705 protein-coding genes, 12 tRNA genes, 6 pseudogenes, 2 riboswitches and 1 other annotated feature (1 of these 726 cut by a window edge) are annotated in these 768,808 nt (G+C 67.7%); of the genes and pseudogenes, 336 read left to right on the top strand and 387 right to left on the bottom strand.

Annotated features, from left to right (window positions below):
• The 6 genes from ACFSGX_RS05810 to ACFSGX_RS05785 all read left to right on the top strand — a co-directional run.
• A partial coding sequence (locus ACFSGX_RS05810) for a hypothetical protein (RefSeq protein WP_380928168.1) occupies window positions 1-2,391 on the top strand: 2,391 nt, incomplete at its 5' end.
• A complete protein-coding gene (locus tag ACFSGX_RS05805) occupies window positions 2,388-5,948 on the top strand; it encodes a hypothetical protein (RefSeq protein WP_380928166.1) in 3,561 nt (1,186 codons plus the stop codon). The genes ACFSGX_RS05810 and ACFSGX_RS05805, both read left to right, overlap by 4 nt.
• Window positions 5,945-7,849 (top strand): tail fiber domain-containing protein, encoded by a 1,905-nt coding sequence (locus ACFSGX_RS05800; protein ID WP_380928165.1) that lies wholly within the window; start codon window positions 5,945-5,947, stop codon window positions 7,847-7,849. The genes ACFSGX_RS05805 and ACFSGX_RS05800 overlap by 4 nt, the downstream gene beginning before the upstream one ends.
• A 108-nt stretch (window positions 7,850-7,957) precedes the next feature.
• Window positions 7,958-8,461, top strand: coding sequence for a hypothetical protein (locus ACFSGX_RS05795; RefSeq protein ID WP_380928164.1), 504 nt, complete (start codon window positions 7,958-7,960; stop codon window positions 8,459-8,461).
• The gene (locus ACFSGX_RS05790) at window positions 8,458-8,766 is read left to right on the top strand and encodes a hypothetical protein (protein ID WP_380928162.1); all 309 of its coding nucleotides are present in this window, start codon (window positions 8,458-8,460) and stop codon (window positions 8,764-8,766) included. The genes ACFSGX_RS05795 and ACFSGX_RS05790 overlap by 4 nt, the downstream gene beginning before the upstream one ends.
• A 724-nt stretch (window positions 8,767-9,490) precedes the next feature.
• Entirely contained in the window at window positions 9,491-9,988 is a 498-nt protein-coding gene (locus ACFSGX_RS05785) for a M15 family metallopeptidase (protein WP_380928160.1), read from the top strand.
• Window positions 9,989-10,681: 693 nt separating this feature from the next.
• Here ACFSGX_RS05785 and ACFSGX_RS05780 read toward each other — a convergent pair.
• On the bottom strand, window positions 10,682-11,833 hold the full coding sequence (locus ACFSGX_RS05780) for an acyltransferase family protein (protein ID WP_380928159.1): 1,152 nt from the start codon (window positions 11,831-11,833) through the stop codon (window positions 10,682-10,684).
• 757 nt (window positions 11,834-12,590) lie between these two features.
• Here ACFSGX_RS05780 and ACFSGX_RS05775 point away from each other — a divergent pair.
• Both ACFSGX_RS05775 and ACFSGX_RS05770 read left to right on the top strand, forming a co-directional pair.
• Window positions 12,591-13,154, top strand: a complete 564-nt coding sequence (locus ACFSGX_RS05775) for a recombinase family protein (RefSeq protein ID WP_380928157.1) — start codon at window positions 12,591-12,593, stop codon at window positions 13,152-13,154.
• A gap of 225 nt (window positions 13,155-13,379) precedes the next feature.
• Entirely contained in the window at window positions 13,380-14,297 is a 918-nt protein-coding gene (locus tag ACFSGX_RS05770) for an LAPAL motif-containing putative phage structural protein (RefSeq protein ID WP_380928155.1), read from the top strand.
• Between the two features lie 4 nt (window positions 14,298-14,301).
• Here ACFSGX_RS05770 and ACFSGX_RS05765 read toward each other — a convergent pair whose 3' ends face one another.
• From ACFSGX_RS05765 to ACFSGX_RS05740, 6 genes are all read right to left on the bottom strand, one after another.
• Entirely contained in the window at window positions 14,302-14,538 is a 237-nt protein-coding gene (locus ACFSGX_RS05765; RefSeq protein ID WP_380928153.1) for a DUF6961 family protein, read from the bottom strand.
• Between the two features lie 542 nt (window positions 14,539-15,080).
• Window positions 15,081-15,716, bottom strand: a complete 636-nt coding sequence (locus ACFSGX_RS05760) for an SOS response-associated peptidase family protein (protein ID WP_380928151.1) — start codon at window positions 15,714-15,716, stop codon at window positions 15,081-15,083.
• Window positions 15,717-15,756: 40 nt separating this feature from the next.
• The gene (locus ACFSGX_RS05755) at window positions 15,757-15,978 is read right to left on the bottom strand and encodes a DUF6961 family protein (RefSeq protein ID WP_380928149.1); all 222 of its coding nucleotides are present in this window, start codon (window positions 15,976-15,978) and stop codon (window positions 15,757-15,759) included.
• A complete protein-coding gene (locus ACFSGX_RS05750) occupies window positions 15,971-16,153 on the bottom strand; it encodes a hypothetical protein (RefSeq protein ID WP_380928147.1) in 183 nt (60 codons plus the stop codon). Before ACFSGX_RS05750 ends, ACFSGX_RS05755 begins: the two co-directional genes overlap by 8 nt.
• Window positions 16,150-16,374, bottom strand: a complete 225-nt coding sequence (locus tag ACFSGX_RS05745) for a hypothetical protein (RefSeq protein ID WP_380928145.1) — start codon at window positions 16,372-16,374, stop codon at window positions 16,150-16,152. The genes ACFSGX_RS05750 and ACFSGX_RS05745 overlap by 4 nt, the downstream gene beginning before the upstream one ends.
• A complete protein-coding gene (locus ACFSGX_RS05740; RefSeq protein WP_380928143.1) occupies window positions 16,367-16,714 on the bottom strand; it encodes a hypothetical protein in 348 nt (115 codons plus the stop codon). Before ACFSGX_RS05740 ends, ACFSGX_RS05745 begins: the two co-directional genes overlap by 8 nt.
• Window positions 16,715-17,218: 504 nt before the next feature.
• On the opposite strand from ACFSGX_RS05740, the gene ACFSGX_RS05735 reads away from it, so the two are divergent.
• A complete protein-coding gene (locus tag ACFSGX_RS05735) occupies window positions 17,219-20,656 on the top strand; it encodes an SdiA-regulated domain-containing protein (protein WP_380928141.1) in 3,438 nt (1,145 codons plus the stop codon).
• Window positions 20,657-21,130: 474 nt separating this feature from the next.
• On the opposite strand, the gene ACFSGX_RS05730 is transcribed toward ACFSGX_RS05735, so the two are convergent.
• Both ACFSGX_RS05730 and ACFSGX_RS05725 read right to left on the bottom strand, forming a co-directional pair.
• Window positions 21,131-21,355, bottom strand: a complete 225-nt coding sequence (locus ACFSGX_RS05730; RefSeq protein WP_380928139.1) for a hypothetical protein — start codon at window positions 21,353-21,355, stop codon at window positions 21,131-21,133.
• A 60-nt stretch (window positions 21,356-21,415) separates the two neighbouring features.
• Window positions 21,416-23,062, bottom strand: a complete 1,647-nt coding sequence (locus tag ACFSGX_RS05725) for a sensor histidine kinase (RefSeq protein ID WP_380928138.1) — start codon at window positions 23,060-23,062, stop codon at window positions 21,416-21,418.
• Between the two features lie 174 nt (window positions 23,063-23,236).
• Here ACFSGX_RS05725 and ACFSGX_RS05720 point away from each other — a divergent pair, with 174 nt between their 5' ends.
• A complete protein-coding gene (locus tag ACFSGX_RS05720; RefSeq protein WP_380928136.1) occupies window positions 23,237-23,716 on the top strand; it encodes an Lrp/AsnC family transcriptional regulator in 480 nt (159 codons plus the stop codon).
• A gap of 56 nt (window positions 23,717-23,772) precedes the next feature.
• On the opposite strand, the gene xth is transcribed toward ACFSGX_RS05720, so the two are convergent.
• The 8 genes from xth to ACFSGX_RS05680 form a co-directional block, all read right to left on the bottom strand.
• Window positions 23,773-24,549 (bottom strand): exodeoxyribonuclease III, encoded by a 777-nt coding sequence (gene xth / locus ACFSGX_RS05715; RefSeq protein WP_380928135.1) that lies wholly within the window; start codon window positions 24,547-24,549, stop codon window positions 23,773-23,775.
• Window positions 24,550-24,590: 41 nt separating this feature from the next.
• Window positions 24,591-24,917, bottom strand: coding sequence for an iron-sulfur cluster insertion protein ErpA (gene erpA, locus ACFSGX_RS05710; RefSeq protein ID WP_380928133.1), 327 nt, complete (start codon window positions 24,915-24,917; stop codon window positions 24,591-24,593).
• Window positions 24,918-24,955: 38 nt separating this feature from the next.
• Window positions 24,956-25,681 carry a M23 family metallopeptidase gene (locus ACFSGX_RS05705; RefSeq protein ID WP_380928132.1) on the bottom strand — a complete coding sequence of 242 codons (726 nt, stop codon included), beginning with the start codon at window positions 25,679-25,681 and terminating at the stop codon, window positions 24,956-24,958.
• A 203-nt stretch (window positions 25,682-25,884) separates the two neighbouring features.
• A complete protein-coding gene (locus tag ACFSGX_RS05700; protein WP_380928130.1) occupies window positions 25,885-26,373 on the bottom strand; it encodes a peroxiredoxin in 489 nt (162 codons plus the stop codon).
• A 23-nt stretch (window positions 26,374-26,396) separates the two neighbouring features.
• Complete coding sequence (locus ACFSGX_RS05695) at window positions 26,397-29,036, bottom strand: bifunctional [glutamine synthetase] adenylyltransferase/[glutamine synthetase]-adenylyl-L-tyrosine phosphorylase (protein ID WP_380928257.1); 2,640 nt, start codon at window positions 29,034-29,036, stop codon at window positions 26,397-26,399.
• Between the two features lie 298 nt (window positions 29,037-29,334).
• Window positions 29,335-29,919 carry a sigma-70 family RNA polymerase sigma factor gene (locus tag ACFSGX_RS05690; RefSeq protein WP_184075046.1) on the bottom strand — a complete coding sequence of 195 codons (585 nt, stop codon included), beginning with the start codon at window positions 29,917-29,919 and terminating at the stop codon, window positions 29,335-29,337.
• Window positions 29,920-30,119: 200 nt separating this feature from the next.
• Window positions 30,120-30,257, bottom strand: a complete 138-nt coding sequence (locus ACFSGX_RS05685) for a hypothetical protein (protein ID WP_184075014.1) — start codon at window positions 30,255-30,257, stop codon at window positions 30,120-30,122.
• Between the two features lie 66 nt (window positions 30,258-30,323).
• Complete coding sequence (locus ACFSGX_RS05680) at window positions 30,324-31,118, bottom strand: response regulator (RefSeq protein ID WP_157175861.1); 795 nt, start codon at window positions 31,116-31,118, stop codon at window positions 30,324-30,326.
• 248 nt (window positions 31,119-31,366) lie between these two features.
• Here ACFSGX_RS05680 and ACFSGX_RS05675 point away from each other — a divergent pair, with 248 nt between their 5' ends.
• The 3 genes from ACFSGX_RS05675 (at window position 31,367) to ACFSGX_RS05665 (ending at window position 33,493) form a co-directional block, all read left to right on the top strand.
• Window positions 31,367-31,543 (top strand): NepR family anti-sigma factor, encoded by a 177-nt coding sequence (locus ACFSGX_RS05675; RefSeq protein WP_380928129.1) that lies wholly within the window; start codon window positions 31,367-31,369, stop codon window positions 31,541-31,543.
• Between the two features lie 70 nt (window positions 31,544-31,613).
• The gene (locus ACFSGX_RS05670) at window positions 31,614-33,197 is read left to right on the top strand and encodes a sensor histidine kinase (RefSeq protein WP_380928127.1); all 1,584 of its coding nucleotides are present in this window, start codon (window positions 31,614-31,616) and stop codon (window positions 33,195-33,197) included.
• A gap of 167 nt (window positions 33,198-33,364) precedes the next feature.
• Window positions 33,365-33,493 (top strand): entericidin A/B family lipoprotein, encoded by a 129-nt coding sequence (locus ACFSGX_RS05665; RefSeq protein ID WP_076071674.1) that lies wholly within the window; start codon window positions 33,365-33,367, stop codon window positions 33,491-33,493.
• A gap of 86 nt (window positions 33,494-33,579) precedes the next feature.
• On the opposite strand, the gene tatC is transcribed toward ACFSGX_RS05665, so the two are convergent.
• The 6 genes from tatC to argS form a co-directional block, all read right to left on the bottom strand.
• The gene (gene tatC / locus ACFSGX_RS05660) at window positions 33,580-34,353 is read right to left on the bottom strand and encodes a twin-arginine translocase subunit TatC (protein ID WP_380928256.1); all 774 of its coding nucleotides are present in this window, start codon (window positions 34,351-34,353) and stop codon (window positions 33,580-33,582) included.
• Window positions 34,353-34,805, bottom strand: coding sequence for a Sec-independent protein translocase protein TatB (tatB, locus tag ACFSGX_RS05655; protein WP_380928126.1), 453 nt, complete (start codon window positions 34,803-34,805; stop codon window positions 34,353-34,355). The genes tatC and tatB overlap by 1 nt, the downstream gene beginning before the upstream one ends.
• A 92-nt stretch (window positions 34,806-34,897) precedes the next feature.
• Window positions 34,898-35,140 (bottom strand): twin-arginine translocase TatA/TatE family subunit, encoded by a 243-nt coding sequence (locus tag ACFSGX_RS05650; protein ID WP_380928124.1) that lies wholly within the window; start codon window positions 35,138-35,140, stop codon window positions 34,898-34,900.
• Between the two features lie 95 nt (window positions 35,141-35,235).
• Window positions 35,236-36,243, bottom strand: coding sequence for a beta-N-acetylhexosaminidase (gene nagZ / locus ACFSGX_RS05645; RefSeq protein WP_380928123.1), 1,008 nt, complete (start codon window positions 36,241-36,243; stop codon window positions 35,236-35,238).
• A gap of 134 nt (window positions 36,244-36,377) precedes the next feature.
• On the bottom strand, window positions 36,378-37,118 hold the full coding sequence (locus ACFSGX_RS05640) for an SPOR domain-containing protein (protein WP_380928121.1): 741 nt from the start codon (window positions 37,116-37,118) through the stop codon (window positions 36,378-36,380).
• The gene (gene argS / locus ACFSGX_RS05635; RefSeq protein WP_380928119.1) at window positions 37,118-38,845 is read right to left on the bottom strand and encodes an arginine--tRNA ligase; all 1,728 of its coding nucleotides are present in this window, start codon (window positions 38,843-38,845) and stop codon (window positions 37,118-37,120) included. Before argS ends, ACFSGX_RS05640 begins: the two co-directional genes overlap by 1 nt.
• Window positions 38,846-39,057: 212 nt before the next feature.
• On the opposite strand from argS, the gene ACFSGX_RS05630 reads away from it, so the two are divergent.
• Together ACFSGX_RS05630 and ACFSGX_RS05625 are read left to right on the top strand one after the other, a co-directional pair.
• Window positions 39,058-39,249, top strand: coding sequence for a DUF4177 domain-containing protein (locus ACFSGX_RS05630; protein ID WP_380928117.1), 192 nt, complete (start codon window positions 39,058-39,060; stop codon window positions 39,247-39,249).
• Entirely contained in the window at window positions 39,249-39,530 is a 282-nt protein-coding gene (locus ACFSGX_RS05625) for a hypothetical protein (protein ID WP_380928115.1), read from the top strand. The genes ACFSGX_RS05630 and ACFSGX_RS05625 overlap by 1 nt, the downstream gene beginning before the upstream one ends.
• Before the next feature lie 137 nt (window positions 39,531-39,667).
• Here ACFSGX_RS05625 and ACFSGX_RS05620 read toward each other — a convergent pair whose 3' ends face one another.
• The 4 genes from ACFSGX_RS05620 to ACFSGX_RS05605 all read right to left on the bottom strand — a co-directional run bounded on the left by ACFSGX_RS05620 (window position 39,668) and on the right by ACFSGX_RS05605 (window position 43,147).
• Window positions 39,668-40,411, bottom strand: coding sequence for an alpha/beta fold hydrolase (locus tag ACFSGX_RS05620; protein ID WP_380928255.1), 744 nt, complete (start codon window positions 40,409-40,411; stop codon window positions 39,668-39,670).
• A gap of 81 nt (window positions 40,412-40,492) precedes the next feature.
• Window positions 40,493-40,948 (bottom strand): GFA family protein, encoded by a 456-nt coding sequence (locus ACFSGX_RS05615; RefSeq protein WP_380928114.1) that lies wholly within the window; start codon window positions 40,946-40,948, stop codon window positions 40,493-40,495.
• 11 nt (window positions 40,949-40,959) lie between these two features.
• Window positions 40,960-42,042 (bottom strand): aspartate-semialdehyde dehydrogenase, encoded by a 1,083-nt coding sequence (locus tag ACFSGX_RS05610; protein WP_380928112.1) that lies wholly within the window; start codon window positions 42,040-42,042, stop codon window positions 40,960-40,962.
• Between the two features lie 124 nt (window positions 42,043-42,166).
• Window positions 42,167-43,147, bottom strand: a complete 981-nt coding sequence (locus ACFSGX_RS05605; protein ID WP_380928254.1) for an NAD(P)H-quinone oxidoreductase — start codon at window positions 43,145-43,147, stop codon at window positions 42,167-42,169.
• 102 nt (window positions 43,148-43,249) lie between these two features.
• On the opposite strand from ACFSGX_RS05605, the gene ACFSGX_RS05600 reads away from it, so the two are divergent.
• The 12 genes and pseudogenes from ACFSGX_RS05600 to ACFSGX_RS05545 all read left to right on the top strand — a co-directional run bounded on the left by ACFSGX_RS05600 (window position 43,250) and on the right by ACFSGX_RS05545 (window position 62,207).
• The gene (locus ACFSGX_RS05600; RefSeq protein ID WP_380928110.1) at window positions 43,250-43,447 is read left to right on the top strand and encodes a DUF1192 family protein; all 198 of its coding nucleotides are present in this window, start codon (window positions 43,250-43,252) and stop codon (window positions 43,445-43,447) included.
• A gap of 132 nt (window positions 43,448-43,579) precedes the next feature.
• On the top strand, window positions 43,580-45,979 hold the full coding sequence (gene clpA / locus ACFSGX_RS05595) for an ATP-dependent Clp protease ATP-binding subunit ClpA (RefSeq protein ID WP_380928109.1): 2,400 nt from the start codon (window positions 43,580-43,582) through the stop codon (window positions 45,977-45,979).
• Window positions 45,980-46,275: 296 nt separating this feature from the next.
• Window positions 46,276-46,992 (top strand): hypothetical protein, encoded by a 717-nt coding sequence (locus tag ACFSGX_RS05590; protein ID WP_380928107.1) that lies wholly within the window; start codon window positions 46,276-46,278, stop codon window positions 46,990-46,992.
• On the top strand, window positions 46,989-48,170 hold the full coding sequence (locus ACFSGX_RS05585; protein ID WP_380928105.1) for a M48 family metalloprotease: 1,182 nt from the start codon (window positions 46,989-46,991) through the stop codon (window positions 48,168-48,170). Before ACFSGX_RS05590 ends, ACFSGX_RS05585 begins: the two co-directional genes overlap by 4 nt.
• 11 nt (window positions 48,171-48,181) lie before the next feature.
• Window positions 48,182-48,775, top strand: coding sequence for a hypothetical protein (locus tag ACFSGX_RS05580; protein WP_380928103.1), 594 nt, complete (start codon window positions 48,182-48,184; stop codon window positions 48,773-48,775).
• Window positions 48,776-49,087: 312 nt separating this feature from the next.
• The gene (gene rpoB, locus ACFSGX_RS05575; RefSeq protein ID WP_380928101.1) at window positions 49,088-53,251 is read left to right on the top strand and encodes a DNA-directed RNA polymerase subunit beta; all 4,164 of its coding nucleotides are present in this window, start codon (window positions 49,088-49,090) and stop codon (window positions 53,249-53,251) included.
• 129 nt (window positions 53,252-53,380) lie between these two features.
• A complete protein-coding gene (gene rpoC, locus ACFSGX_RS05570; RefSeq protein WP_157175359.1) occupies window positions 53,381-57,682 on the top strand; it encodes a DNA-directed RNA polymerase subunit beta' in 4,302 nt (1,433 codons plus the stop codon).
• Between the two features lie 90 nt (window positions 57,683-57,772).
• Window positions 57,773-58,210 carry an SWIB/MDM2 domain-containing protein gene (locus tag ACFSGX_RS05565; RefSeq protein ID WP_380928099.1) on the top strand — a complete coding sequence of 146 codons (438 nt, stop codon included), beginning with the start codon at window positions 57,773-57,775 and terminating at the stop codon, window positions 58,208-58,210.
• Window positions 58,211-58,394: 184 nt separating this feature from the next.
• Window positions 58,395-59,571 (top strand): annotated as a pseudogene (locus ACFSGX_RS05560) (glycosyltransferase family 4 protein).
• Between the two features lie 188 nt (window positions 59,572-59,759).
• Entirely contained in the window at window positions 59,760-61,082 is a 1,323-nt protein-coding gene (locus tag ACFSGX_RS05555) for a replication-associated recombination protein A (protein ID WP_380928097.1), read from the top strand.
• A gap of 30 nt (window positions 61,083-61,112) precedes the next feature.
• Entirely contained in the window at window positions 61,113-61,679 is a 567-nt protein-coding gene (locus tag ACFSGX_RS05550; RefSeq protein ID WP_380928095.1) for a YbhB/YbcL family Raf kinase inhibitor-like protein, read from the top strand.
• Between the two features lie 39 nt (window positions 61,680-61,718).
• Window positions 61,719-62,207, top strand: coding sequence for a GreA/GreB family elongation factor (locus ACFSGX_RS05545; protein WP_380928093.1), 489 nt, complete (start codon window positions 61,719-61,721; stop codon window positions 62,205-62,207).
• A gap of 146 nt (window positions 62,208-62,353) precedes the next feature.
• Here the strand turns inward: ACFSGX_RS05545 and ACFSGX_RS05540 are convergent, their stop codons facing one another.
• Both ACFSGX_RS05540 and lov read right to left on the bottom strand, forming a co-directional pair.
• Complete coding sequence (locus tag ACFSGX_RS05540; RefSeq protein WP_380928091.1) at window positions 62,354-63,094, bottom strand: metallophosphoesterase family protein; 741 nt, start codon at window positions 63,092-63,094, stop codon at window positions 62,354-62,356.
• Between the two features lie 45 nt (window positions 63,095-63,139).
• Window positions 63,140-64,189 (bottom strand): blue-light-activated histidine kinase, encoded by a 1,050-nt coding sequence (lov, locus tag ACFSGX_RS05535; protein ID WP_380928089.1) that lies wholly within the window; start codon window positions 64,187-64,189, stop codon window positions 63,140-63,142.
• A gap of 164 nt (window positions 64,190-64,353) precedes the next feature.
• On the opposite strand from lov, the gene ACFSGX_RS05530 reads away from it, so the two are divergent.
• Complete coding sequence (locus ACFSGX_RS05530) at window positions 64,354-65,214, top strand: type 1 glutamine amidotransferase (protein WP_380928088.1); 861 nt, start codon at window positions 64,354-64,356, stop codon at window positions 65,212-65,214.
• 86 nt (window positions 65,215-65,300) lie between these two features.
• Here ACFSGX_RS05530 and ACFSGX_RS05525 read toward each other — a convergent pair whose 3' ends face one another.
• From ACFSGX_RS05525 to ACFSGX_RS05480, 10 genes are all read right to left on the bottom strand, one after another.
• Window positions 65,301-66,179 carry an SMP-30/gluconolactonase/LRE family protein gene (locus ACFSGX_RS05525; RefSeq protein WP_380928253.1) on the bottom strand — a complete coding sequence of 293 codons (879 nt, stop codon included), beginning with the start codon at window positions 66,177-66,179 and terminating at the stop codon, window positions 65,301-65,303.
• A gap of 38 nt (window positions 66,180-66,217) precedes the next feature.
• Window positions 66,218-66,862, bottom strand: a complete 645-nt coding sequence (locus ACFSGX_RS05520; RefSeq protein WP_380928086.1) for a 2-dehydro-3-deoxy-6-phosphogalactonate aldolase — start codon at window positions 66,860-66,862, stop codon at window positions 66,218-66,220.
• Window positions 66,859-67,782, bottom strand: coding sequence for a 2-dehydro-3-deoxygalactonokinase (locus ACFSGX_RS05515; protein ID WP_380928084.1), 924 nt, complete (start codon window positions 67,780-67,782; stop codon window positions 66,859-66,861). The genes ACFSGX_RS05520 and ACFSGX_RS05515 overlap by 4 nt, the downstream gene beginning before the upstream one ends.
• A gap of 287 nt (window positions 67,783-68,069) precedes the next feature.
• Window positions 68,070-68,993 carry a Gfo/Idh/MocA family protein gene (locus ACFSGX_RS05510; protein ID WP_380928082.1) on the bottom strand — a complete coding sequence of 308 codons (924 nt, stop codon included), beginning with the start codon at window positions 68,991-68,993 and terminating at the stop codon, window positions 68,070-68,072.
• Between the two features lies 1 nt (window position 68,994).
• Complete coding sequence (araD1, locus tag ACFSGX_RS05505) at window positions 68,995-69,975, bottom strand: AraD1 family protein (protein ID WP_380928252.1); 981 nt, start codon at window positions 69,973-69,975, stop codon at window positions 68,995-68,997.
• A gap of 81 nt (window positions 69,976-70,056) precedes the next feature.
• On the bottom strand, window positions 70,057-71,631 hold the full coding sequence (locus ACFSGX_RS05500; protein ID WP_380928080.1) for an aldehyde dehydrogenase (NADP(+)): 1,575 nt from the start codon (window positions 71,629-71,631) through the stop codon (window positions 70,057-70,059).
• 85 nt (window positions 71,632-71,716) lie between these two features.
• Window positions 71,717-73,531, bottom strand: a complete 1,815-nt coding sequence (locus ACFSGX_RS05495) for a sensor domain-containing diguanylate cyclase (RefSeq protein WP_380928079.1) — start codon at window positions 73,529-73,531, stop codon at window positions 71,717-71,719.
• 89 nt (window positions 73,532-73,620) lie between these two features.
• Window positions 73,621-74,667 carry a phytase gene (locus ACFSGX_RS05490; RefSeq protein WP_380928251.1) on the bottom strand — a complete coding sequence of 349 codons (1,047 nt, stop codon included), beginning with the start codon at window positions 74,665-74,667 and terminating at the stop codon, window positions 73,621-73,623.
• Window positions 74,668-74,672: 5 nt separating this feature from the next.
• Window positions 74,673-77,399, bottom strand: a complete 2,727-nt coding sequence (locus ACFSGX_RS05485) for a TonB-dependent receptor (protein WP_380928077.1) — start codon at window positions 77,397-77,399, stop codon at window positions 74,673-74,675.
• Window positions 77,400-77,579: 180 nt separating this feature from the next.
• Window positions 77,580-78,470, bottom strand: coding sequence for a bestrophin family protein (locus ACFSGX_RS05480; protein WP_380928076.1), 891 nt, complete (start codon window positions 78,468-78,470; stop codon window positions 77,580-77,582).
• 137 nt (window positions 78,471-78,607) lie between these two features.
• Here ACFSGX_RS05480 and coaBC point away from each other — a divergent pair, with 137 nt between their 5' ends.
• The 4 genes from coaBC to ACFSGX_RS05460 are packed head-to-tail and all read left to right on the top strand — an operon-like array spanning window position 78,608 to window position 81,340.
• Window positions 78,608-79,792 carry a bifunctional phosphopantothenoylcysteine decarboxylase/phosphopantothenate--cysteine ligase CoaBC gene (coaBC, locus tag ACFSGX_RS05475; protein WP_380928074.1) on the top strand — a complete coding sequence of 395 codons (1,185 nt, stop codon included), beginning with the start codon at window positions 78,608-78,610 and terminating at the stop codon, window positions 79,790-79,792.
• On the top strand, window positions 79,789-80,229 hold the full coding sequence (dut, locus tag ACFSGX_RS05470; protein WP_380928073.1) for a dUTP diphosphatase: 441 nt from the start codon (window positions 79,789-79,791) through the stop codon (window positions 80,227-80,229). The genes coaBC and dut overlap by 4 nt, the downstream gene beginning before the upstream one ends.
• An 11-nt stretch (window positions 80,230-80,240) precedes the next feature.
• Window positions 80,241-80,990 (top strand): HesA/MoeB/ThiF family protein, encoded by a 750-nt coding sequence (locus ACFSGX_RS05465; RefSeq protein WP_380928250.1) that lies wholly within the window; start codon window positions 80,241-80,243, stop codon window positions 80,988-80,990.
• Window positions 80,978-81,340 carry a DsrE family protein gene (locus ACFSGX_RS05460; protein WP_380928072.1) on the top strand — a complete coding sequence of 121 codons (363 nt, stop codon included), beginning with the start codon at window positions 80,978-80,980 and terminating at the stop codon, window positions 81,338-81,340. The genes ACFSGX_RS05465 and ACFSGX_RS05460 overlap by 13 nt, the downstream gene beginning before the upstream one ends.
• A 282-nt stretch (window positions 81,341-81,622) precedes the next feature.
• Here ACFSGX_RS05460 and topA read toward each other — a convergent pair whose 3' ends face one another.
• From topA to plsY, 3 genes are all read right to left on the bottom strand, one after another.
• Complete coding sequence (topA, locus tag ACFSGX_RS05455) at window positions 81,623-84,265, bottom strand: type I DNA topoisomerase (RefSeq protein ID WP_380928070.1); 2,643 nt, start codon at window positions 84,263-84,265, stop codon at window positions 81,623-81,625.
• Between the two features lie 349 nt (window positions 84,266-84,614).
• Complete coding sequence (gene dprA / locus ACFSGX_RS05450; protein WP_380928068.1) at window positions 84,615-85,724, bottom strand: DNA-processing protein DprA; 1,110 nt, start codon at window positions 85,722-85,724, stop codon at window positions 84,615-84,617.
• A complete protein-coding gene (gene plsY, locus ACFSGX_RS05445) occupies window positions 85,721-86,344 on the bottom strand; it encodes a glycerol-3-phosphate 1-O-acyltransferase PlsY (protein WP_380928066.1) in 624 nt (207 codons plus the stop codon). The genes dprA and plsY overlap by 4 nt, the downstream gene beginning before the upstream one ends.
• 261 nt (window positions 86,345-86,605) lie before the next feature.
• On the opposite strand from plsY, the gene murI reads away from it, so the two are divergent.
• Window positions 86,606-87,403, top strand: coding sequence for a glutamate racemase (gene murI, locus ACFSGX_RS05440; RefSeq protein WP_380928064.1), 798 nt, complete (start codon window positions 86,606-86,608; stop codon window positions 87,401-87,403).
• A gap of 117 nt (window positions 87,404-87,520) precedes the next feature.
• Entirely contained in the window at window positions 87,521-88,735 is a 1,215-nt protein-coding gene (hemA, locus tag ACFSGX_RS05435; RefSeq protein WP_380928063.1) for a 5-aminolevulinate synthase, read from the top strand.
• A gap of 257 nt (window positions 88,736-88,992) precedes the next feature.
• Here the strand turns inward: hemA and ACFSGX_RS05430 are convergent, their stop codons facing one another.
• From ACFSGX_RS05430 to ACFSGX_RS05410, 5 genes are all read right to left on the bottom strand, one after another.
• Complete coding sequence (locus tag ACFSGX_RS05430; RefSeq protein ID WP_380928061.1) at window positions 88,993-89,364, bottom strand: tRNA-binding protein; 372 nt, start codon at window positions 89,362-89,364, stop codon at window positions 88,993-88,995.
• A 31-nt stretch (window positions 89,365-89,395) separates the two neighbouring features.
• Window positions 89,396-90,856, bottom strand: a complete 1,461-nt coding sequence (locus ACFSGX_RS05425) for a hypothetical protein (protein WP_380928059.1) — start codon at window positions 90,854-90,856, stop codon at window positions 89,396-89,398.
• 325 nt (window positions 90,857-91,181) lie between these two features.
• Window positions 91,182-91,895, bottom strand: coding sequence for an FkbM family methyltransferase (locus tag ACFSGX_RS05420; RefSeq protein ID WP_380928057.1), 714 nt, complete (start codon window positions 91,893-91,895; stop codon window positions 91,182-91,184).
• Between the two features lie 190 nt (window positions 91,896-92,085).
• Window positions 92,086-92,640, bottom strand: a complete 555-nt coding sequence (locus tag ACFSGX_RS05415) for a DUF3429 domain-containing protein (protein ID WP_380928055.1) — start codon at window positions 92,638-92,640, stop codon at window positions 92,086-92,088.
• A 22-nt stretch (window positions 92,641-92,662) separates the two neighbouring features.
• The gene (locus ACFSGX_RS05410) at window positions 92,663-93,106 is read right to left on the bottom strand and encodes a hypothetical protein (protein ID WP_380928054.1); all 444 of its coding nucleotides are present in this window, start codon (window positions 93,104-93,106) and stop codon (window positions 92,663-92,665) included.
• Between the two features lie 102 nt (window positions 93,107-93,208).
• Between ACFSGX_RS05410 and rpiB the strand changes: the two genes are divergently transcribed.
• The 4 genes from rpiB to ACFSGX_RS05390 all read left to right on the top strand — a co-directional run bounded on the left by rpiB (window position 93,209) and on the right by ACFSGX_RS05390 (window position 96,869).
• Window positions 93,209-93,679, top strand: coding sequence for a ribose 5-phosphate isomerase B (gene rpiB / locus ACFSGX_RS05405; RefSeq protein WP_380928052.1), 471 nt, complete (start codon window positions 93,209-93,211; stop codon window positions 93,677-93,679).
• The gene (glyA, locus tag ACFSGX_RS05400; protein ID WP_380928050.1) at window positions 93,676-94,989 is read left to right on the top strand and encodes a serine hydroxymethyltransferase; all 1,314 of its coding nucleotides are present in this window, start codon (window positions 93,676-93,678) and stop codon (window positions 94,987-94,989) included. Before rpiB ends, glyA begins: the two co-directional genes overlap by 4 nt.
• 128 nt (window positions 94,990-95,117) lie before the next feature.
• Complete coding sequence (nrdR, locus tag ACFSGX_RS05395) at window positions 95,118-95,579, top strand: transcriptional regulator NrdR (RefSeq protein WP_157175330.1); 462 nt, start codon at window positions 95,118-95,120, stop codon at window positions 95,577-95,579.
• Between the two features lie 90 nt (window positions 95,580-95,669).
• On the top strand, window positions 95,670-96,869 hold the full coding sequence (locus ACFSGX_RS05390) for a TrmJ/YjtD family RNA methyltransferase (protein ID WP_380928047.1): 1,200 nt from the start codon (window positions 95,670-95,672) through the stop codon (window positions 96,867-96,869).
• Between the two features lie 116 nt (window positions 96,870-96,985).
• Here the strand turns inward: ACFSGX_RS05390 and ACFSGX_RS05385 are convergent, their stop codons facing one another.
• Window positions 96,986-97,306, bottom strand: a complete 321-nt coding sequence (locus ACFSGX_RS05385) for a chorismate mutase (RefSeq protein ID WP_380928045.1) — start codon at window positions 97,304-97,306, stop codon at window positions 96,986-96,988.
• A gap of 205 nt (window positions 97,307-97,511) precedes the next feature.
• Here ACFSGX_RS05385 and rpsD point away from each other — a divergent pair, with 205 nt between their 5' ends.
• From rpsD to ACFSGX_RS05360, 5 genes are all read left to right on the top strand, one after another.
• Window positions 97,512-98,126 (top strand): 30S ribosomal protein S4, encoded by a 615-nt coding sequence (gene rpsD, locus ACFSGX_RS05380; protein WP_157175327.1) that lies wholly within the window; start codon window positions 97,512-97,514, stop codon window positions 98,124-98,126.
• Window positions 98,127-98,569: 443 nt separating this feature from the next.
• Complete coding sequence (locus ACFSGX_RS05375; RefSeq protein WP_380928043.1) at window positions 98,570-99,382, top strand: TonB family protein; 813 nt, start codon at window positions 98,570-98,572, stop codon at window positions 99,380-99,382.
• 95 nt (window positions 99,383-99,477) lie between these two features.
• Window positions 99,478-100,464, top strand: a complete 987-nt coding sequence (locus ACFSGX_RS05370) for an agmatine deiminase family protein (protein ID WP_380928041.1) — start codon at window positions 99,478-99,480, stop codon at window positions 100,462-100,464.
• A gap of 32 nt (window positions 100,465-100,496) precedes the next feature.
• Window positions 100,497-101,345: an N-carbamoylputrescine amidase gene (aguB, locus tag ACFSGX_RS05365; RefSeq protein WP_380928039.1), complete on the top strand. Its 849-nt coding sequence runs from the start codon at window positions 100,497-100,499 to the stop codon at window positions 101,343-101,345.
• A gap of 57 nt (window positions 101,346-101,402) precedes the next feature.
• On the top strand, window positions 101,403-101,564 hold the full coding sequence (locus ACFSGX_RS05360; protein ID WP_380928037.1) for a hypothetical protein: 162 nt from the start codon (window positions 101,403-101,405) through the stop codon (window positions 101,562-101,564).
• A 270-nt stretch (window positions 101,565-101,834) separates the two neighbouring features.
• On the opposite strand, the gene ACFSGX_RS05355 is transcribed toward ACFSGX_RS05360, so the two are convergent.
• Both ACFSGX_RS05355 and ACFSGX_RS05350 read right to left on the bottom strand, forming a co-directional pair.
• Window positions 101,835-101,984 carry a hypothetical protein gene (locus tag ACFSGX_RS05355; RefSeq protein WP_157175323.1) on the bottom strand — a complete coding sequence of 50 codons (150 nt, stop codon included), beginning with the start codon at window positions 101,982-101,984 and terminating at the stop codon, window positions 101,835-101,837.
• Entirely contained in the window at window positions 101,981-102,712 is a 732-nt protein-coding gene (locus ACFSGX_RS05350) for a uracil-DNA glycosylase family protein (RefSeq protein WP_380928035.1), read from the bottom strand. Before ACFSGX_RS05350 ends, ACFSGX_RS05355 begins: the two co-directional genes overlap by 4 nt.
• A 101-nt stretch (window positions 102,713-102,813) precedes the next feature.
• On the opposite strand from ACFSGX_RS05350, the gene folK reads away from it, so the two are divergent.
• The 4 genes from folK (at window position 102,814) to ACFSGX_RS05330 (ending at window position 104,993) form a co-directional block, all read left to right on the top strand.
• Complete coding sequence (folK, locus tag ACFSGX_RS05345) at window positions 102,814-103,314, top strand: 2-amino-4-hydroxy-6-hydroxymethyldihydropteridine diphosphokinase (RefSeq protein WP_380928033.1); 501 nt, start codon at window positions 102,814-102,816, stop codon at window positions 103,312-103,314.
• A gap of 37 nt (window positions 103,315-103,351) precedes the next feature.
• Window positions 103,352-103,427, top strand: a tRNA-Lys gene (locus ACFSGX_RS05340).
• Window positions 103,428-103,455: 28 nt separating this feature from the next.
• Window positions 103,456-104,217 carry an NUDIX hydrolase gene (locus ACFSGX_RS05335; protein ID WP_380928031.1) on the top strand — a complete coding sequence of 254 codons (762 nt, stop codon included), beginning with the start codon at window positions 103,456-103,458 and terminating at the stop codon, window positions 104,215-104,217.
• A 38-nt stretch (window positions 104,218-104,255) separates the two neighbouring features.
• Window positions 104,256-104,993 carry an extensin-like domain-containing protein gene (locus tag ACFSGX_RS05330; protein WP_380928029.1) on the top strand — a complete coding sequence of 246 codons (738 nt, stop codon included), beginning with the start codon at window positions 104,256-104,258 and terminating at the stop codon, window positions 104,991-104,993.
• Window positions 104,994-105,087: 94 nt separating this feature from the next.
• On the opposite strand, the gene ACFSGX_RS05325 is transcribed toward ACFSGX_RS05330, so the two are convergent.
• Both ACFSGX_RS05325 and ACFSGX_RS05320 read right to left on the bottom strand, forming a co-directional pair.
• On the bottom strand, window positions 105,088-105,636 hold the full coding sequence (locus tag ACFSGX_RS05325) for a hypothetical protein (RefSeq protein WP_380928027.1): 549 nt from the start codon (window positions 105,634-105,636) through the stop codon (window positions 105,088-105,090).
• 492 nt (window positions 105,637-106,128) lie between these two features.
• The gene (locus ACFSGX_RS05320) at window positions 106,129-106,437 is read right to left on the bottom strand and encodes a hypothetical protein (RefSeq protein ID WP_380928025.1); all 309 of its coding nucleotides are present in this window, start codon (window positions 106,435-106,437) and stop codon (window positions 106,129-106,131) included.
• Window positions 106,438-106,551: 114 nt separating this feature from the next.
• Here ACFSGX_RS05320 and ACFSGX_RS05315 point away from each other — a divergent pair, with 114 nt between their 5' ends.
• Window positions 106,552-107,685 carry a sensor histidine kinase gene (locus tag ACFSGX_RS05315; protein ID WP_380928023.1) on the top strand — a complete coding sequence of 378 codons (1,134 nt, stop codon included), beginning with the start codon at window positions 106,552-106,554 and terminating at the stop codon, window positions 107,683-107,685.
• A 141-nt stretch (window positions 107,686-107,826) separates the two neighbouring features.
• Here the strand turns inward: ACFSGX_RS05315 and ACFSGX_RS05310 are convergent, their stop codons facing one another.
• Genes ACFSGX_RS05310 through ACFSGX_RS05300 form a run of 3 tightly spaced genes read right to left on the bottom strand, consistent with a single transcriptional unit; the run spans window position 107,827 to window position 110,344 of the window.
• The gene (locus ACFSGX_RS05310) at window positions 107,827-108,693 is read right to left on the bottom strand and encodes a type II secretion system minor pseudopilin (RefSeq protein ID WP_380928021.1); all 867 of its coding nucleotides are present in this window, start codon (window positions 108,691-108,693) and stop codon (window positions 107,827-107,829) included.
• Window positions 108,690-109,301 (bottom strand): type II secretion system protein GspJ, encoded by a 612-nt coding sequence (locus ACFSGX_RS05305; RefSeq protein WP_380928249.1) that lies wholly within the window; start codon window positions 109,299-109,301, stop codon window positions 108,690-108,692. Before ACFSGX_RS05305 ends, ACFSGX_RS05310 begins: the two co-directional genes overlap by 4 nt.
• Window positions 109,302-109,306: 5 nt before the next feature.
• Window positions 109,307-110,344: a type 1 periplasmic-binding domain-containing protein gene (locus tag ACFSGX_RS05300; protein WP_380928020.1), complete on the bottom strand. Its 1,038-nt coding sequence runs from the start codon at window positions 110,342-110,344 to the stop codon at window positions 109,307-109,309.
• Here ACFSGX_RS05300 and gspN point away from each other — a divergent pair.
• Window positions 110,302-111,099: a type II secretion system protein N gene (gene gspN / locus ACFSGX_RS05295; RefSeq protein WP_380928018.1), complete on the top strand. Its 798-nt coding sequence runs from the start codon at window positions 110,302-110,304 to the stop codon at window positions 111,097-111,099. The two genes, ACFSGX_RS05300 and gspN, sit on opposite strands and share 43 nt — an antisense overlap.
• Before the next feature lie 296 nt (window positions 111,100-111,395).
• Here the strand turns inward: gspN and ACFSGX_RS05290 are convergent, their stop codons facing one another.
• The 4 genes from ACFSGX_RS05290 to gspL form a co-directional block, all read right to left on the bottom strand.
• On the bottom strand, window positions 111,396-112,625 hold the full coding sequence (locus ACFSGX_RS05290) for a type II secretion system F family protein (protein ID WP_380928017.1): 1,230 nt from the start codon (window positions 112,623-112,625) through the stop codon (window positions 111,396-111,398).
• A gap of 133 nt (window positions 112,626-112,758) precedes the next feature.
• A complete protein-coding gene (gene gspE / locus ACFSGX_RS05285) occupies window positions 112,759-114,300 on the bottom strand; it encodes a type II secretion system ATPase GspE (protein ID WP_380928016.1) in 1,542 nt (513 codons plus the stop codon).
• Window positions 114,297-114,782 (bottom strand): type II secretion system protein GspM, encoded by a 486-nt coding sequence (gspM, locus tag ACFSGX_RS05280; RefSeq protein ID WP_157175312.1) that lies wholly within the window; start codon window positions 114,780-114,782, stop codon window positions 114,297-114,299. Before gspM ends, gspE begins: the two co-directional genes overlap by 4 nt.
• Window positions 114,782-115,960 (bottom strand): type II secretion system protein GspL, encoded by a 1,179-nt coding sequence (gspL, locus tag ACFSGX_RS05275; RefSeq protein WP_380928014.1) that lies wholly within the window; start codon window positions 115,958-115,960, stop codon window positions 114,782-114,784. Before gspL ends, gspM begins: the two co-directional genes overlap by 1 nt.
• Before the next feature lie 88 nt (window positions 115,961-116,048).
• Here gspL and gspG point away from each other — a divergent pair, with 88 nt between their 5' ends.
• The 5 genes from gspG to gspD are packed head-to-tail and all read left to right on the top strand — an operon-like array spanning window position 116,049 to window position 120,336.
• Window positions 116,049-116,477, top strand: coding sequence for a type II secretion system major pseudopilin GspG (gspG, locus tag ACFSGX_RS05270; protein WP_380928012.1), 429 nt, complete (start codon window positions 116,049-116,051; stop codon window positions 116,475-116,477).
• Between the two features lie 14 nt (window positions 116,478-116,491).
• The gene (locus tag ACFSGX_RS05265) at window positions 116,492-116,947 is read left to right on the top strand and encodes a prepilin-type N-terminal cleavage/methylation domain-containing protein (RefSeq protein WP_380928010.1); all 456 of its coding nucleotides are present in this window, start codon (window positions 116,492-116,494) and stop codon (window positions 116,945-116,947) included.
• Entirely contained in the window at window positions 116,944-117,396 is a 453-nt protein-coding gene (gspI, locus tag ACFSGX_RS05260) for a type II secretion system minor pseudopilin GspI (RefSeq protein ID WP_380928008.1), read from the top strand. The genes ACFSGX_RS05265 and gspI overlap by 4 nt, the downstream gene beginning before the upstream one ends.
• Window positions 117,393-118,232 carry a type II secretion system protein N gene (locus ACFSGX_RS05255; protein WP_380928006.1) on the top strand — a complete coding sequence of 280 codons (840 nt, stop codon included), beginning with the start codon at window positions 117,393-117,395 and terminating at the stop codon, window positions 118,230-118,232. Before gspI ends, ACFSGX_RS05255 begins: the two co-directional genes overlap by 4 nt.
• A 10-nt stretch (window positions 118,233-118,242) precedes the next feature.
• On the top strand, window positions 118,243-120,336 hold the full coding sequence (gene gspD / locus ACFSGX_RS05250; RefSeq protein ID WP_380928004.1) for a type II secretion system secretin GspD: 2,094 nt from the start codon (window positions 118,243-118,245) through the stop codon (window positions 120,334-120,336).
• Window positions 120,337-120,420: 84 nt separating this feature from the next.
• Here gspD and ACFSGX_RS05245 read toward each other — a convergent pair whose 3' ends face one another.
• Window positions 120,421-121,683 carry a reverse transcriptase domain-containing protein gene (locus ACFSGX_RS05245; protein ID WP_380928002.1) on the bottom strand — a complete coding sequence of 421 codons (1,263 nt, stop codon included), beginning with the start codon at window positions 121,681-121,683 and terminating at the stop codon, window positions 120,421-120,423.
• A 495-nt stretch (window positions 121,684-122,178) separates the two neighbouring features.
• Window positions 122,179-122,234 (top strand) — a sequence feature (sul1 is cis-regulatory element that is thought to sense ions involved in sulfur or methionine metabolism; They are found in Alphaproteobacteria).
• A gap of 72 nt (window positions 122,235-122,306) precedes the next feature.
• Between ACFSGX_RS05245 and ACFSGX_RS05240 the strand changes: the two genes are divergently transcribed.
• Window positions 122,307-123,806 (top strand): SulP family inorganic anion transporter, encoded by a 1,500-nt coding sequence (locus tag ACFSGX_RS05240; protein WP_380928000.1) that lies wholly within the window; start codon window positions 122,307-122,309, stop codon window positions 123,804-123,806.
• Here the strand turns inward: ACFSGX_RS05240 and ACFSGX_RS05235 are convergent.
• From ACFSGX_RS05235 to ACFSGX_RS05220, 4 genes are read right to left on the bottom strand one after another with little or no spacing between them, the layout of a single operon-like run.
• The gene (locus ACFSGX_RS05235) at window positions 123,787-124,191 is read right to left on the bottom strand and encodes a hypothetical protein (protein ID WP_380927998.1); all 405 of its coding nucleotides are present in this window, start codon (window positions 124,189-124,191) and stop codon (window positions 123,787-123,789) included. The two genes, ACFSGX_RS05240 and ACFSGX_RS05235, sit on opposite strands and share 20 nt — an antisense overlap.
• On the bottom strand, window positions 124,191-124,619 hold the full coding sequence (locus tag ACFSGX_RS05230) for a hypothetical protein (protein ID WP_380927996.1): 429 nt from the start codon (window positions 124,617-124,619) through the stop codon (window positions 124,191-124,193). The genes ACFSGX_RS05235 and ACFSGX_RS05230 overlap by 1 nt, the downstream gene beginning before the upstream one ends.
• Window positions 124,616-125,380 (bottom strand): hypothetical protein, encoded by a 765-nt coding sequence (locus ACFSGX_RS05225; RefSeq protein ID WP_380927994.1) that lies wholly within the window; start codon window positions 125,378-125,380, stop codon window positions 124,616-124,618. Before ACFSGX_RS05225 ends, ACFSGX_RS05230 begins: the two co-directional genes overlap by 4 nt.
• Before the next feature lie 10 nt (window positions 125,381-125,390).
• Window positions 125,391-126,230 (bottom strand): GspE/PulE/PilB domain-containing protein, encoded by an 840-nt coding sequence (locus ACFSGX_RS05220; protein ID WP_380927993.1) that lies wholly within the window; start codon window positions 126,228-126,230, stop codon window positions 125,391-125,393.
• Window positions 126,231-126,332: 102 nt separating this feature from the next.
• Between ACFSGX_RS05220 and ACFSGX_RS05215 the strand changes: the two genes are divergently transcribed.
• From ACFSGX_RS05215 to ACFSGX_RS05190, 6 genes are all read left to right on the top strand, one after another.
• A complete protein-coding gene (locus ACFSGX_RS05215) occupies window positions 126,333-127,112 on the top strand; it encodes an SDR family oxidoreductase (RefSeq protein ID WP_380927991.1) in 780 nt (259 codons plus the stop codon).
• A gap of 156 nt (window positions 127,113-127,268) precedes the next feature.
• Window positions 127,269-128,381 carry a glycoside hydrolase family 130 protein gene (locus ACFSGX_RS05210; protein ID WP_380927989.1) on the top strand — a complete coding sequence of 371 codons (1,113 nt, stop codon included), beginning with the start codon at window positions 127,269-127,271 and terminating at the stop codon, window positions 128,379-128,381.
• Window positions 128,378-129,958 carry an alpha-amylase family glycosyl hydrolase gene (locus ACFSGX_RS05205; RefSeq protein ID WP_380927987.1) on the top strand — a complete coding sequence of 527 codons (1,581 nt, stop codon included), beginning with the start codon at window positions 128,378-128,380 and terminating at the stop codon, window positions 129,956-129,958. Before ACFSGX_RS05210 ends, ACFSGX_RS05205 begins: the two co-directional genes overlap by 4 nt.
• A 69-nt stretch (window positions 129,959-130,027) precedes the next feature.
• Complete coding sequence (locus ACFSGX_RS05200) at window positions 130,028-131,038, top strand: glycosyltransferase family 4 protein (RefSeq protein WP_380927985.1); 1,011 nt, start codon at window positions 130,028-130,030, stop codon at window positions 131,036-131,038.
• An 81-nt stretch (window positions 131,039-131,119) separates the two neighbouring features.
• A complete protein-coding gene (locus ACFSGX_RS05195; RefSeq protein WP_380927983.1) occupies window positions 131,120-133,159 on the top strand; it encodes a S9 family peptidase in 2,040 nt (679 codons plus the stop codon).
• Window positions 133,160-133,292: 133 nt separating this feature from the next.
• The gene (locus tag ACFSGX_RS05190; RefSeq protein ID WP_380927981.1) at window positions 133,293-134,567 is read left to right on the top strand and encodes a D-amino acid dehydrogenase; all 1,275 of its coding nucleotides are present in this window, start codon (window positions 133,293-133,295) and stop codon (window positions 134,565-134,567) included.
• 73 nt (window positions 134,568-134,640) lie between these two features.
• Here ACFSGX_RS05190 and ACFSGX_RS05185 read toward each other — a convergent pair whose 3' ends face one another.
• Entirely contained in the window at window positions 134,641-135,870 is a 1,230-nt protein-coding gene (locus ACFSGX_RS05185; protein ID WP_380927979.1) for a dicarboxylate/amino acid:cation symporter, read from the bottom strand.
• 418 nt (window positions 135,871-136,288) lie between these two features.
• On the opposite strand from ACFSGX_RS05185, the gene ACFSGX_RS05180 reads away from it, so the two are divergent.
• A complete protein-coding gene (locus ACFSGX_RS05180; protein ID WP_380927977.1) occupies window positions 136,289-136,768 on the top strand; it encodes a Ros/MucR family transcriptional regulator in 480 nt (159 codons plus the stop codon).
• Between the two features lie 85 nt (window positions 136,769-136,853).
• On the opposite strand, the gene ACFSGX_RS05175 is transcribed toward ACFSGX_RS05180, so the two are convergent.
• Window positions 136,854-137,495: a TetR/AcrR family transcriptional regulator gene (locus ACFSGX_RS05175; RefSeq protein WP_380927975.1), complete on the bottom strand. Its 642-nt coding sequence runs from the start codon at window positions 137,493-137,495 to the stop codon at window positions 136,854-136,856.
• A 145-nt stretch (window positions 137,496-137,640) separates the two neighbouring features.
• Here ACFSGX_RS05175 and ACFSGX_RS05170 point away from each other — a divergent pair, with 145 nt between their 5' ends.
• The 3 genes from ACFSGX_RS05170 to ACFSGX_RS05160 all read left to right on the top strand — a co-directional run bounded on the left by ACFSGX_RS05170 (window position 137,641) and on the right by ACFSGX_RS05160 (window position 143,641).
• Complete coding sequence (locus tag ACFSGX_RS05170) at window positions 137,641-138,828, top strand: efflux RND transporter periplasmic adaptor subunit (protein WP_380927973.1); 1,188 nt, start codon at window positions 137,641-137,643, stop codon at window positions 138,826-138,828.
• A gap of 105 nt (window positions 138,829-138,933) precedes the next feature.
• The gene (locus tag ACFSGX_RS05165) at window positions 138,934-142,113 is read left to right on the top strand and encodes an efflux RND transporter permease subunit (protein ID WP_380927971.1); all 3,180 of its coding nucleotides are present in this window, start codon (window positions 138,934-138,936) and stop codon (window positions 142,111-142,113) included.
• Window positions 142,106-143,641, top strand: coding sequence for an efflux transporter outer membrane subunit (locus ACFSGX_RS05160; RefSeq protein WP_380927969.1), 1,536 nt, complete (start codon window positions 142,106-142,108; stop codon window positions 143,639-143,641). Before ACFSGX_RS05165 ends, ACFSGX_RS05160 begins: the two co-directional genes overlap by 8 nt.
• A 286-nt stretch (window positions 143,642-143,927) precedes the next feature.
• On the opposite strand, the gene ACFSGX_RS05155 is transcribed toward ACFSGX_RS05160, so the two are convergent.
• The gene (locus ACFSGX_RS05155) at window positions 143,928-146,423 is read right to left on the bottom strand and encodes an ABC transporter permease (RefSeq protein WP_380927967.1); all 2,496 of its coding nucleotides are present in this window, start codon (window positions 146,421-146,423) and stop codon (window positions 143,928-143,930) included.
• Between the two features lie 139 nt (window positions 146,424-146,562).
• Entirely contained in the window at window positions 146,563-147,255 is a 693-nt protein-coding gene (locus tag ACFSGX_RS05150; protein ID WP_380927965.1) for an ABC transporter ATP-binding protein, read from the bottom strand.
• A 17-nt stretch (window positions 147,256-147,272) separates the two neighbouring features.
• Here ACFSGX_RS05150 and ACFSGX_RS05145 point away from each other — a divergent pair, with 17 nt between their 5' ends.
• Window positions 147,273-147,926, top strand: coding sequence for an arylesterase (locus tag ACFSGX_RS05145; protein WP_380927963.1), 654 nt, complete (start codon window positions 147,273-147,275; stop codon window positions 147,924-147,926).
• 68 nt (window positions 147,927-147,994) lie between these two features.
• Window positions 147,995-148,795 carry a DUF1206 domain-containing protein gene (locus ACFSGX_RS05140; protein WP_380927961.1) on the top strand — a complete coding sequence of 267 codons (801 nt, stop codon included), beginning with the start codon at window positions 147,995-147,997 and terminating at the stop codon, window positions 148,793-148,795.
• Window positions 148,796-148,991: 196 nt separating this feature from the next.
• On the opposite strand, the gene ACFSGX_RS05135 is transcribed toward ACFSGX_RS05140, so the two are convergent.
• Entirely contained in the window at window positions 148,992-149,774 is a 783-nt protein-coding gene (locus tag ACFSGX_RS05135) for a transglutaminase-like domain-containing protein (RefSeq protein ID WP_380927959.1), read from the bottom strand.
• A gap of 62 nt (window positions 149,775-149,836) precedes the next feature.
• On the opposite strand from ACFSGX_RS05135, the gene ACFSGX_RS05130 reads away from it, so the two are divergent.
• Complete coding sequence (locus ACFSGX_RS05130) at window positions 149,837-150,184, top strand: GCN5-related N-acetyltransferase (protein WP_380927957.1); 348 nt, start codon at window positions 149,837-149,839, stop codon at window positions 150,182-150,184.
• Here ACFSGX_RS05130 and ACFSGX_RS05125 read toward each other — a convergent pair.
• Together ACFSGX_RS05125 and ACFSGX_RS05120 are read right to left on the bottom strand one after the other, a co-directional pair.
• Window positions 150,168-150,842 carry a DUF1013 domain-containing protein gene (locus ACFSGX_RS05125; RefSeq protein WP_157175283.1) on the bottom strand — a complete coding sequence of 225 codons (675 nt, stop codon included), beginning with the start codon at window positions 150,840-150,842 and terminating at the stop codon, window positions 150,168-150,170. The two genes, ACFSGX_RS05130 and ACFSGX_RS05125, sit on opposite strands and share 17 nt — an antisense overlap.
• Window positions 150,843-150,973: 131 nt before the next feature.
• The gene (locus tag ACFSGX_RS05120; RefSeq protein WP_380927955.1) at window positions 150,974-153,217 is read right to left on the bottom strand and encodes a DPP IV N-terminal domain-containing protein; all 2,244 of its coding nucleotides are present in this window, start codon (window positions 153,215-153,217) and stop codon (window positions 150,974-150,976) included.
• Between the two features lie 149 nt (window positions 153,218-153,366).
• Between ACFSGX_RS05120 and ACFSGX_RS05115 the strand changes: the two genes are divergently transcribed.
• Both ACFSGX_RS05115 and ACFSGX_RS05110 read left to right on the top strand, forming a co-directional pair.
• Window positions 153,367-153,443 (top strand) — tRNA-Met (locus tag ACFSGX_RS05115).
• 109 nt (window positions 153,444-153,552) lie between these two features.
• Window positions 153,553-153,960, top strand: coding sequence for a DUF3775 domain-containing protein (locus ACFSGX_RS05110; RefSeq protein WP_157175281.1), 408 nt, complete (start codon window positions 153,553-153,555; stop codon window positions 153,958-153,960).
• A 165-nt stretch (window positions 153,961-154,125) separates the two neighbouring features.
• On the opposite strand, the gene ACFSGX_RS05105 is transcribed toward ACFSGX_RS05110, so the two are convergent.
• From ACFSGX_RS05105 to ACFSGX_RS05090, 4 genes are read right to left on the bottom strand one after another with little or no spacing between them, the layout of a single operon-like run.
• Entirely contained in the window at window positions 154,126-154,650 is a 525-nt protein-coding gene (locus ACFSGX_RS05105; protein ID WP_380927953.1) for a 2'-5' RNA ligase family protein, read from the bottom strand.
• Window positions 154,647-155,195 carry a PRC-barrel domain-containing protein gene (locus tag ACFSGX_RS05100; RefSeq protein ID WP_380927951.1) on the bottom strand — a complete coding sequence of 183 codons (549 nt, stop codon included), beginning with the start codon at window positions 155,193-155,195 and terminating at the stop codon, window positions 154,647-154,649. Before ACFSGX_RS05100 ends, ACFSGX_RS05105 begins: the two co-directional genes overlap by 4 nt.
• Window positions 155,196-155,218: 23 nt before the next feature.
• On the bottom strand, window positions 155,219-155,788 hold the full coding sequence (locus tag ACFSGX_RS05095; protein ID WP_380927949.1) for a nucleotidyltransferase family protein: 570 nt from the start codon (window positions 155,786-155,788) through the stop codon (window positions 155,219-155,221).
• A 25-nt stretch (window positions 155,789-155,813) separates the two neighbouring features.
• Window positions 155,814-157,751 (bottom strand): potassium transporter Kup, encoded by a 1,938-nt coding sequence (locus ACFSGX_RS05090; protein ID WP_380927947.1) that lies wholly within the window; start codon window positions 157,749-157,751, stop codon window positions 155,814-155,816.
• A gap of 396 nt (window positions 157,752-158,147) precedes the next feature.
• Between ACFSGX_RS05090 and ACFSGX_RS05085 the strand changes: the two genes are divergently transcribed.
• Complete coding sequence (locus tag ACFSGX_RS05085) at window positions 158,148-158,369, top strand: DUF3072 domain-containing protein (protein ID WP_157175276.1); 222 nt, start codon at window positions 158,148-158,150, stop codon at window positions 158,367-158,369.
• A gap of 242 nt (window positions 158,370-158,611) precedes the next feature.
• On the opposite strand, the gene ACFSGX_RS05080 is transcribed toward ACFSGX_RS05085, so the two are convergent.
• The 8 genes from ACFSGX_RS05080 to ccmC form a co-directional block, all read right to left on the bottom strand.
• Window positions 158,612-158,794: a hypothetical protein gene (locus tag ACFSGX_RS05080; protein ID WP_380927945.1), complete on the bottom strand. Its 183-nt coding sequence runs from the start codon at window positions 158,792-158,794 to the stop codon at window positions 158,612-158,614.
• A gap of 305 nt (window positions 158,795-159,099) precedes the next feature.
• Window positions 159,100-159,735, bottom strand: coding sequence for a tetratricopeptide repeat protein (locus ACFSGX_RS05075; RefSeq protein WP_380927943.1), 636 nt, complete (start codon window positions 159,733-159,735; stop codon window positions 159,100-159,102).
• On the bottom strand, window positions 159,732-160,118 hold the full coding sequence (locus ACFSGX_RS05070; RefSeq protein WP_380927941.1) for a cytochrome c-type biogenesis protein: 387 nt from the start codon (window positions 160,116-160,118) through the stop codon (window positions 159,732-159,734). Before ACFSGX_RS05070 ends, ACFSGX_RS05075 begins: the two co-directional genes overlap by 4 nt.
• 23 nt (window positions 160,119-160,141) lie before the next feature.
• Window positions 160,142-160,672, bottom strand: a complete 531-nt coding sequence (locus ACFSGX_RS05065) for a redoxin family protein (RefSeq protein WP_380927939.1) — start codon at window positions 160,670-160,672, stop codon at window positions 160,142-160,144.
• On the bottom strand, window positions 160,669-162,594 hold the full coding sequence (locus ACFSGX_RS05060; RefSeq protein ID WP_380927937.1) for a heme lyase CcmF/NrfE family subunit: 1,926 nt from the start codon (window positions 162,592-162,594) through the stop codon (window positions 160,669-160,671). The genes ACFSGX_RS05065 and ACFSGX_RS05060 overlap by 4 nt, the downstream gene beginning before the upstream one ends.
• A complete protein-coding gene (gene ccmE / locus ACFSGX_RS05055; RefSeq protein WP_380927935.1) occupies window positions 162,591-163,043 on the bottom strand; it encodes a cytochrome c maturation protein CcmE in 453 nt (150 codons plus the stop codon). The genes ACFSGX_RS05060 and ccmE overlap by 4 nt, the downstream gene beginning before the upstream one ends.
• The gene (locus tag ACFSGX_RS05050) at window positions 163,040-163,168 is read right to left on the bottom strand and encodes a hypothetical protein (RefSeq protein WP_380927933.1); all 129 of its coding nucleotides are present in this window, start codon (window positions 163,166-163,168) and stop codon (window positions 163,040-163,042) included. The genes ccmE and ACFSGX_RS05050 overlap by 4 nt, the downstream gene beginning before the upstream one ends.
• On the bottom strand, window positions 163,165-163,884 hold the full coding sequence (ccmC, locus tag ACFSGX_RS05045) for a heme ABC transporter permease CcmC (RefSeq protein WP_380927931.1): 720 nt from the start codon (window positions 163,882-163,884) through the stop codon (window positions 163,165-163,167). The genes ACFSGX_RS05050 and ccmC overlap by 4 nt, the downstream gene beginning before the upstream one ends.
• 92 nt (window positions 163,885-163,976) lie before the next feature.
• On the opposite strand from ccmC, the gene ACFSGX_RS05040 reads away from it, so the two are divergent.
• Window positions 163,977-164,912, top strand: a complete 936-nt coding sequence (locus ACFSGX_RS05040) for a DMT family transporter (protein ID WP_380927929.1) — start codon at window positions 163,977-163,979, stop codon at window positions 164,910-164,912.
• A gap of 239 nt (window positions 164,913-165,151) precedes the next feature.
• Here ACFSGX_RS05040 and ACFSGX_RS05035 read toward each other — a convergent pair whose 3' ends face one another.
• Window positions 165,152-166,195, bottom strand: coding sequence for a Leu/Phe/Val dehydrogenase (locus tag ACFSGX_RS05035; RefSeq protein ID WP_380927927.1), 1,044 nt, complete (start codon window positions 166,193-166,195; stop codon window positions 165,152-165,154).
• Between the two features lie 109 nt (window positions 166,196-166,304).
• Window positions 166,305-166,381: transfer RNA gene (locus tag ACFSGX_RS05030), tRNA-His, on the bottom strand.
• Window positions 166,382-166,500: 119 nt separating this feature from the next.
• On the opposite strand from ACFSGX_RS05030, the gene ACFSGX_RS05025 reads away from it, so the two are divergent.
• From ACFSGX_RS05025 to ACFSGX_RS05000, 6 genes are all read left to right on the top strand, one after another.
• A complete protein-coding gene (locus tag ACFSGX_RS05025) occupies window positions 166,501-166,929 on the top strand; it encodes an RrF2 family transcriptional regulator (RefSeq protein ID WP_380927925.1) in 429 nt (142 codons plus the stop codon).
• Between the two features lie 71 nt (window positions 166,930-167,000).
• Window positions 167,001-168,029, top strand: coding sequence for a sulfate ABC transporter substrate-binding protein (locus ACFSGX_RS05020; RefSeq protein WP_380927923.1), 1,029 nt, complete (start codon window positions 167,001-167,003; stop codon window positions 168,027-168,029).
• A 91-nt stretch (window positions 168,030-168,120) separates the two neighbouring features.
• Window positions 168,121-168,948 (top strand): sulfate ABC transporter permease subunit CysT, encoded by an 828-nt coding sequence (gene cysT, locus ACFSGX_RS05015; RefSeq protein ID WP_380927921.1) that lies wholly within the window; start codon window positions 168,121-168,123, stop codon window positions 168,946-168,948.
• Window positions 168,948-169,757 (top strand): sulfate ABC transporter permease subunit CysW, encoded by an 810-nt coding sequence (cysW, locus tag ACFSGX_RS05010; protein ID WP_380927919.1) that lies wholly within the window; start codon window positions 168,948-168,950, stop codon window positions 169,755-169,757. Before cysT ends, cysW begins: the two co-directional genes overlap by 1 nt.
• The gene (locus ACFSGX_RS05005) at window positions 169,757-170,773 is read left to right on the top strand and encodes a sulfate/molybdate ABC transporter ATP-binding protein (RefSeq protein WP_380927918.1); all 1,017 of its coding nucleotides are present in this window, start codon (window positions 169,757-169,759) and stop codon (window positions 170,771-170,773) included. The genes cysW and ACFSGX_RS05005 overlap by 1 nt, the downstream gene beginning before the upstream one ends.
• A complete protein-coding gene (locus tag ACFSGX_RS05000; RefSeq protein ID WP_380927917.1) occupies window positions 170,770-171,279 on the top strand; it encodes a YaiI/YqxD family protein in 510 nt (169 codons plus the stop codon). The genes ACFSGX_RS05005 and ACFSGX_RS05000 overlap by 4 nt, the downstream gene beginning before the upstream one ends.
• Before the next feature lie 182 nt (window positions 171,280-171,461).
• On the opposite strand, the gene ACFSGX_RS04995 is transcribed toward ACFSGX_RS05000, so the two are convergent.
• Both ACFSGX_RS04995 and ACFSGX_RS04990 read right to left on the bottom strand, forming a co-directional pair.
• Window positions 171,462-172,355 carry an aldose 1-epimerase family protein gene (locus ACFSGX_RS04995; RefSeq protein ID WP_380927915.1) on the bottom strand — a complete coding sequence of 298 codons (894 nt, stop codon included), beginning with the start codon at window positions 172,353-172,355 and terminating at the stop codon, window positions 171,462-171,464.
• Entirely contained in the window at window positions 172,352-172,555 is a 204-nt protein-coding gene (locus ACFSGX_RS04990; protein WP_157175260.1) for a hypothetical protein, read from the bottom strand. The genes ACFSGX_RS04995 and ACFSGX_RS04990 overlap by 4 nt, the downstream gene beginning before the upstream one ends.
• A 120-nt stretch (window positions 172,556-172,675) precedes the next feature.
• Here ACFSGX_RS04990 and ACFSGX_RS04985 point away from each other — a divergent pair.
• From ACFSGX_RS04985 to clpX, 5 genes are all read left to right on the top strand, one after another.
• Window positions 172,676-172,760, top strand: a tRNA-Leu gene (locus ACFSGX_RS04985).
• Window positions 172,761-172,823: 63 nt separating this feature from the next.
• Window positions 172,824-174,395 (top strand): trigger factor, encoded by a 1,572-nt coding sequence (gene tig / locus ACFSGX_RS04980; RefSeq protein ID WP_380927913.1) that lies wholly within the window; start codon window positions 172,824-172,826, stop codon window positions 174,393-174,395.
• 141 nt (window positions 174,396-174,536) lie between these two features.
• Window positions 174,537-175,481, top strand: a complete 945-nt coding sequence (locus tag ACFSGX_RS04975) for a glycosyltransferase family 2 protein (RefSeq protein WP_380928248.1) — start codon at window positions 174,537-174,539, stop codon at window positions 175,479-175,481.
• Between the two features lie 82 nt (window positions 175,482-175,563).
• Window positions 175,564-176,211 carry an ATP-dependent Clp protease proteolytic subunit gene (locus ACFSGX_RS04970; protein WP_157175258.1) on the top strand — a complete coding sequence of 216 codons (648 nt, stop codon included), beginning with the start codon at window positions 175,564-175,566 and terminating at the stop codon, window positions 176,209-176,211.
• Between the two features lie 129 nt (window positions 176,212-176,340).
• Window positions 176,341-177,609: an ATP-dependent Clp protease ATP-binding subunit ClpX gene (gene clpX / locus ACFSGX_RS04965; RefSeq protein WP_076073256.1), complete on the top strand. Its 1,269-nt coding sequence runs from the start codon at window positions 176,341-176,343 to the stop codon at window positions 177,607-177,609.
• Window positions 177,610-177,703: 94 nt separating this feature from the next.
• On the opposite strand, the gene ACFSGX_RS04960 is transcribed toward clpX, so the two are convergent.
• Window positions 177,704-177,964, bottom strand: coding sequence for a hypothetical protein (locus tag ACFSGX_RS04960; RefSeq protein WP_380927912.1), 261 nt, complete (start codon window positions 177,962-177,964; stop codon window positions 177,704-177,706).
• A gap of 133 nt (window positions 177,965-178,097) precedes the next feature.
• On the opposite strand from ACFSGX_RS04960, the gene lon reads away from it, so the two are divergent.
• From lon to ACFSGX_RS04945, 3 genes and pseudogenes are all read left to right on the top strand, one after another.
• A complete protein-coding gene (gene lon, locus ACFSGX_RS04955; protein WP_380927911.1) occupies window positions 178,098-180,500 on the top strand; it encodes an endopeptidase La in 2,403 nt (800 codons plus the stop codon).
• 100 nt (window positions 180,501-180,600) lie between these two features.
• Window positions 180,601-180,888 (top strand): annotated as a pseudogene (locus ACFSGX_RS04950) (HU family DNA-binding protein); the annotation flags it as partial.
• A gap of 104 nt (window positions 180,889-180,992) precedes the next feature.
• Window positions 180,993-181,067: transfer RNA gene (locus tag ACFSGX_RS04945), tRNA-Val, on the top strand.
• A 512-nt stretch (window positions 181,068-181,579) separates the two neighbouring features.
• Here the strand turns inward: ACFSGX_RS04945 and ACFSGX_RS04940 are convergent.
• Together ACFSGX_RS04940 and ACFSGX_RS04935 are read right to left on the bottom strand one after the other, a co-directional pair.
• Entirely contained in the window at window positions 181,580-182,473 is an 894-nt protein-coding gene (locus ACFSGX_RS04940; RefSeq protein ID WP_380927910.1) for a hypothetical protein, read from the bottom strand.
• A 90-nt stretch (window positions 182,474-182,563) separates the two neighbouring features.
• Complete coding sequence (locus ACFSGX_RS04935; RefSeq protein ID WP_380927908.1) at window positions 182,564-182,782, bottom strand: hypothetical protein; 219 nt, start codon at window positions 182,780-182,782, stop codon at window positions 182,564-182,566.
• A 104-nt stretch (window positions 182,783-182,886) separates the two neighbouring features.
• Here ACFSGX_RS04935 and ACFSGX_RS04930 point away from each other — a divergent pair, with 104 nt between their 5' ends.
• The gene (locus ACFSGX_RS04930) at window positions 182,887-184,410 is read left to right on the top strand and encodes an amidase (protein WP_380927906.1); all 1,524 of its coding nucleotides are present in this window, start codon (window positions 182,887-182,889) and stop codon (window positions 184,408-184,410) included.
• A 191-nt stretch (window positions 184,411-184,601) separates the two neighbouring features.
• On the opposite strand, the gene ACFSGX_RS04925 is transcribed toward ACFSGX_RS04930, so the two are convergent.
• Both ACFSGX_RS04925 and ACFSGX_RS04920 read right to left on the bottom strand, forming a co-directional pair.
• Window positions 184,602-184,793, bottom strand: coding sequence for a hypothetical protein (locus ACFSGX_RS04925; RefSeq protein ID WP_380927904.1), 192 nt, complete (start codon window positions 184,791-184,793; stop codon window positions 184,602-184,604).
• Between the two features lie 41 nt (window positions 184,794-184,834).
• A complete protein-coding gene (locus ACFSGX_RS04920) occupies window positions 184,835-186,334 on the bottom strand; it encodes a DHA2 family efflux MFS transporter permease subunit (RefSeq protein ID WP_380927902.1) in 1,500 nt (499 codons plus the stop codon).
• 168 nt (window positions 186,335-186,502) lie between these two features.
• On the opposite strand from ACFSGX_RS04920, the gene ACFSGX_RS04915 reads away from it, so the two are divergent.
• Window positions 186,503-187,648 (top strand): mechanosensitive ion channel family protein, encoded by a 1,146-nt coding sequence (locus ACFSGX_RS04915; protein ID WP_380927900.1) that lies wholly within the window; start codon window positions 186,503-186,505, stop codon window positions 187,646-187,648.
• Here the strand turns inward: ACFSGX_RS04915 and ACFSGX_RS04910 are convergent.
• The 5 genes from ACFSGX_RS04910 to ACFSGX_RS04890 form a co-directional block, all read right to left on the bottom strand.
• Complete coding sequence (locus ACFSGX_RS04910; RefSeq protein ID WP_380927898.1) at window positions 187,584-187,976, bottom strand: response regulator; 393 nt, start codon at window positions 187,974-187,976, stop codon at window positions 187,584-187,586. The two genes, ACFSGX_RS04915 and ACFSGX_RS04910, sit on opposite strands and share 65 nt — an antisense overlap.
• Window positions 187,976-190,594, bottom strand: a complete 2,619-nt coding sequence (locus ACFSGX_RS04905; protein ID WP_380927897.1) for a sensor histidine kinase — start codon at window positions 190,592-190,594, stop codon at window positions 187,976-187,978. The genes ACFSGX_RS04910 and ACFSGX_RS04905 overlap by 1 nt, the downstream gene beginning before the upstream one ends.
• A 125-nt stretch (window positions 190,595-190,719) precedes the next feature.
• Complete coding sequence (locus ACFSGX_RS04900) at window positions 190,720-191,313, bottom strand: DedA family protein (protein WP_380927895.1); 594 nt, start codon at window positions 191,311-191,313, stop codon at window positions 190,720-190,722.
• A gap of 54 nt (window positions 191,314-191,367) precedes the next feature.
• Window positions 191,368-191,760: a VOC family protein gene (locus ACFSGX_RS04895; RefSeq protein ID WP_380927893.1), complete on the bottom strand. Its 393-nt coding sequence runs from the start codon at window positions 191,758-191,760 to the stop codon at window positions 191,368-191,370.
• A gap of 9 nt (window positions 191,761-191,769) precedes the next feature.
• Window positions 191,770-192,027 (bottom strand): DUF4169 family protein, encoded by a 258-nt coding sequence (locus ACFSGX_RS04890; protein ID WP_380927891.1) that lies wholly within the window; start codon window positions 192,025-192,027, stop codon window positions 191,770-191,772.
• 62 nt (window positions 192,028-192,089) lie between these two features.
• Between ACFSGX_RS04890 and rnc the strand changes: the two genes are divergently transcribed.
• The 3 genes from rnc to ACFSGX_RS04875 all read left to right on the top strand — a co-directional run bounded on the left by rnc (window position 192,090) and on the right by ACFSGX_RS04875 (window position 194,198).
• Window positions 192,090-192,758, top strand: coding sequence for a ribonuclease III (gene rnc, locus ACFSGX_RS04885; RefSeq protein ID WP_380927889.1), 669 nt, complete (start codon window positions 192,090-192,092; stop codon window positions 192,756-192,758).
• Window positions 192,755-193,741, top strand: coding sequence for a GTPase Era (gene era / locus ACFSGX_RS04880; RefSeq protein WP_380927887.1), 987 nt, complete (start codon window positions 192,755-192,757; stop codon window positions 193,739-193,741). The genes rnc and era overlap by 4 nt, the downstream gene beginning before the upstream one ends.
• A gap of 175 nt (window positions 193,742-193,916) precedes the next feature.
• Window positions 193,917-194,198 (top strand): c-type cytochrome, encoded by a 282-nt coding sequence (locus ACFSGX_RS04875; RefSeq protein WP_380927885.1) that lies wholly within the window; start codon window positions 193,917-193,919, stop codon window positions 194,196-194,198.
• 33 nt (window positions 194,199-194,231) lie between these two features.
• On the opposite strand, the gene ACFSGX_RS04870 is transcribed toward ACFSGX_RS04875, so the two are convergent.
• The 6 genes and pseudogenes from ACFSGX_RS04870 to ACFSGX_RS04845 all read right to left on the bottom strand — a co-directional run bounded on the left by ACFSGX_RS04870 (window position 194,232) and on the right by ACFSGX_RS04845 (window position 199,896).
• Window positions 194,232-194,957 (bottom strand): hypothetical protein, encoded by a 726-nt coding sequence (locus tag ACFSGX_RS04870; protein WP_380928259.1) that lies wholly within the window; start codon window positions 194,955-194,957, stop codon window positions 194,232-194,234.
• Between the two features lie 9 nt (window positions 194,958-194,966).
• Window positions 194,967-195,029 (bottom strand): annotated as a pseudogene (locus tag ACFSGX_RS04865) (zinc-ribbon domain-containing protein); the annotation flags it as partial.
• A 180-nt stretch (window positions 195,030-195,209) separates the two neighbouring features.
• On the bottom strand, window positions 195,210-196,202 hold the full coding sequence (locus ACFSGX_RS04860) for an SDR family oxidoreductase (protein WP_380927884.1): 993 nt from the start codon (window positions 196,200-196,202) through the stop codon (window positions 195,210-195,212).
• A 65-nt stretch (window positions 196,203-196,267) separates the two neighbouring features.
• Window positions 196,268-196,849, bottom strand: a complete 582-nt coding sequence (gene leuD / locus ACFSGX_RS04855) for a 3-isopropylmalate dehydratase small subunit (RefSeq protein WP_380927882.1) — start codon at window positions 196,847-196,849, stop codon at window positions 196,268-196,270.
• Window positions 196,846-198,285: a 3-isopropylmalate dehydratase large subunit gene (gene leuC, locus ACFSGX_RS04850; RefSeq protein ID WP_380927881.1), complete on the bottom strand. Its 1,440-nt coding sequence runs from the start codon at window positions 198,283-198,285 to the stop codon at window positions 196,846-196,848. Before leuC ends, leuD begins: the two co-directional genes overlap by 4 nt.
• A 315-nt stretch (window positions 198,286-198,600) precedes the next feature.
• Window positions 198,601-199,896, bottom strand: a complete 1,296-nt coding sequence (locus ACFSGX_RS04845; RefSeq protein WP_380927879.1) for a serine hydrolase domain-containing protein — start codon at window positions 199,894-199,896, stop codon at window positions 198,601-198,603.
• A gap of 274 nt (window positions 199,897-200,170) precedes the next feature.
• Between ACFSGX_RS04845 and ACFSGX_RS04840 the strand changes: the two genes are divergently transcribed.
• Complete coding sequence (locus ACFSGX_RS04840) at window positions 200,171-201,445, top strand: TonB family protein (protein ID WP_380927877.1); 1,275 nt, start codon at window positions 200,171-200,173, stop codon at window positions 201,443-201,445.
• Here the strand turns inward: ACFSGX_RS04840 and arsH are convergent, their stop codons facing one another.
• The 6 genes from arsH to ACFSGX_RS04810 form a co-directional block, all read right to left on the bottom strand.
• Window positions 201,446-202,204 carry an arsenical resistance protein ArsH gene (gene arsH / locus ACFSGX_RS04835; protein ID WP_380927876.1) on the bottom strand — a complete coding sequence of 253 codons (759 nt, stop codon included), beginning with the start codon at window positions 202,202-202,204 and terminating at the stop codon, window positions 201,446-201,448.
• The gene (locus ACFSGX_RS04830; protein ID WP_380927874.1) at window positions 202,204-202,527 is read right to left on the bottom strand and encodes a YnfA family protein; all 324 of its coding nucleotides are present in this window, start codon (window positions 202,525-202,527) and stop codon (window positions 202,204-202,206) included. The genes arsH and ACFSGX_RS04830 overlap by 1 nt, the downstream gene beginning before the upstream one ends.
• Window positions 202,524-203,810: an arsenic transporter gene (locus ACFSGX_RS04825; protein ID WP_380927872.1), complete on the bottom strand. Its 1,287-nt coding sequence runs from the start codon at window positions 203,808-203,810 to the stop codon at window positions 202,524-202,526. Before ACFSGX_RS04825 ends, ACFSGX_RS04830 begins: the two co-directional genes overlap by 4 nt.
• On the bottom strand, window positions 203,807-204,250 hold the full coding sequence (gene arsC, locus ACFSGX_RS04820; RefSeq protein ID WP_380927871.1) for an arsenate reductase (glutaredoxin): 444 nt from the start codon (window positions 204,248-204,250) through the stop codon (window positions 203,807-203,809). Before arsC ends, ACFSGX_RS04825 begins: the two co-directional genes overlap by 4 nt.
• Before the next feature lie 13 nt (window positions 204,251-204,263).
• Window positions 204,264-204,596: an ArsR/SmtB family transcription factor gene (locus tag ACFSGX_RS04815; RefSeq protein ID WP_380927869.1), complete on the bottom strand. Its 333-nt coding sequence runs from the start codon at window positions 204,594-204,596 to the stop codon at window positions 204,264-204,266.
• A 195-nt stretch (window positions 204,597-204,791) separates the two neighbouring features.
• Window positions 204,792-204,865 (bottom strand) — tRNA-Gly (locus ACFSGX_RS04810).
• Window positions 204,866-205,008: 143 nt separating this feature from the next.
• On the opposite strand from ACFSGX_RS04810, the gene dapB reads away from it, so the two are divergent.
• The 3 genes from dapB (at window position 205,009) to ACFSGX_RS04795 (ending at window position 206,597) form a co-directional block, all read left to right on the top strand.
• The gene (gene dapB, locus ACFSGX_RS04805) at window positions 205,009-205,788 is read left to right on the top strand and encodes a 4-hydroxy-tetrahydrodipicolinate reductase (RefSeq protein ID WP_380927868.1); all 780 of its coding nucleotides are present in this window, start codon (window positions 205,009-205,011) and stop codon (window positions 205,786-205,788) included.
• Window positions 205,789-205,802: 14 nt separating this feature from the next.
• Entirely contained in the window at window positions 205,803-206,477 is a 675-nt protein-coding gene (gene nth, locus ACFSGX_RS04800) for an endonuclease III (RefSeq protein WP_380928246.1), read from the top strand.
• A 43-nt stretch (window positions 206,478-206,520) separates the two neighbouring features.
• Window positions 206,521-206,597 (top strand) — tRNA-Arg (locus tag ACFSGX_RS04795).
• A 300-nt stretch (window positions 206,598-206,897) separates the two neighbouring features.
• On the opposite strand, the gene ACFSGX_RS04790 is transcribed toward ACFSGX_RS04795, so the two are convergent.
• The 3 genes from ACFSGX_RS04790 to ACFSGX_RS04780 form a co-directional block, all read right to left on the bottom strand.
• Window positions 206,898-207,548, bottom strand: a complete 651-nt coding sequence (locus ACFSGX_RS04790; protein WP_380927867.1) for a 3-oxoacid CoA-transferase subunit B — start codon at window positions 207,546-207,548, stop codon at window positions 206,898-206,900.
• Entirely contained in the window at window positions 207,545-208,351 is an 807-nt protein-coding gene (locus tag ACFSGX_RS04785; RefSeq protein ID WP_380927866.1) for a 5'-nucleotidase, lipoprotein e(P4) family, read from the bottom strand. Before ACFSGX_RS04785 ends, ACFSGX_RS04790 begins: the two co-directional genes overlap by 4 nt.
• Window positions 208,352-208,485: 134 nt before the next feature.
• The gene (locus tag ACFSGX_RS04780) at window positions 208,486-209,187 is read right to left on the bottom strand and encodes a CoA transferase subunit A (RefSeq protein ID WP_380928245.1); all 702 of its coding nucleotides are present in this window, start codon (window positions 209,185-209,187) and stop codon (window positions 208,486-208,488) included.
• A 135-nt stretch (window positions 209,188-209,322) separates the two neighbouring features.
• On the opposite strand from ACFSGX_RS04780, the gene ACFSGX_RS04775 reads away from it, so the two are divergent.
• From ACFSGX_RS04775 to ACFSGX_RS04755, 5 genes are all read left to right on the top strand, one after another.
• Window positions 209,323-210,762, top strand: coding sequence for an NAD-dependent succinate-semialdehyde dehydrogenase (locus ACFSGX_RS04775; protein WP_380927864.1), 1,440 nt, complete (start codon window positions 209,323-209,325; stop codon window positions 210,760-210,762).
• 120 nt (window positions 210,763-210,882) lie between these two features.
• A complete protein-coding gene (locus ACFSGX_RS04770; RefSeq protein ID WP_157175231.1) occupies window positions 210,883-211,071 on the top strand; it encodes a hypothetical protein in 189 nt (62 codons plus the stop codon).
• Window positions 211,072-211,153: 82 nt separating this feature from the next.
• Window positions 211,154-212,812 (top strand): thiamine pyrophosphate-binding protein, encoded by a 1,659-nt coding sequence (locus ACFSGX_RS04765; protein ID WP_380927862.1) that lies wholly within the window; start codon window positions 211,154-211,156, stop codon window positions 212,810-212,812.
• Window positions 212,809-213,279, top strand: a complete 471-nt coding sequence (locus ACFSGX_RS04760) for a hypothetical protein (RefSeq protein WP_380927861.1) — start codon at window positions 212,809-212,811, stop codon at window positions 213,277-213,279. Before ACFSGX_RS04765 ends, ACFSGX_RS04760 begins: the two co-directional genes overlap by 4 nt.
• A gap of 149 nt (window positions 213,280-213,428) precedes the next feature.
• On the top strand, window positions 213,429-214,082 hold the full coding sequence (locus tag ACFSGX_RS04755; RefSeq protein WP_380927859.1) for a hypothetical protein: 654 nt from the start codon (window positions 213,429-213,431) through the stop codon (window positions 214,080-214,082).
• Between the two features lie 126 nt (window positions 214,083-214,208).
• Here ACFSGX_RS04755 and ACFSGX_RS04750 read toward each other — a convergent pair whose 3' ends face one another.
• Both ACFSGX_RS04750 and thiS read right to left on the bottom strand, forming a co-directional pair.
• A complete protein-coding gene (locus ACFSGX_RS04750) occupies window positions 214,209-214,400 on the bottom strand; it encodes a CsbD family protein (RefSeq protein WP_380927858.1) in 192 nt (63 codons plus the stop codon).
• A 105-nt stretch (window positions 214,401-214,505) separates the two neighbouring features.
• A complete protein-coding gene (gene thiS / locus ACFSGX_RS04745) occupies window positions 214,506-215,513 on the bottom strand; it encodes a sulfur carrier protein ThiS (protein ID WP_380927856.1) in 1,008 nt (335 codons plus the stop codon).
• A 386-nt stretch (window positions 215,514-215,899) separates the two neighbouring features.
• Between thiS and aroQ the strand changes: the two genes are divergently transcribed.
• From aroQ to ACFSGX_RS04720, 5 genes are all read left to right on the top strand, one after another.
• Window positions 215,900-216,340, top strand: coding sequence for a type II 3-dehydroquinate dehydratase (gene aroQ, locus ACFSGX_RS04740; RefSeq protein WP_380927855.1), 441 nt, complete (start codon window positions 215,900-215,902; stop codon window positions 216,338-216,340).
• A gap of 30 nt (window positions 216,341-216,370) precedes the next feature.
• Complete coding sequence (gene accB, locus ACFSGX_RS04735; RefSeq protein ID WP_380927853.1) at window positions 216,371-216,847, top strand: acetyl-CoA carboxylase biotin carboxyl carrier protein; 477 nt, start codon at window positions 216,371-216,373, stop codon at window positions 216,845-216,847.
• A gap of 2 nt (window positions 216,848-216,849) precedes the next feature.
• On the top strand, window positions 216,850-218,223 hold the full coding sequence (gene accC, locus ACFSGX_RS04730) for an acetyl-CoA carboxylase biotin carboxylase subunit (RefSeq protein ID WP_380927851.1): 1,374 nt from the start codon (window positions 216,850-216,852) through the stop codon (window positions 218,221-218,223).
• A gap of 92 nt (window positions 218,224-218,315) precedes the next feature.
• On the top strand, window positions 218,316-219,047 hold the full coding sequence (locus ACFSGX_RS04725; protein WP_380927849.1) for a ParA family protein: 732 nt from the start codon (window positions 218,316-218,318) through the stop codon (window positions 219,045-219,047).
• 156 nt (window positions 219,048-219,203) lie between these two features.
• Window positions 219,204-219,581: a Fe-S oxidoreductase gene (locus ACFSGX_RS04720; RefSeq protein WP_380927847.1), complete on the top strand. Its 378-nt coding sequence runs from the start codon at window positions 219,204-219,206 to the stop codon at window positions 219,579-219,581.
• A gap of 343 nt (window positions 219,582-219,924) precedes the next feature.
• Here ACFSGX_RS04720 and ACFSGX_RS04715 read toward each other — a convergent pair whose 3' ends face one another.
• Window positions 219,925-221,166: a YihY/virulence factor BrkB family protein gene (locus tag ACFSGX_RS04715; RefSeq protein WP_380927846.1), complete on the bottom strand. Its 1,242-nt coding sequence runs from the start codon at window positions 221,164-221,166 to the stop codon at window positions 219,925-219,927.
• A 134-nt stretch (window positions 221,167-221,300) separates the two neighbouring features.
• Here ACFSGX_RS04715 and galE point away from each other — a divergent pair, with 134 nt between their 5' ends.
• From galE to ACFSGX_RS04700, 3 genes are all read left to right on the top strand, one after another.
• A complete protein-coding gene (galE, locus tag ACFSGX_RS04710) occupies window positions 221,301-222,323 on the top strand; it encodes a UDP-glucose 4-epimerase GalE (protein ID WP_380927844.1) in 1,023 nt (340 codons plus the stop codon).
• Window positions 222,320-223,084 (top strand): peptidoglycan editing factor PgeF, encoded by a 765-nt coding sequence (gene pgeF, locus ACFSGX_RS04705; RefSeq protein WP_380927842.1) that lies wholly within the window; start codon window positions 222,320-222,322, stop codon window positions 223,082-223,084. Before galE ends, pgeF begins: the two co-directional genes overlap by 4 nt.
• A 267-nt stretch (window positions 223,085-223,351) precedes the next feature.
• Complete coding sequence (locus tag ACFSGX_RS04700; protein WP_380927840.1) at window positions 223,352-224,677, top strand: cystathionine gamma-synthase family protein; 1,326 nt, start codon at window positions 223,352-223,354, stop codon at window positions 224,675-224,677.
• Window positions 224,678-224,830: 153 nt separating this feature from the next.
• Here ACFSGX_RS04700 and ACFSGX_RS04695 read toward each other — a convergent pair whose 3' ends face one another.
• Window positions 224,831-225,505: an HAD family hydrolase gene (locus ACFSGX_RS04695; protein WP_380927838.1), complete on the bottom strand. Its 675-nt coding sequence runs from the start codon at window positions 225,503-225,505 to the stop codon at window positions 224,831-224,833.
• Window positions 225,506-225,680: 175 nt separating this feature from the next.
• Here ACFSGX_RS04695 and ACFSGX_RS04690 point away from each other — a divergent pair, with 175 nt between their 5' ends.
• The 4 genes from ACFSGX_RS04690 to ACFSGX_RS04675 are packed head-to-tail and all read left to right on the top strand — an operon-like array spanning window position 225,681 to window position 229,219.
• The gene (locus tag ACFSGX_RS04690) at window positions 225,681-226,775 is read left to right on the top strand and encodes an ABC transporter permease (RefSeq protein WP_380927836.1); all 1,095 of its coding nucleotides are present in this window, start codon (window positions 225,681-225,683) and stop codon (window positions 226,773-226,775) included.
• On the top strand, window positions 226,772-227,662 hold the full coding sequence (locus ACFSGX_RS04685; protein WP_380927834.1) for an ABC transporter ATP-binding protein: 891 nt from the start codon (window positions 226,772-226,774) through the stop codon (window positions 227,660-227,662). The genes ACFSGX_RS04690 and ACFSGX_RS04685 overlap by 4 nt, the downstream gene beginning before the upstream one ends.
• Complete coding sequence (locus ACFSGX_RS04680; RefSeq protein WP_380927832.1) at window positions 227,662-228,633, top strand: MlaD family protein; 972 nt, start codon at window positions 227,662-227,664, stop codon at window positions 228,631-228,633. The genes ACFSGX_RS04685 and ACFSGX_RS04680 overlap by 1 nt, the downstream gene beginning before the upstream one ends.
• Window position 228,634: 1 nt before the next feature.
• Window positions 228,635-229,219 (top strand): ABC-type transport auxiliary lipoprotein family protein, encoded by a 585-nt coding sequence (locus ACFSGX_RS04675; RefSeq protein WP_380927830.1) that lies wholly within the window; start codon window positions 228,635-228,637, stop codon window positions 229,217-229,219.
• A gap of 424 nt (window positions 229,220-229,643) precedes the next feature.
• On the opposite strand, the gene pepN is transcribed toward ACFSGX_RS04675, so the two are convergent.
• Entirely contained in the window at window positions 229,644-232,232 is a 2,589-nt protein-coding gene (gene pepN / locus ACFSGX_RS04670) for an aminopeptidase N (RefSeq protein ID WP_380927828.1), read from the bottom strand.
• A gap of 146 nt (window positions 232,233-232,378) precedes the next feature.
• On the opposite strand from pepN, the gene ACFSGX_RS04665 reads away from it, so the two are divergent.
• Entirely contained in the window at window positions 232,379-233,209 is an 831-nt protein-coding gene (locus ACFSGX_RS04665) for a Rossmann-fold NAD(P)-binding domain-containing protein (RefSeq protein ID WP_380927826.1), read from the top strand.
• Here ACFSGX_RS04665 and ACFSGX_RS04660 read toward each other — a convergent pair.
• Window positions 233,134-234,072 (bottom strand): DMT family transporter, encoded by a 939-nt coding sequence (locus tag ACFSGX_RS04660; RefSeq protein ID WP_380927824.1) that lies wholly within the window; start codon window positions 234,070-234,072, stop codon window positions 233,134-233,136. The genes ACFSGX_RS04665 and ACFSGX_RS04660 overlap by 76 nt on opposite strands.
• Window positions 234,073-234,090: 18 nt before the next feature.
• A complete protein-coding gene (locus ACFSGX_RS04655; RefSeq protein ID WP_380927822.1) occupies window positions 234,091-235,092 on the bottom strand; it encodes a threonine aldolase family protein in 1,002 nt (333 codons plus the stop codon).
• Between the two features lie 325 nt (window positions 235,093-235,417).
• Between ACFSGX_RS04655 and ACFSGX_RS04650 the strand changes: the two genes are divergently transcribed.
• Window positions 235,418-237,061 carry a M28 family metallopeptidase gene (locus tag ACFSGX_RS04650; protein ID WP_380927820.1) on the top strand — a complete coding sequence of 548 codons (1,644 nt, stop codon included), beginning with the start codon at window positions 235,418-235,420 and terminating at the stop codon, window positions 237,059-237,061.
• 500 nt (window positions 237,062-237,561) lie between these two features.
• Entirely contained in the window at window positions 237,562-238,311 is a 750-nt protein-coding gene (gene aat, locus ACFSGX_RS04645; RefSeq protein WP_380927818.1) for a leucyl/phenylalanyl-tRNA--protein transferase, read from the top strand.
• 35 nt (window positions 238,312-238,346) lie between these two features.
• Here aat and ACFSGX_RS04640 read toward each other — a convergent pair.
• From ACFSGX_RS04640 to ACFSGX_RS04620, 5 genes and pseudogenes are all read right to left on the bottom strand, one after another.
• Window positions 238,347-238,580: pseudogene (locus ACFSGX_RS04640) on the bottom strand (DUF2155 domain-containing protein); the annotation flags it as partial.
• Between the two features lie 223 nt (window positions 238,581-238,803).
• Window positions 238,804-239,319 carry an outer membrane lipid asymmetry maintenance protein MlaD gene (gene mlaD, locus ACFSGX_RS04635; RefSeq protein ID WP_380927816.1) on the bottom strand — a complete coding sequence of 172 codons (516 nt, stop codon included), beginning with the start codon at window positions 239,317-239,319 and terminating at the stop codon, window positions 238,804-238,806.
• Window positions 239,316-239,717 carry an NADH:ubiquinone oxidoreductase subunit NDUFA12 gene (locus ACFSGX_RS04630; protein WP_380927815.1) on the bottom strand — a complete coding sequence of 134 codons (402 nt, stop codon included), beginning with the start codon at window positions 239,715-239,717 and terminating at the stop codon, window positions 239,316-239,318. Before ACFSGX_RS04630 ends, mlaD begins: the two co-directional genes overlap by 4 nt.
• A 235-nt stretch (window positions 239,718-239,952) precedes the next feature.
• Complete coding sequence (locus tag ACFSGX_RS04625) at window positions 239,953-240,633, bottom strand: class I SAM-dependent methyltransferase (protein ID WP_380927814.1); 681 nt, start codon at window positions 240,631-240,633, stop codon at window positions 239,953-239,955.
• Window positions 240,634-240,687: 54 nt separating this feature from the next.
• Window positions 240,688-240,852, bottom strand: a complete 165-nt coding sequence (locus tag ACFSGX_RS04620) for a hypothetical protein (RefSeq protein WP_380927813.1) — start codon at window positions 240,850-240,852, stop codon at window positions 240,688-240,690.
• Between the two features lie 137 nt (window positions 240,853-240,989).
• Between ACFSGX_RS04620 and ACFSGX_RS04615 the strand changes: the two genes are divergently transcribed.
• A complete protein-coding gene (locus tag ACFSGX_RS04615; RefSeq protein ID WP_380927812.1) occupies window positions 240,990-242,192 on the top strand; it encodes a glycosyltransferase family 61 protein in 1,203 nt (400 codons plus the stop codon).
• Window positions 242,193-242,233: 41 nt separating this feature from the next.
• Here the strand turns inward: ACFSGX_RS04615 and ACFSGX_RS04610 are convergent, their stop codons facing one another.
• Both ACFSGX_RS04610 and ACFSGX_RS04605 read right to left on the bottom strand, forming a co-directional pair.
• Window positions 242,234-242,857 carry a cold-shock protein gene (locus ACFSGX_RS04610; RefSeq protein WP_380927811.1) on the bottom strand — a complete coding sequence of 208 codons (624 nt, stop codon included), beginning with the start codon at window positions 242,855-242,857 and terminating at the stop codon, window positions 242,234-242,236.
• A gap of 101 nt (window positions 242,858-242,958) precedes the next feature.
• On the bottom strand, window positions 242,959-243,555 hold the full coding sequence (locus tag ACFSGX_RS04605; protein WP_380927810.1) for a regulatory protein RecX: 597 nt from the start codon (window positions 243,553-243,555) through the stop codon (window positions 242,959-242,961).
• A gap of 124 nt (window positions 243,556-243,679) precedes the next feature.
• Here ACFSGX_RS04605 and ACFSGX_RS04600 point away from each other — a divergent pair, with 124 nt between their 5' ends.
• The 10 genes from ACFSGX_RS04600 (at window position 243,680) to ACFSGX_RS04555 (ending at window position 252,173) form a co-directional block, all read left to right on the top strand.
• On the top strand, window positions 243,680-245,437 hold the full coding sequence (locus ACFSGX_RS04600) for a fatty acyl-AMP ligase (protein ID WP_380927808.1): 1,758 nt from the start codon (window positions 243,680-243,682) through the stop codon (window positions 245,435-245,437).
• A gap of 138 nt (window positions 245,438-245,575) precedes the next feature.
• Complete coding sequence (locus ACFSGX_RS04595) at window positions 245,576-247,927, top strand: putative bifunctional diguanylate cyclase/phosphodiesterase (RefSeq protein WP_380927807.1); 2,352 nt, start codon at window positions 245,576-245,578, stop codon at window positions 247,925-247,927.
• A 63-nt stretch (window positions 247,928-247,990) separates the two neighbouring features.
• A tRNA-Trp gene (locus ACFSGX_RS04590) sits at window positions 247,991-248,066 on the top strand.
• Window positions 248,067-248,185: 119 nt separating this feature from the next.
• Window positions 248,186-248,389 carry a preprotein translocase subunit SecE gene (secE, locus tag ACFSGX_RS04585; RefSeq protein ID WP_076073199.1) on the top strand — a complete coding sequence of 68 codons (204 nt, stop codon included), beginning with the start codon at window positions 248,186-248,188 and terminating at the stop codon, window positions 248,387-248,389.
• Between the two features lie 8 nt (window positions 248,390-248,397).
• A complete protein-coding gene (nusG, locus tag ACFSGX_RS04580; protein WP_076073198.1) occupies window positions 248,398-248,937 on the top strand; it encodes a transcription termination/antitermination protein NusG in 540 nt (179 codons plus the stop codon).
• A gap of 151 nt (window positions 248,938-249,088) precedes the next feature.
• Window positions 249,089-249,520, top strand: a complete 432-nt coding sequence (rplK, locus tag ACFSGX_RS04575) for a 50S ribosomal protein L11 (RefSeq protein ID WP_076073197.1) — start codon at window positions 249,089-249,091, stop codon at window positions 249,518-249,520.
• A 4-nt stretch (window positions 249,521-249,524) separates the two neighbouring features.
• On the top strand, window positions 249,525-250,223 hold the full coding sequence (gene rplA / locus ACFSGX_RS04570; protein WP_076073196.1) for a 50S ribosomal protein L1: 699 nt from the start codon (window positions 249,525-249,527) through the stop codon (window positions 250,221-250,223).
• Window positions 250,224-250,677: 454 nt separating this feature from the next.
• The gene (rplJ, locus tag ACFSGX_RS04565) at window positions 250,678-251,193 is read left to right on the top strand and encodes a 50S ribosomal protein L10 (RefSeq protein ID WP_157175200.1); all 516 of its coding nucleotides are present in this window, start codon (window positions 250,678-250,680) and stop codon (window positions 251,191-251,193) included.
• A 55-nt stretch (window positions 251,194-251,248) separates the two neighbouring features.
• Entirely contained in the window at window positions 251,249-251,620 is a 372-nt protein-coding gene (gene rplL / locus ACFSGX_RS04560) for a 50S ribosomal protein L7/L12 (protein ID WP_076073194.1), read from the top strand.
• A 184-nt stretch (window positions 251,621-251,804) separates the two neighbouring features.
• Entirely contained in the window at window positions 251,805-252,173 is a 369-nt protein-coding gene (locus ACFSGX_RS04555; RefSeq protein WP_380927806.1) for a hypothetical protein, read from the top strand.
• A 188-nt stretch (window positions 252,174-252,361) separates the two neighbouring features.
• Here ACFSGX_RS04555 and ACFSGX_RS04550 read toward each other — a convergent pair whose 3' ends face one another.
• Complete coding sequence (locus tag ACFSGX_RS04550) at window positions 252,362-253,369, bottom strand: fumarylacetoacetate hydrolase family protein (protein WP_380927805.1); 1,008 nt, start codon at window positions 253,367-253,369, stop codon at window positions 252,362-252,364.
• A 174-nt stretch (window positions 253,370-253,543) separates the two neighbouring features.
• On the opposite strand from ACFSGX_RS04550, the gene ACFSGX_RS04545 reads away from it, so the two are divergent.
• The 4 genes from ACFSGX_RS04545 to ACFSGX_RS04530 all read left to right on the top strand — a co-directional run bounded on the left by ACFSGX_RS04545 (window position 253,544) and on the right by ACFSGX_RS04530 (window position 259,969).
• Complete coding sequence (locus ACFSGX_RS04545; RefSeq protein WP_380927804.1) at window positions 253,544-255,613, top strand: TonB-dependent receptor; 2,070 nt, start codon at window positions 253,544-253,546, stop codon at window positions 255,611-255,613.
• 242 nt (window positions 255,614-255,855) lie between these two features.
• The gene (locus ACFSGX_RS04540) at window positions 255,856-257,271 is read left to right on the top strand and encodes an efflux transporter outer membrane subunit (RefSeq protein ID WP_380927803.1); all 1,416 of its coding nucleotides are present in this window, start codon (window positions 255,856-255,858) and stop codon (window positions 257,269-257,271) included.
• Window positions 257,271-258,437 carry an HlyD family secretion protein gene (locus ACFSGX_RS04535; RefSeq protein ID WP_380927801.1) on the top strand — a complete coding sequence of 389 codons (1,167 nt, stop codon included), beginning with the start codon at window positions 257,271-257,273 and terminating at the stop codon, window positions 258,435-258,437. The genes ACFSGX_RS04540 and ACFSGX_RS04535 overlap by 1 nt, the downstream gene beginning before the upstream one ends.
• 2 nt (window positions 258,438-258,439) lie before the next feature.
• Entirely contained in the window at window positions 258,440-259,969 is a 1,530-nt protein-coding gene (locus ACFSGX_RS04530; protein ID WP_380927799.1) for a DHA2 family efflux MFS transporter permease subunit, read from the top strand.
• A gap of 46 nt (window positions 259,970-260,015) precedes the next feature.
• On the opposite strand, the gene gatB is transcribed toward ACFSGX_RS04530, so the two are convergent.
• From gatB to gatC, 6 genes are read right to left on the bottom strand one after another with little or no spacing between them, the layout of a single operon-like run.
• Window positions 260,016-261,494 (bottom strand): Asp-tRNA(Asn)/Glu-tRNA(Gln) amidotransferase subunit GatB, encoded by a 1,479-nt coding sequence (gatB, locus tag ACFSGX_RS04525; protein ID WP_380927797.1) that lies wholly within the window; start codon window positions 261,492-261,494, stop codon window positions 260,016-260,018.
• Window positions 261,487-261,900, bottom strand: coding sequence for a type II toxin-antitoxin system VapC family toxin (locus ACFSGX_RS04520; protein ID WP_380927796.1), 414 nt, complete (start codon window positions 261,898-261,900; stop codon window positions 261,487-261,489). Before ACFSGX_RS04520 ends, gatB begins: the two co-directional genes overlap by 8 nt.
• Window positions 261,897-262,199, bottom strand: coding sequence for an AbrB/MazE/SpoVT family DNA-binding domain-containing protein (locus tag ACFSGX_RS04515; RefSeq protein ID WP_380927795.1), 303 nt, complete (start codon window positions 262,197-262,199; stop codon window positions 261,897-261,899). Before ACFSGX_RS04515 ends, ACFSGX_RS04520 begins: the two co-directional genes overlap by 4 nt.
• A gap of 53 nt (window positions 262,200-262,252) precedes the next feature.
• A complete protein-coding gene (locus ACFSGX_RS04510; RefSeq protein ID WP_380927793.1) occupies window positions 262,253-262,666 on the bottom strand; it encodes a hypothetical protein in 414 nt (137 codons plus the stop codon).
• Window positions 262,660-264,138, bottom strand: coding sequence for an Asp-tRNA(Asn)/Glu-tRNA(Gln) amidotransferase subunit GatA (gene gatA / locus ACFSGX_RS04505; protein WP_380927791.1), 1,479 nt, complete (start codon window positions 264,136-264,138; stop codon window positions 262,660-262,662). The genes ACFSGX_RS04510 and gatA overlap by 7 nt, the downstream gene beginning before the upstream one ends.
• On the bottom strand, window positions 264,138-264,425 hold the full coding sequence (gene gatC, locus ACFSGX_RS04500; protein ID WP_076073184.1) for an Asp-tRNA(Asn)/Glu-tRNA(Gln) amidotransferase subunit GatC: 288 nt from the start codon (window positions 264,423-264,425) through the stop codon (window positions 264,138-264,140). Before gatC ends, gatA begins: the two co-directional genes overlap by 1 nt.
• Window positions 264,426-264,544: 119 nt before the next feature.
• Here gatC and ACFSGX_RS04495 point away from each other — a divergent pair, with 119 nt between their 5' ends.
• From ACFSGX_RS04495 to ACFSGX_RS04480, 4 genes are all read left to right on the top strand, one after another.
• Window positions 264,545-265,654 carry a DUF3089 domain-containing protein gene (locus tag ACFSGX_RS04495; RefSeq protein WP_380927789.1) on the top strand — a complete coding sequence of 370 codons (1,110 nt, stop codon included), beginning with the start codon at window positions 264,545-264,547 and terminating at the stop codon, window positions 265,652-265,654.
• Complete coding sequence (gene ruvX, locus ACFSGX_RS04490; protein WP_380927787.1) at window positions 265,651-266,154, top strand: Holliday junction resolvase RuvX; 504 nt, start codon at window positions 265,651-265,653, stop codon at window positions 266,152-266,154. Before ACFSGX_RS04495 ends, ruvX begins: the two co-directional genes overlap by 4 nt.
• Window positions 266,155-266,247: 93 nt before the next feature.
• A complete protein-coding gene (locus ACFSGX_RS04485) occupies window positions 266,248-267,192 on the top strand; it encodes an aspartate carbamoyltransferase catalytic subunit (protein ID WP_157175188.1) in 945 nt (314 codons plus the stop codon).
• A complete protein-coding gene (locus ACFSGX_RS04480; RefSeq protein WP_380927785.1) occupies window positions 267,189-268,412 on the top strand; it encodes a dihydroorotase in 1,224 nt (407 codons plus the stop codon). The genes ACFSGX_RS04485 and ACFSGX_RS04480 overlap by 4 nt, the downstream gene beginning before the upstream one ends.
• 129 nt (window positions 268,413-268,541) lie before the next feature.
• Here the strand turns inward: ACFSGX_RS04480 and ACFSGX_RS04475 are convergent, their stop codons facing one another.
• Window positions 268,542-269,885, bottom strand: coding sequence for an SPOR domain-containing protein (locus tag ACFSGX_RS04475; protein WP_380927784.1), 1,344 nt, complete (start codon window positions 269,883-269,885; stop codon window positions 268,542-268,544).
• Between the two features lie 189 nt (window positions 269,886-270,074).
• Between ACFSGX_RS04475 and ACFSGX_RS04470 the strand changes: the two genes are divergently transcribed.
• Window positions 270,075-271,082 (top strand): SPOR domain-containing protein, encoded by a 1,008-nt coding sequence (locus ACFSGX_RS04470; protein WP_380927782.1) that lies wholly within the window; start codon window positions 270,075-270,077, stop codon window positions 271,080-271,082.
• A gap of 9 nt (window positions 271,083-271,091) precedes the next feature.
• Here ACFSGX_RS04470 and ACFSGX_RS04465 read toward each other — a convergent pair whose 3' ends face one another.
• Entirely contained in the window at window positions 271,092-271,790 is a 699-nt protein-coding gene (locus ACFSGX_RS04465; protein WP_380927780.1) for a prepilin peptidase, read from the bottom strand.
• Between the two features lie 402 nt (window positions 271,791-272,192).
• Here ACFSGX_RS04465 and ACFSGX_RS04460 point away from each other — a divergent pair, with 402 nt between their 5' ends.
• Window positions 272,193-274,742 (top strand): TonB-dependent receptor, encoded by a 2,550-nt coding sequence (locus ACFSGX_RS04460; RefSeq protein ID WP_380927778.1) that lies wholly within the window; start codon window positions 272,193-272,195, stop codon window positions 274,740-274,742.
• 370 nt (window positions 274,743-275,112) lie between these two features.
• On the opposite strand, the gene ACFSGX_RS04455 is transcribed toward ACFSGX_RS04460, so the two are convergent.
• The 4 genes from ACFSGX_RS04455 to groES form a co-directional block, all read right to left on the bottom strand.
• Entirely contained in the window at window positions 275,113-275,337 is a 225-nt protein-coding gene (locus tag ACFSGX_RS04455) for a hypothetical protein (RefSeq protein WP_380927776.1), read from the bottom strand.
• A gap of 48 nt (window positions 275,338-275,385) precedes the next feature.
• Window positions 275,386-276,243 carry a hypothetical protein gene (locus ACFSGX_RS04450; protein WP_380927774.1) on the bottom strand — a complete coding sequence of 286 codons (858 nt, stop codon included), beginning with the start codon at window positions 276,241-276,243 and terminating at the stop codon, window positions 275,386-275,388.
• 154 nt (window positions 276,244-276,397) lie between these two features.
• Entirely contained in the window at window positions 276,398-278,053 is a 1,656-nt protein-coding gene (groL, locus tag ACFSGX_RS04445) for a chaperonin GroEL (protein WP_380927772.1), read from the bottom strand.
• Window positions 278,054-278,137: 84 nt separating this feature from the next.
• Complete coding sequence (groES, locus tag ACFSGX_RS04440) at window positions 278,138-278,425, bottom strand: co-chaperone GroES (RefSeq protein ID WP_157175844.1); 288 nt, start codon at window positions 278,423-278,425, stop codon at window positions 278,138-278,140.
• Between the two features lie 281 nt (window positions 278,426-278,706).
• On the opposite strand from groES, the gene sppA reads away from it, so the two are divergent.
• Window positions 278,707-280,593 (top strand): signal peptide peptidase SppA, encoded by a 1,887-nt coding sequence (gene sppA, locus ACFSGX_RS04435; RefSeq protein WP_380927770.1) that lies wholly within the window; start codon window positions 278,707-278,709, stop codon window positions 280,591-280,593.
• 333 nt (window positions 280,594-280,926) lie between these two features.
• Here the strand turns inward: sppA and ACFSGX_RS04430 are convergent, their stop codons facing one another.
• The 11 genes from ACFSGX_RS04430 to ACFSGX_RS04380 all read right to left on the bottom strand — a co-directional run bounded on the left by ACFSGX_RS04430 (window position 280,927) and on the right by ACFSGX_RS04380 (window position 294,164).
• Entirely contained in the window at window positions 280,927-281,544 is a 618-nt protein-coding gene (locus ACFSGX_RS04430; protein ID WP_380927769.1) for a trimeric intracellular cation channel family protein, read from the bottom strand.
• Window positions 281,545-281,879: 335 nt separating this feature from the next.
• A complete protein-coding gene (gene lpdA, locus ACFSGX_RS04425; protein ID WP_380927767.1) occupies window positions 281,880-283,277 on the bottom strand; it encodes a dihydrolipoyl dehydrogenase in 1,398 nt (465 codons plus the stop codon).
• 124 nt (window positions 283,278-283,401) lie between these two features.
• Window positions 283,402-284,637, bottom strand: coding sequence for a 2-oxoglutarate dehydrogenase complex dihydrolipoyllysine-residue succinyltransferase (gene odhB / locus ACFSGX_RS04420; RefSeq protein WP_380927766.1), 1,236 nt, complete (start codon window positions 284,635-284,637; stop codon window positions 283,402-283,404).
• Window positions 284,638-284,678: 41 nt separating this feature from the next.
• Window positions 284,679-287,651: a 2-oxoglutarate dehydrogenase E1 component gene (locus ACFSGX_RS04415; RefSeq protein ID WP_380927765.1), complete on the bottom strand. Its 2,973-nt coding sequence runs from the start codon at window positions 287,649-287,651 to the stop codon at window positions 284,679-284,681.
• A gap of 67 nt (window positions 287,652-287,718) precedes the next feature.
• Window positions 287,719-288,603: a succinate--CoA ligase subunit alpha gene (gene sucD, locus ACFSGX_RS04410; protein ID WP_076073168.1), complete on the bottom strand. Its 885-nt coding sequence runs from the start codon at window positions 288,601-288,603 to the stop codon at window positions 287,719-287,721.
• A 49-nt stretch (window positions 288,604-288,652) separates the two neighbouring features.
• A complete protein-coding gene (locus ACFSGX_RS04405) occupies window positions 288,653-288,943 on the bottom strand; it encodes a GIY-YIG nuclease family protein (RefSeq protein ID WP_380928243.1) in 291 nt (96 codons plus the stop codon).
• An 86-nt stretch (window positions 288,944-289,029) separates the two neighbouring features.
• Window positions 289,030-289,992: a malate dehydrogenase gene (gene mdh, locus ACFSGX_RS04400; protein ID WP_380927763.1), complete on the bottom strand. Its 963-nt coding sequence runs from the start codon at window positions 289,990-289,992 to the stop codon at window positions 289,030-289,032.
• A gap of 191 nt (window positions 289,993-290,183) precedes the next feature.
• Complete coding sequence (zapE, locus tag ACFSGX_RS04395) at window positions 290,184-291,302, bottom strand: cell division protein ZapE (RefSeq protein ID WP_380927762.1); 1,119 nt, start codon at window positions 291,300-291,302, stop codon at window positions 290,184-290,186.
• Complete coding sequence (locus tag ACFSGX_RS04390; RefSeq protein WP_380927760.1) at window positions 291,299-291,799, bottom strand: PaaI family thioesterase; 501 nt, start codon at window positions 291,797-291,799, stop codon at window positions 291,299-291,301. Before ACFSGX_RS04390 ends, zapE begins: the two co-directional genes overlap by 4 nt.
• 2 nt (window positions 291,800-291,801) lie before the next feature.
• Window positions 291,802-292,587 carry a succinate dehydrogenase iron-sulfur subunit gene (locus ACFSGX_RS04385; protein WP_380927758.1) on the bottom strand — a complete coding sequence of 262 codons (786 nt, stop codon included), beginning with the start codon at window positions 292,585-292,587 and terminating at the stop codon, window positions 291,802-291,804.
• A gap of 194 nt (window positions 292,588-292,781) precedes the next feature.
• Window positions 292,782-294,164: a pyruvate dehydrogenase complex dihydrolipoamide acetyltransferase gene (locus ACFSGX_RS04380; protein ID WP_380927757.1), complete on the bottom strand. Its 1,383-nt coding sequence runs from the start codon at window positions 294,162-294,164 to the stop codon at window positions 292,782-292,784.
• 142 nt (window positions 294,165-294,306) lie between these two features.
• Between ACFSGX_RS04380 and ACFSGX_RS04375 the strand changes: the two genes are divergently transcribed.
• Window positions 294,307-294,762: a universal stress protein gene (locus ACFSGX_RS04375; RefSeq protein WP_380927755.1), complete on the top strand. Its 456-nt coding sequence runs from the start codon at window positions 294,307-294,309 to the stop codon at window positions 294,760-294,762.
• A 75-nt stretch (window positions 294,763-294,837) separates the two neighbouring features.
• On the opposite strand, the gene ACFSGX_RS04370 is transcribed toward ACFSGX_RS04375, so the two are convergent.
• The 5 genes from ACFSGX_RS04370 to wrbA form a co-directional block, all read right to left on the bottom strand.
• Window positions 294,838-295,533 carry an RcnB family protein gene (locus tag ACFSGX_RS04370; RefSeq protein WP_380927753.1) on the bottom strand — a complete coding sequence of 232 codons (696 nt, stop codon included), beginning with the start codon at window positions 295,531-295,533 and terminating at the stop codon, window positions 294,838-294,840.
• 118 nt (window positions 295,534-295,651) lie between these two features.
• Window positions 295,652-296,149 carry a GAF domain-containing protein gene (locus tag ACFSGX_RS04365; RefSeq protein WP_380927751.1) on the bottom strand — a complete coding sequence of 166 codons (498 nt, stop codon included), beginning with the start codon at window positions 296,147-296,149 and terminating at the stop codon, window positions 295,652-295,654.
• Between the two features lie 21 nt (window positions 296,150-296,170).
• Window positions 296,171-296,596 (bottom strand): alternative ribosome rescue aminoacyl-tRNA hydrolase ArfB, encoded by a 426-nt coding sequence (gene arfB, locus ACFSGX_RS04360; protein ID WP_157175165.1) that lies wholly within the window; start codon window positions 296,594-296,596, stop codon window positions 296,171-296,173.
• A gap of 40 nt (window positions 296,597-296,636) precedes the next feature.
• The gene (locus tag ACFSGX_RS04355; protein ID WP_380927749.1) at window positions 296,637-297,332 is read right to left on the bottom strand and encodes an RluA family pseudouridine synthase; all 696 of its coding nucleotides are present in this window, start codon (window positions 297,330-297,332) and stop codon (window positions 296,637-296,639) included.
• A gap of 232 nt (window positions 297,333-297,564) precedes the next feature.
• Window positions 297,565-298,164, bottom strand: coding sequence for an NAD(P)H:quinone oxidoreductase (gene wrbA / locus ACFSGX_RS04350; protein WP_380927747.1), 600 nt, complete (start codon window positions 298,162-298,164; stop codon window positions 297,565-297,567).
• Window positions 298,165-298,441: 277 nt separating this feature from the next.
• On the opposite strand from wrbA, the gene ctrA reads away from it, so the two are divergent.
• The 3 genes from ctrA (at window position 298,442) to ACFSGX_RS04335 (ending at window position 301,619) form a co-directional block, all read left to right on the top strand.
• Window positions 298,442-299,143 (top strand): response regulator transcription factor CtrA, encoded by a 702-nt coding sequence (gene ctrA / locus ACFSGX_RS04345; protein ID WP_157175162.1) that lies wholly within the window; start codon window positions 298,442-298,444, stop codon window positions 299,141-299,143.
• A gap of 114 nt (window positions 299,144-299,257) precedes the next feature.
• Window positions 299,258-300,523, top strand: coding sequence for an FkbM family methyltransferase (locus tag ACFSGX_RS04340; RefSeq protein ID WP_380927745.1), 1,266 nt, complete (start codon window positions 299,258-299,260; stop codon window positions 300,521-300,523).
• 97 nt (window positions 300,524-300,620) lie between these two features.
• Window positions 300,621-301,619: an SAM-dependent methyltransferase gene (locus ACFSGX_RS04335; protein WP_380927743.1), complete on the top strand. Its 999-nt coding sequence runs from the start codon at window positions 300,621-300,623 to the stop codon at window positions 301,617-301,619.
• A 135-nt stretch (window positions 301,620-301,754) separates the two neighbouring features.
• Here the strand turns inward: ACFSGX_RS04335 and ACFSGX_RS04330 are convergent, their stop codons facing one another.
• Both ACFSGX_RS04330 and ACFSGX_RS04325 read right to left on the bottom strand, forming a co-directional pair.
• Window positions 301,755-304,145: a DUF3772 domain-containing protein gene (locus tag ACFSGX_RS04330; RefSeq protein ID WP_380927742.1), complete on the bottom strand. Its 2,391-nt coding sequence runs from the start codon at window positions 304,143-304,145 to the stop codon at window positions 301,755-301,757.
• A 53-nt stretch (window positions 304,146-304,198) separates the two neighbouring features.
• On the bottom strand, window positions 304,199-305,587 hold the full coding sequence (locus tag ACFSGX_RS04325; protein ID WP_380927741.1) for a TIGR03013 family XrtA/PEP-CTERM system glycosyltransferase: 1,389 nt from the start codon (window positions 305,585-305,587) through the stop codon (window positions 304,199-304,201).
• A 188-nt stretch (window positions 305,588-305,775) separates the two neighbouring features.
• On the opposite strand from ACFSGX_RS04325, the gene ACFSGX_RS04320 reads away from it, so the two are divergent.
• Together ACFSGX_RS04320 and ACFSGX_RS04315 are read left to right on the top strand one after the other, a co-directional pair.
• Window positions 305,776-306,738 (top strand): aldo/keto reductase, encoded by a 963-nt coding sequence (locus ACFSGX_RS04320; RefSeq protein WP_380927739.1) that lies wholly within the window; start codon window positions 305,776-305,778, stop codon window positions 306,736-306,738.
• 523 nt (window positions 306,739-307,261) lie between these two features.
• A complete protein-coding gene (locus tag ACFSGX_RS04315; RefSeq protein WP_380927737.1) occupies window positions 307,262-307,825 on the top strand; it encodes an outer membrane beta-barrel protein in 564 nt (187 codons plus the stop codon).
• Between the two features lie 621 nt (window positions 307,826-308,446).
• On the opposite strand, the gene ACFSGX_RS04310 is transcribed toward ACFSGX_RS04315, so the two are convergent.
• The 5 genes from ACFSGX_RS04310 to ACFSGX_RS04290 are packed head-to-tail and all read right to left on the bottom strand — an operon-like array spanning window position 308,447 to window position 315,159.
• Window positions 308,447-309,766 (bottom strand): amidohydrolase, encoded by a 1,320-nt coding sequence (locus tag ACFSGX_RS04310; protein ID WP_380927735.1) that lies wholly within the window; start codon window positions 309,764-309,766, stop codon window positions 308,447-308,449.
• 21 nt (window positions 309,767-309,787) lie between these two features.
• Window positions 309,788-310,465, bottom strand: coding sequence for a DUF4893 domain-containing protein (locus ACFSGX_RS04305; RefSeq protein ID WP_380927734.1), 678 nt, complete (start codon window positions 310,463-310,465; stop codon window positions 309,788-309,790).
• Between the two features lie 54 nt (window positions 310,466-310,519).
• A complete protein-coding gene (locus tag ACFSGX_RS04300) occupies window positions 310,520-311,305 on the bottom strand; it encodes a 3-hydroxybutyrate dehydrogenase (protein WP_380927733.1) in 786 nt (261 codons plus the stop codon).
• Window positions 311,306-311,362: 57 nt separating this feature from the next.
• Window positions 311,363-312,529, bottom strand: coding sequence for a patatin-like phospholipase family protein (locus ACFSGX_RS04295; protein WP_380928241.1), 1,167 nt, complete (start codon window positions 312,527-312,529; stop codon window positions 311,363-311,365).
• Window positions 312,530-312,531: 2 nt separating this feature from the next.
• Entirely contained in the window at window positions 312,532-315,159 is a 2,628-nt protein-coding gene (locus ACFSGX_RS04290; RefSeq protein WP_380927731.1) for a M1 family metallopeptidase, read from the bottom strand.
• Window positions 315,160-315,339: 180 nt separating this feature from the next.
• Here ACFSGX_RS04290 and ypfJ point away from each other — a divergent pair, with 180 nt between their 5' ends.
• Window positions 315,340-316,236, top strand: coding sequence for a KPN_02809 family neutral zinc metallopeptidase (ypfJ, locus tag ACFSGX_RS04285; RefSeq protein ID WP_380927730.1), 897 nt, complete (start codon window positions 315,340-315,342; stop codon window positions 316,234-316,236).
• 52 nt (window positions 316,237-316,288) lie between these two features.
• Here the strand turns inward: ypfJ and ACFSGX_RS04280 are convergent, their stop codons facing one another.
• Complete coding sequence (locus ACFSGX_RS04280) at window positions 316,289-317,278, bottom strand: NADP-dependent oxidoreductase (RefSeq protein WP_380927729.1); 990 nt, start codon at window positions 317,276-317,278, stop codon at window positions 316,289-316,291.
• A 223-nt stretch (window positions 317,279-317,501) separates the two neighbouring features.
• Between ACFSGX_RS04280 and ACFSGX_RS04275 the strand changes: the two genes are divergently transcribed.
• Window positions 317,502-317,577, top strand: a tRNA-Ala gene (locus ACFSGX_RS04275).
• A 10-nt stretch (window positions 317,578-317,587) separates the two neighbouring features.
• On the opposite strand, the gene ACFSGX_RS04270 is transcribed toward ACFSGX_RS04275, so the two are convergent.
• From ACFSGX_RS04270 to ACFSGX_RS04250, 5 genes are all read right to left on the bottom strand, one after another.
• Complete coding sequence (locus tag ACFSGX_RS04270) at window positions 317,588-318,880, bottom strand: PepSY-associated TM helix domain-containing protein (protein WP_380927727.1); 1,293 nt, start codon at window positions 318,878-318,880, stop codon at window positions 317,588-317,590.
• Window positions 318,877-319,449, bottom strand: a complete 573-nt coding sequence (locus tag ACFSGX_RS04265; RefSeq protein ID WP_380927725.1) for a hypothetical protein — start codon at window positions 319,447-319,449, stop codon at window positions 318,877-318,879. Before ACFSGX_RS04265 ends, ACFSGX_RS04270 begins: the two co-directional genes overlap by 4 nt.
• Entirely contained in the window at window positions 319,449-321,557 is a 2,109-nt protein-coding gene (locus tag ACFSGX_RS04260; RefSeq protein ID WP_380927724.1) for a TonB-dependent siderophore receptor, read from the bottom strand. Before ACFSGX_RS04260 ends, ACFSGX_RS04265 begins: the two co-directional genes overlap by 1 nt.
• 89 nt (window positions 321,558-321,646) lie before the next feature.
• Window positions 321,647-323,956 (bottom strand): putative bifunctional diguanylate cyclase/phosphodiesterase, encoded by a 2,310-nt coding sequence (locus tag ACFSGX_RS04255; RefSeq protein WP_380927723.1) that lies wholly within the window; start codon window positions 323,954-323,956, stop codon window positions 321,647-321,649.
• A 196-nt stretch (window positions 323,957-324,152) separates the two neighbouring features.
• Window positions 324,153-324,629, bottom strand: a complete 477-nt coding sequence (locus ACFSGX_RS04250; protein WP_380928239.1) for a MarR family winged helix-turn-helix transcriptional regulator — start codon at window positions 324,627-324,629, stop codon at window positions 324,153-324,155.
• An 84-nt stretch (window positions 324,630-324,713) separates the two neighbouring features.
• Between ACFSGX_RS04250 and hppD the strand changes: the two genes are divergently transcribed.
• The 4 genes from hppD to ACFSGX_RS04230 all read left to right on the top strand — a co-directional run bounded on the left by hppD (window position 324,714) and on the right by ACFSGX_RS04230 (window position 328,240).
• Complete coding sequence (gene hppD / locus ACFSGX_RS04245; RefSeq protein ID WP_380928237.1) at window positions 324,714-325,778, top strand: 4-hydroxyphenylpyruvate dioxygenase; 1,065 nt, start codon at window positions 324,714-324,716, stop codon at window positions 325,776-325,778.
• A 172-nt stretch (window positions 325,779-325,950) separates the two neighbouring features.
• A complete protein-coding gene (gene hmgA, locus ACFSGX_RS04240; protein ID WP_380927721.1) occupies window positions 325,951-327,246 on the top strand; it encodes a homogentisate 1,2-dioxygenase in 1,296 nt (431 codons plus the stop codon).
• Window positions 327,243-327,881: a maleylacetoacetate isomerase gene (gene maiA / locus ACFSGX_RS04235; RefSeq protein ID WP_380927720.1), complete on the top strand. Its 639-nt coding sequence runs from the start codon at window positions 327,243-327,245 to the stop codon at window positions 327,879-327,881. The genes hmgA and maiA overlap by 4 nt, the downstream gene beginning before the upstream one ends.
• Window positions 327,878-328,240, top strand: coding sequence for a Rieske (2Fe-2S) protein (locus tag ACFSGX_RS04230; RefSeq protein ID WP_380927718.1), 363 nt, complete (start codon window positions 327,878-327,880; stop codon window positions 328,238-328,240). Before maiA ends, ACFSGX_RS04230 begins: the two co-directional genes overlap by 4 nt.
• Here ACFSGX_RS04230 and ACFSGX_RS04225 read toward each other — a convergent pair.
• The 3 genes from ACFSGX_RS04225 to ACFSGX_RS04215 all read right to left on the bottom strand — a co-directional run bounded on the left by ACFSGX_RS04225 (window position 328,237) and on the right by ACFSGX_RS04215 (window position 330,552).
• Complete coding sequence (locus ACFSGX_RS04225) at window positions 328,237-329,319, bottom strand: AI-2E family transporter (protein WP_380927716.1); 1,083 nt, start codon at window positions 329,317-329,319, stop codon at window positions 328,237-328,239. The genes ACFSGX_RS04230 and ACFSGX_RS04225 overlap by 4 nt on opposite strands.
• 64 nt (window positions 329,320-329,383) lie before the next feature.
• Window positions 329,384-330,016 (bottom strand): L,D-transpeptidase family protein, encoded by a 633-nt coding sequence (locus ACFSGX_RS04220; protein WP_380927714.1) that lies wholly within the window; start codon window positions 330,014-330,016, stop codon window positions 329,384-329,386.
• A gap of 65 nt (window positions 330,017-330,081) precedes the next feature.
• Window positions 330,082-330,552, bottom strand: a complete 471-nt coding sequence (locus ACFSGX_RS04215) for an Lrp/AsnC family transcriptional regulator (protein ID WP_380927712.1) — start codon at window positions 330,550-330,552, stop codon at window positions 330,082-330,084.
• A 110-nt stretch (window positions 330,553-330,662) separates the two neighbouring features.
• Between ACFSGX_RS04215 and ACFSGX_RS04210 the strand changes: the two genes are divergently transcribed.
• Window positions 330,663-330,887, top strand: coding sequence for a DUF6356 family protein (locus ACFSGX_RS04210; RefSeq protein ID WP_380927710.1), 225 nt, complete (start codon window positions 330,663-330,665; stop codon window positions 330,885-330,887).
• Window positions 330,888-331,042: 155 nt separating this feature from the next.
• Here the strand turns inward: ACFSGX_RS04210 and ACFSGX_RS04205 are convergent, their stop codons facing one another.
• On the bottom strand, window positions 331,043-333,460 hold the full coding sequence (locus tag ACFSGX_RS04205; protein ID WP_380927709.1) for a glycoside hydrolase family 3 N-terminal domain-containing protein: 2,418 nt from the start codon (window positions 333,458-333,460) through the stop codon (window positions 331,043-331,045).
• A gap of 116 nt (window positions 333,461-333,576) precedes the next feature.
• Here ACFSGX_RS04205 and ACFSGX_RS04200 point away from each other — a divergent pair, with 116 nt between their 5' ends.
• Both ACFSGX_RS04200 and ACFSGX_RS04195 read left to right on the top strand, forming a co-directional pair.
• Window positions 333,577-335,667, top strand: coding sequence for an alpha-glucuronidase family glycosyl hydrolase (locus ACFSGX_RS04200; protein ID WP_380927707.1), 2,091 nt, complete (start codon window positions 333,577-333,579; stop codon window positions 335,665-335,667).
• An 83-nt stretch (window positions 335,668-335,750) separates the two neighbouring features.
• Window positions 335,751-336,983, top strand: a complete 1,233-nt coding sequence (locus tag ACFSGX_RS04195) for an endo-1,4-beta-xylanase (RefSeq protein ID WP_380928235.1) — start codon at window positions 335,751-335,753, stop codon at window positions 336,981-336,983.
• Window positions 336,984-337,234: 251 nt separating this feature from the next.
• On the opposite strand, the gene ACFSGX_RS04190 is transcribed toward ACFSGX_RS04195, so the two are convergent.
• Complete coding sequence (locus ACFSGX_RS04190) at window positions 337,235-338,914, bottom strand: glycoside hydrolase family 43 protein (protein ID WP_380927705.1); 1,680 nt, start codon at window positions 338,912-338,914, stop codon at window positions 337,235-337,237.
• 142 nt (window positions 338,915-339,056) lie between these two features.
• Entirely contained in the window at window positions 339,057-342,374 is a 3,318-nt protein-coding gene (locus ACFSGX_RS04185; protein WP_380927703.1) for a TonB-dependent receptor, read from the bottom strand.
• A gap of 178 nt (window positions 342,375-342,552) precedes the next feature.
• On the opposite strand from ACFSGX_RS04185, the gene ACFSGX_RS04180 reads away from it, so the two are divergent.
• The 5 genes from ACFSGX_RS04180 to ACFSGX_RS04160 are packed head-to-tail and all read left to right on the top strand — an operon-like array spanning window position 342,553 to window position 350,216.
• Entirely contained in the window at window positions 342,553-344,052 is a 1,500-nt protein-coding gene (locus tag ACFSGX_RS04180) for a tryptophan halogenase family protein (RefSeq protein ID WP_380927701.1), read from the top strand.
• Entirely contained in the window at window positions 344,049-345,434 is a 1,386-nt protein-coding gene (locus tag ACFSGX_RS04175; RefSeq protein ID WP_380927699.1) for a tryptophan 7-halogenase, read from the top strand. Before ACFSGX_RS04180 ends, ACFSGX_RS04175 begins: the two co-directional genes overlap by 4 nt.
• The gene (locus ACFSGX_RS04170) at window positions 345,431-346,951 is read left to right on the top strand and encodes a tryptophan halogenase family protein (RefSeq protein WP_157175135.1); all 1,521 of its coding nucleotides are present in this window, start codon (window positions 345,431-345,433) and stop codon (window positions 346,949-346,951) included. The genes ACFSGX_RS04175 and ACFSGX_RS04170 overlap by 4 nt, the downstream gene beginning before the upstream one ends.
• A complete protein-coding gene (locus tag ACFSGX_RS04165; RefSeq protein ID WP_380927697.1) occupies window positions 346,924-348,444 on the top strand; it encodes a tryptophan halogenase family protein in 1,521 nt (506 codons plus the stop codon). The genes ACFSGX_RS04170 and ACFSGX_RS04165 overlap by 28 nt, the downstream gene beginning before the upstream one ends.
• Window positions 348,445-348,455: 11 nt before the next feature.
• Entirely contained in the window at window positions 348,456-350,216 is a 1,761-nt protein-coding gene (locus ACFSGX_RS04160; protein ID WP_380927695.1) for a glycoside hydrolase family 9 protein, read from the top strand.
• Between the two features lie 155 nt (window positions 350,217-350,371).
• Here ACFSGX_RS04160 and ACFSGX_RS04155 read toward each other — a convergent pair whose 3' ends face one another.
• Complete coding sequence (locus ACFSGX_RS04155) at window positions 350,372-351,412, bottom strand: cupin-like domain-containing protein (RefSeq protein ID WP_380927694.1); 1,041 nt, start codon at window positions 351,410-351,412, stop codon at window positions 350,372-350,374.
• Between the two features lie 221 nt (window positions 351,413-351,633).
• Between ACFSGX_RS04155 and ACFSGX_RS04150 the strand changes: the two genes are divergently transcribed.
• Genes ACFSGX_RS04150 through ACFSGX_RS04140 form a run of 3 tightly spaced genes read left to right on the top strand, consistent with a single transcriptional unit; the run spans window position 351,634 to window position 355,678 of the window.
• Entirely contained in the window at window positions 351,634-353,718 is a 2,085-nt protein-coding gene (locus tag ACFSGX_RS04150; RefSeq protein WP_380927693.1) for a GDSL-type esterase/lipase family protein, read from the top strand.
• A 26-nt stretch (window positions 353,719-353,744) separates the two neighbouring features.
• The gene (locus ACFSGX_RS04145; RefSeq protein WP_380928233.1) at window positions 353,745-354,884 is read left to right on the top strand and encodes a fumarylacetoacetate hydrolase family protein; all 1,140 of its coding nucleotides are present in this window, start codon (window positions 353,745-353,747) and stop codon (window positions 354,882-354,884) included.
• Window positions 354,884-355,678 (top strand): SDR family NAD(P)-dependent oxidoreductase, encoded by a 795-nt coding sequence (locus ACFSGX_RS04140; protein WP_380927692.1) that lies wholly within the window; start codon window positions 354,884-354,886, stop codon window positions 355,676-355,678. Before ACFSGX_RS04145 ends, ACFSGX_RS04140 begins: the two co-directional genes overlap by 1 nt.
• Before the next feature lie 395 nt (window positions 355,679-356,073).
• Here ACFSGX_RS04140 and ACFSGX_RS04135 read toward each other — a convergent pair whose 3' ends face one another.
• The 3 genes from ACFSGX_RS04135 to ACFSGX_RS04125 all read right to left on the bottom strand — a co-directional run bounded on the left by ACFSGX_RS04135 (window position 356,074) and on the right by ACFSGX_RS04125 (window position 360,522).
• Entirely contained in the window at window positions 356,074-357,630 is a 1,557-nt protein-coding gene (locus ACFSGX_RS04135) for a sugar porter family MFS transporter (RefSeq protein ID WP_380927691.1), read from the bottom strand.
• Window positions 357,563-359,341, bottom strand: a complete 1,779-nt coding sequence (locus ACFSGX_RS04130; RefSeq protein ID WP_380927689.1) for an IlvD/Edd family dehydratase — start codon at window positions 359,339-359,341, stop codon at window positions 357,563-357,565. The genes ACFSGX_RS04135 and ACFSGX_RS04130 overlap by 68 nt, the downstream gene beginning before the upstream one ends.
• A 92-nt stretch (window positions 359,342-359,433) precedes the next feature.
• On the bottom strand, window positions 359,434-360,522 hold the full coding sequence (locus tag ACFSGX_RS04125; RefSeq protein WP_380927687.1) for a LacI family DNA-binding transcriptional regulator: 1,089 nt from the start codon (window positions 360,520-360,522) through the stop codon (window positions 359,434-359,436).
• A 219-nt stretch (window positions 360,523-360,741) separates the two neighbouring features.
• On the opposite strand from ACFSGX_RS04125, the gene ACFSGX_RS04120 reads away from it, so the two are divergent.
• Genes ACFSGX_RS04120 through xylA form a run of 3 tightly spaced genes read left to right on the top strand, consistent with a single transcriptional unit; the run spans window position 360,742 to window position 364,653 of the window.
• Window positions 360,742-361,875: a glycoside hydrolase family 43 protein gene (locus tag ACFSGX_RS04120; protein ID WP_380928232.1), complete on the top strand. Its 1,134-nt coding sequence runs from the start codon at window positions 360,742-360,744 to the stop codon at window positions 361,873-361,875.
• A gap of 7 nt (window positions 361,876-361,882) precedes the next feature.
• On the top strand, window positions 361,883-363,346 hold the full coding sequence (xylB, locus tag ACFSGX_RS04115; protein ID WP_380927685.1) for a xylulokinase: 1,464 nt from the start codon (window positions 361,883-361,885) through the stop codon (window positions 363,344-363,346).
• Window positions 363,343-364,653 (top strand): xylose isomerase, encoded by a 1,311-nt coding sequence (gene xylA, locus ACFSGX_RS04110; protein ID WP_380928230.1) that lies wholly within the window; start codon window positions 363,343-363,345, stop codon window positions 364,651-364,653. Before xylB ends, xylA begins: the two co-directional genes overlap by 4 nt.
• 712 nt (window positions 364,654-365,365) lie before the next feature.
• Here the strand turns inward: xylA and ACFSGX_RS04105 are convergent.
• From ACFSGX_RS04105 to ACFSGX_RS04090, 4 genes are all read right to left on the bottom strand, one after another.
• Entirely contained in the window at window positions 365,366-367,831 is a 2,466-nt protein-coding gene (locus ACFSGX_RS04105; protein WP_417774585.1) for a glycoside hydrolase family 3 protein, read from the bottom strand.
• Window positions 367,832-367,941: 110 nt separating this feature from the next.
• On the bottom strand, window positions 367,942-368,982 hold the full coding sequence (locus ACFSGX_RS04100) for an SMP-30/gluconolactonase/LRE family protein (RefSeq protein WP_380927684.1): 1,041 nt from the start codon (window positions 368,980-368,982) through the stop codon (window positions 367,942-367,944).
• Window positions 368,979-370,097: a Gfo/Idh/MocA family protein gene (locus ACFSGX_RS04095; RefSeq protein WP_380927682.1), complete on the bottom strand. Its 1,119-nt coding sequence runs from the start codon at window positions 370,095-370,097 to the stop codon at window positions 368,979-368,981. The genes ACFSGX_RS04100 and ACFSGX_RS04095 overlap by 4 nt, the downstream gene beginning before the upstream one ends.
• A gap of 106 nt (window positions 370,098-370,203) precedes the next feature.
• Entirely contained in the window at window positions 370,204-371,532 is a 1,329-nt protein-coding gene (locus ACFSGX_RS04090) for a cation:proton antiporter (protein ID WP_380927681.1), read from the bottom strand.
• 610 nt (window positions 371,533-372,142) lie between these two features.
• Here ACFSGX_RS04090 and ACFSGX_RS04085 point away from each other — a divergent pair.
• On the top strand, window positions 372,143-372,547 hold the full coding sequence (locus tag ACFSGX_RS04085) for a host attachment family protein (protein ID WP_380927679.1): 405 nt from the start codon (window positions 372,143-372,145) through the stop codon (window positions 372,545-372,547).
• Between the two features lie 354 nt (window positions 372,548-372,901).
• Here ACFSGX_RS04085 and ACFSGX_RS04080 read toward each other — a convergent pair whose 3' ends face one another.
• The 4 genes from ACFSGX_RS04080 to ACFSGX_RS04065 all read right to left on the bottom strand — a co-directional run bounded on the left by ACFSGX_RS04080 (window position 372,902) and on the right by ACFSGX_RS04065 (window position 375,463).
• On the bottom strand, window positions 372,902-373,327 hold the full coding sequence (locus ACFSGX_RS04080; protein WP_157175120.1) for an ExbD/TolR family protein: 426 nt from the start codon (window positions 373,325-373,327) through the stop codon (window positions 372,902-372,904).
• A gap of 37 nt (window positions 373,328-373,364) precedes the next feature.
• On the bottom strand, window positions 373,365-373,847 hold the full coding sequence (locus ACFSGX_RS04075) for an ExbD/TolR family protein (RefSeq protein WP_380927677.1): 483 nt from the start codon (window positions 373,845-373,847) through the stop codon (window positions 373,365-373,367).
• Window positions 373,848-373,960: 113 nt separating this feature from the next.
• A complete protein-coding gene (locus ACFSGX_RS04070; protein ID WP_380927675.1) occupies window positions 373,961-374,716 on the bottom strand; it encodes a MotA/TolQ/ExbB proton channel family protein in 756 nt (251 codons plus the stop codon).
• An 84-nt stretch (window positions 374,717-374,800) separates the two neighbouring features.
• Window positions 374,801-375,463 (bottom strand): energy transducer TonB, encoded by a 663-nt coding sequence (locus tag ACFSGX_RS04065; RefSeq protein ID WP_380927673.1) that lies wholly within the window; start codon window positions 375,461-375,463, stop codon window positions 374,801-374,803.
• 287 nt (window positions 375,464-375,750) lie between these two features.
• Between ACFSGX_RS04065 and ACFSGX_RS04060 the strand changes: the two genes are divergently transcribed.
• Window positions 375,751-376,572, top strand: coding sequence for a hypothetical protein (locus ACFSGX_RS04060; RefSeq protein ID WP_380927672.1), 822 nt, complete (start codon window positions 375,751-375,753; stop codon window positions 376,570-376,572).
• A 4-nt stretch (window positions 376,573-376,576) separates the two neighbouring features.
• Here the strand turns inward: ACFSGX_RS04060 and ACFSGX_RS04055 are convergent, their stop codons facing one another.
• Window positions 376,577-376,990 (bottom strand): dihydroneopterin aldolase, encoded by a 414-nt coding sequence (locus tag ACFSGX_RS04055; protein ID WP_380927670.1) that lies wholly within the window; start codon window positions 376,988-376,990, stop codon window positions 376,577-376,579.
• The gene (locus tag ACFSGX_RS04050) at window positions 376,987-377,754 is read right to left on the bottom strand and encodes an SDR family NAD(P)-dependent oxidoreductase (protein ID WP_380927668.1); all 768 of its coding nucleotides are present in this window, start codon (window positions 377,752-377,754) and stop codon (window positions 376,987-376,989) included. The genes ACFSGX_RS04055 and ACFSGX_RS04050 overlap by 4 nt, the downstream gene beginning before the upstream one ends.
• A gap of 76 nt (window positions 377,755-377,830) precedes the next feature.
• Here ACFSGX_RS04050 and ACFSGX_RS04045 point away from each other — a divergent pair, with 76 nt between their 5' ends.
• Genes ACFSGX_RS04045 through ACFSGX_RS04030 form a run of 4 tightly spaced genes read left to right on the top strand, consistent with a single transcriptional unit; the run spans window position 377,831 to window position 380,753 of the window.
• Window positions 377,831-378,394, top strand: a complete 564-nt coding sequence (locus tag ACFSGX_RS04045) for a GNAT family N-acetyltransferase (protein WP_380927667.1) — start codon at window positions 377,831-377,833, stop codon at window positions 378,392-378,394.
• Between the two features lie 9 nt (window positions 378,395-378,403).
• Window positions 378,404-378,973, top strand: coding sequence for a DUF1285 domain-containing protein (locus tag ACFSGX_RS04040; protein ID WP_380927666.1), 570 nt, complete (start codon window positions 378,404-378,406; stop codon window positions 378,971-378,973).
• Window positions 378,970-379,560, top strand: a complete 591-nt coding sequence (locus ACFSGX_RS04035) for a CoA pyrophosphatase (protein ID WP_380927664.1) — start codon at window positions 378,970-378,972, stop codon at window positions 379,558-379,560. Before ACFSGX_RS04040 ends, ACFSGX_RS04035 begins: the two co-directional genes overlap by 4 nt.
• Complete coding sequence (locus ACFSGX_RS04030; protein ID WP_380927662.1) at window positions 379,557-380,753, top strand: CCA tRNA nucleotidyltransferase; 1,197 nt, start codon at window positions 379,557-379,559, stop codon at window positions 380,751-380,753. Before ACFSGX_RS04035 ends, ACFSGX_RS04030 begins: the two co-directional genes overlap by 4 nt.
• Here ACFSGX_RS04030 and ACFSGX_RS04025 read toward each other — a convergent pair.
• Both ACFSGX_RS04025 and parC read right to left on the bottom strand, forming a co-directional pair.
• Window positions 380,750-382,522, bottom strand: coding sequence for a putative bifunctional diguanylate cyclase/phosphodiesterase (locus ACFSGX_RS04025; protein WP_380927660.1), 1,773 nt, complete (start codon window positions 382,520-382,522; stop codon window positions 380,750-380,752). The genes ACFSGX_RS04030 and ACFSGX_RS04025 overlap by 4 nt on opposite strands.
• Before the next feature lie 27 nt (window positions 382,523-382,549).
• Window positions 382,550-384,859, bottom strand: coding sequence for a DNA topoisomerase IV subunit A (parC, locus tag ACFSGX_RS04020; protein WP_380927658.1), 2,310 nt, complete (start codon window positions 384,857-384,859; stop codon window positions 382,550-382,552).
• 1,648 nt (window positions 384,860-386,507) lie between these two features.
• On the opposite strand from parC, the gene ACFSGX_RS04015 reads away from it, so the two are divergent.
• Together ACFSGX_RS04015 and purC are read left to right on the top strand one after the other, a co-directional pair.
• Complete coding sequence (locus tag ACFSGX_RS04015; protein ID WP_157175833.1) at window positions 386,508-386,741, top strand: DUF2171 domain-containing protein; 234 nt, start codon at window positions 386,508-386,510, stop codon at window positions 386,739-386,741.
• A 148-nt stretch (window positions 386,742-386,889) separates the two neighbouring features.
• Entirely contained in the window at window positions 386,890-387,669 is a 780-nt protein-coding gene (gene purC, locus ACFSGX_RS04010; RefSeq protein ID WP_380927656.1) for a phosphoribosylaminoimidazolesuccinocarboxamide synthase, read from the top strand.
• Window positions 387,670-387,783: 114 nt separating this feature from the next.
• Here purC and ACFSGX_RS04005 read toward each other — a convergent pair whose 3' ends face one another.
• The 3 genes from ACFSGX_RS04005 to ACFSGX_RS03995 all read right to left on the bottom strand — a co-directional run bounded on the left by ACFSGX_RS04005 (window position 387,784) and on the right by ACFSGX_RS03995 (window position 390,351).
• The gene (locus ACFSGX_RS04005; protein ID WP_380927655.1) at window positions 387,784-387,960 is read right to left on the bottom strand and encodes a hypothetical protein; all 177 of its coding nucleotides are present in this window, start codon (window positions 387,958-387,960) and stop codon (window positions 387,784-387,786) included.
• A gap of 223 nt (window positions 387,961-388,183) precedes the next feature.
• The gene (locus tag ACFSGX_RS04000) at window positions 388,184-388,981 is read right to left on the bottom strand and encodes an arginyltransferase (RefSeq protein ID WP_380927653.1); all 798 of its coding nucleotides are present in this window, start codon (window positions 388,979-388,981) and stop codon (window positions 388,184-388,186) included.
• 131 nt (window positions 388,982-389,112) lie between these two features.
• Window positions 389,113-390,351: a threonine ammonia-lyase gene (locus ACFSGX_RS03995; RefSeq protein ID WP_380927652.1), complete on the bottom strand. Its 1,239-nt coding sequence runs from the start codon at window positions 390,349-390,351 to the stop codon at window positions 389,113-389,115.
• Between the two features lie 99 nt (window positions 390,352-390,450).
• Between ACFSGX_RS03995 and ACFSGX_RS03990 the strand changes: the two genes are divergently transcribed.
• Window positions 390,451-390,909: a hypothetical protein gene (locus ACFSGX_RS03990; RefSeq protein ID WP_380927651.1), complete on the top strand. Its 459-nt coding sequence runs from the start codon at window positions 390,451-390,453 to the stop codon at window positions 390,907-390,909.
• Between the two features lie 86 nt (window positions 390,910-390,995).
• Window positions 390,996-392,693, top strand: a complete 1,698-nt coding sequence (locus tag ACFSGX_RS03985) for an amidohydrolase (RefSeq protein WP_380927649.1) — start codon at window positions 390,996-390,998, stop codon at window positions 392,691-392,693.
• A gap of 275 nt (window positions 392,694-392,968) precedes the next feature.
• On the opposite strand, the gene ACFSGX_RS03980 is transcribed toward ACFSGX_RS03985, so the two are convergent.
• The 8 genes from ACFSGX_RS03980 to ACFSGX_RS03945 form a co-directional block, all read right to left on the bottom strand.
• On the bottom strand, window positions 392,969-393,808 hold the full coding sequence (locus ACFSGX_RS03980) for an alpha/beta fold hydrolase (protein WP_380927647.1): 840 nt from the start codon (window positions 393,806-393,808) through the stop codon (window positions 392,969-392,971).
• Window positions 393,809-393,939: 131 nt separating this feature from the next.
• The gene (locus ACFSGX_RS03975) at window positions 393,940-394,437 is read right to left on the bottom strand and encodes a hypothetical protein (RefSeq protein WP_380927646.1); all 498 of its coding nucleotides are present in this window, start codon (window positions 394,435-394,437) and stop codon (window positions 393,940-393,942) included.
• Between the two features lie 43 nt (window positions 394,438-394,480).
• Window positions 394,481-395,485 carry a DUF2891 domain-containing protein gene (locus ACFSGX_RS03970; RefSeq protein ID WP_380927645.1) on the bottom strand — a complete coding sequence of 335 codons (1,005 nt, stop codon included), beginning with the start codon at window positions 395,483-395,485 and terminating at the stop codon, window positions 394,481-394,483.
• Window positions 395,482-396,402, bottom strand: coding sequence for a DUF979 domain-containing protein (locus tag ACFSGX_RS03965; protein WP_380927643.1), 921 nt, complete (start codon window positions 396,400-396,402; stop codon window positions 395,482-395,484). The genes ACFSGX_RS03970 and ACFSGX_RS03965 overlap by 4 nt, the downstream gene beginning before the upstream one ends.
• Window positions 396,403-396,460: 58 nt before the next feature.
• The gene (locus tag ACFSGX_RS03960) at window positions 396,461-397,105 is read right to left on the bottom strand and encodes a DUF969 domain-containing protein (protein ID WP_380927642.1); all 645 of its coding nucleotides are present in this window, start codon (window positions 397,103-397,105) and stop codon (window positions 396,461-396,463) included.
• A gap of 175 nt (window positions 397,106-397,280) precedes the next feature.
• Entirely contained in the window at window positions 397,281-400,844 is a 3,564-nt protein-coding gene (locus ACFSGX_RS03955) for a hydantoinase B/oxoprolinase family protein (protein ID WP_380927640.1), read from the bottom strand.
• A gap of 17 nt (window positions 400,845-400,861) precedes the next feature.
• Complete coding sequence (locus ACFSGX_RS03950) at window positions 400,862-402,799, bottom strand: M61 family metallopeptidase (RefSeq protein ID WP_380927638.1); 1,938 nt, start codon at window positions 402,797-402,799, stop codon at window positions 400,862-400,864.
• Window positions 402,800-403,029: 230 nt separating this feature from the next.
• A complete protein-coding gene (locus ACFSGX_RS03945) occupies window positions 403,030-404,079 on the bottom strand; it encodes a zinc-dependent alcohol dehydrogenase family protein (RefSeq protein ID WP_380927636.1) in 1,050 nt (349 codons plus the stop codon).
• Between the two features lie 235 nt (window positions 404,080-404,314).
• On the opposite strand from ACFSGX_RS03945, the gene ACFSGX_RS03940 reads away from it, so the two are divergent.
• The 5 genes from ACFSGX_RS03940 to ACFSGX_RS03920 all read left to right on the top strand — a co-directional run bounded on the left by ACFSGX_RS03940 (window position 404,315) and on the right by ACFSGX_RS03920 (window position 407,099).
• Entirely contained in the window at window positions 404,315-404,893 is a 579-nt protein-coding gene (locus ACFSGX_RS03940) for a GNAT family N-acetyltransferase (RefSeq protein WP_380927634.1), read from the top strand.
• Between the two features lie 25 nt (window positions 404,894-404,918).
• On the top strand, window positions 404,919-405,641 hold the full coding sequence (locus ACFSGX_RS03935) for an alternative oxidase (protein WP_380927632.1): 723 nt from the start codon (window positions 404,919-404,921) through the stop codon (window positions 405,639-405,641).
• Between the two features lie 37 nt (window positions 405,642-405,678).
• The gene (locus ACFSGX_RS03930) at window positions 405,679-406,488 is read left to right on the top strand and encodes a universal stress protein (RefSeq protein ID WP_380927631.1); all 810 of its coding nucleotides are present in this window, start codon (window positions 405,679-405,681) and stop codon (window positions 406,486-406,488) included.
• Between the two features lie 41 nt (window positions 406,489-406,529).
• Window positions 406,530-406,880: a hypothetical protein gene (locus ACFSGX_RS03925; RefSeq protein ID WP_380927630.1), complete on the top strand. Its 351-nt coding sequence runs from the start codon at window positions 406,530-406,532 to the stop codon at window positions 406,878-406,880.
• A gap of 78 nt (window positions 406,881-406,958) precedes the next feature.
• The gene (locus ACFSGX_RS03920; RefSeq protein WP_380927628.1) at window positions 406,959-407,099 is read left to right on the top strand and encodes a hypothetical protein; all 141 of its coding nucleotides are present in this window, start codon (window positions 406,959-406,961) and stop codon (window positions 407,097-407,099) included.
• Window positions 407,100-407,237: 138 nt separating this feature from the next.
• On the opposite strand, the gene ACFSGX_RS03915 is transcribed toward ACFSGX_RS03920, so the two are convergent.
• The 16 genes from ACFSGX_RS03915 to ACFSGX_RS03840 all read right to left on the bottom strand — a co-directional run bounded on the left by ACFSGX_RS03915 (window position 407,238) and on the right by ACFSGX_RS03840 (window position 414,478).
• A complete protein-coding gene (locus ACFSGX_RS03915; protein WP_380927627.1) occupies window positions 407,238-407,471 on the bottom strand; it encodes a helix-turn-helix transcriptional regulator in 234 nt (77 codons plus the stop codon).
• Window positions 407,468-407,668 (bottom strand): hypothetical protein, encoded by a 201-nt coding sequence (locus ACFSGX_RS03910; protein WP_380927626.1) that lies wholly within the window; start codon window positions 407,666-407,668, stop codon window positions 407,468-407,470. Before ACFSGX_RS03910 ends, ACFSGX_RS03915 begins: the two co-directional genes overlap by 4 nt.
• 38 nt (window positions 407,669-407,706) lie before the next feature.
• Complete coding sequence (locus ACFSGX_RS03905; RefSeq protein ID WP_380927625.1) at window positions 407,707-408,186, bottom strand: hypothetical protein; 480 nt, start codon at window positions 408,184-408,186, stop codon at window positions 407,707-407,709.
• Window positions 408,186-408,428 (bottom strand): DUF2312 domain-containing protein, encoded by a 243-nt coding sequence (locus tag ACFSGX_RS03900; protein ID WP_380927624.1) that lies wholly within the window; start codon window positions 408,426-408,428, stop codon window positions 408,186-408,188. The genes ACFSGX_RS03905 and ACFSGX_RS03900 overlap by 1 nt, the downstream gene beginning before the upstream one ends.
• A 55-nt stretch (window positions 408,429-408,483) precedes the next feature.
• The gene (locus ACFSGX_RS03895; protein ID WP_380927623.1) at window positions 408,484-408,720 is read right to left on the bottom strand and encodes a hypothetical protein; all 237 of its coding nucleotides are present in this window, start codon (window positions 408,718-408,720) and stop codon (window positions 408,484-408,486) included.
• Window positions 408,717-409,139, bottom strand: coding sequence for a hypothetical protein (locus ACFSGX_RS03890; RefSeq protein ID WP_380927621.1), 423 nt, complete (start codon window positions 409,137-409,139; stop codon window positions 408,717-408,719). Before ACFSGX_RS03890 ends, ACFSGX_RS03895 begins: the two co-directional genes overlap by 4 nt.
• Before the next feature lie 23 nt (window positions 409,140-409,162).
• Window positions 409,163-409,336 (bottom strand): hypothetical protein, encoded by a 174-nt coding sequence (locus tag ACFSGX_RS03885; RefSeq protein WP_380927620.1) that lies wholly within the window; start codon window positions 409,334-409,336, stop codon window positions 409,163-409,165.
• A 108-nt stretch (window positions 409,337-409,444) separates the two neighbouring features.
• Complete coding sequence (locus ACFSGX_RS03880; protein ID WP_380927618.1) at window positions 409,445-409,780, bottom strand: Ogr/Delta-like zinc finger protein; 336 nt, start codon at window positions 409,778-409,780, stop codon at window positions 409,445-409,447.
• 105 nt (window positions 409,781-409,885) lie between these two features.
• Window positions 409,886-410,209 carry a hypothetical protein gene (locus ACFSGX_RS03875; RefSeq protein WP_380927616.1) on the bottom strand — a complete coding sequence of 108 codons (324 nt, stop codon included), beginning with the start codon at window positions 410,207-410,209 and terminating at the stop codon, window positions 409,886-409,888.
• Window positions 410,210-410,220: 11 nt separating this feature from the next.
• A complete protein-coding gene (locus tag ACFSGX_RS03870) occupies window positions 410,221-410,559 on the bottom strand; it encodes a GPW/gp25 family protein (protein ID WP_380927615.1) in 339 nt (112 codons plus the stop codon).
• A gap of 5 nt (window positions 410,560-410,564) precedes the next feature.
• Window positions 410,565-411,104: a phage baseplate assembly protein V gene (locus ACFSGX_RS03865; protein ID WP_380927614.1), complete on the bottom strand. Its 540-nt coding sequence runs from the start codon at window positions 411,102-411,104 to the stop codon at window positions 410,565-410,567.
• A gap of 215 nt (window positions 411,105-411,319) precedes the next feature.
• Window positions 411,320-411,856 (bottom strand): RES family NAD+ phosphorylase, encoded by a 537-nt coding sequence (locus tag ACFSGX_RS03860; RefSeq protein WP_380927612.1) that lies wholly within the window; start codon window positions 411,854-411,856, stop codon window positions 411,320-411,322.
• A gap of 8 nt (window positions 411,857-411,864) precedes the next feature.
• On the bottom strand, window positions 411,865-412,461 hold the full coding sequence (locus ACFSGX_RS03855; protein WP_380927611.1) for a hypothetical protein: 597 nt from the start codon (window positions 412,459-412,461) through the stop codon (window positions 411,865-411,867).
• Window positions 412,462-412,629: 168 nt separating this feature from the next.
• Window positions 412,630-413,451, bottom strand: a complete 822-nt coding sequence (locus ACFSGX_RS03850; protein WP_380927610.1) for a DNA adenine methylase — start codon at window positions 413,449-413,451, stop codon at window positions 412,630-412,632.
• A gap of 130 nt (window positions 413,452-413,581) precedes the next feature.
• Window positions 413,582-413,848 carry a hypothetical protein gene (locus tag ACFSGX_RS03845; protein ID WP_380927608.1) on the bottom strand — a complete coding sequence of 89 codons (267 nt, stop codon included), beginning with the start codon at window positions 413,846-413,848 and terminating at the stop codon, window positions 413,582-413,584.
• Between the two features lie 24 nt (window positions 413,849-413,872).
• On the bottom strand, window positions 413,873-414,478 hold the full coding sequence (locus ACFSGX_RS03840; RefSeq protein WP_380927607.1) for a gp53-like domain-containing protein: 606 nt from the start codon (window positions 414,476-414,478) through the stop codon (window positions 413,873-413,875).
• On the opposite strand from ACFSGX_RS03840, the gene ACFSGX_RS03835 reads away from it, so the two are divergent.
• Window positions 414,417-414,950 (top strand): P2 family phage major capsid protein, encoded by a 534-nt coding sequence (locus tag ACFSGX_RS03835; RefSeq protein WP_380927605.1) that lies wholly within the window; start codon window positions 414,417-414,419, stop codon window positions 414,948-414,950. The genes ACFSGX_RS03840 and ACFSGX_RS03835 overlap by 62 nt on opposite strands.
• A 31-nt stretch (window positions 414,951-414,981) precedes the next feature.
• On the opposite strand, the gene ACFSGX_RS03830 is transcribed toward ACFSGX_RS03835, so the two are convergent.
• From ACFSGX_RS03830 to ACFSGX_RS03820, 3 genes are all read right to left on the bottom strand, one after another.
• Entirely contained in the window at window positions 414,982-415,536 is a 555-nt protein-coding gene (locus ACFSGX_RS03830; RefSeq protein ID WP_380928226.1) for a GPO family capsid scaffolding protein, read from the bottom strand.
• Window positions 415,533-416,069, bottom strand: a complete 537-nt coding sequence (locus tag ACFSGX_RS03825; protein WP_380927603.1) for a tyrosine-type recombinase/integrase — start codon at window positions 416,067-416,069, stop codon at window positions 415,533-415,535. The genes ACFSGX_RS03830 and ACFSGX_RS03825 overlap by 4 nt, the downstream gene beginning before the upstream one ends.
• Before the next feature lie 180 nt (window positions 416,070-416,249).
• Window positions 416,250-416,336, bottom strand: a tRNA-Tyr gene (locus ACFSGX_RS03820).
• 140 nt (window positions 416,337-416,476) lie between these two features.
• Between ACFSGX_RS03820 and rlmB the strand changes: the two genes are divergently transcribed.
• A complete protein-coding gene (rlmB, locus tag ACFSGX_RS03815; protein ID WP_380927601.1) occupies window positions 416,477-417,226 on the top strand; it encodes a 23S rRNA (guanosine(2251)-2'-O)-methyltransferase RlmB in 750 nt (249 codons plus the stop codon).
• A gap of 214 nt (window positions 417,227-417,440) precedes the next feature.
• Here rlmB and ACFSGX_RS03810 read toward each other — a convergent pair whose 3' ends face one another.
• Window positions 417,441-417,758: a 2Fe-2S iron-sulfur cluster-binding family protein gene (locus ACFSGX_RS03810; protein ID WP_157175058.1), complete on the bottom strand. Its 318-nt coding sequence runs from the start codon at window positions 417,756-417,758 to the stop codon at window positions 417,441-417,443.
• Between the two features lie 84 nt (window positions 417,759-417,842).
• Here ACFSGX_RS03810 and ACFSGX_RS03805 point away from each other — a divergent pair, with 84 nt between their 5' ends.
• On the top strand, window positions 417,843-418,460 hold the full coding sequence (locus ACFSGX_RS03805; RefSeq protein ID WP_380927599.1) for a DNA-3-methyladenine glycosylase family protein: 618 nt from the start codon (window positions 417,843-417,845) through the stop codon (window positions 418,458-418,460).
• 76 nt (window positions 418,461-418,536) lie between these two features.
• Window positions 418,537-419,619, top strand: a complete 1,083-nt coding sequence (locus ACFSGX_RS03800) for a polysaccharide deacetylase family protein (protein ID WP_380927597.1) — start codon at window positions 418,537-418,539, stop codon at window positions 419,617-419,619.
• Between the two features lie 126 nt (window positions 419,620-419,745).
• On the opposite strand, the gene ACFSGX_RS03795 is transcribed toward ACFSGX_RS03800, so the two are convergent.
• On the bottom strand, window positions 419,746-421,233 hold the full coding sequence (locus tag ACFSGX_RS03795; RefSeq protein ID WP_380927596.1) for a lipopolysaccharide biosynthesis protein: 1,488 nt from the start codon (window positions 421,231-421,233) through the stop codon (window positions 419,746-419,748).
• Window positions 421,234-421,378: 145 nt separating this feature from the next.
• On the opposite strand from ACFSGX_RS03795, the gene ACFSGX_RS03790 reads away from it, so the two are divergent.
• Both ACFSGX_RS03790 and ACFSGX_RS03785 read left to right on the top strand, forming a co-directional pair.
• Window positions 421,379-422,545 (top strand): GNAT family N-acetyltransferase, encoded by a 1,167-nt coding sequence (locus ACFSGX_RS03790; protein WP_380927595.1) that lies wholly within the window; start codon window positions 421,379-421,381, stop codon window positions 422,543-422,545.
• Window positions 422,535-423,395, top strand: a complete 861-nt coding sequence (locus tag ACFSGX_RS03785; protein WP_380927594.1) for a cupin domain-containing protein — start codon at window positions 422,535-422,537, stop codon at window positions 423,393-423,395. The genes ACFSGX_RS03790 and ACFSGX_RS03785 overlap by 11 nt, the downstream gene beginning before the upstream one ends.
• A 13-nt stretch (window positions 423,396-423,408) precedes the next feature.
• On the opposite strand, the gene ACFSGX_RS03780 is transcribed toward ACFSGX_RS03785, so the two are convergent.
• A complete protein-coding gene (locus ACFSGX_RS03780; RefSeq protein ID WP_380927592.1) occupies window positions 423,409-424,335 on the bottom strand; it encodes a DUF808 domain-containing protein in 927 nt (308 codons plus the stop codon).
• A 96-nt stretch (window positions 424,336-424,431) separates the two neighbouring features.
• Window positions 424,432-425,271, bottom strand: a complete 840-nt coding sequence (locus tag ACFSGX_RS03775; protein ID WP_380927591.1) for a class I mannose-6-phosphate isomerase — start codon at window positions 425,269-425,271, stop codon at window positions 424,432-424,434.
• Between the two features lie 162 nt (window positions 425,272-425,433).
• On the opposite strand from ACFSGX_RS03775, the gene ACFSGX_RS03770 reads away from it, so the two are divergent.
• Window positions 425,434-428,283 (top strand): PAS domain S-box protein, encoded by a 2,850-nt coding sequence (locus tag ACFSGX_RS03770; RefSeq protein WP_380927590.1) that lies wholly within the window; start codon window positions 425,434-425,436, stop codon window positions 428,281-428,283.
• 215 nt (window positions 428,284-428,498) lie between these two features.
• On the opposite strand, the gene ACFSGX_RS03765 is transcribed toward ACFSGX_RS03770, so the two are convergent.
• The 4 genes from ACFSGX_RS03765 to ACFSGX_RS03750 form a co-directional block, all read right to left on the bottom strand.
• Window positions 428,499-428,879: a cupin domain-containing protein gene (locus ACFSGX_RS03765; protein ID WP_380927589.1), complete on the bottom strand. Its 381-nt coding sequence runs from the start codon at window positions 428,877-428,879 to the stop codon at window positions 428,499-428,501.
• Between the two features lie 76 nt (window positions 428,880-428,955).
• The gene (locus ACFSGX_RS03760) at window positions 428,956-430,260 is read right to left on the bottom strand and encodes an MFS transporter (RefSeq protein ID WP_380927587.1); all 1,305 of its coding nucleotides are present in this window, start codon (window positions 430,258-430,260) and stop codon (window positions 428,956-428,958) included.
• 98 nt (window positions 430,261-430,358) lie between these two features.
• Window positions 430,359-431,882, bottom strand: a complete 1,524-nt coding sequence (locus ACFSGX_RS03755; protein WP_380927585.1) for an alginate export family protein — start codon at window positions 431,880-431,882, stop codon at window positions 430,359-430,361.
• Window positions 431,883-431,943: 61 nt separating this feature from the next.
• A complete protein-coding gene (locus ACFSGX_RS03750; RefSeq protein WP_380927584.1) occupies window positions 431,944-433,290 on the bottom strand; it encodes a dicarboxylate/amino acid:cation symporter in 1,347 nt (448 codons plus the stop codon).
• Between the two features lie 215 nt (window positions 433,291-433,505).
• On the opposite strand from ACFSGX_RS03750, the gene ACFSGX_RS03745 reads away from it, so the two are divergent.
• Together ACFSGX_RS03745 and ACFSGX_RS03740 are read left to right on the top strand one after the other, a co-directional pair.
• Window positions 433,506-435,296, top strand: a complete 1,791-nt coding sequence (locus ACFSGX_RS03745; protein WP_380927582.1) for a sensor histidine kinase — start codon at window positions 433,506-433,508, stop codon at window positions 435,294-435,296.
• Window positions 435,293-436,624 (top strand): sigma-54-dependent transcriptional regulator, encoded by a 1,332-nt coding sequence (locus ACFSGX_RS03740; RefSeq protein ID WP_380927581.1) that lies wholly within the window; start codon window positions 435,293-435,295, stop codon window positions 436,622-436,624. The genes ACFSGX_RS03745 and ACFSGX_RS03740 overlap by 4 nt, the downstream gene beginning before the upstream one ends.
• A gap of 2 nt (window positions 436,625-436,626) precedes the next feature.
• On the opposite strand, the gene ACFSGX_RS03735 is transcribed toward ACFSGX_RS03740, so the two are convergent.
• Window positions 436,627-437,412 (bottom strand): hypothetical protein, encoded by a 786-nt coding sequence (locus ACFSGX_RS03735; RefSeq protein ID WP_380927579.1) that lies wholly within the window; start codon window positions 437,410-437,412, stop codon window positions 436,627-436,629.
• A gap of 272 nt (window positions 437,413-437,684) precedes the next feature.
• Between ACFSGX_RS03735 and ACFSGX_RS03730 the strand changes: the two genes are divergently transcribed.
• Window positions 437,685-438,347: a hypothetical protein gene (locus ACFSGX_RS03730; RefSeq protein ID WP_380927577.1), complete on the top strand. Its 663-nt coding sequence runs from the start codon at window positions 437,685-437,687 to the stop codon at window positions 438,345-438,347.
• Between the two features lie 43 nt (window positions 438,348-438,390).
• Here ACFSGX_RS03730 and galU read toward each other — a convergent pair whose 3' ends face one another.
• The 4 genes from galU to argH are packed head-to-tail and all read right to left on the bottom strand — an operon-like array spanning window position 438,391 to window position 442,154.
• Entirely contained in the window at window positions 438,391-439,257 is an 867-nt protein-coding gene (gene galU / locus ACFSGX_RS03725) for a UTP--glucose-1-phosphate uridylyltransferase GalU (protein ID WP_380927576.1), read from the bottom strand.
• Window positions 439,254-440,537, bottom strand: coding sequence for a diaminopimelate decarboxylase (gene lysA / locus ACFSGX_RS03720; protein ID WP_380927574.1), 1,284 nt, complete (start codon window positions 440,535-440,537; stop codon window positions 439,254-439,256). The genes galU and lysA overlap by 4 nt, the downstream gene beginning before the upstream one ends.
• Before the next feature lie 7 nt (window positions 440,538-440,544).
• The gene (locus tag ACFSGX_RS03715) at window positions 440,545-440,787 is read right to left on the bottom strand and encodes a hypothetical protein (RefSeq protein WP_380927572.1); all 243 of its coding nucleotides are present in this window, start codon (window positions 440,785-440,787) and stop codon (window positions 440,545-440,547) included.
• Window positions 440,784-442,154, bottom strand: a complete 1,371-nt coding sequence (gene argH, locus ACFSGX_RS03710) for an argininosuccinate lyase (RefSeq protein WP_380927570.1) — start codon at window positions 442,152-442,154, stop codon at window positions 440,784-440,786. The genes ACFSGX_RS03715 and argH overlap by 4 nt, the downstream gene beginning before the upstream one ends.
• Window positions 442,155-442,170: 16 nt before the next feature.
• On the opposite strand from argH, the gene ACFSGX_RS03705 reads away from it, so the two are divergent.
• From ACFSGX_RS03705 to gyrB, 3 genes are all read left to right on the top strand, one after another.
• A complete protein-coding gene (locus tag ACFSGX_RS03705; RefSeq protein ID WP_380927569.1) occupies window positions 442,171-442,773 on the top strand; it encodes a TlpA family protein disulfide reductase in 603 nt (200 codons plus the stop codon).
• 150 nt (window positions 442,774-442,923) lie between these two features.
• The gene (recF, locus tag ACFSGX_RS03700) at window positions 442,924-444,006 is read left to right on the top strand and encodes a DNA replication/repair protein RecF (RefSeq protein WP_380927567.1); all 1,083 of its coding nucleotides are present in this window, start codon (window positions 442,924-442,926) and stop codon (window positions 444,004-444,006) included.
• Window positions 444,007-444,067: 61 nt separating this feature from the next.
• On the top strand, window positions 444,068-446,536 hold the full coding sequence (gene gyrB / locus ACFSGX_RS03695) for a DNA topoisomerase (ATP-hydrolyzing) subunit B (RefSeq protein WP_157175040.1): 2,469 nt from the start codon (window positions 444,068-444,070) through the stop codon (window positions 446,534-446,536).
• Window positions 446,537-446,628: 92 nt separating this feature from the next.
• Here the strand turns inward: gyrB and ACFSGX_RS03690 are convergent, their stop codons facing one another.
• Window positions 446,629-447,429, bottom strand: a complete 801-nt coding sequence (locus tag ACFSGX_RS03690) for an IclR family transcriptional regulator domain-containing protein (protein WP_380927565.1) — start codon at window positions 447,427-447,429, stop codon at window positions 446,629-446,631.
• A gap of 97 nt (window positions 447,430-447,526) precedes the next feature.
• Here ACFSGX_RS03690 and ACFSGX_RS03685 point away from each other — a divergent pair, with 97 nt between their 5' ends.
• The 4 genes from ACFSGX_RS03685 (at window position 447,527) to ACFSGX_RS03670 (ending at window position 450,729) form a co-directional block, all read left to right on the top strand.
• Window positions 447,527-447,799 (top strand): hypothetical protein, encoded by a 273-nt coding sequence (locus ACFSGX_RS03685; RefSeq protein ID WP_380927563.1) that lies wholly within the window; start codon window positions 447,527-447,529, stop codon window positions 447,797-447,799.
• Window positions 447,796-449,001, top strand: a complete 1,206-nt coding sequence (pcaF, locus tag ACFSGX_RS03680) for a 3-oxoadipyl-CoA thiolase (RefSeq protein WP_380927561.1) — start codon at window positions 447,796-447,798, stop codon at window positions 448,999-449,001. The genes ACFSGX_RS03685 and pcaF overlap by 4 nt, the downstream gene beginning before the upstream one ends.
• Window positions 449,002-449,130: 129 nt before the next feature.
• Window positions 449,131-449,496: a DUF4440 domain-containing protein gene (locus ACFSGX_RS03675; protein WP_380927560.1), complete on the top strand. Its 366-nt coding sequence runs from the start codon at window positions 449,131-449,133 to the stop codon at window positions 449,494-449,496.
• A gap of 108 nt (window positions 449,497-449,604) precedes the next feature.
• Window positions 449,605-450,729: a CDP-alcohol phosphatidyltransferase family protein gene (locus ACFSGX_RS03670; RefSeq protein WP_380927559.1), complete on the top strand. Its 1,125-nt coding sequence runs from the start codon at window positions 449,605-449,607 to the stop codon at window positions 450,727-450,729.
• A gap of 1 nt (window position 450,730) precedes the next feature.
• Here ACFSGX_RS03670 and ACFSGX_RS03665 read toward each other — a convergent pair whose 3' ends face one another.
• Together ACFSGX_RS03665 and ACFSGX_RS03660 are read right to left on the bottom strand one after the other, a co-directional pair.
• The gene (locus ACFSGX_RS03665; RefSeq protein WP_380927557.1) at window positions 450,731-451,894 is read right to left on the bottom strand and encodes a hypothetical protein; all 1,164 of its coding nucleotides are present in this window, start codon (window positions 451,892-451,894) and stop codon (window positions 450,731-450,733) included.
• 3 nt (window positions 451,895-451,897) lie between these two features.
• Entirely contained in the window at window positions 451,898-452,605 is a 708-nt protein-coding gene (locus ACFSGX_RS03660) for a phosphocholine cytidylyltransferase family protein (RefSeq protein ID WP_380927556.1), read from the bottom strand.
• A gap of 64 nt (window positions 452,606-452,669) precedes the next feature.
• Between ACFSGX_RS03660 and ACFSGX_RS03655 the strand changes: the two genes are divergently transcribed.
• The 5 genes from ACFSGX_RS03655 to ACFSGX_RS03635 all read left to right on the top strand — a co-directional run bounded on the left by ACFSGX_RS03655 (window position 452,670) and on the right by ACFSGX_RS03635 (window position 457,175).
• Window positions 452,670-453,476 carry a nucleotidyltransferase family protein gene (locus tag ACFSGX_RS03655; RefSeq protein WP_380927554.1) on the top strand — a complete coding sequence of 269 codons (807 nt, stop codon included), beginning with the start codon at window positions 452,670-452,672 and terminating at the stop codon, window positions 453,474-453,476.
• A gap of 91 nt (window positions 453,477-453,567) precedes the next feature.
• A complete protein-coding gene (locus tag ACFSGX_RS03650) occupies window positions 453,568-454,713 on the top strand; it encodes an acyl-CoA dehydrogenase family protein (RefSeq protein WP_380927552.1) in 1,146 nt (381 codons plus the stop codon).
• 79 nt (window positions 454,714-454,792) lie between these two features.
• The gene (locus tag ACFSGX_RS03645) at window positions 454,793-455,848 is read left to right on the top strand and encodes an enoyl-CoA hydratase/isomerase family protein (protein WP_380927550.1); all 1,056 of its coding nucleotides are present in this window, start codon (window positions 454,793-454,795) and stop codon (window positions 455,846-455,848) included.
• A 106-nt stretch (window positions 455,849-455,954) separates the two neighbouring features.
• Window positions 455,955-456,731: an enoyl-CoA hydratase-related protein gene (locus ACFSGX_RS03640; RefSeq protein ID WP_380927548.1), complete on the top strand. Its 777-nt coding sequence runs from the start codon at window positions 455,955-455,957 to the stop codon at window positions 456,729-456,731.
• A gap of 81 nt (window positions 456,732-456,812) precedes the next feature.
• On the top strand, window positions 456,813-457,175 hold the full coding sequence (locus ACFSGX_RS03635) for a hypothetical protein (protein ID WP_380927547.1): 363 nt from the start codon (window positions 456,813-456,815) through the stop codon (window positions 457,173-457,175).
• A 1-nt stretch (window position 457,176) separates the two neighbouring features.
• On the opposite strand, the gene ACFSGX_RS03630 is transcribed toward ACFSGX_RS03635, so the two are convergent.
• Window positions 457,177-457,887, bottom strand: a complete 711-nt coding sequence (locus tag ACFSGX_RS03630; protein ID WP_380927546.1) for an SDR family NAD(P)-dependent oxidoreductase — start codon at window positions 457,885-457,887, stop codon at window positions 457,177-457,179.
• A 183-nt stretch (window positions 457,888-458,070) separates the two neighbouring features.
• Window positions 458,071-459,546, bottom strand: coding sequence for an amidophosphoribosyltransferase (gene purF, locus ACFSGX_RS03625; RefSeq protein ID WP_380927544.1), 1,476 nt, complete (start codon window positions 459,544-459,546; stop codon window positions 458,071-458,073).
• Between the two features lie 106 nt (window positions 459,547-459,652).
• Between purF and hisI the strand changes: the two genes are divergently transcribed.
• The 7 genes from hisI to ACFSGX_RS03590 all read left to right on the top strand — a co-directional run bounded on the left by hisI (window position 459,653) and on the right by ACFSGX_RS03590 (window position 465,322).
• The gene (hisI, locus tag ACFSGX_RS03620; RefSeq protein ID WP_380927542.1) at window positions 459,653-460,012 is read left to right on the top strand and encodes a phosphoribosyl-AMP cyclohydrolase; all 360 of its coding nucleotides are present in this window, start codon (window positions 459,653-459,655) and stop codon (window positions 460,010-460,012) included.
• Window positions 460,013-460,285: 273 nt separating this feature from the next.
• Window positions 460,286-460,705, top strand: a complete 420-nt coding sequence (locus ACFSGX_RS03615) for a MerR family transcriptional regulator (protein ID WP_157175029.1) — start codon at window positions 460,286-460,288, stop codon at window positions 460,703-460,705.
• 54 nt (window positions 460,706-460,759) lie between these two features.
• Window positions 460,760-462,553, top strand: coding sequence for an acyl-CoA dehydrogenase C-terminal domain-containing protein (locus ACFSGX_RS03610; RefSeq protein WP_157175028.1), 1,794 nt, complete (start codon window positions 460,760-460,762; stop codon window positions 462,551-462,553).
• Window positions 462,553-463,074, top strand: coding sequence for a hypothetical protein (locus tag ACFSGX_RS03605; protein WP_380927540.1), 522 nt, complete (start codon window positions 462,553-462,555; stop codon window positions 463,072-463,074). The genes ACFSGX_RS03610 and ACFSGX_RS03605 overlap by 1 nt, the downstream gene beginning before the upstream one ends.
• A gap of 229 nt (window positions 463,075-463,303) precedes the next feature.
• The gene (locus ACFSGX_RS03600; RefSeq protein ID WP_380927539.1) at window positions 463,304-463,735 is read left to right on the top strand and encodes a hypothetical protein; all 432 of its coding nucleotides are present in this window, start codon (window positions 463,304-463,306) and stop codon (window positions 463,733-463,735) included.
• Window positions 463,736-463,955: 220 nt separating this feature from the next.
• Window positions 463,956-464,846, top strand: a complete 891-nt coding sequence (mmsB, locus tag ACFSGX_RS03595) for a 3-hydroxyisobutyrate dehydrogenase (protein WP_380927537.1) — start codon at window positions 463,956-463,958, stop codon at window positions 464,844-464,846.
• 56 nt (window positions 464,847-464,902) lie between these two features.
• Entirely contained in the window at window positions 464,903-465,322 is a 420-nt protein-coding gene (locus ACFSGX_RS03590; protein WP_380927536.1) for a hypothetical protein, read from the top strand.
• Between the two features lie 17 nt (window positions 465,323-465,339).
• Here ACFSGX_RS03590 and ACFSGX_RS03585 read toward each other — a convergent pair whose 3' ends face one another.
• Entirely contained in the window at window positions 465,340-465,555 is a 216-nt protein-coding gene (locus ACFSGX_RS03585) for a hypothetical protein (protein WP_380927534.1), read from the bottom strand.
• A 246-nt stretch (window positions 465,556-465,801) separates the two neighbouring features.
• Here ACFSGX_RS03585 and ACFSGX_RS03580 point away from each other — a divergent pair, with 246 nt between their 5' ends.
• From ACFSGX_RS03580 to ACFSGX_RS03570, 3 genes are all read left to right on the top strand, one after another.
• Window positions 465,802-466,467 (top strand): HPP family protein, encoded by a 666-nt coding sequence (locus tag ACFSGX_RS03580; RefSeq protein ID WP_380927532.1) that lies wholly within the window; start codon window positions 465,802-465,804, stop codon window positions 466,465-466,467.
• A 124-nt stretch (window positions 466,468-466,591) separates the two neighbouring features.
• Window positions 466,592-468,694 (top strand): prolyl oligopeptidase family serine peptidase, encoded by a 2,103-nt coding sequence (locus ACFSGX_RS03575; protein WP_380927530.1) that lies wholly within the window; start codon window positions 466,592-466,594, stop codon window positions 468,692-468,694.
• Window positions 468,691-470,193, top strand: a complete 1,503-nt coding sequence (locus ACFSGX_RS03570; RefSeq protein WP_380927528.1) for a S10 family peptidase — start codon at window positions 468,691-468,693, stop codon at window positions 470,191-470,193. Before ACFSGX_RS03575 ends, ACFSGX_RS03570 begins: the two co-directional genes overlap by 4 nt.
• 96 nt (window positions 470,194-470,289) lie before the next feature.
• On the opposite strand, the gene ACFSGX_RS03565 is transcribed toward ACFSGX_RS03570, so the two are convergent.
• Window positions 470,290-471,654: an amino acid permease gene (locus ACFSGX_RS03565; protein ID WP_380927527.1), complete on the bottom strand. Its 1,365-nt coding sequence runs from the start codon at window positions 471,652-471,654 to the stop codon at window positions 470,290-470,292.
• Window positions 471,655-471,807: 153 nt separating this feature from the next.
• On the opposite strand from ACFSGX_RS03565, the gene ACFSGX_RS03560 reads away from it, so the two are divergent.
• Window positions 471,808-472,431, top strand: coding sequence for an acetyltransferase (locus tag ACFSGX_RS03560; protein WP_380927525.1), 624 nt, complete (start codon window positions 471,808-471,810; stop codon window positions 472,429-472,431).
• Between the two features lie 58 nt (window positions 472,432-472,489).
• Entirely contained in the window at window positions 472,490-473,098 is a 609-nt protein-coding gene (locus ACFSGX_RS03555; RefSeq protein ID WP_380927524.1) for a DUF922 domain-containing protein, read from the top strand.
• 1 nt (window position 473,099) lies between these two features.
• On the opposite strand, the gene ACFSGX_RS03550 is transcribed toward ACFSGX_RS03555, so the two are convergent.
• The 4 genes from ACFSGX_RS03550 to ACFSGX_RS03535 form a co-directional block, all read right to left on the bottom strand.
• The gene (locus tag ACFSGX_RS03550) at window positions 473,100-474,317 is read right to left on the bottom strand and encodes an aminotransferase class V-fold PLP-dependent enzyme (protein WP_380928224.1); all 1,218 of its coding nucleotides are present in this window, start codon (window positions 474,315-474,317) and stop codon (window positions 473,100-473,102) included.
• Between the two features lie 32 nt (window positions 474,318-474,349).
• Complete coding sequence (locus ACFSGX_RS03545) at window positions 474,350-476,671, bottom strand: TonB-dependent receptor (RefSeq protein ID WP_380927522.1); 2,322 nt, start codon at window positions 476,669-476,671, stop codon at window positions 474,350-474,352.
• Between the two features lie 190 nt (window positions 476,672-476,861).
• Window positions 476,862-478,154 carry a sensor domain-containing diguanylate cyclase gene (locus ACFSGX_RS03540; protein ID WP_380927520.1) on the bottom strand — a complete coding sequence of 431 codons (1,293 nt, stop codon included), beginning with the start codon at window positions 478,152-478,154 and terminating at the stop codon, window positions 476,862-476,864.
• A gap of 8 nt (window positions 478,155-478,162) precedes the next feature.
• A complete protein-coding gene (locus tag ACFSGX_RS03535) occupies window positions 478,163-478,516 on the bottom strand; it encodes a PAS domain-containing protein (RefSeq protein WP_380927518.1) in 354 nt (117 codons plus the stop codon).
• 519 nt (window positions 478,517-479,035) lie between these two features.
• On the opposite strand from ACFSGX_RS03535, the gene ACFSGX_RS03530 reads away from it, so the two are divergent.
• Together ACFSGX_RS03530 and ACFSGX_RS03525 are read left to right on the top strand one after the other, a co-directional pair.
• On the top strand, window positions 479,036-479,644 hold the full coding sequence (locus ACFSGX_RS03530; protein WP_380927517.1) for an ATP-binding protein: 609 nt from the start codon (window positions 479,036-479,038) through the stop codon (window positions 479,642-479,644).
• 464 nt (window positions 479,645-480,108) lie between these two features.
• Window positions 480,109-480,738, top strand: coding sequence for a Crp/Fnr family transcriptional regulator (locus tag ACFSGX_RS03525; RefSeq protein ID WP_380927516.1), 630 nt, complete (start codon window positions 480,109-480,111; stop codon window positions 480,736-480,738).
• Window positions 480,739-480,757: 19 nt separating this feature from the next.
• Here ACFSGX_RS03525 and ACFSGX_RS03520 read toward each other — a convergent pair whose 3' ends face one another.
• Window positions 480,758-481,480 carry a Crp/Fnr family transcriptional regulator gene (locus tag ACFSGX_RS03520; RefSeq protein ID WP_380927514.1) on the bottom strand — a complete coding sequence of 241 codons (723 nt, stop codon included), beginning with the start codon at window positions 481,478-481,480 and terminating at the stop codon, window positions 480,758-480,760.
• 134 nt (window positions 481,481-481,614) lie between these two features.
• Here ACFSGX_RS03520 and ACFSGX_RS03515 point away from each other — a divergent pair, with 134 nt between their 5' ends.
• Together ACFSGX_RS03515 and ACFSGX_RS03510 are read left to right on the top strand one after the other, a co-directional pair.
• Window positions 481,615-481,926: a hypothetical protein gene (locus ACFSGX_RS03515; RefSeq protein ID WP_380927512.1), complete on the top strand. Its 312-nt coding sequence runs from the start codon at window positions 481,615-481,617 to the stop codon at window positions 481,924-481,926.
• Window positions 481,927-482,013: 87 nt separating this feature from the next.
• Window positions 482,014-482,217 (top strand): hypothetical protein, encoded by a 204-nt coding sequence (locus ACFSGX_RS03510; protein WP_380927510.1) that lies wholly within the window; start codon window positions 482,014-482,016, stop codon window positions 482,215-482,217.
• A gap of 12 nt (window positions 482,218-482,229) precedes the next feature.
• Here ACFSGX_RS03510 and ACFSGX_RS03505 read toward each other — a convergent pair whose 3' ends face one another.
• The gene (locus tag ACFSGX_RS03505; protein WP_380927508.1) at window positions 482,230-484,401 is read right to left on the bottom strand and encodes a family 1 glycosylhydrolase; all 2,172 of its coding nucleotides are present in this window, start codon (window positions 484,399-484,401) and stop codon (window positions 482,230-482,232) included.
• A 267-nt stretch (window positions 484,402-484,668) separates the two neighbouring features.
• Between ACFSGX_RS03505 and glf the strand changes: the two genes are divergently transcribed.
• Window positions 484,669-486,894: a UDP-galactopyranose mutase gene (gene glf, locus ACFSGX_RS03500; protein ID WP_380927507.1), complete on the top strand. Its 2,226-nt coding sequence runs from the start codon at window positions 484,669-484,671 to the stop codon at window positions 486,892-486,894.
• Window positions 486,895-486,963: 69 nt separating this feature from the next.
• Here glf and ACFSGX_RS03495 read toward each other — a convergent pair whose 3' ends face one another.
• On the bottom strand, window positions 486,964-487,881 hold the full coding sequence (locus tag ACFSGX_RS03495) for an EthD domain-containing protein (protein WP_380927505.1): 918 nt from the start codon (window positions 487,879-487,881) through the stop codon (window positions 486,964-486,966).
• Between the two features lie 465 nt (window positions 487,882-488,346).
• On the opposite strand from ACFSGX_RS03495, the gene ACFSGX_RS03490 reads away from it, so the two are divergent.
• Window positions 488,347-490,107, top strand: coding sequence for a calcium-binding protein (locus tag ACFSGX_RS03490; RefSeq protein ID WP_380927504.1), 1,761 nt, complete (start codon window positions 488,347-488,349; stop codon window positions 490,105-490,107).
• Between the two features lie 88 nt (window positions 490,108-490,195).
• Here ACFSGX_RS03490 and ACFSGX_RS03485 read toward each other — a convergent pair whose 3' ends face one another.
• Window positions 490,196-491,479 (bottom strand): DEAD/DEAH box helicase, encoded by a 1,284-nt coding sequence (locus ACFSGX_RS03485; protein WP_380927502.1) that lies wholly within the window; start codon window positions 491,477-491,479, stop codon window positions 490,196-490,198.
• A 327-nt stretch (window positions 491,480-491,806) separates the two neighbouring features.
• Here ACFSGX_RS03485 and ACFSGX_RS03480 point away from each other — a divergent pair, with 327 nt between their 5' ends.
• Window positions 491,807-494,716, top strand: a complete 2,910-nt coding sequence (locus tag ACFSGX_RS03480; protein WP_380927501.1) for a TonB-dependent receptor domain-containing protein — start codon at window positions 491,807-491,809, stop codon at window positions 494,714-494,716.
• 266 nt (window positions 494,717-494,982) lie between these two features.
• Here ACFSGX_RS03480 and ACFSGX_RS03475 read toward each other — a convergent pair whose 3' ends face one another.
• Window positions 494,983-495,780: an MFS transporter gene (locus ACFSGX_RS03475; protein WP_380927499.1), complete on the bottom strand. Its 798-nt coding sequence runs from the start codon at window positions 495,778-495,780 to the stop codon at window positions 494,983-494,985.
• Between the two features lies 1 nt (window position 495,781).
• A complete protein-coding gene (locus tag ACFSGX_RS03470; RefSeq protein ID WP_380927497.1) occupies window positions 495,782-496,192 on the bottom strand; it encodes a dihydroneopterin aldolase in 411 nt (136 codons plus the stop codon).
• Between the two features lie 264 nt (window positions 496,193-496,456).
• Here ACFSGX_RS03470 and ACFSGX_RS03465 point away from each other — a divergent pair, with 264 nt between their 5' ends.
• The 3 genes from ACFSGX_RS03465 to ACFSGX_RS03455 all read left to right on the top strand — a co-directional run bounded on the left by ACFSGX_RS03465 (window position 496,457) and on the right by ACFSGX_RS03455 (window position 500,970).
• Window positions 496,457-496,918 carry an RNA polymerase sigma factor gene (locus ACFSGX_RS03465; RefSeq protein ID WP_380927495.1) on the top strand — a complete coding sequence of 154 codons (462 nt, stop codon included), beginning with the start codon at window positions 496,457-496,459 and terminating at the stop codon, window positions 496,916-496,918.
• Between the two features lies 1 nt (window position 496,919).
• Window positions 496,920-497,840, top strand: a complete 921-nt coding sequence (locus ACFSGX_RS03460) for a FecR family protein (protein ID WP_380927494.1) — start codon at window positions 496,920-496,922, stop codon at window positions 497,838-497,840.
• Window positions 497,841-497,928: 88 nt separating this feature from the next.
• On the top strand, window positions 497,929-500,970 hold the full coding sequence (locus ACFSGX_RS03455) for a TonB-dependent receptor (RefSeq protein ID WP_380927493.1): 3,042 nt from the start codon (window positions 497,929-497,931) through the stop codon (window positions 500,968-500,970).
• Between the two features lie 142 nt (window positions 500,971-501,112).
• On the opposite strand, the gene ACFSGX_RS03450 is transcribed toward ACFSGX_RS03455, so the two are convergent.
• The 3 genes from ACFSGX_RS03450 to ACFSGX_RS03440 are packed head-to-tail and all read right to left on the bottom strand — an operon-like array spanning window position 501,113 to window position 503,734.
• Entirely contained in the window at window positions 501,113-501,979 is an 867-nt protein-coding gene (locus ACFSGX_RS03450) for a bifunctional 5,10-methylenetetrahydrofolate dehydrogenase/5,10-methenyltetrahydrofolate cyclohydrolase (RefSeq protein WP_380928223.1), read from the bottom strand.
• A complete protein-coding gene (gene purU / locus ACFSGX_RS03445) occupies window positions 501,976-502,836 on the bottom strand; it encodes a formyltetrahydrofolate deformylase (protein WP_380927491.1) in 861 nt (286 codons plus the stop codon). The genes ACFSGX_RS03450 and purU overlap by 4 nt, the downstream gene beginning before the upstream one ends.
• A 10-nt stretch (window positions 502,837-502,846) precedes the next feature.
• Entirely contained in the window at window positions 502,847-503,734 is an 888-nt protein-coding gene (locus tag ACFSGX_RS03440; RefSeq protein WP_380927489.1) for a methylenetetrahydrofolate reductase, read from the bottom strand.
• A gap of 155 nt (window positions 503,735-503,889) precedes the next feature.
• On the opposite strand from ACFSGX_RS03440, the gene ACFSGX_RS03435 reads away from it, so the two are divergent.
• Together ACFSGX_RS03435 and desA are read left to right on the top strand one after the other, a co-directional pair.
• A complete protein-coding gene (locus ACFSGX_RS03435) occupies window positions 503,890-504,606 on the top strand; it encodes an alpha/beta fold hydrolase (RefSeq protein WP_380927488.1) in 717 nt (238 codons plus the stop codon).
• Window positions 504,603-506,000, top strand: coding sequence for a syringate O-demethylase (desA, locus tag ACFSGX_RS03430; RefSeq protein WP_380927486.1), 1,398 nt, complete (start codon window positions 504,603-504,605; stop codon window positions 505,998-506,000). The genes ACFSGX_RS03435 and desA overlap by 4 nt, the downstream gene beginning before the upstream one ends.
• Window positions 506,001-506,066: 66 nt before the next feature.
• On the opposite strand, the gene ACFSGX_RS03425 is transcribed toward desA, so the two are convergent.
• The 8 genes from ACFSGX_RS03425 to ACFSGX_RS03390 form a co-directional block, all read right to left on the bottom strand.
• Window positions 506,067-506,816: an IclR family transcriptional regulator gene (locus ACFSGX_RS03425; RefSeq protein ID WP_380927484.1), complete on the bottom strand. Its 750-nt coding sequence runs from the start codon at window positions 506,814-506,816 to the stop codon at window positions 506,067-506,069.
• A 35-nt stretch (window positions 506,817-506,851) separates the two neighbouring features.
• Window positions 506,852-507,259 carry a nuclear transport factor 2 family protein gene (locus ACFSGX_RS03420; protein ID WP_380927483.1) on the bottom strand — a complete coding sequence of 136 codons (408 nt, stop codon included), beginning with the start codon at window positions 507,257-507,259 and terminating at the stop codon, window positions 506,852-506,854.
• On the bottom strand, window positions 507,256-508,095 hold the full coding sequence (locus ACFSGX_RS03415; protein WP_380927481.1) for a class III extradiol dioxygenase subunit beta: 840 nt from the start codon (window positions 508,093-508,095) through the stop codon (window positions 507,256-507,258). The genes ACFSGX_RS03420 and ACFSGX_RS03415 overlap by 4 nt, the downstream gene beginning before the upstream one ends.
• 1 nt (window position 508,096) lies before the next feature.
• Window positions 508,097-508,510, bottom strand: coding sequence for a protocatechuate 4,5-dioxygenase subunit alpha (gene ligA, locus ACFSGX_RS03410; protein ID WP_380927479.1), 414 nt, complete (start codon window positions 508,508-508,510; stop codon window positions 508,097-508,099).
• 144 nt (window positions 508,511-508,654) lie between these two features.
• On the bottom strand, window positions 508,655-509,788 hold the full coding sequence (locus tag ACFSGX_RS03405; protein WP_380927477.1) for a cobalamin-independent methionine synthase II family protein: 1,134 nt from the start codon (window positions 509,786-509,788) through the stop codon (window positions 508,655-508,657).
• 76 nt (window positions 509,789-509,864) lie between these two features.
• Window positions 509,865-510,806, bottom strand: a complete 942-nt coding sequence (locus ACFSGX_RS03400; protein WP_380928221.1) for a Gfo/Idh/MocA family oxidoreductase — start codon at window positions 510,804-510,806, stop codon at window positions 509,865-509,867.
• Window positions 510,807-510,820: 14 nt separating this feature from the next.
• Window positions 510,821-511,852: an amidohydrolase family protein gene (locus ACFSGX_RS03395; protein ID WP_380928219.1), complete on the bottom strand. Its 1,032-nt coding sequence runs from the start codon at window positions 511,850-511,852 to the stop codon at window positions 510,821-510,823.
• Between the two features lie 118 nt (window positions 511,853-511,970).
• Window positions 511,971-513,194 carry a LysR family transcriptional regulator gene (locus tag ACFSGX_RS03390; RefSeq protein ID WP_380927475.1) on the bottom strand — a complete coding sequence of 408 codons (1,224 nt, stop codon included), beginning with the start codon at window positions 513,192-513,194 and terminating at the stop codon, window positions 511,971-511,973.
• Window positions 513,195-513,296: 102 nt separating this feature from the next.
• On the opposite strand from ACFSGX_RS03390, the gene ACFSGX_RS03385 reads away from it, so the two are divergent.
• Window positions 513,297-513,971, top strand: a complete 675-nt coding sequence (locus ACFSGX_RS03385; protein ID WP_380927474.1) for a 4-carboxy-4-hydroxy-2-oxoadipate aldolase/oxaloacetate decarboxylase — start codon at window positions 513,297-513,299, stop codon at window positions 513,969-513,971.
• Window positions 513,964-515,019 (top strand): 4-oxalomesaconate tautomerase, encoded by a 1,056-nt coding sequence (locus ACFSGX_RS03380; protein ID WP_380927472.1) that lies wholly within the window; start codon window positions 513,964-513,966, stop codon window positions 515,017-515,019. Before ACFSGX_RS03385 ends, ACFSGX_RS03380 begins: the two co-directional genes overlap by 8 nt.
• Before the next feature lie 55 nt (window positions 515,020-515,074).
• Here ACFSGX_RS03380 and ACFSGX_RS03375 read toward each other — a convergent pair whose 3' ends face one another.
• The gene (locus ACFSGX_RS03375) at window positions 515,075-515,977 is read right to left on the bottom strand and encodes a LysR family transcriptional regulator (protein WP_380927470.1); all 903 of its coding nucleotides are present in this window, start codon (window positions 515,975-515,977) and stop codon (window positions 515,075-515,077) included.
• 110 nt (window positions 515,978-516,087) lie between these two features.
• On the opposite strand from ACFSGX_RS03375, the gene ACFSGX_RS03370 reads away from it, so the two are divergent.
• The 7 genes from ACFSGX_RS03370 to ACFSGX_RS03340 are packed head-to-tail and all read left to right on the top strand — an operon-like array spanning window position 516,088 to window position 523,973.
• Entirely contained in the window at window positions 516,088-518,493 is a 2,406-nt protein-coding gene (locus ACFSGX_RS03370) for a TonB-dependent receptor (protein ID WP_380927468.1), read from the top strand.
• A gap of 42 nt (window positions 518,494-518,535) precedes the next feature.
• The gene (locus ACFSGX_RS03365) at window positions 518,536-519,651 is read left to right on the top strand and encodes an FAD-dependent oxidoreductase (protein WP_380927466.1); all 1,116 of its coding nucleotides are present in this window, start codon (window positions 518,536-518,538) and stop codon (window positions 519,649-519,651) included.
• Between the two features lie 34 nt (window positions 519,652-519,685).
• Entirely contained in the window at window positions 519,686-520,588 is a 903-nt protein-coding gene (locus ACFSGX_RS03360; protein WP_380927464.1) for a VOC family protein, read from the top strand.
• Window positions 520,589-520,591: 3 nt separating this feature from the next.
• The gene (locus tag ACFSGX_RS03355) at window positions 520,592-521,749 is read left to right on the top strand and encodes an alpha/beta hydrolase family protein (RefSeq protein WP_380927462.1); all 1,158 of its coding nucleotides are present in this window, start codon (window positions 520,592-520,594) and stop codon (window positions 521,747-521,749) included.
• Window positions 521,746-522,177: a hypothetical protein gene (locus ACFSGX_RS03350; RefSeq protein WP_380927461.1), complete on the top strand. Its 432-nt coding sequence runs from the start codon at window positions 521,746-521,748 to the stop codon at window positions 522,175-522,177. The genes ACFSGX_RS03355 and ACFSGX_RS03350 overlap by 4 nt, the downstream gene beginning before the upstream one ends.
• Window positions 522,174-522,953 carry a cyclase family protein gene (locus tag ACFSGX_RS03345; protein WP_380927459.1) on the top strand — a complete coding sequence of 260 codons (780 nt, stop codon included), beginning with the start codon at window positions 522,174-522,176 and terminating at the stop codon, window positions 522,951-522,953. Before ACFSGX_RS03350 ends, ACFSGX_RS03345 begins: the two co-directional genes overlap by 4 nt.
• Before the next feature lie 45 nt (window positions 522,954-522,998).
• Entirely contained in the window at window positions 522,999-523,973 is a 975-nt protein-coding gene (locus tag ACFSGX_RS03340; protein WP_380927458.1) for a fumarylacetoacetate hydrolase family protein, read from the top strand.
• Window positions 523,974-524,233: 260 nt separating this feature from the next.
• Here ACFSGX_RS03340 and pobA read toward each other — a convergent pair whose 3' ends face one another.
• The 10 genes from pobA to ACFSGX_RS03290 form a co-directional block, all read right to left on the bottom strand.
• Window positions 524,234-525,415: a 4-hydroxybenzoate 3-monooxygenase gene (pobA, locus tag ACFSGX_RS03335; protein ID WP_380927456.1), complete on the bottom strand. Its 1,182-nt coding sequence runs from the start codon at window positions 525,413-525,415 to the stop codon at window positions 524,234-524,236.
• A gap of 6 nt (window positions 525,416-525,421) precedes the next feature.
• Entirely contained in the window at window positions 525,422-526,402 is a 981-nt protein-coding gene (locus ACFSGX_RS03330; protein ID WP_380927454.1) for a fumarylacetoacetate hydrolase family protein, read from the bottom strand.
• Window positions 526,399-527,184 (bottom strand): cyclase family protein, encoded by a 786-nt coding sequence (locus ACFSGX_RS03325; RefSeq protein ID WP_380927453.1) that lies wholly within the window; start codon window positions 527,182-527,184, stop codon window positions 526,399-526,401. The genes ACFSGX_RS03330 and ACFSGX_RS03325 overlap by 4 nt, the downstream gene beginning before the upstream one ends.
• Entirely contained in the window at window positions 527,181-528,368 is a 1,188-nt protein-coding gene (locus tag ACFSGX_RS03320) for an alpha/beta hydrolase family protein (protein ID WP_380928217.1), read from the bottom strand. The genes ACFSGX_RS03325 and ACFSGX_RS03320 overlap by 4 nt, the downstream gene beginning before the upstream one ends.
• A 4-nt stretch (window positions 528,369-528,372) precedes the next feature.
• Window positions 528,373-529,275 carry a VOC family protein gene (locus ACFSGX_RS03315; RefSeq protein WP_380927451.1) on the bottom strand — a complete coding sequence of 301 codons (903 nt, stop codon included), beginning with the start codon at window positions 529,273-529,275 and terminating at the stop codon, window positions 528,373-528,375.
• 67 nt (window positions 529,276-529,342) lie between these two features.
• A complete protein-coding gene (locus tag ACFSGX_RS03310; RefSeq protein ID WP_380927450.1) occupies window positions 529,343-531,679 on the bottom strand; it encodes a TonB-dependent receptor in 2,337 nt (778 codons plus the stop codon).
• Between the two features lie 122 nt (window positions 531,680-531,801).
• Window positions 531,802-532,251 carry a nuclear transport factor 2 family protein gene (locus tag ACFSGX_RS03305; RefSeq protein WP_380927449.1) on the bottom strand — a complete coding sequence of 150 codons (450 nt, stop codon included), beginning with the start codon at window positions 532,249-532,251 and terminating at the stop codon, window positions 531,802-531,804.
• Window positions 532,248-534,608 (bottom strand): beta-glucosidase, encoded by a 2,361-nt coding sequence (locus ACFSGX_RS03300; protein ID WP_380927447.1) that lies wholly within the window; start codon window positions 534,606-534,608, stop codon window positions 532,248-532,250. Before ACFSGX_RS03300 ends, ACFSGX_RS03305 begins: the two co-directional genes overlap by 4 nt.
• A complete protein-coding gene (locus ACFSGX_RS03295; RefSeq protein WP_380927446.1) occupies window positions 534,605-535,171 on the bottom strand; it encodes an NADPH-dependent FMN reductase in 567 nt (188 codons plus the stop codon). Before ACFSGX_RS03295 ends, ACFSGX_RS03300 begins: the two co-directional genes overlap by 4 nt.
• Window positions 535,172-535,175: 4 nt before the next feature.
• The gene (locus tag ACFSGX_RS03290) at window positions 535,176-536,279 is read right to left on the bottom strand and encodes an LLM class flavin-dependent oxidoreductase (RefSeq protein ID WP_380927445.1); all 1,104 of its coding nucleotides are present in this window, start codon (window positions 536,277-536,279) and stop codon (window positions 535,176-535,178) included.
• A gap of 127 nt (window positions 536,280-536,406) precedes the next feature.
• On the opposite strand from ACFSGX_RS03290, the gene ACFSGX_RS03285 reads away from it, so the two are divergent.
• The 7 genes from ACFSGX_RS03285 to ACFSGX_RS03255 all read left to right on the top strand — a co-directional run bounded on the left by ACFSGX_RS03285 (window position 536,407) and on the right by ACFSGX_RS03255 (window position 543,299).
• Window positions 536,407-537,075, top strand: coding sequence for a TetR/AcrR family transcriptional regulator (locus tag ACFSGX_RS03285; RefSeq protein ID WP_380927444.1), 669 nt, complete (start codon window positions 536,407-536,409; stop codon window positions 537,073-537,075).
• A gap of 81 nt (window positions 537,076-537,156) precedes the next feature.
• On the top strand, window positions 537,157-538,272 hold the full coding sequence (locus ACFSGX_RS03280) for a Gfo/Idh/MocA family protein (RefSeq protein WP_380927442.1): 1,116 nt from the start codon (window positions 537,157-537,159) through the stop codon (window positions 538,270-538,272).
• A gap of 10 nt (window positions 538,273-538,282) precedes the next feature.
• The gene (locus ACFSGX_RS03275; protein WP_380927441.1) at window positions 538,283-539,341 is read left to right on the top strand and encodes a sugar phosphate isomerase/epimerase family protein; all 1,059 of its coding nucleotides are present in this window, start codon (window positions 538,283-538,285) and stop codon (window positions 539,339-539,341) included.
• A gap of 106 nt (window positions 539,342-539,447) precedes the next feature.
• A complete protein-coding gene (locus tag ACFSGX_RS03270; protein ID WP_380927440.1) occupies window positions 539,448-540,077 on the top strand; it encodes a gluconate 2-dehydrogenase subunit 3 family protein in 630 nt (209 codons plus the stop codon).
• Complete coding sequence (locus ACFSGX_RS03265; RefSeq protein WP_380927438.1) at window positions 540,077-541,774, top strand: GMC oxidoreductase; 1,698 nt, start codon at window positions 540,077-540,079, stop codon at window positions 541,772-541,774. Before ACFSGX_RS03270 ends, ACFSGX_RS03265 begins: the two co-directional genes overlap by 1 nt.
• A gap of 68 nt (window positions 541,775-541,842) precedes the next feature.
• Complete coding sequence (locus ACFSGX_RS03260; RefSeq protein ID WP_380927436.1) at window positions 541,843-541,971, top strand: hypothetical protein; 129 nt, start codon at window positions 541,843-541,845, stop codon at window positions 541,969-541,971.
• Window positions 541,972-541,976: 5 nt separating this feature from the next.
• Window positions 541,977-543,299 carry an MFS transporter gene (locus ACFSGX_RS03255; RefSeq protein WP_380927434.1) on the top strand — a complete coding sequence of 441 codons (1,323 nt, stop codon included), beginning with the start codon at window positions 541,977-541,979 and terminating at the stop codon, window positions 543,297-543,299.
• Between the two features lie 113 nt (window positions 543,300-543,412).
• Here the strand turns inward: ACFSGX_RS03255 and ACFSGX_RS03250 are convergent, their stop codons facing one another.
• The 3 genes from ACFSGX_RS03250 to ACFSGX_RS03240 are packed head-to-tail and all read right to left on the bottom strand — an operon-like array spanning window position 543,413 to window position 546,069.
• A complete protein-coding gene (locus tag ACFSGX_RS03250; RefSeq protein WP_157174987.1) occupies window positions 543,413-543,790 on the bottom strand; it encodes a C-glycoside deglycosidase beta subunit domain-containing protein in 378 nt (125 codons plus the stop codon).
• A gap of 13 nt (window positions 543,791-543,803) precedes the next feature.
• Complete coding sequence (locus tag ACFSGX_RS03245) at window positions 543,804-544,814, bottom strand: sugar phosphate isomerase/epimerase family protein (protein WP_380928215.1); 1,011 nt, start codon at window positions 544,812-544,814, stop codon at window positions 543,804-543,806.
• Between the two features lie 22 nt (window positions 544,815-544,836).
• Complete coding sequence (locus ACFSGX_RS03240; protein WP_380927432.1) at window positions 544,837-546,069, bottom strand: MFS transporter; 1,233 nt, start codon at window positions 546,067-546,069, stop codon at window positions 544,837-544,839.
• A gap of 109 nt (window positions 546,070-546,178) precedes the next feature.
• Here ACFSGX_RS03240 and ACFSGX_RS03235 point away from each other — a divergent pair, with 109 nt between their 5' ends.
• Both ACFSGX_RS03235 and ACFSGX_RS03230 read left to right on the top strand, forming a co-directional pair.
• Window positions 546,179-547,597 carry an MFS transporter gene (locus ACFSGX_RS03235; RefSeq protein WP_380927430.1) on the top strand — a complete coding sequence of 473 codons (1,419 nt, stop codon included), beginning with the start codon at window positions 546,179-546,181 and terminating at the stop codon, window positions 547,595-547,597.
• On the top strand, window positions 547,594-548,400 hold the full coding sequence (locus ACFSGX_RS03230) for an MBL fold metallo-hydrolase (protein ID WP_380927428.1): 807 nt from the start codon (window positions 547,594-547,596) through the stop codon (window positions 548,398-548,400). Before ACFSGX_RS03235 ends, ACFSGX_RS03230 begins: the two co-directional genes overlap by 4 nt.
• A 29-nt stretch (window positions 548,401-548,429) precedes the next feature.
• On the opposite strand, the gene ACFSGX_RS03225 is transcribed toward ACFSGX_RS03230, so the two are convergent.
• From ACFSGX_RS03225 to ACFSGX_RS03205, 5 genes are all read right to left on the bottom strand, one after another.
• Entirely contained in the window at window positions 548,430-549,353 is a 924-nt protein-coding gene (locus ACFSGX_RS03225) for a sugar phosphate isomerase/epimerase family protein (RefSeq protein WP_157174984.1), read from the bottom strand.
• Between the two features lie 17 nt (window positions 549,354-549,370).
• A complete protein-coding gene (locus tag ACFSGX_RS03220) occupies window positions 549,371-550,327 on the bottom strand; it encodes a sugar phosphate isomerase/epimerase family protein (RefSeq protein ID WP_380927426.1) in 957 nt (318 codons plus the stop codon).
• 66 nt (window positions 550,328-550,393) lie between these two features.
• A complete protein-coding gene (locus tag ACFSGX_RS03215) occupies window positions 550,394-551,167 on the bottom strand; it encodes a TIM barrel protein (RefSeq protein WP_380927424.1) in 774 nt (257 codons plus the stop codon).
• A gap of 315 nt (window positions 551,168-551,482) precedes the next feature.
• A tRNA-Gln gene (locus ACFSGX_RS03210) sits at window positions 551,483-551,557 on the bottom strand.
• Between the two features lie 52 nt (window positions 551,558-551,609).
• Window positions 551,610-552,701 (bottom strand): branched-chain amino acid aminotransferase, encoded by a 1,092-nt coding sequence (locus tag ACFSGX_RS03205; RefSeq protein WP_380927423.1) that lies wholly within the window; start codon window positions 552,699-552,701, stop codon window positions 551,610-551,612.
• Between the two features lie 89 nt (window positions 552,702-552,790).
• Between ACFSGX_RS03205 and ACFSGX_RS03200 the strand changes: the two genes are divergently transcribed.
• Entirely contained in the window at window positions 552,791-553,279 is a 489-nt protein-coding gene (locus ACFSGX_RS03200) for a MarR family winged helix-turn-helix transcriptional regulator (protein ID WP_157174980.1), read from the top strand.
• Window positions 553,276-553,677, top strand: a complete 402-nt coding sequence (locus ACFSGX_RS03195) for an acyl-CoA thioesterase (RefSeq protein ID WP_380927421.1) — start codon at window positions 553,276-553,278, stop codon at window positions 553,675-553,677. Before ACFSGX_RS03200 ends, ACFSGX_RS03195 begins: the two co-directional genes overlap by 4 nt.
• 212 nt (window positions 553,678-553,889) lie before the next feature.
• Here ACFSGX_RS03195 and ACFSGX_RS03190 read toward each other — a convergent pair whose 3' ends face one another.
• From ACFSGX_RS03190 to ACFSGX_RS03165, 6 genes and pseudogenes are all read right to left on the bottom strand, one after another.
• A complete protein-coding gene (locus tag ACFSGX_RS03190) occupies window positions 553,890-554,540 on the bottom strand; it encodes an esterase/lipase family protein (RefSeq protein ID WP_380927419.1) in 651 nt (216 codons plus the stop codon).
• 560 nt (window positions 554,541-555,100) lie between these two features.
• Window positions 555,101-558,793, bottom strand: a pseudogene (locus tag ACFSGX_RS03185) (error-prone DNA polymerase).
• Between the two features lie 327 nt (window positions 558,794-559,120).
• Complete coding sequence (locus ACFSGX_RS03180) at window positions 559,121-560,686, bottom strand: Y-family DNA polymerase (RefSeq protein WP_380927418.1); 1,566 nt, start codon at window positions 560,684-560,686, stop codon at window positions 559,121-559,123.
• Between the two features lie 868 nt (window positions 560,687-561,554).
• Window positions 561,555-562,349: an ImuA family protein gene (locus tag ACFSGX_RS03175; RefSeq protein ID WP_380927416.1), complete on the bottom strand. Its 795-nt coding sequence runs from the start codon at window positions 562,347-562,349 to the stop codon at window positions 561,555-561,557.
• 186 nt (window positions 562,350-562,535) lie between these two features.
• On the bottom strand, window positions 562,536-563,399 hold the full coding sequence (locus ACFSGX_RS03170; RefSeq protein ID WP_380927415.1) for an LOG family protein: 864 nt from the start codon (window positions 563,397-563,399) through the stop codon (window positions 562,536-562,538).
• A gap of 51 nt (window positions 563,400-563,450) precedes the next feature.
• Window positions 563,451-564,122: an extensin family protein gene (locus ACFSGX_RS03165; protein ID WP_380927414.1), complete on the bottom strand. Its 672-nt coding sequence runs from the start codon at window positions 564,120-564,122 to the stop codon at window positions 563,451-563,453.
• Window positions 564,123-564,461: 339 nt separating this feature from the next.
• Here ACFSGX_RS03165 and ACFSGX_RS03160 point away from each other — a divergent pair, with 339 nt between their 5' ends.
• Window positions 564,462-565,871, top strand: coding sequence for a DUF6880 family protein (locus ACFSGX_RS03160; RefSeq protein WP_380927413.1), 1,410 nt, complete (start codon window positions 564,462-564,464; stop codon window positions 565,869-565,871).
• Between the two features lie 151 nt (window positions 565,872-566,022).
• Here ACFSGX_RS03160 and ACFSGX_RS03155 read toward each other — a convergent pair whose 3' ends face one another.
• Complete coding sequence (locus ACFSGX_RS03155; RefSeq protein WP_380927411.1) at window positions 566,023-566,211, bottom strand: hypothetical protein; 189 nt, start codon at window positions 566,209-566,211, stop codon at window positions 566,023-566,025.
• A gap of 105 nt (window positions 566,212-566,316) precedes the next feature.
• Between ACFSGX_RS03155 and ACFSGX_RS03150 the strand changes: the two genes are divergently transcribed.
• Window positions 566,317-567,939 carry an NAD(P)/FAD-dependent oxidoreductase gene (locus ACFSGX_RS03150; RefSeq protein ID WP_380927410.1) on the top strand — a complete coding sequence of 541 codons (1,623 nt, stop codon included), beginning with the start codon at window positions 566,317-566,319 and terminating at the stop codon, window positions 567,937-567,939.
• Between the two features lie 80 nt (window positions 567,940-568,019).
• On the opposite strand, the gene ACFSGX_RS03145 is transcribed toward ACFSGX_RS03150, so the two are convergent.
• Together ACFSGX_RS03145 and ACFSGX_RS03140 are read right to left on the bottom strand one after the other, a co-directional pair.
• On the bottom strand, window positions 568,020-568,640 hold the full coding sequence (locus tag ACFSGX_RS03145) for a 5'-methylthioadenosine/S-adenosylhomocysteine nucleosidase (protein WP_380927408.1): 621 nt from the start codon (window positions 568,638-568,640) through the stop codon (window positions 568,020-568,022).
• Window positions 568,641-568,672: 32 nt separating this feature from the next.
• Entirely contained in the window at window positions 568,673-569,338 is a 666-nt protein-coding gene (locus ACFSGX_RS03140) for an HAD family hydrolase (protein WP_380927407.1), read from the bottom strand.
• A 489-nt stretch (window positions 569,339-569,827) separates the two neighbouring features.
• On the opposite strand from ACFSGX_RS03140, the gene ACFSGX_RS03135 reads away from it, so the two are divergent.
• On the top strand, window positions 569,828-571,000 hold the full coding sequence (locus ACFSGX_RS03135) for a zinc-dependent alcohol dehydrogenase (RefSeq protein ID WP_157174970.1): 1,173 nt from the start codon (window positions 569,828-569,830) through the stop codon (window positions 570,998-571,000).
• 88 nt (window positions 571,001-571,088) lie between these two features.
• Entirely contained in the window at window positions 571,089-571,526 is a 438-nt protein-coding gene (locus tag ACFSGX_RS03130) for a hypothetical protein (protein ID WP_380927405.1), read from the top strand.
• A gap of 24 nt (window positions 571,527-571,550) precedes the next feature.
• Here ACFSGX_RS03130 and ACFSGX_RS03125 read toward each other — a convergent pair whose 3' ends face one another.
• Window positions 571,551-572,552, bottom strand: coding sequence for a sensor histidine kinase (locus tag ACFSGX_RS03125; protein WP_380927403.1), 1,002 nt, complete (start codon window positions 572,550-572,552; stop codon window positions 571,551-571,553).
• Between the two features lie 197 nt (window positions 572,553-572,749).
• On the opposite strand from ACFSGX_RS03125, the gene ACFSGX_RS03120 reads away from it, so the two are divergent.
• Window positions 572,750-575,338: a PAS domain-containing protein gene (locus tag ACFSGX_RS03120; RefSeq protein WP_380927401.1), complete on the top strand. Its 2,589-nt coding sequence runs from the start codon at window positions 572,750-572,752 to the stop codon at window positions 575,336-575,338.
• 181 nt (window positions 575,339-575,519) lie between these two features.
• Here ACFSGX_RS03120 and ACFSGX_RS03115 read toward each other — a convergent pair whose 3' ends face one another.
• From ACFSGX_RS03115 to ACFSGX_RS03065, 11 genes are read right to left on the bottom strand one after another with little or no spacing between them, the layout of a single operon-like run.
• Entirely contained in the window at window positions 575,520-576,068 is a 549-nt protein-coding gene (locus ACFSGX_RS03115) for a histidine phosphatase family protein (protein ID WP_380927400.1), read from the bottom strand.
• Complete coding sequence (locus ACFSGX_RS03110; RefSeq protein WP_380927399.1) at window positions 576,065-576,847, bottom strand: adenosylcobinamide-GDP ribazoletransferase; 783 nt, start codon at window positions 576,845-576,847, stop codon at window positions 576,065-576,067. Before ACFSGX_RS03110 ends, ACFSGX_RS03115 begins: the two co-directional genes overlap by 4 nt.
• Window positions 576,847-577,860, bottom strand: a complete 1,014-nt coding sequence (gene cobT, locus ACFSGX_RS03105) for a nicotinate-nucleotide--dimethylbenzimidazole phosphoribosyltransferase (protein ID WP_380927397.1) — start codon at window positions 577,858-577,860, stop codon at window positions 576,847-576,849. Before cobT (ACFSGX_RS03105) ends, ACFSGX_RS03110 begins: the two co-directional genes overlap by 1 nt.
• Window positions 577,857-579,317, bottom strand: coding sequence for a cobyric acid synthase (locus ACFSGX_RS03100; protein WP_380927395.1), 1,461 nt, complete (start codon window positions 579,315-579,317; stop codon window positions 577,857-577,859). The genes cobT (ACFSGX_RS03105) and ACFSGX_RS03100 overlap by 4 nt, the downstream gene beginning before the upstream one ends.
• Window positions 579,305-580,213: an adenosylcobinamide-phosphate synthase CbiB gene (gene cbiB / locus ACFSGX_RS03095; RefSeq protein WP_380927394.1), complete on the bottom strand. Its 909-nt coding sequence runs from the start codon at window positions 580,211-580,213 to the stop codon at window positions 579,305-579,307. The genes ACFSGX_RS03100 and cbiB overlap by 13 nt, the downstream gene beginning before the upstream one ends.
• Window positions 580,210-580,980 (bottom strand): ABC transporter ATP-binding protein, encoded by a 771-nt coding sequence (locus ACFSGX_RS03090; protein WP_380927392.1) that lies wholly within the window; start codon window positions 580,978-580,980, stop codon window positions 580,210-580,212. Before ACFSGX_RS03090 ends, cbiB begins: the two co-directional genes overlap by 4 nt.
• Window positions 580,977-581,939, bottom strand: a complete 963-nt coding sequence (locus ACFSGX_RS03085; protein ID WP_380927390.1) for a FecCD family ABC transporter permease — start codon at window positions 581,937-581,939, stop codon at window positions 580,977-580,979. Before ACFSGX_RS03085 ends, ACFSGX_RS03090 begins: the two co-directional genes overlap by 4 nt.
• A complete protein-coding gene (locus ACFSGX_RS03080; RefSeq protein ID WP_380927388.1) occupies window positions 581,936-582,772 on the bottom strand; it encodes an ABC transporter substrate-binding protein in 837 nt (278 codons plus the stop codon). Before ACFSGX_RS03080 ends, ACFSGX_RS03085 begins: the two co-directional genes overlap by 4 nt.
• Window positions 582,769-583,380: a cob(I)yrinic acid a,c-diamide adenosyltransferase gene (gene cobO, locus ACFSGX_RS03075; RefSeq protein ID WP_380927386.1), complete on the bottom strand. Its 612-nt coding sequence runs from the start codon at window positions 583,378-583,380 to the stop codon at window positions 582,769-582,771. Before cobO ends, ACFSGX_RS03080 begins: the two co-directional genes overlap by 4 nt.
• On the bottom strand, window positions 583,377-584,360 hold the full coding sequence (locus tag ACFSGX_RS03070) for an aminotransferase class I/II-fold pyridoxal phosphate-dependent enzyme (RefSeq protein WP_380927385.1): 984 nt from the start codon (window positions 584,358-584,360) through the stop codon (window positions 583,377-583,379). The genes cobO and ACFSGX_RS03070 overlap by 4 nt, the downstream gene beginning before the upstream one ends.
• Window positions 584,361-584,362: 2 nt before the next feature.
• The gene (locus ACFSGX_RS03065; protein ID WP_380927383.1) at window positions 584,363-586,300 is read right to left on the bottom strand and encodes a TonB-dependent receptor plug domain-containing protein; all 1,938 of its coding nucleotides are present in this window, start codon (window positions 586,298-586,300) and stop codon (window positions 584,363-584,365) included.
• A 133-nt stretch (window positions 586,301-586,433) separates the two neighbouring features.
• A riboswitch (cobalamin riboswitch) is annotated at window positions 586,434-586,638 on the bottom strand.
• A gap of 25 nt (window positions 586,639-586,663) precedes the next feature.
• On the opposite strand from ACFSGX_RS03065, the gene cobU reads away from it, so the two are divergent.
• From cobU to ACFSGX_RS03035, 6 genes are all read left to right on the top strand, one after another.
• Window positions 586,664-587,179 (top strand): bifunctional adenosylcobinamide kinase/adenosylcobinamide-phosphate guanylyltransferase, encoded by a 516-nt coding sequence (gene cobU / locus ACFSGX_RS03060; protein WP_380927381.1) that lies wholly within the window; start codon window positions 586,664-586,666, stop codon window positions 587,177-587,179.
• A 91-nt stretch (window positions 587,180-587,270) separates the two neighbouring features.
• A complete protein-coding gene (locus ACFSGX_RS03055; RefSeq protein ID WP_380927380.1) occupies window positions 587,271-589,343 on the top strand; it encodes an ATP-binding protein in 2,073 nt (690 codons plus the stop codon).
• 283 nt (window positions 589,344-589,626) lie between these two features.
• Window positions 589,627-590,688 (top strand): DUF1176 domain-containing protein, encoded by a 1,062-nt coding sequence (locus ACFSGX_RS03050; protein ID WP_380927379.1) that lies wholly within the window; start codon window positions 589,627-589,629, stop codon window positions 590,686-590,688.
• 68 nt (window positions 590,689-590,756) lie between these two features.
• Entirely contained in the window at window positions 590,757-591,188 is a 432-nt protein-coding gene (locus ACFSGX_RS03045) for a hypothetical protein (RefSeq protein ID WP_380927377.1), read from the top strand.
• Between the two features lie 8 nt (window positions 591,189-591,196).
• Complete coding sequence (locus ACFSGX_RS03040) at window positions 591,197-592,912, top strand: Hsp70 family protein (protein ID WP_380927375.1); 1,716 nt, start codon at window positions 591,197-591,199, stop codon at window positions 592,910-592,912.
• Complete coding sequence (locus ACFSGX_RS03035) at window positions 592,905-593,957, top strand: hypothetical protein (protein ID WP_380927373.1); 1,053 nt, start codon at window positions 592,905-592,907, stop codon at window positions 593,955-593,957. Before ACFSGX_RS03040 ends, ACFSGX_RS03035 begins: the two co-directional genes overlap by 8 nt.
• Before the next feature lie 13 nt (window positions 593,958-593,970).
• On the opposite strand, the gene ACFSGX_RS03030 is transcribed toward ACFSGX_RS03035, so the two are convergent.
• From ACFSGX_RS03030 to ACFSGX_RS03015, 4 genes are all read right to left on the bottom strand, one after another.
• Window positions 593,971-595,755 carry an EAL domain-containing protein gene (locus tag ACFSGX_RS03030; RefSeq protein ID WP_380927372.1) on the bottom strand — a complete coding sequence of 595 codons (1,785 nt, stop codon included), beginning with the start codon at window positions 595,753-595,755 and terminating at the stop codon, window positions 593,971-593,973.
• Between the two features lie 325 nt (window positions 595,756-596,080).
• Window positions 596,081-596,157: transfer RNA gene (locus ACFSGX_RS03025), tRNA-Pro, on the bottom strand.
• A gap of 91 nt (window positions 596,158-596,248) precedes the next feature.
• Entirely contained in the window at window positions 596,249-597,163 is a 915-nt protein-coding gene (rarD, locus tag ACFSGX_RS03020; RefSeq protein WP_380927371.1) for an EamA family transporter RarD, read from the bottom strand.
• A gap of 8 nt (window positions 597,164-597,171) precedes the next feature.
• Window positions 597,172-597,393: a hypothetical protein gene (locus ACFSGX_RS03015; RefSeq protein WP_380927369.1), complete on the bottom strand. Its 222-nt coding sequence runs from the start codon at window positions 597,391-597,393 to the stop codon at window positions 597,172-597,174.
• Window positions 597,394-597,500: 107 nt separating this feature from the next.
• Here ACFSGX_RS03015 and ACFSGX_RS03010 point away from each other — a divergent pair, with 107 nt between their 5' ends.
• From ACFSGX_RS03010 to ACFSGX_RS02980, 7 genes are all read left to right on the top strand, one after another.
• Complete coding sequence (locus tag ACFSGX_RS03010; RefSeq protein ID WP_380927367.1) at window positions 597,501-598,010, top strand: hypothetical protein; 510 nt, start codon at window positions 597,501-597,503, stop codon at window positions 598,008-598,010.
• A gap of 65 nt (window positions 598,011-598,075) precedes the next feature.
• Window positions 598,076-598,471, top strand: a complete 396-nt coding sequence (locus ACFSGX_RS03005) for an MAPEG family protein (protein WP_380927365.1) — start codon at window positions 598,076-598,078, stop codon at window positions 598,469-598,471.
• 55 nt (window positions 598,472-598,526) lie between these two features.
• Window positions 598,527-598,901, top strand: a complete 375-nt coding sequence (gene crcB, locus ACFSGX_RS03000; RefSeq protein ID WP_380927363.1) for a fluoride efflux transporter CrcB — start codon at window positions 598,527-598,529, stop codon at window positions 598,899-598,901.
• Window positions 598,898-600,034, top strand: a complete 1,137-nt coding sequence (locus tag ACFSGX_RS02995; protein WP_157174954.1) for an RluA family pseudouridine synthase — start codon at window positions 598,898-598,900, stop codon at window positions 600,032-600,034. The genes crcB and ACFSGX_RS02995 overlap by 4 nt, the downstream gene beginning before the upstream one ends.
• Before the next feature lie 43 nt (window positions 600,035-600,077).
• Window positions 600,078-600,761, top strand: a complete 684-nt coding sequence (locus tag ACFSGX_RS02990; protein WP_380927361.1) for an HAD-IA family hydrolase — start codon at window positions 600,078-600,080, stop codon at window positions 600,759-600,761.
• On the top strand, window positions 600,758-600,991 hold the full coding sequence (locus ACFSGX_RS02985; RefSeq protein WP_380927360.1) for a hypothetical protein: 234 nt from the start codon (window positions 600,758-600,760) through the stop codon (window positions 600,989-600,991). Before ACFSGX_RS02990 ends, ACFSGX_RS02985 begins: the two co-directional genes overlap by 4 nt.
• 10 nt (window positions 600,992-601,001) lie before the next feature.
• A complete protein-coding gene (locus tag ACFSGX_RS02980) occupies window positions 601,002-601,712 on the top strand; it encodes an ATP12 family chaperone protein (RefSeq protein WP_380927358.1) in 711 nt (236 codons plus the stop codon).
• Between the two features lie 104 nt (window positions 601,713-601,816).
• Here ACFSGX_RS02980 and ACFSGX_RS02975 read toward each other — a convergent pair whose 3' ends face one another.
• The 3 genes from ACFSGX_RS02975 to ACFSGX_RS02965 all read right to left on the bottom strand — a co-directional run bounded on the left by ACFSGX_RS02975 (window position 601,817) and on the right by ACFSGX_RS02965 (window position 603,699).
• Window positions 601,817-602,809, bottom strand: coding sequence for a hypothetical protein (locus ACFSGX_RS02975; RefSeq protein ID WP_380927357.1), 993 nt, complete (start codon window positions 602,807-602,809; stop codon window positions 601,817-601,819).
• A gap of 201 nt (window positions 602,810-603,010) precedes the next feature.
• Window positions 603,011-603,247 carry a helix-turn-helix domain-containing protein gene (locus ACFSGX_RS02970; protein ID WP_380927356.1) on the bottom strand — a complete coding sequence of 79 codons (237 nt, stop codon included), beginning with the start codon at window positions 603,245-603,247 and terminating at the stop codon, window positions 603,011-603,013.
• Window positions 603,247-603,699: a hypothetical protein gene (locus tag ACFSGX_RS02965; protein ID WP_380927355.1), complete on the bottom strand. Its 453-nt coding sequence runs from the start codon at window positions 603,697-603,699 to the stop codon at window positions 603,247-603,249. Before ACFSGX_RS02965 ends, ACFSGX_RS02970 begins: the two co-directional genes overlap by 1 nt.
• On the opposite strand from ACFSGX_RS02965, the gene ACFSGX_RS02960 reads away from it, so the two are divergent.
• Entirely contained in the window at window positions 603,698-604,801 is a 1,104-nt protein-coding gene (locus tag ACFSGX_RS02960) for an alpha/beta fold hydrolase (RefSeq protein WP_380927354.1), read from the top strand. The genes ACFSGX_RS02965 and ACFSGX_RS02960 overlap by 2 nt on opposite strands.
• Window positions 604,802-605,021: 220 nt before the next feature.
• Window positions 605,022-606,563 carry a M16 family metallopeptidase gene (locus ACFSGX_RS02955; protein WP_380927353.1) on the top strand — a complete coding sequence of 514 codons (1,542 nt, stop codon included), beginning with the start codon at window positions 605,022-605,024 and terminating at the stop codon, window positions 606,561-606,563.
• Between the two features lie 127 nt (window positions 606,564-606,690).
• Here ACFSGX_RS02955 and ACFSGX_RS02950 read toward each other — a convergent pair whose 3' ends face one another.
• The gene (locus ACFSGX_RS02950) at window positions 606,691-606,948 is read right to left on the bottom strand and encodes a LysE family transporter (RefSeq protein WP_380927351.1); all 258 of its coding nucleotides are present in this window, start codon (window positions 606,946-606,948) and stop codon (window positions 606,691-606,693) included.
• Window positions 606,949-607,175: 227 nt separating this feature from the next.
• Here ACFSGX_RS02950 and ACFSGX_RS02945 point away from each other — a divergent pair, with 227 nt between their 5' ends.
• Both ACFSGX_RS02945 and ACFSGX_RS02940 read left to right on the top strand, forming a co-directional pair.
• The gene (locus ACFSGX_RS02945) at window positions 607,176-608,345 is read left to right on the top strand and encodes a hypothetical protein (protein WP_380927349.1); all 1,170 of its coding nucleotides are present in this window, start codon (window positions 607,176-607,178) and stop codon (window positions 608,343-608,345) included.
• A gap of 206 nt (window positions 608,346-608,551) precedes the next feature.
• Window positions 608,552-610,354: a YbhB/YbcL family Raf kinase inhibitor-like protein gene (locus tag ACFSGX_RS02940; protein WP_380927347.1), complete on the top strand. Its 1,803-nt coding sequence runs from the start codon at window positions 608,552-608,554 to the stop codon at window positions 610,352-610,354.
• Here ACFSGX_RS02940 and ACFSGX_RS02935 read toward each other — a convergent pair.
• The 4 genes from ACFSGX_RS02935 to ACFSGX_RS02920 form a co-directional block, all read right to left on the bottom strand.
• On the bottom strand, window positions 610,321-610,677 hold the full coding sequence (locus ACFSGX_RS02935) for a hypothetical protein (RefSeq protein WP_380927346.1): 357 nt from the start codon (window positions 610,675-610,677) through the stop codon (window positions 610,321-610,323). The genes ACFSGX_RS02940 and ACFSGX_RS02935 overlap by 34 nt on opposite strands.
• Window positions 610,678-610,772: 95 nt before the next feature.
• Entirely contained in the window at window positions 610,773-611,315 is a 543-nt protein-coding gene (locus ACFSGX_RS02930; RefSeq protein WP_380927345.1) for a phosphatase PAP2 family protein, read from the bottom strand.
• Window positions 611,312-614,482: an efflux RND transporter permease subunit gene (locus ACFSGX_RS02925; RefSeq protein ID WP_380927344.1), complete on the bottom strand. Its 3,171-nt coding sequence runs from the start codon at window positions 614,480-614,482 to the stop codon at window positions 611,312-611,314. Before ACFSGX_RS02925 ends, ACFSGX_RS02930 begins: the two co-directional genes overlap by 4 nt.
• Window positions 614,479-615,732 carry a TolC family protein gene (locus tag ACFSGX_RS02920; RefSeq protein ID WP_380927342.1) on the bottom strand — a complete coding sequence of 418 codons (1,254 nt, stop codon included), beginning with the start codon at window positions 615,730-615,732 and terminating at the stop codon, window positions 614,479-614,481. Before ACFSGX_RS02920 ends, ACFSGX_RS02925 begins: the two co-directional genes overlap by 4 nt.
• A gap of 127 nt (window positions 615,733-615,859) precedes the next feature.
• Here ACFSGX_RS02920 and ACFSGX_RS02915 point away from each other — a divergent pair, with 127 nt between their 5' ends.
• Together ACFSGX_RS02915 and ACFSGX_RS02910 are read left to right on the top strand one after the other, a co-directional pair.
• The gene (locus ACFSGX_RS02915; protein ID WP_380927340.1) at window positions 615,860-616,537 is read left to right on the top strand and encodes a response regulator transcription factor; all 678 of its coding nucleotides are present in this window, start codon (window positions 615,860-615,862) and stop codon (window positions 616,535-616,537) included.
• Entirely contained in the window at window positions 616,527-617,885 is a 1,359-nt protein-coding gene (locus tag ACFSGX_RS02910; RefSeq protein ID WP_380927338.1) for a sensor histidine kinase, read from the top strand. Before ACFSGX_RS02915 ends, ACFSGX_RS02910 begins: the two co-directional genes overlap by 11 nt.
• 420 nt (window positions 617,886-618,305) lie before the next feature.
• Here the strand turns inward: ACFSGX_RS02910 and ACFSGX_RS02905 are convergent, their stop codons facing one another.
• The 5 genes from ACFSGX_RS02905 to ACFSGX_RS02885 form a co-directional block, all read right to left on the bottom strand.
• Entirely contained in the window at window positions 618,306-619,475 is a 1,170-nt protein-coding gene (locus ACFSGX_RS02905) for a patatin-like phospholipase family protein (protein ID WP_380927336.1), read from the bottom strand.
• Window positions 619,475-620,113 (bottom strand): sigma-70 family RNA polymerase sigma factor, encoded by a 639-nt coding sequence (locus tag ACFSGX_RS02900; protein WP_380927334.1) that lies wholly within the window; start codon window positions 620,111-620,113, stop codon window positions 619,475-619,477. Before ACFSGX_RS02900 ends, ACFSGX_RS02905 begins: the two co-directional genes overlap by 1 nt.
• Window positions 620,113-621,639 carry a DHA2 family efflux MFS transporter permease subunit gene (locus ACFSGX_RS02895; RefSeq protein ID WP_380927332.1) on the bottom strand — a complete coding sequence of 509 codons (1,527 nt, stop codon included), beginning with the start codon at window positions 621,637-621,639 and terminating at the stop codon, window positions 620,113-620,115. Before ACFSGX_RS02895 ends, ACFSGX_RS02900 begins: the two co-directional genes overlap by 1 nt.
• A gap of 188 nt (window positions 621,640-621,827) precedes the next feature.
• Window positions 621,828-622,988: an HlyD family efflux transporter periplasmic adaptor subunit gene (locus ACFSGX_RS02890; protein ID WP_380927331.1), complete on the bottom strand. Its 1,161-nt coding sequence runs from the start codon at window positions 622,986-622,988 to the stop codon at window positions 621,828-621,830.
• The gene (locus tag ACFSGX_RS02885) at window positions 622,981-624,447 is read right to left on the bottom strand and encodes an efflux transporter outer membrane subunit (protein WP_380927330.1); all 1,467 of its coding nucleotides are present in this window, start codon (window positions 624,445-624,447) and stop codon (window positions 622,981-622,983) included. Before ACFSGX_RS02885 ends, ACFSGX_RS02890 begins: the two co-directional genes overlap by 8 nt.
• Before the next feature lie 86 nt (window positions 624,448-624,533).
• Between ACFSGX_RS02885 and ACFSGX_RS02880 the strand changes: the two genes are divergently transcribed.
• Window positions 624,534-625,175, top strand: coding sequence for a TetR/AcrR family transcriptional regulator (locus ACFSGX_RS02880; protein ID WP_380927328.1), 642 nt, complete (start codon window positions 624,534-624,536; stop codon window positions 625,173-625,175).
• Window positions 625,176-625,473: 298 nt separating this feature from the next.
• Here the strand turns inward: ACFSGX_RS02880 and ACFSGX_RS02875 are convergent, their stop codons facing one another.
• The 3 genes from ACFSGX_RS02875 to ACFSGX_RS02865 form a co-directional block, all read right to left on the bottom strand.
• Window positions 625,474-625,881, bottom strand: a complete 408-nt coding sequence (locus ACFSGX_RS02875; protein ID WP_380927327.1) for a thiol-disulfide oxidoreductase DCC family protein — start codon at window positions 625,879-625,881, stop codon at window positions 625,474-625,476.
• 212 nt (window positions 625,882-626,093) lie between these two features.
• A complete protein-coding gene (locus ACFSGX_RS02870; protein WP_380927325.1) occupies window positions 626,094-627,302 on the bottom strand; it encodes a zinc-dependent alcohol dehydrogenase family protein in 1,209 nt (402 codons plus the stop codon).
• A gap of 328 nt (window positions 627,303-627,630) precedes the next feature.
• Complete coding sequence (locus ACFSGX_RS02865) at window positions 627,631-628,356, bottom strand: SDR family oxidoreductase (protein ID WP_380927323.1); 726 nt, start codon at window positions 628,354-628,356, stop codon at window positions 627,631-627,633.
• A gap of 149 nt (window positions 628,357-628,505) precedes the next feature.
• On the opposite strand from ACFSGX_RS02865, the gene ACFSGX_RS02860 reads away from it, so the two are divergent.
• Complete coding sequence (locus tag ACFSGX_RS02860; protein ID WP_380927321.1) at window positions 628,506-629,402, top strand: AraC family transcriptional regulator; 897 nt, start codon at window positions 628,506-628,508, stop codon at window positions 629,400-629,402.
• A 113-nt stretch (window positions 629,403-629,515) separates the two neighbouring features.
• On the opposite strand, the gene ACFSGX_RS02855 is transcribed toward ACFSGX_RS02860, so the two are convergent.
• The 5 genes from ACFSGX_RS02855 to gmk all read right to left on the bottom strand — a co-directional run bounded on the left by ACFSGX_RS02855 (window position 629,516) and on the right by gmk (window position 632,995).
• On the bottom strand, window positions 629,516-630,421 hold the full coding sequence (locus ACFSGX_RS02855) for a LysR family transcriptional regulator (RefSeq protein WP_380927319.1): 906 nt from the start codon (window positions 630,419-630,421) through the stop codon (window positions 629,516-629,518).
• A 333-nt stretch (window positions 630,422-630,754) separates the two neighbouring features.
• Window positions 630,755-630,886 (bottom strand): NADPH-dependent FMN reductase family protein, encoded by a 132-nt coding sequence (locus ACFSGX_RS02850; RefSeq protein ID WP_380928214.1) that lies wholly within the window; start codon window positions 630,884-630,886, stop codon window positions 630,755-630,757.
• The gene (locus ACFSGX_RS02845) at window positions 630,850-631,389 is read right to left on the bottom strand and encodes a hypothetical protein (RefSeq protein WP_380928258.1); all 540 of its coding nucleotides are present in this window, start codon (window positions 631,387-631,389) and stop codon (window positions 630,850-630,852) included. The genes ACFSGX_RS02850 and ACFSGX_RS02845 overlap by 37 nt, the downstream gene beginning before the upstream one ends.
• Window positions 631,355-631,732 carry a hypothetical protein gene (locus ACFSGX_RS02840; RefSeq protein WP_380927318.1) on the bottom strand — a complete coding sequence of 126 codons (378 nt, stop codon included), beginning with the start codon at window positions 631,730-631,732 and terminating at the stop codon, window positions 631,355-631,357. Before ACFSGX_RS02840 ends, ACFSGX_RS02845 begins: the two co-directional genes overlap by 35 nt.
• Window positions 631,733-632,311: 579 nt before the next feature.
• Complete coding sequence (gene gmk, locus ACFSGX_RS02835) at window positions 632,312-632,995, bottom strand: guanylate kinase (RefSeq protein ID WP_380927316.1); 684 nt, start codon at window positions 632,993-632,995, stop codon at window positions 632,312-632,314.
• Window positions 632,996-633,102: 107 nt separating this feature from the next.
• Here gmk and ACFSGX_RS02830 point away from each other — a divergent pair, with 107 nt between their 5' ends.
• Window positions 633,103-633,678, top strand: a complete 576-nt coding sequence (locus ACFSGX_RS02830; RefSeq protein ID WP_380927315.1) for a DUF2585 domain-containing protein — start codon at window positions 633,103-633,105, stop codon at window positions 633,676-633,678.
• A gap of 72 nt (window positions 633,679-633,750) precedes the next feature.
• Here ACFSGX_RS02830 and ACFSGX_RS02825 read toward each other — a convergent pair whose 3' ends face one another.
• The gene (locus ACFSGX_RS02825) at window positions 633,751-633,957 is read right to left on the bottom strand and encodes a hypothetical protein (RefSeq protein WP_380927313.1); all 207 of its coding nucleotides are present in this window, start codon (window positions 633,955-633,957) and stop codon (window positions 633,751-633,753) included.
• A gap of 106 nt (window positions 633,958-634,063) precedes the next feature.
• Between ACFSGX_RS02825 and ACFSGX_RS02820 the strand changes: the two genes are divergently transcribed.
• Complete coding sequence (locus ACFSGX_RS02820) at window positions 634,064-635,797, top strand: gamma-glutamyltransferase family protein (protein WP_380927311.1); 1,734 nt, start codon at window positions 634,064-634,066, stop codon at window positions 635,795-635,797.
• Between the two features lie 177 nt (window positions 635,798-635,974).
• On the top strand, window positions 635,975-637,159 hold the full coding sequence (locus tag ACFSGX_RS02815) for an acetyl-CoA C-acyltransferase (RefSeq protein WP_380927309.1): 1,185 nt from the start codon (window positions 635,975-635,977) through the stop codon (window positions 637,157-637,159).
• Between the two features lie 185 nt (window positions 637,160-637,344).
• On the opposite strand, the gene ACFSGX_RS02810 is transcribed toward ACFSGX_RS02815, so the two are convergent.
• The gene (locus ACFSGX_RS02810) at window positions 637,345-638,463 is read right to left on the bottom strand and encodes a glycosyltransferase (protein WP_380927307.1); all 1,119 of its coding nucleotides are present in this window, start codon (window positions 638,461-638,463) and stop codon (window positions 637,345-637,347) included.
• A 56-nt stretch (window positions 638,464-638,519) separates the two neighbouring features.
• Between ACFSGX_RS02810 and ACFSGX_RS02805 the strand changes: the two genes are divergently transcribed.
• The 3 genes from ACFSGX_RS02805 (at window position 638,520) to ACFSGX_RS02795 (ending at window position 641,695) form a co-directional block, all read left to right on the top strand.
• Window positions 638,520-639,710, top strand: a complete 1,191-nt coding sequence (locus ACFSGX_RS02805; RefSeq protein ID WP_380927305.1) for a sugar-transfer associated ATP-grasp domain-containing protein — start codon at window positions 638,520-638,522, stop codon at window positions 639,708-639,710.
• 66 nt (window positions 639,711-639,776) lie between these two features.
• Complete coding sequence (locus ACFSGX_RS02800) at window positions 639,777-640,868, top strand: D-alanine--D-alanine ligase family protein (RefSeq protein ID WP_380927304.1); 1,092 nt, start codon at window positions 639,777-639,779, stop codon at window positions 640,866-640,868.
• A complete protein-coding gene (locus tag ACFSGX_RS02795) occupies window positions 640,868-641,695 on the top strand; it encodes an NTP transferase domain-containing protein (protein ID WP_380927302.1) in 828 nt (275 codons plus the stop codon). The genes ACFSGX_RS02800 and ACFSGX_RS02795 overlap by 1 nt, the downstream gene beginning before the upstream one ends.
• Window positions 641,696-641,943: 248 nt before the next feature.
• Here ACFSGX_RS02795 and ACFSGX_RS02790 read toward each other — a convergent pair whose 3' ends face one another.
• Both ACFSGX_RS02790 and ACFSGX_RS02785 read right to left on the bottom strand, forming a co-directional pair.
• The gene (locus ACFSGX_RS02790; RefSeq protein ID WP_380927300.1) at window positions 641,944-642,702 is read right to left on the bottom strand and encodes a molybdopterin-dependent oxidoreductase; all 759 of its coding nucleotides are present in this window, start codon (window positions 642,700-642,702) and stop codon (window positions 641,944-641,946) included.
• Window positions 642,699-643,529: a cytochrome b/b6 domain-containing protein gene (locus tag ACFSGX_RS02785; protein ID WP_380927299.1), complete on the bottom strand. Its 831-nt coding sequence runs from the start codon at window positions 643,527-643,529 to the stop codon at window positions 642,699-642,701. The genes ACFSGX_RS02790 and ACFSGX_RS02785 overlap by 4 nt, the downstream gene beginning before the upstream one ends.
• 169 nt (window positions 643,530-643,698) lie before the next feature.
• Here ACFSGX_RS02785 and ACFSGX_RS02780 point away from each other — a divergent pair, with 169 nt between their 5' ends.
• From ACFSGX_RS02780 to ACFSGX_RS02755, 6 genes are all read left to right on the top strand, one after another.
• Window positions 643,699-644,943: an acyl-CoA dehydrogenase family protein gene (locus ACFSGX_RS02780; protein WP_380927298.1), complete on the top strand. Its 1,245-nt coding sequence runs from the start codon at window positions 643,699-643,701 to the stop codon at window positions 644,941-644,943.
• Window positions 644,944-645,060: 117 nt separating this feature from the next.
• Window positions 645,061-646,077, top strand: coding sequence for a phosphotransferase family protein (locus tag ACFSGX_RS02775; protein ID WP_380927297.1), 1,017 nt, complete (start codon window positions 645,061-645,063; stop codon window positions 646,075-646,077).
• Between the two features lie 32 nt (window positions 646,078-646,109).
• Entirely contained in the window at window positions 646,110-646,886 is a 777-nt protein-coding gene (locus tag ACFSGX_RS02770; protein WP_380927295.1) for an SDR family NAD(P)-dependent oxidoreductase, read from the top strand.
• Window positions 646,883-647,680 (top strand): SDR family NAD(P)-dependent oxidoreductase, encoded by a 798-nt coding sequence (locus tag ACFSGX_RS02765; protein ID WP_380927293.1) that lies wholly within the window; start codon window positions 646,883-646,885, stop codon window positions 647,678-647,680. The genes ACFSGX_RS02770 and ACFSGX_RS02765 overlap by 4 nt, the downstream gene beginning before the upstream one ends.
• A 289-nt stretch (window positions 647,681-647,969) precedes the next feature.
• Entirely contained in the window at window positions 647,970-648,107 is a 138-nt protein-coding gene (locus tag ACFSGX_RS02760) for a hypothetical protein (RefSeq protein WP_380927291.1), read from the top strand.
• A gap of 151 nt (window positions 648,108-648,258) precedes the next feature.
• Entirely contained in the window at window positions 648,259-648,450 is a 192-nt protein-coding gene (locus ACFSGX_RS02755) for a PspC domain-containing protein (RefSeq protein WP_380927289.1), read from the top strand.
• Here the strand turns inward: ACFSGX_RS02755 and ACFSGX_RS02750 are convergent.
• The 3 genes from ACFSGX_RS02750 to ACFSGX_RS02740 are packed head-to-tail and all read right to left on the bottom strand — an operon-like array spanning window position 648,408 to window position 651,019.
• Entirely contained in the window at window positions 648,408-649,949 is a 1,542-nt protein-coding gene (locus tag ACFSGX_RS02750) for an ABC transporter permease/substrate-binding protein (protein ID WP_380927287.1), read from the bottom strand. The two genes, ACFSGX_RS02755 and ACFSGX_RS02750, sit on opposite strands and share 43 nt — an antisense overlap.
• Window positions 649,946-650,710: an ATP-binding cassette domain-containing protein gene (locus tag ACFSGX_RS02745; protein WP_380927286.1), complete on the bottom strand. Its 765-nt coding sequence runs from the start codon at window positions 650,708-650,710 to the stop codon at window positions 649,946-649,948. Before ACFSGX_RS02745 ends, ACFSGX_RS02750 begins: the two co-directional genes overlap by 4 nt.
• Window positions 650,711-650,728: 18 nt before the next feature.
• A complete protein-coding gene (locus ACFSGX_RS02740; RefSeq protein ID WP_380927284.1) occupies window positions 650,729-651,019 on the bottom strand; it encodes a 4a-hydroxytetrahydrobiopterin dehydratase in 291 nt (96 codons plus the stop codon).
• Between the two features lie 54 nt (window positions 651,020-651,073).
• Here ACFSGX_RS02740 and ACFSGX_RS02735 point away from each other — a divergent pair, with 54 nt between their 5' ends.
• From ACFSGX_RS02735 to ACFSGX_RS02725, 3 genes and pseudogenes are all read left to right on the top strand, one after another.
• Window positions 651,074-651,478, top strand: a complete 405-nt coding sequence (locus ACFSGX_RS02735) for a metallopeptidase family protein (RefSeq protein WP_380927282.1) — start codon at window positions 651,074-651,076, stop codon at window positions 651,476-651,478.
• Window positions 651,475-652,032: pseudogene (gene ccmA, locus ACFSGX_RS02730) on the top strand (heme ABC exporter ATP-binding protein CcmA); the annotation flags it as partial. The gene ACFSGX_RS02735 and the pseudogene ccmA, both read left to right, overlap by 4 nt.
• Window positions 652,033-652,317: 285 nt before the next feature.
• Complete coding sequence (locus ACFSGX_RS02725) at window positions 652,318-652,932, top strand: heme exporter protein CcmB (protein ID WP_380928213.1); 615 nt, start codon at window positions 652,318-652,320, stop codon at window positions 652,930-652,932.
• Between the two features lie 156 nt (window positions 652,933-653,088).
• On the opposite strand, the gene ACFSGX_RS02720 is transcribed toward ACFSGX_RS02725, so the two are convergent.
• From ACFSGX_RS02720 to coxB, 11 genes are all read right to left on the bottom strand, one after another.
• Complete coding sequence (locus tag ACFSGX_RS02720; protein ID WP_380927280.1) at window positions 653,089-653,958, bottom strand: class I SAM-dependent methyltransferase; 870 nt, start codon at window positions 653,956-653,958, stop codon at window positions 653,089-653,091.
• Complete coding sequence (locus ACFSGX_RS02715) at window positions 653,955-655,199, bottom strand: M16 family metallopeptidase (protein WP_380927279.1); 1,245 nt, start codon at window positions 655,197-655,199, stop codon at window positions 653,955-653,957. Before ACFSGX_RS02715 ends, ACFSGX_RS02720 begins: the two co-directional genes overlap by 4 nt.
• On the bottom strand, window positions 655,196-656,596 hold the full coding sequence (thrC, locus tag ACFSGX_RS02710; protein ID WP_380927277.1) for a threonine synthase: 1,401 nt from the start codon (window positions 656,594-656,596) through the stop codon (window positions 655,196-655,198). Before thrC ends, ACFSGX_RS02715 begins: the two co-directional genes overlap by 4 nt.
• A 223-nt stretch (window positions 656,597-656,819) precedes the next feature.
• Window positions 656,820-657,422: an SURF1 family protein gene (locus ACFSGX_RS02705; protein WP_380927276.1), complete on the bottom strand. Its 603-nt coding sequence runs from the start codon at window positions 657,420-657,422 to the stop codon at window positions 656,820-656,822.
• A complete protein-coding gene (locus tag ACFSGX_RS02700) occupies window positions 657,419-657,814 on the bottom strand; it encodes a DUF983 domain-containing protein (protein ID WP_380927274.1) in 396 nt (131 codons plus the stop codon). The genes ACFSGX_RS02705 and ACFSGX_RS02700 overlap by 4 nt, the downstream gene beginning before the upstream one ends.
• 87 nt (window positions 657,815-657,901) lie before the next feature.
• Entirely contained in the window at window positions 657,902-658,723 is an 822-nt protein-coding gene (locus tag ACFSGX_RS02695; RefSeq protein ID WP_380927272.1) for a cytochrome c oxidase subunit 3, read from the bottom strand.
• A 32-nt stretch (window positions 658,724-658,755) separates the two neighbouring features.
• A complete protein-coding gene (locus ACFSGX_RS02690) occupies window positions 658,756-659,325 on the bottom strand; it encodes a cytochrome c oxidase assembly protein (RefSeq protein WP_380927270.1) in 570 nt (189 codons plus the stop codon).
• The gene (locus ACFSGX_RS02685; protein ID WP_260160389.1) at window positions 659,322-659,456 is read right to left on the bottom strand and encodes a hypothetical protein; all 135 of its coding nucleotides are present in this window, start codon (window positions 659,454-659,456) and stop codon (window positions 659,322-659,324) included. Before ACFSGX_RS02685 ends, ACFSGX_RS02690 begins: the two co-directional genes overlap by 4 nt.
• Window positions 659,453-660,400: a heme o synthase gene (locus ACFSGX_RS02680; protein ID WP_380927268.1), complete on the bottom strand. Its 948-nt coding sequence runs from the start codon at window positions 660,398-660,400 to the stop codon at window positions 659,453-659,455. The genes ACFSGX_RS02685 and ACFSGX_RS02680 overlap by 4 nt, the downstream gene beginning before the upstream one ends.
• 58 nt (window positions 660,401-660,458) lie before the next feature.
• On the bottom strand, window positions 660,459-662,105 hold the full coding sequence (gene ctaD, locus ACFSGX_RS02675; protein WP_380927266.1) for a cytochrome c oxidase subunit I: 1,647 nt from the start codon (window positions 662,103-662,105) through the stop codon (window positions 660,459-660,461).
• On the bottom strand, window positions 662,102-663,358 hold the full coding sequence (gene coxB / locus ACFSGX_RS02670; protein WP_380927265.1) for a cytochrome c oxidase subunit II: 1,257 nt from the start codon (window positions 663,356-663,358) through the stop codon (window positions 662,102-662,104). Before coxB ends, ctaD begins: the two co-directional genes overlap by 4 nt.
• A gap of 201 nt (window positions 663,359-663,559) precedes the next feature.
• On the opposite strand from coxB, the gene pyrE reads away from it, so the two are divergent.
• The 5 genes from pyrE to ACFSGX_RS02645 are packed head-to-tail and all read left to right on the top strand — an operon-like array spanning window position 663,560 to window position 667,243.
• The gene (gene pyrE / locus ACFSGX_RS02665) at window positions 663,560-664,141 is read left to right on the top strand and encodes an orotate phosphoribosyltransferase (protein WP_380927263.1); all 582 of its coding nucleotides are present in this window, start codon (window positions 663,560-663,562) and stop codon (window positions 664,139-664,141) included.
• Complete coding sequence (locus ACFSGX_RS02660) at window positions 664,138-664,872, top strand: pyridoxine 5'-phosphate synthase (RefSeq protein ID WP_380927261.1); 735 nt, start codon at window positions 664,138-664,140, stop codon at window positions 664,870-664,872. The genes pyrE and ACFSGX_RS02660 overlap by 4 nt, the downstream gene beginning before the upstream one ends.
• A gap of 24 nt (window positions 664,873-664,896) precedes the next feature.
• Window positions 664,897-665,316, top strand: a complete 420-nt coding sequence (gene acpS / locus ACFSGX_RS02655; RefSeq protein WP_380927259.1) for a holo-ACP synthase — start codon at window positions 664,897-664,899, stop codon at window positions 665,314-665,316.
• A 17-nt stretch (window positions 665,317-665,333) separates the two neighbouring features.
• The gene (gene lepB / locus ACFSGX_RS02650) at window positions 665,334-666,194 is read left to right on the top strand and encodes a signal peptidase I (protein ID WP_380927258.1); all 861 of its coding nucleotides are present in this window, start codon (window positions 665,334-665,336) and stop codon (window positions 666,192-666,194) included.
• Window positions 666,191-667,243: an AI-2E family transporter gene (locus tag ACFSGX_RS02645; RefSeq protein ID WP_380927257.1), complete on the top strand. Its 1,053-nt coding sequence runs from the start codon at window positions 666,191-666,193 to the stop codon at window positions 667,241-667,243. Before lepB ends, ACFSGX_RS02645 begins: the two co-directional genes overlap by 4 nt.
• Before the next feature lie 306 nt (window positions 667,244-667,549).
• Here ACFSGX_RS02645 and ACFSGX_RS02640 read toward each other — a convergent pair whose 3' ends face one another.
• The 12 genes from ACFSGX_RS02640 to ACFSGX_RS02585 form a co-directional block, all read right to left on the bottom strand.
• Window positions 667,550-669,298, bottom strand: a complete 1,749-nt coding sequence (locus ACFSGX_RS02640; protein WP_380927255.1) for a M14 family metallopeptidase — start codon at window positions 669,296-669,298, stop codon at window positions 667,550-667,552.
• Between the two features lie 428 nt (window positions 669,299-669,726).
• Window positions 669,727-670,527, bottom strand: a complete 801-nt coding sequence (locus ACFSGX_RS02635; RefSeq protein WP_380927253.1) for a pyrroline-5-carboxylate reductase family protein — start codon at window positions 670,525-670,527, stop codon at window positions 669,727-669,729.
• Window positions 670,524-671,033, bottom strand: a complete 510-nt coding sequence (locus ACFSGX_RS02630; RefSeq protein WP_157174918.1) for a type III secretion system chaperone family protein — start codon at window positions 671,031-671,033, stop codon at window positions 670,524-670,526. The genes ACFSGX_RS02635 and ACFSGX_RS02630 overlap by 4 nt, the downstream gene beginning before the upstream one ends.
• Before the next feature lie 100 nt (window positions 671,034-671,133).
• Window positions 671,134-671,502: an accessory factor UbiK family protein gene (locus ACFSGX_RS02625; protein WP_380927251.1), complete on the bottom strand. Its 369-nt coding sequence runs from the start codon at window positions 671,500-671,502 to the stop codon at window positions 671,134-671,136.
• A gap of 21 nt (window positions 671,503-671,523) precedes the next feature.
• Window positions 671,524-672,078: a TspO/MBR family protein gene (locus tag ACFSGX_RS02620; protein WP_380927249.1), complete on the bottom strand. Its 555-nt coding sequence runs from the start codon at window positions 672,076-672,078 to the stop codon at window positions 671,524-671,526.
• A 25-nt stretch (window positions 672,079-672,103) separates the two neighbouring features.
• On the bottom strand, window positions 672,104-675,223 hold the full coding sequence (locus ACFSGX_RS02615) for an efflux RND transporter permease subunit (RefSeq protein ID WP_380927247.1): 3,120 nt from the start codon (window positions 675,221-675,223) through the stop codon (window positions 672,104-672,106).
• 4 nt (window positions 675,224-675,227) lie between these two features.
• The gene (locus tag ACFSGX_RS02610) at window positions 675,228-676,430 is read right to left on the bottom strand and encodes an efflux RND transporter periplasmic adaptor subunit (protein ID WP_380927246.1); all 1,203 of its coding nucleotides are present in this window, start codon (window positions 676,428-676,430) and stop codon (window positions 675,228-675,230) included.
• Between the two features lie 49 nt (window positions 676,431-676,479).
• Window positions 676,480-677,244 (bottom strand): TlyA family RNA methyltransferase, encoded by a 765-nt coding sequence (locus tag ACFSGX_RS02605; RefSeq protein WP_380927244.1) that lies wholly within the window; start codon window positions 677,242-677,244, stop codon window positions 676,480-676,482.
• Window positions 677,245-677,531: 287 nt separating this feature from the next.
• Window positions 677,532-678,077, bottom strand: coding sequence for a TIGR02594 family protein (locus ACFSGX_RS02600; RefSeq protein WP_380927242.1), 546 nt, complete (start codon window positions 678,075-678,077; stop codon window positions 677,532-677,534).
• Window positions 678,074-679,006: a hypothetical protein gene (locus tag ACFSGX_RS02595; RefSeq protein ID WP_380927240.1), complete on the bottom strand. Its 933-nt coding sequence runs from the start codon at window positions 679,004-679,006 to the stop codon at window positions 678,074-678,076. Before ACFSGX_RS02595 ends, ACFSGX_RS02600 begins: the two co-directional genes overlap by 4 nt.
• 571 nt (window positions 679,007-679,577) lie before the next feature.
• Window positions 679,578-681,515: a 1-deoxy-D-xylulose-5-phosphate synthase gene (dxs, locus tag ACFSGX_RS02590; RefSeq protein WP_380927238.1), complete on the bottom strand. Its 1,938-nt coding sequence runs from the start codon at window positions 681,513-681,515 to the stop codon at window positions 679,578-679,580.
• A 60-nt stretch (window positions 681,516-681,575) separates the two neighbouring features.
• A complete protein-coding gene (locus ACFSGX_RS02585; RefSeq protein ID WP_380927237.1) occupies window positions 681,576-682,280 on the bottom strand; it encodes an endonuclease V in 705 nt (234 codons plus the stop codon).
• A gap of 182 nt (window positions 682,281-682,462) precedes the next feature.
• On the opposite strand from ACFSGX_RS02585, the gene ACFSGX_RS02580 reads away from it, so the two are divergent.
• Together ACFSGX_RS02580 and glnA are read left to right on the top strand one after the other, a co-directional pair.
• Entirely contained in the window at window positions 682,463-682,801 is a 339-nt protein-coding gene (locus tag ACFSGX_RS02580; protein ID WP_157174908.1) for a P-II family nitrogen regulator, read from the top strand.
• A 133-nt stretch (window positions 682,802-682,934) separates the two neighbouring features.
• Window positions 682,935-684,347 (top strand): type I glutamate--ammonia ligase, encoded by a 1,413-nt coding sequence (glnA, locus tag ACFSGX_RS02575; RefSeq protein WP_076072181.1) that lies wholly within the window; start codon window positions 682,935-682,937, stop codon window positions 684,345-684,347.
• A 348-nt stretch (window positions 684,348-684,695) separates the two neighbouring features.
• On the opposite strand, the gene ACFSGX_RS02570 is transcribed toward glnA, so the two are convergent.
• Window positions 684,696-685,694 (bottom strand): ligase-associated DNA damage response exonuclease, encoded by a 999-nt coding sequence (locus ACFSGX_RS02570; RefSeq protein ID WP_380927236.1) that lies wholly within the window; start codon window positions 685,692-685,694, stop codon window positions 684,696-684,698.
• A 111-nt stretch (window positions 685,695-685,805) separates the two neighbouring features.
• Here ACFSGX_RS02570 and ACFSGX_RS02565 point away from each other — a divergent pair, with 111 nt between their 5' ends.
• The 5 genes from ACFSGX_RS02565 (at window position 685,806) to ACFSGX_RS02545 (ending at window position 692,455) form a co-directional block, all read left to right on the top strand.
• The gene (locus ACFSGX_RS02565; RefSeq protein WP_380927234.1) at window positions 685,806-686,027 is read left to right on the top strand and encodes a hypothetical protein; all 222 of its coding nucleotides are present in this window, start codon (window positions 685,806-685,808) and stop codon (window positions 686,025-686,027) included.
• A 162-nt stretch (window positions 686,028-686,189) separates the two neighbouring features.
• Complete coding sequence (locus ACFSGX_RS02560) at window positions 686,190-688,598, top strand: ligase-associated DNA damage response DEXH box helicase (protein WP_380927233.1); 2,409 nt, start codon at window positions 686,190-686,192, stop codon at window positions 688,596-688,598.
• A gap of 187 nt (window positions 688,599-688,785) precedes the next feature.
• Window positions 688,786-689,781 (top strand): alpha/beta fold hydrolase, encoded by a 996-nt coding sequence (locus ACFSGX_RS02555; protein ID WP_380927232.1) that lies wholly within the window; start codon window positions 688,786-688,788, stop codon window positions 689,779-689,781.
• Window positions 689,778-691,577: a glycoside hydrolase family 15 protein gene (locus ACFSGX_RS02550; RefSeq protein ID WP_380927231.1), complete on the top strand. Its 1,800-nt coding sequence runs from the start codon at window positions 689,778-689,780 to the stop codon at window positions 691,575-691,577. The genes ACFSGX_RS02555 and ACFSGX_RS02550 overlap by 4 nt, the downstream gene beginning before the upstream one ends.
• Before the next feature lie 11 nt (window positions 691,578-691,588).
• Window positions 691,589-692,455 (top strand): SDR family oxidoreductase, encoded by an 867-nt coding sequence (locus tag ACFSGX_RS02545; RefSeq protein ID WP_380927230.1) that lies wholly within the window; start codon window positions 691,589-691,591, stop codon window positions 692,453-692,455.
• A 124-nt stretch (window positions 692,456-692,579) separates the two neighbouring features.
• On the opposite strand, the gene ACFSGX_RS02540 is transcribed toward ACFSGX_RS02545, so the two are convergent.
• Window positions 692,580-693,617 carry a cation diffusion facilitator family transporter gene (locus ACFSGX_RS02540; protein ID WP_380927228.1) on the bottom strand — a complete coding sequence of 346 codons (1,038 nt, stop codon included), beginning with the start codon at window positions 693,615-693,617 and terminating at the stop codon, window positions 692,580-692,582.
• 122 nt (window positions 693,618-693,739) lie between these two features.
• Between ACFSGX_RS02540 and ACFSGX_RS02535 the strand changes: the two genes are divergently transcribed.
• Complete coding sequence (locus ACFSGX_RS02535; protein ID WP_380927227.1) at window positions 693,740-697,102, top strand: trifunctional glycoside hydrolase family 18/polysaccharide deacetylase/glycosyltransferase family 2 protein; 3,363 nt, start codon at window positions 693,740-693,742, stop codon at window positions 697,100-697,102.
• 9 nt (window positions 697,103-697,111) lie between these two features.
• Here the strand turns inward: ACFSGX_RS02535 and ACFSGX_RS02530 are convergent, their stop codons facing one another.
• The 3 genes from ACFSGX_RS02530 to ACFSGX_RS02520 form a co-directional block, all read right to left on the bottom strand.
• Window positions 697,112-698,461, bottom strand: coding sequence for a sensor histidine kinase (locus tag ACFSGX_RS02530; protein ID WP_380927226.1), 1,350 nt, complete (start codon window positions 698,459-698,461; stop codon window positions 697,112-697,114).
• Between the two features lie 11 nt (window positions 698,462-698,472).
• Entirely contained in the window at window positions 698,473-699,159 is a 687-nt protein-coding gene (locus ACFSGX_RS02525) for a winged helix-turn-helix domain-containing protein (protein ID WP_380927224.1), read from the bottom strand.
• Between the two features lie 192 nt (window positions 699,160-699,351).
• Window positions 699,352-699,681: a polyhydroxyalkanoic acid system family protein gene (locus ACFSGX_RS02520; RefSeq protein WP_380927222.1), complete on the bottom strand. Its 330-nt coding sequence runs from the start codon at window positions 699,679-699,681 to the stop codon at window positions 699,352-699,354.
• Window positions 699,682-699,873: 192 nt separating this feature from the next.
• On the opposite strand from ACFSGX_RS02520, the gene ACFSGX_RS02515 reads away from it, so the two are divergent.
• Genes ACFSGX_RS02515 through ACFSGX_RS02505 form a run of 3 tightly spaced genes read left to right on the top strand, consistent with a single transcriptional unit; the run spans window position 699,874 to window position 700,640 of the window.
• Window positions 699,874-700,059, top strand: a complete 186-nt coding sequence (locus ACFSGX_RS02515) for a hypothetical protein (RefSeq protein WP_157174898.1) — start codon at window positions 699,874-699,876, stop codon at window positions 700,057-700,059.
• A 55-nt stretch (window positions 700,060-700,114) separates the two neighbouring features.
• Complete coding sequence (locus ACFSGX_RS02510; RefSeq protein ID WP_380927220.1) at window positions 700,115-700,330, top strand: hypothetical protein; 216 nt, start codon at window positions 700,115-700,117, stop codon at window positions 700,328-700,330.
• A 4-nt stretch (window positions 700,331-700,334) separates the two neighbouring features.
• Window positions 700,335-700,640 (top strand): hypothetical protein, encoded by a 306-nt coding sequence (locus ACFSGX_RS02505; RefSeq protein ID WP_380927218.1) that lies wholly within the window; start codon window positions 700,335-700,337, stop codon window positions 700,638-700,640.
• A 55-nt stretch (window positions 700,641-700,695) separates the two neighbouring features.
• On the opposite strand, the gene ACFSGX_RS02500 is transcribed toward ACFSGX_RS02505, so the two are convergent.
• Genes ACFSGX_RS02500 through ACFSGX_RS02490 form a run of 3 tightly spaced genes read right to left on the bottom strand, consistent with a single transcriptional unit; the run spans window position 700,696 to window position 703,119 of the window.
• A complete protein-coding gene (locus tag ACFSGX_RS02500; protein ID WP_380927217.1) occupies window positions 700,696-702,051 on the bottom strand; it encodes a lipopolysaccharide biosynthesis protein in 1,356 nt (451 codons plus the stop codon).
• Window positions 702,052-702,107: 56 nt separating this feature from the next.
• Window positions 702,108-702,830 carry a glutathione S-transferase gene (locus tag ACFSGX_RS02495; protein ID WP_380927215.1) on the bottom strand — a complete coding sequence of 241 codons (723 nt, stop codon included), beginning with the start codon at window positions 702,828-702,830 and terminating at the stop codon, window positions 702,108-702,110.
• A gap of 1 nt (window position 702,831) precedes the next feature.
• On the bottom strand, window positions 702,832-703,119 hold the full coding sequence (locus ACFSGX_RS02490) for a BolA family protein (RefSeq protein WP_380927213.1): 288 nt from the start codon (window positions 703,117-703,119) through the stop codon (window positions 702,832-702,834).
• Between the two features lie 39 nt (window positions 703,120-703,158).
• Here ACFSGX_RS02490 and ACFSGX_RS02485 point away from each other — a divergent pair, with 39 nt between their 5' ends.
• Window positions 703,159-703,761 (top strand): DnaJ domain-containing protein, encoded by a 603-nt coding sequence (locus ACFSGX_RS02485; RefSeq protein ID WP_380928211.1) that lies wholly within the window; start codon window positions 703,159-703,161, stop codon window positions 703,759-703,761.
• Between the two features lie 12 nt (window positions 703,762-703,773).
• Here ACFSGX_RS02485 and ACFSGX_RS02480 read toward each other — a convergent pair whose 3' ends face one another.
• Complete coding sequence (locus tag ACFSGX_RS02480; protein WP_380927211.1) at window positions 703,774-704,130, bottom strand: DUF1428 domain-containing protein; 357 nt, start codon at window positions 704,128-704,130, stop codon at window positions 703,774-703,776.
• Between the two features lie 191 nt (window positions 704,131-704,321).
• Between ACFSGX_RS02480 and cobS the strand changes: the two genes are divergently transcribed.
• The 3 genes from cobS to cobT (ACFSGX_RS02465) are packed head-to-tail and all read left to right on the top strand — an operon-like array spanning window position 704,322 to window position 707,479.
• The gene (cobS, locus tag ACFSGX_RS02475; RefSeq protein ID WP_380927209.1) at window positions 704,322-705,326 is read left to right on the top strand and encodes a cobaltochelatase subunit CobS; all 1,005 of its coding nucleotides are present in this window, start codon (window positions 704,322-704,324) and stop codon (window positions 705,324-705,326) included.
• Window positions 705,327-705,329: 3 nt separating this feature from the next.
• Window positions 705,330-705,659: a hypothetical protein gene (locus tag ACFSGX_RS02470; protein WP_380927208.1), complete on the top strand. Its 330-nt coding sequence runs from the start codon at window positions 705,330-705,332 to the stop codon at window positions 705,657-705,659.
• Complete coding sequence (gene cobT / locus ACFSGX_RS02465) at window positions 705,656-707,479, top strand: cobaltochelatase subunit CobT (RefSeq protein ID WP_380927206.1); 1,824 nt, start codon at window positions 705,656-705,658, stop codon at window positions 707,477-707,479. Before ACFSGX_RS02470 ends, cobT (ACFSGX_RS02465) begins: the two co-directional genes overlap by 4 nt.
• A 259-nt stretch (window positions 707,480-707,738) precedes the next feature.
• On the opposite strand, the gene ACFSGX_RS02460 is transcribed toward cobT (ACFSGX_RS02465), so the two are convergent.
• Window positions 707,739-708,227: a hypothetical protein gene (locus ACFSGX_RS02460; protein ID WP_380927205.1), complete on the bottom strand. Its 489-nt coding sequence runs from the start codon at window positions 708,225-708,227 to the stop codon at window positions 707,739-707,741.
• 119 nt (window positions 708,228-708,346) lie between these two features.
• Here ACFSGX_RS02460 and ACFSGX_RS02455 point away from each other — a divergent pair, with 119 nt between their 5' ends.
• Window positions 708,347-709,315 carry an esterase-like activity of phytase family protein gene (locus ACFSGX_RS02455; RefSeq protein WP_380927203.1) on the top strand — a complete coding sequence of 323 codons (969 nt, stop codon included), beginning with the start codon at window positions 708,347-708,349 and terminating at the stop codon, window positions 709,313-709,315.
• A gap of 105 nt (window positions 709,316-709,420) precedes the next feature.
• Here the strand turns inward: ACFSGX_RS02455 and rpmB are convergent, their stop codons facing one another.
• Window positions 709,421-709,702: a 50S ribosomal protein L28 gene (rpmB, locus tag ACFSGX_RS02450; RefSeq protein WP_157174887.1), complete on the bottom strand. Its 282-nt coding sequence runs from the start codon at window positions 709,700-709,702 to the stop codon at window positions 709,421-709,423.
• A 176-nt stretch (window positions 709,703-709,878) separates the two neighbouring features.
• Here rpmB and ACFSGX_RS02445 point away from each other — a divergent pair, with 176 nt between their 5' ends.
• The 8 genes from ACFSGX_RS02445 (at window position 709,879) to thiC (ending at window position 716,733) form a co-directional block, all read left to right on the top strand.
• Window positions 709,879-710,181: a hypothetical protein gene (locus ACFSGX_RS02445; RefSeq protein ID WP_157174886.1), complete on the top strand. Its 303-nt coding sequence runs from the start codon at window positions 709,879-709,881 to the stop codon at window positions 710,179-710,181.
• A 28-nt stretch (window positions 710,182-710,209) separates the two neighbouring features.
• Window positions 710,210-710,395 (top strand): YqaE/Pmp3 family membrane protein, encoded by a 186-nt coding sequence (locus ACFSGX_RS02440; protein WP_380927201.1) that lies wholly within the window; start codon window positions 710,210-710,212, stop codon window positions 710,393-710,395.
• 51 nt (window positions 710,396-710,446) lie between these two features.
• Entirely contained in the window at window positions 710,447-710,905 is a 459-nt protein-coding gene (locus ACFSGX_RS02435) for a nucleoside deaminase (protein WP_380927199.1), read from the top strand.
• Window positions 710,906-711,040: 135 nt separating this feature from the next.
• Complete coding sequence (locus ACFSGX_RS02430; RefSeq protein ID WP_380927198.1) at window positions 711,041-712,429, top strand: glycosyl transferase family protein; 1,389 nt, start codon at window positions 711,041-711,043, stop codon at window positions 712,427-712,429.
• Window positions 712,426-713,475, top strand: a complete 1,050-nt coding sequence (locus ACFSGX_RS02425) for a hypothetical protein (RefSeq protein WP_380927197.1) — start codon at window positions 712,426-712,428, stop codon at window positions 713,473-713,475. The genes ACFSGX_RS02430 and ACFSGX_RS02425 overlap by 4 nt, the downstream gene beginning before the upstream one ends.
• A 38-nt stretch (window positions 713,476-713,513) precedes the next feature.
• A complete protein-coding gene (locus ACFSGX_RS02420; RefSeq protein WP_380928209.1) occupies window positions 713,514-714,314 on the top strand; it encodes a sterol desaturase family protein in 801 nt (266 codons plus the stop codon).
• Window positions 714,196-714,672: a DUF2141 domain-containing protein gene (locus ACFSGX_RS02415; protein WP_380927196.1), complete on the top strand. Its 477-nt coding sequence runs from the start codon at window positions 714,196-714,198 to the stop codon at window positions 714,670-714,672. Before ACFSGX_RS02420 ends, ACFSGX_RS02415 begins: the two co-directional genes overlap by 119 nt.
• A 26-nt stretch (window positions 714,673-714,698) precedes the next feature.
• Window positions 714,699-714,807, top strand: a riboswitch (TPP riboswitch).
• Between the two features lie 42 nt (window positions 714,808-714,849).
• The gene (gene thiC, locus ACFSGX_RS02410; protein ID WP_380927195.1) at window positions 714,850-716,733 is read left to right on the top strand and encodes a phosphomethylpyrimidine synthase ThiC; all 1,884 of its coding nucleotides are present in this window, start codon (window positions 714,850-714,852) and stop codon (window positions 716,731-716,733) included.
• Between the two features lie 277 nt (window positions 716,734-717,010).
• Here thiC and ACFSGX_RS02405 read toward each other — a convergent pair whose 3' ends face one another.
• Window positions 717,011-717,628, bottom strand: a complete 618-nt coding sequence (locus tag ACFSGX_RS02405; RefSeq protein ID WP_380927193.1) for a hypothetical protein — start codon at window positions 717,626-717,628, stop codon at window positions 717,011-717,013.
• A gap of 123 nt (window positions 717,629-717,751) precedes the next feature.
• Window positions 717,752-718,696 (bottom strand): M48 family metalloprotease, encoded by a 945-nt coding sequence (locus tag ACFSGX_RS02400; RefSeq protein WP_380927192.1) that lies wholly within the window; start codon window positions 718,694-718,696, stop codon window positions 717,752-717,754.
• Between the two features lie 159 nt (window positions 718,697-718,855).
• Between ACFSGX_RS02400 and ACFSGX_RS02395 the strand changes: the two genes are divergently transcribed.
• Entirely contained in the window at window positions 718,856-719,839 is a 984-nt protein-coding gene (locus ACFSGX_RS02395; RefSeq protein WP_380927190.1) for a class I SAM-dependent methyltransferase, read from the top strand.
• A gap of 308 nt (window positions 719,840-720,147) precedes the next feature.
• On the opposite strand, the gene ACFSGX_RS02390 is transcribed toward ACFSGX_RS02395, so the two are convergent.
• Window positions 720,148-721,617, bottom strand: a complete 1,470-nt coding sequence (locus ACFSGX_RS02390; protein ID WP_380927189.1) for a hypothetical protein — start codon at window positions 721,615-721,617, stop codon at window positions 720,148-720,150.
• A 44-nt stretch (window positions 721,618-721,661) separates the two neighbouring features.
• Window positions 721,662-723,011, bottom strand: coding sequence for an O-antigen ligase family protein (locus ACFSGX_RS02385; RefSeq protein ID WP_380927187.1), 1,350 nt, complete (start codon window positions 723,009-723,011; stop codon window positions 721,662-721,664).
• Window positions 723,012-723,323: 312 nt separating this feature from the next.
• Between ACFSGX_RS02385 and ACFSGX_RS02380 the strand changes: the two genes are divergently transcribed.
• The gene (locus tag ACFSGX_RS02380; RefSeq protein ID WP_380927186.1) at window positions 723,324-724,640 is read left to right on the top strand and encodes a WcaI family glycosyltransferase; all 1,317 of its coding nucleotides are present in this window, start codon (window positions 723,324-723,326) and stop codon (window positions 724,638-724,640) included.
• 6 nt (window positions 724,641-724,646) lie between these two features.
• Here ACFSGX_RS02380 and ACFSGX_RS02375 read toward each other — a convergent pair whose 3' ends face one another.
• Window positions 724,647-725,624: a right-handed parallel beta-helix repeat-containing protein gene (locus tag ACFSGX_RS02375; protein WP_380928208.1), complete on the bottom strand. Its 978-nt coding sequence runs from the start codon at window positions 725,622-725,624 to the stop codon at window positions 724,647-724,649.
• Window positions 725,625-725,925: 301 nt separating this feature from the next.
• Window positions 725,926-727,200 (bottom strand): hypothetical protein, encoded by a 1,275-nt coding sequence (locus tag ACFSGX_RS02370; protein WP_380927184.1) that lies wholly within the window; start codon window positions 727,198-727,200, stop codon window positions 725,926-725,928.
• 21 nt (window positions 727,201-727,221) lie between these two features.
• Here ACFSGX_RS02370 and ACFSGX_RS02365 point away from each other — a divergent pair, with 21 nt between their 5' ends.
• From ACFSGX_RS02365 to ACFSGX_RS02335, 7 genes are all read left to right on the top strand, one after another.
• Entirely contained in the window at window positions 727,222-728,484 is a 1,263-nt protein-coding gene (locus ACFSGX_RS02365; RefSeq protein WP_380927182.1) for a hypothetical protein, read from the top strand.
• Between the two features lie 15 nt (window positions 728,485-728,499).
• On the top strand, window positions 728,500-729,324 hold the full coding sequence (locus tag ACFSGX_RS02360; RefSeq protein WP_380927180.1) for a glycosyltransferase family 2 protein: 825 nt from the start codon (window positions 728,500-728,502) through the stop codon (window positions 729,322-729,324).
• Between the two features lie 5 nt (window positions 729,325-729,329).
• Window positions 729,330-729,938, top strand: coding sequence for a putative colanic acid biosynthesis acetyltransferase (locus ACFSGX_RS02355; protein WP_380927179.1), 609 nt, complete (start codon window positions 729,330-729,332; stop codon window positions 729,936-729,938).
• Window positions 729,939-729,946: 8 nt separating this feature from the next.
• Complete coding sequence (locus ACFSGX_RS02350; RefSeq protein ID WP_380927177.1) at window positions 729,947-730,927, top strand: glycosyltransferase family 2 protein; 981 nt, start codon at window positions 729,947-729,949, stop codon at window positions 730,925-730,927.
• The gene (locus ACFSGX_RS02345) at window positions 730,924-732,108 is read left to right on the top strand and encodes a glycosyltransferase (protein ID WP_380927175.1); all 1,185 of its coding nucleotides are present in this window, start codon (window positions 730,924-730,926) and stop codon (window positions 732,106-732,108) included. The genes ACFSGX_RS02350 and ACFSGX_RS02345 overlap by 4 nt, the downstream gene beginning before the upstream one ends.
• Before the next feature lie 85 nt (window positions 732,109-732,193).
• Window positions 732,194-732,622: a hypothetical protein gene (locus ACFSGX_RS02340; protein WP_380927173.1), complete on the top strand. Its 429-nt coding sequence runs from the start codon at window positions 732,194-732,196 to the stop codon at window positions 732,620-732,622.
• Entirely contained in the window at window positions 732,619-733,830 is a 1,212-nt protein-coding gene (locus ACFSGX_RS02335; protein WP_380927171.1) for an SGNH/GDSL hydrolase family protein, read from the top strand. Before ACFSGX_RS02340 ends, ACFSGX_RS02335 begins: the two co-directional genes overlap by 4 nt.
• 18 nt (window positions 733,831-733,848) lie before the next feature.
• Here the strand turns inward: ACFSGX_RS02335 and ACFSGX_RS02330 are convergent, their stop codons facing one another.
• Genes ACFSGX_RS02330 through ACFSGX_RS02310 form a run of 5 tightly spaced genes read right to left on the bottom strand, consistent with a single transcriptional unit; the run spans window position 733,849 to window position 738,193 of the window.
• On the bottom strand, window positions 733,849-735,018 hold the full coding sequence (locus ACFSGX_RS02330) for a glycosyltransferase family 4 protein (RefSeq protein ID WP_380927169.1): 1,170 nt from the start codon (window positions 735,016-735,018) through the stop codon (window positions 733,849-733,851).
• Window positions 735,015-735,950 carry an NAD-dependent epimerase/dehydratase family protein gene (locus ACFSGX_RS02325; protein WP_380927168.1) on the bottom strand — a complete coding sequence of 312 codons (936 nt, stop codon included), beginning with the start codon at window positions 735,948-735,950 and terminating at the stop codon, window positions 735,015-735,017. Before ACFSGX_RS02325 ends, ACFSGX_RS02330 begins: the two co-directional genes overlap by 4 nt.
• Window positions 735,947-736,147 carry a hypothetical protein gene (locus ACFSGX_RS02320; RefSeq protein WP_380927166.1) on the bottom strand — a complete coding sequence of 67 codons (201 nt, stop codon included), beginning with the start codon at window positions 736,145-736,147 and terminating at the stop codon, window positions 735,947-735,949. Before ACFSGX_RS02320 ends, ACFSGX_RS02325 begins: the two co-directional genes overlap by 4 nt.
• Window positions 736,140-736,727 carry an acyltransferase gene (locus ACFSGX_RS02315; RefSeq protein WP_380927165.1) on the bottom strand — a complete coding sequence of 196 codons (588 nt, stop codon included), beginning with the start codon at window positions 736,725-736,727 and terminating at the stop codon, window positions 736,140-736,142. Before ACFSGX_RS02315 ends, ACFSGX_RS02320 begins: the two co-directional genes overlap by 8 nt.
• Before the next feature lie 47 nt (window positions 736,728-736,774).
• Complete coding sequence (locus ACFSGX_RS02310) at window positions 736,775-738,193, bottom strand: lipopolysaccharide biosynthesis protein (RefSeq protein ID WP_380927163.1); 1,419 nt, start codon at window positions 738,191-738,193, stop codon at window positions 736,775-736,777.
• A 213-nt stretch (window positions 738,194-738,406) separates the two neighbouring features.
• Between ACFSGX_RS02310 and ACFSGX_RS02305 the strand changes: the two genes are divergently transcribed.
• The 3 genes from ACFSGX_RS02305 to ACFSGX_RS02295 all read left to right on the top strand — a co-directional run bounded on the left by ACFSGX_RS02305 (window position 738,407) and on the right by ACFSGX_RS02295 (window position 742,194).
• Complete coding sequence (locus ACFSGX_RS02305) at window positions 738,407-739,375, top strand: SGNH/GDSL hydrolase family protein (RefSeq protein WP_380927161.1); 969 nt, start codon at window positions 738,407-738,409, stop codon at window positions 739,373-739,375.
• Window positions 739,372-741,357 (top strand): acyltransferase family protein, encoded by a 1,986-nt coding sequence (locus ACFSGX_RS02300; protein WP_380927159.1) that lies wholly within the window; start codon window positions 739,372-739,374, stop codon window positions 741,355-741,357. The genes ACFSGX_RS02305 and ACFSGX_RS02300 overlap by 4 nt, the downstream gene beginning before the upstream one ends.
• A gap of 69 nt (window positions 741,358-741,426) precedes the next feature.
• Window positions 741,427-742,194, top strand: a complete 768-nt coding sequence (locus tag ACFSGX_RS02295; RefSeq protein WP_380927157.1) for a metallophosphoesterase family protein — start codon at window positions 741,427-741,429, stop codon at window positions 742,192-742,194.
• 28 nt (window positions 742,195-742,222) lie between these two features.
• Here the strand turns inward: ACFSGX_RS02295 and ACFSGX_RS02290 are convergent, their stop codons facing one another.
• Both ACFSGX_RS02290 and ACFSGX_RS02285 read right to left on the bottom strand, forming a co-directional pair.
• Window positions 742,223-743,620, bottom strand: coding sequence for an exopolysaccharide biosynthesis polyprenyl glycosylphosphotransferase (locus ACFSGX_RS02290; RefSeq protein WP_380927155.1), 1,398 nt, complete (start codon window positions 743,618-743,620; stop codon window positions 742,223-742,225).
• Between the two features lie 92 nt (window positions 743,621-743,712).
• Entirely contained in the window at window positions 743,713-745,476 is a 1,764-nt protein-coding gene (locus ACFSGX_RS02285) for a DUF6065 family protein (protein WP_380927154.1), read from the bottom strand.
• 127 nt (window positions 745,477-745,603) lie between these two features.
• Between ACFSGX_RS02285 and ACFSGX_RS02280 the strand changes: the two genes are divergently transcribed.
• From ACFSGX_RS02280 to ACFSGX_RS02270, 3 genes are read left to right on the top strand one after another with little or no spacing between them, the layout of a single operon-like run.
• A complete protein-coding gene (locus tag ACFSGX_RS02280) occupies window positions 745,604-746,977 on the top strand; it encodes an O-antigen ligase family protein (RefSeq protein WP_380927152.1) in 1,374 nt (457 codons plus the stop codon).
• Window positions 746,974-748,185 carry a hypothetical protein gene (locus tag ACFSGX_RS02275; protein ID WP_380927150.1) on the top strand — a complete coding sequence of 404 codons (1,212 nt, stop codon included), beginning with the start codon at window positions 746,974-746,976 and terminating at the stop codon, window positions 748,183-748,185. The genes ACFSGX_RS02280 and ACFSGX_RS02275 overlap by 4 nt, the downstream gene beginning before the upstream one ends.
• 20 nt (window positions 748,186-748,205) lie before the next feature.
• The gene (locus tag ACFSGX_RS02270) at window positions 748,206-749,318 is read left to right on the top strand and encodes a glycosyltransferase (protein ID WP_380927149.1); all 1,113 of its coding nucleotides are present in this window, start codon (window positions 748,206-748,208) and stop codon (window positions 749,316-749,318) included.
• A 12-nt stretch (window positions 749,319-749,330) separates the two neighbouring features.
• Here the strand turns inward: ACFSGX_RS02270 and ACFSGX_RS02265 are convergent, their stop codons facing one another.
• Together ACFSGX_RS02265 and ACFSGX_RS02260 are read right to left on the bottom strand one after the other, a co-directional pair.
• The gene (locus tag ACFSGX_RS02265) at window positions 749,331-751,592 is read right to left on the bottom strand and encodes a GumC family protein (RefSeq protein ID WP_380927148.1); all 2,262 of its coding nucleotides are present in this window, start codon (window positions 751,590-751,592) and stop codon (window positions 749,331-749,333) included.
• Between the two features lie 54 nt (window positions 751,593-751,646).
• On the bottom strand, window positions 751,647-752,396 hold the full coding sequence (locus tag ACFSGX_RS02260) for a polysaccharide biosynthesis/export family protein (protein WP_380927146.1): 750 nt from the start codon (window positions 752,394-752,396) through the stop codon (window positions 751,647-751,649).
• Between the two features lie 239 nt (window positions 752,397-752,635).
• On the opposite strand from ACFSGX_RS02260, the gene ACFSGX_RS02255 reads away from it, so the two are divergent.
• A complete protein-coding gene (locus tag ACFSGX_RS02255) occupies window positions 752,636-753,808 on the top strand; it encodes a cytidylyltransferase domain-containing protein (protein WP_380927144.1) in 1,173 nt (390 codons plus the stop codon).
• Entirely contained in the window at window positions 753,801-754,781 is a 981-nt protein-coding gene (locus ACFSGX_RS02250) for a hypothetical protein (protein ID WP_380927142.1), read from the top strand. Before ACFSGX_RS02255 ends, ACFSGX_RS02250 begins: the two co-directional genes overlap by 8 nt.
• Before the next feature lie 411 nt (window positions 754,782-755,192).
• Here the strand turns inward: ACFSGX_RS02250 and ACFSGX_RS02245 are convergent, their stop codons facing one another.
• Window positions 755,193-756,419, bottom strand: coding sequence for a hypothetical protein (locus tag ACFSGX_RS02245; RefSeq protein ID WP_380927140.1), 1,227 nt, complete (start codon window positions 756,417-756,419; stop codon window positions 755,193-755,195).
• A 144-nt stretch (window positions 756,420-756,563) separates the two neighbouring features.
• On the opposite strand from ACFSGX_RS02245, the gene ACFSGX_RS02240 reads away from it, so the two are divergent.
• Together ACFSGX_RS02240 and ACFSGX_RS02235 are read left to right on the top strand one after the other, a co-directional pair.
• Window positions 756,564-757,448, top strand: coding sequence for an N-acetylneuraminate synthase family protein (locus tag ACFSGX_RS02240; protein WP_380927138.1), 885 nt, complete (start codon window positions 756,564-756,566; stop codon window positions 757,446-757,448).
• A gap of 110 nt (window positions 757,449-757,558) precedes the next feature.
• On the top strand, window positions 757,559-758,770 hold the full coding sequence (locus ACFSGX_RS02235; protein WP_380927136.1) for a polysaccharide pyruvyl transferase family protein: 1,212 nt from the start codon (window positions 757,559-757,561) through the stop codon (window positions 758,768-758,770).
• On the opposite strand, the gene ACFSGX_RS02230 is transcribed toward ACFSGX_RS02235, so the two are convergent.
• On the bottom strand, window positions 758,771-760,261 hold the full coding sequence (locus tag ACFSGX_RS02230) for a lipopolysaccharide biosynthesis protein (protein WP_380927134.1): 1,491 nt from the start codon (window positions 760,259-760,261) through the stop codon (window positions 758,771-758,773).
• A gap of 233 nt (window positions 760,262-760,494) precedes the next feature.
• Here ACFSGX_RS02230 and ACFSGX_RS02225 point away from each other — a divergent pair, with 233 nt between their 5' ends.
• The gene (locus ACFSGX_RS02225) at window positions 760,495-762,615 is read left to right on the top strand and encodes an acyltransferase family protein (protein WP_380927132.1); all 2,121 of its coding nucleotides are present in this window, start codon (window positions 760,495-760,497) and stop codon (window positions 762,613-762,615) included.
• Between the two features lie 1,317 nt (window positions 762,616-763,932).
• On the top strand, window positions 763,933-765,798 hold the full coding sequence (locus ACFSGX_RS02220; protein ID WP_380927130.1) for a right-handed parallel beta-helix repeat-containing protein: 1,866 nt from the start codon (window positions 763,933-763,935) through the stop codon (window positions 765,796-765,798).
• Here ACFSGX_RS02220 and ACFSGX_RS02215 read toward each other — a convergent pair.
• Complete coding sequence (locus ACFSGX_RS02215; protein WP_380927129.1) at window positions 765,714-766,103, bottom strand: hypothetical protein; 390 nt, start codon at window positions 766,101-766,103, stop codon at window positions 765,714-765,716. The genes ACFSGX_RS02220 and ACFSGX_RS02215 overlap by 85 nt on opposite strands.
• Before the next feature lie 192 nt (window positions 766,104-766,295).
• The gene (locus ACFSGX_RS02210; RefSeq protein WP_380927127.1) at window positions 766,296-766,583 is read right to left on the bottom strand and encodes a hypothetical protein; all 288 of its coding nucleotides are present in this window, start codon (window positions 766,581-766,583) and stop codon (window positions 766,296-766,298) included.
• Window positions 766,584-767,028: 445 nt separating this feature from the next.
• Here ACFSGX_RS02210 and ACFSGX_RS02205 point away from each other — a divergent pair, with 445 nt between their 5' ends.
• Window positions 767,029-768,114: a glycosyltransferase family 4 protein gene (locus ACFSGX_RS02205; RefSeq protein ID WP_380927126.1), complete on the top strand. Its 1,086-nt coding sequence runs from the start codon at window positions 767,029-767,031 to the stop codon at window positions 768,112-768,114.
• Here the strand turns inward: ACFSGX_RS02205 and ACFSGX_RS02200 are convergent.
• Window positions 768,092-768,808 carry the 3' portion of a glycosyltransferase family 2 protein gene (locus ACFSGX_RS02200; RefSeq protein ID WP_380927124.1) on the bottom strand. Its footprint extends 285 nt past the window's final position, so only the last 717 of its 1,002 coding nucleotides appear in the window; its start codon lies beyond the right edge, outside the window; the stop codon is at window positions 768,092-768,094. The two genes, ACFSGX_RS02205 and ACFSGX_RS02200, sit on opposite strands and share 23 nt — an antisense overlap.

The raw sequence follows: 768,808 nt of genomic DNA, 5'->3' as shown, positions 1-768,808 counted from the left end.
GCGGCCTCCGGCATGACGGAAGCATTCGGCAAGGTCGGCACGGCGATCGGCGACGTCCTGACCGGCCTGGTGTCCTACGGCGCCGAGCAGGCGCGGCTGGCACAGGAAGAGCAGGACCGTCTGAAGGTGCTGGACGGATCCACCATCGAGGGCGCGAAGGCGCGCGCGGCGGTCGAGCGGCAGTACGCGATCCGCAGTGCCGCTGACCGGGTGTCGGGCTACGCGACGATGACGAACGCGGCCAAGTCGATGTTCTCCGAGCACAGCCGGATCTATAAGGGCCTGCAGGCGGCCGAGATGACGTTCCGCGCCGTTCAGCTCGCCATGTCGATCGCGTCGATGATCCAGAATGGCGTCGAGATGGGCGTGACCGTCGCCAACGCCGGCGTGAAGGCAGCGGCCGAGGGCACGGTCGGTGTCGCCAAGCAGAGCCAGCTACCCTTCCCCGCCAACATCGCGGCGATGGCAGCGACGGCGGCTGCCCTGGTCGGGATCGGCGTTGCGATCCTCGGCGGGGGCAGCAGCAAGAACACATTGCCCAAGGCGAACGAAGGGACCGGCACCGTGCTGGGCGACACGGCCGCGAAGAGCGAGAGCATTCAGCGGTCGATCGACATGCTGGGCGAGATCAACGACGCCACGCTCGGCGTCAGCCGCGGGATGCTGTCGTCGCTCCGCTCGATCGAGAGCAGCCTGGGCGGGCTGTCGTCGCTGCTCGTCCGCGCCGGCAACATTGACGCCAGTGGCGGCGTGAACGAGGGCTTCAAGACGGACGCGGTCGGATCGCTGCTGAGCAAGATCCCGGTGATCGGCGGTCTGCTCGGCAACCTTTTCGGTAGCAAGACTACGGTGGTCGCCAGCGGCCTGTACGGCGACAGCCAGTCGGTCGGCGACATCCTGTCCGGCGGGTTCGACGCGTCCTACTACAGCGACGTCGAGAAGAAGAAGAAGCTGTTCGGGCTGACCACGTCGACGAAGTACAGCACCAGCCTGACCGGTGCGGACGCCGGGATCGAGGACCAGTTCACACTGCTGCTGCGGCAGTTCTACGACACGATCGGCGCTGCGGCGGCGCCACTTGGCCAGTCGCTCGACGCCGTGCAGGATCGCCTGCTCGGCTTCACCGTCGATATCGGCAAGATCGACCTGAAGGGCCTGACCGGCACCGAGATCCAGGAGAAGCTGGAGGCGGTGTTCGGCGCGGCGGCGGACGGCATGGCGGAGGCCGCGATCCCCGGCCTGTCGCGCTTCCAGCAGGTCGGCGAGGGCGCGTTCGAGACGCTGGTGCGGGTCGCGTCCACGGTCGAACAGGTCGATGCGGTGTTCCAGCGGCTGGGCGTGACGTCCGGCACGATGGGCGTCGATATCGACATGGCGGTCGCCGGGCTGTTCGATAGCGTGTCCGACTTCACCGGGGCGGCGGACGCCTACTTCCAGGCGTTCTATTCGGATGCCGAACAGGCCGCTGCGCAGACCGCGCAGATGGGTCGCGCGTTCGCGGGGCTTGGGCTCGCCATGCCCGAAACGCTGGCCGGATACCGGGCGCTGGTCGACGCGCAGGATCTGTCCACGGCTGCAGGGCAGCAGATGTACGCCACGCTGATCCAGCTGGCGCCGGCGTTCGCCGACTTGAAGGGGGCGCTCGACGGTGCGGCGTCGGCGGCCGCGATCGTGCGTGAGCGCGAGGACCTGCAGAAGCAACTGCTCGATCTGGCGGGCGACACCGCCGCGATCCGGGCGGCGGAGCTTGCCAAGATCGATCCGAGCAACCGCGCGCTGCAGGAACAGGTCTGGGCGGTCCAGGACGCACAGCAAGCCGCCAAGGCGGCCGAGCAACTGCGCGATGCGTGGAAGGGCGTCGGCGCCAGCATCATGGACGAGGTGAAGCGGATCCGCGGTCTGAACGATGCTAGTGGCGGCGGGACGTTCGCGTCGCTGATGGGGCAGTTCAACGCTGCGAACAGTGCCGCGCAGGGCGGCGACATGGATGCGGCGAAGAGCCTACCGCAGCTGTCGAAGTCACTGCTTGATGCCGCGGCGCTGGCGGCGACCAGCCGGCAGGAACTGGACCGCGTCCAGGCTGAGACGGCCGCGATGCTGGAGGCGACCTATGGCGCGATCAATGGGCTCCGCGGCACGGACGCCGCGGACGGTGCGATCCCAGCGGCGCTGACCGCGGCGTCGTCGGACGCGAGCGGCAGCACCAGTCCGACCGCGGACCTCGTGTCCGAGGTGAAGGCCCTGCGTGAGGAGGTCGCCATGCTGCGCGCCGATACCAACAGCGGAAACGCAACGATCGCCGGCAACACCGGCCGAATTGATCGCCGTCTGGAGGCCGTCACGGCTCCGAACGGAGGTGAGGCGATCAGCGTCACGGGTGTCGCCGCATGAGGGTGGTGACGCCTTCAGGCGAGAGTATCGCCCTCGGCACGACCGAGACCGGCGCCACGATCGGGATCATCGACTATAGCCGCCGGGTCACCGACGACTTTGGGGTCACGACGGTCGTGGAGCGCGGGTTTGCGCGCAAGATGTCGGTGCGCCTGGCGGTGCCCTCCCCTGACGTCGATAGTCTCCAGCGTCGGCTGGCCGACCTGCGCGCAACGTCTGCGCTGTGGGTGGCCGACGAACGGTTCGCGAGCCTGCAGGTCCAGGGGTTCTACAAAGACTTCCAGGTCGATCTGCCGGGCACGTCGGTAAGCTTCTGCTCGATGTCGATCGAAGGCATAGCGTCGTCGGCCGCGGCGGCCGATGCGGGCGGAGATCCGGCGCCGAACGATCGCGCGTCGACGTTGCAGCTACTCCAGCCTGCCACGGTGACGGACGCAGTGCTGACGGTCAGCAGCGTGCCGGAGACCGACGCCCCGGCGTGGGATGCCGAAACGACTTATCCGATCGGTGCGCGCGTCATCCGCGGATCCACTCACCGGATCTACGAGAGCCTCGCCGCCGGCAATCTCGGCAACGATCCGGCGACGCCGGCCGGACGCTGGCTGGACCTCGGCCCGACCAATCGCTGGGCGATGTTCGACCAGGCGCTCGGCACGATGACGACGGCAAACGGCGCGATCGTTGTAACGCTGGACGCCGGGGTCGCGGGCGCGATCGCGCTGCTCGACGTGAAGGCCGCGACGGTGCGGGTGCAGGCGCTTGGCTACGATCGGACGGTCCCTGCCGCCGCCGACACTATTACCTTCCTCGATCTGCCCGCTGGCCCGGTGAACGTGCGGATCAGCGGCGACGGCGCGGTTTCGGTCGGCACGATGCTGATCGGGCGGTGTGTGGGGCTGGGCATCACCGAGGCGTCGCCGACTGCCGGCATCACGGACTTCAGCCGCAAGGTCGTCGACGACTTCGGCGAGGTCACAATTGTCGAGCGCGCATGGGCCAAGAAGATGACCGCCAAGGCGCTGATCCGCACGGACGCGCTCGACGTCGTCGCTAACCGGATCGTGGCTGTCCGCGCGCGGCCGTGCCTGTGGATCGGCCAGTCCGGGCTCGACAGTCTGACGATCTACGGGTTCTTCAAGGATTTCTCGGTCGAGGTGGCGGACGGCGTCAGCAAGCTGAGTCTGTCGATTGAGGGGCTGAGCAAGGCAACGAAGCTGGCGCCGATCGAAAGCGCTGTCGATTGGGAGGCCGTTCGTGATCCGACCGGTACCAAGCCGGACGACAACGCGACGAACACCGCAGATCCGCTGTCGCCGTTCGGACCCGACGGCACGGTCGCGGATGCCATCAGGCAGGTTGCCGCCGGGGCCGAGGCGGTTGCCGCGGCCCACGACAGGATCGACGTCGTTCGCGAAGATGCTGATGCCCTGGAAGAGCAGGCTCACGCCACAATTGTCGCGGCGTTGCAAAGCACGTTGCTCGCGAATGCGGCAGCGATCCGCGCCGAAGAGATGGGCATGCTGGCCGGCCAGAAGGTCAAGCTGGTCCTGCGTCAGGAAACGATTGACCGGCGGGAAGGCGAGAACACCATCCGCAAGACAATCCGGTTGCTCGGGGTCGTCTCGCCGGACGGATCGGCGTTCATCCTTGACCTGGATCAGGTGATGATCAGCCCAACGCAGAGCTTCGCCGGCCGGCTTGTGCAACTGACCGCCGATTTCCAGGGCGAGCTCGATAGCAAGGCCTCGGTAACCCAGTTGTCCGAAGCGGTTGCCGGGGAGAGCGAGGCGCGCGCGTTGGCTTTGCAGCAGGTCGTGGCCGAACTGGACGGCAAGATCGACGCCAAGGCCAGCGTTACCGACGTACAGCAGGCGTTCGTTGATCAGGCCGCCGCGGTCGCGGAGGCCATTCGTCTTGTGCAGACCGACTTTGGGGACGCGCTCGCGACCCGCGCAACAGTGTTGCAGCTGCAACAGGCGGTCGCGACCGAGCAGGAAGCGCGCGCGTCCGACCTGTCGATCGTGAATGCCCGGTTCCGGAACGGCAGCCCCAACCTCCTCGATAATCCCGATTTCACCGAGGAACTGGATTTCTGGCTCTCGAGCGGCGCCGGAAACTGGGACGTGATCTACGGGTTCGGGGTCGGGACCTTCGTTCAGACGGACGACGTTGCATCGATTTATCAAGACGTCAGCGTGCAGCCCGGCAACGCCTACAGCTTAAGCCTGGAAGCCGACCCGGACGACATGGCGACGACGAACAGCACGGTCGAATGGATCAACAACGCCGGCCAGGGGATCAGCGAGGCGGTACGGATCCAGACTGACGGATGGTCGCGGTTCGCTTCGCCGCCCGTGGTCGCGCCAGCCGCGGCGTCAAAGGCTCGCGTCCGGCTCAACAACGTGGTTGCGGGCAAGACCCAGCGAGTGACGAGGGTCCAGTTCCAGCAAGGTGGGGCCACCAATTTCCAGCCGTCGCTCGGCACGAAGGCGGGTGTCCGCCGGCTCGATCGCGCGATTGCGACAGAGAGTGAGGCCCGCGCCGACGCCCTGTCCGAGGTTACTGCCGAGCTGCAGGGCGACATCGATAGCAAGGCATCGGTCACCGACCTGAGCACGGCGATCGCCGGTGAGCAGGAAGCGCGCGCGCTGGACATCGAGAGCGTTGAGGCATCGATCGACGGCCAGAAAGGTCGGATCGACGACCTTCGCGAGGTGATCGTCGATGCGGACGGAGCCGTTAGCACCAAGGCCGTTCTAAGCCTCGACGCCAACGGCAAGGTGGTTGGGTACACAGCGACCAATGATGGCACGAAGGGCGATCTCGTCTTTTCGTTCGACAGCGTTACATTCCTGAAGCCGGACGGCACGCCGTTGTTCGTCCTTGGCTCCGATGCGGACGGCGATGGTAATCCCAACGACGTCTACGCGCCGAGCTTAGTCGTCGACACGATCAAAATCCGCTCGGTCGGGAAGGATGCCCTCGACTTCGGCTCCACCGGTCAGATGTCGCTCTACGATCGCGCGGCATCCAACGACAACAGCCAGGCGACGTTCACCGGGTTCATGGGTGTCGGCATCGTGAGCCGCGACGGGTCGCCCATGACGGGCTTCGTGTCGTTCCATGCCCAGAACATCGGCAACCCGGCAGGCGCTGCTTATTACCGGATCGTCCGAGTGCAGGATGGGCATGTCGTTTGGGGCGGAGCCAATGGGCTGCCGATGGCTGTGTCTACTGTCGGGGGCATGATGGCCTGGGGCTTCTCGGACAGCGTGCCGATGGCGGCGGAGGCGCAGTACGACGTGCAGGTGCGCTGCACCGGCGGCGCCAACATCCGGTCGTCCGCGCGCCACGAAGAGGTCACCGAGCGCGTCCGCACGGCCTTTACCCAAATCTGGATCAGCGCGCCGCCTGGCGAAGGCCCCGGCGCGGGCGCTGGCGGCGGCGGTCAGATCAACGGCGATGACGCCGGCGATGGCGGCACGACCGGAACGACGACCAACAACCCAAGCGGCGTCGGTGGGCTGCGTCAGAAGCAATTCGAGGAAATCCCATGAGCATCGCGACTATCCCGTCTGAGCTTCTCACCGGCGTCACCGATCTGATCGCGCGGCAGGGTGGCGTTGTGGGCAGCAACGGCGACTTCTATGCCGGGACGTTCGACGATCCGGACAGTTTCGACGCCAATGGAGGCAAGGCCGGGCCGCTCGGCTACTACCCGATGGAGACGTTCGACGGCCGGACGATCTATTTCCCATGCCTCGACCGGTTTACGAAAATCGCGGCGTCGATCGTCGGCCTCGACGGCAACCCGCAACTGGCGATCCCAGGATCGACCGTCACGTCCAATGCCCGCGAGTGGGTCTATTCGGGCGCGGTGATCCGTGACGACGCTGTCTCGCAGACCGTCCCCAACAGCGGGTTCAGCTCCAAGGTCAACGGACAGAACATCGACCTGCACTTCGGCGGCCCGACTGCCCGTGGCGGGCGCCATGCGATCAAGGGCTCGCTGTTCCAGCGCGCGCCGACCGCAGCGGACAATCCGGATCGGAACTTCGTCGGGCTGCAGGGGCAATGCCAGACTTTCACGGGCGATGGCGGCACCCCGTCCGCTCCGCTCGGCGCGTTTTTCGGCATGTCGTCGATTACCCAGATCGAGGGTAGTGCGATCGGGGTATTCAACGCCACGGCGTTCGAAAGTAACTGCGTCACGATAGCCGGCAGCACTGTCCAGTATCGCAGCGGTATCCAGATCGCGGACTATGTGCAGACGCGCGGTGCAGTAATCGACGCCGCGCTCAGCATCTCGGGGATCGTCGGCCCGAACCTTGGCGCCCGGTACGGCATCCACGTCGGCGCGCAGAACGGTGGCAATCCGCTCGGTAGCGATAGTTCGCTGCTGCGGCTCGACGACACGCCGGTGCTGGCCAACGGTATCGACATGCGGAACACCGCCTTCACCGGGTCGGTGTTCCGGACGCAGAACAGCGATTGGACCGACGGCAACCTGTCCTTGTACAATCCGAACGCTGGCCTTGAGCTGGGCTCGCTGTCGCTCGCCGGCAAGCCGCACATCGACTTCCACAGCAGCGGGACGAACGTCGATTATGATAGCCGTATCGAAGCGGAGGGCGGCAACGGCGGGGTTGGCAACGGCGCGATCTCGGTTCGGTCGATCTGGTTCGGGACGCACACGCATCTGCCGCTCGTCGATGCAGGCTATGATCTTGGCTCGGCGATCCGGCGTTGGAACAACAGCTACTTCGCCAACAACCCGACGGTGGGCTCGGACGCCCGGCTGAAGCACACCCGCGGCCCGATCATCGAAGCCGAGAAGGCGGTCGCGCGGGGGCTTCCATTGGTCGTGTTCCAGTATCTCGACGCTGTCGCCGCTAAAGGCGAGGACCATGCCCGACTGCACTTCGGCATCATCGCCCAGGACCTGATCGCAGCGTTCGAGGCCGAGGGGCTCGACTGGCGCCGGTACGGCGTCATTGGCGAGGATCCGGTGATGGAGCCGTTCGAAGTTCGCGAGATGATTGACGAGCCGGTGACGGAAGAGGTCATCGAGGACGACGAGCGTGTTGAGGTCGTCGACGGTGTCGCCACCCTGATCCGCGAACCGGTCACCCGGCGCGTTCCCGTCGTCGACCACCTGCCGATCGTCGACACGGACGGCAACCCCGTCATGCTGCCGGCGATCGGGCCGCGCACGATGCCCGGCGAGCGCGGCTGGATCGGCCGGATACTTCGCGGTCCCGCCGAACCGGTCGTGACGATCCCGGGCACGCCCGCGCGGCAAGCCACCTATCAGCGTCCGCGCACGCAGAAGGTCGAGCGGGTCGTGCGAACGGAGACGCGACCCCAGCTGGACGCCGAAGGTCAGCCGGTGACGCGCTACTCCGTTCGGTACGAGCAGCTGGCCGTGATGTTACTTGCCGCCCTCCGCGACGCTTGATCACAGACCGCGGAACCCCCGCGCCGCCGGCGTAACTCAAGGAGCACCCACCATGAAGACGAACCCCGTCGCCGGCCTTGTGCCGGTGCGACCCCAGGCGTGCGTCCTGTGACCGATCCTTCCGTTGTCCATGTCGTCGGGGTCACCGCAGTCTGGATCATCTTCCTTTCTGCACTCCGGTTCATCGCTGTAAGCGGGCACGGCCTAAAGCCGGTATTGCTTTGCCTCAAGCGGGTCGCGCGTTCGAGGAACGCTACTTGGGCAGACCGACGCCGCTGGTTCAGCCAGAGCCTGGACGCGCAATATGCCGACCTCATCATCGCGTTGACGACGCGGTGGTCCGGTCTGCTTCTGTTTGGCGGCATGACGCTGATTGGCGTTGGGCTGTCGTTCGGCAGCGTCGGTGACGTCGCGCAGCTGGTGGCACGCTTGCCGGGCCGTTGGGATGCGTTCGACCGAAGCATGGATTTCGCGGGCGCCATCGCTCTATCGCTAGGCATGTCGGCGATGCACGCGGCCGTCACGCGCAAGCGATCGCTTAGCGTCTACGTCAGCATCGGTTTCGCGGTGATGGGCCTCGGCATCGGCATCGTCACCGCGGTGCGACCATGAAGATCCCTGATACGTGGTGGGTGTTCGCGCTGATGGTGTTCGCTGTCGCGTCCGGTCAGATCGGCCGGCTGGGTCGCCGCATGGAACAAGACCTGCCCGTCGGCCGCAAGCAGATCATGGTCGAACTAACGATGCTGCCGGCGTTCGGTGCGCTGGGTGGCGCGCTGGCCGCCGAATATGACTGGCCGGTCTACTTCATCCTCGGCGCTGGCATCGCCGCCGGGTGGACCGGGTTCGGCACTTTCCGGCTGATCGTCGGGGCGGTGCGTGCTGCACTCAAACAGCCGGACGACAAGCAGGCCTGATAGAATGCCCCGCCGGCGGTTCCTGGGGGGGGTGCCGGCGAGGACTACGCGGCTGTTCGAAGGACCGCGGTGCCGCTTCTATAGCGAAGAAAATTCCACTGGCACCTCCCCGATGCGCTTACTCGCGCGTCGCGGAGAATCAGCCCGCCGACAAGCAAAGCTGAGGGGATGCCCCGCCGGCGATTCCTAAGGGTGGTCTCGCCGGCGAGGACTACGCGGACACCCGAACAGCCCGCGATGTATTACTTATAGCAGAGGAAAACTCATCGGCACCACCCCGATCCGCTTCCGCGTGTAGCGCGATCATGCAGCCGGATGAGAAGCAGGGCTAAGTTGCCCTGCCAGCCAGGCTTGGGGACTCGCTGGCAGGGACTGCGCGGAAGACCGACTCAACCGCGGTAAGTGGATGGTACGTCCTGATTATTAGAAATCACAACATGAATTAACCCCGCCGGCCGGAAGAACCGTCGCCGGCGGGAGTGCGGCAAGTCGGTTACCGCACTCGCGATAGATGCACAGCATTAGATTAACTTAGAGCGAACGCATTCCAGTTTTTCATGTCGGGTTCGGTCCGCTGGCCGGAAGCCGTTGCCAGCGGACCTACGGCAAGTCGGTTACCGTGCGACAACACTCGCTGCCATGCAGCAAGCAGTTCTTGTCCTGAATTAAGACTTTCGTTGAAAGTTTTAGTTCTGCTGTCTAATTCTTACAATCGGAGACCAACATGAGCATCATTCTCGGTGCGCGATCTCTCGCGCGCCTCATCGGCGTGCATCCCGACCTGGTCCGTGTCGTGAAGCGCGCGGCGCTGATGGCCCGGTCGACCGAGGACTTCACTGTCTTGGAGGGCGTCCGTTCGGATCAGGACGCCTATGCGAACTGGGGCAAGGGCCGCACCGTGGCGCAGCTCGCGGCGAAGGGCGTCCCGGCCAGCTATGCCAAGCCCAAGCTGGCCAAGGTCACTTGGCTGTCGAACCCGCTCTCGACAAAGCATCGGAAGCAGAAAGACGGGTTCGGGCACGCGGTCGACCTCGCACCATTTCCCGTCGACTGGTCGCTGACGCCGAGCAACATGGCGCGGTTCGATCGAATGGCAAAATTGCTGTTCGCCGCTGCTGAGATCGAGAGCGTCGAAATCCGGTGGGGCGCGGATTGGGACGGCGACGGCAAGCCGCGCGAGAAAGGCGAAGGGGATTCACCGCACTTTGAACTAGTGATATAACCGCCATGAACTTCAAACACGGTCACGCCCGAAAAGGTCAGGTGACGCGCCTGTTCAATATTTGGCGCGGCATGATTAAACGATGCAACCCGAATTCCAATCCTCATGCAATCCGCCGTTACGCCGCCCGCGGAATAACAGTTTGCGCGGGATGGAGAGAATTTGAGCCTTTTCGTATCTGGTCGATTGCCAACGGGTACTCAGACGAACTTACGATAGAGCGCGTTGATAACGACCGCGGTTATTCGCCGAACAACTGTCGGTGGGCAACCTTCCAAGAGCAGTGCCGGAACCGCAGAACCACGAACTGGATCGAAGTGGGCGGCGACCGGAAGCCGTTAGTCGCATGGCTGGAAACCACCGGCGTCACTAGGGCTGCCTATCACGCCAGAATTGCTAGAGGGTGGGAGGAATCCCGCGCGCTTGGGCTGCGAGGGTAGCGGCCCGCACTTCGAGCTGGCACGTTGATGGCGCCGAATTCTCCGCAGGGCGTAGGTCCCACGCCGATGATTCCGGCGTCCGCACATGGATTCGCAGTCTGGTCGCATGCCGGCTCAACTTTCGCGTCGGGCCTGACCGCTCCGAAGAGAATACGGTCACCAGCAAACGACGGATCTTGTTTCGCTCTTAGTACCGTGAGGCTATGCCCTATCGTTGAACTAGTGGAGCGCGGCGCGCCAGACTCAGCATTTGCTACTGCTGCTCAGGGGTCGCAACGTGGCGCCTCGATATTGCCCGCCAACCCCTCGCCGTGTGCCCGAGCGCCCAAGATTCAAGGCGGGGCAACGGAGCTTGCGCCCCGGCGATTGCCTTTTTGTATTTAAGGACATGCTTCTCAACACAGTGCCAAGAAAAAAGGGCGCAAAGAAAACTCGCTGGCAAAGTGATGAGTACGTTGATCCACCAGTGTCGCAACTCGGGGTAGTACGAAACGGCCTGCTGGATCGGGTAAGCGTACAAATAAATGCCGTAGGAGTAATCGCCTGACGCGATTATCTTGTTCTTAGGCGGGTTGGTCATTCCAAGATAGACGGTTAGATAAGCAATTAGCGGCGGGGTCAACATTGAACTTTCGTTCCAACCGAGCAAAGCAACCGAAACCACGGTGCATGCGAGGAAGGCGGGTAAGGAGAGCTTGATCCGATCGCGGTAGAGGTAGATCGATACACCCGCCAAGAAGCACACGATCAGCGCCCGAGCGTCGATCGCTCGGAGCACCACTGGCTCCGTCTGGATCATCGCCCCGGCGAACATTGCGACGCACGTCAGCGAGGTGATCGCCACAACGGCGGCACGCATCTTCACAAGCCGGGTCACCATTAGAAATATGAGCGCCAGATAGCACTCTAGCTCGTAGGGAATTGTCCACAGCGACATGTTGACCGCCGTCGGGTCAGGGTTGGACTGAAACACCCCCGGTAGTTGGTAGTGGATGCGGCCGAGGATATTGGCAAAGTAGGTCCACGTAGCGCGGCTGCTTAGGTACTCGGCCAGCGGAAGGGTCGTGAAGACGGTGCCAATAATTAGGGCGGAGATGATTACCTCGACGGTCAGCGCCGGCAGCAACCGCAAAGCACGCAGTAGAACGAACCCGACGGTTGTTCCTGATCGGAAGATGCTGCCGGCGACCAGAAAGCCGCTGAGGGCGAAGAACATTGGCAGGATCATACGGACAACGGAGCCAAGCAACGTATCCCATACCAGCGCAGACTCGACGGTGCGACCATAGCTCGTCACAACCGCATGGAAGAGAAGCACCGCGACGGACAACCCGATGCGGAGATAGTCGAACCCTACTGGCGCGCGCAGCTCCTCCAAGCGCTTGCCGATGGTCTGTCCGTTCATGACAACTCCCGTTCGCAGTTAAACATCGGCTGGAATCTGCTTAGCGGATGATCTCGCATCTGCGGCAGGCTGTATGGCCACGGCTGCGAAAAAGATCGAGTCGTTTTATTAACAAGCTGCTAACCACGTGTGGCTGATCGCGCCTGCTCGTACATCACTGCTTTCCTACACGCACCCGCCGCGTCATTTTTCCGTCCTGTTCCAAAGGACGATTCGTGGCGCACCGGTTCGACATTTCCCTTACCGACTACCTGAAGGGCGCGACGCACCTGACGATCAGTTGCACCTCGATCGCGCGGTGCGGTCGTTCAACGACGATATTGACCGCGGACCTGGTTGCACGCCTGCCACAGGCGCGGACGATTCGGGACTTCCAGCGGAAGCTAGTATGCCAGCGCTGCGGATATCGCGGTTGGTCGGAGATCAGCCCGGCCGGTCGGGGCTAGGCTTCGTCTGGACCACGCTCCGGCGGATCTAGGACCCAGGTTCCCCGCACGACCGTCGCCTTCACGCCGCAGCAACGAGCGACAGCGCGCAGGGGCTGCCCTTCGGCTGTGGCAAGGATTAGCCAGTCGTGGCCGGTCTCGTCGCACTTCATCGGCGGTGGTAGATCGTCGGACTTCATGCGTCTGCAAGCGCGTGGGCCGCCCCGGCAGTTCCGAGTCCGCCGTGATGTTGACCGCCACGGCATCGAACCATTAGCTTTGTGAATGCCGCTCTTTTCGCAATCGCACGTTCGAGCTAGAGCGCATCCGATATGTCCGTTTTTGCCTATGCCCGATCAGGCAGTGCCCACGTGGACCTGTCTGTCCAGATCACCAGCCTGAAGGAAGCGGGCTGCGCGGACATTGAGATAGACCGGGGACACAGCCGACACCCGCGCGATCTCCGACGACGTGCAGCACTTCTTGAGTGTTTAAAGCCAGGTGACACGGTGGCGGTCTATGAGCTCGAATGCCTTGCCGTCCACGGTGCCGATCTTGTGGCGACGATTGCCCATATTCGCTCGCGGAGCGCGGATGTGCGGACGACTGGTTTGCCCGGCGTGAACAACCTTTGCGGCGCCACGCTTGACGCGATTGCCTCGGCTGGCGCCGCTTATGCGAACCGTGGGTCAGAGCGAAAAAACGTCCCCCCTTGCCGGCCCGGTCGGTACACCATTCTCGGCCCAGCCGATTGGCCGCAGGTTCAGAAGGACTGCGCTGCCATGAGCATGACCGCCGCGGCAAAGCGGCATGCGGTCAGTCGAACGACGTTCTACAATTACATTCGTCGGATGCGCGGTCTCACCGACGGCGGGGCGGCTGACCGTTCCGACTAAGACAGCAGATCGTTGATCAGCAGGATCGTCCCGATCCGTGCAAGAAGGTCGATAACTCGCTGCACCATCAGACTGAGTCCCAAATCACCCACGTCCTGCTAATCACGACACCGCGCTTACCGCAACATCGCGTGGTGCGAGGACTACGCGACCCCGTCGGGCCGCTCCATATGCAGTGTCATTGACCAAGGTGCATCCCGCGGATAGCCAGCGGGAATGTCCAGCATGGAGATCATCTTGAGCGACACGAAGCCAGCGCCGCCGGCTGCGGATTTCGCGTTTGAGATTGATTTCAAAAAAGGAGAAGGGTCGGCGTCGCGCGTGTTCGCCGCCACTCACGATTTTATTAAGGCCTGCGAGGCGCTCGACGCCGAGCTAGTCCAGTCGATCGACGCCAGCATCGAAACAGTCATGATGCTCGAAGACATCGAGATCGGCTCAATCAAGACTTGGCTTCGGACTGCCCTCCTTTCAGTGAACGACGACGCGCTGAAGGATATGGACTGGAAGAAGCAGGTAGGCAGCTATCTGGTGAAGGCAAAATACGCGGTCATCAAGTGGACCGAGACTGAGGACGCACCACAGCGCCTTCCCGACTTACGTCGGGAAATACAGCGGATCGCGGCGGAAACCGATGTCCGCCACCTTCCAGATTATTCGCCTCCTTCGCCTAACGCGCTGGTCAACGCGATGCGGGATATCCAGCGCACGAAAGCGCATCTGATCGAAGGCGATCGCGCAACGATGATCACGCCGAACGGGGAGGTGGAGATGAGGCTCTCGCTCCGTTGGCCGCTCGAAGATATCGAAGCGCTGGCCGTCGCGCGGACTCTTTCCCAGCCCGCGTCGCCCATGATCCTCGCTGTAAAAAAACCGGACTATCTTGGGACCAGCCGGTGGGATCTACGGCACGGGAAGCGAACGATCCAAGCCAAAATAGAAGACGAGCCGTGGCTCCGCCGTTTTCAGCAGCGTGCGGTCGATGTTCGGCCGGGGGATGCCCTGCAATGCACGGTTCGCATTGAGCTGCTCTATGGGCACGACAACGAGTTGCTTCAGGAGCGCTACACAATCCTGTCCGTCGAAGAGGTGCTCGTTAACCGGTTTGTTATCGACGAACTGCCGTTCGATGAACCGGACTGAAGCCTCAGTGCCGTGTACGTCGCCCGGAAGTTCCATTATCCGACAACTGGTCGACGCGATCAGCAATCCGCATCCACATATCGACGCTGCTCATATCTCCGACCAGCGAAAGCACACCGACCCGCTCAGCGATATGAAAAATTACGCGATCGCCGTACTGTGACATCACCTTCTGCGCGCAAGCCCAGATGTCGCGGTCTGGAAGCAAGCTGCGAGGCGCCACGCCGTCATTACCCATCATCGCGGATCACAGCAGGAGTACCGAGGCTTCTCTCGTCCGTTTGCAGTGATGCCGCGATAGCTAAGAGGGCAGCATAGGATGACACGGATATCCGCGTCACATCTGCCGCATCGCTCGTAGCATACTGGACGTCAGCAGCCTGATCGACGAGAGCGGCCGCTTCTGCGACGGTTAGGATCGACCGCGCACACAGCTCGTGAATCAAACTTTCAATCAGCAGCAATGCCGCCGAACCGTGGCAGTCGCACGATGGAGACGATCGATATGGCGGTGTCAGGTCGTTGCTGCCCATAAGCATGAGGGCACCCTCTCTACACGCAGAGCGTCAATTGCTCTCAGCCATCGCCACCTAGGAAACTCTGCCGACGATGCTCTACTTTACCTGTTTCAAGACCAGTTTTAATGATGTGGGATAAGGGCGCGATACTTATTCGCCGGCCACGCCCACAATTATCAACAAAACTTCTCATTCAACGTATCGGGACCTATCCTGAACTTCACTCTGGTCCGCTAGAAACGGTAGTTGATCACCGCAAAACGGTTCACTTCGTCCCGGCCTGGCGCGTCGGGAACACTGGCCCACGCACTGTCATGCGGTCCGCGTCATAGGGACGTTGCAGGCTGACAATGTCGTCGTAACTGCCAGTCAGCCAGCGCTCCCAGTCCGCCTCTTCAAGCACCGTGATCATTGCCTTCGGATGGATCGGCGCGACTAGTTCGTTTGGATCGCACGTCGCCATTGAGAAACCGTTTCCCTTCGCGGACGCCTGCCAGAAGCCGGCCACCGCAAACACGGGCTGGTCGGTAACCGCAAACCACATCTCCCCTTTCAGCGGCTTGCCCCCGCCGACGTCGTGAACGTCCGGCGTCCATTCGCAAAACTCGGTTAACGGGATCAGGCACCGGTTTTCCGGTCGTTCCGCCAGACGCCGCCATTGTGGCAGGCCGAGCTGGCGGACATTGGTCATGGGCCATCTTCCACCACCGCTCAGCACGTCCCAAGCCATGACGTCCAAGCCGCGGCCGCGGTCATCGCGGCGTACGACCCAGGCACGCGAGCGAGGGACCAGCTCCTGCGGATGAAAGCGGTTGTCCATCGGACGGGCGGCAAGCCACTTCGTGCCGAAGCGTTCAGCGATCGTCTCTGGTTCGCCGGCCATGCGGGCTCGGTTGCACATCAGCTATCCCCTTGGTGATCGAAGCCCCGTAAGGGGCAAGTCAATGCCGCGTACGCTGCCGCGCGTGCCCATGATCCGAAAGTTGGTCAACCCGATCGGCGATCCGCTTCCAGGTCTCGACGCCGGCCACGTCGCCGTCGAGTGCCAAAGTAGCCACCCGCTCCGCAATGTGTTCAGGTGCGTGGTGGCCGTGCTCTTGTATAACCTGCTGCGCGCAGGCCCAGAGCTCCCGTTCTATCAGGACCGGTGGCCTGTTACTCAAGCCCCCTCCGATTGAACTCTTCAGTCGCGAACCGGCGCGTCTCTTCCTGGTCGTCAGCCATCAGTGTGCGCACTGCGTCATCAGTTAGCAGGCTCATCAATTGTCGAGCCGCGATGCCAGCTTGCTTCTTCGCGAGCAGGTGATCAAAATTCGGAATGTCGCCGCGATCGGTCAATAGTGCATCCAATCTGCCTCGGCGTCATCCACGGCTTCGAACATATCGCCCTCGGCCATAGTGTCGCGGAGCCGTGCGCGGACATCCTCGGGGCTGCCCATGCGCGGGAACTTTGGATCAGACCGAGCGGCCGTCGCCAAGTCACCCACCCGGCCCTCACGGTCCTTCTGTAACAGCAGCCAAGCGCCGAAGGTTTCGCCGTTGTCGTTCGTGTCAGCCATCCCCCTGCTCTGTTCGCAGGACAGGAAGATACTCCGACATCATTTCGCGATATTCTGGGATGACCGCTAGCTGACAATGGACATAAGTTGGGTCCAGACCATCCCTGACCGTCATTAACGTCACGTACCGAAAAAGCTCCAAGATGCGCGCCTGTGAGGTCCACAGCGACCACATGGCACAGCCACCCAGTGTGACGGCGTGTTCAAAGTAGCGCGTCGTGCGATCCGGCTCCGCGCGGTTCTCCACCGTCAGCGTCCCACGAAGGTGCTGATTATCTGGGCCGCCGTACGCGACCGGCGTCCAAAAAATATTCGCATCCACCAACGGCACGTCGACCATACTCGCGGCCCCGCCCCTGGTCCCGGTGTCAGTCATCCGCCCCCCGTCCTCGAGTCGCTAGCATGGTATAGTCGTCGGGGAGCGGATAGCAGTCGTAGGTTAAGGACTTCTATCCTGGGGGCATTTGAGGGGGCATCTCGCTAGACTACCGATCTAGGAATGACGGCAAACCGCCATTTATCCCGTTCCATGTGATAGGTGCCGGGCCCACCAGCGCTAAAACCGATATGCGATGCGCAGATAGGTTCGGGCAAAGGCGTACGATTACGTATTAGCCATTCGCGCCCGACAATAGTGACTTTGCCCGGAAGAACAGCCCGGCAAAAACCATTACGATTTTGTCACATACTCTTCACAATGCCGCGTTAGCCCTGCGTTCGGTAAGAAAACGATCCGATCCCGCAACTGGAAACGCGCCCTGGCTGGCCCGACGGATCGACCGTCGTCGCCCCCATTGTGGTCGTCGCGTCCCGTTGGGGCTCGGACTTCAAGGGATGAGTGGCCATGGACCTTTCAAACTATACGCGCGTCGCCACTTACGACCTGCCGGAACCCACGCGGACGACCGCCCCGACCGGCAACCTGCTGGCGCAGGAGGCTTCTGGCGTCGCCTATAACCGCGACACCAACACGCTGTTTATCGTCGGCGACGGCGGCACCTCCGTCACGCAGGTCAGCCTGACCGGCCAGTTCATCGACGCCATGACCCTCGCGCAGGGCAGCAGCCCGCAGGGCACGACCTTCTACGACAGCGAAGGCATCACCTATATCGGCGGCGGCAAGTTCGTCTTCACCGAGGAACGCACCCGCCAGGTCGTCGAATTCACCTACGCCCCCGGCACAACGCTGACGCGCGAAGCGGCGCGCACCGTCGATCTCGGCACCGACATCGGCAATGTCGGTCTCGAAGGGCTCAGCTACGATCCGCTTACCGGCGGCTACATCGTGGTGAAGGAAAAGGATGCGCTCGGCATCTTCCAGACCAATATCGATTTCGCGGCCGGCACGGCCACGAACGGCTCGGCGACCACGGTCAACTCGACCAACCTGTTCGATCCGGCCCGCATCGGCACGACCGACCTGTCGGACGTCTATGCGCTCTCCAACTATGCCGGCGCCGTCGGCACCGCGGACGAAAGCCGCCTGCTCGTCCTGAGCCAGGAATCAGGCCGGATCGTCGAGGTCGGACGCGACGGCACCGTCTACAGCTCGCTCCAGCTCGTCGCACCCGCGACGCCCAGCGGCATCGATCTTGCCGCAATGACGGTCGAGGGCATCACCGTCGACAGCGCCGGCCGGATCTACCTGGTCAGCGAAGAGGGCGGCGGCGACATCGATCACCCGCAGCTCTGGGTCTACGCGCCCACCACCACCGGCGGCGCAAACCTCGCTCCCACCGGCGTGACGCTCAGCAACCCGACCGCCGCGCTGCTTGAAAACAGCAACACCGCGGACCGCATCAAGGTCGCCGATATCGCGGTCGCCGACGATGGCCTGGGCACGAACCAGCTCACCGTGACCGGTGCCGACGCCGCCGCGTTCGAACTGTCCGGCAACGCGCTGTATCTGAAAGCCGGCACCACGCTCGATTTCGAGACGAAGGCCAGCTACTCGGTCGCCGTGAACGTCGACGACACGACGGTCGGCGCCACGCCGGACGCCAGCGTCGCCTACACGTTGAACGTCACCAACATCGTCAACGAGGCCGCCGCCGGCACCGTCGCGATCACCGAGGTCGCCCCCTGGGCCAGCAGCAGCCGCTCCGGCGCGGACTGGTTCGAACTCACCAACACCGGCTCCACCGCGATCGACGTCACCGGCTGGAAGTTCGACGACAACAGCTACTCCTCGACCAGCGCCGTCGCGCTGTCGGGGGTCACCACCATCGCCGCCGGCCAATCCGCCATCTTCCTCGAAGGTGGCGCAGCACAGATCGCGACGTTCGCCAACATCTGGTTCGGCGGCACCGTGCCCGCCGGTGTCCAGATCGGCACCTACACCGGCGCGGGTGTCGGCCTGTCGAACGGTGGCGACGCCGCCAACGTGTTCGACGCGGCCGGTACGCTGAAGGCCAGCGTGACGTTCGGCGCCTCGCCCAGCGGCCCCTACGCCACGTTCGACAACGCCGCGCAGATCAACAGCACGTCGCTGGTCAACCACGCGACGATCTCGACCTTCGCCACCGCGGGCACCAACGGCGCGTTCGTCGCGCCCGGGGACGCCACCGAAACCGGTTCGCCCGGCACGATCGGCGGCGTCGCGGCGCCGGTCAACCGCGCACCCAGCGCGATCGGCCTGACGGGTGAGATCACCACCCTGCCCGACACGACGAGCACCGACGCCCGCGTCAAGATCGCCTCCGTCATCGTCACGGACGACGGCCTCGGCACCAACGGCCTGACGCTGTCCGGCGCCGATGCCGGTGCCTTCGAAGTCGACGCGACCGGCCTCTACCTGAAGGCTGGTCAGGATCTCGATGCCAATGTGAAGGCGCGCTACGACGTCACCGTCAACGTCGACGACGTCACCGTCGGCACGACGCCGGACGCCAGCGTGCGCTTCTCGCTCGATCTGACCGCCAACACGACCGGCCAGTTGCGCATCACCGAAGTCGCTCCCTGGTCCAGCGGCAACAGCCCGGTCCAGGCCGACTGGTTCGAAGTGACCAACACCGGCACCGCCGCGGTCAACATCACCGGCTGGAAGTTCGACGACAGCAGCCGCGCCTTCGCAAATGCCGTCGCATTGAGCGGCGTCACCAGCATCGCCGCGGGTGAATCGGTGATCTTCCTCGAAACAGCGACCGCCGCGACGACGGTGCAGAGCTTCATCGACACCTGGTTCGGCGGCACCGCACCCGCCGGGCTCCAGTTCGGCACCTACACCGGCGGCGGCGTCGGCCTGTCGACCGGCGGCGATGCCGTGACGCTCTTCAACGCCTCGGGCGTGGTCCAGGCCAGCGTCACGTTCGGCGCGTCGCCCGCCGGCCCGTACCCGACGTTCGACAATGGCGCGGCGCTCGACAACGCCACGATCGCAACGTTCAGCGCCGACGGCGTCCGCGGTGCCTTCGCCGCCGCCCGCGACGGCGCGGAAATTGGTTCGCCCGGCACGATCCTGACCCCCGAAACGGTCGGCATTACCGTCACCGGCACCGAGGGCGCAGACGGCATCGGCGGCACCACCGGGTCGGACACGCTGATCGGCCTCGGCGGTGACGACGTGCTGATCGGCGGCACCGGCAGCGATCGCATGTCCGGCGGCGACGGCGCGGACTATCTCGACGGCGGCGACGGCGTCGATCGCCTCGACGGCGATGCCGGAAACGACACGCTGCTCGGGCAGGCCGGCAACGACACGCTCATCGGTTCCGGCGGCCTCGACCGGCTGTCCGGCGGTGCGGGTGCCGACTATCTCGACGGCGGCGACGATGCCGATCGTCTCGACGGCGATGCCGGTGACGACATCCTGCTCGGCCAGAACGGCAACGACACGCTGATCGGCAGCGATGGCATCGACGTCCTGTCGGGCGGCGAGGGTGCCGATTATCTCGACGGCGGCGCCGGCAACGACCAGCTCGTCGGCGATGCCGGCGACGACATCCTGCTGGGCCAGGCCGGCAACGACACGATGAGCGGCGGGGCGGGCAACGACTATTTCGATGGCGGCGCCGGCAACGACTATATCGACGGTGGTGCCGGCAACGACACGATCGTCGCCGGTCTCGGCAACGACATCCTCATCGGTGGCGAAGGGCGCGACACCGTCGCGCTCGCCGGCAGCGTCGTGGATTTCAGCTTCCAGTCGATCAGCGGCGGCTTCTCGGCAACCAACCTGGCCACCGGCGCCGTCACGCAGGTCTTCGGCGTCGAAGAAGTCACTTTCGCCCTCGACCTCATGCTCCCCACCCCGGTGACCTCGCTCGACTACGTCGCAGGCTGAGGCCGCAGGACGCGACTGCCGGTCCACGGATCGGCAGTCGCGTTTGCTTTCAGACCGTTCTGAAACGTCGCCTGGTGGGTCAAACTTCGTCAGCAGCACAGCAGGCCCGGCATGAAAGCCGTAGACGCTGTTGGCGTAACCCGTTGCCGCTAGAAATGGCGTGTATGCCGCATCGCGCGGACGGTCGCCGTGCCAGGCCCTCGTCGAACACGTCGTCTGGACTGCGACGAGTCCGCCGAACACACGCCCAGCCCTTTGGCCGACAAAATCAATCCCGGAATATCGCGCCTGTCGCGACGCTGGTAGCGGTGCCGGACACCACGAGCCTCGCGCCTACGCTTGCCAAAGCGCCTCGCAGCTAACCTTCAACTCGCGCGCCAGGCGTGTCGCGACCAACATGACGAGCCGCTGCGCTTCGAAACGCTCCGGCTACAAACAAGTTTTACGCCAAGGTCCAGGATCACCCCCGCCCAATCAGCTCGAAAGCCAAGCACTCTCCGCGTCGTCGACCGCTTCGAACATGTCGCCTTCCGCCATCATCTCGCGCAGGCGGCCGCGGACCGCTTCCGGATCGCCGGCCTTCGGGAATTTCGGGTCGGATCGCGCCGCCTTGGCCAGATCACCGACCCAGCCCTCGCGGTCCTTTTGCTGCAGCAACCAGCCGCCGAACGTCTCGCCCTGATCATTCGTCATCCGCATGGTGCCTTTCCGGTCCGCAATCGGCCAAGCCTACCACCCGCGCACCGCGCCGTCGCCCCTTCAGGCGTTCTCCGCCTCGGTCTCCATCACCGCGAACGGCAGCCGCAGGACGAACCGCATCTCCTCGATCACCAGGCTCCCGCCCGCCGCATTGGCCAGGTTGCGGATCAGCCGCAGCGAGAAGCCGAGCCCCAGCAACGGCCCGTCCGGCCAGTCGCCGTCCGGCGCATAGCCCGGGTCGAGCAACGCGCGCTCATCCCGCCCCGCCAGCCGGCGCGGACGCGACACGGTGAACAGCACCCCGCGCACCCCCTCGGGCTCCAGCGTCACCGCCACCCGCTCGTCGCGCTCCGCCAGCCCGACCGCGGCCGCCACCAGGCGCGACACCATGCGGTCGAACACGACGCCGTCGCCGCACCGTCCGTCCAGCCCCGGCGTAATCATCAGGTCGATCGCGGACACCCCGTCCGCGCCGGCATGACGCGCGACGATGTCCGCCAGCTGCGTCGCCGGGTCGATCCGCCCACCGCCGAGCGTCAGCCGCTCCGCCTCGATCCGCGCGGCCATGTCCAGATCGTCGATCGCCGACACCAGCCGCCGCCCGTCGTCCGAAATCGCACCGGCTCTCGCCCGATAATTCTCGCCGACCGGGCCGAGCATCTCCGCCGCGATCATGTCCGCAAACCCGACGATCGCGTTCAGCGGCGTCCGCAATTCATGCACCAGCTGTCGCAACGAATCGGGCGCCATTGATACGCCCAGCATCGCGGCGTCGCGCGGTGCCGCCACCGCGATCTCGTCCGCACGCGGCCGCCGCGCGGTTCCGCGATAGCCCAGAAAGCGCCCGTCGACCGGCGCGAACAGCGGCACCGCCGAAATCCGCCAGTCGCCCGACGCCGGCCCCGCCCCGGCCACCGACAACCGCGCGTCGCGGAACGGACTGCGCCGGCGGAATGCGCCCGCGACATGCCCGTCCACCCCGTGCCCGGCATTCAGCGCAGCGGCCCGCGCAAGCGTCTCGCCGACGATCGCCTCGCGCGGCGCGCCCTCGATCCAGACGATCACGCCGTCCGCCCCTGCCTCGAACCGGAAAGCCGTCGCGGGCGGCGCGGCCGGCGTCGCCACCGGAAACGGCCGCTCGCGACGATAAGCATCGATCCGCTTGACCAAGTCGCTGATCGACACCCCGATCGGGTTGGCCGCGGCTTCCGGCGCACGCTCGATCGCCGCAACCGTCGCCGGCGCCACGGGGACCACCGTATCAGCCTCGCCGTCGGGCGCGCCCAGCACTAGGTCGGTCGCCCCGAACGTCGCCAGCGCACGCCGCGTCTCGGCATCCAGGTCGCGGCGATGGCGCAACATGCCGCGCATCGTCGGCGACAACCTCGGCAGCACCGCGTCCCACGTCGCATCCGCCAGTCGCGCGGTCGACAAGATCGGCGCGGCGATCGCCGGCACATCCTCCGCGAACAGCAACACCAGCGCCGCGGGCAAACGCCGCCCCGCCAGCGACCGCGCACACCGCGCCCGAAGCTCGGCCGGCACCGCACTGCGGACCTGGCGCAGATAGGCATAACCGCGATCGGTGTTGCCGCCGCCGCGGCCCTGCGCGATCAGGTCGACCACCTGCCGCCACGCCGCCGATCGCGCGGCGTCGGTGGCCGGTCCCTGGTCCAGCACGGTGCCGATCATGTCGTCGTAACGCACCGGGGGCGATTCCTCGAATTACTGGCAGCGCTGCACTCAGGCCTGCCCTGCATGTCGGTAACCGGAACCGGACTCGGTGGGAACCGTGTATTTCACCCTGTCACATTACAGGACGATTCCAGTGACTTGATAGATTATTCCAATTCCGGGCCAGATAGGTATAGGCTGCCCACTATGGCCAATCGCTACCCCCTGGACTCGATCGACCGCACGATCCTGACGTCGCTGCAGGCGGAGGGTCGCATCACCAATGTCGACCTCGCCCGCCGCGCCGGCCTGACCGCGCCTCCCTGCCTGCGCCGCGTCCGTGCGCTGGAGGAGGCGGGAATCGTCGAGGGCTACCACGCCAAGCTCAACGCCGCCTCGCTCGGCTACGGCATCATGGTGTTCGCGCTCGTCTCCCTCCGGTCGCAGGCAGAGGAGGACCTCCGCGCTTTCGAAGCGCACATGGCCGCCCTCCCCCAGGTCCGCGAATGCCACATGCTCAACGGCGAAATCGACTTCATCCTCAAGATCGTCGCGCACGACCTCCAAGCGTTCCAACTGTTCCTGACCTCCGAACTCACCACCGCCCCGCACGTCGCCAGCGTCAAGACCTCGCTCACCATCCGCACCGCGAAAGACGAAAGCGGCATCCCCGTCGACCCGGAATAACCCCTAACAGTTCCCCGGCGAAGGCCGGGGCCTAGATACGACTGCGCCCCAAGCCTCTACCGCAACGTGACCCACGTCGGCGCATGATCCGACGCCTTCTCCTTCCCCCGCGTCGCCTTGTCGACGCCTGCATCGACCAGCCGGTCCGCCGCCATCGGGCTCAGCATCAGGTGATCGATCCGGAACCCCGCATCGCGCGCCCATGCCCCCGCCTGATAATCCCAGAACGTATAGACCGGCCCGCTCGGATGCCGCGCGCGGATCGCGTCGGTCCAGCCCTGGAACCGCAACCGCCGGAACGCCGCCTGAGACTCCGGTTGCAGCAACGCATCGCCCGCCATCGCGCGCACCGAAAACGTGTCGTCATGCGTGCTCGTCGGGATGACGTTATAGTCGCCCGCCAGCACCACCGGATGCTCGGTCGCCAGCAACGACGCGGCATGATCGATCAGCCGGTCGAACCAGGCGAGCTTGTAGTCGAACTTCGGCCCCGGCTGCGGATTGCCGTTGGGCAGGTAGATCGACGCGACGATCACGCCGTCCACCGCCGCCTCAAGATACCGGCTGTGCGTCGGGTCCGGATCGTCGGGCAGGCCGCGCTGCGTCTCCACCGGGTCGGTCCCGCGCGCCAGGATCGCGACGCCGTTGAACCCCTTCTGCCCGTGCCAGATCGCGCCATACCCGGCGGCCCGGATCTCGGCCTCGGGGAAACTGTCGTCCTGCGCCTTCAATTCCTGCAGGCATGCGACGTCGGGCTGCGTCTCCTCCAGCCATTCGAGAAGCCGAGGCAGACGCGCACGCACGCCGTTAATGTTGAAAGTCGCGATCTTCATCGGCACTGTCTAGCGTCCGGACCGCGCGAATGCAGCCCGTCTCAGACGGAAAAGCTGGTCCCGCATCCGCACCCGGACGCCGCGTTGGGATTGGTCACCCGGAACGCCGACCCGCCGAGCGAATCGACGAAATCGACCGCGCTGCCGCGCACCAAATCGAGGCTCATCGGATCGACCACCAGCGTGACGCCATCGCGCGTCGCCGCGGTGTCGTCGCTCTCGATCAGGTCGGCCAAGCCGAACTTGTACTGAAAACCGGCGCAACCGCCGCCGTCGACCGCCAGGCGCAGGATCGCCGGCTTGCCCTGCCGCTCCGCGATCAGGGAAACGCGCTTCGCAGCGGATGGGGTAAGGTCGATGTCAGCCATGGCGCAGAGATAAGCGCGGGCCACCCCCGCTGCAACGCTTACTCGCCGATCGGGCCGCCCATCGACGCGAGCTGCGTGTTGCCCGTCGTGCGCTTCTCGAACGACGCGACATATTCGGCGGAGCGCAGATACGGCACCGGGTTCACCGCGCGCCCGTCGATCCGCACTTCGTAATGCAGGTGGCTGCCGGTCGAACGGCCGGTCGAGCCCATCAGGCCGATCAGCTGGCCGCGGTGGACCCGCGTGTTCGGCGAAACGAGGATCTTCGACATGTGGCCGTAGCGCGTCTCCATGCCCGACCCGTGGCTGATCTGCACGAGGTTGCCGTAGCCATTGCCCCAGCCTGCCTTGTTCACGACGCCGTCGGCGGTCGCGTAGATCGGCGTGCCGACCGGGCCGGCCAGATCGATACCGGCATGCATCGCCGCGCTGTGGCGGAACGGGTCGGACCGAACGCCGAACCCGCTGGTGAAGTTCAGTGACGTCAGCGTCACCGGGCGGAGCGACGGCACGTTGACCTGCGGGCTGCCCGGCAGCGTCACGACACCCGATTGCGCGAATGCGTCGGCCCGCTTCCAGTTGGTGAACAGCGCCTTGAACTGCGCATCGGCCGGCTGTGCCTGCGTATCCGTATCGACCGCCTCATACCCGCCGTCCATCGCCGCACCATTCTGGGGAGTGGCCCCCGCCGCGGTGCCGATCATGCAGGCTGCCGCACACAGGAACCGGATGGACGAAGCGACGTTGGATGCGGTGAAGGTCATTCAGTCCCCGGTAGTCGGCGCATCTTGGCGTGTTCGCCTGGGATGCTGGAAGATCAGGTCGTTTGCGGGAACGCGAAAAAGTTCCCGACTGCGTGATTTCCTACTGCGGGATGTACGTAGGCTTGGAAACCCCGGTGATCCGGGGTTTCGCCAGACCGTCCGTATCGTGCGGTCAGTCGTTTCGCCGCACGATAATCCCGGGCTCAAGCGGCGTGCGGCTCGTTCTTGCCCTTCAGCGCTCGCGCCGCTTCCAACACCTCCTCGGCATGACCCGGCACCTTCACCTTGCGCCACACGCGCGCGATTCGGCCCTCGCCGTCGATCAGGAACGTCGCCCGGTCGATCCCCATATATTTCCGCCCGTACATGCTCTTTTCGACCCATGTCCCGAAAGCCGCGCAGACGCTCTCGTCCGCGTCGGTGGCCAGCGGCACGGTCAGCCCCGCTTTCTCGATGAACTTGTTTTTCCCCTTCGACGTGCCCTTCGAAATGCCCAGCACATGCGCGCCCTCCATCTCGAACGCCGCCTTCAGCCGCGAGAAATCCTGCGCTTCCACTGTGCAGCCCGACGTGTCGTCCTTGGGGTAGAAGAACAGCACCAGCGTGTTGCCGATCATGTCGGCCAGCCGCAATGTGCCCCCGTCCGGCGTTTCCAGCGACAGGTCGGGCAGGCGGTCGTCGACATCGAGCATGGCAGGCTCCTTTTGGGGCGAAGTCAGACCGTGCTGATGCGCGACCATTCCGCCGCGATCAACCTCTGCGCCGCATCGCGCGCCGCGATCAGCGCGTCCCAGTCCGCCATCCGGCACGCCGCCGCGATCAACGGACGCACCGCGACCGGCGGCTCGGTCGATTCGGGCGACACCAGCCGCATCACGACCAGCATCCGCGTCAGCAGCGCGTGCGCCTCCGCCATCTCGCCATCGATCAGCCCCGCCGCCGCCAGGTCCCCGATCGCGGTCCGCAACCTTGGGTCCAGCCCGATGCCGTGGCGCAGTTGCAAAACATGCACCGCAAACTCCGCATCGACGAGCCCGCCGGGCACCAGCTTCACGTCGAACGGCCCCGCCGGCGGCTTGTGCAGCGCGATCTCCCCGCGCATCCGCACCGCATCCGCGATCAGCGTCGTCGCGTCACGCGGTCGCGAAAGCACGCCACGAATCACCACCTCTAGCGCAACCACCGCCCCTGCCGATCCGAACACCGGCCGCGCGCGGGTCAACGCCATATGCTCCCACGTCCACGCATCCTCGCGCTGGTACCGTTCGAAACTCTCGATCGACACCGCCAGCAACCCCTGCGCCCCCGACGGCCGCAGCCGCGTATCGACGTCGTACAGCGGCCCCGCCGGCGTCGCGACGCTCAGCGCCCCCGTCACGCGCTGCGCCAGCCGATTGAAATAGGTCGTCGCCCCCAACGGCTTCGCCCCGTCCGACTCCATCAGATGATCGCCGGTGAACAGGTAGATCAGGTCGAGGTCCGAAGCATGCGTCAACGCCCCACCCCCCAGTCGACCGAGCGCCAGGATCAGCAGTTCACCCCCCGGCACCGTCCCATGCGCCTTCGCGAACTCCACCACCGCGGCACCCGCCAGCGCGCCGATCGCGCCCTCCGCGACGCGCGCATAGCCGCCTGCGACCTCGATCGGGTCCGCGACGCCCGCGACGATCTGCGTCCCCAGCGCGAACCGCCGTTCGTTGATCCGCGCCCGCGCCCGGTCGAGCACCTGCTGATAATCCGCCCCCGGCTCCACCGCGCCGAACTCGCGCGCCAGTTCGGCCACCGACGGCGGCGGATCGAACGCACTCGCATCGATCAGCACGTCGAGCAGCGCCGGTCGCCGCCCCAGCTGATCGGCCAGCGCCGGCGCACTTGACAGGATGTCGGCCACCAGCCGCCCCAGCCCCGGCCGCGCCGTCACCAACCGGAAGAAATCGATCGCGGTGGGCAATCCACCGATCATCCGATCGAGTCGCGCGAACGCCGCATCCGGACCGCTCGCCTGCCCCAGCGCCGCGATCAGGCCGGGCAGCGCCGCCTCCATCGCCGCCTGCGCCGCCGGCGTCCGCAACGCGCGCGGCGTCCCCGCCCGCCATCCCTCGATCCGCGTGCGGACCGCGCCCGCATCGCGATACCCGGCCCGCGCCACCAAATCCTCGACCGCCACCGCCGCCCGCGGGAACGCGACACCGTCCGTCGGATCGAGCGAGTCGTAGATCGTCCCCACCGCCGCCACGTCCGGCCGCAGCCGATCGAGCAACTCTACCCCGTCCGCCAACCCGTCGAGCCGCGCCACCGCGTCCAGCGCCGCCAGGTCCGTCGGCAGGCTGTGCGTCTGGTGATCCTCGATCATCTGCAACCGGTGCTCGACCGTTCGGAACGCGCGGTAGCCATGCGCCAGCCGCGCCGCCTCGTCCGGCCCGACATGCCCCGCCGCCGCCAACGCCGCCAGCGCATCGAGCGTCGCGGGCGCGCGCAGGGCGGGATCACGCCCGCCATGCACCAATTGCTGGATCTGGATGAAGAACTCGATCTCGCGGATGCCGCCGCGCCCGCGCTTCATGTCGTAACCCGGCCCGAAGACCTGGCCCTCGCTGTAATGCGCCCGGATCCGCCGCGAAATCTCCCGGATCTCGCCCACCGCGCCGAACCCCAGCCCGCGCCGCCACACGAACGGCCGGATCGCCGCGAGGAACCCGTCGCCCAGCGCCCGATCCCCCGCCGCCGCCCGCGCACGGATATACGCCGCCCGCTCCCACGGCAGCGCGCTCGACTCGTAATATCCGATCGCCGCCTCCACCGGCAACGCGGGCGGCGTGGCTTCCGGCGACGGCCGCAGCCGAAGATCGACGCGGAACACATACCCGTTCGCGTCGCGCGTCTGCAGCATCTCGACCAGCCGCCGCGCGACCCGCGCCGCCGCCTCGACCGGCTCCTCGCTCCGTCGCCGCGGCAGCGTGTCCGGGTCGAACAGCAGGATCGGGTCGATATCGCTCGAATAATTCAACTCGCGGCTGCCATGTTTGCCCAGCGCCAGCACGCTGAATCCGGTCACCGCATCCGCGCCACGCTCGCGGAAGATAGCCTGCAACGCGCGCTCCACCGCCCGATCCGCAAAGTCGGACAAGAACCGTACGACCTGCTCGAATGGCAATCGCCCCGACAGGTCGCCCAGTGCAACCGCCAGCGCCACCGCCTGCCGCTCCCGCCGCAAAGCACGAGAAACCTCGGCGACACTTTCACCCGGCTCCCATGCCGCGGTGATCGCCGTGTCGAACGATCCAGTTGCCGTCGCCGCCAGCACCTCGGGGCGCGCTAGCATCAGCCGCCGCAGAAACGGCGCCTCCGCCATCATGCGGTCGCGCGCATCGGCAATATCGGGATCTGTCACGTCTTCCACGCAACAACGTAACAACTGTCGGGCGCGACGTCATCCATGCGCAACCGACGCGATATGTCGGCGTTATACAGGCATGAAACAGACAGCGGATTTGAGAAGAGCGGCCAACCGGCAAACGATCGCCCGGCCGCCCGTTGCATCACTCCCCTCGCGAGCGACGAAGAGTGTCGGCACTGCGCTCCGGCGCGTCTATCCCGATGGACCGACGCTTCCCCACGACATGCAGGCACTTCTCGACAAATTAAGCTGAGGATCAGCGTGGACGGCTGAGTTCGTCCACGTCGTTCATGATCGACTGCAACGCCGTACGGTCCGGGTCCGACACATGCGACCGCCGCGAAGGAAGTTTGCCCTCGCTCAGCAGATTCTCCAGCGCCACGCGACCACGCGCCACGCGGCTTTTGATCGTCCCGACCGCACAACCACAGATCTCGGCCGCTTCCTCATAGGCGAAGCCGCCCGCACCGACCAGGATCAGTGCCTCGCGCTGCGGCTGCGGCAGGTGCATCAACGCACGCTGCATATCGCCGAGCTCGACATGGCGATCCTGGCTTGCCGGTGCCGCGAGCAGTTTGGACGCCGTGATCTCGTCCCATTCGCCCTTGAACCGCGCGCGGCGCATCTGGCTCAGGAAGAGGTTGCGCAGGATGATGAAGGTCCAGGCACGCATGTTTGTGCCGGCCTGGAAACGCTTCCGCGCCGCCCACGCCTTCAGCAGCGTTTCCTGGACCAGATCGTCCGCCAGATCGCGATTGCCGGACAACGACCGGCCGAACGCGCGTAGATGCGGAATCACACGGGCGAGTTCATCCTTGAACTCGTTGTCGGGCAACGGCACCGGCTCGGCACGGACCTCTTCGACGTCGTCGTCGTCATAGTCCTCGTCCGGGCCGCGCTGGTCTTCGTTGATCACGTGCTACTCGCCCCTTCGAACGGCTACCCGTCCAGTCCGGAGGAAATAGGAAGGGTCCGGATGGATTGCGAGCCGTTTTTCCGGAGAGCCTCCGGCGACCGCTCCCGGACCGCAATTCCAGGGTGTCAGGCGAACATCAACAGCAGGATGATGAACAGCCCGACGATCAGCCCCAGCGAGATCGGCAGCACATAACGCGTCACATGCGTGCTGGCACCGCCACGCGCTTCGGTCCGGCTCACTTCGATCGGGTCTTCAGCCATGTCGTCTCTCCGTCAGCAAAAGCGCATCTCCGGCCGCGGACCCATGCCCGCGACCGGTCGGGTCGGTCAGGCCGGAACGGTCGCCTGGTCGAAGAACAGCGCCTGGCTGATCGCCGCCTTCACGGTCGACCGCTGGAACGGCTTGGTGATCAGGAACGTCGGCTCCGGCCGCTCGCCCGTCAGCAGACGCTCCGGGAACGCGGTGATGAAGATCACGGGGACCGAGAACTCGGCCAGGATGTCCTTGACCGCATCGATGCCCGAACTGTCGTCGGCCAGCTGGATGTCGGCCAGCACCAGGCCCGGGCGATGCGCCATCGCCTGCGCCACGGCCTCGTCGCGGGTCACCGCAACGCCGTTCACCGAATGGCCCAGGTCGCGGACGATCGTCTCCAAGTCCATCGCGATGATCGGCTCGTCCTCGATGATCAGCACGTCGGCATGCGTCTGACGCTCGATCTCCTCCAGCGCCTCGTTCACCAGCGCGTCGATCTCGGCCGGGTCCGCCTCGATCAGGTAACCGGCATCCTCCGGCGTGAACCCTTCCATTGCAGTCAGGAGCAGCGCCTGGCGCGACCGCGGCGTCACCTGCGCGAGCCGCGCCTGTGCGATGCCCTCGTTGCCGGTGTCGCCGGCATCGCGGTTCTCGATCTCGTCGTTGGTCGACGACCAGATCGCCTGGAACGTTCGGTACAGCCCGAGCCGCGGATCGACGTCGCGCGGGAAATCCTCCGGCGCGTCGACGATCGCCTGCAACGCCGCCCGGACATAGGTATCGCCGTGCGACTGGCTGCCGGTCAGTGCGCGGGCATAGCGCCGCAGGAAGGGAAGGTGCGGGGCGAGATCCTGGCCAAGCGACATGTCGGTACTATACTCCTGTTTCGGCTCGAACATATCACCGCCGCGGCGGGTCAAGGCAAGCCGCCCGCGCCGGTGAGACGAAGGTTCCGTTTGTTGTGTCGAAGCTGGAACCAACCGACCAGTTTTTAGTTTCCCCGCACGAGACAGCAATTGTCCGATTGTCCAATGTGCAGCCCGAACGTGGCGCATATGGGCCGACGGGCGTTAATGTGCGCAGGGCGCATGATCTATGACGGGGGACTGACCAGTTGGCGCCTGAGGCAAAGAAGCAGGCTGGGACATCCGGCAAAGCCGGTAAGCGACCCGTCCCGGATGCCGCCATCGGTGATGCGAATGTGGGTCAGGCGCTGCGTTCCGCCTATCAGCGGACGGTGAACGAGGACGTCCCCGCCGACCTGCTCGATCTGCTCGGCAAGCTGGGCTGAGCCACCGATAAGGGGGACGGCGGGCCTGCCCGGTCGCGATCGGGTCACTGCATGATATAGGGTTTACCCGATGACCCTACCGTCCTTCTCCAGGCTCTCGACCGGCCTCAAGATGCTGTTGATCCTCACGGTGGCCCTGCTGCCTCTGGGTCTGATCGCGATCTTCGCCTCGATCGAAAGCGCCCAGACCGCGCGGTTGCGCCGGGCCGACGACGCCCGGGTCACCGCGACCGAGGCCGCGCGCCAACTCAGCCTCGCGATCGGCCACACCTCGCTCGATCTGCGCGCCGTCACCGCCCGGCTCGACTATGCCCCGATGACCCGCGCCGCGCGTCTGGCGGAATGTCGCACCTCGCTCGCCGACCTACGGGCTGACGGCAAGAACAACTACGAGTTCGCGGTGCTGACCATCGCGGGGCGCCTCGTCTGCGCCACCCCGGGGTTCAGCGGCCTGCCTCCCACGATGCCGCAGGAACTGTTCGCGACGGAAGTCCGGCTGCTCCCCGCGATCCAGCGTGTCCAGTTCGAGGCGCGCTCACCCGGCGGCGGGCTGTTCGGCGTGGCTGAGGCGCCGCTCGAAACATTGGAGGCGGTGACCGTGCTCCCCGGCCGCACGATCCAGCACGGCATCGTCCTGCGGCACGAAACCGCGGCGATCACCGTCCGCCGCCTGCCCGCCAAAACCGCGATCGGTCCCCGCCTGCTGGTCACCTCGCCTGTCGCCAATGGCCAGGTGACGCTCGAACTCATCACCAACGCGGTCCCGATCGGCGTGATCGAGCTGCTGCTCGCGCTGCTGCCGATCCTCATGTGGCTGGCCGCCGCGATCATCGGCTGGGTCGTGGTCGATCGCCTCATGATCCGCCCGCTGCTGCGCCTGCAGAGCGTCGTCGCCGACTATCGCCCCGAAAATGGCCCGATGGCCGTGCCGCACCTGACGACGCCCGCGCGCGAGATCCGCGAACTGGGCGAGGCGTTCCGGCTCGTCACCGAACGCGTCGCACTGCACGAAAGCGAGCTGGCGGAAGGGCTGCTCCGCCAGACCAAGCTGACCCGCGAAGTCCATCACCGCGTCAAGAACAACCTCCAGGTCGTCGCCAGCCTCATCAGCATCCACGCGCGCGGCGTCGACGATCCCGACGTCGCGGCGGCCTATGCCTCGATCCAGCGCCGGGTCGATGCGCTCGCCGTCGTCCACCGCAACCATTTCGCGGAGATGGAGGCCAATCGCGGCGTCGGCCTCCGCGCGCTGATCGGCGAACTCGCCGCCAACCTCCGCGCCACCGCCGCGCCCAACGCCACCCATTTCGCGATCCGGCTCGACGTCATGACCGCCTTCTGCACGCAGGATGTCGCCGTTCCGGTCGCGTTCCTCATCACCGAGATCGTCGAGGTCGCGATGATCGCCGACCCGCGCGGCGCGGCACTCATCCGGCTCGTCCCCGCTGCCGCCCCCGACCGTGCGACACTCTCGGTCGCTGCAGCCGGGCTCGGCGGGACATCCGATGATGCAAATGCGCCGCCTGAACGCTTCCTCCGCGTGATGGAAGGCCTGTCACGTCAGCTCCGCACCAAATTGTCGGTCGACACTGCCACCGGCACGTACGCGATCGACATCAGCATCCTGACCGAACCGACCGCCGACACCGTCTGATCCTCCGGCCGGACGGTCCTACAGGCACCCTCGGTGCCCGTCCCCACTGGCAGGCGTGGCAATAAGGCGACAGGTTCCGGGTTTCGACACGCCTGCGGAACAAGTTTCGCCATGGCGCATTCCCACTCAAGCCTCCGCACAGGCGGCACTGAATTAGGAGTTACAACATGGTCCGTAAGATCGTCGCTATCGCCCTCGTCACCGGCGGCCTCATGGTTTCGGCCTGCAACACCGTCGAAGGTGCCGGCAAGGACGTGAAGTCCGCCGGTCAGGCAATCGAGAAGACGGCAAACTAAGTCCGGCTTTTCCAAACTGATGACCCCGCCGGTCCACGACCGGCGGGGTTTTTCATGCCCGCGACACTTGGCCGCGGCCTCGAACGTCAGATGTCTTCGGCGGCGACTTCGGCAGCGGCGACCCGCTTGCGGCGCTTCTCGGTAAAGAAGATCGCGATCAGCGCGAATTCGTATAGAATGACCAGCGGGATCGCCAGCATCAGCTGCGACACCACGTCCGGCGGGGTGAGCACCGCGGCCACCCCGAACGCCGCGACGATCGCATAACGCCGCCCCGCCTTCAGCTGTGCCCGCGTCACCAAGCCCGCCTGTTCCAGCAGCATCAGCAACACCGGCAACAGGAACGCGACCCCGAACCCGAACAGGAATTTGGTGACGAAACTCAGATAATTGCCGACGCCGGGCAACGCATCCTGCTGCACCCCTCCGATATTGCCCTGATATCCGAGCAGGAAATGCAGCGCGACCGGCATCGCGAAGAAGTAGGCCAGCGACGCCCCGCCCAGGAACAGTACCGGCGTCAGGATCAGGAACGGGAAGAACGCGCGCTTTTCGTTCTTGTACAGCCCCGGCGCGATGAACTGCCAAAGCTGGTTCGCGATGATCGGGAACGCCAGCATGATCGCCGCGAAGAACGCAACCTTCAGCTCGACGAAGAACGCCTCGAAGATATCGGTATAGATCAGCCGCCCCTGCCCCGCCTTCAGCAACGGCTGGACGAGCACCGCGAAAATCGGCTTCGCGAAATAAAGGCAGATGCCGAACGCGATCGCCAGCGCCGCGAACGACCACAACAGCCGCCGACGCAACTCGATCAGGTGATCGAGCAGCGGGGCACGGCTTTCATCGATATCGCCGATCACGGCCGCTCCATCCGCTGCTGTTCCGGATCATGGCCGTCCGTAGGCTTGGCAGGCACGGCGTCAGGCACCGGCGCCGCGTGGGGGACATCGTGAGGCAGGACGTCGTGAACCGGCGTCGCGGTCGGCACAGCCGGATCGATCACGTCATGCGGCGGCGGCGGAGGGAGCACCACATCGGCCCCACGCGCATAGTCAGCGTCATGGATTTCCTCGGGCGGATGCTCGCGCATGATGCGTGCATTCTCCTTCGCCCAGGTCTCTTCCATTTCCTTCAGCTCGGCCTCGCGCACCATCTCGTCGAAACCGGATCGGAACTGCCGGCCGATGCCGCGCACCTTGGCTACGAACTGACCGACCGTCCGCATCGCCTTGGGCAGGTCCTTGGGACCGATCACGACCAGCGCCACGACGGCGCACAGCAGCAATTCGGTCGGGGCGATGTCGAACATCGTCAGTCATATCCCACATATCGCCGCGCCGCCGTCCGATGACACGGACGACGGCGACTGGCCAGTCCCTACCGCTTCAACCCGAGCAAGGCTCAGACCTGCGGGCGGTCGTCCTTCATCGGCTGAAGCTCGGCCGACGGATTGGGGTCGACCGGGGGCTGAGCCTGCAGACGGGCCGCCGGCTTCGGCTTCTCCTCGTCTTCCTCGGCCATGCCTTTCTTGAACTGTTTCACACCCTTGGCGACGTCGCCCATCATGCTGGAGAACCGACCACCGCCCAGCAGCAGGATCGCAACGACGGCGAAGATCAGGATATGCGGGAGTGAAATGCCCATCGATAGTCTCCTATTTCAGCTCCTATCTAGGCGTCTTCGTGCCCGCTTTCCACCATTCACTGCGTTCCGGCATGATGCGCGCCCAACGCGCTGGTTCAGGCAAGCGCCAACAACGCATCGCGCCGCGCGACAAGAGCTCCGCAAGACTCGCCCGACCCGACCCCCGCGACCGATGCCATCGCCCGGTCCAGCCGTACCCGTGCCGCCGCGCTGATCTCACCCACCGCCCCGGCACACGCCACCATCTCGTCCATCTCGCCCGAACAATGCAGCGCGATGTCGCACCCCGCCGCGATCACGCCCCCCGCCCGCGCACCGAAGTCGCCACCCAGCGCGTTCATGCCCAGATCGTCCGACATCAGCAGCCCGTCGAACCCGATCGTCCCGCGGATCACGTCGCCGATCACGACCGACGACAGGCTGGCGCAGCGTTCCGCATCCCAGGCGCGGTAGACGACATGCGCCGTCATCGCCATCGGCGCCGCGGCCAGCGTGCGGAACGGCCGCAGATCGACCTCCAGCTCCTCCGCGCTCGCCTCCACCACCGGCAATTCCTTGTGGCTGTCGACCAGCGCGCGGCCATGCCCCGGCATATGCTTCACCACACCCACGACGCCCGCGCGCGCCAACCCGTCGATCGTCGCGCGGCCCAGCGCAGCGACCTGCATCGGCTCGCTCCCCAGCGCGCGGTCGCCGATGATGTCGTGTGCGCCGTCCTGCCGCACATCGAGCAATGGCAGGCAGTCCACCGTGATGCCGACCTCGCGCAGCATCGCGCCGATCGCCTCCGCATTGGCCAGCATCGCCTCGATCGCCGACACCGGTGCGCGGTCGTACAACGGCCCGAACACCCCACCCGGCGGGAAAGCCGGCCACTCCGGCGGCTGCATCCGCGCCACGCGCCCGCCCTCCTGATCGATCAGGATGGGCAGGTCGTCGCGCCCCGCCAGCGCCCGCAACGCGTCGGTCAAACGCCGTAGCTGCCCGCGATCGATGACATTCCGCCGGAACAGCACGAACCCGGCCGGGTCGCAGTCCTTGAAGAAAGCCGCTTCGTCAGCAGTAAGCTCGGGGCCTGCCAGGCCAAGGATCAGTGGGGTCATGCCTCACCGATAGCGCGCCCGCGAAGTGCCCGAAACCCCAAGGCCGACAGTGCACCATAACCACACGTCATCCTGGCGAACGCCGGGATCTCCCTGGGGCCAGCGGCGACCTCGTCACGCGTGATACAAGCCGCTCAGCCGATAACCGAACAGGTTTCCCCAGCGACCTTCAACCGCGCACAGATCGAACCGGCCTGCCCGCCCGCACCCGCCCGCAACCGGTACAGCGTCTTGTCGCCCACCGTCACCGGCGTCACCGACTTCGGCAACGCCGCCAGGAACGCGAACCGCCCCGCCAGCGTCTTCCAGGCGACATTGGCCTTCGCCTCGCTGCCGAACGCGCCCAGCTGGACCTGCGCGCCAGCAACCACTGGAGCAGCAGCAGCCGGCGCAGCCTGCGCCACCGGTGCCGGCCGCGTTGGTGCAGCCGCAACCTGCGCCGGAGCAGGCGCAGGCGCCGCCGGCCGCACAGCCAACCCACCCGCCGCGGCGTCAGAATTCGTCACGCTCCCCGCACCCGACACGGGCGCTTCGGGGATCGCCGACAGATCGATCGACGCATTCGTCTCGCGCCCGTCGCTCGCCGCGAACGCGGTCTCGCCTTCGCCCTCGACCTTCATCCCGCCCGGCTGGTCGGGCTTCACTTTGTAGTCGCCCTCCGGCGCCGCGATCATGTCGCCCGACGCGCCCCCCGGCCGGCTCGCGCTCAGCCAGAAGATCCCGCCCACGACCAGCCCGATCACCAGCAACGCGACCAGAAGCGCCGCGATCGTCTTGCCCGCACCCGGCGTGCCGGCGCGCTGTTCCTCGACCGGTTCCAGCCAGGGCAGGCGATCCTCGTCGCTCGCAATCCGTCCCCGATCGATATCCGACATCAGTGCATCTCCTCGGCGGCCGCGACACCCATCACGGCCAGGCCATTGCGGACGATCTGCCCGACGGCATTCGCGAGCGACAATCGCGCAAGCGTCGTTTCAGTGTCGTTAACGAGCAAAAATCTCCGCTCCGGATCGTCGTTTCCGCGGTTCCACAACGCATGGAACGCCCCCGCCAGATCGGCCAGGTAGAACGCCACCCGGTGCGGCTCGCGAGTTGCCGCCGCCGCCTCGATGATCCGCGGAAACTGCGCCGCGAGCCGGACGAGCGCCAACTCTTCCGCGTCCAGCTTCCCCAGATCCGCCGGTGCCGCCACGTCGATCCCCGCCTCGACCGCCTTGCGGCCGAGTGAGCGGATCCGGGCATGGGCATATTGTACGTAGAAGACCGGATTCTCTTTCGACGCCTCGACCACCTTGGCGAAGTCGAAATCCATCTGCGCATCGGCACGGCGCGTCAGCATCGTGAACCGCACCACGTCGCGCCCGACCTCCTCGACCACATCGGCCAGAGTTACGAAGCTGCCAGAGCGCTTCGACATCTTCACCGGCTCGCCGTCGCGCAGCAGCCGCACCATCTGGACCAGCTTGATGTCGAGCGGCACCCGCCCGGCGGTCAGCGCCTGCACCGCCGCCTGGACGCGCTTCACCGTGCCGCCATGGTCCGCACCCCAGATGTCGACCAGCAGGTCCGCCGTCTCCGCCTTCTGCGCATGATAGGCCAGGTCGTTGCCGAAATAGGTATACCCGCCATCCGCCTTGCGCACCGGCCGGTCGCTGTCGTCGCCGAACTTCGTGGCGCGGAACAGCGTCATCTCGACCGGTTCCCAGTCGTCCGCCGCCTCGCCCTTCGGCGCTTCCAGCACGCCTTCGTAGATCAGCCCGTCGGCGCGCAGCTTGTCGATCGCGGCCACGACCTTGCCGTCCGACTGCACCTTCGCCTCGGACGAAAACACATCGTGTTCGATGCCGAGCAGCGCCAGGTCGGCGCGGATCATGTCCATCATCGCCGCCACCGTCCGCGCGCGGAACAGCGGCAGCCACTCCGCCTCCGCCGCGCCGACATAACGATCGCCATATTCGGCCGCGAGCATCGCCCCGACCGGCTTCAGATAGTCGCCCGGATACAGCCCCTCCGGAATCGTCACCGTCTCGCCCAGCGCCTCCCGGTAGCGCAGATGCGCCGACCGCCCGAGCGTCTCGACCTGGCTGCCCGCATCGTTGACATAATATTCGCGTGTCACCGGATGCCCGGCATATTCCAGCAGGCTGGCCAGCGCGTCGCCGACCACCGCCCCGCGGCAATGCCCCATATGCATCGGCCCGGTCGGGTTCGCGGAAACATATTCCACGTTCACCCGCACGGCGTTGCCCTGCGTGGACCGGCCGTAATCCGCGCCCTCCGCGAAAATGGTCCGCATCTCGTCGCGCCATTGTTCCGGGTCCAGCCGCAGATTCAGGAACCCAGGTCCGGCGATTTCGACCGCCGTCACGCCCGGCATCTCCGCCAGCTTCGGCTGGATCAGCGCCGCCAGCGCACGTGGATTGGTCTTGGCCGGCTTGGCCAGCACCATCGCGGCATTGGTCGCCAGATCGCCATGGCTCGCGTCGCGCGGCGGCTCGACGGCGATGCTCGCCCGGTTCAACCCCGCCGGCAGCGCACCCTCGGCCTCCAGCGTATCCAGAACGATATCGATCGCAGCGGCGAAACGGGCATAGAGACTCAAGGCGATTTCCGGGCGTTGCAGAAGGGACGCACGGTCATAGGGGAAGTCGCACGGTTCGGAAACCGGGCGCGGTATCCGATCCCCAGGGCAAGACGATCCAGTTCGAAACGGTTCGAATTCTCCTGCTAGCCGGGTTTCCGGACTACACTCAGTCGATTAGCCTTAATTTGCGATTCGGTTGTTCGAGACCAATTCGCTGGGGGAGACAAGGCGTGAAAGAATACAAGGTCATGTCGCAAAAGGACAAATGGTTCAGTCGGAAGTTCGACCCCGAATCCCTGGAGCAAGGTCTGAACGCCTATGCCGCACAGGGCTGGGAAGTCATCAGCGTCGCGACCGCATCGATCCCCGGCATCGGTGGAAACCGCGAAGAGCTGATTGTCGTGTTCGAGCGGGACAAGTAATGTACCGGGCCGAATACAAAGGCATCGCCTTCATCGAAGGGTGCCCGCCCGGTGTCGTGCCGATGCGGCAGCTCGATACTAAAATCGACGGCTGGTTCTCGCAAAGCCAGCTGAAGAGCCTGGACAACATCAAGGACGTGATGGTCGACCAGGCGCGGGCCGATGGCGCGAACGCGATCGTCAACTTCAAATATGGTCAGAAGAACTCGTTCTGGCGCAGCTTGCTGAGCGTGGACGACGTGTATTGGTTCGCGACCGGCGCAACGGCGAAGATCGTCTGACCGGATCGCAGCCCGCGCGAACCGCGCTTGGTCACCGCGGCTGACACTGGGATCCGTGATCGCTCCGTCCGCCACACTGGCTCGAGCGATGATGGGTCCTGACCCGTCCGGTCCGGTCCAGGCGGCGGACCGAGATCTCAAGCCACCCCAAGCCAATCCGCCATCGCGCGCCCGAGCTCCGGCTTCACCACCGCGCTCATGTGATTCCCCGGCACCGCCACATACGCTCCCTGCGGCAACAGTTCCGCCACGGCCTCGGACGACCCGTTGTCCGAATCCTCCGCGCCGGACATCACCAGCACAGGCTGGTCTATTGCCGCGATCTCGGCCCGCGTGGTATCGACGAAGCTTCCCAGCAGCGGCAGCAGCGCCTTCGGATCGCCGCCGCTCGTCTTGAGAAACGCCTCCGCCATCCATTCCGGCGTGCCGCGCTCGAACGTGCCCAGACCGGTCAGGATACGCCGGAAATGCGCCGCCCGGTCGCCCGTATCGAGCAACCCTTCCAGCCCCATGCCCGACAGGATCACCCGACCCGGGCGAGCCCCACGCACCAGCATCCGCACCACCGTCCGCGCGCCGAGTGAGTATCCACCGAGATCGTAATCGGTCAGCCCAAGATGCGCGATCAACGCCTCGCCGTCGTCCGCCAGCACGTCCGGCGGATAGGCCGCGGCATCGTGCGGCCGGTCGCTTTCTCCATGCGCGCGCAGGTCCGGCATGATCACCCGCCGCCCCAGCGCCGCGATCCGCTTGGCATGGCCGAACTTGATCCAGTTCGTGTCGGCGGACGAGAACAGCCCATGGATCAGCACGATCGGCCGCCCCTCACCGACCTCGTGCCACACCAGCCGCACCCCGTCCGGCGCGCTATACTCATGCATCGTGGTCACCCAAAACCTCCGCTCCCGCAACGACCATCAAGCCACCGCGCCCCTCATCCGTTCCCCGGCGCAGGCCGGGGCCTAGGTGCAACACCCGCTCGAAAACCCCGCCCGCCACGCCGCCATATCATCCGGCTGTGTCGCATGCGTCGGCACCGCCGGATCGAGCAACACCCAGTCCAGCTTCCGCGACACCCAGATATGCGCGCTCGGCACCGCCAGCGTGATGTCGTCCAGCGACCCGCCCTTCACGCTCACCCGGTCGGGCGTCAGGCTGTCGATATGGAACACGCGCGTCCCGCATTCGACGCAGAACACGCACGTCGTCCGCGCGCCCAGATCGTTCGGCCGGTCCCAGCGCCGCACCGGCCCGGTCACCGAGAACGCCTGCCGCGCCGCCGTCAGCGACAGCCCGAACGCGCTCGCCGACTGCTTCTGACACTCGCGACAATGGCAGGCGTGGCACGGCGGCGTCGGCCCGACGATCAGATACCGGACCGCCCCGCACTGGCACCCGCCGGTCAGCCCCTCGGCCACGCCGGCGCTCCTCAATCGTCCGCGTTATCGTCCGTGCCATCGTCCGGGATCGCGCCGTCCTCGATCATGTCGCCCTTCTTGAGGTGGCGCCGGCCGAGCAGTTCCGCGATCTGCACCGCGTTCAGCGCGGCCCCCTTGCGCAGGTTGTCGCTGACGCACCACAGGATCAGGCCGTTCTCGACGGTCGGATCCTCGCGCACCCGGCTGACGAACGTCGCGAATTCGCCGACGCACTCGACCGGCGTTATGTATCCGCCGTCCTCGCGCTTATCGATCAGCATGATGCCCGGCGCCTCGCGCAGGATGTTCTGCGCCTCGACCGCCGAAATTTCGTTCTCGAACTCGATCGCGATCGCCTCCGAATGGCCGACGAAAACCGGCACGCGCACACAGGTCGCGACGATCTTGATCTTCGGCCCCATGATCTTCTTGGTTTCGACGACCATCTTCCACTCTTCCTTGGTGAAACCATCGTCCAGGAAGACATCGATGTGCGGGATCACGTTGAACGCGATCTGCTTGGTGAACAGCCGCGGCTCGGCCGGGTCGCCGACGAAGATGTTGCGGCTCTGCTCGAACAGCTCGTCCATCCCCTGCTTGCCCGCGCCCGACACTGACTGGTACGTCGACACCACGACGCGCTTGATCGTCGCGGCATCGTGCAGCGGCTTCAGCGCGACCACCATCTGCGCGGTCGAACAGTTCGGGTTGGCGATGATGTTGCGGCGCGTGTAGCCGTCGATCGCGTCGGGGTTCACCTCCGGCACGATCAGCGGCACGTCCGGGTCCATGCGGTAGAGCGAGCTGTTGTCGATCACGACGCAACCGGCCGCGGCGGCCTTCGGCGCATAGACCGCGGTCGCCTCGGATCCGATCGCGAACAGCGCGATGTCCCATCCGGTCCAGTCGAAATATTCGATGTTCTGGACCTTCAGCTGGCGGTCCGTGTCGCCGAAATCGACCATGTCGCCCTGGCTGCGCGACGACGCCAGCACCGCGATCTCGTCGATCGGGAATTCGCGTTCCGCCAGGATGTTGAGCATTTCCCGCCCGACATTGCCCGTCGCACCCGCGACGACGATCCGATAGCCCATGCTGTCCGCTCCGTTCCAAAGTTGCGGCGGGGTTTAGGCAGGGGACCGTATTTGTCCAGCCGCTACGCCTATGGACACAGCAAGTTCTTCTAAAGCCCTCCCCCGGTGGGGGGAGGGCGCCGCGTCACTCCACCGTCAACACGACCTTCCCAACATGATCCCCCGCCTCGAGATAAGCATGCGCCGCCGCTGCCTCGCGCAGCGCAAACGTCCGGTCGATGATCGGCTTCAACCGCCCCTCGCGCACATGCGGCCACACCTGCCGGTCGATCTCGTCCGCCACCAGCGTCTTGAACTCCGTACTCCGCGCGCGCAGCGTCGATCCGGTCAGCGTCAAGCGGCGCCGCATCACGTCGAAGATCTGGAACGTCGCTTCGCCCCCGCGCTGCGACGCGATCGACACATGCCGCCCGTCGTCCGCCAGGCACTTCAAATTACGCGCGAAATAATCGCCCCCGATCATGTCGAGCACAACGTCCACGCCGCGCCCGTCGGTCAACCGCTTCACCACCTCGACATAATCGTCGGTCTTGTAGTTGATCGCATGCGCCGCGCCGATCTCCATCGCCCGCGCGCACTTCGCGTCCGATCCCGCGGTCACGATCACGGTCAGCCCGAACAGCCGCCCCAGCATGATCGCCATCGTCCCGATCCCGCTCGTGCCCCCATGGACCAGCACGGTGTCGCCCTCCGCGGCATAGGCACGCTCGAACAAGTTGGTCCACACGGTGAACAGCGTCTCCGGCATCGCCGCGGCCTCCACCATGCTGAGCGCCGCCGGCACGGTCAGGCACTGCCCCGCCGGCACCGCGACATATTCGGCATAGCCGCCGCCGGACAGCAGCGCACACACCGGCTGCCCCAGCATCGCGCCCGTCGTGCCCTCGCCCAGCCCGACGACAATGCCCGAAATCTCCAGCCCCGGGATCGACGAGGCACCCGGCGGCGGCGGATAGGCCCCCGCGCGCTGCATCAGGTCCGGCCGGTTCACGCCGGCCGCCGCGATCCGCACAAGCACCTCGCCCTCACCCGGCACGGGCAACGGGCGCGTCACCGGCACCAGAACTTCCGGTCCGCCGGCACCCTCCGGGTCGATCGCGGTCATGCTGTCGGGCAATGCGGCCAAGTCGGTCTCTCCCAAGCGAAACACCCCCCCGGGCCGAGCGGTTTATTGACTTGGGGGGCGGCGCGGTCAACGCTGCCGTTCATGGAGTCGGAAGAAACATTTCCGAAACGGCACGACGATCCGCTGGTGGCGCTCGCCCGGCAGGATCTCGATCCGCTGTCGCTTGCCGAGCTCGCCGCACGGATCGCCGCGCTGGAAGCGGAGGTCGAACGCACCCGCGCGCACACCGTCCGGGCCGAGGCGCGCCGCGCTGCGGCCGATGCGCTGTTCCGGACATGACCCCCGGCCGCTCGCTATGCCATAATATGGGGTGTCATCGGGCGTCCGTCACCTCCTTGATCGCGGCTCGCGGCACACGACATATCCAACAGACGGGATGGTCCCTTGACGATCCCGAAGGAGTAGAAATCCATGCCCTCATTCGCCCGTGAGCTGGAACAGACGCTGCACAATGCGTTGACCGCCGCCAGCACCCGCCGTCATGAATATGCGACCCTCGAACATCTGCTGCTCGCGCTGATCGACGACGATCATGCGTCGAAGGTCATGCAGGCGTGCGGCGTCGAAGTGTCCGAACTGAAGGACGCCGTCACCCTCTATCTCGATACCGAGCTCGATGCGCTGAAGGTGGAGGGTCAGACCGATCCCTCGCCCACGTCCGGGTTCCAGCGCGTCGTGCAGCGCGCGATCCTCCACGTCCAGTCCTCGGGCCGCGACGAAGTGACCGGCGGCAACGTCTTGGTCGCACTGTTCAGCGAGCGCGAGAGCTACGCCGTGTTTTTCCTGCAGCAGCAGGACATGAACCGCCTCGATGCGGTCAGTTTCATCAGCCACGGCGTCGGCAAGGCCGGCTCCCCGACGGAGGCACGCGAAGTGAAGGGGGCCGACGAAGACAAGCCGCAGGGCAAGGACGGCAAGAAGGGCGAAAGTGCCCTGAAGCAGTTCACCGTGAACCTGAACGAGAAGGCCGCCACCGGCAAGATCGACCCGTTGATCGGGCGCGGTCCGGAGGTCGACCGCACCGTTCAGATCCTGTGCCGCCGTTCGAAGAACAACCCGCTCTATGTCGGTGAACCCGGCGTCGGCAAGACCGCGATCGCGGAAGGCCTGGCGCTGAAGATCATCAACGGCGACGTGCCGGAGGTGCTGCTCGAAGCGGTGATCTACTCGCTCGACATGGGCGCGCTGCTCGCCGGCACGCGCTACCGCGGTGATTTCGAAGAGCGGCTGAAGCAGGTCGTGTCCGAACTCGAGAAGCTGCCGCATGCCGTGCTGTTCATCGACGAGATCCACACGGTGATCGGGGCCGGTGCCACGAGCGGCGGCGCGATGGACGCGTCCAACCTGCTCAAGCCCGCGCTGTCCGGCGGTTCGATCCGCTGCATCGGCTCGACCACGTACAAGGAATTCCGCAACCACTTCGAAAAGGATCGCGCGCTCCTGCGCCGGTTCCAGAAGATCGACGTCAACGAACCGACGATCGAGGATGCGATCGCGATCCTGACCGGGCTGCGCTCCGCCTACGAAGCGCATCACCACGTCAAGTACACGCCGGCCGCCATCAAGGCCGCGGTCGAGCTCTCGGCACGTTACATCAACGACCGCAAGCTGCCCGACAAGGCGATCGACGTCGTCGACGAAGCCGGCGCGATGCAGATGCTGGTGGTCGAGGACAAGCGCAAGAAGGTCATCACGCCGAAGGAGATCGAGGCCGTCATCGCAACGATGGCGCGAATCCCACCGAAGTCCGTGTCAACCGACGATACCAAGGCGCTCGCCACGCTCGAAACTGATCTCAAGCGGGTCGTGTTCGGGCAGGACAAGGCGATCGAACTGGTCTCCTCCGCGATCAAGCTCAGCCGTGCCGGCCTGCGCGATCCGGACAAGCCGATTGGCAACTACCTGTTCTCCGGCCCGACCGGCGTGGGCAAGACCGAGGTCGCGCGCCAGCTGGCGGCGATCATGGGCATCCCGCTGCAGCGTTTCGACATGTCGGAATATATGGAGCGTCACTCGGTCAGCCGGCTGATCGGCGCACCCCCCGGCTATGTCGGCTACGATCAGGGCGGTCTGCTGACCGACGCGGTCGACCAGCATCCGCACAGCGTGCTGCTGCTTGACGAGATCGAGAAGGCGCATCCCGACCTGTTCAACATCCTGCTGCAGGTCATGGATAACGGGAAGCTGACCGACCATCACGGCAAGACGGTCGATTTCCGCAACACGATCCTGATCATGACCACCAATGCCGGTGCGTCCGACATGGCGCGTGAATCGCTCGGCTTCGGGGCGCTGACCCGCGAAGGCGAGGACGAGGAAGCGGTCAAGAAGATGTTCACGCCGGAATTCCGCAACCGGCTGGATGCGATCGTGCCCTTCTCCTACCTCCCGACCGAGGTCATCAGCCGGGTGGTGGACAAGTTCGTCCTCCAGCTGGAACTCCAGCTGGCCGACCGTCACGTCCATATCTCGCTCGATCAGGACGCGAAGGACTGGCTCACGACCCGCGGCTACGACAAGCTCTACGGCGCACGCCCGATGAGCCGTCTGATCCAGGAAAAGGTGAAGCAGCCGCTGGCCGAGGAACTGCTGTTCGGCAAGCTGGTCCACGGCGGCGAGGTGAAGGTCCACGTCAAGGACGGCACCCTCGCCTTCGAAATCACCGCCGCCCCGCCCAAGAAGCCGCGCAAGCGCAAGGCGAAGGTGACGGCCGGTTCCGAAGGCATCGAGGAAGCCGCCGAGGACCAGGACTATGACGACGACGGCCTGACCGACGACGAAGGCGAAGAAGAAACGCCGCCAGCCGAGTAAGTCGATGATACGGACGTTCCGGCAATAGTCGGGACGTCCGTATCTGCTTGACGGTGCAAATGTTACGACACGATTACAGCTTCGTTGTCCGTCCTAGAAACCGTTCCAGACAGACATTAAGCATCGGTTCTTACAATAAAGTCTCGAACCGCAAGCGTGCCTTGACCGCAGCGACAACGCCCTCCTACTGAACCGCATGCCGGTCGTTCAGGGGGAACGCCGCATCGCAGGGGGGCTTGCGGGTGGTTCGAAAGTTAAAAGCGGCAGCGATTGCCGCGTCAGTGTGCTGCGCGGTCATGATCTCCGCCAGTCCGGCGTCGGCGCAGGAAAAATCCGCGACGAAGGACGGGTTCACACTCCTCGCCGAATCGAAGAAGATCCTGCTCGTCCGGCCGACGATCAAGGTCGGCGCGCAGTCCACCGGCGGCATGTTCGAACCGAATGCCGACTGGACGGACCAGGCAAAGTCGAACATCGCGACCGCACTCGACACGGCGCAGGGCAAGCTCGGCAATACTGTCTTCGTCGCACCGGATAGCGTGGGCGCCCCGGCCCGCACGCTGGCCAGCTATCGCGCGCTTTTCTCGACCGTCGCCGATGCGGTCATCACATACCAGTTCTTCCTCGGCAACCGCCTGCCGACCAAGAAGCGCAAGGGCGCACCCTTCGCCTGGACGCTTGGGCCCGGGGTGCGCGACATCCCCGGCGGCGCCTCCGCCGACTATATCCTGTTCCTCGAAACGGAGGATCATTTCGGCTCGACCGGCCGCAAGGTCGCACAGATCTTCGCCGCCGGCCTGGGAGTCGGGATCGTGTCCGGCCTGCACAAGGGCTATGCCGGGCTGGTCGATGCGCGCACCGGCGACCTCGTCTGGCTGAACGCGGATCGTCAGATGGGTGGCGACGTCCGCGACGGCGAAGGCGCCGCCAAGCGCGTCGCACAACTGCTCGAGGATTTCCCCGGCAGCACCGCGATCGCAACACAGACCGCAACCGCGGCGACACAGCCATGACGCGCCGCCTCCGCAGCGCCCTGCTGCTGACCGCGCTGTCGCTCGCGCCAACGAGCGCGCCGACCAAGACCCGCATCGTGCCCCCGCCGCCCTACGCGGGCGCGTACCAGCCGCAGAGCGTCGACGAACGCGGTCTGTGGGCGGAGTTCGACGAGATCGAGCGCACCCTGCGCGACTCGCCGACCGTGCTTCACGACGAGGCACTGAACACCTACTTGCACGGCCTGCTTTGCGAGACGGTCGGGACGGACCGGTGCACCGGCGTACGAATTTACGTCATGCACGTCTCGGACGTGAACGCGAACATGGCACCCAACGGCACCATGCAGATCTACACCGGCATGCTGCTGCGCGTTCGGAGCGAGGCGGAGCTTGCCGCAGTCCTCGCGCATGAATTCGCCCATTTTGAGAAACGGCATAGCCTGACACGTTTCAAGGCAGGCCGCACTGCCGGCGACCTCGCAATGTGGGTTGGATTGGCCGGCGGATATGCCGGTACGCCGACCGGATCGACACGAGCTAGCCTGTACGGCGCGGTGTTCTCCTACCAGCGCAACCAAGAGCGGGAAGCGGATATCCACGGCTTCGAGTATCTCGCCGGATCGCGCTACCGCCCCGGTGCCTTCTCCGATTTCTGGCGACGGATGATGGAAGAAGCCGACGCCACGGCGCTCGGTCGCCAACAGCGCAGCACGCGCTACGACCGCACCGCCTTCTTCGCGACCCATCCGACCAACCTCGAGCGTGCCGGCTACCTCAAACAGCTCGCGATCAAGGACGGTGACGACGGTGACGACGGTGCCGATACGTTCGCCGCCGCGATGCAGAAATGGCGTCCCGCGTTCCTCGCCGACCAGCTGAAACGCAACGACTTCGGCGGCAGCGAATATCTCCTGACCCAACTGGCCGGCTCCAACTGGACGCCCGACCTGCTGTTCGCGCGCGGCGAGCTCTACCGCACGCGCGGCAACCCGCGCGACCTCGTCGCAGCCGCCGGTTTCTACCGCGCGGCGATCGCCGGTGGGCCGGTCGATCCGCTCGCCCACCGCGGCCTTGGGCTCGCCCTGATGCGGACGGGACAGGTCACCGAAGGCAAGGTCGCGCTCGCCGACTACCTGCGCGCCAAGCCAGATTGCGAGGATGCCGCCATGCTCCGCAGCCTGATCGAACAGTCATGAAGGACCAGCCGATGATGTCTCTCCGCCTCGCGGCGCTTGTCCTGACCGCCACACTGGCCACACCCGCCATCGCCGGCAACTCGCTGGTTCCGGGCGGCACGCCGGTCACGGTCGCCAAGTCGAAGCTGACCGTAACCCCGCCGACCGAATGGAACCGGCTCGGGGCCCGCCCTGGGCGAAGCGCCGAAACCTGGACGCTCGACGGCGATACGCTCAACGACCTGACCTTCTACGGCGGGATCGAGGACGGCAAGCCGATCGTGCGGGAAGTGTCGAAGAAGTCGAAGCCGTTGCCGCGTTTCAGCGGCACGATGCTGCTGAACGATCTGCCCGCGCTGTTCGAACAGACCTACCGCGTGGTATTCGACACGCCGCTGATGGAGATCGGCCGCGTCGAGCCCGCCGCCTTCGCCGGTCGCAAGGGCGTCCATTTCGCCTACAAGTTCACTCGACCCGACGAAGAGGTCGAGCGCCTGGGCGAAGGCTATGCCGCCATCGTCGACGGCCGGCTCTACATGGTGACGTTCGAGGCACCCGCGATCCACTATTTCGCTAATGGCATCGAAGCCGCCCGCGCCGTCGCGACCAGCGCAACCCTCCCCTGATCGACGGGTTCGTAGGGGTTGGCTTTTGTTCCCCCGCGGTCTATATCAAATCCAACAGTCGCTCCGGTCCGCAAGGGCCGGGGCGGCGATCTGGTCTTCCCGGGACACGATCCGACATTGCGCGACGGATCGCGACGCATTGGGAAGCACGGACATCATGACGCTGAGACTGCGATATCCACTCGGATGTCGCAGCTTTTTGTCGTGCTGCGCCTCTGCGATCCGGCCCTTTCCCAGGGTGGCGATCGTGACGAACCGGCCTTCGGCGGCACTGCAAAGTGCGCCGACGAATTTGAGCGCGAAGGATCATCCATGGCGACCCAGGCAATTACCCCAACCGTGCAAGGTGCCGCGAAGAAGCGCATCCGCAAGGTGTTCGGCAACATCCACGAAGTCGTGCAGATGCCGAACCTGATCGAGGTGCAGCGCGAAAGCTACGAGCATTTCCTGCGCTCGCGTCCCGAGGACAACTACATCTCCGGCCTGGAAAAGACGCTGCGCAGCGTCTTCCCGATCCGCGATTTCGCCGGCACCGCCGAGCTTGATTTCGTGAACTACGAGCTGGAAGAGCCGAAGTTCGACACCGACGAGTGCCGCCAGCGCGGCATCACCTATGCGGCGCCGATGCGCGTCACGCTGCGCCTGATCGTGTTCGAAGTGGATCCGGACACGGAAACCCGCTCGGTGCTCGATATCAAGGAGCAGGACGTCTACATGGGCGACATGCCGCTCATGACGTCGAACGGCACGTTCATCGTCAACGGCACGGAACGCGTGATCGTCAGCCAGATGCATCGTTCGCCGGGCGTCCTGTTCGATCATGATCGCGGCAAGACGCACGCATCGGGCAAGTATCTGTTCGCCGCACGGGTCATTCCGTATCGCGGTTCGTGGCTCGATTTCGAATTCGACGCCAAGGACATCGTCAACGTCCGCATCGATCGCAAGCGCAAGTTGCCGGTCACGACGCTGCTCTATGCGCTCGGCATGAACGACGAGGACATCCTCAACCACTTCTACGGCACGGCGACCTACGTCCGCGGCCAGGGTGGCTGGCAGGTGCCTTATGTCGTCGAGAATTGGCGTGGCCAGAAGCCGTCGTTCGACGTCGTCAACGCGGAGACCGGCGAAGCCGTGTTCCCCGCCGGCACCAAGATTTCGCCCCGCGCCGCCAACAAGGCGGCCAAGGACGGCCTGACGATGCTGCTGATCCCGACCGAGGAGATCTTCGGTCGCTACAGCGCGTTCGACCTGATCGACGAGTCGACCGGCCGGATCTACATCGAGGCCGGTGACGAAGTGTCGCCTGAGAACCTCGAAATGCTCGACGCCGCCGGCATCGAGCAGCTCGAACTGCTCGACATCGATCACGTCGCAACGGGTCCGTGGATCCGCAACACGCTGAAGGCCGACAAGGTCGAGGACCGCGATCATGCGCTGTCCGAGATCTACCGCGTCATGCGCCCCGGCGAGCCGCCGACGAAGGAGACCGCGGAGTCGCTGTTCTCCGGTCTGTTCTTCGATCCGGAGCGCTACGACCTCTCCGCCGTCGGCCGCGTGAAGCTCAACATGCGCCTCGACCTCGACGTCGAGGACACCGTCACCACGCTGCGCGCCGAGGATATTCTCGAGGTCGTCAAGACGCTCGTGAACCTCAAGGACGGCAAGGGCGAGATCGACGACATCGACAATCTCGGCAACCGCCGCGTGCGTTCGGTGGGCGAGCTGCTCGAGAACCAGTACCGCGTCGGCCTGCTCCGCATGGAGCGCGCCGTGAAGGAGCGGATGTCCTCGGTCGACGTGTCGACGGTCATGCCGAACGACCTCATCAACGCCAAGCCGGCGGTCGCCGCGGTGCGTGAATTCTTCGGCTCGTCGCAGCTGTCGCAGTTCATGGATCAGACGAACCCGCTGTCCGAAGTAACGCACAAGCGTCGCGTCTCGGCGCTCGGGCCAGGTGGTCTGACGCGTGAGCGCGCTGGCTTCGAAGTCCGCGACGTTCACCCGACCCATTACGGCCGCATCTGCCCGATCGAAACGCCGGAAGGCCCGAACATCGGTCTGATCAACTCGCTGGCGTCGTTCAGCCGCGTGAACAAGTACGGCTTCATCGAGACGCCGTACCGCAAGGTCATCGACGGCAAGGTGTCGGACGAGGTCGTGTACCTCTCCGCCATGGAGGAGGCCAAGCACACGATCGCGCAGGCCAATGCCGAGCTGGACGAGACCGGTGGCTTCGTCGAGGAGATCATCTCCAGCCGCGAGGCCGGCGAGTTCCTGATCGCCCCGCGCGACCACATCACGCTGATGGACGTCAGCCCGAAGCAGCTCGTGTCGGTTGCAGCATCGCTCATTCCGTTCCTGGAAAACGATGACGCCAACCGCGCGCTGATGGGCTCCAACATGCAGCGTCAGGCCGTGCCGCTGGTCCGTGCCGAGGCGCCGTTCGTCGGCACCGGCATGGAAGAGACTGTGGCCCGGGACTCCGGTGCCGCTATCTCCGCCAAGCGCGGCGGTGTGGTCGATCAGGTCGACGCCGCCCGTATCGTCATCCGCGCGACGGAAGGCATCGAAGCCGGCAAGTCCGGTGTCGATATCTACACGCTGATGAAGTTCCAGCGGTCGAACCAGTCGACCTGCATCAACCAGCGTCCGCTGGTGAAGGTCGGCGACATCGTCGACAAGGGCACTGTGCTCGCCGACGGTCCGTCGACCGAGTTCGGCGAACTCGCGCTCGGCCGGAACACGCTCGTCGCGTTCATGCCGTGGAACGGGTACAACTACGAGGATTCCATCCTCATCTCCGAGCGGATCGTGAAGGACGACGTGTTCACGTCGATCCATATCGACGAGTTCGAAGTGATGGCCCGCGACACGAAGCTCGGGCCGGAAGACATCACCCGCGACATCCCGAACGTGGGTGAAGAGGCGTTGCGCAACCTCGACGAGGCGGGCATCGTCTATGTCGGGGCCGAGGTCGAGCCGGGCGATATCCTCGCCGGCAAGATCACGCCGAAGGGCGAATCGCCGATGACGCCGGAGGAGAAGCTTCTCCGCGCCATCTTCGGTGAAAAGGCGTCGGACGTGCGCGACACCTCGCTCCGCCTGCCGCCGGGCGTGTCCGGTACGGTCGTCGACGTCCGCGTCTTCAACCGTCACGGCATCGACAAGGACGAGCGCGCGATGGCGATCGAGCGCGAGGAGATTGACCGGCTGACTAAGGACCGCGAAGACGAACGCGGCATCCTCAACCGGTCCTCCTACGCCCGCTTGCAGGACATGCTGGTCGGCCAGACCGCTGCGGCCGCCCCCAAGGGCATCCGCAAGGGTACGGCAATCGATCAGGCGCTGCTCGACACTGTCGAGAAGCGTGACTGGTGGAAGTTCGCCGTCGCCGACGACGCCCGCCAGTCCGATCTGGAGGCCGTGAAGGCGCAGTATGACGACGCGGTCAGCATCATCGTGAAGCGGTTCGAGGACCGTGTCGAGAAGCTGCAGCGCGGCGACGAGCTGCCGCCGGGCGTGCTGAAGATGGTCAAGGTGTTCGTCGCGGTAAAGCGCAAGCTGCAGCCGGGCGACAAGATGGCCGGCCGTCACGGGAACAAGGGCGTCATCAGCCGCATCCTGCCGAACGAGGACATGCCGTTCCTCGCCGACGGGACGCCGGTCGATATCGTGCTCAACCCGCTCGGCGTGCCGTCGCGCATGAACGTGGGTCAGATCTTCGAGACGCATCTGGGCTGGGCCGCACGCGGCCTGGGGCAGCAGGTCACGCAGGCGCTCGAGGAATGGCGCGAAGCCAATCCGGACGGCGTCACGCAGGCCGGTTCGCCGCCGGAAGCGGTGAAGGAGCGTCTGAAGTACGTCTATGGCGAGCAGTACCATGCCGACATCGACAGCCGGACCGACGAGCAGATCGTCGACCTGGCCGCCGTCCTGAAGAACGGCGTGCCGATGGCGACGCCGGTGTTCGACGGCGCGCGCGAAGCGGACGTGGCGGCGATGCTGCGGCTCGCGGGCCTCGACGAGAGCGGTCAGTCCGATCTCTTCGACGGTCGCACCGGCGATCAGTTCGATCGCAAGGTGACGGTCGGCTACATCTACATGCTGAAGCTGCACCATCTCGTGGACGACAAGATCCACGCCCGGTCGATCGGCCCCTACTCGCTCGTCACGCAGCAGCCGCTGGGTGGTAAGGCGCAGTTCGGTGGTCAGCGCTTCGGCGAGATGGAGGTCTGGGCACTCCAGGCCTACGGCGCCGCCTACACGTTGCAGGAAATGCTGACGGTGAAGTCCGACGACGTCGTTGGCCGCACCAAGGTCTACGAGGCGATCGTCAAGGGCGACGACACGTTCGAGGCCGGCATTCCGGAAAGCTTCAACGTGCTGGTCAAGGAAATGCGCTCGCTCGGCCTGAACGTGGAACTCAACACCCACGAACCGACCGCCGAAGAGCTGGCCGACGCCGCCGAGTAAGCCGACCTGCCCCCTCTCCCGTTTCGGCGGGAGAGGGTCGGGGCGAGGGACGCGCGTAGCCACTACGCCCCCTCACCCTCCCGCCCTCTTCCCACGGGAGAGGGTCAGAGATTTCAGAGAGGTTCTTCCATGAACGAACTGACCAACTTCGCCAATCCGGTCGCCAAGACCGAGACGTTCGACCAGATCCAGATCGGCATCGCCTCCCCCGAACGGATCCGTTCGTGGTCGTTTGGCGAAATCAAGAAGCCGGAAACCATCAACTACCGCACGTTCAAGCCGGAACGTGACGGCCTGTTCTGCGCGCGCATCTTCGGTCCGATCAAGGATTACGAGTGCCTGTGCGGCAAGTACAAGCGCATGAAGTACAAGGGCATCGTCTGCGAGAAGTGCGGCGTCGAGGTCACCGTGTCCAAGGTCCGTCGCGAGCGGATGGGCCACATCGAACTCGCCGCCCCCGTCGCGCACATCTGGTTCCTGAAGTCGCTGCCGTCGCGCATCGGCCTGCTGCTCGACATGCAGCTGAAGCAGCTCGAGCGCGTCCTGTATTTCGAAGCCTATATCGTCATCGAGCCGGGCCTGACCCCGCTCGAGAAGTATCAGCTTCTGAACGAGGACGAGCTGCTCGAAGCGCAGGACGAGTATGGCGAGGACGCCTTCTCCGCCGGCATCGGTGCAGAGGCCGTGCGCCGCATGCTCGAGGACCTCGACCTGGAAGGCGAAAAGGCCGACCTGCTCAAGGAACTGGCCGAGACCAAGTCCGAGCTGAAGCCCAAGAAGATCATCAAGCGGCTGAAGGTCGTCGAGAGCTTCCTCGAATCCGGCAACCGCCCGGAATGGATGATCCTCGAGGTCGTCCCCGTGATCCCGCCCGAGCTTCGCCCGCTGGTGCCGCTCGACGGTGGCCGCTTCGCCACGTCCGATCTGAACGACCTCTATCGCCGCGTCATCAACCGCAACAACCGGTTGAAGCGCCTGATGGAACTGCGCGCGCCGGACATCATCGTCCGCAACGAAAAGCGCATGCTGCAGGAGTCGGTCGACGCACTGTTCGACAACGGCCGCCGTGGTCGCACGATCACGGGTGCCAACAAGCGCCCGCTGAAGTCGCTGTCCGACATGCTCAAGGGCAAGCAGGGCCGTTTCCGCCAGAATCTGCTCGGCAAGCGCGTCGACTATTCCGGCCGTTCGGTCATCGTGACCGGTCCGGAACTCAAGCTGCACCAGTGCGGCCTGCCCAAGAAGATGGCGCTCGAGCTGTTCAAGCCGTTCATCTACGCGCGCCTCGATGCCAAGGGTCTGTCGATGACCCTGAAGCAGGCCAAGAAGTGGGTCGAGAAGGAGCGCAAGGAAGTCTGGGATATCCTGGACGAGGTGATCCGCGAGCATCCCGTGCTGCTCAACCGCGCGCCCACGCTTCACCGTCTCGGCATCCAGGCGTTCGAACCCGTGCTGATCGAGGGTAAGGCGATCCAGCTTCACCCGCTGGTCTGCTCGGCCTTCAACGCCGATTTCGACGGCGATCAGATGGCCGTCCACGTGCCGCTGTCGCTCGAGGCGCAGCTCGAAGCCCGCGTCCTGATGATGTCGACCAACAACATCCTGTCGCCCGCCAACGGCAAGCCGATCATCGTGCCGTCGCAGGACATGGTGCTGGGTCTGTACTATCTGTCGATGTTGAAGGAAGGCGAGCCCGGCGAGGGCATGCTGATCTCCGACATGGTCGAGGTGCATCAGGCGCTCAACGCGAAGGCGGTGACGCTCCACACCAAGATCACGACCCGCGTTCCGCAGACGGACGAGGCCGGCAACCAGTATATGAAGCGGTTCGAGACGACCCCGGGGCGCATGCTCTTGGGCGAGTGTCTGCCGAAGAACTTCAAGGTGCCGTTCGACACCGTCAACCGCCTGCTGACGAAGAAGGACGTCGGCGACGTGATCGACGAGGTCTATCGTCACACCGGGCAGAAGGAGACCGTGCTGTTCGCCGATGCGATCATGTCGCTCGGTTTCCGTCACGCGTTCCAGGCCGGCATCTCGTTCGGCAAGGACGACATGATCATTCCCGCCGCCAAGGTCGAACTGGTCGACGAGACCAAGGCCCTCGTGAAGGACTTCGAGCAGCAGTATCAGGACGGCCTGATCACGCAGCAGGAGAAGTACAACAAGGTCATCGACGCCTGGTCGCGTTGCGGTGATCGTGTCTCCGACGAGATGATGAAGGAGATCAAGGCGGTCAAGAAGGACCCGGAGACCGGCCGTGAAATGCCGATCAACGCGATCTACATGATGGCCCACTCCGGTGCCCGCGGTTCGCAGGCGCAGATCAAGCAGCTCGCCGGCATGCGCGGCCTGATGGCGAAGCCGTCGGGCGAGATCATCGAAACGCCGATCATCTCGAACTTCAAGGAAGGCCTGACCGTCCTTGAATACTTCAACTCCACCCACGGCGCCCGCAAGGGTCTCGCGGATACGGCGTTGAAGACCGCCAACTCGGGCTACCTGACCCGCCGTCTGGTCGACGTGTCGCAGGATTGCGTCGTGGTCGAACTCGACTGCGGCACGGAACGCGCGCTCGACATGAAGGCGATCGTCCAGGGCGGTTCCACCATCGCCTCGCTCGGCGAACGCATCCTCGGTCGCACGACCGCGGAGGACATCGTCGACACCAAGAACAACGAAGTCCTGATCCCGTCCGGCACGCTGCTGGACGAGGCCATGGTCGCGCGGATCGAGGCCGTCGGCACGCAGGGCGTCAAGATCCGCAGCCCGCTGGTCTGCGAATCAAAGGGTGGCGTCTGCGGCGCCTGCTACGGGCGCGATCTCGCCCGCGGTACGCCGGTGAACATCGGTGAGGCCGTCGGCGTCATCGCGGCGCAGTCGATCGGCGAGCCCGGCACCCAGCTGACGATGCGGACGTTCCACATCGGCGGCGCGGCGCAGCTCAACGAAGTCTCGAACCTCGAAGCCGTCACCGACGGCCGGATGGAATATCGCGACCTGCGCATCATCATGGACACGCGTGGCCGCCGTGTGTCGCTCAGCCGCTCGGGCGAACTGGCGATCATCGATCTCGATGGGCGCGAGCGGGCGACGCACCGTATTCCGTACGGCGCGTACCTGCTGTTCGACGACGGCCATGTCGTGACCAAGGGCGACCGGATGGCGGAGTGGGATCCCTACACCATGCCCGTCATCACCGAGACGGGCGGCGTCGTGAAGTATGTCGACCTGGTCGACAAGCAGACGCTGTCCGAGCAGACTGATGAAGCGACCGGCATCACGCAGAAGGTCGTGATCGATTACCGCGCCACCGGCCGTAAGGAGGATCTGCGTCCGCGGATCACCCTGATGGACGACAGCTCGGGCGAGACCGCTCGCTACATGCTCACCACCGGCGCAGTGCTGTCGGTCGAGGACGGTCAGGCCGTCTCCGCGGGTGAGGTGCTGGCACGTGTGTCGCGTGAATCGGCCAAGACCCGCGACATCACCGGCGGTCTGCCGCGGGTCGCCGAGCTTTTCGAAGCCCGGAAGCCCAAGGAGAATGCGATCATCGCAAAGGTCTCGGGTCGTGTCGAATTCGGCAAGGACTACAAGGCCAAGCGCAAGATCAGCATCCGTCCGGACGACGGCAGCGAACTGATCGACTACCTGATCCCGAAGTCGAAGGTCATCGACGTTCAGGAAGGCGATTACGTCAAGCGCGGCGACAACCTGATCGGCGGTTCGCCCGATCCGCACGACATTCTCGAAGTGCTCGGGATCGAGCCGCTGGCGGAATATCTCGTCTCGGAAATCCAGGAGGTCTATCGTCTGCAGGGCGTGAAGATCAACGACAAGCACATCGAGACGATCGTTCGCCAGATGCTCCAGAAGGTCGAGATCACCGACGCGGGGGACACGCAGTTCCTGGCGGGCGAGCAGATCGACCGGCTGGAAATGGACGAAGCCAACGAGAAGCTCGAAAAGGGTGCGATGCCTGCACAGGGCAAGCCCATCCTGCTCGGCATCACCAAGGCGTCGCTGCAGACCCGCAGCTTCATCTCGGCCGCATCCTTCCAGGAAACGACCCGTGTGCTGACCGAGGCGTCCGTCCAGGGCAAGATCGACAGCCTGACTGGCCTGAAGGAGAACGTGATCGTCGGCCGCCTGATCCCGGCCGGTACGGGTGCGGGCCTCAACCGCCTGCGCGTCACGGCCAACAGCCGCGACGCCGCCCTACGCGCCGCCAACCGCGGTTTCGCGGCGGCGACCGCAGCGGCTTCGGCTGCCGCGATCGAGAAGGCGCTGATCGCGCCGTCTTCGGCCGCGGAAGAGCATGAAGCGGAACTGGCCGACGCGAACGTCTCGCTCGGCAACGATCCGCTCGGCAATGCCGCCGGCGAAAGCCACGGCACCGACGCCGACGCGGGCGAGTATCTGAACGACTGATCCCCGGATCGATCGTGCAAGCGGACGGCGCCGTCGTCCCCGAAAGGGGGCGGCGGCGTTTTCCGTTTTCTCCTACTCTTTTGTCGCCTCTTGTCGGACGACGGGAAAAGCGCAACAATCCGTGCAGGGCGGACGTTCAATGACCCGTTCGACAAACAGGGAGACGTGACGATGGTAGCCAAGAAGGCCGATGCGGCCGCAAAGGAAGACACCAAGCCGGCCGCGAAGAAGGCCGCCCCGAAGAAAGCCGCCGCAACCAAGGTTGCCGCCGCTCCCGAGGGCAAGCGCACCGACGGCATTCACAAGCCCGTCCAGCCCTCCGCCGAACTGGCCGAGATCGTCGGCAGCGACATGCTCGCCCGCGGTGAAGTCGTGTCCAAGATGTGGGTCTATATCAAGGCGAACGATCTCCAGGATCCCAAGGACAAGCGCCAGATCAACGCCGATGCCAAGCTCGAGAAGATCTTTGGCAAGAAGAGCGTCAGCATGTTCGAGATGAACAAGCATCTGTCCGCTCACCTGAAGTAGGACGACCGACCATGGACGGCGCCGGCCCCGAGCCGAGCCGTCCATGGTCTTCTATCGAGGCCGCGCTCCCCACGCGATGACGCGTCCGATCCGGCGTGGCCAAGATGCCACGACCCGCCGCAAGTGGTTACGGAGCCGTTCGGTTCCGATGGCATCCACCGGCAGGACAGGCTAGGCGCGCACGATGCAGCCATCCGAACTTCGTGTCGCCCTGTTCAGCGGTAACTACAATTACGTACGGGATGGCGCGAACCAGGCGCTCAACCGGCTCGTCGGCTACCTTCAGCGCCAGGGCGCGCAGGTCCGGATCTATTCCCCGCGCACCGACAAGCCGGCGTTCGCCTCGGTCGGCAAGGTCGTCAACATCCCGTCGGTGCCGTTCCCCGGCCGCGGCGAGTATCGCCTGCCGCTGCTCATCTCGCCGCACGCCCGCACGGACCTGAAGAAGTTCGCGCCCAACATGGTCCATGTCGCGAGCCCCGAATTCGTCAGCCACCGCGCGGTCACCATCGCGCGCGCGCGGCGTGCCGGTCGTCGCCTCGGTCCACACGCGGTTCGAAACCTATCCGCGCTACTACGGGCTGACCTTCCTCGAACCCGCCGTCGCCGCGATCCTGCGGCGCTTCTACCGGCGCTGCGACGCGATCTTCGCGCCGTCCGAATCGATGGCCCAGCTGCTCCGCGAACAGCGGATGAACTACGATGTCGGCATCTGGTCGCGCGGCGTCGACCATGAAGTCTTCACGCCCACCCGCCGCAGCATGGACTGGCGCCGCGCGCTCGGCATCCACGACAACGACGTCGTGGTCGGTTTTCTCGGCCGGCTGGTGATGGAGAAGGGCCTCGACGTTTTCTCCGACACGATCGACCGCCTGCGCCGCCGCGGCATCGCGCACCGCGTGCTGATCGTCGGCGAAGGCCCCGCGCGTGCCTGGTTCGAACAGCGGCTGCCCGACGCGATCTTTACCGGGCAGCAGACCGGCACCGACCTCGGTCGCGCGCTCGCCTCGATGGACATCCTGTTCAACCCGTCCGTCACCGAAACCTTCGGCAACGTCACGCTTGAGGCGATGGCCGTCGGCCTCCCCGTCGTCGCCGCGCGCGCCACCGGCAGCGAAAGCCTCGTCGACGACGGCGTCAGCGGCCGCCTCATCGCGCCGGGCGGCGTCGAGGCCTTCGCCGACAGCCTGGCCACCTACATCGGCGACGACGCCATGCGCCGCGCCGCGGGCCATGCCGGCGCCACCGCCGCGCAACGCTACACCTGGGACGCCGTCAACCAGACGCTGCTCGACGCCTATCTCCGCATCGCCGAACACCGCCGCAGCGGCGGCAAACCCCCAAAGGGCCCGCTGGGCTAAACCCCAAAGCCGTCATCCCGGCGAAAGCCGGGATCTCCCTCAGGTCGAGCAACACCCCAAGCCAGAACGAGATCCCGGCCTACGCCGGGATGACGACGGTGGCGGAGTGCGCCACCAAACCGCCAGCGTCCGCACACCCGCCGCGAAAAGTTGGCCACCCCCACCGCGCGCCCTATATCCCACCCTACATGGACCTCTTCGCCCCCACCCCCGACGACACCGCCGCCACTCCCGACACCGCCCCGCTCGCCGACCGGCTCCGCCCGGCGACGCTGGCGGAGGTCATCGGCCAGGATCATCTCGTCGGTCCGGACGGTGCGATCGGCCGGATGATCGCCGCCGGGCGCATGTCGTCGATCGTGCTGTGGGGCCCGCCCGGCACCGGCAAGACCACCATCGCCCGCCTCCTCGCCGACGCGGTCGGCCTCCGCTACGCAGCGGTCTCGGCCGTCTTCTCCGGCGTCGCCGACCTGAAGAAGATATTCGCCGAGGCACGCGACCACCGCCGCCTCGGTCAGCGCACTTTGCTGTTCGTGGACGAGATCCACCGCTTCAACCGCGCGCAGCAGGACGGCTTCTTGCCCTATGTCGAGGACGGCACCGTCGTGCTGGTCGGCGCCACCACCGAAAACCCCTCGTTCGAACTCAACGCCGCTCTGCTCAGCCGCGCGCAGGTCCTGATCCTCAACCGGCTCGACGCCACCGCGCTGAATGGCCTGCTCGACCGCGCCGAGGCCGTCGAACAGCGCCCGCTCCCGCTGCTCCCCGACGCCCGCGCAGCACTCATCGCCTCGGCGGACGGCGACGGCCGCTTCCTGCTCAACCAGGCCGAAACGCTGTTCGGCATTGCGATCCCCGAACCGCTCGATCCGGCCGCGCTCGCGGCGCTCCTGCACCGCCGCATGGCGGTCTACGACAAGGACCGCGAGGGGCACTACAACCTCATCTCCGCGCTCCACAAGGCCGTGCGCGGGTCCGATCCGCAGGCCGCGCTCTATTATCTCGCCCGCATGCTGGTCGCCGGCGAGGAGCCGCTGTTCCTCCTTCGCCGGCTCGTCCGCATGGCGTCGGAGGATATCGGCCTCGCCGACCCGCAGGCGCTCGTCCAGTGCCTCGCCGCCAAGGACAGCTACGACTTTCTCGGCTCGCCCGAGGGCGAACTGGCGATCGCCAACGCCTGCGTCTACCTGGCGACCGCCCCCAAATCAAACGCCGGCTATGCCGCGTGGAAGGCCGCCGCGCGCTCCGCCAAGGAGACCGGCTCGCTGATGCCGCCGAAACTCATCCTCAACGGATCGACCAAGCTCATGAAGTCGGCCGGCTACGGCAGCGGCTATCATTACGACCACGACGAGCCCGACGCCTTCTCCGGCGACGACTATTGGCCGGAAGAAATGTCGCCGCAGACCTTCTACGTCCCCGCCCCCCGCGGGTTCGAGGCCAAGATCGCCGAACGGCTCGCCCATTGGGACGCCCTCCGCAACGACCGGCGGAGCGATCCGCCCGGCTGACGCGTTGAGGCCCGCGAAGGAGACGTCGTCATGCTCGAACATATCCCCGAAGGCGTGGGCCACGCGCTGCATGACGTGCGTCCTGGCATGGAAAAGCTCGTCTGGGCCGACCCTGCGCTCGTCGCGGTCCCCGACACGATCCGCCTGACCAGCCCGGCGTTCGAGGATGGTACGGCCCTCCCCGTCCGGTTCACCGACGACGGCGTCGGCATCTCGCCCCCGCTGGCCTGGGACAATATCACGGACGCCGCCGCCGAACTGCTGCTGATCGTGGAGGACGCCGACCCGCCGCTCCTGTCGCCGCTCGTCCACGCGATCGTCCACCGCCTCACCCCCGCCCCCGGTTTCCTGACCGAAGGCGAGCTGTCGACCGGCGAACCCGGCGTCCAGATCGGCCGCAACTCCTACCTGCGCACCGACTGGCTCGCTCCCGACCCGCCCACCGGCCACGGCCCGCACCGCTACGTGTTCCAGCTCTACGCGCTCGGCGCGCCCAGCGACCTCGGCGCGCATCCCGGCCGCAGCGCGGTCCGCGACGTGCTCGAAGCGCTCGCCATCGCTCGCGGTCGCCTGATCGGAACCTACGAACGCCGCTGACCCGCGGCCACCTCAACTCGTCTTTGGAGCCCAACGTCCATGTCCGTCGCATTTCGTCGCGAGAGCGATGAAGAACATCTCGAACCGCGTCCCGATCTGCCGATCCCACCCGGACCCAACCTCGTCACCGCCCGCGGCCTCGCGCTGATCGCGGGCCACGCGACGCTATGGGAAGACCGCCTCGAAACGGCGCTCGCGACCAAGGCGGACGAGGCCGCGGTCAAGGAAATCCGCCGCAACCTCCGCTACTGGCACGCCCGCCGCGCCACCGCGCAGGTCGCACCGATCCCGGACGGCAGCGTCGTCGCCTTCGGCACTCGCGTCACACACGCGCGCGACGGCGGCCCGGACCAGACGATCGACCTGGTCGGCGAAGACGAAGCCGACCCCACCGAAGGCCGCATCGCCTTCACCTCGCCGTTGGCCCGCGCGCTGATGGGATTGTCGGTGGACGACGTCGCCCCGTTCAAAGCAGGCGGGAAGACCGTGGACATCGAGATCGTCGCGATCGAGGCCATCCCGGACTAAGCTCCCGCACAGTCAGCTTAACCCGCGTGTCAAACCCAAACCCAAACCCGTTTGGTTCGAGCCTGTCGAGAACTCCGCGCAGAGTTCTCGACAGGCTCGAACCAAACGGGGCGGGGCGAGCGCAGCCGAGACGGCCCCGCCTCAGTCTACGCCAGCTCGAAAATCCGCGGCTTAACCTCCAGCACCCCATCCTTCACGATCAGCTCGTTGAATGAAGGCCGGCTCGTCCGCAGCCGTTCCGACAAGGTCCCCGCCCCGATCAACCGCACCGTCCGTCCGCCCACCGGATGCGCCACATCGAACGGGTCATGCACATGCCCGCTCAGCACCGCATCCGCCCCGGCCGCCGCCAGCGCGTCGAGTGCCGCCTTGCCGCCATCGGTCTTCGCCTCGCCGTGGACATGCGCGCCGTCGATCAACGGATGGTGGCACGCCACGATCGCAACCGTCCCCGGTGTCCGCGTCTTCAGCTGCGCCAACGCTTCCCTGAGCCCGTCCTTGCTCACCCGCCCATAGGCCCAGTTCGTCCGCCACTGGAACCGCGCGGTGGTCTTGAGCGGCACCAGCATCACACCCGGCAGGTCGATCGGCCGTTCCAGCGCGCGTTCCACCGCGCGGTACCGGCGATAGGGCGACAACAACCGCATCAGCGGGTTGTGATACGGAATGTCGTGATTGCCGGGCTCGATCGTCACCGGCACGCCCAGCCGCTCCAGCCAGACCCGCGCCGCCTTATACTCGGCGGACCGCGCGCGCATCGTCAGGTCGCCGGTGCATACCACCGCAGTCGGCTTCTCCGCATGGACCAGCCGTTCGAACCAGTTGAGCGCTTCGCCGTCGGCACGGCCGAAATGGAGGTCGGAAACATGGAAAAGGCGTATCGTCATGCCGCGACTACGCCCCGTTCCCGGCGGAGTTCCGCACGATCCCGGTCAGACGCCCTCGCCCGCCCCCTGCCGCCGCCGCACGATCAGCGTCGCGCGCAGGCCGCCCGGCTGCAGGTCAAATGTCACCGTGCCCCGCATCTGGCTCCGCACGATGCTCGTCAGCATCCGCCATCCGAACCCCGGCACCGGATGCGGCGCCACTGCCGGCCCGCCCGTCTCGATCCAGTCGATCGACACGCCGTCCTCGTCCAGCAACGGCGTCCAGCGGATCACCACGCGCCCGCCCGGCACGGACAGCGCGCCGTGCTTCCCCGCGTTCGACAGCATCTCGTGCATCACCAGCGCCAGCGGCTGCACCTGCACCGGCGCGATCGCCACCGGCCGCCCGCTCGGCACGACATGCTGCCGTCCGAACGGCTCCATCTCGCCGCGGATGATCGACTCCAGGTCCACGTCGCGCCACCCGCCCGCCGCCAGCAGGCCGTGCGCATGCGCGATCGAATCGACCCGCCCCTGCACGGCCTTGGCGTAGGCGACGCTGTCGTCCGACCGGCTCAGCCGCACGATCCCCTGCACCAGCGCCAATGCGTTCTTTGCGCGGTGGTCGACCTCCTTCAGCAGGCGATGCTCGCTTTTCTCGAGCAGCTGCGCCTGCCGCCGGTCGGTCACGTCCATCTGCGACGCCAGATAATAGACCACCTCGCCCCCGTCGTTGCGGATCGGGCTGATCTGCAACTCGTTCCAGAACGCGCTGCCGTCCTTGCGGTAATTCTGCAGGCTGACGGTGATGTCGCGCCCGGTCTTGAGACCCGCGCGAATCTGCTCGACCGCCGCCGGATCGGTGTCGCGCCCCTGCAGGAACCGACAATTCCGCCCGATCACCTCGTCCGCCGAATAACCGGTCAACCGCAGGAATGCCTCGTTCGCCAGGATGATCGGGCTGTCCGGCTGCGACGCATCGCTCACCACGATCGGCATCCGCGTCCGCTCGACCGCGATCAGCGCGAGCGCGGCGCGGTCGGCCGGCGCGATCTCGGCCGATGCGGCGGGACCGTCCGGGGACAGCCGCGATGGGTGGGCGGGCAGAGCGGTCACGGCGGTCCTAATGCACGGGGGTGGCGGGGGTGAACGCCCCTGATCCCGCGATGTTCACCGACTTTATTGCCCGGCCCGGCGGGAACCGTTGCCAAACAGCACCGTTCCCGAGGCTCCCCCGCCGCGCCCGCTTGGCCGGCCGCCCCGGATCGGACGCCTGGCCCATGTTGCGTTTCCTCGTCGCCGAAAGTGAAACCGCGGACGAACGCGAGGCGCGCCGCGCGCATGTCGGCACCAGCTCCGGCGAAACCTACATCGAAACACTGCTCGAACTCGCCCCCGACGCACAATGCGACCGGATCGCGCCCGCAGACCCGGACGGCGACGCCCCCGACGTCGCGACGCTCGCTGCTTACGACGCGGTGTTCATCACCGGCTCGCCGCTCCACGTGTACGAGGACAGCCCCGCGGTGCGCCGCCAGCTCGATTTCATGCGCGCCGTGTTCGCCTCGGGCACACCGTCCTTCGGCTCCTGCGCCGGGCTACAGGTCGCGGTCGCCGCGGCCGGCGGACAGGTGCAGGCGATGGACAAGCGTCAGGAGGCCGGCTTCGCGCGCCGCATCGCCGCCACCGATGCCGGCCGCGATCACCCGCTCCTCGCCGGCCGCCCCGCCGCCTATGACGCGCCCGCGATCCACGGCGACGAGGTCGTCTCGCTCCCCGCCGACGCCACGCTGCTCGCCTCCAACTCCGTCACCCGCGTCCAGGCCGCCGAGATCCGCCACGACGGCGGCATCTTTTGGGGCGTGCAATATCACCCCGAACTCTCGCTCGGCGAAATCGCCGTGGCACTCCGGCGTCAGCAGGAAGACCTGATCGAACAGGGCCTCGTCGCCGACGAGGCAGACCTCGAACGCCAGGCCGTCCTGATCGAAACGCTCGGCGATGACCCCGCCCGCCACGACCTCGCCTGGCAGCTCGGCCTGAACGAACAGGTTGTCGAACCCACCGCCCGCCGCACCGAACTGCGCAACTTCATCGACCACCTCGTCGCCCGCGTCCGCTGGGACCGCGGGCGGACTTGAGGCCCGTACTGCATCTCTACCACCTCACCCTGACGGCGTGAGGCTCGAACCAAACGGGGGCGGGATGCTAACTCAGCGACGAACCCTCAAATCCCGACCGAAACCTCGCGCCCTTCCAACCCCGGCACCGCCACCGGAAACGCGAACAGCGCCCCCGCCAGCGGTTGCGCCGCCAGCGCCTCGGCACTCAACCCCTGCTTGGCCGTCGTGGCGAACGCGGTGCGCAGGTCCGGGCCGCCGAACGCCACCTTCGTCACGTTGGCGAGCGGGAACCGCACCGTCTCGACCAGCGTCCCATCCGGCGCATAACGCCGCGCGGACCAGCCTCCGTACAGCCCGACCCAGACATGCCCCTCGGCATCCATGCTCACCCCGTCCGGATGCCCGTCTGCCGGGTCGATCGTCGCGAACACCCGCCGGTCGCTCAAGGCCCCGTCCGCATCCAGCGCGAACGCGTAGATCACGCGCGCCAGCGTATCGACATGGTACAGGATCGTCCCCTCCGGGCTGACCGCGGGACCGTTGGTGATGACGCACTCGCCACCCATCGCACGCGGTACACCGTCCGCCTGCAACCGGTACAGCATCCCGCTGGCGTCCGTCTCGCCATTGTCCATCGTCCCGAACCACAACCGGCCGGCGCGATCGACCACCGCATCGTTCAGCCGGTTGCCCGGCAGATCGGGCTCGACCGCCGCCAGCATCGCAAACGATCCGTCCGCCGGATCGAACCGGTGCAACCCGTCCGCCATGCCGACCACGAACCCGCCACGCGCCGCCGGCAACGCGAACCCCGGCATCCCCGGCGCGTCCCATCCCGTCCGCTCGCCGTTCGCCGGATCGAAGCGGTGGATGCGCCGCCCCTTGATGTCCGTGAACCACAGCGCCCGGTCGCGCGCGACCCACACCGGTCCCTCGCCCAGTTCCGCGCCGACTTCCCAAACGGGTTCCGCCATCGTCGTCATGTCCATCGCATCCTCGTTCTGCCTGTCGATACCCGTCGTCAACGCGACGCGCCGTCGCGGTACCGCCGCCACGCCGTCACCAGCGCCGCGGCTTTCGCCGCCACATCCGCCACACTGTCGCCCGGCCGGAACAGCGCCCCGCCGACGCCGATCCCCTCGGCCCCCGCCGCCAGCCAGTCGCCGATATTGTCCGCGCCGGTGCCGCCAACCGCCCACAACGGCACGGACTTCGGCAACACCTCCCCGATCGCCTTCAGATACGCCGGCCCGAACGCGGTCGCCGGAAACAGCTTCAGCCGCCTCGCCCCCGCCGCGATCGCCGCGAATGCCTCGCTCGGCGTGACGAACCCGGGCATCGGCTCCAGCCCGGCCGCGACCCCCGCCGCGATCACCGCGGGGTTCGTGTTCGGCGTCACCATCAACCGGCCGCCCGTCGCCGCCACCGCTACGACCATCTCTGTCGTCAGCACCGTGCCCGCTCCGATCAGCGCGCGGTCGCCATATTCCGCCTGGATCGCCGCGATGCTGTCGATCGGGTCCGGCGAATTCATCGGCACCTCGATCAGCAGGATCCCCGCGTCGACCAACGCACCCGCCACCGCGACCGCCTCGTCCGGCCGCACGCCGCGCAGGATCGCCACCACGGGCGGCGCGCCGCCGGCCAGCACATCGTCGATCGTCATGGTCGCTCTCCCAACATCCGCAATCCGGCCAGCGCGGCCACCGATCCGTCGCACGTCTCCGCCGCGCGCCCGTGTCGCGCCAACGCCTGCGTATAGAGCGCGGTCAGCACCGGATCACCCACCAGCATCACCGACCCGTCCGGGTCGGCAGTGGCCAGCCCCTCGCGCACCTCATGCCCGATCGTCAGCCCGGACAGGAACCCGACCGCCCAGCCGCGCGACCGTCCCTCCCGCAACTGCGCAGCCCGCGCCTCGAACAGCGACCCGAGCAGCCCGCCCGCATCGGACCGCTCCAACCCGGCCACGAAACCGTCCTCGCCGCCGCTATCGTCAGCCCCCGCGCGCGTGAGCGTCGACTGGTCGCGCAACAACGCGAACAACTCACCGGTCAGGAACGTCCGGAACCGCACGACCCGCCCGTCGACCACCTCCGCCCACTTCCCATGCGTGCCCGGCAACGCGACGACATGCCGCCCCCGCGCCAGGGACGGATACAGACTGAGCAACCCGAAGATCTGCGTCTCCTCGCCGCGCATCACGTCCGCCGCCCCGTCGTCGCGGGTACAGGCCAGCCCCGGCGCGATCACCACGCGCAGCCCACCGACCGCAACCGCGTGCGCCTCCGAGCGCCACAAATCGAGATCCGCCGGACATTCGGCATAAGGCACCTCGGCGATCCCGTTGCGCGACCCCACCATGCCGCACAGCGCAACCTCCGCATCGCGCGGCAACCCGGTCTCGAACCACGGGGCCAGCGTCTCGATCAGCGCATCACCCGGGGCCCCCGTCACCGCCGCGATCCCCGGCCCGGTGACGGTCCGCACCACGGCATCGCCGCGGAGGTGAAACAGCCGCAACCGACTGGTCCCCCAATCGCCGGCCACCCGGTCCCGGTCGCGCCACTCGTCCTGTACGGTCATCCCGCCTCCTGCGCGCACCGACCTACAGCCGGCTTCGTCGCCAAACTTGTAGGACAATTGTCATACAGCCGCAAACGCCGGCGGGCTGTCTCTGACGACGGGAGCCAGACGTCCGGCGCACTTGCCGCCCCCCTTCCCCAAACCCGTCATCCCGGAGAAAGCCGGGATCTCCGTCAGGTGAACCAAAACCGACAGGCCAAGACGCGACCGAACTGCGCCACCCCGTCAGGAGACAGGCAACCCGCCGGCCGACCCAAACGCCAGACCGACGGGCCGCCACATCACCCTCAGTCCTCGAAAGGCTCCACCACCACCCGCGCCCCGCGCAGATAGGCGTCGGCCACATGCCGCAACGGGCTTACATCCACGTCGCTCTCGCCACGCGCCACCAGTCCGGCAAACCGGTCGTAAAGCCCGCGATACTCCGCTTCCGGCGCGGTCTCCTGCAGCTCGCCGGCGATCGTCAGCACGCTGCCGCCCTTCGACAGCACCAGCGCCCCGTCGACGGTGTCGACGCTGATATCCCAGGTCTGCGGCCCCGTCTGGCGCCAGTCGAACGCCGCGGTGATCGGCACGCCGCTGTCGTCACGGAACGTCAGGTCCGCCGCGATCGGCGCACCACGGTTCGCCGGAAACGACAGCGTCCCGTCCAGCAGGAAGAACGGCCGCGGCATGATGTGCGTCACGATCGACATCGCGTTGATGCCCGGATCGAACACGCCGAGGCCGCCCGGTTCCCAGATCCACGCCTGCCCCGGATGCCACACGCGGACATCCTCCTTCCACTCGACCGCGACCGACCGGATCGTCCGCTCCGCAAGCCACGCCTTCGCCGCCGCCACGCCGGATGCGTAGCGCGAATGCCAGCTGGCGAACAACGTCACGCCGTGCGCCTGCGCCAGGTCCGCCAGCGACTTGACCTCGCTCAGCGTCGCGCCGGGCGGCTTTTCCAGGAACACATGCTTGCCCGCCAGGATCGCGGCGCGCGCCGCGTCGTACCGCACCTGCGGCGGCTGGCAGAGTGCAACCGCGTCGAGCGCGTCGTCCCCCGCCAGCATGTCGCCGATGTCGCTATAATAAGGCAGGTCGGGCAACCCGCCGCTGCGGCTCGCCACCGCCGCCAGCGTGAAGTCCGGCGACGCTTCGATCACCGGCACATGCTGGTCGCGCGCGATCTTGCCGAGCCCGACGATACCGATCCGGATCGCCATGTCAGAGCACCTTCACGGTGACGGGCGTTGCTTCAGCGACCACGATCGGGTTGCGCACCGGCAGCGTGAACGGTGCGGCCTCGATCTCGAACACATCGCCGGCCTGCGTCTGCACACCCTCGGCGAACGACAGTGTCGCGGTGCCGAAGAAGTGAACATGCACGTCGCCCGGCCGCCGGAACAGGCCATATTTGAAGTGATGCTGTTCCAGGTTGGCGATGCTGTGCGACATGTTCGCCTCGCCCGACAGGAACGGCTTCTCCCATACCGTCGCGCCGTCGCGCACGATCCGGCTCGTGCCGCGCACATCGGCCGGCAGATCGCCGACCAGCAGCTCCGGCCCCAGCGCCGCGGGGCGCAGCTTCGAATGCGCCAGCCACAGATAATTGCCGCGCTCGGTCACATGGTCCGAAAACTCGTTGCCCAGTGCGAAGCCCAGCCGCACCGGCGTGCCTGCGTCGTCGATCAGGTAGATGCCGGCGATCTCCGGCTCCTCGCCCGCATCCAGCGCGAACGCCGGCGACGTCAGCGGCGCACCGGGCGCGACCAGCTGCGTCCCGTCGCCCTTGTAGAACCATTCCGGCTGCACGCCGTCGGCCCCGGCCGCGGGCTTGCCGCCCTCGACCCCCATCAGGAACATTTTCATCGAATCGGTCGGCGCCGCATCGACTTTCGCCGCGCGGTGCATCGCGTCGCGCCCCTCGGCGGACCCGAGATGCGTCAGGCCCGTGCCGGTCATCGCCAGATGCGCCGGATCGTCATGATCAATCGGCGGCAGCAGCGTTACCGCATTCAGATCAACGACATCGCCCGTGCCCGCCGCGGCGACCGCATCGGCCAGGCCCTGCCCCGCCGCGATCGCGGCCAGCGCCAGCGCCTGCACCGACTGCGCACCCGGCACGATCCGCGCAACGCCATCGTCGCGGATCGCGGCCACGGCGCGCCCGGCGCCATCCTGATATTGCACCAGCGACAGACGCATCATTCTCTCCCGTTCATCTTGTATCGTCGTCATGCGTACGGGGCGGCCCGACCAATGCCGGTCCGCCCCGCCGGACCCGGATCAGGCCGGGGTCATTTTCCCGTCCATGCGGCGCGCAACGCCCCACGGATTGGCATCGCGCAGCACCGGCGGCAGCAGCGCCTCCGGCAGCGACTGGTAGCAGACCGGCCGCAGGAAGCGGTCGATCGCCAGCGCGCCGACCGATGTCGTGCGGCCGTCCGACGTCGCCGGGAACGGCCCGCCATGGACCATCGTGTGCGACACTTCGACGCCCGTGGGCCAGCCATTGGCAAGCACGCGGCCGACCTTGGCGGCGAGCAGCGGCACAAGCGTCGCGGCCATCGCCTCGTCGCCCGCATCATGCTGGATCGTGGCGGTCAACTGGCCTTCCAGACCCCCGATGACCTGCGCGATCTCGGCCTCGTCGCGGCATGCCACGATGATCGCGGACGACCCGAACACTTCATGACCCAGCGCCGCATCGGCGATGAACTGCGCCGCGTCGGTGCGGAAGATCGCGCCACGCGCCTGGTTCACGCCGTCGCCGACGCAACCGCGTGCGACCACGGTGACCGCGTCATGCTTCTCCAGTGCGGCGACGCCCTGTTCGAAGCTGGCGTGAATGCCGGGGGTCAGCATCTGGACCGGCTTTGCGTCCGACAACACCTTGCCGGCCTCGGCCGCGAACGCGTCCAGCTCGGGACCCGCGATCGCCAGCACCAGACCCGGATTGGTGCAGAACTGCCCCGCACCCATCGTCAGCGACTGGACGAACGCCGGCGCTATCACTGCACCGCGTGCCGCAAGGGCGGCGGGCAGCAGCACGACCGGGTTGATGCTGCTCATCTCGGCATAGACCGGGATCGGCACGGCCCGCTCGGCCGCGATCTTGACGAGCGCAAGCCCACCGCCGCGCGACCCGGTGAACCCGACCGCCGCAATCCGCGGATCGGCGACCAGCCCGCCGCCCAGCTCATGCGTCGTGCCGGGCAGGAACGAGAACACGCCCTCGTGCAGGCCGCAGTCCGCGACCGCCTTCTGGATCGCGCGCGCGACCAGCTCGCCCGTGCCGGGGTGGGCGGGATGACCCTTCACGACGACCGGACAACCGGCGGCCAGCGCGGATGCGGTGTCGCCGCCGGCGGTGGAGAAAGCGAGCGGGAAGTTGCTCGCGCCGAACACCACGACCGGGCCGAGCGCAATGTTGCGGCGGCGCATGTCGGGTCGCGGCAACGGCGCACGGTCCGGCATCGCCGGGTCGATCGTCACGTCCAGGAAATCACCCGCGCGCACCACATTGGCGAACAGCTTCAGCTGGCCGACGGTGCGCCCGCGCTCACCCTCAAGCCGGACGCGCGGCAGGCCGCTCTCGGCCATCGCGCGCACGATCAGGTCGTCGCCGATCGCCACGATGTTGTCGGCGATCGCTTCCAGGAACGCAGCGCGCGTCGTCAGGTCGGTTTCCGAAAAGCTCGGATAGGCGGCGGCGGCGAGTGCGCAGGCCGCGTCGATCTCGGCCTTGCCCGATTCGGCGAAGGCGGGATCCAGCGTCGCGCCGGTTGCCGGATCGACCGCGCGGAAGGTGGCCTCGCCGACATGTTCGGCGGCGCCCACGAGGATAGTGCCGTTGATCATGGTATTTCCGATCCGATGAATTTGTCGGACATGCGAATAACGGTTGGCCGCTCCATGCGCAAGGCGGTGCGGGCGCTTTCGGGCCTCAGGCGGCGAGCCGCATCCGGTTCCGGCCGGACCGTTTCGCCTCGTACAGCGCGCGGTCGGCACGGTTCAGCAGATGCGTGGCGGATGTATCGGTCGCCCGGTCCAGCCGCGCGACACCGATGCTGATCGTCACATGCGGCGTATCGTCGGTGAAACGCGTCCCCACCGCACGGTCGCTGGCCTCGATCGCCGTGCGCACGCGTTCGGCCACCGCCATCGCCGTCGCCTCGTCCGCCCCGGGCAGCAGCAGCACGAACTCCTCGCCCCCCAGCCGCCCGACCAGATCATCGTGGCGCGACGCACCGACCGCCGCCTGCGCGACGCGGCACAGCACCTCGTCCCCGACCAGATGGCCGTAGCGGTCGTTGACCAGCTTGAAATGATCGACGTCGAAGATCGCGACCGACAGCGGCGTCTTCCCGTCCCGCGCGGTCGCGATCGCCTCCTCCAGCACGCGCAGCGCGCGGCGCCGGCTGGCAAGCCCGGTCAGCTGGTCGGTATCGGCCGCATTCTCCGCCGCGGCACGCGCCGCCTCCAGCGCTTCGGCGGCGCGCACCCGGTCGCTCACATCCTGCACCACGCCGAACAACGCGATCAGCGTCCCGTCCGGCGCTCGATCCGCATGGCCGTGCGACACGACATGCCGCACCGTCCCGTCCGGGTTGACCAGCCGCGCCTCGAACGCGAATTCGCTCCCGTCCGGGTCGTCACTCGTCGTCAGCGCCTCGATGAATGCGGACACCCGCGCGCGATCGTCCGGATGATAGGCGGCGATCGCACCGTCCAGCCCCGGCACCTCGCCCACCGGCAGTCCGTACAGCCGGAACACCTCCGGCGACCACATCAGCTTCTCGCGCACCGCATCCAGGCTCCAATGGCCCAGCTGCGCGGTGCGTTCGGCCATGCGGAGCAGCCGGTTGCTCTCCCCCACTTCGCGGATCAGCCGGTTGCGCGTCGCCAGCAGTGCGGCCAGCGGCAACGCCGTGCCGAGCATCACGAGCAAATAGAATTGCAGGAACAGCGCCATCCGGCCGGGATCGCGGTGGACCAGCATGATCGGCCCCTGCCCGTCCGCGGTCAGCGCGGTCCCGATCGCCGCCATGATCAGCACACCCGCCGCCGCGCCGATCGGCCCCAGCCAGAACGTCGCGGCCAGCAACGCGACCAGCGGCAGGAACAGCACGGGATAGCCCGACTGCATGAACACGCCCGTCGTCACGACCGTGACCAGTCCTAGCAGCAGCACCAGATCGCGCCACCGGACGATGATGTCCGGGTTGCGGCTCCGCACCGCGTCCGACGCCATCAGGATCAGCGGCGTGACGAGCAGCATGCCGAGCAGGTCGGTCAGGAACCACGACAGCGCGAACTGCGGCCCACCGGAAAGCAGCGTCCCGATCGAGGCCGTGCAGGCACTTGCCGCCGCCGCAATCACCGCCGCGGTACAGAACCGGGCGATCTCCGCCGGTTGGGTGAACCCCGGCTGCGGTTCCCGCCGCCCGCGCAGCAACCACCAGGCCAGCGTCGATTCCGCCATGTTCGCGACGGTCAGGATGATCGCTTCGACCGGGCCGGCATCCGCCGTCAGGTTGGCCGCCACGCTGCCCACCGCCGCCGCCGCGATGTAATAAGGCACCCGCCCGCGCTTGGTCATCAACAGCGCGGCGAGCAGGATCCCGCTCGGCGGCCACACGGTGGCGATCCCGTCGATCCCCCCGGTCAGGTCGAGCGCGAGCCATGCGACACAGAAATACAGCACCGCCACGACGATCGGTCCCAGATGGACGATGGGTCTGAAGCGGTTCAGCGGCACGTCGATGGAATTCCGTTTGCAGGAGACGCGAACGGTCTAGCCCCGATCTCCTTAACGCATCCACAACCGCGCGCCAGGCGCCCGCTGCTTCAGCGCAGCTTCAGCACCTTCAGAACGTCCCCCCATGCGTTCAGCTTGAAGTTCTGCGTCGCCGGCGCGTTGTCGCCGTCCTGCACCACCAGCAGCCCGCCGGGATAATCCGGCCCGAAATCGCCCGTCACGAGGTCGATCCCGTCGGTCTCCGACGTCCCGTCCACCCGGCCGTCGCCGATCCTGAACCGGCCGGCAAACCGCATGTCCGGCAGGCGGTACAGCGCATAGCCATTGTCGCCCTGGCTCGACACGACCAGATATCCCCCCTTCCGTCCGCGCGGCGCCAGCGCCATTCCCTCGGCATCGGCGAACAACGTCGCGCCGTCCACCCGGCCGATCGGCTGCGGCGTCACGGGTGCGGTCGGCTCCGCATCGAACGCCCACAACCCGACATCCTCCTCGGACACGTACAGCCGCCCGGTCCGGTCATCGACGACGCAGCCCTCGGATTGCGTGCCGAGCTTCATGCTCCGCACCCGCCGCGCGGTCGGCACCGCACCGGTCAGATCGAACGCCATCTGGTCGATCCGCCCGTCCTTCATCACCACGAACCCGAACAACACCGCATCGCGCGCCCGCCGCCACAGGCACATGCCGTACGCCTCGCCCGGCCCGACCGGCACGGACGCCAGCGGCACCAGTTTGCGCGCCACGCTGTCCAGTCGGAACAGCGCCATCTTCGCATTCGCCACGTCCGCCCGGTCGCTCGCCGCCACCAGGATCGCCGGCACGCCCGCGATGCGCACCCGGTCGCGCAGGTCGACATTGTTCAGCCGCGCGGACGGCGTGAACGCGATCCGCCGCCCCTTCAGGTCGTACAGATGCAAACCGGCGCGCTTGTCCGTCGCCACGATCAGGCTCGCCGCCGGGTCCGCCGGGTTGCGCCAGATCGCGGGATCGTCCGCCGCATCGTCCGCCGTCCCGACCGGGTCGGTCTCCGCCCGCGCCTGGATCACAGCCGTCACCGGCGTCGCGACCGGCCCCGGCGCCACCGGCGGCACCGCCGCGCAGCCCGCGATCATCAGCGCCAGCAACGGCGCCATCCGCATCAGAAGTTCACCCGCACGCCACCGGTGTACCGCCGCCCGAACGTCTCATGCTCGATCGTCCGCGCGCTGATCCCGGCATAGCGCCGCCCCGGACCGTTCAACAGGTTCGACCCGTCGACATAGACCTCGACATTCGGGGTCAGCGCATAGCGTGCCGACGCGTCGAGCTCGTCGTCGTCGCCCCAATATTGGTTGCCGCCGTCCGTCGCCGCGCCCAGCGTATCGATCCAGGCAGTCCGCTTCTGATAGTTCACGCGCGCCGAAAAGCCGTATTTCTCGTAATATCCGCCGATATTGTACACGAACTTGGACGTGCCCGGGAACATCACCTTGTCGCCGTCCGGCGTCGTCGCTTCGCTCTTGTTGTACGTCGCGTTCGCCTGGATGCCGAACCCGCCCATCCAGTCGGGCAGGCCGAGATCGCCCGTGAACGGCTCCAGTTGCTGCTGGAACGCGCCTTCCGCGCCGTAGATATAGCCGTCGCCGCCATTGGTGATCGTCGACAGGATATACTGCCACCGGTCGAAACCGCCGCTGTTCAGCGTCGTCAGCCCGAACGTGCGCGTATCGTCGAACAGGACGTCGCGGACATCCTTGTAGAACACGCCGGCCGAAAAGAAGCCCTGCGGCTGCGTGTACCATTCGAAATACAGGTCCACGCCGCGCGCCTTCTCCGGCTTCGCCTCCGGGTTGCCGCCCGACACGGTCTGGTTCGCGTCGTTGAACGTGAAGTTCGGACGCAGCTGATCATAGTCAGGCCGCGCGGCACCGGTGTTGAACGACAGCCGGACCTTCTTCGACCGGTCCAGGTCCCAGTTGAAGTGCAGGCTGGGATAGACCAGCGTCTGGCTGTTCTTCACGTCCACAGCGGTCACCACGCCCGCCACCGTCGGCGTCGCCGCGCTGTCGTTGCGGATATGCTCGACGCGCGCGCCGGCAATGATGTTGCCCCAGTCGAACTTGGTCAGCGCCATCGCGTAACCCGCGAACACCTCCTCGCGCACCTTGTAATAGTTCGCGGTCAGCGGAACGAACGTCCCCACCGACTTCGCCTTGGCGAGCAGGTCGAGCACGCGCTCCTCGCCGAAATACTTGAAGTCGTAGCCGAGCGGGATCTCGCCGCGGAACGGCGCATCGATCGCGATCCCGTTGAAGTTCGTGTCGATCCCCGCCGCCGCGAACTGCGCCGCGGTATTCAGCGTCAGCTGGCTCTCGTTCGCTTCCTTCGTGCGGCGATCATATTGCCCGCCGACCGAGAACAAGGTCTCCCCGCCGAACAGGTCGGCGCTGTAGGTCAGGTCCAGCTTGCCGGTATAGGCGCGCGTCACGTCCTTGGCCCGCAACGAGGTGAAGCTCGACAGCGGCAGCGCGAAATCCTCGATCTGCTGCACCTGCGCGCCGCGCCCGAACGTGCCGTCCGGGTTCAGCACCGTGCGGTACAGCGTCACATAGGATTGCTGCGGATCGGTCAGGTCGTACGCCACGGTCGGGCGGCTCGTCGAAAGGCTTGGGCTGTCGTAGTTCAGCTGCGACGGCACCGACCGGTCGTCGACCGACTTGGTATAGTTCGCGCGCCACTTCACCTTCAACCGGTCCAGATCGTGATCGCCACCGATCGTGTTGGTGAAGATCGACTGCTTGAACTCACGCACGTTGACGCGCTGGTTGATGTCGACCCCGTACACCGTCCCCTGAAACGGCGTGTTGCCGGTGCAGACGTCGGCATAGCCCGTGTTCGGGCTGCGCGGTGCGGACCCGGTCGTCGCGCAGGACGCGGAGGAATTGGACAGCCGCGACTGCTGGTCGTCCAGGTCGAAGATGTAGTTCGACCGCAGCTCGTGATCCGTGAACGCGGAATAGATCGACGACACGAAGAACCGGTTGTTGTCGTCCGGCTTCCATTCCAGCTTGCCCGACGTCGAATAGTTGCGCCGCGTCAGGCGGTACAGCTTGTTCTCCGTCTCGCGCGCCCACACCCGGTCGGCCGCACCCGGCCGCTGGTCCTGCGACACCTGCTCCCAATCGGTCTCGAAATTGTCGGTCACCATGCCGCGCTGGTAATAGCTGCCCGACACCAGCAGGCCGATCTCGCCGATCCCGGTGTTCCAGCGGTTGGCCAGCACCAGCGAGCTGTCATATTCGACCGTATCGCCCAGCTCGACATAGCCCGCGCCGGCCTTGCCCGCGACGTGGAAGCCCTTGTAGTCGAACGCCGACCGCGTGACGATGTCGACATTGCCGGCGATCGTCTCGCCCGTCATGTCCGGCGTCACCGCCTTGCGCACGATGATCTGCGACGCGATCGCCGACGGGATCGAATCGAACCGCGCGTCGCGACCTTCCGGGCTCACCACGTTGATCCCGTCGAACGACAAAGTCGTCCAGTTGATCGGCGCGCCGCGCAGGTTGATGTAGCGCGCCTGGCCCTGGTCGCGCTGCACCGCCACGCCCGGCAGCCGGCTGACCGCCTGCGCGATATTCTGGTCGGGCAGGCGCCCCACCGCGTCCGATGCCACGACGCTCACCAGCGACGGCGACGCCTTCTGGATCGCCAGCGCGGACGCTTCGGACTCCGCGATCGGACGGGTGCCGGTCACGACGATCGCATCGGCCTCCGCCTCCGCCACCGAACTGGCGGGCAGGTCCGCGGCGGCTTCGGTCGGCACGACCTGCGCGGCGACCGGGGCCGCGACGAACGCGCAACCCGCGGCAAGGAAAGCGCGCATGGACATGCGACCGGCGCGAAGCCGGTTGGACTGACTGATCACGATTAGGATCCCCTGGGACGATGCTTGTCCGATGAGGGGCAGCTAGGGTCGCGGCATGACGGCGGGGTGACCGGGCGGTGACACCCCCGCGTCGATATCGTTACGGTTCCGTGACGTTACCGTCGCGCAACACTTTGTTTACCAGAGCACGCCCTTCTCCGGCTGCAACGGCTTCGGCGCCTCGTCACCGATTGCCTCCAGCAGATCGATCTCGACCGTCCGGCACATGCTGGTCAGCGGCACGTCGTGCACGTCGTTGGCGAACGGATCGACGAGGTCGTCACCGATCCGCAGGATCGCCAGGAACATCAGCCCCGCCACCGTCGACCCCGCCGGCGTCGCCCAGCCGAGCGACTCCACCAACCCGATCGGCAACGCCACGCAGAACAGCCGCGCGAAGATTTCCGGGAAGAACCGGTACTGCATCGGCAGCGGCGTATTCTTCAGCCGTTCCATCCCGCCCTGCGCATTGGCGATATCGACCAGCACGCGCTCCAGCTGCGTCTGCTGGATCGTATCGATCAACCCGCGGCGCTGCGCCTCCGCGATCCGCCGCGCGGTCCCGTCGAGCAGCCCGTTCGGCACATTCTGCCGATCGAGCCCCTCCTTGGCCTCCTCCGGCGACAACATCCGCAGCACTTCCGGCGCCGGATCTTCCTTGCGCAACCGGTTCCTGAGCGCGTGGACATAGGCGATCTGGCGCAGCACGATCGTGCGCTTCAGGTCCACCACGCCCGGATCGTTATCGTCCAGGAACGCGATCGTGCTGCGCGCCAGGCTGCGCGACGCGTTGATCATCAGGCCCCACAGCCCGCGGCCTTCCCACCAGCGCTCATACGCGCTGTTGACGCGGAAGCCGAGGAACAGCGCGATCGCCGAACCGAACAGCGTCAGCGGCAGCGACGGCGCCTTGAACGGCAGCACGAAATACGTGACCGTCACGATCACGTCCCACACGAACAATACGGTCAGCGGGCGCCAGACCTCCTTGATCATCAGCCGCACCCGCGGCGTATTCGGAACGATCATCCTGTACGCTACCCTTGCTGCTTCGTGTCCGATCCTGGACGTGTCGGTACTAATATGGTTCCGCCCACGATGCTGCAACCGCGAGGAACTACCCCCCGCCCTCGACAGCGTTGTCGCCAACCGGCAAGAGGGGGCGCATGTCGGGCCCGCATATCCTCCTGATCGTCGGCGGCGGCATCGCGGCCTACAAGGCGTGCGATCTCGTTCGCACGCTGCGCCGCGCGGGCGCCACCGTCACCTGCGTGCTGACCGACAGCGGCGCGCGCTTCGTCACCGCGATGACGCTCGCCGCCCTGTCCGAACGCCCGGTCCACACCGGCCTGTGGGACCTGGACGAGGCCGAGATGGGCCATATCCAGCTCAGCCGGGCGGCCGACCTGATCGTCGTCGTCCCCGCCACCGCCGACCTGCTCGCCCGCATGGCCACCGGTCTCGCCAACGATCTGGCGACCACGCTGCTGCTCGCCACCGACAAGCCCGTGCTGGTCGCCCCCGCGATGAACGTCCGGATGTGGCTCCACCCCGCCACCCGCCGCAACATCGCGACGCTGCGTTCGGACGGCATCACCGTGATCGATCCCGACGAAGGCCTCATGGCCTGCGGCGAGTATGGCCCTGGCCGCCTGCCCGACGTCGAGACCCTCGCGAACACGATCATGGCAAAGCTCGCCAAGCCGGCCGCGAAGACCCTCGCCGGCCGCCACATCCTCGTCACCGCCGGGCCCACGCACGAACAGATCGACCCGGTCCGCTACATCGCCAACCGTTCGTCCGGGAAACAAGGTTTCGCCATCGCCGCCGCGCTCGCCGCCCGCGGTGCGCGCGTCACGCTCGTCGCCGGCCCGGTCACGCTCCCAACACCCCCCGGCGTCGACCGCATCGACGTCGAAACCGCGCGCCAGATGGCCGCCGCGGTCGACACCGCGCTCCCCGCCGACGCCGCGATCCTGGTCGCCGCGGTGGCCGACTGGCACGTCGCGCCCGCGATGCAGAAGATCAAGAAGACCCGCGACGGCACCCCCACGCTCGAACTGCGCGAGAACCCCGACATCCTTGCGACACTCGCCACCGACCCGCGCCGCCCCGGGCTGCTGATCGGCTTCGCCGCCGAAACCGAGGACGTCGTCGCCCACGCCACCGCCAAGCGCACCCGCAAGGCCGTCGACTGGATCGTCGCCAACGACGTGTCCGGCGACGTGATGGGCGGCGACCGCAACCACGTCCACCTCATCACCGCCGACGGCGTCGAGGACTGGCCGGCCGCCTCCAAGACGGCCGTCGCCGACCGCCTCGCCGACCGCATCGCGGAGCATCTCGCATGATCGCCATCCAGCTCCGGCGCCTGCCCCACGGCACCGGCCTCCCCCTCCCCGCCCGCGCCACTGCGGACGCCGCCGGCATGGACATCGTGGCGGCGGAAGACCTCGTCCTCGCCCCCGGCGCTTGGGCGGCGGTGCCCACCGGCTTCGCCATCGCCATCCCGCCGGGCTACGAGGTCCAGGTCCGCCCGCGCTCCGGCCTCGCCTTCAAGCACGGCGTCACCTGCCTCAACACCCCCGGCACGATCGATGCGGACTATCGCGGTGAGGTGAAAATCATCCTCATCAACCACGGCCCGGCCCCGTTTCCGATCACCCGCGGCGACCGCATCGCCCAGCTTGTCCCCGCCGCGGTCCAGCCCGCGGAGTTCGTCGAAGGAGACACGCTCGACGAGACCGCCCGCGGCACCGGCGGCTTCGGATCGACCGGCACACGGTGACCGTCGCCCCCGTGCCGCTCAGCGACGACCAGCTCGATCGCTACGCCCGCCACATCGTGCTCCGCGAAATCGGCGGCGCGGGGCAGCAGGCGCTGCTCGCCGCCCATGTCGCGATCGTCGGCGCAGGCGGCATCGGCTCCCCGCTCATTCAGGCGCTCGCCGCCGCGGGTATCGGCCGGCTCACGGTGATCGACGACGACGTGGTGGCGCTCAGCAACCTCCAACGCCAATATCTGTTCGCCACCGCCGATGTCGGTCGGCCAAAGGTCACCGCCGCCGCCGATGCGGTCGCCCGCCTCAACCCCGACGTCCGCTTCGTCCAGCGAAACGAACGCCTTGCGCCCGCCAACTTCGACGGCTTCGCAAGCGGCGCAGACGTCATCGTCGACGGCTCCGACAATTTCGAAACCCGCCTGATGGTCGCCGACGCAGCCCTCACCCGCCGCATCCCCCTCGTCTCCGCCGCGGTGGGCCAGTTCGAAGGGCAGCTCGCCGTCTACCGCGGGTGGGAACCCGGCAAACCCTGCTACCGCTGCCTCGTCGGCGACGCCCCCGACCGCGGCGACGCCTCCTGCGCCGACCAGGGCGTGCTCGGCGCGCTGACCGGCGTGCTGGGCAGCCTCGCCGCAATCGAAACGATCCGCCAGATCGTCCCGTTCGGCGAAGACAGCGCCGGCAAGCTCCTGCTCGTTGACGCACTCGCCTTCCGCTTCCGCACGATCACCGTGCCCAAGGACCCCGGCTGCCGATGCGCGGCCTGACCATCATCGTCGCGGACGCCACCCCCGAACGGTTCCGCACCGCCCTCTCCCTCGCCACCGCCACCGCCGCCCTCGGCGCCCGCGCCCGCATCTTCCTCCAAGGCGAAGCAGTCACCCTGATCCGCCCCCCGATCACCGCCCCCAACGACGCCGCCCACACGAAAGTCGGCCTCCCCACGCTCGCCGCCCACTACGCCGAAGCGCTAGCCCTCGGCGTCCGCTTCACCCTCTGCCAGTCCGGCCTGACCCTCACCGCCACGCAACCGAGCGACTACGACCCAACGACGGACTATGCCGGCCTGATCAGCGTCATGGCGGATCTCGGGGACGACCGCTTGGTCGTTGCCTGACGCGACTCAGCCCTACCTCCGACGCAACAGATCGGAGGGGACCCAACCCCCACCCCGTTCGGTTCGAGCCTGTCGAGAACGCCGCGCAACGTTCTCGACAAGCTCGAACCAGACGGGATTTGAAGGCAGTGCAACAAAACAAACCCGCCCATCCCGAGCGAAGTCGAGGGACCCGTCGAGCGAAGTCGAGACGGCCAACACCACCGCGAAGCTGCGTTCGACGGTCTTCCCGTCTCTCTGGAACGGACCGACTACGCCCTCATCAATGCAGCCGTACCCCGATCACTCCGCTGCCAACGCCTTCTTCACCGCCGGCTTCTTCGCAGCCGCAGCCTTCTTCGGCGCCGCCTTCTTCGCCGGAGCCTTCTTCACCGCCGCGGCCTTCACCGCCGTAGCCTCCGTCTTCGCCGCCGCAGGCTTTTTCGCCGCGGCGGCCTTCTTCACCGGCGCCTTCTTCTTTCCCTTCGGCGGGCCCTTCGCCGCGCGTTCGGCGAGCAGCATCAGCGCCTCGTCCGCGGTCATCGTCGATGGGTCCGCCGTCTTGGGCAACGTCGCGTTGGTCTCGCCGTCGGTCACATAGGGGCCGAACCGTCCCTCCATCAGCTTCACCGGCTTGCCCGTCACCGGGCTATCGCCGAACGCCGCAAGCGGCTCCTTCGCCGCCCCGCGCCCACGCCCGCCACCGGCCGCCGCCTCGGCCAGCTTCACCACCGCCGCGTTCATGCCCGTTTCGAACACGTCCGCCGTCGTCTGCAACCGTGCGTACTTGCCATCGTGCAGCAGGTACGGCCCGTAACGTCCGATCGACGCGACGATATCCAGCCCGCTCTCCGGATGCGCGCCCACCGTCCGCGGCAGCGACAGCAGCTTCAGCGCACCCTCCAGGTCCACCTCAGCCCCGAAATCCTTCGGGATCGACGATCGCTTGGCGTCCTTCTCGTCGCCCAGCTGCACATAGGGTCCGAACCGCCCGGTCCGCTTGCTGACCTCCAGCTGCGTCTCCGGATCGATGCCGAGCGACACCGGCCCGGTATCGGCCCCGGCCTCCGCGCCGCCCGCCTGCGCGAACCGCCGCGTATATTTGCACTCCGGATAGTTCGAACACGCCACGAATGCGCCGAACTTGCCGCCGCGCAGCGCCAGCTTCCCGTCGCCGCACGCCGGGCACGCCCGCGGATCGGTCCCGTCCTCCTTCTCGGGGAACAGGTAGGACCCCAGGAATATGTCCAGCTCCGCCGTCACTTCGGACGGCTTCTGCTCCATCACCTCGGCGGTCTTCGGCTTGAAATCGCGCCAGAACGCCTCCAGCACCGCCTGCCATTCGGCCCGCCCGCCCGACACGTCGTCCAGGCTGTTCTCCAGCCCCGCGGTGAAATCGTAACTGACATAGCGTTCGAAGAAGCGCTCGAGGAACGCCGTCACCAGCCGCCCGCTCTCGTTCGGCGTGAAACGGTTCTTCTCGACCGTCACATAGTCGCGGTCCTTCAACACCTGCAGCACCGACGCATAGGTCGATGGCCGCCCGATGCCGAGCTCCTCCATCTTCTTGACCAGGCTCGCTTCCGAATAACGTGGCGGCGGCTGCGTGAAATGCTGCTCGCTGTCGACCGACTTGCGCGCCGGCCCGTCGCCCTCGTGCATCCGCGGCAGGCGACGGCTCTCCTCGTCCGCTTCGTCGTCGCGCCCTTCCTCGTACAGCGCCAGATAACCGGGGAACAACACGACCTGCCCGGTCGCCCGCAACGCCTGCTGCCCGGTCTGGTCGGCCAGCTCCACCGTCGTCCGCTCCAGCCGGGCCGACGCCATCTGGCTGGCGAGCGCACGCTTGAAGATCAGGTCGTAAAGCCGCGCATGGTCACCCGAACCCGCCTTGTCGCGCCCGAAATCGGTCGGCCGGATCGCCTCGTGCGCCTCCTGCGCATTCTTCGCCTTGGCCGTGTACTGCCGCGGCTTGTCGGGCACATAGGACGCATCGTACCGGTTCGCGATCGCGCCGCGCGCCGCGGAGATGGCACTATGGTCCATTTGCACGCCGTCGGTCCGCATGTAGGTGATCGCGCCGTCCTCATACAGCGCCTGCGCCACGCGCATCGTGTGGCTGGCCGAGAAGCCGAGCTTGCGCGCCGCCTCCTGCTGCAACGTCGATGTCGTGAACGGCGCGGGTGGATTGCGCGTCAGCGGCTTGGTCTCGACACTCTCGACCGAGAAACGCCCGCTCTCCACCGCCGCCTTCGCCGCGGCCGCATCACTGCCATTGCCGATCGACAGCCGGTCGAGCTTCTGCCCCTTCCACCGCACCAGCCGACTGGTGAACGCGACCCCGTCCTGCTCGAACACTGCGGTGACCGACCAATATTCCTGCGGCCGGAACGCCTCGATCTCGCGCTCGCGGTCCACCACCAGCCGCAGCGCCACGGACTGCACCCGCCCCGCGGACTTCGCCCCCGGCAGCTTGCGCCACAGCACGGGGGACAGCGTGAACCCGACCAGATAATCGAGCGCCCGACGTGCGCGATATGCGTCGATCAGGTCCTCGTCCAGCGCGCGCGGCCGGCCCATCGCCTCGGTCACCGCCTGCTTGGTGATCGCGTTGAACGTCACGCGCTGCACGTCGCTCGGCAGGGCCTTCCGCTTGCGCAGCACCTCCTGCACGTGCCAGCTGATCGCCTCGCCCTCGCGATCCGGATCGGTCGCCAGGATCAGCGTGCTCGCCCCCTTCGCCTCGTCGGTGATCGCCTTCAGCTGGCGCGCCTTGTCCGCATAATTCTCCCACTGCATGGCAAAGCCGTCGTCCGGATCGACCGATCCGTCCTTGGGCGGCAGGTCGCGGACATGGCCGTAGGATGCCAGCACGCGGTATCCCGGGCCGAGATACTTCTCGATGGTCTTGGCCTTGGCGGGCGATTCGACGACGACGAGTTTCATTGCGGCCCTTCGATCTCTCACATGTACGCACGAGGGTGGCGAGGCCCGCCCCCGGTCGTCAAGTCGCGGCTCAGATGGGGACGCGCTCCGCCCCCCGCATCCCCCCGGTCACGCGTTCCCTACAGGCAGGGGGGAACGCCGTCATCCCCGCGCTACGGCGATCGTCTCGAAGATCCGGAACCGAGAGGCGGAAGACCGTCGCATCGCGCGGCCCCCGCTAACGCTCCGTCGGCCCGGGGGGGAATGGCCGACGGAGCGGGCGGCAAGTCGGTTACCGCGCGACCCATGTACGGACGGATGGCCGCGCCGGTTGCACATCGTTTCTTACAAAGATGTGACAAAGCATGTCTCAGCCGAGCAGGCTGACGCGACCCCCGGCGTGGCGTTCCAGCCGCCCGCCCAGCTCCAGTTCCAGCAGCACCGTCTGCACGATCGCCGGGGCCAGCCCCGCCTGCCGGATCAGCTCGTCCACCGCCACCGCGGTCGGGCCGAGCAACCCCGTCGCCCGCGCCCGCTCGCGATCGTCCGCATCGGCCGCCGGCGGCGCATCGTAGCCGCTCGCCGACATCGCCACGCCGCGCGCCGCGCCCGCCCCGCCGATCGGCCCCAGCGCCTCGATCACGTCCGCCGCCGTCTGCACCAGCACCGCACCTTCACGGATCAGCAGATTGCACCCCTGCGCGCGCGGATCGAGCGGCGACCCCGGCACCGCCATCACGTCGCGCCCATATTCGCTCGCCAGCCGCGCGGTGATCAGCGATCCCGACCGCGGCGCGGCCTCCACGACCACCGTGCCGCCTGCCAGCCCGGCGATGATCCGGTTCCGATACGGGAAATGCCGCGCCCGCGGTTCCGTCCCCGGCGGCTGCTCGGCCAACAGCAACCCGCCCTCGGCGATCGCCTGCTGCAACTCGGCATTCTCCGGCGGATAGACGATGTCGATCCCGCCCGCGATCACGCCCGCCGTCCGCGCTGCCCCCGCCCCCTGATGCGCCGCCGTATCGATCCCGCGCGCCAGCCCCGACACCACCAGCAGCCCCGCATCGGCCAGCTCCGCCGCCAGCCCGCGTGCGAACCGCACCGCGGCGGCCGACGCGTTGCGCGCCCCCACGATTGCCACCGCCGGCCGTTCCAGCAACGCCGTCCGCCCGCGCAGGATCAGTGCCGGCGGCGCGGTCTCGATCCGCGCCAGCAACGCGGGGTACAGCCCCTGCCCCATGAACAGATAGCGCGCGCCCAACCGCTCGACCGTCGCGACCTCCGCCTCCACCGCCGCCAGCGTGGCGATCGCCGGCGCCTTGCCACCCCCGCGCCGTGCCAGATCGGGCAACGCCGCCAGCGCCGCCGCCGGCGTCCCGAACCGCGCGATCAACTGCTTATAGGTGACCGGCCCGATCCCGCCGGTCCGGATCAGCCGCAACCGCGCGATCCGGTCGTCGTACAGCGAAGGCTCGCTCAATCCGGTTGCGCCTGCGCGCCCTCACCCTTGGCACCACGCCCGATCCGCGGCTCGGTCCCGTCCATCAACCGCTCCAGGTTCCCGCGATGCTTCCACAACACGATCAGCGCCAGCGCCAGGAACAGCGGCACCAGGTCGAACCGCTGAAAGAACGCCGTCGACACCGGCGTCGCGATCGCCGCCGCGATCCCGCCCACCGAGGAATAACGCGTCGCCGCCATCGCCGCGATCCAGACGGCCGCAAAGATCAGCCCGGTCGGCCAGTGCAGCGCCAGCGCGATCCCCAGCAAAGTCGCCACGCCCTTGCCGCCGCGGAACCGCAGCCAGACCGGATAGCAATGTCCGAAAAACGCCGCCGCGCCCGCAACCGGCATCAGCACCGGGTCGATCGCGCCCGCCACCAGCACCGCGACCGCGCCCTTGGCCGCATCGAGCAGCAACGTCGCCGCCGCCAGCCCCTTGCGCCCGGTACGCAGCACGTTGGTCGCGCCGATATTCCCCGACCCGATCGTCCGCAGGTCGCCCGCGCCCGTCATCCGGGTCAGCAGGATGCCGAACGGCACCGCCCCCAGCAGGTAGGCGCCGATCATGACCAGCACGGTCACCATCCACGGTTCCATCGTCGAAATAGCGGCGTCCCCTTCGTCCCCAAATCATAGCGCCCCCCCACCGGGACGCAATCGATCTCGGTTAGGATGGGCACGACCCGCTACAATCCGCGCGATCACCTCCCAAACCGTCCATCCCGAGCGAAGTCGAGGGACCCTTCGAGTGAAGCCGAGAAGCCAACAGCGCTCTTCGGCTGCGCTCGGGATGGACAGGACGGGAGGAACACCCAACCCACCTAGCCTCGCAACCCACCCCCCTGCTACGACACCCGCATGACCGACCCAAGGCCGCTCCTGTTCTTCGACTCCGGCGTCGGCGGCCTGTCCGTGCTGGCGCCCACCCGCGCGATCCTGCCGCACGCGCCGATCGTCTACGCGGCGGATAACGCCTTCTTCCCCTATGGCGTGAAATCGGAGGAGGAGATCGCCGGCCGCGTCCCTGTCCTGCTCGGCCGGCTCACCGAACGTTACCGCCCGCGCCTCGTCGTCATTGCCTGCAACACCGCCTCCACCATCGCGCTCGGCCCGGTCCGCGCCGCGCTCGACATCCCCGTTGTCGGCACCGTCCCCGCCATTCGCCCCGCCGCCCTCGCCTCGCAGAGCCGCGTCATCGGCGTGCTCGGCACCGACGCGACCGTGCGGCAACCCTATGTCGACCGGCTCGCCGCCGAACATGCCGCCGACTGCACCGTCCTGCGCCACGGTTCTGCCGCGCTCGTGGCGCTCGCGGAGGCAGACCTGCGCGGCGAGGACACGCCCGACGCCGCCTATGCCGCGGTGCTCGCCGGCCTGCTCGATCAGCCGGGTGGCGACCGCATGGACTCGGTCGTGCTCGCCTGCACCCATTTCCCGCTCGTCGCCGATCGGCTCGTCGCGGTCGCGCCCCGCCCGTTGAGCTTCGTCGACGGCGGCCCCGGCATCGCGCGGCGCGTCGCATGGCTGACGCGCGACCAGTCCTGGCCCACCGCCCCAGTCCCCGGCATCGCGGTTTTCACCGGCCCAATCGATCCGACACCCGCCTTCCTCGAACATCTGGCGGGCTTCGGGCTGGACCGCACCGCACGCCTCTGATCGAGTGCATCGATCGGACCGGGACAAAATGCCATCATGCTGCACTGCGATCACGCTGGAATTCCACGCGCCGCGGTCGTACATGGCGGGTTGGAACTAGGTCCCGGAGTGCCCCGGTTGGATTATCAGCGCGTTTTCAATCAGGCGATCGATCGGCTGCATGCCGAGGGACGCTACCGGGTCTTCATCGACATCCTTCGCAACAAGGGGTCGTTCCCGAACGCCCGCTGTTTCGCTGGCCATAATGGGCCGAAGCCGATCACCGTGTGGTGCTCGAACGACTATCTCGCCATGGGCCAGCACCCCGCCGTCGTCACCGCGATGGAGGATGCGCTCCACGATGTCGGCGCCGGGTCCGGCGGCACGCGCAACATCGGCGGCAATACGCACTATCACATCGAACTCGAAGGCGAGCTTGCCGACCTGCACGGCAAGCAGGCGGCCCTGCTGTTCACCTCGGGTTATGTCTCGAACGACGCGACGCTCTCGACGCTCGCCAAGATCCTGCCCGGCTGCATCATCTTCTCCGACGAACTCAACCACGCCTCGATGATCGCGGGCATCCGCAACTCGGGTTGCGAAAAGCAGGTTTTCCGCCACAACGACCTCGCCCATCTCGAGGAACTGCTCGCCGCCGCCAACCCCGACGCGCCCAAGCTGATCGCGTTCGAGAGCGTCTATTCGATGGACGGCGACGTCGCCCCGATCGAGGCGATCTGCGACCTTTCCGACAAGTATAACGCGCTGACCTATCTCGACGAGGTCCACGCCGTCGGCATGTACGGCGCACGCGGCGGCGGCATTTCGGAACGCGATGCCGTCGCCGACCGCGTCAACATCATCGAAGGCACGCTGGGCAAGGCGTTCGGCGTCATGGGCGGCTACATCGCCACCGACCAGACGATCGTCGACGTCATCCGCAGCTACGCGCCCGGCTTCATCTTCACGACCTCGCTGTCCCCCGTGCTGGTCGCCGGCGCGCTCGCCAGCGTCCGCCACTTGAAGGCATCGGCCGCCGAACGCGACGGGCAACAGGCCGCCGCCACGCGCCTCAAGACGATGTTCGCCGACGCCGGCCTGCCCGTCATGCCGTCCACCACGCACATCGTGCCGCTCATGATCGGCGACCCGGTCAAGGCCAAGCGCATCAGCGACATCCTGCTCGCCGAATACGGCGTCTACGTGCAACCGATCAACTACCCCACCGTGCCCCGCGGCACCGAACGCCTCCGCTTCACCCCCGGCCCCGCCCACGACGAGTCGATGATGCGCGACCTGACCAACGCCCTCCTCGAAATCTGGGACCGCCTCGAACTCCGCTTGGCTGCGTAAAACAAGCCTGAAACGTTCCCCGGCGCAGGCCGGGGCCTAGGAATAACCGCGTCACCAAGGCCCCGTCCCCCGCTGGAGACTATCAACGAACACACGGGCAACAAAAAGCCCCTCTCCTTCAGGAGTTTCAGTACGGTTCAGGTCGGGATTGCCCCGGCAATCCCTAAAACAGGCCGGGGGCCTGTTTTACCTGAACCGCACTGAAACTGGGTTGGGGTGGGGGCTACAGCACAGCAACGGCCCAACCGCTTCTCACATCAAGCCAACCGAGCCCCATCCGGCACCGCCGCATCCGGCCCAGCCAGCACGATCGCCCCCTCCGCATCGGCAAACCCCAGCACCAGTACCTCGGACCGCATCCGCCCGATCTGCCGCGGCGGGAAATTCACCACCGCCATCACCCGCCGCCCAACCAGATCCTCCGGCGCATAACGCTCGGTAATCTGCGCCGCACTCTTCCGCACGCCGACCCCATCGCCGAAATCGATCGTCAGGATGAGCGACGGATTCCGCGCGCCCTCGAACGGCACGCACGTCCGGACCGTCCCCGCCCGAATATCCAGCTTCAGGAACTCGGCAAAGCTCGTCTCCGCCGCCGCCGGCTCGTTCGGATCATGGATCAGATGCACCGCGAGATACCTTGCACGAAAACCAGCACCCTCATCCCGCCATCGCCGCGGCCGCGACACCCGCCTGCACCATCGCCAGCGTCTGCCCCTCGGTCATGATCTGCGCGGCCCCCGCCTGATTGCCCGGCTGCGCGCGGTAATCCTCCTCCCAGGTCGATCGCCCTGTCAGGAAATTACGCTCCGGCCCGGCCCAGTCCGCGGTCAGCCGCCCTTCGACGTCCCGTGCGGAGCGCAGGATATGCCGCGCCGTGTCGGCAAACGCCGCCCGGGTCGCCGGCGCCACGCCCGGCAACGACAGCACCTCCTTCGCAAACGGATATCCGGTAAAGGCCTCGCTCCACGGATCCCGCGTGTTGGCGATCAGCCGTCGACCGCCCACGTCGCGCCCATATGCGTTGGGCCGGGGCAGCGTGTTGGCGATATGCACTGCCTCCGTGCGGTACGCACGACGATCGGCCGCCGCGGTTCCCGGCAACCCGGCCAGCCGCTCGGCCAGCAGCGCCATCGCCATCGCACTGCTCAGATACGTACTGTCGAGACCCCGGATCGGCTTGCCCCAGAACGCGGCGACGGGTTTCAGATACGCCGCCTGCCGGTCCCCTGCCGTGCCGCCCGATCGGGCAAGGCACAATTCGGTCTCATACAATCCCTCCGCCTTCGCGGCAGGATCGTCGGACGGTGGCGTGCGCAGTTTTTCGTAAATCCAGCGATAGCTCGCCTGCGCGCATTCGCGGTACGCCGGGATGCCCAGCGCCCGGTAGACATACAGTTCGGTCAGCGCGAGGACCGCCTCCACGCTGCTCGATAATCGTCCGTAGTATTTGAAGTCCGGGCTCTCATCCTCGACATACAGGATGCCGTAACGGTTGGTCGCGATCGGGCGGCCCGTCGGCGTGCGTCCGAACGTGATCGTCGGGTTGCCGGCATCGCGATCGAGGAACCGCGCACGGGTCGCGGCGGTCGCCTCCGCCAGCCAGGCGAGCGCCCGGGTGTCGCCGGTCATCATATGGGCATGCATCAGGTACCAGCATTGCCAGGCGGCATCGTCGCTCAGGTTGATCGTCAGTCCGCGTCCGTCGCCCGCCAGCACGCGCGGCGTGAACGCCGGAACACCGGCCGTGATGTAGCGCCATTGCTCCGCGACCCGTCGGCGCGATCCGCCCGCCGGGTCGAGATCGGCATCGTTGAACAACGCGTTTTCCAAACACGCCATCTGCCAGAAACTCGGGACCCCGCGCGGGTCGCGCATCCCGGTCCGGTCGTGCGGATCGCCGCCATTGGTCGGCCGGATCGTGCCACGTTGCGGATCCCACCACCGTTCCAGCACACCGTCCCGCGCCGCGGCATAATCCCGACGCAGGCCATCGACCGCCGCGTTCCCCGCAACCCGGCCGGCACGCGGAACCGCCTCCCGCGACGGCCAGAACGCGGTCGCGGCGACCACAGCACCACCACCCACCAGCAGTTCGCGACGTCCGATCATCGTTTTCATCGCGCCACCCTAGCGAACCCGCCGAGTGCCGGAAACCTGATCTGCGCACCGATCGTCCGGACACAAAAAGCGCGTCCCACGCGCCCGCCGGATCAGCGGCGGTCGAGGCCGCCCTCGCGCGGATGCCCCGCTCACAAACCTCGGTGAAACTGGGCTAACTCCGGGGGCCGTTCGGGTTATGCACCGGGTCCACGACGCGCGCTTTCCCTGGGGTCTCCGCCACCGACATGCCGTCGCGCCATCGTCGCCGACCATGGCTTACGCCGCCGCGTCGCCCCCCGAGCGATCCCGTCGACCGGGCCGCCGTGGCACCACCCGGATCGCGCTACATCCGCGCCCGGAGCTCTGCGATTTCGGCGTGAACATTGGCCAGCATGTAGCGATCGACCGGCACGGACAATGCTGGCAGTAGCTCGCGATGCTCGTTGGCGACGTAGTAACGGTTCGGAAGGTCTGCGCAGCCCAGCTGATATCCAGCACTGATGATGATGCCTTCCCATTCGTGATGGGTCAGCAGGTCATGACGGTTTGGCTCCGTCGCCTCGATCGCCAACACCCAGGGGCGAAAGCGCCTGAAGTCCATCCCGCGCAATGCCGACGCCTCATGCCCTTCGACATCGATCTTCAGGAAGTGGACGTCGCGTGGCGTATGCTTCTCGAAAATCTCGGTCAAAGTGACTGCCGGAACGGTGTACGACTCCATCGATATGCCGGCGCGCGAATGCGTTTCGGCCACCCGATCCTCCAACGTGCCCAACTGTCCTGCGACCTGATGAAAAGTCACTTCGCCCGGCTGATCGGTGACGGCGGCATGCAGGTTCACGTCACGCGGTCGATCCGAAATAAACGCCCCGAACAGTTCGCGTGATGCTTCGATGTTCACGCCCCGCCAACCATGGTCGTAGAAATGTTTCGTTACACTATCCGTCGTCGGATGATACGCGCCGACATCGACGTAGAATCCTTCGCTGTAATGCACATGGTGTAAGGCCCGGTGGAGCATAACGTCTTCGGCAGCTTGCGCGTAACTGATGATCATCGAAATTTGTGCCCCCAACGGATATCCCGACTGACACGATCACTCTTGGTGAACGCCCGTCAGGCCGACTGGCGACGCTTCTTGCGCAGGCATTTATGTCTGACAAGGACTTTTATGTTACATTACCCCCGATCAATGAAATATTCGCAGAAGCTGAAACTGCCTGAAAGCGTCACCGGCGAAACAGTCCTTATCCCGCCAGCACCCCGGTCAGGATGGTCAGCCCGCCCAGTCCAATCGACAGCACCAGCCGCAGCCTGCCCCACCAGCGACCGATCATCCCCTCGCGCACCAGCACGCGGTCGACCAGCCAGCTCGACAGGATCGCCGCGCCCAGCACGACCAGCAACGCACGCATCGGGCTCGCCCCCGCTAACCCCTGGACGCAGAACCCGATCAGCGACGCGCCGATGCCGAGCAGCAGCAGGATCGACCGCCACCGCCCCTCCGCACGGGTCAGCGCGATGCCCCACCAGCTGCCGCCCAGGAACGACAGGATCAGCGCCCCGTACACAAGCGCCATCGCCGGGGCGTTCAGCCAGTCCAACCCCAGCACGGTCGCCAACACAGCCGCCATCTGCGGTAGCAATCCCGCGACGCCCAGCGCCACCGCCAGCCGGACCGGCTCCGCGCCGCCAACCCGCCAGCCGTCGGCATCCTCCTCCCCGACCATATACACGGTCGGGAGTGCAGCCATGTCGGTATCGTCGTCGCTCGTCATGCCGCCTGTCATGCTCTCCGTCATGCTTCCCCTGTGGACACGCGGTTCAGTCCCGGCAATAGCCTTCGACACCGGCCTGCACGATCAGGCAATCGCGCTTGTTGGCAAGCCATTTGAACCCGGTTTCCGCCCCTGTGCCGGGCCGCGCAACCAACGCCTGACCGCGTCGCACGAAACGCAGCGTCCCGCCTTCCTGTCTCGCGTCGAACATCGTCTTTTCGTCCAACGTGTCCTGATTGCGGACCCGGAACCCGCCACTCGCCACCGGCTCGACCTCGAACGACAGCCCCTCCGGCCCGGTCCACGTCCCGACAAACGACACCGCAGTCTCGGTCACTGGTGCGGCCGCGACCGCATTCGTCGCCGCGGTCTCCGCCACCGTCTCGTTCGCGACGACCGGCGTATTGCCGTTCCCACCACCCCCGCACGCCGCCAGCAACAGCACAGCCATCACCGCACCGCTCGCCTTCATCCCGCCGGTTCCGGTCATTCGGTCCACCCTCCCTATGGTCACTGGCCATATCGGCCCTGCGCTTCTACTAAGCGCGCAAACCCTATCCTGTCTCCCGACTCGTTCCCGAAACGGATTTCGATGTTGCATACAAGTTCCCGGCGGATCGCCATCGCATCGGACCATGCCGGCTTCGACATGAAGGCGGCACTGGCGATCGACCTGCGCGATGCCGGTCACGACGTCGTCGATCTTGGCCCGTACGACGCCGCCCGCGTCGACTATCCCGATTATGGCTACGAACTCGCCGCCGCCATCGCGGACGATCGCGCCGACTTCGGCGTCGCGATCTGCGGCTCCGGCATCGGCATCTCGATCGCGGTCAACCGTCATCCGGACATGCGCTGCGCGCTCGTCTCCGACGCGCTCTCCGCCCGGCTGTCGCGGCAGCATAACGACGCCAACGTCATCGCGCTCGGCGCGCGGCTGATCGGCATCGACACCGCGCGCGACTGCGTCACCGTCTTCCTCGACACCCCGTTCGACGGCGGCCGCCACAGCGACCGTATCGCCAAACTCTCCACGCCCCACCGCGCGAAGGACCCCGTATGAGCACCCAGCCCCTTCCCGTCGACGACATCCGTCCCGAAGGCTTCTTCACCCGCGGCCTGGCCGAAAGCGATCCGGCCGTGTTCGCCGGAATCACGCAGGAACTCACCCGCGAACGCAAGCAGATCGAGCTGATCGCGTCCGAAAACATCGTGTCCGCCGCGGTGATGCAGGCGCAGGGCTCGGTCTTCACCAACAAATATGCGGAAGGGTATCCCGGCAAGCGCTACTATCAGGGCTGCGCACCGTCCGACATCGTCGAACAGCTCGCGATCGACCGTGCCAAGCAGCTGTTCGGCTGCGGCTTCGTCAACGTCCAGCCGCATTCGGGCGCGCAGGCGAACGGCGCCGTCATGCTTGCGCTGGTCAAGCCCGGCGAAACGATCCTTGGCATGTCGCTCGACGCCGGCGGCCACCTCACCCACGGCGCACGCGCCGCGATGTCGGGCAAGTGGTTCAACGCGATCCAGTACGGCGTCCGTCAGGACACGCAGCTGATCGACTATGACCAGGTCGAGGCGCTTGCCCACGAACACAAGCCGCGGCTCATCATCGCCGGCGGCTCCGCCTATCCGCGGATCATCGATTTCGCACGCTTCCGCGCCATCGCGGATCAGGTCGGCGCGATCTTCCTTGTCGACATGGCGCACTTCGCCGGGCTGGTCGCGGCCGGCGTCCACCCAACGCCGTTCGGCCACGCACATGTCGTCACCACCACCACGCACAAGACGCTGCGCGGCCCGCGCGGCGGCATGGTGATGACTGATGACGAGGCGATCGCCAAGAAGATCAACAGCGCGGTGTTCCCCGGCCTCCAGGGCGGCCCACTGATGCACGTCATCGCCGCAAAGGCCGTGGCGTTCGGTGAGGCGCTGACCCCCGAATTCCGCGCCTACAGCCGCGCCGTCGTCGAAAACGCCAAGGTACTTGCCGCCCGCCTGAAGGAACGCGGCGCCGATCTGGTCGCCGGCGGCACCGACACGCATCTCGCGCTCGTTGACCTGCGCCCACTCGGCGTCACCGGCCGCGACGCGGACGAGGCGCTCGAGCGTGCGGGCATCACCTGCAACAAGAACGGCATTCCGTTCGATCCGCTCCCCCCGGTCAAGACGTCCGGCATCCGCGTCGGCACCCCTGCCGGCACCACCCGCGGCTTCGGCCCCGCCGAATTCCGCGAGATCGCCGACATGATCGCCGACGTCCTCGACGCGTTGTCCAAGCACGGCGAACATGGCGACCCCACCGTCGAAGCCGACGTGAAGCGCCGCGTCGAAGCACTCTGCGACCGCTTCCCGATCTACCCGGAGCTCTGATCGGCCGGCTCGAACCGGACCGCCGCCCCCAAACCCCGCTCGGTTCGAGCCTGTCGAGAACCCTGCGCCGAGTTCTCGACAGGCTCGAACCAAACGGGGTTTTGGCCCGAACCGAACGGAGTCCGGGAATGCGCTGCCCCTTCTGTGCCCATGACGACACCCAGGTAAAGGACAGCCGCCCCACCGAGGACGGCGCCTCGATCCGCCGCCGCCGCCAGTGCGAAGGGTGCGGCGCACGCTTCACCACCTTCGAACGCGTCCAGCTCCGCGACCTCGTCGTCATCAAGAAGGACGGCGACCGCCAGCCCTTCGACCGTTCCAAGCTCGAACGCTCCGTCGCGATCGCCTGCCGCAAGCGCCCGATCGACCCCGCCCGCCTCGAACGCATGGTCTCCGGCATCCAGCGCCAGTTAGAGACCTCCGGCGAAAACGAGGTCAAGGCCACCCGCATCGGCGAAATGCTCATGGACGGCCTCCGCGCGCTCGACACCGTCGCCTACATCCGCTTCGCCAGCGTCTACAAGGACTTCACCGAAGCCCAGGACTTCCGCGACTTCGTCGGCAGTGTTGCGGAGGCGGTGGAGGAGTAGGGCCAAACCCACCAGCCGATCGGCACGCAACGCCCACCCCCGTTCGGTTCGAGCTTGTCGAGAACCCGCCCGCGTCGCAAAGACCGACGCATGACATTCTGGACCTACATCCTCCGCTGCGCCGACGGGACCTACTATACCGGCCACACGGACGACCTCGAACGCCGCATCGCGCAGCACGACGCCGGCACCTTCCCCGGCTACACACACGACCGCCGCCCGGTCACACTGATGTGGTCCGAATATTTCCCGACCCGGATCGAGGCGCTGGAACGCGAAAGCCAGATCAAGGACTGGTCACGCAAGAAGAAGGAAGCCCTGTTCCAGGGAAACTGGGCGGCGGTAGCGAATGCCGCAAAGTCAGCGACGCCACAGCGCCCTGAAGAAGCCGAGACCACACCCCCCTCCGTTCGGTTCGAGCCTGTCGAGAACCCTTCTTCCCTTTCCAAGCCCCCTCAGCCCTACCCCTCCCCCGTTCAGCTCGAGCCTGTCGAGAACGAAGCGCAGAGTTCTCGACAGGCTCGAACCAAACGGGATGGGTTTGAATCTTCGGCGCGAGACGAAAACACCGCCCCACCCCCCGTCATCATCCTAGTCCGCCCGCAACTCGGCGAAAACATCGGCAAGGCCGCGCGCGCCATGCTGAACTTCGGGCTCACCGAACTGCGCCTCGTCGAACCGCGCGACGGTTGGCCCAACCCCGCCGCCACCGCCGCCGCATCGGGCGCGGACCGCGTGCTCGCCGACGCCAAAGTCTACGCCACGCTGGCCGAGGCCACCGCCGACTGCGCGCATGTCTACGCGACCACCGTCCGCAAGCGCGGCGTGGCGAAACCCGTCGTCACGCCCGAACAAGCCGCGACCGAGATCCACGCCGCCCCCGGCCGCGCTGCGATCCTGTTCGGCCCCGAACGCTCGGGACTCGAAACCGACGACGTCGCGGTCGCGCGCACGATCATCACCGTGCCGATCAACCCGCAATTCGGCTCGCTCAACCTGGCGCAGGCGGTCATCCTGGTCGCATACGAATGGTCGAAGGGCGTCGCCCTGTCGCAACCCACGCTGGTCGAACCCTATCCGCCCGCGCTGCAGGACGAACTGGACGGCATGATCGGCCATCTCGACCGTATCCTTGTCTCGACCGGCCACTATTTCCCGCCCGAACGCGCCCCCGTCGACCGCCGCCAGCTCCGCGGCATCCTCACCCGCCCCGGCTGGACCGCCGGCGAGGTTCGCACCCTCCGCGGCGTGCTCAGGTCGATCGAGCGGAAGCTGGGTGGGAGCGACTAAAACTGCTTCCGCCGCTTCAAACCCCGCCCCCAACCCGTTTGGTTCGAGCCTGTCGAGAACTCCGCGCTGAGTTCTCGACAGGCTCGAACCAAACGGATCAGGCCCGGGATTAAAGCCTACCGCGCATCAAACCGCGCCAGCTCATACCCGATCGAAGCCTCCACCAACTGCTCCCACAACGCGCCCACAACCTCCGCAGGCGCCCCAACAGCCTCGGCATGCGCCACAGCCTGCGCGATCACCGCCGCCTTACGCGCCTCGTCGCGCACCTGCCCGCGCTCCGGCTTGATCCGCGCCGCCGCGCGCATATAGCCGAACCGCACGCTGAGCATTTCGACCAACACGAGGTCCAGCGCGTCGACGCCGCGCCGCACCTCCGCCATCGTGCTGCACTCTTCGGGCGGAAGGATGGGGGGCGGAAGGATCGGATCGGTCATAGCGCGGACCCTACCCGGCCACCGTACCGAAGGTCCAGTTCCGCCGCCCGCTTGACCCGCACGGCCCTTTCGGCCATAGGCCCGCCTTCGCAATTGGCTCCGCACCCCGGTGAAGCGGCGGCCCTGCCCCTGTCCCTGACAGACCAGCAGCGCGGTTCCGGGACATTCCGACAGCAATGTCACACGCAATTGAAGGATCGACAGCATGTCGAAGCGCCATAGCGCCAAGTACAAGATCGATCGCCGCATGGGCGAGAACATCTGGGGCCGTCCGAAGTCGCCGGTCAACAAGCGCGAATACGGTCCCGGCCAGCACGGCCAGCGCCGCAAGTCCAAGGTGTCGGACTACGGTATCCAGCTGAAGGCCAAGCAGAAGCTCAAGGGCTATTACGGCGAAGTGACGGAGAAGCAGTTCAAGCGCTCCTACACCGACGCCGCCAAGATGAAGGGCGATACGTCGCAGAACCTCATCGGCCTGCTCGAGCGTCGCCTCGACATGGTCGTCTACCGCGCCAAGTTCGCGCCGACGATCTTCGCGGCACGCCAGATCGTCAACCACGGCCACATCCGCGTCAACGGCGTGAAGTGCAACATCGCATCGCGCCGCGTGAACCCGGGCGACGAAATCTCGCTGGGCAGCAAGGCGCAGGAAATGACGCTCGTCATGGAAGCCCAGGGCCTGTCCGAGCGCGACATCCCCGACTACGTCACGCCCGACGGCACGACGAAGGTCACCTACATCCGCGTCCCGACGCTCGATGAAGTGCCCTACCCGGTGAAGATGGAGCCGAACCTGGTCGTCGAGTTCTACAGCCGCTGACGCGACGCCGTAGCGAAGCTACGGCGAGCAAAGCGGCTCGGCCGGCGGCGCCCCAAAGCGCCGACCGACGACGTGGCTCTGCCACGGCGCTCTACCGACCGAACGCCAGACAAGGCGGTCCCAGCAATGGGGCCGCCTTTTCCATGTCCGCCACCCCAACGCCACATGAGCTCCGGAAGCCCACTCCCCTTCAGGCGAGAGGGTTGGGGGTGGGGACAACAGCACCACAAACACCCCGATCCTCGCGAAGCACGACGTCACCAGTCCCCCGTCGCAAGCCGCAAGCCGCAAGCCGCAACCGGAAACCGGGAACCCAGTCACCCAACCCACAAAACGACACCGCCAAGCCCAGGACAGCCCCCACCCACCATCGCGACCAAACCCATGGAACAGCACCAGGATCCGCGTTTCCCATCCCCCCGGAACCGCGTTACCATCCGGTCATGGCGGCCGCGGCACCAGCATCAGGACCAGCACGGCGCCGCGGCCACCCGTGGGCGCTGATCGCAACGCTGCTCCTGCATGCCGCCGTCCTGCTGCTGGTCCTCCAGCACCGCTTTGAGAGCCCAGCCGCCTCGGACTCCACGACCCCGACCATCGTCGAGCTGATCGCCGAACCGCCCCCACCGCCGCCACCACCCCCTGCTCCTCCTTCGCCCCCACCCCCGCCGAAACAGCCGTCGCGCTCATCCCCGCCGTCGTCGGGCGCGCCCCGCCCGGCGAACGCGCCGCCCGCACGCGTCCAGACGGCACCGCTCCCCGAAACCGTCGACCGCACGATCCCGACTCCGATCCCGCCTTTGCTCTCGCTTCCGCCGATAACGCTCGGCACGGCGCTGACCCCGCCGATCGGCATCGTCGGCCCGCCGGTCTCGGGAAACGGACAGGGCGGAACCGGCAGCGGGACCGCCAACGGCGTGGGCGACGGAACCGGCAATGGAAACGGCGACGGGCGCGGCCCGGGCTACCGCCGCGCGATCTGGCTGCGTCGCCCGACCAACTTTGAAATGCGTCCGTTCTGGCCGGCCCAGGCGCGCCTCCTGAAACTCAGCGGCCGGGTCCTGCTCGCCTGCACCGTCCGCCGCTCCGGTCAGCCGGACAGATGCGAGGCGCTGGCCGAAACACCCGCCGGCGCAGGCTTCGGGGCCGCTGCGGTCGCCATGTCGCGGACGTTCCGCGTCCGCCCGGTCACCCGCGGTGCTGCCGTCGTCGACCTGCCCGTCCTGATCCCCGTCACGTTCCAGTTCATCCCGTAGCGCCCGACACCCCCGCGCCTGCAACGACCGCCCTTGCCACGCGCCGCGCCACACGCCATTTCGCGGCCACGAACAATCGCGCCCGAAGGAAGCCCATGCCCGCTCATCGCCAGCCCGCCGAATGGGCCCCGCACGACAGCGTCTGGATCGGCTTTCCCAGCCACGCCGATCTCTGGCTCGACGATCTCGCCCCCGCGCAGGACGAGGTCGTCGCCTTCGCGCAGGCGGTCCACGCCGCGGGCCGGGGCGAGCGGGTCGTGCTGGTCGCCGCGGATGACGCCGCCGCCGACACCGCGCGCGAACTGGCGGGCGACGGCATCGACGTCCATGTCGCGCCGTTCGGCGACATCTGGCTGCGCGACACCGGCCCGATCGTGCTGAGCGACGGCACCAGCCGCTGGGCCGCGCTGTTCGAATTCAACGGCTGGGGCGGCAAGTACGACCTGGCGCATGACGACACGATCGGCGCTGCACTCGCCGATGCGGCCGGCTTCCCCGCGCGCGCCAACGCCTGGGTGCTGGAGGGCGGCGCGATCGACGTCGACGGCACCGGCACCGCGGTCACCACCGAACAATGCCTGCTCAACCCGAACCGCAACCCGGACCTGACCCGCGCGGAGATCACCGAACGGCTATCGGCCGATCTGGGCATCGACCGCATCCTCTGGCTGGGCGACGGTCTGGCCAACGACCACACCGACGGCCATGTCGACAATCTCGCGCGCTTCGTCGGCCCCGGCCGCATCGCGATCCCCGTGCCGGCCGGGCCGGACGATCCCAACGTCGCGGTCTATGCCGATGCCGCCGCCCGCGCGCGCGCCTTCGGGCTGGAGGTCGTCGCCATCCCCTCCCCCGGCGCGGTGCTGCGCGATGAAGAGATCGTGCCGGCGTCCTACATGAACTTCTACATCGGCAACGCCGCGGTGGTCGTGCCGCTCTACGGTGCGCCCAACGACGATGCCGCCATCGCCGCCATCGCCGCACTCTTCCCCGACCGCACCGTCACCGGCTTCCGCGCCGACCATATCCTGACCGGCGGCGGCAGCTTCCACTGCATCTCGCAACAGGTGCCCACCGCCTGACACCATCCGCATCCCCGGATGAAAGGACCATCATGACCGAGATCACCGTCGCCGCGATGCAGCTCGCCTTCAACGACGACATCGCCGAAAACATCGCCAACGTCACCGAACTGGTGCGCGAGGCCGCCGCCAAGGGCGCGCAGGTCGTACTGCCGCCCGAACTGTTTGAGGGCCATTATTTCTGCCGAGTGGAGGACGAAGGCATTTTCGCCCGCGCCATGCCGGTCGATCGCCACCCGGCGGTGCTGGCGATGCAGAAGCTCGCCGACGAGCTGAACATCCACATCCCGACCAGCTTCTTCGAGGCGGACGGCCCGCACCACTATAACTCGCTCGCCATGATCGGCCCCGACGGCGCGGTTCAGGGCGTCTACCGCAAGAGCCACATCCCCGACGGCCCGGGCTACGAGGAGAAATTCTACTTCCGCCCCGGCAACACGGGGTTCCGCGTTTGGAAGGACGCGCCCGTCCCGCTCGGCGTCGGCGTCTGCTGGGATCAATGGTACCCCGAAACCGCGCGCGCGATGATGCTGATGGGGGCCGAGGTGCTGTTCTACCCGACCGCGATCGGCAACGAACCGCACGACCCCTCGCTCGACACGTCTCGGTTGTGGCGGCGTGCAATGGTCGGCCACGCGGTGTCCAACGTCGTGCCCGTCGTCGCCTCCAACCGCATCGGAACGGAGGACGGCCAGACCTTTTACGGCCACAGCTTCATCGCCGACGAACGCGGCGACCTGCTGGCCGAGTTCGGCGCCAGCGAAACCGGCGTCCTGACCGCCACGCTCGACATCGCCCGCGTGAAGCGCCACCGCGCCGCCTTCGGCTTCTTCCGCGATCGCCGCCCCGACCTCTACGGCCGCCTCGTCCAGGACATCTGACCCACCGGACCCTTTTGCGCCCCTTCGGGCGTTGAACCGGCAACAAGGAGAAACCCCATGGCCAAACCCCCCGCCTCCCCGCCCAGCTCGGACATCGACGGCGTCAACATGGACACCCGCGTCGGCATCCCCAACCGCGACGTCTCCAAGGGCACCGCGGAGGAACTGGACAAGAAACAGGACCTGAACGTCGCCCGGCCAAAGGAAGACACGGTCTAAACTAGTTGCCCGCGAATGCCGATTTGGACCTCAAGCGCCCCCCCCCCGTTCGGTTCGAGCCTGTCGAGAACGCCGCGCTGAGTTCTCGACAAGCTCGAACCAAACGGGTTGAGGGTTAAATTGATACATTAAACACCCGCCCATCCCGAGCGAAGTCGAGGGACCCTTCGAGCGCAGTCGAGAAGCCAACAGCACCCCTCGGCTAAGCTTGTGGGAAGCGTGCCTCGACTTCGCTCGGCATGGACGGGTGGGGTAGTAAGTCTTGGAACCCTAACCCCGCCCGCGCCGCACCAACCTCCAGGCCCCCCAGCCCACCAACCCGACCGCCGCGGCCCCCGCCACGATCCACCCCATCGCGCCCAGCGCCGCCATGATGAGGATCAGCATGAAGTCCGCGATGGCGAGCGTCAGGTGGATCACGGCGCAGCGACATCCTCGACCGGCGCAGCCTCACCCGACCGCAGCACCAGCGCCCGCGCCACCACAGCCTCCAGCACCGCCGCCTCGATCGCCACGCCGTCCGTTGCCAGCGGCGCGCAATCGATCAGCTGCACGCCGCTCGGAAACCGGTGCTCCGCCATCGGCGCATAGCGTGCCTTGGGCAGCTTGCCGCCCAGCGCCTTGACCGCCGACCGGTGCGCCTCCTCGCCCAGCGCGATCACCAGGCGCAGTTCCGGCAACGCCGCCAGCGGCCCGGCCAGGAACGGCCGGCACGTCAGCAGCTCCTCCTTTGTCGGCTGGTTGTTCGGCGGCACGCACCGCACCGCGTCGATCGTCACGACGCCGTCGAGCACCAAATCGTCCTCCGGCCCGATCTCCTGCGGCCCCAGCGCCTCATGATCATGCGCCAGCCGGAACGCGAGCAGCGCGCCGTACAGCGTACCCCCGCCCTTCTCGTTATCGAACGTCCGCCCGCTGCGATTGCCGCCCTTCAGCCCCGGCGACAGCCCGACGATCGCCAGCCACGCGTCCGGATCGCCGAACACCGGCACCGGCGCATTGTGCCAGTCGGGATGCGCCAGCCGCTGCTCTTCGCGAAACGCCGCCAGCCGCGGGCACAGCGGGCAGTCACGCGGCGGCTCGACCATATCGGTCGCGACAGCGTCGGTCAGGTCATCGGAAAGGGCGGTCACAGGATCGGTCATCATCCCCCCTGCATAGCCGCCCCGGCCCCGTATCCCAACCCCGCCGCGCGGCCCGCCCTCACACAGGCTGGACGCCACCCGCCAAAGCGTGTCTGACGCAAGCGATGTCCGCGCCCCCGTTCCGCTACGCGATCGCCCTCGGCGGCAACCGGCGCACCCGTTACGGCGGCCCGCGCGACACGCTGATCGCGGCCTGCGCGGCACTTACCGACGCGGGCCTGACGATCGACCGCGTCTCGCCGATCATCCCGACCCCCGCCATGGGCCCCGCCGGCCGCAGCTTCGCCAACGCCGCGATCCTCGTGACAACCCCGCTCCGCCCCGACGCACTGCTCCTCGTCCTGAAGCACATCGAACGCGCGTTCGGCCGCCGCCGCGGGCAACGCTGGGGCCCGCGCCCGCTCGATCTCGACATCCTGCTCTGGTCCGGCGGGGCATGGCCACAACACCACCGCACCGCCGCCCCCGGCCGGCTGCAGGTCCCGCATATCGGCCTGCCCGCGCGCCGCTTCGTGCTCGATCCGCTCGTCCGCATCGCGCCGCGCTGGACGCTCCCCGGCACCCGCCGCACGATCGCGCAACTTCATGCGCGCGCGAAAGGTTGACCAACGCCCGCCCGCGCCATAGATGGCGCGCTCGGTGGGGCCCATAGCTCAGTTGGTAGAGCACGTGACTTTTAATCACTAGGTCGATGGTTCGAATCCATCTGGGCTCACCAATCTCATTCCCCGCCATGAGGTCGCGCCGTGACCGGACCGCCTGACCCGGCCGCTATCCCAGCCGCAACCGTCATCCTGGTCCGCGACGGCACAGGCGACACACCCCCCGACCTCCTCCTGACCGAACGCGCCCGCGGCATGGCGTTCGCCGCCGGCGCGATCGTCTTCCCCGGTGGCCGGGTCGACCCCGCCGACCACCGCGCGGCCGCCAACTACCCCGACCGTGAAGACACCGCCGCCCGCATCGCCGCAATCCGCGAAACGATCGAGGAAGTCGGCATCGCCATCGGCCTGACGCCCACCCCCGACGCCACCACGGTCGCAACCCTCCGCACCGCCCTCGCCACCGGACAGGACTTCGCGACCCTCCTCGCCGACGCCGGGCTCCGGCTGGACCTCGACCAACTCGTCCCGTTCGCCCGCTGGTGCCCGCACGGCCACGAAACGCGCATCTTCGACACGCGCTTCTACCTCGCCCGCGCACCCGCGGACGCGACGCCCATTCCCGACGGCACCGAAACCGCCGCGGCCTATTGGGCACCCGCCGCCACGATCCTGGCCGATGCCGACGCCGGCCGCCGCCACATCATCTTCCCCACCCGCCGCAACCTCGAACGGCTCGCGCTGTTCGCCGATTTCGGCGCCGCCGCCGCCCACGCGCGCAGCATCGCACCCGACCAGATCGTCCCCTGGATCGAGACACGCGACGACGGCGACTGGATCTGCATCCCCACCGATCGCGGCTACCCCGTCACCGCCGAACGGGTCGCCACCGCCCGCCGCGGATGACGACGCAACGCCAGCCCCGCCCCGCGCGTAGTCCACGCATGTCGCTCCGCCCGTTCCTCTCCGCGCTGATCGTGCTCATGCTCATCGCGGCGCTCCTCTTGACCGTCGTCGCGATCGGCCACCGCCGGCCTCAGGACGTACCCTGGACGCGGCTCGACCTCGGCGACACCATCGGCCTGTTCACCGGCCGCAAGCTGTCCGCCCTCAAGTCCGACCCCACCGAATGCCGCGCGCTGCTCGACCGCGCCGGGATCAGCTTCACGCGACTCCCGAACCGAAGCGACGGCCCGACCTGCGGATACACCGACGGCATCCGCGCGCAGACCAGCGGCCCGCTCGGCATCGGCTACCGCCCCGCGATCGGCGCGTCCTGCGCGGTCGTCGCGTCGCTTGCCACCTGGGAATGGCAGGTCGTACAACCCGCCGCGATCCGCCACTTCGGCCGCCGCGTCGCCACGATCGACGATTTCGGCACCTACAACTGCCGGCGCATCGGCGGCGGGCGGAGTGCCGCGGCGACCGCCAACTGGTCCGAACATTCCAGCGCCAACGCGGTCGACATCGCCGGCTTCCGCCTCGCGGACGGCCGCCGCATCACCGTGGCCGGCGACTGGACCGGCACGGGACCGAAGGCGGCTTTCCTGCGCGAGGTCCGCGACGGGGCGTGCAAGCTGTTCGGCACCACGCTGTCACCCGACTACAACGCCGCGCACCGCGATCACCTCCACCTCGACCAGGCCCAACGCGGCACCGCCGGCTGGCGCGCCTGCCGGTAACGGGCGGCCCAATCCCTGAAATCCGTTCGGTTCGAGCCTGTCGAGAACTGCGCTCAGTTTGCCACGGGCTCAAACTCGAAAGGTCAGCCCAAGCTCAGTTCGCCAACCGGTGTTCCACCTTCTCCACCCATTGCGGAAAGAAGCACGGCTCACGATTGGACCAGCCCGGCGCGGTCGCCGCCGCCTCGCTGATCGATTGCAGGAACATCCGGCGCTTCTCGGGATGCAGGTGGGGCAGCGCCGCCGCCGCACAGAACGCGCCCGGCAACCACGGCCGCACCTGCCCGCCGATCAGCCGCTCGTACAGGAACCGGTACGCCCCGAACCCCGACAACCGGTCCTGCCCCAGGTCGAACGCCGTCATCGTCACCAGCGGCGCCAGAAACGGCTCGATCGCGTCTAGCCCGCTATCGTCCGGCACCGTCTCGCGAACATGGTCCAGCCGCGAATAAATACGGATCTGCGCCCGGATGCTGGCCGCCTCCACCACGTCGCGCGACCAGCATTCCATCGCATCGCGGCGGTCGAGCCCGACATCGAGCGACCGCCGGATGTAACGCTGCGTCGCCGCCGGAAAACTGGCGAACTCCTTCATCTCGGCAAGCGACATCGCACCATCAGCTGGCTTGGACATGGCACCCATCGCAATCCTCCGTTCAAAGGTTCGAAGCCCGATGATGCACCCCACCGATTGACGGGACATTAATCAGCATCGACCGCCGATAGGCCATCGAAGCACGGACGCTGCTGCGGCGCAACATGCTGCGCGATATTCGATCATTTCGTCTTGAGCCGGCCGAACCGAGCGGCCGAGGCCACTCCCATTAAATTCACGCAAGTATCGAACAGGGAGGGAGGGGCCGAAGCTCCGAGGTCTTCCAGGCTGCTCCATTCCCAATCCGTCCATGCCCCGACGTCGACGCATGCTCCCCCGAGGGCAGCCGAAGGGCGCTGTCGGCTTCTTCGCCTCGCTTGAAGGATCTTCAACTTTGCTCGGGGACGGACGGCTTGTCCTGTTTCCAATTCAAAACGCCATTTCTCGAGACGCCCTGACAAACTCGCCCCAACAGCAAGAGGCCCGCCCCCCGACATCCGGAAGCAGGCCTCTCGTCACTCAATCGCTCAGCGCAATCGCTTAGCCCGCACGGGCAGCCTCTGCCTCGGCATCATAGCCGCTCGACGGCGCCGGATCCTTGCCCTTGCCCGGCTGCGTGTTGGACGGCGCATCAGACGTCGGAAACGTCTCGTCCAGCGCCACGTCCAGCTTGGCATCCTCATCGGACGGATCCTGGCTCAGCCGGTTGTCGTCGTCGGCATCAAGCCCCTCGCGCACCGACGGCACCAAACCCGCAACGGCCGCCTTGCCTTCCTTGCCACCCGGCGGCGGCGGCGCGACTGCCAAGCCGTCGTCTGCCTTGTCGTCGAACATTTTTTCGTCGGCCATGGTACGTCTCCATTACGTAATGTTGCTGGACCAACGACCGTCCGACCCGGGACGTTCCCTGTCCCGACATACGCCTTGCCCACCGCTGCGTTTCCCGGCTTAACCCACCGCAACATGCCCGCATTTTCCCCCGAGCCCGCGGACGACGCCACCGTCCGCCCACGCGCCGCGATCGGGTCGATCGTCGCCTTCTGGGCGTTCTATTTCGCGGTCGCGACGCTACGCGCGGCGCTGCTCGATTTCGACGACCAGGGCGATCTGCTGCTCCGCCGGCTCGTCGTCACCACGGTCTGCATGGCGATCAGCTACGCGATGTGGCGCGCGCTGCGCCGCGTGACGCGCCACGGCCCGGCCCGCGCGGTCGCAATCGTGGCGCTGCTGTCCGTCCCCGCGGCACTCGCCTACGCCACCGTCAACCAGTGGATCTTCACCCCCACCCGCCCCTCCGCGCCGGCCGCCCGCTCGGTCCAGGTCGGCGGTGACAGCGGCCGCCCGCGCCGCATCGGCACCGTCGCCGCGCATGCCGACGTCGCGGTGAACGGCTATTTCTTCTTCGCCGCCTGGGCCGCGCTCTACCTTGCGCTCGCCTACGCCGCGCAGGGCCGCGTCGCCGAACGCCGCGCCGCGCGGTTCGCGGCCGCCGCGCAATCCGCCGAACTCCGCGCGCTGCGCTATCAGGTCAATCCGCACTTCCTGTTCAACACGCTCAATTCGCTCTCCGCACTCGTCATGACCGGCAAGCCGGACGAGGCCGAACGCATGATCCTCAACCTCTCGACCTTCTTCCGATCGAGCCTGGCCGGCGATCCCGCCACCGACGCGCCGCTGGCCGACGAGATCGCGCTGCAACGCCTCTACCTCGCGATCGAAACGGTCCGCTTCCCCGCGCGCATCCTGCTGATCGAGGATATCGCCGACACCGTCGCCGACGCGCTCGTCCCCGGCCTGATCCTGCAACCGCTGGTCGAAAACGCGGTCAAGCACGGCGTCTCGCAAAGCCGCGGCCTCGTCACCATCGCGATCCGCGCCTGGGCCCAGGACGACATGCTCGCCCTCTCCGTCACCGACGACGCCCCCGCCCGACCCGCGCCCGACCCGCGCCCACCGCAGAACACCGGCATCGGCCTTCGCAACGTCGCCGACCGCCTCGCCGCACGCTTCGGCACCCAGGCCCTCTGCCGCGCCGGCCCCGCGCCGGGCGGCGGCTTCGCGGTCACCATCCTGATGCCGCTGGTGCGGGAGGGATGAGGGGTGCGGCCTGTTCTCAACCAACACCGCTCGCCTACCCCCCAACCCCGTTTGGTTCGAGCCTGTCGAGAACTCAGCGCTGAGTTCTCGACAGGCTCGAACCAAACGGGGTGGTGCAACGGGATCAGTCGGAACCAGCCCTCAAAACACCAAAGCAGGCGCCTGTTCCGGCACCGCCGCCCCGCGCCAGCGCCCGATCGGCACAACCTCCACCCCCTCGGGCGTCCGCCGCCGCTGCAACAGACTGGTCAGCTGCTGCGGCGTATCGCCGATCGTCACCCGCGCCCGCACCCAGAACAGGTCGGACGTGAACCCCGCTCCCGGCGGCACCGACACGCCGGCGCGCTGGAAATCCTCCGCGGTCAGGAATCCCTGCCGCGTCCGCACCGCGACCAGCGTCTGCGCCGCCTCCGCATTATCCAGCAGGATCGCCAGCAGTTCCGGCGACGCCGCGTTCAGGTTGACCGGCGCCTGCCCCGGCAGTGCGGTCGCCAGCCGCGCCAGCCCGGCCAGCGTCGCCGGCTTCAGTCCGAACAGCGCGAGCGGCGCCAGATCGGTGATTGGCCCGCCCTGCCGAATGAGCGCCCCCGCCCGCAACGCCAGCTCCGGCGGCAGCTGCAACGCCCGCGCGATCCGCGCCGCGATCAGGCTTGCACCGATATCGTCGCTGGCAAGCGCGTTGATGTTGAACCGCCCCTGCGCATCGGCGATCGCCAGGTCGAACGTGCCGCCCTGGATCTTCGCGCCGCGCTCTGCCAGCGCCGCCCACGGCTCGCCCGCATGGTCCGCCAGCGGCGCGGTCACCGCGTCGCGGCGCAATGCCACGATCGCACTCGCCTCCGCTCCGCGCACCGCCGCCTGCGCCGCCGCCGCATCGCGCATCCGCTGCGCCCGCGTCAGCGCCGCATCCTCGCCCGACAGCATCAGCGCCACGACACCCGCCGCCAGCGCCACGAACAGCAGCACGGTGATCAGGATCATGCCCTGCTCCTCACGCGGCGGCGTCATGCCGGCACGCTCCCGGGCAAACCCGCCGGCTTCGGCTTCACGATCGGCACCGGCAGCGCCACGATCCGCCGCACCGTCCCCGCCGGACGCCCCTTGCCGGGCGTCAGGGTCAACGTCACGTCGATCGCATCCGGCCAGTCGGTCTGGCGGTCGGGTTCCGCCGGCGGCCAGCTGTCGCGCCACCCCGCCGCCCCGTCGCGATATCGCCAGCGCACCGCCGACACCCCGTCCAGCAACCGCTGCGACCGGATCGCCTCACCCGGCACCACCGGCATCAGCGTCCGGGTCAGCGCACCCGCCGCCAGCGTATAGGACACCGGCGCGCCATAGCCGCCATTGGCCTGCGCATGCCGCCGGAACGCCACGCCCCCGGCCGAGCCCGCGATCCCGCCCTCCGACACCTGTTCCAGGTCGCTCGTCACCACGAACATTGCGCGTTGCAGGTCGCCCAGCCGTTCCAGCCGCCCGTCGGTCTGCGCCTGCACGCCCAGCACATTCTCGACCAGTGCCAGCCCCGCCACCGCGATCAGCCCGAACAGCGCCAGCGACACGATCAGCTCGATCAGCGTGAAGCCCTGCTCCCCCGCCCGCACCTCTAGGCCGCGCACAGGCGTCAAGCAGACGCGCTCGCCGCCGCTACCTGATACCCGTCCGGCCCCGCGACCAAGATCGACAATTCGCGTACGCAACTGCCGTCCGACCGGAACTTCAGCGTGCCGGTGACACCGCGATACGGCTCCATCGCCAGCAACCCCGCCCGGCTGATCCGGTTCTGCGTGCGCAGCCGCTGCACGATCCCCGCCGCGTCATAGGCGAGTGCCGCGATCGTCCCCGGCGTCCCGCCATGCTGCGCCTGAAACGCCGTCGCGAACGTCCCGAACGCCGTCGGGTCCGGCGCCGCGATCCACGCGCCCGCCGTCGCCTGCAACGCCGCCGGCGCATAGTCCACGCCCTGCATCAGGCCGAGCAGCTGCACGCCGCTCCCCGCCAGCCCACGCGCCGCCTCGACGAACACTGCGGCGTTGTCCGGCACCAGCAACGCATCCGGCGCACCGCCCGCCAACCGCCCCAGCTCGAGCCCAAGCCCCGCCAGGTTCGCCGGCCGCGCGACCGGCACCAGCTCATACCCCAACTCGCCCTGCAACCGCGCGCACGCCGCCGCGACCTGCGTATTCCAGCTGCCCTCGCCCGCCAGCAGGCCGATCCGCCGCAACCCGCGCTGCCGCCCGTAGCGCAGGATCGCGGTCGTCAGCTGCGACGCGGTGATGCCCAGGATGAACGCCCCGCTCTCATACAGCGAAATGTCGTTGCTGAACGACAGCACCGGCACCCGCCCCGCCGCCTCGGCCAGCACCGGGCGCACGTCCGCGGCGAACACCGGGCCCAGGATCATCTTCGCGCCGCCTTTGATCGCCGCCCGCGCCGCCAGCGCCGCGCCGGTCCCGGTATCGACCGCCGTCGCCAGCACCGGCTTGCCCCCGAACGGCAACTGCAACGATGCCGCACGCTGCATGCTCAGTCCGAGGTTGGCGGATGCGCCGGTCAGCGGTAGCAGGAACGCCACCGGTTCGCGATTGACGCGCGGCGCGGCAATCAGGGGAACAGACGATGCAACCGACAGCAGCCCCACGGATCGCGCGAGGCGCAGCATCTGCCGCCGATCCAGCGTCACCGGGTCTGGCATCGTCATCCGTCCTCGTCCCCATCGATCGCCACCGCCGCCGCGTCCTGCTGTTCGCAGGGATCGGTGCGGGGGCCTATCTGCTGGCGCTGCTCGCCACCATACCCGCGCGGCTCGTCCTGCCAGAGGACGTGCCGGCGCTGGGCGCTGTATCAGGAACCGTCTGGCACGGCGAGGCCGCACTGGCCGGCGGCGACCGGCTCGAATGGCGGTTCGCTCCGCTCCGCACGCTGTCCAGCCTCGCCTTCGCGGCGGACTTCACCGTCACCGGCGCGCAGACCGATCTCGCCGGCCGCGCCGCGCTCTCCCCGTCGCGCGTGCGGCTCGATTCGGTCGCCGGCCGCGCGGACGGCACGCTCCTCCGCGCCGCCTTCCCCGACCTGCCGTTCACCTGCGAACTGGGGTTGCAGGTCGATGTGCCGCGCTTGACCTTCGGCGACGGCGCCACCGACGTCGCCGGCGAAATCCGCAGCACGCCCGGCACCTGCACGGCGCTTGCCGGCGGCACCCCCGCCCCGATCCCCGCTTTGCTCGCCACCGCCCGCGCCGCCGGCCCGAACAGCACCGCACTGGTCGTCACCCCCGCCACCCAACGCCGCGAAACACTCGCCCGCACCGTCTTCACCCGCGACGGCCGCGTCTCCATCACCGTCCGCCCCCAGGGCGCCGCGCTCTTCCCCTTCGCCAGCCCTCCGGGGGGTTTGTCCCTGGAAACGACGCTGTAGGAGCGCCTGTCCGCTCACAACTTCCCCCCGTCCATCCCGAGCGAAGTCGAGGGCCCCTTCGAGCGTAGCCGAGAAGCCAACAGCACCCCTCGGCTACGCTCGGGGGAAAGCGTGCCTCAACTTCGCTCGGCATAGACGGGGTTGAAAGGTTGGGAAGGCCTCAAAGGGCGCCCGATCAAGTCGCGCCCCACACCCCAACCCCGTTCGGTTCGAGCCTGTCGAGAACCCTGCGCGAAGTTCTCGACAGGCTCGAACCAAACGGATCAGTGAAAAAGTTCATGGGGTCAGCAGAACCCCTACATCCCCACCAAATTGTTCAAATTGATGATCGGCAACAGAATCGCCAACACCATCAACAGCACCAACCCACCCATCATCAGCAAAACCGCCGGCTCCACCAGCGCCACCAGCGTCGACACCGCCTGCTCCAGCTCGCGGTCCAGCTCCCCCGCCGCACGGCCCAGCGCCGGCCCCAGCCGCCCGCTCGACTCCCCCGATGCCACGATCGCGACCAGCATCGACGGGAAGATCGCCGCCTCCGTCATGCCCGTCTGCAAACTCGCCCCCTCGCGCACCCGCGCCGCTACCGCCCGCGCACGCTCCCGCACATGCAGGTTGGGCGTCACCGCGGCGGCCGCGTTCAGCGCCTCGACCAGCGGCACCATGCTCTGCACCAAAGTCGCCAGCGACCCCGCGAACCGCGCCGCATTATGCTTGCGCGAAAAGCCCGCCACCGGCCGCGTCGTCGCCAGGAACCGGTGGAAGCGCAGCCGGTTGCCCTCCTTCTTCACCCACGCCCGCCACGCGACCATCGCCGCGACGATCCCCGCCGCCATCACCAGCCCGTAACTCTGGAACCCAGCGCTGAGCGCAATCAGCGCACGCGTCAGGAACGGCAACTCCGCCCCGCGCGACACGAACACCTTCACGATATCGGGCACCACATAGACCAGCAGCAGCACCATCATCCCGATCGACACGACCGCCAGAAGTGCGGGGTACAGCAACGCCAGCTGCACCTTCTGCTGGTTCCGGTGGCGATGCTCGACGAATTCGGCCAGGTGGTTTAGCACCTCCGGCAACCGCCCGGACTGCTCCCCCGCCGCCACCGACGCGCGGTAGAATTCCGGGAACGCCGCCGGGTGATCGCCCAGCGCCTGAGCAAAACTCCGCCCGTCCAGGATGCCGCCGCGCACGTTCAGCAACAGCCCCGCCATCGCCGGCGTATCGGCCTGCGCCGCCACCAGCCGCAGCGCCTCCTCGATCCGGATATCGCTGCTCACCAGCGTCGAAATCTGCCGCGTCACGGTCGACAGCGCCCGCGCGCCCACCCGCTTGCGGAACAGCTGGGACAGGTCGATCCCGCCCTTCGCATCGCCCACCGGCTTGTCGGTCATCTCGACCGACGTCGGCAACAACTGCCGCTCCCGCAACACCCGCCGCGCCGCACCCGCGTTGGCGGCTTCGAGCACGCCGCGCGAGGCTTTGCCCGCGGTATCGACCGCCTTGTACGAGAAGGCTGGCATCAGCGACGCACCCCGGACCGGTTCTCGACAAGCTCGAACCAAACGGGCCGGGAAGACGAACCCCTACCCCCAACTCCGTTCGGTTCGAGCCTGTCGAGAACCCGACCCAACGGGGTGTGGGAACAACCAAAACTCACAAATCATCCCTCACCACGCGCGCAACCTCGTCCACCGACGTCAGCCCGCCGCGCACCTTCGCAATGCCATCGTCCAGCAAACTCGGCGACCGTTCCCGCGCCGCCGTCACCAGCGCCGCCTCCGACGCGCCATCGTGGATCAGCGCCTGCATCCGCTCGTCCACCGTCACCAGCTCGTAAAGCCCCAGCCGCCCGCGATACCCGTCACCGTGGCACGCCGCGCACCCGACCGCCCGGTACACCACATCGCCCACCGCGATCGCCCCGGACATCAGCGCCACGTCCCGCGGCCCCGCCACGTCCTCGACCCGGCACGCCTGACACAGCTTCCGCACCAGCCGCTGCGCGATCAGCCCGACGATCATCGGCGCGAGCAGATAGCGCTCCACCCCCATGTCGATAAGCCGCGTCACACTCCCGATCGCGCTGTTCGTGTGCAGCGTCGACAGCACGAAATGCCCCGTCATGCTCGATCGCACCGCCACCTCCGCGGTCTCATCGTCGCGGATCTCGCCCACCATGATGACGTCCGGATCCTGCCGCAGGATCGCACGCAGCCCCCGCGCGAACGTCAGCTCGGTCTTCGGATTGACCTGCGTCTGGCCGACACCCTCCAGCTCATATTCGATCGGATCCTCGACCGTCATGATGTTGCGCTGTCGGTCGTTCAGCCGCGTCAGCGCCGCATACAGCGTCGTCGTCTTGCCGCTACCCGTCGGCCCGGTGACCAGCACGATCCCGTGCGGCCGCTGCAGCAGCGTGTGGAAGACCCCGATGTCATGCTCGTTCATGCCGAGCGCCTTCAGGTCCAGCTGCGTCGCCCCGCGGTCGAGCAAACGCAGCACCACCCGCTCGCCATGCTGCGTCGGGATGGTCGAAACGCGCGCATCGATGTCGTACCCGCCGACCCGCAACGTCACGCGCCCGTCCTGCGGCACGCGCTTCTCCGCGATGTCGAGCTTGGCCATCACCTTGATCCGGCTCACCAGCAACGGCGCCAGCGCACGCTTCGGCTCCACCCGGTCGCGCAGCACGCCGTCGATCCGGAACCGCACGAGCAGCCGCTTCTCCTGCGTCTCGACATGAATGTCCGACGCGCCCTCCTTCACCGCCTCCAGCAGCAATGCGTTGATCAGCCGGATCACCGGCGAATCGTCGCGATTGTCGAGCAGATCGTCCACCGCCGACGCACTGTCGGCCAGCGCCGCCAGGTCGCTGTCGCTCGCCGACGCCGCATCCGACGCCTCCGTCGCGCTGTCGCGATACTGCGTGCTCAGCGCCGCATCGAACGCCGCATCGTCCAGAGGCACGATCGGCATCGCGTCGCCGAACAACCGCTGCACCTCCAGCATCGCCGCCAGCGACGGCGCACCGCGCGTCACGCACTCGCCCCCATCCGGCGTCGCCCGCACGATCACCCCGTGCCGGCGCGCAAAGCCATAAGGCAGCCCGGCGATCGCCACCGGCTCGGCCGGCTGCAACACCAGCACCTCGTCGGCCGCCACATCGACCACGTCGGTCACGATCACGTCGCTCATTCGCCCTGCACCACCAGTTGCACGTTGACCGTCCCCGGCGCCGTCCCGCGGTCCAGCCGCAGTTCGGCCAGCGTCACGCCGCCACCCGTCTCCAGATCCGCCAGCCAGCGGATCGTCGCGTCATAAGGCACGCCGTCCATCACGACGCGCGTCCGCCCGCCCTCCGGCTCGACACGCTGCACCGTCAGGCCGAAACCCGCCGCGGTCGTCGTCAGAATCTGGGCCACCGGCCCGGTCCGCGCGGTACCCGCCGGCCGCACCGCCGGCCCCGCCGCGACCAGCCCGGCGGACAGCGTCTCGTATGTCCGGATATCGGCCAGCGCCTGGCCGCGCGCCGCCTGCAACGGCTTCACGACCAGCACCAGCATCAGCGCGATCACCGCCACGCCGCCCAGCACCGCCAGCATCACGCGTTCGCGTGGCGATCGGTCCATCCACCACGACCGGCCACGCACCACATAAGGTTCGAACGGGATCGCCATCAGCCTGCCTCTCCCGTCGCCGATACCGCCGCATTGGCCCGCGTCTGGACCGTGATCTGCCCCTCGGCCCCGCCCGCCGCCGCGGTCCCGCCGCCGCCGCTCACCACCAGCCCTGCGCTACGCATCCGCGCCTCCACGCCCTGCACCGCCGCCAGGTCCGGCGCGCTCACGTCCAGCACGATCGTCCCCGCGCCCGCATCATAGGCCAGCGACCGCAACGTCACGCCCGCGCCCATCGCCTGCGAAATCCGCCCCATCATCGGCACGAACGTCGCCCCCGGCGTCGCATTCCCGCTGGGCAGCAGGTCCCCCGCTACCTCGGCCAAATCGCCGCTCGTCGACGTGCCCGGCGCGATCCGCTCGACGATCGCCGCGGTCTCCGCCTTCCGCTCGGCCGCCACGCGTTGCAGCGCGATCGTGTCCGCCGCCGCGATCGCCCCGTGCGCCAGCAGGCCGCAGCCCGCCACGATCGCCGCCCGCCGCCACAACCGCGACGTCGCCCGTCGCACGCGTGCAAACGCACCCTGCCGCAGGTCGATCGCCACGCTCGGCACGCCGACGACCGGCTCGGCCGCCGCCACGCCCGCAATCCCGTCCGGCAACGCCTCACCGTACAAGATACAGTCCGGCCGCCCCGCCACGCCCCAGATCGCCGCAAACCGCGCCGCCGGCACCGCAAAGCCGCCGCCGTCCGCCGTCCGCACCAGCACCCGGTCGCCGGTCCGCTCCACGCCCCACGCGCCCTCCGCCGGCAACGGCACAGCCAGCGCATCGGGCATCACCGCCGCATGGCCCAGCCCCGCCGCCTCGATCCGCGCGACCCACGCCGCCATCGTCGCGGTCGCGACCACACCCGCCAAATAGCGCCCCGGCCCGGTCTCGGTGCCCAGCGCCGCATGCACCGCCTCGATCGGTTCCGCGATCCGGTCCTCGATCGCGAACGGCAGCGCCGCCAGCCTTTGCCGTCGCGATGCCAGCGGCAGATCGACGACGGTCAGCAGCACCTGCTCGGTCGGCACCAGCACGACCGCACCGGTCCGCGCACCTTCGTCCGCGGCTTCGCGCACGAGAGGCGCACCGGTGCCGAGCACCCACACCCCACCCGGCCCCGCGGGCGGCATGAAGGCACGCAGACGGCGATAGTCGCGTTGATGGATCGCGTGTAACGTGACTTTCACATAAAGCCTTATTGGTGGTCCGATGACGACGTTGCCGACAGACACTAGCCTACCGCAGGCCCCACGGGTACTGCCCGAACAAAGACATTTGGGTGACAGTCAGGCCGGCTTGACGCTGGTCGAAATGATCGTCGTGCTGGCGATCATCGCGCTCGTCGCCGCGCTCATCGTCCCCAACGTCATCGGCCGCCCGGACGAGGCGCGCGTCACGGTCGCCCGCACCGATCTCAAGACGATCGCCGCCGCGCTCAAGATGTACCGCCTCGACAATGGCGACTACCCCTCGACGCAACAGGGGCTGACGGCGCTGGCCGAAAAGCCGTCCGGTGCGCCCGTGCCGACCAACTATGCCACCGAAGGCTATCTGCCGCAGGTCCCGATGGACCCGTGGGGCCGCCCCTATGCGTACAAGAACCCGGGCGAAAGCGGCAGCGGCTTCGACCTGTCCTCGCTCGGCAAGGACGGCCAGCCCGGCGGCGAAGGCCTCGACGCGGACCTGACCGAACGCCGCCGTTGACCGTCATGCGGCGCGTGCGACATCCGTCCGAAACCGGCATGACGCTGGTCGAAATGCTCGTGGTGCTCGTCATCATCGGCATTGCGGGCGGCGCCGTGACGCTCGGCATGGGCGCCGCCAACCGCGGCGCGAGTGCGGAAAACGAGGCGCGCCGGCTGTCCGCCCGCATCCGCATGGCCGCCGACGACGTCATGGTCACCGACCGCGCGGTCGCGTTCACAGCCGACGCCCGCGGCTACGGCTTCCTCGCGTGGGACGGCCGCCGCTGGGCCGCGTCCGATACCCCGCTACTCGCCCGCCACGACCTGCCTTCGGGCGTCACGCTGTCCGGCGTCACCCCCGCGCCCGTGCCGATCGGGATCGACGGCATGGGCGGCACCATCGACGCCCGCATCGGCTCCACCCGCGACAGCTGGCGCGTCCGCTACGACGGCATGACCGTCACGACGACGGCGGGCGCAGCATCGTGAACGGCACCGCACCCCTGCCCCCCACCCCGTTCGGTTCGAGCCTGTCGAGAACCCCGCGAAACGCCATTCCCGAGACCGAACAGGGCTTTTCGCTGATCGAGGCGCTCGTCGCGCTCCTCATCCTGGGCGTCGCCGCCGCCGGCCTGGTCCGCGCGGTCGAAAGCCACATCGACTCCATCGCCCGCCTCGAATCGCGCGCCGCCGCTGTCTGGGTCGCCGAAAACCGCCTGACCGAACTCGCGATCGGCGACACGGCGGGCGCTGCGGGTGCGGGAACGGTCGACATGCTCGGCCGACGCTGGCAGGTGCGCACCATGATCCGCACCAGCCCGGACCCCGACCTGTCCCGCATCGACGTCGCCGTGGGCCCGCCCGGCGCCGCGCCCATGGTCACGCTCGGCGGCTTCGTCGATCGCGGGCCGAAGATCGCACCGGTCCCCGCCGCATGACGATCCTGCGCGTCCCCCTCCGCCGCAGCCGTGCCGAAATCGGCGTCGATCTGTTCACCGGCGCGGTCATCGTGTCGGTCGCGATCGCGCTCGCCGGCCTCACCTGGCGCCTCACCGGCGAATCGGGTCTCCCGGCCCGCGCCGTCGCCTTCACGCCCGTCGCCCCGCCCCCGCCGGTCGACGTCGCCGCGATCGTCGCGGCCAGCCCGTTCGGCTCGGCCGCCCCCGTCGCGACCGCAGCCGCCGCCGGCAACCTCGTCCTGCGCGCCGTCATGTTCGCACGGCCCGCCAGCGCGTCGACCGCACTCGTCTCGGCCGGCGACACCCCCGCGGCGCTGCTCCACGTCGGCGACCCCGCCCCCGGCGGCGCGATCGTCGACAGCATCGCGATCGACCATATCCTGCTCCGCGGCCCGGCCGGGCTCCAGACGCTCGGCTTCCCGCAACCCGGCGCGCCACCGGCGGCCGCAGCCGGCACAGCCCCCGCCGCGCAACCGTTCGTCGGCCTGCCGACCGCCGCTACCCCCACGCCAGTCCCCTCCGCGCCGCTCGTCTTCTCGCCCCCGCCATCGGGGGCCGGCGCGCCGGCCGCGTTCCTCGACAGCATGGGTGCGACGCCGACCGACGGCGGCTACCGCATCGGCCCGGGCGCATCGCCCGCCATGCGCGCCGCGGGGCTCCAGCCCGGCGACCTCGTCGAACGCGTCAACGGCGCCGCCGTCGGTGACGCGAACCGCGATCGCGCCCTGTTCGCTTCCGCCGCCGCCGGCGGCCCGCTACGTGTAGAACTCGTCCGGAACGGCCGTCGCATCGCCGTATCGCTCCCGGCCCGGTGAAGGACCCCGCATGATCCGCCCGAACCGTTTCCTCGCCGCCGTGGCGCTCGCCACGCTGTTGCCCGTCGCTCCTTCCTCCGCGCAGGGCCCCGTCGCGGACGTGGTCGTCAACATGCGCGACGTCGAAATTGCCGACGTCGCCGAACAGATCAGCCGCATCACCGGCCGCACGCTGATCCTCGATCCCGCGGTCAAGGGCCGGGTCAACGTCACCTCCGCCGAACCGCTCAGCGTCGGCGGCGTCTGGGAACTGTTCCAGTCCGTCCTCCGCGTCCAGGGGTTCGCCGCGGTCCGCTCCGGCCGCAGCTGGCGCATCATCCCTCAGGCGAACGCGATCCGCGACGGCGGCAGCTCTGCCCTGCGCGGCAATGCCGGCGCGCAGGACGTCGTCACCCGCCTCATCCGCCTCCGCAATCTCCAGCCGGAGGCCGCGGTCCGCGTCTTCCGCCCGCTCATCGCCAGCTTCGGCACGATCGAGGCCGTGACCAATCCCGACGCCGTCGTCGTCACCGACTATGCCGAAAATGTCCGCCGCATCGAACGGCTCGCCGCCTCGCTCGACAGCGGCGGCGGTGCCTCGTTCGACAGCATCACGCTGCGCAACGGCTCCGCACGCGACGTCGCCACCGCGATCCAGGCGGTCATGGGCGACAATGGCGCAAAGGTCGTCGCCGACGAACGCAGCAACATCGTCCTGGTCCGCGGCGATGCGTCCGCCCTGGCGGAGGCGCGGCGCATGGCCCGGCTGCTCGACCAGCCCGGCGGCGCGACCCCCATCACGCGCGTTTTCCGGCTGACCAACGGCGACGCCGAATCGATCACGCTCGTCCTGCGCGGCCTGCTCGGCGATGGATCCGCCCAGGCCGACAACCCCGTCGCGCGCAGCCTGGCCGGCTCCTCGATCGGCGCGGGCGGCCTCGGCGGCGGCAGCAATCTCGGCGGCGGGATCGGCCCGTCGCTGTCCGCCGCTGGCGGCTCCGCACTCGGGGCCGCGGCATCCGGCGGCAGTGCGGGCCTCGGCTCGCTGCTCGGCGCATCCGGCGGCGGCAACACCGGTGCCGGCGGACAGCGTCAGGCCGTCCAGGGCTTCTCCACCCCCGAACTCGCGGTGCAGCCCGCGCCGGAGATCAACGCCATCGTCGCGCGCGGCACGCCCACCGCGATCGCCGCGCTCGAACCGCTGATCGCCGATCTCGACGTCCGCCGGCCGCAGGTGCTGATCGAGGCCGCGATCGTCGAGATCACCGGCGACCAGGCCGAATCGCTCGGCATCCAGCTCGGCGTCGGCGCCGCCGCCATCACCGGGGCGGACGGCCTGTCCAACTCGTCGACCACGCTCGGCCTCCCGCTCAGCTCTCTGCTGTCCGCGATCAATCCGGTCGCGGCCGCCGGCGTGCTCAGCAACGGGCTGACCGGCAATCTCGGCATCGGCAACAGCTTCAACATCCTGCTCCAGGCGATCGGCACGTCCAGCCGCGCGAACCTGCTCTCCACGCCCAGCGTCACCACGCTCGACAACGAAGTTGCGCAGATCGTCGTCGGCCAGAACGTCCCCTTCCGCACCGGCAGCTTCGCGACCGACGGCAACAGCACCAACCCGTTCACGACGATCGAACGGCAGGACGTCGGCATCACGCTCCGCGTCATCCCGCGCATCCTGCAGGGCAACGTCGTCCGGCTGGAGGTCAGCCAGGAGGTCTCCTCGCTCGTCGGTGCGGTATCAGGCGCCGCCGATCTCATCACCAACCGCCGCGCGATCCAGACGAAGGTGCTCGCCGACAATGGCGGCACCATCGTGCTCGGCGGCCTCATCACCGACGACCGCGAAAGCAGCCGCAGCCAGGTCCCGGTGCTCGGCGACGTCCCCGTCCTCGGCAACCTGTTCAAGAGCCGCACGACCAGCCGCACGAAGCGTACGCTGTTCGTCTTCCTCAAACCCACCATCCTGCGCGACAAGGCCAGCGCCGACACCGCCACCGACCGCCAGTACGCCCGCCTCCGCGGCGAAGAAGCCAACATCGAACTCCGCCCCCGCCCCGGCGACAGCCCCCTCCTCCGCCCCACCGGCCCGAGGCTGACGACGGAGATTAATGGGTTGTATTGATAATTGCGGAATTCGACATCTGGCCTGAGGCCAAATCTATAATCAGATCTCAGCTAATTCAGCTGCTACGTTTGATGTTCTGGACTAGTCTTTCTTCGGCTTGGATGGTCCGCGTAGCCGAGTTATTTCCCTATTCATAAATTTGTGGAGCTTTCGCGCCTGACCGCGAAGCGCAGCTGAATCTAAGGTCACCGCCGATTTCTCAGCATAGGCGAGGAAGTTTCTTGCCCCGGTCGTCGTGAACCGCATGCGTAACTTTCGTGTGTATATCTGCTTGGCTTTCCCGGACTTCATTGCGGCCAAGCCAACACGCTCAGTCTTCTTCACCGCTCTCTTAGCAGTGCGCCACTGGCGAGAAAGTGACTTAAGCCTAATTCTGGCTTCAACGTGGCCCAGCTGATAGCCTAGATATTGGAACGTGGATCCATTTTCGGAATTACAGAGCGTAACAATTTCCGTCTTTTTGTCTTGAAGCGTTAACCCATGTTCATTCAATTTATCTCGAACCATAGATCGAAACATAGATCGAAACATATTCGCTAAACTTGGGCAACAGGCAATTAGGATGTCGTCCGAATAACGCTGGTAAAGTGCGTTGTGCTTGACAGCCTCCGCTGCCACCTCCTGATCAAACTCGGTAAGATAAAGATTTGATAAGCTGGCACTAATCGGCGTTCCTTGTGGGATGCCAATGGCGTTTAGGTTTTTGTGGATTGGCACACCAAGCTTCTTTAGGTCGACGATTGTCGCAAGCGGATGGTGTTTGCGTTCTTTTAAACGCTTTGCAAGCTCATCGTGCTTTTTTATATCAACTAGGTCAATGTAACGATACCGTGTTACCGCCCGCAGGACTGCAAACCAATCCGAGCTTAATTCCTCGTCACCAATTATCCATTTAAGCCTAGACTTAAGCCTTCGGTGGTCCAAGTTATCGAAGAATCCAGTTACATCGAAACACATTACCGTAAGGGCGGACTGTTGCCGCACGAAATCTTCGACCCGCTTAGCGAAGTGATAATTAGATTGTCCTAGCGAACGATACGCGATTACCGTCTCGTTCAGATCATTCGCTATATACCACTGGTCCAATCGCTTTACGAGATCAGCCGAGTATTTCGACAGAACACACGCATCACGATGAGACGCGAACATAATTGACCGCTGTTTCGCTACGGTTTTATGCTCATCGACTTTGTAGCGTTTCTCGCTTTTGACGTAGTGTATCAAGGGCGACCACGTATGCGCAGCGACGCTCGCGGCATTCAATGACGCTGCATAAGCCACCTTTACTGGCATATCGAGATGAAGGTAGCCGCGCTGGCGGAACCACGAGGGCTGAGATGACATCTATTAGATGTACCAGTAGCAGAGTCCGGAGGCCAGTCTTGACCCGAAACCCCAACCTAAGCTGGATGCCTCCGGACGCACACCACAATCCACCTCTGTTACACCTTTTAAAAGGCTGCTCGTCGATGCGGGTCTAGAACGCTAAGTGGTATAATAGAATCGAAGAGGTTGTCCGAGGCATGCTCATGAACCAGATCGTCGAACTCGCGGATTGGCATGTCCTCGGCATCGCCGTGGTCATGTTGCTCGTATTGCGGGTTGCACGTTGCAACGATTGTATCCGTCAGCCAATCCTGGGGACCTCCTGTTTATAAGGCGGGTTCTGTCATCAGCCAAGCTCAAACATACCGGTCCACAGATGTTTATGATCGTCCCCCAGACGCAATTTAATCTTCATAATAAACCGTAGAACTGGCCTTTGTAGAAGCGAGCAGCCCCGTATCGGCGCCAGCCTTGCCCCCCGCCCCGCAATCCGCTAACCGCCGCAGCACTCACTAGGAGCCCGGTGCAAATCCGGGTGGCTATTCCGGCCGCCGATCCGCCGGACAACGCGAATGCGCATGCTTGGATTTACCGCCGGTCGACACCGGGCGGTCCCGCTGCGCGGTCTGCGAGTTTTTCACATGACATCTGCTTTATCCCGCTACCGGGCCGAATGGTTTGACGGTCTCGGCGGCGTGCGTCGCGACACGCTGGCCGGCATGGTCGCCACCTTCGCGCTCATTCCGGAGGTGATCGCCTTCGCGTTCGTCGCCGGCATCGATCCGGAGGTGGGGTTGTTCGCCTCCTTCGTCATCGGCATCGTCATCGCGCTGGTCGGCGGCCGCCCGGCCATGATCTCGGGCGCCGCCGGATCGGTCGCGCTGGTCGTGGCCGCCCTCGTCCACAGTCACGGCCTGCAATATCTGCTCGCCGCGACGGTCCTGGCCGGCCTGTTCCAGATCCTGTTCGGGCTGTGCAAGCTCGACATCCTCATGCGGTTCGTGTCGAAATCGGTCCGCACCGGCTTCGTCAACGCGCTCGCCATCCTGATCTTCTCCGCGCAGCTGCCGCAGCTGATCGACGTCAGCTGGCATACCTACGCGATGGTCGCCGGCGGCCTCGCGATCATCTACCTGCTGCCGCGGGTGACCACCGTCATCCCCTCGCCGCTCGTCTGCATCGTCGTGCTGACGATCGTGGCGACGCTGTTCCCGATGCCGGTCGCCACGATCGCCGATCTCGGCCGGCTGCCCGCGTCGTTGCCCAGCTTCGCCTTCCCCAATGTCCCGCTCGGCTGGGATACGCTCCGAATCGTCGCGCCCTACGCGTTCGCCATGGCGGCGGTCGGCCTGCTCGAATCGATGATGACCGCGGGCGTCGTCGACGAACTGACCGAGACGGGCAGCGACAAGGCGCGCGAATGCACCGGCCTCGGCGTCGCCAATGTCGCGGCCGGGCTGTTCGGCGGCATTGCCGGCTGCGGCATGATCGGCCAGACGGTCGGCAATGTCCGCTACGGCGGGCGTGGTCGGCTGTCGACCTTGGTCGCGGGCGTGTTCCTGCTTATCGTCATGGTCCCGCTCCGCCCCTGGGTGGCGCAGGTGCCCGTCGCCGCCCTCGTCGCGATCATGATCATGGTGTCGATCAGCACCTTCTCATGGGGCTCCCTCCGCGATCTGGCGCGCCATCCGAAGGTGTCGGGCGTCGTCATGCTGGCGACCGTCGCCGTGACTGTCGCGACGCACGATCTGTCGGCCGGCGTCATGGTCGGCGTGGCGCTCAGCGGCGTGTTCTTCGCGTTCAAGGTGACGCGCATGATGGACGTGGCGGTCGATCACGACGCGGCCACCGACACGCGGATCTACACCGTGTCGGGCCAGGTCTTCTTCGCCAGCGCGGATATCTTCGCGGACAAGTTCGACCTGCGCGAAACCGCCCGCGCGGTGCGGATCGATCTGACCGCCGCGCATCTGTGGGATGTCACCGCGGTCGGCGCGTTGCAGCATGTCGTGACGATGTTGCAACGCCACGGCACGCAGGTTCAGGTCGTCGGCCTGAACCAGGCGAGCGCGATCCTCGTCGATCGCCACGCGCCACTGACCGACGTCGAGGCCGGCCCGGTCATTCCCCGGCCAGCCTGACCCGCACCCGCTCCGTGCCCCGCGCGAACACCGCGCGGTCCGCGGCCAGCCCCTCCAGCCGCCAGGTGCCGGCCAGCTCGCCCACTGCGACCGGCCGGCTCCGTCCGTCCGCGTCGCGGACCAGCGCCACCGCCGCATCGGGCAACCGCCCGACCACGCCGACCAGCACCGGCGCATCGCCCTCCCCGCCCGCCACGACGTCAGCGACGGACGGATCGTCGAGCCCACCCCCGAACAACCGCCGCGTCGGCGCGCTGACCGGAACCGGCCGCAACACAGCCGCTGCCGAAGCGACGGGCACCACCGACACCGCCACACGGTTCCACAACAGGATGACGGGCACGAGGAGCGCCACCGCCCCCGCGATCCAGGTCGCACGCCGCATCACCGCCCCCGCCGATCGGGCGACCAGACCAGAGCCGTCCCCTCGAACCGCAACCGGTCCGCCGCCCCCGGCTCCGCGCGCAACCGCCAGTCCGCAAAGCGCACCGCCGGCCGCCCGCTCTCCAGCGCCGCCAGCAGCGCGCGCATCGCCGCCTCGGGCCCGACCAGCGTCACCAGCGCCCGAGCCCGCCCGCGGACCCGCCCCGCCGCCGACAACCGCAGCACGCTCACCCCCGACCCCACCGCCGCCGCCCGCACCAGCGCCACGGGGTCGCCATCCGCCCGCACTGGCCGCGGCGCCCGCACCACCGCCAGCATCGCCGCCTCGCGCAGCCGCACGCCGTTCAACCGCCGCACCATCGCCGCCCCCCACAGCGACGCGCCAAGCACCAGCGCCGCCAGCACCCCGAACCGGACCATGTCCTTCATGGTCGCCCCGTCCACTGGTCAATCCGCATCGTCATGCGGATCCCGCGGTCCGCCACCATCTCCTGCGACACCGTCCGTGCCCGCCGCAACATCGCATCGCGCCCCAACGCATCGCGCAGCACCACCGGATCGGTCGTATCGATCGCGAACTCCACCACACCGCCCGCCCCCATGCCGGCCGAATGCAACGTCGCCCCCGCCGGCAAAACCTCGTCCAGCCGCCCCAGCACCTCGCTCACCCCCGGCCGCGCAAACACCGCCACCGCGCCCGCCTGCGCCGCCACATCCGCCGCGCGCGCATCCGCCAGCGGCGCCAACCGCGCGATCCGCGCCTCCCCCGCCCGCGCCAGCACCCAGCCACCGACACCGGTCAGCAACGGCACCACCACCAGCAACCACAACCACGCCGGCTGCTCCGCAGGCACGTCCGCCGTCACTACGATGCCGTCCGCGATCACCGCCCCCGGCACGACATCCTCCGCCCGCAAATCGGCCAGCACCACATCCACCCGATCGCGATGCGCCATCGCCACCCGCACGAGGCCATCCTCGCCAGCCTCAAACCCCCAGTATAACCGCCCCAAAGCCACCGGCGCCCGCCCCGCCAAAGCCCGCGCCACCGCCGCCCGCGTCACCGCCCCGGGCACATCGACCACCAACGACAACACATCCGCCGCATCCAACCGAACCGCCACAGCGTCCGCGCGCAACGCCGCCAAGCCCTCAGCAGAGCCGTCGACCGCCCCCGCGTCCATCGTCACAGGCGCGCCCTCAACCAAGCCGCACCACCACCAGCACGGCCAGCACGAGCAGCATCGCCACCGCCGCCCGCCCGCCCGCATCGCGGATCGTCAGCAGAGCGCGGTCCTGCACCGCCGCGATCACCGGCACCACCGCACCACCAGCCGCCACCCGGTCACGCTCGGCCGGCGTAACCGATGCCACATCCGTCCCCACCGCCAGCGCACGACCATCCCGCCGCGCCCCGGACCACGCCACCACCGCACCACGCATCGGCAACACCGCCGGCAGCAAAGCCAAACTCCACATCCCGACCGTCACCACCGCCACGATCGCAACCAGCGCCACCAGGGCAACCGCCTGGCGCAAAGCCGCCCCACACTCCAACTCACACCGCATTGCCGCCGCCACCGCGGGCAAATCAGCAGACGCACCACCAACCTCGTCCCACCCGGCCGGCAAAGCCCCCGCCACAATCCGATCGAGCAGCTCCGCCCGCTCCGGATGCAACGCCCGCACCCGCGCCACTGCGGGTTCGAGTTCCACCCCGTCCGCCACCAACTGCGCGACCATCTCGACCGCCAGCCAGTCACCCGACCGATCCCCGCCGATCGCCCCGAACAACCCAGCAGCCAGACTCGGCGCAGGCCGCGCAACCGGCGCGGCAACCTCGACCTCAGCAGCCTGCGCTACCACCGGCCGCCGCGCGGCAAAGGCCAGCGTCGCGATCAGCGCCTGATCCTCCGGGTCGGGCATCGTCACCACCAGCCGCCCGTCCGTCACCGCGACCGGCACGATCCCGTGCGCGCGCAGGAACGCCGGGTCGATATCCCCCAGGTCGGCTGGCGTCGGCGGGGGCAAGCGTGACATCGCGTCCGCATAGCGCGGACCGGGGGCGCTCCGCCAGACCGGCATTGCCCAACCCGCGGCGCTGCACCAAGGTCGCACCCGAACCGCCCGAGGGAAGCGCCCATGAACCTGAACATCGCCGATCGCACCGCCATCGTCTGCGCGTCCAGCCGCGGGCTCGGCCGGGCCTGCGCACTCGAACTCGCCCGCGCAGGCGCCCGCGTCGTCATCAACGGCCGCGACGCCGACAAACTGGAGGCCACCGCCGCCGAGATCCACCAGGAAACCGGTGCGGACGTCATCGCCGTCGCCGCCGACCTGTCGACCGAGGCCGGCCGCACCGCCATCCTCGCCGCCGTGCCGCACGTCGATATCCTCGTGAACAACAATGGCGGCCCGCCCGCGCGCGATTTCCGGATGGTCGACCGCGACGCCATGCTGACCGGGCTGGAGGCGAACATGATCGCCCCCGCCTTGCTCGTCCGCGCCGTAATCGACGGCATGGTCGACCGCCGCTTCGGCCGGATCGTCAACATCACCTCCGGCTCGGTCAAGATGCCGCTTGCCGGCCTCGACCTGTCCAGCGGCGCGCGCGCCGGCCTCACCGGCTACCTCGCCGGCGTCGCCCGCTCGGTCGCGCACGCCAATGTCACGATCAACCATCTCCTGCCGGGCAGCTTCGACACCGACCGCATCACCTCGCTCGTCGCGGGGCAGGCCAAGGCATCGGGCCGCCCCGCCGCCGACATCCTGGCCGACCGCCTGGCCACCATCCCCGCCAAACGGCTCGGCACGCCCGCCGAATTCGGCGCCGCCTGCGCCTTCCTCTGCTCCGACATGGCCGGCTACATCACCGGCCAGAGCCTCCTCATCGACGGCGGCATCTTCCCCGGCATCATGTAACCGGCTCCACGCGCACGCACCGCACCCCCGCGGATGCGGGGGTCCAGCTGAGCGTCCGGACCCAAGGTGCCGTACTTCGACGCCACCCTGGACCCCCGCATCCGCGGGGGTACAACACCCGGCATCCGAGCAAGCCGAACCACAGGTCAACCCAGCATGCACGACGCGCTCATCTTCACCCCCGCCGACGTCGACCTGTCGCGCTCCCCGCTCCGCGCCACGCTCGACGCGACCACCTACGTGCTCGGCGCGTTCAACCCCGGCTTCACCCGGCTCCCCTCCGGCAACCTCCTCATGATGGTCCGCATCGCCGAGGCCCTCTCCGAACCGGTCGTTGACGACCACGTCCGCGCCATCCGCTGGACACCGACCGGCTACGTCCTCGACGCGCACCCGCTCGCCAATGTCGACATGGCCGACCCCCGCCAGTTCGAACTGCGCGGCCGCCCGCACCGCATGCTCGGCCTCACCTCGCTCTCCTGGCTGCTCCCCGTCGAACTCGGCCCCACCGGCCGCCAGATCGTTGCCACCCACTATGACCGCGCCATCGCCCCCGCTGCCGGCTACCAGGACTACGGCGTGGAGGACGCCCGCATCAGCCGGATCGGCGACCGTTGGTACATGACCACCTGCTCGGTCAGCGCGGAACGCCACAGCACCACGCTCCACGTCTCCGACAACGGGCTCGACTACCGGCTCGAAGGGATCGTGCTCGATCACCAGAACAAGGACATGCTCCTGTTCGAAGGGCTGATCGACGGCGCCTACCACGCGCTCACCCGCCCGCTCGGCGAGGTCTATTTCGCCTACCCGCCCGAAAGCCCCTATGCCGGCGGCCCCGCGATCAACCTCGCCCGCTCGCCCGACGCGCTCCACTGGCGCCCGCTCTCCGCCCCCGGCCTGCGCGCGCGCAAAGGCAGCATGTCCGCCATGAAGATCGGCGGCGGCACACCCCCCATCCTCACACCCGCCGGCTGGCTGATGCTCTACCACGGCGTCGAAACCCGTGAGAAAGTCGGCATCTACCGCACCTTCTGGGCACTACTCGACGCGACAGACCCGACCAAAATCGTCAGGATCGAGGACACCACCCCGCTGATCGAGGCCTCCCCCACCCTCACCGCCCCGATCGCCGACCTGCTTTACCTCCCCACCCCGGTCGTGTTCACCACCGGCATCGTCGACGCCGGCGACCACTATATCGTCGCCAGCGGAGAGGCCGACCTCGCCTGCCGCATCACCCATCTGCCAAAGGCGCTGTTCGCATGACCGACTGGTGGAAGTCCGCGGTCCTCTACCAGGTCTATCCGCGCTCGTTCCAGGACAGCGACGGGGACGGCATCGGCGACCTCAACGGCATTCGCGCCCGGCTTGATCACTTCCTCGCACTCGGCATCGACGCGGTCTGGATCTCACCGATCTTCCCCTCGCCGATGGCCGATTTCGGCTACGACGTCGCCGACTATACCGGCATCGATATACGCTTCGGCACGCTGGCGGACTTCGACGCGCTCGTCGCCGCCGCCCACGCCCGCGGCCTGAAACTGCTGCTCGATTTCGTCCCCAACCACAGTTCGGACCGGCACCCCTGGTTCGTGGAAAGCCGGTCGAGCCGCACCAACCCGAAACGCAACTGGTATCTCTGGGCCGATCCCGCGCCCGACGGCGGCCCGCCCAACAACTGGATCAGCGATTTCGGCGGTTCCACCTGGACCTACGACGACCGCACCGGCCAATATTACGAACATGCCTTCCTGGCCGAACAGCCCGACCTCAACTGGCGCAACCCGGATCTGCGCGCCGCGATGTACGCCGCGATGCGCTTCTGGTTCGACCGCGGCGTCGACGGCTTCCGCATCGATGTCCTGTGGCACATGGTGAAGGCCGCCGGCTTTCCCGATAATCCACCCAACCCGGACTATCGCCCCGGCATGGGCGAAATGCACCGCGTGCTGCAAACCAACAGCACCGACCAGCCCGAGGTCCACGCCATCGCCGCCGAGATGCGCGCGGTCGCCGACGAATATTCGGACCGCGTCCTGATCGGCGAGATCTACCTGCCCGTCCCCGACCTCATGGCCTATTACGGCACGCCAGAGCGCCCGGAGGTCCAGCTCCCCTTCAACTTCCAGCTGATCGATGCCGCCTGGGACGCCCCCACCCTCCACCGCATCATCGCGGAGTACGAGGCCGCCCTCCCCCCCGGGGCCTGGCCCAACTGGGTCCTCGGCAACCACGACCGCCCCCGCGTCGCCACCAAGCGCGGCCAGGCGCAAGCGCGCGTCGCCGCCATGCTCCTCCTCACCCTCCGCGGCACGCCGACGCTCTACTATGGCGACGAACTCGGCCTCGAAGACGTCGCGATCCCCGCCGAACTCGTCCAGGACCCCCGCGAACTCCGCGAACCGGGCATCGGCCTCGGCCGCGACCCTGTCCGCACCCCCATGCCATGGGACGCGAGCGAAGGCGCAGGCTTCACCACCGCCACCCCCTGGCTCCCGCTCAACCCCGACCACGCCACCCGCAACGTCGCGACGCAGGCGGGGGATACCCATTCAATGCTGGGCCTCTACCGGTTTCTACTTGCGCTGCGTCGTGCCTGGATACCCGCAGATGCGGCACTGACTTTGCTGGATGCCGACGACGCCATACTGTCATACAAGCGGGGCGACGACATTCTTGTCATCCTCAATCTGACCGATCAGATCGCTAATGGTCCGCCCCTAGATGGCGAATGGCACCTGCTCGTTTCCACTGTCTCGCCATCTGTTGTCACCGCGCCACTAAACCCAAACGAAGGCCGAATTCTGTTGCGGTCCAGTTCCCCGGCGCAGGCCGGGGCCTAGACGCCACCGCTTCACCAAGGCCCCGGCCTACGCCGGGGAACACACCGCTCACCAAAGGCCCACCCAAAAATGCGCATCGCCATGCTCGCCCCCATCTCCTGGCGCACCCCGCCGCGCCACTACGGCCCGTGGGAACTGGTCACCTCGCTCCTGACCGAGGCGCTCGTCGCGCGCGGCGTCGACGTCACGCTCTTCGCCACGCAGGATTCGATCACCGCCGGCACGCTCGCCGGCGTCGTCCCGCGCGCCTATTCCGAGGATCCGACGATCGACGCAAAGGTGTGGGAGGCGCTCCACATCGCCCATGTCTTCGAACGCGCGGCCGAGTTCGACATTATCCACAATCAGGCCGACTTCATGCCGCTCGCCTTCTCGCGGCTGGTCGACACGCCCGTCGTCACCACCATCCACGGCTTCGGATCCGACCGTATCCTGCCGGCCTACCGCGAATATCAGGACCGCGTCGCCTATATCGCGATCAGCGCAGCGGACCGCCACCCCGACCTGCCCTACGCCGCCACCATCCACCACGGCATCCCGATCGACGACTTCCCGTTCGACCCGAACGGCAGCGAAGACCTCCTCTTCTTCGGTCGCATCCACCCCGACAAGGGCGCCGCCGAAGCGATTACCGCCGCCCGCGCCACCGGCCGCCGGCTGATCATGGCCGGCATCGTCCAGGACGAGGGCTATCACGAACGCGACGTCGCCCCCCACATCGACGGCGACCGCGTCAGCTACCTCGGCGCGATCGGCGGCAAGCTGCGCACCGACACGCTCGGGGCCGCCTACGCGCTCCTCCACCTCATCAATTTCGACGAACCGTTCGGCCTGTCGGTGGTCGAGGCGCTCGCCTGCGGCACCCCCGTCATCGCCACCCGCCGCGGATCGATGGCGGAGATCATCGACCACGGCGTCACCGGCTTCCTGGTCGACAGCCTCGACGAGGCGATCGCCGCCATCCCGCGCATCGCCGAAATTGACCGCGCCGCCTGCCGCCAGTCGATCGCCGACCGCTTCACGATCGATCACATGGCCGACGCCTATCTCGCGCTCTACCGCGACATCCTCGGCCGCTGATAAGCGAAGGCGCAAAACCGCCTTGCCGCACCGCGCTCAACCCCTAGTCTCCGGTACGACACGATCGCCCGGAGACCAGCCTTGCGCCCCACCGTCCTGCTGCTGCTCGCGCTGCTCACCCCCATCGCCGCCCCGGCGGCACCACCACCCAGCACGATCGCCCGCGCGCTTGCGATGCCGACCGCCAACAACCTGGTCGGCGCGGCCAACCGCCGGCGCTTCGCCTGGGTCGAGAACCGCGCCGGCGTCCGTAATCTCTGGCTCGCGGACGTCGGCACCCCCGGCCGCGCGCTGACCACCTACACGCAGGATGACGGCCTCGACCTCTACGACCTCGCCTTCGATCCGGACGGCAGCCACATCGTCTATGTCCGCGGTGGCGATCCTGAATATCCCGACGCCGCCGCACCCAATCCCGGACATCTCGCCACCCCGCCGCGGCAGGAGGTCCACCTCCGCACCATCGCGGACGGCACCGAACGCGTCCTCGGCACCGGACACGCCCCCGCCTTCTCCCCCACCGCCGACCGCGTCGCCTGGACCGCGGACGGCACGCTCTGGATCGCACCCGTCGCCGGCGGCGATCCGGTCAAGCTCGCCACGTTCGACGGCAGCGCCGGCCCGCTCGCCTGGTCGCCCGACGGCACCCGCCTGCTGTTCCAGAACGATCGCAGCGGCCACGCCGTCACCGCCTTGTTCGACGTGCCCAGCAAGACGATGCGCTACCTCGATCCCGCGCTCGGCTACGATGTCGAACCGGTCTTCTCGCCCGACGGCACCCGCGTCGCGTTCATCCGCTTTACCCCGCCACCCGCCGCCGCCCCGGTCGCCAGCGGCCCCTATTGGTCGATCCGCGTCGTCGACCTGCGCGATTTCACCGCGCGTCAGGTCTGGGCCGCCCCGTCCGGTCCCGGCAACCGCTACGGCGGAACGCGCGGCCGCAACCTCTACTGGGCGGCGACCGGCGACCTGATCTTCCCGTGGGAACGCACCGGCTGGATGCAGGTCTACGCCGTCCCCGCCACCGGCGGCGCACCGCGCGCGCTGACGACGGGCGACTTCGAAGTCGAGGATTTCCAGATCGACCGCGCGAAACGCGATCTGCTCTACACCGCCAACGCCGGCGACCTCGAACGCCGCCGCGTCTGGCGTCGCCCCATCGCGGGCGGCACCGCGAGACCGATCGCCACCGGCCCGGCGATCGTCGCCTACCCGGCACTTGCCGGCGACGCGGTCGCGACGATCGCCGCGGACGCCACCCACCCGGCCTATGTCGCGCTCGTGAACAAGGCCGGCACCACCAGCCCACTGAGCGCACAGGATGCCACCCCCGCCGCCCGCTACGTGGTCCCGAAGGTCGTGCAATTCCGCGCGGACGATGGCGCCCCCGTCCACGCGCTCTACTTCCGCGCCCCGGGCACCGGCCGCCGCCCGGCACTGATCTTCCTCCACGGCGGCCCGCGGCGTCAGATGCTGCTCGGCTTCCACCCCTCGCGCTATTATTCCAACGCCTGGATCCTCAACCAGACGATGGTGGCGAAGGGCTATGACGTGCTCGTCGTCAACTATCGCGGCGGCACCGGCTACGGCCTCGCCTTCCGCGATGCGCCCGGCACCGGCCGCGACGGCGCCAGCGAGTATCGCGACGTTCGGGCCGCGGGCACCTTCCTCGCCGCCCGCGCCGATGTCGACCCGCGCCGCATCGCGCTCTGGGGCGGCAGCTGGGGCGGGTACCTCACCGCGCTCGGCCTCGCCCGCGACAGCGCGCTGTTCGCGACCGGCGTCGACCTCCACGGCGTCCACGATCTCACCCGCGCGCCCAGCCCCGGCCTGACCCCCGCCGCGCAGGACGCCGCCCGCCTGCTGCAATGGCAATCCTCGCCCGTCTCTTCGATCGACAGCTGGCGCGCCCCCGTCCTGCTGATCCACGGCGACGACGACCGCAACGTCGCCGTCTCGCAATCCTTCCTGCTCGCCGCCATGCTCAAGGCGCGCGGCATCCCCTACGAGGACATGCTCCTCCCCGACGAACGCCACTCCTTCATCCGCCACGACAGCTGGGTCCGCGCCTACGAGGCCACGATCGACTTCCTCGACCGCCACCTGAAACCGGGCGGTTGACGGCGCCGCCCAACCGGAACCATGACGGATCACCACGGATTTAGTCTCCGATGCCACTATCCTGCGAAAGCCGACCTGCCGTGATCCAACCCGAAGCGCGCCTCTATTGCCCGACCTTCATGGGTCCAAGCGCATGACCGGCCGCTCGGTCCTCGTCCTCGGCGGCGGCGTGGTCGGCGTCGCGACCGCCTGGTACTGCGCGCAGGCCGGTTGCGCGGTCACGCTGATCGAACGACGCGAGGGCGTCGGCATGGAGACCAGCTTCGCCAACGCCGGCCAGGTTTCGCCCGGCTATTCCGCCCCCTGGGCCGGCCCGGGCATGCAGGTGAAAGCACTCCGCTGGCTCGCGATGAAGCATGGCCCGCTCAAGGTCCAACCGCGCATGGACCGCGCGCTGTTCGCCTGGCTCATCCGCTTCAACGCAGCCTGCACGGCGGAGGCCTACGCCACCGGCAAGTCGCGCATGATGCGGCTCGCCACCTACAGCCGAGACATGTTGCGCCTGCTCCGCGCCGAAACCAACATCGCCTACGATCACGGCGAAGGCGGCACGCTCCAGCTGTTCCGCACCCAGAAGCAGGTCGACGCCGCCATCAAGGACGTCACCGTCCTGCGCGAACTCGGTGTCGAACATCGCATGCTCGATCGCGCCGCTGTGCTCGCGCAGGAACCCGGCCTCGCCGCGGCCACCGCGCCGATCGCGGGCGGCCTGCTGCTCCCCGGTGACGAGACCGGCGACGCGCATCTCTTCACCCGCGAACTGGCGCGCATGGCGGCCGAGGCCGGCGTCACCTTCGTCCACGACACCAACATCGACTCGATCGTCGCAAAGGACGGCCGCGTCGACCATGTCCTCGCCGGCGGCCAGACCTACCGCGCGGACGAGGTCGTCCTTGCACTCGGCAGCTATTCCGCCGACATCGCCCGCCCGCTTGGGCTCGACCTGCCGGTCTATCCGCTCAAGGGCTATTCGCTCACCGCCCCCGTCGCCGACCCCACCGGCGCGCCGCTGTCGACCGTCATGGACGAAACCTACAAGATCGGCATCACCCGCCTGGGCGGCCGCGTCCGCGTCGGCGGCACCGCCGAACTCGCGGGCTTCGACACGCGCCTCCCGTCGAAGCGGACCGAGGTCCTGCGCCTCAGCCTGACCGACCTCTTCCCGCGCGCCGCCGATCTCGACGCCGTCCAATATTGGACCGGCCTGCGCCCCGCCACGCCCGACGGCCCACCAATCGTCGGCGCGTCGCCGATCGCGAACCTCTGGCTCAACTGCGGCCACGGCACGCTCGGCTGGACCATGGCCTGCGGCTCCGGCCGGCTCATCGCGGACCTCATCACCGGCAAGACGCCCGACATCGACTACAGCGACCTGTCCTATGCGCGCTACAGTCCGGTGAACGCGTAAACTACAACCCACCCACGCCGTTTGGTTCGAGCCTGTCGAGAACTCCGCGCAAAGTTCGAACCAAACCGGAGGTCTACGAAACCTCCCGCCGCCGCCCGATCACCCGCGCCGCCGCCATGTCCGCGGTCACATTCCCCGTCGTGCGAAAGATGTCCGGCACCGTCTCCACCGCCAGCAACAGCGGCAGCAACCCGACCGGCAACCCCATCGCCAGGCAGATTGGCCCGATCGTCGTGAAAAAGGTGATCTGCCCCGGCAACCCGACCGCCGCCAGGCTCACCAGCGCCGCCACCATCACCCCCACCGCCAGCGTCCCCAGCGACAACGGCACGCCGTACAATTGCGCGATGTAGATCGCGACGGCCAGGTTCGCCGCCGGACTCGTCACGCGGAACAGCGAAATCGCCAGCGGCAGCACGATACTCCGTACCGTCGCCACGACCGCCAGCGGTCCGTCGCACGCCGCGATCATCGCGGGCAGCGCCGCGATCGACGATTGCGTGCTGAACGCGATCGCCTGCGCCGGCACCGCCGCCCGCGCAAACCGCCCCGCCCCGATCCGCCCGAACAGCATGACCACCGGATAGATCAGCATAGTCAGCGCGAGACACACCGCAGAAACGACCATGACATAATGCAGCAGCGTGCCCGCACTCGCCAGTCCAGACCGGTATCCCGCAACCAGCCCCAGCGCGAACACCCCGACCGGCGCCAGCCACAAGACCCAGCCGACCACGACCAGCAGCGTATCGACCATCGCCTCGAAGAACGCGATCAGTACCGCGCGCCGCTCCTCCCCGATCCGCGTCGCGGCAAAGCCGAACAGCAAAGCGAACAGCACGACGCCCACCATCTCGCCGTCCGCCGCCGCGCGGATCGGGTTCACCGGAATGAACCCGACCAGCCACGCCGCCGACGGCTCGACCGCCCCCGCCGGGATCGCCGCACCGCTCGCCACCGCGCCGCTCAACGCCGCCGCCCCGCCCGCCGGCACGGGCCACCACGCCAGGATCGCGGACGTAGCCACCGCGCTGAACGTCGCCGACGCGAGCAGCGCGACCGCGAACAGCAGGATCGCCCGCCCCGCGACGCCGCCCGCACGCACCGACAGCGCCGCCGACGCGATCCCCGTCACCAGCAAGCCGAAGACCAGCGGCACCAGCGTCATCTGCAGCCCCGCCAGCCACGCCTGCCCGATCGGCTCCGCCACCGCCAACGGCCCCGCGACTCCAACATGCGCGAGCCCGGCACCGACCGCCAGGCCGGACACCAGCGCCAGCACGATCCGCCCGGTCATCGCCATATCGTCATCGCTTCCATCCCGATCCCGTGGCGGCCCCGGACGCCGAAATCCGTTTCGGCACCTTCATCGGCAACCCGATCCCGCTTGTCCATGCCGCGTCTAACTATAGGCAATTCTGCGTTCTTCCGTGGCGGGACCACGCCGAAACGCAGATTTTCCAATGATTGCGTGAGACGGCAGGGCGAAGCGGCAGATCGTGTCCGGACAAGAACAGTTCAGCAACATCGCGCAACAGACGCATGTGACATATCGGTAATTCAGATCTACTGACGGGATTGCAGGTTCGACCTAAAATCAATAAAAAATCGAAACATTAACTTGGATAGTGTATACAAACTCCCTAAGTGACCAACTGCGAGGCTCGGAACGCGTGCAATCCACCGGCCGTCTCGCTCTGATACAAAGGACACTCTATTCCATGCCTGCCAACGAAGACCTCCTCGGCCTCGTCGCCGATATCGTTTCTGCCCACGTGTCGAACAATAATGTCGCGACCGCCGAAGTCCCCGGCCTGATCCGCGCGACATATGAAGCGATGGCGGGTCTGGGCGAGCCGCAGGAGCCGGAACCAGCCGGGAAGCCGGAACCGGCCGTGTCGGCGCGCAAGTCGCTGTCCAACCCGAACCACATCCTGTCGATGATCGACGGGAAGCCGTACACCATGCTCAAGCGTCATCTCGCGCAGAACGGCATGACGCCGGCCGAATATCGCGAACGCTTCGACCTGCCGTCGGATTATCCGATGACGGCGAAGGCCTATAGCGAGCGTCGCCGCGAACTCGCCCACAGCTTCGGTCTCGGCCGCAAGAAGGTCGAGCCCGCCGCCGCCCCCGCCAAGCCGGAGCGCAAGCCGCGCGCCAAGAAGGCTGCGGCCGACGACCAGGGCAACGACGCCTGATCAAAATCCGGCCCGCGATTCAAACCGGATCGCGGGCCGGACAACTTTGCCTCGAGATCGGCCCCGGTCCGTTTCGACGACAGGGTCAGGCCGGGACCGGAACTGCAGCCCCCGCCAGGAACATCGTCACGCCATGACGCAGCATCGCCTGCCGATCGCATGGGGGCGTCGCGTCATCATCACCGAAGATTGCCCGCAATTGCGGTGCCTGGAAGAACAGGCTGTTGAAGATATGCGCCGATAGCTCCGGCGCCGGCACCTGGGCACGCCCCTCTTCGTTCCAACGCCTGAACAGCGCGGCGAATTCATCCTTCAACGGCCGGTTGCTGCCCGCATATACGCGTGCCGCGAACTCCGGCGACGTCAGCGCCTCGCTCATCACCAGCCGGATCAGGTCGACGAACCGCTGATCGGCCATCAGCGTCATCAGGTGGCTCGCCGCCTCCATCAGCACATCGACCGGCGGACCGTCCTTGGACAGGATCGCGCGCAACCGCCCGATCCCGTCGAAGCGTTCCGCATCGACGACCGCGCCCAGCAAACCCTGCTTGTTGCCGAACAGGTCGTACAGCGTGGATAGCGACCCGCCCGACCGCCGCACGATCTGCGTCAGGCTGACCGCGTCGAAACCGCGCTCTAGAAACAGCTCGCGCGCCGCGGCGATCATGGCCTCCGCGCGCCGTTCGCGGCGCCCGATTTCGGGGGTGTGCTCGTCTGCCGTACCCATTGATAGCGATTCCATGCTGCGGCGCAAAAGCGATTTGACGCGTAGTGTATGATACATTACATACCGCGACACAAGGCGTCGAGTCCGCTCGAAACCGATCGTTCATCATATCGACCGATACAGAACAAAAAGGGGCTCGTTGCTCATGTTCGCCAGTCTGAAAAACGGCGCCTCCGGCGTCACGCTTGCGTTCGCGCTCGCACTCCTGCTGCCGGCGTGCGCGCAGGAGGCACCCCCCGCCCCGCCACCGCCCGAGGTCGAAGTGATGACGATCCAGCCGACCTCGGTTGCGCATGTCGTCGAGCTCCCCGGCCGAGTCGCGGCGATCCGCACGGCGGAGGTCCGCGCCCGCGTCGACGGCATCGTCGAACGGCGCACATACGAGGAAGGGACCGACGTCCGCGCCGGCCAATTGCTGTTCCGTGTCGACCCGCGCGAACGCCGCGCCGACTTCGAAGCAGCCCAGGCTACGCTGCGCCGCAGCGAAGCCTCCGCACGCAATGCGGCTCAGGTCGTCGCCCGCTACCAGCCGCTCGTCGGGCAGCAGGCGATCAGCAAGCAGGAATATGACGCCGCCGTGGCGCAGCAGCGCACCGGCCAGGCCGATGTCGCCAACGCGCGCGCCCAGGCCGATCGTGCCCGCCTGACGCTCAACTACACCAATGTCGTCGCCCCCATCTCGGGCCGCGCCGGCCGCGCCGAAGTGACCGAGGGCGCGCTCGTCAGCGCCACCGGCGCCACGCTGCTCACCCGCATCGAACAGCTCGATCCGATCTACGTCAACTTCTCGCAATCGAGCAGCGACCTGATGCAGCTCCGCCGCGACATCGCCGCCGGGCTGGTCAAGACGCCCAACCTGAACAAGGTCCAGGTCTCGCTCGCGCTGGAAGACGGCACGCTCTACGGTCCGAAGGGCCGGCTCGACTTCCTCGACATGTCGGTCGACGAATCGACCGGCACCGTCTCGCTCCGCGCCGAATTCCCGAACCCCAACCGCTACCTGCTGCCCGGGCAGTTCGTGCGTGCGAAGGTTTCGGCCGGCACCGACACGCGCGGCATCACCGTGCCGCAGCGTGCGGTGACCATCGGGCCGAAGGGCGCGACCGTCATGATCGTCGGTCAGAACAACATCGCCACCATCCGCGAAATCCGCGTCGGCGACTTGCAGGGCAGCAACTGGGTCGTGACCGAAGGCCTGCGCCCCGGCGACCGCGTCATCGTCAACGGCGCGCAGAAGGCGCAGCCCGGCGCACCCGTCCGGATCGCCGCACCCGCGGGCCAGCGTCCGGCCGCAGCCCCGGCAGCCGCCCCGGCGGCGGCGGCGCAGCGCTGATCCGATGACGCCGCCGTCCCCCCGGACCCGCCCCGTGACGCCGCCGCGTCATGACGGGTCCGGTCGTGTGCGCACCTGTTCCCAGCTTCACGAAGGCTAGGCCCCATGTTTTCCCGCTTCTTCATCGGCCGCCCGGTCTTCGCCTGGGTGATCGCGCTCGGCATCCTGCTCGGCGGCATCCTCGCGCTCCGCGCGCTGCCGATCGAGCAGTATCCGGACGTCGCCCCGCCCTCGCTCCAGATCTCCGTCACCTATCCCGGTGCCGATGCCGCCACGCTCGAACAGAATGTGACGCAGGTGATCGAACAGGAACTGAACGGCGTGGAGGGCTTCCTCTACATGTCGTCGACCAGCCTTTCGAACGGCACCGCGTCGATCACGGTCAACTTCGAATCCGGCACCAACATCGATACCGCGCAGATGGACGTCCAGAACCGTCTGCGCCGCGTCGAACAGCGTTTGCCCGAGGAAGTCCGCCGCCAGGGCGTGACCGTCAGCGAGGCGAACGCCGGCTTCCTGCAGATCGTGGCGCTCACCTCCAAGGGTGGCGAGACCGACAGCACCGAACTTGGCAACATCGCCACCAACCAGATCATCGACGAACTGCGCCGCGTCCCGGGCGTGGGCGACATCCGCCTGTTCGGCAGCCCCTATGCGATGCGCATCTGGCTCGATCCGGACAAGCTCGCCACCTACAAGCTGTCGTCGGCCGAGGCGCTCGCCGCCGTCACCGAACAGAACAGCCAGACCGCCGGCGGTTCGCTGGGGGATCAGCCCGTCGCCAAGGGCAGCGAGCTGAACGCCACGATCATTACGCAGAACCGCTTCACCAACGTGCAGCAGTTCGAGAACATCATTCTGAAGGCGAACCCCGACGGGTCCACCGTCACGCTGGCCGATGTCGGCCGCGTCGAACTGGGCGCGCAGGACTACAGCACCGGCACCGAACTGAACGGCAAACCGATGGCCGGTATGGCGATCCAGCTGCGCACAGGCGCCAACGCGCTCGCCACCGGCGAAGGCGTGAAGGCCCGCATGGCAGAACTGGCCAAGGGCCTGCCCGCCGACGTCGCCTGGTCGATCCCCTACGATACCACGCCGTTCATCACGGTGTCGGTGCATGAGGTGATCAAGACGCTGGTCGAGGCGATGATCCTCGTCTTCCTCGTCATGTTCCTGTTCCTCCAGAACTGGCGCGCCACCGTCATCCCGACGCTCGTCGTCCCGATCGCGCTGGCCGGTGCCTGCCTCGGCCTCTGGCTGTTCGGTTTCTCGATCAACGTGCTGACACTGTTCGGCATGGTGCTCGCCATCGGCATCCTCGTCGATGACGCCATCGTCGTGATCGAGAATGTCGAACGCATCATGGCGGAGGAACATCTGTCCCCGCGCGATGCGACGATCAAGGCGATGGGTCAGATCACGACCGCCATCGTCGGCATCACGCTCGTCCTGATGGCGGTGTTCGTGCCGATGGCGTTCTTCCCCGGCTCCACCGGCGGCATCTACCGCCAGTTCTCGGTGACGCTCGTCGTCTCGATCGCCTTCTCGGCACTGCTCGCGCTCACGCTCACGCCGGCACTTTGCGCCACGCTGCTCAAACCGCATGAGAAGGAGGAGAAGCCTTCGCGATTCCCCTTCGTCCAGCGCTTCTTCGGCGGGTTCAACGACCGGTTCGGCCGCACCACCGACAAATATCAGCGCGGCGTCGGCACCATGCTGAAAAGCCCGATCCGCTGGCTCGGCGTCGCCCTGCTGCTGTTCGGGCTGACCGCTTTGCTGTTCACCCGGCTTCCCGGCGGCTTCCTGCCGTCGGAGGATCAGGGCTACACCATCTCCGTCATCCAGGCGCCGCCCGGTGCCACGCGCCAGCGCACGGACGAGGCGATCCGCGCCACGCAGGCGTTCTTCGATGCGCAGCCGCAGGTTGCCAACGTCATCGCCGTCCGCGGGTTCAGCTTCTTCGGTCAGGGTCAGTCGACCGCGATGGTGTTCGCACCCCTCAAGCCGTGGGAGGATCGTCCCGGCGTGGAAAACAGCGCCGCGACGCTTGCCGGCAAGGCGCTCGGTGCCTTGTCGACGGTGAAACAGGCGATCATCTTCACGCTCACCCCGCCGCCGATCCAACAGCTCGGCAACGCCACCGGCTTCTCCTTCCGGCTCCAGGCCCGCAACGGGCAGAGCGAGGAAGAACTGACCGCCGCGCGCAACCAGCTCCTCGGCATGGCATCGCAAAGCCCGGTGCTCGCAAACGTCCGCCCCGAAGGGATGGAGCCCGCGCCGCAGCTTAAGGTCAATATCGACCGCGTCCGCGCCCGCGCGCTCGGCCTGTCGATCGGTGACGTCAACACCACGCTCTCGATCGCGGCCGGCTCCGCCTACGCGAACGACTTCAACCGCGATGGCCGCGTCCTGCGCGTCTATCTTCAGGCCGATGCCCCCTACCGTATGACGCCCGCGGACATCCTCAACCTGCGCGTCCGCAATGCGGCGGGCGACATGGTCCCGTTCGGCGCCTTCACCACCGCCACCTGGACGGTCGGGCCGCCGCAGCTGCAACGCTATAACGGCTACCCCTCCGCCTCGATCTCCGGCGAATCCAAGCCCGGCTATTCGACGGGCGACGCGCTGACCGAGATGGAACAGCTGGTCGCAAAGGTCCCGGGCGGGTTCGACTATGAATGGACCGGCACCTCGTATGAGGAACGCCAGTCCGGCGGCCAGATCGGGCTGCTGCTCGGCCTGTCGCTGATCGTCGTCTTCCTGCTGCTGGCGGCGTTGTACGAAAGCTGGACGGTGCCGGTCGCGGTGCTGCTGGTCGTGCCGCTCGGTGTGCTCGGGTCGATCCTGTTCACGATGATGCGCGGCTATTCGGCGGACGTGTATTTCAACGTCGGTCTCATCACGATTATCGGTCTGGCCGCGAAGAACGCGATCCTGATCGTCGAATTCGCAATCGAACAGGAAGCCGAGGGCAAGAGCGTATTCGACGCCACGATGGAGGCGGTGAAGCTTCGGCTGCGCCCCATCATCATGACCAGCCTCGCCTTCATTCTGGGCATGGTGCCGCTGTTCATCTCGACGGGTGCGGGCGCCGCCAGCCGGCGCGCGGTCGGCACCGGCGTGATGGGCGGGATGATCGCGGCCACCATCCTCGGCATCTTCTTCATCCCGCTCTTCTACATCGCGGTCCGCCGCTGGATGACGCGCAAGGCGCCGCACGCCCCCAACGCGCACACCGGCGATGACCATGGCCACAAGGATGGGGAACCGACCCATGCATGATCGTCCCCCCCTCGCGCGCGCCGGGCTCGTCTGGCCGCTGCTGGCCGCCACCGCACTGTCGGCGTGCAACATGGCGCCCAAGCACGTCACCCCGGCGCTCAGCACCGCGACCGACTATCCGGCCGAGGTGCTGCCCGCGGGTGGTTCCGTCGCGGCGACCGCGATCGGCTGGCAGGATTATTTCCAGGATCCGCGCCTGCGCGAACTGATCGCCATCGCGCTCGTCAACAACCGCGACCTGCGCGTCTCGGTCGCGCGGATCGAGGAAGCCCGCGGCCAGTACCGCATCCAGCGCGCGAACCAGCTGCCGCAACTCGCGGCAACCGGCAGCGCCACGCGCCGCCGTGTCGGCGTCGCCTCGATCCAGAGCCAGACCGGCGGGGCGACCACCATCCCGACCGACGGCAATGCCGACACGCCGAACGGCTTCACGTTCAACACCTATAATGTCGGCGTCGCGGTCACCTCGTTCGAACTCGATTTCTGGGGCCGCGTCGCGAACCTCAGCGAGGCCGCGCGGTCGAACTTCCTGTCCACCGTCGCGGCGGAACGGGCGTTCCGGCTGTCGCTGATCCGCGATCTGGCCACCGCCTACCTCACCTCGCGCTCGCTCTCCGAACAGGCCGATCTCGCCGACCGCACGATCGCGTCGCGCCGCGAAGGGCTGCGGATCGCCAAGCTCCGCCTCGACGCCGGCGTCACCTCCGCGCTCGACTACCGCCAGGCCGAAGTACTGCTCACCCAAGCCGAGACCGAAGCCGCCTCGCTCCGCAACCAGCGCGCGCAGCAACGCAACATCGTCCGCCTGCTCGTCGGGCAACCGATCGACGAGGAGACGCTCGCGCCCGCCTCGACGCTCGACAACCAGGGCATCATCCGTGACATCGCGGCCGGCCTGCCGTCCGAACTGCTCGCCAACCGCCCGGACATTCTCCAGTCGGAGGAACAGCTTCGCGCCGCCCGTGCCAATGTCGGTGCCGCGCGCGCCGCGTTCTTCCCCTCGATCACGCTCACCGGCCAGGCGGGCTACACCTCGTCGCAACTCGGCAACCTGATCGGGCCGGAAGGTCTGGGCTGGAGCTTCGGTCCGTCGATCTCGCTGCCGATCTTCGACTGGGGCGCGCGCAAGGGCGACCTGACCGTCGCGCGGGCTCGCGAAACCATCGCGGTCGCGACTTACGAGAAGACCGTCCAGACCGCCTTCCGCGAAGTCGCCGACGCACTCGCCGGCCGCCGCTACCTGCGCGAACAGATCGCCGCCCAGGTCCGCGCCGTCACCGCCCAACGCACGCTCGCCCAGCTGGCCCAGTCGCGCTACCAGAACGGCGTCGCGCAATATCTCGAAGTGCTCGATGCCCAGCGCAGCCTGTTCTCGGCGGAACAAGCCCTCATCACGCTCCGCGGCAATGAACTCACAAACCTCGTCTCGCTCTACGCGGCCCTCGGCGGCGGCCTAGGCCCCCCACCCCCCCTCCGCCCCGGCGACGCCGCCCCGGTCGCCGCGGTGACCCCGGTCCAACCCCGCTAACCCACGCACGACAAGGCCCCCTCTCCCCTCCGGGGAGAGGGCTGGGGAGAGGGGCGTTACCGGACGCACGGCCGATGGTTGGCGCAACTCCCCCAGGCCCACACCCCACACCCCGTTCGGTTCGAGCTTGTCGAGAACTCGGCGCTGAGTTCTCGACAAGCTCGAACCAAACGGGGTTTGTTTTCCAGAACCCGCCCATTCAGAGCGAAGTCGAGGAACCCTTCGAGCGAAGCCGAGAAGCCAACAGCAGCCCAGGCAATACGCTCAAGGCCTCGCAACAAACCCCTCACATATCCCGCAAAGCCCGCGCCGGCCGCGCCGCAAGCGCCGGCAACGCCCCCGCCAGCCCGATCGCGAGGATCAGCACCACACCCCCCGCCAGCGTCCCCAGCACGACGGACCAGTCCGGCCCCCATTCCAGCTGGAACACCTTCACCACCACATACCACCCGGCCCCCGCGCCGACCGCCAGCGCGACTGCCGACACAAGCAGCGCCAGCACCGCATATTCCATCGCCTGCACCGCCAGGATCTGCACCCGCCGCGCGCCCAGCGTCTTCAGCAGCACCGCATCATAAACCCGCGCCGCACGCGACGCCGTGATCGCCCCGACCAGCACCGCGATCCCCGCCGCGATCGCCACCGCGGACGCCGCCGCCACTGCCGTCGCAAGCTGCCCCAGCAGCGTGCCGACCTGTTCGATCACATCCTTCACCCGGATCAGGCTGACCGACGGGAACGCCCCCACCACCGCCCGGTTCAGCGCCGCCTCGCGTTCCGGCGCCAGATCCAGCGTCGCCATATAGTTGAACGGCGCCCCCGCGAACGTCTCGGGCGAAAAGATCAGCACGAAGTTGAACCCCAGGCTGTCCCACTTGATCTCGCGGAACGACGCGATCGTCGCCGGCACCTCGACACCCAGCGCCGACACCGTGATCGCATCGCCCACCTTCAGGCCCAGCAGCTTGCCCGCCGCCGCATCCATCGACACCAAGGGCGGCCCGGCATAATCGCGCGGCCACCATTTGCCTTCGGTGATGCGGTTCCCCGCCGGCAAATCCTGCGCGAAGGTCAGCCCGCGGTCGCCGCGCAGGATCCACGCGCCCTCCGGCACATTCTTCATCTCGGTCACGCGAACGCCCTTCACCGCGACCACCGGCCCACGCAGCGACGGCACGACGCTCAACGTACTGCCCGGCGCGGCCCCGCTCACGACGCTCCGGAACCGGTCGATCTCCGCCGACGGAATGTCGAGCATGAAGAAGGACGGCGCGCGGTCCGGCACGGTGCTGCGGATCTGCCCGCCCAGGTTGGTCTGGATCACCGCCAGCGTCGCGAACAGGCTGAGCCCCAGGCCCAGCGCCACCACCAGCCGGTCGGTCTGCGCCGCCGGCGCATGCAGGTTCGCGATCGCCAGCCGCAGCAACGGCCGGCGCGACCGCGGCAACCGTGCCGCCCCCGCCCGCACACCCCATCCGATCAGCGCGAGCAACCCCAGCAACACCGCCGCCGCCCCGAGAAACCCAGCCGCGAACAACGGCTCCCGCGCGGTCCCGACCGCCAGTCCCGCCGCCGTCCCGATCGCGGCAGCGACACCCACCACGACCCGCCAGGGCGGCCGCCCCGCACGCTCCACGCCACCGCGGAACAGCGACGCCGCCCCCACCGCCCGCGCGCGCGCCAACGGCGCCAGCGCAAACGCGAACGTCACGAGCAACCCATAGACCGCCGCCAGCGCCAACGGTCGCCACTGGATCGCAAAGCCCGGCGCGACCGGCAACGCCGCGCCCGCCAGCGCCACGACCAGCGACGGCACCAGCGCTCCCGCCACCAGCGCCAGCGCGACCGAAGCGAGCGCCACCAGCCCGACCTGGATCAGGTAAATGCGGAAAATCGTCCCCGACGACGCCCCCAGCGTCTTCAACGTCGCGATCCCCGGACGCTTGCCGTCGAGATACGCGCCGACCCCGTTCCCCACCCCGATCCCGGCGATCAGCAACGCGGTCAGCCCGACCAGCGTCAGGAACTGCCCGATCCGCTCGATGAAGCGCCGCGTGCTCGGCGCGCCGTCGCTGCTGTCGCGCACCCGCCACCCGGCCTCCGGAAACGCGCGGTTCAGCGCGACGCCCGCCGCCGTGGCATCCGTGCCTGCCGGCATCGCGATCTTGTACCGCCAGTTGTACAGGCTGCCCGGCTGAATCAGCCCGGTCCGCGCCAGATCCGCCATGCCGATCAGCACCGCCGGCCCGAGCACGAAGCCATCGCCCACCCGGTCCGGCTCCTCCGCGATGATCCCGCCGACCGTCAGTGTCGCGTCGCCCAGCCGCACCCGATCGCCCACACCCACGCGCAACCGCTCGGCCAGCGCCGGCGCCACCAGCACGCGCCCGCCCCCCGGCCGCGCCGCCCGCGCACCCGGCGCCACGGTCAGCCGCCCGTACAGCGGATAGGCCCCGTCGACCGCCTTCAGCTCGGCCAGCACCGCCTCCGCATTGTCGGTCCGCGCCGCCATCGCGCGCAGCGACGCACTCTCCGCCACGCGCCCCAACCGCGCGATCCCCGCCCGCTCCGCCGCCGTCGCCTGCCGCTGCGACAGCGACAGCGACAGATCGCCCCCCAGGATCACCCGCCCCTGCGACCGCAACTCACCGACGATCGCCGAAGACAGCGACCCGACCCCGGCAATCGCTGCAACACCGAGGAACAAGCACACGGCGAGAAGTCGCAGCCCGACGAGCCCGCCCCGCAAATCCCGCAACGCCAACCGCCAAGCGATCCTCATGCGGAGGCTCCCAAAACCCGAAGCGCTCCGTACCCCCGCGGACGCGGGGGTCCAGCTTGAACCCAACTGCAACGGCCCGAAGGAGCAGAACTGGATCCCCGCCTACGCGGGGACACCAAAGCGTGGTTCAACAAAGCCCTCACGCCGTCCGCCGATCGTTCACGATCCGCCCGTCGCGCATCTCCAGCACCCGGTCGCACCGCTCCGCCAGCGCGCGATCATGTGTGATCATCAGCAACGTCGCCCCCGTCTCCGCCCGCCGCGCGAACAGCAGGTCGAGCACCGCCGCCCCCGTCGCCTCGTCCAGGTTCCCCGTCGGCTCGTCCGCGAACAGGATCGCCGGACCCGACACGATCGCTCGCGCGATCGCCGCGCGCTGCTGCTCCCCGCCCGACAGCTGCGCCGGATAATGGCCGATCCGGTGCCCCAGCCCGACCGCCTTCAGCTCCACCTCCGCCAGGGCGAACGGCTCCGCCACCCCGTCCAGCTCCAGCGGCACCGCCACATTCTCCAGCGCAGTCATTGTCGGCAACAGGTGGAAGGCCTGCAACACGATCCCGATCCGCCCCCGCCTGGCCAGCGCCAGCGCATCCTCGTCCAGTTTGCCGAAATCGGCGCCCGCAACCAGGATCTCGCCGCTCGTCGCACGCTCCAGCCCGGACAGCACCGCCATCAGCGACGACTTGCCCGACCCGCTCGCGCCGAGCAGCGCAACGCTGTCCCCGGTCGCGATATCCAGGTCGATGCCGCGCAAAATCTCCACCCGCGCCGCCCCCCGGCCGAGCGCGAGGGTGACATTGCGCGCGCGGATCGCGATAGAGTCGGTCGGCATGGCGTGAAGGATACCCGATGACTGGCAGGACGACTCCCTATGGACGGGCCGCGCGGCTTCTCCAAGCGCTGTCGGCGGCGGCACTCGCGCTGTTCGCCACCCCCGCACTCGCCGCGGACAAGCTCGTCCTGGCATTCGGCGACAGCCTGACCGCCGGCTACGGCCTCTCCCCCGCACAGGCCTTCCCCACCCGGCTAGAGGCCGCGCTGCGCGCAAGCGGCAAGCCCGCGCGCGTCTACAATGCCGGCGTCTCGGGCGACACGACCGCCGCGGGTCGCGCGCGGCTCGCCTGGGTGCTGCGTGGGCTGAAGGCGAAACCCGATCTCGCCATCGTCGAACTCGGCGCGAACGACATGCTGCGCGGCCTGAAACCCGCACAGACCCGCGCGAATCTCGACGCGATCCTGGCGGAATTCAGCCGCCGCAAGATCCCGGTGCTGGTCGCCGGCATGCGCGCCGCCCCCAATATGGGCCGCCCCTATGCCGCGGCATTCGAACCGATCTTCCCACTGCTCGCGCGAAAGTACCGCGCGCCGCTCTACCCGTTCTTCCTCGACGGCGTGGCGGGCAACCGCATGCTGCTCCAGGCGGACGGCATGCACCCGAACGCGCGCGGCGTGACGGTCGTCGTCCGTCGCATGCTGCCCGCGGTTCGCGCCGCATTACACTGACCGGCCAAGGAACGGGAACGCCGCTCGTCCATTAAACCCCCGGAACGACATTCCGGGGGGACAATATCATGACGGAACAGGGCGCTAACTGGCTCGCACGGCTCGGCTTCGCGGCACGCGGGCTGGTATACATCCTGGTCGGCTGGTTCGCGATCGACGCCGCCCGCACCGGGGCCAGCCCGAACGACAATCAGGCGGTGATGGCCAGCCTGATCGACGAACCGTTCGGCCGCGTCCTGCTCGGCGTCATCACGCTCGGCCTCGCCGGCTACGCCTTCTGGCGGCTGACGCAGGCGGCGTTCGACCCCGAACGCGTCGGCACCGATGCGAAGGGCGCCTTCAAGCGGCTCGGCTACGCGATCAGCGGCATCGCCCACGTCGTGCTCGCCTGGACCGCCGCCAAGCTCGCGCTCCGCCGCCCGGTCGAAGGCGGCGCTGCCCCCGGTGATGAAAGCGCGCAGGACTGGACCCGCTGGCTGCTCGAACAGCCCGCCGGCACGCTGCTGATCGGCCTGATCGGCGTCGCGCTTTTCGTCGTCGCGGGCACGCAGGCGCTGAAGGCGTACAAGAGCAGCTTCCTCAAGGACCTCGAAGGCGTCACTCCCGCCCCGCGCCACGTCCGCACCATCGGCCGGCTCGGCTATGCCGCCCGCGCCGTCGTGTTCGTCATCATCGGCTGGTTCTTCATCATGGCCGCCTGGACCAGCGAAGCCGCCCGCGCCGGCGGTATGGGCCAGGCGCTCTCCGAACTGCAGAACCAGGCTTATGGCCCGATCCTGCTTGGTATCGTCGCCGCCGGGCTCTTCTGCTTCGGGCTCTACAGCTTGGTCGAAGCGCGTTATCGCCACATCCGGGTGGTGACTTCGTAGGGGTCTCGGCGGAACAGCTCATCCCGAGCGAAGTCGAGGGACCCTTCGAGCGAAGCCGAGAAGCCAAGCTCAAACCAAGCCCAGCGCTTGAGGCCGTAGAGCTCACCCCCCCCACCCGTTCGGTTCGAGCCTGTCGAGAACTCCGCGCAGTTCTCGACAAGCTCGAACCAAACAGAATGAGCGCACCAAAAAACCCTCAGTCCAACCGCGTCACCCGCACTTCCTGAAAATTCAACCGCGCGCTCCCGAACACCGTCATGAACGCGATATCCGTCGCGTCGCGCCCGACAGCAGTCCGCACCATGCCCTCGGTCTTGGCCAGCCGCGTCGCATCCACCAGGTGCCAGTCGCCATCGAGCCACACCTCGACCACCGCGTGGAAATCCTCGGGCTCCAGCCCCCAGGCATAGGCCGACACCACCCGCGCCGGGATCCCGTCCGCGCGCGCCAGGCTCGCCATCAGATGCGCGAAATCGCGGCAAACGCCCGCCCGGTGGACGAAGCAGTCGACCGCCGTCGTCGTCCCGTCGCTCGACCCCATGACGTAATCGATGTGGCGATGAACCCAGTCCGCCATCGCCAGAATCTTGTCGCCGCCTTCGACGCTCGAAAACTCGCGGTGGACGAAGCCGAAGAACTTGTCGCTCTCGCAATAGCGGCTCGGCCACAGGAACGGCAGCACGTCGCCCGGCAGGTCGCGCGTCTCCGCCTTCCCCAGCCCCGACAGCCGCGACGCCGGCCGCTCGACATCGAAAACCCCGTGATAGGTCGCGAGCAACCGCCCGCCCGACGCGCGCATCAGCGTGCGCCGCCCGACCCCGTCCTCGCCCGGCACGGTACGCAGCGGCCCCGCGCCCTGCACGATCAGCCCATCCTCGATCAGCCGCTGGTCCGCGGTCGGCGCCGCCTCGATCGCGAGCAGGACGTCATAGGGCTCCGGCAGCTGGTAATCCAAAGTCGCATCGATCCTGAGCCGCATCGCCTGGCCGTTCCCCTATGAGTCCACCCGCAACAGGCCTCGGACCCGCGCGTTTCCGTTCGATGACATCGCTCTCGCTTGACGACCGCGCGCTGCTGGAGGCGCGCTGGCTGGATCTGACCCGGCGCACCCTGCCACGATCCGCGGCGGCGCGCGACTGGCCAGTGTCGGCGGACCACTGTTTTCAGCGTATCCTGCTCGACAATGCGGTGGGCGGTTGCTGGTACGATCATATCGCCGGCCGCCCGGCCTATGCGAAGGCGCCGGACACGGTCTTGACGGAGGCCGTCCGGCTCGCCGATCTGGTGCTGGCCGGCGCGGACCTCCACGCTCTCAACGCCCGCTCGCTCGCGTGGCGGCGCGCGGCCAGACGCCGCACCGCCGCCGCGTCGATCAATCGCGACGCTTGAACGGATCGACCATGCCGCCCGGCAACAGGTTCGGCGCGGCCCCTTCCGGTGCGTTCGCCGCGGCTTCGCGCTGGGCGCGCAGCTCCTCGATCAACGCGCTGCGGTCGCCGTCCAGCCGCGTGTCGGTCGGCGCTTCGATGCCCGCCGCCTTCGCCGCCTTGGCGACCAGCGCGTCCAACTCGCGCTGCGAGCAGAGCCCCAGCGTCACCGGATCCTTCGGCGTGATGTTCGCGATGTTCCAGTGGCTGCGGTCGCGGATCTTCGAAATCGTGTCGCGCGTCGTGCCGATCAGCTTTCCGATCTGGCCGTCGGACACTTCCGGATGGTTGCGGATGATCCAGCTGATGCCGTCCGGCTTGTCCTGCCGCTTGGACACCGGCGTATAGCGCGGGCCCTTCGTGCGGCGGACCTGCTCCGGACCCTTCAGCATCACCAGCCGGTACGCCGGGTCCGCCTGGCCCTTGTCGATCTCCGCCTGGCTCAGCTCGCCCGCGCGGATCGGATCGCGCCCGGTCAGCTTGGTCGCGGCCATGTCGTCGGCGATCGCCTGGATCTCCAGGATATGCAGCCCGCAGAACGCCGCGATCTGTTCGAAACTCAACGCGCTGTTGTCGACCAGCCACGACGCGGTCGCATGGGGCATGAGGGGCTGGGACATGAAACACTCCGGATAAAGAAAGGGCCGCCCCCCGTCTGTGGGGAGCGGCCTGATTATGTCCCGAATGTAAGCGCCACGGAGGGCAAGGGCAAGCCGCGATATGGCGCGGCTCCGACGCCCTCCACTGCGTCTTATTTGGCCGGCGGCTCCACCCCCACGACGCGCCGTTCCAGGAAATCGGTGATCGTCCGCCAGACATGCGTCTGCGCGCCCTCGCCCGACACGCCGTGCGTCTTGCCCGGATACGCCATCATCTCGAACGGCAGCTTGGCCTCCTGCAGCTTCGCGTAGAACGCCGTCGAATTCTCGAACACCACATTGTCGTCCGCCATGCCGTGCAGCATCAGCAGGGGATCGCGGATCTGCGTCGCGAACGGCAGCGCGTCGGATGCGGCATAAGGCTTCGGATCGGTCACCGGATTGCCCATGTAGCGCTCGGTATAATGCGTGTCGTACAGGCCCCAGCGCGTCACCGGCGCACCCGAAACGCCCGCCGCGAACACGCCCGGCGCCTTCTCCAGCAGCTTCAGCGCCATATACCCGCCATAGGACCAGCCATTGACCGCGATCTTGCCCGGATCGACGAACACCTGCGATTTCAGCCAGTTGACGCCGGTCAGCTGGTCCTCGACCTCCACCGTCCCCATCGCCTTGTAGATCTGGTTCTCGAACGCCGCCCCGCGGTCCGGCGTGCCGCGCCCGTCGATCGAGAACACGATCCACCCACGCTCCACCAGATATTGCTGGATCGCCGGGCCCCAGCTGCGCGTCACCTGCCGCCCCGCGCCCGGCCCGCCATAAACCTGCACGAACACCGGATAGCGCTTGCCCGGTTCGCGCGGCGGCGACAGCAGCTTGTACTGCAACTCGGTCCCGTCCTTCGCCTTCAGCGTGCCGAACACCGGCGCGACGTGGCGCGGCAGATACGGCGCATAAGGGTGCGTCGCATCCAGCCGGTTCTCCTCGATCCACGCCACGCGCGTGCCGGCCGCATCGGCCAGATACACCTGCGGCGGCTGCGTCGGGTTCGATCGGAACACCAGCGCCTTGGTCGCGCTCTTGTCCATCGTCGCGCCGTTGAACCAGCCCGCCTCGGTCAGCTGCACCGGCGTCTTCGGCTTCATCACGTCGACCGAGTAGAGCTGCTGCTCGATCGGGCTGTCGCGGTTCGCGAGGAAATAGACCTTGCCGGCCACCTCATCCACGCCGACCACGTCCTTCACCGCCCAGTCGCCCTTGGTCAGCGCCGACCATTTGCCCAGCGCATAGCGATAGATATGCGCATAGCCGCTGCGTTCCGACATCCAGATCAGGCTGCCGTCGGCCAGCGAATGCAGCCCGTCGTTCAGGTTGATCCAGGTCTTGGCCGTCTCGCTGAACAGCAGCTTCGCTTTGCCCGTATCGGGGTCCACCTCCAGCAGGTCCAGCTTGTGCTGGTCGCGGCTCTCGCGCTGCACATAAAGCGACCCGCCGTCCTTCGACCAGTCGACGCGCGCCAGGTAGAAATCGGGGTCGCTGCCCAGGTCCACCTTCACCCGCCCGGTCCCGTCCGGCGCCATCACATACAGCTGGATCTCGGCATTGGGCGTGCCGGCCGCCGGATAACGCTGCTCGTACAGCCGCGTCCCCTCCGCGCCGATCGACGCGCGGGTCACCACCTTCACCTTGCTCTCGTCCACCCGCGCCACCGCGATCCGCGCGTCGTTCGGGGCCCACCAATGGCCGGTGTGGCGGTCCATCTCCTCCTGCGCGACGAACTCGGCCGAACCCCACGTCACCGTGCCGCCCCCGCCACTGGTCAGCCGCCGCTCGACGCCCGATCCCGTATCGACGACGTACAAATCCTGATCGCGCACGAAACTGACATAGCGCCCGCCGGTCGACACCGCCGCGTCCACTTCCGACGTCGGCGTCGCGGTCAGCCGGCGGACCGCACCGTCCAGCCCGGCGAGGTACAGGTCCCCGTCGATCGGCACCAGGATCGACTTGCCGTCCGGTGCCCAGTCATAATCGACGATGCCGCGCGTGCCGCCGACCCGCGCCCGCTCGCGCCGCATCTTCTCCGCCTCGGAAATCTCCGCCCCGCTGCCGACCTTCGCACTGTCGACCAGCATCCGCGACTGGCCCGTCGTCGTGTCCACCGCCCACAAATCATACCGGTCCCGGTCGTCCGCCCGTGCCCGCAGCAACGTCGCCATCTTCCCGTCCGGCGACAGCTTCGGGCTGCGCGGCACCGACCCGTTGAGCGACGGGCTCATGAACACGCGGTCCAGCGTCAGCATCGGCGGCTGCGTCGCGGCCGGGGCCGGAGCCGTCTGCGCGCTTGCGGCCGTGGACAGGAGGGCGGCAAGGACGATGGGCACGCGAAGCGACATGGCGGTCTCCGGACAGGGGGCACCCGCCTGTTAGCGTGGCCGCACGCCCCGCGTCGAGCCTTCCGACCACGTCAAGTCCCGCGGAACCGGTTGACCGCGCCGCCCGCGCTGTTATAGGCCCCGCCATCGCAGAGCGGACTGCCGAGTACGGCGAAGTAGCTCAGCTGGTTAGAGCACGGGAATCATAATCCTGGGGTCGGGGGTTCAAGTCCCTCCTTCGCTACCAGTCCGCTTTGCGATTTCCTTTTCCTGACAAACGATTGCCGGCGCGCACGCCGCGGAACCAGCGACCGCGCGTGTCGTTCGGGGGGTCAACAGGCTCACAGGAGACGGCAATGGAACTCACGGTATCGCTCGAGACGGTCTGCCGCCTCATCATCCGCGCACGCGAAATGGAGGCGCAGGTCCCGGGTCTCGCCGCCGACGAGGACGAGAACCCGCTCGACGCCGACGACGAATTTTCGGTCATGGAAGACGAAACCAACACCGTGATCGAAGAAGAGATGGCTGCCGCACTCGACGACCTCGCCGACGATCAGGTCGCCGAAGTCCTGGCGCTCGCCTGGGTCGGCCGCGGCACCTACGACGCGACCGAATGGGAAGAGGCGCTCGAGGAAGCCAACGACCGCAGCGGCGAATCCCCGGCCGACCAGCTCATGGAAATGCCCATGCTCGCCGGCTACCTCGACGCCGGCCTCGCCGCCTTCGACCTCAGCTGCACCGGCATCGGCCAGATCGACTGAGCCAGACGGCGTAGGCAAACGAAGCCCCTCTCCTTCAGGGGAGGGGTTGGGGTGGGGGCAACAGCACCACAGGCGCAACGGACAAGTCAAAGCGCAACGCCCTCAAAGGTGTCCCGGACTTGATCCGGGATCCAGGGTCACAGACGCCACGCTATCAGTCAGTCGTTACCACCCAAACCCCCACCCAACCCCCCGAAAACTCCGCTTGAACGCCAGCTCCCAGGGCCCGTCGCGGTACCACCACCCCGCCAGCCCGACGATCGCCACCGGCCGCTCGCGCCAGTCCGCCTGCAACGCCGCCAGCAACGCCCGCGCCTCCTCCGGCCGAACCTTGTTCTGGATCGTCACATGCGCGCGCCAGCCCTGCCCGTCCTGCGGCGTCAGCATCGTCGCGAACGCCTCGGCCAGCTCCGCCCGCATCTCGGCAAGCTCCGGGCTCCGCACCCGCAACGCGACCCCGCGCCCCAGATTGATCGGCTCGGCCAGCACCGCCTTCGGTGCCGGCGCCCGACACAACTCTGCCACCCGCCGCTCCAGCTCGTCCGCCACCGACGGCGGCAGGTGATGGAACATCGTCAGATGCGCCGCGATCACGTTCCGCTCCGCCGGAAAATGCGCGCGCCGCAACCCGTCTAAATACCCGAAGTCCGCCGGCCCGAACAACGCCGACAGGATCAGCGGCGCGGTCATGCCGCCACCGCCAGCCCGCGCGCATCCGCCGGGGTCAGGTCCGTCGCCAGCGCATCGTCATGCACCGTCACCGCGGTCCACGGCAGGTGATGCAGCGTCTCGCCCACGCCCGCCAACCCGCCGACACTGACGATCAGGTAATGGATCCGCCCGTCGCGGCAGTCCGCCATCGCCTCCACCGCGGTCGCCACGACGCTCCCGTCCTGCCCCCTCACCGGCCGCCCCTGCATCGCGGTCGCCGCGAACAGCACGGGCACGGACTCGTCCGCGCGGCTCTGCGCGACCGCTGCGGCGGCGCTGTCCTCCACCCGCGCGCGATGCCCCAGCCAGCGCCAGATGCCCACGACGTTGACCAGCGTCAGGAACCCATTCGACCACAGCAGGTTCGCCTGCCCCGACGTCGCCGCCACGATGATCCAGCAAATCGATCCCACCGTGAACACGACGAAGCCCCAGCCCGTCGTCCGCGTGCCCAGATTGGCCGCGGTCATCATCGCCGCCACCATCGTCGCGATCGGCGCGATCCACCCTGCTATGTCTTCCACGCTGCCCTCCTGCTGGAGCGGCCCTAACGCGCCACCCCGCGCTTGGTTACGGCCCGCGCCAGCATCGCGCGCGTATCGACGTCCAGCACGCAACCGCGCGGCCCCGCCACGGTCCGCAACCGCATTCCCCGCCCCGCACCCGCATCGCCCGCCGGCATCCGCGCCAGCGGCAGGCGCAGCACCACCGGATGCCCCGGCCGCCCGCGCCATACCGGCCGCACCCCCGCATCCCCCGGCCGCAACGCCCGCCACAACCGCGCGGCCAGCATCCCCGACACCGCCGGCATGTCGCCCAGCATCACCACCACCTCGCGCTCACGCGGCCGCAACGCCGCCAGTCCAGCGGCAAGGCTCGCCCCCATCCCCCGATCATGATCGCGCGCATGGACCACCGTCGTCCGCGGCCCGCGCACCGCCTGCATCACCCGCGCCCGGTCGGGCCCGGTCACCACCACCACCCGCGCCACGGGGGCGGACCGCGCGATCGCCAGCGTCCGGTCGATCAGGCGCAGGCCCTCCGTGCGCACCAGCAGCTTGTTCGCGCGCCCGAACCGCCGCGAGCTTCCGGCGGCCAGCAGGATCGCTACGCGCAACCCCCGCACTCCCGCCGCACGATCATCAGATCTCGACCTGGCTGCCCAGCTCGACCACGCGGTTCGTCGGCAGCTTGAAGAACTCCATCGCGCTTTCCGCATTGCGCAGCATCCACGCGAACAACTTCTCGCGCCAGATCGCCATCCCCGGCCGCGACGACGCGATCAGCGTCTGCCTTGCAAGGAAGAAGCTCGTGTCCATCATGCGGAACCCGTTCCCGCAACTCTCCACATCCTTCAGCGCGCCCGGCACGTCGGGTTCCTCCATGAACCCGAAACGCAGCACCAGCCGGAAGAACCCCTGCCCCAGATCCTCCATCTGCGTCCGCGCCTTCGTGATCACATAGGGCACGTCCTCGATCTTGACGGTCAGCAGGATCACCCGCTCGTGCAGCACCTTGTTGTGCTTCAGGTTGTGGAGCAACGCATGCGGCACGCCCTCCGCGCTCGATGTCATGAACACGGCGGTGCCGGCCACGCGCGTCGCACTGTTCGCCGCGGACTTCACGAACACCTGCACCGGCATCGCCGACTCGCGCATCCGGTCGATCATCAGCTGCCGCCCGCGTGCCCATGTCGTCAACAGCGTGAACGCGATGAACCCGATCAGCAGCGGGAACCACCCGCCATCGGGCACCTTGGTCAGGTTCGCGCCGAAATACGCCACATCGATGATCGCGAAGATCGCCACCAGGAACCCGGCCCACAGCTTGTTCCAGTTCCACAGGCTGAACAGCACGATCGCGATGAGCGCGGTGTCGATCAGCATCGCCCCGGTCACCGCGATGCCGTACGCCGCCGCCAGGTTGCTCGACGACCGGAACGTCAGCACCAGCAGGATCACCATCACCATCAGCGCCCAGTTGATCGCCGGGATATAGATCTGCCCCGCCGCCTGGCTGCTCGTGTGGACGATGCGCAGCCGCGGGATGAAGCCCAGCTGGATCGCCTGCTGCGTCACCGAAAACGCACCGGAAATCACCGCCTGGCTCGCAATCACCGTCGCCAACGTCGCAAGGATCACCAGCGGCAGACGGAAATTGTCCGGCGCCAGCAGGAAGAACGGATTGTGGATCGCCTGCAGCGCGGCATTCGGCGTCAACGACAGCAGCATCGCGCCCTGCCCAAGGTAGTTGAGCATCAGCGCCGGCAGCACGAAGAACATCCAGGACACGCGGATCGGGTTGCGCCCGAAATGCCCCATGTCCGCATACAGCGCCTCCGCGCCCGTCACGGCCAGCACGACCGACCCCATCGCCAGGAACGCGGTCACGCCCTCGGCATAGAAGAACCGCGCGGCATGCAGCGGGTTCAGCGCCTCGAAGATCGTCGGCGTCTGCACGATATGCAGCAGTCCGAGCCCCGCCAGCACCGTGAAATAGACGAGCATGATCGGCCCGAACAGCAGCCCGACCTTCGCGGTCCCGCGCGATTGAATAAAGAACAGCCCGACCAGGATCGTGATCGCGATCGGCAGCACCAGCGGCGCGAACGCGGTCTCGACCACCGCCAGCCCCTCGACCGCCGACAGCACGGAGATCGCCGGCGTGATCATGCTGTCGCCGTAGAACAACGCGGTCGCGAACACGCCGAGCAGCACGATCCCCTTGGTCCAGCGCCGCTTGCCGCCGCCCTTGCGGTTGATCAGCGCCAGCAGCGCCAGGCTCCCGCCCTCGCCCTTGTTGTCGGCACGCATGATGATGCTGACATATTTGATCGTGACGACCAGCATCATCGACCAGAAGATCAGGCTCAGCACGCCCAGCACATGCAGCCGGTCCGGCGTCAGCGGATGGTGCCCCGCGAACGTCTCGCGGAACGCATAGAGCGGGCTCGTCCCGATATCGCCGAACACGATGCCGATCGCACCGACCGCCAGCTTCGCGATGCCCTGCTCACCATGGCCGTGCGCGGGTTCGCCCCCGACGCTCACTTCGGCAGCGCCGGTTTCGGAAACGCTCATCGACCGACCAAAATCCGCATGATGCCGTGCAGGTCCCCTCGCCGCCGTCAGGCAGCGTCCCGCCGCCCCTAGCACTCGCCATACCGCGCTGCAACGCACCCACTATCGCCGCCTGCCGGAGCGACCCTGCCGCACCCCGCCCCTGGAAAAAGCCGCGTCCCGCCTCCGCGACGAAACGTCGACCGCCGTGCTTCTTCGTGCACAATCATGGCAACGAGTATCCGAACCCGCCGAACCAGAGTGCAATATTGATACAAGTTATCGAAATAACCGGCCGGAGGCGGCGTTCGACCCATCCGCGGCCCCACCGAACCGCGCTGCGATAATCATAAATCACATGGGCCGAACCGGAACGCAAAGCGAACATCGGCGTTCTCCCCGCAGCCATCAGGAAGGATGCTCATGACCACCGAAAATCCGAAAACCCATCCGACCTCGAACGCCGAAAAAGACCCGTCCGACTGGACCACGGGCGACGAGGCAATGACCGGCGCACAGGCGTCCTACCTCAAGACGCTGAGCGAAGAAGCCGGCGAAGAATTTGACGACAGCCTCACCAAGGCCGACGCCTCGAAGAAGATCGACGAGCTCCAGGCCAAGACAGGCCGCGGCCAGTAAAACCGAAACCGGGGGGCGATTTGCCCCCCGATTTTGTTTCGGGTCCGGTTCTTATCGATAAGTTGCTAGTGCGATCGGTCAGCACTGCGTGCCTGTCGCCCCGAAACATGACCGGCCTATACACCTGAAAAATCGCGACCTTACAGTTCGTGGCGCCAGTCCGGTCGCTCGCTTAGACATGGCCCGCTATTCCGAAAAACCGCGCGACGACATCCGCGGCGTTCTGACGGCCGGCAACATCCTCACCCCCGACGCCACTCGTTTACGGCACGTTCGGCCATGGCGGTCAGCGTGAGGCGATCTCCGACACCGAACCCGGCATCGACCGCGACGGTGCACAACGCCCCCAGTCCAGCTTCGCCGTCGGTACCGGCGCGGAAGATACGTTCTGACCGCGCGCCGGACCCCAGATCGACGTCGACCATCTCGACAATGACATGAGCACGATCCTGCTCGGTGTCCCGACCCGCTTCTGACGCAAAGTGCCGTCGAACGCGCTCACGCTACCCGACCTCCTCTGAGTTCATTGCGTGGTCACGATTCCAACCCCGTTTGGTTCGAGCCTGTCGAGAACCTGGCGCAGGGTTATCGCTCGCCCGCAACCAAACGGAACCGGACTCTGCTGGACCTGCAATCATCGCGCTCCAGACCGATCCGATGTCGTCCCGCTTGAGCATGCGACGACCTCGGCCAAGGCCAGTCAGGTGACTTGACGCAACGCCGCCAACGGTCAGCGCTCCGCGTCACTCGCCAACAACGCATCCACCGCCCGGACGCGCAGCGCCAGGTCCGCCCGCCACGGCGCATTGGCCGGCGTCCGCGCAAGCAACCCGGCCCACGCATCCCGCGCCCGATCGACCTGCCCCGACCCGGCATAGGCCAGCCCCAGGAAGAAGGGCGGGCCCGGGTGCAGCGGCGATGCCTTCGCCGCCCGCGCGAACGCCAGTTCCGCCGCCGGCGTCACCAGCCCGTTGGCATGCGCGACCAGCGCGTTGCCCATCCCAGTCCACAGGTCCGAACTGCGCGGCCGTCGCACCAGCGCCCCGCGCAGCACGCCGATCGCATACAGGTCCAGCCCCTGCCGCTGGAACGCGTCCGCCGTGGTCAGCACCTGCGCATCGCCGGTGAACCGCTCGAACATCGTCTCGCGCAGCTTGCCATAGTCGCTGTTCGCCCGCGCCACGTCGGCGCGCGGCGGCGTCGGCCGCCCCGCCAGTCCCGGCTGCCCCTGCCACGCATAGCCCGCCAGCGCGAGCAGCAGCACCGCGCCGAGCAGCTCGACACCCCCGCGCGGAAACCGCCCGAACCGCGCCAGCCCAACGCCGACCACCCCCGCCAGGACGATCAGGATCACCCAGCCCGTCACGCGCCGCGCCCCCGCCGCCGGAAACTGCCACGCGCGACGAACGCGCCGACGACCAGCAGCAGCACCGGCAGCGCCCACAACGGCCACGTCACCGCGTTCAGCGGCGGGTCGTACGTCACCCAGTCCCCGTAACGCTGCACCAGCCATGCCCGGATATCCTCCGGCCGCTCGCCCGCCGCGATCCGCCGCCGGACCAGCGCGCGCATGTCGCCCGCCATATCCGCATCGGAATCGGCGATCGACTGCCCCTGGCACACCAGGCAACGCAGCGTCTGCATCAACGCCGTCGCGCGCGCCTCCGCCGCCGGGTCGGGCAACTGCGTATCGCTCAATGCGGCAGGCGGCACGCCGGACTGCGCCGCCGCCATCACGGGCGCCGTCATCAATGCCAAGGCAATCGCAAACCTCATCGCAGCGCCTGCACCGCAGCGACCAGCCCGGCCACATCCTCCGGTCGGATATCGCCGATTTTCTGCGCCCGGATGATGCCGCGCCCGTCCACCACGAACGTCTCCGGCACGCCCGACGATCCGAGCGCCATCTGCACCCGGCTGTCCGTATCGCTGCCGATCGCGCGATAGGGATTGCCGTAGCGCGCCAGGAACCGGTCGACGTCCGCGCGCGTGTCGCGGATCGCGATTGCGTCGATCGGCACGCCCGCCTTGGCCAGCGCCGCCAGCTGCGGCGCCTCCGCCGCGCACGGCACGCACCAGCTGGCGAACACGTTCACCAGCCGCGCGCCGCCGGCCGTCGCGCTCAACCCCGGCCGCGACGCAGACGCCGCCGGCAAAGCGATAGCCGGCATCGGCTGCCCCACCAGCCGCGACACGATCGTCCGGTCCGCCGGCCGCAGCAGCCCGCCCGCGACAAGCCCCAGGAACAGCAGGAACGCCACCAACGGCACCCACAACAGCCAGCGCACACCCGCCTTGGTCATGCGTACTGCTCCACCATCCGTGACCGCCGCTCGCGCAGCACCCGCCCGATCAGCGACAGCAGACCGCCGAGCGCCACGAGCCCACCACCCAGCCAGATCAGCGTCACATAGGGTTTCCACCACAGCCGCAACTGCCAGCGCCCTTGCTCGTCCGCCTTGCCCAGCACGACGTAGAGCTGCCCGTCCAGCACGGTCCGGATCGCCGCCTCGCTCGTCTCGGTCGGCGGCGCGGAGAACGCCCGCGCCTGCGGACGCATCACATAACCCGCATCGTCGCCGCGCCGCGCCGTCAGCGTCCCCTCGATCGCGGTCCAGTTCTCGCCCGCGATCGGCTCCACCCCGTCGAACCGCAGCGCCCACGGCCCCACCCGGTGCGTCTCCCCCGGCCGCGCCGCGACCAGCGTCTCCTGCGTAAAGGCCGCCTCCGACGCCATGCCCGCAAGCGCCACCGCGATGCCGAGATGCGCCACGACCATCCCGTAGGTGAACAGCGGCGTCCGCCACAGCTTGCGCTTCCACAGCGGCGCGACGCTCGCCACCGCCGCCCCCGCCGCCACGGTCAGCCCAAGCAGCGGCAGCACCCGGATCCCCGGCGCACGCAGCCACACCGCAACGCAGGCCACCACCGCGACCACGATCGGCACCGCCATCCGCTTCAGCACCGCGACCCCATCGTCACGCCGCCACCGCACCAGCGGCCCCGCCCCCATCATCGCCACCAGCACCAGCGCCAACGGCCCAGCCGCCGCATTGAAATAAGGCGGCCCGACCGACAGCTTGCCCCCCGTCAGCCCCTCGACCGCCAGCGGATACAGCGTCCCGATCAGCACCACGCCCAGGATCGCGGACAGCAGCAGGTTGTTCGCCACCAGCGCCCCCTCCCGGCTGACCGCGTCGAACCGCTGCCCCTCGCGCACCGTCCCGACGCGGAGCGCGAACAGCGCCAACGCCCCACCGATATAGATCGCCAGCAACGCAAGGATGAACCCGCCCCGCGTCGGATCGACCGCGAACGCATGCACGCTGGTCAGGATGCCCGACCGCACCAGGAACGTCCCCACCATGCTCATCGAAAAGGCGATCACCGCCAGCATGATCGTCCACGCGCGCAACCCGTCACGCGTCGCCAGCACCGTCACCGAATGGAGCAAGGCGGTCGCCGCCAGCCACGGCATCAGCGAGGCGTTCTCGACCGGATCCCAGAACCACCAGCCGCCCCAGCCGAGCTCGTAATAGGCCCAGTAACTCCCCGCCGTGATGCCCAACGTCAGGAAGATCCACGCCCCCAGCACCCACGGCCGCATCGCCCGCGCGAACACCGGCCCCACGTCGCGCGTCACCAGCGCGCCGACCGCAAACGAGAACGCCACCGACAACCCGACATAGCCGAAATACAGCGTCGGCGGATGGAACGCCAAGCCCGGGTCCTGCAACAGCGGATTGAGCCCCAGCCCCTCCGCCGGCGCCGGGTCCAGCCGCGCGAACGGGTTCGACGCGAACAGCAGGAACGCGAAGAACCCGATCGCGATGAACGCCTGCGCGCCCAGCGTCGCGACCAACGTCCGTTCCGCCAACCGCCGCTCCAGCAAAGCGACCGCCGCCCCCGCCAGCCCCAGCACCGCCACCCACAGCAGCATCGACCCCTCATGGTTCCCCCACGTGCCGGCGAAGCGGTACAGCAAGGGCTTCTGGCTATGGTCGTTCGCCGCCACCAGCGCGACGGACAGGTCGACCCGCACGAACAGCGCGATCAGCGCCGCGAACGCCAGCATGGTCAGCGCACCCTGCACCACCGCCACCGACCGCACCGGCACCAGCAGCGCATCGCGCCCGCCGGTCAGCCCGATCGCCGACAGCGCGAGCTGCAACACCGACAGTGCCGCCGCCAGCCACAGCGCGGCAAGGCCGAACTCCGCGATCACGTCCTGCCGCCCTTCGCCGGCGCGATACTCTCGGACTTGTGCATCTCGCCCGCCACCTGCGGCGGCATGTAGCGTTCGTCATGCTTGGCCAGGATGTTCGTCGCGACGAACCCGCCGCCGGGCACGAACGCCCCCTCTGCCACCACGCCGCTATTTTCCTTGAACAAATCCGGCACGATCCCGGTGTAGCGCACCGGCACCGTCTGCGCGCCGTCCGTCACGACGAAGCGGATCGTCACCCCGTCGGCCGCACGCACGATCGACCGGTCCGCCACCATTCCGCCCAGCCGCACCGCACGCCCCGGCTGCACGCCGTCCCGCACCGCATCGCTCGGCGTATAGAAATAGGCCGCCTGATCCTTGAGCGCGGACATCGCCAGCAACGCCGCGCCGACGACCGCAACGATCGCCAGCACCGCCAGCGTCAGCCGCTGATGCTTCGCCTTCATTTCTTCAGCACCGCGTCGGCGCGCCGCTCCGCCCGCCGCATCGCGACATGCGCCCACAGGCACAGCGCACCCGTCCCACCGGTCACGATGGCATAGGCGGCGATCACGAACGGCCAGGGGTTCATGCGCGCGCCATCCGCCGCAACCGCGCCTCGACCTTGGCGTCCGCCAGCATCGCCCGCATCCGCATCAGCACCACCGCGGTAAAGATCAGCGTGAACCCCACCACCACGATCGGCAGCGGCCACAGGATCGCCCCGTCGATCGTCGTCCCTGTCAGGCTGATGCTCTGCCCCTGATGCAGCGTCCGCCACCACACCACGGAATAGCGGATCACCGGCACGTTCACCGCGCCGACGATGCCGAAGATCGCCACGATCCGCTGCCCGCCCGCCCCGCGATCGGCATAGGCCTGCGCCAGCGCGATATAGCCGAGGTAGAGGAAGAACAGCACGAGCATCGACGTCAGCCGCCCGTCCCATTCCCACCACGTTCCCCAGGTCGGCCGGCCCCAGATCGATCCCGTCGCCAGGCACAGCGCCGCGAACACCGCCCCCGGCACCGCCAGCGCGCGCCCCGCGACCGCCGCCAACGGATGCCGCCACACCAGCTGCATCAGGCTCGCCAACGCGATCCCGGTCCAGCCCGCCATCCCCAGCCACGCGGCCGGCACATGGACGTACAGGATCCGCACGCTGTCCTTCTGCAGATAGTCCGCCGGCGTCAGCCACAACCCGCTGGCCAGCCCGACCAGCGACAGCAGCACGCCGCCCCACAACGCCCACGGCGTCACCGGCCGGGCGATCCCCAGAAATCTGGTCGGGTTGGCGAAAGCGTGCATGTTTCATCGCTGCATAGAGGCTGTTCGCCGCCCGTGAAAGAACCGATCGCGCTTGCCGCACCGGGAGTCGCCCGCCTAGACGCCCGCCCGACATGCCGAACCCCACCCCATTGCCCGCGACCCCCGCAAAGGTCGCGCCCGCCGCCGATCGCCCATTGCTCGGCATCGCGCTCCGGCTCGGCTCGGCCTCCTGTTTCGCGATCATGGCGGTCGCGCTCAAACTGTCGAGCGAACGCGGCGTCACCGCGCCGGAAATGATCCTCTACCGCAACGGCTTCGGCCTGCCGGTCCTGCTCGCCTGGGTCCTGCTCGGCCCCGGCCTCGGCGCGCTCCGCACCAAGCGGCCGCTCGCCCACCTGACCCGCTCCGCCATCGGCCTCGTCTCTATGGTCCTCACCTTCGAGGCGCTGATCCTGCTGCCGCTGGCGGAGGCGACGACGATCACCTTCGCCGCCCCGGTGTTCGCGACGATCCTGTCGGTCTTCGTGCTGTCCGAACGCGTCGGGCGTTACCGCTGGGCGGCGGTCGCGATGGGCTTCACCGGCGTCCTGATCGTGATGCAGCCGGGCAGCGACGCACTCCCGATCGTCGGCGTCGCGGTCGCGGTCGCCGCCGCGGTCGGCCAGGCCGGCGTCGCCATCACGCTCCGCCAGATCGGCAAGAGCGAGGGCATCGCCGCGATCGTGTTCTGGTTCACCGTCGCCACCACCGTTGCCGGCCTCCTCGCCCTCCCCTGGTTCGGCCAACGCCACGACGCCACGACCTGGGCGCTGCTCGTCGCCGCCGGCGTGGTCGGCATCGCCGGACAGCTCATGATGACCGCCTCGCTGCAACACGCGCCCGTCGCCGTCGTCGCCCCGCTCGACTATCTCCAGATCCTTTGGGCCACGCTCTTCGGCTGGCTCGTCTTCGCCCACGCGCCCGTCGCGACGACGTTGCTGGGCGCGGCACTCGTGGTCGCCGGCGGCCTCCTGACCGCCTGGCGCGAACATTATCTGCGGCGGACGGTGACGGCACCCAGCCTCTAGCCAGCGCCCTTTTGTCCGAACCACCAACCACCGTTCGTGCTGAGTAGAGACCGAGTAGCGCCTTTGCGCGTATCGAGGGCTCGTATCGAAGCATCGCGCAGCCCCTTCGATACGGGCCTTCGACTGCGCTCAGTCCCTACTCAGGACAAGCGGGTGGGGCGGGAGAATGAGCCCCCAACTACACGGTCATCCCGGACCTGATCCGGGATCCCGCTGCCTTCTCTCGAACAGCGCCCGCGCTACCGACCGATCAGCCGCTGCGCCATCCGGTCGGAAACCGCGGCCGCGCTGTCGCCGCTGGCGTCGCTCTCGTCCCAGATCGCGTTCAGCCGCTCCGGGATCGCCGCGATCCGCGCTTCCACCGCATCGCGGTCGCCCTGCCCGAGATATTCCACCCCGACGCTCATGATCCCGCCCGCGTTGATCACATAATCCGGCGCATACAGGATGCCGCGCGCCTGCAACCGCCCGCCGTCCGCCGGGGTCTCCAGCTGGTTGTTCGCCCCGCCCGCCACGATCGGCGCGGACAGCCCGGCGATCGTCGCCTCGTCCAGGATCGCGCCCAGCGCGTTCGGGCTCACCACGTCCGCCTCGACGCGCAGGATGTCCGCCGCCGCAACCGCCCGCCCGCCCAGCTCCTCGGCCAGCCGCGCCGCACGGTCCGCATCGACATCCGCCAGCGTCAGCTTCGCCCCACGCGCCGCCAGCCGCCGCGCCAGCCCGCCGCCGACCGACCCCACGCCCTGAATCGCGACATGCACGCCGTCCAGATCGCGCTTCAGCCGCCGCCGCACCGCCGCTTCGATCCCCAGGAAGATGCCCTGCGCCGTGAACGGCCCCGGATCGCCACCGGCGGCACCGCCCTCGGCCGGCAGGCCCGACACGAACCGCGTCTGCTCGCGCACCGCGACCATGTCGGCCAGCGTGATGCCGACATCCTCCGCGGTCACATAACGACCACCCAGCGAATCGACCGCTCGCCCGAACGCGGCGAGCAGTTCGGGCGACTTGCCCCGCGCACCGTCCGCCAGGATCACCGCCTTGCCGCCACCCAGCGGCAGCCCGGCCATCGCATTCTTGTAGCTCATGCCGCGCGACAGGCGCAGCACGTCGGTCACTGCCAGTTCGGCATCGTCATACGCCCAGTACCGCGTGCCGCCGGCCGCCGGCCCAAGCGTGGTCGAATGGATCGCGATGACCGCGGTCAGGCCGCTCGCCCGATCCCGGAAGAAATGCAGACCCTCATGGTCGTCATAATCCAGATAGTCCCACGGGGCGGTCATGGCCGAAATCCTAACGCGACATTATATTGCGAATGGAGGCAATAATGTTCGGACACGCGCGATACCAGCCCAAAAAGGCCGATCGCGCTGTCGGGAATATCAGGGGGGATGGGGCGGCCAACGGGGATTGAACCCGCAACCTCCGGTACCACAAACCGGCGCTCTAACCAATTGAGCTATGGCCGCCACATCGTCGACGCTGCGGCGCACGGCCGCATGTCGTCCCGCGCCCCTACATCCGGCCATCACGAAACGCAAGCGGGCCGCTTGGCTTCGATATCCCGACCCCCTAGATAGACAATCACATGTTATCGCAACGCACCCGCTACGCCGCCCGCGCGCTCCAGCATCTTGCCGACCGTTATGGCGAGGGGCCGGTCCAGCTGACCGAGATCGTCGCGGCGCAGAATATTCCCGCCAAGTTCCTGACCGTCATCCTGTCCGAGATGAAACGCGCGGGCCTGGTCGAAACGATGCGCGGCAAGGTCGGCGGCTACTGGCTCGCCCGCCCGCCGGAGGAAGTGACCTACGGCGATATCGTCCGGCTGACGCGCGGCTCGCTGGCGCTCGTTCCCTGCGCCAGCCGGCTCAACCATGCGCCGTGCGACAATTGCCTGGACGAGGACGAATGCCGCCTGCGCGCCGTCATGCTCACGGTGCGGGACGAGACCGCCAATATCCTCGACCGGATCCGCCTGTCCGATAAACCGCCCGTCGAAAAGCTTATGGTTTGATCGCTGACAGTTTTGCCTGTTCGCCAAGCGGCCGGGACCCGGAATACCAGACTGCCGGAAAGGGGATCATCATGACGCGACCGACCAAGGCCAGACTGACGATCGCGCTGGCCCTCGCCGCGCTCGCGACGCTCCCCGGCTGCTCCGGCGGCAGCAAGACGGACGGCAGCACGCTGCTGAACGTCAGCTACGATCCCACGCGCGAACTCTACCGCGGCATCAACGCCGCCTTCATCGCCGACTGGAAGGCGAAGACTGGCAAGCCGCTGTCGATCCGGATGAGCCATGGCGGCTCCGGCAAGCAGGCGCGCTCGGTCGCCGACGGGCTGGAGGCCGACGTCGTGACGCTGGCACTCGCCTATGACATCGACATCCTGGCCGATCGCAAATTGCTCGCGCAGGACTGGCAGGCGAAACTGCCCGACCACAGCGCGCCTTATTACTCCACGATCGTGTTCCTCGTCCGCAAGGGCAACCCGAAGAAGATCCGCGACTGGGCCGATCTGGTGAAGCCCGGCGTGTCCGTCATCACGCCGAACCCCAAGACGTCCGGCGGCGCGCGCTGGAACTACCTCGCCGCCTGGGGCTACGGACGCCAGGCCGGCGGGTCGGACGCCGCCGCGCGCGACTATGTCACGCGGCTCTACAAGAACGTCCCCGTGCTCGACTCCGGCGCGCGCGGCTCCACCACCACCTTCGCCGAACGCGGCTTGGGTGACGTGCTGCTCGCGTGGGAGAACGAGGCGATGCTGGCCCGCGACGAAATGGGCCGCGGCAAGTTCGACATCGTCGTCCCCTCCGTCTCGATCCTGGCGGAACCGCCCGTCGCGGTGGTCGACGCGAACGCGCAGCGCCACGGCACCGCCGCGGTGTCGAAGGCCTATCTTGAATTCCTCTACACCCCGGCCGCGCAGGACCTGATCGCCAAGGCGCACTACCGCCCGCGCGACCCCCAGGTCGCCGCGCGCTACGCCTCCAAATTCCCGCAGACCAAGCTGCTCACCATCGACGGCGACTTCGGCGGTTGGCGCAAGGCGCAGACCACCCACTTCGCCGACGGCGGCACCTTCGACGCCATCTACCGCCCCACGGGCCGCTGAACGCTCGAATGCAGAAGGTTCTCGACAGGCTCGAACCATACGGGTCTGCACGCCCGTCGAGAACCGGTCGCACGCGCCGGGCTGACACCCCATGAGCCGCGCCAAACGCTCGGTCCTGCCCGGTTTCGGCCTGACCCTCGGCCTGACGCTCGCCTATCTGTCGATTGTCGTGCTGATCCCGCTGTCGACCGTCTTCCTCAAATCCGCCGGCATGGGCCCTGCCGACTTCGCGCGCGTCGCCTTTTCCGAACGAGCGGTCGCCGCCTACCGGCTGAGCTTCGGCACGGCGCTCGCCGCCGCTGCGGTCAACGCGGTGTTCGGCATGCTCGTCGCCTGGGTGCTGGTCCGCTACCGCTTCATCGGCCGGCGGTTCGTGTCGGCCATCGTCGACCTGCCCTTCGCGCTCCCCACCGCGGTCGCCGGCATCGCGCTCACCGCGCTCTGGGCGGCGGACGGCTGGATCGGCCAGTATCTCGCCCCGCTTGGCATCAAGGTTGCCTACACCTCGCTCGGTGTCACGATCGCGCTCGTCTTCGTCGGCCTCCCCTTCGTCGTGCGCTCGGTCGAACCGGTGCTGGAGGATGTCGGCCGCGATCTGGAGGAGGCCGCCGCCTCGCTCGGCGCCGGCCGCTTCACCATCTTCCGCCGCGTCATCCTCCCCGCGATCGGCCCCGCGCTTCTCACCGGCTTCGCGCTCGCCTTCGCGCGCGGCGTCGGCGAATATGGCTCGGTCATCTTCATCGCCGGCAACCTGCCGTACAAGACCGAGATCGCCCCGCTGCTGATCGTCACCCAGCTCGAACAATATGACTATGCCGGCGCCACCGCGATCGCGACCGTCATGCTGCTGCTCGCCTTCGCGATGCTGCTGGCGGTCAACCTGACGCAGGTGTGGCGCCGTCGCCGCATGGAGCGCTGATGACCCGCGCCGCCCTCATCGCCGCCGCACTCGCCTTCCTCGGACTGTTCGTGCTGATGCCGTTCGTCGCCGTCTTCGTGGAGGCGTTCCGCGACGGCATCCCCACCTACCTCGCCCAACTCGCCGAGCCCGACGCGATGGCCGCGATGCGCCTGACGCTCCTCGTCGCGGCGATCAGCGTGCCGGCCAACATCGTGTTCGGCATCGTCGCGGCTTGGTGCATCACCAAGTTCGAATTTCGCGGCAAGGGCCTGCTCATCACGCTGATCGACCTGCCGTTCTCCGTCTCGCCGGTCGTCGCGGGGCTCATCTACGTGCTGCTGTTCGGCATCAACGGCTGGTTCGGCCCCTGGCTTCAGGCGAACGGGGTGGAAATCATCTTCGCCGTCCCCGGCATCGTGCTTGCGACGATCTTCGTCACCTTCCCGTTCGTCGCGCGCGAACTGATCCCGCTGATGGCGGAACAGGGCCGCGACGACGAGGAAGCGGCCATCTCGCTCGGCGCGACGGGGTGGCAGACCTTCTGGCACGTCACGCTGCCCAACATCCGCTGGGGGCTGCTCTACGGCGTGCTGCTCTGCAACGCGCGGGCGATGGGCGAATTCGGCGCGGTGTCGGTCGTGTCGGGCCATATCCGCGGGCTGACCAACACGATGCCGCTCCACGTCGAAATCCTGTACACCGAATATAATTTCGTCGGCGCCTTCGCGGTCGCCTCGCTGCTCGCGGTGCTGGCGCTCGTCACCCTGGTGGTGAAGACGCTGCTCGAATGGCGCTACGGCGATCAGATCCAGGGGATCGGACACTGATGGGCATCACCGTGACCGGGGTCGCCAAGACCTTCGGCAGTTTCGCCGCACTGCACGGCATCGATCTCGACGCGCAACCGGGCGAGTTCCTGGCACTGCTCGGCCCTTCCGGCTCGGGCAAGACCACGCTGCTGCGGATCATCGCCGGGCTGGAATTTCCCGACACAGGCACCGTCGCGTTCGATAACGAGGACGTCACCGGCCGCCCCGTGTCCGAACGCGGCGTCGGCTTCGTGTTCCAGCAATATGCGCTGTTCCGCCACATGACCATCGCGGACAACATCGCGTTCGGCCTCACCGTCCGCCCGCGCCGCGACCGCCCCGCGAAAGCAGAGATCGCCCGCCGCGTCGACGAACTGCTCGATCTCGTCCAGCTCCCCGGCCTCGGCGGCCGCTACCCGGCCCAACTGTCGGGCGGCCAACGCCAGCGTGTCGCGCTCGCCCGCGCGCTCGCGGTCGAACCGCGCTTCCTGCTGCTCGACGAACCATTCGGCGCGCTCGACGCAAAGGTCCGCAAGGACCTCCGCCGCTGGCTGCGTGGCCTCCACGACCGGCTCGGCCTCACCTCCATCTTCGTCACACACGATCAGGAGGAGGCGCTCGAACTCGCCGACCGCGTCGTCGTGATGGATCACGGCGTGATTGAACAGGTCGCACCCCCGGCCGACATCTACGATGGCCCGGCCTCCGCCTTCGTGTTCGGCTTCGTCGGCGAATCGAACTGCCTGCCCGTCACCGTCCGCGCCGGCCGCGCCTGGCATCACGACGTCGATCTCGGCGCTGCCGAGGCCCCGGACGGCCCCGCCAACGCCTGGTTCCGCCCGCATGACGTCGTGGCGGACGACACCGGCATCCCCGCGAAGATCCTGCTCGCCCGCCCGAAAAACGGCCTGACCCGGATCGAGGCGCAGGTCGCCGGCATCGACAAACCGTTCGAGGCCGACCTCGCCACCGCCCCCGCCGTCGGCGCGACGGTCCACCTCCGCCCCACCCGGTTCCGCATCTTCCCGGCATGACCGACGACGCGCTGCCCCGGCCCTGCATCCTGGTCGATGCCGACGCCTGCCCGGTGAAGGATGAAATCTACCGCGTCGCGCGCCGCCACGCGGTCGCGGTCCGCGTTGTCGCCAACCAGATGATCCGCGTGCCGCCCGACCCCGACTTCGCGCGCATCATCGTCGGCGACGGGTTCGACGCGGCCGACGACTGGATCGCCGAACGGGCCCAGGCGACCAGCATCGTCATCACCTCCGACATCCTGCTGGCCGAACGCTGCGTCAAATCCGGCGCCGTCGTGATGGGGCCCGACGGCCGCCCCTTCGACCGCGCCCGCATCGGCGGCGCCGTCGCCATGCGCGCCCTCATGGCCGACCTCCGCGCCATGGGCAGCGTCACCGGCGGCCCCGCCCCGTTCTCGGCCCGCGACCGCTCGGCTTTCTTGCAAGCGCTCGACGGCGCGGTGGTGAAGCTGAAGCGCCAATCCCGCGCCGCCCCGGGCACGGCTCCGGCGCCTCCCCTATAATCTTTCTCGCCCCCCACCCCGTTCGGTTCGAGCCTGTCGAGAACCCTGCGCAGAGTTCTCAACAGGCTCGAACCAAACGGACTTAGGAAAGTAGCTCCGCCCATCCCGAGCGAAGTCGAGGGGGCCCTTCGAGCGAAGTCGAGAAGCCAACAACTCCCGTCAGACCACGCTAGAAGATAAGCTTAGGCACTAACCCCAAACTCCATCTGCATCGCAAACACCCGCGTCGCACCCGAAGCCACCTCGACCACCCCAGGCTTGGCCCGGAAGTCGCCAGCATACCCGTCGGGATCGGCCATCCCCTGCCAGGGCTCGATGCACAGATACCCCGCCCCCGGCTTCGTCCAGATCCCCAGGTCCGGCATGCCAGGAAAATCCACCCGCACACCCTTGCCGCCGGCCCCGCCATACCAGAGCCCGCGGCTCCGCACGTCCTCGAAGATCACCGCATCCACCGCGAACAGCTCGTCGCGCAGCGTCAGCATGTGGCCCTCAACGGGCGACGTGAACCGCTCCGCCGCGATCAGCCCGTCCGGCGTCACCGTCCGCACCGCTTCCGGCTCAAGCGCATCGAACCGCACCACATGCTCGCCCCGCTCCGCCCCGTAAGGCAGCGGCCAGCGCAACGCCGGGTGGAACCCGAACGACGCCGGCAACGAAACTTCGCCCGGATTGGTCAAGGTCGCGGTCATCGCCAACCGATGCCCAGCAACCTCGAACCGCATCTCGAGCGAGAAGGCGAACGGATACACCGCCCGCGTCGCGTCACTGTCCGTCAGCCGGAACAGCACGAAATCAGCACCCGTCTCGACAACCTCGAACCGACTCCTGCGTGCAAACCCATGCTTCTCGAGCGCATACTCCGCGCCATCGACACGGTAGTGCCCGCCGGCCACAGCCCCCACGATCGGGAACAGCAACGGCGCACGCCCCGTCCAGAACTTCGGATCGCCGTCCCACAACAGGTCGCGACCTTCGTCGTCGACGATCCGCCGCAACTCCGCCCCGTCCGGACTGACCGTCACGGTCAGCCCGTCCGAAGCGATCACGACATCCCCGGTCTTCTCACCGCTCACGACGTAACGTCATGGTCCTGCGGGCCGTCCGTTCCGCCCGTACCGCCGGTCCCGCCGTCGCTGCCTGGGTCCTCCATCGGCGAACGGCCGTCGTCCTTGTGATCCTCCCGCGCCGGCGTCTGGTTCTCGTCGAACGGGTTGGGCGTGTCGTCCGGGCCGGCCGGTGGGCTGTCGGGGTTCTGGTCGGGAAAGCTCGCCATGATGCGCTCCTGTCACGGTTTGTGCGCATTGAACGCGCTACCCGCGACGCGGGTCCACGCGTGTCTGCGTGCTTGCTTGGCAGGCCTTCCCTGTTATATGCCCCGCCGACCGGGCCTCATGCGGGCGTGGCGGAATTGGTAGACGCGCTTGGTTTAGGTCCAAGTATCGCAAGATGTGGGGGTTCGAGTCCCTTCGCCCGCACCATCTCCGCCCCGCACGGGTGGAGTGCCTCCCCGGACGACATTCCGAGAAAGAACGAGAAGAGCGATGCAGACTGTCGAGACGCTGAACGAGGGCCTGAAGCGCGCCTACACGCTCACCATCCCCGCCGCCGACATCGCCAAGCGGGTCGATGCGGAGATCAAGCAGGCCGCCCCCACCATCCGCATGCCCGGCTTCCGCCCCGGCAAGGTGCCCGCCAACCTGGTCCGCAAGATGCACGGCCCGGCGCTCGAACAGCAGGCGCTCGACGCCGCCGTGCGCGACGGTGTCCAGTCGCTCATGACCGAACAGCGCTTGCGGCCCGCGATGCAGCCCGCGGTCGAACTGGTCGACGGGTATGAGCCCGGCAAGGACGCCGCGCTGAACGTCACGCTGGAAATCCTGCCCGACGTGCCGGAGCCGCAGATCGACGGCCTGAAGCTCGAGCGCCTGACGGTCGAGCCGACCGACGACGAGATCGACGCGCAGGTCCGCCGCCTGGCCGGCCAGCAGAAGAGCTTCGACGACGCGATGGAAGGCCATCCCGCGGTCGAGGGCGATCTGGTCGTCATGGACTTCGTCGGCAAGGTCGACGGCGAGCCGTTCGACGGCGGCACCGGCTCCGACATGTCGGTCGAACTCGGCTCCGGCCGGCTCATCCCCGGCTTCGAATCCGGTCTCGAAGGCGTCAAGACGGGCGAGAGCCGCACGCTGAACGTCACCTTCCCGGACGACTACAACGTCGCCTACCTCAAGGGTAAGCCCGCGACCTTCGACGTCACCGTCACGAAGATCCAGGTCCCCAAGGAAGCGGCCGCGGACGAGGATTTCGCCAAGTCGCTCGGCCTGGAGAGCATGGAACAGCTCCGCGGCCTCCTGAAGGGTCAGGTCGAGCAGGAATTGAACGGCCTCACCCGCACGCACATGAAGCGCAAGCTGCTCGACCAGCTCGCCGACTCGCACAGCTTCGACGTTCCGCCGTCGATGGTCGAGGCCGAGTTCGAGCAGATCTGGCGTCAGCTCGACCATGAAGCCAGCCACGAGGAAGACCCGGAGGCCGCCCGCGCCGAGCTGGAGACCGACCGCGACGATTACCGCGCGATCGCCGTCCGCCGCGTCCGCCTTGGCCTGCTCCTGTCCGAAATCGGCCAGCGCAACGGCGTCGAGGTCAGCCAGCAGGAAATGAACCGCCTGGTTGCGCAGGCCGCGCAGCAGTATCGCGGCGAAGACCAGAAGCGCTTCATCCAGTATGTCCAGCAGGACCCGATGGCCGCTGCCCAGCTTCGCGCGCCGCTGTACGAGGACAAGGTCGTCGACTTCCTGTTCGAACGCGCCGAGATCACCGACCGCACCGTCGGACGTGCCGAGCTCGAGTCCGAGATCGAGGCCGACGCCGACAATCTCGGCAAGGACCATGTCCACGGCCCGGATTGCGACCACGACCATGATCACGACCACGCCGGTCATGATCACGCCGCGCACGATCATGTCGATCATGACCACGCCGACGAAGCGCCGGTGACCGAAGCCGCCGCCGAGGCCACCGAAAAGACCGAAGCCAAGGCACCGGCGAAGAAGCCGCGCACCAAGAAGCCCAAGGCCGAAGCGGCCGAAAAAGCCGAGCCGACCGAAGGCTGATCCTCCCCGGGCGCGGTATCGCCGCGCCCGGTCTGGACTCCGCAGGTGGCGTGGCTACGCTGGCCGCCCGGACCCATCGAAAGACCCTGAGTGGCGACCGACGTCGACCCTTTCCGCGCAGACGCCGCGCCGCCGCCCGCCATCGCCGCGGACGCCGGCCGCCCCGCGCCCCGCATCGCGATCATCCTGCCTTGTTATAACGAGGAAACCGCGATCGCCGCGACCGTCGTCGCCTTCCGCGCCGCGCTGCCGTCCGCCGCGATCTACGTCTACGACAACAACAGCACCGATCGCACCGCCGCCGTCGCGCGCGCGGCCGGTGCCGAAGTCCGCGTCGAACGGATGCAGGGCAAGGGCCATGTCGTCCGCCGCATGTTCGCGGATGTCGAGGCCGACATCTACGTCATGGCCGACGGCGACGAGACCTACGACGCCGCCGCCGCGCCCCTCCTCGTCCAGCGGCTGATCGAGGAGCGGCTCGACATGGTCGTCGGCGCGCGCCGGTCGGAGGTCGAGGCCGCCTATCGCCGCGGCCACCGGCTCGGCAACGCGGTCCTCACCGGCATGCTCGCCCGGCTGTTCGGCCGCAGCTTCGGCGATATTCTTTCGGGCTACCGCGTCTTCTCCCGCCGCTTCGTGAAAAGCTTCCCGGTGCTCAGCGCCGGGTTCGAGATCGAGACCGAGATCAGCGTCCACGCGCTCGAACTGCGCATGCCGGTGGCGGAGGTCATGACCGCCTACGGCGCGCGCCCCGAAGGCTCCGAGTCGAAACTCGCCACCTACCGCGACGGCTGGCGCATCCTCACCACCATCCTGACGCTGTTCCGGATCGAACGGCCCGTGCTGTTCTTCGGCGGCATCGGCGCGCTGCTCGCCGCACTCGCCGTGCTCCTCGCGATCCCGCTGGTGCTCACCTATATGCAGACCGGGCTGGTGCCGCGCGTGCCCACCGCGATCCTGTCGACCGGGCTCAGCATCGTCGCGGTGCTCACTTTCTTCTGCGGCATTATCCTCGACACCGTGGTGCGCGGCCGGCGTGAGGTTCGGCGGCTCGCCTATCTCGCGGTCCCCGGCATCGGCAACTGACCGGGCATCACCCGCCTCTTGAACCTTCCCCGCCAAACGCCGATGTTGCAGGCAGCGCAGGGCATAAGGACCGAACACCCCCATGGCATATCCCGACCACGCCGACATCATCGGCGGCCTCGTTCCGATCGTCATCGAACAGTCCAACCGTGGCGAACGCTCGTTCGACATCTATTCCCGCCTGCTGCGCGAGCGGATCATCTTCATCACCGGCGGTGTCGAGGACCATATGGCCTCGCTCATCACCGCACAGCTGCTCTTCCTCGAGTCGGAAAACCCGAAGAAGGACATCTACATGTACATCAACTCGCCGGGCGGCGTGGTGACGGCGGGTCTCGCGATCCACGACACCATGCAATATATCCGCCCGCGGGTCGGCACCGTCTGCATCGGCCAGGCCGCGTCGATGGGCAGCTTCCTGCTCGCGGCCGGTGAACCCGGCATGCGTTCGGCGCTCACCAACAGCCGGATCATGATCCATCAGCCGTCCGGCGGCGCACAGGGCATGGCCGCGGACATCGAGATCCAAGCGCGCGAGATCCTGCGTATGCGGCATGCGCTCAACACGCTGTACGCCAAGTACACCGGCAAGCCGATCGAGGAGATCGAGCATGCGATGGACCGCGACAAGTTCCTCGAGGCCGACGAAGCGCTGAAGTTCGGCCTCATTGACGCGGTGTTCGACAAGCGGCCCATGCCGGAAGACGGGACCACGCCCGCCACGGTCTGATCCGAAGCCGGCCGGCGTCCGGTGAGTGCGGTCCAACCAGATCGCGCTTGCCGGGCCGGTTGGAGCCCGCCTACATTGCTTTTATCGCAGACCCCCCGTGGCAGGGGTCGACACAGGAACCGGACCACCATGACGAAACTGAGCGGCGGCGACTCCAAAAGCACCCTCTATTGCTCCTTCTGCGGAAAGTCGCAGCATGAGGTGCGCAAGCTCATCGCCGGGCCGACCGTCTTCATCTGCGACGAGTGCGTGGAACTGTGCAACGACATCATCCGTGAGGAGACGAAGTCGGCACTGGTCAGCAAGAAGGACGGCGGCGTCCCCAGCCCGCAGGAAATCTGCAACGTGCTCGACGACTATGTCATCGGTCAGAAGCGAGCGAAGCGGGTCCTGTCGGTCGCGGTCCACAACCATTACAAGCGGCTGAACCACGGCGGCAAGGGTGCCGACGTCGAACTGTCGAAGTCGAACATCCTGCTCGTCGGCCCCACCGGCTGCGGCAAGACCTTGCTCGCCCAGACGCTCGCCCGCATCCTCGACGTGCCGTTCACCATGGCCGACGCGACGACGTTGACCGAGGCCGGCTATGTCGGCGAGGATGTCGAGAACATCATCCTGAAGCTGCTCCAGGCGTCCGACTATAATGTCGAGCGGGCGCAGCGCGGGATCGTCTACATCGACGAGATCGACAAGATCAGCCGCAAGGCGGACAACCCCTCGATCACGCGCGACGTGTCGGGCGAGGGCGTCCAGCAGGCGCTGCTCAAGCTGATGGAGGGCACCACCGCCTCCGTGCCGCCGCAGGGTGGCCGCAAGCATCCGCAGCAGGAGTTCCTGCAGGTCGACACGACGAACATCCTGTTCATCTGCGGCGGCGCCTTCTCGGGTCTCGAGCGGATCATCGGCGACCGTCTGCAGGGCAAGTCGATCGGCTTCGGCGCCTATGTCGCCACGCCCGAGGAACGCCGCGTCGGCGAAACGCTCAAGCAGTGCGAGCCCGAGGATCTGCTGAAGTTCGGCCTGATCCCCGAGTTCGTCGGCCGCCTGCCCGTCATCGCGACGCTGGAGGATCTGGACGAGCCCGCCTTGATCAAGATCCTGGGCGAACCGAAGAACGCGCTGGTGAAGCAGTATCAGAAGCTGTTCGACATGGAGGATGTCCGGCTCGGCTTCTCCGACGACGCGATGGTCTCGATCGCCAAGAAGGCGATCGAACGCAAGACCGGCGCGCGCGGCCTCCGCTCAATCCTCGAGGGCATCCTGCTCGACACCATGTTCGACCTGCCCAGCATGGACGGCGTCGACGAGATCCGCGTCGACAAGGACGTGGTGGAGGGTCGCAAGGAACCAGTCCGCGTCTTCGCCAAGAAGGGCAAGGAAGCCCAGCCGGCTGCCTAGCCAAAACCCCTAACAGTTCCCCGGCGAAGGCCGGGGCCTCGGTGAACCACCTTCACCAAGGCCCCGGCCTGCGCCGGGGAACTACACCAGAGGGCTACTTTCGCGGCCCCCGCATCCGCGAAGCCAGCCAGACCCCCGCGAGAAACTGCACCGCGCCATAAGCCCGCCGCCGCCCCGGCCGCCCCTGGAACGGCCGCGTCAGCGCATCGACCGCGCCGACATCCGACTGCCACAGCGCCAGATGCCGCTCGGGCTGCACCATCCCCAGCAAGCCGTCCCCGATCATGAAGACCGCGCACATCTCCCCGGTCCGCGCGGCGGCAAGGGAGACGATGTCCTGTGTATTTCTGTTCATCCCCCATGAACGCATGGCCGACCAAAGTTGCCGCACGCCTCCGTGCCCCCACCGCACCCTTCATTGATTCAGCTTTTGTCCTTGCCCATATCCGTACCCAACAGGCCGCAATCGCATGGCCATCGGAGTGTACATGACCGAGACCCTTCCCGTTCTCCCCCTTCGCGATATCGTCGTTTTCCCCCACATGATCGTCCCGTTGTTCGTCGGCCGCGACAAGTCGGTCGCCGCGCTCGAAACCGCCATGGCGGCGGACAAGTCGATCTTCCTCGTGGCGCAACTCGACCCCGCCGAGGATGATCCCGACCGTTCGCAGCTCTACGATCTGGGCGTCACCGCCACCGTGCTGCAGCTGCTGAAGCTGCCCGATGGCACGGTCCGCGTGCTCGTCGAAGGGCGCCAGCGCGCGCGCATCGACAGCCTCGACGAAACCGGCGATCACCTGACCGCCGAAGTCGAGACGATCGACGACGTCGAAGCGACCGGCACCGAAGTGTCCGCGCTGATGCGCTCGGTCGTCGACCAGTTCGAGAACTACGCCAAGCTCAACAAGAAGACCCCGGCCGAAACCGCGGTCCAGCTCGGCCAGATCGAGGACGCGTTCCGCCTCGCCGATGCGGTCGCCGCCAACATCACGATCAAGGTCGCCGACAAGCAGGCCATGCTGGTCGAGATGGACCCCTCGAAGCGCCTCGAAATGGGCTTCGCCTTCATGGAGGGCGAACTCGGCGTGCTGCAGGTCGAAAAGAAGATCCGCAGCCGCGTGAAACGTCAGATGGAGAAGACCCAGCGCGAATATTATCTCAACGAACAGCTGAAGGCGATCCAGCGCGAGCTGGGCAATGCCGACGGTGAGGACGGCGGCGACGAGGTGGCCGAACTGGCCGCCAAGATCGCCGGCACCAAGCTGTCGAAGGAAGCCCGGACCAAGGCGACCGCGGAGCTGAAGAAGCTGCGCGGCATGGCGCCGATGTCGGCCGAGGCGACCGTCGTACGCAACTATCTCGACGTGCTGCTGGGGCTGCCTTGGGGCAAGAAGTCGAAGCTGAAAAAGGACATCGAAGCGGCGCAGGCCGTGCTCGACAACGACCATTTCGGGCTCGAGAAGGTCAAGGACCGCATCGTAGAATATCTCGCGGTCCAGGCGCGGACCAACAAGCTCAAGGGTCCGATCCTCTGCCTCGTCGGCCCGCCCGGCGTCGGCAAGACCTCGCTCGGCCGTTCGATCGCGAAGGCGACCGGGCGCGAGTTCATCCGCCAGTCGCTCGGCGGCGTGCGCGACGAAGCCGAGATCCGCGGCCATCGCCGCACCTATATCGGCTCGCTTCCCGGCAAGATCGTCACGAACCTGAAAAAGGCCGGCGCATCCAACCCGCTGTTCCTGCTCGACGAGATCGACAAGCTCGGCCAGGATTTCCGCGGCGACCCCGCCTCGGCGCTGCTCGAGGTGCTCGACCCGGAACAGAACAGCAAGTTCCAGGATCATTATCTGGAGATCGACATCGATCTTTCGGACGTGATGTTCGTCTGCACCGCCAACTCGCTCAACCTGCCGCAGCCGCTGCTCGACCGGATGGAGATCATCCGTCTCGAAGGCTACACCGAGGACGAGAAGGTCGAGATCGCCAAGGCGCATCTGCTCGACAAGCAGATCGACGCGCACGGCCTGAAGGCCAGCGAGTTCGTCCTGACCGAGCCGGCCCTGCGCGACCTGATCCGCTACTACACACGCGAAGCCGGCGTCCGCACGCTGGAGCGCGAGATTGCCAAGGTCGCCCGCAAGGCGCTGCGCCGCATCCTGGAGAAGAAGGACGAGCGGATCGAGGTCACCGTTGATAATCTCGCCGACTTCTCGGGCATCCGGAAATACCGCTTCGGCATCGGCGAGACCGAGGACCAGATCGGCGCCGTCACCGGCCTCGCCTGGACCGAGGTCGGCGGCGAGCTGTTGACGATCGAGTCGGTCACCACGCCGGGCAAGGGCCTGATCAAGACGACCGGCAAGCTGGGCGAGGTCATGAACGAGTCCGTCCAGGCCGCCTGGTCGTTCGTCCGCGCCCGCGCGCCCAGCTACGGGGTCAAGCCGTCGCTGTTCAACCGCAAGGACATCCACATCCATCTGCCTGAGGGCGCGGTGCCGAAGGATGGCCCCTCCGCCGGCATCGGCATGGTCACCGCGATGGTCTCGACGCTCACCGGCGTCCCCGTCCGGCGCGACGTGGCGATGACGGGCGAGGTCACGTTGCGCGGCCGCGTCCTGCCGATCGGCGGCCTGAAGGAGAAGCTGCTGGCGGCGATGCGGGGCGGGATCACCACTGTCCTGATCCCGGAGGAGAACGAAAAGGACCTCGCCGAAATGCCGGCGAACATCACGAGCACGCTCAAGATCATCCCGGTCTCGCACGTCGATCAGGTCCTGGCGCTCGCGCTTACCGAACCGCTCGAGGCGATCGAGTGGACCGAGGCGGACGAACTGGCCGCCCTGCCCCCCGTGCCCGTCCCGGGTGTGACGCCGGAGCCACCCGTCCGCCACTGATCGTGCGAATCGGGTGACGGCCGTTTGACAGCGCTTGCCTTGCGGCTGTTAGATGGCGAATTGACCGCGGCGGGCGACTCCGCCCGCCGCGAATTCGGGGGAACGTAAAGCGATGAACAAGCAGGAGTTGATCGGTGCCGTCGCCGAGGCGTCCGGCCTGACCCGGGGCGATGCGGTCAAGGCGGTCGAAGCGGTGTTCGACACGATGAGCGCCGTGCTTGCGCGCGGGGACGAAGTCCGGCTGGTCGGGTTCGGCACCTTCCTGGTGTCGCAGCGCAAGGCATCGACCGGGCGCAACCCGCGGACCGGCGAACCGATGAAGATCGACGCCTCTGCCCAACCGAAGTTCAAGCCCGGCAAGGGCCTGAAGGACGCCGTGAACGCTTGAACCGCCTTCGCCGCCCGCCTGACGGCGGCATCAGGGCTGGACAAGCCGGCGGCGACTCCCTAATCGGCCCTCTCACCGCGCGGCTTGCCGCCGGTTCCGGGCGTGGGCGCGTAGCTCAGTGGTAGAGCACACCCTTCACACGGGTGGGGTCGCAGGTTCAATCCCTGCCGCGCCCACCACGCCCCCTGAGGTCGAAGCGCTCGCGCAGGGCACGGCCGAACTTTCGAACACTCAAGCGCCAGATCCGCCCGGGTCCATACAGCGGCCACCCGATCGTGACACTCCGCTGTCTCGCGGCGCGTACAGTACCGGACCGCGGCATCGTCATTCGCCATCTGCGGACACCGCGCACCTCGCCCCGAGCAGCTTCACCACAAACCGGCATGCGGGCCGTCCATCCCACGAGGCCCGAACCGTTCCCCGGCGAAGGCCGGGGCCCAGACGCAACCGCTTCACCCAGGCCCCGGCCTCCGCCGGTGAACAACAGTGGCCGGCAACCAGCACAAAGCGGTGACGATCAGCCCGCGCCTCAACCGGACGCGACCGACTTGCCGATCACAGCAGCTCCGGGCCGATCCCCATCCCGCCGGAACAGCGTCGCGCCCCCTTCCGATCGCTCGTGACTGACCAGGACCGGGCAACCGCACCCCCGCGCCGGGTTCGACCCACGCCTCCACGCAGCAATGATCGTTCAGCTGTCCGGCACCATTGCGGAGACCGACAACGCCCCAGACCCGCGCGTCGTCGTGTCCGCCCCCACCGGCGACCCCCGATCCTCCGCCACCGCCGCCAACGGCATCGCCAGCCCGTACAACCCCTCAACCTGCGGATCCAGATTGGCGGCGATGAACGCCAGGTCGTCCGTCGACACCGGCGGATAGACATGCGGCTGATACGGCTTCACGCCCCTGCCCTTGTAACTGTCGACCGGTCGGAACACGTCGCCCATCGGCAACCCGGTCATCGCGGCCAGTGCGCGCGTCACCCCCTCCGGATCGGCCTGCACGCTCGCCTGATCGACCAGGCACAGATTATGCGCCCGCCGATGGAGTCCCGCCCAATGGGCCAGCTTCGCCGTCCGCTTCCGCATGGGATTGGCGAACCGCGCGCCGGTCTGCGGATCGCGTTCGTGCATCATCTCGGTCGCGTAGATCGGGTGCGCCTGGTCCACGCCCCAGAAGTCGCCGTACCAATAACTGGCCCATTCCATCCGGATGAAGTCGCTGAACCGCATCTGGCTGACCGCCGGGTCCAGATGCCATGGCTGGCGGTGGACGCTCTGCAACCATCCCACCGCATCGCGGGCGATCACCACGATCAGCGTCGACGGCTGGAAAAGCACCTGCGGCGGCACGAACCAGTGCTTGAACCCGTAGGCCTCGGTGAACGTCCCCTGCGGTAGATTGCCCTCGATCAGATGGATCAGCGCATTCGTCCCGCTGCACCGCTGGCCATAGACCTGGATCGTCCGGATCGCCTCGGGCGCCCGGACGATCGCCCGCACGCCCGCCATGCGCGTCTGCCACTCCACTGCGTCCATTCCGTCCCCCATCGCGACCGGCGTTCCGGCCGGCGCATCGCTCATGGCATCATTTCGCGCTGCCAGCACCACGGGCTGTTGTCGCGTTCATGCCATTTCGCGAAAGGTCGAACCCGACGACGAATGAACCCGCGCTCAATCCGCTTCCGTCCCCTTGTGACTGCCGAACCCGCGCGCCGCCATCTCCTTGGTCGCCGCATCCGCCTCGCTCGCACCACGCCGTGAGTCGTTGGCATCGTCCGCCTCAGCCGTCGGCGATGACCCGGCATCGACCGGCCGGGTCCGCGCGGCGGTCGCGTCCGCCGGCTTGGCCAGTTCGCGCTCGGGGGTCTGCGTGGGGCGCCGCTCTTCCATCGTCATTCTCCTTGTCCCGCGCCAACGCCGCCGAAAGCGCGCCGTTCCGCTCGCTTTCGGTCCGCTGCTTCGCCATGATGCGGCAACTGACATGGGGGAATGTAATGACTCGCCTGCTGCCGATGCTCCTCTTCTCGCTGTCCGTGCCCACGCTCGCCGCCGCACAATCGGCGGAGGACAATGTCCGCGCCACGATCGGCCGCGTCGAACGGCTGAACCCCCGCATCGGCGCGGTGCTGGCACTCGATCCCACCGCGCGCGATCAGGCTCGCGCGCTCGACCGTGGCCGCCGCGCCCGCGGTATCCTGTTCGGCATGCCGATCCTGCTGAAGGACAATATCGAGGCGAAGGGCCCGCTCCCCACCACCGCGGGCAGCCTGGCGCTGATCGATAACGTCACCAACCGTGACGCCCCCGTCACCGCATCGCTGCGTGCCGCCGGTGCGGTCATCCTCGGCAAGACCAACCTGTCCGAATGGGCCAACATCCGCTCCAACGCCTCGATCTCGGGGTGGAGCGCGGTCGGCGGCCAGACGCGCAACCCGCATGCGCTCGATCGCAACCCCTGCGGCTCCTCGTCGGGCAGCGGCGCCGCCGTCGCCGCCGGCATGGTCGATGCCGCGATCGGGACCGAGACGGACGGTTCGATCACCTGCCCCGCCGCGATCAACGGCATCGTCGGGCTGAAACCCACCGTCGGCCTCGTCAGCCGCACGCGCATCGTGCCGATCAGCCACAGCCAGGACACGCCCGGCCCAATGACGCGCGATGTCGCCACCGCCGCCCGCGTCCTGACCGCGATCGCCGGCACCGACCCGGCCGATGCCGCCACCGCACAGGCCGACCGCCGCCGCACCAACTATACCGCCGCGCTCAACCCCGCGGCGTTGAAGGGCATGCGGATCGGCGTTCTGCGCTTCGCGACCGGCTGGTCCGTGCCCGTCGACCGGCTGTTCGACGCCGCACTCGCCGTGCTCCGCGCGCAGGGCGCCACCCTCGTCGACATCACCGCGCTCAAGGACCGCGACAAGATCGGCCCGGCCGAAAACCTCGTCCTGATGACCGAGCTGAAGGCGGACCTCAACGCCTACCTCGCCACCACGCCCCCCGCGGTGAAGACCCGCACGCTGGCCGACGTCATCGCGTTCAACACCGCCAACGCGGATCGGGAAATGGCGCTGTTCGGCCAGGAAAGCTTTCTGGAGGCACAGAAGACCAAGGGCCTGACCGATCCGGCCTATCTTGCCGCCCGCGCGCTGTCGCTCCGCATCGCCGGGCGCGACGGGATCGACGCGCTGCTCGCCGCCAACCGCGTCACCGCGCTCGTCGCCCCCACCATGCCGCCCGCCTGGCTGATCGATACCGTCAACGGCGACCAGATCTCCGGCGGCGGCGCCGGCGGCCTCGCCGCGGTGTCCGGCTACCCGCATTTGACCGTCCCGATGGGCGCGGTCCGCGGCATGCCCGTCGGCCTTTCCTTCATCGGCCCCGCCTGGTCCGAAGCGCGCCTGATCGGCTACGGCTACGCTTATGAACAGGCGAGCCGGCTGAAGCTCACACCCACCTTCCGCAAGTCGGTCGAGACCGACGAAGACACGGAGAAGCTACTCCGACCGGCAAAGCGCTAATCAGATCGCGGGCCGAACCAACCCTGAAACCGTTCGTCCTGAGTAGGGACTGAGCGCAGTCGAAGGCCCGTATCGAAGGATCAGCCCCGCCCGCGAGGCGATGCTTCGATACGACCCCTCGATACGCGCAAGAGCGCTGCTCGGGCTCTACTCAGCACGAACGGATTAGGGGGGGCGCCCGGTCCAAACCCTCAAACGATATCCCGCCCCGTCACCAGACTTGGCACAACCGAAGACGGCGAATGGCTCCCCAGCGCCCCCGCCAGCAACGAAGCAACCGCCTCGCCCCGCGACGGCGCGCCTTTGGCCCGCGCGATCCAGGCGTCCAGCGCCGCCAGCGTTTCGGGGGACAAGGGCACGGGGATGATGGTCGGTTCGCTCATCCTCCGAACCTGCCAGACCCGGCCACGAAGCGAAACCCCCTTCACCCGCGATGCCCGCTCAGCTCCGCCCCCGCATCCTTGGCGAACCGCAGGTTGAAGATCGTCGCCGACGCCGAAATCGCCGTCACCACCAGGAACGCCGCGGTGAAATCACGCAGGCTCGGTACGCTCGCCCCCGATATCAGCATTCCGCCATGCAGCGCCGCCGCCCCGGTGCAGATCCCCAGCGATAGCATCAGCTGCTGGAACGTGGCGTAGAAGCTCGTCGCCGAACTCATCCGCTCCTTGGGGATCTCGTCATAGGCGATCGTATTGTACGCCGTGAACTGGAACGACATGAAGAACCCGCACGCCAGCAACGTGGCGAAGATCGCCGCCACCGGCCAGTCCGGCCGGAACAGCCCGCACACCGCATAGCCCGCACTCGCGACAAGCCCGTTCGTCACCAGCGCGCGCCGGAACCCGAACCGCCGCAGCAGCCGCGGCGCCAGCCCCTTCATCGCCAGCGACCCCATCGCGCCCGCCACCGTGATCGTCCCGCTCTCCGCCGCGGTCATGCCGAACCCCAGCTGCAGCATCAGCGGCAGCAGGAACGGCTGCGCACCCTGCGTGATACGGGTCAGCGACCCCGCGATCACCGACAGCCGGAACGACGATATCCGCATCAGCGACAGGTCCATGATCGGGTTCAGCACGCGCCGGGCATGGCGAATATAGAACCAGCCCGCGACCAGCCCGACCGCGGTCAGCACCATGCCCGTCACCAGTTCGCCCGACCGGCTCGCCGTCTCGAACCCGAACAGCAGGCAACCGAGCGAAACGCCCGACAGCACGAACCCGACGCCATCGAACGGCGAACGCCGCTCCGCACGATAGTCGCCGATATACTTCGTCACCAGCACGACGCCCAGCGTCCCGATCGGCAGGTTCAGCCAGAAGATCCAGCGCCAGTCGAGATAGGTCACGATGAACCCGCCCACCGGCGGCCCCAGGATCGGCCCGATCAGCGCGGGCATGATCAGCCACGACATGGCCGACACCATGTCCTCCTTGTTCGCGCTGCGCAGCAGGACCAGCCGCCCGATCGGGATCATCATCGCCCCGCCCAGCCCCTGCAGGAACCGTGCGCCCATCATGAACGGCAGGCTCATCGCCTGCCCGCACAGCAACGACCCGCTCATGAACAGCAGGATCGCCAGCCGGAACATCGTCCGCGATCCGAACCGGTCGGCCAGCCAGCCGCTGGCCGGAATGAAGATCGCCAGCGCCAGCAGGTAACTGGTCAGCGCCCCGCTCATTGCGGTCACCATCACGCCGAAATCGCGCGCCATCGTCGGCAGCGCGGTCGCCAGCACCGTCGCGTCCATCTGCTCCATGAATAGCGCGCACGCGATGATCAGCGCGACGACCCGGTAATTCCGCACGCTGCCCGCGCCGCTCGCCTGGTCCCGCGGCACCAGCGCCACCGCATCGGCCGCCGGCAATATGCCGTCGCGCACCTCCGCATTGATCGATGCCAGCCCGCGCCGCCGCAACCTCATGCGGCAATTCCCGCCGGCCGGACGCAGCTTGCGTCGCTCATGCTCTCACCCCTTCGCCGCCATTCGCATGCCGCAGGTCGGACCGCCCAGCTTACTCACAAGGAACCTCGCCACCGCTCTCCCGTTCCCCTAGGATATGCTGCACCGCAATATAAGCCAGGCCCGCCGATGAAGACGATCGACCGCTGGATCGAAACCTACGACAGCACCGCCATTCGGTTCGGCAGCGCGCTGGCGATCGGCATCGGCGCGATCCTGCTCGGCCTGCTGCTCCACCACGTCCTGATGCTCGTCGCGCGCCGCGGGGCCGCCCGCACCCCGTCCGGCACCGACGACCTGATCGTCGATCGGCTCGCCCAGCCGCTGCGCTGGGTGTTCTGCGCGATCGCGCTTACCGCCGTCCTGCCCGCGCTCCGGCTGAACGACGACGCGACCGAAATCTGGCAACGCATCTTCGGGCTCGGCGTCCCCGCGCTCATGGGCTGGCTTCTGATCGGCATCCTGAACGCGCTCCAAGACGTGCTGATCGCCCGCACCGACATCACGGTCGAGGACAATCTCCGCGCCCGCCGCAAGCGCACCCGCGCCGGCATCCTTCACCGCATCACCGTCTTCCTCGTGCTCGTCGTCACGCTCTGCATGATGCTCATCTCGATCCCCAGCGTCCGCACGATCGGCGTCACGCTGATCGCATCCGCCGGTCTCGCCGCACTTGCAGTCGGTGCCGCCGCGCAGCCCGCGCTGAAGAACCTGATCGCCGGGGTCCAGATGGCGTTTACCGAACCGATCCGGATAGACGACGCGGTCGTGCTCGACAACGAATGGGGCCGGATCGAGGAGATCACGCTGACCTACGTCGTCATCCGCATCTGGGACGACCGCCGGCTCGTCGTCCCCGTCTCGCGCTTCCTGGAACAACCGTTCCAGAACTGGACGCGCGAATCGGCGCAGCTGCTCGGCAACATCATCTTCTACCTCGATCCCACCGCCGACATCCCCCGCCTCCGCGCGCACCTCGCGACGGTCATGGACCGCATGCCGCTCTGGGACCGACGCTTCCACAATCTCCAGGTCACGGACATGAAGGCCGACATGATCGAGGTTCGCGCGCTCATGACCGCAAAAGACGGCCCGACCGCGTTCGACCTGCGCTGCGCGGTGCGGGAGGCAATGCTCGCCTACATCGCCGCCGAAATGCCGGAGGCGCTGCTCCAGCGGCGGATCACCCCGACGTCCGGCGACTGGCCTTTCAGTACGCCGGGGCCAGCAATCCGCGCAGCTTCGCCGCCAGCGTCAGCGGATCGAACGGCTTGACGATCAGCCCCAGCGATCCGGCGCAGCGGTAACGCTCCACATCGTCCGGCTGCGCCCGCGCCGTCATGAACACCACGGGCACCTTCGCCAGCCCGTCGATCTGCCGGACGCGCGCGACCAGCCCGGTGCCGTCCATCTCCGGCATCATCATGTCGACCAGCAGCAGGTCCGGCCGCCATGCGCCCCCACGCAGCAGCCTCAGCGCCGCGAACCCGGACTCCGCGGATCGGACATCGATCTGCGGATCCAGCGACAACGCCATGCCCGCGATCATGCGGATATCGGGATCGTCCTCGACATGCAGGACATGCAGCGCGGGCGGCGTCATCACCCGGTCTGGCCGCGCTGGGCGGCCGCGATCCCGTCACGGCCCGCGTCGTTCGCCGCAATCCCGTCGCCGTCGCTCCGCCCCGCCGGGCCGACCGGATCGTCTCCCCGATCGCTCGGCGCCGCGTCGGTCCCCACGCCCGCCCGCGCCAGCAGGCGATCGACCGCCGCGACCAGGTTGGCGGACGATCGCTCCGACCGGGCGACGACATAGTCGACCATCCGCTCCAGCACCGCGGTCACCGGACGCGTCGTGTACAGGATCGTCGCGACCGGATCGCCGCGCCCGTCCGCGTTCAACGCCGTCAGCCAGGCCGCCAGATCGTCCGGCGCGCCCTCCGACGGATCCTGATTCACGATCAGCACGACCGGCCGTTCCCGCCGCAGCAACGCGGTCGCCCCCGCCAGGTCGGGCGCCCCGCGCAACCGCGCCCGCCGACGCAGCGCCCCTGCCGTCCGATCGATCACCCCCGGATCGCTGTCGACATGGACGATCAGCGGACGTGCCGCCCCCATCCCGTCCAGCACCGTGCGCAACTGCGCCGCCAGCGCGCCGTCCGCGGTCTCGACCGCATCCCAGGATGCACGATCGGCATCGATCCCGAGCTGCACCGCGCCCCTGCTGCTGGCGATCACCGGCATCGGTAGGCGCGTCTCGGCCGGCCCGTCGCTCAATCCGGCCAGCAACGCCGGCCCGGTCTCGTCCACGCCGTCCAGTTCGATCAGCATCGCGTCGTAACTGCCGGACCGGATCGCCGCGCGCGCATCCTCCACGCTCGCCACCCAGTCGGCACTGCACCCGCCCGCATCCGCCAGCCGGCGCAGCCCGCACACCGCGGCCGGATGGTCGGCGCAGATCAGCATATGCGGCGTCTCGGTCGCGCCCGTCCGCAGGTTGATCGCGAAACAGAACCGCGCCCCGCCGCCCGCCCGCGGCTCGAACCAGATCGTCCCGCCATGCGCACGCACGATCTGCCGCGAAATCGCCAGGCCCAGCCCGGTGCCCACCGCCCGCCCGCCCGGTTCCGATTGCGCGAAACGGGTGAACAGCTGATCGCGGAACGCCTCCGGCACACCGGGCCCATGGTCGTCCACCATCACCACCGCGCGGCCCTGCCGCCGTTCCGCGGTGATCGTCACCGTCTCGCCCGCCGGGCTGAACCGGATCGCATTGGCCAGCAGGTTGGTCGTCACCTGCGCCAGCCGCCCCTCGTCGCCGCGCACCGGGATCACGCCCGCCGCGATCGACAGCGCGATGCGAACGTCGTGGACCGCGGCCAGCCCCTCGCTGCGATGCGCCACCTGACGCAGCACCGCGCCCAGGTCGAGCGGCTCCTCGCGGAACCGCAGTCCCCCCGCCTCCATCCGCTCGATATCGAGCAGGTCGTTGATCAGGTCGATCAGCCGCTGCGAATTGTCCTCCGCCACCTGCACCAGCCGCCGTGCGCTGTCGGACAGGTTGGCCTGCGCCGTCGCGCGCAGCAGGCCCAGCGCACCGACGATAGACGTCAGCGGCGTGCGCAGTTCGTGGCTCACCGTCGCCACGAACTCGTCCTTGATCCGCTCCACGCGCTTGCGTTCGGACACGTCGCGGATCGCGGCCACCACGCGCAGCCCCGTCTCCTCCGGCATCAGCCCCAGCGACACGTCGACCGGGACCATGCTGCCGTCGGCGTGATGCGCAACCCGGTCGATCCGGTACGGCTCCGCCAGCCGCCCGTCGATCAGCCCCAGCCGATCGGACAATGTGCCGCCCGCGGGCAACGCATCGGTCAGCGCGGCGATGTCCTTGCCGATCAGGTCGACCGGCGGCCGGCCGACGAGCTGGACCAGCGCGGGGTTCACCGCCTGGATCACGCCGTCCGGATCGATCAGCGCCACCGCGTCGCTCGTCGCCGCGAACACGCCGCGCAACCGCACCGCCGCGGCATGCACCGCCGTCTCCAGCCGATGCTTCGACCGCCGCCCCCGCCATTCGCGGGTCAACGCGACGGCGGCCAGCGCCGCCAGGAACGCGACGAGCAGCACCACCTGCCGCTCGACCGCGGCGATCCGCTCGTCGTCCGACGCGACCTGTCCGGCGATCATGCTGTCCTCGTCCGCGATCATCGCCGCGCCGACCGCACGCACCCGGTCCATCGCGCCCGACCCGGTCCGCCCCACCGTCTGGCGTGCGCTCGGGCTGCCGCGCATCGCGTCCACCCGCAGGATCGCGCCCAGTTCCCACAACTCCGCGTCGATCACCCGGTCGAGCACGGCATAGCGCTGCTTCTGCGCCGGCGTTTCGGGGGGATGATCGTCCAGCCGCGCGCGATACCGCGCAATGTCCGCGATCGCCGGCCGGTACGACGCCAGGTACGACCGGTTTCCACTGATCAGGTACCCGCGCTGCGCGGTTTCGGCATCCTTCAGGCGCGACAGCAGGTCGGACACGATCGTCCGCCGCTCGAACGCGCGGATCAGCCGGCCGCGCCCCTCCACCGCGCGCTGATATTCGGATCGGATTCCGACCGCGCCGAACGCAAGCAACAACGTCGCGATGATCCCGACGAGCACGAACTGCTTGCCCCGCGGGCGGGGTCGCGGTGCCGTCAGGTCGTGATCGAACATCGTGTTCATTGACGACCCCCCGGTCCCGGCAACCAGCGCTTCTGCGACGCTAAGTTGTTCCGGGCGCTAGGCGTATCGCGTTTCGGCGGCTTTGCAAGGGGACTGCGCACCTTTCCTGTGACCGGTAACAGGATTCAGTCCGCGTCGTCCCCCGGCGCGCGCGCGACCTGCCGCACCCACAGCAGCCGGGCGACCGCGATCACCAGCGCGATGCCCCCCGCAACCGCCAGCACCACGGGCAGCGTCGGCAGATGCGGCCTGAACCGCCCGGCCAGTTCCTCGATCCCCTCGCCGAACCCATAACCGAGCCCGGTGAAGATGACCGCCCACAACAGCGCCGCGACCGCGTTCAGCATCACGAACCGCATCGCCGGCACCTGCGACGTGCCGATCGCGACCGGGCTGACCGTGCGCAGTCCGTACAGGAACCGGAACGCCAGAATGAACCCGACCGGGTGGCGTTCCAGCGCACGCAACGCCCGAGCGAACGCCGGCTTTCCCATCACCCGCCGCACGCGCGGATGATCGCGGTACCGCCGCCCCAACGCGAAGAAGATCTGGTCCGACGTGAACGATCCGCCCGCCGCCACCAGCGCCGCACCCCACAACGGCACCAGCTCGCGGTGCGCCAGCACCCCGCCGGTCAGGACGACCGTCTCGCCCTCCAGCCCCGCGCCGACGAACAGCGCGATCAGGCCATAGTGCGCCACGAGGGTTTCGATCGACATCCCGCCGATCCTTGCCCGAACTCCGGGGCGCCCGCTACCGCGCAGACGGACCGGTCAGAAATAGGGTTCGTCGGTCAGCCGCTGCGACACCCACCAGATATTGCCGCGCGGATCGCGGATCCCGCCCTGCCGGTCGCCATAGGGCATGTCCCCGACCGCCATCTCGCAATGCCCGCCCGCCGCCAACGCCCGCGCCATCGCCGCATCGGCATCGTCCACATACAGGTACAGCGACACCCGGCTCGCGGGATACACCGCGGAAACATCACTCAGCATGATCGTCGTCCCGCCGAACCGCAGCTGGACATTCGCGATCCCGCCATCCCCCCGCATGCTCCGCCCAACCTCGACCGCCCCGAACGCGGCGATGAGGAACGCGACATACGCGTCCCACTCTTCCGCGAAGATATACGGTACAACTGTGCCAAAGCCGGGTGGCACGATCATCGTCTTCTCCTAAGCCCCCTCCTCCTCAGGGGTTGGGGGTGGGGGCAACAGTTCAGCGGGCGCACTCTGCCCAGGATCAGCAGAACCCGATCGCCCCGCCAACAAAGCCCCATCCAACACCCGCTCCACCCGCGCCTTCGCCGCCTTCTCCGCCGCAACCTCACCCTTGGTCCGCCCGAACTGCACCCGCCGCGCGGCCGCCGTCTCCGCCGCCACCGCCCGCGCCTTCTGCTTCCGCACGCGCCCCAGGTTCACGATCTCGCCCATGCGCAAACGATACGCCCATCCGGCATCGACGCAAAGGCCCCGCCTGCGCTATGGCAGCCGGAATGACCGCCGATCCCCTTGCCGCCTGGCTGCCCGATGCGCTGGGCCACGAACCGCGCGACATCGCCCTGTTCCGCCGCGCGCTGACGCACAGCAGCCACGCCGGCGCCACCTACGAACGGCTCGAGTTCCTCGGCGACCGTGTGCTCGGCCTCGTCGCCGCCGACTGGCTCTACACACTGTTCCCCGACGAGCCCGAAGGCGCCCTCTCACGCCGCCTCAACGCGATCGTCAGCCGCGAAACCTGCGCCGTCGTCGGCCGCGCGATCGGCGTCGACCGCATGCTCCGGCTCGGCAAACAGGCGCGCGACGACGGCGCGGTCAACAGCGGCAACGTCGTCGGCGACGCGGTCGAGGCACTGATCGGCGCGCTGTATCTGGAGGGCGGCCTGCCCGCCGCACAGGCCTTCGTCCGTCGCGCCTGGGGCTCGCTGGTCGATGCCGGCGCGCAGGCCCCGCGCCATCCCAAATCCGCGTTGCAGGAATGGGCCGCCGCGCATCGCTGCCGCCCGCCCGTCTACACGTTGCTCGGCCGCACCGGCGCGCACCATGCGCCGCGCTTCACCGTCGGCGTCGCCATCCCCGGCCGCGCCGAGGCGCAGGCCGAAGGCGCATCGAAACAGGAGGCCGAGACCGAGGCCGCCACCAAATTACTGGAGTCCCTGACGTGACCGCTTCCGACGCCCCCGAAACGCCCGAGCCCGCCCCTGAGCTAGAAACGGCCGGCCTCCACACCGCCGAACCCGCAACCGTCGCGGCACAAGACCAGCGCTGCGGCTTCGTCGCGGTCGTGGGTGCGCCGAACGCCGGCAAATCGACGCTGGTCAATGCGCTCGTCGGGCAAAAGGTCGCGATCGTCAGCCCGAAGGCGCAGACCACGCGCGTCCGCCTCATGGGCGTCGCCCTCGAAGGCGCGTCGCAGGTCCTGCTCGTCGACACGCCCGGCATCTTCGAACCGCGCCGCCGGCTCGACCGCGCGATGGTCGCCGCCGCCTGGGGCGGTGCGCAGGACGCCGACGTCATCGCCTTCGTCATCGACGCCAAGACCGGCCTCACCAAACGCCTCGAACCGCTCGTCCAGTCGCTCGCCGAACGCCGCGAACCGAAACTCGTCGTGCTGAACAAGGTCGACATCACCCCGAAGGAGAAGCTCCTCGAACTCGCCATGCGGCTTCAGGAGATGCTCAACCCGGAGGAGATCTTCATGATCGCCGCCAGCACCGGCGACGGCGTCGCGGGGCTCAAGGCCGCACTCGCCAAGCGCGTCCCCGCCGGCCCGTGGCATTTCCCGGAGGATCAGGTCAGCGACGCCACCGACCGCATGATGGCGGCCGAGGTCACGCGCGAACAGCTCTACCTCCAGCTTCACGCGGAACTGCCCTACGCCTCGGCGATCGAGACCGAGAAATATGAGGAACGCAAGGACGGCTCCGTCGTGATCCACCAGCAGATCCACGTCGGCCGCGATACGCAGAAGGCGATCGTGCTCGGCGCAAAGGGCGTCCGCCTCAAGGAGATCGGCAGCCGCGCCCGCGCCGAACTCGAACATCTCCTCGACCGCAAGGTCCACCTGTTCCTGCACGTGAAGGTCAACCCGAAATGGGAAGACGACCGCGGCCTCTACAAGGAAATCGGCCTGGACTGGGTCGAGTAGGACCACGCCGCTGCCCCGCCTCCCCATCCTCCTCATCGGCGGCGCCGGCGTCGCGCTGGTCGCGACGCTGCTGCTCGCCCCCGGCGAAAAACTGCCGCGCCCGCAGGATACGGCCCGCGCCGCCGCCACGCTGCCCGCCCGCCTCGCGGCGGCCGACATTACGCACGGCGCGGCCGTGTTCCGCCGCTGCGCCGCCTGCCACACGGTCGGCGCCGGCGGCGGCGACACGGATGGCCCGAACCTCCACGACGTCGTGAACAACCCGGTCGCCAGCCGCCGCCCGCGCTTCGCCTACTCCGCCAGCCTCGCCGCCACCGGCGGCACCTGGACCCCCGCCCGCCTCGACGCCTGGCTCACCAACCCCCGCGCCGTCGCCCCCGGCACCAGCATGGCCTTCGCCGGCCTGCCCAACCCGCAGGACCGCGCCGACGTCATCGCCTATCTTGGCAGACAGTAGACTAGTTCCCGCCAGATGCTTTCGCTAATTAACTTATTTGCCCCATTTCAGCCCGGAAACATTGAACTCAAATTGAGGATTCCCAGCCTCATAAAGAGTTTTCTCAATTACCACTTTTTTCGCTTTTTTTAGGTTTGTAATAAATTTAGTCGCTCCAACGATGAATATCGTATCACTACTGTTATCGGCAGGCCCATTAAAACTAATCGTTTGGGATGGACCACTATCAAATCGAACTGTTCCGCTACAACCCTCATATGAGGGGCACATCATCTGGCCTGAGCTAATGGTAAGAACCACATCGGTTCCATTCGAGGGCATGTGGCGAACTGTCATGCGCATACTAGTATTCGAATCGTAAGGAAAATCTTGGTCTATCGTGTTTGTGCTCGTCGTCTCCGCAAACCGCGAGGTATCGCCACGCACCTTGTCAACGTCCGTTGAATACACCCAATTTTCAGCCGGAGTAGGTGATTCAGTTGCATTTTGGGAGGTGGAAACATCCGAAATCTCTTCCAAATTATTCGCGTTGCCTGCCACAGAATTTTCTGGAGAAATTGCGTTCGATGAATCACCGTTAAACGATCCAATCATCGCCAGAATAATGACAATCACCAAAAAAACGCCGAGGGCCTTTCGCTTTTTGTTACGATCGTCATTGGCATGTTCGGTATTTTTGGCGTTCGTATCTCGCTTGTCTTCAATATTATCAACTAGCACCTCGGGTGGTATCGCCGAATATTTGCCTTCGTCTGGCACTTGACCCGCCCCACAAAACTGACAGAAACGAGCTCCGTCGGAGATCCCCTCTCCGCATTGAATACAGTACATCCAGCGCCCCCAAATTAATCACCAAAACCCACTAGCCCGGCAACTATTATGTTGCCTTATTTTACTGTCAACGAATGAACGTAATATCCTGCGTTCTAAAGTGGGCTCCGAGAGACGATGATCCTCGCCTCCGTTGCGAAAGGTTTGTTCAGGGCATTAATTGAAGGAAACGCACCGCACTCAGGGATTGCCCTTCCCCCCATGCGCGCCGACCGCGGTGCCGGTGCTGAAGCTCGCCTCGTCGGACGCTAGCGCCACGTACAGGCTGCCCAGCTCCGCCGGCTGACCCGCGCGGCCGAGCGGGGTGTCCTGCCCGAACTCGCCTATCGTGCCGGGCAGCTGCCCACCCGCTACCTGCAACGGCGTCCAGATCGGGCCCGGCGCCACCGCATTCACGCGGATGCCCTTCTTCGCCAGCTGCTTGGCCATCCCCTTGGTCAGGTTGAGGATCGCCGCCTTCGTCGCGGCATAGTCGATCAGTTCCTCGCCCGGATCGTAGCTGTTGACCGAGATCGTGTTGATGATGACCGACCCCGGCGGCAGGCTCGGGATCGCCGCCTTGCTCACCCGGAACACATGGTAGATGTTCGTCTTGAACGTCCGGTCGAACTGCTCGTCCGTGATTTCCAGGATGTCCGCCTTGCTCTGCTGATACGCGGCATTGTTCACCACGATGTCCAGCCCGCCCAGGCCCGCGATCGCCTTGCGCACGATACCCTCGCACGCCTCCAGTGTCCGGATGTCGGCCGGGATCGCCACCGCCTTGCGCCCCGCCTGACGGATCAACGCGACGACTTCGCGCGCGTCCGGCTCCTCCGTCGGGTAGTAGTTGATCGCGACGTCGGCCCCCTCGCGCGCGAACGCGATCGCCGCCGCCCGGCCGATCCCGCTGTCGCCCCCGGTAATCAACGCCTTGCGCCCGGTCAGCTTGCCCGACCCGCGATAGCTCGTCTCGCCGTGGTCCGGCCGCGGCGTCATCTTGCTCGCCAGCGCCGGCCAGGGCTGGCGCTGTTCCGGGAACGGCGTGTTGGTATATTTGGTCCGGGGATCGCGCAGCGAGGGTGCCGCACCACCACCGCCCGCCTGCGCAAGCCCCGGTGCCGCAGTCGCCGCCGCGATCCCGATCGCCGCACCACTTAAAACCGTCCGTCGCGAAGTGCCGTCGCCGTCCATCTGCCGTCTCCCTGTCCGTATCGCCCCTCAACGGACGACACGGACGGACGTTCAGACGGCCGCGCTCAAACCCAGCCGCGCTCCGCGCCCACCTTCGCCTCATAGGCGGAGATCGCGTCACCCTGCGCCATCGTCAGGCCGATCTCGTCGAGCCCGTGCATCAGGCAGTCGCGCCGGAACGGGTCGATCGTGAAGCTGTAGCGGTCCTGGTACGGCGTCGTCACGGTGCAGCTTTCCAGGTCCACCGTCACCGGCAGCCCCTCCGCCGCGACCACCATCAGCCGGTCGACCGCATCCTGCGGCAGGACCACCGGCACGATCCCGTTCTTCACCGCATTGCCGGAAAAGATGTCGGAATAGGACGGCGCGATCACCGCCTGCACGCCCATGTCGCCCAGAGCCCAGGCCGCATGTTCGCGGCTCGATCCGCACCCGAAATTGTCACCCGCGATCAGCACCGGCGCGCCCACGTAGCGCGGGTCGTCGAACACGTTGCCCGGCTCGCGCCGCACCACCTCGAACGCGCCGCGGCCCAGGCCCGACCGGCTGATCGTCTTCAGATAATGCGCCGGGATGATGACGTCGGTGTCGACATTCTTCCGCCCGAACGGGATCGCGCGCCCCTCCACCTTCACCACCGGCTTCATGCGTTCGCTCCCATCAGTTCGCGGACGTCGGTCAACCGCCCCGTCACCGCCGCCGCCGCCGCCATCGCGGGGGACAGCAGATGCGTCCGCGCGCCCGGCCCCTGCCGCCCGACGAAGTTCCGGTTGCTTGTCGACGCGCACCGCATCCCCGGCGGCACCTTGTCCGGGTTCATCGCCAGGCACATCGAACAGCCCGGCTCGCGCCATTCGAAGCCCGCCTCCACGAACACGCGGTCCAGCCCCTCCGCCTCCGCCTGCCGCTTCACCAGCCCCGACCCCGGCACGACCAGCGCCTGCGCGACACCCGGCGCGACATGCCGCCCGCGGACCACATCGGCCGCGGCGCGCAGGTCCTCGATCCGGCTGTTCGTGCAACTGCCGATGAACACCATGTCGACGCCGACATCCTGCATCCGCGTGCCCGGTACCAGGCCCATATAGTCGAGCGACTTCTGCGCCGCGGCCTGCTTCGACGGATCGGCAAAGCTCATCGGATCGGGCACCACGCCCGTGATCGGCACCACATCCTCCGGGCTCGTCCCCCAGGTCAGGCTCGGCGCGATCTCGCCCGCGTCGATCACCACCACCTTGTCGTATGCCGCGCCCGGATCGGTCGCCAGCGTCCGCCACCACGCGACCGCCGCGTCCCACTGCTCGCCCACCGGCGCCATCGGCCGCCCCTTGAGGTACGCGAATGTCGTCTCGTCCGGCGCCACCAGCCCGGCGCGCGCACCTGCCTCGATCGACATGTTGGCGACGGTCAGCCGCCCCTCGATCGACATCTCGCGGAACACGTTGCCGGTATATTCGATCACATGGCCGGTCCCGCCGGCCGCGCCGATCCGCCCGATGATGTGCAGGATTACGTCCTTCGGCGTCACGCCCGCGCCCAGCACGCCGTCGACGCGCACCTCCATCGACTGCGACCGTTGCAGCAGCAGCGTCTGCGTGGCGAGCACATGCTCCACCTCCGACGTACCGATCCCGAACGCCAGCGCCCCCAGTGCGCCGTGACTGGCGGTATGGCTGTCGCCGCACACCACCGTCGTGCCCGGCAGGGTGAAGCCCTGTTCCGGCCCCACGACATGCACGATTCCCTGCTCGGCGGCGACCGCATCGATATAGCGAATGCCGGCCGCCGGCGCGTTGCGGGCCAGCGCCTCCAGCTGCGCCGCCGACTCCAGGTCCGCGATCGGCAACCGCGCGCCCTGCGCATCCACCCGCCGCGTCGTCGGCAGATTATGGTCCGGCACCGCCAGCGTCAGGTCCGGCCGCCGCACCGTCCGACCCGCCACGCGCAGCCCCTCGAACGCCTGCGGGCTCGTCACCTCATGCACTAGATGCCGGTCGATATAGATCAGCGCGGTACCGTCCTCGCGCGTATCGACGACATGCGCGTCCCAGATCTTGGCATACAGCGTCTTCGGTTCGGTCATCGCGGGGGCCTCACAGCTATCGCGGGCGCCCTACACCCGCGACCCCGCGAAGGCAAAGCGGGGGCAACGGAACGTCGTGCAGGGCCGTCCTTTGAACGCCAAAACCAGCCTTAAATATTGGTCACAGTTCTTAAGCCCCTCTCCTTCAGGGGAGGGGTTGGGGTGGGGCTGACCTCGTCAAGCAAACAACGTTGCAGGGGAGGCTCGGTAGCCCCCACCCCAACCCAGTGTCAGGTCGGTCAGGCCCCTGGCCTGACCTGAACCGCAAAGCGGTTCACCTGACACTCCTAAAGGAGAGGGGCTAAGAAAAAGACGCTACTTCCCAAGCTCCAGATAATCCGTCGCCGGCAGCCCATACAACGCGTCGAACAGCTCAAGCGGCAACCCCACCGGCCGCGGGCTCTCGCTGTTCCACAACATCGCGATCCCGACCTTCTCCACCGGATCGAACAGGATCAGCGACCGGTATCCCGACACCGCCCCGCGATGCCCGACCAGCAAATGCCCCGCCAACCGGTGGTTGCGCCAGCCCAGCGCATAGCGCCCATCTGTCATCGCCCGGTCGAACGTCCCCTGCCGCCCGCGCGGCACCTTGATCCGCGCGCGGTGCAGGTTGTCGAGCAGCGCCTGCGGCAACACCCGCGGGCTCCCGCCCATCTGCGCCTTCAGCCATAGCGCCAGGTCGCCGATCGAGCTGTTCACGCCGCCCGCCGCCGGCACCCTGTAATAGGGTTCCTGCACGGTCAGCACGCGCGACCCCTTCGTCGGCCGCGCCCAGCTCGCCGCCCCCGTCAGCCCCGCCCGCCCGATCGACGCGTTCACCATGCCCAGCGGCCCGAACAGCATCGACTGCACCGTCGTCGCATAACTCCGCCCGGTCACTGCGCGGACGATCTCGGTCACCGTATCGAACGCGATATTCTGGTACGCGAAACACGCGCCCGGCGAACAGATCGACGACAGCCCGGCATACAGCCCGCGAATGTACGCCGGGTCCATCCCCTCCTCCAGCTTGTCGTCATATGCGTTCTTGACGATCCCCAGCCGGTGCGACAGCACGTCCTCGATCGTCGCGAACCGCTCCTTGCCGCCCGGCAGCCGCAACGACGTGCGGTACCGCGTCACCGGAGATGCCAACGACAGCTTCTTCTCCGCCGCCAGCTTCTCCATCGTGGTCGCCGCCACCGTCTTGGACAGCGAGGCCCAGCGGAACACCGTGCGCGACGTCACCGGATCGCCCGCCGCACCCGGCTCGGTCCGGCCATATCCCTTCACGAACGTGACGCGTGATCCCTCGACCACCGCGACGCCCAGGCCGCTCATCCCCGGCGTCCGCATCAGCCCTTCGATCCGCCGGTCGAGTTGTGCGTAATCGACCCGGTGGTGCGCGCTCGCCGCGTCCGCGATCCGCCCCCCGGCATCCGCGACGGACGCCGGCAGCACCGCCGCCGCACCCGGCTGCGCATTGGGTTTCTCGGTCGCCGACCCGCCCTGCCAGCCGGCCACCGCCGTCACGCCGATCAGCAACGCCGCACCCGCCAGCGCCGCGCTCGGGCCGACCGGTTTGCCCTTCGGCCGCGACGTCGGCCATGTCAGTCTGCGAAATCTCATCGCGCTGCTCTAACCCCCGCCGCCACTCCGCAAAAGCTCCGCCCGCCGCGCAAACCGCTCCCCCTGGCGGGCCCACCCCGCCGTCCGGACCAGCGCCGGGGGACGGCGGCAAGCGCATGACCACATCGCATCGACGCCCTTTCCGGATGAACCACAGCACTGTCAAATAATCGTAACATGGATTTACTTCGGTGCAGGCGACATTCCACTTCCGACGGCGTCCGCGCTGCGCTATGTCCTGGTAATCGCCTACAAATGGCGGCGGAGATGGACGATGCAGTTCACGGCCCTGATCCTTCTGCTTGCGACAACCGCTGCGGCGGTGCAGCCGGCACCGACCCCGGCGGTCCGATCCGCGCCACCGGCGGCTGAGTTCACGGTCCCGACGCAAGGCCCACCCACCGACCTCAGCCAGCACGTCGCCGGCTGGCGCTACGCCGAGGCGCCGAAGACACCCAGGACCGAGGATGTGGTCAGCTTCGTCCCCGGCCCGGTCCGCTGCGGGACGGACATCGTCGCGCCCGATCGCGTCGTCCGGCCGTACGAAACCAGCACGGTCCGCTACGCCCCGCCGCCCGGCCCGCCCTCCGGCACCACGCAGCCGGGTTTCGTATGGCCACCCAAGACGAACCCGCGCGTGCTCGACTTCACGATCGACGCCGCCGGTCGCCCCACCGCGATCCGCCAGCGCCCCGGTCCTGCGGAATACGGCATGTTCGTCGACACCAGCGACCTCGCCCCCGCCCTGTCGGGCTGGCGTTTCCGCCCCGGCGCGGCGCGCACGGGTTGCAGCATCGGCTTCACGGTGCAGCCCGTGCCGATCGATCGGGCGCCCGCCGCGTTGCTGGCGCGCCTCCTGTCCGGGCCGATGATCGGGTCCGCCGGCAAGGCCGCGTTCGATCGTCTGAAACCGGTCGGATCGACCTGTTACGAAGGCGGCCGTCCGAACGTCCGGAGCACCAACTTCCCGTCGTTCGAACGCTTCGTCGAACCGAACGGCGACTGGAACTTCAGCTATTTCCAGCACGACATCGACGCGGCCGGCCGCCCGTCCAAGATCCGGCTGATCGCGTCCAGCGGCAATAACGGCTTCGATGCCGCCGCCCGCGCCGCGCTCGCGCTCAACCGCTACGAACCCGGCGCGCGCACCGGATGCCTGTTCCAATATCATACGAACAGCGCACCGATGGCGCCCGCGCCACGCCCGGCCGTGCCGGTGGCGACGAAGGGCCCCGAATGCCCGGTCGACCTGCAGCAGGTCATGACATTGCCGCCCGGCCGCCCGTTCCCGACGCCCTTCGCCAGGCGCCGCATCGGCGGCGTTGCGACCGTGCGGTTCGACGTCGCCTCCTGGGGCCAGACCGGCAACGTCCAGGTCGTCGCCGCCGAACCGGCCGATGCGTTCGGCGAAACCGCCCGCTCGATGATCCAGCGCGCCACCGTCGCGCCCAGTCCGAACGGCTATCGCGGCTGCGTCACCACCGTCCGCTTCGCCCTCCCCGGCCAGCGCACCGCCGCCGGGGAAGACGAGGCGCAGGCCCCAAGCTGATCAGCCCGCTTTAGTCTTCCCCGACGACACCGCGATACTCGACAGGTCTGTGGCCACGTCGATCGGCACACCGGCCGCCTTCCGCTCGGAATAACGATCGACGAGCTGGACTGCGTGCGGGCGCAGCAGGACGGTGAAGCGCACCAGTTCCTCCATCACGTCGACGATCCGGTCATAGTAGGCCGACGGCTTCATCCGGTCGTCGTCGCCGAACTCCTCGAACGCCTTTGCGACGCTCGACTGGTTGGGGATCGTCACCATCCGCATCCAGCGCCCCAGCACGCGCAGCGTGTTCACGCTGTTGAACGACTGCGACCCGGCCGACACCTGCATGACCGCCAGCGTGCGGCCCTGCGTCGGGCGCATCCCGCCCATCGCGAGCGGCAGATGGTCGATCTGCAGCTTCATGATCCCGGTGATCTGGCCGTGCCGTTCCGGGCTGCACCACACCTGCCCCTCCGACCAAAGCGACAGCGCGCGCAGTTCGTGGACCGCGGGATGATCGTCGCCCGCCACCTGGTCGGGCAGCGGAAGCGTCGCGGGATCGAAGATCCGCGTCTCGCACCCGAAGAAACGCAGCAGCCGCGCCGCCTCCTCAACGCACAGCCGCGAATAGGATCGCGCGCGCAGCGATCCGTAAAGCAGCAGGATACGCGGCGGCGGATCGCCCGCCCCCAAGCCGAAAGCGGGCCGCTCGATCGCATAACGCCGATCAAGCGCCGGCAGATGATCGGGATCGGTGATCGTGCGAAGCGGCATCAGGCAGTCCTCGGTCCCAACATTATGACACAGCTGCCGACCAGGCAGAGCACGGCCCCGCCCACGTCCCAGCGATCCGGCCGCACCCCTTCGACCGCCCACAGCCAGCCCAGCGACGCGCAGATATAGATTCCGCCATAGGCCGCAAAGGCGCGACCCGCCGCATCGCTGTCCACCCGCGTCAGCAACCAGGCGAACAGCGCAAGCGACACGATGCCGGGCACCAGCCACAACGGCGACCGGCCCAGCCGCAACCACGCCCAGAACGCGAAACAGCCGCCGATCTCCGCCACCGCCGCGGCCAGATAGACGACCGCCGTCATGCCATCCCGATCCGGATCGCCAGTGCCGCCAGCGTGACCAGCAGGACCGGAACGGTCAGCGTGGCCCCGACCCGGAAATAATATCCCCAGCCGATCCGGATGCCCCTCTGGCCAAGGATATGCAGCCAGAGCAGCGTCGCGAGCGAGCCGATTGGCGTGATCTTCGGCCCCAGGTCGCACCCGATCACGTTGGCGTAGATCATCGCCTCGCGCACCGCGCCGGTGGCATGGGTCGCCTCGATCGACAGCGCCCCCACCAGAACGGTCGGCATGTTGTTCATCACCGACGACAGCAGCGCGGCGATGATCCCGGTGCCGAACGCCGCGCCCCACACGCCGCCCTGCGCCGTGCGGTCGAGCAGGACGGCCAGATGATCGGTCAGCCCCGCATTACGCAGGCCGTAGACGACCAGATACATGCCCAGCGAGAAGATCACGACCTGCCACGGCGCGCCGCTCAGCACCCGGCGCGTCTCGATGACCCGCCCGCGCGCCGCGATCACGATCAGCAGGACCGCACCGGCTGCCGCGACCACGCTGACCGGCACGCCGATCGGTTCGAGCACGACGAACCCGACGAGCAGCAGCGCCAGCACGATCCAGCCCGCCCGGAACGTGGCCGGATCGCGGATCGCCTGCGCCGGCGTGCGGAGCTGCCCCACATCATATCCGGCCGGTATGTCGCGGCGGAAGAACAGCAGCAGCACGACCAGCGTCGCGGCGATCGACGCCAGATCGACCGGCACCATGACCGCGGCATAGTCCGCGAAGCCGATCCGGAAGAAGTCGGCCGACACGATGTTGACCAGGTTGGACACGATCAGCGGCAGGCTGGCGGTATCGGCGACGAACCCCGCCGCCATGACGAACGCCAGCGTCGCCCGGTCCCTGTACCCCAGCGCCCGCAGCATCGCGATGACGATCGGCGTCAGGATCAGCGCCGCGCCATCGTTCGCGAACAGCGCCGACACCGCAGCACCCAGCAGCACGATCAGCACGAACAGCCGCCGGCCATGCCCGCCGCCCCAGCGCGCGACGTGCAACGCCGCCCACTCGAAAAACCCCGCTTCGTCGAGCAGCAGGCTGACGATGATGATCGCGACGAACGTCGCCGTCGCGTTCCACACGATGCCCCACACCGTCGGAATGTCGCCCAGCGACACGACGCCGAGCAGCAGCGCCACCGCCGCCCCGCCCATCGCGCTCCACCCGATGCCGAGCCCGCGCGGCTGCCAGATGACGAGCGCGATGGTGACCGCGAAGATGGCGAGCGCCAGGATCATCCGGCGACGCGCCGACCTCTTTCGTCCACCACCTGCGCGCCGTCTTCCTTGGCGAAGGCGCCGCGCTGCGGTTCCGGCAACAGGTCGAGCACCGCTTCGGACGGCCGGCACAGCTTCACGCCCAATGGCGACACGACCAGCGGGCGATTGATCAGGATCGGGTGCGCCATCATCGCATCGACCAGCGCATCGTCGGACAGGCTCGCCTCGCCCAGCTCCAGCTCGGCATAGGGCGTCCCCTTCTCGCGCAGCAGATCGCGCGCGGTGATGCCCGCCCGCTCGATCAACGCCACCAGCAGCGCGCGCGACGGCGGCGTCTTGAGATATTCGACGACATGCGGCTCGATGCCGGCATTGCGGATCAGGCCCAGCACGTTGCGCGACGTGCCACACGCTGGGTTGTGATAGATCACGATATCGACGGCCGGCACCTTCGCCATGTTGGGCATCCTTTCAACAGCAGGGAGACAGTTCGGCGAGCAGCGGCGCGCACAGCTCGGGCGCCCCCGCGCAGCAATCCCGGACAAGAAACAGCGTCAGCGCGCGCAACCCGTCCAGATCGGCGCGGTAGACGATCGATCGCCCGCGGCGCTCCGACCGCACGACACCGGCGCGGGCAAGAATCGCGAGATGCGCGGACATGGTATTCTGCGGCACGCCAAGCGACCGCGCGATCTCCCCCGCCGCCATCCCGTCCGGCTCATGCCGCACCAGCAGCCGGAACACGTCAAGCCGCGTCCCCTGCGCAAGCGCGCCCAGTGCGGCGATGGCAGTGTCCGTTTCCATATATCCAGCTTATTGGAAGTATCGACGCCTGGCAATCACCGAAACCTGTTCGGTTCGAGCCTGTCGAGAACCCCACGCAAGGCCGTTCACCGGCGCGAACCATGCGGATCTCAGGACAGCGCTACCGGGCAGCCTTTCCAAGCCGCTGGCCGTCGAAACGTCCCTGATACAGTATATCCGGTTTGAGGCCCACGATGGAGCGGGTGAAGGGAATCGAACCCTCGTCACTTGCTTGGGAAGCAAAAGCTCTACCATTGAGCTACACCCGCATACCGATCGGTACGCGTCCCGGCGGGTCGCCCCGTCGGTTCGGCGCTCATACTTTCAGTTCGCACCGACGGCAAGGTCTATCCGGGCGGCCGCACGACGATAATCCTGTTCCCGCCCCGCCGGATTTGCCATGGGATCGGGCATGACCAACCCGCCCCCCGCCGCCCCCGCCCTCCGCCTCGGCCTGCTCGGTGCCGGCGGGCGGATGGGTCAGGCGATCCAGACCGCGGCCGCCGATGCCCGCATCACCGTCGCGGGCGGCATCGGCCGCGAAGGCCCGGTCGTCGGCCCCCATGCCGATGTCGCCGCACTCGCCGCCGCCTGCGACGTCCTGATCGACTTCTCGACTCCCGCCGCCCTTGCCGCAAACCTCGCCGCCGCGACCGCCGCCGGGACACCCATCGTGATCGGCACCACCGGACTCGACCCCGCGCACCACGCCGCGATCGACGCCGCCGCGCACACCATCCCCGTGCTCCAGGCCGCCAACACCGCGCTCGGCGTCAACGTTCTCGCCTGGCTCGTCGAACAGGCCGCGGCACGGCTCGGTCCCGACTGGGACATCGAGATCGTCGAGATGCACCACCGCCACAAGCGCGACGCGCCGTCCGGCACCGCGCTCCTGCTCGGCACCGCCGCCGCCACCGGCCGCAACGAGAATCATGCGGACCTGGCCCGCACCGATCGCGCCGCCCAGCCCCCGGCCGTCCGCGAAACCGGCACGATCGGCTACGCATCGCTCCGCGGCGGCTCCGTCGCCGGCGATCACCAGGTCATCTTCGCGACCGAGGGCGAGCGGATCGAACTCGGCCACCGCGCCGAAAGCCGGGCGATCTTCGCGCGCGGTGCGGTCCGTGCGGCGGGCTGGCTCGTCGGCCGCGCGCCCGGCCGCTACGCCATGTCCGATCTGTTCGCCGACTGATGGCCATGCGCCCCATGCCGCGCGCCGACGTGTTCGAATTCTACCGCCGCCTGGCGGAGGCGGACCCCGCGCCGCAGACCGAACTCGCCTACACCAATGCCTACACGTTGCTCGTCGCCGTCGCGCTGTCCGCGCAGGCGACCGACATCGGCGTCAACAAGGCGACGCGCAAACTGTTCGCCACGGTCGACAACCCGGCCGCGATGGTGGCGCTCGGGCTCGATGCGCTCAAGGATCACATCCGCACCATCGGCCTGTTCAACACCAAGGCGAAGAACGTCATTGCACTGTCCGAACGCCTCCTCGCACTCCACGGCGGCCAGGTGCCCGCCGACCGCGAGGCGCTCGAACAGCTCCCCGGCGTCGGCCGCAAGACCGCCAACGTCGTGCTGAACGTGGCATTCGGGCACGAGACGATCGCGGTCGACACGCACATCTTCCGCGTCGGCAACCGCACCGGCCTCGCCATCGGCAAGGACGTCGTCGCGGTCGAACGCCGGCTGGAGGCGGTCACCCCCGCCCCGTTTCGCGCCCACGCGCACCACTGGCTGATCCTGCACGGCCGCTACATCTGCAAGGCGCGCACCCCGCTCTGCTGGCGCTGCCCGGTCGCCGACCTCTGCCGCTACAAGCCCAAGACCCCCGCCCCGCCGGCCCCCGCCGCGACGGTGCTCCCCGGTCTCAATTAAGGTCTATCCCCCCGCCCAGCCCTTTGCTAAGTGCCCGTCCAGCGCACCGTTAGCTCAGCTGGATAGAGCACTGCCCTCCGAAGGCAGGGGTCGGGGATTCGAATTCCTCACGGTGCACCAACCTTCTCAGACACTTCGAATGGCTTCGACCGAGGCCTACCCCGGTGCAAGTTCGGTGTGGCGACATGGGATCCGTCTCGCGCGCGACAAAGTCGTGTTCCCCGGCGAAGGCCGGGGCCTGGACGCAACTGCCCCACGAAACGGCCCGACGCGAGACTCAACCACCCCCCAACCCACCGTCATCCCGGACTTGATCCGGGATCCAGGGCCATAAACGCTGCGTCCCGCATCCTGGACCCCGGATCAAGTCCGGGGTGACGCCAAGGGAGGTAGTCAGTCTTAGGCCACAGGCTCAGGGCTCTACGCCCCAAACCTCACCCCCTCAAACGCAGCAGTCGTCTTCGCCCGAACCTCGTCCGCCGTCACGTCCGGCGCCAGCTCCACCAGCCGGAACGGCGACGCGTGGTCCGCTCGCCGGAACACGCACAGGTCGGTCACGATCATGTCCACCACGTTCCGCCCGGTCAGCGGCAGGGTGCACGTGGGTATGAACTTCGCACTGCCGTCCTTGGCGGTGTGGTCCATCACCACGATGATCTGCTTCACGCCGGCGACCAGGTCCATCGCCCCGCCCATGCCCTTCACCATCTTGCCCGGGATCATCCAGTTGGCGATGTCGCCGCCCTCCGAAACCTCCATCGCGCCCAGCACGGTCAGGTCGATATGCCCCCCGCGGATCATCGCGAAGCTGTCGGACGACGAGAAATAGCTCGACGACGGCAGCTCGCTGATCGTCTGCTTGCCCGCGTTGATCAGGTCCGCGTCGACCTCGTCCTCATACGGGAACGGCCCGATCCCCAGCATCCCGTTCTCGGACTGCAACGTCACCGTCACGCCCTCCGGAATGTTGTTGGCGACCAGCGTCGGGATGCCGATCCCCAGATTGACATAATATCCGTCGCGCAGCTCGCGCGCGGCCCGCGCCGCCATCTGATTGCGGTCCCAGCTCATTTCGCACCCTTTCTGGCGGCGGGATCGGCCCAGCGCCGGTCCACCGGAAATACATCGTCGAACGTGCCGACAAGCCCGGCGCCGTACACCGGGTTGGGCAGCATGAACCAGCCATGCCCCCAGCGCTCGCCCGCCCCCGCGGCCTGCGCCGCCGCACGCCGCACGGGCGCCGGACCCACGAACCGGTCGCTAAAATCGCCGAGCTGGTCGCCCACCATCGCGATTACGCACCAGCGTTCGGAAATCAGCCGCCGGCGCGCATCCTTGCCCGAACCGCCGCCCGCATCGCCCTTCAGGAACAGCGTCTCGCCATGCACCGCCGGCCCGAGCCCCGCACCCTCGATCGCCGCGCGGCTCTCCTCCGCGGTGGCGGCATTGCGGTTGGAATTGAAGATCACCGTCACGCCCTGCGCCCGCACCGCCGCCAGCGCATCGACTGCGCCCGGCACCGGCAACACCGCCCGCGCGCCGGTCCGCTCCCACCGCTCCCATCGCGCCGGGTCGTACGGCCGCACCGCCAGCCCGTCGGCATATTCATAGCCAAGGTTCAGCAACGCCGTCTCGTCGACATCCAGCACGATCGCCCGCGGCTTGGCGCCACACGGCCCCGCCCCCTCGACCACCGACACCGGCGCCGCCCGCGACGATGCGCGCACATAATCCGCCAGCCCCGCATAAGCCTGCCGACTGAGCGCCGCCGCCTCACCCGACCCGTACAGATACTGCATCCCCGCCGGCACCGTCACCACCGGTGCAGGCGTTGCCGCACATCCCGAGAGCGCAAGGCCAGCCAAACCGAACAACAGAAAGCCCCTCTCCTTCAGGGGAGGGGTTGGGGTGGGGGCTACCTCTTCGCGCCATCGACGTTGCAGGATTGAAGCGGTCAGCCCCACCCCAACCCCTCCCCTGAAGGAGAGGGGCTTAGAAGAAGCCCGGCTCACACCCGCTCCCGCACCGTGCGGAACTCGATCCGCTTGTCGTACGGCGCGCCCAGCACCAGCCGCTTCACATAGATCCCCGGCACATGGATCGCGTCGGGGTCCAGCGACCCGACCGGCACGATCTCCTCGACCTCCGCCACCGTCATCGACGATGCGGTCGCCATCGGCTGGTTGAAATTTCGCGCCGTCTTGCGGAAGATCAGGTTGCCCGCCTCGTCCGCCTTCCACCCCTTGATGATCGACAGGTCCGCGCGGATGCCGCGTTCCAGGACATACTCCTGCCCGTCGAACAGCTTCACTTCCTTGCCCTCGGCCACCAGCGTGCCGACGCCCGTCTTGGTGTAGAAACCCGGGATCCCCGCCCCACCCGCGCGCACGCGCTCGGCCAGCGTCCCCTGCGGACAGAATTCGACCTCCAGCTCACCGCTCAGATATTGCCGCTCGAACTCCTTGTTCTCACCGACATAGGAGGAGATCATCTTCTTGATCTGTCGCGTGCGGAGCAGCTTGCCCAGCCCCTCCCCGTCGATGCCGGCATTGTTCGACGCCACCGTCAGCCCGGTCGTGCCCGCCGCCGCGATCGCATCGATCAGCCGTTCCGGCACGCCGCACAGCCCGAACCCGCCGGCGCAGATCGTCATGCCATCGAACAGGACGCCGGACAGCGCCGCGGCCGCATCGGGATACAGCTTGTTCATCGGCGACTCTCTCCAGTTCTTCTTCTGCACCGCGGAATAGGCCGCCCGTACGACGCCGGTCAATCGGGCGCGCACACCCCGGCGTGACACCGCCGCGCGACCATGCGATTGAGCGCCAACCGCAGGAGAACCGCCATGGCGACCGCTTACGATACCAGTCTCGGCCTCTACATCGCCGGCACCTGGCGCACGGGCGAGGGGCGCGACACCCACGCCGTGCTGAACCCCGCCACCGGCGAAACGCTCGCCCAGCTGCCGCTCGCCACCGCCGCCGACCTGGACGAGGCGCTCGCCGCCGCCGACCGCGGGTTCAAGGCCTGGCGCGCCACCGCCCCCGACGCCCGCGCCGCGATCCTGCAAAAGACCGCCGCGCTCCTCCGCGAACGCGCCGACCGCACCGCGCGCATCGCCACCACCGAACAGGGCAAGATCCTGGCCGAGGCGAAGGGCGAGGTCGCATTCGCCGCCGCCCTGCTCGATTTCCACGCGGGCGAGGCGCTGCGCATCTACGGCCGCGTCCTGCCGCGCCCGGCCGGCACGCGCTCGCTCGTCCTGCACCAGCCGGTCGGCCCGGTCGCCGCCTTCTGCGCCTGGAACTTCCCGGTGATGAACGTGGTGCGCAAGATCGCCCCCGCGCTCGCCGCCGGCTGCTCGATCATCATCAAGCCGTCGGAGGAAACCGCCGGCTCCGCGGTCGAGGTGCTGCGCTGCTTCCAGGACGCCGGGCTCCCCGGCGACGTCGCGCAATGCGTGTTCGGCGTCCCCGACATGGTCTCGCGCCAGCTGCTCGCCTCGCCCGTCACGCGCAAGCTCAGCTTCACCGGATCGGTGCCGGTCGGCAAGCATCTCGCGGCGCTGGCGGCCGACACCATGATGAAGACGACGATGGAACTTGGCGGCCACGGCCCCGTCCTGGTGTTCGACGACTGCGATCTGGAAAAGACGCTCGACACGCTCGTCGCGCATAAATTCCGTAACGCCGGCCAGGTCTGCGTCGCCCCCACCCGCTTCCATGTGCAGGACGGGATCTACGACGCGTTCGCCGCCGGGTTCGCCGCCCGGACGAAGGCACTCGCGGTGGGCGACGGCATGGACGCCGCCAGCCAGATGGGCCCGATGGCCAACCCGCGCCGCCCGGACGCGATCGCCGGCCTCGTCGACGACGCACTGTCCGCCGGCGCGCGCCTGCTGGCCGGTGGCGAGCGTCGGGCCGCGGGCAACGGCTTCTTCTACCAGCCGACCGTGCTTGCCGACGTGCCGCTCGAGGCGCGCGCGATGAACGACGAACCGTTCGGCCCGGTCGCCCTCCTCCGCCCGTTCGCCACCGTCGACGATGCGATCGAACAGGCCAACCGGCTCCCCTTCGGCCTCGCGGCCTATTGCTTCACAGAAAACGGTCGCCGCCAGAACCTGCTCGGCGACGCGATCGAGGCGGGCATGGTCGCCATCAACGGCGTGCGCCTCAGCTTCCCCGACAGTCCGTTCGGCGGCATGAAGGACAGCGGCCACGGATCGGAGGACGGCCCCGAAGGCGTCCAGGCGCATCTGGTGACGAAGACCGTCCACATGTCCTGATCGGTGGACCGAAGGGGGCGTTCCCGTGTCGGCGGGAACGCCCCGATCGCGGTTAACGCGACCCCCGCGCGCAACCATGCTAGGCAAGCGCCCGAGATCGTCACGGAAAGGACCACCACCATGACTGGACGACCCGATGGCGCCCCCGGCCGCGGTGCACGGATTCTCTACGCGGTGGTCGTCGGCGTCCTGCTCCTGACGATCGCAGTCGCTGTCTTCGCCTACATCGAATCGCACCCCGCGCCCGAACGCGGCAGCGCGCAGCTTCCGGCACAGGCCGCAGAAGGCTCCGGCCTCCCCGCCCGCTGACGATCCGCACGGCATAGGCCATTTCGCCCGACCCGACGGACGCACGGTTTTCCGCCGCAACCGATCCGGCTATGACCGGGTCATGACATCCCCAGACACCCGCACCGGCGGCCGCATCCTCGTCGATCAACTCGTGGCGCAGGGCTGCGACCGCATCTTCTGCGTGCCGGGCGAAAGCTACCTCGCGGTCCTCGATGCGCTGCACGACGTGCCCGCGATCGACCTCGTCGTGGCACGGCAGGAGGGCGGCGTCGCCTACATGGCCGCCGCGGACGGCGCGATGACCAAGCGTCCCGGCATCGCCTTCGTCACGCGCGGCCCCGGCGCCACCAACGCCTCGATCGGCGTCCATGTCGCGATGCAGGATTCGGTCCCGATGATCCTGTTCGTCGGCGACGTCGCCCGCGCCGATCGCGACCGCGAGGCATTTCAGGAGGTCGACCTCGTCGCCATGTTCCGCCCGCTCGCCAAATGGGCCGCGCGGATCGACGACGCCGCCCGCATCCCCGAATATATCGCGCGCGCCTACGCCACCGCCATGGCCGGTCGCCCCGGCCCGGTCGTGCTGGCGCTGCCGGAGGACATGCTCTGCGACGTCGTCGCCGCGGTCGATCGCCCACGCATCGTCCGCCCGCCGCAACCCGTCGATGCGCTCGCGATGAACACGCTCGTCGATCTGCTGCGCGATGCCGCCGCCCCGATCGCGATCGTCGGCGGCGCGGACTGGGACGCCGCCACCGCGGTCTGGTTCTGCACCTGGGCGATGCGGATCGGCCTGCCCGTCGCCGCCGCCTTCCGTCGGCAGGATGCGATCCCCAACGACTGCCCGGTCTATGCCGGCAATCTCGGCTACGGCCCCAACCCCGCGCTCACCGCCCGCGTCCGCGCCGCCGACCTGATCCTCGTCGTCGGCGCGCGGTTGGGCGAGGCGACGACCGACGGCTATACGCTCATCACGCCCGAGCATCCCGACCAGATTCTCGTCCACGTCCACCCGGATCCGGAGGAACTCCACTCGGTCTACCGCACCGACCTCGCCATCTGCGCGGACTGCCACGACTTCGCCGAAACAGCCGCCGGCTGGGACGACGACCTGCTCGAATTCGCCGACGGGGCCGAGGCGAACGCCGAATGGGAGGCCTGGATAGTCCCGCCCGAGAGCACCGCGACGCTCGATCTCGCCGCCTGCGTCACCGAGATGCAGCGCGTGCTGCCCGGCGACTCCATCCTCTGCAACGGTGCCGGCAACTTCTCCGGCTGGTGGCACCGCTACTGGCGCTACGACGGCCCGACGACGCAGCTCGCCCCGACGGCGGGCGCGATGGGCTACGGCCTGCCCGCCGGCATCGCCGCCGCCCGCCGCCACCCGGACCGCCAGGTCGTGGTCATCGCGGGCGATGGCGATTTCCTGATGAACGGTCAGGAACTGGCGACCGCCGCGGCACTTGGCTGCCGCCTGCTGATCCTGGTGGTCGACAACGCCAGCTATGGCACGATCCGCATGCACCAGGAACGGCGCTACCCCGGCCGCATCTCCGGCACCACGCTCGCCAACCCCGACTTCGCCGCGCTCGCCCGCGCCTACGGCGCCTGGAGCACCACGGTCGAACGCACCGCCGACTTCGCCCCCGCGCTGGCCGAGGCGACCGCGCAGCCCGGCATCGCCCTCCTCCACCTCAAGACCGACATCGAACAGATCTCACCCGGTGCCACGATGACGATGCTCCGGAACCCTGCATGATCGTCCGGACGACGCTGCGGCACCTGCTGTGGGCCGGTCTTGGGCTTGTCGGGTTTACCGGGACAGCAATGGCCGGATTGCCCGGCAAGACATATTCGGAAGGGCAGATATGGGAGTACCGCACCCGCCCCGAGGACAAGGGGTCACTTCTAAAGATCCAGAAAATCGACGATGGCGCTGATTTTCCGAAGATCGGGTCGATCTACCATGTGAGCATCATCGGCGTACATTTCACTGGACTGCCGCTCGCCGGCATCCTGCAACACGCGCCGTTTTCCAAGGCCGCGCTGGACGCGAGCGTCACGAGGCTGTCTTCGTCCAAGATCGCGTTCCCGGACAGCGCCGACGGCATCGCGCAATGGCAGCAGGCCGAAGGCGGAGTCTTCACCGTGTCGGTCGCCGAAGCGGTGTCGTTCACGGAACAGACGCTTCGCAGCCAGATGCCAGCCCAGCAACAAGGCAACTAGACACCGTTCCCGCAGATCCCAATAACCGGTGCCGCCCCTCGCCCATTGCGACGACCGGCTTTGGGTCTCGTGAAGGATCATGAACCGTACGACACGCTTGTGCGGGGGCGGTCAGCACGGCTACGCCCGTATCCTACCGATTGGGTCCTATGCCGCGCATCGTCACTTTTGCGAAGACCGCGGCGCTCTGGTCGCTCTGGGTGCTGTGCATCCTGCTGATCCTGCCCGTGCTGTTGAGCGTTCCCGGCAAGCCGACGGACGCGGAACTCGGCCTCTACCTCGCGGTCCTGCTTTCGGTGACGGGGTATCCCGTCGTGCTGCCCTTCCTCGCGATGTTGGAACGGGGAGCGCCGCGGCGATCGGATCAGGCGGGTCTTCACGTCATCCGCATCGCGATGTGGGGCAGCTTCCTCGCGGTCCTGGCCGCGCTCGGCACGCTCGGCGCATCGTTCTACGCGCATGAGCGCGCCAAGCCGGTGTTGAGCCGGGAGGAGCTCATCGAAGGCTCCTACTCCAACGCCATCCTCTGGAACGATACGAAGTGGATGGACCGGCTGATGGCGGAGGGCGCCAGCGTCGATCACCGCTTGCCGCCGTTCAACCAGACCCCTGCCGTCATGTCCGCGAGTTTCGGCCAATGGTCGCTGGTCGCATTCCTACTGTCACGCGGTGCCGATCCCGACTTGAAAGACAATCAGGGCAAGTCGGTCAGGACGCTGGCCGCTGTACCGGACCTGCCGCCACGGAAGCCGGCCGATGCGGCGGCCCTCGAACAGATCCGCGGACGCCTCGCTCACAAATAACCCACCCAAGTTCAGCGTCCGGCGCCGGGGGACCAAATCAGGCCCCCAACCGACCCGGTCGACTCGCAAAAAAAAGCCGCCGCGGTTTCCCGCGACGGCGCTCCGTTATTGATCAATGGCAGCGGGTCAGATCTTGTCGACCACCTTCTTCACGCCACCCTTCACGTCGCCCTTGGCATGCTGCATCTCGCCCTTGGCTTCCTGCGCATGGCCTTCGGCCTCCAGGTCATGGTTGTCGGTGCCCTTGCCGACGGCCTGCTTCACGTTGCCGATGGCTTCGTTTGCAGCACCCTTCAGCTTGTCGGTGAACTCGCCCATGATCCATCTCCTGGCCGGCGCCGCCTGATTGCGGTGCCATCGTTGTTAACATGGATCAAAACCAACCGCCCCGGACGCGGTTCCATGACGCTCTCGTAACGTGAATCAGATCAGGCCCCCCAGCGGGCTCGACGGGTCAGCATACATCCGCCGCCCCATCCGCCCGGCGCGGTAGGCCAGTCGCCCGGCCTCCACCGCATGGCGCATCGCGGTCGCCATCATCACCGGGTCCTTCGCCTCGGCGATTGCGGTGTTCATCAGCACCCCGTCGCAGCCCAGCTCCATCGCCACCGCCGCTTCGGACGCAGTACCCACGCCCGCATCGACCAGCACCGGCACGCTCGCCCCCTCGACGATCAGCCGGATCGTCACGCGGTTCTGGATGCCCAGCCCGGACCCGATCGGCGCGCCCAGCGGCATGATCGCGACCGCACCGACATTCTCCAGCCGCTTCGCGGCGATCGGATCGTCGACGCAGTACACCATCGGCTCGAACCCCTCGTTGGCCAGGATCTCGCACGCGCGGATCGTCTCGACCATGTCGGGGTACAGCGTCCGCGCCTCGCCCAGCACCTCCAGCTTCACCAGGTTCCAGCCACCCGCCTCGCGCGCCAGCCGCAACGTCCGGATCGCCTCGTCCGCGGTGAAGCACCCCGCGGTATTGGGCAGGTACGTGACCTTCTTCGGATCGATATAGTCCATCAGCACCGGCGCATTGCGGTCCGACACGTTCACGCGGCGCACCGCCACCGTCACGATCTCGGCTCCGGCGGCTTCAACCGCCGCGGCGTTCTGCGCGAAATCCTTGTACTTGCCGGTCCCGACGATCAGCCGCGACCGGAACGTCCGCCCGGCGACCGTCCATGTGTCGTCCTTGACCGGGGCCGCGACATGATCGCCACCACCGACGAAGTGCACGATCTCCAGCTCATCGCCGTCCTCCGCCACGACCTGTCCCAGCGTCGACCGCGGCACCACCTCCAGGTTGCGTTCCACCGCCACCTTCTCCGGCACCAGCCCCAGCTCCGACGCCAGCTCCGCCAGCGTGATGCCGGCCCGCACGCGCTTATGCTCGCCATTCACGCTGAGTGTGATCGTACCGTCGCTATGCATCTGCGTCTCCGTGCCTGACCCGCGATCTAGAGATGCGGGGGGCGATGTTCAAACGGTAGCGGGATTTAAGCGGACGGCATTTCTTGAGCCCCTCTCCTTCAGGGGAGGGGTTGGGGTGGGGGCAACAGCACCACACCCGCAATCTCACCGGCTTGAAACGCTCAGCCCCACCCCAACCCCTCCCCTAAAGGAGAGGGGCTAAGAGGCGCCCCTCCCCCCCAAACCGTCATCCCGGCGAAAGCCAGGATCTCCCTTCGGTAAAAAACCCACCCCAAGCCCAAACGAGATTCCGGCCTGCGCCGGGATGACGATCGTCGGACCTGCTCCTTTGCAGCCGCCGCAGGACATTGTAGGAAGCGTCCCTCCACGCCACCAGAAAGCCCGCAATGCCGGACAGCCCCGTCGTCTACGTCCTGAACGGTCCCAACCTGAACATGCTGGGCCTGCGCGAGCCCGCCATCTACGGCACGGACACGCTCGACGACATCGCCGGCATGCTCGACGACCGCGCGCAGGAGATCGGGCTGGAGATCGACATGCGCCAGACCAACCACGAAGGGCTGCTCGTCGACTGGATCCAGGAGGCGAACGCCCGCGGGGCCAAGGCCGTACTGCTCAACGCGGGCGCCTTCACCCACACTTCGATCGCCATCCACGATGCGATCAAGGCCGTGTCCGTGCCGGTGATCGAGGTCCACCTGTCCAACCCGCACACCCGCGAAACCTTCCGCCACAAAAGCTATGTCGGCATGGCCGCCAAGGGCACGATCGCGGGCTTCGGCGCGCATTCCTACGTGCTGGCGCTGGACGCCGCCGCCAAGCTCTGACATTTGCGCGCCAAAACAGGGACTCCGAAGATGACCGATACCCCCAATGGCGCGATGCAGGTCGATGTCGGCCTGGTGAAGCAACTGGCCGAACTGCTCGACGACACGCACCTCACCGAAATCGAGGTGTCCGACGGCGATCGCCGCATCCGCGTGGTGCGCAAGGCCGCCGCGATCACCGCGCCCGTCATGCAGGCCGCCCCCGCCCCGGCACCGCTCGCCGCCCCGGCACCCGCCGCTGCCGCCCCGATGGCGATCGAGCCCGCCGATCACCCCGGCGTCGTGAAATCGCCGATGGTCGGCACCGCCTACATGGCGGCCGAACCCGGTTCGAAGCCGTTCGCCGTCGTCGGCCAGGCCGTCGCCGCCGGTGACACGCTGCTGATCGTCGAGGCGATGAAGGTCATGAACCCGATCGTCGCCCCGCGCGCCGGCACCGTGCGCCAGCTGTTCGTCGACAACGGCCAGCCGGTCGAATTCGACCAGCCGCTCGCGATCGTCGAATAAGCATGGCGATCACCAAGGTCCTGATCGCCAACCGCGGCGAAATCGCACTCCGCATCCACCGCGCCTGCCATGAAATGGGGATCAAGACGGTCGCGGTCCATTCCACCGCGGACGAGGACGCCATGCACGTCCGGCTGGCGGACGAGGCGGTCTGCATCGGCCCCCCCGCGGCAGCCGACAGCTATCTCAACATCCCGAACATCATTTCGGCGGCCGAAATCACGCATGCCGACGCGATCCATCCGGGCTACGGGTTCCTCAGCGAAAACGCGCGCTTCGCCGAGATCGTCGAAAGTCACGGCATCATCTGGATCGGGCCGAAGCCCGAACATATCCGCACGATGGGCGACAAGATCGAGGCCAAGCGCACCGCCGCGGCCCTCGGTCTCCCGCTCGTCCCCGGTTCCGACGGCCCGATCTCCGATATCGACGAAGCCAAGGCGATCGCCGAGGCGGCCGGCTACCCGGTCATCATCAAGGCGGCCTCCGGCGGCGGTGGCCGCGGCATGAAGGTCTGCACCGATCCGTCGCAGCTCGAAACGCTGATGATGCAGGCGGGGCGCGAGGCGAAGGCCGCGTTCGGCGACGCGACCGTCTATCTCGAAAAATATCTCGGCGATCCGCGCCACATCGAATTCCAGGTGTTCGGCGACGGCCGCGGCAACGCGATCCATCTCGGCGAACGCGACTGCTCGCTCCAGCGCCGCCACCAGAAGGTGCTGGAGGAGGCCCCCTCCCCCGTCATCAGCGCGGCGCAGCGCATGGACATGGGCGGCATCGTCGCAAAGGCGATGGCCGACATGGGCTATCGCGGCGCTGGCACGATCGAATTCCTGTACGAAAACAACGAATTCTACTTCATCGAGATGAACACCCGGCTCCAGGTCGAACATCCGGTGACCGAGGCGATCACCGGTCTCGATCTCGTCCGCGAACAGATTCGCATCGCCGACGGCAAGTCGCTGACGCTGCGCCAGGAAGACGTCGTGTTCCGCGGCCACGCGATCGAATGCCGCATCAATGCGGAGGACCCGCGCACCTTCATGCCCTCGCCGGGCCTCGTGAAGGGGTATCACGCGCCGGGCGGCATGAACGTCCGCGTCGATAGCGGGCTCTACGCCGGCTACCGCATCCCGCCCTACTACGACTCGATGATCGCCAAGCTCATCGTGTACGGCACCACCCGCGACGGTGCGCTCCGCCGCCTCCGCCGCGCGCTTGAGGAATTCGTGGTCGAAGGCGTCAAGACGACAATCCCGCTCCACCAGGCGCTGCTCGACGATCCGGAATTCCAGCGCGGCGACTATACGATCAAGTGGCTGGAGGAATGGCTCGCCCGCCAGGACCTCGCAGACGCGACCGCAAGCCAGGCCTGACCGGAGCACAAAACCCGTTCGGTTCGAGCCTGTCGAGAACGCCGCGCAGCGCCCGAACCGAACACCCACGCGGCACGCAAGAGGAGCAAGGCATGGCGACGATCGCGGTCTACAGCCTCAAGGGCGGCGTCGGTAAAACCTCGCTCGCGGTCAACCTCGCGCATGCCGCCACCATCTGCCGCCGCCGCACTTTGCTCTGGGATCTCGACCCACAGGCCGCCTCGACCTGGCTGCTGGGCGGCGACAGCCCCGCTGCCGACCCGGCCGAGGCGGTGTTCGCGCGCTCGGTCACGCCCGACCGCCTCATCCGCCCGACCGCGATCGACGGGCTCGACCTGCTCCCCGCCGATGCGTCCCTCCGCCGGCTCGACAGCTTCTTCGGCGTGCTGGGCAAGCGCAAGCGGCTGCTCCGCCTGCTGAATGAACTGTCCGATCGCTACGACCGGATCATCCTCGACTGCCCGCCCGGCCTCACCGAAACCAGCGAGCAGGTCGCGCGCGCCGCCACCCTGATCGTGGCACCGGTGATCCCCTCCCCGCTCGCCCGGCGCGCGCTCGACGATGTCGTCACCCACTTCGCCAACGCCCCCGGCCGCCACGCGCCGATCCTGCCGGTCTTCTCGATGGTCGATCGCCGCCGCGCGCTGCACCTCGCCACGATCGAGGCCGCGCCCGACTGGCCGCGCATCCCGATGGCCAGCGCGGTCGAGGCGATGACGCTCCACCGCGCGCCCGTCGCACTATTCGCTCCCACCTCGGTCGCCGCGCAAGCATTCGCCGGCATCTGGACTGGTATCGAACGACGTCTCGCCGAAACGACCTGACCGGATCGGTGAACGCTTCGCCGGTTCATATGGTCTTTTTGTCAGTTCATGGAGTGAATCTGCGTTAATTTGTGCCAGAGCATGGCTCCGATCGCATGTTCGTGAGTTACTACGATCCGGAACACGAATTTTACCGTCCTTTTGAGGAGAAACCCGATGAAGCCATTTCTGATCGCCGCAGCGTTCATGCTGACCGCGCCAGCCATTGCTCAGGACATGACGCAGCCGCCGGCGCAGGCCGGTGCCGCCGCCGATCCGGCCGCCGCTGCTGATCCAGCCGCCGCCGCAACGCCGCCCGCCGCCGATCCGGCCATGACCGCCCCCGCCGACGCCGCGGCCCCCGCCGATCCGGCCGCCGCAGCGCCGATGGCAACCGACCCGGCCGCCGCAGCCCCCGCGCCGATGGCGTCTGACCCGGCCGCAGCTCCGGCCCCGATGGCCACCCAGTCCACGACGCCGCAGCCGTCGACCAAGGACTACCCGACCTGCTCGCGCACGGTCACCGACAACTGCAAGAACCGCGGCGGCAAGTAAGCCCCGACGTCAAGCAAGAGAAGGGCGGCCCCGCAACGGGCCGCCCTTTTCGTTTGTGCCGGGCTGCTCGAACACCGCCCGCCCATCCCGAGCGGAGTCGAGGTACCCTTCGAGCGAAGCCGAGAAGCCAACAGCTCGATCGAAGCACTCCACTGAAATCCGTTTGGTTCGAGCTTGTCGAGAACCCGCCAAGTTCTCGACAAGCTCGAACCGAACGGGGGTGGGCGACGGATCAGTAAAAAACCGCGCCCCCACCACCGTCAGTTCCCCGGCGAAGGCCGGGGCCTAGACGCAACCGCTTCACCCAGGCCCCGGCCTCCGCCGGGGACCTAACGACGGAAGCTCACCGCTTCCGCCCCAACCAGGCCAGCCCCCCACCGGCCGCCAACAACACCACCCCGACACCCGCCCGCCGCTCGCGCCGCAGGCAACTCAATCCGGCCGTCACCAACAAGGTTGGCACCATCCCGGCCTTCCCCCCGCCCGCAACGCGCGCCGCCCGGCTCCCGACACCCGCGACAACCAAAGCCCGCCCGACGCCCGAACCCGTCTTCACAGGCGCTCCAGAACCAACCTCCAGCTCCGCAACCTCGCCCAACGAGACATCACGCGAAGCAACAACACCCCCCGCCACACTATCCGCAACGGTCGCCCCCCGAGCCCCCATCGCCCGCTCCGGCCCCCGCGTCGTGTCGGCCGCAGTCTGATGCTCCAGCTCCGAATTTAGCTCCGCCCCCAACAGCAGCACGTAAGACGACAACCAGATCCAGGTCAGCAGCACCACCACCGCCCCCAGCGACCCGTAAGTCGCATCGTAATTCCCGAAATTCGAAACATACACGCCGAACCCGGCGGTCAACGCCAGCCAGAGCACGGTCGACAGCAGCGACCCCGGCGTCAGCCAAGTCCACTGCGCCCGATCCCGATCCGGCCCGTACCGGAACAGCGTTGCCGCCGCCGCCGCCCCAACGGCGCCCATCACCAGGTACGAAAACATCTTCCCCAGCCACAGCACCGGCGCGGGCAGCCCCGGCAGCAATGTCTCGAGATGCGCCATCGCCGCGATCGCGATCATCGCCACGATCGCGGTCAGCACGCCGCCCACCGTGATCGCCAGCGCCAACGCGTTCAGCTTCAAGAACCCGCGCGTCTCCTCCTGCTCATACGCGATGTCGAGCGCGGTGATCACCGCGGTCGCCGCCTTCATCGCGCCGTAGAAGGCGAGCCCCAGCGCCAGGATCAGCCCGAACCCCTTCTTGCCCCCCGACGCCTCGACAACGTTCAGCAGTTGCTCGCCGACCAGCTTCGCCGCGTCCGCCGGCATCACCGCCGCCAGCGCGCGGATATCGCGCAGCACCGTCGCCGGCTCCACCACCAGTCCGTAACTCAGCACCATCGCACCCAGCAGCGGCACGATCGACAGGAATGCGTAAAAAGCGACCCCCGCCGCGATCAGCCCGATATTGTCGCGCCCCGTCTCGCGGTACGTGCGGATCAGCACGTCCTTCCAGCCCTTCGCCGGCATCCGCCAGGGCGATGTCGCGTCCCGACCGCGCTGGTCGGGAACGGTGGCAGTATCGGTCATGGCGGCCCCCTTGGTTAACCCCGCCTCAACCCGGCCCGTCCACCTTCCGTTCCGGCTCCCGCGAAGCGCCTGCACTTCCAACCCGCGCCGCCGCGCCGTACAGACGGGGCGACCGCAACAGCCGGAGCGCATGCATGACCGAACCGACCACCGTCCTCGTCACCGGCGGCGCCGGCTATATCGGCAGCCACGCCGTCCTGGCGCTGCTCGACGCGGGCCGGAAAGTCGTCGTGCTCGACAATCTCGTCACCGGGTTCGCCGATGCGATCGACCCGCGCGCCGCCTTCATCCAGGGCGACGTGTCGGACGCGGACCTGGTCGCGCGGCTCATCGCGGATCACAATGTCCACGCGATCCTGCATTTCGCCGGCTCGGTCGTCGTGCCGGAGTCGGTCACCGACCCGCTCAAATATTACCGCAACAACACCGCCGCGACGCGCAGCCTGATCGAGTCCGCGGTCACCGGCGGCGTCCGGCATTTCCTGTTCAGCTCCACCGCCGCCACCTACGGCACGCCCGAGCGCGTGCCGGTGCAGGAGGGCGACCCGAAACGCCCGATCAACCCCTACGGCATGTCCAAGCTGATGTCGGAACAGATGCTGGCCGACGTCGCCGCCGCGCACCCGATCACCTATTGCGCGCTGCGCTACTTCAACGTCGCGGGCGCCGATCCGCAGGGCCGCGCCGGGCAATCGACCGCCGGCGCGACCCACCTGATCAAGATCGCCGCCGAAGCCGCCCTCGGCAAGCGTCCCTCGGTCGCGGTGTTCGGCAGCGATTTCGACACCGCCGACGGCACCGGCGTGCGCGACTATATCCACGTCACCGACCTCGCCGACGCGCATCTCCACGCGCTGGAGGCGCTCGAGGCCTCGCCCGGCGAGAATCTGACGCTCAACTGCGGCTACGGTCGCGGCTTCTCGGTGCTGGAGGTGCTCGACGCGGTCGACCGCGTCGCCGGCGTCACCGTCGACCGCATCATGCAGCCGCGCCGCGCGGGCGATCCGGCCGCACTGATCGCGGACAACAGCGCCATCCTCGCGCGCCTGCCCTGGCGTCCGCAGCATGACGATCTCGACACCATCGTCGGCCACGCGCTCGCCTGGGAAGGCACCGTGCGGCAGGGCATGGACGACATGGACGGGACCAAGCCATGACCGTCGACGTCGTCCGCTCCGCCCAGCTCGACGGGATCCGCCACGGCTTTCTCGGCCGCAGCGGCGGCGTGTCGACCGGGATCTACGCTGGCCTCAACGTCGGCCTGGGCTCGGACGACGACCGCGAAGCGATCCTCGAAAACCGCCGCCGGGCGGTGGCCGCGGTCGCCCCCGGCGCGAAGCTGGTCACGCCGCACCAGGTCCACTCCGCCACCGCAATCACCGTGACCGAACCGTTCCCCGACGACGCCCGCCCGCACGCCGACGCGCTCGTCACCGACCGCCCCGGCCTGCTGATCGGCATCCTCACCGCCGATTGCGTCCCCGTCCTGTTCGCGGACCGCGCGGCCGGGATCGTCGGCGCCACCCACGCCGGCTGGAAGGGCGCGCTCGGCGGTGTCACCGACGCGACCCTCGACGCGATGGTGGCGCTCGGCGCGGACCGCACGCGCATCGTCGCCGCGATCGGCCCGTGCATCGCGCGCGCCTCCTACGAGGTCGACACGAGCTTCCGCGACCGCTTCACCGCGCACGACCCTGAAAACGAACGCTTCTTCCGCGAAGGCCGGCGCGACGACCATCATCAATTCGACATCGAATCCTACGTCGCCCACCGCCTCGCCACCGCCGGCGTCACCCGCATCGACGCACTCGGCCTCGACACCTACGCTCTGGCCAACCGCTTCTACAGCTACCGCCGCGCCACCCACCGCGCGGAACCGGGCTACGGCCGCCAGATGAGCGTGATCGCCGCTGACTGACCTTCTTACTTCTAAGCCCCTCTCCTTCAGGAGTTTCATGTGACGGCAGGTCGGAATTGCCCCCGGCAATTCCTGAAACATGCCGGGGGCATGTTTCACCTGCCCTCACATGAAACTGGGTTGGGGTGGGGGCAACAGCACCACACCTTCAACCTCACCGGCTTGAAGATGTCAGCCCCACCCCAACCCCTCCCCTGAAGGAGAGGGGCTAATAACCCCGGACCTCGCACCCCACCTCCCATCCATAGCGAAAGCGAAGGAACCCCCATGTCCGACGACACCGTCCCGACCGAGGCCGACCTGACCGGCGCCACCGCGCGCCGCCGTCCCAAGGCGGAGGCGCTCGATATCGGCGGCCACCGCTTGAGCCCCGAAACGCTCATGATGGGCCATGGCTACGACCCCATGCTGTCCGAAGGCGCGCTCAAGCCGCCGATCTTCCTCACCTCCACCTTCGTCTTCGAATCCGCCGCCGCGGGCAAACGCCATTTCGAAGGCGTCACCGGCAAGCGCCCCGGCGGCGCGGAAGGGCTCGTCTATTCGCGCTTCAACGGCCCGAACCAGGAGATCCTCGAGGACCGGCTCGGCATCTGGGAGGATGCGGAGGACGCGCTCACCTTTTCCTCCGGCATGTCCGCGATCGCCACCGTCCTGCTCGCGCATTGCCGGCCAGGCGACACGATCGTCCACTCCGCCCCGCTCTATGCCGCCACTGAAACGCTGATCGGCAAGGTGCTCGGCCGGTTCGGCATCAACTGGCTCGATTTCCCCGCCGGTGCCACGCGCGAGGAAATCGACGCGGTGATGGAACGCGCGCACGCCCACGGCCGCGTTGCGATGGTCTACCTCGAAAGCCCGGCCAACCCCACCAACGCGCTCGTCGATATCGAGGCCGTCGTCGCCTCGCGCAACGCGGTCTTCGCCGATCTGGAGGAGAAGCCGCCGGTCGTCATCGACAACACCTTCCTCGGCCCGCTCTGGCAGAAACCGCTTCGCCACGGCGCCGATCTGGTGCTCTACTCGCTCACCAAATATGCCGGCGGGCACAGCGACCTCGTCGCGGGCGGCGCGGTCGGGTCGAAGGCGCACATCAACGTCATCCGTTCGATGCGCAACACGATCGGTACGATCACCGATCCGCACACCGCCTGGATGCTGCTCCGCTCGCTCGAAACGCTCGAACTGCGAATGAGCCGCGCGGGCGAGAATGCCGCCAAGGTCTGCGCCTTCCTGCGCGACCATGCGAAGGTCGAACATGTCGGCTATCTCGGCTTCCTCGATCCCGGCGGGCGGCAAGCCGACATCTACCGTCGCCACTGCTCGGGCGCCGGCTCCACCTTCTCGCTGTTCCTGAAGGGCGGCGAGGCGGAGGCGTTCCGCTTCCTCGACGGCCTGCGCATCGCCAAACTCGCGGTCAGCCTCGGCGGCACCGAAACGCTCGCCAGCCACCCCGCCGGCATGACGCACCTCAGCGTCCCCGACGCGCGCAAGCAGGCACTCGGCATCACCGACAACCTCGTCCGCATCTCGATCGGCGTCGAAAACGCCGACGACCTCATCGCCGACTGCGACCAGGCGCTGCGGGGGGTTTGATAAAGCTCCCTCCCCCCACCGGGGGGAGGGTCGGGGTGGGGGGCATGGCTTGGGGTAAGATCGCCTAACAGCTGAACCCACTTAAGCCGCTGCGTCCAGCGAAGCCCCCCACCCAACCCTCCCCCCGGTGGGGGGAGGGCTAAGAACCCAGACTCAAACCCCCCAGTCCAGCAACGGCCACCCCTTCTTCCCCGCCATCGCCCGCAACTTGGCACTCGCATTCACCGCGAACGGCGCATCGGCCCAGTCCAGCACGCACCCGTCCGACACATGGTCCGAATAGAACCGCACCTGTGTCTCCCCGCGCACCAAACCCTGCGCCGCCATCCACGCCTCGATCATCCGCAACTTGGCCGGGCCGTAACAATTCTCGCCGTCCACCTGCGCCAGGATGCGGTCGTCCAGCCCGTTCATCGTCCCCGTCGCGATCACATCGTCGAACCCCAGCCGACCCGCGATCGCCTCGACGTACAACCGGTACGATGCGGTCGCGAGCACCAGCCGCCGCCCCGCCGCGCGGTCCTCCGCAATCTGTCGCAGCGCGCCCGGATGGACATTCGCGCGCATCACCGCATCGGCGAACGACGCCGTCACCGGGGCCAGCTTCGCGCGCGACACCGACCCGCCGAGCAACAGCCGCTGGTTGATCTCCTTCAACCGCTTCCGGTCGATCGCCCGCACGCCGTAGGCCAGCATCGCCAGCGGCACGAACGGCACCAGCGCCAGCCGCCACGGTGCCAACCGCATCGCCGCATGGATCAGGAACGGGGTGTAGGTCCCCGACCGCGTGATCGTCCGGTCCATGTCGTAGATCGCGAGTTCAGCCATGCGGCCGCGTTACCGGTTTCCGCTAATCGGGCCAAGCCGCAACCACGCCGGCCACCGTCCGAGGCAAAATCATAACATGTGTAATAATCTGGCTGTCTGGAACCATCGTCCTGTACCGCACGTATCGCGATCACATGCTTGCTCCCCGTCTCCTTTCACGTCATCGTCCATCGGTATGAGCGGGGCGGAATTCACCAACGACGACGGCGTCCTCCGCTTCCGCGGCACGATGACGCTCGCCCGGCTCGGCGACGTGGTCGAGCGGGTGGATGCGATCGACACGCCGCCGACCGCGATCGACCTGTCCGGGATCGAACGGATCGACACCGTCGGTGCCTGGATCGTCCACCGCCTGGTCCGCGACCACGACATCCCCGTGCAGGGCGCGGATGAGAACACGTCGCGTTTGCTCGAACAGGTCGCCGCCGCCGACCGCCCGGCAAAGGTCCGGCCCGACGCGACGCCCTCCTTCGTCCGCGTTCTCGGCCAGATCGGCGACGCGGTCGCACAGGCCGGTCACACGCTCATCGGCCTCACCGGTTTCTTCGGCGCCACGCTGGTCGCCGCCTGGGGCGTCATCCGCCACCCGCGCCGCTTTCGCTACAACGCCGTCGCGCGGCAGTTCGAGGTCGTAGGCGTCGAGGCGCTCGCGATCGTCGGCCTCATGAGCTTCCTGATCGGCGTCGTCATCGCGCAACAGGGCGCGATCCAGCTCCGCCAGTTCGGCGCCGAGGTGTTTGCGATCAACCTGATCGGCCGCATCACCTTCCGAGAACTCGGCGTGCTGATGACCGCGATCATGGTCGCCGGCCGCTCCGGCTCGGCCTTCGCCGCACAGATCGGATCGATGCGCCTGGCCGAGGAGGTCGACGCGATGCGCACCATCGGCGTTTCCCCGATGGAGGCACTGGTCCTGCCGCGCGTCCTTGCCACCGTGCTGCTCATGCCGCTGCTCGGCTTCTACGCCTCGCTGCTGGCACTGCTCGGCGGCGGCCTGTTCACCTGGATCTCGCTCGACATCCCGCCAATCACCTTCATCACCCGCATCCGCGAGGTCGTGCCGCTGACCGACGTCCTGACCGGGCTGATCAAGGCGCCCGTGTTCGGCCTCATCATCGCGATGGCCGGTTGCTTCCAGGGGATGCAGGTCGAAGGCAGCGCGGAGGCGGTCGGCCTGCGCACCACATCTGCGGTGGTGCAGTCGATCTTCCTCGTCATCATCATCAACGCCGTGTTCGCGGTCTTCTTCGCATCGATCGGTTGGGTATGACGGCAACGCTCGCCAAATCCGCGCCCGAAACGGACGCCCCCACGCGTGACGAATTTCTGATCCGCGTGCACGGCCTGCGCAACCAGTTCGGCGACCAGGTCGTCCACGAGGATCTCGATCTCGACGTCCGGCGCGGCGAGATTCTCGGCGTCGTCGGCGGATCCGGCACCGGCAAGTCCGTGCTGCTCCGCTCGATCATCGGCCTCCAGACGCCCAGCGCCGGCGAGGTTACGGTGTTCGGTGAATCGATGCTCGGGCGCGAGGAAACCGACGCGCGCAACGTCCGCCGCCGCTGGGGCGTGCTGTTCCAGAACGGCGCACTGTTCTCCACGCTCACCGTCGCGGAAAACGTCCAGGTCCCGCTGCGCGAATATTACCGCCGGCTCGACGCGACGTTGCTCGACGAGATCGCCTGCTACAAGATCGCGATGTCCGGGCTCGGTCCGGAAGCCGGTCCCAAATACCCGTCCGAACTGTCCGGCGGCATGCGCAAGCGCGCCGCCCTCGCCCGCGCGCTCTCGCTCGACCCCGAACTGCTGTTCCTCGACGAACCGACCGCCGGGCTCGACCCGATCGGGGCGGCCGCGTTCGACGAACTGATCAAGAGCCTCAAGAACACGCTCGGCCTCACCGTCTTCCTGATCACCCACGATCTGGACACGCTCTACGCGATCTGCGACCGGGTCGCCGTGATCGCGGATCGCAAGGTCGTCGCGGTCGGCACGATCCCGGAACTGCTCGCGCTCGATCAGCCGTGGATCCAGGAATATTTCAACGGCCCGCGCGGACGCACCGCGGCGCAAGGGGCCGAAACACTGCACGACGAAGCCCGCGAACGGGCGACGCCGCCCGCACCGTCGGGTCTGCAAGCGGACGCGAGGGCCTGATGGAAAACCGATCAAACCATGTTCTGGTCGGCGGCGTCGTATTGACGCTGCTGGTCATCACGCTGGGCTTCCTGGTGTGGATGGCCGGCTTCTCCGGCCCCAATGACCAGAAGTTCGACATCTTCTTCCGCTCCTCGGTCGACGGCCTCGCCAAGGGTTCGGTCGTCGCCTTCTCCGGCGTGCCGGTCGGCAATGTCGAGGACATTGCCATCATGCCCGCCTCGCCCGAATTCGTCCGCGTACGGATCAAGGTGAAGGAAGGCGTGCCTGTGCTGAAAGGCACGACCGCCACCATCGCCGGCGTCGGCTTCACCGGCGTCAGTCAGATCAATCTGGACGGCGCGGTTAAGGGCGCGCCGCCGATCGCGTGCAACCCGAACCTCGACACCGATCCGGCCTGCCCGGACGGCTATCCCGTCATCCCGACGAAGCCCGGCGCGCTCGGCCAGCTGCTCAACTCGGCACCCGTCCTGCTCGAACGCGTGACCACGCTGACCGACCGGCTCGGCCAGTTGCTCAACCCGAACAACCAAAATTCGATTGGTCGCATCCTGGCCAACATGGACCGGCTGTCCGGCTCGCTCGCCGATCGCGGCCCCGAAATTGCTCAGACGCTGGTCGAAACGCGCATCGCGGTCCGTCAGGCCGGCGACGCCGCCGAACAGATCGGTCGCCTCGCCACCACCGCGGACGGCGTGATGCAGCGCGACGTCGGCCCCGCCATGGCGAACTTCAACAAGGCAGCCGCCAACGCGAACCGCACACTGGCCCAGATCGACGCGACGATGACGGAGGCCCGCCCCGGCATCAAGACGCTGACCAACGACACGATCCCGAACGCGAACCAACTCGTCCGCGACCTCTCGCAGATGGCCGAATCGCTGACCAGCGTTGCCAACAAGGTCGACCGCGGCGGCGCGGGTGCCCTGATCGGCGGCGGCAAGCTGCCCGACTACAAGCCGAGGAACTGATATGCGCCTGTCCCTGCCCCTATCCGTCCTCGCCGCCCTGACGCTCGCCGGCTGCGCCTTCGGTCCGAAGGTGCCGCCGTCGTTCCTCGCGCTGCCCTCCACCGCGCAGGTGCAACCCGGCGCGTCGCGCACCGCCGCCGATGGCCAGGCAGTCCTGGTCGGCGTGCCGAGCGTTCCCGCCGAACTCGGCGCGCTGCGCATTCCGGTGCGTGTCACCCCGACCGAGATCGCCTACGTCAAGGACGCGCAGTGGGCCGACGCGCCCGCCCGCCTGTTCCGCAACGTCCTCGCCGACACCGTCACCGCACGCACCGGCCGCGTCGTGATCGAACCGCGCGGCGCCAACGTCACCCCCGGCATCCGCCTCGGCGGCCGTCTCCAGACCTTCGGCCTCGACGCCGCCACCCGCACCGCCGTCGTCACCTACGACGCCTCGCTGGCCCGCGGAAAATCCGACACCGTCGAAACCCGCCGCTTCCAGGCGAGCGTGCCGGTGACGACCGAGGACGGCCCGACAATTGCCGCGGCCCTGACGCAGGGCGCGAATCAGGTTGCAAGCGAGGTTGCTGGCTGGGTTGGCGGCTGAAGGTTCTCTTACGACCCCGCGTAAGTGCGCGGGTTTTAGCTCCATCTCACAAGTCAGAAGCCTTGTGAGCCGATTTGCCTAGGAGGCACCCCAAGCCACTCCCCTCTCCCCGTGGGGGAGAGGGGGCCGGTTACGCCTGTGTCTGAAGTGGTTGCCGAACCTTACCGACTGAACGTTCATAAACATTACCGAGGAACGCGGGCCGCAAGGAAAGCTCTCCCCCCCGCCGGGGGGAGGGTTGGGTGGGGGGCGTCACTTGACGCAGCCTCGGTCGTATCGAAGCCCTCTCCCCTCCGGGGAGAGGGTTGGGAGAGGGGAGCAACGCCACCAACAGCGCGTTACCGCGACGAAGCGACGCCCCGCCATCACGAAGTCATCCCAGCGAATGCCGGGATGACGCCGGAGGATTAAGCGAGCCCACCCCTCACCCCAAACTCTTGCTCACCTGCTCGAACACATCCTTCGACAGACCCTCGGTCCCCAACACCCGCTCCAACTCAGCCCGCATCATCGCCCCACGCGCCGCGTCGAACCGCGACCAGCGTCCCAACGGCGGCACCAGCTTGGCCGCGGTCTGTGGATTGATGCGGTCGATCGCCACGACCATCTCGCCCAGGAACCGGTATCCACGCCCCGACGGATCGTGAAACGCCCGCTGGTTCACCGCGAACGCGCCGACCAGCGAGCGCAACCGGTTCGGGTTGGTCATCACGAAATCCGGATGCCGCGCCAGCCGCTCCACCACATCGATCGTATCACTCCGGGGCGCCAGAGCCTGCGTCTGGAACCACTTGTCCAACACCAGTCCATTGTCGGCATAACGCGCATGGAACGCCGCAAACGCCGCATCGCGCTCCGCTGACGCCGTCATCGCCAGCGCAGACAACGCCGTCTGCCGATCGGTCATCGTACCGGCCGCCTCATACTGCGCCGCCGCCAGCGCGGGACCATCCGCCGCCCCGCTCGCGACGATATACCCCAGCGCAACACCGCGCAGCCGCCGCATGCCTTTGCCCGCCGCCTCGAGCGAATCGCCACCCGCCGCCATGCCCGCGTACACGCCGCGCCAGTCGGCGATCAGCTCCGCCCCCAACGCGCCGCGCAACCGGTCCCACGCGCGCGTCACCGCCTGCGGATCGACCACCGGCATCTGGTCGCCCAGATACGCCTCGGACGGCAGCAGCACCGCCTCCGCCACGAACGCCGGCTCCAGCGCCGGATCGGCCAGCGTCGCCTTCACCGCCGCGATCACCGGTGTCAGGTCCGCGTTCCCGGTCGCGACATCGTCGACCAGCGTATCGACCATCAACTGCTGCATCGCCTCGTACCGCGCGAACGGATCGTCGTCGTGCGCGGACAGGAATGCCAGGTCCGCCGCGGACCGGTCGCTCTCGATCGTTACCGGCGCGCTGAAACCGCGGTTGATCGACAGCACCGGCCGCTCGCCGATCCCCTCGAACAGGATCTCCTGATGCGCGCCGTCCAGCATCACCGTCTGTTCGGGCAACAGCTTCGTCCCGGACACCTCACCGAACAGCGCGATGCGCAGCGGCATCGGCATCGCCTGCTTGTCCGGCTGCCCCGGCGTCGCGGGCACGACCTGCTGCAACCGCAGCCGCGCGCGGCCGCCCGGCGCATCGAAATCCAGCGCGGCATGGACCCGCGGCGTCCCCGCCTGACGATACCACAGCCGGAACATGCCAAGGTCGTGACCCGACGCATCCTCCATCGCCGCGACGAAGTCCTCGCACGTCGCCGCCGTTCCGTCGTGCCGGTCGAAATACAGGTCCGACCCGGCCCGGAACGCCGCCTCGCCCAGCATCGTGTGCATCATGCGGATCACCTCCGCGCCCTTGTTGTAGATCGTCGCGGTGTAGAAATTGCTGATCTCGATATAGCTGTCGGGCCGGATCGGATGCGCCAGCGGGCCGCCATCCTCCGGGAACTGCGCCGCGCGCAGCACGCGGACATCCTCGATCCGCTTGACCGCCGCCGACCCCTGATCGGCGCTGTACTGCTGGTCGCGGAAGACGGTGAACCCCTCCTTCAGCGACAGCTGGAACCAGTCGCGGCATGTCACGCGGTTGCCCGACCAGTTGTGGAAATATTCATGCGCCACCACGGTCGCGACCGCGTCGTAATCCTGGTCCGTGGCCGTATCCGGATCGGCCAGCACGTAGCGCGAATTGAAGATGTTGAGGCCCTTGTTCTCCATCGCCCCGAAATTGAAATCGCTGACCGCGACGATGTTGAACACGCCCAGATCATATTCGCGGCCATAGACCCGCTCGTCCCAAGCCATCGCGGTCTTCAACGCATGCATCGCATGGCCCGTCCGGCCCAGATCATGCTCGCGCACCCAGATGCCGAGTTCCACGACCTTGCCCGATCCGGTGACGAAGCTGTCGCGGTTCACCGCCAGGTCGCCCGCCACCAGCGCGAACAGGTAGCTCGGCTTTGGGAACGGATCACGCCAGTCCGCATAATGCCGCCCGTCCGGCAGCGTCCCCGAATCGACATGGTCGCCGTTCGACAGCAGCACGGGATAGCGCGCCCGGTCCGCCACCAGCCGCACGGCATAACGCGCCAGCACGTCGGGCCGGTCGGGGAAGAACATGATCCGCCGGAACCCCTCCGCCTCGCACTGCGTGCAGAGCAGCCCGTCGGACGCATACAGCCCCATCAGCTGCGTATTGGCCTCGGGCGCGATCGTGACGCGGATCTCGACCAGATGCGCGTCGCCCGCCAAGTCGATGACCAGCTGATCGCCGTCCATCGTCCAGTCTGCCGGAACGCCGTCCACAGACACCGCGTCCGCGGTCAGCCCGTCGCCATCCAGCCGCAACGGCCCCGTGCCCGCCCGCACCACCGACAACCGCCCCGTCACCTGCGTCCGCGCCGGATCAAGGTCGAACTCCAGCGCGATCTCCGGCACCTGCCAAACCGGCGGCGCATAATCGGCGCGAAGAACGGGAGCCGGTGCGGCAGCGAGCGGTTGCGTGCGTATATCCATGGCTCCGAAACTAGGCACGAGCCAAAGGGTTCACAACGAAGAACAGCGAACGCCCTATCCCCCTCCCCCCACCGGGGGGAGGGCCGGGGTGGGGGGCGTGGCTTGGGGTAAGCTCAATCCCAACGAAGCCCCAAGAAAGGAACCCTATGTCCCGCCTCCTGATCTTCGGCCTCGGCTACACCGCCACCCGCCTCGCCGATCGCCTGACGCAGGAAGGCTGGCACGTCACCGCCACCCGCCGCACCGCGACCGAGACCGCGCTCGCCTTCGACGACGAACCCGCCGTCCGCGCCGAGATCGCCGCCGCCACCCACATCCTCTCTTCCGTCCCGCCCGCGGACGAACAGGACCCGGTCCTGACCCGCTACGGCCCCGCCCTCCTCCGCACCCGCTGGCTCGGCTACCTCTCGTCCACCGGCGTCTACGGCGATGCGCAGGGCGCGTGGGTCGACGAGAGCGCACCCGTCGGCACCGGCCGCCGCAACGCCCGCGCCGCCGCCGACCTGCGCTGGCAGACCCTGCCGCAGGCGAGCATCTTCCGCCTCCCCGGCATCTACGGCCCCGGCCGCTCCGCACTCGACCGCGTCCGCGAAGGGCGCGCGCACCGCATCGACCTGCGCACGCAGGTGTTCAGCCGCATCCATGTCGACGATATCGTGTCCGGCGTCATTGCGGGCATGGACGGCCCGCCCGGCGTCTACAATCTGGCCGACGACCGGCCGTCCAGCCAGAATGCGGTGATCGAGGCGGCCTGCGACCTGCTCGGCCTGCCCTGGCCCGAACTGCAATCGCTCGACGCGGCCGACCTCTCCCCCATGGCGCGCGGCTTCTATGCGGAGAACCGCCGCGTCGCGAACGGCAAGGCGAAACGCGTCCTCGACTGGTCGCCCGCCTTCCCCGACTACCGCGCGGGGTTGCGCGCCCTCAACGCCACGACCAGCCCGGCCATCGCCAGCGCGGAGCCCACCCCCGCCTGAACCGACCAGCGATACCCCTCGAACGCGGTCGATAGCGTCATCGCGATCACCGGCACCAGCACGCTGGAATAAGCCGCCCGCGCCGGCCCGATCGTCCGGATCACGCGGTAGTAGAGCGGAAACGCCAGCGCCGACCCCGCCAGCCCGAGATACGCGATCCCGGCCGCATAGCCCCAGCGCCACTCCACCGTCGGCGCGCCTACCGTCGCCCAGGCATAGCCCGCATCGACGATCGTCCCGAACAGCATCGCCCACGCGATCAGCGGGATCACCGCCACCCGCCGCGCGACCGGCGTCGCCTGCACCACATTGGCGATCGACGCGGCCAGCACCGCGGCCAGCGTCGTGACGATCCCGCCCGCCACCGCGATCGCATCCTCGCCGCGCACCCCCGCGGTCCGCAACTCATGATCGAACAGCAGCGCGACGCCCACCATCGCGATCGCCGACCCGGCCAGGAACGGCACCGACAGCGCCTGCCCCAGCAGCATCCGCCCCAGCACCGCGTTCGGCACCACCAGCAACCCGAACACCACCGCCACCAGCCCCGACGTGATCGACGTCTCCGCCAGATACACCAGGTTAAAATTGGCGAAAAACTGGCAGAACCCGATGACCGCGGCCAGCAGCATCCCCGCCCGCCCGATCCTGAGCGGCGCGCGCGTCGCCGCCGCCACGCCGAACATCGCGACCGTCGCCACGACGAAGCGGTACGTCACCGACCAGCTCGCCGGCACGATGCCGATCTGGTCGCGGATCACCAGCCACGTCGATCCCCAGATCAACGTCACCAGCATGAACGGCACCAGCACGCGCCGGATCGTCGCCGACGGCAGCGGCGGAGCGGTCAGCGCCCCGGTCATGCGGCCCTCATGCCCCGGTCACAGCGCTGCGATCGCCGCCGCCAACGCCGCGATCTCGTCGGCCGGCTGGCTCCACGACACCACCATCCGCACCTCGCCCGCCGCCCAGTCGTAGAAATCGAAACCCTGCCTGCGCAACGCCGCGGCCTCCTCCGGCGTCGCGCGCAGGAACAGCTCGTTCGCCTGAACGGCATGCAGCGCCCGCGCCCCCGCCGCCGCACCCAGCGCCGCCGCGCCCGCATTGGCCGCCCGCGCCGTATCCAGCCAGCGATCCTGCTCGACCAGCGCCAGGATCTGCGCCGCCGCGAACCGCCCCTTCGACAGCAGATGCCCCGCGCGCTTGCGTCGCCGCAACGTATCGGCCGCCAGCGTCTGGTCGAAGAACACCAAAGCCTCCGCCGACATCCCGCCATTCTTGACGAACCCGAAACTCAGCACGTCCACCCCGGCGCGCCACGTCATGTCCGCCGGCGAACAGCCGACATGCGCCATGGCATTGCCGAACCGCGCCCCGTCCATATGCAGCCCCCAGCCGCGCGCCTTGGCCACCTCGCCCAGCGCCGCAACCTCGTCCGGCGTATAGACCAGCCCATATTCGGTCGCGTTGGTGATCGACAGCGCATGCGGCTGCACCCGGTGGACGTCGTTCGCGATCGCATCCGCCGCCGCCGCCACGCCCGCCGGGTCGAGCTTCGCCCCGACGCCGTCGACCAGCATGAGCTTGGCACCGTGCGTATAGAATTCCGGCGCACCGCCCTCGTCGTTCTGGATATGCGCATCGCGGTGGCACAGCACGCCCCCATGCGGCGGCACCATCGCCGCCAGCGCCAGCGCATTCGCTGCCGTCCCGGTCGCCACCCACATCGCGGTCACCGGCGTCTCGAACAGGTCCGAGAACGCCCCGTCCATCGCCTTCGACAAAGCATCGCCATCATAAGCGGTATCGACCGCATTGGCGGCCAGCATCGCGTCCAGAACAGCCGGATGAGCCGGCGCGGCATTGTCGGAGAAAAAGCGCATGGGTGGGGCTGTAAGCGGCACGAAACCCATCCGCAATCGGAACAGATAAGCCCCTCTCCTTCAGGAGTTCCGATCGCCGTCAGGTCGGGATTGCCCCCGGCAATCCCTGAAACATGCCGGGGGCATGTTTCACCTGTCGGAGATCGGAACTGGGTTGGGGTGGGGGCAACAGCACCTCCCCTAAAACCTCACCGGCTTGAAGCGGTCAGCCCCACCCCGAACTCCTCCCCTGAAGGAGAGGGCTTACTGTGGCGCCCCGCTCCCCCGGTTGCATCCGCCTCCAACCCGTTGCACCCTCCCCCCAAACACCAAACAAGGGTCCCGCATGCACCGTACGCTTCTCGCCACGCTCCTCGCCGCCACCGCCGGCCTCGCCACGGCGCAGACCTTCGACCCCGCCCGCATCACCGCCGACGTCAAGACGCTGTCGAGCGACGCCTATGAAGGCCGCGGTCCCGCCACCCCCGGCGAAACCAAGACCGTCGCCTATATCGTGAAACAGATGCAGGCCGCCGGCCTCCAGCCCGGCGGCACAGCAGGCGCCGACGGCAAGCGCGGCTGGACGCAGGATGTCCCGCTTCTCCGGTCGGCAATCACCGGCACCCCCACGCTCTCGATGGCGATCGCCGGCACCGCCACGCCACTGACGCAAGGCGACCAGATCGCCGTCCGCGCCGCCCTCACCGGTCAGAAGTCCGTTTCGATCGCCAACGCCCCGCTCGTCTTCATGGGCTACGGCGTCAACGCACCCGAGCGGAAGTGGGACGACTTCAAGGGCGAGGACCTGAAGGGCAAGATCGCCGTCGTGCTCGTCAACGACCCGGATTTCGAAACCGGCAGTGGCGACTTCGGCGGCAAGGCCATGACCTATTACGGCCGCTGGACCTACAAGTATGAGGAAGCCGCCCGCCGCGGCGCCGCCGGCATCCTGATCATCCACGAAACCGCCCCCGCCTCCTATGGCTGGGCGACCGTCAAGAACAGCAACACCAACACGATGTTCGACATCGTCCGGCAGAACCCGGCCGCCACCCACACGCCCATGGAAGGCTGGATCCAGCGCGATCTCGCCGTCAAACTGTTCCAGGCGTCCGGCCTCGATTTCGACGCCGAAAAGGCCAAGGCCCGCACCCGCGACTTCCGCCCCGTCCCGCTCAAGGCCACGTTCAGCGCCAACTACGCCGTCGACGCACAGGTCATCACGTCGAAGAACGTCCTCGGCCGCCTGCCCGGCACCAGCCGCCCGGACGAGACGGTGATCTACTCCGCACACTGGGACCATCTCGGCGTCGGCGCGCCCGATGCGAAGGGCGACCGGATCTATAACGGCGCGGTCGACAACGCGACGGGCATCGCCGCGCTGCTCGAACTGGGCCGCACCTTCGCCAAGGCCCCGCGCACCGCCCGCTCGCTCGTCTTCCTGGCGGTCACGGCGGAGGAGAAGGGCCTGCTCGGCTCCGAATATTACGCCGCCAACCCGGTCTACCCGCTCGGCAAGACCGTCGGTGTCCTCAACATGGACTCGATGGCGATCGCCGGCCCCGCACGCGACTTCGGCATTTCGGGCAGCGCGAAACTCGGCCTGCTCGACATGCTCACCGCGGAGGGCGCCAAGCGCAACCGCACCTTCTCGCCCGAACCGCACCCGGAGGCCGGCGGCTTCTACCGCTCCGACCATTTCCCGATGGCCAAGCGCGGCGTCCCCGCCGTCTCGTTCGACGGCGGCAGCGATCTGGTCGCCGGCGGCACCGCGGCGGGCGAGGCGTTCGCGCAGGCCTACACCAAGGACCGCTACCACCAGCCCGCCGACGAATGGAGCCCCAGCTGGAACCTGTCCGGCATGACCGCCGACCTCGGCCTCCTCTACGCCGTCGGCCACGACCTCGCCGCCGGCACCACCTGGCCCAACTGGAGCCCCGACAGCGAATTCAAAGCCGAACGCGACAAGACCGCCAGCGACCGGAAGTAAACCAGAAAGCCCCCTCCCCTTCAGGGGAGGGGGCTGGGGGTGGAGGCAACAGCACCGCAAGCGCTCCCTCATGGCTCGCGATTTGTCGCGTAGGGCTGGGAACATCGTCCGGCACAGACAAGTCCGTCATCCCGGCGAAAGCCGGGATCTCGCTCTGGCTTGCGGTGACATCCAGCCAAAGGGAGACCCCGGCCTCCGCCGGGGTGACGAACGTTGGAAAAACTGGTGGATGCCAGACATGACCCGCTGACCCCGCTTCGCCGTTGCGAAGGGCAACGCCAGACCAACAAGCCACCATCACTCCGTCATCCCGGCGAAAGCCGGGATCCCGCTCTGGCTTGCGCTGACATCCAGCCAAAGAGAGACCCCGGCCTCCGCCCGGGGTGACGACTGCGGGTGAGCGTCGGGACTGCGCTGAACCTGACGCCCCCAACGGACAAATCGCCGCATCCGACACCCCGACCCTTTCCAACCCGCTCGCGGCCCGCCATCTTGCAGCCATGATGGCGCTCGATCCCGACATGCTGCTGCGCGCCTACGCCATCGGTGTATTCCCGATGGCGGACAGCCGAGATGCGGGCGACGTCTACTGGGTCGAGCCCCGCAAGCGCGGCATCCTCCCGCTCGACGGCTTCCACCTCTCGCGCTCGCTCGCCAAGACGCTGCGGTCGGACCGCTTCACCGTCACCGCCGACGTCGCTTTCGCCGATGTCGTCGCGCATTGCGCGCAGAGCACGGCCGACCGCCCCGACACCTGGATCAACCCGCAGATCGAGCGTGCCTATTCCGCACTCCACGCCCGCGGCCACGCCCATTCGATCGAAGCCTGGCAGGACGGCGAACTCGTCGGCGGGCTCTACGGTGTCACGCTCGGCGGCGCATTCTTCGGCGAAAGCATGTTCAGCCGCTGCCGCGACGCCTCGAAGGTGGCGCTCGCCCATCTCGTCGCGCGGCTACGCTGCGGCGGCTACAAGCTGCTCGACTGCCAGTTCATCACCGATCACCTCGCATCGCTCGGCGCGGTCGAGATCCGGCGCTCGGCCTATGTCTCGTTGCTCGATTCGGCGCTCGGCGTCGGCGCCGCCACCGGTGTCGTGATCGGCGAGTTCGGCGCGCTCGACCGCCTCGTCGATCCCGACTCGGACGGCCCGGACGCCCCGGACGGCGCAACGCCCCCGGACCCGGCCGCGATCGTCTCCGGCCCCGTATCGGGATACCGCATCGTACAACTCTTGGGCCAGACATCGTAAACCGGATGCTGGACCGCGTTCAGCGAGGGTGACTCCTTGTAGAGCCAGCCCGAAAACACCCGCCGCCAGCGCGCATCGCGGCCGCGCACGTCGGTCTGCACGAACGCCCCGGTAAGATGCTCCGGCTCCCACGGCGCGGTCTCCTCGCACGCGCGCAGCCGCACGACCAGGTCGCCGAGCCGCACCGCCTGCCCCGGCCTGAGCGTCAGGTCGCGCGACAGCCCGTTCCGCTTGTTCAGCACGCCCAGCACGGCGACGCGCTGTGCCATCGGCGTCTCGACCTTTGACAGCGGTTCCGCCGCCGGTCCCTCGCTCCGGGTCCGCGACGCCGATCGCGACGGTGCAGTATCCGACGTCCCCGTCGTAGCCGCCCGCGGTGCCGCGGTCTCCGGTGCCGGCTGCTCCTGACCCTGCACGGCCGAAACCTGCCAGGCCACCAGACCCAGCCCTGCGGCGATCACCACCGCGCCGGCGGCGGTCTTCACGCGGTCTTCACTGGGCCGGCGCGGCCGGCGCGGCCCCCGGCGCGGCGCTCATCGTATCGGTCGTCGGGGCGGCCGGCTTGTTGATGAACGATCCGATCAGCCCCATCAGGTCGACCGACCCCTGCGTATCGGCAATGACGCTGCCGTCCTTCAACATCTCGGTCGAACCACCCGGCTGCAGCGAGATGAACGTCCCGCCGAGCAGGCCCTCGGACGTGATCGCCGCGCTGCTGTCGGACGGCAGCTTCACGCTCGGATCGATCGCCAGCGTGATCGCCACCTGGTAGCTGGCCGGATCGAGCTTCTGCTGCGTCACGCTGCCGATCTTCAGCCCCGCGACGCGCACGTCGGTGCCGACCGTCACGCCGCTGGCGTTCGGGAACAACGCGCTGACGTGGATCGCGTCGGCCGCCCCGCCGCCGCCGGTCCGGCCCCATGCGAACAGCGCGAACAGCACGGCCACCGCCACCACGACGAAGCCGATCAGCGCCTCGACGCCGTTTTCCTTGACCATCGTCTTCATGCCTGGTCCGGGCTCCATGCCTCGTAATCGCCGGTCGCGGCGGCACGGCGGCCGCCGGCATCCAGCGATCCGGCCGGGCGATACGCATCGCGCGTGCCGGTCAGGTTGGGCTGCGGTGCCCTCTCCCACACCCGCGCGGGCGGCAGACTCTGGTCGGGCACGTCATCGATCGTGTTGTGCAGCCAGCCATGCCATTCGGGCGGCACCCGGCTGGCATCGTTGGCACCATTATAGATCACCCAGCGCTTCATCAGCCCGCGCGAATCCGGCTTCTTCGCCTGGAAATACACGTTGCCGAGCGTATCCTGCCCGACTTCGCCACCGAACCGCTTCGTGTGCCGCCGCGTCCCGATCGTCGCGCCGTTCCACCAGGTGAAGATGCTGCCAAGAACTGTCATGCCAGCGGCTTAGCGTCGAAGCCCGCCCCCTGCAATGGCGCAGCATCGCCGCCGGTGCATAAGCGGCGTTGCAAAGGCCACGCTGTCATAGCGAGCCGGCCCCGCCGCGACCGCATCGTCGATCGCCGCGATGGCAAATGAGTCGCTTCGAGCAAAACACCGACCGGTTCTCGCGGAGCACCAACCGCCGCGATTGGACGCGGCGGCTGGCACGGTCACGATCCGGCGGTCGGAGTTATTTCTTGCCCAGGCGCGGAATGATAGACGCGAGCGGTTCCATCTTGAACGCCGCGCGACCCATGACGGCATCGACATATTCGATCCGGCTGATCGTCTCGACCCGCGACGGGTCTGCACGAACCGCGCGCGGTTCGCGCCACAGGACCGTCTGGCCATGATTTTCCTCGACGGTCGCGTAGGAGAAGCTCGTCATATAGTCCTGGACGAAGAACACGAGACGGAACACGTCACCCATCCACGACCCATCCGGATTGTTCGTCGCCGCCCAGAACTGCCGACTATAGTCGAGGCTGGGCAGGGACGCGGCGTAGCTCGACGGCATAACATCGTCGATCAGGATCGTCCCACCTTCGGCAAGGACCGACACCGCGTTCAGCAGGTCGCGAAGCGTCTGGTCGAAGGTATGCAGCCCGTCGATGAACACCACGTCGAACTTCGCCGCCGTCATCGGACGCTTGGCGAAAAACTCGTCGCTCGGAACCTCGTGGAATTCGCAATTGGCGAGTTCCGGCTCTTTGCGGGCTTTGGCCACGCTGAAGGCGAACCGCGGATCGACGCCCACTTTTTTCGCGGCGCGCAGTTCCCGGAACGTCGCACCTTCATCGACGCCGATTTCGAGATAGTTCGGCTTCGCGTAGAGATCGAGGATCGACTGGAGGACGGTCGAGCGTTTCATACGGCCGGGTCTCGCTTTTGCTTTGAGGGGGTCCCCCCTCGACTGGTCGGACCCTCACGTCGCATCAATCCCGGTCGTGCGCAACGCCTGTCGCGATACGCCGCAGCAGCCGTGCCGCCCGACGTTCCGCAGCCCGACCGGCCGGTGCCGCATCGTACCGGAAAGCGCGATTTCCTGCCGCGCGGCGGGATGCGACAGTTCGTCTACCCCAAGGGCCAATTGCGATACCGGTGATACTGTGCCACCCACGAACGAGCGCCTCGACAGGGCAGTGATCGCAGACGGAGTTGCGTGATCGTTGATCGCCACGGGCCTTAGCAGGTCCGCATATATCAGCGGCACAGAGGGAAGTTTTGATGGAATTCAAGGGCTTGCTGCTGTCAGGATCGGAGGATCGGATCTATGGCGGTGGCAGTTGCATCGCGTTGGAGGATCGGCCGAACCTCGCTGCGGTCGAGCCTGAAGCCGTCGGCGTCACCTTTCTGGCCGAGACGTTTCCGGCGGAAACGTATCGCTGGAACGCCGATCCGGACATGCTGATCGCCCGTAACGCCTTCGCCGACAGCGTCCTGCAAGGCCAGGCGGCGATGGCGGACCGGGTGGTCGCGGCAAGCGTCGCCCTGACGATCGACCACGCGGTCATCGCCCACAGCGTAATCTACCTGCCGTCGGCGGACGGCGCGCCCAACATCCTGTACCAAACCTACCGTCCCAACGATCGTCCGGCGACCAGCCTGATCGGGGCGGATCTCGTTGCCGCCGCGGAAAACCCGTCCTTCTATCGGGCGGACGCGGCCTACATGTATCTCGGCTCCGCGGGCTCGTTCAACTACGGCCACTGGCTGGTCGACGACCTGACCCGCGCCAAGACGTGGCTCGATTTCGTCGCGACCACCGGCACCCGCCCCGTTGTCGTTCTGCCGATGTTCGGGGCGGGCATGGACGCGGTTCGCCGCAAGTCGCTGCAGACCCTGATCGATCCCGATATCGAGGTGGAGTTCATCGACCCCAACCGGGCCTACCGGTTCCACGGGCTCCTCTATGCGACGCCTACGTCCTTCCACCCGGTCAGCAAGAGCCCGGCGGCGCTCGACTTCGTGATCGACCGCGCCCGGCGCCTCCTGCCCCCATCGCAACTCACCCGGCGCGACCGCATCTTCGTCGCCCGCCGTTCGGAACAGGGGCGTTCGATCCTGAACCAGCCGGAACTGATCGAAATGCTCGAACAGTTCGGCTTCACCATGATTTACAGCGAAGATCACGACTTTGTGGAGCAGGTGCAGATCTTCAGCAACGCGTCCGTCATCATCGGCCAGATGGGTGCCGCCATGACGAACACGATGTTCTGTCGATCGACGACATCGATCATCTATCTCGCCCCGAACGGCTGGGTCGAACCATTCTACCTGGACTTGTCGAGCGCCTGCGGCATCCAGTATCGCGTCCTGTACGACGACGTGATGCGGTCGGACAAACCGCCGCATCTGTCCGATTTCCAGGTCCCGGTAGATGTCCTGGCGAGTTACCTGACGACGATGGGTCTGCGGGTCGCCGCCTAGGTTCGTCGGCCCCGCCGATTTCTCCGCAAGCGCGCGGTTCGCTAGCCCGCCAGCACCACCGCCATCGGCCCCTTCGGCCCGTCGGCGATCCGCGCCTGCAGCCGCTGGTCTGGGGCAAGCTGGTCCAGCCCAGCGCGGCGCACCACTTCCATGTGCAGGAACACGTCGCTCGTATCGCCGTCGCGCAGGACGAAGCCGTAACCCTTCATCCGGTTGAACCATTTGATCGTCACCGGTTCGAACGGCCCGGCCTTGTCCTCCAGCCCGATCGGGTCGGTGCGTTCCTGCTGGCGGCGGACCGCAAGGTCGGCATCCGGCCCGGTCGCGCAACTCAGGTCGATCGCCAACACGCGCGTCGCCTGAAGCCCGCGTTCGCGGCGCGCGGCGATGCAGTCCACCCGCGTCCCCTCCGGCAACGTCCGGCGGCCATGATCGCGCAGGACGGAGAAGTGCAACAGCACGTCGCCCGCATCGTCGTCGCCCACCATGAACCCGAACCCGCGGGTCATGTCGAACCACTTCACCGTCCCGCCGATCCGCGATTCGTCGGCGGTCAGCGACAACGCATCGACCGGCCCGCCCTGCGGCGCATTGGCCAGCCCCGCGCCTGCCGCAATAGCCTCCGGCTCGACCGGCATCATGGTCTGCACACCCATCGCACGCACGCCCTGTTCCGCAGCGGACAGCCCCCGGCCCGCGACTTATCTGAACGCACCATGAAAGCCGGGCGGATGCAAGCCCAACCGTAGAGCCGGCGCGACGAACGTCATTCTTCCGGCACTTCCCCCGGCGGGCAATCCACGAAACGCCGGGCCAGGTCGTACGGATGCCCCGCCCGCATCATCGCCGCGAGCGCCTTGCGCCGCATGTCCGGGTCGAGCGCGGCGGTGGCGAACGGCCCGATTCGCTTGCGCTTCGCAAACGCCATCGCGGCGGCGTGGTCGCTGTTCACCGCGGGCTCGTCGCCGTCCTCGTCCTCCTCCGGCGGGGCCAGCGCCGCCGCGCGATCCTCCTCCCCAACACCCGCGGCGCGCAACGCATCCGCTTGTCGCCGCCGGCCGTACCCGCGTCGCCCGAGCGCGGCACTCCGCATCTCTGCGAACACGCGGTCGTCGACATAGCCGAGCTCCGCCATCCGCACGACGATCGCCTCCACCGTCGCACCCGCCCCGCCGTCGCTCTCCGCGTCGAGGTCCACGCCGGCCCAGCCGCGCTCCTTCAGCTTGCGGTGCAGATAGTCCGACAGCTTCGCCCGCGTCGTCGCGTACCGCCCGAGATAATGCAGCGCGAGCCGCTCCAGCCCCTCCCGGTCGAGGGGCGGTCGGACCCGGTCCGGGTTGCGGTTTGATGAATGTCGTGCCACGCGCCATCTTTGTGCCACAGTCGGGCCGGAATTTGAACGTGCCCGGCGACTTTACATGCAGGTTGGAACCGGTCGCGTTCGATGTTGCGCGACGACGGTATTGGAATGACGGGAGCTGGACTGAGTGCTCGACAAGGTTGCGGACAGGTCGAAGGACGCAGGCGGTGCTACGCCGACCGACGACGGCCGGGTACGCCGTTACGCGGATTTCGCGACCCTGGTCGAGGCGCTCGATTTCGCGGCGGATGGTGCCTGCGGGCTCAACTTCCACGATCCGCGCGGCCAACTGACGCGCGCCTACACCTACGCCGAACTGCGCGACGATGCGCGTGACGTCGCGCGCCGCCTGATTGCGGCCGGCGTCGCACCGGGCGACCGGATCGCGATGCTCGCCGAAACCGGCCCCGACTTCGCCGCCCTCTTCTTCGGCACCGTGGTCGCCGGTGCATGGCCCGTCCCGCTGCCCCTGCCGACCTCGTTCGGCGGGCGCGACAGCTATATCGAACAACTCGCGGTCCAGCTCGGCAGCTCGGATCCGCGGATGCTCTTCTACCCGGCCGAACTCGCGACCATGGCCGCCGCCGCCGCGGATCGTTGCGGCGTCGAGGGGCTGTCATGGGAAGCGTTCGCCACCCGCGACGCGCCGTCCGACATCGTCTTCCCGCCCGCCGCGTCGTCCGACATCGCCTATCTGCAGTATAGCAGCGGCTCGACCCGCTTCCCGCACGGCGTCGCCGTCACGCACGAGGCGTTGCTCAGCAACCTGGCCGCCCATTCGATCGGGATGGAGGTCCGCCCCGGCGACCGCTGCGTCTCCTGGCTGCCCTGGTATCACGACATGGGCCTCGTCGGCTGCCTGCTCTCGCCGGTCGCCAACCAGGTCTCGGCCGACTACCTCAAGACCGAGGATTTCGCGCGTCGCCCGCTTGCCTGGCTCGACCTGATCAGCCGCAACCCCGGCACGACGCTCAGCTACTCGCCGACCTTCGGCTACGACATCTGCGCGCGCCGCATGTCCAGCCAGACGCGCGCCTCCGATCGGTTCGATCTGTCCCGCTGGCGGGTCGCCGGCAACGGCGCCGACATGATCCGCCCGGACGTGATGCAGAGCTTCGTCGATGCTTTCGCCACCGCCGGGTTCCAGGCGTCCGCCTTCCTGCCCTCCTACGGCCTGGCCGAGGCGACGCTCGCCGTCTCCATCATGCCGCCGGGCGAGGGGATCGTCGTCGAACTGGTTGAGGAAACCGAGCTGTCCGGGGGCGACGCCGCCTGCGACCGGCCGCAACGCTACCGTGCGATCGTCAATTGCGGCCGCCCCGCGCTCGGCATGGAAATCCAGATCCGCGAGGAGGACGGTGCCGTCCTGCCCGACCGCGCGATCGGCAAGGTCTGGTGCCGCGGCGCGTCCGTGATGCACAGCTATTTCCGCGATCCCGAGGCGACCTCCGCCTGCCTGGTCGACGGCTGGCTCGACACCGGCGACATGGGCTATCTGTCGGATGGCTATGTCTACATCGTGGGCCGGGCCAAGGACATGATCATCATCAACGGCAAGAATCACTGGCCGCAGGATATCGAATGGGCGGTCGAACAGCTGCCCGGGTTCAAGGCCGGTGACATCGCCGCTTTCGCCATCACCACTCCCGGTGGCGAGGAGACGCCGGCCGTCCTCGTCCAGTGCCGCACGTCCGACAATGGCGAACGCGCCCGCCTGCGCGAGGAAATCCGTGACCGCGTCCGCGCGATCACCGGCATGAACTGCGTCATTGAACTCGTCCCGCCCAAGACGCTGCCGCGCACCAGTTCGGGCAAGCTCAGCCGCGCCAAGGCCCGCAACCTGTATCTGTCCGGCGAAATACAGCCCTACGCGGTTGCCGCCTGACCGCGATTATGTTGCCCGCGTAACGACCGGGACGATCTTTTTTATATCGACCCCCCCAAATATTTGTAACAATCGGGCGATTAAGTTTAGACCTTCGGTTACCGATCATAAAGGATCGGCGGCCATACCGGCGGGGACATGATCGACGCCAACTCCATCCCCCCCGCCGCCCGTTCGTGGCGGGTCGTCGCCGGTTTCGTCGATCCCGACCTTGCGAACTGGCGTCTGGTGCGCGTCGCGCAATATGCCGAACTCGCGCGCGGCCTGCCGCTGACGTCCGCGGCGTTCGTCGCCGCCGGTATCCTGATCGCTGCTTTGTTCGCCGGTTCGGTGCCGCTGCCCGGCCTGTTCGCCTGGCTCATCACCACCGCGCTGCTGCTTGCACTCGATCTGGCGCGCATCCGGGCGCGGACCCGCCCGGGCGATCCGGACGGCCTCCTCCTCCACGGTATCCGCAGCACCGGGCTCGGCCTCCTCTGGGCGCTGCCCCCTGCCCTGTTCGCGATCGGCGGCAGCACGGAACAGCAACTGGCCGCCTGCCTGCTGTCCTGCGCGCTCATGGCGCTCACCGCGCTCACCACCGGCACCGTGCCCGGCGTGCTGATGCTGTTCCTGGTACCCTCGTCGATCGGCCTGTCCATCATGCTCGCGCGGACCGGATCGCCGCTGCTCGCGCTGCTGCCGCCGGTCTATGCCGGGCTGCTCGGTGCGAGCGGCCTCGGCGTCGGGCGCGCCTTCATCGCGCGCCACTGGGCGGATCAGGCGCTGGAGGACAAGAGCGAGGTCGTCCGGCTCCTGCTGCGCGATTTCGAGGACAGCGCCGCCGACTGGCTGTGGCAGGTCGACAGTGCCAAGCGACTCGTGTCGGTCTCGCCACGCTTCGCGCACGCCGCCGCGCGCGATCCCGCCCGGCTCGAAGGAATGCCGCTGCTCCGCCTGCTGTCCGACGGCCCGGCGGACGAGTCCGGCACCGCCGCACTGCGCAATCTCGTCGCGCTGATGAACGCGCGCGAACGCTTCTCCAACCTGGTGTTCCAGATCGTCGTCAACGGCGACGCGCGGTCGTGGAGCCTGTCGGCCGCCCCGCGCTACGACGCGGACGGCGCGTTCCTCGGCTATCGCGGCGTCGGCTCCGACATCACCGAACAGCAGCGTTCCGCCGAAAAGATCGATCGGCTGGCGCGGATCGATGCGCTCACCGGCCTGCCCAACCGCCGCGAATTCATGGATTCGCTCCGCCTCGGCATCGGCCGCGCGCTGGGCGACCGCCATCCCTGCGCGCTGCTGCTGATCGATCTCGACAAATTCAAACCGGTCAACGACACGCTCGGCCACCCGGTCGGCGATCGCGTGTTGAAACTCGTCGCCGAACGGCTGCGCACGCTGATCACGGACGAGGATGTCTGCGGCCGTATGGGCGGCGACGAATTCGCGATCCTGCTGGCACGCGTCACGCCGGGCGCGGTCGACGGGTTGGGTGACGCCATCATCGCCGCGCTGTCCGCACCGTTCGAGGTCGACGGCAACCTCATCCGGATTGGTGCCAGCCTCGGCTCGGCGCTCGCCCCGCGAGACGGCCGCTCGGTCGAAACACTCGTCCGCAACGCCGATCTCGCGCTGTACCGTGCGAAGGACGACGGCCGCGGCACGATGCGTCGCTACGATCCCTCGCTGCTAATCCACGCCGAACACCGCCGCATGATGGAAGCGGCGCTGCGCGAGGCGCTCGACATCGGCGACCAGTTCCATCTCGCCTACCAGCCGGTCGTCTGTGCCACCACCGGCGCGATCGACAGTTTCGAGGCGCTGATCCGCTGGAGCCATCCGACGCTCGGCGACCTTGCGCCGGGCGACTTCCTGCCCGTGGCGCAGGAGGCGCAACTGGCCGGCCGGATCGGCGAATGGGTCCTGCGCACCGCCTGCCGCGAGGCGACGGCCTGGCCCGACCAGATCCGGCTGTCAGTCAACCTCGCGCTGGCGCAGCTTCACGACGCGCAGTTCACCGCCACCGTGCTATCCGCGTTGTCGGATGCCGGGTTGGCGCCCCACCGGCTGGAACTGGAAGTATCCGAATCATTCTTCCTGTCCGATTCTGCCACGATCCTGCCGACGCTCGATGCGTTGCAGGCGCTCGGCATCCGGCTCGTGCTCGACGATTTCGGCGTCGGCTATGCCGCGCTCGGTCATGTCCGGGTCGGCCGCTTCTCGGCGATCAAGATCGACACCAGCTTCGTCCGTGGGTCGACCGACGGCCGCCGCGAAAGCCTCGCGGTCGTCCGCGCCGGCGTCGCGATGGCGGACGCGCTCGGCGTCGCCACGGTGGCGGAGGGTGCCGAAAGCCATGCCGACCTAACCCGGATGCAGGCGCTCGGGCTCGACCGGATCCAGGGCCACTACGCCGGATCACCGATGACCGCCGCCGCCGTCCGGCTGCTCGTTGCGCCGCCGCCCGTTGTCCTGGAGAAGCAAGAGCAACGTTCGGTCGCCTGATCGACCACGCGCGGCTTGCATGTCGCGCGGCCGCCCGCTAAGCACGCGCTTCTTCCGACCCGGAGGAGTATAGCTCAGTTGGTAGAGCATCGGTCTCCAAAACCGAGGGCCGTGGGTTCGAGTCCCCCTACTCCTGCCACCCCACCGGGTGGATGTTCGGGTCGGTAAGAATGAAGACGAGGCGGGCGCACCTTCGGGGCCTGATAGGGTCCGAAAGGGTGCGTGTGCCTCGTTATCGTCGTTTCGCGAAGGTTGGACATGGCCAAGGTTAATCCCGGCGAATTCATCCGGCAGGTCCGTGCCGAAACCGCGAAAGTGGTGTGGCCGTCCCGCAAGGAAACCGTGACGACCGCGATCATGGTCGTCATCATGACGTTGACGCTCGGCCTGTTCTTCTTCGGCGTCGATGCGATCTTCAGCCAGATCGTGCAGTTCCTGCTGTCGCTGGCGAGCAAGGGTTAAGGTAGAGCATGTCCCGCTGGTACATCATCCACGCCTATTCCGGTTTCGAGAACAAGGTGCGCGAAGCGATCCTCGCCGACGCGACCCGGCTCGGGCTGGAACATCTCGTCGAGTCGGTCGAAGTGCCGACCGAAAAGATCACCGAGGTCCGCCGCGGGAAAAAGGTCACGTCCGACCGCAAGTTCTTTCCCGGCTACGTCCTGGCCAAGCTCGACATGAGCGATCAGGTCTATCACCTCGTCAAGAACACCGCGAAGGTCACCGGCTTCCTCGGATCGTCGGGCAAGCCACAGCCGATCAGCGAAGCCGAAGCCGCCCGCATCCTGAACACCAAGGAAGAAGCCGCGGTCGCCGCACCGAAGGCCAAGCTGAAGGTCGATTACGAAATCGGCGATTCGGTGAAGGTCCTCGACGGCCCGTTCGCCAGCTTCAACGGTCTGGTCGAGGAACTCGATTTCGACCGCGGTCGCGTCAAGGTGTCGGTGTCGATCTTCGGTCGCGCCACCCCGGTGGAACTCGAATTCGAACAGGTCGAACGCGCGAAGTAAGGTGCGTCGAACGCCGCAACTTTAACAACTTCGCAAGATAGTTTCAACGGGACGCAACGTCCTGTTCCAAGTTTCCGGGTTTCACCCGGATCAGTCCGCGGGAGGCAGCGTCAAACCTGCCGCATGTACCGCTAAGCCATAGGAGATCATCATGGCGAAGAAGATTACCGGTTACATCAAGCTGCAGGTTCCGGCCGGCAAGGCCAACCCGTCGCCGCCGATCGGCCCCGCGCTGGGTCAGCGCGGCGTGAACATCATGGAATTCTGCAAGGCGTTCAACGCGTCGACCGGCGACCAGGAAGTGGGCACTCCGCTCCCGACCGTCATCACCGTCTATGCCGACCGCAGCTTCTCGTTCGCGACCAAGACGCCCCCGGCGTCCTACCTCATCAAGAAGGCCGCCAATCTGAAGTCGGGTTCCAAGGAGCCGGGCAAGATCAGTGCGGGGACGATTGCGCGCTCCAAGCTCGCGGAAATCGCCCAGGCCAAGATGAAGGACCTGAACGCGAACGATATCGACGCGGCAACGAAGACGATCGAAGGCTCCGCTCGCGCGATGGGCCTCGAAGTGGTGGAGGGCTGATCCGATGGCCAAGCTGAGCAAGAAGAACAAGGCGATGGCACAGGCCGTCGACGTCCTGAAGCTGTACGGCGTTGACGAGGCCATCGCGATGGCCCGCACCAACGCGACGTCCAAGTTCGACGAGACGATCGAAGTCGCGCTGAACCTCGGCGTCGATCCGCGTCACGCCGACCAGATGGTCCGCGGCGTGGTGACGCTGCCCAAGGGCACCGGCAAGGACGTCCGCGTCGGCGTGTTCGCCCGCGGCGCCAAGGCCGACGAAGCCCGTGCCGCCGGCGCGGAAGTCGTCGGTGCCGAAGATCTGCTGGAGCAGGTCCAGGGTGGCACGATCGATTTCGATCGCTGCATCGCGACGCCGGACATGATGGGCCTCGTCGGCCGCCTCGGTAAGGTGCTCGGTCCCAAGGGCCTGATGCCGAACCCGAAGCTGGGCACCGTGACCATGAACGTCGGTGAAGCGGTCAAGGCTGCCAAGGGCGGCCAGGTCGAATTCCGCGTCGAAAAGGCCGGCATCATCCACTCCGGCATCGGCAAGGCATCGTTCCCGGCCGAAGACCTGCGCGCCAACTTCGACGCGTTCGTCGATGCGATCGTGAAGGCCAAACCGACCGGCGCCAAGGGCAAGTACCTCCAGAAGGTGGCGGTTTCCTCCACCATGGGCCCGGGCGTGAAGGTCGACGTCGCCGAGATCGCCGGCGTCTGATCCGATCGGGGCGGGTCACCTCCCGCCCCACCCCAACCGTCATCCCGGCGAAGGCCGGGATCTCCCTTCGGTAAGGCGCAAGCGTCTAGCCAAGGGTAGATCCCGCCCCTTCGCCGGGATGATGATTGTCAGGCCCGGTGGATTGCGCTAGACGCCCGTTCATCGAATCAAACCGATTTGCCGCTGTCGGACTCGTTCGACGCCGGTCAGTACCGTCCGAGACAGCGGGTGCATCCTCCGGGATGCTTAATCTCCCGCCAAGACGGGGAAGAGTATCACCGTCCTGCCGATCGCGGCAGGCGGGTCTGCCATCGGCCCCGTGCCGATCCAGTCACTCCCCCCACGGACAGCCGCAGGACGGCTTATTTGTCCTGTGGTTCAACCTTCCGCGGCGGTTCGTCCGTCGCGGGGCGGTCTCCGAATGTTTCGGGGATCATGTGAATGGAGTGTAACTATGGATCGGGCTGAAAAGGCCGGACTGGTTGCCGAACTGAAGAGCATCTTCGACACGACCCAGGTCGTCGTCGTGACCAAGAATCTTGGTCTGACCGTCGCACAGTCCACTGTGCTGCGGAACAGGATGCGCGAAGCGGGCGCCAGCTACCGGGTTTCCAAGAACAAGCTTGCCCGCATCGCGCTCGAGGGCACGCCCTATGCCGATCTGTCCGACCTGCTGGTCGGCCCGACGGCGCTCAGCACGTCCACCGATCCCGTGGCCCCGGCCAAGGTGATCGTTGAGTTCGCGAAGACCAACGACAAGTTGGAAATCGTGGGCGCCGTGATGGGTGGGACGCTGCTCGACATCGATGGGGTCAAGGCGCTTGCCGAGCTTCCGTCGCTCGACGAACTGCGTGCGAAGATCATCGGTCTGGTGCAGGCACCTGCGACCCAGATCGCCCGCATCGTCAAGGAGCCGGCCGCGCAGATCGCGCGCGTGCTTGCCGCCTATGCGGAAAAAGAAGCCGCTTGAAGAGCGCTTTCTCGTTTGAACATCATGCGGGCACGCGCCCGCCACGGAGAATATCATGGCTGACCTGAACAAGATCGTTGAAGACCTGTCCGCACTGACCGTCCTCGAAGCAGCCGAGCTTTCGAAGCTGCTCGAAGAGAAGTGGGGCGTTTCCGCTGCCGCCGCTGCTGCTGCACCGGCCGCTGCCGGCGCCGCTGCACCGGCCGTCGAAGAGAAGACCGAGTTCGACGTGATCCTCACCGGCGACGGTGGCAAGAAGATCAACGTCATCAAGGAAGTCCGCGCCATGACCGGCCTGGGCCTGACCGAAGCCAAGACGCTCGTCGAGTCCGCTCCGAAGGCCGTCAAGGAAGGCGTTTCGAAGGACGAAGCCGAGAAGGCCAAGGCCCAGCTCGAAGCAGCCGGCGCGACCGTCGAGCTCAAGTAAGTCCAACCCGGCCAGACTCCCGCGCAGGCGGAGATCCAGCCAAGGGATGGAACAGGATCAGGGGGCGGCCTGCCAAGGGCCGCCCCCTTTTTCGTGTGTCTGTAACAATTCGTGTGTCTGTAACAAGATGTGACCGCCCGCAAAGCCTCTGGTCTTCGTGTCAGCGCTGACGCACAAGCGACCGATGTTCGCTTTCGTTCTTGCGCTGCTGGCCGCGAATCCGGTCCCGGTGCTGCTGACACCGCCGCCACCCACGGCCAGGCAGTTGATCACGGCAAACGAGGCGCTGCGCCGCTACCGCGAACTCACCAGCGCTTTGCCGATGTGCAAGCGCGACACCGCCGACAGCGACGACATCATCGTCTGCGCCCCCGGCCCCAAGGACCGCTACCGCGCCTGGAACGGCGACCCGATCTCCGAACCGCGCACCCCGCGCTACGCCCGCGACACCACCGGCCGCGGCCGCGCCAGCGAAGCCGCCCGCGACCGCCGCTGCGACGACGCCCAATCCTTCGGCCGCTGCGGCCTGGCGCAAGAACTCCAGAGCCGGTGAGCGTCTTCCAAAGCCCTCCCCCCACCGGGGGGAGGGTTGGGTGGGGGGCGTGGCCTGGGCTGACACGGCAACCGATCACGTCACTGTAGATTCGCGCGAGCCCCTAAAGCCGTGCCCAGAAACAACCAAACCCCGAGCCAAGCCCCCCACCCCAACCCTCCCCCCGGCAGGGGGGAGGGAGAAGAAGCCTAAATCCCCTCCACAACCTGTTCGATCACCCCGAAAATCGGATGCCCATGCGCATCCTCCATCGCGATCCGCACGCTGTCCCCCATCTTCAAAAACGGTGTCACCGCCGCCCCGCCGGTGATCGTCTCGACCATCCGCAGTTCCGCGATGCAGCTATAGCCGACGCCGCCGTCCGCCACGCTCCGCCCCGGCCCGCCGTCCGGCCCGCGGTTCGACACCGTCCCCGACCCGATGATCGTGCCCGCCACCAGCGACCGCGTCTTCGCCAGATGCGCGATCAGCACGCCGAAATCGAACGTCATGTCCGCGCCCGCATCCGCCCGCCCGAACGGCTGCCCGTTCAGGTCAACCTTCAGCGCACCGGACAGCGTCCCACCGTCCCACGCGCCCTCAAGCTCGTCCGGCGTCACGAACACCGGCGACAGCGCAGAGGCGGGCTTCGACTGGACGAACCCGAACCCCTTCGCCAGTTCCGCGGGAATCAGGTTGCGCAGCGACACGTCGTTGACGAGGCCGACCAGCCGGATCGCATCGCGCGCCGCGACCGCGTCGATCCCCTGCGCCACGTCGCCCGTCACGACGACGATCTCCGCCTCCAGGTCGCAACCCCACGCCTCGTCCGCCAGCCGGATCGGATCGCGCGGCCCGAGGAACCCGTCCGACCCGCCCTGGTACATCAGCGGATCCGTCCAGAAACTCTCAGGCATCTCCGCCCCGCGCGCCTGCCGCACCAGCGCGACATGGTTCACATACGCCGATCCGTCCGCCCACTGGTACGCGCGCGGCAGGGGTGCCGCCGCCTGCCGCTCGTGGAACCGCATCATCGGGATCGCCTCGTGCGCCAGGTCGGTCGCCAGGTTCTGCAACGCCGGCTCCACCCGCTCCCAGTCGTCCAGCGCAGCCTGCATCGTCGGCGCGATGTGGCCGGCGTCCGCGCACCAAGCCAGGTCGCGGCTCACCACGACCAGTCGCCCGTCCCGACCCGACTTCAACGATCCCAGCTTCATGGCAGCCTCTCCTCTGTGTGTTTTGTGCAACATAGCGCCAAGCATCGTGCGCCGCCATCCTCCCGAATCCGCGGAAACGGCGGCAGGCCGTCTCCCCGAGCCCGTAAATGCGTTGATATACTATTACATGCCCGCTAGGTCCTGAATCGAACCTGCTGCCCGAACGGACCACTCATGATCCTGTCCCTGCTCACGACCACCGCCGCCGCCGCGCTGACCGCCGCCCCCGCCGCCCAGCCCGCACCGAAGGCTGCCGTCGCCTTCCACGATGACGCGCCCCAGAACATCGTCATCACTGCGCCGTTCGCACGCGATGCGGACAGTTCGCTGTCGGGCGTCACGATCCTGTCCGGTGCCGATCTCGTCCGCGAAATCCGTCCGACGATCGGCGAAACGCTCGCCCGCACGCCGGGCGTGTCGGCCACCTCGTTCGGTCCCAACGCGTCGCGCCCCGTGCTGCGCGGTTTCCAGGGCGACCGCGTCCGCGTGCTGACCGACGGGATCGGCAGCTTCGACGTGTCGAACACCTCGGTCGACCATGCCGTCGTCATCAACCCGCTGACCGCCGACCGGATCGAGGTCCTGCGCGGCCCCTCCGCGCTGCTCTACGGCTCCTCCGCGATCGGCGGCGTCGTCAACGTCATCGACAGCCGCATCCCGCGCCGCGTCCCCGACGAACCGATCCACATCGACGGTCTGGCCAGCTACGGCTCGGCCGCGAACGAACGCTCCGTGTCCAGCGCGGTCGAGGCGCCGCTGCTCGGCAAGATCGTGTTCCACGTCGACGGCAGCTATACCAAGACCGGTGATCTCGAGACCGGCGGCTACCTGCTCAGCCCCCCGCTCCGCGCTCAGGCCGCAGCCAGCAGCGACGAAGGCGTGCGCGATCTCGCCGACCTGAAGGGCAAGCTACCCAACTCCGCCGCGGAAACGTGGGAGGTCGCCGGCGGTGCCGCGATCGTCACCGAAACCGGTAATTTCGGCGTCTCGGTCTCACGCTACAACAATCTCTACGGCGTCCCCGTCCGCTTCTCGCTCGATCCGGCGGTGGAGGCGGAGAATGTCCGCCTCAAGATGAAGCAGACCCGCGAGGACATGCGCGCCGAGGTCGATACGGGCGGCAACGTCCTCGAAAAGATCCGCTTCCGCGCCGGCCATGCGGACTACCAGCATGCCGAGATCGAGGACACGGGCGAGATCGGCACGCAGTTCTTCAACGACAGCTACGAGGCGCGCCTCGAACTCGTCCAGGCGCAGCATGGCGGCTGGCGCGGCGCGGTCGGTGGCCAGATGATGATCCGCAACTTCAACGTGGTCGGCGACGAGGCCTTCCTGCCGAAGAACGAGACGCAGCAATATGGTCTCTTCACGCTCCAGGAATATGATCTGGGCGCGATCAAGGCGGAGGTCGGCGGCCGCTACGAACATTCGATCCTGACCGCGGTCGCCGACGATACGCTCGGCAACCCGGCGCTCGACCGGCGCTTCGATGCCTTTTCCGGCTCGCTCGGCGCCAGCGTCGCCGTTGCGGACGGCATCCGCCTCGGCCTGAACGGATCGCACACCGAACGCGCGCCATCGGCGGAGGAACTGTTCGCCAACGGCCCGCACGCCGGCACGCAGTCGTTCGAGGTCGGCAGCCCGGACTTCAATAAGGAAACCAGTTGGGGCCTCGAAGGCACGGCGCGCGCCAAGTTCGAGCGGTTTGCGCTCTCCGCTTCGGTCTATCACAGCTGGTTCGACAACTACATCTACGAGACCCAGACCGGCGAGGTCCGCGACGACCTGCCCGTGTTCCAGTACAACCAGGCCAAGGCGCGCTATTACGGGTTCGAGGTCGAGGGCAGCGCCACGCTGGCGAAGTTCGGCGACTACGCCCTGCTGGCGGACGGCAGTGCCGACTATGTCCGTGCGCGGATCATCGGGTCGGGCCCCGCCCCGCGCATCCCGCCGCTCCGCCTGCTCGGCGGGGTCGAGTTGAAGTCGCCGCGCACCTCCGGCCGGGTCGAGGTCGAATGGTCCGACAAGCAGGACCGCGTCCAGCCGTTCGAAACCAACACGGACGCGTTCACGCTCGTCAACGCCTCGGTCACGCTGCAACCGTTCGAAACAAACCGCACCACGCTGGTGCTGTCGGCGAACAACATCTTCGACACGGTCGCGCGTCGCCACGCGAGCTTTCTGAAGGACTATGCCCCGCTCGCCGGGCGCGACCTGCGCGCCACGATGCGGTTTACTTTCTGATCGGCAGAACCTGCGGAGCCGGGGCGTTGCGCGCCCCGGCCAGCGTGCAGAAGATGCGATAGCCCAGCCGCAAACGTTCGATCATCGCGCACCCCTACGAATGACAATCCGGTCCGAATATGCCCCATTCGGAACAGTGCGAAACTACCGTTACAACATCGCAACTTTGTGACACGTTCGAGACCATCTAATGACGTCCGAGACCATCGACCCGCGCCTTCCGAACGCGTAAAGGCGCGCTCATGCCCGTCCGGTCGTATCGTCCCCTCGCCGTCTGTCTCGTCCTGCTTAGCAGCTGCGCCAGCGTTCCCACGCTGCCCCCTGCCGCTACGGCACGCGTGGGGGACGCCGCCATCCTGCCACGGACCGATGCCACCGCCGCCTGGCCCGGTGCCGGCTGGTGGCGCAGCTACGCCGACCCTCAACTCGATTCGCTGATGACCGAGGCGCTGGCCGGGTCGCCCGACGTCGCCGTCGCCGCCGCCCGCCTGCGCCAGGCCGAGGCGCTCGCCGACGAGACCGGTGCCGACGGCCGCCCCACGCTGACCGCAGACGGCAATGTCGGCGTGACGAAGCAGAGCTACAATCTTGGCATCCCGCGCGACTTCGTGCCGAAGGGGTTCAAGGACACCGGCCGCATCGCACTGTCCGGCCGGATCGACCTCGACCTGTGGGGCCGCAACCGCGCCGCGCTCGCCGCCGCGACGTCCGAAGCGGTCGCCGCCCGCGTCGATGCGGATCAGGCCGCACTGACGCTGACCACCGCCGTCGCGGACGGCTATGCGCAGCTGGCGATGCTCTACGCGGAACGCGATGTCGCGACCGCCGAACTGCGTATCCGCACCGACAGCGGCCGGCTGGTCGCCGAACGCGCCGCCAACGGCCTGGAGAACCAGGGGGAGGTCCGGCTGGCCGAGGGCGACGTCCCCGCCGCCCGCGCGACACTCAACCAGCTCGACGAGTCGATCGCGCAAGCCCGCAACCGGCTGGCCTATCTCGTCGGCGCCACCCCCGACCGCGGCCTGCGCATTGCCCGCCCCGCCCTGCGCACCGGCGTCTCCGCCCGCGTCCCTGCCGACGCCGGCATCGCGTTGCTCGGCCGCCGCCCCGATCTCGTCGCGCGCCGGCTGCGTGCGGAGGCCGCCGCGTCGCGCATCAAGGTCGCACGCGCGGGCTTCTACCCGGACGTCAACCTGTCCGCGCTGATCGGCCTCCAGTCGCTCGGGCTCGGCAAGCTGATCGAACAGGGCTCGTCGATCGGCTCGGCCGGCCCCGCCTTCTCGCTCCCGATCTTCGACGGCGGCCGGCTCCGCGCGCGCTACCGCAACGCCGGCGCGGTCTATGACGAGGCGATCGCCGACTATGACCGGACCTTGCTCTCCGCGCTGCGCGAGGTCGCCGACGCCGCCGCCGGCATCGACGCGATCGACGCGCGCATCGCGGACCAGGCTGCGGCGGTGAAGGCTGCGGAGGCCGCCTACACGATCGCCCAGCAACGCTACGAAGGCGGGCTGTCCGCGCGGCTCAGCGTGCTGTCCGCCGAAGACCGCCTCCTCACCCGCCGCCGGCAACTCGTCGATGCCCAGGCGCGCGCAGTCACGCTCGATATCGCCCTCGTCCGCGCGCTCGGCGGCGGATACCGCGAAGGACAAAATTGATGGCCGATGCCGATCCGACCGCTCGTCCCGGCGCCAACGCGCAGGACGCGACCGACACCCAGGACGCCCCCGCGATCCAGCCGTCGAAGCGGAAACGCCTGCTGCTGATCCTCGGCGTCGTCACCGCGATCGGGCTCATCGCCTGGCTCGTCTGGTACCTGCTCGTCGGGTCGACCCGCGTCACGACCGACAATGCCTATGTCGGGGCCGACGTGGCACAGGTGACGCCGCTCGTCTCGGGCGCGGTCACCTCTGTCCGCGTGGCGGACACGCAGCAGGTCCGGCGCGGCGACATCCTGATGACGATCGATTCGGCCGACGCCCACATCGCGCTCGCCACAGCGGAGGCATCGCTCAAGCAGGCCAGCCAGCGCTACGGCCAGACCGCCGCGAACAACACCGCGCTTGGCGCGACCGTCGCCGCACGCGAAGCGGACATCGCCCAGTCGCGTGCAAAGCTCGACTCCGCAGCCGCGAACCTCGACCGTGCCCGCATCGACTTGGCCCGCCGCCAGAAACTCGCCCCCACCGGCGCTGTCTCGGGCGAGGAACTGACCAGCGCACGCTCCGCCTTCGCCGACGCGACCGCCGCCTATGCGCAGGCCGCCGCCGACGTCCGCCGCGCCGCTTCTACCCGCACGTCGGCGGAGGGCGAACTGGCCGCCAACCGCGCGCTGACTAACGGGACGACCGCACGGTCCAATCCGGACGTGGCGCTGGCCCAGGCGCGCCTCGATCAGGCCCGGCTCGACCTCGAACGCACCATCGTCCGGGCGCCGATCGACGGCGTCGTCGCGCGTCGCAACGTCCAGGTCGGGCAACGCGTCGCCGCCGGCACGCCGGCCATGACGGTCGTCCCGGTCGGGCGCGCCTATGTCGATGCGAACTTCAAGGAATCGCAGCTCGCCAAGGTCCGCGTGGGCCAGGCCGTCGAGATGGTGTCGGACTTCTACGGCGACGACGTCGTGTTCCACGGCCGCGTCACCGGCTTCGCGGGCGGCACGGGTGCTGCCTTCTCGGTCATCCCGGCGCAGAACGCGACGGGCAACTGGATCAAGGTCGTTCAGCGCCTGCCGCTCCGCATCACGCTCGATCCGCGTGAGTTGCGGGACCACCCGCTCCGCGTCGGCCTCTCGATGGACGTCACCGTCCACCTCGACCGCTGACCATGGCGGAGGCCGCCGCACCGAAACCGCTGTCGGGCGCGACGCTGGCGATCGTCGCGGTCGGACTCGGTCTCGCCAACTTCACCGTCGTGCTCGACCAGACCGTCGCCAACGTGTCGGTCACGCACATCGCCGGCGGCCTCGCCGTCTCCCCCACGCAGGGCACCTGGGTCATCACCAGCTATGCCGTAGCGGAGGCGATCAGCGTGCCGCTCACCGGCTGGGTCGCCAACCGCTTCGGTGCGGTAAAGACCTTCACATTCGGACTGTGCGGCTTCTCGCTCTTCTCAATGCTGTGCGGCCTGTCGTCCAGCCTGTCGATGCTCGTCGCGTTCCGCATTCTCCAGGGCCTCTCCGGCGGCCCGCTGATGCCGCTGTCGCAATCGCTGATGCTGCGCATCTTCCCCAAGGACAAGGCTGCGGTCGCGCTCGGCATCTGGGCGATGACCACCGTGGTGGCCCCGATCCTGGGCCCGATCCTGGGTGGGTCGATCAGCGACAACTGGTCCTGGCCGTGGATCTTCTACATCAATGTGCCGATCGTGGCGGTCTGCCTGACGGTCGCGGTGCCGAAACTGCGTCAGTTCGAAACGCCCACCGAACGGCAACCGATCGACGTCATCGGCCTGGCGCTGCTCGTCACCTGGGTCGCGGCGTTCCAGATCGTGCTTGATACCGGCCGCGAACATGACTGGTTCGCCTCCCCCGTCGTCACCGGCGGCGCGATCGTCGCGGCGGTCGGCTTCGTCGCGTTCGTGATCTGGGAACTGACCGAGAAGAACCCGATCGTCGACCTGCGCATCTTCCGCCATCTGGGCTTCAGCATGGCGACGGTCACGATGGCGCTCGCGTTCGGCACCTTCTTTGCCACCATCGTGCTCATCCCGCTCTGGTTGCAGGGCGTGCTCGGCTACACCGCCACGGACTCCGGCCATGTCACCGCCTTCGTCGGGGTGTTCGCGGTGGTGATGTCACCGATCGCCGCGCGGCTGATCCCCAAGGTCGACGTCCGGCTGCTGATCTGCTTCGGCATCGTCTGGCTCGGCGCCACGTCGCTGATGCGGGCGCGCTGGTCGGCGGACTCGGACTTCTGGACGCTCGCCATGCCGCAACTGGTCCAGGGGCTCGGCATGCCGTTCTTCTTCATCGGCATCACCACGCTCGCGCTCGGCTCCGTCCTGCCGCGCGAGACGACCTCGGCCGCCGGGCTGCTCAGCTTCCTTCGCACGCTGTCTGCGGCAATCGGGGCGTCGGTGGCTCAGACGATCTGGGAGCAGCGCGAGCGGCTCAACCGCAGCGACCTCGTCTCGACGCTCAACGACCCGGGCAGCCTGCTGTCCAACCTGCAGGCCGGCGGCATGACCCCCGACCAGTCGCGCTCGGTCCTCGACCGCCTCGTCGAGGTCCAGGCCGCTACGCTCTCCGTCGATCAGGTCTTCTTGGCCGCGGCGGCGCTGTTCGGCATCGCCGCGATCACCGTCTGGTTCGCCCCCCGCCCGAAGCGCGAGGCGGACACGTCGGCGGCGCACTGAACGTCCCGACCCCATCCCGGTCAAAACCGCGATGGGGTCACTCGTTTTACCCCAGCATCGTTTTCAACACATCGTTCACGACGCCCGGGTTAGCCTTGCCCCCCATCGCCTTCATCGTCTGGCCGACGAAGAAGCCGAACAGCTTGTCCTTGCCGCCGCGGTAATCCGCCACCTTGTCGGCATTGGCCGCCATGATCCCGGCGACCACCGCCTCGATCGCGCCCGTATCGCTCGTTTGCTTCAACCCGCGCGCCTCGACGATCGCGCCGGCATCCTCGCCGGTCTCCAGCATGATCTCGAACACCTGCTTGGCCAGCGACCCGGACAGCGTCCCGTCCGCCACCAGCGACAGCAGTTCGCCACCCTGCCGCGGCGACACCGGGCTGTCCGCGATGTCGCGCCCCAGCCGGTTGAGCGCCCCGAACAGGTCGGAGATCAGCCAGTTCGACGCCGGCTTCGCGATCTCTTCGAACGATTTCGGGCTCGCCTCGACCAGCGCCTCGAACCACCGCGCCGTCTCGACATCGGCCGTGATCACCGCCGCGTTATAAACCGGCACCCCGGCCGCGACATAACGCGCACGCTTGGCATCGGGCAGTTCGGGCAGGCTCGCCTTGCACTCCGCGAGGAAGTCCTCGCTCAGCTCCAGCGGCAGCAGGTCGGGGTCGGGGAAATATCGATAGTCGTGCGCATCCTCCTTCGACCGCATCGACCGGGTGACGCCGCGGTCCGGATCGAACAGCCGCGTCTCCTGGACAACGGTCCCGCCCTCCTCGATCAGGTCCACCTGCCGGCGCGCCTCATGTTCGATCGCGGCCATCACGAACCGCACCGAATTGACGTTCTTCGTCTCGGTCCGCGTGCCCAGCCCCTCGCCCGGCCGGCGCACCGACACGTTCACGTCGGCCCGCATCGACCCTTGGTCCATATTGCCGTCGCACGACCCGACATAGCGCAGGATCGAACGCAGCTTCTTCACATAGGCCCCGGCCTCCTCGGGCGACGTCATGTCCGGCTTCGACACGATCTCCATCAACGCGACGCCCGACCGGTTGAGGTCGACATACGACTGCGTCGGATGCTGGTCGTGGATCAGCTTGCCGGCGTCCTGCTCGATATGGATCCGCTCGATCCCGACCTGCTTCGGCGCAGCATCGGCCGGTTCGATCTCCAGCACGCCCTCGCCCACGATCGGGTGGTAGAGCTGGCTGATCTGATACCCCTGCGGCAGATCGGCGTAGAAATAGTTCTTCCGGTCGAACTGCGACCGCCGGTGGATGTGTGCACCCAGCGCCATGCCGGTCCGCACCGCCTGCCGCACGCATTCCGCATTCAGCGTCGGCAGCATCCCAGGCATCGCCGCATCGACCAGCGAGACATTGGCATTGGGTTCCGATCCGAACGCGGTTGACGCGCCGGAGAACAGCTTGGCCTGCGACGTGATCTGGGCATGGACCTCCAGCCCGATCACGACCTCCCAGTCGCCGGTGGCACCCTTGACGGTGTAGGGGGATGCGTCAGTCATGCTCGTCCTCGGGTGTGATCAGGGTGAGTCCGGGAAAATAGGTCCGGTAGATGCCGGCGTCGCGGGTCAGCAACGTCGCCCTCAACCGTAGCGCATGCGCGCCGATCAGGAAATCGGAGAGGATCGCGTCGCGCTTGCCATGTCGCCGTCGGTAAGCGCGAAATGCTTCCCCGGCTGCAAACGCAACATCCGCCTCAAGCGGATCAATACGAATGCCGATTTTCTGCAACGAGCCAGTCAGGGCAGCCAGCGAAGGAAAATTCGTTGCGAGTTCGGCGACGACGATCGTGTTAATGACGTAGCCACCGGAACTGTTTAATTCCTCGAGCTTAAGTCCCGACCATATCTTCCACGCCTGATCCGGCGCAAAAACGTCGATCAGAATATTGGTATCGATAAAGATCACGGAAGGCGATCGCCACGCAGCTCGAACATGATTTCGTCGGTCGTCTGGGACCCGTCATAATATTTACCGGCGATCTCGTTGATCGCTGCGCGAATACGTGCCGCCCGCTCCTCGTGGGTTTCCGCCTGTCGCTCCGCACCCGCGAAGACCACGGCCTCACCCCTGTCATTCTTGCCGACACAAACCGGCTGTCCAGGCACAAGGCCGAGCTCCTCCCGGACATCCTTCGGAATCAGCACCTGCCCCTTGCTCGTCATGTTGACGACGGTGATTTCGTTGACGTCGGTATGCATGTTCATCGCCAGAACTCCAGTGTTACCCATGGTAACACATACCCCGCACCCCCACAAACTCATCCCCGCCGATGGTGCAGCCACACGATCAGCGTCAGCAGCATGTTGCTACCCAGTAGCGCCACCACCCAACAAACCGTCAGGATGCGCAGCACCACGACCTCGAACCCGATCTGCCGCCCCAGTTCGTGCGCGAACACCGCCGCGGTCAGCCCGCCCGCCAGGAAGAACCCGCCCAGCGCCCACTCCCGCCGCATGACCATCACGTTGCTGACGCACAGACCGAGAATGAACACCGCGATCAGGATGAAGAACCCCGCCAACCGAACATGATCGAACGGCCGGTTGTCGATATCCGCCAGCGAATTGCCGATATAGGCCGACAGGATCGCCCCGAACGCCACGTTCAGCGCATTCTGCGCCTCGCGCAGCGTTTCTGCATTGCGCCGGCGAAACCTGGCGTCGTTTACCACCAGGCCCCCGGCCGCGCCGTGAAGCCCGCGCGCTCCTCGATCGCCAGCCCGGCGTTCAGCACGCCCTGCTCGTCCCGCGGCTTGCCGATGATCTGCAACCCGAGCGGCAGCCCGGCCGCATCCAGTCCGCCCGGCACCGACATCGCCGGCAACCCGGCCAGCGACGACGGCACGGTGAAGACGTCGTTCAGGTACATCGCGAGCGGATCGTCCGACTTCTCGCCCAGCGAGAACGCCGCCGACGGCGCGGTCGGGGTCAGCAGCAGATCGCACGTCGCCCAGGCTCGCTCGAAATCGCGCGCGATCAGCGTCCGCACCTTCTGCGCCTGCGTATAATAAGCGTCGTAATAGCCCGCCGACAGCACATAGGTGCCGATCAGGATGCGGCGCTTCACCTCCGGCCCGAACCCGGCGGCGCGCGTCGCGGCATACATCTCCTGCAGGTTCGCACCGTCCGGCAGCTCCCGCTCACCGTACCGCACGCCGTCATAGCGCGCGAGGTTGGACGACGCCTCCGCCGGCGCGATGATATAGTAAGTCGGCAGCGCGTACTTCGTATGCGGCAGCGAGACGTCGACGATCTCCGCCCCCGCATCGCGCAGATACGAGATGCCCTGCTCCCACAACGCGTCGATCTCGGCCGGCATCCCGTCGACGCGGTACTCCTTCGGCACGCCGATCCGCTTGCCGCGAAGATCGCCGGACAGCGCCGCCTCCCACGTCGGTACGGGCAGGTCGAGCGAGGTCGAATCCTTCGGATCGAACCCGGCCATCTGTTCCAGGAACGCGGCGCAATCGCGGACCGATCGCGCCATCGGCCCGGCCTGGTCGAGCGAGGACGCGAACGCCACCACGCCCCAGCGCGAGCAGCGACCATAGGTCGGCTTGATGCCCGAAATCCCGACGAACGCCGCTGGCTGACGGATCGAGCCGCCCGTGTCAGTCCCCGTCGCACCCGGCGCCATCCGCGCCGCGACCGCCGACGACGACCCGCCCGACGATCCGCCCGGCGCCATCGCCGCGTTGCTGCCCGCGCGCTGCCACGGCGACACGACATTGCCGTACGCGCTGGTCTCGTTCGACGATCCCATCGCGAACTGGTCGAGGTTCAGCTTGCCCAGCATCCCCGCGCCCGCCGCGAACAGCTTCTCCGTGATCGTCGACTCATATTCCGGCACGAACCCGTCGAGGATGTGGCTCGCCGCGGTCGTCTGCACGCCCTTGGTGCAGAACAGGTCCTTGATGCCCAGCGGCACGCCCGACAACGGCTTCAAGGTGCCGGCCGCACGGTCAGCATCGGCGGCATCGGCCGCCGCCAGCGCATGCTCCGGCGTCTCGACGATCCACGCGTTCAGCGCCTTGCCCGCGCTCACCGCGGTGGAGAACGCCGTCGCCACTTCGCGCGCGGAGAAATCGCCCGCGGCGAACCCGTCGCGCAGCTCCACGATCCCCAGGTCGGTCAGGTCCGTCATCATTCGATCACCTTGGGAACCGCGAAGAAGCCGTGTTCGGCCTGCGGTGCGTTGGCCAGCACGGCGTCGCGGATGCCGCCATCGGTCACCACGTCGTCGCGCAGCCGCAGATGGTTCGGGATCACCGCGGCGAGCGGCTCGACGCCGGTCACGTCGACCTCGCCCAGCTGCTCGATCCAGCCGAGGATATTGTTGAGTTCGGGGACCATCGCGGCCGTCTCCTGTTCGGTGACGGCAATACGCGCGAGCCCGGCGATCTTTCGGACGGTTGTGGCATCGATTGACATGGCCGTCCGGCTATCACCGCCACCGCGCGGCTTCAAGGCCGCTGTCCGCCGGTCTTCCCGTGGCGTGCGCCCGATACGGCTGCTAAGCGCCCGATATACCGCGTCGGGAGATCGCATCGGTGGTCCGCAAGTTCCTTTACGTCATCGCCGCACTCATCACGCTGGTCATCGTCGCCGGCATCGGCTGGGCGCTGTTCCAGAAACAGCTGATGAGCGCCGCGCTCGTGCCCACGGTGCCGTTCACGCCGCAACCCGGTGCCTCGGCACCCGACTACGCCAAGCCCGCCGCATGGCTCTCGCGCCCCGACTTGCGGAACGACCCGTCGCACTGGACCGCACCCGGCTACCCGCTCGCCAAGTCCCCCAAGGCGCAGGCCTTCTTCATCACCCCGACCACCGCGCTCTATCGCAGCCGCTGGAACGGCGACCTGAACGACCCCGCCGCCAACGGCCGGCTCAACCTCTTCGCCTCCAGCCAGGCAAGCGCCTTCAACGGCAGCGCGCAGGTCTGGGCGCCGCGCTACCGCCAGGCCACGATCGGCGCGTTCCTGACGGACAAGGCGGACGCCACAAGCGCGCTCGACTTCGCCTATCGCGACGTGCTGCGCGCGTTCGATGCGTTCGTGGCGCAAGTGCCGGCCGACGCCCCGATCATCCTCGCCGGACACAGCCAGGGCTCGCTCCACCTCACCCGCCTGCTCCACGACCGCATCGCCGGCAAACCGCTCGCTCGGCGGATCGTCGCGGCCTACGTCATCGGCTGGCCCGTGTCGGTCACCGCCGACCTCCCCGCACTCGGCCTGCCCGCCTGCACCGCCGCCACCGACAGCGGCTGCATCCTGTCGTGGCAGAGCTTCGCCGAACCGGCCGATCCGTCGCAGATCCTGGCGATCTACGATCGCACCACCGGCTTCACCGGCCGCCCGCGCCGTGGCACGCCGATGCTCTGCACCAACCCGCTCACCGGCACCCGCGGCGGCAGCGCGCCCGCCACCGCCAATCGCGGCGCGCTGGTCCCCGATGCCACCATGAACAGCGCGGAGGTCGTCGCCGACCGCGTCCCCGCCGCCTGCCGCCCCGACGGGCTGCTGTCGGTGGGCACGGCACCGGACGGGTTCGGCCGCTTCATCCTGCCCGGCAACAACTATCATGTGTTCGACTACGCCATGTTCTGGGCCAACATCCGCGCCGACGTCGCCACGCGGCTGGCTGCGTTCCGCCCGTCATGATCGCCACCACCGATCCCTTCGCGTTCGGGGAACTCGTGCCCCACGGCGGGCGGCTCGCGGGCCTCGACGTCGGCACCAAGACGATCGGCATCGCGATCTGCGACGCCATGTGGAACATCGCCAGTCCGGCGGAGACGATCCGCCGCACCAAGTTCGCGATCGACCTCGCGTTGCTCAAGGCGATCCTGCTCAAGCAACGCGCCAAGGGCCTCGTCGTCGGCCTGCCGCTCAACCTCGACGGCACCGATTCGCCGCGCACCCAGTCGGTCCGCGCCTTCACCCGCAATCTCGACGGGCTCGACCTGCCGATCCTGCTCTGGGACGAACGCTGGTCGACCGCCGCCGTCACCCGCACGCTGATCGCCGCCGACGCCAGCCGCGCCCGCCGCCGCGAACTCGTCGACAAACTTGCCGCCAGCTACATCCTGCAAGGCGCGATCGACCGGCTGTCGACGATGGTCCGGCTCGACGAAATCGGCGGCGACACCGGGACGGCTTGAGCCCCCCGCCCCACCCGGCTACACCGCGCGCCGATGGAACAGCCGCCCGCCGCCAGCCGATCGGCCCCGCCCCCCGCGAAACCGGGGAATCCCATGTTCCCGCACCGCGACCTGACCGGCATCGCCGGGCTCCAGCCGCACGAAATCACCTTCCTGCTCGACGAGGCCGAACACTGGATCGCGCTCAACCGCGGCGGCGCATCCAAGCATGACGGCCGCCTCGCCGGCCTGACCCAGATCAACGCCTTCTTCGAAAACAGCACGCGCACATTGTTGTCGTTCGAAATCGCCGGCAAGCGGCTCGGCGCGGACGTCGTCAACATGCACGCCGCGACGTCGAGCACGAAGAAGGGCGAGACGCTGATCGACACCGCGGTCACGCTGAACGCCATGCGCGCCGACGTCATCGTCATTCGCCACGACGCGTCCGGCGCGGTCCAGCTGATCGCCGACAAGGTCGACTGCCCCGTGCTGAATGCCGGCGACGGACAGCACGAGCATCCGACGCAAGGGTTGCTCGACGCGCTCACCATCCGCCGCCGCCGCGGCAGCATCGCGGGGCAGGTCGTAGCGATCTGCGGCGACGTACTGCACAGCCGGGTCGCGCGCTCCAACATCCTGGCGCTCACCGCGCTCGGCGCCGACGTCCGCGTCGTTGGGCCGCCCACGCTGCTGCCCCCCGCGATCGAACGGATGAACGTGACCCGCCACACCGATTTCGACGCAGGGCTCGCCGGGGCCGACGTCGTCATGATGCTCCGCCTGCAACGCGAGCGGATGGCCGGCGGCTTCGTCCCCTCGCCCCGCGAATATCACGCGCTCTACGGCCTCACTCCCGAACGGCTGAAGCGCGCGAAGCCCGACGCGCTCGTCATGCACCCCGGCCCGATGAACCGCGGCGTTGAAATCGCGTCCAGCGTGGCGGACGATCTCAACCGCTCGGCGATCACCGAACAGGTCGAAATGGGCGTCGCCGTCCGCATGGCCTGCCTCGACGTGCTGACCCGAGGCCGCCGCGGGATCGAGGGCTGGGCATGACCATCCTCGCCATCCTCAACGGCCGGGTCGTCGATCCTGCGACCGGCTCGGTCAGCGCCGGCGGCGTCCTGATCCGCGACGGCCGCATCGCGGAGGTCGGCATGATCGACATGCCGACCGGTGCCGAAACGCTCGACGCGCGCGGCAGCCTGATCGCGCCCGGCATCGTCGACATCGGCTGCTTCGCGATCGATATGCCGGCGTTCGCGGCCGGCGGCATCACCCGCACCGCGCTGATGCCCGATCAGTCGCCGCCGATCGACGACGGCGCGCTCGTCCAGCGCGCGCTCGCCGCGGGCAAGCCGGCGCTCTGGGTCCACCCCATCGCCGCCGCCACGCACGGCCTGAACGGTACCGAACTGGCGGAGATCGGCCTCATGGCCGCCGCCGGTGCGGTCGCGGTCGCCACCGGCCGCACGCGGATCGCCGATGCGCGCGTGATGCACCGCGTGCTCGGCTATGCCGCCGCGCTCGGCCTCGTCACAATCGTCCATGCCGAGGACGAGGCGATGGTCCGCGGCACCGTCGCCACCGACGGCGAAACCGCCACCCGGCTCGGCCTCCCCTCCGCCCCCGCAATGTCCGAGGCAATGGCCGTCGCACGCGACCTGATGCTGGCAGAGGACACCGGCGCCCCCATCCATTTCCGCCAGCTGACCACGGCGGCCGCGTTCGACCTCGTCCGCGCCGCCAAGGCCCGCGGCGTACCCGTCACCTGCGGCATCACGCCCGCGCACCTCTATCTCTCGGACGCCGAGATCGGCCCGTTCCGCACTTTCGCCCGCCTCTCCCCGCCGCTGCGTTGCGAGGCCGACCGCCAGGCCGCCCGTCAAGCGGTCGCCGACGGCACCGTCGACATGCTCTGCTCGGGCCACGACCCGCGCGGATCGGAGGCCAAGCGCCTGCCCTTCGCCGAATCGGAACCCGGCATGGCCGGCGCGGAGACGTTGCTCACTTTGTCGCTCGGCCTCGTCCGCGATGGCCTGATCACGCTGCCGCGGCTGTTCCACCTGCTCTCCACCGGCCCCGCCCGCCGCTTCGACCTGCCGGGTGGATCGATGGCCCCCGGCGCCGAAGCCGACCTAATCCTAGTCGACGAACACGCCCCCTGGCGGATCCGCGCCGACGCGATGGCCGCCACCGCCGGCAACACCCCCTTCGACGGCCTCCCCGTACAGGGCCGCGTCCGCACCGTCATCAAAGGCGGCCGGGTTCTCTAAACAATCCTACAAACCGCCCATCCCGAGCGAAGTCGAGGGACCCCGTCGAGCGCGGCCGAGACGGCCAACCGCACCTCAAAAGCTACACCCGGTAGAACACCCCGCGCCAAGCTGCGCCAGAAGTCAGCCTCAGCGCGAAGCCAACCGCGTCGCCGAACGACGCGCCGCCGCCATCTGCACCGGCGCCTCGCCACTTGTCGTCCGCACGAAGCAAACCCCGCGCGCAGCCCGCACCTGCTCGCACAGCGCGACCGCTTCCCCGCGGCTCGCCAACCCGCCCACCGCGAGCCGCTGGAACAGCACCCCCCGCGCCCGCACGGTCGACGACAGTGGCACCATCCCCGCCACCGGCCGCACCGTCTTGCTCACCTTGTCCCAGGCGGCCTCGATCGACCGTCCACTCGAAAACGCACCCAGCTGCACCGCCCACTGCCCACGCTTCGGCACGGGCGCATAGGCCGTGCGCATCAGCATCGCCGGCGGCACGATCCGCGGCTGCACACGCGGCGCGACCCGCTCCGGCATGACCGGCACCTGCGCCGACTCCGGTGTGGCGACCGGATCCGGAACGACCGCGCGCGTCACCAGCGGTGCCGTCTCCGCCACGTCTTCGGTCACCATCGCCACCGGCTCCGGTTCGGGTACCGCCGTCACCGAACGCTCCACCGCCGCCACGGCGACCGGGGCAACGGGCATCAGAGCCGGCGCGATCGTCGGCGCCGCACCAAGCGCCAGTTGCGTCGGCATACCCTGGTCCACCGTCACCGGCGTCACGCCGAGGAACGCCGCCACGCGGTCCATCGTCGGCTGCGGCTTGGCCAGCACCGCCCACGCCTGCATCCGCGCGTCGACGCGATCGGCGGGCAAATCCTGCGCCGCGGTCGCGCGCGACAGGTCCCATCGTCCGCCGAGCGCATAGGCCAGCGCCAGGTTCTGCCGCGTCTTCGGCGTCGCATCCGCCATCCGCGCCGCCGGCTCCAGCAGCGCGATCGCCCCCGCATTGTCCCCCGCCAGCGCCAGCGCCAGTCCGCGGTCCGCCGCACCGATCCGCCCGTCCGCCGCCGCAACCGACGCGCGCGCCGCATCCTGCCGATCCAGCGCACCCTGCGCCAACGCCTGCCCCAGCAACGTCCGGCCATCCTCCGGCGCCAGTGCCGCCGCATCGCGAAACGCATCGATCGCCGACGCGAACCGCCCGGCCAACAGATAGGACTGCCCCAACTGCGCCCGATAACGCGCGTTGCCCGGTTCCACCGACACCGCGCGTTCCGCCATCGCGACGGCCAGCGCACCGTTACGGTTGCGCATCGCGGTTTCGCCCATCGTGGCGAACTGCGCCGCGGCGGTCTTGGCCGACGGTACCCGGCCCGATGCCGATGCGACGCGCGTCTGGCCGGCCGGCTTGCACCCGACCACCAGCAACGTCGTCGCCAGCGTGCAGACCGCGACGTGGTTCAAATATCGGCTGTTCATGCGAGCGCCTTCCAGCAAGCGACGGCGGCGGGTTCGCACCCATGCCCCGCGCTTTTCCTATCCCCGCTGATCGCACGCCGAAGCCGAACAAATGGTTAAAGGCACCGGAACGGCCGGACAAACGGACTGTTAACCGCGCGTCGGCTATGCGATTTGCCTGGCAACACACCCGCTTCTCTGGGGACTTCCATGCATCCTGCCCGTCTCGCCGCGACGCTGATCGCGCTCTCCGCCACGGCCGCACTCGCGCAGGCACCGCGCGCGCCGACCACCGCGCCCGAACCGGTCCCGGCCGATCCGGTCGTCAAGCGCGGCGTCGATCTGTGGCAGAACGGCGACTATGCCGGCGCGATTGCCGCCTGGCGCGTGCCCGCCGAACGCGGCGATGCAGACGCCCAGTTCAACATGGCGCAGGCCTACAAGCTCGGTCGCGGCGTCCCGACCGACCAGCGCATGGCCGAAAGCTGGTACCGCAAGGCCGCGGAACAGGGCCACGAACAGGCCGGCGGCTATCTCGGCCTCATCATGTTCCAGAACGGCGACCGCGCCGGCGCGCTGCCATGGCTGTCCAAGGCGTCGGACCGCGGCGATCCGCGCGCGCAATATCTCTACGGCACCGCGCTGTTCAACGGTGAGAATGTCGCAAAGGACTGGCCGCGCGCCTACGCGCTCATGACCGCATCCGCCGCCGCCGGCCTGCCCCAGGCGACCGCCACGCTGCAGCAGATGAACCAGTTCATCCCTGCCGCCGAACGCAACCGCGGGCTGAAGATGGCCGCCGACATGCGCAAGGCTGCGGTCCAGGCCCCTGTCCGCACCGCGTCCACCGCCCGGATCGAACGCCCCGCCGCCGCAGCGCGTCCCGCCCCCGTCCAGACCGCACAGCGCGCCCCGCTGCCGGCCCCCAAGCCCGCTGCGCCCCGCCCCGCCCCGGCAAAGGCCGTCACAACGGCTGTCGCACCCGCGGCCGGCGGACGCTGGCGGGTCCAGGTCGGCGCGTACGGCAACGAAGCCGGCGCCCGCACCGCATGGACCGCGCTCCGCGCCCGCAGCCCCGCGCTCGCCAACCTCACGCCGACCTATCAGAAGGCGGGTGCCGTCGTCCGCCTGCAACTCGGCCCGATCGCCGATCGCGCCGCCGCCAACCGCATCTGCGCCGCATCCCGCGCTCCGGCCTGTTTCCCCGTAGCCTCCTGACGGCGACGCCTACCGCGCGATCCAGATCCAGCCGATGATCGTGGCGAACGCGATCATCGGCCCGAACGGCACCCGCGTCGTCGCCGCCACCTTGCGCCGCACCAAAACCGCCGCCAGCACCAGCGCAAGCCCGGCCGCACTCGCGATCAGGAGCGTGACGGGCAGCATCCGCCATCCGAGCCAGGCCCCCGCCGCGGCGAACAGCTTGGGATCACCACCCCCCAGGCCGACCCGCCCGCGGACACGGACATAGACCAGCGCCACCAGCGCCAGCACGCCCCACCCGACCGCCGCACCGATGATCCGATCCATCAGGACCGGACCGATCCCCGCCGCACCGACTAGCAACCCAGCCGCCAGCAGAGGCAGGGTCAGCCGATCCGGCAACCAATAATGATCCAGGTCGAGTACCGTCAGCAGCAGCAGCGTCCACGCCAGCCCCATCCCCGCGATCGCAGCCCCAGGCGGCAACGCAACCGCCATCGCCACCGCAAGCGCCCCGGCCACCGCCTCGACCGCAGGATGCCGCCAGTCGATCCGCGCGCCACATCGCCGACAGCGACCGCGCAGGATCAGCCAGGACAGCAGCGGAACAAGTTCATAAGCGGCCAGCACCCGGCCGCATCCGTCACACTGTGACCGCCCCGTCGCGGAGGACCGCCCGGCCGGCCAGCGCAGCGCGATCGTGGCCAGATGACTGCCGATCACAAGCCCGACACAACCCGCGAGGACCGGAAACAGGGGGGCCGTGTGTTGCGCGGAAATCACAGGTTCACAAATTCGAGATCAGTCCGCGGAACCGAACCATCGGATGCGTAACCCTGCTCTCATAACGGATTTTGTGACGTCTGCATGACAGCGGTGAAAAGTGCCGGATTTGCGCCAATCTGATCGCCCCGTCGCCGCTCGTGGAACCGGACTTCGCCGAATCACTCGGCTTTCACGGTCCTTGGTTCCCGGCATTTACTCCGCTACCGGCCGCATCGTTGCAACGCCACATCGCGGTTTGCGCCGCCAAATGTTCCGAGGCCCACAGGTCGGAACATCGGAAAGCGCAGAGCCGAAGCCAGAACGGCCGATGTCGCGTACATGCTTGGGGATTGCACGCACATGAATAAGTTTCTGATCGGCTGCGCGGTCAGCGCGCTCGCCACGTCCGGCGCCTACGCCCAGTCGACCGGGTCCGACACGATCGAGAATAACGACGCGATCGTCGTTACCGGTTCGCGTCTGTCGAACGGCGTCGGCGGCGTCGTCATTCCCGATATCGGCAAGACGCGTACCGTCCTGACCCAGGAATTCCTGAGCCATCAGGGTGCCGGCAATACCTTCTTCAACGCGCTGAACCAGATCCCCGGCGTCAACTTCACCAACACCGATCCTTATGGTTCGTCCGGCGGCAACCTGCGTATCCGCGGTTTCCCGGGCAACCGCGTCGCGCTGCTGTGGGACGGCCTGCCGCTGAACGACACCGGCAACTATTCGATCTACACCAACCAGCAGGGTGATCCCGAGATCATCGACTCGGTTTCGGTGAACCTCGGCACGACCGACGTCGACAGCCCGACGCCATCGTCCGCCGGTGGCATCGTCTCTTACCGAACGATCGTTCCGACCGACAAGTTCGGCGCGCTGTTCGATGGTTCGATCGGCAAGTTCGACTACAGCCGTTTCTTCGGCATGATCAACACCGGCACGCTGACCAGCTTCGGGACGAAGGCGTTCTTCTCCTACTCGCAGCAGCATTACAACAAGTTCACCGGTGCTGCCGGCGACCTCTACAAGAACCAGTTCAACGCCCGCATCTATCAGCCGATCGGCACCAACGGCGATTTCGTCTCGGTTGCGGGTCACTACAACCGCAACCGCAACGCCTCGTACAACAACGGCCTGGCGTCGGATTTCGCAACGAACAAGAACTTCGACAACATCGACAGCTGCACGTTGTCGACCCCGGGTCGTGGTACCGTCCAGAACGACAACGTCCTGACCGCGGCCGGCGGTGCGAACAACCTCGCCAACACGGGCAGCTGCACCAACTATTACGGGCTGCGCATCAACCCTTCGAACACCGCGAACATCCGCGGCAGCAGCCGGTTCACGCTGGCCCCCGGCCTGATCTTCACCTTCGATCCGGGCTACCAGTACACGCTGGCCAACGGCGGCGGCACCAACGTGGTTTCCGAAACCGACCTTCGCCTGCGCGGTGCAAACCTCGCGGCTGGTGTCGATCTGAACCGCGACGGCGATTTCTCCGACTCGATCCGTCTGTACAACCCCAGCAACACGCGCACGAACCGCTACACCGCGCTGACTTCGCTCATCTATGAACTGAACGACAGCAACCGCGTCCGCGTCGCCTACTCCTACGATCGCGGCGAACATCGCCAGACCGCAGAGTGGGGCTATCTCGATGCTGGTGGGAACCCGTACAGCGTGTTCGGCGGCAAGTATGACGAACAGAGCCGCGTGCTGAATGCCGACGGCACGGTCTTCCAGAACCGCGACCGTGAATCGGTGGCGCTGCTGAACCAGGTCTCGGGCGAATATTTCGGCCGCTTCCTGGAAGACAAGATCCAGCTGACGCTCGGCCTGCGTGCGCCCTTCTTCGAACGCAACCTCGACCAGAACTGCTTCACGCAGGTTTCGACCGGCAACGTGACCTGCGGCGCACGGACGTCGCTGCCGGCCACCGCCGTGGTGGTCCCGACCGATTTCACCAATGCGACGGGTGCCACCGCTCCGGCGACCAACTACTATGCGCCGTTCCAGCGGACCGTGAAGTACAGCCCGCTGCTGCCGTCCGCCAACGTCGTGCTGAACATCTCTGGCCCGCACAGCATCTATGCGTCGTACGGCCGGAACTTCTCGGCCCCCAGCACGGACAACCTTTACCGCTCGGCCACTGTCACGCCGGAGGGTGAGACGACCGACTCGTTCGAAGGCGGCTATCGCTACCGCTCGACCAAGGTCCAGGCGTCGCTGTCCGGCTATTATACGGACTACAAGAACCGCATCGTGTCCGCTCTGGACGCCGATCCGGAAAGCCCGACTTTCGGCACCTCGATCGACCGGAACGTCGGCGATGCGCGCGCCTATGGCTTCGAAGGCATCATCGCGGTGCAGCCGATCCAGCAGCTCTCGTTCTCGCCGTTCATCTCGTACATCAACACGCGCATCAAGGATGACGTGCTGGGTGCGAACGGTGCGATCCTGCTCCGTACCGGCGGTGCCCAGTTCGTCGAAACCCCGAAATGGTCGTTCGGCACCCGCGCCGATGTGGATCTCGGCTACATCACCTTCGGTGCGCAGTATAAGCACACCGGATCGCGCTACTCGACGGATGACAATGGTCGCACGCTGGTGACCACTGCCGCCAACGGGCAGACCGTCGGTCAGCCGTTCGTGCTCACGGGTCTCGGCAACGCCCCGATCTCCGCCAACGGCAAGGTCGATGCCTACGATACGCTCGATCTCGACGCGCGGATCAGCCTGGCGCCGCTCGGCTTCGAACAGACGTTCCTGTCGCTCCGCGTCGACAACGTCTTCAACGAATATTACTTCGGTAACATCTCGACGGCCGCGACGCTCAGCAACAGCCCGCGCTTCCGCATCGGTTCGCCGCGCACCTGGCAGGCCCAGATCCGCTTCGCTTTCTGATCCGGACGAAACCTAAAGCGACTACGCCGGCAAGACCCAGTCTTGCCGGCGTTTCTTTGTTCCAAGCCAGACTGCGGTCATCCCGCGCCGTCGCCCCACGACGAGCGGCGCCCAGTGTCGCGGAGAAGCCGTGCTCGAAGTGTGATGTTTGGGTGCCCGTCAAACGCGAGCGATCGATCGGTTGGCGCGAACGCAACGGCTGTGAGGACGTTTCGATGGCAACTCGTGCTACGGCTCGTCGCAGTAGAATGAAAAGCCTGATACCGGCTGGCCGGAGCGAACGGATATCGTCAGCCGGCCGTCCAGTTGCAGGCAATCCGGGGGTTTAGTCCGCCATCGTCCGGTCCTGGAGTCGGCGCGGGGGGCTTCCTCAGTTCCGACCGTCCTCTGGCCGCTCAGTCGGGCGCACATTGGCGGCGCGGACCAGCACGGCGGTCGAAAGCAGGATGCTCGAAACCAGCACGCCGACCGACAATAACCCTCGGCTGCTGACGTTCACGCGCATCGTCAGGGAAACGCGTTTGCCCGCGCGAAGCTGCAGCTTCGCGCGCTGGCGATCCGGCGCAGGGCGGGACGTGGCAGTATCGTTCTTCATGCCGACCAAAACGCCGCATGCCCCGCCTGGTTCATAGGCGTGTGTGACTCAGCGGATCGCAGCCAGCTGCTCGTTCCGCCGGACCGCCACCGGCTGCCAGTCGATCAGCGTCGCTACCCCGACATATTCCAGCCTCGGCGCAGCCCTGGGCACGACCCGCGCCACCACGGCCGGCGCCACGGCGGTCGCTCCCACCACCGGCCGCGCGACTGGTCCCGGCGTCGGTAGGGCCTGCGCCAGCATCGTCGCACCGGACTGCCGTGCCTCCCACGCCGCCAACTCGCGGCGGTACCCGTCATAGCTGCGATACACTTCGGTAAACGGCGCCTCCAGCCGCGGCAGCGCTCCTTGAGCGAACGTCACGAACGCAGCCGGCTCGACAGTGCGCGACTCGGTCAGCACCTCGGTCGCCGCCGCACAGAAACCCGGCTTGGCGGGCGGCAGCGCGAAGAAGTTGTAGACCCGCGTCGAATGGGCATCCTGCGCCGACTGCCACGTGGCACCCCCGGTCTGGCGGAACTGCGCCTGCACCCGGTCATAGGCCGCGGCCAGCGTGGCCTTCTGCCGCTTCAGCAGCGCGTTGTAGTCCGCCGCGATCACCGCCTCGCCCGGCCCGCGGCAGGACAGCACGGCCACGTTCAGCGCGGAGCGGACATGCCACGCCACCTGATCGGGGCTCAGCGCATAGTTGATCGTGCGGTACGTGCCGGCCGCGTCCTGGATCGGCACGTTCAGCTTCTCCGGCAACCCCACGGGCAACACCGGCCGCGGTAGCTCCGCCACTGGAGCCGGCGCCATTGCGACCGCCACCGGCGCCTTCTGGACCGCGCACCCGTCCAGCGCGAGCATGGCCGTACAGCCGAGCAGCGCGGCGCCATATCGTTGCAGCTTCGTGGTTCTGGTCATCGTCCGGCTCCGCTTGCCCGCTTGGGGAGCATGCTTGGCCGAAAAGGGTTAACGCGCGGCTAATGGTGCGGCGGCCTGCGCCGAACTGGACGCAAGAAGGGCCGGGGATCGCTCCCCGGCCCTTCCTGTCGATTGGGTATTCGGTTGGCAGGACTTAGAAGTCCATGCCGCCCATGCCACCCATTCCGCCCATGCCGCCGCCGGGCATGCCGCCCGACGAAGGCTTGTCTTCCGCCGCGTCCGAAACAGCCGCTTCGGTCGTGATCAGCAGGCCGGCGACCGAGGCCGCATCCTGAAGCGCGGTACGAACGACCTTGGTCGGGTCGATCACGCCGGCCGCAACCAGGTTCTCGTACACGTCGGTCGATGCGTTGAAGCCCATCGTCTCGTCATTCTCGCGGAGCAGGTTGCCTGCGACGACGGCACCGTCGAAGCCTGCATTCTGTGCGATCTGGCGAAGCGGCGTCTGCAGCGCGCGACGGATGATGTCGATGCCGCGGGTCTGGTCGTCGTTGACGCCCTTCATGCCCTCGAGCGCCTTGGTTGCGTACAGCAGAGCCGTACCGCCACCGGGGACAATGCCTTCTTCGACGGCTGCGCGCGTTGCGTGCAGGGCGTCGTCGACGCGGTCCTTGCGCTCCTTGACTTCGACTTCGGTCGAACCACCGACCTTGATCACCGCAACACCACCGGCCAGCTTGGCCAGACGCTCCTGCAGCTTCTCCTTGTCGTAGTCGCTCGTCGTGTTCTCGATCTGGCGACGGATCGCGTCGACGCGGCCCTTGATGTTCTCGCTGTCACCGGCACCGTCGACGATGACGGTGTTGTCCTTGTCGATCGTGACGCGCTTGGCGGTACCGAGCATGTCGATCGTGACGTTCTCGAGCTTGATGCCGAGGTCCTCGGAGATCATCTCGCCTTTCGTCAGGATCGCGATGTCTTCCAGCATCGCCTTGCGACGATCGCCGAAACCGGGCGCCTTGACCGCAGCGACCTTCAGGCCGCCGCGCAGCTTGTTCACGACCAGCGTGGCAAGCGCCTCGCCCTCGATGTCCTCTGCGATGATCAGCAGCGGACGACCCGACTGCACGACTGCTTCCAGGATCGGGAGCATCGCCTGCAGGTTCGACAGCTTCTTCTCGTGGATCAGGATGTAGGGATCCTGAAGCTCGGTCACCATCTTCTCGGGATTGGTAATGAAGTAGGGCGACAGGTAGCCGCGATCGAACTGCATGCCTTCGACGACATCGAGTTCGAACTCGAGACCCTTGGCCTCCTCGACGGTGATGACGCCTTCCTTGCCGACCTTGTCCATCGCTTCGGCGATCTTCTCGCCGACGACGGTGTCGCCGTTGGCGGAAATGATGCCGACCTGTGCGACTTCATGGCTGCCTGCGACGGGCTTGGAACGCGCCTTCAGGTCCTCGACGACCTTCAGGACGGCGAGGTCGATGCCGCGCTTCAGGTCCATCGGGTTCATGCCGGCCGCAACCGACTTCATGCCCTCGCGCACGATGGCCTGGGCCAGTACGGTCGCGGTGGTGGTGCCGTCGCCGGCGATGTCGTTCGTCTTCGACGCGACTTCGCGCAGCATCTGCGCGCCCATGTTCTCGAACTTGTCCTTGAGTTCGATTTCCTTGGCGACGGTAACGCCGTCCTTGGTGATGCGCGGCGCGCCGAACGACTTGTCGATCACGACGTTGCGGCCCTTGGGGCCGAGCGTCACCTTGACCGCGTCGGCCAGGATGTCGACACCGCGGAGAATGCGCTCACGGGCGTCGCGGGAAAATTTGACGTCTTTGGCTGCCATGTTGGAAACCCTTTCAGTATGTGGAGTGGATCAGGTCGTCGATAGTCCGGGGTGGCTCAGGCAAGGATGCCGAGCCGGTCAGCGTCAGCCGACGATGCCCAGAATGTCGCTTTCCTTCATGATGATCAGGTCCTGGCCGTCGACCTTGACCTCGGTGCCGGACCATTTGCCGAACAGGATCTTGTCGCCGGCCTTGACGTCGAGCGGCGTGATCTTGCCATCGTCGGAACGGAGGCCGGTGCCGGCGGCGACGACTTCGCCTTCCTGCGGCTTTTCCTTGGCACTGTCGGGAATGATGATCCCGCCGGCGGTCTTCTCTTCGGCTTCGATACGCTTGACGAGCACGCGGTCGTGCAACGGACGGAAGTTCATGGCGCTTGCCTCCTCTTCGGACAAAGGCTGGCGCGGCGTCATCGCACGGCCGGCCCCGATCCACAGGTCGAAATTATTGGCACTCTCCATTGGTGAGTGCCAGCACACGGCATATGGACCTCTGCGCCGCCGGGTCAAGCATATGCGCGCAGACTTTTTCAGACGCGTGACAGGATGGTCGCGGAACGCGTCCGGCCCCCCGAAATTGCGGCGCCGATGATCGCGCTGGCGTTACGCCCGCCGACGCGATAGCCGGGATGGACCTCTTCGAAAGCCGGCCCATGCGCATCCTCCGCGGTTTCTGGAAACTGCTCGTCGCCATCAAAGACGGGCTCGTCCTGCTCCTGATGCTCCTGTTCTTCGGCGGCCTGTTCGCCGCGCTGTCGGTCGGCGGCAACCCGCGTACGCCGGGCAATGGCGTGCTGGTCGTGGCGCTCGACGGATCGCTGGTCGAACAGCCGTCCGACGCCGATCCGTTCGCCGCACTCGCCGGCTCCGGCCAGGTGACCCGCGAATATCGGCTGCGCGACGTGGCCCGCGCGGTCGACGGTGCGGCACGCGACGGCAATGTGAAGGGCGTCGTGCTCGATCTCGACCGCTTCACCGGCGGTGGCCAGGCCGGCCTCGCCACGCTGGGCGAGGCGATGGACCGCGTCCGCCGCGCCGGAAAGCCCGTGCTCGCCTACGCCACCGGCTATACCGACGACAGCTACCTGCTCGCCGCACACGCCAGCGAGATCTGGCTCAACCCGATCGGCCCCGTCCTCCTCACCGGCCCGGGTGGATCGCGGCTCTACTATAAGGGCCTGCTCGACAAGATCGGCGTGACGCCCAAGGTCTACCGCGTGGGTGAGTTCAAGTCCGCGGTCGAACCCTTCACCCGCACCGATCAATCGCCCGCCGCCCGCGCCGCCAACCAGCTGCTCGCCGACGCGCTCTGGGCCGACTGGACGCAGAACGTGTCGCAGGCCCGCCCCAAGGCGCAGCTCGCCCCCTATCTCGCCCATCCCGAACAGATCGCGGCCGCCACCGGTGGCGACATGGCGCAGGCCGCGTTGCGCGCCGGCCTGGTCGACAAACTCGGCGACCGCATCGCCTTCGGCCGCCGCGTGGCGCAGGTCACGGGCACCGGTATGGCCGACTCGAAGATCGCCGGCTCCTACCCCGCGATTCCGTTCGAAAACTGGGTCTCCGGCCATCCTGAAAAGAGCAGCGGCACCCCGATCGGCGTCGTCACCATCGCCGGCGAGATCGTCGACGGCAAGGCCGGCCCCGGCACCGCCGCCGGCACGACCATCGCCGACCTGATCCTGAAGGAACTGGCCAAGGGCCGCATCAAGGCGCTCGTCGTCCGCGTCGACAGCCCGGGCGGCTCGGTCACCGCATCCGAACAGATCCGTCAGGCGATCCTGGAGGCGCGGCGCCGCAAGCTCCCGGTCGTCGTGTCGATGGGCAATGTCGCGGCGTCCGGCGGCTACTGGGTCTCGACGCCGGCCAGCCGGATCTTCGCCGAACCCTCCACCATCACCGGCTCGATCGGGGTGTTCGGCATCATCCCGACCTTCCAGGGCGCGCTGACCAAGCTCGGCCTGTCCGCGGACGGCGTCGCCACCACGCCGCTCTCCGGCCAGCCGGACGTCCTTCGCGGCACCAGCCCGCAGTTCGACCAGCTGATCCAGCTCGGCATCGAGGACGCCTATCGCCGCTTCACCGGCCTGGTCGCCACCTCCCGCCGCCTGCCGCAGACCCGCGTCGACCAGATCGGCCAGGGCCGCGTCTGGGCCGGCGGCATCGCGCGGCAGATCGGCCTCGTCGATCAGTTCGGCGGCCTCGACGATGCGATCGCCTACGCCGCGCGCCTCGCGAAGGTGACGCCGGACAACGCCTACCCGCTGTTCATCGAACGCGAGCCGAACCCGTTCAAGCAGATGGTCACCGAACTGTTCCGCAACGACGGGGAAATGGGCGAACAGGCCGCAACCGATCCCTGGACCAAGCTGGCCGGCAACCCCGAACGGCTGATGGGCCAGGCGCTGGGCGACGCCCGCCGCATCGCCGCCGGCCCCGCCATCCAGGTCCGGTGCCTGGAGTGCCCGGTCGAGGCGGCCGCCGCCGCGCGCAGTGACGGCGCCCTGGCGCGGCTGATCCTGATGAAGCTGGGGATGTAGCCGGCAAATCAGGCGTAACAGCGCACTGATCGCACGGCATACCCCTGCCCCGTCAGGGAACATGCCCCCACCCCGTTTGGTTCGAGCCTGTCGAGAACTCCGCGCTGATTTCTCGACAAGCCCGAACCAAACGGATCAGTGGCCGCACCTACTGAATAAGATTACGTCGGAGGTCGAAGCCCCGCCTCCCAAAACCCGCCCATCCCGAGCGAAGTCGAGGGACCCGTCGAGCGCAGCCGCGACGCCAACCGCAGTTTCAGCGCGACGCCAAGGAGGAACCACAACCCACCTCGTCGCGACTAGCCATTTCAAACCCGAGCCGGTGGCCACACCTCACCCGCGATAAACCGGCAGTGCCAACCCCCGCGCGATCGCCATCGCGCGCAGCAGGAACCCGGCCCCCGCCCCCACCAGGGCCGCCGCCCAGAACGGCAACCCGACCAGCGCCAGCCCGACGAACAGCACCGACGCCAGCGCCGCCGCCGTCACATAAATCTCCGGCCGCAGGATGATCGACGGCTCCCCCGCCAGAACGTCGCGGATCACCCCACCCATGCACGCCGTCACGACCCCCATCACCGCAGCCGGCAACGGCGGCACCCCGTAACGCAACGCCTTGGCCGCGCCGTAAACCGCATAGGCCGCCAGCCCGACCGCATCGAACCAGTCGAGCGCCTTCGGGCTCCAAATTCGCTGCGGCGTGAACCACACCAGCACCGCGACCCCCAGGCACACCCCGATCGCCCGTGCATCCTGCAACCAGAACACCGGCGCCCCGATCAACAGATCGCGCAACGTCCCCCCGCCCGTGCCCGTCACCGCCGCAAAGAACGCAAACGTCACCAAGGTCTGCCGCCGCGCCGCCGCCGCCAGCGCCCCCGACGCCGCAAACACGGCCAGCCCGGCCAGATCGAGCGCTGCGAAAGCGGGGGCGACAGGGAGCGGCATCATCCCGGCGTCATAACCCGGAACGCCTGCGCGGCTATCAGGTCATTTCCACATGACCATCCTACGGCTGCAACAAAACGAGCGACCTCACTCCCCAGCGGTCACTACCGGGCTGGGCAGTTCGTACGGCGACCAATCGCCGGTTTCGGATCTCGCCCCAAAGCCAAACGAACTGCGCGCCATCACGATGTCGATCTGGAGCACTGACGCCTCAGGAATGGTCCTAACGACATAAAAAACGGGCCCCGATTACCGGGGCCCGTCCTATCGATCGTGAAGCACGCTCAGCAATAATCCGTCAACAAACCACGACGCCCCCAAACGCGCCGCGGCCCCCATCACATATGGATCGGCTTGCCCGTCACCGCCATCGCAGCTTCCTTGATCGCTTCCGAATGCGTCGGATGCGCGTGGCAGGTGTAGGCGATGTCCTCGCTGGTCGCGCCGAACTCCATCGCCTGCGCGGCCTGGCCGATCAGCACGCCCGCCAGCGACGAGACGATGTGCACGCCCAGCACGCGGTCGGTCTTGGCGTCCGCGATCACCTTCACGAAACCGTCGGTGTCGCGGTTGGTCTTGGCGCGGCTGTTCGCCAGGAACGGGAACTTGCCGATCTTGATCTCAGTCCCGCCCTCGCGCAGCGCTTCCTCAGTCTGGCCGACGCTGGCATATTCCGGGTGCGTGTAGACCACGCTCGGGATCACGGCATGGTTCACGATGCCGGTCTGCCCGGCGATGTTCTCGGCCACCGCGATGCCCTCGTCCTCCGCCTTGTGCGCCAGCATCGGGCCTGGCGTCACGTCGCCGATCGCCCACACGCCCGCCGTCGCGGTGCGGAAGTCATGGTCGACCGCCACCTGACCGCGCGCGTTCAGCTCCAACCCGGCCTTCTCCAGCGCCAGCCCGTCCACGTTCGGCTTGCGACCGATCGCGAGCAGCACGACGTCCGCCTCGATCGTCTCGGCCGCACCACCCGCCGCCGGCTCTACCGTCAGCGTGGCGCCGTCGCCGTGGACAGCAACACCGGTCACCTTGGTCGACGTGCGCAGCGTGAAACCCTGCTTCTTGAACAGCTTGTTGGCTTCCTTGCGGACGTCGCCGTCCATGCCGGGCAGGATCTGGTCAAGATATTCGACCACCGTCACCTCGGCCCCCAGCCGCTTCCAGACCGACCCAAGCTCCAGCCCGATCACGCCGCCGCCGATCACGACCATATGCTTCGGCACGGTCGGCAACGCGAGCGCCCCGGTCGAATCGACGACGACCTTCTGGTCGACCTCGACACCCGGCAGCGGCGTCACCGACGACCCGGTCGCGATCACGATGTTCTTCGCGCGCACACTCCGCCCGGCGACCTCGACCGTATCGGCTGCCGTGAACGTCGCGCGGCCCTTCAGCCACTCCACCTTGTTCTTGCGGAACAGCCCTTCGATCCCGCCGGTCAGTTCCTTGACCGCCTTCGCCTTCTCGGCATGCATCTGATCGAGGTTCAGCGACGCGCCCGCAATGTCGATCCCGAACTTCGCCAGCGCACCCGAGGACGCCTCCTGATACAGCTCGGACGCATGCAGCATCGCCTTCGACGGAATGCACCCGACGTTCAGGCAGGTCCCGCCCAGCGTTTCGCGGCTCTCGACGCACGCGGTCTTCAGGCCCAGCTGCGCCGCGCGGATCGCTGCGACATAACCGCCGGGGCCGGCGCCGATGACCAGAACGTCAAAATCATAATCAGCCATGGGTAAGCTCGCCTTTCAAGCGGTTCGGTTCTGCCGCGACGCCATCTCGATCGGTGCCCAGAGCGGCTATACTCGTCACAATAAATGGGGACGCCGAACCAAAGTCCAACGCCCCCTTAGTCTCTTACAGGTCGATCAGCAGACGCGTCGGATCCTCGATCGCATTCTTGATCGCGACCAGGAAGGTGACCGCCTCGCGCCCGTCGATCAGGCGGTGATCGTAGCTCAGCGCCAGATACATCATCGGACGCGCCACGATCTGCCCGTCCAGCACCACGGGGCGCTGGTCGATGCGGTGGAGGCCCAGCACCGCGGACTGCGGCGGGTTGATGATCGGCGTCGACATCAGCGACCCGAACACGCCGCCGTTGGAAATGGTGAAGGTACCGCCCTTCATCTCGTCCATCTTCAACGAACCGTCCTTGGCGCGCTTGCCGAAATCGCCGATCGTCTTCTCGATTCCGGCGACCGACAGATGCTGCGCATCGCGGATCACCGGCACGACCAGCCCGTTCGGTGCCGACACCGCGACCGACACGTCGACATAATCACGGTACACGATCTCGTCGCCTTCGATCGATGCGTTGACCGACGGCACGTCGCGCAGCGCCTGGACCGCGGCCTTCACGAAGAAGCCCATGAAGCCCAGCCGGACGTCATGCTTCTTCTCGAACAGGTCCTTATACTTGGCGCGCGCGGCCATGACGTTGGTCATGTCGACGTCGTTGAACGTCGTCAGCATCGCGGCCGTGTTCTGCGCTTCCTTCAGGCGGCGCGCGACGGTCTGGCGCAGGCGCGTCATGCGAACGCGCTCCTCCTTGCGGCCGTTCGCGGTCGATGCCGGCGCGGCGGCGGCGGGGGCCGGCGCGGACACCGACGGGGCGGGGTTCGCAGCGGCGGCCTGCACATCCATCTTGGTCACACGACCATCGCGGCCCGAACCGTCGACCGTCGACGGATCGATCCCGGTCTCCTGAACCGCACGGCGCGCCGACGGCGACAGCGCGTCGTTGTTGCCACCGCTCGTCGCGGGCGCCGCACCCGGCTCCGGCGGGGCAGCCTTCTCGGCCTGCGCCACCGCGGTCTTGTTCTCGGCCGCGGGCGTCGCGGACGTCGAGGCCGACCCCTCCTGGATCAGCGCGATTAGCGCCCCGACCAGAACGGTATCACCCTCGGCCACGGCCTGCTCGCCCATCACGCCGTCGACCGGCGACGGCACGTCAACGGCAACCTTGTCGGTCTCCAGGCTGGCGATCGGCTCGTCGGCCTTCACCGCCTCGCCCGGCTTCTTCAGCCACTGGCCAAGCGTGGCTTCGGTGATCGATTCGCCCAGCGTGGGAACGGTTACTTCGGTCGCCATGTCGTCTTCCTTATCGTTCGATTCTGTCGCGGACGGGCGGTTCAGCCGGCCTGCTGCTTCGACTGGACACCTGCGCCGATCGCCTCGGCCACCTCGCCCTGCGGCTCACCCAGCGCTTCGGCCACCAGCATCTGCTGCTGCTTGGCGTGGTTGCGGGCGAGACCGGTCGCGGTCGCGGCCGACGCCTTGCGCCCGGCATAGACCGGACGGATCGGCTTGCCCGCATCCTTCAGCGACTGTTCGATCAGCTCCTCGACGAAGAACCACGATCCGTTGTTCTTCGGCTCTTCCTGTGCCCAGACCACGGTTTCGAGGTTGGGCATCCGCGCCAGCCGCTTGACCAGCGCGTCGGACGGGAACGGATAGATCTGCTCGATCCGGACGATCGTGGTGTTCTTGTCACCCGACGCATCGCGTGCCTCGGCCAGGTCGTAATAGACCTTGCCCGAACACAGCACGAGCCGGCGCACGTCCTGATCGGCCGGCGCGTTGGTATCGGACAGGATCCGCCGGAAATGGCTGTCGCCCGTGAAGTCCGCGATGCTCGACACCGCCGACTTGTGCCGCAGCAGCGACTTCGGCGTCATCATGATCAGCGGCTTGCGGAAGTTCCGCAGCATCTGCCGGCGCAGGATGTGGAAATAGTTCGCCGGCGTCGTGCAGTTCGCGACCTGGAGATTGTCCTCGGCACACAGCTGCAGATAGCGCTCGAGCCGGGCCGACGAATGCTCCGGCCCCTGTCCCTCATACCCGTGCGGCAACAGCATCACGAGGCCGTTGGCGCGCAGCCACTTGGCCTCGCCCGCCGCGATGAACTGGTCGATGATGACCTGCGCGCCGTTCGCGAAATCGCCGAACTGCGCTTCCCACAGCACGAGCGTGTTCGGTGACTGCCCGGAATAGCCATATTCGAAGCCCAGCACGCCGAACTCGGACAGCGGGCTGTCGAGCACCTGGAACTTGCGGTTCATCGTCGACAGCGGGATGTACTTGTGCGCGTCCTTCTGGTCGACCCAGACGGCATGGCGCTGGCTGAACGTGCCGCGCCCGACATCCTGGCCCGACAGGCGGACGCCGTAATCGTCCTGCAGCAGCGACCCGAACGCCAGCGCTTCCGCCGTCGCCCAATCGACGCCCTCGCCGCTCGCGAACATCTGCTTCTTCGCATCCAGGATGCGCGCCAGCGTCTTGTGGATCGTCAGGTCGGCCGGCGCCGTGGTCAGCACCTCGCCGAGCGCATCGACCCGCTCCTGCGCGATCCCGGTCGCCGCCGCGCGACGCTCGGTGATCGTCTCGCGCGGTGCGGCAAAGCCACTCCACACACCCTCGAACCAGTCGGCCTTGTTGACCTTGTAGCCCTTGGCCGCGTCGAAATCGGCCTCCAGCGTTCCGACGAAAGCGGAGACCGCCCCGTCGATCCAGGCATCATCGACAACGCCCTCGGCCTTCAACCGCGCGCCATAGACTGACGACACCGGCGGATGCGACCGGATCGCGTCGTACATCAGCGGCTGCGTGAAGCCGGGCTCGTCGCCCTCGTTATGGCCGAAGCGGCGATAGCACCACATGTCGACCACGACGTCGCGCTTGAACTCGTGCCGGAACTCGGTCGCCAGCCGCGTCGCGAACGCCACCGCTTCCGGATCGTCACCGTTCACGTGCAGGATCGGCGCCTGCACCATCTTCGCGATGTCCGACGGATAGGGCGAGGAGCGCGCGAACTGCGGGCTCGTCGTGAACCCGACCTGGTTGTTGATGACGAAATGCAGCGTCCCGCCGGTCGAATAACCGACCAGCCCGGAAAAGCCGAAGCATTCCATGATGATGCCCTGGCCCGCGAACGCGGCATCGCCGTGCAGCAGCACGGGCAGGACCTGTGACCGCTCGATATCGTCCAGCGCGGTCTGCTTGGCGCGCGCCTTGCCCAGCACGACCGGGTTCACCGCCTCCAGATGCGACGGGTTGGGCGCCAGCGACAGATGGACGCGGTTGCCGTCGAACTCGCGGTCGGTCGACGTGCCGAGGTGATACTTCACATCGCCCGACCCGCCGACATCCTCGGGGTTGGCGGACCCACCGGCGAATTCGGAGAAGATGGCGCGATACGGCTTCTGCATCACGTTCGCGAGCACGTTCAGCCGGCCGCGGTGCGCCATGCCGATCACGATCTCGCGCACGCCGACAGCGCCGCCGGTCTTGATCACATTCTCCAGCGCGGGGATCATCGACTCGCCGCCGTCCAACCCGAACCGCTTGGTCCCGACATATTTGCGGCCGAGGAACTTCTCCCACTGCTCGGCCTCGATGACCTTCGACAGGATCGCCTTCTTGCCCTCGGGGCTGAACGTGATCGCCTTGTCGCGACCCTCCATCCGCTCCTGCAGGAACCGGCGCTCCTCGATATCGCCGATATGCATATATTCAAGGCCGATCGGCCCGCAGTAATTGCGGCGCAGGATCTCGACCAGCTCGCGCACCGTCGCGCGCTCCAGCCCGAGCGTCCCGCCGAGATGCACCGGCCGATCAAGGTCGGCACCGGAGAAACCATGATATTCGGGGCTCAGGTCGGACGGCAGGTCGCGCCGTGCCAGACCGAGCGGATCGAGCTCGGCGGCCAGATGACCGCGCACGCGGTACGTGCGGATCAGCATCATCGCGCGGATCGAATCGTCGACGGCCTGCTTCAGTGCGGCGTCGGAGATACCGGCCGGGGCGGCGGCGGGCGCAGTTGCCGCGGCGGGCTTGCCACCCTTGGCCGGCTTCGGCGCAGGCTGCATCTGCGTCGGGTCGAGCCCCGCGGTCAGCGCATCGGTCTCGGTCGGCGGCCAGTTCTTGCGCGCCCAGCTCGGGCCCGAAACGGTCTCTTCCAGACCGGAGAAATAGGTGCGCCAACCCGCGTCGACCGCGTCCGGTGCCTCCTGATAGCGGCGGTACAGCGCCTCCACGAAAGACGGGCTCACGCCCTCCACTTCGGCTACATCCACAGCTTCATTTCCCACTTCGGGCCTTCCCATTCTTCGACCGGTGAACCGGCGGCACGGCCCCTCATATGGGACCGTGCCGTAAAAGTTCAGCCTTTCATCAGCCTTTCAGCAAGGCAGACAGGGTCGTGCCAAGCTCGGACGGGCTTGCCGCGACGCGGATCCCGGCGGCTTCCATCGCCGCGATCTTGTCCTCGGCACCACCCTTGCCGCCGCTCACGATCGCGCCGGCATGACCCATGCGACGGCCCGGAGGGGCGCTGCGCCCGGCGATGAAGCCGGCCATCGGCTTGCTGCGGCCGCGCTTGGCCTCGTCCATCAGGAACTGCGCGGCTTCCTCTTCCGCGGAACCGCCGATTTCGCCGATCATGATGATCGACTTGGTCTCGTCGTCCGCGAGGAACAGCTCGAGCACGTCGATAAAGTTCGTGCCGTTGACCGGATCGCCACCGATGCCGACCGCGGTCGACTGGCCGAGGCCCTCGTTCGTCGTCTGGAACACGGCTTCGTAGGTCAGCGTACCGGACCGCGACACGACCCCGACCGACCCCTTGGAGAAGATCGAACCGGGCATGATGCCGATCTTGCACTCGTTCGGCGTCAGCACGCCCGGGCAGTTCGGCCCGATCAGCCGCGACGACGAACCCTGCAACGCACGCTTCACGCGGACCATGTCGAGCACCGGAATGCCCTCCGTGATGCACACGATCAGCGGCACCTTGGCGTCGATCGCCTCCAGGATGGAGTCCGCGGCGAAGGGCGGCGGCACATAGACCACGGTCGCATCGGCCTGCGTCTTCTGCACGGCTTCGGCCACCGAGTCGAAGATGGGCAGACCGATATGGGTCGTGCCGCCCTTGCCCGGCGTGACACCGCCGACCATCTGCGTACCGTACGCCAGCGCCTGTTCCGTATGGAACGTGCCAGTGTTGCCGGTCATGCCCTGGGTGATGACCCGGGTATTCTTGTTGACGAGGATGCTCATGGGTGTCCTGCCGTCCTTCTCAAATCGTCCGCCGAAGCGGATCTGAATATCATAGCAGTGAAGGGTAAAGATCGGACCAGTCGGGGTTCATCGCTTCGATCAACCGTATCTTCCAGGCCCGTTGCCATTCCTTCATCTGCACTTCCCGGTACCGGGCATCTTCGATCGCCTCGAACGCTTGGTACCAGACTAAAATCCTGCAGCCGTAACGCTTGCTGTAACCGTCGATCAGCGCTTCGCGGTGCTGGTATATCCGTCGACCCAGATCGCTGGTCACTCCGATATACAAGGCTCCGGCACGCTTGTTAGTGACGGTGTAGACCCAGTCCGGCTTTTCCATGCCCATCTGGCGTTCCCCAGCAAAGGCCGGGACCTAGGTGAAACCGCGTCACCTAGGCCCCGGCCTTCGACGGGGAACAAACTACCTCAGGCCAAAGTCCCATCGATCCCGCGGCACGCCACAAGCAACTCCTTCACCGCGTCGACCGACACCGTGAGGTTGGCCTTCGCCTCCTCGTCCAGCTTGATCTCGACGATCTTCTCGACGCCGCCCGCACCGATCACCACCGGCACGCCGACGTAGAGATCGTTGAGACCATATTCACCCGAGACATAGGCCGCCGCCGGCAGGACGCGCTTCTGGTCGTACAGAAACGCTTCCGCCATCGCGATGCCGCTCGTCGCCGGCGCATAGTAGGCCGACCCGGTCTTGAGCAGCGCCACGATCTCGCCGCCGCCCGAACGGGTGCGCTGGACGATCGCATCGATCTTCCCCTGAGTGGACATGCCCATCGCGATCAGGTCGGGGATCGGGATGCCCGACACGGTCGAGTAGCTGATCACCGGGACCATCGTGTCGCCATGCCCGCCGAGCACGAAGCTCGTCACGTCCTTGACCGACACCTTAAACTCGTCCGCCAGGAAATGGCTGAACCGCGAGCTGTCGAGCACGCCCGCCATGCCGACCACCATGTGATGGGGCAGGCCGGAGAATTCGCGCAGCGCCCACACCATCGCGTCGAGCGGGTTGGTGATGCAGATCACGAACGCGTCCGGCGCGTTGGCCTTGATGCCCTCGCCCACGGCCTTCATGACCTTCAGGTTGATGCCGAGCAGGTCGTCGCGGCTCATGCCCGGCTTGCGCGCCACGCCGGCCGTCACGATGATGACGTCCGCGCCCGCGATGTCGGCATAGTCGTTCGATCCGGTGATCGTCGCGTCAAAGCCTTCGACCGGGCCACACTGCGACAGGTCGAGCGCCTTGCCCTGCGGCACACCCTCGGCCACGTCGAACAGGACGATATCGCCCAGCCCCTTCAGCGCCGCGAGATGCGCGAGCGTGCCGCCGATGTTGCCAGCGCCGATCAGCGCGATCTTCTTACGAGCCATGTGGAGAATGTCCTCGACCGTCCAAGATTCCGATAGCGGGAGTCGCATGCCCCAAGGCCGCGGCCACCAATCGTCGCCGCGTCGCTTAGCTGCATGGCAGCATCGGGGCAACCGTGGACGTTCAGAAAAGCGCCCCGGACATGGTCTGTAACAGAACTATACGCGCCTTCGACCGCCTCGTGACGGACGCTCTACTCGGTGGCGCCATGCCCCGCGGCCAGATACTCGGCGGACTGCATCTCCATCAGCCGCGACACGGTCCGCTCGAACTCGAACGCCCCGTCCCCCGCCGGATACAGTTCCACCGGGGCCGCATCCGCCGCGGCGAGCAGCTTCACGCGGAACTCGTAGAGCGCATCGATCAGCAGCTTGAACCGCGCCGCCTCGTTGCGCTTGTCCGGCCCGAGCACCGGAATCCCCACGATGATGACCGTGTGATAGCGCCGCGCGATCGCCAGATAATCCGCCACCCCGCGCGCATCGCCGCACAGCTTGGAGAAGGAGAACACCCCGACGCCCTTGATCGATTTCGGTACACGCAACGTCCGCCCGCCCGGCACCGCAATCTGTTCGGACGGCACGTTGGCACGGTCCTCGACCGGAAAATCGGTGAGCCGGAAGAAGGCGCGGCTCAGCGCCTCGGTCGCCGCCGGACCGTTCGGCACATACCAGGTCGGGAACCCGCCCAGCCGCTCCAGCCGGTAATCGGTCGCACCGTTGAGCGGCAGCACGTCCAGCCGCGCCTCGATCAGCGCGATGAACGGCAGGAACAGCTGGCGGTTGAGCCCGTCCTTGTATAGGTCGCTCGGCGGCCGGTTCGATGTCGTGACCACCGTCACGCCGCGCTCGATCAGGCCGGTGAACAGCCGCGACAGGATCGCGGCGTCCGCCATGTTGTTGACGACCATCTCGTCGAAACACAGCAGCCGCGCCTGCGCGACCAGGTCGTCGACGACCGGCGCGATCGGGTCGCCCTTCTCCTCGGCCCGCTCGATCCGCAACCGGTCGTGCACGTCGAGCATGAACTCGTGGAAGTGGACCCGGCGCTTCGGCGTCACGTCGACGCAGTCGAAGAACAGGTCCATCAGCATCGACTTGCCGCGCCCGACACCGCCCCACATGTACAGCCCGCGTGGCGCAACCGGCGGCTTACCCCCGAACAACCGCCCGAACAGCCCGGTCTTTGGGGCCGCCGCTTCCAGCGTATCAGCCAACGCATCCAGCCGGCGAACCGTCCCCGCCTGATCCGGATCGGGCTTGAGTTCACCCCCGGCCAACAACTCCGCGTAACGCGCAGCGACCCGGCTCATGTCGCGCCCGCCCATTTGACCTTGCGCAGCGTCCCGTCGAACGACCCGATCGTCGCGCCGTCCTGCTCGATCAACCCGCGCAGGAACAGCATCCGCCCGGTCTCGCCGGTGATCTCGACCACCGCGTCGATCGGCAGCCCGGCCTTCGCCGCACCGATGAAGTTCATGCCCGCCTGCAAAGTCACGGCCCCGCCTCGCGGCAACCGCTCCTGCGCCAGCAGCGCGCAAAACATCACCTGATCGACGAACGCCAGGATGAAGCCGCCATGGACATTGTCGGACACATTGGACTGCGCCCGCCCGGTCTCGACCCGGCACCGCACGACCGGACCCTCGACGCGCACCCGGATCGTCCCGAAACTATCGAGGAAACGACCGGCTGCGATCGGCAGAAACACCCGAAACCCGTCGCTATCGACGTCGTCGGCGAGGACAAGCCGTTCGACCTGTGCCCCGCCGCCCTCGCCGGCCCCATCGCCGGCGGTCGTAATCGTCACGCTCAGACCTGCCGCTCGACGACCATCTTCTTGACCTCGGCGATCGCCTTGGCCGGGTTCAGCCCCTTCGGGCACACGTTGGCGCAGTTCATGATCGTGTGGCAGCGATAGAGCCGGAACGGATCCTCCAACTCGTCGAGACGCTCGCCGGTCATCTCGTCGCGGCTGTCGGCCAGCCAGCGATAGGCCTGCAACAGGATCGCCGGCCCCAGGAACTTGTCGCTGTTCCACCAGTAGGACGGGCAGGACGACGAGCAACATGCGCACAGGATGCACTCGTACAGACCGTCGAGCTTCGCGCGATCCTCCGGGCTCTGCAGCCGCTCCTTGCCCGAAGGCGGCGGCGTCACCGTCTGCAGCCACGGCTTGATCGAGCTGTACTGCGCGTAGAAATGCGTGAAGTCGGGGACCAGATCCTTGATCACGTCCATGTGCGGCAACGGGGTGATCTTCACCTCGCCCTTCACGTCGGCGATCGCCTTGGTGCAGGCGAGCGTATTGGTGCCGTCGATGTTCATCGAGCACGACCCGCAAATTCCCTCGCGGCACGACCGCCGGAACGTCAGCGTCGGGTCCTGCTCGCTCTTCATCTTGATCAGCGCGTCGAGCACCATCGGGCCGCACGTCGCGGTATCGACCTCGAACGTGTCGTAACGCGGATTTTCGCCCGTTTCCGGATCGTACCGATACACCTTGAACGGTTTGACCGCGGTCGCGTCGGGTGCGGCTTTATGCACCTTCCCCTTCGATCGGATCTTGCTGTTCGTGGGTAGCGCGAATTCGGCCATCGGGCATGCGTCCTTGTGTCTGGACATCAGATAGCGACGAACACGCCGCGGTTAAAGACGAAATGCCGTACTGCGGCAATTTGCCCATATGGATCGGGCGTCCGCCCAAGGGTCCGGTTCGACGTGAGAACGCCACTTGCCCAACCACTCCGTCATCCCGACGCACGCCGGGATGACGGAGAGGAAGCCGAATCTCAGGCCAGCATCCCCAGCGGCTTCTCGACCAGCCGCTTGAACGCCGCCATCAGCTGCGCGCCCACCGCGCCGTCGATCGCACGGTGATCGAAGCTGCCCGTCGCGGTCATCACGGTGGCGATCGCCAGTTCCTTGCCGACCACATACGGGCGCGGCTCGCCCGCACCGACCGCCAGGATCATCGCCTGCGGCGGGTTGATCACCGCATCGAACTGCTTGATCCCGAACATGCCCAGGTTGGAGATCGACGCGGTGCCGCCCTGATACTCCTCCGGGGCCAGCTTCCCGTCACGCGCGCGTGCCGCCATGTCCTTGGCCTCGCTCGCGATCTTCGACAGCGGCTTGTTCGCCACGTCGGTGATCACCGGCGTGATGAGCCCGCCCGGGATCGCGACCGCCATCGACACGTCCGCGCGCCCGAACTTGATCAGCGTATCGCCGGCAAACTGCACGTTCGCGTCCGGCACCTCGACCAGCGCCACGCCCAGCGCCTTGATCAGCAGGTCGTTGACCGACAGCTTGATCCCGCGACTCTCCAGCCCGGCATTCAATTCGCCGCGCAGCTTCAGCAGCGCGTCGAGGTTGCAATCCACCGTCAGGTAGAAATGCGGCACGGTCTGCTTCGACTCGGCCAGTCGCCGCGCAATCGTCTTGCGCATGTTGGACAGCTTGATCGTCTCGGACGGCACACCCGCCGGAGCCGCCGCGGGGGCAGCAGCCGCCACGGGCGCCGCAGCCTTCGCCTCGACCGGCTTCGCGGCCGGTGTCGTAGCAGCAGCTGGCTTGGCCTTGGGCCCGGCCTCGACATCCGCCTTCACGATCCGACCCTTCGGCCCCGACCCGGTCAACGACGCGAGGTCAACGCCCGAGCTTTCCGCCAGGCGACGCGCCAACGGGCTTGCCTTGATCCGGTCGCCAGCGGCCGGCTGCGGTGCCGCGCCTGCGGGGGCCGCAGCGGCGACCTCTTCCTTCGTCGCGGTCGGCGTATCGGTCTCCGGGTTCGCGCCATAACCCTTCTCGGCCACCGGCGGGGACGACGCGGACGCCGCGGCCACCGGCTCGGCACCGCCAGACGACGCGGCGGGCGCAGGCGCAGCAGCCGGCGCAGATGCTGAAGCAGCCGCGGTGGACGCGTCCTCGCCCTCTTCGGCAATGATTGCGATCACGGTGCCGACCTTCACGCCGTCGGCGCCCTCGGCCACCAGCAGCTTCACGATCACGCCTTCGTCGACGGCTTCGAATTCCATCGTCGCCTTGTCGGTCTCGATCTCGGCGATCAGGTCACCCGAAGCGACGGTATCGCCCTCTTTCACCAGCCATCTGGCCAGCGTGCCCTCCTCCATCGTGGGGGACAGTGCGGGCATTTTCAGCTCGATGGGCATGCGGAAAACCTCTTGGGGCAGACTGTGGCCCCGTCCATCCGCCATCGGGGGGGCACCGGTCAAGGCCCGAGCCTCCCCGCGGACCTTGCGAAGCAGCCTCCGATCGCGCACGATTTGCCGTGACGACGAAGGAAAATTACCGATGCGGACCTACCTTGTGGTGATCGACGAAAGTGCCGAGGCCCGCGTCGCGCTGCGCTTTGCGGCCCGCCGCGCGGCCAAGACCGGTGGCGGCATCGAAATTCTCGCCCCCATCGCCCCGCCCGATTTCGTGCAGTGGGGTGCCGTCCAGTCCGCGATGGAGGAGGAAACCCGCATCCGGATCGACGCGCTGATCGCGCAGGTCGCGGGCGAACTGATCGAGGAAACCGGCCTGCGTCCCGCGGTGACGGTCGTTCAGGGCGAACCGGTCGCCTGCGTCCGCGAACGGCTGCGTCACGAACCGCCGATCGCCGCACTCGTGCTCGGCGCCGCGGTCGGCCCCGGCCCCGGCGCGCTCGTCACCCACTTCGCCGGCGCCGACGCCGGCACGCTCAGCTGCCCGCTGATGATCGTCCCCGGCTCGCTCGACGACTCCGCGATCGACGTGCTGAGCTAGCGTCCCCAAACCGTCCCTGCCGAGTGCAACCGAGGGGCGCGGATCCGGTCCGGTCCCTTCGGCGGCCGGAAAATCTCAGCGCCGCCGACGAGTCCCCGAAACACGTCGCGCCGGCACGATCTCCTCGGTCACGGTCGTAACGGTGGTCCGCACACCCGGCGCCGTCGTGGTCACCACGGTCCCGGGCGCATAGCCGCTCCGGTTCGCCTGCACCGTTACCCCGTCGCCGCTCACGCCACGTCCCTCGGCAAAGCCCTTCCGATACCCGTCGTCATAGGCCCGCTCCAGCACGGTCCCGCGCGGCCGCGTCGGCACCGCAGCCGTCGCACCGGACACCACGCCCGGCCGGTTCCAGTCGACGCCGTAGCGCACATCGGCGATCCGCCCGTCCGCCCCGACCAGCACCGCATCGCTATAATAACGAACCCAGTTCTGTCCCGTGCCCGGCGCACTCAAACCCCAACGCTCACCGTCGCGCACGCGGAACACCGGTGCCGCGAACCGCGCGGGCATCGTCCCGCCACGTTCGAGCCGGACATAGGAGCCCGTGAACGCCGCCGCCGCCGGGTTACCGACCTGCGCCGCCTGGGGCACGCCCGTGTCGCCGCCGGCAGGTCCCTTCCAGGGCGAACTCGACCAACCTTCGCCGTTCCAGCCGCCGCCCGTCGGCGTCTGCGCAAGGGACGGCCCCGAAAGTCCGAGCGCTGCCGCCAGCACGACCGCACAAGCCGCCCCGCGGCGCACCCGATCCGATCTCACAATGTCCGCCATGGCCGCACTCCCTGTCCTGCCGTCCGATCCAAAGGAAACGGACGCGCAACGTTCCAGGTTGCGTACCAGCCGGGGAGCCCGACAACCATGCCCCGCCGCGTCCCGAATCGGGGCAGGCTCAGCCCGCGATCCGCGGCCCCAGCATCGCCATCAGCGCTTCGCACCCCGCCTGGTCCGCCGCGTCGAACCGGCCGGCGCGCGGACTGTCCAGGTCCAGCACGGCGATCAGCCGCCCGTCGACCATGATCGGCACGACCAGCTCTGCCGCCGACGCCGTATCGCACGCGATATGCCCCGGAAAGGCATGGACATCGTCCACCCGCTGCGTCTTGCCGGTCGCGGCGGCCGCGCCGCACACGCCCTTGCCGAACGGGATGCGGATGCACGCCGCCTTCCCCTGGAACGGCCCCAGCACCAGCTCGTCCGGCCGCGCACCGTCGACGCGGTAGAACCCCGCCCAGTTCAGGTCGGGCAGATATTCCCACAGCAACGCCGCCGCATTCGCCATGTTGGCGATCGCATCCGGCTCGTCCGCGGTCAGCGCGTCGAGCGCGGCCCCCAGGTCGCGGTACAGCGCCGCGCTGTCCCCGCGGCCGGCGATATCGAACGTGAACATCCGCGTCTTCCTTCCTGCCCGTCAGTCGTGGCTCGGCCGCCCGCGGTCGCGCTTCACAGCACCACGGATCGCCTTGCCCTCCATCCGCCGCGTTTGCGACCCCTTCGTCGGTTTGGTCGGCCGGCGCTTCTTCGGGATGATGGTCGCTTCCTTGATCATCGCGACGAGCCGGTCGCGCACCTCCTGCCGGTTGAGCAGTTGCGACCGCGATCCCTCGCTGCGCAGCACCAGCACGCCCTCGCGCGTCATGCGCGATCCGGCCAGCGCCGCCAGCCGGTGCTTCACCACGTCCGGCAGGTTCGGCGAATTGGCGATGTCGAACCGCAGCAGCACCGCGCTGTCGGTCGTGTTGACATGCTGCCCGCCCGGCCCGGACGATCGGGTGAACGACTCCACCATCTCGTCGCTGTCGATCGCGATCATGCGGGTGATGGGAACGGCGACCATCGCGCTGCGATATCCCGGTTGGAGGCCCGACGCTATACGCTCAGGCGGCGTCCGGCCCGGCCATGTCGTCCAGCGCGGGCGCTTCCCACCCGGCGAATGCGGCGGGCAATGGCGACACCGCGGACACGGGCGGCTTGCCGGCGCGCGGCACCTTGATCGTCCAGGCGTGCAACATCATCCGCGGCCCGTGCTGGCCATGCTTGCCGTACACCGGATCGCCGACGATCGGCAGGCCAAGCCCCGTCGCGGCATGGACGCGCAACTGGTGCGTCCGCCCGGTCTTCGGCGTGAACAGGATCAGCGACCGGCCGTCACGCACTGCGATCCGCTGCCACTGGGTCACCGCCGCCTTGCCCTTGCCGCGCCGCTCGTCGACGACCATCCGCCAGCCGGCCTCCGCGGTCGAAACCTTGGCCAGCGGCAGCGAGATCTCGCCCGCCTCCGTCTCGGTCACGCCCTCGACCACCGCCAGATAGCGCTTCTCGACCGACCCGGCCTCGAAAGCCTGCTGGAACTGCTTGTGCGCCCGCGGCGTGCGGGCGAGAAGCAGGCAACCCGACGTGTCGCGGTCCAGCCGGTGGACGATCGTCGGCCAGCGCAGGAACGTGAACCGCAGGCTTTCGAGATGGTTGGCGACCGAAGTCACCCCGTCGCGCGGCTCGTCGACCGGCAGGCCGGACGGCTTGTCGACCACGATCGCCTCGGCGTCGATGAACAGGACATTGTCGGATAACATGCCGCGCCTATGGTCGCGTTCCGCTTGCGGTGCAACCAGAGCGGGTGACGGGGATAAACGGAACCCCTTGCGACGGGCCAGCACGCCCGCCCCCAAATAGTCATCCCGGCGAAAGCCGGGATCTCCCTCAGGTGAAGCGCACACGCCAAGCCCAAGAGAGATCCCGGCCTCCGCCGGGATGACGCGGCAGGTCAGTATTGAGCGGGAGCCCTAAAGCCCCCCGCCCCGAACCTCACCCGTGCAGCTTCGCCGCAGTCTCCGCGACGCGCTTGCCCAGATAACGCGCGCCGTCCAGCTCCTCCGGCCCCACCGCGCGGCTGCCGTCGCCGCCCGCGATCGTGGTCGCACCATAAGGCGCGCCGCCGACGACCTTCTCGTGACCCATCTGACCCTGGAACCCATAGTCCAGCCCGACGATCGTCATCCCCATGTGCATCAGGTTGGTGATGATCGAGAACAGCGTCGTCTCCTGCCCGCCATGCTGGCTGGCGGTGGAGGTGAACGCCGCGCCCACCTTGCCGTTCAGCGCGCCGGTCGCCCACAGGCCGCCGGTCTGGTCCCAGAAGTTCGACATCTGCGACGCCATCCGGCCGTAACGCGTACCCACACCGACGACGATCGCGTCATAGTTCACCAGCTCGTCCACGGTCGCGATCGGTGCGGCCTGGTCCAGCTTGTAGTGGCTGTTGCGCGCCACCTCTTCGGGCACCAGCTCCGGCACGCGCTTCACGTCGGCGGTCGCACCCGCGGCGCGCGCGCCCTCGGCGATCGCCTCCGCCATCGTCTCGACATGACCATAGGCCGAATAATAGAGTACCAGGACCTTCGCCATCGCATGTTCCTTCGCTTGAATCGTCCGACCCATATTGTGCGTCACGGGCCCGCTTGAAAACGGAAACGTCGGCAATCCACCGGTGCCAATCCGTCACCACCCGTTGCCTTTCGACGCGGCTGCGGCCGAAAAGCCGCACTTACCGCCAACCTTGTAAGGATCGAACCACTTCGTTTAAATCGCTGTTAACCTTTTGCCTTCATCTATCGGATGGTTAATAAACGAGACGATGCGCGGCAGTCCGGAAGACACCCGCGCGCTGACAGGGGCCTGAACCATGCGCGTGCTGCTGATCGAAGACGAGCCGACGACCGCCAAGGCGATCGAACTGATGCTGCACGGCGAGGGCTTCAACGTCTACGTCACCGACCTGGGCGAAGAGGGTGTCGATCTCGGCAAGCTCTACGACTACGACATCATCTGTCTCGACCTGAACCTGCCGGACATGCACGGCTACGACGTGCTGAAGAAGCTGCGCGTTGCCAAGGTCCAGACGCCCGTCGTGATCCTGTCCGGCATCGGCGAAATGGACTCCAAGGTCCGCGCGCTCGGCTTCGGTGCTGATGACTATATCACCAAGCCGTTCCACCGCGAGGAACTGATCGCCCGCATCCATGCGGTCGTCCGCCGGTCCAAGGGCCACAGCCAGTCGGTCATCCGCACCGGCAAGCTGGCGGTCAACCTGGACGCCAAGACGGTCGAAGTCGACGGCAGTCGCGTCCATCTGACCGGCAAGGAATACGCGATGCTGGAGCTGCTCTCGCTGCGCAAGAGCACGACGCTGACCAAGGAAATGTTCCTCAACCACCTCTACGGCGGCATGGACGAGCCGGAGCTGAAGATCATCGACGTCTTCATCTGCAAGCTGCGCAAGAAGCTCAGCCTGGCCTGCGGTGGCGAAAACTACATCGAAACCGTCTGGGGCCGCGGTTATGTCCTGCGCGATCCGGAGGAAGCGCCGGTCGCCAAGGTCGCCTGATCCTGTCGCCGGGCGCGCGGTGGCGATGAACCGATCGGTTCGCGTCGCAATCCGCAGCGCCCGGCGATGCGACTTTTGGCCCTCCCCGCTGGTTATTGTCACCGCGGGCCAGTCGTGGCATCGCGCGTCCTCAATTTTCCAAGCGCGGAGTCTGTTTTGCTCAACTGGACGATCGGGTCGGCTGTCGACGTCGACGGCGCCGCCTGTATCCTGACCCATCCCGGCGTGGCCGGCCATGCAGTCTTCGGTGATTATCACGACTATCCGGCGGGTAACTACGCCGTCGAATTCCAGATCGCACCGATCGCCGGACAGGCGTTCGACCCGGACCAATATGTCGCCGAGGTTGATGCCGTCCTTGGCAACGACACGATCCAGCTTGCGCGCCGCGGCATCCACCTGTCGGACCTGACCGGCGGTACGACGCGCTTCGTGCTGACGTTCCGGCTGGACGAACCCGGCCGGCTGCAGTTCCGGGTCGGGGTGAACGGCGTCGTGCCGCTCGTCATCGCCGACGCCCGTCCGCTGGTCAGGCTGACCGAGGAGAGCACCGATGTCGAACCGCTGCTCGCGCACGCCCGCTTCCCGGATATCGACAGGCCCGACGCCCCGCCATTCCTCGTCGAACACCGCGAGGTCCTGCGGCGGCTCCACTCCAGCGGCTTCGGCGTTCGGGTGCAGGACGGCGACGTGGTGCTGGACGCGGACGGCGTATCGTTCCTCGCGCGCGTCGCCGACGACCTCAACTTCGTTCAGGAGATCTTCTTCGAACAGGCCTATAATATCGGCACGCCGGGCGATGCCTGCGTGATCGACATCGGCATGAATTCCGGCCTCGTCACCCTGCTGATGGCGCGACGCGACGTAGTGAAGGAGGTCCATGCCTTCGAACCGTTCGCCGAAACCCACGCGCGCGCCTGCGCCAACATCGCCATCAACCCGCATCTGGCGGAGAAGATCACCACCTACCAGGTCGCCCTGGCGGACCATGATGTCGACGGCACCTTCCTCGTCCGCGACGAACGGGATTCGGGCTCCATGTCGATCCGCACGCTGGGCGAAGGCGTTCCGGCGGATCTCCGGATCCGCGACGCCGCCGGCATGCTCGGCCCGATCATCGCAGCTGCCGCCGCCAAGGGTCGTCAGATCATCGTCAAGGTCGACTGCGAAGGGTCCGAGTTCGCGATCTTCGAGTCGCTGGAGAAGGCGGGCTTGCTCGAGCAAGTCACCGCGTTCATGGTCGAATGGCACCGCGTGTTCGACGGCAAGAGCCAGGCGACGCTGATCGATCCCCTGCTCCGGCGCGGCTTCGTGACATTCGACCGCAGCCCGAAGACGGGCAACGGTTTCTTCTATGCTGTCGCGGCCATGCGGGCCTGACGGCGATGAACAATTGGAATGCGGAATGAAGATCAGCGCGCTTTGGCGGAAACGCAAACCGGAACCGGCCGCACCGGTCCTGAGCGATCACGACCGGATGGCCCTGCTCACGGCGCTGCTCAACGACCAGTCGCAGCCCAACATCAACGCGCTGAGCGTTCTGGTGCGCAACATCGATCTGATGGCGCTGAACATCAAGACGCTCGGCTACGACCTCGCCAAGGCACTCGGCGCGGCCTTGCCGGTCCGCACCGACACCGTCGCGCGCCATGTCGGCCTGTCCAGCAAGATGTCGACGCAGGCCGATCTGGAAAGCGACTGGGTTGCACACTGGTGTTCGGAACTGAAGGTCCCGGTGGTCTTCCACCGCAAGCTCTGGGAACTGAGCTACATTCTGCAGGCCGTCTACGAAACCGGCAACCTGCGCCCCGGCGCGCGCGGGGTCGGCTTCGGGTGCGGCAATGAACCGATGGCCAGCTACTTCGCCTCATACGGCGTGGCCTCGACCGTCACCGATCTGGCGGCAGACGACAGCCGCGCGCAGGACTGGTCGGGCACGAACCAGCACGCGGCCCAGGTCGACGCCGCCTTCCACGCCAATCTCGTCGACCGCGCGACGTTCGACCGGCTTGTCGACTATCGCACCGCCGACATGAACGCGATTCCCGACGATCTGGTCGGCTACGACTTCTGCTGGTCGATGTGCGCGTTCGAACATCTCGGCTCGATCCAGCAGGGCGTCGATTTCGTCGCGAATTCGCTCAAGACGCTCCGCCCCGGCGGGATCGCGGTCCACACGACCGAATTCAACATCAACCCGAACGGCGGCACGATCGACAACTGGCCGACCGTCCTGTTCCAGCGCCGCCATTTCGAGGAATTGGCCGCCCGCCTCGCCGAACAGGGCCATGTCGTCGCGCCGTTCGACTTCGACCCGGGCGACAAGCCGCTCGACCGCTTCATCGACCTCCCGCCCTGGCAGGACGGCGTGCTCGAGACGCTCAGCGCCAACCTCGGCCAGCCCTACCACCTCAAGATCGGCGTGGACGGCTTCGTCTCCACGTGCTTCGGAATCATGGTCACCAAGGCAAGCTGAGGGCGGGAACACAGACGCCCGTCCCCCAACCCGTTTGGTTCGAGCCTGTCGAGACCTCCGCGCTACGGTCGCGACAAGCTCAAACCAGGTAGCCGACAGCACCCCGGAAACCTGCCCCGAACGGAGGCGGAAACTTCACCCCCCCGCCGGCTCGTCCTTCCCCGACGCCGCGCGCGTCAGCCGCACTTCCTGCGCCGGTGTCTCCAGATGGATCCCTGCCTGCGCGAACCGGTCGATCATCTCGAACAGCACCGCACTGCGCGCCGGGTACGCCGCCCGCGGCCCGCTGACATAGGCGAAGCTCTTGAACGTCACCTGCCCGCCCGCCAGCGAATCGATGAAGATCAGCGGCGCGGGCTCGTCGAGCACCCCTGGATTGTCCTCGTAGATCGCCGACAGGATATCGCGCACCGCCTTCGCATCCGTGCCGACCGGCACCGCGAAATCGATCTGCATCCGGCCGATCGGGTCGGCCAGCGTCATGTTGCGGATCGTCTTGGTGATCAGCTCTGAATTGGGCACGATCAGCGTGGACCGGTCGGCGATCTGGATCTCGGTCGCCCGCACGCTGATCTTGCGCACGTCGCCCTCCTGATCGCCGATCCGGACGAGATCGCCGATCTTCACCGGCCGTTCCGCCAGCAGGATCAGCCCCGACACGAAATTCTGCGTGATCGCCTGCAGGCCGAACCCGATGCCCACCGACAGCGCGGACAGCACCAGCGCGATCCGCTCCATCCCGATACCCAGCGACGCTAGCGACCACAGCACCGCCAGCAGAATCCCGGCATAGCGCACCACCGTCGCCACCGAGTTCCGCGCCCCCGCATCCAGCGCGGTCGCCGGCAGATATTTCGTCTCCAGCCAGCGGCCCAGCGCGCGCATCGCGGCCAGCGCCAGCAACAGCACCGCCAGCGACCGCAGGATCGCCCCCGGCGCGATCGTCACCTGGCCCACCGTGATGCCCGCCGCGGCATCGCGCACCTGATCGACCATCGACAGCAGGTCGGACTGGAACCCGACCGCGACCGCCGCGATCGCCAGCACGATCAGCGCCAGCCGCAGCAGTGCGGACAACAGCACGCCGATCTGGTCGATCGTCTGCCCGCGCACGCCGACGCCCGCCTGCGCCGCGCGGCCCAGCCGGCTGCCCGACGACAGCAAGGTCGTGACGATATCGTCGATCCCGGCGAGCAGCAGCGTGACCGCGCCCGACACCACCGAGATCCACAGCGTCTGCCGCATCAGGAACAGCGCGAACGGCACATAACCGGCCAGGATCGCGACCAGCGCCACCGCCACCACGCTCCACGCCGCCAGCAGGACCAGCGTCAGCGCCGCGCGCCGTGGTGGCTCGACCGCGTCACCCTTGCTGTTCGCCGCCCGCTCCGCATCGCGCGCCGCGCGCAACCGCGCGATCGTCACCAGCACGCCGCCGATCACCGCGGCATAGGCCAGCGCGGTCACCCCCTCTCCCGCCACGCGCGCGGACGTCGACAACCCGATGATCCGGCTGCCCCCGTTCAGGATCGTGTCGAGCACGATGATGAGCCCCGCGGCCCAGCCCCACGGGCGCAACGCCTGCGCCGCATCGTCGCCGATCGGCAACAGCCGCCACGACGGTTGCCGCCGCAGCAGCAGACAGCCGCACAGCGCGATGATGAACCCGGCCACGCTGCCGCCCACCTGCAACGCGGTGGCCAGCTGGTCCGCCCGCGCGCCGAGCGCGCCGGCCCAGCGCAGTCCCAGCACCAGCGCCGCTGCCGCCAGCGCGTTCGCCAGCGTCCCGACCAGCAGGAACCACAGCGCCAGCCCCGTCCGCCGCGCGCGGCTGCCCGGCGCGCTGGTGATCGCATAGCGGCGCCCCGCCCGGCGCAGCCACAGCCGCACAGGAAACGCGATCACCACCGCCAGCACCAGCCCGACGAACATCATCCAGGCGTTCCGCCCGCGCATCGCACGGCCGAACGTCGCGCCCGCCTCGTCGACGAACCGCATCACGCGACGCATGTCGCGCGGCAGGTCGCGCCAGATGTTCGCCCACAAAGCGGGGCTCAGCGGCGATTCCACCCGCGCCGAAACGCGTTCCCCGAACTGCTCGGCCCGCGCACCGGCGATCTCGTCGGTCAGCTGTGCGGCCTCGACCGACAACAGCCGCCCGCGCTTGATCGCCCCGTCGATCGCCGCATGCGACGCGGCCAGCGACCGGCGTTGTGCGGCGATGTCGGCCGCCTCCGCGGTCGCCGGCTTCGGCCCCAGCTCCGCGATCCGCGCATCAACCAGCGCCAGCTCGGGGGTCAGCTGCGTCACCGCCTCGTCCGCGCGCGCCTTCACCACGCTCGCCCGGTCGCGCAGCGTCGCCTGCACCTCCGCGCTGGCCGACGCATCGAACGCCGCGTCGATCTGCTTCAGCTCCGTGGTCGCCGCGACCAGCGTCGCCTCCGCCGCATCGGTGCGCACCGTCACCTGCGCCGCCACCGGCGCGGCGAAGGACAACATCATCAGCAAGGCGAACAACAGGCGCATCGCCACGCCCCTAGCGGGTCCGGCGTCGGGTTTGAACCCGCCCCCGTCCTCCCTCACCGCGCGCCGTCGTTCCACAACAGCACGCGCACCGTCTGTAACAGGATCAGCAGGTCGAGGAACGGCGTATAGTTCTTCGCGTAATAGAGGTCATATTCCAGCTTGTGCCGCGCATCCTCCAGGCTCGCGCCATACGGATAGTTGATCTGCGCCCAGCCGGTGATGCCCGGCTTCATCATGTGCCGCTCGGCATAGAAGGGCAGTTTGGATTCCAGGTCCGTCACGAACTGCTGCCGCTCCGGCCGCGGGCCCACGAAGCTCATGTCGCCCATCAGCACGGTCCACACCTGCGGCAGCTCGTCGATCCTGAGCTTGCGCAGGATCCGCCCGACGCGCGTGATGCGCGGATCGTCCTTTTCGGCCCACACCGCCATGCCCGCGACCTCGGCATCCTGTCGCATCGATCGCAGCTTCACGATCGAAAACTCGACACCGTACAGCCCGACGCGGTGCTGGCGGTAGAAGGCCGGCCCCTTGCTCTCCATCTTCACGATCGCGGCGAACAGCAGCACGATCGGCGCGGTCACCACCAGCAGGATCAGGCTGACGACCAGGTCGAAGATCCGCTTGGCGACCTTGAATAGCCGCTGCCCTGACGAAAACCCGTCCGAAAAGATCAGCCAGGACGGATTCACGCTGTCCAGATCGACGCGCCCCGTCTCACGCTCGAAGAAGCTCGACAGCTCGTTCACATGCACGCCGGTCGTCTTGATGCGCAGCAGATCGGCCAGCGGCAACGCGTTGCGCCGCTCGTCCAGCGCCAGCACGACCTCGCTCGCGTTCAGGTTCACCACATGCTCGGCCAGGCTCTCGATCGCGTCGCGGTGGATCGCCGACGAGATCCGCGGCGGATCCTGCGTCATGCCGATATAGCCGACCACCAGGAAACTCGATCCGGGCACCTTGGCCAGGTCGCGGATCCGCTCCGCGCGCCGCCCGGCGCCCAGCACCATGATCCGCCGCTTGAACGCATGCCCGCCGATCATGCCCGCGAAGATCGCCCGGAAGAGCATCAACACCACGAACGCGACGCCCACCGCATAAACCGAGTTCGACCGCCACAACGTCAGCCCCGGCATCAGGAAGAACAATAGTGCCAGGAACGCGAGCCCCAGCGTCATCGCTACGAGCAACCGCGCCGCGGCAAAGCGCATCGATTGCAGCGCCTGCGGCCCGTACGCACCCACCGCCATCATCGCCAGCTGCACCGCGACCGCAAAGCTGAAGAGCTGCGCGATCCGCGTGTGGATCGGCAGGACCTTCGACCCCAGCTGCCAGATCCGCAGGACCCAGCCCGCCTCCGCGCACGCCACCAGCAGCCCGAACTCGACGAGCGCGAGGAACAGCACCGCATAGGGCACATAATGTTTGAAAAGCCTGATCACATGTCTTGTCCGCCGCGCCCCTGCCCGTTGCCCCCGCCCTCCTGCCCGAACTTTGCGAACAATTCCCTTAGAAACGGTTTCGCCACACGATCGCGACGAACCGGTGCCGGCGTGCGGGCTGCGTCCGGGCGCCCGGAACGGCGGCACCGTACGCCTCGTTCTTTCCCCAGAACGACGGAGCCAGACGCATGACGAACACCACAGCCGCCGCAAAAAGAGCCTTGGGAAACAGCGGGCTGACGATCGCGCCACTCGTGCTCGGTGGCAACGTCTTCGGCTGGACGGCGGACCGCGCGGCCGGCTTCGCGGTGCTCGACGCGTTCGTCGCGGGCGGCGGCACGATGATCGATACGGCCGACGTCTATTCCGCCTGGGTGCCCGGCCATGCCGGCGGCGAATCGGAAACGCTGATCGGCGAATGGTTGCGCCACTCCGGCCGGCGCGACGACGTGCTGATCGCCACCAAGGTCGGCATGCTCGCGGGCGACGGTGGCGACGGCCTCGCCCCGGCACGGATCGCCGCCGCGGTCGACGCCTCGCTCCGCCGGCTCGGCACCGACCGGATCGACCTGTATTTCGCGCACCGCGACGATCCGGCCGTGCCGCTGGCCGAGCCGCTCGACGCGTTCGACCGGCTCGTCCGCGCCGGCAAGGTCCGGGCGATCGGTGCCTCCAACTTCACCGGCCCGCGGCTGGACGAGGCGGCCAACGTCGCCGCCGCGCACGGCCTCACCGCCTTCAGTGTCGTCCAGCCGCACTATAATCTGCTCGAACGCACGGAGTTCGAAACCACGCTGCTGCCCGTCGTGCGCGAACGCGGGCTGGGCGTCATGCCCTATTACGGCCTCGCCGCCGGGTTCCTGACCGGCAAATATCGCCGGACGACCGACCTGACCGGCGCACGAGCAACCGGGGCCGGCCGCTACCTCGACGCCCGCGGGCTGGCCATGCTCGGCGCGCTCGATCTCGTCGCCGCCCGCCACGCCGCCAACCCGGCCCGCATCGCGCTCGCCTGGCTGATGGCCAGGCCGTGCATCACCGCCCCGATCGCCAGCGCGACCAGCGCCGCGCAGGTCGCCGATCTCATCGCCGCGATGCACATCACATTGACCGCAGACGACATCGCCGCACTGGATGCCGCCGGAGGCTGATCGACGGTGTTGCGCCGAAAGCACGCCGATGGACGAACCCGACACGCTTCCTCGCCGCGGCCGGCAACACTGCACGGCGCGTCCGCGACTTAACGGACTGCAACTTTCCGTGCGCACGTCGCGTAGTCACGGACCGTGAGAAAACCGCCCTGGATGCCCTAGTGTCAGGGGCTGAATCCCGCCTGCGGAACCCGCTTCGACGAGCCTCCAGCCTCGTCGTTTCGGCCGGGTGGCGGTCGCAAAACCCCAACGGCGCGACCCCGGTCGTTGCCTGATTGCCACACTCGACCAACATGTCGCATGTCGGTGGGTCGCTTTGTTACAAATTGGATGCTAGCTGGCCCTCTTCCGGACGAGCCGATTCGACGCGTCCACGGAAAGAATGTGCTCTTGTTGCAACACTCAGAAATTGTTCCGTTCGGGTTCGCAACCGCAGCGTGACTGGTCTGTTTCGACGAGGCTGCCACCGAACGAACAGTTCTGCCGGTGGCTATGTATTTGGCTTAGTACGGAAGGTTATCCGATGAAGAAACTCCTCCTCGCCGCGCTCGTTGGCGCCACGATGATCCCAGCCGCTGCCTTCGCGCAGGACACCGCTCCCGACGGGACCGCGGCGTTCGCGATCGAGCCTTACTTCGGTATCCAAGGCGGCTACCATGACTTCGACAGCGACAACCGTGGTCCGCTGACGTCCAACTGCAACGGCGCGTCGGGTTGCCCCGATGGCGGCCTGGTCGAAGGCTTCGCTGGCGCGAACGTCGCGGTTGGCCCCGGCTTCGTCGGCGTCGAAGGCAACGTTGCCAAGGGCTTCAAGGGCCTCGATTGGGAATATGGCGTGATGGGCCGCGTCGGCGCCCGCGCCGGTGAATCCGGCCTCATCTACGGCAAGTTCGGCTACCAGTGGGTCGACACCAAGGACAAGGGCAAGGACGACAACTGGGCCTACGGCATGGGCGTTGAAGTCGGTCCGAAGGACATCGGTCTCGGCGGCCTGACCGGCAACTCGGGCGCGCGTCTCCGCCTCGAAGCCACGACCTACGACTTCCACAGCATCCGTCCGATGGCCGGTGTGGTTTTCCACCTGTAATCAAGCCCGCGGCCCGCAAGGGCCGCGTACCTGACAGACACGGGCGCGGTTTCTCCGGAAACCGCGCCCGTTCTCGTTTGGACGAAGTGCAGCCTCATCCAAGGCGCACAAGGGCCCCCTCTCCCCTCCGGGGAGAGGGCTGGGGAGAGGGGCTTAAACCTGACGAGCCCGATGAGCTTGGGGGCAGGTCGAGCGCCGAAGACGACGGACGGTCGGCACCCCAATCAAGCTATGGTGTTTAGCGAGGGCAGATGGTGGATGGCTTACACCCGGCGTCTAAGCCTCGCCCCAACCTCAAACCGCTTATCCTGAGTAGGGGCTGAGCGAAGTCGAAGACCCGTATCGAAGGACGAGCCCCGACCTCGATCATAATGCTTTCACCGTGCGCCACCCCACCCCCAAACCCGTTCGGTTCGAGCCTGTCGAGAACGCCGCGCAACGTTCTCGACAGGCTCGAACCGAACGGATCAGCGGGGAGTTCGGAAGGGCAGGTACATTCCTCAGAACCCTGCTTCGATACGAGACCTCGATACGGGCAGGGGGGCTACTCGGTCTCTACTCAGCACGAACGGGGTCGTGGGTTCTGAAACGCTGCGCTCGACCGAGTAGGCACCAGCCCCCTCACCCCTTAGGCATCAACTCCAACGCAGCCGTCACCATCGCCTCGGTCGCGGTCGAGATCGTCACCGCGGCATCCGGCGCCCAGAACGGGCTGTGGATCGACGGCAGCTTCGTCGTGTCACCCCCCGCCGCATCCCATTTCGCCTGCGGCACACCACCAACCCAGAACAACAGGCTTTGCACGCCGTCCTGGTCCAGGCTGAACCGGCTGAAATCCTCGCCACCCATCTGCGCGCGCTGCTGCGTCACGCGGTCCTTGCCGAAGCGCGCGGCGAACGCCTGCGTCAGGCGACCCGTCACCGGCTGCGTGTTCAGCGTCGCGGGCGTGAACTCGTCCTTCACCACCATCACCGGCATCCGGTCGTCCGGCATCCCCGCCGCGATCGCTTCGCCCTTCGCGATGCGCGCGATCCCGTCCAGCAAAGTCTTGCGCACCGCGGGCGTATAGCTCCGCACCGTCAGCTGCAGCCGCGCCTCGTCCGGGATGATGTTGTGCTTCGTCCCGGCCAGGAAGCTGCCGACCGTCACCACACCCGCATCCTGCGCATCGATCTCGCGCGCGACCAGCGTCTGCAACGCGGTCACGATCCGCGCCGCCAGCACGATCGGATCCTTCGCCAGCTGCGGATAGGCGCCGTGCCCGCCCACCCCCTTCACCAGCAGGTCGACCGAATCGACGTTGGCCATCGTGTATCCGTCGGCATAGCCGATCGTGCCCGCCGGTAACGCGGCACTGTCGTGGAACGCCACCGCGAACGCCGGCTTCGGGAAGCGCGTATACAGCCCGTCGTCCAGCATCGCCTTCGCGCCGGACCCGATCTCCTCCGCCGGTTGCGCGACCATCACCAGCGTGCCGGACCAGCGATCCTTCATCGCCGCCATTCGCCGCGCCGTCCCGATCCACGCCGTCATGTGCGTGTCGTGGCCACACGCATGCATCACCCCCGTCGTCGCCCCCTCGCGCGTCCGCGACGTCGCCTTGCTCGCAAACGCCAGCCCGGTCCGCTCGACTAGCGGCAGCGCGTCCATGTCCGCACGCAGCAGCACGACCGGCCCCGGCCCGTTCTTCATCACCGCCACGACGCCCGTCTTGCCGACCCCGGTCGTCACGGAGAAGCCCAGCCGCTTCGCCTCCGCCGCCAGGATCGCGGCGCTGCGCACCTCCTCGAAACTCAGTTCCGGATGCGCGTGCAGGTCGCGGTAGATCGTCAGCAGTTGTGGCATGTCGCCCTGCACCGCGCTCGCCAGCGGATCCGCCGCCGCCGGTACCGCAATCGCCGCCAGCAACGCGGCCACACTCGCCCGAACCGATCCCGTCATCATCATTCCCCCCAGCACGGATCAGGCCGGCACCAGCTCCATCACGTCGAACAGCGATTCCCAGCGCGGTGCGGGCAGCAGCAGCCGCCACCGGTTCGGCCCGATCCGTTCCAGCCCACCCACCATATCGCGCTCCGGATCGCGCCCATATTCCAGCGCACGCCGCTCGTCCCCCAGCATCATCGTGCCCAGGAACACCATGCGCTGGTCGTTATGCGGATACAGGATCCCCACCGGCCGCTGCGATCCGTTCAGCTTGATCAGCCGCAACGTCCCGTTCGGCCCCGCCGCGATCTGGCAGTTGAACGCCGGATAGGCGACATAGTCGAGCAGCCCCGGCCCGCGGGCGCCCAGCTTCGTCGTGCGACACCGATAGGCCCCGACCGGCGGCACCACCCCCGGCACGGCGCGATCGGGTTGCAGCAACGCGCCCTCCGCCGCGATCTTCGCCCGCGCGCCCGATCGGTTGGCGCGGGCCAGCGCCGCGACCCAGCTGTCGCGCCAGTTATGCAGCCGCAGCCGGTCCTCGCTGCTGATCACCGCGCGCCACCCGCCCGGCACCACGGGGGCGACGGGCGCGATCCGCGCCATGTCCCGCGTGCCGCCCACCGCGGGCAACACACCGCCGACGGGCGCGGTCCCGGTGGCGCAGCCGGCCACCAGCAAGGACAGGATCGGCAGGACGACAGTCGGACGCATGGAAACTCCCTGCCCCGAACATAACCTTAACCGACGCTTGCGCAACCGATCGCGTCAGGCCGCGGTCCAGCCTCCGTCCATCGACAGGTTCGCCCCCGTGATCGCCTTGGCCGCATCGCCGCACAGGAACAGCGCCAGCGCCGCGACCTGCTCCGCGGTCACGAACTCCTTCGTCGGTTGCGCGGCCAGCAGCACGTCCTCCATCACCTGTTCCCGCGTCATCCCGCGCGCCTTCATCGTGTCCGGAATCTGGTTCTCGACCAGCGGGGTCCAAACATAGCCGGGGCTGATGCAGTTCGCGGTGATGCCGTGCTCCGCCACCTCCAATGCCACCGTCTTGGTCAGCCCGTTCAGCCCGTGCTTGGCCGCCACATACGCCGCCTTGTTGGGGCTCGCGACCAGCGAGTGCGCCGACGCGGTGTTGATGATCCGCCCCCAGCCCTTCGCCTTCATCCCCGGCACCGCCGCGCGCATGACATGGAACGCCGACGACAGGTTGATCGCCAGGATCGCGTCCCACTTCTCCACCGGGAATTCGTCGATCGGCGCGACATACTGGATGCCCGCATTGTTGATCACGATGTCCGGCCCGCCCAGCGTCGCGGCGCACTCCGCCACCATCGCCGCGATCTGATCGGGCTTCGTCATGTCCGCCGCGCTATACGCCGCCTTCGCGCCCGACAACGCCGCCAGTCCCGCACGCTCCGTCTCGATCGCCGCGGCCTCGCCGAACCCGTTGATCATCACCGCGGCACCCTCCGCCGCCAGCGCCTTGGCATAAGCCAGGCCGATGCCCGACGTGGACCCGGTGACGAGCGCGGTCTTGCCTTGAAGGAACATGCTGCCAACTCCCATAGTGTTCCCCGGCGGAGGCCGGGGCCTAGGTGAAACGCCGAACTACTTCTTGCCCAGATCGAACGCCGCGGTCTTCCCGTCGAGGATGTTCTTCGCCACCAGCCCCGAGTGGGTCATCACCTCCGCCACCGCGACATGGCCCGCCGCCCAATGCTCGTCCATCGTCCGCGCGGAAAACTCATAATCGCGTGATCCGCCCTCCCACGCATTCGCGCGGTAGATCAGCTGGACGACATTGGCCGCATAATCCCGCGCCGCATCGCGCAGCGCCGCGACATCCGGATCGTCCGCCAGCTCGGCGGGCAGCTTCACCAGCACCGCGCGGATCAGTTCGCGTTCGCGGCGCAGGCGGATCATCATGTCGGACACCTGCCGCGTCCGGCTGCTGAACTGGATCTCCTTGGCGCGCGCCGCCACGTCCATGATCGTCCGCGGATGCTCGTTCGACGCGGGGAACAGGTCGACCTGGAACACCAGCATGTCGGCGAACTGCGTATCGAGCACATGGCTCAGCGGCGTGTTCGACACCAGCCCGCCGTCCCAGTAACAACGCCCGTCGATCTCGACCGGCGGCAGGCCCGGCGGCAGCGCGCCCGACGCCATGATGTGCCGCGCGTCCAGCCGCTCTATCCCGCTGTCGAAATAGCGGAAATTGCCGCTGTCGACATCGACCGCCCCCACCGACACCCGCACCGGCCCGTCGTTCAGCAGGTCCCAGTCGATCAACGCGTTCAGCGTCTCGGCCAACGGCGCGGTGTCGTAGAAACTCAGCGCGTCGGGCGTGCCCGGCATCGCCAGCATCGGCGGCACCATCCGCGGGCGGAAGAAACCCGGCACGCCGAACGTCGCGACCATGCCCGCCGACCATTCGTGCAGCCACTCGCGCGCATCGGTCGTCTGCCAGATCGGGAAGCTCGGCAGCATCCCCGACAGCATCGTCCAGAACTGCCGCAGCCGCTCGACACGCTTCTCCGGCGGATTGCCCGCGATGATCGCCGCGTTCACCGCACCGATCGAGATGCCCGCGACGTGATCGACCGAGATCCCCGCTTCGTCCAGCGCCTCGTAAACACCCGCCTGGTACGACCCGAGCGCACCGCCACCCTGCAGGACGAGCGCGACCTCGTCCGGCAAGGGCAGCGCCGCGTCCCCCCGCCGGCCGGCGCGAGACCGCACGGCGGGCCGCACGCCCGGATCGCGATCCGCCATGCTCAGCGCGCCGGCGCGGACTGCGACCACGCCGCCAGCGGCGCACGCTGCGCAGCCTTCAACCCGGCGCGGTAGCGGATCTGCGACACAGACGTCTCGGCCCCCTGCCGCGATGCCGGCGGCAGATTGGCCTGCGCATAGGTCGCGACCCGCGTCGCCACCGCCGGGTCGGACGCCTGCCCGGCCAGCCCGACGATGTAGCGCGGCCGCGAGCTCGCCTCGACCAGCGCGTTCACCTGATCCTTGTGCGCCGCCGCCCAGTCGAACGTCATTCCCGGATGGGCATAGGCCGCCCCGCGGATCAGGTTCGCACGGTCCGGCACCGTCGCCTCGTTGGTCAACGCCAGGTCCAGCGCGCGCTGCGCCAGCGCGGGGTCGGCGACATTGCCGAGCCGCGAATAGAGGCTCCGCCGCACGCCCGCATCCTTCGACGACGCGGCCAGCTTGCGCATCGCCTCCCACTGTTCCGGCGTCGCATTAGACAGATACACCGTCGTCACCGGCTCGCGCACTGCGCCCGGAATATCGTCCAGCCCGCCGGCGACCAGCTTGCGTGCGCCCGCCACGACCTCCGGATCGCCCATCCCGCCCAACACCTGGATCAGCGTCTCGCGCAGGATGCTGTCGGACGGCGTCTCACCCGTCCGCGCGACGAACCCGACTCGCCGGAACTGCGGCGCCAGCAACCCGCGCGCCCGCGTCCGAAACGCCGCCTGCGCGGGATCGCCGTCGAGCAACCCGTCGAGCGCCCCCAGCTGCGACGCCGCGAGGTCCCACACGATCGGCGAGGACGCCTGCGGAATACGGTCGAGCAGCGTCAGGTAGCGGCTCAGCGGCGCATAACCGCCGTTGGCCAGCGCGACGCTATCGCCCATCAGCCCCAGCTGGTCGGTCAGCGCCAGCTGCCCGAACCCGCGCGACAACGTCTCGAAATGCTTCGGCGCGGTCAGCGTGCGGTAATAACCCTGCTGGCGCGGATTGATGACCAGCGGACCGCAGCCCGCCGCCGTCGCGCTCTGCCGCGCCGCGCCGCTCACCGTCGTGGTCGTGGACGCCGCACCCGCGGTCATCTCGACCGGCACGATCCAGCGCTGCGCCACCTTCGATCCAGCATCCAGCCCGAACCGCCCCTGCGACAGGCCGATCCGCGTCCGCCCACCACTGCACACCGGCTCCGTCCCGGTGATCAGCGGTACGCCGCCCTGCAGCGTGAAACTGTCCATGAACGGCTTCACCGGCCGCCCGGCCGACGCCGACACGGCCTGCCACAGGTCGTCCGTCACGGTGTTGCCGTACTGGTGCTTCGCCATGTACGCGCGCACGCCGTTGCGGAACGGGTCCGGCCCCACCGCACCCTCCAGCATGCGGATCACCGCCTGACCCTTCTGGTAGGTGATGGTGTCGAATGCCTGCGACACCTCGTCCACCGTCCCGATCTTCTGCACGATCGGGTGCGTCGATGCGCGCGCGTCGACGCCGAACGCCGCCTGCCGCGCGCCCGCCACGTCCTGCGCCGGCACGTTCCAGTCGGGGTTCAGGTCGCCGGTGACCTTCGCCGCCATCCACGACGCGAACCCCTCGTTCAGCCACAAATCGTCCCACCACCCCATCGTGACGAGGTCGCCGAACCACTGGTGCGCCATTTCGTGCGCCACGACGTTGAAGATGTCCTGACGCTGCGTCTCGGTCGACAACTTCGGATCGAGCAGCACCGCCCGGTCGAAATACAGGATCGCTCCCCAATTCTCCATCGCCGAGAAGAACTGGCTCGACCCCGGCGCCGCGATCATGTCCATCTTGGGCAGCGGGTAAGGCACGCCGAAATAGTCGTTATAATAAGGCAGGATGCGCGCTGCGGCATCCAGCGCATAGTCCGCCTGCGCGAGCGCGCCCTTGCGCGTGATCACGCCGATTTCGGTGTTCCCCACCATCCGCGCCTTCCGCTCGATCTCCCCCTGCCCCAGGAACAGCAGGTAGCTCGACATCTTCGGGCTCTTGGCGAACGTCACCACCGTCTTGCCGTCAGCGCGCTTGGCCTGGCTCGCGATCGGCATGTTGGAGAAGCTCGACTGCCCCTTCGGCGTCACCGCGGTCAGGCTGAACGTCGCCTTCGCGCCCGGCTCGTCCCACATCGGTGCGAAGCGCCGCGCGTCGGCCGGCTCGAACTGCGTCACGACCATCCGCTTGGGCGTGTTGCCGTCCTGGTAATCGACCGCGAACATCCCCGCCGCGCTCTCGTTGATCTTGCCGGAGAAGCTCATCGCCAGCCGGTGCGTGCCGGCTGCGACGGGCTTCGCGAAATCGAGCGTCAGCGTCTGCGCCGCGGCGTCCAGCGTCAGCTTCGACGGCGTCGTGCTGTCGTCCAGCTTGGCATAGCCCACCGCCAACTCGGCGGCGTTCAGCACGATCCGCGTCGTCGGGCGCGCGACCGCGATCGTCACCGTCTCGCTACCGGTGAAGTTCAGCTTCTGCGCATCCGGTTCGACCGAGATGTCGTAATGCAGCGGCGTCACCCCCGGCGGCAACCGCCCCGGCTGCTGCACGCCCACCGCCGGCAACGGCGCGGGCGCGGCCCCGATCAGCGTGACGGAGGCGAGGAGCAGGGCGGACAGCCGGGCGTAGGATTTCATCGGATGGTCATTCCCATATGGCAGGACGGCGATCGTGGGACGATTACCGTGGATAGTCTTGCCTAATCCGGGTTACCCGCCGCGACAAGCGGTGCTGCGACCGCGTCGGCGTTGCATGCGACGGGCATGCAACCGCATAGGCGGCCCGGACATTGTGACGGCAGCGAAAGGGGTTTCATCATGCGGCTCGACGATTATCGGACCAGCGACAATGTCGAGGACCAGGGGTCCGGCGGGGGCGGCGGCGGCTTCGGCGGCGGCGGTGGGGGCGGCGGCATCTTCGGCCTGCTGTTCGGCATCGTGGCCAGTCGGTTCGGCATCGGCGGCATCGTCGTGCTCGCAATCGGCGCGATGCTGTTCGGCATGAACCCGCTGTCGATGCTGACCGGCGGCGGCACGACCACGTCCAGCGGCCCGCGCGAGGGTGCGACAAAGAACGCGGCCGAAGCCTGCTCCGCCGACGCCGCACAGAAATTCTCGTGCCAGGTGCTCGCCAGCACCGAAGATACCTGGACCAAGCTGTTCGCCGAACGCAACCAGCAATACACGCCGGCCGGCCTCAGCTTCTACGATGGCTCCGGCAACTCCGGCTGCGGTCAGGCGCAGTCCGCGATGGGCCCGTTCTATTGCCCGACCGACAAGAAGATTTACCTCGACACCACCTTCTACACCGAACTCCAGCAGAAGTTCGGCGCCCCCGGTGACTTCGCGCAGGCCTATGTCATCGCGCACGAGGTCGGCCATCACATTCAGGACCTCGAAGGCACGCTGGCCGAGGCCCAGAAGGCGCAGCAGGCAACGTCCGAAACCGGCGGGAACGCCGTACAGGTCAAGGTCGAACTGCAGGCCGATTGCTATGCCGGCGTCTGGGCCGCGCGGAACCCGAACCTGATGTCGCCCGGCGACGTGCAGGAAGGGCTCACCGCCGCCGCCGCGATCGGCGACGACAAGCTCCAGGGCGACCGCGCCCGCCCGGACAGCTTCACCCACGGCAGTTCGGCACAGCGCCAGAAGTGGCTGCAACGCGGCCTCGACACCGGCGACCCCGCCAAGTGCGACACCTTCGCCTCGGCCTAAAACCAGACGGGGGAGGATGACAGACCGTCACCCTCCCCTCATCGTCGCCGGCTTACAGCCGAACGAGCATTTTCCCGCTGTTCCCACCGCTGAACAGCGCCATGAACGCCTCCGGCGTCGCCTCCAGCCCGTCATGGACGGTCTCTTCGCTCCGGATCTTCCCCGCCTGCACCAGCGCGCCCATCTCGCGCTGGAACTCGCCGGCCTGGGCCTGAAAATCGCTCACGATAAACCCGCGCAACCGAATTCGCGCCGCGACGATCCGCATCAGATAGCGCAGCTGCACCGGGTCCGCCCCGTTATAGCCCTCGATCATCCCGCACATCGCGAACCGCGCCCCATCGCGCGCCGTCGCCAGCGCCGCATCGAGATGCCCGCCGCCGACATTGTCAAAATACACGTCGATCCCCTGCGGTGCCGCCGCCATCAGCTTCTTCACCAGCGACCCGTCCGACTTGTAGTCGATCGCCGCATCCGCCCCGAGCGACTCAACCAGCGCGACCTTCGCCGCCCCGCCCGCCGATCCGACGACGGTCATGCCCTTCGCCTTGGCGATCTGCACCACCGCAGAGCCGACCGCACCGGCGGCAGCCGACACGAACACCGTCTCGCCCGCCTTCGCCTCGGCCACCGCAAGCAACCCGAACCACGCCGTCATTCCCGGCATGCCGAGATGCCCCAGATAACGCTGCACCGGAATGTCGCCCGCCGGGATCTTCTGCACGCCCGCCACCGGCAGCACCGCCTCGTCGCGCCAGCCCGCCATGTGGACGACATGGTCACCCACCGCGAACCCGTCCGCGCGGCTCTCCACCACCTCGCCGACGGCCCCGCCCTGCATCGGTTCACCGATCGCGAACGGCGGGACATAGCTCTTCGTGTCGTTCATCCGCCCGCGCATATACGGGTCGACCGACAGCCAGCTGTTGCGGACGCGGATCATGCCGTCCTCGATCGGCGGCAGGGCGACGTCGGTCAGCGCGAAATTGTCGGCGGCAGGCATGCCGTTCGGGCGCGACGTCAGGGTCCAGGCGCGGGCCATATCGGTATCTCCTCTGATGTAATGCCGCGGGCCTACGCCCCCTTTCCGCGAACGTAAAGCAACCTGGATCATGCGGCGTGCGCCCGGTCCCGCGCCGGCACGGGCTCACCGCAACATGCCTACCAATACCGCGTCTCGGCGGCGTCTCGCGGTCGTCGTCAAAAATATGATCCGGCCCGTTGCCAGCGCCCGACGGCTTCGCTAGAGGCGGCCTGTCGGGTCTGGGGCTGTAGCTCAGATGGGAGAGCGCTGCAATCGCACTGCAGAGGCCAGCGGTTCGATTCCGCTCAGCTCCACCAGCCCCGCACGCTAGGCGATCAGCGCACGCTCGCGACGCCCAGCGACCCACGCACCCCCGACGACGACCAGCAGCAACCCGACCCAGAAGACCGCGGTGAACGGTGCCGCGTCACCGACCGCGAACCGGACCACCAGCGTCGCGACCAGCGCAACCGGCGCACCCCACACCACCCCATGCCACGCGCCCAGCAGCCACGGCTCGCGCAACCCGCGCCGCCGCCGCTTGCCCAGCCAGATATACACACCCGTCGCACTCACAACCGTCAGCGCCAGCCCGAACACGACATAGCCGATCTTCACCGGCAGCCCGCCATAATTGCCGAAATGCAAATTGTAGTTCGACGCCGCCGCCTGCTGCCCGATCGCGCCATCGGCCAGTCTGGCCGTCCCGGTAAAACGGCCGCCCGCGTCGAAGTCGTAATACTCCCCGAAGATCAGCCGGCGCGCATGCCGCCCGACGATCTGGACATGCTGTCCCGCCGTTCCCGGATCGTGCAGCGTCACATAAGTCACCGCGATATCCGGATAGGCCCGCTGCATATGATCGAGCGCCGCCGCAACATCCGCAACCGGCGCCCTCGCCGCGTTCGGCTTCGCTTCCTTGCCGAAGATCGGCGCATACACCGCCGCGATATCGCCGCCATAAGCGACCCGCGCCAGCACCGCAGTCCCGACGCCGGCCAGTCCGATCACCGCGCCGGTGATCGCGATCGCCAGCCCGAACGGCAGCGTCCAGACGCTCAGCCGGTTGTGCCAGTCCGCCATTCCCACGCCGCCACCCTGCCGCGCACGCAGCCGGAACGCGTCGCGAAAGATCCGCGGATGCGCGATCAGCCCGGTCACCGACAGCGCCACCATCAGCATCCCCAGCGCCCCGACGATCGTCATCCCGACCACCCCCGGCACGTTCAGCGTATAGTGCAACGCATACAGAAACTCGGACCAGTGGTTCAGCTCGGGCGCCGCGATCCGCCCCTGCGCGTCCAGATGCACCGCCTGATGATCGGTCGTGATCGTCGCGCGCGGCAGTTCCGGCACCGGCATGTGCACATAAAGATGCGCGCTGGCCGGCTTGCCCTGTTCCTTGGCCAGCACCGCCGCCACGCCGCGCTGCACCGCCTGCGGATCGATCCGCGCCATCTCCGGCGCGTCGCGTTGTTCGATGCGCTGCCATTCCTGGTAGAACACCAGCACCGTCCCGCTGAGACACACGAGATACAGCAACGCCCCCGCAAGCAATCCCATCGCGGCATGCGCGGACAAGGCGGATCGGACAGTCGAGGCCCCCGGTGCGATCGTCACGCAACGGCCCCCATCAGCATCGGCAACCCGGCCACACCGCTGACGAGCAACGTCGCGACCTGACTACGCCGGCGCACCTGCATCAACAGGACGGTGACCAGCACCGCCCAGCCGACCGGCACCGCATACAGCGCCGCGACGTTGGCGTTCGCCTCCCCCCAACCGACCGCCAGCCCGAGCCAGCGCAGTCCAAGCGCCAGCAGGATCGCCGCAGCGAGCCCGCCCGGCATGACCATCACGAACGTCGTCACCCGCCGCCCGATCGCCCGCGGCTCCCGCGCCGGCACCGCGACCCGCCGCCCCGCCGCCACCGCGCGCCCCCGCGGACAGCGGATCGCCGCGACAGTCAGCGCAACGAACGCCGCCCCCATCGTCACCAGCGCCGCGACCGAAACGCCCCAAGCGCCCGCCGCCGCCCAACCGGACAGGACCGAAGCGACGATCAGGCCCCAACCGAGCGAATTCCACCCGCTCGCCCGACGCTCCAGTGACCACGCCCCGCGCAGCACGCCGACCGCGCCCGCCCCCAGCGCGCATGCCACCCACAGACCAAGCGACGCATCGTCCATCACAGGCGGTAGCTCAGCGTACCGAACACGTTCCGCTCCGCCCCGACGAAGCAGTCGCCGCGCGCCAGGCAGGCCGAGTAATAGTCCTTGCCCAGCATGTTCGTCGCATTGACCGAAAGGCCCCAGCGCTGCCACCGCACCTCGGCGAACCCGTCGACCAGCGTATAGTCCGGCGTTACGATCCCGTCCGGAAACGCCGGGCCATAGGACCGGTTCTTGCCCGAATAGCGCACGCCGCTGCCGATCCGCAGGCTGACATCGTCGGTCAGCGCGAACGACCGCGCCGCCCACAACGACGCATTATGCTTCGGCACATTCTCCAGCTGCTGGTTCGTCCCGTCGATCTCCGCCTCGTTGTAGCTGTAGTTGGCGATCAGCTGGACCTGCCCCGGCAACACCGTCCGCGCCTCGAACTCGATCCCCTTCGACGTCAGCGACCCGGCCTGGCGCTGGTCGAACGGATCGGTGGTGGTGGGATCGTCGACCGGACGGTTGGTCTCCTTGATGCGGTATCCGGTGACCGTCACCATGCTGGCATCGTTTGGCTGATATTTCAGCCCCGCCTCATATTGATGGCCGGCTTTCGGCAGGAACGGGTTGCCGTTGCTCGCCGTCCCCGCGATCGGCTCGAAGCTCTCGGTATAGCTGAAGAACGGCGACAGCCCCGGCACGATCTCGCCGATCACGCCCGCGCGGAACGTCGTCGCATGCTGCACCGTACGATCCGCGGCAAAGCTCTGCGACGTCACCCGATCGCGCCGCGCGCCGACCACGACCGACACACGGTCCCACAACCGCATCTGGTCCTGCACGTAGAAACCGAGCTGCGTCTGCTCCACATCCTCCGACGGCGCCGCCGGCTGCGGAAGCCCGCCGCCGAAATCGGACAGCGCGGCATAATCCGGGTCGTAGATGTCGACATATTCGAACCCGAACCCGGCAACCTTGCGCACATGGCTCCGGCTGTAGTCGACGCCGCCCAGCAAGACATGCTCGATCGCCGCCCCGGTCCGGAAGTTCAGCTGAACGTTGTTATCGGTCGAAAACACCTCCATCCGTGCCTTGCTGCCGTCGGCATAGAGCCCGATCGAGCGGCCGTCCGGATCGCTCACCGGCGTGCCCGTGGCATCCAGCTTCACATACGGGTTGGTCGGGTTGGAATAGCTGTCCGGATAATGTGTCAGGTACGTCAGGTCGCTGTCGATGTAGCGCGCCTTCATGCTGAGCTTCGCGGTCTCGCCGAACCGGTGGGTCAGCAGTGCGGTCCCCTGCAACAACCGCCCGTCATACCGGTCCCAACCCGGCTTGCCGACGAACCGGTCGCTCGGGATCTTGCCCGCGCTGTTCGGCAGGATCGTGCCGACCAGCGGCAGGAACTGCGCCGTCGAACCGCCATCGTCCTCCTGATACAGGCCGAGCAGCGTCAGGTCGGTGTCCGCCCCCGGCGACCAGGTTAGTGACGGCGCGATCATCACGCGGTCGTCGGGCACATGATCGGTCTGCGTCCCCGCATCGCGCACCCGCGCCACGATCCGCCCGGTCAGGTTGCTCGCGATCGGGCCGGTCAGGTCGGCCAGCAGTTCCTTGCGGTCGAACGATCCGTACCGCACCGCGATCTCGCCCGCCGGCGCTGCGGACGGCAGCTTGGAATTGAGGTTGATCAGCCCGCCCAGCGACCCCTGCCCGAACAGCATCGACGACGGCCCGCGCAGCACCTGCACGCTGTCGAAATTATATGGGTCCGCCCGGATGCTGGCGTAGAAGCTGTAGATGTCGCGCATCCCGTCGCGGAACTGCAACGCGGTCAGCCCGCGGATCGTCGCGCTGTCGACCCGGCTGTCGGGCCCGTAGGGATTGGACTGCACGCCCGCGACATAGTTCAGCGTGTCGGAGATCGAGACCGCCCCCTGCGCCTGGTACAGCTCGGCCGGAATGATCGTCACCGGCTGCGGCACCTGGATCGCCGGCGTGTCCGTCTTGGTCGCCGCGTTGCCCGCGCGCGCCTGGCCCGTCACGACAATATCGGCATCGCGGTCGGCCGGCTGCGCCAGCGCGGGCGTCCCGGCAAGCGCGGTCATGGACAGCAGCAACGGCTTGATCACTCGCATTCTTGAAACCCCCCAAGTTCGTTGGGGCGCTGATAATGCGAGCGATTTGCAATATCAAGAGCGGATTGGCACGGTCCGTCCCGTTGGCCTCAGGGCGCGGCGGCACCCCCCGCGGCCAGCGCCTGCGTCGCATCTTCCGGCGTCAGCGGCCGGGCGAAATGAAAGCCCTGAATCGCGCGGCATCCGATCTGCATCAGAATGTCGGTCTGCGCCTGCGTCTCGACCCCCTCCGCGATGATATTGAGGTCCAGCGTCGCGCCCATCTTCACGATCAGTTCGACGATCGCCCGCGTTTCGCGGTTGCTGCCGACCCCGTCGATGAACGACTTGTCGATCTTGATCGTGTCGATCGGATAGCGGTTGATGTAGCTGAGCGACGAATAGCCCGTCCCGAAATCGTCGAGCGCGATCCGCACGCCCATATCGCGCACCGCGCCGATCGCGCCGGCGATCTCGGCCGATGGATGGAGGAAGATCCCCTCGGTGATCTCCAGCTCCAGCGTCTGCGGTCGCAGCCCGAACTCGTCCAGCACCTCCGACAACGCGGTCACGAAATCACGGTCCACGAACACCGCCGCCGACACGTTAATGCTCAACCGTAACGCCGGATCGTCGAATGCACGCTGCCACTGCGCAAGCTGGGCGCAGGCCTCGCGCATCACCCATCGGTCGATCTGGCGGATCAGCCCGATCTCCTCGGCGACCGGCACGAAGTCCGCCGGGCTGATCGGCCCGCGGACGGGGTGCGTCCAGCGTAACAGCGCCTCGAAACTCTGGATCGCGCCGCTCGCCGGATCGACGATCGGTTGATAGGCCAGGTGAAACTCGCCGCGCTCCACCGCCTGCCGCAAGTCGGTCTGCAAGGTCAGCTGGCTTACCGCATCGTCATGCATCGTCGCATCGAAGATCGCATAGTCGCCGCCACCCGCGCGCTTTGCCTGATACATCGCGATATCGGCATCGCGCATCAGGTCGTCCGGCACCACGCCCGGCTCGCCCGCCGGCACCACGCCGATGCTGGCCGACGGAAACACGCTCTGCCGCCCGAGCTGCACCGGCGCGCGCAGTGCTTCGATGATCGCCTCCGCAATCCTCACCGGGATCGTAAGGTCGACAGCATCCTCGATCAGGATCGCGAACTCGTCGCCGCCGATCCGCGCCAACGTATCCTGCGGACGCACGCACCGCCGCAGCCGCTGCGCCACCTCCTTCATCAGCGCGTCGCCCGCCAGATGCCCCAGGCTGTCGTTGACGATCTTGAACCGGTCCAGATCCAGGAACAGCACCGAACAGGTCGTCGCCCCCTGCAACCGCTCGCGATCGAGCGCCTTCGACAGCCGTTCCATGAAGAACGCCCGGTTGCGCAGCCGCGTCAGATTGTCGTGGAACGCGGTGTAGAGCAGTTCCGCCTCGATCCGCTTGCGCTCCAGGATCTCGCCGGCCAGCGCCTGGTTCTCCAGCTCCGCCACGCGCACCCGCGCGCTCAGCTCCTGCGCCGCCTTGCGTTCGGTGATGTCGCGCTGGACGGACACCCAGTGCGTGAACCAGCCCCGCTCGTTCGCCACCGGCACGATGCTCAGTTCGACCCAGAACTCGCTGCCGTCGCGGCGGTAGTTGATGATCTCGATCTCGATCGGCTGCCACGTTTCCAGCGCCCGGCGCAGCAGCGCGCGCGACTTCGGGTCGGTCTTCGGCCCCTGCAGCACGCGTGGTGTCAGCCCGATCACCTCCTCCGCGGTATAGCCCGTCGTGCGGGTGAACGCCGCGTTACAATAGATGATGCGCGGGCCGGGCAGGTCGATCGGCTGCGCTTCGGTGATCACGATCGAATCGCGCGCATGCACCGCGACCGACTCGAGCAGCCGCAACCGCTCCAGCGTGGCCTGGCCCGCACGGCTGTCCACCCGGTCGACGCGTTCCTGCAACAGCATCAGATCGAACAACGTTGCCAGATGCGCCGCGTGCGACCGCAGCACATAGGTCTGCGCGGCGCTCAGCCCCGCCCGCGCTTGCGTATCGAGGACGATCAGCAACGCGCCGTCCGTTCCCGCGATCGGCGCCACCGCGGCAAACCGCACCTTGTCACCGCCTTCACCGCGAAAGCCGAGCGCGATCGGCGATCCGTCGATGCAGTTCGTGACGATCGGCGCGCCGTCGCAGCCCGTGCTTGCGTCGGTTCGATACGGCAGGGCGGGCGACAGCAGACCGCTCCGGCTGACGGCAAGCGGCACCAGTTCGCCATCGCGCACCGCACAGATCATCGCCGTCGTGCAGGCCGTCGCCCGCGCGGCCTGTTCCACGATCGTCTCGAACACCTCCAGGCACGCGGAGTGGGAGCCGATATCATAAGCCGGGTCGAAGGCCTCTTTCGCGCGCAGAACGGGTAACTCTATGTGCATTTGTCACTTTCGGGAGGGCATGGTCGGGTCGCTCAACGCGCAACTCTCGCCCAGGACGCAGGCATCCTGTCCATACCGAACATATTGTAGGTAGACTTTAAAGGATGTTACGGACGCGGCTCGCCTCGGCCCGATCATGCCTCGCCCCGGCGGGCTCCCCGCGAGGCTTTATGCAGGATCGGGGATCCGCAGCGGATCAGCCGTTGCCCGCTTCCGTGCCCGCCGGTGTCCCGATCGCCAGCGTGATCGCATCGATCCGCCGCAGCATCGCCACGAACCGCTCGACCTCCTCCCGGTCGAACCGCGCGAAGATCCGGCTCTCCAGCTCCATCGCCTTGGGCGCGATCTGCGCGTGCAGCTCCCGCCCCGCATCGGTCAGGCTCAGCAGGTGCGACCGCCCATCGTCCGGGTTCAGCGCACGTGCCAGCACCCCGCGCCCGACCAGCGCGATCGCCGCGCGACTGACCGTCACCTTGTCCATCCGCGTCCGCGTGCCGATCGCCGCCTGCGTGATCCCGCCCGTCTCCGCCACCACCGCGATCAGCCGCCATTCCGGGATCGTCAGCCCGAACAGCGCCTCGTACGTCCCCGCGATTGTATCGCTGACCAGGTTCGACGTGAACGACAGGCGGTACGGAATGAAGTCGTCGAGGGCGAGCGTCGGGCGGTCCATCCGCCAGGTCGTATCAGTTGACACGATGGCACGACAGCCGCATCTTAGTGTCATAAGATACCAGTTTGGATGAGGATGCCGGCGATGGAGCATATGGACGTCAACCCGATGGGGCTCGACGGGTTCGAGTTCGCGGAATTCACCTCGGCCGATCCGGACCGCCTGGCGGACCAGTTCGAACAGTTCGGTTTCGTCCCCGCCTCGGTCCACCCGACCCGCGCCGTCACCCGCTACAAGCAGGGCCGCATCAACCTGCTGCTCAACCGCGAACCGAACAGCCACGCCGCCAGCTTCCACGCCGCGCACGGCCCGTCGGCCAGCGCGATGGCGTTCCGCGTCCACGACGCCCGCGCCGCCTACGACAACGCGATCGCCGCCGGCGCGAAGCCCGCGCCCGAGGGCGCCGCGCTCGACGGCGTGCCTGCGGTCGAGGGGATCGGAGGCTCGATCCTCTACCTCGTCGATCGGCACGGCGCGCGCGGCTCGCTCTACGACGACTGGACGCCGGTCCCGGGTGCGGCGGAGGCGGAAGCCGCCAACAGCGTCGGGCTCGACCTGCTCGACCACCTCACCCACAATGTCCGCCGCGGCCAGATGAAGACCTGGGCCGAATACTACGGCCGCATCTTCGGGTTCGAGGAGCAGAAGTTCTTCGACATCAAGGGCAAGGCGACCGGCCTGTTCAGCCAGGCGATGATCGCCCCCGACCGCGCGATCCGCATCCCGCTGAACGAAAGCCAGGACGATCACAGCCAGATCGAGGAGTTCCTGCGCGACTATAATGGCGAGGGGATCCAGCATCTGGCACTTACCACCGACGACATCTTCGCCACCGTCGAAAAGCTCCGCGCCCGCGGCGTGAAGCTGCAGGACACAATCGAAACCTATTACGAACTGGTCGACAAACGCGTCCCCGGCCACGGCCACGACCTCGAACGCCTGCGCCGCAACCGCATTCTGATCGACGGCAATGTCGGCGAGGAAGGCCTGCTGCTCCAGATCTTCACGGAACCAATGTTCGGCCCGATCTTCTTCGAAATCATCCAGCGCAAGGGCAACGAAGGCTTCGGCAACGGGAACTTCCAGGCGCTGTACGAGAGCATCGAGCTCGATCAAATTCGTCGCGGGGTCATCACCGTCGACGCCTAACCCAACCAAACCCGCTTATCCCGAGCGAAGTCGAGGGACCCTTCGAGCGAAGTCGAGAAGCCAACAGCGCCCCTCGGCTACGCTCGGGGGGAAGCGTACCTCGACGCCGCTCGGCATGGACGGGTTTCTATGTAAGTCTCGCTGAAGACCGGCCGGAGGAGAGGGAAACACCATGACGCAAGCACCCACCTACCAACCCGGCTTCGGCAACCACATCTCCAGCGAGGCCGTCCCCGGCGCGCTCCCCATTGGCCGCAACTCGCCGCAGCACGTCCCCTTCGGCCTCTACGCCGAACAACTCTCCGGCACCGCCTTCACCGCGCCGCGCAGCGAAAACCGCCGCAGCTGGCTCTACCGCCTGCGCCCGACCGCCAACCACGCCGCCTTCACCCCCTACGCCGGCGCGCCCCACTTCAAGTCCGCCCCCTATGACGACATGCCCCCCTCGCCCAACCGCCTCCGCTGGGATCCCCTCCCCCTGCCCACCGAGCCGCTCGACTGGCTCGACGGCCTCGTCAGCTACGGCGGGACGGGCAGCGTCGCCGACCAGAGCGGCGTTGGCATCCACCTCTATGCCGCCAACCGCGACATGGACCGCGCCTTCTTCTCCGCCGACGGCGAGCTGCTGATCGTCCCCGAACAGGGCCGGCTCGGGATCGACACCGAACTCGGCCGCATCGACCTCGCCCCGCTTCAGATCGCGATCATCCCGCGGGGCGTGCGGTTCCGCATCGCGCTGCCCGACGGACAGGCGCGCGGCTATGTCTGCGAAAATTACGGCGCGCTGTTCCGACTGCCCGATCTCGGCCCGATCGGCGCCAACGGCCTCGCCAACCCGCGCGACTTCGAAACGCCGGTCGCGTGGTACGAGGACAGCGACGCGCCATGCGACGTCGTCCAGAAATTCCAGGGCCGGCTCTGGACCACCACGCTCGATCATTCGCCGTTCGACGTCGTTGCCTGGCACGGCAACCTCGCCCCCTGCCGCTACGACCTGACCCGCTTCAACACCATCAACACGGTCAGCTTCGACCATCCCGATCCGTCGATCTTCACCGTCCTCACCGCGCCCAGTGACACCCCCGGCACCGCCAACTGCGACTTCGTCATCTTCCCGCCGCGCTGGATGGTGGCGGAGGGCACGTTCCGCCCGCCCTGGTTCCACCGCAACGTGATGAGCGAGTTCATGGGCCTGATCCAGGGCGCATACGACGCAAAGGAAGGCGGATTCGCCCCCGGCGGCGCGTCGCTCCATAACCAGATGAACGGCCACGGCCCCGACCGCGCGAGCTACGACAAGGCGATCGCCGCGGACCTCGTCCCCCACCGCATCGCCGACACCATGGCGTTCATGTTCGAAACGCGCCACGTCGTCCGCCCCACGCGCTGGGCGATCGAGACCCCGACGATGCAGCTCGATTACGACGCGGTCTGGACCGGCTTCGCCAAGGCGCAGCTGCCCGAATGATCCTGCACGGCTACTGGCGCTCGGGCACCGCCTACCGCGTCCGCATCGCTCTCGCGCTGAAGGGCCTGGCGTACGAGCAGGTCACACACGACCTGCGCCGCGGCGAACAGCGCGCGCCCGGCTATGCCGCGCTCAACCCGCAACCGCTGGTCCCGGCGCTCAACGTCGACGGCATGGTCCTGACGCAAAGCCCCGCCATCCTCGAATGGCTCGACGAGCGCCATCCCGACCCGCCGCTGCTCCCCGCCACCGCGGACGCCCGCGCGATCGTCCGCGCCATGGCCGCCATCGTGGCCTGCGACATCCACCCGCTCAACAACCTCCGCGTGCTCGACACGCTCCGCACCGAGTTCGACGCCACCCCGGACGCCATCAACCGCTGGATCGCCCGCTGGATCGGCGACGGCCTCGCCGCGCTGGAGATACTGGTCCAGCGTCACGGCGACGGCTTCGCCTACGGCAGCACGCCTACCATCGCGGACTGCCACCTCGTCCCACAACTGTACGCGGCGCGCCGCTTCGCGGTCGATCTGGCACCCTACCCCGCACTCGTCGCCGCCGACGCCCGCGCCGCCAATCTCGATGCGTTCCAAAGCGCGCATCCCGACCGCCAGCCCGACGCCGACGGCGCATGACGTCCAGCGAACGCATCTTCGCGACGCCACCCGGCGTGAAACTCGGCGAACTGGACATGATCGCGGACGGCACCGCGCGCAACTTCGTCCTGCAACTTCGCGCCGGCCGCTTCCACGGCTTCGTCATGCGGCACGGCACCGACCTGTTCGGCTATGTCGACCGCTGTCCACATATGGGCGTCTCGCTCGCCAAGGAACTCGACGGCTACCTCACGCCGCGCGGCGACCTGATCGCCTGCAGCTGGCATTCCGCCCTGTTCGAAATCGACACCGGCGTCTGCGTCGGCGGCCCCTGCACCAGCCAGCGCCTCACCCCCTGGCCCGTCACGGTCGCCGACGGCAACATCGTCACCGCCTAAGCCGCCGCCGCGTCGTCCTCCACCGCCACACCGCGCTGCTCGCTCAGGATCTGCCACCCGGTGATGAACAGCGCCGCGATCACCGGCCCGACCACGATCCCGCTCAGCCCGAACAGCTCGATCCCGCCAAGCGTCGTGACCAGCACCACCCAGTCCGGAATGCCCGTATCGCGCCCGACCAGGATCGGCCGCAGGATATTGTCCGCCATGCCGATCACCACCACGCCCGACACGATCACCACGATCCCCTGCCAGGTCGCGCTGGTGGCGAGCAGGTAGATCGCGACCGGAACCCAGATGATCGCCGGCCCCACCGCGGGCAGCAACGCCGTCACCGCCATCAACAGTCCCCACAGCAACGCCGCCGGCACACCCACGATCCAGAACGTGATCGCGCCCAGCCCGCCCTGCACCAGCCCGACGATCACCGATCCCTTGATCGTCGCGCGCACCACCGCCACGAACTTGCTGACCAGCCGTTCGGACACCGACGGCTCCAGCGGCAACGACCGCTTTACCACCGCGCCCAGCCGCTGCCCGTCGCGCAGCAGGAAGAAGGTGACGTACAGCGCGATGCCGAACGCCAGCACGAACGCCGCCGCATCGCGCCCGATCGACAACGCCTGCGACGCGATCGAACTCACCCGGCTGCCGATCAGGTTCGACGCCTGCGCCTGCGTCCGCTCGAAACTGCCGAGCCCCGCGCCGTCCATCAACCGCCGCAACCGCCCCGGCAGCGCGTCATGCACCTGCGCGAAGTAGGACGCGAAGTTGATCTGCCCCGATCGGATGCTGGTGTAGACCGAACTCGCCTGATCGACGACCATCGTCCCGATCACCAGCGCGGGGATCACCACCGCCACCGTGATGATCAGCATCGTCAGCCCCGCGGCGCGGTTCTCGCGCTTCGGATTGCGCGCCAGCAGCCGGCGGTACAGCGGCTGGAACAGGATCGCCGCCAACATGCTCCACAACAGCGCCCCGGCGAAGCTCGACACCACCGCACCCGTCGCGATGGTGACCAGCACGACGAACAGGATCAGCCCGCCATCCTCGAAACGCCGTCTGTCGATCGTCATGCCGCCTCCGCCACTCGCATCATGACGCCGCTACGAACCAAAACGCCCCGCGACGCAACCCCGTTCAGATCAGCGTCATCGCCCGCGCGGCGCTCACCGGCCGCGCCGGCGTGATCGTCACCACCGTCCCCACCCGCGTCAGCCCGTACAAAGTCCGCGCAAATCCGCGCGGCACCCGAATGCAGCCATGCGACGCCGGATAGCCCGGCAACGCCCCGGCATGGATCGCGATGCCGTAACTTGTCAGCCGGTGCATGAACGGCATCGGCGCGTTGCTGTACCGGTTCGAATGGTGCGTCACCGCCTTCTCCATCACCCGGAACGTGCCGGTCGGCGTGCGGTGATCGGGCGTCCCCGTCGACACCGGCGCGGTATAAAGCAGCTTGGCATCGCGAAACACATACAGCGTCTGCTGCGGCAGGCTGACCAGCACGCGCAGCCCCTGCCGCCGCGCCCGCGCCAGCTCCGCCGCCGCCACCTTCGCCGCAACCGCTGCCCTCGACGGCCGCGTCACCTGCCCCGGCACTGCCAGCACGAACCGCCCATCCCCGGTCGCCAGCAGCGTGCACTCGCGCATCCCGGCACCCGCGCAATGCCGGTCGTCGAACGCGGCGGGATCCACCGACAGCACCGGCGGCTTCCCGCACCCGGCCAACGCGAGCATGCCCAACACAAGACCGTACCACAGTCGCCGCATCGATCGCCCCCCATGCCCGCCAGACAGCCTAACCGCCCGCCCGCCGCCACGCCAGCGGTCTGATCTCAGTCGAGCAGCGGCAGCGCGGTCGTTGACTTGATCTCCTGCATCGCGAACGACGACGTCACGTCGTGCAGGTCCGCGACCTTGGTCAGCTTGCGGTAGATCCGGTCGTAATCCGCGATATCGCGCGCCACGATCTTGAGCAGATAGTCGATCTCCCCGCTCATCCGGTAGAACTCGACCACCTCCGGCATCCGCGCCACGCCGTTCGAAAATGTCTGCAACCACTCGTCGCTATGCCGCGCCGTCCGCACCGCGACGATCACCGTCACGCCCAGCCCCAGCGCCTCGCGGTTCAGGATTGCCACACGCCGCTCGATCACGCCCAGCCGCTCCAGCCGCTTGATCCGTTTCCAGCACGGCGTCGTCGACAGCCCGACGCGCTCCGCCAACTCTGCGATCGCCACCGTGGCATCCTCCTGCAGGATCGCGAGCAGCCGCCGATCGACCCCGTCGAGAACGATATTCTCCATAACCGGCTCCAGGTAGCAAATCTGAACCGCCAAACTGCCCGATCGCCGTCAGAAAAGAAACCTGTTCGCGTCCCCGTCGACTATCCTCGCCGCATCAAAAGGACGCGCGCATGAGGCATCTCTTCACCGACCACCCGCACGCGGTGGGCGAAACCTATCTCGAACATCTCCGCACCGCGGCCTGGTTCGCGGGCACGATGCTGCTCGCCGGCACCGCCTGCCTGATCCACGCGCTGTTCCCCGCGCTCTTCGTCCGCACCGGCAGCGAAGCGATCGCCCGCCTGCACGACCGCATGGTCGTCAACCGGACGCGCGTGCCGGCCGTCCGCGACTGAAGTTAGACCGTACCGGATACAACTCAGTCGCCGATCCATTTAATCCAGCCACCACCCCGTTTGGTTCGAGCCTGTCGAGAACCCTGCGCCGAGTTCTCGACAGGCTCGAACCAAACGGAGTCGGGAGCAGATCGGATAGGATCCGACCTCGCCAATCAAGCAATCTCCAGCGTCGCCGTCTTCAGCGCAACCGAACTGTTCCCCACCGCGATATCGAACAGCCCCGGCTCCACCACTTCGCGCATGTCGATGTCGAAGAACCGGAACGCCTCCGGCCCCAGCACGAACTTCACGGTCCGGCGCTCGCCCGGCGCCAGCGTCACGCGTTCGAACCCCTTCAGCTCGCGCACCGGCCGCGCCACCGACGCGACCCGGTCGTGGACATAGACCTGCACCACCTCGTCGCCGGCCCGCGCGCCGACATTGGCGACCTCGACCGACACCGTCACGCTGCCCGCATTGCCGATCCGCGGCGCGGACAGCACCGGCGCCCCGATCTCGAACTTCGTGTAGCTCAGGCCATGCCCGAACGGGAACAGCGGCGCGGTCTCCGCGAACAGATATCCGCGCCCGACCGACGGCTTCGCGTTGTAGTAGAGCGGCACCTGCCCCACTTCGCGCACCACCGTCACGGGCAGCTTGGCGCCCGGATTGATCCGCCCGAACAGCGCCTCCGCCATCGCGGTGCCGCCCTCCTGCCCGCCGTACCAGCATTCCAGCAGCGCATCGGCGCGCTTGACCACGTCGGGCCAGCTCGGCGGCCGCCCGTTGATCGCGGCCACCACCACCGGCTTGCCTGTCGCCTTCAGCGCGTCGAACAGCGCGTTCTGCTCACCGACCAGATCCAGCTCGGTCCGGTCGCCCAGATGGTTGGCAGCAAACCCCTCGCGGCTCGTCTGCTCCGTATCGCCGATCGCCAGCACGACGACATCGGCGGTTTGGGCCAATGTGACAGCCTCCGCGATCAGCGCACGATTGCGCGCCGGATCGGCCAGCACGACCGCATCGTCCGACCGGTTCTCGGCACTGGTGATGAACACGCCCTGCGCATGCAGGATCGTCGTACCCGCCCCCGCCACCGCACGCATACCCTCCAGCAGGCTGACCGTCCTGCGCGGTTCGGACGAATAGCCGCCCAGCCGGGCGACCGCCGCGTTCGGCCCGATCACCGCGATCCGCTTACCCGCCGCCAGCGGCAGCGCCCCGTTGTTGGTTAGCAGGCAGACCGACTTGCGCGCCGCCTCCAGCGCCAACGCGCGCGCCTCCGCATTGCCGGTCAGCCGCGCCGCCGCCTTTGCATCGGCAAACGGCTGCTCAAACAACCCGGCACGGAACTTCAGCTTCAGTATCCGTGCGCACGCCCGGTCGACGTCGGCCTGCGCCACCTTGCCCCGCCGCACCTGATCCGCCAGCGTCCGGAACGCGGTCCCGTCCGGCAGCTCGGAATCGACCCCCGCGGCCAGCGCCAGCCGCGCCGCCGCCTGACGGTCCACAGCGACATGGTGGATGCGCTCCAACTCCTCCACCGCGCCGTAGTCGCTCACTACCACCCCGTCGAACCCCCAGTCACTGCGCAAGGTTTCACCCAGCAGCCAGCGATTGGCGTGTGACGGCACCCCGTCGATCTCGTTGTACGACGGCATCACCGCGGCGATCTTCGTCCGCTCCACCACCGCGCGGAACGGCGGGAAGAAGGATTCGTGCAACTCGCGCAGCGCGATCGGCGCGGGGGCGATGTTATTGCCCGCCTGCGGCTGCCCGTGCCCGGTCATATGCTTCAGCGTCGCGAACACCTTGCCCTCGCCCAGCGTCGCGCTGTCGCCCTGCAATCCCTCGACCGCCGCCACGCCCATCTCGCCGCACAGATACGGGTCCTCGCCGAACGTCTCTTCGATCCGCCCCCAGCGCGGGTCGCGCGCGATATCGACGACCGGCGACAGCGCCAGGTGGCTACCATGCGCGCGCACCTCGCGCCCGATCACGGACTGCACGCGCCGCATCAGGTCGCGGTCGAAACTGCCCGCCAGCGCGATCGCCTGCGGAAAACTCGTCGCGTCGGGCGCCATATAGCCGTGCAGCGCCTCCTCGTGGAACAGCACCGGGATCCCCAGCCGCGTGTCGTCGCGCGCCCACTTCTGCACCGCGTTGACGAACGCCACGGTGGACGCCGTCCCGCGCCAGCGCGCGCCCGTGCCGCCGGCGACTTCCGCCACTTCCGGCCCGCCGCGCCGGTCGGACGGCCGCGTCACCTGCCCGAACCCGTTCGGGTAGGCGGTTTGCGCCTTGGCCGGATCAAAATCCAGCCCGCCGTCGCGCATCACGCCCGCCTTGGTGCCCCACAGCGCGATCGTCTGCGCCACCTTTTCCTCCAGCGTCATCCGCGCCATCAGGTCGCGCACGCGCAGGTCCACCGGCGCGCGCGGATCGCGGTACACCGCCGCCGCCTTGCCCGTGGTGGACAGCCCCGCCCCCGGCAGGAACGCCAGCAACGACACCCCGCCGCCCCAGCGCAGGATGTCGCGACGGGTCCCGGCGGTCTGATCGCGCGCGGTCTTGTGGATGCGGTCGGCCAAGTGTCACTCTCCCCTGCGGTGCGGCGTTGCTCGGGACGCCGTCACCATGATAGCGTTAGCATGGTCGGGACGCGCCGTGCCTGTCAATGATCGCGGCCACCGCCGAAGGAGAGACGATGCGTACAGGACGATGGTATCTCGGGCTTTCGCTGCTCGCCTGCGCGACGGCGGCCCAGGCGGAGGACGGCTACCGCCTCTGGATGCGCTACGCGCCCGCAACCGCGAGCCAGACCGCCGACCCCGTCACCGTCCGCGGTGAACAGACCCCGATGCTCGCCGCCGCCGCGGCCGAACTGCGCCGTGCGAACCCCGCCGGCCTCGGCCCCGTCATGCTCGCCCGCGCGACCGATCCGGCCGTCGCCGCACTCCGCCTGCCCGTCGCCACGCTCGGCGACGAGGGCTATCTCGTCCGCTCGGTCACCATCGACGGCCGCCCCGTCACGCTGGTCACCGGCACCGATCGCGGCATACTCTACGGCAGCTTCGCGCTCCTCCGCCACCTCGCCACCGGCGCCGCCCCCACACGGATCGACCTGACGTCGCGTCCGCGCGTGGCCCTGCGCATGCTCAACCATTGGGACAATCTCGATGGCGTCGTCGAACGCGGCTATGCCGGTCGTTCGCTGTGGGACTGGTGGACGCTGCCCGACTACCGCGACCCGCGCTACACCGACTATGCCCGCGCCAACGCCTCGCTTGGCATCAATGGCACCGTCCTCAACAACGTGAACGCCAAGGTCGAAAGCCTGACCCCGCGCTACATCGCCAAGGCGGCGGAGCTGGCCAACATCTTCCGCCCCTACGGCATCAAGGTCTATCTCTCCGCACGCTTCTCCGCCCCGGTCGAACTGGGCGGGCTGAAGACCGCCAATCCGAAGGACCCCGCGGTCGCCACCTGGTGGGCGGCGAAGTCCGACGAGATCTACCGCGCCATCCCCGATTTCGGCGGCTTCCTGGTCAAGGCGAACAGCGAGGGCCAGCCCGGCCCGCGCGACTACGGCGCCAGCCATGCCGACGGCGCCAACATGCTCGCCGCCGCGGTCCGCCCGCATGGCGGCATCGTGCTGTGGCGCGCGTTCGTCTATGCCGACACCGACCCGAACGACCGCGCGAAACAGGCCTATGACGAATTCAAGCCGCTCGACGGCCAGTTCGCCAAGAACGTGATCGTCCAGGTCAAGAACGGCGCGCTCGATTTCCAGCCGCGCGAACCGTTCCACCCGCTGTTCGGCGCCATGCCGCGCACGCCGATCGCCCCGGAATTCCAGATCACGAAGGAATATCTCGGCTTCGCGACGCACCTCGCCTACCTCGCCCCGCTCTTCTCCGAAACGCTCGATGCCGACACCCACACCCGCGGCCACGCCCGCGTACGCCAAGTCGTCGACGGCTCGCTCGACAAACACCGCCTCAGCGCGATCGCCGGCGTCGCCAACATCGGCGACTCCCGCGACTGGACCGGATCGTCGTTCAACCAGGCCAACTGGTACGCCTACGGCCGGCTCGCCTGGGACCCCTCGCTGACGCCGCAGGCGATCGCCCGCGAATGGGCGATGCAGACGTTCGGCACCGACCCCAAACTGCTCGACACCGTCGTCGCGATGATGATGGCGTCGCGCGAAGCAGTCGTCGACTATACCGGCCCGCTCGGCCTCGCCCATCTCATGGCAACCGGCCACCATTACGGCCCCGGCCCGTGGGTCGCGGACCTTCAGCGTCCCGAATGGAACCCGGTCTATTATCACCGCGCGGACGCCGCCGGGATCGGCTTCGATCGCACGAAGACGGGCAGCAACGCGGTCGCGCAATATGCCCCCGGCCTGGCGAAACTCTACGCCGATCCGAAGACCACGCCGGAGACCGAACTGCTCTGGTTCCACCACCTCCCCTGGACCTACCGCATGGCCTCGGGCGCGACCTTGTGGGACACGCTCGTCCAGCATTACGACCGCGGGGTCGCGACCGTCGACACGCTCCGCACCCAGTGGCAGCAGGCCAAGCCGCTGGTCGACGCCGAACGCTGGCAGAAGACCGACGAGTTCCTCGCCGTGCAGGCACGCGAGGCCCGCTGGTGGCGCGACGCCAGCCTCTCCTACTGGATGTCGCTCAACAAACTGCCGCTCCCGGCCGGCTCGCCGCCCCCCGCGCACGACCTCGCCTGGTACAAGGCGCAGACCTTCCCCTACCCGCCCGGAAACCCGCAGTAACGGCGGGAAACGGCGGCACCGACCACCGGTTGACACCCACCGCGCCGCTGCCATGGTAGCGGTATAAGAATAAGCTGGAGCGGATCGAAATGCATATCTCTCGACGGGACAGTCTCGTCCTGCTGGCCGGCATGGGCGTCTCGGCCTGCGGCGGGGCCGGTGGCGCAACGCAAGCCACCCCGACCCCGACCGCATCGGTCCCGCCGACCCCGACGCCGACTCCCGTCGCCACCCCGCCCGCCGCAACGCCCGTGGAACCGGTCGGTCTCAACACGCTCGCCACCGCCCGCGGCCTGCGCGTCGGGTCCTGCTTCGCCTGGGGTGCGCCCGGCGCCGATCGCGGCTCCTTTGCCAACCCGTCCTATGCCGCGTTGCTGAAACGCGACTGCGGCATCCTGGTCGGCGAAAACGAGATGAAGTGGCAGGCGATCCGCCCCAGCGCCACGCAGTTCGACTTCACCCGCTTCGACGCGATGATGGACTGGGCGACCGCCAACACCCTCCCCGTCCGCGGTCACAACCTGCTCTGGCACCAACCCAAGTGGATGCCCGCGTGGGAGGAGAATTACGACTTCGGCAGCTCGCCCTCGCGGGAGGCGGAACGGCTGCTCGTCGAACATGTCAACACCGTCTGCCGGCGCTACGGCGCGCGCATTCCGAGCTACGACGTCGTCAATGAAGCGGTCACCCCGGCCGACGGCACGCTCTACCAGACTGCCCTGTCCCGCGCGCTCGGCGGGCCGGAGGCGACGCTCGACCTCGCCTTCCACACCGCCCGCGCCGCCGCCCCCGGCGCGCAGCTTGTCTATAACGATTACATGAGCTGGGAACCGGGCAACGCGAACCACCGCGCCGGGGTCCTCCGCCTGCTCGAAGGGTTCAAGCGCCGCGGCGTCCCCGTCGATGCGCTCGGCGTCCAGTCGCACCTCGTGACGCAGGGGATGGACGCCCGCACCGCCATCGCCGCGATCGAGGGCGAGTGGCGGCGTTTCCTCGATGCCGTGACGGCAATGGGCTATAAGCTCGTCATCACCGAACTCGACGTCCGCGACAACAACCTGCCCGCCGATATCGCCCCGCGCGACACCGCGGTCGCCGATTTCACGCGCGGCTATCTCGACGTCATGTTCGCCTACCCCGCGCTGCGCGACGTCCTGCTCTGGGGCATGACCGACCGCTACAGCTGGATCGAAGGCTTCGAACCACGCAAGGACGGCGCCAAACGCCGCCCCTGCCCCTACGACGCCGACTTCGCGCCCAAACCCATGCGCGCCGCCATCGCCGCAGCGATTGCGGCTGCTCCCGTCCGCAGCTGACGCCAAAAGGCCACCACCAGAACAACAGAAAAGCCCTCTCCCCTCGGGGAGAGGGTTGGGAGAGGGGGAGCCACAAACGCAGATCCCAAAGTTCTCTTAGCCCTCCCCCCACCGGGGGGAGGGTTGGGTGGGGGGCTTAGGCTGGTGACGACCACGTCACCAAGAACAGCCCATTCTCAGCTCGAACCTGCAGAGAACCCAGCGCAGAGTTCTCGACAAGCTCGAACCAAACGGAACTGCGCCCAAAACCCCTACCGCCCCGCCCGCGCAAACGGCCCAATCATCGTCCCCGTAAACCCACCCGCCTTCGCGGTACTCAAGATCGTCCCATCGACCACCGCAACCTGCTGCCAAGCCCCCGACCCCACCGCGTACGCCAGAGTATAGGCCGGCCCCCGCGCCGAAATCCGCAACCGCACCGGACTTCCAACAGCCGCAACGATCGGCACCACCGCCACCGTCCGCCCGATCGCCGGCGCATCCTTGTCCTCACGCCGGAACGCCCGCACCGCCAGCTTCCCGCCCGCCCGGGTCAACGCCACGCCCAGGAAATGATCGTCGTCCTGCACCGCGGCCAGCCCCGCCTCGGCCCCCTCCGTCGGCCGGAACGTCACTGTCACCGCCGCGCTCGCGACATCGTGCATCTGCCGCCGCGCGACATAGCTCGGCTGCGCGTGATCGCCGATCCCGTCAGGCCGCGCCTCAAGCATCAGCGCCCCGCCACCGACCGTCCAGCCCGGCGTCCGCGGCGTCCGCATCGTCATCCACGCCTGCGACAGCTTGTTGCCCGGAAAGTCATCCCGGACCGTGAAGCTGCCCGTCATCGGCGGCGCGGGCCGCGGATCCGGCGCCAGCTTCGGCCGCGGCGCGATCGTCGGGATCGCTTGTCCACGCGGCAGGATCGACGGCCAGCCGTTCGCCCAGGTCACCGGCAGCAGATACGTCTCGCGCCCGATATTATACAGGTCGCCCTCGTACGGCCGCGTCGCCAGGAACGTCGCCCACCAGCTTCCGTCCTTCAGTTGAACGAGATCCGCATGGCCCGCCGACGTGATCGGCTTCGGCCGCGCCGGGTCCAGGTCGCGCTGCGTCAGGATCGGGTTGACCGATTTCGGCGCGGGCACGTACGGCCCATCGATCTTATCCGACCGGAACACGACCTGGCTGTGCGCGACGGCGGTGCCGCCCTCCGCCGCGGTCAGGTAATAGCGCCCATCCACCTTCAGGATATGCGGTCCCTCGATCCACACCGGCTTGGCCGCCGGATCGACGCCGCCGTCGACCACCATCTTCGGGTTGCCGAGCATTTTCATCGTCTTCGTGTCGAACCGCTCCATCCAGAGCGCACGGTGCCCGTCATAGCGCGGCGGCCCGATCGGATCGCGGTTGTTGATGATCCACGCGCTGCCGTCGGTATCGAAGAACAGCGACGGATCGATCCCGCCCACCGTCGGCAACCGCACCGGGTCCGACCACGGCCCGGCCGGATCGCGCGCGGTGATCACGAAATTCCCGCCGCAATCGACGCAGGTCGTGACGATGTAGAACCGCCCGTCATGATGCGTGATGTCGGGTGCGAAGATCCCGCGTGACATGCCGAGCCGCTTGTAGTCGAGCTGCCCCGGCCGATCGATCGCGTTGCCGATCTGCCGCCAGGTCACCAGATCGCGGCTGTGGAACACCGGGATCCCCGGAAACCACGAGAATGTCGAATTGACGAGGTAGAAGTCGTCCCCGACCCGCGTCACGCTCGGGTCGGGATAATAGCCGGCCAGCACCGGGTTGCGGTACGACCCTGCCGGCGGCGCGGCGCCGTCCTCACCCGAATAGACGAACTGCTCGAACCGCGCGATCCGGTCCTCGGGCACCGACGTCGCTGCCGTGGACAGCAGTGCCGCGGCAAGCGCCAGCCCGTATTTCGTAAAACTCATGCACCGCGCTCCCGTTCGCGCCATCTCTGGTAGCGCTCCCGACGATGCTATGGGCGCGCGCCCGGCAAAGCAACCCGGCCCGGACAAGCGAACGGCCGCCCCCGGGGATCGGGGACGGCCGCAGGCTGCGTAGACGAAGACCTTATTTGAACGAAGCGCGGACCGAGAAGGTGAAACGCTGATCGTTGATGAACCAGTTGCGCGGCCGGGTCAGCAGGTCCGAATTGATGACATAGGACGTCCGGGTGATCGCCTTGGACAGGTTCACCCCCTGGAAGCCCATCCGGATCTCCGGCGTCACCGCGTAGAAGATCGACGCGTCCACCTGACCATAGGATTCCGCATAGACCGGCGCGTTCGGCACGATCACGTCGCGGATGGTCAGCAGGTTGCGCGACCGCCAGTTATACGCCGCCCGCAGCTCGAGCCCGTTCTTCTGATAGAACGGCCCGATATTATACTGATACTTCGACAGCCCCTGGAGCGACAGCTGGCCGGTATCAACCGACGAGATGATGCCGGCGGTCACGTTCGGATCGTTCGGGTCGAGCTGCTGCTGCGACACGCCCTTCGACTTCACGTAGGTGAAGTTGGCGGACAGACCGAAACCGGACAGGAACCCGGGCAGGAAGTCGTAGGTCTGCTGGTATCCGAACTCCACGCCGCGAACCTTGCCGGTCTCGTCCGAATTGATCGGCGTCGTCACGATCGCGTCGAACGTCGCACCGTTGTTGGTGAAGCTCAGCCGCTGCGTCCCGACCGACTGCACACCCTTCAGGTTCTTGGCGAATGCCGAGACCGTAAGCTGGCCGACGCTGGAGAAATACCATTCCGCGGTCAGATCCAGATTGTCCGCGGTCACCGGCTTCAGGTTCGGGTTGCCGACGTCGAACGTCGCCACCGGGCCGCCGTTAAACAGGATCGTCTGGTCGCTGGTGTTCAGCCCGATGTTGTAGAACGACCGCGTCAGCAGGAATTCCGGCGGCGCCACGCTCTTGCTGTACGCCGCGCGGAACTGCAGCCCGCCGCCGACACCCAGCTTCACGTTCACGCTCGGCAGGAAATAATCGTAGGTCAGCTTCGCATCGTTCGGGGTCAGCGCGCCGTTCTGGAACGCGGCCGCGCCGTCGCGGGTCGCCTGCGGCAACTGGCAGAAGCGCGAGATGGGCGAGCCGTCGGTCGGCGCGACGCAGTTGAACGACTGGTTCGGGAACGCGAAGAACCCGGACGAAACGCGCCGCGTCTTGGTATACCGCACGCCGACATTGCCGCTCAGGTCCCAGCCATTGCCCAGGTCGTTACCGAACCGCACCGCGACATAGGCCGCGTTGTTGCGCTCCGCGACCGGGTTGATCTCGCCCGGACGATACGGCGTTCCGGCCAGCACGCCGCTGCGGTTGGCCAGCGGCACCCAGCCGTCGGCACCCGAGTTGTTGGTCGTGAACGTCCGCCATTCCTGCGCGATCTGGCTGATCTGCTGGATCGCGGACTGATAGTCCTGCAGCTGCGAACCCGGGTAGAATACGCGACCGCCGTTGGACGGATCGTTCGCCTTCCCGCGGAAGAAATTCTCGTACAGAAACGCTTCCTGCGGCGCGGTCGAACCGGTCGTGCGCGTCGCCGGGTTGCCGTCCACCGGACGATCGAACCACACCGGGCCGCCCGGCCCGACGGACAGGGTCGCGCCCGGATTGGCCGGATCGGGCACCGTACCACCGCCCCAGATCTCGCTCAGCACGCCCCAGTTATACGCGGACGACCGCGCGGTATTCTGGCGATCGGAGAAGCGATAGCCGACCCGGATCGAGTTCAGCCAGCTCTCCTCGGGGAAGGAATAATCGAGATCGATGCGCGCCGAGTCCTCGTTGCCCTCGCTGTCCTCGACGTGATCCATCGCCGACCGGTAGAAGCTATTCGACGGGTCGGTGTAGCTCGGGTTGTTGAAGTAGTTGGTGTCACCCTTGTTCGTCACCGGGATCAGGTCGACGAACGCCGGCTTGTTGCCGTTCAGGCGGATGTCCGCATTCTGATACGTCGTGCCCCACACCGTCAGGTCGGTGACCTTCACGGTCGACCAGACATGCTGGTAATCCACGCTGATGCCCAGCCGCTTGGTCGGCTGCCACTTGAAGTTGAAGCTGGCATCGTTCGTGATGAACCGGCTCTGGTTGCCGCGCGCGATGTTGTTGCTCTGCAACCCGTTCACCGGCGTGCGGCGATCGCCGCCCTCCTGGCCGTCGGCCTGGAACCCGTTCGGGCCGGTCACGATGCCGCTGACGAACGCATTGTCCTCGTCGAACACGAACGACGTGCCGGGCAGCGGCTGCGAATCACCCGCGGCCAGCACGTTGTCGGTCGCGACCTCGATCGAATTCTCGGTCCAGTTCTCGCGCGAATCGGTGCGGAGGAACTGCGCCGTCGCGGTCATCGACCGGTCCAGGCTGCGCCACTGGCCCGCGGCGGAGTAGCCGTAGCGCGTGCGGTTGAATTCCTGGCTGCGGCTGCCCGCGCCGCGCGGCACATAGACGGTCGTACCGACGTTCGGCTGCGCATTGGCGTCGAGCGGCTGGAGCAGCTGGCCGTCCGCGGTGAGCACGCGCGTACCCCAGTTGGAGATCTGCACGCTGTCGGCGCGCGACCGGACCTGCGATCGCACGAAGCTGCCGAGCAGACCGAAATCGCCGATCCCCGTCGCCCAGCGGTTGCTCACCAGCGCAGACACGGTCGGCGACGACTTCTTGACGAAATCGCCATAGTTGTTCTCCAGCGTCCCACCGAATGCGAACCCGTTGGAGTCGAACGGCACGCGCGTGCGCAGGTTGACCGTACCGGCGATGCCGCCTTCGATCATGTCCGCGGACGGGCTCTTGAACACGTCCACGCCGCCCAGCAGCTCCGACGGCACGTCGGCGAACGACAGCCCGCGGCCGTTACCGGCGCTGAACGAGTCGCGGCCGTTGATCTCGGAGCGGGTGTAGGTCAGGCCACGGACGACGACGCCCGAACCTTCGGTGGCGAAATGGTCGGGGTCGGCACCGGCGGAGAAGCGGCTGATCGACACGCCGGGCACGCGCTGCAACGCCTCGGTCACGGACCGGTCGGGCAGGGCACCGATATCCTCGGCGGAGATCGAGTCGACCACCACTTCGGAGTTGCGCTTGATCGCCTGCGCGCTCTGCAGGCTGCGGCGGATGCCGGTGACGATGATGTCCTGCGCGCCGGCCGCTTCCTGCGGCGTCGCGGTCGCGGCTTCCGCACCGGTCACGGCGGCGCCGCCCGACGGGACCTGCGCATTGGCGGATGGCTGCGCGGCGGCGGCTGGCGCGTCCTGCGCCGCTGGGTTGGCCTGGGCGAATGCGACATGCGGCACGGTGAGCAGCGTCAGCACCATGATCGATGCGCCGCCTTTCAGCGCCCGCGCCCGATCGCACACGCGCGTCGTTCCGGTACCGGTCTGCATTTCAGTCATCCCCTTACGTCGTGTTATCGCTATCAAAATTGATCAGCGTCACGTTGAAATCCAGCACTAGCCCCGCTTTTTGCGGTGAGCTAGAGCTTGAACTGACAAAGCGGACAATAGTCGTAACAAAGTTTCCGATTGTGTCGTAGCGGTAACAGTTCGGGCGGAGAGGGTGATCGTGGCGGACAAGAGACAGCGCATCGTGATCGTCGGCGGCGGTACCGCCGGATGGATGACGGCCGCAACATTGGCGTGGGCCTTCGCCGGCCGGCTGGCCGATATCGTGCTGATCGAATCGGAGGAAATCGGCACCGTCGGCGTGGGCGAGGCGACCGTCCCGCACATCCGCTACTTCAACCAGCGGCTGGGCATCGACGAGGCCGATTTCGTCCGCCGGACCAAGGCGACGTTCAAGCTCGGCATCGAATTCCGCGACTGGGGCCGGATCGGCGACAGCTATATCCACCCGTTCGGCGATTTCGGCCACGACATCGCAGGACTCCCGTTCCACCACCACTGGCTGAACGCCGCACGCGCCGGCACAACGCCTTCGCTCGAGGCCTGCTCGCTGCCGATCGTCGCGGCGCGCGCCAACCGCTTCGCCCCGCCCTCCGCCGATCCACGCGCGGTCGGATCGACTTTCTCCTACGCCTACCAGTTCGACGCCTCGCTCTACGCCGCCTACCTCCGCGACTATTCCGAACGACGCGGCGTCTCGCGCGTCGAAGGGCGCGTCACCGCGGTCGATCGCGGCGACGCCGGGGTCGCGGCGGTCCGCTTGGCCGACGGGCGGCGGATAAAGGGCGACCTGTTCGTCGACTGCTCGGGCTTCCGCGGCCTGCTGATCGAAGGCGCACTGGAGGCGGGCTATGAGGACTGGTCGCACTGGCTACCATGCGACGCCGCCTGGGCCGTCCCGTGCAGCAACACCGGCCCGCTCACCCCCTATACCCGCGCCACCGCGCGCGAGGCCGGCTGTCAATGGCGCATCCCGTTGCAGCACCGCACCGGCAACGGCCATGTCTTCTCGACGCGCTTCACCGACCCGGACGTCGCGCGCGCCCGCCTGCTCGACACTCTGGAGGGCGAGGCGCTTGCCGAACCGCGCATGCTGCGCTTCCGCACCGGCCGGCGGCGGTCGCAATGGATCGGCAACACCGTCGCGATCGGCCTGTCGGCGGGCTTCCTCGAACCGCTCGAGTCGACGAGCATCCACCTGATCCAGCTCGCGATCGGCAAGCTGGTCGAGCTGTTCCCGGCGGACGGCGCGGTCGATCCGGTTGACATCGCTGAATATAACCGCGCGATGGCGCTGGAATATGAACGCGTGCGAGACTTCCTGATCCTGCATTACACCGCGACCGAACGTGACGACACGCCCTTCTGGCGGCATGTCCGCACGATGGAACTGCCGCCCTCGCTGGTCGAGAAGATGGCCGAGTTCCAGGATCGCGGCATCGTCGCGGCGTACCGGGAGGGCATGTTCCTGCCGGCCAGCTGGCTCGCCGTCTATTATGGCCAGCGGATCGTACCGCAACGCCCGCACCCACTGGTCGCCGCCGTCCCGCCCGAACAGTCCGCCGCCCATGTCGCCGCGGTCGCCGCCGCCTGCCGCCGCGCCGCCGATGCGATGCCGGGGCATGCCGACCACATCGCCGCGATCGGCGCCGCCGCATGATCGAGACTGTCGCGATCCTGGGTGACACGCTTTGCGGCTGGATCGCCGCCGCGGCCCTCGCCCGCCGCCTGCCCCGCGCAGAATACCGCGTGCTGGTGATCGACACCGGCGCGCGTGGCGACGGGCTCGGCGATTTCGCGCCGCTGATCGCGGTCCCGCCCGCGCTCGCCGCCTTCCACGCCGATCTCGGGCTCGACGACCGGCAACTGGTCGACGGCACCGGCGGCGGCTACGCGCTCGGCACCGTCCTCGCCGGCTGGCGCGCGGACGGCGCAACCGCCTTCCTGTCCTACGGCGAAACCGGTGCCCCGCTCGACGGCGTCGCGTTCCGCCACCTCGCCGCGCGGCTCCGCTCGGCCGGCCAGACTGTCCGGTTCGCAGACCACGCAATCGCCGCGCTCGCCGCCCAGTCCGGCCGCTTCGATCCCGCCGCCCCGATCGATCGTGCGTTGCACTTGGACTCGTCGCTGTACGCCCGAATGCTGCGCAGCATCGCCTGCAACAACGGCGCCGAAAACGCGTCCGCCCCCCTCCGCGATATCACCACCGACGGCCCGATCGCGACGCACCTCACGCTCACCGACGGCACCACAGTCGAACCCTTCCTGCTGCTCGACTGCACCGGCACCGCCCCGACGGACGCCCCGTTCGAGGACTGGTCGCACTGGCTCCCCTGCAACCGCACCGCGACCGAGACCGTCCCCGCCGACGGCGCCCCCCCCCCCTTCGCGCAAGTTGATGCACAGGACGCCGGCTGGGTCATGGGCTGGCCGCTCGACGGCGCCGACGTCCGCGTCGCGTGCAGCGTCGACGGCGCGGGGCGCAGCTTCCGCCAGGGCGCGCTGGCCGCCCCCTGGACCGGCAACCGCATCGCGCTCGGCGCCGCGTCCTGCCTGCTCGAACCGCTCCACCCGACCGCGCTGCCGCTGCTGCTGAACGCGCTCGTCCGGCTGATCCAGTATTGGCCGGCGGACCGCACCGATCCGGTCGCCAGCGCCGCGTTCAACCGCGGCACCACTGGCGAACAGGCCCGCGCCCGCGATTTCGTCATCGCGCAATATGCCGCCGCGGGCCGCCCCGGCGCCTTCTGGAACGCGCGCCGAACCACCGAACTACCCGACACCGTGGTCGCCAAACGCGACCTGTTCGCCGCCCGCGGCCGCCTGCCGATGTTCGACGACGAACCTTTCGAAGAGGAGGACTGGGCCGCCATGTTCGATGCGATGGGCGTCGTCCCGCGCCGCCACGATGCGCTGGCGGACTTACTCCCCATCCCTGCGATCGAACGCCATCTCGCCGCACACCGCGCCGCGATGATCGACCGCGTACGCAGCCTGCCGCCCTATGCGCAGGTCGTCGCCCGCCGCCGGGCCGTCGCATGACGATCGGCGCCCCCGTCCGCAGCGTCGTGATCGTCGGCGGCGGCACCGCCGGCTGGATGACGGCCGCAGCACTCGCCCGGCTCGTCCCCACCGGCACCGCCGTCACGCTCGTCGAATCCGACGCGATCGGCACCGTCGGCGTGGGGGAGGCGACGATCCCGCCGATCCGCGCCTTCAACGCCATGCTCGGCATCGACGAGGCGGAGTTCCTCGCCGCCACCGCCGGCAGCTTCAAGCTTGGCATCGAATTCGTCGACTGGGCCGCCCTTGGCGAACGCTATCTCCACCCGTTCGGCGGCTTCGGCTTCGATATCGAGGGGGTCCGCTTCCACCAATATTGGCGCCGCCGCCGTGCGGCCGGGGTGGACGAGGATATCGGCGACTATGCGCTGTGCGCCGTTGCCGCCCGCGCCGGACGGTTCGCGCCGCCCTCCGCCGATCCTGCCTCGATCCTGTCGCAGATGAACCACGCCTATCATTTCGACGCCGGGCTCTACGCGCAGTTCCTCCGCGCCCGCGCCGAACGCGGCGGCGTCCGCCGGATCGAGGGCGAGATCGTCGAGGTCACGCTCGACGGCGAAACCGGCCATGTCCGCCACGTGGCGCTGGCCGGCGACCGCATCGTCGCGGGCGACCTGTTCATCGACTGCTCGGGCTTCCGCGGCCTGCTGATCGAGGAGGCGCTCGGCGCGGGCTACGAGGACTGGACACGCTGGCTGCCGTGCGACCGCGCCGTCGCGATGCCCAGCGCGCGCACCGACCGCGCAATCGCGCCCTTCACGCGCTCCACCGCGCGCCCCGCCGGCTGGCAATGGCGCATCCCGCTGCAGCACCGCACCGGCAACGGCTATGTCTATTCCAGCGCCTATGTCTCGGACGACGAGGCTGCCGCCACGCTGGTCGCCAATGTCGACGGCCGCCCGCTTGCCGATCCGCGCGTGCTGCGCTTCACCGCGGGCCGGCGGCGGCGGCAATGGATCGGCAACGTCGTGGCGCTCGGCCTTGCGTCGGGGTTCGCCGAACCGCTCGAATCGACCAGCCTCCACATGGTGCAGACCGGCATCTCCAAACTGCTGGCGCTGTTCCCGGACCAGGGCTTCTCGCCGGTCGAGATCGCCACCTACAACCGCCTGGCGGAGGTCCAGTTCGATCAGGTCCGCGACTTCCTCGTGCTGCACTATCACGCCACACGCCGCACCGATTCACCCTTCTGGCGCGACGCGCAGACCCGCGCGATCCCGGACGCCCTCGCCGAAAAGATCGCACTCTGGCGCCGCCGCGGCCGGCTGTTCCGGTGGGAGGACGACCTGTTCGCCGAACCCAGCTGGGTCGCCGTCCTGCTCGGGCAGGGCATCGTGCCGGAGGGCTGGGACCGGCTGGCCGACGGCGTCCCCACGCGCGAGATCGATGCGCGCTTCGACCGGCTCCGCACCATGTTCGCCGACGCCGCCGCCCGCATGCCGCGGCACGAGGACTATCTGGCGAACACATGTCCCACCCGCGTCCGCGCCGCATGACGGACGCCCCGACCACGCCGCGCCGGATCGTCATCGTCGGCGGCGGCACCGCCGGCTGGATGGCCGCCGCCGCGTTCGGCCGCCTGCTCGGGCCGGCCGGTACCCATGTCACGCTGATCGAATCGGACGACATCGCCACCGTCGGCGTGGGGGAGGCGACGATCCCACCGATCCAGACCTTCCACGCCATGCTCGGCATCGACGAGGCCGCGTTCCTTCGCGCCACCGGCGGCAGCTACAAGCTCGGCATCCGCTTCGAAGGCTGGTCGCGCCCCGGCGAATCCTACATCCACCCGTTCGGCCAGGTCGGCACCGACATCGCCGGCCACCCCTTCGCCGCGCAATGGCTCCGCGCCCGCCAGGCGGGCATGGCGGAGCCGCTCGATCAATATTCGCTCGAGGCCCGCGCCGCGACCGCCGGCCGCTTCGCCCGCCCCATCCCGAACGGCGACTCCCCGCTGTCGCGGGTCGGCTACGCCTATCATTTCGATGCCGGCCGCTATGCCGCCTTCCTCCGCGCGCATGCCGAGGCGAACGGCGTCGTCCGGCGCGAGGGCACCGTCGTCGCGGTCGATCGCGGCCCCGCCGGCATCGCCGCGGTCCGGCTGGCGGATGGCAGCGCCATCGCGGGCGACCTGTTCGTCGACTGCTCCGGCTTCCGCGCGCTGCTGATCGAAGGCGCGCTCACCGCCGGCTGGGTCGACTGGTCCGAACAGCTCCCCTGCGACCGCGCCGTCGCGGTGGCGTCCGCCGCCGATGCCGCCCCGCTGCCGCTGACCCGCTCCACGGCAAAGGCCGCCGGCTGGCAATGGCGCATCCCGCTCCGCCACCGTACCGGCAACGGCCATGTCTTCTCCAGCCGCCACATGGGCGAAGACGAGGCCACCGCAATCCTGCTCGCCGGGCTGGAGGGCTCGCCCGTCGGCACCCCCCGCGTGCTGCGCTTCACCACCGGCCACCGCCGGCATTTCTGGTCGGGCAACTGCGTCGCGCTCGGCCTCGCCGCCGGCTTCATGGAACCGCTCGAATCGACCAGCATCCACCTCGTCCAGCGCGGCATCCAGCACTTGCTCCAGATGCTGCCAGCCTCACCCGCGGACGACGCGATCGTCGCACGCTACAACCGCATCATGACCGCGGAATTCACCCGCATCCGCGACTTCCTCGTCGCGCATTACCATCTGAACGCCCGCCCCGAACCCTTCTGGCGTGAGCGCGCGGCACTCCCCCCGCCCGCCGGCCTCGCCGAAAAACTGGCGCTCTACCGCAGCGGCGGGCGCATCTTCCGCGAATCGGACGAGCTTTTCAACGAACAGAGCTGGCTGGCCGTCCTCGCCGGCCAGGCCGCCCCACTCGTCGGTCATGATCCGGTCTGCGACGCGCTGCCGATCGACGCCGTCGCAAGGCGGATCGCCGCGATCGAACGCGTCGTCGCCACCGCACTCACCCACATGCCCCCTCATGCCGACGCCCTCGCGCGGCTGGCCTCCTGATCGGAACCCCGATGCTCCCCGCGCTCGCCCTGCTGGCCGCCGCTACGATCAACCTGAACCAGCTCGGCTTCCGGCCCGGCGACCCGAAACAGGCGATCGTCGCCGCCCCCACCCCCGCCCCGCTCGACTGGCAGATCGTCGACACCGCCGGCACCGTCGTGCTGCGCGGCAAGACCACGGCCGGCACCGACGATCCCGTCTCCGGCGACCGCGTCCATGTCGCGACGTTCGACACGCTGACCAGGCCCGGCACCTACCGCCTGCGCGCCGCGGGCGTCGAAAGCGGCATGTTCCAGGTCGCCCCCACGCTCTACGCGCCGCTCGCCCGCAACGCGCTCGCGGTCTTCTACCACCAGCACGCCGGCACGCCGATCGAGGCGCGCTATGTCGGCGCCCGCTGGGCCCGCCCCGCCGGCCACGCACCCGAAATCGCGGCGTGCTTCGCCGGCAAGGACGAGGCCGGCACCGTCTGGCCCGGCTGCCCGACCAAGCGCGACGTCACCGGCGGCTGGTACGATGCCGGCGACCACGGCAAGTACGTCGTCAACGCCGGCATCTCGGCCTGGACGCTCCAGAACCTCTACGAAACCGGCTTCGCGCGCCGCCTATTTGCCGATGGCCAGATGCGTATGCCGGAGGCCGGCAACGGTCGCGACGACCTGCTCGACGAAGCGCGGTGGGAGGTCGAATGGATGCTGAAAATGCAGGTCCCGCCCGCCACCCGCATGGCGCTCCCGGTCGGCCCGCAACCGAAATCGACACCGCTGACACTCACGCAAGTCGACGCAGGCGGCATGGCGTTCCACAAGGTCGCCGACGCACAATGGACCACCATCCCCACCGCCCCCGCCAACGACCGCCAGCCGCGCCTGCTCTACCCGCCGTCCACAGGCGCGACGCTGAATCTCGCCGCAGTCGCTGCGCAGGCCGCCCGCCTCTGGCGCACCACCGACCCGGCCTTCGCCGCACGTTGCCTCGCCGCAGCACGCCAAGCCTGGACCGCCGCGGTCCGCAACCCGGACATCCGCGCCGCAACGGCCTTCACCGGCAGCGGCGGCTACGGCGACGACAATCTCACCGACGAACGCGCCTGGGCCGCCGCCGAACTGTTCGCGAGCACGGGTGAGGCACCCTACCGCGCCGTACTCCCCGACGGCCCCGCCACCGTCCCCGGCTGGGCCGACGTCGCGACGCTCGGCACGATCACGCTGGCGGTCGCGGACGGCGTCCCCACCAAGATCCGCGAAAACGCCCGCGCCCGCATCGTGACCGCCGCCGACGGCTATCTGGCCGAGGTCCCGCGCAGCGGCTACCGCATCCCCTATGCCGCGAAGACCTACGACTGGGGGTCGAACAGCAATATCCTCAACCGCGCCATGCTGCTCGGCCTGGCCGCGCGCTTCACCGGCTCCGCCCGCTACCGCGCCGGCGCGGTCGACGCCGCCGACTACGTCCTCGGCCGCAACCCGCTCGGCCAGTCGTTCGTGTCCGGCACCGGCTGGAAACCGCTCCTGAACCCGCACCACCGCTTCTGGGCGCACCAGGTCGGCGCGGCACTCCCCCCGCCGCCGCCCGGCGTCCTGTCCGGCGGCCCCAACAACACCGCGATGGCCGATCCCGTCGCGGTCAAACTCAAGGGCCGTTGCGCCCCGCAACGCTGCTGGGCCGACGACATCAACGCCTATGCACTCAACGAAATGGCGATCAACTGGAACGCCCCGCTGGTCTGGGTGGCCGCGTATCTAGATGCCGGCGAGGGCCGCCAACGCTAGCCCACAGCCCCAAGAACCGTCCATCCCGAGCGAAGTCGAGGGACCAACCGAGCGCAGCCGAGGTCTTCGACGTTCACGCTTCTCGGCCACGCTCGAAGAAGCCCCTCGACTTCGCTCGGGACGGACGGAATTAGGGGATAGCGCGAACTAAGCCCTCACCGCTTCGCAAGCGCCGTCAGCAGATACCGCCGGATCCGCTCCGACCGCTCGTCGCTCCCCGGCCCGAGCACGCCGCGCGCCGCCGCGGGCAGGTGATCCCCCGCCGCCGCCGCATCGTCCCCGAACACATAATGGTCGAACCAGGCACGCCACCCGGCCTTCTCCGTCTCCGGCCGATCGCGCACCGCCATTAGGGCGTGGACCAGCGCATGGAACGCCGAATTGGCCGGATCGAACGTCCACCAGTAATTGCACAGCACGTTCAGCGTCCCGAACGCCTGGACATGGTGCCACCAGATCGCCGGCACGAACAACGCATCGCCCGGCGCCAGGTCCGCGACCAGCGCATGCTCCAGCGCCACGGCATAACGCGGGTAGCGATCGAGATCGGGCGCGAGCGGATCGACCATGCTGGCGGGCGGCCCGGCCAGCGTCCGGTCGAGCGGCCCGATATACAGATTGCCGACCTGTTCCGGCGGAAACAGCGTGAAGCGCCGCTGACCCGCCACGACGCAGGCCAGGTTCGTCGATCCGTCATAATGCGTCGCGGTCTGCGTCGCGTTGCCGATCCACAGCCGCGGCGTCGCCCCACCCAGCGGCAGGTCGAGCGGGTTCGCCGCCGGCCAGCCCGGCAAATGTTCCGGCGCGGTCGCCGCGTTGGCGTACAGCGTATGACGCTCGCCCGCCGGCACCGTCGCCAGCCGCAGCAGTTCGGACAGCAGCACGCCCAGCGGCGCCTTCTCGCGGTGGAAGTTGAACCCCTCCAGATGGTCGCCGCGATAGAAGAACCGCCCTCCAAACTCCGGCCCGCCGATCAGCACCTCCATCGGTCGCCCGCCATCACCCAGCCCCGCCAGATACTCCGCGGTCGCACGGTCGCCGCCCGCCGCCGCGCGAACGCTCGCCCAGTGCGCCACCTGCCCGCGCAGCACCAGCGGCGTACCGCGCGGCGCGACCTCCGCGGCAAAGGTTGCGGCATCGACGGCGGGACGCTCGTCTACGCGGGCGCCGGTCGCTGCGGGATGGTCGATCTTCATCCCAACGACCTACCGCAGCCGCCGCGGGAACGCCACGATCCCGTGCGCTCTGGCGCACCTGCAACGCGACAAAAATCACCGCCTGCCTGCGTTCTGGCGCTCCGCGGGCACCGGTGATATCGCATTCGTATACAGGACCCGATTGACGCGAGGCGGCGCTTGCGGTCAGTAGGGCGGACTGCGTATTGATAGCGCTAACGACAACCGGGAGAGGGTAAGCGATGAAGCGGTGGCCGACAGCCCTGATCGCACTCGCGCTGTTCCCGGCGCTGGTCGGCGCACGTGCAGCCCCCGATGCCCCGCGCCGCGCCGACTGGATCGCCAGCTGGGGCACCTCGCAAATGGTGGCGGACGGCGACAACGCGCTCCCCGCCATCCCCGCCGACGGCATCACCCTGCGTCAGGTCGTGCGACTCTCCGCCGGCGGTCGCCAGGTCCGCGTCCGGCTGTCCAACATGTTCGGCAAGCAACCACTCGTCGTCGCGGCCGCGCACCTGGCTCGCCCGCTGGCACCCGGCACGGCGCGCACCGACGCCGGCGTGCCGCTCACCTTCTCCGGCCGCCCCGGCACCACGATCCCGGCCGGCGCGGAACTCTACTCCGATCCGGTGACAATGCCCGTCGCCCCCGGCGCGGACCTTGCGATCAGCCTTCATCTGCCGGCCGCCCCCGCGCCGCAGACCGGCCACCCCGGCTCCCGCGCGACCAGCTTCACCCTCCCCGGCGCGCACGTCGCCGATCCCGTGCTCGCCGGCGCCGCCACGCTCACCCACTGGTACGTCATCGCCGATGTCGAGGTGTCCGATCCCGCCAGCGCCGGCACCGTCGTCACGATCGGCGACTCGATCACCGACGGCTATGGGGTCTTGCCCAACACCAACACGCGCTGGTCCGATGTCCTGGCCCAGCGGCTGCGCGGCAACGCATCGACCCGCACGATCGGCGTCGTCAACGCCGGCATCGGCGGCAACCGCATATTGCTCGACGGGCTCGGCCCCAACCTCCTCGCGCGGTTCGACCGCGACGTCATCGCCCGCACCGGCGTCCGCTGGGCGATCGTGCTGGAGGGGGTGAACGACCTCGGCGTCCTGACGCGCGAGGCACCCGCCACCCCGGCACAGCATGCCGCCCTCGTCGCCGACGTGACCGCCGCCTATCGCCAGATGGCCGACCGCGCGCACGCCCACGGCATTCGCCTGATCGGCGGCACGATCACGCCGCTGATCGGCAACGACTATTACCATGCCGGCCCCGAAACGGAGGCCGACCGCCAGGCGATCAACCGCTTCATCCGCACTTCCGGCACGTTCGATGCGGTGATCGATTTCGACCGCATCGTGCGCGATCCGGCGCGTCCCGACCGGCTCGCTCCCGCCTTCGACTCCGGCGACCATCTCCACCCCTCCCCCGCCGGCTACCGCACGATGGGCGAGGCCGTCCCGCTGACGCTCTTCGCCGCATCCGCATCCGCCGCGCGGGGCAAGGCACCGCCCCCCACGATCGCGCTGACCTTCGACGACATCCCGTCGCACGGCCCGTTGCCGCCCGGCGAAACCCGCGTCGGCGTGATCCGCGCGATCACCACAGCGCTGTCCCGCGCCAAGGCACCGGCGTTCGGTTTCCTCAACGCGGTCAGCGACCTCGACGACGCGGACTCGCGCCGGGCCAGCGAGGCGTGGCGTGCGGCGGGCCTCCCGCTCGGCAACCACACCTATTCCCATCCGAACCTCGACGAGGTCGGCCCCGTCAACTACGCCGCGGACATCGCGAAGAACGAGCCACCACTCGCCAAACTCGCCCGCGGCACCGACTGGCACTGGTTCCGCTACCCCTATCTGTCCGAAGGCACCGCGCCCGCCGCGCGCGAAGCAATCCGCGCCGACCTGCGCCGCCGTGGCTACCGCATCGCGGCGGTCACGATGAGCTTCAGCGACTATGAATGGAACGAGCCCTACGCCGCCTGCGCCGCCCGTCACGACAGCGCGGCGATCGCGAAGCTCGACGCCAGTTTCCTCGCCGGCGCCCGCACTGGCGCGCTCGCCGCCCGCGAACGGGCGCAGACCCAGCTCGGGCGCGACGTGCCCTACATCCTGCTGATGCACGTCGGCGCGATGGACGCACGCATGCTCCCCCGCCTGCTCGCGCTCTACCGCTCGATGGGATTCCGCTTCACCACGCTCGCCGCGGCGCAGGCTGATCCCTATTATGCCTCGGCGAACGACCTGTCCCTTCCCGGCCCGACCGCCTCGCTCGGCGGCCTGTCCACCATGCACCTCGCCAAGCCGCCTGCCGGCCTCTGCACCTGAAAACGGAGATCGCTTCAGTGACCCCTATCTTCGACCCCGCCGACGCCCTCGGCACCGAATGGCGCGAAGGCCGCTGGCTCGGCCGCATCGATCGCGGCGACGGCCCCTCGCCCGTGCTCGTCGTGGGCGGCGTCGTCCATGACATGTCGCGCGTCGCCCCCACCGTCGCCGAACTGGTCGCCGACGGCCTGCTCGACCACACCGCGGGCGAGCCGATCGGCGATCTCGACACGCTCGGCCTGTCGCCCGACGCCACGCCGCGCCTGCTCAGCCCGATCGATTTCCAGTGCGTGAAGGCGGCCGGCGTCACCTTCGCCGTCTCCGCGCTGGAACGCGTGATCGAGGAACTGGCGCGCGGCGACCCCGGTGCCGCCACCGCGGTCCGGGAACGGCTCGAAACACGCGTCGGTGGCGGTCTTGCCGCCGTCGTTCCGGGTACCGAGGAAGCCGCCGCGCTCAAGGTCGCACTGATCGAGGAAGGGCTCTGGTCGCAATATCTCGAGGTAGCGATCGGCCCCGACGCCGAAGTCTTCACCAAGGCCGCGTCGCTCTCGACCGTGGGCTGGGGCAGCGCCGTCGGCGTGCGCTCCGACTCCACCTGGAACAACCCGGAGCCGGAGGTCGTGCTGCTCGTCGACCCGACCGGCCGCACGGTCGGCGCGACGCTCGGCAACGACGTCAACCTGCGCGATTTCGAAGGGCGCTCGGCGCTGCTCCTCGGCAAGGCGAAGGACAACAACGCCTCCTGCTCGCTCGGTGCGTTCGTCCGGCTGTTCGACGACAGCTTCACGATGGACGATGTCCGCTCCGCCAGCGTCGCGCTACGGATCGAAGGTGAGGACGGCTACGTCCTCGACGGCGCGAGCGCGATGGACCAGATCAGCCGCGATCCGGAGGAACTGGTCCGTCAGACGATGAGCGAGCACCAATATCCCGACGGCTTCGTCCTGTTCCTCGGCACGCTGTTCGCGCCGACCAAGGACCGCGACGAGCCCGGCCGCGGTTTCACGCACAAGGTCGGCGACACCGTCTCGATCGCATCGCCCCGCCTCGGCCGCTTGCTCAACCCCGTCACCACGTCCAAGGCGGCACCCGAATGGACGTTCGGCGTTACGGCGCTGGTCCGTAACCTCGCGGCCCGCGGGCTGCTGTCGAAACGCACCTGATGAAAGATTCCATGTCCCAGACCCATCCCGACCCGGCACAGGCCGCCGTCTATCCCTCGCTCCGCGGCAAGCGCGTCATCATCACCGGTGGCGCGTCCGGTATCGGCGCCGGTCTGGTCGAGGGCTTCGTGCGGCAGGGCGCGCGCGTCGCGTTCATCGACATCGTCGAGGCGGATGCGGAGGCGCTGATCGCGCGCCTCTCGCCCGACGCTGCGCATGTGCCGATCTTCCACCGGCTCGACCTAACCGATCTCGATGCGCTGACGACTGTCTTCGCCACGATGATCGAGCAGCTCGGCGGCTGCGACGTCCTGCTCAACAATGCCGCGAACGACGATCGCCACACCGTGGGAGAGGTGACGCCCGACTACTGGGATCGCCGCATGAACGTGAACCTGCGTCACGCCTTCTTCGCGACGCAGGCGGTGGTCCCGGCGATGAAGGCCGCGGGCGGCGCGATCATTAACTTCGGCTCGATCAGCTGGCACCTCGCGCTGCCCGACCTCGTGCTCTACCAGACCGCCAAGGCCGCGATCGAGGGTCTGACACGCAGTCTGGCCCGCGATCTTGGCCGCGACCGGATCCGCGTCAACAGCATCGTCCCCGGCAATGTCCAGACCCCGCGCCAGGAAAAGTGGTACACGCCGGAGGGCGAGGCAGAGATCGTCGCGTCGCAGTGCATGGACGGCCGCATCCAGCCCTACGACATCGCCGCCATGGCCATGTTCCTTGCCTCCGACGACGCCCGCATGTGCACCGCCCACAACTACTGGGTCGACGCCGGCTGGCGCTGATGTCTTGAGCGGTTGGGAGCGAGCCCGGCCGCTGAACGACCAAAGCAACGACAGCCGGCGATCCCCATCGCCGGCTGTTTCTATGTCTAGAAGCTGCGAGCCTCGGGGCGCGGAACACCGAATAGCCCCGACACCAAAGCCCCTCACCCCAAAACCCTGACCCCAAACCGTCATCCCGGCGAAAGCCGGGATCTCCCTTCGGTGAAGCGCGCACCCCTGGCCCAAGGAAGATCCCGGCCTACGCCGGGATGACGAGCTTGCGTGCAGGCCGTGACAAGACGAGCGTGTCGTTCCAGCGCACTGGACAGGCGCACCGAACCAAACCCACCCAGACACAAAAAAAGCGGGGGCACCCACTGGATGCCCCCGCCCCTCGTCGCCAAGACAGGAAAGCCTCAGCCCTCCATGTCTTCCAGCTCGCGCCCGCGCGTTTCGTTGATCATCGCCTTGACGAAGAAGAACGAGAGCGCGGCGAAGATCGCGTAGCCCGTGTAGGTGATCGCCAGCCCCGGCGAGACCGACAGCGCCGGAAAGCTGACCGAGATCGCCGCGTTGGCAATCCACTGCGCGAACCCGGCGACCGCCAGCCCCGAACCGCGGATCTGGTTCGGGAACATCTCGCCCAGCATCACCCACATCACGGGGCCCCAGCTGGCGTTGAAGAAGATCACGTACAGATTGGCCGCGATCAGCGCGATCATGCCCGAGTTACCCGGCAGCGACACCGCGCCGTCCGCCCCGGTGACCGCGGTCGAGAAGGCGTAGGCCACGGTCGCCAGCGTCACCGCCATGCCGGCCGACCCGACCAGCAGCAGCGGCTTGCGACCGATCCGATCGACCGTGCCGATCGTGAAGATGCACGCCGCGATCGACAGGACACCCGACAGGATGTTGATCTGCAGCGCGTTGTCCTCGGTGAACCCGACCGCTTCCCACAACACCGCGCCGTAATAGAACACGACGTTGATGCCCACGAGCTGCTGGAAGATCGCCAAGCCGATGCCCGCCCACAGGATGGGACGGATCTTGCCGGTGGTCTTGTCGCGAAGATCGGACAGCTTCGGCTTGTGATGGTCGGCGGCCAGCGAGTTGCGGATCTCGACGACCTTGCGGTCCGCCTCGGCCTTGCCGAACAGCCGGGTCAGCACCGTGTGCGCCTCGGCGTCGCGGCCCTTGGCGACCAGGAAACGCGGGCTTTCCGGAATCACGAGCAGCGCGAAGAAGTAGATCGCGGCCGGGATCGCCTGCAGCCAGAACATCCAGCGCCAGGCCGGATAGCCGAGCCAGAAGTCGGCGGTCGACCCACCGGCATAACGCGCCAGCGCGAAGTTCGCGACGAACGCGCCGGTCAGCCCGGTGATGATCATCACCTGCTGCACGCTCGACAGTCGCCCGCGGATCGAGGCCGGCGTCACTTCCGAGATGTAGACCGGCGAGATGACGCTCGCCGCACCGACGCCCAGGCCGCCGATGATGCGCGCGAAGATGAAGATCGCCGAGCCCGTCGCGGCCCCGGCCAGCAGCGCGCTGAACAGGAACAGCCCGGCCGAGATCATCATGACGTTGCGCCGACCGATGCGGTCGGACAGCCGCCCCGCCCCGAACGCGCCGATAGCCGACCCGACCAGGATCGCGCCGACATTGACGCCGATCCCCAGCCGACCGAGCCCGAACGCAGCCTCCAGCCCCTTCTGGGTGCCGTTGATGACCCCCGAGTCATAGCCGAACATGAAACCACCGATCGTCGCTACCGCGACGATCGCGGCAATGAACCCGTGGTTGACCATGCCGCCGTCCCCGGCGAGGCCCCGCGTCGTTTCGCTCATCGTTACTCTCTCCCTCATGCCGGCTTTGCCGACTTCATCGTCCCTGGTCGTCGTGCGGTCAGTGATTGTGGCGCGGCGTGCGGGCCGCGATGCCGCGATATTTGACTGCGAAGTCCAATACCCCACCCTCGCTCAATTGCCCGGTCTTTTCGCGGTACAATTCCTCCCACGGCGTATTGCTCGCCGGGATCGGCGGAGCGGGCTCGCCGCGGCGTCGCGCGATCTCCGCCTCGTCGACCAGCGCGTCGCAACGCCCGGCGGCGAGGTCGATCCGGATCACGTCGCCGGTGTGCAGCCAGGACAGGCCACCGCCGACCGCGCTTTCGGGACTCGCGTTCAGGATCGACGGGCTGTCCGACGTGCCGGACTGGCGACCGTCGCCCAGCGTCGGCAGCGCCAAAATCCCGCGCTGGATCAGATGGTCCGGCGGCTGCATGTTCACGACCTCGGCCGAACCGGGCCAGCCGATCGGTCCCGCCCCGCGGATCACCAGGATGCAATTCTCGTCGATGTCGAGCGCCGGATCATTGATCCGGTGGTGATAATCGTCCGATCCCTCGAAGACGATCGCCCGCGCCTCGAACACATTCTCCATGCCCGTCCGCTCGAGATACCGTTCGCGGAACGCCGGCGAGATCACGCTGGTCTTCATGATCGCGACATCGAACAGGTTGCCGGTCAGCACCAGGAACCCGGCCTGCTCCTTCAGCGGGGTGTCGAACGCGCGGATTACCTCGCGATCGGTCGCGCCGCGCCCCTGGATATTCTCCGCCACGGTCCGCCCGGTTACCGTCGCGCAAGCGCCGTCCAGCTTGCCCGCACCGAGCAGCTCGGTCATCACCGCCGGCACGCCGCCCGCGCGGTGGAATCGCTCGCCCAGGAACCGACCCGCCGGCTGCACATCGACCAGCAACGGCAGGTCATAGCCGAACTCGGACCAGTCGGACGCCGCGATCTCGATTCCGGCATGCTTGGCCATCGCGTGGATATGCGGCTGCGCATTGGACGATCCGCCGATCGCGGTGACCACGCGGATCGCGTTCAGGAAGCTTTCGCGCGTCAGGATGTTCGACGGGCGCAGGTCCTCATACGCCATCTCGACGATCCGCCGGCCGGTCTCGTACGCATATTGCCCGCGCTCGCGGTACGGCGCCGGGATGGCGGCACAACCGGGCAGCGACAGGCCGAGCGCTTCGGCCACCGCGTTCATCGTCGATGCGGTGCCCATCGTGTTGCAATGCCCCGCCGACGGCGCGCTGTCCGTCGCGCGCTGCAGGAACTCCTCCTCATCGATCTCGCCCGCCGCCAGCTTGCGCCGCGACCGCCAGATGACGGTGCCCGACCCGACCAGTTCGCCGTCGTGCCAGCCGTCCAGCATCGGCCCGCCCGACAGCACGATCGCCGGGATATCGACGGTCGATGCCGCCATGATCCCCGACGGCGTCGTCTTGTCGCACCCGGTGGTCAGCACGACCGCGTCGATCGGATAGCCGTACAGCGTCTCGACCAGTCCGAGATAGGCGAGGTTGCGGTCGAGCGCGGCGGTCGGCCGCCGGCAATTTTCGAAGATCGGGTGGACCGGGAACTCCATCGCGATCCCGCCCGCATCGCGGATGCCGTCGCGCACGCGGCGCGCCAGGTCCAGGTGGATGCGGTTGCACGGGCTCAGGTCCGAACCCGTCTGCGCGATGCCGATGATCGGCCGCCCGGACCGCAGCTCGGCCGGCGTCAGGCCGTAATTCATGAAGCGTTCGAGGTAGAGCGCGGTCATGTCCGACCGCGCCGGGTCCGCAAACCAATCGCGCGATCGGAAGGGACGAACCGGTTGACGTTGCACTCTGCTACTCTCCCGTCCGGCATCGCCCGCATCGGGCCTGCCGTATCGCTGATAACGCTACCAGATACCGGACCATGGTCAAGCGGCGGTCGCTACTGCGACACGCCGACGCGCGGCCGGCGCCGCGGCGGTGCGTCCGACTGCCGCCGGATCAGCGTGAAGTCGAGCGTCCGGTGCCGTTCGGTCACCTCGCCGCCGCGCTGCTGGCGGATCGTCGAGACGAGCAGCGCGACCGCCGCGCGCGACATGTCGGCGATCGGCTGGTGGATCGTCGTCAGCTCCGGCCAGATCGCGGTCGACAGCGTCGTATCGTCGAACCCGCACACCGTCAGGTCGCCCGGCACGTCCAGCCCGCGGCGATGCGCCGCCGCGACCGTCGCCGCCGCCATATCGTCGTTCGATGCGAAGATCGCGGTCGGCGGATCGTCCAGTTCCAGCAACTGCTCCGCCGCGTCCAGCCCCGACCGGTAGGTATAGAGCCCATGCGCGATCAGCTTCTCGTCGAGCGGGATCCGCGACTCCTCCAGCGCGGCTGAATAGCCCTCCAGCCGCCGCGCGCTGGCCGACAGGTTGGGATTGCCGGTGATGAACCCGATCCGCCGGTGGCCCAGCGCCAGGATGTGGCGCACCATCGTCCGTGCCGCCTCGCGGTCGTCGATCCGGATCGCGAGCAATTCGTCGGCGGGCAGGCCGCTCGCCACCGACACGGTCGGCACGCCCGCGGCGGACAACAGGTCCAGGATCGAGTCCGTCTCGCACAACGGCGGCGGCAGGATCACGCCGTCGATCCCACCCTCGATCAAGTGGCGCGTCACCTCGATCTCGTGATCGCCCAGCTCGCATTTCTCGACGATGATCTGCACGTCGCTGCGCGCGGCCTGGTCCAGGCTGCCGAGCAGGAACTCGCTCAGGAACCCCGCGCTGGGGTTGCTGTACAGCAACCCGATCCGCGTCTGCCCCGCCCCCGCCAGGCTGCGCGCCGCCGGGTTCGGCGCGTAGTTCAGTGCGGAGATCGCCTTGTTCACCTCGTCGCGCGTCACCAGCCGGACGTTGTTCACCCCGTTGATGACGCGCGAGACCGTCATCGGCGATACGCCGGCACGCTTGGCGACATCGCTGATCGTCGGGGCACCGCCTGCGCGGCGGGAGGCTCTTGTCTTACCGGGTCCGTCGAGGCTCATGATGTAGGTTTATCGCAAACGGCCCCCGCGGCAAGAGGGCATCGTTCCGGTCCATTCGGCGCGGTCCCGCTTTGACGCGCCCGTCGCGGCAAGACGGCGCCCCGCCTCGCGCGGACGCGAGTTGGACTTGCCTCCCCCCGGCATTCGATTATGAGAGCGCTAACCACTTCGCCCCCGCCACAGGTCTCGCAGAAGATCGCTTCAGGAAGGATCATGATCATGGGCACCCGCTCTTCCGCCCTCGCCGCCGTGCCGCTGGCACTGCTCGCCTCCGTCGCGCTGGCCCAGGCTCCGACGACGCCGCCAGCCCCCGCCGCGACGACCGGCGCCGGCACGCTGAACGTCGGCCCCGACGCGCGCAGCCCGGAGGGCAAGCGGTACCTCTCCGCCCCGCTGGTGACCCAGATCTTCGCGGCCGATCCCTCCGCCCACGTCTTCAATGGCAAGATCTACGTCTACCCCAGCCACGATGTCGACGCGGGCATTCCCGACGACGATCTCGGCAACCAATATGCGATGCACGACTACCGCGTGCTCAGCATGGACCGCATCGGCGGCCCGGTCACGATCGGCCCCGTCGCGATTGACGTGAAGGACATCCCCTGGGCCTCCAAGCAGGCCTGGGCGCCCGACGCCGCGTACAAGAACGGCACCTATTTTCTCTACATGCCCGTGCGCGACAAGCAGGGCATCTTCCGTATCGGCGTGGCCACGTCCAAGTCGCCGATGGGCCCGTTCAAGTCCGAGGCCGCCCCGATCCGCGGCAGCTTCTCGATCGATCCGGCCGTGTTCACCGACGATGACGGCAAGAGCTACATGTATTTCGGCGGCATCTGGGGCGGCCAGCTCCAGCGCTGGGCGAAGGGCAAGTTCGATCCGAACGCCGGCGACACCGACCTGCGTCAGGACGACAAGCCCGCACTTGCGCCCAAGATGGCGCCGATGACCGCCGACATGAAGCAGTTCGCGGCCCCCCCGCGCGACGTCGTCATCACGGACGAGGCTGGCAAGCCGATCCTCGGCGGCGACCACGACCGGCGCTTCTTCGAGGCGTCCTGGGTGTTCAAGCGCCAGGGCAAATACTACTTCACCTACTCGACCGGCGACACGCACTTCATCGCCTATGCCGTGGGTGACAAGCCGACCGGCCCGTTCCGCTACACCGGTCGCATCCTGTCCCCGGTGCAGGGCTGGACCACGCATCACTCGATCATCCAGTTCCAGAACCGCTGGTACCTGTTCTATGCTGACACGCAGCTGTCGAATAAGAACCACCTGCGTTCCGCCAAGGTGACCGAGATGTTCTTTAACGCCGACGGCACCATCCGTCCGATCAGCCCGTTCCAGGACTGATCGCAGCATGTTTCTCGGCATCGATATCGGCACCTCGGGCGTCAAGGCGGTCGTCCTCGACGAAGCCGGCGCAATCGCCGGACAGGGCACCGCCGCCCTGACCGTCCAGCGTCCGCACCCGCTCTGGTCGGAACAGGACCCGGAGGCCTGGTGGCGCGCGACGAGCGCCGCGGTGCTCGCGATCGACCCAGCCGTCCGCCGCGCGGTCCGCGGCGTGGGCCTCGCCGGGCAGATGCACGGCGCGACCTTGCTCGGCACGGACGACCGCCCGTTGCGCCCCGCCATCCTGTGGAACGACGGCCGCAGCGCCGCCGAATGCACCGCGATGGAGGTCGAGGAACCGCGCCTCCGCGATATCTCCGGCAACATCGCGATGCCTGGCTTCACCGCGCCCAAGCTCCGCTGGGTCCGCGATCATGAGCGCGCGACGTTCGACCAGATCGCGACCGTGCTGCTGCCCAAGGACTATGTCCGGCTGCGCATGACGGGCGACAAGGCGTCGGACATGTCCGATTCCGCCGGCACGCTCTGGCTCGACGTGGCCAAGCGTCGCTGGAGCCCCGAACTGCTCGCCACCAGCGGGCTCGACGAAAGCGCGATGCCGCGGCTCTACGAGGGGTCGGAGATCACCGGCACGCTCGGTGCCGACGTCGCCGAGGCCTGGGGCATGCCACGCGTGCCCGTCGCCGCGGGCGGCAGCGACAATGCCGCGGGCGCGGTCGGCGTCGGCGTGGTGGCGGATGGCGATGCCTTGCTCTCGCTCGGCACGTCGGGCGTCATCTTCGTCGCCACCGCGGACTTCCGCCCCAACCCGGCGCGCGCGGTCCACGCCTTCTGCCACGCTTTGCCGAACATGTGGCACCAGATGGCGGTCCATCTCTCGGCCGCCTCCTGCATCGACTGGGTCGCGCGGATCACCGGCGCAAGCGGTGCCGCCGAACTTTTCGCGCGTGCGGAGGCCGCAGGTCCGGCGAGCGGCCCCGAGCTGTTCCTGCCGTACCTTTCGGGCGAGCGCACACCGCACAACGATGCCGAGGTCCGCGGCGCGTTCCTCCGGCTCGACAACGACACCGACGCCGCCCGCCTGTCGCAGGCCGTGCTCGAAGGCGTCGCGTTCGCGCTGGCCGACGGGCTCGACGTGCTGCGCGAAGCCGGCACGACGGTCGAACGGCTGTCCGTCATCGGCGGCGGCGCGCGTTCCAGCTACTGGGGCCGCGTGCTCGCCGCCGCGATGGGTGTCGAACTCGTCTACCTTCAGGGTGGCGAGGTCGGCCCCGCACTCGGCGCGGCCCGGCTGGCGCAGCTCGCGGTCGACGGCGGCGACGTCGCCAGCGTCTGCACCGCGCCGCCCGTCGCCCGCACGCAAGCGCCCGACGCCGCGCTCATGGATGCCCTTGCGGAGAAGAAGGCTGCGTTCCGCGCGGCCTATTCCCGCATCACCCCCCTCGAAACCGACGGCAGGAACCACTGATGTCCGATTTCTTCAACGCCATTCCCCAGATCAAGTTCGAAGGCCCCGAAAGCCAGAACGAACTCGCCTACCGCTTCTACGACAAGGACCGGATGGTCCTCGGCAAGCGCATGGAGGATCATCTCCGCTTCGCCGCCTGCTTCTGGCACACCTTCTGCTGGCCGGGGTCCGACGTGTTCGGCGGCGGCACGTTCGATCGCCCGTGGCACCGCGGCCCGCATGACAGCGCCGCCGCCGCGATGAAGCGCGAAGTCGCGTTCGAATTCTTCCAGAAGCTCGACGTGCCCTATTACTGCTTCCACGACGCCGACGTGATGGCCGATGCCGACAATCTGACCGACCATCGCCGCTTCTTCGCAGAGGCCGTCGATCATCTCGAACAGCTCCAGGCATCGTCCGGCCGCAAGCTCCTGTGGGGCACCGCCAACCTGTTCAGCCACCCGCGCTTCGCCGCCGGTGGTGCCACCAACCCCGATCCGGAAGTGTTCGCGTTCGGCGCAGTCCAGGTCCGTGACGCGCTTGAGGCGACGCATCGTCTCGGCGGCGCGAACTACGTCCTGTGGGGCGGTCGCGAGGGTTACGAAACGCTGCTCAACACCGATCTCAAGCGTGAACTCGACAATCTCGGCCGCTTCCTCAGCCTGGTCGTCGAGCACAAGCACAAGATCGGGTTCAAGGGCACGATCCTGATCGAGCCGAAGCCGATGGAGCCGACCAAGCACCAGTACGACTTCGACACCGCCACGGTGTACGGCTTCCTAAAGCGCTACGGCCTCGAAAACGAGGTGAAGGTGAACATCGAGGCGAACCACGCCACGCTGGCCAGCCACACGTTCGAGCATGAGATCGCGACGGCCGCGGCACTCGGCATCTTCGGTTCGATCGACGCCAACCGCGGCGATCCGCAGAATGGCTGGGATACCGACCAGTTCCCGAACTCGGTCGAGGAACTGACGCTCGCCAATCTGGAGATCATCCGCGCCGGCGGCTTCACCACCGGCGGGTTCAACTTCGACTCCAAGGTCCGCCGCCAGTCGATGGACCCGGCCGATCTGTTCCACGGCCATGTCGGCGGCATCGACGTCGTCGCCAAGGGCCTGCTGAACGCCGCCGCGCTGATCGAGGATGGTCGCCTCGACCAGTTCAAGACGGAACGCTACGCCGGCTGGAACGGCGAATTCGGCGAAGCGATCGCTACCCGCGACCTCTCGGGCATCGCCGACCTCGCCATCGAACGCAACATCGCCCCCCAGCCCCGCTCGGGCGGCCAGGAGCGCCTCGAAAACCTGATCAACCGCTTCCTGTAAGCGGTACTGACGACCGGTCGGGCTAGTCCCGGCCGTCATGACGGGCCCGGCACGCAGAGGCGAGCCGGGCCCGTTTTGTTTGCTTGCTGTCGTCACGCGACGAACCAGAGCGCGCCGACGCCGTCCCAAAGCGGTATGATATCCGCCTGGCCACTCACCCCACCCCGTTTGGTTCGAGCCTGTCGAGAACTTCGCGCTGAGTTCGCGACGAGCTCGAACCAAACGGGTCAGCGGGTCAGCGGGTCAGCGGGTCAGCGGGTCAGCGGGTCAGCGGGTCAAAGATAAACGAGTGCCGTCGTGCTTCAAGACGCACTGCCCTGTCGCCACACGACAACCAAGCTCGCATGCAACGTACCTGATCGCTGAGCCAACCCACCAAGATCCGACGACACAAACCGTCCATCCCGAGCGAAGTCGAGGGACCCTTCGAGCGAAGTCGAGAAGCCCACAGCACCCCTCGGCTACGCTCCGGGAAACGTGCCTCGACTTCGCTCGGCATGGACGGCTTGGGTGAACTGCGCGACAACGTAATGGCCACCTCACCGCCCAACTCCCAACCGCTCGTCCTGAGTAGGGGCTGAGCGAAGTCGAAGACCCGTATCGAAGGACAAGTCCCGCCCGCGAGGCCATGCTTTGATACGAGCCCTCGTTACGCGCCAAACGGCGCTACTCGGTCTCTACTCAGCACGGGGGTTGGTCTTTCAACCACCCCTCACCGACAATCCACCAACCCCTCGGAAGCAGACCCGAACTGCACTCGCGACACGGTCACCGTCAGCGCCCCCGCCGTGGTCATCATGAACGGCTGCCGCACCTTCGCAAGGTCGGCACCCACCAGGCATCGCAGCGGCACCGCCACCTGACCCCAGCCACCGGCCTTAGCGATCGCACGCAGCCGATCCGTCACGTTCCGCCCACCCAGCGTCACCGCACCAGCAGGACCCGCATCCACCTTCACGTCCACGATCAGCGCCACGTCGCCATTCGCCTCGCGCGTCAGATCGACCGGGTCGCCGTCGAGCACCGCGCTCGCCGCACCGCGCCCGGTCCAGGCGATCTGCACCGCATCCTCCTGCGCCACGCGGTCTGCCGCACGCTGGCTGATCAGCTCCGGCCCCGGATTGGCCGCCAACGCGGTGCCGGACCCGAGCAGCAACCGCCGCCCGTTGGTCACCTTGCCGCGCGCGAACAGCAGGTTGCGATTGCCCCCTGCCCCCGCACGCACCTCGGACAACGGCCCCAGCGCCCCCTTGTCACGCGCCGTCAGCCCATATCCATAAGCAAACAACGGCGCATAATTCGCATCGCCCACGTTCAGCGGCGTCTGGTCCGACCGCGCCGGCCAGCTATAGGGCAGCTTGCCGCGGAACGGCTTCGCCCCGAACAGCACGTCCGCGACGCCCGCCCCTTCCGACCCCGGCAGCCACGCCGCGACGAACGCGTCGGACGCATTCAGATACGGGTTCACCCAGAGCGGCCGGCCCGACAGGAACACCGCCACCACCGGGATACCCGCCGCGCGCAACCGCTGCATCGTTGCCAGATTGTCGGCCGTATCGTCGAACGCCACGTCGGGCTTGTCGCCCTGGAACTCCGCATAGGGCGTCTCGCCGAACACCACGATCGCCGCATCGGGCTTCGTCTCGTACTTGCCGTCGACGGACAAAGTCGCCGTCCCGCGCGCATCCTGCACCTGCGCCGCGATCCCGCGCCAGATGCTCGTCGCGTTCGGAAAATCGGTCGGCTTCGTACCCGTCCCCTGCCACGACAGCGTCCAGCCGCCCGCCTGCCGCGCGACATCGTCCGCCGCATCGCCCGCCACCAGGATCCGCATCCCCCGCTTCAACGGCAGGACCGACCCGCTATTCTTCAGCAGCACCAGCGACTCCGCCACCGCGGCCCGCGCCACCGCGCGGTGCGCCGGCGCGCCCAGCAAGGCGTAACGCCCCGCCAGCGGCCGCGCGGACGGCTTGACCGTATCGAAAATCCCGGCGCGATATTTCACGCGCAGCAACCGCCGGACCGCATCGTCCAGCCGGCTCATCGGGATCGTCCCGGCCTTCACGCCCGCCAGCGTGGACTCCCAGATCCCCTTCCAGCTGTCCGGGGCCATATACACGTCCAGCCCGGCGGCCAGCGCCTGCGGGCAGCGCGTGTTGGTGCACCCCTCGACCTGCCCGTGTGCGTTCCAGTCGCCTACCACGAACCCGTCGAAGCCCATCCGCTCCTTCAGCACACCGGTCAGCAGGCTGCGATTGCCCGTCATCTTCACGCCGTTCCAGCTCGAGAAGCTGGCCATCACCGACTGCACGCCGGCCTTCAGCGCGGCATAATATGGCGGCGCGAAGAGCGATCGCAGCTGCGCCTCGCTCATCTGCGCATCGCCCTGGTCCTTGCCGCCCGCGGTGCCGCCGTCGCCCAGGAAATGCTTGGCGGTCGCGATGATGTGCGACCCCTTCAACCAGTCGCGGTCGCCGATCTTGCCCTGCAACCCCTCAACCAGCGGTCCGGCATAGCCCGTCGCAATCTCCGCCGTCTCGCCGAACCCTTCGTAGGTCCGGCCCCAGCGATCGTCGCGCACCACCGCGATGGTCGGCGCGAATGTCCAGTCGATGCCCGTCACGCGCATCTCGATCGCGGTGATCGCGCCGATCTGCCGCATGATTGCCGGATCGCGCATCGCGCCCAGCCCGATATTGTGCGGAAACAGCGTCGCGCCGACCACGTTCGAATGACCATGCACCGCATCGATCCCCCAGATCGACGGGATCCGCGGCAGTTTCGGATCGTCGCTGATCGACGCATCCCAATATTCATCGGCCAGCTTCAGCCAGTCCGCCGCCGGGGCATTGTACCGCCCGCCCGGATCGGAATTGCCGCCGTTGAACACCGATCCGAGATGATATTTCTTGAGGTCCGCCGGCGTGGTCGACGCGATGTCGCCCTGCACCACCTGACCGACCTTCTGCTCCAGCGACATCCGCGCCATCAGCGCGGTGATCTTCGCCTCCAGCACCGGGTCGAGCGCGATCGGCGATGCCTGCGCCGGCCACTCCGCCGGATGCGCCACGCCGACCTGCGCTGACGCCCCACCGGCCGCCACGAAGCCACACAACGCCGCCACGCCAGCCGCGGTCCGCATCGGGCGCGTTGCCGTCCGCTTCAAGATCATCCCCATGTCACCCTACCCCTGGCGTATCATTATCGTTGCTCGGCGGACCGCTGCCCGCTGCTGACACCGTGGCTAGCACGCCGCACCGCCCCGGCAAACGCGGATCGGCCCCGTCGTTATAATCCCGCCGTCCGCGTCCGCACCCGCGCCAGCATGTCGCTCGACGTCATGAACAACGTCCGCCGGTCCGGCCCGCCGAAGCAGCAGTTCGCGACCGTCTTGCCCGTCGAGATAATGCCGAGCAGATTCCCGCTCGGCGTCAGGACATGCACGCCGCCCGGCCCGGTCGCGAACAGCCGTCCGGCACGGTCGACCGCGATCCCGTCCGGCAATCCGCTGCCGCCCGCCGCCTGCTCCGGCCGCATGTCGCGGAACACCCGCGCCGGGCCGACATCGCCGCGCGCATCGAGCGGATAGGCCAGCACCTGCGGCATCGTCTCGTCCGACAGCGCGAGGTACAACGTCCGCCCGTCCGGCGACAGGCCAAGCCCGTTCGGCCGCCGCTGCCGCGCATCGAGGAGGTGGACCTGCCCGTCCGGATCGAGCCGGAACAGCCCCTGGAACGTCAGTTCGCGCAACGGCGACGTGTCCTGTTCCTTCAACCCGTAAGGCGGGTCGGTGAAGAAGATTGCCCCGTTCTGCGCCACCGCCACCGTATTGGGGCTGTTGAACCGCTTGCCCTGATATCCGCGCGCCAGGATCGTCTTGCGCTTCGTCTCGAGGTCGACGCGCACCACTGCGCGCGTCCCGCTGTCCGCCGCGATCAACCGCCCGGCGGCGTCCATCGCCATCCCGTTCAGCCCCGCCTCGTTGAACGCGGCCGGCACCGGCTCGGCCAGCCCGGACGGCTTCATGAAGCGGTCGATCCCCGCCCCCTCGCGCCAGCGCCACACCGTGTTGCCCGGCACGTCCGCGAACAGCAGCCAGTTACGCTGCGGTACCCAGACCGGCCCCTCGGCCCAGCGATAGCCCTCGCCCAGCACCTCGACCGGCGCCTTCGCATCGATCACCGCGTCCAGCCCCGGATCGAGCCGCCGCACGCCCCCCGTCACGCGCAGCACGCGGCCCGGCCTCGCCACCTGCCCCAGCGCCGGCCCTGCGAACGGCACCGCCAGCGCCGCCCCGCACAGCGCCCGCCGCGACCACATCGGCGTCATGCCCGGTCCATCCGCACGGTCCGGCCCTCGCGCGCGGACCGGTAGATCGCCTCGATCACGCGCAGGTCGGCCAAGCCCTCCTCGCCCGCCACGATCGGCTGGCGGTCCGCCAGTACGCATTCCGACAGATGATCGAGCTGCCCGGCAAACTGCGACTTTTGCCCGGTGGGCAGCACGCGCGGCGCGACCACGCCATCCTTACGGATCGTCATGCGCTGCCCCTCATAGGCGGTCGCCGGCTCCGCATCGATATAGCCGTTCGGCCCGACGATGCGGTAGCGATTGTGGTTCGAGTTGTAGCTCGAAACGCAGTTCGCGATGATCCCGGACGGAAACTTCAGCATGAAATCGATCCGGTCCTCGACCGTCTTGAACCGCGGGTCGCTCTTGTCGGTCGACTCCACCGCGGTCACCGTCACCGGCTCCTCACCGGTCAAATACCGCGCGGCGTTCAGGCTGTAGATCCCGATATCCATCAGCGACCCGCCGCCCGACAGGGCGTGGTCCAGACGCCACTGGTTCGGCTGCGCGGTGAAACCATGTTCCGCGTTGATGATCTTCGTCGGCCCGACATGACCACCGCGGGCCAGCGCGATCGCCTCGCGGTTATACGGCTCGAACCGGCTGCGATATCCGATCATCAGCTTGCGGTTCGCCTTGCGCGACGCCGCGATCATCGCCTCGCACTCGGCCACGCTCACCGCCATCGGCTTCTCACACATCACATGCTTGCCCGCCCGCGCCGCGCGGATGCTGTATTCGGCATGCATGCTGTTCGGCAGCACGATGTAGACGATGTCGATCGCCGGATTGTCGCGGATCCGGTCGAAATCCTTGTAGCTGTAGCAGCTCGCCGCCGGCACGCCGTATTCCGCGGCATAGCGCGTCAGTTTCTCCGGCGTCCCGCTGACCAGCGCGACCAGCTGCGACGACGTGCATTCCTTGAAGCGCGGCATGATCTGCTTCGTCGCATAGCTGCCCAGCCCGACGATCGCATAGCCGAGCTTCCGCCCGCCGCCGCCCGCCTGCGCCACGGCGACGCTGCTCACCGACAATGCGGCCCCCGCGCCGATCCCCATCAACACGTCGCGACGATTGGTCCCTTGCGGCGTCATCGGTCTCACTCCCCCTGCACGTGGCGCTTCGTTCGCGCCCTTCGCATCGTCATCATCGCTCCGCTACCCCGACCAAGGCAAGCCCCATCCGCGGCCCAGCGCCTGCTCAGCGTGCGGTTTCCGGCCGGTCGTAGAACAGCTTGAGCATCGGCGACGCCATCATCGTCGTCACGATCGCCATCAGCACCAGCATTGCGAACAATGTCGGCCCGATAATCCCCTTCTGCAACCCGATGTTGATGATGATCAGCTCCATCAGCCCGCGCGAATTCATCAGCGCACCGATTCCGATCGCGGTCCGGTGATCCTCCCCGGTCAGCCGCGCCGCCAGATAGCATGCGCCCCCCTTCGCCAGGATCGACGCTGCCAGGATGCCGAGCGCGATCAGCAGCAGCGGCCCCGAATTGACCATGTCCATCCGCGTGTTCAGCCCGGAATAGGTGAAGAACATGGGCAGCAGCAGCACGACCGTCACCGGTTCCACCAGCCGCTTCACCTCGGTCGCCAGCAGCCCGCGCGGCATGACCGTGCCCATGATGAACCCGCCGAAGATCGCGTGGATGCCGATCGCATCCATCACGAATGCCGACACGCAGAACGCGATCAGTACCAGCGCCAGGCTACCATGGCTCAACTGCCCCTCACGCTCCACCTGCCGCCCGAGCGGCGCGAACAGCCGCGGGCCCACGATCAGCACGACCAGCGTCCACAGGATGCCGCCGACGATCGCCAGGATCGCCACGCCCGGCCCACCCCCGAACGTCGCCAGCACGATCGCCAGCACGCACCAGGAAACGGCATCGTCGAACGCGCCGGCGGTCAGCGACAATGTGCCGAGCGACGACCCCGCCAGCCCGCGTTCGTTGATGATCCGCGCCAGCATCGGAAACGCGGTCAGCGCGATGCACGCCCCCAGGAACAACGACGCGTTGAACTGCGCAATCCCCACCGCGAACAGCCCCGGTACCCGCATCAGCCATGGCGCGATCAGCAACGCGATCGCGAACGGCGCCGCGATCCCCGCCATCGACACCACCACCGCGCTCTTCGCCTTCGCGCGGAAATGATCGATCCTGAGCGTGGTCCCGACCAGAAACATGTACAGTCCGACGCCCAGCTGCGCCCCGCTGTAAAGAATGTTGCGCGTCGCCGCGGGGAAGATCGCCGCCTGAACATCGGGCGCCAGCAACCCGAGCAGCGACGGCCCAAGCACGACGCCCGCGATCATCTCCCCCACCACCTGCGGCTGCCCCAGCAACCGCTGCCCCAGCCACCCCACGACCCGGCACGCGACCAGGATCACCGCCAACTGCAGAAAGAAATGAATGCTGAAATCGCCCGGCGCATAGCTCTGCACCATCGCCGCCGTCGCCGGCCCATGCGGACCGAGCGCACCCGACAGCGTCTGACCCAGGCTTTCCAGCCAGTGTTCCATAATCCCCCCTTGCGAAGCGTCACGCCGCCCTGCGCATCGATCTGCATCGAACGCGCACCGCGGTTCCCCCGCATTTCCTGCCGTCGGCGCTACCACACCCCCCGCCGGGCCGTACAGGGGCCGAACTCGCCGCGTGACGGTCTGAACCCCGGCTTGCATACCGCGTCGTCGGTTCGACTCACGGGTGGGCCTGACCCTCCCCGGGCGCGGGGTCATGATGGAGCCGCGCCGTCGCTGCCTCCGCTGCCCTCGGACGATGATCCCCGATCACTTTCGTTGCGAACGATGGGTTCCGCATTTTCCCGTACCTTGCACCGGCTTCGATCATAGACCGCACAGACCAGCCCAACCGCAGCCTTACGCAGGCGCGGCTCGCAAATGCCGCGTCCTTCCAAGCCACGATGAAGCGGCGGCGAACCGCGCCGCACAAGCCATCGTCGACCAAAGGCTAAGGCCCACCTCATGAGCAGCACCGCGGCACGGAGCCAACCCCACCTGTTCGATCGAGGGGAAGCCCGTCCTCAGTCAAAAGACCAGTGACGGTTGATACGAGCCCGAACCGGCCGGTCGGTCGTTGAGGCGGCTTCCACAACCATCAGAGGACATCAGGATGGATATTCCCAAGGGCACCATGGTCGCAGTCGCGGACGGCGAAACGCTGCGCCTGTTCCGGAACGACGGCGACGCCGGCAGCCCAAGCCTCACCGGCCTGCCGAAGGTGAAGGTCGACGACGACAATATGGGTTCGGGTAGCCGCCACCAGAGCAGCTCGGCCAATCCGTCCGACAGCCAGCAGAACGAAGACGCCTTCGCGGCCGGAATCGCCGCGCTGCTCAACAAGCAGGTTCTCGACCACAAGGTCCAGAAGCTGATCGTGATTGCAGCCCCCCGCACCCTCGGCGAACTGCGCAAGCACTATCATAAGACGCTGAGCGCCATATTGCTGGGCGAGATCTCCAAGGACCTCACCGGTCACGACACCGCCGACATCGAACGCTCGATCGCCGCGGCCTGACCATTGCCCCTCTGACCGTGCCGCCCCGCGGCGCGGTCAAAGGCGAATCTTGACGGGTTACACTCGGGCGCCCGCTGTTCGGCTCCACTCTACGTGTGACCCGTCTCATCCTTCCTCGGACACATCATCCGAACAACTGAGCGGGACCAGGCGTCCTCGCGTCATTGTGATCCAGCGTCCGTCCGCCATTTAGCCCACGGCCCGACTGTTTGGCTGTTTGGCTGTTTGGCTGTTCAACAGCTCGGACGTTCGACAGTTCGACTTTGTACCGAACAGCGGCCCTCCGTCCCGCGCGGCCAGACAAGAAAAAGGCGGACCTTTCGGCCCGCCTTAAGATTGATCGCGTGTCCGAACTCAGAAGTTCGAATAAGCCTCGTTCCCCACGAAGCCCATCTTCTCGACCTTGGCGCGCTTGGTCACCGCGAGCACTTCGTCGACCAATGCGTACTTCGCCTGCGGGTCAGGCTGGAGATGAAGCTCCGGGATCGGCGACATCGTCTGGGTCTGGTCCAGATATTGGCGCAGCGTGACGAGATCGAGCGGCGCACCGTTCCAGAGCGTCTGCCCGGTCGGCGTGATCACGATCTTGTTCTTCACCGGATTGATCGGCGGCGGGGTCGAATCGTTCGAGTCCTGCGGCAGATCGAGCTTCACGGCGTGCGTCTGGATCGGGATGGTGATGATGAACATGATGAGCAACACCAGCATCACGTCGATCAACGGCGTGGTGTTGACGTCCATCATGGGCTCGCCTTCGGCGGTGCCTGCGGCCATTGCCATCGAATTTACTCCTGGACTGGTTCGTTCAACGGCCTGGTTACAGCCGCGGCGGGCGTGCCGTTCCGGGCGCCGGTTCGGAGATGAAGCCGACACGGGCGAAACCCGCACGCTGCATCTGGTAGATCGCGCCGCCGATGCAACGGTAAGGCGTGTTGCTGTCGCCGCGGATGTGCGCCTCGGGAAGCTCCAGGCCGGCAGCATTCGGACCACCCTGCTTGTCGATTTCCGCCTTCAGCTTCACGACCGCACGGTCGATCAGTTCCTGGGCGTTGACCTGGGTCTTGCCCCAGTAGATCTCGCAGTTGTTGCCGCTTCCACGGATCGATAGCGACACATTCTCCGGCTTCGTCACGGTCGGTTCGAATACGACCTTCGGCAGCTGGACGGGGATGCTCTGGATCGCCGCCGGAACGGTGATCAGGAAGATGATGAGGAGCACCAGCATCACGTCCACGAGCGGGGTGGTGTTGATGTCCGACAGCGGTGCGCCGTCTTCGGTTGGGCCTGCACTCATGGCCATGGGCTATTATCCTATCAGCTGGGTCATGGCCGGCATGTCGCCGCCCGAAGGGTCCTGCCCCGCCGCCGCGCCACTTGGCACCGGCGGGCGGGGCAGGGGTCGTATCCCCGGGATCAGGACTTGGTGATGGTGGCCGTGCCGGTCTTGACCGGAGCGACCGGGGCGGTGCGAGCCGAAGCGATTGCCGGCTTCAGTGCACCGTTCGACACCATGTAGCCATGCAGGTCGGTCGCGAACGAACCCAGCTGCTCGGCGATCACCTTGTTGCGACGGATCAGCCAGTTGTAGGCGAGCACCGCAGGAACCGCGACGGCCAGGCCGAGTGCGGTCATGATGAGTGCTTCACCCACCGGGCCGGCAACGGCGTCGATCGATGCCTGACCCGAGGCGCCGATCTTGATGAGCGCGCGGTAGATGCCGATCACGGTACCGAACAGGCCGATGAACGGCGAGGTCGAACCGACGGTTGCGAGGACGGCCAGGCCGTTGCCCAGCTTCGAGTTGATCGCGGCCTGGCTGCGACCGAGCGACGAACCGAGCCATTCATGCTGGTCGACCGGGTCGGTCAGCTTGGTGTGCTCGTCCTGCGCGCGCAGGCCGTCATCGGCGATCTGGCGATAGGCCGAGTTCTTCTCGAGCTTGTTTGCGCCTTCGCGGATCGACGGCGTCCCCCAGAACGACGTGCGCATGCGCTTCGCCTGATTCAGGATCTTCTGCTGCTCGAACAGCTTGGTGAACAGGATGTACCAGCTGGCGGCGGACATGATCACCAGGATGATGAACACGGTCCAGGCGATAACGCCGCCCTGCTCGAGCGCGGCCATCAGGCCGAATTGGTTTTCCGCGGCGGCGGCGGTCGGGGTTGCCATGATGGGTTGGTCCTTCACGAATAGGGATATGCGGTTGATAGGTCCGGACGGTGCGATCGTCGTACCGCCCGGAGGAAAGTCAGATCACTCTTCCGGCAGACGCCAGGTGAAGCGCAGCGTCTTCGTGCCACCCGCAATCGGGTTGCCCGCCTGATCGAGTGCCGGCGAATACCGACCACGCCGGGTGACGAGCCGGCAAGCCGTATCGTCGAGCGCGCTCGAACCGCTGGAGGACGTGACCCGGCAATTCTCGATCCGGCCCTGGGCGTTCACGTCGAACGTCAGACCCGACGTGCCCTGTTCCGCATTACGGATGGAGCTCGGCGGATAGTCGTCGGCCGTAACCCACGAACCCGGATTACCCCGTGCCGCAGCAGCCTTCGATGCAACCGGTGCCACGGCAGGAGCCGGAGCGGGCGGCGTCGGGGCGACGATGGTCGGTGCGACCGTCGTAAGCGTCGGCGGCGGCGCGTCGCGAACGACCCGAACCTGCGGTGGCGTGACGACCGGGGTCCGCACGATCGGCGGCGGCGACACGACCTGCGGCGGCGGAACGACCTGAGGCGTTTCCGGCGGCGGTGGGGGCGGCGGCTCGGGCGGGGGCGGCGGCTCTTCGACGTTGAACGTCTTCAGATCCTCGACCTTCTCCTTGATGACGCTCAAACTGAGGCCGTTCATGAAGGCGTATCCGAGCAACACATGCAGCACGATGACGAAGCCGATCGAAACCAGCTTTCGCGTGCTCATGGTTTGGGAATCAGCGTATGCCATTAACCAAGGTCTCTCCTTCGACCGACACGCTCGGTGCCCCTGGAACTCCCATGCGACGCGGGACAGCACAAGGCCACCCGTTCGCCCTACATCCGCCATACTTATTCGGCGTTTGTTGACGTATTAAGACTTTGTATCGCGACACTCGTTGCGGCGTCAAACCATTTGTCGGAGTTCGACAGGCAGGTCTGCGCCGGGCATGTTGGCCGCACGAACAGAGCGACGATGAAGGCGACCAGACCGTGCAAAAGCCCCGTATTTCCGTGACTTCGCTTCTGATCCCGCTTTTCGCGCTGGGTGCCGCCCCGGTCGCTTCGCAGGCGCAGCAGGCCCCTGCGACGGCTACAACCGCCGGTCCCGGCTTCGCGGCCCTCGCCGATCTCGCGGTCCGCGCACCCGTCATCGCAGGCGTAGAGATTCGCCGCGCCGTCCGTTTGAAGCCTGCCGAGGCCCCCGGCATCGTCCCCGGTGCGACACGTTTCTTCGTCGAGGCGGACCTTGTTACGCTGCTCCGCGGCAGAGGCGGCCTGCCCGCGCGCGTAAGCTATCTGGTCGATCTGCCGTCCGAGGCGCGCGGCCGCCCGCCCAAGCCGAAGGGTCAGCGCGTGCTGCTGCTCGCCGCGCCGGTCGCGGGTCGTCCGGCCGAACTCCAGCTCGTCGGCTCCGGCGCGCAGCTCGACTGGACCCCAGGCACCGAACAACGGCTCCGCACGCTGGCCACCGCTCTGGTGGCACCCGATGCCCCGCCGGCGATCACCGGCATCTCCAGCGCGTTCCACGTTCCGGGCTCATTGCCGGGCGAAAGCGAGACGCAGATCTTCCTCACCACCGCCAGCGCGAAGCCGGTCTCGCTCAGCATCCTCCGGCGGCCGGGCGAACAGCCGCGCTGGGCCGTTTCGCTGTCCGATATCGTCGACGAAACCGCCGCGGCCCCCGCGCGGGACACGCTACTCTGGTACCGGCTCGCCTGCGGACTGCCTGCCGCCCTACCGGAAGCGGCCACCTCTGCGTTGTCGCCCGAGGACAATGCCGCCGCTCGCGCGGACTATGCCGTCGTCCGCACGGGGCTCGGCCCCTGCCGCTAGGTCGTCAGAAGGACGAGACCTCGACGCCCACCCCGGCGCAATCGGGATAGATGTCCGGCTTACGCGCCGACACGCGCAGGCCGGTCACCCCCGCCCGCGCCGCGATCAGGTCATAAATCGCCGTGACGAGCGTTTCCTGCAGGTTGAACCGCCGCGCGCGCGCCAGCCGGCCGATCTCGGTCCGCAGGAAATCATAGTTCCAAGCCGATTCGGCGACGTCGTCCAGCGCGAACGCCGCGGCGGTCACCCACACCTCGACCGACACCAGGATCCGCTGCGGCGTCCCGATCTCGAAATCGTGGAAGCCGATATCGACCGGTACGTCATAGTCGGTCAGAAAGATCCGGTGCGTCTTGGGGGCGAGCGCGGCGGGCACGAGGCCGTCGATCGATGGGGTCTGGATCAGCGTATCGGTCATGGTGCGTCCATATATTGCACGTCGCGCGGCAACGCCAGGAAACGCTGCCCCGCGTCGAGCGTGATCGTTTGGCCGGTCATCACCGGCGTCGCGACCAGATAGCGCAGCGCGGCGACGATGTCGTCCACCACCACGCCGCGGCGAAGCGCGTTCATCCGGTGGACCGCATCGAAATTGTCACGCGTCTGCGCACCCGAGACGAGCGTGATCGACGGCGCTATCCCGCACACCCGGATGCCCCGCCCGGCCAGCGCGCGCGCCGCCAGTTCGGTCAGCCCGGCCAGCCCCATCTTCGACACGGTATAGGAGAAGAAGTCCGGGTTCGGCTGCGCCAGCTTGGCATCGAGGATATTGACGATCAGCCCGCCCGCGCTCTCCGGCACGGCGGCGGCGAACGCCTGGATCAGCAGCGCCGGCGCGCGCAGGTTGATCGCCTGATGCGCGTCCCAGTCCGCCACCGTGAAATCGACGAGGCTGTCATAGGAGAAGCGCGACGCGTTGTTCACCAGCAGCGCCACCGGCGGCAACCCGTCGAGCGCCGCCATCACCCGCTCCGCCACGTCCGCCTCGGCGAGATCCGCGGTCACCACCGCCACCCGGTCGCCCAACTCGGCAGCAAGCGCGTTCCCGTCCGCCTCCGACGCATGGCAATGGAGCAGGACATGCCAGCCATCGGCATGCAACGCGCGGACCAGCGCCGCCCCGATCCGCCGCGCGCCGCCCGTGACGATGGCAGTCCGCGGCGTCCCGAATTCCGATGTCATGCCTTCGCCCCCACCCCTACGTCGCGCCGGCTTTCTTCGCGCGACGCCCGCCAGTATAGGCGCGCATCCCCCGTCCTTGCCAAGGTCCCCCGCCCTGTCCAGCGCTCCGCCCGTCGCCGTCACCACGCTGCTCCCGCTCCGGCTCGTCGATCCGGGTGCGGTGGAGGCGTTGCTCGATGCCGCGTTCGGCCCGGACCGCCACGGCCGCACCGCCTACCGGCTGCGCAGCGGGGTGGATTGGTTGCCTGCCCAATCTTTCGCTGCGGTGCGCGAGGGGCGGCTGTTGGGCTCCGTGCAGTGCTGGCCGGTCGCACTGTTCGGCGATGACAGGACCGCCACCCCGCTCACCCTGCTCGGCCCGGTCGCGGTCGATCCAGCGCACCAGGCCGGCGGCCTCGGCAAGCGGCTGACCCGTGCCGCGATCCACGCGATCGTCGACGGCCACGCGCCGCCGCCCGTCCTGATCGGCGACCCCGGCTATTATGGCCGGTTCGGCTTCGTCGCGGAACCGACCCAGGGCTGGGACCTGCCCGGCCCGTTCGAGCGCCACCGCCTGCTCGTCCTGCCGCTGCCGGGCACAACGCTGCCCCCGCGCGGGACGATCGGCCCGGCCTTTGCGTCGCCGCCGGACTTGCCGTAGATCGCGGCGATGCCCGCACCCGCGCCCCCGTCCGACCTCAGCACCCTCTCGCTCGCCCAGATCGCGCAGCTGGTCGCCGAGCGCAAACTGCCGCCGGTCGACAGCTGGAACCCCGCGCGCTGCGGCGACAGCGCGATGCGGATCGCGCGGGACGGCACCTGGTATCACGAAGGCGCACCGATCAACCGCCCCGCGATGGTCCGGCTGTTCGCCGGCATCCTGCGCCGCGAACCGGACGGCGGCTACGTCCTCGTCACGCCCGCCGAGAAACTCGACATCGCGGTCGAGGACGCGCCGTTCGTCGCGGTCGAGGTCAAGGTCGCCGGCGAAGGACACGACGCCACGCTCGCCTTCCGGCTCAACACCGGCGACGTCGTGATCGCCGACACGGACCATCCGCTGCACTTCGTCGATCGCGCGGACGGCCCGCACCCCTATCTCACGGTCCGCACCGGACTGGACGCGCTCATCGCCCGCCCGGTCTATTACGAACTCGCCGCCATCGCGACGGACGCGGACGACGCTTCGCCCGGCCTGTGGAGCGCCGGCTGCTTCTTCCCGATGACGCCCGCGGCATGACGCTGGCGGCGCGGTTACGCGTACGGATGGCGGCAGGCGATGCGCGCGGCACCGTCTTCCTGCCCGGCGACGATATCGACGGCGTCGAGGATGCGAACGGCACACCGGCCGCGGTGCTGTTCGCCATCACCGACCGTCCGGAACCCGGCGTCCTGCTCACCCGCCGCACCGACACGCTGCGCGCCCATGCCGGCCAGGTGGCCCTGCCCGGCGGGCGGATCGATCCGGGCGACGACGGCCCGGTCGCCGCGGCGTTGCGGGAAGCGGAGGAGGAGATCGGCCTGCCCCGCCACTTGGCCGAAATCGTGGGCATCGCCGACCGCTACCGCACCGTCACCGGTTACGACGTCACGCCCGTCGTCGCGGTGGTCCCGCCCGACCTGCCGCTCGTGCCGCAGGAAGCAGAGGTCGCCAAATTGTTCGAAGTCCCGCTCGCCTTCCTGCTGGCCCCCGAAAACCATGCGCCGCGCACCATGATCTGGCGCGGCCGCGAACGGACGATCTACGAGATGACCTGGGACGACAACCGCATCTGGGGCGCCACCGCGGCGATGATCGTCAACCTCGCACGCCGGCTGGCGATATGATCGCGACACACGTCACGCTGCCGCCCGTCGGCGTCGATCCCGCGCTGGTGACCGCGCTGTTCGTCGCACTCGGGCCGGACGGCGCGCGCTATGTCGGCGGCTGGGTGCGCGACACGTTGCTCGGCCTGTCGCCGCAGGATATCGACCTCGCCACCGTCCACGCGCCCGATGCGGTCACCGCCCGGCTCGACGCCGCCGACCTGCGCTACTGGACCACGCCGTCGGGCGTCGCGCACGGCACCGTCACCGCGATGCTCGGGCCCCAACCGGTCGAGATCACGACGCTCCGTCACGACGTCTCGACCGATGGCCGCCATGCGCAGGTCGCGTTCACCGACGACTGGCGCGCCGACGCCGCCCGCCGCGACTTCACGATCAACGCGCTGTCCGCGGACCCTGCCACCGGCGTCGTCCACGACTATTTCGGCGGGCTGGCCGATCTCGACCAGGGCCTCGTGCGGTTCATCGGCGATCCGCTGGTCCGCATCGCGGAGGATCATCTCCGCATCCTGCGCTTCTTCCGCTTCCACGCCCGCTTCGGCCGCGGCGCGCCGGACCCGGCCTCCTTCGCCGCCTGTTCCGCACGCGCCAACGACCTGATGGCCCTGTCGCGCGAACGGATCGCCGTCGAACTGCTCAAGCTGCTGGCCTTGCCCGATCCGACCGCCACCGTGGCCCTGATGATCTCGGGCGGCCTGTTCGTCCCCGTACTGCCCGAAATCGACGCCGCCGCGCTGCTCCGGCTGTCGGCGCTGGTCGCCGCGGAGGCAGCGGCCAACATCGCGCCCGATGGTCTACGCCGGCTCGCCGCCCTCCTGCCGGTCGATCCGGCAAAAGCGGAGGGCGTCGGTCAACGCCTCAAACTGTCGAAACAGCAAGTCCTGCGTCTCAAGCTCGCCGCCACGCGCGATCCAGCCGAAACCCCCGCCGCGCTCGCCTACCGCGTCCGACTCGAACCCGCGATCGATCGGCTGCTACTGACCGGTGGTAATGTCGCCGCGCTCAACGGCTGGGAGCGCCCCGTGCTCGGCATCAGCGGTGGTGACCTGATCGCGATGGGCCTCGCTCCCGGCCCGCTCGTCGCACGCACGCTGCACCAGATCGAGCGCAGCTGGTCCGACGCCGGCTTCCCGCCCGACCGCGTCGCCAACATCGCGCGCGCCGCCGTGGAACGGGCCAAAACCGACCGCTAGCTGTTGTGCCGGCGCGCCAGCCAATAGGCATAGGCCGCCTCGGGCGTCAGCGGACGCGCATAATACCAGCCCTGCCCGCGGGTGCAGCCCAGCGCCCCCAGCGTCTGGCCCAGTTCGACCGTCTCGACCCCCTCGGCCGTCGTGCTCATCCCCAGCGCCGCCGCCAGGCTCAGCACCGCGCGCACGATCGCCAGCGAATCGCGGTCGCGCAGCATCGGCGTGATGAAGCTCCGGTCGATCTTCAGCTCGTCGATCGGCAGCTTCTGCAGATAGGCGAGCGAGGAATAGCCCGTCCCAAAATCGTCGATCGCGATCCGCACATCCTGTTCCTGCAACGCGTGCAGCACGCGCACGGCCCGCTCCGGATCCGCCACGATGCAGCTTTCGGTCAGTTCCAGCTTCATCCGACCCGCCACGTCATGCGCCGCCTGTACCGCCTCGACGGTCGCGGACACATCGTCGCGCTGGATCTGCACGGCGGACAGGTTGACGCACACCTGCACCGGCAGCTTGCGGCCCGCCGTCCGGTCCCACGCCACCAGCGTCCGCGCCGCGGCCTCGATCGCCCAGCGGCCGAGCGGCAGGATCAGCCCCGACTCCTCGGCCACCGGAATGAACTCGCCCGGTTCGATCGGCCCGCGCTGCGGGTCGTGCCAGCGGGCCAGCGCCTCGAACCCGCTCACCGCGCCGGTGCGCAGGTCGATCAGCGGCTGGTACGCCAGCGTCAGCCGGTCATTCTCGATCGCGCGGCGCAATTCGGTTTCCAGGCTGAACCGCCGCCGGACCGCGTTCACCTCGCGCGCCTGGAACAGCTCGATCCGCCCGGTCTGTTTCGCCCGCTTCACCGCAAACTGCGCATTGCGGAACAGATCGGTGGCCAGCGATCCTCCCCCGTCGGGCATGGCGCAGCCGATCGCGCAGTCCACACGGATCTCCATCTCGGACAGCCGGAACGGCGTCGCCAGCGCTGCCTGGATGCGGTGTGCCGCCACCACCGCGTCGTCGGCGACGTCGGCCAGCCGCATCAGGATCGCGAATTCGTTGCCCCCGATCCGCGCGAGCATGTCGCCGCTGCGCACCGTGCCGACCAGCCGCCGCGCGACCGTGACGATCAGTTCGTCGCCCACCGCCGACCCCAGGCACTGGTTCACCCGGCTGAACCGCGCCAGATCGACGATCAGCACGGCCAGCCCGGCGCCGCTGCGCGCATCGGGCGCGGTGTCCCGGGCGCCCCCTGCCTCGATCGCATCGGCCATTGCATCGGCGAATGCGGTGCGGTTCGGCAACCCGGTCAGGCTGTCATGCGTCATCTCCGCACGCAACGAACGTTGGGTCTGCACTTCCGCCGTTCGGTCCAGCGCGGATACCATCACCCGCTCGGCATCCGGGTCCAGCCGCGACAGGCGCGCAAGCCGCACGCGGTAGTGCTGTCCGTCGATCTCGTCGCCGTCGATCCAGTCAAATTCCTCGATCGCGTCGGTTTCGGCCGCGAACCGGCACACCGCGCTCGCCATGTCCGGCTTGTCGAGCAGGCCGTCGGACGGCACGCGCATGCTGACGGCATAGCGTTCGTTATAATGAAGGACCGTCATCGCGCCGTCGCGGACCGATACGATCGCGGTGGGGATCGGCAGCGCGTCCAGATAGGATTGCCGCACGCTGCCGATCGCGGCGATCACCTTCGGTCCAAGTCCAAGTTGAAGTCCCGCCTCGGGCGGCACGGCATCCACCGGTTGCGAATCGTCGCGAATGTCGGGCTGGCCCAGCATGGTCGACCCGACCTAGCCGCCCAATGGTTAATTCTTCATTGGTCGGTTCGCAGGGTTCGGTGCCGTAGCGTCACCGCGGCGCTCCTCGAACTTGTTGTCGCGCGGGAACCCGTTGGGCGGCATCCGCCCGCCCGCCCCGCGCGCGGTCCGCCACGCGCTCAGGTCCGTCTCGGTCCGCGTCCGCCCGCTGTCCCCGCCCATCGTCCAGCTCAAGCCGCGATCGAACGCCAGCGTCACCGCATCGGACAGCCCGCCGTCGCGGTACCGCTGCAACTGCACGCCCGCCCCGCGCGCCAGTTCGGGCAGTTCGGCAATCGGGAACACCACAAGCTTGCGGTTCTCGCCAATCACCGCGACATAATCGTCGGTGGGGTCCACCGCCCGCACGACGCGCAGCTTCGATCCCGGCCGCACATTGACCACCTGCCGCCCCTTCCGCGTCTCCGCCACCACCTCCGCCATTCGCGCGATGAACCCGCGACCGTCCCCGCTCGCCAGCAACAGCCGCCCCTCGGGCCGGGCCGGGAACATCGCGAGCAGCGCCGCCTCCCCCTCGACATCGATCAGCAGCCGCACCGGCTCCCCGAACCCGCGCCCGCTCGGCAGCTTGTCCGCCGCCAGCGTGTAGAACCGCCCATTGTCCGCCACCAGCAGCAGCCGGTCGGTCGTGTGCGCATGGAACGCGAACGCCGGCCCGTCGCCTTCCTTGAACTTCAGCGTATCGGCCGCCGCCAGGTCGCGGTGCCCGCTCATGCCCCGGATCCAGCCGCGTTCGGACAGGATCACCGTGATCGGCTCGCGTTCGATCATCGCCTCCAGCGGGATCTCGCGCGCCGGCCCCGACTCGACCAATGTCGTCCGCCGCGCGCCCAGCGCCGTCTCCGGCCCGTAGCGCTCGCGCAGCTTGCCGAGGTCCTTCTTCATCCGCGCGCGCTGCTTCTTCGGATCGTCCATCAGCGCGACCAGCCCGGCGCGTTCCTTCGCCAGCCCGTCGCGCTCGCGCACGATCTCCATCTCCTCCAGCCGGCGCAGCGATCGCAGCCGCATGTTCAGGATCGCCTCCGCCTGCCGGTCGGTCAGCCCCTCGAACTCCGCCAGCATCACCGGTTTCGGCTCGTCCTCGGTCCGGATGATCTGGATCACGCGGTCCAGATTGAGATACGCGATCAGATAGCCTTCGAGCAGCTCGATCCGGTCGTCGATCTTCTGCAACCGGTGCTCGGAACGGCGGCGCAGCACGACGAACTGGTGCGCCAGCCACGCATTCAGCGCCTGCGCCAGGTTCATCACCCCCGGCGTCCGGTTCGCGTCCAGCACGTTGAGGTTCAGCGGAATCCGCACCTCCAGGTCCGTCATGCGGAACAGGCTGTCCATCAGCATCTGCGGGTCGACCTTCCGGTCGCGCGGCGCCAGCACCAGCCGGATCGTCTCATCGCTCTCGTCGCGGACATCCTCCAGGATCGGCAGTTTCTTGTCGTTGATCAGGTCCGCGATCTGCTCGATCAGCTTGGATTTCTGCACCTGATACGGGATTTCGTGGACGATGATCGCATAGGCCGACCGCTTGTCGGCCGGCTCCACCAGCTCCCACCGCGCGCGGATGCGGAACCCGCCGCGCCCGGTCGCATAGCTTTCGCGGATCGCGGCCGCACTGTCGACCAGCACGCCGCCCGTCGGGAAATCCGGCCCACGCACCGGCCCGTCGACCGGATCGACCAGTGCCGCCGCCTCGGTCTCCGGCGCATCGATCAGGATCAGCGCGGCATCGATCAGCTCGGCCACGTTATGCGGCGGGATCGACGTCGCCATCCCCACCGCGATCCCCGACGCGCCGTTCGCCAACAGGTTGGGGAACAGCCCGGGGAACACCTCCGGCTCGATCTCCGCGCCGTTGTAGCTCGGCTTGAAGTCGACGGTGCCCTCGTCCAGCCCGGCCATCAGCTCGGCCGCCGCCGCCGTCATGCGCGCTTCGGTGTAGCGCATCGCCGCGGCGTTATCGCCGTCGACATTCCCGAAATTGCCCTGCCCGTCGACCAGCGGATACCGCAGCGAGAAGGTCTGCGCCAACCGCACCATCGCGTCGTAGATCGACTGGTCGCCGTGCGGGTGATATTTGCCCATCACCTCGCCGACGACGCGCGCGCATTTCTGGTACGCCGCGGTCGGGTCCAGCCGCAGCAGGCGCATCCCCCACAGCAACCGGCGATGCACCGGCTTCAACCCGTCGCGCACGTCCGGCAAGGACCGCGCCGTGATCGTCGACATCGCATAGACCAGGTAGCGCTGCTCCAGCGCGCTATCGAACGGGGTATCGATAATCTCGGTCGGGTCTGCCATGCCGCACGGATAGCAAAGCAGACGGAACGAAGCGAGTACTGTGGGCGCGCCGCCTCAACGAACCGCCGACCGGCTTGTTAACCATCGCCCGCTAGGACGGGCGGCCATGATCTCCCGCACCGCGCCTCTCGATATCCCCCGCGGTCCGCTGCGGCCGATCCTGTGGCTCTGGCCGTTCGCGCTCGCCCTGCTGCTCGCGGTGCCGGTGCTGCGGTCGGCGCCGCTGGTGCAGGACAGTTTCTGGATCGACTATGTCTGGGCGCAGCGCTTCCATGCCGCGCTGGCGAACGGCACGCTCTATCCACGGTGGCTCGACGGATCATTCGGCGGGCTCGGGGCGCCCGTCTTCTACTTCTACGCGCCGCTGTCCTTTTACGCCGTGGCGTTCGTCATGGCGCTCGGCCTGCCCGCCTACCCGGCGCTGATCGCGACCTTCATCCTGCTGCACGCCGCGAGCGGCCTGACCATGCGGCGCTGGCTGGGTGGCCACGGCTTGGCGCCGAACGCCGGCGCCCTGCTCTACATGCTGCTGCCCTACCATCTGATCGATTTCCACCGACGCGGTGCGCTGGCGGAGTTCGCCGCCTTCGCCCTGCTTCCACTGGTCGCCCGCGCGGTTTGCCGGGCGGAGAGCCCTCGCCAGATCGCCGCGCTCGCGGTGGCCTATGCCGCGCTGGTCATGACGCATCTGCCGACCGCGCTGCTGGCCAGCCTCCTGCTGATCCTGCCGCTCGCGCTTCATTCCTGCCGGCCGCGTCTGCCCGCGGTCGCCGCCGGACTGCTGCTCGGTCTTGCCCTCGCCTCGGTCTACCTGCTTCCGGCACTGCTGCTCCAACGTCACGTCGACATGGCGTTTCTCTGGCGACAACCGGGCCTCACCCCGGCGGCATGGAGCCTGCTCGCGCCCGACCGCTGGGTTTCGCCGTCGGCGGGCATGGTGTTCGCGTCGCTCGAAATCGCGCTCGCGGTCGCGGCCGTCGGGCTCTGGCGGTCCACCGCGCGCTTCTGGCCCGCGGTCGCGCTCTTTGCGTGTCTCGTGGCGGCGAACATGGTCCCCGGCTTCTGGGCGCTTCCGCTGCTCGCCAAGGTCCAGTTTCCGTGGCGTGCGCTCACCATCGCCGAATTCGCGATCGCCACCGCCTTTGCCGGTGCGATCGCGTCCGGTGCCGGGCGTATGCGCGCACTCTGGCTGGTGCCGGCGCTGGCGTTGGCGGTGCCGATCGTCACCACGCCGTTCGTCGCCGGTCATCCGACGCTGGCCGAACTGGACCGCGATGCGCCCGACGTGCCGGAATATCTCCCCGCCGCCGGCCCGATCCGCTCCAGCATCGCCGCGGAGGCGCTGGCCCGCCGCACGCCGGACATCACGACCCACGCCGGGCTGCAGACCCGCCGCCGCTTCTGGTTCCCGGGCGTCGTGGCACAGTGCGCCGGCGGCCTCGTACCGACGAGTGTGGACCCCGCGACCGGGCTGGTCCGGCATGCTGCCGGACGCCGATGCCGATTGTCCACCGGTCCCACCACGGTCGAACGGATCGGCTGGGCGGTCTCGGCATGCGCCGTATTGCTGTGCCTGCTTCTGACGGCATGCACCCTTCGCCGGGCCGGCGCGTTGAAGCCCCGAACCCAAGATGAAGGAGCTATCCCCATGGTCGACCTCACCCAGATCAAAGAGCACGCCAACGTCATCGGCGCCGACGGCGTCCATGTCGGCACCGTCGATCATCTCGACGGCGACCGGATCAAGCTGACCAAGAACGACAGCGGCGACGGCAAGCACCACTATATCGCGACCGGCCTGGTGGCCGAGGTCGAGGGCAACGACGTCCGCCTCTCCGCCAATGCCGACGTTGCGATCTCGATCTTCGAGGAATCGGAATAAGCCGAAGCGGGCGGTGCCACGCGAATTGCGTCCACCGCCCGCCTCCGCTAAGAACGAGACTCGTCCGCCCCGGATGCGCATCCCACCGATGTCGCATCCGGGGCGGTCCTCTTTCTACGGACACCCGTCCGAACTGCCGGAGCCGCCGATGACCCGCCGCCGCCAGATCTACGAAGGCAAAGCCAAGATCCTGTACGAGGGTCCCGAGCCGGGCACGTTGATCCAGTATTTCAAGGACGACGCCACCGCCTTCAACGCGCAGAAGAAGGGCACGATCAGCGGCAAGGGCGTGCTGAACAACCGTATCTCCGAACACATCTTCACGATGCTCGGCAATATCGGCGTGCCGACCCACTTCATCCGGCGCCTCAACATGCGCGAGCAGCTGATCCGCCAGGTCGAGATCATCCCGATCGAGGTCGTGGTCCGCAACGTCGCCGCCGGGTCGATCGTCAAGCGCCTCGGGATCGAGGAAGGGCTGCAACTGCCCCGGACGATCATCGAATATTATTACAAGGACGACGCGCTCGGCGATCCGATGATCGCGGACGAACATATCGCCTGTTTCGGCTGGGCCAGCCAGGAGGAGATGCACGACATCGCCGACATGGCGATCCGCGTGAACGATTTCCTGTGCGGCCTGTTCGCCGGCATCGGTATCCGGCTGGTCGACTTCAAGCTGGAATTCGGCCGCATCTGGGACAACGACTTCGCCCGCATCCTGCTGGCGGACGAAATCAGCCCCGACGGTTGCCGCCTGTGGGACATCGCGACCGGCGAGAAACTCGACAAGGACCGCTTCCGCCAGGACCTCGGCGGCGAAGTCGAGGCCTATCAAGAAATCGCCCGCCGTCTCGGCCTGCTCCCGGAAGGCGCCGACACGACGGTCCTCGACATGGAACAGCACCGCAAGAAGCGCGACAAGTAGGCCAGTATGGGCTACTTGGTCGGCAGGACTGCTCTACTCTATTATTTGCGGAAGGATGCAAAGGCTTCACTGGCGTTTGCCGTTTCCCTGTATCCGTTTCTCGTCATCGCAGCGCTAACGAGGGGCATAGTTTTCAGGACTTATCCCGAATTGTTTTTTAGATTTCTTCTTGGGCTTCTTGGATTCTGGCTGATACTGTTCATCAGCACAATCCTGCTGAACAGAGCCTTCTACAAGGCGCCGCGTGTCAGTTGAGAAGAACAGTTGCCTGACGCGAAGCTGCTTTGCCATTCCAGCACCATCACCGAGCTCGAGCGCCAAGTGTGTTCAGAGCGCACTCCGCAGGCCTGAGCTTTTATCAGGAGGACGGTAAAATCGGTCTGCGCTATCTTGGTGTCATGCAACGGGCGGCGGCAGAATGGGCGGCCCATCTGTCGTTTGCCTGAATTCTGACCCGGAACGGCGAAACGTCATTCGCGGCATCGCCGGCGCGCTATGCCGTGCGGATTCGCCTCTACTCCGCAGCAACCACCGCATCATCCCGCGCCGGCACCCCCGCCATACGCGCGTCGGCGACCGCCGGAGCCATCCGTACCCAGCCCCCCGGCCCCAGCTGCTCCAGCGGGCGATAGCGCGTCTTGTACTGCATCCGCGGACTCTGCTCGACCCAGTAGCCGAGATAGACATAATCCATGTCCGACCGCGCCGCGCGCAGGATGTGGTCGAGGATGATGAACGTCCCCAGCCCCTGCCGCACGCTCTCGTCCGGTTCGAAGAAGCTGTAGACCATCGACAGCCCATCGGCCTGATGGTCGGTCAGGCACGCGCCCACCAGCCGCCCCGGCCGCCCGTCCACCGCGGGCTCGCGATATTCCACCACCAGCGTGTCGACCGGCGTCTGTTCCACCATGTCGGCGAAATCCAGCTCGTCCATCTCCGCCATCCCGCCGCCCGGATGCCGCGCGGCCAGATAACGGCGGAGCAGCGCGAACTGCTCCTCGGTCGTCCACGGCTTGCACGCAGTGATGTCCAGGTCGGCATGGCGGCGGATCAGCTTGCGCTGGCTGGCGTTCGGGCGAAATTCCTTCGCCACCACCCGCACCGAGATGCACGCCGTACATTCCACGCAGGACGGCCGATACGCCACGCCCTGGCTACGCCGAAACCCGATCCGGCCCAGCGCATCGTTCAGCTCGGTCGCGTGGTCGCCCGACAATTCGGTGAACACCTTCCGCTCGATCCGGCCCGGGATGTACGGGCAGGGCGCGGGAGACGTCACGAAGAAACGGGGAAAACGGAATTGCGCGCTCACCGGCGGTGGAGCCTCTCGTCGGGGATCACTGACTATGGGGTTAGCGCACGAGTCTGAAAAGAGCGTTCATGCCCGACCGTCCTGACGCGGGACATTTCCCCTGCATCCTCGCGCGATACTCCCGCCCCGCGTCAGGCCAGCTCCACCGGCGTCACCTCATATCCCGCCACGTGCAGCGCGGTCATCAACCGCTCCAGATGCGCCCGGTCGCGCGTCTCGCACTCGATGTCGGTGATCAGCCCCTTCGCTGGCAGGGTCGTGAACACGCGCTGGTGATACACCTCGATGATGTTGACCTGCTGTTCGTCGAACACGCGCGCCAGGTTGAAGAGCTGTCCCGGCCGGTCCTTCAACCGGATCCGCAACCGCGCCAGCCGCCCCGACCGCGCCAGATCGCGCAGCAGCACGTTCGCGAGCAATCGCGTATCGATATTGCCGCCGCACAGCACGATACCCACCGTCCGCCCGCGAAACCGGTCCGGATAGGCGAGCAGCGCCGCCAGCCCGGCGGCCCCGGCGCCCTCCACGACGGTCTTCTCGATCTGCAACAGCAACGACACCGCGCGTTCCAGGTCGCGTTCGGCGACCAGCACGATATCGTCGACCAGTTCCTTGATGATCCGCGCGGTGATCCCGCCCGGCTCCTTGACCGCGATCCCCTCGGCCAGCGTATCGCCGCCACATTCCAGGTTCTTGCCGTTGATCCGGTTGTACATCGACGGATAAAGCTCCGCCTCCACGCCGACGACCTCGATCGCGCGGTCCTGCGCCTTGGCGACCGTCGCGATCCCGGAAATCAGCCCGCCGCCGCCGATCGGCACCGCGAACATGTCGATCGCCGGCACATCCTCCAGCATCTCGATCGCGGTCGTGCCCTGTCCGGCGATGATCTTGGCATCGTCGAACGGGTGGACGATCGTCTGGCCTTCGGTCGCCGCCACCGCGCGCGCATGGGCCAGCGACTCGTCGACATTCTCGCCGAACAGGATGATCCGCGCCTCGTGGCTTTCGGTCTGTTGCACCTTCACGATCGGCGTCGTGGTCGGCATCACGATCGTCGCCGGAATGCCCAGCCGCCGCGCATGATAGGCCAGGCCCTGCGCATGGTTGCCGGCCGACGCCGCGATCACGCCGCAACGCCGCTGCGCATCGGTCATCTGCAACAACGTGTTGAGCGCGCCACGCTCCTTGTACGCCGCCGTGAACTGCAGATTTTCGAACTTCAGATACACCGTCGCCCCGGTCATCTCGGACAGCGTCCGGCTCAGCAGCGTCGGCGTCCGCACGATCGCATCCTTGATGCGGGCATGGGCGGCGCGGATATCGTCGATCGAGACCGGCAGGTCGGCGGATGCGGGGGCGATGGTCATGCCGGCTCCGTATCGGACTGGACGGAGATAGAGAACCCGTGTCTTTCAAAGGTTCCTCCCGCTAGGCTGAAACCCGGGCGGCCGGCCAGGAGCATCCGAATGATCGTTTCGTTGCTGGTTCTAATCGTACTGATCCTCCTTTTTGGTGCTGCGGCGGTAAAAGGCTGGATGCGGAGTGCGGCTGTTTGGATCGTCACGATATTAGCGCTTCTTTTCGCATTCGGATGCGTTGCGAATAAGTACGCTCAATCGAATAAACAGCGGGAACATGCGGAGCTTGTATCGCTTGCGTATCAAGATATACTAAAAGATGTCGCGATAGAGTCCAGTAAACCCGTCCATCAGCTGACTGATCGGGTCACATATGATTCAGATTATGACTTATATGTATGCGGTTCAATATTAGGAACTTCGGGTTACGGTGGCCCCAATGGGCGACAGCGGTTTTTGTCCAATGGAGGCAACACCGAGCTGGAGCGGTTAAAGGCGAGCGTAGATTTCGACGTGCGAGTGGCTCTTCACTGCACAAACACACCTGAGCTCGCAGCTGGAGGGTAACGAAAGCCAGGTCGTCAGAATCTTCTCCTTTGGTAAGCTCGCGTAGGCCTCTCGCAAACCCCGCGCCCGCACTCTAAGACCACCCGATGCACGCCACCCGCACCGCCCTCCTCGCCGCCGCGGCGATCCTCCTCGCCACCGCCCCGGCGCATGCGCGGCGCAAGCCCGTCGTGCTGCCCGCGCCACCCAATGCGGGCGGCCTGATCGACAACGTCAACGGCTACACGCTCGACCAGAATGGCCGCGTGATCCGCTTCACCGGCATGCTGATCGACAAGGCCGGCCGCGTGTCGAAGCTCTACCAGTCCGGCGACACCCGCGAAAAATGGCTCGATTTCAAGCTCGACGCTAAAGGCCGCACGCTACTTCCCGGCCTGATCGACGCGCACGGCCACGTCATGGAACTCGGCTTCCGCACGACCGAACTCGACCTCGCGAACACCAGCTCGCTCGCCGATGCGCAGGCGAAACTGCGCGACTACGCCCGCGACCACACCAGCCCCACCTGGATTCGTGGCGGTGGCTGGAACCAGGAACGCTGGGGCCTCGGCCGCTTCCCGACCGCGTCCGACATCGACCGTGTCGTCCGCGACCGCCCCGTGGCACTCGCCCGCGTCGACGGCCACGCGATGCTCGCCAACAGCGCCGCCCTCGCCGCGGCCGGCATCAATGCCAAGACCAAGGACCCCGCCGGCGGCCGGATCGAACGCGATGCCAAGGGCAACCCGACCGGCGTGCTGGTCGACGCCGCCCAGGCACTGCTCGAACGCGCGATCCCGCAACCGCTGCCGCGCGAACGCGACGTGGCATTCGGCAGCGCGCAGGATCAGCTGCTTGCCTTCGGCATCGTCGCCACCGCCGACATGGGCACCACGCCCGATGACTGGAACACCTACCGCCGCGCGGGCGACGCGGGGCGGCTCCGCGTCCGGCTGATCTCCTACGCCGGCGGGATCGAACCGATGCTGTCGATCGCCGGCACCGGCCCGACGCCGTGGCTCTACGACACGCATCTCAAGATGGTCGGCGTCAAACTCTACGACGACGGCGCGCTCGGTTCGCGCGGCGCCTGGCTCAAGCGCCCCTATGCCGATGCCGCCAACCAGCGCGGTCTGCCGTTCCTCGACGATACCAAGCTCCGCAACCTCATGAGCCGCGCCGCGATGGATGGGTTCCAAGTCGCGATCCACGCGATCGGCGACGCCGCCAACGAACAGGCGCTCGACGCGATCGAGGAGGTTGCGCTCACCTACAAGGGCGACCGCCGCTGGCGGATCGAACATGCCCAGATCGTCGACCCGGTCGACCTGAAACGCTTCGGCCAGAACGGGATCATCGCCTCGATGCAGCCCGTCCACCAGACCAGCGACCGCCTGATGGCGGAAGCCCGGCTCGGCGAGTCGCGGCTGGCGGGCGCCTATGCCTGGAAATCGATGCTCGATGCCGGCGCGAAACTCGCCTTCGGGTCCGACTACCCGGCCGAATCGCCCGATCCCTTCGCCGGGATCGCCGCCGCCATCACGCGCGAGGATCCGTCCGGCCAGCCCCCCGGCGGCTGGCACCCCGAACAGAAGGTCGACCTGCCCACCGCGATCGCGGGCTTCACCACCGGTGCCGCCTATGCCAGCTTCACCGAAGGCATCCTCGGCAGCCTCCAGCCCGGCCACCTCGCCGACTTCATCCTCGTCGACACCGACCCCTTCACCGCCACCCCCACGCAAATCCGCGCCACCAAGGTCCAGGAAACCTGGGTCGGCGGCAAACGCGCCTTCCTGCGAAAATAACCAGAAAAGTTCCCCGGCGAAGGCCGGGGCCTAGACACACCCGCTTTACTCGAAGAACCGCCCATCCCGAGCGAAGTCGAGGGACCCTTCGAGCGAAGCCGAGAAGCCAACAGTTCCCCACGACGCAACAGCTCAGGCCCCCCCCAACCCGTTCGGTTCGAGCCTGTCGAGAACGCCGCGCAACGTTCTCGACAAGCTCGAACCAAACGGGTCGGGGGATCAGTAGGTCAAGACGCGAACCGCGCCCCAAAACGCAAACCGCTCAGCATTGGAGATCAAGAAACCCCACCCCCCGTCCGCGCCAGAAACCCACGCACCGCCGTCACGCCCGCATCCCCGTCAATCGCATCGCCATGCCCGCCCGGCACCGTCACCAGCGTCGCATCCACCCCCGCCGCCTTCAGCGTCTCGCTGAACCGCGTCACGGTCTTCGCATCCACCGTCCGGTCATCCCGCCCGACCACCAGCAGCACCGGCACCCGCGCCCGCACGACATAGCCCTGATAATCATAACGCTTCAGGTCGTCCGCCACCTCGATCCGCACGAACGGCCGCAGCATCCCCGGCACCATGTTGCGCCCGACCGCCGGAATGTCCGCCGCGGTCGCTTCCAGCACCAGCCCGGTCACACCGCCCGCCGCCGCGATGTTCGACGCCGGCGCCCCGCCCAGCGAAAAGCCGTAAGCCCAGACCGGCCCCGGCTTCACCCAGCCCGCCGCACCGAACGCCGCACGCAACGCCGGCCCCATCGCGATCAGCGCATCGACCCTCGCGGGCACCGTCGTGCCCCCTCGCCCCGGATAGTCGTACGCGACGATATCGGCCCCCGTCATCGCCGCCAGCCGCGCGAACCGCTCCCCCGAAGTCCGCACGAACGACCCGTTGCCGCCACTGTACAGCAAAGTCCCGACCGATCCCGGCCGCGTCATCCGCACCGCATGCACCTGCCCCAACCCCGGCAGGTCCAGCATCCGCTCGTCCAGCGTGTACCCGGGCGGCGGCACCAGCGCCGGCGGCTGCCCGCTCAGCGCCATTTCCGGAAACAGCGACCCCTGATCGACGACCGCGGTACACCCGCCCAGCACCAGCAAACCCGCAAGACCGATGAACCGCATCCTGAATCCCCCTTTTTAACACTAACTTATATTATGATCTATCCAGGGATTATTGTTCCACAATTCTGAACCTCAGCTAACGATCGCCAATTTCAGTGTTCGTTATAAGAAATAAGCGAGCAACAACTATTTCATGCAATAGACGAGACTATCGGTGGCGGCCGATCCGCTTCGACGATTTCGATTGGATAATCCGCAAACCAAATCGGGAAACCGCGTTTCTCGTCGCGTTCCGCACATCCGAGAACTTCGGTCAACCACCCGGCATAGGCCCAGTCGCGACCCTGACCCTTCGCCGCGATCATAGGAAACCGATCAAGAAACATCATGCCCAATTCACGCGCGGACCGCCCGGGCGCATCGGTCCACCCGAAATAACCATCCTGCGAACCCGTCGAATAATAGGCCACTTCATCCGGCCGATCCCCGTCCGCCAGCGCAATGCCGTCGGCCAGCATCGCGTCGGCATGCGTGATGAGGCATCGCCAGTGCAGACCGCTCGGCGCCATGCCGGAACGGAAGCGGATCCGCTGATACCCCGCCTTGTGCAACTCGTGGATCATCGTGAGCAGCCGCGTGATCGCGCGATACGTCGCGTTCGTCGAAGGCTTCAAGGAGATCGTCTGCATCGTCCGTCGTCCTTGTCCACAATCAGCCTGAATGTTCCGCGCGCTACCCCTGCGGCGGAAGCGCCGCGGTGCCGGCCCCCAACGCCAGCAACGCGAACGTCGCCAGCCAATGCTCGCCCATATAATCGCCCGCGACATGACCCAGCGCGGCGTCCAGGTGCCGCATCGCCACATCGCGCAACCCCGGCATCCCCGCCGCGTCGGCCAGTACGAACCAGCACCACGCCCGGCTGAGGTTCAACCCGTCGAGATGCGCGATCTTGCCGTCGCTGCGGTCCGACACGGTCGCCGGCAGGAACAGCGTCGCCGGCTCCCCCTTCCCCACATCCGGCAGGAAGCCCGCGAACCACGCGCCGAACCGGGCGCCCAGCACACGCGCCATCAGCACCGCCTCGACCAGCGTCGCCGACAGGAAATCGTCCCCGCCCGGCTCCCAAGCCTGCGCCCGCAGATCGCCCCCGAACCAGTCCACCGCCCGCGCCCGGATCAGCGCCGCCAGCGCCGGATCGCGCGCATCCGCCCACTCCAGCGCAAGGATCAGCGCAAACGCCGTACTGCCATGCGTGCCGGTCCGTACCGGATAGGTCAGCTTCGGCAGATACACCATGAAGCGCGCCGCAAACGCCTCCGCCAGCGGCCGCATCGCGTCGGCCCAACGCAACTCATCATGCCGTTCCAGCTCATGATGCAGCGCCAGCGCCCAGCCCCAGCCATAAGGCCGCTCGAACCCGTTCGTCCCCGGCCGGTCGAGATAGGCACGTTCGCCGCCCAGCTTCTCCGCGGTCAGCGTCGCATCGGCCCGCTGCCGGATCGCGGCCGCCTCCGGCAAGTCCGGAAACAGCCGCGCGATCCGCATCAGCTGCCACCAGCCATGGACACAGCTATGCCAGTCGAAACTGCCATGAAACGCCGGATGCAGGACCGCCGGCGCCACCACATCCTCCGGCCCGGTCAGCACCTGATCCAGCTTGAACGGCCACGGCCGCCCGACATGGCCCAACGTCAGCTCCGCGAACCGCGCGGCAAGCTCGGGTGTCAGCATCGTCATGTCCGGAACCCCAGGAAATAGATCAGCAGGATATTGACCACCAGTAGCACGACCGCCGTCGGCGCCTGCGCGCGGATCACCGCACTCCGGTCCAGGTCGAGCAGCACCGCCGGCACCAGGTTGAAATTCGCCGCCATCGGCGTCAGCAACGTGCCGCAGAAGCCGGCCAGCATCCCCACCGCCGCGATCAGCGCCGGGTCGCCGCCCATGCCCCGCACCAGCACCGGCACGCCGACCCCCGCAGTCATCACCGGGAACGCCGCGAACGCATTGCCCATCACGATCGTGAACCCCGCCATGCCCAGCCCGTAGACCAGCACCGCCACGAACAGATTGCCGTCCGGGATCGCCCGCGCCGCCAGCCCGCCGACGACGTCGCCCACGCCGGCCAAAGCGAACACCGCCCCCAGCGCCGCCAACATCTGCGGCAACACCGCGGCCCAGCCGACTCCGTCCATCAACCCCCGCCCCGCATCGAACGGCGCCCGCACGGTCGGCCGGAACCAGACATAACAGACCGCCAGCGCCACCAGCACGCCGATCGTCAGCGACACTAGAGTCACCTGCTTCGGATCGATCCAGTCCGGCTTGAGCAAAGTTCCCGCCAGCGCCACCACCGGCACGATCAGCGCCGGCAGGAACAGCCTGTTGCCATACCGCTCCGCCCCCGCACCATCGCTCGCACCGGCCGCCCCGCGCCCCACCGCCCCGGTCCCGCCCAACGCGACCAGCGCCAGCACAAGCACCCCGTTGCCGACATCCCCCAGTCGGTCCCCGGCAAAGAAGCTCACCGCGATCAGCCCGTAGAACGCCCCCGTGCCGAACCGCCGAGGATTGCTCCGGTCCATGACCGACAACCACGCAAACGCCGCAAACGTCGCCCCCGCGACCGCATAGACGAACTCAAGCCCGATCATGCGCCACACCTATGACCGAGCGAGCCAACGCCGCCCGAGCCGAGCCCGCAGAAACCCCTCACGCCCGCCGATCCAGCCACAACAACCGCGCGCCATGCACCAGCAGAGCCGCAACCGCCGTCGGGATCGCCCACAGCGACAGATGGATCGGCGCGATGTCGTAGCCGTACTGCGCCATCGTCCCTTTGATCAGCAGGATCGATCCGATCGCGATGAAGATATCCTCGCCGAAGAACAGCCCGATATTGTCGGTCCCGGCCGCCATCGCCTTCACCCGCTCGCACGTGGGTTGATCGAACCCCTGCCGCTCCGCCGCCGCGACCGCCATCGGCGCCACCAGCGGCCGCACCGTCTGCGGATGCCCCGCGATCGACGTCAGCCCCAGCGCCGCCGTCACCTGCCGGAACAGCATATAGCCGAGCAGCAACCGCCCCACCGTCGCCCCCCGCATCCCCGCCACCAACCCACGCGCCCGCGCCTGCAATCCCTGCCGCTCCAGCAGCCCGACAACCGGCAAAACGATATAGATGATGGTCACATAGCGTGTGTCGTTGAACGCCCGCCCGAACGCCGCCAACACCGCCACCGGCTCCAACCCCGCCGCCAGCCCCGTCACAAGCGTGGCAGCCGCGACGACCAACAACGGATTGAACCGCAGGAGGAAACCCAGCGCGACGACCGCAATGCCGGACAGGACTAACACGACACCAAAGACCCAACCCCGCGCCCGCCCGCCAGAACAGTTCCCCGGCGAAGGCCGGGGCCTAGGTGAAGCGCCCGCACAAAGGCCCCGGCCTGCGCCGGGGAACACTTGCGGTCATGGCTCGATCGTTTCGAAGCCGAACACACCACATCGGCGCCACAACCAACCCACGCCATCACGCCGCCCCGAACCCGCCGCCACCGGGCGTCTCGATCAGGAAAACATCCCCCTCCGCCATCTCCACCAGCGCGGTCGAGCCCAGCATCTCGACGGAACCGTCCCCCCGCCGCACCCGGTTGATGCCCACCGCGCCATCCGCTCCGCCAGCAACCCCGAACGGCGCCACCCGCCGCCGGTTCGACAAAATCCCCGCCGTCATCGCCTCGCGAAACCGGACATGCCGCACCACGCCGTCGCCGCCACGATGCGCCCCCGCACCTCCCGACCCCCGCCGGATCGCGAAGCGTTCGATCAGCACCGGAAACCGGTCCTCGAACACCTCCGGATCGGTCAGCCGGCTGTTCGTCATGTGCGTCTGCACCGCACTCGCCCCGTCGGCCGCGGCACTCGCCCCCGCGCCGCCCGCGATCGTCTCGTAATATTGATGCGCCGCATTCCCGAACGTGAAATTGTTCATCGTCCCCTGCGAAGCCGCCAGCAGCCCCAGCGCCCCGTACAGCGCATCCGTCACCACCTGGCTCGTCTCGACATTCCCTGCCACCACGGCGGCCGGATAGCGTGGCGACAGCATCGACCCGTCCGGGATCACGATCTCCACACTGCGCAGGCACCCGTCGTTGAGCGGCATCGTGCCCCCCACCAGGGTCCGGAACACATACATCACCGCCGCCCGCGTGATCGACCGCGGAGCGTTGAAGTTGCTCGGCAACTGCCCGCTCGTGCCCGTGAAATCCACGGTCGCGGTCCGCCCCGCGCGGTCGATCCGCACCGCCACGCGCACCACCGCACCCCCGTCCAATTCGTACGCGAACGCCCCCTCCGGCAGGTCCGCGATCAACGCCTTCACCGCGGCATCGGCATTGGCCTGGACATGCTCCATATAGGCCGCGACCGTGACCAGCCCGTAGCGCTCCACCAGCGCATCCAGCCCCGCCTGCCCGCGCGCACACGCCGCGACCTGCGCGCGCAGATCGGCGATGTTGCGATCCGGATCGCGCGCCGGCCACGGCCCGCCGGCCAGCAGCGCGCGCACCTCCGCCTCACGGAACCGCCCGGCATCGACCACTAGCACGTCGTCGAACAGCACGCCCTCTTCGAGGACCGAGGTGCTGCCCGGCGGCATCGACCCCGGGCTAGACCCGCCGATATCGGCATGATGCCCGCGTGCCACGACGAAGAAGTCCGGCGCATCCGACGCGCTTTTTCGATCTTTGGCGGCAAACACCGGCATCACCACCGTCAAATCGGGCAGATGCGTGCCCCCCGCATAAGGCGCGTTCAGCGCGTAGACGTCGCCGCGCAAGATCCCGCGCCCGTCCGCCGCGCCTCCGCGATTGGCGATGATCGTCCGGATGCTGTCGCCCATCGACCCGAGATGCACCGGAATATGCGGTGCATTGGCGATCAGACTGCCGCGCGCGTCGAACAACGCGCAGGAGAAATCGAGCCGCTCGCGGATGTTCACCGACGACGCGCTATGCTGCAACGCCGCGCCCATCTCCTCGGCGATCGCCATGAACTGACCGTCGAAGATCTCGAGCCGCACCGGGTCCAGCTCCGGCCCGACCTCCGCCCCGGCCACCCCGTCCACCCGCGCCAGCATCAGATTGCCGAGCGCATCGACCCGCGCCGACCAGCCCGGATCGACCACCACGGTGGACGTCGCATCGACGATCAGCGCCGGCCCCGCGACCTCGGTCCCGGCCGCCAGCGCCCCACGCCGCCGGACCGCAACGGACCGCGCCGCGCCGTCCATCCAGGCCGTCGCGCTTTCCGCTACATCCTCGCCGGCCGCCGCCCAGTCCGGCTCGTCCCCCGCATCGCCCGGCTCCACCGCCTCGATGCGCAGCATGTCGAGCACCGGCACCGCATCGCTCGCATAACCGAACCGCGCCCGGTACGCCGCAGCATAGTCCGCCGCCATCGCCGCCGGATCGCCCAGCGCCACCTCGATCGCGCTCTCGCTCCCCGGCTGACGCAGATGCGCGCTCCCGTCGACCGCCGCGTCCACGATCCCCTGCTCCGCCAGCTCCGCCCGCGCCGCGTCCGACAGCGCCGCCACCGCCTCCGCGATCGCCGGTCCGGCGTCCGCATCCAGCGCGATCCCCAGCGTCCGTTCGCGCACCGCCGACTGCCGCGCCATGCCCATGCCGTAAGCCGACAACAGGCTCGCGTGCCGGTGGATCATCACCCGCCCCATGCCCAGCGCATCCGCCACCAGGCACGCATGCTGCCCGCCCGCCCCGCCGAAACAGGCGAGCGTGTAGCGCGTCACGTCATGGCCTCGTGCCGTCGAGATCGTCTTGATCGCATTGGCCATGCTGGCCACCGCGATCGCCAGAAACCCCTCCGCCGCCTGTTCCGCCGGCATGTCGAGCCCAAGCTCCTCAAGCCGCGCCACCACCGCTTGCGCGTCGAGCGGCTGGTCGCCATTCGGCCCGAAAAGGCTCGGAAAATGCTCCGCCCGAATGCGTCCGAGCAACAGGTTGCAGTCGGTCACCGTCAACGGCCCGCCGCGCCGGTAACAGGCCGGCCCCGGTACCGCGCCCGCCGACTCCGGCCCAACCCGGAACCGCCCCTGTTCGACCGAACAGATCGATCCGCCGCCCGCCGCCACCGTATGGATCCGCATCATCGGCGCACGGATCCGCACGCCCGCCACCACCGCCTCGTTGGTCCGCTCGTACCGCCCGGCATAATGCGACACGTCGGTCGATGTACCGCCCATGTCGAACCCGATCACGTCGTCAACACCCGCCGCCCGCGCGGTATGGGCCATCCCCACGATCCCGCCCGCCGGCCCCGACAGGATCGCGTCGCGCCCATGGAACAGCGCCCCATCGACCAGCCCGCCGCTCGATCGCATGAACAACGTCCGCGCCTCCGCACCCAGCCCGGCGCGCACCTGGTCGACATAGGCCGCCAGCCCCGGCGACAGATACGCATCCGCCACGGTCGTATCGCCGCGCCCGATCAGCTTCACCAGCGGCCCCACGACATGGCTGACCGACACTTGGCGGAACCCCACCGCGCGAGCGATGTCCGCGACGATCACCTCATGCGCCGGATGCCGATGCCCGTGCATCAGCACGACCGCAATCGCCCGGAACCCGGCGTCATAGGCCGCACCCAACGCCGCACGCACCGCGTCCGGGTCGGGCGCCTGCAACACCGCACCCTCCGCCGTCACCCGCTCGCCGATCTCCACGACATCGTCGTACAGCGGCTCAGGCAACCGGATGTCGCGCGCAAAGATATCCGGCCGGTTCTGGTTCCCGATCCTGAGCGCATCGCCGAACCCCGCCGTGATCGCCAGCAACGTCCGCGCGCCCTTGCGCTCCAGCAGCGCATTCGTCGCGACGGTCGTCCCCATCCGCAGTTCCAGCGGCGGCAACGTCCCGTCAGCGATGCCCGTCAGCCGGCGGATCCCCGCCACCGCGGCATCGTCATAGCGTTCCGGATCGGCGGACAGCAGCTTGGCCGTCCGGATCGTCCCGTCGGGGTCACGCGCCACGATGTCCGTGAACGTGCCGCCACGATCGACCCAGAACCGCCACATGCTATCCGCCCCCGCGCTCAGCGCGCGGTCAGCAGCGTGTCGAGCCGCGCAGTGCCCTTGCCCACCTTCTCCAGCCGCGGATATTTCGGCCCGTCATAATAAGGGATCGCGACCGTGCTGAACCGGTCGCCCTGCTTCACCAGCAGCTGGATCGGCGTCTTGCGCGTCTGCGCGTCCTTGACCGCGGTCTTCAGCGCGTCGCCGCTATACGCCTTCCCGCCCACCGCGGTGATGACCGCATTGTTGGTCAGCCCCGCCCGGAACGCCGGGCTGTCCCAGATCACCTGCCCCAGCCCGCCGTCCGCGCCGACCGTGAAGCCGAGCGAATAGGTCAGGTCGGTGTTCTTCGCGGTCTTCTCGTTGTTCTTCCACCACTGGGTCGGCTCCGCGGCATAGACCAGCCGGTACCCGCCCTTCTCCAGCCAGCCGAGCGGCGCACGCGGCGCAATCTGGTTCACCCGCGTGTCGAGGAACGTGTTCCAATCATAGGGCACGACCTTGTTCAGCGCCGCCGCGACATCCGCGAACTGATAGGTCAGCACGCCCCAGTCGCGGTCGTTCATCCCGAAGAACACCCGCGCAAAATCGTCGAGCGACTTCTTCCCCTTCGTCAGCTCGCGGATCTGCATGTCGGCATCCAGCCAGATCAGCAGCCCCTCATTGTAATAATCCTCCGACCGCTGCCAGCTGACCCACGGCTGCGGCCGCCGCGCGGACAGGATCGGATCGTTGGTCGTATCGATCAGCGGGCGCCAGTTCCGCCCCGGCCGCTTGTCCAGCGTCGCCGCGATCGACGCATAGGCCGCAAGCGTATCCTCCTTGGACACGAGACCGGACCGCGCCTGCAGCACATAACCCCAATACTGCGTCTGGCCCTCGTAGACCCACAGGAGCGAATTGCGCATCGGCTGCGAATATTCGGCGGTGTAGAGGTCCGCCCCGCGGCGATACTTGCCGTCCCAGCTATGGGTATATTCGTGCGGCAACAGGTTGCGGCGGCCCGATCCCTCGTCCCACTTGGTGAAATAGCCCGGCGTGACGCCATTCTCGGACGACCGGTGATGCTCCAGCCCAATCCCGCCCATCTTGTCGGTGATCGCCAGCAGGAAATCATAATGGTCGTAATGCTGCGCGCCGAACAGGCGCGTCGCCTGCGTCACCAAGTTGCGGTGCTTGTGGATCTGCTCCGGCGTCGCGGCCAGCTCCTCGGGCGTATCGGCGACGATGTTCAGCCGCACGCCCGGCGCCAGCGTCTCCTGCCGGAAATTGATGCCCGCGAACATCGGACTGTCGACCAGCGTCTCGAACGACACCGGCTTGAACGCCACGGTCCCGGTCGCCGCCGGATCGACGGGCTCCAGCGCCACGCCATATTTCCAGCCCACCGGCAGGATCGCCGTCGCCGCCACCGGGATCTGCCGCGCATAATATCCGGCCGGATAGAAGGCCGTCAGGTTCCACTGCAGGTTCAGCATCTCGGGCGTCATCACCACGCGGCCCTGCGCGTTCGACACGGGCGACACATATTGGAACTCGACCGTCACCGCGGTGGCACCCTGCGGCACGTCGACCTTGACGGCGTACACCTCGACCGGATCGCGCTTCCACGGCAGCACCTGTCCGCCCGCACTGATCTTCAGCCCCGCGACATCGTCGATGCTCCCGCGTGGAGCATGGTTGCCCGGCAGCCATTTCGGATAGAGCAAGGTCAGCGGCCCGGCCTGCGCCACCGGGATCGTCTCGCGCACCGTGAAGATGCCGCGCTGCGTATCGGTCGCATCCACGACCAGCGTCACCGTCCCCGGATAGGCCACGTCGCGCGCCGCGGGAATATTGTCCGGCACCGGCAGCACCGCCGCCATCGTCTGCCGCGGCTGCGCGCTGGCGGCGACCGAGAGGCAGGTGGTGACCAGCAGGACGGACTGGACGGCAAGGCGGACAGGGCGGAACGACATCGGCAACGGATCTCCGGCAACGGGCAGACCGATGGGATGAAGCCCCTGCCCCGCCCCGTCAATCCATCACCGAACCGCCCGGACGCGCCACCCCGCACCTCCGTCGCATGGCAGAGGCGGGACCCGTGACGCCGCATCGCCGAAGCCCCGGCGAGCCCAGGGATCCGAAGGACCGGCGCCATGACCCGAGAGCAACGAACGCCCCCCGGTCAGAACGGCCCCGCGCACGCTTACGAGGTCGCCTCAGCCGCGATGATCACCTTCAGCGCACCCGTCTCGGCGGCGTTGGCGAATGTCTCGTAGGCCTCCATCATCTGGTCGAACCCGAACCGGTGCGTGATCAGCAACGTCGGGTCGATCTTCTGCGCGGCCACGATCTTCAGCAGCATCGGCGTGCTCGACGTATCGACCAGCCGCGTCGTGATCGCGATGTTGCGGTCCCACAACGCCTCCAGATGCAGCGTCACCGGTTTGCCATGTACGCCCACATTGGCGATCACGCCGCCGGGCGCGATGATCTGCTCGCACAGTTCGAACGTCGCCGGGATGCCGACCGCCTCGATCGCGGTGTCGACGCCGCGGTCGCCGGTCATCGCCATCACCTGCTCGGCGATCATGCCGGTGCTGCTGTTGATCGTCGCGGTCGCGCCGAAGCGTTTCGCGATCTCCAACCGGTTGTCGTCGATGTCGATCATGATGATCTCCGCCGGCGAATAGAATTGCGCGGTCAGCAGCGCCGCCAGCCCGATCGGCCCCGACCCCACGATCGCGACGGTCGAACCGGGCTGCACCTTTCCGTTCAGCACGCCGCACTCGAACCCCGTCGGCAGGATGTCGCTCAACATCACCAGCGCTTCCTCGTCGGCGCCGTCCGGGATCGGATACAGACTGGTGTCGGCATGCGGCGTGCGGACAAACTCGGCCTGCGTGCCGTCGATCGTGTTGCCCAGGATCCAGCCGCCGGTCGTGCAGTGCGAGAACATCCCCTTCCGGCAATAATCGCACTTCCCGCATGCGCTGACGCAGGAGATCAGGACATGGTCGCCCGGCTTGAACGCCGTCACCGCCGCGCCGACCGCGTCGACAACACCGACGCCTTCATGCCCCAGGATACGCCCCGGCGTGCAGCTCGCCACGTCGCCCTTCAGGATGTGCAGGTCGGTGCCGCAGATCGTCGTCCGGGTGATCCGCACGATCGCGTCGGTCGGATCGCGTAGCTCCGGCTTGGCATGATCCTCATACGACTTCACGCCGGGACCTTTGTAGACGAGAGCTTTCATGGGGACGTCCTTGCATCGAGGTGCGATCGTCGGCGCGCCAGCGCGCAAGATCTGATGACCGGTTGTCGAGGATCGGGACCGATCGAGGCAGCCTCGGAAACTACGCAGCCCTCCCCAGCGGCGCGGACCGGATGATCCTACGTGTTTCCCGACGCTGCACCCGGCCAATCGACGCGGCTAGACGATCGCTACCGTTCCGCGATGTGCCGACGGCTTCATTCGTCGGGGATGACCTGTGACCGAACTATTGAACGCGAGCACGCTCGCCGGGGACCGGGCGGGCGCAGCGATGCCGGAGGCCGAAACCACGCTCGTCACGCGGAGCGGTTACGCCTTCTCGGTACGACCCGCGGCGGCATCCGACGAAGCCGCACTGGCGGAATTCTTCAACCACGTGACGACGGAAGATCTCCGGTTCCGGTTCCTGACCGCAATCCAGAAGGTGAGCCACGCGCAGCTCCAGGCGCTGATCACCGTCGATCACCAGCGGACCGAAAACTTCCTCGCGATCGAACACGACACCGGCGCGATCCTCGCCACCGCGATGCTCGCGACGGACGACAGCCTGACGAACGCCGAGGTCGCGGTCGCCATCCGCGCCGATTTCAAGCGCCGCGGGATCAGCTGGACACTGCTCGACCATGTCGCGGCCTTTGCCGCGGCGAAGGGTATCGGCACGCTCGAATCGATGGAAAGCCGCGATAATCACGCGGCGATCGGTCTCGAGCGCGAACGCGGGTGGACCGCCTCCCCCTGCCCCGGCGACCCCGCCGTCGTGGTGCTGCGCAAGACGCTCGACGTCGCGCACGCCTGACCCCAATTTTCTCAAGGACATCCTCATGGTCAACTCCCTCCTCGCGCCCGACGCACGCGGCCTCGCCGACGAACGCGCGGCCGAACCGGTCATCCATCACGAACCGCACGGCTTCTCCGACCGGTTCGCGCTGGGCTTCACGAAACTCCTGCGGTTCAGCGCCGATACCTTCTTCGCCAAGCGCTACGGCCACCGCGCCATCGTGCTCGAAACCGTCGCTGCCGTGCCGGGCATGGTCGGCGCGATGTTCACGCATCTGCGCTGCCTGCGCTGGATGCGCGGCGACGAGGGTTGGATCCGCACGCTGATGGAGGAAGCCGAGAACGAGCGCATGCACCTCATGACGTTCATCGAAATTGCGAAGCCGACCTGGTTCGAACGCATGGTCATCCTCGGCGTCCAGGGTGTCTTCCTGGTCGGTTTCTCGACCCTCTACCTTCTGTCCTCCCGCACCGCGCATCGCGTCGTCGGCTATTTCGAGGAAGAGGCCGTGACCAGCTACACGCTCTACCTGCAGGAAATCGACGAAGGCCGCTCGGTCAACGTGCCCGCCCCGGACATCGCGAAGCATTACTGGAAGCTGCCCGACAACGCGACGCTGCGTGACGTCGTGCTCGTCGTCCGCGCGGACGAGGCGCATCACCGCGACGTCAATCACGGCTTCGCCAGCACCCTGGCCGGCACGCCGGGCACCGGGATCATCGCGCCCTATCCGGTTCACGCCACCGAACTCCGCGCGGCTGCCTGATCGCTTCACCCCGCCGCCGCGACCCGAGGACGACCCGATGAAATCCATTCTTCTCCACATCTACGACGACACGGGGCTGGAAAGCCGGATGCAGGCCGCATTCGATCTCGCGCGGGCGTTCGGCGGCCACATCACCTGCCTGCATGCGACACCCTACGAGGATTATCTGGCCACCGATCCGCTCCTCGCCGCGGCACTCCCGGCGGAGTTCTCCGCCAAGATGGAAATGCTCCGGATCGCGCTTCAGGCACGGGTCGAAGCCAGGATGCAAAGCGAGGGCGTCACGTGGGAATGGCGCCATATCGACGACGCGATGGCGCGCGGGCTGATCGCCGGCTCCGCGCTGGCCGATGTGATCGTCCTCAGCCTGGCCGGCCCGGCGGCGACCTGGGATGATCCGCGTCCGCTGGCCGCCGCGGTGGCGACCGGTGCGATGGCCGCCGTGCTTGCGATCCCGACCGACGCCCGACGCTTCGATGCGAGCGGCCCCGCGCTGGTCGCCTGGAACGGCTCTGCCGAAGCCGCGCTGGCGGTGAAGGCGGCGCTGCCGCTCCTTCGGATCGCCTCTTCCGTCCACCTGATCGAGGTCGAGGACCGCGCGCAGGCCTATCCGCGCGACCATGCCGCGCGCTATCTTTCCGACCACGGCATCGCGGTCGAGATCATCCAGCGCGGCCCGATCGACGGCAGTGTCAGCCGCGCCCTGATCGATTCCGCAACGGGGATCGGGGTGGGCCTGATCGTCATGGGCGCGTTCGGCCGCTCGCGGCTTCGCGAACTCCTGCTCGGCGGGGTCACCCGGGACCTGCTCCACTCCAGCCCGGTCCCGCTCCTGCTGGCGCACTGACGGACTGGCGCCCGGTTCACGAAAACGACCAGAAAGCCATCATGCCCGATCAGGACCAGTCCCAGACGACCGCCGAACTCCGGCTCCGCGCGCTGTCCCGCTGGGATGACGAGGGCGGCGCGATCGCGACCCCTCAGCCCTTGCACGCCGACGTCGCGCCGTTCACCCATGCCGAAATCGTGCAGCTGCGGATCCGCGCCATCGCCGTCGAAAACCTCCTGATCGCCGTGCTGGCCGAGGGAACCGACCGACAACGTCAGGTGGCGCGCGACATGGCCGCCTACATCGCCCCGCGGTCCGGCTTCACCCATCACCCGCTCACGATCGACGCCGGCCAACACATGACGTCGCTCATCGAGCGCGCCGAACACTACCGCACGATCGCGTCCTGACCGGCGGCGCACCGTTCGGCAACGGGCCGCCCTTGCCACACCGGGCCGATGTGCAGGCTACGGCCACCAAGGCCTTCCATGCCGACATCGCCCGCCGCTTCGCCGTGGCGCCGTGAAACCACCCGCGCCACGCCAGATATGGTCGCCGACGCCGCGCTGGCGTTCAACCGCACGCTGTTACCGCGCGCCGCGGCCGCGACGTTCCAGAACTTATTGTAGGGTGACCCCCGACGGGGGGTTGGTGGACAGGGTACCGCTCGATGCCAGACCGTAAAATGTTGTAAATGCTTGCATTTCTAACCGTCCCATTCGGACGATACCCCCAAGGATACCCCCGCATTTCTTTTGTGCTCTTCGTTAATTCGTCGCGCCGGTGGCGACGAAGGCATCGATGAGGGAGCGTTTCCAGCCGACTGCGCGGATGCCGATCTTCCGATTCGCGGGGAATAGGCCTTGATCCATGAGCCGGTAGATCGTGGTCCGGCTGAGGCCGGTGCGCTGCTTGACCTCAGGCAGCCGCAGAACTTCGTCGGGTCGATCAGACATAGGAGCCTCGTTCGATTTCGGGGTATTGGGGGTATGGTTCGTCATGCGGCGTGGGCCGCGATGGCGTTTTCGATGTCGAGCTGCCGAGCGTCCGGTTCGTCGCGTCCGTATCGGACGGTCAGGTAGACGTCGGACCAGGTCGCGTGACCGGTGGCGTCATGGTGGCGCGCGGCAAGTCCCTGGGCGTTCGGGCTGGTCCAGTGCGCATCGCTGCCGTGGCAGACGAAGCACCCTGCCCGCACGTTACGGCCGGTGAAAGTTTTACGAGGCGCCGCCGCCGTCATGCGAACAACGCCAGCTGCGGCCCCGCGACGAACGGCATGATCGCCGCCAGCTGAAGCTGCGCCACTTCGTCGATCGCGCCGGCAGGGGCGATGGCCGTCTGGGGGTCGCTCGCGTGCGCTTCGAACGATTGGGCGGCCGCGTCGTAGCCGAGCTTCCGGCAGGTCGCCGCGCTGGCCTCCATGCGGTCCGCCCAGGTGCCGGCGAACGGGTCGAACTCGCCGTTTGCCCAGAAGACGGGATGCGACCAAGCGGTGGCTGTGCGATCAGGCACGCGAGCGGTCGGCGCGACGGCCGGCACGAGATCCGCGGCGATCGACGCGTCGAGCTGCGCGCGGTGGCGTGCGACAACGTGCTGCAGTGATGCGACGATCACGGCTTCGCCTTCGCGGCGGAGACCGATGCGGGCGTAGAGATCTAGACGAGCCTCGAGCGTCGCGACAAAACGCCCAATCCACGCGCGTCGCGACTGCGTCATCAGTGGAGACCCAGCGCGTTGCGGTAGGTCTCGACCAGAGCGTCCATCTCATCGCGGGCGTCCTTGCCCATCTTTCGAAGGCGGACGATCGTCTTCATGGTCGCGGGCACGAACCCGGTGGACTTGGCCTCCTGATAGACATCCTTGATGTCGTCGGCCATTCCCCTCTTTTCTTCCTCAAGGCGTTCGATACGCTCGATGAAGAGGCGCAATTGGTCGGCAGCGACGTTGTCGTCGGACATGGGTTGGATCCTTTCTATTGGGGGCGGCGGCGAGGTTTGGAGAGGGCGCTGCCGGCTAGCGGACCGCGGAGGCGATCACGTCGCCGGCGCCGGCGGCGAGCTGTTGCGGCGTGACGGTGTAGGCGAGCAGCGTGCCGATGATGGCGGCGAGGCTGAACATGGCGGCGCGGACGCGCAGTTCGCGCGGGTCGGACGGGGGACCGGCGACGTGCGAGCATGGCGGGCAGTCACAAGCCACGGAGTGTATCCGCATGGCGGGGCGCGGGGCGGTTGCGATCGGCGCGCGCATCATGCCGCCAGCCCTTCGGGCATGAAGGTCCGGCCCATGGCGGCATCCATCCAGTCCGCCGCGTCGCGGAGCGAGCGGGCCTCGCACCGGGTGCAGAGCGTGTCGCTTGCCCAGCCGCAGGTGCCGGCAAGCTCGCTGAGGCAGGGATCCCGCTCGCTGCAGGCGCAGCCGGTACAGATCCGCGGGTGGCGATCCTCCGGACCCTCGCAGAGCTGGCGATAGACGGCGACGTCGAAGCGGAATGCGGCGCGGAGGCGGATCACGTCCGTCGGCTCCGCGATGACGCCGTCGGCTTCCCACAAGCGCACCAGGGCGAAGGCGGTGCGCCGGTTGGCGATGCGGGGCGCGAGGACGGTGGCGACGTCGCCGATCGAGAGGCCGGCGGCGACACGGCGCAGGCGGAGATATGCAGCTGGGGTCATCAGGCGATCCTTCCGTTCGAGGTTCAGCGGGGGGTGGCGCGGGCGATCGCGGCGATGACGATCGCCGGAAGGGCGAGGATGGCGAGGAATACCAGGAGCAGGATGGCGGCGGTGCGCGGGCGGGCCATCGCCGTTTCGAGGACCACCTCGCTCTGAAAGCTGGAGCCGGGCAGACGGGCAGGATCGTGTCGTTTCACGGCATTTCTCCGGGCAAGGGGAAGGCGAGCCCGGCAGCAGGGGAGCTACCGCCGGGTCAGTCATGGTGGTTTGGGATCGGTCAGGCGGGCGGCGGGTGCCGCACCGGATCAGCCGGGTCGGAGGGGTGCCGCTACCGCGACGCGGGGCGGAACCTCGTCATCGTTCGCGGGCAACGGGGCATCGTCGTTCGCCGGTTTCGCCCTGCTCCACTGGAGGTTCGGATTTGAGAAAGGGAGGCGGGGCACCTCCGGGTTGAGGACGTCGGGCTGGCGCAGCACGCGGATGATCGACAGCTGCGAGACGCAGCGGAAGCCGCATCCGCCACAGGAGTATTCGGCTTCCCGCACGGTCAGCGTCACCTGCTGACTGGTGCGGACAACCATCCTTTCCGCGCAATGCGGACAAGCCATGCCGGCATTTCGAGATTTCGTAGTACGCGTCATTTTTGGGCTCCCCCCAAGGTATCCGAGCCGGCCGGTGCGGGCGACTTCAGGAATGATCCGAGGCGGCGGAGCAGCACCGCGATGCGGGTGGCGGCTTCCTGCGTCTCAGTGATCGCCCGGTGAACCTGCGCGGGGGTGGCGCCCGGCACGGCCACGACGAGCGTGTGTTGCAGAGCCTCGCCAACATCGCGCGCGGTCGCGCCGACCGTCGGCGATGGCGCGCAGCGCGTTCAGCAGCGTGCCGGTCACGCCTGCCTTGCCGATCGCGGCGTCCAGGTCCGTCACCAGCACGGGCGTGTCGAGCGGGAACACGGTGGCGTCGGCCGCGGGGCCGGTCGCGATCAGGCCGACGACGGCGGTGGCGACGGTGACGAGGGCGCGCGCGCCTTCGCTCAGTTCGGTGACGGTAATGCCATGCTGGTAAGCCATGCGGAGATCCTTCAGGCGGTCGCGAGGGGGACGGTAAGGGAGGTGCGTGCGGCGGGGGTGACGTCGGTCCGCTGCCCGTCGATGACGAGCCGGGCGGTGCCGGCGGCGTCGGCGACCAGCGAGATCGCGGTCAGCTTCAGCCGCGGTTCCCAGCGCAGCAGCGCCATGGCGGTCGCGGCGAACAGGCGGAGCCGGAGCGCGGGCGTCATCGCCTGATCGACCAGGCCGAACAGTTCGGAGCCGTAGTCGCGGCGGCCGACGCGCGTGCCGAGCGGCGTCGTCAGGATATCGGCGACCGACTGGCGGAGATGTTCGGCACCGTCGAGCGGGCGGCCTGTGGTGGCGGACATGCCCATCATTTGAACGGCACCAGCGTCTTCGCGCCGCCCGACTGGACTCCGGCGTGAACGTGGCTCTTCAGGCTAATCCCATCCGCCACGACGTCGTCGGAAACGGTGACCTTGCCGGTGATGGTGACGGGGCCGATCAGCTCAATCCCACCCGGCGCATCGATCGTCGCGGACCCGCCGGCGGGGAGCTTCGCGGTTAGGCGGTGGGCGACGGCATCGTAGCTGATCTCGGCACCGTCCGCGAAGCGCAGCAGGTCGAGCTTGTCAGCCGAGGACGGGGCTGGGTTGGCGTCGGAGTAGAGGCCGAGCAGCACGACGCCGGACGCCGTGTCACCTTCCGGGCAGAGCAGCAGGCACTGTTCGCCGATCGTCGGCGGCGACCAGGCGCAGGAGCCGCCGGCGCGGAATGCGAGCCACGGCACTTCGTCGGTCAGCAGGTCGCCGATCCGGACCGTGCAGGTCGCCGCCGCGCGGTCGACGGTCTCGATCGTGCCGAGGCGGATCGCGTCGCCGATCAGGCGCTGGGTGTCGGAAGGGTCGCTCATGGTTGGGGACCATGGCGGGCGACGCGGCGGGGCGCGCGGTCCGGCTACTGTAGAATGCGTCTCTACAGTAGCCGGGGCGACATACTAACTAGCTGCGCTAGGGCCGGAAATTGCAAAAACGCGCCCTGGCGAACTTTCGATCTGACTATCTTTCCGTCCCGAAAAGCACAGCAGAGAAATATCTCCTAGAATCAGCGATCAACGTTAATAGTGGTCTAAGAAAGGTCTACAGGGTTCGCATCCGCGATCTCGCTTCCGGGATCGACTGGCGTGTATATCCATGTATTTAATATCGCGTGCTCCGGGAATAGCACAAGATTTGTGCCAGTAGAATTCTGCTGTGACGGATAGATAATTCCGTTCATATTACGCTTGATCACGTCATCAAAGCATTTCCAGCTCGAGCAATCAGCCGTTTTGTCGCCATTATCGAATAACTCGCGAGCATCCTTCCAGGCGCAAACCCAATCAATCCAGTGGCTATCCATTCCGGACACTCCACCTCTCAGATCAACAAGTCTTTCCGAACTAAAATTAACGGGAATAGTCACTACCGGACGTATCGTACCGTTCCAATATTCCTTCAAAGCAGTCTCGGGCTCAAACGAGAGGTACATGGCACTCTGCCCATGCCTGTTGAATCGGCCAGCAGATTTACGTGCGCCAATCGAGGCAAGGCCAGTTGAATAGTATTTCAACGAGGTGGCTCGGTACAGGATCCGGTCTTTCACCGACGAAATTGCAAAACTCACGCTTCAATTCAACCCTGAAAGCCAAAGCGCAATTCGTCCAAACGAGAAATTACCCGTCCAGTGCGGCCATCTTGTATGAGCTGCTCACCGGTCACGCCAGTTCCATCAAAGTTTTTGGCCTGCAAAAAAACCTCAGCTTCTCGCTCTGAACTAAACAGGTCAAGTGAGTACATAACAATGCCACGTTTAGCTGTGAGCGCCTCGTCAGCCGAAAGTCTTTTTCCGGGTTCAACCCCTAGCTTCTTAACACGCTCTCCGACTGTCAGCCGTTCTTCAATACGGGACAGCTCTGGTTCATTTGCCTGCAACGTTCCCGTATCGACTTCCAAGACGGGCCCTTTCGTCAGAGACGTGAACTCAACGTAGTTGCCCTTTTTTCCCTTTTTGCCCTTGGCACGCCAATGAAAAATCGCACTCTTGGGGGATTGGCCCTTTAGCGTCGGCGCAGTAACGAATCTCACAAGATCGCCGCTAAGATTGCCTACGAGCACCCCCTCTTCGGCTCCACTACCGAACTTCTTCGGAAAGCGTTTCGCCTTAGAAACGGAGATCTCAGTCCGATTCCCCAGAGTACGAAACTTCAAATTTTTCTCGTTGGCAGCCATAGGCTAAATTTAGCGCCTAATGCTGTCTTAGCAAGGTTATTCGAGCCATCTCAGGGAGGCGATACACGAGAATGACGACGCTAAGAAACGTCGCGATGGCCTCGGTTTTGAAGGTTTGATCCATGTCAAGAGACTAGGTTAGGAGACTCTCGTTTCTTTAATTCAATCTTAACAATTGTTCGGTTCCGCCGCAAAGTTGGAGATCAGCAGCTCGGCCGCCTTCGTCGCGGTGCCCGACGCGACGGTGTAGGTCGTGTAGATGGGAACCATGTCGAGCCCAGCGAAGGTCGAGCGCACGTCCGGGTTGTCGTTGATCGACAGCAGGAAACGGCCCTTGATCCCGCGCAGCTGGTTAGCGAGCGACGCGAAGTCCGCGCGGGCGAACACGTCCCGACCGTAGTCGGTCTCGGAATTCCAGTAAGGCGGATCTAGATAGAAGAGCGCCCCGTCGCGATCGTAGCGCCGGATGAACTCGCCGTACGGCAACCGCTCGATCGTCACGCCCTGAAGCCGATCATGCAGGTCCGCCAGCATAGGTTCGAGTTTGCCCACGTCGAACCGTGCTGGATTTGCCGCGCTGACACCGAACACCCGCCCGGCGACCTGCCCGCCGAACGCCAGGCGCTGGACAAAAAGGAAGCGGCACGCGCGCTGCAGGTCGGTCAGCCGCTCGGGATCCTGCCCCAGCAAGCGCTCGAACTCCGCCCGACCGGCGACCCGGAAGCGAAGCATGTCGATCATGTAAGGGTAATGTTCGGCAAGGCACCGGAACAGGCCGGAGACATCGCCCGAGATATCGTTGATCGCCTCGGCGCGCGGGCGGCGCGTGCGGCGCAGGAAGATGCCGCCCATCCCGACAAACGGTTCGGCGTAGCTGGTGTGCGGCGTGCGATCGAGGATCGCGCAGATCCGCTTGGCGAGGTTGCGCTTGCCGCCGATGTAGCCGGCGACGGGACGAGTGGGCGAGACGGGTTCGAGATCGGTAGACATGTTGGATTTCCTGCACGATGCCCCCGCCGGATCCCGGCGGGGGAACTGGACACGGCCGCGGCCGTGCATGGTGCGGGTGCAGGCCCGCGGTCGGGGATGTTGACGCATCCCTGACCCCCCGGCTGGGGGATCAGTCTTCGGTCGGCGCGACCGGCTCGGCCGGCGCTTCGAGCGGCTCCGGCATCGGCTGCTCGACGACGTTGGTCACGACGCCCACGCCGATCTTGTACGCCACGCCGCGCGCGACGTCGGCGATGCGGGCATCGGTCGCGGCCTTGTCGAACGTATTGCCCTTGTAGCAGCCGTTGACGAACCGGTCATGGACGACGTCGTCCTGTTCGAACCGGACCTTCAACTTGCGGGTGTCGTTGTCGCGTTCGAGGATGGTGGTCTTCATGGGTCTTGCTCCTGGGGTTGAAACTCAGTGTCCGATCGCTTCCCAGCGCGCGGCGGTGCCGATGCCGGCGGGGCCGCCACCAGGCGCGGCGTGCCCGACGAGCATGCCGTTCCGCGTAAAGCTGCCGACCCCCGCCCAGGCGGCTGGGATGCCCGCCGCGAGGTTGGTGGCCTGCGCGCTGAGGCAGCGGTTCGGGAAGGCGACGGGGAAGACGACGTTGGTGACACCGCTGCTGTCGGTGACGATCGCCTCGCCCCACTGGCGGATCAGGCCGCCGGGCATCCGCTGCCAGCCGGTCGGTTCGAGCGACTGGTTGCTGAAGTCGGATATTAGGGCGAAGTCGGAGGCGTGGCGTCCGTCGAGCAGATCGGCGTCGAGCCCGGAGCCGGACCCGTCGTTCGACGAACGCCAGACGTCAGTCACGTGGAAGTCAAAGACGATGTTGCCGAGGTCCGAACCATCGACCTGCGCACGTAACCGCGAGCCTGCGCCCCACCCGATATAGACCCTGTTCGCGCCCTGCCCCGCGCCGCCGCCCTGCGTGACTGGCACATAGCCGAGGCGGTCGGTGATCGCGCTGTACCAGCTGCTGCCGAGGCCACCCAGCAGGTCGGCGTCGAGGCCGGCCAACGCGATTTATGTCGCTGATCTGGCGGACGCGACGAAGCGCGACTTCGTCAATCTCGACGCGCTCGCCTTCGATGCCGTCGAGCTTGTCGACGAATGGCACCGCGACGATACCGACCTGGTCGTGATCGTCGGGCGTGACCTGGTCCACGACAAGTATTTCAACATCGTCAACGCGGCCGGGGACAAGGCGACCGAGATGCTGGCGCGCGACGTCATCATGTCGGAGAAGAAGATCGGCGGGATGCCCGCGGTCCGCGTCCCCTCGTTCCCCGCGAACGCGATGCTGATCACCAGTTTCGAAAATCTCGCGATCTACACGCAGGCCGGCACCACCCGCCGCCAGCTCCGCGACGAACCGGCGCTCGACCAGATCGAGAACTACGAGTCCGTCAACGAGGCCTACGTCGTCGAGGACTATGGCCGCTGCGCCTTGGTCGAGAACATCGTCATGGGCGCCAAGCCGGCCGCTTAAGCGGCTGCTGTCCCATCCCCCCGTTCGCCCTCTACCGATCAGGAAGCCGCAATGAGCCTCGCTCGCCGCCACCGGGACCAAGTCCTGGCACAATCAGCAGCCGCGGCCCTTCCTTCGGTGGAGGGCGGGCTCGCCACCATCGGCGAACTGGCGTCCAGCCATGCCGATCGTGCCGCTGCCCAATACCGTCGACGGGCACGACGGGCGGTGTCGGAGCAGCGCCCAACATCTTGGTGAAGAATGCTGCCATCGCCGAGAATGCGCCGGCGCTCGGGTCCGCGGGCACGTCCTCGAACTCGATCTTCGTCTCGATCGGCTGGGTCAGCACCGTGCTGCTGTGCTTGGACGTGAATTCGAGCAGCTCGGTCCCGAGCGACGCCGGGCTGTCGGTGACGGCGAGGCCGACTAGGTACGCCTTGCCGGTGCCGGCGAAGTTCGGGTTGATCTCGACCGAGGGATAGACCTTCTGCTTGTCACGGTTGAGCGTGACGAGACTGTCTGTGGCGTCGACCATCGCGAAAAGCGCTTTGCGGGTCTCCGACTTGCCGTCGATGACGATCACCTTTTCGCCGGCCTCGACATTCAGGACCGACCCGTAGGCGTTGAACGGTGCGTCGGCGCTGAAGCCGCGGATACCCGTCGCGCGGTCTCGATCGCGGGCCGGGCCTCGATCGTCCGGACGATCGTCAGAACCTGATCCGAACGAACCGTCGCAATGTCCTGCTGTCCGATCACGGGGAAGACGTAGTCCATCAGACTGCGAATGACGTCGTCCGCGTAGTGCGGCGTCCAGATCGCCGACTGGAGCGCATGCCACTCCCGGGCGATCGTCTCGAACTTCCGCGAGTGTTCGACGTCCTGCGGTGTCGCCTTGGCTCCTGGATCCTGTCCGTCGTGAAGGAGACGACGTGCGTCGTCGCGCATCCGGCGCGCGTCCTTCAGGCTGACTTTCGGATACGGCCCGAACGTCAGCAGCTTTTCCTTCTGCTGGAACCGGTATTTCAGCCGCCACGAACGAAAGCCGGTAGTCGTGACGAACAGGTACAGCCCCTCGCCGTCCGCCAGCTTGTATGCGGCCGCGCGTTTCTCCGCCGCCTTGCACCGGATATCCGTTAGCATCGGGTACCCCCAACGCTGGAAGGCGATACCCCGAGAGTACCCCCCGGCTGGTGATGCTGTTGCGGATAGCTACGGTACATTGTGGGACGTCGTATCGCGCCGAAAACCCTACAGCGCAAAGGTTTTTCCGGGCTCCCGGGACGTCGCGGTATCTCGCGGAACCTCCCCAAATTAGGGGGTTGGTGGACAGGGTAGGGTTCGAACCTACGTAGGAGAAACTCCGGCAGATTTACAGTCTGCTGCCTTTAACCACTCGGCCACCTGTCCACAGGCGTCCCTTGCGGGAGGCGGCTCAATGGCGAATGGCGGCCCCCCTGTCAACGCCGCTCGTCGCCGCACGCCCGATCGATCCACATGTTTCGGCGACCACGATTGGCTAATTCGCGGCGACCGGGCTAAGGGCCGCCATGCGCAAAGGTCATCGCCCCTCATCCGCCGCCCCCGGCCGTCCCCGTATCTGGGGCAAGCATCCGGTTCTCGCCGCCCTCGCCAACCCGAACCGCGACGTCCGCCGCGTCTGGGGCACGCAGGAGGCGCTGGCCGGGCTGGACATCGACAAGTCGATCCCGATCACCTTCGCCCAGGGTCCCGACCTCGGCCGGCTGGTGCCCAGCGACGCGCCGCACCAGGGGCTGGTGATCGAAGTCGAGCCGCTGCCCGACATCTGGCTCGGCGACCTGCTCGAACTGGGTCAGGACAACGAACGCCCGCTCGTCATGCTCGACCAGGTCACCGATCCGCACAATGTCGGCGCGATCATGCGGTCAGCGCTGGCGTTCGGCGCGCTCGGCATCATCACGCAGGACCGCCACTCCCCGCCGGAATCCGGCGCACTCGCACGGTCCGCATCCGGCGCGCTGGAGGTCCTGCCCTGGATCCGCGTCGTCAACCTCGCCCGCGCGCTCGACGAGATCGGCGAGGCCGGCTACTGGCGCATCGGCCTGACCGGCGACGCCCCCCGCACGCTCGACGAGGCGCTCGGCACCGCCAAGCTGACCCTCGTCATGGGCTCGGAAGGCGAAGGCATGCGCGTCAACACCCAGGCCCACTGCGACACGCTCGCCCGCCTGCCGATCAGCGACGCGGTGGAGAGCTTGAACGTGTCCAACGCGACCGCGATCGCGCTCTACGCCGCCTCCACCCGCAAGCTGGGCTAAGGACAGACGACACGTACCGTACCCCCGCGCAGGCGGGGGTCCAGTTCCGCGCTCCGATCTGGATCCCCGCCTCCGCGGGGATACTGCAAAGCCGTATCCAACCCATCGCCAGTTCCCCGGCGAAGGCCGGGGCCTAGGTGAAACGGCTGCGTCTAGGCCCCGGCCTACGCCGGGGAACGCTCAGCGGCCGGGTTCAAAAACCCCACCGCAGCCCTTAATCCTCCGGTGCGATCGCCACCTTCAGCCCGTCCAAAGCCTCATCGAACGGGATCTGGCACGACAGCCGCGACGTCGGCGTCCGCGCATCCGAACTGTCGAGCAGGTCGTCCTCGTCCGCATCCATCGGCAACAGCTTGTCGGCAAAGGCCGGATCGACCACGATGTGGCATGTCGCGCACGAACAGCATCCGCCGCATAGCGCGAGCAACTCGTCGATCCCCGCGTCGCGGATGACCTCCATCACCGACAGCCCGGCTTCGCCTTCGATCGGATGTTCGGTCCCGTCGCGCGTGACGACAATCAACTTGGGCATTAGGGCATCCTTCCGACGAACCGTCCTGGTCGCGCTATGTCCGCGTGCCCCGGCGAACGCAAGCGTAGCAAACGGGCCAGACGCATGGGATTGAACGCGGCAGACCTCGACGCCGGCCTCACCGCGCTGGCCGCGATCGAACCGGCGTTCGCCGCAGGGATCGGGCGGATCGGGATGCCCGCGCCGCGGATCTACGACCGCGGTCACGCCACGCTGCTCCGCACCATCGTCGGGCAACAGGTCAGCGTCGCGTCGGCCGCCGCGGTCTGGACGCGGCTCGAGGCGCTCGTCGGCCCCGGACTCCCGCTCGACATCCTGGCGACGATGTCCGACGAGACGCTCCGCACCGCCGGGCTCTCGCGCCAGAAATCGGCCTACGCGCGCAGCCTCGCGGACGAGGTGTTGAGCGGCCGGCTCGATCTGGCCGCGCTCCCCGCCGGCGACGAAGCCGCGATCGCCGCGCTGGTCGCGGTCAAGGGCATCGGCCGCTGGTCCGCCGAAATCTACCTGCTGTTCGCCGAGGGGCGGCCCGACGTCTGGCCTGCGGGCGATCTCGCGATCCAGATCGAGGTCGGCCGGCTGCTCGGGCTGCCCGCCCGTCCCACCGAACGCGAAACCCGTGCGCTGGCCGAACCCTGGCGGCCGCATCGCGGGGCCGCCGCGATCTTCGCCTGGGCACATTACAACACGCTCGTGCTGTAGAATCGCCGCCACTGGTCAATCCGCCGGCGGTGCGGTATCAAAATTTAAACCGGTCCCGGTACAGGACCGTCTGACTATGGATAGCTGGAACCTTCATGATCTGCCGACGGCCACTGCGGTCGAGTCCGGGCCGGGTGACACCGACCGGGAGTCGTTCGGGCTGAACGCGGAGGCACCCCGCCGGCTCGACCGTCCGCCGGCCGCCACCGACCGCGCACTGTTCGCGCCGGACTTCGGCTGCCGCTTCGCAATCTTCGGCGATGCGGAGGAGGAATTCGACTGGACGCAGCCCGTCCGCCGCGATGCACGCGCCACCACCGCGATGCTGGCGCTGCCCGCCGCCAACCGCCGCTTCGTGGACCGCGGCATCGTGCCGACCTATCTCGTCGACTATCCCGTGGTCGAAACGCCCGCCAGCGCCGATGCGGTCCGCGCGATGATCGAGGCGGACGAATGCGAGGTCGGGACCCAGCTCCACCCCTGGGTGAACCCGCCCTATGACGAGGTCGTGTCGCAACCCAACAGCTTCGTCGGCAACCTGCCGCGCGCGCTGGAACGCGCCAAGCTCCACGCGCTGACCGACCAGATCGAGGTCGCCACCGGCGTCCGCCCGGTCATCTACCGCGCCGGGCGCTACGGCATCGGCCCGAACACGGCCGGCCTGCTGGCGGAGGCGGGCTACCGGCTCGACGTCTCGGTCCGCGCGCTGTTCGACTACAGCGACCAGACCGGCCCGAACTTCGCGGGCCATCCGGTCTGGCCCTGGTGGATTTCGCCGACCATGCTCGAACTGCCGCTCACCGCCGGGTACACCGGGCTGCTCAACCGCCACCCCCAGCTGCACCGCCACGCCGCGCTCCGCGGCCCGCTTGCCCGCCTGCGGCTGCTCAACCGCGTCGCGCTGACGCCGGAGGGGATGCCGCGGGCGGAGGCGCTGGCCGTGATCGACCGGCTGCTCGACGAAGGCATCACCTTGTTCAGCCTGTCGTTCCACACGCCTTCGGTCGTCCCGGGCCACACGCCCTACGTCCGCGACCAGGCCGATCTGAAGGCGTTCTGGAGCTGGTGGGACGCCGTCTTCGACCGCTTCGACCGCCACAACGTCAAACCCGCCCGCGCCAGCGAAATCATCGCCGCCGCAGTTCCGCGGACCGAGTAACCAACCGTCAAGTTCCCCGGCGAAGGCCGGGGCCTAGGTGAAACCGCGTCACACGGCTGTCGAAGCGTTGAAGACCCCCCGCTGCTAAGCACTACCCAGGCCCCGGCCTGCGCCGGGAACAACGGACTACCGCCGCAGCAACAACCGCATCGCCTCCAGCACCGTCGTGCGCGCGAACGTCAGCACCAGCCCGCAATACACCGCACCCCCGACCACAACGAGCACCGCCAGCCGCAGCGCCGGGCTCCGCATGTCGATCATCTGATCCACGCCCAGCACCGCCAGCGCCATCACGATCCCCGATCCCAGCCCCGGCAACACCGCCCGAACCATCGCCTTCGCGGTCACCCCGATCACCGGCATCGCCAGCCGCGCGGTCACCAGCATCAGCAGCGGCGTCCCCCAGGCCCAGGCACTCGCCAGCCCGATCCCGCCGCCGATCGCATGGATCCCGACGATGAACGCCACCGGCATGATGACCGCGCCGCACGCGCTCACCCGCACCTGCACGCCCGGCTGCCCCAGCGCGGTCGCGGCCGGCGAGAACAGGATCTGCATCGCCAGCGCCGGCATCGCCAGCGCCACGATCCGCACCAGCGGCACCGCCTCCGCCCACTTCTCGCCGAGCACCGTCAGGATCAGCGGCTCGGCCGTCGCCGCCAGCCCCAGGCAGAACGGCGCCGCGATCAGCATCACGATCCGCGCCGCCTTGCCGAACCCGTACGCCACCGCCGCGCGGTCGTTCTGAATCCGCGCATAGGCGGAGAAGGCAACATCGTTCAGCGGCGGGATGAACTTCGACGTCACGATCTGCGACAGGAACAGCGCGGTCGTATAAAGCCCCAGCTCATGCGGCGGCAGAGCGCGTCCGCCGATCGCCACGTCGGCCTGTGTCTGCACGAACCACAGGAACTGGCTCAGGATCATCGCCCCGCCGAACGCCCAGGTGCCGCCCAGCCCCGCGAACCGGAAGCTCGGCCACACCAGCGCGCGCGCCGCGATCGTCATGCCGATCGCCCGGGTCCAGAACAACGCGATCGGCGCCATGACCAGCGTCCACACCCCCGCCCCGGCCAGCGCACAGGTCAGCGCGGTCAGCGCCCCCGCGATCGCCCCGGCGAAATTCACCTGCGCCTCCCGCCGGAAATCCATCCGCCGCGCCAGCAACGCGGACGGCAACGCGATGAACGGCGTCGAGATATAGATCAGCGCCTGGACGCGCAGCATGTGCGTCACCATCGGCTGCCGAAAATAGGCGGCGGCGAGCGGCGCGAGCAGCACCTGCGCCAGCGCGATCGATCCGTTCAGCACGATCAGCAGGCCGAACACCTGCCGCACCTTGCTTTCGTCGATCTCCTTCGCCTGGATCAGCGCGCTGGCGAACCCATATCCGCACAGCAGGTTGAGCAGTACCAGGATGCTCTGCGTCATCGCGAACAGCCCGTAATCGGACGGCTGCAACAGCCGGATGACGAAGAACGTCGCCGTCCACATCACCATCTGCGCGGCGAACTGGCTGCCCGACCGCCACAAAACAGCCGTCATCACCCGCTTGGCAAAGCCCGCGGGTTCGCCCGCATCCGTGATTCGCTCGTCCGGCACCATCCCGCTCATTACGCATGTTTCGCCGGTTCGGGTGCATGAACGGTGAAGACCGCGCTTTTGTACGGATCGCCGTGGGCCAAACGATGGAACGCAAAGACGCTGGTAACGCTTCCGCGCTAACCTACGCCACGATTCGTCCCTCTCGAAAGTCACCATGCACCTCGACCGCATCCATGCCGCGCCGCCCGCCGCCCCAGCGGTCGCGGTGTGCGTGCGCGCGGTCGATGCGGCGCAGATGTCCGCGCTGATGGCCGACTGGGCGGCGCTCGTGCCACATGCCGCGGAACCCAACGCCTTTGCCGAACCGTGGTTCGCGGCCGCATCCGCACACCTGCCCGGCGCAACCGATGTGCGGCTGCTTGTCGTGCGACAGGGGTGCGTCCTGATCGGGCTGCTGCCGGTCTGCATCGCGCGGCACTATGGCCGGCTGCCCGTCGCGCATGTCCAGAACGCGCTCCATTATCACAGCTTTCTCGGCACGCCGCTCGTCCGCGCCGGACTTGAAGCGTTATTCTGGGGCGCGATCCTCGATCAGCTCGACGGAGCGCGCTGGGCACGCGGCCTGTTCCACCTGACCGCCATCCCCGCCGACGGCCCGGTCCACCACGGCTTGGTCGCCGCGGCGGCGGCGCGCGGGCGGCCCTGCGACATCGTCCACAGCCACGACCGCGCGCTGCTCCAGTCGACGCTCGGCCCCGCGGCCTATTACGAGCACACCGTCCGCAAGAAAAAGCGCAAGGAGATCAAGCGCCTCGAACAGCGGCTCGCCGAAGCCGGCACCGTCGCCACGTGCCATTTCGCGGTCGGCGACGATCTCGATGCCTGGACCGACGCGTTCCTGACGCTGGAGGCATCGGGCTGGAAGGGTACCGCCGGCTCCGCACTCGCGAGCCGCCCCGAAACCGCCGCCTTCTTCCGCGCCGCACTCCGGGGCGCGCACGAGGCGGGCCGGCTCGACCTGCTGCGGATCGACCTCGACGGCGCGCCCGTCGCGATGCTCGTCAACTTCCTCACCGCGCCCGGCAGCTTCTCGTTCAAGATCGCGTTCGACGAAGCCTATGCGCGTTTCTCCCCCGGCGTTCTGATCCAGGTCGCCAATCTCGACATTCTGGATCACACCGACATCGCCTGGATGGACAGCTGCGCCGTCGAAAACCATTCGATGATCAACAGCCTGTGGGGCGAACGCCGTACGCTCGTTCGGCTGACCGTCCCGCTCGCCGGCCCGCGCCGCCGCCTAACGTTCAAGCTGTGCCGCCTCGCCGAACGGCTCGCCGCCCGCGTCCGCCGCACTCCACCGGAGCCATCCCATGCCGATTGATCCCGTGTTCGCGCCCGCCGCCCTCGCCGATTTCAAGGCGCTCTACCCGGAGCGTCCCGGCCGCATCGACCACGGCCTTGCCGGCCACCCCGCCTTCGCGCTCGACGCGCTGGTCGATCTGGCGACGCGGCTCGACCCGGCGCAGGTCGAGTATAATCGCGGCGACCTGCCCGTCGGCGTCGATCCGAAGGCGGACGTCGCCAACGGGCTCGACATCGCCGCGACGATCCGGTCGATCGAGGACAACGGATCGTGGATGGTCCTGAAATTCGTCGAGCGCGACCCGGTCTATAAGGCGATCCTGGAGGAGACGCTCCACGAACTACGTCCCGTCGTCGATCCCACCACCGGCCCGATGCTGAAGATGGAGGGCTTCATCTTCGTCTCGTCGCCCGGCTCGATGACGCCGTTCCACTTCGATCCCGAACACAACATCCTGCTGCAACTGCGCGGCACAAAGACGATGACGGTCTTCCCCGCGGACGACCCGACCATCGCCGCCCCGCTCCAGCACGAAACTTTCCACATGGGCGGCCACCGCAACCTGCCGTGGCAGGACGCCTTCCTGGCCAAGGGCGTCGCGGTCAATCTCGAACCCGGTCAGGCGGTCCACGTGCCCGTCAAGGCACCGCACTTCGTCCGCAACGGCCCGTCGACCTCGATCTCCTTCTCGATCACCTGGCGATCGGAATGGAGTTACCGCGAGGCGAGCGCGCACGGCCTGAACGCCATCCTCCGCCGCACCGGGATCGACCCGGCCATGCCCGCCCGCTTCCCCGCCCAGAACCACGCCAAATCGCTCGCCTACCGCGCGATCGGCAAGGCCCGCACGATCCTCGGCAAGGACTGAACCCGCGGGAAAGTCAGTGCTTGAACCGGTGGACCACCGCAACAACCACCGCCCCGACGACCACACCCAGCACACCCGCCGCCGCCGCGGACACGATCCACTCCACCGCGCCACCCACAGCAGGCACCGCAGCCCCCGCCGCGACAGCCCAGTCATGCACCACATGCGCCGGGCCCGACACGCCGAACCCCTCCAGCCCGTGCAGGATGATACCACCGCCGACCCACAGCATCGCCGCCGTCCCGATGATGCTCAGCGCCTTCATCAGGATCGGCATGCCCTTCACCAGGCCGCGCCCGAACATCGCCACGCCGGACGATGGCTTGCGCGACAGGTACAGCCCGATATCGTCCATCTTCACGATCAGCGCGACCGCGCCGTACACCGCGATCGTGATCAGCACGCCGACCACCGCCAGCACGATCGCCTGGTTCCAGATCGTGCCCGACGCCACTTCGTTCAGCGCGATGACCATGATCTCCGCCGACAGGATGAAGTCGGTGCGGATCGCGCCGCCGACCTTCTGCTCCTCGAGCGCCTTGCTATCGAGCGTCGCCTCCGCCTCGGCCGCTTGATCATGCCCACCGCCGAACGCCTCGAGCAGCTTTTCCGCCCCTTCGAAGCACAGATAGGTCCCGCCGATCATCAGCAGCGGGTTCAGCGCCCACGGCGCGAACGCACTGAGCGCCAGCGCCACCGGCAGGATGAAGACCAGCTTGTTACGCAACGACCCCTTGGCGATCCGCGCGATGATCGGCAGCTCGCGGTCCGGGCTGAACCCCACGACATAGTTGGGCGTCACGGCGGCATCGTCCACCACCACGCCGGCGGCTTTCGTCCCGGCCTTGCCCGCCGCGGCGCCGATATCGTCGAGCGACGCCGCCGCCAGCTTCGTGATGCCGGCGATATCGTCCAGCAGGGCTACCAGTCCCGATGCCATGTCATGCTATCCTGTTTTCGCTTGGCGCACGGCTTGCCCCCGCCTGCGCCCAAATAACTTGGCGGCGGAGGCAGACCGCCCCCGCCGCATGAAGCCTCAGCCCCAGATCGTCGGGTTCGCGCCCGGTCCGGTGTACAGCACCAGCAGGTCGGTCCCGGCACCCAGCGTCAGCTTCGTGTCGCCATCCGCCATCCACACGCCACCGGCCAGGAACGGCTCGCCGTCGATCATGCCCTCGCCCGCCAGCGGGGTCAGCCAGATCGGCCGCCCGTCGCTGCGCAGCGTCCCTTCGCCCGTGCAGGACCAGCGTTCCAGCACGAACTTGGGGCTGTCCGCCATCATGATCCGGTCGTCCGTGATCGGCGCGGGGGTGTAGGGCGGCACATATGGCACCGCGTCCGACACCGCGACGCCGTCGTCCAGATGCAGCTCGCGGTCGCTGCCATAATCATACAGCCGGTACGTCAGGTCGACATTCTGCTGCACTTCGACCAGCGTCAGGCCGGGCCCGATCGCATGGACCGTGCCGGCCGCCGAGTAATAGAAGTCGTCCTTCTTCACCTTGTGCCACACCATGTCGTCGTCGATCGACCCGTCGAGTGACGCAGCGCGCAGCTCGTCCGCGGTCATCGGCTCCTTCGTGCCGATCGCGATCGTCGCGTCCGGTTCCGCCGCCAAAATGACCCACGCCTCGCTCTTGCCGCGCGGATAACCGCGCGCCTGCGCCTGCGCGTCGTCCGGGTGCACCTGGATCGACAGCTTCTGGCTGGTGAACAGATATTTCACCAGCAGGTCCGTGTCGCGCCCGTCCGGATGCTGGAACCAGATCTCGCCGACCGGGGCTCCGCCGGCGGGCACCGGATCGAAACCGGCCCACAGGGTCTCGCGTCCCCACGGCTTTTCCACGCGCTTGGTTTCCAGACGAACGGCCGGCATCGCATTCTCCTTCACGGGGGACCCCTAGCGGAGTCATCTTCCGGGGGAACGTACCGTCTCGGCGAGAGGTTTCAAAGCCGGGTTGTCCGGACTGGACTTAATCCCGATCAATCGGCATGGGACGGGCCCGCGCTGATTAGGGCTAAGCAGGAACGGGTCGGAATGACGGACGCTGGCCAGACCGGGGCCGAAACCCAGACGCCCTGGTGGCACGCTCCGCGCCCGAACGATGGCCCGCGCGTCGCCGCGCTGCTCGCCTGCGGCATCCTCGACACGCCGCCGGAACGCGATTTCGACGATCTCGCGGCGCTCGCCGCCGACATCTGCGACACGCCGATCGCGCTGGTCAGCTTCGTCGAGCAGGAACGGCAATGGTTCAAGGCCACGGTCGGCTTCGACGTTCGCGAAACCGCGGCGGGCGACTCCTTCTGCATCCATGCGATCGCCGCCGACGACCTGCTGATCGTCCCCGACACGCTGCTCGACCCGCGCTTTATCGACAATGCGCTGGTGAAGCAGATGGGCCTGCGCTTCTACGCGGGCATGCCGCTGCGCACGGCGGACGGGCACATCATCGGCACGATCTGCGTGCTCGACCGCCGCCCCCGCACGCTCGACCCCCTCCAGATCCGCGCGCTCGAACGGCTGGCGCGGCAGGTGATGCGGCTGATCGACCTGCGCCGCGCGCTGCGGACGCAAACGGAAGCCGACGCCCGGTTCCGCAACATGGCCGATCATTCGCCGGTCATGATGTGGGTCACCGACGCCGAAGGCCGCTGCACCTACCTCAACCGACTATGGTACGACTATACCGGTCAGACGGAGGAACAGGCGCTCGGCTTCGGCTGGCTCGATGCGACCCATCCGGACGATCGCGCGATGGCCGAACGCACCTTCGTCGACGCGAACAGCGGCCGCGTGCCGTTCCGTGTCGAATATCGCCTGCGCCGCGCGGACGGCGAATATCGCTACGCCATCGATGCCGCCGCGCCTCGGTTCGGCGCGGACGGCGCATGGCTCGGCTTCGTCGGTTCGGTCATCGACATCGACGAACGGCGCGAGGCGGAACAGGCACTGCGCGACAGCGAAGCCTATACGCGCCTCCTCCTCGATTCGACGGCGGAGGGGTTCTACGCGGTCGATACCGAGGGGCGCACCACGCTCTGCAACCCGGCGTTCCTCGCGATGCTCGGCTTCGCGTCCGAGGACGCGGTCATCGGCCACAGCCTGCACGACGTCATCCACCACAGCCGCGCGGACGGATCCTCCTATCCGGCCAGCGAGTGCCCGATCCTCCGCTGCGCGCGCGACGGGCAGCCCTCGCAGGTGCTGGACGAACTGTTCTTCCGGATCGACGGCACGGCGATGCCCGTCGAATATCGCGCCCACCCCATCGTCCGCGACGGCCGGGTCGAGGGTGCGGTCTGCACCTTCGTCGATGTCACCGCCCGCCGCGCGGCGGAGGCGGCGTTGCGCGAAAGCGAGGCCAATCTCCGCGCACTCAACATCGATCTGGAACGGCGCGTCATCGATCGCGCCCGCCAGCGTGGCCGGACCTGGGTCGTCACGCCCGACCTGCTCTGCGTCATCGATGCGGAGGGATTGTTCGAGGCGGTGAATCCCGCCTGGGAACTACTGCTCGGCTGGACCGAGCGCGAACTGGTCGGGCGCAGCGCGTTCGATCTGATTCATCCCGACGACGTCGCCGACGCGCGCCGCGCGCTGGTCGAACTGGGCGAGGACAAGCCGCTCGCCGGCTACGAAAACCGTCAGCGGCACCGCGACGGCGGCTACCGGTGGCTGTCCTGGACGGTCGTGCCCGAGGACGGGCTTTATTACTGCATCGCCCGCGACGTCACGCGCGACAAGGCGCGCCAGGCCGAACTGGAACAGGCGCAGGACGCGCTTCGCCAGTCGCAGAAGCTGGAGGCGATGGGCCAGCTGACCGGCGGCGTCGCGCATGACTTCAACAACCTGCTCACCCCGATCATCGGCGGCCTCGACATGCTGCAACGCCACGGCTTCGGCACGGCGCGCCAGCAACGCCTGATCGCCGGCGCGATGCAGTCCGCCGAACGCGCTCAGACGCTCGTTCAGCGGCTCCTCGCCTTTGCCCGCCGCCAGCCGCTCAAGACCGCCGCGATCGACCTCGGCGAACTGATTGACGGCATGGTCGATCTCATCACCAGCACGTCCGGCCCGCAAGTCCGGCTGGTCGTCGACGTCGCGCCCGACGTACCCGCCGCCACGGCCGATGCGAACCAGGTCGAAATGGCGATCCTGAACCTGGCGGTGAACGCGCGCGACGCGATGCCCGACGGTGGCACGCTGACTATTGCCGCGTCGCCCGAAACGGTCGGTCCCGGCCACCGGTCCGGCCTGCCGCCCGCCGACTATGTTCGCCTATGCGTGTCGGATACCGGCACCGGCATGGACGAGGCGACGATCGCCCGCGCGATCGAACCGTTCTTCTCGACCAAGGGCATCGGCAAGGGCACCGGTCTCGGTCTGTCGATGGTCCACGGTCTCGCTGCGCAACTCGGTGGCGCGTTGACCATCGTCAGCCGGCGTGGACAGGGCACGCGCATCGAACTGTGGCTGCCGATCAGCGCGGAAACAATCGCGGCTCCCCTTTCCATCACCGGCCGCGGTCCCAATGCAACGGGCAACGCGCTGGTCATCGACGACGAGGATTTCGTCCGACTCAGCACCGCCGACATGCTCGCCGACCTCGGCTACAAGGTCACCGAAGCCGCATCGGCGGAGGAAGGTCTCGCACTCCTTTCCGCCGGCCGCCCGATCGACCTCGTCGTCACCGATCACCTGATGCCCGGCATGACCGGCGTCGCGCTCGCCCGCACGGTCCGCACGCGCTGGCCGCACGTGCCCGTCCTGATCGTGTCCGGCTATGCCGAGGTCGAAAGCCTCGACCCCGACCTCCCCCGCCTCGCCAAGCCTTTCCGCCAGGCCGAACTCTTCGCCGCCGTCTCCGCCCTGACCGAAGGCGACTGAGCTAAATACAACAGGGCCGTTCGGTTCGAGCCTGTCGAGAACGCCGCGCAACGTTCTCGACAGGCTCGAACCGAACGGAGTTCAGGGGTAAATCCCCGCCCATCCCGAGCGAAGTCGAGAAGCCAACAGCTCACAACCCCAAGACAAAAACGGCGGCACCCCTCACAGGATGCCGCCGCTTCTCACTTACTCGCCGCTAAGCAGCGACGCGCAGATCAATCCTCTTCGGCTTCCTCGGCGGCATCCGCCTCGGCCTTGGTCTTGTGGCTGATCCCCGGCTCTTCGGCTGGAGGCGCATAGACGGTGAACAGCTTCAGCGGTTCGTCGCCCTTGTTGATGATGTTGTGCTCGACACCCTGCGGAATCACCACGACGTGGTTCCCGGTCACCTTGGTCTTGCTGCCGTCGAGCACGGCCTGCCCCTCGCCGCTGACGAAGAACGTCGTCTGATCGGCTTCGTGCGTTTCGGCGCCGATGTCGTCGCCCGGCTCGATGCTCATCATCACGATCTGGATGTTGTCGTCCAGATACACTTCCTTCTGGTACAGCGTGTTCTTGGTCGCCTGCTCGATCATGTCTTTGTTGAAGATCGCCATAGCCCGGCCGTCCTTTCGATGTTGGTTCGGTCGCTCAACACCTCGGGACGGCGCACGGGTCCACACTTGATACCGATCAATCCTCGAGGATCTGGCTGTTTTTCGACGTGTCGCGCATCCGGATATACACCACCAGCGAGATCGCGATCATCGCGGTGACGTACCAATAGAAGCCCCGCTCCCAGCCATAATCCTTGAACGACAGCGCGACATATTCCGCCGTTCCGCCGAAGATCGTGTTGGCCAGCGCATAGGGCAATGCCACGCCCAGCGCGCGGATATGCGCGGGGAACAGCTCCGCCTTCACCACCGCGTTGATCGACGTGTAGCCCGTGACGATGATCAGCGCGCCCATCACCAGCAGCCCCGCCACCACCGGATCGCGGGTCGTCTCCAGCGCGGTGAAGATCGGATAGGTCGCCAGCACGCCCAGCACGCCGAACCCGACCATCAACGGCTTGCGCCCGATCCTGTCCGACAAGGCGCCCGCCAGCGGCTGGATCAGCATGAACACGAACAGAGTCGCGGCATTGATCTGCGACGCGATCTCGCGGCTGAACCCGGACGTGTTGACCAGGAATTTCTGCATGTAGATCGAGTATGCGTAGAAGGCGAGCGTACCGCCGGCGGTCAGCAGCATCACGGTCGCGGTCTCGCGCGGATGCTTGGTGATCAGCTGCATGAACCCGGACTTGGGCGCACCCTCCGCCTTCGCCTTGGTAAAGCTCTGCGTCTCGGCCAGCCCGCGGCGCAGGTAGAACACCACGACCGCCAGCACGCCGCCGATCGCGAACGGAATGCGCCACCCCCAGGCGTCCAGTTCCGCTTCCGCCATCGTCGACTGCAGGATCAGCAGCACGCAGATCGCGAGCAGCTGCCCGGAAATCAGCGTCACATACTGGAAGCTGGAATAGAAACCGCGCCGGTCCTTGCCCGCCATTTCGGACAGATAGGTCGCACTCGCGCCATATTCGCCGCCCACCGACAGGCCCTGCATCAGCCGCGCGATCACCAGCAGCGTCGGCGCCATCACCCCGATCGTCTCATAACCCGGCGTCACCGCGATCAGCAGCGACCCCGCGCACATCAGCGTCACAGACAGTGTCAGCCCCGCCTTGCGCCCCTTGCGGTCGGCATAGACGCCCATGATCCACGCACCGATCGGCCGCATCAGGAACCCGACCGCAAAGATCGCGGCGGCACTCAGCAGCTGCGCCGTCCGGTCGCCCTTCGGAAAGAAATGCGGCGCGAAATACAGCGTGAACGCGGAATAGACGTACCAGTCATACCATTCGACCAGATTGCCGGTCGATCCGCCGATGATGGACTTCAATCGCATCCCGCGATCGGGGGGCGCATGGCCCATGTCGGTGGCCGTCATGTCATTCTCCCTGAATCGATCTTCTGCCGCATCCGCTGCCGGCGCGCAAAGCCGGCGGCCGTGATCGGTACCTTTCCCGCGCCGTCAGGCGGGCCGCCTCAGAACCGGAAACTGATCCAGCCCGCGCCGAACATGCTGTTCCGGTATCCCGCGCGCGTAAACGCGTCGCCCGCCTTCAGATGCTCGAGCCGCCCGGTGAAGGACAGCCGCGGCGTGATCGCCCAGACGGCCTGCAACCGCGCGACCTGCCCCACTTCCTTGCCGCGCACCGTTTCCGTGCCGGCAAAGGCGCTGCCGTTCGCACGGTACACGCCGTCAGTCTCGCTCGGTCGCCAGGCGAACTGATATTCCGCGGTCACGCGCAGCGGCTTGATCGGATTGAACGTGAAATTGGGTGCCACGCCCATGAAGTTCTGCGGCGTCAGGAACAGGCCGTAGCTGTAGTAGATGTTGTTACCGAACAGCCCGCTCGCCACTTTCAGCTTGCCCGTGCCGTAGGATCCGCCGCCCGAACCATAATCCAGATGCACGCCGATCCGCGGCGCGGTTGCGGATGTCCCCAGCTTGTAGGTCTGCGCGATGAACGCCTGCCATGCGTCGATGTCGCGGCCGTCATACGTCCCGAACTGGTGGTTCACCGTCCAGTCGATCGTCACCGGCCCCACATCGCCCCAGGCGTGGACGCCGGCAAACATCCGCTCCTCGCGCGCTGTGGTCGGGCCCCACACCTGTTCGCGCGTCCGCAAACGATACACGAACGGGTCGAGGTACAGCTTCGATTTCCCGAACAGGTCGGTCGGGACCGCATAGCCGACCACGGCGCCCGAAAAGCGGCGATCCTTGTCGCGCGGATCGTCGCCCAGTCCCTCGGTGCCGTAACGCGTATAGGTGAAGTCGAACAGGTCGACCCGCGCCACCTTGCCGCGCGCATAGGCACGCACACCGTTCAGCACGAACCGCAACGTGTTGTTGTCGCGCGCCGACGTCAGCAGGTTGGATCCGTCGATGAACTCCTGCCGTCCGACGCGGATCCCGCTGTCCAGCCCGGCGATATTGCCACGCGCCTCGACGAACAGCTGCTGGACCGCGAAGTCGTTCCGCAGGTTGGCGGCCGGCGTGCCCAGATTCTGTCCGTCAATGCCGGCATGTCCGACCTCGCCGAACACGCGCAGGTTCGGCCCCAAATGCAGGTCAACGCCGCCGACGATGCGGTTGATGTCCTGCCGCTGCGCCTCGGCCTTCCGCAGGCCGGGATTGGTCGTCAGGTTCATCCGCAGCCGAAGCTCGCCGCTGAACGTGGCGTAGATGTTCCCGTCCGCGGTGATCGGTACATATTTCAGGCTGTCGAGGAAATCGTCGCGCTTCGCCGGGTCGCGGTAGACGCGCCAGTCCTCGGCCCAGCGCGACAGATTATAGCCGTTGTTCGTCACGCCGTCGCCCGACGCATTGGCCGGATAACCCTCGGCGATGAGGGTCGCGGGCGCCCGTGCCTCGCCCCGGTCCCCGGGGGCGGCCGCGCTCACCTGAGCGATGTCAGCCGCAGCGGCATCGACGGCGGCGAAGGCGGAGGTCGGGACGAGCGCACAGAACGCCGTCCCCAGCATGAAGGGTCGGATCATCATCTGTATCCAATCGCAAAAACAATGTCGCGGCGCCCCATGAACGCCGCGCAGGAAGCAAGGCTTACGGACGCGCCAGCTGCGGTGCCGCGGTCACGACCGGGTCAGACTTCGGAGCAGGCGCCCGCCCGTCGAGTGCTGCATGCAGCGCATCCTTGTCGAGCGCATTCTCCCACCGCGCGACGACCACCGTGGCCACCGCGTTGCCGATGAAGTTGGTGAGCGAACGACATTCGGACATGAACCGGTCGACACCCAGGATCAGCGCCATGCCGGCCAGCGGCACGGTCGGCACGATCGACAGCGTGGCGGCCAGCGTGATGAACCCGGCGCCCGTGACGCCCGCGGCACCCTTGGACGAGATCATCGCGACGGCGAGCAGCGAAAGCTCCTGTCCCAGCGTCAGGTCCACATTGCACGCCTGCGCGATGAACAGCGCGGCCAGCGTCATGTAGATGTTGGTCCCGTCCAGGTTGAACGAATACCCGGTCGGCACGACGAGCCCGACGACCGACTTCTCGCAGCCCGCGGCCTCCATCTTGGTGATCAGGTTGGGCAGCGCCGCCTCGGACGACGACGTCCCCAGCACCAGCAGCAGTTCGGCCTTCAGGTACCGGATCAGCTTCAGGATCGAGAAGCCGTTCATCCAGCACACCGCACCCAGCACGACCAGCACGAACAGCGCCGACGTCAGGTAGAAGGTCGCGACCAGCATGCCGAGATTCTTGAGGCTCTCGATCCCGTACTTGCCGATCGTGAACGCGATCGCGCCGAACGCACCGATCGGCGCGGCCCGCATCAGGATGCCGACCAGTCGGAACACGATCAGGCCGAGCCGCTCGAACGCGTTCTGGATCGGCCTGGCGGGCTCACCCACCAGCGACAGCGCGATGCCGAACAGGATCGCGATGAACAGGATCTGCAGGATGTTGCCGTCCACGAACGCGCTGACCAGCGTCGTCGGGATGATCGACAGCAGGAAGCCGGTGATCGTCGTCTCATGAGCCTTGGCGGCATAATCGCTGATCGCACCGGTATCGAGCGAGGCGACATCGATGTTCATCCCCGCGCCCGGCTGCACCACATTGGCGACCACCAGGCCGACGACCAGCGCCAGCGTCGAAAAGAACAGGAAATAGGCGAACGCCTTGCCCGCCACGCGGCCGACCGAACCCAGTTCGCGCATGCCCGCGATGCCGGTGACGACGGTCAGGAAGATGACCGGCGAGATGATCATCTTCACCAGCTTGATGAACCCGTCACCCAGCGGTTTCAGCGCCTCGCCCGTCGCCGGGTAGAAATGCCCGAGCAACGCGCCCAGGATGATCGCGACGACCACCTGGAAATAAAGCTGGCTCCATATCCGTCCGCGCTTCGGCGCCTCGGCTACGGCATAATCCTGTGCGATCATCGACCTCGTCCATCCTCTTCAGGGACGCCTCGATTGAGCGTCCTTCGATCTGACGGCGACAATGACGCGTTTTCCACACGATGCCGAGATCAAATCTCGACCGCCCTATTATCCATTTATAACAACGCGTTAATCCTCGCCGGGGCCTGGACATCCCGCAGACCCGTGCGGAGTTACGCATGGGCAAGACGGCATTTGTGCGGTATTCAGCGCACATGCCGCGCCTTGCCCTTGTTTCCCGGCGACTGATCCTCCCCGCCTTCCTGCTGCTCGTGCTGCTGGCTTTCGCGGTCGGGTTCGGCGCGGTCGCCCGGCGCGCGGCCGTCGCCACGCAGACCGCGGAATCGATGCGTGCCGCCCGCACCCACGCCCGCCTGCTCGAAAGCGAACTCCAGAAATTCCGGCTGCTCCCGCTGGTGCTCGATGAATATCCCGACGTCCGCGCCGCGATGAAGACCCGGTCGGATGCCTCCCCCGCCGCCCGCCGCCTCGACGGTAAGCTCGCCTTGCTCGCCGCGCGCACCGGGGCCTCGGCGATCTACGCGATTGACCCGGCGGGCTTCACCGTCGCCGCCTCCAACGCCGGCCGCGCCGACAGCTTCGTCGCGCGGACCTACGGCTTCCGCCCCTATTTCGTGCAGGCGATCCGCACCGGTCACGCCGAATATTTCGCGCTCGGCAACGTCAGCGGCCGCGCCGGCCTCTTCCTCGCGCGCCGCATCATGGACGGTCCGCGCGTGCTTGGCGTCGTCGTGGTGAAGGTCGAGTTCCAGGGCATCGCGCGCAGCTGGGCGGCGGCCGGCGGCACCACGCTGGTCGTCGATCACCGCGGCATCGTGCTGATCGCCAGTGACCCCGCGCTCCGCTTCACCACCACCGCGCCGCTGTCCGCCGCGCAGCGTGCCGCAATCCGCGCCTCGCTCCAATTCGGCGACAAAACCCTCCCGCCCGCCCCCTTCGCCATCGCCGGCACCGGCGGGCACGACCGGCGCGGCCAGCCGATCGTCGTTGGCACGGTCGCGGTCGACCTGCCCGGTTGGCGGCTGCTACACGTCGTCGGACTAGCCCCCGCCCTCCGCGCCGCGGACGCGCGAGTCCGCTCGGCCACCTTCGTGCTCGCGGTGCTGCTCGCCGCGCTCGCCGCCGCCTGGGCCTGGCGCGCCGCCCGCGCCGCCCGCGCGCGTGCCTCCGCCGAACAGCTGAAGGCGGAGGTCGCGCGCCGCACGATCGAGCTGTCCGACGCCAACGACCAGCTCCGCATCGAGGTCGCCGAACGCGAGCGCGCCGACCGCCGTTTCCGCGCCGCGCGCGAGGAACTGGCGCAGGCCAACCGGCTCGGCTCGATCGGCACCATCACCGCCGGCGTCGCGCACGAGATCAACCAACCCGTCGCCACGATCCGTACCTATGCCGAAAACGCCGCCACCCTGCTCGATCGCGACGACACCGACCGTGCACGTGGCAACCTGTCCGCGATCGTCGATCTGACCGCGCGGATCGGCACGATCACCGCCGAACTGCGGCGCTACGCCCGGCGCGGCACGCGGGAGGTCGGCCCCGTGCCACTCGCCGACGTGCTCGACGGCACGCACCTGCTGATCGGCGACCGGTTCCGCGCCGCCGGCGTCCTGCTCGAACGCGCTTTGCCCGCCGGCCCGCTCCCCACCGTCCGCGCCGGCCGCGTCCGGCTGGAACAGGTGCTGGTCAACCTGCTCCAGAACGCGCTGGAGGCGGTCACCGGCCGACCCGACGCGCGCGTCCGCCTGTCGATCGTGGCGCAGGACGACACCGTCGCCATCCTGATCGCGGACAACGGCCCCGGCATCGCGCCCGACCTGCTCGACACGCTGTTCGAACCGTTCATCACCGGCCGCGCGGACGGCCTCGGGCTCGGTCTCGGCATCGCGCGCGATATCATGACCGAATTCGGCGGCACGCTCGAACCGGTCGCCTCCCCGCTCGGCGGCGCGGCGTTCCGCGCCACGCTCGTCCGGGTCACCACATGACGGAGAACGACATGCAGGTCCTGCTGGTCGACGACGATGAGGGCCTGCGCGGCGCGCTGGCGCAGGCGTTCGAACTGGCCGGCATCGACGTGATCGCCGAACACCGCCCCGCCGCCGCGCTCGCCCGCATCGACCCCGCCTTCCCCGGCATCGTGGTCAGCGACGTGCGCATGCCGGGCATGGAGGGGACCGAGCTGTTCCGCCGCATCGCCGCGATCGATGCGGAGATCCCGGTCATCCTCATGACCGGCCACGGCGACGTCGCGATGGCGGTCGCCGCGCTCAAGGACGGCGCGCATGATTTCGTGACGAAGCCGTTCGCCGCCGACCGCCTGATCGCCAGCGCACGTCGCGCCATGGCCACCCGCCGCCTCGTGCTCGACAATCGTGCGCTCCGCGCCGCGGCGGAACAGGCGGCCGGCGGCGACGCGCTGATCGGCGAAACCGCGGTCATGGTGCGGCTGCGCGACACCATCGTCCAGGTGGCACAGGCGGAGGTCGACATCCTGATCGAAGGCGAAACCGGCACCGGCAAGGAAATGGTCGCCACCCTTCTCCACCGCGGCAGCGCGCGCCGCGCCCGGCCGTTCGTGGCGGTCAACTGCGCCGCCCTGCCCGACGGGATCGCGGAGGGCGAGCTGTTCGGCAATGTCTATGGCGGCAGCGGGCGGCTGGCCCGCGTCGGGCGGATCGAGGCGTCCGACCACGGCACGCTCTTCCTCGACGAAATCGAAAGCATGACGCCGGGCGTCCAGGGCAAGCTCCTCCGCGTGATCGAGGAGCGCGAGGTCATGGCGATCGGCGCGGAGGCTCCTCGCACGCTCGACCTGCGCATCGTCGCGGCGGCCAAGGAGGATCTGGCGGTCGCGGTCGCCGACGGCCGGTTCCGCGCGGACCTGCTCTACCGGCTCGACGCGGTCCGGCTGCGCGTGCCGCCGCTACGCGAACGCCGCGCCGACGTGCCGCTGCTGTTCGGCCACCTGCTGACGCTCGCCGCCACGCGTTTCGGCCGCGACGTGCCGCGCATCGACGCCGCGGTCCAGGCGCGGCTCGCCGACCATGACTGGCCCGGCAACGTCCGCGAACTGCGCAACTTCGCCCAGCGCGTCGTGCTCGGCGTGGACGCCCCAGCCCCCGAGGCCGCCACTCCCGACGCCACGCTCCCCGAACGCGTCGAACGGTTCGAAGCCGCCATCCTGCGCACCACCCTCGAACAGACCGCCGGCGACGTCCGCACCGCGCTCACCCTCCTCGGCATTCCCCGCAAGACCTTCTACGACAAGGTCGCGCGGCATGGCATCGATCTGGATAGTTACCGCGGTGGGTGAAGTCAGAACCGGCGCTGCTCATGCCCGATCGTGTCGCACGTCCCGCGGAACCCATAGTCGGAGAAGCCCTTGACGGTGATCCGCCCGGTGCGACGGTCGATCGTGACCTTCGGCTTGTTCATACCGTTGAGCCGGTACGTCGCCCGGATCGTATCGGGACCCACCATGACATCGGACAGATCCCACCAGCCGTCGCTCCCGCGCGAATGGAGCGGCGGCACCAGCGATTTGGGCAGGCGGATGCGCCCCCCGCCGTCCCAAGTCTGCACGGTCAGCGACGCGTCGAACTGCTCGGTCCGCGTCTCGTTGTACCGCCCATATTCGTACCGATCCCGCCGGCTGTTCCACGTCCACGACGTCCCGCTGGCGATCCCGTCGCGCGTCCCGTCACCGAAGCAGACGAGGCCGAGACTGACGGCCCGGCCATCCACCAAAGGCTGGTCGTCGTCGCGCGCGGCAGACGGTCGGCCGGGACGATAGGCGGGGCGCTCCGCATAGTCGGTCACCGGGCGGGCATTGGCCGGTTTCCGGCAATCCGGTGGGCTGGTCGGCGTGATCGAGTCGTACCGCCCGTTCATCGTCGCGATCGCCACGCACCGGCCGCGCGCCGCACTCCACCAGTTGGTGTAGCTTCGATCGTCGCCCTTCGACCCGCCCGTGTTCACATAGCCGCGACGCTGCAGTTCGCCCTCCGCCTGCCCGGCCCGTGCGCCGACCATGTCTTCCAGACCGGTCGTCTGCCCGAACGCCCCGGTCGGTACGGCCGTAGCCAGGATCGAAACGGTCATAACCGTCATCATTCTCACGCTGCGCATCGCGAATGTCTCCGTCCCGATACTGGCCCCAACAATATCGTACGCAGAACATATGCCCATCGAACCATAGCGTCCATCGTTTCGACTGCGATCCAGCGCCGCTAACCACGAATAGCAGAACTATTACGGCTCGATGATATCACGACTACAACCATCATCCCCCATCCCAAGCTATCGACTTTAGTCGCATGTCGATCCGCGGTTGCGCCTGTTCGACGCATCTCGCATGATGCCGTATGGATTTCATGAAGTGGCTGAACTCGCTCGACGAACTTCTCTACGAAGTGATGAGCTGGCTGCTGTTCTTTCCACTGACCCTATGGCGAGCGGTCTTCCGGCCGATCGAAATCATGGAACAGATCGAGCGTGAAGCCGCGCTCCCCGACGATCAGCAATATGCCGCCTTGCTGAGTCCCCCGCTGTTCCTCGCCCTCGCCCTCCTCCTCGCGCACAGCGTCGCGACGGTCCTCGGCCAGACGGACGAGATCATCGCGAACCGCCACGGCCTGGCCGGGCTGGTCAGCGACAATGGCAGCGCGCTTGTCCTGCGCGTCATCGTGTTCGCGTCGTTTCCGCTTTTTCTCGCCGCGCGACTGGTGCGACGCAGCGGGATCGCGCTCGACCGCGGCGCGCTGCGCCAGCCCTTCTACGAACAATGCTACCCCGCGGCGGTCTTCGCGCTCGCCGTCAGCATCGGGACCAGCCTCGGCATGGACGGGCATCCGCAGGCCCGCAGCGCCGGGCACATCCTGTTGCTGCTCGGCATCGTCAACTACTGGTCGGTCGAGGCCCGCTGGTTCGCCAAGGTCCTCGCCATCGGTCCTCTCCGCGCGGCCGGCATCGTTTCGGTCGGCATATTGGAGGGAGCCGTCTTCGTCTTCGTCGTCGGCTTCCTCTTCACCCGCTAGCGCCGGACGACAAACCGGCACGGCGCCTTGCGGAGCCGAGCCGTTACAGCCCCTTCAGATACTCCCGGATCACCGGACCGATCTCCGCATTCTCCAGCGCCAGCGCGATGTTGGCCTGGATGAAGCCCGCCTTGTCGCCGCAGTCGTGGCGCTGGCCGACGAAGGTCTGCGCGTGGAACGGCTGCACGCCGATCAGTTTCGCCATCGCGTCGGTCAGCTGGATCTCACCGCCGGCACCCGCTTCCTGGCGCCCGAGCAGTTCCATCACCTCGGGCTGCAGGATGTAGCGGCCGATCGCCGCCAGCCGGGACGGCGCGTCCTCGGGCTTCGGCTTCTCGACCAGCCCAAGCACTTCCGTCACGTCGCCTTCGACCACGCCGGGCGACACGATGCCGTAGCGGCTCGTATGGGCATGCGGCACCTCCAGCACGGCGATCACGTTGCCGCCCTTGGCGTCCTGCGTCTCGGCCATCTGCTTCAGGCAGGGATTGCCCGGGTTCCACAGCAGCTCGTCGGCCAGCAGCACGGCGAACGGCTGGTTCTCGATGAAATGCCGCGCGCACCACACCGCATGGCCCAGGCCCAGTGGCTCCTGCTGCCGCACGAACGCCACGTTGCCGGGGGCCAGCCGCGTGCCTTCCAGCGACTCAAGGATCGCATGCTTGGCGCGCGCGTGCAGCGTCGATTCCAGCTCGAACGCGATGTCGAAATAGTCCTCGATCGCACCCTTCCCGCGCCCGGTGACGAACACCATCGTCTCGATCCCGGCGGCCAGTGCCTCGTCCACCGCATATTGGATCAGCGGCTTGTCGACGACCGGCAGCATCTCCTTGGGCACCGCCTTGGTCGCGGGCAGGAACCGCGTGCCGAGGCCGGCGACGGGGAAGACGGCGGTGCGGACTTGGGTCATGCTTGTTCCTCCAACCAGGGCGGCAGCGTGTCGGCTGCGATGAGCGTTTCGATCGGCTGGCGCGCGCGGACCACCGCCCACTCCGCGCCGTCGACCAGGACTTCGGGCGTCAGCGCACGGCTGTTGTACGTGCTCGCCATCGTCGCGCCATAGGCACCGGCGGTCATGAACGCGACCAGGTCGCCCTCCGCCACCATGTCCATGTCCCGCCCCGTAGCGAAGGTATCGCCGCTTTCGCAGACGGGGCCGACTACGTTGGCGACGAACCGTTCCCCGCCCGGGGCGACCGCTTGGATATCGTGCCATGCATCGTACAGGCTGGGCCGCAGCAGGTCGTTCATCGCCGCGTCCAAGATGACCCAGGGGCTCGTCGACCCCTCCTTCACCCGCACCACGGTGGACAGCAGGATGCCGGCATTGCCGACGATCAGCCGACCGGGCTCGAACATCAGCCGCACGTTCCAGCCGCGCGTCACCCGCGCCACCATCGCGCCGTAATCGCCCGGGCTCGGCGGCGCGGGATGCGACGGATCGTACGGCACGCCGAGCCCACCGCCCAGGTCCGCCGTCACGATCACATGCCCCGCCGCGCGCAACTCGCCGATCAGCCCGCCGACCCGCACGAACGCCGCCTCCAGCGGCTTCAGGTCGGTCAGCTGGCTGCCGATATGCACCGCCACGCCCTGCACGCGCAGCCCCGGCAACGCCGCCGCTCGCCCATAGGCCGCGACCGCGGTGTCGTACGGGATGCCGAACTTGTTGTCCGACTTGCCCGTCGAAATCTTGGCATGCGTGCCGGCATCGACATCCGGATTGATCCGGTACGCGACCCGCGCCGTCATCCCCAACCGCGTCGCAACCGCGGACAGCGTCGCCGCCTCGGGCTCGCTTTCCACGTTGAACTGGCCGACGCCGTGGGTCAGCGCCAGCGCCATCTCGTCGGCGGTCTTGCCCACGCCCGAGAACACGATCCGGTCCGCCGGGATGCCCGCCGCCAGCGCGCGCAGCAACTCGCCCCCCGACACCACGTCGGCGCCGAGGCCCGCGCGCGCCATCGTCGCCAGCACCGCGCGGTTGGGGTTCGCCTTCACCGCAAACGCGATCCACGGGCCGTCCGGACCGCTCTCCGCCTGACGCAGCCCTTCGCGCAGCACCGCGATATGGCGCAGGATCGTGGCGGTGGAATAAACATAGACCGGCGTCCCGACTGCCGCCGCCAATGTCGGCAGCGACACGTCCTCGACATGCATCACGCCGCCGCGCAGTTCGAAATGGTTCATGCGCGCGTCACCGCTGCGGCGGCAGGTCGAAGCGGTCGTCCTGGCGGATCTCCGACTTGCGCAACACTTCCTCGCTACGGTCCGGCCGCGCGCTGGGCGTCGGCGTCAGCAGGTCGTCGACCGTCGGCTGCACGCGCGCCTGCGCCGGTGCGACGGGCAGCGACGCGCCCTCCGCCGGCTGCAACGCCTCGCGCCGCCCGCATGCCGTCAGCGCGGCACAGACCGTCAGGACCAGGATCAACCGTCTCATAGCGCCAGGGCCTCCTTCGCCCGCGCGACCGCTTCGCGCACCCGGACCGGCGCGGTGCCGCCGTGGCTCACCCGCGCCGCGACCGACGCATCGACCGACAGCGCGTCATAGACCCGCTTGTCGATCCGGGGGTCGATCGCTTTCAGCGCGTCGATCGGAATCTGGTCCAGCGCGCAGCCCGTCGTCTCGGCCAGCCGCACCGCCTGCCCCGTGATATGATGCGCCTCGCGGAACGGCACGTCCGCCACCCGCACCAGCCAGTCGGCCAGGTCGGTCGCGGTCGAATAACCCGCCTCCGCCGCCGCGCGCATCCGCTCGGTCCGGAACGTCACGCTTTCGACCATGCCGGTCATCGCCGCGATCGACAGCGCCAGCAGGTCGTGCGCCTCGAACACCGGCGGCTTGTCGTCCTGCATGTCCTTGGAATAGGCCAGCGGCAGCCCCTTCATCGTCATGGTCAGCGCCATCATGCACCCCGCGATCCGCCCGGAATGGCCGCGCACCAGCTCTGCCGCATCCGGGTTGCGTTTCTGTGGCATGATCGACGATCCGGTCGACCAGGCGTCGGACAGCGCCACGAACCCGAACGGCTGCGACGCCCAGATCACGAACTCCTCCGACAGCCGCGACAGGTGGACCGCGCACGTCGTGGCGGCCATCAGATAATCCATCGCGAAATCGCGGTCCGACACGCTGTCGAGCGAATTGGCGGTCGGCCCGTCGAACCCCAGCGCCGCCGCGGTCGCATCGCGGTCGATCGGAAACCCGGTGCCGGCCAGAGCCGCGGACCCGAGCGGCGACAGGTTCGCCCGCGCCTTCGCATCGGCGAACCGCGACCGGTCGCGCCCGATCATCTCGTAATAGGCCATCAGGTGATGCCCCAGCGTCACCGGCTGCGCGACCTGCAGATGGGTGAAGCCCGGCATCACGCTGTCGGCATGTTCCTCCGCCCGCATCACCAGCGCGGCCTGCAACCCGGCCAGCCCCGCCAGCACCGCATCGATTGCGCTGCGCACCCACAGCTTGAAATCGGTCGCGACCTGGTCGTTACGCGACCGCGCCGTGTGCAGGCGCCCGGCGGCCGGACCGATCAGCTGCGCCAGCCGCTGCTCGGTCGCCATGTGGATGTCCTCGAGCGCGAGGTCCACCGTCACGCCGTCCGCGTCATATTCCTGACCGACCGTCGCCAGCCCGGCGTCGATCGCCGCCGCGTCGTCGGGCGAAACGATCCCCGCGGCGCCCAGCATCGCGGCGTGCGCGCGCGATCCGGCGATGTCTTCGCGCCACAATCGCTTGTCGAACGGGATGGATGCGTTAATCTCACGCATCACCGCGGCGGGCCCTTCCGAAAAGCGCCCTCCCCACATCTGATTGGAGTCTTCCTTGCGGCCGCTGATCGTCCTGCTCCTCGCGCTGGCAGTCGCCGGCTGCGATAGAGGCAAGCCTGAAACCCCGCAACCCGCGGCGAACACGCTGGCCACCGCCGATCCTTCCAACGCTACGGCTTCGGCGGGTGACGGCAGCCCCGTGTCGTCCGGCACCAGCAAGCTCGACATCAGCCATGCCGGCGAGAAAATGCCCGCCATCCCGTTCACCGGCCCGGACGGCGCGCCCGCCACGCTCACCGCGAACCTCGGCAAGCCGCTGATGGTCAACCTCTGGGCCACTTGGTGCGCGCCGTGCCTCGCCGAAATGCCGACGCTCGATGCGCTCGCCACGCGCGAAAAGGACCGGCTGCACCTGATGGTCGTCAGCCAGGATCTCGCCGGCAAGCGCGCGGTCGACCCCTATTTCGCATCGCGCAAGTTCACCGCGCTTCAGCCCTATCTCGACAAGCAGAACGTCCTGATGGAGGCGGTCAAGGCCGACACGCTCCCCGTCACCATCCTCTACGGCGCGGACGGCAAGGAACGCTGGCGCGTCGTCGGCGGCATGGACTGGACTGGCGCCGACGCGAAGGCGATCATCGACAAGGCGCTGTCGTAACCGCACGCGAAACCGAATAGCCCTCCCCCCACCGGGGGGAGGGTTGGGTGGGGGGCGTGGCTGGGGACGAACCGGCCACACACGGACCTCCTGGAACAGCCCCCCACCCCAGCCCTCCCCCCGGTGGGGGAGGGAGCAGAAGCACCCGAAATGCCCGTCCTCCGCCTCACCCTCACCGACTTCCGCTCCTACCGCCAGGCCACCCTCACCTGCGGCCCGGGCGCCGTCGTGCTCAGCGGCGACAATGGCGCGGGCAAGACCAACATCCTCGAGGCGATCTCGCTGCTCAGCCCCGGCCGCGGCCTGCGCCAGGCGACGCTGTCCGAAATGGCGTGCGACGCCGGCCCCGGCGGCTTCGCGGTCGCAGCGCATCTTGCGGGCGAAATCGATATCGGCACCGGCACGCTCGCCACCGCCCCCGAACGGCGGCAGGTCCGGATCAACGGCGCGAGTAGCTCCGCCGCCGCGCTGTCCGAACGGCTCGCCATCCTCTGGCTCACCCCCGCGATGGACCGGATCTTCGTCGAAGGCGCCGTCGCCCGCCGCCGCTTCCTCGACCGGCTGACCATCGCGCGCGAACCCGGCCACGGCGTCCACGCTGCGCGCTACGAAGCCGCGATGCGCGCCCGCAACCGGCTGCTGTCGGAGGAGGCCGGCGCCGACGCCGCGTGGCTCGCCGCGCTGGAGGCCGGCATGGTCGAACATGGCCTCGCCCTGGCCGAGGCCCGCGCCCGCACCGTCGCCGCACTCACGCTCCGCCTCGCCGACCAACCCCCCGGCCCGTTCGCCCGCGCCCACCTCGCGCTCGATCGCTGGACGCCGGAGGACGCCCCCCGCTTCGCATCGGAACTCCGCCAGGGTCGCGGGCGCGATGCCGCCGCCGGCCGCACGCTCACCGGCCCGCACCGCACCGACCTCGTCGTCCGCCACCTCGACAAGCAACAGCCGGCCGACCGCTGCTCCACCGGAGAGCAAAAGGCGCTCCTGCTCTCGATCGTCCTCGCCCATGCCGACATCGTCGCCGAGGACCGCGGCGCCCGCCCGATCCTGCTGCTGGACGAGGTCGCCGCCCACCTCGACCCCTCCCGCCGCGCAGCCCTCTTCGCTCGCCTCGACGCGACCGGCGGCCAGAGCTGGATGACCGGCACGGAACCCGCGCTGTTCGAAGGGCTCGGCACCGGCGCCACTCGGCTGACCGTCGCGGAGGGCCAGGTCCGCCCGGCGCAAGACTGACCGCCCGAGAGACCCGACCATTTCGCTTCCGATTCGAGCCCCGAGTCCCTATATTGTCATGATGGCTAGCACTCCCCAAACCAACGCATATGGCGCCGATTCCATCAAGGTCCTGAAGGGGCTCGACGCGGTCCGGAAGCGCCCCGGAATGTATATCGGCGATACCGACGACGGCTCCGGCCTCCACCACATGGTGTTCGAGGTAAGCGACAACGCGATCGACGAGGCGCTCGCCGGCCACTGCGACCGCATCACCATCACGCTCAATCCGGACGGCTCCGTCTCGGTCGAGGACAATGGTCGCGGCATTCCGACCGGCATCCATACCGAGGAAGGCGTGTCCGCGGCCGAGGTCATCATGACCCAGCTCCACGCCGGCGGTAAGTTCGACAACGCGAACGACGACAACGCCTACAAGGTCTCCGGCGGCCTGCACGGCGTCGGCGTCTCGGTCGTCAACGCGCTCTCGACCTTCCTCGACCTCACCATCTGGCGCGACGGGCAGGAGCATTACATGCGCTTCGCCCTGGGCGATGCCGTCGCCCCGCTGAAGGTCGTCGGCGACGCGGGCGAAAAGAAGGGCACGCGCGTCACCTTCCTGCCCTCGCCCGACACGTTCAAGATCGTCGAGTTCGACTTCGACAAGCTCGAGCACCGCTTCCGCGAACTGGCGTTCCTCAACTCCGGCGTCCGGCTGTTCCTGGTGGATGCGCGCCACGCCGAACCGCGCACCGTCGAACTGTTCTACGAAGGCGGGATCGCCGCGTTCGTGAAGTATCTCGATCGCACCAAGACGCCGCTGATGCCCGATCCGGTCGCGATCCACGGCCAGCGTGACGATGTCGGCATCGACGTCGCGCTCGAATGGAACGACAGCTATTACGAACAGGTCCTGGCGTTCACCAACAATATCCCGCAGCGCGACGGCGGCACGCACATGGCCGCCTTCCGCGCCGCGCTCACCCGCACGATCAACAATTACGCTGAGAAATCCGGCCTCCTGAAAAAGGAGAAGGTGACGCTGACCGGCGACGACATGCGCGAGGGGCTGACCGCGATCGTCTCGGTGAAGCTCCCCGATCCGAAGTTCAGCAGCCAGACCAAGGACAAGCTCGTCTCGTCCGAGGTGCGCCAGCCGCTCGAGTCGCTGATGGCCGACAAGCTGGCCGAATGGCTCCAGGAGAACCCGGCGCACGGCAAGGCGATCGTCCAGAAGGTGATCGACGCCGCCGCCGCACGCGAAGCCGCCAAGAAAGCGCGCGAACTCACCCGCCGCAAGGGCGTGATGGACATCGCCTCGCTCCCCGGCAAGCTGGCCGATTGCCAGGAACGCGATCCCGCCAAGTCCGAACTCTTCCTGGTCGAGGGTGACTCCGCCGGCGGTTCGGCCAAGCAGGGCCGCAACCGGCAGTATCAGGCGATCCTGCCGCTCAAGGGCAAGATCCTGAACGTCGAGCGCGCGCGCTTCGACCGGATGATCTCGTCCAAGGAAGTCGGCACGCTGATCCAGGCGATGGGCACCGGTATCCTCGATGAATTCAACATCGAGAAGCTGCGCTATCACAAGATCGTCATCATGACCGACGCAGATGTCGACGGCGCGCATATTCGCACGCTGCTGCTGACCTTCTTCTATCGCCACATGCGGCCGATCATCGAGGGTGGCTATCTCTACATCGCGCAGCCGCCGCTCTACAAAGTGAACCGCGGCAAGTCGGAGGTGTACCTGAAGGACAACAACCAGCTCGACGATTATCTCGTCGACGGCGGCCTGTCCGGCATGGCGCTGGAGACTGCGGAGGGTCCGCGGTCGGGCGCGGACCTCAAGGGCCTGCTCGACCATGCCCGCCGCATGCGTACATTGATGACCTATGTCCCGCGGCGCTACGACGCGGCGGTGATCGAGGCGCTCGCCCTGCTCGGCGGGTTCGATCCGGAGGTTTCGGACCGCTCCGCCGCTGCCGAGGCCGCCGCGGTCTGGCAGGGGCGCGCCGATCCGGAGGCACGCTGGACGGTCACCGTGTCGGAAGACGGCGGCTATCATTTCCAGCGTCACTGGCGCGGCGTGACCGACCATCACGTCATCGACGCGGCGTTCGTCGCCTCGGCCGAAGCGCGCAAGATGCACGTCCTCGCCGCCGAACAGGCCGACGCCTACGCACAGGGCTCCCGCCTCGTCGCGCAGAAGGCCCCGCCGAAGCCAGCGGAAACGGATGCGGCGGACGACGACGAACCGATCGTCGACACCCGCGGCAAGCCGATCTCCCGTCCGTCCGAACTGCTTGACGCCGTACTGGCGGCCGGCCGCAAGGGGCTCACGATCGCGCGCTACAAGGGTCTGGGCGAAATGAACGCCGAACAGCTCTGGGAAACCACGCTCGACCCCAGCAACCGCGCGATGCTTCAGGTCCAGGTCGAACAGGCCGACATCGCCGACGAAATCTTCACCCGCCTCATGGGCGACGTCGTCGAACCACGCCGCGAATTTATCCAGGACAACGCACTCTCGGTGGCCAACCTGGATGCCTGACGCCGGTTAGGAAGGCGAATGCGCGGTCGGAAAGGGGGGCGCAGTCAGACGGGCGCGGGAAGGATCATACCACCGCCGCCCGTTTGAGCGCCTCAGCGGGCGTGAAGCGTCTCCGGCGGTGCCACGGAGCCGAGTTCCTGCACCGCTTTCTTCAGCGCCGGCAACACGCGTGACCGCAGCACGGCCATCGAAACACGCGCGGGCTGAACGCCGACGTTGATCGCCGCGCGCGTCCTGCCGCCCGATCGCAACGGTACGGCGATCGAGCGCAACCCGATCTCCAGTTCCTGATCGACGACCGCGAACCCCTCTTCCCGCGCCTTCGTGATCAGGCGGCGCAGTTCCGTGCGATCGGTCACGGTCCGCGGCGTCGACGCGACCAGTTCGGTGCGATCGAGATAGGCGTCGAGTTCCTCTTCAGGCAAACCGGCCAGCAGAACGCGCCCCATCGACGTGCAGTAAAGCGGCAACTGGCTCCCGACCCGCAGCGCCATCGACATGATCCGCTGCGTCTCCGCCCGCGCGACATAATAAACCCGGTCCTCCTCCAGCACGCCGAGCGAACAGGACTCGCCGATTTGATCGCACAACGCGTTCAGGATCGGTTGCGCGCGTTCGGCCAGACTCGTCGACGCCAGATAGGCATGGCCGAGCGCCAGCACCTTGGGCCGCAGGACATAGGCCTGCCCTTCACGCGCGGCATAGCCCAACCGGACGAGCGTATGCAGGCACCGCCTGACCGCCGGCCGGCTGAGCCCCGCCTGCTGGCTCACCTCCGCCAGCGTCACCGGCCCCCGCGCATTCGCGAAACAGCGCAACACATGCAGGCCGCGCGCCAGCGACGTCATGAAGTCCGGATCGCCGTTCGCGTCGAGTTCGACCAACTGGTTCATAGTGCCATTGTCCGATTATCGAATGATTGTCCGTTTATCGATTGACCATACGGAGGTCGGCCGCAATGCCGTTGGGATAAGAACGGGAGAGCATCGCTTGGTCGACAGGACGGCAGTCACGATCCGGGACGCGATCGCGCAGGACTTTCCGACGGATCGGGGCGACGGCAAGCTGGTGCGCCGGTGCAGCTATCCGCTGACCGGACCTGCCTTCGTCTCGCGGCTCTGCACCGATCCTGCGATTCTCTACCTCGGACCGGACGGCGCGACGGGCATCCAGACGGTGGACGGCCTCGATGCGGCTACACTGCGCGAGTGCTGCGGCATCCCGCTCACCTCTGCGATCGATACCCACAGGAGCCAGCCATGACTGACGCATATATCTGCGATGCGGTGCGCACCCCGATCGGCCGCTACGGCGGGGTCCTGGCGAAGGTGCGCGCCGACGATCTCGGCGCGGTACCGATCCGCGCGCTGCTCGCCCGCAACCCGTCACTCGACCCCGCGCGGATCGAGGAGGTCTATTATGGCTGCGCCAACCAGGCGGGCGAGGACAATCGCAACGTCGCGCGGATGAGCCTGCTGCTCGCCGGGCTGCCCCACACCGTGCCCGGCATCACGCTCAACCGGCTCTGCGCATCGGGGCTCGACGCGGTCGGTGGCGCGGCGCGTGCGATCCGCGCGGGGGAAATCGGGTTGGCGATCGCCGGCGGCGTGGAAAGCATGACGCGCGCGCCCTTCGTCATGGGCAAGTCGGACGCCGCGTTCGGCCGCGCCCAGACGCTAGAGGACACGACGATGGGCTGGCGCTTCGTCAATCCCGCCCTCCAGGCGCTGTACGGGACGGAGACGATGCCGCGCACCGGCGAGAATGTCGCCGAGGATCACGGCGTCAGCCGCGCGGATCAGGACGCGTTCGCGTGGCGCAGCCAGCAACGCGCCGCCGCCGCGCAACAGGCGGGTTTTTTCGCCGATGAGATCGTCGCGGTCCCGCTGCCCACCCGCCGCGGCGCGCCGCCGGCCGAGGCGAGCGTCGACGAACATCCCCGCGCCGACACCACGATCGAAACGCTGGGCGCGCTCAAGCCGCTGTTCACGGACGGCACCGTCACCGCGGGCAACGCGTCCGGCATCAACGACGGTGCCGCCGCGCTGCTGGTTGCGGACGAGGCGACGATCGCGCGCGAAGGGCTCACCCCGCGGGCGCGCATCCTGGGCTTCGCATCCGGCGGCGTCGCGCCGCGCGTCATGGGCGTCGGTCCCATCCCCGCGATCGAAAAACTGCTCGCGCGGCTCGACCTGACGATCGACCGGTTCGATGCGATCGAACTGAACGAGGCGTTCGCCAGTCAGGCACTCGCCGTCCTGCGCCACTTCGGCGTCGCCGACGATGCCCCCCACGTCAATCCGAACGGCGGCGCGATCGCACTCGGCCACCCGCTTGGCATGAGCGGCGCGCGCCTTGCGCTCACCCTGACGCACCAGTTGCAGGCGACCGGCGGCCGCCTCGGTCTCGCAACGATGTGCGTCGGCGTGGGGATGGGCGTGGCCATGGCGATTGAACGGGTCTGACCCCCTCAAACCAACTTACTCAAGCAAAATGCCACGGTATCGGCAGCCGACGTCCCTGCGCAGCCTGACGAACGGGAACATCCGCGTCTGCCGCAGCTTATGAAAAGCCAACATCGTGGAGATACGCAGATGGACGACGATCGCCTGTGGGGCTTCGAACAGAGCCTGTGGACCGAAGGCCCCGACAATTACCGTGAGAAGGTCGACGCCGAAGTGGTGATGGTCCTGCCGCAACCGCCATTTGTCCACCAGGGCAGCCAGGCGATCGACGCCGTCGCCTCGACGCCGGTGTGGGACAGCGCCGAACTGACCGAGCAGACCGTCTCGCGCCCGCAGGAAGGGCTGATCGTCATCGGCTATCACGTCAAGGCGCACCGCGGCGACGAGACCTACGAGGCCTATTGCACGTCGACCATCCGCCGGATCGAACATGAAGTCTGGCGGGTCGTGCAGCATCAGCAGACCCCGCCGCTGGTAACGCCCGCAAAAATCTGATTGCCGCGACATGAGGCTGGCTGCGCGCGGCGTATCCGGCCTCATGGACAGCCCCCACGCTCCCCGCAAAATGTTGCGGATCGCGCCATGTGTCCTATGGGGGGCGGCATGTCCGATATGCGCGCAACCGATCGCCCGACCGTCCAGATGGTCGGCCACAATCCCGTCCTGCTCTGGGGCATGGACACCGCCGAGCGCACGCACCGCATCGCTGCCGCCGCCAAACTCCCGTTCGGCGAGGCGCCGGCAAACGCGCCACGCCTGCTGGTCGACGCGGGCCACGCATTCGACCCGGCCTGGCTCCGCACGCTCGCGGCCAGGCCGAACCACGTCCTGACCGTCGCCGGCAAACCCGTCATCGCCCATGTCACCGACTCTGCCGCAGCAGCCGCGGCCGCAGACATCGCCGCCGGGCGCATCCCAGCCGGCCTCACCGTCATGGCGCACGAACAGGGCGGCGCGATGGTCAACGACGAGCTCCGCAAGCGCGAACTGCCCTTCGCCACCCCGCTCACCCCCGCCACCGTCGCAGGCGTCGAACGCGCCAGCTATGTCGGCGCGTACAAGGGCGTGACGGACGCGCTCACCAAATATCTCTGGCCCGAATGGGCGCTGTTCCTCACCCGGCGCTGCGCCGCGGCGGGCATCACGCCCAACATGGTGTCGACCTTCGGCGCGATCCTGTGCATCATCACGACTATCCTGTTCGCCTACGGCCACTACTGGCCCGCGCTGGCGATCGGGCTGTTCTTCATGGTACTCGACACCGTCGACGGCAAACTCGCGCGCTGCACCATCACCTCGTCCAAGTGGGGCCACCTGCTCGATCACGGCGTCGATCTGATCCACCCGCCATTCTGGTATGTCGCCTGGGGTCTCGGCCTCTACGCCTGGGGGCTCGAACTCAGCCCGCCCGTGTTCACCACCGTCATGGCGGTCATCATCGGCGGCTATGTCGCGCAGCGTCTGATCGAGGGCGCGTTCATCGCGCTGTTCGGGATGCACATCCACGTCTGGCGCAAGATCGACAGCGACTTCCGGCTCATCACCGCGCGGCGCAACCCGAACTTCGTCATCCTCGCCGGCTTCCTCGCGGTCGGCCGCCCCGATCTCAGCATCGTCGCGGTCGCCTGGTGGACCGCGATCTCGCTGGTCGTCCATTTGTCGCAGATGGCGCAGGCCGCGGTGTTCAAGCTGCGCGGCCAGCCGATCCGCTCCTGGCTCGACGCCTGATTCAGGACGGCGTCGCGACCAACTCCGCCCGCGGCACCCGGCACCGCCGATCGACCACCGCCGCGATTGCCCGCGCCCCGTTCAGCGGCGCGGCCGGCCCACACTCCCCCAGCGCCGCCGCCGCCAGATCGACCTGGAACGCGCGATACGCCCCGTGCCGCGCCCCCGCCTCGGCAAGCGCGCCGGTCAGGTCGCCCAGCGACTCGACCACCGCCCCGCAGCCCCAATAATCCCCGCTCCCGCTCGCATCCCAGCGCAGCCCGGGCGGCCGCAGCAGAACGCAGGGCCGCGGCCGCGCGATATATTCCAGGATCTGGCTCGACGTATCGCCCAGATACAGGTCCGCCGCCCCCGTATAGCTCCCGTCCACCGTCGCGAAGCTGCCCGTATCGACATGGACATGCTCCGCTGCCCCCGCTGCCTCGATCAGCGCCTTCGCCTCCGGCGCCCGCTCGAACATCCGCTGGTGCGGCGCAAGGATGACGTTCCACTCGCGCTGTTCCGCCAGCATCCGAACGATCGCCGCCCCCCATGCCGGCCATGACGACCGGTGCCCCTGCCAGTGCGGTGCATAGAGCAGCACCGGCCGATCATCGCCGAACAGCGCGCGTGCCGGCCGCCCGCCGACGAAGCTGCACTTGGCATAACCGGTCACCACGATCCGGTCCGCCGCCACGCCCTGCGCCAGATGCTGCGGGATATCGAGCGCGCTCGGGATCAGGATGCGGTGCGCATAGGACAGCCGCGCCCGGCTGCAATTCAACGGCCCCGCGCCGTGGACCGTAAAGATGAACGGCGGCAGGAACGGCACCATCTTGGGCAGCCACAGGCTCGTCTGCTCCGCGCACAGCACGACCTTCGTCCACGCCAGATACCCCGCCAGCCGTGCCAGCATGGGGATCTTGGGCGGCAACGGCACGACCTGCCCCGGCGCGAACGCGGCGATATGGACGAACCCCGGCGCGCGGCGGATCCGCAGGCCCGCATGGTGCGGCTGCAACCACGACATCACCAGCGCCTCGTGCATCGACGTGCTGACCCACAGGTCGATCGTCAGGTCCGGCCGCTCGCGCGCCAGTGCATCGACGATCGGCCACAGATGCGGAATCAGCAACGGCTCGCCCAGCCACAGGACGGCGACATCGGTGATGCGCGTGCGGCCCATGGTTCAGCCCGCCCAGTTCGCGATATCTTCGGGCCGGTCGATTTCCACCCAGCCGCCGCCGGGCAGCACCACCGCCTGCACCGGCCCCGCCCGCGCCAGTTCGTGGACGATGCGGTGGTGGAAGCTCTGGATGCCGTCCGGCTCGCCGATCACCGCATCCAGCATCCGGCTATAGCGCCCGTCGTCGCCGCGCCCCACCACGATGCCCAGCGACCGGAACGGCGCCTCCGCCGGATCGAGCGTCTTGCCCACCGCGCGCACCATGCCGTCCGTCACCGCCACGCGCATGTCGTCGATCTCCGGTTGCGGCGCGGGCTCGACGAACAGCGCGATGCCCGGTTCCACCTGCGCCAGCCCCTCGCGGATCAGCGCGGGGCGGTACACCGTATCACCGTTCACGATCGCGAAGTCGCCGTGCAACAGGTCGCGCGCCGCCCAGACGCTGCCAATGCTGCTCGACACCGCCCAGAACGGATTGAACCGCATGTCCGCCGCGGCGGTCCCGCCCGCCAGATGCGCGGTGATGCGGTCGGACAGATACCCACCGACCACCGTCGTCCGCGCCACGCCCGCGGCCGCCAGCGCATCGATCTGGTGGTCCAGAATCGCCCGCCCGCCGACCGGAATCAGGCATTTCGGCCGATCCTGAGTCAGCGGAAGCAGGCGCGAACCCCTGCCTGCGCTCAGGATCACCGCATTTTGGACAAACATCAGGACCATCCGGTTCCGGTATCGGAACGACCTGTTAGACGGAGACATTGTGGCGAAAAACGGGATGACCGGCGGGAATGCCCCGGAAGCACGCTGGACCGCTCTGGTGCTCGCCGGACAACGACCCGGAATCGACCCGCTGGCGGACGCGTTCGGGGCCGAATGGAAGGCACTGATCCCGGTCGGCGGCGTGCCGATGCTCGACCGCGTCCTGCGCACCCTGCTCGCCTGTCCCGAAATCGGCCGGATCGTCGTCGCGGGGCAAGCGCCCGACGCACTCGCGCAAGGCTGGCGCGCCGCCGAATCGCGCCTCTCCTTTACGCAAAGCCAGGGCGGCATCTCGCGCAGCATCGCGGCGGTCGCCGGCACCCCCACCGCACCCTGGCCCGTGCTCGTCACCACCGCCGATCACCCGCTGCTGACCCCTGACATGGTCGCCAACTTCCTGGCCCGCGCCGGCGAGGCGGATGTCGCGGTCGGCATGGTCGAACGCCGCACCATGCTGGCCGCCTACCCGGATGCGAAGCGTACCTGGCTCCGTTTCCGCGGCGGCGCCTATAGCGGCGCCAACCTCTTCGCGCTCCGCACCCCCCGCGCACAACCCGCGCTGGCACTCTGGGCGCAGGCCGAACAGGACCGCAAACGCGCGCTCAAGCTGTTCTGGCATTTCGGCCCGCTGCTCGCCCTGCGTGCCATCACCCGCACCATCTCCGGCCCCAACGCGCTCCGCACCGCCGGCCGCCGCCTCGGCCTCGACGCCCGCCTCGTCGCCCTGCCCCAGGCGGAGGCCGCGATCGACGTCGACAAACCTGCCGACCACATGCTGACCGAACGCATCCTCGCCGCCCGCCAGGCTGACGTCCGGACTTAACGAAGCTGGGACATTTCGCGCTTTGCTTTAGTTTCATATGCAACGGCAATGGTTGCCGACCTTCGCCGCCAAACCAAACCATAGGCCCGAAATGACCCAATTCGACCTCACCGACGATCAGCGCGAGATCCAGGAGCTGGCGCGCCGCTTCACCGCCGACGCGATCACTCCGCACGCGGCGAAATGGGACGAACACCACATCTTCCCGCGCGACACGATCAAGGCCGCCGCCGACCTCGGCTTCGGCGCGATCTACGTGTCGGAGGAATCGGGCGGCATCGGCCTAGGCCGGATGGAGGCGGCGCTGATCATGGAGGCGATGGCTTACGGCTGCCCCTCCACCTCCGCGTTCATCTCGATCCACAACATGGCCGCGTGGATGATCGACAGCTACGGCTCGCCCGAACTGAAGGCACGCTACCTCCCCTCCATGGTGACATGCGACCGGATCGGCAGCTATTGCCTGACCGAACCCGGCTCCGGCTCCGATGCCGCCGCGCTCAAGACCCGCGCGGTCCGCGACGGCGACCATTATGTCGTCACGGGGTCGAAGGCGTTCATCTCCGGCGGCGGCCAGAACGAGATCTACGTCACGATGGTTCGGACCGGCGAGGACGGCGCCAAGGGCATCTCCGCGCTCGTGATCGAACGCGACATGCCGGGCGTCAGCTTCGGCGCGAACGAGAAGAAGCTCGGCTGGCACTCGCAACCCACCGCACAGGTCAATTTCGACGGCGTCCGCGTCCCCGTCTCCAACCTCGTCGGCGTGGAGGGCCAGGGCTTCCGCATCGCGATGTCCGGACTCGACGGCGGGCGGCTGAACATCGGCGCCTGCTCGCTCGGCGGGGCGCAACGCTGCCTCGACGAAGCGATCGGCTACACGCGCGACCGCCGGCAGTTCGGCAAGGCGATCGTCGAATTCCAGAACACGCAGTTCGTGCTGGCCGACATGGAAACCGACCTCCAGGCCGCCCGCATGCTGCTCTACGCGGCGGCCGGCAAGGTCTCCGCCAAGTCGCCCGACGCGACCAAGTTCGCCGCCATGGCCAAGCGCCTGTCCACAGACACCGGGTCGTCGGTCGTCGACCGCGCGCTCCAGATGTTCGGCGGCTACGGCTACCTCCAGGACTATCCCATCGAACGCTTCTGGCGCGACCTCCGCGTCCACCGCATCCTCGAAGGCACCAACGAGATCATGCGCAGCATCGTCGCACGCGAGATGTTGCGCGAGGCCTGATTCGTTCCCCGGCGCAGGCCGGGGCCTGGGCGCAACAGTTGCATCTGGACCCCGGCCTGCGCCGGGGTACAAGCCGGGGATGACCATGACCCACACCATCATCGCCGCGACCGAAGGCCGCATCGCCCGCCTTCGGCTGAACCGCCCCAAACCGATCCACGCGCTCGACCAGGCGATGTGCACCGCGATGATCGCCGCGCTGACCGACTGGCGCGAACACCCCGAGATTGAGGCGGTGCTGATCGACCATGCCGACGGCCGCGGCTTCTGCGCCGGCGGCGACGTCCGTGGCATCGCATCGAGTGCGGCTGGCGACGGCCAGGCCGCCCGCGACTTCTTCCGCACCGAATATCAGCTCAACCACCTGCTCTTCACCTACGCCAAGCCGACCGTCGCGTTCATGGACGGCATCGTCATGGGCGGCGGTGTCGGCATCGCGCTGCCCACGCGCTACCGGATCGCCACCGAACGCACGGTGCTGGCGATGCCGGAGACCACGATCGGCCTGTTCCCCGACGTCGGCGGCGGCTGGTACCTGTCGCGCCTGCCCGGCCGCATCGGTCATTATCTCGCCCTCACCGGCGCGCGGATCGACGGCGCGGAGGCCTGCACGCTCGGCCTCGCCACCCACTATATTCCGTCCGAAGCGCTGGACGGCGTCAAGGCCGCGATCGGCGCAGACCCGCAGGCGATCGAAACGATCCTCGACGCCGCCGCGGTGACGCCCCCGCCCGCCGCGATCCTCGACCGCCAGCCCGAAATCGACCGCCTGTTCGCCTCCGACGATTACGAGGAAGTGCTGACCGCGCTCGAAGCCGACCCCGGCGAATGGGCCGCCGCACAACGCGCGCTGCTCGCAACCAAGTCCCCGCTCAGTTGCAAGGTCTCGCTCCGCTTGCTCGCCGACGGTGCCGGCATGCAGAGCTTCGCCGACGAGATGCGCATGGAATATGCCGTCGCGGTCCACATCTGCCAGCGCCCCGACTTCGCCGAGGGCGTCCGCGCGCTCCTGATCGACAAGGACAACGCACCGATCTGGGACCCCGCGACTCCCGAGGCAGTCACCGATCACATGCTCGACACCATCTTCGCCCCGCTCCCCGCGGCCGAGGAATGGGAACCCGTGCGGCTGTAACCGCCCACTCAGTTCCGTTTGGTTCGAGCCTGTCGAGAACCCTGCGCAGAGTTCTCGACAGGCTCGAACCAAACGGAACTGGAAGCCCGTCCAGAAGGAACCAACCATGTCCGACTACGAAACGCTCCTGATCGAACGCCACGACGCGGTCACCCTGGTCCGGCTCAACCGCCCGCAGGCGCTGAACGCGCTCAACACGCAGACCCTGACCGACCTGATCGCCGCCTTCGCCGCCTACGACGCCGACCCCGAGCAGCGCTGCCTCGTCCTGACCGGCAGCGACAAGGCGTTCGCGGCCGGCGCGGACATCAAGGAGATGGAGGCGCAGGGCTTTGCCGAAATGTACGCGGCCAACTTCTTCGCCGGTTGGGAACAGGTCACCCGCACGCGCAAGCCCTGGATCGCCGCCGTCTCCGGCTTCGCGCTCGGCGGCGGGTGCGAGGTCGCGATGATGGCCGACTTCATCATCGCCGCCGACAGCGCGAAGTTCGGCCAGCCCGAAATCAAGCTCGGCGTCACCCCCGGCATGGGCGGATCGCAACGCCTCGCCCACGCGATCGGGAAGGCGAAAGCGATGGAGATGTGCCTCACCGGCCGCATGATGGGCGCCGACGAAGCCGAACGCGCCGGCCTCGTCGCCCGCGTCGTCCCCATGGCGGACCTGATCGCCGAAGCGCTCAAGACCGCCACTGCGATCGCCGCCATGGCCCCGCTCGCGACAATCGCGAACAAGGAAATGGTCAACGCCGCGTTCGACCTGCCGCTGGCCCAAGGCATCGCCTTCGAACGCCGCCTCTTCCACGGGATGTTCGGCACGCAGGACCAGAAGGAAGGCATGGCCGCCTTCGTCGCGAAGCGAACAGCGGAGTGGACCGGGCGGTAGCTCAAACCGGTTTGGATATAATTCCTCGTGACTAAGGTCGACGATGGACTACGTGCTTTAATTCTGCATTGGAGCTTATGAATGGCAAATTACTGGGTGGTCGGCGCGACCGTGTCTGATCAGGATATGTCTGACGATTTCATCACTCGAGGGTTTTGGTTTGGGGATCGCGACAGCGCCCAAGATGTGATCGCCAACATAGTAGTAGGAGACCGACTAGCTATTAAATCCATGCTTGGACAAGGATCCAAAGAGGTTTGGATCAAGGCAATTGGAGTGGTCACGAATTGCAACACGTTCAACGCAATGCCGTTTAAATTTTTCTATGTTAATTGGATTGATGTCCGAGCTGAAAATCGCCGGTCACCGTTCCACAATTTCAGTAATACTATTCGAAACCTCGATAGCCAACATGAGTTGGTCAAAGAAATATTCCGAATCTAGTTTAAGCCACCCGCACCCGGGCCCCATTCTCGAAATCATCCACCACCATCCGCGCGATCGCCGCTCCCACCACCGCGGGCGGCTTCAGCGTCGCGGCATCCTCGCCCGGAAAAGCCCGGGCGCGCATCTTGGTCGCGGTGGCACCCGGATCGACGATCGCGCAGCGCAGCGAGCTGATCCCCGCCATTTCGTCGGCGTATGTCAGCACCAAGGTCTCCAGCGCGGCCTTGGTGGCGGCATAACCACCCCAATAAGCCCGCGGCCGCGTCGCCACCGACGATGTCAGCATCACCAGCCGCGCCCGGTCGCTCATCCGCAGCATCGGGTCGAACGCCCCGATCAGCGCCTGCTGCGCGGAAATGTTGAGCGTTAGCAGGTTCGCCAGCTCCTTCGGGTCGATCGCCGACACCGGCGTCAGCGTGCCGAGCGAGGCCGCGTTCAGCACCAGGATATCGAGCGCAGCCCAGCGCCCGCCGATCGCCGACGCCAGCTTGGCGACGCCCCCGCTCTCGCCGATATCGAGCGGCGCGATCGTGGCGTTCCCGCCCGCCGCGAAGATCCGCTCCTCGACCTCTTCCAGCCCGCCCGCGGTCCGCGCGGTCAGGATCACATGCGCCCCCGCCGCCGCCAGCGCCTCCGCGGTCGCCGCCCCGATCCCACGCGACGCACCGGTGACCAGCGCCAGCCGGTCCTGAAGGGGAAGATCGGTCATCTTTTCGCTTCCATTCAAAGGTGTTCGAACCGCGCGTTACGCCAAACCGATCATCCTGAGTAGGGACTGAGCGCAGTCGAAGACCCGTATCGAAGGACCCGCGCAGCAGCTCCTTCGATACGCCATTTCGACAGGCTCAATGGCTACTCAGGACGAGCGGTCGGTGCGACTACGCGAAAAGGATCAAGCCGGAACCCGCTCCGCCAGCAGCGACAGCTGGTCCGCCGGTGCGACATCCTCCTGGTCGGTCAACCGCGTCGGATAGTCCCCGGTGAAGCACGCATCGCAATATTGCGGGCAGCTTTCCTTGCGCCCGCTCTCGCCCAGCGCCTTGTACATGCCGTCGACCGAGACGAACGCCAGGCTGTCCGCGTCGATATGGCGCGCCATCTCCTGCACCGTCATCTGCGCGGCGAGCAGCTTCGCGCGCTCCGGGGTATCGACGCCGTAGTAGCAGCTGTGCCGCGTCGGCGGGGACGCAATCCGCATGTGCACCTCGGTCGCGCCGGCATCGCGCATCATCTGCACGATCTTGACTGACGTCGTGCCGCGCACGATCGAATCGTCGATCAGGATGATCCGCTTGCCCTTGATCAGCGCGCGGTTGGCATTGTGCTTCAGCTTCACGCCGAGGTGCCGCACCTTGTCGCCCGGCTGGATGAACGTGCGGCCGACATAGTGCGACCGGATGATCCCCAGCTCGAACGGAATGCCCGACTGCTGCGCATAGCCGATCGCCGCCGGCACGCCCGAATCGGGCACCGGGATGACGATGTCGGCCTCGACCGGGTCCTCGATCGCCAGCTGCGCACCGATCGCCTTGCGCACCGAATAGACCGACGACCCGTCGACGATCGAATCGGGCCGGCTGAAATATACATGCTCGAACACGCAGGGCCGCGGCGGCACTTCGGCGAACGGCCGGATCGAGCGCAGCCCCTTGTCGGACACGATCACCAGCTCGCCCGGATCGATGTGGCGGATGAACTCCGCCCCGCACACGTCGAGCGCGACGGTCTCCGACGCGAAGATATAGCTTTCGCCCAGACGCCCCATCACCAGCGGCCGGATGCCGAGCGGATCGCGACAGATCAGCATCCCCTCCGGCGTCATGCAGACCAGCGAATAGGCGCCCTCGAGCTGCTTCAGCGCATCGATGAACCGGTCGAGCAGCGTGCGGTACGACGACATCGCAACCAGGTGGATGATCGTCTCGGTATCGCTGGTCGACTGGAAGATCGACCCGCGCCGGACCAGCTCGTTGCGCAGCTTGGCGGCGTTCGAGATATTGCCGTTGTGGCTGACCGCAAACCCGCCGCTGTACAATTCGGCGAACAGCGGCTGGACGTTGCGCAGCGCGGTCTCGCCCGTCGTGGAGTAACGCACATGCCCGCAGGCGGCGTCGCCCGGTAGTGCGCGGATCACGTCGTCGCGGTCGAAATTGCCGGCGACATGGCCCATCGCGCGGTGCGTATGGAACATCGCGCCGTCCCAGCTGGTGATGCCGGCGGCTTCCTGCCCGCGGTGTTGCAACGCGTGGAGGCCGAGGGCGACCATCGCGGCGGCGGTCCCGTCGGCCCCCCATATGCCGAAGATGCCGCATTCCTCACGCAGCTTGTCTCCGTTCAGGTCGGAGTCGAATGGGTTCGTGATGATCATGGGGCGATCCGTGGTGGCGGCGGATGCGGGTCACATAGGGATGCTTGTCGGCTTTGTCGCCTGTTTGTCATCGAACTTCGTCGCACCTCCGGCTAACGACCGTCGCATGACTATCGAAACCACCGACCGCCTGGCGCCGCGCTACGACGCGAACGGCCTCGTCACCGCCTTCGTCACCGATGCCGCGACCGGCGAACCGCTGATGCTCGCGCACATGAACGCCGACGCGCTCGCCGCCACGATCGCCGGCGGCGAAGCGGTCTTCTGGTCCCGCTCCCGCGCGCGCCTCTGGCGTAAGGGCGAGGAGTCGGGGAACGTCCTCAAGGTCGTCGAAATCCGCATCGACTGCGACCAGGACGCCCTCTGGCTCCGCTGCGAACCGGCGGGGCCGGCGTGTCACACGGGGGCCAGGACGTGCTTCTACCGCAGGGTCGAAGGCGAGCGATTGGTCACTGTCCAGGAGTGACCAAAAAGCCCTCTCCCCCACGGGGAGAGGGTTGGGAGAGGGGGAGTGGCTTGCGGTAACCAAGCCCCACGAAAAACAGCAAGATTCGCGCCCCGCCCAGCCACGCCGTCCCACAAAGCACCCCAGGCAAAGCCCCTCTCCCCAACCCTCTCCCCGGAGGGGAGAGGGAGTCCCCCCAAGCCCCACACACGCCGCGCACCTAGGACAAACCACCCTCCCCCTACGGAACCCTTTGACGTTGACGTGAACGTCACCCTGTCATAAAAGCGCCGCATGCCCCAGCATGCCGCGATCCACACCCCCGATGCCCATGACCGGGACAGCTTCACCATCTCCGACCTGTCGGAGGAGTTCGGCGTCACCGCGCGTGCGCTGCGCTTCTACGAGGACGAAGGTCTGATCGCCCCGCAGCGGATCGGCCTGACCCGCGTCTATTCGAAACGCGATCGCGCGCGCCTCGCCTGGATCCTGCGCGGCAAGCGCGTCGGCTTCAGCCTCTCCGACATCCGCGAGATGATCGATCTCTACGACATCGGCGACGGACGCGAGACGCAGCGCCACGTCACGCTCGACAAATGCAACGCCCGCATGGAACTGCTCCGGCGCCAGCGCGAGGATATCGACGCGGCGATCCTGGAACTCGAAAGTTTCGTGGCGGTCGTGGCCGCTGCCGACGAAGCCGCCCACAAATAGCCCCCGCCCCCCGACCGAACAGGCCGACCAACCAGATTGTCTTGGGAGAGACCGATGCCGACCTACACCGCGCCGGTGCGCGACACCCGCTACATCCTCGATGCGATCCTCGGTCTCGAACATTATGGCAACCTGCCCGGGTTCGAAAACGCCAGCGCCGACACCGTCGAAGCCGTCCTGACCGAAGGCGCGCGTTTCTGCGAGGAAGTGCTGTTCCCGCTCAACCAGTCGGGCGACCATGAAGGTTGCACCCGCCACCCGGACGGCAGCGTCACGACGCCCAAGGGCTTCAAGGAAGCCTATGCGCAGTTCGTCGAGGGCGGCTGGGCCACGCTCGGTGGCATCGAACGGTTCGGCGGACAGGGCCTGCCCCACGTCGTGTCGACCGCGTTCGAGGAATATCTGATCTCCGCCAACATGGCGTTCGGCATGTATAACGGCCTCACCATGGGCGCCACCGCCGCGATCCTGGCCAAGGGTTCGGACGAGCAGCAGGCCACCTACGCGCCCAAGATGATCTCGGGCGAATGGGGCGGCACCATGAACCTGACGGAGCCGCATTGCGGCACCGATCTCGGCCTCATCCGCACAAAGGCCGCGCGCAACGACGACGGCAGCTTCGCGCTGACCGGCACGAAGATCTTCATCTCGTCCGGCGAACATGACCTGACGTCCAACATCATCCACCTCGTCCTCGCCAAGATCGAAGGCGCGCCGGACAATGTGAAGGGCATCTCGCTCTTCATCGTGCCCAAGTTCCTGCTCGATGCCGACGGCAACGCCGGCACCCGCAACGGCGTCGTCTGCGGCTCGATCGAGGAGAAGATGGGCATCCACGGCAACTCGACCTGCGTCATGAACTATGACGGCGCGACCGGCTATCTGGTGGGCGAGGAGAATAAGGGCCTCGCCGCGATGTTCATCATGATGAACGCCGCCCGGCTCGGCGTCGGGCTCCAGGGCCTGTCGATCGGCGAGGTCGCGTATCAGAACGCCGTCGCCTACGCCAAGGACCGCCGCCAGGGCCGCGCGCTCACCGGCCCGGCCGATCTCGACCAGAAGGCCGACACTTTGTTCGTCCACCCGGACGTCCGCCGCATGCTGATGGACGCCAAGTCCAAGCTCGAAGGCGCGCGCGCGCTCTGCCTGTGGGGCGCGCTCCAGGTCGATCTGGCGCACCGCGCCGCGACCGAGGAGGAGCGTGTCGCCGCCAACGACCTCATCTCGCTGCTCACGCCCGTCATCAAGGGCTACGTCACCGATCTGGGGTACGAGATCGCGACGAACGCGCAGCAGGTCTACGGCGGCCACGGCTACATCCGCGAATGGGGGATGGAGCAATATGTCCGCGACGCCCGCATCGCGCAGATCTACGAAGGCACAAACGGCGTCCAGGCGATGGACCTCGTCGGCCGCAAGATCGGCCAGAATGGCGGCCGCGCGCTGATGGCGCTGGCCCAGGCGATCGGCGGCGACATCGCGGAGGCCAAGGCCGACCCTGCCACCGCCGACTATGCCGGCCGGCTGGAAAAGGCGGCGGGTGATCTGCAGACCGCGTCGATGTGGCTGATGCAGAACGGCATGGCGAACCCCAACAATGCCGGCGCCGCGGCCTATCCCTACATGACCATGATGGGCGTCGTGACGCTCGGCTGGATGTGGCTGAAGATGGTCCGCGCCTCCAGCGCGGCGATCGCGGCCGGCGAAGGCGATCGGACCTTCCACGAAGCGAAACTGGTCACCGCACGCTTCTATGCGGAGCGCGTGCTGCCTGATACGGGGAGCCTGCGTCGCAAGATCGAAGGCGGTGCGGACGCGATCATGGCGTTGCCGGTGGAGGCTTTCTGATGTTTGCAGTGGTGACCGGCCTGATGCTCATGCTCCAACCGATCACCGCTGCGCCCGCTCCACCCCCCGCCGCCGCTACTACTACTCCCGCCTTCTCCGCCGGCGCGGCCGCCACGCGCGACCTGACCCGGATCGTCGCCGCCTCGGGCCTCCCCGCACTCGCCGGCGACGCGTTCCGCTTCACCGACATCGCGCCGGGCGGCACCGTCGCCACCATCTTCGACGCCCGCCGCACCGGCACCGAGTCGCAACGCACCATCGTCACCCTGTCGTTCCGCGACGGCGCCTGGACGCCGGACACGCGCGAGGCGAAGCGGCTCGCGCCCGAAACCTTCGACTATATGTCCGGCCGCATCGCGACCGCGATCACCACCGGCGGCCCCGCGACCCCCTGCCCCGACGGCTCTGACTATCTCAGCGAGCGCGCCACCGCCGGCACCGTCCGCGCCCTCCCCGGCTGCGGCACCGACCACCCCAACCTGGCCCTCGCCCGCCTTTTCGGCGTTCGCGAGACCCCGTAAGGGCTCACTGGCCGCGCCGGCACTTAAGGGTCGGCGCTATCCATGCCGGCCATGCTCGCTCTTGTCCGCAAGCCGCCCGTAATAGGCCGTCGATGACCGGTTCCACTCCGCGGCGAACCGCTTTGCAACGGATTGCGCCGCATCACGGATGTTGACGCGATGTGCCCCCGCCGCCACTCTTCAAACCCATGCCGATCAAATCCGTTACATGATTGCTTGGGCAAACAGAGTGACCGGTTCGGATCGCCATGCCGGCGCCAAAGCGGTGTTAGGAAAACCACAACTCCACCTGATCTTTTGGCTTTGCGCGATGACGGAAGCGCCTGCGATGGGGCAGTCTGCTGCCGAGCTGATGGCGCGATACAAGGGCCTGACGGGCGTCGAACCGGCGCGATCCTGCGCCGGACCGCAGGACCCGGATGACGTGCTGGTCTGCGGACGACGGGGCGACGACCGCTACCGCCTGCCGCCCGAGTCTCGGGGTGCCGGCCCAAGGGGTGCCGACGCACGGGGCGAACGCGAAGCCCTGCTTCGCCCGGGAAGTCGATGCGACGGCACGGGCGTCGGCGCGCGCGGCGATGCCGGATGTACGGGTGGCCTGAACGTGGTCGCGATTGGTGCGGCAATCGTCAAAGGCGTCGGCGGGCTGGTAGGGGAGTAAGTCAGCCTGCGTGCCCGGCCTCGCGACCCATCGAGCTTGCCGAAATCGCTAGTAGGACACCGGGAAAAGGAAAGCGCCCAGCGGTTTGCAACGCTGACGACTGCGCCCCCAATCCGCCAGACCCTGGACAACGACCAGGTCGCCCCTCGCAACGACCAGACCCTTGCCATGCCCCGCGTCCGCGCCGACATCGGTGCCAACGATAAAACAGGAGAGAGACATGGCGACAATCGCCTTCATCGGCCTTGGCAATATGGGCGGCGGCATGGCCGCGAACCTCGTTAAGGCGGGCCACGCCGTCCACGCGTTCGACTTGTCCGCAGACGCGGTCGCGCGCGCGCAGGACGCCGGCTGCACCCCCGCCGCAACCGCGCGCGACGCGGTCGCGCAGGCGGATATCGTCGTCACCATGCTACCAGCCGGTCGCCATGTCCGGGCGGTCTACGAAGCCGACGTATTCGGCGCGGCCCCGGATGGCGCGTTGCTGATCGATTGCTCCACCATCGACGGCGCTTCGGCGATCGCCGTCGCGTCCGCCGCCACGGATCGCGGCTACCGGATGGTCGACGCCCCCGTCTCGGGCGGGATCGCCGCGGCCAACGCCGGCACGCTGACCTTCATGGTCGGCGGCGCGGCGGACGCGTTCGCCGCCGCCGAACCTTTGCTGGCCGCGATGGGCAAGGCGGTGATCCACGCCGGGGCTGCCGGCGCGGGGCAGGCTGCCAAGATCTGCAACAACATGCTGCTCGGCGCCACGATGGTCGCGACGTGCGAGGCGTTCCTGCTCGCCGAAAAGCTCGGGCTCGATCTCGCCACCTTCTACGCGATTTCGTCGCAGGCGTCGGGGCAGAGCTGGTCTATGACGAGCTATTGCCCGGTCCCGGGCGTTGGTCCCGAAACCCCCGCCGACCGCGGCTACGAAGGCGGCTTTGCCAGCGCGCTGATGCTCAAGGACCTGAAACTGGCGATCGAGGCCGCGCAGGGCGCCGACGCCAGCGTGCCGATGGGTGCCACCGCCGGCGCGCTGTACCAGGCGCTCGCCAACGCGGGCGACGGCGGGCGGGACTTTTCGGCGATGATCCGCTTCCTCGACGGCAAGGCCGGCCGCTAAGCTACGCGGTTCGCGCGGGCTGGTCACACCCGGCCGGTCCGCGCTATCCCGGCGTCATGATACACCTCACCCGCGCCGTCACCGCCCGCAGCTTCGAAACCGCGCTGCGGCTGGCGGTGGACGCAGTGGCGGACGGCGAGTCGGTCCTGATGATATTCGACGACATCGCGGTCCAGGTCGATCCCGGCGACGGCGAGACGACGATCGCGCGCAACCACGATGCGATCCGCGCGCAGGTCGCCGCGCGGCTCCAGCATCGTCCTTTGCTATCGGAACGCGCGCCGCTGCTCGGCGACGTCGTCGAAACGGTCGAGGACGACCACGCCACCCGCATCGCGCGCGGCACCGCCGGCATCGTCACCGATCTGGTCGGCGGCATCGGCACCGCGCCGCTCGTCAACCTCGTTGTCCGGTTCGCGCGCCGCACCGTCGACTATGCCCATGCCGATCTGCACACGCTGCGCCACCTGCGCTGAGGCCGGAAACCGCCCGGTCAGTGAACCAGTGCGAGCAACCCGACGGCGGAGATCGTGCCCAGCACGACACCGGACAGCATCATCGCCGTGAACGGCTCGCTCTTCACCGGGCAACCGCATCGGCACCCCTGCATGTACATCGTGTCGTGCGATCCGGGCGAACAGATCATGCCCATATTCTCGCAGAACGGGCAGGCCGCGGCCTCGGCCCGACGCTCGGTCTTGTCCAACATCCTCGACTCCCGTTTTTACGGTTAGATGACGAGACTATGACAACTCTCGACCACACTCAATATGCCGAAAAGCACCGGTACATCGGGCCGTAGACCCGGCAGGGGAGCCGGCGTCACGCAACGATCCGCGCGGCATGATGTCGCCAGAGACGATCCCCCGGATCGATCGCCCCGTCCGCCGGTTGGGGCCTGACCCGGCAAGGTGGATGACCGCCGATACTGCCCCACGATGGACACGACGCGACCTTGCAATTCTTCCGCCTCCTCCTGCCCGGCGCGACCCTGCCCGGCCGGCTGATCGCCTGCCTCGGTGCGGCGCTCGGCATCACGCTCACCGTCCTGCTTTGCGCCTTCGTGCCGCTCCCGGTGGCCGACCTGCCGTTCCTGGTCGCCCCGCTCGGCGCATCGGCCGTGCTGGTGTTCGCGGTGCCGTCCAGCCCGCTGGCGCAACCCTGGCCCGTGATCGGCGGCAACATCCTGTCGACGCTCGTCGGCGTGGCGGCATTCCGGCTGATCCCTGACATGGCACTCGCCGCCGGTTTCGCAGTGGGCGGCGCGATCCTGGCGATGTCACTGCTCCGCTGCTTGCACCCGCCCGGCGGGGCCGCCGCGTTGACCGCGGTGATCGGCGGCCCCGCGGTCCACGCCGCCGGCTTCGGCTTCGCGCTGCTCCCGGTCGGGCTCAACTCGCTGGTCTTCGTGCTGATCGCGATGCTGTTCCACCGCGCGACCGGACACCGCTACCCGCACCGCCCGGCCGCTGTATCGCCCGCCGTCACGCTTCACGGTGCCGATATCGACGCGGCGCTCCGCGACATGCACGAAGGGTTCGACATCGACCGCGCGGATCTCGACGCGCTCCTTACCCACGCCGAACGCCACGCCGCGGCACGCGCAACGCCACCCCGCTAAGCCGCCCCTGCGACCAACACCGACAACCGCGCGCCGAACCCACGCGCCCGGCCGCCAACGTCCATTGCGCCCCCGTGACGATCGGGCATGATGCAGCATCGTAATAATCGACGGAGCTGCCCCGTTGCGCCTACCCCTCCTGCTCCTGCTCCTCGCCACCACGCCTGCACTCGCGCAGCAGCAGCCCACCGCCCCGCCACCCGACGCCCCGACGCGCAGCTTCACCGGCGCGGACCTGTTCGGCCTGTCGATCGCCGCCGATCCGCAGATCAGCCCCGACGGCCGCAGCATCGTCTATGTCCGCCGCACCGGCGACATCATGACCGACCGGATGCAGTCCTCGCTCTGGCTGATCGACGTCGCCAGCGGCCGCCAGTCGCCGCTCGCCGCACAGGGCTCCAGCCCGCGCTGGTCGCCGGACGGCACCCGCGTCGCCTATATCGCGCCCGACGGCGACGGATCGCAGCTGTTCGTCCGCTGGATCGCCACCGGCGCCAGCGCCCGCGTCACAAGCTTCCCCGGCAGCCCGCAGGCGCTCGCCTGGTCGCCCGACGGAACCCGCCTCGCCTATATCGCGACCGTCGCAGGCGAAGCGACGAAGCTCGGCAAGGCCCCGCCCAAGCCGGAAGGCGCCAAATGGGCCGAGCCGCTGACGGTCATCGACCGGGTCAACTACCGCAACGACGGTCCCGGTTACGTGAAGCCCGGCCGCGACCACCTGTTCGTCGTGGCGGCGGACGGCGGCGCGGTGCGGCAGCTGACGTTCGGCGCGTTCGACGATGGCGGCCCGCTGTCCTGGACCCCCGACGGTCGCGAGATCGTGTTCGCCGCGATACGCGGGCCGGAGGCGGATCGCCAGGTCATGAACTCCGACGTCATCGCCGTCGACGTCGCGACCGCCACGATGCGGACGCTCACCACCCGCGACGGGCCGGACGGCCAGCCGCGCGTCTCGCCCGACGGCGCGCGCATCGCCTGGCTCGGCTTCGACGACAAGCGCCGCAGCTACGAGAATACGCAGCTCTATATCGGCGATCGCAACGCCGGCGGCGCGCGGTCGCTTACCGCCTCGCTCGATCGCGGGATCGAGGATGCCGTCTGGGCGGCGGACGGCCGCGGCCTCTACGCCGACTATGACGACCACGGCCGCCGCCGGATCGCGCGGATCGCCCTGGACGGCCGGATGACGCCGCTGGTCGACAATGTCGCAGGCGGCGGGCTCGACCGGCCCTATACCGGCGGCGAATTTTCGGTCTCGCGCGGCGGGACGATCGCCTACACCGGCGGCGATGCGGGCGCCCCCGCCGACGTCTGGGTCTACAGCGGCGGCAAGCCCCGCCGCCTGACGCAGCTGAACGCCGTGCTGACCGGCACGAAGGCGCTCGCCCCGGTTCGCAAGATCGCGGTCACCGCGCCCGATGGCCGCCCGATCGACGCCTGGATCGCCACCCCCGCCGGCCATGTACCGGGCCGCCGCCTGCCGCTGATCCTCGAAATCCACGGCGGCCCCAACAGCGCCTACGGGCCGAGCTTCGCCACCGATGTGCAGCTCTACGCCGCGGCCGGCTATGCCGTGCTGTGGACAAACCCGCGCGGCTCGACCTCCTACGGCGCGGAATTCGCCAACCTGATCGACAAGAACTACCCGTCCGCCGACTATGACGACCTGATCGCCGCGGTCGACGCGGCGATCGCGGACGGCACGGCGGACCCGCAGAACCTGTTCGTCACCGGCGGGTCGGGCGGCGGCGTGCTGACCGCCTGGATCGTCGGCAAGACCGACCGGTTCAAGGCCGCCGCGACGCAGAAACCGGTCATCAACTGGGTCAGCGAGGCGCTGACGATGGACAACACGCTCTTCACCTCGCGCTACTGGTTCTCGAAGCTCCCGTGGGAGGATCCGATGAGCTACTGGAAACGCTCGCCGCTCAGCATCGTCGGCAACGTGAAGACCCCGACGCTGGTCGTGGTCGGCAGCGACGACTACCGCACGCCGGTGTCGGAGGCGGAGCAATATTACGCAGCGCTCCAGATCCGCGGCGTGCCGACCGCACTCGTGAAGGTCCCCGGCGCCAGCCACGGCGGCTTCACCGCCCGCCCGTCGCAATCCGCGGCCAAGGCCAGCGCCATCCTCGCTTGGTTCGACCGCTACCGCACCGGCCCCGGCGCGCCTGTCCCCGCGGCCCCAGCCACGCCCGCCAGCCCAGCAGCAGAAAGCCCGCAATGACCCTCCCCCGCCTCCTGACGGCCGCACTCCTGCTCGCCACCGGCGTCGCCGCCCACGCGCAGGACAAGCCCGACAAGACCACCACCACCGTCGAGAGGAAGGCCGACGACAGCAGCAGCCTGCCGCCGCTTCCGGCGGACAAGACGGTCACCGAAACCGCGCGGATCGGCGGGCGCATGATCACCTACCGCGCCACCGTCGGCACGCTCGCGGTGCGCGATGACAAGGGCAAGGAGATCGGCCAGGTCGTCTACACCGCCTACACCGTCCCCGGCCGCGACCCCGCCCGCCCGGTCACCTTCGCGTTCAACGGCGGCCCCGGTGCGGCCTCGGTCTACCTCAACCTCGGCGCGGTCGGCCCCAAGCGCGTCCAGTTCGGTGCGCAGGGCGATGCCCCCTCGGACTCGCCCATCGCACGCGACAATCCGAACAGCTGGCTCGACCTCACCGACCTCGTCTTCATCGACCCGATCGGCACCGGGTTCAGCCGCAGCCTGGTGGACGAAGCCCAGACGAAGAAGGCGTTCTACGCCAACGACCCCGACGTCCGGTATTTGTCCAAGATCGTCTACGACTGGCTCGTCAAGGAAGGCCGGCTGCGCTCGCCCAAATATCTCATGGGCGAAAGCTATGGCGGCTACCGCGCGCCGCGGATCGCCTACGAACTCCAGTCGCAGATCGGCGTCGGCGTCAACGGCCTCATCATGGTCTCGCCCTATCTCGACCCCGCGTCCGGCGACGATGCCACCGCGCTCTCGCCGCTCCCCTGGATGATCGACCTGCCGTCGATGGCCGCCGCGAACCTTGAACGTCGCGGACAGCTGACCCCCACGGCGATGGCTGAGGTTGAGGCCTATACACGCGGCGATTTCGCGCGCGACTTGCTGCGTGGGCGGTCCGATCCCGATGCCACCGGCCGCCTCGTCACGCGCGTTACCGAACTCACCGGGCTCGATCCCGCGCTCGTCAAACGGCTCGGCGGGCGCGTCGACAGTCGCACGTATCTGCGTGAGATCCACCGCGGCGACGGCACGATCGGCAGCGTGTACGATTCCAACGTCACCGCGTTCGATCCCTTCCCCTGGTCGCCGCAACAAAAGTCCAACGACCCGATCCTCGACGCACTGATCGCCCCCACCACCAGCGCGATGGTCGATTTCGTGACGCGCGAGGTCGGCTGGAAGACCGACGCGCGCTACAATGCGCTGTCCTACAGCGTGAACGAGGCGTGGGACCGCGGCAAACCCGCCGACGCGCCGGTCACCGACCTGCGGAAGGCGATCGCCAACGACCCCAAAATGCGCGTCCTGATCGTCCACGGCTGGGACGACCTGTCCTGCCCGTTCTTCGCCTCCCGCCTGATCGTCGATCAGATGCCGGCGTTCGGCGTGGCGGAGCGCGTCCAGCTGCGCGTCTATCCCGGCGGCCACATGTTCTACAGCCGCAACGACAGCGGCGCTCAGTTCAAGTCCGACGCCGCCAGCCTCTACCGTCCGTAGCGGATCACCATGCCCAACCCCGTTTGGTTCGAGCCTGTCGAGAACTCCGCGCTGAGTTCTCGACAGGCTCGAACCAAACGGATCAGTGGCTAGATATCACGCCTCGCCGGCTGACACCCTTCGCCGGCCGGCGAACGCAAAGTAGATGAGCAGCCCGATCACGTTCCACAGCAGGAAATAGCCCTGCGTCCGCACCGGCAGGCTGGCGAACAGATACAGGCATCCAAGGATCGCAAAGCCACCCACCAGCCAGGGCAACGGCGTGCGGAACGTCCGCGCCGCCTCCGGTGCCCGGGCCCGCATGATCAGCATGCACACCGACACCGCGACGAACGCCGCCAGCGTCCCGGCATTGGCCAGCGCGGCGATCTCCGCCAGCGGGAACAGCCCGGCGATCGTGCCGACGATCACTGCGGTGAACAGCGTGATCCGCACCGGCGTGCCGCGCTTCGACACCGTCGCCAGCGCCCCCGGCAGCAACCCGTCGCGCGCCATCGTGAAGAAGATCCGCGACTGGCCGTAGAAGAACGCCAGGATCACCGTCGGCAACGCCACCACCGCCGACGCCGCCAGGTAGTTCGCCGCCCCCGGTTGCCCCAGCAGGCGCAGGATCAGCGCCAGCGGCTCCGGACTGTCCGAAAAGCGCGTGTAGGACAGTGCACCGACCGCGGCCGCCGCCACGCCCATGTAGATCAGGATGCACAGCACCATCGACCCGACGATCCCGATCGGCAGGTCGCGGCCCGGGTTCTTGGTCTCCTCCGCCGCCGTCGCGATCGCATCGAATCCGTAGAATGCGAAGAAGATGATCGCCGCTGCCGCCATCACGCCGCGCTCCACCCCGTCCGGTCCGGTCGTGCGCGCAAAGCCGAACGGCATGAACGGCTCCAGGTTCGACCGCTGGAAATACGGCAGCGCCACCGCCACGAACACCGCAAGTGCCACGATCTTCACCACCACCAGCAACGCGTTCAGGTTCGCGCTTTCCTTGGTCCCCAGCGTCAGCAGCCCCGCCACCACCGCGATGATCGCGATCGCCGGCAGGTTCACGATCCCGCCCAGTTCCGGCCCCTGCATGATCGCCATCGGCACCCCGGCCCACGCCTGCAGCAGCGGCGCGGCATAACCCGACCAGCCGACCGCCACCGCGCTCACCACCAGACTATATTCCAGGATCAGGCTCCACCCGATGATCCACGCGACCAGCTCGCCGATCACGACATAGGTGTAGGTGTAGGCACTGCCCGACGCCGGGATCATCGTCGCCATCTCGGCATAGGCCAGCGCCGCGCACGCGCAGATCGCGCCGGCGATGACGAACGACAAAATCACCGAAGGCCCCGCCTTCGCCGCCCCCACGCCGATCAGCGTCAGGATGCCCGTGCCGACGATCGCGCCCACGCCCAACGCCACCAGATGCGGCCAGCCGAGCGTCCGGCTCAGCCGATGCTCGGGCGCCATGTCCGCCCGATCGACCACCAGCTTCCGCCTGTTCCAGTTCGCCAAGTCTATCCCCCATGTCATCCGCCCGCGCCTGACGGCACGCGACCCCGGACTTCCCGTCCCGTTCGATCCGCGACATAAGCCTGGACGGGCGGGCGGAGTAAAGTGCGGATGGCGGTCATCATCGTGTCGGCATCGACCGGGCAGCATGCCGCCGTCGTCTACGAAGCCGCGATCCTCGCCGGGCTACCGCTCGCCGGCTACGTCACCGTCACGGACGGTCCGCCCATGTCGCTGCTCGACTGCCGCTGGCTCGGTCACCTCGACGCGGTCCTCGCGGCAGACGTCGCGAGCAGCCACCAGTTCATCGTCGCCTGCGGATCGAACGCGCTCCGCCGCAGCCTGACGCTGTCGCTCCAGGATGCGGGCGCGTCGCTCGCCGCCGTCGCGCATCCCGCTGCGATCCTGTCGCCCAGCGCCATCATCGCGCCCGGATCGGCCATCCTTGCCGGCGCCATCGTCGGCCCGCGCGCCGTCCTGGGCCGCGGCGTCATCGTCAACCACGCCGCCAGTGTCGACCACGACTGCCGGCTCGGCGATTTCGCCCACATCGCCCCCGGCGCGCGCCTTGCCGGCTCCGTCCAGGCCGGCGCGGGCGTGTTCGTCGGCCTGAACGCCGCAATACTGCCCGGCATCCGGATCGGCGCGGATGCCACCATCGGCGCCGGCGCCGTCGTCACCCGCGACGTCCCGCCCGGCACCACCGTCGTCGGCATCCCGGCCGGCCCGCGCTAGAAATTCCGGCCCATCGTCGGTTACCTTTTGGTAACGAAGTCGCGCCTATCGTTCAGCTATGTCGGCACTCGCTATCTTCGCCGCCCTCGCCGCCGCAGCCGCGCCGCCGTCGGACGCGCCGATCGGACAATTCGCCGCCATCCCGAACGTGACGCTGACATTCTACGATGTCACCGGTCGCGATCCGGCCGCGATCCGCCGATCGATCGACGCCGCGCGCCCGACCGATCCCAATGACGGGGCACGCGTCGACGGCCTCAGCGCCTATCGTTACGCGTGGCAGTGGGTCAGCGAGCAGGGCGTCTGCCGCATCATGCCCGACGATATCCAGTTCGCCGCGACCATCATGATTCCGCGCCTGACGACCAATGTCTCCCCCGAACTGCGCGCGGAGTTCGACCTCTATATCCGGACGCTGCTCGCGCACGAATATGGCCATGTCGGTTTTGGCTGGGCGCAGCGCGTCGAAATCGCCGCCGCGATCAACGCCGCCGACTGCAACACCGCCAACGTCGCGGCACGCGCCGCCGTGACCGCGATCGGCATCCAGAATGCGGCATATGATGCCGAGACAGGCCACGGCGCGAACGTGATCCACCCGTTCGGCTATGCCCGCAACGCCCGCTGGACCACCGACATGCGCCGCGCCAGTCGGCTGGAGATGTGACCTAGACCGCGCCGCGCGCCATCGATCGGAGCGCGGCCGCCAGCCGGTCCATCTGCGCCTCGTCGTTGAACAGCGCGGGCGACACGCGGACGCACGCCCCCTTCGCGACGCCCGTTCGGTGGACGGTGAAGATGCCGTGCCGGTCAAGCAACGTCTTCGCCACCGCGACATTACCCGCCACATCGCCGATCCCGTTCAGCCGGAACGACGTGATTCCGCCGTGCAGCGCCGGATCGTCCGGCGTCAGCACGTCGATCCCCTCCACGCCGCGCACCTGCTCAACCCAACGGTCGCGCAGCGCACGCAGCCGCGCCGCCCGCCGCGCCCGCCCGATCCGCGCCTGGAACGCCAGCGCGGCGGGCACGGTCAGCTGCGCCGCGAAATCGACCGTCCCGGTGTGGACCCGCGCCTGCGTATCGTCGCGCCCGTCCGCCTCGTTCAGCGGATGCCGGTCGATCCGGTCGAGCGCCCCCGCCCGGATATACAGCGCCGCCACGCCCAGCGGCGCACCCAGCCATTTATGGCCGTTCACCGCCACGAAGTCGCACCCCAGATCGGGCAGCGCGAAGTCGAGCTGATACCAGCTGTGCGCCGCATCCACGATCGTATCGATCCCGCGCGCCCGCGCCAGCGCCGCGATCTCGCGCACCGGCAACACCAGCCCGGTCCGGTGGCTGAGATGCGTCAGCAACAACAGCCTGATCCGCGGATCGGCATCGAACGCCGCGCGGTACGCCTCGATCAGCGCATCCTTCGTCGCCGGCTCGGGCAACGCGATCCGCCGCACGTTCGCCCCGCGCCGCACGCGCAGCGACTCCATCGCCGCCTGCATGCTGTCATAATCCAGGTCGGCGTACAGCACGCCGTCCCCCGGCTTCAGCCGGTTATACCCCAGGATCAGCGCCTCCAGCGCCTCCGTCGCGTTGCGCGTCATCGCGATCTCCGCGCCCGGCACACCCAGCGCCCCGGCCAGCGCGTCCCGCGCCGCGACCAGGTCCGCCCCCATCCCGCGCCGCGCGTAGAAGCTCGTCTCACGGTTCACCCGCGTCACCTGTCGCGCATATTCCGCCGCAACCGGCCGCGCCATCATCCCCCAGTTGCCGTTCTCCAACTGCACCACATCGCGCGGCGCATCATACTCCGCCGCGATACCCCGCCAGAACGCGGCGTCGCGCGCGCCGACCGAAGGCAATGCCGCCGTCAACGGCAGCGCCCCCATCCCCGCGATCACGGCCCGCCTGCCGACCCTGCTCAAAACTTCACGTCCATCCGCACATAATATTGGCCGCCATCGGTATCGTAGGGCGCGTTGCGCGAATAGACGAGCCCGCGCGACGCCTGGAACACCGCCTCGTCCGGATAGGTGTTGAACACATTCTCGGCACCCCCGCGCAACGTGAAATGGTCGTTCACACGGTAGCTGACCGACGCATCGAACAACGCGATCGACCCGAAGTCCTGGAAGATCTCGCCCGTCGCATTGCCCGTCGAGTCCGTCCACGGTCCATAATAACGCCCGCGCACCTGCGCTCCGAACCGGCCGACATCGTACCCGATCGTCGCGGTCCCGTTATGCTTGGGCAACCGCGTTTCGAAGATCCGGCGCTGCGCCTCGTTGCCGATCGCCGCAATCGCCCCGCTCGTCACCTTGGTCTGGTTGTAGTTGTACGCCAGGCTCACGTTCGCGCGCCCCGGCCCCACCTGCCGCGCATAGCTCAGCACCGCGTCGATCCCGCGCGTCCGCGTGTCGAAATCGTTGGTGAAATAGCTGACCGTCGTGAACCGGTTGGGGTTGGCGAAGCTCGCCGGCACCGCGAACGACCGCGACTCGCTGAACCGGTCGTCGACATCGATCTGGTACAGGTCCACGCTCCCGCTCAGTCCGAATTTCGACTGGAACGTCAGCCCGGCGGTCACCGTCTTCGACGTCTCCGGCTCCAGCGGCTTCGCGCCCAGCGCCACCGCCAGGTCACTGTTCGGTGACAACCGCCCCGCGTTGAACACCTGCAACGTCACCGTATCGAGGCCTTGGGTGGTCGACACCGTATTGAGCTGCGCCGGCGTCGGCGCTCGGAACCCGGTGGAATAGGTCGCGCGCGCCGCGATCCCCTCCACCGGTTCGACCCGCGCGGCCAGCTTGTAGGTGAACGTATCGCCGAACGCGGAGAAATCCTCGTACCGCCCGGCCGCGCCCAGCGTCACCGCCTCGACCGGCTTCCACTCCAGGTCGGCATAGCCTGCATAACTGGTCTGCCCGAACACCCCCGCCCGTTCCGGACCATAGCCCGGAAACCCGTTCGCATTCGGCGCCAGCCCGAACGCCGCGCCCGGCCCGATCGCATAGGAGGCCGGATCGCCCGCCGACACGCGGTATGTCTCGCGCCGCCGCTCCGCCCCGAACGCGACGTTGACCGGCTCGCCCAGACCCACCGGCAAACGGTAGACGAAATCGGCGTTCAGGTTGAATTCGCGCTGCTGCAACCGGCCGAGGTAGAAGCTCGTCGGGCTGTTCGGCCCGAGCGAGGCGTTCACCGTCTCGTCCAGATTGTAGCTGATCAGGCTCTGCCCGAACGACCCGCTCAGGTCGTAGCTGAACCGGTCGCTGGCCGCCCCGCGCACGCCCGTCATGATCTGCACGTCGCTGAACCGCGTGCCCAGCCGCGGCGTGAACCCGGTCGGAAAGACCTGCGCGAAATTGAACCCCGGGAACACCGCGACAGTGTTGAACACGCTCGCCGTGCCCGCCGGGTTGCGCCAGTTGAAATCGGTCTGCCCCTCGCCCTGCTGCACCGTCCCGATCGTGTAGAGCGTCACCGCATCGGTCAGGTCGTAATGCGCGTTCAGCGCGCCCTGCACCCGCTCGACATCGGGCTGGCCCCAGCGCTGGACCGGGTTCGGCACCGCCAGTTGCGGGTTCGCCGCCTGGAACGCGATCGCGTCCGGCCGCTGGCGGGACCGCGACGTCGCATCCCCCTTGTCGAACTGCCCGGTCAGTACGATCACGCCGCGATCGCCCAGCGCGATCCCGCCGCGCACGCCCGTCTGATACTCGGCCCCGTCGCCGCGATAATATTGCGAATATTGCCCGAACGCCTGCATCCCCGGCCGCTCGTCCAGGATCAGGTTGACGACGCCAGCGATCGCATCCGACCCATATTGCGCGGACGCCCCATCGCGCAGCACCTCGATCCGCCCGATCGCCAGCGGCGCGATGCTCGCCAGATCCGGCGCCTGCGCCCCGCGCGTGCCGAGCAGCGCGGACCGGTGATACCGCTTGCCGTTCACCAGCACGAGCGTCTGGTCCGCCGACAGCCCGCGCAGGCTGGCCGGCCGCACGAACGCCTGCCCGTCCGCCGCGGGCAGCCGCTGGACATTGAACGACGGCAACAGCTGCGCCAGGATGTCCGACACGTCGCCCGACACGCTCGACTGGATCGCCTGCTGCGACAGCACGTCGACCGGCGCCAGCGTATCATACTGCGTGCGTGATCGGTCGCGCGTGCCGGTCACCACGATCGCATCGGCATCCCCGCCCGCGCCAGCGTCGGTCGCGGACAAAGTCTGCGCGGCCAACGGCGACGCGGTGGCAAGGGCAGCAAGTCCACATAGAATGATACGCAACGAACAGTCCCCCGGTCCCGACCGGACCAGACGGCTCGGTTGGGCCGCGGCTAGGCGGTCCGGTTTGCAATCTTGTGACGATGCCGTGGCGGATCGCGCGAATGCGGCGGACCGAAATCACGGTCCGGCGGCCGCCCGGACACTATCCGGCCGGCGCGACCGCGTGCGAGGACATGCACACCCGGTTCCGCCCGGCGCTCTTGGCCGCATAGAGCCGCTCGTCCGCCAGCGCGACCAGCCCGTCGACCGACCCCGTCTCGTCCATCGTCGCGCACCCGAAACTGGCGGTCACCTGCAACAGACCACGCGGCGTCCCGACCACAAGCGCCGCGATCGCGCACCGCAGTCCTTCCGCCAGCTCCCCCGCCTGCGCCTGATCATATCGCGGCAGGAGGACGCCGAACTCCTCCCCGCCCAACCGCGCGAAGATACCGCCCGGCGGCATCAGTGCCGTGCAGACCTCGGTGATCCGACACAGCAGCGTATCGCCGATCGGATGCCCATAGCTGTCGTTGACGGCCTTGAAATGATCGAGGTCGAGCACGACCAGCGACAGCGGCTGGCGCAGTTCGCGCCAGTGAACATGCTCGCGCGCCATCGTCTGGCTGAAAAGCCGCCGATTGGCCGCGCCGGTCAGGTGGTCGCAACTTAGCAACCGGTGCATGTCCATCGCGGCGGCATCGCGCTGCGGCACATCGCGCAGCACGACGGAGAAGCGGCCGCCTGCGGTCCCACCGCCTTCGGACACGACCACCAGCCGCTGGCACCAGTACAGCTCGCCGTCCGCGCGCTTCTGCCACCCTTCCTGCAGGTGCCAGCCGTCGCGCGCCGCGATCACCATCTGCTCGTCCAGCCGCAATTCGCCACCCGGCGTGTCCGTGGTCAGGATATCGGCAAGCTTGTGGCCCGTGACGTCGACATGATCATATCCCGTCAGACGGGTGAAGCACGGCGTCGCGGACGCGATGGCACCGTCCGGCGCGATCGCCAGCGACGCATAGCCGTTGACGCCGTCCAGCAACGTGGAAAACCAGGTATCCATCTGGCGCAGGCGCTGTTCCTGGAACACCTGCTGGCTGACGTCGGTCAGCGTGGCGATCAGCCGATCCGGCCTGATCCGCACCAGCGAGCATGCCAGCACCTTCGGGATCGCATCCCCCCGCCCTGGCCCCAGTTCGACGAAGATCCGGTGCCCGTCGCAGATCCGCCCGGTCCGCGTGGCAAAGGACGCGACCATGCTGCGCAATTCGGGCGCATGCCGTTCGAACGCGGAAAACAGGTTGCAGACATCGCGCGATCCGGCGAGCGGCATGAGGTGCTGCATGGCATGCGGGTTCATCACCACGATGTCGCCCGCGTCGTCGCATTCGATCAACCCGATGGGACAAGCGTAGAGAAACTCGAGAAGCTGCTCCTCGCTCGATCCGTCGCTCATGCCGACGCCTAGCGTTCGATCAACAGGTAGCGCCGGGCCATGTCGGCCGTGGCCAGCAAGCGTAGCCGCACCTTGGTCGGCCGCATCCGCAACGTCAGGACGTACGGTACGATATCGTCGAGCTCTGGCTCGTCCGCGAACCGCTGCGCGACCACGAAATTGTTCATGCACTGGGCGACGATATCGAAGAACGGCTTTCCCATGACCGTCTTGGGGTCGAGCCCCGACAGCCGCGCCTCGGTCGCGTTGTACGTCTTCACCACCGTATCCGCCTCGAACCCGATGACGCCGAACGGCAACGCATCGCGCTCGAACGGCGTCATCCCGTTCAGGTCGCGCAGGCTGATTGTCTCGAAATCCATGTAAGTCACTGTCCCCTGGGGTTCCGCGCCACCGCGTCGGTTGGATCGCCCGCCAACCGTCGCCACCGACGGCCCCGTCAAATTGCCCGGTCCTTGGCGGATGCCGTCCGGGTCCGCCGTACGAACGGTAGTGACGGGATATGAGAGGCGGATGTCACGGTGGTATATATCGACTATCCTTCCCGAACGATCAGTTCCTAACGACCGCGACCGATTAAATCTTGATACAGGATAATACTAAGCGTCAGAATATCTGAAATTGATCAATATTCATGATCCAGGTTTATTTGACCTGAATCAACTTACGGATCTTTACGGAGAATTCCGTCGATTATGTTGACCCTGAACAAGATTACGGTCTTCTCGCGATGCTATCCCGGATCGACGGCAAAAATTATTTTGATGGGACTCGGGGGCATGACGCACTTGACATCCGACACGCGACCCACGCGAACCGAAGAGCGTCTGCTCGGGCTGTTCAGCGCCGTTCCCGATCGCGCGACGCCCTGTTCCGGAGGCATGTCGCGTAGCGACCGCGCGCTCTGGGCCGCGGATGCGCTGCACCGGGCGAACAACCTCACGCAGATGTCCTCGTCGCTGGCCAGCCTCGGTTCGGGAAAGCGGTTCGGCCCGGTCGCCGACGATCATGTCGGCCGCGCCCGCGCTCTGTCGCGCGCCTATGCGGAGCTTGGCACGGTCGACGGGTCCGACCGCCACGTTCCCTGCGCGCCGCTGCTCATGGCCATCGTCGAGCGGCTGGTGGCGCTGTTCGGCGAGGCGCGGTCCATCAACGTCCGGATCATGGTGGAACCGGTCGCCCTGCCCCATGACCAGCGCCGCGCACTGACGTTGATCGCCAGCGAGCTGGTGATCAACGCGCTGAAATACGCCTTTCCGGACGAGGCCGCCGGCACGATCGACGTCTCGCTTCGCCAGCGCGGACCCGACATCCTGCTGTCGGTCGCCGACGACGGCTGCGGCATGCCCGCCAATCACGCGCACGGCCGCGGGCAGGGCACCGGTCTCATGGCACGGCTCTGCGCTCTGCTGAACGCCGCGATGCAATGCGACACCGGCCCGGGCGGATCGACGATCGTCATCTCGATGCCTTTGACGGCTGCGCAGTGACCAGTGCGGCAGCATGGAACGCATCGCGCGTCCTGCCCCCAAAAACGTCACTAATACCGTCATGCCAAACAGCATTTCGACAACCGATACTGCACGCTGCATGCCCGGAACCCAACAACGCCGCGCACCGGCCGCCCCCTGTTCCATACAGGCCCGGCAATTCGTTACGCCTCAATAACTGGTGATGACGTAACGTCATCCCGATTTCACGGGACAGTCAGTAGAGCCATTATGGCAATACGAGTGTCGTATTCCACGAGCAATATTTCATAACTGAAATCAGGTTCAGTAGAATTTTGATTCAATATTGATCTGGGCGCCTTGAATGATAGTCATATCTCACATAAGGCGCTGATATGACCAAGGTTGATCCAAGCGCATTTATCCGAAAACTCTCGGGATACGGCGCCTTGTCAACCGGAGAGCTTGATATACTCAACGGGGCCTGCGTGAATGTGCGGAAAGTGTCCGCGCGTCAGGAACTGGCGCAGGAGGGCGACCGGCCCGAAACCGTCTTTCTGATGCTCGAAGGCTGGGCGATGCGCTACACGGTCATGCCGGAGGGTGGGCGGCAGGTCTTGGCCTTCCTGATGCCCGGCGACTTTTGCAATTTCCATGTCACGCTGCTCGCCGAAATGGATCACAGCATCAGCGCGATCACCCCGGGGCTGGTCGCCGCCATTCCCCGCGCGCAGGTCACCCGGTTGTGCGAAAGCACGCAGAACCTGCAACGCGCCTTCTGGTGGTCGCAACTCGTCGACGAAGGCGTGCTGCGCTCCTGGATCTCCAGCCTCGGTCGTCGCAACAGCCACGAACGCGTCGCCCACCTGATGTGCGAACTCTACGTCCGCGCCCACAATATCGGCCTCACGCGGCAGGACGGCAGCTGCGAAATGCCGGTGTCGCAACTCGTGCTGGCCGATGCGCTCGGTCTCACGCCCGTCCACGTCAACCGTGTGTTCCGCAAGTTCCGGCTCGACAACGTACTGACCATCGGGCGGGGCCGCCTCATTATCAACGATATCGACAAGCTCGTCCAGATCGCGGGCTTCCAGGGCAATTACCTCCACCGCAGGCTGCGCACCGCGGCGTAATCGGCAGCGCCGCCGGGCGTCAGGCGATCTGGCGCAGGCGGCGGTGCAGGTAATTCTCGTCGAAGCCCGCGATCTGCGCCAGCATCACCGGGTCCTGGATCACCATCGTCCCGCGGCGGATCTCCATCGCTTCGCGCGACCGCAGGTCCTTCAACACGCGGTTGATGTGGACCGGGGTCATGCCCAGCGCGTCGGCCAGCATGATCTGCGACAGCGGCAGCTCGAACCCCTCCCCTTCGACCAGCCCGATCCGGCTCGCGCGCAGATACAGTTCGCACATCAGATGCGCGACACGTTCGATGCTGGTGCGCCGGCCCATGCTGACGATCCACGCGCGCAGCGTCCCCTCGTCGGTCAGCTGCGCCCGGTACATCGCGCGCCGGATGTTGCGATGGCGGTCCATCAGGTCGTCCAGCACGCCGTTGGCGATCGTCGCGATCCGCGCCGCCTTCACCGTCTGGATGCTGTGATCCATTTCCGCCAGCGTGCCGACATGCAGGTCGCAAGCATCGCCCGGCAACAGGAACGCGACGATCTGCCGCGTGCCGTTGGGCAGGATCTTGTAACGCTGCGCCCAGCCGTCGAGCACGACGAACAGCGGACCCGGTCGGTCCCCTTCGCGGATCAGGTCGGTTCGCGCGGCGACTTTCCGCGCCGACCTGGTAACATTTTCGAGCGCGACGATATCCTCGTCGGCGAGCGGACCGAAACCCTTCAGTTTTTGAATGAAATGGTTGGACACCGCGCCCTTGTAGTCAGAGATGTACTAGAACGATATTGCTTTGCAATATTATCATAGTTTAATCTCGGAAGATAAGATTCCTGTAGGAAAGGTTGGAAGTTCGGCATTGTCGCGTCGCTGACATGCCCGGACGCTTGACGGATATTCCTCCGCCTGACCGAAAAGACGCTCAGATGCACGGTACCGAACCCCTTCCTTTCTCCGATGCGAATCACAACCGGTCCGCCCTGCTGCTCGTCGAAAGCCTCATCCACGCCCTGATCGAACGCGCCGTCCTGTCGGTGGACGAGGCGATCGACATCACGCTCACCGCCTGCGACGTACTGAACAGCGCGAACCGCGAAATCGGCATGGACGAAGCCGAATGCGCGCGGGCCGCAGCACCGCTCAAGGCGATCTGCGCGAGCCTGGAAGTCGATAAAAAGCCAGTCCCGACACAGGCTTAACTTCGTATAATGTTAGCGTGATCGCTGGGCGTATAAGCACCCGTCGGCGCGCATCCGTTCCGACACGACATGTCCGGAGGGGTCGCCATGCAGACGCACATCCTGGATTGGGGCAATTTGCGGATCGACACCGACGGTTCGCTGATCGTCGTGTCGCTCGCCGGCGGAACCTGCTTCTCGCTCGCGCCGCAACAGGCCCTCGAAGTGTCGCAGGCATTCCATCAGGCTGCGATCGACGCCGAAGGCAGCAAGGCCTGGCTCCGACCCGGCACCCGGTCCGGAACCGTCTAGCACAACGCCCGCCTACGCCGCCCGTGCGGTCCGCCGCCGGTGCCGTTCTACCAACGCCTTGATATCTCCCTCGAACCCGCCGAGCGACGTCGTCCGCTCGCTGCCGAGGGCGGCATACGCCGGACGAACCGCCTTCAGGCCCAGCGTCGCGCCCGGAACTGCCTTCACAAGGTCAGGATCATAGCCCGCAGCTTGGGCGACATGCCCACCAAACGCCGCCCAACTGACCGCCGTCTCGCCGGCCAGATGCCAGACCCCCTCCGCCCCGTCGATGAACAGGTCGAGCGCCGCATCGACCAGCGCGGGCACATAGCTCGGCGTCACGATCTGGTCGCCCGCCGCCGCGAACGGCCGGTTCGCCGCCAGCGCATCGAGCACTGCCCAGACGAAATTCTGAGTGCCGAACGGCGAGAAGAACGCCGCGGTCCGCACCACCAATCCGCCGGGCAGCACGGAACACACCTGCTCCATCGCCGCCTTGCTGCTGCCATAGGCATTCAACGGTCGCGGCACGTCGGACTCGACATAGGGCCGCGTCGCGCTGCCATCGAACACCAGGTCGCTTGAAAAGGACAGGCACGGGATCCCCCGGCCGGCACAGGCACGGCCCAGCCCGATCGCCGCCTCGGTATTGATCCGCCGGCACGCCGCCTCCGCGCTCTCCGCCTCGTCGACGCGCACCCAGCCCGTCGCGTTGACGACCCCCCACGGCCGATATGCGTCGAGGGCCGCCGCGATCCGCTCCGGCCGTTCCAGGTCCAGCTCGTCGCGGCGCGTCACGACATGGTCGATCCCCCGCGCGACACAAGCGCGCGCGAACGCCTGCCCCAGCGTCCCGCTCGCGCCGCAGATCAGCAGCGGCCCGGTCCCGTCCTGCTCCGCCGGCGTGCGCGTCGTCGGCGCGGGCCGGATCAGCGGCATGTGGGTCAGCCGGTCCGGCCGCCGCCACCACCCCGGGGCGGCCACCACCGGATGGCGCGCGGCCCCGGTCGGCAGTCCGCGCCACAACTCCGCCAGCGCAGTCGGCCGCGGCGCGTCCTTGCCGACGTCGAACACACCCGGCTCGTATAGCCCCGGCGCGGTCAGCAGCTTGTTCCAGTCATGACTGCCGAGCAGCGCCCACGCCGTGACGGCTTCGATCGCGATCCCCTCCTCGCGTAGCGCGCTCGCGGTATCCCAAGCCTCCGCAACCCAGCGCAACTGTTCCTCGCGCGTGCAGCCATTATGCACTTCGGTCAGCGCGATGGGTGTGCCGTAACGCTGCCACGCCTCGCGCAACACGCCCGCCAGCCCGGCCGGCGGCGGATCGAGCGCCCGCACCGCCTCGGTATCGGCATAGGCGATCTGGTCGTTGCTGCCATGCGTGTGGACCGGGTACCGCTCGACCCGGTGATCCAGGAACCGGTCGCTGGTCAGATAATGGTTCACCCCTACCACGTCGGGCGGGCACGGATCGTCGGCGATCGCCCGCAACCGATCGGCCAGCCCCATCCGGTCAAGCCGTGCCCACAGCGGATGATGCGGCGTCACCCGCCCGAACAGCAGGTCCCACCCCGCCCAGCGACGCAGATTGTCGAACGCCGCCTGTTCGGCCATCCGGACGGTGGCATAGGTCCGCCCGAGATCGTCGGTCTGGATCAGCCGCGCGTGGCGGTTGACCCGGCGCACCGCCTTCATCGCCGCCCGGGTCCCGTCGACCTGCGTCAGCAGCGCCTGCCAGAACGACCGTTCGTCGCGGTGATGGGGATACCAATGGCCGTACAGCCCCGAAAAGCGCGCGGTCGTCAGCGGCTCGTTGACCGGCGTCCAGTCGACAACCCATGGATAGCGCTCGGCAACCTCGGCCGCAAAAGCCCCCAGCCCCGCGGCAAAACCGTCGTCGATCAGGCTTGTATGCGCCGGCCCGCTGCCATGATGGACCAGCCCGACGATCGGCCTGACGCCCCGCGCGCGCAGCCGGTCCAGCCGCGTGTCGCTCCAGCTCCAGTCGGGCGCGTTGCTGCCGGCCGGCCGAACCCGCTCCCACAGGACCGGGAAACGCAGCGCCGTCACGCCCAGATCGGCGAACAGGTCGATATCGTCGAGGCGATCGTGATGCCCGCTGCGCCGCACCTGGTCGAGATACTCGTCACCGACCCGGTTCACCGTGCATTCCACACCGCCCCATAAGTTCAGTGGTTTCATCGGTGGACTCCTTCCAGACCAAACAGCTCATGCCTGTCGTCGTTCCGGATGTAATCTTGATCTAGATTGTTATTGTTCGATTTACTGGAACTAACATTATTAGGTGCCGTTCATTCTTCCTATAACCAAAAAGGGATTGTCATGCTCGGTAACGTTTCCTCGGATGGTCGCAGATCGTCGAACCTTCGGCCGGAAACCGATCAACCGACTTTGATCTGCTTCAGTCATCTTCGCTGGGCTTTCGTGTTCCAGCGACCGCAGCATCTGATGACCCGCTTTGCCGCCACGCGCCGCGTGCTGTTCTGGGAAGAACCGGAATATCGGGCCGGCGCCGACGCCGCCAAGCTCCGCCGCCACGCCGCCGAGGGCGGGGTCGAGGTGCTGACGCCGCTGCTCAGCGAAGCGTATCGCGGGCGCGAGGACGCCGTGCTCGCAACCCTGCTCGACGCGGTCGTCGCCGACACCCGCGGCCCACTCGTCCGGTGGTACTACACGCCGATGATGCTCGCCTTCTCGGACCATATCCCCGCCGACTGCATCGTCTACGACTGCATGGACGAACTCTCCGCCTTCCGGAACGCGCCGGCCGACCTGCTCGCGCGCGAACAGGCACTGATCGAGCGCGCCGACGTCGTCTTCACCGGCGGTGCCAGCCTGTACGAGAGCAAGCGCGGCCGTCACTCGAACGTCCACGCCTTCCCGTCCAGTATCGACGCCGCCCATTTCGGCAAGGCGCGCGCCATCACGACGCAGCCCACCGATCAGGCCGACATCCCCGGCCCGCGGCTGGGCTTCGTCGGCGTCATCGACGAACGCATGGACGTCGGCCTGCTCACTGCGATCGCCGATGCGCGACCGCACTGGTCGTTCGTCGTGATCGGCCCCGTGGTTAAGATCGACGAGGCCGATCTGCCGCGCCGCGCCAACATCCATTATCTCGGCAGCAAGTCCTACGCGGAACTACCCGACTATCTGGCCGGCTGGGACGTCGCGTTGATGCCGTTCGCGATGAACGAGGCGACGCGCTTCATCAGCCCGACCAAGACCCCCGAATATCTCGCTGCCGGCTGCCCCGTCGTGTCGACGCCGATCACGGATGTCGTCCGCCAATATGGCGCGCTCGATGCCGTCGGGATCGCCGATACCGCGGACGCGTTCGTCGCCGCCTGCGACCACGCGATGGCGCTGCGCGAACAGGGCACTGGCTGGCGCGACGTTGCCGATGCGCAGCTTGCCACCGGATCGTGGAACGGCACCGCGCTGGCGATGGACGCGCTGGTCGACGCCGCAATCGTGCTGCGCGACAAGCATGAGGCGGTCGTCTCGCCGACCAGCTGGCCGGCGGCGCGCGAACGCTACGACGTCATGGTCGTCGGCGCGGGGTTCGCCGGCGCGGTCATGGCAGAGCGGCTGGCCAACGACGGCGGCAAGCGCGTGCTGGTGGTCGACCGCCGCCCGCACATCGCCGGCAACGCGTTCGACCATCTCGACGCGGCCGGCATCCTGATCCACCAATATGGCCCGCACATCTTCCACACCAATTCGACCGAGATCGTCGACTATCTGTCGCAGTTCACGGACTGGCGGCCCTACGAACATCGCGTGCTGGCGCAGGTCGGCACGCAGCAGGTCCCGATGCCGATCAACCGCACCACGCTCAACATGCTGTACGATCTCGACCTCCGCGGCGATGCCGATGTCGATGCGTTCCTCGCCTCGCGCGCCGAGCCGGTCGATCCGATCCGCACCTCCGCCGACGTCGTCGTGTCGAAGGTCGGTCGCGAACTCTACGAGACCTTCTTCCGCGGCTACACGCGCAAGCAATGGGGCATGGACCCGTCGGAACTCGACAAGTCGGTCACCGCACGCGTGCCAACCCGGACCGACACGGACGATCGCTACTTCACCGACCGGTTCCAGGCGATGCCCGCCGCCGGCTACACCGCCATGTTCGAACGGATGCTCGATCACCCCAACATCGACGTGCTGCTGGACGTCGACTACACCGCGGTGCGCGATGTCTACCCACACGACCATCTGGTTTTCACCGGTCCGATCGACGAGTATTTCGGCCACCGCTACGGGCCGTTGCCCTACCGCTCGCTGCGGTTCGAACATCGGACCGAGGACACCGAATGGCATCAGCCGGTCGCGGTCGTAAACTATCCGGACGAGGACGTGCCATACACGCGCGTCACCGAGTACAAGCACCTCACCGGCCAGACCGCGTCGCGCACCAGCCTGACCACCGAATATCCCAGCGCCACGGGCGATCCCTACTACCCTATCCCGCGCGACGAGAACCAGGCGCTGTTCAAGCGGTACGAGGCGCTGGCACTGGCGGAACACAATGTCAGCTTCGTCGGGCGGCTCGCCACCTACCGCTACTATAATATGGACCAGGTCGTGGGCCAGGCGCTGGCGACCTACCGCCGGCTCGATGCCGCGTCCGAACGGCAGGCGATGACCATGATCCCCGCCGCCGCCGAGTGACGTGAGACGGTCATAAGCAAGCGACGGGGGTGGCCATGATCTTCAAGACCACCCCCGCTGCCTTTCAGCTTACGCGACGGAACCCGTCTGCATAAGCTGCCGCACATCGTTTGTGAGTTGATTGTTCGCACCCAGCCGCTCGATTAACTCCGCCTGACGGCTGCCCCGCAGTCCCGCGGTCGTTAGCTGACCGTCGCGCACATAGGTGTAGATGCCACTCACCGCGAACGCGGAGGCATGTGCGATCTGCGCCGCCTGCCCGGCCTGCGTCGCCAGGAACGCCTCGGACTCGAAGAACGCGCGACGCGTCAGCGGCGTCTCGAACGCGAACTCGATCACCGCGATCAGCGCGCGTTCGGCCGGGACCAGATGATCGACGTTCGGCGCCGGCGGCGCAGGTTCGGCATTGTCGTACAGGTCCGGCACGTGCAGCCGCAGCTTCAGCACCGCCGGGTCCGCGGCCAGCGTCTCGGCGAACTCCGTCATATACGCACCGAACGCCCCGGCATCGCGCCCCGCCGCACCGAAGTGGACATGGATCCGGTCGAACCCGTCGTTGCCGTTCGGGATCGGATCGGCGATCCGGTCGATCAGCGTCCGCGACCCGTTGGGCAGCGCATAGGCGACGGTCGCCGCGAACATGTTCTGCTCGTCGGCGAACAGGATGTGGCTCGCCGCGTTGAAGATCTCTTGGTCCGCCGCGGTTGCGAAGCCGATCTCGACCCCGCCATCCAGTTCATAATCCTCGAACGGCGTGATGCCCCCGATCGCCGGCCACAAATGGGCGTCCTGCGCGCGGTTGAGATGGTTCTGGACATACCAGCCGAGCCCCGGGATCCGCGAACACAGCGGCCCATGAACATCCCGCCAATAGGTCGCGAACACCTCATGCGGCACCCGCGGCCGGCGCAACACGGTCGTATAGCTGTTGATCGCGATGCTCGCGTCGCGCTCCGCATAGTCGTTCGTGATCGAAACTCTGGGCATGATGAGGCTTTCTGGTCTTGAGACGGACGGATCGGTGCCCGTCGAAAAGGCGGCGGGACGCACTGTCCGGATCGGAACGCGCGACACGCCCGTCCCACCAAACCCACGGGTCGCTCAACGCGCCTCGCCTGCTTTATATGCCGCCACATATGCCGCCACATTTGGTCGGGCATCGCCTCCACCGATCAGAAAACTCGGCCCGGTCGCGAAGGCAAAACTGGGCAAACCCGCGCAATTCGCAAAGTATATTATACCATGCGCCCTAGTCTGTCGGCACTCCCCGTCCGCACGTTCGATGTCACGGAACGTCTATTCCCTAACGGCAAGGCCGTTTTCGAAACCCGCCGACCCCCGCACAAGAAAAAAAGTGTCCCGTTTTTTGCAAAGACTTAACCTTTGCGTTTTCGGGCTTTCGTCTACACGACGCCATAAGCTGACCGCGGGCGCGGTGGCAGGAGAGACACAATGGCGAAATCTGCATACACGAACGACGTCATCGACGGCACCGATGGCGACGATATCCTGAACGGCACGGACGGTTCGGACACGATCTACGGCTATGCCGGCAATGATTTCATCAACGGCAGCCTCGGCGCCGACGTCCTCGACGGCGGCGAGGGCGACGACGTGTTCCGCTTCAGCGTCACGGATGACAGCGGCGAGGATCTCGGCACCGGCAGCATCATCGGCGGCGAGGGCAACGACCTTCTCGACCTGAGCGGCATCGCACCGACCACGATCGGCGCGGTCGATACCGATGACGGCGAATCGCTCGGCGTGTTCGTCGGAACGCAGCGCTATGCCCTCAACGGCATCGAGCAGGTCATCGTCCGCGCCGGCAGCTATGTCGAACTGTTCACGGGCAGCGAAGGCGCCCAGCTCCAGCTCGACGTCGTCGGCAGCGCCAACACCGAAATCTATCTGTCCGGCAACCGGACCGTCAACAGCGGCTCGGGCGACGACTACATCTTCGCATCGGGCATCGCCTCCACCAAGACGACCGGGGCGATCTCGGGCGGCGATGGCGTCGATACGCTCGGTCTCGACAACGGGTTCCAGGTCGATCTGGCCGCAGGCACGGCCTATTCGGCCAGCTCCTTCTTTGCGCTTTCGGGTATCGAGAACGTCATTGCGGCGGCCGACGGCGGCAGCCGGTCGTCGATCGCGGGCGACGACAACGCGAACGTCTTCAGCGTGCTGTCCTACGCCGATGACGGCCAGACCGGCATCACCTTCGACGGTCGCGGCGGAAACGACACGATCACCGGCAGCACCGGGAACGACCTGCTCATCGGCGGCGAGGGCAACGACCTGCTGACCGGCGGCCTGGGCATCGACACGCTGAGCGGCGGCCTCGGCGACGACACGCTGTACGGCAACCAGGGCGACGACAATCTGAACGGCGGCGACGGCGCCGATACGCTCTTCGGTGGCCAGGGCAACGACCTGCTGACCGCGGGTCTCGGTAACGACACGCTGTTCGGCAATATCGGCGACGACACGCTGTACGGCAACCAGGGCGACGATACGCTCTCGGGCGATGCCGGCAACGACTCGCTGTTCGGCGGTCAGGGCAACGACTTGGTGTCCGGCGGCGACGGTAACGACACGCTGTTCGGCAACCTCGGGAACGATGTCCTGTACGGCAACATCGGTGCGGACACGCTGCAGGGCGATGACGGCGACGACATCCTCTACGGCAACCAGGACAACGACGTGCTGTACGGCAATGTCGGCAACGACACGCTCTACGGCGGCCAGGGCGACGACCTGGTCTATGGCGGCCGCGGCGACGACCAGCTGTTCGGCAACCTCGGCAACGACGTCCTGCAGGGCGGCCTCGGCAGCGATACGCTGACCGGCGGCAGCGGCGCGGACATGTTCCGGTTCGTCCTGGCCGGCGACTCGACCGTCGCCGCTTCGGATGTCATCACCGACTTCGAAACGACCGTCGACAAGATCGATGCCCAGGGGCTCTACACGAACGCCGCCGACAGCTTCCAGATCACGTCGGGCGGCGGCAACACGTTCGTCGACTTCGATCTGGGCGGCAACGGCTCGATCGATCTGCGCGTCCAGGTGACCGGTGAGAACGCCGTCACCGCATCGGACGTCCTGTTCGGTACGCCGTCGGTCGCGGCCTTTGGTGCCGACGATACCGCGCATGCCGCCATGTGGGTCGCCGACATGCCCGTGATAACCCCGGACGTCGTGGGCACCTGGTAACAAATAGGATCGGGCGGAGGTGGTCCCGACCACCCCCGCCCGATCCTTTACCTGACGTTCTGCAAGCTGCCGCCGTTCGGCAATCCGTTCAGGCGGCCCGTGCCGCCATTCGCGCCGCCAGCTTCTCTTCCTCGGTCCAGATCTTGCGCTCACGGTCCTTCTGCGGCTTGACCTGCTTGACCGGCCCGCCGCCCAGCACGGGCGCCCGCTTCGTCGAATGACGCGCAACCTCGCAATGCCACGGGTGATCGTCGCGCACCATAAGCGCGAGCCCGATTTCCCGCTCCACATCATGCAGCCAGGCACGCTGCTCGGCATCGCACAGCGTTACCGCAAAGCCGCTGCGCCCCGCCCGACCGGTGCGGCCGATCCGGTGGACATAGCTTTCCGGCAGGCTCGGCAGGTCGTGGTTGAACACATGCGTCACCGTGTCGACGTCGATCCCGCGCGCCGCGATATCGGTCGCGACCAGCACCTGCACCGTCCCGGCGCGGAACGCATCCAGCGCGCGCTCCCGCTGACCCTGCGACTTGTTGCCGTGCAGCGCCTCGGCGGTGATCCCCCCCTCGCTGATGAACGCGCACACTTCGTTCGCGATGTTCTTCTGCAGCGTGAACACGACCGCCTGGCCGATCTCCGGCGTCCGCAGCAGCGCCAGCAGCGCGGTCTTCTTGTCGGCCGCATCGAGGAACATCACCGACTGCTCGATCCGTTCGACCGTCGTCGACGGCGGCGCGATCTCGACCTTTGCCGGATCGCGCAGCAGGCTCTGCGCCAGCGTCGCGATGGACTTCGGCATCGTCGCCGAAAACAGCAGCGTATGGCGATCGCTCGGCAGCGTCGCGACGATCCGCTCGATCGGCTTGGCAAAGCCCATGTCGAGCATCTGGTCCGCTTCGTCCAGCACCAGCGCCTCGAGCGCGGACAGGTTGCACAGCCCCTGGTCGACCAAGTCGAGCAGCCGCCCCGGCGCCGCCACGATGATGTCGACGCCGGCCTCGAGCGCCTTGACCTGATGGAACTGACTGACCCCACCGAAGATCGTCGTGATGCTCAGCGACAGGTGACGGCCGAAACTCTCGAAGCCGGCGGCGATCTGCGACACCAGTTCGCGCGTCGGCGCCAGGACCAGGATACGCGCCCCGCCCCGCGGCGCCGGTCGTGGGTTGGCGGCAAGCCGATGGAGCAGCGGCAGCGCGAACGCCGCGGTCTTGCCCGTGCCGGTCTGCGCCATGCCGAGTATGTCACGGCCCTGCAACAGCAACGGGATCGACTGCGCCTGGATCGGCGTCGGGCTCACATAGCCCTCCTCCGCCAATGCCTGCAGCAGGGACGGTGCCAGATCGAGATCTGCAAAAGTCATGGTCGTCATCACGCGGTGCCTCCAGCGCTAAGGCTGCGCCGGATCAGCTTGGCATATTAGCAGCGAGGCCTGTAAAGTTTTATGCTGCACTGCGTCAACGTCAAAACCATGACGGTCTCGCAGCCGGACGGTCGCGATCCCCGCCAGCCTTCGCCCCGACGCCAACACCGAAGCGCTGCGCCCTCCTGAGCCCGACCCCCACCCATTCCCGCATGTTGCAGCATTGTAACACTCGTTGAAACTTCGTTGCCAAACTGTTGCCGAATGATGGCGGACTATTGCGGCGCACCCTGTTTTCCCGAACCTTGCGGCTCGGATCAATCAGGGGGCCTGACGATGACGCTGAACCGAACCTTCCTTCGCTCGGGCATATGCCTTCCCGCCATGCTGCTCGCGGGTGCCGCCCATGCGCAGGCCGTCGACGTCGGCCCGGCCGCGTCCGCCAGCGCATCGACCAACGAGGCCGCGGACACGCCCGACGACATCATCGTCACCGGCTCCCGCATCCGGCAGAACCCGCTGGAACAGCGCTCGCCCGTCGTCACGCTCGACAGCGCGGCGCTCGCCCAGACCGGCCTCACCTCCGTCGCGGATATCCTCCAGCGCCTGCCCAGCGCCGCCGGTGGCCTCAACACGAAGGTCAACAATTCCGGCAACATCGGCAATCCGCAGGACGGCGGCGGCGTCGGCGCCGGCTCGTCCGAAATCGACCTGCGCTATCTGCTCGCCAAGCGCACACTCGTGCTGGTCGACGGCCTGCGCTACGTCAACGGCGCATCGGCCAGCGGCATCCCCGGCACCGTCGATCTGAACACCATCCCCAACAGCTCGATCGAGCGGATCGAGGTCCTGCAATCCGGCCAGTCGCCGCTCTACGGATCGGACGCCATCGCCGGCGTCGTCAACATCATCACCAAGACCAGCCAGCAGGGCCTGCGCATGTCCGGCCAGTTCGGCACGTTCCGCGCAGGCGACGGCGACTCCTACAATGGCGACATCAGCTACGGCGTGAAGGGTCCGACCACCTCGCTCGTCTTCGGCGGTAGCTATGTGAAGGAAGGCAGCGTCCGCACCGCCGATCGCAGCATCTCGCAATTCCCCAACCCGGGCCAGACGACCTGCGAGGACCCGCGCGGCGGTTGCTCCGGCGCGGCACTCGGCGGACGCATCGTGTTCAACCAGGGCAACGCGGTGCGTCCGCAGGGCGGCACGCTCACCGTCCGCCAGAACGGGCTCACCACCCGCGGCGTCTACGATCCCACGTTGGTCGGCGGCGATTTCCGCGCTTTCACGACGGCGGACCGCTTCAACTTCTCGCCGTTCAACTACTTCCTGACGCCGTCGGAGCGTTACGGCGCGTTCGTCAACTTCAAGCAGGAGCTGGGCTCCGACATCAACCTGCGCGTTCGGGCGATCTACAATCACCGCAATTCGCAGAACCAGGCCGCCTTCTTGCCGCTGAACGTCGGTCCCGACGCCGGCACCGGCACGCTGACCGACCGCATCTCGATCGACGCGACCAACCCGTTCAACCCGTTCGGCGTCACGCTGTCGGCGGGCGGCACAGGCCAGCCGCCGGCGAACTACGCACTGGTCGGCCGCCGCCTGGTCGAGGCGGGGCAGCGCACCTACAACCAGCGGGTCGACACGATGTCGGTCACCGCGACGCTCGACGGCAAGTTCCAGCTCGGCGAACGGACCTTCTACTGGGACGTGAACGCGGTGCAGGGCTTCAACGACGCCAAGCAGGTGTTCACCGGCAACATCAACACGCAACGCCTCGCCCAGGCGCTCGGCCCGGTCGCGCAATGCACCGGCGAATGCGTGCCGTTCAACATCTTCGGCGGCGCGGGCTCGATCACCCCGGCGATGCTCGCCTTCGTCGGCTTTACCGAACGCGCGCGCAGCAGCCAGGAACTGCGCGACTACACCGCCAACCTGACCGGTGAGCTGTTCGACCTGCCCGCCGGCCCGGTCGGCATCGCGGTCGGCTACGAACATCGCTACCAGAAGGGCTCGTTCACGCCCGATCCGCTGATCCAGGCGGGCTTCGGCGCGGACATCCCGGCGCAGGCGGCCAGCGGCTCGTTCAACTCCGACGAATTCTACGGCGAAATCCGCGTGCCCCTGCTGAAGGACGTGCCGTTCTTCAACTCGCTGGAGGCATCGGGCGCGGTCCGCCACGTCAACTATTCGACCAGCGGCAGCAACACGACCTACACCGCCACCGGCCTGTGGAAACCGATCTCCGATCTGCTCTTCCGCGCCTCCTTTGCAGAGGGGTTCCGCGCCCCCAGCATCGGCGAACTGTTCGGTGCGCAGTCGCGGTCCGACATCGGCATCCCCGATCCGTGCAGCAACATTCCCGGCTCGCGCTACCAGGCGTCCGACACGGTGCGCGCCAACTGCGCGGCGAACGGCGTGCCGACCAACGGCAGCTACCAGGAACCGACCGGGCAGCTCGGCGTGACGACCGGCGGCAACCGCGCGCTCGCCCCCGAAACCTCGAAGACCTGGCTGTTCGGCGGCGTGCTCAGCCCCGCCTTTCTACGCGACAGCGGCTTCGCCAGCCAGTTCGCGCTGGAGGCCAACTATTACGACATCAAGGTGTCCGGCGCGATCGCCTCGACCAACCCGCAAGTCACGCTGGCCCGCTGCAGCGAAGCCGGCGACGCGCTCAGCTGCTCCAACGTCATCCGCAGCAGCAGCGGCCGCATCTCCAGCATCGTCGGCCTGCTCCAGAATATCGGGCAGATCCGCACGCGCGGCATCGATCTGACGCTCAGCTACCGCTCGCCGCAGACCGCGGCCGGCATCTTCGGCCTGTCGCTCAACGGCAACCACCTGATGAAGTATACGGAGACGACGCCCACCTCAACCGGGTTCAGCGCGATCAGCTACCGCGGCACCACCCGTGGTTCGCCCGACCAGTCCTACCCGAAGTATAAGGGCACCGGCGTGGTCAGCTGGAGCATCGCCGATTTCGAGGCGTCGTTCACCGGCCGCTACATCAACCACGTCACCCAAAACACCGGCGCCCGGCTGAAGAACACTTTCTACGGCGACGTGCAGCTGACCCTGTCGCCCGCCTTCCTCGACCGGAAATACGACTTCACGGTCGGCGTCCGCAACGTCTTCAACCAGGACCCGCCCGCCTGCACGACCTGCACCGGCCCGAACTACGATCCGACGACCTACGACGTCCCAGGCCAGTTCGGCTACCTGCGCGTGTCCTACCGGATGTAACCCCGGGACCGGCAGCGCTGCCGGTCCACTCGATTTGCCTGCACGGGAGAGATGCGGAGGGCGGCGACCCTCCGCAGAATTGCAGAATATGCCGTCGTCTCAGCCGCCGGCATCGGTGTGCGCGTCGGTGCGATTGCTGACGATACCGGACGATCGGTCGTTGCGGACGACACGAGCGACGTTAACACAAGCGTGGCCAGCCTGATCCCGGATGGCCGGTGCATTGCACGGTGCAGGACTAGGTCAGGCGCGCGCTTTCTTCATCGTCAGCCGTCTGAAACCGGTGGCTCAGCCGGTCCGCGCGCAAGGATCGCCAGCAGCGCCGCGCCGATCAGCGCCCCCGAACCGACGATCGCGATGGCTAGCGGGATGCTGGTGCCGCCGGCGATCAGGAACCCGCCGATCAGCGGCCCGACGATGGCGCCGCCCCGGCCGATCCCGATCGCGAGGCCCGTGCCGGTCACGCGCAGCTCGGGCGGAAAGCTGCGCGCCAGCAACGCATAGAGCCCGACGATCCCGCCAAACACGCACATGCCCGCGACGAAGGCCACCGCCTGCAACGCGACCAGACCGTAGACCATGCCGAAGACCGCGAATGTCGCCGCCGTGCCGATCATGGCAAGGACCACCAACCGCATCAGCCCGAAGCGCGGCGCGGCCCAACCGAGCGCGGAGCCGCCGATGCCGAGGCCGGTCAGCACGCGCCAGACGCACAGACTGTAAATCCCGTCCGCCGTCGCGGTCAGCGCCATGCCGAGCGTCATCAGCACGAGGCAGCCGAGGATCAGCGGACGTCGCCCGAACCGGTCGCCAAACGGCGCGAGCAGCAGCGAGCCCGCCGCCATGCCGACCAGTCCCGAAGACAAGGCGATGCCGAGCTGTGCCGGCCCGATCCCCCAGTCCTGGGAGATGCCGGGCGCGGCGAAGGTGATCGCCAGCACATCGAACCCGTCGAGCGCGTTCAGCGCGACCGACAGCGTGACCGCCCAGATCTGCGGCCGGCTCATCGGTCGGTCGGCGAGCAACGACGCGATCGATCCCGACGGTGGTGCTGTGATGGCCATGTTATGCGTCGTCCCTCATGCTGCGGCTTGCGGATGCCGCGACGCCCGACAGTACCGCCGTGCGGCTCAGCACGGTTGTGACCGTTGCGATGCCGGAGGGCAAAGCCTGTGGCCTGTCGGTCGTCACCGACGCGCGCCTGACACCCGACAGTTTCAGGCAAGCCGAAACCATGCAGTGCGCAAAGGTTTCGACCAACGCGATATGGTGCGCGTCCAGCGTCGCGGCGACGGCTGCGATATCGCGATAGTCGATCGTGGCCTCGATCGCATCGTGCCCGACCCGATCGATCCACAGCCATGCCGTCACAACGAGCGGCTGCCGCCGGCCGATCTCACGCGAATAAACGCCGATATCGGCCATCACCGTCATTTCGCGAACGCCGACGCGCAGCATGGCGACCCACTTGCTCACGAACAGCCTGTCCGCGACTTGAACGACGGTGGCCAACCGACCGATGCACTGCTCCAGCCCTTCCGATCGAAGTCGATCCAAATCATCGAAGGCTGACGGGGCGAGCTCTCAAGCTCGGCATCCACCATCGGGACCTCGAAGCGCCCCCCTCATCCGACGCGTCAGTCATCCGCTTGCAGCATCATTGTCACGGAACCGTCTCCCGGTGCCCCTAGCCGCTGCGGCATGGGTGGAGGCGAAGCTTCAATACGCGCCGGCAGGCTGATGCTCGGCTGGGCTCGGCTGCGCGACCAGATCGCGCGGCATACCAGGCGGGACGATGCGGAGGATCTGCTGCACGACGCCTGGGTCGGCCTGGCCGAACGGCAGGTCGTGGCCGACAATGCCGCCGCCCTCCTCACCCGGGCTGCCGCCAATCGCGGGTGCGATGCCTGGCGGCGCGAACGGCGCGTGGGCACTGGCGTCTCGATCGATCTGGCCGCCGACGCACTGGCCGATCACCGCCCGTTGCAGGACGAGGTCCTGATCGCCCGCCACCGGCTGGAACGGCTGCGTGGCGGCGTCGAACATCTCAGCCCGCGGACGCGCCAGATCTTCTTGATGCACCGGCTCGACGGTCTTAAGTATCGCGAAATCGCCGAGGAACTCGGCATCAGCCAGAGCGCTGTGGAAAAGCACGTTGCGCGTGCGATGTCGCATCTGACCGATTGGATGGAGAATTGGTGACGTGACCTTCCGCGGCGAGCCGGCGACATTCAACCGGCAGGCGGCGGACTGGATTGCGCGATTGCATGCGGACGATCGTACGGGTCATGACATAGCGGCGTTCCGTGCCTGGATGAATGCCGATCCGCAGCATGCCGACGCGTTCGAACGCGCCTCGGCCGTCTGGGACTCCGCGGGCGGCCTGACCTCGCCTCCGCCGACCGTCCGGCCATCGTTGCCGTCGCGTCGCGCGGTCATGGCGGGTGGCGCGGCGCTGCTCGTCGCCGGCGGTTCGTCCATGGGCTGGCGCGCGGCGAACGCGGGTGTCTACCGGACCGATGTCGGCGAACAGCGTCGTCTCGTGCTGGACGACGGCACGCGCGTCATGCTCGATACCGCCACGCGCATCCGCTTCCGGGCGAACCAGGATCTGCGCATGCTGTGGCTGTCCAGCGGGCGGATCGATCTCGCCGTCGCCGCCGATCGCCGCCCGTTCGCGATCCGGACCGGGGACCGGCGCGCGCTGGTGCGGACCGGGCGGCTCGACATACGTTATGACACCGGACACGCGGCCGTGACCGCGCTCGACGGGGTCGCCCGGGTCGAGACGGCGGGTGCATCCGTTCCGATCCGACCGGGCCAGCGCATCGCCATGACCGATGGTCGCCCCGACCGAATGGATCGTCCCGAACTGGACGATCTGATTGCATGGCAGAGCGGCCGGCTGGCCTTCCGCGATCAGACCTTGGCGGAGGCGACGGCGGAGATGAACCGCTACACCGATCGATCGCTTGTCGTGGCCGACCCGAAGGCGGCGGCGATGCGCTTCACCGGCCTGTACCGCGTCGGCGATCCAGAGGCGTTCGCCCTTTCACTCGCGGTGCTGCTGCCCGTGCGGGTGGATGCCGCCGCCGACGTCATCCGCATTTCGGCCACCAGCTGAAATTATTTTCGCGCCGGGCGTGAGGTAAATCGACTCCCGTTCGTCAGACCTGCGACGCTCGCTGGGGGGCGTGAGACGGGGACCACGAATGACGAACCTGAAGCAGCGGCTATGCCGTTCGGCGGCGCTTGCGCTTGCCCTTTCGACGGTCGCGATGGCCGATATCGCAAGCGCGCAGACCGCGCAGCGGCCGGTCCGGCTGACCATCGCCGCACAACCCATGGACCGCGCGCTCGAGCAGGTCGCACGGCAGAGCGGGAACGATATCCTGTTCACCGGCGCCACGGTGGCGGGCCTGAACGCACCGGCTCTGACCGGCGCCTTCGCGGCGGAGGCGGCCGTTCGCCGCTTGATCGCCGGCACCTCGTTGACCGTGACGCGGGACGCCGCCGGCGCGCTGATCGTCCGCCCTCTGCTGGCGGCGGCCCTGCAAACGCCCCCGGCCGTCCCGACGACAAGCAGCGTCGCCGCCGATGAGGCAAATATCGTCGTCACCGGCAAATTCTCCGACGGTGTCGGGGCGTCGCTGGACGTCAAGCGGAACGCGGACTCGATTTCCGACGCGGTCGTCGCGGCGGACATCGGCAAGCTGCCGGCGTTCAACGTGGCCGAGGCGTTGCAACGTGTCCCCGGTGTCACGATCGTACGTGAGGCGGGCGAAGGCCAGTTCATCAGCGTGCGCGGCCTCGGCCCGAACTTCCAGGCGGTGACGTTCGACGGCATGCCGCTCGCCTACAACGAGAATATTCGGAATTCCGGCCAGTCCGGCCGCCAGTTCCGGCTTCAGGTGCTGCCCGCAACGCTGATCGACAGCGTCGTGGTCATCAAGTCGCCGACCGCCGATCTGATCGAGGCGGGGGTCGGATCGACCGTCGATATCCGCCTGATCAACCCGCTCGATCGCAAGCCGTTCATCGCGGCCAGCGCCTTTGCCGGCTACGAGGAACGCACCGACACGATCAACCCCAACGGCACGCTGTCCGCCGGTTGGCACAACGACGACAAGACGTTCGGCCTGCTCGGCGGCGTGTCCTATTCGAAGCGCGAGGTGCAGTTCGACCGGTTGCGCGTCGGTTGGCAGACCATGAACGTCCCCGGCCTGGGCGATCTTCGCGTACCGGCCGATGCGCAGCCCTATCTCGAACTCGAAAACCGCGAACGGATCAGCGCGGTCCTCGGCATGCAGTGGCGGCCGGCCCCCAACCTTGAATTCGACATCGACGGTCTGTGGTCGCAGTTCAACAACGAGACCACCGAACGCCGGCTGACCTACTATATCCCCAGCCAGATCGCGCGGCTCGACCTGTCGACCGCGGTCGTCGAGGACGGGCGGCTCGTCGCGGGCACCATCCGCGGCGCACGGATGCGGAACTACGCCGAATATCTCGATCAGTCGCACGAGAATCTGCAGCTGAACGCCACGATGAAGCTCGACCTGGCCGGCTGGCGCATCGAACCGCGGTTCAGCTATGCCCGCGCCAACAGCGATCTGGTCACCCCGATCCAGCGCGTCCAGTACCGCACCGCCGATCGACAGGGCGGCGACCTGACCTTCGATTTCCGCGGCGACCCGATCGACACGGGCAAGATCAACGCGCTCTACACCAGCCTCGACCTGACCGATCCGTCGAAGATGACGTTCGAGAGTTTCGCCGTGCGCCCGATCAATTCGCGCGACGAGGACAAGACCGGCGTCCTGAACATCTCACGCGAGATCGATCTGAACTTGGGCGGCCTGCGCATCACCAAACTCGCGTTCGGCGGCCAATATTCGGACCGCTACCGCGACTATCAGCGCCGCGACCGCAGCACGACGAAGCTGCGCGACGGCGTGACGCGGACCGGCGAGTTCCTTGACTATCCGGTCCCCGGCAACGCCTTCGATCAGTCGATCGGCACGTTCCAGCCATGGACGAACGTGAACTGGGACCTGTTCAACAACAGCTACGTCCTGACCGGTGAATTTGACGGCGTGAACCCCAGCGCGGACGATCTGGTCGCGACCGCGGCCGACCGTCAGAACTCCTACCGCATCGGGGAAGAGATCGCCGCCGGCTATGGCCGCCTCGATTTCGCATCCGATCTCGGCCGCGTACCGGTCACCGGCAATGTCGGCGTGCGCTACGTCCGGACGGAGACCGACGTGCTCGGCACCACCGTCACGCCGGTCCGCAACGCCGCGGGCGTCGTGACGACCGACGTGACGCCGGTCAGGACCAAGGCCAGCTATGCCGAATGGCTGCCCAGCGCGAACGCGAGCTTCGGGATCACCGACGAGATCAAGGTGCGCGTGGCGGCGTCGCGCACGATGACCCGCCCCTCGCTGTCCGAACTGCGCAATTCGATCAACACCAACAGCGTGACCGTCACCGACATCTTCAACCGCGGCGCCGCCGCGCTTGCGGACCCGACGATCAACCTGACCGCATCGGCCGGCAACCCGAACCTGCGGCCCTACACGTCGTGGAACTACGACCTCTCGTTCGAATGGTATTTCAGGCAGTTCGGCGGCTTCACCGCCGCAGCGTTCCACAAGGATATCAGCGACTATATCGCCTCCGATTTCGAGACGCGGTCGCTGGCCTTTGCGGTCAACAACGGCGCCACGCTTCCGGTCGACGTGCTGGTCTCCACCCCGACCAACGTCGGCGATGCGAAGATCTCCGGGATCGAGTTCGGCTACACAAACCGTCTGCCGTTCGGGCTCGGCATAACCGCGACCGCCACCTTCACCACGTCGAAGCTGAAACTGGACCTCGCCGACACCGGCGTCCGGTCGGCCCGCGTCATGGGCGTCTCCGACACAAGCTATTCGATCACCCCCTTCTTCGAAAGCGGGCCGTTCGAATTCAACGTCAGCTACACCTATCGCAGCGCGTACATGACGGACGCGGGCGCGGTCGTAACGTCGCTGCCGACGACCGAGGATGTCCTGCCTTATTATCAGGACGGCTACGGGATCGTCGACCTCGGCGCGAGCTACCAGATCCGGCCGAACATCGAAGCCTTCGTCCAGGCCGTGAACATCCTCGACCAGCGCCAGGTTTCCTATGCGGGGACACGGGAGGAGGTCTCGGAAATCCACACCTTCGGTCGCACCGTCAATTTCGGCATCCGCGCGAAATTCTGATCGGCATCGGGCCGGCTGTCACGACAGGCGATGTCGTGGCAGTCGGCCGGACACCGGAGCCTGTGGAGCATCGCTCGCGTCCACCCCGCTTTCCACCTTCATCGTCATTCCGCGACCGCCGATGCGGGGGGTGGCGACCGGCTCAGCGGCGAACCGCCCGCTCGGCCGCCTGGACGGTGTTGGCCAACAGGCACGCGATCGTCATCGGCCCGACCCCGCCCGGCACCGGCGTCGCGGCGCGGGCATGGCCGATCTCGTCGAACGCGACGTCGCCGACCAGGGACTGACGTCCGGCGTCGTCGGTGATACGGGTGATGCCGACATCGATCACCACCGCGCCCGGCCGCACCCAATCGCCGCGCACCAGTCGCGGGCTGCCCGCGGCGGCGACCACGATGTCGGCCCCGCGCACGATATCGGGCAGCCCGCGCGTCGCGATATGCGTCACCGTGACGGTGCATTCGCGTTCCAGCAACAGCATCGCGATCGGCTTGCCGACGATGTTCGACTTGCCGATCACCACCGCCGCCAGCCCGCGATAGTCGTCGATCACGGTATCGAGCAGCTTCATGCAACCGAGCGGCGTGCACGGCACCAGCCCGCCGGTGCCGGTCGACAGCCGACCGACATTGACCGGATGGAAGCCGTCGACATCCTTTCCCGGATCGATCGCATCGAGCACGCGCGCCGCGTTGATCTGCGGCGGCAGCGGCAGCTGGACGAGTATCCCGTGCACCGCGTAGTCCGCGTTGAGCGCCGCGATCAACGCCAGCAGATCGGCCTGCCCGGTCGCCGCGTCCAGCCGGTGCTCGATCGATCGCATCCCGACGCGCACCGTCTCCGCCACCTTGCGCGCGACATAGACCCGGCTCGCCGGATCCTCGCCGACGATCACCACGGCAAGCCCCGGCACGATGCCATGCCGTTCGACCAGCGCAGCGACACGCGCCGCGGTCTCGTCCGACACCATACGGGCCAGCGCCTTGCCGTCGATGCGCAGCACCGTCAGTTCCGGAAGACGATAGTACGCGACCCGTTGAGCAGCACGCGATCGTCGAGGTGAAAGCTCACCGCCGCCGCCAGCACGCGCCGCTCGATGTCGCGCCCCTTGCGGACCAGATCGTCGGCGGTGTCGGCATGACTGATCGGCTCGACATCCTGCGTGATGATCGGCCCTTCGTCGAGGTCGGCGGTCACGTAATGCGCGGTCGCCCCGATCATCTTCACGCCGCGCGCATGCGCCTGATGATAGGGTTTCGCGCCCTTGAACCCGGGCAGGAAGCTGTGGTGGATGTTGATACAACGCCCGGCAAGAAACCCTGCCAGATCGTCGGACAGGATCTGCATGTAACGCGCCAGCACGACCAGATCGGCCCCGGTCTCGGTCACGATCCGCTTGATCTGCGCCTCCTGCTCCGGCTTGGTGTCGCGCGTCACCGGCAGGTGGTGATAGGGAATGTCGCCGATCATCGTCGTCTGCAGCACGTTCTGCGGGTGGTTGGAGACGATGCCGACCACATCCATCTGCAACTCGCCGATCCGCCGCCGGTACAGCAGATCCCCCAGGCAATGGTCGAACTTGGACACCAGCAGCAGGACGCGTTGCCGGTCGTTCGCGCCGCGCAGGGTCCAGTCCATGCCATGCTCCGCGCCGGTCCCCGTGAAATCACCGCGAACCCGCTCGATCGTCCAGGCCGGATCGGTCAGCGCGAACACGACACGCATGAAGAACCGCCGGGTCTGCTGATCGTCGAACTGCTGCGCGTCCAGGATGTTGCCGCCGCGCGTCGCCAGGAACGTCGCCACGGTCGCGACCAGCCCCGGCCGGTCGTCGCACGACAACGTCAATGTGCAGATATCCGTCAAACCGCCCTCCTTATGATTGCGCGCGCCGGTCGGCGGTATAGCCGCCGATCCAGTCCACGGTGCGCTCCAGCCCGCCGAACGGGTAAAAATGCAGCCGCACCGCGCCATGTTCGGCGCCGATGCCACGTGCGAATGCGTCGACCAGCTTGTCCGGCCCGGCGGTGCCGAGCAGGCGCGACAGCGACACGCCATATTTCGCCATCACGCTGGCCGATGCGCCGACGCCGCAATGCGCGGCGAACCGCAGCAACGTCTTGATGCCGGCGGGCCCCGGTACGCCGATCCGCACCGGCGCGTCGATCCCGCGACGGCGCAGTTCGCGAAGCCAGACGAAGAACGGCTCCGCATCGAATCCGAATTGCGTGACGATCAGCGGCGCCATGCCGCGTGCCGTCACCTCGGCGCATTTCTGTTCGAGCGCGCTCCACAACGCCTCGCCCGCCATGGCCGGATGGCCGTCCGGATGACCGGCAATGCCGATCGCCTTGACGCCGTGCTGTTCGAACAAACCGGTCCGCAGCAGCGACAGCGTATCAGCGAACGGGCCGGCGGGCACCGGCGGGTCGCCTGCGACGAGGAACATGCGCCTTGCCCCGGCCTCGGTGGTGGAGCGCCTGATGATCGTCTCCAGTTCGTCATGCGACACGATCCGGCGCGCCGACAGATGCGGCATCGGCTCGAACCCCAGCGACCGGACCAGCACCGCGGCGTCGATCCGCGCCGCCATCGTCTCGCCGGGCAGGAAGGTGATCGCGATCGGCGTATCCGGCACGATCCGCGGCGCCGCGGCGCGCAAGGCGTCGACGTCCTTCGCGGTCATCTCCAGCGAATACCCATCGGTCATCACATCGGGGGCCGACCGTTCCCAGTCGGGGTGCAGCGCCGTGGTGATGTGCATGATCCCTCCCCTGACCGCCGGCTGTCTCGTCCGACACGCGGTCGCAATGTTTTTGCTTGCCAGCCGGATAATGGCTGATAGATTATTCGTATACAAGAATAATTCACAAGCATGATGACAGGATGATGATGCGGGGCTCTTCGGCGGCACCACTGATGATGCTCCCGGGGCTGTTGTGCGACGCGCGGATGTTCGCGGCGCAGCGTGCGCGCTTCCCCGACGCGGTCGTCATCGATGGGTTCGGGATGGTCGACGATCTGGCGGAGATGGCCCGCATCACACTGAATGTGGCGCCGCGCCGGATCTCGCTGCTCGGTCATTCGATGGGCGCGCGTGTCGCGCTGGAGATGATCCGCCTCGCGCCCGAACGGATCGAGCGGCTCGCACTCGTCAGCACCGGCGTACACGGACCGCGCGACGGCGAGGCCGACCGCCGCCGTGAACTGCTCGAGCTTGGCCGTCGCCAGGGCGCCGAAGCACTGGTCGACCGCTGGCTCCCCGGCATGGTCGCACCCGACCGCATCGAAGCTACCGCGCTGATCGAACCGCTGCGCCACATGTGTGTCGAGGCCGGCGTCGAGACGTTCGCCGCGCAGATCGCGGCGCTGCTCGGACGGCCCGAGGTGCGGTCGCTGCTGCCGACGATCCGCTGCCCGACCGCCGTCATCGTCGGCAGCGAGGACGCTTGGAGCCCGCCCGACCAGCATGCCGAAATCGCCGCGGCGATCCCCGGCGCGCAGCTGCGAGTCATTCCGGGCGCCGGCCATATGCTGCCGGCCGAGGCACCGGACGCGTTCGACGACGCGGTCGCGGACTGGCTCGCTTTGCCCATGTTCAGTTACAACCAAACCGAGAGAGGAACGATCGCATGACCGACCAAAGCCTGGAGAGCCTGCTCGCCGACAGCGGCGACATCGTCGAACTGCTGCGCAACCAGCAGACCGGCCCGAACGCATACCCCGGCGTGCCCGCCGAATATTCGAACTGGCGCGCCGAACAGATGGCCTGGGCCAAGACGTGCGTGCTCTTCAACCAATCCTATCACATGGTCGACCTCGAAGTGTCCGGCCCGGATGCGATGGCGATGCTCAACCATCTCGGCGTCAACAGCTTCAAGGGCTTCGTGCCGGACCGCGCGAAGCAGTTCGTGCCCGTCACGCCCGACGGCTATGTCATCGGCGACGTGATCCTGTTCTATCTGGAGGAAAACCGCTTCAATCTCGTCGGCCGCGCGCCGGTGATCGAATGGGTCGAATATCACGCGCAGACCGGCAAGTGGGACGTGAAGGTCGAGCGTGACGAGCGCACCGCGGTCCGCCCCGATCCGGAAAACCGCAAGTCCTACCGTTTCCAGTTGCAGGGCCCGAACGCCATGCAGACGCTGGAAAAGGCGATGGGCCAGACCCCGCCGGACCTGAAGTTCTTCCACATGGCCAAGATCACGATCGCCGGCCGCGAGGTCCGCGCGCTGCGCCACGGGATGGCCGGCCAGCCGGGCTACGAGCTGTTCGGCCCCTGGGCGGATGGCGAGACCGTGCGTCAGGCGCTGATCGCGGCGGGCAAGGATTTCGGCATGGCGCTGGTCGGCGGCCGGACCTATTCGTCGAACACGCTGGAGTCGGGCTGGATCCCCTCCCCGCTGCCCGCGACCTACACCGGCGAGGCGTTGAAGCCGTATCGCGAATGGCTAGGTGCCAACTCCTACGAGGCCAAGGCGTCGATCGGCGGCAGCTTCGTTCCCGACAGTGTCGAGGGCTATTATCTGACCCCGTGGGACCTGGGATACGGCCTGTTCGTCAAGTTCGACCATGACTTCATCGGGCGCGAGGCGCTGGAGAAGATGGCCGACCAGCCGCACCGCCGGAAGGTGACCCTGGCGCTCGACAGCGAGGACGCGCTGCGCGTGATCAGCTCGGCGCTGCAGAAGGGCGACCGCGCCAAATATATGGAATTCCCGTCCGCGGTCTATTCCATGCACCCCTATGACTCGGTGCTGGTCGATGGCGAGATCGTCGGTGTGTCGACCTGGATCGGCTACAGCGCGAACGAGGGCAAGATGCTCACACTGGCGATGCTCGACGCGAAATATGCCGAGCCCGGTACGCAGGTGACCCTGTTGTGGGGCGAGCCCGACGGCGGCACGCGCAAGCCGACGGTCGAGCCGCACGTGCAGACCGAAATCCGCGCGACGGTCGCATCGGTGCCCTATTCGGAGGTTGCACGCGACGGTTATGCCGACAGCTGGCGCACCCGCCAGCCGGCCTGACCCTCGACACCAATCTGAAGCAGTACCGGGGGGGGGCGTGCGCGGAGCACGCCCCCCTTCTTGTTGCTAACTGCCGGCCAGCAGGTCGGCGGTCCTGATCAGCAGCGCGATCGCGCGGCGTTCGACGTCGGTGTTGAACCGCACCGTGGGGATCGCCACGCTGAACGCGCCGACCACCTCCCCGTCGATCCGCGCGACCCGGCCCAGGCCGTGAATGCCGGGCGTATGTTCCTCGCGCGTGTGGGCGATGCCGGTCTCGCGGATCCGCGCGATATCAGCGCGCAGCGCGGCTTCCGACACGATCGTCGTCGCGGTGAACGCCGACCGCTCGCTTTCCGCGAAATACCGGTCGAGTTCGTCCTCGGGCAACGCCGCGAGCAGCGCCTTCCCCGCCGAAAACCCGTGCAGCGGCGCACCGGCCCCGGTCTGCACCGCATAGCGCAGGGCATGCGCGCCCGGCTCCGTTGCAAGCGCCTCGACCTCCCAGCCGCGGCGAACGAAGAAGGAGGATGTCTCGTTCAGCTGGATCCGCAACGTGCGGACCAGTGGCGCCACCGTCTCCGCCAGCGTAAAGGCTGGCGCGTGCGTCTGCAATCGTTCCAGGCCCGGCCCCGCGCTGTACCGCCGTCCCTCCCGCAGCAGATAGCCCCGCTCGGTCAACGTGGCGAGCAGGTAGGACAGGCTGCTGACCGGGATCGCCAGCGCCGTCGCGATCTCCTGCGCCATCATCGGACGGGTGCGTGCGACGATATATTCGATGATGTCGAGCGTGCGGTTCGCCGACTTGACCGTCGCCGGTGCGGATGTGTCTGCCATGCCCGCTTATACCGCGGCCCGGCGTCCCGACCAGATCATGACTGGAACAGCAGCGACCCGCGCCGTTCGGCAAAGCGCCAGCCTTCGTCGGTCAGCACGAAGCGATCGTGGAACGACCCGATCAGCGGCACCGCCGCATCCGTGAACAGCAGCATCGCGCACTCGCCGCGCGCCGTCCGTGCGCTTTCGACGTCGATCACGATATTCGCGCAGATATGCCGCGTCGTCCGCGTGGGTCGCGCCTGGAAAGCGGCCAGGATCGCGGCGCGTCCAACGATCGGCGCGTCCGGCGCGGTCGGGCGCGCCATCATGCCATGTTCGTCGTACAACGCCGCCACGCCGGCCCAGTCGCCGGCATCGTTCAGATTGGCGTAGCGATTGACGAGCCCCGCGCAGTCCTGCTCGATCGCGCGGCGCAGGTCGTCGTCCAGCGCCGCGGTCACGCCGCCTCCAGCACCATGTGCCCGACCGCGGTGTTCGATGCCGGCACATGATAGAAACGATGACGCTGCACGACGTCAGGCCCCAACGCGCCGCGCATGATCAGCCACATGATCAGCTCGATCCCCTCCGACCCCGCTTCGCGCAGATAGTCGTAATGCGTGATGCGGCGCAGCGCCTGCGGATCGTCGACCATCTTGTCGAGGAACGCGTTGTCGAACTCCCGGTTGATCAACCCGGCGCGCGCGCCCTGCAACTGGTGGCTCATGCCCCCCGTGCCCCAGATCTGGACGTTCAGATCCTCCGGGAAACTCGCCACCGCGCGCGCGATCGCTTCGCCGAGCCGCCAGCAGCGATCGCCCGAAGGCGGCGGAAACTGCGTCACGTTGACGACGATCGGCACCACCCGCACCGGCCAGGCACCGACCTCGCCGAACAGCAGCGACATCGGCACCGTCATGCCGTGATCGACGTCCATCTCGTTCAGGATCGTCATGTCGAACTCGTCGATGATCAGGCTTTGCGCAAGATGCGCGGCCAGTTCTGGATGTCCCTGCACGACCGGCACGGCACGCGGCCCATAACCCTCGTCGGCGGGCTTGTACGCATCGGCGCACCCGATCGCAAAGGTCGGGACGACGTCGAGCATCAGGCTGGTGGCGTGATCGTTGAACACCAGGATGACGACGTCGGGCTTCGCTTCGCGCTCCCACGCGCGGCTCGGTTCGTAACCCGCGAAGATCGGCTGCCAATAGGCCTCGGCCGTCTTGTCGAGGTCCATCGCCGCGCCGATCGCCGGCACATGGCTGGTCGCGACGCCTGCTGTGATGCGTGCCATGTCAGTATTTCCCCTTGATCGATCGATTGCCCTCGGGCGAACGACCGCCGGCAATCATCATCGCCGCATAGTCGTCTACGCTCATGCCGCTCATCGTGCTGACCGCACGCTGCGCGCTCCAGCCGTCGGTGCTGGCCAGCTTGATCAGGAAGAAGAAACTGCCGCCGAGCGCGATCAGCCGATTATAGTCGCGCGCCAGCACGGCCTCGCGCTGCTCATCGGACAGGGCGTATCCGGACAGATATCCGGCTTCGTCGGCCTTGAACGCCGCGCGGGCCTCCGGCTTGGCGAGCGAATGACAGAAACGGTGCAGATGATAGGCGCGCCGCGAACTGGCGGTCGTGAAGATCGTCGTCCCCGGAATGTCTGTCAGATCGGCCGGGTCGTAGCCCAAGCCGGGCGTCGCTGCGTTCATCCTGATCCTCCCGGACATCGATCCAACCGAAGCACCGCCCGCGGCGCGCGAACGATAACTCGCGTGAATTCTAGTATGCGAACCGTTCACTTACGCGAAGTCTATCGTCGCACCATCCGGTCCGCAAGCGCCAATGCGGAAGCCTCAACCCAGCCGCGCCGCCGCGAGGTCGGCCCCTTCACGCAGCGATCGAAGCTTCGCCCAGGTCACCGCAGGGTCGATCTTGCCGTAGCCCGCGAAGGTGCCGAACCCGCAATCGGTGCTCGCCACCAGCCGGTCCGCCCCGACGATCCCTGCGAACCGCTCCAGGCGCTGCGCGATCAGCTCGGGATGCTCGACATAGTTGGAGCACGTATCGATCAGCCCCGGGGCCAGGATCTTGTCGTCGGGCAGCCCGGCGTCGCGCCAGATCGTCCATTCATGCTCGTGCCGCGGGTTCGCCGCCTCGAACAGGATCGTCGCGGGACGCGCCTTCAGCACGATGTCGATGATCCGCTCGAGCGGAATATCGTGGTCGTGCGGCCCCTCGTAATTGCCCCAGCAGACATGCATCCGCATGCGATCGGCCGGGATGTTCGCGGTCGCTGCGTTCAGCGCCTCGACATTGGCCTCGATCGTGCGGAGAAACTCCGGCTCGTCCATGTCCTGATACCCGGTGTGCCGCGACATCGCCAGATCGGGGCAGTCGAGCTGGAGTTCGAACCCGGCCGCCGCGATCGCCTCATATTCCGGCCGCATCGCATCGACCAGATCGGCCAGATACGCCTCGTGCGTGGGGTAGAAGGCGTTGGTCTGGAACGCCGTGATCAGCCCCGGCGACGCGGAGTTAAGAAAGGCCCGCGTCCCCTTGCCATGCCGGTCGAGCGCGGTCCGGAAGCGGCGGATATCGTCGTGCAGCGGTTGCAGGTCGACCAGTTTGACCGGTGCGATGCAATTGGCCCGCGTGAATTCCTGCGCGCCCATGATCGCGGCCAGCTTCTTCCGCAGCTCCGGCAGCGGCGCGAGATCGAGCGCGGGCTTGCGCTCGCCATGCCCGCCGAAGCCCGACAGCCGTTCGGTGATGTAGGTCGAATAGCCGACCTTGCCCAGTTCGCCGTCGCTGACGATCGTGACGCCGGCCGTAACCTGCGCTTCGACCGCGGCATCCACCGCAGCCTGCACGACCGTGTCGAACGCCTCGGCGTCGTACGGCCGGCCCGCGTCGCGCGCGAGCAGCAGCGGGGTCAGTTCAGGGCCGCGCGGCAGGCTGCCGACATGGCTGGTCGCGATCATCGTCATACAAAATTCCTCAACGTAAAGGCGCACCGACGAGCACTCCGTGCTCCATCCGTTCGCGCCGAAAACATTAGCCGCGTCATGCGCCGGCCAGCTGGCGTTCGAGATCGCCAAGCACCCGGTAACAGTCGAACACCCGCCCGACCGACGTCTCGGGCTCCCGCCCTACGCGGATCGCCGCGACGAACTCGCGGTCCTGCAGCTCGATACCGTCCGACCCCGCGATACCGCTCAGATCGACGGGCTCTTCGCGGCCGGTGACCAGATCGTCGTAGCGCGCGATCCACGTCCCGGTGTCGCAGATATAGCGAAACGTGGTGCCCAGCGGCCCGTCATTGTTGAAGCTCAGCGACAGCGTGCAGATCGCGCCGCTCTCGCTTTTAAGCTGGATCGACATGTCCATCGCAATGCCTAGCTCCGGGTGCGGCGGCCCTTGCAACGCATGCGCCGCGACGATCCGCCCCGACTGGTACCCGAACAGATCGATCGTGTGCGCCGCGTGATGCCAGAGCAGGTGATCGGTCCACGACCGCGGCTCTCCCCTGGCGTTGATGTTGCTGCGGCGGAGGAAATAGGTCTGCACGTCCAGTTGCTGCAACCGCGCCGCGCCGGCGGCGAACTTGGCGTGCAGATACTGATGGCTCGGATTGAAGCGCCGCGTGTGGCCGACCATGCAGATGCGGCCCGTTTCGCGCTGCGCCGAAAGCACGGCCTGCGCGTCGTCCCACGAGTCCGCCAGCGGGATCTCGACCTGCACATGCTTGCCGGCCCGCATGCAGGCGATCGCCTGCGCGGCATGGAGGGGGGTCGGCGTGCACAGGATGACGGCATCGACATCGTTGCGAGCCAGCGCCTCGTCCAGATCGGTGCAGCTCCAGCCGGCACCATATCGCACAGCGACCGCGGCTGCCTGCTCCGCCGGCTGGCTGACGATGCCGACGATCGCCGCGCCGTCGATCCGCCGGAGCCCGTCGAGATGCTTCTCGCCGAACGCGCCGGCCCCGACCAGCGCGATCCGCACCGGGCCGGGATGACTCATGCCCCCTGCGCTAACCGGGTCAGCACCGCGTCGAGCCGCGGGAAGACGTGCCGCGCATTGCCCTCGAAGATCGCGGCGCGCGTGTCCGGATCCACGTCCAGCGCGTCGACATAGCGCTTTGTATCGTCGAAATAATGTCCGGTCTCCGGATCGATGCCGCGCACCGCGCCCACCATTTCCGACCCGAACAGGATATTACGATGGTCGATCACCTCGGCCAGCAGGTCGATGCCCGGCTGATGATAGACGCAGGTGTCGAAAAACACGTTCCTCATCAGATGTTGAGCCAGCGCCGGCTTCTTGAGCATGTCGGCGAGCCCGCGATAGCGCCCCCAATGATAGGGGACGCCGCCGCCGCCATGCGGGATGATGAACTTGAGCGTCGGGAAATCGGCGAACAGGTCGCCTTCCAGCAACTGCATGAAGGCGATCGTGTCGGCCGCGATATAGTAGGCGCCGGTCGCATGCAGCGCCGGATTGCAGCTGCCCGAGACGTGGATCATCGCCGGCACGTCGAGCGCGACCATCGCCTCGTACAACGGATACCAGAAGCGGTCGGTGAGCGGCGGCGATCGGAAATGCCCGCCGCCCGGATCGGGATTGAGGTTGCACCCGATGAACCCAAGCTCCTCCACGCAGCGGCGCAGTTCGGCGATCGACCCGTCGAGCCCGGCCTGGGGCGATTGCGGCAACATGCACACGCCCACGAACGTGCCGGGATACAACCCGACGACGCGCGCGATCAGGTCGTTGCAGGCGCGCGACCAGGCAATGCTGACGCCTTCGTCGCCGACATGATGCGCCATGGCCGACGCGCGGGGCGAGAAGATCGTGAGGTCGGCACCGCGCTCGCGGATCAGCCGAAGCTGGTTCTGCTCGATCGTGGCGCGGATGTCGTCGTCGCTGATGACCGGATAGTCCGGCGCCGCCGTGCCCGCCTCGAACGCGGCCAGCTGCGCCGTACGCCACGCGTTATGGGCCTCCGGTGCCGTGGTGTAATGGCCATGGCAGTCGATCACCAAAGGCATGCCGTCTCCTGATTTCGACAGCGGTCGCGCGTCGTTCTGGACACGCATATCCGCTTCCGGCCGTGCGTGGCGCATGCCGACGATCGCAGGCAAATAGGTTGCGCGGTCGCCTCATTGATTATGCTGAAGTCCGCGTCGTCCCGACATGGCGCAACAGGTCGAGGAACCGCGCCTGCGCGCCGGTCGGCCGCCAACCGGCGCGCATCGTCACGCCGATCGTGCGGCGCATGCTGGGCGGGGTCAGCGCGATGTGCCGCAACACGCCGGCATCCAGTTCGAACGCAACCTGCTCGGCCGACAGCAGCGTCAAATAATCGCCCGACATCATCAAGGTGCGGAGCATCATTACCGATCCGCATTCGATCCACACCGCCGGCAGGGGCAGGCCGGCCTCGCCGAACAGCCGCTCCCACAAATGGCGCAACGGCGTGCCGCGGCGCGGGGCGAGCCAGGAGTGCCCGGCCAGAGTCGCCAGGTCGGGCCGGACACCGTCCTGCATCAGCGGGTGCGCCGCGCGCGCCACCACCGCGATCCGATCGACGAAGAACGGCTCCTGGATCAGGTCCGGCGCGGGGGGTGGATCACGCAGCGCGCCGAGCAGCAGGTCGAACTCGCCGTCGCGCAGCGGCTCGACCAGCTCCGAATAGGCGCCCTCGGCGATATCGAACACCATGTGCGGCTCGTCCCGGTGGAACCGCCCGATCGCCGTCGGCAGCAGCCACGCGCGCGCCAGCGGCATCGCGCCGATCGCGATGCGTCCATGGTCCCGGCCGGACAACGCCGCCACTTCGTCGAGCGCCGCGCCGATCTCGGCCAGCGCAAGCCGCGCCGCACGACCCAGCCGCACGCCCGCCGCGGTGAGCATCACGCCGCGCCCGCGTCGCTCGACCAAAGGCACGCCGCACAACCGCTCGATATCGCGCACCGCGCGGTGAACGGCGGGCTGCGTCACCCCGGTGGCCCGCGCCGCCGCGACGTAGCTCCCCTCGCGCGCCAGCGCGGCCAGCGCGCGCAGCTGCGTCATGGTCAGCAGCAGGTCGGCGCGCGCAAAGCCCTGCGCCATGCCCCGCCCGCGGATCGCGCGGATCGTATCGGCGAGCAACTTTGCCGCGGCGGCGGTCCGCGCGACCATGATGGCGCCCGCTTCGGTCGTGCGCATCCCATCGGCATGGCGATCGAACAACGGCCGTCCCAGCATCGTCTCCAGCTTGGCCAGCCCCTGCGTCAGCGCCGGCTGCGACAGCGCGACGTCGGCCGCCGCGGCGGTCACCGTGCCGCGCGCAGCAACCGCGACGACGGCGCGCAGGTGGCGCAGATTGAGTTGGTCCAGGGCGTCCATCATGGTCCGGATATAACGATATCCTATGGCGGACAGGCAATCCGAATTGGCGGTCGTCGCGATCCGCGCGCCATGCGGCGTGGAGAACAAGACAAGGGAGCAGGCATGGCCGGGATCGTGGTGCGAACTATCGCACGGGCGCCGCAGGAGGCGATCGATGCGCTTGGCCGTGCCGGCGTGGCGACCGTCCACGAGGCGCAGGGCCGCACCGGGCTGATGGCGCCGCACATGCGTCCGATCTATGCCGGCGCGCGGATCGCCGGATCGGCGGTGACCATTTCTGCGCCGCCGGGCGACAACTGGATGCTCCACGTCGCGATCGAACAGCTCCGCCCCGGCGACATCCTCGTGCTCGCGCCGACCTCGCTCTGCACCGACGGCTATTTCGGCGATCTGCTCGCGACCTCCGCAATGGCGCGCGGGTGCCGCGGGCTGGTGATCGATGCCGGCGTGCGCGACATCCGCGACCTGACCGAGATGGGTTTCCCCGTCTGGTCGCGCGCGGTGCATGCCCAGGGGACGATCAAGGCGACGCTGGGATCGGTCAACGTCCCCGTCGTCTGCGCCGGTGCGACGGTGCAGGCCGGCGACGTGATCGTGGCGGACGATGACGGCGTCTGTATCGTGCCGTCCGCCGATGCCGTCGCGGTGGCCGAAAAGGCACGCGCACGCGAAGCGCTGGAGGAGGGCAAGCGGGCACGCCTCGCGGCGGGCGAACTGGGCCTCGACATCTACGACATGCGCGGCAAGCTCGCCGCACTCGGGCTGACCTATGTCTGAGGTCGTCCGGTGCATGTGGATGCGCGGCGGCACGTCCAAGGGCGGCTATTTCCTGCGCGACGATCTCCCCTCGGATCCGGCGGCGCGCGACGCGTTCCTGCTCGGCGTGATGGGCTCGCCCGATCCGCGCCAGATCGACGGGCTGGGCGGTGCCGATCCGCTGACCAGCAAGGTCGCGGTCGTCGCGCGATCGGACCGGCCGGGCGTGGATATCGACTATCTGTTCCTGCAGGTGTTCGTGGATCAGGCCCGCGTGTCGGACGCGCAGAATTGCGGCAATATCCTCGCCGGGATCGGCCCGTTCGCGATCGAGCGCGGGCTCGTGGCGGCGCAGGACGGCACGACGCACGTCGCGATCTTCATGGAAAATACGCAGCAGATCGCGGTCGCCACCGTGCAGACGCCGGGCGGCACCGTGACCTATGCCGGCAATGCGCGGATCGACGGCGTTCCGGGCAGCGCCGCCCCGGTGCCGCTGGAGTTTCGCGACACCGCCGGGTCGTCCTGCGGCGCGCTGCTGCCGACCGGCCATGCGGTGGACGTGATCGAGGGCGTGCCCGTCACGCTGATCGACAACGGCATGCCGTGCGTCGTGATGAAGGCGAGCGACATCGGCGCGACCGGATATGAGACGCGCGCGGAACTGGACGACAATGCCGCGCTGAAAGCACGGATCGAGGCGATCCGGCTGGCGGCGGGCCCGCTGATGAACCTGGGCGACGTGCGCGACGCGACGGTACCCAAGATGATGCTCGTCGCCGCACCCCAGGCTGGCGGAGCAGTCACCGTGCGCAGCTTCATCCCGCACCGCGCCCACGCCACGATCGGCGTGCTCGGCGCCGTCAGCGTGGCGACCGCCTGCCTGATCGCCGGATCGCCCGCCGCCGAGGTCGCGGTCGTGCCCACCGGCACCCGCAAGACGCTGTCGGTCGAGCACCCGACCGGCGAAATGAGCGTCGTCGTCGAAACCGATGTCGACGGCAACGTCACCAGCGCCGCCCTGCTGCGCACAGCGCGAAAGCTGATGGACGGCGTCGTGTTCGCCTAGACGCTGGCGCGTCTGCTCGCTTGCCGCTCCGGGTCTGCGCCGCTTATCAAAAGCGTTACGCCGGCAGACCTGCCATGCCCCGCAATATGGCGCGGAGCCAAGTCAGCCCTTCGTCACGCTCGCGCGTCGAATGATATTGCATCATCTCGCGCATCTTGGGAATCTCGAACGGCGGTTCAGCGAGCGCGAGCGAGAGCCCGGGCGCCTTCAGCCGGGCCAGCCGCTCATGCATCAACGCAATCCGCATCGTGCCGGGCAGCAGCCAGGGCACTTGGATGAACGATGGTGCATTGACCTCGACCCGCCGGATCACGCCGATCTCCTGCAGTGTGTTTTCGATATGGGTGTTGCGACCGTCGATCTGGACGGCGACGTGGCCGGCCGCCATGAAGTCCTCCATCGTCAGCGGACGCTGGAACAGCGGGTTTGTCGCACATCCGACCACAACATGGCGTTCCTCGAACAGCAGTTCGGTCGGGTGTCGCGCATCGGTGAATTCGGGCGGCGTGATCGACAGGTCGTAGGCCCCGTTCGCCAGTCCGTCGGACGTGTCCGCACCGGGCAGCGAGATGTCGAGCCGGATATGCGACGCGACGGTCCCGAGCATCCGGAGCAACGGCGCGATCAGTACGGTCGTGATGTAGTCCGACGCCGCGATGCGAAACCGCCGTTCCGACGTGGCCGGATCGAACCGCGATCCCGACGCGATCAGGTTGCGCAGCATCGCGATCGCCGCGGTGATCTCGGGCGCCAGCGCGAGCGCATGCGGCGTCAGGATCATCATCTTGCCATGCAGGACCAGCAGGTCGTCCTGGAACGCATCGCGCAGCCGCTTGAGCGAAGCACTCATCGCCGATTGCGTCACGTTCAGCCGCGCGGCGGCGCGCGTCACGCTCCGCTCCGCCAACAGGGCTTCCAGTGCCACCAGAAGATTAAGGTCGAACCGGTCAAGTCTCATGTATCAATAAAATCGCTTCGTTCCCATCAGAAGTAAAACTTGGACTGATACCACCCAGTTTGCAACACAGGATGCGAAGCCGGGACACATCGGCTCATGGGAGAGTGTGAATGAAATTCCGGTTTCTGGCGGGCACTGCGCTCGCACTGCTCGCGCCACTTCATGCTGCCCAGGCGCAAGACGCCGGCAGCAACGCGCAGACGATCACCAACACCCCGTCCGCGGCCGAGCCGGGCGAAGGGCTCGCCGACATCATCGTCACGGCACAGCGGCGGTCGGAAAGCGCGCAGCGCGCCGGCATCGCGATCGACGTCGTCACGGGCAGCGCGGTGACCAACCAGGGCATCACGCAGCCGTCGGACCTGAACCGCATCGTGCCGTCGCTGAACGTCCAGGACGCGGGCGGCGCCAACAAGACGTTCTTCCTGCGCGGCGTCGGCAACTTCACCGTCAACGGCTATTCGGATCCCGCGATCGCGGTGAACTATGACGGCGTGTATCTGGGTCGTCCGACCTCGACATCCGGCCTGTTCTACGATCTCGAACGGCTCGAAGTGCTGAAAGGCCCGCAGGGCACGCTGTACGGCCGCAACGCGACCGCCGGCGCGATCAACATCCTGCCCGCCAAGCCCAAGCTGGGCGAAAACTCCGGCTTCTTCACCGGCAGCTACGGCAATTACGACGCGATCGTCGCACAGGGCGCGCTCAACCTCGCGCTCGGCAAGGATGCGGCGCTCCGCGTATCGGGCACGGTCACCGATCGCAGCGGCTATCTCAGCGACGGCACGTCGGACGAGAAGACGCAGGCGGCGCGCGCTCAGTTGCTCGTCCAGGTCTCCCCGGACCTGCGCGTCCGGATCGGCGCCGATTACTCGCACACCGGCGGCAAGGGCGTGGGGTCTTCCTACGAGGGTTCCTACGCACTCAATCGCGGCACCGGTCAGTATAGCTTCGTACCCTCCGGTCTCGACCGATCCGTCGGCATCTTCGATCCGGCCGCCCAGGCCTATCGCCAGACGCTGTTCCTCGGCGTTGCGGGGCGCAACGCGGCGCCGCTCGAAGACGACGTCTACCAGAACAACGACTTTTACGGCGTCAATGGCGAGATGACGCTGGACGTCGGTGGCGGCACGCTGACCGTCATTCCCGCCTATCGTCATGCCAAGCTCGACTACGTCTTCGCAGCACCGTCGTTCTACGGCTATATCCGCGAGAAGGACGACCAGTTCAGTCTGGAAGCGCGGTTCGCCGGCGAACGCATCGGCATTTTCGACTATATCCTCGGCGCGTTCTATTATGACGAGAGCGTCAAGGGCGACTATACCTTCGCGCAACAGGCGCTGAACTCCTACCAGACCTTCGACTCGTCCACCAAGAGCACGGCGCTGTTCGCTCGCCTGACCGCGAACATCACGGACCGCGCACGGTTGATCGGCGGCGTTCGCTACACCCGCGACAACAAGGACTTCACGGGCCAGGCCGACGTGCTGGTCGTCGTCTGCACGGCGCGCAACGCGTTCGGCGCGCCGAACTGCCCGAACGTGCCGCTGCTGCCGCTGACCGCGACGATGGACCAGCTGCAGGCCCCGTTCATCGTCCCCCCCGCCGGCCAGGCGCGTCCGATCGGTGCCACCGGCGCGATCCTGTCGCGCGTCTTGACGGTGGTCGACACGGGTCTCAACAACAACGAGGTGACGTGGCGCGCCGCCGCGGAGTTCGACGTGTCGTCACGCTCGCTGCTCTACGCCAGCGTCGAGCGCGGCTACCGGTCGGGCGGCTTCTCGGTCGCGGCCGGGTATGAAAGCTACGCGCCGGAATTCATCACCGCCTACACGATCGGCTCGAAGAACCGGCTGTTCGACAACAAGCTGCAGCTGAACCTCGAAGCGTTCTGGTGGAAGTACAAAAACCAGCAGATCGGCCGGATCGGCATCGACGCCAACGGCAACCAGGGGCAGTTCAGCCAGAATATCGGCCAGTCCTCGATCAAGGGTGCCGAGGCGGACATCCAGTTCCTGCCGCTGCCCGACACGCTGTTCAGCGCGAACATCCAGTATCTCGATACGAAATATGACAGCTTCATCTTCACCCAGCCCGTCGGCACGTCGCCGCCGCTCACCGGCTGCGGCACGACGCTGACGGGTGCCGTCTACACGATCGACTGCTCCGGCTTCCCGGCGTTCAACGCGCCGAAATGGACGATCAGCATGGGCGCGCAGCAGACCGTGCGGTTCGGCGATTTCAAACTCGTCGGCGGGGTCGACACGCAATATCGCTCGAGCCGTTACGTGCAGGTCGAATTCCTGCCGCAGGAACTGGTCGGCGAAACCTGGACCACCAATGCCCAGCTCGGCATCGGTCCGGACGACGATCGGTGGCAGCTGACGGCGTTCGTGCGCAATATCGAGGATCGCCGGATCGTGCTCAACACGCCGATCTACGGCCTCGGCTCCGCCCTGACCGCGACCACGTCCGCCCCGCGGACCTACGGTCTGCGCGTCAATACCAAGTTCTGACGACATGCCGCGCGCGACCATGCACCTGGGGGCCAACTGACGATGCCACAGCTTTCCATTCTCGTCGTCGGTGGGGGCATTGGCGGGCTGACCGCCGCGATCGCATTGCGGCGCAGCGGCCACCGCGTGACGCTGATCGAACGTGACCCCGGCTGGACCGTCTACGGCGTCGGGATCATCCAGCAGGGGAACGTCATCCGCGCGATGACGGAGCTGGGCGTGATCGACGACTATCTCGCGGCCGGTGTCGGGTTCGACGCGGTGTCCGTCCACGCGCCCGACGGGACGCTCGTCGCCACCGTGCCGTCGCCGCGCCTGATCGAACGCTACCCCGCCAATGTCGGCGTCAGCCGCCCGGCGCTGCACAAGGTGCTGGGCGATCGCGCGATCGGCGACGGCGTCGACGTGCGGCTCGGCGTGACGATCGAGACGTTCGACGACGACGGCACGGGCGTCGACGTGCGATTCGTGGACGGCACCGACGAACGGTTCGACATCGTGATCGGCGCCGACGGGCTCTATTCACAGACCCGCGGCATGCTGTTCGGCGATGCGCAGAAGCCCGAGTTCACCGGACAGGCGGTCTGGCGCTACAACCTGCCACGGCCGGCGGGGATGGACTCGCTCCACGTGTACAACGGCCGGATCGGGGCCGGGCTGGTCCCGATCAGCGCGTCGCTGATGTATCTCTACGTCACCACCCCCGAACCCGGGAACCCGCGCTACCCCCGCGACGGACTGGCGGCCGCGATGCGCGAGAAACTGGCCGGCCATGCGCCCGCGATCCAGGCGCTGGTGCCGCACATCACCGACAATGACGGCGTGGTGTATCGCCCGCTTGAAACGATCATGCTGGACGGCGACTGGCACAAGGGTCGCATCGTCCTGCTCGGCGACGCCGTCCACGCCACGACGCCGCATCTCGGGCAGGGCGCGGGCATGGCGATCGAGGATGCGCTCGTCCTGGCCGACGAGCTTGAGCGGCATGACGACCCGGAGACTGCGTTCACCGCCTACCGCGACCGTCGCTACGCGCGCTGCCGCTACATCGTCGACATGTCGCTGTCGATCTGCCGCGGGCAGCTTGGGCATAGCCCGCCGGTCGACAACGCACGCGCGACCGCGGAAATGTTCGCGATGACCGCACTACCGATCTGATCACGACTGACCTGAAAGACCTGGAGCAAGCATCATGGCACGAGTGAATGATATCCGATTTGTCGGCTACGGCGTCCCCAACGTCGCCCTGGAACGCGAATTCTACCGCGATGCATGGAAGCTGCGCGAAGTCGGCGAGATCGACGACATGGTCTATTTCGCGTGCGAAGGGCATGACGAGCATCATGTCGTCCGGCTCCGCACGGCGGAGGAACGCCGCATCGACGTGATCGCGATGGCTGCGGTGAGCCGCGCGGAGGTCGACACGCTGCACGACCGCGTCGTGGCGGTGGGCTGCAAGATCGTCTTCACGCCACAGGAGCTGACCGCGCCCGGCGGCGGATACGGCTTCCGCTTCTTCTCGCCCGACGGCCTGCCCTACGAAATCTCGAGCGACGTCGAACGTGGCCCGGCGCGCGAAGTCGCGCATTGGGAGGGCATCCCCAAGAAGATCAGCCACATCGTCCTGCACTCGCCCGACCACAAGGCCGCGGTCGCGTTCTTCGTCGACGTGCTCGGTTTCAAGGTGTCCGACTGGCTCGGCGATTTCATGTGTTTCCTGCGCTGCGGGACGTCGCATCACCGCATCGCGTTCCTGCCCGGCCCGCCCTGTCTCAACCACGTCGCCTATGACGTGCCGACGGTGGACGACATGATGCGCGGCATCGCCCGCCTCCGCAAAATGGGCACGGACATTAAATGGGGCCCCGGCCGCCACACCGCCGGCAATAACACGTTCAGCTATTTCACCACGCCGAACGGCTTCGCGGTCGAATATACCTCCGACCTGGAGGAGGTCGATTTCGAGAACCACAAGGATGTGGTGCATCAGCTCCAGCCCGGCACGATGGACCTGTGGTCGATCGGCACCGGCGGCCCGCAGGCGATGCCGCATCCCGAGGCCGATGCCGGCCTCTTCGTGCCCGCGGCGGTCTGAGCCATGGCCCTGTTCGAATATTTCCCCAACTATATCTGGAACCTGAGCGTCGCGATCGCGCTGGAAAGCGGCGGCCTGATCGGCGAGATCGTCGACATGTGCCAGCCGATCCGCGACGCGGCGGCACAGGGCGGCGACGCGGGCACGCCCGTGTTCATGCGCGCCTGGGTCGACATGGCCGACAAGCTCGTCACGCTCGCCGCCGAGGACGAGGCGCTCGGCCGGCTCCTGTCGGCGGGCGAGAAGCTGAAGCGCGCCTCGCTCTATTTCGGCGTGGCCGAACGGATGCAGGCGCATGGCTCGGACGGGCGGACGGAGACCTACAGCAAGGGCCTCCAGGCCTTCGAGCGCGGCACCCGGATGGCGAAGGACAATGTCGAACGGGTGACGATCCCCTATGAGGGGGCCGAGCTGTCCGGTCTGCTGACCCGCGCGCCGGGCGACGCGCCCTCCCCGCTCGTGATCTACTGCAACGGGCTCGATAGCACGAAGGAGCTGCTCTACTTCTCCTGGCTGCCGCACCGGCTTGCCGCCCGCGGTATCTCGTGCCTCAGCATCGATCAGCCCGGCACGGGGGAGGCGATCCGGCTCCACGACCTGCCGGTCACGCACGAGGCCGAGCGCTGGGCATCGCGCTGGGTCGACTGGGCGGAGCAGCAGTCGTTCGTCGACGCGCGGCGGATCGGCATGACCGGCATCTCGCTCGGCGGCTATTTCGCTCCGCGCGCGGTCGCGTTCGAACCGCGTTTCGCGGCCGGTGCCGTCTGGGGTGCCAACCACAATTGGGCGGAAGTGCAGCAGAAGCGCATGCGCCGCGAAGGCGAGAACCCGGTGCCGCATTACTGGTCGCACGTCCACTGGGTGTTCGGCGCGGAGAGCATGGACGACTTTCTCGAGAAATCGAAGGGCATGACCCTCGACGGAGTGATGGAGAAGATCCGCGTGCCCTTCCTCGTCACCCACGGCGAGAAGGACCGCCAGATCTCTCTCGACTACGCGCATCAGTCGTTCAACCAGCTCGTCAACAGCCTGGATCGCGAACTCAAGATCTTCACCGCCCGTGAAGGCGGCGTCGAGCATGTCGGCGCGGACAATATGAGCTTCGCACGCGACTATATCGCCGACTGGTTCGCGGAACGGCTGGACGGCCGGACGTCATGAACCCCGGGGCGATCGTCCTGCGCGAAACGCTGTTGAGCATGGCGATCAACGTCGCCATCACGCTGGCCTTCTTCTTCGCGATGTTCGGGCTGTCGGGGATGATCGTGCCGCGCGACTTCGCGTTCGATTTCCTGCCGCAATCCTTCATGGTGGCGTTGATGGGGACGATCATTCCGGGCGTGCTGATCGGGCGGAAGGGCAAGGCGCCGCTTCAGCCGATCGTCCTGCGCGCGCTCGGCCTCGCGCTCGCTTCGTTGGCGATCGGCGGCGGCGGCGCGTATCTGCTGTTCGCGAACGGCGCGCCGATCGCGCCGGCGACCGGTCTCGCGATCAAGGTGATCTACTCCGCTGTCCTGTCGGCGATCGTCACGCCGATCGCGGTCCGCGGCGCGCTCGCTGCGCCTGCTCTTGCCCGAGGTAAACCATGAGCCGACGTTTCATCGATCTGTCGATCACGCTCGACAATGACACGGTCGCCGACCCGCCCTTCATGCGGCCCAAGATTACGTACCAGACCCACCTCGAGACGGTGGCCGAGATGCAGCCCTTCTTTCCCGGCGTCACCGCCGAGCAGTTGCCCGGCGGCATGGGCTTCGGCGCGGCGGAAACGGTGACGCTCACCACGCACAACGGCACGCATCTCGATGCGCCGTGGCATTATCACCCGACGATGAACGGCGGCGAGCGCGCGATCACGATCGACGAAGTGCCGCTCGACTGGTGTTTCCGGCCGGGCGTGAAGCTCGACTTCCGCGCGTTCGAGGACGGCTATGTCGTCACCGCCGCCGACGTCGAGGCCGAACTCGCGCGGATCGGGCACGACCTCCAGCCGCTCGATATCGTCCTGATCAACACCCGCGCCGGCAGCGCGCTGGGCAGCCCAGACTTCCTCAACGCCGGTTGCGGCATGGGGTACGAGGCGACGATGTACCTCACCTCGCGCGGCGTCCGGGTCACCGGCACCGACGCCTGGAGCTGGGACGCGCCGTTCAGCTACACCGCCAAGCGCGTCGCCGAAACCGGCGACACCTCGCTGATCTGGGAGGGCCACAAGGCCGGGCGCGACATCGGCTATTGCCACCTCGAAAAACTCCACCAGCTCGAAGTCTTGCCGCCGAACGGCTTCACGGTCAGCTGTTTTCCGCACAAGATCCGCGGCGCATCGGCCGGCTGGACGCGCGCCGTCGCGATCATCGACGACTAAGCGGTACATCATCGCCAGCCTCCATAACGAACGAAGGACAGGATCATGATGCTGGCGACGCTGCGCAACGGTCGGCCGGACGGCCGGCTCGTGGTCGTGTCCTCCGATCATCGCCGTTGCCAGCCGGCCCCGGTCGACACACTGCAGGCCGCGCTCGACGACTGGGACGCGCACTCCCCCGCGCTGCTGGCGATCGCGGCGGCGCTTGCCGACGGCGGCGGTGCGCCGTTCGACCCGACCGAGGCATCCGCCCCGCTCCCGCGCGCGTGGCAGTGGCTCGACGGCTCGGCCTTCCCCAGCCACGGCGCGCTGATGGACCGCGCGTTCAACAAGCCGCCGATCGAAACGACCCTGCCGCTGATGTATCAGGGCATGTCCCACCAGTTTCTCGGCCCCCACGACGAAGTCCCGCTGCCGAGCGAAGCGCACGGCATCGACTTCGAGGGCGAGTTCGGCGTGATCACCGGCGCCGTCCCGATGGGCATCACGGCCGCGGATGCGATGCAGCACATCCGGCTGATCGTGCAGATCAACGACTGGTCGCTGCGGACGCTGGCCCTGCCCGAAATGAAGACGGGGTTCGGCTGGATCCACGGCAAGCCCGCGTGCAGCATGGCCCCCGTCGCGATCACCCCCGACACACTAGGCGACGCCTGGCAGGACGGCCGCGTCTGCCTCCCGCTCGAAGTCCACTGGAACGACACACCGTTCGGCCGCCCGAACGGCCGGGAAATGGCCTACGGCTTCCACGACCTGATCGCCCACGCGGCGCGCACGCGCTCCCTGCCGGCCGGCACGATCATCGGCTCCGGCACCGTCTCCAACGACGACCACGCCGCCGTCGGATCGACCTGCATCGCCGAACGCCGCGGCATCGAGATCATCGAACAGGGCGCGCCGGTCACCCAATATATGCGCTTCGGCGACACCCTGCGTATGGAAGCACGAAGCGAGGCCGGGGCGCCGTTGTTCGGCAGGATCGAGCAGCGAGTCACCGCGACGCCCGGAAGACCAGACTAGATTAATCGTCTCAATCCTCTGGACCCGAAATGAGCATGTAACTGGAGACACCTCCGCCCCCCGAAATCGGTTGCGGTGGAATCCAACCAGGAACGGGCCTCTCGGCTGCCGCCCCGACACGTGCACGAACGGCAGCTTACCGCGCTTGTCGCTCAGACCCGGACCGGACATTTTCCACCAAAACCCACGTTCACGCCCAATGATCGTTCACAGGCAGAGCCATGCCTGGGCATTGTCCGGGAACGACCGTTCGTTGAACGTCATGCTGCCCCCATCGGTAGTCCGACATAATTCTCCGCCAGCGTGCGCTGCGCCGCTTGCGATCCGCGGATGTAGTCCAGTTCGGCCATCTGGATGCGCCGATCGAACCCGTCCATCGTCGGGAAACGGTGCGTCACCGATGTGAACCACCACGAAAAGCGTTCCGCCTTCCACACCCGCGCCAGCGCACGCGCCGAATATCCGTCGATCCCGGCGTCGGACCCGTCGCGGTACCACTCGACCAGCGCCTCGCCCAGCATCGTCACGTCCGACACCGCCAGGTTCATGCCCTTCGCGCCCGTCGGCGGCACGATATGCGCGGCATCCCCCGCCAGGAACAGGCGACCCCAGCGCATCGGTTCGCACACGAACGAGCGCAGCGGCGCGATCGTCTTCTCGAACGACGGCCCGCGCACCACCTTCGCCGCGGTTTCCGGCCCCAGCCGCACGCACAGCTCGTCCCAGAACCGCGCATCGGACCAGTCGGCAATATCCTCGTCCACCGCGCACTGGATATAATAGCGGCTGCGCGTCGGCGACCGCATCGATGCCAGCGCGAACCCGCGTTCGTGGTTGGCATAGATCAGCTCATGATCCGCCGGCGGCACGTCTGCCAATATCCCCAGCCAGCCAAACGGATAGACCCGCTCGTACGTCCGCAGCACGTCCGCCGGGATCGCGCCGCGGCTCACCCCGTGGAACCCGTCGCACCCCACGACGAAATCGCACTCCAGCGTGCGTTCCACGCCGTCCGCCCGCCACGTCACCGCCGGCCGGTCGCCGTCCAGCCCGGACAGCGCGACATCCGCGGCGTTCCAGACGATCGGCAAGTCGGCCGCCTCCGCCGCGTCGAACAGGTCGCGCATCACCTCCTGCTGCCCGTACACCGTCACGGTCGTTCCACCGGTCAACGCGGCCATGTCGATCCGGAACACATCACCGTCCAGCGCCAGCTTCGTGCCGCCATGGACCAGCCCCTCGCGCAGCAGCCGCGCGCCGATGCCCAGCCGGTGCATCAGGTCGGTCGTCACCGGTTCCAGCACGCCGGCCCGCACGCGCCCCTCGACATAGGCCCGGTCGCGCCGCTCGATCACCACCGCGTCGATGCCCGCCTGCCGCAGCAGATGCGCCAGGAACATGCCCGCCGGGCCTGCACCGATAATCGCGATCTGGGTTCGCACTGGGTCTTATCCTCTCTCGGGAAACGCGGCCGACCCGCTGGTTCCGGCGACGACATGCTGATCCAGCGTCCCGAACCAGTCCCCGGCCTGCATCGTCACGCGGTCCCCGAAACTCAGGAACGGCGTCACCGGCGTGCCGTCCGCGATCATCTCGATCGCCCGGCGTTCGGACAGGCACGTCGATCCGACGACCGCGTGGTCCGGGTTGGATACCGTCCCCGACCCGATGATCGTACCGGCCGGCAGATCGCGCGTGCGTGCCGCGTGCGCGATGAGCTCGTGAAACCCGAACGCCATCGCATCGCCGACCGGGCTACCGAACCACGCGCCGTTCACCGCGACTGTCAGGGGCAACCGCACCCGGCCGTCTGACCACGCATCGCCCAGCATGTCCGGCGTCACCGCAAACGGTGCGACGCTGCACGCCGGCTTTGCCTGCACCCAACCGAAGCCGGTCTTCATCTCGATCGGCGCAATGGAACGCAGCGACCAGTCGTTGATGAGCAGGACGAGCCGGACATGCCCCAGCGCGTCCTGCGCGGAACACCCCATCGGCACGTCGTCGGTCACGACACCGAACTCTCCTTCGAAATCGATCCCGTCCGCCTCGGACGGAAACGGCACGTCCTGGGTCGCAGAAAGAAAGCGGTGCGACATCCCCTGGTACATCAGCGGACGGTCGGTCGCGATCGGTGGCAGGCCGAACGCCTGCTGCATGAGCGCGCCGTGCGTCGGAAACGCGGAACCGTCCAGCCATTGCCAGGCACGCGGCAGCGGCGCCATGCACTGCGCCGGATCGAACACCTGCCCCTGCCCCGCATCGAGCGCGGCCGACAACGCCCGCAAGATCGGCTCCGCCCGCGCCCAGCCGTCGAGCGCCGCCTGCATCGTCGGCACGCCAGTTACCGGCAGGTACCACGCCGCGCCGCGCGAGACGATGACCAGGGTGCCGTCGCGCGTCCCGTCGTCCAGTGTGGCCAGCCTCATGCGGCATCCTCGAAGATCGCGACGGCGCGCGTCCAGCCCGCGGATCCCCGCTTTACCTTGGTGGGAAAGCAGCTGACCAGAAACCCGTCCGCCGGCAGCCGATCGAGGTTGGTCAGCTTCTCCATATGGCAGTAGCCGATGTCGCGCCCCGCCTTGTGCCCTTCCCAGACAAGGCCGTAATCTCCGGTTTCGGCCACCCGTGCGGCGGTATGACTGAACGGTGCGTCCCAACTCCAGGCATCGGTCCCGGTCACGCGCACGCCGCGCGACGTCAGGTACATCGTGGCCGCATAGCCCATGCCGCACCCACGCCCCAGGAAGTCGGGCGCGCCCAGCGCCGCCCCCGCGCCGGTATTGACCAGCACGATCTCCAGCGGCGCCAGCACATGGCCGATCCGGTCCAGCTCGGCCTCGACCTCCGCCGCCGTCACGACGTGGCCATCGGGCAGGTGACGGAAATCCAGCTTCACGCCGGGCTGGAAACACCAGTCGAGCGGCACCTCGTCGATCGTCAGCGCCGGCATGCCGCCGTCCATCGTCGGATGATAATGCCACGGCGCGTCCAGGTGCGTGCCGTTATGCGTGCTGAGCGTCAGCATCTCGGACGCGGCGAACCCCTGCCCGCCCGCCATCGTCTCGGCCGTAATGCCGGGGAAGAACAGCGCGGCTTCGGCCACGGTCTCGCGATGGGTCTGGCGCGTGATCGTCGGCCGCATGAACGGCGGGTCGGTGACGACGTCCGGGTCGATTGCGATCGACAGGTCGAGGATGCGGCGCGTCACGCCGCTCGCTCGCGCCGGCCTGCCGCCCCGCGGTTGTCCCCGCCCAGCGTCGCGCCGAACCAGTCCGCGATATAGTCGCGGCCATAGGCCATGTTGTCGGCCCCGACATGTTCGACACCGCCTTCACGCGCCGTGAAGATCTTCAGCTCGCGTCGCGGGCTGGCGGTCAGCTGGTCGAAACTGCGATGCGCATAATCCAGCGCGATCTGCCGGTCGCGCTCGCCATGCGTCACCAGGAACGGCACCCGGATCCGCTCCATGACGCCGTCCAACCGCATCTCGGCGGATTTCGCGTGGAAATCGTCCATGTCGTCCGCGCCGAATGCCCACATCACATGCGCCCAGTAATGCGGCACCGGGTTTTCTCCTTCGCGCCGCAGCCGCTTCTGCTGCACCTCCGCCCAGTCGTGATTGGCACCCCACACCGCCCCGCTGGCGAAACGCGGTTCGTAAGCCACCGCCCGCGGTGCGAAATGCCCGCCCAGGGAAATGCCCGTCATGCCGATCCGCGCCGGATCGACCTCGGCTCGCGTCTCCAGCCAGTCGACCGCGCGCGACGCCCAATGTTCGCTGTGCGGATCGACCGGCAGGTCCTGCAATCGCAACGCCTCGCCACTGCCCGGCTGATCGACGCAAAGCGTCGCGATCCCGCGCTGCGCCAGCGCTTCCGGCAGGCGCGACCAGTAGAGCAGCTCCTTGCAGCTATCGAGGCCGTTGCAATACACCACCGCCGGATGCGGCCCCGCGCCCGCCGGTCGGGTATACAGCGCCGGCATCGTGCCGTCGGCGAGCGGTATCTCCACCCGCACACGGTTCAACGCGCCCAGCTCGGTCGATCGTTCGAACGCGTGAAGCGCGGCGGCATAGGTCGCCTTCCGGCCCGGCGCGCCGTGCCCCTGCATCCGCTCGGCCGTGATCAGGTACAGGCTTGCCCGTTCCAGCTTGTTCGATGCGGACAGGTCCCGACCCGCCGCCGCGTCCTCGTCCGCCAGCGCGATCAGCTTGTCGGCCATCGCCACCCACTGCGCCATGAACTGCGGCGTGCCGGCATCGCCGCCGTTCGCGGCGGCATCGCGGATCGGCTGGCACATGTCGATGATCTCGCCCAGTTGGGCACCGCTTTCCATCGCGATCGAAACCGACAGGTTCCAGATATAGTTCGGGAAATATTCGAACAGCGCCATCGTGTCAGACTGCCGCCGGCTGGAACAGCCCGGCATCCGCCGCGGGATGCGGCATCGTCTGCGGCCCGCCGACACCGGTGCCCCACTGGTCCATCACCTGTGGCCCCGGAATATGCACCTTCGGCTCGTGCGTCTCGAAATCGACCTGTTCGACCTCGGACGTATATTCCACCGCGAAACCACCCGGCGTCACGAAATAGCTGAAGGTGTTGTTGCCCGCGGTATGGCGGCCCGGACCCCATTTGATGTCGGTCCCCTGCTGCCGAAGCCGGCTGACTCCGCGCATCATGCAGTCCACCGACAGCATGTCGTAGGCGACATGGTTCAGGCAGGGCGGCCCGGGCAGGATGGCGACCCGGTGGTGCCACTCGTTGCAGCGCAGGAAGCCCATGAAGTCGCCGAGCCAGTCGCTCAGCTTGAACCCCAGCACGTCGATGAAGAACTGCACCATCGCCTTATGATCGGGCGAATGCATGACGATGTGGCTGATCTTCTGCGGCACCGCGTCCCACCGGACGAGCTCGCGCTTGGATCCGCGGGCGACGTCGGACGAAATCTGGAACGGCAGGCCGTCGGGCGAAAAGAAGCGGAAACCATAGCCGCCGCCCATTGCGTCCAGGTCGCGCGGAGCGAAGATGATCCTGCACCCCGCGGCAACGACCTTGTCATGCAACGCGTCGACATCGTCGCGGCTGTCCGCGGCCAGCGCGATGACGTCGATCCGCTTGTCGTCCGACTGGCGCAGCCGCACGACATAGGGCTCGTCCGAACCCTGCGCGGCGAAATGCCACATGCCGTCCTGCTCGCCCACTTCGCGCAGGCCCCAGCTTTCGGTGTAGAAGCTCCGTTCGGCCTCCAGGTCCGTCACGCCGTACCCGACGAAGCGGATTTCCGTCACTCTTGCCATCATGCCCTCCGAATGCGGTCACCAGGGGCCGGCACCGTGCGCACGTCGCACGGGCCGGCCGGCTGGATCAGAAGCGGAACGTGCCCTGCGCACCGAATGTGCGTGGCTGTCCGAAATTCCAGTTATAGATGTTGATCCCGCCACCGGTGAAACCGGCATAGGTCTTGACGCGATTATTCTCGACGTTGCGGACATAGCCCTGCAAACTGATCCGGTTACCCGGCAGCTTGAACTCGAGGCTCAGGTCCGTCGTGGTGAACGCCTTCACCTCGTCGCCGGCATAGTTGAACGCGGTCAGATAATATTTCGACTTGAACCGGCTGAACCCGTTCGCGACCAGCTGATACCCGCCGCCGAGTTCGACGGTCTTGGTGTAGTTCAGGCCGATCGTCCATTTCGGAGCCTGCGGCGCGGTGTTACCGGCCAGGTCGAGCGTCAGCCGAGCCACGTTTGCCGGCGGGTTCGTCAGCGTCGGCGCCGGGATCCCGCTGAACTCCTGCAGCTTGGCGTCGATATAGTTGACGATCAGGCTGACCCGGTCGTTCGGCGAGAGGCGGACCGATGTATCGGTCTCGATCCCCCAGACCCGGCTCTTGCCCGCGTTGAACGTCCGCGCACCGACCGTGGTGTCGATATAGACCTGAACCTGCTGATCCTTGTAGTCATAGTAGAAACCGGACGCGTTGAACTCGACCATATTGTCGAAGAAACGGTTCTTCGATCCGATTTCATAGGCGGTCAGGTTCTCGGCGCTGAACGAGCCGACAAGGTCGAAACCGCCGCTCTTGTAGCCCGTACTGACCTTGGCATAGAGCAGGTTGTCCTGCGCCGGCTTATACTCGACCCCAGCGGTCCAGGTGATCTTGTCCTCGGTATAGGTCGGGAAACGGATGACCGCGCCGGCACCGCTGCCGTCCGCCGGCGGACGCGCCATCGTCGGCGACGGGAAGAAGCCGTAGTTGATGTACTTCGAATCCTTCTTGTCGTCGGTGTAGCGAATGCCCCCGGTGAAGCTCAGGACGTCCGGCACGGCCCAGTAGGTCGCCTGCGCAAAGGCCGACTTGGACTTGGACTTGACGTAGGGGCGATAGAAGAAGTTCGCGAACGCCCGCGGGGTCGGCAGGTACAGGCCGCGCGCGATGATCTGGTTCTCGTCGAAGTAGAAGCCGCCGACCTGCCAGACGAACGCACCCTGCGCGCCGCCGTTCAGGCGGACTTCGTGGCTCTGCGTCCGCGTGTCGTACCGGTCGTTGTAGAAGGTGAACAGTTCGGGCAGGAACCCGTTCTGCGGCAACACCACCTGGTTGTTCACATGGCGATACCCGCCGATATAGCTGAGCGTAGCCCCGCCGAAGTCATAGGCGATGCGCCCGCGCACGGCATATTGCTGGCTCTGGAAGTCACCTTTCCGCGGCAGTGGAAAGGACCCGCGATCGAAACCCTCGGGCAGGTCGACCTCGCTCGGCACCTGTCGCTGCGACAGCGTCGGATACAGCGCTGGCGGCGCGACCGATCCCGGCAGTTCCGTGAGGCCCGGCGTGGCCGCGTTGACCGCAAGACCGTACTGGACGGGACCGGTCTGATCCACGTCGACATATTCGCCCGCCAGATAGACCTGCAGCGCGCCCGGCGAAAACAGGATGCTGCCGCGGACGGCGTCTATATTGGCGGTGTCGCCCCGGCCGGCGGGGCCATTGTCGACATAGCCGTCATGCTCGTTGTGCAGCCCGGCGATCCGGATCGCGACATCGTCACCCAGCGGCAGGTTGATCGCGCCCGTCGCGTAGATCGCATTGTAGTTGCCGTAACCGATCGTGCCCGATCCTTCGACCGCGCCGAGCACCGGCTTTGCCGCCACGATGTTCAACGCGCCCGCGGTCGAGTTGCGACCGAACAGCGTGCCCTGCGGGCCGCGAAGCACTTCGATCCGCTCCAGATCGAAGAAGCTGGCGTTCAGCGCCACTGGCCGGTTCACATACTCGCCGTCGATCGACACGGTCAGTGCCGGATCGGCCGATTCCGAAATGTCCTGGCTCGAAACGCCGCGAATGGCGATCTTGGTGAAGACCGAATCCGGCGTGATGCCGAGATCGGGGGCCAGCCGCTGCAGGCCCGCGACGTCCGTCACCCCGGCCTTCGTCAGATCGGCCCCGCCCACGACGCGGATCGCGATCGGCGTGTCCTGCAACCGGGTCTCGGTCTTGGTCGCGGTGACGATGATGTCGGGCAGGTCGCTGTTCTGCGCCGCCGGCGTCGTGGCGGCTTGCGCGGGTGCGGTCGTGCTGTTCGCACTGGTCTGCGGCGTCGCGCCCGCCGGATCGGCGATCTGCGCGGATGCCGCGCCGGACACCCACATGGCAGTACCGGCAAGCGCCGACAGCGCGACTTTACGATTCGTCGTCATTCGATCCCTCTCCTGGCTCGCGGAGGCGTTGGCGCCTCTCGTTTAGAATTAGAATGATTGTTCTATTTAAACGTCGTGTCAAGCGGGTCTTGCGATAGGTTATAAAAACGTGACACCGCGCGTCAGAACATCGGTTGCGCGTTGCGCGACGTCGTCGGCATCGCCTGGATCACGTCCCAATGTTCCACGATCTTGCCGTCCTTCAGGCGGTAGATATCGGCGATCGCGCCGCCCGCATTCGTCGGATCGGCCCGGCCGTGCAGGTGGATCACCGCCATGTCGCCGTCCACGATGATCCGCTTCACGTCGAACCGCGCACCGGGTGCGCCGAACTTTGGGGCAAGCGCCGCCACCGCCGCGTCGCGCCCGTCGGGCAACCCCGGATTGTGCTGGATATAGTCCGGCACGACGTAGCGCGCGAACGCACCCGCCACGTCGCGTTCGGTGTAGAACCGGTGCGCGAAGGCGGTGATGATCGCCCGGTTTCGCACCGTCTCGCTCGGTGCTCGGACGGGGGCCGCCTGCCCGGCCGTCGATGCGGTCAGCAGGATGGCTGCAACGAACGCCCTCATAACATGACCTCCACCTCGAACAGCGTCGCGTCGCTGGCGCGACCCACGGACAGGGCGACCCTCTCCGGCGGGTCCTGCCAGCCGTCCTCGCCCCAGATCCGGAACAGCCTTGGCTCCGGCGTCACGCGCACCACCGCTGCCTCGCCCGCAGCCAGCATGACCTTGGCAAAGCCGACCAGCGCAAATTCCGGCACGTGGCGATACAGCTGGACGACGTCGCTGCCCGTCCGCTCGCCGACGTTGCGCACCGTGACCAAAACATCGCCACCGTCCGCCTGCGCGTCGGACCATTCGAACCGGGTGTAGCCGCTTCCGGCCCCGAATGCGTGAAGTGCCGCCACCCCGCGCGCCGCCAATCCGCGGTAGCCCACCAGTACGCCGTCGTCATAGTGCAGATCACCGGCCGCGTCGGGCGCCAGCGACAAGGCGGGATAGTCCCGCTCCTCGCGCGCCAGCGTTACCGGCAACCGCCCGCCGGGCTCGGCATCGCCCGCCAGCATCGCCGCCAGCGCCGGACCGAACCCCTCGCCCGGATACCAGGCGGACAGCAGCGCCGCGGCCTGTCCGCATCCGTTCGCATCGAACGCGTGGCCGATGTTGGCAACGATCGCGACGTTGGGGTTTGCCGCGCACACCGCGTCCACCAGCGCCGCCTGTTCGGCCACGATCCGGGTGTCGGGTCGATCCTTGCTCTCGACGCTCGAATCGGACGTTTCGCCGATCATCAGCACGACGGCGTCGGCCTCCCGCGCCGCGGTCACCGCACGTGCTAGCATCGCCTCGGCGCTGTCGGGTCCGCGCACGCCGTACCACAGACCGTGGACCCGCGCGGCGTCATAGACGAAGTCCACCTCGACCCGCACGCGCTGCCCCGCCTTCAGCATGACCTCGGCACTGTCCGCGTCGCCGCGCTTCAGCGATCCCATCACGTCGGACGCGGGCATCCGTTCGGGCCGGTCCAGCACGGTCGCGCCATCGACGCGCATCGTGACTGCCCCGGTCGCCCCGACATAGAAGCGGTGCGCGCCGTCCTGTTCGGGCAGGAACCAGCCGCTCGCCCGCACCGCGGCCGGCCGATCGAACACGCCCTGTTCGTGTACGCCGACGAACCACACCAGCGAATTGGTGTCGCGCACCTCGCTCGCGATCGGCGGCTGCGCCAAGTCGGTATCGGCGAAATAGTCGATCGTCATGCCGCTCGTCTCGCCCCCTTCGGCGGGGCGGATCGGCGTCGCGGGCATCGCGGGCAGCCGCGGCTGCGGATCGACGCCGGGTTCGTACACGATCTCGGCATGGCCCGCGTAACGCGTCATGATCGCCTCCAGCGGGCGGATCGCCTGCGGTGACACCGCGATCTTCGCGAACGTTCCGCCCTGGTAGCACGGCGCCGCCGCGTTCGGCCCGATCACCGCGATCCGGCGGTGCGCGCCCGGCGTGAGCGGCAACAGCGCGCCGTCGTTGCGCAGCATCACCATCCCCGCCGCCGCCGCCTCAATCAGCAGCGCGTCGGCGTCCTCGGTCGGCGCAACCTTCGCCCCGCCCCACCGTCGGGCCGCCCGGGCGACGCGATCCGCGGCGTCCGCCACCCGCGCGTCCGCGACGTCGCCGGCTGCCACGGCATCCTGTGACTTGCCGCCCAGGAACCGCGCCGGACCCGGCATTTCCAGGTCCAGCCCGCCGTTCAGGCTGCCCGCCGTCGAATGGGTCCCGAACCAGTCGCTGATCAGCGGCCCGTCGAACCCCCATTCCTGTTTCACGATGGTGGTGACATGGCCCTGTTCCGAACACCACGCGCCGTTGACGCGGTTGTAGGCGGTCAGCATCGCCCCGGCCCCCGCCGCCGCGCACAGTTCGAACGGCAGCAGGTAGATTTCGCGCAGCGTCCGTTCGTCCACGACGGCGTTCATCCGATCGCGGTCGGTCTCGCTGTCGTTGCACACCAGATGCTTCGGGCATGCGCCGACGCCGGTCGATTGCAGCCCGCCGACCCACGCGGCACCGGCCACCCCGGCCAGCAGCGGATCCTCGCTGAAATATTCGAACGCGCGGCCGGCCAGCGGACTGCGCGCCAGGTTGACGTTGGGTGCCAGCACCAGGTCGACGCCCATCCGGATCGCCTCCGCCCCCACCAGCGCCGCGACGCGCCGGATCAGCGCCGGATCGAAACTCGCACCCAGCGCGGTGGCGCAGGGGGACAGACGCGCGACATCGCGCTCGTCGACGCGGCCGCTGGCAATCCCCATCGGCCCGTCGCCCATGTGCATCGCCGGGATGTCGGCATGTGGGATCGCGACCGTCCGCCACATCGCGGCCCCGGCGGTCAGGCTGGCTCGCTCGGCGCTGGACAGGGTCGTCATGCTGCTTGCTCCAGCCGGAATCCCATGATCTGCCGTGCCTGCGTATCGACCTGCGCCGCGATGCCGGCGTCGATCAGCGCCCCGTCCGCGCCGAACGGCTTCTGCGCGATCGAGTTGACCGCGATGCCGGCCGGCGTCGGCCAGCCCCGCATCGCGTGGACGATGCCGCGCAGCGCCGCCAGCGTGACGCCGCCCGCCTGCCACCCGGCCGCCGACACGACCAGGCCGACCGGCATCCCGTCGAAATAGACGCGATCGTCGCCGCGCAGGTCCTCCAGCAGGTCGATCGCGTTCTTGACGACACCCGACACGCCGCCATGATAGCCCGGCGTGCCGATGACGATGCCGTCCGCATCGCGCAACGCCGCGACGAACGCCGCCTGCGCCACGGTCCGGTCCTGGCTCTCCGGATTGAAATGGGGCAGCGCCGCCAGCGCGGCCCCGTCGAACATCGTCACCCGCGCCCCCATCCGCTCGCACGCGGCCAGCACCGCGCGCACCAGCAGCTCGCTCGACGATTGCGGGCGGAACGTGCCGCCGATCCCCACGATGTGCCGCGCCACCGGGTCAGGCCTTGCGGAACGCGGGCATCACCCGCTCCGACAGCAGCCGCAGCGTTTGGTCGCCCAACCGCAGCCGTTCGTCGGTCAGCGGCCCGGTCGTCGTGCCGCACAGGATGTTGCCGATGCCGAGCTCCGCATAGGGCTTGAGATGCTCGACGACCGTCTCGGGCGATCCGTACAGGCACCATGTGCCGATCCAGTCCTCGGTCAGCGCGTTGGGCGTGCGGTCGGTCTTCTTGTTCGCGTCGTTCGACTCCGCACGCGCGTTGAACGCCGCCTCGCGCTCGATCGCCTCCTGATACGCGGTCAGGATGGCCATCATCTCCTCGCGCGCCTGCTCGTCGGTTTCGGCGACATGGACCAGCTGGTAGGTGTGCGTCGTCCAGTCCAGCGCACGGGCGATCGCCTCGGGCGAATGGCTCGCCTCGTCCAGCATCGCGCGATACACGCCGAAATGCTTGGCGACATGGCGCATCGGCTCGGTCCCGCCGATGGTCGGCGGGGTGAAGGCCGGGATGAACGCGGGCCAGCCATGCGTGGCCGCGCGCCGCGCGCTCGCTTCCTTCAACGCAACGGGCATCAGCCGGGCGTGGCCGGGCGTGTAGGCGGCCGGCGCGATGCGCTGCAACACGCGGCCCTGGTGCGGACCGCTGTCGATCTCCACCGCCGGATCCTCCAGGCCCTTGGCCCACAGCTGTTCGGCGATCGCCAGGTTGCGATCCGCAATCGCCCCGGCATCGCGGTAATCGACGCCGAACCCGATCATCTCCTCCGGCGTCGTGCCCGATCCGATCCCGACCAGCAGCTTGCCGTCGGTCAACTGGTCCAGGATATTGATCCGCTCGACGAACCGGACGGGATGATGCAGCGGCACGGACGTCACGGAAAAGCCGAAGTGCATATGCGGCAGCTTGGCCGCCAGATACGCCGCGAACATGAAGCTGTCGCTGGCGATCGGCATGTAGCCGTTGAAGTGATGATCCGGCATGAAGATCGCGTCGAAACCCAGCGCGGCGGCGCGTTCGGCATGGATCGCCAGCGCCTGGATCAGGCCGCGATCGTCCTCGGGTGCCATCGAACGTGCATTAAGGAATACTGAAAAGCGCATCCCACCTCTCCCTGTAAGCGACCGGTTGACCCGGCACGTGTTGCCGTCGGACGGCACGTCGACTAGAATGAAATTAGAACTGTAATTCTGATATTCCGCACAGGCGGCGACTGTCAATGGGGTGCGCATGGATATCGAGACGATCGTCGCGAAAGCGCGGGCGCCACAGCAGGGGCGCAGCAAGGCAAGTTTCGAACGGATGCTGGTCACGGCCGAACAGCTGATGACCGAACGCGGCTCTGACGAATTCACGCTGAACGAGGTCGCGCGGCACGGAAAGGTTTCGATTGGGTCGATCTACTGCCGGTTCGACAGCAAGGACGACATGGTCCGCGTGGTGCAGCTCCGCGTGCTCGAACGGGTCGATGCCGATGTGCTCGCCGCGATCGCCGCGGTGCAGGCGGAGGCGCGCGACCTGACCGACATGGTCCACCACATGGTCCAAGCGGTGGCAGAGGCGCTGCGCCGGTTCGCCGACGTCATGCGTCCACTGATGCTGCGCGCCAGCAGCGACCCGATCGTCGCCGCGATCGGCAAGCGCAGCTATGCACGCGCCAGCAATGCGGTCATCGCGGCCATTCTGACGCACCGCGACGAAATCCGTCATCCCGATCCGGAACATGCCGCCGATGCCGGATACCGCATCGTCTATGCGTCGATCGCCCGGTATCTCGGCTTCGGCTCGTCGATCGACGCCGCGTGGGAGGGGGACTGGACCGAATTGAAGGTCGATCTGGGCGACATGTTCGCCTCCTACCTCGCCACGCCGCCGCGGATGCCAGCCACGGCGACTTGACAAGCATCCTGCCACCCGCTCAAATCAGAATAGTTATTCTGATAATGACGGCGGGCCACCCGCCGCGACGGGGAGAGCGGGATGCGGCGTTTGCGCATGGGGATGATCGGCGGCGGTCCGGGCGCGTTCATCGGTCCGATCCACCGCATCGCCGCCGAACTCGACCGGGAGATCGAACTGGTCGCCGGCGTGTTCAGCAGCGACGCCGGCCGATCGCACATGGCCGGCGCGGCGTACCGGATCGATCCGGCCCGCGCCTATGCCACCGTCGCCGACATGATCGCGGCCGAAACCGCGCGGCCCGACGGCATCGATTTCGTCACGATCGCCTCCCCCAACCATCACCACCTGCCGGCCGCGCGCGCGGCGCTGGCGGCCGGCATCGCGGTTCTGTCCGACAAGCCGGCCACCGCCACGCTGGCGGAGGCGCACGAACTGGCGGCGCTGGTCGCTGCGGCGGATGTGCCATACGGCCTGACCTACACCTATTCCGGCTACCCCATGGTGCGGGAGGCACGGGCGCGGGTGGCGGCGGGCGCGCTCGGCACCCTCCGCCGGATCGTGGTCGAATATCCGCAAGGGTGGCTGGCGACGGGTGCGCAGGGCAAGCAGGCGGAATGGCGCGTCGATCCCGCACGCGCCGGCGACGGCGGCTGCATCGCCGATATCGGCGTCCATGCGCTCCACCTTGCCGAGTTCGTGTCCGGGCTGCGCGTCGATCGGTTGCTGGCCGATCTGGCCGCCGTCGTGCCGGGCCGTTTGCTCGACGACGATTGCCAGGTGCTGCTGCGGTTCACCGGGGGCGTGCGCGGCACGCTGATCGCGTCGCAGATCATGCTGGGCGAACGGAACGCGCTCCGCCTGCGGATCTACGGCACGGACGGTGCACTCGACTGGCGGCAGGAGTCGCCGAATGCGCTGACCCTGCACCATGCGGACGGCCGGACCGAAATCCTGCGCGCCGGCGACGGTGGACTGTCGGCGGATGCGGTTGCCGCGTCGCGCACGCCGGGCGGGCATCCCGAGGGATATCTCGAAGCGTTCGCCAACCTGTACCGGGATTTCGCGCGCCAGCTACGCGGTGAACCCGGGTCGCTCGTTCCGGGCATCGCCGACGGCCTGCGCGGCATGGCCTTCATCGACACCGCCGTCCGGGCCAGTCGCGCGGACGCCGGCTGGGTCGCCCTCGAAATCTAAGGAACCGACGATGCGCACCCTCAAGGGGCCGGGGATCTTCCTCGCCCAGTTCGCCGGCGATGCCCCCCCCTATCATTCGCTGGCGACCATCGCCGACTGGGCGGCCGGGCTCGGCTATCGCGGGGTGCAGATCCCCAGCTGGGACGCCCGGCTGTTCGATCTGGCGACGGCGGCCGACAGCCAGGATTATTGCGACGACCTCACCGGCATGCTGGCCGAACGCGGGCTGGCGATCACCGAATTGTCGACGCATCTGCAGGGCCAGCTCGTCGCCGTCCACCCGGCCTATGATGCGCAGTTCGACGCCTTCGCCGCGCCGGAGGTCCGCGGCAACCCCACCGCGCGGCAGGCCTGGGCGGTGGAGCAGCTGCTGCTCGCCGCCCGCGCCAGCGCGCGACTCGGATTGTCGGCGCATGCGACCTTTTCCGGGGCGCTCGCCTGGCCCTATGTCTATCCCTGGCCGCAGCGCCCGGCCGGCCTGATCGCCGATGCCTTCGCCGAACTGGCGCGGCGCTGGACCCCGATCCTGAACGCGTTCGACGCCGCGGGGGTCGATCTCGCCTACGAACTGCATCCCGGTGAGGATCTGCACGACGGCGCGACGTTCGAACGGTTCCTGGACGCGGTCGGCGGCCATGCCCGCGCGACCATCCTCTACGACCCGAGCCATTTCGTCCTGCAACAGCTCGACTATCTCGCCTTCATCGATCGCTATCACGACCGGATCCGCTGTTTCCACGTGAAGGACGCGGAGTTCCGGCCCGACGGCCGCTCCGGCGTCTATGGTGGCTATCAGGACTGGGTCGACCGCCCCGGCCGCTTCCGGTCGCTCGGCGACGGTCAGGTGGATTTCGGCGCCATCTTCTCGAAACTGGCGCAGCACGACTTCGCGGGCTGGGCCGTCCTCGAATGGGAATGCGCGTTGAAGCATCCCGCGGACGGCGCCGCCGAGGGCGCGCCATTCATCGACCGCCACATCATCCGCGCCACCGATCATGCCTTTGACGACTTCGCAAAGGGCGGCGCGGACCGTGCGCTGAATGCCCGGATCATGGGGATCGACGGCTGACGTCCGCGTCATGCTTTGCGCTTGCCGGAGCCGGATGATCTCTATATCAGAATACTAGTTCTAATACAGTCGCGACAAAGCGACGTGCGAGAGGATGGAGAGCGTCATGGCCGATACGGGCTGGACCCGGCGCGACATGCTGGGCAGCGCGGCACTGTTCGCCGCGGTGGTCGGAATACCGGTCGCTGCCGTGCGGATGAGTGAAGCCACCGAAACGGTCAGCGACCGGCAGCGCGCGATGCTGCGCGAAACCGCGCAGATCGTCATTCCCGCGACCGCCACGCCCGGTGCCGCCGACGTCGGCGCGGACCTCTTCGTCCTGCTCGCGCTGGAACATGGGCTCGACGGAACGCGCGCCCCCGCGGCCGGATCGGCGCTGCCGGTCACGGAGCGTCGCAATGTCCGGCGTGACGGATCGTTCGATTATCTCGCCTGGCTCGAACGACGACTGGATGCCGGCGCGCACCGCGATTTCCTGAAAGCGCCGCCGGCGCAGCGCCTGGCCGTCGTCGCCGCCATGGATGCCGCGGCCTATGCGGAGGCCGGCCCCGACGCGTGGGAATCGCCCTGGCGCAAGCTCAAGTCGCTGATCCTAACGGGCTACTACACGTCGCAGGACGGGGCGTCGCGCGAACTGCGCTACGAACTGGTGCCCGGCCGGCTGGACGCCGACATTCCCTACAAACCCGGTACGCCGGCCTGGTCGAGCGACTGGACCGCGGTGGAGTTCAGCTGATGGCACAGAACGCGACATTCGACGTCATCATCGTGGGATCGGGCATCACCGGCGGTTACGCCGCCAAGGAACTGACCGAGGCCGGACTGAAGGTGCTGATGGTCGAACGCGGTCCGATGGTCGAACATGGCGCCGGCTACACGACCGAGACACTCGCGCCTTGGGACCTTGAATTTCGCGGACTGGGCGATGCCGCGCTGTACGAAACCGACTATGCTGTCCAGCGCAAGAACCGCCACTTCACCGAATTCACCCAGGACCGCTTCTGCAACGATCGGGAAAATCCGTACACGACGGAAGGCAGCACCGAATTCAACTGGTGGCGCAGCTACAATGTGGGCGGGCGGTCGCTGTCCTGGGGCCGGCAATGCTATCGCTGGTCGGACTATGACTTCGGCGCCAACAAGCGCGATGGCCACGGCACCGACTGGCCGATCCGCTATGCGGAAATCGCGCCCTGGTACGACCAGGTGGAGGAGTATATCGGCGTGGCCGGCATGGCCGAAGGGCTGCCGCAACTGCCCGACGGCCGCTTCCTGCCCCCGATGGCGCTCAACGCGGTCGAGCAACACGCCCGCGCCGTCATCGGCGATCAGTGGCCGGGCCGGCGGCTGACGATCGGCCGCAACGCCAACCTGACGGAGGCCAAGCCCGAACAGGGGCGCGCCGCCTGCCAGTATCGCTCGATCTGCGCGCGCGGCTGTTCCTACGGCGCCTATTTCTCGACGCAGAGCACGACATTGCCGGCGGCGCGCAAGACCGGCAACCTGACGCTGGTCACCGATGCCGTGGTGGAGGCGATCGAACAGGATCCCGCCACGGGCCGCGCCACCGGGGTCCGGTTCCTGAACACCGCCAATGGCACCCGCACACGCGCCACCGCTCGCATGGTGTTCCTGAACGCGGGCGCGTTCAACAGCGTCGGCGTCCTGCTGCGCTCGGCAACCGAGGCGATGCCGAACGGCATGGCCAACAGCAGCGGCGTGCTGGGCACCCACATCATGGATCATGCGCAGACCGTTGCCGGCATCGCCATCATGCCGGGGTTCGAGGGGCACAGCTATTTCGGCAACCGCCCGACCGGGGTGGTGATCCCGCGGTTCCGCAACCTGGAAACGCTGGACGGCAAGGGCCACACCCGCGGCTATTCCTACCAGGGCGGTGCGTTCCGCGCGGCCTGGACGCGCGGCAAGCGCGATCCTGGGGTCGGTGCCGACTACAAGGCATCGCTGCACGATCCCGGCCCGTGGCGCATGGTGCTCGTCGCCTTCGCCGACAGCATGCCGCGCGCCAGCAACCGCATCACGCTCGATCCCGTCGTCAAGGACGCGGCCGGCCTGCCCGCGCTGCGCATCGCGTTCGAACATGGCGCGCAGGAACATGCCGCCCTGGCCGATGCGAAGGCGGAAGCCGCCGCAATGCTGACCGCGGCCGGCGGCCATGTCATCATGGGGCTGGACCAGCCGAGCCCCGGCGGCTCCGCGATCCACGAAATGGGCGGCGCACGCATGGGTCATGATCCGGCAACCAGCGTGCTCGACCGGTTCAGCCGCGCGCACGACGTGCCCAACCTGTTTGTCACGGACGGGGCGCAGATGTCGTCCTCGGCCTGCCAGAATCCGTCGCTCACCTACATGGCGCTCACCGCACGCGCCTGCGCGAACGCCGTGTCGATGCTGAAGGAAGGGGCGATATGAGCCCGAATGCTAGCGGGCACATCCCGCCAGGTGCCGCCCCGTGCGATGCGCCGACCGGAGCCGAGACCATGAACCGTACCGCCCGTCTCGAAGGGCCGCTCGCCGCGGACCATCCGCATCTCTCTGGCCGCACCGCCGGTGCGATCGGGCTGGGTTCCAAAACGCGCGCGACCGCCCGCGTCGCGCTCGGTCTCTGACCGGTATGCAGGCGGTGGGGCACGCCCCTGTCGCTTCGCCGCCGCTGCGCGCGTCGGCGAAGCTTGCCTACGGTCTCGGGGATTTCGGGTTCGGCCTGTCCTGGAACATGGTCGGCGCGTTCCTGCTCTTCTTCTACACCGATGTCGCGCTGCTCCCGGCGGCCGCGGTCGGCACATTGCTGTTGGTGTCTCGGCTGGCCGATGCCGCGGTCGATCCGCTGATCGGCATGATGGTTGATCGCACGCGCAGCGCCACGGGCCGCGCCCGCCCCTGGTTCCGCCTGGGCGCCATCCCGTTCGGCCTGCTTTGCGTCGCGACCTTCTGGTCCCCGCCGGGGGGTGAGGCGATCCGCCTCGTCTGGGCGGTGGTGACGTTCGGCGTCCTCGGGCTGCTCTTCTCCGTGGTGAACATCCCCTACGGCGCGCTGCTGCCGATGATGACCAACCGGCACGACGAACGGCTGTCGCTGGGCAGCCTGCGCGCGGCCGGCACCGCAATCTCCGTCATCGTCGCCACGGCCGCCACCATGCCGCTCGTCAGCCTGTTCGGCGGGGGGGACCAGCGGCGCGGGTTCCTGCTCGTCGCCGTCCTATTCGGCCTCGCCACCACGCTGACGACGCTCAACCTGCTGCGCTGTCCCGAACAGGTTCACGCCGCCGATCCGCCATCGCGCCAGCGGTTCTGGCCACAGGTTCGGGCGATGGTCGCGAACCGGGCGTGGTACACCGTGTTCCTTTTCGCATTGCTCAACTTCGTCCGGTTCGGGGCGCTGCTCGCGATCACGCCGTTCTTCGCGATCCACGTCCTCGGGCAGCCCTGGATGATTTCGATCCTGCTACCCGCGGTGTCGGGCACGTTGCTGATCGGATCGATGCTGGCCCCGGCTTATTTCCGGCGGTGGGGGATGCGGCGCGGCAACCTGATCGCGCTGGGTGCCGCCCTGCCGCTCTTTGCACTGCTGCCGCTGGCGGAGGGATCGGTTCCGCTGTTCCTCACGCTCTACCTCGCCGGTTCGGTCCTGCTCAGCATCACGATGACCGCGATCTTCGCGATGGCGGCCGAGGCGATCGATCATCACGAAACGCTGACCGGTACCCGCAACGAAGGCCTGCTGTCGTCGGGGATCAGCCTGTCGACCAAGATCGGCATGGCGATCGGCGGTGCGCTGGTCGCCTACGGGCTGGCCGCCGTCGGTTATGCCCCGGGCACAGTGGGGGCCGGCGTGGTCGCCGGCATGCGCTGGCTCTATTATGCGCCGATCCTGACCTGCCTCGTCGCGCAGATGGCGGTCATCGCCCGCTACCCGGATATCCGCCGGGCGGGCTGACGCTTCACGCTCCGCCCGCTGTCAGTCCGGCGCTCTCCGGGTCGGACAGCGGGCGGACCATGATGCTACGGTCGAAGATCTCCACGTCCGCCGGCCGAAGCCGGATCGGTCGCTCATTCGGCCAGCGTCAGCACCTTCTCGTCCTTCGCCGTCGGCACGAACGGCAGATACGAGACGCGCATCCGCTCGGACAGGCCGATGCGATGCTCCCCCGGGGCAAGCCCGCCGGGGACCTTCACGCCCACGACGGCCTTCTCGCCGAAGTTCCAGCGGTCGCCATATTCGGTTTCCATCTCGTCCAGCGTCCAGGTGCGGCCGCGCAGCGACAGCGTCACCGCCTCGCGCGGCACGGGCTCCCCATCGACGCTCACGCCCACATCCTCGATCATCGACAGGCCCAGCCCGCGATAATAAGGCAGCCGGGCCTCGATGCTGAACCCGTCGGCGGTCGCCTTCAGGCTGTCTTCCACGATCATCTTGTTGTCGAACATCGGATCAGTCCTTTCAGGCCGCCATCGCGGTGGGGTTCGGGCCGTCGATCAGTTGCGTCAGCATCGCCTGCTGGCGGCGGACCTGCTCGACCGAATCGACCTCCTGCGCATCCTCGATCCAGCGATTCCCCTCATATTCCGAACAGATATAGCCGTCGTAATTCCCCTGCTTCAGCACCCGGACGATCTCGTCATACGGGATGCAGGGTTCGACCAGATTCTCGTCCATCTGATAGAATTTGCCGTGTATGTGGTGGATGCGGTGCATGTAGTCGAGCATCCGCTTGGGCTCGTAGGCCGCGTTGTGGCGCAGCGTTTCCGCCATGCCCAGCGCCGGCCCGGTGCCGCCCATCTCGCGCACGTTCAGGATCACATATTCGCTGAGGACGCGGTCCTCATACGCCTTCACGATATAGTCGGCGATGTGCTGCGGCACGCCGTTGCGGATGAAGCGCGCCTTCCACACCGGCGGAAACTTGAACAGGAACATGCCCATGTCCGGCAGGAAGCCCAGCGCGTCGCTGCCCGCCTTCTCGAAGGCCTCGGCATGCCGGATGATCCACGGATGGTCGAAATGCAGCGGCGCATGCACCTCGATCAGGATCTTGATGCCCTTTTCCTCGGCATGGGGCGCCGCGGCGACCAGCACTTCCGGCGCGATCGACACCAGCGCCCGGACGTAGCTCATGCCCAGCCGCGCCCCGAAATCGATGTCCTTCTTCACGCTCGCGACCTGCTCGTCGAACGGCATCTCGCGACCCTTGTAGCGTTTATAGTCGAGCATGAAGTCGTGGCTGACCGGCACCGCGTCATATTTCGCGATCAGGCTGTGCCACTCGGCCACCTTCTCGTCGGCCACGCCCACTTCGGGCCAGCCCCAGAAGGTCTGCTCGCCGATGACCTCGATGCCCCTGGCACCGAACGCCACGCTCGTGCGGATGCAGTCCTCGAGCGTCATCTTGCCCGTGAACGTCTCGTGCTGATAGCTGTAGAGGCTGACGCCCCGCTTGATCGCCATGTCGATATCCTCGTGAACGGTGCAGGGATCAGGCGGCCCGCGCTGCGGCGGGGATACCGCCGCCACGCCGGGACGCCGCGAAAACGAAGGCGGCAATCGCACCGGCAACCCCGGTCGCGCCCATGATCAGGAACGCGGACTGCATCGCGCCGGTCTGGGCGCGGAACAGCGAAACCAGGAACGGGCTGGAAAACTGTCCGAAGAAAAAGCACGCGGTCCACAGGCCCATGCCGCGGCCGCGATGTTCGAACGGCAGCTTGGTCTGCGCCCACGCGATCAACGTCGGTACGGCCATGCCGGCGCCGGTCTGCTGGATCACCAGCCCCGCGATCATCCAGCGCCAGTCGCTGGCCAGCCCGATCCAGGCCAGCCCGCCGCCGATCATCGCCAGAAAGATGCCCAGCTGCGTCACCGGCCCTAGCCGCCCCGTCGCCCAGAAGATCAACGACCCGACCATGACGAACAGGCTCGGGATGAAGGTCAGCTTGCCAAGCTCCTGGGACGACATGATCCCGACTTCGCGGAACGCCATGCCGCCGTTGATGATGAACACGTAATACAGCGCCGAGGAAAACAACGTGACGATCCCGATCATCACCACCGACGCCATCGGAAACGGCGTCCGCGCCGGCCCCTGGCCGATGCCGAGCATCTTGCGCGCGGTCGCATCGCTTGCCGGTTCGTACAGGTAGCGCGCGGCGGCAAAGAAGATCGGAAACGCGATGAGGTAGATCAGGAATATCCCGTTCCAGCGCAGCCCGGTCAGATAGCCCGACGCCAGAATGACGCCGCTGGCCAGGAACGGCCCGGCCAGCCCCTGCAGCGTCAGCCATTTGCGCCGGCCCGCATCCTCCCAATAATCGCCGATCAGCGTGTTCAGCGTGGTCAGGATCGCCGCCTCGGCGACACCCAGCAGCAGGCGCGACGCATAGATCGCGTTCAGATCGTCCAGAAAGAACGGCGCCGCGCCGAACAGACCGTAGAGCAGCAACGATCCCAGCATCAGTTTGCGCCGTCCGAACCGGTCGACCAGCATCCCGGCGAACAGCGCGATCACCGCGATCGTCAGGCCCGGCGCGGACACCATCGCCGGCACCTGCCAGGCAGCGGACGGATTGCCGGAAAAATGATCGATGATCGACGGCACCGCCGGAAACAGCGACACGATCGCCAATATGGGCAGGAAGCCTGCGGTGATGACGGTGATGCCCTGCCCGACGCCCGGCTGACGCGCTTCGGCGCTGTTCGGATCCGTGACCATCCGCTTGCTCTCCCAGATGCATACGCCGGTGATCCGGCTGTATTAGAACTTGCATTCTGATACGGGGTATCGTCATGACACGCCGGCCTGTCAAGCGAGGATCGACGACGTGGAACGAACGCCGGTATCTGCCGAACTGACCGCGCGTCAGCGTTCGCTGGCGTTCGCCACCATCCTCGTCGCGTTCGTGATGGACGTAGTCGACTCGACCATCGTCAACACCGCGTTGCCTGCGATGCAGCGGGGGCTGGGTGCCAGCGATGCGGCCATGCAATGGGTCGTCTCGGGCTATTTCCTGACCTTTGCCGTGCTGCTCGTCGTCGGCGGGCGGCTGGGCGATCTGTTCGGGTATCGCCGCATGTTCCTGATCGGCGTGATCGGATTCACCGCCGCCTCGCTCGCCTGCGGGCTCGCGGCCGACCAGCAATCCCTGGTCCTCGCGCGGCTGGCCCAGGGTCTGGCCGCGGCGATCATGGCACCGCAGGGCGTCGCGCTGGTCCAGCTGCTCTATGATCCCACCGAACGGATCGGGCGCCTCGCGGCGTTCGGGATCATCGGCGGGCTTGCCGCCATCGGGGGGCCGGTGTTGGGCGGCCTGCTCATCGCGTTGAACCCCTTTGGGCTCGGTTGGCGCAGCGTGTTTCTCATCAACCTTCCGGTCGGGCTGCTCGCACTGGTTGCCGGGATCGCGCTCCTCCCGCGCGGTCGGTCGGCGCATCCGCTCCGCATCGACGTGCCCGGATCATTGCTGTTGTTCGTCGCCGTGGGTGCCTTGCTCTATCCGCTGATCGAGGGCCGCGAGTCCGGTTGGCCACTTTGGGGCTTCGCGGTGCTGGCGGTCAGCGCCTGCACCTGCTGGGCATTCTGGCGGTATGAGGTGCGGCGTCGCGCGCGCCTCGGCTCGGCGCTGATCGAACCCGCCCTGTTCCGGGATCCCTGTTTCCGCATCGGCCTCGCCGCCACGGGATGCTTCACCGTGGCATCGACGGGGTTTCTGCTCGCCTTCAGCATCACGCTGCAACGCGGCCTCGGCTATGCGCCGCTCGACGTCGCGCTGCTGCACGTCCCGTTCGGTCTCGGCGTGATGGCGGGGATCAGCCAGATCGGCCGCAAGGCGCTGCCGCGCTACGGCCTGCGCGTGCCCCTGCTGGGGGCGGTCGCGATGGCGGTCGGCTGCGTCGCAACCGCACTCGCGGTCCGGTTCGACCTGCCGGCCCCGGTGATCGGGGCGCTCCTGTTCGTGGCGGGGATCGGGATGGGAACGCTCGCCGGGCCGCTCGGTCCGATAACGCTCGCGCGGGTCGATCGCGGGCATGCCGGTGTTGCCGGCGCGATGCACAAGACGGTGCAGCAGATCGGGGGCGCTGTCGGCACTGCATTGATCGGAACGCTCTACTTTTCGATCATCGCCGGACGGCCGGAGCTGATCCCCACGGCGTTCGTGATCGCGGTGCTGGTCGCGGCGACGGCGCTGGCGATCGTCGCGCTGCTCCTCTCCCGACTGCCTGACAGGATCTTCCTGCGATGATCCATCTGTGTTCCACCTGCGGCACGTCGTTCGATACGCCTGACGGCCCGCCGCCGCGATGTGCGGTGTGTTGCGACGAACGCCAGTTCGTGCCGCCCACGGGGCAATGCTGGACGACGCCCATCGCGCTCCACTCCACGCACGGCAACCGCTGGCGACAGCATGCGCCGGGGCTGCTCAGCTTCCATACCGTGCCGCGGTTCGCGATCGGGCAGCGCGCGTTCCTGCTGTTATCGCCGCACGGCAATATCCTGTGGGACTGCGTCGCCTGTCTCGATCCTGCGACACGGACCCTGATCCAGGCACTGGGCGGCATCCGCACGATCGCGCTCTCGCATCCGCACTACTACACGACCATGCAGGATTGGGCCGACGCGTTCGATGCCACCATCCATCTTCATGCGGACGATCGCCAGTGGGTTTCGCGCGATAGCCCACGGATCGCATACTGGACCGGCGGCAACCACCGCCTGGCGCCCGATATCGAAATCGTCCGCCTCGGTGGTCACTTCCCCGGCGGCAGCGTCCTGCATCTGGCGCAGGACGACGGCATTCTGCTGGCCAGCGACATCCTGCAAGTCACGCCCGGGGCGGATCGCGTGTCGTTCATGTGGAGCTACCCGAACCTCCTGCCGCTCTCCCGTCGCACCGTGGAAACGATCGCGACCCGCATCGGAGGCTATGCGTTCGATCAACTCCATGGAGCGTTTGAAGGGCAGCATATCCCGCGGGATGCGCGTGCCGTGGTCCTCCGTTCGGCTGAGGTCTATTGCCGCTGTCTCAAAGAATCCGGACCTTCCTGAAGGCCCGGACTGCATTCAAACCAGCCCGATCAATCGTAGATCGGACGAAGTTCCTTATCCAGATGGTAGCGCGTCAGCGCCATCGAGGCGAGCATGTCCGGCGAACCGTCATATTCGATCGACATCCAGCCCTTGAACTCATGCTTCTTCAGCAGGCGATACAGGCCCTGCAGGTCGAGTTCGCCAAGCCCCGGTTCCCAGAACCAGCGCGTGCCATCGTCCGTAATCTCTGGGTCGCGCGAATAACGGACGCTGTCGGGCTGGTTCGCCGAGGCCGTGTCCTTCAGGTGGAACGTGCTGATCCGGTCGTGATAGTCCTCGTAGAACGTCAGGATGTCCTCGCCCAGGATCGCGATCTGCGCGGTGTCGAGGCAATAGTGCACGTACCGCGGATCTGTGGACTCGATCAGCTCGCGGTGATTGGGCAGGTTGATCGCGCAGAAGAATTCGTTGTGCAGCCCGATCTTCACCCCGTGATCGGTAGCGTATTGGCCGATCTCGTTCATGACCTTGGCGCATTGCTGCACCTCTTCACGGCTGAGCGGGCCCGCGCCGCAATAGTTCTGCGTCGGACAGGTGTTCATGTAACTGCCGCCGAACTTGACGATCGTGTCCACCGCCTCGCGACCCGAACGGATCGCTTCGTCATAATGGTCGGCGGCGTGCGAGGCGTGCGCCCCGTGGAACATGCCGATCACCTCGACCCCGCGATCCTTCGCGAATGCGGAGAAATTCTCGGGCGATCCGAACAGCGGCAGGATATCGGCCAAATCCCAGGGCGCGATCTCGATCCCGTCGAAGCCGAGCGCCGACTGATATTTCAGGATCGTATCCCAGTCGGAATAATAGGCGGTGTTCGTCTTGTCCTCATAATAGAAGTCGCGGAAGTTATCGATCGCGCGATACGGGATCGTCTTCCAGTGGGACATGTTGGCGTAGCGGATGTTGGGCATCGGGGGCTCCGTCCGGATCAGTTCGGCAATTGGTTGAGGAAGGCGCGGGTGCGCAGCAAGGCCCGGAAGGGATCGCGCGTCTGGCGCGCGCTGCAGATGATCGGCCCCTGATAACCCAGGCGATCGAGCAACCCGACGATCGCGGGCAGGTCGACCGAACCGTTGCCCGGATCGCGGAACACCTGCGTCGCGCGGTGCGCGGGAAATTCCGGGTTCGGGCTCTTCCAGGTTTCGCCCTCATCGACGAAATCGGTGTCGGTCAGGTGTACGCAACCGATCCGGCCCTGTTGCGCCGAAATGAATGCGGCCGGATCGATCCCGGCGATCGTCAGGCTCGCCGTGTCGACGTCCAGCTTTACACCGTCGGGCAGCGCATCGATCAGCGGCAGGATCTGCTCGCCGCGGAAGAGGCTCCAATATTCGTTGCGCAGCACGAGGGTGACACCCGCCGCCGCCGCCTTGTCCGCAAGGCCGCGCAGCAGTTCGGTCGCCCGCTCGGTAAAGCTCGCGCGCTTCGCCTCCAGATCGGGGTGATAGTGCGCCGCGCGCCCGTAATAGGGCGACGGGCTGATCGCGAAATAGTCGGCGCCCAGATCGGCGGCGTGCGACAGCGCCTCGCCGGCGAAATGCCCCGACGCGCCGAAGAAGAAGTCGAGATTGGCGTTGCGCATGAACAGGTTGGGATCGAACGTCACGCCCGTCACCGTGTCGATGCCCCGCTCCGCAAGCGCCGCGCGGTAGCCGGCAGCCGACTCATACTTGGTCTGGATCGAGTAGCGGTTCATCGGCACGCCGCTGCGCCCGCCAAACTGCCAGACGGGCTCATAGGGGATCTCGATCGAACGAAATCCGCTCGCCCGGAGCAAGGGGTAGAGCTCTTCCCAGAAATATTTGCTCTCGAACCTGTTGCGGTTCGGTTCCTGATTGTGGCGGTTGATCAGGTCGAGGCTGATCGCAATTCGATCGCTATTCATCACGCAATCCGTTCGTTGGGGGACGCTGTCATCGACGGCGGTTGAGGGCTGGTCGGCAGCCCCGTGTCAGTCGGCGAGCATCCGCTGCGACTGGGCGAACGACTCGTCCATCGGCATCGTCGGAAAATACTCCAGGCCGATGGCGCCCGAATAGCCGAGCTCACGCAGGCTGCGCGTGACCTTGCCCCAATCGAGGCTGCCGGTGCCGGGCTCGTTGCGGTCGGGCATGTCGGCGACCTGGACATGGGCGACCAGGTGGATGCGACCCGCCAGCACCTCGGCCATGTCCTCGCCCATCACGGCGCTGTGCCACACATCGTAGAGCAGCCGCAGGTTCGGGCTGCCCACCGCCTCGACCAGATCGAGGCCGAGCGTGGTGCTGACCAGATACATGGTCGCGAACAGCTGGGTATTGAGCGGTTCGAGGAGCAGCATGACGCCCGCCGCCTCGGCCGCGTCGGCGGCCGCGCGCAGGGCGGTGACGGCGTTGGCGAAATGCTCGTCCTCGCTCATGCCATCAACGCGAAAGCCGGAGGCGACGATCAGGCTCGGCTTGCCGAGAACCGCGGTCGCAGCGATCGTGTCGCGCACCGCGGTGACCATCTCCTCGCGCTGCGCCGGATCGACGATCGAACGGCGCGGGTCGACGCACAGGCTGGTCAGTCGCATGCCCGTTTCGGCAAGCGCGGTGGCCAACGCATCGATCGGCTTGTCGCGCCAGAGATGAAATTCAGCCAGTTCGAAACCGGCCGCCTTGGCCGCGCGCAGACGCGCATCGAGCTCGCCGGCGTCGGCAAACTGCCATTCGATACAGGAGGATAGTGTATAAGCCGCAGACATAGGATCCCTTCCCATTCTACGGCCCCGTGGTGCTGCGCACTCGTATGCCTGGCGGATCCGCTGTCCCGCTATTTTGTCCCCCGTCGCTACAGCGCCGTGCCGCAGGAATCAACTGCCAGCCACTCGTCCCGACGAAATCAGCATCGAACATCAACGAAGGCCGCCGTCCGGTTCGTGCTCCGCAGCGACAACCGCACGTCTACGGTAGCACTATCGAACAGACGATGCGTCCGATGCCACCGAACACGGCAGCCACCATGGTCAGCCGGCGCTCTCAACAACTTGCAGCCATCACTGGCCGGATTTCCAATGATTTGGCTGGGGCGGCAGGGTTCGAACCTGCGCATGGCGGCATCAAAAGCCGCTGCCTTACCACTTGGCGACGCCCCAACGTGCCGCGCCTTATACTCGCGCGCGGCGGGGAGGGAAGAGGCAGCCCGCCTCAGAACAGTTTTTCGACCCAGCCATGCTTGTCGGGGGCCAGCCCGCGCTGGATATCGACCAGTGCGGTGCGCAGCTTCAGCGTCAGCTCGCCCGGCGTCGCACCGTCGCCGACGCGGAAGTCGCCGTCCGCCCCGCGCACCGTGCCGATCGGCGTCACCACCGCCGCGGTGCCGCATGCGAACGCCTCACGCAGCCGCCCGCTGGTCGCATCCGCGCGCCACTGGTCGATCGCATAGCGTTCCTCGCGCACCGTGATCCCCATGTCGCGCGCCAGCGTCAGGATGGAATCGCGCGTGATGCCGGGCAGGATCGTACCCCCCAGCGGCGGCGTGATCATCGATCCGTCGTCGAACACGAAGAACAGATTCATGCCGCCCAGCTCCTCGACCCAGCGGCGCTCCACCGCATCCAGGAACACCACCTGATCGCACCCGTGGCGGATCGCCTCCGACTGCGCGAGCAGGCTGGCCGCATAGTTGCCGCCGCACTTGGCCGACCCCGTCCCGCCGGGCGCCGCGCGGGTATAATCCGCCGACACCCACAACGACACGGTCGGCGTGCCCGACTTGAAATACGCGCCGACCGCGGAGCCGATCACCATGTAAAGATATTCCGACGACGGCTTCACGCCCAGGAACACCTCGCTCGCGAACATGAACGGGCGCAGGTACAGCGCGCCGCCTTCCTGCCCCGGAATCCAGTCGCGGTCCGCCGCGACGAGCTGACGCACCGATTCCAGGAACAGCGGCTCGGGCAGCGGCGGCATCGCCATCCGCTCGGCCGACCGCGCGAACCGCGCGGCATTGGCGTCGGCGCGGAACAGCGCGGCCCCGCCGTCCTCCGTGCGGTACGCTTTCATCCCCTCGAAAATCTCCTGCGCATAATGCAGCACCGACGACGCCGGATCCATCTGGATCGGCGCGCGCGCCTGCACCCGCGCATCGTGCCAGCCCATGCCTTCCTTGTAGTTGATCACCACCATATGGTCGGTGAACACCCGCCCGAACCCCGGATCGACCAGCATCCCCGCGCGGGTCCCGGCATCGACCGGGGTGGCATGCGGTTCGATGCGGAAAGTCGGCTCGGTCATCACGGCTCCTCGGGGCGGCCAGTCGGTTGGTACCGACGAACAGGCTTGCCGGTTGCGTCCGGTTAGGCTGCCTGCCAGATGGAATCAACATGCCAGCCGCCCCCGCCTCCCCGCTGTTCCTGCGCGAAGCCGAGATCCGGCGCGGCCTCGAACTCGTCCATTTCGCCCAGGCGCAGCTGTATCGCGGCATGGACGATCTGCTCGGCCCCCGCGGGCTCGGCCGCGCGCACCAGCGCGTGCTCTACTTCACCGCGCGCCAGCCGGGGCTGAGCGTCAGCGCGCTGCTCCGCCTGCTCGGCATCACGAAACAGTCGCTCGGCCGCGTGCTGACCGACCTCACCACCGGCGGCTTCGTCGAAACGCGCACCGGCACCAGCGACCGGCGGCAGCGGCTGCTCCACCTCACCCCCGCCGGCGCCGCGCTGGAGGCCGAGCTGTTCGCGCTGCTCCGCGCCCGGCTGAGCCGCGCCTACAGCGATGCCGGGCCGGGCGCGGTCGCCGGCTTCTGGGCGGTGCTCGAATCGCTGATCCCGGCCGCGGACCGCCCGCGCATCGCGGGCCTCGGCGCGGGGAAATGACGATGCCGACGCGCTTCACGCAGGCGATCACCGCCGCGGCCGACGACATCGACGAGCTTGGTCACGTCAACAATGCGGTCTGGGTCCGCTGGATCCAGGACGTCGCAACCGCGCACTGGCATGCGGTGGCGGCACCCGGCCATCACGACGCCTATGTCTGGCTGATCGTCCGCCACGAAATCGACTATCTCCGCGCGCTGAAGGCCGGTGAAACCGTCACCGCTGCCACCTGGGTCGCCGACGCCCCGCGCGGCGCGAAGTTCGACCGCCTGATGGAATTCACCGGCCCCGACGGCCGCCTCCACGTCCGCGCCCGCACCACCTGGGCCATCCTCGACCGCACGACGGGCCGCCCGCTGCGCGTGCCCACGGAGGTGATCGCGCCGTTTCTGGCGTGATGCGGCGAGACCGGCCCTCACTCAAAAACCGGTTCGGTTCGAGCCTGTCGAGAACGCTGCGCAACGTTCTCGACAAGCTCGAACCAAACGGGGAATTAGGTGCTACCTAATAAAACAAACCGCCCATCCCGAGCGAAGTCGAGGGACCCTTCGAGCGAAGCCGAGAAGCCAACAGCACCACAAAACCGACGCCGCAGAAAAGTCCCCGAAACTCAAACCCCCCGCCGCAAAACCTCCAGCACCGCCCGCAGGGCCGCCGGATCCGACGTGAACCCGATATGTCGGCAATCCACCGCGATCGCCGCATCGGCCTCCCCCGCCAGCCCACGCGACGCCGCCGGCGCCACGATCCCGTCCCGCGCCGACCACAAGGCAAAGGTCGGCACCGGCGGCTTCTCCGCCAGCACCGCCGCGATCGGCAACTGGTCCACTGCGTGCCCGGTCACCCGCTCGTACATGCGCCAGGCATGGTTCGCCCGAATGTCACCAGAAAACGGCGACCCCAAAGTCACCACCCGCTCGACCAGGTCGGGCACCCGCTTGGCGATCTCGCGCGCATACAGCCCGCCCAGGCTCCACCCGACGATCGCCGCCGGCCGCTCCCGCGTCACCGCCGCCAGCCGCTTGAGCATCCGGTCGAGCAGCGCCTGGCTGATCCCGCGATTGCGCCCCAGCCCCCAGCCATGCGGAACATAGCCCGCCGCCCCCAGCGTCCGGCGCAGCGTCACCGTCGTGCTGTCGTCCGCCAGAAAACCCGGCAGCACCAGCACCGGCCGCCCATCCCCCGGATAGGCCCGCGCCAACCCCCGCCAGGCCACCTGTCCCCGCGCCCACGCCAACGGTACGCCAAGTTCAGCAATCATCGCACGGGTAGACGGAGCACGCATTCCCGCCACTTACGCGCTCACGAAGCGCAGCGGAAGCGATGTTGGCGGGCGATTTGCGGGTAAAGTGGGACCTTAGCGCACACCGCCACACCGCCACACCGCCTGTTCGGTTCGAGCTTGTCGAGAACTTCGCGCTTCGACAAGCCACGCAAACCTACGCCCCCTCCGTTTGGTTCGAGCCTGTCGAGAACTTCGCGGCCGGCCCCGCGAGACCAAACGGCAAAAGCACCATTCCTTCCGAGCCCCCCGTTCGTCCTGAGTAGGGGCTGAGCGCAGTCGAAGACCCGTATCGAAGGATCAGTCCCACCCGCGAACCCATGCTTCGATACGCGCCCTCGATACGCGCCAAGGGGCGCTACTCGGTCTCTACTCAGCACGAACGGAGCAGCGTGGACGGAGACAACAAAGCAAAGGGCCATGCTCGGGCGTCGGCACACCCGTCACGCCACAGGCATGGGCATGGGCATGGGCATGGGCATGGGCATGGGCATCACGCAAACCAGAAGGCGGCACCCCCGCAAGGGACCCGCACCCCCCTACCGGAAATCCCGGGTCTGCACCCGGATCACCTCCTCCGGATCCGCCCCATCACGGAACGGCCGGTGATAATCGCGCCGCCCCTTCGGCGCCCAGCCGGCATCGCCGCGGTCCGGCGCGCCCGGATGCGTCGCGCCGTCGCCCGGCCCCGGCTTGTGCGGGAACGCCATCTCGCCCACCGAGCGCAGTTCGTCGGTATAGTCCATGATCCGGTCGGCGATGACGTGGATGACCGTGCCCTCGCGCTGCACGCGCCCGCGGATGCCGATCATCGCAGCGGACAGGACGGTGCGGCGCTGTGCCTCAAACTTGTGTGGCCACAAGATGCCGTTGGCGATCCCGGTCTCGTCCTCGATCGTCAGGAACAGCACGCCCTTGGCGCTGCCCGGTTTCTGGCGGATCAGGATGATGCCCGCCACCTCCACCGGCGTCCCGTCGCGCACCCGGTCAAGCTCGGCACAGGTCCGCAACCCCCGCCGCGCGAACGATTCACGCAGGAAACTCAGCGGATGCGCGCGCAGCGACAGTTGCAGCGTGCGGTAATCCTCCACCACCTCGCGCCCCTCGCTCATCGCGCGCAGCACGACGGTCGGCTCGCGCCCCTCCTCGCGCGCGTCGGCATGCGCGAACAGCGGCAGCGGCGCCTCGCCCAGCCCGCGCACCCGCCACAACGCCTGCCGCCGGTCATGCCCCAGCCCCGCAAACGCATCCGCCGCCGCCAGTTTCTCCAGCGCCGCCACCGGTACGCCTGACCGCTTCCACACATCCTCGATCGACCCGAACGGCACCTCCCCCCGCGCCGCCACGATCGCCGCCGCATGCTGGTTCGACAGGCCGGCAACGAGACGCAGCCCCAGTCGGAGGGGCGACATACAACCGGAGGGACGGCCGGTAGCTTGGAACGCCTTTTCCCCCGAGCAACCCAAAAGCCCTCCCCCCACCGGGGGGAGGGTTGGGTGGGGGGCTTAGGCTGGAAACGACCGTTCCCCAAAGCGGGCCAAAAGCCCTCTCCCCTGGGGGAGAGGGTTGGGAGAGGGGGGAGTGGCCTGACGCATCTGTTCCCCCCAGCCAAGCCCCCCACCCCGACCCTCCCCCCGTTGGGGGGAGGGAGCAGAAGGCCGTTCCCCGTCGTGACGTAGAGTAGGAAAGGCATCACCGGCTGCAGCGTCCGAACGCGCCCGCCCCAAGCCAAACCCCTCTTCCCGAAGGGGAGAGGGAGCCCGCTCACCCCCAACCATAACCGTATCCCACCGGCTCGCATTCACACACGGCGGCAGCACCCGCACCCCATGATCGCGCGCGTCCCGCACGATCTGCGCCGGTGCATAAAACCCCATCGGCTGCGCATTCAACAGCGCACAGCAGAACACATCGGGATGATGGCACTTCATCCACGACGACGCGTAAGCGATCTTCGCAAACGACGCCGCGTGACTCTCGGGAAAGCCGTAACTCCCAAACCCCTCGATCTGCCTGAACGTCCGCTCGGCAAAGTCGCGCTCATACCCGTTCGCCACCATCCCCTCGATCATCTTGTCCTGATACCGCCCCACACCTCCCGTGGACTTGAACGTCGCCATCCCGCGCCGCAGCCCGTCCGCCTCCGTCGGGGAAAAGCCCGCCCCCACGATCGCCACCTTCATCGCCTGTTCCTGGAACAGCGGCACGCCGAACGTCCGTTCCAGCACGGCTTTCAGCTCGGGCTTCGGATACTCCGGCTGCTCCTTCCCCTCCCGCCGGCGCAGATAGGGGTGCACCATGTCCCCCTGGATCGGCCCCGGCCGCACGATCGCGACCTGGATGACGATGTCGTAGAACACCTTCGGCTTCAGCCGCGGCAACATGCTCATCTGCGCGCGGCTCTCGATCTGGAACGTGCCCAGCGTGTCCGCGCGCGCGATCATCGCGAACGTCTTCTCGCAATCCTCCTGCATCTCCGGCGACGCCAGCGTCATGCGCTTGCCGCGATGCTCGGCCAGCAGGTCGAACGCGCGCCGCATGCAGCCGAGCATCCCCAGCCCCAGGATGTCGACCTTCATGAACCCCAGCGTCTCGATATCCTCCTTCTCCCACTCGATCACCCGCCGATCGACCATCGCCGCCGGCTCGATCGGCACCAGATCGTCCAGCCGGTCGCGGGTCAGCACGAACCCACCGGGATGCTGCGACAGATGCCGCGGCGTCCCGATCAGCCGCCGCGCCAGTTCCAGCGTCAACGCGATCCGCGGATTGCCCGCATCCAGGTTGAGCGCCTCAACATGCCGCTCCCCCACGCCCTCCGCGGACCACCCCCACACCTGCCCGGCCAGCGCCGCGGTCAGATCCTCCGGCAGCCCCAGCGCCTTGCCCACCTCGCGCACGGCCCCCCGCGCGCGAAACCGGCTCACCACCGCGGTCAGCGCCGCGTGCCGGTGGCCATAGGTCTCGTAGATCCACTGGATCACTTCCTCGCGCCGTTCATGTTCGAAATCGACGTCGATGTCCGGCGGCTCCGCCCGCTCGCCCGAAATGAACCGCTCGAACAGCAGTTCATGCTTCACCGGGTCGATCGACGTGATCCCCAACGCATAGCAGATGACCGAATTGGCGGCCGATCCCCGCCCCTGGCACAGGATGTCCTGGCTCCGCGCGAACGCGACGATCGAATTGACCGTCAGGAAATAGGGCGCATATTTCAGCTTCCCGACCAGTTTCAGCTCGTGATCGGCCAGCGCCCGGTACGCCTCCGGCACCCCCTCCGGAAACAGCCGGTCCAGCGCGCTGTCGACCAGGCTCTGCAACGCGGCCTGCGGGTCGCGCCCGCGCATCACGATCTCGTCCGGATATTGATAGGTCAGGTCAGTCGGCGAAAAGGTGCAGCGTTCGGCGATCGCACCGCTGGCGGCGATCGCGTCCGGATAATCGCCGAACCGCCGGGCCATCTCGTCCGGGCTCTTCAGATGACGGTCGGCATGGCGTTCACGCAGGAACCCCAGTTCGTCGATCGTGCGGCCGTGGCGGATCGCCGTCACCACATCCTGCAATATCCGGTTTTCGGGCGCATGGTACAGCACGTCGCCCGTCGCCAGCGACGTCAGGCCATGCTCGCGCGCCAACGTATCGAGCGTGTGCAGCCGCAACGCATCGCCCGGCCGCCGCGTCTGCGACAGGACCAGATGCGCGCGATCACCGAACACATCGGCCATCATCCGCACGTCGCCGCGCAGCCGCGCGTTATCGTCGGCGGCAGTCCGGACGGCTCCGTAAACCGCAGCATTACCCGCAGCAATCTGTGCAGCATAACCCGCACCACCGTCAGGCAGCAGCGCCGCAACCAACCCCGCGGCATGCGTCTCGACATCCTCCCAGTGCAGGAAACACTGCCCCTTCTCGCCCTTGCGCGGTTCGGCACGCGCCTTGCCCAGCGACAGCAGCCGCGTCAGCCGCGACCACCCCTCGCGATCCTCCGGCCACACCAGCAGCGACGTGCCGCCGACCAGATCCAGCCGGCACCCCGCCACCATCCGCATGCCCGTATCGCGCGCCGCCACCATCGCGCGCACGATCCCCGCCACCGAATTGCGATCGACGATCCCCAGCCCCGGCAACCCGATCATCCGCGCCTGCGCGAACAATTCCTCGCACGACGACGCCCCCCGCAAAAAACTGAAATGCGTCGTCACCTGCAACTCATGATACCCGGCCCCGGTCATCGGACGTGGCACCGTCGCACCATGGAACCCGCCGTCGGACACAAACCGAACCGCGACACCCCGAAAAATCCACCCCGCCCCGCCCGAAGCCGGCACGCATCCGTAGCCCCACCCCCCACGTCACCCCGGACTTGATCCGGGATCCAGGAACACAAGTGCGGTGCGTGAAACTTTGGCTGCTGGATCAAGTCCGGAATGGCGGATGACCGGGCATTCATCGGATAATCCGATGATAAAGGCCGTCCCGAGCATCCGTTACGCTTCGCGGCCGCACATGGTCGTGCTTCCTCGCCGTCGAAAGACGGGGCATCAGCAGGCTCTGCCCACTCACGCGAACACGCCGTGCAGATGCCAGCTCATGTCGCCGGTCCGGCCGTCCACGCCGTCGCCGCGACGGAAGATCCAGTAGCGGGCGCCGCTGGCGTCCTCGACCTGGAAATAGTCGCGCACCGCGTCCGCCTCGCCCGCGCGCCGCCACCATTCGCCGTAGATCCGTTCCGGGCCATCGCCGTGCGCCACGTCGTGGACATGGCCGCGGCAACTGAACCGGCGCGGCGCATGGTCTGGCAGCAGCGCGGTCACATGGTCCAGCCGCTGCGGCGGATCGAGCAACCGCACGGGGCGCGGCCACGCAGCGGGCCAGGCGGCGGGCGGGGACAATGGCGCGGCCCGGGCATGCGCGCGTTCCGGCACGTCGCTTTCCACCGCACCCATCCGGAACAGCCGATGCGTCCCGACCCGCCCGGTCACCAGATCGACCAGGATCGTCAGGTCCGACGCAGCATCCTCCCCGATCGTCGCAATCGCCGTCGCGCCCAGCGGTTCGCTCGCCACCGCGCGGATCGCCATCGCGTCGATGCCGAAACCGGGGTCGATCGTCTCGATCTTGGGGATCAGCAGCCGCGCCAGATGCGCCGCGTCGCGGTTCGGCCGTGCGGTGCCGGCCCGCACGATCAACGCCTGCCCGTCGACCCGCTCGCACCGCAGCTCCAGCCGGCGCGCGCCCAGCCCGCGCGCGGCCAGTTCCACCACCAGCAGCGCCAGCAGATCACCGATCACCTGTGCGATCGCGTCCGCCGTCGCGATCGGCTCAACCAGCCGCAACCGCGCGGACGGCAACGCCTGCGCCACCACCGGCACGATCGGCTCCGACACGCGGCCCAGCGCCTGGTCCAGCCGGCGCAGCACCGTGCCCCCGAACCGCCGGTTGAGCGGCGCGCGCGGCATCGCGATCAGGTCGCCCACCGTCTCCACGCCCAGCCGCCGCAGCCGATCGCACGCCGCGACCTCGATCCGCAGCGCGTCGACCGGCAACGGAGCCAGCGCCTCCGCCTCCGCCCCGCCTTCCAGCATCGGCGCGGCGACCCGCCCGAACCGCGCCAGCGCATGCGCGGCCCCCGCCGTCCCCGCCACCGCGATCCGCGCGCTAAAGCCCAGCCGCGCGCAGAACCGCAGCACCCGCCGACAGAACCGCGCCTCGCCGCCATGCAGATGCGCGACGCCCGACAGGTCGATCCACAACCCGTCCGCATCCGACACCGCCACGCCCGGCGTCCAACGCTTGAGCGCGAACAGCGCCAGCCGGTCGAGGTCCGCCGCCACGCCCGCCGGATCGGCATCGCGCACGTCCAGCCCCGGCACCATCGCCCGCGCCATCGTCATCGCCATCCCCACCCGGATCCCCAGCGCCCGCGCCGCCGGACACGCATGCCCCACCACCACGCGCGCCCCATCCCGCACGGTCAGGACAAGCGGCACCGGCGCAGAACCATCGGCCGCCCCCACATCCCGCGCTACGGACGGTTCCACCCGCGTCGCCCGCTTCACCACACCCCCCAGCTCGCGCCCGGTCTGCCAGAACGCCCCCTCGCGATCATAGCCGGGCCTCGCCACAACGGGCTTGCCGCCCTTCCGGTTTGCGGTGGTTCCCCCGGCACGCTGGCGTTCTGCGGACCCTACCGCTCTCCGATCATCCCCAGGCGCCCGTACCGCGCCTGCATCACCACCCAGCTTTGAGACTCCTGCCTTCCCCCCATCACTCCCGCGTGCAATCCCAACCTCGTTGCCGTCCTGCTCACGAACGCGGGACTTTATAGCCACGACGTTGCTTGCGGCCCCCGGCAGGGTGACACCGGATTCAGACGTCCGCTGCGATGATGGGCGAACGGAAGGACCACCCTCCCCCCGCGTCATCCCGGACTTGATCCGGGATCCAGGGACGCAAGGAACAGCGCTTGTGACTCTGGATCCCGGATCAAGTCCGGGATGACGATCGGTTGCCATGACAACCGTGCCCGCCCGTGCCGACAAGCCGGCGCCGTCCTGATCGCAAGCCAAAGCATCTATCGTCACACCGCCGGACGCAGTCCCCACGGACGCGGAACGCGATGCCGCCCGCCACTCATGGGACGTCGGCGACGGCACGATGTTCGCCCTCGCTGCCGTCTGGGCCCACGCTCCGGGAAGCTCCGCCGCGCCATCCGCCGCCGCAAATCCGCCATCACGCCCGACCATCGGCGGCACCCAACCCTGGCGCAGGCCGCCCGCCTCGTCGCGCGGCATGGCGCGGAACGGGATGGGTGCGGGTTCGCTGCGGCGGCCGAGTTCGCGCATCGGGGGGCGCTGGTGCGCGGGCAGCGTGGCGATCGCATCGACCACCGCCTGTTTCTCGCGCACCCGGTCGCCGCTGTTGCGGGCCCAGCGCGCGCCGGGGCGCCAGCCTTCGCCGCGCGCCTCGGCCGGCGGGAGCGTCGCGGCGGGTTCAGGCGGCCGCACGCCCACTTGAGCGCCCGCCGGCCCGGTTTCCAGCCCGATCCGCTGGTCGATCCGCCGCACCCGCTCGATCGCGAATTCCGGCAGGTAGAGCGAGACGACCCGCTGCATCATTGGCCTCCACGGTCCAGTCGAAGATATCGCCGCCACGCTGGCGGACGAGCGAGAGTTGCCAGCGTGCCCGACCGATGCCCGCCACCGGCAACGGTGCGGACGGCGCGGGCGCCAGTTTCCAGCGGGTCACCGCCGCCGACGGTTCTTCCATCGGATCGGCCCCGGACCGTTTCCACCGGCGCAACAAGAGCGCGGTCGTGCCGCCCGCCTCCGCCGCCAGCTGCAACCGCCGCGTCGCGGTCAGCCCGGCGCGGCTCGCCTCGCCGATCACCGCGGCCAGCGACCCGTGGCGCAGCCCCTCCTCCATCACCGCCAGCGTGTCGGCGTCCTGCCCCGTCTCGGCATAGATCACCCGGTCGGGCGGCAGCCCCGCCTGTTGCAGGCCCGGCGCGAACAGGTCCCGCCGGCTGACCACCCACAGCACCTGCCCCGTCAGTCGCCCGGCGATCCCGGCCAGGAACAAGGTCGCCGCCGCATCCGCGCCCATGCCCGCATCCGCGCCCGCCGCCTCGTGCAGCGCGGCCCCCGCGATCCCGCCCTCGGCCAGCCGATCGTCGATCCCGGCCACGCCGAACGGCAGCACCGGCCGCCGCTCGGCACCCCCGCGTTCGATCGCACGCACGCTCTCGCGCAATGCATCCAGTCTTGTGGTTCGGTTGATATCGGACATGGGAACACGACTCGTTTGTTCCCTTTATGTTCCCTCAATTCCCATGCGAGGTCAACCACCCGGAACGCCCCGGAACGGGACTCCAGGCCGCGCACGACCGGAAATCCCCCTCCTGCACAGGAGGGGGAAACGGCACTCGAAAAAAGATTCCGGAACACCCCACCCATCAGGGCAGGGGGCGTCGACTCAGCCCCGTGAGGCCCAGTAATCCTGCACCGCGGCCCAGCCCTCTTCGGCCGTCTCGACGAAGCGGAACAGTTCCAGGTCCTGCGCGCCGATCACGCCTTCCTCGACCAGCGCGTCGAAATCGATCACCCGCGTCCAGAAATCGCGGCCGTAGAACAGGATCGGCATCGGCGTCACCTTGCCGGTCTGGATCAGCGTCAGCAATTCGAACGTCTCGTCGAACGTGCCGAACCCGCCCGGGAACACCGCCACCGCCCGCGCGCGCAGCAGGAAATGCATCTTGCGCAGCGCGAAATAGTGGAACTGGAACGACAGTTTCGGGGTCACATACGGGTTCGGCGCCTGCTCGAACGGCAGTACGATGTTCAGCCCGATCGACTCGGCGCCGACATCGTCCGCACCGCGGTTAGCGGCCTCCATGATCGAGGGCCCGCCGCCCGAACACACCACGAACTGGCGCTTGCCGTCCTGCGACGGCGCGGTCCCGCTGGCCAGCGCGGCCAGCTTGCGTGCCTCGTCATAATATTTCGATTTCTCGGCCAGCCGCGCGGCCACCTTCGCGCGCGGCCCGTCGCCCGCCGCCTCGACCAGTGCGGCCGCCTTCGACGGTTCCGGAATGCGCGCCGACCCGTAGAACACGAAGGTCGACCCGATCCCCGCCTCGGTCAGCAGCAGTTCGGGCTTCAGCAGCTCCAGCTGGAAGCGCACCGAACGCAGGTCCTCGCGCAGCAGGAAATCGGGGTCCTGGAACGCCAGCCGATACGCCGGATCCGACGTCTGCGGCGTCGACACCTGCTTGGATGCGGTCTCCGCCTCCTCGCGGGCGGGGGAGAAGACGCGCTTGGGAATGTAGCGATCGGTCATGCGGGTTCCTGCTGGCCCGGCGGGGCCACCCGCGGGGGAAAGCGGGGCTTCTTAGCGGCAATAGCCCCCGCTCGCCATATCGAAATGGAAATGGTCGCGGTGATACGCATTCGCGTCCGGGCCCAGCACGACGCCGAACCGCCGGCACCCCGCATCATGCACGGCGCGCAGATAGGCACGCACCCGCTCGTCCTCGCCGCCCCAGCCGTCCTTCACGGTAAAGCGCGTCCCGTCGGCCAGCACGAACGCGCTGATATCGACCGCATTGGCATGCGCATGCTCGGACAACCGCCGCCCCGCCTGCCCGTTCACCGGACGACACGCATAGGTCCCGAAACTCTCGATCCGACGCAACGGCTGGCCGAACGTCCGCTCCGCCTCGACCTGCGCGACCTGCGAAACCCAGCGGCTGAACGCCAGCGCCAGCGGACAGCGCATCGCGCCCAGATTGGTGATCGGCGTCCCGATCGCGACCAGCTTGACCGACGCGGTCGCATCGCACCCACCCCCGAAACTGCGGTCCGGCAACGCCTGGAACGACACCCCGGCACGGCGCAGATCCGCCTGGCATTGCCGCAACGCCGCGTCGGACAACGCCGGCGCGGGTGCCGCCTGAGCCACCGCCGGCCGCCGCGAGGGCGCCCGCCGCTCCGGCCCGCGCCCCGCGGGGATACAGCCGGCCAACACCAGCAACGACAGGATCGGCCACGCGCGCATGGTCATTCGGTGCCTCCGATATGCTGACCGTCCGATGAACCGGCAGGGGCGATGCCACGAGCTGCGTTGCTACTCGTACGGACCGACGCACCGCAGTCAAACTCACCCCCAGCCAAGCCCCCCACCCCAACCCTCCCCCCGATGGGTGGAGGAAGTCCCGTTCCACATCGACGACCGCATAGCCCTCCCCCCACCGGGGGGAGGGTTGGGTGGGGGGCTTTGGCCGGACACCCCGTCTATCCAAACGGTAAGATGCGAAGAGGCCAGACGTAAACTCTCCGGGATCCAGCACCAAACACCCCCAGGTTGCACCCGCCCCCGATCCACGCCACTTGAGAACCCAGCATGGCCGCCTCCTCCACCCTCAACGCACGCAACCTCGAACGGCTCGGCGCGCCCGCGCTGGCGGAGCTGCTGATCGAGGTCTCGACCGGCCACGGCGCGATCAAGCGCCGCCTGCGCCTGGCACTCGCCGACGCCACCGGCCCGGGTGAGATCGCGACGCAGGTCCGCAAGCGGCTCGCCACCATCGCCCGCGCGCGGTCCAACCTCGACTGGCGGCAGCTCCGCGCGCTGATCGCCGACCTCGCGACGCAACATGCCGCGATCACCGGCCCGCTCGCCACCGCCGACCCCGTCGCCGCGCACGACCTCCTCTGGGATTTCCTCAAACTCGCCGATCGCGTGTTCGAACGCACCGACGACAGCGCCGGCAAGCTGATCGATCTGTTCCGCGCCGCCACCGCCGACATCGCGCGCCTCGCCCAAGCCGCCGACGTCGCGCCCGCAACCCTCGCCGACCGCGCGTTCGACGCGCTCACCGGCCCCAATCGCGGCCAGTATGACGTGCTGGTCGCCGCCCTCGCCGACCCACTCGGTCCCGATGGCCTCGCCCGCCTGAACACCCGCGTCGCCGCCTGGGCCGTCGCCACGCCGCACCCCGACGACCCCGACATGGCGGGCGGCAGCGTCGCGCGCGTCGCAACCCGCCGCGCCGCGGTTGCGCGCATCGTGGGCGAGCGGATCGCCGACGCCACCGGCGACGTCGACGCCTATATCGCGCAGCAACCCGACCGCACCCGCGCGCAGCCGATGGTCGCCACCGCGATCGCCGGCCGCCTGCTCAAGGCCGGCCGTGCGGAGGCGGCGATGGCCGCGATCGACGCCGCCGACACCAGCCGGATCGCCTATGTCCCGCCCGAATATGACAGCGTCCGGCTCGCCATCCTCGAGGCGCTCGGCCGCCACGACGACGCGCAGGCGTTCCGCTGGGACCGGTTCGCCGCGGCACTCCACGCCGGCCACCTGCGCGACCATCTCCGCCGCCTGCCCGATTTCGACGATTTCGAGGCTGAACAGCGCGCGCTGACCTTGGTCGAGAATTACCCCGACGCCCACGCCGCGCTCGCCTTCCTGGTCGCCTGGCCGGCCTATGACCGCGCCGCGCGCATGGTGATGGCACGCCCGAAGAGCCTCGACGGCGATCGTTACGAGGTGCTGGCCGACGCCGCCGACCTGCTCGACGCCGCACACCCGCTCGCCGCGACCCTGCTCCGCCGCACGATGATCGACTTCACGCTCCGCACCGCCCGCGCCACACGCTACGCCCACGCCGGCCGCCACCTCCGCGAATGCGCCGCCGCCGACGCCCGCATCGACGATTATGGCGCACTGCCCGACCACGCCACCTACGTCGCGGCACTCCACCGCACGCACGAACGCAAGACGGGCTTCTGGCAGGCTGCGGCGGTTTAGGGCGTCACCTAAACCTCAGCAGACCGCACGCCCAACCGTCATCCCGGCGAAAGCCGGGATCTCCCTCAGGTCGAACCGACCCCCAAGCCAAAACGAGACCCCGGCCTGCGCCGGGGCGACGACCATAGTGGCGGTCTCTCAACCGACGTCTTCAGGAGCTCGGCCGGCTCCCGCCCACGGGCGTCGCGCCGGGCGTCGCGGTCTGGCCAAAGCGCGTCGTGAACACGTACAGGATCGTCCCCGCCGCCAGCAGCGCGATCAACCCGAACGCGATGATCCACGGGCGCACCGCGCGCGGCGTCTTGTTGTCGGGGGTCTGCGGTTCGTCGACTTCGGCCATGGTCTGCTCCCTTGTTACGACCCGAACGGCCGGCACGCCCGAAAGTCCCCGCGCAATCAACAGCCTCCGTTTTACCCGCGGCCCCCGGGGCGCTAAGGCACCGCCATGCTCCGCCTCTCCGACATCAAGCTTCCGCTCGACCATCCGCCCGAGGCCCTGACCGCCGCCGTCCGCGCGCGGCTCGGCCTGGCCGACGACGTGCCCCTCGACGTTGCGATCGCGCGCCGCGCCAACGATGCGCGTCGCCGCACCGCGATCCTGCTCGTCTACTCGGTCGACATCACCGTGGCGGACGAGGACGCGATCCTCGCGCGCTTCCCCGGCGATCCGCATGTCCGCCGCACGCCCGACACCGGCTACCGCTTCGTCGCGCACGCCCCCCCCGGCAACACGACGCCGCGCCCCGTCGTGATCGGCGCCGGCCCCTGCGGGTTGTTCGCCGGGCTCATCCTCGCACAGATGGGATACCGCCCCATTATCCTCGACCGCGGAAAGGTCGTCCGCGAACGGACTAAGGATACCTGGGGCCTCTGGCGTCGCGGCGTGCTCGAACCCGAATCGAACGTCCAGTTCGGCGAAGGCGGCGCCGGCACCTTTTCCGACGGCAAGCTCTGGAGCCAGATCAAGGATCCGCGCTTTCTCGGCCGCAAGGTCCTGACCGAATTCGTCACCGCGGGCGCCCCGCCGGAAATCCTGACCGAGGCACACCCCCATATCGGCACGTTCCGGCTGGTCACGATGGTCGAGCACATGCGCGCCACGATCGAATCGCTCGGCGGCGAATATCGCTTCGGCACGCGCGTCGACGATCTCGACATCGATGAGGCCACCGACGGCACCCGCACGATCCGCGGGCTGCACCTGGCCGACGGCGGCTACCTCGCCGCCTCCCACGTCGTGCTCGCGGTCGGGCACAGCGCGCGCGACACGTTCCACATGCTCCACGATCGCGGCGTGCATGTCGAGGCGAAGCCCTTCTCGATCGGCGTCCGGATCGAACATCCGCAGGGCTGGATCGACCGCGCGCGCTTCGGCGCCTGCGCCGGCCACCCGGACCTCGGCGCCGCCGCCTACAGCCTGTCGCACCACTGCAAAAACGATCGCACGGTCTACAGCTTCTGCATGTGTCCCGGCGGCACCGTCGTCGCCGCCACGTCCGAACCCGGCCATGTCGCGACCAACGGCATGAGCCAATATTCGCGCGCCGAACGCAACGCCAATTCCGGCATCGTGGTGGGGATCGACCCGGCGCGCGACTTCCCCGGATCGCCGCTCGCCGGCATCGCGCTGCAACGCCACTGGGAACGCGCCGCCTTCGTCGCCGGCGGGTCGAGCTATGCCGCCCCCGGCCAGACGCTCGGCGACTTCCTCGCCGCCCGCCCGTCGACCGGCTTCGGCAGCGTCGAACCGTCCTACCGCCCCGGCGTCCACCCGACCGACTTGGCCGAGTGCCTGCCCGACTATGCGGTCGCCGCGATGCGCGAGGCACTACCCGTCTTCGGCCGCCAGATCCCCGGCTACGACCATCCCGACGCGATGCTCACCGGCGTCGAGACGCGCACCTCCTCCCCCGTCCGCATCACCCGCGGCCAGGATCATCACAGCCTCAACACCCGCAACCTGTTCCCCGCCGGCGAGGGCGCAGGCTACGCCGGCGGCATCCTCTCCGCCGCCATCGACGGCATCAAGACCGCCGAGGCCGTCGCGCTCAGCATCAACGCCGCCTAACCAAACGAACCGTTCCCCGGCGCAGGCCGGGGCCCAGACGCAACCGCTTCACCTAGACCCCGGCCTCCGCCGGGGCACGCTCATAGGCAGTCCACAACCCCAGCCAACCCATCCACCGCGACCGCCAGTTCGCGGTCCAGATGCCCCAGCAACGCCGTCCACCCGGACAGTCCGTCCAGCTCCCCCGGCCCGTCCGACACGCCGCGCAACCCGATCACCGGCACCCCGAACCGCGCGCAGGCCCGCACCACCGCGAACGTCTCCATATCGACCATGTCGGCGTCCACCGCGTCGAAGCCCTTGCCCCACACGATGTCCGCCCCGCTCGACAGCGTCGCGGTCGGCACCCCCGGCAACGGGGTCGTCAGCGGGATCACCGCGGGATGATCCGCAAACGGCGTCACCCCGCGTGCGAAGCCCAGCCGCGTCGCATCCATGTCGCGCCACGATACGCCCGAAACCTGCCACACCGTGCCGAGTGGACAGCGCCGCGATCCCGCAGAGCCCAGCGACACCACCAGGTCCGGCCGCCGCCCCTCGCTCTCCAGCCGCTGCAACGCCGCCGCGGTCGACAGCGCCGCCTCGACCGGCCCCACACCGGTCAGCAGCGGAGCGATCCGCCGGCGCAGTTCCTGCCCATATTCCTGTTCCACCGCCATCGCGAACAGCACACGCCGTCCCGCAATCTCGTCCACCATCATCGCCCGCGCTCCACCAAGGGGTCGCGCGACCCTTAGCGTCCCAGCGGCGACCCGGCATAGTCCACCAGCAACGCGGCGACGTCGTCATAGATCGCGATCGCCCCGGCTTTGACCAACACGTCGTCCGGGAACCCGCCCGATCGCACCGCGACCGCCACGATCCCGCACTTGCCCGCCGCCTCGACGTCGTAGGGCGTATCGCCCACCACGATCACCGCGTCCGCATCGATCCCGTCCAGCTTGCCCAGCGCCGTCGCGAAGATGTCCGGCGCCGGCTTGGTCTTCTCCACATCGTCGCTGCTGGTCGTCGCGGTCACCAGGTCGCGCGCGCCCAGCAGGTCGAGATAATGGTCGAGCTCGCCCTCCGATGCCGAAGACGCCAGCACGACCTTCTGCCCCAGCCCGGCCGCATGGCGCAGCAGCTCGTGCGCCTTCGCGAACGGCTTGGCCGTCTTGAGATACTTCGCCTTGAACACCTTACCGTGCGCCTCGCCCAGCGCCTCCTGCGCCGCTTCGTCCAGTTCGGGCAGCAGCGTCGGCACCAGCATGTCGGTGCCCTTGCCGATCTGGTCGTGCACCACCTGCCGGTCGAACGTCTTGCCGATCCCCGCGAACGCCGCCTCCCACGCCAGCACATGCATGTCGTTGGTATCGACCAGCGTGCCGTCGATGTCGAAGAGGATGGCCTTGATCTTCATGGTGGGTTCCCGGATTTGGCAGGGCGGCGGCGCATGGAATGGCGGCCGCTCGCCGATCTGCTCGGCCGCGTGTCATGGATATGTCGCAGACCGAAGATGACGCGGACACAATGCGCGATCGCCCGATGGGTTGCATCAAGCAACCGCACAATATTGCCGACCATTGTGATACCTCTTGCCCGATCGCCAGCAGTTCTGGCGGGTCTGGAATGACGATGCGATCTTGCCCACATCAATAGAACGGCGCCGAAACATTATCTCCCCACGCCTTGATGTAGATCAACATAGTAGAATAGTACCAGGATTTTACTGCCCAGCGGGAACGATCCACGGACGCAGGCGGTTGTCCTGGCATCGTCGCATCGGCTCGGTGCCAGCGTGGCTGTCCTTCACGGAACGCCCCGTCCCCGACCGTCAGGCGACCCGCCGGCCCGCACGCGACCAACGTCGCGGGGCCGGTTCGACACGATCAACAGACGGAGATTTTCGATGCGCGCACTGGTCTGGCACGGAAAAGGTGACGTTCGCGTCGATACTGTCAAGGATCCCGAGATCAAGCATCCGCGCGATGCGATCATCAAGGTCACGGCCTGCGCGATCTGCGGCTCCGATCTCCACCTCCTCGACGGCTACCAGCCCACGATGGAGGCCGGTGACATCCTCGGTCATGAGAATATGGGCGAAGTCGTCGCCCTCGGGTCCGAAGTCACCAACCTGAAGATCGGCGACCGCGTCGTCGTGCCGTTCACGATCAGCTGCGGCGAATGCTTCTTCTGCAAGAAGGGGCTGTTCTCCGCCTGCGAACGGACTAATCCGAATTCTGATCTCGCGATCGCGGCGATGGGCCATTCGCCCGCCGGCCTGTTCGGGTTCAGCCACATGCTCGGCGGCTATTGCGGCGGCCAGGCCGAATATCTCCGCGTGCCGATGGCCGATTTCGGCCCGATCAAGGTACCGGACAACGTTACCGACGAACAGGCGCTGTTCCTGTCCGACATCTTCCCGACCGGCTACATGGCCGCCGAGAATGCGAACATCGAAGAGGGCGACACCGTCGCGATCTGGGGCTGCGGTCCGGTTGGTCAGTTCGCGATCCGCTCCGCGCTAATGCTCGGTGCCGGCCGCGTGATCGCGATCGACGAAGTGCCGGAACGGCTCGCCATGGCCGAGGCCGGCGGTGCCGAGACGATCAACTTCGCCGAGGTCGAGAGCGTCTATGACGAGCTGCAGTTCCGCACCAAGGGTCGCGGACCGGACAGCTGCATCGACTCGGTCGGTGCCGAAGCATCGGGCCATGGCTCGGTGGATGCGGTGATCGACAAGGTGAAGGCCGCGGCCTTCCTCGCGACCGACCGCGTCCATGTGCTGCGTGAAGCGATCATGAGCTGCCGGATGGGCGGCACCGTTTCGATCCCCGGCGTCTATGTCGGCATGGGCGACAAGATCCCGATCGGCGCGATGATGAACAAGGGCCTGACCATCAAGACCGGTCAGACCCACGTCCAGGCCTACACCCGGCCGCTGCTCGCCCGGATCGAGGCGGGCGACATCGACCCGAGCTTCGTCGTGACCCACCCGGCCAGCCTCGAAGACGCGCCGGAAATGTACCAGAAGTTCCGCGACAAGCAGGACGGCGTCATCAAGGTCGTGCTGCGCCCCTGATCCCGACCCGACCCGAACGATACCGCTTCGCGCCAGACGCGGGGCGGTATCGTCCGTTCTGGCTGCTGCCACATTCGAAGGAACGACGATGAGCGACACGGTCCCCACCCCCGTCCCCGGCAATCCCGAAACCAAGGGCCAGCCCGACGGCGTCTCCGGCTCCCCCGGCAACGGCGAGCCGCACGGCCGCTCGGTCATGGGTGAAAGCGGCGGGGCCGCCTATCCCAACCCGCATTCCAAGACCGCCGACGTCAACGACGACAGCCCGTCGACCGACCAGTCCGGCGAACCGACCGAGGATATCAGCGAACCCGGCACCGTCCCCGGCACGATCGGCAGCGAAGTCGCCGACCATGATCGCCCGCTCCCCGTGCCGGCGCCCGATCGGCAGACACGCGACGTGAAGACCGAGAGCGGGTCGTTCACCGTCCTCGAAACCGACGGCGTGGCGCAGGCCGCGACCACCGGCAAGATCGGTACGGACGCCCCTTACGAGCGCGAGCAGGAGCAGCCCGGCTCCGGCTGAGCCCCCGTCGAGGCCCGGTCGCGCCTACAGGGCCAGGTGCGACCGGATCATCCGCAACGTCACGATCAGGCCCTCTTCTTCCCATTCGTAACCGATCGTCCCGCCGAGCTGCCTCGACACGCTGCGGTCGACCAACCGGGTCCCGAACCCGCTTTTCTCCGGCGGCGCCTTCACCGGCGGCCCGCCGCGCTCTACCCAGGTCAGCACCACATCGCCGCCGTCCGATGCACTCGTCACGTCCAGCGTGCCTTCGGGGGCCGACAGCGCGCCATATTTCATCGAATTGGTCGCCAGTTCGTGGATCACCAGCGCCAGCCCCATCGCCGCGGCCTGACCCACGCCCATCCGCTCGACAGACACGCGGATCCGCCCCGAAAACGCGCCCATGTCGTCATAGGGCTTCAACACGACGGACAGCAGGTCGCCCAGCAACGCGGCATCGCCCTGCCCCTCCGGCAACGGCCGGACCAGGTCGTGCGCGCGGTCCAGCGCGAACAGCCGCTCGGTCAGCTGGCTCGCCATTTCCTCGATGTTCGTCGCCGACCGCGACGTGATCGCGGTCAGGCCGGTGGCGATGGTCAGCAGGTTCTTGACCCGGTGGCTCATCTCCCCGGCCAGCAGTTCATGGCCTTCCTCGGCCTGCTTGCGCCCCGTCACGTCCAGGAAGATGCCGAACATCGTCCGCCCGACGATCCCGACATCGTCGCCCTCGCCGCGCGCCGCGATCCAGCGCACCTCGTTGCCCACCATGATCCGGAAATCGGTCTCGTACCGCCCCAGCGTCGCGCGCATGGCGTTGAACGCGGCGCGCACCCGATCGCGGTCGGCGGGGTGGATGTTGGCGGACAGTTCCTCGAACCCGACGTCGGGCTGCCACTCCATGCCCCACAAGGCGAAGCCCTGCTTGTCCATCGTGAACGCGTCGCTATCGACGTTCCACGCCCATAACGCGACACCGGCCGCGTTGACCGCCAGGCGCAGATGCTCGGGCGACCAGACATGCGCCTTGGGTATTTCCTTGATCATTGGACTCCCCCCGAATGCGCCGCACGATGCTTGCATAGACTCGGCAAACGGCTTGGCAAAGCCTCGCGCAGCCCGCAACCCGGCGTTTACATGCATCCGCACTATATCTGCTTCGCCGCCACGAACCTCGGCTCCATTGCGGTCGCGGCGATCATAACCTAGGTAAACTTCCTCTATTTCTTTGCGAGCAGGCGGCCTTGACCGACACGAACGATCACGCCGCCACCGGCGTGCCGAAAATGACGGCCGATGCCGCCCGTATCGCGGCCGAACTGGTGGGCGAGGATGTCGGCACCGATCCGTTCGTCGCCGCCGTGCGCGCCACGCGCATGCCCATGATCGTCACCAACCCGCGGTTGCCCGACAATCCCGTGGTGTTCGTCAACAACGCCTTCTGCCGGCTGTCCGGCTACGAACGGGACGAGATCCTGGGCCGCAACTGCCGCTTCCTGCAGGGGCCGGAAACCGATCCGGCGACGGTCCAGCGGATCCGCGATGCGGTGACGCGCGTCGAACCGATCGAAATCGACATCCGCAACCACCGCAAGGACGGCGAACCGTTCTGGAACCGCCTGCTGCTGGCGCCGGTCTACGATACGGAGGGCGTGCTCGCCTATTTCTTCGCCAGCCAGCTGAACGTCACGATCGAACGCGAACGGTTGCAGGGGCTGGAATCGAGCAACGCCTCGCTGATGGCGGAGCTGACCGACCGGCTGTCGGCGCAGGACCAGCATGAGCGCGAACTCGCCTTCACGTTGAAGGCCGCGCGGTTCGGCACCTGGAGCCTGGAGATCGCGACCAACCGCCTGACCGTCTCGGCCACCTGCAAGGAGATCTTCGGCCGCCCGGTCGACAAGCCGTTCACCTACGAGGACCGGCTCGCCGCGATCCACCCGGACGACCGTGCCAAGAGCATCGACGAGGTGCGGCGCTGCGTCGAGGCCGGCACCGACTACGACGTCACCTACCGCATCATCCGCCCCGACGGCGAAATGCGCTGGATCGGATCGCGCGGGCAGCCCTTCTTCAACGCGGACGGCACCGCGCTGCGCATCGCCGGCGTGTCGACCGACATCACCGACAAGACACGCAGCGACGCGATGCGCGCGGCGCTGGTCGAACTGGGCGACGTGTTCCGCGACACGGTCGAACCCGACGACATCCTGTTCTCCGCCGCACGCATCATCGGCCGCACGCTCGGCGTCTGCCGGGTCGGTTACGGCGAGGTCGACACCGTCGCCGAAACCATGGACGTCGCGCGCGACTGGACCGCGCCCGGCATCGCCTCGCTCGCCGGCACGCTCCGCTTCCGCGATTACGGCAGCTACATCGACGACCTGAAATGCGGCGAGGAAGTGTGCTTCGCCGACGCACGCACCGATCCGCGCACCGCCGCCCACGCTCCTGCGCTGGAGGCGATCAGCGCGCGCGCCATGATGAACATGCCGCTGATCGAACATGGCGAATTCGTCGCGATGCTGTTCCTCCACGACGCCGGCCACCGCCGCTGGCGCGACGACGAGATCGCCTTCATCCGCGAAGTCGCCGAACGCACCCGCATCGCGGCCGAGCGCCGCCGCGCCGAACATGAACTCTCCGCGCTCGCCGCCTCGCTCGAACAGCAGGTCGTGGCGCGGACCAGCGAGCTTCAGAACGCCGAAGACGCGCTCCGCCAGTCGCAGAAGATGGAGGCGGTCGGCCAGCTGACCGGCGGCGTCGCGCATGATTTCAACAACCTGCTCACCGTCATCCGCTCCGCCACCGACCTGCTCAAGCGCCCAGGGCTCAGCGCGGAACGGCGCGAACGCTATATCGACGCCATCTCCGACACTGCGGATCGCGCCGCCAAGCTGACCGGACAACTGCTCGCCTTCGCCCGCCGCCAGGCGCTGAAGCCGGAGGTCATCGACGTCGGGCAGAGCCTGCGCGTCATCTCGGACATGCTCGGCACGCTCACCGGATCGCGGATCGTGATCGACATCGATCAGCCGGACGCGCCCTGCTTCACCAACGTCGATCCCAGCCAGCTCGACACCGCGCTCGTCAACATGTCGGTCAACGCGCGCGACGCGATGGGCGGCGCCGGCCGGCTCGCGATCACCGTGCGTCCCGCGACCGGGATCCCCGCCCTCCGCGCCGATCCTGCCGTCACCGGCCGCTACGTCGCGATCGCGATCAGTGACACCGGTTCGGGCATCGACCCGGACAAGCTCGACCGGATCTTCGAACCGTTCTTCACCACCAAGGACGTCGGGCAGGGCACCGGCCTCGGCCTCAGCCAGGTGTTCGGCTTCGCCAAGCAATCGGGCGGCGACATCCGCGTCGAAAGCCGCCCCGGCCACGGCACCACCTTCACGCTCTATCTGCCGCAGGTCGACCGGGCCGAACCCGCCGCCACGACCGACATCGCGGAGGGCCCCGCCGAAGGTCACGGCCTGCGCGTGCTGGTGGTCGAGGACAATCACGAGGTCGGCCATTTCACGACGCAGTCGCTCGCCGAACTCGGCTACGTCACCACCTGGGCCGCCGACGCACAGGAGGCGCTCGCCGAACTCGCCAGCGACGCGGGCCGCTTCGACATCGTGTTCTCCGACGTCGTCATGCCCGGCATGAACGGCATCGACCTCGCCCGCACGATCCGCGAAACCTACCCGACGCTCCCCGTCGTCCTCACCTCGGGCTACAGCAACGTCCTCGTCGAGGACGGCACCCACGGCTTCGAACTCCTCCACAAACCCTACAGCGTCGAACAGGTCTCCCGCGTCCTCCGCAACGCGGCTGGGTAAGGGGCAAACGACTCAGGGTTTACCCACTCCCAAACCCGTTCGGTTCGAGCCTGTCGAGAACGCCGCGCAACGCTCGTCGCAAACTCAACCTATAAAGCCCGCGCATCCCGAGCGAAGTCGAGGGACCCTTCGAGCGAAGCCGAGAAGCCAACAGCACCCCAAAACCAACCCCGGCAAACAGCTACCGATCCAATTCCAAAACCTCCCCCAGCCCCGGCACGAACTCGATCATTCGCTCCAACGGAGCCCCCGCCCAAGCCGCCCGCAACGCCGCGATCGGCCCGCCATGCGCCACCACCAACACCACGCCCCCCAACGGCAAATCATCCCAAGCCGCCAGCGCCCGCAAAGACAAATCGAGCCCGGTCTCCCCACCCCCAGGCCGAAACCCGGTCGGATCGGTCATGATCCGATCCATCAAATCGCCAGTCTCACGCCAGATCGCATCCCACCGCCGCCCCTCCCAGGATCCGAAATCCCGCTCCAGCCACCGCGCATCGCTCAGCACCGGACACCCCACCCGCGCCGCAACCCGCTCCGCCAACCGCCGCGTCCGCACGGCCCCGGAATGCACCACCACATCCGGCCGCCGCGCGCTCAAATCTTCGACCAGCCCACGCGCCAGCAAGGCCCCCGCCCGGCTCCACCCCATGTCGGACCGCCCGTAACACCGCCCCACCCAGGCCCGCGCCACCGGCGGATGCCGCACCAGCAGCACCGTCCCCGTCACGCCATCCCCGCCGCGAGCAGCACCGCCAGCTGCCCCATATAGGCCGCGAACCCGAGACAATCCCCCGTCGACCCGCCGATCCGCCCGCGCAGGAACCGTGCGATCCACCACAGGAACACCACACCCGCGCCCGCAGTGAACACCAGCGCCGCCGGATCGTGCATCACCAGCAACACCACCCCCGGCACGGTCAGCAACAGCGCGCCAGCCAAGCGCCGCAAAGGCATCCCCCGCCCGATCCGCGCCGCAAGTCCGGTCCCCGCCGCCACCGGCGGCAGGATGTACGCCAGCAGCACCGCCCACAGCCGCCCGACCGTCGCCGCCGCCACGATCGCCGCCACAGCGATGCCCGCCGGCAACGCCACGATCGCCGCGACCCGTAAAGCCACCGACAACCCCAGCCCCAGCGCGCCATAGCTCCCGATCCGGCTGTCGCGCATGATCCGCAGCGCATCGTCACCGCGCGCGATCCCCCCGAAGGCGTCGCAGAAATCGGCCACCGCATCCTCGTGAAACGCACCGGTCAGCAACGCCTCGACCATCAGCGCCAGCACCGCCGCCACCACCGGCGGCCACACCAGCCCCGCCGCCACATAAACCCCCGCCGTCACCCCCCCAATCAGTGTTCCGACCAGCGGCAGCCACGCCATCGCGCGGGTCAGCCCGTCACCCGCCTGCGCCCCCGTCAGCCGCGCCAGCACCGGCACCGGCAACCGCGTCAGGAACTGCACCGCCATAAGCGGCGGCGCCCACCCCGGCGCGCGATCTGACGCGTCCATCAATCCGCCCGCTCCGCGCCGATCGCGTCCAGCCGCGCGACATCGCCCATCATCGCCGCGGCCGCATCGAGCAACGGTAACGCCACCAGCGCCCCGCTCCCCTCGCCCAGCCGCATCCCCCAATCGAGCAACGCTTCCAGCCCCAACTGCGCCAGCGCCGCCCCATGTCCCGGCTCCGCCGACCGATGCCCCGCGATCATCGCGTCCACCGTCCCCGGCGCCAGCCGCTCCGCGATCAGCGCCCCCGCCGTCGCGACATACCCGTCGAGCAACAACGTCGCCCCGCGCTCCGCCCCACGCGCGAAGAACCCCGCCATCGCCACGATCTCATACCCAGCGACCGACGCGATCGCCGCCACCGGATCGGCCTCCGCCGAAGCCCGCGCCACCGCAGCCTCCACGACCCGCGTCTTCACCGCCAGCACCGCATCATCGGCCCCCGCCCCGCGCCCCACCGCATCCGCCACGCCCGCCCCGGCCAGCAGCATCGTGATCGCCGCGGCCGGCGTCGTGTTCCCGATCCCCATCTCCCCTGCGATCAGCAGCGCCGCACCGTCGTCCACCGCACGATCCGCCTCGTCCGCCCCGAGGCCCCAAGCCGCCGCGAACTGCGCCGCATCCATCGCCGGCCCGTCCGCCAGGTTCGCCGTCCCCTCCGCAATCCGCGCATCGCGGTAGAAGCCCGGCGGATCGTCCGGCCGCGCGCCCATCACTCCGACATCGACCAATCGAAGATCGCACCCATGCGCCGCCGCCAGCGCGTTGCTCGTCGCCCGCCCCGCCAAAATCGTGCCGACCATCATCCCCGTCACCGCCGACGGCCATGCCGAAACCCCCGCCGCGACACAGCCGTGGTCGCCGGCGAACAGCACGATCCGCCGCGGCCGCGTCCGCGGATCGATCCGCCCCTGCGTCCGGGCCAGCCGCACCGCGATGTCCTCCAGCCGCCCCAGGCTGCGCTTCGGCTTGGCCAGCGCATCGATGTGCGCCCACACATCCGCATCGTCGATCATCGCGCGTCCTTCGCTATTCTCACGATCGCATCCACGTCGAGCACCCGCTCCAGCACCGCCGCGATCCCGTCGAGCGCCGCATCGATCGCCTCGCGCCGCTCCAGCCCGTCCGACGCCGCGCCCAGCTCCGCCAGCAACGCCGCGCGCGCCTCCGCCTGATCGAACAAGCCGTGGACATAACAGCCCGCAACCTGCCCGTCGCGCGCGCTCGTCCCGTCCGCCCGCCCGTCCGCGAACCGCAGCAGCGCCGGCGACCCCGCATCGACCGAAGTGATCCCGGCATGAATCTCGTAGCCAGCAAACCCCGCGCCGGACCCGACCAGGCTCCCCGTCACCGGCCGCACTAGCTTGTCCGCCCCGATCGCCGTCTCGATCGGCAACAGCCCCAGCCCCGGCACCGTCGCGGCAACCCCCTCGATCCCGTCCGGATCGGCCACCGTCCGCCCCAGCATCTGGTACCCGCCACAAATCCCCAGCACCCGCCCGCCGCGCCGGACATGCGCGGCAATGTCGACGTCCCAGCCCTGCGCGCGCAGGAAACCCAGGTCGGCGACCGTCGCTTTCGTCCCCGGCAACACCACCAGCGCCGCATCGCCCGGGATCGGCCGCCCCGGCGGAATCATCGCCAGCCGCACGCCCGGCTCATGCGCCAGCGCATCGAAATCGTCGAAATTCGCGATCCGCGACAGCATCGGCACCGCGATCAGCGGCCCTTCGCCCACCCCGTCGCCGCGCCCCAGCGCCACCGCATCCTCCGCCGGCAACCGCGCCGCATCGGCCAGCCAGGGCACCACTCCGATGCTCGCCCAGCCGGTCCGCTCGACGATCGCCCGCACCCCGTCGTCGAACAGCGTGGGGTCGCCGCGGAACTTGTTCACGATGAACCCGCGGATCATCGCCGCATCGGCCGGATCGATCACCGCCTGCGTGCCGACCAACGCCGCGATCACCCCGCCGCGATCGATATCGCCGACCAGCACCACCGGCACGCCCGCCGCGCGCGCAAAACCCATATTGGCGATGTCGCTCGCCCGCAGATTGATCTCCGCCGGCGATCCCGCCCCTTCGACCACGACGATATCGGCCTCCGCCGCCAACCGGTGATACGCGCCCAGCACCTCGCCCAGCAGGTCGGGTTTCCGCCGCCAGAATTCCCCCGCCGCCATCGTGCCGCGCGGTTTGCCCGCCACCACCAGCTGCGACGTCCGGTCGCTCTGCGGCTTCAGCAGGACCGGGTTCATGTCGACGCTCGGCGCCACGCGCGCGGCTATCGCCTGCAACGCCTGCGCCCGGCCGATCTCGCCGCCGTCCGCGGTCACTGCGGCATTGTTCGACATGTTCTGCGGCTTGAACGGCCGCACGGACAGCCCGCGATTGGCCAGCGCGCGGCACAGCCCGGCGACCAGCACCGACTTGCCGACGTCCGACCCCGTCCCCTGCAACATCACAGCGCCCATGCGCAGGCTCCCACCACGATCCACATCAACAGGCACGCACCCCGGTACACACTCAAAGCCCGCGCCAGATCCGCCGCCCGCGGCAACATACCCTCGCCCAGCACGGCGCGCGCCGCCGGCACGCCGTCATAGCGCACCGCCCCGCCCAGCCGCCGCCCGATCGCTCCCGCCATCGCCGCCTCCGGCCAGCCCCCGTTGGGCGACGAATGCCGCGCAGCATCGCGCAACATCGTCCGCCACCCGCCCCGCCCGGCGAGACAGATCAGCGCCCCCGCGATCCGCCCCGGCACCCAGTTCACCACATCGTCCGCCCGCGCCGAAGCCCAGCCGAACCAGACGAACTGCGGCGTCCGATGCCCCACCATCGAGTCCGCCGTATTGATCGCCTTCGCCGCGAACAGCCCGGGCAACCCGCCGAGCAGCAACCAGAACGCCGGCGCGACCACCCCGTCGCAGAAACTCTCCGCCAGACTCTCGATCGCCGCCGTCGCGATGCCCTGTTCGTCCAGCGCATCGGTATCGCGCCCGACGATCATCGCCACCGCCCCACGCGCCGCGGGCAGATCGCCCGCCGCCAACGGCACCAGCACCGCACGGACATGATCGTGCAAACTCCGCTGCGCCAGCCCGGTCGTCCCCGCAGCCACCACGATCACCCAGCCCCAGCCGACCCCCAGCCGCTCGATCGCCAACCCGACCGCCACCGCCACGCCGATCAGCAACAGCAAAAGCGCCACGCCACCCGCCCGCTGCCGCATTGCACTCCCGCGGTTCCAGCGCCGTTCAACCGCCGCAATCAGCGCACCGACCGCCATCACCGGATGCGGCCAGCCCCGCGGATACCCCACCGCCGCCTCGACGATCAGCACGGCCAGCAGCAGCGCCGCATGGTTCACCGCCCGATCGGCAGAATGAACCGCTGCCCCGCCGGCGTCACCCCGATCTCCACCGCGACGCCGTAGGTCTCGGCGATGAGCGGCGCGGTCAGCACGTCGTCCGCCGGCCCGGCCGCCACGACCCGCCCGCCGCGCATCAGCACCGCATCGTCCGCGATCCGCGCCGCCAGGTGCAGATCGTGCAGCACCAGCACAACCCCACCACCCGCTGCCGCCACGCTCCGCAACCGGTCGAGCACGTCGATCTGGTGCGCAGGGTCCAGGCTCGCCAACGGCTCGTCCGCCAGCAGCCAGTCCGGCTCGCCCGCCAGCACGCGCGCCAGCAAGGCCCGCCCGCGCTCGCCACCCGACAACCGTTCGACGCCTCGCCCGGCCAGCGCGGTCATGTCGGTCGCCGCCAGCGCGCGCGCCACCGCCGCATCGTCCGCCGCGGTCGCCCCCCACCGCCCGCGATGCGGCAACCGGCCGAGCGCCACCAGCGTCGCGACGTCGATATCCCAATGCACGTCCGCCGCCTGCGGCAACAACCCGATCGCCCGCGCCCGCGCGCGCCGCTCGATCGCCTGTACATCCACCCCGTCGAGTGAAGCCGCGCCCTGGTCCGGCACGCGCAACGCGGCCAGACAGCTCAGCAGCGTGCTCTTCCCCGCGCCGTTCGGCCCCAGCAACGCCGTCACGCGGCCCTGCCGGAACGCGACGCTGACATCGTCCAGCACGCGATTGCCGCCCAGCGTCAGCCCGATCCGGTCGGCCGCCAGCACGCTCATGCCAGCCGCCGCCGCATGCGGATCAGCAGATAGAGGAAGAACGGCCCGCCCAGCATCGACATCGCGATCCCCAGCCGCAGCTCGCTGACCGTCGGCGCCAGCCGCACCAGGCTGTCCGCCAGCGTTAGCAGCAGCGCGCCCCCCAGCGCCGACGGCAGCAGCACCGCCGACGGCCGGTTGCCCGCGAACGGCCGAACCATATGCGGCACGATCAGCCCGACGAACCCGATCACGCCCGCCGACGCCACCGCCGCCCCGACGGTCAGCGCGATGCCGGCGATCACCACCCATTGCAGCCGCCCCGGATCGACCCCCATCGACCGCGCCGCCTGCTCCCCCAGCGTCAGCGCGTCGAGCGACCGCGCCGTCGTCGCCAGCAACCCGGCCCCGATCACGATGATCGGCAACGCCACCTTCACATCGTCCCAGCTGCGATCGGTCAGCGCCCCGAGCAGCCACGTCACGATCTGCGACGACACGAACGGCGTCGGCGCAAGGCTGATCGCCAGCGCGGTCAGCGATCCGGCGATACTCGTCAGGATCATCCCCGCCAGCGTGAACAGGATCAGGCTGCCCGACCGCCCGGCGATCAGCGCGAGCAGCGCCATCGTGCCCGCCGCCCCGACCAGCGCGAAGGTCGGCAACAGCCAGATCTGCGCGGCATAACCGAAATACAGCGACACCACCGCGCCCAGCGCCGCACCCGACGACACGCCGAACAGCCCCGGATCGGCCAGCGGATTGCGCAGATACCCCTGCATCACCGCCCCCGACAGGCCCAGCGCGGCCCCGACCAGCAACGCCATCACGGTCCGCGGCAAACGCAGTTCGACGATGATGATCGACCGCGGATCGGCGGCGGTCCAGGCGTCCAGCGGCACCCACACTTTCCCCGACGCGACCGACAGGCACACCGCGAGCAGCACCCCGACCAGCAGCGCGAAGTTCAGCCGCGTCACGCGCCCATCTCCCGCCGCACCTGCCGCAACCGCGCCATCGCCGCGATGATCGTCGGCCCGCCGCAGTTCATCAGGCGGGTCGGATAGGGGGCGACCCGGATCCGCTGCGCCAGCCGCCTGATCGCCGGATGCCCTACCAGCCGGTCCTCACCTACCTCCGCCGCGCCGACCGACAGCAGCACGCGTGGCGGTGCGGCGACCAGATATTCCAGCGGCAGCACGTCCCATTTCTTCAGCCCGTAGACCGCGCTCATGTTGCGGAACCCGGCGCGGCCGAGCAGTTCGTCCGACAGCGTGCCCGCCCCCGGTACCAGCCCGCCCGATTGCCAGATCAGCGCCGGCACCCGCGCGCCGCCCGCCTGCCGCGCCGCCGCCGCAATCCGCGCCGCCAGCACCGCGCCGCGGTCCGGATGCCCCGTGATCCGCCCGATCTCGCGCACCTGCGCCACGCTTTCGGCCACCGAATCCGGCACCGGAAACTGCACCAGCGCGATCCGCATCCGTTTTAGCGCGGCGATCGTCGCGGGCGCGACATGCGGCCCGGTGATGACCATGTCGGGGGCCAGCGCGACCACTTCCTCCGCCGTGCCGGACGTCGCGCGGAACGCGTTGGCCTGCGCCAGCGGGATCGACGTCGCGCGCGGGTCCTGCGAATAGTGGCTGATCCCGGCGATCTGTCCGCGATCCGCGACCTGCATCAGCACCGCGTCAACGCACGGATTGATCGACACGATTTTGGGCCCGCGAGCCACCCGTGCCGGCGCCGCCGACACCAGCGACAACGAAGCGACCGCCAGCCCCAGCCCCAGCCCGCAGACCCGGCGACCGATCAATATTCGACCCCCCGCTGCGCCTTGAACCCGGCCTTGTACGGATGCTTCACCTCGGTGAAATCGGTCACCAGGTCGGCGATCTCCAGCAGTTCCGGCTTCGCGCCGCGTCCGGTGATGCAGATATGCTTGGTCAGCGGCCGATCGCGCAGGAACGCCACGATCTCCGCGATCGGCAACGTATCGTCGCGCAGCACGATGTTCAGCTCGTCCAGGATGACGAAATCGATCTCCGGGTCGAGGATCATCGCCTTCGACCGTTCCCACGCCGCGCGCGCCGCCTCGATATCCAGCGCGCGGTCCTGCGTGTCCCAGGTGAAGCCTTCGCCCATCACCTCGAACGTCGCGAGATCGGGGTGCGCTTCGAAGAAGTTGCGCTCGCCCGTCTCCCACTTGCCCTTCACATATTGCAGGATCGCGACCTTCAGGCCCCAGCCGATGCTGCGGATCGCCATCCCGAACGCGGACGACGACTTGCCCTTGCCGTTCCCCGTGTGGACGATCAGCAGCCCGCGCTCCAGCGTGCGCCGCGCCTGCATCTTGGCGCGTGCTTCGGACAGCCGCACCATCCGCGCATTGTGGCGGGCGAAATCGTCGGTCGTATCGGTCATGATCTGAACTCGGCTAGAGCGGCGGCAAGGCGGGTCTGTTCGACGGTGCCGCGCGGCAGCCCGATGCGCAAGCGATCCGGCCGCCCCGCGAACGGCCGCGTCAAAATGGCATGGCGGGCGAGCACAGCGAACAGCTCGACCGCGCGCTGACACGCCACCAGCCGGAACAGCGGCGCCCGCCCCACGACCGCCAACCCCGCGCCGTCGAGCACCGCATCGAGCTGCTCGCCCGCCTCAGCGATCCGCCCCGCCTGCGCCGTCCGCCAGCTCGCATCGGCATAAGCCGCCGTCCCGATCGCCACCGCAGGCGACGACACCGGCCAATCGCCCAGCATCGTCCGCATGCCGCCGGCCAGCCCCGGCCCCGTCACCACGAACCCCAGCCGCAGCCCCGGCAGCCCATAGAATTTCCCGAACGACCTGAGCACGATCAACTCGTCCGAAGCCTCCCCACACAACCCCTGCGCAGGATCGGCATAAGCCTCGTCCACAACCACCGTCATCCGCGCCGCCAGCCCACGCAGCACCGCCGGATCGGCCACCCGCCCATCCGGGTTCGCCGGGCTCGCCAGCACGAACAGGTCGTGATCCGCAACCTCGCCGACATCCCCCACGGCCACCGCATCCGGCCACGCCGCGCGGTGCCCGGCATAACCCGGCGCCAGCACCGCCGCCCGCCGCGCGCCCAGCAACGGCGCGAGCAACCGCATCGCCAGGTCGGTCCCCGGTACCGCCACGACACCCGCCGGGTCCGCCCCGAACGCCGCCGCCGCACACGCCTCAAGCCCAGCGATCGCCCCCGGCTCCGGCAACCGCTCCAACCCGAGCGCGACGCCCTCGAAGGGCCAGCTCCACGGCGCGATTCCGGTCGACAGGTCTATCCAGTCCGCCCCCCCGAGCGCCGCACGCGCCGCGTCCACCCGGCCGCCATGGCCGCAGAAGGTGTCGAGGACGCCCGCGTCGATCCCAGAGTCGACCATCGTCAGTAGGTCAGCCGGACCCCGCCGAACGCCCCGCGCCCCGGCTGCCCATATTGATAGATCGTCTGGTACCGCGCGTTGAACGCATTCTCGATCCGGCCATACACCTCGACATGCTCCCCCACCGGGAACGACGCGCGCACGTCGGCCACGACATAGCCGTCCAGCCGGCGCGCGTTCGACGCGTTGTCGAAACTGTCGCCGATCGCGGTGATCGTGGCCCCGGTCGTCAGCCTGAACGCCCAACGATAATCCGCATTGACGGTCACGCTGTCGCCCGGCCGCCGCGGCAGGTCGCGCCCGAAATTGCTGGTCCCCGCCGACCGGTTGACCGCATCGAGATAGGTGTAGCTCGCACTCACCGTAAACGCCTCGACCGGCCGCAGCAGCAGCGAGAATTCGACCCCCTGCGCGCGCGTCTTGGCGATATTGTCGTACGTCCCATCGGCGCGATCGGCGCAGATCCCGGTCAACGGCGCGGTGCACGACACGAAGGTGATCAGATCGCGCGACGTCCGCCGGAAGTAAGTTGCGCTCGCCTCGACCTTGCCGTCCAGCGCGCGCTGCGTGACGCCCGCATCCCACCCGCGCGACCGCTCCGGATCCAGCGCCGTGTTCCCATATTCGCTCTGCAACTGATACAGCGTCGGCGCCTTGAACCCTTCGGAATAGCTCGCCCGGAACGCCGTCGCGCCGTTGTTGGGCGAATAGACCCCGCTCCCCGAAAAGGTCGTCGCCCCGCCGAACACGTTGTGGTCGTCGTGCCGCACGCCGCCCGTCGCGGTCAGCCCGGCGATCGTCGTCACCGCCAGCTGCCCGTACACGCTGAAGATCCGCGCCCGCCCGCGCCCCACCGGGCCGCCATAGCTCGACGTCGAGAACCGCGAGACCTCGCGCTCCGCTCCGAACGTCGCGAACACCGCGGACGTCAGGTCGGCCACCCCCTGATATTCCAGCCGCTCGTTCCGCCCCTTGGCGGCGAACGTCTCGGTCGGCACCCCGTCCGGGTCGAAGTTACGCCGGTTCGTCTGCGTCCGCGCATAACCGAACCGGTTGCGCAACTTGCCGTCGAACAGCGCGGCGTTCAGCCCGGCATAACCCAGCCACTGCTCGCTCTTCCCATATTCGCGCGTGTCGCCGAACCCGAACGTGGGCGCCGGGAACCCGTCGATCTCGGTCCGCCCGTTCATGTAGAACCCGCGCAGATCGACCGACACGTTCGGCGCCAGCGCGATCCCGAGACTCCCGTTCGCGGCATAGTTCCGGAACCCGTCGCGCTCCGTCCCCGGCGCATAGGCCGAGACGCCGTCCGTCGTATAATATCCCCCTCCCAGGCTCGCCGACACCGGCCCGCTCTTGCCGGAGATGTTGGCGAACACCTGCCCCGTATCGTGCCAGCCGCCCTCGGCCCGCGCGTTAACCGCCAGCGTCTCGGTCGGCTGGCGCGTGATCAGGTTCACCACGCCGCCGATCGCCTGGCTGCCCCACAGCACCGACTGCGCGCCGCGCAACACCTCGATCCGCGTGATGTTGCCGATCAGCAGGTTGCCGAAATTGAACCCCCCGCCCGGCGAAGACGGATCGTTCAGCTTGATCCCGTCGATCAGCGCCACGGTCTGGTCGCTGTCCGCCCCGCGGATGTTGACCGACGTCGTGGTCCCCGGCCCGCCGTTGCGCGTCACGACCACGCCCGGCGTCTGGCGCAGCAGATCAGACACGACCGACGCCTGGCGCTGTGTGATCGTCTCGCTGTCCAGCACGGTCACCGCCTGGCCCACCGTCGCGATCGGCCGCGCCTCGCGGTTGGCGGTCACCACGATGTCGCGCCCGGCCTCCGCCGCCTGGGTCAGCCCGGCGGTCGATTGCGCACTCTGTTCGAACGCGAACGCAGGTGCAGCCGCAACGCACGGCAGCAGGATCAGATAGGAATAAGGCTTCACGGCAGGTCCCCCGGCAACAACTTACGGAGCCACGCGCAACGGTCCGCCGATCACCGGCGGTCCGTCGCGAACGACCCCAACACCGTCGTCACACGAGGTGAAACCTCGATCGCCCGGAACACCCCGTCCGCACGAAGGACAACCGCGACAGGCAGGTCTCCTGGCTCCCGGGTCGTCGCCTTGCCCGGCCTTCCCGGATCCGAAAATCCAGTGGCACGCAGATGGAGCAAGGCTCGCCGGTCACAGTTGCGGGGACAGCCCCGGATGACGCGCGTTGCCGCTCGCTTCCGGGTTCCCTTTTCATTCCATCTCTGGAAACCTGTCGCAAAAGCGCCAATACGAGCGGCCGGAGGCGAACACAAGATGACGACCACATTGTTCCTGGGCGGTGCCCGCTCGGGCAAGAGCCGGCTCGCGCTGACCGCGGCCGAACGCCATCCCGGCCCGCTCGCCTACCTCGCGACGGCAGAGGCGCACGACGACGAGATGGTCGACCGCATCGACCGCCACCAGGCCGAACGCAGCGACCGCTGGCGAACGGTCGAATGCCCGCTCGCGCTGCCCGAGGCGATCGCCGGCGTCGCGGACGGCGCGATCCTCGTCGACTGCCTCACGCTCTGGCTGTCGAACCTCATGCTCGGCGGGCATGGCGTCGCGGCGCGCTCCGCAGACCTGCTCGCCGCCATCGCCGCGACCGACCGCGCGCTGGTCATCGTCACGAACGAGGTCGGCATGGGCATCGTCCCCGATCACCCGCTCGGTCGCGCATTCCGCGACGAGGCCGGCCGCCTGAACCAGGCCATCGCCGCCGCGGTCGACACGAGCTGGTTCGTCGTCGCCGGCCTCGTCCTGCCGCTACGGCCCTACGAACCGGCGTAACGCGCCCGAAAAAAACGGATACGGTCCGGCTCCGCGATATTGTAACGCGGTTGGCCGGCGGCCCACGCCGGTTCGATCAGGGGGTTCAGCGTTGCGATATCTGGAGGCTTTCGACTGGAGCCGGACACCGCTCGGTCCGAAGCATGCCTGGCCGCAGGCACTCCGGACGACGCACGACATCATGATGTCCAGCGGCTTCGCGATGTGCGCCTCGTGGGGGCCGGACCGCACCTTCCTGTATAACGCCGCTTACGCCGCCTTCCTCGGCGCCCGCCATCCGGCGGCGCTGGGCCAGCCGATGGACCAGGTCTGGCCGGAAATCTGGGGCGACATCGAACCGCTCATCGCGCGCGCCATGGCCGGCGAAGCGGTGAAGCTCGACAACCTCCACCTCGCCATGACGCGCAACGGCTATGTCGAGGATACCTACTGGACCTGTTCGTACAGCCCGCTGCGTGACGGCGACGGCGGCGTCGTCGGGTTCCTCAACGTGGCCTACGAAACCACCCACGCGCTCGCCGCGCAGGAACGCGACCGCGTCAACGACGAACGCGTCCGGCTGGCGCTCAACGCGGGCGCGATCATCGGCACCTGGTTCTGGGATCTGCCCACCGGCCGCTTCACGATCGACGAACCGTTCGCACGCAGCTTCGGCGTCGATCCCGCGCTCGGTCGGGAGGGGCTGACGCTCGAACAGATCGTCGCCAGCGTCCATCCCGACGACGGCGACGGCCTGAGCGCCGCGATCGACGAGGCCATCGCCCGCGGCGGATCCTACGCGCACCAGTACCGCGTCCAGCGCCGCGACGGGAAATATTACTGGATCGAGGCGAACGGCCGTGTCGACCGCGACGCGGACGGCATCGCATCGATGTTCTCCGGCGTGCTGATCGATGTCGACGAACGCCGCGCGGTGGAGGCGGAACGCGACCGCGCGATCATCGCGCTGCGCACGCTCAACGACGAACTGGAACAGCGCGTGTCGGACCGCACCGCCGAACTGTTCAAGACCGAGGAGGCGCTCCGCCAGGCGCAGAAGATGGAGGCGGTCGGCCAGTTGACCGGCGGCCTGGCGCACGATTTCAACAACCTGCTCGCCGGCATTTCGGGCAGCCTGGAACTGATGGAGATGCGGCTGGCGCAGGGGCGCCACGCCGACGTCGCCCGCTACATGACCGCGGCCCAGGGTGCGGCGAAACGGGCGGCGGCGCTCACCCACCGGCTGCTCGCCTTCTCGCGCCGCCAGACGCTCGATCCCAAACCCACCAACGTCAACCGGCTCGTCGCCGGCATGGCCGAACTGATCCGCCGCACGGTCGGCCCGTCGGTCGAACTGGAGGTCAAGAGCGAAGACGGCCTGTGGCCCGCGCTGGTCGATGCGTCGCAGCTCGAAAACGCGCTGCTCAACCTTTGCATCAACGCGCGCGACGCGATGCCGAACGGCGGCCGCATCACGATCGCAACCGCCAACACCGGGTCCGACCGTGACGGCGGCCGGATGAAGGATCTGCCCGACGGCCACTATCTCTCGCTCTGCGTCACCGACACCGGCACCGGCATGCCGCCCGAGATCATCGAGAAAGTGTTCGAACCGTTCTTCACGACCAAGCCGATCGGCATGGGCACCGGCCTCGGCCTGTCGATGATCTACGGCTTCGCCAAGCAGTCGGGCGGTCAGGTCCGCATCCATTCGGTCGTCGGCGAAGGCACCACCGTCTGCATCTACCTGCCGCAACATCATGCCGAGGACAGCGAGGACCAGCCCCCCGAGATCCGGCTGCTGTCGCGCGCGGAACAGAGCGCGATCGTGCTCGTGGTGGACGACGAACCGACCGTCCGGCTGCTCGTCACCGACGTGCTGGAGGAGCTTGGCTACACCGTGATCGAGGCGGCCGACAGCCTGGAGGGGCTGCGCATCCTTGATTCCGACGTGCGCATCGACCTCCTGATCAGCGACGTCGGCCTGCCCGGCGGCATGAACGGCCGCCAGATGGCCGACGCAGCACGCCGGTCGCGCCCCGACCTGAAGGTGCTGTTCATCACCGGCTACGCCGAAAACGCCGCGCTCGGCACAGGCTCGCTCGACGGCGGCATGGCCGTCATCACCAAGCCCTTCCCCGTCGACGTCCTCGCCAACCGCGTCCGCGAAATGGTTGCGCAGTAGCCACCCCCAACCTCCGCCCATCCCGAGCGAAATCGAGGGAGCCGTCGAGCGCAGCCGAGACGCGCGACGCCCGACCCAACCTCACCCTCCCCCCAAACCGTCATCCCGGCGAACGCCGGGATCTCCCTCAGGTAAAGCGCTCACCCCCAGCCCAAGGGAGATCCCGGCCTCCGCCGGGATGACGTCGACGGTGCGTCAGGTTTGTCGGAAATACGTGGGAAAAGCCTCGACGCAGCAAGCAGGTCGAGCCAGAACCGCACCGCCAAGGACGAAGGGGACCCCGATGCGACGACCACTCTCTGCCGCACTCCTCCTCCTCGCCACACCAACCGTCCCAGCGATCGCCGCACCCCCACCCGGCACGATCCAGTCCTACGACACATACGGCGAATGGTTCGTCGCCTGCGACAACACGCTGACCTGCGTGGCACGCGGCTTCCCCGCTGACAGCTACCAGGGCGGACAGATCGAGATCGTCCGCGCCGCCGGCCCGCAAGGCACGCTCACCGCCTCGATCGACGCCGAACGACGCTTCACGCTCGCCGACATCCGCATCGACGGCAAACCCGCCATCCTCGCCGCCCCCGCATGGCGCCGCACCCCGGACGGCGAGAACAGCATCGCCACCACCGACCCCGCCGAGATCCGGCGCCTCGTCCGCCAGCTCCGCGACGCATCGAAGGTCACGCTGGGCCGCGACGCCACCGTCCCGCTGACCGGTTTCGCCGCCGCCATGCTGCGGATCGACGCGCGCCAGGGCCGGGTGAACGGCGTCACAGCGCTACTGAAACCCGGCTCCACCCCCGCCACCCGCGTGCCCGCCGCCCCGCCGCTCCCCCGGATCTCGGCGCGCGCCATCACCGCCAAACTCGCCCCCGGCGAGGCGCGCCGGCTGATCGCCGCCGTCCGCACCGGCCAGAAGGCGCTGTTCGCCCGCGAGGATTGCGAGGCGAACCCCAACGCCATGACGCCCGAGGCGCACGCGCTCGACGCCCGCCGCGCGCTCGTCCTGATCCCCTGCCTGATGGGCGCCTATCAGGGCTCCTCGCTCGCGTTCATCGCGCCGCGCGCCGGTGGTCCGTCGCGGCAATTGTTCGTGCAGCAACCCTATCTCGGCAACGCCGGCGACCGATCGACCGGAGCCTATTTCACCGAAGCCGAATTCGATCCCGCAACCGGCCGGCTCGCCATGGTCGCCAAGGGCCGCGGGCTCGCCGATTGCGGCATGTCGGCCACTTCGATCTGGGACGGCGAACGCTTCCGCCTGTCCGAACTCGCGTTCCAGCAGGCGTGCGGCGGCATGTCGCCCGGCGACTGGCCGACGCTGTTCCGCTCGGCCAACTAACCGCCACCCCGCTCTGGCGCGCCGCGAACGGTTGCGGTTATGGTCCCACACGTCAGGAGGATGGACACATGACCGACGACACCGAGACGACCGCCGCCATCGACGGCATGCGCGCGCATGTCAGCCACCTGCTGGAGCAGGAAGGCTATCGCGGCGTCGAGCTGGACGAGGACGGCGATGTCCGGTTCAAGGCGGAGGGCAGGTCGCTCCTCATGATCTTCAACACGCGCGATCCCGGCTATCTCCGGCTCGCCCTGCCGAACTTCTGGCCGATCGACGACGATGCGGAACGCACCCACGCCTACCGGATCGGCAACGGCATCACGCGCGACAACAAATGCGTGTCGGTCTTCGTCACCCCGAACGAGAATGTCTGGGCGACAGCCGAATGGCTGACCACCGGGCCGGAGGCGATCGACGGCGCGATGCTCGTCCGGCTGACCGAGATGCTGCTCGCCGCCGCGGGCGAATTCCACCGCGAAATGCAGGCGGCAGGGTGAGTAACAGCATGAAAGACGGCATGATCGTCGGCATCGACCTCGGTACCACCAACAGCCTGGTTGGCTACTGGCGCGACGGCGCGGCGCAGCTTGTGCCGAACGCGCTCGGCTCGGTCCTGACACCCAGCTGCGTCAGCCTGGACGACGACGGCAGCATCCTGGTCGGCGCCGCCGCACTCGACCGGCTGCGCACCCACCCGAACCGCACCGCCGCGGTGTTCAAGCGCACGATGGGCTCCACCCGCCACACCCGGCTGGGCAAGCGCGATTTCCTGCCGGAGGAACTGTCCTCCTTCGTGCTGCGCGCGCTGAAGGACGATGCCGTCGCGCATCTCGGCGTGCCGGTCACCGGCGCGATCATCACCGTGCCGGCCTATTTCTCCGATCCGCAGCGCAAGGCCACGCGCCGCGCGGCGCAGCTCGCCGGGCTCGGCACCGTCCGGCTGCTCAACGAGCCCACCGCCGCCGCGATGGCCTACGGGTTGCAGAGCGAGGCGGAGGGCACGTTCCTGATCTTCGATCTCGGCGGCGGCACGTTCGACGTGTCGGTGCTCGAACTGTTCGACGGCGTGATGGAGGTCCGGGCCAGCGCGGGCGACAATTTCCTGGGCGGCGAGGATTTCCGCCAGATCCTGACCGACGCCTTCCTGCGCGACGCGAAGGTGCCGGAGAAAGCGCTCGCCAACCCCGCCATCGCGCGGCGGATCGATGCCAATGTCGAACGCGCCAAGCGCGCGCTGTCGAGCGAGCCGACCGCCGAAATCGCGCTCGACTGGGACGATACGCACTACGCCGCCAGCTTCACCACCGAACAGTTCGAAACGCTGAGCGAACCGCTGCTCGAACGGCTGCGTCGCCCGATCCGGATCGCGCTCGGCGATGCGCGGATCGCGCGCGAGGCGCTCGACGCGGTAGTGCTCGCCGGCGGGGCGACGCGCATGCCGATGGTCCGGCGCGAGGCGACGAAGCTGTTCGGCCGCTTCCCGGTCGTCGATATCGACCCGGACGAGGTCATCGCGCGCGGTGCCGCGGTCCAGGCCGGGCTGCTGATGCGCGACGCGGCGCTGTCCGATCGCGTGATGACCGACGTCGCGCCCTATTCGCTCGGCACCGACATCCGCCGCCGACTGGACGACGGGCAATTCGTCGAAGGGTGGTTCGACCCGATCATCCCGCGCAACACGATCGTGCCCGCCAGCCGGGAAAAGAGCTACATCCCCACCTCGCCGACCAGCAAGGCGATGATCATCGATGTCTACCAGGGCGAAGCGCGCATGGTTCGCGACAACATCGCGCTCGGCCGGCTCACCGTCCCGCTCCCGTCCGGGAACGAGGCCGAACGCGCGGTCGACGTCCGGTTCACCTACGATGTCGACGGGCTGCTGGAGATCGAGGCCCGGCGCACCGGCAGCAGCGAGGTCCACCGCCTCGTCCTGCAGGAACTGGAAAGCGACATGTCGGAAGCGGAGATCGCGACCCGGCTGAAGGCGCTGTCCGCGATCAAGCTCCACCCGCGCGAAACGATCGAGAACCGCACGCTCCTCGCCCGCGGCGAACGCATGGTCGAGGAAGCGCAGGGCGACGCGCGCGAGGCGATCGCCATGGCGGTCAGCCAGTTCGAGGCCGTGCTCGAACGGCAGGACCCGGCGCAGGTCGGCGCGGCCCGCGACCAGCTGCGCGGCCAGCTCGACTGGTATGAGGGTCGGGTCTTCGCCGATGACTGACGCAGGCCACGGCTATCAGGGTTGTTTCGCGACGCTCGGCATCGCCCCCACGGGCGAGGTCCGCGCAATCAAGCGCGCCTATGCCGGCATTCTGAAGACGATCGACCTCGCCGCCGAACCCGACCGCTTCGCCCGCCTCCGCGCCGCCTACGAGACGGCCTTGCGGGAAGTGCCCTACATCGAAGACGAACCGGGCGAACCCGCACTCGCATTGCCGCCCGAACCCACGCCCGACGCCGACGCCATCCCGGCCCCCGCCCCCGCAACCGTCCGCTGGAACCTACGCGGCACCGCACCGCGCCACCGCCTCAGGAACACCACCGACCCGCGCGCCGACATCGACAACGCGACCGGATCGCGCGACGCGCCGCCCGCCGCGCGCATGCCGCCGGTCCTTGCCCCGTACCGCAGCGGCCGGCCCTCCGCCGCCCCGTCCGACGACGATGGCGAAGCCGATGCGATCGCGGCGCTGCTCGACGATCGCACACCGGATCGCCCCCGCCTGCTCGATGCCGCCATGCGGCGCTTCGGCTGGGACATGGTCGGCACCGACATGGGCGGGTTCGGCCCCTATGAAAGCTGGTTCGCCCGCCTGATCGAGGAACGCGCCCGCTGGGACGCCATCGCCCCGAGACAACGCCGGAAACCCGACAAGCTGCTCGCCCGCATCGCCGCCGGCCCGCCCGACGGCTCGATCGCCGATCTCTACCGCTGGCGCCGGTTTGCGGAAACGCGCGAGGCCTTCCCGCTCTGGACCGCCTTCGTCGCCGGCAACCACCGGCTGGAGGAATGGGACACCGCAGCCGTCCAGGCGCCGGCGCTGAAACGCTGGGCCGCGCGCGCACCCGAACGCCCGTTCCGCCACCTGTTCATTGCCTATCTGCTGGTCAATCTCATCTCGATCCCGCTGCACGGCATGATGCGCACCAGCACGCTGGCGTTCGGCTTCGTTATCCTGTTCTCGATCGTCCAGACGACCATCGTGATCCTGTTCGCGGTCTCGGTCGGCCTCGCCGTCGGACGCCGGCTCCGCCGCAAGCCCTGATCCGGCGCCGGCATCACGACACCATGCCACTTTCGGGCAGCCGGACCGCCGCGATGCCCGACGACGACGCCTTGGCCATCTGCTTGCCCGTCGCGAGCTGGTCGTTGACCATCTCGACCGTCAGATGCGCCCGCGCCGCCGGCAGGTGCAGCAGGCTCGCCGACGTCCGGAGCAGCGGATAAAAGCGGTTCTGGCCGAACCGATCGACCGAATGGATCCCGCCGGCCGCGCGGTCCCGCACCGAATACAGGCTCTCCGCGTCGCTCGCGAATTTCGCGCACAGTTCGTGGACGATCTCGGTGCTGGCCGGCTCCTCCGCCGCGATGCTCGCGAAGAAATCGTCCCCGCCGATATGACCCACGAACGACGCCGTCGTCACGTCGAGCTTGCGGAGCAGATCGGCGAACATCATCAGCGCACGGTCGCCCGCGGCAAAGCCGTAATGGTCGTTGAACGCCTTGAAATTGTCGAAGTCGAAGAAGATCAGCGCCTGCGGCCCCCGGCGTTTCAGCGCCTCGCCGATATGGTGGGCGATGCTGCGGTTGCCGGGCAGCTGGGTCAGCGGGTTCTGCTCCCGCGCGGCCGACACCGCCGCCTCCGCCGCCAGCCGCAGCACCGCATTGTTGGTCAGGAACCCGGCATAGCGCCCCTCGTCCGACAAAATCAGCCCGCACGCACTGTCCGCCGCGACATAGCTGTTGACGATCGCCTCGACCGTCCCGTTGGCATCCGCGACCGGAAACCGCCGGACCAGCTTCTCCATCCGCGGCGCCGCTCCCTTGTTGGCGAGCAGCGCCGGCCCGTAATCGCTCAGCAGATACCGCCGCATATCCTCTTCGAGCAGCGCGCCGAGCACCGATCCCGTCGCATCGATCACCGGGATCACGCGCAGGTCGGGCATCGCCTTGAACCGGTCGGCCGCATCCACCAGCGGCGCATCCAACAACATCGGCGCGACGGGGTTCAGCAACTCCTCCACGCGGGCATGCATCCGCGCGCCGTGCGACACGAGCAGGCTGCGCCCATAGGACATCGCCAGATCCTCGATCCGCGTCGTCGGCCGCGCGATGCCGAAACCCTGCGCTAGGTCGCACCCCAGGTCGCGCGCCATGCGGAACTCGGCCTCCGTCTCGACCCCCTCCGCGACCGTCATGAACCCCAGCGCATGGGCCAGCCCGCACAGCTTGGCAACGATCGCCTGCTTGCGCGCGCTGGTGTCGATCTGGTCGATGAACGCGCGGTCGATCTTCACATAATCCGGCTCGATCGTCAGCAGCATGTGCAGACCCGACATCCCCACGCCGAAATCGTCGAGCGCGATCCGCACGCCCATGCCGTTCAGCATCTCGACCGTGCGCAGCAGGTTGGTCGAATCCTGCACCGGCGCGCGCTCCGAAATCTCCAGGCACAAATTGCCGGCCGCCAGCCCGCACTCGGTAAACAGGTCGCGGATACCGCCCAGGGTCGCCGGGCTTCCGCCATATGTACGGTTGTCGACGTTGCAGAACAGCCGCGTCGCGCCGGCACTCTCGAACCGCGCGAACTTCGTGATCGCCTTGCGCACCAGGCCCAGGTCCAGCGCGCGCAGAGTGCCGGTCACCTCCGCCTCGTCGAGCAGGGCGCAGACCGTCGGCATCCCCTCGGGAAACCGCGCCAGCGCCTCGAACCCGTGGACCGTCATCGACGATGTCGTGACGATCGGCTGGAACGCGAAATCCGCCCGCGCGAGCATGACTGCCACCGACTCGCTGTTGTGGCCGCCGACGGCCGTGGGCTTCAACATTGCGGTACCGGCCATCTGGTTGAGCCCCCTGCCGCACCTGGCTAGCAAGGACCCCTGAACCAAATCTTACCGCGCCTGCCACCGGACTGTCACCGGAACGACCATTTCCCAATGGGTTAGCCGCTCGAACTCCGCCGAAACCGGCCTGCCAAGCGGACTTTGCCGCCGCGAGACCACGTCGACCGGACCGACCGATTTTTACAAAAAAATGTCGCCCAGCGTCCGCTTACCCGCCTCCGACGACGAAACGGACCGGCCTGTTAAGAGCCTGACACCGACAGGCAGCATCACGCGTGCCCCGCAAGCAGAGTTACGAGCGTTGATCGCTGAATACAGAATATGGTCGGGGAGAGAGGATTCGAACCTCCGGCCCCTGCCTCCCGAAGGCAGTGCTCTACCAGGCTGAGCTACCCCCCGACGGAGTGCCGATCGACTGACTGTCCCGGGAAGGACGCGATCGGCGGAGCCAAGGCGCGCCTATACGGAACCGCTCCGCCGCCGGCAAGCCTTATTCCGCGGCCATCGCCGGCACAGCGCGCGACGCACGCAGCGTGTCCGCCGCATACAGCGCACACCCCGCCCAGATGCAGCCGAACGTCACGAGATGCACGGTGCGCAGCGGCTCGCCGAACAGCCAGACCGCCTCCGCAAACTGCAGGCTGGGCGCGATATACTGGAACAGCCCGAGCGTGGCGTACTTCATCCGCCGCGCCGCCGCCGCGAACATCAGCAGCGGCAGCGCGGTCACCACCCCCGCCGTCATCAGCAGCATGTCGAGCCGCGCCGACTGCCCGAACGCCGGCGCCCCGAACAGCGCGTCGCTGCCCGTCGCGGACAGGACCAGCACCAGCGCCGCGATCGGCGCCAGCAACGCGGTCTCCAGCGTCAGCCCGGCCAGCGCATCGACCGCGACCACCTTGCGCACCAGTCCGTAGGTGCCGAAACTCAGCGCCAGCGTGATCGAGATCCACAGCGCGCCCGTGCCGGACAGCGCCAGCACCGCCACGCCAACCGCCGCGATCGCGACCGCCGCCAGCTGCACCGGCCGCAACCGCTCGCCCAGCACGGCGACGCCGATCGCCACGTTCACCAACGGGTTGATGAAATAGCCGAGACTTGCCTCGATCACATGGCCGTGCACCACCGCCCAGATATAGACGAGCCAGTTGATCGCGATCAGCACCGCGCTGGCGCACAGCAGCAGCAGCGTGCGCCGCGAGCGGCACGCCGTCCGCACCGCGCCCCACCCGCGCGCGATCGTGACGATCACGACCAGCAGCAGCAGCGACCACAGCACGCGGTGCGCCAGGATCTGGACCGGCGGCACACCGACCAGCAGTTTCAGGAAAAGCGGCAGCAGCCCCCACGACACATAAGCGCCGAGGCCGCAAAGCGCGCCGATCCGCGCCGTTCGTTCCCCCACGTCGCGGATCAGAAGATGCCGCCGCCCATCGACAGCCGGACGAAGCAGATCAGCAGCACAACGATGTTGACGTTGCGCCCCGTCGTCGACCGCGACAGCACGCCGAGCACCAGCCCGACCAGACCCATCGGGATCAGGAACCAGTTCGCCCACCCCAGGAACGGGATGAACGCGAACAGCGCGAGGATGAAGGTGACGGCACCGATGCCGAGCGAGGCGATGTTGAGCATGACCGCAATATGCGGGCGTATGATGACAGCTTCAAGCAAAAAGCTGTCTTGCTCGAATAACACACCTGCGATACCCTGCGACTCGTCCGTTCGTCAGGAGACCGCCCGTGTCCGCATCGTCCCCCACCCTGCCGCTGCTCGCGGTCGCCGCGCTGCTCGTCGCCCCGCTCGCCGGTTGCGACAAGGCCCCGCAGACCAAGACCACCACCAGCGACGAAAGCGTCTCGATCAAGGCGGCGGACGGCCGGGTGGCGATCGACCTCCCCGGTTTCGACGCCGACATCCGCATGCCCGCGATCAAACTGACCCCCGACATGCTGAAACTCGACGGCATGGCGCTCTACCCCGGCACCACGGTCGCCGGGTTCGACGTCGCCGGAAACACCACGGACACCGGGACGAAATCCAACAACGGCACCGTCACCGTCACCTTCGCCGCCCCCGCGCCCGTCGCGACGCTGCGCACCTACTATCACGACATGTTCCAGAAGGCCGGCTACACCCTCACCGATCAGCCGAACGCGTTGTCCGGCCGCAAGCCCGACGGCACCGCCGTGCAACTAACGCTCGCCCCCGCCCAGTCCGGCTCGACCGGCAAGCTCGTCATCGGCAGCTGATCCGGGCCCATACCCGGCGGGCGACGCGTTGAGAGCAAACATCACGCAACCGGGACGCCACCATCATGCCGATCGAACTGACCCTGCTCGGGGTCGCCGTCCTGCTGGGCGCGGTCCACATCTTCGCCGCCGCCCACGTCCGCACGAAGCAATATGGCATCGAATGGAACATGGGCGCGCGCGATGCGGAGCTGCCGCCGCCCAACCCGATCGTCGGCCGGCTGCAACGTGCGCAATCGAACTATTTCGAAACCTTCCCGCTGTTCGCGGTCGCGCTGCTCGCCGCGGTCGTGGCCGGGCGGCTGGGTTGGAAGACCGAACTCGGCGCGCACCTCTTCGTCTGGGCGCGGGTCGTCTACCTGCCGATCTACGCGGCGGGCATCCCGAAGCTGCGCACCGCGATCTTCGGCGTCTCGTTCGTCGGCTTCCTGCTTGTCCTGTCTGCGATGTTCTTCGGTTAACCGACCACACAGCCGGCAGGATGGCGTTTGCACGGCACAGCGCGTATGGGACGCCATGCCTTCTCTCCTCCTCGTCATGGGCGGCGGTGCGATCGGGTCGGGCCTCCGCTATCTTGTCGGTCGCCTCGCCCTCGCGCAGTTCGGCCCTGGTTTCCCCTTTGGTACGCTCGCGGTCAACCTGATCGGCGGCGCCCTCATGGGGCTCCTCGCCGGCCTGCTGGCGCGCGAAGTCGCCGGCGAATCCGTCCGCCTGCTGCTCGGCGTCGGCGTCATGGGCGGCTTCACGACCTTTTCGGCGTTCAGCCTGGAAACGGTGCTGATGCTGCAACGCGGCGAACTCGCTACCGCGGTCGGTTACGTCATGGTCTCGGTCCTCGGCGCGCTCGCCGCCTTGTTCGTCGGGCTCCAGGCCGCACGGGTGCTCGCATGAGCGCCTCCGACGACGTCCGCACCTTCACGGTGAAGCCCGACGACGACGGCGTCCGGCTCGATCGCTGGTTCAAGCGCAACCTGCCCGACGCCAGCTTCAACATCGTCTCGCGCTGGGCGCGCACCGGCCAGCTCCGCGTCGATGGCAAGCGCGTGGCGCCCGGCGACCGGGTCGAGGCGGGCCAGTCGATCCGCGTCCCCCCCGCCGAGGCCGCGACCGCGCCCGCGAAGCCCGCGCGCATCGTCGCCGATCTGCCGCCCGAGGATATCGAGCTGATGCAGTCGCTGGTCTTGCACCGCGACAAGCACGCCATCGTCATCAACAAGCCGCCCGGCCTCGCGACGCAGGGCGGCACCAAGACCGACCGCCACGTCGACGGCATGCTCGACGCGCTGATGTTCGATGCGGAGGGCCGGCCGAAACTCGTCCACCGGCTCGACAAGGACACGTCGGGCGTCCTGCTCGTCGCGCGCTCCGCCAACGCCGCCGGCCATTTCGCCAAGGCATTCAGCAGCCGCACCGCGCGCAAGGTCTACTGGGCGCTCGTGACCGGCGTGCCGGACGTGCATGACGGCATGATCGAACTGCCGATCGGGAAACAGCCCGGCACCGGCGGCGAAAAGATGCACGTCGACATGAAGGAGGGCAGCCCCGCCCGCACCCGCTACCGCGTCATCGAACGCGCCGGGAATCGTGCCTGCTGGATTGAGCTGCAACCCTTCACCGGCCGCACGCACCAGCTGCGCGTCCACATGGCCGCGATCGGCCATCCCATCGTCGGCGACGGCAAATATGGCGGACAGGACAGCTTCCTGACCGGCGGGATCAGCCGCAAGATGCACCTCCACGCGCGCCGGCTGAAGGTCGACCTGCCCGACGGTGGCGTCCTCGACATCACCGCCGAACTGCCGACCCATTTCGCCGAGAGCGTCGAGATGCTCGGTTTCGACCCGCTTCGCGCCGACCTGCCGCTCGACGAGGTGAAGTTTAGCGAAACGCTTGAAGGCAAGAAGCGCGCCGCGCTCAACATCGCCAAGGCGCGCCGCAAGGACCGCAAGGGCGAACGCCGCGGCCGCGGCAGCGAACGCGACAGCGACCGCGGAGACCGGGGCGGCCGAGGCACCGAACGCTGATGCACGATCGTCCTGCCAAGCGCCTCCCCACCTCCCTCCGCCCATGACCCGCCTCGCCATCTTCGACTGCGACGGCACGCTCGTCGATTCGCAGTCCAGCATCGTCTCCGCGATGGCCGCGGCGTTGCGGGCCGAGAACCAGCCCCCGCTCCCGCGCGCCGCGGTGCTTGGCATCGTCGGGCTCAGCATCGTCGAGGCGGTCGCCGCACTGCTGCCCCACGCCGACCCCGCCACCCACCGCCGCGTCGCGCAGGCCTACAAAGACGCGTTCCACGCCCAGCGCGGCCGCGGCGAGGTCCACGAACCGCTCTACGCCGGCATCGTCGATGCGCTCGACCGGCTGACGGCGGACGGCTGGCAGCTCGGCGTCGCGACCGGCAAGTCCGATCGCGGCCTGGCGCTCTGCCTCGCGCATCACGGCCTGACCGACCGTTTCGTCACGCTCCAGACCGCGGACCGCCACCCGTCCAAACCGCATCCGTCGATGCTCGAACTGGCGATGGCCGATGCCGGCGCAACGCCCGCCGACACCGTCATGATCGGCGACACGCATTACGACATCGCCATGGGCCGTGCCGCCGGCGTCGCGACGGTCGGCGTGACGTGGGGATATCACGACACCGCCCTGTTGATCGCCGCCGGTGCCACCCATATCGCCACCCATCCTGATCAGCTCGTCCCGCTGCTCGCAGCCGCCACCGCAACCGCCACGCCGGAGACCGCATGACCCCCGAAGACCGCGACAAACTGGCCCAGACGCGGTTCGCGATCATCAGCGCGTTGCGCGCCTCGGGCGTCGTTATGATGCTGTTCGGCATGTGGATCTGGTGGGGCGACCTGCTCGACGTGGGCGGCAACACCGCCGTCGGCCTACCGCTGTTCGTGCTTGGCATGGCCGAATCGATGCTGCTCCCGCGCTACTTCATCCGCCAGTGGCGGACCCCGCCGCGCGCCTGAGGCTCCAGCCATGAAACGCTTCTGGACCGACGTCGCGGTCGTCCCCGCCGATCCCACGGGCTACGCCATCACGCTCGACACCCGCCCGGTCCGCACGCCGATGCGCCTGCCGCTCGTCCTGCCGACCCGCGCACTGGCCGACGCCGTCGCCGCAGAATGGGAGGCCCAAGGCGAGGAAGTCGACCCGCGCACCATGCCCATGACCGGCCTGTCGAACGCCGCGATCGACCGCGTGATGCCGGACCCCGCGCTGTTCGTGGACCAGATCGCCGCCTACGCCGAAACCGACCTGCTCTGCTACCGCGCCGACGCGCCCAATACACTGGTCGCGCGTCAGGCTGAGGCCTGGGACCCGCTCCTGGCCTGGGCCCGCACCCGCTACGACGTCACACTCCGCGTCACGACCGGCATCGTCCACGTGGCGCAACCCCCCGAAACGCTCGCCCGCCTCCGCACCGCCGTCGCCGCCCACGACGCCCACGCGCTCGCCGCCCTCTCCCCGCTCACCACCATCGCCGGCTCGCTCATCGCCGCCCTCGCCGTCGCCGACCGCCACCTCGACGCCGACACCGCCTTCGACCTCACCCACCTCGACGAACTCTGGCAAGTCGAACGCTGGGGCGAAGACACCCTCGCCACCGAAGCCCGCATGCTAAGGAAAGCGGACTTCATGGCCGCGGCACGGTTTCTGGCTCTTTCCGCTCCGTCGGCAGCAGACTGATAGGACCTCTTTGAACCCGCCATCCTGACGGACGGCAGGATTCATTATCAGTCCGCCCGCAATGAAATGCCTGACCCCAACACCTTGGCATCGCCAATGTTCGCTCACGCCTGCGATGCGCCATTGCCGAGCGCGGCGAGATAACGCCGCACCTGCGGTCGGCGATCGTCGGAAAAGAACAGGTAATGCGTAATCAGCCAGGCGTGGAACGGCGTCCATTCAGTGCGCTCGCTCGTGTCGAGATAGCGGCCATCGAACAGACGTTCGAGCGGATATCCGCCGTAGAAGCGGATCACCCGGTCGCTGTTCTCCGGCGCGCGGCCATACTCAACGATTCGTCCGTCACGCACCGTTATCGTTGAGAAGAGTTGCCCAAACCCGTCGAGATACCAGCGAGGATAGGCGCCGGGAAAATAGGTCATCAGCCAGTGCTGCGCGAACAACGAATATAATATGGACGTGGCCGGAACCGCGACCGAGAGTTCATTGGGCTGCGGCACGCCGAATGCACTGTCGGCTAGGCCGAGTAGCGGCACGACGCCCGCCACCTGCGCACCGCCGGCACCCGGCTGCACGCCCGGAAGGATCCCCGTCAACGCCCCCAAGTTCAACCCTTGCTGCAGCACGGCTGTCTGATCGAAACGGCTCGACGCCATGACCGCGCCTTCGTCACGCGGATCGTAATAACGCGCAATCATGAACGGGCGCGCGAACGGACCCTGCTGCCAGCGAGTGTTGTGCAGATCCATTGCCTCGAAGTCCGCGACGCCCCCGATCAGCGTGATCCGCAGCTTGACCGTGTCGTCGTCAGCCGATCCGCGCCCCATTAGTCCGGACAAGAGTAGATGCAGCGTTTCGAGGTTGCGGGCGATGCGTATCAATTCCGCCTCGGTGCCGTCACTCAGCACGCGCACATGGCTCGTTTCCGCTTCGCGCCACTGACTTGGACGGCTCCGGACGCCGGTGACCATGATCTCCGAAGACGATGGTTCTGCCGCTAGTGCCGTCGTCGGCGACGCCGCCTGCGCATCCGCGGATACTGGTGCGCACGCCAGTAACGTCAGAAAGGCAAGTCGCCACATCAGCTTCTCTCCCACAATCTGCTTTTCGACCGTAGATCATGACCTGCTGAACCATGCAATCGTACCCGTAAACCAAGGCTCCGGCGTTCTGATTCGAAAGGAAATTGGGAAGCCGCAGGCGTTCCCACTCAACGATCTCAATCGAGAAGCCGCTGCGCTTCCCCCTGCCGGGGAACGCTTTGCGAGGGTAGCAACGACGCGGACTAGAACCTTGGTCTACTCCGGCTCAGGTCCCTGAAGGTCTGCGTCCGACGCCTCATAACCAAGAATGTCGCCGGGCTCGCATTCGAGATAGCGGCATATCGCGGCAAGAGTGGAGAATCTCACGCCCCTGACTTTGCCCGACTTCAGCAGCGATAGGTTCGATTCCGTAATGCCCACGGCCCGCGCCAGCTCGTTGGAGCGCACTTTCCGCCGGGCCAGCATGACATCGAGGTTGACGATCACGGGCATCAGACGATCTCCGCAAGGTCCTGTTCGGCCCTCAGTCCCGCAGCGAGCGCCCAAGTGACGGCGAGTGCGACTAGAGCCAGTAGCAGGTTCAGGACAAGGCGTTGGAACTCCATGCTCAGATAGAAGCGCACGGGGGGCCCGAATGCCTGCATCAGGACGGTGGTCCGAATGCTTTCTCCAAGCGGTATAAGTGGTGCCGCAACTAGCGCGAAGACCGCCGCCCTGCGCAGCCACGGCAACGCGCGCGCCAGATCGTGGCCCTTACGTTGTCCGAGTGCATGGACCCCTAACGCCACTGACAGAAGCAGGCCGACCACCGGAAGGTCGATCACGAGTTGCGCGAAGAAAAGCTCGAGGCGAACCGTGGGAAGTCCGAGGTGCAGATCGAGCAAATCCGCCGCATTGGTCATTGCCGCGGCCGTATTGCGCAGTCGATCCGACAGCAGCGTCATGGGAACACCGACGGCGGCGCACCCGCCACGCATGCAATCAATCTGCAGCGCCAGGAAGCGCGGCGCGAACAGCACTACCGCGATCGATGCCGCTTGCAGCAATCCCGCCAGACCGAATGCGCAGCCGAGCCATCGGCATGCCCGTGCTCGACCAACGCTCATTGAATATTCGTGCACCGAATATACCTTTCTGTTTTACAGCAAACATATTCCTCCTTACAGGAAGAAGCGGTTTCCGGCGACCCGGAAGGTCGTCTGCCTCAAGGGAATTCTCATGCGGTATCGCAGCATGGCTCTCGCTTCGCTTTTGCTTCTGGGCGGCTGCACCGCAGTCGTGAAGCAATCGAGCTTTTTTCCGGCATCGGTCAAGCCGCCAGAGGGCGCGCTTGTCCCTCCTCCGGGCTACAAAGTGGAGGACATGGTGATGGCATTGCCTGGTCTTGGCCGTGTTCACGCGGTTCGCCTGAGCAATCCGCAGAGTAGTGCAACGGTCCTCTACGCAGGCGGGAACATGAGTTTCGTGGCTGGGCAAAGCGCCACCGTCGCGGCCCTTGCCGAAGCAACCCGCGCAAACATCATTCTGTACGACTATCCGGGGCGTGGCGGCACCGATGTGCCGGCGACGGTCGATGCTCTGATCTCCTTCGGACCTGCTTTCATTGCCCAGTTGCGCGCCCAGAACTGGCTCGGCTCCGAGCCGCTCTTCGTCTATGGACTGTCGTTCGGAGGAAGTCAGGCCGCAGGGATCGCGCGGCAGGCAAAGGCCGCGGGTCTGATTCTTGAGGGCAGTGCTGCCGATATAGCGGCAATCGGCCGCAATGCCGTGCCGACTCTGATGAAGCCATTCGTACATGTCCGAACCGATGCGGATCTCGCGCGCTTCGACTATGAAGGATATGCGATCGAGTCTGCGGCACCGATCCTGCTGATTTCGTCGCAGGACGATCAGGTTGTCCGTCCCCAGATCATGACCGACTTCGCTGCTCGGCTTCGTGAACGCGGAGCATCAGTCACGACCGTAAGCGTCCCAGGTCCGCACGGCCGGGCGTTACGTGAGGCTGCTGCAATCGCTGCCGTCCGACGGTTTACCGCCGGTAAGTGATTGTTGCGCGCGGCCCGGTAAGAGCTTCTCCCGAAACACCATCGAGTCCGAGAACGTCGCGCCTTCTCGCAGGCCGTTACCCATCGAGAACAGCAATCGGGGTTTTACCTTCCGGCTCGTAGGTCACGTTCCTGCCTCATCAGGGGGCAAATCAACGATCCTGCCTGCTGGTGATGTTGGCGCGACGTAGGCAGGCAGCCGATAGAGGAGCGGACCTTAGATGCGGAAACATGGCCTTGCGTCGATGCGCTCCATCCTCATCTCGCTGTTCGTATTTTCTTCGTCAGGACTTACTGCGGATAGGGCGCCGGCACCCGATAGCGTCAGTTCAGGATCTACGAACCGCCCGTCTTCCGATCGGAGTATTCCCGCGATCGGTCGTCTCGGGAACGGCGTACGGTTTGCGATCCTGCCCCGACACGGCAATGAACCGGGCGTCGCGCTGCTCATGCGCAACGAAGGCGGCTTTATCGCCGAGCACCGACCCGGCGAGCGCGGTCTGGCGCATTTGATTGAGCATGTCGTGTTTCACAGTCCAACGGTGGGGTCTCCGGATGACCTTGATCATTTCACCCGTGTCGGTCTGCAACTGACACTTCCCGCTCCCCACGTGGCGACAACGAGCTGGCGCGAAAGCAACTATTTTCTGTCAAGCAAGACCGCACAAACCGGTGACCTGGACAGCATTCTGGCCCTACTCCGGGAAGCCGCGTCCGACCTGACGTTCAGACCTGACAGTGTGGATGGTCAGCGTACTTCTGTCATGCAGGAAATGGCGGCCAAGAAGCTCGGCAACGAGATCTACGCCAGCTACATCGCGGCCGTCGCGCCGGGTTCGCCGAATGACGTGATCGACGCGCAGAACTCGGACGATGTCCCGACCGCGAGCATCGATACCATTCGCGGGCTATACCAACGTCTGTACCGTCCCGAGAACATGGTGATCGTGGTTGTCGGCAATGTGAAGGTCGATGAAACGAGGGCGCTGATCGAGAAGCGTTTTAGGAGTTGGAAGCGTACGCAGCCCAGCCCGCGCCATGCGCCCTTCCCGATGTTTGAGCGTGATCGAATCCGCCCGATCAGCTTCTCCGCGCTTCCGCAAGGGCGCCGAACGGCGTTGGTAGCAGTGGTCATGCCGACACCGGCCCCGCCATCGTCGCGTGATCGCCAGGCACGTGCCGACATTATGGACTTGCTCGTCACGCGTGCGATCAACGATCGGCTCGTCGCTCTCCAGCCGAACAGTCCGCGCGGCAAGGTCGGCATGTTCATCGAGAATGGCGAGCAAGGTCATCGCCAGATCATGCTCTGGGATAACTACATCGGCGATCAATGGGAACTGGCGGTCGCGGGTTTGCGGAAGACGGCGTGTGACCTGGCCACGTCCGGCTTTACGCCAAAGGAATGGGCTACGGCCAAGCGGAATCTTGTCGCCGATCTCGAACATCGCACGGCGGAGATGCCGAAGGTGGCAAACGTAGACCTCGCGAAAGACCTCTCCCACGCGCTTGCCGACGGCCGATACCTGATCCCGGCCGATGAACTGCTCCGTTACGCACGGGCCACGCTCCTACACATGGATGCGCGTTCGGGAAGCAGATGGTGGCGTCAACAATGGCGCAATGGCGTCGAGCACCTGCGGGTGGAGGCACCTGAACTGGCCAAGGTGACTAGCCCAGTAGCTGCGATCCGGGCGGCAGCCGATAGAGCTGTCAGCGCGCGACCTGCAAGGTGGCCTGACCGACACATAGCAATCTCATAGAACCGAAGAGAGACGGGGTTGCTGTTCTTAAACCTCATTACAAGCGCCTTTTGGGAAGCTCATTCCATTCTCTTCTCAGGATCGATTCCGAGAAGCCCCCGCTCAACCTACACGAATTGCCACGCCGCTATCGCGACACGCCCGACCGCGCCAGCAGCAGCCCGAAGCCTACCAGCAGCCCGCCGAACGCCCGGTCGATCCAGTGGCGCACGGCAAGGATACGGTCCCGCACGCGCCCGGCTGAAAAGAACATGGCGACCAGTCCGAACCAGACGATGTGCGCGATCGAGATAAAAGCACCATAGCCAAGCTGCGTTGCCAGCGGCGTCGATGGCTGGACCACCTGCATGAACAGGCTGACCACGAAGATCGCGGAACCTTTCACCTTGGCTTGCCTGCTGGAATAGGGCTGTCGCTAAACTCAGGACATGCGCGACATAAACAAGCAGACCCGCGAAAGCGGACGGTTACCCTAGCGGCGGGTGTGCCGTGTGCTTGAGCAGTATCGGTTGATGCAGCGCTCGGGTAGCTGGCACCGCCCTCCCCACTCTTTGCTATTGGCCGATCTTCCGCCATTATCGATCATCACCGGATCGACGAGGAAGACATGCAATGCTGATCCTCCTGTTGCTCGCACTAGCGCAGCCAGCCGCATCTCCGGTCGCGCCTACCGATCAGACCATCACCATAACCGGCGTCAGCCTCAAGGTGACCGGTGACGCGCTGGAAAGCTGCCTTGCGCGCGCTTGCCCTCCCGCTGAGGATATCGCGACATCGATGACTCACGCGGAAAACCAGCTGATCGCGGGCGATCTCCAGGGCGCGCGCACTACGCTCCTGAAATCGACCGGCCGCAACAAACCCCATGCCAAGAAGCTGCCTGTACCGGTCAGCAACCTGCTCTTCTTTAACGCGGAGGTTGCCAGCCTATCGGGGCTCACCGACTCCGGCCGGATCGGCACGATCGATTCGCTGTCCGCACTGAAGGCTGGCCTGCCAAAGGACGGGCCGCAGGTGGCCACCCAGCGGCTACTGGTGGCCGACGTCTTTCGACGTGAAGGTCGCTACCCGACGGCTGTGAAAATGTACGACGCGATCGCCGATCAGGCCGCGCGCTCGGGGTGGCCGAGCCTTCAGGCCGCCGCCATGTTCCGGTCGCTGGCCTTCTATGCGACCGCCGCCAGCATCAGCCCTGCCTACCGGGGCGAGGCCCGCCGCCGCTATGCCGCGCTACGCCGCCTCACCACCCCCGCCTCGCAGACGGTCCGTGACGCCTCCGCCCTGCTGGAGGCCAAGTTGCTGATCATGTCCGACACGAAGGCGAACATCGACGATGTCCTGCAACAGGTGAAGACCAAGCGGACGACCACGCCAATGCTGGTAATGATGCCACCTGTCGATCTCGGTACGACTCTTACTCGGACCGGCGGAACATCGAGCATCACACGCAACCAGTGGGTCGATTTCCGCTTCCGGATCACCGGCGACGGTACCGTTGAGGATATAGAGCAACTGACCCGGGCGCCCAACGCTCAAGGCGAGTGGATCGAACGCGCACAACGGGCACTGGCCGATCGGCGCTATCTGCCGCTCGCGCTACCGCCCGGTTCCACCGGCCTGTGGCGGCGGGAACGCTTCATGGTTGTCGCGGACCAGGTGGCGTCGGATCGATCGCGAATCCGCACCCATGTCGGGAAACCCCGGCTCCACATCCTCGATCTAACTCCGGATGCCGACGCGGAGCTTGGTGCTGCGTCGAACTTGTCCCCGCGCACCCAATAAGGATGGTGCCGTTCCGAACGTTTGCGATCGAGCATATCCGACAGCAGCTGATTGTTTCAGGAAACCCGTGGATACCGGGGCTAACATATCAGCGGCTTAAAATTGGCACCACGTCAGTAAACGGCAACCCGACGCAATCAGCCGGGTTAACTGCACGGTGCAGTCACCAGCCGCGAATTGTTGCTGAGCCGCCTCGAGGATATGTCATGAAAGCTGCCCTGCTTGCGTCCGCGCTGCTGCTGACCGCCGCTACGCCCCTCTTTGCCCAGAGCAGCCCGGAGGATAACGACAAGCGGCCGGTGAGTGCGCATTTCTACGAACTGACCCCGTTGAAGCCGGGGCCCGGTTTCGCCGCAAGCCTGAAGCTGCCGCGCGGCTATCGGGCAAGCGTCTGGGCGAGCGGGCTTGGCAATTCGCGCATGCTTGCGGTGGCACCCGATGGCGCGGTCTATGTCAGCCGTCGGTCGGAGGCGGACATCGTCCGGCTGGTCGACGCCAACGAAGACGGGCGGGCTGACGGGCCACCGACGATCATCGTCAACCGTCCCGGCCTTCACGGGCTGACGATCCATGACGGTCAGCTCTACTTCATGACCGCAAGGGAGGTGTTCCGCGCGCCGTTGCGCGCAGACGGCGGCATTGGCGCGGTCGAAACACTGATCGACGACCTGCCCGACGCGGGACAGCATCTGAACCGCACGCTCGCGGTCGGACCTGACCGGATGCTCTACATCAGCGTAGGGTCGACGTGTAACGCCTGCGACGAATCCAGTCAGGAGAATGCGACGCTGCTGCGCGCCAGCCTCGACGGCAAGACCCGTGCGATCTGGTCGTCGGGCCTGCGCAACACGATCGGCTTTGGCTGGCACCCTGTGACGGGCGAGCTGTGGGGTTGGGATCAGGGGATCGACTGGCTGGGCAACGACTTGCAACGCGAGGAGGTGAACCGGCTTGAGCGCGGCGGCCGCTACGGCTGGCCGTACATCTTCGAGAAGGGCGAGCGTAATCCCCAGGACGAGCCCCCCGGCGGCCTGACCGCCGCGCAGTGGGCGACGTCGTCAACCAACCCGGCGTTGCTCCACGTTGCGCACAGCGCGGGGATGCAATGGGCGTTCCACCCCGGCGGCGGCTTTGGCCCCGACGTGGCGGGCGACGCCTTTGTCGCGCTTCGCGGGAGCTGGAATAGGAAGCCGGCATCGGGCTATGAACTGGCGCGCGTGCGTTACGACGCGAGCGGCCGTCCGACCCGTATCGAACCCTTCGTGAGCGGTTTCATGAGTCGCGACGGGACCGGCCATTATGGCCGCCCCTGCGGCGTTGCGATCATGCGCGACGGGTCGATCCTGATGTCGGACGATGCCAACGGCATTATTTATCGCATCACCTACGACGGTGCGACCGGGCAGGCCGCACCTTATCAGCCACCAGCCCAGCCAATGCTCCGACAGGCCGCCGTCGGCTCGGGCGTCCCGCTCGCGCTTCAGCGTCCCGAGACGCGTGAGCGTGGCGCGACGTCGATCGCGGTCACCGCCGCAGCCTTTCGTGCGAACGGGGCGATCCCGCGCGAGCATAGCGAATATGGTCTCGGCATTTCGCCGGAGCTGAGCTGGACGGCGGTCCCGGGCGCCCGATCCTATGCGATCGTCACGGAGGATCCTGACGCCGCCGATCCCAAGCCCATCGTCCACTGGGTTGCATGGAACGTACCGGCGGGCACCACCCGGCTGCCCGCCGGCCTTCAAGAGCGCGATCGGCTGACGGGCGGGCCACTGGAGGGGATCATGCAGGGTGCGACGTCACGCGGTTCAGTGGGGTGGCAGGGTCCCCGCCCGCCGAAGGGCGACCGCCCGCACCGCTATCATTTCCAGTTGCTCGCGCTCGATCGCGATCTTGACCTGCCGCTGGGCGCAACCCGCGACCAGGTCCTTGCCGCCGCTCGAGGTCATATTCTGGCGGCTGGTGAACTGGTCGGCACTTATGCGGAACCAGCTGGCGGATCGGGGCGCTGACGACGCTCCGGCAGCTCGCGGCGGGTGCGCTGCTTCTGATGCACGCGCCTGCCGCGGGGCAGGACATGCCAACCATAGATACGGAAGACGCATCGCTCGGTTCGGTATTCGTAGCTCCTGGCAGCAGAAGCGGACGAATTCATCCGATCCTCTCGCTGGACCTGCGGAACGGCGATTTCGCACGCGCCAATTTTGACAACGACGCGGCCGATCTTGATCGTCCGCCGGTCCACGCCCGGTTCGGCTTCGCGGGGAATTTGCACCGAAAGGGAGAAGGAAATACCGCCGTATTTATCACATCCAACAGCTCCAACGGTCTGCATGCGCCGGGCTGGCCCTTATACCCGGCTCCAGGCTTCGACAGTTTCGGGATTGCTGTCTTCCGCCGACTGCATCAATCAGCGTGGAGGTAAATGGGCTAAAACCGAAACGCTACGTCGATGCCGCCACCGCCGTGCGTCGACCAAGGGGTCAGCCTCACTCGATCATCTTTCCGGCTGGTCAGCAGCAGACCGCTCATGCTCCCGATCGCCGCGCCCGCCAGGACGTCGTGGACATAGTGCTTGTCTGCCTGGACGCGGGCGAGCCCGACGAAGCTGGCAACCGCCAGGGCCGGCAGGCCGGCCTTCCAGCCGTAGCGCTTCTCCAGCGTCGCCGCCGCGGCGAACGACACCGACGTATGACCCGACGGAAAGCTGCGGTTGTCGCTCCCGTCGGGCCGGCGCTCGTGGATCAGCTCTTTCAAAACATAGGTCGTGCCGCCTGCCGCCAGCAGGCTCGTCCCGGCTTCGAGATCGCCGCGCCAGTCGCCCTGCACCGCAGGAACGCCCAGAGCGGTGCCGACCAGCAGGGTTCGGCCGATGCCGCTCGCCTTCGCCCAGCCCCGCGTCCCCGCAACGGCTGGTACTGGTGCTGTGATAACGAGTCCGGCGACCAGAACGATCGCTCCGTGACGGATCATGCAATTGCCTCCTCATGTTCGGGTGCGTTGCGGCCTGCAATCAGGCGGTAGAGGCTAGGGAGCAGCAGCAGGGTTAGTACGGTCGATGTGACGATCCCGCCGATCACGACCGTGGCAAGGGGACGCTGCACCTCCGCCCCCGCTCCACTCGCGATCGCCATCGGCACGAAACCGATCGCCGCGACCAGCGCGGTGGAGAGCACCGGCCGCAACCGGTCGCCCGCGCCCTGGCGGACCGCGTCATCAACCGGCAGCGCGTCACCATCGCGGCCGTCGCGCAGCGAGTTGATGTGATCGACCAGCACCAGCCCGTTGAGCATCGCAATACCGGAGAGCGCGATGAAGCCGATTGCCGCGGTGATCGAGAACGGCATGCCGCGCAACCACAGCGCCAGCACGCCGCCGGTCACGGCGAACGGAATGCCGGTATAGACGATCGCCGCCTCCTTCACGCTGCCGAGCGCTGCGTAAACGAGCAGGAAGATAAGCAGCAGCGCGGCGGGCACGACGATCGACAGCCGCTTTTGCGCGGCTTCCAGTTGGCGGAACTGGCCGCCAAACTCGATCCGGTACCCCGGCGGCAGCTTGACCTGACCGTCCACCGCCGCGCGCGCCGCCTGGACGTAGCCGGCAAGGTCGCTGGTGTTCAGGCTGACCATCAGCGCCGCCCGCCGATTGCCGCTGTCGTGCAGGATCGGTTCGACAGTGCGCATCTCGCGCAGCCGCGCGACGCGCGACAGCGGCAACATCCCGTACTCGCCGACGCGGAGCGGCAGTGCGAGGATCGCGGACGGGTTCGCGCGCAAGGTTTCGGGCATCCGCACGACGATCGCGTGCCGCGCCTCGTTGTGTGGGATGAAGCCGACCTCGGTCCCGGCGATCGCGTCAGTGACCGCCTTGTTGACCTCCGCGGTGCTCAGTCCGAGCCGCAGCAGGGCGGCATGGTTCAGTTCGATCACGATGCTCTTCGGCCGCCCCGCCGTCTCGAACTCGACGCTCTCGGTGCCCTTCTGCCGTTCGAGGATCGCCTTGGCTTGCCTCGCCACGCGTTCGAGGACGTCGTAATCGTCGCCGAAAATCTTGACCGAGACGTCGGCCCGCACGCCCTCCAGCATCTCGTTGAACCGCATCTCGATCGGCTGCGCGAACTCGAATGTCTGACCGGCGTAGACGCGCTCGCCGACCTTGCGGATACCGGCGATCAACTCGTCCTTGGTCGCGGGCTTGCCGTCGCCCTGCGGCCAGTCCTTTTCGGGGCCATAGAAGATATAGAGGTCGTTCTCGTTCGGCGGCATCGGGTCGGTTGCGACCTCGCTCGTGCCGATCCGCGAGAAGGTGTGCGTCACCTGCGGGAACTGGCGGCGGATTTCGCGTTCCGTTGCCTGCTCGATCGCAAGGCTGCGCTCCAGCGACATGCCGACCGGCCGATAGACCATCGCGGTGATCGCGCCCTCGTCGAGCTGCGGCGTGAACTGCGATCCGAGCGTGCGGAACACGCCGAAGGTCAGGCCCAGCAGCAGCACCGCCCCGATGATCAGCAACCAGGGATGTCCGATCGCCCGTTCGAGCGTTGGTACATACCACCGCTCGGCATACCCGATCAGTCCTTTGTGCCGTCCGTCCTGCTGCTCGCTCGCAGGAGCGCGCAGCAGCCATGCGGACAGCATCGGCACAATCGTGAAGGTCCAGACCAGCCCGGCGACGATCGCCAGCATCACGGCCTGCGCCATCGGCTGGAACAGCTTGCCCTCGACCCCGCCGAGGCTGAGCACCGGCACATAGACCAGCGCGATGATCGCGATGCCGAAGATCGTCGGGCGCGCGACCATGCGCGCTGCATCCGCCACAGTCGCGCGGCGCTCCTCGGGCGTCAGGTCCTCGCCCTTGGCGCGCCGTCGCTCGGCAAGCAGCCGCAGGCTGTTCTCCACCACCACGATCGCCCCGTCGACGATCAGCCCGAAGTCGAGCGCGCCCAGGCTCATCAAATTGCCCGACACCCCGATCGCGTTCATCCCCGTCACCGTGACCAGAAAGGCGAGCGGGATGACGAGCGTCACGATCAGCGCTGCGCGCCAGTTCCCCATCACGACCAGCAGCACCAGCGCGACGAGCAGCGCGCCTTCGCCCAGGTTGCGCGCGACCGTCGAAATGGTGCGGTCGACCAGATCGGCACGACTATATTGCTCGTCGATCACCATGCCCTTGGGCAGCGCCGCCTGGATGTCGGGAAGCGTGTCCCGGGCGCGCAGCGCGACCTCGCGGCTGTTCTGTCCGACCAGCATCATGACCGTGCCCAGCACGGTTTCGCGCCCGCTCTGCGTGGCGGCTCCCTGCCGTGGTGCCGCACCGATCACGACGTTTGCCAGGTCGCGGACCTGCAGCGGTAGCACACCGGCGGCGAACTTGACCGGGATCGCACCGATCTCGGCCGCATTGGTGACGCGGCCATTGGTCAGAACGGTGAAGCGCTCCGCCCCGCGCGCGATGATGCCGCCGCCGGCATTCTCGACATTCTTGCCGACCGCCTCGGCAAGTTCGGTCGCAGTGACGCCGTGCATGGTCAGGCGTATCGGATCCGGCGCGACCACATACTGCTGCTCCAGCCCGCCATTGGTGTTGACGTCGGCGACGCCGGTTACCGCGCGGAGCATCGGGCGGACGGTATATTCCTGCGCTTCATACAGCTCCATCAGCTGCCGCTGCGCATCCATCCCTGCCGGCGGACGCTTCCACTCGAGCGTGTAGTAATAGATCTCGCCGAGCCCGGTGGTGATCGGCGCGAGCTGCGGCGTGGTACCGGGCGGCAACTGGTCGCGTACCGCGTTCAGCCGTTCCGTGACGAGCTGGCGCGCGCGCATCTGGTCGGTGCCGTCGGCGTAGAGCAACGTGACCTGGCTCAGGCCGGTCTTGGTCAGCGCGCGGGTCTCGGTCAGCCCCGCCTGCCCCGCCATCGCGCGCTCGATCGGCAACGTCGCCAGCCGCTCGATCTCCTCAGGCGCCAGCGACGGCACCATCGTGTTCACCTGCACCTGGACGCCGGTGATATCCGGGATCGCGTCGATCTGCAGCGTGGCGAACGACCATAGCCCGATCGCCGCCATGACCGCGGTGATCGCCGCGATCACCAGCCGGCGGCGGGTGACGAAATCGAGCAGCGCCGCGATCATCGAGCGAGCGCGTTGCCGCCGTTGAGCGTGCGCAGCTGGAGATACGCTGCCATCGCCTCGCGCCGCGTATCGAGGACCGCGTTGGTCGCCTCGACATAGGTCTGCTGCATCTGCATGTAGGTGGTCAGCGGGATCGCGCCGAGCCGGTAGTTGCGGTCTGCGTCCTCCGCGGCGCTGGCAAAGCTCTGCGGCGACGCCCCGTCCCATTTCGCCAGCGCCTGCCGCTTGGCTTCATATTGCGCCGCTTGGTCGAACACGTCGCGCGCGATGCGCCGTTCCGCGTTGAGCAGCGTCGCGTTCGCCTGCGCCTGCCGGCTCTGCTCGATCGCCACGTCGCCCGCCTGCCGGTTCCACAGCGGGATCGTCGTCGACAGCCGGACGCCGTAGTTCGTTTCGCGGATATCGGACCGCGCCCGATCATAATAAGGCCCGACACCGACCGTCGGGAACCGCGCCCGGCGCGCCAGATCGACGCGCAGCCCCTGCTGCTCGAACTGCGCGCGCAACGCCTGCAGTTCGAAGTTGTTGGCGCTGGCGCGCTCGGCCAGCGCTTGGCCGGACGCCAGATCGGGCAGGCTCATGTCCGGCCGGATGATCCGCAGGCGCGCCGCGAACGCTGCCCCGCGCAACTGGTTCAGCTCGTACAGCGCGGAGTTCGCCTCCGCGTCGGCGATGGCCGCGGTCCGCTCCGCACTGATCGCGCCGCCCTGCAACGACGCCGCTTCCAGCCGCGGCGCGGGCCCCGCCGGATCACGCGCGACGATGACGCGGGCCAGCTCGCGCATCCGCTGCGCCACGGTGCGCGCCACTCCCGCCTTCTCGTCCGCCGCGAACAGCGCGTAGCCGAGGGTCCGCGCGCGTGCCGCCAGCGTCGCGTCGAACTGTTCGAGGCCGATCTTCGCTAGCCCCACCTGCCGGTCTGCGATCGCACGACGCAGTGCGATCCGTCCTCCGAACTCGATCGGCTGGACGATCGACACGGTATAGGTCAGCCCGTCGCCAAGCGGCGCACCGGTCGTGCGGTCGTCGGCAGTGCGCTGGCCGAACTCGACGACGGCCTCCGGATCCGCCCAACGCCCCGCAGCGGACCGCTCGACCCCGGCCGTTTCGATCTGACGCTGGTAGAACTGTCGTTCCGGGTTGTTCGCGACGACATCCTGGACCAGCCGATCGAGTGAAAGACCCGTCGTCTGGGCCGCGGCGGGTAATGGGATCGCGGCCACCAGGAGCGCGATGACGCTGGTTCGCATGCTTTGCTTTCGACGAAGAGTGATCCTTCGCTACGCAGGTGAACGCGCCCTCGTCGATTAAATCCGGGTTCATAGTCTGAACTGCTATTCAGTTGACGCGAGCGCGGACATTCGGCGAAGCAGGGCGATGCCGCGGATACTCCTGATCGAAGACGACGCAGGGACGGCGAACGAGATCGCACTCGAACTCGCCGCCAGCGGTTACGCGGTCACACACCGGACCAACGTCGCCGAAGCGCTCGCTGCTGTGCGCGACGCGGATGTCGACCTGCTGATCGTCGACCGACAGCTGCCCGATGGAGAGGGGCTGGACCTGATCGCCCGAATGCGTGCGGAGGGGCGTCGCACACCCGCGTTGGTGCTGAGCGCGCTCGGCAGCCTCGACGACCGGGTCCGCGGCCTGCGCGCCGGGGGCGACGACTATCTCCCCAAGCCGTTCGCGCTTGTCGAACTGGTTGCGCGCGTCCAGGCGCTGCTCCGTCGCCCGAACGAAACCCGCGAAAACCGGCTGATCGTCGGGCCGCTAGACCTCGACCTGCTCGCCGGCCGCGGCACGCGCGCCGGCCGCGCGCTCGATCTCCTGCCGCGCGAACTGAAGCTGCTCGACTATCTCGTCCGCCGGCCGGGACGGATCGTCACCCGCTCGATGCTGCTGCAGGACGTCTGGGGCTACACCTTCGAACCCAACAGCAACGTCGTCGACGTCCACATGGGCCGCCTGCGGCGCAAGGTCGATGCCGACGGCGAACCGCAACTGATCCGCAACGTGCGTGGGCAGGGCTATGTTTTCGATATTGCCGGCTGACCGGACCGGCGCGCGCGCCCGCGCGACCTGGCGCTGGGGCGGTGCGATCGCCGGGATGCTGATCGTCCAGTCGATCGTGCTGGCCGCGCTGTTCTGGATGCTCGCATCCGGCAGTCACCGGCGCGAGGCGGAGCGCGGCTTTGCACAGGACTGCCGCGTGCTCGCCCAGTTGTCCCCCGATACGAGGCGATCGGAGCTGCGCCACTGGCTCACCCGCGACATCCACCGCGACCGCTTCCTCGCGCTGTTCGATGCGCACGGCACGCTGATCGACGGTAATGTCGCCGTCCTGCCGCCGCACACGCCAGGTGCCGCCTCGTTCGTCGCGCCGGTCCGGCCGACCGAGCTACCCGGCAAGACCAGCGACGTCGCGCGGCTCGTCGTCTGTCCGATGCCCGACGGTACGCGCCTGCTCACCGGCGTCGATCTCGACGATTCGGAGGAGGCGCTGCACGTCGTCGAACGGTCGGTCGCCTTCGGGCTGATCCCCGGTCTGCTGCTCGCGATCGGTGTCGGCCTGTTCGCTGGTCGCCGTGCCGCGCGACAGGTCGATGCGGTCCGCGCGCTGACCGAACGGATCGTCGCGGGCGATCTTGAACGCCGCCTCCCCGTCGGACGGCATCCTGACAGTTTCGGCCTGCTCTGCGCCCATATCAACGTGATGCTCGATCGGCTGGAGGCGCTCGTCCTCGACGTGCGCGGCGTGGGGGACGACATCGCGCATCAGCTCCGCACCCCCCTCACGCGCCTGCGCGCGCGGCTCGAACGCGGCTTGCGTGATGCCGACGATGCCGCATCCGTCGAGGCGACGGGCGACGCCGCGCTTGCCGAGATCGATCAGCTGCTCGGCATCGTTGCCGCGCTACTCCGCGTCCGCGAGCTCGAGGACCACGCCCGCCGCAGCCGATTTGCCCCGGTCGATCTCGCAAAGCTGGCCGAGGACGCCTGCGAGCTGCACCGCCCGACGGCCGAGGACCGCGGGATCGACCTTGTCTGCGAAATCGAACCGGTGGGCGATGTCGAGGGCGATGCGAGCCTGCTGATCGAGGCGATGTCGAACATGATCGACAACGCCATGAAGTTCGGACCGCCCGGCGGACGCGTGACGCTCTCGCTCCGGCAGGATCACGGTGCGGCGGTCATCACCGTCACCGACGAAGGGTCCGGCGTACCGATTGCCGAGCGCCCGTTGGTCACGCAGCGTTTCTATCGCGGCCGGCATGACCGCGAGGGCGCAGGTCTTGGGCTGAGCCTGGTCAAGGCGATTGCGGACCTGCACGGCTTTTCTTTGCGCTTTGCCGAACACGGTAGTGCGGTCTCGCTGATCGGACCGGAACATAGTCTTTGAAACCGAATTTGGACACCCTCCGATGCGGCCCAACGTACGTGCCAGGACAACATGCAGGGTGAACCTGCATCGTACCGCTCCGAGAGGACGTCTCATGCGTCATTGACTGCTCGCCACCGCCTCTCTTCTGGCAACAACCCCGGTTCTTGCCCAGACCCAGCCTCAAACCGACCCGTTCCCGCTCGACAGATTCACCGACCGCGTCCATTCCAGCTGATTTTCGCCAAGCCAGTAATGTCATTGTCCTAAATCAAGCAGAATATGCAGGTGACACCATCGCCATCGGAAAGCCCGATTATTGCGGCCGTGGCAGGATATGCAGCCTTTTTATTGGGAAATGCTTCATGGTCATTGACCTGATCGCCGCGCGACAACCATGGTCTCAGCCCGCCTATAAGTGAAGACCGTAGCAAAATGCTATCACGGCGTCAGACATGAATGGGGGATCGTGGCCGCTTGCTCGCCAAATCTGTAGAGCTGGCGCATTCGAACGGTATCGAATACCGGCTTTTCGTCACTCGGCAGGTCATCTTCGATCGAGCATATTGATAAGTGCGCTTTCGCGCCGCGAGCAAAATCGCGCAGTTCATCGATAGCGTTTCTGTCGATTTCGCCAAGCAAGGTTGCGAGCGCACCACCCGCCACACTCAGGATGCGTTTTCTCACGACCTTGAACGTCGGGTTCAACCGACCATTGTAGAGCACGTAGATTCTCGTATCCGGCGCCAGAACGACGCTGGCATTCTCGCTCAGAATTGTCCTGGGCACGGCGAAAAACCCGCCGACCGCCCCACCGTCGACATGCATTTCGCTGAAATGTCGGCCCCCTGCGGTGGCATCGATCAGCACGGGCGAGAATGCACCCGGAATGCTCGACGAAGCGAGCAGGACGCGGGCGAACAGGCGCGCACGATCCGGCGATGGATCGGTTGCGATTGCTCCCATGTCCCAGACGACCCCGCGTTGCGCGTCGAGATTGGTCGTCACGACGAACAGGCGGCGGCCGCGTCGATGTTCGGCGGCAATGCGGTCGAGGAAGGCGGGAGTTATGTAGCGCGCGATCAGCGTCTGTAACGGCGTCGTGTCGACAACGCCGGCCTGCCCGAGTGCGCCCAATATGCCGCGCTTGCGGAATATGTCGGCCTGCGAAACATGGGTATAGATTTGCGTCAAGGTTGCGTCTTCGCTGCTGCCGAGGAACGCGAAGGGGGCGATCAGCGCGCCTGTGCTGACACCGGTCACGACATCGAACTGCGGCCGGTCGCCGCGTCGGGTCCAGGCGTTGAGCAGGCCCGCGGAAAACGCGCCTTTGTCCGATCCGCCGGACAAGGCAAGTATGGTCGATGGCGGCGGCAGGCCGACGCGCCGGCGCTGGGCGACGAGTTCATCGCGGACCTGATCGTATCTGACGGTGTCACCGCGCGCCCACATTCGGACAGGATGGCCCGCCATCGGGCTGGCGGCCGAGGCGTCGGCGAGCGTGTACGGCGTCCGCGGCGCGACGGTTGCGCAACCGGCGATGCAGAGCCCGAGGCAAAGCGCCGCGATCCGCCCGGCACACGCGCGGCCCAGCCGCTTCACACGGGTCATCAACCGATCCACAATGGCCGGCCGGTCAGTTTGGCGACGGTCCAGAGGCCGCGGACCGGGGCGCGGGCGCGGGCGGCGGATGACGATCCGGTCTCAACCGGTCGCGACCGGACGGCGGCTTCGGTCCTGCCCGCCTCGATCAGCAGAAGAAGCGCGGCGCGGGCCCGGTGGACCCGGCTCTTCAGTGCCGCGTGCGGAACCTTCAGCCGGTCCGCGGCGGACTCGTAGTCGAGCCCTTCGAGCGCCACGGCCGACAGCGCGGCACGTTGATCCGCCGGCAGGTCATCCATCGCGCGCAGCACCTCCTGCAATTCGACATGGATGTGCTGACCGGCGGCGACCGCACCAAGGTCCTCCGTCTCGCGTGCGTCCAGTTCGACGACGCGGCTGGACCGACGGAGCGCGTTCAGATGGGCATTGCGCAGGATGGTGTATGTCCACGCGCGCAGACTGGTCCCCGGTTGGAAGCTGAGCCGGGCCGACCAGGCGCGTGTCATGGTGTCCTGCAACAGGTCTTCCACCTGCGTTGCGTCGCGCGTCAATCGATATGCCCGCTGGCGCAAGGGTCCGGCCAGTTGCAGCAGGTCGGCCCCGAACGCGACGCTGGCCGGATCGAGCGATACGATGGCGCGGGGCATCAGTGCGCCGCTCCGGCTTCGATGACGCGGGTCGGACGCGGCGACAGCCAGATGATCAGCGCGGCGCCGCCGAACACGATCGCCGACAGCAGGAAGACGTGGTTGATCGCCAGCACGTAGCTTTCCGGCATCACCGTCTGTTCGATCAGGCCGCGGACCTGGCCGAGCGAGAAGCCCCTCGCCTGCAACGCAGTGCTCGTCGCGTCGCTGTGGAGCCTCGAGACGATCTCGCTGCGGGCGACCGCCGCATTGTTGTAGTAGAGCGTCGTCGAGACTGACGTCCCGATCGCGCCCGCCATCGTGCGCATGAAGCTCATGACGCCGGCGGCGGACGCGGTCTCCTCTGGGTCGACGGCCCCCAGCGCGATCGTGGTCAGCGGGATGAAGAAGAATGGTACGCCGATCCCCTGCAGCATCTGCGGCACGGCGAGCGTCCAGAAATCGGACCCGCTGGTCCAGTGGACGCGGAGGAGCGTGGTGGCGCCCATCCAGAGAATGCCGAAGAACACCAGGCCGCGCGGATCGACCTTTTCCAGCAGCTTGGCGACGATCGGCGACATGATGACCGCGCCGACCCCGGTGAACGCGGTGACATAGCCGGCATAGGTTGCGGTATAGCCCATGCTCGATTGCAGCCACTGCGGGATCAGCACGGCGGAGGCGAAGAAGGCGGCGAATGCGAACGACAGGCTTAGCACCGCAACGGTGAACCCGCGGTGGCGGAACACGCGGAGATCGACGATCGGTTGCCGATCGGTCAGTTCCCAGGCGGCGAACACCGCAAGCCCGATCGCCGCGACGATGGCGAGCGTTACGATGAAACCGTCCTGAAACCAGTCATGTTCGCGGCCGAGATCGAGCATGATCTGCAACGCCGCGATCCAGATCACGAGCAGCGCGAGGCCGACGGTGTCGATCGTCATGCGTTCTGTCCGGGTTTCGGCCGGGGTGAGCAGTTTGAACGCGCCGAACGCACACAGCGCGGCGACCGGGATATTGATGAAGAAGATCCAGTTCCACGACAGGTTGTCGCTGATCGTGCCGCCCAGGATCGGCCCGAGGATCGGTGCCACGACGGTCGTCATCGCCCACATGCCCATCGCCTGGCCCTGTTGTTCCTTGGGAAAGATGCGGAGCAGCAGCGTCTGGCTGAGCGGCATCAACGGGCCACCGCAAAAACCCTGGCCGATGCGGCAGACCACCAGCATCGTCAGGCTGCTCGACAGGCCGCACAGGACGGAGAAGACGCCGAAACCGATCATGCCGAGCACGAAGGTGCGGACCGCGCCGAAACGCGCGGAGAGCCAACCGGTCAGCGGCACGCAGATCGCCTCCGCCACCGCGTAGGAAGTGATGACCCACGTCCCCTGCGACGAGGAGATGCCGAGCGATCCGGAGATATGCGCGACCGACACGTTGGCGATCGTCGTGTCGAGCACAACCATGAAGTTGGTGAGCGCGAGCACCGCGCCGGCGAGCAGCAGCGTGACGCCGGTCAGCGGTTCGAATTCGTCGGTGGTGGTCATCGCGGCGATACTCCTGCGCGCGTCCTCGACGCCGTTTGGGGAAAGCGGGTGAGAACCGCCGTTCGGCGGCCCTCACCCACCCCCTCGTCACCTGCCCCGGATCCGGCCCTGGGGGATGGCCGGACCCTGACGTTCGGGGGAGACGGCAGGCGACAAGCTCGTTCGTGACGGATGCGGTTAGCGGTCCGTCATTGCTGCGACGTGTCGATCTTCGCGGTCATCGACAGGCCGACGCGCAGCGGGTGCGCGGCCAGCTCCTTCGGATCGAGCGCCACCCGGACGGGGAGCCGCTGGACGACCTTGATCCAGTTACCGGTCGCGTTCTGCGCCGGGATCAGCGCGAAGGCCGCTCCGGTGCCACCCGAGAAACCGGCCACGCGACCATGATAGGCGATGTCGTCGCCGTAGAGGTCCGCGGACAATGTCACGCGCTGGCCCGGCTTGACCTTCGTCAGCTGGCCTTCCTTGAAATTGGCATCGACGTAGAGCTGGGTCAGCGGCACGATCTGCATAACGGTGCCGCCGGGGGCGACGCGCTGCCCCACCTGGATCGCGCGATTGGTGACGACCCCGTCGATCGGCGCGCGGATGACGGTGCGGTCGAGATCGAGTTCGGCTTGGCGCACCTTGGCCTCCGCGGCGAGGACGTCGGGGCTGGTGCCGACGTTCGTCCCCTCAATCAGCGCCTGGTTCGCGGCGAGATTGCCCGCGGCGGCGCCGCGCTGCGACCCGGCCTGCGCGACCGCGGCGCGCGCCTGTTCGACCGTGGCCTGCGCCGCGGCCAGCGCGTTGGTCGCACTGGTCAGTTCGTCGCCCGAAACGGCGCCGTTCGCCACGAGTTTCTGGCGGCGCGAATAGTCGACCTGCGCCTTGGACAGGGCCGCCTGGGCGGAGGCGAGCTGGGCCCGGGCACTGACGATGTCGGCTGCGCGCGCGCGCAGCTGCGCCGACAAGGCGCCACTGGTCGCGGCCGTCTGACCGAACTGGCGGCGGGCCTTGGCCAGATCCGCCTCGGCGGTCGCCAGCGTGATCCGCGCATCGCGGTCGTCCAGCCGGACGAGCACGTCGCCGCTCCGGACGGTCTGCGTATCGGATGCCAGCACCGCGACCGTCTGGCCGGGCACCATGGGTGTGACCTGCGCGGTGTCGGCACCGACATAGGCATTGTCGGTTTCGACGAAGTGGCTGCCGACCACGGCGTACCAGCCGCCATAGGCCGCACCGCCGAGCAGCACGGCCGCGCCGATGCCGGTGAGCAGGGTCTTGCGTTTCGACGATGCGGCGGGGTCGGGCATGGCTTCGGTCTCGGTCCTGGGGGCGGTGATCGGGGTGGCGTCTGCGTCAGCCATGGTTCGGGTCCTTGCTGATCGCTGCGGCAGCCGCAGCGGGATCGGAGAAGCCGCCGCCGAGCGCGCGGACGAGCGCGACGTCGAGCGTGAAGGCGCGGGCCTGGAGGTCGGACACCGTCCGGCGCGTCTGGAGCGCGCGGTCCTGCGCGGTCAGGACGTCGGTAAAGCGCGAGAGGCCGCCTTCGTAACGTTCGCGCGCGACGCCGTACGCGGCCTGCGCGTAGGCGAGCGCCTGTTGCGATTGCGCCAAGCGGGTGCCGAGCGCGCGCTGGCTGACGACGGCGTCCGCGACGGCGTGGTAGGCGTCGGTGACGGTGCGATCATAGGTCGCGACCGCTTCGTCGTAGTTGGCGCGCGCACCGCGATACTTGCCCTGGAGTTCGCCGCCGCGGAAGAGCGGCAGGCTGATCGCCGGGCCTGCGCTGCCGAACGACGATCCGCCCTTGAACAGGTTGCCGAGGCCGAGCGACTGGAAACCGAAGATCGCCGACAGGTTGACCGCCGGGTAGAAATCGGCGCGCGCCACCTTGATCCGGCTCGCCTCCGCCTCGACCCGCGTGCGCGCGGCGATGACGTCCGGCCGGCGGGCGATCAACGCGGTCGTGACGTTCGCAGGCAGGCCGTGCGCGATAATCGTGGTGGCTGGCGCCGTAATCGTCAGCCCGCGATCGGGCCCCTTGCCGAGCAGTGCCGCGATCCGGTTACGGGTCAGCGCGATCTGTTCGTCGGTGGTGGCCAGATCGGCGTTGGCGGTCGGGACCGCGGACTGCGCCTGTTTCAGCTCCGCCTGGGTATCGAGGCCGGCGGCGACGCGGTCGGAAGTCAGCTGTCGGGTCTGCTGGCGGATGTCGAGCGCGCTGACCTGCACTGCGCGCTGCGCGAACAGCTGCGCCAGGTCGGCATAGGCGTCCGCGATGTTGGTCGACAGCGTCAGCGTCGACTGGGCGAGATCGAGCCGGGCGGCCTCCGCATCGGAGCGTGCCGCGGCGTAGGACGCCTTGTTCTTGCCCCACAGATCGAGATCGAAGCCCAGATCGGCCTCGACCCGCCCGCTGTCGTTCCAGCCCTTCGGCACGAACTCGGCGGGGATGCCGTTGTTGTAGCTCTGCTTCGCGATGCCCGTGCTGCCCGAGACGTCGAGCGTCGGCAGGCGGGCGGCCCCGGCCTGCTGGGCATAGGCCTCCGCCTGTCGGACGCGCGCGGTCGCGACGGCGAGATCCGGGCTGCCGGCCAGCGCCTCGGCGATCAGCGCGTCGAGTTGCCGGTCGCCATAGGCCTCCCACCAGGCGGTGTCGGGCCATGCGGCTTGTGCGTCGCCCGCCAGACTCCGGCTGGCGGCATAGGCCGACGGTGGCGCAACAACGGGCGCCGGGCCAAGCCGGGGCACCGAGGCGCAGGCGGATAGGACCATGAGCGCCGGAAGGATGCGGACAGCGTGGGGCAGGATCATGCGGGTCATGTGCAAAGCCGTACTAGTGGGTACAGTTTCTAATTGGAGATGCACCGGAGCCTTGTCAACGAGAAAATGTACCTTAGAGTACAGCTATGGAAAAAACAGCAAGCGAGCGCCCGGTCGGCAGGCGAGAGTCGAACAAACAGGACCGGCGACAGGCGATCATCGAGGCGGCCCGCCGGGCGTTCCTGGACGACGGCTATGCGGCGACGTCGATGTCCGGCCTGCTCAAGACGCTGGGTGGGTCGAAGGCGACGCTGTGGAGCTATTTTCGGTCGAAGGAGGAGCTTTTCGCGGCCGTCATCGAGGACCTGACGTCGGCGTTCAGTGCGGAGTTGGAGGGTGGGCTGCAGAAACCGGCCGACCTGGAACGGACACTTTCGGTGTTCTGCGCGTGTTTCATGGAAACGACGGCGCTGCCCGATACTGTCGCGGCATGGCGGCTGATCGTCGGGGAGAGCGGGCGTTTTCCGGAACTCGGTCGGATCTTCTACGAACAGGCCGCGATGCGGATCGAGACCGCGCTGGCCAACTATCTGCGCGATCAGGTTGCTGCCGGCCGGTTGCGCGACGAGAATACGGTCCGGATGGCGCAGACCCTGATCGGCTTCTGCGCCAACCGGCAGAACAAGCGGCTTTGGGGCGTGGAACCGACTGACGAGGATGGTGTCGACGCCGATGCCGTGCGGTTCACGCGCTATTTCCTGCGCCTGTTCGAAACCGATCGCAGCTAGGTAGCCAGTGCGATCCCCGTCATGGTTGCGCACAAGCCGCTGCGCCACGTGTCCGTTTTCTTCGCGATAGTCGCTGGCAGCGGTGCCGCAGCAATGTCGGCGCGATCGAGCGCGACCGGCTCGACGCGTACCCGCCCCTGCCAAGCCGCGCAGAAAGCCTCCACGCCGCGGAGGTCACGACCAACAATGACGAGATCGAGATCGACTGGATCGGAAAGCTACGCTGCAAGGGACCCACCAAATACGCCATAGCCCCCCTAGAATCAGGATTTTCCTCGGCGCGGCCACGCCGGCCAGATCACAGCAACCTGTCTCGATGCTCGGCAGAGGGAACCCAGAACGTATCCCGCTTACCGAACAGGCGATAACGGTTTCGCGCGACCCACCGATAAATAGGATCGCGAACAAGGGCTGGCACGACCCTCAACACGCCGACAAGCTGCCACGGAAAGCCGAGCCCCTCGTAAATGGCAAGCACGGCGTCACTATCCTGACGAATCTCGCTCCCGTCGATCAGGAGGATACTGAGCGGCTGGTGCGGGTCCATCCCGTTCTGCCGGTACAGGTCTGCGCCGATCTCACCCTGCATCGAAGCAAGGCGGAAGCGCCCAACTTTGTCATGACGCAGCACAAACTGCGCGTTGACAGAACAGAGCACGCACTCAGCGTCGAAAAGGATGATTGGTCCAACTGGCGTCATGTGCATCGTCGCTTTCCACCTTCTTCGAGCTGGTCTTGCCAGTCTGTCCGGTCCGAACGGTTGACTCATGAGGGTGTCTGCAAGCCGGTCGTTGAAAGGCTAACAAGTCTTCGCACGTCGGCTCCGACCCAATGCCGGACGTTCAGATTGACTTCCGTGCTTCCTCGGACGTTCATTCATCCTTCCGAACGAACATTTTATCATCTGATCAATCGTGTTCAGGACGCAATGACGCGCGGCGTGTCAACGTCGAACCGGATGATCTGGCGCACCGCACGGCCGGCTTGTAGCGCATCGAAACCGGCGTTGATCTCGTCCAGCCGCAGATAGCCGCTGACTAGCTTGTCCACCGGCAGGCGCCCAGCGCGGTACAGAGCAACGTAGCGCGGGATATCGCGGGTCGGCACGCAGGTGCCGATGTAGCTGCCCTTCAAGGTGCGCTCGTCCGCTACCAATGCCATCACGTTGACGGCCAGCTTCGCATTGTGCGGCGGCAATCCGGCAGTGACGGTGGTTCCACCACGGCGCGTCATCGCCACGGCGCTTTCCAGCGCGCGGACCGAGCCGGCCATTTCCAGCACCACGTCGCACCCGCCACCCGTCAGCGCCCGCACTGTGTCGACGGCATCCGGGCCGGCCTTGACCACCGCGGTCGCACCGAGTTCGCTCGCCAACGCCAGTTTGTCGTCGGCCAGATCCACCGCAATCACGTGCGCTGCGCCGGCCGCGATTGCGCCCAGCACTGACGCGAGGCCGACCCCGCCCAGCCCGATCACCGCGACGGTCTGCCCCGCCCTTACATCGGCGGTATTGACGACGGCGCCGACCCCGGTGAGCACGGCGCAACCGAACAACGCTGCTTCGTGCAACGGCAATTCCTTGTCCACTTTGACCAGTGAACGCCGCGAGACGACGGCATGGCTCGCGAAGGCGGAAACGCCGAGATGGTGATGGACAGCACCGCCCTCGCCATGCAGCCGCACGCCATCACCGAGCAGCGTTCCCGCGCCATTCGCCGCCGCACCCGGCGCGCATAAAGCCGGACGTCCTTCGGCGCAGGGCAGGCAATGCCCGCAGCTCGGCATGAACACCATCACGACATGATCGCCGATCGTAAGATCATTCACGTCCTCGCACAGCTCCTCGACGATGCCGGCAGCTTCGTGACCGAGCGCCATTGGCAGTGGGCGCGGACGGTCGCCGTTGATCACCGAAAGATCGGAATGGCACAGCCCCGCCGCGGCGATGCGGACAAGCACTTCGCCCTTGCCCGGCGGATCGAGATCGAGCGTTTCGATATGGAGCGGCTTGCTATCCGCATATGGCGGAGCGGCGCCACGAGCACGCAGGACGGCAGCTTGGATTTTCATGCTACACTCCTTCCCGTTTGCGGGATCATCGGCAAGCGGAAAGGCTGAGAGAACCACCCGACGTTCGAGTATCCCATCGTGATTTTTCTCGCGCCGGGTGCCTGCTCGCGCGGCAGCAGCCCATGGATGATGACGGCAGATTTGGAGGCGGCGGCGTGGGAAACGCTGTGGCTGGCGACGATCCGCGCCACGTCGCGGCGCACGACGCAGAGCGATAGGCTAGGCCTCCCCGACTTCAGTCGTATCCGACCTAATAGCAGACATTCACGAGCTCGTTTACGCTTCTCCAAAACGGATGGTCGTTCACCCGGCGCGCTTCATGCCCTCATCTTAACAGCGACCGGGCGGTCGGTAAGTCCGCCCGGACTGCACTCCGCGCCGCCCCCTACATGCCGGCTGCAGTCGGGCGGACGATGACTTCGTTGATGTCGACACCCTCGGGCTGCTCCAGCGCGTAACGGATTGCCCGCGCAATCGCGTCTGGAGTCAGCGACTTTTGCCGCCAAGTGGTCAGCGCCGCGGCAACATCGGGGTCGGTTATGTCGTTGCCAAGTTCGGTTGCCACGACCCCGGGCGAAATGATCGTGGTGCGGATGTCATCATGCTCCTGGCGCAGCCCTTCGGTGATGGCCCAGACCGCGTATTTAGTCGCGCAGTAGACGGCTGCGCTCGGCATCACGGTATGCGCGGCGATCGATGCGACATTCACGACATGGCCCGATCCCTGCCCAATGAAACGCGGCAGCACGGCAGCGATCCCATTGAGCACGCCGTGAATGTTGACGTCGATCATCCGCGTCCACTCGTCCTGCTTCAGCAGGGCGAGTGGCGACAACGGCATCACGCCAGCATTGTTGATGAGCACATCGATGCGCCCGAACCGGTCTTCCGCTGCAACGGCAAAGGCCGCAAAGCTTGCCGGGTCGGTCACGTCCAGCGCATGCCACGCCACATTGGCACCAAGTTCTGCCGCAAGCGCTTCAAGGCGGTCGGTCCGGCGCGCGCCGATGAAGAGGCGCGCACCCTTGCCTGCAAGCTCGCGCACGGTCGCCTCGCCAATGCCGCTGGAGGCACCGCTGATCAGCACGGTCTTGTCGATGACGTCGTTCATAGTGATTCCCTTCTGTCGCCCTGAGGCAGAGCGCAGATGGACCCAGACGCAACGCAAGCGTGACAATGATCGCCCGAGATCATTGCACGATCCTCCGAAACGATGTTGCGATCCTTGCGAGGACAGGCCACAGCGAACACAGTGCCAGCATGAGCTCGATCGCAGACCTCGCCGCGCTTGTTGCGCGTCATGTGCCCAAGACCGGCATGGCACGCACGCGCGTTGAACGACTCTCGCTTTTCCGGGCTGATGAACCGACCGTGCCCTTGCCGGCCGTCTACGACGCCTCGGTTTGCATTATCGCCCAGGGCGCCAAGCGAGTGTCGTTGGGGGAGCAGAGCCTGGTCTACGATGCCGCGCATTATCTGCTGGTCTCGATCGACCTGCCGCTCGTCGGGCATGTCATCGTGGCGGATCGCACTGCCCCTTACCTTTGCTGCAAGATCGACATCGACCAGGCGGTGCTGGCAAACCTCATCCTGGCGGAGGGCGGTCGGGCACCCAGAGCCGACCTGCCGGCTCTTGCGGTATATCGCAGCGACGACGATCTCATCGATGCCGCATGCCGACTGATGCGCTTGCTGAATCGGCCCGACGACATCCCGGCGCTCGCGCCTTTGATCGAGCGGGAGATCCTGTATCGTCTGCTGACCGGCCCGCACGGCCGCGCGCTCCGCTACATGGCGGTGGCCGACAGCCACCTCAACCAGGTCAGCCGCGCAATCGCCACGATCCGCAAAGGCTTCGACCAGCCGCTTCGGGTTTCGGACGTCGCCACTGCTGCCGGCATGAGCCCGTCGTCGCTGCATGAACATTTCAGGGCCGTGACGAAAATGACGCCGCTGGAATATCAGAAGCAGTTGCGCCTCCAGGAGGCACGGCGCCTTATGTTGTCGGTGGGCATGACCGCGAGCAGCGCGGGCTTCGCCGTCGGCTATGAAAGCCCCTCGCAGTTCAGCCGCGAGTACGCGCGCCTGTTCGGCGCGCCCCCCAGGCGTGACATCGAACAGCTACAGCTTAGCGGAAATCTGCTCACACCATTGTAGACCCTCCTCCCTGACTGAACTTAGAAGCTGCCATCGCCTCACACTTTCGGCATTCCCAGGTTCGGAGACCCGTTGATGCGAGTTTGCTCCGTCGAACAGATGAGCTGCTGTCTTCACCGCAGGCGGGTTGCCAGGAAATCAACGAACACCCGCACGCGCGCCGGCATGCTTGCGCCGCCGACGAACACCGCGTGGATCAGTTCGACGTCACCGGGATTATACGCCTCCAGGATCGGCACGAGCCGTCCGTCCGCCAGTTCCGGCGCAACGCTGAACCGACCGACCCGCGCCACGCCGACGCCAGCCGCCGCCAATTGGCCCAGCGTCTCGCCGTTGTTGGCCTCGATGCTGCCCTTCACGGACAGTTCGAAGTCGTGCCCATCGCGCCGGAACGGCCACACCGGCTCGACCCGGCGGAAATTGAAGTTCAGGCAGTTGAAGCGGTGCAGATCCTCCGGCGTGTCCGGCGTCCCGTGCGCCGCAAGATAGTCGGGCGATGCGACCACGACGCGCCCGGTCTCACCCAATTTGCGGGCGGTCAGCGCGCTGTCTGCAAGCCGCCCGAAGCGGATCGCGACATCCGCTTCCCCGCCCGCCACGTCTGCCACCGCATCGGTTAACGCGAAATCGACGAGGATATGCGGATACAGCGCCGCGAACTCGCCCAGCAGCGGCACGACGCAGAGTCGTCCGTGCGACAGCGCAGCACTGATCCGCAACCGCCCGCGCGGTACGCCGCGATCGGCGATCTCCTGCTCCGCCTCGTCCAGATCGGCCAGGATACGCCGCGCCGCCTGGAGATACACCCGCCCCTCCGCGGTCAGCGACAGCGCACGGGTCGAGCGCAACAGCAGCCGTACGCCGAGCCGCGCCTCGATCCGATCCACCACCCGGCTCACCGCCGACGGGCTCATCTCCAGCACCCGGCCCGCCGCGGAAAAGCTGCCATGTTCCACCACCGCCGCGAACAGCGACAGCGCCCGTGCGCGATCCGCCCCACCACTCAGCTTTGCGTCCATGACATAGATCCTACGCGCATCGCCCGACTATTCGGTTCGCAGGCGACCCAGAAGCCAAAATTCAGCTTGATATGGCCTTCCATCATAAACGAACGTTCGTTCAGCTTTTGGCAAAGGGGCGCTCGGGCGGTTATCGCGGGCGGACATTGGGCGCGAAGACGAGACTGCATTCCACAAAGTCACTCGTATGGGTCGTGACGGCTGTAAGAGAGGGACCCTCCTGCTAAATTATCCTTGCTGATATCTCGGCTACTTGAGGCAGCGCCGCGCCCGAACCGGACAGGCCAGCCACGGCTCGGTTTCCGTGACTGGCTGGGGTGTCTCAAGCTATAATCAGGCAGCAGTGGTGAGTGCCCTGATCCTCTCAACGGCGCTCGCCATCGCGGCTTGATCCTGCTCCGGTCCGTAGGCAACGCCTTCCGCGCGGATCACCTTGACATCCTCGACGCCAAGGAAACCGAAGATCGCCTGCAGGTAGGTCGAGAGGTGATCGTAGGCAGCAAAAGGGCCTTGCGAATACCGTCGAGAAACTGAAGCTGGATAAATCTCGCCTGGCCTTCGTAAATCGCATGCAGCCCAACCGGCGGAACGCGTAATGGCGATCCGTGATAAAAGCCTTCGTGACGTGACCTCGTCAGACGTCGAAAATCGTCTTCCCATGCCTTGCCGTCCGGAATGAACGAAAATTCCGGATCGATTTCATGGGCGATCATGCCAAGTAGCTGCCCCACAGCGATGTTGTAGCAATGGCCGACGCACTCGAAATGCTGCTGATCGAACAGCCGTCTGGCCGTGATCTGCGGCGCCATCGCGTATTGCTTGTAATATTCAACGTCCAAGGCGTTGTTGATCGCGACGTTCGCGTCGGCCAGCATCGGTTGCGCTGACGGTCCCCGCGCTATCAGCGTTTCGTCCGCCCACCGCTTCAACGGCTTAATCGGGCCGAATGTCTTCAGTGCATCGCGCAAGAATGCCAGGCTGGAATGCGATTGGGCAAGGTAGCTCAGGCTGCATCAGCCCGGACGTCGAGCCCACATGCTGCCACCAGTGAACGGTCTCATGCAGGTAGGTCGAATAGGCCTGCAATGCGTCAGGCGATATCGTCCCCAAGTCGTACACGCCGTTCTCAATGCCATCGATCAGTTCGTGATTGCGAGGGCTGAGACTTAGGACGAAACGCATGGTCTCGTACTTGCCGTGGACGTTCAACGCGGCATGGAACGCGGGTTCGAGATACATGACGTCACGCGACGGGTCGATCAGCGACGGGTCAAGACGCGATTCCAGACCTTCTCCCGTCCCCCGCTTCATATCGATTCCTCAGCCGCTGTTGCCCCGAAAACCGCTGACGCAGATTTGACGCCAGCCTCGCGGCGTTAAGCACGTATCAGGTGTCGTCAGTGGCGGCCACCAAAGCATCATAATCGTGGTAGGCTCGCTCTGGCCGACAGGCAGAGTGCACGCATAACACTCGAACATGGCACGCACAGGCGACGCCGAACGAGCCAGCCGATCTAGATTGATACCTTGCTCGCCTGCCGCAGCGCGCAAACATAGACCTCGTCCCGCGTTTGCGCGGCGCGCATCCTATAATTGAGCATCGCCTGCAGGCTGAGGCGTAGTTCGAGGGCCGTACGGCAGATCCTCGCCATCCATCAACATGGTCTGGATGTGCTTGACGTGCACGATCCCTCGTAGCTGCCGCTGCACCTCCGACTGAACGAACGGCCGGTCATGTCGAATTGGCGCCCGAAAGCGGCGGTTCCGCTTTCCACCAGGAAGCGGCAGCATGCGCTTCTGCCCCGCCATCTGAACGAACGGCCGTTTACAACAATCGCTGCCCGATAGCGGACAGGCCGCTTTCTACCAAACCCGGACACCCGCCAAACCCTACCCCCCGCCCATCAAACCACGCGCAAAGCCGATCAGCCCCGTCTGACGGCTGCGCTTCAGCCGTTCGGCGCGCAGGATCAGACGGACCTGGGCGAAGCAGCGCTCCACGTCGTCGTTGATCAGGACATAGTCGTACCCGTCCCAATGGCTGATCTCGCTCGCCGCGCGCGCCATGCGGCCGGCGACGACCTCCGCGCTGTCGGTTCCGCGCGCGGCCAGGCGGCGGTTCAGTTCCTCGACCGACGGCGGCAGGATGAAGACGCGGACCACGTCGCCGCCGGCCTGCTGGAACAGCTGCTGCGCGCCCTGCCAATCGATGTCGAACAACACGTCGCGCCCGCGGTCCAGGATCGTGCTGACCTGCGTCTTGGGCGTGCCGTACCGGTGGTCGAAGACATGCGCCCATTCGTAGAATTCGCCGTCCGCCACCATCCGCTTAAATTCGGCGGTATCGACGAAGTGATAATCGCGCCCCTCGACCTCGCCCGGGCGCATCGGCCGGGTCGTGGCCGACACCGACATCGCGATCGATTCGTCCGCCTCCAGCAGCATCCGCGCGATGGTGGACTTGCCGGCCCCCGACGGCGACGACAGCACGAACAACAGCCCACGGCGCTGATGCTCGATGTCATGCGGACGGCGCCGCTGCGGCAGGGCGGGCGTATCGTTCGGATCGTGCATGGCCCCATCCTTGGCGCGGGCACGCCCCCCCCGTCAATCGGCGATTGCCGGATCGGCCACGACGCGCCGTCTGGCCGCCACGCTCCGCCTCGTGCATCACCACGCGCATGACTGCTTCGCCCGCCCGCCGCCCGACCCTCTACGGCACGCTCGCCAGCGCCGCGATCGTCGCGCTGGCGGCCGCGATCCTGCTCGCCATGGGCCGCCCGCCGATCTGCACCTGCGGCACGGTCGACCTGTGGCACCCCGCGCTCGATGCGGGCAACAGCCAACATATCGCCGACTGGTACACGCCGAGCCACGTTATCCACGGCTTCCTGTTCTACGCGCTCGGCCACGCGCTGCTCCGCCGCTGGCAATTGCCCGCGCGCCTCACCCTGGCGGTCGCGATCGAGGCGGGCTGGGAACTGCTTGAAAACTCGCCCGCGGTCATCGATCGCTACCGCACCGCGACGATGGCGCTCGGCTATACCGGCGACAGCGTGCTGAACTCGGTCGCCGACATCGGCTGGATGGCGGCCGGCTTCGTGCTGGCGGCCCGGTTGCCGGTCGCGATCACCGTCGCGCTCGCGATCGGCTTCGAGCTGCTGACGCTGGTCCTCATCCGCGATAACCTGACGCTCAACATCGTCATGCTCATCGCCCCGATCGATGCGATCCGCACATGGCAGGGCGCACTCTGACCCTAAGAAAAAGGGGACCGCAACGCCCTCGCGCCGCGGTCCCCTTTCCTTGAACCCGAAGGTCCGCCAGCCTCAGTAGCTGCGCGGCCCGCGCGACGCCTTGCGCCGGTCATACGCCTTCTTCGCGACGTACCCGCCACCCAGCAACATGCCGAGCGGACCCATCCGGCGCAGACCGCTGCCGGCGATCATGCCGAGCAGCGCACCCTTGGTGCCGCCGCTGCCGTCGCGCCGATCCATTTCGCGGCCCACCAATGCTCCGATGATCTTCCCGAACATGCTCATTCTCTCCGTATTGCTGGCTTTTAAAGCGTCGAACCCGCGGTTCGGTTCCGGCATGCTGCAACGCGGTGGACCTTTTCGGGCTTCGCACTATCGTTGCGGCATGATCCTGAAAGCCCTGCCCGCCGTCGCCCTCCTGCTGTCCGCCTGCACGGTAAACCTTCCGGCACCGACCCCGGCACCGGTCGCAGCCCCCGCCGCCCCGAACGCCGGCGACACCACCCTCGCCCCCCATGCCATGGTCGCCGCCGCCAACCCGATGGCGGTCGATGCGGGGCTGGAGGTGCTGCGCGCCGGCGGCAGCGCGGTCGACGCGGCGGTCGCGGTGCAGGCGGTGCTCGGCCTCGTCGAACCGCAAAGCTCCGGCCTCGGCGGCGGCGCGTTCATGGTCTATTACGACGCCAAGACCCGCAAAGTGACCGCCTATGACGGCCGCGAAACCGCCCCCGCCGCCGCCACCCCCGCCCTGTTCAGCGAGGCGGACGGCCGCCCCGAACCGTTCCGCTCGGCGTTGCTGTCGGGCCGCTCCACCGGCGTCCCCGGCGCGATCGCGATGCTGGCAATGGCGCAGGCGGACCACGGCAAGCGCCCCTGGCCCTCGCTGTTCGCCCGCGCAGCCCGGCTGGCCACCGACGGCTTCGTCGTCCCCCCGCGCATGGGTGCCGCTATCAACGGCCGCGCACCGCAAGCCGCCGCGCCCGACGCGGTCGCCTATTTCACCAAGCCCGACGGCACGCGCTATGCCGCCGGCGACACGCTCCGCAACCCGTCTTATGCCGCCACGCTCCGCCGGATCGCCGCGGAAGGACCCGCCGGGCTGCTCGACGGCCCGATCGCCGCCGCCATCGTCGCCCGCACGCATGAGGGCGCACGGCCCGGCGCGATGACGCTCGCGGACCTCAAATCCTACCGCCCGCGCCGCACCGAGGCACTCTGCCGCCCCTACCGCGTCCACATCGTCTGCACCGCCGCCACCGAATCGGGCGGCATCGGGTTGCAGGAGGCGCTGGGCATCGTCGCGACGACGGACATCGACCGCCGCACCCCCGCCGATCCGCAGGGCTGGTTCCAGATCGCGCAGGCCAGCCGGCTCGCCTACGCCGACCGCGACTATTTCGTCGGCGATCCCGCCTTCGTCCGCGTGCCGGTCGCCGGCCTGCTCGCACCCGACTATCTGGCGAAACGCGCCGCCTTGATCGGCACCGTCGCCGGCCCCGCGCCCGACCACGGCCAGCCCGCCGCCGCCCCCGCGCCCGGTGTTGACGCCACCGCCGAACCGGGCGGCACAACGCATTTCGTCATCGCCGATGCGGCCGGCAACGTCGTGTCGATGACCACGACGGTCGAAAGCATCTTCGGCTCTGGTCGCATGGTCGGCGGCTTCTTCCTCAACAACCAGCTGACCGATTTCAGCTTCGCACCCTTGAGCCCGGACGGCACCCCCGCCGCCAACGCGGTCGCCGGCGGCAAGCGCCCGCGCTCCTCGATGGCCCCCACCATCATCCTCGACCGGCAACGCGCCTTCGTCGCCGCGGCCGGCTCCCCCGGCGGCCCCGCGATCCAGGCCTATAATCTGAAGGCGATCGTCGGACTGCTCGACTGGAAGCTCCGCGCACAGGCCGCCGCCGCGCTCCCCAACCTCGTCGCCCGCGGCGACCGCTTCTCCGGCGACACCGCGATGTTCGCCCCCGCCACCGTCGCCGGCCTGGCCGCCCGCGGCATCACCCTCCGCCCCGACGACCGCGAGAACAGCGGCGTCCACATCATCCTGCGCCGTGGGGCTGGATACGAAGGTGGTGCGGATCCAAGGCGCGACGGGGTGGCCAAGGGGTTCTGACTTATACTTCTTCGCCCCTCTCCTTCAGGGGAGGGGTTGGGGTGGGGCTGACCTCGTCAAAGCCACAACGCTGCGGGTGATCGGCTGTCGCCCCCACCCCAACCCTGAAGGAGAGGGGCTGATAGCGTCACGACCAGCCCCTATATCCGCAAAAACACAATCAGAGGATCACCCGCCATGCCCGCCACCGACCCCGTCGTGATCGTCAGCTACGCCCGCACTCCGATGGGCGGCTTCCAGGGCGCGCTGTCGGCGGTGAAGGCGACCGTGCTCGGCGCCACCGCGGTCCGCGCCGCGGTCGAGCGCGCCGGCGTCGACCCCGCCCGCATCGACCAGATCATGATGGGCTGCGTTCTGCCCGCCGGCCTCGGCCAGGCCCCCGCACGCCAGGCCGCCCTCGGCGCCGGCTTGCCCGACTCGGTCGAAGCGGTCACTGTCAACAAGATGTGCGGCTCGGGCATGCAGGCCGCGATCCTGGCGCACGACACGCTCGCCGCGGGCTCCGCCGACATCGTCGTCGCGGGCGGGATGGAGAGCATGTCCAACGCCCCCTACCTGCTGCAGAAGATGCGCGGCGGCGCGCGGATCGGCCACCAGTCGGTCCAGGATTCGATGTATCTCGACGGGCTCGAGGACGCCTACGACCCCGGCAAGCTGATGGGGCATTTCGCCGAGGACAGCGCACAATCCTACCAGTTCACCCGCGCCGAACAGGACGCCTACGCGCTCCGCTCGCTCGACCGCGCCACCACCGCCATCGCCGACGGCGCGTTCGCGGGCGAGATCGTCGCGGTCGAGGTCACCGGCCGCCGCGGCACCGACACGATCACGGAGGACGAACAGCCCGGTAACGCCCGGCCGGACAAGATCCCGACGCTGAAACCCGCGTTCAGCAAGGACGGCACGATCACCGCCGCCAACGCCTCGTCAATCTCCGACGGTGCCGCCGCCCTCGTCATGACACGCGCCAGCGTCGCGGCCGAACTCGGACTGCCCGTCGCCGCCCGCGTTGTGGCTCACGCCGCCCACGCCCACGCGCCGGCTCTGTTCACCACCGCCCCCGTCGACGCGATCCGCAAGGTCCTCGCCAAGGCCGGCTGGTCGGTCGACGACGTTGACCTGTTCGAGGTGAACGAGGCGTTCGCGGTCGTCGCCATGATCGCCGCCCGCGACCTCGGCATCCCGGAGGACCGCCTCAACGTCAACGGCGGCGCCACCGCCCTCGGCCACCCGATCGGCGCGTCCGGCGCGCGCATCATCGCCACGCTCATCGCCGCCCTCACTGCCCGTGGCCTGAAGAAAGGCGTCGCGGCGCTGTGCATCGGCGGCGGAGAAGCGACCGCGTTCGCGGTGGAGGTGTAGTTTCAAACACCGCTTATCCCGAGCGAAGTCGAGGGACCCCTTCGAGCGCAGCCGAGAAGCCGACAGCGCGGTTTCCTGCACCGGTCATCATGCAGTGAAACCCAATAGGACCGCACACCAAACGGGGCAGCGGGCGGACCCTCGCTAGGTCAGTAGGCCACAGCGATACGGGCCTTAGACTCTACTCAGGATGAACGGGTGGGTGTCCGAACCGGCGCCCCCTCAACCACCCCAACCAACAACGCCCGATACGCCCGCATCATCGCACCCGCATCGTACGCTAAAATCCGATCCCCCGGCCGCACCGGATCGTCCCCCACCTGCCGCAACAACGCCGCGGCAAACCCCTCCGCGTCGTCCGGTGCGACGATCAGCCCGTAACGCCCGCCGTCCAGCACCTCCACGGCATCGCCCGCCGTCGTGCTGGCGACGATCGGCACGCCGGCATCGACCGCTTCCAGCAGCGCGATCGACGAACCCTCCCACCAGGATGCGATCGCGAACACCCGCGCCGCGCGCAGCCACGGATAGACATCGTCCGTCACCCCGGCGAACAGCACCCGGTCGCCGACCCCCAGCGCCGCCGCTTGCGCAGCCAAGCCGTCGCGATACGCAGCATCGCCACCGCCCAGCACCACCAGCCGCATCGGCCGCACCCGGTTCGCGGCGGCGATCGCCGCGATCAGCCCCTCATAATTCTTCTGCTTCGTCAGCCGCCCGACCGCCAGCACGGTCGGCACCGCATCGACCATCGCCGCAGGAACCGGAGACGCCGCCACCCCGGCCCGCGCGATCCCGTTACGGATCAGCACGACGCGCCCCGCCGCGATCCCGCGCGAGAAAGCAGCGTCGTCCGCCAGGTTCCGCCCCACCACCACCGACCGCGCCGACGCCGCGATCAGCGTCGCACTCTTGGCCATCCGCCAGCGGTTCCGGATCGGCTGCCCCGCCCGCTCCATTGGGTTGCTGAACACGAACACCCGCGGAATGCCCAGGCCCCGCGTCGCCGCCCACAAGCTCACATGCCCATGGTTCCCACCCGACAGCACCACGTCCGGCGCGATCGCGCGGATCGCCCGGCGCAGCGCCGGCACCCCGCGCAACTGCCCGCGCGACTCCGCTTGGCGCTCGGTCGCTGCCACGAACCGCGCCGGCGCCACATCCGCCGCGCCGAACCACCCGGCCGACGATCCCGCGACCAGCACCGCATCGTCGCCCGCCTCCGCCAGCGCCCTCGCCAGCGCGATCATCGCGCGCACCACGCCGCTGGCGCGCATGTCATGGACGTAGATCGCGATCCGCATGGGAACCCGGTACCGCGCCGATATGACAATCACGCGCGCTGCCATCACCGCGTAACATGCGCGGACAAAGCGTGGGCGCGATGCTGTCCACAACCGAACTCTGGTACCGCGCGAAGAAGGCGTTCCCGCTGTTCCCCGGCATGCGCACGCCCGTCTCCGGCCACTTCCTCGCCGCGCACTACGCCCACCGCGCCCGCACCCGCGGACCGCTCCGCGCAGCGCTCGACCTGCTGACCGGCGCAGCGTTCCACGCCTGGATCCCGCTCCGCGCCCGCGCCGTCCGCAAGCGCTACGGCCTCGACGCCCGCTGGACCGCCAAAGCCACCGCCATCGCCCACGCCACCTTCGCCGACCCCAACGACATCGCGCTGTTCCGCATCGACCTCGCCGACCAGCTCGACGGCTACATCCGCCGGTTCGAGGACGCCGACCTCAACCGCCACATCAACCCGCTCGCCTGGGCCCCCGGCTGCGTCCTGGCCGACAAGATCGCCTTCTACGCCCGCTGCGCCGCGCACGACCTGCGCCACCCCGCGGTCGTCGCCGCCATCGTCGACGGCAAGGTTACGGTCCAAGCCTCCCCCGCCGGTCACCCGTTGCTGCTGAAACCCGCCCGCGGCGAGGGCGGCGCCGGCGTGGCCTTCGTCGACGGCGCACCCGACGACACCACCGAACTTGCCGCCTGGCTCCACACCCACTTCGGCAAGCGCCGCCACGCCTGGCTGCTCCAGCACCGCATCATCCCCCACGCCGCGCTGAACCAGCTCGCGCTCAACGCCCTCCCCACCGCCCGCATGACGACGATCCTGGACGAACGGGGCGTCCCCGAACTCGCCAGCGCGGTCCTGCGCGTGCCGTCCGATCCTGCGGCGATGGTCGACAATATGAAGGCCGGCGGCCTGCTCAGCCCCATCGACATCGACGACGGCACGCTGGGCCTGGCGTGCAAGGGCTATGGCGGCGGCGACTATCCGCTCCACCCGGTCACCGGCGTCGCGATCCCCGGCCTGGGCCTGCCCGACTGGGCCGCCGCCCGCGCGCTGGTGGCCGACGCGCACGCCCGCGCCTTTGCCGACTATGCGCTGATCGGCTGGGACGTCGGGTTCGCCGCGGACGGCCCGATCCTGATCGAGGGCAACGGCAAGCCCGGCGTGCTCATGCCGCAACGCGCCTCCCGCCGCGGGCTGGGCGAAGGGCGCTACGGCATCCTGCTCGCCCACCACCTGGCCCGCGCCGCCCACCGCTGAACGGCTTACGCAGGACTGTCACCCGCCTGCCAGAAAAGCGTCGCACGGGGCCGTTACCCCCGCCGGATGACCCAGCGCCTGATCGATGCCCGCCCGTCCACCATCCCCAACCGGGCGAAGAAGGCCCTCCGCATCCTCTACATCGCCAAGCATGCGCTGTCGGAAGGCCATGCGGACGGCCAGGACGGCACCCACGCCACCTACCATGCCGAAATCCGGCAGGTACTGTGCGGCCTCGGCCTGAACCTCGTCGTCGCGGACCGCTACGAGGTGCTGTTCGACAAGCCGGACGTCGATTTCGTCTTCCCGCTGCTCAACCGCGGCGGCTTCCTCAATTCCGAAATGATGCTCCCACTGCTCTGCAACCGGCTGCGCATCCCCTATCTCGGCGGCTCGCCCATCATCCGCGGCCTGTCCGACGACAAGCATCTGACCAAGACCGTCGCGCGCGCCCGCGGCCTCGCCATGGCCGACTGGGCGATCTACCGCCGGCTCGCGCCCGTTGATGCGCAACGCTGCCCACGCGCCGACCGCTGGGTGATCAAGCCCAACGCATCCTCCGCCAGCTGGGGCATCCGTTCCGCGCACGACTGGGCCGGCGTGCGCGATGCCGTCGCCACGCTGCACGCCGAGGGTCACGACGCCATCGTCGAACCGTTCATCACCGGCCATGATATCGAGGTGTCGGTCATCACCGTCGGCGGCAAGCCCGTCATCCTGCCCGTCATGATCGTCGAACAGCAGGATCCCGCCCAGCTCCGCAGCTACGCCGAAAAGCGCGATCTGGCCGGCAAGCCGCAGTCCTACGCGATCCAGCCCTATAACGACCACGCCCGGCTGGCCGAGATCCACGCGGCGACGCACGCGCTGATCCCCGAATTTCTGCCGTTCGACTATGGCCGCTTCGAATTCCGGATCGACGCCACGACCGGCGCGATCCAGTTCATGGAGGTCAACCTCAACTGCAACCTGTGGTCGCGCAAGACGATCGCGATGGCCGCATGGCTCGGCGGCTGGAGCCATGCCGAACTGATCGAGACGATCGTCGCCGAAAGCCTCGAACGCAACGGCCTGATCCCGCCGAAGTCGCTGAAGAAGACCGTCCCCGCCTGGCAGATCGCGGCAACCGGCGGCGTCCCCGCCTTCGCCGGCTCCTGATGCGCAGCACCACCGCGATCGTGATGGCCGGTCGGCGCGAGGGCAGCATCGACCCGCTCGCCGCCGCCGCCGGACTCGCCGACAAATGCCTCATCCCCGTCGCCGGCCGCCTGATGATCGAGCATGTCCTGGTGGCACTCGCCGACACCCCGTCGATCGCGCGGATCATCGTATCGATCAACGACCCAGCGCTGCTCGATGCGGTCCCCGCCGCCCGCGCGCTGATCGACGAAGGCCGCCTCGTCGCGGTCCGCGCGAAGCATAACCTCGTCGACAGCCTGTTCGCCGCATTGGACGGACAGGCGTTCCCGATCCTGGTCACCACCGCCGACAACGTCCTGCTCACCCCCGCCGCGGTCGAGCAGATCGGCACGGCGGGCGATGCGGCAGGCGCCAAGTCCGTCGCGGTCGCCTTCACCCGCCGCGACTCCGTGCTCGCCGCGCACCCCGACGGCCAGCGCCGCTTCTACCGCTTCCGCGACGACAGCTATTCCAACTGCAACGCCTACTGGATCGGCAGCCCCGTGGCGCTCGCGGTGGCCGAGGTGTTCCGCTCCGGCGGCCAGTTCGCCAAGCACCCGGTCCGCATCCTGCGCGCGCTCGGGCTCTACAACCTCATCGCCTTCCGCCTCGGGCTCGGCACCATCGACGGCGCCTTCGCCCGCTTCTCGCGCCGCTTCGGCTTCCCGATCCGCGCCGTCATCCTCGACGACGGCGCCGTCGCCATCGACGTCGACAACCCCCGCACGCTGGCGGTCGCAGAAACGATCTTCGCGAGCCGGTCAGTTAGCCAGCACGCGAAACCGCCCATGCTGAGTAGAGGCTGAGCGAAGCCGAAGACCCGTATCGAAGCACGCGCGCAGCAGGTTCACCCGCACCCCCAAAACCGTCCATCCCGAGCGAAGTCGAGGGACCCCGTCGAGCGCAGCCGAGACGGCCAACGGCGCCGCAAACCGCAACGTTGAAGGGGCTAAACCCCAACCCCAACCCCGTTTGGTTCGAGCCCGTCGAGAACTCCGCGCAACGTTCTCAACAGGCTCGAACCAAACGGATTGAGTAAGGAATTTAGAACCCCCTAAATCCCCGCATACCATTCATAATCATTACTATCCTCCCAGAACCCACCCTTGCCACCATACAATCCGACCAAAGAAGCCACCGCCTCGATCCGCATCAGATACTTGGCATGCTTGTACCCCAACTGCCGTTCCACCCGCAGCCGCAGCGGCGCACCATTCCCCACCGGCAACATCCGCCCGTTCAGCGCCCAGGCCAAAATCGTCTGCGGATGCAAAGCATCGATCATGTCGATCGACTCGTAATAAGGGCTCGCCCCGTACAGATCGGCACAGTGGAACACGAGGTAGCGCGCCGTATTGCGCACCCCCGCCGCATCCAGCACCAGCTTCAGCGGCGTCCCCGTCCAGCGCCCGATCGCGCTCCACCCCTCGACGCAGTCGTGCCGCGTCGTCTGGCTCCGCACCGGCATCGCGCCCAACTGCGCCAGCGACAGCGACAGGGGTCGCGCGACCATCCCGTCGACCCGCAACCGCCAGTTCGCGAACTTGTCCGCCATCAGCGCGGCATAGTCCGTCCCCCCCGGCACCCGCGTCCCGTTCGACCGGAACACCGGGCTGATGTCGCCCCCGTCGAACTCGCGCGCTAGAGCCGTTCGGTCCGACACCAGCCGCTGCGCCCCCATCGACACGCGCTCGCCCAGCCGCAAAGTCTCGCGAAACGCCGGCGACTGATCCAGCCGGTCGCACCCGGGCAGCAACAGCCCCGCCCCCGCCAGCCCCGCGCCCACGACCGCGCGCCGCGTCAATATGCTCATGCCACTTCCTCCGCCTTCGCGTCCGCGCGCTCGGGCGGCAGCCGGAACCACCCCGTCACCATCGATCGAATCTCGTTATACGGCCCGGCCAGCACGACCATCAGCAGGTGCACGACGATAAACGCCGCCAGCAGCGCCATCGCGATGAAGTGCAGCGACCGCGCCGACTGCCGCCCGCCGAACACATCCAGCAACCACGGCCACGCCGCGTCCATCGCCGGCGACATCGCGAGGCCCGTCAGCACCAGCCCCGGCAGCAACACGAAGATCACCCCGAAATAACTCAGCTTCTGCAGGATGTTGTACGTCAGCGCCGCCTGCCCCGCCGGAAAGCGCAGTCGCGCATGGTTGCGGATGTCTGCCATCACGTGCCGCGGGGCCAGCTCGTTCCGGGTCGGCGTCAACTGGCGCACATGCCCGCGTACGAAGCTCCACAACCAGAACAGCACCCCGGGCACGACCAGCAGCCAGGCGAAGAACAGATGCCACCGCCGCGCCGCCGACAGGCTGTACCCGCTCGGGATCGTCGCCCACCCCGGAAACGCGCGCCGCTGCACCGCGCCCGTGCTGTCCTGCCAATACCCCAGCACGCCCGTCGTCGGCACCTGCACCGCGCCGACCTTTAGATATCCGGCCTCCGCGGTCGACCCGATCTCCAGCCAAGCCTGGTCGGTATTGGCGCCATATTGCCCCCAATAGAGCCGCCCATGCGCGTTGAAGATCATCAGCCCGCTCATCAGCATGACGATCACGACCACCGCATTCCACCAGTGCCACACCCGCACCGGCCACGCATGCCGCTTCACCAAGGGTCGCTCGTCCGTCATGCCGTTCTCCTGCCCCGTAGTACGCGCGACGGAGGCAAACAGTTACAACTTCCGAAGCTGAGCGCACCTCCGCAACACCCCTAGACCGACGCCCCCAACCAACCCCCTAGACGCCACCCCCACCTTCCGCTTACGTTCACGTCAACGAGAGCCCGAGAGGATGCCGCGGATGGACTTCACCCTGAACGATCGGGAAACGCATTGGCGCGACCGCGTCGGCGCCTTCATCGAAACCGAAATCCGCCCGCGCGACCCCGACTATCACGCGCAACAGGCGGAGGGTGACCGCTGGAAGGTCCTGCCCGTGATCGAGGAGCTGAAGGAAAAGGCCCGCGCCCAGGGCCTCTGGAACCTCTTCATGCCGCCCTCGTCCGGCCGCGTGCCGGTGGACGACAGCGTCGCGTTCGACGGTCCCGGCCTCACCAACCTCGAATATGCGCTCTGCGCCGAGGAGATGGGCCATCTCGAATGGGCGTCGGAGGTCTTCAACTGCTCCGCCCCCGACACCGGCAACATGGAGGTGTTCCACCGCTACGGCACCGCGGCGCAGAAGACGCGCTGGATGGTCCCGCTGATGCGCGGCGAGATCCGCTCCGCCTTCCTCATGACCGAACCCGACGTTGCCTCGTCCGATGCCACCAACATCGAAACGCGCATAGACCGCGACGGCGACGACTATGTCCTGAACGGCCGCAAATGGTGGTCGTCGGGTGCGGGCGACCCACGCTGCAAGGTCGCGATCGTGATGGGCAAATCCGATTTCGGTGCCGCGAAGCACCAGCAGCAGTCGATGGTCCTGATGCCGCTCGACACCCCCGGGGTCGAGATCCTGCGCCACCTCCCCGTCTTCGGTTACGACGACGCGCCCCACGGCCACATGGAGATCCAGCTCAACGACGTCCGCGTGAACGCGGAGGACGCGATGCTGCTCGGCGAGGGCCGCGGGTTCGAGATCGCGCAGGGCCGCTTGGGGCCCGGCCGCATCCACCACTGCATGCGCACCATCGGCGTGGCGGAGGAGGCGCTCGAAAAGATGACGCGCCGTTTGCTGACCCGCACCGCGTTCGGCAAGACGCTCGCCGAACAGTCCGTCTGGGAACAGCGGATCGCCGAGGCGCGGATCGACATCGAACTCTGCCGGCTCCTCTGCCTCAAGGCCGCGGACATGATGGACAAGGTCGGCAACAAGGTCGCGCAGAACGAGATCGCGATGATCAAGGTCGCCGCCCCGCGCATGGCGCTCCGCATCATCGACGACGCGATCCAGGCCCACGGCGGCGCGGGCGTCACCAGCGGCTACGGCCTGGCAAAAGCCTATACCGGCATCCGCACCCTCCGCCTCGCCGACGGCCCCGACGAAGTCCACAACCGCGCCATCGCCCGCGCCGAATTCGGCAAATACCGTGTTCGCTGACCGCACGCCGTACCCCCGCGAAGGCGGGGGTACGGCTCCACGCTCCGAACTGGACCCCCGCCTACGCGGGGGTACGGGACAACATTGCGGTGCCGCCAAGACGTCAGGCGCCCAGCAATGACCGACGTCGACACCACCCGCCTCGCCTCCTGGCTCGCCACCCATGTCGAAAACTTCCGCGGCCCCTTCACCCTGGAAAAATTCCCCGGCGGCCAATCCAACCCGACCTACCGCATCGCCGCCGCCTCCGGCGACTATGTCCTGCGCCGCAAGCCCTTCGGCCCGCTCCTCCCCTCCGCCCACGCGGTAGACCGCGAACATCGCCTGATCGCCGCCCTCGCCCCCACCGGCTTCCCCGTCGCGCGCCCCTTCGCGCTCTGCACAGACGACAGGGTGATCGGCGCGACCTTCTACGTCATGAGCCACGTCGCCGGCCGCACCTATTGGGACGGCAGCCTGCCCGGCCTCGCGCCTGCCGAACGCCGCGCCACCTACGACGCGATGATCGACACGCTCGCCGCACTCCACGCGGTCGATCCGGACACGGTCGGACTCGGCGACTACGGCCGCCCCGGCAACTATTTCGAACGTCAGGTCGCACGCTGGACCAAGCAGTATCGCGCCTCCGAAACCGATCGGATCGACAGCGTCGAACGGCTGATCGACTGGCTCCCACGCACGCTCCCGCGGCAGGACCGCACCGCCATCGTCCACGGCGACTACCGGATCGACAACCTCATCTACGCGCCCGACGGGCCGCGCGTCGTCGCCGTGCTCGACTGGGAACTGTCCACGCTCGGCGATCCGCTCGCCGACGTCTCCTACCTGCTCATGAACTGGGTCACCGAACCGGAGGGCCGCTCGGGCTTGCTGGGCCTCGACCTCCCCGCGCTCGGCATCCCGACGCTGGAACAGGCCGTCGCACGCTACTGCGCCGCCACCGGCCGCGACGGCCTACCCGACCTCGACTGGTATTTCGCCTACAATCTCTTCCGCCTGACCGGCATCGTCCAGGGCATCAAGAAACGCGTCGCCGACGGCACCGCCTCCAGCGCGCAGGCCGCCGAAACCGCCGCCCGCGTCGTGCCGCTCGCCGACGCCGCCTGGTCCTTCGCGCAGAAAGCCGGCGCATGACCCAAGACCACAACCCTCACCCGGAGCACCGCATGTCCCTCTTCGACCTGACCGACAAGGTCGCCATCGTCACCGGCTCCTCGCGCGGCATCGGCAAGGCGATCGCCACCGCGCTTGCCGAACAGGGCGCAAAGGTCGTCATCTCCAGCCGCAACCAGGACATCTGCGAGACCGTCGCCGCCGAACTGAACGCTGCGCACGGCGACGGCACCGCCATCGCGATCGCCGCCTCGCTCTCGTCGAAGGACGCGCTCCGCAACCTCGTCACCGAAACCGAACGGCACTTCGGCCGGATCGACGTGCTGGTCTGCAACGCGGCGTCCAACCCCTATTATGGCCCGATGGCCGGAATCGAGGACGACCAGTTCCGCAAGATCTTCGAAAACAACGTGCTCGCCAACCACTGGCTGATCGCGATGGCCGCCCCCGGCATGGTCGCGCGCAAGGAAGGCTCGATCGTCATCGTCTCGTCGATCGGCGGGCTCACCTCCTCCACCGTCATCGGCGCATACAACGTGTCGAAGGCCGCCGACTTCCAGCTCGCGCGCAACCTGGCCGCCGAATATGGTCCGGCCGGCGTCCGCGTGAACTGCATCGCCCCCGGCCTGGTCCGCACCGATTTCGCCCGCGCGCTGTGGGAAAATCCGGACACGTTGAAGGCCGTCACCCGCTCCACCCCCATGCGCCGCATCGGCGAACCGTACGAGATCGCGGGCGCCGCGGTGTTCCTCGCCAGCCCCGCCTCCACCTTCATGACCGGCCAGACGATCGTCGTCGACGGCGGCTCCACCATCGGCGTCGGCCTGTGACGGGCCGCCGCCTGGAAGGCAAAGTCGCGATCGTCACCGGCGCGGCCAGCGGCATCGGTCGCGCAACCGCCCACCTGTTCGCGGCGGAGGGCGCCCGCGTCGTCGTCTCCGACGTCTCGGACGCGGTCCATGACACCGCCCGCGCCATCGGCGACGCCGCGCACGCCATCGTCGGCGACGCGGGCCGCGCGGACGACGTCGCCGCGCTCGTCCAAGCGGCGGAAGAGCGCTTCGGCGGGCTCGACATCATGTTCGCCAACGCCGGAGTCTCGGGCGGCCTCGCCGGCCTGTTCGATCAGAGCGCGGAGGATTTCGCCGAGATCCTGCGGATCAACCTGATCGGCCCGTTCCTCGCCATCCAGCATGCCGCCCCCGCCATCGCGAAACGCGGCGGCGGGTCGATCCTGTGCACCGCCTCGGTCGCGGGGCTCCGTTCGGGCGCCGGCGGCGTCGCCTATTCCGCGTCGAAGGCCGGCGTCATCAACCTGGTCCAGACCGCAGCCCAACAACTCGTCGGCAGCAAGGTCCGCGTCAACGCCATCTGCCCCGGCCTGATCCAGACCGGCATGACCGAAATGATCTACGACTGGGCCACTGCCGCCGGCAAGGCCGACCGCATCGGCCGCCTCAACCCCTTACGCCGCGGCGGCGAACCCGACGAACTCGCGCAAGCCGCGCTCTTCCTCGCGTCCGACGCCTCCTCCTACGTCAACGGCCACGCCCTCGTCGTCGACGGCGGCCTCGCCAGCAGCCACCCCTTCACCCAACAAAATTACGGCCAGGTCGCGATCTGATCGCCTGGCGCGGGAGCAACAGAAAAGCCCCCTCCCGTTCAGGGGAGGGGGTTGGGGGTGGGGGCAGCGGCAACACAAGCGCTACAACGAAGGCGGACACCCAGTCGCTTGCACTAACCGTCAGCGCAGAATGCCAACTGTCGGCGTGAGACCGAACTATTAGACTCTGCCACCGTCGAGAAATCCCCAACAAACCCGCCAAAATCCAATCTGGCACGCCCATTGCAAACACCCTGACATCGCCAGCCACCTGGCCAGCGACCATTTCAAAGTCAGGGAAACCCAAGCAATGTCCGCCACCACCATCGCCCGCAAGATCGCCACCGCCGCCGTCGCAGCCGCCCTCTCCGCCACCTGCGTCATTGCCGCGGTCGGCCCGGTCGGCACCACCGCTGCCCCGACGCGCCACAGCGTCATCGTCGCCTGACCCCGAACCCCAACCGGACGATCCAGATGATCCGCACCCTCTCCGCCGCTGCAGCACTGCTGCTCTCCACCACCTGCGTCCTGGCCGCCGTCGCGCCCGCCTCCGGCATCGCCGCGACCCGCACCGCCTGAACCGACAAGGACCCGCCGCCATGAAGACCTTCACGCTCGACAAGTCCCGCGCCCGCATCATGGGCGTCTGCGCCGGCATCGCCGACAGCACGGGCCTCGACCCGCTCCTCGTCCGGATCGCCGCGGTGCTGCTGACGCTCGCCTGGGCCGGAAGCTGGGGCGTCGCCGCCTACCTGATCGCCGGCTTCTGCGCCCCCGTGCGACCCAGCTGACCGGCGAGCCAGCGCGCCGCCACCTCGGGCGTCGCCTTGTCGGTATCGCGGTCGACCATGTAGTTCGCCCGCCGCATCGCCGCCACCGGCACCCGTCCGACCAGCGGCTGCAACGCCGCCCGCACCCGCGCATCGCCCGCCCGCGCGCCACCGACCAGCAACAGAGCATCATAGGACGGCACAGCCCGCTTCGGATCGGCCAGCACCACCAGCCCGTCCGCCGCGATCCGCCCATCGGACGAGAATGCCGAGATCACATCCGCCTGTCCGCCCGACAGCGCGCGGTACATGAAGGTCGGGCTGTACGCGCGTTGATCCGCGAACCGCAGCCCATAGGCATCGCGGATCGTCCGCCACTCCGGCCGGTCGAGAAACTCCAGGTCCGCCGCCAGCCGCAACCCCGGCGCCACCCGCGCCAGGTCCGCGATCGACGAGATGCCCTTCCGCGGCTTCATCGCCAGCGCATAGGCATTTTCGAACCCCAGCGGCCCGATCACCCGCGCCCGCCCCGGCCGTGCGCGCAACCAGCCGTCGATCCCCGCCGCCATCGCGGGCGCCGCCGGCGTGTCGGTCCGCTCCATCGCATTGGTCCAGATCGTCCCCGCATAATCGACATAGACGTCGACATCGCCGCCCTCCAGCGCGCGCAACGCCACCGCGGAGCCCAGCCCCTCGCGGTACCGCACGTCGAACCCGGCCTGCTCCAGCCGCTCGCCGATCAGCCGCGCCAGGATATACTGCTCCGAAAAATTCTTCGCCCCGATCACGATCGCGGGCTTCGCCGGCCACCATGTGTATGCCGCCGCACCGCCTACCACCGCCAGCAACAGCAGGGCCGGCCCCGCCATCAGCCAGCGCCGCCCGGTCGCCACCCCGCGCTCGACCAGCGCCAGCAACGCGTCCACCGCCAGCGCCAGCGCCGCGCTCGCCACGCACCCCGCCAGCACCAGCGCGGTCGTCTCGGTCTGCAACCCCGCAAAGATCAGGTTGCCGAGCGACGGATAGCCCACCGTCGTCGACAGCGTCGCCGCACCGATCGTCCACACCGCCGCGGTCCGGATCCCCGCCATCGCCACCGGCGCGGCCAGCGGCGCCTCGACCAGCCGCAAGCGCTGCGCCGGCGTCATGCCGATCCCGTCCGCCGCCTCGATCACCGCCGGGTCGATCCCGCCCAGCCCCGCGATCACGTTCCGCAGGATCGGCAGCAGCGCATACAGTGTCAGCGCGAGCAGCGACGGCAGGAACCCCAACGCCGGGATCCCGCCCCCGACCAGCGCCGACAACCCGACGAGCACCGGATAGAACAACGCCAGCAACGCCAGCCCCGGCACCGTCTGGACCAGCGATGCGAACCCCAGCGCCGCCTGCCGCAACACCGGCCGCCGCGCCGCGAACACCCCGAGCGGCAAACTCACGACCAGCGCCAGCACCAGCGCGGCGGCGGCCAGCAGGATATGCGACGCCGCCAGCCCCGGCACCTGCCCGAACGCCGCAATCATGCCGTGCCCCCGTCGGCCAGCGCCTGCATCCGCGCCGCCTGCCCACGCGGCACCGCGACCAGCGCCGCCGCCGGCCCGTCCTCGGCACGCAGCATCTCGGCCGGCGTCGCATCCGCCACGATCCGACCCGCCACCATCACCAGCACGCGGTCCGCCAGCAGCAACGCCTCGCCCATGTCGTGCGTCACCATGATCGTCGTCAGCCCGCGCGCGACGTGCAGCTCGCGCACCGTCTGCCCGATCCGCTCCCGCGTCACCGGATCGAGCGCGCCGAACGGCTCGTCCATCAGCAGGATCTTCGCATCCCCCGCCAGCGCCCGCGCGATCCCGACGCGCTGCTGCTGCCCACCCGACAACGCCCGCGGCGACCGCTTGGCGACATCCGGCTCCAATCCGACCTGCGTCAGAAGCGCCCCGACATCCGGCACCCCCTCGCCCAACCGCGCCCGGATCGCGATATTGTCCGCCACCGACAGGTGCGGGAACAGCCCCACATTCTGGAACACATACCCGATCGACCGCCGCAGCACCGGCGCATCCCCGCCCGCGACCGCCACCCCCGCGACCCGCACCGCGCCCGCGTCCGGCTCCACCAACCGGTTCACCATCTTCAGCAACGTCGATTTGCCCGACCCGGATGTCCCGACCAGCGCCACGAAACTGCCCGCCACGATGTCGAGCGTCACCGCATCGACGACGATCGCGTCGCCGTAACGCTTGGTCACCCCCTCGAACGCGATCGCCGTCGTCGTCACATCCATCCCCTGCCTAAAGGCAAATCACCCCACCACCGCATCGATCGCCTGCGCCATCGCGACATCGCGCACCGACAGGCCACCCGCGTCATGCGTGGTCAGCGTCACGTCCACCCGGTTCCAGACATTGGACCATTCGGGATGATGATCCGCCTTCTCCGCCAGCAACGCGACGCGCGTCATGAACCCGAACGCCTCGCCGAAATCCGCAAACACGAACCGCCGCGTGATCGCGTCGCGCCCGTCGTCATGATCCCAGTCGGGCAGGCCGTCGAGCGCGTCGATCCGCTCGGCTTCGGACAAAGGTTCGATCATGCGGCAAGGCTCCCCGGCTGGTATCGTCGTCACCGCGACGATAGGGTCGCGGCCATGGATAAAGCAATCACCGGCCTCGCCCCGACCGCCGACGACATCGAGGCGATCGCCCGCCGCGCGCTGGCCGCGCTGCCGGAGGAATTCCGCGCCCACCTCGGCGACATCGCGCTGCGCGTCGAGGAGTTCGCGGATGAGGAGGTCCTCGACGCGCTCGAGATCGACGATCCGTTCGACCTCACCGGCCTCTATACAGGGCGCCCGGTCGGCGAGAAATCGGTCACCGACACCGCAGCCATGCCCGACATGATCCACCTCTTCCGCCGCCCGCTGCTCGACGAATGGTGTGAAACCGGCGTCACGTTGGAGGCGCTCGTCACCCACGTGCTGGTCCACGAGGTCGGCCATCATTTCGGCCTGTCCGACGCCGACATGCATGCGCTGGAGGCCGCCGCCGGATGACGCCGTCCTTGCGGCTCGAAGGCATCGCCGCCTGGCGCGGCGACCGGCTGCTGTTCGAGGGGATCGACCTCACCCTCGCCCCAGGCGACGCGCTGCTCGTCACCGGCCCGAACGGCGCGGGCAAGTCCACGCTATTGGCGATCATCGCAGGCCTGCTGACCCCACTCTCCGGCACCGTCACCAACACCGGCGGCCTGGCCCTCGCCACCACCGACGGCGACGCGCTCGACCCCCGCCTGCCCCTGTCGCGCGCTCTCGCGTTCTGGGCGGAGCTCGACGGCACCGCGACCCAGGTCGCCCCCGCAATGACGGCGATGGCGATCCCCCACCTCGCCACCGTCCCGGTCCGCATGCTCTCCACCGGCCAACGCAAACGCGCCGTCCTTGCCCGCACGCTCGGGAGCGGTGCCGGCCTGTGGTTGCTGGACGAACCCGCGAACGGGCTGGACACCAGCGGCCTGATCGCCCTGGCCGAAGCAATGGCGCACCACCGCGCAAACGGCGGCATCATCATAGCCGCCTCCCACCAACCCCTCGGCCTGCAAAACGCTCAACAGTTAATGCTGCAAGAAAGCCCTCTCCCCTCCGGGGAGAGGGTTGGGAGAGGGGAGCAACGCCCGCCCGAGGCCGCAACGCAAAACCAAACGCAACAGAGCCCTCCCCCCCACGGGGGGAGGGTTGGGTGGGGGGCGTCACTGGACGCAACGCCCCGACCGTTCCACCCGGAAACACCCCCCACCCCAACCCTCCCGCCGGTGGGGGGAGGGAGTACGGCCCCGCTTCAACATCGCGAGCAGATCTCAACCGGAGGAAGCAAAACCCCCCTCCTCCTCCGCGACATCACCCAACACTACACAGGCGGCGCGGCCCTCCTCCCCATCCTCTTCTTCCTCCTCGTCGCCACGCTCTTCCCCTTCGCCATCGGCCCGGACAGCACCCTGCTCGCCCGCACCGGTGGCGGCGCGCTCTGGATGGCGGCGCTGCTCGCGGCCCTGTTGCCGGTCGACCGCCTGATCGAACCCGACCGCGCCGCCGGCGTGCTCGATCAATATGCCGTCCGCGGGATCAGCACCGAACTCGCCGTCGCGTCGAAGCTGCTCGCCCACTGGCTCGGCTTCGCGCCCCCGCTGATGATCGCGGTCCTGCCCGCCGCCGCGCTCCTCAAACTCGACACCACCACCGTCACCCGGATCGAGGCCGGCCTCCTGCTCGGCACCCCCGGCCTCGCCGCCCTTGGCCTCCTGACCGCCGCGCTCACCGCAGGCCTCCGCGGTGCAAGCGCGCTCGCCGGCCTGATCATGCTCCCGCTCGCCATCCCGCTGTTGATCTTCGGCGCAGGCGCGCTCGGCGACACCGGCGGCGGCGCACTCAAGCTTCTCGCCGCGACCAGCCTGCTGCTAGTCGCAATCACGCCTTTCGCCGGCGGGGCCGCCCTACGGGCGGGGAAGGACTGAGCCGCCTACAAAGCGACGTTGTTGGGCCTGCCCCCAACCCCAACCCTGTTTTGGTTCGAGCCTGTCGAGAACCCCTGCGCAGAGTTCTCGACAGGCTCGAACCAAACGGGGTTATGCGGGGTGTTGAGGGATCAGAAGGCCTTGCTCAGCCCAACTTCAGTCCTTCACCCACCGCGCAAAAATAGCGGTCGGCATCAACAACCCACGCGCCTCTTCACGCACCGCCATCTCGCCGCACTCAACCCGCCCGCCCAGATCCGCCGTCGCCTGCCGCAACAACTCAGCGATCGCCAAAGCCGACATCCGGATCGCGTAGACCGTCAGCACCAGGAACTTCGACTCCGCATCCAGCAGATTGCGGCAATGCATGATCAGCCCCGGCAGATGCTCCTCCAGCCGCCAGACCTCGCCGTCCGGCCCGCGCCCGAACTTTGGCGGGTCGAGCAGGATGCCGTCGTAGCGCTTGCCCCGCCGCACCTCGCGCGCGGCGAACTTCACCGCATCGTCCACCATCCAGCGGATCGGCCGATCGCCCAGGTCCGACAAAAACGCGTTCGCCTTCCCCGCCTCGACCGATTTCTTCGATGCATCGACATGCGTCACCGACACGCCCTTCGACGCCAGCGCCAGCGATCCGATCCCGGTATAGCCGAACAGGTTCAGCACCTCGGACCGCTCGCCCACCCGCTCGCGCATCCACGACCACACCGGCGCCATGTCCGGAAAGAACCCCAGATGGCGGAACGGCGTGTTCTGCGCGGTGAAGCGCAGGTCGTCCCAGCGGATGTGCCAGCCCCCGCGCGGCACATCGCGCGACAGATGCCAGCGTCCGCCACCATCCTCGTCCGATGCGCCGATGAAGTCGCCGTCCGCCTCCCACGCGGTCGTCGCGGGGGCCCACATCGCCTGCGGTTCGGGCCGGATAAACCGGAACCGGCCATAGCGCTCCAGCTTCCGGCCATGCCCCGAATCGACCAGCGCATAGTCGTCCCACGGCTCCGCGATTATAGTCGTCAGATCGCTCATGCCGCTGCCTTCCCCGAACCGGTCAACGTACCGCCCACCGTCGCCAGCGCCTCGGCACCGCCGAGTGCCTTCGCCCCCGCCGCGCGTGCGTGCGCCACCGTCACCGCATCAATCGCCGCCACCGTCTCGGCCACCGGCACGATCCGGCCATGCACCTGCAGGTCGCGCGCCAGCCGGTCGCACCGCGCCGCCACCGACTCCAGCCCCATCAGCCAGCCGGCCTTCGCCTGCGACTTGGCCCGCGCCAGTTCCGCCTCGCTCAAATCGTCCGCAGTCTGCGCCAGCACGACGCGCGCCAAGGCCAGCGCCTCCGCCGCCCGCGGGCGCTCCGCTGCGCAATACAGCCCGAACAGCCCCGTCTCGGCATAGGTCTGCGTCCAGCTATAGATGCTGTACGCTAACCCACGCTCCTCGCGCAGCTGCTGGAACAGCCGCGACGACATGCCCCCGCCCGCCGCGGACGAGAACAGCGACAGCGCGTGCACGTCCGGATCCTCGTGCCCGACCCCGGCCCAGGCCGCCGCCAGATGGATTTGGTCGAACTTGCGCCGGTCGTGATGCGTCCCGCCACCGAAGGTCGCGCTGACCGCCGCCGGTGCGGTTCCCGCGGCCATGTCGCCGAACCGCGCCTCGGCCAGCGCCAGCAGCGCGTCCTCGTCCACCTTGCCGGCCGCCGCCAGTACCAGGCTACCCGGTCGATACTGCGCCTCGGTCCAGCGGCGCAGGTCGCCCGCGGTCAGCGTCGCCAGCGTGCGTTCGTCGCCCAGCACCGGCACGCCGATCGCCTGCCCCGGATAACAGGCCGATTGCAGGTGATCGAACACGATGTCGTCGGGCGTATCGTTCGCCTCGCCCAGTTCGGACAGCACGACCTTCTTCTCGCGCTCCAGCTCGTCCGGGTCGAACCGCGGCGCGCGCACCAGGTCGGCGATCATGTCGACGCCCAGCGCCAGGTCACCGGCCAGCAGCCGCGCATGATAGACGGTGTGGTCGCGCGCGGTCCACGCGTTCAGGCTCCCGCCGACATCCTCGATATCCTCGGCGATCGCGCGCGCATCGCGCCCGCCCGCACCCTTGAACACCATATGCTCGACCAGATGGGCCAGCCCGCCCTGCCCGGCCGCCTCGGACCGCGAACCGACATCGGCATAGACGCCCACCGCCAGCGTCTCGACCCCGTCCATCGGCTCCACCGCGATGGTCAGCCCGTTGGCCAGCCGGTGCACCCGCGCCGTCGTCATGCGCGCGGCCTCGCATGCGCCGCGACATGCCCCTCGATCGCCGCCAGCGTCGCGGGCAACGAAACGGAGCGCTCCGGCATGTCGAACAGCCCGGCGATCCGCGCGGGCAGCTCGGGTCGCCGCCCGATCGCCTGCTCCACCGCATCGCCGAACTTGGCGGGATGCGCGGTCGCCAGCGTCACCACCGGCACGTCGGCCGACAACCCGATCGCGCGCGCCGCGGCCAACCCGATCGCGGTATGCGGGTCGATCACCTGCCCCATCCGCGTCGCCGCGTGCTGCATCGCCCCGGTCATCGCCGCGGCATCCACCCGTGCGCTGACGAAGATGTTGCCCGCCTCCGCCTGCATCGCCGGGGTCAGCGCCATCCGCCGATCGCGATCGAACCCGCCCATCGCCGCGCACAGCGCCCCCGCATCGCGCCCGTGCAGATCGAACAGCAGCCGCTCGAAATTGGAACTCACCTGGATGTCCATCGACGGCGCGGCGGTCGCGGTCACCGTGCCCGCCGAATAGTCCCCGGCGGACAGCGCGCGGTGCAGGATGTCGTTGACGTTGGTCGCGACGATCAGCTTGGCGATCGGCAGCCCCATCCGCGCGGCGCAATATCCCGCGAAGACATCGCCGAAATTGCCCGTCGGCACCGCAAATGCCACCGGCCGCTCCGGCCCGCCCAGCCGCACCGCGGCGTAGAAATAATAGACGATCTGCGCCATCAGCCGCGCCCAGTTGATCGAATTGACCGCGGACAGCTCGAACCGTTCGGCGAACGGCCGGTCGGCGAACATCGCCTTCACCAGCGCCTGCGCATCGTCGAAACTGCCGTCGATCGCGATATTGTGGACGTTCGGCGCCAGCACCGTCGTCATCTGCCGGCGCTGCACCTCCGACACGCGCCCTTCCGGGTGCAGCATGAAGATATCGACCTTCGCCCGCCCCGCCAGCGCATCGATCGCCGCCGACCCTGTATCGCCCGACGTCGCGCCGATGACGGTCAGGTGGCTGTCCCGCCCGGACAGGAACCGCTCGAACAACAGCCCCAGCAGCTGCAACGCCACGTCCTTGAACGCCAGCGTCGGCCCGTGGAACAGCTCCAGCAACCAGTGCTGCGCATCCAGCTGCACCAGCGGCGTTACCGCATCATGCTCGAACCGCCCATAGGCCGCGACACACAGCGCGTGCAGGTCCTCGCGCGACAGGGCGTCGCCCACGAACGGCGCCATCACGATCGCCGCGGTCTCGGCATAGGATTTGCCGCGCAACGCCGCGATCTGGTCGTGATCGAACGTCGGCCACGTCTCCGGCACGTACAACCCGCCATCGGCGGCAAGCCCCGCCAGGGTCACGGCCTCGAAGCCAAGGATGGGCGCGGTCCCGCGCGTGCTGACATATTGCATGACCGCGCGGCTTAGCCCCGTGTGTGGCGAGGGGCAACCATCGCGGTCCGCCAATCAAGCCAGCCGGGGCCTCCCGCATCCCGGTCAAAACGAACGTTGGACCAAACCGCAACAGAACGCCCCTCTCCTTCAGGGGAGGGGTTGGGGTGGGGCCAACCTCGTCAACTGAGCAACGTTAGTGTGAGAGCGGCCCAACCCAGACCCGGAGAGGAAACCGAAAAGCTCAAACCCTCCGCCGCGTCAGCGCGATCACATAGATCACCAGCGCAATCGCGGCGAACGCGAACCATTGCACCGCATAGGCGAAGTGATTGTTCGGAATATCCTCCGGACTCGGCCGCAGGCTCGGCGTCAGACCCGGTGCCGCCTGGTCCGCAACGAGCAGCAGAACATGATCGCGGTCCGCATCGATCGTCCCCGTCACGCGCCCACCGGTCCAGCCGACCGGGTTCTTCGGGTCGCGCGACCATCCCATGTCCACCGCCATGCCCGGGCCCTCGGCCCCCGTCCGGCACTGCACGATATGCCGCCAGCCGCTCTCCCCCGTCCGGCTCCGCCCGGCCCGCGCGGTCCAGCCCATCGGTTCGATGCAGAACCCGCCACTCCGCCGGTACAGCAGCGCCCCGTCGCGCACCGGCACCGCCGGCCATGCGACCGCGGGCTTGCCCGGTGCCGCCGTATATTGCGCCAGCAACGCTCCCTTCTCGTGCATCCGCCGCACCTGCCACAGGCCCAGCATCGCCATGCCGATCGCCGCCGCCACGACGACCAGCGTCGCGACGATCGGAATGCGCAGCCGCGGCGTTGCGCTGGCTTGTCCAGTCACGGCCGATCCTCCGGCGCGTCCCCGCGGATCCGCCCCTCGCGCGCGTCGTTGCGATATTCCGCCAGGATCAGCATCCCCTTCGCCACGCGCAGCGACCCAACCACCGAGAGCAACGTCACCGGCGTCCAGATCAGGAAATGCACCCAGAAGGGCGGCGACACGGTCAGTTCCAGCGTGATCGCCGCGATCGTGATGATCGTCCCGATGCCGAGCGTCAGGAACGCCGCCGGCCCGTCATCCACGTTGAACTTCGCGAACTCGAGCCCGCAGTTCGAACAGGCGGGCGAGAACCGCGCGACACCCGCGAACAGCGTCCGCGCGCCGCAGCGCGGGCACAGCCCCTTCAGGCCGGCGGCGATATACTCAGGCGAGATGTGGAGGGGCTCGGTCATTCGCCCCAGATAGCATGATCCCCCCGGAACGCAGCGCGGTTCCGGAGGGATCGTGGCAGGACATAAGGTCCGGTCAGGCTTGGCGCCTCAGCCCGCGTGGATCGTCGCGCCCCAGCCGCCCCAGACGTAGATCGAGATAAACAGGAACAGCCACACGACATCGACGAAATGCCAGTACCAAGCCGCCGCCTCGAACCCGAAATGCTGCTTCGGCGTAAAGTCGCCCTTGTACGTCCGGAAGAGGCAGACCGCGAGGAAGATGGTGCCAACCAGCACGTGAAAGCCGTGGAAGCCGGTCGCCATGAAGAACGCCGCGCCGTAGTTCAGTCCCTTGAACGCGAACGGCGCGTGCATGTACTCATAGGCCTGGATCGTTGAGAACAGCGCACCCAGCGCGATCGTGCACCACAGCCCGGTCTTCAGCCCCTCGCGGTCGCCCTGCAGCAGCGAATGGTGCGCCCAGGTCACCGTCGTCCCCGAACACAGCAGGATCAGTGTGTTGAGCAGCGGCAGGTGGAACGGGTCGATCACCTCGATCCCCTTCGGCGGCCACACGCCACCGACCGCATCGACTGTCGACGGGAACAGCGAGAAATCGAACCACGCCCAGAACCAGCCGACGAAGAACATCACTTCCGACGCGATGAACAGGATCATCCCGTAGCGCAGGTGGAGCGACACCACCGGCGTATGATCGCCGGCATTCGCCTCGCGGATCACGTCCGACCACCAGCTGTAGAAGGTGTAGAGGATCCCGATCAAGCCGAGGAAGAACACCAGCCCGCCATGCGCGACGCTGTGCATCCACATGATCCCGCCCGACGCCATGACCAGCGCCGCCATCGACCCGAAGAACGGCCAGATGCTCGGCGGAAGGATATGATAATCATGGTTCTTGGCACCGGCCATCTGCGGTCTTCCCCTCTTGTCGTTGCTTGGGCTTAGCCCGCCGTCTCGGGCGAATCCACCGGATAGAATGTGTAGCTGAGCGTGATCTCGCTGACGTCGCGCGCATCGGGATCGTCGAGGATCTTCGGATCGACATAATAGGTCACCGGCATGCGCATCGTGGCGCCCGCTTCCAGCGCCTGGTTGGTGAAGCAGAAACACTGGATCTTGGTGAAATACTTGCCGACCTGGCTCGGCGTCACGTTGAACGATGCGCTGCCCGTGACCGGATGATCCGCCGCATTGGTCGCGTTGAAGAACGCCAGTTCGCGCGCGCCGATCGCGACCCGCGCGGTCTGCTGTTCCGGCGTGAACGTCCACGGCAGCCGCGAACTGACATTGGCGTCGAACCGCACCGAGATGATCTTGCCGACCACCGCGCCCGGAGCCTGCGCCAGTGTCGCGCGCTGCGTCGTGCCGTCGAACCCGGTATATTCGCAGAAGATCCGGTACAGCGGCACGCTGGCGAACCCCAGCCCGACCATCGCCGCGACGAGCAGCAGCATGAGGTTGCGCACGCGCCGGTTGCGCCCCGCGAGCGTCTGAGCCGCGGCCGTATTCACAGCATCTTCGCCATGCTGATCCCGAAGAACAGCACCGCCAGCGCGCCGAGGCACAGCCCCATTACGATCGACCGGCTCTTCTGCCGACGCCGCAGTTCGGCCTCCTGCGCGGGCGTGAGATCAGGCGTCATGCGAAGAACCGATCGACGACCAGCGCGCCGAACAGCACGAACAGGTACAGGATAGAGAAAGCGAACAGTCGCCGCTCCGGCTTCATCGCCGCCTGGTCGGTCTCGCGGCTGACCGCGACCTGCACCGCCATCGCAGCGAACACCGCGGTGAACACGCTCGCCACCACGCCGTAGATCGCGCCGGTCAACCCAAGCGGCCACGGCGCGACGGCCGTGATCGCCATCGGCACGGTATAGAGCAGCACCTGCGTCCGCGTCACCGTCAGGCCCGCGACCACCGGCAGCATCGGCACGCCGGCCGCCGCATAGTCGGTCTTCACATAGAGCGACAGCGCCCAGAAATGCGGCGGCGTCCACAGGAACACCAGCGCGAACAGCAGCACCGGAAGCAGGTCGACCCGCCCCGTCGCCGCGGCCCAGCCGATCAGCGCCGGAAACGCACCCGCCGCCCCGCCGATCACGATGTTCTGCGGCGTCCGACGCTTCAGCCAGACGGTGTAGATCACGACGTAGAACAGGATCGACACGGCCAGGATACCGGCCGCCAGCAAGTTCACCGCCAGCCCCATCAGCAGGACGGAGAACGACGCGAGCCCGACACCGAAGTGCAGCGCGGACTGCCGGTCCATCCGCCCCGCGGGCAGCGGCCGGTTGCGCGTCCGCTTCATCTTCGCGTCGAGGTCGGCCTCATACCACTGGTTCAGCGCACCCGCCGCACCCGCGCCCAGCGTAATGCAAAGGATCGCCGTGAACCCCAGTACCGGATGAATCGGCACCCGCGCCGCCAGCATCCCGCACAACCCGGTGAACACCACCAGAGTCAGCACACGCGGTTTGCACAGCGCGACGAAATCGCGCCACTCCGCCGGCATCGCCGCAACAGGTGCAGGCACGGCAGCGCCGTCGGCAGGGGCGGTCAGGTCAGGATAGGCGCTGGATGCCATGTCACTCGATCAAATCGGCGCCGCCCCATGGTCGGGACGGCGCACAGGATACCGAAGGTCAGTCGATCTTCGGCAGGGTTTCGAACTGGTGGTACGGCGGCGGGCTGGACAGCGTCCATTCCAGCGTCGTTGCGCCCTCGCCCCACGGATTGTCCCCGGCCGGCTTCCCACCGATCAACGACACGACGAGGTTCACGAAGAAGAACAACATCCCAACCGCCATGATGCCGTAGCCCATGGTCGCCAGGTGGTTGTACCAGGCGAACGCGTCCGGATAATCCGGGATACGCCGCGGCATGCCGTCCAGCCCCAGGAAATGCATCGGGAAGAACAGCAGGTTCACGCCGACGAAGAACACCCAGAAGTGCAGCTGGCCGAGAACCTCGTTGTACATCTTCCCCGACATCTTGGGAAACCAGTAGTAGAAGCCCGCGAACAGCCCGAACACCGCACCGAGCGACAGCACATAATGGAAATGTGCCACCACATAATAGGTATCGTGCATGTAGTTATCGATGCCGCCGTTCGCCAGCACCACGCCGGTCACGCCACCGACGGTGAACATGAAGATGAACCCGATCGCCCACAGCATCGGCGTCTTGAAGCTGAGCGAGCCGCCCCACATCGTGGCGATCCAGGAGAAGATCTTGATCCCCGTCGGCACCGCGATCACCATCGTGGCGGCGGTGAAGTACATCTTGGTGTTCACGTCCAGGCCGGTCGTGAACATGTGGTGCGCCCACACGATGAACCCGACCACGCCGATCGCGACCATGGCGTAGGCCATGCCGAGATAGCCGAACACCGGCTTCCGGCTGAACGTCGCGATGATCTGGCTGACGATGCCGAAGCCCGGCAGGATCATGATGTACACTTCGGGGTGTCCGAAAAACCAGAACAGATGCTGGTACAGGATCGGGTTACCGCCCCCGCTAGCATCGAAGAACGCGGTGCCGAAGTTGCGATCGGTCAGCAGCATCGTGATCGCCGCGGCCAGCACCGGCAGCGCCAGCAACAGCAGGAACGCGGTGACCAGCACCGACCACACGAACAGCGGCATCTTGTGCAGCGTCATGCCCGGCGCGCGCATGTTGAAAATCGTGGTGATGAAGTTGATCGCCCCGAGGATCGACGATGCGCCGGCCAGATGGAGCGACAGGATCGCCATATCGACCGCGGCGCCCGACGATCCGATCGTCGACAGCGGCGGATAGACCGTCCAGCCCGTCCCCGCGCCGCCGACGAAGGCGGACCCGAGCAGCAGCATGAATGCCGGCACGATCAGCCAGAACGACACGTTGTTCATGCGCGGGAACGCCATGTCTGGCGCGCCGATCATGATCGGGATGAACCAGTTGCCGAACCCGCCGATCATGGCGGGCATCACCATGAAGAACACCATGATCAGGCCGTGCGCGGTGATCAGCACGTTCCAGAACTGGAGCGCCGCATCGCCTTCCTGCCCCGACCAGGCTTCCAGATACTGGATGCCCGGCGCCGCCAGCTCGGCCCGCATCAGGCCGGAGATCGCCCCGCCGATCACGCCCGCCAGAATGGCGAAGATCAGATAGAGGGTGCCGATGTCCTTGTGGTTCGTCGACATGAACCAGCGTTGGAAGAACGCCGGCTTATGGTCCGCATCATGGGCATGACCCGGCGCTTCGTGCGCCTGGAAATGCAGCGCGTTGGCTGTGCTATCGGTCATTTGGCCTGCGTGCCTTCATTTGCGGTGGCGCCCTGCGCGACGGGCTGGGCGGTCACGGTCGCGTCGATCGTCTTGTCACTGCCACCCGCACCGCGGCCGGCAATCGCGGCGTCGGCCGCCGGCGTCGGCACGGCGGCGGTCGCCGGGCTGGCGGGGCTGGTCGCATCCGGATTGGCGGCGCCCTTGGCGCCCGGCATCGTCCCGCCCTTCGACGCGACCCACGCCGCGAACTGCGGACGGCTCACCACTTCGACCGCGATCGGCATGAACGCATGGCGCGCCCCGCACAGCTCGGAACACTGGCCGTAATACACGCCGGGGCGGTCCACCTTGAACCAGGTCTCGTTCAACCGGCCGGGCACCGCATCCATCTTGGTCCAGAACGCCGGCACCGCGAAGCTGTGGATGACGTCGGCCGACGTCACGATCAGTTTCACCACCGCACCCGCGGGCACCACCATCCGCTCGTCCACCGCCAGCAGGCGGGGTCCGTCGGCGGGGGTGCGCGCACGCTGATCGCCGGTAACCTGGCCCGGCTCCTTCAGCATGTTCGACACGAGTTCGAAATCGCCGTTGTCGGGATATTGATAGGTCCAGTACCACTGGTTGCCGATCACCTTGACCGTCAGGTCGGCGGGCGGCGGGCTATATTGCTTGGCCAGGAGTCGGATCGATGGCACCGCGATGACCAGCAGGATCACGACCGGCGCAAGCGTCCAGAACACCTCCAGCCACGTGTTGTGCGAGGTCCGCGACGGTGTCGGGTTGGCGGCCCGTCGATACCGGAACACCACCCAGACGAGCAGCGCCAGCACGAACAGCGTGATGATCGTGATGATCGGCATCAGCACGATGTCGTGCATCCACGCCGCGTCCTGACCGACCTCGGTCACCTGATCCTGCAAACCGGCGCGCCCGTCGGGCAGGCCGATGCCGGGGGTCGGCAGGGCCTGCGGAATGGCGGCGGCGGCCGGATCGTTGCTCGACGGCACGTTGGCGCTCGCCTGGCCGATCGCGGGGGCGACGGGATCCACGCCCACGCCCTTCGGCGGCAGCGGTGCTGCCGCGGCGGCGGTCGGCGTCCCTTGCGCGGCATCGTTGACGATGGCCGGTGCCGGTGCGCCCGTCGGGGCGACGGTCTGCGCGGCGGCCGGGTTGGCAACCGCAGACGGCGGCGCCGCGGTCTGCGCAAGCGCCAGCGTCGGGCTCAGCACCACCGCCAGCGTCGCGATCATCGTCTTGAAGCCGTTCATTCATCCCCCGTTTCGGGCGGCGAAACGCCTTTGCGTCCCTTTAGCGCACCTGTCCAATTGTTCACCTATACCCGCCGCCGGTCCCGGCCTCAACCCGCTCCGCCGAAAACCGTGCGGCGCGGTTGCGGCGCGGTGGCCACCGCCCTATCTGCCGCCGGAACGATCGGCCCTGATCGTATTTTACCTTAAGGGTTGCCCCAAGTGCACGAAGACGAGGTCCTGGCCGAATTCCGCGAAGCCGGCGCGCTGCTCGAAGGACATTTTGTCCTATCATCCGGCCTGCACAGCCCACGATACCTGCAATGCGCCCGCGTGCTGATGGATCCGGCGCGCGCCGCCCGACTCGCCGCCGCCCTCGCGCTCTCGATCCCCGACAAGATCAAGATCCAGCTCGGCGCGGTCGTCAGCCCAGCGATGGGGGGCATCATCATCGGCCACGAAATGGGCCGCGCACTCGGGCTTGACGCGATGTTCGTCGAGCGCCCGACCGGCACGTTCGAACTGCGCCGCGGCTTCCGCCTGACTCCCGGCCTGAAGATCCTGCTGGTCGAGGACGTCGTCACCACGGGGCTGAGCTCGCGCGAGGCGATCCGCGCCATCAAGGACGAGGGCGGCGAGGTCATCGCCGCCGCCTCGCTCGTCGATCGCTCGAACGGCACCGTCGACCTGGGCGTCCCCTATTACCCGCTCATCCGGCTCGACGTGCCGAGCTACGCCGCCGACGCGCTACCACCCGAACTTGCGGCCATCCCGACGACGAAGCCCGGCAGCCGGGCGGCATGACCGCGCCGGGCCATCTCCGTCTCGGCGTCAACATCGATCACGTTGCCACGATCCGCAACGCACGCGGCGTCGCTTATCCCGATCCGGTCCGCGCCGGCCTCCTCGCCGAACAGGCCGGGGCCGACGGCATCACCGCGCATCTGCGCGAGGATCGCCGCCACATCACCGACGACGACATCGCCCGGCTCGCCGCCGCGCTCACCGTTCCGCTCAATTTCGAAATGGCCGCGACCGACGAAATGCTGGGCATCGCGCTACGCCACCGCCCGCATGCCGCATGCATCGTCCCCGAACGGCGCGAGGAACGCACGACCGAGGGCGGGCTCGACGCCGCCGGCCAGTATGACCGGCTCCAGCCGCTGGTCGCCGCGCTGCGCGATGCCGGCATCCGCGTGTCGCTATTCATCGCGCCCGAAGCGCGGCAGATCGACGCCGCGATCCGGCTCGGCGCCCCCGTCGTCGAACTGCACACCGGCCACTATGCCGACCTGCCGGACGCCGACCGCGCCACCGAACTGCGCCGCCTGTCCGATGCCGCCGCCCTTGCCGCGCGCAACGGAATCGAGGTCCATGCCGGCCACGGTCTCACCTACGACAATGTCGTCCCGGTCGCCGCGATCCCGCAGGTCGCCGAACTCAACATCGGCCACTTCCTGGTCGGCGAGGCGCTGTTCACCGGCCTCGACGCCAGCGTCCGCCAGATGCGCGCGCTGATGGACTCCGCGCGATGAACGTGTCTCGATGAGCATTCGGCGATGATCGTCGGCATCGGCTCCGACCTCTGCAATATCGACCGGATCCAGTCCTCGCTCGACCGGTTCGGCGATCGCTTTACCGACCGTGTCTTCACCCCCGCCGAACGGGCGAAGGCCGACAAGCGCCCCTTCACCCGCGCCGGCACCTACGCCAAGCGCTTCGCCGCCAAGGAGGCCTTTTCCAAGGCGGTCGGAACCGGGTTCAGGCGGGGCGTGTTCATGCGCGATATCGGGGTCGTCAATCTGCCCACCGGCGCGCCGACCCTGGCGCTGACGGGCGGCGCGAAAGCCAGGCTTGACGCGATGACGCCACCGGGCCACGCCGTCGATATCCATCTGACCATGACAGACGACCATCCCTTCGCGCAGGCCTTCGTCATCCTCTTCGCCCGCCCGATACGAGAAAGACAGACGCCGTGAGCGATACAAAGGCCGCAATGGCTGCCCCCGCAAAACCCGCTCCCCGGCCGACGGACTGGTGGGGCGAGGCGAAGGGCATCTTCTGGCTCGTGCTGGCCGTCCTCGCCTTCCACAGCCTGCTCGCCAAGCCGTTCTACATCCCCAGCGAATCGATGATGCCGACGCTGGTGAAGGGCGATCGGCTGGTCGTGACGAAATATCCCTATGGCTGGTCCTACGTCTCGCCCAGTTTCCACGTCCTGCCGTTCCTCCAGGGCCGGCTGTTCGGCCGCCTGCCGGAACGCGGCGACATCGTCATCGTCACCCCTCCGGGCAAGACATCGGACTATATCAAGCGTGTCATCGGCCTGCCCGGCGACCGCCTCGCCGTCCGCAACGGCACCGTCATCCTGAACGGCGTGCCCGTTCAGCGCCGCTCGGTCGGGACCGCCAAGATCCCGGTCGACGCCAACGTGCCGTGCGACCAGCCGCAGGTGATGCAGTACCGCGTCACCGGCGAAGACGGCCGGCTCTACTGCGCACTCCCGCTCGTCCGCGAAACGCTCCCCGGTGGTGCCACCTTCAACACGATCGACCTCGGCGACTATCCCGCGGTCGACGACTATGCCGAGATCACGATCCCGGCGAACCACGTCTTCCTGATGGGCGACAATCGCGATCAGTCCGCCGACAGCCGCGTTCCCGCCGATCAGGAAGGGTTGAACGGCCCGGTCCCGTACGAAAATCTCGGCGGCCGCGCGGAATTCATCACCTTCTCGCTCGACGGCACCTCGACCTGGCTCAACCCGATCAGCTGGTTTACCGCGATGCGCGGTGACCGGGCGGGCATCAGCCTCCACCCGGACCGTAGCGCCGCCGCCGTCACGCCCGCCAAATGAGCGGCGAGGAGCGGACCGAGACCCCCGGCCCGGCCGACAATAACGGCCCGATCGTAGGCCGCGAGCTGGTCCGCGCCGCGGTCTGGCTCGGCCTTGCCGCCGCGATCTTCCTCGTCTGGACGCTGTCGCAGACGATCCTCGTCATCATCGGCGCGTTCGTCATCTGCCAGATGCTCGACGGCGGCACCCGCCTGCTCGGTCGCATCCTGCCGATCGGCCGGTCGTGGCGGTTGCTGATCGTCTGCCTGGCGGTGCTCGGCTTCATGATCTGGGTCGTCTACTTCGCCGGCGCGTCGATCATGGGGCAGTTCGACATGCTCCGCACCACCGTGACGCAGCAGAGCGCCCGCGTGCTCGCCTGGGGCCAGTCGATGGGCCTGTCCGCCAGCGGCGCGCAGATGGATCAGGTCGGGCAACAACTGATGGGCTCGATCGGCAAGCTCACCTCCGCGGTCGGCACCGCGTTCGGCGCGCTTTCGTCGATCGCCATGATCGTGGTGCTCGGGCTATTCTTCGCGGCCGACCCCAAGCTGTACGAACGCGGCATCGCCTGGATGCTTCCGCTCGACGGGCGCGAGTCCTTCTACAAGACCGCCGCCAAGATGGGCCACATGCTGCGCATGCTGATGTTCGGCCGGCTGATCGGCATGGCGGTCGAAGGGGTCGGCACCTGGGCGCTGCTGGCGATCGGCGGCGTGCCGATGGCCGGGCTGCTCGGCATCCTCACCGGCCTGCTCGCCTTCCTGCCCAACATCGGCGCGATCGTGTCGGGCGTGCTGATCGTGCTCGTCGGGTTCAGCCAGGGCGTCGACACCGGCCTCTGGGCGGTCGGCGTTTACTGCGTCGTCCAGGTGATCGACGGCTACATCATCGTGCCCATGGTGGCCAAACGCTCTGTCGACCTCGCCCCCGCCCTCGTCCTCGGCGCCCAACTCCTGTTCGGCGCCCTCTTCGGCATCCTCGGCCTGGCGCTGGCCGACCCGATCGTCGCGATGATCAAGGTGATGCTGGAACAACGCTCGAGAGAAGCCGCGGCGGAAGCGGCTTAAAGCACCGCGCGCAACGGCGTCCAAAGCAAAGCCCCCTCCCTTTCAAGGGAGGGGGTTGGGGGTGGGTGCAACAGCACCACGAATCCAACGCATCGACGAAGCCCGCTCCCCTCACCGGCCACGCAAGACCGGTCGTCGATCGTTCGCAATCGACCGCGCAAAGCCAGCCCGATCGTATCCCCGCGGACGCGGTCAGATGACCGGTGGCCGGTCGTCTAGAGCCCGTCACACATGACGCGACCGTCGCACCCCCGTCATGCGAGCGGTGGCTGGACATCCCTTAAGCCCAACCGAGGAACCCAACCCTCACCGCACCTCACGCCCCACCGGATACACCAGATACCGCGCGTCAAAATAAGGCGACCGCTCGTAGAACCACGCCAGCCGCGCCCGCGCATCGCCGGCGAACTTCGCATCCCCCTTCACCTTCGCCGCAAACGCCGCCCGCAACGCCGGATCGCGCGCCAGCATCGCGTCTGCCATCGGCGCCACCACATAGGCCTCCATATATTCGGTCCGCTGCAGGATCTCCGGAAAGAACCCCCACGCCAGCAACCCGTCCGGGCTCTCCGGCTCCAGCAACGCCGCCGCCAGCTGCTCCAGCGGCTGGTCCGCCGGCACCCGCACCGATCCCGCCGGCCAGGTCTCTCGCGCCACGCCGTGCACATAGGTCGCGGACTTCAGCGGCACCCGCCCCTCGTTCGCATCGCCCAGTACCGGATCGACCAGCCGCACCCGCTCCGTCGCCACCGTCCGCGGGGCAGCGATCGTCTCCATCTCCACCCCGTGAAGCCGCAGCCGCGCGATCACGTCGGGTCGGCTCGCCGGCACCCACCACGCGCGCGGCAGCCGCGTCGTCACGTCCGGCTCCTCGCCCCAGATCGGCATCTGCACCCGCGTCGGCTGCCCGGTCCAGCGGATCACCTCGCCCCCGGCAGCAGCCGACGGGACCATGTCATGCGATATACCGTCGAACGCCCGCGTCGCGCCCGGTGCTGCGCTCCGCTTCCACGCCAGCACCTGCTCGGCCGGCCGCGCCTTCCGATCCGCCGCGATCGCCGCCCGCGCCCCCGCTCCGTCCGCGCCGAGTAGCCGCAACGACGCCTCGATCAGCACATAGCTGCCCAGCACGCGCTGGCGATACGGCTTCAGCGAATGCGTCTCGACCAGCACTGTCGGCACATGGCGCAGGTCGCCATAACCGTCCGAAAACCGCCCCGTGCTGGCCGTATCCTCGATCCCCTTGTCCGGATCGGGATCGATGGTCGAGATATACTGATACGGCTTGTGCCCCGCCGCGGTCAGCGCCGCGTCGACCGCTGGCCGGTACGTCCGGTCCAGCCACCGCCCGACCGCCGCCGACTGCGCATAACGCCCGCCGAAACCGTTGAAATCGGTCGTGATGTCATACTGATAATCGATCCCGTCGGTGACGTGGATGTCGAGGTACAGCGCCGGGTCCCATTTGCGGATCAGCCCGATCATCGCCTGCATCTCGGGCGTATCGGCCTTCAGATAATCGCGGTTCAGATTCATATTCTGCGCCGTCGTCCGCCAGCCCTGCCCCGCCGGCCCACGCTGGTTCGGCCGGTTATAGTCCCCCGCCCGCTCATGCCCGTCGACGTTGAAGATCGGCACGAACACCAAGGTCGCGCGGTCCAGCAAGCCGTCCTTCCCGCGCAACGCGATGTCGCGCAGCAGCATCAGCCCCGCATCCTTTCCGTCGATCTCGCCCGCATGGATCCCCGCCTGCACCATCAGCACCGGCTTGCCTGCACCAGGTTTCGACGCGACCACCGCATATAACAGCCGCCCCTCCGGCGACCGCCCGAACGGCTCGATCCGCAACAACGGCGACGCCGCCACCAGCCGATCGACCCACGCCCGCGTCTCCGCATAGGACGGCGTCGTCGCAAACCCGCTCGCTTCCGACGGCGTGATCCACGGATCCCCCGCCTTGACGACCAGCGCGACGCTCTTCCCCGACCAGGGCTGCACCGGCGGCAACGGCGCCTGCGGAAACGCAGCGGCCAGCATCGTCAGCAGGGCGATCATAGGGGCAAATCCTCCATCGGCGGTCTCCACCCCAACCGTTCGTGCTGAGTAGCGGCCGAGTAGCGCTCTTGCGCGTATCGAGGGCGCGTATCGAAGCACCGGTCACGCGATCCTTCGATACGGGTCTTCGACTACGCTCAGCCCCTACTCAGGACGAACGGGCGGGGAATGACTAGGCGTAAGGTGACGCTCACTATCCGGCAACCCCGCGCTAGCCCCCACCCACACCCAAACCCCGTTCGGTTCGAACCTGTCGAGAACGGCGATGAGTTCTCGACAAGCTCGAACCAAACGGGGTTAGTGAGTTATTTGGAGAGGTGTCATCTGCCTCAGCACCGCATCACCAAACCCCGCCCATCTGATTGAAGTCGAGGGACCCCGCGAGCGCAGCCGAGAAGCCCACAGCCCCCCAAGCGCTCCAATAAACATCAGCGAGCAGCCGCCGCCATCTCGCGGTTCCGTGCCACAGCCGCCGCGATCGTCCGCGTCATCAACGCCCCCAACCCAGCATCCCCATCGAGAACATCCAACCCCTTGCGCGTACTCCCGCCAGGGCTTGCCACCCGCTCAGCCATCTCCGCCGGCCCGACATCCGAAGACCCAGCCTGAGCCGCCGCCCCCACGACCGTCGCCAGCGCCAGCTCCGCCGCCATCTCCACCGACAACCCGGCCGCGACCCCCGCCGCCGCCAGCGCATCGACGAACCGGTACAGGAACGCCGGTCCCGACCCGGCCACCGCCGCCACCACGTCCATCGCCGCCGCATCGTCCATCCAGGCCACCAGCCCGAGCGGCGCCATCAGTTCATCGATTGCCGCCCGCAGCTCAGGCCCGTCGTCGACCATATGCAACCCCACGACCCCCTGCCCGATCGCCACCGGCAGGTTTGGCATCGCCCGCACGATCCGCGCCCCCGGAAACCGCGCGCGCAGCGCCGCATCCTCGACCCCCGCCAGGATCGACACCAGCACCGTCCCCGGCCGCATCCCCGCCGCCAGCGGCCCCGCAACCAGATCCAGCATCTGCGGCTTCACCCCGAGCAGCACCAGCTCGGGCGCATCGCTATCCGTCGGCACCGCGGACAAGGTCGTGACACCCTCGGCAAACGCCACCCCGGACTTCCGGATCACCGTCAGCCGCGCCGGGTCCAGCCCAGTCGCCAACCAGCGGCGCAGCATCGCGCCGCCCATATTGCCCGCGCCGACCGCCCAGATCGACCCGAAGCTCATGCCTCGCCCTGCGTCTCGATCAGCGCCGCGGCGATCGCCTCGGCCGGCGTCTTGTCCGCCCACAGCACGAATTGGAACACTGGGTAGAACCGCTCACACTCGTCGATCGCCGCCTCGACCAGCGTCTCTGCCTGGTCCAGCGTCAGCACGCTCTCGCCCTCGCCGTCGAGCAGCGCGGCATGGCGGAACAGCAGCATGCCGGACGACGCCCACAGCTCGAAATGCCCGATCCACAGCTGTTCGTTGATCAGCCCGATCGTCTCGTACATCGCGGCGCGCTTGTCCGCCGCGACGCGCACGTCGGGCAATGCCAGGAACTGCAGGACCTGGTCTTCCTCGCGCCACACCGCGCGCAGCTCGTACAATGTCCAGCTACCCTGGAAATGCGCGACGATTTCCTCGTCGCCCTGCCGCTCGCTCGACCAACCATGCGCCTCGAAATACTCTTCGAGCATGTCGATCGGCGCACTCGGATCCGCGGCGGCTTCCTCGTCGTCCAGCGTCATACGCCCAAATCCAACCGTGATGACCCTGCTTGGACGCCACAAAGCGCCCGGGCAACCCGTGGTCGCCCGGACGTCACCGATAAACTGTGGATAAGCCGCCTCAGGACGGTGCGACCGTCCCGTCGGACCCGTAGGCGGTCGGCGACCCACCGTATGACTGGCCCTGCGACTGCGACTGCGTCGTCGGCGCTTCGACCACGCTCGGCGCGACAGTCGGCGACACGCGATCCGCCTTCGCCTCCAACGCCGCGATCCGCGCGCGCAGCGTGTCGGCCTCGTCGCGTGCGGCGGCGGCCATTGCCTTCACCGCCTCGAACTCGTCGCGCGACACGAAATCGAGCCCGCCGATCCACTCGCGCGCCCGGCTGCGTGCCGACGACTCGGCTTCGCGCCCGACGCCGGCCAGCGTTCCGGCGGCGCCGTTCATCATCTTCACGATGTCGTCGATGAAGCGGTTCTCGGTCTGCATGCTCTGTCCCAACCCGATTATTCAGACGTGAAGGTGGGGCCTATGGTCAGAATGTGCAACCTCCGCCGCCGCCGGGTTCATCCGCCCGATCTCGAAATTCAGCGCCGCGGCCAGGCACAGCCACGCCAGATACGGCAACATCAGCAGCCCCGCCGCCGGCCGGATCGCCCAGAACACCCGCGCGGTCAGCGCGGCGAACAGCAGGATCAGCAGGATCAGCCCGAACGCCGGCCAGATCCGGTGCGCGGCAAAGAACAGCGGCGACCACGCCAGGTTCAACGCCAGCTGCACCGCGAACAACCCGATCGCCCGCCCGCGCCCCTGCGCCCCGCGCGCCGCCACGATCATCACCAGCGCGACGCCCATCATCAGGTACAGCAGGCTCCACGCCACGCCGAACATCCAGCCCGGCGGCGTGAACCCCGGCTTGGCCAGCGCCGCGAACCAGTCATTGCCATATCCGGACCCCGACAGCCGCCCCGATGCCAGCCCGAGCAGCAGGACCAGCGGCACCAGCACGATGCCCCAGCGCAGCCCGGCCATGCGGATCTGCCCGCGCGATGCGATCTCACCCATGCCGTACCCTGCTCCCCATCGCCCGCTATTCCGCGGGCTGTTCCACCGCGCCAGACGGTCCGCCCCGCAACTGCGCGTCCAGCCGGCGCGACACCGCCTGGGGCGATTCGGTCCGGCGGGCCACCAGCAGGTACAACAACGGAATGAGGAAAATGGTTACTAGCGTCGCGATCGACACGCCCCACACCACCACGACGCCGATTGACCGCCGCGCGGCCGCCCCCGCGCCGCTCGCTAGCATCAGCGGCACAGCCCCCGCCACGGTCGCGATCGACGTCATCAGGATCGGGCGCAGCCGCCGCGCCGCCGCCTGCGCGATCGCATCGCTGAACGCCACGCCCTCGTCGCGCAACTGGTTGGCGAACTCCACGATCAGAATGCCGTTCTTCGCCGCCAGCCCCACCAGCATCACGATGCCGACCTGGCTGTACAGGTTCAGCGTCTCGCCCATCGCGGCCAGCCCGATGATCCCGCCCGCCACCGCCAGCGGCACCGTCGTGATGATCACGGCGGGATGCACGAAGCTCTCGAACTGCGCGGCGAGCAGCAGGTAGACGACCACGATCGTCAGCGCGAACACCAGCAGGATCGAATTGCCCGTCTCACGGAACGCCTGGCTTTCACCGCGATACCCGATCGCGCTGATCTCGGGCGATGCGGCCGCTTCCGTCTCCAGGAACGTCAGCGCGGAGCCCAGCGAGTAGCCCGGCGCCAGCGCACCCTGCAACGTGATGGCGCGCGCCTTGTTGTACCGCCCCAGCTCGCGCGCATCCGCCCCCTGCCGCGTGCGGACCAGGTTGGCGAGCGGCACCAGCTGCCCCGATGCGGACCGGACATAGACCTGCTGCAGGTCGCGCTCGACCGACCGGCCGTCCGCCTCCGCCTGCACGATCACGCGATATTCCTCACCGCGATCGACATAGGTCGACACCCGCCGCGACCCCATCAGTGTCTGCAACGCCTGGCTCACCGCATCCACCGACACGCCCAGCGCGCCCGCGCGCTCCGTATCGACGTCGATCAGCAGCTGCGGCTTGGTTTCCTTATAGTCGCTGTCCAAGTTGACGAGCCCGGGGTTCTGCGCCGCCGCCGCCAGGATCCGGTCCCGCGCGCGCGCCAGTTCGGCATAGCTTGCGCCCGCGATCACGAAATTGATCGGCTGCCCGCGCCCACGGCCGAGCGAGGAGGGCGACGCCGCATTGCCGCGCATCGCCGGCATCTCGCGCACCTTCGCGTTGATCGCCTCGATCACCTGCTGCGTCGTCTCGGTCCGCTCCTCCCACGGCTTCAGGAACACGACCATCCGGCCGGTATTGAAATCCTCGTCCGCGCCGCCGCCGGGCAGGCGGGTCAGCGCGCCGCGCACCGGCCCCTCGCCGACCAGCGGCAGGATCTTCTGCTCTACGCGCTTCATCTGGCGGTCCAGCTCGGCGAAGCCCGTCCCCTCCGCGGTCGACAGCTGCACCTGGATCACGCCGACATCCTCGGCCGGCGCCAGTTCGGAATTGAGCGTCGTGTAGAGCACCCCCGCCAGCACCAGCACGCCCGCCGTCACGCCCAGCACGATCCACGGCTTGGCGAACGCGCGCGCCAGCGACCGGTCGTACCCACGCTCGATCCGCTGGAACCGCGCGTCGATCCAATGCGCGAACCGCCCGCGCTCCTCGTTCCGCAACAGCTTGGAACACAGCATCGGCGCCAGGCTCAGCGCCAGGAAGCCCGAAAACGCCACCGCCCCCACCATCGCCACCGCCAGCTCGCGGAACAGCAACCCCGTCTGACCCGACAGGAACATGATCGGCACGAACACCGCGCACACCACCAAAGTGGTCGAAATCACCGCGAACCCGACCTGCCGCGTGCCGAGATAGGACGCGACCAGCGGGTCCTCACCCTGTTCGATCCGGTGGTACACATTCTCCAGCACAACGATCGCATCGTCGACGACCAGCCCGATCGCCAGCACCAGCGCCAGCAGCGTCAGCAGGTTGATCGAGAACCCGCCCGCCCACAGCACCGCGAACGTGCCGAGCAGACAGATCGGCACCGTCACCGCAGGGATCAGCGTCGCGCGCCACGACCCCAGGAACAGGAAGATCACCAGCACCACCAGCACCGCGGCCTCGGCCAGCGTGTGGTACACACCCTCGATCGCGCGATCGATGAAAAGCGAACTGTCCGACGCCACGTCGATCCGCATGCCCGCGGGCAGACCCGGCGTCGCGGCGGCCGCAACCGCCTTGGCCGCCTCCGCCACCGCCAGCGTATTGGCGCCCGATTGCCGCACGATGCCTAGGCCCACGCCAGTCTTGCCGTTCGACCGGAACGCCGAATACGGATTCTCCGGCCCCAGCTCGACCCGTGCGACATCGCCCAGCCGGACGAGATAGCCGCCCGCCCCGCGCGCCACGATCAGGCGTGCAAACTGCTCGGGCGTCGCGAACGACCGGTTGACGCGCACCGTGACATTCTGGCTCTGCGCCTCGATCCGCCCAGCCGGCAGCTCGACATTCTGCGTCCGCATCGCCGTCTCGACATCGCCCGGCGTCAGCGCGAACGCGCCCAGCTTTGCGGGGTCCAGCCACACGCGCATCGCCGGCCGCGCCTCGCCGCCGACCTGCACCTGCGCGACACCGGGAATGGCCGAGAACCGATCGACCAGGTTGCGGTCGGCCCAGTCCGACAACTGGATGCGCGTCCAACCCGGCGGTGCCGACAGCGCGAACCAGATCACCGGCTGCGCATCGGCATCCACCTTGCGCACCTCGGGCGGCAACGTGCCGTCGGGCAGGTCCTCCGCCGCGCCGCCCACCCGGTCGCGCACGTCGTTCGCCGCCGAATCGACATCGCTGCCTGGCGCGAACTCGACCGAGATGTTCGACGCCCCGTCGCGCGACACCGACGTGATCGTCTGGATCCCTGCGATCCCGGCGAGCCGCTCCTCAAGCAACTGCGTCACCCGGCTCTCGACCACATTGGCCGCCGCGCCGGTATAGGTCGTCGACACCGAAACGATCGGCGGATCGACGTCGGGATATTCGCGCACCGACAGCGAAAAGAACGCGACGATCCCGACGACGGTCAGCAGGATCGCCAGCACCGCCGCGAAGATCGGCCTGCGCACCGAGACATCGGACAGCATCATCGCGTCAGACCCGGATCATACCGGATGCACTCTGGCCGGACGCACCCATGTCCGAAGAAGACGCACCCCCGCGAACACGAAGCGTACCCCCGCGCAGGCGGGGGTCCAGCTCCGCGCTCCGAACTGTATCCCCGCCTCCGCGGGGATACGGCACCACCGTAACACGCGCCGCAGCCGCCTTCGCCGCCCCGGTCCGCACCTTGATGCCGTCGGTCACCTTGACCACACCCTCGCCCACCACGCGCTGACCGGCACGCAACCCGGACAAGATCTCGATCATCCCATCCCGCCGAATGCCCGTCTTCACCGGCGTCCGCCGCGCGTTCCCGCCCGCGTCGATCACGAACACATAGCGTTCCTCGCCCTCGCCCACGACGGACAGTTCGGGCACCGCGATCGCCGTCCGCGGATCGCTCTCGATCGCGACGCTTAGCAGCATCCCCGGCTTCAGCATCCGGTCGCCATTGTTCAGCACCGCGCGCACCACCACCGACCGCGTCGCCGGATCGACCACCGAATCGATCGTCGCGATCGTCCCGCGGAACGGCCGGTCGGGATAGGCCGCCGCGCGCGCCTCGATCGCCTGCCCCGGCTTGATCGACGCGAGCAACGTCTCGGGCACCGGAAAATCCAGCTTGATCCGCGACAGGTCGCTGATCGTCGCGATCTCGGTCCCGGCCTGCACCACCGCACCGGCGGAGATCATGCGCAGCGACACCTGTCCCGAAAACGGCGCGCGCACCACGCGGTCGCCGATCGCCGCATCCGCCGCCGCTGCCTGCGCCCGCGCGATCGACGCCGCCGCCACCTGCGTATCGACGCTGGCGTTGGTCGCGAAACCGCGCGCCTTCAGCTGTTGCAGGCGGTTCAGCTGCTGCCCGGCGACGCGCGCCTGCGCCTGCGCCTCTTCCAGCTGGGCCGTCTCCTGCCCGCGCGCCAGCGTCGCGATCACCTGGCCGCGCTGTACGTAGCCGCCATCCTCGAAATTCAGCTTCAGGATGCGTTCCGTCACTGGCGCGGACACCGTTACCTGCTCGTTGGCGCGCGCGGTGCCGACCGCATCGATCCGGTCGACGAACCGCGCCGGCGCCGCCATCGCGACGGTCACCAGCGGCGCGGCGCGGCTTCCGCCACGCGCCCCGTCACTGGCGTCACCCCCACAGGCGGCCAGCAGAAACATCAGGAGGGCGGGCAGGATCGGGCGCATTGAAGGCGTTGAGCTACCCCGACAAATGCACCATGACAAGGATAGTAGCTCAGACTGGGTCGATAAGACCCATGCCGCCATCCTTCACCGCACCCAGCAGGAACTCGACATTCCCCTCCGGTCCGGTGATCGGGCTCGTCGCGATGCCGGCCACCGTCCAGCCGCGTGCTCGAATCCAGTCCGCCGCCGCCGCGCACACCCGCGCATGCACCGCCGGGTCGCGCACCACGCCGCCCTTCTCCACCTCGTCGCGCGCCGCCTCGAACTGCGGCTTCACCAGCGCGAGCAGCCGCCCGCCCGGCCGCACGAACTCGATCGCGCGGTCCAGCACGGCGGACAACGCGATGAAGCTCGCGTCGCACACCACGATATCGATCGGCTCGGCGATCTGGTCCGCGGTCAGGCTCCGCGCACTCGTCTTCTCCATCACCACGACCCGGGCGTCCTGGCGCAGCTTCCACGCCAGCTGGTTCGTCCCCGAATCGACCGCATAGACCTTCGCCGCCCCGCCGGTCAGCAGCACGTCGGTAAAGCCACCGGTCGAAGACCCGACGTCGATCGCCATCGCGCCGCTGACATCCCACCCGAAATGCGCCAGCCCATGCGCCAGCTTCACGCCCCCGCGCGACACCCACGGATGCTCGCGCCCCTTCACGCTCACCGGCGCGTCGATCGCCAGCAACTGCCCCGCCTTGTCGATCCGCCGCGTCTCCGAAAACACCAGCCCCGCCAGCACCAGCGCCTGCGCCCGCGCGACACTCTCGGCGAGCCCGCGCTCCACCAGCATCCGATCCACCCGCAGCGTCTTGGCCATGCATCCCCATGGCGGATGCAAAGCACGGGGGGAAGCCTTGCCGCTTCCCGCTTCCCGCTTCCCGCTTCCCGCTGCAGCGCCGGAGTCGCTGGCCAAACCCCTCACCAAAACGCCGTTCGGTTCGAGCTTGTCGAGAACTGCCCCATCTCGCACCCGGACTAAACCCGTCGAGACCAACCCAAACCCCGTTCGGTTCGAGCCTGTCGAGAACCCTGCGCGCCGTTCTCGACAGGCTCGAACCGAACGGAGGGTGGGAGGGGTCGCTCAAACTCGGACCACAGCACCCCTCAAGCCTCATCCACCGACAAACCCCCCGCCGCCGCGAGCCGCCGCACCGTCACAGTAGCCGGCGCCAGCCGATAAGGCGGCCGTCGCACAGCCCGCATCCGCCCCCGCGCGATCCGCGCAAAGCCCACCGCATCGCCCTGATTTCCCCCCAAGACATGCCACGCCGCGGCATCCTCTCCCACATACAGCGCCACATGCCCGCCCCCCGGCCGCACGAACGTCATCACATCACCCAGCATCGGCCGGTCCGCCGCCACCCCGAACTTGCCCCAGTTCAGCGCCCACAGCGGCGCGTCCGGCACCGCCCACCCCGCCCGCCGCGCCACCACCGCCAGGTACAGCCCACACCACGGCGTCGCATCGGCGCGATACCCCGCCACCTTCGCCTCCCGCGCCCAGTCCAGGATCGCCGGAGTATCCTTCGCCCCCGCCGTCTCGCGCACGCCGTACAGCGCCAGCCCCTCGGCCAGCATCCGCGGCAAGGTCCCGATCGACCCCAGCCAGCGATACGCCGCCGGCAAAACCTTCGCGTCGAACCCGCTCATGCCGCCAGCACCATACGCAGCGCGCGCAACCGCACGACATGCGGCTCGTCGACCAGCAGCGCGACCACCCCCGGCTCCAGCCCCAGCGGCTCCGCCAGCGCCCCCGCCCCGATCCGTTCCAGATCGAACAGCGTCCGGACATGCACCGCCCGCAACGCCCGCGCCGCCGCACTGCCGACACGCAGCGCCAGTTGCGCCTGCCCCACCCAGTCGACCACCTGATGCAGCCCGTAGGGCGTCGCGAGATGCACCAGCACCGGGTTCGCGGTCGCCAGATTCTGCACGTCGTACCAGCCGCCCTGCTCCAGCCGCCGTGCGATCTCGCCGTCGATCCCGTCGATCATCTCCAGCGGCTGCACGCTCGTCCCCGCCAGCGCCGCGTCGTCGATCGGCTTGGCGAACCGCACCCGCAACCGCCGCCCGATCCCCGCCAGCCCCAGGTCGGGCGCATACCCCGCCGCGAACGCCAGCCCCGTCGCCAAACTCGCCGCGTCCCCGGTCCCATCCAGGCCCAGCACCCGCGCCCCGACCAGCGCCACCACCGCCCCCTGCACCAGATGCACCGCGCACCTGAGCCACAGCAAAGCGGTCAGCTCGTCATTCTGTACCGCCCGCACCAGCATCCGCGCGGTGACGAGATACCCACCGAGGAACGCCGCCCCCGCAACCGCCCCACCCGGCACCAGCAACACCCCGAACCCCGCCGCACACAGCAGCAGATACGGCAAGGCCGCCGCCATCCCCGCGTCGCCGTCCGCATAACGCTCCCGCGCCTGCACGAACGCCCCCGCCTCCGCGATGCGCGCACTCAGCCCCGCAATCCGCCGCCGCCGCTCCGCCCGCACCCACGCCGCCACCGCCAGCACCGCGACCGCAAACGCCAGCCCCCCGGCCACCGCGGCCGCCACCCTGATCCAACCCCGATCCATAAGAACTCCCCCAAAAGAGAGCCCGCATGGCGAGCCTGACAGCAGCAAATCCAAATAGGACAGCGGTTTTTAGGGGGTGCGGCGCGTGCCAAGAACGCCCACCGCGACCTCTCCCCATTCAAAACCCCGTTCGTCCTGAGTAGGGACTGAGCGAAGTCGAAGGCCCGTATCGAAGGATCAGTCCTGCCCGCCAGCCAATGCTTCGATACGGCCCCTCGATACGCGCCAGAGCGCTACTCGGTCTCTACTCAGCACAAACGGGGGGGAGGTTTTGATAGGCAAGAAACAACGAAGCGTCGAAAGCCGGGCGAGCGACGCGCCCATTCGAGCCACGCGCAGAAGGTTTACCAGTGTGAGGACTTAACAAACCCCGCCCATCCCGAGCGAAGTCGAGGGGGCCCTTCGAGCGAAGCCGAGAAGCCTACCGCTTCACTCTTATAACAACTCCGGGAAGCTCAGCCCTACTGCTCCAACCCCCAAACCAAAACCCGTTCGGTTCGAGCCTGTCGAGAACTCAGCGCAGCGTTCTCGACAGGCTCGAACCGAACGGGTCGGGAATTGAACCAAAACCTCAAGCTCGAACACTCTCCGCCAACCCACCAGAATTCCGCTGCAAAGCCGCCGTCACAGTCGCGACGATCGCATCCGCATCCAACCCAGCCTCGGCATATTGCCGGTCCGGCTTGTCATGATCCTGGAACACATCCGGCAGCCGCAACGTGCGCAGCTTCAACCCGCCATCGATCAAGCCCTCGTCCGACGCCAGCGTCAGCACATGCGCGCCAAGCCCCCCGACGGCGCCCTCTTCGACCGTCACCGCCACGTCGTGCGTCGAGAGCAGCCGCCGGATCAGATCTTCGTCCAGAGGCTTGGCGAACCGCATATCCGCAACAGTCGTCGACAAGCCCATCGCATCGAGCTGTTCCGCCGCCTTCACCGCCTCGCCCAGCCGGGTGCCGAGCGACAGGATCGCCACCTTCTTGCCCTCGCGCACCACGCGCCCGCGCCCGATCGTCAGCCGCTCCGCCACGCCCGGGATCGCCACGCCGGTCCCGTTGCCGCGCGGATAGCGCACCGCGATCGGCCCGTCGTCGTGCAGCGCCATGGTGTGGACCATGTGGGTCAGCTCGGCCTCGTCCGCCGCCGCCATCACCACGAAATTGGGCAGCGTCGCGAGATACGTCACGTCGAAGCTGCCGGCATGCGTCGCCCCGTCCGCCCCGACCAGCCCGGCGCGATCGATCGCGAACCGCACCGGCAGATTCTGGATCGCCACGTCGTGCACCACCTGATCATACGCGCGCTGCAGGAACGTCGAATAGATCGCGCAGAACGGCCGCATCCCCTGCGCCGCCAGCCCGGCCGCGAACGTCACCGCATGCTGTTCCGCGATCCCGACGTCGAAGAACCGCTCCGGATGCGCCGCCGCGAACCCGTCCAGCCCGGTCCCCGACGGCATCGCCGCGGTGATCGCGCAGATCCGCGGGTCCGTCGCCGCCGCCTTGGTCAGCGCCGCACCGAACACATTCTGGTACGCCGGCGGCCCGGGCGGTGCCTTGGCCTGCACGCCGGACACCACGTCGAACGTCTGCACGCCGTGATATTTGTCCGACGCCGCCTCGGCCGGGGCATAGCCCTTGCCCTTCTTCGTCACGACATGGACCAGGATCGGCCCCGTCTCGGTATCGCGCACATTCTCCAGCACCGGCAGCAGCTGGTCCAGATTATGCCCGTCCACCGGGCCGACATAGTAGAAGCCCAGCTCCTCGAACAATGTGCCGCCCGTCGCCATCCCGCGGGCATATTCCTCCGCCTTCTTCGCCGCACTGTGCAGCGGCCTAGGCATCCGCCGCGCCAGCTTGCGCAGCACGTCGCGCATCGACATGAAACTGCCGGACGAGATCGTCTTGGCCAGATACGCCGACAGCGCGCCCACCGGCGGCGCGATCGACATGTCGTTGTCGTTCAGGATGACGACCAGCCGGTTGCCCGCCTGCGCCGCATTGTTCATCGCCTCATACGCCATGCCGGCCGACATCGCGCCGTCGCCGATCACCGCGATCCCGCGCCCCGGCCGATCGTTCAGCTTGTTCGCCACCGCGAAACCCAGCGCGGCGGAGATCGACGTCGACGAATGCGCCGCGCCGAACGGATCATATTCGCTCTCGCTCCGCTTGGTGAAGCCGGACAGCCCGCCCCCCATGCGCAGCGTGCGGATCCGGTCGCGCCGCCCGGTCAGGATCTTGTGCGGATAGGCCTGGTGGCCCACGTCCCAGATCAGCTTGTCGGTCGGCGTGTCGAACACATAATGCAGCGCGACGGTCAACTCGACCACGCCCAGCCCGGACCCGAGATGCCCGCCCGTGGTCCCCACCGCGGAGATCATCTCCTCGCGCAGTTCGTCCGCCAGCTGGCGCAACTGTTCGGGCTTCAACCGGCGAAGGTCTTCGGGCGTCGCTGCTAGGTCGAGCAGCGGTGTCGTCGGGCGGTCGGACGGGATTGCGGGCATGGAACGCGGATTTCCTCTTCTGCCCGCCACCCTAACGCATCATGCGGGCGGGGGAAACCGTCACAAAATGTCCACCTTTCCGCCATCCGCGCCCGCCGCATGCGCGATCCGCACCGCATTGGCGGCCTCGTGCGCGGCCCGCACCGGTGGCGGCACGCGCCGTCCGTCCGACAACCGCAGCACCCACGCGACCGCGGTTTCCAGCGTCACGCGGTGCCCGATGCTCACATAGACCGGGGCCGCCCGCAGGCGCAGCCGCACCGCCATCGCCACCACCTCACCGCGATCGACCAGCGGCGCGGTCGCCCCGACCTCGTCGCCCAGCACCCCCTCGACGACACCGCACAGCAGCGACTTCGCGACCCCGATCACCGGCACATCCAGCAGCACACCCAGCTGGCACGCCACCCCGCACCGCCGCGGATGCGACCGCCCCTGCCCGTCCATCAGCACGAGGTCCGGCTTTATCTCAAGCGTCTCCCACGCCGCCACCAGCGCGGGACATTCCCGAAACCCCAGATAGCCCGGCACATAGGGAAAGGGCGGGATCCGCGTCGCCTGCCCCACCGTCCCGTCGTCGCATGCGATCGCTGCATGGATCGGCCCGCGGCTGTCGCGCCACTTCATCGACGTGTCCGCGCCCGCTACGCGCTGCACGGTCCTGATCCGGTCCGTCATCTCCACCGCGTCGGCGATCGCGCGCTGGATGCCGGTCGCACTCTTCAGGTCCGGCGGGTGGAGCCACTCGGGCGGGCGTTCGATCATGCGGGACACAACGCGCAGGTCGCCCGCGGTTGCTTATTTTGTCGGCACACACCGTTTGGCTGCCCGCTTTTGTAGCAGCGCGCCCGCGTTTGCGGTATCGTCGCCCCACGATATGCGGGCCTTTCGCGGCTGGCACGGTTCGTGAAAGGACGCGCGTTCGCGTTCTGAGGGAGGGACGCCCAGTGAAGAAGATCGAAGCGATCATCAAACCCTTCAAGCTCGACGAGGTGAAGGAGGCCCTGCACGATGTCGGCGTGTCCGGCATCACCGTGACCGAGGCCAAGGGCTTCGGCCGCCAGAAGGGCCATACCGAGCTGTATCGCGGCGCGGAATATGTCGTCGACTTCCTGCCCAAGGTGAAGCTGGAGGTCGTCGTCGACGATCACATGGCCGACCGGGTGGTCGAGGCGATCGCGCAGGCCGCACAGACCGGCCGGATCGGCGACGGCAAGATCTTCGTCATGCCCGTCGAAACCGCGTTGCGCATCCGCACCGGCGAACGCGGGTCGGACGCGATCTGATGCGCACGGTTAACGCCGGGTTGCCCGTTGCGTCCGGGTTTGACACACAGGGCGCCGGCCTGAACATTCCGGTTTCGGATATGGTTTTCACAACATGCCGGGTCTGTCCGGCCGCAGTGGGGAAAGTTTGAACATGGCCAACACGGCATCCGACGTTCTGAAGATGATCAAGGATCAGGAGATCGAGTGGGTCGACCTCCGCTTCACCGATCCCAAGGGCAAGTGGCAGCATCTGACCATGTGCCAGAACGTCGTCACCGACGACGAGCTGAACGACGGCTTCATGTTCGACGGCTCCTCGATCGAGGGGTGGAAGGCGATCAACGAATCCGACATGATCCTGAAGCCGGATCTGGACGCGATCTACATCGATCCCTTCTCGGCCACCCCGATGCTCATCCTGATCTGCGACATCGTCGATCCGGTCTCGGGCGCGCTCTACGAACGCGATCCGCGCTCCTGCGCCAAGCGGGCCGAGGCCTACACCGCATCGCTCGGCATCGGCGACACCGTCTATATCGGCCCCGAAGCCGAATTCTTCCTGTTCGACGACGTGCGCTTCGAAACGAGCTACGCGACGTCCTACTACAAGATCGACGACATCGAACTGCCGACCAACACGGGCCGCGAGTATGAGGGCGGCAACATGGCGCACCGTCCGCGCGCCAAGGGCGGCTATTTCCCGGTCGCCCCGGTCGACAGCGCCGTCGACATCCGCGGCGAAATGGTCTCGACCATGCTCGAAATGGGCCTGCCGATGGACAAGCACCATCACGAGGTCGCCGCCGCGCAGCATGAACTCGGCCTCACCTACGGCACGCTGACCCAGACGGCGGACCGCATGCAGGTCTACAAGTATGTCGTCCACCAGGTCGCGCAGGCCTACGGCAAGACCGCGACGTTCATGCCGAAGCCGATCAAGGAAGACAACGGATCGGGCATGCACACCCATCTGTCGATCTGGGACAAGGGCACGCCGCTGTTCGCCGGCAACGGCTATGCCGGCCTGTCCGATCTGGCGCTCTACTTCATCGGCGGCATCATCAAGCACGCCAAGGCGCTCAACGCCTTCACCAACCCGTCGACCAACAGCTACAAGCGGCTGGTCCCGGGCTACGAGGCCCCCGTGCTGCTCGCCTATTCCGCGCGCAACCGCTCGGCCTCGTGCCGCATCCCCTACGGCACCGGCGCCAAGTCCAAGCGCGTCGAGGTCCGCTTCCCGGATGCGACCGCCAATCCGTATCTCTGCTACGCAGCGCTGCTGATGGCCGGCCTCGACGGGATCGAAAACAAGATCCACCCGGGCGAAGCGATGGACAAGAACCTGTACGACCTGCCGCCGGCAGAACTCGCCCAGGTCCCCACGGTCTGCGCCTCGCTCCGCGAAGCCCTCGAAACGCTCGACAAGAACCGCGCCTTCCTCACCAAGGGCGGCGTGTTCACCGACGAGCAGATCGACAGCTACATCGAACTGAAGTTCCACGAAGTCACCCGCTGGGAAATGACCCCCAGCCCGGTCGAATTCGACATGTACTACTCGGCCTAAGCCCTCGATCACGTCCCGGAAGACGTACGCCCCCGACCGCAAGGCCGGGGGCGTTTTCGTATGCGGTTAAGGGTGAAGAGCTAAGCAAAAAGCCCTCCCCCCGATGGGTGGAGGGAGCACAAGCGTCGAGCAAGCATCTCCCCAAACGGTCATCCCGGCGAAAGCCGGGATCTCCCTCAGGTAAAACGCCCACCCCCAGCCCAAGGGAGAACCCGGCCTCCGCCGGGATGACGACCGCGAAGAACAGAACACAGCGCTAGACGTATTCTTAGCCCCTCCCCTTCAGGGGAGGGGTTGGGGTGGGGGCAACGTTCACATCAAACCGAACGTCGAACCTAAGCCCCCACCTCAATCATCCTCATCCTCATACCCCACCAGATCCAGCGCCTTCGCCTTGATCTGCCGCGTCATGCACCAGTGGACCAGCGCATCCTCGCGCCCATGCGTCACCCACACCTCGCTCGGCGCGATCTCGGTCAAGGTCTCGGTCAGCTCGTCCCAATCCGCATGGTCCGACAAAATCAGCGGCAGCTCGACATTCTTCTGCCGCGCCCGCCCGCGCACCCGCATCCAGCCGGACGCCATCGCGGTGATCGGATCGGGCAACCGCCGCGACCAGCGATCGTTCATCGCTCCCGGCGGCGCGACCACGATCGCGCCCTTCATGTCCGCCGCCTTCAACCCCGCCGCCGGCACCAGTTCCCCAAGATCGATCCCGTGCGCCACATACAGGTCGCACAATTTCTGCATCGCCCCGTGGATGAAGATCGGCGCGCTATGCCCGCGGTCGCGCGCCTCGCGGATCACGCGCTGCGCCTTGCCCAGCGCATAGGCCCCGACCAGCACGCAGCGTTCCGGATTGGCGTGCAGCGCGTGGAGCAGCTTGTCGATCTCCGCGCCCGTATCGGGGTGGCGGAACACCGGCAGCCCGAACGTCGCCTCCGTCACGAACACGTCGCACGGCACCGGTTCGAACCGCGCGCAGGTTGGGTCCGGCCGGCGCTTATAGTCGCCCGACACCACCACCCGCTCGCCCTGATATTCCATCACGATCTGCGCCGAACCCAGCACATGTCCCGCCGGCACGTAGCGCACCAAAACACCGTTCACCGTCACGCTCTCGCCATAACCGATCGCCTGCCCATTCTGCGGCCCGTAGCGCACGTCCATGATGGCCAGAGTCTCCGGCGTCGCCAGCACCGCGCCATGCCCGCCGCGCGCATGGTCCGCATGGCCATGCGTCACCCAGGCCCGCGGCACGGGTTCGGACGGGTCGATCCACGCGTCCGCGACGGGGATGTAGATGCCGGTCGGATGCGGTTCGACCCAGGATGCAAGGCGTGCCATCCGTCCGATATGGGGCCTCCGCGCCCGCCCGCCATGCCGCCCCGGCACGATTTCGGCACTGCCGCGTTACCCGGTCACATATTCCAACCGAACACCGAGGGACCGCGGCACATGAGCAAACTCTGGATCGCGATCACCATCCTAGGCCCCGTCCTGCTCGGTATCGTCATGCTCTGGTCGTTGCTCCGCAACCGCGCCCAGAGCAGCGCGCAAAAGGCCCAGACCGAACGCGCCACCCACGACCTCTATGCCGAGGAAGACCGCATCGCGCATAAAGACAAAGCCGTCGACACCACCCCGCTCGACCCGCCCGCCGGGGGCCCGCGCGCATGAGCAACCTCGCCATCGCCGCCGCGATCATCATCCCCTTCTGCCTCGGCATGCTGATGCTCTGGTCCATCGTCCGCCGCCGCGACCGCGGCGAAGACGAAGCGTAAGCCTCATCGAACGGGCAAGAATGCAGCATTTTTCCCCGCCCGACACTATCTCCACTAGGTGACCACCATCCCCGCACCCCTCGCCACCTGGTTCGCGGACAAGGGCTGGTCGCCCCGCCCGCACCAGCTCGCCATGCTCGCCGCCGCCCGCGAAGGACGCTCGGCACTGCTCGTCGCGCCAACCGGCGCGGGCAAGACGCTGGCGGGCTTCCTGCCCAGCCTGACCGAGCTGATCGAGGAGCCGATCGACGCGCTCCACACGCTCTACGTCTCGCCGCTGAAGGCGCTCGCCGTCGACGTGCAGCGCAACCTGCTCGATCCGATCGCCGAGATGAGCCTGCCGATCCGCGTCGAAACCCGCACCGGTGACACGCCGTCCGACCGCAAGCTGCGCCAGCGCACCCGCCCGCCGCAGATGCTGCTGACCACGCCCGAATCGCTCAGCCTGCTGCTCAGCTACCCCGATGCGCCCACCATGTTCGGTACGTTGCGCACCATCGTGATCGACGAGGTCCATGCCTTCGCCACCGGCAAGCGCGGCGACCTGCTCTCGCTCTGCATGGCCCGCCTCCAGAAACTCAGCCCCACGCTCCGCCGCGTGGCACTCTCCGCCACCGTTGACGATCCGGACGGCTATCGCGGCTGGCTGACCCCCGACGGCGACATCGACTCCGTGGCACTCGTCCAGGGCGCCCCCGGCGCGCCCGCCACGATCGACATCCTGCTGCCGCACGATCGCATCCCGTGGTCCGGCCATTCCGGCCGCTATGCCGCGAAGCAAGTCATGGCCGCGATCGAGGCGCACCGCACCACCATCGTGTTCTGCAACACGCGCAGCTTGGCCGAACTCATCTTCCAGGATCTCTGGCACGAGAACGACAACCAGCTGCCGATCGGCGTCCACCACGGTTCGCTCAGCCGCGAGGCGCGCCGCAAGGTCGAACAGGCGATGGCCGACGGCAAGCTGCGCGGTCTCGTCGCCACCGCCAGCCTCGATCTCGGCGTCGACTGGGGCGATGTCGATCTGGTGATCCAGATGGGCGCACCGAAGGGCTCGTCGCGCCTGACGCAGCGCATCGGCCGCGCCAACCACCGGCTCGACGAACCGTCGAAGGCCATCGTCGTCCCCGGCAACCGCTTCGAATATCTCGAGGCACGCGCCGCCCTCGACGCGGTCGAGGCGGGCGAGCTCGACCCCGACATCTTCCGCCGCGGCACGCTCGACGTGCTGGCCCAGCACATCACCGCCTGCGCCTGCGCCGCGCCGTTCGCGGCCGACGACCTGTTCGCCGAGCTGCGAACCAGCGCCCCCTATGCGGCGCTGACGCGCGACACGTTCGACCGCGTGCTCGGCTTCATCGAATCGGGCGGCTACGCGCTCAAGGCCTATGACCGCTTCAAGCGCCTGACGCTCCACCCCGACGGCCTCTGGCACATCACCCACCCGCGCTTCATCGCGCAGCACCGCCTGAACGCCGGCATCATCGTCGAGGCGACGATGCTCAACGTCCGCTTCAAGAACGGCCGCAGCCTGGGCAAGGTCGAGGAAGGATTCGCCTCCACGCTGACCAAGGGCGACACTTTCTTCTTCGCCGGCATGTCGCTGGAGGTCGACAAGATCGACACCGAGGACCTGCTCGTCCGCGCCACGTCGAAACCCGCGCGCATCCCGAAATATGGCGGGTCGCGTATGCCGCTGTCGACCAACCTGGCCGCGCGCGTCCGACATTTCCTGCACGAACCGGCCGAATGGCACCGCTTCCCCGACGACGTCCGCGACTGGCTCCAGATCCAGCAGGCGCGCTCGCAACTGCCAGATCCGTCGCAGCTGCTCGTCGAAACCTTTCCGCGCGACGGCCGCTACTACATGGTCGCCTACAGCTTCGAAGGATGGAACGCGCACCAGTCGCTCGGCATGCTCATCACGAAACGGATGGAGGCGCAGGGCCTCAAACCGATCGGCTTCGTGTCGAACGACTATGCGCTCGCCACCTTCAGTTCGATGCCGGTGACCGACCCCGCCAGCCTGTTCTCCGCCGACATCCTGGAGGACGAGTTCGTCGACTGGGTGCAACAGTCCGCGCTTCTGAAACGCGCCTTCCGCGAAGTCGCGGTGATCGGCGGCCTCGTCGAACGCCAGCACCCCGGCAAGCGCAAGACCGGCAAGCAGGTCACCTTCTCCACCGACCTTATCTACGACGTGCTGCGCCGCTACGAACCGTCGCACTTGTTGCTCGAGGCCGCGTGGGAGGACGCCCGCGCCCGCATGACCGACGTCGGCCGCCTCGCCCTCCTCCTCGACCGCGCCGCCGGCACCATGCTCCACGTCGACCTCGACCGCGTCTCCCCGCTCGCCGTCCCGGTGCTGGTCCTGATCGGCCGCGAACGCGTGCTGCAATCGGATGGCGAAGACGACCTCCTGATCGAAGCCGAAGCGCTGGCCGCCGAAGCGATGCGGCTGGACTGACACTTCTTCTGCCCCCTCCCCCCACCCGGGGGGAGGGCCGGGGTGGGGGGCGTGGCCTGGGGGTGAGGACTTTTCAAGCCAAAGCCCCCCACCCAACCCTCCCCCCGGTGGGTGGAGGGCTAAGTCCCACCAAGCCCACCACCAAACCCCAAAGGGAGAAACATCCCCCCTCACCCGTTACCCCCGCATGCTCTCCACCCTGCTCGCCACCGCCGCGCTCGCCGCAGCCCCCGCCGCCGCGCCCGCCACGCCGGACCTCGGCCCCAACCTCGAACGGTTCGCCTACCCCCACCCCGTCCGGCGCTTCGCCGCCACGCCGCAGGGCGAGCCCGTCACGATGGCCTATATGGACATCGCCCCCACCGCCCCCGCCAACGGCCGCACGGTGCTCCTTCTTCACGGCAAGAACTTCTGCGCCGCCACCTGGGGCGCCACCGCCGACGCGCTCGCGGCAAAGGGCTACCGCGTCATCGTCCCGGACCAGGTGGGCTTCTGCAAATCGTCCAAGCCGATGGGCTTCCAGTACAGCTTCGCAGCACTCAGCAACCTCACCGACGCGCTGCTCGCCAAGCGCAGCCTCGGCAAGGTCGATGTCGTCGGCCATTCGATGGGCGGCATGCTCGCGGTCCGGCTCGCGCTGCTCCACCCGGACCGCGTCGACCAGCTCATTCTCGTCAACCCGCTCGGCCTCGCCGACCGCATCGCGCAGGGCGTGCCCCCCGCCACGCTGACCCAGCTGCTCGCCGAAGAGAACCGCAGCAGCGCGACCAGCATCAAGGCCTACCAGCAGGCCAACTACTATCACGGCACGTGGCGGCCCGAGTACGACAAGTGGGTCGCGATGTCCGCCGGCATGTCCGCCGGCCCCGGTCGTGCCACGGTCGCCAACGCGCAGGCCCGCACCAGCGACATGATCCAGACGCAGCCGATCGCCTACGAACTCGACCGCCTGCGCGTCCCCACCACGCTCATGATCGGCATGCGCGACACCACCGCCTTCGGCCGCGCCCGCGCGCCCGCCTCGATCCGCGCGTCGATCCCGGCCATCCCCGCACTCGCCGATGCCACCGTCCAACGCATCCCCGGCGCACGGCTCGTCAAGTTCGACGCACTCGGCCACAGCCCGCAGGTCGAGGACCCCGCCACGTTCCAGGCCGCCCTCCTCGCCGCGCTCGCCCGGTGACCGACCTCGACCGCACCCCGATCGAGGACCACGGCGTCATTGGCGACCTGCGCAGCGCAGCACTCGTCACCCGGACCGCCGCGATCGACTGGCTCTGCTGGCCGCGCTTCGACAGCCCGCCGCTGTTCGGCGCCCTCCTCGGCCGGGCGGGCGGCGCCTGCGAGATCGAAGGCGACTGGCAACCCGCCGGCCGCGCCTACCGCACCGGCACCGCGATCCTCGACACGCATCTCGCCGCCGGCCCCGCTACGATCACCGTCACCGACTTCATGCCGCTCACCGCCATCGCCGACCCCGGCAACACCGGCCCCGACGCCGACGCCCCCGGCACGCTGATCCGCATCGTCACCTGCACCGCCGGCCCCGCCGAAGTGACGATCCGCGTCGCCCCACGCTTCGACTGGGGTGAGACGCAGGTCGCGGCCGAACCGGACGGCACCGCGATCCGCTGGCCCGACCGCCCGATCGTCGTCACCGCCTCGCACCCGATCACCGCGAACGGCCCCGACGCGCGCGTCGCCGCCACGTTGCAAACTGGCGAAACGCTCGTCCTGATCCTCGCGCACGACGCCCCTGCCGACCCGGCGACCGCCACCGCCGCGCTCGACGCCACCGCCGCCTACTGGACCGGCTGGTCCGCCGCCTGCCGCTACGACCGCGACCACAGCGAACTGGTCCTGCGCAGCGCGATCACGATGAAGCTGCTCACCCACGCCCCCACCGGCGGGCTGATCGCCGCAGTCACCACCAGCTTGCCCGAGGCGGTCGGCCACGCGCGCAACTGGGACTATCGCTATGTCTGGACGCGCGACGCGGTCTTCTGCGTCTCCGCCTTTCTCGTGCTCGGCTACCGGCGGGAAGCGGCCGAGTTCCTGCGCTTCCTCCACCACCGCGACGGCATCGGCGCCGACGGTCCGCTTCGCGTCATGTACGCGCTCGATGGCGACGTCCCCGACGAGATCAGCCACCCTGCGCTAACCGGCTGGTGCAACTCCGCCCCGGTCCGCTCCGGCAACGGCGCCAACGACCAGGCGCAGCACGAGATCTACGGCGAATATCTCGCCGCGCTCAACCTCTACACGATCGACCACGGCACCGACGGCCTCTGCCGCGAACTGGTCGGCAATCTGGAGAATTTCGTCCGGCGCTGCGCCCGCGCGGCGATCGACCGGTTCGACGTGCCCGACCAGGGCATCTGGGAACTGCGGGGACCGGCACGCCACCTGCTCCACAGCAAGGCGATGTGCTGGGCCGCGGTCGATCGCGCACGGCTGATTTTCGACCGGCTCGGCTTCGCGCCCGATCCAGACTGGCAACCGCGCGCCGACGCGATGCTCGCCGAACTTCACGACCGCACCTGGGACGCGGACGTCGCCAGCTACGTCATGGAATATGGCGGCACCGATCTCGACATGTCGACGCTCCGGCTCGCGCTGATGGCGGTGTTCGATCCCGCCTCCGATCGCTTCGCCCGCACCATCGCGGCGCACGAGGCCGCACTCGGCCGCGGCGGCCTGCACGATCGCTACCGGTTCGACGACGGGCTGGCGGGACGCGAGGGCGCGTTCGTCGCGGCCAGTTTCCGGATGGTCGGCGCCCATGCCGCCGCGGGCGACACCACCGCCGCCGCGCGCAAGCTCGCCCCCGTCCTCGCCGCCGCCAGCGATCTCGGCCTCTACGGCGAGGAGATCGACCCCGACACCGGCGCCCATCTCGGAAATTTCCCGCAAGGTCTCAGCCACATGGCGCTGATCCACGAGGTCATGCGTCTCTACGGTACGAACCCCGCCCACTGAGGAGCCCCCCCATGGCCATCCCCGACTATCCGACCCCGCCCTTCCCGACGCAGCAGCAGGCCTTCCCCGGCAAGACCGCCAGGATGGACCCCAAGCCCGACCACGGCGAAACCAGCTACGAAGGCTCCGGCCAGCTGAAGGGCAAGCGCACGCTCATCACCGGCGGCGACAGCGGCATCGGCGCCGCCGTCGCGATTGCCTTCGCACGCGAAGGGGCGGACGTCGCGATCGCCTACCTGCCCGACGAGCAGGCGGATGCGGAAACGATCGGCGCACTGATCGAGGCGGCGGGCGTGCGCGCGCTGCTGATCCCCGGCGACATCACGGACGAGGCGCACGCCGTCGCCATGATGGACCGCGTCGTGGCGGAGTTCGGCGGGATCGACGTGCTGGTCAACAACGCCGCCTACCAGACCTATTTCGAGGACTTCGACGACGTCACGCTGGACGAATGGAAGAAGACGTTCGACACCAACGTTCACGCGACCTTCCACCTGACCAAGCTTGCCGTCGCGCACATGGCCGCCGGCGCCAGCATCATCAACACGTCGTCGGTCAATTCCAAAGATCCGACGCCCAACCTGTTCCCCTATTCGGCGACCAAGGGCGCGATCAGCAACCTGACCGTCGGCCTGGCACAGTTCCTGGCCAAGCGCCGCATCCGCGTGAACGCGGTGATGCCTGGCCCGATCTGGACCCCGTTCATCCCCGCCGGCATGGACGCGGACTCGGTCACCAGCTTCGGCGAAAAGAACCCCTCCGGCCGCCCCGGCCAGCCCGCCGAACTCGCGTCGGCCTACGTCATGCTTGCCTCCGACCGCTCGAGCTACACGTCGGGCGCGCTCATCACCGTTGCAGGTGGCATGCCGATCATGTGAGCTTGCACTCGCACAAAGGCAGTTTGTCAGAGACCCAATCCCCAACCCGTTTGGTTCGAGCCTGTCGAAAACTCAGCGCTGGGTCTCGACAGGCTCGAACCAAACGGAGGCGGGGGAATATCCCTCAAGGATGCAGATGATCCCGGTGCCCGCACGCCTGCGCCGCGGTCTCCGTCTGGATCGTGCTGTGCCCGATCCCATGCCGCGTGGCCAACCACTCGGCCACCGCATGCCGCACCCCGTCCGCATCCGCCCCGCCTGTCAGCTCCACATGCACCGTACAGTTCACCGCATCGGACGACACCGACCACACATGCAAATCATGAACCCCGCCAACGCCCGCGATCCCGCCGATCCCCGCGCGGATATCGGGCAGGTTCATCCCCCCCGGCACACCTTCGAGCAGCACGTTGATCGTATCGCGCAGCAGCGTCCAGGTCCGCGGCACGACCCATAGGCCGATACCGATCGCCACCACCGGGTCGATCCAGGTCCAGCCGGTGAACCGGATCGCCACCGCGCCCGCGATCACGCCGACAGATCCGATCGCGTCGGCCCACACCTCCAGATACGCGCCCTTCATGTTCAGACTGCCGTCGCGCCCGGCAGACAGCAGCCGCATCGACGCGAAGTTCACGATCAGCCCCAGCACCGCAACCGCCATCATGCCGCCGGACTCGATCGGCTGCGGCGTCCGGAACCGCTGCACCGCCTCGATCAGCACATAGATCGCCACCGCGAACAGCAGCAGCGCGTTGAACGCCGCCGCCAGGATCTCGAACCGCTTATACCCGAACGTCCGCCGATCATCGGCCGGCCGCGCCCCGATCGAGATCGCGGCCAGGGCGATCACCAGTGCCGCGACATCGGTCATCATGTGGGCCGCGTCGGACAGCAGCGCGAGACTGTTGAACCAGAACGCGCCCACCACCTCCACCAACAGGTAGAAGGCGGTCAGCGCGAGCGCCCAGCGCAGGCTCCGCACGTCCGCACCCGCGGTATGGTCATGATGGCCACCGCCATGGCCATGGCCATGCCCATGACCGCCGTGGCTATGCCCGTGCCCGCTGTGATCCTGCGTCATATCGTCCCCGGCCATCGCATCCGCCCGCCATAGGCCGCGCGCGCCACCGCGTACATCGCCCGCCAACCGCGGCCACATTACCGATCCGTCATGCGGCCGTCATGCCACCAGCATGGCGACAGGCGCAGTAAGGCCATGCCGACGCGTTTCCTCCCTGGCGCGTCGGCACCCCCCCTCCACATCGGCCGTCAGGTTCCGCGATGAACGCCCCCGTCTTCTACGATCCCAGCGGCCGTCGCCGGCGCTGGTCGCTGCGGTCCCTCGTCCTCGCGGTCCTGCTGCTGACCGCGCTCGGCGGCGTGTTCGCGTTCACGATCATCGACGTGCCCGTCCCGCGCCCGCTGGCGTTCGGCGTCGAACGCCCGCACCCGCGCCCGCTGGTCCAGCAGGTCGGGCATATCCGGCACAAGGTCAGCACGCGGCTGCATGCGCTGTTCGGTCGCTGGCTGCCGCTCGCCCCCACCGGTGCCGCCGCGGCCGGCGGCCGCCCCGCGCATCAGGCCGTGATCGGCTTCTACACCCCGTGGGACGATGCCAGCCGCGCCTCGCTGACCGCCCATGTCGCCGAACTCGACTGGCTGGTCCCGGCGATGATGTCCGTCACCGGCCCCGACCATCACCTGACGACCACCGACGATCCGCACCTGAACGCGATCCTCGACGGGGCCGCGCGTCGCCCCGCCATCCTGCCGATGGTCCAGAACGTCGCCGACGCCGGCTGGGACGGCGCGGGCACCGCGAAGCTGCTGCACGATCCCGCCGCCCGCACGCGCTTCCTCGACCAGCTCGAACCCGTGCTCGCCGCGCACAACGCCCGTGGCGTGGTGTTCGATTTCGAATCGCTCCCCGCCTCGGCACAGCCCGACTACAAGCTCTTCCTGAAACAGGCGCATGCCCGCTTCGCCCCGCACGGCTGGCTGGTCACGCTGGCGGTCCCGGTCGCCGACTCCGACTGGCGGCTCGCCGACTATGCGAAGGTCGCCGACCGCCTCTTCATCATGGCCTATGACCAGCATTGGCCCGGCGGCACCCCCGGCCCGATCGCAGCCCAGCCCTGGTTCGCGCAGGCGACCCGCGCCGCGGTGGCGCAGATCGGCGCGGCCAAGTCGATCGTCGCGATCGGCAGCTACGCCTATGACTGGACGGACAAGGGCGGCGAGGCGACCGCGCTGTCGATCGAGGATACCTGGCTCGCCGCGCACGACAGCGGCGTCGTCCCGCGCTTCGACGCCGCCAGCGGCAACGCCACGTTCGATTACGAGGAGTCCGGCAAGGCGCACCATGTCTGGCTGCTCGATGCGGCCAGCGCCTGGAACCAGCTGCGCGTCGCCCACGACCAGGGTGTCGCCGGCGTCGCGCTCTGGCGGCTGGGGCTGGAGGATTCCGGCATCTGGCCGGTGTTCCGGGGCTTCCACAGCGGCACGTTGCCCGATCTGACCCGCATCCACGCCTCCACCAGCGTCGATGTCGAGGGGACGGGCGAACTGCTGCGCATCGATCATGTCCCCACCCCCGGCCGGCGCACCATGACCCTCGACAACCAGGGCCTGATCCGGAACGAGGTCTATCACCGCCTGCCGACGCCCTACACCGTTGAGCGCACCGGCCACCGCCCCGGCCTCGTCGCGCTGACGTTCGACGACGGCCCGGACCCGACCTGGACCCCCGCGATCCTCAAGATCCTGAAGGCGCGCCACGTCCCCGCGGCCTTCTTCGTCATCGGCGAGAACGCGGTGACGCATCCGGCGCTGCTCAACGACATCGTCGCGGCGGGCAGCGAGATCGGCAACCACAGCTACACCCACCCCAACCTCGCGCTCGAATCGGCACGCGGCACGCGGCTCGAACTCAACGCGACGCAGCGGCTGATCGAGGCCTATACCGGCCGTTCGACGCGGCTGTTCCGCGCGCCCTATTTCGGCGACGCCGAACCCACGACGCGCGACGAACTCGATCCCGTACTGGCGGCGCAACAGGACGGTTATCTGAACGTCGGGCTGCATGTCGATCCGAACGACTGGCAACGCCCCGGCGCGGACTCGATCGTCAATCAGGTCGTGACGCAGGTCGGCAACGACAGCGCGGAACAGTCCGCACAGGTCATCCTGCTCCACGACGGCGGCGGTGACCGGGCGCAGACCGTGGCGGCACTGCCCCGCATCATCGATACGCTACGCGCGCGCGGCTACCGCTTCGTCCCCGTGTCCGAACTGGCGGGGCTCAGCCCCGCTCAGGTCATGCCGACCGTCGCCGGCCGCGACCTTGCCTGGGTGCGGGTCGACGTCGCGGTGTTCCTGCTGGTCGGCGGGCTTGCCTACGCGATCCGCTGGCTGTTCTTCGTCGCGATCGTGCTCGGCCTCGGCCGCGCGATCACGCTGGCGGTGCTGGCGATCATCGCCCGCCGGCGCGACCGCGGCATCGTGCCGCCCGCGATCGATCCGGCGCGCTTCGTCTCCGTCCTGATCCCCGCCTTCAACGAGGCGCGCGTGATCGAGGCATCCGTCCGCCGCGTCCTCGCCAGCCGCGACGTCGCGCTGGAGGTGATCGTCATCGACGACGGATCGACCGACGGCACCAGCCGGATCGTCGCCGACGCATTCGCCGACGAACCGCGCGTCCGGCTGCTGACGCTGGTGAACGGCGGCAAGGCAGCGGCGCTCAACACCGCGCTCCGGCTGGCGCGCGGCGACGTGGTCGTGGCGCTCGATGCCGATACGCAGTTCGAACCGCTCACCATCGCACGGCTGGCGCGCTGGTTCGTCGATCCGAAGCTGGGCGCGGTGGCCGGCAACGCGCAGGTCGGCAACCGCGTCAACCTGGTCACGCGCTGGCAGGCGATCGAATATACGACCGCGCAGAGCCTGGAACGCCGCGCATTGGCCGGGTTCGACGCGATCACGGTCGTGCCCGGCGCGGTCGGTGCCTGGTCGCGCGCCGCGCTCGATGCGGTCGGCGGCTACCCGATCGATACGCTGGCGGAGGACCAGGACCTGACCATCGCGGTCCAGCGCGCCGGTTGGCCCGTCGCCTGCGATCCGGAGGCGGTCGCCTGGACGGAAGCCCCCGAGACCTTCGCCGCGCTGTCCCGCCAGCGCTTCCGTTGGGCATTCGGCACGTTGCAATGCCTGTGGAAGCACCGCGCGATCCTTCGCACCGGGAAACCTCGCGGCCTCGCCACGATCGGCCTGCCGCAGGCCTGGCTGTTCCAGATCGCGTTCTCGGTCGTCTCGCCGATCATCGATCTCGCGCTGGTCATCAGCATCCTCGGCACCGCGCTCCACGTCCACCAGCATGGCTGGGCCCAGACGCAGAGCGACGTGCTCCGCATGGCGCTCTGCTGGGTCGCCTTCACGACGGTCGACGTCATCTGCGGCTGGATCGCGTACCGGCTGGACGGCAACCGCAGCCGCTACCCCGCCGGGCTGCTCGTGGCGCAACGGCTGATCTACCGCCAGCTGATGTATATCGTCGTGCTGCGCGCCGTGGCGGCGGCGCTCACCGGCCCCTGGGTCGGCTGGGGCCGCATGGAACGCAGCGGCCGCGTCCTGCAACCCACCACCTGAACCAACCGGTCAGGGCAGGTGCAGCACCACACGCAGGCCCGGCCGGTTGTCCTCCAGGTCCATCGTCCCCTCGTGCAGCCCGGCGACCGCCGCGACCAGCGACAGGCCAAGCCCCGCCCCCTCCTGCTGCCGCGCCGGGTCCAGCCGCCCGAACCGGCGCAGGGCGGCGGCGCGGTCCTCCGGCGCGATCCCCGCCCCGGCATCCGCCACCGCCAGCTCCAGCCCGCCCTCCGCCGCGGCGGCCGCGGACAACGTCACCACGCCGCCCGCCCGGCCATATTTCAGCGCATTGTCGATCAGATTGGCCAGCGCCTGCCCCACCAGTTCGCGGTGCAGCCGGTGATGCAGCCCGGGCGTCGCGCGCCATTCCAGCCGCTGCGCCTGCTCCTCCGCCAGCGGCCCGTACAGCTCGGCCAGATCCTCGATCAGCGCCGCGACATCCGTGTCGCTCCGCGCCGCGCGGCCGATCCCCGCCTCCGCGCGGCTGATCTCCAGCGCGGTCGTCAGCATGCGGAGCAGGCCGTCCGCCTCCACCGCGACCGTATCCAGTGCCGCCGACGCGACCGGATCGTCGGTCGACGCCGTCGCGCGGTCCAGCGTCGCGCGCAACCGCGTCAACGGCGATCGCAGGTCGTGCGCCAGCCCGTCGGTCACCAGCCGCAGTTCGCCCACCAATGTCTCGATCCGTTGCAGCATCGCGTTCACGCCGCGCGCCAGCGTTTCGAACGCGTCGTTCGCGCCGGCCAGCGGCACGCGTTGCGTCAAATCGCCCGCCGCCACCGCCTGCACCGTCCCCGCGATCCGCGCCACGCGGGCGTTCACCACGCGCGCCGCCACCACCGCGCCCAGCAACGCCAGCGGCACCGCCAGCAACGCCGCGCCCAGCATCGCATCCTCCACGATGATCGCCGGCGCCAGATCGTCCTCGATCACCTCGCCCACCACCAGCCGCCCGCCGTCCGGCATCTCGCGCGCGCCGACCACCACCCGCTCCGGCCCGCGCCGCGCGCCAGTCCGTTCCACGTCCAGCACATGCGCGCGCCCGTCGTTGGGCAGGCCGGCCGGCACCGCGGCCAGATTGCCCGCGCGCACCCGCCCCGCCCGGTCGGTCAGCAGGATGACCATGTCGGTCCCCGGATCGGCGCGCAGCCGCGCCGTGATGCTGTCCGCCAGCGCGGTGATGTCGTGCCGGTCCGGCAACGTTGCCGCCAGATGCGTCGCATGCACCCGCGCGACGCGCAGCGCCTCGCCCGCCGTCATCTGCCGCACGGTCAACAGGATGGCGGCCGCCGACGCCAACTGCAGCAGGAACACCAGCACCACGAACCCGAAGGTCGACGACCGGAGCCAGCGCCGCACGCGGACCCGTCTCAGCCCAGCACGCCCAGGCGGTATCCCGCCCCGCGCACCGTGTGCAGCAGGATCGGGCAATGCCCTTCGTCGATCTTCTTGCGAAGCCGGCTGACATGCACGTCGATCACGTTGGTACCGGGGTCGAAATGATAATCCCACACGCCTTCCAGCAACATCGTACGCGTCACCACCTCTTCCTTGTGACGCAGCAGATATTCCAGCAACCGGAATTCGCGCGGCTGCAGCTCGATCACCTGGTCGTCACGCCGCACCTTGCGCGCCAGCAGGTCCATTTCGAGGTTCGCGCAGGACAGCTTTGTTTCTACCGTCGGCACCACCGCGCCGCGGCGGATCAGCACCCGGATCCGCGCGAGCAGCTCGGCAAAGGCGAACGGCTTGGTCAGATAGTCGTCGGCCCCCGCGACCAGCCCGCCGACCCGGTCCTCCACCGCGGCGCGTGCCGACAGCACCAGCACCGGCGTCGCGATCCCGCTCGCCCGCATCGCGCCAAGCACCGCCAGGCCGTCCAGCCCGGGCAGCATCCGGTCGAGCACGATCGCGGCATAATCGCCGTCGGTCGCATGGAACAGGCCGTCGCGCCCGTTGTCGGCGCGATCGACGACGAAGCCCTCCTCCATCAGCCCCTTGGCGATGTACGCGGCCGTCGTGGCATCGTCCTCCACGACCAGGATCCTTTGCCCCACGCCATCCTCCCGTCCTGTTACCGTGCGGATCATAGGACGGCGGCGTTGGGAAAGCGAACGGTGCGCGGACGCGACATGATCACCGGTTTCCTTGGGGATTCGGGGTACCGCCGATCGCGGCATCCCCGCCTATCCCAACCGCCCGTCTCGGACCGTGGCCGCCACATGACCAATCGGTAATGCGGCCCGCGCTTAAGCCTTCTTGCTGTCGTCGCCCAGCAGCAGGTCGGATCCCTTGGCCTTCACGCCCGCCGCGATCGCGCCGGTGAAGAACGACAGCATCCCCGGCAGGATCAGGCTGACGCGGACCAGCGTGTCCTGGATGTCCAGCGTCGCGGTCACCTCCTGGCCCATTGCGGCGACCTGCATCGTCATGCGGTCCTCACCCTCCCACGACGATTTCACCGTCGCGACGCCGCCCGGAATATGGCCCGGCAGCTCACCGATCCGCGATCGGATGCGGCGGCGCGCCTCGTCGCGGCCAAGGCTGTGGGGAAGGTCGATGATCGTTGGATTTGCCATGTCCCACATTTAGGCATGCCGACGCGTTCGCGCCAGCCGGTGGCCGCCTGCGGTGCGTTTCGTCCACAAGGCGTTGCGATCTTGGTAAAATCGTCACGGGCGTGTAAGGCGTCCGGGATCAGCGACGGGGGGTCGCAACGTCGCCGGTTCGGTCGGCGGCCGGCCCCGCCGGCCCAGCACAGGAATATGCCGATGGCGACCACGCCCAACCTGCTCGAACGCGCGTTCGAACTCGCGCGCAGTGGCGGCTGCACGAATATTGACGATGTCGTGCGCAAGCTGAAATCCGAAAATTACGATCAGGTCGACGCCCACATGGCCGGCAGCCAGATCCGCCGCCAGCTGCGCCAGGAATTCCAGGACGCGCGTCGCAAATAAAGGAACGATCGCCCGCCCGACGGGGTTCTCTCCCCTGACGAATTGGAGACGGACGATGGGCGACGACGGTACGCAGCCGATGCAGGCGGATGGGCAGGACAGCCCGAAACTCCGCCCCGACGGCACCGCTCCCGCGCAACGCGGTCGCGGCCCCGCCGGCGAATCGAATGGCGGCGCCTATTCCGACGGCGGCGGCAAGTCGGCTGCCGAGGAAGACACCGCGCTTGTGTCCCCGCACAACGACCGCTCATCCCCGTCCGAAAAGGCCTGATCCCATGTCCAATACCATCGTCGGCACGTTCGACACCCGCCGCGCCGCCGACATCGCGGTCGAACACCTTGTCCAGGAATATGGACTCGACCGCGCCGCGATCATGGTCGCTCCCGTCTCCGACGCGAACAGCGCAGGCGTCGAAGCCGCCGGTGCCGACGTCGAAAGCGGTCACCCCGACATCGAGACCGACGCCGCCCCCGCCCTCGCCGGCGCACTGACTGTCACCGTCGACATGAACGCAGACGAAGCCGAAGCCGTCGAACAGGCCTTCAGCGACGCCGGCGCCACCAAGGTGGAGCGCGGATAGGTCCACTTCCTAGCCCCTCTCCTTCAGGGGAGGGGTTGGGGTGGGGGCAACCGCTTCAACTTTGCGACTTAGTAGGTGCAGCGGCCTCGGAAGTATCCCCAGCCCGCCAGAACGCCACCCCCAGCAAAACCGTCGACAACCCCGTCGCAATCAACGTCGCCCACGCCGCCCCGATCGGCCCCATCCACCGCAGCATCCCCGCCAGCAGCGCGATGTACACGATCGTCGCCAGCCCGCGCGCGACCAGCGCCGCGCCCGGCCGCCCGATCGCGACCAGCGCAGGCTCCAGCCCGAACCCGACCAGATTGAGCGCCGACGCCAGCGTCAGCACCACCAGCACCGGATAGGCGAACACATAGTCCGGCCCGCCGACGAACAGCAGGATATGCCGCCCCGCCGCCGCGATCAGCACCACCGATGCCAGCCCCAGCGCCGCGCTGATCCACGCGGTGCGCGCCAGCACCGGCACCAGCGCACGCGGGCTGCCCCCCACCGACATCCGCGCGAACTCCGGATAGATCGAGCGTGCCAGCGACGTGACCGGCTTGGTCAGCGCGGTGCCGAGCTGCGTCGCCATCCGGTATCCGCCCGCCCCGGCCGGCCCGGCGATCCAGCCGACCGCCAGCACCGGCACCTGCTGCCACACCAGCCCGATCGACGCGGTCAGGTTCGTCGTGATCGAAAAACGCCAAATACCCGGATTGCCCGTCGTCAGCCCGCGCAACCGCCAGCGGTCCTGCCCGCGCACCATGTCGCGTTTCGCCAGTTCGCGCCACGCCTGCCACCACATCGACCCGGTCGTGATCAGGTCCGCCAGCGCCCACGCCAGCAGATACCCGGCCAGCCCGCCGTCCAGCACCCACGCCGCCAGCGTCCCGATCAGCCGCGTCGTCGGCAGCGTCAGCTCGGCATAGGCCGCCAGGTCGAACCGATCGAACAGCCGCAGCACCCCCGTCGGCGCCCCGCGCTGCGTGAAGATCAGCGACAGCCCGAACCACGCGGCCAGCACTTGCGTCTCATGCGACCAGCCGATCGCCGGCCCGATGATCAGCGCGCCGGCCACCGCGATCGCGCCGCCAGCCAGCGCCGCCCCCATGTCGAGCAACGTCGCGAACAGCAGCACCTGCCCGAACAGGTCGGGCCGCGCATCCGCCCGGTGGTGCGCGCCGTAGCGGATCACCGTCTGCCACGACTGGAAGCCCACGACATTGGCCAGCGCCTGACCGTACGCCAGGATCATCGCGAACAGCCCGAACCCGGCCACGCCCAGCGTCCGCGCGACCAACGCCAGATAAACGAGGCTGAACAACCCGCCGACACCCTTGCCGCCCAGCAACCAGGCGGCATTGCGCATCGCGCGGCGGATCGGCCCTTCGGGGCGGGGGGCGTCGGTCGCGGCGTCGGGCGTCATTCCCCGCTCCCTAGCCGATCGGCCCCGCGCGGCAAATCGCGCGGATCAACGCGGGTTCAGTCCACCCCGTCCAGCTCCGGATAATGGCGGAAGATCCCGTCCGAAAACGCCTGCCGCCGCGGGCTCGCCAGATACGCCTGCAACTCGGGCAACGCCGCCACCCGCGCCCGCAACGCGGCGACATGCGGCCGATCCGCGATCACCGCCGCGAACCGCTTGGGAAACGCGAACGCCAGCCCCTCGGCCAGCTGGAACAGCGACAGGTCGGCATAGCTCCACGTCGCCCCGCACAGCCAGTCGCCACGCGCGACCAGCACCCGCTCGAAATAATCGAGGAATTTCGGCATCCGCTCGGCGCGGAACGCTTCCGCCCGCCGCGCCGCCTCGGGCATCTGGTCCTCATACCGCAACGCCACCGACACCGGATGATGCACGTCGTGCACTTCCGCCACCATGTCGGCGATCGTCAGCTGCAGCTGCGCCGCCCAGTATCGCCCCGCCGGATCGGCCGGTGCCAGCCCGTGCCGCTCGCCCAGAAACGCCAGGATGTTGGCGACCTGCGCGATCCGCATGCCGTCCGCCACCAGATAGGGCGGCGCGAACGGCGGCGCGGGATCGTCCCGCTCCATATCGTCCAGCATCGCCGACATCCCGCTGTCCGCATCCGGCGCGGCCATCACGACGTCGCGGTACGGGATGCCGCCCGCTTCCAGCGCCAGCCGCACGAACTCGCCGCGCCCCGGAATGCCCGGCCAGTACCACAGCTCGCAGACGCTCATGTCACAGCTCCCCCGGCGCACGTGCCTTGATCACCAGCGCATGGACCCGCTCGCGCAGCAGGTCCGCCAGCGCACGATTGACCAGCCGCTGCCGCGCGACGCGGTTCAGCCCGTCGAACGCGGCTGCCACGATATCGACCGTGAAATGGCTCTCGCCGCGCGCATCGTGGCCGCCGTGCCCGCGGTGCGCCTCGCTGTCGTCGATCACCGCAAGGTGGGTGGGGTTCAGCGCGGCCGTCAGCCGTTCCGTCATTTCGGCCGCGACCGGCCCGGTGGTGTCCTGCATCATGCCTCCTATATAGCCTGTTTGCGCAGGAGTTGGCAGACATTGGCGAGTGACGGTCCGGCCACCAAACGCAGCCCCCGGTTCCACGGGCGCGTCGAAAACAGCGGCCGGCTCTGCGATGCCGATGGCTGCTTCGGCGACGGCGAGTTTCGCGCGCCCAACACCGACGGCAAGCGCCCCGGCTTCGACGGTCCCGGCGACTGGCGCTGGTACTGCCTCGATCATATCCGCGCGTTCAACGGCGGCTATAATTTCTTCGCCGGCATGACGACGGACCAGATCGAGGCGGCGCAGCGCCCGCTCGCCGGCTGGGAACGCGAAACCCGCGCCTTTTCCGCCACGCCGGCCGGCACGCCGAAATGGGCGGACTTCGTCGACCCGCTCGACGCGATCGGCGCGAAGTTCGCCGCCCGTATGCCGCGCGCCCGCGCCGACGGCCGCCCCTTGAGCGACGCCGACCGCCGCGCGTTGAAGGCGCTCGAACTCGACGTCGACAGCGACCGCCGCACGCTCCGGGCGCGCTACGCCGAACTCGTCCGGCTGTACCATCCCGACCGCAACGGCGGGGACCGCAGCCACGAACGCGCGCTCCAGGCGGTCATCACCGCCTACACCCATCTGAAGGGCGCGCCCGCCTTCGCATGACCGCGGCGAAGTTCACGCGTCCAGAATCATCTCGAACCCACCCATCACCATGCGCTTCATATCGAACGGCGCCGCGCTCAGCGCTTCCATCCGCGGGTCCGTCATGATCCGCACATTGGCGGCGTCGCGCACCGCCTTCGATGGATACTCGATCCACGAAAACAGCACCGCCTCGCCCGGCTCGGCCTTCACCGCACCCCAGAAATCGGTGACCGTCCCGCGCGGAACATCGTCACCCCAGCATTCCACCATCCGGGTCGCGCCATATTCGCGGAACATCGCCACCGCCGCCTCCGCATGCGCATGCGCGCGATAGGCGGCCTTGTTGGCCTCCGGCACCGCCACCACGAATCCCTCGACATACGCCATCGATCGCCCCTCCCGTTCGCGCCCGGCGACGTCGCCTCCCGAGTCGTCGGCGGCCGGATGTTCGCATCGCGCGACGATATCCGGAAGGGTCGGACATTTTGGCACGTTCGAGGCGTTGCCCAACACGAACCATCCCTCTACCCCTCACCTCGACCCGGCGCCGCTGTCGCGCCCGACCAGGACCGCCCAAGATGACCGAGATTTCGAACGTACAGCCGGATACGCGCGCCGACACGATCATGGACGCACCGGACAAGATGGTGAAGATCCGCGAGGCGTTCGGCGTCGACAGCGACATGGAGGTCCCGGCCTTCTCCGTCGCCGACGAACGCGTGCCCGATCTCGACCCGGCCTATGTGTTCGATCCGGACACCACGCTCGCGATCTGCGCCGGCTTCGCGCACAACCGCCGCGTCATGGTCCAGGGCTATCACGGCACCGGCAAGTCGACCCATGTCGAACAGGTTGCGGCGCGCCTCAACTGGCCCTGCATCCGCATCAACCTCGACGCGCATATCAGCCGCATCGACCTCGTCGGTCGCGACGCGATCGTGTTGAAGGACGGCAAGCAGGTCACCGAGTTCAAGGAAGGCTTGCTCCCCTGGGCGCTCCAGACGCCGACCGCGATCGTATTCGACGAATATGACGCCGGCCGTCCCGACGTGATGTTCGTGATCCAGCGCGTGCTGGAAACGGAAGGCAAGCTGACGCTGCTCGATCAGAACCGCGTGATCCGCCCGAACCCGTGGTTCCGGCTGTTCGCGACGTCGAACACGGTCGGCCTCGGCGACACCACCGGGCTCTATCACGGCACGCAACAGATCAACCAGGGTCAGATGGACCGCTGGAACATCGTCGTGACGCTCAACTACCTGCCCGCCGCGGTCGAGGCGCAGATCGTGCTCGCCAAGTCCGGCGAATATGACAAGCCCGACGGCAAGAAGGTCGTCACCCAGATGGTCAAGGTCGCCGACATGACGCGCCAGGGCTTCATCGCCGGCGACATCTCCACCGTCATGTCGCCACGGACCGTCATCAGCTGGGCGCAGAACGCGCTGATCTTCGGCGATGTCGGCTTCGCGTTCCGGCTGTCGTTCCTCAACAAGTGCGACGAGGCCGAACGCGCACTGGTCGCGGAATATTATCAGCGGGTGTTCGGCAAGGACCTGCCCGAAAGTGTGGTCGGAAAGGTCTGATCGATGGCGTCACGCCGCGCCCGGACGATCGACGCGCGGCCTGAGCGTCCGGCCGTATCGGGTGCGCTGGGCAAGGTCGTGACGGTCGTCGCCACGCTCCTGCTGTGGGCCGCCATGATGCGCGTCGTGGGCCGGATCCCGTTCACCGAAACCATGACGGTCGCGCTGGTCGAAACCGCCGCCGCGCTCGGCGTCTACGGCATCGAGGCGATCGAGGATCTGTATCTGTCCGTCCTCGCGCTGATCACGCTGGCCGCGTCCATCCTGATCGTCCGCACGTTCCTCCGTCACCGCCGCCTCGCAGCCCCCGTTTCCGCCGGAACCACCGCATGACCGAACAATCTCCGCTCGACCGGTTCCGCCAGGTGCTCGGCGGCACCGCCCGCGCGCTCAGCCATGATCCGCTGGCGGAGGTGAACTACACCGGCGACAATCCCGGCCTGCTCGGCAAGCAGGCGCGCGTGCCGATGCCCGCCCGCACCCTGCCGGCACAGGCGGTGGCCGAGGCGCGCGGGTTCGCCGACGCCGCCGCCCTCCGCCTGCGCCATCACGACACCGCGCTCCACGGGTCGCAGGCTCCGGCCGAGGCCATCGCCCGCTCGGTCTTCGACGCTGCCGAACAGGCGCGGGTCGAGGCGATCGGCACGCGCGCCATGGCGGGCGTCGCCTATAATCTCGACACCGCGTTCGAAATGCGGATGCGGTCAGACCCCATCGTCCGCGCCAAGGCGCGCGACGAGGTTCCGCTCGCCACCGCGGTACAGCTCATCGTCCGCGAGCGGCTGACCGGCGTCGCGCCGCCGCCCGCCACGCTCCCCGGCCTCAACCTCGTTCGCGAATGGATCGAGCTTAAGGCAGGCGCCGATCTCGACGCGCTCGAACTGGTGCTCGACGACCAGAACGCCTTCGCCCGCATGGCCACCCGCCTGCTCGAGGATCTCGACCTGGTCGAAGGCCAGACGCAGCCCGACGTCGACCCCGACGAGGGCGGCGAGGACGAAGGCGAGGACCAGGCCGAAGCCGGCGACGAACAGGACCAGGGCGACGACCAGGGCGGCAGCGATTCGCAGGTCGATGCGCGCGCCGAAGCCTCCGAGTCCGGCGACGAGGAAGGTGAAAGCGACCAGACCGACGAATCGAGCGACGCCGACATGGACGGCGACATGGGCGAGGAGGGCGAGGGCATGATGCCCGTCCGCCCCAACCGTCCGTTCGCGGACATGTCCGGCCAGTTCGACTATCTCGCCTACACCCAGGCCTATGACGAGGTCATCGCCGCCGACGATCTGTGCGACGAGGAGGAACTCACCCGCCTGCGCGCCTATCTCGATCAGCAGCTCGTCCACCTCCAGGGTGCCGTCACCAAGCTCGCCAACCGCCTCCAGCGCCGGCTGATGGCGCAGCAGAATCGCAGCTGGGATTTCGATCAGGAGGAAGGGCTGCTCGACGCCGCCCGCCTCGCCCGCGTCGTCATCAACCCCGGCCTCTCGCTCAGCTACAAGAACGAGCGAGAAACCGATTTCCGCGACACCGTCGTAACGTTGCTGATCGACAACAGCGGCTCGATGCGCGGCCGCCCGATCTCGATCGCGGCGATCAGCGCGGACATCATGGCGCGCACGCTCGAACGCTGCGGCGTGAAGACCGAGATTCTCGGTTTCACTACCCGCGCGTGGAAGGGCGGGCAGAGCCGCGAAAAATGGCTCGCTGACGGTCGTCCCGCGCTTCCCGGTCGCCTCAACGACCTGCGCCACATCGTCTACAAGCGCGCCGACGAACCCTGGCGCCGCGCCCGCAAGTCGCTTGGCCTCATGATGCGCGAAGGCCTGCTGAAGGAGAATATCGACGGCGAGGCACTGATGTGGGCGCATGCGCGGCTCGTGGCGCGCAACGAGGATCGCCGCATTCTGATGGTGATCTCCGACGGCGCCCCGGTCGACGACTCGACGCTCTCGGTCAATTCCGGCAGCTACCTCGAAAAGCATCTCCGCCAGGTCATCGGCTGGATCGAAACCAAGTCGCCCGTCGAACTCGTCGCGATCGGCATCGGCCACGACGTCACGCGCTACTACCAGAAGGCCGTCACCATCATGGACGCCGAACAGCTCGGCGGCACCCTCGTCGAACAGCTTGCGGGCCTCTTCGACGCCTGAAGCCCCCCTCGACCCGTTCATCCCGAGCGAAGTCGAGGGACCCTTCGAGCGAAGCCGAGAATCCAACGCAGTTCGATCAGCCCCACAACAGCCGGTCAAACCCAAACCCCCAATCCCACCCCCCAACCCCGTTTGGTTCGAGCTTGTCGAGAACTCCGCGCAACGTTCTCGACAAGCTCGAACCAAACGGGAGGTGAGGCATAAAAAAAGGGGCCGGAACCTCCCGGCCCCGCCCCCTCCTCATTCAATCCACCCAGCCTCAGCAGTTCCGATCGATCGACCGCCCTGCGAGCGCACCGAGACCACCACCGATGATCGCACCCGTCGTCCCGTCGCCGCGACCATAATAGCCGCCGCCGCTGTTCTGGCCGATCACATTGCCCAGCAGGCCGCCCGCGATCGCGCCCACGATCGTCCCGCCGGTCCCACGGTCACAACGATATCCGCGATAGCCCCGGCCGTAGCCGCGACCATAACCGCCAGCATAGCCGCGCCCGGCGAACCGCGGGGCATAACCGTAGCCGCGCTGGTCGTAATAACCGCGACCGCCGCCATAGCCACGGCGATACCCGTCACGTCGGCCGTAGCCGCCATAACCGCGCCGGTCATAGCCGCGCCCGCCATCATAATATTGGACCGGCGCCGGCGCGTAGTATCCCGGCGCATAATATTGCGCGCTTGCCGCCGATGGGGCGACCGCCAGCGTCGCGACGGCCGCGGCGCTCAAGGTGAACATCTTTCCGAACATCTGCCATTCCTCCACCAACTGTGACGCTCTTATGACTCGCCGCCCGTGCATCATGGCTGAACGGCGTCGTTAGCCCGCGTTCAGCTTGCAAAGCCGCGCCGAGCCGCCAGAAGGCACCAATGCGCTACGGCCTCTTTTCGATCCTGTTCCTGGCGCTGCTGGCCCACACGTCGGGGGACCGCGCGGTCTACGATCCGGCGGGTCCGATCACCGCCACGCCGATCCCGCTGAACCGCGATCGCCCCGGTCCGCTGCGAGTCGGTGGCCTCCTGTTCCTCCAGGGTTGGGTGCTGCGCTCCCCCAACATGGCGTTCGGCGGCCTGTCGACGATGGTCGCCGACGATGCTGGCCGTTTCCTGGCACTCAGCGATGCCGGCACCGCGTTCCGCTTCCGCATCGGCCCGACCGGCGTCGTCGGCCCCGCGTCGATTCGTCCGCTTCCCGCGGCCGGCGAACGCAAGGCACTCAGCGACACTGAATCGATGGCGGTCGATCCCGGCAGCGGTCGCGTCTGGGTGGGGTACGAGGTCCGCAACGGCATCCGCCGGTTCGCCCCGCGCCTGACCCGGATCGAAGCTGGCCTAGCCCCCGCCGCGATGGACGAGTGGCCCAGCGTCACCGGTCCGGAAAGCATGGAGCGGCTTCCCGACGGGCGCTTCGTCATCCTGTCCGAAAACGCGCTTGTCCCTGGCACGGACCGCACGAAACAGGCGTTGCTCTTCTCCGGCGACCCCACCGACCCGCGCAGCCGCGTGATCCGGTTCGGCTATCGCGCCCCCGCCCCCGGCTACTGGCCCACCGACCTGCGCCGCCTGCCCGACGGCCGGCTGCTCGTCCTGCACCGCAAACTATCGCCGCGCGACGGGTTCGGCGCGATGCTCGCGGTGTTCGATCCGCGCGCGATCCGCCCCGGTGTCACGATCACGTCCCGCCCGATCGCCGTTCTCCGCCAGCCGCTGGCGATCGATAATATGGAGGCGCTCGCCGTCACTCGCGAACGTGGCCGCACGATCGTCTGGATCGCGTCGGACGATAATTTCTGGGTCTTCCAGCAGACCCTGCTGCTGAAGTTCGAGTTGCTCGACTAACCCCGGCAGGCAGCCCGAACAAACGAACGACCCCGGAGACGCGGTCTGCGCCCCCGGGGTCGTTCATTCAAACCCGCGACCCGCCGAAGCGAGTCACCAGCCGGATCAGGCCGCCTTCTTGGCGATCTGGCGCTTCAGACGGCGCGCACGCAGCGACAGCTTGTCCTCGCCGGTCTTCAGCAGCCAGTTGTCCAGGCCACCGACATGCTCGACGGAACGCAGGCCGTGCGTCGACACGCGGAGCTTGACGCTCTCGCCCAGCGCGTCCGACAGCAACGTAACGTTCTGCAGGTTCGGCAGGAACGTACGCTTGGTCTTGTTGTTGGCGTGGGACACATTGTGCCCGACCTGACGGCCCTTGCCGGTCAGTTCGCAGATGCGCGACATGGTTTGATCCTACGGTGTTCGGGGTTGCCCGGAAAGTGGCGGCGGATAACCGGGATACCGGCGCGCGTCAACCAATATGGCCTGCCCGCGCCTCCGCACGGATGTCGTTTCGTTCATGCAACCGATTCAGGCAAGCGTCGTTTCCAGCCCGTATTTACATAACAGGAGAAAACACAATGAGCGACAATTACCGGAACGAACCGCGCCGCAGCGGTGGCGCAGGCCGCACGATCATCATCATCCTGGTCGTCGCCGTCCTGGCCGTGATCGCCGCCGTCGCCACTGGTTTCCTCGACTTCAGCTCCAAGGGCGGCGCGCTGCCCAAGGTCGAAGTGAATGGCGGGGCCCTGCCCAGCGTCGATGCGGACGTCGGGTCGATCGATGTCGGCACGAAGAACACGACGGTCGAAGTGCCGAAGGTGAAGACCGAGTCTGAAACCGTCGAAGTGCCGACGCTGAGCGTCAAGAAGGCCAACTAAGCCTTAAAGTCGAAGAGGGAGCAGGATCATGACCATTGCGCGGATCATCGCCGCCATCCTGCTCCCCCCGCTCGGCATCTTCCTGTCACGGGGGCTCGGCCGCGATTTCTGGATCGGAGTGGTCCTGACGATCGCGGCCTTCGTGCCGGGTGTCATCTTTGCGCTGTATATCGTGCTAACCGATCGCAACGACTCGAGAGCACTGGCGCACTGATTCGATCAACCGACTGGCTGCCCACTACCGAATCGCGGTAGGTGGCTATTGATGGCCTTCCCGCTCCCCTCACCAATGCGTCTCGCGCTCGATCTTGCGGCCGCATGCGCAACCGCAGGTGAGGTTCCGGTGGGTGCAGTCGTCGTCCGAACTGGGACGACCGAAGTCATCGCCACCTCCGCAAACGCCATGCGATCGGGCCATGATCCGACGGCCCATGCCGAAATCCTCGCGATCCGCGCCGCTGCGGCCGCCCTCGGCACCAGCCGCCTCGATCAATGCGACCTGTGGGTCACGCTCGAACCTTGCGCCATGTGCGCCGGCGCCATCGCCCTCGCCCGGATCGCCCGGCTCTACTTCGCCGCTCCCGATCCGAAGGGCGGCGCGGTCCTCCACGGCCCCCGGCTGTTCGCACAGCCCACCTGCCACCATCGCCCCGAGGTCCACGACGGGATCGGCGAGGCGGAAGCCGCTGCTCAACTTCGGAACTTCTTCCTGGCACGCCGCTGATACCGCGACCGCACCGTACTAATATAAAGCGCAGCAAATCGGCCACGCCCGGCACGCAAACCGCCCAACTCTCCGCCTACCCCTTGTCTTAACTTCCGCCGTTCCGGATCATTCGTCGTAATTCCGGGGGGAACGATGGACGGTTCGGCATTTTGGCTGATGTCGGGCGCGCGGCACGAACTCGGCGTCTTCGCGCAGTTCGGCTTCCTCGCTTTCGGGCTTGAGCAACTGTTCTTCGATACGATCTGGATCGGTCGCGCCGGCTGGCGGGCCGCGACGGTCTACACCCGGCACGACCGCGTCACGATGCGGACGCTCGCCGCGCCCGTCGCGCCGGGACGTTTCGCGATCCTGATCGGCGCGTGGGACGAAGCCGCCGTCATCGGCTCGACCCTGTCCACCGCGCTCGCCCGCTGGGGCGACGCGGACTACCGGATCTACGTCGCGACCTACCCGAACGACCCCGCGACGCATGCCGCGATCGAGGCCGTCCGCACCACCGCCGACGCCCGCCGCCGCATCCGCATCGTCCCCGGCGACCGCCCAGGCCCGGTGACCAAGGCGGAGGCGCTCAACCGCAACTGGGATGCGCTGCGCGCCGACGAGGCCGCGGAGGGCTTTCGCTACAAGGCGGCGATCCTCCACGATGCGGAGGACTATGTCGCCGCGCACGAGCTACGACTGTTCGACACGTTGATCGAACGATTCGCGCTCGTCCAGATCCCGGTCCGCCCGCTCAAACGCGACGGCCACCCCGGCGTCGCGGGTCACTATCTGGATGAGTTCGCCGAGGCGCACGGCAAACAGCTCGTCGTGCGCGAGGCGATCGGCGCCAGCGTGCCCTCCGCCGGCACCGGCTGCGCCATCGCCCGCGACATGCTCGACCGGCTGGCGGACGAGCAGGGCAATACCCCGTTCGACGGCGAATCGCTGACCGAGGATTATGAACTCGGCCTCCGGATCGATCGGCTCGGTGGCCGCGGCATCCTGGCGCGGCTGTTCGACCGGCCGGGCGGTGAACTGGTCGCGGTGGAGGCCTATTTCCCGCATCACGGTCACGCCGCGGTCCGGCAAAAGGCGCGCTGGGTTACCGGCATCGCACTGGCCGGGTGGGACCGGCTCGGCTGGCAGGGCGGCGGGCTTGAGCGCTGGATGCGGCTGCGCGATCGGTCGGCGCCGCTCGCCGCGGCCGTGCTGGCGGCGGGTTATACGGCCATCCTGCTCGCGCTGTTCGAAACGCCGTTCGCTTGGGCTGCGGGGCGACCTGCGCCATTGCTCGCGGAGATCGACACGCCGATCGCCCACCTGCTGTTCGTGCTCCTCATCTGGCGTCTGGCGATGCGCGCGCTGCTTGTTGGCCGACTCTATGGTCCGGGCGAGGCGCTGCGCTCGGTTCCGCGCATCGTGGTCAGCAATCTCGTCGCGATCGCCGCATCGGCCCGCGCCTTGTGGTGCTACGTCGCCGGCGCGCCGCCGCGTTGGGACGCGACCGTCCACACCCTGCCCGACGACGCACCGCGATGAACGGCTCGCGGTCGGTCCGCGGCTTTATCCTGGCGCTGCTCTGCTACGCCGGCGTGCGCACCGCGATCCTCTGGACACCCGACCTGCGCCCGGCCCCGATCGTCACGGTCGCGGCGGCGCGGACAGTCCCGCAGACCCGGCGCGACGCAGCTACGCCAACCCTACTGGTCGCCCAGCCGGCTCGCGTCGCACCTACGCTGTTGCTCGCCGTCAGCGAGGTCCGCCCCGCCCAGCCCTGGCGCCTCGCGATCGCCCGCCCACTGACGAACGCCACAGCCTCCGCCGCAGCCTCGCGCGCCGTGCCGACGCCGGCCGGCCAAGCATCGACATCGGATCGTCCAGAAGCACCAGCAGAACCCGCTTCGCTGCCGTCCCAGGCACCGCTGGGCCTCGCCCGCGCCAACACGCCGCCCACGTCACAGTGGTCCGGCTACGCCTACATCTTCCACCGCGCCGATCGCGCCGGCACCGCAACCCTCGCCCCCGCCGGCCAGATCGGCGGATCGCAGGCCGCCGCCCGGCTGGCCTACCGCCTCGACAACACCCCCATCGCCATCGCCGCGCGCATCGCCACCCCGCTCCGCGACACGCGCCAGGCGGAGGTTGCCGCCGGCCTCGACCTCCTCCCCCTCCCCAATCTGCGCCTGTCGGTCGAGCGCCGCATCGCGATCGGCCGCGACGGGCGCGACGCGTTCGCCGCCTATGCCGCAGGCGGGCTCTACCGCGCGATCGGTCCGCGACTCGAACTCGACGGCTACGCGCAGGCCGGCATCGTCGGCGCGCAGCGACGCGACCTGTTCGGTGACGGCGCGGTCCGTATCCACCACCGCACCGCGATCGGCGCTGCCACCGACCTCCGGCTCGGCGCGGGTGCATGGGGCGCGGCCCAGCCCGGTGCCGCCCGGCTCGACATCGGCCCGCGCATCGCCGTCACCACTCGCACCGCGCGGCTCCCCGTCACGCTCGCCGTCGAGGGGCGCCTCCGCGTCGCCGGCCGCGCGCGCCCCGGCAACGGCATCGCGCTCACCCTCGCCAGCGATTTCTGACACGTTCATCTATCCGTGCTATTGGCTCCGCCATGACCATGCTGCTCGGCCTGTTCCTCTCTGCCCTGGCGATGACGCTGATCGTCGCGGTCCGTTATCTCATCGTGTCGGGCGGCTTCGCGCTCGCCACCCGCGCACACGCGCCCGGCCTCTATGCGGGGCAGGACGTCCAGATCCGCAGCGAACTGTTCTGGTCGCTGGTGTCCGCCGCGATCTACGGCGTGCCCGCCGGCATCGTCGCCTGGGGCTGGCGCGAACATGGCTGGACGCAGGTCTATACCGATCTCCACGCCTATCCGCTCTGGTGGCTGCCCGTGTCGATCCTGCTCTGCCTGGTCGCGCACGATGCCTGGTTCTACTGGACGCACCGCTGGATGCACCGGCCCAAGCCGTTCAAGCTGGCCCACGCCGTCCACCATGCCAGCCGCCCGCCCACCGCCTGGGCGGCGATGAGCTTCCACCCGATCGAGGCGCTGACCGGTGCCGTGGTAATTCCGACACTGGTCTTCGTCATTCCCCTTCACCCCATCGCACTCGGCGTTGTGCTGTCGGTGATGACGCTTATGGGTGTCACCAATCACATGGGGTGGGAGATGTTCCCGCGCCGTCTCGTCAACGGGCCCGCCGGTCGCTGGCTAATCACCGCCAGCCACCATGAACGCCATCACGCGCAATATAGGTGCAACTATGGTCTCTACTTCCGATTCTGGGACAGGTTGTGTGGCACGGACCGCGGCTTGGGCGATTTCACCGCAAAGCCTGCGAAATCTGCCAAAGCCCGCGCTGCTGCTGGCGACGCTGGCGTTGCTGCCGGGGGCGAGCCCAGCCGGGCGGGTTGATCTCGGCATCGCCGGCCTGCGGTCGACGAAGGGCAACGTCATGGTCTGCCTGACGACCGCGCCCGATCATTTCCCCAATTGTCAGGACGATCCGGCCGCGCGTAAGACCACCGTGCCCGCCGCTGCGGCCGCCGCGCTGCGGTTCGATTGGCTGCCCTCCGCGGACTATGCCGTCGCGATGGTCCACGACGAAAACGGCAACGGAAAGCTCGATACCTTCGTCGGCATGCCGCGCGAAGGATTCGGCTTTTCGCGCAACCCCGCCATCCGCTTCGGCCCGCCGCGCTTTTCCTCGGCACGCTTCGCCGTCGCCGGCGGCCCGGTCGCCGAACGCGTGAAGGTCAAATATCTGCTTTGACGCCGCGCGCCTTGCGCCTATCGTGACGACATTCCCCGGGGGACCGCACGCAGCGGTTGAGAGGTGGCTGTCCGGCCACGACCCGCTGAACCTGATCCGGCTGACACCGGCGTAGGGAGGGAGCGGCACTTCACTTCCGCACCCCCCCTCCGTCCAGCCAAAACGGAGAGCGTCCCCATGGCCGATATCAACGCCCGCACCGAATCGTCCGATCTGCCACGCGGCACCGCGATGACGGTCACCACCGGCCCGATCCGCGGCAGCCGCAAGATCCATGTCGGCCCGCTGAAGGTCGCGATGCGCGAGATCATGCTCGATCCGTCGTGCGGCGAGGCTCCTCTCCGCGTCTACGACCCGTCCGGCCCCTACACCGACGCCGCGGCGACCATCGACATCGCCGCCGGCCTGCCCGAAATCCGCAGCGACTGGATCCGCGCGCGCGGCGACGTGGAGGAAGTGGACCAGCGCGAGGTCCGGCCCGAGGATAACGGCCTCAAGGGCCCCGACCGCTCCGGCGGGGTCGAACCCTTCCCCAACGTCCGCCGCCGCGTCCTGCGCGCAAAGCCCGGCGCGAACGTCAGCCAGATGCACTATGCCCGCCGCGGCATCATCACGCCCGAGATGGAATATGTCGCCATCCGCGAAAATGTCGGCCGCGCCGAACTGCGCGAGAAAGCGGCGCGCGACGGTCAGGATTTCGGCGCGTCGATCCCCGACTATGTCACGCCCGAATTCGTACGCGACGAGGTCGCCCGCGGCCGCGCGATCATCCCGAACAACATCAACCACCCCGAATCTGAACCGATGGCGATCGGCCGCAACTTCCTGGTCAAGATCAACGCCAATATCGGCAACAGCGCGGTCGCATCCGACGTGGCGGCCGAGGTCGACAAGCTCGTCTGGTCGATCCGCTGGGGCGCCGACACCGTCATGGACCTCAGCACCGGCCGCAACATCCACGACACGCGCGAATGGATCATGCGCAACTCGCCCGTCCCGATCGGCACCGTCCCGATCTACCAGGCGCTTGAAAAGGTGAACGGCATCGCCGAGGACCTGACCTGGGAGATCTTCCGCGACACGCTGATCGAACAGGCGGAACAGGGCGTCGACTATTTCACGATCCACGCCGGCGTCCGGCTCGCCTACATCCCGATGACCGCCAAGCGCGTGACCGGCATCGTGTCGCGCGGCGGCTCGATCATGGCGAAATGGTGCCTCAGCCATCACAAGGAAAGCTTCCTCTACGAACGGTTCGAGGAGATCTGCGAAATCATGAAGGCGTATGACGTCGCTTTCTCGCTCGGCGACGGCCTGCGCCCCGGTTCGATCGCGGACGCCAACGACGAGGCGCAGTTCAGCGAACTCGCCACGCTCGGCGAACTGACCCAGATCGCGTGGAAGCACGACATCCAAGTCATGATCGAAGGCCCCGGCCACGTGCCGATGCACAAGATCAAGCTGAACATGGAAAAGCAGCTCGAGGCCTGCGGCGAAGCGCCGTTCTACACGCTCGGGCCCCTCACCACCGACATCGCGCCCGGCTACGATCACATCACCAGCGGCATCGGTGCCGCGATGATCGGCTGGTTCGGCTGCGCGATGCTCTGCTACGTCACGCCCAAGGAGCATCTGGGCCTGCCCGACCGCGACGACGTGAAGGTCGGCGTCGTCACCTACAAGCTCGCCGCCCACGCCGCCGATCTCGCCAAAGGCCACCCGGCCGCCCAGCTACGCGACGATGCACTCAGCCGCGCCCGCTTCGAATTCCGCTGGCGCGACCAGTTCAACCTGTCGCTCGATCCCGACACCGCGGAATCGTACCACGACCAGACGTTGCCCGCCGAAGGCGCGAAAACCGCGCATTTCTGCTCGATGTGCGGCCCCAAATTCTGCTCGATGAAGATCACGCAGGAAGTCCGCGACTTCGCCGCCAAACAGAACGCCCCCGCCGACACCTTCATTGCCGCCACCAGTCCGGACGAGGCCGAACGCGGCATGGCGGACATGAAGGAGAAGTTCCGCCTCAGTGGCAGCGAACTGTACCTGCCGACGAGTTGAGGCCGGATCCAGGCGCCGACGCCTGTTGGCGTACTGTAACAACCGTAACGTTCCCCGGCGAAGGCCGGGGCCTAGATACAACTCCGCCCCAAGGTGTACCCCCGCGAAGGCGGGGGTACACCTTGGGGCGACAACCAGATCCCCACCCGAGGAGGACTATTGCAGACCCTTAAAAACCGCACCGCAGTGTCGGCTAGGGCGTGGCCTGCGAAAAAACTTGCCCGCTAAATCAACAAAAAACGGGGGACGGTCCAAAAACCGCCCCCCGCCCGTCACATCAGATCTCGTCGGTCCGACGACCATAGCGCGAACGCTCGGCCTGCATTTCCTCGATCGTATAGGCCGGTGCCGAAGCATCGTACCCCGACCAGCCGTTCGACGCATAATCACGACCACGATCGGTCGCGGTCACCGCGCCGTACTTGTTCAGCACCACTTCGGCCGCATCAGCATGCGCATCGGCGACCCGCGCGCTGACCAGCGTGCTGCCGCGGCGGACGCCCTCGGCATAAACCCCGGCATCGTCGCTGCTGTGACCCGCATCGGTCAGCGCACCGACGATCGTGCCCGTCGCCGCACCCCCGGCCGCGCCGAGACCGGCCCCCGCCAGCGTGGTCGCAAGCCAGCCCGCCGCCACGATCGGCCCGATGCCCGGGATCGCGAGCAGACCGAGGCCCGCCAGCAGACCGCCCACACCACCGATCGCCGCACCCGTCTTCACGCCGCGATCGACATCGCCGGCATGATCGACGCCCTCGTCATGGTCGCCGACATGGTCCGGATCGTTGCCCAGGATGCTGATGTCGCCGTGCGGCACGCCGAGCGCTTCAAGCTCGGTCACCGCACGCTTGGCGTCGGCATGGCTGTCGAACAGGCGCGTAATGGTGGTGGTCATTTATTCTCTCCTAGTGTCGGCCCGTTCAACGCGGTGTTTCGCAATCGGGTCCACCGTCATGCTGCGCCCGCCGGCCGACGGCCGCGTGACAGAAGCAAGTCTTTCCAATGACCTCCGCGCGGATCAGCGCAACGGAACGTCCCGCCGACCGAGCAACGCCGGGCGAACCGGCCGCCCCGGCATCACCGCGATCACCGCCGCTTCCTCCGCCAACAACTGCGCCCGCGCCGACGCCGCACCATGCGTCCGACTACGGAACGACCCCGCCAATCCCGCCCCCGCCGTCCGCCAGAACGCCGCCGCCATACCGGCATCATAACCTGCATTGGCGAGCAGATAGGCCGACATCCGGTCCGCCTCGTCCTCCGTCGCGCGCGTCAGCCGCCGACTGCGTCCGAACGCACCGCCCACTCCACGCCGTACCCCCGCCGCCGCCAGCCGCCGACGATGCCCCAGCACGACATGCGCCAGCTCATGCGCCAGCACCACCGCCAGCCCGTCATCCGCGATTCGCTCCACCAGATCGCTACCCACCAGGATCGTCGCCTCATCGGCCACCGCGTTCGTCCCGCGGTCCGTCGACAGCTCCACCCGCGCCGCGCACGCCGCCGGCGGCACGAGACGCACCTCCCGCGCAATCCCATCACGAAGCAGCGTTAGCACGATCGGCGCGCCCGGCGGCACGTTCGCGAGCCGATCCAGCACCGCATCGCGCGTCCGCGTACCGACCGCAGTCCCCGATTCGACCGCCACCGGCACGCCCGCGATCGCCACCACCCCGTCGTCGTCGCGCGCCCCGCCCCGCTCGGCCGCCGCCCCCGGCACCACGGCCTCGACCGCCACCGGCGCGACGAACCCGAACGCCGCCCGTGCCCGGGCGCGCATCGCCGGCGGATACTGGTCGATCGCATGCAGGACCATGCCGAACGCCGGCTGCGTCCGCCGGCACAGCGTCGCATTGGCGATTAGCAACCGCTCGGCAACGACCGCGACCCGCCGGTCCAGTCCGCGCAGCCGCGCAAACATGGCGTCCTGCGCCGGAGACGCCGCCACCGGCCCGGCGACCATAAACGCCGCAATCGCTGCAAACCGCACCGCCCGTCGCCACCCTCGCAAGACCGAAAGCGGATGCGCAACCTCGACGCCGCCCCCCGCGTCCCATACACCGGCCTGACAGCGATGCGGCTCCACCCGGCATCGCGTCATCACGCGCGGGGGCGACGAACGATGCTGGTCCATGATGCCGCCGCACTGGCCGCGCTGCTCGCCTGCCCGGCCTGTAACGGTCCGCTCGCCGGCACCCCCGACGATCCCGCCTGCCGCACCGAGTCCTGCGACCGACGCGACGTCCCGCTCGACCGCATCGACGGCAAGGCCGTGCTCGTCGATTTCGACCGCAGCATCCTCGATCGCGACGCGATGCTCGCCACCGGCGGCGCCAGCGTGCTCGGCCGCGATCGCTGGCGGCAGGTCCTGTCCCGCGTCGTCGACGGCCGCAACCATTTCTCCGCACACTATGCCCGCACGATGATCGCCGATCTCGCCGCATCGAACGGCACCCGACGGCCGGTCATCCTGATCGTCGGCGGCGGCGCGATCGGCAGCGGCGCCGAACCGCTCTACGCCTCGCCCGATGTCGATCTCGTCGCGTTCGACATCTACGTCTCGCCCCACATCACCTTCGTGGCGGACGGGCACGCCATCCCGTTGCAGGACGCCAGCGTCGATGCGGTCTGGGTCCAGGCGGTGCTCGAACATACCGTCGATCCGTTCGCGATCGTGGCGGAGATGACCCGCGTGCTGCGCCCCGGCGGACTGGTGTTCGCCAACACCGCCTTCCTCTGGCCGGTGTGCGAACATGCCTATGATTTCATGCGCTTCACCACCAGCGGGCTGCGCTGGCTGTTCCGCGATTTCGATGTCATGTCGGTCGGCTATTCGTCCGGCCCCGGCACCACCGCGGCGCTGGCGATCCGTTACCTCGCCCAATCGCTGTTGCGCAGTACCAAGCTCGGCCAGATCGCGGCCTTCCCGTTCGTCTGGCTGCGGCTGCTCGATCGCTGGTGCGACGGGCGTCGCGGGCTCGACGGGGCCAGCGCGCTGTTCTTCTACGGGCGAAAGGCCGATCGGCCGCTTGCGCTGGACGCATTGGTCCCGTTCTACGCCGCGCAACCCGCGCTCGCCCGCGCGGCCCAACGCAACCGCGACTGACCGGATCAGTCCTGCCGGTCCCAATCGAGCGGCGCGCTGCGTTCCATCCGCCACCCATGCCGGCGCCGCACCATGCGCCGTCCGCATCCCAGGCACGGGCTGACGCGCAGGCTGCCGTCCGCCCGGGTTCTTCGCCGGTCGCGGCGGTGATAATCGAACAAACACAATATGCGCTGAATAAAGCGAACAACCGTCATCTCTGATCCCCACCCGAGTCGTGACGGGCTCTCGCTATCACGGGGACGCGTTGGGGAATATTGATCAATCGTTACTCGGGCGTACCGAACTGAAATACGCAATCCGATGTCTCAACCTGGGACGATTCCGTCCGGCGTTTTCTGGATCCTGCGCATGTGCGGCAACAGCATCGCGGCCAGCAGCACCACCAGCCAGATCATCCGCCCCTGGTACCGATATTGCGGATCGGCGACCGCCCCGCCGAAGAACGCATTGGTCAGCAACGCCGCACCGCCGAGCAGCATCCACGTCCGCAGCATCGCCGCCTCCGCCGCCTCGCTCCGCCACCACCGCCGCGCGGCCCACGCGATCACGGCCAGCGACGCGATCACGACCAAGTAAAGCAGCACGTTCATGATCCCGACCGGCCACGCATTCCGCCCGCTCGGGCTCGCCCGCAACGTCGCACGCACCTTCGGCGGCAGCGACGCCCAGCAATCGGCCTGCGCGAAACACCCGGTGTTCAGCCCGTCATAATCGATCCAGGCCAGCTGGCGCAGCATGTTCTCGCCGATCTTCGCCGCCTGCCCCAGCGGATCATGGCGCAGCACCGCCAGCGCGAACGCGGTGTCCTCCGCCCCCATTCGCTCCCGCTCGGCCGGCGTCGCGATCATGAACGCGCCCTCGCGCGGGTCGGTCGAAAACAGGAACGCCGGGTTGGTCGGCACCGCGCCGATCGCGATCCGGCACACGGTGAACCGCCGCCCGTCGCAGCCCGATTCGATGAACCGCCGCCCCGGCCCGTCCATATAGAACCGCGCGGTCAGCAGCGGCAGCAGTTGCGGCGCCTTCCCGAACGCGGCCTGCGCCACCAGCGCGGTCGCCTGCACCGACAGCAACCCGATCGCGATCCCCGCGACCCCCGTCAGCCACGCCCGGCGCGGCGGCGGCCTGACTCTGAACAAGACAAGCAAAATCATCGCGCCGACCATGCCCGCCAGCATCGCGATATGGGTCAGATGGAACATCGCGGACAGCAGGACGACGCCGATCAGGAACGCCGTCTCGACCCGCGTCAGCCGTCCCGGCGTCGCCAGCAGCAGGAACGCGATCACCCCGAACCCGGCAAACGCATCGGCCAGCAACAGGCCGTTATACGTCGGCAGCGCGGTCGTCGCCGCGATGCCGACCACGGTCAGCAGGATGGTCCGCGGCCGCTCGATCCCGAACCGCTGCAGCGCCAGCAGCATCAGCAGGTAACAAACCACCGCCTGCATCACGACGAACGGCCAGAAATTGCCGATCACATAGCCCAGCCACAGCAGCGCGCCGAAATAGGGCGACCGCCCGGCCATGATCGTCCCGCTGCCGACATCGTTCGGCGTCGTCGATCCGGCCTGCTCGCTCGCCGCCGCAGGCGAAGGGACAACAGCATCACGATACCGGTCGGTCCACGCCGTCGAAATCCGGTGTCCGGACGCGACGAAGACCGCCGAATCGGCCGCGCGGATATAGTTGGTCGTATCGTCGAAGAAGAACGGCTGCCCGTTCACCAGCGCCGTCCACATCAGCGCCAGGATGCAGATCAGGTGACGCGCCATCGCCGCCGCGTGCCGGCCCGGCGCCTCGCCTGACACCGCCCGGGTCACAGCCGCAGGCGGCTCTCGCGCTTCGGCAGGTCGAGCGCCACCGGCTTCGCCTTCGCCGCGGTCCGCGCGACCGGTACCCGGCCGGCCTGCGCCATCGCCAGCACGATCATCAGGAACACCTGACCGATCGTATCGCGATCGAACAGCGTCGATTCCGATCCGTTGTGGATTAGGCAGAACAGGATCACCGCGCCGATCAGCCCGGCCGTGGCGGGTGCCAGATCCGGCGTGCCGAGCATCCGCCGCACCGGCCACACCACCACCGCGAACAGCACCAGCAACAGCCCCGGCAACCCGATCTGGACCAGTAGGTCGAGATACCCGTTATGCCCCTGGCTCACCCCCTCCACCCAGGCGAAATTGGCGTAGCGGTAGATCGGGCCCGCCGGACCGACGTTCCAGTAGGATCCGTAGCCGACCCCGAGGATCGGATTTTCCAGGAACGACAGGAACAGTGCGCGCCAGATCAGCGTCCGCCCGGTGAACGCCGCCGGATCGTTCAGCACCGCCAGCGCGGAGTCGCGGTAGAGGAACAGCGCGGCGGTCAGGATCGCCACCGGCACCAGGATCGCGATCCAGCGCGCGTGGCGCCGCCGCCCGATCCGGTCGGCCGCCCGCTGCAGCACGGGGAAGAACCGCAGGAACAGAAAGCCGACCGGGATCGCGATCGCACATGCCGCCATCGCCGTCTTGGAATTGGACAGCACCAGGAACACCACCGCCGACCCGATCACGCCAAGCTGCGCCGCCAGCGGCAGTTTCTGCCGGTCGAACGCGAAGAAGATCGCGGTCAACGCGCAGGCCTGCCCCGCGATGTTCTTATGCATCATCACCCCGCGCCAGTCGCCGGCCAGCCCCTCTTCCGGCCCGTGGATTGCGAACAGCGGATCGATCAGCACCGCGGTGAAATTGGCGATCAGCGCCGCGAGCAGCGCGATCCGCACGATCGCCAGCGTTCGGTCGTAGCCCAGTTGCCGCACCAGCACGAACACCGACCACAGTACGATCGTGGTGAGCACCAGCCGGCGGACCGCGATCTCGGGATACAGCGCCCACGTCAGGCTGACCCAGCACCACGCAAGCGCCACGACAAGCGGCATCGCGACGGCCAGCACGCGCTCCGGATGGCGGAGCGGATTGACCGAGATGAACGCGAGACCGGCGATCAGGAAATAGCCGAGCTGGCGGTACACCCGCCCCTGCCCTTCGACATCGCCGCCGTTCATCGTCATGATCGGCCCGGCCAGCGTGAGCAGCAGCAACGCCAGCAAGGCGAGCATCGCCAGCACCGGCTGCCCCGTCGCGCCCTGGGTCTGCGGCCTTCCGTTACGCTGAAGCAGCTTCACGACGTCGCTCCGTCCATCAGGCCCGTGCCGACCATCGTTCGACCGGAGCCGACCTAGCCTCCGCCCGCGCGCACGGTCAAGCGGCCTGCCACCCGGACCCGATCACCGCGGTTTCTGAGTCCTGCCCAGGGGCGAGGCTTGCCAGTTCCAGCCGGGGCCATTATCCGAACGGCGCTCGCAAGGGCGGCGGCATGCCGTTACGGCAGTCCGGTCGGATTTTTGATAGGCGTCGCCGTACGGATCACCTTGCACCAGCCGAACGGACGTGATCCGCTCCGTCGGACGGAGCCTGTCTGGGGACATCATAATCGCATGGCCAAACCGACGTCGCTCTCCCGCTCCCCGACCGCCCGAACGCCGGGCGTGGCGCGGGATGTTTCGGACGCGACCGACCGCCGCCCGCTCCGGGTCCTGATCCTCGGTCTGAACTACGCCCCTGAACCGATCGGCATCGGCCCCTACACCACCGGCATGGCCGAAGCGCTCGTCGCCGCGGGCCACAGCGTCACGGTCGTCTGCGGCAAGCCCTATTACCCCGCATGGCAGGTCGATCCGGCCTATGCCGGCGGCGGCGCGCGGCGATCCGTCGAAAACGGCGTCACGGTCGTCCGATTGCCGATCTACGTGCCCGCGGTGCCGAGCGGCGGCCGGCGGCTCGTCCATCATGCCAGTTTCGCGGCCTCCGCACAGGTCCGGATGCTGCTGGAGGCGCGCCGGCTGCGTCCCGATGTCGTGATCGGCATCGCCCCGTCGCTGATCTCGCTGGTCGCGGCGCGGACGATCGCCCGGCTGTTCGGCGCGAAACTCTGGATCCACGTGCAGGATTTCGAGGTCGAAGCCGCCTTCGCCACCGGCCTGCTGAACGGCGACGGGCGGTCCGGCAAGATGGCGCGCTGGTTCGAGACGTGGAGCCTGGACGCCGACCGGATCAGTTCGATCTCGCTGCCGATGTGCGCCAAGCTTGCCGCAAGCGGGATCGCGCCCGATAAGATCGTCGAATTCCGCAACTGGGCCAGCATCGACAAGGTGAAGCCGCTGGTCGAACCGTCCAGCTACCGTACCGAATGGGGCATCGCGACGCCGCACGTCGCCCTCTATTCCGGCAACATCGCGAATAAGCAGGGCATCGACATCGTCGTGGAGGTCGCGCGGCTGCTCGCCGACCGCGCCGACCTGACGATCGTGGTGTGCGGCAACGGTCCGAACCGCGAGGCGCTGATGGCGCGCGCCGCCGGACTCGGCAACATCCGTTTCTTCGATCTTCAGCCGATGGACCGGCTGTCCGACCTGCTCGGCCTGGCGTCGATCCACCTGCTGCCGCAGATCGAGGGCGCCGCCGACCTCGTCCTGCCGTCCAAGCTGACCAACATGCTGGCGTCCGGCCGCGCCGTCGTCGCGACCGCCCCGCCGGAAACCGGCCTGGCGCGCGAGGTCGAGGGTTGCGGCATCGTCACCCCGCCCGGCGACGCGCCGGCGATGGCCGCCGCGATCCGCAGCCTGCTGGAGGACGACGCCCTGCGTGAGCGTTATGCCGTGGAGGCGCGAGTGCGCGCCGAGGAACGCTGGAGCAAGGACCGCATCCTCGCCCGGTTCGAAACGGAACTGCGCGCCAGCTGCCGCCCCGCCTGACGCGCCTCAATCCTGTCCCGACAACGCCGCCAGCCGATCCTGCAACGCCGCGACCCGTTTCCGCCGAACCGTGTCGAACCCCGCCACGCGGCCCGGTGCCGCGCAAAGCGCGACATTCGCATCGAGCTTGAGAAAGTGCAGCACGGGCTGCGGCCCCGCGATGATCCGCGGCACGGCACAGGTCGGTCGCGTGGCCCCGATCACCCGGTTGCCCGTCACCACATTACCGTCCGGCACGCCGTATCGTGCGGGGTCCAGTGCCGTCAGCGCCGGATAATGCGAACGCCACGGTTCGGTGGTGGTCGGCATCGCGCGCATCTTCCGGACGAACGCCGGCATCACCGCACGCTGCTTGTCCATCCAGCGCGCATCGAAGGACAGCCCGCCCCGCGTCTGGAAGGCGAAGACATTGCCCGCCACCCGGTTGTCGCGCCCGCCGCCGATCGTCACGCCGAACTCGCCGCCGACCACCATGTTGCCGGTCACCTGCGTCCCGCTGCCCTGGTCGTCGAGATACACGCCGTTCAGGAACGTCGTCTTGCGCCCCGGCGTGCCGAGATCGTGGATGTAGTTCCCCGTAATCCGGTTCCCGCGCTGCGACCAGTCCGCCCCCATATACACCGCACCGGCATCCTCGGTATCGCGCAGCACCTGACGGATCTCGTTGTCCGCGACGACATGGTCGTTCCCGCTCAGCAGGATCCCGGCATGGTCGCCGCGCTGGATGACCGAACCCGATACGGTGTTGGCCACTCCCCACACATCGATGGCGGGGCGGTAACTCGGGCTCAGCAGGCCGAAATCGGACACCAGCCCGTCGACGAAGGCATGGCGCGCGGGCGTCAGGCTCACCCGCGCACCGCCGCCCAGGATCACGCCGCGCTCGCCCGTTTCCGCCACGATCGTCCGGCGGATGGTCACGCCCGCCTCGCCGTTCACCGCGATCCCTTTACCGGCCGCTTGGCAGACGACGCCGTCGTCGATCGCGGTGTCGGTGCTGCCGTCACGCTAATCATAGCGTTGCGGCTAGGTTCCAAATCCAATCCAGCCATAATAACATTCTACGGCCGGTCGGGCTGCGGCAACTGCCCCGCCAGCATCGCCTCGAGCCGCTTTGCCCCGGGGTTGGGCAGGACGAACGCGACCCGATGGCCCGGGACGAAGACGGCATGATCAGGGTCAGCGTGGCCATCGATCCTCAGTCGACAGATCGCCGACAAACTACAAGTATCTGCTAAAGTAGCCCTACTAGAACCGATGGCTGAGTTGACATAGAAAGATTGCGTTAAACAGGCGACGCAGCCGCCCTCAATGTAGCGTCTGCAGTAGGTCGATACTGCCGGAGCTTATGAAAATATTTCGATGAGCCTAGATAATACGCGATACTCAGCATCCAGAACAACTGCTCAAAAACGTTCTGCGTAAGAAGGGAAATCAGAACGATCAGATAGAACGGCAAGTATAACTCCGCTCTTCGCGACCACAGGAAAAGGAAAATTCCTCCAAACAACCATACAAATCCAATAAGGCCAAACTGTATAAAAGAGGTTATGAACGTATTATCAACGAGTATCTGCCACTTTGGTATTTCTTGGCCATCCTTCACCATTTGCATTGCGCCGTTTGTGCCTTGACCCAGCCCACGACCCACCGTGAGATCCGTAAAATCACCAGTTTGCACTAAGAGTTGCACGACTTGTGAGCCATTGCCCAACCGTCCGCCGTCTTGCATTTGATCGTTAACAACATCACCACGCCCGCTCAAAGAGCCAGCAGCGAATATCGATAACAATAGAACTGACGGCAAAACGGTAGAGTAGATAAAGACTCTAAAGATTGGAAATCGTCTCAGCCGTTTCAGATTATCGAGGAATATAATTACCAAAATACAGAGAATAGTGAACCGCGTACCCGACAATACACCAATCAATATGCCGAATAGGTAACCTAGCCATTTTAAAACCGTTGCGTGCCTTGAAGCCATAGCAATTACAGCAACACTTGCTGCATAATACCCGTTGACCCCCGCCAAAGAAAATATGCCCGGCTCTCGCGAGCTGCCGACCGAGGAAAAATTCCCATGATAAGAAAACTGTATGTATGACGCAACTAACGAACACGCCAACCAAAACAATGCAACGCCTAGTATAAGCCTTTGATTGTTCTTAGTTACTCCATATTGATCGATAAGAATATATATTCCAAATGAATCGTGCAAAACAGTAATCCAACGGATACCAGCAATAATAAATGGGAGATATCCAGTGTTAAGAATATAGGCAATCATGCCAATTGCTGTTAGTACCATTATCCAGATTATGTATAATACGACTTCAGTTCTAGGCTTAGCCACCATAGGCCAGTAGATAGCAAAACCAAACGTTACAATATCTTTCAAGTAGCGCTCTGGGCCAGCAGCATCGATGAAAGTGTCCGGTATTCGCCAGTACGTTACTGCCCCAGCAAGGGTTGCAAGAATGGCTGGAAGCATATACTGGATGGCTCCCGATGTGATCAGCGCAGCGATCCAGATCGCGTATCGGGGCTTGCGAGTTAGCATGCGTCGCGTGATAACAATTCTGTGAACGAGGGCAAGGCTCGAATGACCGACACCAGACGCGGTTTTTTGACGATTGCTGGAGCAGGGTTGTTGGGTCAATCCCAACCTTTGCTATCAAAATTTCCCGCGGGTGAGCGTCGAAGAGAATCGAACGACGTAACCTTTTTAGGCGAGGGTGACGCCCGGCATGGGCCTCAGGGTTGGCAGGGCCGAGATGATACGAAGTACCTCAACGAGGCGATTTCGCAATTGGCGGCACGAGGCGGTGGCGATCTCGTAATCCGAAAGAGGCACTTTGTCTCAAGCGCTGTAGGAAAGCTTTCGCTTGGCCTCGACAGCATCACAGCACCTTCCCTCGAATATGCGATTAGATTACGACCTGGCGTGCGAATAATCTTCGAGGGTGGTGGCGGAATTTACAGTAACGAGTCAACCACGTCCTCTAAAATGAAGCTAGCGTGTTTTGGTATTGAGAAATCAGATGGGCAATTCCCGGTTCGTATTAGTGGTGGGACTGTGAGTGGCTTCTTCGTAGGGATTGCGTTCACAGAAACCACCGCCGTTAATTGGTTAATTAGTGACCTAACTATCACGGCGTGTAGTATTGGAATTTTGGGTAGAACTTTTGAACAGTGTTCTTTCAGGGATATATATTTGCTTCAATGTTGCGCTGGTATAGTGATAGGTGGTTTCTATAGGTATTCGTTGAATGAATATTCAGAGACCGGTGGGTTTGCGGACAAGTGCCTCTTTAGTAATATCCGCAGTGTTTTGGATTGTAATCTTGATAGTCGAGCAGAAGTTATTGATAAGTGGTTCGACGACAATGTCTTTATGACTATAAAAAATACAAATCTTTCGGGACCGGGTAATTCGGGGCCAGCTCGGAGCTTTCCGTACACCGGAATATGCGGATATGGTATCCGAATGATGTCAAGGTATGCGCGGCCTAATAATTCCAATGTTTTTGACATTTTAAGCCATGCCAACGGGCCAAGATCGGCGATACACATCGATGCCGGCCGGGGAAACTCGGCCCAGTCAATTTATACTGAAAATTTAGGATACGCTGATTGGAAGAGGCGAAGTTTCCCGATAGGTCTAGAGAAAACGGATCCTTACCTTGGCGTTGGTAAACGCATGCCGTTTTTAGTAAAAGGCGTTTCGTCGATTGCCTCCATCAACGCCCAGCATTGTTTTGCAGAAAGGGTAACCGATTCAGCTTGGTTAGGGTCAGCGGATTTATCCTCATCGCGATTTGCCCAAAACTCGGTTGCAAGGTAATTTGGGAATTGTCGTATGAACATTTCGGTCCTGGCGACTTGCTTTAATCGACGTGAAATCACCTTGAACGGACTGGCGGCCTTGCGCCGTGCCGCGGCTGGGATCGATTATCACGTCTATCTGGTGGACGACGGGTCCACCGACGGCACCGGCGACGCCGTCCGGCGCGACTTTCCGGAAGCGACCGTGATCCAGGGCGACGGCTCGCTCTACTGGAACGGCGGCATGCTGAAGGCGTGGCGCACCGCGGTGCAGACCGGCGCACGCTACTATATGCTGTTCAACGACGATCTCGAACTCGAACCCGAAAGCATCACGCGGCTCTTCAGCTTCCAGAAATCGATGGAGGCCGCCCACGGGCCGAAGGTCATCAGCATCGGAAAAGTGCTCGACGCCGAAACGGACACGATCACCTATGGCGGCTACCGCGTCGCGCCCGGCCTGTCGCGGCTGCGCTTCCTGCGCGCGCCCGACGATGGCGCGCCGTGCGACACGATGAACGGCAACTGCGTGCTGGTGCCGGCGATCGCGGTGGACGATGTCGGCCTGCTGTCCGATCGCTACCGCCATCATACCGGCGACATCGATTACGGCCTGCGCGCGCGGGATGCGGGCTACAAGCTGTTCCAGTCGCGCGAACCGGTGGGCCGGACGCCCTATAACCACGCCGCCCATGCCAAGCTGGCCCGGCTGACGTGGCAGAACCGCAAGTTCATGTTGCGCGATCCCAAGGGGTTGCCGGTCGGCGAATGGCTGCACTTCTGCCGCCGCCATGGCGGGCCGCTCTGGCCGCTGAACTTCGCATCGCGCTACCTCAAGATCGCGCTTCCGGCGCGCTGACGGACATGGCCGCCTTGCACCCCCTCGACGCGGCGCAGTCGCGCGCCTGGGAAGGCGGCGCGAGCTTCTCGCGCGCCAACCGGCTCTACCGCCTCGCGTTCGGCATCACCTGGGCGCTGCTCGCCGCCTGGACGCCGCCACCGCTTCGGGGGTGGCGGCGCTGGCTGCTGCGCCGCTTCGGCGCCACGCTCGCGCCGACCGCCAACGTGTATGGCAGCGCGCGGATCTGGTCGCCGGCGAACCTGATCATGGATGATTATGCCGCGATCGGCCCACGCGCGACGATCTACGCGATGGCGCCGATCCGGATCGGCCCCTACGCCATCGTGTCGCAGGGCGCACATCTCTGCGCGGCCACGCACGATATCGAGGACGCTAGTTTCCAGCTGCGGTCCCGCCCGATCCACATCGGCGCCCGCGCCTGGATCGCGGCGGAGGCATTCGTCGGCCCCGGCGTCACGGTAGGCGACGGCGCGGTGCTCGGCGCGCGGGGCTGCGCGATGCGGAACCTCGATCCGTGGACGGTCTACAGCGGCAACCCCGCCGCGCCGATCCGCGCCCGCCGGCTGCGCTTCGACGATGGCGGTCCCGCGTCCCCACCGATCCCGGAGTGAACGTCCCGATGGAACCGACCCTCACCCCGGTGGCGCCCACCCCGGTCACGGACCACACGCGAAACGCGCCCGACCTCACCGTCGTCATCCTGACCTTTAACGAAGCGCATCATATCGAACGATCGATCGCCAGCGTCGCGACGATCGCGCGCGATGTGCTGGTGATCGACAGTTTCTCGACCGACGACACGGTCGAACGCGCCAGCCGGGCCGGGGCGCGCGTGCTCCAGAACCGCTTCGTCAACCAGGCGCGGCAGTTCCAGTGGGGCCTCGAACATGGCGATATCGCCACCGCCTGGATCATGCGGCTCGATGCGGACGAGGTCATCGAACCGGACCTCGCCGCCGAACTGGCGCGCCGCCTTCCGGACATGCCGGCCGACGTCGCGGGGATCAATTTCGATCGCAAGCACATCTTCATGGGCCGCTGGATCCGCCATGGCGGGCGCTACCCGCTGCGCCTGCTCCGCGTCTTCCGGACCAACCAGGGCCGGGTCGAGGACCGCTGGATGGACGAACATATCGTCGTGTGGGGCGGCGGCACGGTGACGCTGAAGGGCGGTTTTGCCGACATCAACCTGAACGACCTGACCTTCTTCACCGACAAGCACAATAAATATGCGACGCGTGAGGCGATCGAGCAGCTGAGCCAGCGCTACGGCCTGTTCCCGCGCGACGATGCCCGTGCCGCGGACGCGGTCGCCGGCCAGGCGGGCACCAAGCGCTGGCTGAAAGAGGCGCTGTACAACAAGCTGCCCTTCTGGGTCGGCCCGACCGGCTATTTCCTCTACCGCTACATCGGGCAGCTCGGCTTCCTCGATGGGCGGCCGGGCCTGATTTACCATTTCCTGCAAGGCTTCTGGTATCGCTTCCTGGTCGGCGCAAAGGTCGTCGAGCTCGAGGAGGCGATGCGCGACTGCACCACGAACGCAGCGCGGATCGCCCGGCTGAAATCGCTGACCGGCCTCTCGCTCGGAGCACCGTCATGACCCGCATCCTCCGCATCATCACCAGCGCCGACCTCCACGGCGGCGGCCCGATCGAAGGGGCGCGGCGCTTTGCCGAAGTGTGGGCGCGCGACGGCCACCGCCAGGACCTGCTCACGCTCGACGCGCCGGGCGAGCGCTTCCTGACCGACTATCCCGGCGAGATCTTCTCCGTGGGTCCGCCGCGCGGCCGCTCGCTGCTGAACCGCTATCGCTACGCACCGGATATGGTCCCCTGGCTGAAGGCGAATGTCGGAAACTATGATGCGGTGATCGTCTCGGGCCTGTGGCGCTACATGGCGCGCGGCGCGATGAAGGCGCTCGCCGGCGGACCGGTGCCCTATTTCGTGTTCACCCACGGCATGCTGGACCCGTGGTTCAAGCAGAGCGCCCCCGCCAAGAATTGGGGCAAGCAGCTGTCCTGGTGGTGGGCCGAGGGACCGCTGACCCGCCACGCCGCCAATGTGCTGTTCACGACCGAGGAGGAGATGATCCTCGCGGACAAGGCGTTCTGGCCCTACCGCCTGAACGGTGCCGTCGTGGGTTACGGCACGGCCGACGTGTCCGGCGATCCCGCGGCGCAGATCGCCGCCTTCCGCGCCGCGCTGCCCACACTTGGCGACCAACGCTTCCTGCTGTTCCTCAGCCGCATCCACCCGAAAAAGGGCTGCGACCTGCTGGTCGAGGCGTTCGCGGACGTCGCGGCCCAGGATCCGACGCTCGACCTCGTCATCGCCGGACCAGACCAGGTCGGCCTCGTCGCCGGGTTCCAGGCGCGGGCCGACGCGCTGGGCATCGGCACACGCATTCATTTCCCCGGCATGCTGAAGGGCGATATCAAGACCGGCGCGTTCCGCGCGGCCGACGCCTTCGTCCTGCCGTCGCATCAGGAGAATTTCGGGATCGTGGTCGCCGAGGCGATGGCCTGCGGCACCCCCGTGCTGATCAGCGACAAGGTGAACATCTGGCGGGAGGTCGTGGCGGACGGCGCCGGACTGGTCGAACCCGATACGCTGGACGGCACCCGCGCGCTTCTGTCGCGCTTCGTCGCACTATCGCCGACCGAACGCGCCGCGATGGGGACCACGGCTCGCACCAGCTTCCTTAGCCGCTTCCACGTCGAACAGGCGGCACGCGGCCTGATGGCGTTCATCGAGAAGCGCAAGGCCGAGCTGCGATTTTGAACCGATACGGTTAAAGAATTGCAATGTAGGGAACCACTTGGGACCTCTCGCCCTCTGGAACAAATCCAGAACGAGGGAGAATATTGTGGCTGGTATCATTCAGGAACCGGCGGGTTTCGTCCCGCTGTTCGGTCTTGCGTTCGGGGGTGTCGGTGCGCCGGCCGTCCCGGTGAACGGTGAACATCCGTTGCCCGTCGTGGCGGTGCGCGATGCGATCGCCGCGGCCCCGCTGGTGGGCACCACCAACGTCTCGGCCGTGGTCGGTCCGTTCGTGCCCGATCTCGCCTGGCCCATCAGGGTCCAGCTGTCCGGCAGCTGGACCGGCACCGTGCAGGTCCTGCGGTCGATCGACGGCGGCACGACGCGCCTGCCGCTCACCGTCGCGGGTCAGAGCTGGGCGACCTTCACCGCCAACGCACAAGAAGCGATCGGCGAGGAAAGCAGCACGGGCGCCGGCTACTGGCTGGCGGTCACGCTGAACGGCGGCACGCTGACCTATCAGGTGTCGCAGTGAGCCTCGATACCGTTGCGCGCGGTCTTGCCGTCCGCGCCCGCACCGATGCCGCCACGCGCACCCGCGTGCTGATGGCGGCGGGACAATCCGGCCCGATCTACGGCCCGGCCGGTGCCGCGTTCGTCACGGTGCAGAGCGTCACGCTGCCGCCCGACACGATCGTCGGCGGCGCCACGCTGCGGCTCCGGCTGCTGATCGCGAAGTACGCGCCGTTCGGCGGCGGCCATAACTGGCGCTTGCGGATCGGCAATCTGGTGGTGGCGCAGAACGACATCGGCGCATCGCTCGCTACCGTCGAAACCGAGCAGTGGATCCGCATCGCGAACGATCGCAAGTCGGCGTTCGTCTACAATGCCAACACGCTCGATATCTCGTCGCTGTCCGCCGGCACCTTCGCCTCGACCGGTGCGAAGGCTGGCTCGACCGCCAGCGTCGGCGTGCGCCAGCCGTCCAACTACATCAACTTCGTCACCAACTCGGCCCCGCCGACGGTCGAGACGGTATTGGTCGACTTCGCGCAGCCGGTCACCCTGTCGCTGGACGTGCGGGCGGTGAACGGCGACACGATGGAGATTCTCGGTTCCTCGCTGGAGATGCTGGCGACCGGCACCGTCCCGATCAACGTCGCCAATCCGCGTGCGACCGCGATCTGGGGCGACAGCCTGACCGAAGGCACGGGGCAGTCGCCGGTCAGTGGCGTGCCGATGGACGTCACCGCACAGCTGCGTCGCCAGCGGCCCGGCTGGCCGATCGCGGCCAAGGGGCTGGGTGGTCAAAAGTCGGCCGCGATCGTCGACCGGCTGATCGCCGACCAGGTGGCGGGGCGGCAGTGGAACGCCGTCCTGTGGATCGGCACGAACGACTTCGATGACAATGTCGGCAACGGTCCGGGCTGGCTCGCCACGATCCGGGCGCAGGTCGATCGCGCGCTCGCCTATCGGACCAACCCGAACACGCTCGTCTGCAACATGTATCCGCGCGCGGGCTGGGCGGTCGGCGACGTCAACTATGTCGCCATGCAGCAGGTGAACGCCGGGCTGGCGGCCGCCTATGGCGGGCGGGTGGTCGATCTGTTCACGGCACTCGCGACCGAGAATGGCAAGCTGCCGTCGGCCAGCATGGTCGACGCCATCCACCTGAGCAATGCCGGCTACACCGCCGTCATGCAGGCGATCCATGCCAGGATGACCGCGCTCAACTGGGCGTGAACGACCGGCCCGTGCGCATCACGCGTCGCGGGCCACCGCCTCCAGCACGATCCGCTGGTAGGTTTCGCCAAAGGCGCGGCGGCGTGCGGGCAGCGCCGCCGTCGCCGCGCCCATCGCCGCCTCGTCCGCCGCGCGCGACCAGCCGGCCAGCACCGACCGCATCGCCGCCGCCATCGCGGCCGGGTCGTCCGTCGGCACATAGACGCCGCGTTCGGGCGCCTGTTCACGGTGGACCGGGATGTCGGACAGGATGATCGCCTTGCCCATCGACTTGGCTTCCTCGACCGTCGTGCTCCACCCTTCGAAATGCGACGGGTTGATCAGCGCCACGGCCTCGCGCGACAGCACCGACAGGTGATCGTACGGCACCAGCCCCAGCACCCGGAAATTGTCGCCCACGCCCAGCGCGGCGGCATGCCCCATCAGTTCGGTGAAATAGGTCGGGTTCCGGCGGTCCTCCGCCTTCCCCGTGCTCACCACCAGCGGCGCGTCGCCGTCCTTGGCCAGCAGCGCCAGCGCGTCGATCACCAGCCCGTGATTCTTGTGCTTCCAATACTGGTTGGGCAGGTAGAAGAACGGCCGGTCCAGCCCGTATGTTTCGGCCAGAAACGGCGCGCCGCGCGCATCGTCGGCGCGCACCATGCCCGCCGTGAAATGCAGGATCCGGCTCTTGCCCAGCACCTCCGGCGCGAACTTGGCCAGGTCGCGCTTCGCGTCTTCGCTCGACAGCAGGATCAGGTCCGCCTCCGCCGCGATCCGCGCATAACCGCGGTCGCGCGCCTCCACCTCGGCCGGCTGGAAGAACTCCGGCATCCGGACATGCTGGAAATCGGGCAGCCACGCGATCGACGGCACCGTCGCCTTCGCGCCCAGGATGCCCGAATGCGACAGCACGCTGATCCGGTTGCGGCGCAGGAACCGCTCCAGCGGCAGGTTGCGGCCGAGCAGCACCGCGGACGCCTTGCGCAGCACGCGCGGCCCGCGGCCCTGCCCGACCAGCGACGTACGCAGCACAGTGATCGCCTCGAACCCCAGCAGGTCCGCATCGGGCGTTTCAGGCGTGGTGATCAGCACCGGCTCGATCTGCCGGTCCGGCAATGCCATCACCGTCGTGATCAGGTTGCGCAGATAGATCAGCCCGCCGGTCCAGCTTGCGCTGTTGGCGAGCACGAAGCCGACGCGGATCATGCCGCCTGCCCCCGGTACCAGGCGGCATAGGCGTCCAGCCCGTCGTCCAGCGTGCGCATCGGCCGCCAGCCGAGCGCCAGCGATCCGTCCACGTCCGCCAGGAAATGTCGCGGATCGCCCGGCCGGATCGTGCCGGTGAACGACACCGGCCCACCGCCCAGCCGCTCCGCCAGCCGATCGACCACCGCACGCACCGTCACCGCCTCGCCGATCCCGCCGTTCACCACCGGGCATTCGGTCGACGCCGCCTGCGCCGCGGCGGCCAGCAACGTCGCGGCATCCTCGACATGCAACCAGTCGCGCGTTTCCTCGCCGTCGCCGCCGAACCCGGCCGGCCCCGCGGCGATCTTGCGGCACGCATCCCACAGCAACTGCTTGCGCAGGCCCGGACCATAGACACTGAACAACCGCACGATCGCGACCCGCACGCCGAAATGCGTCGCGTAGGACCGCGCCAGATCCTCCGCCATCTTCTTGTGGACGCCGTAGGGCGACAGCGGGCGCAGCGGCGCATCGACCGCGATCGGCAACGTCTCGGCCAACCCATACACCGCCGCGCTCGACGGCAGCACCACGCGCGCGTCGGGCCGATGCATCCGCACGAAATCGAGCACGGCCAGCGTCGCATCCACCGTCCGGCGGAAATCCTCGCGCGGCCGTTCCAGCGAATAGGCGACCGATCCGGACCCCGCGCAATGCGCGATCAGGTCGGGCGTGCCGCCATGCTCGGCCAGCGTCTCGCCATCGACGTCCGCCGAATGCCAGGATGCGATGCCCCAGCTCACCGGATCCTCACCCACCCAGTTGCCATGACCCAGCCCAGTGACATGATAGCCGTCCGCCGCCAGCCGCCGCGCGACATGCCGCCCGACGAAGCCGTACGCCCCGGTCACGAGCGCCCGCCCCCGGGAAAATGGTCGTGGATCGTTCATGCCAGATCGCCCTGTGATTTGCCGGCCGCCCGAACCGGGACCGAGATATTCGGGTACGCCCGCTCCAGCGTGGCCAGATAACGTGCCGCATCGGGCAACGCCGCCGCCATCGCGTCGGTGTTCGGCCGCAGCCAGCCGCCGAGGCGGAGGCCGATGACCCGATAACCGTTCCCCGCTGCGGCGGAGACCTTACTCACCGGACCGACCCACGACACGCGCGGGATTCCCCACGACGATGTCGAACGGCGCGACATCCTTGGTCACGACGGATTGCGCGCCGACGACAGCACCGCGGCCGATCGTCACGCCGCGCAGTACCGTCGCGCCGAACCCGATCCAGGCATCGTCCTCGATCACAACTGGCGCCGACGGCACGTTCTCCAGCACCTTGGGATGCCCTCCCTCGAAGAAGATCGCCTTGAAGTGCGCGTGCCGACCCGCCGCCGACAGCGAATGCGAGTTATGGTCGTGGATGTTGACGCCGTGAGAAATCAGGACTCGGTCGCCGATCGTCACCGAGGCCGCAGACCAGATATAGCTGTCTTCCCCGATGAAGCAGTCGCGACCCACGATGATCCGTCCGCCGTGCCCCATCGTCTCGAACCGCGCCAGCACGCGGGTATTGGCTCCGAACCGGATCGCCTCGCGGGGCTGGTTGTTGGACACGCGCGCGGCGGGATACAGGACCGCGCCCTGCTCAAGCACGCAGCGACTTTCCTTGCGCTTCGCGTCAATCCGCAACGAAAGCTTCGTCGGCGCGCGGTAGATCGGCCCCACCGCCTGCCAGCCGAGCCGTGCGAATTTGCGAACCATGTCACCGCCGCTCATCGCGTACTCCCGTCCAGTTTCCGCAGGATCCTCGGAACGAGCATCGTGTAGGGAATGACCGCGCAAAGTGTGAAGGCGAATAGCGTCGCGATCACCGCGCCCGAGACGCCGATGACCCGGACCAGAGCGATCTCCGTTCCGATCGAAACGATCGCCGTCGCGGTCGCGATCACGACCTGCGGCTTCACCTCGTGCGCACCGTTCAGGAACATGCCGAGGGCAAGGCCGCCGGCCTCCAGGATCTTCCAAATACCAAGGCCGAGCAGCAGCAGGAACGGCGGGTTGACCGCCCCCCCGACCCAATGATGGATGATCCAGGGGCTGAGAAAGATCAGTGGGATCGAGAGCACGGCTGAGTATCCGATCGCCACCCGCAGCGACCGCAGCAATGTCTGTCGCGCCCACGCACTGTCCCCGCGCTCGATTGATTCGCGATACGCCGGCCACAGCGGCGCGAGGGCCATAGATGCCGTCATGGTGATCAGGCTGAACAGCCGTTCCGGGACCGCGAAGGTCGCCACGCTGCTGGCGCCCAGGATCTGCGCGATGATGATGTTGTGCGAGTTATAGGTGACGGCGGCCGCGACCTGCAGCACGAGGAACAGCATCCCGCCGCGCAGCACCAGCCGGCCCGTTTCCCAACTCGCCGCACTGATCGCCGGGCGCGCGTCGCGGCGGGCGCCGCTGAAGTAGACCAGCGTGTTGAGCACGTTGGCGACGATCGGCCCGCCCAGGAACGCCGCGACCAGCCACGGCAGGCTCGCCTCGTAATGTACCGCCAGCAGCACGCTCGCCAGCGCCAGCACGCTGCCGCCGCACAGCCACATGCTCGCGACGAACCCGTTCTGCAGCCCCATCTGCACGCGCTGGATAATGCCGGTCGGGATGGCGAGCGCGAAGCCCGCCACGAACACCGCGATCGCCGGCCCCGCCTCCGACCGCGCCAGCGGCGACGCCACGTTGAACAGCTTGAACCATTCGACATGGGGGTATGCGATCGCGAACCCCGTCATCACCACGATCGCGACCAGCGTCAGCATCATCAGCCCGCTCGATACGATCCGCCGGACCGCGCCCATGTCGTTGCGGCCATAAGCGGTGGCGACCATGTTCAGGATGCCGTTGCCCATACCGAGGTCGGCAAACGAGAGCATCGCCACCAGCGAACTCATGATCATCCACATGCCGTAGCGTTCGGTGCCGAGATAATGGAGCGTGATCGGCACGGTAATCAGCGCGGTGCCGACCGACACGATCTTGGCCGCCATCGACATCATCGCGGACATCATCACCCGCCGCCGTCGTTCGCGCGCGCGCCCTTCCGGCGACTCCAGGTCGCCCGTCGGCCCGCGCAGATCGTTCAGCAGCGCCAGCGGCACGCTGCCGATCCGCCGCAATGTCGCGGCGGCCGTCATCGCGATACGCCACCGGCACGGCTGGCCCGCAGGGTCGGCGAAGGCGTCGTTCGATCCATCCGGATACCCCTTGTTCAGGCGATGACGTCTGCCCCCCCGGGCGGCGACAGCAGCTATTGACGCGATGCAGCGTGCGCGGGATATCCGGGATCGCTCGACCGCTGCAAGCAGAACTTGGGCTGCGGTCGGCCACTGGAATGGGGAACGGGACGGTTGGCCGACGCAACGGGCACGCAGGATCGCGCGCGACGCCGCTTGCCCCGCGGCATCGGTCGCGGGCCGATGCGGGTCTGCCTGCTGTTCGCGGCGGCATGGGCCGCAACCGTATCGACCGGGGTATCCGCCGCCCCGCCACCGCGTTTCACGGCACTCGGCGACAGCCTGAGCGCCGGCGGCTATCCCGACATCGTCGCCGCCCGGTTCGGCGCGACGATGGTCAATGCCGGCCTCGGCGGGCAATCGACGTTGCAGGTCGCCGCGCGATACGGCACCGCCCCCGTCACGGTCGTCGTGGCGGGCGGGCGGCTGATGCCGGGCGCCAACGCGCTCACCACGATCGCGCCGGAACTGCTGCGCAGCTCGAACAAGGACGCGCGCACGATGCCGGCGCGCATCGCGGGCGTTTCGGGCACGCTGCTCCGCGCGGTCGATGCCGCCGGGGCCGACCGGACCAGCTTCGTCCCCGATCCGGGCCAGAAACTGCCGCGCCCCATCCCGAACGGCACGCGGATCACAGTGGGGGCGGACACCACGCGGTACGACCTGCTGCTGCTGTGCGTCGGGCGGAACGGCGGCACCGCCGATCCGGACCGGTTCATGGCGCTGGTCGATGCGATCATCGCGCTGGCCCGGTCGCGTGCGGACCACATCGTCCTGCTCGGCATCCCGAACGCGGCCGACCCCGGGGAGGCGCGCGGCACGCCCGGCTATGACCGGATCGTGGCCCTCAACCGCCGGCTCGCCGAACGCTACCCCGATCTCTTCCTGGATATCCGCGCGGCCTACAACCGCGCTGGCGATCCGCGCCGTGCCGACGACCGGGCGGACATGGCGCGCGACACGCCGCCCCGCTCGCTGCGCGCGGACCACATTCACTACAACCCGGCCGGCGCCCGCATCTGGGCCGATGCCGTCACCGAGCATATTCGCCGCAAGGGCTGGTTCCAGGGGGGGAAACCATGACGAACGCCGACGCACGCGTGACGAAGGGGGGGGGGGGGGGCTTCCGCGCCGATATCAACGGATTGCGTGCCATTGCGGTGCTTGCGGTCCTCGCCTTCCATTTCGGCGTGCCGGGCCTGCGCGGCGGGTTCATCGGGGTTGATATCTTCTTCGTCATCTCCGGCTTCCTGATGACCGGCATCGTGCTCGGCCGGCTCGACCGCGGCAGTTTCTCGATCCCCGGCTTCTTCCTCGATCGGGCGCGGCGCATCATCCCCGCGCTCGCCGTCCTGCTCGGCACCGGGCTACTGCTCGGCGCGCTGTTCCTGATGCCGTCCGACTATTTCGTCTACGCCAAGCATGCCGCGGCCAGCGTGCTGTTCCTGTCCAACATGGTCTACTGGCGCGAGGGCGGCTATTTCGATCCCACGGCGGAGGGCAAGTGGCTGCTCCACACCTGGTCGCTGTCGGTCGAATGGCAATTCTACCTGCTTTACCCGTTCGTCCTGCTGGCGTTCGTGCGCCTGCTGCCCCGCCACCGGCTGTGGGTCGCGCTGGCGATCGCGGGTGCCGCCAGCCTCGCGCTGATGCTGTGGCTCAGCCAGAGTTCGCCGCGCTCCGGCTTCTTCCTTCTGCCGCCGCGCGGGTGGGAGATGCTGGCCGGCGGTCTCGTCTATCTCGCGCCCGCTTTGCCGCCGCGCCTGATGCGGGCGGCGCAACTGGCCGGCCTCGCGCTGATCGCCGGCGCGCTGCTCCTCGTCACCGACGCCGGCTGGCCCAACATCTGGACGATCGCGCCCGTGCTCGGCACCGCGCTGGTCATCCTGACGGCCCGGCGCGACAGTCGGATCACCGGCAACCCGGTCGCGACCTGGGTCGGGCTCAATTCCTATTCGATCTACCTCTGGCACTGGCCGCTTGCCGTGATCCTGCGGCGCGGCGGCCATGCCGGCGACTGGCGCTGGATGGTGGCCGCCTTCGCCGCGTCATTCGTGCTCGGCCACCTGTCCTACCGCTTCGTCGAACGCGGCGGCGCGCGGACGAAGGCGGCGCCCTACATCCACACCGCCCCGTTGCAGGACCGCCTCCGGCCGCACCTCGCCTTCGCCGTCATGGTCTTCGTGATCGCCGGGGCGGGCGCCGGCGTGTGGAAGGCGCGCGGCTTCCCGCAACGTTTCTCGCCGGAGGTCCAGGCTCTGCAACAGGATCTGATGCCGGGCTCACCCTATTCCAGCGGCTGTTTCTCGATCGTCGCGGCGGTCCCGGCCCCGTGCATCGTCGGCCCGCACAAGGATCGCGCGCTCGTCACCGTGATCGGCGACAGCCATGCCGACGCGACCGTCAGCGCGGTCGTCGCCAGCCTCCCCGCCGATGCGCAGGGCGGAGTCGCATTCAACGGCTACGCCTCCTGCGCCCCGCTGCTGGGCGGCCGCTCGACCGATCCGGACAGCCGGTGCGCGGGCTTCATCGCGCGCTACCTGCCGCCGCTCACCCGCCCGCGGGCCACCCCGGTCGTGCTGATCGCGGCGTGGGATGCCTATGCCGAAACGCCCACGATGCGGTTCGACGGCGATGTCGGACCCGCCGATGCGCACGGCCTCGGTCGCCAGATCGTCCGCACCGCCTGCGCGCTGGCCAAGGGCGGAACCACCTACATGCTGCTGCCCACCCCGACTTTCCCGGTCCAGGTCGGCACGACGCTACAAAGCGCGCTGGTTGCCGATCCGCACGCGCCGGAGGTCACGATGCCGCTGGCCGACGTCACGGCCCGCAACCGGACGCTGATGCCCTATTTCGAACAGGCGGCGCGGTCCTGCGGCGTCAGGCTGCTCGATCCCGCCCCCTATCTCTGTCCGGGCGGGGTGTGCCAGGGGTCGAGCGGCCACCGCGCGATCGTGCGCGACGCGCATCATCTCAGCGAATATGGCAACAAGCGGCTCGTGCCGCTGTTCGCACCGATCGTGGCGCGCGGCGCGAACCCGGCCGAACAGCCCTCTTCCTGACCGGCGTCGATCCCGGTACAGCGGATCTTCGCGGGCGACCGCCCCGATCCGCGACTGGAGATATCGTCCTTGGCCTTCGTACTGCCCTGGCGGTCCCGCAAGGGCCCGCCGTCGACCACCGCCGGCGAACGGATCTACGCGATCGGCGACGTCCATGGCCGCTACGATCTGCTGCGCGTGCTGCTCGACCGGATCGCCGCCCATTCCGCATCGCTCCCGCCCGCGCAGTCGCAACATATCATCCAGCTGGGCGACATGGTCGACCGCGGACCGGACAGCGCGCGCGTCGTCGAACATCTCCACGACCTGCAACAGCGCGCACCCGACCTGATCGTGCTGCAGGGCAATCATGAGGAGATGATGCTCCGCGCCTATGATGCGCAGCTTCAGGTCCTGCGCCCCTGGCTCGGCGTCGGCGGGCGCGAGACGCTGGCCAGCTTCGGCATGCCGCCGCTCGACCGCGACGCCGACGATTTCGATTATGTGATGCAGATGCGCCGCGACGTGCCGGCTGCCTGGGTCGAATGGATCCGGCAACTGCCCTGCACCGCACAGTCGGGCGACTATTTCTTCTGCCACGCCGGCATCCGTCCGGGCGTGCCGCTGAAGCGCCAGAACCGCCAGGACCTGCTCTGGATCCGCGAGGATTTCCTGGGCGACACCCGCGATCACGGCGCGGTCATCGTCCACGGCCACAGCATCAGCGCGGAGGTCGAGATGCTCGAAAACCGCATCGGCATCGACACCGGCGCCTATGACAGCGACATCCTGACCGCGCTCTACCTCGAAGGCACCGACCGGCTCGTCATCGCCACCACATCGGAAGACGCGGCCTAAACCAGACCGTCCACCCCGGATCCTGACGCTAGAACGCATTCCGATGCGTCAGAACGCCGAACGTCAGCAGGATGATGTGCAGGTCGCGCCAGATCGACCAGTCGTTCAGATATTCCAGGTCGGCGTGCAGCCGGTTGGTCAGGTCCTGCTCCGCCTCCGTACTGCCGCGATAACCGCGCACCTGCGCCAGCCCGGTCAGCCCCGGCTTGGCGGCGTGGCGATGCCAGTAGCGGCTGTCCACCTCCCAATACAGCTTGTCCGCCGCGCGCGCGCCCACCGCATGCGGCCGCGGCCCGACGATGCTCATGTCACCGATCAGGACGTTCAGCAGCTGCGGCAGCTCGTCGATGCTCGTCCGGCGCAGCAGCCGCCCGACCCGGCTAACCCGGTCGTCGTCGCGCGTCGTCAGCCGGTCGCCGCGGGCATCGCGCGCCTCCACCCGCATCGTGCGGAACTTCAGCATCCGGAACTGGCGGTTGCCGTGGCCGATCCGGGTCTGCACGAAGAATACGCCGCCGGGGCTGTCCAGCGCCACCGCGATCGCCACGACCAGCATCAGCGGCAGGCAGACGAGCAGCGCGGTCGCCGCCACCGCGATGTCCAGTGCGCGCTTGATGACCCGGTTGGAGAACCCCAGCGGCCCGCGCGCCACCACCAGCGTCGGCGTGTCGCCGCACCGCGCCAGCGACAGCGTCCCCATCACGTCCAGCTCGGGCGTCGCGATCTCCGCCCGCACGTTCAGCCCCTGCAACATGCCCACCCATTTCAGGCGGTTCGCCGGCGAACATGCCACCACGATGCGGTCGGCATGCGCCACCCCGCGCGCCAGCCGGTCGTACATTTCGGGGTGATCCTCCCCCGCGCCGAAGCTGGCACCGTCCAGCACGCGCGAAAACGACCCCGTCGGGCGCGCGCACCCGGCTTCCGCGATCAGCACGACGCTGTACGGGTTCCCGCCCAGCAACCGGTCGACCCGCCGCAGGAAACCGGACCGCGCGATCGCCAGCAACAGCACGCCGTCGACGAACCCGGCGGCGAACGTCACGCGCGAAAACTGGTTGCTCGCCTTGAAGTAGAACGCGACGAAGATCACCGCCGCGGTCGCCAGGCAGAACGCATGCAGCGCGCGTTTCACGCCCAGCGCATGGTCCTGCAACACCTGCACCGAATAGGCACCGCCTAGGAACGCCGCGCCCAGATACACCGGCAACACCGCCGACGCGGTCGAGAACCAGTGGAGCTGCCCAGGCTCCGGAAACATCATCAGCGCCAGGAAAAAGGCGCACACCACGCACGCCGCATCCAGCCCGATCAACGCCAGGTGCAACCGCAGACGCAACGCCGACCGGCGCGGCAACGGCTCGCTCGCGCCGTGCACCGCGCCGGTGCCCGCAGGCACGGCGTCGAACCTGACCGGGCCGCTCACCGTGTCTGTCCCATCTCGGTTCGGTCCATCGGACTCCGCATCACGGTCATCATCGCGCTCCCTGTCGCGATCGACGGTGGCGGACGCATCCGTCACCCCGGAAAGCTGCGATACGGATCGTTCGTCCATATGAAGTTCGTGTAGGTCAGCATTACGCTGAAATCGAGCGACGTCACCTGGTGCCACCAGCCGACCGGAATATACAGTAGCTCGCCCGCCATCAGGTCCACCTCGAACACCCGCGCATCGCGCGCCAGCGGATAGCGCGCCAGCATCGCCTCGTCCGCAATGTCGTGGACGTCGCTGAACACATGCTTGCTGTTGTACAGCTTGCCCGTCTCGGACGGCGGCAGCAGCAGGATCCGCTTCGCCCCCGTCACCTGCGCGAGCAGGTTGTTGGTCAGGTCGAAATGCAGCGGCGTGAACGTGCCCAGCGGCCCGATCCACATCATTCCCGGCGCATCGGTCAGCAACGTGTCGAACCGCCCGAGATCGGCCTGCAACGGCTGCAACGCCTCGCGATTCACCGCGCTGTTGTACGCGGTGATATACGCGTCGTTCCCCTGGTTCGCGCCCGTCACCTCGCGGATGAAGCGGTCGAACGTCATCCGCCGCGTGTGGTTGTCCTTGTACAGCTCGTAATCCGCGGCGTCGGTGCGCCCGCCCTGATACTCGATCTCGCGCGCGCCGACCTTCAAAGCCAGCGTCTCGGGGGTCCAGTGCCGCGCGGGCCAATGATCCATCGCGCCGGTCATCACCACCGGCCGGCTGGGCGCATAGAAATGATCGAGAAACTCGTCGGACGTCAGGCCCTGTACCCGCGGAATACCCGCCGCCACCGGCGACAGCGCGCGCTGCGTCTCCATCTGGTTCAGGATCCACTCGCGTCGTTTGAGCGCGACATCCGCCGTCACCACGTCTGCCACCGGCTCTGTCGACGCCACCGTTTCAGCCTCCGTCCCGGCCCCCGCGCGCATCGCGGTGATCACCGACCCAAGCACCGCCGGCGGCGCCGCTGCCTCATGCGCCACCTCGCGCTGGGCCGTCCCGCCCATCGGACACACCGCCGCCGCGCCGGTCACAGCGGCCCCCGGGCCGACCTGCGGCTGCGGCAGGCGCAGCTTGCTGGCATGGTCCGCCGGCCCCAGGCTGCCGTCCGGATTGACGCCGCGATAATACAGCTTCTGCCACTTGTCGGACGGCGCAACGGGGTTGGTCTCCTTGACCCAGGCATGGAACGCATTGCGCGATTCGCTCCACTTCTCGAACCCCGCCTTCAGTTCGGGCGCCTCGTCGATCGACCGGATCACCGGCTGCACGTCCTGGATCGCCTTGCGTTCGACCGGAAACAGGAAACAGAAGGGCTCGTCCTTCTCGAACCGCACCCAATGGTCGGCCCGCGTGAAACGCCAGTTCATCGTGAAGCTGTACGGCGACCAGTCGGTTTCGATCAGCCCGCCCAGCGGCGCGATCCCGTCCTTCGCCGCATTCGGCGATCCGCCCAGCCAGATGTTCCAGCCCGGCGCGGTCCGGACCAGCGCCTCGACATGGAACGTCACCGTGCCCGCACCGAACAGCGAAACCGGCGCGGTTCCGGCATCGCTGCCCGGATCGAGCACGACCTCCACCCCGTCCGGCCCCGGCCGCCCGTTCCACCGCGCCTTGAACCCGCATGGCGACAGGATTTCCCAGCCATGACTGTTCGCCATCGCCAGCGGCAGGCACCGATAGGCGAACTGTTCGGAACTCGCGTCCATCCATTCGCGCTTGTGCGACGCCGCGCGAATCCGCGGGTTCCACCCCGGATAGGTATAGAAGGTCAGCTCCATCGCAGCGGAGTATGGCGCTTGCCGCACCGCCTGTCACTATCGCCAGAACTACCCCCCGCGCGCCGCGATTGACCGGCACGCGTCCGCGCGCATAGTGCCGCACCGAAACCGGGCGGCGCGGCATCCGACCCGCCGATGACAGGGGGGCGTCGCGATGGCCGATCATGATGCGACCGCACCCGCCCGCCGGCCGATCCGCAGCGATGCCCGCCTGACCACGAACGCCCCGGAAGACCGCCTCCCCTTCCCGCTCGCCGTCGCGCTGCTCGCCACCGCCTTCCTGCTCGGCGGCACCAGCGGCGGCATCCCGATGCGCGGCATGGTCATCGAACTGATCGCGCTCGGCGGCATCGTCGTCGCGCTCGTCGATCGCCGGCCCACCAATGTTCCCCGGCTGGCCGCCGCGCTGATCCTCTCCGCGGTCCTGCTCCCGCTGCTTCAGCTTATCCCGCTGCCGCCGTCGCTCTGGTGGGCCATGCCCGGCCGCGCCGTCGGGGCCGACATCGCCCGCCTGCTGCTGCCCGACCTGTGGCGACCGATCAGCATCGATCCCGGTGCCACGCTCATCGCCTGGCTCTCCATCCTCGCCCCGGTCGCGATGTTCCTGCTCACCGTGCGGCTCGACGCGCACCGCCGCGCACTCCTGCTCGCCCTGTTCGTGGCGCTCGCGCTCGTCAGCGTCCTGCTCGGGCTGGTCCAGGTCGCCACCGCCGACGGCTTCTACCTGTTCCCCACGCTGCAACCGATCCGCCTGCCGACCGGCCTGTTCTCCAACCGCAACCACCAAGCGGTGTTCATGGTGCAGGCCGCGATCGCCGCGCTCGCGCTCCGCCACGTTCCACCGTTCCGCGCGCAGGGGCGGATCGCGCTGCCCGCACTCACGCTGGTCTTCGCGGCCTGCGTGGTCGGCACAGCCTCGCGCGCCGGCATGGTGCTGCTCGTCGTGCCGCTGCTCTACGCGCTGCTGCCGCTCACCGGCCTGCGCCCGACCCGCCGGCAACTGCTGCTCTGGCTCGGCGCGCTCGTCGTCGTGGCACTCCTCCTGCCGCTGTCCGGCGTCGTGCGAAGTTCGCTCGCCCGCTTCGCCGACCGCGCGAGCGAAGGTCGGCTGATCTTCTGGCCGGACGTCGTCTACACCGCGCAGACCTTTTTCCCGTTCGGCGCCGGCCTCGGCAATTTCGTCCGCGCCTACGAAAGCACCGAGGCGCTCGCCACGATCAACCGCTTCACCATCAACCGCGCGCACAACGAATATCTCGAAATCCTGATCGAAAGCGGCGTCGCCGGCCTGGCGCAGATCGCATTGCTGGCCTCGTTCGTCGCCCATCGCGGCTGGCGCACCCTCCGCCAACACGCTGCGACTCCCGTCGGCCGGTTCGCCTTTGCCGCGCTGCTGATGATCGCGGTGCTCGCGCTCCACTCACTGGTTGACTTCCCCCTCCAGACCTTCGCCCACCTGACCGGCGCCGGCCTGCTCCTCGCGCTGCTCGTCCCCCCGCCGGCCCACGACGCGGAGCCCGGCGCATGACCCGCTCCTGGCGCCATGTGAGCCGCGTTGCGATCGGCGTGGTCGCGGTGGCGATCGCCTGGCTGATCATCGGCACCGCCTTCGCGACCCGCATGATGGCCGCCGACCACCCCGGCGACGCGCACCGCATCTGGTCCGCCACCCCCCATGCCGCCACACGCCTGGCGGAGGCTGCGCTGCACGCCGGCGATCCCCGCGCCGCGGCCTATCTGGCGGAAGCGCTGGCGCTGCGACTGGAGGACCCGCGCGCACTCCACGTCGCATCCACGCTCGCCTTCGCCGCCGGCGACCGTGCGGTGGCCGACCGCATCATGTTGCTGGCCGCGCAAACCGGCTGGCGCGATGCCGCGGTCCAGCGCTGGGTCCTCGAACGCGCACTCTTCGATCGCGACTGGCCGACCGCGGCCCGGGCGGCCGACGCGCTGCTCCGCACCAACGGCGACCGCGCCGCCGGCACCGCGGGGTTCATCCGCCTGCTCGCCACGGACGGCGGTCGCGCCGCGCTCGCCGACCGGATCGCGCTCGCCCCCGACTGGGCGCCCGGCTTCCTGCGTGCCGACCCGACCACGCCCGCCGACCGCGCCGGGTTCGCCGATCTGCTGCGCCGGCTGGCCGCGCGAAATGCCCTGCCCGCCGGCTATGACCCCGCCGCCGGCGCCACCGCGATGCTGGCCGACGGGCGGGTCGATCCGCTGGTGACGCAGTGGCGCGCCGTCGATCCGGCGGCCGGCGATCCGCGCACCGCCATCGTCGACGGCGGTTTCGACCGGCTCGCCGCCGGCCCGCCCGTATCCGCCCCGTTCGGCTGGCAGGTCCCGCCGCGCAGCCAGGCGACCCTGTCGTTCACGCCGCAGGCCCCGGACGGCGCAGACCCGGCGCTCACGATCGAAGCGTTCGGTGCCGACGCCCGCCCCGCACTCACCCAGTTGCTCGCGCTCCGCCCCGGCCGCTACACCCTCTCGTTCACGGGCCGCATCGTTCGCGGCGAACCGTCCGATTTCGCCATCGAACTGCGCTGCACCGGCCGCGGCGCTGCGGTCCCGCTCCGCCCCCGCGCCGCCGTCGATCCAAACGCGTCCCGCCAGCAGGCCATGTTCGCCATCCCGCCCGCCTGCCCCAGCCAGACGCTCGCGATCCTCGCCGGCAGCGCCAGCAGCGACGGCGCACAGGCAACGTTCGACGCGTTCCGGGTGGCGCCCGCGCGCTGAACCCGGTTAGGGTCGCGTCCATGAAGATCCTGCACGTCGCACAGATTCTCCAGGGCGGCGTCGGGGCCTATCTGACCGAGGTCGTGCCCGCACAGGTCGCGGCGCTCGGGGCCGACAATGTCGTCATGCTGGCCGCGGCGGACCAGCGCGCCTATTTCCCGGATGCGCCGCCCGGCATCTTCCGCACCTTCCCCTCGTCGCGCCGCTCCCCGCGCGATCTGCTCCGCTTCGCCCGCGCCGCGCGGCTGGCGATCCTGCGTGAGCGGCCCGACATCGTCCATCTACACAGCAGCTTCGCGGGCATGGCCGTCCGGTCGATGCCGCTGCCCGCACCGCGGTCCAAGATCGTCTATTGCGCGCATGGCTGGTCGTTCAACATGCGCGTCGCCGCCTGGAAACGCGCCGCCTACGCCCGGATCGAACGGTTGCTGACCCCGGCCAGCGACGCCATCATCTGCATCTCGCACGCCGAACGCCGCGACGCGCTCGCCCGCGGCCTGCGCGCCGATCGGCTCGTCACGATCCACAACGGCGTCCGCGCCGATCCCGGCCCCGTGCCCGACCGGTCGGCGCTGATGGACCCGGCCTGCCTCAACCTGCTGTTCATCGGCCGGCTCGATACGCAAAAGGGGTTCGCCGTCCTCCACGCCGCGATGCGCCGGCTGTCCGGACGCCCGATCCACCTGCACTGCGTCGGTGCCGCAGTCGTGTCGGGCGACGCCGCGCTCCCGCCGCTTCCCAACATCACCCATCATGGCTGGCAGGCACGCGAAGCAGTTCCCGGCTTCATCGCCGCCGTCGATGCGGTCGTCGTGCCATCCTTGTGGGAGGGGTTCGGCCTCGCCGCAGCCGAGGCGATGCGCCAGGGCCGCCCGGTCATCGCCAGCGCGGTCGACGGCCTGCCCGAGCTCGTCCGCGACGGCGTCTCGGGCTACCTCGTTCCGCCCGGCGACGTTGATGCGCTGACCGACCGCCTCGCCGGCCTCGACCGCGCAACGCTCCGCCGGCTCGGCCCAACGGCGCAGGCGCTGTTCCGCGACCGCTTCACCGCCGAACGGATGAACGCCCGCATCCTGGCGCTCTACGTAGCACTGCTCGCCGACACGCCGTTCCGCGACGACGCGGACGGCTGACCCACCCGTCCGTTACGGCCGGTCGGCGCCGTACTTGTAGTAATAGGTCATGTAGCTTTCGGTATCGCCATGCCCGGCCTTCTTCGGGTCGAACTTGGTCAGGATGACGCCCAGCAGGTTGGTGCGCGACCGGCTGAGCCGGCGCAGTGCGGCACGCACGGCGTTGCGGCGCTGCACATTGGCCTCCACCACCATCACCGCGCCGTCGGCGGCGTCGCACAGCAACGGCGCGTCGGCCAGCCCGATCACCGGCGGCCCATCGACCAGCACGATGTCGTAGGCCCCGCGCAGGTCCGCGAACCGCGCGCGCAGGCCCGTCGTCAGCAGCAGCGCCGGGTTGGGCGGCGTCGGCCCGCACGGGATCACGTCGATCCCCAGCGACGCGACATGCTGCACCGCGCTTGCGAACGGCACTTCGCCGGCCAGCACGTTGGAGAAACCGACCGTGTTGGGCAGGCCCAGCATCCGGTGGATGGTCGGCTTGCGCAGGTCCGAATCGACCAGCAGGACGCGCTTGTCCTGATCGGCGAAGCTCTTGGCCAACGCCATCGAGGTCGTCGACTTGCCCTCCGAGATGCCCGAACTGGTGACGCACAGGATCTGCGGCACGCCGTTCGCGCTCGACAGTTCGATCGCCGTCCGGATCGACTGGTAGGATTCGGACAGCGTCGACCGCCGCTCGGTCAGCGCCGCGACCGGTGTGTCGCCATCCGCCAGCTTCGGCGTCATGCCCAGCAGCGGCAGGTGCAGCTTGCGCTCCACATCGTCCGGCTGCTTGAACGTGTCGTCCAGATATTCCAGGATCAGTGCGATCGCGACGCCCAGGCCCAGCCCGGCGACCAGCGCCAGCAACAGGTTCAGCCACAGGATCGGCCGCGCCGGTGCCCCCGGCGCACGCGCCCGGTCGATGACCGACACGTTGTTCGATCCGCTGCCGCCCGAAACGCCGATCTCCTTGTAGCGTTGCAGCAGAGCGTCATACAGCGCGCGGTTGGTGTCCACCTCGCGCTGCAGGATGGTGTACTGGATGCTCCGGTTCTGCAGTTGCAGCACCGTGCCCTTCAGCCCGTCGACCTCGCGCTGCAACGCCACTTCCTGGTCGCGCGCCAGCGTGTAGGCGTTGCGCGTGCCGGCGACCGACTGCGTGTCGGCCGCCCCGATCTGCGCGCGCAACCGGCTGATCCGCGCGGCCAGCGCCACCATGTCGGGGAATGTCGGCTTGAACGTCGGCAGTCGCTGGTCGTAATCGGCCTGCGCCTGCGCCAGCTGTCCGCGCAACGCGACCAGTTCCGGATTGCTCTCGGCCTGCGGCATCGCGTTGACGCCGCCGCGCGCCGCCTGGCGGTAATTCGCCTCCGCCAGGATCCGCGCCGACCGCGCCTCGCTCAGCGCCTGGTTCAGCGTGCCGAGCGACGCGGAATCGAGCGACTGCCCGCCGCCGGACGCGCCCGTCACGCCGACGCGCGCATCCGACAGCGGCAGGATCCGCTGCTGCTCAGCATATTGCACCAGCTGGCGTTCCGACACTTCCAGCCGCTGCTTGATCTCGTTCAGCCGGCGCGCCAGGAACCCGCGGGCATAGTTGGACGCCGCGTACCGACGCTGCATCGAACTTTCGGTGAATTCGTCGACCGCACCGTTGGCGATCGCCGCCGCAAGCTGCGGATTGTCGCTTTCCGCCTGCAATTCGATGACCGACGACGTGCCGAGCGGTGCCGCCGAAATCAGCCCCATCACCTTGTTCACCGCCGCGTCGAACCGCAGCCGGGCCAGCGCTGCGGGCGGGATCGTGCCGGCCCCGCTCGCCGCCGGCATCGCCTCGGCGATCCCGAAATCGGGACGCGTGTCGAGCCGCAGCCGGCGGACCAGCCCCTCGGCCAGCGACCGGCTCTTCAGCAGCGCGAACTGCGTCTGCATGAACAGCTCTTCGCTCGATGCCGGGTCGTTTTCGACCGACGCCTCGTCGCGGTCCAGCACGCGCAACGCCTCGCGCTGCACCTCGAACGTCGCCTGCGCCACGTAGACGCGGCCCGACAACAGCGTCAGCACCAGCGCGAGCGCCACCGCCGCCGCCGTGATGCCCAGGATCAGCAACCGGCGCTTGCGCAGCGCCGCGACATATCCGCGCAACAGGTCGCTGCCGCCGTCGCCGTCCGGCCCGCCCGGGCGCCCGGTTCCGCCACCGCCCAATGCGCTGCCGACCCACGCGTCGCCCGCGGGCATCGCCGCATCGTCGCCGGGCCGGTAGACGGGGGGGCGTGGCTGCTCGTTCATGACGTCACACCATGTTGGATCGAACGGATGCCGACACCGCTCGGCGCGCGCCGATCAGAAGGCATAGTCGATGGTCCGGAACACGCCCAGCACGGGCAGCACGCTGACGACGTCGCGCAGGATCACCTTGCCGCGCGACCGTTCGACCACGACGATGTCGTTGCCGTAGATCGTCGGATCGACCAGCTCGCCCTGGCGGATCTTCTCCAGGTCGAACACGGCGGCCATCCGCTGCCCCTTCACGGTGCGGAAGATCGCGACGACATGCTCGTTCGCCACCGTGTTGGTGCCGCTCGCCAGCGCGATCGCCTGGAGCAGCGTCAGCTGCCCGGTGACCGGGAACAGCCCGGGCTGCGTCACCGCGCCCTCGACCGTGATCCGCTGGCTGGCGACCAGGCTGACCGCCACGGTCACCTGCGGGTTCTGCAGATATCGCTGGCCCAGCCGTGCGGCGATGTCGTCGCGCACCTCGGTCGCGGTGCGGCCCGCCGCCTGCACGGTCCCGGCGAACGGCAGGTTCACCTGTCCCGCCGTATCGACCTCCACCGTGCGGGTGGCGTCGGGCAACTGGTAGACCGACACGTCCAGCTTGTCGTGCGGCCCGATATAATAGGCCTTTTCCAGCGGGATCGCGAGCGTCCGCGCGTCCGGCACGGGCAGCGTCGTGATCGGCGTCACCGCGGTGGCGGTGCCTTCCTCGATCGCATTATGCGTGGCGCACCCCGCCAGCAGCAGGGCCAGCCCGGATGCGGCGCAGCGGCGCGATCGGAGACGGATACTGGAAATGCGGACCCCCTTTGCCAATCGTCGAGCCCCGGGATTTCCCGGACGGGCACGTTCCGCCAAGTGGATCGACCAGGGGTTTCGCCGCCTGCCATCGGCAGGTCGTCCACCCCGTGTCACCCCCCGGGCTTGAGCTTTGACGGTGCGCACCGACCGGGTCAAATGATTTTCCGTACAGGTGCGCCGCCCGCCATCGTCGGGCTCGACAGCGCGCGTCCGCCCCGTCTAGGTCCCGTCGCACGCAGCGACGAGGGGCCGGCATGACCATGGACGTTCTGGCGATCATCCCGGCGCGCGGCGGATCGAAGGGCCTGCCGCGCAAGAATGTCCTGCCGCTCGGCGGTATCCCGTTGATCGCGCACAGCATCGCCGCGGCCCGCGCCGCGTCATCGGTCACCCGCGTCATCGTCTCCACCGACGACGCGGAGATCGCCGCTGTCGCCCGCACCCACGGGGCCGAGGTCGTCGACCGCCCCGCCGCGATCGCCGGCGACATCGCGAAGTCGGAGGACGCGCTGCTCCACGTCCTGGGCCACCTCGCCGCCGCCGAAGGCTACCGCCCCGACCTCACCGTCTTCCTGCAATGCACCTCGCCGCTCACCGCGCCCGCCGACATCGACGGCACGGTTGCAGCATTGCGCGACTCGAATGCCGACACCGCCGTCGCGGTCACCGCCTTCCACTATTTCCTCTGGCGGCACGACGCGTCGGGTGCCGCGGTCGGCGTCAATCACGACAAGGCGATCCGCCCGATGCGGCAGCAGCGCGACCCCGAATATCTCGAAACCGGCGCGGTCTACGTCATGCGGACCGCCGGGTTCCTCGCCGCCCGCCACCGCTTCTTCGGCCAGACCGCGCTGTTCGAAACGCCGCCCGAACGCCGGCTCGAGATCGACGATCCGGAGGATTTTCGCATGGCGGAGGACCGCATCGCCCGGCTGGCGCGCAATCGCAGCGCCGCCGCACTCCCCACGCCCCCCGCCGCGATCGTCATGGATTTCGACGGCGTGTTCACCGACGACCGCGTCTTCACCGATCAGGACGGCCGCGAAACCGTCGCCTGTTCGCGCAGCGACGGGATGGGGATCGAACGTCTCCGCCGCGCCGGCGTGCCCATGCTGGTCGTGTCGAAGGAAGCCAACCCCGTCGTCGCCGCGCGCTGCCGCAAGCTGCGCCTGCCCTATCATCACGGCGTCGACGACAAGCTCCCGCTGGTCCGCGACTGGCTCCAGGCGGAGGGCCACGACCCCGCCCGCACGATCTACGTCGGCAACGATATTAACGACATCGCCTGCATGACCTTCGTCGGCTGCGCGGTCGCCCCGCGCGATGCGCACCCTTCCGTCCTGCGCATTGCCGACGTGGTGCTCGATGCCGACGGCGGCCGCGGAGCGCTCCGCCGGCTGGCCGACCTGCTGCTCGATCATGGCTGATCGGACCGGCCCGATCGCCGCACTGCCGCGGTCGCTGCTCCACCTCCGCTTCCTGCTCGACAACGACGCCGCGCCCGACATCGTGCTGTTCCGCGATCCCGCGATGCGCGCCGCGCTCGACGCCGCCTTCCCCGGCCGCACGCTCGATCTCGGCCGCGAACAGCTCCCCGGCCGCACCCCCGCCGGCCTGCTCGCCGCCCGCCGTGCCAACCGCGCCTACTACCCCCATGTCCGCGCACTGATCGAACAGGCCGGCATCCGCCACCTCATCCTGTTCCTCGAGGGCGAACCGCTCGAACGCTTTCTCCTCACGCTCCCGTCGATCGAACATGTCGAATTGTGGGAGGACGGCCTGTCGCACTATGTCGATCTCACCCACCCGCTCTGGTACGCCGCGCGCGGTGCGGTGCAGGCGGCGGCGGGCTTCCACCCCCGCGGCATCCTCCACCGCCGGATCGACCGCAGCCGCGTACTTGTCCGTGACCGATTCGCCGCGCGCAACCTGCGCCTCCTCCCCCCGCCCCCGCCGGCGGAACACCGCGCCGAACTGCTGCTGATCGGCTCCCCGCTGGTCGAGGACCGTCTCATCGCCCGCCCGCGCTTCGTCCGCGGCCTGGCTTCGGTCGCCGCCGCCAGCCCCTGGCCGATCCGCTACCTCCCCCACCCGCGCGAAGACCGCACCCGCCTCGCCACCGACCTCGCCCCACTCGCGCAGGTGATCGTCGAACCCGACGCCGCCGGCCTCATGACCCACGCCGCCCGCTACGGCTACGCCGCCTACGCCGCCGCCGTCTCCACCGGCCTCCTCGACCTCGATCGCCCCGCCCGCAGCCTCTTCATTCCCGTGCTGTTCGGCCTGAACGGCATGGCGCGCACGTTGCGCCAATGGAAGGCGAACCCGGTTAGGGTGATTGCGACCGGGGAAGAGCTACGGAGCGTACTGATGGCGCTGGAGCCAAGCACCCCAGCGTAACCCTGTCGAAACACGCACCGCACCCACCCCAAAACTCCGTTCGGTTCGGCCTGTCGAGAACAGCCCCAAACGCAAACCTCCGTTTGGTTCGAGCTCGTCGAGAACCAAGCGCCGTTCTCGACAAGCTCGAACCAAACGGAAGGGGAAGGGAAAAGAAGGCAAGCCAAACCCCAAAAACCCGTCCATCCCGAGCGCAGTCGAGGGACCCGTCGAGCGCAGCCGAGACGGCCAACACATCCTCAAACTCCCACCCCGTCCATGCTGAGTAGAGACCGAGTAGCGCCCTCGGCGCGTATCGAGGGCTCGTATCGAAGCACCGCGCAGCCCCTTCGATACGGGCCTTCGACTACGCTCAGCCCCTCCTCAGGACAAACGGCGTGGTGAACAGGCAAGCCCCCGGCAAACCAGCAATCACCCCATCACCCCAGCAACAGCCTCCGCACACCGCGCCGCCGCACCCCCATCCACAACCCCCGTCTCCTCCGCGATCAGCGCCCGGTCGATCACCCCGCGCGTACCCCCCATCAACACCGTCGCAACCCGCTCGGCCGTCTCAGCCACCGCGACCCCGGTCCGCACCAGCCAGGCCTGCTTCTCCGCCTCGGACGCTTCCGCGAACGCCCCAGCTGCCACCGGCAAACACAGCACCGGCCGGTCCAGCAAGACACTCTCCAGCAACCCGCTCGAATAATGCCCCACCACCAGGTCGTGGCGCATCACCGCGTCCTCCAGCGGCTCCGCCCCATCGTCGACCTCATACTCCCCGGTCAGCCCGCCCGTCAGCACCGCCGCATCCGCCCCGCCCGATCGCGGATGCATCCGCACCGTCACCGCGATCGGGCGCTCGGTCGCCGCCCGGTTGATCCCGTCGGCCAGCACCGCCTGCAACCGCGCCGCCTCCTGCCCATCAACCTTCCCATGCGCCGCAAACGGCTGAACGATATACAACAGCCGCAGCACGTCCCCGGCCCCCGAAGCACCGCCCCGCAACCCCGCCAGCCGGTCGTAACGCGGCACCCCCGTCACCGCGATCCGCTCCGCCGGCACCCCCGCCGCGATCCAGCGCGCGCGGTATGCATCCGACACCGCGGTGATCAGGTCGTGCCCGGCACAGCCATAGTCCGGCATGACCGGCAGCAGCCCCGTCGCGGTCACGATCGGCGCCAGCGCCGCCTTCGCACGCAACCGCCATGTCTGCGGCGCCGGACTGCCGATCGCGCAGAACGGGCCCTCCTGCACCAGCACGGTCGGCGTGCCGCTCGCCCGCGCGGCCCCGATCAGCGCGGTCTCGATATAGATCCGGTCGTGGCACATGATCATCCCGTCGTGCCGCCCACCCAGCAGGTCGCGCGCATGTCGCGCCAGCCGCCGCGTCATCATCGGCCCGCCGTTCAGCAGCATGTTCGTCGACCAGCTGCCCGTGTACCGCCGCAGCCCGGCCGCCGCCATCGACGCCACCCGCACGTCGCCGTCGCCGTCATACGCCGTCCGCCCGCCGGTGCGCAGGTTGAACGGCTGCGTATCGATGAACCGGACCGCAATATCGCCCAGCCGCGTGCGCAACGCCGCCTCGACGATCGCGAGCGTCCGTCCGGACGATCCGCCGCTGCCCACCAGTGCGATCGATCGTCCCGTCATGCGCTCCGCCCTCCGGTCGCTCCATTCGTCCATTTCGCCCCGTTTGTCCCGATCCCGAACGGGATCGTCCATCGGGTCCACTGTTTCGACGGGTAGAAATCTGCTACGGCGCGGCCGGTTTTGTTGGCGGTGACGGGGATAGTCATGGGTATTCGGGTGATCGCGGAAGTCGGCTGCAACCACAAGGGTGATATGCAGATCGCCAAGGACATGATCCGCACCGCGGCCGTCTATGCCCGCGCCGACGTGGTGAAATTCCAGAAGCGCAACAACCGCGAACTGCTGACCGACGAGCAGTATCGCACGCCGCATCCGAACCCCGCCAATGCCTATGGCGATACCTACGGCGCGCACCGCGAGTTCCTCGAATTCGACGTCGCGCAGCATGCCGAACTGATGGCCGAATGCGCGCTCAACGGCATCGGCTATTCCACTTCGGTGTGGGACGTGACGTCCGCGGTCGAAATGGCCTCGCTCAAGCCCGCGCTGCTCAAGATCCCCTCCGCCTGCAATCTCCATTTCGAGATGCTCGACGTGCTGGCGCGCGACTATAGCGGTGAAATCCACTGCTCGCTCGGCATGACAACGCAGGATGAGGAAGCGCAGATCGTCGACTTCTTCGAGGCACGCGGCCGTGCCAAGGACGTCGTGCTCTACGCCTGCACCTCGGGCTATCCGGTCGCGTTCGACGATATCTGCCTGCTCGAAATCACGCGACTGAAGGACCGGTTCGGCGATCGGGTGAAGTCGATCGCCTTCTCCGGCCACCATCTCGGCATTGCCGCCGATGTCGCCGCCCTGGCACTTGGCGCGCAGTGGGTCGAACGCCACTTCACGCTCGACCGCACGTGGAAGGGAACCGACCACGCCGCCTCGCTCGAACCCGACGGCCTCCGCCGCCTGGTCCGCGACCTCCGCGCCGTCGAAGGCTCGCTCAAGTACAAGGCTAGCGAGATCCTCCCCGTCGAACAGGTCCAGCGCGACAAGCTGAAGTGGCGCGCCAAACCGAAGTCCGTCGCCGCCGCCTGAGCTGGAGGCGACGACAGCTTCGTTCTTGAGTCTGACCGCTCGCTAGGGTGGCTGGAATGCGCTGCCGTCACCCACCCTCGATCGGGCGTGTGACGAGAGAGGATGCCGCAATGTCGATCTTTAACAAAGTACGTCGACTTGGCTTGATCGGCTCACGTCAACCACTCCAGTTTCCGGGCTTCCTCGCGCACCGGATCGGAGCGGAACGTGCGTCCCGCCGTGCAAAAGCGGGTGCGGGCTACTTCAGTCACTATGCGGGTTGGCATGGCAATGCCGGCGACGTCATGATCGTTCATGCGCAGCATGCGCTTTTTGCGAGTCGGTTCGGTGAGACCCCGTGGGTGAACGAGGATCATAAGAAGCTGGTTCGCGTAGAGGACGTTGAGCGGATCAATCGCGACGCCCGAGCGGTCGTCGTCGGTGGAGGCGGCCTCTTACTACCGGACAGACACCGGCCTTTCCCGAATGTGGACAGTGATTGGCTGTGGAACATTCCGCTCGCGACGCTGAAGCGGCTTCGTCGGCCCCTGCTGGGTTTCGCCATCGGTTACAACCGAATGGAGGTTCAGGACGATTTCTTCCCGTCTTTTCGGAAACACATTACGGAAACTGTCGAAAGATCCGCCTTCTTCAGCGTGCGTAACCGAGGTAGCTTGGAAAAGCTAAGCGATTACTTGCCCCCGACGGTAGCGGACAAAATCGTCATTCAGCCATGTCCCACCAATGTGATGTCGCTGATCCGACCGGATTCATGGTCCGCAAAACGCGACCCGAACGTGAAAGCGGTCGTGTTCGTGCTTTTCATGGGCTTCAAGAAACTCGGCATCGTCGAAGATCGCGACCAGATCCGGCGGATCGCGCGGCAGGCCAAGCGCATGGCGGCGAACGGGTGGGAAATCCATATCGCAACCCACACGGTCGACGAACTCGCGGCGCTGCCGGCCTTCGTCGAGGAGCGGGTCATGTTCTCGCATCGCATGATGGACATGATGTCGCCGGCAGATATCGTCCGCTATTACCGCTCAAAGACACTCGTCATTGGAATGCGTGGCCATGGCGTCATGCTTCCGTACGGCATCGGGGTACCGGTCATGGGCATTATCAATCACGTTAAGGTCCGATATTTCCTCGAGGAAGTCGGCCTTGACGAGCTGGCGGTTCCGCTTCGCGATCCGAACATGGAGGATCGGATCAATGAACTGGTAACGGCGTTCGAGCAAAACCGGCAGGCGATGTATGACCGCATTGATATCGGAAAGCAGCATCTGTGGCGAACGACACACACCAATATGGAAGCGTTGCGGCCTTACTGCGCAAATTGATCACGGTGACCCGGCCTGGCCGCCGATGGTCTGCCGCCAGGCCGTTCTGATCGACAGTATCGAAACGACCGCCGCAAGACAGAGTATCGCGGCCAGCATCCGGAGGCCGAGCGACCAAGCGGCAAAGGGTATGAAATGCCATTCGGTAAATAGCGCGCAGAAAAGGGTTACTAATGCGCAAACTAGGCCGATCCGCACAAGATCATGGCCGCTGCTGTGAACCCGTCTGGTCACCGTGACCGTGACGACGAAGATGATCATGTTGACCGCTACGCCGACCATCGTCGCGCCCGCCGCGCCAAATCGCGGGATCACGAAAAAATTGGCCACGACGCCAAGCATCGATGGCACGAGTGTGATCACGCTCGCCAAGTCCGGGCGTTTCAGAAACAACAGCTCCTTCGTAAACTGGAGCGTCAACCCGCCGAAGAACGCGATCAGCACGAACCACGATGCCAGCCCCGCGGCAGATGCGTAGCTTGGTGGGGCCAGGATGTGGATCAATTCGGGCACCACTGCAATGGTAGCAAGCGAGATGCCCGCCAGCCCCGCAGTGATCAGGCTGTCCATCGCCACAAGCCGCGGCAACACCACATCGCCGCACCTCCGTTGCTCGTAATAATAAGGGAGGTACGCGGAATTGACGCTGCCCATCAGGATGGCGAGCGGCGCCATTCCGCTTGCCGCGACTTGGTAAATTGCCAAGTTTGACATTGAAATCGAGCGCCCGACCATGATCCGGTCCGCCATCCGCCGCAACCACGTGGACGCGCTGATCGGAATGCTCGCAATGCCGTATCGTAGCGCCGCCCGGCTAACGCTCCAGTCCAGCCCGGCGAGCGTCCCGTACTGCCGAACGAACGCGATCGCGCCGATTATTGCCACGATCACCGCGCCTACCAGATATCCAACGATCGGCCCGACCGCTCCCCAATCCGACAGGACCAGCACCGCGCCCATTGCGGACTGCAGAATCGTCTGGCCGATCTGGATCTTGGAAAACAGGAACGGGTTATGCGTCGACCGTGCGATCTCCAGGTTGAACGCCACGATCGCCTGCACCGCGGAACAGCCGAGCAGCAGCGGCACGAACGGCCAGGTCGGCACCATCCCCGCACCCAGCCACTGCCACCCGGCCATCAGCGGCCACGCCAACCCCAGCGACACGCCGAACGCCACCCCGATCCGCGTCAGGAACCCGACCGTCAGGAACCGCCCGATCCCGTCGCTGCCGGCATGATCCCAGTACAGCCGAGTCGTCGCACTCCCGATCCCTAGGTCCCCGACGATCAGCAACGCGTTCAGCACCGTCATGCAGAACCCCCAGATCCCGAATTCATGGGGGGTCATCGTCCGGGTGTAGAGTGGGGTCAGGAAAAACGGGAACAGCCGGTTGAGCAGCGTGCCACCCAGATAGACCGAACTGTTCGACGCCAGCCGACTGCGACGCAGGCGACCCAGCAAGTGCTGCGCCACGCTCAAGACACGCATCGCGGACCCGTCGGGCAACCAGCTTCAGGCCATGCGGCCAACCGGTCGCGGGCCGGAGCATGATCAGGCATGACGGCAATGTCCTCCGGTGGGAGATAGGGCGCCCCGTTCCCTATGCGCGTGGTCCCGTGTCGTCCAGCGCCGCCGTCGCTCCGGCGGTCGCACGGGCGCGGCCGGCCCCTTGCTGCGGCGCGCGTGGTGTGTAGAAAACCGGGGACAGATCCGGAGACTGGATGCACATCAAATACCGCCCCGACATCGATGGTCTCCGCGCCGTCGCGGTCGGTGCGGTCGTGCTGTTCCACGCGGGGTTCGTGGCCTTTTCCGGCGGTTTTATAGGAGTTGACGTCTTTTTCGTCATTTCCGGCTACCTCATCGGCCGCGCGCTGTTCGCCGATGCCGATGACAACCGCCTCTCGATCGCGCGTTTCTACGAACGGCGTTTCCGCCGCATCCTACCGGCATTGCTGGTCGTGATTACGGTCACGCTGGTGGTTGCCTCATTTGTCCTGTTGCCGTCCGAACTGGTCAGCTTCAGCAAAAGCATGGTCGCTTCCACGCTGTTCGGCGCGAACTTCTATTTCCAGGTCACCCAGAATTATTTCGGCGGCGTACCGCTGTCGAAACCGCTGCTCCACATGTGGTCGCTGGCGGTGGAGGAGCAATATTATCTCGTCTGGCCGATCGCGGTACTGCTGCTCTACCGATTCGGGCTCACCCGCTGGCGCACGCCGCTGATCGCCCTCGCGATTATTCTGTCGCTGACCGCGGCCGAACTTATGCTGGGCTACTCACCCAAGACATCGTTCTACATGCTCCCGGCTCGCGCCTGGGAACTGCTCGCCGGCGCGATCATCGCCACCGGGGACCTACCCGCGGTCCGGCGCCGCACGCTCGCCGAGGCGCTCTCTGCACTCGCGCTCGCACTCATCCTCGCGCCCGTCGTCCTCTATACCGAGACGATCCGTTTCCCGGGGCTCAGCGCGGTCCCGCCCGTCCTCGGCACGGCCTTGCTCATCCACATCGGCCAATCGGTGCAGAGCCGGACGCATCGTTTGCTGTCGCTCCCGCCGTTCCTGTTTATCGGCCTGATCTCCTACTCGCTCTATCTCTGGCACTGGCCGATCTTCTCGCTCCATTTCATCGTCGCCCAGCGGGACGCGACCACGGCTGAGGCCATCGCGATGCTCGCGCTGTCCGTCCTCGTCGCTTGGGGCTCATGGCGCTTCATCGAGCGGCCGTTTCGCCGGCCTGTGCCGGACAGAGCGCCCCGCCGGACGATTGCGGTCCTGCTTGCCTCAGCGTTCGCCCTGTTTGCTGTCGCGGGTGCCGGCCTCGCCATCGTCGCGCTTCGCGGCCTACCACAACGCCTGCCCTCCGCCGCGCGGTTCGTTGATCGGCAACGAACCCAACCGCCCGAAATCCAGCTTGGCTGCATGTTCCAGGGCGAGCTCCGCCCCGACGCCGTCTCGCGCTGTTTCGAGCGTGTTAGGCGTGATCCGCGGGGCAAGATCGTGCTCTGGGGCGATTCGTTCGCGCGCCATCACATCGACGTCCTGTCGCCCCGCATCCGCGCGATGGGGCTGGTCCCGGTCAGCTTCATCGCCACGGGCTGCCTGCCGACCCCTGGGGTGGACGCCACGTTCGGCAGGGGTCGCATCGACGCCCGCTGCGGTGAATTCTCGAACCGGGTTGCGGCGGAATTGGCAACGATGCCCGGTCTGCGCGGTGTCGTCGTCGGTGCGCGCTGGTCCAACCTTGCGGGCATCGATTTCCCCGGCGGGGTCCGTGATCCGACCGCGCGCTACCTGATGCCTCACGGCACCGACATCCGCACCCTCAACAACTCCATCGGGGCGCTCTCCTCCGCGCTCTCCGCAATCGCGGCGGCGATGGACCGCCGAGCCGTCCCGACCACCTTCATCGACGAGCCACCACGCTATCCACGCAGCGCCAAGGGCTGCATCGCCCGTGCGATGTGGAGTAGCCGCCCGCTTGGCATCTGCGGCTCCGACATCGTTGAGCAGCGCAGGTTCCGCACGCCTACTGTCCGCATCTTCGACGCCGCGCTGGCCGCCTCGCCGCGGATCACGCGCTACGATCCGCTGTCGCTGCTCTGCACGCCGCGCTGTATTCCGTTCCAGTCCGGCCACCTGCTCACCTACGACTATGATCACCTCACCCGCGCCGGCAGTGCGGTCGCGCTGCGCGGGTTCGTCCTGCCCGTCAGCCCGCCTCGCGCGCCCCGGAATGACCCCGCCGGTACAGCAGCGCGACCAGGAACAGGAACTGCAGGAACACCGGCGGATAGATCAGCGCCGCGTCCAGGCACGCCACCACCAGATAGGCGATGATCCCGGCCAGCGCGGATCGCCGCAGCGCGGACAACCGCGACAGCGACGCCAGCCCGTACCCGACCGGAAAGAACAGCACCGCCAGCGCCAGCAACAACCCGATCACCCCCAGGCTCTGCAACAGCCCTAGATACAGGATCTCGTGGACCCGCACCTCGCCCGATCCGAACAGCGTGATCTGCAACCCCAGCCACTGATAATCGCGGTGCCCCAGCGTCGGATCGATCAACCGGTCCGGTGTCCAGCCGATCACCGGCAGCAGCAGGATCAGCAGCCCGGCCAGCGCGATCCCCACCGTCCAGCCGAAGATGTTGGTGACCCGGATCAGCCGCAACGCCATCATGATGCCGAGCACGCAGACCAGCCCGAACCACGCCGTCCGGCTCAGCGTCAGGATGATCGCCAGGCACATCAGCACCGTCCACATCCGCGACTTCGTCACATGCACGAACAGCGGCATCAGCATCAGCAGGCAGACGCCGCAGACATTGCCGTTGTTATACGTCGACACCAGCTTCATCAGGCTGCCGCGCCGGTTGTTCTTGCCCAGGATCTCGCCCGCATCGGCCGCATTCACCGTCAGGTACGGGACCTCGATGAAATGCGTGAACAGCGCATAGGACAGGAAATTCAGGATCCCCCAGCCGAGCAAGAACACGACGCACCATTTCAGCACGGCCGCGATCTGCCGCTCGGTCAGCGCCTCCAGATAGCTCGAAAACACGATCAGCGTGACCAGCGGCAGGATCAGGAACAGCGCGCCATAGGTCAGCAGCACGACCGGCGCACCGGCGCCGCTCTCGATGCGGTACAGCGTGAACAGCCCGAGCGGCAGGAACAGCGCCAGGAAATGGAACGCCGCCACCGGGGAAATCGCCGGCCGGCGGATCAGCCCGATCAACCCGAGCGGCGCGATCAGCCCGATCAGCATATAGCCGAACGTCAGCGGCACACCGCCCGCCGCGATCCCGCCCTTCGGCAGCGCGACGTTGAACAGCATCAGCAGAAGGAACCCGGCGAAGATCAGCGGATGCCCGGCGGCCGGCGCGGCCGCCGGGCCCGACGAACGCCAGTCGCGCGGGTCCACGGTCTGCCGATACTGGGGATAAGAGCTTGCCACCTGCTGCGGTCTCCGGCGGTTTCACGCGGACTAATCCATCGCGCCACGCCGCGCCAGCGCCTTCCCCCGCCCGACGGAGTGGCGGGCGGGCGCAGCGATCGGTCACCCTGCCCCGATCCGGCGCCCGCCCGCTATCGCGCGGCGACGGGCGCGATATCCTGGCACATAGTCCGGCGACCGCGACCGAAGGGAAGCGCATGATGCACGACGTCCCCCTCGACCTCAGTCCAAACATCGACCGGCGCCACCTGCTGGCGCTGGCTACCGGGGCCGGCACGCTGGCGCTCCTCCCCGCGCCGATCGCCGCCGCCGCCGCCGCGACGGGCGAGAATGCCGACTGGCCCGCCTGGGCCCCCCCGCGCGCGCAACTCTACGCCCGCCTGGCACAGCTCGGGCTGACGAAGGGCCGCGACCTGCGCAGTTTCGGCGCGGTGATGGACGGCCGCGCGGACGACAGCGACGCGGTCGAACGCGCGCTCGCCTCCGGTGTGGCCGCAATCCGCCTGCCCGCGCTGCCCGCCGGGGCCGCGCTCCGCCTCACCCGCCAGATCCGGATCGACCGGCCCGTCGCGATCCTGGGCGAAGGGCCGCGTTCGCTGATCCGCTACGAAGGGCGCGTGCCGCACGCCTTCCTCGCAATGCCGCAGGGCGACGATCCGGCCCGCTTCCTCACCGGCGTCCACATCGACAATCTCGCGATCGAACGGCCGCCACCCTTCAAACCGCTCGGCGTACTGCTCCAGGGCTATAATCTCCGCGACGTCTCGGTCACGCGCTGCACCACACGGCGGATGGGCACGCTGACGGTCCAGCATCTGCGCGAAAAACTGCGGCTGATCGACTATCGCGGGGCCAAGCCCGACGTCGATCCCGCGGTCGCCGGCGGTTTCTCCGCCACCCGGACCGACGATCTGTCCGACCGCATCTTCGTCTACGACAACCGCGTCGATGCCGGCAGCTACGCGTCGAAGGTCGTGCGGTTCGATTTCGCGTCGCGCGTCGCGGTCGTCGGCAATATCGGCCGGTTCGCGAACATCAGCTGGTGGGGCGGTGCCGCGCGCTGGAACCAGGGCGGCGCGATCGGCTTCCTGCGCCGCGCCCGCGACATCTACGTCGCGGACAACCGGCTGTCGGGCGCCAACGGCGGCGTTTACGGCAACAATGGCGACGGCATCCTCGTCGTCCGCAACGACGTGCGCGACATGCTCGATGTCGGGATCGATTTCGAAGGCTGCTTCAACGCGGTCGCGGCGAACAACAGCGTCACGAACGCGGGCAATTTCTGCTTCGCCACCTTCTATGCCGCGAAGAACATCTTGTTCCGCGACAATGTCGGCGTGCAGGACGGGTCGGCCGCCCGGCTCGCCGCCGCCTGGGCCACGCGCGGCTACGGCAAGAGTACCGGCCGTGCGCTGTTCGCGCTGCGCAGCGCCGGCTTCTCGCGCGGGGACGGCGCGGTCGACGTGGCGTTCGTCCGCAACCGCTTCCGCTGGACCGGCGCGACCGGGTTCGGCACCTGCCTGCCGAGCTATTTCGATCGGCTGCGGGTCGAAGGCAACATCTTCGAAAATGTCCGTTGCGACCTGTCCTACGGCCGCACGCGCATGCTGGCGATCCGCGACAATCAGCTGCGCTTCGACCGGGCGGGCGAAACCCCGGCCGCGCTGCTCGGCGGCGGCGCGCTGCGCACCATGATCGCGGGCAACGACATCCGTGCGACGGTCGCGCAACCGCCCGGCACCGCCGCGATCCTGGTCCGCGAAACCCTGCCGCTCGAAGGGCTGGAGGTCAGCGGCAACCGCATCGCCGTCGCAACCGGCAGCCTGCCGATCGTCGTCCAGTCCCCGTCGCCCGCAACCGCGCTCGTCGCCGGCAACCGCACCGACGCGCTCTACGCCGCCCGCCCGGCCGCCATCCGCGGCGACCGCAACCTTACCGCCGCCGGCGCGCCAGTCCGCGCGCAACCGCTGCCGCCCGTCTATCGCCCGGTCGTCCCGCCGCCCGCGCCCGCCTCGACCGAAACCCCGGCGGCGGCCCCGCCGTCCGACGATCCAACGGGCTGATCCGCCCGGCGTGCGCCCTGCGTCGCGACGATCCAGATCACCCAGGGCCACACGATCGTGTGCAAGACGTCCTTTCCCGAGTCGCGCCACAGCCAAGCCGGGATCACCGGCCAGTGATGGTACAAATCGAACAGTTCGTTAACCACGACCAGCATGGTCACGATCACCGGCGGCCAGACCGACGCGAGTCGCCGCGGCGCGCACAAAATGGCGAAAACAAACACCATCATGCCGCCATGAACGTGGATCAGCGAACGTTCGGCGGCCCCTGATGGGACAATCACCGCCTTGATCGCCTCCCACATATTAATCATATTGGTCACGTAACGTTCCCCGCAAACCGTGCCGAATTCAAGCTATCCCGTTGATATTGAACCCATCATTGTCAACGGGGATCGACAAGCTGTTACGGTGTCAAGCGGACTGGCCATGAATTAGACGAAAATATTGTGTCCAACGCATTTTTCTGGCATGTCTTCCCGCATAAAACCTAGGTTTCAGGGGAATTTCGCCGTGACGTTCAGGAAGCTCATGCTCAGCGCTGCGGCGGCGTCCCTCGTCGTCTCCACCACCGCAATCGCCGCGGCACAGCCCGCGCCCGCCCGCGCCGTGACGGAACGACCCTTCGCATCCCGCGTATCCGAAGTCCGCAAGGACTCGCTCGCCAGCAGCGGCCTCACCCGCCGCGCGGGCACCGTCGTGCAGGACGAGAACGGCCTGTTCGGTTCGAACTCCTGGTTGTTCGTCCTGCTCGGCGTCTCCGCATTCGCGCTCCTCGCGATCATCGTCGCATCCGCCGACGGCGACAACGATTCCGATACGCCGACGCCGACGCCGACGCCTACACCCACTCCGACTCCGACGCCGACACCTACTCCGACACCAACACCTACTCCGACACCAACACCTACTCCGACACCAACACCTACTCCGACACCAACACCTACTCCGACACCAACGCCTACTCCGACGCCAACTCCCACTCCGACGCCGACCCCTACTCCGACGCCAACGCCAACCCCTACTCCGACGCCAACTCCCACGCCGACCCCAATCAGCCCGGCCTGACCCGGAGCCATTTCGGGCATCGATTGCCGGCGATCCGGGCGGGGCGTCGCCGTTGCAACCGGGACATGGTCCGCGCTAAGAACCCGCTGAGCGGGGAAGCGCGGACCGGCGACCAGCCATGTCGGGCGCCTCGACCGTTCGCGGCCGCGATGGAGGCAAGTCTTGATCGCGCCCCCGGACGGCCCCTTTCACCTCTGCATCGTCGGCGGCACGCCCACATCGCGCGGCGGGGTCGAAATCTTTACCGAACGGGCGGATGCGGCGGTCGCGCTCTGCCGTCCCGACTGGCGGCTGACCACCCTCCCCGCGCAAACCGCGTTCCTCCGCCCCGCCCGGTTTCCCGGCTTCCTGCGCGCGCTCGCCACGTTCGTCCGCGCCGCGCGCCGCGACCGGGTCGATCTGCTCTGGCTCCAGGCGTGTAACCTTCCCGACCTCACCTATCTGCTGCTCGCCCGGCTGCTCCGCGTGCGCGTCCTCGTCACCCCGCACCTCGGCGCGAACAGCCAGCTGCAACGCACCGCCCCACTCCGCCACATCCTCCGCCATCTGCTCGCCCGGGCGGACCGGCTGGCCCTGCTGTTCGACGGGCAGGACCGCGAGATCGCGCTCCCCCCGCACGTCCCGCGCTCGGTGATCCGCACCCTGCTGCCGCGCGGTGCGCTGCGCCCCGCCGCCCCCATGCCCGACCGCGGCCCGGCGATCCGGCTTATCCACGCGGCACGGCTGTCGGAGGGCAAGGGCAGCTTCCGCTTCGTCGCGCTCTGCGCCGAACTGAAGCGCCGCGGCCTGCCCTTCATCGCGCAACTCGTCGGCACCGCGGACGAGCCGACCACCGCACGCCTCCGCGCAGACATCGCCGCCGCCGATCTCGGCCCCGCCTTCACCTGGGCCGGCTGGATGGCGGAGGCCCCGCTGCTCGAACAGCTCCGTGCCGCCGACGTCCTCGTCCACCTGTCCGTCCTCGACAGCTATCCGCTGATCGTCCTCGAAGCGATGGCATCCGGTGCGCTCCCGCTCGTCACCGACATGGCCGGCATGGCGGCGATGGTTGCGCATGGCGACGGTCATGTCGTCCCCGATGACAATGCCGTCACCGCCGCCGCGGACTGGCTCTGGGCGCAGGATCCGGTCGCGCTCCGCCGCCGCGGCGTCGCGCTCGGCCACCGCGTCCGCACCGATTACGACTGGCCGGCCTGCGTCGCCACGCTCGCCGACGCGATCGCGCTCATGCCCGCTCGGCGGGGCTGAACTCCACCGCCGGCAACGCCCGCGTCGGCGGCACGCGCGACCGGCACAGCCCGCGGATCAGCCCCACTGCGATCACGTTCCACTGGCACAGCGAATACAGCCCCAGCGCGATCCCGCCGCGCCGCACCGACAGATAGCCGAGCGGCACCAGCACCAGCACCGGCAGCGCGATCGGGGCAGCCACCCCGGCCGCGATCAGCGCCGCCCACCACAGCAGGATCACCAGCCCGTGGCGCAGATGCCCCAGCCGGCGCAGCACCAGCGGCAGGTGCGGCCGGCCCAGCGCCCCGCGCAGCACCTCGCCCGCCCCGCTGGCATAGCCCGACACCAACCGGCGGAGCAGCAACCGGTACCCGCTCCCCCTATGCCCGTGATGATCGACCGCCGGCATGTTGAGCCGGACCAGCGTCCCGCCCCGCAACGCCAGCCGCACCGCCAGGTCCAGCTCCTCGAACGCATGCAGGTTGCGATCCGCGAAGTAACCGACGCGGCGGATCGCCGACACCCGGTACACACCGCCGCCGTCGAGCCGGTCGACCGGCCCGGCGCGACGATGCGCCTCGCCCTCCGCCGCCTTCGCGCGGATCTGGAACTCCGCGGTTTCCAGGTTGCGCTCGATCACGCGGCCGCCCACCCCCGCCACGTCCGGATGCGCCGCCAGATACGCCACCGCCGCCGCGACGAAACCGGGCTG

This window comes from Sphingomonas arantia, assembly GCF_042682045.1.
GTDB classification, from domain to species: Bacteria; Pseudomonadota; Alphaproteobacteria; order Sphingomonadales; family Sphingomonadaceae; genus Sphingomonas_R; species Sphingomonas_R arantia.
The sequence above is the reverse complement of the archived record's forward strand: the minus strand, read 5'-3'. Positions and strand labels throughout refer to the sequence as shown.

Excerpts from the sequence above, each read along its gene's own strand:
- ACFSGX_RS02960 (WP_380927354.1), top strand. The coding sequence starts at position 603,698 with ATGGGAACACCGACGGCGGCGCACCCGCCACGCATGCAATCAATCTGC.
- ACFSGX_RS04485 (WP_157175188.1), top strand. The coding sequence starts at position 266,248 with ATGTTCCCGCACCGCGACCTGACCGGCATCGCCGGGCTCCAGCCGCAC.
- ACFSGX_RS03655 (WP_380927554.1), top strand. The coding sequence starts at position 452,670 with ATGACCGGCGGGAATGCCCCGGAAGCACGCTGGACCGCTCTGGTGCTC.
- ACFSGX_RS03895 (WP_380927623.1), bottom strand. The coding sequence starts at position 408,720 with ATGATGCGCGCGCCGATCGCAACCGCCCCGCGCCCCGCCATGCGGATA.
- ACFSGX_RS05120 (WP_380927955.1), bottom strand. The coding sequence starts at position 153,217 with ATGTCGCTTCGCGTGCCCATCGTCCTTGCCGCCCTCCTGTCCACGGCC.
- ACFSGX_RS04695 (WP_380927838.1), bottom strand. The coding sequence starts at position 225,505 with ATGGCTGAACTCGCGATCTACGACATGGACCGGACGATCACGCGGTCG.
- plsY (WP_380928066.1), bottom strand. The coding sequence starts at position 86,344 with ATGGAACCGTGGATGGTGACCGTGCTGGTCATGATCGGCGCCTACCTG.
- ACFSGX_RS05050 (WP_380927933.1), bottom strand. The coding sequence starts at position 163,168 with ATGAACCCCTGGCCGTTCGTGATCGCCGCCTATGCCATCGTGACCGGT.
- ACFSGX_RS05245 (WP_380928002.1), bottom strand. The coding sequence starts at position 121,683 with ATGTCATCTCAGCCCTCGTGGTTCCGCCAGCGCGGCTACCTTCATCTC.
- ACFSGX_RS04055 (WP_380927670.1), bottom strand. The coding sequence starts at position 376,990 with ATGACCGATACGCTGATCCAGACCCCATCGATCGACGGCCTCGTGCCC.
- ACFSGX_RS05530 (WP_380928088.1), top strand. The coding sequence starts at position 64,354 with ATGTTGCGTTTCCTCGTCGCCGAAAGTGAAACCGCGGACGAACGCGAG.
- ACFSGX_RS03195 (WP_380927421.1), top strand. The coding sequence starts at position 553,276 with ATGACGATGCCGACGCGCTTCACGCAGGCGATCACCGCCGCGGCCGAC.
- ACFSGX_RS02770 (WP_380927295.1), top strand. The coding sequence starts at position 646,110 with ATGTCCCTCTTCGACCTGACCGACAAGGTCGCCATCGTCACCGGCTCC.
- ACFSGX_RS03070 (WP_380927385.1), bottom strand. The coding sequence starts at position 584,360 with ATGGTCGACTCTGGGATCGACGCGGGCGTCCTCGACACCTTCTGCGGC.
- ACFSGX_RS03550 (WP_380928224.1), bottom strand. The coding sequence starts at position 474,317 with ATGGGGGCGCTGCCGTTGACGGCGGCATTGCCTTCGGTCGGCGCGCGC.
- ACFSGX_RS03145 (WP_380927408.1), bottom strand. The coding sequence starts at position 568,640 with ATGATGGTGGACGAGATTGCGGGACGGCGTGTGCTGTTCGCGATGGCG.
- ACFSGX_RS04070 (WP_380927675.1), bottom strand. The coding sequence starts at position 374,716 with ATGGCAACCCCGACCGCCGCCGCCGCGGAAAACCAATTCGGCCTGATG.
- cysW (WP_380927919.1), top strand. The coding sequence starts at position 168,948 with ATGACCCGCGCCGCCCTCATCGCCGCCGCACTCGCCTTCCTCGGACTG.
- ACFSGX_RS05000 (WP_380927917.1), top strand. The coding sequence starts at position 170,770 with ATGACCGACGACGCGCTGCCCCGGCCCTGCATCCTGGTCGATGCCGAC.
- ACFSGX_RS05555 (WP_380928097.1), top strand. The coding sequence starts at position 59,760 with ATGGACCTCTTCGCCCCCACCCCCGACGACACCGCCGCCACTCCCGAC.
- maiA (WP_380927720.1), top strand. The coding sequence starts at position 327,243 with ATGATCCTGCACGGCTACTGGCGCTCGGGCACCGCCTACCGCGTCCGC.
- ACFSGX_RS04065 (WP_380927673.1), bottom strand. The coding sequence starts at position 375,463 with ATGAGCACGCGAAAGCTGGTTTCGATCGGCTTCGTCATCGTGCTGCAT.
- ACFSGX_RS04905 (WP_380927897.1), bottom strand. The coding sequence starts at position 190,594 with ATGAACACGATGTTCGATCACGACCTGACGGCACCGCGACCCCGCCCG.
- ACFSGX_RS02540 (WP_380927228.1), bottom strand. The coding sequence starts at position 693,617 with ATGTGGCCGCGGTTGGCGGGCGATGTACGCGGTGGCGCGCGCGGCCTA.
- ACFSGX_RS04475 (WP_380927784.1), bottom strand. The coding sequence starts at position 269,885 with ATGAACAGCCGATATTTGAACCACGTCGCGGTCTGCACGCTGGCGACG.
- ACFSGX_RS02905 (WP_380927336.1), bottom strand. The coding sequence starts at position 619,475 with ATGACCCGTGTGAAGCGGCTGGGCCGCGCGTGTGCCGGGCGGATCGCG.
- ACFSGX_RS04330 (WP_380927742.1), bottom strand. The coding sequence starts at position 304,145 with ATGCGCCTGTTGTTCGCCTTGCTGATGATGTTGTCCTTCGCCGCGCCG.
- ACFSGX_RS03905 (WP_380927625.1), bottom strand. The coding sequence starts at position 408,186 with ATGACGCAGTCGCGACGCGCGTGGATTGGGCGTTTTGTCGCGACGCTC.
- ACFSGX_RS03340 (WP_380927458.1), top strand. The coding sequence starts at position 522,999 with ATGATGCTGGCGACGCTGCGCAACGGTCGGCCGGACGGCCGGCTCGTG.
- ACFSGX_RS03795 (WP_380927596.1), bottom strand. The coding sequence starts at position 421,233 with ATGAGCGGGATGGTGCCGGACGAGCGAATCACGGATGCGGGCGAACCC.
- ACFSGX_RS02280 (WP_380927152.1), top strand. The coding sequence starts at position 745,604 with ATGGCCGATCATGATGCGACCGCACCCGCCCGCCGGCCGATCCGCAGC.
- ACFSGX_RS04405 (WP_380928243.1), bottom strand. The coding sequence starts at position 288,943 with ATGGAAAAGCCGGACTGGGTCTACACCGTCACTAACAAGCGTGCCGGA.
- cobT (WP_380927206.1), top strand. The coding sequence starts at position 705,656 with ATGACCGAACAATCTCCGCTCGACCGGTTCCGCCAGGTGCTCGGCGGC.
- gatA (WP_380927791.1), bottom strand. The coding sequence starts at position 264,138 with ATGACGGACCTGACCGACCTGGGGATCGTGGAGCTGCGCGACGGGTTC.
- ACFSGX_RS04895 (WP_380927893.1), bottom strand. The coding sequence starts at position 191,760 with ATGATCGTGCCACCCGGCTTTGGCACAGTTGTACCGTATATCTTCGCG.
- ACFSGX_RS03605 (WP_380927540.1), top strand. The coding sequence starts at position 462,553 with ATGTTTGCAGTGGTGACCGGCCTGATGCTCATGCTCCAACCGATCACC.
- ACFSGX_RS02880 (WP_380927328.1), top strand. The coding sequence starts at position 624,534 with ATGGAAAAAACAGCAAGCGAGCGCCCGGTCGGCAGGCGAGAGTCGAAC.
- ACFSGX_RS05480 (WP_380928076.1), bottom strand. The coding sequence starts at position 78,470 with ATGATCGTTCCGAATACGCCGCGGGTGCGGCTGATGATCAAGGAGGTC.
- ACFSGX_RS03920 (WP_380927628.1), top strand. The coding sequence starts at position 406,959 with ATGCCGACATCGCCCGCCGCTTCGCCGTGGCGCCGTGAAACCACCCGC.
- ACFSGX_RS02755 (WP_380927289.1), top strand. The coding sequence starts at position 648,259 with ATGAAGACCTTCACGCTCGACAAGTCCCGCGCCCGCATCATGGGCGTC.
- ACFSGX_RS05155 (WP_380927967.1), bottom strand. The coding sequence starts at position 146,423 with ATGAGGATCGCTTGGCGGTTGGCGTTGCGGGATTTGCGGGGCGGGCTC.
- ACFSGX_RS05605 (WP_380928254.1), bottom strand. The coding sequence starts at position 43,147 with ATGACCGCGATCGACCCGGAGGGTGCCGGCGGACCGGAAGTTCTGGTG.
- ACFSGX_RS04480 (WP_380927785.1), top strand. The coding sequence starts at position 267,189 with ATGACCATCCTCGCCATCCTCAACGGCCGGGTCGTCGATCCTGCGACC.
- lysA (WP_380927574.1), bottom strand. The coding sequence starts at position 440,537 with ATGAACCATTTCGAACTGCGCGGCGGCGTGATGCATGTCGAGGACGTG.
- ACFSGX_RS05500 (WP_380928080.1), bottom strand. The coding sequence starts at position 71,631 with ATGATCAACGGCACTATCCTCGTGGGCGCCGCCGAACATGTCGGCGAG.
- ACFSGX_RS03565 (WP_380927527.1), bottom strand. The coding sequence starts at position 471,654 with ATGGCGCCCGAGCATCGGCTGAGCCGGACGCTCGGCTGGCCGCATCTG.
- ACFSGX_RS05525 (WP_380928253.1), bottom strand. The coding sequence starts at position 66,179 with ATGACGACGATGGCGGAACCCGTTTGGGAAGTCGGCGCGGAACTGGGC.
- groES (WP_157175844.1), bottom strand. The coding sequence starts at position 278,425 with ATGAACTTCCGTCCGTTGCACGACCGCGTGCTCGTCAAGCGTATCGAA.
- ACFSGX_RS04095 (WP_380927682.1), bottom strand. The coding sequence starts at position 370,097 with ATGACGCCGCAAGGGACCAATCGTCGCGACGTGTTGATGGGGATCGGC.
- ACFSGX_RS04720 (WP_380927847.1), top strand. The coding sequence starts at position 219,204 with ATGAAGCCATTTCTGATCGCCGCAGCGTTCATGCTGACCGCGCCAGCC.
- ACFSGX_RS04185 (WP_380927703.1), bottom strand. The coding sequence starts at position 342,374 with ATGCAGACCGGTACCGGAACGACGCGCGTGTGCGATCGGGCGCGGGCG.
- ACFSGX_RS02825 (WP_380927313.1), bottom strand. The coding sequence starts at position 633,957 with ATGTTCGGGAAGATCATCGGAGCATTGGTGGGCCGCGAAATGGATCGG.
- ACFSGX_RS05315 (WP_380928023.1), top strand. The coding sequence starts at position 106,552 with ATGCCCGCATTTTCCCCCGAGCCCGCGGACGACGCCACCGTCCGCCCA.
- ACFSGX_RS02235 (WP_380927136.1), top strand. The coding sequence starts at position 757,559 with ATGTCGATCTTTAACAAAGTACGTCGACTTGGCTTGATCGGCTCACGT.
- ACFSGX_RS03785 (WP_380927594.1), top strand. The coding sequence starts at position 422,535 with ATGCCGATTGATCCCGTGTTCGCGCCCGCCGCCCTCGCCGATTTCAAG.
- ACFSGX_RS02445 (WP_157174886.1), top strand. The coding sequence starts at position 709,879 with ATGAGCGACAATTACCGGAACGAACCGCGCCGCAGCGGTGGCGCAGGC.
- ACFSGX_RS05290 (WP_380928017.1), bottom strand. The coding sequence starts at position 112,625 with ATGCCAGCCTTCTCGTACAAGGCGGTCGATACCGCGGGCAAAGCCTCG.
- ACFSGX_RS03925 (WP_380927630.1), top strand. The coding sequence starts at position 406,530 with ATGCCCGATCAGGACCAGTCCCAGACGACCGCCGAACTCCGGCTCCGC.
- ACFSGX_RS02435 (WP_380927199.1), top strand. The coding sequence starts at position 710,447 with ATGGCCTTCCCGCTCCCCTCACCAATGCGTCTCGCGCTCGATCTTGCG.
- cobO (WP_380927386.1), bottom strand. The coding sequence starts at position 583,380 with ATGACCGATACGACCGACGATTTCGCCCGCCACAATGCGCGGATGGTG.
- ACFSGX_RS03240 (WP_380927432.1), bottom strand. The coding sequence starts at position 546,069 with ATGGTCACGGATCCGAACAGCGCCGAAGCGCGTCAGCCGGGCGTCGGG.
- ACFSGX_RS03635 (WP_380927547.1), top strand. The coding sequence starts at position 456,813 with ATGGCAAATTACTGGGTGGTCGGCGCGACCGTGTCTGATCAGGATATG.
- ACFSGX_RS02645 (WP_380927257.1), top strand. The coding sequence starts at position 666,191 with ATGAGCGGCGAGGAGCGGACCGAGACCCCCGGCCCGGCCGACAATAAC.
- ACFSGX_RS04140 (WP_380927692.1), top strand. The coding sequence starts at position 354,884 with ATGAAAGATTCCATGTCCCAGACCCATCCCGACCCGGCACAGGCCGCC.
- rnc (WP_380927889.1), top strand. The coding sequence starts at position 192,090 with ATGACCGCCGATCCCCTTGCCGCCTGGCTGCCCGATGCGCTGGGCCAC.
- ACFSGX_RS03005 (WP_380927365.1), top strand. The coding sequence starts at position 598,076 with ATGCCGATCGAACTGACCCTGCTCGGGGTCGCCGTCCTGCTGGGCGCG.
- ACFSGX_RS02520 (WP_380927222.1), bottom strand. The coding sequence starts at position 699,681 with ATGGCAAATCCAACGATCATCGACCTTCCCCACAGCCTTGGCCGCGAC.
- ACFSGX_RS03365 (WP_380927466.1), top strand. The coding sequence starts at position 518,536 with ATGCCACAGCTTTCCATTCTCGTCGTCGGTGGGGGCATTGGCGGGCTG.
- ACFSGX_RS03810 (WP_157175058.1), bottom strand. The coding sequence starts at position 417,758 with ATGCCCAAGTTGATTGTCGTCACGCGCGACGGGACCGAACATCCGATC.
- tig (WP_380927913.1), top strand. The coding sequence starts at position 172,824 with ATGCAGACTGTCGAGACGCTGAACGAGGGCCTGAAGCGCGCCTACACG.
- ACFSGX_RS03315 (WP_380927451.1), bottom strand. The coding sequence starts at position 529,275 with ATGGCAAGAGTGACGGAAATCCGCTTCGTCGGGTACGGCGTGACGGAC.
- ACFSGX_RS02815 (WP_380927309.1), top strand. The coding sequence starts at position 635,975 with ATGCCCGCCACCGACCCCGTCGTGATCGTCAGCTACGCCCGCACTCCG.
- ACFSGX_RS04625 (WP_380927814.1), bottom strand. The coding sequence starts at position 240,633 with ATGAAACGCTCGACCGTCCTCCAGTCGATCCTCGATCTCTACGCGAAG.
- ACFSGX_RS05205 (WP_380927987.1), top strand. The coding sequence starts at position 128,378 with ATGACCGACTGGTGGAAGTCCGCGGTCCTCTACCAGGTCTATCCGCGC.
- aroQ (WP_380927855.1), top strand. The coding sequence starts at position 215,900 with ATGCCGGACAGCCCCGTCGTCTACGTCCTGAACGGTCCCAACCTGAAC.
- ACFSGX_RS05805 (WP_380928166.1), top strand. The coding sequence starts at position 2,388 with ATGAGGGTGGTGACGCCTTCAGGCGAGAGTATCGCCCTCGGCACGACC.
- ACFSGX_RS02920 (WP_380927342.1), bottom strand. The coding sequence starts at position 615,732 with ATGCGAACCAGCGTCATCGCGCTCCTGGTGGCCGCGATCCCATTACCC.
- nrdR (WP_157175330.1), top strand. The coding sequence starts at position 95,118 with ATGCGCTGCCCCTTCTGTGCCCATGACGACACCCAGGTAAAGGACAGC.
- ACFSGX_RS05390 (WP_380928047.1), top strand. The coding sequence starts at position 95,670 with ATGACATTCTGGACCTACATCCTCCGCTGCGCCGACGGGACCTACTAT.
- araD1 (WP_380928252.1), bottom strand. The coding sequence starts at position 69,975 with ATGCGTCTGTCGCTGGTGCAATATCAGGATGGCGCCGGGCGCGCCGTG.
- ACFSGX_RS05090 (WP_380927947.1), bottom strand. The coding sequence starts at position 157,751 with ATGAGCGTTTCCGAAACCGGCGCTGCCGAAGTGAGCGTCGGGGGCGAA.
- arsH (WP_380927876.1), bottom strand. The coding sequence starts at position 202,204 with ATGCCGCTTCGCACGATCACCGATCCCGATCATCTGCCGGCGCTTGAT.
- ACFSGX_RS04050 (WP_380927668.1), bottom strand. The coding sequence starts at position 377,754 with ATGACATCGGAATTCGGGACGCCGCGGACTGCCATCGTCACGGGCGGC.
- ACFSGX_RS02310 (WP_380927163.1), bottom strand. The coding sequence starts at position 738,193 with ATGACGGCCGCCGCGACATTGCGGCGGATCGGCAGCGTGCCGCTGGCG.
- ACFSGX_RS04970 (WP_157175258.1), top strand. The coding sequence starts at position 175,564 with ATGGCATATCCCGACCACGCCGACATCATCGGCGGCCTCGTTCCGATC.
- odhB (WP_380927766.1), bottom strand. The coding sequence starts at position 284,637 with ATGGCGACCGAAGTAACCGTTCCCACGCTGGGCGAATCGATCACCGAA.
- ACFSGX_RS04290 (WP_380927731.1), bottom strand. The coding sequence starts at position 315,159 with ATGAAATCCTACGCCCGGCTGTCCGCCCTGCTCCTCGCCTCCGTCACG.
- ACFSGX_RS03930 (WP_380927631.1), top strand. The coding sequence starts at position 405,679 with ATGAAATCCATTCTTCTCCACATCTACGACGACACGGGGCTGGAAAGC.
- ACFSGX_RS03090 (WP_380927392.1), bottom strand. The coding sequence starts at position 580,980 with ATGAGCGTGCTGGCGGCCGACCGGATCGGGCTGACGCTGGGCGGCAAT.
- ACFSGX_RS04030 (WP_380927662.1), top strand. The coding sequence starts at position 379,557 with ATGATCGCGACACACGTCACGCTGCCGCCCGTCGGCGTCGATCCCGCG.
- gspM (WP_157175312.1), bottom strand. The coding sequence starts at position 114,782 with ATGGCGATCCCGTTCGAACCTTATGTGGTGCGTGGCCGGTCGTGGTGG.
- ACFSGX_RS05110 (WP_157175281.1), top strand. The coding sequence starts at position 153,553 with ATGGAACTCACGGTATCGCTCGAGACGGTCTGCCGCCTCATCATCCGC.
- ACFSGX_RS02225 (WP_380927132.1), top strand. The coding sequence starts at position 760,495 with ATGCACATCAAATACCGCCCCGACATCGATGGTCTCCGCGCCGTCGCG.
- ACFSGX_RS04230 (WP_380927718.1), top strand. The coding sequence starts at position 327,878 with ATGACGTCCAGCGAACGCATCTTCGCGACGCCACCCGGCGTGAAACTC.
- ACFSGX_RS03770 (WP_380927590.1), top strand. The coding sequence starts at position 425,434 with ATGACGGACGCTGGCCAGACCGGGGCCGAAACCCAGACGCCCTGGTGG.
- ACFSGX_RS03225 (WP_157174984.1), bottom strand. The coding sequence starts at position 549,353 with ATGCCCAACATCCGCTACGCCAACATGTCCCACTGGAAGACGATCCCG.
- ACFSGX_RS03220 (WP_380927426.1), bottom strand. The coding sequence starts at position 550,327 with ATGAATAGCGATCGAATTGCGATCAGCCTCGACCTGATCAACCGCCAC.
- ACFSGX_RS04815 (WP_380927869.1), bottom strand. The coding sequence starts at position 204,596 with ATGGAAACGGACACTGCCATCGCCGCACTGGGCGCGCTTGCGCAGGGG.
- ACFSGX_RS04225 (WP_380927716.1), bottom strand. The coding sequence starts at position 329,319 with ATGACGATCGACAGACGGCGTTTCGAGGATGGCGGGCTGATCCTGTTC.
- ACFSGX_RS02425 (WP_380927197.1), top strand. The coding sequence starts at position 712,426 with ATGAACGGCTCGCGGTCGGTCCGCGGCTTTATCCTGGCGCTGCTCTGC.
- ACFSGX_RS04280 (WP_380927729.1), bottom strand. The coding sequence starts at position 317,278 with ATGGCCCGCGCCTGGACCCTGACGTCGCGCCCGAACGGCATGCCTGCC.
- aguB (WP_380928039.1), top strand. The coding sequence starts at position 100,497 with ATGACCGAGATCACCGTCGCCGCGATGCAGCTCGCCTTCAACGACGAC.
- ACFSGX_RS04200 (WP_380927707.1), top strand. The coding sequence starts at position 333,577 with ATGCGTACAGGACGATGGTATCTCGGGCTTTCGCTGCTCGCCTGCGCG.
- ACFSGX_RS03640 (WP_380927548.1), top strand. The coding sequence starts at position 455,955 with ATGTCCGACTACGAAACGCTCCTGATCGAACGCCACGACGCGGTCACC.
- thrC (WP_380927277.1), bottom strand. The coding sequence starts at position 656,596 with ATGCAATATGTCAGCACGCGCGGGACCGCGCCCATCCTTGGCTTCGAG.
- ACFSGX_RS02355 (WP_380927179.1), top strand. The coding sequence starts at position 729,330 with ATGGCCGCCTTGCACCCCCTCGACGCGGCGCAGTCGCGCGCCTGGGAA.
- ACFSGX_RS03870 (WP_380927615.1), bottom strand. The coding sequence starts at position 410,559 with ATGTCCGCCACCACAGGCCGCCCGCTCGACGGTGCCGAACATCTCCGC.
- lepB (WP_380927258.1), top strand. The coding sequence starts at position 665,334 with ATGGCTGCCCCCGCAAAACCCGCTCCCCGGCCGACGGACTGGTGGGGC.
- ACFSGX_RS04220 (WP_380927714.1), bottom strand. The coding sequence starts at position 330,016 with ATGCGGCGACTGTGGTACGGTCTTGTGTTGGGCATGCTCGCGTTGGCC.
- ACFSGX_RS04365 (WP_380927751.1), bottom strand. The coding sequence starts at position 296,149 with ATGTTCACGTTCGATATCGCCGGCCGCGGGGACAGCGCGGCGCTGTAC.
- ACFSGX_RS02510 (WP_380927220.1), top strand. The coding sequence starts at position 700,115 with ATGGGCGACGACGGTACGCAGCCGATGCAGGCGGATGGGCAGGACAGC.
- ACFSGX_RS04925 (WP_380927904.1), bottom strand. The coding sequence starts at position 184,793 with ATGAGCGAACCGACCATCATCCCCGTGCCCTTGTCCCCCGAAACGCTG.
- ACFSGX_RS04355 (WP_380927749.1), bottom strand. The coding sequence starts at position 297,332 with ATGTTATCCGACAATGTCCTGTTCATCGACGCCGAGGCGATCGTGGTC.
- ACFSGX_RS02625 (WP_380927251.1), bottom strand. The coding sequence starts at position 671,502 with ATGCAGACCGAGAACCGCTTCATCGACGACATCGTGAAGATGATGAAC.
- purC (WP_380927656.1), top strand. The coding sequence starts at position 386,890 with ATGACCCGCCGCCGCCAGATCTACGAAGGCAAAGCCAAGATCCTGTAC.
- ACFSGX_RS04750 (WP_380927858.1), bottom strand. The coding sequence starts at position 214,400 with ATGGGCGAGTTCACCGACAAGCTGAAGGGTGCTGCAAACGAAGCCATC.
- ACFSGX_RS05150 (WP_380927965.1), bottom strand. The coding sequence starts at position 147,255 with ATGCCGACCGACTCTATCGCGATCCGCGCGCGCAATGTCACCCTCGCG.
- ACFSGX_RS02480 (WP_380927211.1), bottom strand. The coding sequence starts at position 704,130 with ATGGCGTATGTCGAGGGATTCGTGGTGGCGGTGCCGGAGGCCAACAAG.
- ACFSGX_RS04775 (WP_380927864.1), top strand. The coding sequence starts at position 209,323 with ATGGCGACCGCTTACGATACCAGTCTCGGCCTCTACATCGCCGGCACC.
- ACFSGX_RS05025 (WP_380927925.1), top strand. The coding sequence starts at position 166,501 with ATGTTATCGCAACGCACCCGCTACGCCGCCCGCGCGCTCCAGCATCTT.
- ACFSGX_RS05360 (WP_380928037.1), top strand. The coding sequence starts at position 101,403 with ATGGCCAAACCCCCCGCCTCCCCGCCCAGCTCGGACATCGACGGCGTC.
- ACFSGX_RS02695 (WP_380927272.1), bottom strand. The coding sequence starts at position 658,723 with ATGGCCGGTGCCAAGAACCATGATTATCATATCCTTCCGCCGAGCATC.
- ACFSGX_RS03130 (WP_380927405.1), top strand. The coding sequence starts at position 571,089 with ATGAGCGACACGGTCCCCACCCCCGTCCCCGGCAATCCCGAAACCAAG.
- ACFSGX_RS05200 (WP_380927985.1), top strand. The coding sequence starts at position 130,028 with ATGCGCATCGCCATGCTCGCCCCCATCTCCTGGCGCACCCCGCCGCGC.
- ACFSGX_RS05215 (WP_380927991.1), top strand. The coding sequence starts at position 126,333 with ATGAACCTGAACATCGCCGATCGCACCGCCATCGTCTGCGCGTCCAGC.
- rplL (WP_076073194.1), top strand. The coding sequence starts at position 251,249 with ATGGCTGACCTGAACAAGATCGTTGAAGACCTGTCCGCACTGACCGTC.
- thiS (WP_380927856.1), bottom strand. The coding sequence starts at position 215,513 with ATGCATAGCGACGGTACGATCACACTCAGCGTGAATGGCGAGCATAAG.
- ACFSGX_RS04380 (WP_380927757.1), bottom strand. The coding sequence starts at position 294,164 with ATGCCCATCGAGCTGAAAATGCCCGCACTGTCCCCCACGATGGAGGAG.
- ACFSGX_RS03045 (WP_380927377.1), top strand. The coding sequence starts at position 590,757 with ATGACCGACGACACCGAGACGACCGCCGCCATCGACGGCATGCGCGCG.
- ACFSGX_RS03790 (WP_380927595.1), top strand. The coding sequence starts at position 421,379 with ATGCACCTCGACCGCATCCATGCCGCGCCGCCCGCCGCCCCAGCGGTC.
- ACFSGX_RS05385 (WP_380928045.1), bottom strand. The coding sequence starts at position 97,306 with ATGACCGATCCGATCCTTCCGCCCCCCATCCTTCCGCCCGAAGAGTGC.
- ACFSGX_RS03540 (WP_380927520.1), bottom strand. The coding sequence starts at position 478,154 with ATGAGCGACGGATCGAGCGAGGAGCAGCTTCTCGAGTTTCTCTACGCT.
- ACFSGX_RS02390 (WP_380927189.1), bottom strand. The coding sequence starts at position 721,617 with ATGGCGCGTCACCTGATCTGCATCCTGGCGCTGATGTGGACGGCGCTG.
- ACFSGX_RS04260 (WP_380927724.1), bottom strand. The coding sequence starts at position 321,557 with ATGCGAGTGATCAAGCCGTTGCTGCTGTCCATGACCGCGCTTGCCGGG.
- ACFSGX_RS02630 (WP_157174918.1), bottom strand. The coding sequence starts at position 671,033 with ATGACGCTGGACGACGAGGAAGCCGCCGCGGATCCGAGTGCGCCGATC.
- ACFSGX_RS03510 (WP_380927510.1), top strand. The coding sequence starts at position 482,014 with ATGCAGACGCACATCCTGGATTGGGGCAATTTGCGGATCGACACCGAC.
- ACFSGX_RS03175 (WP_380927416.1), bottom strand. The coding sequence starts at position 562,349 with ATGTCCGATATCAACCGAACCACAAGACTGGATGCATTGCGCGAGAGC.
- ACFSGX_RS02900 (WP_380927334.1), bottom strand. The coding sequence starts at position 620,113 with ATGCCCCGCGCCATCGTATCGCTCGATCCGGCCAGCGTCGCGTTCGGG.
- pepN (WP_380927828.1), bottom strand. The coding sequence starts at position 232,232 with ATGGATATACGCACGCAACCGCTCGCTGCCGCACCGGCTCCCGTTCTT.
- ACFSGX_RS02215 (WP_380927129.1), bottom strand. The coding sequence starts at position 766,103 with ATGTGGGAGGCGATCAAGGCGGTGATTGTCCCATCAGGGGCCGCCGAA.
- ACFSGX_RS03965 (WP_380927643.1), bottom strand. The coding sequence starts at position 396,402 with ATGATCGGGCTTGAGTTCGTCTATGCGGTCGCGGGGGCGACGTTTGCG.
- ACFSGX_RS02535 (WP_380927227.1), top strand. The coding sequence starts at position 693,740 with ATGAACGCCCCCGTCTTCTACGATCCCAGCGGCCGTCGCCGGCGCTGG.
- ACFSGX_RS02965 (WP_380927355.1), bottom strand. The coding sequence starts at position 603,699 with ATGACGCTGCTGTCGGATCGACTGCGCAATACGGCCGCGGCAATGACC.
- ACFSGX_RS04090 (WP_380927681.1), bottom strand. The coding sequence starts at position 371,532 with ATGGAACACTGGCTGGAAAGCCTGGGTCAGACGCTGTCGGGTGCGCTC.
- tatB (WP_380928126.1), bottom strand. The coding sequence starts at position 34,805 with ATGTTCGACATCGCCCCGACCGAATTGCTGCTGTGCGCCGTCGTGGCG.
- cobT (WP_380927397.1), bottom strand. The coding sequence starts at position 577,860 with ATGATCGACGATGCGGATGTGTGGGCGCACATCGATGCGCTGGCCAAG.
- ACFSGX_RS04530 (WP_380927799.1), top strand. The coding sequence starts at position 258,440 with ATGGCGGAGGCCGCCGCACCGAAACCGCTGTCGGGCGCGACGCTGGCG.
- ACFSGX_RS02780 (WP_380927298.1), top strand. The coding sequence starts at position 643,699 with ATGGACTTCACCCTGAACGATCGGGAAACGCATTGGCGCGACCGCGTC.
- ACFSGX_RS02595 (WP_380927240.1), bottom strand. The coding sequence starts at position 679,006 with ATGGATCGGGGTTGGATCAGGGTGGCGGCCGCGGTGGCCGGGGGGCTG.
- ACFSGX_RS05325 (WP_380928027.1), bottom strand. The coding sequence starts at position 105,636 with ATGGGTGCCATGTCCAAGCCAGCTGATGGTGCGATGTCGCTTGCCGAG.
- ACFSGX_RS05160 (WP_380927969.1), top strand. The coding sequence starts at position 142,106 with ATGCATGATCGTCCCCCCCTCGCGCGCGCCGGGCTCGTCTGGCCGCTG.
- ACFSGX_RS04660 (WP_380927824.1), bottom strand. The coding sequence starts at position 234,072 with ATGACCGGGGCGCTGACCGCTCCGCCGCTGCCGTCGGCGACGATCCGG.
- ACFSGX_RS03585 (WP_380927534.1), bottom strand. The coding sequence starts at position 465,555 with ATGTTGGACAAGACCGAGCGTCGGGCCGAGGCCGCGGCCTGCCCGTTC.
- ACFSGX_RS02240 (WP_380927138.1), top strand. The coding sequence starts at position 756,564 with ATGGGTATTCGGGTGATCGCGGAAGTCGGCTGCAACCACAAGGGTGAT.
- ACFSGX_RS02795 (WP_380927302.1), top strand. The coding sequence starts at position 640,868 with ATGCGCAGCACCACCGCGATCGTGATGGCCGGTCGGCGCGAGGGCAGC.
- ACFSGX_RS02985 (WP_380927360.1), top strand. The coding sequence starts at position 600,758 with ATGACCCCCGAAGACCGCGACAAACTGGCCCAGACGCGGTTCGCGATC.
- ACFSGX_RS04650 (WP_380927820.1), top strand. The coding sequence starts at position 235,418 with ATGCACCGTACGCTTCTCGCCACGCTCCTCGCCGCCACCGCCGGCCTC.
- rpsD (WP_157175327.1), top strand. The coding sequence starts at position 97,512 with ATGTCGAAGCGCCATAGCGCCAAGTACAAGATCGATCGCCGCATGGGC.
- ctaD (WP_380927266.1), bottom strand. The coding sequence starts at position 662,105 with ATGACCGATAGCACAGCCAACGCGCTGCATTTCCAGGCGCACGAAGCG.
- ACFSGX_RS05220 (WP_380927993.1), bottom strand. The coding sequence starts at position 126,230 with ATGTCACGCTTGCCCCCGCCGACGCCAGCCGACCTGGGGGATATCGAC.
- ACFSGX_RS05640 (WP_380928121.1), bottom strand. The coding sequence starts at position 37,118 with ATGTCGGATATCGATCGGGGACGGATTGCGAGCGACGAGGATCGCCTG.
- ACFSGX_RS03475 (WP_380927499.1), bottom strand. The coding sequence starts at position 495,780 with ATGGCCATCACAGCACCACCGTCGGGATCGATCGCGTCGTTGCTCGCC.
- ACFSGX_RS04025 (WP_380927660.1), bottom strand. The coding sequence starts at position 382,522 with ATGCTGGGCCAGCCCGACATTCGCGACGATTCGCAACCGGTGGATGCC.
- ACFSGX_RS03715 (WP_380927572.1), bottom strand. The coding sequence starts at position 440,787 with ATGAGACGGTTGATCCTGGTCCTGACGGTCTGTGCCGCGCTGACGGCA.
- ACFSGX_RS04915 (WP_380927900.1), top strand. The coding sequence starts at position 186,503 with ATGAAGACGATCGACCGCTGGATCGAAACCTACGACAGCACCGCCATT.
- ACFSGX_RS02245 (WP_380927140.1), bottom strand. The coding sequence starts at position 756,419 with ATGACGGGACGATCGATCGCACTGGTGGGCAGCGGCGGATCGTCCGGA.
- ACFSGX_RS05070 (WP_380927941.1), bottom strand. The coding sequence starts at position 160,118 with ATGACGGCGCCCGTGATGGCGGCGGCGCAGTCCGGCGTGCCGCCTGCC.
- gspN (WP_380928018.1), top strand. The coding sequence starts at position 110,302 with ATGCAACCGACAGCAGCCCCACGGATCGCGCGAGGCGCAGCATCTGCC.
- ACFSGX_RS03745 (WP_380927582.1), top strand. The coding sequence starts at position 433,506 with ATGCCGCGCCTTGCCCTTGTTTCCCGGCGACTGATCCTCCCCGCCTTC.
- ACFSGX_RS05600 (WP_380928110.1), top strand. The coding sequence starts at position 43,250 with ATGGAGTCGGAAGAAACATTTCCGAAACGGCACGACGATCCGCTGGTG.
- gspD (WP_380928004.1), top strand. The coding sequence starts at position 118,243 with ATGATCCGCCCGAACCGTTTCCTCGCCGCCGTGGCGCTCGCCACGCTG.
- ACFSGX_RS04075 (WP_380927677.1), bottom strand. The coding sequence starts at position 373,847 with ATGGCCATGAGTGCAGGCCCAACCGAAGACGGCGCACCGCTGTCGGAC.
- ACFSGX_RS02455 (WP_380927203.1), top strand. The coding sequence starts at position 708,347 with ATGCGCTACGGCCTCTTTTCGATCCTGTTCCTGGCGCTGCTGGCCCAC.
- ACFSGX_RS05370 (WP_380928041.1), top strand. The coding sequence starts at position 99,478 with ATGCCCGCTCATCGCCAGCCCGCCGAATGGGCCCCGCACGACAGCGTC.
- ACFSGX_RS03140 (WP_380927407.1), bottom strand. The coding sequence starts at position 569,338 with ATGAAGATCAAGGCCATCCTCTTCGACATCGACGGCACGCTGGTCGAT.
- gspE (WP_380928016.1), bottom strand. The coding sequence starts at position 114,300 with ATGAGCGACGTGATCGTGACCGACGTGGTCGATGTGGCGGCCGACGAG.
- ACFSGX_RS03590 (WP_380927536.1), top strand. The coding sequence starts at position 464,903 with ATGATACACCTCACCCGCGCCGTCACCGCCCGCAGCTTCGAAACCGCG.
- ACFSGX_RS02915 (WP_380927340.1), top strand. The coding sequence starts at position 615,860 with ATGCCGCGGATACTCCTGATCGAAGACGACGCAGGGACGGCGAACGAG.
- secE (WP_076073199.1), top strand. The coding sequence starts at position 248,186 with ATGGCCAAGGTTAATCCCGGCGAATTCATCCGGCAGGTCCGTGCCGAA.
- ACFSGX_RS03030 (WP_380927372.1), bottom strand. The coding sequence starts at position 595,755 with ATGGCCGGTACCGCAATGTTGAAGCCCACGGCCGTCGGCGGCCACAAC.
- ACFSGX_RS04120 (WP_380928232.1), top strand. The coding sequence starts at position 360,742 with ATGGGCACCCGCTCTTCCGCCCTCGCCGCCGTGCCGCTGGCACTGCTC.
- ACFSGX_RS03630 (WP_380927546.1), bottom strand. The coding sequence starts at position 457,887 with ATGACCGATCTTCCCCTTCAGGACCGGCTGGCGCTGGTCACCGGTGCG.
- ACFSGX_RS04015 (WP_157175833.1), top strand. The coding sequence starts at position 386,508 with ATGGTCGACCTCACCCAGATCAAAGAGCACGCCAACGTCATCGGCGCC.
- ACFSGX_RS04890 (WP_380927891.1), bottom strand. The coding sequence starts at position 192,027 with ATGGGCGAGATCGTGAACCTGGGGCGCGTGCGGAAGCAGAAGGCGCGG.
- ACFSGX_RS04700 (WP_380927840.1), top strand. The coding sequence starts at position 223,352 with ATGTCCGACGACACCGTCCCGACCGAGGCCGACCTGACCGGCGCCACC.
- ACFSGX_RS04910 (WP_380927898.1), bottom strand. The coding sequence starts at position 187,976 with ATGACGCCGCCCGCGCTGCATGTCCTGCATGTCGAGGACGATCCCGAT.
- ACFSGX_RS02940 (WP_380927347.1), top strand. The coding sequence starts at position 608,552 with ATGAAAGCTGCCCTGCTTGCGTCCGCGCTGCTGCTGACCGCCGCTACG.
- ACFSGX_RS03300 (WP_380927447.1), bottom strand. The coding sequence starts at position 534,608 with ATGACGACCCTGTCCAGCGCCGAGCGAGCCAGCCTGACCGCCGGGGCC.
- ACFSGX_RS04040 (WP_380927666.1), top strand. The coding sequence starts at position 378,404 with ATGCCCGCACCCGCGCCCCCGTCCGACCTCAGCACCCTCTCGCTCGCC.
- ACFSGX_RS04085 (WP_380927679.1), top strand. The coding sequence starts at position 372,143 with ATGGATATTCCCAAGGGCACCATGGTCGCAGTCGCGGACGGCGAAACG.
- dxs (WP_380927238.1), bottom strand. The coding sequence starts at position 681,515 with ATGCCCGCAATCCCGTCCGACCGCCCGACGACACCGCTGCTCGACCTA.
- ACFSGX_RS04990 (WP_157175260.1), bottom strand. The coding sequence starts at position 172,555 with ATGGCGAGCTTTCCCGACCAGAACCCCGACAGCCCACCGGCCGGCCCG.
- ACFSGX_RS02395 (WP_380927190.1), top strand. The coding sequence starts at position 718,856 with ATGCTGGTCCATGATGCCGCCGCACTGGCCGCGCTGCTCGCCTGCCCG.
- ACFSGX_RS03610 (WP_157175028.1), top strand. The coding sequence starts at position 460,760 with ATGCCGACCTACACCGCGCCGGTGCGCGACACCCGCTACATCCTCGAT.
- ACFSGX_RS04960 (WP_380927912.1), bottom strand. The coding sequence starts at position 177,964 with ATGAACAGAAATACACAGGACATCGTCTCCCTTGCCGCCGCGCGGACC.
- ACFSGX_RS05760 (WP_380928151.1), bottom strand. The coding sequence starts at position 15,716 with ATGTGCAACCGAGCCCGCATGGCCGGCGAACCAGAGACGATCGCTGAA.
- ACFSGX_RS02720 (WP_380927280.1), bottom strand. The coding sequence starts at position 653,958 with ATGAGCGATCTGACGACTATAATCGCGGAGCCGTGGGACGACTATGCG.
- ACFSGX_RS02585 (WP_380927237.1), bottom strand. The coding sequence starts at position 682,280 with ATGATCGAACGCCCGCCCGAGTGGCTCCACCCGCCGGACCTGAAGAGT.
- ACFSGX_RS04675 (WP_380927830.1), top strand. The coding sequence starts at position 228,635 with ATGCGCCTGTCCCTGCCCCTATCCGTCCTCGCCGCCCTGACGCTCGCC.
- ACFSGX_RS05590 (WP_380928107.1), top strand. The coding sequence starts at position 46,276 with ATGATCTCCGCCAGTCCGGCGTCGGCGCAGGAAAAATCCGCGACGAAG.
- ACFSGX_RS03310 (WP_380927450.1), bottom strand. The coding sequence starts at position 531,679 with ATGACGACGAATCGTAAAGTCGCGCTGTCGGCGCTTGCCGGTACTGCC.
- ACFSGX_RS04215 (WP_380927712.1), bottom strand. The coding sequence starts at position 330,552 with ATGGAGAATATCGTTCTCGACGGGGTCGATCGGCGGCTGCTCGCGATC.
- ACFSGX_RS04840 (WP_380927877.1), top strand. The coding sequence starts at position 200,171 with ATGCAGTTCACGGCCCTGATCCTTCTGCTTGCGACAACCGCTGCGGCG.
- ACFSGX_RS04940 (WP_380927910.1), bottom strand. The coding sequence starts at position 182,473 with ATGAGCGATGCGCCGGCCGGAACGCCGGTCGCGATGGGGGACGGAATG.
- ACFSGX_RS03050 (WP_380927379.1), top strand. The coding sequence starts at position 589,627 with ATGCGACGACCACTCTCTGCCGCACTCCTCCTCCTCGCCACACCAACC.
- ACFSGX_RS02750 (WP_380927287.1), bottom strand. The coding sequence starts at position 649,949 with ATGATTGCGGCGTTCGGGCAGGTGCCGGGGCTGGCGGCGTCGCATATC.
- ccmC (WP_380927931.1), bottom strand. The coding sequence starts at position 163,884 with ATGCACGCTTTCGCCAACCCGACCAGATTTCTGGGGATCGCCCGGCCG.
- ACFSGX_RS02555 (WP_380927232.1), top strand. The coding sequence starts at position 688,786 with ATGCTCTCCACCCTGCTCGCCACCGCCGCGCTCGCCGCAGCCCCCGCC.
- ACFSGX_RS02370 (WP_380927184.1), bottom strand. The coding sequence starts at position 727,200 with ATGCTAACTCGCAAGCCCCGATACGCGATCTGGATCGCTGCGCTGATC.
- ACFSGX_RS02740 (WP_380927284.1), bottom strand. The coding sequence starts at position 651,019 with ATGATCGAACCTTTGTCCGAAGCCGAGCGGATCGACGCGCTCGACGGC.
- ACFSGX_RS05005 (WP_380927918.1), top strand. The coding sequence starts at position 169,757 with ATGGGCATCACCGTGACCGGGGTCGCCAAGACCTTCGGCAGTTTCGCC.
- accC (WP_380927851.1), top strand. The coding sequence starts at position 216,850 with ATGGCGATCACCAAGGTCCTGATCGCCAACCGCGGCGAAATCGCACTC.
- ACFSGX_RS02745 (WP_380927286.1), bottom strand. The coding sequence starts at position 650,710 with ATGGATGTGACGACGACGGCGATCGCGTTCGAGGGGGTGACCAAGCGT.
- ACFSGX_RS03355 (WP_380927462.1), top strand. The coding sequence starts at position 520,592 with ATGGCCCTGTTCGAATATTTCCCCAACTATATCTGGAACCTGAGCGTC.
- ACFSGX_RS04175 (WP_380927699.1), top strand. The coding sequence starts at position 344,049 with ATGATCGAGACTGTCGCGATCCTGGGTGACACGCTTTGCGGCTGGATC.
- ACFSGX_RS03455 (WP_380927493.1), top strand. The coding sequence starts at position 497,929 with ATGACGAACCTGAAGCAGCGGCTATGCCGTTCGGCGGCGCTTGCGCTT.
- ACFSGX_RS05685 (WP_184075014.1), bottom strand. The coding sequence starts at position 30,257 with ATGGCTGAAGACCCGATCGAAGTGAGCCGGACCGAAGCGCGTGGCGGT.
- ACFSGX_RS04760 (WP_380927861.1), top strand. The coding sequence starts at position 212,809 with ATGATCGTCCGGACGACGCTGCGGCACCTGCTGTGGGCCGGTCTTGGG.
- ACFSGX_RS04170 (WP_157175135.1), top strand. The coding sequence starts at position 345,431 with ATGACGATCGGCGCCCCCGTCCGCAGCGTCGTGATCGTCGGCGGCGGC.
- ACFSGX_RS04190 (WP_380927705.1), bottom strand. The coding sequence starts at position 338,914 with ATGAGTTTTACGAAATACGGGCTGGCGCTTGCCGCGGCACTGCTGTCC.
- ACFSGX_RS02500 (WP_380927217.1), bottom strand. The coding sequence starts at position 702,051 with ATGACGCCCGACGCCGCGACCGACGCCCCCCGCCCCGAAGGGCCGATC.
- ACFSGX_RS03750 (WP_380927584.1), bottom strand. The coding sequence starts at position 433,290 with ATGATCGCACAGGATTATGCCGTAGCCGAGGCGCCGAAGCGCGGACGG.
- ACFSGX_RS04515 (WP_380927795.1), bottom strand. The coding sequence starts at position 262,199 with ATGAACATGCATACCGACGTCAACGAAATCACCGTCGTCAACATGACG.
- ACFSGX_RS03390 (WP_380927475.1), bottom strand. The coding sequence starts at position 513,194 with ATGATGGACGCCCTGGACCAACTCAATCTGCGCCACCTGCGCGCCGTC.
- ACFSGX_RS02610 (WP_380927246.1), bottom strand. The coding sequence starts at position 676,430 with ATGCGCCCGATCCTGCCCGCCCTCCTGATGTTTCTGCTGGCCGCCTGT.
- ACFSGX_RS02325 (WP_380927168.1), bottom strand. The coding sequence starts at position 735,950 with ATGAACGATCCACGACCATTTTCCCGGGGGCGGGCGCTCGTGACCGGG.
- erpA (WP_380928133.1), bottom strand. The coding sequence starts at position 24,917 with ATGGCTGACATCGACCTTACCCCATCCGCTGCGAAGCGCGTTTCCCTG.
- ACFSGX_RS03395 (WP_380928219.1), bottom strand. The coding sequence starts at position 511,852 with ATGCCTTTGGTGATCGACTGCCATGGCCATTACACCACGGCACCGGAG.
- ACFSGX_RS03755 (WP_380927585.1), bottom strand. The coding sequence starts at position 431,882 with ATGATGATCCGACCCTTCATGCTGGGGACGGCGTTCTGTGCGCTCGTC.
- ruvX (WP_380927787.1), top strand. The coding sequence starts at position 265,651 with ATGATCGCCACCACCGATCCCTTCGCGTTCGGGGAACTCGTGCCCCAC.
- ACFSGX_RS03675 (WP_380927560.1), top strand. The coding sequence starts at position 449,131 with ATGGACGACGATCGCCTGTGGGGCTTCGAACAGAGCCTGTGGACCGAA.
- ACFSGX_RS02635 (WP_380927253.1), bottom strand. The coding sequence starts at position 670,527 with ATGAGCTTCGGGTCGATCTGGGCGGTCGGCGCGGGCAATATGGGCGGC.
- ACFSGX_RS02790 (WP_380927300.1), bottom strand. The coding sequence starts at position 642,702 with ATGAGCATATTGACGCGGCGCGCGGTCGTGGGCGCGGGGCTGGCGGGG.
- ACFSGX_RS05410 (WP_380928054.1), bottom strand. The coding sequence starts at position 93,106 with ATGACCGGAACCGGCGGGATGAAGGCGAGCGGTGCGGTGATGGCTGTG.
- ACFSGX_RS03320 (WP_380928217.1), bottom strand. The coding sequence starts at position 528,368 with ATGGCGCTGTTCGAATATTTCCCGAACTATATCTGGAACCTGTCGGTT.
- ACFSGX_RS04430 (WP_380927769.1), bottom strand. The coding sequence starts at position 281,544 with ATGATGCCGCTCCCTGTCGCCCCCGCTTTCGCAGCGCTCGATCTGGCC.
- ACFSGX_RS05490 (WP_380928251.1), bottom strand. The coding sequence starts at position 74,667 with ATGGCGCCGTTGCTGGCGCTGATGATCGCGGGCTGCGCGGCGGTGCCG.
- ACFSGX_RS03775 (WP_380927591.1), bottom strand. The coding sequence starts at position 425,271 with ATGCCGGCCGTTCGTCTGGAAACCAAGCGCGTGGAAAAGCCGTGGGGA.
- ACFSGX_RS02380 (WP_380927186.1), top strand. The coding sequence starts at position 723,324 with ATGGCCAAACCGACGTCGCTCTCCCGCTCCCCGACCGCCCGAACGCCG.
- ACFSGX_RS02895 (WP_380927332.1), bottom strand. The coding sequence starts at position 621,639 with ATGACCACCACCGACGAATTCGAACCGCTGACCGGCGTCACGCTGCTG.
- ACFSGX_RS03950 (WP_380927638.1), bottom strand. The coding sequence starts at position 402,799 with ATGTCGTTCCGCCCTGTCCGCCTTGCCGTCCAGTCCGTCCTGCTGGTC.
- ACFSGX_RS03275 (WP_380927441.1), top strand. The coding sequence starts at position 538,283 with ATGCGCACCCTCAAGGGGCCGGGGATCTTCCTCGCCCAGTTCGCCGGC.
- sppA (WP_380927770.1), top strand. The coding sequence starts at position 278,707 with ATGCGCATCCTCCGCGGTTTCTGGAAACTGCTCGTCGCCATCAAAGAC.
- ACFSGX_RS04470 (WP_380927782.1), top strand. The coding sequence starts at position 270,075 with ATGCATCCTGCCCGTCTCGCCGCGACGCTGATCGCGCTCTCCGCCACG.
- groL (WP_380927772.1), bottom strand. The coding sequence starts at position 278,053 with ATGGCAGCCAAAGACGTCAAATTTTCCCGCGACGCCCGTGAGCGCATT.
- ACFSGX_RS02980 (WP_380927358.1), top strand. The coding sequence starts at position 601,002 with ATGAAACGCTTCTGGACCGACGTCGCGGTCGTCCCCGCCGATCCCACG.
- ACFSGX_RS02495 (WP_380927215.1), bottom strand. The coding sequence starts at position 702,830 with ATGAGCGTCTGCGAGCTGTGGTACTGGCCGGGCATTCCGGGGCGCGGC.
- ACFSGX_RS05735 (WP_380928141.1), top strand. The coding sequence starts at position 17,219 with ATGGACCTTTCAAACTATACGCGCGTCGCCACTTACGACCTGCCGGAA.
- ACFSGX_RS02490 (WP_380927213.1), bottom strand. The coding sequence starts at position 703,119 with ATGATGCAGGACACCACCGGGCCGGTCGCGGCCGAAATGACGGAACGG.
- topA (WP_380928070.1), bottom strand. The coding sequence starts at position 84,265 with ATGAAACTCGTCGTCGTCGAATCGCCCGCCAAGGCCAAGACCATCGAG.
- ACFSGX_RS05105 (WP_380927953.1), bottom strand. The coding sequence starts at position 154,650 with ATGACCGCGCCGCTGATCCTGTCGGCGTTGTTCGGGCCGGCGGACTTC.
- ACFSGX_RS03150 (WP_380927410.1), top strand. The coding sequence starts at position 566,317 with ATGCTCCGCCTCTCCGACATCAAGCTTCCGCTCGACCATCCGCCCGAG.
- ACFSGX_RS04555 (WP_380927806.1), top strand. The coding sequence starts at position 251,805 with ATGTTCGCTTTCGTTCTTGCGCTGCTGGCCGCGAATCCGGTCCCGGTG.
- ACFSGX_RS02925 (WP_380927344.1), bottom strand. The coding sequence starts at position 614,482 with ATGATCGCGGCGCTGCTCGATTTCGTCACCCGCCGCCGGCTGGTGATC.
- ACFSGX_RS02345 (WP_380927175.1), top strand. The coding sequence starts at position 730,924 with ATGACCCGCATCCTCCGCATCATCACCAGCGCCGACCTCCACGGCGGC.
- ACFSGX_RS05190 (WP_380927981.1), top strand. The coding sequence starts at position 133,293 with ATGACCGGCCGCTCGGTCCTCGTCCTCGGCGGCGGCGTGGTCGGCGTC.
- ACFSGX_RS02440 (WP_380927201.1), top strand. The coding sequence starts at position 710,210 with ATGACCATTGCGCGGATCATCGCCGCCATCCTGCTCCCCCCGCTCGGC.
- ACFSGX_RS03530 (WP_380927517.1), top strand. The coding sequence starts at position 479,036 with ATGTCGCGTAGCGACCGCGCGCTCTGGGCCGCGGATGCGCTGCACCGG.
- ACFSGX_RS03505 (WP_380927508.1), bottom strand. The coding sequence starts at position 484,401 with ATGAAACCACTGAACTTATGGGGCGGTGTGGAATGCACGGTGAACCGG.
- ACFSGX_RS03805 (WP_380927599.1), top strand. The coding sequence starts at position 417,843 with ATGGGATTGAACGCGGCAGACCTCGACGCCGGCCTCACCGCGCTGGCC.
- ACFSGX_RS05130 (WP_380927957.1), top strand. The coding sequence starts at position 149,837 with ATGACATCGCTCTCGCTTGACGACCGCGCGCTGCTGGAGGCGCGCTGG.
- ACFSGX_RS02855 (WP_380927319.1), bottom strand. The coding sequence starts at position 630,421 with ATGGACGCAAAGCTGAGTGGTGGGGCGGATCGCGCACGGGCGCTGTCG.
- folK (WP_380928033.1), top strand. The coding sequence starts at position 102,814 with ATGTCCGCGCCCCCGTTCCGCTACGCGATCGCCCTCGGCGGCAACCGG.
- desA (WP_380927486.1), top strand. The coding sequence starts at position 504,603 with ATGACCGACCAAAGCCTGGAGAGCCTGCTCGCCGACAGCGGCGACATC.
- ACFSGX_RS04160 (WP_380927695.1), top strand. The coding sequence starts at position 348,456 with ATGCTCCCCGCGCTCGCCCTGCTGGCCGCCGCTACGATCAACCTGAAC.
- ACFSGX_RS05745 (WP_380928145.1), bottom strand. The coding sequence starts at position 16,374 with ATGGCTGACACGAACGACAACGGCGAAACCTTCGGCGCTTGGCTGCTG.
- xth (WP_380928135.1), bottom strand. The coding sequence starts at position 24,549 with ATGAAGATCGCGACTTTCAACATTAACGGCGTGCGTGCGCGTCTGCCT.
- ACFSGX_RS02620 (WP_380927249.1), bottom strand. The coding sequence starts at position 672,078 with ATGGGTGAGATCGCATCGCGCGGGCAGATCCGCATGGCCGGGCTGCGC.
- ACFSGX_RS03730 (WP_380927577.1), top strand. The coding sequence starts at position 437,685 with ATGAAGTGGCTGAACTCGCTCGACGAACTTCTCTACGAAGTGATGAGC.
- ACFSGX_RS05730 (WP_380928139.1), bottom strand. The coding sequence starts at position 21,355 with ATGCGGATGACGAATGATCAGGGCGAGACGTTCGGCGGCTGGTTGCTG.
- ACFSGX_RS04100 (WP_380927684.1), bottom strand. The coding sequence starts at position 368,982 with ATGACGCCGATGTGGTCGCGGCGGGCGCTGTGCGGGGCGGCGCTGGCG.
- ACFSGX_RS03270 (WP_380927440.1), top strand. The coding sequence starts at position 539,448 with ATGGCCGATACGGGCTGGACCCGGCGCGACATGCTGGGCAGCGCGGCA.
- ACFSGX_RS03735 (WP_380927579.1), bottom strand. The coding sequence starts at position 437,412 with ATGACCGTTTCGATCCTGGCTACGGCCGTACCGACCGGGGCGTTCGGG.
- ACFSGX_RS02685 (WP_260160389.1), bottom strand. The coding sequence starts at position 659,456 with ATGACGCCTGATCTCACGCCCGCGCAGGAGGCCGAACTGCGGCGTCGG.
- ACFSGX_RS04415 (WP_380927765.1), bottom strand. The coding sequence starts at position 287,651 with ATGGGAAGGCCCGAAGTGGGAAATGAAGCTGTGGATGTAGCCGAAGTG.
- ACFSGX_RS02565 (WP_380927234.1), top strand. The coding sequence starts at position 685,806 with ATGAGCAAACTCTGGATCGCGATCACCATCCTAGGCCCCGTCCTGCTC.
- ACFSGX_RS03280 (WP_380927442.1), top strand. The coding sequence starts at position 537,157 with ATGCGGCGTTTGCGCATGGGGATGATCGGCGGCGGTCCGGGCGCGTTC.
- ACFSGX_RS03380 (WP_380927472.1), top strand. The coding sequence starts at position 513,964 with ATGTCTGAGGTCGTCCGGTGCATGTGGATGCGCGGCGGCACGTCCAAG.
- ACFSGX_RS03485 (WP_380927502.1), bottom strand. The coding sequence starts at position 491,479 with ATGACGACCATGACTTTTGCAGATCTCGATCTGGCACCGTCCCTGCTG.
- ACFSGX_RS04935 (WP_380927908.1), bottom strand. The coding sequence starts at position 182,782 with ATGGAAGAGCGGCGCCCCACGCAGACCCCCGAGCGCGAACTGGCCAAG.
- cysT (WP_380927921.1), top strand. The coding sequence starts at position 168,121 with ATGAGCCGCGCCAAACGCTCGGTCCTGCCCGGTTTCGGCCTGACCCTC.
- cobS (WP_380927209.1), top strand. The coding sequence starts at position 704,322 with ATGACCGAGATTTCGAACGTACAGCCGGATACGCGCGCCGACACGATC.
- glyA (WP_380928050.1), top strand. The coding sequence starts at position 93,676 with ATGAGCACCCAGCCCCTTCCCGTCGACGACATCCGTCCCGAAGGCTTC.
- ACFSGX_RS05580 (WP_380928103.1), top strand. The coding sequence starts at position 48,182 with ATGATGTCTCTCCGCCTCGCGGCGCTTGTCCTGACCGCCACACTGGCC.
- galU (WP_380927576.1), bottom strand. The coding sequence starts at position 439,257 with ATGACCCAAGTCCGCACCGCCGTCTTCCCCGTCGCCGGCCTCGGCACG.
- ACFSGX_RS03875 (WP_380927616.1), bottom strand. The coding sequence starts at position 410,209 with ATGGCTTACCAGCATGGCATTACCGTCACCGAACTGAGCGAAGGCGCG.
- ACFSGX_RS03265 (WP_380927438.1), top strand. The coding sequence starts at position 540,077 with ATGGCACAGAACGCGACATTCGACGTCATCATCGTGGGATCGGGCATC.
- ACFSGX_RS05140 (WP_380927961.1), top strand. The coding sequence starts at position 147,995 with ATGACGGAACAGGGCGCTAACTGGCTCGCACGGCTCGGCTTCGCGGCA.
- ACFSGX_RS03845 (WP_380927608.1), bottom strand. The coding sequence starts at position 413,848 with ATGAAGACCACCATCCTCGAACGCGACAACGACACCCGCAAGTTGAAG.
- ACFSGX_RS02995 (WP_157174954.1), top strand. The coding sequence starts at position 598,898 with ATGAGCGCCTCCGACGACGTCCGCACCTTCACGGTGAAGCCCGACGAC.
- ACFSGX_RS05515 (WP_380928084.1), bottom strand. The coding sequence starts at position 67,782 with ATGACCGTACAGGACGAGTGGCGCGACCGGGACCGGGTGGCCGGCGAT.
- ACFSGX_RS04320 (WP_380927739.1), top strand. The coding sequence starts at position 305,776 with ATGACGAACACCACAGCCGCCGCAAAAAGAGCCTTGGGAAACAGCGGG.
- ACFSGX_RS03670 (WP_380927559.1), top strand. The coding sequence starts at position 449,605 with ATGTCCGATATGCGCGCAACCGATCGCCCGACCGTCCAGATGGTCGGC.
- ACFSGX_RS04685 (WP_380927834.1), top strand. The coding sequence starts at position 226,772 with ATGACGGCAACGCTCGCCAAATCCGCGCCCGAAACGGACGCCCCCACG.
- ACFSGX_RS03560 (WP_380927525.1), top strand. The coding sequence starts at position 471,808 with ATGGCGGTCATCATCGTGTCGGCATCGACCGGGCAGCATGCCGCCGTC.
- ACFSGX_RS03945 (WP_380927636.1), bottom strand. The coding sequence starts at position 404,079 with ATGAAAGCTCTCGTCTACAAAGGTCCCGGCGTGAAGTCGTATGAGGAT.
- ACFSGX_RS03780 (WP_380927592.1), bottom strand. The coding sequence starts at position 424,335 with ATGGCATCGGGACTGGTAGCCCTGCTGGACGATATCGCCGGCATCACG.
- ACFSGX_RS05320 (WP_380928025.1), bottom strand. The coding sequence starts at position 106,437 with ATGGCCGACGAAAAAATGTTCGACGACAAGGCAGACGACGGCTTGGCA.
- ACFSGX_RS04845 (WP_380927879.1), bottom strand. The coding sequence starts at position 199,896 with ATGAGATTTCGCAGACTGACATGGCCGACGTCGCGGCCGAAGGGCAAA.
- ACFSGX_RS05235 (WP_380927998.1), bottom strand. The coding sequence starts at position 124,191 with ATGCGGCGTGCGACCTGGATCGCGGGGGCGGTGGCGCTCCTCGTGCCC.
- ACFSGX_RS05415 (WP_380928055.1), bottom strand. The coding sequence starts at position 92,640 with ATGACGGAGAGCATGACAGGCGGCATGACGAGCGACGACGATACCGAC.
- ACFSGX_RS04615 (WP_380927812.1), top strand. The coding sequence starts at position 240,990 with ATGGAATTCAAGGGCTTGCTGCTGTCAGGATCGGAGGATCGGATCTAT.
- ACFSGX_RS04385 (WP_380927758.1), bottom strand. The coding sequence starts at position 292,587 with ATGGCCGAATTCGCGCTACCCACGAACAGCAAGATCCGATCGAAGGGG.
- ACFSGX_RS03535 (WP_380927518.1), bottom strand. The coding sequence starts at position 478,516 with ATGGATTTCGAGACAATCAGCCTGCGCGACCTGAACGGGATGACGCCG.
- ACFSGX_RS05485 (WP_380928077.1), bottom strand. The coding sequence starts at position 77,399 with ATGCGCGCTTTCCTTGCCGCGGGTTGCGCGTTCGTCGCGGCCCCGGTC.
- ACFSGX_RS02605 (WP_380927244.1), bottom strand. The coding sequence starts at position 677,244 with ATGGCCAAGACGCTGCGGGTGGATCGGATGCTGGTGGAGCGCGGGCTC.
- ACFSGX_RS02885 (WP_380927330.1), bottom strand. The coding sequence starts at position 624,447 with ATGACCCGCATGATCCTGCCCCACGCTGTCCGCATCCTTCCGGCGCTC.
- ACFSGX_RS04680 (WP_380927832.1), top strand. The coding sequence starts at position 227,662 with ATGGAAAACCGATCAAACCATGTTCTGGTCGGCGGCGTCGTATTGACG.
- ACFSGX_RS03490 (WP_380927504.1), top strand. The coding sequence starts at position 488,347 with ATGGCGAAATCTGCATACACGAACGACGTCATCGACGGCACCGATGGC.
- lpdA (WP_380927767.1), bottom strand. The coding sequence starts at position 283,277 with ATGGCTGATTATGATTTTGACGTTCTGGTCATCGGCGCCGGCCCCGGC.
- ACFSGX_RS05765 (WP_380928153.1), bottom strand. The coding sequence starts at position 14,538 with ATGATGGGTAATGACGGCGTGGCGCCTCGCAGCTTGCTTCCAGACCGC.
- ACFSGX_RS04255 (WP_380927723.1), bottom strand. The coding sequence starts at position 323,956 with ATGCACATAGAGTTACCCGTTCTGCGCGCGAAAGAGGCCTTCGACCCG.
- glnA (WP_076072181.1), top strand. The coding sequence starts at position 682,935 with ATGGCCAACACGGCATCCGACGTTCTGAAGATGATCAAGGATCAGGAG.
- ACFSGX_RS04540 (WP_380927803.1), top strand. The coding sequence starts at position 255,856 with ATGCCCGTCCGGTCGTATCGTCCCCTCGCCGTCTGTCTCGTCCTGCTT.
- ACFSGX_RS05255 (WP_380928006.1), top strand. The coding sequence starts at position 117,393 with ATGACGATCCTGCGCGTCCCCCTCCGCCGCAGCCGTGCCGAAATCGGC.
- ACFSGX_RS04715 (WP_380927846.1), bottom strand. The coding sequence starts at position 221,166 with ATGACCGATACTGCCACCGTTCCCGACCAGCGCGGTCGGGACGCGACA.
- ACFSGX_RS02230 (WP_380927134.1), bottom strand. The coding sequence starts at position 760,261 with ATGCGTGTCTTGAGCGTGGCGCAGCACTTGCTGGGTCGCCTGCGTCGC.
- zapE (WP_380927762.1), bottom strand. The coding sequence starts at position 291,302 with ATGAGCCGGGTCGCTGCGCGTTACGCGGAGTTGTTGGCCGGGGGTGAA.
- crcB (WP_380927363.1), top strand. The coding sequence starts at position 598,527 with ATGCCTTCTCTCCTCCTCGTCATGGGCGGCGGTGCGATCGGGTCGGGC.
- ACFSGX_RS03425 (WP_380927484.1), bottom strand. The coding sequence starts at position 506,816 with ATGGCAGACACATCCGCACCGGCGACGGTCAAGTCGGCGAACCGCACG.
- ACFSGX_RS05375 (WP_380928043.1), top strand. The coding sequence starts at position 98,570 with ATGGCGGCCGCGGCACCAGCATCAGGACCAGCACGGCGCCGCGGCCAC.
- ACFSGX_RS05770 (WP_380928155.1), top strand. The coding sequence starts at position 13,380 with ATGGAGATCATCTTGAGCGACACGAAGCCAGCGCCGCCGGCTGCGGAT.
- ACFSGX_RS05780 (WP_380928159.1), bottom strand. The coding sequence starts at position 11,833 with ATGAACGGACAGACCATCGGCAAGCGCTTGGAGGAGCTGCGCGCGCCA.
- ACFSGX_RS05180 (WP_380927977.1), top strand. The coding sequence starts at position 136,289 with ATGCCTGCCAACGAAGACCTCCTCGGCCTCGTCGCCGATATCGTTTCT.
- ACFSGX_RS02800 (WP_380927304.1), top strand. The coding sequence starts at position 639,777 with ATGACCCAGCGCCTGATCGATGCCCGCCCGTCCACCATCCCCAACCGG.
- ACFSGX_RS02430 (WP_380927198.1), top strand. The coding sequence starts at position 711,041 with ATGGACGGTTCGGCATTTTGGCTGATGTCGGGCGCGCGGCACGAACTC.
- xylB (WP_380927685.1), top strand. The coding sequence starts at position 361,883 with ATGTTTCTCGGCATCGATATCGGCACCTCGGGCGTCAAGGCGGTCGTC.
- ACFSGX_RS03440 (WP_380927489.1), bottom strand. The coding sequence starts at position 503,734 with ATGCACATCACCACGGCGCTGCACCCCGACTGGGAACGGTCGGCCCCC.
- ACFSGX_RS03980 (WP_380927647.1), bottom strand. The coding sequence starts at position 393,808 with ATGCGGTTCATCGGTCTTGCGGGTTTGCTGGTGCTGGGCGGGTGTACC.
- ACFSGX_RS05785 (WP_380928160.1), top strand. The coding sequence starts at position 9,491 with ATGAGCATCATTCTCGGTGCGCGATCTCTCGCGCGCCTCATCGGCGTG.
- ACFSGX_RS04545 (WP_380927804.1), top strand. The coding sequence starts at position 253,544 with ATGATCCTGTCCCTGCTCACGACCACCGCCGCCGCCGCGCTGACCGCC.
- ACFSGX_RS02890 (WP_380927331.1), bottom strand. The coding sequence starts at position 622,988 with ATGGCTGACGCAGACGCCACCCCGATCACCGCCCCCAGGACCGAGACC.
- ACFSGX_RS05145 (WP_380927963.1), top strand. The coding sequence starts at position 147,273 with ATGACTGGCAGGACGACTCCCTATGGACGGGCCGCGCGGCTTCTCCAA.
- ACFSGX_RS03170 (WP_380927415.1), bottom strand. The coding sequence starts at position 563,399 with ATGACCGATCGCTACATTCCCAAGCGCGTCTTCTCCCCCGCCCGCGAG.
- rpoC (WP_157175359.1), top strand. The coding sequence starts at position 53,381 with ATGAACGAACTGACCAACTTCGCCAATCCGGTCGCCAAGACCGAGACG.
- ACFSGX_RS04315 (WP_380927737.1), top strand. The coding sequence starts at position 307,262 with ATGAAGAAACTCCTCCTCGCCGCGCTCGTTGGCGCCACGATGATCCCA.
- acpS (WP_380927259.1), top strand. The coding sequence starts at position 664,897 with ATGATCGTCGGCATCGGCTCCGACCTCTGCAATATCGACCGGATCCAG.
- ACFSGX_RS03800 (WP_380927597.1), top strand. The coding sequence starts at position 418,537 with ATGGATAGCTGGAACCTTCATGATCTGCCGACGGCCACTGCGGTCGAG.
- ACFSGX_RS03250 (WP_157174987.1), bottom strand. The coding sequence starts at position 543,790 with ATGTTCGACAACAAGATGATCGTGGAAGACAGCCTGAAGGCGACCGCC.
- ACFSGX_RS03970 (WP_380927645.1), bottom strand. The coding sequence starts at position 395,485 with ATGACGATGCTGACACCCGAGCTTGCCGCGCGGTTCGCGGAGCTGACG.
- ACFSGX_RS03570 (WP_380927528.1), top strand. The coding sequence starts at position 468,691 with ATGACCCTCCCCCGCCTCCTGACGGCCGCACTCCTGCTCGCCACCGGC.
- ACFSGX_RS05460 (WP_380928072.1), top strand. The coding sequence starts at position 80,978 with ATGCGCGGCCTGACCATCATCGTCGCGGACGCCACCCCCGAACGGTTC.
- ACFSGX_RS02810 (WP_380927307.1), bottom strand. The coding sequence starts at position 638,463 with ATGCGGATCGCGATCTACGTCCATGACATGCGCGCCAGCGGCGTGGTG.
- ACFSGX_RS05670 (WP_380928127.1), top strand. The coding sequence starts at position 31,614 with ATGACCCTACCGTCCTTCTCCAGGCTCTCGACCGGCCTCAAGATGCTG.
- ACFSGX_RS05035 (WP_380927927.1), bottom strand. The coding sequence starts at position 166,195 with ATGACCGCCCCGTGGGACTATCTGGATTATGACGACCATGAGGGTCTG.
- ACFSGX_RS05585 (WP_380928105.1), top strand. The coding sequence starts at position 46,989 with ATGACGCGCCGCCTCCGCAGCGCCCTGCTGCTGACCGCGCTGTCGCTC.
- ACFSGX_RS02680 (WP_380927268.1), bottom strand. The coding sequence starts at position 660,400 with ATGGCATCCAGCGCCTATCCTGACCTGACCGCCCCTGCCGACGGCGCT.
- ACFSGX_RS04755 (WP_380927859.1), top strand. The coding sequence starts at position 213,429 with ATGCCGCGCATCGTCACTTTTGCGAAGACCGCGGCGCTCTGGTCGCTC.
- ACFSGX_RS02545 (WP_380927230.1), top strand. The coding sequence starts at position 691,589 with ATGGCCATCCCCGACTATCCGACCCCGCCCTTCCCGACGCAGCAGCAG.
- ACFSGX_RS03360 (WP_380927464.1), top strand. The coding sequence starts at position 519,686 with ATGGCACGAGTGAATGATATCCGATTTGTCGGCTACGGCGTCCCCAAC.
- coaBC (WP_380928074.1), top strand. The coding sequence starts at position 78,608 with ATGTCGGGCCCGCATATCCTCCTGATCGTCGGCGGCGGCATCGCGGCC.
- ACFSGX_RS02300 (WP_380927159.1), top strand. The coding sequence starts at position 739,372 with ATGACGAACGCCGACGCACGCGTGACGAAGGGGGGGGGGGGGGGCTTC.
- arfB (WP_157175165.1), bottom strand. The coding sequence starts at position 296,596 with ATGGTCGCCGTTCCCATCACCCGCATGATCGCGATCGACAGCGACGAG.
- ACFSGX_RS04335 (WP_380927743.1), top strand. The coding sequence starts at position 300,621 with ATGGCCCTGCTCACGGCGCTGCTCAACGACCAGTCGCAGCCCAACATC.
- murI (WP_380928064.1), top strand. The coding sequence starts at position 86,606 with ATGACCGACCCAAGGCCGCTCCTGTTCTTCGACTCCGGCGTCGGCGGC.
- ACFSGX_RS05705 (WP_380928132.1), bottom strand. The coding sequence starts at position 25,681 with ATGACCTTCACCGCATCCAACGTCGCTTCGTCCATCCGGTTCCTGTGT.
- ACFSGX_RS03850 (WP_380927610.1), bottom strand. The coding sequence starts at position 413,451 with ATGTCTACCGATCTCGAACCCGTCTCGCCCACTCGTCCCGTCGCCGGC.
- galE (WP_380927844.1), top strand. The coding sequence starts at position 221,301 with ATGACCGAACCGACCACCGTCCTCGTCACCGGCGGCGCCGGCTATATC.
- ACFSGX_RS02505 (WP_380927218.1), top strand. The coding sequence starts at position 700,335 with ATGTCCAATACCATCGTCGGCACGTTCGACACCCGCCGCGCCGCCGAC.
- ACFSGX_RS03035 (WP_380927373.1), top strand. The coding sequence starts at position 592,905 with ATGACTGACGCAGGCCACGGCTATCAGGGTTGTTTCGCGACGCTCGGC.
- coxB (WP_380927265.1), bottom strand. The coding sequence starts at position 663,358 with ATGAACGGCTTCAAGACGATGATCGCGACGCTGGCGGTGGTGCTGAGC.
- ACFSGX_RS05065 (WP_380927939.1), bottom strand. The coding sequence starts at position 160,672 with ATGACCAAGGCGGGTGTGCGCTGGCTGTTGTGGGTGCCGTTGGTGGCG.
- ACFSGX_RS04250 (WP_380928239.1), bottom strand. The coding sequence starts at position 324,629 with ATGGACCGCCCGACGCTCGCCCTCGACGACTTCATTCCGTACCGCCTG.
- ACFSGX_RS03345 (WP_380927459.1), top strand. The coding sequence starts at position 522,174 with ATGAGCCGACGTTTCATCGATCTGTCGATCACGCTCGACAATGACACG.
- rpoB (WP_380928101.1), top strand. The coding sequence starts at position 49,088 with ATGGCGACCCAGGCAATTACCCCAACCGTGCAAGGTGCCGCGAAGAAG.
- ACFSGX_RS04535 (WP_380927801.1), top strand. The coding sequence starts at position 257,271 with ATGGCCGATGCCGATCCGACCGCTCGTCCCGGCGCCAACGCGCAGGAC.
- ACFSGX_RS03645 (WP_380927550.1), top strand. The coding sequence starts at position 454,793 with ATGACCATGACCCACACCATCATCGCCGCGACCGAAGGCCGCATCGCC.
- ACFSGX_RS04125 (WP_380927687.1), bottom strand. The coding sequence starts at position 360,522 with ATGAGCCTCGACGGACCCGGTAAGACAAGAGCCTCCCGCCGCGCAGGC.
- ACFSGX_RS04265 (WP_380927725.1), bottom strand. The coding sequence starts at position 319,449 with ATGGACGATGCGTCGCTTGGTCTGTGGGTGGCATGCGCGCTGGGGGCG.
- ACFSGX_RS03650 (WP_380927552.1), top strand. The coding sequence starts at position 453,568 with ATGACCCAATTCGACCTCACCGACGATCAGCGCGAGATCCAGGAGCTG.
- hmgA (WP_380927721.1), top strand. The coding sequence starts at position 325,951 with ATGACGCAAGCACCCACCTACCAACCCGGCTTCGGCAACCACATCTCC.
- ACFSGX_RS05775 (WP_380928157.1), top strand. The coding sequence starts at position 12,591 with ATGTCCGTTTTTGCCTATGCCCGATCAGGCAGTGCCCACGTGGACCTG.
- ACFSGX_RS03915 (WP_380927627.1), bottom strand. The coding sequence starts at position 407,471 with ATGACGAACCATACCCCCAATACCCCGAAATCGAACGAGGCTCCTATG.
- ACFSGX_RS04455 (WP_380927776.1), bottom strand. The coding sequence starts at position 275,337 with ATGAAGAACGATACTGCCACGTCCCGCCCTGCGCCGGATCGCCAGCGC.
- ACFSGX_RS02715 (WP_380927279.1), bottom strand. The coding sequence starts at position 655,199 with ATGACGACGGCGCGGGTGCACCGGCTGGCCAACGGGCTGACCATCGCG.
- ACFSGX_RS02420 (WP_380928209.1), top strand. The coding sequence starts at position 713,514 with ATGCTGCTCGGCCTGTTCCTCTCTGCCCTGGCGATGACGCTGATCGTC.
- argH (WP_380927570.1), bottom strand. The coding sequence starts at position 442,154 with ATGTGGGGAGGGCGCTTTTCGGAAGGGCCCGCCGCGGTGATGCGTGAG.
- leuC (WP_380927881.1), bottom strand. The coding sequence starts at position 198,285 with ATGACCGAACCGAAGACGCTGTATGCCAAGATCTGGGACGCGCATGTC.
- ACFSGX_RS04930 (WP_380927906.1), top strand. The coding sequence starts at position 182,887 with ATGACTCGCCTGCTGCCGATGCTCCTCTTCTCGCTGTCCGTGCCCACG.
- ACFSGX_RS04830 (WP_380927874.1), bottom strand. The coding sequence starts at position 202,527 with ATGACGGCGGTCGTCTATCTGGCCGCGGCGGTGGCGGAGATCGGCGGC.
- ACFSGX_RS05425 (WP_380928059.1), bottom strand. The coding sequence starts at position 90,856 with ATGAAAACGATGATCGGACGTCGCGAACTGCTGGTGGGTGGTGGTGCT.
- lon (WP_380927911.1), top strand. The coding sequence starts at position 178,098 with ATGACCGAGACCCTTCCCGTTCTCCCCCTTCGCGATATCGTCGTTTTC.
- ACFSGX_RS05350 (WP_380928035.1), bottom strand. The coding sequence starts at position 102,712 with ATGATGACCGATCCTGTGACCGCCCTTTCCGATGACCTGACCGACGCT.
- ACFSGX_RS02775 (WP_380927297.1), top strand. The coding sequence starts at position 645,061 with ATGACCGACGTCGACACCACCCGCCTCGCCTCCTGGCTCGCCACCCAT.
- ACFSGX_RS05080 (WP_380927945.1), bottom strand. The coding sequence starts at position 158,794 with ATGGTCGACGTCGATCTGGGGTCCGGCGCGCGGTCAGAACGTATCTTC.
- mmsB (WP_380927537.1), top strand. The coding sequence starts at position 463,956 with ATGGCGACAATCGCCTTCATCGGCCTTGGCAATATGGGCGGCGGCATG.
- ACFSGX_RS04790 (WP_380927867.1), bottom strand. The coding sequence starts at position 207,548 with ATGAGCTGGGACCGCAATCAGATGGCGGCGCGGGCCGCGCGCGAGCTG.
- rplJ (WP_157175200.1), top strand. The coding sequence starts at position 250,678 with ATGGATCGGGCTGAAAAGGCCGGACTGGTTGCCGAACTGAAGAGCATC.
- ACFSGX_RS03125 (WP_380927403.1), bottom strand. The coding sequence starts at position 572,552 with ATGATCAAGGAAATACCCAAGGCGCATGTCTGGTCGCCCGAGCATCTG.
- ACFSGX_RS05520 (WP_380928086.1), bottom strand. The coding sequence starts at position 66,862 with ATGACGATCGACGATGTGCTGGCCGGCGGCGCGCCGCCCGTGGTGGCG.
- ACFSGX_RS02735 (WP_380927282.1), top strand. The coding sequence starts at position 651,074 with ATGGATAAAGCAATCACCGGCCTCGCCCCGACCGCCGACGACATCGAG.
- ACFSGX_RS02970 (WP_380927356.1), bottom strand. The coding sequence starts at position 603,247 with ATGCCCGTGATCGTCAACCTCGATGTCATGCTGGCCCGGCGGAAAGTG.
- ACFSGX_RS05210 (WP_380927989.1), top strand. The coding sequence starts at position 127,269 with ATGCACGACGCGCTCATCTTCACCCCCGCCGACGTCGACCTGTCGCGC.
- ACFSGX_RS03765 (WP_380927589.1), bottom strand. The coding sequence starts at position 428,879 with ATGGCGATCTTCAACAAAGACATGATCGAGCAGGCGACCAAGAACACG.
- ACFSGX_RS03480 (WP_380927501.1), top strand. The coding sequence starts at position 491,807 with ATGACGCTGAACCGAACCTTCCTTCGCTCGGGCATATGCCTTCCCGCC.
- thiC (WP_380927195.1), top strand. The coding sequence starts at position 714,850 with ATGGCCGATATCAACGCCCGCACCGAATCGTCCGATCTGCCACGCGGC.
- ACFSGX_RS02405 (WP_380927193.1), bottom strand. The coding sequence starts at position 717,628 with ATGACCACCACCATTACGCGCCTGTTCGACAGCCATGCCGACGCCAAG.
- ACFSGX_RS03230 (WP_380927428.1), top strand. The coding sequence starts at position 547,594 with ATGATCCATCTGTGTTCCACCTGCGGCACGTCGTTCGATACGCCTGAC.
- ACFSGX_RS05040 (WP_380927929.1), top strand. The coding sequence starts at position 163,977 with ATGCCGAACCCCACCCCATTGCCCGCGACCCCCGCAAAGGTCGCGCCC.
- ACFSGX_RS02615 (WP_380927247.1), bottom strand. The coding sequence starts at position 675,223 with ATGATGCTGTCCGATGTCTCGGTGCGCAGGCCGATCTTCGCGGCGGTG.
- ACFSGX_RS03165 (WP_380927414.1), bottom strand. The coding sequence starts at position 564,122 with ATGACCATGCGCGCGTGGCCGATCCTGTCGTTGCTGGTGTTGGCCGGC.
- ACFSGX_RS02990 (WP_380927361.1), top strand. The coding sequence starts at position 600,078 with ATGACCCGCCTCGCCATCTTCGACTGCGACGGCACGCTCGTCGATTCG.
- rplA (WP_076073196.1), top strand. The coding sequence starts at position 249,525 with ATGGCCAAGCTGAGCAAGAAGAACAAGGCGATGGCACAGGCCGTCGAC.
- mlaD (WP_380927816.1), bottom strand. The coding sequence starts at position 239,319 with ATGAAGACGATGGTCAAGGAAAACGGCGTCGAGGCGCTGATCGGCTTC.
- ACFSGX_RS02865 (WP_380927323.1), bottom strand. The coding sequence starts at position 628,356 with ATGAACGACGTCATCGACAAGACCGTGCTGATCAGCGGTGCCTCCAGC.
- ACFSGX_RS04550 (WP_380927805.1), bottom strand. The coding sequence starts at position 253,369 with ATGAAGCTGGGATCGTTGAAGTCGGGTCGGGACGGGCGACTGGTCGTG.
- ACFSGX_RS02840 (WP_380927318.1), bottom strand. The coding sequence starts at position 631,732 with ATGAAGCGGGGGACGGGAGAAGGTCTGGAATCGCGTCTTGACCCGTCG.
- ACFSGX_RS05625 (WP_380928115.1), top strand. The coding sequence starts at position 39,249 with ATGTACCGGGCCGAATACAAAGGCATCGCCTTCATCGAAGGGTGCCCG.
- ACFSGX_RS05330 (WP_380928029.1), top strand. The coding sequence starts at position 104,256 with ATGTCGCTCCGCCCGTTCCTCTCCGCGCTGATCGTGCTCATGCTCATC.
- pcaF (WP_380927561.1), top strand. The coding sequence starts at position 447,796 with ATGACTGACGCATATATCTGCGATGCGGTGCGCACCCCGATCGGCCGC.
- ACFSGX_RS03330 (WP_380927454.1), bottom strand. The coding sequence starts at position 526,402 with ATGAGGCTGGCCACACTGGACGACGGGACGCGCGACGGCACCCTGGTC.
- ACFSGX_RS02600 (WP_380927242.1), bottom strand. The coding sequence starts at position 678,077 with ATGAGCGGGTTCGACGCGAAGGTTTTGCCGGCGGCGTATCGCTGGCTG.
- ACFSGX_RS05185 (WP_380927979.1), bottom strand. The coding sequence starts at position 135,870 with ATGGCGATGACCGGGCGGATCGTGCTGGCGCTGGTGTCCGGCCTGGCG.
- glf (WP_380927507.1), top strand. The coding sequence starts at position 484,669 with ATGACCCGCTTTGCCGCCACGCGCCGCGTGCTGTTCTGGGAAGAACCG.
- ACFSGX_RS04780 (WP_380928245.1), bottom strand. The coding sequence starts at position 209,187 with ATGAACAAGCTGTATCCCGATGCGGCCGCGGCGCTGTCCGGCGTCCTG.
- ACFSGX_RS04165 (WP_380927697.1), top strand. The coding sequence starts at position 346,924 with ATGTCCCACCCGCGTCCGCGCCGCATGACGGACGCCCCGACCACGCCG.
- gmk (WP_380927316.1), bottom strand. The coding sequence starts at position 632,995 with ATGCACGATCCGAACGATACGCCCGCCCTGCCGCAGCGGCGCCGTCCG.
- ACFSGX_RS02360 (WP_380927180.1), top strand. The coding sequence starts at position 728,500 with ATGAACATTTCGGTCCTGGCGACTTGCTTTAATCGACGTGAAATCACC.
- ACFSGX_RS04630 (WP_380927815.1), bottom strand. The coding sequence starts at position 239,717 with ATGACAGTTCTTGGCAGCATCTTCACCTGGTGGAACGGCGCGACGATC.
- ACFSGX_RS03255 (WP_380927434.1), top strand. The coding sequence starts at position 541,977 with ATGCAGGCGGTGGGGCACGCCCCTGTCGCTTCGCCGCCGCTGCGCGCG.
- ACFSGX_RS02270 (WP_380927149.1), top strand. The coding sequence starts at position 748,206 with ATGAAGATCCTGCACGTCGCACAGATTCTCCAGGGCGGCGTCGGGGCC.
- ACFSGX_RS04900 (WP_380927895.1), bottom strand. The coding sequence starts at position 191,313 with ATGTCGATCGAAACCCTCGTGGCGCACTATGGCCTGATCGCGCTGTTC.
- ACFSGX_RS03135 (WP_157174970.1), top strand. The coding sequence starts at position 569,828 with ATGCGCGCACTGGTCTGGCACGGAAAAGGTGACGTTCGCGTCGATACT.
- ACFSGX_RS05680 (WP_157175861.1), bottom strand. The coding sequence starts at position 31,118 with ATGTCGCTTGGCCAGGATCTCGCCCCGCACCTTCCCTTCCTGCGGCGC.
- ACFSGX_RS02640 (WP_380927255.1), bottom strand. The coding sequence starts at position 669,298 with ATGATCGCCCTGCTGACGATGCTGGCCGCTGCGTTTCCGCAGGCGCCG.
- aat (WP_380927818.1), top strand. The coding sequence starts at position 237,562 with ATGATGGCGCTCGATCCCGACATGCTGCTGCGCGCCTACGCCATCGGT.
- arsC (WP_380927871.1), bottom strand. The coding sequence starts at position 204,250 with ATGGCGAAGGTGCCGGCCGTCGATATCGTGATCTATCACAACCCAGCG.
- ACFSGX_RS04860 (WP_380927884.1), bottom strand. The coding sequence starts at position 196,202 with ATGGACGGCGACGGCACTTCGCGACGGACGGTTTTAAGTGGTGCGGCG.
- ACFSGX_RS04450 (WP_380927774.1), bottom strand. The coding sequence starts at position 276,243 with ATGACCAGAACCACGAAGCTGCAACGATATGGCGCCGCGCTGCTCGGC.
- ACFSGX_RS05550 (WP_380928095.1), top strand. The coding sequence starts at position 61,113 with ATGCTCGAACATATCCCCGAAGGCGTGGGCCACGCGCTGCATGACGTG.
- ACFSGX_RS04825 (WP_380927872.1), bottom strand. The coding sequence starts at position 203,810 with ATGATCCTGGCGCTCGCCATCTTCGCGGTCACCATCGCGCTCGTCATC.
- ACFSGX_RS05165 (WP_380927971.1), top strand. The coding sequence starts at position 138,934 with ATGTTTTCCCGCTTCTTCATCGGCCGCCCGGTCTTCGCCTGGGTGATC.
- ACFSGX_RS05650 (WP_380928124.1), bottom strand. The coding sequence starts at position 35,140 with ATGGGCATTTCACTCCCGCATATCCTGATCTTCGCCGTCGTTGCGATC.
- ACFSGX_RS05170 (WP_380927973.1), top strand. The coding sequence starts at position 137,641 with ATGTTCGCCAGTCTGAAAAACGGCGCCTCCGGCGTCACGCTTGCGTTC.
- ACFSGX_RS04080 (WP_157175120.1), bottom strand. The coding sequence starts at position 373,327 with ATGGCAATGGCCGCAGGCACCGCCGAAGGCGAGCCCATGATGGACGTC.
- ACFSGX_RS05510 (WP_380928082.1), bottom strand. The coding sequence starts at position 68,993 with ATGGCGATCCGGATCGGTATCGTCGGGCTCGGCAAGATCGCGCGCGAC.
- ACFSGX_RS03990 (WP_380927651.1), top strand. The coding sequence starts at position 390,451 with ATGATCGTTTCGTTGCTGGTTCTAATCGTACTGATCCTCCTTTTTGGT.
- ACFSGX_RS03660 (WP_380927556.1), bottom strand. The coding sequence starts at position 452,605 with ATGTTTGTCCAAAATGCGGTGATCCTGAGCGCAGGCAGGGGTTCGCGC.
- ACFSGX_RS03975 (WP_380927646.1), bottom strand. The coding sequence starts at position 394,437 with ATGCAGACGATCTCCTTGAAGCCTTCGACGAACGCGACGTATCGCGCG.
- nagZ (WP_380928123.1), bottom strand. The coding sequence starts at position 36,243 with ATGACCCCACTGATCCTTGGCCTGGCAGGCCCCGAGCTTACTGCTGAC.
- ACFSGX_RS05310 (WP_380928021.1), bottom strand. The coding sequence starts at position 108,693 with ATGACGCCGCCGCGTGAGGAGCAGGGCATGATCCTGATCACCGTGCTG.
- ACFSGX_RS02470 (WP_380927208.1), top strand. The coding sequence starts at position 705,330 with ATGGCGTCACGCCGCGCCCGGACGATCGACGCGCGGCCTGAGCGTCCG.
- ACFSGX_RS05545 (WP_380928093.1), top strand. The coding sequence starts at position 61,719 with ATGTCCGTCGCATTTCGTCGCGAGAGCGATGAAGAACATCTCGAACCG.
- ACFSGX_RS05300 (WP_380928020.1), bottom strand. The coding sequence starts at position 110,344 with ATGCTGCGCCTCGCGCGATCCGTGGGGCTGCTGTCGGTTGCATCGTCT.
- ACFSGX_RS04665 (WP_380927826.1), top strand. The coding sequence starts at position 232,379 with ATGTCCCGCCTCCTGATCTTCGGCCTCGGCTACACCGCCACCCGCCTC.
- ACFSGX_RS04460 (WP_380927778.1), top strand. The coding sequence starts at position 272,193 with ATGAATAAGTTTCTGATCGGCTGCGCGGTCAGCGCGCTCGCCACGTCC.
- gatB (WP_380927797.1), bottom strand. The coding sequence starts at position 261,494 with ATGACTGACGCATCCCCCTACACCGTCAAGGGTGCCACCGGCGACTGG.
- nth (WP_380928246.1), top strand. The coding sequence starts at position 205,803 with ATGCCGCGCGCCGACGTGTTCGAATTCTACCGCCGCCTGGCGGAGGCG.
- ACFSGX_RS04770 (WP_157175231.1), top strand. The coding sequence starts at position 210,883 with ATGACTGGACGACCCGATGGCGCCCCCGGCCGCGGTGCACGGATTCTC.
- ACFSGX_RS05125 (WP_157175283.1), bottom strand. The coding sequence starts at position 150,842 with ATGTCCCAGCCCCTCATGCCCCATGCGACCGCGTCGTGGCTGGTCGAC.
- ACFSGX_RS02785 (WP_380927299.1), bottom strand. The coding sequence starts at position 643,529 with ATGACGGACGAGCGACCCTTGGTGAAGCGGCATGCGTGGCCGGTGCGG.
- ACFSGX_RS05420 (WP_380928057.1), bottom strand. The coding sequence starts at position 91,895 with ATGATCATCAGTTACGCGCAAGCTGCCGAAGACGTTATGCTCCACCGG.
- ACFSGX_RS02350 (WP_380927177.1), top strand. The coding sequence starts at position 729,947 with ATGGAACCGACCCTCACCCCGGTGGCGCCCACCCCGGTCACGGACCAC.
- ACFSGX_RS05230 (WP_380927996.1), bottom strand. The coding sequence starts at position 124,619 with ATGAAGGACATGGTCCGGTTCGGGGTGCTGGCGGCGCTGGTGCTTGGC.
- ACFSGX_RS03260 (WP_380927436.1), top strand. The coding sequence starts at position 541,843 with ATGAACCGTACCGCCCGTCTCGAAGGGCCGCTCGCCGCGGACCATCCG.
- ACFSGX_RS03370 (WP_380927468.1), top strand. The coding sequence starts at position 516,088 with ATGAAATTCCGGTTTCTGGCGGGCACTGCGCTCGCACTGCTCGCGCCA.
- parC (WP_380927658.1), bottom strand. The coding sequence starts at position 384,859 with ATGGCAGACCCGACCGAGATTATCGATACCCCGTTCGATAGCGCGCTG.
- ACFSGX_RS02875 (WP_380927327.1), bottom strand. The coding sequence starts at position 625,881 with ATGCACATGACGCCAGTTGGACCAATCATCCTTTTCGACGCTGAGTGC.
- ACFSGX_RS03495 (WP_380927505.1), bottom strand. The coding sequence starts at position 487,881 with ATGCCCAGAGTTTCGATCACGAACGACTATGCGGAGCGCGACGCGAGC.
- ACFSGX_RS03995 (WP_380927652.1), bottom strand. The coding sequence starts at position 390,351 with ATGACCATCGCCCCCGCATCCGCCGACCTGCCGGTCTCGATCGACGAT.
- ACFSGX_RS03155 (WP_380927411.1), bottom strand. The coding sequence starts at position 566,211 with ATGGCCGAAGTCGACGAACCGCAGACCCCCGACAACAAGACGCCGCGC.
- ACFSGX_RS04765 (WP_380927862.1), top strand. The coding sequence starts at position 211,154 with ATGACATCCCCAGACACCCGCACCGGCGGCCGCATCCTCGTCGATCAA.
- ACFSGX_RS03190 (WP_380927419.1), bottom strand. The coding sequence starts at position 554,540 with ATGATTGCTGAACTTGGCGTACCGTTGGCGTGGGCGCGGGGACAGGTG.
- dapB (WP_380927868.1), top strand. The coding sequence starts at position 205,009 with ATGACCAACCCGCCCCCCGCCGCCCCCGCCCTCCGCCTCGGCCTGCTC.
- ACFSGX_RS03880 (WP_380927618.1), bottom strand. The coding sequence starts at position 409,780 with ATGACGCGTACTACGAAATCTCGAAATGCCGGCATGGCTTGTCCGCAT.
- ACFSGX_RS02210 (WP_380927127.1), bottom strand. The coding sequence starts at position 766,583 with ATGATCGCGAGGAGCGCGAATGCGGAGACGCCGAGCAGGACGAACAAC.
- dut (WP_380928073.1), top strand. The coding sequence starts at position 79,789 with ATGATCGCCATCCAGCTCCGGCGCCTGCCCCACGGCACCGGCCTCCCC.
- rpmB (WP_157174887.1), bottom strand. The coding sequence starts at position 709,702 with ATGTCGCGCATCTGCGAACTGACCGGCAAGGGCCGTCAGGTCGGGCAC.
- ACFSGX_RS03555 (WP_380927524.1), top strand. The coding sequence starts at position 472,490 with ATGTCGGCACTCGCTATCTTCGCCGCCCTCGCCGCCGCAGCCGCGCCG.
- ACFSGX_RS03015 (WP_380927369.1), bottom strand. The coding sequence starts at position 597,393 with ATGCTCAACATCGCCTCGCTCGGCATCGGTGCCGTCACCTTCATCCTC.
- ACFSGX_RS05665 (WP_076071674.1), top strand. The coding sequence starts at position 33,365 with ATGGTCCGTAAGATCGTCGCTATCGCCCTCGTCACCGGCGGCCTCATG.
- ACFSGX_RS03855 (WP_380927611.1), bottom strand. The coding sequence starts at position 412,461 with ATGGCTGCCAACGAGAAAAATTTGAAGTTTCGTACTCTGGGGAATCGG.
- ACFSGX_RS04725 (WP_380927849.1), top strand. The coding sequence starts at position 218,316 with ATGGCGACGATCGCGGTCTACAGCCTCAAGGGCGGCGTCGGTAAAACC.
- ACFSGX_RS04690 (WP_380927836.1), top strand. The coding sequence starts at position 225,681 with ATGAGCGGGGCGGAATTCACCAACGACGACGGCGTCCTCCGCTTCCGC.
- ACFSGX_RS03215 (WP_380927424.1), bottom strand. The coding sequence starts at position 551,167 with ATGTCTGCGGCTTATACACTATCCTCCTGTATCGAATGGCAGTTTGCC.
- ACFSGX_RS02930 (WP_380927345.1), bottom strand. The coding sequence starts at position 611,315 with ATGATCCGTCACGGAGCGATCGTTCTGGTCGCCGGACTCGTTATCACA.
- hisI (WP_380927542.1), top strand. The coding sequence starts at position 459,653 with ATGACTATCGAAACCACCGACCGCCTGGCGCCGCGCTACGACGCGAAC.
- recF (WP_380927567.1), top strand. The coding sequence starts at position 442,924 with ATGCCCGTCCTCCGCCTCACCCTCACCGACTTCCGCTCCTACCGCCAG.
- sucD (WP_076073168.1), bottom strand. The coding sequence starts at position 288,603 with ATGAGCATCCTCGTCAACAAGAATACCCGGGTCATCACCCAGGGCATG.
- ACFSGX_RS02275 (WP_380927150.1), top strand. The coding sequence starts at position 746,974 with ATGACCCGCTCCTGGCGCCATGTGAGCCGCGTTGCGATCGGCGTGGTC.
- ACFSGX_RS03110 (WP_380927399.1), bottom strand. The coding sequence starts at position 576,847 with ATGGACGCGTCAGATCGCGCGCCGGGGTGGGCGCCGCCGCTTATGGCG.
- ACFSGX_RS02935 (WP_380927346.1), bottom strand. The coding sequence starts at position 610,677 with ATGCAGACCGTTGGAGCTGTTGGATGTGATAAATACGGCGGTATTTCC.
- rplK (WP_076073197.1), top strand. The coding sequence starts at position 249,089 with ATGGCGAAGAAGATTACCGGTTACATCAAGCTGCAGGTTCCGGCCGGC.
- ACFSGX_RS02515 (WP_157174898.1), top strand. The coding sequence starts at position 699,874 with ATGGCGACCACGCCCAACCTGCTCGAACGCGCGTTCGAACTCGCGCGC.
- ACFSGX_RS03760 (WP_380927587.1), bottom strand. The coding sequence starts at position 430,260 with ATGACGGCCACCGACATGGGCCATGCGCCCCCCGATCGCGGGATGCGA.
- ACFSGX_RS03290 (WP_380927445.1), bottom strand. The coding sequence starts at position 536,279 with ATGCGCTTTTCAGTATTCCTTAATGCACGTTCGATGGCACCCGAGGAC.
- ACFSGX_RS03040 (WP_380927375.1), top strand. The coding sequence starts at position 591,197 with ATGAAAGACGGCATGATCGTCGGCATCGACCTCGGTACCACCAACAGC.
- mdh (WP_380927763.1), bottom strand. The coding sequence starts at position 289,992 with ATGGCTCGTAAGAAGATCGCGCTGATCGGCGCTGGCAACATCGGCGGC.
- ACFSGX_RS03405 (WP_380927477.1), bottom strand. The coding sequence starts at position 509,788 with ATGACGATGATCGCGACCAGCCATGTCGGCAGCCTGCCGCGCGGCCCT.
- ACFSGX_RS05020 (WP_380927923.1), top strand. The coding sequence starts at position 167,001 with ATGACGCGACCGACCAAGGCCAGACTGACGATCGCGCTGGCCCTCGCC.
- ACFSGX_RS04300 (WP_380927733.1), bottom strand. The coding sequence starts at position 311,305 with ATGTTCCTTCAAGGCAAGACCGCGCTCGTCACCGGGTCCACGTCGGGC.
- ACFSGX_RS02760 (WP_380927291.1), top strand. The coding sequence starts at position 647,970 with ATGTCCGCCACCACCATCGCCCGCAAGATCGCCACCGCCGCCGTCGCA.
- rlmB (WP_380927601.1), top strand. The coding sequence starts at position 416,477 with ATGCGCAAAGGTCATCGCCCCTCATCCGCCGCCCCCGGCCGTCCCCGT.
- ACFSGX_RS04005 (WP_380927655.1), bottom strand. The coding sequence starts at position 387,960 with ATGGCAAAGCAGCTTCGCGTCAGGCAACTGTTCTTCTCAACTGACACG.
- ACFSGX_RS03985 (WP_380927649.1), top strand. The coding sequence starts at position 390,996 with ATGCACGCCACCCGCACCGCCCTCCTCGCCGCCGCGGCGATCCTCCTC.
- ACFSGX_RS02660 (WP_380927261.1), top strand. The coding sequence starts at position 664,138 with ATGACCGCGCCGGGCCATCTCCGTCTCGGCGTCAACATCGATCACGTT.
- ACFSGX_RS04370 (WP_380927753.1), bottom strand. The coding sequence starts at position 295,533 with ATGGCGGACATTGTGAGATCGGATCGGGTGCGCCGCGGGGCGGCTTGT.
- ACFSGX_RS03375 (WP_380927470.1), bottom strand. The coding sequence starts at position 515,977 with ATGAGACTTGACCGGTTCGACCTTAATCTTCTGGTGGCACTGGAAGCC.
- ACFSGX_RS03465 (WP_380927495.1), top strand. The coding sequence starts at position 496,457 with ATGCTCGGCTGGGCTCGGCTGCGCGACCAGATCGCGCGGCATACCAGG.
- ACFSGX_RS04375 (WP_380927755.1), top strand. The coding sequence starts at position 294,307 with ATGCGGACCTACCTTGTGGTGATCGACGAAAGTGCCGAGGCCCGCGTC.
- gatC (WP_076073184.1), bottom strand. The coding sequence starts at position 264,425 with ATGTCAATCGATGCCACAACCGTCCGAAAGATCGCCGGGCTCGCGCGT.
- ACFSGX_RS05700 (WP_380928130.1), bottom strand. The coding sequence starts at position 26,373 with ATGCTCGATGTCGACGACCGCCTGCCCGACCTGTCGCTGGAAACGCCG.
- ctrA (WP_157175162.1), top strand. The coding sequence starts at position 298,442 with ATGCGCGTGCTGCTGATCGAAGACGAGCCGACGACCGCCAAGGCGATC.
- ACFSGX_RS03890 (WP_380927621.1), bottom strand. The coding sequence starts at position 409,139 with ATGACCCCAGCTGCATATCTCCGCCTGCGCCGTGTCGCCGCCGGCCTC.
- ACFSGX_RS04595 (WP_380927807.1), top strand. The coding sequence starts at position 245,576 with ATGATCGACGCCAACTCCATCCCCCCCGCCGCCCGTTCGTGGCGGGTC.
- ACFSGX_RS03825 (WP_380927603.1), bottom strand. The coding sequence starts at position 416,069 with ATGCTAACGGATATCCGGTGCAAGGCGGCGGAGAAACGCGCGGCCGCA.
- ACFSGX_RS04105 (WP_417774585.1), bottom strand. The coding sequence starts at position 367,831 with ATGGGGATGATCTTGAAGCGGACGGCAACGCGCCCGATGCGGACCGCG.
- accB (WP_380927853.1), top strand. The coding sequence starts at position 216,371 with ATGACCGATACCCCCAATGGCGCGATGCAGGTCGATGTCGGCCTGGTG.
- ACFSGX_RS02570 (WP_380927236.1), bottom strand. The coding sequence starts at position 685,694 with ATGGCACGCCTTGCATCCTGGGTCGAACCGCATCCGACCGGCATCTAC.
- ACFSGX_RS03615 (WP_157175029.1), top strand. The coding sequence starts at position 460,286 with ATGCCCCAGCATGCCGCGATCCACACCCCCGATGCCCATGACCGGGAC.
- ACFSGX_RS02220 (WP_380927130.1), top strand. The coding sequence starts at position 763,933 with ATGATGCACGACGTCCCCCTCGACCTCAGTCCAAACATCGACCGGCGC.
- ACFSGX_RS03900 (WP_380927624.1), bottom strand. The coding sequence starts at position 408,428 with ATGTCCGACGACAACGTCGCTGCCGACCAATTGCGCCTCTTCATCGAG.
- ACFSGX_RS05135 (WP_380927959.1), bottom strand. The coding sequence starts at position 149,774 with ATGCGGCTCAGGATCGATGCGACTTTGGATTACCAGCTGCCGGAGCCC.
- ACFSGX_RS03285 (WP_380927444.1), top strand. The coding sequence starts at position 536,407 with ATGGATATCGAGACGATCGTCGCGAAAGCGCGGGCGCCACAGCAGGGG.
- ACFSGX_RS02400 (WP_380927192.1), bottom strand. The coding sequence starts at position 718,696 with ATGGTCGCCGGGCCGGTGGCGGCGTCTCCGGCGCAGGACGCCATGTTT.
- ACFSGX_RS05175 (WP_380927975.1), bottom strand. The coding sequence starts at position 137,495 with ATGGGTACGGCAGACGAGCACACCCCCGAAATCGGGCGCCGCGAACGG.
- ACFSGX_RS03415 (WP_380927481.1), bottom strand. The coding sequence starts at position 508,095 with ATGGCACGCATCACAGCAGGCGTCGCGACCAGCCATGTGCCGGCGATC.
- ACFSGX_RS03435 (WP_380927488.1), top strand. The coding sequence starts at position 503,890 with ATGATGCTCCCGGGGCTGTTGTGCGACGCGCGGATGTTCGCGGCGCAG.
- ACFSGX_RS03385 (WP_380927474.1), top strand. The coding sequence starts at position 513,297 with ATGGCCGGGATCGTGGTGCGAACTATCGCACGGGCGCCGCAGGAGGCG.
- ligA (WP_380927479.1), bottom strand. The coding sequence starts at position 508,510 with ATGAACGCAGCGACGCCCGGCTTGGGCTACGACCCGGCCGATCTGACA.
- ACFSGX_RS04210 (WP_380927710.1), top strand. The coding sequence starts at position 330,663 with ATGAGGCATCTCTTCACCGACCACCCGCACGCGGTGGGCGAAACCTAT.
- ACFSGX_RS05085 (WP_157175276.1), top strand. The coding sequence starts at position 158,148 with ATGCTCATGACCACCGAAAATCCGAAAACCCATCCGACCTCGAACGCC.
- ACFSGX_RS02460 (WP_380927205.1), bottom strand. The coding sequence starts at position 708,227 with ATGTTCGGAAAGATGTTCACCTTGAGCGCCGCGGCCGTCGCGACGCTG.
- ACFSGX_RS05620 (WP_380928255.1), bottom strand. The coding sequence starts at position 40,411 with ATGCATGAGTATAGCGCGCCGGACGGGGTGCGGCTGGTGTGGCACGAG.
- ACFSGX_RS05610 (WP_380928112.1), bottom strand. The coding sequence starts at position 42,042 with ATGGGCTATCGGATCGTCGTCGCGGGTGCGACGGGCAATGTCGGGCGG.
- ACFSGX_RS02250 (WP_380927142.1), top strand. The coding sequence starts at position 753,801 with ATGGCTGATCGGACCGGCCCGATCGCCGCACTGCCGCGGTCGCTGCTC.
- hppD (WP_380928237.1), top strand. The coding sequence starts at position 324,714 with ATGGAGCATATGGACGTCAACCCGATGGGGCTCGACGGGTTCGAGTTC.
- ACFSGX_RS02945 (WP_380927349.1), top strand. The coding sequence starts at position 607,176 with ATGCTGATCCTCCTGTTGCTCGCACTAGCGCAGCCAGCCGCATCTCCG.
- ACFSGX_RS03205 (WP_380927423.1), bottom strand. The coding sequence starts at position 552,701 with ATGACCGAGCCGACTTTCCGCATCGAACCGCATGCCACCCCGGTCGAT.
- ACFSGX_RS04295 (WP_380928241.1), bottom strand. The coding sequence starts at position 312,529 with ATGGCGGATCGCGATCCGGGCGTGCGGCCCGCCGTGCGGTCTCGCGCC.
- ACFSGX_RS04305 (WP_380927734.1), bottom strand. The coding sequence starts at position 310,465 with ATGCGTCCGACTGTCGTCCTGCCGATCCTGTCCTTGCTGGTGGCCGGC.
- ACFSGX_RS02255 (WP_380927144.1), top strand. The coding sequence starts at position 752,636 with ATGACCATGGACGTTCTGGCGATCATCCCGGCGCGCGGCGGATCGAAG.
- ACFSGX_RS02860 (WP_380927321.1), top strand. The coding sequence starts at position 628,506 with ATGAGCTCGATCGCAGACCTCGCCGCGCTTGTTGCGCGTCATGTGCCC.
- ACFSGX_RS05790 (WP_380928162.1), top strand. The coding sequence starts at position 8,458 with ATGAAGATCCCTGATACGTGGTGGGTGTTCGCGCTGATGGTGTTCGCT.
- gyrB (WP_157175040.1), top strand. The coding sequence starts at position 444,068 with ATGGCTAGCACTCCCCAAACCAACGCATATGGCGCCGATTCCATCAAG.
- ACFSGX_RS02955 (WP_380927353.1), top strand. The coding sequence starts at position 605,022 with ATGCGGAAACATGGCCTTGCGTCGATGCGCTCCATCCTCATCTCGCTG.
- ACFSGX_RS03350 (WP_380927461.1), top strand. The coding sequence starts at position 521,746 with ATGAACCCCGGGGCGATCGTCCTGCGCGAAACGCTGTTGAGCATGGCG.
- ACFSGX_RS05695 (WP_380928257.1), bottom strand. The coding sequence starts at position 29,036 with ATGATGGCGGAGGCGCCGTTTCTGCGGCGGCTGATGCTAGCGCGCCCC.
- rpiB (WP_380928052.1), top strand. The coding sequence starts at position 93,209 with ATGTTGCATACAAGTTCCCGGCGGATCGCCATCGCATCGGACCATGCC.
- ACFSGX_RS03955 (WP_380927640.1), bottom strand. The coding sequence starts at position 400,844 with ATGTGGCGGTTCTGGGTCGATCGTGGCGGCACGTTCACGGACATCGTG.
- nusG (WP_076073198.1), top strand. The coding sequence starts at position 248,398 with ATGTCCCGCTGGTACATCATCCACGCCTATTCCGGTTTCGAGAACAAG.
- wrbA (WP_380927747.1), bottom strand. The coding sequence starts at position 298,164 with ATGGCGAAGGTCCTGGTACTCTATTATTCGGCCTATGGTCATGTCGAG.
- ACFSGX_RS03305 (WP_380927449.1), bottom strand. The coding sequence starts at position 532,251 with ATGAGGGCGTTCGTTGCAGCCATCCTGCTGACCGCATCGACGGCCGGG.
- ACFSGX_RS02330 (WP_380927169.1), bottom strand. The coding sequence starts at position 735,018 with ATGATCCGCGTCGGCTTCGTGCTCGCCAACAGCGCAAGCTGGACCGGC.
- cobU (WP_380927381.1), top strand. The coding sequence starts at position 586,664 with ATGACGACCACATTGTTCCTGGGCGGTGCCCGCTCGGGCAAGAGCCGG.
- clpX (WP_076073256.1), top strand. The coding sequence starts at position 176,341 with ATGACGAAACTGAGCGGCGGCGACTCCAAAAGCACCCTCTATTGCTCC.
- ACFSGX_RS03690 (WP_380927565.1), bottom strand. The coding sequence starts at position 447,429 with ATGAACCAGTTGGTCGAACTCGACGCGAACGGCGATCCGGACTTCATG.
- ACFSGX_RS04155 (WP_380927694.1), bottom strand. The coding sequence starts at position 351,412 with ATGAAGATCGACCATCCCGCAGCGACCGGCGCCCGCGTAGACGAGCGT.
- ACFSGX_RS03100 (WP_380927395.1), bottom strand. The coding sequence starts at position 579,317 with ATGGGCGCTGTGATGTTGCAGGGGACGGGGTCGGACGTCGGCAAGTCG.
- ACFSGX_RS05800 (WP_380928165.1), top strand. The coding sequence starts at position 5,945 with ATGAGCATCGCGACTATCCCGTCTGAGCTTCTCACCGGCGTCACCGAT.
- ACFSGX_RS04655 (WP_380927822.1), bottom strand. The coding sequence starts at position 235,092 with ATGCGCTTTTTCTCCGACAATGCCGCGCCGGCTCATCCGGCTGTTCTG.
- ACFSGX_RS02700 (WP_380927274.1), bottom strand. The coding sequence starts at position 657,814 with ATGACCGAGCCCCTCCACATCTCGCCTGAGTATATCGCCGCCGGCCTG.
- ACFSGX_RS03935 (WP_380927632.1), top strand. The coding sequence starts at position 404,919 with ATGGTCAACTCCCTCCTCGCGCCCGACGCACGCGGCCTCGCCGACGAA.
- ACFSGX_RS03665 (WP_380927557.1), bottom strand. The coding sequence starts at position 451,894 with ATGGGCCGCACGCGCATCACCGATGTCGCCGTCCTGTGGCTGGGCGAG.
- purF (WP_380927544.1), bottom strand. The coding sequence starts at position 459,546 with ATGATCATCACGAACCCATTCGACTCCGACCTGAACGGAGACAAGCTG.
- ACFSGX_RS03740 (WP_380927581.1), top strand. The coding sequence starts at position 435,293 with ATGACGGAGAACGACATGCAGGTCCTGCTGGTCGACGACGATGAGGGC.
- ccmE (WP_380927935.1), bottom strand. The coding sequence starts at position 163,043 with ATGAAGGCGAAGCATCAGCGGCTGACGCTGGCGGTGCTGGCGATCGTT.
- ACFSGX_RS03865 (WP_380927614.1), bottom strand. The coding sequence starts at position 411,104 with ATGAGCGACCCTTCCGACACCCAGCGCCTGATCGGCGACGCGATCCGC.
- ACFSGX_RS04035 (WP_380927664.1), top strand. The coding sequence starts at position 378,970 with ATGACGCTGGCGGCGCGGTTACGCGTACGGATGGCGGCAGGCGATGCG.
- pgeF (WP_380927842.1), top strand. The coding sequence starts at position 222,320 with ATGACCGTCGACGTCGTCCGCTCCGCCCAGCTCGACGGGATCCGCCAC.
- ACFSGX_RS05240 (WP_380928000.1), top strand. The coding sequence starts at position 122,307 with ATGACATCTGCTTTATCCCGCTACCGGGCCGAATGGTTTGACGGTCTC.
- ACFSGX_RS03160 (WP_380927413.1), top strand. The coding sequence starts at position 564,462 with ATGGCCGCCTCCTCCACCCTCAACGCACGCAACCTCGAACGGCTCGGC.
- ACFSGX_RS02805 (WP_380927305.1), top strand. The coding sequence starts at position 638,520 with ATGCGCGGACAAAGCGTGGGCGCGATGCTGTCCACAACCGAACTCTGG.
- ACFSGX_RS04920 (WP_380927902.1), bottom strand. The coding sequence starts at position 186,334 with ATGAGGTTGCGGCGGCGCGGGCTGGCATCGATCAATGCGGAGGTGCGC.
- ACFSGX_RS05740 (WP_380928143.1), bottom strand. The coding sequence starts at position 16,714 with ATGGTCGACGTGCCGTTGGTGGATGCGAATATTTTTTGGACGCCGGTC.
- ACFSGX_RS02830 (WP_380927315.1), top strand. The coding sequence starts at position 633,103 with ATGACTGCTTCGCCCGCCCGCCGCCCGACCCTCTACGGCACGCTCGCC.
- clpA (WP_380928109.1), top strand. The coding sequence starts at position 43,580 with ATGCCCTCATTCGCCCGTGAGCTGGAACAGACGCTGCACAATGCGTTG.
- ACFSGX_RS04310 (WP_380927735.1), bottom strand. The coding sequence starts at position 309,766 with ATGACGGGATCGGTTCGGGCGAGTGTGGCCGCGTTGCTGGCGGCGATT.
- ACFSGX_RS02820 (WP_380927311.1), top strand. The coding sequence starts at position 634,064 with ATGATCCTGAAAGCCCTGCCCGCCGTCGCCCTCCTGCTGTCCGCCTGC.
- ACFSGX_RS05720 (WP_380928136.1), top strand. The coding sequence starts at position 23,237 with ATGGCCAATCGCTACCCCCTGGACTCGATCGACCGCACGATCCTGACG.
- ACFSGX_RS04150 (WP_380927693.1), top strand. The coding sequence starts at position 351,634 with ATGAAGCGGTGGCCGACAGCCCTGATCGCACTCGCGCTGTTCCCGGCG.
- ACFSGX_RS05540 (WP_380928091.1), bottom strand. The coding sequence starts at position 63,094 with ATGACGATACGCCTTTTCCATGTTTCCGACCTCCATTTCGGCCGTGCC.
- leuD (WP_380927882.1), bottom strand. The coding sequence starts at position 196,849 with ATGAAGCCGGTGGTGAAGGTGGAGGGGCGCGCGATCCCGTTCGGGCGG.
- ACFSGX_RS03200 (WP_157174980.1), top strand. The coding sequence starts at position 552,791 with ATGCCAGCCGCCCCCGCCTCCCCGCTGTTCCTGCGCGAAGCCGAGATC.
- ypfJ (WP_380927730.1), top strand. The coding sequence starts at position 315,340 with ATGCGGCTCGACGATTATCGGACCAGCGACAATGTCGAGGACCAGGGG.
- ACFSGX_RS02265 (WP_380927148.1), bottom strand. The coding sequence starts at position 751,592 with ATGAACGAGCAGCCACGCCCCCCCGTCTACCGGCCCGGCGACGATGCG.